The sequence below is a fragment of the Halorubrum sp. 2020YC2 genome, assembly GCF_018623055.1.
In the GTDB taxonomy this organism is placed as follows: domain Archaea; phylum Halobacteriota; class Halobacteria; order Halobacteriales; family Haloferacaceae; genus Halorubrum.
In genome coordinates this window covers 1,800,767-2,692,303 of the sequence record NZ_CP076019.1, presented here as the reverse complement: position 1 = coordinate 2,692,303, position 891,537 = coordinate 1,800,767, and the positions used below count along the sequence as shown (strand labels likewise).

Annotated in this window: 857 protein-coding genes, 11 tRNA genes, 1 other RNA gene and 53 pseudogenes; 409 read left to right on the top strand and 513 right to left on the bottom strand. The window is 69.5% G+C overall.

The window, feature by feature from the left end; all coding sequences use genetic code 11:
• Nucleotides 1–44 precede the first annotated feature (44 nt).
• The 3 genes from KI388_RS13455 to KI388_RS13445 form a co-directional block, all read right to left on the bottom strand.
• The gene (locus KI388_RS13455) at nt 45–284 is read right to left on the bottom strand and encodes a hypothetical protein (protein ID WP_215087104.1); all 240 of its coding nucleotides are present in this window, start codon (nt 282–284) and stop codon (nt 45–47) included.
• Between the two features lie 76 nt (nt 285–360).
• Nucleotides 361–1,047: a DUF5828 family protein gene (locus KI388_RS13450; protein ID WP_215087103.1), complete on the bottom strand. Its 687-nt coding sequence runs from the start codon at nt 1,045–1,047 to the stop codon at nt 361–363.
• 94 nt (nt 1,048–1,141) lie between these two features.
• On the bottom strand, nt 1,142–1,402 hold the full coding sequence (locus KI388_RS13445) for a hypothetical protein (RefSeq protein WP_215087102.1): 261 nt from the start codon (nt 1,400–1,402) through the stop codon (nt 1,142–1,144).
• An 82-nt stretch (nt 1,403–1,484) separates the two neighbouring features.
• Between KI388_RS13445 and KI388_RS13440 the strand changes: the two genes are divergently transcribed.
• The gene (locus KI388_RS13440; protein WP_215087101.1) at nt 1,485–1,874 is read left to right on the top strand and encodes a cupin domain-containing protein; all 390 of its coding nucleotides are present in this window, start codon (nt 1,485–1,487) and stop codon (nt 1,872–1,874) included.
• A 53-nt stretch (nt 1,875–1,927) separates the two neighbouring features.
• Here the strand turns inward: KI388_RS13440 and KI388_RS13435 are convergent, their stop codons facing one another.
• On the bottom strand, nt 1,928–2,131 hold the full coding sequence (locus tag KI388_RS13435; RefSeq protein ID WP_215087100.1) for a hypothetical protein: 204 nt from the start codon (nt 2,129–2,131) through the stop codon (nt 1,928–1,930).
• A gap of 196 nt (nt 2,132–2,327) precedes the next feature.
• Between KI388_RS13435 and upp the strand changes: the two genes are divergently transcribed.
• From upp to KI388_RS13415, 4 genes and pseudogenes are all read left to right on the top strand, one after another.
• A complete protein-coding gene (gene upp / locus KI388_RS13430; RefSeq protein ID WP_215087099.1) occupies nt 2,328–3,005 on the top strand; it encodes a uracil phosphoribosyltransferase in 678 nt (225 codons plus the stop codon).
• Nucleotides 3,006–3,081: 76 nt separating this feature from the next.
• Nucleotides 3,082–3,297 (top strand): hypothetical protein, encoded by a 216-nt coding sequence (locus KI388_RS13425; RefSeq protein WP_215087098.1) that lies wholly within the window; start codon nt 3,082–3,084, stop codon nt 3,295–3,297.
• Nucleotides 3,298–3,414: 117 nt separating this feature from the next.
• A complete protein-coding gene (gene thrC / locus KI388_RS13420; RefSeq protein WP_215087097.1) occupies nt 3,415–4,698 on the top strand; it encodes a threonine synthase in 1,284 nt (427 codons plus the stop codon).
• 112 nt (nt 4,699–4,810) lie between these two features.
• Nucleotides 4,811–5,023 (top strand): annotated as a pseudogene (locus KI388_RS13415) (antitoxin VapB family protein); the annotation flags it as partial.
• 110 nt (nt 5,024–5,133) lie between these two features.
• Here the strand turns inward: KI388_RS13415 and serA are convergent.
• Nucleotides 5,134–6,738 (bottom strand): phosphoglycerate dehydrogenase, encoded by a 1,605-nt coding sequence (gene serA, locus KI388_RS13410; RefSeq protein WP_215087095.1) that lies wholly within the window; start codon nt 6,736–6,738, stop codon nt 5,134–5,136.
• 170 nt (nt 6,739–6,908) lie between these two features.
• On the opposite strand from serA, the gene KI388_RS13405 reads away from it, so the two are divergent.
• Together KI388_RS13405 and KI388_RS13400 are read left to right on the top strand one after the other, a co-directional pair.
• On the top strand, nt 6,909–8,210 hold the full coding sequence (locus KI388_RS13405; RefSeq protein WP_215087094.1) for a hemolysin family protein: 1,302 nt from the start codon (nt 6,909–6,911) through the stop codon (nt 8,208–8,210).
• 112 nt (nt 8,211–8,322) lie between these two features.
• Complete coding sequence (locus KI388_RS13400) at nt 8,323–9,153, top strand: hypothetical protein (RefSeq protein ID WP_215088795.1); 831 nt, start codon at nt 8,323–8,325, stop codon at nt 9,151–9,153.
• Nucleotides 9,154–9,202: 49 nt separating this feature from the next.
• On the opposite strand, the gene KI388_RS13395 is transcribed toward KI388_RS13400, so the two are convergent.
• From KI388_RS13395 to KI388_RS13385, 3 genes are all read right to left on the bottom strand, one after another.
• Entirely contained in the window at nt 9,203–10,654 is a 1,452-nt protein-coding gene (locus KI388_RS13395; RefSeq protein WP_215087093.1) for a HEAT repeat domain-containing protein, read from the bottom strand.
• Between the two features lie 88 nt (nt 10,655–10,742).
• Nucleotides 10,743–11,324, bottom strand: a complete 582-nt coding sequence (thpR, locus tag KI388_RS13390) for an RNA 2',3'-cyclic phosphodiesterase (RefSeq protein WP_215087092.1) — start codon at nt 11,322–11,324, stop codon at nt 10,743–10,745.
• 331 nt (nt 11,325–11,655) lie between these two features.
• The gene (locus KI388_RS13385) at nt 11,656–13,431 is read right to left on the bottom strand and encodes an excinuclease ABC subunit C (protein WP_215087091.1); all 1,776 of its coding nucleotides are present in this window, start codon (nt 13,429–13,431) and stop codon (nt 11,656–11,658) included.
• Between the two features lie 143 nt (nt 13,432–13,574).
• Here KI388_RS13385 and KI388_RS13380 point away from each other — a divergent pair, with 143 nt between their 5' ends.
• From KI388_RS13380 to KI388_RS13370, 3 genes are all read left to right on the top strand, one after another.
• On the top strand, nt 13,575–15,197 hold the full coding sequence (locus KI388_RS13380; protein ID WP_215087090.1) for a methyl-accepting chemotaxis protein: 1,623 nt from the start codon (nt 13,575–13,577) through the stop codon (nt 15,195–15,197).
• A gap of 128 nt (nt 15,198–15,325) precedes the next feature.
• On the top strand, nt 15,326–16,720 hold the full coding sequence (locus KI388_RS13375) for a cytochrome P450 (protein ID WP_215087089.1): 1,395 nt from the start codon (nt 15,326–15,328) through the stop codon (nt 16,718–16,720).
• A 3-nt stretch (nt 16,721–16,723) separates the two neighbouring features.
• The gene (locus tag KI388_RS13370; protein WP_215087088.1) at nt 16,724–16,933 is read left to right on the top strand and encodes a hypothetical protein; all 210 of its coding nucleotides are present in this window, start codon (nt 16,724–16,726) and stop codon (nt 16,931–16,933) included.
• A 435-nt stretch (nt 16,934–17,368) separates the two neighbouring features.
• Here KI388_RS13370 and KI388_RS13365 read toward each other — a convergent pair whose 3' ends face one another.
• The 3 genes from KI388_RS13365 to mdh form a co-directional block, all read right to left on the bottom strand.
• Nucleotides 17,369–17,926 (bottom strand): 2'-5' RNA ligase family protein, encoded by a 558-nt coding sequence (locus KI388_RS13365; protein ID WP_215087087.1) that lies wholly within the window; start codon nt 17,924–17,926, stop codon nt 17,369–17,371.
• 12 nt (nt 17,927–17,938) lie between these two features.
• Entirely contained in the window at nt 17,939–18,127 is a 189-nt protein-coding gene (locus tag KI388_RS13360; protein WP_215087086.1) for a hypothetical protein, read from the bottom strand.
• A gap of 67 nt (nt 18,128–18,194) precedes the next feature.
• The gene (mdh, locus tag KI388_RS13355) at nt 18,195–19,109 is read right to left on the bottom strand and encodes a malate dehydrogenase (protein WP_215087085.1); all 915 of its coding nucleotides are present in this window, start codon (nt 19,107–19,109) and stop codon (nt 18,195–18,197) included.
• 132 nt (nt 19,110–19,241) lie between these two features.
• On the opposite strand from mdh, the gene KI388_RS13350 reads away from it, so the two are divergent.
• The 3 genes from KI388_RS13350 to KI388_RS13340 all read left to right on the top strand — a co-directional run bounded on the left by KI388_RS13350 (nt 19,242) and on the right by KI388_RS13340 (nt 23,141).
• Entirely contained in the window at nt 19,242–19,835 is a 594-nt protein-coding gene (locus KI388_RS13350) for a hypothetical protein (RefSeq protein WP_215087084.1), read from the top strand.
• Nucleotides 19,832–21,241 (top strand): MFS transporter, encoded by a 1,410-nt coding sequence (locus KI388_RS13345; RefSeq protein ID WP_215087083.1) that lies wholly within the window; start codon nt 19,832–19,834, stop codon nt 21,239–21,241. Before KI388_RS13350 ends, KI388_RS13345 begins: the two co-directional genes overlap by 4 nt.
• Nucleotides 21,242–21,302: 61 nt before the next feature.
• Nucleotides 21,303–23,141, top strand: a complete 1,839-nt coding sequence (locus KI388_RS13340) for a histidine kinase N-terminal 7TM domain-containing protein (protein ID WP_215087082.1) — start codon at nt 21,303–21,305, stop codon at nt 23,139–23,141.
• A gap of 53 nt (nt 23,142–23,194) precedes the next feature.
• On the opposite strand, the gene KI388_RS13335 is transcribed toward KI388_RS13340, so the two are convergent.
• The 3 genes from KI388_RS13335 to KI388_RS13325 form a co-directional block, all read right to left on the bottom strand.
• Nucleotides 23,195–23,938, bottom strand: coding sequence for a DNA polymerase sliding clamp (locus tag KI388_RS13335; RefSeq protein WP_215087081.1), 744 nt, complete (start codon nt 23,936–23,938; stop codon nt 23,195–23,197).
• Nucleotides 23,939–23,999: 61 nt separating this feature from the next.
• On the bottom strand, nt 24,000–24,332 hold the full coding sequence (locus KI388_RS13330) for a hypothetical protein (RefSeq protein WP_215087080.1): 333 nt from the start codon (nt 24,330–24,332) through the stop codon (nt 24,000–24,002).
• A 130-nt stretch (nt 24,333–24,462) separates the two neighbouring features.
• The gene (locus KI388_RS13325; protein WP_215087079.1) at nt 24,463–25,881 is read right to left on the bottom strand and encodes a phosphoglucomutase/phosphomannomutase family protein; all 1,419 of its coding nucleotides are present in this window, start codon (nt 25,879–25,881) and stop codon (nt 24,463–24,465) included.
• 612 nt (nt 25,882–26,493) lie between these two features.
• Between KI388_RS13325 and KI388_RS13320 the strand changes: the two genes are divergently transcribed.
• The 4 genes from KI388_RS13320 (at nt 26,494) to rio1 (ending at nt 29,266) form a co-directional block, all read left to right on the top strand.
• Nucleotides 26,494–27,048, top strand: a complete 555-nt coding sequence (locus KI388_RS13320; protein ID WP_215087078.1) for an NAD(P)H-dependent oxidoreductase — start codon at nt 26,494–26,496, stop codon at nt 27,046–27,048.
• Between the two features lie 76 nt (nt 27,049–27,124).
• A complete protein-coding gene (locus KI388_RS13315) occupies nt 27,125–27,496 on the top strand; it encodes a rhodanese-like domain-containing protein (protein WP_215087077.1) in 372 nt (123 codons plus the stop codon).
• A gap of 146 nt (nt 27,497–27,642) precedes the next feature.
• A complete protein-coding gene (gene hjc, locus KI388_RS13310) occupies nt 27,643–28,191 on the top strand; it encodes a Holliday junction resolvase Hjc (RefSeq protein WP_215087076.1) in 549 nt (182 codons plus the stop codon).
• Nucleotides 28,192–28,282: 91 nt separating this feature from the next.
• Complete coding sequence (rio1, locus tag KI388_RS13305; RefSeq protein WP_215087075.1) at nt 28,283–29,266, top strand: serine/threonine-protein kinase Rio1; 984 nt, start codon at nt 28,283–28,285, stop codon at nt 29,264–29,266.
• 30 nt (nt 29,267–29,296) lie between these two features.
• On the opposite strand, the gene KI388_RS13300 is transcribed toward rio1, so the two are convergent.
• The gene (locus KI388_RS13300) at nt 29,297–29,815 is read right to left on the bottom strand and encodes a GNAT family N-acetyltransferase (protein WP_215087074.1); all 519 of its coding nucleotides are present in this window, start codon (nt 29,813–29,815) and stop codon (nt 29,297–29,299) included.
• Nucleotides 29,816–29,974: 159 nt separating this feature from the next.
• On the opposite strand from KI388_RS13300, the gene KI388_RS13295 reads away from it, so the two are divergent.
• From KI388_RS13295 to KI388_RS13280, 4 genes are all read left to right on the top strand, one after another.
• Nucleotides 29,975–30,517 (top strand): KH domain-containing protein, encoded by a 543-nt coding sequence (locus KI388_RS13295; RefSeq protein WP_008444741.1) that lies wholly within the window; start codon nt 29,975–29,977, stop codon nt 30,515–30,517.
• A 645-nt stretch (nt 30,518–31,162) separates the two neighbouring features.
• Nucleotides 31,163–32,815 (top strand): thermosome subunit alpha, encoded by a 1,653-nt coding sequence (gene thsA, locus KI388_RS13290; RefSeq protein WP_215088794.1) that lies wholly within the window; start codon nt 31,163–31,165, stop codon nt 32,813–32,815.
• A 291-nt stretch (nt 32,816–33,106) separates the two neighbouring features.
• Entirely contained in the window at nt 33,107–33,763 is a 657-nt protein-coding gene (locus KI388_RS13285; protein WP_215087073.1) for a lactate utilization protein, read from the top strand.
• A gap of 160 nt (nt 33,764–33,923) precedes the next feature.
• Entirely contained in the window at nt 33,924–34,745 is an 822-nt protein-coding gene (locus KI388_RS13280; protein ID WP_215087072.1) for an alpha/beta hydrolase, read from the top strand.
• 192 nt (nt 34,746–34,937) lie between these two features.
• On the opposite strand, the gene KI388_RS13275 is transcribed toward KI388_RS13280, so the two are convergent.
• On the bottom strand, nt 34,938–35,426 hold the full coding sequence (locus KI388_RS13275) for a hypothetical protein (protein WP_215087071.1): 489 nt from the start codon (nt 35,424–35,426) through the stop codon (nt 34,938–34,940).
• Nucleotides 35,427–35,456: 30 nt separating this feature from the next.
• Nucleotides 35,457–35,530 (bottom strand) — tRNA-Lys (locus KI388_RS13270).
• A gap of 105 nt (nt 35,531–35,635) precedes the next feature.
• Here KI388_RS13270 and KI388_RS13265 point away from each other — a divergent pair.
• Nucleotides 35,636–36,988 carry a M20/M25/M40 family metallo-hydrolase gene (locus KI388_RS13265; RefSeq protein ID WP_215087070.1) on the top strand — a complete coding sequence of 451 codons (1,353 nt, stop codon included), beginning with the start codon at nt 35,636–35,638 and terminating at the stop codon, nt 36,986–36,988.
• A gap of 19 nt (nt 36,989–37,007) precedes the next feature.
• Here KI388_RS13265 and KI388_RS13260 read toward each other — a convergent pair whose 3' ends face one another.
• Both KI388_RS13260 and KI388_RS13255 read right to left on the bottom strand, forming a co-directional pair.
• Entirely contained in the window at nt 37,008–37,670 is a 663-nt protein-coding gene (locus KI388_RS13260; RefSeq protein ID WP_215087069.1) for a hypothetical protein, read from the bottom strand.
• A gap of 89 nt (nt 37,671–37,759) precedes the next feature.
• Nucleotides 37,760–38,449, bottom strand: coding sequence for an SdpI family protein (locus tag KI388_RS13255; protein WP_215087068.1), 690 nt, complete (start codon nt 38,447–38,449; stop codon nt 37,760–37,762).
• A gap of 277 nt (nt 38,450–38,726) precedes the next feature.
• Between KI388_RS13255 and KI388_RS13250 the strand changes: the two genes are divergently transcribed.
• The 3 genes from KI388_RS13250 to KI388_RS13240 all read left to right on the top strand — a co-directional run bounded on the left by KI388_RS13250 (nt 38,727) and on the right by KI388_RS13240 (nt 40,347).
• Nucleotides 38,727–39,701: a tetratricopeptide repeat protein gene (locus KI388_RS13250; protein WP_215087067.1), complete on the top strand. Its 975-nt coding sequence runs from the start codon at nt 38,727–38,729 to the stop codon at nt 39,699–39,701.
• On the top strand, nt 39,702–40,001 hold the full coding sequence (locus KI388_RS13245; RefSeq protein ID WP_215087066.1) for a DUF424 domain-containing protein: 300 nt from the start codon (nt 39,702–39,704) through the stop codon (nt 39,999–40,001).
• A 61-nt stretch (nt 40,002–40,062) separates the two neighbouring features.
• Nucleotides 40,063–40,347, top strand: a complete 285-nt coding sequence (locus KI388_RS13240) for a hypothetical protein (RefSeq protein WP_215087065.1) — start codon at nt 40,063–40,065, stop codon at nt 40,345–40,347.
• A gap of 70 nt (nt 40,348–40,417) precedes the next feature.
• Here the strand turns inward: KI388_RS13240 and KI388_RS13235 are convergent, their stop codons facing one another.
• Nucleotides 40,418–41,527 (bottom strand): alanine--glyoxylate aminotransferase family protein, encoded by a 1,110-nt coding sequence (locus KI388_RS13235; protein WP_215087064.1) that lies wholly within the window; start codon nt 41,525–41,527, stop codon nt 40,418–40,420.
• 325 nt (nt 41,528–41,852) lie between these two features.
• On the opposite strand from KI388_RS13235, the gene KI388_RS13230 reads away from it, so the two are divergent.
• Nucleotides 41,853–44,255, top strand: a complete 2,403-nt coding sequence (locus KI388_RS13230) for an amino acid permease (protein WP_215087063.1) — start codon at nt 41,853–41,855, stop codon at nt 44,253–44,255.
• Nucleotides 44,256–44,320: 65 nt separating this feature from the next.
• Here the strand turns inward: KI388_RS13230 and KI388_RS13225 are convergent, their stop codons facing one another.
• The 5 genes from KI388_RS13225 to KI388_RS13205 form a co-directional block, all read right to left on the bottom strand.
• Complete coding sequence (locus KI388_RS13225) at nt 44,321–44,578, bottom strand: hypothetical protein (protein WP_215087062.1); 258 nt, start codon at nt 44,576–44,578, stop codon at nt 44,321–44,323.
• A 677-nt stretch (nt 44,579–45,255) separates the two neighbouring features.
• Nucleotides 45,256–46,431, bottom strand: coding sequence for an ABC transporter ATP-binding protein (locus tag KI388_RS13220; RefSeq protein ID WP_215087061.1), 1,176 nt, complete (start codon nt 46,429–46,431; stop codon nt 45,256–45,258).
• The gene (locus KI388_RS13215; protein ID WP_251133266.1) at nt 46,421–48,196 is read right to left on the bottom strand and encodes an iron ABC transporter permease; all 1,776 of its coding nucleotides are present in this window, start codon (nt 48,194–48,196) and stop codon (nt 46,421–46,423) included. The genes KI388_RS13220 and KI388_RS13215 overlap by 11 nt, the downstream gene beginning before the upstream one ends.
• A gap of 102 nt (nt 48,197–48,298) precedes the next feature.
• A complete protein-coding gene (locus tag KI388_RS13210; protein ID WP_215087059.1) occupies nt 48,299–49,546 on the bottom strand; it encodes a thiamine ABC transporter substrate-binding protein in 1,248 nt (415 codons plus the stop codon).
• Between the two features lie 207 nt (nt 49,547–49,753).
• Nucleotides 49,754–51,469 (bottom strand): pentapeptide repeat-containing protein, encoded by a 1,716-nt coding sequence (locus KI388_RS13205; protein WP_215087058.1) that lies wholly within the window; start codon nt 51,467–51,469, stop codon nt 49,754–49,756.
• 147 nt (nt 51,470–51,616) lie between these two features.
• On the opposite strand from KI388_RS13205, the gene KI388_RS13200 reads away from it, so the two are divergent.
• The 5 genes from KI388_RS13200 (at nt 51,617) to KI388_RS13180 (ending at nt 57,606) form a co-directional block, all read left to right on the top strand.
• Nucleotides 51,617–52,435 (top strand): hypothetical protein, encoded by an 819-nt coding sequence (locus tag KI388_RS13200; protein WP_215087057.1) that lies wholly within the window; start codon nt 51,617–51,619, stop codon nt 52,433–52,435.
• A 445-nt stretch (nt 52,436–52,880) separates the two neighbouring features.
• The gene (gene hisA, locus KI388_RS13195; RefSeq protein WP_215087056.1) at nt 52,881–53,621 is read left to right on the top strand and encodes a 1-(5-phosphoribosyl)-5-[(5-phosphoribosylamino)methylideneamino]imidazole-4-carboxamide isomerase; all 741 of its coding nucleotides are present in this window, start codon (nt 52,881–52,883) and stop codon (nt 53,619–53,621) included.
• Nucleotides 53,622–54,165: 544 nt separating this feature from the next.
• The gene (hisB, locus tag KI388_RS13190) at nt 54,166–54,762 is read left to right on the top strand and encodes an imidazoleglycerol-phosphate dehydratase HisB (RefSeq protein WP_215087055.1); all 597 of its coding nucleotides are present in this window, start codon (nt 54,166–54,168) and stop codon (nt 54,760–54,762) included.
• Nucleotides 54,763–54,835: 73 nt separating this feature from the next.
• A complete protein-coding gene (locus tag KI388_RS13185; RefSeq protein WP_215087054.1) occupies nt 54,836–55,723 on the top strand; it encodes a YkgJ family cysteine cluster protein in 888 nt (295 codons plus the stop codon).
• A 95-nt stretch (nt 55,724–55,818) separates the two neighbouring features.
• Nucleotides 55,819–57,606, top strand: a complete 1,788-nt coding sequence (locus KI388_RS13180) for an FAD-dependent oxidoreductase (protein ID WP_215087053.1) — start codon at nt 55,819–55,821, stop codon at nt 57,604–57,606.
• A 42-nt stretch (nt 57,607–57,648) separates the two neighbouring features.
• Here the strand turns inward: KI388_RS13180 and KI388_RS13175 are convergent, their stop codons facing one another.
• The 7 genes from KI388_RS13175 to larE all read right to left on the bottom strand — a co-directional run bounded on the left by KI388_RS13175 (nt 57,649) and on the right by larE (nt 62,732).
• Nucleotides 57,649–57,936: a hypothetical protein gene (locus KI388_RS13175; RefSeq protein WP_215087052.1), complete on the bottom strand. Its 288-nt coding sequence runs from the start codon at nt 57,934–57,936 to the stop codon at nt 57,649–57,651.
• Nucleotides 57,933–58,538 (bottom strand): N-acetyltransferase, encoded by a 606-nt coding sequence (locus KI388_RS13170; protein ID WP_215087051.1) that lies wholly within the window; start codon nt 58,536–58,538, stop codon nt 57,933–57,935. The genes KI388_RS13175 and KI388_RS13170 overlap by 4 nt, the downstream gene beginning before the upstream one ends.
• A gap of 94 nt (nt 58,539–58,632) precedes the next feature.
• Nucleotides 58,633–59,757 (bottom strand): Brp/Blh family beta-carotene 15,15'-dioxygenase, encoded by a 1,125-nt coding sequence (locus tag KI388_RS13165; protein ID WP_215087050.1) that lies wholly within the window; start codon nt 59,755–59,757, stop codon nt 58,633–58,635.
• Nucleotides 59,750–60,580 carry a lycopene cyclase domain-containing protein gene (locus KI388_RS13160; RefSeq protein ID WP_215087049.1) on the bottom strand — a complete coding sequence of 277 codons (831 nt, stop codon included), beginning with the start codon at nt 60,578–60,580 and terminating at the stop codon, nt 59,750–59,752. The genes KI388_RS13165 and KI388_RS13160 overlap by 8 nt, the downstream gene beginning before the upstream one ends.
• Nucleotides 60,581–60,736: 156 nt before the next feature.
• Nucleotides 60,737–61,387, bottom strand: coding sequence for a phosphoserine phosphatase SerB (serB, locus tag KI388_RS13155; RefSeq protein WP_215087048.1), 651 nt, complete (start codon nt 61,385–61,387; stop codon nt 60,737–60,739).
• Nucleotides 61,388–61,433: 46 nt separating this feature from the next.
• Nucleotides 61,434–61,637, bottom strand: a complete 204-nt coding sequence (locus tag KI388_RS13150; protein WP_215087047.1) for a hypothetical protein — start codon at nt 61,635–61,637, stop codon at nt 61,434–61,436.
• Between the two features lie 111 nt (nt 61,638–61,748).
• Nucleotides 61,749–62,732 carry an ATP-dependent sacrificial sulfur transferase LarE gene (gene larE, locus KI388_RS13145; RefSeq protein WP_215087046.1) on the bottom strand — a complete coding sequence of 328 codons (984 nt, stop codon included), beginning with the start codon at nt 62,730–62,732 and terminating at the stop codon, nt 61,749–61,751.
• Between the two features lie 166 nt (nt 62,733–62,898).
• Between larE and KI388_RS13140 the strand changes: the two genes are divergently transcribed.
• Both KI388_RS13140 and KI388_RS13135 read left to right on the top strand, forming a co-directional pair.
• A complete protein-coding gene (locus KI388_RS13140) occupies nt 62,899–64,932 on the top strand; it encodes a helix-hairpin-helix domain-containing protein (RefSeq protein WP_215087045.1) in 2,034 nt (677 codons plus the stop codon).
• Nucleotides 64,933–65,010: 78 nt separating this feature from the next.
• Complete coding sequence (locus KI388_RS13135; RefSeq protein ID WP_215087044.1) at nt 65,011–65,259, top strand: hypothetical protein; 249 nt, start codon at nt 65,011–65,013, stop codon at nt 65,257–65,259.
• Nucleotides 65,260–65,305: 46 nt separating this feature from the next.
• Here KI388_RS13135 and KI388_RS13130 read toward each other — a convergent pair whose 3' ends face one another.
• Nucleotides 65,306–65,536, bottom strand: coding sequence for a hypothetical protein (locus KI388_RS13130; protein ID WP_215087043.1), 231 nt, complete (start codon nt 65,534–65,536; stop codon nt 65,306–65,308).
• A gap of 171 nt (nt 65,537–65,707) precedes the next feature.
• Between KI388_RS13130 and KI388_RS13125 the strand changes: the two genes are divergently transcribed.
• Nucleotides 65,708–67,036, top strand: a complete 1,329-nt coding sequence (locus KI388_RS13125) for a methyl-accepting chemotaxis protein (RefSeq protein WP_215087042.1) — start codon at nt 65,708–65,710, stop codon at nt 67,034–67,036.
• 284 nt (nt 67,037–67,320) lie between these two features.
• Here KI388_RS13125 and uvrA read toward each other — a convergent pair whose 3' ends face one another.
• Together uvrA and KI388_RS13115 are read right to left on the bottom strand one after the other, a co-directional pair.
• Nucleotides 67,321–70,272 (bottom strand): excinuclease ABC subunit UvrA, encoded by a 2,952-nt coding sequence (gene uvrA / locus KI388_RS13120; protein WP_215087041.1) that lies wholly within the window; start codon nt 70,270–70,272, stop codon nt 67,321–67,323.
• An 87-nt stretch (nt 70,273–70,359) separates the two neighbouring features.
• Nucleotides 70,360–72,591: a twin-arginine translocase subunit TatC gene (locus KI388_RS13115; RefSeq protein ID WP_215087040.1), complete on the bottom strand. Its 2,232-nt coding sequence runs from the start codon at nt 72,589–72,591 to the stop codon at nt 70,360–70,362.
• A 139-nt stretch (nt 72,592–72,730) separates the two neighbouring features.
• On the opposite strand from KI388_RS13115, the gene KI388_RS13110 reads away from it, so the two are divergent.
• Nucleotides 72,731–73,948 (top strand): twin-arginine translocase subunit TatC, encoded by a 1,218-nt coding sequence (locus KI388_RS13110; RefSeq protein ID WP_215087039.1) that lies wholly within the window; start codon nt 72,731–72,733, stop codon nt 73,946–73,948.
• Nucleotides 73,949–74,467: 519 nt separating this feature from the next.
• Here the strand turns inward: KI388_RS13110 and argF are convergent.
• From argF to KI388_RS13045, 13 genes are all read right to left on the bottom strand, one after another.
• Nucleotides 74,468–75,367, bottom strand: a complete 900-nt coding sequence (argF, locus tag KI388_RS13105) for an ornithine carbamoyltransferase (protein WP_215087038.1) — start codon at nt 75,365–75,367, stop codon at nt 74,468–74,470.
• 55 nt (nt 75,368–75,422) lie between these two features.
• Nucleotides 75,423–76,592 carry a [LysW]-lysine hydrolase gene (locus KI388_RS13100; protein WP_215087037.1) on the bottom strand — a complete coding sequence of 390 codons (1,170 nt, stop codon included), beginning with the start codon at nt 76,590–76,592 and terminating at the stop codon, nt 75,423–75,425.
• Nucleotides 76,592–77,719, bottom strand: a complete 1,128-nt coding sequence (locus KI388_RS13095; protein WP_215087036.1) for an aspartate aminotransferase family protein — start codon at nt 77,717–77,719, stop codon at nt 76,592–76,594. The genes KI388_RS13100 and KI388_RS13095 overlap by 1 nt, the downstream gene beginning before the upstream one ends.
• Entirely contained in the window at nt 77,716–78,648 is a 933-nt protein-coding gene (locus KI388_RS13090; RefSeq protein WP_215087035.1) for an acetylglutamate/acetylaminoadipate kinase, read from the bottom strand. The genes KI388_RS13095 and KI388_RS13090 overlap by 4 nt, the downstream gene beginning before the upstream one ends.
• Nucleotides 78,645–79,694: an N-acetyl-gamma-glutamyl-phosphate reductase gene (gene argC / locus KI388_RS13085; RefSeq protein WP_215087034.1), complete on the bottom strand. Its 1,050-nt coding sequence runs from the start codon at nt 79,692–79,694 to the stop codon at nt 78,645–78,647. The genes KI388_RS13090 and argC overlap by 4 nt, the downstream gene beginning before the upstream one ends.
• The gene (gene lysX / locus KI388_RS13080; RefSeq protein WP_215087033.1) at nt 79,691–80,584 is read right to left on the bottom strand and encodes a lysine biosynthesis protein LysX; all 894 of its coding nucleotides are present in this window, start codon (nt 80,582–80,584) and stop codon (nt 79,691–79,693) included. Before lysX ends, argC begins: the two co-directional genes overlap by 4 nt.
• A gap of 40 nt (nt 80,585–80,624) precedes the next feature.
• Nucleotides 80,625–80,813, bottom strand: coding sequence for a lysine biosynthesis protein LysW (gene lysW / locus KI388_RS13075; protein WP_006114043.1), 189 nt, complete (start codon nt 80,811–80,813; stop codon nt 80,625–80,627).
• 275 nt (nt 80,814–81,088) lie between these two features.
• Nucleotides 81,089–82,612: an argininosuccinate lyase gene (argH, locus tag KI388_RS13070; RefSeq protein ID WP_215087032.1), complete on the bottom strand. Its 1,524-nt coding sequence runs from the start codon at nt 82,610–82,612 to the stop codon at nt 81,089–81,091.
• Nucleotides 82,613–83,857, bottom strand: a complete 1,245-nt coding sequence (locus tag KI388_RS13065; protein WP_215087031.1) for an argininosuccinate synthase — start codon at nt 83,855–83,857, stop codon at nt 82,613–82,615.
• Between the two features lie 681 nt (nt 83,858–84,538).
• Nucleotides 84,539–85,876 (bottom strand): glutamate-1-semialdehyde 2,1-aminomutase, encoded by a 1,338-nt coding sequence (locus KI388_RS13060; RefSeq protein ID WP_215087030.1) that lies wholly within the window; start codon nt 85,874–85,876, stop codon nt 84,539–84,541.
• Nucleotides 85,877–85,974: 98 nt separating this feature from the next.
• Nucleotides 85,975–87,693 carry an ammonium transporter gene (locus KI388_RS13055; protein ID WP_215087029.1) on the bottom strand — a complete coding sequence of 573 codons (1,719 nt, stop codon included), beginning with the start codon at nt 87,691–87,693 and terminating at the stop codon, nt 85,975–85,977.
• A 495-nt stretch (nt 87,694–88,188) separates the two neighbouring features.
• The gene (gene radA, locus KI388_RS13050; RefSeq protein ID WP_096394319.1) at nt 88,189–89,220 is read right to left on the bottom strand and encodes a DNA repair and recombination protein RadA; all 1,032 of its coding nucleotides are present in this window, start codon (nt 89,218–89,220) and stop codon (nt 88,189–88,191) included.
• Nucleotides 89,221–89,398: 178 nt separating this feature from the next.
• Nucleotides 89,399–89,899, bottom strand: coding sequence for an amino acid-binding protein (locus KI388_RS13045; RefSeq protein WP_215087028.1), 501 nt, complete (start codon nt 89,897–89,899; stop codon nt 89,399–89,401).
• A 146-nt stretch (nt 89,900–90,045) separates the two neighbouring features.
• Between KI388_RS13045 and KI388_RS13040 the strand changes: the two genes are divergently transcribed.
• The gene (locus tag KI388_RS13040) at nt 90,046–92,274 is read left to right on the top strand and encodes an ATP-dependent DNA helicase (protein WP_215087027.1); all 2,229 of its coding nucleotides are present in this window, start codon (nt 90,046–90,048) and stop codon (nt 92,272–92,274) included.
• A 69-nt stretch (nt 92,275–92,343) separates the two neighbouring features.
• Here the strand turns inward: KI388_RS13040 and KI388_RS13035 are convergent, their stop codons facing one another.
• Both KI388_RS13035 and KI388_RS13030 read right to left on the bottom strand, forming a co-directional pair.
• On the bottom strand, nt 92,344–92,703 hold the full coding sequence (locus KI388_RS13035; protein WP_215087026.1) for a hypothetical protein: 360 nt from the start codon (nt 92,701–92,703) through the stop codon (nt 92,344–92,346).
• 136 nt (nt 92,704–92,839) lie between these two features.
• Nucleotides 92,840–93,400, bottom strand: a complete 561-nt coding sequence (locus KI388_RS13030) for a TATA-box-binding protein (protein ID WP_215087025.1) — start codon at nt 93,398–93,400, stop codon at nt 92,840–92,842.
• An 84-nt stretch (nt 93,401–93,484) separates the two neighbouring features.
• Here KI388_RS13030 and KI388_RS13025 point away from each other — a divergent pair, with 84 nt between their 5' ends.
• The 3 genes from KI388_RS13025 (at nt 93,485) to rpiA (ending at nt 96,665) form a co-directional block, all read left to right on the top strand.
• A complete protein-coding gene (locus KI388_RS13025) occupies nt 93,485–94,597 on the top strand; it encodes a methyltransferase domain-containing protein (RefSeq protein WP_215087024.1) in 1,113 nt (370 codons plus the stop codon).
• 105 nt (nt 94,598–94,702) lie between these two features.
• On the top strand, nt 94,703–95,827 hold the full coding sequence (locus tag KI388_RS13020; protein WP_215087023.1) for an ORC1-type DNA replication protein: 1,125 nt from the start codon (nt 94,703–94,705) through the stop codon (nt 95,825–95,827).
• A gap of 103 nt (nt 95,828–95,930) precedes the next feature.
• A complete protein-coding gene (gene rpiA, locus KI388_RS13015; protein WP_215087022.1) occupies nt 95,931–96,665 on the top strand; it encodes a ribose-5-phosphate isomerase RpiA in 735 nt (244 codons plus the stop codon).
• A gap of 107 nt (nt 96,666–96,772) precedes the next feature.
• Here the strand turns inward: rpiA and KI388_RS13010 are convergent, their stop codons facing one another.
• Nucleotides 96,773–96,940: a DUF1931 family protein gene (locus tag KI388_RS13010; protein ID WP_004047560.1), complete on the bottom strand. Its 168-nt coding sequence runs from the start codon at nt 96,938–96,940 to the stop codon at nt 96,773–96,775.
• 312 nt (nt 96,941–97,252) lie between these two features.
• Here KI388_RS13010 and larB point away from each other — a divergent pair, with 312 nt between their 5' ends.
• The 3 genes from larB (at nt 97,253) to KI388_RS12995 (ending at nt 98,736) form a co-directional block, all read left to right on the top strand.
• On the top strand, nt 97,253–98,014 hold the full coding sequence (larB, locus tag KI388_RS13005; RefSeq protein ID WP_215087021.1) for a nickel pincer cofactor biosynthesis protein LarB: 762 nt from the start codon (nt 97,253–97,255) through the stop codon (nt 98,012–98,014).
• A 191-nt stretch (nt 98,015–98,205) separates the two neighbouring features.
• Nucleotides 98,206–98,358: a hypothetical protein gene (locus tag KI388_RS13000; RefSeq protein ID WP_008440770.1), complete on the top strand. Its 153-nt coding sequence runs from the start codon at nt 98,206–98,208 to the stop codon at nt 98,356–98,358.
• A 108-nt stretch (nt 98,359–98,466) separates the two neighbouring features.
• On the top strand, nt 98,467–98,736 hold the full coding sequence (locus KI388_RS12995) for a GIY-YIG nuclease family protein (RefSeq protein ID WP_215087020.1): 270 nt from the start codon (nt 98,467–98,469) through the stop codon (nt 98,734–98,736).
• Nucleotides 98,737–98,750: 14 nt separating this feature from the next.
• Here the strand turns inward: KI388_RS12995 and hisG are convergent, their stop codons facing one another.
• Nucleotides 98,751–99,641, bottom strand: a complete 891-nt coding sequence (hisG, locus tag KI388_RS12990) for an ATP phosphoribosyltransferase (protein ID WP_215087019.1) — start codon at nt 99,639–99,641, stop codon at nt 98,751–98,753.
• A 108-nt stretch (nt 99,642–99,749) separates the two neighbouring features.
• On the opposite strand from hisG, the gene KI388_RS12985 reads away from it, so the two are divergent.
• Nucleotides 99,750–100,928, top strand: a complete 1,179-nt coding sequence (locus KI388_RS12985) for an aminopeptidase (RefSeq protein ID WP_215087018.1) — start codon at nt 99,750–99,752, stop codon at nt 100,926–100,928.
• A gap of 198 nt (nt 100,929–101,126) precedes the next feature.
• On the opposite strand, the gene KI388_RS12980 is transcribed toward KI388_RS12985, so the two are convergent.
• From KI388_RS12980 to KI388_RS12970, 3 genes are all read right to left on the bottom strand, one after another.
• Nucleotides 101,127–101,423: a hypothetical protein gene (locus KI388_RS12980; protein WP_215087017.1), complete on the bottom strand. Its 297-nt coding sequence runs from the start codon at nt 101,421–101,423 to the stop codon at nt 101,127–101,129.
• Between the two features lie 140 nt (nt 101,424–101,563).
• On the bottom strand, nt 101,564–102,004 hold the full coding sequence (locus tag KI388_RS12975; RefSeq protein ID WP_215087016.1) for a hypothetical protein: 441 nt from the start codon (nt 102,002–102,004) through the stop codon (nt 101,564–101,566).
• A gap of 209 nt (nt 102,005–102,213) precedes the next feature.
• Entirely contained in the window at nt 102,214–103,518 is a 1,305-nt protein-coding gene (locus tag KI388_RS12970; protein WP_215087015.1) for an O-acetylhomoserine aminocarboxypropyltransferase/cysteine synthase family protein, read from the bottom strand.
• A gap of 199 nt (nt 103,519–103,717) precedes the next feature.
• Between KI388_RS12970 and KI388_RS12965 the strand changes: the two genes are divergently transcribed.
• A complete protein-coding gene (locus KI388_RS12965; protein ID WP_215087014.1) occupies nt 103,718–104,944 on the top strand; it encodes an SPFH domain-containing protein in 1,227 nt (408 codons plus the stop codon).
• A 175-nt stretch (nt 104,945–105,119) separates the two neighbouring features.
• Here KI388_RS12965 and KI388_RS12960 read toward each other — a convergent pair whose 3' ends face one another.
• The 5 genes from KI388_RS12960 to uvrB form a co-directional block, all read right to left on the bottom strand.
• Nucleotides 105,120–106,808, bottom strand: a complete 1,689-nt coding sequence (locus tag KI388_RS12960; RefSeq protein ID WP_215087013.1) for a ribonucleoside-diphosphate reductase subunit alpha — start codon at nt 106,806–106,808, stop codon at nt 105,120–105,122.
• A 1-nt stretch (nt 106,809) separates the two neighbouring features.
• Entirely contained in the window at nt 106,810–107,832 is a 1,023-nt protein-coding gene (locus KI388_RS12955; protein WP_215087012.1) for a ribonucleotide-diphosphate reductase subunit beta, read from the bottom strand.
• A 460-nt stretch (nt 107,833–108,292) separates the two neighbouring features.
• A complete protein-coding gene (locus KI388_RS12950) occupies nt 108,293–108,886 on the bottom strand; it encodes a hypothetical protein (protein ID WP_215087011.1) in 594 nt (197 codons plus the stop codon).
• A 93-nt stretch (nt 108,887–108,979) separates the two neighbouring features.
• The gene (locus KI388_RS12945) at nt 108,980–109,507 is read right to left on the bottom strand and encodes a hypothetical protein (RefSeq protein ID WP_215087010.1); all 528 of its coding nucleotides are present in this window, start codon (nt 109,505–109,507) and stop codon (nt 108,980–108,982) included.
• A 70-nt stretch (nt 109,508–109,577) separates the two neighbouring features.
• Nucleotides 109,578–111,632 carry an excinuclease ABC subunit UvrB gene (gene uvrB, locus KI388_RS12940; RefSeq protein ID WP_215087009.1) on the bottom strand — a complete coding sequence of 685 codons (2,055 nt, stop codon included), beginning with the start codon at nt 111,630–111,632 and terminating at the stop codon, nt 109,578–109,580.
• A gap of 130 nt (nt 111,633–111,762) precedes the next feature.
• On the opposite strand from uvrB, the gene KI388_RS12935 reads away from it, so the two are divergent.
• The 3 genes from KI388_RS12935 (at nt 111,763) to KI388_RS12925 (ending at nt 112,964) form a co-directional block, all read left to right on the top strand.
• Nucleotides 111,763–112,167 (top strand): hypothetical protein, encoded by a 405-nt coding sequence (locus tag KI388_RS12935; protein ID WP_215087008.1) that lies wholly within the window; start codon nt 111,763–111,765, stop codon nt 112,165–112,167.
• A gap of 66 nt (nt 112,168–112,233) precedes the next feature.
• Nucleotides 112,234–112,530 carry an AbrB/MazE/SpoVT family DNA-binding domain-containing protein gene (locus tag KI388_RS12930; protein WP_215087007.1) on the top strand — a complete coding sequence of 99 codons (297 nt, stop codon included), beginning with the start codon at nt 112,234–112,236 and terminating at the stop codon, nt 112,528–112,530.
• Nucleotides 112,527–112,964 (top strand): PIN domain-containing protein, encoded by a 438-nt coding sequence (locus tag KI388_RS12925; RefSeq protein ID WP_215087006.1) that lies wholly within the window; start codon nt 112,527–112,529, stop codon nt 112,962–112,964. The genes KI388_RS12930 and KI388_RS12925 overlap by 4 nt, the downstream gene beginning before the upstream one ends.
• A gap of 82 nt (nt 112,965–113,046) precedes the next feature.
• On the opposite strand, the gene pepF is transcribed toward KI388_RS12925, so the two are convergent.
• The 4 genes and pseudogenes from pepF to KI388_RS12905 all read right to left on the bottom strand — a co-directional run bounded on the left by pepF (nt 113,047) and on the right by KI388_RS12905 (nt 118,140).
• Complete coding sequence (gene pepF, locus KI388_RS12920) at nt 113,047–114,846, bottom strand: oligoendopeptidase F (protein WP_215087005.1); 1,800 nt, start codon at nt 114,844–114,846, stop codon at nt 113,047–113,049.
• A gap of 137 nt (nt 114,847–114,983) precedes the next feature.
• Nucleotides 114,984–115,463 (bottom strand): ribosomal protein S18-alanine N-acetyltransferase, encoded by a 480-nt coding sequence (gene rimI, locus KI388_RS12915; RefSeq protein ID WP_215087004.1) that lies wholly within the window; start codon nt 115,461–115,463, stop codon nt 114,984–114,986.
• 38 nt (nt 115,464–115,501) lie between these two features.
• Nucleotides 115,502–117,231 (bottom strand): annotated as a pseudogene (locus KI388_RS12910) (PAS domain-containing protein).
• A gap of 102 nt (nt 117,232–117,333) precedes the next feature.
• A complete protein-coding gene (locus KI388_RS12905; RefSeq protein WP_215087003.1) occupies nt 117,334–118,140 on the bottom strand; it encodes a helix-turn-helix domain-containing protein in 807 nt (268 codons plus the stop codon).
• 283 nt (nt 118,141–118,423) lie between these two features.
• On the opposite strand from KI388_RS12905, the gene KI388_RS12900 reads away from it, so the two are divergent.
• The 6 genes from KI388_RS12900 to KI388_RS12870 all read left to right on the top strand — a co-directional run bounded on the left by KI388_RS12900 (nt 118,424) and on the right by KI388_RS12870 (nt 126,913).
• Nucleotides 118,424–120,226 (top strand): CARDB domain-containing protein, encoded by a 1,803-nt coding sequence (locus tag KI388_RS12900; protein ID WP_215087002.1) that lies wholly within the window; start codon nt 118,424–118,426, stop codon nt 120,224–120,226.
• Nucleotides 120,227–122,836, top strand: a complete 2,610-nt coding sequence (locus KI388_RS12895) for an MMPL family transporter (RefSeq protein WP_215087001.1) — start codon at nt 120,227–120,229, stop codon at nt 122,834–122,836.
• Nucleotides 122,837–122,863: 27 nt separating this feature from the next.
• Nucleotides 122,864–122,936 (top strand) — tRNA-Arg (locus KI388_RS12890).
• A 1,087-nt stretch (nt 122,937–124,023) separates the two neighbouring features.
• Complete coding sequence (locus KI388_RS12880) at nt 124,024–125,190, top strand: hypothetical protein (RefSeq protein WP_251133159.1); 1,167 nt, start codon at nt 124,024–124,026, stop codon at nt 125,188–125,190.
• Nucleotides 125,191–125,244: 54 nt separating this feature from the next.
• Nucleotides 125,245–126,276, top strand: coding sequence for a hypothetical protein (locus tag KI388_RS12875; RefSeq protein ID WP_215086999.1), 1,032 nt, complete (start codon nt 125,245–125,247; stop codon nt 126,274–126,276).
• 1 nt (nt 126,277) lies between these two features.
• Nucleotides 126,278–126,913 (top strand): hypothetical protein, encoded by a 636-nt coding sequence (locus tag KI388_RS12870; protein ID WP_215086998.1) that lies wholly within the window; start codon nt 126,278–126,280, stop codon nt 126,911–126,913.
• A gap of 34 nt (nt 126,914–126,947) precedes the next feature.
• Here the strand turns inward: KI388_RS12870 and KI388_RS15435 are convergent, their stop codons facing one another.
• Complete coding sequence (locus KI388_RS15435; RefSeq protein ID WP_251133158.1) at nt 126,948–127,124, bottom strand: hypothetical protein; 177 nt, start codon at nt 127,122–127,124, stop codon at nt 126,948–126,950.
• Nucleotides 127,125–127,205: 81 nt separating this feature from the next.
• On the opposite strand from KI388_RS15435, the gene KI388_RS12865 reads away from it, so the two are divergent.
• Both KI388_RS12865 and KI388_RS12860 read left to right on the top strand, forming a co-directional pair.
• Complete coding sequence (locus KI388_RS12865) at nt 127,206–128,657, top strand: ATP-binding protein (RefSeq protein WP_251133157.1); 1,452 nt, start codon at nt 127,206–127,208, stop codon at nt 128,655–128,657.
• On the top strand, nt 128,650–131,697 hold the full coding sequence (locus KI388_RS12860; RefSeq protein ID WP_215086997.1) for a hypothetical protein: 3,048 nt from the start codon (nt 128,650–128,652) through the stop codon (nt 131,695–131,697). The genes KI388_RS12865 and KI388_RS12860 overlap by 8 nt, the downstream gene beginning before the upstream one ends.
• A gap of 50 nt (nt 131,698–131,747) precedes the next feature.
• Here KI388_RS12860 and KI388_RS12855 read toward each other — a convergent pair whose 3' ends face one another.
• The 11 genes from KI388_RS12855 to KI388_RS12805 form a co-directional block, all read right to left on the bottom strand.
• A complete protein-coding gene (locus KI388_RS12855; RefSeq protein WP_251133156.1) occupies nt 131,748–134,030 on the bottom strand; it encodes a hypothetical protein in 2,283 nt (760 codons plus the stop codon).
• Nucleotides 134,023–135,048: a hypothetical protein gene (locus KI388_RS12850; protein ID WP_215086996.1), complete on the bottom strand. Its 1,026-nt coding sequence runs from the start codon at nt 135,046–135,048 to the stop codon at nt 134,023–134,025. The genes KI388_RS12855 and KI388_RS12850 overlap by 8 nt, the downstream gene beginning before the upstream one ends.
• Nucleotide 135,049: 1 nt before the next feature.
• Nucleotides 135,050–137,914, bottom strand: a complete 2,865-nt coding sequence (locus KI388_RS12845; protein WP_215086995.1) for a hypothetical protein — start codon at nt 137,912–137,914, stop codon at nt 135,050–135,052.
• A gap of 69 nt (nt 137,915–137,983) precedes the next feature.
• The gene (locus tag KI388_RS12840; RefSeq protein ID WP_251133155.1) at nt 137,984–139,213 is read right to left on the bottom strand and encodes a hypothetical protein; all 1,230 of its coding nucleotides are present in this window, start codon (nt 139,211–139,213) and stop codon (nt 137,984–137,986) included.
• A 3-nt stretch (nt 139,214–139,216) separates the two neighbouring features.
• Entirely contained in the window at nt 139,217–141,313 is a 2,097-nt protein-coding gene (locus tag KI388_RS12835) for a hypothetical protein (protein WP_215086994.1), read from the bottom strand.
• Nucleotides 141,310–142,344 carry a hypothetical protein gene (locus KI388_RS12830; RefSeq protein WP_215086993.1) on the bottom strand — a complete coding sequence of 345 codons (1,035 nt, stop codon included), beginning with the start codon at nt 142,342–142,344 and terminating at the stop codon, nt 141,310–141,312. The genes KI388_RS12835 and KI388_RS12830 overlap by 4 nt, the downstream gene beginning before the upstream one ends.
• Nucleotides 142,341–142,616: a hypothetical protein gene (locus KI388_RS12825; RefSeq protein WP_215086992.1), complete on the bottom strand. Its 276-nt coding sequence runs from the start codon at nt 142,614–142,616 to the stop codon at nt 142,341–142,343. Before KI388_RS12825 ends, KI388_RS12830 begins: the two co-directional genes overlap by 4 nt.
• Nucleotides 142,613–143,893: a cell division protein FtsZ gene (locus KI388_RS12820; RefSeq protein ID WP_215086991.1), complete on the bottom strand. Its 1,281-nt coding sequence runs from the start codon at nt 143,891–143,893 to the stop codon at nt 142,613–142,615. Before KI388_RS12820 ends, KI388_RS12825 begins: the two co-directional genes overlap by 4 nt.
• Before the next feature lie 126 nt (nt 143,894–144,019).
• Nucleotides 144,020–145,984 (bottom strand): PH domain-containing protein, encoded by a 1,965-nt coding sequence (locus tag KI388_RS12815; protein ID WP_215086990.1) that lies wholly within the window; start codon nt 145,982–145,984, stop codon nt 144,020–144,022.
• A 300-nt stretch (nt 145,985–146,284) separates the two neighbouring features.
• The gene (locus KI388_RS12810) at nt 146,285–147,913 is read right to left on the bottom strand and encodes a cell division protein FtsZ (RefSeq protein WP_215086989.1); all 1,629 of its coding nucleotides are present in this window, start codon (nt 147,911–147,913) and stop codon (nt 146,285–146,287) included.
• Between the two features lie 112 nt (nt 147,914–148,025).
• Nucleotides 148,026–149,714: a hypothetical protein gene (locus KI388_RS12805; protein WP_215086988.1), complete on the bottom strand. Its 1,689-nt coding sequence runs from the start codon at nt 149,712–149,714 to the stop codon at nt 148,026–148,028.
• Between the two features lie 560 nt (nt 149,715–150,274).
• Between KI388_RS12805 and KI388_RS12800 the strand changes: the two genes are divergently transcribed.
• Nucleotides 150,275–151,765 (top strand): AIPR family protein, encoded by a 1,491-nt coding sequence (locus KI388_RS12800; RefSeq protein WP_215086987.1) that lies wholly within the window; start codon nt 150,275–150,277, stop codon nt 151,763–151,765.
• A gap of 358 nt (nt 151,766–152,123) precedes the next feature.
• Nucleotides 152,124–153,182 (top strand): restriction endonuclease, encoded by a 1,059-nt coding sequence (locus KI388_RS12790; RefSeq protein ID WP_215086985.1) that lies wholly within the window; start codon nt 152,124–152,126, stop codon nt 153,180–153,182.
• Here the strand turns inward: KI388_RS12790 and KI388_RS12785 are convergent.
• Nucleotides 153,172–154,098: a Dam family site-specific DNA-(adenine-N6)-methyltransferase gene (locus KI388_RS12785; protein ID WP_215086984.1), complete on the bottom strand. Its 927-nt coding sequence runs from the start codon at nt 154,096–154,098 to the stop codon at nt 153,172–153,174. The two genes, KI388_RS12790 and KI388_RS12785, sit on opposite strands and share 11 nt — an antisense overlap.
• An 89-nt stretch (nt 154,099–154,187) precedes the next feature.
• Between KI388_RS12785 and KI388_RS12780 the strand changes: the two genes are divergently transcribed.
• The gene (locus KI388_RS12780) at nt 154,188–154,472 is read left to right on the top strand and encodes a hypothetical protein (RefSeq protein WP_215086983.1); all 285 of its coding nucleotides are present in this window, start codon (nt 154,188–154,190) and stop codon (nt 154,470–154,472) included.
• A 117-nt stretch (nt 154,473–154,589) separates the two neighbouring features.
• Here the strand turns inward: KI388_RS12780 and KI388_RS12775 are convergent, their stop codons facing one another.
• A complete protein-coding gene (locus KI388_RS12775; protein WP_215086982.1) occupies nt 154,590–154,985 on the bottom strand; it encodes a hypothetical protein in 396 nt (131 codons plus the stop codon).
• Between KI388_RS12775 and KI388_RS15665 the strand changes: the two genes are divergently transcribed.
• On the top strand, nt 154,957–155,190 hold the full coding sequence (locus KI388_RS15665) for a hypothetical protein (RefSeq protein ID WP_345777409.1): 234 nt from the start codon (nt 154,957–154,959) through the stop codon (nt 155,188–155,190). The two genes, KI388_RS12775 and KI388_RS15665, sit on opposite strands and share 29 nt — an antisense overlap.
• A 33-nt stretch (nt 155,191–155,223) precedes the next feature.
• Here the strand turns inward: KI388_RS15665 and KI388_RS12770 are convergent, their stop codons facing one another.
• On the bottom strand, nt 155,224–155,649 hold the full coding sequence (locus KI388_RS12770) for a type IV pilin N-terminal domain-containing protein (protein WP_215086981.1): 426 nt from the start codon (nt 155,647–155,649) through the stop codon (nt 155,224–155,226).
• Nucleotides 155,650–155,852: 203 nt separating this feature from the next.
• On the opposite strand from KI388_RS12770, the gene KI388_RS12765 reads away from it, so the two are divergent.
• Nucleotides 155,853–156,629, top strand: coding sequence for a hypothetical protein (locus tag KI388_RS12765; RefSeq protein ID WP_215086980.1), 777 nt, complete (start codon nt 155,853–155,855; stop codon nt 156,627–156,629).
• Between the two features lie 2 nt (nt 156,630–156,631).
• Here KI388_RS12765 and KI388_RS12760 read toward each other — a convergent pair.
• Nucleotides 156,632–156,909 (bottom strand): annotated as a pseudogene (locus tag KI388_RS12760) (ArsR family transcriptional regulator).
• 572 nt (nt 156,910–157,481) lie between these two features.
• Here KI388_RS12760 and KI388_RS12755 point away from each other — a divergent pair.
• Complete coding sequence (locus KI388_RS12755; protein ID WP_215086979.1) at nt 157,482–157,754, top strand: hypothetical protein; 273 nt, start codon at nt 157,482–157,484, stop codon at nt 157,752–157,754.
• Nucleotides 157,755–157,759: 5 nt separating this feature from the next.
• On the opposite strand, the gene KI388_RS12750 is transcribed toward KI388_RS12755, so the two are convergent.
• The gene (locus tag KI388_RS12750; protein WP_215086978.1) at nt 157,760–158,545 is read right to left on the bottom strand and encodes a TSUP family transporter; all 786 of its coding nucleotides are present in this window, start codon (nt 158,543–158,545) and stop codon (nt 157,760–157,762) included.
• Between the two features lie 247 nt (nt 158,546–158,792).
• Here KI388_RS12750 and KI388_RS12745 point away from each other — a divergent pair, with 247 nt between their 5' ends.
• From KI388_RS12745 to KI388_RS12725, 6 genes and pseudogenes are all read left to right on the top strand, one after another.
• Nucleotides 158,793–160,235: a carotenoid oxygenase family protein gene (locus tag KI388_RS12745; protein ID WP_215086977.1), complete on the top strand. Its 1,443-nt coding sequence runs from the start codon at nt 158,793–158,795 to the stop codon at nt 160,233–160,235.
• 26 nt (nt 160,236–160,261) lie between these two features.
• A pseudogene (locus KI388_RS15660) lies at nt 160,262–160,351 on the top strand (sulfite exporter TauE/SafE family protein); the annotation flags it as partial.
• A gap of 43 nt (nt 160,352–160,394) precedes the next feature.
• Nucleotides 160,395–160,706 (top strand): hypothetical protein, encoded by a 312-nt coding sequence (locus KI388_RS12740; protein ID WP_215086976.1) that lies wholly within the window; start codon nt 160,395–160,397, stop codon nt 160,704–160,706.
• Nucleotides 160,707–160,797: 91 nt separating this feature from the next.
• Nucleotides 160,798–162,507, top strand: coding sequence for a hypothetical protein (locus KI388_RS12735; RefSeq protein WP_215086975.1), 1,710 nt, complete (start codon nt 160,798–160,800; stop codon nt 162,505–162,507).
• Nucleotides 162,508–162,668: 161 nt separating this feature from the next.
• On the top strand, nt 162,669–163,025 hold the full coding sequence (locus KI388_RS12730; protein ID WP_215086974.1) for a DsrE family protein: 357 nt from the start codon (nt 162,669–162,671) through the stop codon (nt 163,023–163,025).
• A 231-nt stretch (nt 163,026–163,256) separates the two neighbouring features.
• Complete coding sequence (locus KI388_RS12725) at nt 163,257–163,685, top strand: desampylase (protein WP_215086973.1); 429 nt, start codon at nt 163,257–163,259, stop codon at nt 163,683–163,685.
• Nucleotides 163,686–164,323: 638 nt separating this feature from the next.
• On the opposite strand, the gene moeB is transcribed toward KI388_RS12725, so the two are convergent.
• A complete protein-coding gene (gene moeB, locus KI388_RS12720; RefSeq protein WP_215086972.1) occupies nt 164,324–165,181 on the bottom strand; it encodes a molybdopterin-synthase adenylyltransferase MoeB in 858 nt (285 codons plus the stop codon).
• 272 nt (nt 165,182–165,453) lie between these two features.
• On the opposite strand from moeB, the gene KI388_RS12715 reads away from it, so the two are divergent.
• On the top strand, nt 165,454–165,717 hold the full coding sequence (locus tag KI388_RS12715) for a MoaD/ThiS family protein (protein WP_215086971.1): 264 nt from the start codon (nt 165,454–165,456) through the stop codon (nt 165,715–165,717).
• Between the two features lie 36 nt (nt 165,718–165,753).
• Here the strand turns inward: KI388_RS12715 and KI388_RS15430 are convergent, their stop codons facing one another.
• Nucleotides 165,754–166,059: a hypothetical protein gene (locus KI388_RS15430; RefSeq protein ID WP_251133154.1), complete on the bottom strand. Its 306-nt coding sequence runs from the start codon at nt 166,057–166,059 to the stop codon at nt 165,754–165,756.
• Between the two features lie 125 nt (nt 166,060–166,184).
• Nucleotides 166,185–166,772 carry a pyridoxal-phosphate dependent enzyme gene (locus KI388_RS15425; protein ID WP_251133153.1) on the bottom strand — a complete coding sequence of 196 codons (588 nt, stop codon included), beginning with the start codon at nt 166,770–166,772 and terminating at the stop codon, nt 166,185–166,187.
• Nucleotides 166,773–166,922: 150 nt separating this feature from the next.
• On the opposite strand from KI388_RS15425, the gene KI388_RS12705 reads away from it, so the two are divergent.
• Entirely contained in the window at nt 166,923–167,174 is a 252-nt protein-coding gene (locus KI388_RS12705) for a sulfurtransferase TusA family protein (RefSeq protein WP_215086970.1), read from the top strand.
• Nucleotides 167,175–167,176: 2 nt separating this feature from the next.
• Nucleotides 167,177–167,512 (top strand): rhodanese-like domain-containing protein, encoded by a 336-nt coding sequence (locus tag KI388_RS12700; protein WP_215086969.1) that lies wholly within the window; start codon nt 167,177–167,179, stop codon nt 167,510–167,512.
• Between the two features lie 1,500 nt (nt 167,513–169,012).
• Here KI388_RS12700 and KI388_RS15420 read toward each other — a convergent pair.
• The 4 pseudogenes from KI388_RS15420 to KI388_RS12685 form a co-directional block, all read right to left on the bottom strand.
• Nucleotides 169,013–169,146 (bottom strand): annotated as a pseudogene (locus KI388_RS15420) (agmatinase); the annotation flags it as partial.
• A 5-nt stretch (nt 169,147–169,151) separates the two neighbouring features.
• A pseudogene (locus KI388_RS12695) lies at nt 169,152–169,522 on the bottom strand (translation initiation factor IF-5A).
• A gap of 111 nt (nt 169,523–169,633) precedes the next feature.
• Nucleotides 169,634–169,922 (bottom strand): annotated as a pseudogene (locus KI388_RS12690) (hypothetical protein).
• A pseudogene (locus KI388_RS12685) lies at nt 169,922–171,075 on the bottom strand (aminotransferase class I/II-fold pyridoxal phosphate-dependent enzyme). Before KI388_RS12685 ends, KI388_RS12690 begins: the two co-directional pseudogenes overlap by 1 nt.
• 574 nt (nt 171,076–171,649) lie before the next feature.
• On the opposite strand from KI388_RS12685, the pseudogene KI388_RS15415 reads away from it, so the two are divergent.
• From KI388_RS15415 to KI388_RS12670, 3 pseudogenes are all read left to right on the top strand, one after another.
• Nucleotides 171,650–172,054, top strand: a pseudogene (locus tag KI388_RS15415) (AI-2E family transporter); the annotation flags it as partial.
• Nucleotides 172,055–172,086: 32 nt separating this feature from the next.
• Nucleotides 172,087–173,327, top strand: a pseudogene (locus tag KI388_RS12675) (carotenoid oxygenase family protein); the annotation flags it as partial.
• A 583-nt stretch (nt 173,328–173,910) separates the two neighbouring features.
• Nucleotides 173,911–174,914, top strand: a pseudogene (locus KI388_RS12670) (Gfo/Idh/MocA family oxidoreductase).
• Between the two features lie 22 nt (nt 174,915–174,936).
• Here KI388_RS12670 and KI388_RS12665 read toward each other — a convergent pair.
• Nucleotides 174,937–175,545, bottom strand: a complete 609-nt coding sequence (locus tag KI388_RS12665) for a hypothetical protein (RefSeq protein WP_215086968.1) — start codon at nt 175,543–175,545, stop codon at nt 174,937–174,939.
• 134 nt (nt 175,546–175,679) lie between these two features.
• Here KI388_RS12665 and KI388_RS12660 point away from each other — a divergent pair, with 134 nt between their 5' ends.
• A complete protein-coding gene (locus KI388_RS12660; RefSeq protein ID WP_215086967.1) occupies nt 175,680–175,898 on the top strand; it encodes a DUF2892 domain-containing protein in 219 nt (72 codons plus the stop codon).
• A 12-nt stretch (nt 175,899–175,910) separates the two neighbouring features.
• Here the strand turns inward: KI388_RS12660 and KI388_RS12655 are convergent, their stop codons facing one another.
• From KI388_RS12655 to KI388_RS12645, 3 genes are all read right to left on the bottom strand, one after another.
• Nucleotides 175,911–176,066, bottom strand: a complete 156-nt coding sequence (locus KI388_RS12655) for a hypothetical protein (protein ID WP_215086966.1) — start codon at nt 176,064–176,066, stop codon at nt 175,911–175,913.
• 123 nt (nt 176,067–176,189) lie between these two features.
• Nucleotides 176,190–177,956, bottom strand: coding sequence for a phenylalanine--tRNA ligase subunit beta (gene pheT, locus KI388_RS12650; protein WP_215086965.1), 1,767 nt, complete (start codon nt 177,954–177,956; stop codon nt 176,190–176,192).
• Nucleotides 177,956–179,485, bottom strand: coding sequence for a phenylalanine--tRNA ligase subunit alpha (locus KI388_RS12645; protein WP_215086964.1), 1,530 nt, complete (start codon nt 179,483–179,485; stop codon nt 177,956–177,958). Before KI388_RS12645 ends, pheT begins: the two co-directional genes overlap by 1 nt.
• 121 nt (nt 179,486–179,606) lie before the next feature.
• On the opposite strand from KI388_RS12645, the gene KI388_RS12640 reads away from it, so the two are divergent.
• On the top strand, nt 179,607–179,912 hold the full coding sequence (locus KI388_RS12640; RefSeq protein WP_215086963.1) for a HalOD1 output domain-containing protein: 306 nt from the start codon (nt 179,607–179,609) through the stop codon (nt 179,910–179,912).
• 30 nt (nt 179,913–179,942) lie between these two features.
• Here KI388_RS12640 and KI388_RS12635 read toward each other — a convergent pair whose 3' ends face one another.
• From KI388_RS12635 to KI388_RS12600, 8 genes are all read right to left on the bottom strand, one after another.
• A complete protein-coding gene (locus tag KI388_RS12635) occupies nt 179,943–180,641 on the bottom strand; it encodes a peptidase (protein WP_215086962.1) in 699 nt (232 codons plus the stop codon).
• Between the two features lie 87 nt (nt 180,642–180,728).
• Entirely contained in the window at nt 180,729–181,379 is a 651-nt protein-coding gene (locus KI388_RS12630) for a chromosome partitioning protein ParA (protein WP_215086961.1), read from the bottom strand.
• Nucleotides 181,376–182,245, bottom strand: coding sequence for a hypothetical protein (locus tag KI388_RS12625; protein ID WP_215086960.1), 870 nt, complete (start codon nt 182,243–182,245; stop codon nt 181,376–181,378). The genes KI388_RS12630 and KI388_RS12625 overlap by 4 nt, the downstream gene beginning before the upstream one ends.
• 24 nt (nt 182,246–182,269) lie before the next feature.
• Nucleotides 182,270–183,079: a hypothetical protein gene (locus KI388_RS12620; protein ID WP_215086959.1), complete on the bottom strand. Its 810-nt coding sequence runs from the start codon at nt 183,077–183,079 to the stop codon at nt 182,270–182,272.
• 11 nt (nt 183,080–183,090) lie between these two features.
• A complete protein-coding gene (locus KI388_RS12615) occupies nt 183,091–183,429 on the bottom strand; it encodes a hypothetical protein (RefSeq protein ID WP_215086958.1) in 339 nt (112 codons plus the stop codon).
• A 106-nt stretch (nt 183,430–183,535) separates the two neighbouring features.
• Nucleotides 183,536–183,817, bottom strand: a complete 282-nt coding sequence (locus KI388_RS12610) for a hypothetical protein (RefSeq protein ID WP_215086957.1) — start codon at nt 183,815–183,817, stop codon at nt 183,536–183,538.
• Entirely contained in the window at nt 183,818–187,489 is a 3,672-nt protein-coding gene (locus tag KI388_RS12605; RefSeq protein WP_215086956.1) for an LAGLIDADG family homing endonuclease, read from the bottom strand.
• A 113-nt stretch (nt 187,490–187,602) separates the two neighbouring features.
• The gene (locus KI388_RS12600) at nt 187,603–187,965 is read right to left on the bottom strand and encodes a hypothetical protein (RefSeq protein ID WP_215086955.1); all 363 of its coding nucleotides are present in this window, start codon (nt 187,963–187,965) and stop codon (nt 187,603–187,605) included.
• Nucleotides 187,966–188,170: 205 nt separating this feature from the next.
• Here KI388_RS12600 and KI388_RS12595 point away from each other — a divergent pair, with 205 nt between their 5' ends.
• On the top strand, nt 188,171–190,513 hold the full coding sequence (locus tag KI388_RS12595; protein ID WP_215086954.1) for a DEAD/DEAH box helicase: 2,343 nt from the start codon (nt 188,171–188,173) through the stop codon (nt 190,511–190,513).
• A 412-nt stretch (nt 190,514–190,925) separates the two neighbouring features.
• Nucleotides 190,926–191,693, top strand: coding sequence for a topoisomerase DNA-binding C4 zinc finger domain-containing protein (locus KI388_RS12590; protein WP_215086953.1), 768 nt, complete (start codon nt 190,926–190,928; stop codon nt 191,691–191,693).
• Between the two features lie 8 nt (nt 191,694–191,701).
• On the opposite strand, the gene KI388_RS12585 is transcribed toward KI388_RS12590, so the two are convergent.
• The 3 genes from KI388_RS12585 to KI388_RS12575 all read right to left on the bottom strand — a co-directional run bounded on the left by KI388_RS12585 (nt 191,702) and on the right by KI388_RS12575 (nt 196,145).
• Nucleotides 191,702–192,688 (bottom strand): tyrosine--tRNA ligase, encoded by a 987-nt coding sequence (locus KI388_RS12585; RefSeq protein WP_215086952.1) that lies wholly within the window; start codon nt 192,686–192,688, stop codon nt 191,702–191,704.
• 126 nt (nt 192,689–192,814) lie between these two features.
• Nucleotides 192,815–194,866 carry a DUF460 domain-containing protein gene (locus KI388_RS12580; protein WP_215086951.1) on the bottom strand — a complete coding sequence of 684 codons (2,052 nt, stop codon included), beginning with the start codon at nt 194,864–194,866 and terminating at the stop codon, nt 192,815–192,817.
• A gap of 94 nt (nt 194,867–194,960) precedes the next feature.
• Nucleotides 194,961–196,145 carry a CBS domain-containing protein gene (locus tag KI388_RS12575; RefSeq protein ID WP_215086950.1) on the bottom strand — a complete coding sequence of 395 codons (1,185 nt, stop codon included), beginning with the start codon at nt 196,143–196,145 and terminating at the stop codon, nt 194,961–194,963.
• Between the two features lie 84 nt (nt 196,146–196,229).
• On the opposite strand from KI388_RS12575, the gene KI388_RS12570 reads away from it, so the two are divergent.
• Nucleotides 196,230–196,610 (top strand): cupin domain-containing protein, encoded by a 381-nt coding sequence (locus KI388_RS12570; RefSeq protein ID WP_215086949.1) that lies wholly within the window; start codon nt 196,230–196,232, stop codon nt 196,608–196,610.
• Nucleotides 196,611–196,658: 48 nt separating this feature from the next.
• Here KI388_RS12570 and KI388_RS12565 read toward each other — a convergent pair whose 3' ends face one another.
• Both KI388_RS12565 and KI388_RS12560 read right to left on the bottom strand, forming a co-directional pair.
• The gene (locus KI388_RS12565) at nt 196,659–197,462 is read right to left on the bottom strand and encodes a succinylglutamate desuccinylase/aspartoacylase family protein (RefSeq protein ID WP_215086948.1); all 804 of its coding nucleotides are present in this window, start codon (nt 197,460–197,462) and stop codon (nt 196,659–196,661) included.
• 53 nt (nt 197,463–197,515) lie between these two features.
• Nucleotides 197,516–198,079: a DUF309 domain-containing protein gene (locus KI388_RS12560; protein ID WP_215086947.1), complete on the bottom strand. Its 564-nt coding sequence runs from the start codon at nt 198,077–198,079 to the stop codon at nt 197,516–197,518.
• An 86-nt stretch (nt 198,080–198,165) separates the two neighbouring features.
• On the opposite strand from KI388_RS12560, the gene KI388_RS12555 reads away from it, so the two are divergent.
• Together KI388_RS12555 and KI388_RS12550 are read left to right on the top strand one after the other, a co-directional pair.
• Complete coding sequence (locus tag KI388_RS12555; RefSeq protein WP_215086946.1) at nt 198,166–199,047, top strand: EamA family transporter; 882 nt, start codon at nt 198,166–198,168, stop codon at nt 199,045–199,047.
• Nucleotides 199,048–199,102: 55 nt separating this feature from the next.
• Nucleotides 199,103–199,186 (top strand) — tRNA-Leu (locus KI388_RS12550).
• Between the two features lie 651 nt (nt 199,187–199,837).
• On the opposite strand, the gene KI388_RS12545 is transcribed toward KI388_RS12550, so the two are convergent.
• Together KI388_RS12545 and KI388_RS12540 are read right to left on the bottom strand one after the other, a co-directional pair.
• Nucleotides 199,838–200,275, bottom strand: coding sequence for a hypothetical protein (locus KI388_RS12545; RefSeq protein ID WP_215086945.1), 438 nt, complete (start codon nt 200,273–200,275; stop codon nt 199,838–199,840).
• A 99-nt stretch (nt 200,276–200,374) separates the two neighbouring features.
• Nucleotides 200,375–201,352 (bottom strand): aldo/keto reductase, encoded by a 978-nt coding sequence (locus KI388_RS12540; RefSeq protein ID WP_215086944.1) that lies wholly within the window; start codon nt 201,350–201,352, stop codon nt 200,375–200,377.
• A gap of 362 nt (nt 201,353–201,714) precedes the next feature.
• Here KI388_RS12540 and KI388_RS12535 point away from each other — a divergent pair, with 362 nt between their 5' ends.
• The 3 genes from KI388_RS12535 to KI388_RS12525 all read left to right on the top strand — a co-directional run bounded on the left by KI388_RS12535 (nt 201,715) and on the right by KI388_RS12525 (nt 208,123).
• Nucleotides 201,715–202,671 (top strand): helix-turn-helix domain-containing protein, encoded by a 957-nt coding sequence (locus tag KI388_RS12535; RefSeq protein WP_215086943.1) that lies wholly within the window; start codon nt 201,715–201,717, stop codon nt 202,669–202,671.
• Between the two features lie 655 nt (nt 202,672–203,326).
• Complete coding sequence (locus KI388_RS12530; protein ID WP_215086942.1) at nt 203,327–206,599, top strand: right-handed parallel beta-helix repeat-containing protein; 3,273 nt, start codon at nt 203,327–203,329, stop codon at nt 206,597–206,599.
• Nucleotides 206,600–206,608: 9 nt separating this feature from the next.
• Entirely contained in the window at nt 206,609–208,123 is a 1,515-nt protein-coding gene (locus KI388_RS12525; RefSeq protein ID WP_215086941.1) for a PGF-CTERM sorting domain-containing protein, read from the top strand.
• Nucleotides 208,124–208,194: 71 nt separating this feature from the next.
• Here the strand turns inward: KI388_RS12525 and KI388_RS12520 are convergent, their stop codons facing one another.
• Nucleotides 208,195–208,392, bottom strand: coding sequence for a hypothetical protein (locus KI388_RS12520; RefSeq protein WP_215086940.1), 198 nt, complete (start codon nt 208,390–208,392; stop codon nt 208,195–208,197).
• 140 nt (nt 208,393–208,532) lie between these two features.
• On the opposite strand from KI388_RS12520, the gene KI388_RS12515 reads away from it, so the two are divergent.
• Complete coding sequence (locus tag KI388_RS12515) at nt 208,533–210,251, top strand: cryptochrome/photolyase family protein (RefSeq protein ID WP_215086939.1); 1,719 nt, start codon at nt 208,533–208,535, stop codon at nt 210,249–210,251.
• A gap of 17 nt (nt 210,252–210,268) precedes the next feature.
• Here the strand turns inward: KI388_RS12515 and KI388_RS12510 are convergent, their stop codons facing one another.
• Nucleotides 210,269–210,514 (bottom strand): hypothetical protein, encoded by a 246-nt coding sequence (locus tag KI388_RS12510; protein WP_215086938.1) that lies wholly within the window; start codon nt 210,512–210,514, stop codon nt 210,269–210,271.
• Nucleotides 210,515–210,604: 90 nt separating this feature from the next.
• Complete coding sequence (locus tag KI388_RS12505) at nt 210,605–210,784, bottom strand: hypothetical protein (protein WP_215086937.1); 180 nt, start codon at nt 210,782–210,784, stop codon at nt 210,605–210,607.
• 118 nt (nt 210,785–210,902) lie between these two features.
• Between KI388_RS12505 and eif1A the strand changes: the two genes are divergently transcribed.
• Complete coding sequence (gene eif1A / locus KI388_RS12500; RefSeq protein WP_092919915.1) at nt 210,903–211,193, top strand: translation initiation factor eIF-1A; 291 nt, start codon at nt 210,903–210,905, stop codon at nt 211,191–211,193.
• A gap of 461 nt (nt 211,194–211,654) precedes the next feature.
• Nucleotides 211,655–212,563 (top strand): RimK family alpha-L-glutamate ligase, encoded by a 909-nt coding sequence (locus KI388_RS12495; protein WP_215086936.1) that lies wholly within the window; start codon nt 211,655–211,657, stop codon nt 212,561–212,563.
• Between the two features lie 24 nt (nt 212,564–212,587).
• On the opposite strand, the gene KI388_RS12490 is transcribed toward KI388_RS12495, so the two are convergent.
• Nucleotides 212,588–212,968 (bottom strand): Hsp20/alpha crystallin family protein, encoded by a 381-nt coding sequence (locus KI388_RS12490; protein WP_215086935.1) that lies wholly within the window; start codon nt 212,966–212,968, stop codon nt 212,588–212,590.
• Between the two features lie 206 nt (nt 212,969–213,174).
• Here KI388_RS12490 and gap point away from each other — a divergent pair, with 206 nt between their 5' ends.
• Complete coding sequence (gene gap, locus KI388_RS12485) at nt 213,175–214,227, top strand: type I glyceraldehyde-3-phosphate dehydrogenase (protein ID WP_215086934.1); 1,053 nt, start codon at nt 213,175–213,177, stop codon at nt 214,225–214,227.
• 117 nt (nt 214,228–214,344) lie between these two features.
• Nucleotides 214,345–215,577: a phosphoglycerate kinase gene (locus KI388_RS12480; RefSeq protein WP_215086933.1), complete on the top strand. Its 1,233-nt coding sequence runs from the start codon at nt 214,345–214,347 to the stop codon at nt 215,575–215,577.
• Between the two features lie 24 nt (nt 215,578–215,601).
• On the opposite strand, the gene lrp is transcribed toward KI388_RS12480, so the two are convergent.
• On the bottom strand, nt 215,602–216,060 hold the full coding sequence (gene lrp / locus KI388_RS12475) for an HTH-type transcriptional regulator Lrp (protein WP_215086932.1): 459 nt from the start codon (nt 216,058–216,060) through the stop codon (nt 215,602–215,604).
• Nucleotides 216,061–216,186: 126 nt separating this feature from the next.
• On the opposite strand from lrp, the gene glnA reads away from it, so the two are divergent.
• Nucleotides 216,187–217,557 (top strand): type I glutamate--ammonia ligase, encoded by a 1,371-nt coding sequence (gene glnA, locus KI388_RS12470; RefSeq protein WP_215086931.1) that lies wholly within the window; start codon nt 216,187–216,189, stop codon nt 217,555–217,557.
• 297 nt (nt 217,558–217,854) lie between these two features.
• Here glnA and KI388_RS12465 read toward each other — a convergent pair whose 3' ends face one another.
• From KI388_RS12465 to KI388_RS12455, 3 genes are read right to left on the bottom strand one after another with little or no spacing between them, the layout of a single operon-like run.
• Nucleotides 217,855–218,841 carry a phosphatase PAP2 family protein gene (locus KI388_RS12465; RefSeq protein ID WP_215086930.1) on the bottom strand — a complete coding sequence of 329 codons (987 nt, stop codon included), beginning with the start codon at nt 218,839–218,841 and terminating at the stop codon, nt 217,855–217,857.
• Between the two features lie 15 nt (nt 218,842–218,856).
• Nucleotides 218,857–220,167 (bottom strand): YihY/virulence factor BrkB family protein, encoded by a 1,311-nt coding sequence (locus KI388_RS12460; RefSeq protein ID WP_215086929.1) that lies wholly within the window; start codon nt 220,165–220,167, stop codon nt 218,857–218,859.
• Nucleotides 220,168–220,225: 58 nt separating this feature from the next.
• Nucleotides 220,226–221,356 carry a tRNA (guanine(26)-N(2))-dimethyltransferase gene (locus KI388_RS12455; protein ID WP_215086928.1) on the bottom strand — a complete coding sequence of 377 codons (1,131 nt, stop codon included), beginning with the start codon at nt 221,354–221,356 and terminating at the stop codon, nt 220,226–220,228.
• Nucleotides 221,357–221,542: 186 nt separating this feature from the next.
• Here KI388_RS12455 and KI388_RS12450 point away from each other — a divergent pair, with 186 nt between their 5' ends.
• A complete protein-coding gene (locus tag KI388_RS12450) occupies nt 221,543–222,358 on the top strand; it encodes a hypothetical protein (protein WP_215086927.1) in 816 nt (271 codons plus the stop codon).
• Nucleotides 222,359–222,487: 129 nt separating this feature from the next.
• Nucleotides 222,488–223,870 carry an APC family permease gene (locus KI388_RS12445; RefSeq protein WP_215086926.1) on the top strand — a complete coding sequence of 461 codons (1,383 nt, stop codon included), beginning with the start codon at nt 222,488–222,490 and terminating at the stop codon, nt 223,868–223,870.
• A 39-nt stretch (nt 223,871–223,909) separates the two neighbouring features.
• Here KI388_RS12445 and KI388_RS12440 read toward each other — a convergent pair whose 3' ends face one another.
• From KI388_RS12440 to KI388_RS12290, 31 genes are all read right to left on the bottom strand, one after another.
• Nucleotides 223,910–224,617, bottom strand: a complete 708-nt coding sequence (locus tag KI388_RS12440; RefSeq protein WP_215086925.1) for a universal stress protein — start codon at nt 224,615–224,617, stop codon at nt 223,910–223,912.
• Between the two features lie 62 nt (nt 224,618–224,679).
• Nucleotides 224,680–225,444, bottom strand: a complete 765-nt coding sequence (locus KI388_RS12435) for an Lrp/AsnC family transcriptional regulator (protein WP_215086924.1) — start codon at nt 225,442–225,444, stop codon at nt 224,680–224,682.
• A 216-nt stretch (nt 225,445–225,660) separates the two neighbouring features.
• Nucleotides 225,661–226,737 carry a polysaccharide deacetylase family protein gene (locus KI388_RS12430; RefSeq protein ID WP_215086923.1) on the bottom strand — a complete coding sequence of 359 codons (1,077 nt, stop codon included), beginning with the start codon at nt 226,735–226,737 and terminating at the stop codon, nt 225,661–225,663.
• 683 nt (nt 226,738–227,420) lie between these two features.
• Entirely contained in the window at nt 227,421–227,822 is a 402-nt protein-coding gene (locus KI388_RS12425) for a PIN domain-containing protein (RefSeq protein ID WP_215086922.1), read from the bottom strand.
• Nucleotides 227,819–227,971: a hypothetical protein gene (locus KI388_RS12420; RefSeq protein ID WP_006114452.1), complete on the bottom strand. Its 153-nt coding sequence runs from the start codon at nt 227,969–227,971 to the stop codon at nt 227,819–227,821. The genes KI388_RS12425 and KI388_RS12420 overlap by 4 nt, the downstream gene beginning before the upstream one ends.
• 163 nt (nt 227,972–228,134) lie before the next feature.
• The gene (secY, locus tag KI388_RS12415) at nt 228,135–229,631 is read right to left on the bottom strand and encodes a preprotein translocase subunit SecY (protein WP_215086921.1); all 1,497 of its coding nucleotides are present in this window, start codon (nt 229,629–229,631) and stop codon (nt 228,135–228,137) included.
• A 1-nt stretch (nt 229,632) separates the two neighbouring features.
• A complete protein-coding gene (locus KI388_RS12410) occupies nt 229,633–230,130 on the bottom strand; it encodes an uL15m family ribosomal protein (protein WP_215086920.1) in 498 nt (165 codons plus the stop codon).
• Nucleotides 230,127–230,591, bottom strand: a complete 465-nt coding sequence (locus KI388_RS12405; RefSeq protein ID WP_215086919.1) for a 50S ribosomal protein L30 — start codon at nt 230,589–230,591, stop codon at nt 230,127–230,129. The genes KI388_RS12410 and KI388_RS12405 overlap by 4 nt, the downstream gene beginning before the upstream one ends.
• Nucleotides 230,591–231,238, bottom strand: a complete 648-nt coding sequence (locus KI388_RS12400) for a 30S ribosomal protein S5 (protein ID WP_215086918.1) — start codon at nt 231,236–231,238, stop codon at nt 230,591–230,593. Before KI388_RS12400 ends, KI388_RS12405 begins: the two co-directional genes overlap by 1 nt.
• Nucleotides 231,231–231,788 (bottom strand): 50S ribosomal protein L18, encoded by a 558-nt coding sequence (locus KI388_RS12395; protein WP_121563056.1) that lies wholly within the window; start codon nt 231,786–231,788, stop codon nt 231,231–231,233. Before KI388_RS12395 ends, KI388_RS12400 begins: the two co-directional genes overlap by 8 nt.
• On the bottom strand, nt 231,788–232,249 hold the full coding sequence (locus KI388_RS12390) for a 50S ribosomal protein L19e (RefSeq protein WP_215086917.1): 462 nt from the start codon (nt 232,247–232,249) through the stop codon (nt 231,788–231,790). Before KI388_RS12390 ends, KI388_RS12395 begins: the two co-directional genes overlap by 1 nt.
• Nucleotides 232,242–232,952, bottom strand: coding sequence for a 50S ribosomal protein L32e (locus KI388_RS12385; protein ID WP_215086916.1), 711 nt, complete (start codon nt 232,950–232,952; stop codon nt 232,242–232,244). Before KI388_RS12385 ends, KI388_RS12390 begins: the two co-directional genes overlap by 8 nt.
• Before the next feature lie 3 nt (nt 232,953–232,955).
• Nucleotides 232,956–233,489, bottom strand: a complete 534-nt coding sequence (locus tag KI388_RS12380) for a 50S ribosomal protein L6 (RefSeq protein WP_215086915.1) — start codon at nt 233,487–233,489, stop codon at nt 232,956–232,958.
• A 2-nt stretch (nt 233,490–233,491) separates the two neighbouring features.
• Nucleotides 233,492–233,884, bottom strand: a complete 393-nt coding sequence (locus tag KI388_RS12375; RefSeq protein WP_215086914.1) for a 30S ribosomal protein S8 — start codon at nt 233,882–233,884, stop codon at nt 233,492–233,494.
• 2 nt (nt 233,885–233,886) lie between these two features.
• Complete coding sequence (locus KI388_RS12370) at nt 233,887–234,060, bottom strand: 30S ribosomal protein S14 (protein ID WP_004597423.1); 174 nt, start codon at nt 234,058–234,060, stop codon at nt 233,887–233,889.
• Complete coding sequence (locus tag KI388_RS12365) at nt 234,057–234,581, bottom strand: 50S ribosomal protein L5 (RefSeq protein WP_092920474.1); 525 nt, start codon at nt 234,579–234,581, stop codon at nt 234,057–234,059. Before KI388_RS12365 ends, KI388_RS12370 begins: the two co-directional genes overlap by 4 nt.
• Nucleotides 234,574–235,293 (bottom strand): 30S ribosomal protein S4e, encoded by a 720-nt coding sequence (locus KI388_RS12360; protein WP_215086913.1) that lies wholly within the window; start codon nt 235,291–235,293, stop codon nt 234,574–234,576. The genes KI388_RS12365 and KI388_RS12360 overlap by 8 nt, the downstream gene beginning before the upstream one ends.
• The gene (gene rplX, locus KI388_RS12355) at nt 235,290–235,646 is read right to left on the bottom strand and encodes a 50S ribosomal protein L24 (RefSeq protein ID WP_215086912.1); all 357 of its coding nucleotides are present in this window, start codon (nt 235,644–235,646) and stop codon (nt 235,290–235,292) included. Before rplX ends, KI388_RS12360 begins: the two co-directional genes overlap by 4 nt.
• Before the next feature lie 2 nt (nt 235,647–235,648).
• Nucleotides 235,649–236,047, bottom strand: coding sequence for a 50S ribosomal protein L14 (locus KI388_RS12350; protein ID WP_004597429.1), 399 nt, complete (start codon nt 236,045–236,047; stop codon nt 235,649–235,651).
• Nucleotides 236,047–236,391 carry a 30S ribosomal protein S17 gene (locus KI388_RS12345; protein WP_215086911.1) on the bottom strand — a complete coding sequence of 115 codons (345 nt, stop codon included), beginning with the start codon at nt 236,389–236,391 and terminating at the stop codon, nt 236,047–236,049. Before KI388_RS12345 ends, KI388_RS12350 begins: the two co-directional genes overlap by 1 nt.
• Entirely contained in the window at nt 236,382–236,840 is a 459-nt protein-coding gene (locus tag KI388_RS12340) for a ribonuclease P protein component 1 (protein ID WP_215086910.1), read from the bottom strand. Before KI388_RS12340 ends, KI388_RS12345 begins: the two co-directional genes overlap by 10 nt.
• 1 nt (nt 236,841) lies before the next feature.
• Nucleotides 236,842–237,057 carry a 50S ribosomal protein L29 gene (gene rpmC, locus KI388_RS12335; RefSeq protein WP_149797584.1) on the bottom strand — a complete coding sequence of 72 codons (216 nt, stop codon included), beginning with the start codon at nt 237,055–237,057 and terminating at the stop codon, nt 236,842–236,844.
• Nucleotides 237,058–237,999, bottom strand: coding sequence for a 30S ribosomal protein S3 (locus KI388_RS12330; RefSeq protein WP_215086909.1), 942 nt, complete (start codon nt 237,997–237,999; stop codon nt 237,058–237,060).
• Entirely contained in the window at nt 237,999–238,463 is a 465-nt protein-coding gene (locus tag KI388_RS12325; RefSeq protein ID WP_006630129.1) for a 50S ribosomal protein L22, read from the bottom strand. The genes KI388_RS12330 and KI388_RS12325 overlap by 1 nt, the downstream gene beginning before the upstream one ends.
• A 3-nt stretch (nt 238,464–238,466) precedes the next feature.
• Nucleotides 238,467–238,892, bottom strand: a complete 426-nt coding sequence (locus tag KI388_RS12320; RefSeq protein WP_215086908.1) for a 30S ribosomal protein S19 — start codon at nt 238,890–238,892, stop codon at nt 238,467–238,469.
• Nucleotides 238,889–239,611: a 50S ribosomal protein L2 gene (locus KI388_RS12315; protein WP_215086907.1), complete on the bottom strand. Its 723-nt coding sequence runs from the start codon at nt 239,609–239,611 to the stop codon at nt 238,889–238,891. The genes KI388_RS12320 and KI388_RS12315 overlap by 4 nt, the downstream gene beginning before the upstream one ends.
• Nucleotide 239,612: 1 nt before the next feature.
• Nucleotides 239,613–239,867, bottom strand: a complete 255-nt coding sequence (locus KI388_RS12310) for a 50S ribosomal protein L23 (protein WP_215086906.1) — start codon at nt 239,865–239,867, stop codon at nt 239,613–239,615.
• Nucleotides 239,864–240,610, bottom strand: a complete 747-nt coding sequence (gene rpl4p, locus KI388_RS12305) for a 50S ribosomal protein L4 (protein WP_215086905.1) — start codon at nt 240,608–240,610, stop codon at nt 239,864–239,866. The genes KI388_RS12310 and rpl4p overlap by 4 nt, the downstream gene beginning before the upstream one ends.
• Before the next feature lie 3 nt (nt 240,611–240,613).
• A complete protein-coding gene (locus KI388_RS12300; RefSeq protein ID WP_008441092.1) occupies nt 240,614–241,630 on the bottom strand; it encodes a 50S ribosomal protein L3 in 1,017 nt (338 codons plus the stop codon).
• Nucleotides 241,631–241,634: 4 nt separating this feature from the next.
• A complete protein-coding gene (locus KI388_RS12295) occupies nt 241,635–242,501 on the bottom strand; it encodes a putative RNA uridine N3 methyltransferase (RefSeq protein ID WP_215086904.1) in 867 nt (288 codons plus the stop codon).
• Nucleotides 242,502–242,669: 168 nt separating this feature from the next.
• The gene (locus tag KI388_RS12290; RefSeq protein ID WP_215086903.1) at nt 242,670–243,950 is read right to left on the bottom strand and encodes a PQQ-dependent sugar dehydrogenase; all 1,281 of its coding nucleotides are present in this window, start codon (nt 243,948–243,950) and stop codon (nt 242,670–242,672) included.
• Nucleotides 243,951–244,047: 97 nt separating this feature from the next.
• Here KI388_RS12290 and KI388_RS12285 point away from each other — a divergent pair.
• Both KI388_RS12285 and KI388_RS12280 read left to right on the top strand, forming a co-directional pair.
• Nucleotides 244,048–244,118, top strand: a tRNA-Gly gene (locus tag KI388_RS12285).
• Nucleotides 244,119–244,872: 754 nt separating this feature from the next.
• On the top strand, nt 244,873–245,715 hold the full coding sequence (locus tag KI388_RS12280) for an aldo/keto reductase (RefSeq protein ID WP_215086902.1): 843 nt from the start codon (nt 244,873–244,875) through the stop codon (nt 245,713–245,715).
• 24 nt (nt 245,716–245,739) lie between these two features.
• On the opposite strand, the gene gfo6 is transcribed toward KI388_RS12280, so the two are convergent.
• The gene (gene gfo6, locus KI388_RS12275) at nt 245,740–246,834 is read right to left on the bottom strand and encodes a D-xylose 1-dehydrogenase Gfo6 (protein WP_215086901.1); all 1,095 of its coding nucleotides are present in this window, start codon (nt 246,832–246,834) and stop codon (nt 245,740–245,742) included.
• Between the two features lie 51 nt (nt 246,835–246,885).
• Entirely contained in the window at nt 246,886–247,413 is a 528-nt protein-coding gene (locus tag KI388_RS12270) for a redoxin domain-containing protein (RefSeq protein WP_215086900.1), read from the bottom strand.
• A 168-nt stretch (nt 247,414–247,581) separates the two neighbouring features.
• On the opposite strand from KI388_RS12270, the gene KI388_RS12265 reads away from it, so the two are divergent.
• Complete coding sequence (locus tag KI388_RS12265; protein WP_215086899.1) at nt 247,582–248,130, top strand: VTT domain-containing protein; 549 nt, start codon at nt 247,582–247,584, stop codon at nt 248,128–248,130.
• Between the two features lie 8 nt (nt 248,131–248,138).
• Here KI388_RS12265 and KI388_RS12260 read toward each other — a convergent pair whose 3' ends face one another.
• The 3 genes from KI388_RS12260 to KI388_RS12250 all read right to left on the bottom strand — a co-directional run bounded on the left by KI388_RS12260 (nt 248,139) and on the right by KI388_RS12250 (nt 251,834).
• Nucleotides 248,139–249,965: an acyl-CoA carboxylase subunit beta gene (locus KI388_RS12260; RefSeq protein WP_215086898.1), complete on the bottom strand. Its 1,827-nt coding sequence runs from the start codon at nt 249,963–249,965 to the stop codon at nt 248,139–248,141.
• A gap of 121 nt (nt 249,966–250,086) precedes the next feature.
• Nucleotides 250,087–251,031, bottom strand: coding sequence for a class 1 fructose-bisphosphatase (locus KI388_RS12255; RefSeq protein WP_215086897.1), 945 nt, complete (start codon nt 251,029–251,031; stop codon nt 250,087–250,089).
• The gene (locus tag KI388_RS12250) at nt 251,031–251,834 is read right to left on the bottom strand and encodes an aldolase (protein ID WP_215086896.1); all 804 of its coding nucleotides are present in this window, start codon (nt 251,832–251,834) and stop codon (nt 251,031–251,033) included. The genes KI388_RS12255 and KI388_RS12250 overlap by 1 nt, the downstream gene beginning before the upstream one ends.
• A gap of 212 nt (nt 251,835–252,046) precedes the next feature.
• Between KI388_RS12250 and KI388_RS12245 the strand changes: the two genes are divergently transcribed.
• Nucleotides 252,047–252,904 carry a 3-hydroxyacyl-CoA dehydrogenase NAD-binding domain-containing protein gene (locus KI388_RS12245; RefSeq protein WP_215086895.1) on the top strand — a complete coding sequence of 286 codons (858 nt, stop codon included), beginning with the start codon at nt 252,047–252,049 and terminating at the stop codon, nt 252,902–252,904.
• Nucleotides 252,905–252,949: 45 nt separating this feature from the next.
• Here KI388_RS12245 and KI388_RS12240 read toward each other — a convergent pair whose 3' ends face one another.
• Together KI388_RS12240 and KI388_RS12235 are read right to left on the bottom strand one after the other, a co-directional pair.
• On the bottom strand, nt 252,950–253,630 hold the full coding sequence (locus KI388_RS12240; protein ID WP_215086894.1) for a phosphate ABC transporter permease: 681 nt from the start codon (nt 253,628–253,630) through the stop codon (nt 252,950–252,952).
• A gap of 110 nt (nt 253,631–253,740) precedes the next feature.
• Nucleotides 253,741–254,019: a zinc ribbon domain-containing protein gene (locus KI388_RS12235; protein ID WP_215086893.1), complete on the bottom strand. Its 279-nt coding sequence runs from the start codon at nt 254,017–254,019 to the stop codon at nt 253,741–253,743.
• A gap of 139 nt (nt 254,020–254,158) precedes the next feature.
• On the opposite strand from KI388_RS12235, the gene KI388_RS12230 reads away from it, so the two are divergent.
• Together KI388_RS12230 and KI388_RS12225 are read left to right on the top strand one after the other, a co-directional pair.
• Nucleotides 254,159–254,446: a hypothetical protein gene (locus KI388_RS12230; RefSeq protein ID WP_215086892.1), complete on the top strand. Its 288-nt coding sequence runs from the start codon at nt 254,159–254,161 to the stop codon at nt 254,444–254,446.
• On the top strand, nt 254,446–255,012 hold the full coding sequence (locus KI388_RS12225) for an adenylate kinase (RefSeq protein ID WP_215086891.1): 567 nt from the start codon (nt 254,446–254,448) through the stop codon (nt 255,010–255,012). The genes KI388_RS12230 and KI388_RS12225 overlap by 1 nt, the downstream gene beginning before the upstream one ends.
• Before the next feature lie 132 nt (nt 255,013–255,144).
• On the opposite strand, the gene KI388_RS12220 is transcribed toward KI388_RS12225, so the two are convergent.
• Nucleotides 255,145–256,461 carry an MFS transporter gene (locus KI388_RS12220; RefSeq protein ID WP_215086890.1) on the bottom strand — a complete coding sequence of 439 codons (1,317 nt, stop codon included), beginning with the start codon at nt 256,459–256,461 and terminating at the stop codon, nt 255,145–255,147.
• A 146-nt stretch (nt 256,462–256,607) separates the two neighbouring features.
• Nucleotides 256,608–258,392, bottom strand: coding sequence for a PAS domain S-box protein (locus KI388_RS12215; protein ID WP_215086889.1), 1,785 nt, complete (start codon nt 258,390–258,392; stop codon nt 256,608–256,610).
• Between the two features lie 182 nt (nt 258,393–258,574).
• Between KI388_RS12215 and KI388_RS12210 the strand changes: the two genes are divergently transcribed.
• The 4 genes from KI388_RS12210 to KI388_RS12195 all read left to right on the top strand — a co-directional run bounded on the left by KI388_RS12210 (nt 258,575) and on the right by KI388_RS12195 (nt 262,169).
• Nucleotides 258,575–260,020 (top strand): DNA polymerase IV, encoded by a 1,446-nt coding sequence (locus KI388_RS12210; RefSeq protein ID WP_215086888.1) that lies wholly within the window; start codon nt 258,575–258,577, stop codon nt 260,018–260,020.
• Nucleotides 260,021–260,069: 49 nt separating this feature from the next.
• Nucleotides 260,070–260,525, top strand: coding sequence for a hypothetical protein (locus tag KI388_RS12205; RefSeq protein ID WP_215086887.1), 456 nt, complete (start codon nt 260,070–260,072; stop codon nt 260,523–260,525).
• Between the two features lie 81 nt (nt 260,526–260,606).
• A complete protein-coding gene (locus tag KI388_RS12200; protein WP_215086886.1) occupies nt 260,607–261,203 on the top strand; it encodes an NUDIX hydrolase in 597 nt (198 codons plus the stop codon).
• Between the two features lie 84 nt (nt 261,204–261,287).
• Nucleotides 261,288–262,169: a type II CAAX endopeptidase family protein gene (locus KI388_RS12195; protein ID WP_215086885.1), complete on the top strand. Its 882-nt coding sequence runs from the start codon at nt 261,288–261,290 to the stop codon at nt 262,167–262,169.
• A 44-nt stretch (nt 262,170–262,213) separates the two neighbouring features.
• Here the strand turns inward: KI388_RS12195 and panB are convergent, their stop codons facing one another.
• Nucleotides 262,214–263,020, bottom strand: a complete 807-nt coding sequence (gene panB / locus KI388_RS12190; protein ID WP_215086884.1) for a 3-methyl-2-oxobutanoate hydroxymethyltransferase — start codon at nt 263,018–263,020, stop codon at nt 262,214–262,216.
• Nucleotides 263,021–263,170: 150 nt separating this feature from the next.
• Here panB and KI388_RS12185 point away from each other — a divergent pair, with 150 nt between their 5' ends.
• On the top strand, nt 263,171–263,554 hold the full coding sequence (locus KI388_RS12185) for a DUF5822 domain-containing protein (RefSeq protein ID WP_215086883.1): 384 nt from the start codon (nt 263,171–263,173) through the stop codon (nt 263,552–263,554).
• Nucleotides 263,555–263,587: 33 nt separating this feature from the next.
• Here KI388_RS12185 and KI388_RS12180 read toward each other — a convergent pair whose 3' ends face one another.
• The 4 genes from KI388_RS12180 to KI388_RS12165 form a co-directional block, all read right to left on the bottom strand.
• Complete coding sequence (locus KI388_RS12180) at nt 263,588–264,208, bottom strand: HAD-IA family hydrolase (RefSeq protein WP_251133152.1); 621 nt, start codon at nt 264,206–264,208, stop codon at nt 263,588–263,590.
• Nucleotides 264,205–265,386: an acyl-CoA dehydrogenase family protein gene (locus KI388_RS12175; protein WP_215086882.1), complete on the bottom strand. Its 1,182-nt coding sequence runs from the start codon at nt 265,384–265,386 to the stop codon at nt 264,205–264,207. The genes KI388_RS12180 and KI388_RS12175 overlap by 4 nt, the downstream gene beginning before the upstream one ends.
• Nucleotides 265,387–265,472: 86 nt before the next feature.
• Nucleotides 265,473–266,477: an AIR synthase family protein gene (locus tag KI388_RS12170; RefSeq protein ID WP_215086881.1), complete on the bottom strand. Its 1,005-nt coding sequence runs from the start codon at nt 266,475–266,477 to the stop codon at nt 265,473–265,475.
• Nucleotides 266,474–267,751, bottom strand: a complete 1,278-nt coding sequence (locus tag KI388_RS12165; protein ID WP_215086880.1) for an alanine--tRNA ligase-related protein — start codon at nt 267,749–267,751, stop codon at nt 266,474–266,476. Before KI388_RS12165 ends, KI388_RS12170 begins: the two co-directional genes overlap by 4 nt.
• Before the next feature lie 562 nt (nt 267,752–268,313).
• On the opposite strand from KI388_RS12165, the gene KI388_RS12160 reads away from it, so the two are divergent.
• Nucleotides 268,314–268,727 carry an EamA family transporter gene (locus KI388_RS12160; protein ID WP_215086879.1) on the top strand — a complete coding sequence of 138 codons (414 nt, stop codon included), beginning with the start codon at nt 268,314–268,316 and terminating at the stop codon, nt 268,725–268,727.
• A 56-nt stretch (nt 268,728–268,783) separates the two neighbouring features.
• On the opposite strand, the gene KI388_RS12155 is transcribed toward KI388_RS12160, so the two are convergent.
• From KI388_RS12155 to KI388_RS12085, 16 genes are all read right to left on the bottom strand, one after another.
• Nucleotides 268,784–268,984, bottom strand: a complete 201-nt coding sequence (locus tag KI388_RS12155; protein WP_215086878.1) for a dodecin — start codon at nt 268,982–268,984, stop codon at nt 268,784–268,786.
• Between the two features lie 153 nt (nt 268,985–269,137).
• On the bottom strand, nt 269,138–269,572 hold the full coding sequence (locus KI388_RS12150) for a pyridoxamine 5'-phosphate oxidase family protein (protein WP_215086877.1): 435 nt from the start codon (nt 269,570–269,572) through the stop codon (nt 269,138–269,140).
• Nucleotides 269,573–270,064: 492 nt separating this feature from the next.
• The gene (locus KI388_RS12145; protein WP_215086876.1) at nt 270,065–270,403 is read right to left on the bottom strand and encodes a hypothetical protein; all 339 of its coding nucleotides are present in this window, start codon (nt 270,401–270,403) and stop codon (nt 270,065–270,067) included.
• 103 nt (nt 270,404–270,506) lie between these two features.
• Entirely contained in the window at nt 270,507–270,752 is a 246-nt protein-coding gene (locus tag KI388_RS12140) for a DUF5816 domain-containing protein (RefSeq protein WP_215086875.1), read from the bottom strand.
• 79 nt (nt 270,753–270,831) lie between these two features.
• Nucleotides 270,832–271,206 carry an iron-sulfur cluster assembly accessory protein gene (locus KI388_RS12135; protein ID WP_215086874.1) on the bottom strand — a complete coding sequence of 125 codons (375 nt, stop codon included), beginning with the start codon at nt 271,204–271,206 and terminating at the stop codon, nt 270,832–270,834.
• A 144-nt stretch (nt 271,207–271,350) separates the two neighbouring features.
• Nucleotides 271,351–272,073, bottom strand: coding sequence for an HAD-IA family hydrolase (locus KI388_RS12130; RefSeq protein ID WP_215086873.1), 723 nt, complete (start codon nt 272,071–272,073; stop codon nt 271,351–271,353).
• A 53-nt stretch (nt 272,074–272,126) separates the two neighbouring features.
• Entirely contained in the window at nt 272,127–272,921 is a 795-nt protein-coding gene (gene phnE / locus KI388_RS12125) for a phosphonate ABC transporter, permease protein PhnE (protein WP_215086872.1), read from the bottom strand.
• A complete protein-coding gene (gene phnE / locus KI388_RS12120; RefSeq protein WP_215086871.1) occupies nt 272,921–273,757 on the bottom strand; it encodes a phosphonate ABC transporter, permease protein PhnE in 837 nt (278 codons plus the stop codon). The genes phnE (KI388_RS12125) and phnE (KI388_RS12120) overlap by 1 nt, the downstream gene beginning before the upstream one ends.
• A gap of 3 nt (nt 273,758–273,760) precedes the next feature.
• Nucleotides 273,761–274,609 carry a phosphonate ABC transporter ATP-binding protein gene (phnC, locus tag KI388_RS12115; RefSeq protein WP_215086870.1) on the bottom strand — a complete coding sequence of 283 codons (849 nt, stop codon included), beginning with the start codon at nt 274,607–274,609 and terminating at the stop codon, nt 273,761–273,763.
• Nucleotides 274,610–274,611: 2 nt separating this feature from the next.
• Nucleotides 274,612–275,817 carry a phosphate/phosphite/phosphonate ABC transporter substrate-binding protein gene (gene phnD, locus KI388_RS12110; protein ID WP_215086869.1) on the bottom strand — a complete coding sequence of 402 codons (1,206 nt, stop codon included), beginning with the start codon at nt 275,815–275,817 and terminating at the stop codon, nt 274,612–274,614.
• 200 nt (nt 275,818–276,017) lie between these two features.
• Nucleotides 276,018–277,295, bottom strand: coding sequence for a histidinol dehydrogenase (gene hisD, locus KI388_RS12105; RefSeq protein ID WP_215086868.1), 1,278 nt, complete (start codon nt 277,293–277,295; stop codon nt 276,018–276,020).
• Nucleotides 277,296–277,423: 128 nt separating this feature from the next.
• Nucleotides 277,424–277,633: a hypothetical protein gene (locus KI388_RS12100; protein WP_215086867.1), complete on the bottom strand. Its 210-nt coding sequence runs from the start codon at nt 277,631–277,633 to the stop codon at nt 277,424–277,426.
• A gap of 6 nt (nt 277,634–277,639) precedes the next feature.
• Complete coding sequence (locus KI388_RS12095; protein ID WP_215086866.1) at nt 277,640–278,605, bottom strand: phytoene/squalene synthase family protein; 966 nt, start codon at nt 278,603–278,605, stop codon at nt 277,640–277,642.
• A gap of 160 nt (nt 278,606–278,765) precedes the next feature.
• A complete protein-coding gene (locus KI388_RS15515; RefSeq protein ID WP_256441495.1) occupies nt 278,766–278,897 on the bottom strand; it encodes an HVO_2523 family zinc finger protein in 132 nt (43 codons plus the stop codon).
• A gap of 167 nt (nt 278,898–279,064) precedes the next feature.
• Nucleotides 279,065–279,625, bottom strand: coding sequence for a hypothetical protein (locus KI388_RS12090; RefSeq protein WP_215086865.1), 561 nt, complete (start codon nt 279,623–279,625; stop codon nt 279,065–279,067).
• Between the two features lie 72 nt (nt 279,626–279,697).
• A complete protein-coding gene (locus KI388_RS12085) occupies nt 279,698–280,276 on the bottom strand; it encodes an isochorismatase family cysteine hydrolase (protein ID WP_215086864.1) in 579 nt (192 codons plus the stop codon).
• 158 nt (nt 280,277–280,434) lie between these two features.
• Here KI388_RS12085 and KI388_RS12080 point away from each other — a divergent pair, with 158 nt between their 5' ends.
• Together KI388_RS12080 and KI388_RS12075 are read left to right on the top strand one after the other, a co-directional pair.
• Nucleotides 280,435–282,225, top strand: a complete 1,791-nt coding sequence (locus KI388_RS12080; protein WP_215086863.1) for an Hvo_1808 family surface protein — start codon at nt 280,435–280,437, stop codon at nt 282,223–282,225.
• 124 nt (nt 282,226–282,349) lie between these two features.
• Nucleotides 282,350–283,507 carry a nicotinate phosphoribosyltransferase gene (locus KI388_RS12075; protein ID WP_215086862.1) on the top strand — a complete coding sequence of 386 codons (1,158 nt, stop codon included), beginning with the start codon at nt 282,350–282,352 and terminating at the stop codon, nt 283,505–283,507.
• A 76-nt stretch (nt 283,508–283,583) separates the two neighbouring features.
• Here KI388_RS12075 and KI388_RS12070 read toward each other — a convergent pair whose 3' ends face one another.
• Nucleotides 283,584–284,186 (bottom strand): TIGR00296 family protein, encoded by a 603-nt coding sequence (locus KI388_RS12070; protein ID WP_215086861.1) that lies wholly within the window; start codon nt 284,184–284,186, stop codon nt 283,584–283,586.
• 129 nt (nt 284,187–284,315) lie between these two features.
• Between KI388_RS12070 and rnpB the strand changes: the two genes are divergently transcribed.
• An RNA gene (gene rnpB, locus KI388_RS12065) (RNase P RNA component) lies at nt 284,316–284,628 on the top strand.
• A 664-nt stretch (nt 284,629–285,292) separates the two neighbouring features.
• Here the strand turns inward: rnpB and htpX are convergent.
• Nucleotides 285,293–286,162 (bottom strand): zinc metalloprotease HtpX, encoded by an 870-nt coding sequence (gene htpX / locus KI388_RS12060; RefSeq protein ID WP_215086860.1) that lies wholly within the window; start codon nt 286,160–286,162, stop codon nt 285,293–285,295.
• A gap of 132 nt (nt 286,163–286,294) precedes the next feature.
• Here htpX and KI388_RS12055 point away from each other — a divergent pair, with 132 nt between their 5' ends.
• Nucleotides 286,295–287,233 (top strand): NAD(P)-dependent oxidoreductase, encoded by a 939-nt coding sequence (locus tag KI388_RS12055; RefSeq protein WP_215086859.1) that lies wholly within the window; start codon nt 286,295–286,297, stop codon nt 287,231–287,233.
• A 29-nt stretch (nt 287,234–287,262) separates the two neighbouring features.
• Here the strand turns inward: KI388_RS12055 and flaJ are convergent, their stop codons facing one another.
• From flaJ to KI388_RS12005, 10 genes are all read right to left on the bottom strand, one after another.
• Nucleotides 287,263–288,999: an archaellar assembly protein FlaJ gene (flaJ, locus tag KI388_RS12050; RefSeq protein ID WP_215086858.1), complete on the bottom strand. Its 1,737-nt coding sequence runs from the start codon at nt 288,997–288,999 to the stop codon at nt 287,263–287,265.
• A gap of 52 nt (nt 289,000–289,051) precedes the next feature.
• The gene (locus KI388_RS12045; RefSeq protein ID WP_215086857.1) at nt 289,052–290,725 is read right to left on the bottom strand and encodes a type II/IV secretion system ATPase subunit; all 1,674 of its coding nucleotides are present in this window, start codon (nt 290,723–290,725) and stop codon (nt 289,052–289,054) included.
• A gap of 68 nt (nt 290,726–290,793) precedes the next feature.
• On the bottom strand, nt 290,794–291,543 hold the full coding sequence (locus KI388_RS12040; protein WP_215086856.1) for an ATPase domain-containing protein: 750 nt from the start codon (nt 291,541–291,543) through the stop codon (nt 290,794–290,796).
• A 1-nt stretch (nt 291,544) separates the two neighbouring features.
• Entirely contained in the window at nt 291,545–292,039 is a 495-nt protein-coding gene (locus tag KI388_RS12035) for a flagellar protein G (protein WP_215086855.1), read from the bottom strand.
• Nucleotides 292,040–292,513 (bottom strand): flagellin, encoded by a 474-nt coding sequence (locus KI388_RS12030; protein WP_215086854.1) that lies wholly within the window; start codon nt 292,511–292,513, stop codon nt 292,040–292,042.
• Entirely contained in the window at nt 292,503–294,524 is a 2,022-nt protein-coding gene (locus KI388_RS12025) for a FlaD/FlaE family flagellar protein (protein WP_215086853.1), read from the bottom strand. Before KI388_RS12025 ends, KI388_RS12030 begins: the two co-directional genes overlap by 11 nt.
• Nucleotides 294,525–294,674: 150 nt before the next feature.
• On the bottom strand, nt 294,675–295,262 hold the full coding sequence (locus tag KI388_RS12020; protein WP_215086852.1) for a chemotaxis protein CheD: 588 nt from the start codon (nt 295,260–295,262) through the stop codon (nt 294,675–294,677).
• Nucleotides 295,259–296,449 carry a chemotaxis protein CheC gene (locus tag KI388_RS12015; RefSeq protein ID WP_215086851.1) on the bottom strand — a complete coding sequence of 397 codons (1,191 nt, stop codon included), beginning with the start codon at nt 296,447–296,449 and terminating at the stop codon, nt 295,259–295,261. The genes KI388_RS12020 and KI388_RS12015 overlap by 4 nt, the downstream gene beginning before the upstream one ends.
• Nucleotides 296,449–296,805 carry a chemotaxis protein CheY gene (gene cheY, locus KI388_RS12010; RefSeq protein ID WP_006628944.1) on the bottom strand — a complete coding sequence of 119 codons (357 nt, stop codon included), beginning with the start codon at nt 296,803–296,805 and terminating at the stop codon, nt 296,449–296,451. Before cheY ends, KI388_RS12015 begins: the two co-directional genes overlap by 1 nt.
• A gap of 92 nt (nt 296,806–296,897) precedes the next feature.
• Nucleotides 296,898–299,312, bottom strand: coding sequence for a BGTF surface domain-containing protein (locus KI388_RS12005; RefSeq protein ID WP_215086850.1), 2,415 nt, complete (start codon nt 299,310–299,312; stop codon nt 296,898–296,900).
• A gap of 216 nt (nt 299,313–299,528) precedes the next feature.
• Here KI388_RS12005 and KI388_RS12000 point away from each other — a divergent pair, with 216 nt between their 5' ends.
• Nucleotides 299,529–299,969 (top strand): zinc ribbon domain-containing protein, encoded by a 441-nt coding sequence (locus tag KI388_RS12000; protein WP_215086849.1) that lies wholly within the window; start codon nt 299,529–299,531, stop codon nt 299,967–299,969.
• Nucleotides 299,970–299,980: 11 nt separating this feature from the next.
• Here the strand turns inward: KI388_RS12000 and KI388_RS11995 are convergent, their stop codons facing one another.
• The 5 genes and pseudogenes from KI388_RS11995 to KI388_RS11975 form a co-directional block, all read right to left on the bottom strand.
• Nucleotides 299,981–300,751 carry a hypothetical protein gene (locus KI388_RS11995; RefSeq protein WP_215086848.1) on the bottom strand — a complete coding sequence of 257 codons (771 nt, stop codon included), beginning with the start codon at nt 300,749–300,751 and terminating at the stop codon, nt 299,981–299,983.
• Between the two features lie 578 nt (nt 300,752–301,329).
• Nucleotides 301,330–301,818, bottom strand: a pseudogene (locus KI388_RS15655) (archaellin/type IV pilin N-terminal domain-containing protein); the annotation flags it as partial.
• Nucleotides 301,819–301,820: 2 nt separating this feature from the next.
• Nucleotides 301,821–302,432 carry an archaellin/type IV pilin N-terminal domain-containing protein gene (locus tag KI388_RS11985; protein WP_215086847.1) on the bottom strand — a complete coding sequence of 204 codons (612 nt, stop codon included), beginning with the start codon at nt 302,430–302,432 and terminating at the stop codon, nt 301,821–301,823.
• 357 nt (nt 302,433–302,789) lie between these two features.
• The gene (locus tag KI388_RS11980) at nt 302,790–303,386 is read right to left on the bottom strand and encodes an SHOCT domain-containing protein (RefSeq protein WP_215086846.1); all 597 of its coding nucleotides are present in this window, start codon (nt 303,384–303,386) and stop codon (nt 302,790–302,792) included.
• 220 nt (nt 303,387–303,606) lie between these two features.
• Nucleotides 303,607–303,945 carry a hypothetical protein gene (locus KI388_RS11975; protein WP_215086845.1) on the bottom strand — a complete coding sequence of 113 codons (339 nt, stop codon included), beginning with the start codon at nt 303,943–303,945 and terminating at the stop codon, nt 303,607–303,609.
• A 199-nt stretch (nt 303,946–304,144) separates the two neighbouring features.
• Between KI388_RS11975 and KI388_RS11970 the strand changes: the two genes are divergently transcribed.
• Nucleotides 304,145–304,483: a helix-turn-helix domain-containing protein gene (locus tag KI388_RS11970; protein WP_017343751.1), complete on the top strand. Its 339-nt coding sequence runs from the start codon at nt 304,145–304,147 to the stop codon at nt 304,481–304,483.
• Between the two features lie 27 nt (nt 304,484–304,510).
• Here the strand turns inward: KI388_RS11970 and KI388_RS11965 are convergent, their stop codons facing one another.
• Nucleotides 304,511–305,242: an ATPase domain-containing protein gene (locus KI388_RS11965; protein ID WP_215086844.1), complete on the bottom strand. Its 732-nt coding sequence runs from the start codon at nt 305,240–305,242 to the stop codon at nt 304,511–304,513.
• A 144-nt stretch (nt 305,243–305,386) separates the two neighbouring features.
• Between KI388_RS11965 and KI388_RS11960 the strand changes: the two genes are divergently transcribed.
• Nucleotides 305,387–305,950, top strand: coding sequence for a HalX domain-containing protein (locus KI388_RS11960; RefSeq protein ID WP_215086843.1), 564 nt, complete (start codon nt 305,387–305,389; stop codon nt 305,948–305,950).
• Between the two features lie 148 nt (nt 305,951–306,098).
• On the top strand, nt 306,099–307,616 hold the full coding sequence (locus KI388_RS11955; RefSeq protein ID WP_215086842.1) for a molybdopterin-dependent oxidoreductase: 1,518 nt from the start codon (nt 306,099–306,101) through the stop codon (nt 307,614–307,616).
• Nucleotides 307,617–307,641: 25 nt separating this feature from the next.
• On the opposite strand, the gene KI388_RS11950 is transcribed toward KI388_RS11955, so the two are convergent.
• Nucleotides 307,642–309,060: a DHH family phosphoesterase gene (locus KI388_RS11950; protein ID WP_215086841.1), complete on the bottom strand. Its 1,419-nt coding sequence runs from the start codon at nt 309,058–309,060 to the stop codon at nt 307,642–307,644.
• Nucleotides 309,061–309,230: 170 nt separating this feature from the next.
• Between KI388_RS11950 and KI388_RS11945 the strand changes: the two genes are divergently transcribed.
• The 3 genes from KI388_RS11945 (at nt 309,231) to KI388_RS11935 (ending at nt 314,096) form a co-directional block, all read left to right on the top strand.
• A complete protein-coding gene (locus KI388_RS11945) occupies nt 309,231–310,559 on the top strand; it encodes an aminotransferase class I/II-fold pyridoxal phosphate-dependent enzyme (RefSeq protein WP_215086840.1) in 1,329 nt (442 codons plus the stop codon).
• A gap of 4 nt (nt 310,560–310,563) precedes the next feature.
• Nucleotides 310,564–311,862: a homoserine O-acetyltransferase gene (gene metX, locus KI388_RS11940; protein WP_215086839.1), complete on the top strand. Its 1,299-nt coding sequence runs from the start codon at nt 310,564–310,566 to the stop codon at nt 311,860–311,862.
• A gap of 581 nt (nt 311,863–312,443) precedes the next feature.
• The gene (locus tag KI388_RS11935; protein ID WP_215086838.1) at nt 312,444–314,096 is read left to right on the top strand and encodes a long-chain fatty acid--CoA ligase; all 1,653 of its coding nucleotides are present in this window, start codon (nt 312,444–312,446) and stop codon (nt 314,094–314,096) included.
• Between the two features lie 49 nt (nt 314,097–314,145).
• On the opposite strand, the gene KI388_RS11930 is transcribed toward KI388_RS11935, so the two are convergent.
• Nucleotides 314,146–314,613 (bottom strand): DUF5807 family protein, encoded by a 468-nt coding sequence (locus KI388_RS11930; protein ID WP_215086837.1) that lies wholly within the window; start codon nt 314,611–314,613, stop codon nt 314,146–314,148.
• 331 nt (nt 314,614–314,944) lie between these two features.
• On the opposite strand from KI388_RS11930, the gene KI388_RS11925 reads away from it, so the two are divergent.
• The 3 genes from KI388_RS11925 (at nt 314,945) to KI388_RS11915 (ending at nt 318,096) form a co-directional block, all read left to right on the top strand.
• The gene (locus KI388_RS11925) at nt 314,945–317,425 is read left to right on the top strand and encodes a DEAD/DEAH box helicase (RefSeq protein WP_215086836.1); all 2,481 of its coding nucleotides are present in this window, start codon (nt 314,945–314,947) and stop codon (nt 317,423–317,425) included.
• A 69-nt stretch (nt 317,426–317,494) separates the two neighbouring features.
• A complete protein-coding gene (locus KI388_RS11920) occupies nt 317,495–317,707 on the top strand; it encodes an antitoxin VapB family protein (RefSeq protein ID WP_215086835.1) in 213 nt (70 codons plus the stop codon).
• Nucleotides 317,704–318,096, top strand: a complete 393-nt coding sequence (locus KI388_RS11915; protein ID WP_215086834.1) for a PIN domain-containing protein — start codon at nt 317,704–317,706, stop codon at nt 318,094–318,096. Before KI388_RS11920 ends, KI388_RS11915 begins: the two co-directional genes overlap by 4 nt.
• Before the next feature lie 6 nt (nt 318,097–318,102).
• Here KI388_RS11915 and KI388_RS11910 read toward each other — a convergent pair whose 3' ends face one another.
• Together KI388_RS11910 and KI388_RS11905 are read right to left on the bottom strand one after the other, a co-directional pair.
• On the bottom strand, nt 318,103–319,221 hold the full coding sequence (locus tag KI388_RS11910) for a molybdopterin-dependent oxidoreductase (protein WP_215086833.1): 1,119 nt from the start codon (nt 319,219–319,221) through the stop codon (nt 318,103–318,105).
• Nucleotides 319,222–319,281: 60 nt separating this feature from the next.
• Nucleotides 319,282–320,109: an MBL fold metallo-hydrolase gene (locus KI388_RS11905; RefSeq protein ID WP_215086832.1), complete on the bottom strand. Its 828-nt coding sequence runs from the start codon at nt 320,107–320,109 to the stop codon at nt 319,282–319,284.
• A 126-nt stretch (nt 320,110–320,235) separates the two neighbouring features.
• On the opposite strand from KI388_RS11905, the gene KI388_RS11900 reads away from it, so the two are divergent.
• Nucleotides 320,236–321,273: a succinylglutamate desuccinylase/aspartoacylase family protein gene (locus KI388_RS11900; protein WP_215086831.1), complete on the top strand. Its 1,038-nt coding sequence runs from the start codon at nt 320,236–320,238 to the stop codon at nt 321,271–321,273.
• A gap of 29 nt (nt 321,274–321,302) precedes the next feature.
• Here KI388_RS11900 and KI388_RS11895 read toward each other — a convergent pair whose 3' ends face one another.
• The 3 genes from KI388_RS11895 to KI388_RS11885 all read right to left on the bottom strand — a co-directional run bounded on the left by KI388_RS11895 (nt 321,303) and on the right by KI388_RS11885 (nt 322,911).
• A complete protein-coding gene (locus KI388_RS11895) occupies nt 321,303–321,788 on the bottom strand; it encodes a Tfx family DNA-binding protein (protein ID WP_215086830.1) in 486 nt (161 codons plus the stop codon).
• A 113-nt stretch (nt 321,789–321,901) separates the two neighbouring features.
• Complete coding sequence (locus KI388_RS11890) at nt 321,902–322,372, bottom strand: TRAM domain-containing protein (RefSeq protein WP_215086829.1); 471 nt, start codon at nt 322,370–322,372, stop codon at nt 321,902–321,904.
• Nucleotides 322,373–322,563: 191 nt separating this feature from the next.
• Nucleotides 322,564–322,911 (bottom strand): hypothetical protein, encoded by a 348-nt coding sequence (locus KI388_RS11885; RefSeq protein WP_215086828.1) that lies wholly within the window; start codon nt 322,909–322,911, stop codon nt 322,564–322,566.
• 231 nt (nt 322,912–323,142) lie between these two features.
• Between KI388_RS11885 and KI388_RS11880 the strand changes: the two genes are divergently transcribed.
• Together KI388_RS11880 and KI388_RS11875 are read left to right on the top strand one after the other, a co-directional pair.
• Nucleotides 323,143–324,399 carry an RNA-guided endonuclease TnpB family protein gene (locus tag KI388_RS11880; RefSeq protein WP_215086827.1) on the top strand — a complete coding sequence of 419 codons (1,257 nt, stop codon included), beginning with the start codon at nt 323,143–323,145 and terminating at the stop codon, nt 324,397–324,399.
• 25 nt (nt 324,400–324,424) lie between these two features.
• Nucleotides 324,425–324,646: pseudogene (locus KI388_RS11875) on the top strand (3-keto-5-aminohexanoate cleavage protein); the annotation flags it as partial.
• A 505-nt stretch (nt 324,647–325,151) separates the two neighbouring features.
• On the opposite strand, the gene KI388_RS11870 reads toward KI388_RS11875, so the two are convergent.
• Nucleotides 325,152–327,038, bottom strand: coding sequence for a biotin carboxylase N-terminal domain-containing protein (locus KI388_RS11870; RefSeq protein WP_215086826.1), 1,887 nt, complete (start codon nt 327,036–327,038; stop codon nt 325,152–325,154).
• 108 nt (nt 327,039–327,146) lie between these two features.
• Here KI388_RS11870 and KI388_RS11865 point away from each other — a divergent pair, with 108 nt between their 5' ends.
• On the top strand, nt 327,147–327,392 hold the full coding sequence (locus KI388_RS11865; RefSeq protein WP_215086825.1) for a hypothetical protein: 246 nt from the start codon (nt 327,147–327,149) through the stop codon (nt 327,390–327,392).
• Between the two features lie 232 nt (nt 327,393–327,624).
• On the opposite strand, the gene KI388_RS11860 is transcribed toward KI388_RS11865, so the two are convergent.
• Both KI388_RS11860 and KI388_RS11855 read right to left on the bottom strand, forming a co-directional pair.
• Nucleotides 327,625–327,930, bottom strand: coding sequence for a hypothetical protein (locus KI388_RS11860; RefSeq protein ID WP_215086824.1), 306 nt, complete (start codon nt 327,928–327,930; stop codon nt 327,625–327,627).
• The gene (locus KI388_RS11855) at nt 327,930–329,474 is read right to left on the bottom strand and encodes an acyl-CoA carboxylase subunit beta (protein ID WP_215086823.1); all 1,545 of its coding nucleotides are present in this window, start codon (nt 329,472–329,474) and stop codon (nt 327,930–327,932) included. Before KI388_RS11855 ends, KI388_RS11860 begins: the two co-directional genes overlap by 1 nt.
• A gap of 293 nt (nt 329,475–329,767) precedes the next feature.
• Between KI388_RS11855 and KI388_RS11850 the strand changes: the two genes are divergently transcribed.
• The 5 genes from KI388_RS11850 (at nt 329,768) to KI388_RS11830 (ending at nt 332,458) form a co-directional block, all read left to right on the top strand.
• Nucleotides 329,768–330,406 (top strand): 50S ribosomal protein L1, encoded by a 639-nt coding sequence (locus tag KI388_RS11850; RefSeq protein WP_215088788.1) that lies wholly within the window; start codon nt 329,768–329,770, stop codon nt 330,404–330,406.
• Nucleotides 330,403–331,452 (top strand): 50S ribosomal protein L10, encoded by a 1,050-nt coding sequence (locus KI388_RS11845; protein ID WP_215086822.1) that lies wholly within the window; start codon nt 330,403–330,405, stop codon nt 331,450–331,452. The genes KI388_RS11850 and KI388_RS11845 overlap by 4 nt, the downstream gene beginning before the upstream one ends.
• A 16-nt stretch (nt 331,453–331,468) precedes the next feature.
• Nucleotides 331,469–331,813: a 50S ribosomal protein P1 gene (gene rpl12p / locus KI388_RS11840; protein WP_215086821.1), complete on the top strand. Its 345-nt coding sequence runs from the start codon at nt 331,469–331,471 to the stop codon at nt 331,811–331,813.
• 127 nt (nt 331,814–331,940) lie between these two features.
• A complete protein-coding gene (locus KI388_RS11835; RefSeq protein ID WP_215086820.1) occupies nt 331,941–332,132 on the top strand; it encodes a hypothetical protein in 192 nt (63 codons plus the stop codon).
• Nucleotides 332,133–332,242: 110 nt separating this feature from the next.
• A complete protein-coding gene (locus KI388_RS11830; protein WP_215086819.1) occupies nt 332,243–332,458 on the top strand; it encodes a hypothetical protein in 216 nt (71 codons plus the stop codon).
• A gap of 56 nt (nt 332,459–332,514) precedes the next feature.
• On the opposite strand, the gene KI388_RS11825 is transcribed toward KI388_RS11830, so the two are convergent.
• The 5 genes from KI388_RS11825 to KI388_RS11805 form a co-directional block, all read right to left on the bottom strand.
• Nucleotides 332,515–333,690 carry a DNA primase gene (locus tag KI388_RS11825; RefSeq protein WP_215086818.1) on the bottom strand — a complete coding sequence of 392 codons (1,176 nt, stop codon included), beginning with the start codon at nt 333,688–333,690 and terminating at the stop codon, nt 332,515–332,517.
• A gap of 107 nt (nt 333,691–333,797) precedes the next feature.
• Nucleotides 333,798–334,448: an HVO_2922 family protein gene (locus KI388_RS11820; protein WP_215086817.1), complete on the bottom strand. Its 651-nt coding sequence runs from the start codon at nt 334,446–334,448 to the stop codon at nt 333,798–333,800.
• A gap of 116 nt (nt 334,449–334,564) precedes the next feature.
• Nucleotides 334,565–335,206: a protein sorting system archaetidylserine decarboxylase gene (locus tag KI388_RS11815; protein ID WP_215086816.1), complete on the bottom strand. Its 642-nt coding sequence runs from the start codon at nt 335,204–335,206 to the stop codon at nt 334,565–334,567.
• A complete protein-coding gene (locus KI388_RS11810) occupies nt 335,203–336,252 on the bottom strand; it encodes an AAA family ATPase (protein ID WP_215086815.1) in 1,050 nt (349 codons plus the stop codon). The genes KI388_RS11815 and KI388_RS11810 overlap by 4 nt, the downstream gene beginning before the upstream one ends.
• Nucleotides 336,253–336,347: 95 nt before the next feature.
• Entirely contained in the window at nt 336,348–337,004 is a 657-nt protein-coding gene (locus KI388_RS11805) for a DUF4013 domain-containing protein (RefSeq protein WP_215086814.1), read from the bottom strand.
• Nucleotides 337,005–337,172: 168 nt separating this feature from the next.
• On the opposite strand from KI388_RS11805, the gene KI388_RS11800 reads away from it, so the two are divergent.
• The 4 genes from KI388_RS11800 (at nt 337,173) to ugpC (ending at nt 341,661) form a co-directional block, all read left to right on the top strand.
• Nucleotides 337,173–338,459 (top strand): ABC transporter substrate-binding protein, encoded by a 1,287-nt coding sequence (locus KI388_RS11800; protein WP_215086813.1) that lies wholly within the window; start codon nt 337,173–337,175, stop codon nt 338,457–338,459.
• A gap of 53 nt (nt 338,460–338,512) precedes the next feature.
• Nucleotides 338,513–339,499 (top strand): sugar ABC transporter permease, encoded by a 987-nt coding sequence (locus tag KI388_RS11795; protein ID WP_215086812.1) that lies wholly within the window; start codon nt 338,513–338,515, stop codon nt 339,497–339,499.
• Complete coding sequence (locus tag KI388_RS11790) at nt 339,496–340,440, top strand: carbohydrate ABC transporter permease (protein WP_215086811.1); 945 nt, start codon at nt 339,496–339,498, stop codon at nt 340,438–340,440. The genes KI388_RS11795 and KI388_RS11790 overlap by 4 nt, the downstream gene beginning before the upstream one ends.
• A 102-nt stretch (nt 340,441–340,542) precedes the next feature.
• On the top strand, nt 340,543–341,661 hold the full coding sequence (ugpC, locus tag KI388_RS11785) for a sn-glycerol-3-phosphate ABC transporter ATP-binding protein UgpC (protein ID WP_215086810.1): 1,119 nt from the start codon (nt 340,543–340,545) through the stop codon (nt 341,659–341,661).
• 49 nt (nt 341,662–341,710) lie between these two features.
• Here the strand turns inward: ugpC and KI388_RS11780 are convergent, their stop codons facing one another.
• The gene (locus KI388_RS11780) at nt 341,711–342,127 is read right to left on the bottom strand and encodes an SHOCT domain-containing protein (protein WP_215086809.1); all 417 of its coding nucleotides are present in this window, start codon (nt 342,125–342,127) and stop codon (nt 341,711–341,713) included.
• Between the two features lie 67 nt (nt 342,128–342,194).
• Nucleotides 342,195–342,674, bottom strand: a complete 480-nt coding sequence (locus KI388_RS11775; RefSeq protein ID WP_215086808.1) for a DUF192 domain-containing protein — start codon at nt 342,672–342,674, stop codon at nt 342,195–342,197.
• Nucleotides 342,675–342,734: 60 nt separating this feature from the next.
• Between KI388_RS11775 and KI388_RS11770 the strand changes: the two genes are divergently transcribed.
• Nucleotides 342,735–342,808, top strand: a tRNA-Val gene (locus KI388_RS11770).
• A gap of 258 nt (nt 342,809–343,066) precedes the next feature.
• On the opposite strand, the gene KI388_RS11765 is transcribed toward KI388_RS11770, so the two are convergent.
• From KI388_RS11765 to KI388_RS15405, 6 genes are all read right to left on the bottom strand, one after another.
• On the bottom strand, nt 343,067–343,882 hold the full coding sequence (locus tag KI388_RS11765; RefSeq protein WP_215086807.1) for an ABC transporter permease subunit: 816 nt from the start codon (nt 343,880–343,882) through the stop codon (nt 343,067–343,069).
• The gene (locus KI388_RS11760; RefSeq protein ID WP_215086806.1) at nt 343,879–344,934 is read right to left on the bottom strand and encodes an ABC transporter ATP-binding protein; all 1,056 of its coding nucleotides are present in this window, start codon (nt 344,932–344,934) and stop codon (nt 343,879–343,881) included. The genes KI388_RS11765 and KI388_RS11760 overlap by 4 nt, the downstream gene beginning before the upstream one ends.
• 46 nt (nt 344,935–344,980) lie before the next feature.
• On the bottom strand, nt 344,981–347,158 hold the full coding sequence (ligA, locus tag KI388_RS11755; RefSeq protein WP_215086805.1) for an NAD-dependent DNA ligase LigA: 2,178 nt from the start codon (nt 347,156–347,158) through the stop codon (nt 344,981–344,983).
• Between the two features lie 181 nt (nt 347,159–347,339).
• Nucleotides 347,340–347,516: a hypothetical protein gene (locus KI388_RS11750; RefSeq protein WP_215086804.1), complete on the bottom strand. Its 177-nt coding sequence runs from the start codon at nt 347,514–347,516 to the stop codon at nt 347,340–347,342.
• 162 nt (nt 347,517–347,678) lie between these two features.
• Nucleotides 347,679–348,860 carry an amidohydrolase family protein gene (locus KI388_RS11745; protein ID WP_215086803.1) on the bottom strand — a complete coding sequence of 394 codons (1,182 nt, stop codon included), beginning with the start codon at nt 348,858–348,860 and terminating at the stop codon, nt 347,679–347,681.
• A 107-nt stretch (nt 348,861–348,967) separates the two neighbouring features.
• Nucleotides 348,968–349,114: a hypothetical protein gene (locus KI388_RS15405; protein ID WP_251133149.1), complete on the bottom strand. Its 147-nt coding sequence runs from the start codon at nt 349,112–349,114 to the stop codon at nt 348,968–348,970.
• A gap of 97 nt (nt 349,115–349,211) precedes the next feature.
• Here KI388_RS15405 and KI388_RS11735 point away from each other — a divergent pair.
• A pseudogene (locus tag KI388_RS11735) lies at nt 349,212–349,346 on the top strand (YegP family protein); the annotation flags it as partial.
• Between the two features lie 53 nt (nt 349,347–349,399).
• Here the strand turns inward: KI388_RS11735 and KI388_RS11730 are convergent.
• The 5 genes from KI388_RS11730 to KI388_RS11710 all read right to left on the bottom strand — a co-directional run bounded on the left by KI388_RS11730 (nt 349,400) and on the right by KI388_RS11710 (nt 356,558).
• A complete protein-coding gene (locus KI388_RS11730) occupies nt 349,400–349,675 on the bottom strand; it encodes a glutaredoxin family protein (protein WP_215086801.1) in 276 nt (91 codons plus the stop codon).
• Nucleotides 349,672–350,061, bottom strand: a complete 390-nt coding sequence (locus KI388_RS11725; protein ID WP_215086800.1) for a CTP synthetase — start codon at nt 350,059–350,061, stop codon at nt 349,672–349,674. Before KI388_RS11725 ends, KI388_RS11730 begins: the two co-directional genes overlap by 4 nt.
• The gene (gene guaA, locus KI388_RS11720) at nt 350,061–350,978 is read right to left on the bottom strand and encodes a glutamine-hydrolyzing GMP synthase (protein ID WP_215086799.1); all 918 of its coding nucleotides are present in this window, start codon (nt 350,976–350,978) and stop codon (nt 350,061–350,063) included. The genes KI388_RS11725 and guaA overlap by 1 nt, the downstream gene beginning before the upstream one ends.
• A complete protein-coding gene (locus tag KI388_RS11715) occupies nt 350,979–352,634 on the bottom strand; it encodes a CTP synthase (RefSeq protein WP_215086798.1) in 1,656 nt (551 codons plus the stop codon).
• A 753-nt stretch (nt 352,635–353,387) separates the two neighbouring features.
• On the bottom strand, nt 353,388–356,558 hold the full coding sequence (locus KI388_RS11710) for an adenosylcobalamin-dependent ribonucleoside-diphosphate reductase (protein WP_215086797.1): 3,171 nt from the start codon (nt 356,556–356,558) through the stop codon (nt 353,388–353,390).
• Between the two features lie 423 nt (nt 356,559–356,981).
• Here KI388_RS11710 and KI388_RS11705 point away from each other — a divergent pair, with 423 nt between their 5' ends.
• A complete protein-coding gene (locus KI388_RS11705; protein WP_215088787.1) occupies nt 356,982–357,224 on the top strand; it encodes a hypothetical protein in 243 nt (80 codons plus the stop codon).
• 48 nt (nt 357,225–357,272) lie between these two features.
• On the opposite strand, the gene KI388_RS11700 is transcribed toward KI388_RS11705, so the two are convergent.
• Complete coding sequence (locus KI388_RS11700; protein WP_215086796.1) at nt 357,273–359,540, bottom strand: CDC48 family AAA ATPase; 2,268 nt, start codon at nt 359,538–359,540, stop codon at nt 357,273–357,275.
• Entirely contained in the window at nt 359,537–359,788 is a 252-nt protein-coding gene (locus KI388_RS11695; protein ID WP_215086795.1) for an Hsp20/alpha crystallin family protein, read from the bottom strand. The genes KI388_RS11700 and KI388_RS11695 overlap by 4 nt, the downstream gene beginning before the upstream one ends.
• Before the next feature lie 271 nt (nt 359,789–360,059).
• On the opposite strand from KI388_RS11695, the gene KI388_RS11690 reads away from it, so the two are divergent.
• From KI388_RS11690 to KI388_RS11675, 4 genes are all read left to right on the top strand, one after another.
• Nucleotides 360,060–360,830: an alpha/beta hydrolase gene (locus tag KI388_RS11690; RefSeq protein WP_215086794.1), complete on the top strand. Its 771-nt coding sequence runs from the start codon at nt 360,060–360,062 to the stop codon at nt 360,828–360,830.
• A 110-nt stretch (nt 360,831–360,940) separates the two neighbouring features.
• Nucleotides 360,941–361,645 (top strand): DUF2391 domain-containing protein, encoded by a 705-nt coding sequence (locus KI388_RS11685; RefSeq protein WP_215086793.1) that lies wholly within the window; start codon nt 360,941–360,943, stop codon nt 361,643–361,645.
• 107 nt (nt 361,646–361,752) lie between these two features.
• Nucleotides 361,753–362,127, top strand: coding sequence for an Hsp20/alpha crystallin family protein (locus tag KI388_RS11680; protein WP_215086792.1), 375 nt, complete (start codon nt 361,753–361,755; stop codon nt 362,125–362,127).
• 3 nt (nt 362,128–362,130) lie between these two features.
• Nucleotides 362,131–363,804 carry an AarF/ABC1/UbiB kinase family protein gene (locus tag KI388_RS11675; RefSeq protein WP_215086791.1) on the top strand — a complete coding sequence of 558 codons (1,674 nt, stop codon included), beginning with the start codon at nt 362,131–362,133 and terminating at the stop codon, nt 363,802–363,804.
• A gap of 73 nt (nt 363,805–363,877) precedes the next feature.
• Here the strand turns inward: KI388_RS11675 and KI388_RS11670 are convergent, their stop codons facing one another.
• From KI388_RS11670 to KI388_RS11660, 3 genes are all read right to left on the bottom strand, one after another.
• On the bottom strand, nt 363,878–365,026 hold the full coding sequence (locus KI388_RS11670; RefSeq protein WP_215086790.1) for a site-2 protease family protein: 1,149 nt from the start codon (nt 365,024–365,026) through the stop codon (nt 363,878–363,880).
• A 203-nt stretch (nt 365,027–365,229) separates the two neighbouring features.
• Nucleotides 365,230–365,490 carry a hypothetical protein gene (locus KI388_RS11665; protein WP_215086789.1) on the bottom strand — a complete coding sequence of 87 codons (261 nt, stop codon included), beginning with the start codon at nt 365,488–365,490 and terminating at the stop codon, nt 365,230–365,232.
• Between the two features lie 348 nt (nt 365,491–365,838).
• A complete protein-coding gene (locus KI388_RS11660) occupies nt 365,839–366,720 on the bottom strand; it encodes a molybdopterin synthase (RefSeq protein ID WP_215086788.1) in 882 nt (293 codons plus the stop codon).
• 137 nt (nt 366,721–366,857) lie between these two features.
• Here KI388_RS11660 and pyrH point away from each other — a divergent pair, with 137 nt between their 5' ends.
• From pyrH to KI388_RS11640, 4 genes are all read left to right on the top strand, one after another.
• Nucleotides 366,858–367,577 carry a UMP kinase gene (gene pyrH, locus KI388_RS11655; RefSeq protein WP_215086787.1) on the top strand — a complete coding sequence of 240 codons (720 nt, stop codon included), beginning with the start codon at nt 366,858–366,860 and terminating at the stop codon, nt 367,575–367,577.
• Entirely contained in the window at nt 367,574–369,331 is a 1,758-nt protein-coding gene (gene lysS, locus KI388_RS11650) for a lysine--tRNA ligase (protein WP_215086786.1), read from the top strand. Before pyrH ends, lysS begins: the two co-directional genes overlap by 4 nt.
• Nucleotides 369,332–369,562, top strand: coding sequence for a scaffold protein involved in DNA repair (locus KI388_RS11645; RefSeq protein WP_215086785.1), 231 nt, complete (start codon nt 369,332–369,334; stop codon nt 369,560–369,562). It begins immediately after the preceding gene.
• Nucleotides 369,563–369,673: 111 nt separating this feature from the next.
• Nucleotides 369,674–370,585, top strand: coding sequence for a HAMP domain-containing sensor histidine kinase (locus KI388_RS11640; protein WP_215086784.1), 912 nt, complete (start codon nt 369,674–369,676; stop codon nt 370,583–370,585).
• Here KI388_RS11640 and KI388_RS15510 read toward each other — a convergent pair.
• From KI388_RS15510 to KI388_RS11625, 4 genes are all read right to left on the bottom strand, one after another.
• Complete coding sequence (locus tag KI388_RS15510; RefSeq protein WP_004597316.1) at nt 370,569–370,703, bottom strand: hypothetical protein; 135 nt, start codon at nt 370,701–370,703, stop codon at nt 370,569–370,571. The two genes, KI388_RS11640 and KI388_RS15510, sit on opposite strands and share 17 nt — an antisense overlap.
• A 105-nt stretch (nt 370,704–370,808) precedes the next feature.
• Nucleotides 370,809–371,111, bottom strand: coding sequence for a DUF5808 domain-containing protein (locus KI388_RS11635; RefSeq protein WP_215086783.1), 303 nt, complete (start codon nt 371,109–371,111; stop codon nt 370,809–370,811).
• A gap of 100 nt (nt 371,112–371,211) precedes the next feature.
• Entirely contained in the window at nt 371,212–372,939 is a 1,728-nt protein-coding gene (locus KI388_RS11630) for a bifunctional N(6)-L-threonylcarbamoyladenine synthase/serine/threonine protein kinase (RefSeq protein ID WP_215086782.1), read from the bottom strand.
• Between the two features lie 10 nt (nt 372,940–372,949).
• A complete protein-coding gene (locus KI388_RS11625; RefSeq protein ID WP_215086781.1) occupies nt 372,950–373,255 on the bottom strand; it encodes a 30S ribosomal protein S24e in 306 nt (101 codons plus the stop codon).
• A 141-nt stretch (nt 373,256–373,396) separates the two neighbouring features.
• Between KI388_RS11625 and KI388_RS11620 the strand changes: the two genes are divergently transcribed.
• Complete coding sequence (locus KI388_RS11620; RefSeq protein WP_215086780.1) at nt 373,397–373,978, top strand: hypothetical protein; 582 nt, start codon at nt 373,397–373,399, stop codon at nt 373,976–373,978.
• A gap of 82 nt (nt 373,979–374,060) precedes the next feature.
• Here the strand turns inward: KI388_RS11620 and KI388_RS11615 are convergent, their stop codons facing one another.
• Genes KI388_RS11615 through KI388_RS11595 form a run of 5 tightly spaced genes read right to left on the bottom strand, consistent with a single transcriptional unit; the run spans nt 374,061 to nt 377,247 of the window.
• Complete coding sequence (locus KI388_RS11615) at nt 374,061–374,684, bottom strand: DUF359 domain-containing protein (RefSeq protein ID WP_215086779.1); 624 nt, start codon at nt 374,682–374,684, stop codon at nt 374,061–374,063.
• A gap of 28 nt (nt 374,685–374,712) precedes the next feature.
• On the bottom strand, nt 374,713–374,910 hold the full coding sequence (gene spt4, locus KI388_RS11610) for a transcription elongation factor subunit Spt4 (RefSeq protein ID WP_215086778.1): 198 nt from the start codon (nt 374,908–374,910) through the stop codon (nt 374,713–374,715).
• Nucleotides 374,910–375,485 carry a DNA-directed RNA polymerase gene (locus KI388_RS11605; protein WP_215086777.1) on the bottom strand — a complete coding sequence of 192 codons (576 nt, stop codon included), beginning with the start codon at nt 375,483–375,485 and terminating at the stop codon, nt 374,910–374,912. Before KI388_RS11605 ends, spt4 begins: the two co-directional genes overlap by 1 nt.
• 21 nt (nt 375,486–375,506) lie before the next feature.
• Entirely contained in the window at nt 375,507–376,001 is a 495-nt protein-coding gene (locus KI388_RS11600) for a twitching motility protein PilT (RefSeq protein WP_215086776.1), read from the bottom strand.
• Between the two features lies 1 nt (nt 376,002).
• Nucleotides 376,003–377,247 carry a translation initiation factor IF-2 subunit gamma gene (locus KI388_RS11595; RefSeq protein ID WP_215086775.1) on the bottom strand — a complete coding sequence of 415 codons (1,245 nt, stop codon included), beginning with the start codon at nt 377,245–377,247 and terminating at the stop codon, nt 376,003–376,005.
• A 510-nt stretch (nt 377,248–377,757) separates the two neighbouring features.
• Between KI388_RS11595 and KI388_RS11590 the strand changes: the two genes are divergently transcribed.
• Nucleotides 377,758–378,246, top strand: coding sequence for a DUF5810 domain-containing protein (locus KI388_RS11590; RefSeq protein ID WP_215086774.1), 489 nt, complete (start codon nt 377,758–377,760; stop codon nt 378,244–378,246).
• Nucleotides 378,247–378,282: 36 nt separating this feature from the next.
• Nucleotides 378,283–378,711 (top strand): DUF5809 family protein, encoded by a 429-nt coding sequence (locus tag KI388_RS11585; RefSeq protein ID WP_215086773.1) that lies wholly within the window; start codon nt 378,283–378,285, stop codon nt 378,709–378,711.
• A gap of 46 nt (nt 378,712–378,757) precedes the next feature.
• Here the strand turns inward: KI388_RS11585 and tnpA (KI388_RS11580) are convergent.
• Nucleotides 378,758–379,156, bottom strand: a pseudogene (gene tnpA, locus KI388_RS11580) (IS200/IS605 family transposase).
• A gap of 53 nt (nt 379,157–379,209) precedes the next feature.
• On the opposite strand from tnpA (KI388_RS11580), the gene KI388_RS11575 reads away from it, so the two are divergent.
• Both KI388_RS11575 and KI388_RS11570 read left to right on the top strand, forming a co-directional pair.
• The gene (locus KI388_RS11575) at nt 379,210–379,365 is read left to right on the top strand and encodes a DUF2080 family transposase-associated protein (protein WP_215086772.1); all 156 of its coding nucleotides are present in this window, start codon (nt 379,210–379,212) and stop codon (nt 379,363–379,365) included.
• Nucleotides 379,362–380,636 carry an RNA-guided endonuclease TnpB family protein gene (locus KI388_RS11570; RefSeq protein WP_215086771.1) on the top strand — a complete coding sequence of 425 codons (1,275 nt, stop codon included), beginning with the start codon at nt 379,362–379,364 and terminating at the stop codon, nt 380,634–380,636. Before KI388_RS11575 ends, KI388_RS11570 begins: the two co-directional genes overlap by 4 nt.
• 161 nt (nt 380,637–380,797) lie before the next feature.
• On the opposite strand, the gene KI388_RS11565 is transcribed toward KI388_RS11570, so the two are convergent.
• The 8 genes from KI388_RS11565 to cofD all read right to left on the bottom strand — a co-directional run bounded on the left by KI388_RS11565 (nt 380,798) and on the right by cofD (nt 386,587).
• Entirely contained in the window at nt 380,798–381,064 is a 267-nt protein-coding gene (locus KI388_RS11565; protein ID WP_215086770.1) for an elongation factor 1-beta, read from the bottom strand.
• A gap of 1 nt (nt 381,065) precedes the next feature.
• Nucleotides 381,066–381,245 (bottom strand): HVO_2753 family zinc finger protein, encoded by a 180-nt coding sequence (locus tag KI388_RS11560; RefSeq protein ID WP_128909087.1) that lies wholly within the window; start codon nt 381,243–381,245, stop codon nt 381,066–381,068.
• A 134-nt stretch (nt 381,246–381,379) separates the two neighbouring features.
• A complete protein-coding gene (locus KI388_RS11555) occupies nt 381,380–382,615 on the bottom strand; it encodes a tripartite tricarboxylate transporter permease (protein WP_215086769.1) in 1,236 nt (411 codons plus the stop codon).
• A gap of 85 nt (nt 382,616–382,700) precedes the next feature.
• On the bottom strand, nt 382,701–382,895 hold the full coding sequence (locus KI388_RS11550; RefSeq protein WP_215086768.1) for a 30S ribosomal protein S17e: 195 nt from the start codon (nt 382,893–382,895) through the stop codon (nt 382,701–382,703).
• 119 nt (nt 382,896–383,014) lie between these two features.
• On the bottom strand, nt 383,015–383,665 hold the full coding sequence (locus KI388_RS11545) for a DUF447 domain-containing protein (protein WP_215086767.1): 651 nt from the start codon (nt 383,663–383,665) through the stop codon (nt 383,015–383,017).
• On the bottom strand, nt 383,662–384,696 hold the full coding sequence (locus tag KI388_RS11540) for a triphosphoribosyl-dephospho-CoA synthase (RefSeq protein ID WP_215086766.1): 1,035 nt from the start codon (nt 384,694–384,696) through the stop codon (nt 383,662–383,664). Before KI388_RS11540 ends, KI388_RS11545 begins: the two co-directional genes overlap by 4 nt.
• Nucleotides 384,693–385,553: a tRNA-dihydrouridine synthase gene (locus KI388_RS11535; protein ID WP_215086765.1), complete on the bottom strand. Its 861-nt coding sequence runs from the start codon at nt 385,551–385,553 to the stop codon at nt 384,693–384,695. Before KI388_RS11535 ends, KI388_RS11540 begins: the two co-directional genes overlap by 4 nt.
• Nucleotides 385,550–386,587 (bottom strand): 2-phospho-L-lactate transferase, encoded by a 1,038-nt coding sequence (gene cofD / locus KI388_RS11530; protein ID WP_215086764.1) that lies wholly within the window; start codon nt 386,585–386,587, stop codon nt 385,550–385,552. The genes KI388_RS11535 and cofD overlap by 4 nt, the downstream gene beginning before the upstream one ends.
• Before the next feature lie 576 nt (nt 386,588–387,163).
• Here cofD and KI388_RS11525 point away from each other — a divergent pair.
• On the top strand, nt 387,164–387,736 hold the full coding sequence (locus KI388_RS11525; protein WP_215086763.1) for a cupin domain-containing protein: 573 nt from the start codon (nt 387,164–387,166) through the stop codon (nt 387,734–387,736).
• A gap of 43 nt (nt 387,737–387,779) precedes the next feature.
• Here the strand turns inward: KI388_RS11525 and KI388_RS11520 are convergent, their stop codons facing one another.
• On the bottom strand, nt 387,780–388,673 hold the full coding sequence (locus KI388_RS11520) for an isoaspartyl peptidase/L-asparaginase (protein ID WP_215086762.1): 894 nt from the start codon (nt 388,671–388,673) through the stop codon (nt 387,780–387,782).
• Nucleotides 388,674–388,795: 122 nt separating this feature from the next.
• Between KI388_RS11520 and KI388_RS11515 the strand changes: the two genes are divergently transcribed.
• From KI388_RS11515 to icd, 3 genes are all read left to right on the top strand, one after another.
• Complete coding sequence (locus tag KI388_RS11515; protein WP_215086761.1) at nt 388,796–390,349, top strand: HTTM domain-containing protein; 1,554 nt, start codon at nt 388,796–388,798, stop codon at nt 390,347–390,349.
• Between the two features lie 39 nt (nt 390,350–390,388).
• Nucleotides 390,389–391,438, top strand: coding sequence for a glycosyltransferase (locus KI388_RS11510; RefSeq protein WP_215086760.1), 1,050 nt, complete (start codon nt 390,389–390,391; stop codon nt 391,436–391,438).
• A 123-nt stretch (nt 391,439–391,561) separates the two neighbouring features.
• Nucleotides 391,562–392,824 carry an isocitrate dehydrogenase (NADP(+)) gene (gene icd / locus KI388_RS11505; protein ID WP_215086759.1) on the top strand — a complete coding sequence of 421 codons (1,263 nt, stop codon included), beginning with the start codon at nt 391,562–391,564 and terminating at the stop codon, nt 392,822–392,824.
• A 480-nt stretch (nt 392,825–393,304) separates the two neighbouring features.
• Here the strand turns inward: icd and KI388_RS11500 are convergent, their stop codons facing one another.
• On the bottom strand, nt 393,305–393,718 hold the full coding sequence (locus KI388_RS11500; protein WP_215086758.1) for an Lrp/AsnC family transcriptional regulator: 414 nt from the start codon (nt 393,716–393,718) through the stop codon (nt 393,305–393,307).
• A 97-nt stretch (nt 393,719–393,815) separates the two neighbouring features.
• Here KI388_RS11500 and carA point away from each other — a divergent pair, with 97 nt between their 5' ends.
• Nucleotides 393,816–394,883 carry a glutamine-hydrolyzing carbamoyl-phosphate synthase small subunit gene (carA, locus tag KI388_RS11495; protein ID WP_215086757.1) on the top strand — a complete coding sequence of 356 codons (1,068 nt, stop codon included), beginning with the start codon at nt 393,816–393,818 and terminating at the stop codon, nt 394,881–394,883.
• Nucleotides 394,884–395,051: 168 nt separating this feature from the next.
• Nucleotides 395,052–395,921, top strand: coding sequence for a 5'/3'-nucleotidase SurE (surE, locus tag KI388_RS11490; protein ID WP_215086756.1), 870 nt, complete (start codon nt 395,052–395,054; stop codon nt 395,919–395,921).
• A 74-nt stretch (nt 395,922–395,995) separates the two neighbouring features.
• Here the strand turns inward: surE and KI388_RS11485 are convergent, their stop codons facing one another.
• Complete coding sequence (locus KI388_RS11485; protein WP_215086755.1) at nt 395,996–396,235, bottom strand: hypothetical protein; 240 nt, start codon at nt 396,233–396,235, stop codon at nt 395,996–395,998.
• 407 nt (nt 396,236–396,642) lie between these two features.
• Between KI388_RS11485 and KI388_RS11480 the strand changes: the two genes are divergently transcribed.
• The 3 genes from KI388_RS11480 (at nt 396,643) to KI388_RS11470 (ending at nt 400,406) form a co-directional block, all read left to right on the top strand.
• Nucleotides 396,643–398,415, top strand: coding sequence for a glutamate--tRNA ligase (locus tag KI388_RS11480; RefSeq protein WP_215086754.1), 1,773 nt, complete (start codon nt 396,643–396,645; stop codon nt 398,413–398,415).
• A gap of 106 nt (nt 398,416–398,521) precedes the next feature.
• On the top strand, nt 398,522–398,851 hold the full coding sequence (locus tag KI388_RS11475) for a ferredoxin family protein (RefSeq protein WP_215086753.1): 330 nt from the start codon (nt 398,522–398,524) through the stop codon (nt 398,849–398,851).
• Between the two features lie 880 nt (nt 398,852–399,731).
• A complete protein-coding gene (locus KI388_RS11470) occupies nt 399,732–400,406 on the top strand; it encodes a DUF6293 family protein (RefSeq protein WP_215086752.1) in 675 nt (224 codons plus the stop codon).
• A gap of 181 nt (nt 400,407–400,587) precedes the next feature.
• Here KI388_RS11470 and tmcA read toward each other — a convergent pair whose 3' ends face one another.
• Nucleotides 400,588–402,873 (bottom strand): tRNA(Met) cytidine acetyltransferase TmcA, encoded by a 2,286-nt coding sequence (gene tmcA / locus KI388_RS11465; RefSeq protein ID WP_215086751.1) that lies wholly within the window; start codon nt 402,871–402,873, stop codon nt 400,588–400,590.
• A gap of 130 nt (nt 402,874–403,003) precedes the next feature.
• On the opposite strand from tmcA, the gene KI388_RS11460 reads away from it, so the two are divergent.
• Entirely contained in the window at nt 403,004–403,450 is a 447-nt protein-coding gene (locus KI388_RS11460) for a UPF0179 family protein (RefSeq protein ID WP_215086750.1), read from the top strand.
• A 30-nt stretch (nt 403,451–403,480) separates the two neighbouring features.
• Here KI388_RS11460 and KI388_RS11455 read toward each other — a convergent pair whose 3' ends face one another.
• The gene (locus tag KI388_RS11455) at nt 403,481–404,206 is read right to left on the bottom strand and encodes a nucleoside phosphorylase (protein WP_215086749.1); all 726 of its coding nucleotides are present in this window, start codon (nt 404,204–404,206) and stop codon (nt 403,481–403,483) included.
• A 187-nt stretch (nt 404,207–404,393) separates the two neighbouring features.
• On the opposite strand from KI388_RS11455, the gene KI388_RS11450 reads away from it, so the two are divergent.
• The 4 genes from KI388_RS11450 to KI388_RS11435 all read left to right on the top strand — a co-directional run bounded on the left by KI388_RS11450 (nt 404,394) and on the right by KI388_RS11435 (nt 408,370).
• Complete coding sequence (locus tag KI388_RS11450; RefSeq protein ID WP_215086748.1) at nt 404,394–404,579, top strand: hypothetical protein; 186 nt, start codon at nt 404,394–404,396, stop codon at nt 404,577–404,579.
• Nucleotides 404,546–406,360: a hypothetical protein gene (locus KI388_RS11445; RefSeq protein WP_215086747.1), complete on the top strand. Its 1,815-nt coding sequence runs from the start codon at nt 404,546–404,548 to the stop codon at nt 406,358–406,360. The genes KI388_RS11450 and KI388_RS11445 overlap by 34 nt, the downstream gene beginning before the upstream one ends.
• 78 nt (nt 406,361–406,438) lie before the next feature.
• A complete protein-coding gene (gene hmgB / locus KI388_RS11440; RefSeq protein WP_215086746.1) occupies nt 406,439–407,782 on the top strand; it encodes a hydroxymethylglutaryl-CoA synthase in 1,344 nt (447 codons plus the stop codon).
• Between the two features lie 132 nt (nt 407,783–407,914).
• The gene (locus KI388_RS11435; RefSeq protein WP_215086745.1) at nt 407,915–408,370 is read left to right on the top strand and encodes a 30S ribosomal protein S19e; all 456 of its coding nucleotides are present in this window, start codon (nt 407,915–407,917) and stop codon (nt 408,368–408,370) included.
• 305 nt (nt 408,371–408,675) lie between these two features.
• Here KI388_RS11435 and ppc read toward each other — a convergent pair whose 3' ends face one another.
• A complete protein-coding gene (gene ppc / locus KI388_RS11430) occupies nt 408,676–411,378 on the bottom strand; it encodes a phosphoenolpyruvate carboxylase (protein WP_215086744.1) in 2,703 nt (900 codons plus the stop codon).
• A 213-nt stretch (nt 411,379–411,591) separates the two neighbouring features.
• Here ppc and KI388_RS11425 point away from each other — a divergent pair, with 213 nt between their 5' ends.
• Both KI388_RS11425 and KI388_RS11420 read left to right on the top strand, forming a co-directional pair.
• Complete coding sequence (locus KI388_RS11425; protein ID WP_215086743.1) at nt 411,592–412,431, top strand: ubiquinol-cytochrome c reductase iron-sulfur subunit; 840 nt, start codon at nt 411,592–411,594, stop codon at nt 412,429–412,431.
• A gap of 81 nt (nt 412,432–412,512) precedes the next feature.
• Complete coding sequence (locus tag KI388_RS11420) at nt 412,513–412,848, top strand: hypothetical protein (protein ID WP_215086742.1); 336 nt, start codon at nt 412,513–412,515, stop codon at nt 412,846–412,848.
• 36 nt (nt 412,849–412,884) lie between these two features.
• Here the strand turns inward: KI388_RS11420 and KI388_RS11415 are convergent, their stop codons facing one another.
• From KI388_RS11415 to KI388_RS11400, 4 genes and pseudogenes are all read right to left on the bottom strand, one after another.
• On the bottom strand, nt 412,885–413,331 hold the full coding sequence (locus KI388_RS11415; RefSeq protein ID WP_215086741.1) for a hypothetical protein: 447 nt from the start codon (nt 413,329–413,331) through the stop codon (nt 412,885–412,887).
• Complete coding sequence (locus KI388_RS11410) at nt 413,328–414,347, bottom strand: PGF-CTERM sorting domain-containing protein (RefSeq protein ID WP_215086740.1); 1,020 nt, start codon at nt 414,345–414,347, stop codon at nt 413,328–413,330. Before KI388_RS11410 ends, KI388_RS11415 begins: the two co-directional genes overlap by 4 nt.
• 70 nt (nt 414,348–414,417) lie before the next feature.
• Entirely contained in the window at nt 414,418–414,948 is a 531-nt protein-coding gene (locus tag KI388_RS11405; protein ID WP_215086739.1) for a DUF5817 domain-containing protein, read from the bottom strand.
• Nucleotides 414,949–415,357: 409 nt separating this feature from the next.
• A pseudogene (locus KI388_RS11400) lies at nt 415,358–416,234 on the bottom strand (inositol monophosphatase).
• A gap of 153 nt (nt 416,235–416,387) precedes the next feature.
• Between KI388_RS11400 and KI388_RS15605 the strand changes: the two are divergent.
• A complete protein-coding gene (locus KI388_RS15605) occupies nt 416,388–416,606 on the top strand; it encodes a hypothetical protein (protein WP_321169316.1) in 219 nt (72 codons plus the stop codon).
• Between the two features lie 222 nt (nt 416,607–416,828).
• Here KI388_RS15605 and KI388_RS15600 read toward each other — a convergent pair.
• The 7 genes and pseudogenes from KI388_RS15600 to KI388_RS11375 all read right to left on the bottom strand — a co-directional run.
• Nucleotides 416,829–417,014, bottom strand: a pseudogene (locus KI388_RS15600) (hypothetical protein); the annotation flags it as partial.
• A 31-nt stretch (nt 417,015–417,045) separates the two neighbouring features.
• A pseudogene (locus tag KI388_RS15595) lies at nt 417,046–417,120 on the bottom strand (hypothetical protein); the annotation flags it as partial.
• Nucleotides 417,121–417,155: 35 nt separating this feature from the next.
• Complete coding sequence (locus KI388_RS11395) at nt 417,156–417,866, bottom strand: hypothetical protein (protein WP_251133147.1); 711 nt, start codon at nt 417,864–417,866, stop codon at nt 417,156–417,158.
• Between the two features lie 471 nt (nt 417,867–418,337).
• Nucleotides 418,338–419,312, bottom strand: a complete 975-nt coding sequence (locus tag KI388_RS11390) for a right-handed parallel beta-helix repeat-containing protein (protein WP_215086738.1) — start codon at nt 419,310–419,312, stop codon at nt 418,338–418,340.
• Nucleotides 419,309–420,124: a hypothetical protein gene (locus KI388_RS11385; RefSeq protein ID WP_215086737.1), complete on the bottom strand. Its 816-nt coding sequence runs from the start codon at nt 420,122–420,124 to the stop codon at nt 419,309–419,311. Before KI388_RS11385 ends, KI388_RS11390 begins: the two co-directional genes overlap by 4 nt.
• 87 nt (nt 420,125–420,211) lie before the next feature.
• A complete protein-coding gene (locus KI388_RS11380; RefSeq protein WP_215086736.1) occupies nt 420,212–420,796 on the bottom strand; it encodes a hypothetical protein in 585 nt (194 codons plus the stop codon).
• A 15-nt stretch (nt 420,797–420,811) separates the two neighbouring features.
• Nucleotides 420,812–421,357 (bottom strand): hypothetical protein, encoded by a 546-nt coding sequence (locus tag KI388_RS11375; protein WP_215086735.1) that lies wholly within the window; start codon nt 421,355–421,357, stop codon nt 420,812–420,814.
• A 407-nt stretch (nt 421,358–421,764) separates the two neighbouring features.
• Here KI388_RS11375 and KI388_RS15390 point away from each other — a divergent pair.
• A pseudogene (locus KI388_RS15390) lies at nt 421,765–422,340 on the top strand (transcriptional regulator).
• A 34-nt stretch (nt 422,341–422,374) separates the two neighbouring features.
• Here the strand turns inward: KI388_RS15390 and KI388_RS11370 are convergent.
• The 3 pseudogenes from KI388_RS11370 to priS all read right to left on the bottom strand — a co-directional run bounded on the left by KI388_RS11370 (nt 422,375) and on the right by priS (nt 426,009).
• Nucleotides 422,375–423,618, bottom strand: a pseudogene (locus tag KI388_RS11370) (MBL fold metallo-hydrolase).
• A gap of 102 nt (nt 423,619–423,720) precedes the next feature.
• A pseudogene (locus KI388_RS11365) lies at nt 423,721–424,838 on the bottom strand (hypothetical protein).
• 10 nt (nt 424,839–424,848) lie between these two features.
• A pseudogene (gene priS / locus KI388_RS11360) lies at nt 424,849–426,009 on the bottom strand (DNA primase small subunit PriS).
• A 647-nt stretch (nt 426,010–426,656) separates the two neighbouring features.
• Between priS and KI388_RS11355 the strand changes: the two are divergent.
• The 7 genes from KI388_RS11355 (at nt 426,657) to KI388_RS11325 (ending at nt 431,912) form a co-directional block, all read left to right on the top strand.
• Complete coding sequence (locus KI388_RS11355; protein ID WP_215086734.1) at nt 426,657–426,881, top strand: hypothetical protein; 225 nt, start codon at nt 426,657–426,659, stop codon at nt 426,879–426,881.
• Between the two features lie 61 nt (nt 426,882–426,942).
• Nucleotides 426,943–427,089 (top strand): hypothetical protein, encoded by a 147-nt coding sequence (locus KI388_RS11350; protein ID WP_006630283.1) that lies wholly within the window; start codon nt 426,943–426,945, stop codon nt 427,087–427,089.
• A gap of 416 nt (nt 427,090–427,505) precedes the next feature.
• Nucleotides 427,506–427,781 carry a helix-turn-helix transcriptional regulator gene (locus tag KI388_RS11345; RefSeq protein WP_092919993.1) on the top strand — a complete coding sequence of 92 codons (276 nt, stop codon included), beginning with the start codon at nt 427,506–427,508 and terminating at the stop codon, nt 427,779–427,781.
• Nucleotides 427,782–427,947: 166 nt separating this feature from the next.
• On the top strand, nt 427,948–429,255 hold the full coding sequence (gene gatD, locus KI388_RS11340; RefSeq protein ID WP_215086733.1) for a Glu-tRNA(Gln) amidotransferase subunit GatD: 1,308 nt from the start codon (nt 427,948–427,950) through the stop codon (nt 429,253–429,255).
• Complete coding sequence (locus tag KI388_RS11335; protein ID WP_215086732.1) at nt 429,252–430,346, top strand: GNAT family N-acetyltransferase; 1,095 nt, start codon at nt 429,252–429,254, stop codon at nt 430,344–430,346. The genes gatD and KI388_RS11335 overlap by 4 nt, the downstream gene beginning before the upstream one ends.
• Nucleotides 430,343–430,555, top strand: a complete 213-nt coding sequence (locus KI388_RS11330; protein ID WP_215086731.1) for a hypothetical protein — start codon at nt 430,343–430,345, stop codon at nt 430,553–430,555. The genes KI388_RS11335 and KI388_RS11330 overlap by 4 nt, the downstream gene beginning before the upstream one ends.
• Nucleotides 430,556–430,634: 79 nt before the next feature.
• On the top strand, nt 430,635–431,912 hold the full coding sequence (locus KI388_RS11325; protein ID WP_215086730.1) for a DUF6498-containing protein: 1,278 nt from the start codon (nt 430,635–430,637) through the stop codon (nt 431,910–431,912).
• On the opposite strand, the gene KI388_RS11320 is transcribed toward KI388_RS11325, so the two are convergent.
• On the bottom strand, nt 431,909–432,451 hold the full coding sequence (locus tag KI388_RS11320) for an HPP family protein (protein WP_215086729.1): 543 nt from the start codon (nt 432,449–432,451) through the stop codon (nt 431,909–431,911). The genes KI388_RS11325 and KI388_RS11320 overlap by 4 nt on opposite strands.
• A gap of 140 nt (nt 432,452–432,591) precedes the next feature.
• Here KI388_RS11320 and KI388_RS11315 point away from each other — a divergent pair, with 140 nt between their 5' ends.
• Complete coding sequence (locus KI388_RS11315) at nt 432,592–433,602, top strand: A24 family peptidase (RefSeq protein ID WP_215086728.1); 1,011 nt, start codon at nt 432,592–432,594, stop codon at nt 433,600–433,602.
• A gap of 438 nt (nt 433,603–434,040) precedes the next feature.
• Here KI388_RS11315 and dnaG read toward each other — a convergent pair whose 3' ends face one another.
• Entirely contained in the window at nt 434,041–435,579 is a 1,539-nt protein-coding gene (gene dnaG / locus KI388_RS11310; protein WP_215086727.1) for a DNA primase DnaG, read from the bottom strand.
• Between the two features lie 175 nt (nt 435,580–435,754).
• Between dnaG and KI388_RS11305 the strand changes: the two genes are divergently transcribed.
• The 4 genes from KI388_RS11305 (at nt 435,755) to KI388_RS11290 (ending at nt 439,592) form a co-directional block, all read left to right on the top strand.
• Complete coding sequence (locus tag KI388_RS11305) at nt 435,755–436,030, top strand: DUF3311 domain-containing protein (RefSeq protein ID WP_215086726.1); 276 nt, start codon at nt 435,755–435,757, stop codon at nt 436,028–436,030.
• Nucleotides 436,027–437,511: a sodium:solute symporter family protein gene (locus KI388_RS11300; RefSeq protein WP_215086725.1), complete on the top strand. Its 1,485-nt coding sequence runs from the start codon at nt 436,027–436,029 to the stop codon at nt 437,509–437,511. The genes KI388_RS11305 and KI388_RS11300 overlap by 4 nt, the downstream gene beginning before the upstream one ends.
• Nucleotides 437,512–438,133: 622 nt before the next feature.
• Nucleotides 438,134–439,009, top strand: a complete 876-nt coding sequence (locus tag KI388_RS11295; RefSeq protein WP_215086724.1) for a YqcI/YcgG family protein — start codon at nt 438,134–438,136, stop codon at nt 439,007–439,009.
• Entirely contained in the window at nt 439,002–439,592 is a 591-nt protein-coding gene (locus tag KI388_RS11290) for a cysteine hydrolase family protein (RefSeq protein WP_215086723.1), read from the top strand. Before KI388_RS11295 ends, KI388_RS11290 begins: the two co-directional genes overlap by 8 nt.
• Before the next feature lie 36 nt (nt 439,593–439,628).
• Here KI388_RS11290 and KI388_RS11285 read toward each other — a convergent pair whose 3' ends face one another.
• Nucleotides 439,629–441,182 (bottom strand): MATE family efflux transporter, encoded by a 1,554-nt coding sequence (locus KI388_RS11285; RefSeq protein ID WP_251133146.1) that lies wholly within the window; start codon nt 441,180–441,182, stop codon nt 439,629–439,631.
• Nucleotides 441,183–441,387: 205 nt separating this feature from the next.
• Between KI388_RS11285 and KI388_RS11280 the strand changes: the two genes are divergently transcribed.
• Both KI388_RS11280 and KI388_RS11275 read left to right on the top strand, forming a co-directional pair.
• Nucleotides 441,388–442,821: a HEAT repeat domain-containing protein gene (locus KI388_RS11280; RefSeq protein WP_215086722.1), complete on the top strand. Its 1,434-nt coding sequence runs from the start codon at nt 441,388–441,390 to the stop codon at nt 442,819–442,821.
• Nucleotides 442,822–442,884: 63 nt separating this feature from the next.
• Nucleotides 442,885–444,600: a phospholipase D-like domain-containing protein gene (locus KI388_RS11275; RefSeq protein WP_215086721.1), complete on the top strand. Its 1,716-nt coding sequence runs from the start codon at nt 442,885–442,887 to the stop codon at nt 444,598–444,600.
• A gap of 27 nt (nt 444,601–444,627) precedes the next feature.
• Here the strand turns inward: KI388_RS11275 and KI388_RS11270 are convergent, their stop codons facing one another.
• A complete protein-coding gene (locus KI388_RS11270) occupies nt 444,628–446,598 on the bottom strand; it encodes an OB-fold nucleic acid binding domain-containing protein (RefSeq protein ID WP_215086720.1) in 1,971 nt (656 codons plus the stop codon).
• A 140-nt stretch (nt 446,599–446,738) separates the two neighbouring features.
• On the opposite strand from KI388_RS11270, the gene KI388_RS11265 reads away from it, so the two are divergent.
• From KI388_RS11265 to KI388_RS11240, 6 genes are all read left to right on the top strand, one after another.
• Nucleotides 446,739–447,254, top strand: a complete 516-nt coding sequence (locus KI388_RS11265) for a Mov34/MPN/PAD-1 family protein (protein ID WP_215086719.1) — start codon at nt 446,739–446,741, stop codon at nt 447,252–447,254.
• On the top strand, nt 447,251–447,703 hold the full coding sequence (locus tag KI388_RS11260) for an adenylyltransferase/cytidyltransferase family protein (protein WP_215086718.1): 453 nt from the start codon (nt 447,251–447,253) through the stop codon (nt 447,701–447,703). The genes KI388_RS11265 and KI388_RS11260 overlap by 4 nt, the downstream gene beginning before the upstream one ends.
• Before the next feature lie 112 nt (nt 447,704–447,815).
• A complete protein-coding gene (locus tag KI388_RS11255) occupies nt 447,816–449,219 on the top strand; it encodes a heme o synthase (protein WP_215086717.1) in 1,404 nt (467 codons plus the stop codon).
• Between the two features lie 87 nt (nt 449,220–449,306).
• Entirely contained in the window at nt 449,307–450,389 is a 1,083-nt protein-coding gene (locus KI388_RS11250) for a HAMP domain-containing sensor histidine kinase (RefSeq protein WP_215086716.1), read from the top strand.
• 89 nt (nt 450,390–450,478) lie between these two features.
• On the top strand, nt 450,479–450,721 hold the full coding sequence (locus KI388_RS11245; protein ID WP_215086715.1) for an Rdx family protein: 243 nt from the start codon (nt 450,479–450,481) through the stop codon (nt 450,719–450,721).
• Nucleotides 450,722–450,839: 118 nt separating this feature from the next.
• Entirely contained in the window at nt 450,840–451,400 is a 561-nt protein-coding gene (locus tag KI388_RS11240) for a hypothetical protein (RefSeq protein WP_215086714.1), read from the top strand.
• A 19-nt stretch (nt 451,401–451,419) separates the two neighbouring features.
• Here the strand turns inward: KI388_RS11240 and KI388_RS11235 are convergent, their stop codons facing one another.
• On the bottom strand, nt 451,420–453,900 hold the full coding sequence (locus tag KI388_RS11235; RefSeq protein WP_215086713.1) for a cation-translocating P-type ATPase: 2,481 nt from the start codon (nt 453,898–453,900) through the stop codon (nt 451,420–451,422).
• A gap of 73 nt (nt 453,901–453,973) precedes the next feature.
• Nucleotides 453,974–454,174 (bottom strand): hypothetical protein, encoded by a 201-nt coding sequence (locus KI388_RS11230; RefSeq protein WP_215086712.1) that lies wholly within the window; start codon nt 454,172–454,174, stop codon nt 453,974–453,976.
• A 97-nt stretch (nt 454,175–454,271) separates the two neighbouring features.
• On the opposite strand from KI388_RS11230, the gene KI388_RS11225 reads away from it, so the two are divergent.
• The 7 genes from KI388_RS11225 (at nt 454,272) to KI388_RS11195 (ending at nt 459,188) form a co-directional block, all read left to right on the top strand.
• Nucleotides 454,272–454,448 carry a hypothetical protein gene (locus KI388_RS11225; RefSeq protein ID WP_215086711.1) on the top strand — a complete coding sequence of 59 codons (177 nt, stop codon included), beginning with the start codon at nt 454,272–454,274 and terminating at the stop codon, nt 454,446–454,448.
• 6 nt (nt 454,449–454,454) lie between these two features.
• Entirely contained in the window at nt 454,455–454,964 is a 510-nt protein-coding gene (locus KI388_RS11220) for a cytochrome c oxidase subunit II (protein WP_215086710.1), read from the top strand.
• On the top strand, nt 454,961–456,751 hold the full coding sequence (locus KI388_RS11215) for a b(o/a)3-type cytochrome-c oxidase subunit 1 (RefSeq protein ID WP_215086709.1): 1,791 nt from the start codon (nt 454,961–454,963) through the stop codon (nt 456,749–456,751). Before KI388_RS11220 ends, KI388_RS11215 begins: the two co-directional genes overlap by 4 nt.
• The gene (locus KI388_RS11210; RefSeq protein WP_215086708.1) at nt 456,748–456,963 is read left to right on the top strand and encodes a CbaC protein; all 216 of its coding nucleotides are present in this window, start codon (nt 456,748–456,750) and stop codon (nt 456,961–456,963) included. The genes KI388_RS11215 and KI388_RS11210 overlap by 4 nt, the downstream gene beginning before the upstream one ends.
• A 108-nt stretch (nt 456,964–457,071) precedes the next feature.
• Nucleotides 457,072–457,467 carry a thioredoxin family protein gene (locus KI388_RS11205; RefSeq protein ID WP_215086707.1) on the top strand — a complete coding sequence of 132 codons (396 nt, stop codon included), beginning with the start codon at nt 457,072–457,074 and terminating at the stop codon, nt 457,465–457,467.
• Between the two features lie 452 nt (nt 457,468–457,919).
• A complete protein-coding gene (gene sufU, locus KI388_RS11200) occupies nt 457,920–458,342 on the top strand; it encodes a Fe-S cluster assembly sulfur transfer protein SufU (RefSeq protein WP_215086706.1) in 423 nt (140 codons plus the stop codon).
• Between the two features lie 114 nt (nt 458,343–458,456).
• Nucleotides 458,457–459,188 (top strand): Sjogren's syndrome/scleroderma autoantigen 1 family protein, encoded by a 732-nt coding sequence (locus KI388_RS11195; protein WP_215086705.1) that lies wholly within the window; start codon nt 458,457–458,459, stop codon nt 459,186–459,188.
• Nucleotides 459,189–459,654: 466 nt separating this feature from the next.
• On the opposite strand, the gene glmM is transcribed toward KI388_RS11195, so the two are convergent.
• The gene (glmM, locus tag KI388_RS11190) at nt 459,655–461,019 is read right to left on the bottom strand and encodes a phosphoglucosamine mutase (protein WP_215086704.1); all 1,365 of its coding nucleotides are present in this window, start codon (nt 461,017–461,019) and stop codon (nt 459,655–459,657) included.
• A gap of 157 nt (nt 461,020–461,176) precedes the next feature.
• On the opposite strand from glmM, the gene KI388_RS11185 reads away from it, so the two are divergent.
• A complete protein-coding gene (locus tag KI388_RS11185) occupies nt 461,177–461,767 on the top strand; it encodes a hypothetical protein (protein ID WP_215086703.1) in 591 nt (196 codons plus the stop codon).
• Between the two features lie 28 nt (nt 461,768–461,795).
• Here the strand turns inward: KI388_RS11185 and KI388_RS11180 are convergent, their stop codons facing one another.
• The 4 genes from KI388_RS11180 to KI388_RS11165 form a co-directional block, all read right to left on the bottom strand.
• Nucleotides 461,796–462,404, bottom strand: coding sequence for a hypothetical protein (locus tag KI388_RS11180; RefSeq protein WP_215086702.1), 609 nt, complete (start codon nt 462,402–462,404; stop codon nt 461,796–461,798).
• A gap of 43 nt (nt 462,405–462,447) precedes the next feature.
• A complete protein-coding gene (locus KI388_RS11175) occupies nt 462,448–462,840 on the bottom strand; it encodes a hypothetical protein (protein ID WP_215086701.1) in 393 nt (130 codons plus the stop codon).
• Nucleotides 462,840–463,535, bottom strand: coding sequence for an ATPase domain-containing protein (locus KI388_RS11170; protein WP_215086700.1), 696 nt, complete (start codon nt 463,533–463,535; stop codon nt 462,840–462,842). Before KI388_RS11170 ends, KI388_RS11175 begins: the two co-directional genes overlap by 1 nt.
• Nucleotides 463,536–463,680: 145 nt before the next feature.
• Complete coding sequence (locus KI388_RS11165; RefSeq protein WP_215086699.1) at nt 463,681–464,154, bottom strand: chemotaxis protein CheW; 474 nt, start codon at nt 464,152–464,154, stop codon at nt 463,681–463,683.
• Nucleotides 464,155–464,256: 102 nt separating this feature from the next.
• Between KI388_RS11165 and cheB the strand changes: the two genes are divergently transcribed.
• The 9 genes from cheB (at nt 464,257) to KI388_RS11120 (ending at nt 474,515) form a co-directional block, all read left to right on the top strand.
• Nucleotides 464,257–465,351 carry a chemotaxis-specific protein-glutamate methyltransferase CheB gene (gene cheB, locus KI388_RS11160; protein ID WP_215086698.1) on the top strand — a complete coding sequence of 365 codons (1,095 nt, stop codon included), beginning with the start codon at nt 464,257–464,259 and terminating at the stop codon, nt 465,349–465,351.
• Nucleotides 465,351–467,771 (top strand): chemotaxis protein CheA, encoded by a 2,421-nt coding sequence (locus tag KI388_RS11155; protein WP_215086697.1) that lies wholly within the window; start codon nt 465,351–465,353, stop codon nt 467,769–467,771. The genes cheB and KI388_RS11155 overlap by 1 nt, the downstream gene beginning before the upstream one ends.
• Nucleotides 467,768–468,583, top strand: a complete 816-nt coding sequence (locus KI388_RS11150; RefSeq protein WP_215086696.1) for a protein-glutamate O-methyltransferase CheR — start codon at nt 467,768–467,770, stop codon at nt 468,581–468,583. The genes KI388_RS11155 and KI388_RS11150 overlap by 4 nt, the downstream gene beginning before the upstream one ends.
• On the top strand, nt 468,583–469,800 hold the full coding sequence (locus KI388_RS11145) for a HEAT repeat domain-containing protein (protein WP_215086695.1): 1,218 nt from the start codon (nt 468,583–468,585) through the stop codon (nt 469,798–469,800). The genes KI388_RS11150 and KI388_RS11145 overlap by 1 nt, the downstream gene beginning before the upstream one ends.
• Entirely contained in the window at nt 469,801–470,673 is an 873-nt protein-coding gene (locus KI388_RS11140) for a CheF family chemotaxis protein (protein ID WP_215086694.1), read from the top strand.
• Nucleotides 470,674–470,762: 89 nt separating this feature from the next.
• Nucleotides 470,763–471,476, top strand: coding sequence for an HAD-IA family hydrolase (locus KI388_RS11135; protein WP_215086693.1), 714 nt, complete (start codon nt 470,763–470,765; stop codon nt 471,474–471,476).
• On the top strand, nt 471,473–472,183 hold the full coding sequence (locus tag KI388_RS11130) for a class II aldolase/adducin family protein (RefSeq protein ID WP_215086692.1): 711 nt from the start codon (nt 471,473–471,475) through the stop codon (nt 472,181–472,183). Before KI388_RS11135 ends, KI388_RS11130 begins: the two co-directional genes overlap by 4 nt.
• A gap of 65 nt (nt 472,184–472,248) precedes the next feature.
• On the top strand, nt 472,249–473,220 hold the full coding sequence (locus KI388_RS11125; RefSeq protein ID WP_215086691.1) for a ribose 1,5-bisphosphate isomerase: 972 nt from the start codon (nt 472,249–472,251) through the stop codon (nt 473,218–473,220).
• Nucleotides 473,217–474,515 carry a PfkB family carbohydrate kinase gene (locus KI388_RS11120; RefSeq protein WP_215086690.1) on the top strand — a complete coding sequence of 433 codons (1,299 nt, stop codon included), beginning with the start codon at nt 473,217–473,219 and terminating at the stop codon, nt 474,513–474,515. The genes KI388_RS11125 and KI388_RS11120 overlap by 4 nt, the downstream gene beginning before the upstream one ends.
• 39 nt (nt 474,516–474,554) lie before the next feature.
• Here the strand turns inward: KI388_RS11120 and KI388_RS11115 are convergent.
• Both KI388_RS11115 and KI388_RS11110 read right to left on the bottom strand, forming a co-directional pair.
• Nucleotides 474,555–475,166: pseudogene (locus KI388_RS11115) on the bottom strand (hypothetical protein); the annotation flags it as partial.
• Between the two features lie 103 nt (nt 475,167–475,269).
• Nucleotides 475,270–476,358 carry an asparaginase domain-containing protein gene (locus tag KI388_RS11110; protein WP_215086688.1) on the bottom strand — a complete coding sequence of 363 codons (1,089 nt, stop codon included), beginning with the start codon at nt 476,356–476,358 and terminating at the stop codon, nt 475,270–475,272.
• 293 nt (nt 476,359–476,651) lie between these two features.
• Here KI388_RS11110 and KI388_RS11105 point away from each other — a divergent pair, with 293 nt between their 5' ends.
• From KI388_RS11105 to KI388_RS11095, 3 genes and pseudogenes are all read left to right on the top strand, one after another.
• A complete protein-coding gene (locus KI388_RS11105; protein WP_215086687.1) occupies nt 476,652–476,873 on the top strand; it encodes a hypothetical protein in 222 nt (73 codons plus the stop codon).
• A 171-nt stretch (nt 476,874–477,044) separates the two neighbouring features.
• Nucleotides 477,045–478,697, top strand: a pseudogene (locus KI388_RS11100) (DUF255 domain-containing protein).
• Nucleotides 478,698–478,832: 135 nt separating this feature from the next.
• Nucleotides 478,833–479,639, top strand: a complete 807-nt coding sequence (locus KI388_RS11095; RefSeq protein ID WP_215086686.1) for a TrmB family transcriptional regulator — start codon at nt 478,833–478,835, stop codon at nt 479,637–479,639.
• Between the two features lie 408 nt (nt 479,640–480,047).
• Here KI388_RS11095 and KI388_RS15385 read toward each other — a convergent pair whose 3' ends face one another.
• Together KI388_RS15385 and KI388_RS15380 are read right to left on the bottom strand one after the other, a co-directional pair.
• On the bottom strand, nt 480,048–480,488 hold the full coding sequence (locus tag KI388_RS15385) for a GTP cyclohydrolase, FolE2/MptA family (RefSeq protein WP_251133145.1): 441 nt from the start codon (nt 480,486–480,488) through the stop codon (nt 480,048–480,050).
• Nucleotides 480,485–480,972, bottom strand: a pseudogene (locus tag KI388_RS15380) (GTP cyclohydrolase, FolE2/MptA family). Before KI388_RS15380 ends, KI388_RS15385 begins: the two are co-directional and overlap by 4 nt.
• A 193-nt stretch (nt 480,973–481,165) precedes the next feature.
• On the opposite strand from KI388_RS15380, the pseudogene KI388_RS11085 reads away from it, so the two are divergent.
• The 11 genes and pseudogenes from KI388_RS11085 to KI388_RS11035 all read left to right on the top strand — a co-directional run bounded on the left by KI388_RS11085 (nt 481,166) and on the right by KI388_RS11035 (nt 489,017).
• Nucleotides 481,166–481,457, top strand: a pseudogene (locus tag KI388_RS11085) (50S ribosomal protein L21e).
• A gap of 1 nt (nt 481,458) precedes the next feature.
• Nucleotides 481,459–481,815 (top strand): RNA polymerase Rpb4 family protein, encoded by a 357-nt coding sequence (locus tag KI388_RS11080; RefSeq protein WP_215086685.1) that lies wholly within the window; start codon nt 481,459–481,461, stop codon nt 481,813–481,815.
• Between the two features lie 183 nt (nt 481,816–481,998).
• Nucleotides 481,999–482,632 (top strand): annotated as a pseudogene (locus KI388_RS11075) (DUF655 domain-containing protein).
• 90 nt (nt 482,633–482,722) lie between these two features.
• Nucleotides 482,723–483,106, top strand: a pseudogene (locus KI388_RS11070) (16S ribosomal RNA methyltransferase A); the annotation flags it as partial.
• A gap of 98 nt (nt 483,107–483,204) precedes the next feature.
• Nucleotides 483,205–483,840, top strand: a complete 636-nt coding sequence (locus KI388_RS11065; RefSeq protein WP_215086684.1) for a 16S ribosomal RNA methyltransferase A — start codon at nt 483,205–483,207, stop codon at nt 483,838–483,840.
• A 1-nt stretch (nt 483,841) separates the two neighbouring features.
• Entirely contained in the window at nt 483,842–485,062 is a 1,221-nt protein-coding gene (locus tag KI388_RS11060) for a mechanosensitive ion channel family protein (protein ID WP_215086683.1), read from the top strand.
• Nucleotides 485,059–485,658, top strand: coding sequence for a HemK2/MTQ2 family protein methyltransferase (locus KI388_RS11055; RefSeq protein ID WP_215086682.1), 600 nt, complete (start codon nt 485,059–485,061; stop codon nt 485,656–485,658). Before KI388_RS11060 ends, KI388_RS11055 begins: the two co-directional genes overlap by 4 nt.
• Nucleotides 485,659–485,733: 75 nt before the next feature.
• On the top strand, nt 485,734–486,750 hold the full coding sequence (locus tag KI388_RS11050; protein ID WP_215086681.1) for a 5-methyltetrahydropteroyltriglutamate--homocysteine methyltransferase: 1,017 nt from the start codon (nt 485,734–485,736) through the stop codon (nt 486,748–486,750).
• Nucleotides 486,750–487,823: a methionine synthase gene (locus KI388_RS11045; protein WP_215086680.1), complete on the top strand. Its 1,074-nt coding sequence runs from the start codon at nt 486,750–486,752 to the stop codon at nt 487,821–487,823. Before KI388_RS11050 ends, KI388_RS11045 begins: the two co-directional genes overlap by 1 nt.
• Before the next feature lie 105 nt (nt 487,824–487,928).
• Nucleotides 487,929–488,135 carry a hypothetical protein gene (locus tag KI388_RS11040; protein ID WP_251133144.1) on the top strand — a complete coding sequence of 69 codons (207 nt, stop codon included), beginning with the start codon at nt 487,929–487,931 and terminating at the stop codon, nt 488,133–488,135.
• A gap of 132 nt (nt 488,136–488,267) precedes the next feature.
• Nucleotides 488,268–489,017 (top strand): sugar phosphate isomerase/epimerase, encoded by a 750-nt coding sequence (locus KI388_RS11035; RefSeq protein WP_215086678.1) that lies wholly within the window; start codon nt 488,268–488,270, stop codon nt 489,015–489,017.
• Nucleotides 489,018–489,026: 9 nt separating this feature from the next.
• On the opposite strand, the gene KI388_RS11030 is transcribed toward KI388_RS11035, so the two are convergent.
• The 3 genes from KI388_RS11030 to KI388_RS11020 form a co-directional block, all read right to left on the bottom strand.
• A complete protein-coding gene (locus KI388_RS11030; RefSeq protein ID WP_215086677.1) occupies nt 489,027–489,914 on the bottom strand; it encodes a hypothetical protein in 888 nt (295 codons plus the stop codon).
• 76 nt (nt 489,915–489,990) lie between these two features.
• On the bottom strand, nt 489,991–491,247 hold the full coding sequence (locus KI388_RS11025; RefSeq protein WP_215086676.1) for a GNAT family N-acetyltransferase: 1,257 nt from the start codon (nt 491,245–491,247) through the stop codon (nt 489,991–489,993).
• Nucleotides 491,248–491,337: 90 nt separating this feature from the next.
• Nucleotides 491,338–492,438, bottom strand: coding sequence for an NADH:flavin oxidoreductase/NADH oxidase (locus KI388_RS11020; protein WP_215086675.1), 1,101 nt, complete (start codon nt 492,436–492,438; stop codon nt 491,338–491,340).
• 113 nt (nt 492,439–492,551) lie between these two features.
• Here KI388_RS11020 and KI388_RS11015 point away from each other — a divergent pair, with 113 nt between their 5' ends.
• A complete protein-coding gene (locus KI388_RS11015) occupies nt 492,552–492,713 on the top strand; it encodes a hypothetical protein (RefSeq protein WP_215086674.1) in 162 nt (53 codons plus the stop codon).
• A gap of 54 nt (nt 492,714–492,767) precedes the next feature.
• On the opposite strand, the gene KI388_RS11010 is transcribed toward KI388_RS11015, so the two are convergent.
• The 5 genes from KI388_RS11010 to KI388_RS10990 all read right to left on the bottom strand — a co-directional run bounded on the left by KI388_RS11010 (nt 492,768) and on the right by KI388_RS10990 (nt 498,029).
• Nucleotides 492,768–493,343 (bottom strand): response regulator, encoded by a 576-nt coding sequence (locus tag KI388_RS11010; protein WP_215086673.1) that lies wholly within the window; start codon nt 493,341–493,343, stop codon nt 492,768–492,770.
• A gap of 206 nt (nt 493,344–493,549) precedes the next feature.
• Nucleotides 493,550–494,827 (bottom strand): SufS family cysteine desulfurase, encoded by a 1,278-nt coding sequence (locus KI388_RS11005; RefSeq protein ID WP_215086672.1) that lies wholly within the window; start codon nt 494,825–494,827, stop codon nt 493,550–493,552.
• A 135-nt stretch (nt 494,828–494,962) separates the two neighbouring features.
• Nucleotides 494,963–495,301, bottom strand: a complete 339-nt coding sequence (locus KI388_RS11000) for a cupin domain-containing protein (protein WP_215086671.1) — start codon at nt 495,299–495,301, stop codon at nt 494,963–494,965.
• A 93-nt stretch (nt 495,302–495,394) separates the two neighbouring features.
• Complete coding sequence (locus KI388_RS10995) at nt 495,395–497,086, bottom strand: YcaO-like family protein (RefSeq protein ID WP_215086670.1); 1,692 nt, start codon at nt 497,084–497,086, stop codon at nt 495,395–495,397.
• Between the two features lie 115 nt (nt 497,087–497,201).
• Nucleotides 497,202–498,029, bottom strand: a complete 828-nt coding sequence (locus KI388_RS10990) for a DUF5821 family protein (RefSeq protein ID WP_215086669.1) — start codon at nt 498,027–498,029, stop codon at nt 497,202–497,204.
• 243 nt (nt 498,030–498,272) lie between these two features.
• Here KI388_RS10990 and glyA point away from each other — a divergent pair, with 243 nt between their 5' ends.
• From glyA to KI388_RS10955, 7 genes are all read left to right on the top strand, one after another.
• The gene (glyA, locus tag KI388_RS10985) at nt 498,273–499,520 is read left to right on the top strand and encodes a serine hydroxymethyltransferase (protein ID WP_215086668.1); all 1,248 of its coding nucleotides are present in this window, start codon (nt 498,273–498,275) and stop codon (nt 499,518–499,520) included.
• Nucleotides 499,521–499,607: 87 nt separating this feature from the next.
• Nucleotides 499,608–500,018 carry a DUF3054 domain-containing protein gene (locus KI388_RS10980; RefSeq protein ID WP_215086667.1) on the top strand — a complete coding sequence of 137 codons (411 nt, stop codon included), beginning with the start codon at nt 499,608–499,610 and terminating at the stop codon, nt 500,016–500,018.
• A gap of 177 nt (nt 500,019–500,195) precedes the next feature.
• A complete protein-coding gene (locus KI388_RS10975) occupies nt 500,196–500,441 on the top strand; it encodes a hypothetical protein (RefSeq protein WP_215086666.1) in 246 nt (81 codons plus the stop codon).
• Nucleotides 500,442–500,499: 58 nt separating this feature from the next.
• Nucleotides 500,500–501,501, top strand: a complete 1,002-nt coding sequence (locus KI388_RS10970) for an ornithine cyclodeaminase family protein (RefSeq protein ID WP_215086665.1) — start codon at nt 500,500–500,502, stop codon at nt 501,499–501,501.
• 36 nt (nt 501,502–501,537) lie between these two features.
• On the top strand, nt 501,538–502,065 hold the full coding sequence (locus KI388_RS10965) for a metallophosphoesterase (protein WP_215086664.1): 528 nt from the start codon (nt 501,538–501,540) through the stop codon (nt 502,063–502,065).
• A 523-nt stretch (nt 502,066–502,588) separates the two neighbouring features.
• A complete protein-coding gene (locus KI388_RS10960; protein WP_215086663.1) occupies nt 502,589–504,316 on the top strand; it encodes an aldehyde ferredoxin oxidoreductase C-terminal domain-containing protein in 1,728 nt (575 codons plus the stop codon).
• Nucleotides 504,317–504,415: 99 nt separating this feature from the next.
• Nucleotides 504,416–505,282 carry a hypothetical protein gene (locus KI388_RS10955; RefSeq protein WP_215086662.1) on the top strand — a complete coding sequence of 289 codons (867 nt, stop codon included), beginning with the start codon at nt 504,416–504,418 and terminating at the stop codon, nt 505,280–505,282.
• A gap of 43 nt (nt 505,283–505,325) precedes the next feature.
• Here the strand turns inward: KI388_RS10955 and KI388_RS10950 are convergent, their stop codons facing one another.
• Nucleotides 505,326–506,966 carry a GAF domain-containing protein gene (locus KI388_RS10950; RefSeq protein WP_251133143.1) on the bottom strand — a complete coding sequence of 547 codons (1,641 nt, stop codon included), beginning with the start codon at nt 506,964–506,966 and terminating at the stop codon, nt 505,326–505,328.
• Nucleotides 506,967–506,968: 2 nt separating this feature from the next.
• A complete protein-coding gene (locus tag KI388_RS10945) occupies nt 506,969–507,739 on the bottom strand; it encodes a DUF5806 family protein (protein ID WP_215086660.1) in 771 nt (256 codons plus the stop codon).
• Between the two features lie 90 nt (nt 507,740–507,829).
• Here KI388_RS10945 and KI388_RS10940 point away from each other — a divergent pair, with 90 nt between their 5' ends.
• The 4 genes from KI388_RS10940 (at nt 507,830) to KI388_RS10925 (ending at nt 510,481) form a co-directional block, all read left to right on the top strand.
• Complete coding sequence (locus KI388_RS10940) at nt 507,830–508,198, top strand: universal stress protein (RefSeq protein ID WP_215086659.1); 369 nt, start codon at nt 507,830–507,832, stop codon at nt 508,196–508,198.
• Nucleotides 508,195–508,782 (top strand): GNAT family N-acetyltransferase, encoded by a 588-nt coding sequence (locus tag KI388_RS10935; protein WP_215086658.1) that lies wholly within the window; start codon nt 508,195–508,197, stop codon nt 508,780–508,782. Before KI388_RS10940 ends, KI388_RS10935 begins: the two co-directional genes overlap by 4 nt.
• A gap of 50 nt (nt 508,783–508,832) precedes the next feature.
• Entirely contained in the window at nt 508,833–509,456 is a 624-nt protein-coding gene (locus KI388_RS10930) for an adenylate kinase (protein WP_215086657.1), read from the top strand.
• Nucleotides 509,457–509,578: 122 nt separating this feature from the next.
• Nucleotides 509,579–510,481, top strand: coding sequence for a DUF106 domain-containing protein (locus KI388_RS10925; RefSeq protein ID WP_215086656.1), 903 nt, complete (start codon nt 509,579–509,581; stop codon nt 510,479–510,481).
• Between the two features lie 36 nt (nt 510,482–510,517).
• Here KI388_RS10925 and KI388_RS10920 read toward each other — a convergent pair whose 3' ends face one another.
• The 4 genes from KI388_RS10920 to KI388_RS10905 form a co-directional block, all read right to left on the bottom strand.
• Nucleotides 510,518–511,516: a PfkB family carbohydrate kinase gene (locus KI388_RS10920; protein ID WP_215086655.1), complete on the bottom strand. Its 999-nt coding sequence runs from the start codon at nt 511,514–511,516 to the stop codon at nt 510,518–510,520.
• Nucleotides 511,517–511,520: 4 nt separating this feature from the next.
• A complete protein-coding gene (locus KI388_RS10915) occupies nt 511,521–512,777 on the bottom strand; it encodes a phosphohydrolase (RefSeq protein ID WP_215086654.1) in 1,257 nt (418 codons plus the stop codon).
• A gap of 75 nt (nt 512,778–512,852) precedes the next feature.
• A complete protein-coding gene (locus tag KI388_RS10910; protein WP_215086653.1) occupies nt 512,853–513,317 on the bottom strand; it encodes a universal stress protein in 465 nt (154 codons plus the stop codon).
• Between the two features lie 579 nt (nt 513,318–513,896).
• Nucleotides 513,897–515,513 (bottom strand): heme-binding protein, encoded by a 1,617-nt coding sequence (locus tag KI388_RS10905; RefSeq protein WP_215086652.1) that lies wholly within the window; start codon nt 515,511–515,513, stop codon nt 513,897–513,899.
• 192 nt (nt 515,514–515,705) lie between these two features.
• Here KI388_RS10905 and KI388_RS10900 point away from each other — a divergent pair, with 192 nt between their 5' ends.
• The 3 genes from KI388_RS10900 to KI388_RS10890 all read left to right on the top strand — a co-directional run bounded on the left by KI388_RS10900 (nt 515,706) and on the right by KI388_RS10890 (nt 518,233).
• Complete coding sequence (locus KI388_RS10900; RefSeq protein ID WP_215086651.1) at nt 515,706–516,713, top strand: ABC transporter ATP-binding protein; 1,008 nt, start codon at nt 515,706–515,708, stop codon at nt 516,711–516,713.
• Nucleotides 516,710–517,552, top strand: coding sequence for an ABC transporter permease subunit (locus tag KI388_RS10895; protein ID WP_215086650.1), 843 nt, complete (start codon nt 516,710–516,712; stop codon nt 517,550–517,552). The genes KI388_RS10900 and KI388_RS10895 overlap by 4 nt, the downstream gene beginning before the upstream one ends.
• 105 nt (nt 517,553–517,657) lie before the next feature.
• Nucleotides 517,658–518,233, top strand: coding sequence for a PadR family transcriptional regulator (locus tag KI388_RS10890; RefSeq protein WP_215086649.1), 576 nt, complete (start codon nt 517,658–517,660; stop codon nt 518,231–518,233).
• A 49-nt stretch (nt 518,234–518,282) separates the two neighbouring features.
• On the opposite strand, the gene KI388_RS10885 is transcribed toward KI388_RS10890, so the two are convergent.
• A complete protein-coding gene (locus KI388_RS10885; protein WP_215086648.1) occupies nt 518,283–519,086 on the bottom strand; it encodes an SDR family NAD(P)-dependent oxidoreductase in 804 nt (267 codons plus the stop codon).
• Between the two features lie 123 nt (nt 519,087–519,209).
• On the opposite strand from KI388_RS10885, the gene KI388_RS10880 reads away from it, so the two are divergent.
• The 4 genes from KI388_RS10880 (at nt 519,210) to KI388_RS10865 (ending at nt 522,379) form a co-directional block, all read left to right on the top strand.
• A complete protein-coding gene (locus tag KI388_RS10880) occupies nt 519,210–519,431 on the top strand; it encodes a hypothetical protein (RefSeq protein WP_215086647.1) in 222 nt (73 codons plus the stop codon).
• A 319-nt stretch (nt 519,432–519,750) separates the two neighbouring features.
• On the top strand, nt 519,751–520,779 hold the full coding sequence (locus tag KI388_RS10875; protein WP_215086646.1) for an ABC transporter substrate-binding protein: 1,029 nt from the start codon (nt 519,751–519,753) through the stop codon (nt 520,777–520,779).
• Nucleotides 520,779–521,582, top strand: coding sequence for an ABC transporter permease (locus KI388_RS10870; RefSeq protein ID WP_215086645.1), 804 nt, complete (start codon nt 520,779–520,781; stop codon nt 521,580–521,582). The genes KI388_RS10875 and KI388_RS10870 overlap by 1 nt, the downstream gene beginning before the upstream one ends.
• Nucleotides 521,570–522,379: an ABC transporter ATP-binding protein gene (locus KI388_RS10865; RefSeq protein ID WP_215086644.1), complete on the top strand. Its 810-nt coding sequence runs from the start codon at nt 521,570–521,572 to the stop codon at nt 522,377–522,379. The genes KI388_RS10870 and KI388_RS10865 overlap by 13 nt, the downstream gene beginning before the upstream one ends.
• Nucleotides 522,380–522,422: 43 nt before the next feature.
• Here KI388_RS10865 and KI388_RS10860 read toward each other — a convergent pair whose 3' ends face one another.
• The 4 genes from KI388_RS10860 to KI388_RS10845 form a co-directional block, all read right to left on the bottom strand.
• Complete coding sequence (locus tag KI388_RS10860) at nt 522,423–522,599, bottom strand: hypothetical protein (RefSeq protein WP_215086643.1); 177 nt, start codon at nt 522,597–522,599, stop codon at nt 522,423–522,425.
• 115 nt (nt 522,600–522,714) lie between these two features.
• Nucleotides 522,715–522,939 (bottom strand): hypothetical protein, encoded by a 225-nt coding sequence (locus KI388_RS10855; protein ID WP_215086642.1) that lies wholly within the window; start codon nt 522,937–522,939, stop codon nt 522,715–522,717.
• A 74-nt stretch (nt 522,940–523,013) separates the two neighbouring features.
• Nucleotides 523,014–523,652, bottom strand: coding sequence for a deoxyribose-phosphate aldolase (gene deoC, locus KI388_RS10850; RefSeq protein ID WP_215086641.1), 639 nt, complete (start codon nt 523,650–523,652; stop codon nt 523,014–523,016).
• A 204-nt stretch (nt 523,653–523,856) separates the two neighbouring features.
• A complete protein-coding gene (locus KI388_RS10845) occupies nt 523,857–524,219 on the bottom strand; it encodes an Hsp20/alpha crystallin family protein (RefSeq protein WP_215088786.1) in 363 nt (120 codons plus the stop codon).
• A gap of 247 nt (nt 524,220–524,466) precedes the next feature.
• Between KI388_RS10845 and KI388_RS10840 the strand changes: the two genes are divergently transcribed.
• Nucleotides 524,467–525,807: an aminotransferase class III-fold pyridoxal phosphate-dependent enzyme gene (locus KI388_RS10840; protein WP_215086640.1), complete on the top strand. Its 1,341-nt coding sequence runs from the start codon at nt 524,467–524,469 to the stop codon at nt 525,805–525,807.
• Between the two features lie 18 nt (nt 525,808–525,825).
• Here KI388_RS10840 and KI388_RS10835 read toward each other — a convergent pair whose 3' ends face one another.
• Nucleotides 525,826–526,479, bottom strand: a complete 654-nt coding sequence (locus KI388_RS10835) for a non-canonical purine NTP pyrophosphatase (protein ID WP_215086639.1) — start codon at nt 526,477–526,479, stop codon at nt 525,826–525,828.
• A 172-nt stretch (nt 526,480–526,651) separates the two neighbouring features.
• On the opposite strand from KI388_RS10835, the gene KI388_RS10830 reads away from it, so the two are divergent.
• Nucleotides 526,652–527,065 (top strand): SHOCT domain-containing protein, encoded by a 414-nt coding sequence (locus KI388_RS10830; RefSeq protein WP_215086638.1) that lies wholly within the window; start codon nt 526,652–526,654, stop codon nt 527,063–527,065.
• Nucleotides 527,066–527,080: 15 nt separating this feature from the next.
• Here KI388_RS10830 and KI388_RS10825 read toward each other — a convergent pair whose 3' ends face one another.
• A complete protein-coding gene (locus KI388_RS10825) occupies nt 527,081–528,184 on the bottom strand; it encodes a zinc-dependent metalloprotease (protein WP_215086637.1) in 1,104 nt (367 codons plus the stop codon).
• 142 nt (nt 528,185–528,326) lie between these two features.
• Between KI388_RS10825 and KI388_RS10820 the strand changes: the two genes are divergently transcribed.
• The 5 genes and pseudogenes from KI388_RS10820 (at nt 528,327) to KI388_RS10800 (ending at nt 532,749) form a co-directional block, all read left to right on the top strand.
• A complete protein-coding gene (locus KI388_RS10820) occupies nt 528,327–529,403 on the top strand; it encodes a M20/M25/M40 family metallo-hydrolase (RefSeq protein WP_215086636.1) in 1,077 nt (358 codons plus the stop codon).
• 96 nt (nt 529,404–529,499) lie between these two features.
• A tRNA-Glu gene (locus tag KI388_RS10815) sits at nt 529,500–529,574 on the top strand.
• A gap of 369 nt (nt 529,575–529,943) precedes the next feature.
• Nucleotides 529,944–531,368, top strand: coding sequence for an APC family permease (locus KI388_RS10810; RefSeq protein WP_215086635.1), 1,425 nt, complete (start codon nt 529,944–529,946; stop codon nt 531,366–531,368).
• Nucleotides 531,368–532,174, top strand: a complete 807-nt coding sequence (locus tag KI388_RS10805; RefSeq protein ID WP_215086634.1) for a universal stress protein — start codon at nt 531,368–531,370, stop codon at nt 532,172–532,174. Before KI388_RS10810 ends, KI388_RS10805 begins: the two co-directional genes overlap by 1 nt.
• A 111-nt stretch (nt 532,175–532,285) precedes the next feature.
• Nucleotides 532,286–532,749, top strand: a pseudogene (locus KI388_RS10800) (DUF302 domain-containing protein).
• A gap of 29 nt (nt 532,750–532,778) precedes the next feature.
• Here KI388_RS10800 and KI388_RS10795 read toward each other — a convergent pair.
• The 3 genes from KI388_RS10795 to tnpA (KI388_RS10785) all read right to left on the bottom strand — a co-directional run bounded on the left by KI388_RS10795 (nt 532,779) and on the right by tnpA (KI388_RS10785) (nt 534,718).
• The gene (locus tag KI388_RS10795) at nt 532,779–533,009 is read right to left on the bottom strand and encodes a hypothetical protein (protein WP_215086633.1); all 231 of its coding nucleotides are present in this window, start codon (nt 533,007–533,009) and stop codon (nt 532,779–532,781) included.
• A 138-nt stretch (nt 533,010–533,147) separates the two neighbouring features.
• Complete coding sequence (locus KI388_RS10790) at nt 533,148–534,305, bottom strand: RNA-guided endonuclease TnpB family protein (RefSeq protein ID WP_215086632.1); 1,158 nt, start codon at nt 534,303–534,305, stop codon at nt 533,148–533,150.
• Nucleotides 534,302–534,718, bottom strand: coding sequence for an IS200/IS605 family transposase (gene tnpA, locus KI388_RS10785; RefSeq protein WP_215086631.1), 417 nt, complete (start codon nt 534,716–534,718; stop codon nt 534,302–534,304). The genes KI388_RS10790 and tnpA (KI388_RS10785) overlap by 4 nt, the downstream gene beginning before the upstream one ends.
• Nucleotides 534,719–534,969: 251 nt before the next feature.
• On the opposite strand from tnpA (KI388_RS10785), the gene KI388_RS10780 reads away from it, so the two are divergent.
• Complete coding sequence (locus KI388_RS10780; protein WP_215086630.1) at nt 534,970–536,871, top strand: ATP-dependent DNA helicase; 1,902 nt, start codon at nt 534,970–534,972, stop codon at nt 536,869–536,871.
• A gap of 276 nt (nt 536,872–537,147) precedes the next feature.
• Nucleotides 537,148–537,339 (top strand): UPF0175 family protein, encoded by a 192-nt coding sequence (locus tag KI388_RS10775; RefSeq protein WP_215086629.1) that lies wholly within the window; start codon nt 537,148–537,150, stop codon nt 537,337–537,339.
• Between the two features lie 96 nt (nt 537,340–537,435).
• On the opposite strand, the gene KI388_RS10770 is transcribed toward KI388_RS10775, so the two are convergent.
• Entirely contained in the window at nt 537,436–538,581 is a 1,146-nt protein-coding gene (locus tag KI388_RS10770) for a 60S ribosomal export protein NMD3 (protein WP_215086628.1), read from the bottom strand.
• Nucleotides 538,582–538,721: 140 nt separating this feature from the next.
• Between KI388_RS10770 and KI388_RS10765 the strand changes: the two genes are divergently transcribed.
• The 7 genes from KI388_RS10765 to KI388_RS10735 all read left to right on the top strand — a co-directional run bounded on the left by KI388_RS10765 (nt 538,722) and on the right by KI388_RS10735 (nt 546,518).
• Nucleotides 538,722–539,075, top strand: coding sequence for a DNA-binding protein (locus KI388_RS10765; RefSeq protein ID WP_215086627.1), 354 nt, complete (start codon nt 538,722–538,724; stop codon nt 539,073–539,075).
• Complete coding sequence (locus tag KI388_RS10760) at nt 539,076–539,669, top strand: asparagine synthase-related protein (protein ID WP_215086626.1); 594 nt, start codon at nt 539,076–539,078, stop codon at nt 539,667–539,669.
• Nucleotides 539,670–539,765: 96 nt separating this feature from the next.
• Nucleotides 539,766–540,005, top strand: coding sequence for a hypothetical protein (locus KI388_RS10755; RefSeq protein WP_215086625.1), 240 nt, complete (start codon nt 539,766–539,768; stop codon nt 540,003–540,005).
• Between the two features lie 222 nt (nt 540,006–540,227).
• Nucleotides 540,228–541,487 carry an ABC transporter substrate-binding protein gene (locus KI388_RS10750; protein WP_215086624.1) on the top strand — a complete coding sequence of 420 codons (1,260 nt, stop codon included), beginning with the start codon at nt 540,228–540,230 and terminating at the stop codon, nt 541,485–541,487.
• Entirely contained in the window at nt 541,484–543,964 is a 2,481-nt protein-coding gene (locus KI388_RS10745) for a methyl-accepting chemotaxis protein (RefSeq protein ID WP_215086623.1), read from the top strand. The genes KI388_RS10750 and KI388_RS10745 overlap by 4 nt, the downstream gene beginning before the upstream one ends.
• Nucleotides 543,965–544,040: 76 nt before the next feature.
• Nucleotides 544,041–545,363 (top strand): histidine--tRNA ligase, encoded by a 1,323-nt coding sequence (gene hisS / locus KI388_RS10740; protein ID WP_215086622.1) that lies wholly within the window; start codon nt 544,041–544,043, stop codon nt 545,361–545,363.
• A 78-nt stretch (nt 545,364–545,441) separates the two neighbouring features.
• On the top strand, nt 545,442–546,518 hold the full coding sequence (locus KI388_RS10735; RefSeq protein ID WP_215086621.1) for a hemolysin family protein: 1,077 nt from the start codon (nt 545,442–545,444) through the stop codon (nt 546,516–546,518).
• Nucleotides 546,519–547,183: 665 nt separating this feature from the next.
• Here KI388_RS10735 and KI388_RS10730 read toward each other — a convergent pair.
• From KI388_RS10730 to KI388_RS10700, 7 genes are all read right to left on the bottom strand, one after another.
• Complete coding sequence (locus tag KI388_RS10730) at nt 547,184–547,621, bottom strand: DoxX family protein (protein WP_251133142.1); 438 nt, start codon at nt 547,619–547,621, stop codon at nt 547,184–547,186.
• Between the two features lie 97 nt (nt 547,622–547,718).
• Nucleotides 547,719–548,498, bottom strand: a complete 780-nt coding sequence (locus KI388_RS10725; protein WP_215086620.1) for an ABC transporter permease — start codon at nt 548,496–548,498, stop codon at nt 547,719–547,721.
• Nucleotides 548,464–549,798, bottom strand: coding sequence for an ABC transporter substrate-binding protein (locus KI388_RS10720; RefSeq protein ID WP_215086619.1), 1,335 nt, complete (start codon nt 549,796–549,798; stop codon nt 548,464–548,466). The genes KI388_RS10725 and KI388_RS10720 overlap by 35 nt, the downstream gene beginning before the upstream one ends.
• The gene (locus tag KI388_RS10715; protein WP_215086618.1) at nt 549,795–550,652 is read right to left on the bottom strand and encodes an ABC transporter ATP-binding protein; all 858 of its coding nucleotides are present in this window, start codon (nt 550,650–550,652) and stop codon (nt 549,795–549,797) included. The genes KI388_RS10720 and KI388_RS10715 overlap by 4 nt, the downstream gene beginning before the upstream one ends.
• A 3-nt stretch (nt 550,653–550,655) precedes the next feature.
• Complete coding sequence (locus tag KI388_RS10710) at nt 550,656–551,609, bottom strand: ABC transporter substrate-binding protein (RefSeq protein WP_215086617.1); 954 nt, start codon at nt 551,607–551,609, stop codon at nt 550,656–550,658.
• Between the two features lie 243 nt (nt 551,610–551,852).
• Entirely contained in the window at nt 551,853–552,707 is an 855-nt protein-coding gene (locus KI388_RS10705) for a hypothetical protein (RefSeq protein WP_215086616.1), read from the bottom strand.
• 15 nt (nt 552,708–552,722) lie between these two features.
• On the bottom strand, nt 552,723–553,316 hold the full coding sequence (locus tag KI388_RS10700; RefSeq protein WP_215088784.1) for a DJ-1/PfpI family protein: 594 nt from the start codon (nt 553,314–553,316) through the stop codon (nt 552,723–552,725).
• Between the two features lie 258 nt (nt 553,317–553,574).
• Between KI388_RS10700 and KI388_RS10695 the strand changes: the two genes are divergently transcribed.
• Nucleotides 553,575–554,531: an AAA family ATPase gene (locus KI388_RS10695; RefSeq protein ID WP_215086615.1), complete on the top strand. Its 957-nt coding sequence runs from the start codon at nt 553,575–553,577 to the stop codon at nt 554,529–554,531.
• A 45-nt stretch (nt 554,532–554,576) separates the two neighbouring features.
• Here the strand turns inward: KI388_RS10695 and KI388_RS10690 are convergent, their stop codons facing one another.
• The 5 genes from KI388_RS10690 to KI388_RS10670 form a co-directional block, all read right to left on the bottom strand.
• Nucleotides 554,577–556,139, bottom strand: a complete 1,563-nt coding sequence (locus tag KI388_RS10690; RefSeq protein ID WP_215086614.1) for a hypothetical protein — start codon at nt 556,137–556,139, stop codon at nt 554,577–554,579.
• Complete coding sequence (locus KI388_RS10685) at nt 556,136–557,422, bottom strand: DUF58 domain-containing protein (RefSeq protein ID WP_215086613.1); 1,287 nt, start codon at nt 557,420–557,422, stop codon at nt 556,136–556,138. The genes KI388_RS10690 and KI388_RS10685 overlap by 4 nt, the downstream gene beginning before the upstream one ends.
• Nucleotides 557,419–558,105: a hypothetical protein gene (locus tag KI388_RS10680; protein ID WP_215086612.1), complete on the bottom strand. Its 687-nt coding sequence runs from the start codon at nt 558,103–558,105 to the stop codon at nt 557,419–557,421. The genes KI388_RS10685 and KI388_RS10680 overlap by 4 nt, the downstream gene beginning before the upstream one ends.
• Before the next feature lie 106 nt (nt 558,106–558,211).
• Entirely contained in the window at nt 558,212–561,478 is a 3,267-nt protein-coding gene (locus KI388_RS10675; RefSeq protein WP_215086611.1) for a transglutaminase domain-containing protein, read from the bottom strand.
• 123 nt (nt 561,479–561,601) lie between these two features.
• On the bottom strand, nt 561,602–561,781 hold the full coding sequence (locus KI388_RS10670; protein ID WP_215086610.1) for a hypothetical protein: 180 nt from the start codon (nt 561,779–561,781) through the stop codon (nt 561,602–561,604).
• Nucleotides 561,782–562,093: 312 nt separating this feature from the next.
• On the opposite strand from KI388_RS10670, the gene KI388_RS10665 reads away from it, so the two are divergent.
• On the top strand, nt 562,094–562,654 hold the full coding sequence (locus KI388_RS10665; protein WP_345777408.1) for a helix-turn-helix domain-containing protein: 561 nt from the start codon (nt 562,094–562,096) through the stop codon (nt 562,652–562,654).
• 50 nt (nt 562,655–562,704) lie between these two features.
• Here KI388_RS10665 and KI388_RS10660 read toward each other — a convergent pair whose 3' ends face one another.
• Both KI388_RS10660 and KI388_RS10655 read right to left on the bottom strand, forming a co-directional pair.
• Nucleotides 562,705–563,607, bottom strand: coding sequence for an acyltransferase (locus tag KI388_RS10660; RefSeq protein WP_215086608.1), 903 nt, complete (start codon nt 563,605–563,607; stop codon nt 562,705–562,707).
• A gap of 53 nt (nt 563,608–563,660) precedes the next feature.
• Nucleotides 563,661–563,870 carry a hypothetical protein gene (locus KI388_RS10655; RefSeq protein ID WP_215086607.1) on the bottom strand — a complete coding sequence of 70 codons (210 nt, stop codon included), beginning with the start codon at nt 563,868–563,870 and terminating at the stop codon, nt 563,661–563,663.
• A gap of 135 nt (nt 563,871–564,005) precedes the next feature.
• Between KI388_RS10655 and KI388_RS10650 the strand changes: the two genes are divergently transcribed.
• The 4 genes from KI388_RS10650 to KI388_RS10635 all read left to right on the top strand — a co-directional run bounded on the left by KI388_RS10650 (nt 564,006) and on the right by KI388_RS10635 (nt 567,408).
• Nucleotides 564,006–565,076 carry an aldo/keto reductase gene (locus tag KI388_RS10650; protein ID WP_215086606.1) on the top strand — a complete coding sequence of 357 codons (1,071 nt, stop codon included), beginning with the start codon at nt 564,006–564,008 and terminating at the stop codon, nt 565,074–565,076.
• 361 nt (nt 565,077–565,437) lie between these two features.
• The gene (locus KI388_RS10645) at nt 565,438–566,178 is read left to right on the top strand and encodes a helix-turn-helix domain-containing protein (RefSeq protein WP_215086605.1); all 741 of its coding nucleotides are present in this window, start codon (nt 565,438–565,440) and stop codon (nt 566,176–566,178) included.
• A 48-nt stretch (nt 566,179–566,226) separates the two neighbouring features.
• Entirely contained in the window at nt 566,227–566,415 is a 189-nt protein-coding gene (locus KI388_RS10640; protein ID WP_215086604.1) for a hypothetical protein, read from the top strand.
• Nucleotides 566,416–566,592: 177 nt separating this feature from the next.
• Entirely contained in the window at nt 566,593–567,408 is an 816-nt protein-coding gene (locus KI388_RS10635; RefSeq protein WP_215086603.1) for a hypothetical protein, read from the top strand.
• Between the two features lie 50 nt (nt 567,409–567,458).
• Here KI388_RS10635 and KI388_RS10630 read toward each other — a convergent pair.
• The 6 genes and pseudogenes from KI388_RS10630 to KI388_RS10605 form a co-directional block, all read right to left on the bottom strand.
• A pseudogene (locus KI388_RS10630) lies at nt 567,459–568,769 on the bottom strand (transposase).
• 2 nt (nt 568,770–568,771) lie between these two features.
• Nucleotides 568,772–569,164, bottom strand: coding sequence for an IS200/IS605-like element ISHal1 family transposase (gene tnpA / locus KI388_RS10625; RefSeq protein ID WP_004043788.1), 393 nt, complete (start codon nt 569,162–569,164; stop codon nt 568,772–568,774).
• 214 nt (nt 569,165–569,378) lie between these two features.
• Entirely contained in the window at nt 569,379–570,596 is a 1,218-nt protein-coding gene (locus KI388_RS10620) for a PQQ-binding-like beta-propeller repeat protein (RefSeq protein WP_215086602.1), read from the bottom strand.
• 39 nt (nt 570,597–570,635) lie between these two features.
• A complete protein-coding gene (locus KI388_RS10615) occupies nt 570,636–572,039 on the bottom strand; it encodes a M28 family peptidase (RefSeq protein ID WP_215086601.1) in 1,404 nt (467 codons plus the stop codon).
• A gap of 55 nt (nt 572,040–572,094) precedes the next feature.
• A complete protein-coding gene (locus KI388_RS10610; RefSeq protein WP_215086600.1) occupies nt 572,095–572,802 on the bottom strand; it encodes a DUF2270 domain-containing protein in 708 nt (235 codons plus the stop codon).
• Nucleotides 572,803–572,862: 60 nt separating this feature from the next.
• Entirely contained in the window at nt 572,863–573,198 is a 336-nt protein-coding gene (locus KI388_RS10605; RefSeq protein ID WP_137716603.1) for a hypothetical protein, read from the bottom strand.
• 121 nt (nt 573,199–573,319) lie between these two features.
• Here KI388_RS10605 and KI388_RS10600 point away from each other — a divergent pair, with 121 nt between their 5' ends.
• Together KI388_RS10600 and KI388_RS10595 are read left to right on the top strand one after the other, a co-directional pair.
• Nucleotides 573,320–575,197 carry an ATP-binding protein gene (locus KI388_RS10600; RefSeq protein WP_215086599.1) on the top strand — a complete coding sequence of 626 codons (1,878 nt, stop codon included), beginning with the start codon at nt 573,320–573,322 and terminating at the stop codon, nt 575,195–575,197.
• A gap of 104 nt (nt 575,198–575,301) precedes the next feature.
• The gene (locus KI388_RS10595; RefSeq protein WP_215086598.1) at nt 575,302–575,754 is read left to right on the top strand and encodes a universal stress protein; all 453 of its coding nucleotides are present in this window, start codon (nt 575,302–575,304) and stop codon (nt 575,752–575,754) included.
• A 26-nt stretch (nt 575,755–575,780) separates the two neighbouring features.
• On the opposite strand, the pseudogene KI388_RS10590 reads toward KI388_RS10595, so the two are convergent.
• Nucleotides 575,781–576,067, bottom strand: a pseudogene (locus KI388_RS10590) (transcriptional regulator).
• A 188-nt stretch (nt 576,068–576,255) separates the two neighbouring features.
• On the opposite strand from KI388_RS10590, the gene KI388_RS10585 reads away from it, so the two are divergent.
• The gene (locus KI388_RS10585) at nt 576,256–576,972 is read left to right on the top strand and encodes a DUF4013 domain-containing protein (RefSeq protein ID WP_215086597.1); all 717 of its coding nucleotides are present in this window, start codon (nt 576,256–576,258) and stop codon (nt 576,970–576,972) included.
• 151 nt (nt 576,973–577,123) lie between these two features.
• On the opposite strand, the gene KI388_RS10580 is transcribed toward KI388_RS10585, so the two are convergent.
• The 4 genes from KI388_RS10580 to KI388_RS10565 form a co-directional block, all read right to left on the bottom strand.
• The gene (locus KI388_RS10580) at nt 577,124–577,600 is read right to left on the bottom strand and encodes a 50S ribosomal protein L11 (protein ID WP_215086596.1); all 477 of its coding nucleotides are present in this window, start codon (nt 577,598–577,600) and stop codon (nt 577,124–577,126) included.
• A 516-nt stretch (nt 577,601–578,116) separates the two neighbouring features.
• Nucleotides 578,117–579,493, bottom strand: a complete 1,377-nt coding sequence (locus tag KI388_RS10575) for an MFS transporter (protein ID WP_215086595.1) — start codon at nt 579,491–579,493, stop codon at nt 578,117–578,119.
• Complete coding sequence (locus KI388_RS10570) at nt 579,490–580,245, bottom strand: TetR/AcrR family transcriptional regulator (protein WP_215086594.1); 756 nt, start codon at nt 580,243–580,245, stop codon at nt 579,490–579,492. Before KI388_RS10570 ends, KI388_RS10575 begins: the two co-directional genes overlap by 4 nt.
• Before the next feature lie 172 nt (nt 580,246–580,417).
• Nucleotides 580,418–580,612: a cold-shock protein gene (locus tag KI388_RS10565; protein WP_004046659.1), complete on the bottom strand. Its 195-nt coding sequence runs from the start codon at nt 580,610–580,612 to the stop codon at nt 580,418–580,420.
• A gap of 186 nt (nt 580,613–580,798) precedes the next feature.
• Between KI388_RS10565 and sdhC the strand changes: the two genes are divergently transcribed.
• From sdhC to KI388_RS10535, 6 genes are all read left to right on the top strand, one after another.
• Nucleotides 580,799–581,224, top strand: coding sequence for a succinate dehydrogenase, cytochrome b556 subunit (gene sdhC, locus KI388_RS10560; protein ID WP_215086593.1), 426 nt, complete (start codon nt 580,799–580,801; stop codon nt 581,222–581,224).
• 1 nt (nt 581,225) lies between these two features.
• Nucleotides 581,226–581,597, top strand: a complete 372-nt coding sequence (locus KI388_RS10555) for a succinate dehydrogenase hydrophobic membrane anchor subunit (RefSeq protein ID WP_215086592.1) — start codon at nt 581,226–581,228, stop codon at nt 581,595–581,597.
• 7 nt (nt 581,598–581,604) lie between these two features.
• Nucleotides 581,605–582,495, top strand: a complete 891-nt coding sequence (locus KI388_RS10550) for a succinate dehydrogenase/fumarate reductase iron-sulfur subunit (RefSeq protein WP_215086591.1) — start codon at nt 581,605–581,607, stop codon at nt 582,493–582,495.
• Between the two features lie 53 nt (nt 582,496–582,548).
• Nucleotides 582,549–584,378 (top strand): FAD-binding protein, encoded by a 1,830-nt coding sequence (locus KI388_RS10545; protein ID WP_215086590.1) that lies wholly within the window; start codon nt 582,549–582,551, stop codon nt 584,376–584,378.
• A 264-nt stretch (nt 584,379–584,642) separates the two neighbouring features.
• On the top strand, nt 584,643–584,870 hold the full coding sequence (locus tag KI388_RS10540; RefSeq protein WP_215086589.1) for a TrmB family transcriptional regulator: 228 nt from the start codon (nt 584,643–584,645) through the stop codon (nt 584,868–584,870).
• A 96-nt stretch (nt 584,871–584,966) separates the two neighbouring features.
• Nucleotides 584,967–585,602 (top strand): uracil-DNA glycosylase family protein, encoded by a 636-nt coding sequence (locus KI388_RS10535; protein ID WP_215086588.1) that lies wholly within the window; start codon nt 584,967–584,969, stop codon nt 585,600–585,602.
• 43 nt (nt 585,603–585,645) lie between these two features.
• Here KI388_RS10535 and KI388_RS10530 read toward each other — a convergent pair whose 3' ends face one another.
• Complete coding sequence (locus KI388_RS10530) at nt 585,646–586,809, bottom strand: NAD-binding protein (protein ID WP_215086587.1); 1,164 nt, start codon at nt 586,807–586,809, stop codon at nt 585,646–585,648.
• 119 nt (nt 586,810–586,928) lie between these two features.
• Between KI388_RS10530 and KI388_RS10525 the strand changes: the two genes are divergently transcribed.
• The 4 genes from KI388_RS10525 to KI388_RS10510 all read left to right on the top strand — a co-directional run bounded on the left by KI388_RS10525 (nt 586,929) and on the right by KI388_RS10510 (nt 591,101).
• Nucleotides 586,929–588,197: a TrkA C-terminal domain-containing protein gene (locus tag KI388_RS10525; protein ID WP_215086586.1), complete on the top strand. Its 1,269-nt coding sequence runs from the start codon at nt 586,929–586,931 to the stop codon at nt 588,195–588,197.
• Nucleotides 588,198–588,295: 98 nt separating this feature from the next.
• The gene (locus KI388_RS10520) at nt 588,296–589,630 is read left to right on the top strand and encodes a TrkA C-terminal domain-containing protein (protein WP_215088783.1); all 1,335 of its coding nucleotides are present in this window, start codon (nt 588,296–588,298) and stop codon (nt 589,628–589,630) included.
• 22 nt (nt 589,631–589,652) lie between these two features.
• The gene (locus tag KI388_RS10515) at nt 589,653–589,937 is read left to right on the top strand and encodes a ubiquitin-like small modifier protein 1 (RefSeq protein ID WP_215086585.1); all 285 of its coding nucleotides are present in this window, start codon (nt 589,653–589,655) and stop codon (nt 589,935–589,937) included.
• A gap of 39 nt (nt 589,938–589,976) precedes the next feature.
• Nucleotides 589,977–591,101, top strand: a complete 1,125-nt coding sequence (locus KI388_RS10510; RefSeq protein WP_215086584.1) for a deoxyhypusine synthase — start codon at nt 589,977–589,979, stop codon at nt 591,099–591,101.
• Nucleotides 591,102–591,680: 579 nt separating this feature from the next.
• Here KI388_RS10510 and KI388_RS10505 read toward each other — a convergent pair.
• The gene (locus tag KI388_RS10505) at nt 591,681–592,601 is read right to left on the bottom strand and encodes a metal-dependent hydrolase (RefSeq protein WP_215086583.1); all 921 of its coding nucleotides are present in this window, start codon (nt 592,599–592,601) and stop codon (nt 591,681–591,683) included.
• A 155-nt stretch (nt 592,602–592,756) separates the two neighbouring features.
• The gene (locus tag KI388_RS10500) at nt 592,757–593,506 is read right to left on the bottom strand and encodes a hypothetical protein (RefSeq protein WP_215086582.1); all 750 of its coding nucleotides are present in this window, start codon (nt 593,504–593,506) and stop codon (nt 592,757–592,759) included.
• Between the two features lie 534 nt (nt 593,507–594,040).
• Between KI388_RS10500 and KI388_RS10495 the strand changes: the two genes are divergently transcribed.
• From KI388_RS10495 to KI388_RS10485, 3 genes are all read left to right on the top strand, one after another.
• Nucleotides 594,041–594,544 carry a DUF1269 domain-containing protein gene (locus KI388_RS10495; protein ID WP_251133141.1) on the top strand — a complete coding sequence of 168 codons (504 nt, stop codon included), beginning with the start codon at nt 594,041–594,043 and terminating at the stop codon, nt 594,542–594,544.
• A 99-nt stretch (nt 594,545–594,643) separates the two neighbouring features.
• Complete coding sequence (locus KI388_RS10490) at nt 594,644–595,984, top strand: TIGR00341 family protein (RefSeq protein WP_215086581.1); 1,341 nt, start codon at nt 594,644–594,646, stop codon at nt 595,982–595,984.
• Nucleotides 595,985–596,082: 98 nt separating this feature from the next.
• Complete coding sequence (locus KI388_RS10485) at nt 596,083–597,639, top strand: MFS transporter (protein WP_251133140.1); 1,557 nt, start codon at nt 596,083–596,085, stop codon at nt 597,637–597,639.
• Between the two features lie 131 nt (nt 597,640–597,770).
• On the opposite strand, the gene KI388_RS10480 is transcribed toward KI388_RS10485, so the two are convergent.
• Genes KI388_RS10480 through KI388_RS10470 form a run of 3 tightly spaced genes read right to left on the bottom strand, consistent with a single transcriptional unit; the run spans nt 597,771 to nt 599,675 of the window.
• Nucleotides 597,771–598,439 carry a hypothetical protein gene (locus KI388_RS10480; RefSeq protein ID WP_215086579.1) on the bottom strand — a complete coding sequence of 223 codons (669 nt, stop codon included), beginning with the start codon at nt 598,437–598,439 and terminating at the stop codon, nt 597,771–597,773.
• Nucleotides 598,436–599,041 carry a hypothetical protein gene (locus tag KI388_RS10475; RefSeq protein ID WP_215086578.1) on the bottom strand — a complete coding sequence of 202 codons (606 nt, stop codon included), beginning with the start codon at nt 599,039–599,041 and terminating at the stop codon, nt 598,436–598,438. The genes KI388_RS10480 and KI388_RS10475 overlap by 4 nt, the downstream gene beginning before the upstream one ends.
• Before the next feature lie 52 nt (nt 599,042–599,093).
• Nucleotides 599,094–599,675 (bottom strand): HdeD family acid-resistance protein, encoded by a 582-nt coding sequence (locus KI388_RS10470; RefSeq protein ID WP_251133139.1) that lies wholly within the window; start codon nt 599,673–599,675, stop codon nt 599,094–599,096.
• A 337-nt stretch (nt 599,676–600,012) separates the two neighbouring features.
• Here KI388_RS10470 and KI388_RS10465 point away from each other — a divergent pair, with 337 nt between their 5' ends.
• Nucleotides 600,013–600,894: a mechanosensitive ion channel family protein gene (locus tag KI388_RS10465; protein ID WP_215088780.1), complete on the top strand. Its 882-nt coding sequence runs from the start codon at nt 600,013–600,015 to the stop codon at nt 600,892–600,894.
• Nucleotides 600,895–601,089: 195 nt separating this feature from the next.
• Here the strand turns inward: KI388_RS10465 and KI388_RS10460 are convergent, their stop codons facing one another.
• From KI388_RS10460 to KI388_RS10440, 5 genes are all read right to left on the bottom strand, one after another.
• On the bottom strand, nt 601,090–602,124 hold the full coding sequence (locus KI388_RS10460) for an LLM class flavin-dependent oxidoreductase (RefSeq protein ID WP_215086577.1): 1,035 nt from the start codon (nt 602,122–602,124) through the stop codon (nt 601,090–601,092).
• A gap of 465 nt (nt 602,125–602,589) precedes the next feature.
• Nucleotides 602,590–602,766: a 50S ribosomal protein L37e gene (locus KI388_RS10455; protein ID WP_006112801.1), complete on the bottom strand. Its 177-nt coding sequence runs from the start codon at nt 602,764–602,766 to the stop codon at nt 602,590–602,592.
• The gene (locus tag KI388_RS10450; protein ID WP_215086576.1) at nt 602,763–603,005 is read right to left on the bottom strand and encodes an LSM domain-containing protein; all 243 of its coding nucleotides are present in this window, start codon (nt 603,003–603,005) and stop codon (nt 602,763–602,765) included. The genes KI388_RS10455 and KI388_RS10450 overlap by 4 nt, the downstream gene beginning before the upstream one ends.
• Before the next feature lie 74 nt (nt 603,006–603,079).
• A complete protein-coding gene (locus KI388_RS10445) occupies nt 603,080–604,393 on the bottom strand; it encodes a twin-arginine translocation signal domain-containing protein (RefSeq protein WP_215086575.1) in 1,314 nt (437 codons plus the stop codon).
• The gene (locus tag KI388_RS10440; RefSeq protein WP_215086574.1) at nt 604,390–605,043 is read right to left on the bottom strand and encodes a hypothetical protein; all 654 of its coding nucleotides are present in this window, start codon (nt 605,041–605,043) and stop codon (nt 604,390–604,392) included. The genes KI388_RS10445 and KI388_RS10440 overlap by 4 nt, the downstream gene beginning before the upstream one ends.
• Nucleotides 605,044–605,316: 273 nt before the next feature.
• Between KI388_RS10440 and KI388_RS10435 the strand changes: the two genes are divergently transcribed.
• The 3 genes from KI388_RS10435 (at nt 605,317) to KI388_RS10425 (ending at nt 608,743) form a co-directional block, all read left to right on the top strand.
• Entirely contained in the window at nt 605,317–606,669 is a 1,353-nt protein-coding gene (locus KI388_RS10435; protein ID WP_215086573.1) for a ribonuclease J, read from the top strand.
• On the top strand, nt 606,666–607,712 hold the full coding sequence (locus KI388_RS10430) for a polyprenyl synthetase family protein (RefSeq protein ID WP_215086572.1): 1,047 nt from the start codon (nt 606,666–606,668) through the stop codon (nt 607,710–607,712). The genes KI388_RS10435 and KI388_RS10430 overlap by 4 nt, the downstream gene beginning before the upstream one ends.
• A 116-nt stretch (nt 607,713–607,828) precedes the next feature.
• A complete protein-coding gene (locus tag KI388_RS10425; protein WP_215086571.1) occupies nt 607,829–608,743 on the top strand; it encodes a DMT family transporter in 915 nt (304 codons plus the stop codon).
• A 30-nt stretch (nt 608,744–608,773) separates the two neighbouring features.
• Here the strand turns inward: KI388_RS10425 and KI388_RS10420 are convergent, their stop codons facing one another.
• The 4 genes and pseudogenes from KI388_RS10420 to KI388_RS10405 form a co-directional block, all read right to left on the bottom strand.
• On the bottom strand, nt 608,774–609,853 hold the full coding sequence (locus KI388_RS10420; protein ID WP_215086570.1) for a hypothetical protein: 1,080 nt from the start codon (nt 609,851–609,853) through the stop codon (nt 608,774–608,776).
• A pseudogene (locus KI388_RS10415) lies at nt 609,850–611,021 on the bottom strand (S49 family peptidase). The gene KI388_RS10420 and the pseudogene KI388_RS10415 overlap by 4 nt, the downstream one beginning before the upstream one ends.
• Nucleotides 611,022–611,184: 163 nt before the next feature.
• On the bottom strand, nt 611,185–612,327 hold the full coding sequence (locus KI388_RS10410; protein ID WP_215086569.1) for a hypothetical protein: 1,143 nt from the start codon (nt 612,325–612,327) through the stop codon (nt 611,185–611,187).
• A 73-nt stretch (nt 612,328–612,400) separates the two neighbouring features.
• The gene (locus tag KI388_RS10405; RefSeq protein ID WP_215086568.1) at nt 612,401–612,868 is read right to left on the bottom strand and encodes a peroxiredoxin; all 468 of its coding nucleotides are present in this window, start codon (nt 612,866–612,868) and stop codon (nt 612,401–612,403) included.
• Nucleotides 612,869–612,942: 74 nt separating this feature from the next.
• Here KI388_RS10405 and KI388_RS10400 point away from each other — a divergent pair, with 74 nt between their 5' ends.
• Nucleotides 612,943–614,994 carry a histidine kinase N-terminal 7TM domain-containing protein gene (locus KI388_RS10400; RefSeq protein ID WP_215086567.1) on the top strand — a complete coding sequence of 684 codons (2,052 nt, stop codon included), beginning with the start codon at nt 612,943–612,945 and terminating at the stop codon, nt 614,992–614,994.
• Nucleotides 614,995–615,021: 27 nt separating this feature from the next.
• Here the strand turns inward: KI388_RS10400 and KI388_RS10395 are convergent, their stop codons facing one another.
• Nucleotides 615,022–615,333 carry a CGCGG family rSAM-modified RiPP protein gene (locus KI388_RS10395; protein WP_215086566.1) on the bottom strand — a complete coding sequence of 104 codons (312 nt, stop codon included), beginning with the start codon at nt 615,331–615,333 and terminating at the stop codon, nt 615,022–615,024.
• A gap of 130 nt (nt 615,334–615,463) precedes the next feature.
• On the opposite strand from KI388_RS10395, the gene KI388_RS10390 reads away from it, so the two are divergent.
• The 3 genes from KI388_RS10390 to KI388_RS10380 all read left to right on the top strand — a co-directional run bounded on the left by KI388_RS10390 (nt 615,464) and on the right by KI388_RS10380 (nt 617,242).
• Nucleotides 615,464–615,700 (top strand): DUF2249 domain-containing protein, encoded by a 237-nt coding sequence (locus KI388_RS10390; protein ID WP_215086565.1) that lies wholly within the window; start codon nt 615,464–615,466, stop codon nt 615,698–615,700.
• A gap of 82 nt (nt 615,701–615,782) precedes the next feature.
• The gene (gene map / locus KI388_RS10385; RefSeq protein WP_215086564.1) at nt 615,783–616,691 is read left to right on the top strand and encodes a type II methionyl aminopeptidase; all 909 of its coding nucleotides are present in this window, start codon (nt 615,783–615,785) and stop codon (nt 616,689–616,691) included.
• The gene (locus KI388_RS10380) at nt 616,691–617,242 is read left to right on the top strand and encodes an HIT domain-containing protein (protein ID WP_215086563.1); all 552 of its coding nucleotides are present in this window, start codon (nt 616,691–616,693) and stop codon (nt 617,240–617,242) included. The genes map and KI388_RS10380 overlap by 1 nt, the downstream gene beginning before the upstream one ends.
• A 635-nt stretch (nt 617,243–617,877) precedes the next feature.
• Here the strand turns inward: KI388_RS10380 and KI388_RS10375 are convergent.
• The 3 genes and pseudogenes from KI388_RS10375 to KI388_RS10365 all read right to left on the bottom strand — a co-directional run bounded on the left by KI388_RS10375 (nt 617,878) and on the right by KI388_RS10365 (nt 620,242).
• On the bottom strand, nt 617,878–618,630 hold the full coding sequence (locus KI388_RS10375; protein ID WP_215086562.1) for a phosphate ABC transporter ATP-binding protein: 753 nt from the start codon (nt 618,628–618,630) through the stop codon (nt 617,878–617,880).
• Between the two features lie 43 nt (nt 618,631–618,673).
• A pseudogene (locus KI388_RS10370) lies at nt 618,674–619,274 on the bottom strand (ABC transporter permease).
• Between the two features lie 2 nt (nt 619,275–619,276).
• Nucleotides 619,277–620,242, bottom strand: a complete 966-nt coding sequence (locus KI388_RS10365; RefSeq protein WP_215086561.1) for a substrate-binding domain-containing protein — start codon at nt 620,240–620,242, stop codon at nt 619,277–619,279.
• A 104-nt stretch (nt 620,243–620,346) separates the two neighbouring features.
• On the opposite strand from KI388_RS10365, the gene KI388_RS10360 reads away from it, so the two are divergent.
• Together KI388_RS10360 and KI388_RS10355 are read left to right on the top strand one after the other, a co-directional pair.
• Nucleotides 620,347–621,201: a TOBE domain-containing protein gene (locus tag KI388_RS10360; protein WP_215086560.1), complete on the top strand. Its 855-nt coding sequence runs from the start codon at nt 620,347–620,349 to the stop codon at nt 621,199–621,201.
• 93 nt (nt 621,202–621,294) lie between these two features.
• Nucleotides 621,295–622,965: a tryptophan--tRNA ligase gene (locus KI388_RS10355; RefSeq protein ID WP_215086559.1), complete on the top strand. Its 1,671-nt coding sequence runs from the start codon at nt 621,295–621,297 to the stop codon at nt 622,963–622,965.
• 213 nt (nt 622,966–623,178) lie between these two features.
• Here the strand turns inward: KI388_RS10355 and KI388_RS10350 are convergent, their stop codons facing one another.
• A complete protein-coding gene (locus tag KI388_RS10350) occupies nt 623,179–623,559 on the bottom strand; it encodes a DUF5518 domain-containing protein (protein ID WP_215086558.1) in 381 nt (126 codons plus the stop codon).
• A 355-nt stretch (nt 623,560–623,914) separates the two neighbouring features.
• Here KI388_RS10350 and KI388_RS10345 point away from each other — a divergent pair, with 355 nt between their 5' ends.
• Nucleotides 623,915–625,954, top strand: coding sequence for a DUF87 domain-containing protein (locus KI388_RS10345; protein ID WP_215086557.1), 2,040 nt, complete (start codon nt 623,915–623,917; stop codon nt 625,952–625,954).
• 52 nt (nt 625,955–626,006) lie between these two features.
• On the opposite strand, the gene KI388_RS10340 is transcribed toward KI388_RS10345, so the two are convergent.
• From KI388_RS10340 to psmA, 4 genes are all read right to left on the bottom strand, one after another.
• The gene (locus KI388_RS10340; RefSeq protein WP_215086556.1) at nt 626,007–626,936 is read right to left on the bottom strand and encodes an acetamidase/formamidase family protein; all 930 of its coding nucleotides are present in this window, start codon (nt 626,934–626,936) and stop codon (nt 626,007–626,009) included.
• A 92-nt stretch (nt 626,937–627,028) separates the two neighbouring features.
• Nucleotides 627,029–627,286, bottom strand: coding sequence for a hypothetical protein (locus KI388_RS10335; RefSeq protein ID WP_215086555.1), 258 nt, complete (start codon nt 627,284–627,286; stop codon nt 627,029–627,031).
• Nucleotides 627,287–627,605: 319 nt separating this feature from the next.
• Nucleotides 627,606–628,004, bottom strand: a complete 399-nt coding sequence (locus KI388_RS10330; RefSeq protein WP_215086554.1) for a helix-turn-helix domain-containing protein — start codon at nt 628,002–628,004, stop codon at nt 627,606–627,608.
• Nucleotides 628,005–628,172: 168 nt separating this feature from the next.
• The gene (psmA, locus tag KI388_RS10325; protein WP_215086553.1) at nt 628,173–628,952 is read right to left on the bottom strand and encodes an archaeal proteasome endopeptidase complex subunit alpha; all 780 of its coding nucleotides are present in this window, start codon (nt 628,950–628,952) and stop codon (nt 628,173–628,175) included.
• Between the two features lie 224 nt (nt 628,953–629,176).
• Here psmA and KI388_RS10320 point away from each other — a divergent pair, with 224 nt between their 5' ends.
• The 3 genes from KI388_RS10320 to KI388_RS10310 are packed head-to-tail and all read left to right on the top strand — an operon-like array spanning nt 629,177 to nt 632,573.
• Entirely contained in the window at nt 629,177–630,589 is a 1,413-nt protein-coding gene (locus KI388_RS10320) for a hypothetical protein (protein ID WP_215086552.1), read from the top strand.
• Nucleotides 630,586–631,401 (top strand): ABC transporter ATP-binding protein, encoded by an 816-nt coding sequence (locus KI388_RS10315; protein WP_251133138.1) that lies wholly within the window; start codon nt 630,586–630,588, stop codon nt 631,399–631,401. Before KI388_RS10320 ends, KI388_RS10315 begins: the two co-directional genes overlap by 4 nt.
• Nucleotides 631,398–632,573 carry an ABC transporter permease gene (locus KI388_RS10310; RefSeq protein ID WP_215086551.1) on the top strand — a complete coding sequence of 392 codons (1,176 nt, stop codon included), beginning with the start codon at nt 631,398–631,400 and terminating at the stop codon, nt 632,571–632,573. The genes KI388_RS10315 and KI388_RS10310 overlap by 4 nt, the downstream gene beginning before the upstream one ends.
• Before the next feature lie 237 nt (nt 632,574–632,810).
• On the opposite strand, the gene pdxS is transcribed toward KI388_RS10310, so the two are convergent.
• Nucleotides 632,811–633,719, bottom strand: coding sequence for a pyridoxal 5'-phosphate synthase lyase subunit PdxS (gene pdxS, locus KI388_RS10305; protein ID WP_215086550.1), 909 nt, complete (start codon nt 633,717–633,719; stop codon nt 632,811–632,813).
• Between the two features lie 269 nt (nt 633,720–633,988).
• Between pdxS and KI388_RS10300 the strand changes: the two genes are divergently transcribed.
• Entirely contained in the window at nt 633,989–634,723 is a 735-nt protein-coding gene (locus KI388_RS10300) for a molybdenum cofactor guanylyltransferase (protein WP_215086549.1), read from the top strand.
• Nucleotides 634,724–634,741: 18 nt separating this feature from the next.
• Here KI388_RS10300 and KI388_RS10295 read toward each other — a convergent pair whose 3' ends face one another.
• Nucleotides 634,742–635,311, bottom strand: a complete 570-nt coding sequence (locus KI388_RS10295; protein ID WP_215086548.1) for a DnaJ domain-containing protein — start codon at nt 635,309–635,311, stop codon at nt 634,742–634,744.
• 113 nt (nt 635,312–635,424) lie between these two features.
• Here KI388_RS10295 and mutS point away from each other — a divergent pair, with 113 nt between their 5' ends.
• From mutS to KI388_RS10280, 3 genes and pseudogenes are all read left to right on the top strand, one after another.
• A complete protein-coding gene (gene mutS, locus KI388_RS10290) occupies nt 635,425–638,349 on the top strand; it encodes a DNA mismatch repair protein MutS (protein ID WP_215086547.1) in 2,925 nt (974 codons plus the stop codon).
• A pseudogene (locus tag KI388_RS10285) lies at nt 638,339–640,125 on the top strand (ATP-binding protein). The gene mutS and the pseudogene KI388_RS10285 overlap by 11 nt, the downstream one beginning before the upstream one ends.
• Before the next feature lie 119 nt (nt 640,126–640,244).
• On the top strand, nt 640,245–640,745 hold the full coding sequence (locus tag KI388_RS10280) for a hypothetical protein (RefSeq protein ID WP_215086546.1): 501 nt from the start codon (nt 640,245–640,247) through the stop codon (nt 640,743–640,745).
• 25 nt (nt 640,746–640,770) lie between these two features.
• Here the strand turns inward: KI388_RS10280 and KI388_RS10275 are convergent, their stop codons facing one another.
• Nucleotides 640,771–642,006 (bottom strand): mechanosensitive ion channel family protein, encoded by a 1,236-nt coding sequence (locus tag KI388_RS10275; RefSeq protein ID WP_215086545.1) that lies wholly within the window; start codon nt 642,004–642,006, stop codon nt 640,771–640,773.
• Nucleotides 642,007–642,112: 106 nt separating this feature from the next.
• Nucleotides 642,113–643,468: a hypothetical protein gene (locus tag KI388_RS10270; RefSeq protein ID WP_215086544.1), complete on the bottom strand. Its 1,356-nt coding sequence runs from the start codon at nt 643,466–643,468 to the stop codon at nt 642,113–642,115.
• A gap of 205 nt (nt 643,469–643,673) precedes the next feature.
• On the opposite strand from KI388_RS10270, the gene KI388_RS10265 reads away from it, so the two are divergent.
• Nucleotides 643,674–643,827: transfer RNA gene (locus tag KI388_RS10265), tRNA-Met, on the top strand.
• A gap of 85 nt (nt 643,828–643,912) precedes the next feature.
• On the opposite strand, the gene KI388_RS10260 is transcribed toward KI388_RS10265, so the two are convergent.
• A complete protein-coding gene (locus KI388_RS10260; protein ID WP_215086543.1) occupies nt 643,913–644,407 on the bottom strand; it encodes a metal-dependent hydrolase in 495 nt (164 codons plus the stop codon).
• Nucleotides 644,408–644,495: 88 nt separating this feature from the next.
• Here KI388_RS10260 and KI388_RS10255 point away from each other — a divergent pair, with 88 nt between their 5' ends.
• The 3 genes from KI388_RS10255 to KI388_RS10245 all read left to right on the top strand — a co-directional run bounded on the left by KI388_RS10255 (nt 644,496) and on the right by KI388_RS10245 (nt 648,153).
• Nucleotides 644,496–644,996: a CBS domain-containing protein gene (locus KI388_RS10255; RefSeq protein WP_215086542.1), complete on the top strand. Its 501-nt coding sequence runs from the start codon at nt 644,496–644,498 to the stop codon at nt 644,994–644,996.
• A 711-nt stretch (nt 644,997–645,707) separates the two neighbouring features.
• Nucleotides 645,708–647,033: a 5'-deoxyadenosine deaminase gene (locus KI388_RS10250; protein WP_215086541.1), complete on the top strand. Its 1,326-nt coding sequence runs from the start codon at nt 645,708–645,710 to the stop codon at nt 647,031–647,033.
• Between the two features lie 130 nt (nt 647,034–647,163).
• Nucleotides 647,164–648,153 carry a DUF4382 domain-containing protein gene (locus KI388_RS10245; protein ID WP_215086540.1) on the top strand — a complete coding sequence of 330 codons (990 nt, stop codon included), beginning with the start codon at nt 647,164–647,166 and terminating at the stop codon, nt 648,151–648,153.
• Here the strand turns inward: KI388_RS10245 and KI388_RS10240 are convergent, their stop codons facing one another.
• The 4 genes from KI388_RS10240 to hemC form a co-directional block, all read right to left on the bottom strand.
• Entirely contained in the window at nt 648,154–648,555 is a 402-nt protein-coding gene (locus KI388_RS10240; protein ID WP_215086539.1) for a hypothetical protein, read from the bottom strand.
• A gap of 238 nt (nt 648,556–648,793) precedes the next feature.
• Nucleotides 648,794–649,567: a uroporphyrinogen-III synthase gene (locus tag KI388_RS10235; protein ID WP_215086538.1), complete on the bottom strand. Its 774-nt coding sequence runs from the start codon at nt 649,565–649,567 to the stop codon at nt 648,794–648,796.
• Nucleotides 649,564–650,478, bottom strand: coding sequence for a uroporphyrinogen-III C-methyltransferase (gene cobA, locus KI388_RS10230; protein WP_215086537.1), 915 nt, complete (start codon nt 650,476–650,478; stop codon nt 649,564–649,566). Before cobA ends, KI388_RS10235 begins: the two co-directional genes overlap by 4 nt.
• Nucleotides 650,471–651,676: a hydroxymethylbilane synthase gene (gene hemC / locus KI388_RS10225; protein ID WP_215086536.1), complete on the bottom strand. Its 1,206-nt coding sequence runs from the start codon at nt 651,674–651,676 to the stop codon at nt 650,471–650,473. The genes cobA and hemC overlap by 8 nt, the downstream gene beginning before the upstream one ends.
• A 159-nt stretch (nt 651,677–651,835) precedes the next feature.
• Between hemC and KI388_RS10220 the strand changes: the two genes are divergently transcribed.
• The 6 genes and pseudogenes from KI388_RS10220 (at nt 651,836) to KI388_RS10195 (ending at nt 657,615) form a co-directional block, all read left to right on the top strand.
• Entirely contained in the window at nt 651,836–652,885 is a 1,050-nt protein-coding gene (locus tag KI388_RS10220) for a beta-ribofuranosylaminobenzene 5'-phosphate synthase family protein (protein WP_215086535.1), read from the top strand.
• Nucleotides 652,886–652,972: 87 nt separating this feature from the next.
• Nucleotides 652,973–653,809: an HTR-like protein gene (locus tag KI388_RS10215; protein WP_215086534.1), complete on the top strand. Its 837-nt coding sequence runs from the start codon at nt 652,973–652,975 to the stop codon at nt 653,807–653,809.
• 94 nt (nt 653,810–653,903) lie between these two features.
• Nucleotides 653,904–654,865, top strand: a pseudogene (locus KI388_RS10210) (hypothetical protein).
• Nucleotides 654,862–655,509 carry a hypothetical protein gene (locus KI388_RS10205; RefSeq protein ID WP_215086533.1) on the top strand — a complete coding sequence of 216 codons (648 nt, stop codon included), beginning with the start codon at nt 654,862–654,864 and terminating at the stop codon, nt 655,507–655,509. The pseudogene KI388_RS10210 and the gene KI388_RS10205 overlap by 4 nt, the downstream one beginning before the upstream one ends.
• A gap of 133 nt (nt 655,510–655,642) precedes the next feature.
• On the top strand, nt 655,643–656,689 hold the full coding sequence (locus tag KI388_RS10200) for a putative sulfate/molybdate transporter (protein WP_251133137.1): 1,047 nt from the start codon (nt 655,643–655,645) through the stop codon (nt 656,687–656,689).
• A 596-nt stretch (nt 656,690–657,285) separates the two neighbouring features.
• Nucleotides 657,286–657,615 (top strand): transcription factor S, encoded by a 330-nt coding sequence (locus KI388_RS10195; RefSeq protein ID WP_215086531.1) that lies wholly within the window; start codon nt 657,286–657,288, stop codon nt 657,613–657,615.
• A gap of 4 nt (nt 657,616–657,619) precedes the next feature.
• Here the strand turns inward: KI388_RS10195 and KI388_RS10190 are convergent, their stop codons facing one another.
• The 4 genes from KI388_RS10190 to KI388_RS10175 all read right to left on the bottom strand — a co-directional run bounded on the left by KI388_RS10190 (nt 657,620) and on the right by KI388_RS10175 (nt 660,416).
• Nucleotides 657,620–658,279, bottom strand: coding sequence for a CocE/NonD family hydrolase (locus KI388_RS10190; RefSeq protein WP_215086530.1), 660 nt, complete (start codon nt 658,277–658,279; stop codon nt 657,620–657,622).
• 24 nt (nt 658,280–658,303) lie between these two features.
• Nucleotides 658,304–658,702: a DUF5778 family protein gene (locus tag KI388_RS10185; protein ID WP_215086529.1), complete on the bottom strand. Its 399-nt coding sequence runs from the start codon at nt 658,700–658,702 to the stop codon at nt 658,304–658,306.
• A 73-nt stretch (nt 658,703–658,775) separates the two neighbouring features.
• Nucleotides 658,776–659,735 carry an A/G-specific adenine glycosylase gene (locus KI388_RS10180; RefSeq protein WP_215086528.1) on the bottom strand — a complete coding sequence of 320 codons (960 nt, stop codon included), beginning with the start codon at nt 659,733–659,735 and terminating at the stop codon, nt 658,776–658,778.
• A 24-nt stretch (nt 659,736–659,759) separates the two neighbouring features.
• Complete coding sequence (locus KI388_RS10175) at nt 659,760–660,416, bottom strand: hypothetical protein (protein WP_215086527.1); 657 nt, start codon at nt 660,414–660,416, stop codon at nt 659,760–659,762.
• 120 nt (nt 660,417–660,536) lie between these two features.
• On the opposite strand from KI388_RS10175, the gene KI388_RS10170 reads away from it, so the two are divergent.
• Nucleotides 660,537–661,400: a carbon-nitrogen hydrolase family protein gene (locus KI388_RS10170; protein ID WP_215086526.1), complete on the top strand. Its 864-nt coding sequence runs from the start codon at nt 660,537–660,539 to the stop codon at nt 661,398–661,400.
• A 73-nt stretch (nt 661,401–661,473) separates the two neighbouring features.
• Nucleotides 661,474–662,022, top strand: a complete 549-nt coding sequence (dpsA, locus tag KI388_RS10165; RefSeq protein WP_215086525.1) for a DNA starvation/stationary phase protection protein DpsA — start codon at nt 661,474–661,476, stop codon at nt 662,020–662,022.
• Between the two features lie 136 nt (nt 662,023–662,158).
• Here dpsA and KI388_RS10160 read toward each other — a convergent pair whose 3' ends face one another.
• The 4 genes from KI388_RS10160 to KI388_RS10145 form a co-directional block, all read right to left on the bottom strand.
• Complete coding sequence (locus KI388_RS10160; protein WP_215086524.1) at nt 662,159–662,704, bottom strand: DUF1684 domain-containing protein; 546 nt, start codon at nt 662,702–662,704, stop codon at nt 662,159–662,161.
• Nucleotides 662,705–662,793: 89 nt separating this feature from the next.
• Nucleotides 662,794–663,495, bottom strand: coding sequence for a helix-turn-helix domain-containing protein (locus KI388_RS10155; protein WP_215086523.1), 702 nt, complete (start codon nt 663,493–663,495; stop codon nt 662,794–662,796).
• A gap of 108 nt (nt 663,496–663,603) precedes the next feature.
• A complete protein-coding gene (locus KI388_RS10150) occupies nt 663,604–663,882 on the bottom strand; it encodes a hypothetical protein (RefSeq protein WP_215086522.1) in 279 nt (92 codons plus the stop codon).
• Entirely contained in the window at nt 663,879–664,277 is a 399-nt protein-coding gene (locus KI388_RS10145) for a helix-turn-helix domain-containing protein (protein ID WP_215086521.1), read from the bottom strand. Before KI388_RS10145 ends, KI388_RS10150 begins: the two co-directional genes overlap by 4 nt.
• A 169-nt stretch (nt 664,278–664,446) precedes the next feature.
• Here KI388_RS10145 and KI388_RS10140 point away from each other — a divergent pair, with 169 nt between their 5' ends.
• The 3 genes from KI388_RS10140 to rnhB all read left to right on the top strand — a co-directional run bounded on the left by KI388_RS10140 (nt 664,447) and on the right by rnhB (nt 667,330).
• A complete protein-coding gene (locus KI388_RS10140) occupies nt 664,447–666,081 on the top strand; it encodes an NAD-binding protein (RefSeq protein WP_215086520.1) in 1,635 nt (544 codons plus the stop codon).
• Nucleotides 666,082–666,167: 86 nt separating this feature from the next.
• Nucleotides 666,168–666,539 carry a 30S ribosomal protein S8e gene (locus tag KI388_RS10135; RefSeq protein ID WP_215086519.1) on the top strand — a complete coding sequence of 124 codons (372 nt, stop codon included), beginning with the start codon at nt 666,168–666,170 and terminating at the stop codon, nt 666,537–666,539.
• 80 nt (nt 666,540–666,619) lie between these two features.
• Nucleotides 666,620–667,330, top strand: coding sequence for a ribonuclease HII (gene rnhB / locus KI388_RS10130; RefSeq protein ID WP_215086518.1), 711 nt, complete (start codon nt 666,620–666,622; stop codon nt 667,328–667,330).
• A gap of 32 nt (nt 667,331–667,362) precedes the next feature.
• Here the strand turns inward: rnhB and KI388_RS10125 are convergent, their stop codons facing one another.
• The 6 genes from KI388_RS10125 to KI388_RS10100 all read right to left on the bottom strand — a co-directional run bounded on the left by KI388_RS10125 (nt 667,363) and on the right by KI388_RS10100 (nt 672,579).
• The gene (locus KI388_RS10125; RefSeq protein ID WP_215086517.1) at nt 667,363–668,064 is read right to left on the bottom strand and encodes a TMEM165/GDT1 family protein; all 702 of its coding nucleotides are present in this window, start codon (nt 668,062–668,064) and stop codon (nt 667,363–667,365) included.
• A complete protein-coding gene (locus KI388_RS10120; protein ID WP_215086516.1) occupies nt 668,061–668,765 on the bottom strand; it encodes a metal-dependent transcriptional regulator in 705 nt (234 codons plus the stop codon). The genes KI388_RS10125 and KI388_RS10120 overlap by 4 nt, the downstream gene beginning before the upstream one ends.
• A 173-nt stretch (nt 668,766–668,938) precedes the next feature.
• Nucleotides 668,939–670,543, bottom strand: coding sequence for a preprotein translocase subunit SecD (locus KI388_RS10115; RefSeq protein ID WP_215086515.1), 1,605 nt, complete (start codon nt 670,541–670,543; stop codon nt 668,939–668,941).
• Nucleotides 670,543–671,424, bottom strand: a complete 882-nt coding sequence (gene secF, locus KI388_RS10110) for a protein translocase subunit SecF (protein ID WP_215086514.1) — start codon at nt 671,422–671,424, stop codon at nt 670,543–670,545. Before secF ends, KI388_RS10115 begins: the two co-directional genes overlap by 1 nt.
• A gap of 81 nt (nt 671,425–671,505) precedes the next feature.
• Nucleotides 671,506–671,976: a DUF5812 family protein gene (locus KI388_RS10105; protein ID WP_215086513.1), complete on the bottom strand. Its 471-nt coding sequence runs from the start codon at nt 671,974–671,976 to the stop codon at nt 671,506–671,508.
• A 60-nt stretch (nt 671,977–672,036) separates the two neighbouring features.
• Nucleotides 672,037–672,579, bottom strand: a complete 543-nt coding sequence (locus tag KI388_RS10100; protein WP_215086512.1) for a hypothetical protein — start codon at nt 672,577–672,579, stop codon at nt 672,037–672,039.
• Nucleotides 672,580–672,658: 79 nt separating this feature from the next.
• Here KI388_RS10100 and KI388_RS10095 point away from each other — a divergent pair, with 79 nt between their 5' ends.
• Nucleotides 672,659–673,327, top strand: a complete 669-nt coding sequence (locus KI388_RS10095) for an undecaprenyl diphosphate synthase family protein (RefSeq protein ID WP_215086511.1) — start codon at nt 672,659–672,661, stop codon at nt 673,325–673,327.
• 9 nt (nt 673,328–673,336) lie between these two features.
• Here KI388_RS10095 and KI388_RS10090 read toward each other — a convergent pair whose 3' ends face one another.
• The 3 genes from KI388_RS10090 to KI388_RS10080 all read right to left on the bottom strand — a co-directional run bounded on the left by KI388_RS10090 (nt 673,337) and on the right by KI388_RS10080 (nt 676,064).
• Complete coding sequence (locus KI388_RS10090; RefSeq protein ID WP_215086510.1) at nt 673,337–674,515, bottom strand: inorganic phosphate transporter; 1,179 nt, start codon at nt 674,513–674,515, stop codon at nt 673,337–673,339.
• 694 nt (nt 674,516–675,209) lie between these two features.
• Nucleotides 675,210–675,280 (bottom strand) — tRNA-Gly (locus KI388_RS10085).
• Nucleotides 675,281–675,356: 76 nt separating this feature from the next.
• Entirely contained in the window at nt 675,357–676,064 is a 708-nt protein-coding gene (locus KI388_RS10080; protein WP_215086509.1) for an enoyl-CoA hydratase/isomerase family protein, read from the bottom strand.
• Between the two features lie 59 nt (nt 676,065–676,123).
• Between KI388_RS10080 and KI388_RS10075 the strand changes: the two genes are divergently transcribed.
• From KI388_RS10075 to KI388_RS10055, 5 genes are all read left to right on the top strand, one after another.
• Nucleotides 676,124–676,786 carry a hypothetical protein gene (locus tag KI388_RS10075; RefSeq protein WP_215086508.1) on the top strand — a complete coding sequence of 221 codons (663 nt, stop codon included), beginning with the start codon at nt 676,124–676,126 and terminating at the stop codon, nt 676,784–676,786.
• 96 nt (nt 676,787–676,882) lie between these two features.
• Nucleotides 676,883–676,954 (top strand) — tRNA-Thr (locus KI388_RS10070).
• 228 nt (nt 676,955–677,182) lie between these two features.
• Nucleotides 677,183–677,773 carry an Rrf2 family transcriptional regulator gene (locus tag KI388_RS10065; protein ID WP_215086507.1) on the top strand — a complete coding sequence of 197 codons (591 nt, stop codon included), beginning with the start codon at nt 677,183–677,185 and terminating at the stop codon, nt 677,771–677,773.
• A gap of 3 nt (nt 677,774–677,776) precedes the next feature.
• Nucleotides 677,777–678,253 (top strand): hypothetical protein, encoded by a 477-nt coding sequence (locus tag KI388_RS10060; protein WP_215086506.1) that lies wholly within the window; start codon nt 677,777–677,779, stop codon nt 678,251–678,253.
• A gap of 75 nt (nt 678,254–678,328) precedes the next feature.
• Nucleotides 678,329–679,330 carry a hypothetical protein gene (locus KI388_RS10055; RefSeq protein WP_215086505.1) on the top strand — a complete coding sequence of 334 codons (1,002 nt, stop codon included), beginning with the start codon at nt 678,329–678,331 and terminating at the stop codon, nt 679,328–679,330.
• A gap of 97 nt (nt 679,331–679,427) precedes the next feature.
• On the opposite strand, the gene KI388_RS10050 is transcribed toward KI388_RS10055, so the two are convergent.
• Both KI388_RS10050 and KI388_RS10045 read right to left on the bottom strand, forming a co-directional pair.
• Nucleotides 679,428–679,868, bottom strand: coding sequence for a hypothetical protein (locus KI388_RS10050; RefSeq protein WP_215086504.1), 441 nt, complete (start codon nt 679,866–679,868; stop codon nt 679,428–679,430).
• A 2-nt stretch (nt 679,869–679,870) separates the two neighbouring features.
• Nucleotides 679,871–680,392 (bottom strand): ArsR family transcriptional regulator, encoded by a 522-nt coding sequence (locus tag KI388_RS10045; protein WP_215086503.1) that lies wholly within the window; start codon nt 680,390–680,392, stop codon nt 679,871–679,873.
• A 179-nt stretch (nt 680,393–680,571) separates the two neighbouring features.
• On the opposite strand from KI388_RS10045, the gene lipA reads away from it, so the two are divergent.
• The 5 genes from lipA to KI388_RS10020 all read left to right on the top strand — a co-directional run bounded on the left by lipA (nt 680,572) and on the right by KI388_RS10020 (nt 685,896).
• On the top strand, nt 680,572–681,510 hold the full coding sequence (lipA, locus tag KI388_RS10040) for a lipoyl synthase (RefSeq protein ID WP_215086502.1): 939 nt from the start codon (nt 680,572–680,574) through the stop codon (nt 681,508–681,510).
• Between the two features lie 154 nt (nt 681,511–681,664).
• Complete coding sequence (locus tag KI388_RS10035) at nt 681,665–682,786, top strand: branched-chain amino acid ABC transporter permease (RefSeq protein ID WP_215086501.1); 1,122 nt, start codon at nt 681,665–681,667, stop codon at nt 682,784–682,786.
• Nucleotides 682,783–684,120, top strand: a complete 1,338-nt coding sequence (locus KI388_RS10030) for a branched-chain amino acid ABC transporter permease (protein ID WP_215086500.1) — start codon at nt 682,783–682,785, stop codon at nt 684,118–684,120. The genes KI388_RS10035 and KI388_RS10030 overlap by 4 nt, the downstream gene beginning before the upstream one ends.
• Nucleotides 684,113–685,054, top strand: a complete 942-nt coding sequence (locus tag KI388_RS10025) for an ABC transporter ATP-binding protein (protein WP_215086499.1) — start codon at nt 684,113–684,115, stop codon at nt 685,052–685,054. The genes KI388_RS10030 and KI388_RS10025 overlap by 8 nt, the downstream gene beginning before the upstream one ends.
• Nucleotides 685,051–685,896, top strand: a complete 846-nt coding sequence (locus KI388_RS10020; RefSeq protein WP_251133136.1) for an ATP-binding cassette domain-containing protein — start codon at nt 685,051–685,053, stop codon at nt 685,894–685,896. The genes KI388_RS10025 and KI388_RS10020 overlap by 4 nt, the downstream gene beginning before the upstream one ends.
• A 724-nt stretch (nt 685,897–686,620) precedes the next feature.
• Here the strand turns inward: KI388_RS10020 and KI388_RS10015 are convergent.
• From KI388_RS10015 to KI388_RS10005, 3 genes are all read right to left on the bottom strand, one after another.
• Nucleotides 686,621–688,003 carry an ABC transporter substrate-binding protein gene (locus KI388_RS10015; RefSeq protein WP_215086498.1) on the bottom strand — a complete coding sequence of 461 codons (1,383 nt, stop codon included), beginning with the start codon at nt 688,001–688,003 and terminating at the stop codon, nt 686,621–686,623.
• A 213-nt stretch (nt 688,004–688,216) separates the two neighbouring features.
• On the bottom strand, nt 688,217–689,875 hold the full coding sequence (locus tag KI388_RS10010) for a gamma-glutamyltransferase family protein (RefSeq protein WP_215086497.1): 1,659 nt from the start codon (nt 689,873–689,875) through the stop codon (nt 688,217–688,219).
• Nucleotides 689,876–689,980: 105 nt separating this feature from the next.
• A complete protein-coding gene (locus KI388_RS10005; RefSeq protein WP_215086496.1) occupies nt 689,981–690,184 on the bottom strand; it encodes a hypothetical protein in 204 nt (67 codons plus the stop codon).
• Between the two features lie 134 nt (nt 690,185–690,318).
• On the opposite strand from KI388_RS10005, the gene KI388_RS10000 reads away from it, so the two are divergent.
• Nucleotides 690,319–691,047 (top strand): hypothetical protein, encoded by a 729-nt coding sequence (locus KI388_RS10000; RefSeq protein WP_215086495.1) that lies wholly within the window; start codon nt 690,319–690,321, stop codon nt 691,045–691,047.
• A 133-nt stretch (nt 691,048–691,180) separates the two neighbouring features.
• Here the strand turns inward: KI388_RS10000 and heR are convergent, their stop codons facing one another.
• Together heR and KI388_RS09990 are read right to left on the bottom strand one after the other, a co-directional pair.
• Nucleotides 691,181–691,990 (bottom strand): heliorhodopsin HeR, encoded by an 810-nt coding sequence (heR, locus tag KI388_RS09995; protein ID WP_215086494.1) that lies wholly within the window; start codon nt 691,988–691,990, stop codon nt 691,181–691,183.
• Nucleotides 691,991–692,647: 657 nt separating this feature from the next.
• The gene (locus KI388_RS09990) at nt 692,648–693,304 is read right to left on the bottom strand and encodes an HVO_0476 family zinc finger protein (protein ID WP_215086493.1); all 657 of its coding nucleotides are present in this window, start codon (nt 693,302–693,304) and stop codon (nt 692,648–692,650) included.
• A gap of 165 nt (nt 693,305–693,469) precedes the next feature.
• Here KI388_RS09990 and prs point away from each other — a divergent pair, with 165 nt between their 5' ends.
• Nucleotides 693,470–694,330 (top strand): ribose-phosphate diphosphokinase, encoded by an 861-nt coding sequence (gene prs, locus KI388_RS09985; RefSeq protein WP_215086492.1) that lies wholly within the window; start codon nt 693,470–693,472, stop codon nt 694,328–694,330.
• 3 nt (nt 694,331–694,333) lie between these two features.
• Here the strand turns inward: prs and KI388_RS09980 are convergent, their stop codons facing one another.
• Nucleotides 694,334–694,897, bottom strand: a complete 564-nt coding sequence (locus KI388_RS09980) for a maltose acetyltransferase domain-containing protein (protein ID WP_215086491.1) — start codon at nt 694,895–694,897, stop codon at nt 694,334–694,336.
• An 84-nt stretch (nt 694,898–694,981) separates the two neighbouring features.
• Between KI388_RS09980 and KI388_RS15375 the strand changes: the two are divergent.
• Nucleotides 694,982–695,286 (top strand): annotated as a pseudogene (locus KI388_RS15375) (zinc ribbon domain-containing protein); the annotation flags it as partial.
• Between the two features lie 390 nt (nt 695,287–695,676).
• Here the strand turns inward: KI388_RS15375 and KI388_RS09975 are convergent.
• Nucleotides 695,677–696,027 (bottom strand): winged helix-turn-helix domain-containing protein, encoded by a 351-nt coding sequence (locus tag KI388_RS09975; RefSeq protein ID WP_215086490.1) that lies wholly within the window; start codon nt 696,025–696,027, stop codon nt 695,677–695,679.
• A gap of 150 nt (nt 696,028–696,177) precedes the next feature.
• On the opposite strand from KI388_RS09975, the gene KI388_RS09970 reads away from it, so the two are divergent.
• Nucleotides 696,178–697,854: an AMP-binding protein gene (locus KI388_RS09970; protein WP_215086489.1), complete on the top strand. Its 1,677-nt coding sequence runs from the start codon at nt 696,178–696,180 to the stop codon at nt 697,852–697,854.
• 134 nt (nt 697,855–697,988) lie between these two features.
• Here KI388_RS09970 and KI388_RS09965 read toward each other — a convergent pair whose 3' ends face one another.
• The 5 genes and pseudogenes from KI388_RS09965 to KI388_RS09945 form a co-directional block, all read right to left on the bottom strand.
• Nucleotides 697,989–698,483, bottom strand: a complete 495-nt coding sequence (locus KI388_RS09965; RefSeq protein WP_215086488.1) for a DUF3592 domain-containing protein — start codon at nt 698,481–698,483, stop codon at nt 697,989–697,991.
• 216 nt (nt 698,484–698,699) lie between these two features.
• Nucleotides 698,700–699,338: pseudogene (locus KI388_RS09960) on the bottom strand (IS6 family transposase).
• A 99-nt stretch (nt 699,339–699,437) separates the two neighbouring features.
• Nucleotides 699,438–699,710 carry a hypothetical protein gene (locus KI388_RS09955; RefSeq protein WP_215086487.1) on the bottom strand — a complete coding sequence of 91 codons (273 nt, stop codon included), beginning with the start codon at nt 699,708–699,710 and terminating at the stop codon, nt 699,438–699,440.
• The gene (locus KI388_RS09950) at nt 699,707–700,030 is read right to left on the bottom strand and encodes a hypothetical protein (RefSeq protein ID WP_251133135.1); all 324 of its coding nucleotides are present in this window, start codon (nt 700,028–700,030) and stop codon (nt 699,707–699,709) included. The genes KI388_RS09955 and KI388_RS09950 overlap by 4 nt, the downstream gene beginning before the upstream one ends.
• 32 nt (nt 700,031–700,062) lie before the next feature.
• Nucleotides 700,063–700,419, bottom strand: a complete 357-nt coding sequence (locus KI388_RS09945) for a winged helix-turn-helix domain-containing protein (RefSeq protein ID WP_215086486.1) — start codon at nt 700,417–700,419, stop codon at nt 700,063–700,065.
• A gap of 338 nt (nt 700,420–700,757) precedes the next feature.
• Here KI388_RS09945 and KI388_RS09940 point away from each other — a divergent pair, with 338 nt between their 5' ends.
• Nucleotides 700,758–701,330 (top strand): response regulator, encoded by a 573-nt coding sequence (locus KI388_RS09940; protein ID WP_215086485.1) that lies wholly within the window; start codon nt 700,758–700,760, stop codon nt 701,328–701,330.
• Nucleotides 701,331–701,423: 93 nt separating this feature from the next.
• Here KI388_RS09940 and KI388_RS09935 read toward each other — a convergent pair whose 3' ends face one another.
• A complete protein-coding gene (locus KI388_RS09935) occupies nt 701,424–702,464 on the bottom strand; it encodes a HAMP domain-containing sensor histidine kinase (RefSeq protein ID WP_215086484.1) in 1,041 nt (346 codons plus the stop codon).
• A gap of 907 nt (nt 702,465–703,371) precedes the next feature.
• Between KI388_RS09935 and KI388_RS09930 the strand changes: the two genes are divergently transcribed.
• Nucleotides 703,372–704,859 carry a PAS domain-containing sensor histidine kinase gene (locus tag KI388_RS09930; RefSeq protein WP_215086483.1) on the top strand — a complete coding sequence of 496 codons (1,488 nt, stop codon included), beginning with the start codon at nt 703,372–703,374 and terminating at the stop codon, nt 704,857–704,859.
• A gap of 206 nt (nt 704,860–705,065) precedes the next feature.
• Here the strand turns inward: KI388_RS09930 and KI388_RS09925 are convergent, their stop codons facing one another.
• From KI388_RS09925 to KI388_RS09900, 6 genes are all read right to left on the bottom strand, one after another.
• The gene (locus KI388_RS09925; RefSeq protein WP_215086482.1) at nt 705,066–705,959 is read right to left on the bottom strand and encodes a type II CAAX endopeptidase family protein; all 894 of its coding nucleotides are present in this window, start codon (nt 705,957–705,959) and stop codon (nt 705,066–705,068) included.
• Between the two features lie 58 nt (nt 705,960–706,017).
• Nucleotides 706,018–706,362, bottom strand: coding sequence for a winged helix-turn-helix domain-containing protein (locus KI388_RS09920; RefSeq protein WP_215086481.1), 345 nt, complete (start codon nt 706,360–706,362; stop codon nt 706,018–706,020).
• A 145-nt stretch (nt 706,363–706,507) separates the two neighbouring features.
• Complete coding sequence (locus tag KI388_RS09915) at nt 706,508–708,049, bottom strand: bacterio-opsin activator domain-containing protein (protein ID WP_215086480.1); 1,542 nt, start codon at nt 708,047–708,049, stop codon at nt 706,508–706,510.
• Between the two features lie 183 nt (nt 708,050–708,232).
• Complete coding sequence (locus KI388_RS09910) at nt 708,233–708,799, bottom strand: PH domain-containing protein (RefSeq protein ID WP_215086479.1); 567 nt, start codon at nt 708,797–708,799, stop codon at nt 708,233–708,235.
• Complete coding sequence (locus KI388_RS09905; RefSeq protein WP_215086478.1) at nt 708,792–709,424, bottom strand: PH domain-containing protein; 633 nt, start codon at nt 709,422–709,424, stop codon at nt 708,792–708,794. The genes KI388_RS09910 and KI388_RS09905 overlap by 8 nt, the downstream gene beginning before the upstream one ends.
• 122 nt (nt 709,425–709,546) lie before the next feature.
• Complete coding sequence (locus KI388_RS09900) at nt 709,547–710,029, bottom strand: hypothetical protein (protein WP_215086477.1); 483 nt, start codon at nt 710,027–710,029, stop codon at nt 709,547–709,549.
• A gap of 253 nt (nt 710,030–710,282) precedes the next feature.
• Here KI388_RS09900 and KI388_RS09895 point away from each other — a divergent pair.
• Nucleotides 710,283–711,168, top strand: a pseudogene (locus KI388_RS09895) (IS1595 family transposase).
• A 47-nt stretch (nt 711,169–711,215) separates the two neighbouring features.
• Complete coding sequence (locus tag KI388_RS09890) at nt 711,216–711,782, top strand: hypothetical protein (protein ID WP_215086476.1); 567 nt, start codon at nt 711,216–711,218, stop codon at nt 711,780–711,782.
• 181 nt (nt 711,783–711,963) lie between these two features.
• On the opposite strand, the gene KI388_RS09885 is transcribed toward KI388_RS09890, so the two are convergent.
• Nucleotides 711,964–713,310 carry a hypothetical protein gene (locus KI388_RS09885; RefSeq protein WP_215086475.1) on the bottom strand — a complete coding sequence of 449 codons (1,347 nt, stop codon included), beginning with the start codon at nt 713,308–713,310 and terminating at the stop codon, nt 711,964–711,966.
• A 568-nt stretch (nt 713,311–713,878) separates the two neighbouring features.
• Nucleotides 713,879–714,853 (bottom strand): CPBP family intramembrane glutamic endopeptidase, encoded by a 975-nt coding sequence (locus tag KI388_RS09880; protein ID WP_215086474.1) that lies wholly within the window; start codon nt 714,851–714,853, stop codon nt 713,879–713,881.
• A gap of 943 nt (nt 714,854–715,796) precedes the next feature.
• On the opposite strand from KI388_RS09880, the gene KI388_RS09875 reads away from it, so the two are divergent.
• The 3 genes from KI388_RS09875 to KI388_RS09865 all read left to right on the top strand — a co-directional run bounded on the left by KI388_RS09875 (nt 715,797) and on the right by KI388_RS09865 (nt 718,475).
• Nucleotides 715,797–716,240 (top strand): DUF3592 domain-containing protein, encoded by a 444-nt coding sequence (locus KI388_RS09875; RefSeq protein ID WP_215086473.1) that lies wholly within the window; start codon nt 715,797–715,799, stop codon nt 716,238–716,240.
• A gap of 175 nt (nt 716,241–716,415) precedes the next feature.
• Nucleotides 716,416–717,159: a hypothetical protein gene (locus KI388_RS09870; RefSeq protein ID WP_251133134.1), complete on the top strand. Its 744-nt coding sequence runs from the start codon at nt 716,416–716,418 to the stop codon at nt 717,157–717,159.
• A gap of 1,085 nt (nt 717,160–718,244) precedes the next feature.
• Nucleotides 718,245–718,475, top strand: coding sequence for a hypothetical protein (locus KI388_RS09865; RefSeq protein WP_215086472.1), 231 nt, complete (start codon nt 718,245–718,247; stop codon nt 718,473–718,475).
• Nucleotide 718,476: 1 nt separating this feature from the next.
• Here KI388_RS09865 and KI388_RS09860 read toward each other — a convergent pair whose 3' ends face one another.
• Complete coding sequence (locus tag KI388_RS09860) at nt 718,477–719,235, bottom strand: CPBP family intramembrane glutamic endopeptidase (protein ID WP_215086471.1); 759 nt, start codon at nt 719,233–719,235, stop codon at nt 718,477–718,479.
• Between the two features lie 108 nt (nt 719,236–719,343).
• Between KI388_RS09860 and KI388_RS09855 the strand changes: the two genes are divergently transcribed.
• Both KI388_RS09855 and KI388_RS09850 read left to right on the top strand, forming a co-directional pair.
• Nucleotides 719,344–720,231, top strand: coding sequence for an ArsR family transcriptional regulator (locus KI388_RS09855; protein WP_215086470.1), 888 nt, complete (start codon nt 719,344–719,346; stop codon nt 720,229–720,231).
• A 917-nt stretch (nt 720,232–721,148) separates the two neighbouring features.
• Complete coding sequence (locus KI388_RS09850) at nt 721,149–721,361, top strand: hypothetical protein (RefSeq protein ID WP_215086469.1); 213 nt, start codon at nt 721,149–721,151, stop codon at nt 721,359–721,361.
• 14 nt (nt 721,362–721,375) lie between these two features.
• On the opposite strand, the gene KI388_RS09845 is transcribed toward KI388_RS09850, so the two are convergent.
• Nucleotides 721,376–722,347 (bottom strand): DUF3592 domain-containing protein, encoded by a 972-nt coding sequence (locus KI388_RS09845; RefSeq protein WP_215086468.1) that lies wholly within the window; start codon nt 722,345–722,347, stop codon nt 721,376–721,378.
• 120 nt (nt 722,348–722,467) lie between these two features.
• Here KI388_RS09845 and KI388_RS09840 point away from each other — a divergent pair, with 120 nt between their 5' ends.
• The 3 genes from KI388_RS09840 (at nt 722,468) to KI388_RS09830 (ending at nt 726,875) form a co-directional block, all read left to right on the top strand.
• Nucleotides 722,468–723,427 (top strand): ABC transporter ATP-binding protein, encoded by a 960-nt coding sequence (locus tag KI388_RS09840; protein WP_215086467.1) that lies wholly within the window; start codon nt 722,468–722,470, stop codon nt 723,425–723,427.
• The gene (locus tag KI388_RS09835; protein WP_215086466.1) at nt 723,424–725,022 is read left to right on the top strand and encodes an ABC transporter permease subunit; all 1,599 of its coding nucleotides are present in this window, start codon (nt 723,424–723,426) and stop codon (nt 725,020–725,022) included. The genes KI388_RS09840 and KI388_RS09835 overlap by 4 nt, the downstream gene beginning before the upstream one ends.
• 194 nt (nt 725,023–725,216) lie before the next feature.
• The gene (locus KI388_RS09830; RefSeq protein ID WP_215086465.1) at nt 725,217–726,875 is read left to right on the top strand and encodes an ATP-binding protein; all 1,659 of its coding nucleotides are present in this window, start codon (nt 725,217–725,219) and stop codon (nt 726,873–726,875) included.
• A gap of 187 nt (nt 726,876–727,062) precedes the next feature.
• Here the strand turns inward: KI388_RS09830 and KI388_RS09825 are convergent, their stop codons facing one another.
• The 5 genes from KI388_RS09825 to KI388_RS09805 all read right to left on the bottom strand — a co-directional run bounded on the left by KI388_RS09825 (nt 727,063) and on the right by KI388_RS09805 (nt 731,522).
• Nucleotides 727,063–728,187, bottom strand: coding sequence for an ATP-NAD kinase family protein (locus KI388_RS09825; RefSeq protein WP_215086464.1), 1,125 nt, complete (start codon nt 728,185–728,187; stop codon nt 727,063–727,065).
• A 525-nt stretch (nt 728,188–728,712) separates the two neighbouring features.
• Nucleotides 728,713–729,435 (bottom strand): competence/damage-inducible protein A, encoded by a 723-nt coding sequence (locus KI388_RS09820; RefSeq protein WP_215086463.1) that lies wholly within the window; start codon nt 729,433–729,435, stop codon nt 728,713–728,715.
• A gap of 75 nt (nt 729,436–729,510) precedes the next feature.
• Nucleotides 729,511–730,290, bottom strand: coding sequence for a DUF5803 family protein (locus KI388_RS09815; protein WP_215086462.1), 780 nt, complete (start codon nt 730,288–730,290; stop codon nt 729,511–729,513).
• A gap of 12 nt (nt 730,291–730,302) precedes the next feature.
• On the bottom strand, nt 730,303–730,998 hold the full coding sequence (locus KI388_RS09810; RefSeq protein ID WP_215086461.1) for a DUF2110 family protein: 696 nt from the start codon (nt 730,996–730,998) through the stop codon (nt 730,303–730,305).
• Entirely contained in the window at nt 730,998–731,522 is a 525-nt protein-coding gene (locus tag KI388_RS09805) for a transcription factor (protein ID WP_215086460.1), read from the bottom strand. The genes KI388_RS09810 and KI388_RS09805 overlap by 1 nt, the downstream gene beginning before the upstream one ends.
• 192 nt (nt 731,523–731,714) lie before the next feature.
• Here KI388_RS09805 and KI388_RS09800 point away from each other — a divergent pair, with 192 nt between their 5' ends.
• Nucleotides 731,715–732,680: a hypothetical protein gene (locus KI388_RS09800; protein WP_215086459.1), complete on the top strand. Its 966-nt coding sequence runs from the start codon at nt 731,715–731,717 to the stop codon at nt 732,678–732,680.
• A 31-nt stretch (nt 732,681–732,711) separates the two neighbouring features.
• Here KI388_RS09800 and KI388_RS09795 read toward each other — a convergent pair whose 3' ends face one another.
• Nucleotides 732,712–734,298, bottom strand: coding sequence for a PAS domain-containing protein (locus KI388_RS09795; RefSeq protein WP_215086458.1), 1,587 nt, complete (start codon nt 734,296–734,298; stop codon nt 732,712–732,714).
• Between the two features lie 73 nt (nt 734,299–734,371).
• On the opposite strand from KI388_RS09795, the pseudogene KI388_RS09790 reads away from it, so the two are divergent.
• Nucleotides 734,372–735,864, top strand: a pseudogene (locus tag KI388_RS09790) (ATPase domain-containing protein).
• A 16-nt stretch (nt 735,865–735,880) separates the two neighbouring features.
• Here the strand turns inward: KI388_RS09790 and KI388_RS09785 are convergent.
• Nucleotides 735,881–736,498: a tRNA (cytidine(56)-2'-O)-methyltransferase gene (locus KI388_RS09785; protein ID WP_215086457.1), complete on the bottom strand. Its 618-nt coding sequence runs from the start codon at nt 736,496–736,498 to the stop codon at nt 735,881–735,883.
• A gap of 168 nt (nt 736,499–736,666) precedes the next feature.
• Here KI388_RS09785 and KI388_RS09780 point away from each other — a divergent pair, with 168 nt between their 5' ends.
• Nucleotides 736,667–737,740 (top strand): phosphoribosylaminoimidazolesuccinocarboxamide synthase, encoded by a 1,074-nt coding sequence (locus KI388_RS09780; protein WP_215086456.1) that lies wholly within the window; start codon nt 736,667–736,669, stop codon nt 737,738–737,740.
• 94 nt (nt 737,741–737,834) lie between these two features.
• Nucleotides 737,835–738,539: a DUF47 family protein gene (locus KI388_RS09775; protein WP_215086455.1), complete on the top strand. Its 705-nt coding sequence runs from the start codon at nt 737,835–737,837 to the stop codon at nt 738,537–738,539.
• Nucleotides 738,540–738,552: 13 nt separating this feature from the next.
• Here KI388_RS09775 and KI388_RS09770 read toward each other — a convergent pair whose 3' ends face one another.
• Nucleotides 738,553–741,333, bottom strand: a complete 2,781-nt coding sequence (locus tag KI388_RS09770; protein WP_215086454.1) for an AAA domain-containing protein — start codon at nt 741,331–741,333, stop codon at nt 738,553–738,555.
• A 161-nt stretch (nt 741,334–741,494) separates the two neighbouring features.
• On the opposite strand from KI388_RS09770, the gene KI388_RS09765 reads away from it, so the two are divergent.
• Together KI388_RS09765 and KI388_RS09760 are read left to right on the top strand one after the other, a co-directional pair.
• Complete coding sequence (locus KI388_RS09765) at nt 741,495–742,046, top strand: hypothetical protein (protein ID WP_215086453.1); 552 nt, start codon at nt 741,495–741,497, stop codon at nt 742,044–742,046.
• An 89-nt stretch (nt 742,047–742,135) separates the two neighbouring features.
• Nucleotides 742,136–742,303 (top strand): hypothetical protein, encoded by a 168-nt coding sequence (locus KI388_RS09760; RefSeq protein ID WP_172863962.1) that lies wholly within the window; start codon nt 742,136–742,138, stop codon nt 742,301–742,303.
• Between the two features lie 88 nt (nt 742,304–742,391).
• Here the strand turns inward: KI388_RS09760 and KI388_RS09755 are convergent, their stop codons facing one another.
• The 6 genes from KI388_RS09755 to KI388_RS09730 form a co-directional block, all read right to left on the bottom strand.
• Nucleotides 742,392–742,790, bottom strand: a complete 399-nt coding sequence (locus tag KI388_RS09755) for a hypothetical protein (protein WP_215086452.1) — start codon at nt 742,788–742,790, stop codon at nt 742,392–742,394.
• Nucleotides 742,791–742,870: 80 nt separating this feature from the next.
• Nucleotides 742,871–744,064 (bottom strand): hypothetical protein, encoded by a 1,194-nt coding sequence (locus tag KI388_RS09750; RefSeq protein ID WP_215086451.1) that lies wholly within the window; start codon nt 744,062–744,064, stop codon nt 742,871–742,873.
• 3 nt (nt 744,065–744,067) lie between these two features.
• Nucleotides 744,068–744,451 (bottom strand): phosphoribosyl-AMP cyclohydrolase, encoded by a 384-nt coding sequence (gene hisI / locus KI388_RS09745; protein WP_215086450.1) that lies wholly within the window; start codon nt 744,449–744,451, stop codon nt 744,068–744,070.
• A gap of 84 nt (nt 744,452–744,535) precedes the next feature.
• Nucleotides 744,536–745,027 (bottom strand): GNAT family N-acetyltransferase, encoded by a 492-nt coding sequence (locus tag KI388_RS09740; protein WP_215086449.1) that lies wholly within the window; start codon nt 745,025–745,027, stop codon nt 744,536–744,538.
• 1 nt (nt 745,028) lies between these two features.
• The gene (locus tag KI388_RS09735) at nt 745,029–746,363 is read right to left on the bottom strand and encodes a DUF92 domain-containing protein (RefSeq protein ID WP_215086448.1); all 1,335 of its coding nucleotides are present in this window, start codon (nt 746,361–746,363) and stop codon (nt 745,029–745,031) included.
• A 264-nt stretch (nt 746,364–746,627) separates the two neighbouring features.
• Complete coding sequence (locus KI388_RS09730; RefSeq protein WP_215086447.1) at nt 746,628–747,407, bottom strand: HAD-IIA family hydrolase; 780 nt, start codon at nt 747,405–747,407, stop codon at nt 746,628–746,630.
• Between the two features lie 215 nt (nt 747,408–747,622).
• Between KI388_RS09730 and KI388_RS09725 the strand changes: the two genes are divergently transcribed.
• The 5 genes and pseudogenes from KI388_RS09725 to KI388_RS09705 form a co-directional block, all read left to right on the top strand.
• Nucleotides 747,623–748,396 carry a GTP cyclohydrolase III gene (locus KI388_RS09725; protein WP_215086446.1) on the top strand — a complete coding sequence of 258 codons (774 nt, stop codon included), beginning with the start codon at nt 747,623–747,625 and terminating at the stop codon, nt 748,394–748,396.
• Between the two features lie 106 nt (nt 748,397–748,502).
• Nucleotides 748,503–748,742, top strand: a complete 240-nt coding sequence (locus tag KI388_RS09720; protein ID WP_215086445.1) for a hypothetical protein — start codon at nt 748,503–748,505, stop codon at nt 748,740–748,742.
• A gap of 188 nt (nt 748,743–748,930) precedes the next feature.
• On the top strand, nt 748,931–749,842 hold the full coding sequence (locus tag KI388_RS09715) for a 1,4-dihydroxy-2-naphthoyl-CoA synthase (protein ID WP_215086444.1): 912 nt from the start codon (nt 748,931–748,933) through the stop codon (nt 749,840–749,842).
• Between the two features lie 88 nt (nt 749,843–749,930).
• Nucleotides 749,931–750,374: a CBS domain-containing protein gene (locus KI388_RS09710; RefSeq protein WP_215086443.1), complete on the top strand. Its 444-nt coding sequence runs from the start codon at nt 749,931–749,933 to the stop codon at nt 750,372–750,374.
• Nucleotides 750,367–750,741 (top strand): annotated as a pseudogene (locus KI388_RS09705) (MoaD/ThiS family protein); the annotation flags it as partial. The gene KI388_RS09710 and the pseudogene KI388_RS09705, both read left to right, overlap by 8 nt.
• 91 nt (nt 750,742–750,832) lie before the next feature.
• On the opposite strand, the pseudogene KI388_RS15590 reads toward KI388_RS09705, so the two are convergent.
• Together KI388_RS15590 and KI388_RS15585 are read right to left on the bottom strand one after the other, a co-directional pair.
• Nucleotides 750,833–751,507: pseudogene (locus tag KI388_RS15590) on the bottom strand (HAMP domain-containing sensor histidine kinase); the annotation flags it as partial.
• Nucleotides 751,508–751,579: 72 nt separating this feature from the next.
• A pseudogene (locus KI388_RS15585) lies at nt 751,580–751,942 on the bottom strand (hypothetical protein); the annotation flags it as partial.
• Between the two features lie 172 nt (nt 751,943–752,114).
• On the opposite strand from KI388_RS15585, the gene KI388_RS09695 reads away from it, so the two are divergent.
• Nucleotides 752,115–752,333, top strand: coding sequence for a hypothetical protein (locus tag KI388_RS09695; protein ID WP_215086440.1), 219 nt, complete (start codon nt 752,115–752,117; stop codon nt 752,331–752,333).
• A 116-nt stretch (nt 752,334–752,449) separates the two neighbouring features.
• Here KI388_RS09695 and KI388_RS09690 read toward each other — a convergent pair whose 3' ends face one another.
• The 5 genes from KI388_RS09690 to KI388_RS09670 form a co-directional block, all read right to left on the bottom strand.
• The gene (locus KI388_RS09690) at nt 752,450–752,812 is read right to left on the bottom strand and encodes a hypothetical protein (RefSeq protein ID WP_215086439.1); all 363 of its coding nucleotides are present in this window, start codon (nt 752,810–752,812) and stop codon (nt 752,450–752,452) included.
• 401 nt (nt 752,813–753,213) lie between these two features.
• Nucleotides 753,214–753,298, bottom strand: a tRNA-Leu gene (locus KI388_RS09685).
• Between the two features lie 50 nt (nt 753,299–753,348).
• Nucleotides 753,349–753,759 carry a ferredoxin gene (locus tag KI388_RS09680; RefSeq protein ID WP_251133133.1) on the bottom strand — a complete coding sequence of 137 codons (411 nt, stop codon included), beginning with the start codon at nt 753,757–753,759 and terminating at the stop codon, nt 753,349–753,351.
• A 59-nt stretch (nt 753,760–753,818) separates the two neighbouring features.
• Nucleotides 753,819–754,058, bottom strand: coding sequence for a hypothetical protein (locus tag KI388_RS09675; RefSeq protein WP_215086438.1), 240 nt, complete (start codon nt 754,056–754,058; stop codon nt 753,819–753,821).
• Nucleotides 754,059–754,095: 37 nt separating this feature from the next.
• Entirely contained in the window at nt 754,096–754,554 is a 459-nt protein-coding gene (locus KI388_RS09670) for a DUF5796 family protein (RefSeq protein ID WP_215086437.1), read from the bottom strand.
• 191 nt (nt 754,555–754,745) lie between these two features.
• Between KI388_RS09670 and KI388_RS09665 the strand changes: the two genes are divergently transcribed.
• From KI388_RS09665 to KI388_RS09645, 5 genes are all read left to right on the top strand, one after another.
• Nucleotides 754,746–756,125 carry a hypothetical protein gene (locus KI388_RS09665; protein ID WP_215086436.1) on the top strand — a complete coding sequence of 460 codons (1,380 nt, stop codon included), beginning with the start codon at nt 754,746–754,748 and terminating at the stop codon, nt 756,123–756,125.
• Entirely contained in the window at nt 756,122–756,583 is a 462-nt protein-coding gene (locus KI388_RS09660) for a hypothetical protein (RefSeq protein ID WP_215088775.1), read from the top strand. Before KI388_RS09665 ends, KI388_RS09660 begins: the two co-directional genes overlap by 4 nt.
• Nucleotides 756,580–757,215, top strand: a complete 636-nt coding sequence (locus KI388_RS09655) for a hypothetical protein (RefSeq protein WP_215086435.1) — start codon at nt 756,580–756,582, stop codon at nt 757,213–757,215. Before KI388_RS09660 ends, KI388_RS09655 begins: the two co-directional genes overlap by 4 nt.
• A gap of 85 nt (nt 757,216–757,300) precedes the next feature.
• A complete protein-coding gene (locus tag KI388_RS09650) occupies nt 757,301–758,194 on the top strand; it encodes a shikimate kinase (protein WP_215086434.1) in 894 nt (297 codons plus the stop codon).
• 41 nt (nt 758,195–758,235) lie between these two features.
• The gene (locus tag KI388_RS09645) at nt 758,236–758,529 is read left to right on the top strand and encodes a chorismate mutase (protein WP_215086433.1); all 294 of its coding nucleotides are present in this window, start codon (nt 758,236–758,238) and stop codon (nt 758,527–758,529) included.
• 1 nt (nt 758,530) lies between these two features.
• On the opposite strand, the gene KI388_RS09640 is transcribed toward KI388_RS09645, so the two are convergent.
• Together KI388_RS09640 and KI388_RS09635 are read right to left on the bottom strand one after the other, a co-directional pair.
• Entirely contained in the window at nt 758,531–758,884 is a 354-nt protein-coding gene (locus tag KI388_RS09640) for a type II toxin-antitoxin system PemK/MazF family toxin (RefSeq protein WP_215086432.1), read from the bottom strand.
• Nucleotides 758,877–759,113, bottom strand: a complete 237-nt coding sequence (locus KI388_RS09635; protein ID WP_215086431.1) for a hypothetical protein — start codon at nt 759,111–759,113, stop codon at nt 758,877–758,879. Before KI388_RS09635 ends, KI388_RS09640 begins: the two co-directional genes overlap by 8 nt.
• Before the next feature lie 305 nt (nt 759,114–759,418).
• On the opposite strand from KI388_RS09635, the gene KI388_RS09630 reads away from it, so the two are divergent.
• The gene (locus KI388_RS09630; RefSeq protein WP_215086430.1) at nt 759,419–759,739 is read left to right on the top strand and encodes a hypothetical protein; all 321 of its coding nucleotides are present in this window, start codon (nt 759,419–759,421) and stop codon (nt 759,737–759,739) included.
• Nucleotides 759,740–760,279: a hypothetical protein gene (locus KI388_RS09625; protein ID WP_215086429.1), complete on the top strand. Its 540-nt coding sequence runs from the start codon at nt 759,740–759,742 to the stop codon at nt 760,277–760,279.
• 228 nt (nt 760,280–760,507) lie between these two features.
• Here the strand turns inward: KI388_RS09625 and KI388_RS09620 are convergent, their stop codons facing one another.
• Both KI388_RS09620 and KI388_RS09615 read right to left on the bottom strand, forming a co-directional pair.
• Nucleotides 760,508–761,092 (bottom strand): isoprenylcysteine carboxylmethyltransferase family protein, encoded by a 585-nt coding sequence (locus KI388_RS09620; RefSeq protein WP_215086428.1) that lies wholly within the window; start codon nt 761,090–761,092, stop codon nt 760,508–760,510.
• Between the two features lie 85 nt (nt 761,093–761,177).
• Entirely contained in the window at nt 761,178–761,570 is a 393-nt protein-coding gene (locus tag KI388_RS09615) for a CopG family ribbon-helix-helix protein (RefSeq protein ID WP_215086427.1), read from the bottom strand.
• Between the two features lie 104 nt (nt 761,571–761,674).
• Here KI388_RS09615 and KI388_RS09610 point away from each other — a divergent pair, with 104 nt between their 5' ends.
• Together KI388_RS09610 and KI388_RS09605 are read left to right on the top strand one after the other, a co-directional pair.
• The gene (locus tag KI388_RS09610) at nt 761,675–762,571 is read left to right on the top strand and encodes a hypothetical protein (protein WP_215086426.1); all 897 of its coding nucleotides are present in this window, start codon (nt 761,675–761,677) and stop codon (nt 762,569–762,571) included.
• Between the two features lie 85 nt (nt 762,572–762,656).
• Complete coding sequence (locus KI388_RS09605; protein WP_215086425.1) at nt 762,657–763,562, top strand: MOSC N-terminal beta barrel domain-containing protein; 906 nt, start codon at nt 762,657–762,659, stop codon at nt 763,560–763,562.
• A 64-nt stretch (nt 763,563–763,626) separates the two neighbouring features.
• Here the strand turns inward: KI388_RS09605 and KI388_RS09600 are convergent, their stop codons facing one another.
• Entirely contained in the window at nt 763,627–764,544 is a 918-nt protein-coding gene (locus KI388_RS09600; protein ID WP_215086424.1) for a hypothetical protein, read from the bottom strand.
• A gap of 73 nt (nt 764,545–764,617) precedes the next feature.
• Nucleotides 764,618–765,490, bottom strand: a complete 873-nt coding sequence (locus KI388_RS09595; RefSeq protein WP_215086423.1) for a CheF family chemotaxis protein — start codon at nt 765,488–765,490, stop codon at nt 764,618–764,620.
• Nucleotides 765,491–765,728: 238 nt separating this feature from the next.
• Here KI388_RS09595 and fer point away from each other — a divergent pair, with 238 nt between their 5' ends.
• The 3 genes from fer (at nt 765,729) to KI388_RS09580 (ending at nt 767,938) form a co-directional block, all read left to right on the top strand.
• A complete protein-coding gene (fer, locus tag KI388_RS09590) occupies nt 765,729–766,118 on the top strand; it encodes a ferredoxin Fer (protein WP_215086422.1) in 390 nt (129 codons plus the stop codon).
• 198 nt (nt 766,119–766,316) lie between these two features.
• Nucleotides 766,317–766,706: an Htur_1727 family rSAM-partnered candidate RiPP gene (locus KI388_RS09585; protein WP_215086421.1), complete on the top strand. Its 390-nt coding sequence runs from the start codon at nt 766,317–766,319 to the stop codon at nt 766,704–766,706.
• A complete protein-coding gene (locus KI388_RS09580) occupies nt 766,703–767,938 on the top strand; it encodes a TIGR04347 family pseudo-SAM/SPASM protein (RefSeq protein ID WP_215086420.1) in 1,236 nt (411 codons plus the stop codon). Before KI388_RS09585 ends, KI388_RS09580 begins: the two co-directional genes overlap by 4 nt.
• A gap of 19 nt (nt 767,939–767,957) precedes the next feature.
• Here the strand turns inward: KI388_RS09580 and KI388_RS09575 are convergent, their stop codons facing one another.
• The 3 genes from KI388_RS09575 to KI388_RS09565 form a co-directional block, all read right to left on the bottom strand.
• Complete coding sequence (locus tag KI388_RS09575) at nt 767,958–768,167, bottom strand: hypothetical protein (protein ID WP_215086419.1); 210 nt, start codon at nt 768,165–768,167, stop codon at nt 767,958–767,960.
• A 71-nt stretch (nt 768,168–768,238) separates the two neighbouring features.
• The gene (locus KI388_RS09570) at nt 768,239–768,847 is read right to left on the bottom strand and encodes a helix-turn-helix domain-containing protein (protein WP_215086418.1); all 609 of its coding nucleotides are present in this window, start codon (nt 768,845–768,847) and stop codon (nt 768,239–768,241) included.
• A 118-nt stretch (nt 768,848–768,965) separates the two neighbouring features.
• Nucleotides 768,966–770,015: a hypothetical protein gene (locus KI388_RS09565; RefSeq protein WP_215086417.1), complete on the bottom strand. Its 1,050-nt coding sequence runs from the start codon at nt 770,013–770,015 to the stop codon at nt 768,966–768,968.
• Nucleotides 770,016–770,216: 201 nt separating this feature from the next.
• Between KI388_RS09565 and KI388_RS09560 the strand changes: the two genes are divergently transcribed.
• Nucleotides 770,217–771,050: a geranylgeranylglycerol-phosphate geranylgeranyltransferase gene (locus tag KI388_RS09560; RefSeq protein ID WP_215086416.1), complete on the top strand. Its 834-nt coding sequence runs from the start codon at nt 770,217–770,219 to the stop codon at nt 771,048–771,050.
• A 149-nt stretch (nt 771,051–771,199) separates the two neighbouring features.
• Here KI388_RS09560 and yciH read toward each other — a convergent pair whose 3' ends face one another.
• The 5 genes from yciH to KI388_RS09535 all read right to left on the bottom strand — a co-directional run bounded on the left by yciH (nt 771,200) and on the right by KI388_RS09535 (nt 777,659).
• Nucleotides 771,200–771,493, bottom strand: coding sequence for a stress response translation initiation inhibitor YciH (gene yciH / locus KI388_RS09555; protein WP_004046732.1), 294 nt, complete (start codon nt 771,491–771,493; stop codon nt 771,200–771,202).
• Nucleotides 771,494–771,547: 54 nt separating this feature from the next.
• On the bottom strand, nt 771,548–773,845 hold the full coding sequence (locus KI388_RS09550) for a transglutaminaseTgpA domain-containing protein (protein ID WP_215086415.1): 2,298 nt from the start codon (nt 773,843–773,845) through the stop codon (nt 771,548–771,550).
• Complete coding sequence (locus tag KI388_RS09545; protein ID WP_215086414.1) at nt 773,842–774,990, bottom strand: DUF58 domain-containing protein; 1,149 nt, start codon at nt 774,988–774,990, stop codon at nt 773,842–773,844. Before KI388_RS09545 ends, KI388_RS09550 begins: the two co-directional genes overlap by 4 nt.
• A 31-nt stretch (nt 774,991–775,021) precedes the next feature.
• A complete protein-coding gene (locus tag KI388_RS09540) occupies nt 775,022–776,053 on the bottom strand; it encodes a MoxR family ATPase (RefSeq protein ID WP_215086413.1) in 1,032 nt (343 codons plus the stop codon).
• Nucleotides 776,054–776,282: 229 nt separating this feature from the next.
• Nucleotides 776,283–777,659 carry a dihydroorotase gene (locus KI388_RS09535; RefSeq protein ID WP_215086412.1) on the bottom strand — a complete coding sequence of 459 codons (1,377 nt, stop codon included), beginning with the start codon at nt 777,657–777,659 and terminating at the stop codon, nt 776,283–776,285.
• 232 nt (nt 777,660–777,891) lie between these two features.
• Here KI388_RS09535 and KI388_RS09530 point away from each other — a divergent pair, with 232 nt between their 5' ends.
• From KI388_RS09530 to serS, 3 genes are all read left to right on the top strand, one after another.
• Nucleotides 777,892–778,101: a DUF1328 family protein gene (locus tag KI388_RS09530; RefSeq protein WP_215086411.1), complete on the top strand. Its 210-nt coding sequence runs from the start codon at nt 777,892–777,894 to the stop codon at nt 778,099–778,101.
• Nucleotides 778,102–778,280: 179 nt separating this feature from the next.
• Nucleotides 778,281–778,520, top strand: a complete 240-nt coding sequence (locus tag KI388_RS09525) for a hypothetical protein (protein WP_215086410.1) — start codon at nt 778,281–778,283, stop codon at nt 778,518–778,520.
• 102 nt (nt 778,521–778,622) lie between these two features.
• Nucleotides 778,623–779,993: a serine--tRNA ligase gene (gene serS, locus KI388_RS09520; protein WP_215086409.1), complete on the top strand. Its 1,371-nt coding sequence runs from the start codon at nt 778,623–778,625 to the stop codon at nt 779,991–779,993.
• A gap of 72 nt (nt 779,994–780,065) precedes the next feature.
• Here the strand turns inward: serS and KI388_RS09515 are convergent, their stop codons facing one another.
• The 3 genes from KI388_RS09515 to KI388_RS09505 form a co-directional block, all read right to left on the bottom strand.
• Nucleotides 780,066–780,212: a hypothetical protein gene (locus tag KI388_RS09515; protein WP_215088809.1), complete on the bottom strand. Its 147-nt coding sequence runs from the start codon at nt 780,210–780,212 to the stop codon at nt 780,066–780,068.
• A gap of 103 nt (nt 780,213–780,315) precedes the next feature.
• Entirely contained in the window at nt 780,316–780,918 is a 603-nt protein-coding gene (locus KI388_RS09510; protein ID WP_215086408.1) for a hypothetical protein, read from the bottom strand.
• 56 nt (nt 780,919–780,974) lie between these two features.
• On the bottom strand, nt 780,975–782,159 hold the full coding sequence (locus KI388_RS09505) for a tRNA-intron lyase (protein WP_215086407.1): 1,185 nt from the start codon (nt 782,157–782,159) through the stop codon (nt 780,975–780,977).
• A 661-nt stretch (nt 782,160–782,820) separates the two neighbouring features.
• Here KI388_RS09505 and KI388_RS09500 point away from each other — a divergent pair.
• Nucleotides 782,821–785,061 (top strand): AAA family ATPase, encoded by a 2,241-nt coding sequence (locus KI388_RS09500; RefSeq protein ID WP_215086406.1) that lies wholly within the window; start codon nt 782,821–782,823, stop codon nt 785,059–785,061.
• A 31-nt stretch (nt 785,062–785,092) separates the two neighbouring features.
• On the opposite strand, the gene KI388_RS09495 is transcribed toward KI388_RS09500, so the two are convergent.
• The 4 genes from KI388_RS09495 to lwrS all read right to left on the bottom strand — a co-directional run bounded on the left by KI388_RS09495 (nt 785,093) and on the right by lwrS (nt 787,268).
• Nucleotides 785,093–785,620: a CopG family ribbon-helix-helix protein gene (locus KI388_RS09495; protein ID WP_251133132.1), complete on the bottom strand. Its 528-nt coding sequence runs from the start codon at nt 785,618–785,620 to the stop codon at nt 785,093–785,095.
• A 25-nt stretch (nt 785,621–785,645) separates the two neighbouring features.
• Nucleotides 785,646–786,065 carry a PadR family transcriptional regulator gene (locus tag KI388_RS09490; protein WP_215086405.1) on the bottom strand — a complete coding sequence of 140 codons (420 nt, stop codon included), beginning with the start codon at nt 786,063–786,065 and terminating at the stop codon, nt 785,646–785,648.
• 34 nt (nt 786,066–786,099) lie between these two features.
• Entirely contained in the window at nt 786,100–786,789 is a 690-nt protein-coding gene (locus tag KI388_RS09485) for an HAD family hydrolase (RefSeq protein WP_215086404.1), read from the bottom strand.
• 95 nt (nt 786,790–786,884) lie between these two features.
• Nucleotides 786,885–787,268 carry an LWR-salt protein gene (lwrS, locus tag KI388_RS09480; RefSeq protein WP_215086403.1) on the bottom strand — a complete coding sequence of 128 codons (384 nt, stop codon included), beginning with the start codon at nt 787,266–787,268 and terminating at the stop codon, nt 786,885–786,887.
• 61 nt (nt 787,269–787,329) lie between these two features.
• Between lwrS and uppS the strand changes: the two genes are divergently transcribed.
• Complete coding sequence (gene uppS / locus KI388_RS09475; RefSeq protein ID WP_215086402.1) at nt 787,330–788,325, top strand: polyprenyl diphosphate synthase; 996 nt, start codon at nt 787,330–787,332, stop codon at nt 788,323–788,325.
• On the opposite strand, the gene KI388_RS09470 is transcribed toward uppS, so the two are convergent.
• The 3 genes from KI388_RS09470 to KI388_RS09460 all read right to left on the bottom strand — a co-directional run bounded on the left by KI388_RS09470 (nt 788,322) and on the right by KI388_RS09460 (nt 790,207).
• Nucleotides 788,322–789,422: a DUF2891 domain-containing protein gene (locus KI388_RS09470; RefSeq protein ID WP_215086401.1), complete on the bottom strand. Its 1,101-nt coding sequence runs from the start codon at nt 789,420–789,422 to the stop codon at nt 788,322–788,324. The genes uppS and KI388_RS09470 overlap by 4 nt on opposite strands.
• A gap of 81 nt (nt 789,423–789,503) precedes the next feature.
• On the bottom strand, nt 789,504–789,962 hold the full coding sequence (locus tag KI388_RS09465; RefSeq protein ID WP_215086400.1) for an NOB1 family endonuclease: 459 nt from the start codon (nt 789,960–789,962) through the stop codon (nt 789,504–789,506).
• Nucleotides 789,962–790,207, bottom strand: a complete 246-nt coding sequence (locus KI388_RS09460; protein WP_128909330.1) for a PRC-barrel domain-containing protein — start codon at nt 790,205–790,207, stop codon at nt 789,962–789,964. Before KI388_RS09460 ends, KI388_RS09465 begins: the two co-directional genes overlap by 1 nt.
• Before the next feature lie 160 nt (nt 790,208–790,367).
• Between KI388_RS09460 and infB the strand changes: the two genes are divergently transcribed.
• A complete protein-coding gene (infB, locus tag KI388_RS09455) occupies nt 790,368–792,161 on the top strand; it encodes a translation initiation factor IF-2 (protein ID WP_215086399.1) in 1,794 nt (597 codons plus the stop codon).
• A gap of 64 nt (nt 792,162–792,225) precedes the next feature.
• Here the strand turns inward: infB and KI388_RS09450 are convergent, their stop codons facing one another.
• The 3 genes from KI388_RS09450 to KI388_RS09440 form a co-directional block, all read right to left on the bottom strand.
• Complete coding sequence (locus KI388_RS09450) at nt 792,226–792,804, bottom strand: hypothetical protein (RefSeq protein WP_215086398.1); 579 nt, start codon at nt 792,802–792,804, stop codon at nt 792,226–792,228.
• Between the two features lie 476 nt (nt 792,805–793,280).
• Entirely contained in the window at nt 793,281–794,348 is a 1,068-nt protein-coding gene (locus tag KI388_RS09445; RefSeq protein ID WP_215086397.1) for an mRNA surveillance protein pelota, read from the bottom strand.
• Between the two features lie 25 nt (nt 794,349–794,373).
• Nucleotides 794,374–795,504, bottom strand: coding sequence for a DUF4013 domain-containing protein (locus tag KI388_RS09440; protein WP_215086396.1), 1,131 nt, complete (start codon nt 795,502–795,504; stop codon nt 794,374–794,376).
• Nucleotides 795,505–795,751: 247 nt separating this feature from the next.
• On the opposite strand from KI388_RS09440, the gene KI388_RS09435 reads away from it, so the two are divergent.
• From KI388_RS09435 to KI388_RS09425, 3 genes are all read left to right on the top strand, one after another.
• Complete coding sequence (locus KI388_RS09435; RefSeq protein WP_215086395.1) at nt 795,752–796,156, top strand: hypothetical protein; 405 nt, start codon at nt 795,752–795,754, stop codon at nt 796,154–796,156.
• Nucleotides 796,153–797,088 carry an alpha/beta fold hydrolase gene (locus tag KI388_RS09430; protein WP_215086394.1) on the top strand — a complete coding sequence of 312 codons (936 nt, stop codon included), beginning with the start codon at nt 796,153–796,155 and terminating at the stop codon, nt 797,086–797,088. The genes KI388_RS09435 and KI388_RS09430 overlap by 4 nt, the downstream gene beginning before the upstream one ends.
• 62 nt (nt 797,089–797,150) lie before the next feature.
• Nucleotides 797,151–797,462, top strand: a complete 312-nt coding sequence (locus KI388_RS09425; protein ID WP_215086393.1) for an MTH1187 family thiamine-binding protein — start codon at nt 797,151–797,153, stop codon at nt 797,460–797,462.
• Between the two features lie 42 nt (nt 797,463–797,504).
• Here the strand turns inward: KI388_RS09425 and KI388_RS09420 are convergent, their stop codons facing one another.
• The 5 genes from KI388_RS09420 to KI388_RS09400 form a co-directional block, all read right to left on the bottom strand.
• The gene (locus KI388_RS09420) at nt 797,505–798,194 is read right to left on the bottom strand and encodes a hypothetical protein (RefSeq protein WP_215086392.1); all 690 of its coding nucleotides are present in this window, start codon (nt 798,192–798,194) and stop codon (nt 797,505–797,507) included.
• A 69-nt stretch (nt 798,195–798,263) separates the two neighbouring features.
• Complete coding sequence (locus KI388_RS09415; protein WP_215086391.1) at nt 798,264–799,772, bottom strand: RtcB family protein; 1,509 nt, start codon at nt 799,770–799,772, stop codon at nt 798,264–798,266.
• A gap of 98 nt (nt 799,773–799,870) precedes the next feature.
• Nucleotides 799,871–800,413, bottom strand: a complete 543-nt coding sequence (locus KI388_RS09410; protein WP_215086390.1) for a complement resistance protein TraT — start codon at nt 800,411–800,413, stop codon at nt 799,871–799,873.
• Nucleotides 800,414–800,481: 68 nt separating this feature from the next.
• Entirely contained in the window at nt 800,482–800,928 is a 447-nt protein-coding gene (locus KI388_RS09405; protein ID WP_215086389.1) for an archease, read from the bottom strand.
• Nucleotides 800,925–801,737, bottom strand: a complete 813-nt coding sequence (locus KI388_RS09400) for a DUF502 domain-containing protein (protein WP_215086388.1) — start codon at nt 801,735–801,737, stop codon at nt 800,925–800,927. Before KI388_RS09400 ends, KI388_RS09405 begins: the two co-directional genes overlap by 4 nt.
• Nucleotides 801,738–801,922: 185 nt before the next feature.
• Here KI388_RS09400 and KI388_RS09395 point away from each other — a divergent pair, with 185 nt between their 5' ends.
• Together KI388_RS09395 and hmgA are read left to right on the top strand one after the other, a co-directional pair.
• Nucleotides 801,923–802,396 (top strand): N-acetyltransferase, encoded by a 474-nt coding sequence (locus tag KI388_RS09395; RefSeq protein ID WP_215086387.1) that lies wholly within the window; start codon nt 801,923–801,925, stop codon nt 802,394–802,396.
• 81 nt (nt 802,397–802,477) lie between these two features.
• On the top strand, nt 802,478–803,701 hold the full coding sequence (gene hmgA, locus KI388_RS09390; protein ID WP_215086386.1) for a hydroxymethylglutaryl-CoA reductase (NADPH): 1,224 nt from the start codon (nt 802,478–802,480) through the stop codon (nt 803,699–803,701).
• A gap of 18 nt (nt 803,702–803,719) precedes the next feature.
• On the opposite strand, the gene KI388_RS09385 is transcribed toward hmgA, so the two are convergent.
• On the bottom strand, nt 803,720–804,037 hold the full coding sequence (locus KI388_RS09385) for a DUF2250 domain-containing protein (protein ID WP_215086385.1): 318 nt from the start codon (nt 804,035–804,037) through the stop codon (nt 803,720–803,722).
• Nucleotides 804,038–804,188: 151 nt separating this feature from the next.
• Complete coding sequence (gene cofH, locus KI388_RS09380; RefSeq protein WP_215086384.1) at nt 804,189–805,640, bottom strand: 7,8-didemethyl-8-hydroxy-5-deazariboflavin synthase subunit CofH; 1,452 nt, start codon at nt 805,638–805,640, stop codon at nt 804,189–804,191.
• 313 nt (nt 805,641–805,953) lie between these two features.
• On the opposite strand from cofH, the gene KI388_RS09375 reads away from it, so the two are divergent.
• The gene (locus tag KI388_RS09375) at nt 805,954–806,661 is read left to right on the top strand and encodes a hypothetical protein (RefSeq protein WP_215086383.1); all 708 of its coding nucleotides are present in this window, start codon (nt 805,954–805,956) and stop codon (nt 806,659–806,661) included.
• 20 nt (nt 806,662–806,681) lie between these two features.
• Here KI388_RS09375 and KI388_RS09370 read toward each other — a convergent pair whose 3' ends face one another.
• The 10 genes and pseudogenes from KI388_RS09370 to KI388_RS09320 form a co-directional block, all read right to left on the bottom strand.
• Nucleotides 806,682–807,644 carry a DUF6293 family protein gene (locus KI388_RS09370; RefSeq protein WP_215088773.1) on the bottom strand — a complete coding sequence of 321 codons (963 nt, stop codon included), beginning with the start codon at nt 807,642–807,644 and terminating at the stop codon, nt 806,682–806,684.
• 210 nt (nt 807,645–807,854) lie between these two features.
• A pseudogene (locus tag KI388_RS15650) lies at nt 807,855–808,249 on the bottom strand (aldolase/citrate lyase family protein); the annotation flags it as partial.
• Nucleotides 808,250–808,349: 100 nt separating this feature from the next.
• Nucleotides 808,350–809,489 carry a PGF-pre-PGF domain-containing protein gene (locus KI388_RS09355; RefSeq protein ID WP_215086382.1) on the bottom strand — a complete coding sequence of 380 codons (1,140 nt, stop codon included), beginning with the start codon at nt 809,487–809,489 and terminating at the stop codon, nt 808,350–808,352.
• A 288-nt stretch (nt 809,490–809,777) separates the two neighbouring features.
• Entirely contained in the window at nt 809,778–809,930 is a 153-nt protein-coding gene (locus KI388_RS09350) for a hypothetical protein (protein WP_215086381.1), read from the bottom strand.
• A 247-nt stretch (nt 809,931–810,177) separates the two neighbouring features.
• Nucleotides 810,178–810,480 (bottom strand): hypothetical protein, encoded by a 303-nt coding sequence (locus KI388_RS09345; protein ID WP_215086380.1) that lies wholly within the window; start codon nt 810,478–810,480, stop codon nt 810,178–810,180.
• Between the two features lie 65 nt (nt 810,481–810,545).
• The gene (locus KI388_RS09340; RefSeq protein WP_215086379.1) at nt 810,546–810,935 is read right to left on the bottom strand and encodes a hypothetical protein; all 390 of its coding nucleotides are present in this window, start codon (nt 810,933–810,935) and stop codon (nt 810,546–810,548) included.
• A gap of 103 nt (nt 810,936–811,038) precedes the next feature.
• Nucleotides 811,039–812,046 (bottom strand): hypothetical protein, encoded by a 1,008-nt coding sequence (locus tag KI388_RS09335; RefSeq protein WP_215086378.1) that lies wholly within the window; start codon nt 812,044–812,046, stop codon nt 811,039–811,041.
• Between the two features lie 53 nt (nt 812,047–812,099).
• A complete protein-coding gene (locus KI388_RS09330) occupies nt 812,100–812,930 on the bottom strand; it encodes a surface glycoprotein (RefSeq protein WP_215086377.1) in 831 nt (276 codons plus the stop codon).
• 235 nt (nt 812,931–813,165) lie between these two features.
• A pseudogene (locus KI388_RS15580) lies at nt 813,166–813,613 on the bottom strand (hypothetical protein); the annotation flags it as partial.
• 5 nt (nt 813,614–813,618) lie between these two features.
• Nucleotides 813,619–814,407 (bottom strand): annotated as a pseudogene (locus KI388_RS09320) (M48 family metalloprotease); the annotation flags it as partial.
• 131 nt (nt 814,408–814,538) lie between these two features.
• Here KI388_RS09320 and KI388_RS09315 point away from each other — a divergent pair.
• Nucleotides 814,539–815,617, top strand: a pseudogene (locus KI388_RS09315) (aminopeptidase).
• Between the two features lie 9 nt (nt 815,618–815,626).
• Here the strand turns inward: KI388_RS09315 and KI388_RS09310 are convergent.
• Nucleotides 815,627–816,024: pseudogene (locus tag KI388_RS09310) on the bottom strand (hypothetical protein).
• 98 nt (nt 816,025–816,122) lie between these two features.
• Here KI388_RS09310 and KI388_RS09305 point away from each other — a divergent pair.
• Nucleotides 816,123–816,407 carry an amphi-Trp domain-containing protein gene (locus KI388_RS09305; RefSeq protein WP_215086376.1) on the top strand — a complete coding sequence of 95 codons (285 nt, stop codon included), beginning with the start codon at nt 816,123–816,125 and terminating at the stop codon, nt 816,405–816,407.
• 38 nt (nt 816,408–816,445) lie between these two features.
• Here the strand turns inward: KI388_RS09305 and KI388_RS09300 are convergent.
• Nucleotides 816,446–816,980 (bottom strand): annotated as a pseudogene (locus KI388_RS09300) (HalX domain-containing protein).
• Nucleotides 816,981–817,276: 296 nt separating this feature from the next.
• On the opposite strand from KI388_RS09300, the pseudogene KI388_RS09295 reads away from it, so the two are divergent.
• The 3 genes and pseudogenes from KI388_RS09295 to KI388_RS09285 all read left to right on the top strand — a co-directional run bounded on the left by KI388_RS09295 (nt 817,277) and on the right by KI388_RS09285 (nt 820,013).
• Nucleotides 817,277–818,485 (top strand): annotated as a pseudogene (locus KI388_RS09295) (proteasome-activating nucleotidase).
• Between the two features lie 512 nt (nt 818,486–818,997).
• On the top strand, nt 818,998–819,543 hold the full coding sequence (locus KI388_RS09290; RefSeq protein ID WP_215086375.1) for a pyruvoyl-dependent arginine decarboxylase: 546 nt from the start codon (nt 818,998–819,000) through the stop codon (nt 819,541–819,543).
• A gap of 93 nt (nt 819,544–819,636) precedes the next feature.
• Nucleotides 819,637–820,013, top strand: a pseudogene (locus KI388_RS09285) (DUF5811 family protein).
• Nucleotides 820,014–820,069: 56 nt separating this feature from the next.
• On the opposite strand, the gene KI388_RS09280 reads toward KI388_RS09285, so the two are convergent.
• The 4 genes from KI388_RS09280 to KI388_RS09265 form a co-directional block, all read right to left on the bottom strand.
• Nucleotides 820,070–821,017, bottom strand: a complete 948-nt coding sequence (locus tag KI388_RS09280) for a succinylglutamate desuccinylase/aspartoacylase family protein (RefSeq protein WP_215086374.1) — start codon at nt 821,015–821,017, stop codon at nt 820,070–820,072.
• A gap of 112 nt (nt 821,018–821,129) precedes the next feature.
• On the bottom strand, nt 821,130–822,704 hold the full coding sequence (locus KI388_RS09275; protein WP_215086373.1) for a lipopolysaccharide biosynthesis protein: 1,575 nt from the start codon (nt 822,702–822,704) through the stop codon (nt 821,130–821,132).
• A gap of 96 nt (nt 822,705–822,800) precedes the next feature.
• A complete protein-coding gene (locus KI388_RS09270; protein WP_215086372.1) occupies nt 822,801–823,787 on the bottom strand; it encodes an aldo/keto reductase in 987 nt (328 codons plus the stop codon).
• 481 nt (nt 823,788–824,268) lie between these two features.
• Nucleotides 824,269–825,351 (bottom strand): aminotransferase class V-fold PLP-dependent enzyme, encoded by a 1,083-nt coding sequence (locus KI388_RS09265; RefSeq protein WP_215086371.1) that lies wholly within the window; start codon nt 825,349–825,351, stop codon nt 824,269–824,271.
• 114 nt (nt 825,352–825,465) lie between these two features.
• Between KI388_RS09265 and KI388_RS09260 the strand changes: the two genes are divergently transcribed.
• The 3 genes from KI388_RS09260 (at nt 825,466) to KI388_RS09250 (ending at nt 827,750) form a co-directional block, all read left to right on the top strand.
• Nucleotides 825,466–826,062 (top strand): metal-dependent hydrolase, encoded by a 597-nt coding sequence (locus KI388_RS09260; protein WP_215088772.1) that lies wholly within the window; start codon nt 825,466–825,468, stop codon nt 826,060–826,062.
• Nucleotides 826,063–826,158: 96 nt separating this feature from the next.
• Nucleotides 826,159–827,187, top strand: a complete 1,029-nt coding sequence (gene thyA, locus KI388_RS09255; RefSeq protein WP_215086370.1) for a thymidylate synthase — start codon at nt 826,159–826,161, stop codon at nt 827,185–827,187.
• Nucleotides 827,187–827,750 carry a dihydrofolate reductase gene (locus KI388_RS09250; RefSeq protein WP_215086369.1) on the top strand — a complete coding sequence of 188 codons (564 nt, stop codon included), beginning with the start codon at nt 827,187–827,189 and terminating at the stop codon, nt 827,748–827,750. The genes thyA and KI388_RS09250 overlap by 1 nt, the downstream gene beginning before the upstream one ends.
• A 36-nt stretch (nt 827,751–827,786) precedes the next feature.
• Here KI388_RS09250 and KI388_RS09245 read toward each other — a convergent pair whose 3' ends face one another.
• Complete coding sequence (locus KI388_RS09245; protein WP_215086368.1) at nt 827,787–828,203, bottom strand: thiol-disulfide oxidoreductase DCC family protein; 417 nt, start codon at nt 828,201–828,203, stop codon at nt 827,787–827,789.
• A 151-nt stretch (nt 828,204–828,354) separates the two neighbouring features.
• Between KI388_RS09245 and KI388_RS09240 the strand changes: the two genes are divergently transcribed.
• The gene (locus KI388_RS09240) at nt 828,355–830,067 is read left to right on the top strand and encodes an HTTM domain-containing protein (protein WP_215086367.1); all 1,713 of its coding nucleotides are present in this window, start codon (nt 828,355–828,357) and stop codon (nt 830,065–830,067) included.
• Nucleotides 830,068–830,097: 30 nt separating this feature from the next.
• Here KI388_RS09240 and KI388_RS09235 read toward each other — a convergent pair whose 3' ends face one another.
• Both KI388_RS09235 and KI388_RS09230 read right to left on the bottom strand, forming a co-directional pair.
• Nucleotides 830,098–830,979 carry a homoserine kinase gene (locus KI388_RS09235; protein WP_215086366.1) on the bottom strand — a complete coding sequence of 294 codons (882 nt, stop codon included), beginning with the start codon at nt 830,977–830,979 and terminating at the stop codon, nt 830,098–830,100.
• 151 nt (nt 830,980–831,130) lie between these two features.
• Nucleotides 831,131–831,379 carry a hypothetical protein gene (locus tag KI388_RS09230; RefSeq protein ID WP_215086365.1) on the bottom strand — a complete coding sequence of 83 codons (249 nt, stop codon included), beginning with the start codon at nt 831,377–831,379 and terminating at the stop codon, nt 831,131–831,133.
• 125 nt (nt 831,380–831,504) lie between these two features.
• Here KI388_RS09230 and KI388_RS09225 point away from each other — a divergent pair, with 125 nt between their 5' ends.
• From KI388_RS09225 to KI388_RS09215, 3 genes are all read left to right on the top strand, one after another.
• Entirely contained in the window at nt 831,505–832,779 is a 1,275-nt protein-coding gene (locus KI388_RS09225; protein ID WP_215088771.1) for a TIGR00341 family protein, read from the top strand.
• A gap of 150 nt (nt 832,780–832,929) precedes the next feature.
• The gene (locus KI388_RS09220) at nt 832,930–835,098 is read left to right on the top strand and encodes a formate/nitrite transporter family protein (protein ID WP_215086364.1); all 2,169 of its coding nucleotides are present in this window, start codon (nt 832,930–832,932) and stop codon (nt 835,096–835,098) included.
• A gap of 59 nt (nt 835,099–835,157) precedes the next feature.
• The gene (locus KI388_RS09215; protein ID WP_215086363.1) at nt 835,158–835,907 is read left to right on the top strand and encodes an SIMPL domain-containing protein; all 750 of its coding nucleotides are present in this window, start codon (nt 835,158–835,160) and stop codon (nt 835,905–835,907) included.
• A 651-nt stretch (nt 835,908–836,558) separates the two neighbouring features.
• On the opposite strand, the pseudogene KI388_RS09210 reads toward KI388_RS09215, so the two are convergent.
• Nucleotides 836,559–837,541: pseudogene (locus KI388_RS09210) on the bottom strand (GTPase).
• A gap of 201 nt (nt 837,542–837,742) precedes the next feature.
• Between KI388_RS09210 and KI388_RS09205 the strand changes: the two are divergent.
• Genes KI388_RS09205 through KI388_RS09195 form a run of 3 tightly spaced genes read left to right on the top strand, consistent with a single transcriptional unit; the run spans nt 837,743 to nt 840,214 of the window.
• Nucleotides 837,743–839,209, top strand: coding sequence for a Na+/H+ antiporter NhaC family protein (locus tag KI388_RS09205; RefSeq protein ID WP_215086362.1), 1,467 nt, complete (start codon nt 837,743–837,745; stop codon nt 839,207–839,209).
• 59 nt (nt 839,210–839,268) lie between these two features.
• Nucleotides 839,269–839,787 carry a DUF2240 family protein gene (locus KI388_RS09200; RefSeq protein WP_215086361.1) on the top strand — a complete coding sequence of 173 codons (519 nt, stop codon included), beginning with the start codon at nt 839,269–839,271 and terminating at the stop codon, nt 839,785–839,787.
• A gap of 1 nt (nt 839,788) precedes the next feature.
• Nucleotides 839,789–840,214: a hypothetical protein gene (locus KI388_RS09195; protein WP_215086360.1), complete on the top strand. Its 426-nt coding sequence runs from the start codon at nt 839,789–839,791 to the stop codon at nt 840,212–840,214.
• 77 nt (nt 840,215–840,291) lie between these two features.
• Here the strand turns inward: KI388_RS09195 and KI388_RS09190 are convergent, their stop codons facing one another.
• On the bottom strand, nt 840,292–842,199 hold the full coding sequence (locus KI388_RS09190; RefSeq protein WP_215086359.1) for a methyl-accepting chemotaxis protein: 1,908 nt from the start codon (nt 842,197–842,199) through the stop codon (nt 840,292–840,294).
• Between the two features lie 266 nt (nt 842,200–842,465).
• On the opposite strand from KI388_RS09190, the gene KI388_RS09185 reads away from it, so the two are divergent.
• Nucleotides 842,466–843,758 carry a DNA double-strand break repair nuclease NurA gene (locus KI388_RS09185; protein ID WP_215086358.1) on the top strand — a complete coding sequence of 431 codons (1,293 nt, stop codon included), beginning with the start codon at nt 842,466–842,468 and terminating at the stop codon, nt 843,756–843,758.
• A 167-nt stretch (nt 843,759–843,925) separates the two neighbouring features.
• On the opposite strand, the gene KI388_RS09180 is transcribed toward KI388_RS09185, so the two are convergent.
• Nucleotides 843,926–844,108 carry a hypothetical protein gene (locus KI388_RS09180; RefSeq protein WP_215086357.1) on the bottom strand — a complete coding sequence of 61 codons (183 nt, stop codon included), beginning with the start codon at nt 844,106–844,108 and terminating at the stop codon, nt 843,926–843,928.
• A 252-nt stretch (nt 844,109–844,360) separates the two neighbouring features.
• Here KI388_RS09180 and KI388_RS15645 point away from each other — a divergent pair.
• Together KI388_RS15645 and KI388_RS09175 are read left to right on the top strand one after the other, a co-directional pair.
• Nucleotides 844,361–844,653 (top strand): annotated as a pseudogene (locus tag KI388_RS15645) (DUF6516 family protein).
• A gap of 66 nt (nt 844,654–844,719) precedes the next feature.
• Nucleotides 844,720–845,115: a hypothetical protein gene (locus tag KI388_RS09175; RefSeq protein WP_215086356.1), complete on the top strand. Its 396-nt coding sequence runs from the start codon at nt 844,720–844,722 to the stop codon at nt 845,113–845,115.
• A 216-nt stretch (nt 845,116–845,331) separates the two neighbouring features.
• Here KI388_RS09175 and KI388_RS09170 read toward each other — a convergent pair whose 3' ends face one another.
• From KI388_RS09170 to KI388_RS09125, 10 genes are all read right to left on the bottom strand, one after another.
• Entirely contained in the window at nt 845,332–846,066 is a 735-nt protein-coding gene (locus tag KI388_RS09170) for a CPBP family intramembrane glutamic endopeptidase (protein ID WP_215086355.1), read from the bottom strand.
• 78 nt (nt 846,067–846,144) lie between these two features.
• Nucleotides 846,145–847,431 (bottom strand): glucose-6-phosphate isomerase, encoded by a 1,287-nt coding sequence (locus tag KI388_RS09165; RefSeq protein ID WP_215086354.1) that lies wholly within the window; start codon nt 847,429–847,431, stop codon nt 846,145–846,147.
• Between the two features lie 102 nt (nt 847,432–847,533).
• Nucleotides 847,534–848,634 carry a DoxX family protein gene (locus tag KI388_RS09160; protein WP_215086353.1) on the bottom strand — a complete coding sequence of 367 codons (1,101 nt, stop codon included), beginning with the start codon at nt 848,632–848,634 and terminating at the stop codon, nt 847,534–847,536.
• Between the two features lie 96 nt (nt 848,635–848,730).
• Nucleotides 848,731–849,288, bottom strand: a complete 558-nt coding sequence (locus KI388_RS09155) for a class I SAM-dependent methyltransferase (protein WP_215086352.1) — start codon at nt 849,286–849,288, stop codon at nt 848,731–848,733.
• A gap of 90 nt (nt 849,289–849,378) precedes the next feature.
• On the bottom strand, nt 849,379–850,521 hold the full coding sequence (locus KI388_RS09150) for an aminotransferase class V-fold PLP-dependent enzyme (protein ID WP_215086351.1): 1,143 nt from the start codon (nt 850,519–850,521) through the stop codon (nt 849,379–849,381).
• Between the two features lie 58 nt (nt 850,522–850,579).
• The gene (gene trxA, locus KI388_RS09145; RefSeq protein ID WP_215086350.1) at nt 850,580–850,921 is read right to left on the bottom strand and encodes a thioredoxin; all 342 of its coding nucleotides are present in this window, start codon (nt 850,919–850,921) and stop codon (nt 850,580–850,582) included.
• Nucleotides 850,922–851,164: 243 nt separating this feature from the next.
• A complete protein-coding gene (locus tag KI388_RS09140; RefSeq protein ID WP_006112429.1) occupies nt 851,165–851,449 on the bottom strand; it encodes a translation initiation factor eIF-1A in 285 nt (94 codons plus the stop codon).
• Between the two features lie 148 nt (nt 851,450–851,597).
• A complete protein-coding gene (locus KI388_RS09135; RefSeq protein ID WP_215086349.1) occupies nt 851,598–852,269 on the bottom strand; it encodes an AAA family ATPase in 672 nt (223 codons plus the stop codon).
• Nucleotides 852,270–852,355: 86 nt separating this feature from the next.
• Nucleotides 852,356–853,138, bottom strand: a complete 783-nt coding sequence (locus tag KI388_RS09130) for a serine protease (protein ID WP_215086348.1) — start codon at nt 853,136–853,138, stop codon at nt 852,356–852,358.
• Nucleotides 853,139–853,495: 357 nt separating this feature from the next.
• Nucleotides 853,496–853,570, bottom strand: a tRNA-Val gene (locus tag KI388_RS09125).
• A gap of 215 nt (nt 853,571–853,785) precedes the next feature.
• On the opposite strand from KI388_RS09125, the gene KI388_RS09120 reads away from it, so the two are divergent.
• Nucleotides 853,786–854,928 (top strand): M24 family metallopeptidase, encoded by a 1,143-nt coding sequence (locus KI388_RS09120; protein ID WP_215086347.1) that lies wholly within the window; start codon nt 853,786–853,788, stop codon nt 854,926–854,928.
• A 47-nt stretch (nt 854,929–854,975) separates the two neighbouring features.
• On the opposite strand, the gene KI388_RS09115 is transcribed toward KI388_RS09120, so the two are convergent.
• The gene (locus KI388_RS09115) at nt 854,976–856,364 is read right to left on the bottom strand and encodes an NAD(P)/FAD-dependent oxidoreductase (RefSeq protein WP_215086346.1); all 1,389 of its coding nucleotides are present in this window, start codon (nt 856,362–856,364) and stop codon (nt 854,976–854,978) included.
• A 190-nt stretch (nt 856,365–856,554) separates the two neighbouring features.
• Here KI388_RS09115 and KI388_RS09110 point away from each other — a divergent pair, with 190 nt between their 5' ends.
• A complete protein-coding gene (locus KI388_RS09110; protein WP_215086345.1) occupies nt 856,555–857,910 on the top strand; it encodes a sodium-dependent transporter in 1,356 nt (451 codons plus the stop codon).
• Nucleotides 857,911–857,958: 48 nt separating this feature from the next.
• On the opposite strand, the gene KI388_RS09105 is transcribed toward KI388_RS09110, so the two are convergent.
• From KI388_RS09105 to KI388_RS09090, 4 genes are all read right to left on the bottom strand, one after another.
• Nucleotides 857,959–858,615, bottom strand: a complete 657-nt coding sequence (locus KI388_RS09105; RefSeq protein WP_215086343.1) for an AIM24 family protein — start codon at nt 858,613–858,615, stop codon at nt 857,959–857,961.
• A 132-nt stretch (nt 858,616–858,747) separates the two neighbouring features.
• Complete coding sequence (locus tag KI388_RS09100; RefSeq protein ID WP_215086341.1) at nt 858,748–859,413, bottom strand: cytochrome c biogenesis protein CcdA; 666 nt, start codon at nt 859,411–859,413, stop codon at nt 858,748–858,750.
• A 36-nt stretch (nt 859,414–859,449) separates the two neighbouring features.
• Nucleotides 859,450–860,067 (bottom strand): TlpA disulfide reductase family protein, encoded by a 618-nt coding sequence (locus KI388_RS09095; RefSeq protein WP_215086339.1) that lies wholly within the window; start codon nt 860,065–860,067, stop codon nt 859,450–859,452.
• Nucleotides 860,064–860,822: an SCO family protein gene (locus tag KI388_RS09090; RefSeq protein WP_215086338.1), complete on the bottom strand. Its 759-nt coding sequence runs from the start codon at nt 860,820–860,822 to the stop codon at nt 860,064–860,066. Before KI388_RS09090 ends, KI388_RS09095 begins: the two co-directional genes overlap by 4 nt.
• Nucleotides 860,823–861,031: 209 nt before the next feature.
• Between KI388_RS09090 and KI388_RS09085 the strand changes: the two genes are divergently transcribed.
• On the top strand, nt 861,032–861,238 hold the full coding sequence (locus KI388_RS09085) for a cold shock domain-containing protein (RefSeq protein ID WP_004595330.1): 207 nt from the start codon (nt 861,032–861,034) through the stop codon (nt 861,236–861,238).
• Nucleotides 861,239–861,455: 217 nt separating this feature from the next.
• Nucleotides 861,456–862,163, top strand: a complete 708-nt coding sequence (gene radB, locus KI388_RS09080; RefSeq protein ID WP_215086336.1) for a DNA repair and recombination protein RadB — start codon at nt 861,456–861,458, stop codon at nt 862,161–862,163.
• A gap of 201 nt (nt 862,164–862,364) precedes the next feature.
• On the opposite strand, the gene KI388_RS09075 is transcribed toward radB, so the two are convergent.
• Nucleotides 862,365–863,504, bottom strand: a complete 1,140-nt coding sequence (locus KI388_RS09075) for a CBS domain-containing protein (RefSeq protein ID WP_215086334.1) — start codon at nt 863,502–863,504, stop codon at nt 862,365–862,367.
• 126 nt (nt 863,505–863,630) lie between these two features.
• On the opposite strand from KI388_RS09075, the gene KI388_RS09070 reads away from it, so the two are divergent.
• The 3 genes from KI388_RS09070 to KI388_RS09060 all read left to right on the top strand — a co-directional run bounded on the left by KI388_RS09070 (nt 863,631) and on the right by KI388_RS09060 (nt 865,386).
• Nucleotides 863,631–863,771, top strand: a complete 141-nt coding sequence (locus tag KI388_RS09070) for a hypothetical protein (protein ID WP_215086333.1) — start codon at nt 863,631–863,633, stop codon at nt 863,769–863,771.
• 80 nt (nt 863,772–863,851) lie between these two features.
• Nucleotides 863,852–864,529: an HAD family hydrolase gene (locus KI388_RS09065; RefSeq protein WP_215086332.1), complete on the top strand. Its 678-nt coding sequence runs from the start codon at nt 863,852–863,854 to the stop codon at nt 864,527–864,529.
• Between the two features lie 59 nt (nt 864,530–864,588).
• Nucleotides 864,589–865,386, top strand: coding sequence for a hypothetical protein (locus tag KI388_RS09060; protein WP_251133131.1), 798 nt, complete (start codon nt 864,589–864,591; stop codon nt 865,384–865,386).
• A gap of 13 nt (nt 865,387–865,399) precedes the next feature.
• On the opposite strand, the gene KI388_RS09055 is transcribed toward KI388_RS09060, so the two are convergent.
• Nucleotides 865,400–865,945 (bottom strand): hypothetical protein, encoded by a 546-nt coding sequence (locus tag KI388_RS09055; RefSeq protein WP_215086331.1) that lies wholly within the window; start codon nt 865,943–865,945, stop codon nt 865,400–865,402.
• Between the two features lie 216 nt (nt 865,946–866,161).
• On the opposite strand from KI388_RS09055, the gene KI388_RS09050 reads away from it, so the two are divergent.
• The gene (locus KI388_RS09050) at nt 866,162–866,971 is read left to right on the top strand and encodes an aldo/keto reductase (protein ID WP_215086330.1); all 810 of its coding nucleotides are present in this window, start codon (nt 866,162–866,164) and stop codon (nt 866,969–866,971) included.
• Nucleotides 866,972–867,076: 105 nt separating this feature from the next.
• Nucleotides 867,077–867,970: a bifunctional methylenetetrahydrofolate dehydrogenase/methenyltetrahydrofolate cyclohydrolase gene (locus KI388_RS09045; RefSeq protein WP_215086329.1), complete on the top strand. Its 894-nt coding sequence runs from the start codon at nt 867,077–867,079 to the stop codon at nt 867,968–867,970.
• Between the two features lie 27 nt (nt 867,971–867,997).
• Here the strand turns inward: KI388_RS09045 and KI388_RS09040 are convergent, their stop codons facing one another.
• Nucleotides 867,998–868,555 carry a diadenylate cyclase gene (locus KI388_RS09040; protein ID WP_215086328.1) on the bottom strand — a complete coding sequence of 186 codons (558 nt, stop codon included), beginning with the start codon at nt 868,553–868,555 and terminating at the stop codon, nt 867,998–868,000.
• A gap of 100 nt (nt 868,556–868,655) precedes the next feature.
• Nucleotides 868,656–870,077, bottom strand: coding sequence for a bifunctional metallophosphatase/5'-nucleotidase (locus tag KI388_RS09035; protein ID WP_215086327.1), 1,422 nt, complete (start codon nt 870,075–870,077; stop codon nt 868,656–868,658).
• A gap of 280 nt (nt 870,078–870,357) precedes the next feature.
• On the opposite strand from KI388_RS09035, the gene rpl7ae reads away from it, so the two are divergent.
• Genes rpl7ae through ndk form a run of 4 tightly spaced genes read left to right on the top strand, consistent with a single transcriptional unit; the run spans nt 870,358 to nt 871,625 of the window.
• Complete coding sequence (gene rpl7ae / locus KI388_RS09030) at nt 870,358–870,720, top strand: 50S ribosomal protein L7Ae (protein WP_004595322.1); 363 nt, start codon at nt 870,358–870,360, stop codon at nt 870,718–870,720.
• 6 nt (nt 870,721–870,726) lie between these two features.
• Nucleotides 870,727–870,951 carry a 30S ribosomal protein S28e gene (locus KI388_RS09025; protein WP_004595321.1) on the top strand — a complete coding sequence of 75 codons (225 nt, stop codon included), beginning with the start codon at nt 870,727–870,729 and terminating at the stop codon, nt 870,949–870,951.
• Nucleotides 870,952–870,954: 3 nt separating this feature from the next.
• The gene (locus KI388_RS09020; protein ID WP_149798246.1) at nt 870,955–871,149 is read left to right on the top strand and encodes a 50S ribosomal protein L24e; all 195 of its coding nucleotides are present in this window, start codon (nt 870,955–870,957) and stop codon (nt 871,147–871,149) included.
• A complete protein-coding gene (gene ndk, locus KI388_RS09015) occupies nt 871,146–871,625 on the top strand; it encodes a nucleoside-diphosphate kinase (RefSeq protein ID WP_215086326.1) in 480 nt (159 codons plus the stop codon). Before KI388_RS09020 ends, ndk begins: the two co-directional genes overlap by 4 nt.
• A 157-nt stretch (nt 871,626–871,782) precedes the next feature.
• Here ndk and KI388_RS09010 read toward each other — a convergent pair whose 3' ends face one another.
• The 3 genes from KI388_RS09010 to KI388_RS15505 form a co-directional block, all read right to left on the bottom strand.
• A complete protein-coding gene (locus KI388_RS09010; RefSeq protein WP_215086325.1) occupies nt 871,783–873,018 on the bottom strand; it encodes a PQQ-binding-like beta-propeller repeat protein in 1,236 nt (411 codons plus the stop codon).
• A 96-nt stretch (nt 873,019–873,114) separates the two neighbouring features.
• Nucleotides 873,115–873,840 (bottom strand): carbonic anhydrase, encoded by a 726-nt coding sequence (locus KI388_RS09005; protein WP_215086324.1) that lies wholly within the window; start codon nt 873,838–873,840, stop codon nt 873,115–873,117.
• A 96-nt stretch (nt 873,841–873,936) separates the two neighbouring features.
• Entirely contained in the window at nt 873,937–874,071 is a 135-nt protein-coding gene (locus KI388_RS15505) for a hypothetical protein (RefSeq protein ID WP_256441492.1), read from the bottom strand.
• A 178-nt stretch (nt 874,072–874,249) separates the two neighbouring features.
• Between KI388_RS15505 and phoU the strand changes: the two genes are divergently transcribed.
• Nucleotides 874,250–874,924, top strand: a complete 675-nt coding sequence (gene phoU, locus KI388_RS09000) for a phosphate signaling complex protein PhoU (RefSeq protein WP_215086323.1) — start codon at nt 874,250–874,252, stop codon at nt 874,922–874,924.
• A 114-nt stretch (nt 874,925–875,038) separates the two neighbouring features.
• Complete coding sequence (locus KI388_RS08995) at nt 875,039–875,383, top strand: hypothetical protein (protein WP_215086322.1); 345 nt, start codon at nt 875,039–875,041, stop codon at nt 875,381–875,383.
• A 220-nt stretch (nt 875,384–875,603) separates the two neighbouring features.
• Here the strand turns inward: KI388_RS08995 and KI388_RS08990 are convergent, their stop codons facing one another.
• Together KI388_RS08990 and KI388_RS08985 are read right to left on the bottom strand one after the other, a co-directional pair.
• The gene (locus KI388_RS08990) at nt 875,604–878,060 is read right to left on the bottom strand and encodes a DUF2309 domain-containing protein (RefSeq protein WP_215086321.1); all 2,457 of its coding nucleotides are present in this window, start codon (nt 878,058–878,060) and stop codon (nt 875,604–875,606) included.
• Nucleotides 878,050–879,531: a proton-conducting transporter membrane subunit gene (locus KI388_RS08985; protein ID WP_215086320.1), complete on the bottom strand. Its 1,482-nt coding sequence runs from the start codon at nt 879,529–879,531 to the stop codon at nt 878,050–878,052. Before KI388_RS08985 ends, KI388_RS08990 begins: the two co-directional genes overlap by 11 nt.
• 265 nt (nt 879,532–879,796) lie before the next feature.
• On the opposite strand from KI388_RS08985, the gene KI388_RS08980 reads away from it, so the two are divergent.
• On the top strand, nt 879,797–880,813 hold the full coding sequence (locus tag KI388_RS08980) for an amidohydrolase family protein (RefSeq protein ID WP_215086319.1): 1,017 nt from the start codon (nt 879,797–879,799) through the stop codon (nt 880,811–880,813).
• Between the two features lie 30 nt (nt 880,814–880,843).
• Here KI388_RS08980 and KI388_RS08975 read toward each other — a convergent pair whose 3' ends face one another.
• Entirely contained in the window at nt 880,844–881,323 is a 480-nt protein-coding gene (locus KI388_RS08975) for an Lrp/AsnC family transcriptional regulator (RefSeq protein WP_215086318.1), read from the bottom strand.
• Nucleotides 881,324–881,449: 126 nt separating this feature from the next.
• Between KI388_RS08975 and KI388_RS08970 the strand changes: the two genes are divergently transcribed.
• From KI388_RS08970 to KI388_RS08950, 5 genes are all read left to right on the top strand, one after another.
• A complete protein-coding gene (locus KI388_RS08970) occupies nt 881,450–881,848 on the top strand; it encodes a thioesterase family protein (protein ID WP_215086317.1) in 399 nt (132 codons plus the stop codon).
• A gap of 102 nt (nt 881,849–881,950) precedes the next feature.
• Nucleotides 881,951–882,190, top strand: a complete 240-nt coding sequence (locus KI388_RS08965; protein ID WP_215086316.1) for a glutathione S-transferase N-terminal domain-containing protein — start codon at nt 881,951–881,953, stop codon at nt 882,188–882,190.
• Entirely contained in the window at nt 882,187–882,720 is a 534-nt protein-coding gene (locus tag KI388_RS08960) for a cob(I)yrinic acid a,c-diamide adenosyltransferase (RefSeq protein WP_215086315.1), read from the top strand. The genes KI388_RS08965 and KI388_RS08960 overlap by 4 nt, the downstream gene beginning before the upstream one ends.
• A gap of 47 nt (nt 882,721–882,767) precedes the next feature.
• Entirely contained in the window at nt 882,768–883,091 is a 324-nt protein-coding gene (locus tag KI388_RS08955; RefSeq protein ID WP_215086314.1) for a cupin domain-containing protein, read from the top strand.
• Complete coding sequence (locus KI388_RS08950) at nt 883,091–883,519, top strand: rhodanese-like domain-containing protein (protein WP_215086313.1); 429 nt, start codon at nt 883,091–883,093, stop codon at nt 883,517–883,519. The genes KI388_RS08955 and KI388_RS08950 overlap by 1 nt, the downstream gene beginning before the upstream one ends.
• A 21-nt stretch (nt 883,520–883,540) precedes the next feature.
• On the opposite strand, the gene KI388_RS08945 is transcribed toward KI388_RS08950, so the two are convergent.
• The 4 genes and pseudogenes from KI388_RS08945 to KI388_RS08930 form a co-directional block, all read right to left on the bottom strand.
• Entirely contained in the window at nt 883,541–884,467 is a 927-nt protein-coding gene (locus tag KI388_RS08945; RefSeq protein WP_215086312.1) for a Vms1/Ankzf1 family peptidyl-tRNA hydrolase, read from the bottom strand.
• A 524-nt stretch (nt 884,468–884,991) separates the two neighbouring features.
• Nucleotides 884,992–885,336: a DUF5802 family protein gene (locus KI388_RS08940; protein WP_215086311.1), complete on the bottom strand. Its 345-nt coding sequence runs from the start codon at nt 885,334–885,336 to the stop codon at nt 884,992–884,994.
• A gap of 133 nt (nt 885,337–885,469) precedes the next feature.
• Nucleotides 885,470–886,389: pseudogene (locus tag KI388_RS08935) on the bottom strand (NADP-dependent phosphogluconate dehydrogenase).
• A gap of 80 nt (nt 886,390–886,469) precedes the next feature.
• Nucleotides 886,470–887,690 carry a threonine synthase gene (locus KI388_RS08930; protein ID WP_215086310.1) on the bottom strand — a complete coding sequence of 407 codons (1,221 nt, stop codon included), beginning with the start codon at nt 887,688–887,690 and terminating at the stop codon, nt 886,470–886,472.
• A gap of 218 nt (nt 887,691–887,908) precedes the next feature.
• Here KI388_RS08930 and KI388_RS08925 point away from each other — a divergent pair, with 218 nt between their 5' ends.
• On the top strand, nt 887,909–888,739 hold the full coding sequence (locus tag KI388_RS08925) for a helix-turn-helix domain-containing protein (RefSeq protein WP_215086309.1): 831 nt from the start codon (nt 887,909–887,911) through the stop codon (nt 888,737–888,739).
• A 22-nt stretch (nt 888,740–888,761) separates the two neighbouring features.
• Here the strand turns inward: KI388_RS08925 and gcvPB are convergent, their stop codons facing one another.
• Both gcvPB and gcvPA read right to left on the bottom strand, forming a co-directional pair.
• The gene (gcvPB, locus tag KI388_RS08920; RefSeq protein WP_215086308.1) at nt 888,762–890,192 is read right to left on the bottom strand and encodes an aminomethyl-transferring glycine dehydrogenase subunit GcvPB; all 1,431 of its coding nucleotides are present in this window, start codon (nt 890,190–890,192) and stop codon (nt 888,762–888,764) included.
• Entirely contained in the window at nt 890,193–891,521 is a 1,329-nt protein-coding gene (gene gcvPA / locus KI388_RS08915) for an aminomethyl-transferring glycine dehydrogenase subunit GcvPA (protein WP_215086307.1), read from the bottom strand.
• Nucleotides 891,522–891,537: the final 16 nt, after the last annotated feature.

Here is an 891,537-nt window from a genome sequence, read left to right as displayed (position 1 = left end):
CGCCCGCGGCGAGGTTAAATGTCGGTTTCCGTCCGCCGGGCGCGTCACTCCTCGGCGGCGTACCCCATCTGGTCGATACAGCCGCGCATCCCCGACTCGTCTCCGTGCCGATGGAGGTTCGTCGGCGTGTCGCAGTGGTACGTCTCCCCGTCGTAGCGCAGGGCGACCTCGTGGTTGGCGCCCGCGACCTCGACGTCGACGAGGATCCGCCGCCCGTCGTTGAGCGCGTCGATGAGTTCGTCGACGGACAGCTCGCCCGCCTCGACTCGGAGTACCTCGCTCATGGGTTCGGTTCGGTGGCCGACGAGTTAAAAGCGACCGGTACGGCGCGCCCGCGGCCCCCGGGCCCGCCGTCCCGCGTTACGTCGTCGTCGAGTCCGGGCCGCCCTCCTCGGCCGGCGGCTCGACGCCCTCGGCGGCCGCGACGTCCTCGGTCCGCTTCTCGGCCTCGACGTGCCAGCGGTCGATTTCGGACTCGTACTCCCCGAGCACGTCCGACACCTCCCCCTTCAGCTCGTCGTCGTTGACGTTCACCTCGAAGACGAACGTCTCGCCGTCCTCGGCGCGGGCGACCTCCTGAATGTTGGCGCTGACGAGCTCGTTGTCGAAGTAGTACGGCGCCATCTGGGTCATCACGTTCCGGTAGACGGCGTCTTCCACCTTCCGGAGCGCCTTCCGGCTGGCCGAGTCGGCCGCGCGGGCGACGTGTTCTATCGACTCGCCCCAGCTCTCGCGGGCGCTCTCGGTGTCGTTCTCCTCGACCTTCTCGTAGGACTCCGTGAGCTTCTCGCCGGCTGTCTGGAGGTCGTCGCCCGGCGACTGCCCGGCGCGCTCGCCTTTCCCCTCGTCGACGGAGGCCTGCGCCGCGGTCTTCTCCGAGACGTCCTCGTCGATGCGCTCGTGGGTCTTGGGACGCCACTCGTCGAACTCGTAGTAGGCGTCGCCGTCGATGCCGACCTCCCGGAGCGCGAGGGCGATCCGCTCGCCGTGTTCGACGACGTCGCCCCAGTCGCCGCGCACTTTGAAGCCGGAGATGCTCTCTTCCATCGGTTGCCCCCGTTACGGAGCGGACGCGTATAAGTTTCCCCGCACCGACGCGACCCGCACCGCGCGGCTCGGCCGCCGAGACCGCGGTCGACGGCTACTCCCCGTACGCGATTCGGCGCGCGACCGCGTCGAGACGCTCCTTGAGGTCGCCGAGGTATCCCGCGGGTGAGACCCGCCGGACCGCCGACTCGTCGACCTCGATCCGCTCGCCCGCGAACGGGTCGCGCTCGGCCCGCTTCGCCGGCGACTGGTCTCTCGCCACCGCGCCGACGACGGTCGACATCGAGCAGCGCCCGCACGCCTCCGCCTCGACCGCGCCGTCGCCCCCGTCCGACCGGTCCGGTTCGTCTGTCATGATTTCTTATGCCCCGGTACGGGGTTCTCCTGCTTAAAACCGCTCCCGACGCCCTTTTGCTCGCTCCGTGGAATTCGTTGGCATGGGATATCGCGTCGTCGACGTCGACTCGGTCGACCCGGAGCCGGACCGACCGTCCGAGTGTCGGAAGCTGTCCGGTCCCGGCGGCCTCGACGCCGTGGCGATCAACCGGTTCAGCGCCGCGCCTGGCGAGCAGCTACCGCTCGCGTACCACTACCACGAGACCCAACAGGAGGCGTTCTACGTGCTCGACGGGACGCTCGCGGTCGAGACCCCCGAGCGCACCTACGAGGTCCCGGCGGACGACCTGTTCGTCGTGGACCCGGAGAGCCCGCAGCGAGCGTACAACCCGGCCGACGGCGACGGCCACGTGACCGTGTTGGCGATCGGCGCGCCACCGGCCGACGGCGACGCGGTCGCGTACGAGCCGTCTGAAAGCGACCCGAAATAAAAAGCTCGGACGCGAACCCACGACCGGTGGCGCTCCGACCGCGGACGGGACAACTACGCCGCGTTGCTCTCGGGCAGCCCCTCTTGATCTTCGGCCGTCTCGTCGCCCTCACCCAGCTCCGGTTGCCCGCTGTCGTCGGGACTGGGACTGTGGATCTCGCTGTCGAGTGATCCCCAGACTAAGTACAGCATCGCGGCGACCATCAGCACCGTCACCGCGATGCTGACCAGCGACACGGCGGAGGCGGACAGTACCATGTCGCGAGTTCGACGACCACAGCGTATCAACGTATCGGCTCGGATCGGCCCCGACCGGTCTCGCCGCGCGTCCCGTCTCCCCGTCTCGACCCCCGACCGGCGTCGTGCCCCTCGCCGGCGCTCTCCGCTTCGCGCACCGACGGGAGAGCGGCCGATTCGCCACGTTTTAAGACCGTTCCGGGCGGGATTCCGGACAATGACGATCGAAGACCGCGACGACGCGTACCTCATCACCCACGCGCTGGCGACGGACACCCTCTCGCGGCTGCGCGACGTCGAGACCGAGCAGGTCGCGTTCCGCAAGGGGCTGGTGAAGCTCGGCCGGATCTGCGGCTACGAGATCATCGACGGCGCGATGGAGACCGAGTACGTCCCCGTCGAGACCCCTCTCGCGGAGACCACCGGCGAGCGCGTGAAGGGGCTCGACGACGTGGTGATCATCAACGTCCTCCGGGCCGCGACGCCGTTCGTCGAGGGGCTCCTGAAGGCGTTCCCCCGCGCGAAACAGGGAGTCATCTCCGCCGGCCGCGACGAGGCGGCCGGGATGACCGACGACGGCGAGTTCCCGATCACCATCGACTACGTGAAGCTCCCGGAGATCCGGCCCGAGGACACCGTGATCGTCGCGGACCCGATGCTCGCCACCGGCTCGACGATGTGCGCCGTCCTCGACCACGTCCTCGACGAGGCCGACGACCTCGAGGACCTGTTCGTCCTCTCGGCGGTCTCCGCGCCCGAGGGGCTCGTGCGCGTGAGCGAGTCGGTCCCCGACGCCGACCTGCTGACGGTCGCCATCGACGACCGCCTCGACGGGGACGGGTTCATCGTTCCCGGGCTGGGAGACGCCGGCGACCGGGCGTTCCGGACGGTGTGAGCGTGTCCGCGGCCCGCGCCGCCGCCTTCGGGTCCGCCGACGTACTTTTAAGAGCCGCGGCCGCGACCGAGACCACATGAGCGACGCGCCGACGACCGAGCCCTGCGACGCCTGCGGCGACCCGACGACGGACGCGCTCTCGCGCACCGTCCGGCTGAGCGTCGACCGGGCGAACATCGACACGCAGCGGCTCTGTCCCGACTGCTTTGCCGACTGGATCCAGCGCTATCAGGACCGGCTCGGCTCCGGCGGCGACGAGGGCTCCGAGGGCTCCGAGATCATCGTCGACTGAGGCCGCGGAGGGCGGCCGTCGCGGATTCGGTCGGCAACGCCCGAACACCTTCGCTTCGGCCGGCAACGTCCGTTCCGACCGCCCGTCTTAAGCCGTACCGGGACGGACCGCAACGTAATGGATCTCGCCATCGACGCCCCGACCCCGGCGGCGCCCGACTGCGCCGCCGACGGGACGTGGCTCGCGTGCATCGCGTGCGACGAGACGTTCGCCCCCTTCGAGGAGGTCCGGTACACCTGCGACGACTGCGGCGGCCTGCTCGAAGTGCGCTACGACGACCCGCCGACGTTCGACGAGTTCGGGTCGGGCGCGCCCTCCGAGGGCCCCGACCGCGGCGTCTGGCGCTACCGCGAGGCGCTCCCGTTCGACCTCGGGGTCACGCTCCCCGAGGGCGACACCCCGCTCCACCGCGTCCCCCGGATCGAGGAGGCGGTCGGCGTCGACGCCCTCCGGGTCAAACACGAGGGGATGAACCCCACCGGCTCGTTCAAGGACCGCGGGATGACCGTCGGCGTCCGGGTCGCGAAGGAGCTCGGGGTCGGCGCGCTCGCGTGCGCCTCGACGGGCAACACCTCGGCCGCGCTCGCGGCCTACGGCGGGCGCGGCGACATGCGGACGCTCGTGCTCCTCCCCGCGGGGAAGGTCGCGGCGGGGAAGGTCGCGCAGGCGAGCCTCCACGGCGCGCGCATCCTGGAGGTCGACGGCAACTTCGACGCCTGCCTCGACATCGTGCAGGCGCTGGCCGCCCGCGGCGAGGCGTACCTGCTCAACTCCCTAAACCCGTTCCGCCTGGAGGGCCAGAAGACGATCGGCTTCGAGATCCTAGAGGAGTTCTACGCCGACTACGGGAGCTTCCCCGACCGGATCGTCCTCCCCGTCGGCAACGCCGGCAACACCTCGGCGCTGTACAAGGGGTTCCGCGAACTCGTGCAGGCGGGCGCGCTCGACGTCGACGAGGTCCCCAAACTGACCGGCGTCCAGGCGGAGGGCGCCGCCCCGATGGTCGAGGCGATAGAGGAGGGGAACGAGGAGATCCGGCGCTGGGAGGAGGTAGAGACCCGCGCGACCGCGATCCGGATCGGCAACCCCGTCAACGCGCCGAAGGCGATCCCCGGCGTCCGGAACACCGGCGGCACCGCGGTCGCCGTGAGCGACCCGGAGATCACCGCCGCGCAGCGCCACCTCGCGGCCGAGGGCGTCGGCGTCGAACCCGCGTCCGCGGCGAGCCTCGCGGGCCTGAAGAAGCTCCGCCGCGAGGGCGTCGTCGACGACGACGAGCGGGTGGTCTGCCTGACGACCGGCCACCTCCTCAAGGACCCCGACGCCGCCTACGAGGCCGGCGGCGACCCCGAACCCGTCCCGAACGACGTCGACGCGGTCCTCGACCACCTGCGCGACTGAGCGGCCGACGCGAGGGGCCGGCGCGGCCGTCCGGGCTCGCAGTTCTCCGCTCGCGCTTCGCTTCGCCCCCGTCGCCGTCTTTTAAGCACACAAACACGTACGCAACCACGAGATGCCAACCAAGACGATCGGCGTTCGCGAGGAGGCGTACGAGCGGCTCCGCGCTCGGAAGCGCGACGACGAGAGCTTCTCCGACCTCATCGACCGGCCGATCGACGAGAGCGAGGGCGATTGGCGAGAGGGGTTCGGGTCGCTGTCGGCCGAGGAGGCCGACTCGCTGCGCGAGGCCGTCGCGGCGTCCTGCGATCGGTTCGATGAGTCGGCGTGACTCGGTACCCGCTCGACACGACGTCGCTGATCGATTACCTGACGGTCGTCACCCGAAGCGTCGACGACTTCGAGCCGTTTGTCCCGGTCGCCGCGTACTGACGCGGACTACTCGTCGGCGCGGCCGTCGGCGCCGTCCAGCGTGATCTCGGTGATCTCGACGATCCGGTCGTCCGCGAGGAGGTCATCGATAGCGGCGTCGGGGACGGCCGAGTCGAGGTTGTAGACGGTGAGCGCCTCCCCGCCCTGCGTCTCGCGGCCGTTGAACATCCCGGCGATGTTCACGCCGTGGTCGCCCAGGACGGTGCCGATGAGGCCGATGACGCCCGGCTCGTCGGTGTTGCGCGCGACCAGCATGTGGCCGTACGGGACCGCGTCGACGCGGAACCCGTCGATCCGGACGATGCGGGCGTCCTCGCCGGCGAACAGGGTCCCCTCGACCGCGATCTCGTCGTCGCCGTTGCGGACGGTGACGCGCACGAGGCTCTGGAAGTCGTCGGTCTGGCGGGTCTTCGACTCCGTCACCTCGATGCCGCGCTCCTCCGCGAGCCGCGGCGCGTTCACCGAGTTCACCTGCCACTCCAGCGGCTCGAAGACGCCCTTCAGGGCGCTCGCGGTGACGAGGTCGACCTCCTCGGCGGCGATGTCGCCCTCGTAGGTCGTCTCCACCTCCGTGATCCGGCCGTCGAGCAGCTGGGCGGCGACCTTGCCGGCGGTCTCGGCCACGTCGATGTACGGCTCGATCCGCGGGAAGGCGCTCTCGTCGACGGAGGGCGCGTTGAGCGCCGTCAGGACCGGCTCGCCGTCGAACGCGGCCAGCACCGCCTCGGCGGTGTCGACCGCGACGTTCTCCTGTGCGGCCTCCGTGGAAGCGCCGAGGTGTGGCGTCAAGACGATCTCTTCGACGTCGAGCAGGGGGGAGTCGTCGGGGAGCGGCTCCTCCGCGAAGGAGTCGAGCGCGGCGCCCGCGAGGACGCCGTCGTCGACCGCCGCCGCGAGCGCGTCCTCGTCGACGATGCCGCCGCGGGCGCAGTTGATCAGGTAGCCGCCCTCCAGCTGGGCCAGCTCGGCCTCCCCGATCATCCCCTCCGTCTCGGGGAGGAGCGGGGTGTGGATCGTCGCGAAGTCGCCGGCCGCGAGCGCGTCGTGGAGGTCCTCGACGAGTTCGGCGCCCATCCGGTCCGCGCGCTCCTCGGAGATGTACGGGTCGTAGACGACCAGATCCATCCCGAGCGAGTCGAGGCGCTTGGCGACCTCCTGACCGACGCGGCCGAGGCCGACGATGGTGAGCGTCTTGTTGTTCACCTCGGTGCCGAGGAACTCGCCTTTCGCCCACTCGCCGCCGACGAGGCGGCCGTGCGCCTGCGGGATCGAGCGCGCGACGGCGAACGTCATCGCGACCGTGTGCTCGGCGGCGGCGCGGACGTTCCCCTCGGGCGCGTTCGCGACGATGACCCCGTGGTCGGTGGCGGCCTCGATGTCGATGTTGTCGACGCCGATGCCGGCGCGGCCGACGATGACCAGATCGCTCGCGGCCTCGAAGACGGCCTCGCTCACGTCCGTTCCGGACCGCACGATCAGCGCGTTGGCGTCGGCGACGGCGTCGAGCAGCGCGTCGCCGTCGGCTTCGTAGTCGGTGACGACCTCGTGGCCGGCGTCTCGGAGTCGGTCCAACCCCGCGTCCGCGATGGGGTCGGTCACGAGTACCTTCATGCCGAAACGCACCCGCGCAGCGGGGTTAACGCTTTCCTCATCGCGCCGTTTTGCCGCCCGACCGGATCCGCGCTCGTGGGCATCGACCCCTTCGTTTCCGGTGGAGAGTGCGCGTTCGTGTACACTTTACGCGCCGGTACTCCCTTTTATATCCGGGCGCATGGTCGGGCATGGATCTCACGATCGCGCTCGTCGGCGTCGGCGCCATCCTCGCGCTGACCGCGGTGAGCGCCTTCTTCTCCAGTTCGGAGCTCGCGGTGTTCTCCGTGCCGACTCACCGGATCGACTCGCTCGTCGCGACCGACGTCCCGGGCGCCCGCGCGCTGTCGGCGCTGCGCGACGACTCGCACCGCTTCCTCGTCACGGCGTTGGTGAGCAACAACGTCGCCAACATCGCGGCCGCGTCGGTCGCGACCGCGGTGTTCGTCCGGTTCGGCTTCTCCGGCGGCGAGGCGGCCACGGGGTCGACGCTCGTCACCTCGCTTTTCGTCATCGTCTTCGGTGAGATCGCGCCGAAGTCGTACGCGGTCGCCAACGCCGAGCGGCACGCCCTCCGCGTCTCTCGGACGGTGGTCGCGATCCAGCGCGCCCTCCGGCCCGTCCTGTACGTGTTCGAGGCGCTCTCGGGCGTCGTCAACCGGTTCACGGGCGGCGAGTCCGACATCGAGTCGTACCTCTCCCGCGAGGAGATCGCGACGCTCGTGCGCTCGGGCGAGGCCGCGGGCGCGCTCGACGCCGAGGAGGGCGCGATGATCCGCGGCGTCCTCGAGTTAGAGACCACGACCGTCGCCGCGGTGATGGTCCCCCGGACCGACGTGGTCGCGCTCCCCGACACGGCGACCCCGGCGGACGCGCTCTCGACGGCGGCGAGCGAGGGGGTCACCCGGATGCCCGTCTACGGCGAGAACCGCGACGACGTGGTCGGCGTACTCGACGTCCGGGACGCGATCCGGGCCGACGAGGCGGGCGACGACCTCGCGAGCGCGCTCAGCGAGCCGACGTTCGTCCCCGAGACGAAGCCGCTCGACGAGCTGTTCGCGGAGATGCGCGCGAGCGAGGCCCGGATGGTGATCGTCGTCGACGAACACGGCGCGGTCGTCGGGATCGCGACGCTGGAGGACCTCTTCGAGGAGGTGGTCGGGGAGCTGGTCGGCCGGTGGGAGACGGACGCCGTCGACGTCGTCGCGCCCGACGCGGCCGTCGTCCGCGGTTGGACCACCGTCTCGCACCTCAACGAGACGCTCGGTCTCTCGCTGCCCGCGGAGGCGGGCGCCGAGACCGTGGCGGGCCTGATAACCCGCCAGCTCGGCCGGCTCCCGTCCGGGGGCGACCGCGCCGCCGCGGGCGACGTCACCTTCACGGTCACGGGGGCGACCGCGACCCGGGTCACCCGAGTCCGGGTCGAACACGCCGACGAGAACGGGTTCGCCGCGGTCGGCGGGAGCGGCGACGAGCCGGCGGACCCCGCGTGACGGTCGCCGCCCGGACCGTCGCCGTCGAGGCGGTCGTCGCCCCCGCGGCGCCCACACACATAACACAACATACATGTGCCTCCGACGGGTCTCGAAAGACACGTTCTCGATCATGGTGAGCCGCTGGGCGTGTGACCGGTGCGGGTTCGTCGCGTGGACGCGGGACCGGTCGGAGATGGCCGAGGTGACCGGGTCGCACCTGCTCGCGCACCACTCGGACGCGCTCTCGAAGTCGGACTTCCGCGTGAGCTGGGACTGCCCGTACTGCGCCACCGCCAAGACCGCCTACGACACCGACGGCGCGGTCGACGAGTTCAAAGCGCACCTCCACGACCACGTGACCGACCGGATAGCCGACGGGGTCCACGTGGCCGACCGGCTGGGCTGGGACGGGGTCGTCCGGGTCGACGCGCCGGCGACCGACGAGGAGGTCGACGCGCTCCGGACTCACTTCCACGGCGCCGCGGGGCTCGTCGTCGCCGTGACGCCCACGCCGGAGCGGCTGGTCCGCGCGCTCGACGAGCGCCTCGCGTCGTGGCCCCGACGGACGGTGATCGTCTCCACCGGCGAGTACGAGTTCGAGGCGACGGCGGACGTCGACTTCGAGGGGCTCGACGTCGAGATCGTCGAACTCGACCCGCGCCTCTCCCCCGACGAGGTCGGGGAGACCGTCTCGCGCATCCTCGACGCCAACCACCAGCCCGGCGAGCGCGTCTCGCTGGAGGTGAGCGTCTTCGGCCAGATCGTCGCCGCCTTCGACGTCGAGCAGGCGGTCGCGTTCGTCCGCATGCTCGCCGCGCGCCTCGCGGACGCCCGCGGCGCGTTACAGCTGTACGTCGACGCCGACGCCGACCGCAACGTCGCCACCGTCCTGAACCTCCTCGACGAGACGATCGACCTGACGGTCGCGGTCGACGACGGGCGGTTCGTCCGGCGGCCGTAGGGCTCGCCGGTCTCGCCTCCCTCTCTTCGCTCCTCGTAGCTCCCCCCCTTCACTCCTCGTAGCTCTCCGTGTAGTCCGCGGGCCAGCGGACGTAGACGTACTCGACGTGGCGCTCCGCGGCCGCCTCGACGACGGCCCGCTTGAACCGCCGCAACACCGCCCTGGCGCGCTCGCGAGCGCTCTCGGAGGCGGCCCCGTCGCCCGCGAGCGACCGGAGCCGCCGCTCGACGTCGACGCCGAGCGGGGACTCGGTCACGGCGTCCGAGGGATCCCTTTCGGTCACGGCGTCCGAGGGGCCTTCCTCGGTCGCGTCCGCCGAGACGATCCGCGGCAGGTAGGCGGCTGCGAGGTCCGCTACCAGCCGGTCGCGGTGGTCGAGCGCGTCGATCAGCCACTCGACCGCCGCCGACCGGTCGGCCGCGCCTGGGTCGGCCGCTTCGAGGCACTCGCAGTACAGCCACGCCGCGTACCGCCTCGTGTCGGCGTCGACGCGTCCCCGCGACTCGCCCCCGTCACCCGCCGTCCGGTCGCCGGTGGTCCGATCGGCGGCCGTCCGCTCCGCGGCGACCGCGCGGAACGCCGCGAGCGCCCCGTCGGCCTCGAAGGGGCGCTCGGTCAGGACCCGGTCGCGCACGTCGCCCGCGGGGACCGCGTCCGCCTCCGCGACGACCGTCGCGACGGACTCGGCGGCCGTCCGACGCACCCCCGCCGCGGGGTCCCCGAGCGAGCCGAGCAGCACGCCGGTGGCGTCCCGCCGGCCGAGTTCGCCCAGTCGGTCGACCGCGGTGAGCCGGAGCCGCTCGTTCCCGCGCCGCGCCGCGAGCGCGAGCAGTTCGACCGCGTCGTCGGTGTCCATCTCGACGAGCGCGTCGGCCGCGGCGCCGCGCACGAGGCCGTTCGGCACGTTCACCAGCGGGCGGACCGCCTCGACCGACTCGCCGCCGGCCCGCGCGTACCCCCTGACGGCCCGGGCGCGGACCCGCGCGTCGTCGTCGTCGAACGCCTCGCGGAGCCGGGGGGCGGCGTCCGCGCCGCCGACGGCCGCCAGCCCGGTCGCCCCGACCATCCGATACGCGGCCCGGTCGCGTCCCAGCCACCCGGCGAACGTCTCGTCGCCCTCCCGCTCTGCGATCCGCCGGGCCAGCCGATCGACGTGGTCGTCGCCGTGGAAGTACAGCGACTCTATCGCCGCCGCGCGGACGGCCTCGTCTGGGTCGTCGAGCGCGGTCGCGAACAGCGCCTCGACGATCCGGTCCGCGTCGGCGCTCATCGAACTGGAGGGGCTGCCGAGCGCCTCCGCCGCCTTGCGTCGCGTCGACGCGTCGAACCGCCGGTCGAGCCGCGCCACCGCCGGGGGGCGACCCCCGTCCGTGCGTCCGCGGTCGGGAGCGGCGTCGCGGTCGGGCGGGTCGCCCCCGTCGGAAGCGCCGTCGCCGTCGCGCCCGGCGCCGCCGCTCTCCGTCGACCCCGCGCCTCCCGCCGTTCGCGGCCCGTCGTCCATCTGTGATCCCCTCACCGATCCGGTACGTTAAACGTACGGCCGCGGCTATCAGCGGTGAGAATCGACTCGGGGCGCGCGTCGGCTCGCCTCACCCGAGGCCGAACTCTCGGACGACGGCGTACTCCGGTCCCGACTCGGTCAGCGTCGATTTCAGCAGTCGGATCTCGTCGACCGAGAACGACCCGACCGTCGGGTCCCCGGCGTCGAGCGCGTCCCGGACCGCCCCGGCCCCGGTCGCGTTCTCGACCCGGGCCAGCGTCACGTGCGGCGTGAACTCGTGGTCGGCCGGGGCGACGCCGAGCGCGGTCGTCTCCGCTTCGAGGGCCTCGTGGAGCGCGGTCAGTTCGTGGCCGCCGCGGTCGACGCCGGTCCAGACGACGGAGATGTACTCGCGGTTCGGGAAGACGCCGAGGCCGGCGACCGCGCATTTAAACGGGGCGACGCCGGCGCGGTCGACCGCGCGCTCGCCGGCCGCGATCACGTCGTCGACGGTGGGAGTTTCAGGGTCGCTCTCGGCTGTTTCGGGAATGTCACCGAGGAACTTCAGCGTCACGTGCGCCTGCTCGGGGTCGACCGGGTTGACGCCGGACGCGTCCGCGAAGGGGGCCTGCGCGTCCGCGACGGCCGGCGCGAGCGAGTCCGGGAGGTCGACGGCGAAGAACGCTCGCATTACGGGTGAGGCGTTACAGGAGACGATTTATAAATATCCAACCGTGGATCGGCGACGACCACCTCCAAAGCCCCAGCCGCCGAGGCGGGCGCACGCTCGCTGCGCTCCTCGGTCGCTCGTTTCACTCGCTCCCTGCGGTGCTTGCGTCGTCGTGCTTCGCCCGCCTCGGCGGCTGCCCCTTTGAGTCCCGCCCCGACCGCACCGCAACCGCACCTCACACCACCCCAGCCTCGTCGCTGGCGCCGTCGGCGCCAGCGACTCCCTCGCGCGTGCGACTCGCGGCCTCCGCTCCGCTCCGGCCGCCCGCCGGCACGCGCCACCGCGGATCTATTTATAAGCGTTCGCGGAGCGTCTCGGCGGTCGCGCCCCCGACGCCGTCGACGTCGGTGAGGTCCTCGCGGGAGGCGTCCCGGACGCTCTCGACCGAGCCGAACCGCCGGAGGAGCCGGCGGCGGGTCTGGGGACCGACGCCGGGCACGTCGTCGAGGACCGTCTTCACCTCGTCGCGGACGGTCTGGTGGTAGGAGACCGCGAAGCGGTGCGCCTCGTCGCGCACGCGCTGGAGCAGGTGGAGTTCGGGCGCGTCGTCGTCCCACCGCCGGGTGCCGGTCGGGGTGACGACCAGCTCCTCCGCCTTGGCGAGGGCGACGACGGGCACGTCCCAGCCCGTCTCCGCGAGCGCGTCGCGAGCGGCGCCCAGCTGGCCCTCGCCGCCGTCGATCAGGAGGAGGTCGGGATCCGGGCGGTCGTCCTCGCCGGCGAGCGCGCGCTCGGCGCGCCACCGGATCAGCTCCCGCATGTTCGCGTAGTCGTCGTTGCGCTCGGTGAGCTTCTTCCGCCGGTAGTCGGCGGTCTCCGCGCTCCCGTCGACGAAGCACACGTCGGAGCCGACGACGGCGGTCCCCTGCGCGTGGCTCACGTCGAACCCCTCGATCCGGTCGGGGCGGGCGATTCCGAGCCGCTCGCCCAGCGCGCCCACGGGGTCGTCGCGACCCCCGCGCTTCCGGGCGTTCTTGAGGGCGAGTTCGACCAGCTTCGCATCGCGGCCGGCGCCCGGGACCCGGACCGCCACCCCCTCGCCCTCCAGCCAGTCGACCACGTCCGGATCGGCGGGTTGCTCGGCGAGGAGGACCGCGTCCGGGAACTCCCGCTCGGCGTAGTACTGCGCGAGGAACGCCGCGAGGACGGCCGCGGGGGTGTTGGCGTCGGGGCTTCCGGACCCCTCGCCGCCGGTCGACCCCTCCTCCACCGCCGCCGCGTCGAGTCGGTGCCGAGTCCGGTCGACCAACTGGCCGCGCTCGCTGTGGAGCCGGGCCACGCGGGCGGCGTCGCCCTCCACCGCGGCCGCCAGCACGTCGACGGTGCGGTCGTCGCTCCGGTCGCTGACGGCCTCGCCGCCCTCGCCGTGGAACGCCTCGACGGCTTCGAGGCGGTCGCGGAGGTTCGCGGCGCGCTCGAACTCGTTCGCCTCCGCCGCGGCCTCCATCCGGCGCCGCAGGGGGTCCGCGAGGGCGCCGGTCTCGCCCTCGAAGAAGCGCCGCGCGGCCGCCACGTCCTCGGCGTAGCTCTCCGTGGATATCTCGCCGGTGCACGGCGCCGAGCAGATGCCCATCTCGTAGTCGAGGCAGGGCCGGTCGCGCCCCTCGTACTTGTGGTCCGAGCAGCCCCGCAGCAGGTACTCGTCGCGGACCGCCTTCACCACCGTCTCGACGCGCCCCACGTCGGTGAACGGGCCGTACGCGACCGCGCCCGCCTCGGGGTCGCGGGTCACCTCGATTCTGGGGACCTCGTGGTCCGAGAAGGCCACGAGCGGGTACGACTTGTCGTCCTTCAGTCGGACGTTGTACCGCGGCCGCAGCCGCTTGATGAGGTTCGCCTCCAAGAGGAGCGCCTGCGTCTCCGTGTCGGTGACCGCGAACTCGATCCGGTCGGCGCGCTCGACCATCCCGCGGATGCGGCCCGAGCGGGGGTCCGCGTACGACCGCACCCGGTCGCGGAGGTCGAGCGCCTTGCCGACGTACAGCGTCGTCTCGCCCGCTCGGAACTGGTAGACCCCCGGCTCCGTCGGAAGGTCTCCGGCCCGCTCGCGCACCGCGTCGGCGTCCATCGGTCCTCGGTCGTCGTAACCGCCCGACGCCATTGAACGCTGCGGGGCGAGGCGCGCCCGTGTCCTCGCTGTGACTCGGATTATCAAACGTGAGTACCGGGACGTGCGGTTTATGATGCCGGTTGGCAGACAGTAACGCAGACATGACGGGACTTCAGGGGCTCTTCCGGCGCGTGTTCGGTCGAGACCGGGACTCGCAGTCGGTCCCGGACGGGGGCGTCGTCGTCGACGACGCCGGGAGCGACGTTGGTCCGGGAGCGGGCAGCGAGGAAACGGACGCCGAAACCGAGGGCGAGGAGTACGAGATCACCGAAGAAACGGGCGTCGACCGCGCCGAGACGCTGGCCCGGGCGGGCTTCCAGCAGGTGTTCGACGCCACGAGCGTCCCGATGTTCATCCTCGACGCCGACGGCAACGTCGCGGAGTGGAACGAGTCCATCGTCTCGCTCACCGGGAGCGAGCGCGAGGACGCGATCGGCCACGGGCACGTCTCCGAGCTGTTCTACCCCGACGGGCGCCGGGCCGACACCCTCGCTGACAAGGTGCTCAACGCGCCCGAGGACGCCGACGAGGTGTACGGCGTGGAGCGCTGCGACTCTGCCCGGACGCGCTACCGCGACACCAGCACAATGTTGGACCGCCACGGCGACGAGAAGCACATCGAGTTCACCGCGACGCCGATGTACGACGACAGCGGCGAGCTCGTCGGCGTCACCGAGGTCGTCGTCGACCGCACGGAGAACGTCAACGAGCGCGACGCGACGAAGGAGCTGGTCTCCGAGATCCGCACCACGGCCGAGGAGATCGGGGAGGGGAACTTGGAGGCCCGCGCCGTCTGCCGCGAGGAGTGCGAGGTCCTCGACGAGGAGCTGTTGAGCGTCATCGGCGTCGTCAACGAGATGGCCGAGAACCTCGAGGACCTCTCAGAGAGCGTCCACGAGAAGGCGCGCGACCTCGACGGCACCGTCGACGAGGCGAGCGCCGCGGCCGCCGACATCGCGGAGAACGTCGACGAGCAGAACGAGCTCCTCGAAGAGAGCGTCTCCGAGATGCAGTCGTTCTCCGCTGGGATGGAGGAGGTGGCCGCGACGGCCGACGAGGTCGACTCCGCCGCGGTCGCGGCCGCCGACGCCGCCGACGAGGGGTTAGACGCCAGCGAGGACGCCCGCGCGGCGACCGAGGACGTCGTCGAGATCGGCGACGAGCTGGTCGAGAGCGTCGGCGCGCTCTCCGAGCGGATGGACGACATCGAGGAGGTCATCGAGGTCATCTCCGACGTGGCCGAGCAGACCAACCTGCTCGCGTTGAACGCCAACATCGAGGCCGCCCGCGCCGGCGAGGGCGGCGACGGCTTCGCGGTCGTCGCGGAGGAGGTGAAAAAGCTCGCGGACGAGACCCGCGGCTACACCGAGGAGATCACGGAGAGCCTCGACAAGCTACAGGCGCAGTCCGCGGAGACCACGACCGCCGTCGAGCGCTCCCACGACCGCATCGAGGACGCGGGCACCGAGATCGAGACGGTGCTCGACTCCCTCGAAGAGATCGCCGACGCGGTCGACGAGGCGGCCGCCGGCGTCGCGGAGGTCGCGCGCACCACCGACGACCAGGCCGCGACCGTCGAGGAGCTCACCTCGTCGCTGGAGGCGGTCCGCGAGCGCTCCGACCGCACCGAGGACGCGACCGAGCGCATCGTCGACGCCACCGACGACCAGGAGGCGGCCGTCGACGAGCTGATCGCCCGCGTCGAACAGCTGGACGCGCGGTAACGTCTCGCGTCCCGACGCCCCCGTTCCTCCGACTGTTCCCGTCTCGACGCCCGCCCGTCGCCCGCCTCGTTCGGTCGATTTTCTTCCTCCCGCCGAACGTTTAACACCGCTCAACCCCCAGAAATCGTATGTCCGTTACGCCGCCCGGACCGATGGGCGACCCCCTGTTCGGCAACGGTCGCCAGTTCGCGGACGACCCGTTCGGCTTCCTGCGCGCCTGCGCCGACAGCTACGGCGACGTGGTGCGGCTCGACCTCGGGCCCCGCGAGACGTACCTGCTCACGAACCCCACCGACGTCGAGCGCGTCCTCGTTGCCGACGCCGAGCGCTACCGGAAGCCGCAGTTCGGCGACGACGCGATGGACGCGCTGCTCGGAGACGGCCTCCTCATGAGCGACGGCGAGACGTGGCAGCGCCAGCGGAAGCTGGCGAACCCCGCGTTCCACAACCGCCGGATCGGCGCGCTCGACGGCGTGATGGCCGACCACGCCGAGTCCCACGTCGCGGACTGGCAGGACGGCGACGTCGTCGACCTCCAGTTGGAGCTGGCGCGGCTCACGGTGAAGATAATCGTCACGGCGATGTTCGGCGCCGACGTCACCGACGAGGAGGTGAAGACGGTTCAGGAGAACCTCGAACCGCTCGGCGCCCGGTTCGAGCCGGACCCGCGCCGCTACCTGATCCCGGACTGGGTGCCGACCCGCGAGAACCGCGAGTTCGACGCCGCGATCGACACGCTCGAATCGGTGATCGACGACATCGTCGCCCGCCGTCGCGGCACGGAGCGCGACCCGAGCGTCGACCCCGCCGGCCCGGACGGGACCGGGGTCCGCGGACCGCCTGGCGACCCTGACGCCGACCTCCCGATGGACCTGCTCTCCGTCCTGCTCCGCGCCCGCGACCGCGGCGAGCAGACCGACGAGAACCTCCGCGACGAGCTGGTGACGATGCTCCTCGCCGGCCACGACACCACCGCGCTCGCGCTCACCTACGCGTTCTACCTCCTCTCGAACCACCCGGAGGCCCGCGAGCGGGTCGAGCGCGAGGCGATAGAAGCGACGACCGACGGCCTCCCGACCGCGGCCGACGCCCGTGGGATGGAGTACACCGAGCGCGTCCTCAACGAGTCGATGCGGCTGTACCCGCCCGTCTACACCCTCTTCCGCGAGCCGAAGCTCGACGTGAAACTGGGGGGGTACCGGATCCCAGAGGGGTCGGCGCTGATGGTCTCGCAGTGGGTCGTCCACCGGTCCGAGCGGTGGTACGACGACCCCGAGGCGTTCGACCCCGACCGCTGGACGCCCGAGCGACGCAGCCAGCGCCCCCGGTTCGCGTTCTTCCCGTTCGGCGGCGGCCCGCGCCACTGTATCGGGAAGGCGCTCTCGCTGCTCGAAGCGAAGGTCATCCTCGCGACCGTCTGCTCGCGGTTCGAACTCGACTACGAGGGACCGGATCTGTCCCTGCGCGGGTCGCTGACGATGCACCCGAACCACCCGGTGCCGATGCGGATCCGCGAGCGCTGAGGGATGGCGGGCGCCGACGAGGCGAGTCCCGAGAACGCGAGCGACGACGCCTACTGCGCCCGCTGCGGCGACCCCCTCTCGCGGGGCCTCGTCGCGGGCCAACAGCGCGCCTGCTGTCTCAACGCGACCCCAATCGCCGGCGTCTGCCCGACGCACGGGCCGGTGGGGCCGCATCACGCGGTCGAGGAGCGGAACGCGGTCGACGACGCGTAGCCGATCCCGACGGTAGTTCATTTATAAATTAGTACCTCCGCGGCCGGCGCGTGCCTGCGAGCGGCCGACAGGCCGCGAGCCAGCACGCGCGAGGGAGTCGGTCGCCGAGCGAAGCGACGGCGACCGACGAGGCTGGGGAGGCGTGAGGTGCGGTCGCGGTGCTGTCGGGTGGGGCTCAAAGGGGCAGCCGCGAGGACGAAGCACACCGACGTAAGCACTGGAAGGAGCGAGCGAAGCGAGCGACTGAAGCGCGCAGCGAGGTGCGCGAGTCCTCGCGGCTGGGGCTTTGGAGGTGGTCGCCGTCGATCCGGCAGTAACGATTTAAAAACGAGTGGCTGGGGCTTTGGCGGTGGTCGCCGTCGATCTACGATGGCTTATTTATAAGCGAGTGGTCGGGGCTTTAGAGGTAGTCACCGACATCCCGCAATCGATCACTTATAAATCAACGCTCGCGGCCACTTCCCGGTACTCCGGGTCCCACACGTCGAGCGCGTGGACGCGCCACCGGATCGGATCGAACTCGGCGTCGACGAGGCCGGCCACCGCTCCCGGCTCCGGATTCCCGCCCCGCGCCAGCGTGATATGCGGCACGTACTCGTCGCCCTCGATCCCCTCCACCGCGCCGAACGACGCACAGAGCCGCCGGTGAAGCCGGATCAGCTCGTCGCTCTCGACTGTGAGATACACCACCGGCCGCGACCCCGACCGCGGCGCGTCGAAGACGTCGATTCCGGTGACGGCGACCTCGAAGGGGTCGGTCCCGGCGAGGGGGCGCCGGAGGCGCTCGCGCAGGCGGTCGACTGCCTCCCCTCGGGGCGGCGCCTCCCGGTCCTGCTTCGACCCGTCTTTCCCGCTTCGGACGTCTCCGACGCCGAACCGCTTACAGACGAGGGTGTGGCGCTCGCGAACCCGGTCGAACCCCGTTAGTTTCGGATGGAGATCGCCCGCGAGCCGGTCGAGCGCGGGCGGGAGCGGGACGTTGAGGCTGAACACGTCGCGGCCGCCTCAGATCCGATCGGTGAGGTGTAAGGCGATCACGACGACGAGCGCGACCCCGATCAGCGTCGGGAGGGCCTCGAACAGCCACGAGGCGACTTCGAGGACGGCCCCGACGACCTCCAAGAGAAGCCAGGCGACGACGAGCAGTAACACGACTTTCAGGAGGTCGTCGGTGTCTATCTCGGCGCGGTTCATGCCCCGAAGAGCGCGCGGCAGCGATAAAAAGACGGTGGTGACCGCGACCGAGTCCCGCGGAACGTCCCTACGCGATCTTCCCGTACTGCTCCGAGAGCTTCTCTGCGGCCTCGTCGAGAAGCTCCGACTCGTACTCGTCGAGGTCCCACTCGACGACCTCCTCGACGCCGTCCGAGCCGAGCTTCGCGGGCACGCCGAGCGCGGTGTCGTCGTAGCCGTACTCGCCGTCGAGCACGACCGAGCAGGGGAGCACCTCACCGGTGTCGTTGAGGATGGCCTCGACCGTGTGCGCGACGCCGGTGGCGGGGCCCCACTGCGTGGCGCCCTTCCGGCTGATCACGTCCATCGCGGACTCCTGGAGGTCTTCGAGGATCTGCTCTTTCTCGTCGGCGTCGAAGCTCGGGTCGCGGCCGTTCACGCGCACCTTCGAGAAGACGGGCGCCTGCGCGTCGCCGTGTTCCCCGAGGATCGTCGCCTCGACGTTCTTCACGGGCGCGTCGAAGCGCTCGGAGAGGACGTAGCGGAAGCGCGCGGAGTCGAGCCGGCCGCCGAAGCCGACCACCTTGTGCCGGTCGCGGTCGCCCGCCTCGTAGAGGTGGCGGTTGAGCAGGTCGACCGGGTTCGAGGTGGTGACGGTGACGAAGTCGTCGTTGTGCTCGGCCAGCGACGAGCCGATGTCCTCCATGATCGGCGCGTTGTCGCCCGCCAGATCGATACGGGTCTGCCCCTCCTTGCGCGGGATGCCGGCGGTGATCACGACCACGTCCGAGCCGGCGGTGTCCGCGTACTCGCCCTGCCGGACGGTCGTGTTCGAGTCGTAGGCGACGCCGTGGTTCGCGTCGGCGGCCTGTCCGATCGTCGTCTCGCGCTGGTCCGGGATGTCCACGAAGACGAGTTCGTCGACCACGTCGCGCAACGCGAGGTTGTAGCCCGCCGCGGCTCCGACGGTCCCCGCCGCACCGATAACGCTGACCTTTGTCATACCGTGTGAAGCCGGGACCGGGCGGCGAGTAAACGTTTCGGAACCGCAGGGACGTTCGTGTTCGACTCGGGCCGCCCCTCCCGACGACCCGTCGCGAAAACCCTAACTCCGGCGGCCGCACACTCCCACCCAGTGCCGACGTTCCGCTACCCGTGTCCCGGCTGTCGGACGACGAACAGCCTCCACGACGCCGACTGCGAGTTCGAGGGCGTGAGCTGGCCGACCGTCGAGAAGGCGTACACGGACCTGCTGTCGGTGCTGTCCGCGGAGCCGGACGGCCTCTCGGAGGCGGCGCTGCGGGACGCGATCCCGGCGGACTGGGGCGGCCTCCACAAGGCGGCGCTCGGCGCGCTTCAACGCGACCAGCGCGTCGTCGAGGACGGGAACCGGCTCCGCCTGCTCACCGCCGCCGAGTTCAAGGAGCTGGTCTCCGAGCCCACCCGCGAGCCGATGCGGACCGTCTACGAGCACGGCTCCGTCCCCGGCTGCCACGACAACGCCGTCTTCGCGATGGTGGCGTGGTACGAGATGGTCGGCCTCTCGTGGCCCGAGACCCGCGAGAACGTGGTCGAGTGGCTCCGCGACTCGGGCGCGTGGGACCGCGGCGGCTTCGAGGAGTCGACCCCCGAGGAGCTCGTCGACGCCAAGCGCCACGTGTACGACGAGGGGTACGGCTGGAAGGAGAAGGGACAGGCCGCCAAGCGCGTCATCGAACGGCATCTGTGACACACCCGGAGGCCGGCGCGGCGTCGACGCCCGGCGACGGCGAGAGCGCGGACGCCGCCCGGACCGACCCCGCCGGCGGCTCCGACCGACCCCCGGCGGTCGCCAACCCGCGGCGCGCGCTCGCGGTCGTGATCGGCGTCGTCTTCATCGATCTGGTCGGCTTCGGGGTCGTGATCCCCATCCTCCCCTTCTACGTCCGCTCGTTCGGCGTCAGCGACGCCTTCATCGGGCTGCTTGCGGCCTCGTACTCGCTCGCGCAGTTCCTCGCGGCGCCCACGCTCGGGCGGCTCTCCGACCGGATCGGGCGCCGCCCCGTCCTGCTCGCGTCGCTCGCGACCGCCGGCGTCGCGTGGGTGACGTTCGGCTACGCCGGGGCGGCGGGGGCGCGCTTCGGTCCCGTCGCGGCGCTCGTCACGCTGTTCGCCTCCCGGACGCTCGCGGGCGCGATGGGCGGCAACATCGCCGCCGCGCAGGCGTACGTCGCGGACATCACGCCCCGGGACCGGCGGGCGGGCGCCCTCGGTCTCGTCGGCGCGTCGTTCGCGCTCGGCTTCGTCTTCGGCCCGGCGATCGGCGGCCTGCTCGCGGCCGACCCAGTTGTCGCCCGCGCCGACGCCCTCCTGCCGGCGTTCGTCCCGGCCACCGCCTACTCCCTGCCGAGCTTCGCGGCGGCGACCATGAGCTTCCTCGCGGTCCTCGTCGGGTTCGCCTTCCTCGAAGAGCCGACGCGGACGCGACCCGCGGGCGGCGCGGAAGGGGACGACGGCGCGCGCACCACGGCGATCGGTCAGTTCCGCGACGCCTTGGCCTCCGTCTCGCTCCGGCCGCTGACGGTCGCGTACTTCGTCGTCGCCGTCGCGTTCGCGGGCGTTCAGGTGATGTTCATCCCGTACGTCGCGGACGCGTTCGGCTACGACGCGACCGCCGCGGCCTTTCTGCTCACCTACGTCGGCGTCCTCGGCGCGATCAATCAGGGCGTCCTCGTCGGCCGGCTCTCGCGGGTCGTCTCCTCGCGGACGCTCGTCGCCGCCGGGTCGGTCGTCCTCGCGCTCGCGCTCGCGGCGATCCCCGCGACCGGCCTCGTCGACCGGGTCGCGGGCGACGCCGCCCTCGGCGGCCCGGGGTGGCTCACGCTCCCGCTGGTCGCGCTGCTCGCGGCGCTCGCCGCGCTCTCGCTCGGCAACGCCCTCGTCAACGTCTCGCTGGCGACGCTCGTCTCGGCGTCGGCCGACGACGCGGCGCAGGGCGCGGCCTTCGGCGTGACGCAGGGCGCGTCGAGCCTCGGGCGGACCGTCGGCCCGCCGCTGATGGCGGTCCTCTACACCGTCGCGGTCGCGTCGCCGTTCCTGATCGGCGCGCTGCTGCTCGTCCCCGTGGCCGTCGCCTTCGGTCGGTCGGCGGACTGACCGCGGCCCGGACCGCCGCGGCGCGATAGTTTTACCCCGCGGGCACCCTCCTGACCGATACATGTTCGACCTCGTCCCCGCGTGGCCCGCCGTCGGCTCACTCGCGGGCGGGGCGGGGGCGATCGCGCTCGCGTGGGCGATCCGCGAACACCGCGGGCGCCCCGGCGTCGACTGGTTCCTCGGCGTGTTCGCCGCGCAGGCGACGTGGTGTCTATCGTACGGGGTCGGCCTCCTCGTCGCGGACCCGACGATCCGCGCCGCGCTGGAGGCGACGATGTGGCTCGGCGTGATCTGGACCGGGATCGCCTTCCTCGGCTTCGCCTTGGAGTACACCGGTCGGAGCGACGTGGTCCGGAGCCGCCTGTTCGCGGCGGTCGTCGGGTTCGGTCTCCTCTCCTCTGCGCTCGTCGCCACGAACTCGCTCCACGGCGCCTTCTGGACCGACTTCGGCCGCGACCCCGTCTTCGGCGTCGAGACCGTCTCCTACGCGTTCGGCCCGTGGGCGTACCTGACGGTCGTCGCGGAGACCGTCCTCGTCGCCAGCGCGGTCTTCCTCCTCGTCGACACGCTGCTCAGCTACGGCCCCCTCTACCGCCGGGAGAGCGCCGCGGTCGCGCTGAGCTCGCTGCCGCCGGGGTTCGCCCTCGTCGCGTGGACGCTGGGGCTCGGCCCGGTCCCGCAGCTCCAGCTCGCGCCGCTGATGTTCGTCCCGCACATGGTCCTCGACGCGTACGCGTTCGACCGCGCGGAGATGTTCGAGCGGAACCCGACGACGAGCCGGGCCGCCGAGCGCACGGCGATCGACGACCTGCGAGACCCCGTCGTCGCGCTCGCGCTCGACCGCCGCGTCGTCCGGCTCAACCCCGCCGCCGAGGCGGTGCTGGGCGTCGACGCCGAGACCGCCCGCGACCGCCCGCTCTCCGAGTTCCTCGACCTGCCGGTCGCCGTCGGGGACGAGGGGGCGGACGAACCGGACGGCGGGGAGTCCGCCCGCGACGAGGGCGCGGGCGGCGGATCCGGCGAGACGGTCGAGACCGACGCCGTCGCCGGCGCCGGCCGCCGCACCTACGCGGTGTCGGTCTCGCGGCTGACCGACCCCAACGAGACCCACGTCGGCTACACGGTCGTCCTCTCGGACGTCACCGAGCGCGAGCGCCGCCGCCAGCAGCTGGAGGTGCTCAACCGCATCCTGCGTCACAACCTCCGCAACGACGCCGGCGTCGTCCGCGGCTACGGCGAGATCCTCCGCGACCGCCTCGAAGAGCCGGAGCTGGTGCAGATGGCCGACGCCGTCGAGCGACGGGCGGGCGCGCTGGCCGCGCTCGGGGAGAAGGCCGGGACGGTCGAGCGGCTGCTCGCGGAGAGCGACCCGGAGCCGACGGACGTCCGCGACCTCCTGAACTCCGTCGTCGCGGACGCCCGCGAGCGCGACGACGCGCCCGCCGTCGAACTCGACGTCGAGGATGCCGTGGCGTCCGACGACGGCGCCGACGCCGGAAACGCCGATTGGGTCACGCACGTACGGCCCGACGCGCTCCGCGCGGTCGTCGAGAACACCGTGGAGAACGCCGTCGACCACCACGACGGCGAGGGGACCGAGCGCGATGACGGCGGAGCGTGGGTGCGCGCGTCGCTCCGCAGGGAGGGCGGAACGACGGCCGAACGCGAGGGCGACGACCGCTTCGTTCTCACCGTCGAGGACGACGGCCCGGGCATCCCCGATCACGAGGTCGAGGCGGTCGAATCCGGGCGGGAGACCGCCCTCGAACACGGCTCCGGGCTGGGGCTGTGGGTCGTCGCCTGGGGCGCCGCCGCGGTCGGCGCGGACGTAGGGTACGAGAATCGGGCGCCGCGAGGGACGCGAGTGACGGTGTCGGTTCCGGTGGTCGGGGCGGAGTGACAAGAGAGAAATTTAGGCTTCTTATACCTTCGAAGCTCCCGAATCCGGGCGTTTCAGTCGCTCTGAATCCTCGGTGCTAACATATACGTTGCCTGTCCGAGCCCCTCCGCGAACCCGTAGTGGAGCTTGACGGGGAACTCCTCGCCGAGCTCGACGGTGACCTCGGCGTCCGAGGGGATCGCCTTGTTCATGTCCTTGAGGTAGTCGAGGCTGAACAGCGAGTCGGCGGCGCCGGCGCTGAGCGCGATGAGGTCCTCGCGGTCGAGCTTGAGGTTGACGTCGTCGGTGTCGCCCTCGGCCTCGATGAAGAACGCCTCGTCGGCCTCGTCGACGCGCAGGCGGATGTGGTCGGAGACCATGTCGGCGGCCTTGATCCCGCGGTCGAGCTGGGCGCCCTCGACGACGATCTCGGAGGCGAGATCGAGGTCCGGGATGTCCGGCTCCTGGCGGATCGAGTCGGGGTCGATGAGCGCGAGGGTGTACGAGAGGCCGTCGATCTCGATGTGGAGCTTGCGGGTCTCCTCGTCGAGTTCGAGGTGGATCAGGTCGCCCGAGTTGGCCATCCCGGCGATGTCCTCCAAGCGGGCGAGGTTGACGCCGATGACGCCGCCGTCGGCGTCGTACGACTCGAACGCGGCCGCCTCCAGCGTGAGGTCGACCATGCCGACGTTGGCGGGGTCGACGGCGCGGATGGAGAGCTCCTCCTCGTTCAGGCGGATCTTACACTCGTCGACCAACACGCTCACCGAATCGAGCGCGTCCTGAAACGTCGACGCGCCCACGATGGCCTTGAACATATACGCTCAACTTGGGCGGTATCACCTAAAAAGGCACCCGATCGGACCGGCACGGAAACGCTCAAAGCGACCGGATGAGGCGGGCGACGACGACCGCGAGCGTGACGACGGTTCGCCACAGCCGGAGCCGTTCGAGCCGGTGTTCGCGCCCGTCGGATTCGTCCGCCTCGTCGTCCTCGGGAGCCGTCTCGCAGTCGCACTCGCAATCGGAACTCCCCTCCCCGTCGCCGGGGTCGGGAGGCGGATCGGTGGCCCGCTCCGGCTCCGCTCGCGGCCCTCGATCAGGCGGTCCCGATTCGCGGCCCGGATCGCCGGCGTCGCGGTCGACCCGATCGTCGGTCGGATTTGATTCGGCGTCGGTTCGCTCGGGCGTCGGTAGTGACTCGTCGATCATCGGTCGAACCGGCCGGTGTCCGGCCGTACGCGAACTCACGTGGTTAATTTATAAATAAATGAGCCGAACGCAAAGTGGAACTGAAACTCGTGCGGCGGGGAGGAACCGAGCGGCCGGGGTCGGCTCGCCCTCAAATCAGCGGTTCGACGATATCGCGCCCCTCCGCGAGCAGGTCGTCGACGGCGGCCTCGGAGTCGGACTCCGCGTACACCCGCAGCTTCGGCTCGGTGCCCGAGGGGCGGACGAGCAGCCACGAGCCGTTCTCCAAGAGGAGCTTGAACCCGTCGAGCGTGACGACCTTCGCGACGGGAGAGCCGCACACCGACTCCGGGATGTGGTCCTCCAGCTCGTCGAGGACGCCCGCCTTCCGGTCGTCGGGGCAGTCGAGCGACACCTTTCCGGCCGCGATGTGCCCGTGCTCGTCGAGCAGGCGGTCGACGCGCGCGTCGAACGGCTCGGCGGCGTGGGTCGCGGCCGCGAGCAGCGCCATCAACACGCCGTCCTTCTCGCGGACGTGGCCGCGGAGGGTGAACCCGCCCGACTCCTCGCCGCCGAACAGGGCGTCGCGTTCCCCCATCGCTTCGGCGACCCACTTGAAGCCGACCGGCGTCTCGTACACGTCCTCGCCGTGCGCCTCCGCGATGCGGTCGACGAGGAACGTCGTCGAGACGGTGCGGACCGCCGGCCCCGAGTCGGCCTCCAGCAGGCGGTCGTAGCAGGCGGCGTAGAAGAGGTTCGCGTCGAGGACGCCGCGGTCGGGCGTGACGACCGCGATCCGGTCGGCGTCGCCGTCGTTGGCGATTCCGAGGTCGACGTCGCTTTCGGGGTCCGTCACGCGCTCGGCCAGCGCGTCGAGGTGCTCGGCCGACGGCTCCGGGGAGTCGCCGCCGAAGGTCACGTCGCGCTCGCAGCGCAGGCGGACGACCTCCGCGCCGGCCGATTCGAGGAGCGCGTCCGTGACGCCGCGCCCGCTCCCGTGCATCGCGTCGTACGCGACCGTGAACCCGGAGAGGTCGGCCGCGTCGCTCCCTCCGTCGCTCCCGGCGCCGGCGACTCGGCCCACCAGCTCTCGGGCCGCGTCGGCGTGGTCGCTCACGAGGTCGACGCGCGAGACCTCGCCGCGCTCGGCCTCTGGCAGGAGGTCCGGCTCCGCGAGCCGGTCGACGACGTCCTCGGTCACGTCCGGGAGCGCGGGCGCGCCGTCGTGCGGGATGAACTTCACGCCGTTGTACTCGGGCGGGTTGTGCGAGGCCGTGACCATGCACGCGCCGGCGAGCCCGCGATTGACGATGGCGTGCGCGATGACGGGCGTCGGCGCGTCGCGCTCGGGGAGGAGCACGTCGAACCCGTTGCCGGCGAGCACCTCGGCGAGGCTCTCCGCGAACCCCTCCGAGGTCTCGCGGGCGTCGTACCCCACGGCGACCGGTTCGTCGCGGCCCGCCGCGTCGAGGTGGTCGGCCACGGCCTGCCCCACGATCCGCACGCGCTCGTCGGTGAAGGTGTCGAGCGTCGCGCGCCACCCGTCCGTGCCGAAAGCGATCTGGTCCATGTCGAGCACGTCGGCGGCGGGGACAATAATGCCCGGTGTCGCTCGTGCCGCTTGCGTACGCAAGCTGATGGCGGTTATTTATAAGTGAACCGCGGTGGCGCGTGCCTGCGAGGCCGCCCTGCGGCCGAGCAGCACGCGCGAGGTCGCCGGCGCTACGCGCCGGCTGCCAGAGAATCTTCGATTCTCGCTGGAGTCGGGCGGCCGGAGCAAAGCGGAGGCCGGCCGACGAGGCTGGGGAGGTGTGAGGCTGCGGTTGCGGTGCTGTGAGGTGGACTCAAAGGGGCAGCCCCGAGGCGAACGCAGGCGACGCAAGCACCGCAACGAGGGAGCGGTAGCGACCGAGTGAGGAGCACAGCGAGCGTGCGTTCGCCTCGCGGCTGGGGCTTTGGAGGTGTTCGCTGTCGATCTGTGGTCGGCTGTTTATAACCGAGCGACTGGGGCTTTGGAGGAATTCAGCATCGATTCGCAATCAACCATTTATAAACGATAGATTAGAATTTAAAAAGCGCGAAACGTTCCCCAGAGCCGTCAACAAACCGCCGCCGACCGGAACTTCGAACTCGGACCATTTCGATCGCCTCCGTTTTTATTACTTGGTCTCGAATCCGGATTATGACCCGAATCGTCGCCGTCTCCGGCAGCCGGAGCGCGGACAGCACCACGCGGGCCGCGCTCCGCGTCGCGCTCCGCGCCGCGGCCGACGCCGGCGCCGAGACCGACCTGATCGACTTAGCCGCCGTCGACCTCCCGCTGTACCACCCGAACGAAGACGCGCAGGGCGACAGCGAGGACCTAAAACGCCGCGTTCGCGAGGCCGACGGCGTCCTCGCGGGCACGCCCGTCTACCGCGGCTCCTACTCGTCGACGTTTAAGAACTTCCACGACTTCTGCGGCTCGGACGAGTACGCGAACACCGCGGTCGGCCTGCTCGCCACCGCGGGCGGCGGCTCCTACGGCGGAACCTTAGAACACCTCCGGTCGACGTTCCGGAACGTCCACGCGTGGACGGTCCCGCACGAGGTCGGGATTCAGGGCGCCTCCTCGAAGGTCGAGGCGGGCGGGGCCGCCCCCGACGGAAACCCCCGGATCACCGACGACGACCTCCGTCGCCGTACCGAGCGGCTGGGCCGGGTCGTCGTCGAACACGCCGAGCGCATGCGGGAGTGAGGGCGGCGGCGCCCGCCGAGCACCGATCGCGGCGGCAGCCGGCAGGGATTTCCCCCGCGAGGCCGACCATCCGTCGATGAGTCGCATCCGCCCGGACGAACTGGACGAGCGCCTCGGCACCGACGACGAGCCGTTCCTGCTGGATATCCGCCCCGCGTCTGACTACGAGGGCGGCGCGATCGAGGGGAGCCGGAACGTCCCCGTGTACGACGAACTCCGGGGCGGCGACGACGCCGCGCTCCGTCGCCGGCTCGACGAGGTCCCCGACGGCCGCGAGGTCGTCACCGTCTGTAAGATGGGGGTCGTCGCCAAGCGCGCGACCCGGGTGCTCGACGACGCGGGTTACGAGGCGTCGACGCTCGCCGGCGGGATGAGCGGCTGGAACGGGTACGAGCGCGGGTCGCTCGGCTACCGGATCCGGTCGCTGTGGTGGCGGCTGCGTGGGTGACGCGAGGCGCGACGGCGCCGCGGGCGTGGAGCCGCTCCGCGCGAACGGGACGGCACCGCGGGCGTGGAGCCGCTCCGTGGCCGGTGGACCGCCGACCCGCCGGGCTTTTGCCCGGCTCGCGTCTACGACGCCCATGACCGAACCGGGTGACGACGACCGTGTCCGCTAACCGGAAGGGGGACCGCCGGGAGCGCGAGCTGGTGAACGCCTTAGACGACGCGGGGTTCGCCGTGATGCGCGCGCCGGCCAGCGGCTCCGCCACGGAGCGGGAGCTTCCGGACGTGCTCGCGGGCGACGGCGAGACGTTCTACGCCATCGAGGCGAAATCGAGCGCGGGCGACCCCATCTACCTCACCGGCGAGGAGGTGGAGGCGCTACTCTTCTTCGCGCGGAACTTCGGCGCGAAGGCGCGGATCGCGGTGCGGTTCGACCGCGAGGACTGGTACTTCTTCCACCCCGGCGACCTCTACACCACCGACGCCGGTTCCTACCGCGTGAAGAAGGAGACGGCGCTCGCGGACGGCACCGACTTCCCCGAGTTCGTCGGGGAGACGGAGAAGGTGACGCTCGCGGAGGCCGGCGGCGACGGCGACGAGGCGGACGCGACCGACCCGGAGACCGAGGAGCGCCGGGCGATACTGGAGGCCGTCCGCGACGGCCACATGCCGGTCGAGGACGCGCTCGACGTGCTGTAGCGGGGCCCGCACGCGGTCCCGCTCCGCCCGCGCGACCGGCTCCGGCACCGACCCCCTCGCTTATCCCTCGCGGCGCCGAACCCTGCCACGAATGAGCGAGGACTTCGGCCTGCTCGAACCCGCGGACCAGCCCGGCGACGAGTGGGAGCAGCTCGACGTCTCCGACACCGAGTCCGACCGGATCGCCCGGCGGCAGGACCGCGAGTTCGACGAGTTCCGCAAGCGGATCAAAGACACCGAGCAGTTCAAGCTGCAGGAGTCGGTGTTCGACGACGCCACGCTCGCGGCCGTCTACAAGCTCGTGCAGGACGGGTACGTCGACGCGTTCGGCGGGCCGGTGTCCACCGGGAAGGAGGCGAGCGTCTTCGAGGCGCTCGGCGGGCAGGCGGGCGAGCGACCGGAGCCGGGGTCCGAGGCCGCCGGCGGCGGCCCCGAAGGCGTCACGCCTGAGCGCGAGGTCGCGGTGAAGGTGTACCGGATCAACTCCTCGAACTTCCGGCAGATGCGCGACTACTTAGAGGGGGACCCGCGCTTCGACGGCATCGCGAGCGACAAGAAGGCGGTCGTGCTGGCGTGGACGCGCAAGGAGTTCGCGAACCTCGAACGCGCGCGCAAGGCCGGCGTCCGGGTGCCCGAACCGATCGCGGTCCAGCGCAACGTCCTCGTGATGGAACTCGTCGGCCACGCCGAGGAGCGCGCTCGGCGCCTGAGCGAGGTCGACGTGGAGAACCCGGAGACGGCCTACGAGGTCGTCCGCGAGTACATGCGTCGACTGTACGGCGCCGGGCTGATCCACGGCGACCTCTCGGAGTACAACATGATCATCCACGAGGGCGAGCTGGTGATCATCGACCTCGGACAGGCGGTGACGGTCCACCACCCCAACGCCGGGGAGTTCCTCGACCGCGACTGCGAGAACGTGGCCGCCTTTTTCACCCGGCAGGGGATCGACGTCGACCCCGACGACCTCCGCGCGTACGTGACGGAACCGGAAGCGGACCCGAGCGGGGAGCCGGACGGCCGAGAGTCGGGCGCAGGAGCGGGCGAGGGGTCGGAAGCGGACAAGAGGGAGTGACTCGGCTGCCGCTCCGGTCGCCCGTTCGGATCAGAGATCGCGGGCGTAGACCACGGTCGGATACGTCTCGCCGGCGATCTCGGTCTCGTCCGTCTCCACCCGTTTGAACCCTCGCGCCTCGTAGAAGCGGGCGCCGACGTCGTTGTCGGCGAACGCTTCGAGTCGGACCGCCTCCACGCCGTCCGGGAGCGCGTCGAGGCCGCGGTCGAGCAGGGCCGTTCCGACTCCCTCGCCCCACCAGTCGGGGTGGACGTATATCGCCTTCACCCCGGCCTCGTCGGGCCCGACGAACGGCTTCGTGTTCCCCTCGCCCCAGCGCGTCTCGACGAACCCCCTGACTGTTCCGCCGACGACGGCGACGAAGACGGCGCTGTCGTCGGTTTTGAAGCCGTCTGCCCACTCTTCCACCTCCTCCGGCGTCGGGTCGACCGTCATCGCGTCGAGCAACGACTCCGGGAGGATGTCGTCGTAGGCCGCGCGCCACGAGCGACCGTGCGCGCGGATCAGTTCCCGGATCTCCGCGTCGGTCTCGGGAGGGCGGATCTCCATAGTCGGGGATCGGCCCGGAGGCCGAAAGCGCCACCGGCGGTGTGCCACTCCGTGCCGACTTCGGTGACAGCGAGCGAAATCCCCGGCGAGAACCGTCATACTGGCACACACCGCCCGCGGCGGAACACTCTTAAAGGGCTTCGCCGGGTACTCCGTGGTATGCAACACGTGACGGTTCCGCAGGACCGGATCGGCGTCGTCATCGGCGCCGGCGGCGAGACGATGCGGGAGATCGAAGAGCGGGCGAACGTGCGGCTCGACATCGACTCGGAGTCGGGGAGCGTCGCCATCGAGGAGCGCGACGACCCGGTCGCCGCGATGGTCGCGCCGGACATCATCAAGGCGATCGGGCGCGGGTTCAAGCCGGAGACCGCGCTGTCGATCCTCGACCACGACCTCCGGACGCTCGATTTAATCGACCTCTCCGAGCACACCCGCAACGACAACGACCTCCAGCGCAAGAAGGGCCGGATCATCGGTGAGAACGGCCGGACGCGCGAGTTACTGGAGGAACTGTCGGGCGCCAACGTCGTCGTCTACGGCTCGACCGTGGGCGCGGTGGGACAGCCCGAGGAGCTTGAAGTGGTCCGGCGGGCCGTCGGGATGCTGCTCGACGGGGCGCCCCACGGCGCGGTGTACTCGTACTTGGAGCGCATGTCGAACGAACTCGACGACGACGTGAGCTTCAACGCACCGCAATAAGCGAGCGGATTTTCTGGTGTTGCGGTCGGCGTCGCTGTTTGTTTCTAACTCGCTGTTACTAGCGGTGTGGCGACTCATTACACAGCCCCAGTCGCTGGGCGATACGTGGGTGGCTACTGATCGACGGTGAACACCGCCAAAGCCCCAGCCGGGAGGCGGGCGCACGCTCGCTGCGGTCCTCACTCGGTCGCTCACTTCGTTCGCTCCCTCGCTGTGGTCCTTACTTCGCCTGCGCCCGCCTCCCGGCTGCCCCTTTGAGTCCTCCCGACCGCACCGCATAGCAACCGCAGCCTCACGCCTCCCCAGCCTCGTCGCTGGCACCCTCTGCTTCGCTCCGGGAGCCAGCGACTCCAGCGAGGGACCGAAGGTCCCTCTGGCAGCCGGCGGCTTCGCCGCCGGCGACCTCGCGCGTGCGACTCGCGCCCTGTGGGCGCTCGTCGGCACGCGCCACCCCGGTTTGCTACCCCGATTCGCGCCCAGCAGTTGATCTGGAGTTCTATAAAAAGCGCCGTGTGAACCCACCGCATACCGAGTAATACTCCCCACCGTGTTGCGGTTTCGCACGCACCGAGCGAAGGGTTTATATAGAATCACAAACAATCAATGGTTGTAATGTCACAGCGCCAGCGGATGGGCAATCAGCCCATGATCGTACTTTCCGAGGAGTCGCAGCGAACATCCGGAAAGGACGCTCAGAACATGAATATCACGGCCGGCAAGGCTGTCGCGGAGTCCGTCCGCACCACGCTCGGCCCGAAAGGGATGGACAAGATGCTCGTCGACAACGGCGGGTCCGTCGTCGTCACGAACGACGGCGTCACCATCCTGAAGGAGATGGACATCGACCACCCGGCGGCCAACATGATCGTCGAGGTAAGCGAGACGCAGGAGGAGGAGGTCGGCGACGGCACCACCTCCGCGGTCGTGGTCGCCGGTGAGCTCCTCGATCAGGCCGAGGAGCTCCTCGATCAGGACATCCACGCGACGACCCTCGCGCAGGGGTACCGTCAGGCCTCCGAGAAGGCGAAGGAGATCCTCGAAGAGGAGGCGATCGACGTCTCCGCCGACGACTACGACACGCTCGTCGAGATCGCCGAGACGGCGATGACGGGCAAGGGCGCGGAGAACTCCAAGGACCTCCTCGCGGAGCTCGTCGTCGACGCCGTCCTCGCGGTTCAGGACGACGACGGCATCGACACCGAGAACGTCTCCGTCGAGAAGGTCGTCGGCAGCTCCATCGACGAGTCCGAGCTCGTCGAGGGCGTCATCGTCGACAAGGAGCGCGTCGACGAGAACATGCCCTTCGCGGTCGAGGACGCCGACGTCGCGCTGTTCGACGGCGCCATCGAAGTGAAGGAGACGGAGATCGACGCCGAGGTCAACGTCACGGACCCCGACCAGCTCCAGCAGTTCCTCGACCAGGAAGAAGAGCAGCTCCGCGAGATGGTCGACCACCTCGTCGACATCGGCGCCGACGTTGTCTTCGTCGGTGACGGCATCGACGACATGGCCCAGCACTACCTCGCGCAGGAGGGCATCCTCGCCGTCCGCCGCGCGAAGTCCGACGACCTCGGGCGCCTCGCCCGCGCGACGGGCGGCCGCGTCGTCTCTAACCTCGACGACATCGAGACGGACGACCTCGGCTTCGCCGGCTCCGTCGCCCAGAAGGACATCGGCGGCGACGAGCGCATCTTCGTCGAGGACGTCGAGGAGGCGAAGTCCGTCACGCTCATCCTCCGCGGCGGCACCGAACACGTCGTTGACGAGGTCGAGCGCGCAATCGACGACTCGCTCGGCGTCGTCCGCACGACGCTGCTCGACGGGAAGGTGCTGCCCGGCGGCGGCGCCCCCGAGGCCGAGCTGGCGCTGCAGCTCCGCGACTTCGCCGACTCCGTCGGCGGCCGCGAGCAGCTCGCCGTCGAGGCGTTCGCGGATGCGCTGGAAGTCATCCCGCGCACCCTCGCCGAGAACGCGGGTCTCGATCCCATCGACTCGCTGGTCGACCTCCGCTCCCGCCACGACGGCGGCGAGTTCGGCGCCGGTCTCGACGCCTACACGGGCGACGTGATCGACATGGAGGCCGAGGGCGTCGTGGAGCCGCTCCGCGTCAAGACCCAGGCCATCGAGTCCGCCACCGAGGCGGCCGTCATGATCCTCCGCATCGACGACGTCATCGCGGCCGGCGACCTCAAGGGCGGCGGCACCGACGACGGCGGCGACGAGGGCGGCCCCGGCGGCGCGCCCGGCGGCATGGGCGGCGGCATGGGCGGCATGGGCGGCATGGGCGGCGCGATGTGAAGTTCGGTTAACGCCTTCACACCCTCACGCCGACTACAGCCGCTTCACCGAACCGTCCGCAGACCGAGCGTCGCGCGCCCCTTCGGGCCTCGACGACACGCGATTTTTATCGACGACTCGACGACCGCTGAGCCACCGGCTCGTCGCCCCGCCGCGAGCATCGGTATCGACTCTCATATTCGGCTCGTGCGACACGAGGGTAACACCGGCGTCACCACCGGACGGCGGTGTCCGCGAGCGGTTAAGTGACTCCCGCCCCTCCAATCTTCCGACGAGGTTCTCACGTTCACTATGCCACAGCAGAAAACGGACTACGCCGACGACGCCGAGATCGACGCGGAACTGGACGAACTCCCCGACGACGAGACCGTCGAGGAGACGGTCGCGAACCTGGAAGAGCGCGGCTTCGACGTGGTCGTCGTTGACGACGCCGACGAGGCCCTCGAAACCGTCAAATCCCAGATCCCCGACGGGGTCTCGGTGATGAACGGGCACTCGACGACGCTCGAAGAGATCGGGTTCGACGAGTTCCTGAGCGAGGGCGACCACGAGTGGGAGAGCCTGCCGGACCAGATCTGGGGCATCGACGACGACGCCGAGCGGCAGACCGCGCGCCGCGAGTCGCAGACCGCCGACTACTTCCTCGGCGGAATTAACGCGGTCGCGCAGACGGGCGAGCTGGTCGCCGCCGACCTCTCCGGCAGCCGGATCGGCGCGTACCCGTTCGCCGCGGGCAGCGTCGTCATCGTCACCGGGATCAACAAGATCGTCCCGACGCTCTCGGACGCGTTCGAACGGCTGGAGTCGGTCGCGTACCCGCTGGAGAACGAGCGCGCGCAGGAGGCGTACGGCGTCGAGTCCTCCATCGCGAAGCAGCTGATCTACCGGCGCGAGACCGAGGCGGGCCGGACGACGGTCGTCCTCGTGCGCGAGCAGCTCGGCTACTGAGCGCCCGCGCGTCACGGTAGACGCGTCCGAGTCACGCGCTGACGCGTCACACGCTTTTTCCCCCTTCGACGCCCGCCAGCGGCGCCGCTGTCGACGCCGAGACCGCGAGACCGCAACCCGTTTTCCCCTCCTCCGAGAACCGCCGCGTAGGTCCCCAACGATGACGCCTCCGTCCGCGGATCTCTCGACCGACGCGCGCATCCTCTCCGACGGACGCACCCTCGCGTACGCGACCGCCGGCGACCCCGACGGCCGGCCGGTGGTCGTCCACCACGGCACCCCGGGGTCGCGGCTGTTCGGGGCGCTGCTGTCGGCGCCCGCGACCGCGGCCGGCGTCCGAGTTCTCGTCCCGGATCGGCCGGGGTACGGTCGCTCGTCGCCGCCCCCGGCGGAGTGGTCGTGGGGGGACTGGGGCGACGACGTCGGTGAACTCCTCGACTGGGAGTCGGTCGACCGAGCCGGCGTCCTCGGGTTCTCCGGCGGCGGCCCGTTCGCGCTCGCCGCCGCGGACAACGACCGAGTGGCCCGAACCGGGCTGGTGAGCAGCGTCGTCCCCCCGGCCGAGAACGCCCTCGCGACGCTCGCGGCGGTCCCGTTCGCGCTGCGCGCGGCGTTCCGGATCTCGAAGGCGCTCGCGTCGGTCGCCGGTCCCGACGCCGTCGTCTCGCAGTACACCGACCGCTCCCTCTCCGAGTCGGTTGCCGACGCGGTGGCTGCCGACTTCCACGAGGCCCTCGCCCGCGGCGCGGGGGCGGTCGAACGCGAGAACCGGGCGTTCGCGAGCGCGTCGTTCGACCCGGGCCCGGCCGGCGTCCCGCTCCGTGCCTGGCACGGCACGGGCGACGAGAACACGCCGCTCGCCCCCGTCCGGTCGCTCGTCGGGGAGCGAGGCGGAACGCTGGAGACCGTCGAGGCGGATCACCTCGGCACGCTCCTCGACCGGCGGCGGGCGGCGCTGGAGTGGGCCGGCGGCACGGAGTGACTCCGGCTGTTCGAACCCCCTTCACACAGTACTGCCGCTCGCGGAGTTGCTCGCGGCGGTGACAGCGGGCCGGGAGGGATCCACGCGAGCGAAGCGAGCGTGGGTCAGTCGCGCCCGTGACCGAACGGAGTGAGCGGAACGGGCGCGACGGGATTCGAACCACAGTCGCTCCCGTTCGCTCGCTACGCTCGCTCACCTCCCGCTCCCTGATTCGAACCCTCCCTCAGCACAGCACCGCCGCTCGCGATTTTGCTCGCGGCGGTACAGCGGGCCGGGAGGGATTCGAACCACGGTCACTCCGCTTCGCTCCGTTCCCTGCTTCGAATCCCTCTCGGCCGGTTCCCTCACCGCCTCGCTGTCGCTCGGCGGTTCGGTGTACGGGCCGGGAGGGATTCGAACCACGGTCACTCCGCTTCGCTCCGTTCCCTGCTTCGAATCCCTCTCGGCCGGTTCCCTCACCGCCTCGCTGTCGCTCGGCGGTTCGGTGTACGGGCCGGGAGGGATTCGAACCACGGTCACTCCGCTTCGCTCCGTTCCCTGCTTCGAATCCCTCTCGGCCGGTTCCCTCACCGCCTCGCTGTCGCTCGGCGGTTCGGTGTACGGGCCGGGAGGGATTCGAACCACGGTCACTCCGCTTCGCTCCGTTCCCTGCTTCGAATCCCTCTCGGCCGGTTCCCTCACCGCCTCGCTGTCGCTCGGCGGTTCGGTGTACGGGCCGGGAGGGATTCGAACCCCCGACCGTCCGGTTAAAAGCCGGACGCTCTCCCTAACTGAGCTACCGGCCCAGACGAATCGCTGTAGGGTCAGCCGACGGATAAACGTTTAGAACCGCGGTGGGAGTCGGCCTCGCCACCCGAAACGGTTTCCGACCCCCCGCCGTCGCCGCGAGCATGGAGTTCGACATGCGCGCGTTCGCCGCCGACCTCTGCCGGCACCGCTCGACCGCCGGCGAGGAGGCGGCCGCGACCGCGTTCGTCGCGGAGCGACTCTCGGCCCTCGGCTTCGAGACGTACGCCTGGGACGCCGACCCCGCCGTCCTCGCGGACCACCCCTCCTTCCCGGACGACCTCGAGGCGGCGGCCGTGGAGGGCCGGCGCAGCGTCGCGGGCGTCCTCGAACTCGGCGGCGCGGGCGACGGGGCGCCCCCGGACGAAGCCGGGAACGGCGACGATCCGACCCCGACGCTGGTCCTGAACGGCCACCTCGACGTCGTCCCCGCAGAGCCGACCGAGTGGTCGAGCGACCCGTTCGAACCGGTCTGGCGCGACGCGTCTGAGCGAAGCGCGAACGCGGCCGGCGGCGGCGACGGGACCGGCGAGACGCTCACCGCCCGCGGCGCGGCCGACATGAAGTCGGGACTCGCCGCCTGCGTCGGCGCCGCCCTCGACGTGCGAGCGGGGGTCGCTGACGGGTCCGTCGACCTCCCGTCGGCCGGCCTTCGGCTCGCGGTCGAGGCCGTCGCCGGCGAGGAGGACGGGGGGTACGGCGCGGCGACCGCCGCGCTCGCGAGCCCGTACCCCTTCGAGCGCGACGCGGCGATCGTCGCGGAGCCGACCGAACTGCGTCCGGTCGTCGCCTGCGAGGGGTCGCTCATGGCCCGGCTGGAGATCGACGGCCGGAGCGCGCACGCGGCCACGCGCTGGCGCGGCGAGGACGTGCTCCCGCGCTTCGAGGCCGTGCGGGAGGCGTTCGCGGACTTGGAGTCGGAGCGCGGCGAGTCGGTCTCGCACCCGCTGTACGGGGAGTTCCCCGTCCCGTGGCCGGTCGTCTGCGGCCGGGTCGAGGCGGGGTCGTGGGCGTCGACGGTCCCGGCGACGCTCGCCGCGGAGTTCCGGATCGGCGTCGCGCCCGGCGAGACCGTCGACGAGGTGGAGGCGGCGTTCCACGAGCGGCTGGAGCGCGTCGCGGCCGAGGACGCATGGCTGCGCGAGCGCCCGCCGCGGTTCGAGCGGTTCTCCGTCCAGTTCGAGCCGGCCGAGGTCGCCGTCGACGAGCCGGTCGTCGAAGCGGTCCGCGCCGGACTCGCCGCGACCGGCCTCCCGGACGCCGAGCCGCGGGGCGCGACGTACGGCGCCGACTCGCGGCACTTCGTCGCGGCCGGTATCCCGGCGGTGCTGTTCGGCCCCGGCACCATCGACGAGGCGCACTACCCGGACGAGACGATCGCGTGGAAGCAGGTCGTTCGGGCGAGAGCGACCATCGCCGCCGCTGCGGAGCGGTTCGCGAACGACCACGCGGCGTGACCGCTCGGGGCCGCTCCCCCTAGCGGTCGTCCGCGAGGTACTCGTCGACCGCGTCCGCGACGATCGCTCCCGGCTCGACGTTCTCCATCGAGGCGCGACGCCGCAGTTCGACGTAGGTGTCCGCCGGGAGCCGGAGCTGGAGTCGGCCGAGTTCGACGCCCACGTCGCGGACCGCGGTCTCGACGTCGTCCCCGTCGTTGACCGCGGAGGCGACCGCGCGCACCTCCCGGACGGTGAGGTCGCCGTCGATCGCCGCCCACGCGAGCAGGTAGCGGCCCCGCCCGCCGAGCCGGGCGACGTGCTTCGCGGCGCTCGGCGCGATCCGCCCGTTGGCGACCTGTCGCCGGATCGCCTGCGGGAGGTCGTGGACCCGCGCCCACTTGCGGATGAACGCGACGGAGACGTCCGCGCCCGCCCGTTCGGCCGCCTCCTTGTACGAGCCGACGCCGCGGACGAGCGCCGCGCAGGCGGCGGCGCCGCGGAGCATCAGGACGTTGTCCTCGTCGCCCACGTCCCCGGCCGCGAACCGGGCCACCGTCTCCGCGGCCTCCGCGACGCTGTCGGGGTCGTTCGGGTCGAACCCCACCGCGTCCGCGGCCCGGTCGCCCGTCACCGCCGGGTCAGACCGCACTACCGGCTCGCCGACGGGGGACTGCCGGTCCGCGCGTGACTCCTCGGTCATACACATCCCTTCGGGGCCGCGGGTATAAACGCCGGGCACCGGGGCGGAATTCGCCCGAGCGGGAGACGGACGCCGGCGGCCGTCGAACCCTACTCCGGAGTCCCGGCCGCGCCGTCGTCGCCGTCGCTCGGCGCTCGCGCGTACAGGACGTACGAGTACGCGACGGTGACGACGGCCGTCGCGAGAATCGGTCCGACGAGGAAGTACGCGGCGTACTCCCGCGCAAGGAGCCCGACGACCCCGACCGCGGCCGAGAGCTTGAACAGCTTGGCGCCGAGCGCGTGGGTCCGGTCCCACACGTCGTCGTCGCTGAGCGTCCACGGCGTCCGGATCCCGAGGAACCAGTTCGGCTCGACGTGGGGTAAAAGCGTTCCGACGTAGTAGAACAGCGCGGCGCCGCCGGCGACCGCGAGCGTCGTCACGTCGACCGCGTACCCGAGGTTGACGGCGAGCACCGCGAGGTGGAGCGCGACGAGGAACGCCGTGAACACCACGACGAACCGGTCGTAGTGGACCCGGAACGCGGCGATGTTCTCCCCGAGGGGGTCGATCCGCGGGAGCAGCGCGAACAGGCCGATCAGTCCGGCCGAAAGCCCCGGGACGAGCCACATCCCGGCCGTCCGGGAGAGCGTGCCGGTCGGCTCGCCCGCGCCGTTCCACCGCGTCACCATCTGTTCGGGGAGGTTCGGTGCGACCGCGAGGCTCGCGGCGGCGCCGACGACGACGAGGAGGGTCGCGACGCCGAATCGGAGTCGCGTGGAGAGCCGGGGACCGGTCATCACGCGAACCACTACGTGCCGAAGTAATAAAACTACGTTCGCGATCGGTCGCCTCGCGGGCTGTGGACCCGGATACGCTCCGAAGCGCCCTGGTGCGTCTCTGCGGGACGCGCCTGCGCACGGGAGCCTCCGCCTTCTGACGGGTCTCCCTTCTGACGGGTCGGCCCTCCGACGGCGTCTCGGGTAACCGCCCGCTCTCGACCGTCTCCCGTGGGAACGGCCCCCGCGGGACCCGCGCGACGCAACCCTTACGCGTCGCGGCCGCCAATCACGGCGTATGACCGACGAACGCGACGACGACGGCCACGAGTTCTCCTCGGGGCAGGGCGTCGACGCCGACTACGACGCGTTCACGCTGGACCCGCCCGAGTTGGGCGAGGACCCGAGCCGCGTCGACCCGGTCGACTCCCGCGTGTTGACCGAGGAGCTGGACCGCCGGAACATCGGCAGCGAGGACGTCGACGTCGAGCAGCTGGTCGACGTCGGCCTCTCGTACATGGGTATCAACCGCTTCGAGGAGGCGACCGAGACGTTCGAGCGCGCCGCCCGCTTCGCGGACGAGGACTCGCTGGAGGCGCAGGAGGCGTGGGTGAACAAGGGGGCCGCCCACGCCCAGCTTGAGGAGTTCGACCAGGCGATCGGCGCGTATCAGGAGGCGCTGCGCATCGACGAGGAGTCCGAGCACGCCGCGACCGCCGAGACAAACCTCGCGTACGCGCTCTGGGAGTCCGGCCGCAGCGAGCAGGCGCTCGAACACGCAGAGCGCGCCGTCGAGACCGACCCGCGCTTCGCGGAAGCGTGGTACAACCGCGGGTTCCTGCTGGTCGAGCGCGGCCTCGCCGAGGACGCGGTCAAGTGCTTCGACAACGCGATCCGGCTGGGCTACCGCGACGCGGGCGTCCTCGAAGAGAAGGCGCGGGCCCTCGAAGAGGCCGGCGAGCACGAGCAGGCAGAGGAGGTGGCCGATCAGGCCGAGGAGCTCCGCCGCGAGACGGAAGAACAGCTGATCGAGGAACAGACCGGTCAGGCGCCCGGTCCCGGCGGGCAGCCCGGCGCCGGCGGTCGGGGCGGACAGGGTCGCGGCGGGCAGCCCGGCGCCGACGGTCGCGGCGGGCGGGGTCCCGGCGGGCAGGGCGGCGGACCCGGGGAACCCGGCGGCCGCGGCGGACAGAGCGGCGACCGGAGCGGGCAGGACGGCGAGCCGGAGGGTCCGGAGCGAGAGCTTGAAGGCGAGGGTCCCGAGGGCTTCTGAATGCTCCTCCGCGAGCGCGAGACCGCCGAGGGACGGCTCGTCTCCGTCTGCGACCCCGACTGCCTCGGCGAGACGTACGAGGACGGCCCGGTGACGCTCACCGTGAGCGAGGAGTTCTACGGCGGCGACGACGCGGTCGAGGCGACCGAAGAGGAGGTGATCGCCGGCCTCCAGCGCGCGCAGGTCGCGAACATCGTCGGCACCGAGTCGGTCGGCGTCGCCGTCGAGGCTGGCCTCGTCGACGAGGAGACCGTCCTGGAGTTCGAGGAGACGCGGCACGCGCAGCTGCTCTGGCTGTAGCGGGTCCCGGATTTCGCCGGGATCCGAACCGGCTAAGGGCGCGCGCGACGAGGCGAACCCGATGAGACGACTCACGCGGAGCGAACTGGCGTCGCGGGTCGGACCGCGACCGCCCGCGGACGCCTTCTGGCGGCGCGCGATCGACCGGGGGGAGGCCGCGCTCGGCGTCGGCGCGGACGCCGTCGGTGACTCCGGCGAGACGAACGGGCAGCCGGCCGAACCGCTCGACACGGGCGACATCGTCGACGTGGGGGACCACGCCTTCGTCGTCGTGGACGCAGAGTGGACCGAGGCCGGGGGCCGGGTCTACCGGATCGAACTGGTCGCCGACCGCGACGGGGACTGAGTTATCGCGACGAGGCGGTCGAGGAGGGGTTGCGACGGGGCGAGCCGCCCGCCGAGAGCGGTCGACCCGCCTAGAGGTCCGCCACGTCCTCGATGGCGTCGGTGAGTTCTTTCACGCTCTCGACCGTGTGTTCGCCCATGTGGCCGATCCGGAACGTCTCCTCGCCGATGTCGCCGTAGCCGTTCGAGAAGGCCATGTCGTACTCCTCGCTCACTTCCTCGATGGTCGCGGCCACGTCGACGTCTCGGGTGTTCTCGATACAGGCGACCGTCTGCGACTCGTACCCCTCTTCGGGGAACATCGCGAAGTGCTCGTCGGCCCAGTCGTGGACGTACGTCATCATCTCGCGGTGGCGCTCGTCGCGGGCGCGGTGGCCCTCGTCGAGCATGTGTTTCATCTGCTTGCGGTACGCCAACATGATCGGGATCGCGGGCGTCGAGTGGGTCTGTCCCTTCCGGTCGTAGTAGTCGATGGCGCGGCGGAAGCCGCCGTACCACGAGGAGTCGCCCTTCTCGACCTCGCGGTCGTAGGCGTCGTCGCTCACGACGCAGACGGCGAGTCCGGGCGGCATCGCGAACGCCTTCTGGGTGGACGCGAAGATGGCGTCGATGCCGTGTTCGTCGATGTCGACGTAGTCGCCGCCGAGCGACGAGACGGCGTCGACGGCGAAGTAGGTGTCCGGGTACTCCTTCAGGACGTCGCCTATCTCCTCTATCGGGTTCCGGACGCCGGTCGAGGACTCGTTCAGCACGCCCGCGACCATGTCGTACTCCGCGTCGGCGGCCTCGACCGCCTCGCGGACGTCCTCGGGCTTGACCGCCTCTCCCCACTCGTACTCCAGTCGGTCGACGTCCTTGCCGAGCCGCTCCGCGACGTTGGCGTAGCGCTCGCTGAACGCGCCGCAGGTCGGGACGAGGACGCGCTCGTCGACGAGGTTCAGCGTCGTCGCCTCCCAGAACTCCGTGCCGGAGCCGGTCAAGATCACGACCTCGTTGTCGGTGCCGAGGAACTCCTTCGTGTCCTCGACGATGGTGGTGTACAGATCCGTCATCCGGTCCATCCGGTGGCCGAACATCGGCTCCGCCATCGCCTCGATGACGTCGTCGCGGACCTCCGTCGGGCCGGGGATGTACAGCGTCTTCTCGTCGTAGTCGTCGCGGTATTCGCGTTTCTTCGTCACGGGATCCACCTGTTAGATCGTACCGGGACGCGCGAGGGTATGGTCCTTGTGTTCCGTTCAAAAGGCGCGAAGCGGGCCGGGCCGAAGCGGGCCGGACCGGGTCCGCTCGCGTCGCGCTCCGTACGGGTCCGCTCCCGCACCGGGTCCGCTCCCGTCGCGCCGCGCACCTGTCGGACCGACAGTCCCCGGATCGCGTACCGCGGATCGCACGCTCGCCTTCCGGAAACGGCGTCGCCGCCCGGATCAACCGGGTTTATACCAACGGGGGAGCGAAAGCGCGTATGACACACGCCCGGAGAGTAACAACCGAACGGGGTGAACCGCCGTGAGCGGCGACGAGGAACTCGCGAAGGACCTCGGCCCGCTCGCGGCGCTCACGATCGGGATCGGGACGATGATCGGCGCGGGTATCTTCGTGCTCCCGGGTACCGCGGTCGCCCGCGCCGGGCCGCTCGCGGCGGCCACGTTCGTCCTCGGCGGCGTGATCGCCTTATTCACCGCGCTGTCGGCCTCGGAGCTGGGGACGGCGATGCCGAAGTCCGGCGGGGCGTACTTCTACGTCAACCGCGCGCTCGGTCCGATGTTCGGCTCCGTCGCGGGGTGGGCGAACTGGCTCGGACTCGCCTTCGCCTCCGCCTTCTACATGTACGGCTTCGGGGAGTACGTCAACGCGCTCGTCGGTCTCGGGCCGGTCGGACTCGGATTCGTGACGCTGGAGGCGGCGCAGGTGATCGGTCTCGCGGGCGCGCTCCTCTTTATCGCGGTCAACTACTTCGGCGCGAAGGAGACCGGGGGCCTCCAGATCGTCATCGTGATGTCGCTGCTCGGTATCCTCGCCGTCTTCACCGTCGTCGGCCTGCTGAACGCCGAGATGTCGTCGCTGCGTCCCCTCGCGCCGCCGGGAACGGTGGGTGAGGTGTTGCCGGTCACGGGGATCATCTTCGTCTCGTATCTGGGATTCGTCCAGATCACCTCGGTCGCGGAGGAGATCAAAAATCCCGGGCGGAACCTCCCGCTCGCGGTCCTCGGCTCGGTCGTCATCGTCACCGTCGTGTACGCGCTGTTCCTGCTGGTGCTGCTCGCGGCGGTCCCGAACGAACTCGTCGCGAACAACGAGACCGCGGTCGTCGACGCCGCTCGCCTCCTGTTCGGCAACTACGAGGTGTTCGGTTACTCGCTGGGCGCCGTCGGCGCCGGCATGCTGCTGATCGGCGGGCTGCTCGCGACCGCCTCCTCCGCGAACGCGTCGATCCTCTCCTCTTCGCGGATCAACTTCGCGATGGGCCGCGAGAAGATCGTCACCCCGAAGCTCAACGAGATCCACGAGCGGTTCGGCACCCCGTACAAGTCGATTGCGCTCACCGGCGCGCTCATCCTCGTGTTCCTCGTCGCCGGCGGCGTGGAGTCGCTGTCGACGATGGGCTCCGTCCTCCACCTCATCGTCTACGGGCTGCTCAACCTCGCGCTGATCGTGATGCGCGAGTCGGAGGTCGAGGGGTACGACCCGGACTTCGAGGTCCCCTTCTACCCGCTCGTCCCGATAATCGGGACGGTGTCGTCGTTCGCGCTGATAATCTACATCGAGCCGACGATCATCCTGATCTCGTTCGGCCTCGTCGCCTTCGCCGTCCTCTGGTACCTGCTGTACGCCCGCGGGAAGGTGGAGACGCGCGGCGTGTTGGGGACGTGGATCCTCGACCGCTCCGACGACCTACCGGAGCAGGCCGTCTCGGCGGCCACCTCCGTCCAGCCGAGCGGCGGCGACTACCGGGTGATGGTGCCGCTCGCGAACCCCAAAACCGAGGAGCACCTGATCACGCTCGCGTCCGCCATCGCCAAACAGCGGAACGGGACCGTCGTCGCGGTCAACATCGCGAACGTCCCCGACCAGACCTCGCTGGAGGCGGCCCGCGACCGCGGCGCCCACGAGGCGGCTCACGGCCTCCTCGATCAGGCCCGCGAGGACGCCGAGACGTTCGGCGTCGACGTGGAGACCCACGTCGTGCTCTCGCACCGCGTGTTCGAGGAGGTGTTCGACGCCGCGCGCACCTACGGCGCCGACATGACCGTGATGGGCTGGGGCGAGGACTCCCACGGGGCGCCCGGGCGCGCCGAGTCCGCCGTCGACGAACTGGCGTACTCGCTCCCCTCGGACTTCCTCGTGTTCCGCGACCGCGGCTTCGACGCCTCGCGCATCCTCGTGCCGACCGCCGGCGGTCCGGCCTCGGACCTGTCCGGCGCCGTCGCGAAGATGCTCCAGACCGAGTTCGACGGCGAGGTGACGCTGCTCCATGTCGCGGAGGACGGCGAGGAGGAGTCCGGCCGCGCGTTCCTCTCCGAGTGGGCCGACTCGCACGACCTCGCGGACGCGACGCTGCGGATCGAGACGGGCGACGTCGAGACCAGCATCGAGCGCGCCGCCCGCGACGCGACGATGCTCATCATCGGCGCGACCCAGAAGGGGCTGCTCTCGCGGCTGGTCCGTGGCTCGCTCGTGTTGGACGTGCTGGGCGAGGTGGAGTGTTCCGTCCTGCTGGCCGAGCCGCGCAGCGACCGCGGGCTCCTCGCCCGGCTGTTCGGGAGCGGCGCGCGGTCGAACGACGCCACCGACGCGAGCGCGACGCCTGCCGAGACCGGCGTCGAGCCGGAGCCGTCGACGCCCGAGATAGAGGAGGGTTCGGAGTCGGACGAAGGGTCGGACGTGGGCGAGGAGTCGAAGTCGGACTAACGCGACGGTTTCTTTTTAAACCGCTGGGGAAACTGCGGTGTGGAGGCCGGGCGGCCCGCGCCGCCTCAGCCCCAATGCCAGAAGTGGTTGCCGTCCTCCTCGACCGGGTCGGTGCGCTCCCGGAGGTCGGCGACGTCCTCCGCGGTCGGCTCGTGGTCGTCGGGCAGTTTCTCCATACACTCGAAACAGAGGAAGAACTCCGAGCCGTCGGTGAGTTCGAGCGTGAGTCCCTGCGTCGACTCGAACGCGAAGTTCCACAGGTCGCCGATCCCGCCGGCGATCCTGACGGACCGCTCGCAGACGTCGCACGCCTCGGAGGCCATATGTGCGTCTTACTGGGTCCGCGGGCTAAGGCGTGTCGCCTCGATACGTTTACGTCGTTGATGGGTTCGGTGGTGCGGTTCGATCGCTCGTCGTCGCGGACAGATCGGTGAACGCCTCTTAAAATCCAGTCGTCTATGTATAAATAGCTGCGACCAAGTCGGCAGACGACACCTCCAAAGCCCCGGCCGCTTACTTATAAATAGTTGCTACCAACTCGACGGACGACACCTCCAAAGCCCCAGCCGCTTACTTATAAGTAGTTGCTACCAACTCGACGGACGACACCTCCAAAGCCCCAACCGCTTACTTATAAATAGTTGCTACCAACTCGACGGACGACACCTCCAAAGCCCCAGCCGCTTACTTATAAATAGTTGCTACCAACTCGACGGACGACACCTCCAAAGCCCCAGCCGTGAGGCGGGCGCACGCTCGCTGCGCTCCTCGTCACTCGCTGCGCTCGTTCCTGCGGTGCTTACTTCGCCTGCGCCCGCCTCACGGCTGCCCCTTTGAGTCCCGCCCCGCACAGCACGGCACCTCACACCTCCCCAGCCTCGCGGCTCCCTCCGCTTCGCTCCGGTCGCCGCGTCCCTCGCGCGTGCTCCTCGCGGCCGCCTTCGGCGGCCACTCGCAGGCACGCGCCACCGCGCCGCTATTTATAAACAATCGCTGTCGCTCACCGCGATTCGATTTCAATCACGTGCGCGTCCGACGGGTCGAACCCGACCGCGACCGCGCCGTCGAGCGGGTCGACCGCCCGGACGAGCAGTTCGCGGTCGCCCCAGTCGAGCGTCACGCGCGTCGTCTCCCCGAGGAACTCCGCGCTGGCGACGGTCGCGCGGAGCGCGTTCTCGCCGGCCGGAGCGGCGGTTTCGGGGCCGGGTTCTCCGTCCGCGCTCGCGACGCGGAGGTGTTCCGGGCGGACGCAGAAGGCGACCCGGTCGCCGGCCTCGAGGGCTTGCGTCGCGGCCGCGTCCGATTCGCTCCCGTCCCTCTCGTCGACCGCCACGCGGAGCGTCTCGTCGCCGCCGTCGACGTCGACCGCGAGTTCGCCCCCGGCCGCTGCGGGCGCGTCGACGACGCGCCCCGCGAACACGTTGTTGTCGCCCACGAACTCCGCGACGAACCGCGTGGCTGGCTCGCGGTAGACGGTCCGCGGGGGAGCCACCTGCTCGGGCGTCCCGCCGTTCATCACCGCGACGCGGTCGGAGACGGCCAGCGCCTCCTCCTGGTCGTGGGTGACGTAGACGGTGGTGATTCCCAGTTCGGACTGGATCCGCTTCACCTGCGCGCGGAGCCGCTCGCGGAGCCGCGCGTCGAGCGCGCTCATCGGCTCGTCTAAGAGGAGCACGTCCGGCCCGGGCGCGAGCGCCCGCGCCATCGCGATCCGCTGCTGTTGCCCGCCCGAGAGGCTCCCCGGGTCGCGGTCGGCCGCGTCGGGGAGGTCGACCAGTTCGAGCAGGTCCGCGACGCGCTCGTCGCGCGTCGTCCCCTCGGGCGGGTCCGCGAAGTTCAGCCCGTACGCGACGTTCTCTCCGACGGTCATGTGCGGGAACAGCGCGTAGCTCTGGAACACGACGCCAACGTCGCGGGCCTCGGGCGGAACGCCGGCCATCGACTCGCCGCCGAACTTGACCGCCCCGCCCGTCGGCTCCTCGAACCCCGCGATCAGCCGGAGCGTGGTCGTCTTCCCGCAGCCGGAGGGGCCGACGAGCGTGAAGAACTCCCCCTCGCGCACTCGGAGGCTCACGTCGTCGACGGCGGTTGTCTCGCCGTACCGTTTCGTCACGCCGTCGAGTTCGACGGCGACGGCTGGGTCGTTCGCAGAACCTGTCGACGGTTCAGAGCCCACGGTGCTCACCCCCGAGCCGCTCGATGACGACGAAGCTGAGGCCGGTAACGACGAGGAGGACGACGCCCATGGCGGTCGCCGGTCCGAGCCGCCGCCCGATGAACCGTTCGATCGCGACGGGCATCGTGTACGCGTCGGCGCCGGTCGCCAACACGACGGTCGAGGTGAACTCCCCGATAGAGATGGCGAACGCGAACGCCGCGCCGGCGACGACCGCGGGCCAGACGAGGGGGAGCTCCACGTCCCGGATCACCCGCGCCCGCGAGGCGCCCAGCGCCCGCGCGGACTCGACGAGCGACCGGTCCAGCCCGGAGAGCCCGGGCGAGACGGTGCGCACGACGAACGGGTAGCCCGAGACGGCGTGCGCGACGACGATCGCGACCGCGCCGCTCGCGGCGATCCGCCACCCCGCGACCTCGACGCCGAAGACGAGCCCCCGGAGGAGCCCGAGCCCGACGATAATCCCGGACACCGCCAGCGGCGCCATCGCGGCCGCGTCGACCAGCGTCCGCCCGCGGTACCGCCGCGTGGTCAACACCGCGACGACGACGCCCATCGGCAGCGCGAGCAGGGTCGCGGCCGTCGCGAACGCCAGCGAGTTGCGGATGGCGGGCCACGGCCGCACCTGAAACGCCGCGCCCGTCTGCTGGCGCTCGACGAGGAACCGGTAGTGGTCGAGCGTGAGCGCGCCGTCGCCGCCCGTCACCGACGCGAGGATCATCGACGCGATGGGCGCGAGGAAGACGAGTCCGGCGACGGCGACGTAGGCGGCCAGCCCCGCCCGCGGCAGCAGTTCGCGGAGCGACGGGGTCGACGGCACCAGCGAGCGCCGCGGCAGCGGCCGCGCCCCCCGCGTGCTCGTCGAGTTGCGGGCCTCGTACCGGAGGTACGCGAGCAGCACCCCGAGCGATATCGCGAGTTCGACGATCGCTAACGCGGCGGCCTCGGCGTAGCTCAGGTCGCGCACCAGCCGGTAGACGAACACCTCGACGGTCGCTAACTGGAACCCGCCGAGCGCTAAGACGATTGGGAAGGTGCCGAACGTGAACACGAAGGTGAGCGCCGCGCCCGTCAGCATGGCGGGGTACACCTGCGGCGCGACCACGTCGACGAACGCCCGCATCGGCCCGGCGCCGAGGCTCCGCGCGGTCTCGACCGCGCTCGCGTCCACCGACTCCCACGCCGCGGTCGTCACGCGCGCCACGAGCGGCGCGTTGTAGAACGCGTGGGCGATCACCACCGCTTCGAGGGTGAACATGAGGTCGACCGGCGGCAGCCCGAGCGCGCCGAGCGCGGCGTTCAGCGTGCCGTTCTGCCCGAACGTGGCGACGAACCCGACCGCGACCATGATCGACGGGAGGACGAACGGGACGATGGTGAGCGAGCGCAGCGTCCGCCGGCCGGGGAACTCGAAGCGCGCGAGCAGGTAGGCGGCCGGAAGCCCGAGGGCGACGCTCGCGAGCGTCGAGAGGACCGCCTGATACGCGGTGAAGCCGACGATCCCCAGCCGCCGGTCCGGCGAGGCGAGCGACCGCGCGACCGCGACCGGCGACTCGCCGGACAGCAGCCGCGCCAGCTCCCCGAAGTAGAACGGGTCGGTGAGGATGTCCGCGAACACGCTGAGGGTGACGGCGCCGTCGACGACGACCGCCTCGATCAGGACGGTCGCGGTCGGGTAGTAGAAGGCGACGACGAGCGCGGCGCTGGTGAGGACCGCGAGCGCGGTCAGCGCGTGCGACTCGACGCCCGCGCGGAGGCGGGTCAGCCGGCCCGCCCGGTCATCGTCGTCGGTCGCGCGCTCACCGTCGCCGGTCGCCCGGCTGCCGTCGACGTCCGTCACGCGCTCGGTCCCTCGTCGGGCACGCGCTTAGTTCCCGGCGAACTGCCGCTCCCAGGCCTCGACCCACGCGTCGACGGAGCCCTGGAGCTGGTCGTAGGTGAACGTCACCGGGTCGGTCGGCTCCTGTGCCAGCTCGGCGTAGTCGCTCGGCAGCTCGGCGCCGTCGGTCGCCGGGAACGCCACGTTGCGCTGGGCGATCTCGCCCTGAACGTCCGGCTCTAACATGAACGACATGAACTGCCGGGCGAGGTCGGGCTCGTCGGCCTCGGCGAAGACGGCCATCCCCTCCGGGTTCGCGTACGCCTGATCGTTCAGGAAGCGGATCTGATGTTTCTCGAGGTCTTGGTCCTCCATGTCCGCGAACACCTGGTCGGTGGAGTAGGAGACGACCATCGGCGCCTCCCCCTCGCTCCAGGCCGCGTACGCGTCGTCCCACGTCCCCAGCACGCGCACGTCGTTCTCCTCGAGGTCCGCCCAGTAGTCGAGGTAGTCGTAGTCGGGGTCGCCGTCTTCGCCCTCGACAGCCTCCCCGTCGCCGTCGCTCGCCACGCCGCCGTCCCCGAAGCGGCTGACCGTGTGGAGGAGGAACGCGCGCCCGGTCGAGGAGCCGCCGGGGTTCTGCGTGATGAGCGCGCCCGCGTGTTCGTCGTCGAGCAGCCCGTCGAACGTCTCGGGCGCCTCCGCCGTCGTGCTGTCGTACACGAGGCTGATGTACCCGGTGTCGAACGGGACCGCGCGGTCGAACGGGTCGAACCGGAGCCCCTCCTTGACCGCGTCGCGCCCGTCGACGTCGCCCGCCTCGGTAAAGAGGTCGCCGTCGAGCCGCTCGTCGACGCGCACGAGGTCCTCGGTGGTGAGTCCGACGTAGAGGTCGGCGTCGATCCCCGCGCCCGAGGCGGCTCGCTCGACGTAGTAGTTCACCTCGTTGTCGGGCGTCGCCCACTCCAACTCGGCGTCGTACCGGCTCTCGAACTCCCCTTTGAGCCACTCGCCGGGACTCACCGAGGGCGCGTCGATGAAGTTCGTGTAGGTCGCGACCGTCAGCGTCGGGGTCTCGCCGTCGCCGCCGTCACCGTCATCGGTGTCGTTTCCGTCCGAGGTGTCGTTTCCGTCCCCGTCGCTCCCGGAGCCGTCGCCGCCGTCGCCCCCGTCGGTCCGCTCGGCGCTACAGCCGGCGAGCGCGACGGCTCCCGCCGTCCCGGCCGCCGTCAGGAACCGTCGTCGGGTGCGTGGCCGGGCCGATCGCCGCCGCGTCTCGCTCTCGTCGGTAGTCATCACTCGGTTGTTGTACTCGGTGGTTACATAAGGGATCCGTCCGCGTCCGCCGTTTCGTCTCCGAGTGACACTCCGAGAGAGTTGGTTATCGCCTCACGTATGTCCGGCCGAACGCATCGCTCCCGCGCGAGTCCGGACCGTTCGAGATGGATTCCGGCGATCGCCGACAGGCTGCTGAGACAGTCAGAAGGCCGTCCGTACGGCGTCTCACCTGTGGATCCGACGCGTGAAGGTGAACACGAACAGCGCGATGAAGAACGCCCCGACGAAGCCCTCGACGGCGCTCAAAACCTCGACCGGCCGACTCGTGTCGGCCGGCGGCGTGCCGAGAATAAACGTAATGAAACTCTGGAAGCTGAACACGAGGTAGTCCGTGGGAGCGTACTCGACGGTCGAGAGCAGCCGAGCGTACAGCAGCGCAAAGAGGGAAATGATCGTGACCGAGGCGTAGACCACCCGTTCGGGGCGCTCACCGTAGCCCGTCGACAGCATGAGCGTGAGGTTACGCCCCCACTTCGTCGCGTCGGTCACTCGGTCTCGCCACCGGCGCGTTCCGTCTCGGGCGAGTTCGGCGTAACGATGCCGGCGGTGCGTCAGTTCCCGGTAGAAGAACGCGCTCGCGGCCGCGTTGTTCCCGGTCTCGTCGGCGCCGTTTTTGGCGTTCAGGAAGGTCTGGCGCAGCGTCTCCGTGCTCGGCGTCCCACGGCTCTCCTCCGGAAGCGCCTCGGGCTCTATCACCTCGTACAGCCGCCAGCCCGCTGCGGCCGGATCGAGGTCGTCGTTCTCGAAAACGAAGCCCTCGAAGCGAGTGCGCGCGAACCGAACCCGACCGCAGACCGGATCGTCGCCGGAGTTGGTGAACGACACGTCGCCCAGCGTGGCGTCGGTACAATCGTACAGCACGACTCCAGACGCGGGCTGCCCGAGGGTCCCGCTGCCGACGGTCGCTTCCCTGAGGTTCACGCACTGCGTCTCGGCGATGCCCTCGTCGGTGTGGGTAACCTCGCGCCGGTCGGTGGAATCGTCCGACGGGATCAGCTCCAACGTGGCGACTTCCGCGGTCGACAGGTCGAGCGGGCCGTCAACGAGGATGTCGGAGAAGTCGGTGATGCGGGCGAACGACGCCCGGTGGAAGTCGTGGTCCCCGCCGAAGATCGCGCCGTCGAAGTCGGCGTCGTCGTCGAACTCGGCGAGCGTAAACGCGGTTTCGCCCTCGAACGTCGCGCGGGAGAACCTGGCGTAGTCGGTGAAGTCCACGGCCTCGAAGTACGCTTCTCTCCGAAACCGCGCCTGTCGGAAGTTCGCGTGCGCTTCGAACTGCGTGTACCAGAGGCGGGCGTCGCCGCGGAAGTCGGCGTGTTTGAGCGTTGCGGGCCCAGCGAACACTGCCCCGCGCAGCTGTAGGTCGCCTTCGAACGTCGTGTTCCTGAAACCCACACTTCGCTCGAAGCGCGCGTCACGCACCGCGAGCGGCCCGCTAAACGTCGCGTGTGAGCACCGGATCGGCTGCCGAAACACCGCGTCGGTCCAGTCGGACTCGCCGACCTCCGCGTGAGCGAGGTTGATCGCGTGGTTCACCTCGCCGCCGACGGTCGCGCCCCGAAGCGCGAGCTCTTCGAACGTCGCGTCGACGAACTGGCACAGCCGTCGGCTTCTGTTCTGGTCGTCAGCGGCGGCCGCCTGTGCGAGACACTCTCGAAACGCGTCCGTCTCGTCGAGGTCGGGCGGCCGCTCCTCGGGTGAGCAGTGAAACAGACAGACGTCCCGCTCGGGGAGCGCGTCGTGCGGACACGACCAGACTCGGTCCGTGACGCCGGGGACGTCCTCGGTGAGCATCCACCGTCGGCCCTCCGACCGATCGTCGCCCGGTAAGTCGTAGGAAGGGACCGCGAACGTGTGAGTACACCGCGACGGATCCTCCATCGAGAGGAGGTGACGTGGCAGCGAAATGAGTGTTGGGATCGAGGTCCTGTTCGGAGGCCACCGGCGGATCGCTCCGTCCGATCTCTCCTTTGTGTCTGAATACTGTCCCGCCGACACCCATTTACACCGCCGAGACCACCCGGATCCATGGACGAGAACTCCGGAACGCGGTCGACGGGGACCACGCGGCGGCGGCTGCTCGCCGGCGGCGCGGCGATCGGAACCGTCGGCCTCGCGGGCTGTCTCGGCGGGCGCGACGGTCCGGTGCCGGAACCCGAGGTGACGAGCGACCGGATCGACGACTGGCGACAGACCGACGAGTCCGAGAGCACGGTGTTCGAACAGGCGTACGGTCCCGTCACCGTCCGGGCGCTCGAACGCACGCGCATCTTCGAGTACGCGCCCGTCGCGGACGCGCTGGCCGAGACGGTCGACGCGTCGGGGTCGCCGGTCGTCTTCTTCGCGACCCGGATCGACCTCCGGCCCGCGATCGACCAGCTCCCGGCCGGCGTCGGCCGGGACCGAGTGATGAGCGAGGTGGAGACGGCGGCGACCGACGCGTTCCGCGCGCAGCTCCGGAACGCCGGCATCGAGAACGTTGAGGTCGCGGAGGAGATGACCACTACGGTGCGGACCGGTCACACCGCGACCGCGTGGCGACTGACCGGCGAGTACGCGTTCGACGGCGGGATCCCGCTCCCCACCGGGTCGACCGCGACGCTCGACCGGCCCGTCGACATCGAGGCCCGCCTCGGCGTCTGGCACGACGGGACCGACGTCATCGTCGCCGGCGGGGCGTACCCGACCGACCCGCTCATTCAGGTCTTCGACGCGGCGCTGCCCGATTCGGTCGACGCCGAGAGCGTCGTGACGCAGCTCGCGGACGCCGAGACCGCCGAGGCGCTCGCCGCCGACCCCGCGGCTTTCGACGAGGACGTCTCGCAGCTGCTCATCTCGGTGGAATGAGGGGTTGAGAATCCGGAACCTCCGGCTTCGCTGAAACGCCATTAGTTATAAATGGAATGCGGTGGCGCGTGCCGGTGAGCGCCGCACCGCGGCGCGAACCGCACGCGCGAGGGAGTCGGTCGCCCGGAGCAACGCGGAGGGCGACCGACGAGGCTGGGGAGGCGTGAGGCTGCGGTGCGGTGCTGGGGGGTGGGACTCAAAGGGGCAGTCGCGAGGGCGGCGCAGACGACGTAAGCACCGCAGGAACGAGCGTAGCGAGTGACGAGGAGCGCAACGAGTGTGCGCCGTCCTCGCGACTGGGGCTTTAGCGGTGTTCACCGTCGATCTGCGATTAGTCATTTATAAGCGAGCGGCTGGGGGTCTGGAGACACTCAGTTCACCGCTGAGGCTTCCAATCTCATATCGAACCGACCGGTTTAATCGCCGGCCGCGACTCTCCTCCCGTATGAGCCACTTCCCGGAGTTCGAGGTGATCCCGGCCGTCGACGTGCAGGACGGCGAGGTCGTCCAACTGGTCGGCGGCGAGCGCGGCACGGGCAAGCGCTACGGCGACCCCGTCGCGGCCGCCGAGCGGTGGATCGAGGCGGGCGCCGGCACGCTCCACCTCGTCGACCTCGACGGCGCGTTCGAGGGCGAGCGCGTCAACGCGGCGGCGATCGAGTCGGTCGTCGAGAGCGTCTCGGACGGGGTCGGCCTCCAACTGGGCGGCGGCATCCGCACCGCCGAGGGCGCGCGCGACCTCCTCGATCTGGGCCTCGACCGCGTCATCCTCGGGACCGCGGCGGTCGAAACCCCGGAGATCGTCGCGGAGATCGACGAGACACACCCGGGGAGCGTCGTCGTCAGCCTCGACGCGAAGGACGGGGAGGTGGTCGTCTCGGGCTGGACGGAGGGGACCGGGCTAGAGCCCGCCGAGGCCGCGGCGCGCTACGAGGAACTGGGCGCCGGCGGGATCCTGTTCACGAACGTCGACGTGGAGGGACAGCTGGCGGGGGTCGACCGCGAGGCGGTCGCGAGCGTCGTTGAGGCCGTGGATGTTCCCGTGATCGCGTCCGGCGGCGTGGCGACCGTCGAGGACGTGGTCGCGCTGAAGGAAGCCGGCGCGGCCGCGGTCGTCGTCGGTACTGCGCTGTACGAGGGGGAGTTCACGCTGCGAGAAGCGCAGGACGCGGCAGACGAGATTTAAGAGTCAGAGCGCGGGGTCGTCGATCGCTTAAAAATAACAAACTGCGGATCACCGGAGAACACCGCCAAAGCCCCAGCCGGTCGCTTATAAATTGGTGATCGCGAATCGGCGGTGAACACCTCCAAAGCCCCAGCCGTGAGGTGGGCGCACGCTCGCTCCGCTCCTCACTTGGTCGCTCACTCCGTTCGCTCCCTCGTTGCGGTGCTTACGTCGCCTGCGCCCACCTCACGGCTGCCCCTTTGAGTCCCACCCCGCACAGCACCGCAACCGCAGCCTCACACCTCCCCAGCCTCGTCGGCCTCCCTCCGCTTCGCTCCGGTCGGCCGACTCCAGCGAGAATCGAAGATTCTCTGGCAGCCGGCGCGTAGCGCCGGCGACCTCGCGCGTGCTGCCTCGCGGCCGCCGATGGCGGCCGCTCGCAGGCACGCGCCACCGCGTTCCATTTATAAGTAAACACGCTGTTTCGATGCGACGCTCACTCCTGCCGGACCCGAAACCCCGCCCCACCCGCAACCGACTTACGAATCCCCCGCGACGGACCGGTATGAGCGAGCACGACCGGACCGCGGCCGTCACCCGCGAGACGAGCGAGACGACGATCGAACTCACCCTCGCGGTCGACGGCGACGGCGAGGCGGAGGTCGACACGGGGATCGGCTTCTACGACCACATGCTCGAATCCTTCGCCAAGCACGGGCTCTTCGACCTGACGGTCCGCTGTGACGGCGACCTCGCTATCGACGATCACCACACCGTCGAGGACGTGGCGATCTGCCTCGGGGAGGCGCTCGACGAGGCGCTCGGGGAGAAGCGCGGCATCCGGCGGTACGCCGACCGGCGGATCCCCCTCGACGAGGCGGTCGCGAGCGTCGTCGTCGACGTGGCGGGGCGCCCCTACTACGAGTTCTCCGGCGAGTTCTCGCAGGAGTCGGTCGGGGAGTTCACCGCCGTCATGGCCGACCACTTCGCGCTGTCTCTGGCCCACAACGCCGGCCTGACGCTCCACGCGGCGGTCGAAAGGGGCGACAACGCCCACCACGAGGTCGAGGCGCTGTTCAAGGCCCTGGCGCGCGCGCTCGACGACGCCACCCGGCTCGACGGGCGCCGCAGCGACACGCCCAGCACGAAGGGCGAACTGTAAGTCGGAGAAGCCTCCGCCTCTCCTCCCTCCACCGCCGATCGCTTATCCCCTCGCAAACCGTTAACACGGTCGTATGGAACTCGACTGCGAGGGCTGTGCCGGCTGCTGTGTCGACTGGCGGCCGCTCGACCCCGCCGCCGCCGGCTCCGACCGCACCGGGCCGCGCCCCCCGCTCGACGACGTCTACGACCTCGCGCCGCTCACCCGCGACGAGGTCGCCCGGTTCGTCGACGACGGGCTGGGCGACGCCGTGGTTCCCCGACTCTTCGAGCCGGCCGAGCGCGACGACAGCGTTCGGATCGACGGGGTCGACCTCGCCGCGGCCGACGGTTGCCCCGTCTTCGTCGTCGGCCTCCGGAAACCCCCCAAGCCGGTCGCGCCGATCGGGACCGACGACCCGCGCTGGCTCGACGCCTGCGTCTTCCTCGACCCGACGACGCTGCAGTGCCGGATCCACGACACCGACCGCTACCCCGACACCTGTTCGAGCTACCCCGGCCACAACCTCGAACTCGGCGCCGAGACCGAGTGCGAGCGCGTCGAGGCCGCCGGCGGCGGCGACCGCCTCCTCGACGGCGGGCCGCCGGCCGACCTCCCGGCGCCGGCGTTCGGTCCGCAGGCGCTCGGCGCGACGGTGTTCGCCTACCCGGACCCCGACGACCTCGACGGCGTCGTCGCCCGCCTCCGCGACGGCGAGGCCACCCCCGACGACCGCGCGCGCTTCGCCGGCGCCGCGGTCGGCTCTCGTCCGGGGTCCCTGTCGGTCGCCCGCGAGCGCATGGCCGAGGCCCGGGACCGCGCCCGCGAGGCCGACTCGTGGGTCGGGGCGGCGATCCGCGAGTGGACCGACCGCGCCGGCGCGGACGGCGCTCGAGTCGCGCTCGACGGCGACGCCCGCGACCGGCTCGCCCGCGAGGTGGAGGACGACGCGGGCGCGCCGGGCACGCCGGGGTGGGACTGAGCGCCCGCGCCGCGACCACGCCGGACCCCCGCGTTTTCGCCTCTTGCGCACACGCGCGCGTGAGGCTTACCCGTGCGCGGCCCTTCTGGATCCGTATGGTCGAACAGCGGACGGACGACGGTCAGCCCGCAGCGTATCGCCGCGAGGACGTCTCGGTCCTCGTCGTCGGCGCCGGCGCCGCGGGAGCGCGCACCGCGATCGAACTGGCGGAGCGCGGGGTCGACGACGTGCTCGTGCTCGGCAAGCGGGGTCACGGGGACGCCCACACCACCTGGGCCCGCGGCGGCATCAACGGGGCCCTCGGCACGCACGACCCGGCGGACTCGCCGGCGATCCACGCGGCGGACACCCTCAACGAGGGGCACCTGATCAACGACCCGGCGAAGGTCGAGACCGTGACCGAGCAGATGCCGGAGCGTCTCCGCGAACTCGACGAGTGGGGAATGGAGTACTCCCGGACCGACGACGGCGAGATAGACCAGCGCTTCTTCGGCGCGCAGTCGTTCCGCCGGACCGCCTTCGCGGGCGACCACACGGGCGAGTCGCTTTTGAACGCCCTCGTGGACCGCGCACAGGAGCTGTCGGTCCCCTACCGCGAGAACGTGATGATCACGAAGCTGGTCTCCGACGGCGACGCGACGTACGGCGCCGTCGGCTTCGACATGGACGACGGCGAGTTCGTCCTGTTCAACGCCGGCACCGTCGTCCTCGCGGCCGGCGGCCACGCGGCCATCTACAACCGGCACACCTCCCGCGACGACGAGAACAACGGCGACGGGGCGGCGCTGGCGTACGACGCCGGCGCGTCGCTGATGGACATGGAGTTCATGCAGTTCCACCCGACTGGGATGGCCGTCGACGAGAGCGACCCCGAGTGGGCGCCGTGGAGCGGTCGCCTCGTGACCGAGGCGGTCCGCGGCGAGGGCGGCCGGCTGTTCAACAGCGAGGGCGAGCGCTTCATGGAGCGCTACTCCCCCGACCAGATGGAGCTCGACGCCCGCGACGTGGTCGCCCGAGCGATCGCACAGGAGGTCGCCGAGGGGCGCGGCACGGAGAACGGCGGCGTCTACCTCGACATCTCCCACCGCGACGCCGACTTCATCGAGGAGCGGCTCCCCCGGATGTACGAGCGGTTCGACGACCTCGGCGTGGACATGGCCGAAGAGCCCGTCGAGGTGGCGCCGACCTCCCACTACGGGATGGGCGGCGTCGCCGTCGACGACGGCGGGGAGACCGACGTGGACGGGCTCTTCGCGATCGGTGAGACGATGGCCGGCGTCCACGGCGCGAACCGACTCGGCGGCAACTCGCTGGCAGAGACCGTCGCGTACGGCGTCGTCGCCGGCGAGCGGATCGCCGACCGCGTCGACGGCCCGGGCGAGGTGCCCGACTCGCTCCGCGAGGACCTCGTCGAGCCGCACCTCGACGACCTGCGCGCGATGGCGGACAACGACGGCGCCCACGACGTGGACCACGTGCTCGCCGACCTCCGCGAACTGATGTGGGACCACGCGGGCATCCTCCGCGACGAGTCGTCGCTCCGGGAGGGCCTCGACCGGCTCGCCGCCGTCCGCGACCGCGCCGCCGACATGCGCGTCGGCCCGGTCACGAGCGAGTCGTTCGAACTCGCGGTCGACGTCGGCTTCACCCTCGTCGCCGCCGAGGCGGTGCTCCGCGGCGCGCTCGAACGCGAGGAGTCGCGCGGCGCCCACTACCGCACCGACCACCCCGACACGGACCCCGACTGGCGGCGGAACGTCTACTTCGACGCGGCCGACGTGGGCGGCATGACGCTCCGGACCGAGCCGGTCGACGACCCGAGCGAGGCCGTTCAGGCGGCGCTCGACGAGGGCCACGAGCTGGACTACCACCAGCTGGAGTGAGCCCCCGGGCCGCCCCGGATCACCTGCCGCGTTCCGGCCGCCTCACCCGCCCCGCTTCCGGTACCACACGCGCTCGCCGACCGGCGACTCGCCGTCGTCGATCGCGAGCCGACCGACGAACAGGTCCCTGACGGCGAAGGTGATCCGGAGTTCGACGGACTCGGACTCGTCGGCCTCTTCTGCGGCTTCCGGGCCTCCCTCCGCCGACGCGACCGGCCGAACCGTCACGACGCAATGGCCGTCGCGCTCGCTGATCGACTCGACGATGCCGACGGACCAGCGGTCGACGTGATGCGACGGCTCTCGGGCGTGGACGCGGTCGTGATTCACGGCTGGATCGCCTCCGCGTCGCGCTCGTCGCGCCCGACCCGCCGCACCGCGAGCGCCCCCTCACAGACGCACTCCCCTTCGCACTTCGGACACTCGTCGACCGAGCGCTCGATCGGATCGCGGTGGACCGTCTCGTAGCCGCGGCCGTCGAACAGCTTCTCCGGCGAGTCGTCGCCGCCGTGGTACCACGAGTCCGCGACGAACAGGTCGACGCCGCGGTCCGCGCCGACCGCGTGGAGGCGTTCGAGCAGCCGGCTCCCGATCCCCCGGCCGGTCGCGTCCCCCCTGACGTACCCCATCTCGAGGTGGCCGTACAGCGTCGCCGGCGGGAGCAGGTCGGGGTCGTCGAAGAAGTACATCTCGTCGGCAACGGCGGCCGGGGCCTCGAACTCGCGGAGCGCCATCACGCCGAGAATTTCGTCGTCGCGGTCGCCGTCGTCGCCGTCGCTCTCGGCTTCCACCGCGACCAACACGCGGTACGTCGGGTCGTCCAGTCCGAGGTCGACGCCGTAGGAGCTCCCCTCGGAGAAGTGCGAGGTGATGAGCGCCTCCAGCGGCTCGGCGTCCCCCGGCCGCGGGTCGCGGATCGCGATATCGTCCATCTACCGGAGCGACGCCGCCGCGGAGTAAGAGCGGTGCGGTGTCGGAACCGGACCGCTCCCCCGGTCCGGTCAGCTCCCGGCGCCCGCGGTCCGGTCAGGGCCCGGCGCCCGGCCGCCAGATACCCTGTCGGCGGTCGAGCCACGCCACGACGGCAACGTGCGGGAGCGTCATCGCGGCGATGGCGACGAGCGACACGGCCAGCAGGTCGCCGGGCGCCGCCACGCCCGCGGGCACGCTCGCGCCGACCGCGGCCACCACGAGGAACCCGCCGAGCGTGAGCGGCGCGGCGTCGCGGCCGAAGCGCGCGAGCGCGCCGACGGCGTCGCCCGCGGACGCCGCGCCCGCGGCCTCCGGGTCGACGAGGACGAGCCGGCCGACGTGGCGGAGCGCGTGCCACAGCGCGAAGTACACCCCGATCGCGAACACCGGCGCCGCGAGCAGGAACCACGCCCACAACACCGCGACCTCGCCGGCGTCGCGGCGCCAGCCGCCCGGGTCTCTCCCGTTCCGTACCCGCCGGTAGCCCAGCGCGACCGACGCCAGCGTCGCGGCCGCCATCCCGACGCCGACGCCGACCCGGACGGCGGGCGCGAACAGGGGGTCGACCGCGGTCGCGGCCGCGCCCGGGTCGACGAGGAACAGCCCGACGATCCACTCGGCCACCAGCCGGTACTCCTCGGGGTGGGCGATGAGCGGGACACCCATCGGTAACCCGCCGCGAACGACGAGCGCCAGCCACCGCTCCGCCGCCGACGGCAGGTGGTCGACGCCGGCGACCGCGAGCGTCGCCACGTCGCCTTGCCCCCAGTGGAGCCACGTGAGCGCGATGAACCCGGCGAACGCGGCGACGGGCGCGGCGAAGAACGCGGCGACCACCGCCCCGCCGAGGACCGCGTAGACGACCGAGACGACCGCGATCGACCGCCCGAGCGACACGTCGGGCGCGCCCCGGAGGGGAACGAGGTGGTCGACCGCGCCGTGCGCCATCCCGACGACCAGGGTGCCGAGCGCGAACGTCGCGACGCCGACTTCGACCGGAAACAGGGGGGTGACGGCGCCGATCGGGAGCAGCGCGGCCAACGCCAGCGCCGGGCGGCGCGCGAACCAGCGGTCGACGCGCTCGCTCGCGGCGTCGCCCGCCTCCGCCCGCCCGTCGGCGGCCGCCGCCGCGGAACCGCGCTCGCGGGCCTCCGTCGCCCCCGCCGACGCCTCAGTCATCGACCACGTCGGGGTCCGGGTCGGCCGGCGGCTCCGGGCCGGGGACGTCGCGCTCGGCCTCCTCCGGCGCGGCCGCCTCCGCGACCGCGCCCCGGCGGTCGTTCCAGTCGAGCACCCACTCGAAGAGGACGAGTCCGTTGACGGTCATCACTCCGGCGGCTGCGAAGAACAGCATCTCCTCTATCGGCAGGCCGAACACGGCGACTCCCGTCGTGTACTCGGTCGAGAGCTGCCACGTCCCCATCCCGATCGCGATCCGGTCCGCGACCCAGAAGTACGCGGCGGGGAGCAGCGTCGCCGCGAGCCAGGTCCGCGGCGTCCGGACGAGGTACCCCCCGCCGACCGCCCACTGGAGCGCGACGACCGGGCCGACCCACGCGATCAGCCCGCCGAGGTAGAGGAACGAGGGACCGAGGGTCACGAGCCAGAGCCCGCCGCCGACCATCGCGACGCCCGCGACGACCCCGGCGACCCGCGGCCTCCGGTCGAAGTCGCCGTCGCGGAACGTCGGGTCGAACCCGATCCGGTGGAGCGCGAACGCGGTGACGACGGTCTGGATGGTGAAGAAGAGGTACTCGCCGAGCGGGATCGACAGCGCCCGGACGAGCACCGCGCCGTCGGCGTACCACCACGCCCCCTGCCGGATCATGTAGCTGATCCACGGCGTCGTGTAGAGGTACGCGATGGCGACGAGGATCGCGATCCCGGCCGTCGCGCGCCGCTGCCGGACGGCGTCGTACCGCGGCGCGAGGTACCACAGCAGTCCCAACACGGGGAGACTGAAGACGAGATGGAACTGGAGATACGTCAGCGTCGGCAGCATCGGATCACCCCGGCGAGAACGCTCATGCCCTCACTTTCGGTCCGTCGTTGATTAACCCTTGAGCCAAACATGGTCAGGTATCGGTCTCGGCTCCGCGGCCCGCGAGCGCTCGCGGTCGGCAGGCGTTCCGCGGTCGGCTGTCGCCCCCTTTCGGTCTCACTCCCCGTCCGCGAGCACGCCGTGCGACTCCAGCACCTTCCCGAGCCGGTACATGGAGGCGACGACGCTGTCGCAGACGGGCCGCACCGCGTCCTTCGGTACGAAGCCGACCGCCAGCCCCGCGACCTCCAGCATCGGCAGGTCGTTCGCGCCGTCCCCGACCGCCACCGTCTCGGCCATCGGCACGCCGGTCTCGGCCGCCAGCTCCGCGAGCGCGTCGTCTTTCGTCCCCTCGATGAGCGGTCCCTCGGCCTCGCCGGTGAGCGCGCCGTCCGCATCGGTCGGCAGTCGGTTCGCGACGATGGTGTCCACCGAGACGCCCTCGCGGGCGAGCGCCGCCTCCACGCCGCGCTCGAACCCGCCGGTGAGCACCGCGACGCGGTGCCCCTCGCCGCGGAGGCGCTCGATGAGCCGCGCGGCGCCGGGCCGGATCCGGACCGCGTCGAACGCGTCCTCGACGTCCGCCGCCGAGAGCCCCGCCAGCAGTTCCGCGCGCCGGTAGAGGCTCTCGGCGTAGCTGATCTCGTCGTTCATCGCCCGCTCGGTGATATCGGCCACCTCGTCGGTCACGCCCGCCCGCTCGGCCAGCAGCACCGTCATCTCGGAATCGGAGAGCGTCCCGTCGAAGTCGAACGCGATGAGACTCATGGCTGCCGTTCGTCGCGGCGGGACCTTGAAGCGCGCGGTCGACGGGTCACTCGCCGTCCGCGTCGGCCAGGAACTCCACGTCGCCGGCGATGACCGCGCTCGCGATGACCCCGACCCCGACGAGGGTCGCGACCCCGAGGGTCGTCGCCGTCACGGAGAGCGCGGATCCGCCGACCGAGACGCCGACGAACGCCCCGACGGTCCCGCCGACGCCGCCGGCGATCACCGCGAGGGTCTGTGCCTCTCGCATAGGTGTCGCTTCAGTAACACGGGTTATAAGCGTTCGCGCCGGGTTCTCTGCGGTGATAACGCCGGGAGCGTCCGCGGTCTCGCTCAGCTCCCGTCTCGTCGCGGTCCCCTCTCAGCGCGGGTACCGGCGGCCGAGGTCGACGCCGTCGTCGTCGGAACGCTCGCCGCCGTCCGAACTCTCGTCGCCGGCAGCGCTCTCATCGTCCACGCTCTCGCCGTCCGAACTTCCGTCGCCGCCGTCTCCCGCCTCGCCGCCCGGACTCACGCTCCCCGTGCGGTAGCCCGCCATGTCGAGGGTGACGTACTCGAAGCCGAGGTCGGTGAGGTGCTCGTGGACGGCGTCCGCGAAGGCGGGGTCGAGCGCGCGCTCCAGTTCGTCGGGCGCTATCTCGACGCGCGCGAGGCCGTCGTGGTCGCGGACGCGGAACCCCTCGAAGCCCCACTCGCGGAGCACCCGCTCGGCCTTCTCGACGCGACTCAGCCGCTCCTCCGTCACCTCCAGTCCGGTCGGGATCCGCGAGGAGAGACACGCCATCGAGGGTTTGTCGGCCACGGAGAGGTCGTACGACTCCGCGATCGCCCGGACCTCGTCCTTCGAAATCCCGGCGTCGAGCAGCGGCGAGAACACGGCTAACTCCTCGACCGCGCGCAGCCCGGGGCGATGCCCCTCGCCGGGGTCGTCCGCGTTCGTCCCGTCGCAGACGGTGTCGATCCCCAGCTCTTTGGCGGTCTCGTACATCCGGCCGAGCCGCATCGTCCGGCAGTGGTAACACCGGTCGCCGTCGTTGGCGACGAAGTTCGGGTCGTCCAGCTCGGAGAACGTCACCGTCTCGTGGCGGATCCCGATCTCTTCGGCCACCCGTTTCGCGTCGTCGAGTTCGGCGGCCGGGAGCGTCTCGCTGCGGGCGGTACACGCGACGGCGTCGCCGCCGAGCGCGTCCCGCGCCAGCGCGGCCACCACCGCGGAGTCGACGCCGCCCGAGAACGCGACGAGGACTCCGTCGCGCTCCGCGAGCGCGTCGCGGGCGCTCGCCGCCTTCGCCGCCGTCTCGGGTGCGAGCGACCCGTCGCCGGCCGCCCGCGCGTCCTGGCTCATGGCCGGCGTTCGCGGCGGGCGCGAAAAAGGGCGTCGCACGCGGAACCGATCCCGCCGGTCGCACCCCTCCGCCGGTCGCACCCCTCCGCCGGTCGCGTCCCTCGCACCGCCGCCCCGCGGGAGCGACCCGCACGCTTTAGACCGTTGCCGCGATACCGGCGAGTGGATGGAGCTGGAGGCGATCCCCGGCGTCGGCGCCAAGACGGCGGCGGCCCTGCGCGAACTGGACGACCCAGTCGCGACCGTCGAGTCCGGCGACGTGGCCGCTATCGCCCGCGCGCCGGGCGTCAACGAGGCCCGCGCGGCCCGCATCGCCCGCGGAGCGATCCGCCGCCGGCACGACGACGACGGGCGCGTGCTGGCCACCGACCGCGCCCGCGAGCTGTACCGGGAGGCGATCGACCTGCTGCGCGAGCGCACCGTCACCGACTACGCGGCGAAGCGGCTGGAGACGTTCTACCCGAGCGCGTCCGCCTCGCGGGTCGCGGAGGCGCAGGCGTTCGCGGCCGACGCGACGGCCCGCGACCCCGACCCGGCGGTCCGCGAGGCGCTCGCGGACTGCGCGCCCCTCTCCGACCCGCCGACCGTCCGCGTCCGCGACCGCTGCCTCGCGACCGCCGACGCCGAGACGCTCGCGCGCGCCGAGGCCGAGGTGCCGGAGCTCTCCGTCGAGACGGTCGAGGACGCCCGCGACGTCTCCGAGCTGGGGCGCTCGTACGCGTCGGTGATCGTCTTAGACGAGTCGTTCGCCGGGCTCGACGTGGAGGGCGACGTGGTCGTCCGGCCGGACGCGCTCGAAACCCCGGCCGAGACGGTCCCCGAGCGGCTGCTCGCCTTCTTCGCGGAGAACCGCGAGCGGCTGGAGGCGGCCGCGGCGGTCCACGAGGCGGCCGCGGCGGTCGGCGAGCCCGTCTCGGGCGGCGACGCCGACCCACCGGTCGAGATCGACCGGCTGCGCGACGCGCTCTCGCGGCTCGACGACGACGGGACCATCGCCGGCGACGCGGAGTTAGACCGGCTGACGGCCGCCGTCGACGACCTCGACGCCGCGGTGTCGACCGCGGCGTCCGTCGCGGACGACCGCCTCCGCGAGGCGATCCGCGAGCGCGACGTCACCATCGAGGGGACCGACTTCCTCTCCCTCGTCGAGCAGGGCGCCCGCGTCGACTCCCTCTTGGACCGCGAGCTGGCCGACGAGTACGACGCGGCGGTCGACGCCGCCCGCGAGCACCTCGCGGACGCCCTCCGCCTGAAGCCGGAGGAGGCGGAGCTGGCCGAGCGCGTCTTCGGCGGCGACCCCTCCTTCCCGGTCGACCACGACGAGAGCGCCGTCTCCCGGCTCCGCACCGAACTCTCCGCCGCCCGCGACCGCCGCGCGGCGAAGCTGAAGGCCGACCTCGCGAGCGACCTCGGGGACCTCCGCGAGCCGGTCGAGCGGCTGGTCCGGAACGCCTTGGAACTCGACGTGGAGCTCGCGATTTCGCGGTTCGCGCGCGACTTCGACTGCGCGATGCCCGAGGTCGTCGACCCGGGCGACGCCGAAGCCGACGGCGACGCGGCCGCGGGCTTCCGCATCGAGGGCGGTCGCTCCCCGCTGCTCGACGTCGACTTCGCGGACGTCGAGCCGGTCGATTACGCCGTCTTGGGCGCGACGCTGCTCTCCGGGGTCAACTCAGGCGGGAAAACCTCCACGCTCGATCTGGTCGCCCTCGTCGTCGTCCTCGCGCAGATGGGACTGCCCGTGCCCGCCGAGTCGGCCACGGTCGAGCGGTTCGAGGAGATCCACTACTACGCGAAGTCGCAGGGCACCCTCGACGCGGGCGCGTTCGAGGCGACGCTCCGGGACTTCGGGGACCTCGTCGACGGCGCGGACGGCCGGCTCGTCTTAGTCGACGAGCTGGAGTCGATCACCGAGCCGGGCGCCTCCGCGAAGATCATCGCGGGCATCTTGGAGGCGCTCGACGATCAGGACGCCACCGCGGTGTTCGTCTCCCACCTCGCCCGCGAGATCAGCGACGCCGCGGACTTCGAGGTGGCCGTCGACGGCATCGAGGCCGCGGGGCTCGTCGACGGCGAACTCCGGGTGAACCGCTCGCCGAAGAAGGGGCACCTCGCGCGGTCGACGCCGGAGCTCATCGTTGAGAAGCTCGCGGACGACCGCGGCGGCGAGTTCTACGGCGACCTGTTGGAGAAGTTCTGAGAGGTTCGGCGGCAGTCCCTGACGCGCGCGCGCCGTCACCGCCGGTACGTTCATATTCCCGCCGTCGAACCCGAAACTATGCCAGCCGTGTCCCCGTTCGGCGTCCTCCTCTTCGCGGCGCAGGTCGGCGTCGGCGTTCAGGTGTCCCGCTTGCTCCCCGACCGCGACCGCGCTCGTCGCGCGGCCGTCGGTCTCGCGGTCGCGATACTCTGCCTCGTCATCCTGTTCCGCTTCGGCGCCATCGCGGCGCTCACCGTCGACCTGATCGCGCTCCTCGTCGTTGCGAGCGCGACGGGATCGTCCGGTCGTCGCCCGACGGCGGGGTAGATCAACGGACTGCGGGCGCGCGCATCCGGCCCGCTGCGGCCCAGAGTCAGACGAGCGACCACGCGTCGCCGTCGGTCGCAGCCAGCACCGGCGCTCGGACCGCCCGCCGTCGCGGTGACGAACGCGCTCTCCGGTCCGCCAACTCGACCTCGTTGCCCGTCAGCGCGGCTGCGAGCAAACCTGACGCGGACCGGACTCGGCCGGCCGAGAGATCCTCGGGGGTCACGGTGGCGTCCGCGAACCCCTCTCTGACGACGGCGCCACGCGCCGTCGACACGCCGTTCGCGACCCGCGAGAGCGGCCGGACTTCCGCCGCCTTCCCGCGTTCCCGTTGACATCCGGCTTCGCCACCGTGCGTTGTGCCGTAGCTACCGCCTATCGACCGATGAGTTATCAATTACAATACTAAGGGCGAAACCCCCAATGAAGTCCATCAGAACCGATCGGCATGGGACAGACTACACAGAACACTCGAAACGAGCATCTCAAAGAGACAGCTACCGAATCCGATGGGCGCTTTTGGCGACATACGTTCGAGCAGTTCATCTCGGAACTGCCCGAAGCGGCGTTCGTCGTCGACTCTAACGGCGACATCACTCAATGGAACGCGGCTACAGCGGAGCTCCTCGGACTGTCAGCGAGCGAAGCGGTCGGGATGAACGCCTACGACGTGTTCGGAACCGAAGGGAAGGACGAAACCCTCGCCGAGAAGGTCGTCCGTACCGGCACCCCGATCCGCGAAGAGGAGTTCCGATCCGCGGAACGACCGGACGGCACGAAGGCACACGCCCGCGCGATCGGGACGCCGATCCAAACGCCCACCGGGGAAGTCGTTGGCGCAGTCGAGTTGCTCTTCGACGTCACCACCGTCGTCGAGCAGCGAGAGTCCTTGGCAGACCTCCAAGAAGAACTCTCGGACAACGTCGAGATGTCGATGAAACAGTTGGGCGAGTCGACGACCGAAGTCACGAACCGCTCGAACGAGATTACTCAACTCGTCTCCGAGCAGGCAGCGGCACTCGAAAGCACACAAGACGATATCTCCGGGTTTAGTGCCACCGTCGAGGAGATCGCTTCCAGCGCCGAAGAGGTTAGCAATCAAAGCGCCGAATCGAGGAATCTCGCGGAAGCGTCCGTCGATACTGCGAGCGAGGTCATTGATCAGGTAGACGGCACAGCCGACAAGTCCGCGACCGTCGCGGACGAGGTCGCGGATCTGAAAGACAAGATCGAACAGGTCGAGGAGTTCGTCGAGGTGATCAACGACATCGCGGAACAGACGAACATGCTCGCGTTGAACGCGAACATCGAAGCGGCACGTAGTGACAGCGACGGATTCGCGGTCGTCGCTGACGAGGTAAAGAGCCTCGCGACCCGGTCTCAGGAACAAGCGGCTCAAATCGAGGACATCGTCACCGAGATCAAAGAGAAGGCGAACCAAACGACCGCCGAAATGAACACGGCCAACGACGAGATCCAGTCCGCGAGGGACGACGTTCAGGCCGTTCTCAAGAATCAAAAGCAGATCCTGAGGGCGGTTGAACAGACCGAAAGCGGGATTAGTGAGATCGCGGACGCGACCGATGACCAAGCGAGTGTAGCCGAAGAGATCTCGAGTGCCGTCGACGACGTTTCTCAACGGGCGCAGGTCGTTAACGACGAAATCGCAGAGATCGCAGACGAAAACGAGAGCCAATCAGAGATGGTCACTCGTCTCACACGGCAGGTCGAGCAGATCGACAGGGAGCTCGCTGAAGTCATGGACAGCCCAGTCTGACAACGTTCCGCGTGGGAAACACGAGTTCGAACCACTCTCTACGCAATAAGTAGGCCGTCCCGGCTATCCGCTCAGCTGATTGCGCTGCTGAATCCGCAACCGGTGAGACGTTCTCCCCCGCTGTGGTCACTACTGAACAACCGTCTACAGGCCGGAAGAACCGTTCAGCGACCGCAATAGCCGCCACGGAGTCGGCCACAGAGACGATCTCGGTAACTGCGAGCGTAATCGCCGGGGCCGTTCGGATAGTGAGAAACGGCACCCGCTCGACCGGGAGCAGCGGGTCAGTCGTCGTCGGCCACCGCGGGCTTCCGGCGGTCGTCGCGGGGGCCTTCGAGGTCGATCTTCGGCAGCATGTCTCGGAGGTAGCGCCCGGTGTGCGAGGCGTCCTCGCGGGCGATCGCTTCGGGGGTGCCGCTCGCGACGAGTTCGCCGCCGCCGTCGCCGCCCTCGGGCCCGAGGTCGATCACGTGGTCGGCGTTTTTCACCAGATCAAGCTCGTGTTCGATGACGACCACGGTGTTGCCGGCGTCGACGAGCCGGTGGAGCACGTCGATCAGCTTGCGCTCGTCCTCCTTGTGGAGGCCGGTCGTCGGCTCGTCGAGGAGGTAGAGCGTGTCGCCGGTCGCGCGCTTTCCGAGTTCCTCCGCGAGCTTCACGCGCTGGGCCTCGCCGCCCGAGAGGGTGGTGGAGGGCTGACCGAGCTCCATGTAGCCGAGGCCGACGTCCTTCAGGAGCTTCAGCCGGCGTTCGAGGCCGCGGTGGCTCTCGAAGAAGTCGTGGGCCTCCGCGACGCTCATGCCGAGCACGTCGGCGATGGTCTTCCCCTTGTACTCCACGTCGAGCGTCTCGTCGTTGTAGCGCGAGCCGCCGCACTCCTCGCAGGGGACGTACACGTCGGAGAGGAAGTTCATCTCGATTTTCACGGTGCCCTGCCCGCCGCACTCCTCGCAGCGCCCGCCCTTCACGTTGAACGAGAAGCGGCCCTTCTCGTAGCCGCGGCGCTTGGAGAGCTTCGTCTCCGCGAACAGCTCCCGGACGTGGTCGAACACGTCCGTGTAGGTGGCGGGGTTCGAGCGCGGCGTCCGCCCGATCGGCGACTGGTCGATGAGCCGGACCGTCTCGACGTCGTCGAGGCCCTCGATAGCGTCGTGCTCGCCGGGGTCGACCGAGGTGTTGTCGTTCATCTCGCGGGCGAGCCCCTTGTAGAGGATGTCGTTGACGAGCGTCGACTTCCCCGAGCCGGAGACGCCGGTGACGGTCGTCAGCGTCCCGAGCGGGATCGGCACGTCGAGGTCCTTCAGGTTGTGCTGGCGGGCCCCCCGAACCACGAGTTCGCCCTCGGCCTCGCGGCGCTCCTCGGGCACCGGAATCTCCTTCCGGCCCGCGAGGTAGTCGGCGGTGATCGAGTCGTCCGTCTCAACCACGTCGTCGAAGTCGCCCTGCGCGACGATCTGGCCGCCGCGCTTGCCGGGGCCGGGACCCATGTCGATGATCTCGTCGGCGCGGCGCATCGTCTCCTCGTCGTGCTCGACGACGAGGAGGGTGTTCCCGAGGTCCCGAAGCCCTTCGAGGGTGTCGAGCAGCCGGTCGTTGTCGCGCTGGTGGAGCCCGATGGAGGGCTCGTCTAAGACGTACAGCACGCCCACCAGCCCGGAGCCGACCTGCGTAGCGAGCCGGATTCGCTGGCTCTCGCCGCCCGACAGCGTCGACGCCTCGCGGTCGAGCGTGAGGTACTCCAGCCCGACCTCCTCCATGAAGCCGAGCCGCGCGCGGATCTCCTTCAATATCTCCTCGGCGATCGTCGTCTCGCGCTCGTTCAGCTCCGCCTCCATCCCCTCGAAGTGCTCGCGGGCCTCCGCGATCGACAGCTCGTTCACCTCGGTGATCGAGGTGCCGGCGACGAGGACGTGCCGCGACTGCTCTTTCAGGCGCGTCCCCTCGCACTCGGGGCAGGTCGTCACGGCCATGTACTCCTCGATGTGGTCGCGGGCGCGCTCGGAGTCGGTCTCGACGTGGCGGCGCTCCAGGTTGGGGATCACCCCCTCGAACCGCTCGGTCTTCTCGCGGGTGCCGTTCTTCGTGGTCCACTCGAAGTGGACCATCTCGTCGGTGCCGTAGAGGAACTGCCGCCGGATCGACTCGTCTAACTCCTCGAAGGGCGCGTCGAGGTCGACGCCGAAGTGCTCCGCGACGTTGTCGAGCTGGCGGGAGTAGTAGGTGCGGTCGTAGCTCCACGGCTCGAACACGTGTTTGATCGGCTTCGAGGGGTCCTCGACCACGAGGTCCTCGTCGACCTCCTTCGTCGAGCCGATCCCCTCGCACTCGGGGCAGGCGCCGTACGGGCTGTTGAAGGAGAACGAGCGCGTCTCGATCGCGGAGAACTGCACGTCGGAGTTGGGGTTGCCCAGCTCCTCGGAGAACTCCACGACGAGCCGGTCGTCGCCCTCGGCGTCCGCCGCGAGCGACCCCGTCGAGCGCGCGTTCGACGCGAACGGCACGTCCTCGGGCGGGTCGGGGACGATAAGCTTGAGGGCGCCGTCGGCCTCTTCGAGGGCGGTCTCGACGGAGTCCGTGATCCGCGAGCGGGCGTCGGGCGCCACCCGCACGCGGTCGACGATCACGTCGATCGTGTGGTCGTAGTTCTCGTCGAGGTCCGGGTCGTCCAAGGTCAGGTCGACCGGTTCGCCGTCGACCTCGACGCGGCTGTACCCGTCGCTCACTAGCTCCTCGAATAAGTCCTCGAAGGCGCCCTTCTGGTCGCGGACGACCGGCGCAGCGACCTTCGCCCGGGTGCCCTCGGGGAGGTCGAGGATCTGGTTCACCATGTCTTGGGCGGACTGCTCGCCCACCTCCTCGCCGGTGACGGGGTCGTACTGCGTGCCGATCCGGGCGTACAGCAGGCGGAGGTAGTCGTGGAGTTCGGTGACGGTCCCGACCGTCGACCGGGGGTTGTTCGCGGCGTTCTTCTGGTCGATCGATATCGCCGGCGACAGCCCCTCCACGGACTCCACCTGCGGTTTGTCCATCTGTCCGAGGAAGTTGCGGGCGTACGCCGACAGCGACTCGATGTAGCGGCGCTGCCCCTCCGCGTAGACGGTGTCGAACGCGAGCGACGACTTCCCTGACCCGGAGAGCCCGGTGACGACGGTGAACTCCTCGCGCGGAATCCGGACGTCGAGGTCCTTGAGGTTGTGCTCCTCGGCGCCGCGGACCTCGATGTAGTCCTTGCTCATTTCTACTCCGCCATTGCGGGCGCGCGCGGGAATACCCGTCGGTCGCGGGGGGTGATACCGCGGGGAACGCCCCGCGCGGCGGACGGCTCAGCGCCCGACGAACTCCGCGGGCGGCGAGAGGTTCCGCCGGCCCCCGAAGGTGACGAGGAACAGCGCCGCGATGCCCAGCCCGTACGCCGCCATCAGCGGGACCGTCGCGAGGAACATCGTGATCACGTCGGCGGGGGTGAACACCGCCGCGATCAGCATGGTCGCGATGGTCGCCTCGCGCCAGCGCTCGCGGAACACGCGGTAGGGGACGCCCGCCTTGTTCGCCAAGACCATCCCGATCGGGATGTCCGCGAGGAAGCCGATCCCGAGCGTCGTGTAGATGACGAGCCACAGGAAGTCGCTCACCTGGTAGGTGATGATCATGTCCGCGAGGCGCGCGTCGGTGACGAGCCAGCCGATGAGTCCCGGCGCGATGTACGCGTAGCCGAGCGCGAAGCCGCCGACCATCCCGGCGCCGAGCGCGCCGGCCCACAGGTACACCTGCCGGATCCGCCCGGCGACGAAGCCGCGCTCGCGGAGCGCGGGCCACGCGTAGTAGAGCACCATGGGCAACGCGGCGAAGACCCCGAGAATCACCGAGAACTTCACCATGAACACCAGCGCCTCGACCGGGTGGAGCGTGATGATTTCGATCCCGCCCTCGACCTCCGCGGGCACGCGCCGTTCGAGGTCGGCGCGGACGGTGCCGAGTCCGCCGAGGTACAGCCAGGTGAACGCGGCCGTCATCACGACGGCGAAGACGGCGACGATCCGGAACGACCCCGACCGCAGCGAGTCGAGGATGAACTTGAGGTCCGTGTAGTAGCCGCCGATGTCGTCTTCCGCCTCCTCCCCGTCGCCGTCGGTGAACTCCGCGAGGAACGTCGAGCCGGCGCGCGACCCCCGGTTCCGGACGGAGCCCATCAGCCCCCCGTCGTCGGCGTCGTCCCCGCCGCCGCCGGCGCTCGCGGCGCCGTTACCCTCCGAGGCGTCGCCGTCGCCCTCCTCCCCGTCGCCGTCGTTCACCTCGTCGAAGCGGTCGAGTATCGCCTGCGCCTTCTCCGGGTCGTCGTCGTCCATCGCGGCCTGCGCGAGCGCGAGCGACTCCTCTTCTTCCATCTCTTCGAAGGCGTCCGCCGGGGCCGCCCGCACGCCCGCCGCGTTGAGTCCGCCCACGTCGACGGCCGTCGGGTCGCCGTACTGGTAGCCCGCGCTCGTGGTGTCGAGGTCGGTGTACACCGCCCACAGCGTCGCGACGACCGCGAACGCGAGCGCCCACGCGACGCCGTACATCGCGAGGGCTGTCTCGGGGTCGACGCCGAGCCCCTCGCCCGGGGCGAGGAACCGCCGGCTGCTCCCCGCGAGCCGGAGGACACCGTTGACCGCGGTTCGGCCGCCGTACTCGTAGAAGCCGTACACGAGCGCGCCGCCGAGGACGGTGACGCCCCCGACGACGTTCCAGTGGTTCCGGACGGCGCCGAGTACGTCGATCTGGTCGGAGCTCCGCTTGGCCGTGACGACGACCTTCGCGAGGTAGAGGCTGAAGCCGTACAGCGCGGTCAGCGGGAACGCCCACAGCAGCTGCGTGAACGGGTCGGGCGGCGAGAAGAACGCGCCGAAGACGAAGATGGCGACGACCGCGTAGCGCCACTTGTCGCGGAACGTCTCGTACTGGACGATCTCGGCGTACGACAGCCCGGTGACGAGGAGGGGCATCTGTCCCGCGAGACCGAAGGAAAGGGAGAGGAAGACGATGAACTCCGTCCACATCACGATCCCGTAGGTGGGCTGGATGTTTGCTTCGAGCCCGAACTCCGCGAGGAAGCCGAACATCAGCGGGAAGAAGGCGAAGACGCCGTAGGAGACGCCGGCGGCGAACAGCCCGGCGCCGAGCAGCACCAGCCCGGCGAGCTTCCACCGCGCGACCGGCGATTGCGGCCACATCCCTCGGGCGCGGAGTTCGTCGCGAGTGACGTAGATCAGCGGCGGAATCGCGATGATCGCGCCCAGGATGAGCCCGATCTTCGCTTGGAGGAGGATCACCTCGAACGGGGTCGTCGCGATGATGTCCGCCTCCGCGGCGACCGCGGGACTCATCTCCGATTCCGTGACGTCGCGGAGCCAGTCCCAGATGTACACGCGGAGCGCCCAGAACGTCAGGATAAAGCCGGCTAAGAAGACGAGGAACACCTTCTGAAGGTCCTTCTGAATCGACCGGAGGAACGCCTTCGCCGTGTCGCGGCCCTCCGCGATCGACCGCTGAGTGTCCTCGTCGAGGGCGCTCGCCATACGGGAGGCGAAGGCCGTCGCCGTTATCAACCTTTTCGACCGCGGGCGGGTCTCCGACCGTCCGGACCCCACCGTCGGACGGTCAGCCGCGCCGCTATCCGAAAAGGTTGATAACCGCCCGGTCGCGTGTAGCAACTGAATGGACGATTCGGACCGGTCGCGCGACGACGACTCGGCCGCCGCCGACGGGTCGACCGATGAGGGCGAACCCGGAAGCGACGGCGCCGTCGACGAGGCGTCCGAGGGCGACGGATCCACCGACTCGGAGGCGTCCGAGGGAGTCGAGTCCGAGGTGACCGCCGAGGTCGAACCCGAGGTGGGGGCGGCCGAAGGCGACGCGGACGGGTCCGTCGAGGGCGACGCGGACGAGTCCGCCGACGGGCGGCCGGACACGCTCTCGGACCCGGACGAGGTGGTCGAGGCCGAGGACGCCGGTCGCTCGGACGCCCTCGATGCCGGTCGCTCGGACGCCCTCGACGACGGGAGCGAGCGCGACGAGGGGTCGGTCGACGACGCCGCGACCGCGGACACCGCGGCCGCCGGCGACGGCGGCACCCCGGAGACGGCCGCGGGCGCCCCGCCGGCCGCGAACGCTCCGCAGGCCGTCGACGACGAGGAGTCGTTCGGCGGCATCGAGGGGCCGGAGACGGACGAGGAGATGCCGCTGGCGGCCCACATCGAGGAGATGATGCGCCGGCTCGCGGTCGTGTTCCTCGTCGGCGGGCTCGCGACGCTCGTCGTGGTGACCGAGTCGACGGAGCTGATCAACTACTTCTGGAGCTACCACATCCCCGCGCCGCTGGAGAACCGGCCGCGGCTGTACGGTCCGCTCGAACTCCCGCTCACCCGGCTGAAGGTCGCCGGCCTCGCGGGCGTCGTGGTCGGACTCCCGGCGTTCGTCTACCAGACGTATCGGTTCATGAAGCCCGGGCTCTACGAGAACGAGCGGCGCTACTACCTCGCGGCGGTTCCCACGAGTCTGGTCCTCGGCGGGGTCGGAATCGCGTTCGCGCACTTCCTCGTGTTGCCCGCGATCTTCTCGTATTTCACCACCTACACCTCCGACGCGGCGACGATCGCCTTCGGACTCGCGGAGACGTTCAACCTGATCGTCATCATGCTGGCGTTCATGGCGATCGTCTTCCAGATCCCGCTTTTCATCATGCTCGCGATCATGATGAACCTCGTCACGCGGCGGTGGCTGGAGTCGAAGCGGCTGATCTTCTGGGGGTCGTTCCTCGGGGTCGCCTTCCTCTTCAGCCCCGACCCGACCGGGATGGCGCCGATCATCGTGACGCTGACGATGATCGCTCTCTTCGAGGGAACGCTCGCGGTGCTGCGCTGGACCGGGAACTAGATCCGGTCGCTGTCGGTTGTTTATAAGTAGTCGACCGCGGAGTGGAGGTGAACGCTTCTGAAGCCCCAGTCGATTGTTTATAAGTCGTTGCTGATGACTCCACGACGAACACCGCCAAAGCTCTAGCCGCTTGCTTATAAATGGCTGCTGGCAGATCGGCGGTGAACACCTCCAAAGCCCCAGCCGGGAGGGTAGCGTACACTCGCTGCGCTCCTCACTTGGTCGCTCACTCCGTTCGCTCCCTTGTTGCGGTGTCGCCGGCGGCTTCGCCGCCGGCTTTCCGTGGCGCGTAGCGCCACGCTACTTACGTCGTCTACGCTACCCTCCCGGCTGCCCCTTTGAGTCCCGCCCCGCACGGCAACCGCACCTCACACCTCCCCAGCCTCGTCGCTGGCGCCGTCGGCGCCAGCGACTCCCTCGCGCGTGCTCCTCGCGGCCGCCGAGGGCGGCCGCTCGCAGGCACGCGCCACCGCACACCTGTTTATAACAGTCTCATACCCGACTGGATCCGATCTGCCCTCACTCTCCACCGAGCAGTTCGACGAGCAGTGCGTTCTGGGCGTGCATCCGGTTTTCCGCCTGATCCCAGACGAGGGCGCGGTCGGACTCTAACACGTCGTCGGTGACCTCCTCGCCGCGGTGCGCGGGCAGACAGTGCATCACCTTCGCGTCGGTGCCGGCGAGCAGGTCCTGATTCACCTGAAACCCGTCGAAGGCGGCCAGCTTCTCGCCGCGTACGTCCTCCTGCCCCATCGAGATCCACACGTCGGTGTAGACGATGTCGGCGCCCTCGATCGCGGCCTCGGGGTCCGTCGTCGGCTCCACGTCCGCGCCGAACTCGGTGGCGCGGTCGAAGACGGCAGGGTTCATCCCGTAGTCGGCGGGCGTGGCGACCTCGACGTCGATTCCCGCCATCGCCGCGCCGACGACGAACGACTGGCCGACGTTGTTGCCGTCGCCCACCCACGCGACGGTCGCGTCCTCCCCGACCGTCTCGCGGATCGTGAGGAGGTCCGCGAGCGTCTGACAGGGGTGCGCCTCGTCGGTGAGTCCGTTGATCACGGGGCAGTCGGCGTACTCCGCGAGGATTTCGACGTCCGCGTGGTCGAACAGCCGCGCCATCACCCCGTCGACGTACCGGCCGAGCACGCGCGCCGTGTCCTTCAGCGGCTCGCCGTGACCCAGTTGGATGTCGTCGGGGCCGAGGAACATCGCGTGGCCGCCCAAACGAGTCATCCCCGTCTCGAAGGAGACGCGGGTGCGCGTCGAGGGCTTCTCGAAGATCATCCCGAGCGTGGCGTCCGCCAGTCGGGGGTCCGTCTCGCCCGCCTTCATCGCGGCGGCGCGGTCGAGCAGGGCGTCCAGTTCGGCTGGCGTCACGTCGTCGATGTCGAGGAAGTCGTCGGTGGCGAGTGGCATCGTTGGGTTGGGAGTGTGGTGTCGTTCGAAAACGGTGTGAGCGGGTCGCGGCGGGTCAGAGTCGCTCGCGACAGACCTCGGTCAGCACGTCCACGGCGCGGTCGAGGTCCGGGAGCGGGAGCCGCTCGTCGGGCGCGTGGTCCAAGTCGGAGTTCCCGGGGCCGTAGGTGACCATCGGGCAGTCCCACGCGGCCGCGAAGAGGTTCATGTCGCTCGTGCCGGTCTTCCGGAGCAGGCGCACGTCGCCGCCGGCGCCCCGGATCGCGACGCGGAACGCCCGCGCGAGGTCGGTCCGGGGGCTCTCCATCACGGGCGGCATCGGCTCGCCCCACTGCACAGAGCCGGTGGACAGCTCCGCCTCCGCCAGCTCGTGGATCTCGTCCACCGGGCGCGAGGGCGGGATCCGGAGCTGGACGTCCATCGTCGTCTCGACGGCGAGGCCGTCGTCGCTCAGGCCGCCGTCGACGGAGATGGGCTTGGTCGTTACCTGGTCGAACACGGCCGTCTCCGAGTCCTCCGGCGTGAACGCCTCCTCGACGCCGTGCCACCAGTCGATCGCGTGCTGGATCGCGTTCGGCTCCGGCCGCGAGGAGTGGCCCGACTCGCTGGTGTTCACGTACGTCCCCTCCAGCAGGCCGCGGTAGCCGAGCGTGATCCCCTGCCAGCCCGACGGCTCGCCGTTTATCACCGCCTCGGGCGCGTCGCGGTCGTCGATGAGGGCGCGCGCCCCGCCGGAGTCGACCTCCTCGCGGACGACCCCCGCGAAGGAGACGCCGGTCTTCACCGCCGCGACCGCCATCGCGACCAGCGGTCCCGTCGCGTCGACCGCGCCGCGGCCCCACAGCACGGGGTCGCCGGGTTCCCCGACGCGGACGTCGGAGGGTTCCGGGAGTTCGCCCTCCGGCGGCGCCGGCCGCACCTCGACCGGGATGTCGCCGGGGACGGTGTCGAAGTGGGAGGTGAGCAGCACGGCGTCGTTCGCCGGCGCGCGGACGTTCCCGACCTCGTCGATCCACGCCTCCCGGCCGTTCGCCTCGAAGAAGTCGGCAAGGCGCTCGGCGGCCCGCTCCTCCTCGCGCGACGGCGAGGGGATAGAGACCATGTCGTACAGCAGCTTCCGGGCCGCCGTGTCGCAGGCCGGGGGGTAGCCGCCGCCCGCGACGACGTCGGTGCCGCCGGACGACTCGTCGTCCGCCGCGCGCTCGCGCTCCTTGCCGGCCGCCATCAGCCGACCACCTCGGCTATCGCGTCGACGACGGCGTCGGCGTGCTCGCGCTCGACCGTCAGCGGCGGCAGCAGGCGCAGCACGGTCCGCCCCGCCGGCAGCGCGAGGATCTGGTGGTCGATGGCGAGGTCGCGGAGCAGGCGGTTCGACCCGCGGCGCACCTCGACCCCGACCATCAGCCCGTCGCCGCGCACGTCGCGGACGTCGTCGCCCAGCCGGTCGCGGAGTTCGCCGCGGAGATAGCTCCCCATCTCGTCGGCGTGGGCGGCCAGCCCCTCGCGCTCGATCACGTCGAGGGTGGCGCCCGCCGCCGCCGACACCACCGGCCCGCCGGAGAACGTCGAGCCGTGGTCGCCCGAGTCCGCGGCGATCCAGTCGCGGCACAGCGTCGCACCGATCGGGAGCCCGCTGCCGAGCCCCTTCGCGGTCGTCAGGATGTCCGGGACCACGTCGTGGCGGTCGGCGGCCCACATCGACCCGGTGCGGCCGAGCCCGGTCTGGATCTCGTCGAGGATCATCGCGGCGCCGGACGTCGCGGTCGCGACGCGGACCGCCTGAAGGTACTCGGTCGAGACGGGGTTGATCCCCCCCTCGCCCTGGAGCGGCTCTAAGATGACCGCGGCGGTGTCCTCGTCGACGGCCTCGCGCATCGCGTCCGCGTCGCCGTACTCGACGAACTCCACGCCGCCCGCGAGCGGGCCGAACCCCTCCTTGTACTTGTCCTTCCACGTCGTCGCGAGCGTCCCCATCGTCCGGCCGTGGAACCCCTGCGTGGTCGCGAGTATCTTCTCGCGGCCCGTCGCGTGCCGGGCGAACTTCAGCGCGGCCTCGTTCGCCTCGGTGCCGGAGTTACAGAGCCAGACGTTGTCGACGTCGACGGGCGCGACCTCGGCCAACCGCTCGTATAACGCCGTCCGCGCCGCGTGCGGGTACGACGCCTGGACGTACATGAGCTCCTCCAGCTGGCCCGTCGCGGCGTCGACGACCTCGGGGTGACAGTGGCCGACCGGCGTACAGGCGTAGCTGGCGCCGAAGTCGAGGTATTCGGTGCCGTTCGCGTCGGTGACGTGGACGCCGTCGCCGGAGGCGATCTCGATCGGCTTCTCGGAGAAGACGAAGCCGCTCACGCGGTCTCACCCCCTTCGGCCGCGACGGTATCGCCGCCGTCGGCGTCCCCTTCGTCCGCGTCGCCGCCGAGCGCCGACCGCTCGATCACGGTCCCCTCGCCGCCGAGCGCGGCGACGACCGGGTCGCGGACGTTGGCGTCCGCGATCACGACGCGGCCGGCGCCGCCGTCGAGCGCCTCCGTCGCGGCCATCACCTTCTTGCCCATGAACCCCTCAGCGGCGTCCTCGACGGCCGCCAGTTCGTCGGGCGTCGCGGCCGCGTCGATGCGCGTTTCGGGGTCGTTCGGGTCGGCGTACACGCCAGACACGTCGGTCAACAGGACGAGGTCGGCGCCGAGCGCGCCCGCGACCGCCGCGGCCGCGCGGTCGGCGTCCGCGTTGACCGGGGTGACCTCGCCGTCGCCCTCGTCGCCCGCCATCGGCGGCGAGACGACCGGCGTGTAGCCGTCCGCGAGGAGCCCGGAGAGGAGGTCGGCGTTCACCGACTCGATCCGCCCCGAGTGGTCGCCGCGGCGGATCTTCTTCTTCCCGTCCTCGACGACGCGGACCGCGGACTTGCGCGGGCCCGAGAGGAGCCCGCCGTCGACGCCGCTCAGCCCGACCGCGTCGACGCCGGCCGAGCGGAACCGCGCCGTCAGCTCGGTGTTGAGCTTCCCCGCCATCGCCATCGCGAACGCCTCCATCGTCTCCGCGTCGGTGAAGCGTCCGGTGACGCCGGAGGCGGACTCGACGTACTCCGGCTCGATGCCGAGCCGTTCGAGCGTCTCGTCGACGACCGTCGAGCCGCCGTGGACGACGGCGACCGCGCGGCCGTTGGCGGCGAGGTGGGCGACGTCCCCGACCGCGCCGGCCGGGTCGACCGCCTTCGCCCCGCCGACCTTGACGACGACCGGGGGTTCGGTCGTCGATTCGGAATCGCTTCCCGTCATGGCGACCCCACCGGGTGAAGCCCGTCGAACCCCAAGCCGGCGGTCTCGGGCAGCCCCAAGGCGACGTTCGCCGCGTGGACCGCCTGTCCCGCGGAGCCCTTGGTCATGTTGTCGATGGCCGAGAAGACGACGACGCGCCGGTTCCCGGGGTCGAGTTCGAAGCCGACCTCGCCGTGGTTCGTCCCCGCGACCGACTTCGGCTCGGGGTAGCGGTAGACGCCGCCCCCGCCGGAGACGATCCGCATGAACGGCTCGTCGGCGTACGCGTCGCGGTACGCGCCCCACAGGTCCCCCTTCGAGACCGGCTCGTCGGGGAAGACGTGGCAGGTCGCGCTCGCGCCGCGGACCATGTCGACCGCGTGGACGGTGAAGGAGACGGAGAGGCCGAGGTACGCCTCTATCTCCGCCTCGTGGCGGTGGCCGGTGGGCGCGTACGGGCGCACGACGCCCGAGCGCTCCGGGTGCGAGGAGGCCGCGCCGCCGCCGGCGCCGCCCTCCGAGGAGCCGACCTTCACGTCGACGACGACCTCGCCCGCGTCGGGGCCGAGCGCGCCCGCGTCGACCAGCGGCTTGAGGCCGAGGATCGTCGCGGTCGCGTTGCAGCCGCCGCCCGCGATCAGGTCGGCGCCGGGGAGGTTCTCGCGGTTGATCTCGGGGAGCGCGTACTCCGCGCGCTCCAAGTACTCCGGCGACTCGTGGCCGTCGTACCACTCGTCGTAGGCGTCGGCCTCGGGGAGCCGGAAGTCGGCCGAGAGGTCGACGACCGTGTCGGCGGCCTCGAAGAACTCGTCGATGCGCTCCATCGAGACGCCGTGGGGCGTCGCCGCGAACAGCACGTCGACGGATTCGATGTCGTCGGGGTCCGAGAAGCGCAGGTCCAACCCGCGCAGGTTCGGGTGCGAGCGCCCGACGGTCATGTTGTCGGCTGACCGCGAGGTGGCCTGGACGACCTCGAACTCCGGGTGGCCGGCGAGGATCCGCAGCAGTTCGCCGCCGGTGAACCCGGTGCCGCCGACGACGCTCGCGGTGTAGGCGTCCGCGGTCACGCGTCCACCTCCGAAACCGCTCCGTCGGCCGGCGCCGCGGCCTTCGACTCCAGCCAGTCGACGACCCGCGCCGGGACGTCGACCTCGGTGGCCGCGTCGAGCGCCTTGAACTCGACGGTGTGGTTCACCTCGTGGACGGTGTACTCGCCGGAGTCCTCACCGCCTACCTCCATCAGGTCGACGCCGAGCATGCCGCCGCCGACCGCCTCGGAGGCGCGCTCGACCAGTCCGGTCGCGCGCTCGTCGAGGTCGAAGGGCTCGGTCTCGCCGCCCTTCGCGGCGTTCGTGAGCCAGTGGTCCGACGAGCGCGTCATCGCGGCGATCGGTTCGCCGTCGACCGCCAGCACGCGGATGTCGCGGCCGGGCTTGTCGACGAACTCCTGGACGTAGAACACCTTGTGCTCGTAGTGGCCGAGCGTCTCCTTGTGCTCTAAGATCGCCTCGGCGGCGTTGCGCGAGTCGATCTTCGCCATCAGTCGGCCCCACGAGCCGGTGACCGGCTTGAGGACGCAGGGGTAGCCGAACCCCTCGACGGCCTCAAGGGCGGCCTCCTTCGTGAACGCGACCTCCGTCGCCGGGGTCGGGATATCGGCTTCCGCGAGCGCGAGCGAGTTCTTCGCCTTGTCGGCGCAGACGTCGCCCGTCTCCGGCGAGTTCACCACGGGGACGGCGTAGCTGTGGATAAAGCGCGTCGCGTACAGCGACCGGCTCGTCGACAGGCAGCGGTCGACGACCAGATCGAGGTCGTCGACGGCCGCCGTCGTGGACTCCAGGCCGAACCGCTCCCTACGGACGTCGATCTTCTCGACCTCGTGGTCCCGCTCGCGGAGCTCGCCCAGCAGGAGCTTCTCGTCCTTCCGGATCCGGGAGTAGAGGATCCCTATACGCATGTCGACCACTCGTGTATCGCGGCCGCGGCGGTCGTCGCCATTACTCGCCCCAGTCCTCCTCCAGTTCCGGCGCCTCGTCTAAGACGACCGGGTCGAGCGAGATGACCTCTAGTTCGGTTCCCGTCACCGGGCTGTCGATTATCTCGCCGACCTCGACGTCGGCCGGAATCTCGATCTCCTCGCCCGTGATCGGGTCCTCCGCGGTCAGCGTGTCGGTGTCGCTCGTCATCGTGTCTCGTCATCGTCGACGAGAACGCATAAAGGTTCCGAACTTATAGGATAGCTTACACTAACTAAAGCACCGGCTATCGGAGAGAAAGCGGCCGAAAACGGCCGAACGAGAGCGAGTATCAGAATTCCGTAACGCGTTCGGCCCCTCGCGGTGACCGGGTCGCGGCCGGCGGTCGCGCGTCGACCGCCGACCGCGGCGGTCGTCGCAGTCGGTCCGGTTGCGGCGGGCGGCTCCGCGTCCGACCCCGGCGCGCCTCGGAGCGGTCCCGGGGGTCAGCCATACGTCGCCACCTCCGCGTCGAGCGCCTCGGCCGCGGCCGCCAGCGCCTCGCGGCGCTCGTCGAGCGCCGCCGCGTCCGCGTCGACCCCCGCGGTCGCGGCCGTCAGCTCCTCCGCGACCGCTTCCGGGGCGGGGCCGCCGGCGGAGTCGCGGCTCGCGACGCTCGCGGCCGGGTCGAGGGCGCGCTCGACCTCTTCGCGGGACACGCTCTCGAAGAGGGACTCCCCCAGCACGGCGCGTGCGGCCTCGTCAACTTTTGCGGCGGCCGCCGCGGGGTCGTCGCCGTCTCCGACCTCGGGCGCCGCGCCCGCGACGATCTCGTGAGCGGTCCGGAAGGGCATCCCCCCCATCGCGAGCAGGTCCGCGACGCCGGTGGCCGTGGAGAACCCCTCGCCCGCGGCGGCCGAGAGCGCCTCTTCGTCCCACTCGGCGGTCGCGACCGCGCCCGCGGCGACCTCGGTCGCCTCCCGCACGTCGCCCGCGATCTCGAAGACGCTCGCGTGGGCGCGCTGGAGGTCGCGGTTGTAGGCGCGCGGCAGCCCCTTCAGCAGGCTCAGCGTGCCCGTCGCCTCCCCGATAGCGTCGCCCGCGACGCCCCGGGTCAGCTCCAGCGTGTCGGGGTTCTTCTTCTGGGGCATGATCGAGGAGGTCGACGAGTAGGCGTCCGCCAGCTCGACGACCCCCTCCTTCGAGAACACGATCAGGTCCTCCGCGAGCCCCGACAGCGTCGTCGCGAGCGTCGCGAGCGCCGACGCCGACTCCGCGAGGAAGTCGCGCGCGGACGCGGCGTCCATCGAGTTGCGGACCGTCCCGTCGAACCCGAGCAGCTCCGCGGTCCGGTCGCGGTCGACGTCGAACGGCGTCCCCGCGAACGCGGCGGCGCCGAGCGGCGACCGGTTGACGCGGTCGTACGCGTCGAGTAGCCGCTCCGTGTCGCGCACGAGTCCGCCCTCGTACGACAGCAGGTAGTGCGCGACCGTCGTCGGCTGGGCCGGCTGGAGGTGGGTGTACCCCGGCATCACCGTCTCCGCGTGCTCGCCCGCGACGTCGACGAGCGCCTCGCGGGCCGCGAGGGTCGCCTCGACCGTCGCCAGCAGGTCCTCGCGCAGCCGGTACCGGATGCAGGTCGCCACCTCGTCGTTGCGCGAGCGGGCGGTGTGCATCCGCCCGCCGTCGGGACCGACCCGGTCGATGACGGCGGTCTCTATCGCCTCGTGGACGTCCTCGCCGTCCGGGAGCGCGCCGTGGCCCGCCGCCTCCACGTCGTCGAGCGCGGCGAGTACCTTGCCCGCGACCGCGTCGTCGACGACCCCCTGCTCCGCGAGCATCACCGTGTGCGCGCGGTCGACCGCGAGGTCCGCCTCGAAGATGGCCGCGTCGGCCGCGAGGCTCGACAGGAACTCGCGGGCGGGACCGCCGCTGAAGCGGTCGCGGCGGACGGCGGTGTCGCCCTCGCCGGTCGCGGCGCTCGCTCCCGCGTCGGCGTCCGTCGCGGCGTCGGGGTCGTCGTCGCTCATTTAGCTGTGGTCGGTGTCGTCCGCTCCGTCAGCCTCGCCCGAGCCGTCCGTCGCGAGTTCGGGCTTCGAGACGCTCGCTTTCACGTCGTTGGCGAGGCGCTCCTGAAGGCCGTGGTACTTCGCGACGCCCGTCGCGTCCGACTGCGCGATGCCCGCCACGTCCTCGGTGTTGAACGATGCCATCTCCTCGGAGTAGACGGCGTACTCGGAGTCGCGCGCGACGACGCGGCAGTCGCCGCCGGATACCTTCACGGTCGCCGTCCCGGTCACCACGTCCTGCGTCTCGTCGACGAAGGCGTTCAGCGCGTCGACGACGGGCGCGAACACGAGCCCCTCGTAGGCCTTCTCCGACCACTCCTGCTCGATTCCCTTCTTGAACGAGCGCTCGTTCTTCGTCAAGACGAGGTCTTCGAGGGCCTGGTGAGCGGTGAGAAGCACGGTCGCGGCCGGGTGCTCGTAGTTCTCGCGCACCTTCAGCCCGAGCATGCGGTCCTCCATCACGTCGGTGCGGCCGACGCCGTAGCCGCCGGCGTACTCGTTGAGGTGCTGGATGAGCGGGACCGGGTCCATCGCTTCCCCGTCGACCGCGACGGGGACGCCCTCCTCGAAGGTCACCTCGATGGTGGTCTCCCCTTCCGGCTCGGCGGTCCACTCGTAGATGTCCGCCGGCGGCTCGTAGTCCGGGTTCTCCAGCTTGCCGCCCTCGACCGCGCGCGACCAGATGTTCTCGTCGATGGACCAGACGCCGCCGTCGCCGGCCTCGACGGGCAGGTCCTTCTCGGCGGCGTAGTCGATCTCCCACTCGCGGGTGAGACCCAGCTCGCGCACGGGGGCGATCACTTCGAGGTCGGAGCCGCGCCAGACCGCCTCGAACCGCAGCTGATCGTTTCCCTTCCCCGTACAGCCGTGCGCGATGGCGTCACAGCCCTGCTCCTCCGCGACCCCGAGGATCGCCTCGGCGATGACCGGGCGCGCGAGGGCGGTGCCGAGCGGGTAGCCCTGATAGCTGGCGTTGGACTTCACCGCGTCGAAACAGAGGTCCGCGAACTCCGCCTTCGCGTCGACGACGTGGATGTCGAGCCCGAGCGCCTCCGCCGTCTCCTCGGCCTCGTCGAACTCCTCGGTCGGCTGGCCGACGTCGACGTTGACGCCGATGACCTCGTCGTAGCCGTACTCCTCTTTCAGTAGCGGTACGCAGACCGTGGTGTCGAGTCCCCCGCTGAACGCGAGTGCAACGCTCGTCATTACCAGAGTACACCCGGTCTACGCAGTTAAATTCAGCGGTTTCAATTTTGTAAGAAAATCCGAAAGCGGTCGCTCGAGGAACGCGGAGTCGAGACTCTTCGGAACGGAACGGCGCGAACGCGACGAGAGGTGAAGATTACTGGCCCGAGGGGCCTCGTCGTCGCGCCGCGCCGGAGGCCGGTCGCGGCGGTCGGACGTCTCGTCGCGGTCGCAGGGCTCGTCGGCCTCGGAGAAGGGCGGCGTCGAGACGAGCCGCTACGGTCATCACCTGTACGTACCCGATCTCCAGTATAAAAGCGTTCCGTAATACGTGACTGATCGCGGAGCGGCGGCAAACGCCTCCAAAGCCCCAGCCGCTCGCTTATAAATAACTGCCAGCAGATTGGCGGCAAACGCCTCCCGGCTGCCCCCTTGAGTCCCGCCTCGCACCGCACCGCACCTCACGCCTCCCCAACCTCGCCGCTCACCCCTTCCGGGCGTTCGCGGCGTCCCTCGCGCGTGCTGTCGCCGGCGCTTCGCGCCGGCTTCCAGAGGGACCTTCGGTCCCTCGCGGCTCGGCCGCAAAGCGGCCTCGCAGGCACGCGCCACCGCATCGCTCCCTATAAGCGATCGCCGCTGCGGCTCGTTTATTTAAATAGCGAATCGACGACAGCAGTCTCGAACACCGGCTCTTTTCGTCGCTCAGAGCGCTTCTCGGTACGCCTCCAGCGTCTTCTCGACGTCAGCCTCGGTGTGCGCGTAGGAGGTGAACTGGCACTCGAACTGGTTCGCGGTGAGGAACACCCCCTGCTCTTTCATCTCCTGCCAGAACACGCGCTCCCAGCGGTCGGTCGCGGCGTCGGCCACGTCCGCGCCGGTCTTCGGACAGGAGTCGTACCGGGCGCAGTCGGGGTCCTGTCGACACCCGCCCGAACAGCAGGCGTCGACGTCGTCGGGCGCGTCGCGGGTGAAGATCGTCTTGAACATCGAGTCGGTGCCGACGACGGTGTACTCCGGCGCGCGCTCGGCGCAGATCTCCGCGATCCCCTCCCGGAGCTTCCGCCCGAGCCGGTTGACGTGTTCGTACACGTCGTTCTCGGCGGCGTACTCTAACCCGGCCTTCCCGGCGGCCATCGTCACGGGGTGCCCGGAGAACGTTCCCGACTGGAACACCTCGCCCGCGGGCGTGAACCCCTCGATGATCTCCGCTTTCCCGCCGATGGCGCCCACCGGGAAGCCGCCGCCGATGATCTTGCCGAAGGTGGTGACGTCCGGGGTGACGCCGAACTTCGACTGCGCGCAGCCGAGGCCGCCCACCCGGAACCCGGTGATCACCTCGTCGAAGACCAGCAGCGAGCCGTGGTCGTCACAGAGGTCCCGCAGCGTCTCGTGGTAGCCGTCGACCGGCATCACGATTCCCTTGTTGGCCAAGATCGGCTCGACGAGGACGGCCGCGATCTCGTCCCCGTGCTCCGCGAACACCTCCTTAGCTGCCCCCGGGTCGTTGAACGGGATCGGGAGGGTGTGTTGCGCGAACTCCTCGGGAATCCCCGCCGTGGAGGGGCGCGCGTCCCCCGGCGACCCCTCGACCAGCGTCGACTCCTGCGCGCCGTGGTACCCGCCCTGCATCACGACGATCTTGTCGCGGTCGGTGTGGCCGCGCGCCAGCCGGACCGCCGAGACGGTCGCCTCCGTGCCGGAGTTGACGAACCGGATCGACTCCACGCTCGGGACGTGTCGCGCCACGAACTCGGCGTGTTCGACCTCGATCTCCGTCGGCGCGCCGTACATCGGTCCCTCCGCGACGTGCGACTGGACCGCCGCCTCGACCGGGTCCGGCAGGTCGTGGCCGTAGAGGAGGGGTCCGTACCCCATTACCCAGTCGACGTACCGGTTGCCGTCGGCGTCGATCACGTGGCCGCCGTCGCCGCGCTCCACGAAGAAGGGATGCGGCATCGTCGCCCGAACCGAGGAGTTGACTCCGCCCGGCATGACCGACAGCGCGCGGTCGTACAGGCCGCGCGAGCGCTCGTGGTTCATGTCGAACGTTTGGGTCGGCGGGCTGAAAGTAGTTGCCGAACCGCTCGGGCGCGGTTCGGTCCGCGAAGGAAAGGGCCGTCAGTTCGCGCGCGGCGCGCCTACACCGCCTCCGGACCGGTCGTGCCGGTGCGGACCTGTAGTGCGTCCTCGACCGGCATGATGAACACCTTGCCGTCGCCCGGCTCTCCGGTCTCGGCGGCGTCGGCGATCGCCTCCGCCACCTCGTCGGCCGGGATGTCGGCGACGACGACCTCGACTTTCACCTTCTGGTGGAGGTCGACGGTGAACTCCTCGCCGCGCCACTGGCCCTTCTTCGCGGGCTGGCTGCCGCGGCCGGAGACGTTCGTCACGGTGAGCGAGGGCGCGTTGACCTCCGCGAGCGCCTGCTTGATGTCCCCGAGCTTGTCGGGGCGGACGACCGCGGTGACCATCTTGATCTGCGAGCCGGCCTCCTCCCCGCCGTCGGCGCGCGGGGACTCCTCCGTGGTGTCTACGACGGAGGGACCGCCGTCGGTGGCGACGCGGTCGCCGCCGAACTCGGGGTAGGTCTCGACGCCGTGCTCGGAGATGTCGAGCCCTTCCTGCTCGTGTTCCGCCGTGACGCGCGCCTCGCCGCTCACCTTGAGGACGTACCAGACGGCGGCGGTCGCGGTGAGCGTCCAGCCACCGATGATGACGACGCCGGTCAGCTGGGCGATGAAGTGCGCACCGATGCCCGCGCTGAGCTGCCCCGGCGCGGCGACGAAGGGGAAGAGGAGCGTCCCCAGGACGCCCGCGCTGCCGTGGACCGGGAACACCGCGCAGACGTCGTCAATCTTGAGCGTGTCCGAGACGAACTCGAAGACGAGCGGGAGCTGTCCGCCGGCGAGGAGGCCGACGACCAGCGCGCCCCACCACGCCGTGGTGTCCGGGATGGCAGTGATGCCGACGAGCCCCGCGAGGAGCCCGTTGGCGACGTAGAGCGTGTCGACTTTCCCGGTGCGGAGCCACACGACCAGCGCGGCGCCGATCCCGCCGGCCGCCATCGCGATGGTCGTCCCCATCGCGACGAGGTTGATGGTCATCGTGTTGAACACCCCGCCGCTGACGACAGAGGCCGTGCCGACGTTGAACCCGTACCAGCCGAACGCGAGGACGAGCGTCCCGAGGACGGCGAACGTTAGCGAGTGGCCGGGAATGACGTTCGTCGACCCGTCCTCGGCGTAGCGGTCCATCCGCGGACCGAGGACGGCCGCGGCCGTGAGGCCCGCGATCCCCCCCATCCCGTGGACGATCATGCCGCCGGCGAAGTCGTGGAACGCGACGCCGGTCAGCTGCGCGACGAGCCCGTCGCCCGACGCCGACCAGGTGAACGCGATGACCATCGGGTAGATGACCGCGGCGAGGAGGAACGTGTACGTGACGTACGCGCGGAGCTTCGCGCGACCGGCGACCGCCCCGGAGACGATCGTCGCGGCGGTCATCGCGAACACCGCGCCGTAGAGCCAGTTGACGTACGGACCGACCGCGCCCGACTCGACGGCGAGCTCGCCGCCGGTGAACAGCGAGCCGGCGGCGGAGGCGATTCCCGGCGACCCGTTCACGAGGCTCGTGAACGCCGTGCCAATGAGGAAGAACACCGTCACCCCGACGCTCCACGTCAGGAGGTTCTTCGTCAGCTGGTTGGCGACGTTCTTCGACCGCACCTGCCCGGCTTCGAGCATCGCGAAGCCGGCGTGCATGAAGAAGATGAGGAACGTCACGACGAGGATCCACGTCCCGTTCATTGCGGACGCGAACGTGCTCGGATCGATCGTGGCGAGGACGCCACCCGTCACGATTCCGCCACCTCTACTGAACGCTCGTTTGGTTCGCACCGCGTTTCAACCGTGTTCATGCGTTGAATCACGTTTTGTCTTCCGGGAACGACCATACATAAACGTTAGAGTTGAGTTTCACAAAAAACAGACTTGATAATACTGCGGTCGTCCGATATAAGCACGTGGCTATGGAATATAAGGACGTTTCCTCGGGTGTTTCGCGGCAATCGTTGCGCTCGAAGCCAACGATCGTTGTGTAAAATGACTAACTACTTCGGCGCGATTCCCTGTCGACGGCCGTTCCGAGACCGTGCGCGACCGCTTCTGGCGAGTATTGCCACCCAGCCGTCCCGCGATTGAACGCGGCACGGCCTGTCGGTCTCGAATTCGGGAGGCTCGGGCTTCGTCGACAGAAATTAACGTTTGTCAACCGGCATCGCGGTCGCCCAGTCGGATCGGTCGGCCGACGGTGGGTCGACGCGATATTGTCGACCGATACCGCAGAGAATCCGCTTATTCGGGCTTTAGACCCTCGTTCTGGACGCGCATCACGGCCTCGCCGTCCGCGAGGTTCGGCGCGTCGACGAGCCGGACGATCCGCTTGTCGCCCTTCGACTTCCGGAGGTAGATCCGGAACGTGGAGGCGTGGCCGAGGATGTTGCCGCCGATCGCCTGCGTCGGGTCACCGAAGTAGGAGTCCGGGTTCGACGCCACCTGATTCGTGACGAGGATGGCGGTGTTGTACAGGTCCCCGAGCCGCATCAGGTCGTGGAGGTGTTTGTTGAGCTTCTGCTGTCGCTCCGCGAGCTCGCCCCGACCGACGTACTCCGCGCGGAAGTGCGCGGTGAGCGAGTCGACGCAGACGATCCGGATCGGCCACTCCGTCTCCTCGTGTTCGCCCGCCAGCTCCTTCGCCTTCTCCGCGAGCAGGATCTGGTGGTTGGAGTTGAACGCCTTCGCGACGTGAATCTGGTCTAAGAAGGCGTCGACGAGGTCCTCCAAGGCCTCCTCGTCGCTCGGCGTGCCCTCGATCTCGCGGCGCTCCATCTCGTCCGCGAGGATCTCGTCGTCCAGCCCGCGGACCATGTCGTCGATCCGCTCCGGCCGGAACGTGTCCTCGGAGTCGACGAAGATACAGCCGCCCTCCAGCCCCCCGTTCTCCTTCGAGAGCTGGACGTTGACGGCCATCTGGTGGGTGACCTGCGACTTGCCGGAGCCGAACTCGCCGTACACTTCCGTGATCGACTGAGTCTCGATGCCGCCGCCGAGCAGGTCGTCGACCTCGTCGATCTGCCAGGAGAGCTTGCCGATCTCCTGACGGCGTTCGAGCACGGTCGCGCCCGTCTCGAAGCCGCCGACGTCGGCGGCCTCGCGGGCGGCGTTGATGATGTCGCTGGCGGACGACTCGCCGATGTCGGCGGTGTTCGACATCTCGCCGGGGCTCGCGACCGCGATCGATTGGTAGCTCTCGAATCCGTTGTCGACGAGCTTGTCCGCGGTCGCCGGGCCGACGCCGGGGAGATCTTCGAGTTCGTCTTCAGGCATGTACCCGACCCTTGTTCGCCATCGGGTATAAAGACTGGTTTACACCCTAGTGAAAGTGAAATCCGAGCGGCGCCGTCCCTCGGTCGTGGTTCGCCATCTCTCGAAAGCGCTCGCCGGGACACCTCGTTCTCTAGAGCGGTGAAACTGGTCGCGCTCCCGGGAACCGGCCGTCGAGCCGTCAGAAGCCGACGCGGCGGACGTAGTCGAGGTCGCGGATCTCCACGAGGAGATCGCCCGACAGCTCGGCGTCGGTGATCACGTACAGCTTCGGGTCGTCGGTGAACTCGGGGTCCTCGCTCAACACCTGCCGGATCGAGACGCCGCGGTCGGCCAAGATTTCGGTCACCTCGGCGACGATCCCGGCCTCGTCGGCGGCCGCGACCTCGATGGTGAGCACCGTGAGGTCCAACACCGGCGCGAGGTCCATCAGGCTCGGGACCGACGAGATGTTGGTGAAGATGCGCTTCAGCTCGGGGTCGTCGAGGATCGCGTCGGTCGTCGAGTCGACCACCCGCCGGTCGACGTCGAGCTCGCGCGCGATGCCGGTGTACGGGATCTCGATCCCGCCGGAGACGACCCGCCCCTCCTCGTTGACGGAGAACCCGCGTTCCAAGAACAGTCGGATGACGGCCTGCTGGCTGGGTGACCCCTCGAACTTCTCGAGGATCTCGTCGAACATTCGTCTCCCGATGCTCGCTGCGCGCTGTTAAATTGGCGGGTGCGCCGCGGGCGGACGCGTCGCGGCCGTTCGCGACCGTTGCGGGCCCGAACCACTTCCGCCCCGCCACCCGACTCCTTTTAGCCGACGCCGCCGAACCCCGCCCCGTGTCAGAGTCGCCGCACCTGCGGTTCTTCCCGTACGAGGAGCCGTACCCGAATCAGCGCGAGGCGATGGACAGGGTCGCCAACGCGCTGGACCGCGGGCAGGACGTGCTGTTCGAGGGCGCGCCCGGGACGGGGAAGACCCTCTCCGCGCTCGTGCCCGCCTTGGAACACGCCCGCGAGCACGACCGGACGGTCGTCATCACGACCAACGTCCACCAGCAGATGCGGCAGTTCGTCGAGGACGCCCGCGCGATCACCCGCGAGGAGCCGATCCGCGCGGTCGTATTTAAAGGAAAGTCGTCGATGTGCCACATCGACGTCGACTACCAGGAGTGTCAGACCCTCCGGGACACCACCCGCGAGATGGTGGAGACGGAGAGCGAGGTGCGCGAGCTGGAGTCGCGCCAGCGCGAACTGCTGGCGGAGAGCCGCGAGGGCGACGCGGGCGCCGCCGAGGCCCGCGAGGCGATCATGGAGGAGCTAGACGAGCTGGAGGAGGAGATCGACGAGTACGAGGCCGCCAACGTCTGCGAGCACTACCGCAACAACCTCACCCGCGACACCGAGGAGTTCTTCGGCTGGCTCTTCGAGGACGTCCGGACCCCCGACGACGTGTACGAGTACGCCGACGAGCGCGAGCTGTGCGGCTACGAGCTGTTGAAGGAGGGGATGGAGGGCGTCGATCTGGTGGTCTGTAACTACCACCACCTGCTCGACCCGAACATCCGCGAGCAGTTCTTCCGGTGGATCGACCGCGACCCGAGCGAGATAATCACCGTCTTCGACGAGGCGCACAACATCGAGGACGCCGCGCGCGACCACGCCACCCGGACGCTGACCGAGAACACGCTCGACGCCGCGCTCGACGAGCTGGCCGACAGCGACGACTCCCGCGCGGCGCCCGCCGAGAACGTCATCCGGGCGTTCCGCGACGCCTTGGTCGAGACGTACGAGGACGCGCTCGGGTTCGGCGGGGTCGACGAGAACTGGGAGGACCTCTCGGTCGCCAACGACGACCGCCGCGACGACCTCACGCTTGCGTTCCTCCGCAACTACGAGGGGAACGGCATCGACGCCGAGACCGAGCTCGCCGTACAGCTCGGGCAGGCGATAGACGAGGAGTACGAGCGCCGCTACCGCGACGGGGAGGCGACGACCCGGTCGGAGTCGCAGACGCTCGCGGCCGCCCGGTTCGTCGCGACGTGGATGGACGAGGGCGCGGAGTTCGGCCAGTACCCGGTGGTCTCCGTCCGACGCGACGCCGGCACCGACGAGGTGTACGGTCGCGCGGAGCTGTACACCTGTATTCCGCGGAGCGTCACGAGCGAACTGTTCGACGAGGTGGCCGCCTCCGTCCTGATGAGCGCGACGCTGCGCCCGTTCGACGTGACCGAGGACGTGCTGGGGCTCGAAGACGTCGCGTCGATGGCCTACGGGATGGGCTACCCCGAGGAGAACCGCCGGACCTTCGCGGCCGACGTCCCGCCGCTCTTCGCCTCCGACCGCAACGACCCGGAGACCCAGGAGGCGGTGTCGTCGCTGCTGCGCGACGCGATCCGGTTCACGCCCGGCAACACGCTCGCCTTCTTCCCGTCGTACGCGGAGGCGGAGCGCTACCACGAGCGGCTCACCGGCGCGAGCGGGGGAAGCGGGCCGAGCGGTGGTGGCGACGCGAGACGCGAGCCGGGCGGGGGCGACGACGCCGACCTCGGTCCGATCTACCTCGACGGCCCGGGCGAAGACGAGGAGCGGCTCCGCAGCGAGTTTGTCGAGAGCGACGGCGCCGCCCTGTTCACCTCCTTGTGGGGGACGCTCGGAGAGGGGGTGAGCTTCGACGGCGACGACGCCCGCACGGTCGTCGTCGTGGGCGTCCCGTACCCGCACCTCTCGGACCGCACCGAGGCGGTTCAGGACGCGTACGACCGGGCGTTCGCTGACCGCGACGGGTCCCGCGACCCGGGGTGGATGTACGCCGTCGAGATCCCGACGATCCGCAAGACGCGGCAGGCGCTCGGGCGGGTGATACGCGGCCCCGACGACTTCGGCGTCCGGATCCTCGCGGACCGCCGCTACACGACCGCCGACATGGGGAAGTACTCGGTCCGTTCCGCGTTCCCGCCGGAGGAGCGCGAGGAACTGCTCGACGTCGACCCCGAGAAGCTGAAGTTCGCGACCCTGAACTTCTATCAGGACCACGACGCGTACGACGGGCCGCCGCCGTCGCCGTGAGGCAGTCGCGCGCGACGACGGCCGCCGTCGCCGTGACGCGGCCGCCCGGGTGGACGGGCCCCGACGGCCCTACCCCGGCATCGACGCGAGCAGGATCGAGACCACGAGCAGGAGCCCGCTGAGCAGCGTCGTGACCACGACGTGGATCAGCGTCATCACGGCCACGGCCCGCCGCGGCTGCTCGTAGCTCCACCAGAACATCGTCCCGTCGACGAGGAGCGCGGCGAGGAGGATGAGCGCCGCGGGGAGTTCGAACGCGTTCCCGACGACGCTTATCACCGCCGGGAGCGGACCGACGTAGAGGGCGCGGCGCGGGTCGACGTCCCCGAGGACGTTCCGGGCCGCGATGTGCGCGGTCACGGAGAGGAACAGCGCCAACAGGACGGTCGTCCCGAGCACGGAGACCGGCGTCACCGTCTGTAAGAGCATACTCGCCCTACGGGGCGGGGGATAAAAGTGGCCGCGGAACGCGGCCGCGACGGCGCCGTTCCGGGTTCGCGTCGCCGCCGCTTCGACCGCGCGTCACCGTTTCGGTTCTCGTCGCCGCCGTTCCGGCTCCGCGCCGTCAGTTCAGCAGACCCAGCCCGTTCAGCTCCTCGACTATCACGTCGACGGCGGCCGCGGCGTCCTCGGGGCTCGTCCCGCCGGTGACGACCACCTTGCCGCTGCCGAACAGCAGCGCGACGACCTCCGGTTCGTCGAGGCGGTAGACGAGCCCCGGGAACTGCTCCGGCTCGTACTCGATGTGCTCTAAGCCCAGCCCGATCGCGATCGCGTTCAGGTTCAGGCTCTCGCCTAAGTCAGCGGAGGTGACGATGTTCTGGACCGTGACCTCCGGGTCCTCGATCGGGATCTGGAGCGCGCGGAGCTCCTCGAACACGATGTCGAGGCTCCCGTGGACCGCCTCGATCGAGCTCGCGCCGGTGCAGACGATCTTCCCGGACCGAAAGATCAGCGCGGCCGACTTCGGGTCGGTGGTGCGGTAGACGAGTCCGGGGAACTGCTCGGGGTCGTAGTCGGCGCCCTCGAGGTCCATCGCGACGCTCTGGAGATCGAGCTCCTGTCCGATCCCCGTGGAGGCAACGACGTTCTCTACGGTGATCGTCTCCTTCGGATCGGCCGTCATTACCTCTTTTCTCGCCCGAACGGCGTAAAAAGGTGGCTGGTCGGAACCGCCACGCTATTGCCGCCCCCGCGCGGATCCGTCGGCGTGTACTGGCTCGAACTCGCCGGCGAGACCGACGCCTTCGCCGCGCGCGAGGCCGCGACCGCGGCCACCGGCGTCGAACTCCTCGCGCCGGGCATCGCGCGCACCGGCGGTATCGACGCCGCCCACGTCCGCAGGCTCGCGTACACCCGCGCCGCGCACGAGGCGGTCGCGTGGACCGACGCCGACGTCGACGCCGCGGTCGCCGCGCTCCGGGCCGCGCCGCTCGACCGCGCCGGGAGCGTCGCGGTCCGCGCCCGGGACGTCCGGGGCACGTCCGGCGTCTCGACGGAGCGGGCCGAGCGCGAACTCGGCGGCGTCCTCGTCGACCGCGGGTTCGACGTCGACCTCGACGACCCCGACCACGTCCTCCGTGCGCTCTTCTCGGCCGGGGAGCGCGCCGACCACGATGCCGTGGCCGGCGCCGACGGCGGCGACGCGGATCGCTGCGCGCTCGGGTGGGTCGCGGTCGAGGGCGCCCGCGACTTCGCCCCCAAGCCCACGGACCGCCCCTTCTTCCAGCCGGGGAGCATGGCCCCGGCGGACGCCCGCGCCTACGCCAACCTCGCGGGCGCCGCCCCCGGGCGGACCCTGCTCGACCCGATGTGCGGCACCGGCGGCCTTCCCCTCGAAGCGGGCCTCGTCGGCGCCGACGCCGTCGCCTGCGACGCGCAGGCGAAGATGGTCCGCGGCGCGCGGGAGAACCTCCGGGAGTACCTCGGTATCCCCGGAACCGACGACTCGCCCGACTGGCACGTCGCGCGCGGCGACGCGACCGCCCTCCCCTTTCCGGACAACGCGGTCGACGGGGTCGCGTTCGACGCCCCCTATGGCCGGCAGTCGAAGATCGCCCGCCACGAGCTGGCGGACCTCGTCGCGGGCGCGCTCTCCGAGGCAGCCCGGGTCGCGCCGCGCGCGGTGATCGTCGCGGACCGCGACTGGCGCGGCCCCGCCCGCGACGCCGGCTGGACCGTCGACGCCGCGTTCGAGCGCCGCGTCCACCGGTCGCTGACGCGACACGTGCTGGTGTTGCGCCGGGGGGACGCGAGGGGAATCCGAGGGGACGCGACCAGGATCGAGGCCGCCGCGACCGGTCTCTCGGCGGACCGAGAGTGAACGACCGATCGCCGGAATCGCTCCGGTCGGGCGCTCGCGCGACAAGTTTCAGTTTCGCCTCGCCGCCGGGCAACGGTTAAGTGCGCGGCCTCTCGTGGTACTCGCATGACCGGGGACGGCGGGGACATGCTCTCGTGGGACGAGTCGGTGTTCCGCGACGAGTCGGTGTTCGAGATCGACCACGTCCCCGAGACGTTCCGCCACCGCGAGAGCCAGCTTGAGAACCTCAAGTACGCGCTCCGCCCCGCGGTCCGCGGCTCCCGCCCGCTCAACACGATGGTCCGCGGCCCGCCCGGGACCGGCAAGACCACCGCCGTCCAGAAGCTGTTCGGGGAGCTGGGCGCCCGGACCGAGGTGCGGACGGTCCGGGTCAACTGTCAGGTCGACTCGACGCGCTACGCGGTGTTCTCCCGGCTGTTCGAGGGGATCTTCGAGTACGAACCCCCCTCCTCGGGCATCTCCTTCAAGAAGCTGTTCGGCCAGATCACCGACCGGCTCGTCGAGGAGGACGAAGTCTTGGTCGTCGCCTTAGACGACGTGAACTACCTCTTCTACGACAACGAGGCGTCCGACACCCTGTACTCGCTGCTCCGCGCCCACGAGGCGCACTCCGGTGCGAAGATCGGCGTCATCGTCGTCTCCTCCGACCTCGGACTCGACGTGATCGACGACCTCGACACCCGGGTCCAGTCCGTCTTCCGCCCGGAGGAGGTGTACTTCCCCGTCTACGACGCCACCGAGATATACGACATCCTCGCCGAGCGCGCCAAGCGCGGCTTCCACGAGGGCGTCATCGGTGACGCCGAACTGGAGCGCGTCGCGGACCTCACCGCCGAGAGCGGCGACCTCCGGGTCGGGATCGACCTCCTGCGCCGGGCGGGGCTGAACGCCGAGATGCGCGCCTCGAAGACCGTCTCCGAGGAGGACGTCGAGGACGCGTACGACAAGTCGAAACACGTCCACCTCTCGCGGTCGCTCCGCGGCCTCTCGGAGTCCGAGCGCGACCTCGTCCGCGTCCTCGCCGAACACGACGGCGAGCGCGCCGGCGCGGTGTACGACGCGTTCAACGACGAGACCGACCTCGGCTACACCCGCTACTCCGAGATCATCAACAAGCTCGACCAGCTCGGCGTGATCGACGCCGAGTACGCCGACGTCGACGGCCGCGGCCGCTCGCGCGAGCTCTCCTTAGCGTACGACGCCGAGGCGGTGTTGGACCGACTGGAGTGACGGCGACGCCGGCCGTGCGCGCCCTCACGCCCCCGCGCCGCTCCGCCTCGACTCCCCCGCCCTCCCCGACGCCTTTTCAACGCCCCCGGACGCAGTCGCTCGCATGAAGACGAGCGGCGGGAGCGACGCGATGAAGCGACGCGCCGGCGAGTCGGCGGCCGAGGCCGTCTCCGACGGCGACGTGGTCGGACTGGGGACCGGGTCGACGGCGGCGCACGCGATCCGGCGGCTCGGGGACCGGGCCGACGCCGGTCTCGATATTCGGGGGGTTTCCACCTCCTTCGCGAGCCGCGAACTCGCCGCCGACCGCGGGATCCCCCTGCTCGACCTCGACGAGGCGGTCGGCCCGGACGGCCCGGGGATCGACCTCGCCATCGACGGGGCGGATCAGGTGGCGACGGGCGTCGAGGGAGGCGACGCCCGCGAGGCCGGCGGCGCGCTGATAAAGGGCGGCGGCGCGGCCCACGCCCGCGAGAAGCTCGTCGACGCCGCGGCGGACCGGTTCCTCGTCGTCGCGGACCCCTCGAAGGAGTCGCCCCGGCTCGACCGGCCGATCCCGGTCGAGGCGCTCCCCGCGGGGCGGACCGCCGTCGCCGCGGCGGTCCGGGAGGCGGGCGGCGAGCCGACGCTGCGGCGCGCAGAGCGGAAGGACGGACCGGTCGTGACCGACAACGGGAACCTCGTCCTCGACTGCGCGTTCGGGGAGATAGCCGACCCCGCCGCCCTGTCGACGGCGCTGTCCGCGGTTCCGGGCGCCGTCGAACACGGGCTCTTCGTCGGGCTCGCTGACGAGGTCCACGTCGGGACGGAGTCGGGCGTTCGGGTGGACGAGGTCTGACCGGGCCGTCGCGGCGATCGGTCGACACGGCGTGGCGGGTCGATCGACGGCGCCGCCGCTCGGCGGTCGGCGTCCGAATAAAATGCGGTACGGAAACGAGTTCCGTCTTAGAGGTCGCGCGGCTGGACCGTCTTCCGGTCGTTGGCCTCGGCGCGGCGCGCGGCGTCTTCGAGCAGCTCGTCCACTTCGTCGTCCAGCGCGTCGTAGAAGTCCGAAGCGACGTTCTTGTCGTCCAGGGCTTCCTTGACGGCCGCTTTGACAATGAGGTCTGCCATGCGATCGGGCCTACCCGGTGGTGGTTAATAAGAGTTCCTGAATTCGCCCGCGAGGGGCGCCGTGAAGCCGGTTCGCGGGGGGCGGCGAACGCAAGTGGTTATAAATCTTGTGAGATTTTCGTCCCCGAGGCGACGCGACCCCGGTCCGAATCCGGTCGTCCCCCGGCTCGATCGGGCCGCGTGCGACGCGCGTGTCGCTCGCGGTCGCCGTTCCGCCGCCGCCGCCGCTTCCCGCGACGAGCGCGTGACGCGCGCCCGGGCGCCGGACGGCGGATCGACAGGTTCGACCGGGTCCGGCCCTCACGGCCGTTCATGCGAGAGACGTTAGCGGCGCTCGAAGCGGGCGAGATAGGCGTCGAGGAGGCGGAGTCGCGGCTCGCGGGCTACGCGACCACGGACGCGGGGCGGTTCGACGCCGCCCGCGAGCGGCGGCGCGGGATCCCGGAGGCGATCCTCGCGGAGGGGAAGACGCCCGCGGAGGTCGCCGCGCTGGCGACGACCGCGCTCGAAACCACCGGGCGGGCGCTGGTGACGCGCGCGGACGAGGCGACGGCGGCGGCGGTCGCGTCGGCGGCAGGCGACGGGGACGCGACGGTCGACCGCGACGACCGCACGGGGACCGTCGTCGCGCGCGCCGCCGACTTCGAGCCGCCGTCGCTCGACGCCGCGGTCGCGGTCGTGGCCGCCGGCACCGCGGACGCGCCCGTCGCCGGCGAGGCGGCGGTCGTCGCCCGCGAAATCGGGGCGGCGGTCGACCGGGTCGACGACGTCGGCGTCGCCAACCTCGACCGAATCTTAGACCAGGTCGACCGGGTCCGCGAGGCCGACGCCGTGATCGTCGCGGCGGGCCGCGAGGGCGCGCTCCCGACCGTCGTCGCCGGGCTCGTCGACGCGCCCGTGATCGCGCTCCCCGTCTCGACCGGGTACGGCGTCGGCGGCGAGGGCGTCGCGGCGCTTGAGGGCGCGCTCCAGTCGTGTTCGGTGCTCACGACGGTCAACGTCGACGCCGGGTTCGTCGCCGGCGCGCAGGCCGGGCTGATAGCCCGCGCGGTCGACGCGGCGCGGCCGGAGTGACCGGTCCGGACGGGCCCGACTGACCGCCCCGACCGCCGCGACCGGCGGCCCGGACCGACCCCGTCGAGCCCGCCGCGACCGGCGGGAGTCGGGATCCGTTTAACCGCGCGAATACCGGCAGTCCCCCGGGTCGAAAAAGGGTATTTGTTCGTCGAGTCCGTATGGTAGTTACCGACGCACGTCGGTATCTCATGCCACGCTGTGACCACTGCGGGTCGCACGTCTCGGACCGCTTCGCGCGCGTCTTCGCGGACGAGCGCGGCGACCTGAACGCGTGCCCGAAGTGCTCCGCGAACGCGGGCATCGCAGAGGTGTCCCGCGAGCGGACTCGAACCGGGGACTGACCGGCGAAACGCCGATCGGAGACCGAGCGCACGGAGAGCGGCCGCTCCGTCCCGCCCCCGACTCAGGCGCATCCGCACGCACTTCACCCTCGCGCTCGGACGACTCCCGTGGCCGACCACCACGTGTACGTGATCGAGTGCGCCGACGGCACCCTCTACACCGGGTACACGACCGACGTGGAGCGACGCGTCGCGGAACACGACGCCGGGGAGGGCGCGAAGTACACCCGCGGCCGGACCCCGGTCACCCTGCGTCACGTCGAGTCGTTCGACTCGAAGTCGGCGGCGATGTCGAGGGAGTACGCGATAAAGTCGCTGTCGCGCGCCGAGAAGGAGCGGTTGGTCGAAGACGACCCCGAGGACGGCGACGAAAGCTGAGCGCCTCGCTTTTCTCACTCCACGAGCCGTTCGATCTCGGTGACGAGGATGCCGGTCGCGCCGACCGACCGCAGTTCCGAGATGGTCTCGAACACGTCGCGCTCGTCGACGACGGCGTGGACCGCCACCATCCCGTTGCCGTCCGCGTCGGCCTCCACGTCCATCACGGTCGGGCCGCCCAGCCCGGGGATCACGTCTTTCACCTCGTCGAGCCGGTCCTTCGGCGCGTTCATCATCAGGTAGCGCCGGCCGTCCGCCGCGAGGACGGACTCGAAGGCGGTCACGACCTGCTCGACCTTCGCGTCGTCGACCACGTCCGGACGGGCGAACAGCCGCACCGAGGAGTCGAGCACGTCGTCGATCACCGCCAGCCGGTTCACCTTCAGCGTCGTCCCGGTCGAGGTGATGTCGACGATGGCGTCGGCCATGTCGACGTGGGGGGTCAGCTCCGTCGCGCCCGTCACGGTGACCACGTCGGCGTCGACGTCCACGCGGTCGAGGTACTCGCGGGTGACGTTCGGGAACTCGGTGGCGACCGTCTCCCCGGTCAGGTCCTCGACGGCCGAGACGTCGCCGTCCTCGGGCGCGGCGAGAACGAGCTTACAGGAGCCGTACCCCAAATCGAGCAGGTCGACGAGGTCGCCGTCGGCCGCCTCCCCCGCGGCGTCGACGACGCCGCCCGACTCGGCCGCCTGATCGAGGCCGGTGACCCCGAGGTCGGCCGCGCCGTCGCGGACGTACTCGGGGATGTCGGCCGCCCGCGCGAAAAGCACCGTCACGTCCTCGTCGACGGTGTCGGCGTACAGCTGTCGGTCGGCGGTCTCCTCGACGTGGAGCCCCGCGCGCTCTAACAGCGAGAGCGTCGGCTCGTGCAGGCGGCCCTTGTTGGGGACGGCGATGCGCATACGCGGAGCGTCGCGGGGACGGGGGGAAACGTTTTCGTCCGCCGAGCGGGGGTTGGCGCTCCCGGTCCCGGCACCGATTTACCGCTCCCCCACGACGCACCGAGTACGATGGACGAACGCGTACGCGAGCACGCCGCGGTGCTCGTCGACTGGAGCGCGCGGGTCGAGGCCGGGGACGACGTGGTCGTCAGCGTCGCGGAGGACGCCCACGAACTGGGCGTCGCGGTCGCCGAGGCGCTCGGCGAGCGCGGGGCGAACGTCACGACGCTGTACGGGTCCGACGAGGTCTCCCGGGCCTACCTGAAGGGCGTCGAGGCGAGGGTCGAGGGCGAGGGCGACGGCGGCGATGAGAACGACGACGCCGATGCCGCGGTCGAGACCGACGACTTCGATTCCGACCCCGCCGTCGACCGCGCGATGTTCGAAGCCGCCGACGCCTACCTCCGGATCGGCGGCGGGCGCAACACCACCGCGACCGCCGACGTCGACCGGCCGACGCGGCAGGCGTACGCGAAGGCCCGGCAGGGCGTCCGCGAGGCGCGGATGGACACCGACTGGGTGTCGACGGTCCACCCGACGCGGAGCCTCGCCCAGCAGGCCGGGATGGCCTACGAGGAGTATCAAGAGTTCATCTACGACGCCGTCCTCCGCGACTGGGAGTCGCTGGCCGACGAGATGGCGAAGATGAAAGACGTCCTGGACGCGGGCGAGACGGTCCGGATCGTCACCGAGCGCGACGGCGCCCCCGACACCGACGTTCAGATGTCGATCGCGGGTCGGACCGCGGTCAACTCCGCGGCCTCCGTCGCGTACGACTCGCACAACCTCCCGAGCGGCGAGGTGTTCACCGCCCCCTACGACACCGACGGCGAGGTCTTCTTCGACGTGCCGATGACCATCGACGCGACCCGCGTCCGGAACGTTCACCTCTCGTTCGAGGAGGGGGAAGTCGTCGACTTCTCCGCCGAGGCCGGCGAGGGGGCGCTCGCGGACATCCTCGACACCGACGCGGGCGCGCGGCGGCTGGGCGAACTCGGTATCGGGATGAACCGCGGCATCGACCGCTTCACCGACTCGATCCTCTTCGACGAGAAGATGGGCGACACCGTCCACCTCGCGGTCGGCCGCGCCTACGACGCCTGCCTGCCCGACGGCGAGTCCGGTAACGACAGCGCGGTCCACGTCGACATGATATCGGACGTGAGCGCGGACTCCCGGATGGAAGTCGACGGCGAGGTCGTCCAGCGGAACGGGACGTTCCGGTGGGAAGAGGGGTTCGAGGAGTAAATCGGGAGGACGATAGCTTGGTGAGAGAAAGCGGGACTGTCGGCTCTGTTGGAATCCTTAAGATCTGGTAGAATCGGCGTGCGAGATACAGAGGGTGCGTGTAGCAGCTTCACCTCTCGGCTTTTCGGTCACTCCCAATGAGTCCTCCGTGCGAATGGACTCCTTACAAGAGCGGTGAACTCAACCCGACCGGCTCAATCACACTAAGAGGAACTCGGGCCTGACGAAGCCGATCACGAGAATACTCGCCAGTACAGCGATCGCTGTGAGTCGCAGGGCACCAGAAGCCAGTCGTCGAGATCTCGGCAAGGACTCGGCAATGCCGGAGAGGGCCATCCCGGCACCAATAAATATTGTAGTATAGTAAGACGTCGCACCTTTTAAAAGGACGTAGTACGCTTGCTGCCCGGCTATCAGAAGTGCGCCACAGAGAAAAACCAGTCCAAGCCCTCTGGAGGGCTCGCCGAACACGGTCTCATCGATAATGGAGGGCATCGAGCGTGTCGTCTCCGGCGACGTTGAAATACTGCGGGGTTTGCGTACCCGCCGCTGAGGCAAGTATCGCGTGATCGTGAAACGGTGCTGATGGCGCTGACCGACTCGCGCTCTGGATTCAGCACGGCTCCGAGAACAAGTTAGTCCGTCGCTCTACCGGTCTTCGGTCGAAACATCCGAGATAACAGCCCCTGTTTTGTTTCCAGCGGGTCGAATTCAAGATAGGCGTACAGTTGCTTCCAAAGACCGATGGGGCGAATAGTCCGATTCGCCACGTCGTGCTCTAACACTCCCGCCTCCACGAATTTCGGGATATGTATTTGATGTAGGGATACGTATATCGCCTTTCGTTTGGCCGCATTAACATCCCTGCCGTGCTCTCTATGGGCAACTTCCGCCACCATATCGGCGACGGTCGCCTCACCACCCGACTGTGTGAGGATACGGAGCATCTCTCGCCTGCGCCGTGCCGAGAGCAACGTGAATACGGTCTCTTCTGACAATTCCGTCCTATCAACATCTCGCTTCTTTTCGTAAGTCGGCACAGAATCCCCTAACAGGGAACTAATCTCAGGTGTCATTACCGTTGTTCTACTATAGTACCACTTTAGATACCATCTGATAGCAAAACGAGGTCCACGGTCATCACACGTCCCAATCAGAGAGTGACTCGATTTCTGAACCGATTACCAGCTTCTAACAAGTACAGCCTCTGTATCTCGCACAGAGGTTCTACCAGTCCCCGAGGATTTCAAGGGAGCCGACACCGTCGGAAACGGGCGGATCGCGGTTAGGCGGTCGCCGCCTCGATGGCGTCCTCAAGGTCGGCGACGATGTCCGCGGGGTCCTCGATGCCGACCGACAGGCGCACCATGTCGTCGGTGACGCCCGCGGCCTCCTTCTCCGCGTCCGTCAGCTGCTGGTGGGTCGTCGACGCCGGGTGGATCACGAGCGTCTTCGCGTCGCCGACGTTGGCGACGAGCGAGGCGAGGTCCGCCTCCTCGACGGTCGCCCGCGCCGCCTCGTAGCCCGCCTCCAGCCCGAAGGTGAGCATCCCGCCGTAGCCGCCGTCTAAGTACTCGCTGGCCTCTTCGTGGGTCTCGTGGCTCTCCAGCCCGGGGTAGTTCACCCACGCGACCTCGTCGTGCTCGTCGAGGTACTCGGCCACGATCCCGGCGTTCTCGCAGTGGCGGTCCATCCGCAGCGGGAGCGACTCCGTCTGCTGGAGCGTGTTCCACGCGTCGAACGGTGACTGCTGGTCGCCCAAGTCGCGCAGGCCGCGGGTGACCGCCGCGAAGGTGAACGCCGCGTCCCCGAACCGCTCCGCGAAGTTGATCCCGTGGTACGCGGGGTTGTCCCGGGCGATCTCGGGGTACTTCTCGGCGTGCTCGGCCCACGGGAACGACCCGCCGTCGACGACGACGCCGCCGACCGTGGTGCCGTTGCCGGTGAGCCACTTCGTCGTCGACTCCCAGATCAGGTCGGCGCCGTGTTCGAGCGGGCGGCAGAGGGCCGGCGTCGCGAACGTGTTGTCGACGAACAGCGGGGCGCCGTGCTCGTGGGCGATGTCGGCGATCCGCTGGATGTCGGGCGTGACTAAGGCGGGGTTACCGATGGTCTCGAGGTGGACGTAGGCGGTGTCCTCGTCGATGGCCTCGGCGTACCCCTCGTAGTCGAGCGGGTCGACGAACCGCGTCGAGACGCCGCGGCGCTCGACGGAGTGGGTGAGGTAGGTGTAGGTGCCGCCGTACAGCGCCGACGAGGTGACGATGTTGTCGCCCGCGGAGGCGAGCAGGAACGTCGTCACGTCGAGCGCGGCCATGCCCGAGGCGGTCGCGACCGCGCCGACGCCGCCCTCCAGCGAGGCGATCCGCTCTTCGAGGGCGGCGTTGGTCGGGTTCATCAGCCGGGAGTAGACGTTCCCGGGCTCCTCCAAGGCGAAGAGGTCCGCCGCGTGGTCGGCGTCGTCGAACTGGTACGCGGTCGTCTGGTAGATGGGCGTCGCGCGGGCGCCGGTCGTCGGGTCGGGGTCGGAGCCGGCGTGGACGCTTCGCGTGCTGAACTTTCGGCCGTCGTCGCCGTCGTCGGATGGCATAGGTCCGTATTCCCCCGCTGTGTAGTTAAAAACGACCGGCCTGTACCGGCGTTTCCGGTACCGCCGACATCGCCGAACCGGTTCGGGCGCGAGCCTCGGGGGCCGCCGTCGCGCCGCCGACAGGCGGATCCGCGGGCGCGACCCGGCCGAAAGCCGAACTCGTGCCAACCGTTAACAGCGTCGGGCCGTAACTTCCCTTATGGGAACACAAGGTCCGCGCGGCGAGCCCGCCGAGCTAGAGGATCTGCTGGGAGAGATCCCGGACGGGGTCTGGCAGTACCTCGCGCTCGGCGTCGCCCTCCTCGTCGGCGTCGCCCTCCTCGGGCAGAGCCTCGTCTTCGGCGTCGCGGCGCTCGCGGTGCTTCTGGCGGCCGTCACGATCGTCAGCGCCGTCGAGATCGTCGACGCCTACGACAAGGAGGCGCTCACCGTTTTCGGAGAGTACCGGGAGCTGCTCGAACCGGGCGTCCACCTCATCCCGCCGTTCGTCTCGCGGACGCACGCGTTCGACATGCGGACCCAGACGATCGACGTGCCGAGCCAGTCGGCCATCACCCGGGACAACTCCCCCGTGACCGCCGACGCGGTCGTCTACATCAAGGTGATGGACGCGAAGAAGGCGTATCTGGAGGTCGACGACTACAAGAACGCCGTCTCGAACCTCGCGCAGACCACCCTCCGCGCCGTCATCGGCGACATGGAACTCGACGACACGCTCTCGCAGCGGGAGCTGATCAACGACCGGATCAACGAGGAGCTAGACGAGCCGACCGACGAGTGGGGGATCCGCGTCGAGGCCGTCGAGGTCCGCGAGGTGAGCCCCTCGCAGGAGGTCCAGCGCGCGATGGAGCAACAGACCGGCGCCGAGCGCCGCCGCCGCGCGATGATCCTCGAAGCGCAGGGGGAACGCCGCTCCGCGGTCGAGCAGGCCGAGGGTGACAAGCAGTCCAACATCATCCGCGCGCAGGGGGAGAAACAGAGCCAGATCCTCGAAGCGCAGGGGGACGCCATCTCGACCGTCCTCCGCGCGCGCTCCGCCGAGTCGATGGGCGAGCGCGCCATCATCGAGCGTGGCATGGAGACCCTCGAAGAGATCGGGAAAGGCGAGTCCACCACCTTCGTCCTCCCGCAGGAGCTCACGAGTCTGGTGGGTCGCTACGGCAAGGCCCTCTCCGGCTCCGACGTCCAAGACATGGAGGGATTAGAGAGCAAGGAGTTCGACGAGGAGACGGAGAAGCTGCTCGGGTTAGAGGACATCGAGAGCGCTCTCGAACAGCTTGACACCGTGGCCGACAGCGATCTCCGGACCGACGAGACCCGGGACTCGGACACGGCCCGCGACGTCGACCTCGCCCGGCAGGAGGCGACCCGCGAGGCCGACCGCGACATCGAACTGGAGACGGAGAGCGAGCGGCCGGGGACGTAATCCCGACTCACGGCCGCCACACGTCGTCGACGGGGAAAACCGCCGCGACCGCGTCGCCGCTCGGGTCGCCGACGTTCTCGGATCCGAAGCCGTCGACCACGAGGCGGACCGGGACGTCGACCCGGAGTCGAAGGCGAGCGACCGGGACGACGGGCGAGCCGACTACGAGCGGCGGTCAGCTCTCACAGGCCTTACACTCGAGGATATCTCGACTGAACTTCTGTGCGGCGTTCACGCTGTGCTGATAGTAGAGGCTCTTGACCCCTTTCTTCCACGCTTCGATGTAGAGCTGATTGATCTCTTTGACGCTCACTTCGCTCGGATCGATCGAGACGTTCACGCTCTGCGCCTGGTCGATGTGCTTCTGTCTCTGTGCCGCCTGGTTGATGATCGCCATCTGCGGTATCTCTGCGAAGGTCTTGAACACCTCTTTCTCTTCGTCCGTCAGACACTCGAGATGTTGGACGCTCCCGTCTTTGTTCGCGATGCTGTCCCAGACTTCGCGGGTGTCTTTGCCCCGCTCCGCCAGTAGCGCCTGAAGGAATCTGTTCTTCTGCGTCGACTTCAGCTTCGCACCGTCTCGCACGAAGTAGTTCGATTTCAGCGGCTCGATGCTCGGACTGACCTGACCCAGAATGACGCTGCTCGATTTCGTCGGCGCCACGCTCATCGTCGTCGTGTTTCGTCTGCCGTACCCCTCGAGAACCTCCGGCTCCCCGAACTTATCGGCAAGCGCTTCGCTCGCCTCGTAACTCCGCTCTCTGATGGTTCGGAATATCTCTTCGTTCCTCTCCATCGCCTCCATGCTGTCGAAGGGGATCATGTTGCTCTGGAGGTAGCTGTGCCACCCGAGGACGCCGATCCCTATCGCCCTGTGCCGTTTCGCGAACCGCACGGCCCGCTCCATGAACCGGACTCCCTCCGTGCGCTGGATGAACTCCTCCATCACCGCGTCCAGGAACCGAGTCAGCGTCTCCACCGCATCGGTGTCCTTCCACTCGTCGTAGTGGAGAGCGTTCATGCTCGAGAGACAGCAGACGAAGCTCTCGTCCGCGGTGGCCGGCAGCGCTATCTCCGTACACAGGTTGGACGCGTTTATCTGGTACTCCTTGTCCTTGTACACCTGCGGCTTCCCCTCGTTCATGTTCCCCCGGAAAATGATATACGGAACGCCGATGTTGATCCGGGTCTCGATGATATCCGCCCATGTCTCTCGCTTCTCCTCGTCGCCGTCGATCATCGCCTGAAACCAGTCGTCACCGACGATGACGCCGTAGTAGATGTCCTGTACCGGGTCTCCCTCGGTTTTGATGTTGAGCCATTCTTCCAAGTCGTCGTGTTCGACGTCGATGTAGCCGGCGAACTGCCCCCGCCGGGTTTCGCCCTGACTGATGACGTTGATGATCGTGTCGAACAGCTCTGTGAAGCTGTAACTCCCGTTGCTCTTGCCGTTGTCCGTTATCGGACTGCCCCGCGGCCGCAGCTCACCGAAGTACCCGCTCGTGCCTCCGCCCTGCTTGGTCATCTCACCCACCTCCGCTTGGGTGTAGAGAATACTCTCGATGGTATCCTCCATGTAGCTGCCGAAGCAACTGATAGGGAGGCCTCTGTCCAGTCCGAAGTTGGACCATATCGGGCTGGCGAGGCTGTAGAAGCCGCGGCTCATGTACTCGTAGAACTTGTCCGCGAACCCCTCCTCACCCAGGATCTCTTCGGCGCGCTCCGCTATCTGTCTGACCCTCTCTTCCGCTTCGACGCCCTCAAGCAGGTACCCCTCTCTGAGAAACTCTCTGCTGTCCTCGTTCAGCCAGTAGAACGGTTCTGTATGTTGTTCCGCAACGCTGTCGAGTTCTGTTTGTGCCATTTTAGAACATGTCCTCCGCGGTAACGCTCTGCGTGTGTTTGTTGTACGTGGTCGACCGCTTGCTGAAGAAGTCGTTATCCTTCGTCATCATGATGTCCTCGTCGAACCAGCGCGTCTCCTCGAGCAGGTCGTCGTCCGTCTCGAACACCGGTTCCACCCCGACGTTTTCGAGGCTCTGATTGAACCGGTCTCGCAGAAACGCGTCGACGTGCGCTCTGGGGAGAAACTCCAGCTCGCCGTCGGCGAATATCCAGTCTAGGATCTCCGTCTCTGCCTCGTAGGCCTGCCGACAGGCTTCTTGGACGTCTTCCTCAAAGTCGTCGTCGAAGAGGTCCGGGTTCTCCTCTCTGATCGTCTCCACCAGCTCGACCCCGAACAGCCCGTGAATCTGCTCCTCTTTGCTGGTCGCTTCGACGGCGTTCGCTATCCCCGTGAACTTCTTCTCGTGTTTGTCGAAGCTCGTCATTATGAGGAACTGGCTGAACAGCGAGACGTGTTCGACGAACGTGCTGAAAAGCAGGATGCTCATCACGTACTCCCGGTCGTCGTCGCTCTCGCTCTTCTCCAAGTACTCGTCGAGATACTCGATCCGCTCTCTGATCGCCGGCTCCTCAGTCACCTGCTCGAAGTCGTCCGTGATGCCTAAGACGTCGAGAAGGTGACTGTAGGCGTCCATGTGCCGCACCTCGCTTTCCGCGAAGGTCATACCCACGTTCCCGACCTCGGCTTTGGGCATCTCCTCGTAGATGTCCGACCAGAACGTCTTCACCTGGACCTCGATCTGCGCGATAGCCAGCATCGTCCGCTTGATAACGGTCTGCTCGGCAGGTGTCGTGTTGACCTTGAAGTCTTGGACGTCTCCGTCGAAATTAAACTCCGTATGCACCCAGTAGCTGTTCCGGATCGCCTCGACGTAGTCGAGGAAATCGCTGTACTCGTAGGGCTTCAGCTGTTTTCGCTCCGAGAAGATGTCCTTCTCTGTGTCCGCGCCTGTGCTCGCGTTTCCGTTTTCGCTTTCACTCATCGTTGGTCATCTCGAACGTGACCGCTCGCGTTGGATTGCCTCTCCTCCTGTCTAGCGTCGGTCCGGTGAGTCCGACCGCGTCGTGTCCTTGAGAGACGGTCTCACAGCGTCGCGTGCGTTTGGCCGCGTGAACCGTATCGGACCACACAGACTCCACCGACATAAGTATTACCAATAGAATTGTAGTACAGCAAGCTCACTTTCATAACTGGAGGGCGGACTCGTTCCACCGTTCCACGAACGAACGGTACCGAGACGGGGACTGAGTAGTGATCTCCGGTTACGGGCGGTCGCGACGGTGACCAACTGGCGGCGTCAAGCCTCCACGCCGGTCCAACTGCGAGGGCTCCGCCGAGCGGTCCGACGAGAAGCGCGACCCGGAGCCGGGCGACCGGTCGGCGGGGCGACCGCGCGTTCGAATCGGTCGACGGCGCGGGAGGCGAGCGAGAGAGCCCCCGGCTCAGGGCCGCCAGCGCTCGGGGTCGACCGCCCAGAGGACGACGACGGCGGCCACGCCGCCGAGACCGCCGGCGACTAGTGAGAGGGGGTTGGACGCTCCGGCCGCGAGCGCCGCGAGGAGCAGAACCGATCCCGCGAGTAGCGCCGGAGTGTCCTCGGTGACCGTCGCCTGAACCACCGGCGCGACGGCGCTACCGACGACCGCGCCGGCGACGTGGAGAGCAGGAAATTCGGAGAGGAGCGCCGTCTGTGCCGCCGGGTTGGTCACCGTTTCGGGAACGGATGCGGGCGCAAGAAAGAGACCAGCGCCGAACGCGAGCGCGGCCACGACGCTGAGTGCGGGCGCGACCAGCGCGGCGCGGGCGGAGGCGTCGGTGCCGCCCGCGGCGGCCGTACCGCCGACGAGCAGGACCGAACCGGCGGCGAGGAGCGCCGGAGTGGCGAGCAACGAGACGGGCGAGGGGGTGACGAACGCGATTCCGTCGGGCGCAGACGAGGAGGGGACGAGTCCGGTGGAGACCGTTCCGGCGAACCCGAGCGCGGCGACGCCGACGACGAGGAGGGCCGATCCGACAAGGCGACTGCTGAGTGACATGGACGGTGGGATGCGGTCCGGCCACAAAACGACCGCGGGACGGAATCGGAGTCGGACGGCTCGACCGTCCCGCCGGTCGCACTGTACCGCCGGTCACACCGTGATGCCGGCGCGTCCGTCTCCGATAACCACCATCACGCGCTCCGGCGGGCCGCGCTCGTCGGTGAGCCGCAACAGGAGCGTCTTGACGACCGGCTCGTCGGTCTCGACATCGCCGCGGACGCCGCCCTGGTCGACCGCGATCCGGAGCGAGTGGTCGCCCGTGCGGCTGATCCCGCCGAGCCGGAGTTGGACCTCCGGAACGGTGAGCCGCTGTGCGATCACGAGGATCGCGTCGCCGTCGTCGACGAAGTCGGTGCGCTCGACGAACGCCCGCGACTCGGTCGCGTCGGGCTTGAGGGCGCCGCGGGCCGCCGCGGCGGACCGGAACGAGGCCGCGTGCGTCAGCAGTTCCTCGGGGCGCGCGAGGACGCTGCGGCTGTCGACCATCGGGTTGCCGTCGACGTACCGGCTCCGCACGCCGAGGTCGCGCGGCGTCGAGGCGGCGACGTCGTGGAGGCGGTCGACGCACCCGGCGGTGGCGACGGCGAGCGCGCCGGCGACGGCCGCGCGACGGTACATGTGCCCGACTGTAACCCAGCGAGGTAAAAACCCCGTCGCCACGGTGACGCGGCGTGAGAATCGGACGCGGCTACTCGTCTATCGCCGGCGCAGGGACGCCCTCGTCGCCCGCGTCGATCTCGAAGGCGCGCCGAAGCTCCGCGATCCGGTCGCGGATGTCGGCCGCCAGCTCGAACTCCAGGTTGCTCGCGGCCTCGTCCATCCGGTCTTCGAGCGCCTCGATCTGCGCTTTCGCCTCGTCCTCGCTCTCGACGTCGCCCACGCTCACGCTCGAGGTGTCCGTCTTCGAGCCGGGGAGGTTCGTCTCGCTCACCGGCTTGTCGATGGTGGTCGCCTCGTAACCGTGCTCCTCGTTGTACTCCAACTGGATCTCGCGGCGGCGCTGGGTCTCCTCGATGGCCGCCTCCATCGAGTCGGTCACCTCGTCGGCGTAGAGCACGACCTCGCCGTTGACGTTGCGGGCGGCCCGCCCCATCGTCTGGACGAGGGTGGTGGTGGAGCGGAGGAACCCCTCCTGGTCGGCGTCGAGGATGGCGACGAGGCTCACCTCCGGGATGTCGAGCCCCTCGCGGAGCAGGTTGATCCCGACGAGCACGTCGATGTTGCCGAGCCGGAGGTCGCGGATGATCTCGTGGCGTTCGAGGGTGTCCGTCTCGTCGTGCATGTACGCCACGTCGACGCCCGCCTCCTCGAAGTACTCGGTGAGGTCCTCGGCCATGCGCTTCGTGAGCGTGGTGACGAGGACGCGCTCGTCGCGCTCGATCCGCTCGTCGACGCGTTCGAGGAGGTCGTCGACCTGCCCGGTCGCGCCCGTCACCTCCACCTTCGGGTCGACGAGGTGCGTCGGGCGGACGATCTGCTCGACGATGCGGTCGGAGGTCTCGCGCTCGTAGTCGCCGGGCGTCGCGGAGACGTAGAGTGTGCGGTCCGTCTTCTCCTCGAACTCCTCGAAGGTGAGGGGGCGGTTGTCGTAGGCGGTCGGCAGCCGGAACCCGTTCTCGACCAGCGAGTCCTTCCGCGACTTGTCCCCCTCGTACTGGCCTTTGATCTGGGGGATCGTCTGGTGGGACTCGTCGACGACGGTGAGGAAGTCGTCCGGGAAGTAGTCGAGCAGGGTGTAGGGGGCGTCGCCCGACTCGCGGTCGTCCATGTGGACGGAGTAGTTCTCTATCCCCGAGCAGTAGCCCGCCTCGCGGAGCATCTCGACGTCGAAGGTGGTGCGCTCCTCGATTCGCTGGGCGGCGACGAGGTCGCCCTGCCGCTCGAAGTAGCTCACCCGCTTCTCCATCAGGTCCTCTATCTCCGCGATCGCCTGTTCCAGTTGGTCGTCGGGGATCGAGTAGTGCTCCGCCGGGTGTAACATTACCGCCGGCTCCTCGCTCACGACCTCGCCGTGCATCGGGTCGACCTTGAGCATCCGGTCGATCTCCTCGCCCCACAGTTCGACGCGCACCGCGTAGCGCCCGTACATCGGGTAGATCTCGACGGTGTCGCCCCGGACGCGGAAGGTGCCCTGCGTGAAGTCCACGTCGTTGCGCTCGTAGTTCAGGTCGACGAGGCGGGTGAGAAGCTCCTCGCGGCCGACCGCCTCGCCCACCTCTAAGCGGAGCGCCATATCGCGGTAGTTCCCCGGGTCGCCCAGCCCGTAGATGGCCGAGACCGAGGCGACGACGATCACGTCGTCGCGGGTGAGGAGCGAGCGCGTCGCGGAGTGGCGCAGGCGGTCGATCTCCTCGTTTATCGACATCTCCTTGTCGATGAACGTGTCCGTCTGCTCGACGTACGCCTCCGGCTGGTAGTAGTCGTAGTAGGAGACGAAGTACTCGACGGCGTTGTCGGGGAACAGCTCGCGGAACTCCTCGTATAACTGGGCCGCGAGCGTCTTGTTGTGGGCGAGAACGAGGGTGGGCTGGTCTAACTCCTCCGCGACCCACGAGACGGTGTTGGTCTTCCCGGACCCCGTCACGCCGAGCAGCGTCTGCTTGTCCGCGCCCGACTCGAACCCCTCGACCAGCCCCTCGATCGCCTCGGGCTGGTCGCCCGCCGGCTCGAACGGGGCGTCGACGCGGAGGGGGCGGTCGACGGTCGGGCGGTCCTCGGAGAGGGGGGAGTCGGCGTCGCTCACGATACGCGTCGTTGGGCGGCGAGACACTTGAGCGGCGCGGCTAGGCACGCGACAGCGACGAAAATCGGTCCCGCGCGGGCGTTCCCTCACGGGGAGAAGACCGATTACCGATCGGGCTGAGAACCCGATCGTGTCCCTCCTCACGCCCGCCGTCGCGTTCGGCGCCGCCCTCATCCTGTTCGTCTGGCTCGCGTCCGGCGTCTGGGTGAACTTCGACGCGCACGCTCGCGGGAGCGACTATCCGGCCGTTTGGGGCGTCTTCGCGCCGCTCACGGGGGTCGTCATCTCCTACTACCTCCTCTGGTGGCGTCGCGGACGCCCTCGCGAGTACTCGCCGTCTCGGTTGGAGAGAGCCACCGCCGTCGTCGTCCTCGCCGGTCTCGGTGGATTGGTCGCCGGGGGCCTCGTATCGCCGCCCGATCCGGTCTCGCAGTTGACCACGTGGCCAGTCGCGTTCGCCTGCTGTCTCCCCGTCGCGTACTGGCTGGTCGAGCGGAGATTCGACGCGTCCGGAAGCGAGGACGCCGACCGCTGAGCGGGAGCGCACGCTACTCGATCGGCGGTGGATTTAGTAATACGAGAATTTCAAGTACAACTAATAATGGTGAGTAGTACAAACGAACCGACCGTAGTACGCGTCTCGCAGAAGGGACAGGCCACGATCCCGAAGGGGCTCCGCGAGAAGTTCGGGATCGAGGCGCCCGGCGAGGTGTTCATTTACGAGGACGAGGGGCGGATCGTCGTCGAACCGGTCCCCTCGCCGGACGAACTCCACGGGATCCACGCCGACGAGCACGAGCGCGGCGAGGCGCTGGAGCGCGTACGGGAACTGAGAGACGACGAGAAGCGTCGGGAAACGGAGCGGGCGGACCGGCTCCGCCCGTCCGAGGACGAATGAGCGGGAGGTACGTCTTCGACACCGAGGCGATCGTCGCGTACCTCTACGGGGAACCCGGCCACGAGGCGGTCGCCGGGCTCCTCGACGAGGTGTTCGCCGGCGAGTCGGCGGGGGCGCTCGCCGAGACGAACGCCGGCGAGGTCTTCTATCTCGTCGCCCGGTTCGTGGGTGTCGACGACGCCCCGACCGACGCCTCGCTTCGGGAGGCGGACCGGGACCTCCGCGCGCTCGAACGGCGAGGGCTGGCGATCGAATCGGCCGACTGGCGGCTGGCGGCCGAGGTGAAGGCTCACGGGGACATCTCGCTTGCCGACGCCCACGCCGTCGCGCTCGCGAGCGAGCGGGACGCGACGCTTGTCGCCGGCGCGGACGACGACTTCGACGAACTACCCGTCGCAGTCGACGTTCGTCGGTTCCGGGATCAAGGCGTGTAGGTCGGCGGCTACGCTCGCCCCCGCCGGTCGGTGCGTCGTTCGCCTCCCGGCCGACGGTCGCGGGGAGGCCGACCGCGGCGCCTCACTCCAAGTCGAGCAGCGTCGCGATCTCGTCGAGGTACTCGTCGTAGACGCCGACCGCGGACTCGATCGGGTCGGGCGAGGCCATGTCGATGCCGGCGAGTTCGACGACGTCGAGGGGGTACTTCGAGCCGCCAGCCTTCAGCATCTCGCGGTAGTCGGCGGCCGCGGACTCGCCCTCTTCTAAGACGCGCTCGACGATGGCGGCCGCGGCGGAGATGCCCGTCGCGTACTGGTAGACGTAGAAGTCGTAGTAGAAGTGCGGGATGCGCTGCCACTCGCGCTCGATGCCGCCCGTCAGCTCTGCGGGCGCGTAGTAGTCGCCCTTCAGGTCGGCGTAGGCCTCGTCGAACGCGTCGGGCGTGAGCGCGTCGCCGGCCTCCACGCGCTCGTGGATCTCCTGCTCGAAGGCGGCGAACATCGTCTGTCGGAAGAGGGTCGAGCGGAAGCGTTCGAGGTACTCGTCGAGGACGTGGGTGCGGAGCTCGTCGTCCTCGACGGTATCGAGCAGGTGGTGGGTGAGCAGCGTCTCGTTGACCGTGGAGGCGATCTCAGCGACGAAGATCTCGTAGCTCGCGTCGTGCCACGGCTGGGCGTCGCCCGCGAGTTCGGAGTGCATCGAGTGGCCGAGCTCGTGGGCCAGCGTGTACATCGAGGCGATGTCGTCCTGGTAGTTCATCATGATGTACGGCTGGGTGTCGTAGGTGCCCGAGGAGAACGCGCCCGAGCGCTTCCCGCGGTTCTCGTACACGTCGACCCACCGCGAGTCTAACCCCTCGGCCAGCCGCTCCTGATACGCGTCGCCCAGCGGCGCGACCGCCTCGATCACCCACTCGCGGGCCTGCTCGTACTCCACGTCGGGACCCTGGTCGCCCGTCAGCGACATGTAGAGATCGTGGCTCTGTAGCTGGTCGACGCCGAGGGCCTCGGCCTTCAGGTCGGCGTGGCGGTGGAGCACGTCGAGGTTGTCGTCGACGGTGTCGACGAGGGTGTCGTACACCTCGACGGGGACGTTCGAGCCGTCGAGCGCGGCGGCGCGCGCGGAGTCGTAGTCGCGGATCTCGGCGCTCGTGACGTGTTCGCGGACGGCCTTCTCAAGCGACGTGCCGACCGTGTTGCGGACGTCCGCCCACTCGTCGTAGAACGTCTCATGGACGCGCTCGCGGAACTCGCGGTCCGGGTTCGTCTGGAGCTTCGTGAAGTTCGCCTGCGTGATCTCAACCTCCTCGCCGTCGGGGTCCTCGACGACGCCGTAGGTCATGTCGGCGTTCGTCAGCATCGAGTAGATCTCGCTCGGCGCGTCGGTGACCTCGGAGAGGTCCGCGAGCACCTCCTCGACCTCGCTCGACCGCGTGTGCGGCTTCTTCCGCAACACGTCGTCGAGGTAGTGCTCGTAGGTCGCGAGCTCCGGCTCGTCGTCGACGAACGCCTCGACGTCCGACTCCGTGAGCGTCTGTAGCTCAGGTTCGAGGTACGAGATCGCGCTCGACGCCTCGGAGCCGAGCGAGGACGCCCGCGCGGACATCGCCTGATACTCCTGGTTCCGCGTGTCCTCGGCGCTGCGGAGCCGGGCGTACGTGGTCACCTGCTGTAGCTCGCGGAAGATCTCCTCGCGCAGTTCGAGCAGTTCGAGCAGGGTCGCGGCGTCGTCGGTGACGCGCCCCTCGTAGTCGCGAAGCTCGTCGATCCGGTCTTCGACCGTCTCGCGGGCCGCCTCCCACGCCTCGTCGTCGGCGTAGATGCCGTCGAGGTCCCACTTGTACTCGGCGTCGATCTCGGATCGCTCGGGAACCGAACTCATACCGATCGAGTCGGTCTCCCGCACACTAAGCCTTGGCAAACCCCGCGCGGCGAGCCGATAGGCGTGGGGACCACCGACAAACGACGCGTGTCAACGTGGCTCATTTCACTCGTCACCGCCCGCGGTCCGACGCCTCTCTACTCGGCTTCTCCCCCGGCCCACGCTGCGAGGTCGACGACGAGAACGAGCGCGTCCTCGCCGTCGCGGTAGTAGCCGCCGACCCGCCGGATCGGGTCGAACCCCTCGTCGGCGTACAGCGACCGGGCGGGGTCGTTGCCCTCGCGCACCTCCAGCCGGGCGACGGCCACTCCCGTCGCGCGGAGCCGGGCCAGCGCCGACCGGAGGAGCGTCCGGCCGATCCCCCGACCGCGGGCGTCCGGGTGGACGGCGAGGTCCTTGATATGGCCGATGTCGCGGCCGTGGTTCGGCGTTCGGTCCGCGACGACGAACCCCGCGACCGCGCCATCCCGCTCCGCCACGAGGAACGCCGGCTCGTCCAGCAGTCGCTCGAAGGCGTCGTGCGGCCACGGGTCCGAGAAGCAGGCGCGCTCGATCCGGACCACCGCGAGGAGGTCGGCGCGCTCGGCCCGTCGGACCGTCACGTCTGCGGCGCTCACGGGTCGCGTTGCGGGCCGCGAGGAATAAACGCGCCGGGTTACCCGTCGATCCACGGCTCGTCCGCGTCCGCCGCCGCCGGGCCGGGGGCGCACACCTCGAAGCAGGCGCCCTCGGGGGCCGGAGCCGCCGTCCGTCCGGGAGGCCGACGGGGCCCTCGGACTCGCGGCGGAGCTCGACGCTCCAGCCGTGCGACTCCACCACCTCGCGGACGATGTCTAACCCGTACCCCGTCCCGTCCGCGCGGGTGGTGAACCCCGAGTCGAAGACGGACTCGCGGTCGTCCGGGTCGACCCCGGTCCCGTCGTCCGCGACGAGGAACCCCCCGTCGGTCGCGGTGACGAGGACGGTGAGCGCGTCGTCGGTCGGGTCCGCCTCGGCCTCGCCCGCCTCGACCCCGCCTCCACCGGCGGCGGTGCTCTCGGTCCCGTCGCCCCCGGTGTCGTCGCTCCCGGCCTCGTCGCTCGCGGCCTCCTCCGGCTTCGCGTGTTCGGTCGCGTTGCGGAACAGGTTCTCCAAGGCCTGTCGGACCCGGCCGCGGTCGCCGCACACCCGGGCGTCGCACGCGACGACCAGCTCCGCGTCGTCGTCGCCCTCGGCGGCGGTCTCCCAGGCGTCGCGCGCGACGCTCGCGAGCGCGAACTCGGTCGGCTCGTCCATCCCGGTCCCCTGCCGCGCGAGGATGAGCAGCTCCGAGACGAGCTGGTCGATCCGGTCGACGGCGCGCTCGCCGCGTTCGAGCGGCTCCGCCTCGCCGCGCAGCCGCGCCATCTCCATGGATCCGCGGATCACGGACAACGGGTTCCGCAGGTCGTGCGAGACGATGCTCGCGAAGCGGTCGAGCCGCTCGTTCCGGTCGGTGAGCCGGCGCTCGCGCGCCTTCCGCTCGCTGACGTCGCGGGAGTTGATGAGCAGTTCGCCCACGGGGCTGTCGGCGGGCAGCGACCGGGTCCGCGACTCCAGCCAGACCCAGTCGCCGTCAGCGGTGCGGTAGCGGTACTCCAGCGTCGGCGCCGCGTCCGGCTCGCTGAGCGCCCGGTAGAACCGCTCGGTCATCCGCTCGCGGTCGTCCGGGTGGACGTACCCCAGCGGGGAGCGGCCGACCGTCGACCCCTGCTCGTAGCCGAGCACCTCCTCGACGGAGGGGCTCTCGTAGACGACGAGGCCGTCGCCGTCGACGACGGTGACGAGGTCGCTGCCGTACTCCAGGAAGGCGCGGTAGCGCTCCGGGAAGGTCCGGTCGGCGTCGACCCGCCGGACGGTGACGATCCGGCCGCCGAACTGCGGGGCCAACTCGTCGTCGACGACGGACTCGACCCACGCGTAGCCGCCGCTCGCGCGTCGGATCCGGTGGGTGACCGTCCGGGTCGCCGCCACCGCCGACAGCGCGTCGGCTACCGGGTCGCGGTCGCTCGGGTGGACGCGGCCGAGGAGGTCGCTCCCGACGAGCGCGTCGCGCTCGACGCCGACGACGTCGGGCACCGACGGTCCGGCGAACAGCACCTCGCCGTCCACGGCGACGGCGAGGAGGAAGCGGTCGGCCTCGCGGGGGCGGGACGCGCCCTCGGCGGGCGTCGCGTCGACGCGCCCGGACGCCCCGTCGCCGGAGTCGCTCGACCGCGGCCCGGTCTCGGCGCGGGCCGGCGGGCGGGTCGACCCCTCTCGAACCTCTGTCGGCGCGTCGGCCGCGTCCCGGTCGGCGGCGTCGGGGGCGTCGCCCTCGGCGGCGCCGCGGCCGGACGTCGACGTGTCGGATGGACGGAGGGTCACGGTCAGTTCGACCGACCGTACGGACGGGGAGTGATAAAGCTGCGCGCCGGAGATATCAAAACGGATAATCGGGGTGCCGCGCAACGCCAGCGTCGCGGGACCTCACACCTCGTCGACGACGGTTGCGTCGGCCCACGCGGCCTCGAAGCCGTCGCTCACGCGGGTCGCGAAGCCGCGGTCACGCAGGTCGAGTATGCCGAACAGCCGGTCGGGCGCGAGGGGGTCAGCGACCTCCAGACACACCTCCTCGCCGTCGATGAGGTAGAAGTTCCCGTACGCGTCCTCCGTGATCCGCAGTTCGAATGGCCCCTGCGCGATCGTCAGCGTCGCCCGGTCCTCGTCGACCGCCGCGCGCGCGTCGTCGAACACGCCCGGCGAGAGCAGCACGGAGACGTCGACGCCGCTCCGGATGACGCCGAGGAGCCGGTCGAGCAGCTCCGGGCCCTCGCGGTCGACGTCGAACTGCGCGGAGACGTCGGTCGCGACGACGACGATCGACTCCTCGGCGGCGTCGATCCGTTCGAACAGCAGTTCGAGCGAGTCGTCGGCGCCGACCGCGGCGGTCCAGAACCGGTCGTCGGTCGTCTCGGCGTCGGCCAGGCGGTCTATCAGCTCCGACTTGCCCGACTCGTACGTCTCGATCCGCTGGCGTAGCTCCCGCCGCTTCGCCTCAACCAGCCGGTCGACGGCGACGGCCGGCTCGACGGGCGCGTACCGCTTCGGCTCGCGGTCGGTCTGGACGCGGACCAGCCCGCGGGACTCGAGGCCGCCGAGCGCGTCGTAGATGCGCCCCTTCGGCACGCCGCTCTCCTCCGCGACGGCCGCGGCGGTCCCGGTACCCAAGGCGAGCAGCGCGCGGTACGCCCGGTCCTCGTAGCTCGACAGGCCGAGGTCGCGAAGCGACTCCATGCCGCGCCCTACGCGCGTCCCCCACAAAGCCTCGGCGTTCGGCGCCGCCGAGATATATAAAAGGTTCGTGAACAACCGCCGTCGGTTTCGCGACTCGTTCGTCGCTCGCGCTCCTCCGATCCGAACTTAGGCCGTCCTACGCCGTCAGTATCCCATAAAATCGGAGCTCCGTCCGATTGCCCCCGCCGATCGCTCCGCCCGGTCTCATACGAAAACATATACGTTGTTGTCGCGGGTTCCCGAAGGGTATTACGTCGCAGCCCCGTACTCGGACGCAGTCAACATGAGTCGAATCCGGACGGCCGCCGTCCTTCTCCTCGTCGCGTCGCTCCTCGCGACCGGAACGGTGGTCGCGCAGCAGGCCAACGACACCGTGCGCGGCGACCCCGACATCGAGGCGTTCGCGCCGGAGACGGCGTTCGTCCCCGGCGAGGAGTCGACGCTCCAGGTGAGCCTGAACAACCGCGGCGACATCGACGCGCAGGGCGCCGACAACCTCGAGAGCGAGGTGGTGACCGCCCACGAGACGACGGCGCGGATCCTCACCGGCGACGCGGCGAACCGCGAGGTCCCCTTCGACGTGCGGACCGGCGAGCAGACGGTCGGGGACGTCACGCGCGGCGTCACCGGACCGATCGAGTTCACCGTCGTCCCCGACGAGGACGCGGAGCCGGGCGTCTACCGCGTCCCGATCCGACTGGAGTACCGGAACGTCGAGCGCGCCGAGGTCGACGACGGTTCCACCGTCCGCGACGATGAGGTCGTGACGGAGACCGTGTACGTCTCCGTGGAGATCACCGACCGCGCGCAGTTCGCGGTCGTCGACGTCGACGGCGCCGTCCAGGCGGGCGACAACGGGCTCGTCGACGTGACGCTGCGGAACGTGCGAAACGAGACCGCCCGCGAGGCCTCCGTCGCCGCGAACCCGATCGACCCCGACCTCTCGTTCGCCACCGACGCGGGCACGACCGAGACGTACGTCGGGTCGTGGGAACCGGGCGAGGACCGCACGTTCACCTACCGGCTCGCCGCCGCAGGCGAGGCGACCGCGCGGGCGTCGACGCTGGAGTTCGACGTCGACTACCGCGACGCCGAGCGCGCGAACGCGGCCGCGAGAACTGTCCGGACGGGCGTGACGCCGCTCTCGCGGCAGGCGTTCACCGCCGAGGGGTTGAACAGCACGCTGCGCGTCGGTGAGGACGGCTCCTTCACCGTCGAGGTCCGCAACCGCGGCCCCCGCGAGGTCGAGAACGCGGTCGTCGTGTTCAGCAACGAGGCGCCCGCCCCGGACGGGGTCGGGCAGGAGACGGTCCAGTCGGACCCGAACATCGTCCCCCGCTCGACGCGGGACACGGTGGGCGACCTCGCGGTCGGCGAGACGGCCACCGCCACGTTCGACGCCGGCCTCCGAACCGACGCGAACCCCGGCGAGCGGACGGTCAACGTGGCGGTCCGCTACCGCGGGCTCGGCACCGACGAGGGCGTGAGCGCGAACCCGGAGGACGACGGCACCGTCTCGCTGGTGTCGACGGGGTCGGCCGGCGACGTCATCGTCTCCGACACGCTCGATGTCGTCGTCGACGTCGCGCCCGAGGCCGACGTGTTCTCGGTGTCGCCGGCGGAGCCGAACGCGACCGAGCCGTCGACGGTCACGCCGGGGTCGACGGTCCGGTACGACGCGGTCGTCCGCAACACCGGCCCCGAGCCGATCACGGACGTCCAAGCGAAGCTGTTCGTCGACTCGCCGCTCTCCTCGTCCGACGACGAGGCGTTCGTCACCTCGCTCGACCCGGGCGAGGCGAGGACCGTCACCTTCGAGGTCGCGGTCGACGGCGGCGCGACGCCGAAGACGTACGCGGCCGCGGTCGACTTCCGCTACGACGACGCCGACGGCGACGAACAGCTCTCCGACACCTACCGGCTCCCGGTCGAGGTGGTCACCGAAGACGACAGCGGAGCGCTCTCCTCGCCGCTCGGGATCGTCGCCCTGCTCGGCGTCGTCGCGGTCGGCGGCGCCTTGGTCTGGCAGCGCGGTCGGGTGAGTCGGGCGATGTCCGAGTTCCGCCGTCGACTCCGCTCCCGATAGATGGACCCCGTCACCCGGCTGTTCGGCGCGATCACCGACCGGGTCATCGAGCAGCCGCGCCGGGTCGTGATCGCCTGTCTGGTCGTCACCGCCCTGTTCGCGCCCGGCATGGCGCTGTTAGAGGCCAGCGCCGGCAGCGACCAGTTCACCGACGGGATCGAGGAGTCGGACGCGCTCGACCGCGTGAACGAGAAGTTCGAGCCGGCGTTCGGGGGTGACGACCCGACCACGCAGCTGATCCAGCGCGACGTCAACGTGCTCGACCGACGCGGCCTCCTCGACATGCTGGCGACCGCCGAGCGGCTCTCCGACCGCGACGGGCTGCGGGTGACGGACGTCTCCGCGCCCGCGATGGACGTCGCGGCCGAACTCGACGCGGACGCCGACACCCCCGAGGCGGCCCGCGACGCGATCGAGCGCGCGAGCGACGGCGAAATCGACGACGCGGTCGCGGCCGCGGCCGAGGACCCCGGGTTCGCGACGCTGCTCTCCGACGACTTCAACCGCGAGTCGGGGACGGCCTCCGCGGCGCTCGGCGTCGTCTCCCACTCGTTCCCGGCGTCGGCGGACACGCAGGCGATCCAGAGCGAGGCGCAGACGATAGCCGAGGAGGCCCCCGGCGACGTCACCGCGTTCGGCGGCGGCATCGTCGACGACGAGTTCGAGCGCGTCATCTTCGACTCGCTGTCGATCGTCGTGCCCGCGGCGCTCGCGGTCATCCTCGGGCTGCTGGCGTACGCCTACCGCGACCCGTTCGACTTCGTGCTCGGGGGCGTCGCGCTCCTGATGACGGTGGTGTGGACGTTCGGCTTCACCGGCTACGCCGGGATCGCCTTCTCGGAGGTGCTGATCGCGGTGCCCGTCCTCCTCTTAGCCATCGGGATCGACTTCGGGATCCACACGGTGAACCGCTACCGCGAGGACCGCGCCGCGGGCGCGCCGCCGGAGACCGCGATGCGCGGCGCGCTCGGCCAGCTCGTGGTGGCGTACTCGATCATCGCCGGGACGACGATCATCGGCTTCCTCGCGAACCTCACCAGCTCGCTAGCCCCGCTCCGGGAGTTCGGGCTGGTCGCCGGGCTCGGGATCTGTTTCACCCTCGTCATCTTCGTCGGCTTCCTCCCGGCCGCGAAGCTGGTCGTCGACCGCTGGCGCGCCGAGCGCTCGCTGCCCGAGTTCGGCTCGCGCCCGCTCGGCTCCGAGGACTCCGCCCTCGGGCGGCTCCTCCCCAAGCTGTCCGCCATCTCGCGGCCCGCGCCCGCCGTCTTCCTCGTCGTCGTCCTCCTGCTCACGGCCGGCGCCGCGGGCTACGGCGCGGGCGTCGACACCACCTTCGAGGACGACGACTTCCTCCCGCCGAGCGAGCAGCCGGCGTACGTCGACTACCTCCCCGGTCCGCTCCAGCCCGGCGAGTACACCGCGACGGAGACGATCAACTTCCTCTCCGACAACTTCGCCACGAGCGAGGACGACACCGTCACGATCTACGTGGAGCGGCGCATGACCAGCGACGCGGCCCTGCGCAGCCTCGCGCGCGCCGAGCGCGACCCGCCCGACACGTTCGTCACCGTCGACGGCCGGGCCAGCGTCGACAGCGTTCAGGGCGCGATCGACGCCTACGCGGCGGAGGACCCCGAGTTCGAGCGGCTGGTCGAGGCGTCCGCGCTCGACGACGGGCGCCCGAACCGGAACCTCGACCGGATCTACGCCGAACTGCGCGACTCGCCGTACGACGACTTCACGGGCGAGTACCTCGCTGACGACGACCGCTCGACGCGAATCGTATACGCCGTCGAGTCCGACGCCAGCGACGCCGAGATCACCGCGGACGCCCGGCGCGTGGCCGACCGCTACCGCGGCGACGCGACCGCGACCGGCCAGATTGTCGTGTTTCAGGCGGTCGCGGACACGATCTTCGAGTCGGCGCTCGTCTCGCTGGCGGCCGCGCTCGGCCTCTCGGCGGTGTTCCTCGTCGTCCTGTTCTGGCTCCTCCTCGGCAGTCCGACGCTCGGGCTCGTCACGCTCGTCCCGGTGACGGTCTCCGTCGCGACGCTCACCGCCACGATGCGGCTCGGGGGGATCCCGTTCAACGCGATCACCGCGACGATCCTCTCGATATCCATCGGACTCGGCGTCGACTACACCGTCCACGTCGCGCACCGCTTCCACGACGAGTACGCCCGCGGCGGCGACGTCGACGCCGCGGTGGTCACCACGCTCCGCGGGACCGGCGGCGCGCTCACCGGCACGTGGGCGACGACCGCGCTCGGCACGGGCGTGCTCGTCTTAGCCATCACGCCGATCCTCGGCCAGTTCGGGCTGCTCACCGCCGCCAGCATCACGCTCGCCTACCTCGCGTCGCTGATCGTCTTACCCCCGGCGCTCGTCGTCTGGGTCGCCGTCGTCGAGCGCCGCCCCGGACTGCTGTTCGTCGGCCGCCTGCTCGACGCCGCCGGTGCGATCGACGTCGACGGCGGGAGCGGTGCGCCCGAGGGGCCGCGGACCGACGGGGGGACAAACGAGCCGGTCGACCCCGACGAGGACGCCGACGCCTTCGAGTGGCAGACCGACCCGCAGCCGCCCGCAAACGACCCGAGTCAGAAGCGTTAAAAGCTCGCCGCGGATACCCGGTCGTGAGGGCGCGTAGCTCAGCGGACAGAGCACTTGGTTCCGGACCAAGATGCCGCGGGTTCAAATCCCGTCGCGCCCGTTCCTTCGCTTCGCTCAGTCACGGGCGCGACTGGCTCCACGCTCGTTCCCTTCGGTCGCTCGCGTGGATCCCGTCGCGCCGTATCGCTCTCTCCGACAGATAGCAACAGGTGGGCTCGTAAAATCGTCACAGCGCCGGCTACTCGTCTTCGAGAGCGTCGTAGACATCTCGGTTCGCATTGCGGTCGTCCGCCGCGACCCGCCGAACCAGTTCCCGCCGGACGTTCTCTCGTCCCTCAAGCGCCTCCTTAACGAGTCTCGTCTTTCCCAGCCGTCACCGCCCGTATACGACCGCGAGATCCGCGTTCTCCGAGTCGAACAGGCCGTGAAGCCGATCTAACTCCTCCGAGCGGTTCACGAAGTCTGTCATGGCGCCGAGTTAGCGGGTGCGAGATAAAATATTCTGAATAATCATATTCTGGAACTATCATCGACTGAGAATTCAACCAAAGCAAAATTAGAATGATCCGAGACCAATCAGATATAGTGGTCATCAAGTTAGAAATTCTACTTTTCATCTCAAATCACGAAAGCTTTTTATAAATAGTTTGCGTTATTTGAGACAATATGATGTCAAAGAGCCACTTCTAGGTGATATCTCATCTGATAAATGGGGGTGATCCGGAACTGAGTGTCAGTACGCTCGCTGATCAGCTCGAGTGGAGCACTAGTCACGCCTCACGCATCATCACCGAATTAGAAGCCTACGGCTGCGTCCAAACCAACCAAAACGGTCGAGAAAAGCTGGTACTCTTACGCATATCGAACCGATGGAGCAACTCGAGGGATTCCTCACGGAATATCGCCATATGGACTTACCGGCCCTCTTCGCTGGCTCTGTTGAGTCCCTATTTTCGGACAGATCATCGCCTGAATCAGCTGTTCGCTGAAGACTGTGTATTAACCGCGGAGAATCATACTTCTCAATCCGTTTAAATGGGCGAATCCTAATACGGAACTTGTCATTCCAGAGTTAGGCCTTTGTTCAAGTGATCTGATACTGAGATGTGATTCCGGATGCTTCCGCGAACCGCGCGAAGTCAACGGAACACCCGCGGACTGAGCGCTGAAAACTGCGGTGGCGCGAAATGCGGGTCGGCCGCCAATTATCCTGTTCGCAAGCTTTAGTATGGGAGCCTGTCACGTATGCGGTAATGACGATTTTGCCGGTGGATATGGACGTCCTCGAGGACGTCTGTCGAGATATTGCCCAAGACAACTACGGGTTCGTGTACGTCGCGGACCAGAAGTCGGATATTAAGTCCGGCTACGAGAACGCGGACGTTGGAACGCTTAACGCGGGATCGCTCGCCGCAAGCGATATGCGAAAGGCGCTCTCAGAGATGTCAGCCGACGAGTTCGTCGACCTCGACCAGCTTCGAGACGGAGTGTACTATGTCGATCCCTTCGGCGTGAAGGGGAATATGAACATTACGCGAGAGTTGACGAACCTGTTCGGCCAGCGACTGGTGGTCACTGGGGAGACACTCCGCTCGCGGTTCTCGCTGGCGATCGACGATCTTGAATTCTTTGTCGACGAGCTTACCGAGCGCGACTACCTCCGCCGCATCACAGCGGGCAAGCGAGACTACTACACGATCGGCCCGAAGCTCAAGGAGCACGCCGACGACGTGGGGCTCGACGCGCGGCTCGAACGCGAGGCGTCGAACGGGAAGATCGCCCACAGCGACCTCGAGAGCGTCATCGACGTGAACGCCACCTCTGACGTGATCCGGTACCTCGACCGGGAGGGTTACATCGTCGATCTCAACGGCGAGTACCTCGTTGAGGAGGCGATAGACGAGTACGCGGAGTTCCTCGCGGACGAGATCGAGGAGACCGTTGAAACGGAGTTCGAGGAGTCGAACCACGCGCTGCGCGTCGGGGAGTTTGAACAGGTCGTGGAGAACGCGATCGACTCCCGGTTCGACGTGCTGTCGGCGGCGCGGAGCGTCCGGACGGATATCCTCAGGGAGACGCGGTCGACGCTCGTCGACCGCTTGGGGCTCGCCGAGGGACCGGAGATCGTCACGGTCGAAGAGCCCTTCGACCGGCTCGTCGATGAGCGGGCGCGCCGGATCCTCGGCGAGGTGAAAGGGGAGTACGACGTGTTCGCCTCTCCGTCGGAGTTCACCGAGCGTGCCGAGGAACAGTTCGAGGAGCTCCAAGTCGCTCACGACAACCGCGTCAACGAGCACGTCCGCGAGGCCGTGATCGACCGGTACGAAACCATCGTCGCCGACGAGGAGTTCTGAAAGCCGATGGAATAATGTGGATTGGCTGATTGATATAAACTCAACGACTATCGAATGACTCGCAAATATTCCTTCGAAACGAAAACGATCAACGGCCAGCAGTTCGTTATCGCGGAGGGGCGCGGCCAGTCCTCCGAACCGATCCGCGTCCGAGCCGACTGGATCGAGAGCGACGACATGGAGGGGAAGTGGGAGGACCTGATCAAACAGATCGTCCAGCCAGAGACGATAAACCAGATCGATATCGCCAACGGCAACGGTGGGATCAGTCGGCGAAAGGCGGTCGAGGCGCTTGCCGGTGCGACCGTCGACGGCGAAACGGTCGTGTCTAGCGAACAGCAGGCGGACGTGTTGGTCGAGTATCTCGCGAAAGAGGACGTGCTTGGGATCGAGGGGGACCAGTTGGTGTTGTTCCGCGACCCCGATGAGGAGGATCTCGGCGGGGCGGCGCTGATGAACTGGGCCGCACTAATGGGGGCGGTGATAGAGAGCATCGACGAGCACCTCGAACGGGTTGAAGACGCCAAAAAACGGTTCAAGGAGACGATCGACGAGCTGGAGACCGAGCGGACCGATTCCAACGAGCGGCTCTCGAAAACGGCACAGCGCCTCCAGAATCTCGGCCCCGGGCAGGGGATTCCCGACCCGGAAACCCTCAGTAACGAGGAGCGCCAGCAGTTTAACCAACTCAAGAGCCACTACCTCTACCTGCGCAACATCGAGAAGGCGAAGGAAGAGAACCTCTTCGAGAACGTCAACGTCGGTCTCGACCAGATGGGAATGGCGATCGACCGGCTGGAGGCCGCTCGTGAGGCGTACGACATGTTCCACCGCAATACCCGCAAGGCGGCGGTACAGAACAACGTGTTCCCAGAGGAGGCGCTCAACTTCGTCGACAACGCGGGGAGCCTCATCAACGACCTCGCCGGCGTCGAGGCCGAAAACGAAGAGGATGTCGACAGCGACGACCTCGAGGCGATGATCGAAGAAGATCTTGGCGAGACGGTCCAAGACCAAGCGAGCGCACTCTCCGAGGTCGCCGAAACCGCCGAGCGGGCGGCTGGGGAAGAGAACATCCAGATTTAACATGTACGCCACCTCGTTCGTACTGACGCTCGACCGGGTTGAGGAGGTCCTCGACAGGGCGCTGGCGATCGAGACGTTTCGGAACCCGGGACCCGCACTCCGAATCGCCGGCAATGCGGTCGACGCCGTTGAGGACATCGGTGAACTCTCATCCGTGGCGTTGCCGCGCGTCAGCGCCGAGAGCATGGAGCGGACCGCGGGCGACGAAGCCGTGCGGACGATACTGGCCGATCGGCTGGAGTCGGGACTCGGCTCGGAGATCGACGATGACGTGCTGGAGCACGCGCGTGAGGCGGACCGAATCACGGAGGTCGACGGCCGAGTGATAGTCCCGGTCGGCGTGGAGATGCCAGCGCTCCGAAACTGGTGGCTGCTCGCAGACCTGTTGTGTTCACGACTGGAACGCGTTCGAGACGGGTTCCGACGCGTTCACCGCCGAGCCCGTGTCGACGGGCCCGACTTGGTTGAGACGATGTTCTGGACGGTGGCAGAACGGCTGGCCGCCCTCGAAGACGCCCTCTCGTCGGCGCTCGTCGTCGGGCGGTATACCCGACGGATGTCTAACCAGGGGGCCGCGACACTGCTCGGCGGCGTCGAGACGCTCGCGACCGCGGTCGCGGGTGGTGACAGTGCTTAATCTCAAGCCGGTTGTCCTCTCGGGCCAGCCTACCTCACACGTCAAGATCGGGGCCTCGAAAGTCGGAGAGTCGACCGAGCTCGTGCGGGTAAAACACGCAAACCGAAGCGCCCACTTCTACGTAAAACCCGTCGACGACCGGCTGGTCGACGACATCGGTACCGATCTCCGGATCCACGAAAACGTTGAGAAGCTGTTCGGTGGGTTCCACCGCGGTCGGGACTGTCTCGTTGACACGGATGTCAACCCGGCCGAGATTCCCGACTGTAAGTCGGTGTCGATTCACACCGCGATGGACGAGTCACAGATCGCGGCGTTCCTCCGTGAGAGCAACTACCTACTCCACCCCATCGAGGAGGTCGTCTCTCGCGACGAGGGACCGAGTCGGTTTGAGCCGGTTGAGATCGAACCCTCCGGCTACAACACCGTTCGCGTGACAGACGAGACCGAGATCGAGTTCGTCGACACCGGCGAGTACCGAGAGCAGAAGGCGATGTCCGACTCCCGACCGAGGGGACCGGGAACGGGGGGACAGGGTCGCGGCGGGCAGAAGGGGGACGACGAGGCGGTTCAGGTGTCGCTCGAACCGAAGAAGCCGACGGTCAGCTTCGAGGAGGACGTGGCCGGGCTGCCAGAGGTGAAGCGCACGGCGGAGAACCTGCTCGCGCTGTTCGACCCCGACGTGCGCGACGAGGTGGTCGACCGCTACGGCGACGAGTTCGCCTCGCGCGGCAACAGCATGCTGCTGTACGGGCCCCCCGGCTGCGGGAAGACGCTCGTCTCGGAGGCTATCGCCTACGAGGCGAAGTACAACTCGAACATCGAGGAGAGCTACGGCGAGGTGAAGTTCCTCGAGATCAAGGGCAGCGACGTGCTCTCGAAGTACTCCGGGGAGTCGGAGAAGCGCGTGGAGGCGATCTTCGAGAAGGCACACGGGATCGCGCAGGACGGGTTCGCCGTCCTCTTCTTCGACGAGGTCGACACGCTGATCCCCGACCGCGGCGACGACTCGCTCCAGCGCCACGAGCGCTCGCTGACCAACGCGTTCCTCCAAGAGATGAACGAGATCGAGGACAACCTGCTGGTGATCGGCGCGACGAACATGCCGTTCACCATCGACCCGGCCGCCACCCGCCGGTTCCCTATCCAGCAGTTCATCCCGCAGCCGGAGACGGAGGTGATGGCACAGGTGTGGCGGAAACACCTCGCGTCGATGCACGGGACCGACGGGATCGACTACGACCGGCTCGGCGAGCTATCGACCGGGTACACCCCGGCGGAGATCGCCGACCGCGTGCTGGGAAGCGAGCTCCAGCGCGAGTTCGTCGAGAGCGTCCACCTCCCAGATCGGGAGCCGATCGAGCCGACGACCGACTACTTCGCAGACCGGCTTGGAGAGACCGAACCCAAGACGGTCCGGCAGTACGTCGCCAGCGTCCGGACCCAGATCGACGACCTCGAAGGGTACCCGGAGCTGCGGCGGTACGTCGAAGAGCAGGCCGAGCGGCTGGAGATGCGGCTGGGCAACGAACCCTCGTCGCTCGAACAGCTCTTCGGCGGGGACGGAGACGGAAGCGCCGAAGAGGGAGACGACGGAAGCGGCGGGAGCGGGGACGGCAGTAGTGGCGATGGCGGCACGGGAAGCGGCGACGGCGGACCGACGCCCGGAGGTGAGCGCGCCGGGGATGAACCCACGCCCGAAGGCCCCGCCGAGGCGGAGATCGGAGGTGACGGCCGTGAGTGACGGCTACCGACAGGTCGGCTCCTTCGAAAGCGATCCCCCGTCCGCGGTCGGGGTCGGACGCGACGTGATCGCGTTCGGACTTGACGACCGGGTCACGCTGGTCTCCGGTCGGGAGCGGACCGCGATCGACCACGACGATCCGATCCTCGATCTGGCGGTGGCGGACCGCCTGCTCGTCCTCTCGCCGGAGACGCTCACGGCGTACTCGCTCGACGGAGACCAAGTGTGGAGCCACGACGCGGGAGACGCGTACGCTGTGGCCGGTGCCGAGTCCCGGGAGTGTTGCGGGATCCTCGACGCCGATACCCTCCGGGTCGTCGAGGTCGCGGGCGGCCGCGAGCGGTTCGCGGTCGACCGGACCCGGCCGGGGACGCCTGACGACGCCTTCCTCGCGACGCCGACCGGCTTCGTGATCGCGACGTGGTCTTTCCTCACCGCGGTGGACGGCGATGGCGAGGTCGCTTTCGACCGGGATCTCTCGGCGGTCGTTCGGAGCGTCGGCGTCTGCGACGGGACCGTGGTCGCGGCGCTCCAGAGCGACCGCCTCGTCGGTCTCGACCGCGGAAGCGGTGAGGACCGCTGGCGCACGGAGCTGGACGCCCGACAGGTCGCACCGGTCGGGAAGGGCTCGGTGCTGGTCAGCGCGGCCGACGGCGTACTCGACGTGACGGCCGACGGGGTGACCAAGACGGTCCCCGACCTCTCGACCGGCGACGTGTACGCTTCGGGCGACGGGGCGGTCGTCTGCTCGGTACGCGACGGAACGATCGCGACGTACGTCCTCGACCGCGATCGGATCGACGTGGCGGTCCTCACCGACTCCGTCGGGGTCGGCGGCACGGTCGACGTGGAGGTGTCGAATCCGACCGAGCAGGAGCAGACGGTCGATCTCTCGCTCGATGTGGACGGCTGCTCGCTCTCGCCCGCCGAGCGAACTGTGACGATCGACGGCGAGGACTCTACGGTTGCCGACTTCCCCGTCGCGTCGGTGCGACGGGAGGGGCGGGCAGACGCGATCGTTGCGGCCGATGGCGACGAGGTCGGGCGCGGGACCGTCGAGGTCGAAGACGCGGCGAGCGGCGGGCTGGCAGTCGAGACGGTCCTACACGCGGCGCGGATCGACGATGGCGTCGCCGAGATCGGTGTGACGGTCGAGAACGTCGGGGGCGTCCCACTCGACGCGGTCCGGCTGCTGGAGGCCGGCACCGAGGCGACCGACATCGCGCCGGGCGACGCGTGGGAGGGTACGGTCACCCGGCCGTACGAGCCTGAAACCCGGGTCTCTGTCGGGCTTGAGGTGACACGCGGCGACCGCCGCCGGGAGTACGCCCCCACGTGTACGCTCCCGTCTCGGCCGACAATCGACGCGGCGGTCGAGCGCGACGCACTGCGGGCGACCGTGGCCGTCGCTGACGGCGTTCCGGTCGAAGACCGGCTCGTGGTAGAGATGCCGGGCGCCGGTCGTGTGCGGTCCCCGGTGACGATCGACGGCGACGAACTGCTGCTCCTCGTCCCGCAGTACGAGTCGGGGGTCGCCCGGATCGCGCTCGACGCACTCGACGCCGAGAAGCGCGTCCGAGTCCCCGGGAACGGGACGTTCACAACGTCCTCGTCGGCCGGCGGTCGCGACCGCGACCGGTCGCGGTCGTCCCGCGAAACCGGAGGGACGAGGCGGTCGCCGAACTCGTCCGAGTCGGGCGAGTCGACGACCCCCCACCGGTCGACCGCTTCGACGGGTGATCCGTCGGAGACCGGTTCATCCCCTGCTCGTGACTCGGAGCGGAGCGGGTCGGACGAGGTGGCGGAGAGTCGGAATCGCTCGGCAGACGCGGCGGACAGCCGAAATCGATCCAACGAGCGGACGAGTGACCGGAACCGACAGTCGTCATCAACGACGAATCGGGCCGAGAGGGAGTCGAGCCGTGATTCGGAGGAAACCGCCGAGGACAGAACGGAGTCCTCGGTCGGAGGCCCGACCGAAGGTCGGTCGGAGAGCGGGACCGGGGGTGAACCGTCCCTGTCGGCGACGCGACGCGCTCCGGAGCGCGCCCCCGGGGTCGGCCACGCGGTCCGCGATCGGATCGTTGTCGAGAACGATGGCGAGCCGGTCGAGTCAGTCGAGATCGCCTTCGACGACGGTGATAACCTCTCTCTCGGCCGCCTTGACCGCGGTGCGGCCGCGTCCGTCGACCGGTTCGTCGCCGCGGGCGAGGCGGGTGAACTCACCCTCCCATCGGCTGCGGTTGAGGTGAGCGGGAAGGTCGTCAGCGAGGTCGACGCCCGGCAGCTCTCGGTGAGCGACGACGCGATCGGGGTGCTGGCAACAGTCGATCCGGACGACGGGGCACTCACGGCCGTGGTCGAGAACGGCACCGACCGGCAGTGTCGCGTGACCGGCGTCGACCCCGGACCGGACGGCGGTCGAGCGTCGCTCTCGACCGCGGTCGACGCCGGCGCGAGCGGAACCGTCTCGGCGACGGTCGGCGAACGTCCCGCGCCCGGCGACGCCGTCCCCGTTTCCTTCTGGATCGAGTCGGACGGCGAGGAGCGTCGGATCGACGTGTTGGCGGCGGCCGACGGCGACGCGGCGGGTGCTAGTGACGGCGGCGAGCCGGCGCTGACACCCGGTATCAGCTCGGACACCCAGGTCGCGGGCGAGTACAGCTCTGTCGTGCTCGTGTTCGAGAACGACGGCGACGAACCGCTGACGGACGTCTCGGTAGTCGCCGACGGGGACCCGATCGACTCGATGTTCTACTCGCCCGCCCGCCGTGAGCGCGTCGAGCCGGGCGATCGGATCGAGCACTACGTCGACCTCGAGTCCGGGTACACGGAGCCCGGCTTCGAGGCCACCGTCTCGTACGCGGTCGACGGGACCGAGCAGGAGTACGTCGCCCGCGCCGCCGGGCCCGCCGTGGACGACGAGTCCGCGTGGACCGCCGACCTCCTCGCCGCGTGGTCGATCGACCGGATCGACGCCGCAACGCCGTCGCTCGAGTTCCCCTCGCGGGTCTCGACGCCGCCGCGGAGCGAGAACTGACGGCGTCGCGAAGGCAGTCTGGTAAAAAGTCCTCGGATATTTCTCCTGAACTACACGAGGAAGTCGCCGCTTACCGATTCCTGCGTGTCGCGGACGTACCAGAACATCCGCCTCGCGGTTCGGACGGTCAGTCCGACCGCGACCAGCGCGTAGGCCCCGATCGCGCCGAAGAGCGAGTATCGTGCGATCCCGAGCGCGGCGGTCCGCGACTCGTACTCTGCCGTGACCTCCTCGGCGCGAGTGGTCTCGCCGGCGCTCTCAAACGCGCTGATCGCCTCTTGGTAGGCGTCGTCGATCGACGCCGTGCCCGCCACGAACGCGTCGTAATCCGCGGGGTTCAACAGGAGCGGCTGGCCGAGAACGACGACGAACTGGTCGCTTTCCATCTCGCTCCACGCACTCTCGGCCTCCTGTACCGCCTGTTCGCCGGTCGAGACGGAGTCGGAGTAGCTGTTGAACGCCTCTTCCGCGTCGTTTTCGAGCTGGTTTGCGCGCTGCTCGTCGCCCTGTAGGAGCGCGATCCGCGCGAGCTGGCGCTGCGTGGTCGCCTCCTCGATCAGCGACATCTCGCCCGATTCGAGCCGGTCCTCGTAGTGGGCCCGTTGTTCCTGAATGAGTCGGTCGAGGTCGCCCTCCGCGTCGGACCGGGCAGTATTCGCGAGCCCGCGCAGCTCGTCGTTTTCGAGCCGTTCGGCCTGAAGACCCATCGTGTTGTACGCAGCGGCCGCGCGGATGATCGCGGACTGGGCCTCGGTGTGCTCGCCGTTCTCTAGGTGACTGTCGCCATCCTCGATCGCCTCGGAGTACAGTGTTGCCGCCTCGCCGAAAGTCAAGACGGTAGATATCTCCTGATTGGCGCTCTCTCCGCTCCGGAGGCGCTCGTCCATCGTGTTGACGAGCTCGAGGGTACTGTCGGCGACGGCCGTGTCGTACTCGGAAAGCTCGTTCTGGATCGGTTCGAGATCGAGCGGGACCGGTGAGGCCGTGACCGTGATCGTCGCGTCACCGCTGTCACCGTCGACGTCGTACTCCCACTCGTAGCTCTCGCCGAGCTCCGCGCTCGTGTCGAACTCCAGCGAGAACGAGGCGTCTTCGCTGCCGCCCGCACTCACCGAACTCGGTGCGCTCTCCAGCGTGAGCCACTCCTCCGGTCCGTTAGTGAGCGTCGTTTCGATGTCGTTGACATCGTTGTAGCCGAGTTCCTCGCTGATCGTTACGGTCCGGCTGTTGGCCTCGCCGATCGCCACGTCGCCGATGTCGGTGTCGTCGGCAATGAGGCGCGTCTCGTGGACGATTTCGAAGCTCTCGTCGAGACTCGCATCGTCACCGTCGAATCCCGGCGTGTCCACGGTCGCGGAGATGTCGTACGACCCCTCCGGAAGGTCTCGGTCGGCAGTGACTCGGAGGGCGGCCTCCTCGGTCGACTGCCCGTCGATTTCGTTCGGCGTACTCGAGGCCGTCACGGAGACGCCCGGGTCGGATGAGGACGCCGAGACGCTACCGACCTCGATTGGGGTGTCCCCGTCGTTGGGGATCTCTAGATCGATCGTTCGGGTCAGCGTGTCGCCCTCGTCCCGCGGCTCGTCGAACGTGAACTCGTCGTCGTCGAGCGACGGCTCGCCGAAGTAGCCGGGGTAGATGACACGGGCCTCGACGTCGACCTCGCGGGTCGCGTCGGGGTACCGCGAGTCCGACAGCTCGACGGTCCACTCGAGGTCCTCGTGTTGCGGCGCGTTCGAGTCCGGAGTCACCGTCCAGTCGACGGTCCCGCTGCTTCCGCTGACGGAGAAGCCGCCGGAGAAGTCGAGCGTCGCGTCCTGATCGCCGCGCACTTCGGTTATTTCGACTCCGTCGAGCGACCCGTCGCCGCTAACCTCCTCGACGGTGACCTCGCCGGAGCCACCCTCGCCGACGAGCACGTTGCCGAGATCGAGCGGCTCGTCCTCGAAGCCGGCGAGCGGCGGGGTGTTAACCGTCAAGTAGAACTCGAACGGCTCGCCGTTGACGTTCCCGGAGACGGTCCCGCTCTCGGCGTCGAAGCCGGCGGTGATTTCGAGCGGGACATCGGTGGTCGTCCCCGATTCGAGGTCCGTGTCCGCGCCCGAGACCGACACACCGGACGGCTCGCCCGTGATCGTCACGTCGGCGCTCGTCTCGTTCTGGCCGCTGTTAGTCACCTGAATGTCGTGGGTGTCCGTCTGGCCGTCCGTCTGGACGTCCATCGTGTAGTCGCTCGCCTGTACATCCGAGACGTTGGCCGCGCCGACGGCAGGCGCGGCGAGTAGGCCGAGCGCGACTGCCACAACGAGGGCGGCAGAGAGCCGCTTAGACATCGTTTTCACCTCCGGAGACGATCGACCCGATCTGGGCCATCTCGTAGGTCCGTCGCCAGAGGAAGATCCGGCTGAGTACTGCCGTGCCGATCAGCCCGACGACGAGCCCGTATCCGACGAGGATCGAGACGGACGCAGCCGCGAGAGAGAACTGTGTGTCACCCACGTCGCTTGCGAGCGCCCTCAGGTCGGCCGTACGGTCGTCGAGGCCGTTCTCACTCGCGTCCGCCTGCGCTGCCTGTACATCCGAGAGCGCCTCCTGAGATTCCTGATAGCGCTCGAAGGTTCGAACGGGGTTGGCGCTGCCGCCGACCGCGCCGGCGACGGTGTCGCAGTTGAGGCACTGATCCAGGAGGGCCCCGGCGGTCGCCTCCGCCTCGTCCATCCGCTCCACCGCGGCATCGTACTCGGCCGAGAGCTGTTCGGCCTGTAGGTTGAACTCCGCGGCCTCGTTCGGCCGGTTCGCACGCTCGTAAGCGGTCGCGGTCATAGAGAGCAGCTCGATCCGGTCCGGCGTCCGCTCGGCGGACGACGCCTGATCACGGAGGCCGTCGCCGAGGCTCGCGTAGAAGCGAGTCACCGCGAGATTCGCGAGCGTCGCTTGAGTCTCCTCGTACGACTCCAGCTCGTCGATCTCGGCCTCGGCCTCCTCAGCCGCGGCGAGACTCGCCTCGTACTCGCCGGCGCCGGCGCGCTCGTACGCGCGTTCGAACGCCACCATCGTGTCGAGCACCGCGGCGAACTCGGCACGGTCCGCGTCGTCGAGCGTTCCCACCTCCTGTGCCCGAGAGACGGCGAACGTGCGCATCGTCTCGAACTCCTCGTACTCCTGATATGCTTCGGTCCCCTCCATCGCACGGAACGTCTCGAAGTACTCGTTCGCGGTCTCGGGGTCCTCCTGTGCGGCAGCCGTCCCGACGCCCCCCGCCGCGATCGTCGCGAGGACGAGTAAGGCGGCGAGCGCGCAGGCGGCCGCCGTCCGAGTCGTCCGTGTGCGTGTTGTGCGTGTTTCTGTCATTTCAGAACACCGTTCGTGTGAGCCGCTCGCGGAGGGCGTCGTGCTCGAACAGCTCCTCGACCGCGTCGAGCAGCAGCAGGGACGTGTAACCGATCGCGACCGCCTCGGGACCGCGGTCGGCCTCGCGCGTCAGCTCCCACGCGCGCTGTTGCATCTCTCTTGCCGGCGCGATCTCCGAGAGCTCGCCGCGCCGGTCCTCGATGAGGCCGTCGACCGCCTCGTAGCGCTGTTTCACCTCGCGGCGCTGTGCGCTCGAGTCGGACTCGAGCCGGTCGAGCAGCTCCCCGAGTTCGAAGGAACCACTCCACCGAACGTCCGCGTCGGGCATGTCCGCGCAGGCCGCGAACAGGTCGACGTTACGCTTCGTCGTCATCGCCTCGGAGATGGCGTCCGTCGCTCGCTCGGCCGCCCCGAGGATCCCGTCGACGGCCTCGCTGGGATCGACTTCGCGGCCGACGAACTCGTGGCCGGCGTCGGGCACCGACTCGGCGGCGTCAAGCATCGACTCGACGACTGAGGCGTAGTACCGCGGAATTTTCCCGTCGCGGCCGCCGCCCTCCAAGACCGACCGAACGTCGCTCCGGACGCGGTCGATCCGGTCCCGGCGGTCGGCGTCGAGCCGCCACGTGAACCGGGCGTCGACGGTCGCCCGCGCGGTCCCGGACTCGTTCACGGTGACCGTCGTTTCGGCTCCCTCGTACGCCACGTTCCCGTTTGTGAGGGTGACTTCGACGCGGTACTGGCCGATCGGCAACGTCCGTTCGTCGAGCGTTCCGTCGGCGTCGGTGGTGACCGTCTCGACGTCGAAGCGGTCGGAGAGGAACTCGTCGTCGGGGACGATCCGGAACGGAACCGCCCCAGCGGCCGTGCCGTCGACGGTGGCCGACCCCCGAAGCCGTCCGGTCCGACGCTCGAGTTCGACGGTGTGGCTCGCGTTCTGTTGGAAGCGGACGCGCTCCGTCGCGTCCGCGTAGCGGTCGTGGGACACCTCGATCTCCGCGTCGGTCGCGTCCTCCGGCGGGTCGAGCGTGACCGCGCCGTTCCGGTCCGTCGTCCCCGATATTCCGCCCTCGCCGCTGATCGCCGCGTCCGTGACGGGTTCCCCGTCGACCGCGTCAACCACGGTGAGCGTCGCTTCGACCGGGATTGTCAGCGTCACCGACGGCTCGTTCGCGTCGACCGTCTCGACGTCCGAGTGCGCGGAGCCGTGCCGCGCGTACATCTCCCAGGTTCCGGCGCCGGGCAGCTGGACCGTCTCGCGACCGCCCCGCACCGTCACGGGGTCGTACCGCTCCTGCTCCCCGGGCTCGCGATAGTGGACGGTGACGTCGCCGCGGAAGGGGTCGGAGCCGTCGGTGACGGTCACCTTGGCGGCGAACGGTCTGGACGCGGCAGCGACCCCGCTCTCGGCCAGCAGCTGGTGTCCGGCAGCGGTGCCGACCGTCCCGAGAATGACTCCGGCGTAGCTGACGAGATTGACGAGATCGGTTCCGAACAGGTCCGGGGCCAACACCACGAGCACCCCCACCGCCGCGATCCCCGCCAGCCCGAAGCTGATTACGCCGATGAGCAACGTGTTCACGGGGTCCGGATCGCTCTGGCTTCGGTGACCGATCACGGCTCCGGGTAACACGCCGACACCGAACGGGACGAGGAACGCGAGAAGCACGGGGAGTATGCTGTCGAGCCCGCCTCCTGTGCCGGTCCCCGCGCTATCGCCACCCGTCTCGAGCGTCACGGCCATATCGCCGGCAGCGGTCGACAGCAGCAGCGTCTCCGCGCCGTTCAGGTCGGCGTCGCCGAGGGCCAAGCGCCCCTCGTCGTCGGCGGTACCGGTGATACCGGCGTACGTCGAGCCGTCGCCGCTGCCGACGAGGGCGCCGTCGACCGCGAGCCCTGCGAGCGACCGGTCGAAGCGGAGGCTCCCGTCGTCGACGGTCGCGTCGACCCGAGACGCCCCGGCGTACGTAAGCGGGTTACTCTTGGTGTAGTTGGCGAGTTCGGTCCCGTCGGCGGTCGATACGCGGATCTCGGTCTCGCCCCTCAACTGTGCCGGAAGTTCGAGGTATCCCCGGTCGGTCTCGGCGTCTGTGTCAGTGTAATTGGCGTTTTCACCGACTACACTCGCATCGACCGCGTAGGTCTCACCGGGCTCGAACAGCGGGTGCCAGAGCGCGAGTCCGTCTTCCCAAGAGCGCAGCTCCGGGTCAATCGGCGCCCTATCGCTTACCGGGCCGGCGCTCGACAGCACCCGGAGATCGAGCGTTTCTCGCGAGTCTCCGGCCTCATTGGCGAGTTCGTCGCGGTCAACGACGAGCTGGGTGCCGTTCCCTCGGATCGTCCCCTCCACGTCTGCAGTCTCGTTCCCGTTGAGGTCGAGACCGACATCGAAATCGGTCCCCGCCGAGACGCCGACCGTCCCGGCCGGATCCAGCGGGACGTAGAGCCGGTCGGTCGCGTTGTCGCCCTCGCCGTCACCGATCCACGCCGGCTCTGCGAGCGCAACCGCGTGGAGAGGTACTGCCGTCTCGTTCGCCAGCTGTACGGCCGTGGCGTTCTCTCCCGCCGGATCGACGGTGACGGTCACGTTCGCGGTCCGTAGGTCGGTCCCGTTGACCGTCCCCTCGTCGGGCACCGCCACGTCGATCCGGACCTTTCCGTCCTCTACATTCGTCGCGTCAGCCGTGTAGGTGATTCCGGTGTCGGCCGGGTCAGTCACCGCGACGGTGACCGTCTCCGGGTCGTCGACGCTGGAGACGTTGACGACGAGGTCGCTCCCATCGCGTTCGAGGGTGTCGTCGGCCGAGGCGACGCCGGGGGCGAACCCGATCGCGACGAGGCCGACGAGGACCAGCGAGATAGCCACGACGGCGGCTCGGCGTCGGGACTCGGACGCCGCGCCGGCCGATGGTTCGTGTGGGCTCATCTTACTGGATCACTCCGCGTTCTGTTCGACGTACGTCTCGAGGTTGTCGACGATCCGGTCGAGCTGGGCCTTCGTCAGCTCGCCGCCGGTCCCGCCGCCGGTCCCGGCGAGGCTGTCCCCGAGCATCTCGAACTCGTCCCACGAGTGGTCGAGGAGCGGGTTCAGGTCGAACCCGCCCAGAAGCAGGAGCACGTCGACGTCGTTACCCCGCCCGCGTTTCGGGGTGAGGCTCGCCTGCCCGGCGACGTTGATGTCGTGTTTGGTCGTCCAGTCGCGGAACGCGCCGTACACCTCGGGCTCGCTGATCTCGCCGTCGTCGATCATGCTCTCCGGGGCGCGGACGATGGCGTATGCGGCGGTCGTCGTACCCACGTCCATCGGCACGTACGTGTTCTCCGCGGCCTGATCGAGCATGTACTCAAGCTCATACACCTGTCCGTTCATCTCGGTCGCGACGGCCGGCGTGAAATGGTACGCGTCCATCTGCGAGGGGATGGTCACGTAGTCTTTCACGTCGATGACGCTCCGGGTCTCTCGCCCGGCGCCGATCATCAGGTCGATGGCCGTGATGATTGCGTCGTTGATCGAGTCGTAGTGGCGACCGTTCCCGTTCTCCTCGTCATCGAGTTGGGAGTTCGAGGCGAGCAACACCATATCCGCGTTCTGCGTGTCGTCCGCGGTTCGCAGCAGTCGTGAGAGCCCGCACACCGCGTTGAAGTGCCGCTGCGGCTGCTCGTAGTAGTAGGGCCATACACCGAACGCGGTATGGATCACGCTGGCCATCCACTCCTCCGTTGCGCCGGCGTCTTCGAGGTCGGCGAGTCCGGTCTTGAACTGCTCTATCGTGTACGGGATCGATCCGTTTCCGGTGCCTCCGCCGAGCGTCGCGACGTGCATGAACGCGTCTGAGGTTCCGAAGTCCTTGATCCGAGAGACAATGCGGTCGAGGTCCTCCCGCGCGCACGCCTCACCGTTCGGGAAAAAGTTCCCCGCGCCCTGCTGAGAGCCGAACTCCAGCGCGTGCGACTCCATTGTCTCCTCCTCGCCTCGCTCGTCCTGTAAGGTCCCACGCATCCGGTCGATCGTGTTCCGGAGATCGGCCCGGTTCGTGTTCATTACAAGTACCCGGTCGTCGATGCCGGGGTTCTCCGCCCGATCGAAGAACTGCGACGCGATGCGGCCGCCGCCCTCCCCCGACGCGATAACGCTCCATCTCGTAAATGTGTCCGCTTGTGCCATTGGTTAGTGTTCGTTGGTCTCGAGTCCCGTTTCGGTCATCGTCACGCTGTGCTCGCCGTCAATCCCACCGACCACGTCCCGGATTACGGAGTCCGGAACCGGCGCTGAGAGGAAGTTCTGCCGCAGCTCGGCAAAGCTCACCCGGTCGCCCGGGTCGACGTTGTACCGCAGAACGTTGGCCACCTCGCGTTCGATCTGATCGTGGTCGTACACGACGACGTCGCCGTCGCTCCGGCAGATTCCGTACCCCGCTTCGTCGCTCCAGACAGCGAGCAGGCAGGCCGCGTGGGTGTCCTGTACGGGGAGGTCCATCTCCGTCGACACGTACCCCTCCTCGGCGAACGACGACTCGAGACGGGGCCGCATGTCCGGCAGGACATCTGTCATGTCCACCTCAACGTCCGCACAAAGCTGTTCGCGGAGCTCCCGTTCGAGAAACTCCACGGACACCGACGCGTCGCCGTCGACGGTCAGGTCGCGCTCGATCGCGGCGAACGCATCGTCGCCGGGGTCGGCTGTGAGTTCATGGGTGCCCGCTGGCACGTTCTCGAACGCCGCCGTGCCGGCGACACGCGTCTCCACGGTGACGGTCTCCGAGTAGCCGCCGCCGTCGAGTGCGACCGTCGCCGTGCGCGGTTGTTCGCTTCCGTGTTCGTACGCCACTTCCACGGTGAGGTCGTGCGTCTCCACGTCGCCGCGCCGGAGCACAGGGACGCTCGGGTCGAACTCCAGCCCCTCGTTCCGCCGGTAGTAGAGCCCGAGGAACTGGTCCGCGTGTCGCATCGGGAGATCGTCGCCGACGACCTCACCACGCTCCGCCAGCGCCGTCTCGATCGTCTCGGAAACGTCGTCGTACGCCTCGACAACCGCGGCCTTGGTGCTCGCCGTCTCGACCGCGTCGCGCAGGTCGGTCGCCGCAGCCTCCCACCGCTCGGCGAACAGCTCGAGGTCGTCGATCTCTTCGAGCTCGGCCGCGAAGCGCTCGTCGACCGCGTCGGGCTCCGTGTAGTACCCCGGCGGCAGGTCGGCCGCCCGCAGCGTCTCGGCGTGGTCGACGAGGCGCCGCTCCATCGTCCGGATCATGTCGAGGCAAACCTGCCGGAGGTCGGAGCGATGGCGGCTCGCCTCGGAGAGGTCAAGCGCCGAGTCGAGATCAGACACCGCCGCGTCGATGCGGTCGACTTCGTCGATCGAGCTCGCCTCGACGTGCGCGTCGACGTCGGCCCGGTCGACCGCATCGACGAGGTCGCGGATCGCGTCCAGCTCCTCGTTGAACGAGCCGGAGAACTCATCGCGGAGCCGGTCACGCGCTTCGAGCACGGACTCGACGGCCGACTCGAACTCCCCGCGGTCCAACGCCGCCTCTGCGTCGTCGAGGTCGGCCTCGATGGCGCCGCCGTCGTCCGCGCGCTGCCCGCCGCGCCGCATCTCGCGGACGGTCTCGATCGCCGCCCCGATCGTCTCGCGCGTCGCCTCGCGCGAGCCGTCGAGTACGTCGCGACACTCGGCGACGGAGGCGCTCGAATCGGGCGCCGGGAACGACTCGCTCGGCTCTGCGAGATCGACCTCCGACAGCCGGTCAAGCACGCGCTCGCGTCGAGAGAGATCGCCGGCGACGAACTCACGGAACGACGACTCGACCTCGCCTCTGAGCCGTTCGGTCTCGTTCGAGAGCCGTTCGAACTCCTGGAGGTCGGCCGACTTCACCCCCTTCCCGAGGTCGAACGCGCCAGTCTCACGGTCGACGGTGATGCCCTGCGTCTCGAAGTCGCCGACCGCGGACTCGATCTGCGCGCCGATTCCCGGATCCCAGTCCGGGTAGGCAGTTTGTAGCTCCTGTCTCTGTCGGAGGAGCGTCTGGAACTCTTCGGCGGTCGACCGGGCGCGGGTGCGGACGAACTGCTGTTCGCTCGTCCCGCTGCGAGTGATCACACCGCGGACGTACAGCCCGATACCGAGCACGACGAACAGCGGAACGCCGACGAGGACGAACCACGTCGCCGCCTGCGACCCAGACCAGACGAATATCCCGGCGCCGATCGCCGCCGCCAACACGACTAATGCGCCGATCCCGAGCGCGGTCCGCCGATTCGCGTTCATACTATCACCCGGAGCAGGTCGTCGATCCCGACCATGGCGAGGATCGCCGCCCCGCCGACCGCGGCGACGACCCCGAGCAGGATCGGGATCAGTGCCGTCTTCCGGTCGTAGCTCACGTCGCGGCTCAGCTTCATCTTCTCTTTGACGCGGCGTGCGGCGACCAGCGGGACTGCCGCGCCGGCGACGAGGCCGAGCACCGCGCCGACGCCCAGCGACCCGAGCACCGAGAGCCGCACCGTCGAGCGGAGCCCCTGCGTCGTCGTCTCGACGGCGCCGGTGTACGCGTTCGCCGCCGCCGTCACGTTCGATTTCGTCTGTCCGTACTCGTCGTCGACCGCCTCGGCGGTCGAGACGGTGCCCGCCGCGTTCCCCTCCTCACCGGCCGACCCGAGTTGATCGAGCAGCTCTGCCCGTGTCCTATTCATTGTCCTGTACTCCTCCTCCAGCGAGTATACCGTTTTGTTCGCGTCACTGGGCTCGCTCTCCCCCGCGTTGATGGCGCTCGTCGTCTCGTTCAGCGCCGCCGTCGCGTTCTCCGTCTCACGCACCGCGCTGCGGTACCCCCGGTACGTGTCGGTGAGATTCCCGTCACCGGTAGCGAGGTCGGGGACGGCCGCCTCGTCTCCGCCCCCGGCGACGGTAACGACGAGCCGCGTTTCGAACGACGGCTGATCCCCGTCGGCGAGGTGGTCCGCGAAGTCGACGGTGCCGGTCTCGCCGGTGATCGTGACGTGGTAGGTGTGGCCGTCGCGTTCCCCGACCTCGAACCCGGAGGCGTTGGACAGCCAGTCGCGGTCGGCCGGCTCGCCGAACGAGCAGTAGCCGACGGTCAGGGTCGATCCGGGGTAGAGCGTCACGTCGTCGGTGTAGGTGGTGTCGCCAACGCCGCCAATGATGGCGCTTTCGTTCTCACCGACCCCCTCGCAGTAGTTCTCCGGGCCGGCACCGGCCGCGCCGCCGGTCGCGACGACGGCGAGCAGGGCGACGCAGCACAGCGACGCGAGCAGGTAGCGTCCCGCTCGCCCGGTCATTCGAGGCGCCCCCCGATCTGTTTGTTCTGGTACCAGTACGTGGCGCCGCTCGCGATCACGGCGCCGACGCCGAGCCCTATCAGCGCGCCGCCGGCCGCGAGGAACGGGACCTGACTGGTGAGCGTGGCGGCGATCTCTACCGTCTCTAACGCATCCACCGCGGGATTGACCGGATTTCCGCCGTCGCCGACGACGACGCCGACGAACCCGATCAGCGCGGCCGCCGCGACGAGCGCGCTGCCCGCGATCCGCGATTTCGTCGCCCGCGTCATGCGAACAGCTCCTCCGTCTCCTGTTCGTAGGCGTCGGCCGCGGCTTCGATCTCGTCGAGCCGGTCGAGGTCCTCGCGTCGGTACGTTAACAGCGTCACGACCGACGCGAGGTTGCGGCCGCTGAGCGCGACGCCGAGGTTCACCTCGTTGAGCCGACAGCTCCGCTCCAAGTACTCCTTGATCGTCCCGGTCTCGATACTGTGCGAGCCCGGCCCGATGTTTGCGCTCGGCGCCCGGACCAGCGCAATCGCCTTCTGGGCGTCGTTCGGGTCGGCCTTGGCGAGCGACTGCTTCGACGCCGAGAGCCGCGCCAACGCCGCGCTGTCGATGTCGCGGCGGCCGACGAATGGCAGCAGGTACCCCGACAGCGACCGGGTCATCGTGACGGAGCGACCGATAGCGCCGTAGCCCGCACGGGACTCCTCGCCGGCGACGCCGAACGACAGCGACGTGACGATGTCGCGAACGTCGATGTCGGGCGTGTCGACGCCGTCGACCTCGCTGGCGTCGACGTTGCTCAGCATCGGTCCGACGACGATGTCGTGGAACGCGGCAGCGACGTACTCGTTGTACTCGCCGAACTCGCCTCCCGCCGAGTCGAGGTACGAGATCCGCTGGTTGTCGACGAGGACGATGCCGTCGACCTCGTCTTCCAGCCGGTCGAGCCCGTACCGGGCGTTCCACGCCTGTCGACCCGCGCTGACCTCGCCGTCAGTCTCGTCGTCCTCGACCCCGCCGCGGGTGTTCGGGAGAACGGCCACGGCGACGACTTTCGTCCGGTCGTCGGTGAACTCCTTGATACCGCGGGCGATGTGCGGGCTGATCCCGCACCCGGTGCCGCCGCCAAGCCCGACGAACAGGAACGCGAACTGGATGGCGTCGGTGTCGGTCGCTGGTACCTCTTCCTCGTCCGCGGCGGGAGACGTCCGCCCCCCGAACTTCGATTCGAGGATCGTCTGGAGTTCGTCGGCGTGGTCTCCCATCACCTCATCGGCGTCGACCGGGTTCCGGCCGAACCCGCCCGTCACCATCTCCTCGAAGCCGGGCTCGATCCCCTGTACCAGCCCGTGCTGCTGTGCGACCCCGTACTGGTCCTCCGCGGGAACGTTCGAGAGGTTCTGTAAGTCCCGCATCGTCGAGTTGAACACCAACGGTCGACCCAACGTCGAGATGTCCGTGGACTCGAACAGGCTGAGCATCGAATCGTCGGTGTACTCGAAGATCGCGTCGACGATAGCGCCCCCCGCTTGCCCCGCGCCGATAAATAGATACGTCATTTAGTTGGTGATTCGTTCGTACGCCCGCTCGGGAAAGTAGTTATCGGACCGTACATGTCTCTACAGCAGATATTACTGAGACATCAGATTATAAAGATGGTGGACGTACCAGTACGCGGACAGGCGTCAGCCGCGCAGCCGACGGAGCATCACGCTGTACTCGTTGCGCTCGTACAGTTCTTCGACGTGGTCGAGGAGATCGCTCGCGGCGGCGAGCTGCCCGGCCGCCTGATGGGGCTGTTCATCGCCCATGCGCCGCGCCCGGTCACAGAGCGCGTCGGCGAGGTCGAGGAAGTGCTTCGGGATGGTGTGGTTGTGGTCGGCGCGGACCGAGACGTACTCGTCGTTGATCGACGCGATCCGATCCTCGATGTCGCGTGCCCGTCGGGCGACGTCGACGCTCTCCGAGGAGCCGTCGGACCGCGAGAGCCGCGGGACGAGCGTCCGATCGTAGAAGGTACACTCCTGGTAGATGGCGTACAGCTGTACCTCGTCGACGTCCGGCTCGTTCGCCATCGCCTCCAGCTCGCGGACCCGGTCCGCGAGGTGACGGTAGACGCTGCCGTCGGTGCGGCCAAGTTCCTCCTCTAGGGAATCGATCCGCCGTCGGATGTCACGTTTCTCGATGTCCATGATCCCGGACCGGAGCTCGCCAAGTTCTTCGAGCCCCTCCACGGCGGCGCCGAGGGAGGCGGTTATCTCCTCGGTGTCGTTCGTCTCGAACGCGTTGAGGAGGTCCCGCGCCTCGGCGGTCTGCGGTCGCTGCGAGCGCTCGATATCCGCGGCCACGGACTCCCACGCGGTTCCGGGGGACTCGATGACCGCGTCACCGCGCTCGACGGCCTTGACGAGTTCTTCGGCGCGCGCGTCGGGGTCGCTAGCCGTGAAGCTCACGGCGCCGCTACGGGCGGCCGCGTCGCAGATCGACTCGACCGACTCTCGGTAGTGGTCCCGTTCGGTCGCTGCCTGGTCGCGGTCGGCCTCGAGCTGGAGCGCGCGATCCACGACGGGGAGTGTCGCGGTCGCGGCGGGATGATTAGAGCGCAACAGCCGTCCGCGGGCGGATTCGAGCTGATTCGCGGTCGGCGACTCCCCGAGGCGGGCAAGCCCGTCGGGGACGCTTCTCTCCGTCTCCGTCTCTCCCTCTTCCGCCTCTTCGATGGCACCGACAGCGTCTCTCAGAGCCGACTTGACCGAGTGCCTGTCGGTGTCGGGATCTGCGAGCACCCGACAGAGCTCCCGGGCCGCGTCGTCGTCGGGACGCTCTTGACTTGCGATCGCGTCCGCGGCCTCGACGACCGGGTGGTCGCGGAACTCCGGTTCCGGGTCGCTCGACGCGTCGTCAACCGCGGATCCCGACTCGTCGTCGTCCGACGCCGACACCGCGGACGGAGAGAACGGTTCTTCCGTCCCGCACTCCGGACAGAAGCCCACGGAGTCGTCGATCAGCGAGCCGCAGCTCAGGCAGCGTTCGCGGGAGGTCCCCTCGTCGGTCTCGGCTTCCGAATCGCTCGCGGGCGGGTCACCTCCGCTCGCGGCCGAGCCGCTCGTTGACTGCGACTGTGGGGGCTGCGACTGCTGACCGCCCGGCGGCTGCTGTTGATGGCCGGCGCGGCCGGGCTGTGACGCCTGTCGCTGCTGCTCGCGGAGCGTCCGCGCAAGGTCTTGATAGTTCCCGACACCCTTGATCGCCAGCGTCTCACGGGCGGCGTCCGTAACGGAAACGGTGCCCTTCCCGAAGATCCCCTCGATGAACCCGGAGTTGGTCGAGATGCCGTTGAGGGTGTCCAGCCTGGCCTCCTGAGTCGACGAGCCCAACAGGCCGATTTTTACTTTCACCCGCTGATTCGTGACGATGTACCGACTCGCCCGGCGCGAAAGGAAGGTACTCAAAACTTGAAGCAGTCCAAGGAAAATGAAGAACGCGCCGACGTCACCTCCGATCATTAGCCCGATAACCGCGAAAAAGAAGGCAAAGAACAGCCGTCCTTTCCAGTTGATCCAAGACGGATGGACGTTCTTGAGCACCGACTCCCCGTCGAGCGGATTGATCCCGGCCGTACTCGCCTCGTGACCCGTCTCCTCGGACATGGGCTACCTCCTCACCCGCGAGGCGCGAGCGGCCGGTTCAGCGGCCGAGATCGATTTTTCGATATCGGACCACTCGTGCGTACTGGTAGCGTCTCCGAGGTCCGCCGCTCGATCTCCGCGACGACAGACGCCCTCCCCTGACGGCATGACCGTCGTTTGTACCACAATATCCCTCTTCATCGTTGTCACTTGTCTGGTAAGTAACCCTAATACTTTTCATAAATATTCAGATATCTGCGGCGAGGGAAAAGAAGAGACGAAAGCGACACCGGAGAGACTACCCGCGGGCCGACTTTCCGGTCACGCCATATTTTCCCGGCCGAGACAGGAGAACAGCGCCTCGACCTCGTCCCACACCTCGCGGACGTTCTCGGCCTGCTCGCTGTTCCCCTCCTGTTTGAGTGTCAGCGCGTGGTCGTACATCGTCTCGATCGACGGCATCTCCGGGTTCCACAGCGTCCCCCACAGGTACACGTCGTCGAGGTACGGCGTCACGAGCTGTTTGATGTGGATGTCCACCGACTCGATCCCGGTCGAGCGACCGGCGTCGAGGAACTCCTCGTCGCCGATAATGCCCGCGAGAGTGCCGTCACCTATCAGCTCGGAGACCTCCTGCATCTTCCCTTCGGGACCGTACACGAGGAAGGTACCGCCCCACGCCGTCGTCGGATCGAACTCGGCAAGCTTGTTCTGGAACAGCGCGTTCCGAACGAGCAGCTCCAGCTTCGACTTGTCGAACGTGTTCGCTCGCGATCGGCCGAGTACCGGCGCGAGCACTACCGCGGGTGAGAAGTCCCGGTCTGGGTCGCGCTGGTACTTGTCTTGAACCGGGCGGAAGCTGTCGGCCGGGTCGAACACGTCTCCCTTGATCGACATCGTCGCGTCGCGGTCAAGGAACTGCGGCACCGACGACATCGTGAACGCCTCCAAGAAGGCCACGAGCGGCTTGTTCACCTCGACGTACTGTGGTGGGTTGTACTCGCCGAGCCGGTCGACCCGCGGGCGGATATCGGCGCCCACGTCTTCCAGCCGCTTGTTATCGAACGGGATGATCGCGTCGACGGTCCGGGAGGTGCGGGCGAGACCGACGACGCCGTTCACCTTCGCGCGGCCACCAAACTCCGAGTACTGGGTCCCCTCCGAGGGGATCACGACGCTGCTGAACAGCGGCTTCGAGACGATTCCATCGTCGAGCACTTTCTCGCGGAGCTTCTCGGCGAGGACCGGGGTCGCGCCACAGCCGGTGCCTTTGGTCACGCTGTGGACGAACATCACCGCCTGTGAGTCACGGAGCCGCTCGCCCTTGAGGTCCCACCGCTCCCGAAAGGGGTCGGCGTCGGCGGCGAAGTCGGCCTCAATCAGGTCGCGTCCGAGGTCCCACCGGTAGCCGGCGCCGGCGTAGTCGTGTTCGCCGAAGCCGATGATACAGTTGGGGAGGAGGTCGTTACGGCTGTACCCCTTCTCCTCTTGGGCGTAGTAGGTCTGTTCGAGCTCGCTGACGTTAGTGTTCAACAGCCCGTACCCCGCTAACCCGCCCTGCCAGATCCGAGCGCGACGCTCGTTGTTCTCCTCAAGCGTCGCGCGTCGCAGCAGAATCGCGTCGAGGATGTTGTTGCCCGCGCCTCCAACGCCGACGAGGTACCACTTTTTCCCGTAGGCATCGTCCATCAGATCGTCGCTCGGCGTCTCGGTTCCCGAGGGCGCTGGCGTCGCCGCCCGCCCGAACTCGCCGGTGTCCGTCGAATCGGTCGCGTTGTCCTGATCGTCTGCGGCGGGACCGTCCCCGGACAGCGCCGCCTCCTTGCGGTCCGGATACACCTGCTCGACCGATGCGGGCTCGTCCGCGTGGGCTCGGGCCAAGTGCTCGACGAGCGACTCGCCCGCCCACTTGTCCGAGCGCTGCATACAGATCTTACAGATGTCGGTCATGTTAGGATAACGTATGAGCGGTCACGGAGATACATAAAACATTACGGACGCGGTTGGTTCCCCCGATTTTGTTACCGGCAGTTGACAGAACTTCGACAGCGTTCCAGACTGCTCACCCTCCGTGTCGCTCAGTAAACCGCTTCCGGAGCGAATTAAGCCCGGCGGACGCGGTGGTCCCCTCCGTGAACTCGATTTCGAAGAAGCCCGGGGGTGCGTTCTCTTGGAGCGTCACGGACGCCACGAGGTCCGTCTGTCGCCGGCAGAACGTCGCCAGCGGTTCGAGCACTTCGCGGCGCGCTACCGCGTCGGGAAGCAGCTCTGTCTGACACTCGACGGCGCCGTTCCCGCCCCGATCGTCGAGTTCTCGGAGCACGAAGAGAATCTCGTCCGCGACCGCGTCCGGCGTGAGCTGTTCACGTCCACCGCTTCTCTCCCGCTTCGATCCCCCTGTCGAATCACCGGACGAAGGGGAACCGGAAGCCCCGGGCTCGGAACCGGATCCGCTGCCGCCGGGACGCGACCCGCCCCCGCCGCCGGAGCGTACGGAGCCGCGCCCTTCGGACTGCGACGACTCGCCGCCGCTGACGACGATCTCGTCGCCGTCGAGCTCGACGCCGACGGTGTACTGTCGTTCGAGGATCGGCACGAGATCGGCGACGAACGCGTCGTCCACTCTCTCCGGAAGCTTGACCCGGCCGCTTCCGTGGTCGATCGTTCCGGTGACACCGCCGAGAAAATCGACCGCCATCAGCAGGTCGTCGCCCGCTCGTTCGGCGTCGCGGATCGTCCGTTCGGCATCGTCGAACGCGCAGGCGTGGAGCGACCGGTCCGCGGTGTCGATCTGTCGCTCGATGTCGCGGACACCCGAGAGGGCTTCGTGCCGCCCGTCGACGACGAACTCTCGAACCCGGTCGGCGAGGGCGCCGTCGAATCGGTCGGTCATCTCTTGGATGTCCTCGAGCGTCCGCTCCGCCTCTCGTCGCGTTTCGAGGTACGATCCCTCGCGGCGCCGGATGTGCGACTCGATCTCTTGACAGTGCTCGTGGACCGCCGCGATGGTTCGAGCGGCCTCGTGGAGGTCCCGGCCGGAGAGCGCGTCGCGGACGACTCCCTCCAGATCCGCCACGTGGACCGTCTCGCCCTCGGGAGGAACCGTCAGTTCGCGGAATCGGCTCGGCAGGTTCACTACGTCGTAGGTCCCGCCCAGCGGCGAGGTCACGGTCGGGTCGAACAGCCCCTCGTCGAGCGCGTCCTCGACAGCCTCCCGGAGGTCACGCTCTATGGCGTCGACTGCGCTCGGCGCCGCGTTCCGACCAAGCGGGAGCCGGTCACGGACTCGCGAGACCGCGTCCGGCGCAACCGGTTCGAGCCGGTCGAGCGTCCGATCGCCGATCCGGTCGTCGAACGCCGTGCTCGCGCCGCCCGTGTTCGCGCCGCTACCGTCCGACCGGTTCGACTCGCTGACATCCGGCTCGGTCGCACCGCTTGTTCCTCCGTCTCGGTCGACGGTCGCGCCGCCACCGCCCGAGGCGCCGCCGCTCGTCGGAGACGCCGAGCGGCCGCCGGACGTGTCAGCGGCCCGGCGGCGGTACACGACCAGCGCACCGACCGCGACTACGAGAAGCACCGCGGCGCTGACGGCGGCGAGCAGGGTGTATCCGCCCGTAACGCCGACGACGCTCTCGACGGATTCAACGCTCGGGACGCCCTCGGGAGGGACCGCGGTCGTCCCCGGTTCGGAAGCCAGCTCAGTCCGCTCGGCAATCCCCGACTGAACTCCCTCGAAGCGGTCCACGTCCATACGAGGTACGTGTAACTGACTGGGCTAAAGACCTGTCGTCCACGCGAGAGGACCGACGACGGACTATCTGGTTTTCTAACATTCCGGCGACCCACCGCCGCATATCGATTGATTCCAGACCACGAAATAACCGGACTGGAACTGGTCGGGACGGGCGTGGTCGACCCCGGAAGCGACGCCGTCGTACTCCCGCGACAGGACCGAAGATTCGGTTCGTGCGGAGTGCGTGGGGGAAGGGCCAAACGCTCCGGTAGCGCGGCTCCTCGTGAGTGGCAACACTATTCAGATCCTCTTTTTGCGGCCGTTTTCGCCTCGATCGACCCTCTCGACCGGGAGGTTCGCGACGATATCGACCGCAACACAAGCGCGGATCCGGACTGGACGGGCTGCTCGTCGACGCCGAATCGACACCGGGGGGTCGGTTGGCGGTTAGGGGTGTGGCTAAGGCCACACAAGCTAAGGTACCTCACATCTCTGCCAGTCAAAAGCAAGTCTTCGAGTCCATTTTCATCGATAATTTTCCCACTAATTTATTGGGCAGTAATCACTATCACGATTTCATGCCCAACCTCGGCCCTGAGGACGCCAATATAAAAACGGTAGAATCTGAAGACGGAGTGTCGTATGAGGTTCTCGAAGTTCCATCAAATGTGACTCTACCTGTGGTCAATTATTCTGGAGAAAGTGACTTAGAAGAAATTGACGCGTTCCCAGTTCACCACCTCTATGTTCGATGTGAGGCTCTCAAGAGAACTCGACTTCCTTTGGACGCGAACCCACGACGGCCCCGCAATTCTAAGCAAGTCGGAGAAATGCAGGATACGCTCCAGCATAACCCGGAAGACTTCGTTAAAAAGAATAATGGCCTCACTATCCTCTGTGACAACATTGTTTCCGAGGAGCTAGATGACGATAGTATAGCAGAAGAAACTGCGATAACCTTCGAATTTGACGAAGGAGAGGGGGTGTGTAATGGCGGACACACGTATTTCGCTATATTGACATCGCAATTTGAGGTGAGTGAAAACGCTGCTGTCCATATTGAGGTAATAGAGATCCCGGATTCGCTCCAGGGTGCTGAACGAAAAAGTGAGCTAGCGGGAATTTCCCGAGCTCGGAATAACAATAATAAGCTTGAACAAAGGTCTGAAGCAGACTTTCGTGGATACTACGATCCGTTCAAATCAGCTATGGAAGATTCGTCAATGGTGTCTTGGCGAGAGGGAGATACCGACGCAAACTTCGACGCAATTGGGGCAGAGCATTTCATTAGGCTGATGAAGACAATGGATCCTGATGAATTCTATCACCCACTCTATTGCCAGCGCTGTGACTCACATAAGACAGCAGCGACACGGGTCCAAAGCATCCACAATTCTTGGTATGATAGCGTTGAAAATGCCCGCAGAAATGGGACTGATGACCCACTTACCCATTTATTACCGCTTATTGATGACTTCCTCCATCTTCGCGACGCACTTTCCTACTCACTTGAAAATGACGAGTTGATTGACCGGAGCGGTGACTCCAGTGATATCGTCCGACAAACAGCCCTGTGGAAAAACTGGGTTGATGGAAACTCACGAACATTACGAATGGGAGACTATGCTGGCGAAGAAGGTCTCAACCTGCCAAAACCGTTCGAAGTCATGCTTCTGGGACTATTCCGGACAGATATCAAAATGGTACCCTCTGCGGATGGAAGTAGACAGCTTATTGGATGGTTCGTCAAACCACAGACTCTCTGGGACGATCAAAAGGTGGACTTGCTATTACGACTGAATGACTATTTCAAAGAAGCAGATACAGATCCTAACCAATTCAAGCGTCGTGTCCCGCCATTTGAGCGGAACCTATTCACACTCGGAACAGGCCAGGACCCACCAGATCCGGAAATCCTCTACCGGGTATCCGATCAAACAAAGTTTGTGAAGTCCGAGGATGAAGACTTCACTCACTGGCTTGATGAAGAAAGTGGGCGAGGAATGGTTGAGAACGAAGAGGAAGAGGCACCTCGAAGTGCGCCTGTATACAATATTCAGCTGTCGTGAACGGATGTATTATCTGCGGTACCACACCCACTGACGGTGCCCATGTCAAGCCGAAGGAGACGTTTGACTCGGAAGAGATACGTAGAGGGCGAGACCGGGTCCAGAATATCATCTCTTTGTGTCAAAACCACCATAGACTATTTGATCGTGGAAAAATTGGTATATGCCCCAATAAAAGCCGTTTTATAATACAGAAACCGGATTCTTCGGAGATAGAGTGTCAAGAAATTCAGCATCAGCTCAATATCCGTGATGAGTATATCAGTTATCGGAACTCTAGTTGCGAGTATAAAGTGAAGTTCCGATTAGGAATACTCCCTCAAGATTATGGGAGTATGTGTGATAGTTGTTAATTGATATGGACCACTCACAAACCGAGGATATGGAAGATGAATTGCTTGATAGAATGTATAATATGGATAACGAGCCATTCAAACACCTGTGTAAACTCATATTGGAAGACGTAGAGTCCCTATCACAGATTGAAGTAACCCAGGACCGTTCGTTTGGTCCCCAGATACGGGGGCAAGTTGGTGATCAACTGCTTGCGGCAGAGTTTGGTGTACACCTTTTTCGACATCGATCAGCCGTTCCAGAGGTGGCTATTAACGAGATCAGTTCAAAGTTTGAAGATACAGGTTGTCAATTTGGGACGCTTATCACCTTATCTGAATTTAGTGAGGATGCGGTCACACGTGCTGAAGAGTTAGATGGGATCGCTGTCCGGTTAATCAACGGATCTGATCTCACATCAATAATGATCGACGAAGAAGTAGGTGTAATCAAGGGCTCAGATGGGCCTCGTCTGGATAAATCCTTTTGGGCACAGTTTGATAAATTTAATAATAAGCTAATTCCATCTCGCAAGGTCCCGCAGGCCGATTCTCTTCAGCTACTTACTCCTACGTTGCGTGCGATTTACAACGAATACAGGGAATTTAACGAAATGGCTGAATATCTTCGAAAAAATTCTTCGAAACACATCACAGAACGTCAAGCTCACTACTACGTTACAGCAGCTGAACTAGTTGGACTTGTCAAACCTATCTTAGACCCGCATGGTCAATCCACGGTTCACGGGTGGGAACTGACGGAGGACGGACGACAGTACTTGAAAAAATCTGACGGCGATGATGAGTTCGTTGATACGAAATATCTTGAACACGCTATTGATAGTCTTGATATAGTAAAGAGGATCAAAGATAACTTCGAAGAAGGGTCTGGGTTGAAGCATGAGGACTTGGTTGAGATTATAGAAACCGAAACAACGGTCACAGGAACTACCGCAGAACGGAGGGCGACTTGCTTGGGTAAGTGGTTTTGGACGATCCAAGGCGATATCAAAAGACCCGATAGATCGAAGAGAAGATATGAATATTATCCTGATGGAGCGATGGATTCGTTCTTTAGTTCTTAATCTCCTTCACCTTCTTTGATTCCTCTTTTTTGACACGTGGTTCGTCTACCGTTGTGATTACTACTTCTTGTACTTCACCACGGTCGGTCCCGTCTGAGTTAATTGACCTTCGTGCTCCGATCGGCCTAATATCATATCTTTCGTCGGTATAGATGTCCATCACCGATGGAGCATTTGATATAACAACATCAACCCCTTGTTCAACTAGTTTATCGGCAGTATCTCGGAGTTGCCATTGATCCTCTTTGTCAAATGGCTCGAAATGGTATTGGTCAAAAGACGAAGAGTCAGAGTCTGTATCATAAGGCGGATCAAAATATACTAGATCGCCCGGGCTAACCTGATCAGAGTCTGTTACGTATTGATAATCTCCACAATTAATAGTAACTCCTTGAAATAGATTGTGTGCCTCCTCAATCCGCGAAGATCTGTCCCAATCTGGGTTACTGTGGTTCCAAGGCACGTTGAACTCTCCTGATTGATTCTCGCGGTACAACCCATTGAAACAAGTTATATTCAGGTATATGAGTAGGGCAGCTTCCTTGACTTCATCGAAAGACTCACCCCTAGGTCGCTTATTGAAAATCTCCCTCTGTTGGTAGTAATAGTTCCGGGCGTCATCAAATTCACCGGAAACAGGCTCTGAGTCCGGTGGTTTGAGGTCCTCTTGTAGAATTTCAATGAGCCTTTCCTTTTTGTCTGAATCTTGAATTATACGGTAAAGATTAATCAACCGCTTGTTGACATCATTTATGCTCCCTGCCTCATATTTATATCCCTCTTCAAAAAAAACCGCACCGCCCCCAAAGAACGGCTCATGATAGCTTCCGATCTCCTCGCTAGGCGGAAACGCCTCTGTGATAGCATCTATGATTTGGCGTTTCCCACCCGCCCACTTGAGTATCGGCTTTGCCATTACCAATATGGGATGATCCTGCGATCTTAATCCTTTGGTCTTTTGTCGACCGTTATACTAATTATGTTGCCGACAGCAAAGAGTGGAATATGAAAGAATTGTCGTTTGAAGACCCCGCTGATGCAGCTCGAAAGCGCTCTCCAAATGAAGCAAAACGATACCTCCATCATGATCAGAAGGTTGAGGAACTTTATCGAGATGGCCCTCTGAAGAGTATTGAAAAGGAAATAGAAGGAATGGCTCGTTTGATCGTTGCCGCAGATGGCGAGATCGATGATGAGGCAATGGAGATACTACTTCAATCTTTCCGGGATGAACGGTCGCAGCTCCGGTATATTGAAGATCAGATCCAGCGCAACCACTCCAGTGAGTAGTTCCAAGCGTATTGCGTGTCCGTTTCCTCAAAACTCAACAGATAGTCTAGATCTATTTTACTACCACATCAGCCGGTTATCCTTCTCTAGCCCTCTTGCCTGTAATGGTAAAAACAATTACCGCATGCGAATTTCCGAAATTTGTGCCTCCCGTGAATGGCTCCGATAGTGCGTCTCGCCGGGATTCGTCCAGTTCGTGATCTCTAAGTCCCGAGCGCGGATCGTGCGCGATGATACGACGGTTATCTCTCTCCCTTCCGCTCGGTACCACACAAGCGCATACCCACCGTCAGCGTCCGCGAGCGTCTCGTGCTGGTCCTCCCAGAACTTGAACGTCGGTCGGACGCCATTGACCATCGAGTCCTTCACGTCCCACGGGCGGCCGTCCTCGTCGGTCGTATCGAAGTTGAGCCCGTCTACAACCGGATAGTCGAGCGTGAGCGGGTAGCGGTCCGTCGCCCACAGCTCGACGAGCTGCCCGTACCTGACCGACGAACGCGAGCGCCAGCTCAAAAGGGCGAGCGAGATCGTGGCGAGCAGTCCCGACGACGACCCACCGATGAGCGTAGTGACCGACGCCGCGCTCGCACACTTGATTCAGTCGGAAGAGAACATCCGCAATGCCCGTCAGGAATTAGATCTGGGAACAATTCAACGATTCAATACGGGGGTGCTTCGGCTGCGATATCGGACGCAAATAGACTCTAATCGGAGGTGAGTCTAAGAAGAAGAAATAGCAGCTTATAGGTTCTTAGCTGCCAAAGTCGACAGTCTCTTCGAAGATAGCGCTCCCACTCGGATCGTGGATAATCCTGACTGTCTCTTCATCGCTATAAACCCCGCTGTCGGAGTAATTTCCTACTATTTCTTGCCCGCTTTGCCAGTCTTGATTCGGGAACGCATCTTCGTAGCGCTCTCCGCCAATAGATAAGGTGAGGTCACCGGCAGCGATCGTTTGACCGCCAGTCTTGGCAAAGGTAACATTTCCTTCAGAATCACTCACATTTACAACATCGAAACTCGCCTGCGGCGCGGTGTCACCTAACTGATCGCCCAGTCCGAGAACGAACGTCCCGATGACGGCCGCCAGGATGACGGTGATCGCGACCATGAGGATGACGCCGATGACGGGACTGACTGCCCTGTCGTCCGCGTTGGATTGATTGCTTGGTTTCATGTTTGAACCCAGCGACCACCGTCGAACGGGCCAGCGGGATACTCGGGTGCCGCGTCAGCACCGGATGGAATCCGCGTATCCGTTCGGATCGGCTGCTGGTTGCTAGTAGATGCGACAATCCTACTTAAGTACTTAATGGCACGAGTATCAGCGGTGAAACTTGGACGGATAGCTTCAAATTCGCTGACGCGAGTGCTGTACTTATGCAACCCACGGCGAAAGCCCTCTCCCGGACTTACAGCGATCGCGTGTATCCGGATCCGTGGGAGAAGGTCCTCGATTACCGCCGAGTTCGGGAGCACGTCGCGGAACACCCGAACGCTGGACGGGTCCGCGTGGGGCGGGCGCTCGACCTCCCCGCCGAGCGCGTCCGCGGCTGGCTCGAAGACGCCGTCCCCGACCCGGTCCGGGGGATCAACATCGCGATCGACCGCGGCTGGCTCGACCCGGCTCCCGACGGCGAGACGGCTGCCGCGCTCGTCGAGCTGCTCGCGCACGTCCTCGCCGGCGGCAGCATTCCGGCCGGGAACTACGTCCCCGCGGTGACGCCGGGCGAGCGGGTCTCCGCCGGGGAGATCCGCGGTGCCCTCGAGCGCGTCGGCGTCGAGACGCGCACCCGCAACGCCGACACGCCGGGGCGTGCGACCGAGATCGTCCCCACCTGTGACGGAACGGTCCTCGGCCGGTGTCTCGTGGCGATGGGCGCGCCGACCGGCGTGAAAACGTCGCTCGACCACCTGCCTGCGGTCGTGTGGGACGTCCCCCGGCCGGTCCGGCGGTCGTTCGCCCGGACCTACGTTCGACACCGCGGGCTAAACTACGCCGACAAATCGACGACCCGCGTTCAGGTCGAGCGACCGGCCTCCTTCATCTCCGAGCTTCGCGACCTACTTGAGGACGTGATCGACGAACCCGTTACCACAGCGGACGCCGGACTCACCATCTCGGCGGACGCCGCCCGCGAACTCCAGATCGAGTAGCGTCACGGTTCGGCGCACTGCTCTTCGAGATCGTCCGCGTCGAGGTCGCCGGCGAGGTAGGCTCGACCCCGTTCGGTGACTCGGTAGTAGCCTCGCTTCTCGGAGGTCCTCTCGACGAGTCCGTGTTCGTCGAGGATCGGAAGGCGTCGCTTCACCGTCGGGTGAGAGACGCCGTCGACGTTGTGAGAAATCACCGCTAGGGGAGATCCAAGTCGGATTCGTCGAGCAGCTCCAAGATCGCAGGGTCCGACTTGGTCATCCACGATACCAGCGGGCGCATGCCTTCACGACTCGGTTCCCGTCTGATAACATCTCCTAAGAGCCTGCGTTCTAATTCCACCTGGTTTCTCTATAATACTGTATAGTATCAAAATACAACTGCCCGCTACGCGACATCCGGATCAACGGAAGCGCTCTCGCGGACCTGTCGTTCTCCGATGGGTCCGGCTCGAAGGAAAGCGGACCCCGCTGCTGGAGACGGCGGGTCCGCGTGGGCTTCCGTATCAGAGGGACGAAAGCCACGCTCCGCCACTACGCGCCGGGGTTTGAAGTCCCCGATCGACCGAGGAACCGCAACACAATCGCCCGAGGCGACTACTTTCAGTTTCACCGCCCGCGTCTGGATCGTCTCGCTTTAACACCCGTCCCTTCGGTCGGAGTCGATGCCTCCGAAAGAAGTTGTGCGGATGGAAGAGCGGCAGGATAGGCGGCGGTTCGCGTCGCCCCGCGGCCGCCGCTCGTGGGAACCGACAACCCACCGCTTCTGGTGTCGGAAGCGCGCCGCGAGCGACGACTACGACGGGTGTTTCAGACCCTCCGCGATCGGCCGACCGGCGCCGAGGAGGGGTCCGCGTGAGCGACGAGAGCGGACACGCGAGCCGGATCGCAGAGCGGCTCGCGGTGGACGACGGGGACGCCGAGAACGACGAGACGGGTGATCCGGAGGAATCCGACGAGCGGCGAGTTGGGCTCATCGCGCGCGAGACCGTCGCGCCCGGCGACGGCGTCGGGAGCCCGGCGGCGGCGGGCGGCGCGAACGCCCGAGCGTCACGTCGACGGCGTTCCCGGGGGCTTCGAACGCGGGCGCGTGGCCGAGGCGATTCGCGATTCGACGCGGAGCGGTGACGGCCTCAGAGGAGGCCCGCGCCGCCGAGCACGAGCCTGACGCCGATTACCGTCAGCAGGCCGAGGACGACCCCGCGACGCAGGCGTTCGCTCACCCGGCCGCGGAGCCGCCTTCCGACCGCGACCCCGGCGACCGCGGGCAGCGCCGCCGCCGCGGACGCGAGGGCGAACGCCGCGTCCGGGTAGAGTCCGAGCGCGCCGCCCGCGGCCACGCGCAGGCCGTTGATCCCGACGAACACGAGCGCGACGACGCCGACGAACAGCCCGTGCGAGAGGTCGAAGCTCCTGACGAACGCGACGAGCTGGACCCCGACGTTCGTCGCGCCGAAGAGGACGCCCGAGACGCCGCCGACCCCCGCCATGACGAACGGTGACGCGGCGAGTTCCCGGTCGGTCGCGTCGGCGAGTACCGGCAGCGGGACCGCGCGCTGCGCGGTCGCCACGAACCCGAGTGAGACGAGACCGAGAAGCACGCGCACCGGCGCCTCGGGGAGCCGGTCGAGCAGCGCCATCCCCGCGACCGTGCCGACGAGCGCGGCGACGAGCAGCGGCGCGAATCGCGCGCCGCAGGTGCGCAGCTCCTCTCTGGTGAGGTCACCGACGAGCGCGAGGTTGACGGCGAACATCGGGAGGATCATGAACGCGACGGCGGTCGCGGGGTCGAGCGCCGTCGCGAGGGCCATCGTCCCGACGACGGCGAAGCCGAACCCGGCGACCCCGTTGACGGCGCCCGCGACCGCGACGACGACGGCGATCGCCGCCGCCAGTTCGACCGAGAGCGCGAGGGTCATACCGCGGAGACGGGCCGCTCGCTGATAAATCGCCGTTGGCCGTGCGGCCCGCGGGCACGCACGGCGGTCCCCGTCGAGCGCCCCGCGCGGTGCCGCGGCAACGAGCGCGAGCCGCCGGACGGGAGGTCGTACCCGTGACCGGGTCCGCCGGAGCCCGGCCTCGGAACTCCTCGCGGCGAGACCGGGGGCTCCGGACGCACCCCCGCTCGATCGGTGCTAATAGGCCCGCTCGCTCCCATTCGAACACGTGACCCATCCCACCGACTACCGGGCCGGCTTCCGCACCCAGCCCGAGGAGGTCGCGGCCGAACGACTACCGATCGACGGGGAGTTTCCGGACTGGCTGACCGGCGACCTCGTCGGAAACGGACCGGGACGGTTCGAGGCCGGCGAGACGGACCTCCGCCACTGGTTCGACCCGTTCGCGATGCTCCGTCGCTTCCGACTCCGAGACGGGGCGGTGACCTACGCGAACCGCTTCGTCGAGAGCCGCGATCACGCCTTCGCGCGGGAGACCGGGGGCGTCCGGACGCCGTTCCCCGGGACGCCGCCCGACCGCCCCGTCTGGACGCGGGTCCGACAGCTCCTCCGGGGGACGTTCCCCGACAACCCGGTGATCGGCGTCCAGCGGTTTGGCGACGAGTTCGCGGCGGTGACCGAGTCGCCCACGGCGCTGACGTTCGACCCCGACACCCTCGAAACGACGGGACGGATCGACCTCACGGAGGGGATCGACAGCGACCTCACGCTCGCGCACGTCCACTACGACCGCGCGGCGGACGCCTTCCTCAACCTCGGCGTCTCGTACGGCCGCGAGACGGTGTACACGCTGTTCAGGCGCCCGGGAGACGGCGGCACGCCGACGCCGCTGACGCGGCTCCGGTTCGACGAGGCGCCGTACATCCACTCGTTCGCGGTGACCGACCGGTACGTCGTCGTCACGGTGAACGCGTTCGGACTGGACACGGCCCGCCTGCTCCGGGGGACGCTGACGGGGGAGACGTTCCTCGACGCGTTCCGCTCGCTCGAAGCGCCCCTCCGGTTCGTCGTCCTCGAGCGGTCGAGCGGCGAGCACGTGACGACCGCGACGGCGCCGCCGGCGTTCGTCTACCACCACGCCAACGCGTACGAGCGCGGCGACGATATCGTGGTCGACCTCGTCGCGTTCGACGACGAACGCGCCGTCACCGGGCTCGCGCTGTCGAACCTCCGGCGCGACGACCCGGACCTCCCCCGGGGAGACCTCTGTCGTTACGTCGTGCCGCTGTCTGGCGGTGAGGCCGCCCGCGACGAACTGCACCGCGGCCCCGTCGAGTTCCCGGTGATCAACTACCGGGCGGTGAACGGCGAGCGGCACCGGTACGTCTACCTCACCGAGACCGACGGCGAGTCCAGCCTCCCGACGGACATCACGAAGGTCGACGCGGAGACCGGGACCGTCCGCCGGTGGCGCGACTCGGGCACGCATCCCGGGGAACCGATGTTCGTGCCGAGGCCCGACGGCGACCGAGAGGACGACGGGGTACTGCTCTCGGTGGTGTTAGCCCCCGAGGCGGACCGGTCTCGGCTCGTCTGCCTCGACGCGGCGACGCTTCGGGAACTGGGTCGCGCCCGGCTCCCGCACAGGCTCCCGTACGGGTTCCACGGACAGTTCTACGGTCCCTCCGCGCCCGGCCGGAGCATGGCGTAGGTCCCGTGCGGGGGCAAGCGCCGGACGCCCCCGGCGCCGCCGTCCACGCGCTGGTCGCGACGCCGGTCTGGTACGCGGTCGTCCGGTCTATCCCGGGCGCCCTCGTCGGCGGGACGGCCGTCCTCGCGACCACGCCCGGCGTCTGGGGGCCGCGTCTCCTTGCTCGTCGGCGGTCCCTCCCTCGTCGTCGACCTCTCGCTCGTCGGGCGCCATGCCCTCCTCCGCGAGTTCCGCGAGCGCGGCCGCCGACTCCCCGAGGCCGGACAGGTCCATCCCCTCGCGAACGCGGTCCGCCTCCGTGAACTGAACGTCACCGTACGCGGCGACCTGAACCCGGCTCCCCTACGGGTCGCGGAAGTCCGGCCCGCTCGCGGCGAGTGCCTCTATCTCGCGCGCTCGGAGGTCGTCGACCGCGCCCTCTCCGGGCAGTTCTCCCGCGGCGACGGCCACGACCACGGGCGCCAGCACTGAGCGGGACCGCCGCCCCCTCGTCCGAGCGCCGCAGCGCCGCGCGCGAAGCCGAGCGTTTACGTCGGTTCGCCCCAACCACGAACCGACACAGATGGTATCTCGTGACACGCGGTCGGTCGGGGAGCTCGAACGGTGCGTCGAAGCGATCGACGCGACGGCACCGGCCGAGCGGGACGCGGACGACCGCGCACGGCTGACCGACGCCCTTGTCGCGCTCGCCGACGCCTACGGCGAGCGCGGCGAGTTCGACGCCGAGGCCGAGATGATCGCGCGACTGGACCGACTGCGCGGCCGAGGCGGAGCCGGCGACGTCGACGTCCACCTCGCGAACGCCCTCGCGAACGCGACGAGCGTGCGGGACCGCGACGACCTCTACGCGACCGCGATCGATCCCGACCGGATCGAGGCGTACAGGGGCCGGATCGAGGACCTGTACGACCGGCGCGCCGAGCCGGCGATCGCGGCCCCGCTGGCCCGGGCGACCGCCGAGACGATCCACGCGAACGGGAAGGGCGACCGTCGCGACCGTATCGAGCCGCTGCTGGACCGGCTCGAAGCGGTGTACGACGCGCACTCCGAGCCGGACGTCGCCGCCTCGCTGTTGCGGGCGTACGCTCACGCGGAACTGTACCTCGGCGCGGACGGGGACGTCGGGGGGTCGGACGGCGTCCCCTTCGGCCGCGACGACGCGACCGACGGGGCCGACGCGCCCGCCGGAACCGACGCCCGAGGCGACCGCGTCGCCCGCGCCGAGGAGCTGTTCCGGGCGCATCCGGACGGGGAGGTGGCCGCCGGGCTCGCGGGCGCCCTCGCCGGGCGGACGAACGCCGACGCCAAGCGGACGGACGTGGAGGCGATCGAGGACCGGATCGGTCGGATCGAAGCGCTCGCCGACCGGTACCCGGCACAGGAGGAGGCGATCGTCCGGTGGCTCCCGGTCGCGACGGCGAACGCCGCGCGCGCCGGCTTCGAGGCGGCCGACGTCGGCCGGGTCGAACACTGGGCCGGCGAGACGGCCGACCTCCACGAGCGGCTCTCGACGCCGTCGAGCGCGACGTGGGCGGCGGTCGCGACGTTCTTCTCGGCGCGGGCGTCGTTCTTCGACGGCGACGCGGAGGCGGGGGAGGCGAAGCTCGAACGCCTCGAAGCCCTCGAAGAGCGGTACGACAACCCGGTCTTCGCTCACTGGCTCGGGCGGGCGATGTTCGACGCCGCCCGCTGCTACGTCGAGACGGAGCGGTCCGAGCGCGCGCGCTCGATGGTCGAGGACCTGTCCGCGTTCGCGGTCGGCCATCAGGACCGCGACGAGATCGAGGCGGGACTGGACGCGCTCCGGTCGCACGCGCCGCACCTGTTTGACGAGGCGGACGGAGCGACCCCCGCGTCCGAGGAGCCGCTCGACGCGCCCGCCCGATCAGCCGACGCGGCTCCCGAGCCGACCGCCGTGACCGACGAGGCCGACGGGGCGTCGGCGGAGACCCGCGCTGACCCCGCTGTAACCGAAGAGCCGGAGCCGTCGGACGCCCGGAGCGTGGCCGTGAGCGCGGAGGCGGACCTCACCGCGTCGGCCTCCCGAAACGAGGGCGCGCCGGCCGACGAGGCCGACGACGACCTCCCCGGCTGCGGGAACTGCGGCGAGGACGGCTGCGGGAACTGCGGGTCCGGCGATGATCTACAGCCCCCGGCGTCCGGTCCGGAGCTCGCCGCCGCCGGCGCGGTCGTCGCCCTCGTCGGCCTCTCCGTCGCGTACACGCTCTATCGAGCACAGCGCGCCGTCCGGAACGCGGTTGGCGGGTCGTGAGAACCGGCGAGTGGTGAGGGGTGGCGAGTCGCGAGCGGTGGCGGCGCTCTGGCGCCTCCGACGCGCTCCGAGGTCGCGACACGTCATCACGTGTCGAGATGGCGCGCCGGACACACAGCCGCGGGCGGGTTTTGTACGAGTGATCGTTACGAACAGTCACGATGGCGAAGGCAGCAATCGTGATTCTCGCCGGCAACGAGTCGCACGCCGACTACGGTCGCCTCGCAAACGCGCTGGAGGCCGCCAAGGAGTTCGCGGAGAACGACGACGACGAGCTGGAGCTCATCTTCGACGGCGCCGGGACGCAGTGGATCCCGGAGCTGGAAGACGAGGAGAGCGACTACCACGAGCTCTACCAGGCCGTCCGAGACGACGCCGCGGTCTGTGACTACTGTTCCGGCGCGTTCGGCGTCGAGGACGCCGTCGCGGACTCGGGACTCGCCACGCTCGACGAGTACGACGGCCACCCCAGCGTCCGCTCGCTCGTCGACGACGACTACGAGATCATCACGTTCTAGACGGTCCGGCCCGCTCGCCGGACGGACCGCCGGCTCGCCCGGCTCCCGACGTCCGAGCCGGGAGACGCCGACTCGGCGGCGGCGTCGCTCCCGCTGACCGCACCCCCCGATTCCTTTCGCGCACTCCGCGCTCCCGGCGACCGCCGGTTCTCCAGATCCCCGTCAGGCTAGACCCCCGTCACCCCTTGCCGCTCGGAACGGACTTATCCGGGCGTCGGGCCATCCTCGGGTATGATCGAACTCACGCGGGCGGCGTACGACGAGGTCGTGTACCGGGCGTACGAGGGCGGCGAGACGGAGATCTGCGGCGTGCTCGCCGGCGAGCACGGCACCGACGGCGACCCGAGCGTCGTCACGGAGACGTACGCGGCGGAGAACGTCGCGGAGACGCCGGAGATCCGCTACCTGATCGACCCCGAAGAGCAGCTCGAGCTGATCGAGAGCGTCGAAGACGCGGGCCTCGACGTCGTCGGCTTCTACCACTCGCACCCGACCGGCCCGACGAACCCGAGCGAGACGGACGCGGCCCGGGCGACGTGGCCGGACCGCTCGTACGTGATCTGCGCGCTCGACGGCTACCCGTTCGTCGGCTCGTGGCGCTGGCGCGACGACGCGGACGAGTTCGAGCAGGAGACGGTGTCGGTGCGGAGCGAACGATAGGGCGGGTTCGAGTGACGGATCGACTCGTAAATCGCTGACACCGGGTCGGCGCCGAACACAATCAAAGCCCCAGCCGTGAGGGCGGCGCACGCTCGCTGTGCTCCTCGGTCGTTCGGTCCGCTCACTCCTTGCGGTGCTTGCGTCGACTGCGCCGCCCTCACGGCAGCGTGGCGCTACGCGCCACGGGCAGCGAGGGACTCCGTCCCTCTGGCAACCGGGCTTCGCCCGGTGACAGCCGGCGGCGAAGCCGCCGGCGACTGCCCCTTTGAGTCCCACCCCACACAGCACCGCAACCGCCGGAAGACGTTCCTGCTCGCTTCGCTGCGCGGGCTGCGGCTTCCGTTCTCCCGCTCGCTCCCTCCGGTCGTTCGCGGGACCGCACCTCACGCCTCCCCAGTCTCGTCGGTCGCCCTCGCTCCGCTTCGGGCGACCGACTCCCTCGCGCGTGCTGTCGCCGGCGCTTCGCGCCGGCTTCCAGAGGGACCTTCGGTCCCTCGCGGCTCGGCCGCGGGGCGGCCTCGCAGGCACGCGCCTCCGCGTCGTTTGTTTATATGCTACTGCCCCAACCCGATCGTTATTTAAATAGGTACTACGGTCAGCGCTCACGACGACAAGGGGAGCCGCTCCGAGGTTCGGCCTCAGTCGGTCGCTTCGATCTCCGGTTCCGCGTCGCCGCCGGCGTCGATGGCGCAGGAGGCAGTGTACTCGACGTCGTGGACCGACTCGATGGCGGGGTCGTCGCCGCAGACGGGGCAGTCGTCCTGTTTGGGGATCTCGACTTTGTCGAACTCCATGTCGAGCGCGTCGAAGAACAGCATCGAACCGTCGAGCGACTCGCCTTTGCCCATGAGGTGTTTGACCGTCTCGGTCGCCTGAAGGCAGCCGACGGTTCCGGGGAGGACGCCCAGCACGCCGGCGGTCGCGCAGTTCGGGACCATGCCGGCCGGCGGCGCCTCCGGGAACAGACAGCGGTAACACGGCGAGTCGTCGTCGCCCGCGAACGTCGTCACCTGCCCCTCGAACCGGAAGATAGAGCCGTGCGAGAAGGGGATCCCGGCGAGTGTGCAGGCGTCGTTGACGAGGTAGCGCGTCTCGAAGTTGTCCGTGCCGTCGACGACGAAGTCGTAGCCGTCGATGAGCTCCTCGATGTTGTCCGGGGTGACGCGGAGCTCGTGGCGCTCGACGTCCACGTCGGGGTTGAGGTCCGCGACGAACTCCGCGGCCGAGTCGACCTTCTTCCGGCCCACGTCGTCGTCGCCGTGGATGACCTGCCGCTGGAGGTTCGACAGCTCGACCTCGTCGTCGTCAGCGACGCCGAGCGTGCCGACGCCCGCCGCGGCGAGGTACTGGATGATCGGCGCGCCGAGCCCGCCGGCGCCGAGGACCAGCACCTCGGCGTCCAGCAGGTCCTTCTGCCCCTCCGGCCCGACGTCGTCGAGGATGATGTGTCTGGAGTAGCGGTCGAGCTGCGTCGGATCGAGGTCGAGATCGCTCATTCGGCCGCACGTAGCGTCCCCGGACGGTTAAGCCGGCCGTCCACCGGTGGGTGCTGCCGCCACCTCAGAGGTGCGTCGGGGACGCACAGGCGGCCCACGGGCCCTCGCCGTCGCGGCGGACTCCCCGCGCCCGTCGCCGTCACCGCCGTCGAGCGCTCGGACGGCCGTCGGAGTCGCGGCGGCCCGCGCGGACCCGGCCGTGGGCCGTGTCAGACCGGGGTCGACGTTGCCGTCGACACGCCCCTTTTGAGGGTGAGCGTCGAACCGGCGGTATGGCGACGATCAAGCTTCCGGCCGCGCTGGTCGGCGGGTCGGCGACCTCGACGGTCGAGGTCGCCGGCGAGACGGTGGCGGAACTGCTCGACAACCACGCCGCGGAACACGGCGACGAGCTTCGCGACAGCGTGATCGAGGACGGCGAGATCAAGGAGTTCATCAACGTCTACGTGGACGGCACCCCGGTCGACGGACTCGACGCGGAGGTCCCGGACGACGCGCAGGTGCGGGTCATCCCCGCGGCCAGCGGCGGTCGGTAGCTCGGCGGACGCTTTTAGCCGGCTCTCTTTCGGTGCTTAGAGGTACTCCTCCCATAGCGGGATGTCCGCGTACTTGTCGCCGCGGTCGCACAGCATGAACACGACGGCGTCGTCGTCCCCGAGGTCGCCCGCCTCGTCGAGGGCGGCGACGGCGGCCGCGCCCGCGCCCGCCGAGGTCCCCACGACGAACTGTCCGTCGACGCGCAGGTGGCCGCGGACCGTCTCCGCGTCGTGCTGGCCGGCATCGGCGATCGGGATTGGGTCATTGGCGTACCGCTCACGCAGGGCGCGGGCGCGGTCGTAGGCGTCGTCGGTCGAGACGTACAGCTTCCGGTCGAGCACCGACTCGTCGTACGTCTCCGGGTGGTAGTGGTCGCCCGTGCGGAGGTGTTTCAGGCCGTCGATGGCGTGGAGCGGCGCTTCCGGCTCGAAGCCGACGACCTCGACGGCCCCGTCGCTCAGGTCGGTCAGCCCCCGCCGGTCCCGGTGACCGTCCCGCCCGTCCCGGCGCCGGCGAGGAAGTGGGTCACCTCGCCGTCGGTGGCCTCGTGGATCTCGCGTGCCGTCGTCCGCTCGTGGGTCCCGGGGTTGTCCGGGTTCTCGTACTGGTTCGGGCGGTAGTAGGCGTCGGGGTCCGCGGCGACGATCTCCTCGCAGCGCTCGATGACGGCGTCGTAGCCGAGGTCGGCGTCGACGAAGTGGATCTCGGCGCCGGCGTCGCGGACGGCCTCGACCTTCCCGCCCGCGGCGTTGTCGGGCATGACGATTTCGACGTCGTAACCGCGTGCGCTCGCCAGCCGCGCGACCTCGCTGCCCGTGTTGCCCGAGGTGGGTTCGATCACGGTCACGCCGGGTTCGAGGTCGCCCCGTTCCTCCGCGCCGTCGAGCATCCCCTTCGCGATCCGCGACTTGATCGAGCCGCCGCCGTGGGGCGCCTCGTAGAGGTTGAACCACTCCGCCTTCGCGTACACCGCGGCGTCGCTCTCTAAGTCGAGGTCGAGTTCGAGCAGCGGCGTCTCGAAGATGGTCGACTCGTCGACGGCGTGTCCGGCCATACCTCCCGTTCGCCGCTCCCGGATAAGAGTCCGACGAAAACGGCGGTTTCGAGCCTCGTCGCGGTCGTGCGCGGCGAACCCCCGTCCGAGATACGGGAGAAGCCTGCCGGTCACGAAAGGGGTTCACCGAGGAGGGACGTATCCGGGTCCATGAGTGAACTCTCGTGGGACGACGTCGTCGAGGCGCCCGACGAACTCGACGACGGGACCGCCGAGGTCTGTCCGTACCCGCAGGTCGAGGCGAAGAAGGCCATCGCGGGGCTCGCGCCCGGCGACGTGCTGGTCCGGAAGACGGACCACATCCCCAGCAGCGAGAACGTCCCGAAGGCGGTCGGCGACGACGCGACCGCGAAGGTGTGGGAGTCGGGCGACGGCTACCGCACCTCCCTGCGGAAGGAGTAACCATGGTCGAGGAACTCACCCCCGAGGAAGTCAACGAGCGCGTCCAGAACGGTGACGTCCGGGTCGTCGACACCCGGCCGCCCGAACAGTACGAGCAGGGCCACATCCCCGGCTCGATCAACGTCCCGCTGGGCGACCTCCCCTCGCGCGTCCCCGACATCGACTGGGACGACACCGACGTCGTCTGCGCCTGTCCCGTCGGGGAGTCCTCGAAGCAGGCCGCGATGCTGATCAGCAGCTACGAGGGCGTCGAGGACGACGTGGTCGTCGCGAGCATGGCCGGCGGCTACCAGGAGTGGACGTTCGAATTAGAGACCGGCGCGCCGACCGACGCCTGAGCGGGCGGTTTGGTTTCCTCCTTTTTGAGTGGCTTCTCGTCCACACGCCGTCGACGCTGATTCAGTAGTGGACACGGCGGTGGCGCGTGCCTGCGAGCGCCCGAAGGGCGCGAGACAGCACGCGCGAGGGAGTCGCGAGCGCTGTAAAGCGCGAGCGACGAGGCTGGGGGGCCTGAGGTGCTGTGCGGGGCGGGAGTTAAATGGGCAGCCGCGAGGCGGGCGCAGGCGTTCACGAGAGCGAAGCTCTCGTGAGCCAATCAGAACGCAGAGCGTTCTGATGACGACGTAAGTAGCGTGGCGCTACGCGCCACGGAAAGTCGTCGGCGAAGCCGCCGGCGACACCGCAACGAGGGAGCGAGCAGCGCGAGCGACTGAGGAGCACAGCGAGCGTGCGCCCGCCTTCCGGCCGGGGCTTTGGATGTGTTGTCCCCGACAGCAGTCACGTATAACCGAGCGACTGGGGCTTCGGAGGCAGTTACCTCCGATAACTCCCCAATCTGTCATGAACGAGCAGCTGAGAATTCAGACCCGTCTCCCGTCCAAACAATTATCAGTTATCGAACGGTCTAGATAGCGTGGATTCAGAGCGATCCGATTCAGGTAGTGAAAGCCGGATACTCCGCCGACGCCGACTACTGAGCGCTGCCGGCGTCGGACTGACAGCGTCACTTGCGGGCTGTGGGAGTGGCGGTAGCGGCGCCGATCCGGACGATGATCAAGGAAGTGACAACTCCACGGACGCGACCTCCGAGTCGGGTTCCGGCGGTGAGGAGACCACGGGGGACGACGATAACGAGGAACCGACCGGACCGGCGTCCTACGAGATCGCCTCGGTCGATCATCCTGACGAAGTCAGGATCGGTGAAGAGCACACCAGTCAGGATCGGTGAAGAGCACACCAGTACGGTCAGGGTGGAGAACGGGTGGAGAGGACGGTGCCTTCACGGGGACGTTAGAGGCTCGCTTCGAGGGTTCCGAACAGTGGACGGAAATCGAGGAGGTACGAGTCGAGGTACCGGGCGGTGAGACGGCGACGTGGGAATCGACGGCCGTCCCGCTCAGCCGATCGGGGACCGTTCAGTTCCGAATCGGTGAGACGGAGTGGAACTACAGCGTCGTTCTCGTCGCGCCCGAGACGCAGTCGTTTGCCGGGCGCGGGGACGCTACTCGCGAAGCGGTCCCCCTCGAAGCGGGCTGACGATCGCGCGGGCGACCCACTCCGGTCAGGGTGACTTCAGCGCTAGCGTCCTCGGCGGACAGACGAACGCCGTCGTCGTCTTCGCTAGTGGATCGTTCGACGGAGCAGGGACCACGACGCTCGAAGCGGGGAGTGGATACCTGCTTAACGTCTCCGCCGACGGCTGGGAGGTCGAACTCGAACAGCCCCGCTCCGCGGAGGGCGAGCCGCTACCGGCGTCGTACAGCGGTCAATACAAAGACGTCGTCGGCCCGATCCGGTTCGACGGGGCGACCGAAGTGCGCGGCGAACACAGCGGTGACGTAGCTCTCTGAAAAGCGCCGGACCGGTCCGGTCCGAAACCGGGTGCCCGGCTGGAAAGTGGTCGTGGCGTCGAGCGGAGCGCCGACGACACGTAGGAAGCAGCTTCGCGGTCGGTCGTCGCTCCGGGGAACATACCGACTACCCGATGATCTTCCGTTGGCCCTCGTAGTCGAGGTACTCGATGTTGTCGTCCGAGGCGAAGTCCTCGCCCTCGGGGATCCGCATCGTGAAGGTGTCGTAGGTGTCCAGATCCATCACCTGGACCTCGTCGCCGCTGACGTTGACGACCTGTCCCTGCTTCCGCTGGATGATCGGGACCCACACCTTCGCGTCGACCGGTTGCGAGAGCGAGCGCTTCTTGTCGTCGAAGACGCCTTGCCCTCGACGCGAGCCTTGGCGCTGCCGTGTTTGCCGGGTTTGGCGGTGCTGTAGTGATTGATCTTACAGGGCGCGTCGTCCATCACGTAGCTGCCCTCCTGTTCGCGAACCTGCTTCTGCTCTCGCGGCATAAGCGGTATTTCCCGCGGCGCGTGTATAAACGGTTTGGAACGCCGTCGGACGGGCGCTCACGGGTCGGCGGTCGCGGCGGCCGTGAACTCGTCGGACGGCGTCTGCGGCGGTTAGGGGTCCAGTTCGTCGACGTACTCCTCCCGCTCTTCGTCCTCGTCGACGTTCCCGTCCGGCGGGACGAGCTGGCCCGTGTACAGGTAGCTGACGACGAACATGACGATGAAGCCGACGCCGACCGCGGCCGTCGTCCGTCCGCACGACGAACGGGAAGTCGATGGCGTAGAAGAAGCGGTCCGCGACGGCGATAGAGAGCGCCGCGGCCACCAGGATCTTCTGCTCGTCGGTCGGGTTGCGGACGAACTCGACCACGTCCTCTTTGAGGTCGCCGAAGAACCCCATCAGGCGTCACCTCCGGTCGTCGCGGCCGAGTCGGACGCCGCGGCGTGCTCCTCGATCACGCGGCTCACCCGGTCGAGACCGTCTTCCAGTTCCTCGGTCGGGAGACCGAATCCGATCCGGAAGCGGCCCGGGAAGCCGAACAGACCGCCGGGCGCGAGGACGACGCTCGCCTCCTCGACGACCGTCCGGCAGAACTCCTCCGCGTCCGCGAAGCCGTCGGGGACCGTCACGAACGCGTTGACGCCGACGGGGTCGAGCCAGTCGAGGTCGTGTGCGTCGACCCAGTCCGCGACGCGGTCGCGGTGGGCGGCCGCCAGTTCGCGGTTCTCCGACAGGATCCGGTCCTCGCGCCGGCCGAGCGCCTGCTTCGCGACGTGCTGGCCGAACAGGCTCGGGGAGATGGTGGTGTAGTCCTTCCAGCGCCACGCGCGCTCGACGACCGGCTCCGGCCCAGCGATCCAGCCGAACCGGAGGCCGGCCAGCCCGTACGCCTTCGTGAGGCTCGTCGTCGAGATGCCGTGCGCCCCGTAGCTCGCGACCGGCGGCTGCGGCTCCGCGGCCAGCAGGCGGTACACCTCGTCGCAGAGCAGGTAGGCGTCGCGGTCGACGGCGACGTCGTACACCGCCCGCATCGCCGCCTCGTCGTGGTACTGCCCGGTGGGGTTGTTCGGGTTGTTGACGACGATGACGGCGGTGTCGTCGCGGGCGGCGTCCGCGACGGCGTCGGGGTCCAGTTCCCACTCGGGCGGCTCCAGTTCGACGCGGGTCACGTCCCCGAACGCGTCCGGCACGGCGTGGAGCGCCTGGTAGGTGGGGGTGACGACGACCGCGTGGGTGCCGGAGCCGACGCCGGCCGTCTCACCGTTTCCGCCGACGGGCCCCTCGTCGCCAAGTAGCGAGAGGAACGTCAGGAAGTTCGCCTCCTGCGTGCCGCAGGTGAAGAGCACCTCGTCGGCGGACCGGTCGTAGCGGTCACCGACGGACGCCCGGAACTCGGGGTCGCCGTCGGTCGGATGACGTAGCCGAGCTTCCCCGGGTCGAGGTCGAACCGGCCCGCGTCGAGCGACCGGATCCCGCTTTCGGCCAGCATGATGTCGGCCTCGTGCTCGTGCTCCGCGAACCAGCGTTCGAGGCCGAACGGGTCGATGCGCATACCCGCGTTCGGGCGGCCGCGAGGTTAGGTGCTGTGGTTGCCGGTGGTTGTCGAGGGCGAGTGTGTTCCGTGTTTAGGACTCCGACGATTCGACGAGGGACGCTTCCGAAGTCCCAGCCGCTTATTTATAATCGGTTGTCGGCGGTTCGGCGGTGAACGCTTCCAAAGCCCCAGTCGCTCGGTTATACGTGGTCGACTGTGGATCCTCGGCGGACACCTCCAAAGCCCCAGTCGCGAGGTCGCCGTACGCTCGCTGTGGTCCTCGGTCGCTCGCTCCCTGCGGTCCTTGCGTCGCCTACGGCGACCTCGCGACCGCCCCTTTGAGTTCCACCCCGCCCCGCACAGCACCTCATCCATCCCCAGCCTCGCGGTTCGCTCGGGGCTCTCTCCGGTCGCCCCTCACTCACCGCGTCCCTCGCGCGTGCGACTTCGCGCCCTTCGGGCGCTCGTCGGCACGCGCCACCGCATTGTTCTTTATAAGTATCGTCGCCACCTGCCGCAGATATTTAAACAACAGATAGCGGTCGCCGCCACCACCGCAACGACTTTTGCCGGGGATTACGACGCCGACGGCATGGTTCTCAACCGGCAACGGCTGCTCGGCGTGCTGCTCGTCGCTCTGGCGACGCTCGCGGCGGCCGTGCTGGCGGAGGTGCTGCTGCGGACGGTCGTGTTCGCGGTCACCGTCGCGTACGTGCTCTACCCCCTCCGGCAGCGGCTCGTCGGCCGCGGCCTCTCGCGCCGGATCGCCTGCGGCGTCGCCACCGCCGTCGCGTTCGTCGGCGCCACCCTCGTCGTGGCGCCGCTCCTCTACGCGCTGTACCGACGGCGGTCGGAGCTGATCGCGATCCTCGAGCAGATCCCGGACCTCGTCCCGATCAGCGTCGGCGGGTTCGAGACGGTCGTCGAGATCGCGCCGTTCGCCGCGGCCGCCGAGACGTGGGTCAGGGGAGTCGCGCTCGCCGTCGCGGGCGCGGCGACCCCGGCGGCCGCGCGGGCCGGACCGACGGCGACGCGGTCCACTACCGGAACCGCTTCCTCCGCACCGACGCCTACGAGGCGGCCCGTGCCGGCGAGTTCGAGGGCGGGTTCGCCACGGCGAGACCACGCTCCGCTCGCGGCTGGCGGGGTTCCTGACGGCGCCGTACGACAACGCGAACATCGTCGCCGAGCGGGTCGGCGACAGCTACCTCGCGCTCACCGAGTCGCCCCGCGGCGTCGAGTTCGACCCGAGCGCGCTGGCGACGACCGGGCCGGTCGACCGCGAGGGCGACGCCCCGAGCGGCCAGCTCTCCTGTGCCCACTTCAAGCGGGACCCGGCGACCGGGGCGCTGCTCACGGTCGACACCGAGTTCGGCCGCACCAGCCGGTACCACGTCACCGCGTGGACGCCGGGCGGCGACCGGAGACACGTCGCGACCGTCCCGACCGAGAAGCCGGCGTACATGCACAGCTTCGCGCTCACGCCGCGGTACGTCGTGTTGACCGAGTTCCCGCTCCGGCTCGACCCGCGCCGGTTCCTCAAGCCCGGGCGCCAGCCGGCGTTCATCGAGCAGTTCGAGTGGGAGCCGGACCGCGGCACCCGGATCGTCGTCGTCGACCGCACCACCGGCGCGGTCGTCGCCGAGCCGACGACCGACCCCGTCTTCGGGTTCCACCACGTGAACGCCTTCGAGCGGGCCGGCGGGACGGAGGTCGTCTTCGACTTAGAGACCGTCCCGGACGCGACGACGATCGACTCCTTGTACCTGGAGAACGTCCGCGCCGGCGAGATGGGCGCGCTCGTCGGGCGGGTCGAGCGGTTCACCGTCGACCTCGGGTCGTCAGAGGGCGCCCGTCGATACGGTCCCGGAGACGCGACGGTGACCCGCGAGCCGCTGTTCGACGGCGGGTCGGCGCTGCCCACGTCGTCGCCGGCGCGCTGGTGTCGGTCCCACCGCTACGTGTACGCGATGGGGATGGACGCGCCCGTCACGGAGTGGGCTCGCCGCGTCGTGAAGATCGACGCGGAGACGGGGACGGCCCGGACGTTCGACGGCGGCGGCGACTACTTCGGCGAGCCGCTGTTCGTCCCCGCGCCCGACGGCGAGCGCGAGGACGACGGCGTCGTGCTCACCGTCGCGCTCGACGTCGACGCCGACCGGTCCCGGCTGCTGGTCCTCGACGGCGAGACGTTCGCCGAGCGGGCGCGCGCGACGCTGCCGCACGCGGCGCCGTTCGACTTCCACGGCCGGTACTTCCCGGAGCTGCGCGCGGCCCCGCGGAGTGACCGCGGTCGCCGTCGCCCGGTTCGCGCCCCCGGCCGTCGCGGACGCGGTGCGGCACGTCACTCGGTAGTGATCCCGGCGACGACCACGTACAGGCCGAAGGTCGCGATCACCGTCCCGGCCAGCTGCGTGCCGGCGGTCGGCAGGAACCCCACGTCGGGGTACAGGAGCGGCGCGCGAGCATGAACCAGCCGCCGAACACGGTCGTCAGAACGGCCGGCGGGAGGCTTGGCGTCTCCGCCGCCCGCAGCAGCTGGAGGTTTCGGACCGCGAACACCAGCCCGAGGACGCCGCTCGAACTGACGCTCCGGTGAAGGCGGTCGAGGCGCCGAGCAGCGGGGGGAGGACGGTGGCCACGGCGCACGCGGCGACGCAGGCGGCGGTCGACGCGGTCAGGAACCGCGACGCGTGTCGGTCGGTCACACGGGTACCTCGGCGCCCACCCGATTAATTCCACCGGCGCGGGGGTTCCCCGCCGAGCGCGCCGCCCGGCTGCGACGGGTCGGGACGCGGCGGGGCGCCGGCCGCCACACCAAACGACTTTTCCCGGGAGCGCGTCGGCGCGCCCATGGAATCACGGTCGGCGGCAACTGAGCGGCTCGAATTCGGCGTCCTCGGCACCGCGTCTATCGCCCGCACCGCGCTGATCCCGGCGATCGCCGCGAGCGACCACGCCGTCGGCGCGGTGGCGTCGCGGGACGCGGCCCGCGCCGAGCGGTTCGCGACCGAGCACTCGATCCCCCGCAGCTACGGCTCCTACGAGACCCTGCTCGACGACGACGCGCTCGACGCGGTGTACGTCCCGCTCCCCAACGGACGCCACGCCGAGTGGACGAAACGCGCCGCGGACGCCGGATTACACGTCCTCTGCGAGAAGCCGTTGGCCGCGGACGCCGACGAGGCGCGCGACGTGGTCGCCTACTGCGACGAGCGGGGCGTCACGCTGGTGGAGGCGTTCATGTACCGCTACCACCCGCGCACCGAGCGCGCGCTCGCGCTCGCGGCGACCGAGCTGGACGACGTGCGCTCGGTGACGGCGACGTTCCGCTTCCCGCTGTACGACCGCCCCGACGACGTGCGGCTCGACCCCGACCTCGCCGGCGGATCGCTGATGGACGTCGGCTGCTACCCCGTCTCGCTGGCCCGGGCCGTCCTCGGCATGCCCGACCGGGCGTACGCCCACGCCGGCGACACGCGCGACGCCGGGGTCGATACCGAACTCGCGGGCGTGCTGGCGTACGACGACGGGCGGTCCGCGCGGGTCGCCGCCGGGTTCGACACCCAGCTCGTCCAGCGGTACCGGATCGACGCGACGAACGGGTGGGTCGAGGTCGAGCGGGCGTTCGACGCCCGAGCGACGAGCCGGTGGAACTGACGTACGAGGTCGACGGCCGGCACGGCGTCGAGACGTTCCCCCCGGTCGACCAGTACCGGCTTCAGGTCCAGCGGTTCGCCGCCCGCGTCGCCGACGGAACCGCTCCCCTGACCGACGGGACCGAGGCCGTCGAGAACATGCGAACAATCGACGCCCTCGCCCAAAGCGCCGCCCACGGCGGTCCCGTCGACCTCTGATCGGGGCGATCGGTGCCGCGTCTCAGTCGCGCCCCAGCACCGCGGCGAGCGCCTCCGTCGCCGCCTCGTGGAGGCTCGACCCGTGGCCGACGAGCACGCGGTCCGGCTCCACCCCCGCGAGCCGTCCCGGCGGATCCGCCACGGCCGGGTGGACGCCGAGCGCGTCGTCGCCGTCGCGGAACGCCGGCAGCGTCCCCAGCGTCTCCGGCACGACGAGGGTCCCCGTCACCTCGCTCCACAGCGCGGCCTCCTCCCACTCGTCGTCCCGGCGTAGCTCGCGCACCTCGTACCCCGTCTCCGCGAGCGCCGCCTCGGCGTCCGTCGCCTCCGCGTCCAGCTTCTCGCGGGTCAGCGACATCCGCTCGGGGACCGACACCGCGACGTCGTGTCTGCGCGCCAGCGCCGCCGTGTCGCGCGTGTGACGGTCCTGAAGAACGACGACGCCGGCCACGTCGCCCGCCTCGCGGAGCCGGTCGTCTATCCCGTCGGCGTCGACGGGGTCTACGACCCACACTCCGGTCTCCGTCGCCAGCGCGTGGCTCGCCCGGCGGGCGTCCTCGTCCGGGTCCGCGATCCAGCTGAAGCCGCCGTCCCACTCCGTCACCTCGGCCGCCGCGTCCGTGTCCGTCATGCGATCCCGTGCGCTGGCCACCAGCATACATCTGTGCCTGACCGCGGTCGACACCGCGTCGACCGGCGGAGCCGCGGGGCGACCGCCGGCGCGTCACCTCAGCGTTTTACGCCTCGCGGCCGTACCTCCGGACCGTGAAACGAAACGTCGGACGGCTTGACGCGGTCGCGCGGATCGCCGGCGGCGTCGCGGTCGCCGCCCTCGCGGTCCTCGCCGCGACCGGGACGGTCAGCGTGCCCGTGGTCTCCGCGTTCGGACTCGCCGTCGCCGCCGCGGTGCTGATAGTCGAGGGGGCGACCCGGCGGTGTCTCCTGTACCGCGTCCTCGGGATCGACCGCTGCCCGGTCGACTGACGCGCCGATCGCCTACCGCGCCGGCGAGCGGTTCCCGTCGCCGGACTCCGGCGACGGGGACCGAACCGCGTCCCACGCGCTAATACAGGCGTCACACAGGTAGTACGCGAAGCCGTCGATGTCTCGGTGGGTGAGCGAGGCGTCGATACCACATCTCTCGCAGTTCATGCCCGGCCACAGCGCCAAGACGAATATATGTCTTCTGCTCCCGACCATAACCGTGATAATCCGTTACGGAACCGACGAAACGGAAGTTCCGCCGCCCGCCCACGATCGACCCCGACGCGCGGGCTACCGCAGCGCGTCGAGGTCGAACTCGAAGGCGGCGACCGGCACCTCGAGGTCGTGTTCGACGAGCACCGCGGGGTGGAGTTCGCCAACCACGCCGACGCGCTCGCCGTCGACGACGACGTCGGCGGCGCGCCCCTCGATGAACGTCGGGTGGTCGGTCCGCGGCGTCTTCAGGTCGGCGTCGAAGTCGTCACAGAGCGCCTGAAGCCGCCCCTTCGCGGCCTCGTAGGAGGCGTCGCGGCGGGCGACCGCGCCCGCGACGTGCCGGGACTCGGCAACGTTCGTGTCCGCGTCGTCGTCGCGTTCGGCCACGAATCCCACCTCCGCGACGTCCTGCGGGTAGGCGTTGTGCGTGTTCCGCTCCAACAGCATGACGAGCGAGGGGAGCGCCCACGTGCGAAGCTGGGTGTACTCCTCGCTGTACGGCTCCGTGATCTCGACGGGGTCGCCGCCGCCGAAGACGCCGTCCTCGTCGGCCGCGACCGCGGCGCCGCCGGTGCCCGGTTCGACCCGCATCCGGTCGTAGTTCTCGGTCCCGCTCGTCATGTGGAAGTTCAGCAGGTCTTCGAAGCCGAGCCCGACGAGGCTCGTCCGGACCGCGTCCTCCAGCCGCGAGCGCTCGTGGCGCCCGCCGACGGTGCCCACGTCGGGGTAGCGCGGCTCCAACTCGTCGAAGCCGTACGCGCGCCCCACGTCGTCGACGAGGTCGAGCGGGTGGAGCACGTCGACGCGGTACGGCGGAATCTCCACCTCGTAGGTCACGTCTTCGTCGAGCGTGTAGGAGGCGTCGAGACCGGCGCGCTCGAAGCAGTCGACGACTTCCTCCGGCTCGAAGTCGACGCCGAGCAGCGTCTCGATCCGGTCGTGTGAAACCGACTTCTCGTCGACGTCGAGGTTCGGGCGGACGAGTTCGGAACCGTACTCGCTCGGGTGCGTCGCGCCGTCGGCGTAGTTCACCTCGACCGCCTCGATCGTCGCGCCGCGGGCCGACAGGGCGTAACAGATAATCGTACACATCCTGTCGATCGTCCACTGGTCGGTGCCGGTCAGCTCGACGAGCAGCTCGCGGGAGCCGGTCGTCACCTCGGTGCGCTTCCCGTTGATCACCGGCGGGAACGAGAACAGCCCGAGCTCGTCGTAGATGGCGGGATAGCGGTCCAGGCCCTCGACGAGGTCGGCGTAGGTCGTCCCCGTGTCGTGTTCCGCCAAGACCTCGTTGGGAGTCAGTTCGTCGTTCGAATCGAGCGGGACGAACGTCTCGCCGTCGGGGTCGACGCCGCGGTAGGTGACCGACGGCTCCGCGCCCTCCTGAAGCGGCGCCCCCTTCACCATCGCGAGGTCGTGGATCCCGATGGCGCCCTTGGCTCGACCGCGCCCCATCGTCGCGTGGAGCTTCTCTTGGAGCTGGATCAACGACTCCAGTGCCGCCTCGTCGAGGTCGAGGCCGCGGACCACCGCGCCGGTGACGTACGGGCGCTCGTCGGGGACCGACTCGTCGACCTCGATGCTCCACTCGGGGTCGTTCGTGTTCGGCACGTAGACGCCGCGGGCGTCGCCGTAGTGGTAGCGCAGCGAGCGCGCGACACCCTCGACGCTCAGGCGGTCGAGCCGGTCGGGCGCGAACTCGAACTGGTACATGCCGCCGTCGGTCTCGCCTTCGAACTCCAGGCCGAGCCCGAACAGGTCGTCTTTCAGCTCCTCGTCGCTCTTCTCCTCGTGGCCGGTGAGCTCGCGGAGCTCCTCCGGGTCGACGTCGACGACGGGCATCAGTAGCTCACCTCCGCGTTCCGCAGGAAGTCGATGTCGGCCAAGGTCCCGTGGAGGTCGCGGATGTCCTCCGCGCCGGTCGTCAGCATCGCGAGGCGTTCGAGGGCGAGCCCCCACGCCATCACGTCGCAGTCGACGCCGAGCGGGCCGGTGACCTCCTCGCGGAAGACGCCGGAGTTGCCGATCTCGATCTCCTCGCCCGTCTCCGGGTGTTCCCCGAACAGCTCGAAGGAGGGCTCGGTGTAGGGGTTGTAGTGCGGTTTGAACCGGATGTCCGTGATGCCGAACTGGCGGTAGAACTCCTCGAAGGTGCCCATCAGGTCGCGCACCGAGAGGTCCTCGGCCATCACCCACCCCTCGATCTGGAAGAACTCGAGGAGGTGCGTCGGGTCGAGCGTGTCGTTGCGGTACACCTTCTCGACGGAGAAGTAGCGCTGCGGGGGCTCCAGTTCGGCGCCCGCGGCCCCGGAGAGGTAGCGCATCGACAGCGACGTGGTGTGGCCGCGGAGCGCGACCTCGCGGGCGAACTCCTCGGACCACGGCGAGTGGTAGCCGTCGCCGTCCTCGCCCCAGCCGTCGCGGTGCGCGGACTCGACGCGGTCGATCAGCTCCGCCGGAATCGCCTCCATCGGGTCCACGTCGAGCGCGAACCGGTCCCAGTGGGTCCGCGCCGGGTGGTCCTGCGGCATGAACAGGCAGTCGTTGATCCAGAAGTCGGCGTCGGCGTGGGGGCCCTCCATCTCCTGAAACCCCATGCCGACCAGCACGTCCTTCACGCGGTCGGCGGTCCGCCGGAGGACGTGCTTGCGGCCGCCGCGGGCCGTCTCCGCCTCGGCCTCGACGTTGTACTCAGCGAACTCGACGTCTCGCCACTCGCCGCTGGCGAGCAGTTCGGGCGTGAGCGCCCCGACCGTCTCGGTCGCCTCCACGCCGGTCATCAGCGCGTCGACGCCGTCGTCGGTGAGCCGGACCGTCCGGGTGACCGACTCGCCGACCGCGAGCAGCCCGCGGGAGTCCAGCTGTCCGATCACCGCCTCGTCGACGTCGAGGTCGCCGGCGTCGAGACCCTCCTCGCCGGCGTCCGCGAGCGCCGCGAGCGCCGTCGCCTCTGGGTCAGCGTCGAGGTCGGCGTCCGGGTCGACGGAAAGCTCGCCGCCCTCGACGCTGCCGAAGCCCTTGCGCGCGAAGTTCGCCAGGGCGATGTCCACCTCGGGGCCGTCGAGGTCGGCCTCGCCGATGACCGCGCCCATCGAGACCGGCTCGGCGTCGGCGCCGGCGTCGACGCCGGCGCGGTAGAGCCGGGTCTCCGGCAGTCCGTCGTCGACGTACCGCCGCCCCTCGTCGGTGACCTCGAACGTCTCGTCGGTCACCGACCCGACCTCGACGAGGTCCTCGTCGGCCAGATCGAAGGCCGCGCCGGCGACCGTCTCGGGCTTCAGACCGGTCTCAGCGGCTATCTCCGCCACCGTTCGCTCGTCCGTCGCGCTCGCGGCTTCGAGGACCGCGAGCTGTCGTTCCGGAAGTTGCATTCGAGTTGTCTCTACACGCGTGCGGCTGATTGGTAACGGTTCCGGGACCGGGACGCCCCGGCGGAATCGTTTCTGATAAATTGAACGACCGGTTTATCACTCGGTCCGGTAACCGTGGTGTATGAGCGGTATCACGGCTGACACGAGTGACACCGGATCGGCGCCAGAGACGGTCCGCGTCCCGCACGGCGGCGACGGTCCGTCCCCGAGCCTCGCCGTCGTCGAGGCGGTCGCCGACCTCGCCGGCGTCGACCCCAGCGACCTGCACGAAACGGGAGTGGTGCTGTACGACCACGTCGACCCCGACGCGCTGAACGCGCTCGTCGCCGGCCGACGCGACGCCGACGTTGACGTCTCGCTCACTCTCCCGGGGTACGACGTCCGCGTCGGTCCCGACTCCGCCGTCGCTCGGCGCTCGCGGAACTGAGCCGTCGGTTCGGCTCCTCCTCCCCGCTCGCTACTCCTCGTCGGCCGCCCGCTCGCGGAGCCGCGCGATCCGGTCGCCCAGCGGCGGCTGGACCTCGAACCACGTCGACCAGTCCCCGGTCGCCGGCTCGACGCCGCGGCGCGCCGCGACGCGCTCGAACGCGTCCGCGACCCGGTCGGCGCCGACCGCGTCCGCGGCGCGGGCGTCCGCCGCGTACTGGACCCGGCGGCCGGCCCAGAAGGCGACGAGCCCCACGGCGATGACGGCGGCGAACCCCGACCCGAACGGGACGAGCGTCGTGACGACCGCCGCCAGCAGCGCCAGCACGCCGCCGACCGCGACAGCTCGGAACTCGGCGTAGTACGTCGCCACGCGGCCGGCCTCCGCCGCGAACAGCCCGACTGCGACGTCCTCGTCGAGGTCCGTCAGCACGTCCTCGGAGAGGAACAGCACCCGGCGGCGGGGCGGCCCCCGGACCGCCACCTCCGCGGGACCAGCGGCCGCCGCTCCGTCCCCGTCGCCCGCGTCGTCGCTCCCTTCTCCGGCGGATTCGATCGCGATCCGGTCCGCGTCGAGTCCGCCCGGGTCCGCCAGCGCCGCGATCTGCGCGCGCTCCGCGTCCGTCGGGTCCCGGAGGTCGCGGAAGCGGTCGGCCGCGTACAGCGGTCCGACGGCGACCGCGAGCGCGGCGACGACGGCGACGCCGACGACGAGCGCGACCCTGAACATGGCTCTCGCTGACGGCACGACCGGGGTAAAAAGGCCCGATGTCGCGGCGCGCCCGGGGAGGCGAGAACCGGGTCTCGCCCCTTTGACCTACTCCGGAACCCGCCGGGCGAGCGACCGCACCGCCGCCGCGGCCTCGCTGTCGGGGGCGGCGTCGACGACCGGCCGCTCCGCCGCGACAGACCGGCCGACACGGGGGTCGGCCGGGACGACCTCGACGGGCGCGCCGAGCGCGTCACCGATCGGGTCGACCGGCGGCGGCTCGGTCACGCGGTTGACCGCGCAGCCGACCAAGCCGGCGTCGAGTTCGCGGGCGAGCTCGCGGGTCCGGATCGCGTCGGCCAGCGCGAACGCCCGCGGCGAGACGACGAGCAGGCAGGCGTCCGCGACCGCGAGCGGCACGCCGGCGTCGGCGCGGCGCCCCGCTGGACAGTCGAGGACGACGGTCCCGAACTCGCGCTCGACCGCGGCGACCGCCCCCTCCAACCGCGTCAGGTCGGCCGCGCGCGCGCCGGCCAGCGTCCGCCCGCACGGGACGATGTCGACCGGGCCGGGCCGGACCGTCTCGGTCGGGTCCGCCGCGCCCGCGAGCACGTCGTGGAGGTCCGGGCCGCGCCCGTCCGGGAGGTCCGCCATTCCGAGGTCCGCGTCGACGACGACGCCGTCGAGTTCGGCGGCGACGTTGTACGCGAGCGTCGTCTTCCCGACGCCGCCCTTCCCGCCCGCGACCGCGAGGATCACGCCAGCGCCTCCAGCGCCTCCGCGGGCACATCGCTCTCCTCGGCGCGCTCCGCCAGCGCCGCGGCACGGTCGCGGACCGCCTTCAGGCGCTCGGCGTCGGCCGCGACCCGCTCGTCGAGTCCGTCGACCGCGTCGAGGCCGCCGGCCTCCTCGACGGCGGCGGTCGCCGTCGCGAGGTCGGCGTCGGTCAACCGCTCCGCCCGTTCGATCCGCGCCTCGACGGCCGCGAGCCACGCGTCGACCTCGGCGGGGGTCGCCGCGCTCGGTGCCGGACCGGCGGCCGCCGACCGACCCGCGTCGCTCCCGCTCGTCGATCCGACTCCCTCCGCGTCGCTCCCGACCCCCGGTTCGCTCTCTCTCGCGTCGTCATCCTCGTCGTCGTCGCCGTCGCTCTCGCTTTCGCCCTGAGCGGTCGCGTCTCCCTCCGGATCGGCCGCTGCCCCGTCACCGGGGCGCCGCTCTCCGCCGCGGTCGACCGCCTCCGCCCCCGCGACCGCCCGCCGCGGTGGACGGTGTGACCCGAGGTCCCGCACCGCCGCCCGCGCGAGTGTTTCGCCGGATTTGTCTGCCGAGTCGGCGCCCACGTTGGCCGTCACGGGCTCGACGTCGACGAGTTCGACCGGCGGCTCGGCTGGTTCCGCGAGCGCGGCGAACCCGAACGCCTCGCGCTCGCCGGGGCCGATCACCGCCGTCGCGCCCGCCGCGTCCCACCCCAGCTCGGGGACGCCGCCCCGCCGCGGCGGGAGGACGGGGCCGTCCAGCCGGCTCTCGATCCGGACCCGTCGCGGGACCGCTCCGTCGTTGCGCACCCGGAAGCCGACGAGCGACGCGTCCCCCTCGCGCTCGACGGACCAGTCGAGTTCCATACGCCGGGTCCCGCGGAATCGTATTTAAGAGTCGGGACGGGACGGGCCCCCGACCCGGACGCCTACGCTCCGGAGCAGCGACCCCGCGCTCCGCTCCGCCGCCTCGACGGCTCGCGCCGCGTCGCCGAGCAGTTCGACGGGGCCGTCGAGCGCCGCGACCCTGACCGCCGCGAGCGACGCCGCGACGGGGTCCCCGTCGTACGCCCCCGGCTCCGCTCCGGCCGCGCTCGGATCCCCGCCCGGCACGACCGCGAGCGCGCGCCGGAACTCCGGGTACACCGACGCCGCGAGTTCGCGCCGCGCGTCGCGGCGCCGGTTCCGAAGCCGGTCGCGGAGCCGCAGCCGTCGCCGCCGCTCGTCGCGGTTCCGGGCCGCCTCCGCTCGCGCGCGTTCGAGCGCCTGTTCGGCGGCGATCGCCTCCGTCTGCGCGGCCGACAGCTCGGCGGCGGCCGCCTCCAAGTCGTCGAGCGTCTCGTCCGCCTCGGCGTCGACCGCCCGACGCGCCCGGGCGTCGCCGCGCAGCGCCGCGACCCGCTCTTTCAGCCGCTCTATCTCGCCGGTCGTCTCGGCTACCCGCCGCCGCGGCTCGCTCAGGTCGACGGGTTCGACCTCGATCGCCGCCAGCTCCGACTCGATCTCGTCGATCTCCGCCGCGACCGACGCGGTCCGTCCCCGCGAGCGCGCGGCCGCCGCGAGCTGCCGCCGCAGTCCCGCGTCGGTCGGGAGCCGTCCGAGCACCGCGCTCGGCTCCGGCGGTCCCTCGACGCCGACGGACCCCCTCTCCTCGTCGGCTCCGCCGCCCCCGGCCTCGCGGTCGGCCCCCGACGGCGTCATCCTCGGCCCGGTCACAGCTCTCGGCCGCGCATGGCGTCCGGGTCCGGATGCCTCGTCCCCGCGGCGAAGGCGGCGTACGGCGTCGACTTCGCGGACCGGTCCGCGTAGGCCGCGGCGGCCTCTCGAACCGGCTCGTCGACGGCGACGAACTCGTTGAACGGCTCGGTGCGCTCTATCTGGACGTCACCGCCGTGCGACTCCCGCAGCCGCAGCGCGAGGAACGCGGCGTACACCGTCTCGTCGAACAGCGCGGCCCGCCCGAACCGACGGGAGACGACCGACTCGTGGCGGCGACACAGGTTCCGGAGCGCGGTTCGGGCGGCCGCCGAGTACGTCACGACCAGCAGCACGCCCGCGGGTGGTCGATATTGGAATTTATCCGTTCCGGACCGGAACGTTTCAGTCGGCTTCAGCGACGGCGGATCGACTCCGCGCTCGCGGCCCGGAGATCCGAACTCAGAACCGCTCGACGTCGAACGTCGGCCGGTCGTCCGCGTCGACGCCGCTCGCCGCGATCACGCGCTCGCGCGCGGCCGGCTCGGAGGGCGCGACGACCACGGTCCCGTCGACGGGGTCGTCGCCGTCCGCGCGGTACACGTCGCCGTCGCCGTCGAACTCCGTGGCGTACGTCCGTAACACGGCCGCGACGCGCAGCTCGGTGGCCGCGAGGTCGGCCTCGCCGTTCTCGAACTCGCGGAGCGCGTCCTCGACGTTCCGTATCGCGGAGATGCGGTCCATCTACGTCGTCCGCAGGTGGCCCTGCTTGGGCTCGTACACCTCTCCCTTCGTCCGGAGCTTCTCGATCTCCTGCTCGGCCTTCCCCGGGTCCATCCCAATCTCGCCCGCGCGGTCGAGCACCTCGTCGACGGGCGCCCCCTCCTGGTACTCCTCCTCGATGTCCGCGATGAGGCCCTTGATGTTCTTGATGCGGTCGCGCTGGCTCTTCGAGGTGCCCGTCTCGACCACGTCGGCGTCGAACTGCCCCGTCTCCGGGTCGACGCCGATGTCCTTGAGACACGACTCGACGATGTCGGTCGCGCGGTCGGCGTCCTCGCGCTCGACGGTGTCCGAGAGGCGGACCCGCGCGCTGGCCTCTGAGAGCCGCACCATCGCCTCCAGCTTCCGGGCGGTGACCGGCACCGGCGCGTCCTCGTCCGCGCCCTTCGAGCGCAGGTCGACGTAGAACTCCTCTATCACCTCCTTCGCCTCGTCGGTCATCGTCGGGTAACACGACCGCTTCGCGTGGGCGACGTACTTTCGGAGCAGCTCCGCGTCGATCTCCGGCGCGACCTCCTCGGTCACCTCGGCCACCTGCTCCGACGTGAACTCGGAGCTGGCCAGCTCCTCGCGCTGAGTGTTCAGCTCGCCGGCGTAGTTCGTCTTGATGATGTGTTGCGCCAGCCGGGAGTCGTGTTCCGGGTCCGGGCTGTCCGTCACCGTGAAGATGAGGTCGAACCGCGAGATGAGCGCGGGTTCGAGGTCGATCTGCTCGCCGATCGGCTCGTACTGGTCGAACCGACCGTACTTCGGGTTCGCTGCGCCGAGCAGCGAGCAGCGGGCCTTGAGGGTGGCGTTGATCCCCGCCTTCGAGACGGAGATCTTCTGTTGTTCCAGGCCTTCATGCATTGCCGACCTATCAGACGAATCCATTTTATCCAGCTCGTCAACTGCCGCAATTCCCTTGTCCGCGAGGACGAGCGCGCCGGCTTCGAGCGACCACTGTTGGCCGTCGCCGAAGTCGTCGCGGACGGCCGCGGCGGTATTGTGTGTCACGAGTCCGTTTCCGAGAAAGTTGTGCGTGTCTGGAACCGTCAGATCGAACACTTCTTTTTCTCCTGTGTTCTCGGCGTCGACGACCTCGTCCCAGACAAGATTCGCCTTGGCTACCTCCTCTACGACGGAGCCGACAGCGCCGAGATCGAGGTCATCGATCATCGAAAGTGTCCGCTCGCGACTCGGATCGTCTCCTCGGTTTAGGTTCTGCCAGTACCTACCTGCGCCCCCGTCGGTACGAGCGAGGGTGCTACCCACGGGCAGAAGTTCACCACGCCGAGGTGCGTCGTGAACGATCTCATCTAGTGCGGCGGACTTTTCCGTCGACCGGAATCCGACCTGGTCGGCGAATAAGTCGAGTTCTTTCCCGTATATCGCTAGATGCGTCTGTATCGATGTCGACTCGATCTCGTGACCGTCGGCACGTTCGTAAGTCCCACGTCGATCGCGCTCGCGCATCCGAGACCGTACACCGTACGTTTCCAACATCAGCTGGACCTGCTCGGCAAGCTCGCCACACACGGTCGAAAACTGAACACTGGATCCCCCGTTATCGCGTCCACACACGGATCCGTCAGCGTCGAACAGGCCTCGTAGGAAGGCGTCGGCGTGTTCGGCGGTTGTGAGATTCGGATCGAGGGCGATATCGTCCTTTGGCGATTCGACGCCGACGTTGCTGAAGAAACGAGCAACCGTTGCACTGTGAAGTCGAACACAGGGGACACGATCATCCTGATACTCGATATCGACGGACTTGCCGAACTTCGTCTCGAAGATGTTTGCGGCACGTTCCAGCAGCTCCTCGTCGGAGTTCGAGATGCGGACACGACCGCGGTTCCCTCCGCGGCGAGAAACCATTACGTCACCGTCCCCGAAGACGAGCCCAATCAGGTATAGTAGATCTGCGTCGAACTCATCGGGAATGGTAACTTCCTCACCATGGTGGATCATCACATGATCGATATCGATTTCACCGATACCGGTACCGGTCGCCGTGAGAACTGTGTTCAATTTATCCAGCGGAATATGTCGGTTCGAAAGCGTATCGTACACGAAGTCCTCAGAGAGACCGAGTTCGGCTGCGGCGTCGCGGAGCGTTCCGAACTCTTCGATGAGTTCGGTGCGTAGGACCTCGATAGACTCGTCCGTGGGCTTGATTTTCTCCTCCGTGAGTTCGATGTATTCGCGGACTGGCGGAGATGAGCGGTCGATATCGACGTATTTCGGTACTCCGACGTGGTCACCGGTCTCAACGTCCGAGATCGGTCGCCACTCGATTCCGTTCTCGCCGCAGACGAGAACGGGCGTGTTGACGGAGGCTTCCAAGTTCTTCCCGTGTGCCGTCTCGATCCGGCGACATGGTTTCTCCGGCATTCGCCAAGCGTGAGAACTCTCGGTGAGTTCGATACGTCCAGATGCCCGGTCGAAGGTGTAGAGATCGTGTTCTGCGTCGGCACTCGTCTCTGATTCGACCGGTTCTGGATGGTACTCCGTCGCGATCTCACGAATCGGAAGGAATCCGTCTGACGTGTGTATCTTCGTGTCTCCGGTAACGCATAACCCCGCCGCGGACGACCCCTTCCCGGAGGTGTACACCGAGCGGGGCGCGATGTTTTCTACGTATGAAATCATCTGAGATTTACCCGTTCCCGGGTCGCCAATAAGGAGCATGTGGAGGTCCCCTCGAATTCGCGAGCCGTCCGGGAGATGCTTCGTGACGCCGGAGAACAGCTGGAGGATCATCGCGAGCTTCTCCTCCTCGTAGCCGTAGATTGCGGGGGCGATGGAGCCGACCATCGCCTCGTAGATGTCGTCGCGCTCGGAGAGCTCGATGATGTCGCGTTTGTCTGCCTCGGTGATGTCCATGTCCTCGAACTCCTCGTCCTCGATGGCGATGGAGACGCCGTCCATGTACAGGTCGAAGATGGCGGACTTCTCGTTGCCCTGCTCGACCTGCTCGATGTGGAGGACCCCGACGCAGGTGACGTGGTCGCCGGGGCTCACCTCGCCGGTGATGTCGTCGACGATGTCGACGTCGAGCGACTGGGGCGTCTCGCCGCCGCGCAGCCCCTCGGGCGACTCCTGAATCCGGAGCTTCTGGGAGTCGACGAACTCGGACTGGTCGAAGTTCACCCGGAATGGACCCTGTCGCTCGCAGCCCTGACACTCGTGGGGCTCTTGAAAGCCGCCGTCGGACTGCGGGATGTACGTCATCGTGCCGCAGCGCTGGCACTCGAAGGCGGCCTCGGTCACCTTCGGGCGCACGTCGGTGGCCTTCCGGACGATCCCCTGAACCGAGACGAGCTTGCTGATGTGGTCGTCGTGGACGCGAATTCCCCGGATATCGACGCTCTCGGGGAGGTCCTCGATGCGGACGTGCGCGCGGCCGAGGCTGACGTCGGCGGGGAGGTCGTAGAGCCGCAGGGCCTCCTCGGCGTACTCGCGCATCTGCTCGGGCTTGTTGAGGAAGTCCTCAGCGAGGTCGCGGTCGAACTGAAAGAGGTCGTCGTAGGAGACGTACAGCGAGCGCTGCTCGTTGGGATACCGCTGTGCGAGGGTGCCGATCTCCTCGCGGTAGTAGTTGCGATAGAACTGAATGAACCGCTCCGTGAGGTCCTGGGTGCCGGCCTGAGCCATTGCGACGCCTCTTCGTCGCCGTCACGTATGAACCTCCGGGTCGGGGTGGACCTGGTCTGGCGTTCGGGCGCGACGGCGGACGCGACGCCGGTTCGACGGCCGCCTCGCCTCGTCTACGCGCGCCCGACGAACGTCGCGTCCGCGGAGGTGCGACCCTCGTTGAACGAGAGCACCTTCGCGCGGATCACGTCGCCGGGTTCGAGTCCGCCGGGGATGTCCTCGGTGAAGACGACGAACCCCTCGACCTTCCCGACGGCGACCTCCGAGCCTGAGTGGTGGTCGGTCAGCTCCGTCACGCCGAACTCGTACGTCTCGCCGATCTCGACGGGCGCGTCGCGCTCCTGGGCCGCCTCGTGGGCGCGCTTCGACTCTCGCGCCTCCGCCGACGGACCGCGGAGGCGGCGGACGAGCACGAACAGCGCGAGCAGCGCGACCGCGACCGCGACACCGATCACGACCGGCGACGAGGGGATCATACCCGTGCGGTCGACCGCGGTCGTCTAAACGATGTGGGTCTCCGACGGCGACAGCCCGGCCGTCGGACCGGCCGCGACCGCAGTTCGCTCACGGGCCGATCGCCCCGCGCCCGCATGAGAAACGCCTTTGCCCTCGAAGCCCCCCTCTCGATCCGATGCGACACAGCCGCGGTTCCCGACGACTCGCGCACGGGTGTGGTGTGCCGTGAAGGTCGCGGACGCGGTGCCGGAGTTCGCCGACGCCTTCGGGTTCGACGAGTTCAACCGGATGCAACGGGAGGCGCTGCCGGGCGTCTTAGAGACCGACCACAACGTGGTCGCGTCGGCGCCGACGGCCTCCGGCAAGACGGCGCTGGCCGAACTCGCCATCTGTAAGACGCTCGCGGCGGGCGGCACCGCGCTGTTTATCGCCCCGCTGCGCGCGCTCACGAACGAGAAGGAGAGCGAGTGGGAGCGCTTCGAGGAGCTCGGCTACTCCGTGTACGTCGTCTCCGGCGAACGCGACCTGAACCCGCGCCGCGCGGAGCGCGCGGACGTGCTGGTGACGACCCCCGAGAAGGCCGACAGCGCGACGCGGAAACACGATTCCGCGCGCTATTCGTTTATCACCGACGTGGACTGCGTCGTCATCGACGAGGTCCACCTGCTCGACTCCGAGAAGCGCGGCGCGGTGCTGGAGGTGACAGTCTCGCGGCTCAGACGACTTCAGGACCCCCGCGTCGTCGCGCTCTCGGCCACGATGCCGAACGTCGACGACGTGGCGGAGTGGCTGGACGCGCCCGCGGAGACGACCTACGCCTTCGGGGACGAGTACCGCCCGGTCGAGTTAGAGACCGGCGTGAAGACGTACTCGCACGGGTCGAACGCGTTCGCGGACAAGTACCGGCGGCTCTACCGCGCGCTCGACTTGGCCGAGCCGCACGTCCGCGAGGACGGGCAGGCCTTGGTGTTCGTCTCCTCGCGGCAGGACACGGTCCAGGCGGCCAAGAAGGCGCGCGACGAGATAACCGAGCGCGACATCCCGATCGACTCCCGGGACGACTACGGCTTCCACAACGAGGCGAAGGAGCTGACCAACGACACGCTCCGCCAGTCGGTCACCGACGGCGTCGGCTTCCACCACGCCGGGCTGGGGAAGGACGACCGCGACCGCGTCGAGGAGTGGTTCAAGCAGGGGAAGATCAAGTTCCTCTTCTCGACCTCCACGCTCGCGTGGGGGGTGAACCTCCCGGCGCGCTGCGTCGTCATCCGCGACACGAAGTACCACGACCCGCTGGAGGGGGAGACGGACATCTCGCCGCTGGACGTGCTCCAGATGCTCGGGCGCGCCGGTCGACCCGAGTACGACGACGTGGGGTACGGCTGGGTGGTCTGCGACCGCGCGGACGCCGACAGGTACCGCAAACTGCTGCGCGAGGGCAAAGAGATCGAGTCGCGGCTCGCCGCCGACCTCGAGTCGCACCTCAACGCCGAGATAGCGATGGGGACGATCCGCGGGCTAGAGGACGTGATGGCGTGGTTGGAGACCACCTTCTACTACGTCCGGGCGCAGTCCCAGCCGGAGCAGTACGACTTCTCGACGCTCCGCGACCGCGTGCGCGACACGCTCGAATCGCTCGTCGACGACGGGTTCGTCGCGGCCGACGACGACCTCGCCATCGAGCCGACCGCCCTCGGCCGGCTCGCCTCGAAGTACTACCTCCGTCTGGACACCGCGCGCCGCTTCCGACGCCTCGCGGACCGCGAGACGCTGACGGTCGATTCGGTGTTAGAGACCGTCGCCTCCGCCGGCGAGTTCGACTCGGTCTCGGCGCGGTCGGCCGAGTCGGACGCGATCGACCGGATCCTCGACGGGCGCGACACCGACCTCGAAGACGGCCACCGCAAGGTGTTCGCCATCCTGCTCGCGGGGATGGCCGACTCGATACCCGGCGACCTGCGCTCGGACGCGTGGGTGATCCGCCAGAACGCGCTGCGCCTGCTCGCCGCGCTCGCGGAGTTCCTCGACCGCTTCGCCGGCCCGCGCGCCGCCAACCTCGCCCGCCGCGTCGAGGCGCGCGTCGAGCACGGCGTCTCCCGCGAGGCGGTCGCGCTCACGGCGATCGAGGGGGTCGGCTCCGGCCGCGCCGAGCGCCTCGCGGACGCCGGCCTCACCTCGCCCGCCGACGTGGTCGACGCCGGCGCGACGGAACTCGAACACGCCGGCATGAGCGACTCCGTCGCGGAGCGGATCGTCGACGCCGCCCGCGACTGCCCCCGGATCGACGTCGACTGGGGTGACTTCCCCGAGACCATCGCGGTCGGGGAAAACGAGATGTGCGAGGTCGCCGTAGCCGCCGTCTCCGGGAGCGCCCGCGCGGGGATCCGGGTCACCGTCAACGACGTGGAGATGACCGCGACGACGACGTACCTCGACGGGGAGACGACGGTCCCGGTCGGCGTGTTCGGTCCGCCCGACGCCGACGAACTGGAGTTCACCGTCGAGGTCGTCTTCCCGGACCTCCCGCTGCTGCCCGTTACGGCGACGCGGACGGTTCGGGTGGAGTAAGGATACTTACGGGGCCGTGGCGCGTGCCGACGAGCGCCCGAAGGGCGCGAGTCGCACGCGCGAGGGACGCGGCGACCGTAGGGAGCCGCGAGGCTGGGGAGGCGTGAGGTGCGGTTGCCGTGCGGGGTGGGACTCAAAGGGGCAGCCGCGAGGACGGCGCAGGTGATGTAAGCACTAGAGGGAGTGAGCGGAGCGAACGACCGAAGCGCGCAGCGAGCGTGCGCCGTCCTCGCGGCTGGGGCTTTGGAGGTGCTCGCCGTCGATTTCCGACCGTTCGTTTATAAGAGAGCGTTCAGGACGCTAGAGCGATTCGCCACCTCGTCGCATCGTCAGCAGTCACCGCGACCCGCCCCGTATCCTACATAAACCCCCGTAACGACCGCTTTTCACCCATACCGCGGCCACCCGTCCCATGCCGCAACGACTCCGCGTGCTCGCCGGCGACTGCGTAGTGACCGACCGCGGCGACCGCACCCGCACCCACCGCGGGCGCGTCGTCGTCCTGATCAAACCCGACGACACGACGCTCGTTCACGACGCCGACGGCTACCAGCCCGTCGCGTGGCTCACCCGGCCCGAGAGCGTGGTCGTCGAGGGCGACGGCGACGGGTTCACCGTCACCGCCCGCGACGGCTCCCGGCGGCTCCGGGTCGTGGCGGAGGAGGCGACCGCCTGCCGGGCGCTCCCCGTCACCGAGGCGGGCGTCCCGGTCGGCACCTGCCCGGACGACGGCGGACCGCTCGTGCGCTCGCGCGGCGACGCGGTCTGTCTCGACTGCGAGACGCGCTGGGGGCTGCCGGCCGGCGCAAGCGTGACGGACGCGACCTGCGACGACTGCGGGCTGCCGAAGATCCGCGTCGAGCGCGGCGAGCCGTTTCACCTCTGTCTCGACCCCGCGTGCGACCCGATGGAAGAGGCTGTCAGCGACCGGTTCGACCGGGCGTGGGACTGCCCCGACTGCGGGGGCGACCTCCGCGTCCGCTCGGCGCCCGGCCGGGTCTACCTCGGCTGCGAGAACCACCCCGACTGCGAGACGACCTTCTCGTTCCCGGCGGGCGTCGCCGTCGACGAGTGCGACTGCGGCCTCCCCGTCTTCGAGACGGCGGCCGGGCTGGGCTGTCTGGACGGGACCTGCCCGGTCGACGGGCACGCGGCGAATACAAAGGCGAACTCCGAGTAACGGCCGGCCTACTCGGCGAGCTGCTGGCGCCCCGGCGCGATGAGGCGGTCGAGGTACTCCGCGAGCGCGCCCTTCGCGTCCGCGGGGTGGAGCTCGCCGGACTCCAAGTCGGCCTCCAAGTCGTCGTAGGCGTCGTACTCTAAGTTCCCGCCGTACTCCTCGGGCCGCTCGACGGTCACCGCGTCGAACCGCGGGAACACGTGGTACTCGAACACCTGAAGGACGGGGTTGTCGCGCTCGGCGCCGTCGTCGGTCGGCTCGGGGTCGGCCGTCGGCGGGCAGTAGGCGTCGTTCACCTTCGACTCGATGTCCTCGCGGGAGTCCTCCATCGAGATGGTGACCCCCTCGCTGGAGGACATCTTCCCGCGGCCGGTGCCCAGATCCGCGATCAGCGGCGTGTGGAGGCTCGTCGGCGGCCCGCGGTCGATGCTCGGCAGCACGTCGCGCGCGAGCATGTGGACCTTCCGCTGCTCCATCCCGCCGACCGCGAGGTCGACGCCGAGGTACGGGATGTCGAGCGCCTGCATCAGCGGGTAGACGGCCTGCGACACCTTCACCGAGTCGCCCGAGCTGATCTCGGCCATCGCGCGCTCGGCCCGCGCGAGCGTGGTCTCCAGCTCTAGGGCGTGCAGATCGAGGGTGTAGTCGTCGTCCAGCTGGAAGTCCGAGCCGAGCACGAACTGGGTGTTCGACTCGTCGAGCCCGTAGGCGATGAACTGATCGCGCATGCGCTCCGCGGTGTGGCGGATCTCCTCGAACGACCCCTTGTCGTTGAGGTAGGCGTGTACGTCGGCCAAGAGGACGGTCACCTCGAAGCCGGCCTCCTGGAGGTCGATGAGCTTGTTCGCGGTGAGCATGTGACCGATGTGGAGCACGCCCGAGGGCTCGTAGCCGACGTACGCCCGCTTGCCTTCGGGGTCGTCGGCCAGCGCCTCGATCTCCGCCTCGGTGACCACCTCGGCCGCGTTCCGGGTGATCAGCTCGTGAGCGTCCATACCTCTGAGTGTGCGTTACCGGACATATGACTTCTGGATGCGTGCCGACGGATCACGTGGTGCGCCCCCGGCTCGCCCCTCGACCGCTCTCTCCCGGTCTGCGGTCTCGGCCGCTCTGCCCCGCGATCACTTCTCCGTCTCGGGCAGCGTCCGCCCCGCCCGGTGTTCGGAGATGATCCGGTCGATCCGCTCGGCCTTCTCGTCGCGCCGGCGTTCCTCGGCGCGCTCCTCCCAGTCGTCGACGGCGGCGGCGAGGTCCTCCTCGCTCGCGACCGCCAGTTCGTCCACCTCCCGGACCGGCACCGCGTCGGCGGGAACCACCGGCACCGAGCGCTCGAACAGCACCTCGTCGGCCACGTCCGAGAGGTTCCCCTCGCCGCGGACCACCGCCCGCGGATCCGTCTCCGCGAGCCGCTCGGCGGTCCGTCGCCCGGCCCCCGAAGCGTCCCGCAGGTACACCACGTCGCCGGCGACGAGCCCGTACGCCTCGTCGGCGGCGTCGAGCGCGTCGAGCGTGAACTGCTCGACGACCTTCACGCTCACCAGCCCCTGCCCCTCCGCGACGTCACCGAAGTTCGAGTGGTCGAGCCGCCACAGCTCCTTCAGCGTCTCCACCTTCCGTTCGAGGTCCTCGACGCGCTCGCGGGCCTCGTCGCGCTCGCGCTCCAGCCGGTCCGTCTCGCGCTCCAGCCGCGAGACCGCCCGTCGCGTGCGCGCCTCGATCCGCTCCTCGCGTTTCGCCTCCTCCAGCTCCCCTTCGAGCTCCGCGATCCGGTCGTCGCGCTCGTCGAGGTCGGCTTCGAGCGACTCGGCGTGCGACTCAAGTCGGTCGACGCGCTCGCGGAGCCGGTGGATCGTCTCCTCCTCCTCCGTGCGCTCCGGCTCCGTGGGATCGCTCTCGGCCTCGTCGCCCTCGCCGTCTCCCCCGCCGTCGTCGTCCTCGCTCAGGTCCTCGATGACGGCCTCGACCGACGAGTCGCCCGCGACGACGCCGGCGATCACCGCTCCGCGATCGAGCCGGGGGGGCGTCTTCGCCGCGATCCGCTCGAACTGGTCCTCGTGGTCGTCGAAGGCGTACAGCGCGGCCGCCAGCGCGTCGCGTTCGTGGTCGTTGTCGTAGCCCGCCTCGCGGGTGCGGTGGAGCTTCTCGTCGACCGGGAGGTCCGTCGTGGGCTGCCATCCCGCGGCGTCGAACGAGCGCCGGAACTTCTCGACCGTCTCCGGCATCGGCTCCACGTCGGCGGCGACGATGATCGGGCGGCCCTGCTCGACGATCCACTCGGTCACCTCGGCGGTGTCGCCGGTCCGCGAGGAGTAGAGCGCGTGGACGGTGCCGTCGAGTCCGATCACGGCGGCCGCGGTGGTGGTGCCGGGGTCGATCCCGACGATGACGCGGTCGCGCCGCTTCACCAGCGGCTCGTACTCGATGCCGTCGCGCCGCTCGCGCTCGACCTCGACGCGCACGTCGCCCGCCCGCGAGTTCGAGACGGGGATGTCCTCCGGGCGCGCCGCGACCGTGAACGTCGCGTTCGCGTAGCCGCCGTATTTCTCGGTCACGTCGCGCTCGAAGGGTAGGTTCGCCTCCTTCAGCTTCGACTGGACCTGTCGCGTCCGCTTCCGGACGTTGCCGTGGATCCGCCGGGTGTACCGGTCCTGACTCCACCCGCCCTTACCGGTCGAGCGGCCGCGGGACACCTTCACCGTCGTCTCGTCGGTGAACGCGGTCACCTCGTGGCCGACGTTGGCCGCGGCGAGCCGGGCCGACGCCTCCGCCTCCTTCATCGGCTTCTTCCCGTACGGAATGCCGTGTCTGGAGGCGACCCGCGAGAGCGGCTCCGGGCGCTCCGCGCCGGTCACTTGGACGAGTCTGGTGCCGTCCGGGAGCGACCGGAGGAACCCCACCAGCTCCCCTTTGTCGGCCGCCAGCTCGTAGGCGTTGTCGGTGGCGACGTAGAGGGGCTCCCGGTCGTCGATCAGCCGGCAGAGCTTCCGGAAGGAGACCACGTCGCGGGTGACCCGAGCCATCGGGCCGTCGGCGTCCGGCGCGTCCGGGTCGTCCTCGTCGACCGGGTCCAGGATGACGAGCGCGTAGGAGGGGCTGTCGCCGCGGACGTCGCCGCTGTGGACGTCGACGCCGAACACCGGCCGGTCGCGGGCGCGGATGGTCCGGGTTGTCACGTACCGAGGTAGGTCGTTGCCGCGTATATACCCCACGCCGGGGATGCGGCCTCCCGCGGTCGAGAGGGCCCCGCGCCGTCGGGCCCACGCGGAACTAGAGGATCCCGGGCTCGTCGCCCGGCTCCTGCCGCCGGCCGCTGACGACGCCCGGGGTGCCGCCGGTCTGGATGATGTTGAACGCGGTCATCAGGTCGGACCGCGAGATGAGCCCGACGAGTTCGCCCTCGGCGTCGACCACCGGAAGGCGCCCGACCCCGTGTTCCTGCATCGTCTGGAGCGCGGTCAGGGCGTCGGCGCTCGGGTCGGCGGCGACGAGGTCCGTCGCCATCACGTCCTCGACGCGGTAGGCGTCGCGCTCCACCTCTTTGACCGACCGGGCGTCCTCCAGCGTCACCATCCCGACGAGTTCATCGCCGTCGAGGACGGGGTACCCCGTGTGGCGCTCCTCGAACATCCGGCTCATCAGGTCGGCCACGGAGGCGTCCTCGGTCACGGTGTGGAGGTCCTCGCGGCGCGTCATGATGTCCGTGACGGTGACGCCCTCGAAGGCGGCCTTCAGGGTCGTCTGCTGGGCCTCGCCCGAGGCGGCGATGTAGATGAAGAAGGCCAGCACGATGAGCAGCAGTTGGAAGGTGAACAGGCCGATGACCCCCATCAGGAACGCGAACACCTTCCCCACGGCGGCGGCCCGCTGGGTCGCCTGCGCGTGCGGCTGGTTCCGCGCGAGCAGCGCCCGGAGGACCCGGCCGCCGTCCATCGGGAACGCGGGGAGCATGTTGAACACGGCGAGGACGACGTTCAGCAGCGCGAGGTAGCCGAACACGAAGAGGACGGCGTTCGAGCCGCCCGCCCCGACGAGGACGACCCCGTAGCAGGCGACGCCGACCGCGACGCTGACGAGCGGGCCGGCGATCGCGATCCAGAACTCGTGTTTCCAGTCCTCGGGGAACTCGGTGAAGCTGGCGAGCCCGCCGAGCAGCCACAGCGTGATCGACTCTATCTCGTAGCCGTACCGCATCGCGACCAGCGAGTGGCCGAACTCGTGGAGCAGGACGCCGACGAACAGCCCGACCGCGGCCGCCAGCCCGAGGATCCACGGGGTGTTGCCGGCCGCGACCGCGGCGGTGTCGATCCCGAGCCCGGCGACCTCGTTCATCACTCCGGCGATGGTGCCGACCTCGCCGCCGATGAGGTACGCGAACAGCGGTAAGACGAGCAGAAACGTCCAGTTGAGCCTGATCGGAATCCCGAACGCGCTCCCGATCTTGATTCCACGCATGCCACCGGGTTCGATCGGTGGTCGGTTAAGTCACGGGGTCAGGACGGTGATCGGTTAAGTACCCGGCCCGCGTCAGGGGCGCCCATGAGCGACGCAGACCGCCCCGAGCCGGTCGTGAAACGCGGCGACGAGGTCTCCAACGAGCCGGTTGAGGCCGCCGACGGGCTCTCGAAGGGCGTCCTCCTCGACGAGTCCGACGGCGCCCCGAACTTCGCGATGCGTCGGTTCGAACTCGCGCCGGGCGCCGAGGTCCCGCGCCACACCAACGCGGTCGAACACGAGCAGTACGTCCTCGCCGGCGAGTACGTCGTCGGGATCGGTGAGGAGGAACACGCCGTCTCGCCCGGCGACGCCCTCCTGATCCCCTCGGGCGTCGAACACTGGTACCGCAACGAGGGCGACGAGCCCGGCGCGTTCATCTGCGCGGTACCGAACGGGGACGACAGTATCGAACTCGTCGAGTAAGGCGAGGGTCCGCCCGCGCGCCACTGCGGTCAGGGAGCAGGGGGCCGACTACTCCAGCGTGCCGACGCGGTCGGCCACGTAGCCGAACTGGTCGCGGTAGCCGTTCGGAGAGAGCAACACGGGATAGAACGACTCGTCGGCCAGCAGCGCCTCGCCGTCGGCGGCCGCGAACCGCTCGCCCGACTCCACGCGCTCGAAGTTGCGCGCGAACACCTCGTACGCCTCCGCGTCGGGCTTCGGGATCCGCTCGCGGAGCCGGAACACCGAGACGTCCTCGCGGCCGCCGGCGTCCAGCACGTCGTCGGCGCCGGGCGCGGAGATGGCCCCGGTCGCGGCGAGGAACGCGCGGGCGAGCCAGTAGGCGTTGTCGGCCGCGCCCTCCGAGCCCTGAAGCCCGGCCTCCACCTCGAGGGTGTGCGGGTGTTCGATGAGCCGGCCCTCGGTGAACGCGTCCGTCTGGATCACGGCGTCGACCGGGAGGTGCGGCGCGACCGCGCGGGTCACCTCGTCCATCGAGTCGATGACGGCGAACGGCTCGGCGTACGACTGCGTCGAGTGGATCGCGAGGGTCGTACACCCCTCTAACGCGTCGGTCAGGTCGGCCGCGAGCCGCACCTCGTGGGCCTCCGCGTCGGGGTTGCCCGGGAACGCGCGGTTGAGGTCGGCGTCGAGGTAGCGCTCGCCGGCGTCGAGCGCCGCCTCGTTGGCGACGACCAGCCGCACCGGCCGCTCGGGGTCGAGGTCGGCGTCGAGCAGGCGCTCGACGGCGCGGGCGCCGCAGGGCTCGTCGCCGTGGATCGCGCCGACGACGGCGACCTCCGGCTCTCCGTCGCCCAGGTCGTGAATCTCCATACGACACGCAGGCGCGCGGCGGATAAGTGGGGTTCGGATCTGGTGCGCTTCCCTTAGTGCCCCTCGTCGACCCGCTCCGCGTACTCGTAGTCGGCGGGATACGCCGGCGGACGGGCGTCGTCGAGGAAAATCCGCCAGTCGTCGACCGCGCTCGGGTCGTCGAGCGCGGCCCGGAGCGTCTCCCGAACGTCGTCGACGTCGACCCCGTAGAAGTCGCCCGGGACGCCGTCGAGGTACTGGAGGGCCGTCTCGAACAGCGACCGCATCCCGGCGTCGTTCTCGAAGTCGACGCGCTTGTACGCCCCGGCCGCGACCTGGACCATCCCGTGGAGGAAGGCGCTCTCGACGGTGCCGCTCCCGTAGTTGTACCACTCGCTCTCGAAACAGTCGTGGCTCTCGTGGTAGGCGCCGTCGTTGAACAGCCGCACGCCGTGTTCGGTCGCGCGCCGGAGCGTCGCGTGCTCCCAGTAGCCGCCGACCACGCGCGCGTCCGGCGGGCCGCCAGAGGCCCCGTCCTCGTCGCCCGCTGCGGACGAGTCGGGTCGGTCGCCCGCGTGCCACCCGGTCGGGTTCCCGAGGGGCGGGGCGACGCCGGGGTCGCGGGTGTGGTCGTCCATGTGCCCGCCGTTCTCGCGGGAGCGACCTAACCGTTTCGCGGACGGATCGAACCCTTCTTTCCCCCGGTCGCGCTCGGGGCGAACGAATGGACGCCGGACTGCTCTTCGCACTCGCCGCCGCCGTCGTCTGGGGCGCGTACCTCTTCGTCCTGAAGCGCGCCTTCTCCGGCTACCCGCCCGCGGCGCTGACGGTGGCGATCAACGCCGCGGCGGTCGGCTGGTTTCTCGCGGCGACCGGACTCACGGTCGGCTTCGACGACGCGGCGGCCGGCCTGTCCGGCCTCGTCGCCCCGCGGCAGTTCGCCGTGGTCGCCCTTACCGCCCTCGCGACGGCCGCCGCGTTCGTCCTCTTCCTGCGCGCCATCGAGGACGGCGCGGTGTCGTACGTCGCGCCGATCAACAAGGTCGTCCCGATGTTCGTCCTCCCGCTGGAGGTCGGGCTGCTCGGGCAGGTGTTGGCGCCGATTCAGGTCGCCGGCGTCGTCGTCACCACGCTCGCGGTGTACGTCGCGAACTACGAGCCGGGCGGGTTCTTCGCGCCGCTCGCGCGGGCGGCCCGCTCGCGGCCCGCGCAGCTGGCGCTCGCGAGCGCGGCCTGCTACGCGGTCGCGGACGTGGGCAAGCGGGTCGCGCTTCAGGAGCTCGCGATCCCCGGGACGCTGTGGGTGCCGCTGCTGCTCGTCGGCGTCGCGGTCGTGCTGCTCCCCGCCGCGGCCCGGACCCCGATCGACGCGTCCCGGCGGGACGTGCCGAAGTTCCTCGCGGCCGGGGCGCTCGTCGCGCTGGGCGAGCACCTGACGACGGTCGCGTTCGCGGCGCTGCCCGCGAGCGTCGCCTCTCCCGTGATCAACACGCAGGCGATCGTCGCGGTCGTGCTCGGGGGCGTGCTGCTCGGCGAGCGTCACTTCCGGCTCCGGCTCGCCGCCGCCGTCCTCGCGGTCGTCGGCGTCGCGATGATCGCGGGGTGAGGCGGCATGGAAACCGGTGGTTTAAATCTCCGCGAGGGCCTCGTTCGAACTGCGTGCGAGGGTAGCCAAGCCCGGAAACGGCGGCGGATTCAAGCTCCGCTCCTGTAGAGGTCCGTGGGTTCAAATCCCTCCCCTCGCATGAGCGCGTCCACAACGCGTACATGCGGAAGACGCTCTCGGAGCGCTCTTCCCTCGCAAAACTTCACTCGAACGCCGCGAGCGACGGCCATTTATAAATATACGATGCGGTGGCGCGTGCCTGCGAGCGGCCGCCATCGGCGGCCGCGAGGAGCACGCGCGAGGGAGTCGCTGGCGGCAGCGCCGCCAGCGACGAGGCTGGGGAGGCGTGAGGCTGCGGTTGCGGTGTGGGGCGGGATTCAAACGGGCAGCCGTGAGGACGAAGCCCGGCGCAGTAAGCACCGCAGGGAGCGAGTGGAACGAGCGACTGAGGAGCGTGGTTCGAGACGCTGGAGGCGTCTCGTCATCGCCGGAAATCTTCAATTTCCGGCTAGCAGTCAGAACGCTTCGCGTTCTGACGACATCACGAAAGGCGCGGAGCGCCTTTCGAACGACAGCAAGCCGCGCGAGTCGTCGCGGCTGGGGCTTTGGAGGTCTTCACCGCGTCGTCGATCACGTACAAACAGCCGCCAGCAACGCCACTCGACCACTTATAGATATCTACACTACCGGCTCGATATACGTACTCCCGCAACCAGTCGGCGGACGAGCGCAGCGCTGTCACGGATCAAAAACGGGGAAGAAACCGTAACCGCAGAGAGCCCGTATCGGGTCAGTCGTCTTCGAGCGCCTGCGCGATGCGCTGGAGCTGGCGGGTCGCGTCGCGGACCTCGTCGCGGAGCTGGCGCACCTCGCGGACGAGCTCCTCGTTGCCGCCGTCGTCGCCGCGACCGCCCTGCTCGCCCTGCGCGCCGGGACCGCCGCCCATGCCGGGCGGGCCGCCCGCGCCGCCGGGGCCGCCACCGCCGCCCATCATGCCGGACATCATCTGCGCGAAGGGGTTGCCGCCGCCGCCCATCCCCGGCGGGCCGCCGCCGCCCATCATCTCCTCGGGGTCGGGCCGGTCGCCCTCCTCGCGCTCCTCCTCGCGTCGCTCGCGGATCTCCTCGACGCGCTCGCGGAAGGACTTCTCCTCGCCGTCGCCGTCGGCGGCGTCGCCCTGTTCGCCGGCCTCGCCGTTCTCGGGGTCTGTGGCGTCGTCGTCTGCCATGGGCTACGGTTCGGCGGCGCCGCCGAAAAGGGTTGTCGTGACGCCCGCGACGGTGTGTTTATAAGTCGGAGGCGAGCGCGCCGCGGTCGCCTCGGCACCTCACTCGTGGCCGGAGACGCGGACCGGCTCGTATGGTGCTTCGAGCCACTCGACGTCGGAGTCCGAGAGGTCGATGTCGAGCGCCTCGACCGCGTCCTCGAGGTGTTCGACGCTCGTCGTCCCGACGATCGGCGCGTCGACCCGGTCTTTGTGGAACAGCCACGAGAGCGCGATCTGGGCCATCTTCACGCCCTTTTCGGCCGCGAGCTCCTCGACCCGCTCGTTGATCTCGCGCCCGCCGCCCTCGCGGTACGGGTGCGCGTAGAGGTGCTCTTCGGTCTCGCCGCGGAGCGTCGCGTCCACCTCCTCGTGCGGGCGCGCTAGGTACCCGCGCGCGAGGGGGCTCCACGGCATCACGCCGACGTTCTCCTTCTCGCAGAGCGGGAGGGTCTCACGCTCCTCCTCTCGGTACGCGAGGTTGTAGTGGTTCTGCATCGTCGCGAACCGCTCGTACCCCTCCCGGTCGCTGGTGTGAAGCGCCGCCGCGAACTGGTGGGCCCACATCGAGGAGGCGCCGACGTACCGCACGTCGCCGCGCCGCACGGCGTCGTCGAGCGCGGCCAGCGTCTCCTCGATCGGCGTCTCGTCGTCCCACCGGTGGATCTGATAGAGGTCGATCGTGTCGGTGCCGAGCCGGTCGAGGGAGTTTTCAAGCTCCTGTTCGATCGCCTTCCGCGAGAGCCCGCCGGAGTTCGGGTTCGACTCGTCCATCTGGAAGTACCCCTTCGTGGCCACGACGAACTCGTCGCGGTCGTACCCGTCGAGCGCCTCCCCGAGCACGCGCTCGCTCGCGCCGTCCGAGTACATGTTGGCGGTGTCGAAGAAGTTCACGCCGAGTTCGATCGCGCGCTCGACCAGCTCTTTCCCCTCCGCCTCGTCGAGGACCCACTCGCGCCAGTCGGGGTCCCCGAAGCTCATGCAGCCGAGACAGATCTTCGAGACGGTCGTACCGGTGTTCCCGAGGGTCGTGTACTCCATACGCCGGCCACGACGAGGCGGTGTAAAAATCCCGTTGTCGGTTCCCGGCCGCGGACCGACCCGCGGCGGTCCGTTCCGAGACGACGGGTCAAGCCCTCCTCGATGCCGAGGCGAGCGGGGGACGAGCACCGGTCGCTGTCGGTCGAGAACCCCCGGTGCTCGGTTCAACTACCGCCTGAAGCCGAACGAGGAGCGTATAACCATACCCTCGGGGCGAGACGGTTGGTTGTCTAACAGGTGTGCCGAAGCAACCGAGCGCGGGCGGACGGCGACGACGCTCGAAGCGGCGGGCTGAGTGAGCGTCCGCCGACGGACCGGGCAACGAACGAGGCGACGTCGAGAGACGGGGGGCCAACGGGCGAATGAGCGACGACGGGGACTCTAGTGGGATCGACGCGGCGGCTGGCGGCCGGACGGACGGAGACGAGTCGTTCGGTCGGAGCGACCCGACCGGGGCCGACGTGAGCCGGCCTCCCGCGGCCGAGAGCGGCGGGGGCGCACCGGCGACGGAGGGCGACGGGAGCGGCTCCGTGACGGACGACGCGATAGACGAGATCGCGTTCCTCACCCGGTCGCCGGTGCGGGTCCGGGTGCTCCGCTGCCTCCAGCGGCGGGGGCCGGTCGAGAAGCGGGAGCTGCGCGAGTTGGTCGACGGGGTTCGCACGACCGTGACGCGGAACCTGAACGCCCTGATCGAACACGGGTGGATCGAAGACGCTCCGGACGGGTACGACATCACGGACTGCGGTCGGATGATCGCGGACGACCTGATCGCGCTCACCGAGAGCACCTCGCTGGCGGTCGAGTTGCGGCCGGCGCTCCGCTGGCTCGACACCGAGCGGCTCGGGCTCGACCTGCGGCACTTCGAGCGCGCGGACATCACGGCCGCCGACTCGACGAACCCGTACGCGCCGGTGGAGGAACAGGTCGCGCTCGTCCGGCGCGCGACGACGGTCCGCGCGGCGCTACCGACCGTGAACCGACAGATCCTGGAAGCGTGCCGACGGACGGGTCGAACCGACGGCGGCGAGGTCGAAATCGTCTTGGAGGCGACGGCGGTCGACCGGCTGCGGTCGACCGGTCGGTACGCGGAGCTGTTCGCGGACGTCTGCCGTCGCTGTACGGTGTTAGAGTACGACGGCGCGCTGCCGTACTACGTCGGTGACGCCGGGGACGCGGTCCAGCTCGGGACCACGGACGGGGACAACCTTATCCGGGTGCTGTTGCGGTTCGACATCGACGACGACGTGCGGGCGTGGGTGGACGACCGGTTCGAGCGGTTCGAGCAGCGCGCGCACACGGTCGAAAATTCGGGCTGAACGGACTCTGGCGGCGGATTCGGTCTTTTTCAGCGGTCCGCGAGCGGTGCGCGCACTCGTGTGCGTCGCACACGATGGCGGAGACGTGACAGAATGCGGCCCGTGCGCCCGGGGGCGCGAGCGCTAGGATTCCGAGTCCGAGCGGCGCAACCGGTCGGGCGACGGCCCGGACGCCGAGAGGGCGGCGGGCCGCAGTCCGGCCCGACGAACCGCCGCGGTGAGTCGCTCGGTCGGACCGACGGTCGAGGCGAACCCCCGAGCGGTCGCGGTCGACTCACCGACGCCCGCGCCGAAACGGAGGTGTCGAACCGCCGCCGCGTCTCGTCCGCCGGGTCGGACGCGGCGACGCAGCGTCGGAAATCGGCGTACTGGGTCGACGCCGAACGAGTGCGAACAGCGAACCAATTCGGTCTGCGAATTTGTGCGAGGTTCGCACAGATTCGCGGTGAGTCTAACTGCGTCGACCGCGCGAAGCGCACTACGAACGAGCGTGCGATGAGCTACTCGTGTTCGCAATTCGAGAAGATGCGATTCGCGTCGGTCGTGCGGTCACCGTTCGCGTTCGTCAGGTCCGATATCGACAGCGGAGACAGATGTACGGTAAACGCACTAATATGTTCTATTATTCTACACTACGACGGCGTCACAGCCAACTATGTATTCGACAGACACGGACGGTGGAAGCGTTCGGCAGTCCGCCGGGGCCGTACTGATGGCCCTGGCGATGGTCGTATCGATGGTCGCCGTGGCCGGGGTCGCAGCCGGCCCCGCAGCGGCGGATCACGCAGGCGACTTCCCCTCCGACGAGGACGATCTCTCGAGCGACGAGATCCTCGTCGACGACGACTTCGAGGAGGGGGAGGTAAATGAATCGGACCAGATATTCAACGAGCTCGGACCGGCCTTAGAGGAGGCCGAGTCCGCCTTCACCGTGTACGTCAGAGAGGGTGACTACACGGAGAACGTCGTCGTTGACACCAACGTCGACCTGATCGGTCAGAGCGAAGGCGAGGACCAGACCGACGGAGTGCGGCTCGAGGCCGAGAACCCCGACGAGCCCGCGCTCGACGTCCAGACCGACGGCCTCACCGTCACCCACATGACGATCGTGGGCGGCGGCGAGGCCGGCGTACTCCTCTCCGGTAGCTCCGGGACGGAGAACGTCAAGAACCTCGACTTCCAGCACAACATCGTCGTCGCCGGCGACGGCGGGACCGGCTTCGACGCGGTGCCGATGTCGATGGGCGAGCCCGACGACGGGAACACGCTGACCGACAACACGTTCACCGTCGCGCCCGGCGCGAGCGCGGAGGCGCTCGCGTTCATCGCCGGCGGCCCGGTCTCCGAGGGCGAGCAGCCCGAGGGGTACACCGTCGCGGACAACACGTTCACGACGGAGACGCCGTCCGGCTCCGCCGACGGCGAGACCGGCATCTCGCTCCACCTTGAGAGCGACGACGCGACGGTCGAGAACAACGACTTCCCGTCCGCGGGGACGGGCGCCTACGACGTCGCGGTCGCCGGCGACGACAACGAGGTCCTGAACAACGACCTCACGTCGTCCGGCTTCACCGACGGGCTCTACCTCGTCGGCGACGGCGTCTCGGTGACGAACAACGATATCGACGGGGCCGACGAGAGCGGCATCGCCGTTCTCGGCAGCTCCGCCGACGTGACGATCGACAACAACGACGTCACCAACAGCGGCGGGTGGGGCGTCAACGCCGGCGCGGTCGCCGACCTTGACGTCACGAACAACCTGATCGAGGACAACCTCGGCGGCGTCATCACCGACGGCGGCTCCGACGTCACCGTGAGCGGCAACGACATCCTCGACAGCAACAGCGAGGGCGTCTCCGTCACGGGCGCCGAGACCGCGACCGTTGAGTCTAACACGATCGACGCGACTGACGACGTCGGCGCCGGCGTCTCGGTCGCCGAGTCGAGCGACGTGCTCGTCGCCGCGAACGACGTGATCGCGAACGACGGCGGCGGCATCAGCCTGTCCGCGATCGGCGCGGGCGCGACCGTCGAGGACAACCTCGTCGACGGCAGCAGCGGCGGGATCGGCGCGACCGACGTCGCCGGCGGCCTCGCGGTCTCCGGCAACGACGTGACCGACAACGACGACGGGGTCGACGTGAGCAACGTCACCGGCGCGCTCGACGTGACCGACAACCTCGTCGACGCGAACGAGGACGACGGGATCGTCGTCGAGGCCGTCGCGGACGGCGCGACGACGGTGACCGGCAACGACGTGACGAACAACGAGGACCCGGCTCAGGAGACGTTCGAGTACGGCATCTCCGTCACCGACGTCGGGGCGCTCGACGTGTCCGACAACCTCGTCGAGAGCAACGAGGTGTACGGCGTGGTCGTCACCGGGGCGGGCGACGTCACCGCCGGGTCGAACACGATCTCGGACCACCTCGAGGACGGCCTGTCCGTCACGAACGCCGGTGACGTCACCGCGGAGAGCAACGACGTCACCGACGCCGGCACGGGCCTCACCGTGACGGACGTCGCGGACGTCGACGCCGCGTCCAACACGATCTCGGACCACGACGGGGACGGCTTCTCCGTCTCGGACGCCGGTAACGTGACCGCGGAGAGCAACGACATCAGCGGCGTCGGCGCCGCCCTCACCGCGACGGGCGTCGCCGACGCCGACGTCGCGGACAACGACGTCAGCGACGCCGACTCCGGTATCGGCGTCACCGAGGCGGCCGACGTGAGCGTCGCCTCGAACGACGTCAGCGAGATCGACGAGCAGGCCGTCGCGGTCGACACCGCCCTGACGGCGATGGTCGAGTCGAACGGCGTCGAGAACGCCAGCGACGGGATCGATATCGGTGCCGTCGACGTCGACGCGAGCGTGACGGACAACGACGTCAGCGACGTCGGCACCGGCATCGCCGTCAACGCGAGCGGCACCGACGAGCCGGTCGACGTCGAGCGCAACGTGCTCGACGCGTACGACACCGGCATCCACTTCGAGGCGTTCGACGCCGAACAGCCGCCGTACGCGACGTACAACGACCTCCTCGACGAGGAGGCCGTCGACGTCGCCAACGACGGGCCGACCACCGTCGAGGCGCTGTTCAACTACTACGACACCGACGCGAACGTCTCGCACACGGACGTCGACGAGAGCGCCGCCTTCGAGGGCGACGTGCTCTACGACCCGTTCCTGACGGTCTCGCAGTCGGACGTCAGCGTTCAGGAACCGGAGAACACGCAGAAGTTCGGCCACGAACTGACGCTCGAGGCCACGCCGGACACGACCGACCCGCAGGTCGTCGCCTTCCCGGCGGCGGTCGAGGGCACGGTCGGTGAGGTCTTCTCCGACCTGCCCGCGGGCGCCTCGGTGTTCGCGTACGACGCCTCCGAGGACGAGTTCGTCCCCGGCGGCGACATGGCCAACGAGTCGATCGGCGCGCTCGACGCGTTCGTCGTGACCGACCTCGACGAGGACGCGACGGTCGCGTTCGAGTACCCGTCCGACGGGACCGCGGCCCCCGGCGAGAAGCAGCTCGAAGAGGGCTGGAACCTCGTCGGCGCGCCGAAGAAGACCACGGTGAGCACCGGGTTCTCCAGCGTCCTCAACGGCGAGGAGACGCAGGTGAACCACCTCTACGGCAACGCGGCCGACCAGCCGGACTTCGTGGACGACGCGACGGCCACGCGGAACGGCGAGCCGCTGTGGTTCGAGAGCACCGAGGACGCCTCCGGACAGGCGCCCTCGTTCAGCGTCCTGGGTGACGAGCCCGGCGACCAGATCGTGAGCCCGTACACCGGGTACTGGGTGAGCGTCGACGCCGGCACCGAGGACCCGACGGTCACCGGTACGCTGCCCGACAGCGGCGCCACCGCGTACGAGGAGATCCAGACGCTCGAGACGGACGAGACCGAGGACGAAATCGAGTAACGAACGCACATGAGAAACACCACCAGAACGCTGCTCGTCGTCGCCGTGGTCCTGCTCGCGCCGCTGGCCGCCGCCGGTCCGGCGGCCGCGCAGCCGGATCCGCCGACCGAGTTCTACGGGTCCGCCGCGGTCGACGGTGAGCCAGCGCCAGAAGGCACGACGGTTCAGGCCGTCCTCGACGGTGAAGTCGTGGACGAGACCACGGTCGACGGTGACGGTCAGTATGGTGGGTCGGACCCGCTCGCTGAGCGGCTCACCGTCCAGTGCGCCGACGGCGACGGAAGCGGCACCGTCGAGTTCCAGCTCGCCGGCGGCGAGACCGCCGACCAGACCGCGACGTGTACGCCGGGCGAGGCCGTCGAAGTCGACCTGACGTTCTCGTCGCTCGGAGACGATCCCGACGGCGGCGACGGCAGCGACGGCGGCGACGGCAGCGACGGTAGCGACGGCGGCGACGGCGGCGACGGTAGCGACGGTAGCGATAGCAGCGACGGTAGCGACGGCGGCGACGGTAGCGACGGTAGCGATAGCAGCGACGGTAGCGACGGCGGTTCCTCCGGCGCGCCGAGCGGCGGGGGCGGCGGAGGCGGCGGCGGCGGACAGGCCGGTGGCTCCGCGTCCGACGGTCCGAGCCTCGACGTCATCTCGGTCGACGACGGCGCAACGCTCCGGATCGAGGACGTGCCGGGCAACGACGCGGTCGACCTCGATATCGACGGCGCCGCCTCCGGCACCGGCGTCTCGCTCCGGTCGATGACCGTCGATCACCGGCTCGAACCGGAGGATTACCGGATCGAGGTGACGAACGTCGCGGAGCGGCCGACCGAAGGCGCGTCCGCGCTGGACGGCGCCGAGCCGGTCGGCTACCTCGACGTGGAGCCGGTCGGCACCGACCGGATCCGGTCCGCGACGCTGAGATTCACGGTCGATCCGTCGTCGCTCCCGGAGAACGCGTCCGCGGATGAGGTGGGGCTGTACCACTACGCGGACGGGTGGGAGCGGCTCGACACCGAAGCGGTCTCGACCGAGGGCGAGAGCTACGAGTTCGTCGCCCAGATCGACGCGTTCTCGCCGTTCGCGGTCGGCGTCGCAACCGCGGACGTCGGGGTGACGGAGGCGGCCGTCGCCGCCGAGGAAGTCACCGCGGGCGAGGTCGTCGAGGTGACCGCGACCGTGACGAACGACGGCGACGCGGACGGCGAGGCGACCGTCTCGCTGCTCGTCGACGACGAGGAGCGGACCGACCAGCGGGTGACGGTGCCCGGCGGCGAGTCGGTCGAGGTGCTGTTCTCGACGCCGGTCGACGAGGCGGGCGAGTACTCGTTCGCCGTCGACGGCGTCGACGCCGGCACCGTCTCGGTCGTCGAGGGCGACGCGGCCGCCGACACCGAAGGCGACGGTACCGAGGGCGGCGACGCCGAGAGCGACGGCGGCACGGCGCTCGAAGAGCAGGCGCCCGGGTTCGGCCCGGTCGTCGCGCTGCTCGCGCTGCTCGGTGCCGCGCTGCTCGCGCGCCGTCGCTGACGCGCGCGAGCGGTCCGAACAGCCGCTTTTTCTTTTTTCACCCGACTAAATGCGACCCGCGAGAGCGCGCGCTAGAGGTCCCGGAACGACGCGGTGTACACGAGGAACGCGTCGGTGAGGAGGATGAACGCGAGGAACGTCACGAGCGCGAGCACGTTCGCGACCGGGGAGAGCGGCGCGAGGAAGGACTCTCCGGTCGAGTCGAGCACGAGGACGGCGAGGAGGGCGGCGATCAGCCCGAGCAGCCAGTTCGTGAGAATGTCGTCCATGGGTCGCTCGACACGACGGGCCGAGAAAAAGCCGCGGATGACGCGGATCCGGGGGCAGCGCGGAGGCGCGGACGACCCGGGACCGCCGCGGCCGCGTCGACGCCGCCGGAGCTATGAGAGTCGGGACCGTTGATCGTTTCGTGAGCGACCGGACCACCTGCTGGCTGCTCGGCGACCAGCTCAACCCCGACCTCGACGTGCTCGACGCGGCCGACGACGTACTGCTGATCGAGGCCCACGGGTTCGCCGACCGGAAGCCGTACCACGCCCACAAGCTGACGCTCGTGTTCTCGGCGATGCGGCACTTCCGCGACGACCTCCGCGAGCGCGGCCACGACGTGACGTACGTGCGGGCCGATTCGTTCGGCGAGGGGCTCGACGAGTTCTTCGCCGGCCGTCGTCCCGAGGCGGACGGCGGCGACGACGACAGCGGCCCGCACCTCCGGCTCATGCGGCCCGCGAGCCACGGCGCCGGCGAGCGGCTCCGCGAGCTGGTCGCCGAGCGCGGCGGCACGCTCGAACTCGTCGACAACGAGCTGTTCTGGACGACGCCGGCGGACTGGCGTGAGTGGGCCGGCGACGGGGAGGCCGCGATCGGCGAGGACGGGGCGGCGGAGCGGACCTTCCGACAGGAGAACTGGTACCGGCACGTCCGCCGTGAGGCCGACGTGCTGATGGACGACGGCGACCCGGTCGGCGGGGAGTGGAACTACGACGACCTGAACCAGGAGACGCCGCCGGACGACTGGACGCCGCCGGGGCGGCCGACGTTCGAACCGGACGAGCTGACCCGCGAGACGCACGCGTGGGTCCGCGAGCGGTTCGACACGTGGGGGAACGACTCGCTCGACGAGTTCGGGTGGGCAGTCACTCGGGAGGAGGCCCGCGAGGCGCTCGACCGGTTCGTCCGAGACGGGTTGCCCGCGTTCGGGCGGTACGAGGACGCGATGGTCGGGGGCGAGCCGTTCCTCTCGCACTCGCTGCTCTCGCCGGCGATCAACCTCGGGCTGCTCGACCCGCGCGAACCCGTGCGGGCGGTCGAGCGCGCCTACGCGGAGCGCGGCGTCGAGCCCGGCGCGTACGACCCGGACGACCACGGCGACGGGGGCGGGACGACGACGTCGCTCGACGAGTTCGGCGGGGACGCGGCGGACAGCGAGGACGGAGCGACCGGGGGCAGCGCGGCCGAGAGCGGCGAGCCGGCCCCGGTGCCGCTCAACGCCGTCGAGGGGTTCGTCAGGCAGGTGATCGGCTGGCGGGAGTTCATGCGCCACGTGTATCGCGAGGCGATGCCGGAGCTCGCGGACGCGAATCAGTTGGACCAACAGCGGGAGCTCCCCCCGGCCTACTGGGACGGCGAGACGGACATGCGGTGTCTCTCGGAGGCGGTCGGCCACGTCCGGGAGTTCGGCTACGCCCACCACATCGAGCGGCTGATGGTGCTGTCGAACTTCGCGCTCGTGTACGGCGCCGACCCGGCGGAGTTGAACGAGTGGTTCCACCTCGGCTTCGTCGACGCCTACCACTGGGTGACGACGCCGAACGTCGTCGCGATGGGGTCGTTCGGCACCGACGTGCTCTCCTCGAAGCCGTACGCCTCCTCCGGGAACTACGTCAACCGCATGAGCGACCACTGCGCCGACTGCCAGTACGCCGTCTCGCGGACCACCGGCGAGGGCGCCTGCCCGTTCAACGCGCTCTACTGGGACTTCTTAAAGGAGAACGAGGAGACGCTGCGGGGGACCGGCCGGATGGGCCTGATGTACTCGCACGTCGACAACAAGGACGACGCGGAGTGGGAGTCGATCCGCGAGCGCGCGGCCCGGGTCCGAGAGCTCGCGGCCGACGGGGAGCTATAGGGCTGAAGCCGCGGCTGCTATTCGCCGCTCGCGAGCCGGCGCAGGCGCGGGAGCGCCTGTTCGTAGCCGAGTCCGACGAGCCCCGCGTACAGCGCGACGAGCCCCATGCCGACGGCCCAGGCGCCGAGCACGAGGTCGCCGCCCGAGACCGCGGAGAGCCCGAACTGCTCTAAGACGACGCCGACCGCGGCGGCCGCGCCGGCGCCGACGGTGACGGCGAGGAGCTCGACGAGTTCGACCGCGACGGCGGGTACTTCGACCATACCCGAGGGGAACGGGCGGCGATTATGAGTCTTTCGAGAGCGCGGTGGCCGGCGCGGTCGACTCACAGAGCGGTGGCCGCCGCGCTCGGCTCACTTCAGCCCGAACGAGCGCATGGCGGTGTCGACGAGCCCCTTCGCGATCAGCGCGAGGCCGCCGAGGAGGAGCAGTACGGCGCCCGCGATGACGGGGTCACGGACGGCGATGATACCGGCCGCGACGAAGACGACGAGAACCCCGGCGATGCCTTCGAGACCGAGCGTGTCACGCATGTCGTCTGGTCGCCGGCGAGCGGGGTTAAAACGGGAGGATATCGCCGGCGGCGGAGAGCGCCACGCGCCGGCGGAGAGCGGCCCTTTTATTTCCGCGAGCGCGTATCACCGCGTACGCATGAGCAACGGAGACGGCGGCGGTCGGAACGACCTCCGGATGCCCGACGACGACGAGGTGTTCGCGGAGGTCCTCGAGATGCTCGGCGCGAACCGCGTCAAAGTCCGCTGTGCGGACGGGAAACAGCGAACCGCGCGCATCCCCGGCCGGATGCAGAAACGGGTGTGGATCCGCGAAGACGACATCGTCCTCGTCGAGCCGTGGGACTGGCAGGACGAGAAGGCCGACATCTCGTGGCGCTACGAGAAGAGCGAGGCGGAACAGCTCCGCGAGGAAGGCCACCTGCAGTAGGTCGTTTCGCGTGGATCGACGGCGAACATCGTCGAATTTTCGGCCGCTCGATTATAAACATCCGACTGTAGATCGACAGCGAACGCCTCCAAAGCCTCAGTCGCGAGGCTGTGCGTGGATGATCGCGGATTGACGGCGAACACCTCCAAAGCCCCAGCCGCGAGGCGGGCGCACGCTCGCTGCGGTCCTCAGTCGCTCACTCCGTTCGCTCCCTGCGGTCCTTGCGTCACCTGCGCCCGCCTCGCGGCTGCCCCTTTGAGCCCCGCCCCGCTCCGCACAGCACCTCACACCTCCCCAGCCTCGTCAGTCGCCCTCGCTTCGCTTCGGGCGACTGACTCCCTCGCACCGTCGGTTCGCGGCCCTCTGGGCCGCTCACCGGGGCGCGCCACCGCCTGTCGTGAGGTGTCGCTGCCATCGCGCCGCTCGCACGGTTTTAAGTTCGATCGACTCCCAACACGGCTATGCTCCGGCTCGCGATGACCACCGACGCGGAGACGTTCGAGCGCGTGCGCGGGCCGCTCGCGGACCGCGGCATCGAGGCCGGTCACGTCCGAGCGAAAGAGCGGGCGCTTCGGGTTTCGAGCGGCGAGGCCGACACGGAGGGCGGCGTCGACGCGGCCGATCCGGGCGAGTTCGACGGGTTCGATGTCGGGCTCGTGTACCCGACGCGGCTCATGGAGGGGGCGGTCGTCGACGAGCGCCTCGGCGTCCCGTGGGTGAACGGCCGCGACGCGGTCGTCGCCTCGCGCAACAAGGCGGGCGTGCTGGCGAGGCTGTCGGCCGCGGGGCTGCCGACGCCGAAGACGACGCTCGTGTCGAACCCGGTGGACGAGTCGGTCGTCGTCGACGCCGCCGAGGGGTTCTCCTATCCCGTGGTCGTGAAACCGAACTCCGCGACCCGGGGAGTGGGCGTCGCGACCGCGACGGACCTCGACTCCCTGCTGGGCGTGGTCGACTACCTGAACCTGATCCACGACTACCGCGCCACCGGCGACAAGTCGTTCCTGATTCAGGAGTACCTCCCCGACGCGCGCGACTACCGCGCGATGGTCGTCGACGGCGAGTGCGCCGGCGCGGTGGAGCGCGTCCTCGACGACGACGCGCTCGCGGCGGGCCGGTGGAAACACAACGTCCACCGCGGCGCGACGGCGCGCGGCGTCGACCTCGACCCGGCCGCCCGCGGCCTCGCGGAGCGCGCGGCCGCGGCGCTCGGGATCGACTACCTCGGCGTGGACCTGCTCGCGACCGACGACCGACTGGTCGTCAACGAGACGAACGCGCGGCCGACCGTCGACGCCGCGACGAAGTACGCGGACGACTTCTACGACCGGTTCGCGGCGCTGATCCGGCGGACGGCGAACGGGGAGTAGAGGGGAGCCGGGAACGGCCAGCGCTCAGACGAGGTCGATCGACGCGCTGTCGTCGACGCGGTCAAAGGTTACTTCGAGGACGCCGTTGTTGAACGTCGCGTCCGCGGAGTGCTCGTCGACGGGCGCGGGGAGGTCGACGGTCTCGTCGTACTCGCGACGGTCGGAGACCGCGGAGATGGTGAGCGCGTCGCCGTCGCAGCGCAGCGAGAGGTCCTCCTTCGAGACGGCGGGGAGGTCGGCCACGAGACGGACCGACTCCTCGGTGGTGTACGCGTCGACGTGGGTCTCGGAGCCGAACCCGGCGTCGTCGGCCGACGGGGGGCTGCCGTTGGCCATCTCGTTCATCATCCGCTCGATCTCCTCGAAGAAGTCTCCGAACGGATCGTCGCGGTCGTCTCTGTCCATACCTCCCGTGAAGTCGGTGACCCCGATAAGCCTTCTGTCGGTCGCCGTATCGGCCGCTACCCGCCCGCGTCGAGCGGCGCGACGACGGGGGCGCCGCCCGGTAACGCGCCGGAGCCGGAACGACGTTCGTAACAAATTCGAACGATTATGACGATCTCGCGGCGACTGAGCCGGATTTAAGTAGTTGCGTCTCGCTTTTTTCGAACATGAGTAAATCGAACCTGACTGCGGGCGACGACGTGAGCGACGACGAGGTCGTTCGAGTGGGACTCAACGGCTTCGGGCGCATCGGGCGGAACGTGTTCCGCGCGGTCTTAGAGAGTCCCCGGATCGAGCTCGTCGGGATCAACGACGTGATGGACTTCGACGACATGGGGTATCTCGCGAAGTACGACACCGTCATGGGTCGGCTCGACGGCGTCGAGCGCGACGGCGACGAGCTGACGATCGGCGGCACCGCCGTCCCGCTGTTCAACGTTCAGGACCCCGCCGACCTCCCGTGGGACGAGCTCGACGTCGACGTCGCCTTGGAGTGTACGGGCATCTTCCGCACCCGCGACGACGCGAGCGCGCACCTCGACGGCGGCGCCGACACCGTGATCATCTCCGCCCCGCCGAAGGGCGAGAAGCCGGTCAAACAGCTCGTCTACGGCGTCAACCACGACGAGTACGAGGGCGACGACGTGGTCTCGAACGCCTCCTGCACGACGAACTCCATCACCCCGGTCGCGAAGGTGCTCGACGCGGAGTTCGGCATCGACGCCGGCACGCTCACCACGGTTCACGCGTACACCGGCTCCCAGAGCCTCATCGACGGCCCGATGAGCAAGCGCCGTCGCGGCCGTGCGGCCGCCGAGAACATCGTCCCCACGTCGACGGGCGCCGCGGGCGCCGCACAGGAGGTCCTCCCGCAGCTCGAGGGCAAGATCGACGGGATGGCGATGCGCGTCCCGGTCCCGACCGGCTCGATCACCGAGTTCGTCGTCAGCCTCGACGAGGACGTCACCGAGGAGGAGGTCAACGCCGCCTTCCGCGACGCCGCCGACTCCGGCCCGCTCGCGGGTGTCCTCGGCTACACCGACGACGAGGTCGTCTCCTCGGACATCGTCGGGCTCCCCTTCTCCAGCTACGTCGACCTCGGGTCGACGAACGTCATCGCCGGCGGGAAGCTCCTGAAGATCCTCACCTGGTACGACAACGAGTACGGCTTCTCGAACCGGATGCTCGACATGGCCGCGTACGTCCACGACGAGGCGTAACCGACCGACAGAGCGTTTGCGCCCGCTTCGAGCGAGGAGAGACGACTGCCTCGCTCCCGGCGGCAACGTTCCCCCGGAGAGCGATTCGTTAAATATCTCATCGACGACCACTCACCCATGCCCACCTTCGACACCATCAACGACCTCCCGGCCGACTCACGCGTCCTCGTCCGACTGGACCTCAACTCTCCCATCGAGGACGGAACACCGCAGGACAACCGCCGCTTCGAGCGCCACGCGGAGACGGTCCGCGAACTGGCCGAGGCGGGCCACCGCGTCGTCCTGCTGGCCCACCAGGGCCGCCCCGGCCGCGACGACTTCACGTCGCTCGCGGGCCACGCGGAAATCCTCTCGGACCACGTCGACCGCGACGTGAGCTTCGTGGCCGACACGTACGGCGACGAGGCGCTGGCGGCCATCGACGCGCTCGGCGCGGGCGAGGTCCTCCTCTTGGAAAACGCCCGGATGTGCGAGGACGAACTGCCCGAGGCGTCGCCCGAGGAGAAGGCGGAGACGGAGTTCGTTCGGACCCTGGCGCCGAAGTTCGACGCGTACGTCAACGACGCCTACTCGGCGGCGCATCGGTCGCACGCCTCGCTGGTCGGCTTCCCGCTCGTCCTCCCCGCGTACGCGGGGCGCGTGATGGAGACGGAGTACGAGGCCAACACCGCCATCGCGACCCGCGAGTTCGACGGGCCGGTGACGATGGTCGTCGGCGGGACGAAGGCGACCGACGTGATCGGCGTGATGGACGCCTTAGACGAGAAGGTCGACCGCTTCCTGCTCGGCGGCGTCGCGGGCGAACTGTTCTTGCGTGCGGCGGGCCACCCGGTCGGCCGCGACGTGGGCGACATGGACCTGTTCGACGACCAGTGGCAGCGGAACCGCGAGCTGATCGAGTCGGTCCTCGACGAGCGCGGCGACGCGATCCGCCTCGCGAGCGACCTCGCGTACGAGGGCCCGGACGGCGACCGCGCGGAGGTCGCCGTCGACGACATCGACGAGAAGACGGAGGGGTACCTCGACGTGGGTACCGCGACGGTCGACGACTACGAGCCGGCGATCCGCGAGTCCGACGCGGTGTTCGTGAAGGGCGCGCTCGGCGTCTTCGAGGACGAGCGGTTCGCGGACGGCACCGTCGGCGCCCTCGAAGCCATCGCGGAGACGGACTGCTTCTCGGTCGTCGGCGGCGGCGACACCTCCCGAGCCATCGAGATGTACGGCATGAGCGAGGGCGACTTCTCGCACGTCTCCATCGCGGGCGGCGCGTACATCCGCGCGCTGACGGGCGAACCGCTCCCGGCGGTGGAGGTCTTAGAGGCGGCGGCGGAGCGGCGAGCGGAGAACTGAGGGAGGCGGCGGCGCCCGACCGGACTACTCCTGAACGTCGAGGTCGAACTGCTCGTTTTCGGTGACCGCGTTCAACACGACGCTCGTGTTCGACTCGCGGATGTCCGCGTCCGTGAGGATCGACTTGATCTGGTCGTTCATCCCGTCGGTGTCGGTGAACTTCCCGATGGCGATCACGTCGTAGTCGCCGGTGACCTCGTAGACGCTCACCATCCGTTTCTCCTGGCGGAGCTTCTCCGTGACGTCCGGCAGGGCGCTCCCCTCGACCTTGAGCTGGAGCACGGCCGTCACGTCGTAGCCGAGCTTGTCGTAGTCGACGACGGGCGTGTACCCGTCGATCACGCCCTCTTCCTCGAGGTCGCGGAGGTGGTTCGAGACGGTCGTCACCGAGACGTCGAGTTCGTCACCGAGGCTTCGGAGGCTCGCCCGGCCGTTGCTGAGCAGCGAGTTGATGAGCTTCGCGTCGAGGTTTTCGTACGTCATCACAGTCGATCACGCTTCCGGGGGTTTAGAATTTTACGAACGTCCAGCAGTTTTGCGAGTCTGGCGGTTCATGCGCCAAGCGATAAGGCCTTTATACTGGCAGATAACGAATCAAACGTCCAGAACATGACGGACGAACACGCGAAACCGGACGGCGGCCTCACGGCCGAAGAACAGGCGGTGCTCGACGAGATCGAAGAGGAGAACGTCGACTTCCTGCGGCTCCAGTTCACCGACATCCTCGGCGTCGTGAAGAACGTCTCCGTTCCCGCCCATCAGGCGGAGAAGGCGTTCACCGAGGGCATCTACTTCGACGGCTCCTCCATCGAGGGGTTCGTGCGCATTCAGGAGTCGGACATGCGGCTCGTTCCCGACCCCGACACGTTCGCGGTGCTCCCGTGGCGCAGCAACGGCGACGACGGCAGCGGGGCCGCGCGGCTCATCTGTGACATCGTCGACACCGACGGCGAGCCGTTCGCCGGCGGTCCGCGGCAGGTACTGAAGTCGGTCCTCGCCGAGGCCGAGGAGATGGGCTACTCCGTCTCCATCGGTCCGGAGCCCGAGTTCTTCCTGTTCAAGACCGACGACGAGGGCAACGCGACCACCGTCCCCCACGACAACGGCGGCTACTTCGACCTCGCGCCCAAGGACCTCGCGAGCGACGTCCGGAAGGAGATCATCTTCACCCTCGAAGAGATGGGCTTCGAGATCGAGGCCTCCCACCACGAGGTCGCGGAGGGGCAACACGAGATCAACTTCAAGTACGACGACGCGCTCACCACCGCGGACAACATCGCGACGTTCCGCGCCGTCGTCCGCGCGGTCGCGAGCCAACACGACCTCCACGCGACGTTCATGCCCAAACCGATCGCCGACATCAACGGCTCGGGCATGCACAGCCACATCTCGCTGTTCGACGAGGACGGCAACGCGTTCGCGGACGACGACGACGAGTTCAACCTGAGCGAGACCGCCTACCAGTTCATGGGCGGCATCCTGAACCACGCCCCCGCGTTCACGGCCGTGACGAACCCGACCGTGAACTCCTACAAGCGGCTGGTGCCCGGCTACGAGGCGCCCATCTACGTCGCCTGGTCCGACACGAACCGCTCCGCGCTCGTCCGCGTGCCGGACGCCGCGGGCGTCTCCGCGCGCTTCGAGGTCCGCAGCCCCGACCCCTCGTGTAACCCCTACCTCGGGATGGCGTCGCTCATCGCCGCCGGTCTCGACGGGATCAAGGCCGAGGCCGACCCCGGCGACCCGGTCCGCGAGGACATCTACGAGTTCGACGACGCGAAACGCGAGGAGTACGGCATCGAGACGCTGCCGCCGAACCTCGGCGCCGCCGTCGAGGAACTGGAAGAAGACGAGGTGCTTCAGGAGGCGCTCGGCCCCCACACCTCCGAGAAGTTCGCCGAGGCGAAGTCCCAGGAGTTCAGCGAGTACCTCACCCAGGTGTCGCAGTGGGAGGAGGACCGCTACCTGGAGACGTTCTGAGGCAACGGCTCGACCGCTCGGGCGCTTCCGGCGCTCTCGTCTTGCCTAGTTTTATTTTTCCGCGTATGTTCGAACGTCAGCGCTTCGCCCCCGACGAGCGCGTGAGCCCACCGACCGATCGATCGCGGGAGAGAGTGTGAGACGCGGTCGGAACCGGTGTTGAAGCGTATCCGAATGATCTCGCTGTCGGCTATTTATACGTGAGAAACAGCGCTGCGGTATACGCGTCCAAATCCCCCAGCCGCTCGCTTATAAATAGTTGATAGCGGATCGGCGGCGAACGCCTCGCAAAGCCGTTCAGCTCCGGGTGTTCGACAGCGCCTCGACCCGCTCTGGGAGCGCCGGCAGCGCGACGACGGCGACCACGGCGGCGGTCGTCGCGACCAGCGTCACGGGGAGCGTCCCCGCGAGCGCGTACGCGCCCACCCAGAGCCCGCCGGTGACGGCGAGCGCGGGGACCGCGACCCGGACCGGGACCGCCGGCTCGTCGCCCTCGACGAGCCGCCAGCCGATCGCGCCGCCGGCGCCGGTGGCGATCCCGATGCCGGCTTCGACGACCTCACCGGTGTGCCCGCCCGCGACGGCGACGGCCAGCGCGCCGGCCGAGACGACCGCCGCGAGCAGGAACGCCGGGGCGGGGTTCAGTTCGGCGGTCGGCCCGGCCGCCGTCTCCGCGTCCGTCGAGCGCCGGACGCGCGGGTCGCGGGCGAGCCGCAGGGCGACGCCGACCGTCCCCGCGCCGACGACCAGCCCCGCGAGCACGTCGACGAGGTAGTGAACCTCGATGACGACCCGCGAGGCCGCGACCGCGAGGGCGACCGCGCCGGCCGCGAGGTAGCGGGCGCGGTCGGTCCAGAGCCGGTCGTACAGCAGGGCCACGGCGAGGTACGCGGCCGCGCCGCCGGTGGCGTGGCCGCTCGGGAAGCCGAACCCGTCCGAGAGCACCTGCGCCTCGTACCAGCCGGACAGGAGCGCCGGGAGCCACGTCGGAACGTCGGCCGGGGGCATCGCGCCGGGCGGGCGGGGGACCGCGAACCACGCCTTGCCGAGCGCCGTCGCGGCGTACGCGCAGGTGACGGCCGCGATGGCCGTCGCGCCGGCGCGGCGCGGCGACCCCGCGACGCCGTCGCTCGCGAACCAGTAGCCGACCGCGAGCAGCGCGAAGAGGAACCACGGGTCCGCGAGGTGGGTGACGGCCGCGAAGGCGACGACGACGAACTCCGGGAGCGCGTCGACGAGGGCGGCCTCACCGATCCCGCGTTCGGCGGCGACGAGTCCGGTCACGGTCGGCCGGCTCGGTCAGTCATCGCCGCGGTTGCGGGCGTAGTCGAGCGCCTTTCCCGGCGTTTCGAGCAGGTTCAGGCCGATGCCGCCGACGACAAAGATGGTGTACAGCCCGAGCGTCGACAACCCGAGGACGACGATGGCGCCGATCGCGTAGATCCCCTGAAGCGACGTCAGGGCCGCGAGCGTCAGCACCGTCCCGTACAGCAGGACGAGGTACGGTCCCCAGCCGCGGGCGTGGCCGCGGCGCATCCGAGACCGGACGTACCGCTTCAGCTCCGACTCGACCTCGGGCTTGTCGACCGTGCGGCGTTCCACGTCGTCTTCGAACTCGTCGAGCTGCGACCGCAGCTCCCGGACCTCCGCTTCGAGGGCGGCCACGTCCGGCGCGCCGCGCGGCCGCTCGTCGTCGCCCTCGGAGGCGTCCGACTCGCCGTTCATACCGGTGGGTCGGCCGCGGTCCTGTTGTAACTGCCGGTCCGCGGCGTGGTCGGTCGGCGCCGCCGCGCCGCCGAGGCCGGCGCCGCTCGGGGGGACGACCCCGTCGCGGCCGGCCAGCACCACGTTGACGACGCCCCCGGTCACGACGACGACCGCCGCGAGGTAGAGCCACGTGACGAGCAGGAGGATGCCGCCGATGACGCCGTACACCTGAAACTGGCCGGCGCTCGCCGCGTACACCTGAAAGCCGGCCTGTAGTATCGTCCATCCGAGGGCGGCGACGGCCGCGCCGGGTAGCGCTTCGCGGAACGCGATGTCCGGCTCGGGGAGCAGGTAGTACATCGGGAGGAAGACGACCGCGAGGAACCCCGGTAAGGCGAGGATGCTCGCGGCCTCGACCACCGGGATCGCGTCGGCGGCCGCGACGAACGCCCCGACGACGACCATCACGCCGATCCCGATGCCCACGGCGAGGATCACCGAGCCGGCGTCGGTGAGCTGTTTCAGGAGGTCCGGCGGCTCCTTGACCCCGTACAGCTCGGCAAACGCCGTGTCGAGGCCGCGGAACACCTTCAGCGTCGACCAGAGCAGCACCGCGACGCCGAGCAGGCTCGCGCCGGTCCGACCGCCGGCGGAGGCGATCGCCGCGGTCACCGCCTCCTCGCCGGCCGGCGTGAGGAGGTCGCCCGCCCCCGCCACCAGCTCGCCGGCGATCGCCTCCCCGAAGACGGCGGTGGCGACGACGACGAGCAACAGCAGCGCTGGGACGAGCGAGACGAACGCGTAGTAGGCGATGGCGGCGGCGAGGAACGTCACCTGCCGGTCGACCGCGACGTCGACGACGCGCCGAGCCGTGCCGAACGCGGTACGCGAGTGTCGGGACACGTCCCGACCTTCGACCGACCGCGACAAAAGCGAGAGGGTGCCGACCGCGGGAGGGGTCTCAGTCCCCGTCGCCGCCGAGGACCGCCTCGCGCATCTCGGGGATCGACGCCGTGCTCTTGACCGCGGTGCCGCGGTAGTGCGCGCGGCTCGCCTCGTGGCCGGCCCCGCGCAGGCGCTCGACGAACTCGTCCATCCCGATCGCCGGCTCGCCCCACTGTTTGTACAGCCGGTGCTGGTCGTAGTGCGTCGGCGTGTCGATCTCGCGCGCGACGGTGCCGAGCAGCTTGCGCGCGCGCTTCGCCTCGCCCATGTCGTCGGTCACCTCGCGGCGGGCGGCGCGGACGAACTCGGGGTCCGCGACCGGCCCGAGCCAGATCGGCCCGGCCGTGAGGACGCGGTCGCTCCCGCACTCCGGGCAGGCGTCGACCGGGTCGGCGATTCGGCCGGAGGTCGCCTCGCGCCAGAGGCAGTCCTCACAGTTGTCGACGTGGCCGAGGTTTTCGAGGCAGTCGTCGGCCGCGCGGGCGCCCGACTCCAGTTCCAGGTAGGTCCGCGCGTAGTGACGGGAGACGTGCGAGAGGATCGGCGTCGCCGCCTTGTCGTAGCGCGCGGCGGTCCGCGTCAGGGCGGAAACCAGCGTCCGGAGCCCCATCTCGGGGTGGTAGTCGGTGTTGCGCGGGACCGCGCCGTACTTGCGGATCCCGCTGTTGAGATGGGCGCCACACAGCGGCGCGGTGTCCGTGGCGGTGACGCAGATCAGGTTGCGGCCGTTCGCGAACGCCGCGTCCGCGAAGGGGATCGGGGTGCCGTACGGGTCGAGGTCGACGACGTCGAACGGGCCCTCGTCGTACAGCAGGGCGTTGACGTCGCGGTGGACGGACTCGCCGTCGAGACCGTTGGCGTCGAGGTTCGCGGCGGCGAGGTCGACCGCGTCCGCGTCGACGTCGGCGCAGGTAACCTGATACCCCTCGGCGGCGGCGCGGACGCCCCGTATCCCCGAGGCCGCCATCGCGTCGAGGTACGAGGCGACCCGCGGCTCGCGGTCGCGGTAGGCGCGCAGCGTCGCGACCGTCACGTCGCGGTTCAGCTCCTGGGTCGGATTGAAGAAGACGCCGCCGCCGGTGCCCTCGCTGGCGCCGTCGCGGGCCTCCGGGACGGAGACGGTGAGTCCGCCCTCTTCGATGTCCATGCGGTCGGTTCGGCCATCCGGGCTAAAAGGGCCGCGCTCCGGCCCGGGGCGACTCAGGCGGCAGCGCGCGGGGACCAGAGGCGACGAGGGAGGCTTTTACGCCGCCGGCGCAGAACACGAACGTATGAACGGAGACGCCACGCGAGGAGGGCGGGACGCGGTCGCCGGCGAGACGGAGGGACGGAGATGGTAAGCCCGGCGCGGGTGGACGCGATCACCGACATCGCGTACGGCGCGCTGATCGCCCTGTCGATCGTGCTGATCGCGACCACCCAGCAGAACGACGTGGCGATCGCGTTCGGTATCGGGGTGTTCGCCTCGTACGTGGTCCACGTCGTCTGGAAGATGGCGCGCTTCGACCCGGACTGGATGACCCGCGAGGTCGCGGACCAGGTCGGCAAACAGGTCGAGGAGAGCGTCGGGGAGACCGTCGACAAGGAACTCGAAAAGACCGTCGGGGAGACCGTCAACAAGGAGGTCGAGAAGACGGTGGGCGAAACGGTGAGCAAGGAGGTCGAGAAGACCGTCGAGGAGACCGTGGGCGACAAGGTCGAGGAGACGGTGAGCAAGGAGGTCGAAAAGAGCGTCGGGGAGACCGTCAACAAGGAGGTCAGCGGGGTCGCAGACGACGTCAGCGACACCGTCAGCGAGGAGGTCACGGGGAAAGTCGAGGAGACCGTGGGCGAGACCGTCGAGAAGACGGTCGAGGAAAAGGTGGGCGAGACCGTCGAGGAGAAGCTTGAGGAAACCGTCGAGGAAACCGTCGGGGAAACCGTCGAGGAGAAGGTCGAAGAGACAGTCGAGGAAACCGTCGAGGAAACCGTCGGGGAAAAAGTCGAGGAGACCGTCGAGGAAACCGTCGAGAAGACCGTCGACGAGAAGGTGAGCGAAACCGTCGAGGGAGCGGCCGAGGCGGACGAAGCCGCCGACGAAACGGGCGAATCGGACGAAAGCGACGGCGAGGCGGACGACGAGCCCGCGGATCGACGCGACGGCTCGTAGCCGGCGCCGACGCAGTACGCGATCCGTCTTCCGAATCGCCTTTTGTTGCGGTATCAGTAATTTCGGAGCCGGTTATTTCGGAATTGTCGATAGTAATAAACCGGAAGAGCCGGTAATACGCGTAGGCGCATGGGCCAACACGACCTCGATCGGAGTCTCGGGTTGTACCCGACGATGATGATCAGTATGGGTGCGATGATCGGGAGCGGAATCTTTGTCCTGCCGGCGTTAGGATACAAAAAAGCCGGACCCGCCGTGGTCCTCGCGTACGTGCTGGCCGCGCTCGTCGTGTTGCCAGCCGCGCTGTCGAAAGCCGAGATGGCGACGGCGATGCCCGAGTCCGGAGGGACCTACCTCTACATCGACCGGGCGCTCGGCCCGCTGTTCGGAACGATCGCCGGGATCGGTGCGTGGTTCTCGCTGGTGTTCAAGAGCTCGTTCGCGCTCGTCGGTCTCGGCGCGTACCTGCTGCTCTTCGCACCGCTCTCACAGGGCGCGGTCGTGTACGTCGCGTTGACGCTCGCGGTCCTCGTCGTCGCTCTGAACGTCTCGGGCACGAAGATGAGCGGGGGGATACAGGCGGTCATCGTCACCTTGGTCGTCGCCGGCCTCCTCGCGTACGTCGTCAACGCCGGCTTCGTCCTCGACACCGTCCGATACACTCCCTTCACGACCCACGGAAGCGGCGGGGTCGTCACGGCCGCCGCCTTCGTCTTCGTCTCGTACGCGGGCGTCACGAAGGTCGCGAGCGTCGCGGAGGAGGTGAAACACCCCGGGAAGAATCTCCCGCGCGCGATGCTCGGATCGATGGGGATCATGACCGTCCTGTACGTCGCGGTCGTCGGCGCGGTCGTCGGACTCAGCGACCCTGAGGTGCTGACGACGGGGGGACCGGGCGGGACGGCGTCGCTCACGCCGATGGCGGACGGCGCGGGGGCACTCCTCGGCGGCGCGGGAGTACTGTTCATTTCCGTGGTCGCCGTCGTCGCGCTCACGAGCATGGCGAACGCCGGTGTGCTCTCCTCCTCGCGGTTCCCGCTGGCGATGAGCCGCGACGACCTGCTCCCGCCGGCGCTCCAGACCATCGACTCGCGGTTCAAGACGCCGCGGAACTCCGTGCTTCTCACCGGGGTCGTGCTGCTGCTGCTCATCGCGTTCGTCCCCGTGATCGAGCTGGCGAAGCTCGCGAGCGCGTTCCAGATCCTCGTCTTCTCGTTCGAGAACATGGCGCTGGTCGCCTTCCGCGTGGCAGACGCGCCGTCGTACGACCCGGAGTTCGAAGCGCCCGGCTACCCGTTCGTCCAGGTGTTCGGTTTCCTCGCCGGACTCGGCCTCCTGACGCAGATGGGGACGCTACCGATCCTCGGAGCGGTCGGGATCATCGCCGGCAGCGCGCTCGTCTACCTCGCGTACGGCCGGTCGCGGACGGACCGAACCGGAGCGATCGGGATGATCGTCCACGCCCGTCGCGGGGAGGACGACGACGGGCTCGCCTCGACGGAAGCGGAGTGAAGAGACGGGGAGAGCGACCGGTCCCGGTCCGAGCCGGGCTCAGTAGTCTCGGTTGACGAGGATCACCGGATCGCCCGTCTCGTCCGCGATCCGGTCGGCCAGCGAGCCGAACACGCGGTCTCCGAGGCGAGACTCCGGCTCGTACATCACGACCGCGTCGTAGTCGGCCGCGACCCCGAGGATCTCCTCGTCGTGTTCGTCACCCTCGACGATCAGCGTGTCGACGGCGTCCGAGTCGAACCCGTCCGCGACGAGGCGCTCGCGAGTCTCCGAGACGACCGCCTCGCCGCGGTCACGTGACTCGTCGCCCTCGACGACGTGGAACAGCGTTATCTGCTGGGTCGAGTCTTCGGCCAGAATCCGGATGAACGTCGGGAGGCGGTCGAACTCCGCGACGTCCGGAAGGGGCACGAGTATCCGAGCGATCCCCGCCGTCGGGGCAGGGTCGAGCTCGGCCGCGCAGTCTTCTTCCGCCGCGATCTGCCGGATCGCGGCCGCGCGGTCCTTCCCGAACACCAGTCGCGTTCGAACGGAGGCACCGGCGTCGGAAAAGGCGTCAGCGACCTCGTCGAGGGTCGCCCGTGCCGCCTCGCCGAACTGCTCGCGCGCGGAGCTCGCCGGCGTCTGCTCCGGGAGGTCGTAGTGACCGAGGACCACGACCGAAAGCGACGCGAGGTCCTCGATCAACACCGGCGACAGCGGTTCCGGGTCCGGGAGTTCGAGCGGAACGAGGATCGTGTCGGCCATGGGTCACCGTAGGCGGTCCGGAATAATAAACGGGGGGAGACGCCGCCGTCGGACAGGTCGGTTCACGAGGTCGGCGACGGGATCTCCTCGTCGGTGAGGAACGCTTCCAGCACGTCGTCTTCGGACGACTCCTTGGGGAGGACGGTCACCACGTCGTCCGGTCGGACCGTCGCGTCGTCGACCGGATGGATGATCGACCCGTCGCGCTCTATCGACGTCACGACGGCGTCGGACGACAGGACCCCGTCGGCGCGGGCCTCGGACGGCGACCGGCCGACGATCGGCGCGTCCTCTGTGACGCACACCTCGATCACGGCGGTCCCGTCCGCGAGCGTGACCGTGTCGGTGACGACGGAGCGCTTCGAGCCGTCGGAGAGGAACCGCGAGTAGGGAGTGTAAAGCTCCGTCTGGAGTAGCTCCTCGTCTTCGATACGGATGTCGAGCCCCGACAGCGTCCGCGCGATCTCCCGCAGGTCGCTCGTCTCCTCGCCGACCGCGACCACCTGAAGATCCCGGCGACCCGCCATGAGCACGCGGACGTTGATCACGCCGGGGATGGACCGCGCGGCCAGCGCCAGCCGCTCCCGCTCGTCGGCGGGCACCGTACACATGAACACCGAGGTGAGCCGACCGTCCGCCTGTTCGAAGTCGACGATCGCCGTGTAGCCGCGGATCACGCCCGCCTCTTCGAGGCGCTCGATCCGGTTCCGGACCGTTCCCGCGGAGACGTTCATGTCCTCCGCGATCATCGGCGCCGAGGTGTTCCGAGCGTCCGACATCAGCGCGTGGACGATCTGTCGGTCGATCTCGTCGAGGTGGCGGCTCACGGTCGACCGCCTCCCGGTTCGGTCGAGAACAGACTACGCCGTCGAAAGGTCGTCATGTCGGACCGTAGCCGCCAAACCGTAATATGGCTTACTCACGAAGAGAGCGGAGACTCCTCTCCCGTCCTCGCGGAGGCGATCCGCCCGTTTACGTTGCCGGATCACCGACAAAACTGTCCCTCGCGGAGTTCGGCGTGAGCCGCAGCGCGTCCCTCGCGCTCACGCTGGCGAAACCCCGGCGTCGGCCGCCATCGATTCGAGTTCATCGAGCCGAACGACGTCAACGTCACCCAGCGTATCGCGACGACGGACCTCGTCGACTATCGCGTCGAAGTTCGATATTTCGGAGTCCGTGGACAGATTGTGATGGGTGACACACAGGACGCCGCCGTACCGAACCGCCCGATCGAGCAGCCTCGAGAAGTCCGACGGCGAGGGATCACCGTCGGCCGGGATCAGATGGAGGTTCGATGGGAGCGGTCCGGGCTGCCAGTCCCACGCCCGCCCGGTAACGTAGACGTCGGAAGCGATCGATAACACGCGTTCGTCGACTGCGTTGTACGGGTACGCGAGGTGACGCGCTCCGTCGGCGAATCCCCGATCGACGAGCCACTGTTTCGCGCCGCGCATCCGGCGTTCGATCGCCTCGGGGTCCGAAAGGGTAGTCAGATCCGTGTGTTCCGTCGTGTGCGAGCCGATCAGCCAGTTTCCGCGCTGGAGTTCGCCGAGTTGGCTCTCGTCGAGCTTTCCTTCGCTCCCGATCGTGTCCGTGTTCACGTAGGTGATCGCCGGGTAGTCGTACCGCGAGAGGGACCGAAACCCCTCCGAGAGATCGGACTCGTTGCCGTCATCGAACTGGAACACAACCGTCGCCGTCTCCGGAACCGGGACGCGGCGAGGGTAGTCGAGATAGATAGTTTCCGTCCCGGAGTCGTCCCTCGGTCCCGCCCGAAACGAGAGTCGTTCGATCCGTTCCAGATCGACGGTCGCGTTGTCGACGCGAGGGTTCACAGTTCCGAAGTCGACCTGAACCAGCTCGGTTCGGCTCCGGATGACCGTCCGGGTCCGGAATCGGTTCCCGTCGACGTCCTGCAGGTCCAAGTAGAGAAACTCGCTCGCCGCCGGCCCGTCCGCCGCGACGTGGCAGGCCGGACGAGCGCGGCTAAAATCGACCGGCTCCGCCAGAGGGACGTGGAGCCAAGTGCCGCCCGCGCTGGTTTCGAGCGCACCGCACTGCGTCCCGGTGACGTGCCGCTCCGTGTCGGCGGAGAGACGCCCGCCGACAGATTTGATCACTGACAGCTCCTCGAACAGTTCCGGGCCGAGTTCAGCCGCGGGTGGCTCGGGGGTGCCGACGGTTTCGTTTGACGAGTTCCGGTCGCTTGTGTTCTCATCCACGCTTCCACCAGAGCTAACGCAGCCGCTGATACCGGTGATAGCGGCACCACCGACGGCGGCGATCAGGTCCCGTCGACGTGGCGCATCCGAGACGTGTTTGTCGTACATCAGTTCCTTCGAAGAAAGAATAACAGTTGTATTGTTATTCCCTGTCTACGGATCGCGGGACGGAGTAGGTGCCCGTGAACCGATCAGCGGAGTCACACCGATCGAGCCAGCGCCGGCTGTCGGAAGACGGTGAGCGCGGGGCTACATCGCGTTCCGTTAGCGCGCCAGACAGAGCCAATATGGGGATCAGCGAAATAGAAGAGAGGCGAGACGTTCGGGAAGCGGTTACTCGTTTCCGAACATCTGGCGCATGAGTAGTTGGCTGTATTTAATTTATGAACACAATATGAGATAGGCCGAAAAGATCGTAATCCGGAGCGTGTCGGGATGGTTCAGATCTTCGGGCGCGGGTCCATTGGCAGTATCGTTTGTCATTGATCTGGAGCACCTCGTTCGGGAAGCGCTCGATATGGTCTTCGAGATCGGTGAACTCGATTCCGGTCACGTCCTTCGCGTGCCGGTGGTGTCCCGATTCACTCGTCCTCGTCGAGCAATTGTTGAGGAAGTTCCGCACCGTGCTTGACCAATTCGGAATCGAACGAGACGAGGGTTGTGTCGGCAGCGTCGGCTGCCGAAAGGATCATCGCGTCCATGGGGTACAACAGACTTTCCGATTGGAGGCGGTTCGACGCCATCATATCGGAGGCGTCTGGAAAAGTCACGGTCATACGAGAGGTAACTCGGTTCTCGATGGCATCGATTCGGTCCCGTTCGAACCGTTTCTTTTTGCTCAGAACACTCCGTAGTTCCATGAGGCTGAGAACCGAAACGAGTGGGTCGTCAATTTGATCAAGCAGTTCGATTGCTTCATCAGACCGATCGGTATCCCGAGTAACTGCTGCGACGAGAACGTTAGTGTCTAGGAGTACTCTCATAACCGTTCGCGGACGTCACGAACGGCCTCGACGGAGTCAACCTCGACGTCGAGTCCCAGCTCTGAGAGTGCCTGTCCGAGCGGGACCGTCTCGTCATCATCGGGGTCCGAGGAAACGAACTCCTCGAAGTCGTCCGAAGTGAGACTCATACCGAACTTTGCCCACCGACTCGCAAAAGACTACTGGTGGTCCCGTTATCCGTGGTAATGGGGTACTACTCGAATTTACGCCGATCACCCCCAGATGAAAGACAACTGAGGAGAGAGCAGCCACTCAGGGTCAAAAAAAGAATATAAAAAGTGTCGATGTTCGCTACTCGTTTCCGAACATCTGGCGCATCATCGGATGCATCTCCATCAGCTGCTCTTCGGCTATCTCCTCGTACAGCTTGTACGTGATAGAGACCGCAAGCAGCAGTCCGGTTCCGGAGACCTGGCCGATGGTGCCGAGCAGGTTCGCCATCACGGCGAGCAGCCCAACGAGGGCGCCGCCGATGACGGTCACCTGTGGGATGTACCGCTCCATGACCTTCTCGACGACCTGCGGGTTCCGGCGGAACCCGGGGATCTGCATCCCGGAGTTCTGGATCTGCTTCGCGGTCGCCTCCGGTCCCATGCCGGTGGTCTCGACCCAGAAGATCGCGAAGATGGCGCCGCCGACGATCATGAACGTTAGGTCGACGCCGAGCCGGATCGCGATCATCCACGGTTCGACGGACGCCGGGATCTCGCCCAGGAACCACATCCACTGGTCGCGGCTCTGAATGGGGTTCAGGTAGTAGAACAGCCCGCTGATGGGCTGGCCTTGGTTACTGTAAGTACCGAGGAAGGCAGGCATCCCCGCCCACTGCGAGGAGAGGATCTGGCCGAGGAACTGGATGTTCGCCTGTAGCGCGCGAACGAGGATCATCGGCAGGACGGACGCGTAGATGAGCTTCACGGGGAAGCGTCCGCGAGCGCCCTTCACGCGGGCGTGCGACAGCGGGATCTCGACGCGGACCGACTCCGCGTACACGACGATCCCGAAGATGAACACCGTGGTGAAAAGCGCCAGAATGTTCCCCGGATCGAACAGCAGGTTCTGGAGTCCCTCCGCGGTGAACGGCGACAGCGAGGCCGGCACGTCACCGACGATGACGCCGTACCAACTCGCGAAGAAGCCGGGTCTGCCGAGCGCGGAGAAGCTGAAGAAGCCGCCGACGATCTGCTGGCTCACCGACGCGATGATGAACAGCCCGACGCCGGAACCGACGCCCCACTTGCTCACGATCTCGTCCATGAACAAGATGAGGACGCCACCGACGAAGATCTGCGCGAAGATCAGCACCTGTACGCCGAAGGTTCCCATCGGGATCCCCGCCTTGGTGAGCGCCTCCGCGACCGCGGGATCGGCCGGAAGGAAGCCACCGGTGAACACCATCGGCGCCGCCGTCAGCGCCGAGACGATGATCACCAGCAGCTTCTGGAGCCCTTGGTAGAGGACCTGATCGCGCGGATCGTTCTCCGTGTCGAGCCCGAGGAGGTTCGCACCGCCCAGCAGCTGGAGGACGATGGACGCCGTGACGATCGGTCCGATACCGACCTGTAACAGCGACCCTGACGACCCGGCAAGCACCGACCGGAACTGCCCGAAGAAGTCGGAGCTCTGACCCACATCCAACCCGAACGGGTTGATGTTGGTCAGGAAGAAGTAGACGATCAGGATCCCTGCCGTCCACATAAGCTTCCGCTTGAACGGGACGTGTCCCGCGGGTCGCTCCACGACGGGCATCCGCGAGAGCACCGGTTCGGCGGCCTCCTTCCAGCTCATATTACGCCTCGTCGTTCTCGTCGTCGGAAGTGTTTTCCGGTTCGTCAGCGGGCTCTTCGGCGCGCTCGGAGAGCGTCGCCTCGCCGCCGGCCTCCTCGATGAGTTCGACCGCACCGGCGGTGAACGCGTCCGCCGTGACGTGGAGCTCGCGGCGGACCTGTCCGCCGCCGAGCACCTTCACGACGTCCGCCTCGTGGCCGTCCTCGACGACGTCGCGCGCGTCGAACACGTACGCGTCGCCGTCCTCCTCGGCGAGGTCGTCCGCGGCGTACAGCGCCGCGTCCTCGTCGAGCTTCTGGACTTTCACTTCGAGAACCTCGGTCTGAGCGTCCTCGGGGCGCTTGAACCCGTGCTTGCCGAGCGGACCGTAGTTGTGGTACTCGTGTTTCGCGCGGCCGGCCGCGCCGCGGCCGCCGCGGTGCCCGGCGCCGCGCCGGTTCTTGTGCGTGCCACCGCCGTGGGTACGGGACCCGCGCTGTCGACGTTTCTTGCTCGTCATCGCATCGCCTCCAGGAGACTGTCGATCTCCTCGGTGTCGTGTTTCCCGAGTTCGCCGCCCTCGATCACGGGGTGTTTAATTCCCTCGTGACCGCCGCGGGGCGCGTGGAGCCGGAGCGTCGGGGAGAGGCCCTGATCGCGCAGGGTCGTCTCCTCGTCGACGAGCGCCTCGGCCAGCGCCTCCAGGTCGGCGTAGTCGGTGTTGTCGTCGATCCACTCGTCGTCGACGTCGGCGGAGCCTTCCAGCGGCTCGCCGCGCCGCGCGATCGTTCGCGCGACGGCCTCGACGCTCGGTTCCCCGAACGCGACGACGTCATTGACCTTGGTGATCATGCCGCGGTACGAGTCCGTCTCGGGGACGAACGTCGCGTGGTTGACGCGCCCGACGTTCAGCATGTCGAGCGTGTCCTCGACGCCGTAGTCGAGGTTGACGTCGCCGCGGAGCTGGACGATCGCCTGCATCACTCGCTCACCTCGTCGTAGTGGACTTCGCGCGCGTGCTGCGGCGTACGCGACTGCGCCGCGTTCTCTAAGGCGTTGAACGTCGCCTTCGCGAGGTTCACCGTCGTACGGGTGTTTCCGTCGGAGTTCGTCCAGGCGTCCTCGACGCCGGCGAGCTCCAAGATGTTGCGGACCGTCTCCGCGGCCGCGAGGCCCAGCCCCTGCGGGGCGGGCTTGATCTCGACGGTGACGGAGCCGGCCTTCCCCGTCGCCGTGCGGGTCAGGGAGTTAGTGCCGCCGGGCTGGTCCTCCCAAGAACCGGAGCCGCGGTCGACCGAGATGATGTTCAGCTTCGCGACGTCGATCGCCTTCTGGATCGCGCCGCCGACCTGGTCGTCCCGGGCCTGGGCGTAGCCGAGGTAGCCGTCGCGGTTGCCCACGGCGACCACGCAGCGGAACTTCACGCGGCGGCCCGAGTCGGTCATGCGCTGGACCATGTTGATGTCCAGCACCTCGTCTTCCAGCCCCGGGAGGAGCTGGTCGACGATCTCCGCCTCCTTCAGCGGGAGGCCGGAGTCGAGCGCCTGTTCCATCGACGTGATGTCGCCGTCCTGTACCTTGCGGCCGAGTCGCGTCCGCGGTTCCCAGCCGTCGTTGTGTCTACTCATGGTCCTCCTGAATTGTCGCGAGCACGTCGTCGAAGTGCTCGGGTAGCTCGCTGGCGTCGAACTCGCCGCTGTACAGCGGCTCGTCGAGCTGCTCGGCGTAGTCGGCGATGTGCTCGCCGCGCGTGCGCGACCAGTCGGCCAGCACGTCGTCGTTGTGCGGGATCTCGAGACCCGCGTCGATCGCTCCTTCCTGTACCGCGAACGTCTTGTTGCCGGGCGTCGCCGTGTTGAGCCCGATGTCGAGGACGGCCTCGTCGAGGCCGGCGTCGACGGCGCGGGCGCCCGCGAGGAAGCCGGTGAGGTACGCGCTGGGGAGGTTGCCCGTGGGGGCGTCCCAGCCGTACTCGCCGAGCTCCTCGCTGGAGGCGGCCGCGTGGGTCTCGTCGCCGTCGGGTCCGGGGGTCACCAGCTGCGCCCTGACGTGAGCGTTGCTCACCCGGGCGACCAGGCGAGGCTTGCCCGATTTCAGCAGGCGCAACCTCTGATGGTAATCCGTCCGGACCTCGCGGCGGCGCCGCATCGGCACCTTGTATCGTGGTCCTGTCGCCATTAGTCCGTCACCTCGTAACCGTACTGCGTCCGAATGTACGCCTCGAGACGGGCGACGTCCTCGAAGTCTCCGCCGCTCGCCTTGTTGTAAAGCGTGCGGTACTCGGAGGCGTCGAGTACGTCTTCCTCGTCGCGAAGCTCCTTCAGGCGGGCCCGCTGTGCGCGGATGCGCGCCTTCCAGTCGTCTTTCGTGTCCTGCCGCGCGCCGGAGCGACCCTTCCGGGTACCGGCGCCCGACTGATGCCCGTACGAGCGCTTGTCGGCGCGCTCGCGGGCGCGACCGCGCGAGTTCGTCTTCTCGTCTTTCGCGCGGATCGTTCCCTGTTCGATGAGTTCGCGGACGTCCTCTCGCGTGATGGCGTCCTCGATCTCCTCCTGTGCGTCGGGGTCGAGCCAGACGCGGCGCTTGCCGACGTCTAGCTCGTCCGCCGCGAGCCGCTTTTGTGCTTTCAGGTCACTCATCGTCGACCTCCACTTCGACGTAGGTCGGGTTCAGCACGCGGATCTCGCGCTCCTCCGCCTCGTCTTCGATCAGTTCGCGCTTGCGACCGCCGACCTTCGAGGCGATACGCACCGCCTGCGTGTCGCCGTCGACGCCCTCGAGGTCGTCCGTGTTGTGAACGCGGACCTCCTCGAAGCCGCTCGGGTGCAGGTCGCGCGACGCCGTGGGCGAACGGAAGCCGGCCTCGACGACCGGTCCCTTCGAGTTCATGCGGCGGCGCTGTTTGGAGAGCCCGCCGCGCGGCTTGCGCCACGACGTCGGGATCCGCTTTTTCTTGTGGTAGTCCTGCCGGTTGAACTGCGGTTTCCCCTCGCGGTGCTTCTGTGCGAGCGCGCGAGCGGTTTCGTCGTCCAGTTCCGGCGTCTTGTCGGCGTGACCGCGGGGGCGAAGCTCCGTCTCGACGGTCTCGTCGGCGTCGGCCTCGTCGGCCGCCTCCTCCTCGTCCGTCTCGTCTTCGATCTCCGCGTCCGCCTCCTCGTCGACCTCCAGCCCGCCGACGTCGGCCTTGATACGCGCTGCGAGCGCGTTGCCGACGCCGTCGACCTCGGAGAGCTCCGACTGGGAGGCGGCCTTCACGTCCTCGACCGTCTCGTAGCCGGCCTCGCGAAGGGCGTCCGCCTTCGAGGGACCGACACCGCTGATGTCTTCCAGTTCGTCTGCCATCGGTTAGGCACCTCCGGTGGGTTTCTCGACGATGTACACGCCGTCTTGGAAGACGCGCGTGTCCTTGTCGGTCACCTTCGTCAGCTGCTCGATGTCGGCGGCGGTCTGCCCGACGGCCTCCTTGTCGGAGCCCGAGAGCGTGACCGTCTCGCCGTCGACCTGTACGTCCGTGTCTCCGCGGATCGGGGTGCGCCGCGCGGCGCTCTCTCCGAGGAAGTTCTCGATGACGACCTCGTCGCCCTCCACGGTCACCTGCATCGGGAAGTGGGCGTAGTACACTTCCATCGCGTACTCCCAGCCCTCGGTGACGCCGTGGATCATGTTGGCGACGTGGCTCTCGAAGGTGCCGACCGTGGCGTTGGTCTTCGCGTCCTCGTTCTCAGCGGTGATGACCACCGCGCCGTCGTCGACGGAAACGTCGATGTCGGGGTACCAGAGGCGTCGCGTGACGCTCCCGTTAGGCCCCTCGACGGTGAGTTCGAGGTGATCGGTCTCGGCGGAGACGTCGTCCGGAATCTCGATTTCGACTCTGTTCATTGTTAGTAGACGTATGCGATCACTTGGCCGCCGATGCCCTCCTCGCGGGCCTCGTAGTGGCTCATGACGCCGTGGCTCGTCGTGACGATGAGGGTCCCGTAGTCACGGGCGGGGAGGTATCGCTTCTCCCACTTCTCGAACTCGTCCGCACCCGCCGAGTAGCGGGGCTTGACGGCGCCACACTCGTTGATCGCGCCTTTCAGTTCGACCTCGAACTTCCCGGCCTTCCCGTCGTCGACGTACTCGAAGCCGCCGACGTACCCGCGGTCGTAGAGGACCTCGAGGACGGAGCCGATGATGTTCGAAGCGGGCTCTACCGTGTACGACAGGTGGCCAACGCTCTCGGCGTTGTCCATGCCGGCGAGCGCGTTGGTGAATGGATCGTTTCCCGTCATGATCAGCTGTACTTCTCGAATCCCATGTCTCGGGCGACCTCGCGGAAGCACTGCCGGCAGAGGTTGATGTCGTACTTGCCGACGAGTCCCTGCTCGCGGTCGCACCGCCGGCACGTGTGCCGGGAGTCGGTGCGCTTCGCGGCGTGCTCGCCCGTGTCGTTGTTCGCTTCGCTCATTCGGTTACCTCGACATCGAAGTTCGTTTCGAGGAACGCGGCCGCGTCCTCGGCTGTCATCCGGTGGCGAGCGGGGATGGTCCCCGTCGCCTTGTCGCGCTTCGAGACGCGGTAGCCGGGACGGACGATCGTCGTCGTCACGTCGAGGCCGTAGATCCCGGTGTTGGGATCGTACTCCTGGCTCGGGAAGTCGGTGTGGTCCTCGACCCCGAAGCTGAGGTTACCCGTGTCGTCGAACTGGCTCCGGCCGATCTCGACCAGCTCCAGCGCGGTCTCGAGGAACGCGTGCGCGTCCTCGCCCCGCAGCGTCACCTTCACGCCGATCGGGTCGCCCTTGCGGATCCCGAACTCGGCGATGGTGCGCTTCGAGGTGGTCCGGACCGACTGCTGGCCCGTGATCTCCTCGATGATCTCCTCGGCGTCGGCGAGGGGTTCACCGCCCTGCCCGACGCCCATGTGGACGACGACCTTCTCGAGGTACGGCTCGCGCATCTCGTGGTCGGCGCTTTCGGCTTCACTCATCCGAATCACCCGCCTCGTCGTCGTCCGTGAAGTTCTCGTCGATCACGACGACGTACTCCTCGACCGTCTCGTAGCCGCCGTCCTCGCTTGCGACGGTCACGGTGTTGTCTCCGGAGCCGAGCGTCACGTCGATGTCGTCGATCTCGCCGATCTGGCCGGCGTGCTGGCCGGCGACGGCGGTGACTAAGGCGCCCTCCTCGTACTCGAAGTGGGCGACGATCTCCTTCGTCTCGTTGTCGACGACGATCGAGTCGTTCGTGTCGTAGTCCGCGTCGTCGTCGACGCGGACGTTCGTCCCGTCGTGGAGCGTCAGCTGGACGACCCCGCCGGGGACGACGGTCTTGTTCGTGATCTTCCCGAGCCGGCTGCCCGCGGCCTCCTCGTCGACGGGGGTCAGCGCGAGCCGACCGCCCTCGTCGGGGAAGACGCGGAAGAACTCCCCGCGCTCGGGGAACGCCAGGATGTCGAACATCCCGATCGGACGCTGCTCGTCCGAGATTGCGTCCCCGTTGACGAGGATCGAGTCGTTGTTCAGCGCGTAGCGCGCCTCCTTCGTCGAGTCGACGTAGCCGAGCACGTCCCGCAGCAGGACGACGAGCGGAACGCCCGCCTCGCCGTGCGGGCCCGCGCCCGCCTTCACCGTGAACGTGTCCGTCTTGCGCTCGACCGGCCAGGAGTTCGGTACTGACAGTCGCTTCTGGTGTCGCGTCATTCGTTATCCTCCTGGAGCCGCGCCTCGCGGCGCTCGTCTTCCAGGTCCAGTTCGGTCACCCGGACGTTGCTCGCCGGGATGGGGCGGGGAACCTCCTCCCCGTCCGCCTTCTCGACGGTGACGCCCTCGACCGTGATCCGCTCGGCGGACAGGTCGACGGAGACGACCTCCGCCTCCGTGCCGGCCGCGTCGCCGCGAAGCACCTCGACGGTGTCGCCGGCGTTGACGCGGACGTTCCGCTGTCCGTACTCCTCGCGGAGATCCTCGGTGAGGGTGGCCCGGACCTGATTCTGCCGCTCGTGGAGCGGCGCGGTCTCCGACCGTTTTCGCTGTTTGCGTGGCTGTTTCGTCATAGTTAGACGATCATCGTCGCGGTCGAGGCGATGCTCCCGAACCGTTCGGCGACCTCGCGGGCGACGGGGCCTTTGATCTCCGTGCCCCGCGGCTCCTCGAGGTCGTCGATGATGACGGCCGCGTTGTCCTCGAACTTCACGCGCGTGCCGTCCGGACGGCGGATCGGCTTGCGCTGGCGGACGACGACCGCCTCCAGCACCTGCCGCCGCATCTCCGGGGTCCCTTTCGTGACCGAGACGGTCACCTTGTCGCCGATACCTGCCTTCGGGTGGCGGTTCTTCGTGCCGGAGTAGCCCGACACGGAGATCACCTTCAGCTCACGGGCGCCGGTGTTGTCGGCGCACGTGATCAGCGAGCCCTTCGAGAGCCCCTGCGTGACGTCGGCCTTGAGCGCCTCCATCACAGATCACCCGACAGGTTCTCGACGACGACGTGGGACTTCGTCTTCGAGAGCGGTCGCGTCTCCGCGATTTTCACTTCGTCACCGACTTCGAGCGAGTCGAGCACGCCCGGCACGTGGGCCGGGATGCGCGAGCGACGCTTCATGTACCGGTCGTATTTCGGTACGAACACGTCGTACTCTCGCTCGACGATGACGGTCTTTGCCATATCCGTCGACACGACCGTCCCCTCGCGGGTCTGGCCGCGGACGGAGAGCTGCCCGTAGAACGGGCACTTCTCGTAGTCGTAATCCTCCGGGTTGTCTGGCTCCGGAGGCGTGGGTACGTCGATTCCTATCGCCATTGTGTGGCACCTCGTTCGGTGCGTTCGGCGGGCCGATGTCGCAACCGATCGCCATCCACCGTCGCGTAGACCGCGTCTTTGCACTCGCCTCGTCGGCTCGCCGGACCCGCGCAGTCACCGTCGACGGCGCTTGTGGACCCGGACGGGCCAGACTGACGGGGGCGAACCCCCGTAGTATCCGACCCGAGTTGGGACGCGGACCCCGGCGACTGCCCGTCGCCGGCGGCTTCATCTGTGCGAGCGGTCGGCGTCTCGACGACGCCGAACTCGAACGTCGCGCCCGACTTGGGCACGCGCTTGTCCCCCGACCCCGTCCGGACCACGAGGGTGCCGAACGTCTCGTCGAGCACGCGACCGGCGATGCCCACGCGGGCGTCGCTGTCGGCGTCGACCACCCGAACCGGGAGGCCGAGGAGTTCGTGTCGAACGAGTGTGTCGGGGGAGATCATCTCACTGTTCCTCGTCGAAGTCGCCTTCTTCCGCCTGAATCGTCTTGATCCGCGCGATGGTCTTCTTCAGCTCGTTGACGCGCCCCGGGCTCTCCGGCATGCCGCCGGCCGCCCGCTGCGCCTTCGAGTTGAGCAGCTCGGTCTCGAGCTCCTCGAGTTCGACCTCCCGCTCCGCCGCGGTCATGTCGCGGATCTCGTCGGTGTAGAGGATCGCCATTTACTCGTCCTCCTCGTCTTCCTCGTCGGCCGCCTCCATCTCCGCGACGAGGTCGGCCGCCTCGGATTCGATCTCTTCGTCGAGCTCGTCGAGCTCGTCCGCCTCGACGTCCTCGTCGACCGGCTCCTCCGCGGCGACGTCGGTCGCCTCGGCGGCCGTGTCCTGCGTCTCCTCGACGACCTCTTCGACGACCTCCTCGTCGATGACCTCCGCGGGGTCCTCGTCGGGGAGGTCGACGTCCTCGTCGTCGCCCACGTCGGGGACCTCCTCCGGCTCCTCCTCGAGGAGGGCCTCGACGCCCTCGTCGTCGCCGGCGGCCGCCGCCTGCTCGACCTCCGGCACCTCGGCGTCCTCGCGGACCTCGAAGTCGTCCGGGAGCGTCGCGCCCGGCGGGATGATCTTCACGTTGACGCCGATCGTCCCGAGCTTCATGACGGCGACGCCCTGGCCGTGGTCGACGACCTCCTCCGCCGGCTCGCCGTTGTGCTTGATGTAGCCGCGGTTGAACTTCTCGACGCGCGAACGCGCGCCGGTGACCTTCCCGGACAGGACGATCTCGGCGCCCAGCGCGCCCGCGTCCATGATCCGGTCGATCGTCGTGTGACCGGCCTTCCGGAAGTACCAGCCGCGTTCTAAGGCGTTCGCGAGACGGTCCGCAACGATCTGGGCGTTCAGGTCCGGCTCGTCGACCTCCTGAACGTCGATCTGCGGGTCGTCCATGTCGAAGCGGTCCTCGAGCTCGGTGGTGATCTTGCGGATGTTCTTCCCGCCCTTCCCGATCACCATGCCGGGCTTTTCGGCCTTTAAGACGATCTGTGTGCCCATCGGCGTCTGGGCCACGTCCATCCCGCCGTAGCCGGCGCGGCCGAGCTCGTCCGCAAAGAACTCGTTGATCTGGGAACGGCGAAGGCCGTCCTCGATGAATTGGTGTTCGTCAGCCATTAGTTGTCAGCCTCCGGCTCCTCGATGATCAGTTCGACGTCCGCGAGGGTGGTGTTCCACTCCGTCGCGCCCGCGGCGCGGGGGTTCCGGCCGGGCCGTTCCCCGACCTTGTGGGGCGCGACGTGTTTGATGACCATCTCCTCGCCGTCGAACCCCTGTTCGTCGGCGTTGTTCTTGACGTTCTCCAAGAGCTTGAGGAAGTCCTTGGCGGCCTTCTCGGGGTACCGTCCCGCGTCCCAGCCGTCGATGTCGGAGCGGTGGCCCGCGCCGGCGTTGTGCTGGCGCATCGGCACCGAGGTCTCCTCGTCGATCACTTCGTGGAGGAACTCCTCCGCGTCGGCGACCGTCTCGCCTTTGATCTCTCGGGAGATCTCCTTGCTGTCCTTCACGCTGATGGGCCGGTCGCGGAGCATCCCCTTGGCGGTGGTCTCCGGGTCGGCCTCGACGCTGTAGTTGATTCCCATGGGTTACTTGAGGGGCACGAACTTCGAGGACCGGGTCGCGCCGATGCCGGCCTGACCGTGTTCGACGGTGCTTCGCGTGAGGTGGAACTCACCGAGGTAGTGCCCGATCATCTCGGGCTCGACCTGGACGCGCTCGAAGCTGTGTCCGTTGTACACGGAGAAGGTGACGCCGACGAACTCCGGCAGGATCGGCATGTCGCGCAGGTGCGTCCGGATCGGGTCGTCCGCCGTCGTCTCCTTGTCGCGGCTCCGCACCGTCTCCAGCAGCTTCTGCTGTTCGGTGCTGAGTCCGCGAACGATGCTTCGCCGCTGGCGTGCGGGGAGCAGTTCCGCGACCTCGTCTACGTCCATCTCCTGCAGCTCGTCGAGCGAGTGACCGCGGTAGGCGAACTCCTTGCCCTCGCGGCCGGTACGGTAATCTGAACTCATTTGTTGCTACCTCGTCCGGTGCGCTTGGATGCGATGTCACCGACCTTCCGTCCCGGCGGGGCGTTCCGCGAGACGGACTTCGGCTGGCCGGGGTGTTGGCGACCACCGCCACCGAAGGGGTGGTCGACGGCGTTCATCGCGACGCCGCGCACGCGCGGGTATTTGGTCCCCCGCGCTTTCATCTTGTGGTGCTTGTTGCCGGCCTTGACGAAGGGCTTCTCCGTCCGGCCGCCGCCCGCGACCACGCCGATCGTGGCGCGGCACTGCGGGTCGAGTCGCTTCACTTCGCCGCTGGGAAGCTGGACGACCGCGACGTCGCGGTCGTGGGTGAGGAGCGTCGCGGACACGCCGGAGGCGCGCGCGAACTTCCCGCCGTCCCCGCGGTTGCTCTCGACGTTACAGACCGGGACGCCCTCGGGGATCTCCGCCAGCGGGAGCGTGTTGCCCGGCTTGATCTCCGCGGAGACGCCGACCTGAATCGTCTCGCCCACGCGCACGCCTTCCGGCGCGAGCACGAGCCGACGGTCGTCGTCCTCGAACTCGACCTCCGCGAGGGGGGCCGAGCGGGCCGGGTCGTGTTCGATCCCGACGATCTCGCCGGTGATCGTGTCCACGTCTTCGAGCTTCTTGTGCGACAGTTCCGCCTTGTAACGGTGCGAGGGGGCCCGAAACGTCGGGCCGCCGCGTCCGCGCCGTTGTCCTTGAATTCGTCGTCCCATCTCAGAACACCCCGATGCGCGAGGCGATTTCGGTCGCGTCGTCGTCTTCCGACAGGGTGACGATCGCCTTCTTCTCGCCCTGCGGCGTCACCTGTGTGTTGACGCCGACGACGCCCACGTCGTAGCGCTCCGCGACCTCGGAGCTGATCTCCGGCTTGGTCGCGTCCACGTCGACGAGGAACAGCAGCTTGTTGTTGAAGTCCATCTCGTTCATCGCCTGCTCGGTGACGATCGGATGCTCGATGATCGAGTTCATCGGTCGGCCACCTCCGAGACGGCGCTTTCGGTCCACAGCGTGAGTCGGCCCGGGTGCGCGCCCGGCGCGAGGTCCTCCGCGTTGACCTCGGCGGCAGTCGCGACGTCGACGCCCGCTAGGTTGCGGGCGGCGCGGGACGGCTCCTCGCTGGTGACGACGAGCACGGACTTCGGCTGACGGTACTTGCGGCCGCGGGCCTTCCCCTGTCCGGCGCGGACGGAGCGGCCCTCCTCGGCGCGTTCGATGTCGGCGTCGGCGCCGACGGCTTCGAGCACGCCCAGAGCCTCCTGGGTCTTGTTGAGGTCCTCGAACTCGTCGCTCACGACGAGCGGGAGGTCGAGGTCGTCGTCGAACGCGTGGCCGCGCTCGGCGACCAGCTCGGCGTCGGTCGTGGCCGCGATGGCCGACCGGATGGCGAACTGTCGCTCCTTGTCGTTCAGTTTCTTCGTCTGGTCCTTCTCGGCCTTCGGCGGGTGCGCGGCGCGGCCCGACACGGCGTGCGGGACGCGACGGGCGACATTCTCGGAACGCGGCACGTGCGCGAGCCCGCGGCCGGAGCCGAACGATTCGGCGGGCGTCCGCAGCCCGGCGAACTCGTCTGCCCCGTAGGCCTGCTTTCGGTTGGCCTGAGCGGCGCCGACCGCGCGACCGATGAGGTCCGGTCGGAACGCGGTGTCGAAGACGGCCGGCAGCTCGACGCTGCCCGCCTCGTCGCCGTCCAGGTCGTGTACTGTTGCGTTCATTGGTTATCCCTGGTTGGATTCGGTGGAAACGTACCGGACCTCGGGGTCGAGGCGCGGCTGGTCGTTCGGCCGGATGGCCGGGCGGAGTCGAAGCAGGCGCTGGTCCGGTCCCGGCAGCGAGCCCTTGATCAGCGCGTACTCGCCGTCGACCTCGCCGTAGTTGACGAAGCCGCCGTCGACGGAGGCGTCGTCGCCCTCGCCGAAGTCGATGAGGCGCTTGTTGAGCTCGGTGCGCTGGTGGTAGCCGGTCTGCCCCTGCTGGGGCACGGTGGAGCGGACGCGGGAGGGGTTCCACGGACCGAGGTTGCCGATCCGGCGCCGCCATCCCTGACGGGCGTGTTTGCCCTTCCGCTTCTGGACGCCCCAGCGCTTGACGGGACCCTGCGTCCCCTTCCCCTTCGTGATGCCGGAGACGTCGGTGTACTGGCCCGCGCGGAAGACGTCGCCGAACTCGTGGGCGCCGCCCTCAGCGACGAGGTCTAGCGCGAAGTCGGCGCGCTCCTCTAAGGAGCCGCCGCCGACGCGCGTCTCCATGACGTCGGGCTTCTTTTTGGGGACGTTCGAGAGGTCCGAGGGGGCCGTGTGCGTGATGACGCGCACGTCGTCGACGACGTCGTCGTCGAGCAGCGCGCGAAGCTCGTCGGCGTCCTCCTCGAATGTTTCCTCGGCCGGCAGGTCGAGCGCGCGGTCGAGCTCCTCGTGGAACTCGGTCGCCCAGACCTCTTCGACCGGTTTCTGTCCGTACGGCGTGTTCTCGTAGGCGCGCACGGCGACGGCGTACATCTGCGGCGTCTCGACGACGGTGACGGGGACGGCCTCTTCCATCCCTTCACGCGGCGAGTTCGCCTCGTCGTTGACCATCATGACGTGGGTCATCCCGGCCTTGTAGCCGGCGAATCCCTGCAGCGCAGGGGCCCCGTCGTCTTCTGGCCACGAACGGATGCGCGGCACCTCGCTGTCAGCGCGGGTCCGCGGGCCGTAGCCCAGCGAGCCTTTTCGTGGTCGGCTTGGTTGTGGCATGTGTTTACTCCGTGAGTGTGAGCGAGCCGAGAGTCGTGAACAGAGCCTCCTCCGTCCGGACCACCTCGCTCGCCTGTGCCGGGATCGTGTTCAGCCAGAGGTCGAACCCCGGATCGGGTTCGACCGAGCGGCCGTCGGCGACGGCCGCCCGAATGCGGTCGGGCGAAAGCCCGAGCATCTCCGGAAGCCCCCGCTCGGGCGCCCCGAAGGCGACGGTGTAACCGCCGGCCTCGCGGGCGTCCGAGACGAGGTCGCCGAGCCGCGAGACGGAGAGCGGTTCTCCGTGTCGCGACGTCGCGACGGCCAGTCCGTCGCCGGCGAGCGCTTCCGACAGGTCCGCGGCCACGACCTGGAAGCCCTCCTCGGGCTTCCCGGCGATGCGGGCGCGGACCGGTTCTCTCGAAGAGACCCTGATGGTGACGCGCTCCCCCTGCTCGACCTCCATTCCGGAGGGAACGAGCAGGGAGATCGGGTGTTCCCGCAGCGGGGAATTGACCCGGACGCGGCCTTCAGGTCCGACCTCGGTCACGAGTCCCTGTGTTTTCGACTCTTCCCCGCTAGGGGTCGAGCCGGTCCGCCACGGCACGCGGAGCGGGGGGAGCACACCGACGTACCGGAGTTCGTCGCGCTGCCCCCAGAGGTCCTTCCGGAGCTCCGGCGGCGTCGCGGCGTACCCCAGCACGGTGCGGACGTACTCCCCGCCCCGTCGCCCGTCGCCCTCCCGGTCTGGGAAGACGACGAGCCGATCCGCCCGGAACACCGCCGCCGCACGGGCGACGTAGCCGAGTTTGCGAGTCGCCTCGCGGTCGTCCTCGGCCTCCCGGACGAGCGAAGACGGAACACAGATCGTGAGCCCGTCTTCGGTACGCATCGTGGCGAGACTGTACACCTCGATTTCGGACGCCACCGTAAAAGGATAGCGGTCCGGATTCCCGGCTGTGCCGCGTTCACACGGGGACTGGCGGGCGTTTCGGCCCCCGGAGATCGAGAGAGTCGATCACACGGGTAGACGGCGCGATCAGATCGGGTCGCGATCGGTTCAGGCCGGGACGATCCGCACGACCGGCGCGTCGCCCGCGTCGACGGCGACGTAGAGGTGTCCCGTGGACGGTTCGACCGCGAGCGCCCGGACGCGCCACCCCCGACCGTCGAGCAGCGGGTCGCGCTCGGTCGCGGTCGCGTCCGCGGCGCCCGCGCCGTCGACGGTGAACCGACCGAGGTACTGCGCCGCGAGTGTGCCCGCGAGGAGGTCCCCCCGCCACTCCGGGAACGCGTCGCCGTCGTAGAAGACCGCGCCGCTCGGCGGGAAGCCGCCGGAGCCGCACGGCCAGTAGTGGACCGGCGCGACGGCGTCGTCCCGCTCGTCGTGGCCGGGCGCGACGGGGTCGTCGGTGCCGTAGCGGCACGCCTCGCTGGCGACCGGCCACCCGTAGTTACCCCCGCGCTCGACGACGTTGACCTCGTCGCCGTCCTCCTCTCCGTGCTCGCATTGCCAGATCGCCCCCGTCTCCGGGCGCACCGCCATCGCCTGCGGGTTGCGGTGGCCGTAGCTGTAGATCGCGTCGGCCGCGTCAGGGTCGTCGACGAAGGGGTTGTCCGGGTGGGCGTCGCCGTCGGGCGTCAGCCGCAGCGTCGCGCCCAGTTCGTTCGAGCGGTCCTGCGAGACGTGGTCGGGGCCGAAGTCGGTATCACGCCGGTCTCCGACCGTGACGAACAGCGACCCCTCGGGACCGAACGCCGCCCGCGACCCGAAGTGGTTCGCGGAGTCGCGGAACGGCTCCGCGACGCGGACCGGCTCGAATTCATCGAGCGCGGGCGCGCCGTCGCCGTCGAGCGAGAGCCGCCCGGTCCCGACGTGCGTCGCCGCCTCGCCAGCCCCGTTCGCCGCCGCGTAGGTGAGGTAAACCCGCGGGTCGTCCGGGTAGTCGGGGTGGACTGCCACGTCGAGCAGCCCGCCCTGCCCCTCCGCGAACACCTCGGGCGCGCCCGCGACCTCCTCGACGGTCCCGTCGCCGGGCTCGACGAGCGAGAGCCGCCCCGGGCGTTCGGTGGCGAGCAGGCGGCCGTCGTCGGGCAGGAACGCGAGCCCCCACGGATTCGCGAACCCCTCGGCGACGGTCTCGACGTCGTACGCGACGTCGGCGCCGTCATCCGGCGGGGCGTCGTCGCCGGATCCGCTGGATCCGTCGTCGCCGCCTGTGTCGTCATCATCGCTACCGCCGAGGCAGCCCGAGAACGCGGAAAGGGAGGTGATCCCGACGAGGCCGCCCGTCGCGCGGAGGGCGGTGCGCCTGTCGATGCGGTCGGGGAGATCGGTCATCGTTCACAGGTGTGGACGCGGCACCGATGACCCTTCCGCCGACCGTCGTTCGGAACCCTTATATCTCTGACCCGGGCTACGATCGGATGCGAAGCACGCACCGGTAGTGTAGTGGTATCACGCAACCTTGCCATGGTTGCAACCCGAGTTCAAATCTCGGCCGGTGCATTTTGCGAACGAAGTGAGCAAAATCACCGAGAGAGATTTGAACGCTATCAGTCGCGCGCAGCGAACGGCGAGCGAAGCGAGCCGTGAGCGAGCACGTCTGATTCTGAGTTCAAATCTCGGCCGGTGCACTCCTTTCAGTCGTTCCCCGGCCTGACTCCCGTTCGCTGCGTCGCCGGCGCTACGCGCCGGCTGCCAGAGGGACCGAAGGTCCCTCGCTTCTCACGGGAGTCTCGGCCGGTGCATTTTGCGAACGAAGTGAGCAAAATCTCCGAGAAATTTGTACGTGATCAGTAGTTTATAAACTGGCGGCAGATCGGCGGGCAACACCTCCAAAGCCCCAGCCGCGAGGACTCGCGCGGCTTGTTGCGCTCCTCGTCACTCGCTTCGCTCGTTCCTGCGGTGCTTACTGCGCCGTGCTTCGTCCTCGCGACTGCCCCTTTGAGTCCCGCCCCGCACAGCACCGCCCCGCACCTCACGCCTCCCCAGCCTCGTCAGTCGCCTCCGCTTCGCTCCGGCGACTGACTCCCTCGCGCGTGCTGTCGCCGGCGCGAAGCGCCGGCTTCCAGAGGGACCTTCGGTCCCTCGCGGCTCGACCGCAGAGCGGCCTCGCAGGCACGCGCCGCCGCAGTTCATTTATAAGCGGTCGGAAAACTGCGCCTGCTGTTTAAATACCGTACTCGGCCGCGGCGAACCGCGACGGTGGCGGGTTCCCCGACCGGTACTTTCAATCGGTGATCCGGCGAACCACGCCGGTGTGACCGTACCAACGAAGACGCTCCCGAGCGGCGCGGAGCTACCGGGGCTCGGACTGGGGACGTACGACCTCGACGACGGGGAGACGGTCGACAGCGTGCGGGCGGCGCTCGACGCCGGCTACGCGCACGTCGACACCGCGGAGGGGTACCACAACGAGGCGGCGGTCGGAGAGGCCGTCGCGACGAGCGACGTCGACCGCGACGACGTCTTCCTCACCTCGAAGGTGCTCGCGAAGAACCTCAACTACGAGTCGGTGATCGAATCGTGCGAGGCGTCGCTCGACCGGCTCGGTACCGACTACCTCGATTTATACCTGATCCACTGGCCGAACCCCGCCATCTCGCTGCGCGAGACGCTGCGGGCGATGGCGGAGCTCCGCGACCGGGGACTCGTCCGCGACGTCGGCGTCTCGAACTTCAGCGCCTACCAGCTGAGCTGTGCGCATCACGTCTCCGACGTGCCGATCGCGGTGAACCAGATCGAGTTCCACCCGTGGTTCCAGCGCCCGGACCTCGTCGACTACTGTCGCGGGACCGACACCGTCGTCGAGGCCGCGGCGCCGCTCGCGCGGACCGACGTGTTCGACGACGAGGTCGTGGCCGAACTGGCCGAGAAGTACGACAGACACCCCGCACAGGTCGTGATCCGGTGGGCGGTCGACCGCGGCGTCGTCCCCCTGCCGCGCTCGTCGACCCCGGAGCACGTCCGGGCCAACGCCGACCTCGACTGGGAACTCGACGACGACGACCGGCGGCGGCTCGACGGGCGCGACCGCGACGCGCCGGTGTACGACACTCCCGCACGCGACTGGACGAGCGACGTGTACGGGATCGAACAGTAGCGGTCTCGCGCCACCGAGGGCACCTCAGTCGTCGTCGAGCGCGACGGGGCGCCCGCTCTCGGCCGACTCGTAGATTCCGGCGAGCGCGCGCATGTCGGTGAGGGCGTGTTCGCCGTCCGGGTGGAACGGCTCGCCCGCCAGCAGCTGGTGGCCGAAGTAGGCGAACTCCGCTTCGGTCTGGTGGACCTGCTCGAACTCGACGTCGACCCGGGTGCCGTCGCGGACGACCGCGAACCCGCGGTCCTCGCGCTCGTAGAAGGCGGGGTCGAGAATCAGCCGGGCGTCGGTCCCGGTGACCTCCAGCCGGCTCGCGTGCTGTGCGTTCTGGCTCACCGTACACAGCGCGTCGACGTCGCCCGGGAACTCCAGCCGGAACGTGGCGTGCTCGTCGACGGCGGCGAACGCCTCGTGCTCCGACCGGGTCCGCCCGGAGACCCGGACGGGGTCCTCCCCGAGCGCGAACCGCGTCGTGTTGAGCGGGTAGACCCCCAGATCCATGACGGCGCAGCCGCCCGACAGCGCCGGGTCGAGCCGCCACTGGTCCGTGTCGCTTCCAAGCTCCCCGAGCATCGTCTGGGTCATCGTCGCGTGGACGCCGACCACGTCGCCGGCGACGCCCGCGTCGACGAGGTCGCGGAGCCGCCGGACGGCGGGGTCGGTCTGCATCCGGTAGCCGACCATCAGGGGGACGCCCGCCTCGTCGCACGCGGCCGCGAGCCGGCGGGCGCGGTCGACGGTCGATTCGAGGGGCTTCTCACAGAGGACGGCCTTCCCCTGCGCCGCGGCGGCCTCGACGTACTCCAGGTGGGTCGCGTTGGGCGTCGCGACGTAGACGGCGTCGTACTCGTCAGCGACGGCGCCGGAGCGGAACTCGTCGGGCGTGACGCCGGTGAGGCCGCGCTCGGCGGCGACCGCCTCGACCGCGTCGGCGTCGACGTCGGTGACGACGGTCGCCTCGGTGTACGCGGACCGGTCGATCCCGGGCAGCGCCCACTCGCGGGCGAACCAGCCGAGGCCGACGACCGCGACGCGGACCGGGTCGGTGACCGCGTCCGGGTCGAGCGTCTCCCAGTCCCGGCGCGCGAACTTGTCGAGGTACTCCGCGAGGGCGGCTTCCATGTCGGACCCTCTGCGGGGGCGGTCAAATAACCCCGGCGACGGGGACGGGCGTCACCAGTCGCCGTCGTACTCCACCCGCGGGCGGTCGGCGTCGACGCCGACCGCTCGGAGCGCCTCGGTCGCGCGCTGGACGGGGGCGGGGTCGGCGCGGTCGAGCGCGTCGTCCGTCGCCGCCGCGAACCGGACGGTCCAGTCGCCGTCGATCACGACCGTCGCGCGGCGCGGCGCGTCCGAGTGGCCCTCCCACGAGTCGACGAGCAGGTCGTACGAGTCCGCGACGCCCCCGCGGAAGTCGGAGACGACCGGGAAGGGGAGGTCGAACCGGTCGGCGTACGCGAACCCGGCGTACAGCGAGTCGCCGGTGAGCGCGACGACGGCGAGGTCGTCGCGGTCGCCCCACCCCGCGTCGCGGACCGCGGCGAACGCGGCGGTACAGGTCGGCACGAACGCCGCGGGCGCGGTGCAGAGGACGACGGCGTCGTGCGACTCGACGAGCCGGAACAGCGCCAGTTCGCTCGCCGTCCCGCCGGTGACCGCCGGGGCGATGAAGTCGGGAGCGGTGGCGCCGACGTCTATCATGGGGTCAGGTGCGGGCGTTGACGGTAAATATCCACTCCCGGGGTTTCCACCCCCGGAGCTGCGGGGTCGCGAATCCCGGAGGGACACGAAACGGGGGTAACAGGTTCCCTGTCGCGTGTCAGCAGCCGCCTCGGTGGGAGTTTTACCCGTGGGCCGCGGAAGTGAGCCGTGATCGGACCCCACGCGGAGACCGCGCTCGCCTTCGTCGACAGCTACGGCGCCGTCGCGGTCTTCGTCGTGTTCGCGCTGGAGGGCGCCCTCGTCGGGAAGGTGCTTCCGGCGCGAACGCTGTTCGTCGCCGCGGTCGTCGCGGTCGGCGTCGAGGCGGTCGCGGTCCTCCCGGTGTTCGCCGCGGCGGTCGTCGGCGCGACCGTCGGCCAGTCCGCCGTCTTCGCGGCGGTTCGCCGGTTCGACGCGGACCCCACGTCGCTCGCGGTGGTCCCGATAGGGGAGGGACGGCTCGACGGCGCGGGTCGCTGGTTCGACCGATGGGGCCTACCCGCGGTCGCGGCCTCGAACGCGGTCCCCGGTACGCGCGGGTGGCTCGCGGTCCCGACCGCGAACGCCTCGTCCGTCTCCGCGCCGCGGTTCGCCGCCGCGTCGCTGGTCGGCTCCGCCGCGTACGTCGGCGCGCTGCTCGCGATCGGCGTCGCGGTGGCGCTCGGGTTCGGCGGCGCGCTCGGATTCCTCGGCGCCGAGGCGGTCGCGGCGCTGTAGTCCCGTGGTTAGAGGACCGTCCCGTGCTTTTTGTCCGGCAGATCCTTCTGAACGTCCTCGTAGAAGTCGAACCGGGCGGCCAGTTCGGCGCGGAGGTCGGAGGGGGGAACTATCTCGTCGATGACGACCTCGCTGGCCATCCGGTGGACGTCGATCCCCTCGCGGTACTCCTCGCGCAGCCGCGCCTCCTCGGCCGCGCGCTCCTCTGGGTCGTCGATCTCGGCCAGCTTCCGCGCGTAGACGGCGTTGATCGCCGCTTCCGGTCCCATGATCCCTATCTCGCCGGAGGGTAACCCGATCACGCTCTCGGGGTCGTAAGCGGGCCCGCCCATCGCGTAGATGCCCGCGCCGTACGCCTTCCGGACGACGACGGTCTGTTTCGGGACCGTCGCGGAGGAGGTGGCGTAGATCATCTTCTTCCCCTTCTCTAGGATCGCGTCCTTCTCGACCCCCGACCCGGCCATGAAGCCGGGCGTGTCACAGAGGTACAACAGGGGGATATCGTAGGCGTCACAGGTCCAGATGAACTCCGCGGCCTTCTCCGCCGCGTCCGGGAAGATGGCGCCCGACCGCTCCGTCGGCTGGTTGGCGACGACGCCGACCGGCCGGCCGTCGATACGGCAGAACGCCGTGACGATCTCCGGGCCGTACCCCTCCTTCAGCTCGAACACGGAGTCGGCGTCCGCGATCCGGTCGAGCAGGTCGTAAACGTCGTACGGGCGGTTCGGGGACTCCGGGATCAGCTCGTCGATCCCGTCGGGCGAGTACTTCGGCGGCACCGTCTCGCGTCTCGGCGGCTTCTCGCCGGCCTGGTCCGGGAGGAAGCCGATCAGGTCCGCGACGAGTTCGCGGGCGTGCTCCTCGTCGCGCGCGACGAGGTCGGCGGAGCCGGACTCCTCGGCGTGGACCCGCGGCCCGCCGAGGTCGTCCATCGCTATCTCCTCGCCGGTGACCATCTCCACCATCCGCGGGGAGGCGATCGCCATCGCGGACATCCCCTCGACCATCACGGTGAAGTCCGCGAAGACGGGCGTGTAGGCGGCGCCGGCGATGCACGGCCCGTACAGCACGCAGATCTGCGGCACCGCGCCGGACAGCATCGAGTGGTTGTAGTAGTACTTCCCGATCCCCTCACGGTTGGCGAAGAAGCCGGTCTGCTGGTCGATCCGGCCGCCGGAGGAGTCCATCAGGTAGAGGACGGGGTTCCCCGTCTTCAGCGCCCGCTGTTGCATCCGGAGGAACTTCTCGACGCCCTTCGACGCCATCGACCCCGCCTTCACGGTGAAGTCGTTGGCCATGAAGTGGACGTCGCGCCCTTCGAACTCGGCGGCGCCCGTGAGCAGGCCGTCGCCCGGGAGGCGGTCGCCGCCTGCCTCGTCGCTCTCTCCGTCCTCGTCCGCGTCGCCGCCGCGTCCGGGCGCGTTCGGGTGCCAGTCGTCGAACGCGGCGAACTTCCCGTCCTCGAACTTCACGCCCGCGGGGTCGCCGTCGGCCGCGCTCGCGTCGCCGGCGCCGCGGGTCCCGCCTTCGCCGCCGAACCAGAGGTCGAGGCGGTCGCGGACGAACAGCTTCCCCTGCTCCGAGAGCCGGTCGCGGTACTTCTCCGGGCCGCCCTGAAGGATGTCGTCGATCTCCGCCCGGAGGTCGCGCTCGCGTTCCGTGGGGCCGAGGTCGTCGTCGAGCGAGTAGCTCGGCTCGGGCGGCTCGGCGCTCGCGACCGGGGCCTCCTCGCCCTCGACGTGGACGTCGACGTCGACGCCGAGGTGTTCCGCCAGCGACTTCGCGATCGCCTCGGCCTCCTCGGGGGTCGCCGCCGCGCCGACGTGGACTCTCATGGACGCAAGATTTGCGGTCGATCCTAAACAGTTTTCCATGCGGGATCGGCGGGGCGGGGGACGCGGCGCGAGGGGTCCCCGGTCCGGACCGCGGCGCGGCTCCCGCCGTCCCGGTCCGCCCTCAGTCCGCGTCGACGGCCGCTTCCAGCCGCTCGATCAGCGCCTCGTTGCCGACGTACAGCGGCGTGCGCTGGTGGACCGCCTCGGCGTCGACGTCGAGGATCGACCCGGACCCGTCCGAGGAGGCGCCGCCCGCGCGCTCGACGACGTACGCGATCGGGTTCGCCTCGAACTGGAGGCGGAGCTTCCCGGCCGGCGCGCTCCGGAGCGCGGGGTACGCGAACACCCCGCCGTAGGTGAGCACCTGGTTCACGTCACCGACCATCGCGCCGCCGTAGCGGAGCTTCAGGTCGTCTTCGACCGCCCGGGCGTACGCGCGGAACTCCGTCGGCCAGTCGGGGACGCGTCCGCCGAACCCGTAGACGGTCGGCGTGTCCGGGAGCGTCAGGTCTGCCTCCACGACGGACCTGTCGACGCCGCCGTCGCCGTCCCGCGTGACGACCTCTTCCCGGACGCCGCCGTCGTCCGCGACGACCATGGTCGTTATCGGGCCGTAGAGGACGTACCCGGCGGCGACGAGGTCGCGGCCGCTCGCGGGCAGCGGGGCGTCGTACACCCCGACGACGGTCCCCATCGCGTTGTTCGACCGGAGGTTCGAGGAGCCGTCGAGGGGGTCGATCGCGACCGCGTAGGCGTCGCCCGGACCGCTTCCGACCGCGCCGCCCGCGTCGACGGCCGCCTCGCGCTCCTCGCTGACGAACGAGCCGACGCCGTCGACCGCGGTGATCGCCTCCCCGAGCAGTTCGTCGGCGTAGAGGTCGCCGGCCATGACGCGCTCGCCGGAGGCGTTCTCCGTCCCGCTCTCGACGCGGCGGCCGGGGAGCGCGGCGCGGATCTCGGGGGCCGTCGCCGCGACCGCGTCGAAGACGGCCGCGACGGTCGGGTTGCCCTCGGCGCCGCCGTCGGGGAGCGCGCGGGCGTCCGGCGCGGAGTCGGGTCCGGGCATCAGTCCGCGCTCTCGGCGGCCGCGAGCGCCGCGTCGGGGTCCGCCTCCTCGAAGACGACCGCCTCCAGCGCGTCGAGGATGCGCTCGGGGTGGTCCCGCTGGAAGACGTTGCGACCGACCGCGAGCCCGCGGGCGCCGGCGTCGATGGCGTCGGAGACGTTCCGGAGGAAGGCGACGTCGTCGCGCATCGTCCCGCCGGACATCACCACCTCGGTGGGGCCGGCCATGCGGACGGCCTCGCCCATCGCCTCGGCGGAGCCGGGGTACTTCACCTTCACGAGGTCGGCCCCGAGTTCGAGCCCGAGCCGGGCCGCGTAGGAGATGGTGTCCGGACTGGTGTCGTTTTTGACTCCCTGTCCGCGCGGGTACGACCACATGACGACGCCCATGCCGTGTTCGCGGGCCGTCTCCTGTGCCTCGCGGAACTCCTCGGCCATCTCGACCTCGTGGTTCGACCCGCCGTAGAGGGTGAATCCGATCGCGTCGGCACCCAGCCCGGCGGCGTACTCGGCCGAGCAGTTGACGGGGCTGTCCGGCTCGCCCATCCAGAGGTTCGAGGTGCCGTTCAGCTTCAACAGCAGGTTCACGTCGTCCTCGTAGTCGGGGTAGTGCGCCTCGGCTACCCCCTTCTGGACCGCCAGCGCGGTGACCGCGTCGTGGGTGGCGAGCTCGAACACCCGCTCGGGGTCGGCGGTGGCCGGGTTCGGCTCGAAGTCGACCGGCCCGTGTTCGAGCCCGTGGTCGTACGCGAGGATGAGCGACTTACCGTCGCGCGAGATGTCGTCGGCGGCGTGAGGAAGCATCGGTTCGTAGTTCAGTTACATACGTAAAAAGGGCTGTGGTAGATCTACTGGGCGTAAAGAAACTAAAACAGCGTTTGAGGAGCTTCTGAGTCAAATATAGCGGGTTTGATTACGAAAACTAATTACTACTCAGATTGTTAATTTGTTCTGGCAGAACGCGCTCGGCACCGACTTCCGCAATACTTACCACCCGCGGCGCGGCAGCGGTCCGCATGCGAGAACTCTCCGCGGTCGACGTCGTCGGCGTCGTCGGCGCCGGGACGATGGGCAACGGCATCGCGCAGGTCGCGGCGACGGCGGGCTACGACGTGGTGATGCGCGACGTCGAGCCCGAGTACGTCGAGCGCGGCCTCGACAGCGTCGAGGACAGCCTCGACCGGCTGGCCGGCAAGGACGCGCTCGACGAGGAGCCGGCGGCGATCCGCGACCGGATCGCGGGCACGACCGACCTCGACGACCTCGCGGCCGCCGACGTCGTCGTCGAGGCCGTGATAGAGGACCTCGACGTGAAACGCGACGTGTTCGACGACCTGGACCGCGTCACCGACGACGACGCCGTCCTCGCGACGAACACCTCCACGCTGTCTATCACGAGCGTCGCCAGCGCGACGGACCGCGCGAGCGACGTGGTCGGCCTCCACTTCATGAACCCCGTCCCGATCATGGACGGCGTCGAGGTCGTGGTGGGCGAGCGCACCGACCCCGCCGTCGTCGACTTCGCGCACGCCTTCGCCGCGGACCTCGGCAAGGAGACGTGGGAGGCCGACGACAAGCCCGGCTTCGTCACCAACCGCATCCTGATGCCGTGGATAAACGAGGGGATCCGCGCGTACGACGAGGGCGTCGCGGAGAAGGCCGACGTCGACCGCGGGATGAAACTCGGCACGAACGTTCCGATGGGACCGCTCGAACTCGCCGACCACATCGGGCTCGACGTGGCGCTCGACGCCAGCGAGACGCTCCACGAGGAGCTGGGCGACCGCTACAAGCCGGCGTACCTCCTCAAGCGCAAGGTGGAGGCGGGCGACCTCGGGAAGAAGACCGGCCGCGGCTTCTACGAGTACGAGTGAGCCGCCGGGCCGCGCGGTCGGCGGCCGAGGCGGAACGCGGCGCGGTTAGGCCGCGTCCGCGTCGCCGTCGCGGTCGTCGTCGGCCGTCCACCGACGCGCGCCCGGCAGCAGCCCGACCAGCCGCGTCACGTAGCCGAACTTGAACAGGCCGAGCTGCGAGAGCGTCCCGAGGGCGAACACGGCGAGGAACGCGGGCGCGGACAGGTCGAAGAGGAGCGGCTCGACCGTCGTCTCCGCGGCGGCGGTCTCGAAGCTCGCCGGCGTGAGCGACCGGGAGGCGAACGCCGCGCCGATGAGCGCGGACGCGACCACGAGCGTCGTCCGCGTGAGGACGAACCCGAACAGCGCGCCGACCGCGACGCCCGCGAGCGTCGCGCCGACGAGCAGCGCCGTCCCCTCGATTCCCGCCGCGTCCGCCGCGTACAGCGGGCCAACGGCGAACCGACCGGCAAATCCGCCGACGACGCCGCCGATTCCCAGCACGGCGAACGAGAGGCCGGCGTACGCGATGAACCCGCCGAGGAGGCCGCCGAGCGCGACCGCCCCGGCGGTGAGGACGGCCCCGTCGACCGCGACCAGACCGACGACGTTCGGCGCGAAGAGGTAGCCGGCGCCGGCGCCGACGAGCAGCCCGGTCAGCGTCACCGCGTAGACGGAGACCGCCGCGCCGACGAACGCGAGCAGCAGCCCCGCGAGGACCAAGCCGCCGTTGAGTGGGGTGAGCATGTCCGTATCGTGGCGGTCGCTGATACTTAAATTGTCGCGACCGAGACGACGGGAAAGCGCGGGTCGGGAGGTCGGGGGCGGTCGGTCGCGATCGCCGGGAGGGGGCGGCCTCACCGCGAGCGGCTCGCCGCCTGCCGGTCGATGTACCGCGTGTAGCCGCCGACGGCGAGGCCGAAGCCGACGACGAGCAGGAGGAACCCGAGGAGGCGGCTGGTCCCGACGGTCATCACCGCCAGGACGACGCCGAAGAGCAGCGCGAACACGCCGGCGACGACGACGCCGACGTCCAGCAGCGGCGAGGGTTGGATGGTCCGGCAGTGCGGACAGATCCGCGCGTCGGCGGGGATCGGCTCGCGGCACTCGACGCAGCGGAGGCGGTCGCTCGGCACACGGGGCGGTTCGGCCGCGGCCGGGATAAAAGCGCGCGTCGGCTCCGGACGATCCCGCTTCGGTGACGCTCGAGGGACGCGCGACCGTCGCCGCGATCCGACCGGACGACTCATTTGTGTTGAATAATAACACACACGTATGCGGCTACCAGAAACGCGGGACCTGTTCGCGCGGGAGCTCAAGTTCCCCGCGACGCGCGATGCGGTGCTCGAAGCGGTCGGTGACACGGAACTCGAAGCGCCGGGAGGGGAAAACGAGACGATTGGGGAGATCCTCGAACGGGCGGACGCCGAGGAGTTCCGGTCGCCGGACGGGCTTTACGGCACGCTGATGACCTTCGTCAGCGACGGGTTCATCGGCCGGAAGTACTACGACGACCGGAGCGGGTCGTCGGACCCCGAAGACATGGGCGAGGTGCAGTTCTGATGTCCGTGACGCTGATCTCCGGCGTCACCGGGGTCGGGCTCACGAGCATCTGTCAGCGGGTGCGTCGGCAGCTCGACGAGGAGTACCTGCTGCTCAACTTCGGGGACGTGATGCTCGAACAGGCGATGGCGCGCGAAATCGCCGTGGACCGGGAGGGGCTGTCGTCGCTGTCCCAGAGGGAGACGCTACGGTTACAGCGGCGGGCTGCCGAGTACGTCGCCGACCGGTCCGAGACGAACGACATCATCCTCTCGACGCACCTGGCTGTCAAGACGGACGCCGGCTACATCCACGGGCTCCCGGAGGGCGTGCTCCGCGACGTCGCGCCGTCCACGTTCGTCCTCGTCGAGGCCGACCCGTCCACGGTCATTGAGCGGCGGAGCGAGAGCGGCCGCAGCTCGACGTCGGCCACGGAACGAGAGATCGAGTTCGAGCAGGACCTCAACCGGACGGCGGCACTCGAGTACGCCCGCGAGCGGAACGCCCCGGTCCAGTTCGTCGAGAACGAGGGGAGCGTGACGGAGGCCGTCGAGCAGGTGGTCGAGACCGTGGCGGCGACGGAGTAGTGGGAGCGGCGGTGCGGGGACACCTACGGAGCGAGCGGGGCTCGGACCGCGCTGCGGCCCTCTTGCGCGCGGACGGCCGGGTCTCCCCGGCGGAGGGGTCGGCGCCGGCGGCCCGGCGGCGACCGCCTGGCGTCAGTCCGCGCCCGCCGCAGCCGCCGGCTCGTCGTCGACGTTCAGCGTCTCCTCGACCTGCGTGAACACCGCGACGAGGGCGACCGCGGCGGCCGCGGCCCCGACCGCGAAGGGGACGACGAAGCCGAAGCCGTAGAGCCAGCCGGACGCCAGCGGCCCCAAGGCGACGCCGAAGCCGAATCCCATCGTGAGCACGGAGAGGGTGGTCCCCGACTCGCCCTCCCGCGCGAGGTCGCCGGCGAGCGCGAGCGACGGCGCGAACACGCACGCGACCGCGACCCCCTGCCCCAGCCGGACGAGCATCATCAGCGCCGGCTCCGTCACCACCCCCTGAAGGAAGGTCGTCGGCACGAGGAGGACGAAGCCGGCGAGGAGGAAGGGCCGGCGACCGATCCGGTCGCTGGCGCGGCCCACCGGGACCTGAAATATCACGTTGGCGATCGTCACGGCCGCGAACTGCGCGCCGAACCAGATCGGGGCCTGGTCGAGCCGGACGTTCACCTGAGTCTGAAGCGTCGCGAACAGCGCGATGCACGCGCCCATGGCGACGGTGGCGAGTCCCAGCGTGAACACCGGGTCAAGCAGGCGGTCCTCGCCGCGGACCCGGATCGAGACGTCGTCGCCCGCCTCGGCCTCGACGTCGGCGTCGCGGACGAGCAGGAAGACGAGGGCGAAGCTGAGGTACGCCCCCGCGCAGGCCGCGACGAAGGCGGCGTCGAACCCGTCGAGGACCGGGAGTCCGACGGGCGACAGGTCGTACGGCCCCGCCTCGACGACCGCGCCCGCGACGATCGGTCCGAAGCCGAACCCGATGAGTCGGAACGTGTTGTACACCCCGAAGTTGCCCCCGCGGTCAGCGTCGCTCGCGGCGTACTCGTTCACTAAGGCGACCGTCGCGGGGATGATGAGCGCCGCGCCGAGCCCCTGTATCGCGCGCAGCGCGACCAGCGCCGGGTAGCTCGTCGCGATCGTGTACAGCCCGCTCGCGGTCCCGAGGAGGAGGATTCCGGCGAGCACGAAGGGGCGCCGCGCGCCGACGCGGTCGGAGAGCCTGCCCGTGAACGGCTGCGAGAGACTGTTGAGGAAGCCGAAAAGCGAGAGCACGACCCCGATGAGCAGCGGCTCGGTCAGCGTGACCGCGGCCGCGCCGACGCCGACCTCGGTCCCGAGCAGCCCCTCGATGTCGACGAGGTCGCTGGTGATGTACAGCGGGAGGACGACGATGAGAAAGGAGTTCCCGGCGGCGCCGACCATCCGCGCGAGCGCCAACACGATCACGCGCCGGTCGGTGTCGGTGACGCCGGAAAGCAGTCCCATTTACTCCGGATTCGGAACGGAGCATAAAGGCGCTTGTGAACGGGGGGAGTCGATCCGCTTTCGGCGGGAGCCGACGCCGAGCGGGGGAGCCGTCACCGTCGGCCACTACGGGGGCAAGAGAGGGGTCGGAGAGGAGGGCGGCGGTCTCAGGGCGCCGCCGGCGTCCGCTTGTCGACGCCGCGAACCTCGAACCGCGCGCCGCCGCCCTCGCCCGTCGTCGCCTCGACGGTCCAGCCGTGCGCGGTGGCGATCTCCTGGACGATCGCGAGTCCGAACCCGGTGTTGCCCGCGGCCCCGCTCTCGCCGGGCTGGAAGAGCGAGTCCGCGACCGCGGGGTCGATCCCCGGCCCGTCGTCCTCGACGAAGAACCCGTCCGGAAGGTCGCCGACGCGGATCGAGACGGCCTCGCCCGCGTGGTCGACCGCGTTGCGAATCAGGTTCTCGAAGAGGTTCCGGAGGCGGTCCGGGTCCGCGAGCACCTCCCGGTCGGTCTCGACCGAGAGGGTCGCGTCCGCGGTGTCGACGGTCGACCAGCTGTCGTCGACCACCGCCGCGAGCGCGACGTGTTCCGGGTCCCCGACGGTCTCCCCCTCCCGGGCGAGCGCGAGGGTGCGCTCGACTATCGACTCCATCCGTTCGAGCGCGACGAGGGCGGCGTCTAAGTTCTCCGCGTCGCCGGACGCCTCGCGCGCCAGCTGGACGCGCCCCTGCGCGACGTTCAGCGGGTTCCGGAGGTCGTGCGAGACGATGCTGGCGAAGGAGTCGAGCCGGTCGTTCTGCCGTTCGAGGGCGGCCTCCCGGTCTTTGAACTCCGTGATGTCCTCTTGGAAGCCGACCCAGTGCGTGACGGTCCCGTCGGCGTCGCTTATCGGGGCGATGCTCACCCGGCTCCAGAACTCCGTCCCGTCCTTCCGGTAGTTCAGCAGTTCGACGCTCGTCGGCTCGTCGGCGTCGACCGCCTCGCGGAGCTCCCGGACCGACTCCTCCTCGGTGTCCGGCCCCTGAAGGAACCGGCAGTTGACGCCGATCGACTCCTCGCGGTCGTAGCCCGTCATCTCGACGAACCGGTCGTTGACGTACACCATCGGGTTGTCCGGCTGCGTGGGGTCCGTGATGGTGATCCCGACGGGGGCCTCCTCGAGCGCCCGAGTCTTCGTTCCCAGCTCTTGACGCCGCTCCACCTCGTCGGAAATGTCGCGCAGGATGCCGACGCTCCCGTCGAAGCACTCGCCCTCATACGGCAGGGCCGCCATGTGGTCCCGGCAGGGGATCGGGTCGCCCGCTTTCGGGTCGATGTCGACGCGGAACCGCTGGACCTCCGGTCCGGAGCTCGAGAGGATCGTCCCGAGGCGGTCCTCCGACTCGTGGACCGCCTCCTCGCATTTTATTATCTCGGGTTTGCTTCCGATGATCTCCTCGCGGTCGTAGCCGGTCAACTCGGCGAACGGCTCGTTGACGAACCGGAAGACGCCGGTCTCGTCGACGACGTAGACGGGGTAGCCGAGCGCCTCGATGACCGTCGAGTAGCGGTCGGCGATCTCCTTGGTCCGGTACTCCTCGACGGCCTGGTCGACGCGGTTCGCGAGGCGGCGGAGCTGTTCGGGCCCGCCCTTCTGGAAGTAGCCGGTGACGCCGGCGTTGAGCGCCTGGCTCGCGATCTCCTCGGACCCCTTCCCGGTGTACAGCACGAAGGGGAGCCGGTGGTCGCGCTCGCGCAGGGCGTCGAAGAACTCCAGTCCGTCCATCGGCGGCATGTCGTAGTCGCTGACGACGCAGTCGAACGACTCCTCGTCGAGCCGGTCCAGCGCCGTCTCCGGATCGGTGACGCTCGTCACCGCCACCGAGTCGATCTCTTGCTCGAAGTACGCCTCCGTGAGATCGAGGACTGACGGGTCGTCGTCGACGTGTAACACGTCGATCGATGCGGGCATACGGAGATTAACGGGCGCGCGGAATAAACGACTACCGCCCCGGCTATCGGATCTGGATCTGAGCGGGGGACGACCGTCCCGAGCCGCGCCGAGAGCGGCCGAGATCGGGGCGAAGGCGGTTCGCGTTCGGTTCCGGCGCGCGTGGCGGATTCTTAAGTCCGCGGAGCGCGGAGCCGAACGCGATGAGCGGCGGGACGCCCGGTGCCGGGGAGACGCTCCCCGGCGCCGGCGGCGGGGACGACGACGCGCCCGACCGCGTCGTCTGTCACGTCGATATGGACTGCTTTTACGCCTCCTGCGAGCGGCTGCGCCGCCCCGAACTCGCGGGCGAGCCCGTCGTGGTCGGGATGGGGTACGAGCCGGGCGAGTCGATCGGCGCGGTCGCGACGGCGAGCTACGAGGCCCGCGCGTTCGGCGTCGAGAGCGCGATGCCCATCTCGAAGGCGTTAGAGCTGCTCCCCCGCCGCGCCGACGCCGACCCCGACGACCCGGACGCGCCGGACCCGGGGGAGACCGGGCGGTACGTCCCGGTCGACCTCGACTTCTACGAGGACGTGGCCGGCGAGGTGAAGGCGGTGCTGCGCGACTGCGCCGACACCCGCCGCGAGGTGAGCATCGACGAGGCGTACCTCGACGTCACCGACCGGACCGCGTGGACGGCCGCGGGCGACGGCGACGACCCCTCGCCCAGCACCGCCGCCGGGCCCGCGTCGGCGCGGACGCTCGCGGAGGGGTACGCCCGCCACGTCAAACAGCGCATCGAGCGCGAGGCCGGGGTGCCGGCGAGCGTCGGCGTCGCGCCGAACATGTCGGCCGCGAAGGTCGCCAGCGACGCCGACAAGCCCGACGGGCTGGTCGTCGTGCCGCCGGGGACGGTCGCGGAGTTCCTCGCGCCGCTGCCGACCGCCGACGTCCACGGCGTCGGCCCGGTGACCGAGGACACGCTGGCGGAGCTGGGGATCGAGACGGCCGGCGACCTGGCCGCCGCCGACCGCGACCGCCTCGCCGCGGAGCTTGGCGAGCGCGGCCCGGAGCTGTCCAGACGCGCCGCGGGCGACGACGACCGCGAGGTGACGCCGACCGGCCTCCCGAAGAGCCTCTCGCGCGAGTCGGCGCTGCCGACGACCGCCGACGAGGCGACGAAGCGGGAGACGGTGTCGGCGCTCGCCGCCGACGTGGCCCGCCGCGCCCGCGAGCGGGGCTGCCTCTACCGCACGATCGGGATCAAGGCGGTCGAGCCGCCGTTCGACGTCAACACTCGCGCCCGGAGCCTCCCCGGTCCCGTCGACGACCCGGACCTCGTCGAGGAGGTGGCGCTCGACCTGCTGGGGGAGTTCGACGAGGCCCGGGTCCGGAAGCTCGGCGTGCGCGTCTCCAAGCTCGACTTCGCGGAGACCGACCAGGCGACGCTCGGCGGCTTCGAACCGGGCGAGGGGAACGGGAGCGAGCGCGAGGGCGCGGCCGATCGGCCCCCCGGGCCGGAGGGGCGGAGGACTGCCACCGACGGCGACGGCGGGAAGCTCACCGACTGGGTCGACGGGGAGCCGACCGCGGAGGGCGACGCGCCGGGGGGCGACGCCGAGCGCCGGACCGGCGACGGACAGGCGTCGCTTGGCGACTGGTCGTGAGTCGCGCTCGACGCGTGGATTTATCACGGAGTCGAGACGATTCGGGCGCGTGTCCCTCGCTCGCCGCCTCCTCCTCGGCTCGACCCCGAACGGCTCGCCGCGTCGGTACCGACTCCTTGTGCCGCCGCTGCTCTTTTTGACCTCCTTCGCCGCCTACGCGCTGGGCGTCTTCGCTCACGCCGGCGGGGTGGTGTTCCTCGCGTTCGACGCCGCGGTCCTCGGCGTCCTCGTGACCGCGGGCGTCGCCTACCGAGGCGCCGGGGTCGCGCTCGCGTGGCTCTCCGTATACGGCGCGCTGCTCGGGAGCAACGCCGACCACTACCTGCTCGGGCTCTCGGGGCGACCCCTCGGCGAGCGCGTCGCCGCGCTCCTCGGACTCGACGGGCTCGTGTTCGTCGGCGTCGAGGCCCTCGCGCTGGGGACGCTCGCGTGGGTCGCCGGCGCGCTCGCGCGCCTCGCGGTCGACGAGGTTCGCGACCGCCAGCGAGACGCGTCCGCGGAGTAGCGTCCCCGCCGGCGGCCCTCCGGGCGAGCGACGCCCCCGCCGAGTGCGGGGGTTTAGGTGCGCGAGCGACCACCGCGATCCATGGACGACCCAGCCGCCGACCTCGCGTGGGAGACGCTCGACAGCGACATCGACTACGGCTGCCCCGGCTTCGACGTGCGCCGGGACGAGGTTCGGTTCCCGGGCGGCGAGACCGACGGGTTCCACTACGTCGACGAGCCGCCGGCGGTCGTAGTGCTCCCGCTGACGCCCGACGGCGACGTCGTGGTCATCGACGAGTGGCGACAGGCCGTCGGTCGGGTGAACCGCGGGATCCCGGCCGGAACGATGGAGCCGGACGACGGCGCGGCGGGCGACGGGGCGGACGCCGAGGACCCGACGACGGAGGCGATAGAGCGCGCCGCGGCGCGCGAACTCGCGGAGGAGACGGGCTACGAGGCCGACTCGTTCGAGCGGCTGACGACCGTGGAGCCGACGAACGGGATGGCGAACGCGGTCCACCACCACGTGCTGGCGACCGGCTGCGAGCCGACCGCGGACCGCGACTTAGACCACAACGAGTCGATCGCGGTCGAGACGGTGCCGTACGACGACCTGCTCGCCGCGGTCGTCGACGACGAACTGCGCGACGGGAGGGCCGTCACCGCGGTGCTGTGGTACGAACTGCTCCACCGGTGATCCCGGTCCGCGCGGTCCCGCCGTAGCCGCCCGCCGGCTTCCGACACGGACAACCATTTTGCTGGGCGGGCCCTACGCGAAGCAATGACAGATCCCTCCAGCGGCGACCTGACCCCGGACGGCGGGGTCCGCGACGAGTTCGACGAGGTCGACCCGGACCCCGTCTCCGACGACGCGGGCGGGTCGGAACGGGCCGGCGGGTCCCCGGGACGGGCCGTCGCGGCCGCGCTGCTCCTCGGCGTGCTCGGACCGGTGATCGCGCTGGCGAGCGGGGTCGCGGTCTTCGCGATCGACGCGGTCGTCGAGGGGGGCCTCTCCCTGACCGCGAACGTCGTCCTCACGCTGATCTTCGGCCAGTACGTCGCCTTCGGCGGGCTGGCGGTCGGCTACCTCGCGTGGCGCGGCTTCGACCGCGAGGGGATCGTCTCGTATCTCGGCGTCCGGGTGCCGAGCCTCAAGGAGGTCGGGATCGTGCTCGGCAGCTGGGTCGTAATCTTAATCCTGATCCTCGTGGTCTCGAGTATCGTCCAGCTGCTCGGCACGGAGACCGCGTCGAACCAGAGCGCGGAACTGGCGATGGGGAACCCGGCGATCATCCCGCTTTTCATCGCCGCGTCGTTCCTCGTCATCGGTCCCTGCGAGGAAATCCTCTACCGCGGTGTCGTCCAGGGGCGGCTCCGCGAGTCGCTGCCGGCGGCCCCCTCGATCCTGCTCTCGGCCGCCATCTTCGCGACCATCCACGTGATGGCCCTGACCGGCGGGCTCTCCGCCCGGCTGACGACCGTCTCCATCCTCTTCGTCCCGAGCCTCGTGTTCGGCGCGGTGTACGAGTACACCGAGAACCTCGTCGTCCCCGCGCTGCTCCACGGCCTCCACAACGCCGTGCTGTTCACCGCCCTCTACGTCACGGTGACGCAGGTGGACCCGAGCGAACTGCCGGCCGTCCTCGGGTTCCTCCCGGTCTGAGCCGCGGCCGAGTCGGCCGTCGCGCACGCCGCGGTCGGCGCGGATCAGTACAGGTCCTCTAGCTCCTCCTCGACGTGCGAGTGCTCCTCGGCGGGGAACTCGCCGCTCGTCACCGCCTCCCCGTACGCCTCGACCGCGTCGACCATCTCCCCGCGGACGTCGCCGAACTGCTCCGCGAACGGCGGCGACCACTCCCCGAGACCGACCGCGTCGTTGATCACCAGCACCTGCCCGTCGCAGTCGGGGCCCGCGCCGATGCCGATCGTCGGGATTTCGAGGGCCTCGGTCACCGCGCCCGCGAGGTTCGCCGGGACGTGCTCCAACACGAGCGCGAACGCCCCGGCGTCGGCGTGCTCGCCCGCCAGCTCGATTATCTCCTCGGCGGCGTCCTGCTCGGTCCCCTGTCTGGTGTAACCGCCGAGCCGGTTCACGTGCTGGGGGGTCAAGCCGAGGTGCGCCATCACCGGAATCCCGACCTCCGTCATGCGGCGCGTGGTCGAGACGGTGTGCGGGCCGCTCTCGATTTTCACCGCGTCCGCGTTCGCCTCCTTCAGCAGGCGGCCCGCGTTCCGCACGGACTCGGCCTCCTCGACGCCGAACGAGAGGAACGGCATGTCCGCGACGACTAAGGCGTCCTCGGTCGCGCGCGCGACCGCCGCGGTCCGGCTCGCGACCTCGTCGAACGTCACGGGGAGCGTGGAGTCGTAGCCGAGGGCGGCGTTGCCCATGCTGTCCCCGACGAGGACGACGTCGATGCCGGCCTCGTCGACGACCGCCGCTGTCGGGGCGTCGTAGGCGGTCAGCATCGTGATCGGCTCGTCGTCGTCTCGGAGTCCCCGGGTCGTGGTCATGCCTCGGAGTCACCCGCGCGACGCCGTAAAATCGTCGGGAACCGGAAAGCGAGCGCGGCGGCGCGGTCACCGCTGCGTCCGGCGCCGGCGCGACCGACCGCCGCGGCGGCGACCGCCACCGATTTGCCGCTCCGACGCGGAACTCGTCCCGTGCAACCAGTCGAGCGGGCCGAGTACGAGGGGGTCGACTACGCGTGGGTGATGCAGACGACGTTCGTCGTCACCATCCTCGTCGGCGCCCCCGCCGCGGCCCTGCTGTCGACGCTCGTGACGCTGGACTCGTGGGGCGCGCGCGCCGCGTTCGCGGTCCGGGTCGGCGCCCCCATCTGGTTCATCACCGCGGTCGCCGTCGCGCTGTACGCGAAGCGGGCCGAGGCCGGCGACGGCGGCGCGGGCAGTGACGGCGGCGGAGAGCCTGACGAGAGCGACGACGGCGCGGGCGGTGACGACGGCGTCGACGCTGACGATGGAGCTGACGCAGACGACGGCGTCGACGCTGACGACACGGACGACGAAGCGGAAAAAGGCGATTAAAGGCGGTCGACAGCGCTCCCTTCTCGGCGCGTGTTACTCGTTGAGTAGGTCCGAGACCCACGCGAACTCGACGCCGGCGCGCTCGGCGGTGACCGCGTCGCTCCGCGAGTCGCCCACGAACAGCGCGTCTTCCGGGACGGCCCCGAGCCGGTCGACCGCGGCGAGCAGCGACTCGGGGTCCGGCTTGTGGGTCTCGACGGTGTCGCGGCCGACGATGGCGTCGGAGACGAGCGCCTCGCCGAGCCTGTGCGTCTCGACCGCGATCCGGCACGCCTCCTCGCAGTTGAGCGAGCAGACGCCGGCGGGCGGGTGGGAGCGAGCGGGGTCGGCGGCCGTGCCCGACTCGCCCCCCGCGTCGCCGCCGCTCCCGGCCGCGAGCCCGTCCCCGAGCGGGAGCCGCGTGGACTCGCGGGCGCCGGTCCGCTCGTGGTCCGCGATGGCCGCCTCGACCTCCGGCCGGATCCCGTACTCGTCGGCCGCGCCGAGCAGGTCCCACAGCTCCTCGGTCGGCGGGATGAGCGCGCGCTCGGCGTACACGTCGAGGACCGCGTCCGCGACGGCGTCCCAGTCGACCGCGAGCCGGACGAGCGTGCCGTCGAGGTCGTAGACGACCGCGTCGTAGTCGACGGGGCGAGGGGGGCCGCCGTCGCTCACTCGCCGAACACCCCCCGGGCGATGATCGTCTTCTGGACCTCGGTCGTCCCCTCGTATATCTCCGTGATCTTCGCGTCGCGGTAGAACCGCTCGACGTCGAACTCGGTCGTGTAGCCGTAGCCGCCGTGGATCTGGACCGCCTCGTTCGTCACGGACATGGCGGCCTCGCTGGCGCGGTACTTCGCCCTCGAGGCGGCGACGCGGTAGTCCTCGCCCGCCTCCGCCTGCCGGCACGCCTCGCGGACGAGCAGCCGCGCGGCCGACACGTCGGTCGACATCTCCGCGATCTTGTGCCGGATCGTCTGGATGTCAGCGATCGGCCGGTCGAACTGCTCGCGCTCCTCGGCGTACGACTCCGCCTCGTCGAGCGCGGCCTGCGCGACCCCGACCGCCTGCGCCGCGATGCCGATCCGGCCCTCGGTGAGCGTCCGGAAGGCCGCGGAGAGCCCCTTCCCCTCCTCTGTGAGCCGGTTCTCCGCCGGGACCCGACAGCCGTCGAAGGTGATCCCGGTCGTGTCCGAGGCGCGCAGCCCGAGCTTCTCCTCCTTCTTGCCGACCTCGAACCCGTCCGTGTCGGCCGGGACGAGGAACTGGGTGATCGCGTCGTCGGCGTCGTCAGAGTCGGCGTCGTCCCCGCGCGCGGCCTTCGCGAAGACGATAGCCACCCCGCCCCGCTGCCCGTTCGTGATCCACTGCTTTTCGCCGTTCAGGACGTACTCGTCCGCTTCGGGGTCGTACGTCGCGGTCGTCGACATCTGGGCGGGGTTCGACCCCGCCTGCGGCTCGGAGAGGCAGAACATCCCGACCGGCCGGCCGGTCTCCGCCATCTCCGGGAGCCACGCCTCGCGCTGGGCCTCACTGCCGAACTCCGCGAGACAGGAGGTCGCGAGGCAGTGGACCGACAGCGCGGTCGCGACCGCGAGCGACCCGTGGGCCAGCGCCTCGTTGACGACCGCGTAGGTCGTCTCGTCGGCGCCGAACCCGCCGTACTCCTCGGGGACGGTCAGCCCGGTCAGGCCCAGCTCCGCCAGCCCGTCCCACACCCCCTCCGGGAACGTCTCCGTCTCGTCCGCCGCCGCGGCCGTCGGTCGGACCTCCTCGGCCGCGAACTCGCGGACGAGGTCGCGGACCGCCACCTGCTCGTCGGTGAGCGCCGAGCCGACGCGTGCTCCGGTCATGTCACCGCCTTCGGTCCCTCACCGAAAAAGGTGAGCGATCGCCGGGGTCGCCTCGGCCGACCGATCCCGACCGGCGCCGACGCGCCCTACGCCCCCGCGTCGCGCGCCTCCCAGAGGGGGTACAGCTCGTCTCGGGGCGGCTCAGTCAGGGGCTCTCCGTCGATTCGAACGGTGCCCGCCGCCTCGCCCCCCTCGGCGGCCTCGACGACGCCGATCTCCGCCCCCTCGATCCCGGCCGCGTCGAGCGCGCCGAGCGCGTCGTCGACCCGGTCCGGCGGGACAGCCGCCAGCAGCGCGCCCGAGCCGAACGCCGCGAGGGGGTCGACGCCGAGCGCGTCACAGCAGGCGCGGGTCTCGGGCCGGACCGGGACCGCGTCGCGCTCGACGGCGAGGGCGGCCCCGCTCGCGGACGCGGTCTCGACGAGCGCGGTCGCCACGCCGCCCTCGGTCGGGTCGTGGAGCGCGGTCGCGGCGTCGCGGACCGCGGCCGCGTCGGGCACGACGCTCACCTCGTCGAGGAACCCGGCGGCGGCGTCGAGCGTCGCGGCCGGGACGCCCGCCTCCCGGCACTCCTCGCGGAAGTCGGTCGCGAGGATCGCGGTCGCCTCGATCGCCGCCCCCTTGGTGAGCAGGAGCCGGTCGCCCGGCTCGGCGCCGCCGCTCGACGCGAAGCGGTCCGTCGTTCCCATGGCGGTCATCGCACAGAGCGGGCGGTCGAGGGCGTCGAGCACCTCGGTGTGCCCGCCGACGACCGCGCAGCCGAGGTCGCGCGCGGTCGCGTCGACCTGCTCGACGACGGTCCGGAGGCGGTCGGGGTCGTCGTCGGGCAAAAAGAGCGTGTGCGTGAGCCACCGCGGGTCGGCGCCGCTCGCGGCGACGTCGTTGCAGGCGACGTGGACCGCTAACGTTCCGACCGACTCCGCGGCCAGCGACAGGGGGTCGGCCGCGACGACGAGCGTCTCCCCCGCGCCGGCGAGATCGATCGCGGCCGCGTCCTCGCCGTAGGCCGGTCCCTGCGTCACGGCGTCGTCGGCCGCGCCGGTCGCCGCGAGCGCCGCCGCGAGCGCGTCGGGACCCAGTTTTCCGGTCATCGCTCGCGGAGCCACGCCGCGACGTCCTCGGGGTCGGCGTCGAGGCCGCCGCCCTGCGCGAACGTCGGGCCGCCGCCGCCCCCGCCGCCGAACTCGTCGGTGACCGCGCCCACGACCTCCCCCGCGCCGATTTCGGTGTCGCCTACGTCGCCGCTGGCCGCGTCGCCGACCGCGACCACGACGAACGGGGCGTCGCCGGTCCCGACCGCGGCGAGGGCGTCGAGGTCGCCGTCGGCCTCGATCGCCGCCGTCGCCGGCTCTCGGAGGTCGTTCGGGTCGGCGTCGTCGACGGCGCCGATCGCCCAGCGCGCGCCGCCGACCTCGGCGGTCGGGAACTCGCGCAGGCGGGCGGCGAGCAGTTCCCCGCGGGCGTCCCGCAGGTCCGCCTCCAGCCGGTCGGCCTCCTCGCGGAGCCGAGAGACGGCGTCCGGGAGGTCACCGACGCGCGCGTCGAGCGTCGTCGCGGCGTCGAGCGCGGCCGCGTGGACCGCGCCGAACTCGTCTATCGCCGTCGGGCCGACCGCGAACTCGACGCGGGTCTCGCCCTCGCCGGGGTTCGACCGGTCCAGCACCGCGATCGGGCCGATCTCCGCGGTGTTCTCGACGTGAGTCCCGCCGCAGGCGGCGACGTCCCACGGGTCGGCGTCCGGGTCCGCCGCCGGGTCGCCTCCGGCGTCCGCGCCGCCGCCGACCGTCACGACGCGGACCGCGCCGCCGCGCATCGCGCCCTCCTCGGTCTTGGTGTTGAACGCGATGCCGTCGATATCGCGGGCCTCGTCGGCCGAGTGGGTCGCCCACGAGACGGGCAGCGAGTCCCAGACGGCGCGGTTGGCGAGTCGCTCTAGCTCGATCAGGTCCTCGTCGTCCAGCGGCTCGGCGGTCGTCAGGTCGACGCGGACCTTCGTTTCGGAGATGTCGAAGCCGGCATAGCCGAGGTCGTCCGCGATCCGGCGCGCGGCCCCGTACAGCACGTGCGAGGCGGTGTGCGCCCGGGCGCAGTAGGTGCGGAAGGCGTCGTCGATGAGCCCCGTGACCTCGTCGCCGGACGCGAGGTCGACCGCCGCATCGGGGTCGAGGACGTGGACGACCGCCCCGTCTCGTTCGACCACGTCGTCGACGAGGTGGCCGTCGAGGGTGCCCCTGTCGGCCGGTTGGCCGCCGGACTCGGGGTAGAAGTACGTCTCGTCGAGGACGACCTCGCGGCCGTCGACGCGGTCGACCGTCGCTTCGAACTCCCGGACCGTCGGCTCGGCCGGCGCGCGTGAAGCGGTCATTGCCGGGTCGTAGGCGCGGTCGGGTAAATAGATGGCCGCCGAGGAACTGCTTATAAATGAACGAGGCGATGCGGTCGGCGCGCCCCGGTGAGCGGCCCGGAGGGCCGCGAACCGCCGGTGCGAGGGAGTCAGTCGCCGGAGCGAAGCGGAGGCGACTGACGAGGCTGGGGAGGCGTGAGGCGCGGTGCTGTGCGGGGCGGGACTCGAAGGGGCAGCCGTGAGGCGGGCGCAGGCGATGCGAGCACCGCAGCGAGCAACGCGAGCGAGGAGCGCGGCGAGCGTGCGCCCGCCTCACGGCTGGGGCTTCGGCAGTATGCGTCGACGATCCGTCTGCGACGATTGATAAACGAGCGGCTGGGGCTCCGGTGGCGTCCCTCGTGGAGTCGTTTCTCATTTATAAATAATCGCCGGCAAACCGCTCTCACTCGTATCGATCACACTCCGACTGTTTCGCTCGCTGAGAGTTACGACCGGATCATTTTTTTATGATATCCAAGCGTGTGCGGGAACGAATGCCACACCGAAGAGGGGAACCGACACGCGACTGGGAGGGCGAGACTCCGTGAACCACGTCTTCTGGGCGCTGCTCGCGATGGGGTGTTACTCGTTCGCGTTCCTGTTCATGAAGGTCGCGCTCCGAGATCTCCCGACGTTCACCGTGATGCCGATCGCGGTCGGCACGCTGGCCCTGATCGCGACGACCGTCGCGGTCCTGTTCGGGAAGTGGTCGGTGCCGTCGCTGGCGAGCCGCCCCGTCGGGTTCGCGCTCGCGGCGGGGGTCTGTCTCGCCGGCGCCGTCGTCGGTTACTTCCGCGCGCTCGCGACCGGCCCGGTCAGCGTCGTCGTCCCCATCTTCGGGATGTTCCTCGTCGGCGGGGCGCTGCTCGGCATCGTCGTGCTAGGCGAGGGCGTCACGGCGAGGAAGGGGCTCGGCGTCGCGCTCGGAGCGGTCGCGGTCGTCCTCATCGCGACGTGACCGACTCCGGGTGGCGGGGATCGGCGCCAACTAAAAGATCGAGACGCGGACCGCGCTCAGCCTTCGAGTTCGAACGCGACCTCGACTTCCGCCTGATACTCGCGCTCGGCGTCCCCCTGAAGTTCGACCCCGAACTCCTCGACCTCCGCCCAGTACACGTTGTCGAGGGTGTCTTCCGCCCGGTCGAGGGCGTCGTCGGTCGCGGCGTCGAAGCTCTCCTCGCTCGTCCCGATCAGCGTTATCTTCTTGAACACCATGTCGCGTGCTGGTAGGGAACACGGGGGGATAAAAATACGCGTCCGCGGGGGGCGCGGGCGGGAACGGGACCTCGCGGAGCGGGGTCGCGGGGACCGCGACCCCGATCGCCCCGAACGCGCCGCATCTCCGGGGCCCGTTCCCCGGCTCACGGGCTACGCGTCCGCGGTTGTGCGACCGATGACCGTCTCCATCCGCAGCTCGTAGAGGGCGAACGCGACGTTCTCGACCGCCTCGTCGAAGAGACGGAACGGCTGAAACCACTCGTTGAGCGTCGCCTCGTCGACGGTCCGCTCCCACCGCCGGACCGGCCCGCGGACGTGGACGCTCCACGACTCGTCCGCCGACGCCTCGTAGCACACGAACGTGGCGGTGTCGGTCGTCTCGAGGAACCGCCCCTTCTCGCCGTCGCCGTCGTGTCCGCTCACGCGGAGCAGGAGGCGGTCGCCGTCGTAGTGGTAGCTCAGCGGGACGGCGTACGCGTCGTCGGCGTTCGCTAACCCCAAGACGCCGTGTTCGCCGCCCCGGAGGCGGCTATCGACCTCGGATTCGGACATGCCGCTGGTGTAGACGTACTCGACGTGCTCCATGGGGACCGTACGCGGCGGGGCCGCAAGTGACCTCCTCCTCGCCGTAAACGGCGAGGCTTCCCACGGCACTACACCGCTGGGTTGGGATATTTGCTGGTTCACGGCCTGTCGGCATGACAGGCCGATGGCGGGGCCACACCGCCGTTACTCCTATCCCGGCAGGGGACTCGGAGTTATCTTGACCGAGACACCACAGCGGTTCGAGAGTGTGTCTCGAACGTTCTGGGCCTCGGAGTCCCGATATTGTGCATTTGAGTGGGCGGTGTGACCGCCTCGGTGTACGTCATGCTACGATACACTATTAGTTAAATATCCGTATTGTTGCTGAACGTAGGTTGTGGAGGCGTTGTCGGATTCACGCCCGCCGTGAACGGCGGGATTCTCTCCTCGAAGAAAGATAGCCACTCGACGTGAGGGCCGGCGGAGAACGCTCCCGGCCGCCAGCCCGCCGGTAGTCGAGGCGGGCGCAGAGAACCGTCACCGCGGGGGAGGTCAGGGACTGCCGCGCGCGCCTTCCATCACCGCGAAGTCCTCGCCGTCGCGGTCGATGCCGATGACCGCCCAGTCGTAGGGCGGTTTCGCGTCGACGAGCCGCTCTTGGAGGTCGGCCGCGCGGTCGCGCCACGTGACGAAACACCGGAGCCGCGGCGCGTCGCCGCCGTCCGCGAGATACGAGTCGAGGTCGTCGTCGTCCAGACACAGCACCGTCACGAACACGCGCCGCCACTTGCGTTCCGCGACGAACTCTCGTCCGCCGTCGGAGACGGTGTATCCCAGTTCGCGGAAGACGTCTCTGGCCTCGGTCGTCGGGGGGATGCTCGCGGTGGCCATCTACCTCGGAGTTCGGCACCATCCGTGATAAACTTTCTCACGATTCCGGCCGCGGAGAATCGGACGCACCGCCCGGAACGGGCGGGAGAACCGCGAACGCGGCTTACTCGTGGGCCGCGTCCCACTCGTCCGGCTTCCGGAGGTTGCCGCACCCGGTACACTGGATCCGGCCCATCGTGTCCATCGCGGTGTCGAACGAGTCGCAGTTGCCACAGCGGAACCCCCAGCGGGACTCGCCCGCCTCGTCCTCGAACACGAGGTAGAAGGGGCCGTCCGCGCCGCGCTCGGTGCGCGACCGGTCGGTGTACACCTGCTCCCCGCTCGGCGTCGTCGACGCTTCCAGACTCATGGGACCCCGTACCCTCCGGAGCGACTTAAGCGGCGGACTCGCGCGACGGCGAGAAAACAGGAACTCGAACGGTGACTCGCTACGTTCGGAACGACTCGCCGCAGCCGCACTCGGAGACGACGTTCGGGTTCTCGACCTCGAAGCCGGCCGCCTGCAGCCCGTGCTCGTAGTCGAGCGTGCTGCCGCCGATGTAGTTCTTGCTCGCGGGGTCGACGAACACGCGGAGCCCGTGGTGTTCCACGACGAGGTCGTCGTCCTCCGGTTCGGTGTCGAAGCGCATCCCGTACGACAGTCCCGCGCAGCCGCCCTGCTGGACGAACAGCCGCAGTCCGGCGATGTCGGTGTCGAGCCCCTCGCCGTCGAGGAGCGAGAGCGCCTCCTCCGCGGCGTCCGGGGTCACCTCGATCGCCGGGTCGCTCCCCTCGGTCCCGGTGTCGGCCGGTTCGGTACTCATGCGAACGCGTTCGACACGGACACTCAAAACCCTGCCGGCGGAGGGCGGACCGGTGTTGCCGTCGACGGTTACGTTCGTCGTCCCCTTCGGCCGATCGGTCCCGCCGACGGTTCCGCCGCCGCGGCCGGGACGCGTCTCGTCGCCCTAGTCGGGCGTCGTTCCGAGAGGGCCGATGACATCGGTCAGGTCGTGGAGGCTCTCGATCTCGTGGGTCGGGTCCACGTCGAGGTCGCGGGCCGCGTTGTGCTCGCGCCTGAGAAACGCGCTGTCGAGTCCGGCGCGCTCGGCGGCGAGCACGTCCGTCGCGCGGTCCCCGACGTAGACGCCGCCCGTCGCGTCCAGCGCGTCGAGCGCCTCGTTCAGGTAGTGCGGGTCCGGCTTCCGGCGCCGGAACCCCTCGGGACCGAGGTCACGGCCGCGGACGAACGCGAACGCGTCGAGCCGGAAGTGGTCGACGACGAACTCGACGGTCGGGTGGTAGTTGTTGCTCACGAGCCCGACGGGGACGCGCTCCGCGAGCTCGCCGACCGCGTCGACGTCGGGGCAGAGCCGTCTCGTCCCGGCCGCGAGCCGGGCCACGGAGCGCTTCGCGCTGCGCTCCTCGCGGGCCCGGAACAGGTCCGCGGGGTCGACGCCGAGCTCCTCGCAGGCGCCTCGGAAGTCGTCGTCGTACGCGTGCGTCTCCAGCGGGCGCCGGAGGTCTCCGGTCACCCGCAGGTCCCGTTCCTCGAGCACGTCGTCGAGCGCGCGGCTGTGAACGGCGTCGTCGGTCCCCCAGCCGTCGAGGACCACGCCGTCCATGTCGAAGAGCACGACTCCGTCAGTCGGTCGGTCGGTCCGGTCGTCTGCGTCGTGAATCGTTGTCATGTGTGGCTCCGTTCCGTCGTCGGGTCGCGGGTCGCTCCGCCGCTCGGCCGCCATCAGCGCACCTTCCGTCGGGCGTACGCCGACACGCCTTCGCTGACGAGCACGACGCCGAGGATGGCGACGAGGAGCGCCGACACCGTCCGCCACGCGAACGAGTCGATCGCCTCGAACAGCTGGACGCCGATCCCGCCGGCCCCGACGAAGCCGAGGATCGTCGCCGCCCGCACGTTGATGTCCCAGCGGTACACGCTGAGCCCGACCAGCGCCGGCTTGATCTGCGGGACGATCCCGTAGATCAGCAGCTGAGCGGGGCTCGCGCCGGTCGCGCGCACTCCTTCCACCTGTCCGAAGTCGATCTCCTCGATCTCCTCGCCGAGGAGCTTCGCGAGGAACCCGATCGACCGGACGGCGGTCGCGACGGTCCCCGCGAGCGCGCCCGGCCCGAACATCACGACGAACAGCAGCGCCCAGACGATCGTGTGGACCGACCGCGAGACGGTGACGATAAGCTTCCCGAGCGCGTACGTAGCCCGGTTCGGCGTCGTGTTCTCGGCGGTGATGTACGCGACCGGGGCCGCCATCGCCACCGCCGCAATCGTCCCGACGACGGCTATCTGTATCGTCTCGGCGAGCGGGCCGACCGCGTTCGGCAGGTACCCCCAGTCCGGCGGGACCATCCGTCCGAAGAGGTCGCCGACCTGCGCCGGCGCGGAGGTCACGTACTGGAGGCTCATGTCGAGCCACTCCCACGAAGCGACAACGACGGCGACGGCGACGAGCGCACCACCGATCCGGAAGAGCCGCTCTCTCGCGTCGAACCGGCTCCACTCGCGCGTGGCGCCCGCCATCACTGGACCCTCCGTCTGACGACGGCGCTCACGAACTCGGCGACGAGGACCACGGCGATGATCGCAACGAGGATCGCCGCCACGTAGTCGTACTCGTACCGTTGGTAGGCTCGCTGGAGGAGGACGCCGATCCCGCCGGCGCCGACGATCCCGACGATCGTCGACGACCGGATGTTGATGTCCCACCGGTACACGGCGAGCCCGGCGAACCGCGGAACGACCTGCGGGATGACCCCGTAGACGAGGCTCTGGAACCGAGAGGCGCCGGTCGCCCGGACTGCCTCGACACCTCCCATGTCGATGTCCTCTAAGTCCTCGGCGAACAGCTTCGAGAAGAAGCCTATCGTTTTGAAGCTGATCGCGACGATCCCCGCGAGCGGGCCGAACCCGAGCGCGATGACGGCGATGATCGCGACGATCAGCCCGTCGATGGCGCGCGTGGCGCTGATGATACCGCGACTGAGGTAGTAGGTCGGCTTCGGCGAGATGTTCTCGGCCGCCCCGAACGCCACCGGGAGGCTGATCGCGATCCCGGCGACGGTCGCGACCATCGCCATCGCGATCGTCTCGATCATGCGGTCAAACAGCCTGAGCGTGTATTCGCTGCCGGTCTCGGGTGGCAGCATCGAGTCGATCAGCTCGTAGCCGTACCCGATTCCGGAGAGGAAGCGGCCGGGCGTGATCCGCAGGCTCGCGACCGACCACGCGATCAGCGCGAGGACGGCCCCGTACACCGCCCACTTCGTGTACCGGTTCCGGAACGCGGTCGGGCGCCGCCACGTCCGCCGGTCGGCCGCGCCCGTCGACCCCGCCGGCGAGGACGACTCGGTCGCCACAGGTCAGTCCTCCGCGGGCAGGCGGTCGGAACCGGCGTCCTGCCCGTTCCGCGCGCTCGACTCGTCGTCCGGACCCGACAGCCAGTCCGGGTCCGTCGCGGCCGACTCCGGCGGCTCCTCCCCCCGGTAGATGACGCCCTTCGACTCGTCGGAGAGGTCGCTCGCCGGCCCGTCAAAGACGAGCTCGCCGGCGTGGAGCCCGAGGATTCGGTCCGCGTACGCCTCCGCGAGGTCGACCTCGTGGATGTTGATCAGTACGGGCACGTCGCGGTCCTCGGCGATGTCGGTGAGCAGCTCCATCACGTCGCGGGAGGTCTCGGGGTCGAGGCTCGAGGTCGGCTCGTCGGCCAGCAGGATCTTCGGCTCCTGGACGACCGCCCTCGCGATGCCGACGCGCTGGCGCTGCCCGCCGGAGAGCTCGTCGACCCGCTTGTCCTCCATGCCGTCGAGCCCGACGAGCTCCAGCAGCTCGTAGGCCCGCTCGACGTCCTCCGGCGGGAAGTTCCGTCGGAGCGCGGCCCAGTTCGAGACGTAGCCGAGCCGACCGGAGAGCACGTTCTCCATCACGGTGAGCCGCTCGACGAGGTTGTACTCCTGGAACACCATGCCGATGTTCCGGCGCGCGTCCCGCAGCCCGTCGTCGTCCAGCGCGGTCAGCTCCGTGTCGTCGAGGCGGACGCTCCCCGTCGTCGGCTCGACCAAGCGGTTGATACATCGGACGAACGTGCTCTTTCCGGCCCCGCTCGGGCCGATCATCGCCACGACCTCGCGGCCGTCGATCCGCACGGAGATGTCGCTGAGCGCTTCGTCGCCGGTCTGGTACGTCTTTCCGAGGTTCTCCGTTTCGAGCATCGTTACAGGTTCCCGCTCTCGTACTCGACGCCGTTGTACCGCTGGATGATCAGGATGTCGTTGAAGACGTTCTTGTAGTCGATTTCGACGTACTCGGCCTCACCGGTGTTTTCGGCGTACTCGGTGTCCGTCCAGTCGGTCCCGATGGTCGCCTCCTTGATCCCTTCGACGATGTCCGGGTGGAGGTCGTATCGGTGGACCATCGGACCCGGCGGGAACGGGTTGCTCGCCCAGACCACCTTGAAATCGTCGTAGTCGATGTCCTCTGTCGACCCGATGAGGTCATCGACGCAGGTGCTACAGATCGGTCCGGCATCGTAGTCGCCGGCCGCGATGCCGCGGGCGGTCTGGTCGTGGCCGCCCGAGAACTCCCTCTCGTAGTCCTCTCCGGCCGTCACGTCGAAGGACTGGTCGAAAAGCGCCGACGGCGCCTGGTTACCGGAGTTCGACGCCGGCTCAGAGTGCGTGACTGTGATATCGTCACGCGCGAAGTCGTTGACGGACTGGATGTCGTCCTCGTCGTCGCGGGTGATCGCCAGCAGCCGGTAGCCGAACTGTCCGGAGGGACTTATCGGGACCGCGAACGGAACGACGCCGCCGAGGTTGACCCCGAAGGCGGACGTTCCGGTCGAGATGTCGCCCAGATGTCCGCGCCCCGCCCGGAACGACTCGACCGTCGCCGCGTTGGAGTCGACGGGCTGCCACTCGACCGTCCGGCCCGTCGTCTCCTCAAGCCGGTCCAGCAGCGGCTGGATGGTATCCTGGTACTGCGTCTGGCCGGACTCGCCGGGCTTGTCCACGAAAATGAGTGGGTCGGGGTCGACCCACTCGCTCTCGTCGTCGGGCAGCTCCCGTGGCGGGCTGCCGTGAGCTATCTCCTCGACGTCCTGATTCCGCATGTTCTCCAGGTCCGTCTGGCTCCCCTGGAAGTAGTCGTTCTCCGAGACCGCCGTCATCAGGTAGTTGTTCTCCTCCCAGTTGGGCTCGGCGGGATCGAACTCCGAGGCGTTCGTGAGCATCGGGTCGCTCGATCCGCCGTCGCCGCCGTCGCCGCCGTCCTCGCTACCCGAATCGAGGCCCGCCCCGGCCTCGCCGTCGCCGCTCCCGCCGGAACAGCCCGCCAGACCGGCTATCCCGACCGCCCCGCCGGCCAGGATGAACTTACGCCGCGAACTCGACTCCCACCGTTGGCCGCTTTCTTTCACCATTACGAATTGAAAACGCCTTTTCGAGGGAAAGAAGCCTGCTATGAGCCGAATATAGACGATTGTATCGACACGTTCCGAACCCGAGCGGACCGGTGTGGTTCTGACCGCTACGGACGACGGTGAGCCGTATGATCCGTTATATATTCACCGACGAGTCCGGGCGGAACCGCGGCGTCGCCGGTGGGTCGGGGGATCCGATCCTACTCGAACCGCTTTCGGACGCTCTCGGCGTGGGCCTCTAACCCCTCGGCCTCCGCGAGCGACGTGACCGTCTCCGAGAGGTTCGCAAGCGCGTCGCGGTCGAGCCGCTGGACCGTCGACGACCGGAGGAAGGTGTCCACGGAGAGCCCGCCGTACCGCTTCGCGCCGCCGTTCGTCGGCAGCACGTGGTTCGTCCCGGCCGCGTAGTCACCGGCCGCGACTGGGGAGTACGGGCCGAGGAAGACGGAGCCGGCGTTCGTGATCCGGTCTAAGAGCGCCTCGTCGTCGTCGGCCACGATCGAGAGGTGCTCGGCCGCGTACTCCTCCGCGAACAGCACGGCCTCCGGCATCGAGCGCGCGTGGAGGACGCCGGACGCCTCGTTGTCGAGCGCGGCCCGGATCGTCTCCTCGCGCTCGCGCTCGGCCGCCTGCGCCTCGACCGCCTCGGCCACGGCGTCCGCGAGGTCGGCGTCGTCGGTGACCGCGACGACGGAGGCGTTCGGGTCGTGTTCGGCCTGCGCGACCAGATCCGCTGCGACCAACTCGGGGTCCGCGGTCCCGTCCGCGAGGACGAGCACCTCGCTCGGGCCGGCGAGGAAGTCGATCTCCACGTCGCCCTGTACGATCGACTTGGCGGCGGTGACCCACTTGTTGCCCGGGCCGACGACCTTCTGGATCCGCGTCACCGTCTCCGTCCCGTACGCGAGCGCGGCGATGGCCTGCGCGCCGCCGACCTGATACACCGCGTCGGCGCCAGCCTCGTGGATCGCCGCGAGGGTGACCGGGTTCAGCTCCTCGGCCGGCGGGGTCGCGACCGCGACGTGGTCGACGCCGGCGACGACCGCGGGGACGATCCCCATCAGCGCGCTGGAGGGGTACGCGGCCGCGCCGCCGGGCACGTACACCCCGACGCGGTCGATGGGGCGGAAGCGGCGGCCCAGCTCGCGGCCGCCGAAGTCGTCGCGCCAGTCCTCGGGGCGCTGCCGCTCGTGGAACTCGCGCACGTTCGCGGCCGCCTCCCGCACCGCGTCGAGGACCGGGTCGTCCGCGTCGGCCAGTTCGTCGTGTGCCCGCGCCGCGTCGTCCGTCACGTCGACGTTGCCGACGGCGACCCCATCGAACTCCTCCGCGAACTCGCGGACCGCGACGTCGCCCTCCTCGCGGACCCGCTCGACGATGCCCCGCACGTCCTCGCGGACCCCCTCGACGCCGGCATCGCGCTCGAAGAGGGCGCGCCGCTCGGCCGGCGAGAGGTCAGCGACGGTTCGTACGTCCATACGAGTACACGGGGGCGGCGGGGCAAGGGCGTTCCGACTCGGCCGGCGCGCGTCGGTCGGTGGACTCGGCCGAACCGCGCCGCTCGGTCGACGACGGCGATGACCGGGCGGCCCCGGCCGCGCCCGACTCACTCCAGCGGGCGGATCCCGGTGGCGTCGAGAACCGCGAGGACGAAGAGGGCGACCAGCAGCGCCGCCGCCATGAAGAAGACGGGGGCCGACACCGCGACGGCGACCCCGTATGGCGCCACCAGTCGCGTCGTGCCGCGGATCAGGAAGGAGACGAACACGAGTCCGAACGCGCCGACGGCGAGGGCGACGAACCGGGAGCGGTCCATCCGGGCTCAGTCCGTCTGCGGGACGCCGGCGCTGTGCGGGTCGTGCCCGTGGCGCTCGCGACCGGGGTCGAAGTCGGTACACATGTCGTAGAACACCGCTTCCGGGTCCCGGTTCCACTGCCACTTCCAGCGGGTGCGGACGAGCAGCGATATTTTCCGGGTGAAGGACAGTTCCGGGGTGGTCGAGACGGTGTCGTAGCCCCGGTTGCGGATGAGGCGGTGGTGGTCGACGTACAGCACCGCGGCGAGCAGCACCGCGAGCTGGCAGTCCTCGGGGAGGTACTTGATGCCCGCGACGCCTTCCTCGTAGAGACGCTCGGTGCGGGTCATCTCCTCGCGGACCGCGGCCGCGACGTCCTCGTCGAACTCCAAGTCGAGGATCTGCTCCTCGCTCACCCCGTGGCGGCGGAGCGTCTCCAGCGGGAGGTAGATCCGGTCGCGCTCGACGACGTCCTCGCGGACGTCCCGGAGGAAGTTCGTCATCTGGAACGCCTCGCCCAGCTTCGTGGCGTGCGGGAGGGCCCTTGCCTCCGCCTCGGGGTCGAGGTCCATGATCGCCGTCATCATCCGCCCGACGGCGGCCGCGGAGCCGTCCATGTACGTCTCGAGGTCCGCGTACGTCTCGTACCGGTCGGTGTCGATGTCGCTCGCCATCGCGTCCACGAACGAGTGGACGTCCTCGTCGGGGATGCCGTTTCGCTCGACCACCTCCGCGAACGCCTCCAACACGGGGTCGTCGGTCGGCTCCTCGCCCAGCGCGGCCGCCCGGAGTCGGTCGAGTTCGGCCCGCTGCTCGGCCGGCGGTGCGGTGTCCGCGGCGTCGACGACCTCGTCTGCGGTCCGGAAGAACCCGTACAACACGTACGTCGGATGGCGGATCCGCTTCGGCAGCAGCCGGGTGGCGACGTGGAACGTCTTCCCGGTGCGGCGCTGGATCCGCTTGCTCCGGGCAACCTGGTTTTGCTCTACCATGCTGACCTCGGAGGGTCGGCAAGGAGGGTCACGTACGGGTCGCCCATCATAGCTGAAAAATCGGTCTCCAAGAACATAACAGTTCGCACGACACAGTTCGGTCCGCGGCCGCGTCGGGCAATTCCGGCGACCGGCCCGGGCCGCGAGCGGTCCCGTCGGGTCAGTAGAACGTGTCGCTACAGTCGTAAACGACGCCGTGAGCCGGGCAGACGTACTTACAGTGCCGGTGGTACATCGGCGTCTCACAGACCGGACAGGGCCGACCGCCGTCCTCCGCGGTTCCGTCGCTCACGGCCGGGGTACGGACTCGAGGATCAAAACGCTGTCTCCCGCTCGCGCCGCGGACCCTAACTAGTCAGTCGTCCGTGTGGGGGCGACGCTTCAGTCGTCCGTGTGGGGGCGACGCTTCAGTCGTCTGTGCGGGGGCGACGCTTCAGTCGTCCGTGTGGGGGCGACGCTTCAGTCGTCGTCGGCCAGTCGGTCGTACACGGACCGGGCGACCGACTCCTCACCGAAGGGGAGCGTCAACACGCCCTCCCAGTCGGAACCGGTGAGCGAGTCGACCGTCTCCCGGTCGAGTTCGACGCGCCGGACCTCAGTCCCGTCGAGCGACATCGACACGACGAACGCGGTCGGGTCGTCGGTCGCGCCGGCCTCGTCGAGGCGCTCGCGGAAGGACTCGACGCCCGCGTCGGTGAGCACGACCTGAACGAGGTACTCGCCGTCCTGCGAGAAGACGCCCTTGACGCGGTCGAGGTCGCTCGCGTCGAACAGGCGCGACTCGGTTCCGTCGTCGCCGGTCACGCGGGCGACGAACGGCGCGTCGGGGTCGACGGCGGCCGACGACGGGCGGGAGTCGTCCTCGTCGGCGGCGGCGTCCCCCGCCGGTCCGGGACCGTCGCCGCCGACGCCTTCGAGCGCCTCGCCGTCCGTCACCTGCGCCGCGCCCGCGAAGCCGACGGCGCCGACCGCGCAGGCCGCGCCGAGACCGCCGAGCACGCCCCGCCGAGAGATGTCCATACCCCGCGGTTCCGGCGAGCGGTAAAAAGGGTTACACGCCGGTTGTCGCGCGTGATAATCGATTGTCGGGGGCTACTCGGAGCCGAACGCGACCCCGTCGCGGGTCGCCGTCTCGCCGAACAGCCAGTCCGCGTGGTCGACGGCGTACTCGCGGTGCTCCTCGGTGATGTAGCCGAGCGCGTCCTCGACGACGACCGGGCGGTAGTCGCGGAGCCCCGCGCTCCCCGCGGTGTGGAGGACGCAGACGTTCGCGAGCGTCCCGCAGATCAGGAGGTCAGAGATTCCGTGCGCGTCGAGGTACCCCTCCAAGTCGGTGTTGTAGAAGGCGTCGTAGGTGTGCTTCTCGACGACGTGGTCGCCGTCGCGCACGTCGAGGTCGTCGACGAGTTCGGCGTCCCACGACCCCTCGACGACGTGCTCGCCCCACCGGTCGAACTCATCGTAGTAGTGGGTGTCCTCGAACTGGTCGGGCGGGTGGACGTCGCGAGTGTAGACGACGGACGCGCCGGCGTCGCGGGCGCGGTCGACGAGCGCCGTCACCGGGTCGACCGCCGCCTCGCTCGGCCCGGCGTAGAGGCTCCCCTCCGGGTGACAGAAGCCGTTTTGCATGTCGACGACGACCACCGCTGTCTCGGCCGGATCGAACGGCATGCCGAGGCGTTGGAGCGCGCTCCTCAAAAAGCGTCGTCCGATCCTCGGCCACGCCGACCGGGTCGGGTCCGCGAGGGGCGGGCCGTACCGAAAAATCCGCCGGCCGCGGCGCCGAAGGAACCGACAGACTACTTACCGGGGCGGCCGATGCGATCCGTATGCGACGGGCTCTCACCCTCTCGACCGCGGCCGCCGCCGTCGCCGCGGTCGCCGTCCTGTGTGTCGCGTTCACCGCCGGCGCCGCCGCCGCGCCGGCCGCCGCGCCGGCCGCCGGCGTCGGTCCCGCCGCGTCGGACGCCGCCGCTCCCGCCGAGGCGGTCGGCGGCGGCCCGGCGCCGCCGGGGGGCGTTCCCTCCGCGTCCGCCGCCGAGTGCGGTCCCGGGGACGGTACCGACCTGGTGGGCTGCTGGAACGGGACCCACTACGAGGAGTCGGTCGACTTCGAGTCGACGGACGGGCTCAACGAGACGCAGTTGGCGGCGCTGACCGACCTGACGATGGCGCGCGTCGAGCATGTCCGGCAGCGCCCGTTCAAGGAGGACGTGCCGGTCGAGACCGTCTCGCGGAGCGAGTACGCCAACGACACCGCGAGCGGGGACAACGGCTCCGAGGCGTTCCGGCGCTGGAACGACCAGGTGTGGGAGGCGCTGTTCGTCGTCGGGGAGGGGACGGACGCCAACGGCGAGATCGACTCGGTGTTCGGCGGCGCGGTCTCCGGCTTCTACTCGCCGGCCGAAGACCGGATCGTCATCGTCGTGCCGGACGGCGAGTCCCCGGACATCGATCCCTCGACGCTCGCGCACGAGCTGCTCCACGCGATGCAAGACCAGTACCACGACCTCACCGACCCGCGCTACCTCGGCGTCACGCAGGACGGCGACCTCGCGGTCGACGGGATCGTCGAGGGGGAGGCGGTCCACGTCGAGGAGCGGTACGCCGCCCGCTGCGCGGACAACTGGACCTGCGCCGAGGCGTCCGAGGGCGGCGGGGGTGGGGGCGGCGGCTCCGCCGGGATCAACCTCGGCATCCTCCAGACCGTCCTCCAGCCGTACGGCGACGGCGCGCTGTACGTCCGCGAGCTCGTCGACGAGGGCGGGTGGGCGGCCGTCAACGAGACGATGAACGACCCGCCCGCGTCGACGGCGGAGGTCATCCACCGGAACCCCGACTACGAGGAGGGCACCGTCAGCTTCGAGGACGCCGCGACCGGCGGGTGGGAGACCTACGCGGACCAGGGGGTCGAGGGCGCGGAGACCGCGGGCGAGGCGTCGATGTTCGTGATGTTCTGGTACCAGAGCTTCGAGTACCGGTACCCCGTCTTGGAGCCGGGAGCGAGCGTCCGGGAGAACGTCCAGATCCACCTCGACGCGGAGCCCGAACTCCAGACGCGACGCGCCTACAACTACGAGCACCCCGTGACGGACGGGTGGGCGGGCGACGAGCTGTACCCCTACCGGAACGGCGACCGCGACGGGTACGTCTGGGCGACCGAGTGGCAGACCGAGGCGGACGCCGCGGCGTTCCGCGACGCCTACGTCCGGATGCTGACGGCCCACGGCGACCGCGAGTACGATGACGGGAGCGTGTACGCGATCGACGACGGCGACGACGCCGACTTCCCCGGCGCGTACGGCGTCGAGCGCGACGGGACGAGCGTGACGGTGACCCACGCGCCCTCGCCGGAGGGCGTCCTCGAACTCCGCCCGGACGCTGACCTCGCGCTGCCGGACGCGGACGGGACCGACGGGAGCGGCGGCGACGGGAGCGACACGGACGGAGACGACGGCGACGGAAACGGCACGAACGGGGACGACGCCAGCGGTGAGAACGGGAGCGACGACGAGGGCAACGACAGTAACACCGATGCCAGCACGCCCGGATTCGGCGTCGCGGCGGCGCTCGTCGCCCTCGTCGTCGCGCTCGCGCTCTTCGCGCGACGCTCGGCGTAGTCCGGCGCTCCCCGGTTCGGAGCGGCGGCGGAGAGAGCGGACAGGAGGAGCGGCGCGACGCGGGATCAGCGCGGGAGCGGCGCGACACGGGTGGCTTTTCGTCCCCGCGGCCGAACGGTCGACCATGAGCGAGTTCGACATCGTCGACGCGGCCGCGGTCCGAGAGGGGCGCGCGACCGACGCGTACTTCGAGCGGACCGAGGCCGCGCTGGAGGCGGCGGGCCGGAACCCCCGCGTGGTGGCGGAGGTGACCGCGGACCAGTTCCCGGACAGGGAGTTCGAGCTGTTCGCCGGCCTCGGCAACGCCGTCGAACTGCTCGCCGGCCGCGACGTCGACGTGGACGCGGTCCCGGAGGGGCGGCTGTTCGACGGCGGGCCCGTGATGCGGATCGAGGGCCCGTACCTCGCGTTCGCACGGCTGGAGACCTCCCTCCTCGGCTTCCTCTCGCACGCGTCCGGGATGGCGACGGCGGCGCTCGACTGCCGGGTCGCCGCGCCGGACGCGTCGGTGCTCTCCTTCGGCGCGCGCCACGTCCACCCCGCGATGACGGCGGCGGTCGAGCGCTCGGCGCTCGTGGGCGGCTTCGACGGCTTCTCGCACGTCGCCGCCGGCGAGGTGATCGGTCGCGAGGCGTCCGGGACGATGCCGCACGCGCTCGCCATCTGCTTCGGCCGCGGCGAACAGGAGGCCGCTTGGCGCGCCTACGACGAGGGCGTCCCGGCGGACGCGCCGCGGATCGCGCTGTGTGACACCTACTCCGACGAGGTCGACGAGGTGCTCCGCGCGGTCGAGACGCTGGGCGACGACCTCGACGGCGTCCGCCTCGACACGACCGGCTCCCGGCGCGGCGACTTCCGGCACATCGTCCGCGAGGTGCAGTGGGAGCTCGACGCGCGCGGTCGCGGGGACGTGGACGTGTACGTCTCCGGCGGGCTCGGGCCCGCCGACCTCCGCGAACTCCGCGACGTCGTCGACGGGTTCGGCGTGGGCGGCCACGTCTCCAACGCGGACCCCGTCGACTTCGCGCTCGACCTCGTCGCCGTCGACGGCGACCCGGCGGCCAAGCGGGGGAAGCTCTCGGGCGCGAAGGAGGTGTACCGCACCGCGGACGGCGCCCACGCGGTCGGGCTGGCGGCCCGCTCGGGACCCGATGGCGCGGAGCCGCTCATGGAACCCGTGGTCCGGGACGGCGAGGTCGTCGACGGCGACGCCTTCGACCTGTCGGCGGCGACGGAGCGGGCGCTCGCGGACGCGGAGGCGGTAGGGTACGGGGCGGAGTAGCGGTCCGGAACGGCGGTCGGCTACGGGACCGGCGCGCGGAACGGAGAAGCGGTGCGGGTCGACTGCGGCGCGGTCGCTACAGCTCCTCGACGGCGCCGCCGTCGGCGCGCTCTCGGAACACCTGGCCCTCGATGAGCGTCACCATCGTGTCCTCCTCCTGCCAGGCGGTGGGCGAGAGCTTCGCCTTCCGGCAGGCGCGCGAGAGGAACTCGGCGCCGGACCAGCCGTTCTCGACGGGGACGGTCGGGTAGAGCCAGCCGTGGGCGTTGCCGCTGTCGACGGCGACGCCGTGGGTGCCGACGTCGAGGTCGGCGAGGGGGTCGTTCGTGAGGAGGGTGTTCGAGACGACGAAGACGGAGACGGTGATGTTGTCCAGCTCCTTCGGCTCCACCTCGGAGCCGCAGGAGTCGTCCGAGGCCGCCTTGATGGCGGCCTCGACGATGGCGTGGCCGAGCTGGTCCGAAGTTTCCCACGCGCCGGCGCAGCCGCGGAGGCGGCCGCGTCCGCGGGTCGACTGGAGGCGAACGAAGGCGCCGGTGCGGGCGTAGAACGCCTCGCGCATGCTTCCGGGTTGTTCGCGTTGTCCGTGTTGGACGAACGACTCGACCGCCTCCCGCGCGAGTTCGACCGCTCGTGCACCGTCGTCGTACGACAGCTGAACGGTCTGAGCCTCGGACATGAGAGTCTATTACGTTGCTGACGACTTGAACGCTTCCCTTGTGGCACCGTTCTCGCGGGGTTCGCGGCGTCTGCCGAACGAGCCGCCCGACCGAACCGCTTAATTCGCCGGCCGGCAAAGCTTCGACCGGACAGAGGGAGCCCGACTCCCGTGCCTCTGGCATGAGGAAAGTCCCCCCACCGGCCGGACAGGCGACCGGGCACACGCCCGGAGTCGGAGACGGCTGGCTCTGGAACAGCAACGACACCCCCCGCCCCGACCCGTGATTCGTGCGAACCGACCCACAAGGGAAGGGAGTTAACCCGATGAGGATCGACGGGCGGGAACGGATGGAACGGCGAATCCTCGCCGGTGCAAGTCCGCGCCACAAGGTAGTCCGGCCGCGGCGCGGACGCTCAGCCGAATGTCGGGACGAACCGAAGGGGGCTTACTCCCCTCAGTCCGCTCGCAACGACCAGCGGCGCGACTCTCCCGCGATTACTTATAAAGGAACGAGCCGGTGGCGCGTGCCTGAGAGGCCGCCCCGCGGCCGAGCCGCGAGGGACCGAAGGTCCCTCTGGAAGCCGGCGCGAAGCGCCGGCGACAGCACGCGCGAGGGAGTCGACGGTCCGGAGCGAAGCGGAGGACCGTCGACGAGGTTGGGGAGGCGTGAGGTGCGGTCGGTGTGCGTTCCCGAGAGCGTGGCGAGCGGGAGCACGGAAGTCGCAGCCCGCGCAGCGAAGCGAGCAGGAACGTCTTCCGGAGGGGCGGGACTCGAAGGGGCAGTCGCGAGGGCGGCGCAGGCGACGTAAGCACCGCAGGAGCGAGCAACGCGAGCGACGAGGAGCGCAACAAGCGTGCGCCGGCCTCGCGACTGGGGCTTCGGCGGTGTGCGTCACCGGTCCGGCCTCAACAGTTTATAAACAAGCAGCTGGGGCTTTGGAAGTGTGCGTCGTCAAGCCACGGTCAACGATTTATAAGTAGGCGGCTGGGGCTTCGGCGGTGTGCGTCACCGATCTGCTCTTGATGATTTATAAATGAGCGACTGAGGATTCGACGGTGTTCGTCGTCAAGCCGCACTCAACGACTTATAAACAACCGAGTGAAAACTCCGAGCCAGATCCGTATCAGGCCGTTTCCATCTCCTTTTCCAGATCGCGGAGCTTCTCGATCCGACGCTCCGTCGACGGGTGCGTCGAAGCGACCTTCCCGACGAAGCCGGCCTTGATCGGGATGATGAAGAACGCGTTCATCTCCGCCTCCTCGCGGAGGTCCTCCTTGGGGACCTTGTCCATCCGGCCGTCGATGGTCATCAGCGCCGAGGCGAGCGCGCCGGGCTTGCCCGTGATAAGCGCCGCGCCGCGGTCCGCGGAGTACTCGCGGTAGCGCGAGAGCGCGCGGATCAGGAGGAACGAGACCACCCACACCACGAGCGACACCAGAATCGCGACGATGACGGGCGCTCCCTGCCGGTTATCGCCGCCCAGCAGCCACCCCCACCGCACGATGAAGAAGGCGATAGTCGAGAGGAACGAGGCGATGGTCATCACCATCACGTCGCGGTTCTTGACGTGGGCGAGCTCGTGGGCGAGCACGCCGTCGAGCTCGTCCTCGTCGAGGCTCTCCAGAAGTCCCGTTGTCACCGCGACGGTGGCGTTCTTCTTGTTCCGGCCGGTGGCGAACGCGTTCGGCACCTGCGTGTTCGCGACCGCGACGGTCGGCTTCGGCAGGTCGGCCTGCTGGCTCAGCCGCTCGACGCGGCGGTGGAGGTCCGGGTACTCGTCGGGGTCGACCTCGCGGGCGCCCATGCTCCGCAGCGCCAGCTTGTCGCTGAAGAAGTACTGGGCGACCGAGAACCCGCCGAGCATGACCAGCGGGAACAGAAAGTCGCCGAAGTACACCGTCAGGGCTCCGACGAACACGACGTAGAGGGCGAACAGGAGGAACATCGTGAACGCCATCCGTCCACGCAACCCCCAGTCTGTCTTCCAATCCATACCCGTAAGTTACCGCTCGGCGCGTTAAAGCCTGCCGGAGCCGGGGGCGGCCCGACCCGCCCCGACCCGTCCGCGGCGGTGCGGTTTCCGCCGCAACGGTGCGCTTTTGCCCCCCGACGCCGACGCCGACGCATGGAGACAGTCCTCGTCACCGGCGGCCGCGGCGCCTCCGGGCGCTGGGTCGTCGACCGCCTCGCCGGCGACTACGAGGTCGTCGTCGTCGATTACGACCACCCCGGGCTCGGCGTCGACCCCGCCCCGAACGTCTCGTTCCGCGCGGCCGACCTCGCGGAGCGCGATCAGGCGCTCGACGTCGTCGCCGCCGTCGACCCCGACGCGGTCGTCCACTGGGCCGCGATCCCAGTCGCCGGCACCCACCCCGAGGGCCGGGTGTTCGAGACGAACGCGCTCGCCGCCAAGAACGTCCTCGACGCCGCCGGCCGAGCCGACGCCCCGATCGTTCAGGCCTCCAGCGACGGCGCCTACGGCTTCTTCTTCGCCGACCCGACGCCGTTCCCGGAGGAGCTACCGATCACGGAGGCCCACCCGCTCCAGCCGGAAGACCCGTACGGGCTCTCGAAGGTGACCGCGGAGGCGGCGGCGGGCGCGGTCGCGCGCCGCCACGACGTGCCGGCCGTCTCGCTCCGCCCGTCGTGGATCCAGTACCCCGGTGCGTACGCCTGCCGCGCCGACGAGTACGTGAGCGGCCTCGACGCGGGCGCCGGCAACTTCTGGTCGTACGTCGACGTCCGCGACGTGGCCGACCTCGTCGCGGCCGCGCTCGCGGACCTCCTCGGTGAGGACCCTATCGTGGCCCCCGGCACCCACGAGGCGGTCAACTGCGTCGCGGCCGACAACGCGCTCGGTCGCCCGCTGCTCGACCTGCTCCGAGAGTCGTACGGCGAGGTTCCCGACGGTTGCGCGGTCGACGGGAGCGCGCTCGACGAGGGCGACGACCGCGGCGCCTACGCGATCGGGCGGGCGGCACGGCTGTTCGGGTGGGCGCCGTCGCGCTCGTGGCGCGACGCGGCCGACGAGGCGGTCCCCGAGCCGACGCTGTTCGATGAGTAGGCCGGACGAGCGCGGAACGACACCGCGCGTCAGATCGACAGGATGGCGTTGACGAGCGTCCGGGTCGCGATGGCGGTAACCGATCCGAGCCACGTCAGGAGGACGAAGTGGATGTAGCCGTTCGCGGGGTTCCCGCCGTCGATCCGGCGGATCATCTGCGAAGAGAGCGCCGCGTTGAACAGCACGACGGTGAGGAGGAGGTACTCGATGAGCGGGATGTCGTAGGCGCTGGGGTAGACGATCTGGGCCATGTCCATCTCTTCGAGCCCGAAGTCGGCGGTCAGGTCGGCCAGGATGGCGACGACCTCTAAGCCGATGAAGAAGGCGAACGTCGCCGCCGCCGTGATCCCGTACAGCAGTCCGATGAACGTCATCGCCGCCTGTCTGCGCTGCTCGCGGAGCTGGTTGACGGCGTTCATGTTCTTCGAGATCAGCTCGCCGAGCATCTTCGGGTCGCCGCCCATCTGTCTGCCGACGAGGTACATCTCGGAGAACTTCTGAATGAGGTACGAGCGCGTGTCTCGCGTGAACGCCCGCCACGCGCCCTCGGTGCTGATCCGCATGTTGAGCCGACGGTAGAGCCGCTCGATCGACTCGGAGAGCTCCCCGAAGTTCTTGTCGCGCAGCGTCGTCAGCACGTCGGTCGTCGTCGACTGCTTCGCGCTCTCGGTCGCGCCCAGCGCGCGCACGAACGAGGGGAACTCGCCGTCCCGGGCGGTGATCGCCTGCTCCTCGTTCCGGAGGACCACTCCGGTAATGAAGAGCGGCGAGATGGGGACCGCAAGGTACAGCGGCAGCCGGACGTCGTCGACGAAGAAGAGGAGGCCGGGCAGCCCGGGACCGTACCCGAACATCCCGGCGGCCGTGATCCCGATGAGCAGGAACGAGCAGGCGCCGCCGCCGATCAGCGAGCCCCACAGCTTCAGGTCGCCGGGCGCCCGCTCGTCCGGGTGGTACCAGATGGGGTCGTACGGCGACGTCGCGCGGATCATCGCGTAGAACCCGAGCTGGACGAAGACGAAGAGGACGATGACGGCCGCGACCGTCGCCGTCGGGTCGTTGCCGGTGAGGATCGGGAGGACGACGGCGAACACCAAGGCGAACGTCATCGAGAGGATCATCGACATGTACAGGTCCTTCATCACCTCCAGGTTCGAGAGCGCGGACTCGTAGCGGGTCTCGTACTGCGCGAGCATCACGTCCTGCTCGGAGACGAGGAACTCCTCTAAGGACTGCCCCGCGCCCATCGTGTAACCGAGGCGGTCGAAGAAGTCGGCCATCGCGTCGGAGGGGACCTCCTGAGCCCGGCGACGACAGGCGTCGTCGAGGCTCTGGTTCCACGTGTCGACGAGGTGGACGACGCGACCGATCTCCTCGGCGGCGACGCCGTACTCCTCCTCTTTCGCCAGCGTCCGGAACACCTCCATTCGGTCGATGTTCGTCGTCGACAGCACCGTCATGTGGGTCATCACGAGGTGTAGCTGGTTGTCGATCTTCGTCTCCAGACTGGAGAGGTAGATCTTCGGGTAGATGACGGCCGAGAACAGGACGAGCCCGCCGAACATCGGGATCGGGACCAGGGCGGGGAAGGGGAGCGGGAGCGCGACCAGGCCGACGACGCTCGCGAGGAAGATCAGCACGGCCGGAATCAACACCAGCCCGACGTACTTCCGCTTGGAGATGTCGAGCTGGTCGTACGACTCCATGACCTCGGAGGTCAGCTCGGCGGCGGTCGCGAGCCCGTTGCCCACCTCCTTGACCGCCATCGTCAGCGCCCCTCCGCCGCGGTGACTCCTCGGTGACTCGCCTCCATCGTCGCTACCTCGTGTTCCGGTGCATGTCGAAGGGGAGCCCCTCGACGCCGTCGCGCTGGAAGGAGTTGATCGCGTCGTTCACCTCGTGGTAGCCTAAGATACCCTCCTGGATCATCCGCTCGATCAGCTCCGCGCGGAACTCGAGGTCGTCGTAGATGTCGCGGGTGTCGGCGTACCCCAGCAGGGTCGCGATCTGCTCTTCGAGCACGTAGGAGTTGTTCATCCCCTGGAAGACGATGTCGTCTTCGACGGGGTCCCAGCTGAACACCTCGCGGGTGACGACCCCCTCCATCTCCTTGGAGTACCCCTCGATCTCCTGGACGCTCGTCACCCGACGGAGCACGTCATCGCCCTGTTTCACCCGGTTCTGGAACAGCGCCACGTCGGCGTTGTCCATGAACGTCTCGGGGACGTTGATCGGCTCGGAGGTGAACCGCTGGATCATCGAGACGATGTCGGACGCGTGGAACGTCAGCATGACCGGGTGACCCGTCTGGGCCGCCTGGAACGCCATGCGCCCCTCGGCGCCCCGCACCTCGCCCACGATGATGTAGTCGGGGCGCGACCGCAGCGCGGCAGCGACCAGGTCGAACATGTCCACGTCGGTGGACCCCTCGTCGCCCCCCTCGCGGGTCAGCAGCTGCTGCCAGGTGTTGTGCGGCGGGATGACCTCGGCGGTGTCCTCCGCGGTGTAGATCTTCGAGTCGTCGGGGATATACGAGAGGATCGCGTTCAGCGTCGTCGTCTTACCGGACGCCGTCTCCCCGACCACGAACACCGTCTGCTCGTTCTCCAGACAGAGCCAGAGGTACGCCGAAAGCTGCGGCGAGAGCGTTCCCCAGTGCGTGATCTGGTTGATCGATAGCGGCACCTCGTCGCCCTGCCGGATCGTGAGCGAGGACCCTTTCAGAGAGACGTCGTCGGAGTAGATGATGTTGATACGGGAGCCGTCGGGGAGCGTGGAGTCGACGATCGGGTCGGAGTCAGAGAGGGGGTCGCCCATCCGCTCGCCCATGTTGCGCAGCCAGTTGTCGAACTCCTGTGGCGTGCCGAAGTCGACGGTCGTCTCTAACATTCCGTAGGTGCCGTGGTCGACGTGACACTCCTTGGGACCGATGACGTGAATGTCCTCGTTGGCCGGGTCACGCATGATCGGTTCGAGGGGGCCGAGTCCGACGATGTCGCGGTTGAGCCGGTAGCGGATATTCTCGTAGGTCTCCTCCGTGACGGAGAGCTTCCCCATGCTGAGAATCTTCGAGAGGTTACCGCGGAGGCCGCCGTTCTGCTCGTCGATGTGGGTCACCTCCTCTAACAACTCCTCGATGAGATCGTCGTACTCCGCCTCGTTGTCCGGGGCGGTGTGCTGCCCGCTGGCCGTGAGGAGTCGGTTTTTCACCTCGTTGAGGATCTCCGCCTGCGGGCCGGACAGCTCCGGCTCGATGGCGTAGTACTTCGTGTCCTGCCCGAGGTCGCCGTAGATGTGGCTGTAGATGGGGCCGCCGACGGGATAGATGACGTTCGGCCGGTCGGACTCGTACTCGTCTTTCGGCTCCTCGATGAACTGCGGGAACTCCCCGGTGATCTGTTTGAACTCGCGGAGGTGCTCCCGGAGGTGCGGCCGCCGCATGGCCGCCTTCCGGAGCTCGTCGGACGGTTTGGCTGTGCCGTGTTCGGTCATCTCTCACCCCGCGTCGCGATGGTCGCGGTCCGGCCGCGCGGACCGACTGTGCGTCTGCTGGTCATGTGTTAGGCGACGCTACGGCTCTCTATCACGATGCCGGTTCCGGAGCGGACCGAGAACCCGATCGTGTCACCGACCTGTTCGCCCATGCCCGCGAACCGCTTCACGTTGATCTGGCGGCGGATGTCGTTGCCGACCTCGATCATCTCCAGTTCGAGGAACACGTCGGCGATGGAGCGGAACGGGCCGATGGCCTCGTCGTCGACGGCCGAGGGGTCGACGGTGAGCACCACCACCTTCCCCTGCGAGATGATCTCGCGGAAGAAGGAGATGATCTCTAGGGCGGCCTGCCGCTCCTCGTTCTTCCGGACGAGCGCCTCGAAGGTGGGGTCGTTCCGGAAGATGGCGTCGAACGTGTCGAGGAAGACGACGTCGGAGTTCCACATCGCCTCCGCGTCCATCAGCCGCTTGAGCAGCTCCTTGCGCTCGCCGTCGCCGTCGGAGAACGCCCCGCCGGAGTCGAAGTCGGCGTGGAGGAAGAGCAGCTCCTCTTGGAGGAGCGGCTTCACCATGTCGTACTCCAGCGAGTGCATCTGGTCGATGAACCCGCGGACGGTCAGCTCGGTCGACATCATCGTCACCGACGCGCCCTCCTGAACGAGCCCGTAGGCGAACCGCTGCGAGATGGCGCTCTTGCCGGCCCCGTAGTCGCCCTCCATGAGGACGATGCTCCCGCGCGGGATGCCGCCGCCCAGCTCCTTGTTGAGCCGGTCGCGCTCGCCGAGGCCCAAGGAGAGCAGGTTGTCGTGCGGCATCTCAGTTCCCCCCCTCCACGCGGAACTGGAACAGCTCCTCGTCGCCGTTCACCGAGAGGAACACCCGGTGGTCGCCGTCGGCGAGTCCGTCGTTCACGCCGTCGATGTCGTTGACGCTGATCGTGAGCCGGAGCACGTCGCCGCGACCCCACGCGTTCCCGCCGTCGGCGGAGACAAGCGTCCCGGAGATCGCGTTCGGCCGGACGTAGGAGCCGTCGAAGACGACGTTGAGGTCCGATCCGTCGGGCGCGAGCCGATAGGTGCCGGTGTTCTTTATCAGCAGCGTCACGTTCCCCTCAGTCGCGTTGTACACCCCCGCGCCGGCGTCCGAGATGACCGTCACGTCGGTCCGGAGCTGTTCGGTGGCGTCGAGCCCGGCGTCGTCGACGGCCGCGCTCACGCGATCGACCCCGGTGGTGACCGTGCCGACGACGCCCGCGGCGATCACCAGGCTCGCGATGAACAGGATGAGGTGGGAGACGGGAACGCTGGCCATCTACGCCCCCACCTCCGTCACGGTAGCGGCGTCGCGGACGCCGGACTCGACGACGAGGACGACCCGGGTGCCGTCCCCGATCTCCGTCGCCGTGTCGGTCTGTTCGACGGTCACCGAGAGCGTCTCGTCACCGAGCCAGAGCGCGGTGTCGCCGTCGCCGTCGACGGTCGTGGACGCGTTCGCTCCCCCCACGTCGACGTACTCGTTGCCGACGACGAGCGTCGCGTCGCCGGCGACCAGCCCGACCGACCCCTCGTTGGTGGCGTTGAGGGTGAGGGTGTCGGTGCTCGTGTCGAACGTCGCGTTCGTCACCGAGAAGTCGGTGTTCTGCCGTTCGAGCGCGCGCTCGTTGACGCCGTGCGTGGCGTCGGAGACGCGGTCGAGCCCGTTGGCCGCCACGGGGTAGAAGGTCGTGAACGCGAAGAACAGCCCCGCGACGATGATTGCCGTGGACGCGGAGACGCTAACGCCCATCTCCCCACCCTCCGTCGGCCGGATCGGCGCGGTCGGAACGGGGATTCGGGTCGTTCATCGGTCGCGTGGAACCGTTCCGATCGCGACGGTCGTCGCGGTGCCCGTCGCGGCGGTCCGCCGCGTCGGCGCCGTGATCGGTACCGTTCGTGCGTCGCTCGCGCTCGTCGGGCGCGTCCCCCCGGCCGGGCTCGTCGTGGCCGTTCCGCTTCGGTTCGGTGCGGCCGTTGCGACCGTTGCGACCGGAATCGGCGCGACCGCCGCGACGGCCGCCGCGGCGACCGCCGACGGGCGAGCCGCCGCCGACGAGCGAGCCGCCGGCGAGGTCGTCCCAGCGGTCCAGAAGCACCGTGTGGCTGCTGGTGCCGTTGAGCTGGGTCACGTAGCGGAGGCTGCGGGTGTGGTGTTCGCGGACGAGCCGGTCGGTTCCCGGCCGGTCGACGAGGTTGCGATCGATCGTGCCGAACCCGGAGAGGAAGTCCCGGAGCCGCGCGGCGGCGTCGGGCCCGATCCACTCGATGCGTTCGTAGTAGTTGATCGCGCGCACCGCGTCGGTGACGTCGCTCTCGGAGACGAGGAACTCCAGCCACTCCATCACGAGGAGGTCGCCCACGTAGTCGCCCGGCAGCTCCGTGAGGTACGGCTTGCCGCGGCCGTTCCCGGCGGAGAGGTCGTCCTCACCGACGTACTCGAAGCCGCCGGAGGCCTCCGCGGGGTCGCCGCCGGGGCGGCGGTCGGGCGCCGGCTCCGGCTCGGCGCCCCCCGACGGTTCGGGGTCCGGCGCCGGCTCCGGCTCGGCGCCCCCCGACGGTTCGGGGTCCGGCGCGCCGCCGGCGGGCTCCGGGTCCGCCGGTTCGTCGAAGTTGTCGAAGCCGTCGTCCTCGGCGCCGCCACCGAGGTCGTCACCACCGAAGTCGTCGCCCCCGAAGTCGCCACCGCCGAGGTCGTCGGCGGGCTCGTCGTCGAACGAGTCCGTTTCGTCGCCGGGGTCGGCAAAGGAGTCGTCCCCGTCCTCGAACGGGTCGTCGTCCGCGCCGTCGTCGCCCTCCTCGGCCCAGTCGGCCTCCCCGGAGTCGTACTCTTCTTTCAGTTCGCTGAAGCTCTTTCCATCGTCGTTCATGTCGTCTCCGTCGTCCACCGTTTCGGTCTCGGACGCGGCGTCGTCCGTGCTGTCGTCGTCCAGTTCCTCGGCGTCGTCGAGGTCGTCGAATCCGCCGTCGTCGAGGTCGTCGAATCCGCCGTCGTCGAGGTCGTCGAATCCGCCGTCGTCGAGGTCGTCGAAGCCGTCGCCCTCGGCGTCGTCGTCGAACTCGTCGAACTCGTCGGCCTCCTCTTCCCCCTCGTCGAGGAGGTCGTCGTCGAAGAACCCGTCCGCGTCCGCGTTCGCGACGTCCTCGTCGAGGTCCTCCTCTTCGGTGCCCTCGTCGTCGTCGAAGATGCCGAACGACCCCTCGCCGCCGCCGGCGACGCTGTCGAAGCCGCCGCCGTCGTCGACGAACGGGTTGATGCCGCGGGTGACCATCTCGTAGATGTCGAGGAGGTTGCGGACGTCCTCCTCGATGTCGTCGACCGCGGCGGAGATCTCCTCGTTCTCCGAGCGGACCGTCGAGACGGTCGAGGAGAGGGAGGCGACCTCGTTTTCCAGCTCGTCGAGCCGGTTCTCGAGCTCGTCGGTGGCGGCACCGCCACCCCCGCCGCCACCGCCGCCGTCGTCGAACTCGTCGTCCCACTCGTCCATCCCGTCGAAGTCGTCGAAGCCGTCGTCGCCGCCTCCACCACCGTCGCCGCCCATGCCGCCGCCCATCCCTCCGCCGCCCATGTCACCGCCGCCCATGTCACCGCCGCCCATGTCACCGCCGAAGGGATCGTCGTCGCCGCCCATACCACCGGAACCGTCGTCGTCGGATCCGTCGTCGTCGAGGAACCTGTCGAGGACGCTCGCACCGACGAGCCCCAGCGTGGCGACTGCCCAAGCGGCGGTTGGAGCTCCCCACACCGGTAGTTCGAGGCCCATTACCGTGTACGACCCGCAGAAGCTACTTCAATTCACCCCTCAAAATATCAACCGTGAGAAAGCACGCCACGAAGCGAAATAACCCGATAGAAGGCTCAGATCGGGGTAATTAGCTGATTTCGAGAATTCGAACGGGGGACCGATCCGCGGTCAGATCGCCCGTTCGAACCCGTCCGCGGCACGGATAACGAGCCGACCGTTCGGTCCGAACCGGACCGTCCGCCCGACCGCGTCACCGACGTCGCTGGCAACGATCGGAACGCCGGCCGCGTCGAGCACCTCGCCGACCCGCTCGACGTTCCGCGGGCCGACCGCGTCGGTGAGGTCGAGCATCTCGGCGCCGCCCGCGACCCGCGCCTTCAGCCGTCGGGGGTCGGCCCCGGCGTCGTCGAGCGCCGCGATCAGCGAGTCGACACCGGTGTCGACGTACTTCGCGGGCCGCGAGGCGGCGGTGGTCCGCCCGTCCGCCGCGGGCAGCATGGCGTGGAGGAGCCCGCGAACTCCCGCCCGCTCGTCGACGAGCGCGACCGCGACGCAGGAGCCGAGCCCGCTGGTCGTCAGGGTCGCGTCGTCGCTCGTGACCGCGAGTTCACCCACTCCGACTTTGATCCGTCCGTTCCCGTCCGCGGCCGGGCCGCCGGTGACCGTCTCCGACTCCGCGTCCGAGACGGCGTCCCTACCGCTCCCCGTTCGGTCCGCCGGGTCGTCCGGCCGATCGTCGGAGAGCGAGCGGGTCACGACTCGGAAAGGCGGTCGAGTGCCCGAGCTAGTTCGCGCTCGTCGGGGAGCGCGTACACGTCGCAGCGCGCTTGGATCCCCTCCGTCCGGATCGCGGTGTCGATCACGAACCCGTAGTCCTGCCGCTCGCTCAGCTTCGCGACGAGCGGGCTGATCGTCGACGCACCGATGTCGTGGACGAACTCCGGCGGCGAGTGGGTGATCGTCGTGCCGAGCACGTTCGCCCACCCGTCGATGAACCCGCTCGTCATCACGTTACCCAGCTCGCAGAGCGCGTTCTCGGCCATGTCGCCCAGCGGCTCGTCGGGGTCCATCGGGAGCATCGCGTCCGCGACGGCCGCCGCCGAGGACTCCTCGAACAGGATCGCGAGGTAGCCGCTCGGCTGCCCCTGAAGCTCGAACACCGTACCCGCGTGCGGTTGGGTACCGACCTCCGCGGGCACGTCCGCGAGCGGGACGAACCGGAGCCGACTCACGTCGACGCTCGTCTCTAACCCGGTCATCATCGCGATGTTGTCGGCGGCGTTGGCCGACCCCTTCTTCGCCAGCGACGAGAACGTCGACAGCGACTCGTAGGGCACCGCCGTGCTAGTCGTGCCGCCGTCGGCCTCGCCGCCGGCCGCCGCCGCGGGCGCCGTCTTCCCGACGATGAGGTCGCGGAACGGGCCCGAGTCGGGCAGCATGTAGATGGAGAAGTCGAGGTCCGTCGTCGTCGCGTCCAGGCGGCTCTCGAAGAGGAACACGCCGTCGCCCGCGAGCGCCCCGTCCGGCAGTACCGCCGCGCCGTCCGCCTCGAAGTACCGCGGCGGCGACATGTCGATCCCCTTCCCGAGGTAGTTCGCCCACCCGTCGAGGAAGCCGCCGAGCGCGATGTTGCCGACCTCCGTCACCGCGCTCCGCTCCATCGACGCCCCGCCGGGGAGCAGCGAGAGCAGGGCGTCGGCGTTGACGGCGTCGAACGCGAGGACCGCCTCGCCGTCCAGACCCCCGCGGAGCCCGACGCTGACGCCGATCGACTCCCGGCCCGCGAACGCCTCCGCGAGGTCCTCGCCGCTGGCGACGCTCGCGCCCGTCACCTCCACCGCGAGGTCGGTCCCGGTGAGATCCGAGAGCGCGCCGGCGGCCTGTTTCGCCCCCTGCTCCGCGAGGCGGTTACAGGCGCCGAGCGCGCGGACGTCGACCCGCATTATACCGCCGAGCCGATCGCGTCGAGTACGTTCGGCTTCTGGAACGGCTTCGTGATGTACCCCTCCGCGCCCGCCTTGATCGCCGCCTTCATTTTCTCCTCCTGCCCGACGCTGGTACACATGATCACCGTCGCGTCCGGGTTGTCTTCGAGGATCTCCGTCGTCGCCTCGATCCCGTCGCGGATCGGCATCACGATGTCCATCATCACGAGGTCCGGCCCGTGCTCCTCGTACATGTTGACCGCCTCCACGCCGTTCTCCGCCTCGCCGACGATCTCGAACTCGCCTTCGAGGATCTCCCGGAGGAGGTTCCGCATGAACTCCGAGTCGTCGGCGATGAGTACCCGCGTAGCCATTGTTGTCTGGATTGGGGCACAGCGATCACTTAATCGCTCCCCCGCGGTTCTCAGCGATGAGAACAGAGCGGGACGCCGGAGGAAACCGAGCCTTACACCCAGTGTCCGAGGATGTGGATCGCGCCGACGACAACCGTACCGACGAGCGTCTCTCGGGTGCCGATCCCGAACGGGAGGAAGGTCGTCGGCTCGTCGGTGGGTGGGGTCTGCGAGGGCGGGTTGTTCTCGGAGCCGTTTCCGGACCCGGCGTCGTCAACCGATTCCGTCCCGTCGGTCGCGTTCGTTTCGGCCGGTTCGGTTCCGTTGTTCGGGCCGTCGCTCGTCGCGGAACTCGTGGAGTTCTCCGCGGAATCGGAGCCGTTGTCGGTCGTCGACTCTTCCCCTCCGGGGTTCGAATCGGAGACTGAACCGTTCCCGTCGGGCTCGCTCGCTTCCGACGTGCCGTTCCCGTCCGAGTCGATGCGCGTCACCGCCGGATCGTCCTCGACTATCACGGTCCCGTTGATCCGGTCCCCGTCGATCGCGAGCGTGTACGGATACGTCCCCGGTTCGAGGTCGGCGTCGACGCCGTCGAAGGTCTCGTTGCGCGGCGCGTCCGGCCCCACCGTCACATAGCGCTCCTCGACGATCTCGCCGTCGGCGACGTCGAGTGACAGCTTTCGGCGATCCTCCACCGCGCCGACGTTTCGGATCGTCGTCGACAGGGAAGACAACGACTCCTCGCGGGTCACCGTGAAGTTCGTCGTCGTGTTCGTCAGGCGCAGGTGGTGCGGGTCCGCGGCGTCGGCGGTGATGATGACCGTCCGGCTGTCGCGCAGCCCGGAGTCGTCGCGGAGCTCGAACAGGACACGGTCCCCGGGCGGTGCGCCGGAGAGACCGAGGTCGGCGCTGAAGTTGCCGTCGTCGTCGATTGAGACCGTCGATTCGGACAGCTGCGGTCTATCGCCCCCGTCGTACGTGAACTCGGCGTTCAGTTCGGTCGCCGGCAGCAGGGTCGTGGTCCCGGTGATCTCGCCGCCGTCGGCGAATAGTTCGCCGTCATCGGTGTGGTGATCGTACTCGATATACCGCTCTTGGATCGAGAACGTCGTCTCGACCGAGACGCCGGCCTCGTCTGTAGCGAAGTACGGGAACTGCTCCGGTGTCGAGTCGTCCTCGACCGAGGCGGCGTCGAACGGCCCATCGGGGTCGTCCGCGAACCGGTACCGCTCGCCCCGTTCGCCGGCCAGTTCAAACGTGACGCGGTACTCCTCGCCGGGGTCGAGCCGCTCGCCGATCGCGTTGTCGTCGCTCGTGTCGATCACGAGGTAGAACCGGCCGGCGCTCGGGTCGGCCGACGCGGCCTCGATCTCCTCGGGCGACTCGAACAGCACCGTGGCGTCTTCGAGCACCGACGGGTCGATCCGGGTCGGCTCGCGGTTTCGACCGGGGTTAGTGTGTTCGATCCGGAGGTCGATTCCCTCTTCCTCTGCGAGGAGGTCCCGCAGAACCTCGCCGCTCGCGTTCCCGCCCGCGGTAACGGGTCCGCCGCCGTCGTTCGCGACGTGCGACAGCGCTCCCCAGATCCCGGCCGCCTCGAAGCCGATCACGAGGCGGTCGCCCTTCGTGACGGCCGACCGTTCGAGGCCGTCGCTCCGGAGCGCGCCGAGGGACTCGATCGACTCGTCCGACTCAGCTGGCATTGTGGTGAACAGGTCGACCTCCTCACCGAGGTACCGCTCCGACTCGACCACGAGGACGTTCGACCGCGCCGCAGAGGCTGCCGGGGAAACGACGCCGTCGCCGGTGACCGTGAAGGTGGCGTTCTCGACGGCTGCGAGCCGGTACCGCTCCGTGGCGAGCGGTCGGGACAGCCCCCCGGCACCGGTCGCGGTAGAGAGGTCCGAGAGGCCGCCGAAGTTGTCGCCGTTCTCGTCGTTGAAACTAAGACCCGGGCAGGAGCTGACCGAACAGCTGGTCGCCTCCCCATCGCCCGACGCGGAGACGTACTCCGCTCCCGTGCCGGCGACGCGGGTGTTGAGCGTCACGTCCATCCGGCTCTCACCACCGGGGTCCAGTCTGATCACGTCGGTGAATCCCACCGACGCGCCGGAGTCGCTCAGGCGGTTCCCACCGACGAGGAGGTACGTTTCTTCCTCGACGAGGACGGTGAACTCGACGGGGGCGCCGGCGGTCGTCTCGTATATCTCCCGGCTGAAGGAGGCGTTCGCCTGCGCCGGCGCACCCCCGAGGGCGTCCGCGTCGATCGCCGCCGAAGTCGCGCCGCGATCGATTCCCGGCGCGTCGCTCGCGGGGGCGCCGTCCGCCGGGACGGCCCCGACCGAGGGAGCGCCGGCAACGAGCAGCGACGCGACGAGCGCGGCACAGAGGAGCCACGCGACACGGCGCGCGAGTCGGCGAGCTCGTCGGCGTCGGTCGGACCGGCCGGGAGCGGTCGCCGTCTCGGTCGACTGCGCGGCGGAGGGCGAGTGGGCGTTCGTCGGGGATCGCGAGAGTGTCCGTGACATCGTATGGTCAGCGCGTGGGCCGCCGGTCGGCGGCCCGCGTCGTTCGTCCTCGGCTCCGCGGGTCGACGACTAAAGCATACTCCCCGGATTATCAACGAGGAGAACCGCAGCGCGCGCCGAACCCCCTTGGAGACAGAAATCGGGGGACGTAGGCGGTGTCGCCGCCGACTCGTCTCCCGAAGAATTAAGCCCGACGCGAGCGCGCTTCCGAACAGGATGCCATCGTGTCCCCGCTGTGAGGCGTCGATAGACGACGAGGCCCGATACTGCGCGCAGTGCGGCGCCCCGCAGACGGAGGACGCGGCCCAGGAGTTAGACGAGTACGTCCAGCGACAGGCGGAACAGGTCGCGGGCAGTGGAGGCGGCGGCAGCGACGGGGGCGGGCCCGACGGGTTCGCGGACATGGCCGACCTCAGCGACCGCGAGCAGCTCTGGCGGCGCGGCTGTTACGTCGTCGGGTACGGAACGGTCGTCGTCGCGCTCACCCTCGTCCCGGCGGTCGGCGCCTTCCCGCTGATCCTCGCCGGGATCGCGATCCTCCCGCCGATCCGGCGGCTCACCGCCGAGCCGCTCGGGAACTCGCTGAAACGTGAAGTGATGGTGGGGCTGTACGCGGTATTCGCGCTGATCGGCGTCGCGCTGCTGTTCCTGTTATAATTCTCCTCGGGTCAGTCGATCCGGAAGCCGCCCGCGTCCTCGGCGGCGCGCACCAAGTCGCCAATGCTATCGCTCGCGGAGAGCCCCTGACTCGCCGCGAACCGTTTTATCATCACCGGCGGAATATCCACCGTCGTCTCGGAGGCCGCGAGCAGCAGGCCGATCGCCTCCGGCGTCGGCGAACTTGGGCCGGCGTTCGACGCGAACCAGGATATCAGCGTGTCGAACGTCGCCGTCACGTCGTTCGACACCATCCGCTGGCGGGTGGTGTCGCCGTTCGCGTGGAGCGTCGCGTCGATGCCGTAGTCGAAGCCGTCGCCGTCGAAGGAGGTCGCCAGCCACCGGCTCACCGCCTGCCGGTCGACCGCGTCCGCGCCGGTCGGCGGCTGGCGTCCTCCCGAATTCGACCCTGCGCGTCCCTGGCCGCCGTCCTGCCCGGCTCCGCGGGCCTGTCCTCGTCCGCCGGCGCCGCCTTGCTGGTCGCCCTGCCGCTGGCCGCGTTCGCCGACGCCGGGACCGGCTGCGCTCGCTCGGGGGTCGTCGCCCGCGGGTCGGCGCTCGTCCGCGTTCGCTGGCTCCGCGGCGGTGAACCCGGAGGCGTCGTCCGGCGGCCGCTCCCGTCCGCCGCCTCGCGATCGACCGACGTTGGGCCGGCCGTTCGTCCCGACGACGTACCGGCCCTCCTCGATCTCGACGACGTTCTCGTCGTCGGTGAAGTCGAGTTCGTCGGGGTCGGCCGGCGGCGCGTCGGGGTCGGCGGCCGGTGCGTCGCGGTCGCTCATGGTAACGCCGTGAACGCGCGAGAAGATAGGTGTTCCGGGCGGATCGGTTCCGCCGAAGCGGTTAGCGGGTGATTCGAGGCTCGTTAGAGCCGGACCGCTTCGCCGTCCTTGTTGAACAGGTCAGGTGCGCGGAGTTCGACGCTCGTCGTCGCACCGGCGGGCGAGACGATGTCGAGCGTGGCACTCTGTCCTTCCCCGAAGGGCCCCGTGTCTGCGAACGCCCCAGCGTCAGGGTTGATCAGGATCGTGTAGTCGTTCTCTTCATCAAGCACCGGTGTCGACTCGAAACTACCATCAGAGCCAACAGCGAACTCGTTGGCACTGAGTCCGTCAATACTGGCTACCTCGTTGACTATCTCAAAACTCGATCCACTACCAGAAGCCGCAACTGTCTCGGTGTCCTGAATGAGAGTGTTACCCGAGCCATCCTCGAGAGTGATCGTGACCTCCTCGCCTTCGGTCAACTGGTCATTGCTGGCTTGTAAGGTGGCGTCACCAGCTGTACCATCGAGGCCGAACACCGTCCCACCGAGGTTTTCGACGCTATCAGTAACTTCCGCAGACTCACCTTCGGTTTCAAATCGAAGGGTTGCGGAGTCACCACTACTGATGTCGTCAATTTCAGTTTCATCAACCGTATCAACCGTGACAGAAGGAGTAATACCGTCCTCAATGGATTCACTAGTACTCAGTTGCGTGTTTCCACTTCCAGTACTGGAAACGAACACGAGATTCTCTTGCCCACCAGGACCAACAGCTTGGATCGTCGTTTCGCTCAGATCGATTTGATCGGCACCGGGTGCGCCCGAGACACTCAGACGAATCTCGCTCAGTTCGCCGTTTGCCTCACTACCAACGATACCGACCTCGCTCGTCACGTCGATCCGTTCGGAGACGAGGTCAGTACTCTCTTCGCCCGTTGCCTCCGCTTGCGTCTGGAGGAACCCGGCCGTGTTGATCAGGACGCCGGCGGCGATCGCCGCCACCAGCACCATCGCGATGAACACGATGAGCGTCCCGATCCCCACCTGACCGCGCTCCTCGGGGTTAGTGATAAATTCGAACATTGTTACAGCCTCACTGAGTCGCTAACGACGGTGCTTGGCACGCGGATCTCGGTGGTTGTCGTCGCACCGCTCGCGGTGGTGAACGTTATCGTCATCGAGTCGCCTTCCTCGAGAACGTAGGCGCTGTCACCGGCGTTGTTATCGACATCTGAACTAGTGTCGTCAAGCCCGAGCGTTACCTGCGCTCGATCACTAGTATCGGTGAAGACGACATTGTTGTCTCCTTTGAACATGTCAATACCAGTTCCATCAGAGTCTGTACTGAGCGTGAACGTTTCCTGTCCACTTTCCCCGATGAGTTCGACCGAGGTTTCACTCAAGTCGATATTGGACGCACCCGGCGACTGAGCGAGCACGAAGTCCAGTTCAACGATCTGACCGTTATCACCTACACTATCGTCGAACGTCCCGGACTGGCTCACGACTTGGAGCCGGTCGCTGACCTGCTGTGTACTCTCTTCGCCCGTTGCTTCCGCTTGCGTCTGGAGGAACCCGGCCGTGTTGATCAGGACGCCGGCGGCGATCGCCGCCACCAGCACCATCGCGATGAACACGATGAGCGTCCCGATCCCCACTTGACCGCGTTGTTCCTCGTCCGTGATTGCTTCGAACATTGGTTGTGTTGCGTTGGCCCCCGGCCTGCCCGGCGGGCGTTATCGATAGCGTTGGGGATTTCCTACTTAAGATCACGTTCCCGGTTATCCGAGTTGATAAACATCTCACGTCGTGCGGTTTTCGGATTTGTTTTAGACATATAATTACAGAATGTATCAACTATTCCGGCGTGGCGATATCAGTTCTGGATCTAGCGCGTAACGAGGCGTGCGTTCCTGACGCGGCCGAGCGTCGGGAGCCCGACGACCGAGGTGGCGGTCAGACAGTCGAGACCAACCGAAGGACCAGCGGTTAGTGGTACCGACGCCTCGGAGGGTGACTTCGAAACGAGGACAGTCGGGGCGAGGGAAACGGTCTCAGCGCTCGCGTTCGGGTTCGCGCGCCAGCGAGTCGGTAGATTCTGGCCGAGACCGCGATTCGGCGCGGTCCCCCTGACGGTCGGCCGCAAGGAGTCGATCGAGGCGGCGCTCGAACTCCGCGTCGGAGAGTTCTCCCTCAACGTAGCGGTGTTTGAGTCGCTGGAGCGGTGTCTGGGGCACCTCGCGATCGGCGCGTTCGTTCGACGCGTCGCGCTCCGCGGCGATCCGGTCAGCGAGGTACCCGCCGAGCGCGCCGCTGCCGACGACGTACGCCGCGCCGAACAGCGTGAGCGCGAGGACCCCGACGGTCGCCGCGGGCGACACCGCGGCGGCGACCCAGACCGCGAAGAAGGTCACCGGCAGCGAGAGCAGCGCGACCAGCGCGCCCGTCGCAGCGCCGATCCGCGGGCCGCGGGGCGCCTCCGACTCGTCGGTCCAACTCGCCACGCCGGCGCCGACCGCGGGCGCGAGCAGGCCGACGACCGGCAGGACGCTCACGAGTACCGTGACCCCGGCGCCGACGCCAGCGCGCGCGGCGAGGTCGGAGAGGCGAGCGACCGTCGAACGACCTTCGCGAGCGTCGGCGGTCGTCATCGTCGGCGCTCCGAGCGTCGCGGCGGGTCGGTTGGTCGGCGCCGCCACGGGGTAGCCGGTGCGTCCGAACTCACGCCCTCGTCTCGACAGCCGTCTGTCATCGAGATCAATATGGGTCGAGAGATCAAAAGTGCGTCGGGGGGACGTACGCTCCTAGGTATCGGGATCGGCAGAGTCGACTCGATGGCGGCTCGGGACGGTCGACCGGCCGTGATCGGCGCTACCGCTCGCGCAGGCGCGACAGCTCCGACTCGGGGATCACGAACTCCTGTGTGCCCGGTTCGTAGACGGCGAGGCTCCCGGCGACGAGCGCCATCGACGCCGCGAGCAGCCCGGTGTTGATCAAGAGCAGCGCCTCGGCGTTCCCGAATCCCGTCCGAAAGGCGGCCGCGGGCGTTCCGACCGCCGCGACGACGACGAGTCCGAAGCCGACCGCGAGGTACGCCATCGCCGTGCGACCGGACGACCGATACGCCGCGACGGCGAACGCGACGAGCGTCGCGCTCGCGCCGGCCAGCACGGTGGTCGTCATCAGGTACAACCCCTCGATGAGCTCCATACACACCCTGCTCGAACGCCGGTGATAAACCCACGGGAGCGCGTATCAGCGCCGATAATACGGTTCGTCGGAAGGCGTCCCCGAAGCGCGTCGGTGAAACGGCGTGATCCCTCCCCGCACGCCGAATCGGGACGCGTTCGCTGATTCGGCTAATCACCGGTACCATTATAAGTCATAAAAATCAATCTCGATAACGTGAATGGTGGGGGACGATCTGATCACCGTACTCGGTAACAAATACAACACAGACATCCTGACGGCGACGGGCGAGGCGAAGTCGGCGCAGGACCTCAGCGACCAGTTGGACGTCCCGATCGCGACGTGTTACCGACGGATCAACGAGCTGGAGGAGGCGGACCTCCTCGAGCTACACGACCGCCCGCTCTCGGACGAGCACCGGCGCGTGAAGGTGTACCGCCGGAAGGTGGACGGGGTCGAGGTCGACTTCCGCGACGGGCTCACCGTCGAGGTCGAGGAGCGGTCGGCGGTGAAGAACCGCCTCGACGACGTCTGGCGCGACCTCTCGTCGCGGGAGTGACGAGGCGGGCGGCCGGCGACCCAACCGTCAGAACGACGGCTGGTCGTCGGACCGGCCCATCATCGAGAACCCGCCCGCGCGCTCGTGGACCGTGATTCCCCCCTGCCCGATCTCCATCGGGAAGATGTCGGTATCGATGTCCTGTTTCCGCATCTTCGCCACCCAGACGTAGCGGTTGACGCCGGAGTCGGTCGGCGTCTGGATGAAGTAGATGTTCCCGTCCGTGAGGAAGTTCTCCAAGCCGACCTCGGTGTCGGGGAAGACGGCGCCCTGCTCGTTGATGAGCAGCGAGGTGAGCCCGTTCGCCTTGAGGATGTCCGAGAACTTCAGCAGGTACGTGCGCTTCTCCTGTTCGGCGTCGAAGAACAGCTGGAACATCGACAGCGAGTCGAGGACGAGGCGGTCGAACTCGCCGTCCTCGACGGTGTCGAGCAGGCGGTCGACCGCGGTCGAGAAGTCGGTCTCTCGGAGCATCTCGCGTTTGTCTAAGATGACGATGTCGCCGTCGTCGACCATCTCGTCGAACCCCTCGAAGCCGACGGACTCGGCCGCGCCGCGGATGTCGGCCTCGTCCTCCTCGAAGGAGACGTACACGCCGCGCTCGTCGTGTTCGGAGACGCCGTGATGGAGGTACTGGATGCCGAAGATGCTCTTGCCGGTGCCCGGGTTCCCGGAGACGAGGACCGTCGACCGCTCGGTGATACCGCCGGTGAGAATGGAGTCGAGCCCCTCGACCCCGGTGGAGACGAGTTCTGACATTCGTCCCTCCATTGGCGGCCGGAGTATATAAAAGACGGTTCGGTACATCGGACGAACGGACGGCGACAGTTTTATCTCTCGACATGCCGCTCGTTCGTGTATGTCCGGTGAAGCGTGTCACGTCGCTCCCGGCGGTGGTCGACGGTGAGCGACCCGTCGATACTCGTCGTGGAGGACGAGCCCGACATCGCGGCGCTGTACGCCGGCTTCTTAGAGGAGCGGTACGACGTCGACGTCGCCGAGACCGCCGCCGAGGCGATCGACCGGGTCGACGCCGCCGTCGACGTGGTGCTCCTCGACCGCCGGCTCCCGGACGGGAGCGGCGACGACGTCTTGGAACACATTCGGGAGCAGGGGTACGACTGTCGGGTGGCGATGGTCACCGCGGTCGAGCCCGACTTCGACATCATCGACATGGGGTTCGACCTGTACCTCACCAAGCCGGTGAGCCGCTCGAATCTGCTCGGGGCCATCGACACGCTCCTGACGCGCAACGAGTACGACGACCTCATCCAGGAAGCCGCCGCGCTCGCCAGCAAGCGCGCGGTGCTCAGCTCGCAGAAGCCGGCCGCGCAGCGCGAGGGGAACGAGGCGTACGCCGAACTCGTCGAGCGGCTGGAGGACTTAGACGCCGACATCGACGAGCTCGGCGAGTCGCTGTCGACCGACGACTACCGAGCGATGTTCCGCGACCTAGGCGAGGCCTGACGCGACGCCGACCGCCTCGCCGCGATTTCTCTCGTCTTCCGCCTCGATAGCGCACGCCCGCGGTCACCGCGAGATATTCTTCGTCGATGACGGTCGACACGCTTTGTTCGAGGAGGTGGTTCAAGTAGCTGTGAACCGAACTTGTATCGTGATCAACGTTACCGAGCGTCGAGATGTGCTCCTCGCCGCGGCTGCCGGCGTGGCGGCGGTCGCTAGCTCGTACCTCTTCGCGGGGTGGACGCCGTCGTTCGTCGTCAGACCGGTCGACCAGGCCGTTGTCAACCTGACGCCGGGACCGGTGGTGACGCTCGCGATCGAGACCCTCGGTGAGGCGGGACACCTGATCCACATCGCGCTGGCGTTCGCGGCGGTGGTGGGGCTGTTCGGAGCAGTCGCGTTCGCCGGACTTCTGCTCGCCACGCGCACGGACCGGCGAGCGGCTGGCATCGCCGTCGCCGGCGGCGGTTCGTGGCTGCTCGCCGCCGGGCTGACTGGACCCTCGGCTGGAGCGGTGGCCGCGGCGCTCTCCGCGGCAGCCGTCGTCGGGGCGGGCTGGTTGCCTCCGTCCGCGGCACCGTCCGGAGGCGACACCGGCACTGTGAGGGACGCGCCGGCCGTCGTCGACGCGGTGCGCCGCCGGACCCTTGCGGTCGTCGCCGGGGCGCTCGGGTTCGTCGCCGCGACCGCGGTGGGCCGTCAGGCGCTCGCGTCGGGGGACGACCCCCTCGCCGACGCCCCGCGGTCGGAGGGCGCGGGCGCGCGGCTCCAGGAACTCGACTCGGCCTCGCTGGCGTTCGAGAGCGACGGTCACCAGAGGATGGTGACGCCGATCGGCGAGTTCTACAACGTCGACATCGCGGAGTTCGACCCGGAGGTCACCGCCGACGAGTGGTCGGTGACGTTCACCGGCGAGACCGGGAGCGAGCGGACAGTCGACCTCGACGAGCTGATCGACCGCCCCGTCGAGAACCGCGCTGTGACGCTGCGGTGCGTGGGCGAGGACCTGAACGGCCGCCGCATCGGGAACGCCGTCTGGACGGGGACGCCGATCCGGCCGCTGCTCGAATCCGTGGACCCGCAGGGCGACTGTAACTGCGCCATGCTGCGCGGCGAGGACGGGTACTACGTCCAGTTCCCGGTCGACGTCCTCGCGGAGGGGTTCCTCGCGTGGGGAATGAACGGGCGGGAGCTTCCGACCAGCCACGGCCACCCGGTCCGGGTGCTGATCCCGGGCCATTGGGGCGAGACGAACCTGAAGTGGCTCACGGAGATCGAACTCCTGAACGTCGAGGACGACGGCTACTGGGAGGAGCGCGGCTGGGAGGGCACCGGCGAGGTGACCACCGTCGCCAAGCTCTGGGACGAGGGGATCACGGAGCTCGACGACGGCCGGATCGAACTGGCCGGCCACGCATACGCCGGGAGTCCCGGCGTCGAGCACGTCGAGGTCTCGACCGACGGGGGCAACTCCTGGACCGACGCCGACCTCTCCGATCCCCTGCCCGACGCGGACGTCTGGCGGCAGTGGCGCCACGTCTTCGAGCCCGGCGGGGAACACGAGGTCGTTGTCCGCGCGGTCGACGGCGAGGGGACGCGCCAGACGCGGGAGGCGTCCGGCCCCGTGCCGAGCGGCGCGTCGGGGTGGGTTCGACGGACGGTCGGCTGACGGGCGAGCGTGGTTCCGCGACCGCTCAGGAGAGCTGCTCGCCGACGATCCGGTCCGCCTCGGCGAGGAACGCGTCCCGCTCGTCGGTCGGGATAGTCGCGCCCGCGGCCACGTCGTGGCCGCCGCCGTCGCCGCCGACCGACTGACTCGCCTCGCGCATCACCGCCGAGAGGTCGAGGCCTTGCCGGACGAGCGCGTGCGAGCCGCGCGAGGAGACCTTCAGCGCCTCGGCGCTCTCCTCCGCGAAGGCGATCACCGGCTTCGAACGGTCGACCGCGGGGGAGCCGACCGCCATGCCGGCGACGATGCCGACGATGGTCTCGCGGATGCGCGACCCCGCGTCGAACCACTGGAGGTGGTCCTCGTGGGTGACGCCCTCGTTTTTGACCCACTGAAGCCCCTCGGAGAGGTTCTGTCGGTGGGTGCGGAGGAGCCGGCGCGCCTCCGCGAGCGCGTCGCCGCGGTCACCGAGACACACCGCGAGGCCCACGTCGCCGCGCTCGTAACGGGCGGTCGCGTTGAGGAGGGTGGAGAACTCGCTGACGTCGCGGAGTTCGGTGCCGGGCTCCTCGTCGACCAGCGTGTAGGAGGTGCCGACGAGCGCCTCGATCCGGTCTGACGGGACGCCCGAGGCGACCGCGCGGCGCATCAGCGCCGACGCGAGGGTCCGCCGCTCCTCGCCGTCGAGGTCGACCCAGCGCCGCCACTCCCCGTCGCGTTTCACGTCGACGTCGAGGTCGGTGAGGAAGGAGATGGCCCCCGCCTCGTCGTTCGAGACGCCCGGAATCTTCACGTCGGAGGCGTACTCCAAGAGCTTGGGGAGCGGGCGGGTCTGTCTGCCGTACAGGTCGAGGTCGGTCCGCGCCTCGAGGACGCCGGCGTCGACGCCGTCCGCGACGATCGACTCGTTGGCGCCGACGAGCCCGCCGTCGGAGTCCTGCATGTCACCGACCGCGCCGACGACCGCGAGCGCGGCGAGGTCGCGGTTGTCGCCGTCCGGCCCCTCCAGCGCGCGGGCGAGGAGGTAGCTCGCGCCGGCGCCCGACAGCTCGCTCGCGCCGTCGATCCCTTCGAGCAGGGGATTGAGGTGGTACCGCGTGTCGCGGTCGGCGGGCCGGTGGTGGTCAGCGATGACGGGGACGAAGTCGCCGCGGTCCTCGTGGTCCGCGATGAGGTCGAGCTGGCCGGAGCCGAAGTCGGTGAAGAGCACCACGTCGAACTCGCGGGCGGCGATGCCGGCGATCGAGTCGGCGTCAAGCTGTTTCTCGAAGACGACCTCGTGGTCGATTCCGGCCCGGGCGAGCGCGGTGGACGCTATCGCGGCGCTCGTGATCCCGTCGGCGTCGATGTGCGAGGCGAGCAGCACCCGACCGGCCTCGCGCAGGCGGTCGGCGCAGTCGGTCGCGCGGGCTTCGAGGTCGGGGACGGGGGCGGCGACTGCCATTACCACCGGTTGGCGCCCGATCGGTCATAAACGCACGCTTCGGCGGGACGCGGGAGAGGCGCGTGCCGTCCGCGGCGCGAGCGGTCCGGGCGACGCGGACGGCGAGCCGAAGGGGCATCAATTGCCGTAACTGACGGTTATAGAAGTGCGTAGACGTATGAGCTACAAACATGACACGTGGGTTCAACACCCGGAGTCTCCACGCCGGCGCCGAGCCCGATTCGGCCACCGGCGCCCGCGCGACGCCGATCCACCAGACGACCTCGTACGTCTTCGACGACGCGGACACGGCGGCGGAGCTGTACACGCTCCGGGCGGAGGGCCACATCTACTCCCGGCTCTCGAACCCGACGGTGAACGTCTTAGAGGAGCGGCTCGCGGACCTCTCCGGCGGGTCGGACGCGGTCGCGACGGGGTCGGGGATGGCCGCGTTCGACGCGATCACGACCGTCCTCGCGAGCGCGGGCGACAACGTCGTCGCCAGCTCCGAGATGTACGGCGGGACGGCCGCGTACCTCACGAGCATCGCGGACCGGCGCGGGATCGAGGTCCGGCTCGTCGACACGCTCGACTACGAGGCCTACGAGGAGGCGATCGACGGCGACACCGCGTTCGTCCACGTCGAGACGATCGCGAACCCCTCGCTCGTCACGCCCGACTTCGAGCGCCTCGCGGCGGTCGCCCACGAGAACGCGGTGCCGCTCGTCGTCGACAACACGTTCGCGACGCCGTACTGCTGTCGGCCGATCGAACACGGTGCCGACATCACCTGGGAGTCGACGACGAAGTGGATCACGGGCAACGGCACGACGGTCGGCGGGGTCGTCGTCGACGGCGGACGATTCCCGTGGGGCCACCCGGACGCCGACTACGAGGAACTCGACGGCGAGTCGCCCGCCTACCCGATCGACTTTGTCGAGCAGTTCGGTGACGCCGCGTTCGCCAACGTCGCCCGCCAGCGCGGCGTGCGCCCCACCGGCGGCCAGCAGTCGCCCTTCGACGCGTGGCAGACGATACAGGGGCTGAACACGCTCCCGCTGCGGATGGAGCGCCACTGCGAGAACGCGCGGGAGGTGGCCGAGTTCCTCCGGGACGACGACCGCGTCGACTGGGTGAGCTACCCCGGCTTCGAGGACCACCGGAGCCACGAGAACGCCGCGGAGTACCTCGACGGCTTCGGCGGGATGGTTACCTTCGGCGCCGACGGCGGGTACGCGGCCGCCAAGACGTTCTGCGAGTCGGTCGACCTGACGAGTTTCCTCGCGAACATCGGCGACGCGAAGACGCTCGTCATCCACCCGGCCTCGACGACGCACGCGCAGATGGACGAGGCACAACAGCGGCTCGCGGGCGTCCATCCGGAGATGCTCCGCCTCTCGGTGGGCATCGAGGACCCCGAAGACGTGATAGCCGACCTCGACGCGGGGCTGGCCGCGGGCGAGCGCGCCGCGACGGAGCGGGCCGGAGACGAGGGGGTCGCGAGCGGGGACGGGGCGTGAACCGATGAGCGCCGTCCCGACAGACCACGGCGTCGCCTCGCTCGGGGAGTTCACCTTCGAGTGCGGGCAGTCCGTCCCCGACTTCGAGGTGGCTTACGAGACCCACGGCGAGTTCGACGGCGACAACGTCGTGTTAATCTGTCACGCGCTCACCGGGAGCCAGAACGTCGCGCGGTCGCCGGAGCCGGAGCGCGACGCGGAGACGACGGGAGCCGGACAGGCCGGGCAGGCCCGCGCGTGGTGGGACGACGTCGTCGGCCCGGGGAAGGCCATCGACACGACCGAGCACTACGTCGTCTGCGCGAACGTCCCCGGCTCCTGTTACGGGACGACCGGTCCCGCCAGCGAGCGGCCCGCGGACCTCGACCTCCGCGAGGAGCCGGACCACGACCGGTGGGGGACCGCGTTCCCGCCGGTCCAGGTCGAGGACTGGGCGCGCGCGCAGCGCCGCCTGCTCGACCACCTCGGCGTGGGGCGGCTCCGCGCCGTCGTCGGCGGGAGCGTCGGCGGGATGAACGCCTTGGAGTGGGCGAAGCGCTACCCGGACGACGTCGACCGCGTGGTCGCCATCGCGACCGCCGGGCGCCTCGACGCGCAGTGTCTCGCGCTCGACGCGGTCGCCCGCCGCGCGATCCGCGCCGACGCGGACTGGAACGAAGGGAACTACTACGGCGACGACCGCCCGGACCCGACGGAGGGGCTCGCGATCGCCCGCCAGATCGGGCACGTCATGTACCTCTCGAAGGCGTCGATGGAGCGCAAGTTCGGGCGGCGGTCGGCCGGCCGCGACTCGCTCACGCGCGAGGACGGCGACCTCGGCTTACCGCCGGAGCCGACGGCCGGCTTCTTCCCGTACCGCGAGGTGGAGTCGTACCTCGACTACCAGGCGGAGGGCTTTGGCGACCGCTTCGACGCGAACAGCTACCTCTACCTGACGCGCGCGATGGACGAGTACGACCTCGCCGCGGGACACGGCGCCGACGCCGACGCGCTCGCCGCCTTCGAGGGCGAGGCCCTCCTCGTGAGCTTCACCGCCGACTGGCACTTCACCGTCGAGCAGTCCGCGTCGCTCGCGGACGCCTTCCGCGAGGTCGACGTGCCGGTCGCGCACCACGTCGTCGACTCCGACCACGGCCACGACGCGTTCCTCGTCGAGCCGGAACACGTCGGTCCGCCGGTCCGAGACTTCCTCACGGACGGCGTCGACGGCCGCGCCGTCTCCGACGAGGGCGACGACGACGGCGACGACCCCCGACCGAATTCCGACCACGCACCGGTCCACGCGAGCCTGTTTCGGGGATAACTGTTTCTTTTAAATAGTTTCTGTGCGGTGGCGCGTGCCCGTGAGCGACCGCCTCCGGCGGCCGCGAACGGCACCGCGCGAGGTCGCCGGCGCTACGCGCCGGCTGCCAGAGGGACCTTCGGTCCCTCGCTGGAGTCGGCCGGTCGGAGCGAAGCGGAGACCGGCCGACGAGGCTGGGGAGGCGTGAGGTGCTGTGCGGTGCGGGGCGGGACTCGAAGGGGCAGCCGGGAGGCGGGCGCAGGCGACGCGAGCACCGCAGGGAGCGAACGAAGTGAGCGACCGAGGAGCGCGGCGAGCGTGCGCCCGCCTCCCGGCTGGGGCTTCGGCGGTGTTCGTGTCGAGCGTCTATTTATAAGAGCTACCATCGTACGGCCGAGCGGCTGGGGCTTCGGCGGCGTTCGCGTCGAGCGTCTATTTATAAGCGAGCAGCCGGGATTTCGGAGGCGCTTACCGGCGATCCGCACTCAGCCAGTTATAACTGAGCGGTCGAGGCGGAACGGGCGTTCTCGGGATCCCCGTATCACATAATCACGATCAATCATGATAACGTTCATAGTTCCCGACCTCGTCGTGTGAGAGGTATGCCAGGCGGACACGCTCAGACCCTGCGACCGTTCATGTGGCGCGCGGAGCGACTGTACCCGGACACCGAGATCGTCTCGCGCACCCACGAGGGGCGCACGCGGCACACCTACGCCGAGTACGCCGACCGGACGGCCCGGCTCGCGAACGCCTTGGACGACCACGGGATCGAGCGCGGCGACCGCGTCGCGACGTTCTGCTGGAACAACACCCGTCACTTCGAGACGTACTTCGGCGTCCCGAACACGGGCGCGCAGCTCCACACGATCAACCCGCTGCTGCCCGACGAGCACATCCGGTACATCGTCGACGACGCCGACGACGAGATCATCTTCGTCGACCCGTCGCTGGCCGAGAAGATCGCGGGCGCCGCGGAGGGCGCCGAGGAGTTCGACGGCGTCGACTTCGTCGCCATGGGCTCCGAGGGGATCGACGCGCTCGACGCCCCCGCTTACGAGGAGTTCATCGCGGACCATTCGACGGAGTACGACTGGCCCGACCTCGACGGCGACCAGCCCGCCGGCCTCTGTTACACCTCCGGCACGACGGGGAAGCCGAAGGGCGTCGAGTACACCCAGTCGATGCTGTGGAGCCACACGATGGCCTCCCAGACGCCGCAGGGGATCCCGATGGAGGACTCCGACGTGGTGATGCCCGTCGTCCCCATGTTCCACGTCAACGCGTGGGGGATGCCGTTCACCGCGGCCGCCGCGGGCGCGAAACACGTCTACCCCGGTCCCTCGCCGGACCCGGCGGACCTCGCGGCGCTGATCGAGGAGGAGGGCGTGACCGTCTCCGCGGGCGTCCCGACGGTGTGGCTCGGCGTGCGCGAGTACATCGAGGAGGGCAACGACGTCGACCTCTCGACGCTCGACACCGTGATCATCGGCGGCGCGGCCGCGCCGAAGGCGCTGGTCGAGTGGTACGACGAGCGCGACGTGGAGGTGCTCCACGCGTGGGGGATGACGGAGCTGTCGCCCATCGGCACCGTCTCGCACCTGAAAGACGACCTGCGCGACGCTGACTACGACACGCAGGTGAACAAGCGCTCGAAGCAGGGGCTCGTCGCCCCCGGCCTGGAGTTCGAGGTCATCGACGAGGACGGCGAGGAGGTGCCGTGGAACGGCGAGGACTTCGGAGAGCTCCGGATCCGCGGCCCGTGGGTCACGAAGGAGTACTTCAAGCGCCCCGAGGCCAACGAGGAGGAGTTCGTCGACGGCTGGCTGAAGACCGGCGACGTGGTCACCGTCGACGAGGACGGCTACATGCAGCTCGTCGACCGCACGAAAGACGTGATCAAGTCCGGCGGCGAGTGGATCTCCAGCGTCGAGTTGGAGAACGCGATCATGGCCTACGACGGCGTCAGCGAGGCGGCCGTCGTCGGCGTCCCCCACGAGCGCTGGCAGGAGCGCCCCGTCGCGTTCGTCGTCGTGGCCGACGGCGTCGACCGCGAGGAGATCGTCGAGCGGATCGAGACCGGCCTCCGCGACGAGTACCCCAAGTGGTGGGTGCCGGACGCGGTGGAGTTCATCGACGAGGTGCCCAAGACCGCCACCGGGAAGTTCTCGAAGAAGGACCTCCGCGAGCAGTACGGCGACCAGTCGCTCGTCGATGGGGCGGTGCCGGAAGACGACGCGCCCGAAGAGGAGTAGCGCCGAACAGAGCGCCGCCGTCGTTTCGCCGTCGCGGTCGCCGCCGATCTTATTCGCCGTCGCGGTCGCCGATGACCCACTTGTGCGAGTAGCTCTCGCCGCAGGTACAGTGGGCGTACGCGTGGACCACGTCGCCCTCGGCGTAGAGCCCGCCGACCTCCTCGTTTTGCGCCTCCGCGAACGCGAAGACGAACCGGATCCCGTGGTCGCCGTCGGGGCCCTCGCCCGCGTCCCCCCCGTCGCCGTCGCTCGCGAACGGGCACACCCCGTCGTCGAGGGTGCGCGCGATCTCGCCGTCGGCGCCCATCGCCGTCTTAGCGAACTCCATCGCGCCCATGCCCGTGCCCGCCTGGAACGCGGAGCGGCCGGTCTCGCCGTCGAGGATCAGCCGGACGCCGCCGTCGGTCTCGGTGCCCACGCTCCGGAGCCGGGAGTCGTCGTCGAGGTACGCGTCGCTCACGTAGAAGACCACGTCGTCGAGCCGCTCGCCCGCGAGGAACTCGTCGAGTTTGCTCATGCCGGCCAGAGGCGCGTGAGCGGTAAAAGGCGTGCGAGTCGGGCCGGACGGGGGCGCTGCGTGTCGCCGCAGCGCGCGCTCCGACGCCGGGGCGACGCCGGAGCCGGCCGACCGATGTTAAATCGTGCAGAATCAGGGTAAATGTTAATACGCGTCACGGAGATCCGTCGCTTGATGAGCACGCAAAGCAGATCCGGCGACCGGCTGGCGGAGTGGGCGCAGCTGGTCGACGAGGACGTCCCCGAAGAGCTCCGAGAGGAGCGCTCAACAGACGGATAACTTTCACCCCGCTTCGCGAAGGCTTTAGGCCGACGGCGGCGAAGCACCGCCGATGGCGACCGAGGCCGCCGGGATCGACAGACCCCTGCTCGTCGACGACTTCCTCCAGCGACGCCGCTACCAGCTCCAGCTGGCCGACGCCGCGGCCGACGAACACACCCTCGTCTGTCTGCCGACCGGCCTCGGCAAGACGACGGTCAGCCTGCTCGTCACCGCCGAGCGCCTCCACGAGGCGGGCGGGAAGGCCCTGTTTTTGGCCCCCACCAAGCCCCTCGTCCAGCAGCACGCTGACTTCTACCGCGAGGCGCTCTCGGTTCCGGACGACGAGATAGTCGTGTTCACCGGCGACGTGAAGCCCGACGACCGCGCCGCGCTGTTCGAGGACGCCCGGATCGTGATCGCGACCCCGCAGGTCGTCGAGAACGACCTCGTCGGCAACCGGATCTCGCTGCGCGACGTGACCCACCTCACCTTCGACGAGTGTCACCGCGCTACCGGCGACTACGCGTACGTCTACATCGCGGAGCGCTACCACGCCGACGCGGCCGACCCGCTCGTCACCGGCATGTCCGCCTCGCCCGGCGGCGACACCGAGGAGATCGAGACGGTCTGTGAGAACCTCGGACTCGTGAACGTCGAGGTGATGACCGAGGAGGACGCCGACGTCGACGAGTACACCCACGACACCGACGTGCAGTGGGAGCAGGTGACGCTCCCCGACGAGGTCTTAGACATCCGCGACGCGCTCAACGAGGTGATCACCGACCGGTTAGAGAAGCTGAAACGGCTGGGGGTGACGAACACGACGAACCCGGACCTGTCACAGAAGGACCTCAACAAGATGCGGGGGCAGCTGAAGCAGATGATGGACAACGACCAGTCGGACGGGTACAAGGGAATGAGCACCCACGCCGAGGTGATGAAGCTCCGGCGCGCGACCGAACTGGTCGAGACCCAGTCGGTCGAGTCCGTCCGGCGCTACTTCGAGCGCCAGCGCGAGGCCGCCCGCTCGTCGGGCGCGTCGAAGGCGAGCCAGCGCATGGTCGCGGACCCCAAGGTTCGCGAGGCGATGCGGAAGGCGGAGTCGTTCGACGGGCTCCACCCGAAGTTCTCGAAGGCCCGGATCCTCTTGGCCGAAACCCTCGGTATCAACGAGGGCGAGCGCGCCATCCTCTTCACGGAGTCGCGCGACACCGCCGAGGCGCTCGTGGAGTTCCTCTCCGCCAGCTTCGACGTACGGAAATTCGTCGGACAGGGCGACAAGGAGGGCTCCGACGGGATGACGCAGAAGCAGCAGCAGGAGGCGCTCGACGAGTTCAAGTCGGGCGAGTTCGAGGTGCTCGTCTCCACGTCGGTCGCCGAGGAGGGGCTCGACGTCCCCGAGGTCGACCTCGTCTGCTTCTACGAACCGGTCCCGACCGCGATCCGCTCGATCCAGCGCAAGGGCCGGACCGGCCGGCAGGCGGAGGGGAAGGTCGTCGTCCTGATGGCCGAGGACACCCGCGACGAGGCGTTCTTCTGGATCTCGCGGCGCCGCGAGAAGAAGATGGCCAGCCAACTGGCCGAGCTGAAGGAGGCCACCGACGACATCGAGGAGACCGTCGGCGACGACGGACAGGCCGGCCTCGACGCGTTCGGCGGGGGGTCCGAAGACGGGAGTGACGCGGACGCCGAGGTCGACGCCGGCGCGGAGGCGCTCGACGAGGACAGCGACGAAGAGGACGACGGGGCTAGCGAGGACGGGGACGCCGGACTCACCGACTTCGCGGCGGAGGCCCGATCCGGCGGGGACGAGGCGAAAAGCGAGGGGACGGAGGCCGACGAAACCGACGAGGACGCGGCGGCCGGCGACGACGCCGTCGTCGCGACCGCGGGCGTCGACGAGGGCGTCGAGGTCGTCGTCGACCAGCGCGAGCTCGACTCCTCCATCGCGAAGGACCTCTCGACGCGCGACGGCCTCGTCACCCGGCTGGAGACGCTCGCGGTCGGCGACTACGTGCTCTCCGACCGCGTGGCCGTCGAGCGCAAGTCCGCGGCCGACTTCGTCGACTCGATGCTCGACGCCGACCGCTCGATGTTCGAGCAGGTGGGCGAGCTCTCGCGCGCCTACGCCCGCCCCGTGATGGTCGTCGAGGGGACGAATCTCTACGGCCAGCGCGACATCGACCCGAACGCGATCCGCGGCGCGCTCGCGTCGCTCGCGGTCGACTTCGACGTGAGCGTGCTCCGGACCGAGGGCGAGGAGGACACCACCGAACTGCTCGCGACGGTCGCGAAACGGGAGCAGGAGACGCGCGACCGCGAGGTGAGCGTCCACGGCGAGAAGACGACGAAGACCCGCGCGGAACAGCAGGAGTACGTCGTCTCCGCCATCGCGGACATCGGCCCGGTCACGGCACGCACCCTGCTGGAACACTTCGGCACCGTCGAGGCCGTGATGACCGCGCCCGAGGACGACCTCCTGGAGGTCGACGGCGTCGGCCCGGTGACCGCGGAGCGCATCCGCGAGGTCGTCGGGAGCGAGTACGAATAGCCTTGATCGACGGTACGAACGGCAACGGCGGCGAAAGGATATTGTATACGAGGTAGTATACGAGCAGATATGAGCAAGAGCATCCGCGTCGACGAGGAGACACACGCCGCACTCGCGTCGCTGAAAGGCGACGACGAGACCTTCGACGACCTGCTGACGCGGTTGCTTCGCGAGCGCCGCGAGGATATGCGGTCCGGGGCCGGTCTGTGGGAGGGAACCGACGCGCCGGAGCGCGCCCGAGAGAAACGCCGGGAGATGAAACGCGGGGTCGACTCGCGGTGACACTGTACGACAGTAGCGTCCTCATCGATTACCTCGCCGGACGATCCCCCGCCGTCGAATATGTCGAGTCTCACGCCGACGAGCGTGCGGTCGCTCCGCCGCTCGTGCTGTTCGAAGTGTATCAAGGAGAGGTGTTCAAGACGGGATCGACGGACCTCGGCGCGGTCGACGAGGCGCTGGACTGGATAGATGTGATCGACACCTCGGCGGCGGTCGCTCGCGAAGCGGCGGTGCTTCAGGATGCGCTCCGTGATCAGGGAGATCCCCTCGCGGCCCGTGACGCTTTCATCGCGGGGGCCGCCGTCGCACAGGACGAACGGCTCGCCGTGTCGGACACCGACTTCAGCGTCGATGGGATTCGTGACGCTCTCGAGGTCGATTTCGTCTGAGGGGGTTCAGTCGAACCCGCTCACCAGCGTCACCACCCACTGCCCGAGGTCGTACTCCGACCTGACTTCCACCCGCGTCACCCATTTCACCCACTGGAACCCGCGTCGGTCGGGCGCCACCAGCCGGGCCGGCGCACCGTGCCCGTGGCTCAGTCGCTCGCCGCCGACGTGCGTGGCGAGCAGGGCGTCCTCGGCCTCCGCCAGCGGGAGGCTCCAGCGGTAGCCGGTGACGGAGGTGAACCGGACGTAGGCGGGCTCGCGGTCGGTCGCCTCCTCGTCGCCGGCGGCCGCCTCCGGCCCGCCGGCCGCGTCCAGCAGGTCGCCGACTCGGACCCCGCTCCACTCTTGAACCGTGTACCAGCCGCTCGTACAGTCGAGCAGCGCCTCCGTCTCGTGGCCGGCCGCGAGGTCCGCCGCGGTCAGTTCGACGGGGTCGCTCACCAGCCCCTCGACCGCCAACCGGTAGCCGTCGCGGTCGATCGGATCGGGGTCGTCCGCGACCCACGAGGTTATCGGGAAGGCGCCGTTGCCCGCGCCCTCGCGGGGCTGCGAGCCGGTGAACCGGCGGTCGGCGCCGGCGGTGTCGAGCGCGTCGTTGACCCCCTGCTGGAGCCGGTAGGTCGCGCCGCCGGCCGCCAGCAGCGCGAAGTAGCGGACGGCGGTCCGCCGGCGCTCGAAGTCGACGCGGCGCGGGAGCCGGAAGCGGGTCGCCGCGTGCGCGGCGACGAGCGGGACGAGGGCGAGGCCGAAGCCGACGTGGACGGACAGCAGGGTCCAGTACGAGAGCCGCACGTCGAGACCGAACACCCACGCGACGCCGGTCGCGAGCGCGCCGACGGCGGCGACCAGCGTCAGGACGGAGAGCGCGGTCGACCGTCGCCACAGGGTCGGGTCGGTGAGCCGGCGGCGGACCCGGGAGAGCTTCCACGCGAGCAGCACGACGACCCCGACGCCGAGCGCGCGGTGGAGCCAGAACAGCGGCCACCCCTCGGGGACGCCGACGGTAAAGGAGACCAGCCCGGTGGCCGCCTCGGCGGCGACGAACGCGAACAGCGACCAGTCCACCGCGCGCGGCGGCGGCTCCAGCCGGTCGAGCGCGGTCCGGAGTCGGTCCGTCGCGGCCATTCACGCGTGGTACGTGCTACCGAGACAAAAGGCTACAGTTCGCGAGGGGAGTCCGCCCCGCTACAGCTCGTAGACCTCACCGTCGACCGCCAGCGGCTCTTCGAACGCCTCGTCGGCGGGGTAGAAGTGCGCGAGGTGGACGAGCCGCGTCCGGTCGGCGTCGAGGTCGTCCGCGAGCGCGAGCGCCCCTTCCCGGGTCATGTGCTTCGTGCCGAACGTCCGCGGGACGCCGTCGGGGCCCTCGTGGCGTCCCCCGATCGGGTGGTGCTCGCAGAGCGACGCGGGGACGATTGCGTCGGCGAGCAGGAGGTCCGAGTCCGCGAGCGCCTCGCGAGAGGCCTCGGGGACGTCGTAGCTGGTGTCGCCGGTGAGCGAGAGCTTCGCCCCGGTCTCGGGCTGTTCGATCACGACGCCGTAACAGCGGAGCGGCGGGTGGTCGACCGGGACGAACCGGACCTCGAACCCGCAGGTCTCGAACGGCTCGAAGGGGTCGCGGGCGTGGACGCCGATCCGGTCTTCGAGGTAGTCGTACTTGTCGCGGATCGTCTCCGCGACGCTCTCGTCGGTCGCCGGGTCGGTCTCCGAGGGAGCGTGGACGGGGAGCCCGTCGACGAGGCGGTAGACGTTCCCCAGCCCGTCGAGGTGGTCGAAGTGGATGTGCGTCACCAGCCCGGCGTCCGGGAGGGGAACGTCGGCGGCGAGGAACTGCTGTCTGAAGTCGGGGCTGAAGTCGACGAGGAGCGACTCGCCGGTGCGCTCGTTGGCGACGTGGACGGAGAAGCGCGACCGCGACACCCCGCGCTCGCGGGCCCGTTCGCAGGTGTCGCAGTCGCAGCCGACGGTCGGCGTCCCCGTCGTGTCGCCCGTCCCGAGGAGGGTGACCCGCATGGATCGCGGTGCGCGGGCCACGGCCTTAGCGTCCGCGGTCGCGGCGGACAAGGTACCGGGCGGCGACGCGGGGTCGCCGCGACCGCACCCCGGAGGTATAACCCCGAGCCGTCCCGAGCCGGACGCATGCACACCAGTCGTACCCTCACCCTCGCGCGGCTCCCCTCGGGCGTGCCGGTCCGGACGACCGTCCACGCGTACGGCGAGGGCGAACTCGTCGACGGCGACGACGGTCCCGAACTCGACGCGCCGGGAGACGCGCCCGTGGTGTACGCGCAGGCGGCCCAGCACGGGCGCGAGGTGAACGGCGCCGCGGTCCTCCGACGGCTCCACGACCGGCTCGTCGGCAACGGATCGGACGCCGCGAGCGGACCGTCGGCCGCCGACCTCGCCGGGACGCTCGTGACGGTCCCCGTGGCCGACCCGCTCACCTTCGACCGCGTCTCGTACACGACGCCGGAGTCGCTCGACTCGCGGCAGCCGAACATGAACCGCTGTTGGCCCGGCGACGACGAGGGGTCGCTCCACGAGCGGATGGCGGCCCGGCTCTGGGGGTTCGCGGGCGCGGCGGACGCGATCGTCGACCTCCACACCGGGTCGCCGTCGATGGCGACGCATACGGTGTACATGCGCGGCGACGACGCCTGCCGCGGGCTCGCGGAGGCGTTCGGCACCGACCTCCTGCTCGCGGAGGCCGCCGGCGATGACGCGGACACCGAGTGGGACGAGCGGGGATTCGCGGGGAAGCTCCGGGTCGCCGCCACGCGCGAGGGGATCCCGACGGTCACGCCCGAACTCGCCCACAGCAAGGAGGTCGTCCCCGAGGCGGTCGAGACGGGCGTCCGGGGAATGGTCGGCGTGCTTCGCCACGAGGGGCTGCTCGACGGCCACCCCGAGCCGTGGGACGGGACGGTGGCGCGCAACCACCTCGGGCGGGTGATAGCCGAGGACTCGGGGCTGTTCGTTCCCGAACCCGACCTCGCCGTCGGCGACCGGGTGGCGGACGGGGCGCGGGTCGGGGAGGTGTTCGACCCGACGACGTTCGAGACCCTCCAAGTCGCGCACGCCGACCGCGACGGGATCGCGTACTCGGTCGCGCGCGAGGCGACCGTCACCGGAGGCGCGACGCTCGTCGGCGTCGCTGAGCGGATCGACGGGGAGTAAGCGCGGAGAGAAGCGACCGGAAGTCGGGGTTACGGCCGTCGGACCCGGATCTGGCCGTCCGCCGCGACCGTGACGAACAGTCGGTGGCGGACCTCGCGGCCGCGGACCGCGTCGCCCGCGCGGTCGCCTATCGCCCGCATCAGTTCGGGCGCCGTCTGGTTCACCTTCACGCCGGCCTCGTCGCAGGCGTCGTACACGCGCTTCGGCGCGTCGTAGAGGTCGGTCCCGGCCTCGATCTCGACGCGGACCGGCGCCGACAGGGCCTCCGCGAACGCGACCGTCTCGCGGGCGCGCTCGACGTTGTCGCGGGCGCTCGCCTCGACGCTTGAGACGTTCGCCCGGGAGGTGCCGAGCCGGTCCGCGATGTCCGACTGCCGGAGCCCGCGCTCGCGAAGCGCCAGCACCTCGGCCTGCCGACGAGTGAGCACGCTCTCGTCGGCGTCGAAGCCGCCTCGCTCTAAGATTGAGTCGGCGTCGACGCCCGCCGGGTCCGGCCGCTCGTCGTCTGCCACCATGTGGGCACCGACGGGCCGGTCGGTCAAAAAACGGCGGTTTCGCGCGCGGTCGAGCCGCGCGGAAATCGACGGCGTCCGGACTGTCCGTGGGGCGGGGCCGCCCCGGGAGGCCGTCACTTGCCCCAGAAGTTCTCGCGGCTGCCGAGCCGTTCGCGGTCCGGGCGGTCGCGGCGGCTCCGCTCGTCGGCCGCGTCCTCGCCCTCGTCGGCGTCTCCGACGTCGCCGTCGGTCTCCTCCTCGTCCGGGTCGTCGGGGAGGCGCTCGATCACTTCCTGCGCCGTCGCGTGGCTGGATTTCACCCGGTGGATCTTGACCTCGGCGCGGGCCGGGGGTAAGACGCCGTCGACGAGGACGATGAAGCCGTCGTCGGTGCGCCCGACGCCGGCGCCGCTCTCGTGGATGTCGTCGACCTCGACGACGACCGCCTCGCCGGGCTGGACCGGCTGCTGTTTCAGCTCGTATATCGGCATGTCGTAGTGGTTACACCACTCCGCGCCGCCTTTGTTGCCGTAGTGTTGACACCCCATGCCCTGGATCCGTTCGTCGAAGCTGGGGCAGTCGTCGGCGAGTGGACAGTCCGCCATACCGTAGGGGAGACCGGCCGCCGTTGTAAACGTTTTCGACTCTCAGACCGAGCGTCGCGAAAACGACCGCTTCACGCGGCCGAGCGGCGGCAGCTTCGATGGGAAGACGCGGCGTCGAGAACGGTCGGCGGTCGCGGCGCCGAGAGGGCCGGCGAGCGCGGCGCCGAGAGCGGCCGGGCACCGCGCCAGCGTCACAGGAACTCGCGGACCTCGGAGTACCACATGTCGTGGCGGTCGACGGCGCCGATCGCGTCGGCCACGTCGGCCGCGATGGCGTGCCAGCAGCGCTCCTCGGGGTCGTCGGGGTCGAGGTTGTACGTCGCGTCCGCGCAGGTGCACTCGCCGTCCTCGATCACGTACTCGTCCTCGTGGCCGACGACGACGGTGAAATCGCGGTACTCCTTCACCCGTCCCTCGCCGACGGCCTCGATCGCGCGCTGCCCGCGGTCGCCGTGGTCCCCGACGATGGCCGCGGCGATCGGGCCGGTCAGCTCTCCGGCCTCCGCGATCGCCTCGCGCCAGTCGTCGACCGGCTCCATGCCGTTCCCTTCTCGGGCGGTCGGTTAAACAGCGTCGGTCGGATCGGGGTGGACCGGCGCGGGCCGCGTCCAACGGAGTCGGAACTCCGGACGCGTGGTTTCAACTGAAGCGGTAGCGCGGAGTCTCCTTCCTCAAGGAGCGACCGAAGGGAGCGAGTTGGGAGGGGAGGAGCGCGTTCGTATCTGTCACAAACACCAGTTTATAAATAGCCACTCACACACATTGAAACTGTGGCAGACGACTACGTGCGTCGGACGGCAATCACTCGCCTCTCGGTAGACGATGAGCAACGCGAGTTGCTTGAGGAAACCATCTCCGAGTGGAAGCGTGGGTGCCAACTCGCCACGGACATGGCGTGGGGGAAGTGTAACGCCAAGAGCGACGTACAACCCCTCGCCTACGACGACGTGCGCGAAGAAACCGACCTCGGGAGTCAGCACGCGATCCTCGCCACCCACCAAGCCGCCCAAGCCATCACCGGCTGTCTCGAACGCCGCTCGAACGGCAAACAGGCCAGCAAACCCACGTTCACCGCACCCACGGTAACGTACGACACTCGAACGATGACGCTGTTCGATGACGATACAGTGTCACTCTCCACGACGGAGAGTCGCGTTCGATGTGACCTTGCGCTCCCTGAAGCCGAGGATGGCTACCAACGGCAGTACCTCGACGCCGACCACTGGAGCGTCACGGAAAGCACACTCACCGCTCGTGACAGCGACTACTTTTTACACATCGGCTTCCGTCGACCCAATACCGATACTGAGCGAGACACCGCCGAGGACGGAACGGTTCTCGGGGTCGACCTCGGTATTGAAAACCTCGCCGTCACCAGCACAGCACGATTCATTAATGGGCGCGAACTCTCACACAACCTCCGCGAGTTCGAGAAAGTCCGTGCAGGACTCCAACAGACAGGTACGCGAAGCGCCCATAGAACGCTCGAACAATCAAGTGGACGCGAACGACGATACGTTCGTGACGTGGTTCACCAAGCGTCGAACGCGATCGTGGATGAAGCACTTCGATACGAGTGCGACGTTATCGCGTTCGAGGACTTGACTGACATCCGCGACCGAACGGGTGCGTCGTGGGGGCACAAGTGGGCGTTCCGAACGCTGTACGAGCAAGTGGCGTACAAAGCCGAAACAGTCGGCATCTCTGTGAAGCAAGTGGGTTCGGCGTACACGTCGCAACGGTGCGCCGAGTGTGGATTCACGGCAGACGAGAATCGCCGAACTCGCACGAAGTTCCGGTGCGTGAAGTGTGGGTCGGAAGCGAACGCGGATTACAATGCGGCGAAGAACATCGGGATGCGGTACGTCCGTCGAGGCCAACAGTCGTCTCGGCGGACGGGCGACAGTCAACTCGCCCTAAAGTCTGGAACGGTGACGCCGAGTGGCGGATTCACCGCCCACCCGGACGGGTTCGAGGCTGAGTTCACGGACAAGCCCCTCCCTCAACGAGCGAACCCGTCAGGGTGAGCGAAGTAGGGAGGGGTAGTTGACCGTGATCGGGTTCGGCCCACATCAGCTCCCCATGACGACCCAGTCGCTGCTGCTCGGGGGGCACGTCCGGGTCGGCTTGGAGGACAACCGGTACTACGAGCGGGGGGAACTGGCGACGAACGAGCAGCTCGTGAAGCGGGCGGCGCGGATCGCGGAGGAACTCGGGCGGCCCGTAGCGACCCCAGATCAGACGCGGGAACTGCTGGGCCTGCGCGGGCGGTAACGGGAGCGCGCATCGAGAACCTCGGCAACGGTACGGTATTTAAACGGAGCGAGCGACAGCGCCGATTATTTATAAATAAACGAGCGGTGGCGCGTGCCTGCGAGCGGCCGGAGGGCGCGAGTCGCACGCGCGAGGGAGTCGGCCGACCGGAGCGAAGCGGAGGGAGGCCGACGAGGCTGGGGAGGCGTGAGGCGCGGTTGCGGTGCTGTGCGGGGTGGGACTCAAAGGGGCAGCCGCGAGGCGGGCACAGGCGTTCACGAGAGCGGAGCTCTCGTGAGCCAATCAGAACGCGGAGCGTTCTGATGACGACGCAAGCACCGCAGGGAGCGAACGAAGTGAGCGACCGAGGAGCGCAGCGAGCGTGCGCCCGCCTCGCGGCTGGGGCTTTGGAGGTTCTCACCGTCGGTCCGGGAGCGTCGATTTATAAACAGGTAGCTAAGACTTCGGAACCGCTCACGGTGGTATCGTTCACTTATGAACGACCGCGCGCGAAAAACGCGTAATCTTACTCCAGTACGATCAGCACGTCGCCCATGTCGACGCTGTCGCCCTCGTCGACGTGGACGCTCGCGACGGTGCCGCCGCGCTCCGCGACCACGTCGTTTTCCATCTTCATCGCCTCGAGGACGCAGACCACGTCGCCGGCGGCGACCTCGTCGCCCTCGTCGACGTCGACCGAGAGAATCGTCCCCTGCATCTCCGCCTCAACGGCCTCGCCGCCCTCGGCCACGTCGACCGCGTCGTCGCCGTCATCGTCGGACGTCGCCTGCGGCGGGCGCTGCTGCCCGCCACCGCTCCCGCCGCCCTCCGGGACCGGGATGGCGGGCGCCCCGCGCTCTTCTAACTCGACGTCGAAGCGCTTGCCGTTCACCTCGACGGTGAACTCGCGTTCGGTCACCTCCTCGTCGTCGTCGCCGCTCGACGAGGATTCGGTCCCCCACTTCTCCTGCGCCTCGGCGACCAGCTCCCGGTCCAGCTCCTCGTCGAGGTACTTCGTCGTGTGCGTCCCGTCGACGAAGCGCTCGTCGTCGAGCATGAGTCGGTGGAAGGGGACGATGGTGACGACGCCCTTCAGGTCGTACTCCGCGAGCGCGCGCTTCGACCGCGCGAGACACTCCTCGCGGTCGCCGGCCCGGACGATCAGCTTCGCGATCATCGAGTCGTAGTCGGTGACCAACTCGTCGCCCTGCCGGAGCGCGTCGTCGACGCGAACGCCGATCCCGCCCGGCGGGTCGTACGTCTCCAGGGACCCCTCGTTTGCGGGCTGGAAGTCGTTCGCGGCGTCCTCGGCGTTGATCCGGAACTCGATGGCGTGGCCCTCCAGTTCCACGTCCCCCTGCGAGACGGAGAGGCCCTCGCCGCTCGCGACCCGGAGCTGCTCTTTGACGATGTCGATCCCCGTCAGCTCCTCGGTGACGGTGTGTTCGACCTGAATTCGGGTGTTGACTTCGAGGAAGTAGAAGGGGGTGTCGGGACCGAGCGGCTCCGACGGGTCGCGGTCGGGGTCCTCCTCGACGAGGAACTCGACCGTGCCGGCGTTGGTGTAGTCGGCGGCGGCGACGCCGCGGCGGGCGGCCTCGCCGATCTGCTCGCGCAGATCGTCGGAGAGCGCGGGGGAGGGCCCCTCCTCGATCACCTTCTGGTGGCGGCGCTGGAGCGAGCAGTCGCGCTCGCCGAGGTGGACGACGTCGCTCTCGGTCACCGGGGCGTCGGCGTCCGCGTCGTCGGACGCCGCCGGGTCGTCCGCGACGATCTGGACCTCGACGTGGCGGGGGGTCCGGAGGTAGCGTTCGAGGTACACCGAGTCGTTCGAGAAGTACGCCTCGCCCTCGCGTTTGGCGGATTCGAGCGCCTCCTCCGCCTCGTCAGCGCTCTCGACGACCTTCATCCCGCGGCCGCCGCCGCCGCCCTCCGCCTTGATCGCGACGGGGTAGCCGTGCTCGTCGCCAAAGTCCGTGACGGCCTCGACCTCGGTGACCGGCTCGGTCGTCCCGGGGACGATCGGCACGTCGGCGTCGTCCATCACGCGGCGCGCGTGGGTCTTCTCGCCGAGGCGCTCCATCGCGTCGCTTTCCGGACCGACCCACGTGATCCCGTCGGCGGCCTCGACGCGGGCCGCGAAGTCGGCGTTCTCCGCGAGGAAGCCGTAGCCGGGGTGGATCGCGTCGGCGCCGGCCGAGCGCGCCGCCTCGACGACCGCCTCGCCGTCGAGGTACGAGTCGGCCGCGCGGGCGGGCCCGACGTTGTACGCCTCGTCCGCGTACCGGACGTGGCCGCCGTGCTTGTCGGCGTCGCTGTAGACGGCGACGGTGTTGACGCCGAGCTCCTCACAGGCGCGCATCACCCGGACCGCGATCTCGCCGCGGTTCGCCACGAGAACCTTATCGAACATTCCTGTCGGTTCTTCCACGAACTGCTACCAAACTCTGTCGGTCCGTGTCGAAAAGGACGCTCGGTCCGTGCCGGGAGGTTAAGGGGACCGCGGGCACCACGATGAGGTATGCTCGACGCGGGAAACCCGTACGTGCTGCCGTCGGTGCTGGCCGGCGCCGCCGTCTACCTCGGGCTGACGGTCGTCACCGACGCATCGCTGCCGATCCGGATCGGGGCGCTCCTCGCTTTCGTGGTCGTCGTCCCGGCGGTGCTCAACCGCCTGTTCGGCGGCCGAAGCGGACCGGCGAGCCCCGGCGACGAGTCGACCGCCGCGGCGGGGGATGAGGGCGCGGCCGACGAGGAGGCGCGCTGAGCGACCGACCGAGAGAGACGTTACCACAGGTATATATGTCAGCGGGCGTATCATCGAACGCGCCCTGAGGCAGGGCCGGGTCGACGGCGCGACGGTCCGACGCCGCGCCGTCGGGGGGAATGTACGCGGCCGGACGCCTCCACGTCCGGCGACTCCGTTCGACGTGTCGACTACGCGGCCAGCCACGGGTGGGTCAGCCGAGCCGAGAGAGTCAGCGCTGCGGGACGACGGCTCAGAACCGGTCGCTTCGACCGGCCGCGGCCCACGGGTCCGCCGGCGCGTCGGCGGGCACGCGGACCCGACGGCGGTGAAGCCGGTCGATCCGGGCGGCGAGCCCCCAGCGGTCCTCGTCGCGGCCGTCGTCCGCGCCGCTCGCGGCGGCCGCGGCGGCGAGTTCGCCGTCCCGGAGGTGGGCCGCGACCGCCGCGGCGATGGCGGCCGCCTCGTCGTCGCCGGCGTCGTCGGGGATCGAGAGGCCGGCGACTGGGGGAGCTTCGTCGGCGGGTTCTCCGTGGGCCGATTCGTCGTCGGCCGCCATCAGATCGGGATGTTGCCGTGCTTCTTCGCGGGCTGGTCCGAACGCTTCCCCTTCAGCATCTTCAGGTCCTCGATGAGCCGCGCGCGCGTCTCGGTCGGCTCGATAACGTCGTCGACGAAGCCGCGGTCGGCCGCGGTGTAGGGGTTCGCGAACTCCTCGCGGTACTCGTCGATGAGCTCCTGTCGGCGCGCGTCGGGGTCGTCCGCGTCCGCCAGCTCCTCGCGGTAGAGGACGTTGACGGCGCCCTTCGGTCCCATCACCGCGATCTCGGCGGTCGGCCACGCGTAGTTCACGTCGCCGCCGATGTGCTTCGACGACATCACGCAGTAGGCCCCGCCGTACGCCTTCCGGGTGATGACGGTGAGCAGGGGGACGGTCGCCTCCGAGAAGGCGTACAACAGCTTCGCGCCGTGGCGGATGATCCCGTTGTGCTCCTGGTCGGTGCCGGGCATGAACCCGGGCACGTCCTCGAAGGTGACGATGGGGATGTTAAAGGCGTCACAGAAGCGAACGAAGCGCGCGCCCTTCTGGCTCGCCTCGATGTCGAGCGTGCCGGCGTTCACGCGGGGGTTGTTCGCGACGACGCCGACCGAGTGCCCGTCGAGCCGGGCGAAGCCGACGACGACGTTCTTCGCGAAGTTCTCGTGAACCTCGAAGAAGGAGCCCTCGTCCGTGACGCTGCCGATCACGTCCTTCATGTCGTACGGCTTCCGGGGGGCGTCGGGGACGATCTCCGCGAGTTCGCCGTCCGCGCGCTCCGGGTCGTCCCACGGCTCGACGCGGGGCGGGTCCTCCACGTTGTTCGCCGGGAGGTACGAGAGCAGCCGCGCGATGTTGTCGAGGGCCTCCTCCTCGCTCTCCTCCGCGAAGTGCGCGACGCCGGAGGTCGACGAGTGGGTGACCGCGCCGCCCAGCTCCTCGAAGCTCACCTCCTCGCCGGTGACCGTCTCGATGACGTCCGGTCCGGTGATGAACATATGCGAGGTGTCTTTCACCATGAACGTGAAGTCCGTGATGGCGGGCGAGTACACCGCGCCGCCGGCGCACGGCCCCATGATGGCCGATATCTGGGGGATCACGCCCGAGGCCTCCGTGTTGCGGCGGAATATCTCCGCGAAGCCGCCGAGCGAGGCGACCCCCTCCTGAATGCGGGCGCCCGCGGAGTCGTTGAGGCCGACGACGGGCGCGCCCACGTCCATCGCCTTGTCCATCACCTTACACACCTTCTCCGCGAACACCTCGCCCAGCGACCCGCCGAAGACGGTGAAGTCGTGCGCGAACACGAACGTCTTCCGGCCGTTCACCTCGCCGTAGCCGGTCACCACGCCGTCGCCCGGGATCTGTTTCTCCTCCATCCCGAAGGTGTGGTTGCGGTGGGTGCGGAACCGGTCGAACTCGTGGAAGGTGCCGTCGTCGAGGAAGTAGTCGATCCGCTCGCGAGCGGTCATCTTCCCCTTGTCGTGTTGCGACTGGATCCGGTCTTCGCCGCCGCCCTTCGCCGCGCGCTCGCGGCGCTCCCGGAGGTCTTCGATGCGGTCGTCCATCGTCACGGCGGACCACCCTGCGTCATTACCTCGTGGGTCGGCAAGCGCCGTCAAAAGGGTTCCCCTATCCGACGTTTCCGCGTTCGACGCCCGTCGAATCCGGCCGGGGTCGAACTGCGTCGAACGATGGCATCAACTCGACCGCGCGACCGCCGCGGAGCGGCCCTGGCTCCGGTTCACACGCCGACCGGCGGTTCGACGCTTTTAAACCTCCGATGAACCACTTTCCGATGAGACAGGCTTCGCCTGTTTCACTGACCCGTAGGAGCGACCTGCGTACTACGGAGGTGAAAATGGCAGACACAATACAAGAGGCCGTAACCCTCGCACTCGACGATGCGCCCGAGCGGAACTTCCGCGAGACCGTGGACATCGCGATCAATCTGCGAGACCTCGACCTCAACGATCCGTCGAACCGTATCGACGAGTCCGTCGTGCTGCCGGCTGGAACGGGGCAGGAGACACAGATCGTCGTCTTCGCGGAGGGCGAAACCGCCGTCCGCGCAGAGGAGGTCGCTGACGAAGTGCTCGACAGCGACGACCTCGAAGACTTAGGAGACGACGACGACCGCGCAAAGGACCTGGCCGACGATACCGACTTCTTCGTCGCGGAGGCCAACCTGATGCAGGACATCGGTCGGTACCTCGGTACCGTCCTCGGTCCGCGCGGGAAGATGCCTACCCCACTGCAGCCGGACGACGACATCGTCGACACAGTCAACCGGATGAAGAACACGGTGCAGCTCCGGTCGCGCGACCGGCGCACGTTCCACACCCGCGTCGGCGCCGAGGACATGGGCGCCGACGCGATTTCGGACAACATCGACGTCATCATCCGGCGACTCGAAGCAGACCTCGAGAAGGGCCCGCTCAACATCGACGGGATCTACGTGAAGACCACGATGGGTCCCGCGAAGGAGGTGCCCGTATGAGCTCGGCCCGCAAGACCGAGACGATCCCCGAGTGGAAACGCGAGGAGGTCGCTGAGCTCGTCGAGTTCATCGACTCCTACCAGTCCGTCGGGATCGTCGGCGTGGCCGGCATCCCCAGCCGGCAGCTCCAGGCCATGCGCCGGGAGCTTCACGGCTCGGCGGCCGTCCGCATGAGCCGCAACACGCTCACGAACCGGGCGCTCGAGGAGGTCGACGACGGCGTCGAGGCGCTGACCGAGTACGTCAGCGGTCAGGTGGCGCTCGTCGGCACCAACGACAACCCGTTCGGCCTCTTCAAGCAGCTCGAAGCCTCGAAGACCCCCGCCCCGATCAACGCGGGCGAGGTGGCCCCCAACGACATCGTGATCCCCGAGGGCGACACCGGCGTCGACCCGGGACCGTTCGTCGGTGAGCTCCAGACCGTGGGCGCGGCCGCCCGCATTCAGGACGGCTCGATCAAGGTGACCGAGGACTCGACCGTGCTGGAGGAGGGCGAGGTCGTCGACGACGACCTCGCGAACGTCCTCGTCGAGCTCGGCATCGAGCCGAAAGAGGTCGGACTCGACCTGCGCGCCGTCTACTCCGAGGGCGTCCTCTTCGAGCCGGACGAGCTCGAAATCGACGTCGACGAGTACCGCGCGGACGTCCAGTCCGCCGCGGCCGCCGCGCGCAACCTCTCCGTCAACGCCGCGTACCCGACGGCCGCCACCGCCGGCACCCTTCTCGCGAAGGCGTCCGGCGAGGCGAAGTCCGTCGGCCTGTTCGCGGAGATCGAGAGCCCGGACGTCGTGCCCGACCTGATCGGGAAGGCCGACGCCCAGTTGCGCGCGCTCGCGTCGCAGATCGACGACGAGGAGGCGCTCCCCGAGGAGCTTCAGGGCGTCGAGGCCGCGCCGGCGACTGAGCCGGCGGCCGACGACGACGCCGAGGAGGAACAGGCGGACGAAGACACGGAAGACGCCGAGGAGACCGACGACGCTGACGACGCCGACGACGACGACGACGGCGGCGACGGCGGCGACGGACTCGGCGCGATGTTCGGATAACACGAGGTACACACCAATGGAATACGTTTACGCTGCGCTCATCCTGAACGAGACTGGCGAAGAGATCAACGAAGACAACGTCACCGGCGTACTCGAAGCCGCCGGCGTCGATGTCGAGGAGTCCCGCGTCAAGGCGCTCGTCGCCGCGCTGGAGGACGTCGACATCGAGGAGGCCATCGAGACGGCCGCCGCGGCCCCCGCCGCGGGCGCCGCCTCGGGCGGCTCCGCGGACGCGGACGCGTCCGCCGACGAGGCGGACGACGACGACGAGGCCGACGAGGCCGACGCCGCCGACGAGGCGGACGACGACGACGAGGACGAGGGCGACGGCGGCGAGGGCCTCGGCGAGCTCTTCGGCTGACGCCGGACGACCGCCGACCTTCCGACCGCGTCGAGCGACTCCCGACCACCGATTTTTATCCGACCCGCTATCCGGAGTGATAACGCCGTCCGCGAGTTTATATATCGATCTCGAAAACGGGGAATCGATGAAGATCGTCGACGGCGACAAGGCGGAGTGCGACCGGTGCGAGTCGGTGTTCCCGCTCGCGGACGTCTCCCTGTTGGAGAAGGAAACCAACCGCGACTACGAACGGGTGCTGTGCGACGACTGTCTCGAAATCGTCGGCGTCCCGCGCGGGTACACCCTGCGGCGAGACATCACGCACCTAGCGAAGTGAGCGGGCGGGCGTCGCCCTGCGGACCGCCCCGCGGGGCAGCGCTCGGACCGGGTGGCGACGCCGGGGCGTCCATCGAAGTCCTTTTTTAGCGGCGACTGGAAGCCGCGAACATGGAAATCGACGCGGAGTTCCGTCGGCAGATCACGGTCTCGCTGGCGGCGGCCGCGGTGTTCATCGTCGGGCTGGTCGGCATCGGGGTCACGTTCGGCGGATCGACCGTCCTCCCGGAGGCGGGAGCGATGGCGCTCATCGCGCTGCTGTCCGGGTTCGTCCTCCTGATGGCCGGCGTCGGAACGTACCTGATGCGCGCGGGCGACGAGTCGTAGACCCGCGGAACCGTCGTTCGCTCTTCTGTACCGTTTTCCGAGCCGGCGCGCCGAGGTCACGCCTCGCTCGGCTCGTCCGTCTCCCGACCGCTCCGCCAGTCGGTCACCTCGTCGGCGGCGGCTACCCGCTTCTCGTAGTACGAGAGCGGGTCGGCCGCGACCCGCATGTGGTCGTCCTCGTTGTGACAGATCCCGTAGTTCGCGAGCGTCTCGCAGGTCGGCGGCGGGTACTGGGTGCCCCGCTCGTCGGTTAGGTACTCGGTCTGGTAGCGGATCCCCTCGGCGTCGAGGCTCGTGTCCGCGCAGAACGCGACGACCTCGTCGGGGGTCATCCCGATGCCGACGAGGAACGCCATCAGCGCGAACGACTCGGCCGCGGAGAGCGCGGCGTCGCGCTCGGCCTTCTCGATCAGGTTCGTCATACACGGTGGGAACAGCGCGGGCGCGACGACGTCCGGCGGCTCCGCGTACGTGCGCTCGGAGAGCAGCCGCCGGAGGTCAGCGACGCGCGACTCCAGCGCCTCCGCGATCCCCTCGTCGGCCGCCAGCTCGAAGGGTAACCCCTCCGCGACCCGCTCCTCCACGGCGGCCTCCAGCGCCGCGAGCAGCTCGTCGCGGGAGACGCGGACCGCGCCGTCTGCGAGCGCGCGGTTGACGAGCCGCCACGAGTCGCCCCACTCGGGCGAGGTAAGCCGGAGGTAGGGACCGACGTCGATCCGGTAGCGGTCCGGATCTCGGCCGGCGCCGCTCCCGGTTGCCGCGGTCGCGCCGCCCGCCGCGCCGCCGCGGACCCCGGCCGGGGAGGTCGGGTCGGGGCGCACGGCGGCCGCGAGGTCGAACTCCGCGAGGAGGTCGTCGAGCGCGACCGTCGCGGACGACACCGACCGCAGCTCGTCGTCGGCGTCGAGGTCGCGGCGGACCCGCTCCATGGCGGTCGCCGCCTCCGCGGCGGCGTACTTCTCGATGGCGGGGTCGGAGTCGAGCAGCGAGATGAGGATCCGTGCGATGGGGTACGAGAGCAGTTCGGCCTGCGCGTCGTACGCCGACTCGCCGGGGAACGCGCCGCTCTCGGAGGCGACCGTCCCTTCGAGGAGGGCGCGCTCGACGCGCTCGCGTGCGCGCTCAACGGCCGGGGCGTCGGCCGCGACGAGCTCCGGCAGCGACACCGCGGCCCCCGCGACCGCCTCGCGGGCGCTCGCGAAGAACGGGTACTTGGCGTCGAGCGCGTCCATGTCGGCCCGAGGTAGTGAGGGCCGGCGAATAAGCGGTGCGGTCCGCGGTTGGGGCGGCCGCCGCGAGAGGGGGGCGGCCGCCGCGAGAGGGGGACGGCTGCCGACGGCTACTCGTCCGTCTCCTCGACGGCCGCGCCGGGCGCGTTGGACTTGACGCTTCGGAGCCCCTGTTTCGCCTTCTGCTTCGAGGCGTACCCCTGTCCGCCGTCGGCGATGACGTTGCCGTTGTCGTGGCGGAGCCGCCAGCGGTACTGCTCCGCGCTGTCGCGGAACAGCTCGAAGGTCGCGTCGCTGCCGCCCTCGCCGGGCGCCTCCTCGTCTCGGGAGACGTCGATCACGTGTGCGCCCGGCGCGTTCCGCTGGACGCTCTCGATCCCCGACTTCGCGTCGCGCTTGTCGGCGTACCCCTCGCCGCCGTCCGCGATGATGTTCCCGTTGTCGTGGCGGAGCCGCCAGCGGTAGTCGTCGGCGCTGTCGGCGTACAGCTCGAACGCCGCCTTGCTCGCGGCCGCCGCCGCGTCGACGGCGGCCTCCTCGTCGGGCCACTCCATCTCGATCTCGAAGTGGACCGTACCGTCGCCGCGTTCGAGTTCGACCTCGACGTCGCCGGTCGCGGCGGCGTCGACCGTCACCGTTCCGGCCTCGTCGACCGGGACCGGCTCGCCCCGTCCCAGCGCGCGGGCGATCCGGCGGAGGTACGTGGCCAGTCCCTGTCGGGTCCGGGGCCGCTTCGCCTCGTGGATGGTTTCTTCCGGCATACACGGGACTGGTCACCGCCGTGAAACAAAAGCGTATGCCCGAACTCTGGCGTCGCCAGCGCGGGTCGGCGTCCGGGACGCGACGTCGCTCCGGGACCCCGCGCCGCTCCGAGGCCCTACGTCGCGTCCGGCCGCTCCGCGACGATCGTCTCGCCCGCGCGCACGCTGTCACCCTCCGTGACGAGCAGGTCCTCGCGACCCACGTCCGCAGGCAGCACCACGTCCGCGCGCGAGCCGAACGAGACGTGGCCGACGCGGTCGCCGCGCTCGACCCGGTCGCCGCGCTCGACAGACGGGTGGATCCGCCGGGCGAACCAGCCCGCGATGACGAGCAGTTCGTAGTCACCGAAGTCGATCGCGACCTGCTCGTTGCGGTCCGACTCCTTGTCGAACGCCGGGCGGTTCGCGCCGGGGCGGTGGCGGACCTCGCGGACCTCGCCCGCGAGCGGCGCGCGGTTGACGTGGACGTCGGTGACGTTCATGAACACGCCGACCCGGAGCCGGGAGCCCTCCTCGCGCACCACCGAGACCGTTCCGTCGGCCGGGGAGAGCACCGTTTCCTCGTCCGCCGGCGGGTCGCGCTCGGGGTCGCGGTGGAACCAGAGGACGCCGACGGCGAGCGCGACGAGCGCGGCCCCGAGGGGCGGGACGAGGGGCAGCGCGACGGCGCCCGCGAGCGCCGGGACGAGCGCGAGGTCCCACGCGGCGTCGACGACCGGAAACGGGAGGAGCCGGGAGAGCGGCGGCGCACGACTCACGGCGCCACCTCCGCGTCCCGCAGCGCGGGCGAGAGTTCGGTTCGCCCGGCCGCCCACGCCGCGAGCAGGTGGACGAGGTGGGTCGTGTCGTCTAACCCGTCCGAGAGGTCGAGGTCGGCCTCGCCCGCGAGCGCGTGGAGCCGCGCGAGGTCGTCGCCGCCGTACTCGGAGCCGGCGCGCGCGACCCGGAGGGTCTCGCGGAGCAGTTCCTGCCCGTCGTACCCCTCGTCGAGGAGGTCGTCGAGCGTCGAGCGCGCGCCCTTCAGGTCGCCGTCGCGGGCGCTGGCGAGCGCCTCGCGGAGCGCGTCGTCGTCGCCCACGTCGCCCAGCGTCTCGTAGGCGGTCGACATGGTGACCTCGTCGCCCTCGACCGCGGTCGCCTGCGCCGAGAGCACCGCCTCGCGGAGGTCGCCGCCGGCCGCGCTGGCGACGAACTCCAGCCCGTCGCCGTCGTACTCGACGCCCTCGCGGTCGCAGATCGTTTCGAGGACGTCGATCGTCTCGTCGGTGGTCGGGGAGCGCACGCGGACCGGGAAGCAGCGCGACCGGATCGGGGCGATGAGCTTCGAGGGCTGGCGGGTCGCGATCACGAACTGGGTGGTCCGGTGGTGCTTCTCCATCACGCGGCGCAGCGCCTGCTGGAAGTCCTCGCGGATCGCCTCCGCGTTGTCCAACAGGACCGTCTTGTACTCGCCGGACATCGGCGCGTACGACGCGGACTCCTTCAGCACGCGGTTTATCATGTCGCGTTTCGCCATACTGCTCCGCCCTTCGAGGAACCCCTCGAACCGCGGGTCCGTCCGGATCTCCTTTTTCGTCCGGCCGAAGAAGTCGGCCACGTTGATCTCGATCAGGTCGGCGTCCGGGTCGGCGTGCGACGCGTCCGCGAGCGCCCGCGCCGCCGCCGTCTTCCCGACCCCGGGCGGCCCCTGGACGACGAGGTTCATCGGCTCGTCGACGGCCCGGCGCAGGCGGTCGCGGGCCTCGTCCTGCCGGATCTCGTCGAGGTCGGGCGCGTGCGTGTCCGTCCACAGCGGTCCCTGCATTACCGTTGCGTCGGGGCCGCGCGGTCAAGAATCGGTCGGTCACGACGCCGGGTGAGCGGTCACGACGCCGCGTGAGCGGTCACGACGCCGAGCGCCTATCGCCGCCGCGCGCGCTCGCCGGCGCGGCCCCACAGGTACGCGGTCACGAGGAGCCCGTAGGCGAGGACGAGGGTGCCGGCGAGGGGGCCGATCCGAGAGAGGGAAAACAGCGCGCCGCCGACGCCGACGGTGACGACGAGCGCGGTGAACCCGAGCGTCCAGCCGAAGAAGTAGGCCGGGTGGCCGGCGACCGGCCGGAGGGCGTCCGAGGAGAACGCCCGTCGGAGCGACCCCGTTCGGCCGTACGCCGTCAGCGAGATCGGGGCGAGGTAGGCGCCGAGGAGCCCGACGAAGAGGACGACCGTCGAGCCGGCGAGGATGCGACCGACCGGCGCGTTCGCGCCGGGTTCCAGCGTGACGACGCCGTAGAGGGTCACGAGGAGCGCGGCGAACGGGACGCCGAGGAAAGCCAGACAGACGACCAGCCCGCCGAGCGACCGGCGGAGGAGCGTCCGGGCGTCGGAGAGGAAGGGCGGAATGGCGTCGCCGCGTTCGCTGGCGGCCAGCACGCGGACGAGGTAGCCGACGACCGGCACCGCCGGGAGGACCGGCAGGGCGACCGACAGCGCGAGGAGCAGCCAGACCGCGAGGAGGGGCCGCTCCGCGGCGTCGCCGGCGATCGGGTACGTGGCGGCGGCGATCGAGGGGCGCATGCGTATGCCCACCTGCCGGACCGTAGTATGCCCGTCGGTCCGGCCTCGCCTCCGAACGGAATATTCGAGAGTACAACCCGGTGGTGGGGTTTCAGCGGGTTTCAGAAATTGTTCTAGAGTAATGAGTAAGTATATATGGCAAACGTCCATTGTACAGCGTGAATTACCATGACAAATCAGAACAAGCGATTATCGCGGCGGCACTTCGTCGGAGCGGCGGGGGCGGCGACCCTCGCGGGGCTCGCCGGCTGTTCCGGCGGCGGTGACGGTGGCGACGGCGGCGGAAACACGCTGGAGGTCCTCCACGCGTGGACCGGCGGCGACGGCGCTCGCGCGGCGGAGGCGCTCGTCGAGGCCTTCGACGAGGAGTATCCCGACGTCGAACAGGAGTTCAACCCGATCGGCGGCGGCGGGAACCAGAACCTCGACGCGGTCGTGGCGAACCGGCTCAACAACGATAACCCGCCGAGCTCGTTCGCCAACTGGCCCGGCCCGAACCTCCAGCGCTACGACGGCGTGCTGGGCGAGGTCGACGGCGTCTGGGAGGACGAGGGCTTCGAGGACGTGATGGTCCAGGAGGCGGTCGACCTCCACCAGCGCAACGGCGGGTACCGCGGGGTTCCCCTCGGGTCGCACCGGCTGAACTGCCTGTTCTACAACACCTCGGTCGTCGAGGACGCGGGCGTCGACCCCGACTCGCTGACGAGCGTGTCGGCCCTGATCGACGCGCTGGAGACGGTTCAAAGCGAGACCGACGCGATTCCGATGACCCACGGCGCGAGCGGCACCTGGACGACGACCCAGCTGTTCGCCTCGACGATGCTCGGTCAGGAGGGGTACGACGCATACATGAACTTCCTCGACGGGAGCCCGGACGAGGAGGCCGTCAGAGCGACCTTCGAGTCGCTCGCGGAGATTCTCGAGAACTACATCAACGAGGACGCGTCCTCGATCGGACTCACCGAGTCCAACCAGAACATCATCGAAGGGAACGCGGCGTTCATCCACCAGGGCAACTGGGCCGCCGGCGCCTACCGGAACGCCGAGGACTTCAGCTACGACGAGGACTGGGGCTTCAAGACGTACCCCGGCTCGGAGGGCATGTACATGCTCCACTTCGACTCGTTCCTCTACCCCTCGGACAACCCGAGCCCGGACGCGACGGAGCAGTTCATGGCGTTCGTCGGGAGCGAGGCGGCGCAGGTCGCCTTCAACCAGTACAAGGGTTCGATCCCGACGCGGACGGACGTCGACATGAGCGAGTTCGGCCCGTACCTGCAGGAGACGCAGGAGGACTTCGCGGAGGCCGACCAGCGACCCCCGAACCTCCAGCACGGGCTGGGCGTCCCCGCTGAGACCATGACGACGCTGAACGACGTGGTTTCCAGCGAGTTCTCCGGACCGTACGACGTCGACGCCGCGACGGAAGGCTTCGTCGACGCGGTCTCTAACTGATCCCGGTCCACGATGCGACCGGATTTCGGCGGTTTCGGCACACGACGAACCATATGACACGGAACACAGACACCGGCGACGACAGTGGCGACGCAGTGACGGACGGCGGCGTCGCCGAGGACCGGCAGCGGTCCGGCTTCAGCCCGATCGCTGCGCTGAACGACCGCTTCGGCAGCGACTTCGTGGAGTCCTCGCAGTTCTGGCTGCCGCCGTTCCTGCTGGTCGGACTGTTCGTCTACGGGGCGATCATCTGGAACTTCCTGATATCGCTGACGGACTTCACCGGCTTCTCGGGTCCCGACTACAGCGACCTGGACCTCGAGATGTACAGCCGCGCGCTGTCGGAGAGCGGGTTCATCGACGCCGCGGTCAACACCTTCATCCTGCTCGTCGGGTTCACCCTCGTGACGCTCGTACTCGGGCTCGGGCTGGCGATTCTGGTCGATCGGAACATCCGGTTCGAAAACACCTTCCGAACGATCTACCTGCTGCCGATGAGCCTCTCGTTCGTCGTCACGGCCCAGTTCTGGGCGTGGATGTTCAACTTCAACAACGGGGTCATCAACATCGTGATCACGTCGCTCGGACTCGGCCGGGTCGACTGGATCGGGAACCCCGACATCGTCCTCTGGGCGGTGATGTTCGCGCTGATGTGGCAGTTCGCCGGGTACGCGATGGTCGTGTACCTCGCGGGCCTGCGGGCCATCCCGGGCGAACACTACGAGGCGGCGAAGGTCGACGGGGCCTCGACGGTCCGGATGTACTGGCGCGTGATCATCCCCCAGCTGAAAGGGTCGACGATCAGCGCCTCGGTCGTCCTGATGGTGTTCGCGCTGAAGGCGTTCGACTTCCTGTACTCGCTGGTCGGCGGCTACCGGCCGCCGAACGGGGCTGACATCCTCGCGACGAAGATGGTCCGTGAGGCGTACGCGAACCTGAACTGGGCGTACTCGTCGGCGATCGCCATCACCCTGTTCCTGATGACGCTCGGCATCGTCGGTCCGTACCTCTACTACCAGTACAACCGAGGGAACCTATGAGCAACGACGCACGAACCGACGGCGGAACGGTATCGGAAACGGACCCGGGGGCGTCCGCGGGGGCGCTCGCGGGAGTCGACGGGTACCGGGTCCTCCTGTACCTCGGGCTGTTCGGGATGCTGGCGTTCTTCCTGGTCCCGATCGAGTCCGGACTCGTCACCTCGTTTAAGACTTCGAGCGGCGTCAGCGGGTCGCTCCCCTTCGCGCCGCCGACCGGGAGCACGTTCACCCTCGGGAAGTGGCAGACCGCGTTCGACGCGCTCGGACGCGGGCTCGTGAACAGCGCGCTGTACGCGATCCCCGCGACGGTCATCTCGGCGCTGCTCGGCAGCTTCGCCGCCTACGGGATCACGCAGTCGAACTGGAAGCCGAAGTACAAGGCGCCGATCCTCGCGCTGTTCGTCGCCGGGATATTCATTCCGTACCAGGCCGTGCTCGTGCCGCTCTCGCAGTTCTGGTCGATGGTTCCCCTCGAGGAGTCGCTGGGGTTCCTGTGGTCGCTCGGGATCAACGACGACTACGTGGGGATAGTCGAGCTGATCGTCACCCACGTGGCCTACGGACTGCCGATCTGTACCGTCCTGTTCAGGTCATACTACAAGAATATGAGCGGGGAGATGATCGAGGCGGCGCGGCTGGACGGCGCGTCCATTCGCCGCATCTACCGTCGGATTGTCCTCCCGCTCTCGGGACCGATGTTCGCGGTGGTCCTGATCTACCAGTTCACACAGATCTGGAACGACCTCCTGTTCACGCTCGTGTTGGTCCAGACGGAGTCCAGCGCGGCCGCGCCGATCGTGTTGATTCTGGCCGGGCTGGGAACGTCGCTCGAAGGCCAAGACTTCGCGCTCCGGATGGCGGGCGCGTTCATCGCCGCCCTGCCGACGCTCGCGGTGTACATCGCGTTCGGCGAGGAGTTCGCGGAGGGGGTGGCGACGTGACCGCCGCCTCTCGCCAGCAGCAATCTATGACTCGACAGCAACCACGCAGCCGACCGGACGCATCGCTCTCGAACCGTCGCGCCGTCTCACGGAGGCGATAGGATGGGGACGCTCGAACTCGACGGCGTGACCAAGGTGTTCCCCGACGGCGACGGCGAGATCGTCGCCGTCGACGACGTCGACATCGAGATGCGCGACGGCGAGTTCCTCGTCGTCGTCGGTCCCTCGGGCTGTGGCAAGTCGACGACGCTCCGGATGGTCGCAGGGCTGGAGACGATCTCCAGCGGCGACATCCGACTCACCGGGAAGACCATCAACGACGTGAAACCGCAGGACCGGGACATCGCGATGGTGTTCCAGTCGTACGCGCTGTACCCCCACATGACGGTGCGGGGGAACATGGCGTTCGGCTTAGAGGAGTCGACGGACCTCTCCGACGACGAGATCGAGGAGCGCGTCTCCGACGCCGCGGAGACGATGGGCATCGCAGAGCTCTTAGACCGGAAGCCGTCCGACCTCTCCGGCGGGCAGCGACAGCGGGTCGCGCTCGGGCGAGCGATTGTCCGCGACCCGGAGGTGTTCCTGATGGACGAGCCGCTCAGCAACCTCGACGCCAAGCTGCGCTCGGAGATGCGGACGGAGCTCCAGCGGCTCCAAGACGAGCTGGACGTGACGACGATGTACGTCACGCACGACCAGACCGAGGCGATGACGATGGGCGACCGGATCGCCATCCTCGACGCCGGGGAGCTCCAGCAGGTCGCGACCCCGCTCGAGTGTTACCACGAGCCGGCGAACCAGTTCGTCGCCGGGTTCATCGGGGACCCGTCGATGAACTTCTTCGACGTTCGGCGGGAGGGCGACACCCTCGTCAACCCCGTGTTCGACTACCCGCTCTCGGAGTCGACGCTCGACGACGTCGGAGACGTGACCGACCTCACGCTCGGGGTCCGCCCCGAGGACATCTCGCTGGCCGGCGACACGGGCGGCGACCACACCTTCTCGACGGTCGTCGAGGTCGTCGAGCCGATGGGCGACGAGAACACCGTCTACCTCCGGTTCGCGGACGCGCCGGAGGGCGAGACGTTCATCGCTACCGTCGGCGGCCTTCAGCGGGTCTCCGCCGGCGACGAGATCACGATCGAGATCCCCGAGGGGACGGTCCACCTCTTCGACGGAGCCACCGGCGAGGCGGTACACAACCGCGAGATCGACGACTAATCGTCGACGCGGCTCGGTCCGGTATCGGAAGACGACCGCGGGTGGGGCGTCACTCCCGTATCCGCTCTACTTCGCGGCGAATCCCGTCTCGAACCCGGTCAGCGACGTCGTCGTCGCCCGGGTCGGAGACGGTCTCGACGTCTTCGGTCTCCAGCAGGCGGTCGAGTTTGCGCTCAAACTCCCGCTCGTCGATCTCGCCGTTGGCGTACCGCTCGCGGAGCGCGTCGAGCGCGGGGTCGCCGGTGGCGCGTTTGGGTTCGTCGACGTTCTCCTCCGGAACCGGCTTCGTCAGGGTGTGGAGCACCGGGAGGGCGATGAAGAGACCGAAGAACCACGCGAGCGGGAGGGTCCACCAGAGGTTGGTGAGGAGGGGGGCGGCGACGCCGGCGCCGAGGACGCAGAGCGCGAACACCCGCCGCCAGCGGTGGCGGAGGTTCCACGCGATCCGGCGAGCGAGTCCGGCCATAGTCGACGTGACGCCGGCGACGCGGAAAGCGGTTTCGTCGGTCGGCTACGCGGGCCGGCCGCCGGCCTCACGACCGGTCGATCGCCAGCCGGTCGCCGGGGTCGACGCCGTGGCGGTCGCTCCACCCGCGCGGCACTTCGAGGACGTACCGCCCGGTCCCCTCGTAGCGGGTGAGCGGCCGCGAATCGGGCGTCGCCTCGTGGATCCGCGTGACCGTCCCGTTCTCGTCGGCGAAGACGATGTCAAGGGCGAACGCCATGTCGCGCATCACGTAGGCGCGCTCGGCGGACTCGCCGTGGACGAACAGCATCCCCTCGCCCGCGCCGAGTTCCTCGGTGGCGGAGAGCCCGACGTACTGTTTCACGAAGCCGTCCGCGACCCGGGCGTCGACGGTCGCGAGCGACTCGCCGGTGTCGCCGTCGACGGCCTCGACGGTCGCGGTGTCGTAGCCGGTGATCAGGAGGGCCGGGTTCGTCGCGGCGACGGCGATGCCGGCGAGCGCGACCAGCGCGAGCGCGGCCACGACCCGGATGAGGCGGCGGTTCACGGTCGGGGTTCGCGGCGCGGAAGGAAATCGTTTTCCGCTCTCGGGGGGTTGTTTCGGTGAGGGCTCGTGGTCTAGCTGGTTATGACGCGGCCTTTACAAGGCTGAGATCGGCGGTTCGAACCCGCCCGAGCCCATTTCTGGGACGAACGAAGTGAGTCACAGAAATGGATGCGAGGGCGGTCGAACCCTGAAAAACGCAGCGTCGAGCGGAGCGAGACGACCGTCTTTCTCCGGTTCGAACCCGCCCGAGCCCACTTCCTGCGGCGAGCAACTCGCGAGCCGCAGGTACGGAAGGGCGCGGTTCGAACCCTATCAGTCGCGCGGAGCGAGCGAACGGGAGCGACCGAGGTTCGAACCCGCCCGAGCCAGTCTCCCGAACGAGGTGACTGGCCTCAGAGGTCGTCGGCGTCGAACTTCAAGAGCCCGGCGAGCGGCGGCGCGAGCGTCCAGAAGACTAGCATTGCGGCCGCCGAGAGCTGCCGGCTCGCGGTCTCGCCGCTGAACAGCTGTTGGCCGAGGAAGGCGTTCGACAGCGCCTCCACCGCGGTCGTGGGGTTCGAGACCTGGAGGAACACCCGAAGCTGTGCCGCCGACAGCGGGAGCGCGTCGACGAGGGGGCCGGCGGCGCCGACGAGGCGACCGGTGAGCGTGCCCCAGAGGATGACGAAGAGGACGTAGATCGCGACGCCGCCGATGAGCGCCCGGCGCTGGGTGGACGACGCGGCCGAACAGCCGATCGCGATCGCGACGAACACGACGCCGAGCGCGGCCGCGAACACGGTGTAGCCGAGGAACGCGCCGGCGTTGAACACGACGGGAGCGACCATCAACACCAGCGCGGGGAGCAGGAAGCCGGCGAACACCGCGAGCGCGAGCGCCGCGCCGCGGCCGATCACCTTGCCAAAGACCACGTCGGCCCGCGAGTGCGGCAGCGACAGGAGGAGCTTCAGCGAGCCGGACTCGCGCTCGCCGCTGACCGCGTTGTAGCCGACGACGACGCCGACGAGCGGCACGAGCGTCGTCACGAGGACGGGACCGATGAAGGCGCTCAACAGCACTTCGGTGGCGAACTGCTCGTTCCCGCCCGTGGGCCGCACGGCGTAGGCGAACGCCGCGACGAGCAGCGAGAACAGCGCCACGAGGGCGATCATGCCGCGCGACTGGACCGTCTCCCGGAAGTCCTTCCGGGCGATGGCGGCGAGGCTCATCGGTCCCCCTCCTCGGCCGCCGGTTCGTCGCCTGCCGGCGGGTCGGCGTCGGTCGAATCGAGGTCTGTCGCGTTCGCGTCGGTCGAGCCGGAGTCCGTCGTGTCCGGGTCCGTCGAGTCGATGTCGGCGGCGCCGTCCCGCTCCGCCGCGTCGCCCTCCGTGTACGTCAAGAAGAGGTCCTCCAGCGACGCCTCGCGCGTGTGGAAGTCGTCGACCGTCACGCCGGCGTCCTCCAAGGCGGCGATCACGTCGGTCTTCGCGTCGCTGGCGCAGTTCACCACCAGTTCGTCGCCGTCGCGGGTGACGCCGGAGACGCCGGGGAGCGCGCGGACCGCCGCGACCGCGTCGTCGTCGGCGCCCGCGGCCGCGACCTCCAGCGTCTCCTCGCCGCCCACGGCCTCGCGGAGCCCCTCGACGGAGTCTTCGGCTACCAGTTCGCCGTCGCGGAGGATGCCGACGCGGTCGCAGACGGCGTCGACCTGTTCGAGGATGTGCGAGGAGAAGAAGACGGTGGCGCCGCGGTCGGCCTCCGCGCGGACGATCTCGCGCATCTCCTTGGCGCCGGCCGGGTCGAGACCCGAGGAGGGCTCGTCGAGGATCAGCAGATCGGGGTCGCCCACGAGCGCCATCGCGAGGGCGAGCCGCTGGCGCATGCCTTTCGAGTACTCCCCGGCGGAGCGGTCGGCGTCGCCGGCGAGGCCGACGCGGTCGAGCAGGGCGTCGGGGTCGGCGTCGGCGTCCTTCGACTCGACGGCGAACTCGACGTGTTTCCGCCCGGAGAGCCGGTCGTACACGGAGAAGCCGTCGGGGAGCACGCCCGTCCGGCGGCGGATCTCGACGCCGTCGGTGTCGACGTCGGCGCCGAGTACGCGGACCGTCCCCGCGCTCGGGCGGACGAGGTCGAGCAGCATGTCGATCGTCGTCGACTTGCCCGCGCCGTTCGGCCCGAGGAAGCCGTACACCTCGCCGTCTTCGACGGTGAGGTCGAGGTCGCGAACGGCCGTGACCTCCGCGAACTCCTTGGTCACGCCACGTAGTTCGATCGCGGTCATGGCTTCCGGTTCCGGCGTGAGTTGATAAAGGGTTGTGGCTCGGCGATCAGTCGGCGGTCGGCGGCCAGTCGACGCCGCGTTCAGCGAGCAGGGCGGCGAACTCGTCCTCGTCGACGACCGGCACGTCCTCGGCGGCCGCGTCGTCGCGTTTCGACCGGCCCGGGCTCTCGCCCGCGACGAGGTAGTCGGTGTTCCCGGAGATGCTCGACGTGGCGCTCGCGCCGCGCGCCTCGACGTACGCCTGCGCCTCGCTCCGCGGGACGGACAGCGAGCCGGTGAACACGAAGGTGAGCCCGTCGAGCGCGTCGATCGGGCCGTCGCCCGCGTCGGTCTCGAACGGCTCGGGGTCGACGCCGCGCTCGCGGAGCCCCTCTATCGCGGCGCGGTTCTCCTCGCGGTCGAGGAACGTCCGGACCGACTCGGCCACCTCCGGACCCACGTCGTCCACCTCGCGGAGGGCGTCCTCGTCCGCGTCGAGGAGGGCGTCGAGCGTCCCGAACCGCGCGGCCAGCGCCCGGGCCGTCGTCGCGCCCACGTCCGGGATCCCCAGCCCGGCGAGGAAGTCGTCGAGCGGCGGGTTCCGGGTGGCGTCGAGTTCGCGGATTAGGTTCTCGGCGCTCGTTTCTCCCCACCCCTCTAACTCGGCCAGTTCCTCGACGGTCAGGTCGTACAGGTCCGGCAGCGACTCGACAAGGCCGGCCTCGCGGAGCTGTTCGACCCGCTCCGGGCCCAGCCCCTCGACGTCGAGCGCGTCGCGGCGCGCCCAGTGTTCGACCGCCCGATCGAGCTGCGCCGGGCAGCCCAGCCCGCCGGTACAGAACGCGAGCGGGCCGTCGCGCTCGATCGCGGCCCCGCAGACGGGGCACGCGTCGGGGAACGCGTAGGTCCCCTCGGAGCGCTTCTCGACGACCTCCGGGACATAGGGGATCACGTCGCCCGCGCGGTAGATCCGGACGCGGTCCCCGACGTTCACGCAGAGCGCCTCGATCTCGGCCGGGTTGTGGAGCGTCGCGCGCGAGACGGTGACGCCGCCGACCTCGACGGGGTCGAGCTCCGCGACGGGCGTGAGCCGCCCGGTGCGGCCCACCTGAACCGTGACGCCCTCGACGGTCGTCGTCGCGGTCCGCGGCGGGAACTTGTGCGCGAACGCCCAGCGCGGCGCGCGAGACGTGCTCCCGAGCGCCTCGCGGTGCGCGAGGGCGTCGACCTTGATCACGACCCCGTCGACCGCGTAGTTCAGGTCGTCCCGGGCGGCCAGTATCTCGTCGCGGTAGTCGATCGCGGCCTCGACGTCGTCGACGACTTCCACGCGGTCGTTCCGGCGGAGGCCGAGCGACTCGAAGGCGCCGAGCGCGTCGCGGTGGCGCGCGGGGCGCTCCGGGCCGTCCGCGCCCGCCTCCCACGCGAGCACGTCGAAGAAGAAGACGTCGAGGGGGCGCTCCGCGACGACCGCCGGGTCGAGTTGGCGGAGCGTCCCGGCCGCGGCGTTGCGCGGGTTCGCGAACGGCTCCTCGCCGCGCTCGATCAGGTCGTCGTTGTACGCCTCGAAGGCGTCGCGAGGCATGTAGGCCTCGCCCCGGACCGCGAGCCGGTCGGGGTGGTCGTCGCCGCGCAGGCGGCCGGGCACCGACCGGATCGTGCGGACCTGCTCGGTGACGTCGTCGCCCTCGCGGCCGTCGCCGCGGGTGGCCGCGCGGGCGTACTCGCCGTCCTCGTAGATCACCTCGATCGAGAGGCCGTCGAACTTCGGCTCGCAGACGTACGCGAGGTCCTCGGGGTCGAACCCGGAGAGGTCACCCGACTCGGCCGCGTCCGCCAGCCCCTCGCGGACGCGCTCGTCGAACTCGCGGACCGCCGCGGCGTCGGTGTCGTTGTCGATGGAGCGCATCGGTGCGACGTGCTCGACCGTCTCCAGCGCGTCGAGCGGTGCGCCGCCGATCTGTCCGGTCGGAGAGTTCTCGGTCGGGAGGTCGAACGCGGCTTCGAGTTCCTCCAGCCGGGCGAACAGCGCGTCGTACGCCTCGTCGGAGACCAGTGGGTCGGCCTCGACGTAGTACCGGTGGTCGTGCTCGCGGACCGCCGCGCGGAGCAGTTCGGCCTGCTCGGCGGCCTCGTCCGCGGAGAGGTCGTCGACCGGGTCGAAGTCGGTCGGGGGGTCCTCGACGTAGGGGTTCTCGTCCGGGTCCGCGTGCCGGGCCGACGACCCGGATTGCGCGCTCGTCATCGCCCGATCCTTGCGTCGGCTCGGGTTAAAAGCGACCGTTCGGGGGCGGGCCGTGTTCGGCCGGTGGTCGAGGTTCCGGCCTCGTCGAAACCCGGTTCGTCGGAGCCCTCACCGAGCCACCACGGGCTTGACAGTCCGGTTCGAAACGGCCTCGCGGGTTTCCACCGAGTACTCCGTGCTCTCAGCCGTTCCCCTTACTCTCGAGATAGTTGTTGATGACCATCGGAAGCACTGCAGCGATCAGAACGAGGACGCCCGTCGACACGAGCGGCGGTGCGTCGGAGTCGGCAACGAACACGGCCAGGAGCACTCCCAGAATGACACACGCGAACACGATCTCATTCTGTCGAGAGGCCATACTCCAACGTGTTGTCTCGGTTATATTATGGTTTCTGAAACGATATGATCACCGGAGAATCGGAACCGAGTCGATCGCCGCTTCACCCACCGGAGGTGCGTTCGGAACGCCAACCTGCTCGAACGACGGGAGCGCGTGTCTCGTCAGCCCGAGTCCCGCCGGCTACTCCGCCCGCTCGCCCGCCGCGAACACCGCCGCCGGCTCCTGCCACGCCGTCACGTCCTCGGTCGGGTCGGCGTCGAGGACGACGAGGTCCGCCTGATACCCCTCCTCGACGCGCCCCACGTCGTCGAGCCCGAGCAGGTCCGCGGCGTTGACGGTTGCCGCCTTCAGCGCCCGCTCCGGCGAGAGCCCGTAGTCGACCATGTACGCCAATTCCTGCGGGATCTCCTCGAAGAAGTTGAACGGCGTGCCTGCGTCGGTCCCCATCGCGATGGGAACGTCGGCCTCCAAGGCGTGGTCCCACGCGTCGTCGAAGCGATCCGCGGCGTCCTCGGCCTTCGCGACGGCGTCCTCGGGGATGCCGGCCTCGACGCCGTTGTCGACGATGCCGCGGAGCGCGCTCGCGGTCGGCACCCAGTAGGTGCCGCGCTCGGCCATCATCTCGGCGGCCTCGCGGTCCATGAACGTCCCGTGTTCGATACTGGAGATGCCGGCCGCGACGGCGTTTTTGATCCCCACCTCGCCGTGTGCGTGGGCCGCGGTCGGCGTGTCGGTCGGCGCGGCCGCGTCGGTGAACGCCTCCAGCTCCTCGAGCGTCAGTTCGGGGGCGCCGGTCACCGCGCCCTCGGTGAGGACGCCGCCGGTGGCCATACACTTGAGCACGTCCGCGCCCGCCTTCAGCTGCTCGCGGGCCGCCTTCCGGACCTCCGCGGGCCCGTCGGCCTCGCGGCCGAACCAGTTGCCGTGGCCGCCGGTCATGATCACGTTGCGGCCGCACGCGAGGACGCGCGGACCGGGAATGTCGCCGGCCGCGACCGCCTCGCCCGCGTCGAGCGCGAGCGTCCCGCGGCTGCCGAGGTCGCGGACCGTCGTGACGCCGGCCGAGACGGCGGCGTCGAGGTTGCTCGCGGCCCGGTAGCTCGCGGTGTAATCGCTGTCCGAGACCGCGGTCGAGACGTCCGGGCGCCCGTCCATCATGGCGTGGACGTGCGCGTCGATCAGCCCGGGGGCGACGACCCGTCCCCCGACGTCGACCTCGGTGGGCGCGGCGTCGCGCTCCGCGACCGCGTCGTCGACCGTCCCCGGCTCACCGACCGCGACGACCTCGCCGTCCGCGACCGCCACGTCGGCGTCGCGAGTCCCCGCGGCGTCCGCCACGCGACCGCCTCGCAGTACGTACATACGGACACGAGGGAGCGTCGGCGTGGTAAACGCTCGGGTCGCGGTAGCCGGCGGTGGAACGGAACCGAGGCCCCCGAAGCGGGGGTTTAGAAGGTGTCTGTACCTTGTTACCGCTCGTGATCTATCTGTCCAGTTTCGTGGCCGATGGCCCACGAAAGGCCGCCGACGGCGAAGACTGCGACGGTCTCCCACGTCGAGTCGGTGAGGGACTGCGCGACTAGAAGCGCCGCGCCTATCGAGACGCCGACGTACACGCCCTCCGGAACCGAGAACGGCAGGCGATTCCGTGACTGGAGAACCGCAGCCACGAACGCTAGCGTGAGGATCGCTAACCCTGCCGGCGGGAGGCCCCGCTGGCGGCTCTGCCACCGCAACGGGAACGTCATCGCGGACGGCGGCGAGGGGTACGCCTCCCGGTCGAACGCCGTCGAGGCCGTGACGCGCGTGAAGGCGAACGCGCCCGGCGCGAAGGCGGTCGAGAAGTAGGCGTCGCGGGGCGGTTCGCCCGAGCCGTCGCGGTCGGTCGCGTCTTTTCCGACTCAGGTCGCCGCCAAGAGCTTCAGCCGCAGGTCGCGCTCGTCGACCTCGTACTTGAACGCCGGGTGGCCGTCGACGAGCACGTACGGGACGCGCTCGCCGTACTCCGCGGCCAGTTCGGGGTCGGTGTCGACGTCGACCTCGTCGATGTCGACCGTCACGGCGTCGAGGTCGGCCGCGACCGACTCGATCGTCTCGCGGGCGACGACGCACAGCGAGCAGTCCTCGCGGGTGTAGAGGGTGACCGGGACGGTCGCGGGCTCGTCGTCCGCGCTCACGGCTCGCCGTCGCCGGCCAGCAGCTCCTCGGCGACCGTCGCGGCGTCCAGCAGTTCGGGGTCGACCGCGAGGTCGGCGACCGTCGCGACGAACTCCGGCAGCGACCGGCTCGCGTAGGTGACGACCCGGACGTCCGGGTTCAGCTCCTTCGCCACCGGGATCCCGGTCGCCTCTTCGACGTCGGTGAGGACGAAGTAGGCGGCCTCGGCGGTCCCCGCTTCCTCGAGCTTCGTCGCCGTGACGAGCCCGTCGACCCGGCGGACCTCGACACCGAGCGCGGCGAGTTCCTCTCCGAGCCCGTTCTCGTCGGGACCGGCGACGATAGCGACGGCACCGTCGCCGTCGTCGCTGCGACCGCCGTCGGGGCGGGCTGTCGGTCCCGCCATCACTCGTACTCGATCGTCGCGGGCGGCTTGTGGGTCACGTCGTAGACGACCCGCGCCACGTTCTCGTTCTCGCCGGTGATCCGGCTCTGGATCCGCTGGAGCGTGCCCCAGTCGATCTCCTGTGCGCGCGCGGTCATCCCGTCGCGGCTCTCGACCGAGCGCACCGCGACGACCCAGCCGTGGACGCGGTTGTCGCCCTTGACGCCGGTGGCCTTGCCGAGGACCGCGGCGAACGCCTGCCACGGGTCGTACTCCTCCAGTTCCTCCTCGACGACGTGGGTCGCCTCGCGGGCGACCGCGGCCTTCTCGGGGGTGACCTCCCCGACGATCCGGACGGCGAGCCCGGGACCGGGGAACGGCATGCGCTCGGAGATGACCTCTTCGAGCCCGAGCGCGCGAGCGACCTCGCGCACCTCGTCCTTGTAGAGGTCGCGCACCGGCTCGACTATCCCCTCGAAGTCGACGACCTCGGGGAGCCCGCCGACGTTGTGGTGCGACTTGATGTTCCCCTCCGACTCGATGCGGTCGGGGTAGATCGTCCCCTGCACGAGGTAGTCGGCGCCCACGTCGCGGGCGACCGTCTCGAACTCGTCGATGAACCCCTCACCGATGACGTGGCGCTTCTCCTCGGGGTCGGTGACGCCGGCGAGGCGGTCGAAGAACCGCTCTTGGGCCTCGATCACCCGCAGCGACTCCATGAACTCGAAGGTGTCGCGGATCTCCTCGGTCTCCCCCTTCCGCATCAGCCCCGTGTCGACGTAGACGGGGGTGAGCTGGTCGCCAACCGCCTCGTACGCGAGCGTCGCCGCGACCGAGGAGTCGACGCCGCCCGAGAGGGCGATCACGGCGTTCGCGTCGCCTATCGCCTCCCGGATCTCCGCTTTCGCCTCCGCGATGAACTCGTCCGTCTCGACCATCTATAGCCTCACGTCCGCGTTCCGCTCGGTTGTGTCCGTCGATCCCAGCGCCGCCTCGACGAGGGAGACGAAGGGGGGACTCGCGCGGTCCGGCCGCGACCGGAACTCGGGGTGCGCCTGCGTCCCGAAGAAGAACGGGTGGTCCGGGCGTTCGAGGATCTCCATCCGGTTGTCCGCGCGCCCGGAGAAGACGAGCCCGTCCGACTCTAAGGCGTCGATGTACTCGGGGTTCACTTCGTAGCGATGGCGGTGGCGCTCGGTGCAGGAGTCGGCGCCGTACACCTCGGCCGCGAGCGTCTCCGGTTCGATGTCGGTCTCGTGGGCGCCGAGCCGCATCGTCCCGCCCATGTCCTCCGTCTCGTACTGGTCGGGGAGCAGGTCGATGACGGGGTGGGGCGTGTCGGGGTCGATCTCCGCGGAGTGGGCGCCCTCCAGCCCGAGGACGTTGCGCGCGTGCTCGACGACCGCCATCTGGAAGCCCAAGCAGAGCCCGAGGAAGGGGACGCCGTTCTTGCGGGCGTACCGGACCGCCTCGATCTTGCCGTCGGTGCCGCGGGAGCCGAAGCCGCCGGGGACGACGACCGCGTCGGCCGCCGCGAGGCGCTGTTCGTGCTCCGCGCGCGTCTCGTCGGCGTCGACCCACAGCACGTTCACCTCGGTGCCGGTCTGGATCCCGGCGTGTTTCAGCGCCTCGTGGATGGACATGTACGCGTCTTCGAGGGCGTACTTCCCGACCAGGGCCACGTCGAGGTCGCGGTCGCGGTCGCGCGTGACCAGATCGCGCCACTCCGTCGAGCGCTCCGCCTTCGGGAGCGCCTCGTCGACGAGGCCGAGCCGCTCCATCACGTGCTCGTCTAACCCCTCGTCTTCGACCATCAGCGGGACGTGGTAGATGTCCTCGACGTCCGGATTCGAGAAGACGGCGTCCGTGGGCACGTCACAGAATAAGGCGATCTTCTCTTTCGTCGACGGGTCCAGCCGGTCCTCGGAGCGCCCGACGAGGATGTCGGGCTGCAGCCCGATCGACCGGAGCTCCTTCACCGAGTGCTGGGTGGGCTTCGTCTTCTGCTCGCCGTTCTTCGAGTAGGGGACGAGGGTGACGTGCGTGAAGAGGATGTCCTCGTCGTCCTCCTCGTGGGCGAACTGCCGGAGCGCTTCGAGGAAGGGCATCGACTCGATGTCCCCGACCGTGCCGCCGATCTCGACGAGACAGACGTCGGAGCCCTCGGCGGCCTCGCGGATGCGGCGCTTGATGTCGTCGGTGACGTGGGGGATGATCTGGACGGTCTTGCCGAGGTAGTCGCCGGCGCGCTCGCGCTCGATGACGTGCTCGTACGTCTTCCCCGTGGTGACGTTGTGGTCGAACGTCATGTCGGTGCCGAGGAAGCGCTCGTAGTTGCCTAAATCGAGGTCGACCTCGCCGCCGTCCTTCAAGACGTACACCTCGCCGTGCTCGTACGGGTTCATCGTCCCGGCGTCGACGTTGAGGTAGGGGTCCACCTTGACGGCGGTGACGTCGAAGCCCGCGTTGGCGAGAAGGCGCCCGGTGCTGGCGGCCGTGATGCCCTTGCCCAGCCCGGACATCACACCGCCCGTGACGAACACGAACTTCCGACCCAGCGAGGGGTCGTACCCCGTGTCGGGATCTGCTGGCATATCGACCGTCCGGCAGGCCGGGTCAAAACCGTTTCGGACCCTCCGTTTCGGGTGGACGTTCGTGTTGATTTGGGATGTGTCGATACGCTGTTGAGAGGACGGGTGTGGCGGCGTAAGCGATGCCCGCGTCGTGCCGAGCGGTTATCTACAAGTCGGTGGGCTGAGAGCCCGCGAACACCCCCAAGGCCTCTGTCGCTCGGTTATAAACGAGTGCCGGCGGATCGGCGGCAACACCGGCAAAGCCCCAGCCGCGAGGACTCGCGCGGCTTGCTGTCGTTCGAAAGGCGCTCCGCGCCTTTCGTGATGTCGTCAGAACGCGAAGCGTTCTGACTGCTAGCCGGAAATCGAAGATTTCCGGCGATGACGAGACGCCTCCAGCGTCTCGAACCACGCTCCTCAGTCGCTCGTTCCACTCGCTCCCTGCGGTGCTTACTGCGCCGGGCTTCGTCCTCGCGGCTGCCCCTTTGAGTCCCACCCGACCACAGCCGCACAGCACCTCACGCCTCCCCAGCCTCGTCGCTCGCTTCGCTCGCGACTCCCTCGCACCGGCGGTTCGCGCCCTTCGGGCCGCTCACCGGGGCGCGCCACCGCATCGATTTATAAATGATCGTCGCAACCGCTCATTCCGATTTAAATATCGCATCACTATCACCGAACTACAACATTCACTCCCGCTATCTCTCACGTCCGCGTCCGTACCGATCTGAAAAATCGCGTCGTCGACCGCTCGTTATCGCCGCCGAGCCGACCCGTCTAACACTCCGACCAGCCGCACGACTCGCACGTCTTACAGCCCTCGGAGTAGTAGAGGTTCATGCTCCCGCAGTCGGGACACTCGGGCGACTCGCCCGCCGCGATGAGCTCTTGGGTCGAGTCGTCCGCGCCCGCGGCGTCGTCTCTCGCCGTCGGCTCGGGGCCGTCCGCGCTCGGGGCGTCGGGCGCCGTGCCGGCGTCGACTGTGCCGGCGTCGACCGCGCCGCCGTCGGTCTGGCTCGGGCGGCTCGCGCTCGACGCGCTCTCCTCGACGTCGTCGAGGCTCTGCTGTTGGGGAATCCCCTTGTCGACGTCGTCGTCGAGGTAGCGACGCAGCGCGGTGCCGATCGCGTCCGGGATCGACTGGATCTGCTCGCCTTTGTCCCAGGCGACCTTCGGACTCCGGGTGCCCTGTAGCTCGTCGACGATCTCCTCGGGGTCGACGCCCGAGCGGAGCGCCGTCGAGATGACCTTCGCGAGCGCCTCCGTGAAGGAGTTGGTGTAGCCGCCGGAGTGGCCGATGTTCGCGAACAGCTCGAACGGTAGGCCGTTCTCGTCCTCGTTGATGGTGACGTACAGCTTGCCGTAGCCCGTCTCGACTCGCTGGGTGACCCCGTTCAGGGAGTCGGGACGCGGGCTGCGCTCGCTGTAGTCGATCCGGGGCTGCTCGCTGGCCTCGAGCAGGTCCGAGATCTCCGCGTCGATCGCGGCCTGCACGTCCTCGTTGTCGAGGAACGCCTCGATGCCGCCGAACACCTCGCCGATCTGCTCGACGATCGCCTCGGCCGCCTCGCTCTCGTCGGCGAACTCCGTGTTCTTCGCGCGGGTGGTGAGCACCTGCTTCGAGCGGGTCCCGTCGCGGTAGACGGTGACGCCCTTCCCGCCGTGGTCGTAGATGTAGCGGTACACCTCCTCCATCTCCTCGGCGGTGGCGTCGTTCGGGAAGTTACACGTCTTCGAGATGGCGGAGTCGACCCCCTCCTGGCAGGCGCACTGGACCGCCGCGTGCTGCTTGCCCGAGAGGTCGCCGGTGACGACGAACAGCTCGCCGATCGTGTCCGGGACCGTCTCTAACCCGTCCACGCCGTCGAACTCGTTCGCCGCCATCTGCGCTTGGGCCTCCTCCTTGACGGCGTCGACGTCGACGTCGTTCTCCTCTAGGGTACGGAGGAAGTAGTCGTCGAACTCGACGAGCATCTCGTCGCCCTGAACGTCGTCGGAGACGTTCTTGTAGTAGGCGACGTTGTAGATGGGCTCGCAGCCGCCCGTCGTGTTGCCGATCATCGACGTCGTGCCCGTGGGGGCGATCGTCGTCGTGTTGTGGTTCCGGATCGGGAAGCCGTCCTCCCAGTCGTCGGCGTCGAGACCGGTGTAGTGTTCGAACCACTCGCGGTACTCGGTGGGGTTCGCGTACTTCGAGTCCTCCCAGTCGTTGAACGTCCCGCGCTCCGTCGCGAGCTCGTGGGAGGTCTGCTTCGACGCGTGGTTGATGTGGGTCATCAGCTGGCGGGCGACTTCGTTGCCCGGCTCGGTGCCGTACTGGATCCCGAGCTGGACGTACAGCTGCGCCAGCCCCATGACGCCAAGCCCGATCTTCCGCATGTCGCGGACCTTCTCTTCTATCTTCTCGACCGGGAAGTCCGACATCGTGACCACGTTCTCGAGGAAGCGGGTGCCGTAGTCGATCCGCTCGTCGAACTCCTCGAAGTCGATCGCCTCCTCGAGGAAGGCGTCGATCGCCGCGGCCTGCGAGTCGTACTCGTCGGCGTGCTCGTCCGACCAGACCCGCCAGTCCGGCGCGTCCTGAGCCGCGAGCGTCGAGAGGTTGATGTGTCCGAGGTTACAGGCCTCGTACTCCTCTAACGGCTGCTCGCCGCAGGGGTTCGTCGCGAGGATCCGGTGGTCCGGGTTCTCCTCGACGTCGAAGGAGTGCTCCTTGTTGACGCGTTCGAGGTAGATGACGCCCGGCTCGCCGTTCTCGTGGGCGCCCTCGATCATGTCGTCCCAGAGCTCCTGTGCCGGGATCGACAGCTCCTCGCCGACCTCGACGTGCTCCCCGAGGCCGAACATCTCGTAGATCTCCTTCGTCTCCGGCGTCGCGATGTGGGGCTCCTCCGTGCGCGGGTTCGTGAAGGTGAACTCCTCGTCGTTGTACAGCGCCTCCATGAAGTCGTCGGTGACGCCGACGCTGATGTTGAAGTTCGAGAGGTGGCCCTCGACGGCGTTCCGGAGGTGTTCCGGGACCTTCCCGTCCTCGTCGATCAGCTCGCGGGCCTCCCCCAGCGCCTCCTTGAAGGAGTTGTGCGTGAAGTCGTCGGGGTCGTTCAGGCGCAGCGAGTGAGCCAGCGAGACGTCTTTGTTCTTCGAGTGGATAAACTGGATGACGTCCGGGTGCGAGACGCGCATGACGCCCATCTGGGCGCCGCGACGCGCGCCGCCCTGCGCGATCGTCTCACACATCTGGTCGAACGTCCGCATGAACGTGATCGGCCCGGAGGCGATGCCCCCGGTCGAGCCGACAGAGTCGCCGTACGGCCGGAGCTTCCAGAACGCGTACCCCATGCCGCCGCCGGACTGGAACACCTCGGCCGCCTCCTTGGCGGTCTGGTGGATGTCGGTGATGTCGTCGTCGGGGGAGTCGACGAAGCAGGCGGAGAGCTGCTGGAGCTCGTCGCCCGCGTTCATCAGCGTCGGGGAGTTCGGCATGAAGGATAGCGACTCCATCCCGTCCCGGAACGTCCCGGCGGTCGCCTCGACGTGGTCGCGGACCCCGTCGGGCAGTTCGGGGACGACGGTGTCGTACGCGAACTTGTTGACGTTGTGGGCGGTGAGCGTCGTCTCGACGTCGTCGTCGACACCGGTCCCCGCTCCGAAGACCTCCGCGGCGAGCTCGTCGCGGCGCGGGTGGTCGGGCTTGATCTGGTCCGGCGTGACCGTGATCTCCACGTCCCGCTTTTCGGCCTCGAAGACCGCCTCCGCGAGCGCGACGTTGCGCGCGACGCGGTCGAACAGCTCCTCGGGGTCCTCGATCGGCTCCCCGTCCGCGTTCTTCCGGAGGTAACGCGCGGGCAGGATGTTGTGGTAGGCGTTGGCGGTGAGACGCTCCTCCATCGTCTCGCCGGTGGTGCGTTTGATCGGCAGTTCGAGGTTGTCGGCGGTGACGCCGCTCATTCGGCGGCCACCCCGCTCGGTCGGCGTGTGATATGGATCATCTGTAGTGTTGGTGTACTGGTGAGGCGGGCCCTTGTACGTTCGGATGTCCGAATCCGACCGGGCCTACATGTCCGATTCGGTATGTAACGTCTGTGCGGCGAGTCTGACGCTAAATACGGTACGTCGCCAAGAGACGGACTCCGGATACATAAGCATAGGTAGACCGGAGTGAAACTGGTACTCGTTCGGAGGAAACGCGGTACGGCGACGACTTCCCACCGGAACAGAAGGGGGGTTCGGTCGCGGCCGTCCCTCCCGGAGAACGGTGGTCTCGTCGCCGCGCGGCCGCCGTGCGGGTGACCGCGCGTCCGGATTCGACGCGGTTCTCACCGCAGACCTATCAGAATCCGACAATCGATCTCGGTCTCGTCCCACAAGCTTATACCCGGCCTCGCCGTGGCCCCGGACATGACCGCATCGTCACTCGCGCTCGCGGGGCTCGTCGCGCCGGCGCAGGCCGCGCTGCTCGGCAGTCAGGTCGGCCAGCTCCTCGTCGCCCTGGTCGTCGTCGCGCTCGTCATCGTCGTCGGCAAGTTCGTGTTGAAGCTCGCGTGGCGGCTCGTCACGATCGGTATCGTCGTGGTCGCCGCGCTCTACCTGCTGTCGACGCTCGGACTCGTATAAAAATCGCCGCGGGCGAGCACCGCTCGCCCGCCGGAACGGACGGCCGACCTACTGGAACGCGGCGCCCGGTTCGGCCTCGGTGCGGTCCACCTCGGACCGCCTGAACTGCTTTTCTATCTCCTCGTAGCGCTCGCGCGTCTCCGGGGTGACGCTGGGGTTGACCTCGCTCAGCGCGTCCTCGAAGTGCTCCATCGTCACGCGGACGTTGCCGACGGACTCGCCCACCTCCTCGCGCGTGACGCTGCCGATGAACTCTCGGGAGGCGTTCATCGACGCCTCGCGGGCGACCGCTTCGATGTCGGCGCCGACGTACCCGTCGGTCTTGCGCGCCAGCGCGTCGAGGTCGACGTCGTCCGCCAGCGGCTTGTCCCGCGTGTGGACCTCGAAGATCCGGCGGCGCGCCGTCTCGTCGGGGACGGGCACGTGGACGTGCCGGTCTAAGCGTCCGGGGCGCAGCAGCGCCGAGTCGATGAGGTCCGGGCGGTTCGTCGTCGCGATGACAACCACGTCCTCCAGCGATTCGAGGCCGTCAAGCTCCGTCAGGAGCTGGGAGACGACGCGTTCACCGACGCCGGAGTCGCCGGAGTTCTTCCCGCGCTCGGTGGCGATCGAGTCGATCTCGTCGAAGAACACGATCGTCGGCGCGTTCTCCCGGGCCTTGCTGAACACCTCGCGGACGCCCTTCTCGGACTCGCCCACGTACTTGTTCAGCAGCTCCGGCCCCTTGATCGAGATGAAGTTCGACTCGCTCTCGTTGGCGACGGCCTTCGCGAGCAGGGTCTTCCCCGTGCCCGGCGGGCCGTACATCAGGACGCCCTTCGCGGCCTGCATGTCCAGCTCCTCGAACACCTCGGGGTACTCCAGGGGCCACTGGATCGTCTCGCGGAGCCGCTCTTTGGTGTCCTCGAGGCCGCCCACGTCCTCCCAGGTGGTGTCGGGGACCTCCACGAACACCTCCCGTAACGCGGAGGGCTCGATTCCCTTTATCGCCTCCTTGAAGTCCGCCTCGGTCACCTGAATGCTGTTCAGCACGTCGGCGTCGATCTCGTCGCTTTCGAGGTCGATCTCCGGGCGGATCCGGCGCAGCGCGTGCATCGCGGACTCCTTCGCGAGCGACTCTAAGTCGGCCCCGACGAAGCCGTGGGTGTTCTCGGCGTACTCGTCTAAGTCGATCCCGTCGGTCAGCGGCATGTTCCGCGTGTGGACCTGAAGGATCTCCTTGCGGCCGTCGCGGTCGGGGACGCCGACCTCGATCTCGCGGTCGAAGCGGCCGCCCCGTCGGAGCGCCTGGTCGATGGCGTCGACGCGGTTCGTCGCCCCGATGACGACGACCTCGCCGCGCTCTTCGAGCCCGTCCATCAGCGAGAGCAGTTGGGCCACGACGCGGCGCTCTACGTCGCCGCCGGCCTCCTCGCGCTTGGGCGCGATGGAGTCGAGCTCGTCCATGAAGATGATCGAGGGCGACTCCTCGGACGCCTCCTCGAACACCTCGCGGAGCTGCTCTTCGCTCTCGCCGTAGTACTTCGACATGATCTCCGGGCCGGAGATCGTGTGGAAGTTGGCGTCGATCTCGTTGGCGACCGCCTTCGCGATCAGCGTCTTCCCGGTGCCCGGCGGCCCGTGGAGCAGGACGCCCTTCGGGGGGTCGATACCGAGGCGCTTGAACAGCTCCGGGTGCCGCATCGGCAGCTCGATCATCTCGCGGACCTGCTCTAGCTCGTCGTCGAGCCCGCCGATGTCCTCGTAGGTGACGTCGGGGCCCTCGCCGGTCCCGCCCGCGGCGTCGTCGCGGTCGGCGATCTCCTCGGCGGAGATCTCGGAGATGCTGATCTCCGTCTCGTCGGTGATGACGACCGTGCCGCCGGGGCTCGTCTCCGCGATCTTCATCGGCACCGCCTGCGACTGGCCGCCCATCAGCCCGAAGCCGAGGGAGGTCCGGATCGTCTGTCCCTCGGTCACCGGCTGTCCGGAGAGCTTGTCGCGGATGAACGGGGCGATCTGGCCCCGCACCCGCAGCTGGCTCGGGAAGGCGATCGTCACCGCGTCCGCCCGCGAGACGTCGACGTCCTCGACGGTCACGCGGTCGTCGATCCCCACGTCGGCCTCCTGTCGGAGGCGGCCGTCGATGCGGATCACGCCGGTGCCGTCGTCCTCGGGGTAGCCGGGCCAGACGCGGGCGACCGCGGCCCCGTCGGCGCCCTCGACGCGGACGATGTCCCCGCCGGAGAGGCCCAGCTCGTCGGCCGCGACGCGGTCGATCGCCGCGAGGCGGCGGCCGGCGTCCTTCTGTTTCAGCGGCTTGACGGTGAGCTTCATCGCTCGCCCTCCACGGTGAGCACGCCGTTGTTCACGACCGCGTCGGCGGCCGTTCCGGGCAGTTCGAACTCCGATTCGACCGGCCCGTCCGGTCCCTCCACGACGACGATCGCGGTCCCGCCGACGGTGTCGACGGTGACGGTCTCGTCGTCGACGCCGAGGTCGGCAGCGACGATCCAGCCGTCGTCGTACTCGTACCGACGGAGCAGCGCGCCGTCGCCGGTCGATCGGGTCTGTATGTGATTCATCCTAACTACGAGTTAGTCGCGTAGATATTTAAACTTGACGCCAAAAATCGCAGGACGTGAGTGTCGCTCTGTGCTATCGGTAGTGTAGCGGTTCGGGGTCGATCTCGCCCGCCCGCCCGCCGTCCGGCGGTCGGTGCCGCGCCCCTTCTTTCGCCCTAGCCGCCCCCCGTCTCCCGCCCTGGCCGCGCCCCTTCTTTCGCTCGGCTCGCAGGCCGCGACCGCCGTCCGACCACTCGGGCGTTTATGCCGCTCGACGTCGAACCGCCTCGACATGGAGCGGGTCACCCACGACGGGCGCGAGACGGCGTACCGCCGCTTCGACCGCGGCGGCGACGGGCCGACGGTCTGTTTCGTCCACGGCAGCGGCGGCACGAAAGACGTCTGGAAGTCGCAGGCGCGGCTCGCGGATCGGTTCCCGGGCGTCGCCGTCGATCTCTCGGGGCACGGCGACAGCGGCGACGTGACGACGCCGGCGGGCCGCGAGACGCTCGACGCGTACGCGGACGACGTCGTCGCGGTCGTGGAGGCGACGGACGCGACCGTGGTCTGCGGCAACTCGCTGGGCGGCGCGGTCGCGCTGTGGATCGCCTCGGAGCGCGACCTCGCGCTCGACGGCCTCGCCCTCGCGGGCACGGGTGCGAAGCTCGCCGTGGCCGACTCCCTGCGCGAGGCGCTCGCGGACGACTTCGACCGGGCGGTCTCGCTGCTCCACGAGCCGGACCGGCTGTTCCACGACGCGCCCGCGGAGTACGTCGAGCTCTCGGAGGCGTCCATGCGCGCGTGCGGGCGAGCGGTCACCGAGCGCGACTTCCTGACGTGCCACCGGTTCGACGTCCGCGACCGCCTCGACGCGGTCGACGTGCCGGCGCTCGCGCTCGTCGGCGCGCACGACGGACTCACCCCGCCGGCGTACCACGAGTACCTGGCCGCGGAGATTCCGGCGGGAGAGTGGACCGAACTCCCCGACGCCGCCCACCTCGCGATGCTCGAACGGCCGGCCGCGTTCAACGAGGCGCTCTCCGAGTTCCTCGACCGGTTGTAGGACCCCGACGGCGACCCCGAGGCCCGGCGGTCACCGTCCACACCACGGCGACCCGGCGGTCGGCGCCCGCGGAGGCACCCTTTTAGTTCGCTCGCGCGTCCCGGGGGAACATGGTCGACAGCGACGAGCCCGACGCGGCCACGGGCCGGGCGGGCGGATCGGACGGAGCGGGCGGGGCGGCCGACCCCGCGCACGGTCCCGAGAACCCGGACATCAACGACCTGCTCGCGACGCTCGACGCCCTCAGCGATACCGTCGACGAGGGCCACGAGCGCGAGAAGGTGAGACAGACGATATCGCTCGTCGAGCGGATGCCCGGGACCGGGGCGCTCGCCCAGCGGATCACCAAGTACACCTCCCGGGACCTGGCCGAGTCGTTCGTCGGGGCGGTGCTGTTCGCGCTCCCGCTGCTCGTCGAGGGCGGGGTCTTCGAGATCGCGGCCTGGTTCGCCGCGACCACCGTCGCCGGCGTCCCGGTCCTCCTGGTCGGTCACGTCGGCTTCGTCCTCCTCGCGACCGCCGGCCTGCTCTACTTCGCGGACTTCCGACAGATCACGATCAGACACCCGATCCTCGGCGTCATCCCCCGCCGGTACGCGGGCGTCCTCCTCGTCTCCCTGACCACGTCGTCGCTCATGCTGCTGTTCTGGGGCCGGCTCCACGAGGGCGACCCCACCGCGCTCGAACGGCTCGGCCGGATCGCGGTCGTCTGGGCCGCGGCCGCCTTCGGCGCCGGGCTCGGGGACATCCTCCCCGGCGAGTCGCAGGGCGAGGACCTCGGGAAGTTCGACCTCGACATCGGGGACGACGACTGAATCGGGGGATCCGGAGGCGGCGACCCCCGCCGATCGGTCGACTCGGGGGGCGGGGTCCGATCCGCCTTTTCCACAGCTTTTTCGCCGCGGCGACCCTACCGACGCTTATGTCAGCGCTACGCGACGCGCTCCGGGACCTCCCGGACGCGGTGTTTGCGGACCTACTCGAGTCCGACGAGGGGTACGTCCTCGTCGTCGACCTCCCGGGCGCGACCGCCGAGACCACCGAGGTGCTCGTCGAGGACGGGCGCATCGAGATCGAGGGCCGCCGCGAGAAGGCGGTCCCGGAGGGGTTCGAGTACGTCCGCGAGGACCGACCGCTGTTCCTCGACGCGGAGCTCCCGCTCCCCAACGACGCCGACGGCGGCGGGGCCGACGCCGAGATCGACCGCGGCGTCCTCGAGATCTCCCTCCCGAAGCGGGACCGCGACGTCTCCCGGGCCATCCCCGTCGACGACGCGGACGACGAGGGCGGCGCCTGACGGGTGGTCACGCTGGTCAACCTTCGCGCGTACTGGCGGTTCGTCGTCGTTCTGCGGCAGTTCTCGCCGCTCATCATCGCCTACTGGCGCGACAGCCGGCGCTACTTCCTGTTCGGCGGGAGCCGCGAGGTCGACGCCGAGACCCAGCGCGAGCGCGCCGCGGTGCTGCTCGACATCCTGCTCACGCTCGGGCCGACGTTCATCAAGCTCGGGCAGATCCTCTCCACGCGGCCCGACATCCTCCCGCCCGCGTACATCGAGGTGTTGGAGGGGCTCCAAGACGACGTTCCCCCCGCGCCGTGGGAGGAGTCGAAGGTCGTCCTCGAAGACGAGTTCGGCCCGGTGGACGAGACGTTCGACGACTTCGACCGCGAGCCGATAAGCGGCGCGAGTCTCGGACAGGTGTACACCGCGCAGTACGAGGGCGAGTCCGTCGCGGTGAAGGTGCGCCGCCCCGGCATCGAGTCGCTCGTCGAGGCGGACCTCCGGACGATCCGATGGTCGATCCCGCTCGTCAAGCGCTTCACCGGCGCCGGCCGCGCGTTCTCTCTAGAGAACCTCGCGGACGAGTTCGCGAAGACGATCCGCGAGGAGATGGACTACGCCCGCGAGCGGGCGATGCTCGAAGAGATCCGCGGCAACTTCGCCGGCAACGACGAGATCCGGATCCCCGAGACGTACGAGTCGGTCTCCGGACCGCGCGTGCTCACGATGGAGTACGTCCCGGGCGCGAAGATCAGCGACCTCGACGCGCTCGATGAGGCGGGCCACGACCGGACCCAGATCGCGGAGACGCTCCAGGAGGTGTACCTCCAGATGATCATCGAGGACGGCGTGTTCCACGCCGACCCCCACCCGGGGAACCTCGCGGTCGCGGACGACGGCTCGGTGATCTTCTACGACTTCGGGATGGCGGGCCGGGTCGACCCGTTCGTCCAGGAGAAGATAGTCGAGTTCTACGTCGCGGTCGCGCGCCAGGACATCGACGCCATCCTCGACACGCTGGTCTCGATGGGGACGCTCTCGCCGGAGGCCGACCGCGAAGTGATGGGCAACGTGATGGAACTGGCCATCGCGGACGCCAGCGGCGAGGACATCGAGCAGTATCAGGTGAACCAGATCATCGAACAGGTGGAGTCGACCATCTACGAGTTCCCGCTGCGGCTCCCGCCGAACCTCGCTTTGGTCCTCCGGGTCGCCACCGTCGTCGAGGGGGTCTGCGTCACGCTCGACCCCGAGTTCGACTTCATCTCGACCGCGACCGACTACCTCCGCGAGGAGGGGTACTACGAGCAGACCGCCCGCGACCTCGCGGAGGACGCCGGCCGGCAGGTGCAACAGACCACCGAGGCGCTGTTCACGGTCCCGCCGAAGGCCGACGAGTTCCTCGACCGCGCCAACCGCGACGACCTGACCGTCAACGTCGTGTTGGAAGACGACACGAAGGTCTTAGAGAAGCTGGCGATGCGGATCGCCTACTCGGTGCTGCTCGCGGTCGGCGTCCTCTCCGCGACGATCCTCTACTCGTTCGCGGAGAACTTGCGGCTCGCGCTTGTCGTCCTCGCCTTGGCCGCGCCGCTCGCGATCGCCTTATACCGGTCGTTCCGGAAGAAGCGCGGCCTCCGCGCCACGCCGCAGTTCACCAGACAGGGCATGAAAAACCGCCGCGACGACTGACGCTCCCCCGCCAGACTCCCGGTCGCCCGGGAGGCCCCGCACCCCTCCGAGCGCGGTCGCGGCCGCGCCGCCGTCACGCCCCGATGACTTGGATCGGAACCAAGAGGAAACAGAGCGCGCCGACGGCGAACGTGACGAAGCCGACCGCGAGCCGCAGGACTCCGAGCCCTCGATCGTCGGTCGGGTCCGCCGGACCGTTGAACGCGATCACCGCCGCGAACACGCCCCAGAACGCCCACAGCCCGACGGACTCGTTCAGCCCGAGCCCCCGCCAGAAGTGGAGGTACGCGGCGATTCCGAACAGCACGCCCGGGACGAGCGCCGCCACGGTCTCCTGCCGCGGCCCGAGCATCGCGCGGACCATGTGGCCGCCGTCGAGCTGGCCCACCGGGAGGAGGTTCAGGAGGGTGAAGAACATCCCCACCCAGCCGCCGATCACGACCGGGTGGGCGGTGAGCCGCGGGTCGCCGTAGCTCGTCGGCTGGCCGAGGACGCCCGCGATGAGGTCCAGCAGCGGCGGGTTGTTGAACCGGATCATCGGTCCCGAGGCGTTCGCCAGCTCCGCCGGCACCCGGATCGGGTCCAAGGAGAGGCCGACGACGGTCACCACGACCGTCGCGAACAACCCCGCGATCGGTCCGGCCGCGCCGATGTCGAAGAGGACCTTCCGGGAGGGCATCCGGCCGCGGATGCGGATCACCGCGCCGAGCGTCCCGAACGGGAAAATGAAAGGGATGACGTACGGCAGCGAGACGGGGACGCCGTGGTAGCGCCCGGCGGCGTAGTGGCCGAGCTCGTGGGTCATTAACACGCCGAGGACGGCGGCGGTGAACGGCCACGCCTGAAGCAGCGTCAGCGGGTTCGACTGAATCTCCGCGAGCGGGACGTAGTACCAGCCGTACGCGCCGACGAACAGCGTCGACAGCACGGTGGCCGCGAACATGGCGAGGTTCACCCACGGGATCCCGTCGCGGCCGCGGTCGAAGGGGGTCGCCACGACGACGTGGCCGCCCTCGACGGTCTCGATGTCGACCTCGTAGCCCGCCTCCCGGAAGTGCGGTGTCAGCTTCCGTAACAGCGTCCGCTCCGGGACGTACGACTCGCCGCGGTACCGCACGCGGCCGTCCTCGCGGCGGACCTCGTCGATCCGGAAGAACGTCCGGAGCGGCTCCGGACGCGGCGCGCCGTCGCCGGCCGTCGCCGCGTCCTCGTGTTCTGGCATCGGCACGTCGTAGCCGGCCGGCGAGTATAAACCCGGCGTCGTCGGATCTGGGCGCCGTCAAACAGGGGGTAGCGACGCCGCTCACCGACTAGTCGAACGGGAACTGCGGTCCGAAAAGCGCGGGGCGGGGACCGGACCGCTTGTCGGGTGCGGCGTCGCGAGCCGCGGTGACGCTACGGATTTCTCGACGGAGCGGGGACCGCTCAGGCGGGCTCGACGCGCCAGGTCGTCGCGCCCGTGTACGACCACTTCTCGACCGTCAGCTCCGTCGCGGAGTCGCGGAGCTTCACCATCAGGGCGCCGATCTCCTTCGGGGAGAGGTCGACGTCCTCGGAGATGAACTTCCCTTTGAAGTACATCTCCCCGTCCTGGGCGCGGTCGAGCAGGTAGTCTTTCAGCCGCTCTTCCTTGCTGCGGTCGTCGTTCGCGCTCGCGTTCGTGGAGGGGTTCACAGTCGCGCTCATAGTACACCCCACGCTTGCCCCTGGAGGGTGTTATAAAGGCAACACCGTTGGGTGACGTTCAGGGGGTTTCAGGGCGTTTCACCCGACGCGGCCGGGGTAAAACGTGTCTGACGGACTCTTTAGAACAGTTCTAAAATGGCTTAGAAATTTTATAATCTGTTTTGAAGTCGTTATATGGGTATGGAAGATCAGCGTCTGACGCCCGGCGTCCCGCTCGTGCGAGCGCCAAGAACAGGCAACAAAATCCGCATTCCGCACCATCCGAGCGCCCGCGCGTCCCCCGCGCGGCCGCTTCCGCGGAGCGCCCGCGGTCCCGATCAGGGTGTAGACGCCCTTCCGGTGCGCCGTTCAGTCACGCCGGTGGACCCAGAACGTCTCCGACTCCGTCGCCTCCTTCTTGAAGATCGGCACCTCGTCTTTCAGCCGGTCGATCCCGTCTTCGACCGCGCGGAACGCCTCCCGACGGTGGCCGGCGAGGACCACGACGAAGACGATGTCTTCCCCCGCCTCGATCACGCCGGTCCGGTGGTGCATCCGGACGTCGAAGACGCCGTCGCGGTCCGCTAGCTCCTCTTCGATGGCGGCCGTCCGGTCCGCCGCGACCCCCTCGTACTTCTCGAACGCGAGGTGCGTCGTCCGGTCGTCGTCCGGGCCGTCGCGGGCGCGCACGCGCCCGGTGAACGAGGCTATCGCGCCCGACCGCTCCGCGTCCGCCGACGCCTCGACGCGGTGCACCAGCGTCTCGCGGGTGATCCACGGCTCCGCCTCGTCGAGGTCGCTCACGAGACGGTCGAGGTCGACCGCGTCGGGGGCGTCCGCGGTCGCGAGGACCGTCCCGGGCACGCCCTCCGGGTCGGGGTCCGGGCCGAGGAGGACCGCGGGCACGCGGAGCCTCGACTCGCCGATCGCCAGCAGGTAGTCGTGGTCCGGCGCGAGCCCGTCCAACAGGTCGTCGAACCCTCCGACGCTCCCCCGGCCGCTCCAGTTCCCGCCCGCGTCGAGCGCGACTTCGGTGTCGGCGTCGGGGCGCCGCGCCGGCTCGGTGACTCCGTCGTCGACGATCCCACCGTCGACGGCCGGGTCGCTCGGTTCCGGTCCGTCCGGATCGCCCCCGCGTCTCCCGTCCGAGTCGCCGTCGCGCTCCACGACGGCGACCCGGCCGTCGAGCCGCGCCGCGAGCCGCCGGGCCAGCGCCGGGGAGCCGTCACCGACGATCGATATCGGTCGCATACCCGAGAGCGGGACGCGACCGGCTTAGTCGTTTCCCGGTCGCCCGACGGTCTCGGTCGTCCGGCCGTCTCGGCGCCCGGTTCCGTCGCATCCGGGCTTGACAATCCTTAAGACCGCGACAGGGGTACTCGTCGGCAATGAGAGTCGTCGTTTCTGTCGGCGGAAGCGTGCTCGCGCCGGACCTCGACCCCGAGCGCGTGGCCGCGTACGCCGAGGCGATCGAACGGCTGGCGGCCGACGGCTGCGAGGTGGGGGTCGTCGTCGGCGGGGGCGGCGTCGCCCGCGAGTACATCGAGACGGCCCGGGAGATCGGGGCCAACGAGGTCGAACTCGACCGGCTCGGCATCGGAACCACCCGGCTCAACGCGCGGCTGCTGATCGCCGCGCTCGGGGACCGGGCGAACCTCGCGCCCGCGACCGACGACGAGGAGGCGAGCGCGGCGCTCCGGCGCGGCGAGGTCGCGGTGATGGGCGGCGTCACGCCCGGGCAGACGACCGACGCGGTCGCGGCCGCGTTCGCGGAGTCGGTGGGCGCCGACCTGCTCGTGTACGCCACGAGCGCCGACGGCGTGTACGACGCCGACCCCAACGCCGACCCTGACGCGACCCAGTTCGCGGAGCTGTCGCCGTCCGAACTCGTCGAGGTCGTCCTCCCGATGAGCCGCGACGCGGGCGCGTCCGCGCCCGTCGACCTGCTCGCGGCGAAGCTGATCGACCGGGCCGGGATCCGGTCGATCGTGTTAGACGGGACCGACCCGACCGCCGTCGTCGACGCCGTGCTGCGCGGCGACCACACGGGGACCGACGTGGTCCCGGTCGACGGCGACGAACCGGTCTACTGGAGGGAGGAGCGATGAGCGCGGACGACGCGCCCGACGACTCCGTCGAGCCGGCGACCGACGACGCCCCCGACGACTCCCCGCACATCCTCTCCGGGGGGTCCGCGCTCGACGAGGGGGGCGACGCCGACGGCGAGGGTGCCGCCGAGGAGTCCACAGAGGCGTTCCACGCCTTCTGGGCCGACGTCGTCGCGGACGAGGTCGAGGCGCGCGACCCCGACGAGCCGATCGTGATCAAGGGGGGCGTGTCTCCCTCGGGCGTCGCGCACCTCGGCAACTTCAACGAGATCATGCGCGGCTACTTCGTCGCGGAAGTGCTCCGCGACCGCGGCCGCGAGGTCCGGCAGGTGTTCACCTCCGACGACAGGGACCCGCTGCGGAAGGTCCCGCGCAAGCTGGCGAACGCGGACGGCGAGATCGTCGGCCTTGGCGAGGTGGACGCGGGCGCGCTCGGCCGCAACCTCGGGAAGCCGTACACGTCGATCCCGGACCCGTTCGGGGAGGCCGAGTCGTACGCGGCCCACTTCGCGGGCCTGCTGAAGGCCGACGCCGACCGCCTGAACGTCCCCGTCGAGATGCTCTCGAACACCGAGCTGTACGCCGACGGGACCTTCGACGACGCGGTCCGGACGGTCCTCGGGGACGTCGGGCGGGTCCGCGAGGTGCTCTCGCCGTACCAGGACAAGGTCGACGACGAGTACGTCCCCTTCAACCCGGTCTGTGCGGAGTGCGGGAAGGTCACGGAGACGGTGACGGCCATCGACCTCGACGCGGAGACCGTCGACTACGTCTGTACCGACATGGACGCCGGCGGCAACACCATCGAGGGGTGCGGCCACGAGGGCACCGCGACGTTCCGCGAGGGGAAGCTCCCGTGGCGGCTGGAGTGGCCCGCCCAGTGGGGCGTCCTCGGCGTCGACTTCGAGCCGTTCGGGAAGGACCACGCGGAGGGGTCGTGGCCCTCCGGAGTCGACGTCTCCCGGAACGTGTTCGACGCGGAACCGCCCGTCCCGATGGTGTACGAGTGGTTCACGCTCGACGGCGAGGCGTTCTCCTCCTCCGAGGGCAACGTCGTCACGGTTCAGGAGCTGCTGGAGCTGATCGAGCCCGAGGTGTTGCGCTACTTCTTCGCGCTCCACCCGAAGAAGGCCCGCGACCTGAGCGTCGAGCGGCTCGACCAGCTGGTCGACCGGTTCGACCGGTTCGAGCGCGCCTACTTCGGCGAGGTGGACGACCCCGACCTCACCGCCTTCGCGGAGCGCGCGTACCCGTTCGTCGTCGGCCGGCCCGACGACCCGCCGACGGAGAAGCCGATCCGGCTCCCGTACACGTTCGCGGCGGTCCTCGGGATGGTGGACGACCCCGAGTTCCGCGAGCGCCTCGCCCGCGACGAGGGGCACATCCCCGACGACGCCGACGCCGACGCGGTCGACGCCGCGCTCGCCCGCGTGGAGCAGGCCCGGAACTGGGCCGAGCGGACGGAAAACGAGTACGACTACCGGCTCCAGGCCGACCTCCCCGCGGTCGAGTTCGACGACGACGTCGCCGCCGCGCTCGACGACCTCGCCGACTTCGTCGCGGCCGGGCACGACGGCGAGGAGATCCAGGAGGCCATGTACGAGACGGCCCGGGACCACGACGTCGAGGTGAGCGACTTCTTCGCGGCGGGCTACCGCCTGTTCTTTGACGACACGCAGGGACCGCGGCTCGGGGAGTTCCTCGGGGAACTGGAGCGCGACTACGTCGTCGACAGGCTCCGACGGGAGGCGTAGATGTCCGAGGACCGCTCGCTCGACGACTTCGTTCCCGGCGACGGGGACGGCGGCTCCGAGGCGGAAGCCGCCGACGGCTCCGACGTGCGAGACGCTGCCGACGCGGACGCCGCGACCGCCACCTCCACGTGGCGCGCCGACGGCGCGGCCTGCGACCGGTGCGGCGAGCGCGTCCGACGGCGCTGGCGCGACGGCGACGCCTTCGTCTGTGCGGACTGCGCCTCGTGGTAACCCCGTTTCACCCCTCGCGATCGGTCCGACGTCCGGCGGTCAAAGCTTAAGCCCTCGGCGGCTGAGGTGTTCCGTGCGAAGAAAATTCGTTGGACGCAAAATTAAATATAAATGAAATATATTCCGGAAATCATCTACGGGCGGTCGGCGGCCGCCCTCACGGCCGCATACCTCTGCGTCGGAACGGCGGTCGCCGTCGCGGTCGACCTCGCGGTCGCGTTGGCGAGCGGCTCCGCCGTCGGGTGGACGCCGCTCCGCCTCGTCGGGGACTGGGTGCTCGTCGTCGGGTCCGGCGCGATTCTCTACGGCGCGGTCACCCACCACCGGCGCCGGGCCGAAACCGCCCGGCGGGACCTCGAAACCTCCAATCAGCAGCTACAGGTTCTGAGCCGCGTGTTCCGTCACAACGTCCGCAACGACCTCAACGTGATTCAGGGGTACACCGACCTCCTGGCCGAGCGGATCGAGGACGACCGGAGCCGGCGACGCTTGGAAACGATCCGCGAGACGACCGACGATATCGTCGCGATAAGCGAGAAACTCCGCGTGATCGAAGACACCTCGGCCGAGCGCCCGGACGGGCGCGTCGACCTCGTCGACGCGGTCCACGAGGCGGTCGGCGCGGTCGACGCCGACGCCACCGCGGTCACGGTCGAGACACCCTCGGAGGCGTGGATCCGCGCGGACGACTCCGTCGAGTTCCCGATCTGCGAGGTGTTCGAGAACGCGGTCACCCACAACGACGGCGCGACGCGGCGCGTGGAGGCGACGATTCACGAGAACGGAGCGACCACCTGCTTGGAGGTGACCGACAACGGACCGGGCATTCCGGCGGACGAGCGCGCGGTGTTGCAGGCCGAAGAGGAGACGCCGCTCTCGCACGCGAGCAGCATCGGGCTGTGGCTCGTCAAGTGGATGTGCGAGACGCAGGGGGGGACCGTCCGGTTCGACGCGGACGACGACGGAACCACGGTCCGGCTTCGGTTCGAGTCCGCGACGCCGCCCGCTACTCCAGCTCGGTGATCGTCACGGCGTAGACGGCGCCGCAGTTCCCGCATTCGACGTGGACCCCCCGGCTGGTCTCGCCGCGGGTGAACTCGGAGATCTCCTCCGAACACGAGCACTCGAACTGGACTTTCATTGGCCTACGTCTGTCCTTCTCGTAGTTAAAAGAAACCGATGCGGAATCAACGGCGACAATCGGCCGCCGCGCCGTCGCGACGGACGGCCTCCGGTCGCGTCCGGGTCAGTCGTCGTCGACGATCACTTCGACGGGCCCGTCGCCGTCTTCCGCCGCGTCTTCCTCGGAACCGTCGGACGACACGGTCCCGACGGACTGCTTCTGCTGGTAGTACAGCCCGCCGGCGACGGCGAGGACGACCCACGACCGCCAGTTGGCGAGGTTCAGGGTGTAGCCGATACCGAACGGTTTCTCGACGAGCATCCCCTTGTCGGGCTGCCAGTACGACGAGAGCAGCCGACCGAGGCTCGGGCGCTCGAAGTTGTACGGGATGCCGAGAATCTCTCCCGACGACTGTTTGTCTGCCATACGCGCACCTCTGTCGGCCGGCACCATAAATCGTGGCGCAACCGCTCTCCGGTCGCGGCGCGGAGCGCCGCCGTCGCCGCGGTCCCGCGACGGACCGCCGTCAGCGGTACCGACCGCGGTCGGCCACGTCCCGGAGCCGGTCGAGCACTTCGGCGTCACCGACCGACTCGTACCCCGACTCGAACGCTGAGATTAGCGGGTCGGGATCGGTCGCGGTCGCGCGGACCGACCCCTCGAACACGTGGAGGTCCATCGCGTGGTCCTCGACGTGGCCGGTGTGATAGCCCAGTCCGAAGTCGATGAGGTACGTCTCCGGGACCCCGCTTTCCCCTCCGCTCGGTCCCCCCGTTCCGCCGTCGTCGGCCGACACCCGCACGTTCCGGGTCGTCGGGTCGCCGTGGACGATCCCTGCGGCGTGAAGCCGCGCGAGGTGGCGACCGACCGCCTCCGTCCGCCGCTCGTCGAGGGCGGCCGCGAGGTCGCGCGCGCCGACGTGCCCGAGCGTCAGCGTCGCCGCCGCGAGGTCGACGTCGTACACGAGCGGCGTCGGCACGCCGGCGCGCCGCGCCTCGCTCGTCAGCCGGGCCTCCGCGACGGTCCGGTCTCGCCTGAGCGTCCGATCGAGTTCCGGGTGGCGGTACGACTTCGCCACGCGCCGCTTGGTCACCCGGCGGTCGCCGTCCGCCCCGTCGACCGTCACCGTCGCCTCCGCGCCGCGACGGTCCGCCTCCGGGTCGCGCTCCGCGGTCCCCGGCCCGCCTCCCGCGCCTCCGCGGGCGACCGACTCCCCGTCGCGCCACGTCACCGGCACTTGGTCCGGCCGGAAGTTCGGGTCGACCGCCGACTCCGCGACCGGGACGGTGTCTCCCGCGGCCGCCATCTTCGCCCCCAACACGGCGATCATCCCCGCGTTGTCGCGGAGGAAGCGCGGCTCCGGCGCGTGGAAGTCCGCGCCGCGGGCCTCGCACATCGCGGCCAGCATCTCCCGCAGGCGGTCGTTCTGTCCGACCCCGCCGCCCAACACGAGTTCGTCGGCGCCGGTTAGCGATAGCGCGCGCTCCGACACCTCGGCCAGCATCGCGAACACGTGCTCTTGGAGCGAAAAGCAGATCTCCTCGACCGGAACGCCGTCGTCCGCGGCGTCGTTGGCGGCCGAGCTGATCCCGGAAAACGAGAAGTCCATCCCCTTGACGACGTAGGGGAGATCGAGGAGGTCGGCGTCGGGGACCCTGCCGTCAACTTCACCGTCGCCGTCGCCCGCGGTCGCCGCGAACTCCGCGGCCGCCGCCTCCACCTTCGGGCCGCCGGGGTGGCTCCAACCGACGTGGCGAGTGAACTTGTCGATCGCGTTGCCCACGCCCGCGTCCATCGTCTCGCCAAGGACGCGGTACCGGCCGTCGTGGTAGCCGAGCAGGTGCGCGTTCGCCCCCGAGGCGTTCAGGCACACCGGATTATCGAAGCCGGAGCGGTGGCGAGCGATCTCCAGGTGCGCTACCATGTGATTGACGCCGACGAGCGGGACGCCGAGCGTCCCGGCGAGCGACCGCGCCGCGGTCCCGACGATCCGGAGGCAGGGACCGAGTCCGGGACCGCGAGAGAAGGCGACGGCGTCGACCGCGTCCGGACCGTGTTCCGACTCGGCCGCGGTCAACACCCGGTCGACGACCTCGGGGATCGCCTCCGACATGTGCTCGGCGGCCTCGCGCGGGTGAATGCCGCCGCTCTCCGGCTCGTAGGCGTCGGATTCGATGAGAACTGCGTCGGTCTCGGCGTCGTACAGCGCGGCGCTCGCGCACCACGCGGTACCCTCGATGCCGAGAACCCGCATCCGGCGGGTGTTAGGCTTCCTCGGCGTCCGGCTCTTCGTCGCCGATCTTGTTGCGTTCGAGCATGTGGTCCTGCTCGACGTCTAACGCGTCGGCGGCCGAGTCGTACACCTTCGCGTAGCCGATCGTCTTGCGCATGCCGAACTTCGTGTCCAGCTCGTGGACGACGACCTCCTCGGAGTCCTTGTCGAGCTTGGCCGCGAGCGAGTCGCGGACCGACAGTCGAGAAGGCGTGGCCTCCTCGTGGGTCGTCTCGAATCGGATGTCCGTGCGGTGCAACATCGGGTTCTCCTCCTCGGAGATGATATCGACGTCCATGGTTCAGTTAGGCGTATATCCCCTCGAAAGCTGTAAAAGGATTTCGAAGCGGGGGTGTCGCCGCCGAACCGCTCGTCGACCGAGACCCCGTTCGGCGTCAGGGTTTCACCTCTCCGTCCCCTGTGTCTCGTTACCACGCCGATGTCCGACGACGACCGATTCGACCCGACCGACCGCTCGCGGTACGACCTCGTCCGGGCGGCCAACGTCATCGTCCCGCTGTCGCCGCTCCGGAAGGCCCGGATCTGCGGCGCCGTCGCCTTCCTCGGCGCGCTCGCCGGGCCGCTCGTCGCGACCCTGCCCGGGGCCGTCCGCGAGGCGGCCTTCTCGCGACCGCCGGCCGCGACGCCGCTCGGGGTCGCGGCGATCGTACTGGTCGGCACGGTCGCGGCCGGCGGGGCCGGTCTCGGCCTCGTCGCGCTCCAGCGACGCCTCGCGCGCGGTCCCGAACCGAGCGGCGACGACGTCTGGACGTTCCTCGCGGTCGAGGACGCGCTCACCGGAATCGGGTTCGTCACCGGCGGTCTCGGCGCCCTCGTCGGTCTCTCGCTGTTGGCGAGCGGTCACTGGGGCGTGGAGGCGCTCACCGGCCTCCGACGCAACGGGATTGAGCCGTACCTCTCGCTCCAGGCGGCCCCGATAACCCCGCAGCTGGTGTCCGCGGTCGGGCTGGTCGCCGGGGTCGCGGTCCTCTCAGCGACCCTCCTCGTCGATCGCGACTGAGCGCCCGCTCGGCGCGTCGCGTCCCTCGCCGCGGTCGCCCCCCTCCGCCGCGCGATGCGGCGCGTCGGCCGCTCCGGGGTTCCTAGACCGTTGCGTCCGGATCGGTCCCGTCCGGGTCGACGCCGAGGATCTCGTAGGCGGCCGCGGTGTCGCCCGCCAACCCCTCGAACAGCTCTCGGGCCTCCCGTCGGGTCTCGGGCGTGACCGCGACGCGGACCATCCCCTCGCCGGGCTGGCCGTAGACCACGGTCGACCCGAGCGGGGCCGCGAGCATCGCCGGCAGCGCCGCCAGGTCCTCCTCGCCGGTCACCTCGATCGTCACCGGCTCGGCGGCCGCGAGCGCCTCCGCGAGCGCGTCAAGCAGGGACCGCGACAGCGCCGCCGCCGGGTTCTCGACCGCGATCCGCCGCTCCGCCGCGGCGTCGAGCGCGGTCGCTATCTCCTCGCGGACCGCCTCGCGTTCCGTCTTCCCGTCGACCAGCGCGGCGTCCGGCACGCGACCGGCCTCCCGGAGGTGGTAGGTGACCACGTCCCCGACGGCGATCAGTTGCGGAGGGTCTTCGTCCGGCGAACCGTGGCGCTCGCGAGTCTCGTCGACGGCCTCCAGAAGCGCGGCGACGTCGGTCGTCACCGGTCCCAGCGGCTGCTTGAACGCGTCGCGCAGCGATTCGGGCAGCGTGAGAAGCGGGTCGGATGCGTCGGTCATCTTCTTCCTCCGGCGTCGACGCGGACGGTTACCGGACCTTGAGCGCGTACGCGCCCGCCTCGGAGACGTTCATCTCCTCGGCTATCTGGCTGTCCGCGGGCTTGGTGACGATGACGTAGCCCGCCCAGTCCTCGGTCAGCGACGACGACCCGCAGAGCGCGCAGGTCTGGGCGTCCGGGTCGTTGACGTGGTGGCACTCCCGGCACGCCAGGCGGTCCTCGGCCATCAGTCGGCCTCCTCACCGGTCTGTTCGCGGTGTTTCCGCTGGCCTTCGAGCCAGTCGTGTTTGCCCAGCCCGGGCTGTTTCGCGGTGAGTCCGATCTTCGAGTCGCGCGGGTTGCGCTCGTCGATGCTCTTGGTGACGACGCGGACGCGCACGGCGTCGTCGACGCCGAGCGTCTTGTCCGAGTCCGACGAGGCGAGCTGCTGGTTCGCGCCGTCGAACGTGAGGTACTCGTCGGTGATCTGCGAGACGTGGAGTAGCCCGTCCACCGGCCCGATCCCGACGAAGGCCCCGAACTCCACCGTCTCGACGACGGTGCCGTCGGCCACCTCCTGCATGTCGGGGTCGTAGGTGAGCGCGTCGAACTCCGCCTCGTAGTAGACGCCGGGGCGGTTGTGCAACACCGCGCCTTCACCGATGTCGTGAACCTCGATGACGCTCACGACGCTGCCGACCTCTTCGTCCATCCGTCCTTCCAGCTTGTCTTGGAGCAGAGCTTTCACCCGCTCGTCGGTGACGTCCGCCAGGTGCTTCGGCGGGACCTCGACCGTGTCCTTGAGTCGAACTCGTTTGTACATGTTGTTGGTTGTCCGCGGCCGCTAGGGTTCCGTTATCGCCAGTGTGTTCCGACCCCTTAAACCGATTACTGGTGTGTCCGCCGCCAGCACCCGGTTCCGGAGGGGTCCGTCGACCGTGACGACGGCGTCGACCCGGCCGGCCGCGGCCAGGGCGACGAGCGCGTCGTCGGCGTACGATTCGTCCGTCTCTACTGCGTCCGCCCGCTCTGCGAGGTCCGCCCCGACGCTCGCGGCGGTCGCCTCCGCGCCGTTTCCGGCTTGGAGACCGTCCAGCTCCGCGATAACCGCCGTCGGCACCACGGTCTCGTAGCCGCCGAGGAGCCGATCTAGCTCCTCGAACAGCCGCAGGTCAGCTTCGACGGGCGCCATCAGGGCGCTCGCGTCGAGCGCGACGACCGGGACGCCGCCCGGACCGCCGCCGGCGAGGTCTCCGGTTCGGGCGTCGCCCGCGGGGGTCGGACCCGCGTCGTCCGCGGAGGCCGACTCCGGACCGTCCGCGCGGGCGTCGTCGGCCACGCTACGCCAGCGTCCCGACGCCGATGAGCCGCCAGCGCGCGCCGACGCGCCGGTTGATCGCGATCTGTGCGCCCTCCTCGGCGCAGACGGGCCGCTTGAGGCTCACCTCGCACTCGCCGTCGCGCGCGCTCGTCACGGCGCCGACCGTCGTCGCCGTGCCGACCGTGAGCATCAGCGGCTCGCCGGTGCTGATCTCCTCGATGTCGCTCTCGCCGCTCTCGTCGTCCTCCTTCCCGACGACGCGGTCGAGGAGGTCGACCTTCATCTCGAACTCCTCGCGGGTCGGCGGGAGCGTTCCCGGCTCGCCCGCGACCTGCCCGGCGAGGGCGTCGCCCTTCGTCAGGCTGGGGTCGAGTCCGGTGCCGACGCCGAGCAGGCCGCCCGGGCGGGCGGTCTCGACGTCGCGGCTGCCGGCCTGAAGCGACCGGACGCTCGTTTCGAGCGGCCGCCACTCGGTCTGACCCTCCTCGTCGACCTCGCGGCCCGGGCGGATCTCCAGCCCGTCGCCCACCGACAGCTCGCCGCGGACCAGCGAGCCGCCGACGACGCCGCCCTTGAGGTCCTCGGCGGTCGCGCCCGGGCGGTTGATGTCGAACGAGCGCGCCGCGTACATCCGGGCGCTCTCGTCCGGGTCGCGCTCGGGGGTCGGGATCTCGGACTCGACCGCGTCGATGAGCAGATCGAGGTTGACCTCCTGTTGGGCAGAGACGGGGACGATCGGCGCGTCCTCCGCGACGGTGCCCTCGACGAACTCCTGAATCTGCTCGTAGTTGTCGACGGCGCGGTCGCGGCCGACGAGGTCGACCTTGTTCTGCGCGATGACGATGTTCTCGATCCCGATGAGATCGAGCGCCATCAGGTGCTCTTCCGTCTGGGCCTGCGGGACGTCCTCGGTCGCGCTCACGACGAGGACCGCCCCGTCCATGATCGAGGCGCCCGAGAGCATCGTCGCCATCAGCGTCTCGTGGCCCGGCGCGTCGACGAACGACACGGTCCGGACCGGCTCGCTCGCGGAGCCGTCCTCGCACTCCTCGTCGACGGTGTAACACTCCGGCTCGTCGACGCCGGGGCAGCGGCGGAACGTCGCGTCCGCGTACCCCAGCCGGATCGAGATGCCGCGTTTCATCTCCTCGCTGTGCTGGTCGGTCCACGAGCCGGACAACGCCTGTACCAGCGTCGTCTTCCCGTGGTCGACGTGACCGACGAGACCGATGTTCACCTCCGGTTGTGTGTTGGCTTCAGTCACTGTTGGACCTCCTAACGGAGCAGTCTTATGCGAAATTCGCCCCGTGCGAGTGATAAAGTTGCTGTTATAGCCGCGAGAGACTCCCGCGGGCGAGCCGACGAGGAACCGTTCGGACTCATCAATGCGATGCGGTGGCGCGTGCCTCCGAGTGGCCGCCGAAGGCGGCCGCGAGTAGTGAGAGACCGAAAGTCTCTCTGACAGCCGGCGGCGAAGCCGCCGGCGAGAGCACGCGCGAGGGAGTCGCTGGCGCCAGCGACGAGGCTGGGGAGGTGTGGGGTGAGGGACGGTGCCGGGAGGGACTCAAAGGGGCAGTCGGCTCCGGGAAGACGGCCGACGCAAGCACCGCAGCGAACGGAGTGAGCGAGGAGCGCAGCGAGGCCTTCGACCGGAGCCGTCTGGGGCTTTGGAGGCGTTCTCAGCATCGGCGATGGCAACCGCTCATATATGAACAGCATCACCGTCGATATCGTCCGACGCCGATTTACGCCCCACGCGCCAACGCGAATCACAATGGGATACGCGTGCCCCGTCTGTGACACCCCGCAGCGCGACGGCGAACACCTCGCGCACCACCTCGCGTTCACGGCGATGCTCCACGGCGGCGACCACGAGTCGTGGCTCGACGACCACGCGTCCGACTGGAGCGAGCGAGAGCCGGCGGAACTCGCCGCCGAGGTGACCCCCCACGCCGAGGACGCCGAGTACGAGGAGGTGTTCGAGGACACCGTCGCCCGCGGGCGCCCGGACGTCGGGATGGGGTCGGGTGGGGCGGACCCCTCGGCTCACGGCGGCCACGACCACTGTCACGCCCACGGCGGCGACCCCTCCCCCGGAGCCGGCGTCCCGGACCCCGACGCGGTCGACGACCCGGCCGTCGCGGAGGCGATCCGCGAGGCGCGAGAGCTGACCCGAGAGGCGGCCGCGGACGACGCCGACGCCGAGGACGCCGAGGCTGAGGACTCCGATTCCGCGGGCGACGCCCCCGACCGCGACGCGTAGCGGAACGCCCTTGCCCGCCGCCGGTCAACGCCGGGTATGGAGACCAGAGGCACGTTCGCACCCGAGACGCGAGCCGAGGCGCTCGAACGCTACGAGGAGGTCGGGCCGGTCGCGCAGGTCGTCGTCCGCGAGGCGACCAAGGCGATGTCGTTCGACGCCGACGAGTACGACGAGCGCGTCACGCCCGAGGTGATCCGGACCGCGCGCGACGCGACGTTCGCGGAGCTGCTCGCGGTCCACGTCGGTCAGTCGGCCGAGTTCGACGAGTGGCTCGCGGACAGCGGGTTCGACGACGAGGACGTGGTGCGGATCGGCTCCGACAACGTCGACAACGTGGTGTGGCACCCGATCCCCTTCGCGGACACCGTCGTCGCGGCGACGTATCAGGACGAGCCGGACGCGGCCGCCAGCACCCTCCGCCGCAACGCCTTCGGACGCGTCTATCGCGAGGAGTTCTACAGATAAGCAAGGCGAGTGCCTCGGGGCTTGACCCCGAGAGTGAAGCCGACACTCAGACGTGTTCTGTCCGATCAATATACCGTTCAATTGTCTTGCTGGATACCTCTCCCGCCGTTCCGATGTAGTACGACTGTTCCCAGAAGCCACCGCCCCACAGATATTCTTCCAAGAACGGTTCGTGCTATTCCCACATCTCTCGTGCCGTGATGCTCTTGACTGTTCGCACGATCTCGCTCGGTGCGTGCTTCGGATGGGCAGAGAGGAACAGGTGTACGTGGTCGGGCGAGATGTGGAGCGACTATATCTCGTAGCCGTACTCATCACACACGTCACGGAAACTCGCTACCAGCGAATCTTCATTTGGTTCGAGTATCGCGTGTCGATACTTCGGACACCACACGAAATGGTATTTGACGTTGTACACCGTGTGGTTCGACCGCTTCTCACCCATATTGAGAACACGTCTCCGGCACAGTTAACTATATCCAAAGGATATACTCGAGTATGGCGAACCGCTTTGAAATCGACGGCGAGGAAGTTCTCGACGGCGAGGTCAAGCCGTTCGGGAATAGCGCCCACGTCACCGTCCCCAAACGCTGGCGTGGGGCTGATGTGAAAGTCGTCCGAATCTCGGAAGCCACTGGACAAGACAAAGAATGACCAACTCACAGGCTCTCATCAAGACTCTGGACTTCCAACTCGACATCCAGAATGACAACGAGAGTCTGCTGTACGACGCCACACTCGAAGCCCGCTCGGTGTACAACGAAACCATCAGGCTCGCCAAAGAAGGCGTGGACTGGGACGCGATCCCCGACAGCGTGGCTGACGACGCCAACCTCGTGAAAAACACGACACAGCGCGTCGTTTCGAAGGCACTCGGGGCGATGGAGAACTACTACGAGTACGACGACTTCGGCCACCCGAGTCATACCAAAGACGGTGCGTATCCGCTTCGTGCGAACTACGAGGAAGGGTACAATCTGTCTCTCACCGACGATGGTGATGTGGCGTTTCGGATCAGCGCGAAGCCGTACAAACACGTCAAGGGAGTCCTCAAAGGAAGTGACGCCCACCTCGACATCCTCAAGACCGCACTCGAAAGTGACGAGTGGAAAATTGGGACAGCAGAAGCCTTGTTCCACAACGACACCGCTGAGTTGCACATCAACGTCACCAACACCGAGCAAACTGTTCGAGACAAACAGGACTCCCGGACGATCATCGGCGTAGACGTAAACGAGGATAACGTGGCCCTCACCGCACTCACCGAGGATGGCGTCGAAGACACGCTCGTCATCGACTTCCCCGAAATCAAGTTCGAGCGCCATCGCTACTTCACGATGCGAAAGCGTGTCCAGAACGCGGGGAAAGATAGCATCCACGATACACTCAAAGGGCGCGAGGGACGGTTTATCTGTGACCGACTCCACAAGGTGTCTCGACACATCGTGGACTGGAGTCATCAGTTCGACAAGCCGTGTATCGTCTTTGAAGACCTCAAAGAGGTGCGCGACAGTATCGACTACGGCACGCGGATGAACCGACGCTTGCACCACCTCCCGTTCCGCGCCCTCCAGTTCTATACGTCGTACAAGGCGGCGTTCGAGGGTATTCCGACCGCGTGGATTAACCCTGAGTACACGAGTCAGCGGTGTCCGATGTGCGGTCATACGGAGCGTGCGAACCGCAACAAGAAGCGGTTCAAGTGTCGGTCGTGCGGTCATCAAGACCACAGCGACCGTGGTGTAAGCGTCAACATCGCTGTGAAAGGAATCAAGAAACTCGATTGGAATGTGCCTGTTCTCAACAGCCTTCCTACGGTGCGAAAGGTGCGACGGCAGGCATCGGGGGCCGTGGACGCCCCGACCGTGACCCACGACACCGTTCGAGGTTATCAGACCGATGGTGTCGCGGGAGTGTCCGACTGATCCACGGGAAGCCTCGGAGCTTGACCCCGAGGCGGTTCACGAGTCGGGTCGGTAAGTCAATCAACTGGACCGAACGGCGGAGCGACCGCTCTTCGAGACGAACGAGACCGCAGAATCGGACCGCGAGCGCCGCGAACGCGGCGCGCTACTGGTTCGGCGCCTTACAGGCGACCGACGTTCTCGACCGCGACGGACTCGACGTCCTCGACCTGCGAGAACGCCTCCTCGACCGCTTCCGTGCCGCCCGCGCCGTCGGGGACGATAACGGTCGGGAGGAGCGCGACCAGCCCGAACGCGACGTCGTCGCGCTGGAAGCCGCGGATCTTCGCGCCCTCGGGGAGGACCTCTTCGAGGCGGTCTTGGAGGTCGTCGAGGTCGACTTCGGGGCTGTTCGGCATGACCTTGATCTTGGCGGCGACGTCGCCCATGTTAGGGCCCCCGGAACCCGCAGTCGTGGCACTCGTAGAGGTTGCTCTGCTTCCGGCACTTCGAGCACCGGTAGATGGTGGCGCCGCAGTCCGGACAGGAGAACTGCGCGGCGTTCATGCCGGACACCTGGATCCCACAGGAGACGCACTGCGGGGTTCCTTGAGAGTCGCTCTGGCTCATACACGTACTCACCGGGCGCGACTTTTAACCGTTGTTCTTTCCGGCGGAACGCGTCGTGTGCCCCGGTATCGTGCCACTCGACGGGGGAGCGCCCTCGGACTCGTCCGCCGCGGCGCCACGTCGCCGCCGCCCGCTCACCCGGCGATCAACGGCCCGATCAGCACGCCCATGAGGTGGACGCGCCGCGCGCCGACCCGCGGCGGGACGAGTCCGAGGGCGCCGGCGACGAGGAGGACGCCGACGCCGAACAGCCCGGCGAACGCGTACGAGAGGAGCGCGAGCAGCCCCAACACGCCGAGCGACAGTCGAGTGTAGTCGGCGTTGCCGACGATCCGGAGGTACGGGTCACCGACCAGCACGACCAGCGCGAACCCGAAGCAGGCGGCGGTCGCGGCCGCGACGAGGAGCATCGGGAGCGCGAACGGCACGCCGGCCCGGTCTATCGCGACGGTCACGCCGGTCCGCGGCGTCCCGAGCGCGACCAGCGCGAACAGCGCGAAGATCGTGTTCGCCGTGCTCGCGCCGCTCGTCGCCACGACGAACCCGCGGTCGGCCGACGCGCGCGGCACCGCGGGCATCGCGGCCACGGCGGCGATGGCGGCTGACACCCCCGGGACGTACCCGACCACCGCGCCGGCGAGCGAGCCGGCGCCCGCGCTCGTCCCGAGGTCGCGCGCCCGCATCGCGATCCGGGGATCCGCCTGCGGCGGGACGCCGTCGCCGCCGAGCGCGTCGACGAGGACGGGGACGCCGAACAGTCCGGCGAAAAGCGGCGCGAGGACGCCGCCGGTCGACAGCGGCGCGGCGGGGTCGGCGTCGAGCGTCGCGAACCCGAGCGCGGCGCTCGCGAGGAACGCGACCAGCCCGCCGACCGCGGCCCGCCGCGACGACTCGGTGAGTACGAGCAGCGCGACGACGCCCCCGAGCAGCAGCGGCAGGTGCGCTCGCAGCGTCGGGTACCACCGCACCATCAGCCACGTGACCGGGACCGCCAGCGGCACCGCGAGCGCGACGGCCAGCCCGGAGCCGACCGCGGAGAGGCGGAGCGCCTCCCGGCCGCGCCCCGCGATCACCAACCGGTGTCCCGGGAGCGCGGCGACCGCTGTCGCGGCGTCGGGCACGCCGAGCGCGAGCGCGGGGACGATGTCCAGAAACGAGTGGACGACGCCCGCCCCGAGCATCGCGACGCCGACGAACAGCGGGTCCGCCGGCACCGAGGGGGCGAACCCGGCTAAAAGCAGCGCGAAGTTGTTGGCGTGGAGCCCCGGCACCAGCCCGCTCGCGGTCCCGAGCGCGACGCCGCCGAGCAGGAACGCGAGCGCGCCGGCCGCGAACGTCGGGTCGACCACCGGCCGCACGAGCGCGTCCATCGAGGCGGGATGGCCGCGGCTCCGGACTTAACGTGTCGGGCGGTCGCGGCGGTCGGCAGAACCGGCGAGAATTCGAACCGAGCGGTTACGCGTGCTGTGCCGCCTGCGCCTTCTTCTGCGTGACGTAGCCAGCGATGCGGTTGCGGACGCCCTTCGACTCGACGGTGGTCAGGGCCGTGACGCTCTCCTTGTTCGTCTCGAAGTCCGTGTTGAACGAGTCGGGGTACCGCTCCAGCAGGACGTTCCCGAGCTGTTTGATGTACTTGGGTTTGATGGCCATACCGAGCGGTACCGGCGGCCCGAACTAAAAGGGTTCGTTCCGCCGCGAGCGGCCGCGAGCCGCGCTCCCGGCGGCTCGGACCCGTACCGTCGGGGTGCCGAAGCGCTGGGGCCGCCCCGTCAGGAGCGGTCGCGCTCCCGCCAGCCGGTCGCCTCGTCGATCCGCGCGAACGCCTCGCGCTCGGCCGGGCCGCCGCAGCGCTCGACAACGTCCGCGAAGTACTCCAGTCGCTCCAGCAGCTCCCCGGTGTCGAACGCCGGCACGTCCAGCCGCGAGGCGGCCACCGTCGCGTCGACGACGGCGCCGAACCCGCGGTTCACCGTCGGCACGCGCTCCGTGACGACCGCCGACTCGACCGGCGACAGCTCCCACGTCCGGATCGTGGTGTCGCCCTCGGTCTCGGCCGCGACCTCCTCGGCGTCGACCTCGACCCACGCGTCGGCGCTCGGCAGGACCGGCTCGTCGACCTCTCGGACCGTGAGCGCCGCGTCCACGAACGTCCGCGGGTCGACGGTGAACTGGACGACGCCGCCCCCGCGCTCGGTGAAGTTCCGCCACGTGCGGGTCCGCCCGTAGGTGCGCGCCGTGACCGGCCCCTCAGGCATCCCGTCCGCGTCGGTCTCGGGGGCGTGAAGTCCCAGCGCCGCGACGTTCCACCGGTCGTTCGGGCCGAGCGTCGTCACGACCGACTCGGTGACGCCCCGGAGCGGCGCCGGCCAGCCGTCGGGCGCGACGCCGGCGGGGTCCCCGTCCGCCGCTCCGCCGCTCACGGCGCCACCTCCGCTCCGCGCCGGAGCGCGATGAAAAGCGCCGCGCAGGTGAGGTCGGCGGTCGTGCCCGGGTTGGTCCCCTCCGCGACGAACGCCGCCGCCAGCGACTCCGCGGCGTCGAGGTCGGCGCCGTGGACCGCCGCCGCCTCGACCGCGGCGACGTCTCCGACCGGGCCGTCCGGGTGCCCTTCGTCCGGCTCCAGAACCCTCTCGCCCGACTCCAGAAGCGCTCTCGCCCGCGCACTCGCCGCGCGGGCCGTCTCCGCCCCTCGCGTCGACGCGACGAGGGTGTCCGACTCCGCGGCGAGCAGCCCGAGGAACGCCCGCGCCGCCCGGTCCGCGAGCGGCCCCTCGTCGGTCAGGATCCACTCGGCGGCGCGGAACGTGCGCGGGAACCCCTCGGTCCACTCCGCGGCGTTCCGGTCGGGGACGCGGTCCGGCTCGACCGAACCGGCCGACTCCGCCGACTCGATCGGCTCCGCGGACAGCGCCAGCACGTCGCGTAGCGTCGCCCCCCGCTCGCGGAGTGCGGGTTCGGCGTCGCTCCCGCGGCGCACGTCGAGGTCGTCCGCGCCCGGGGGCGGGTCGTCGACCGCGACGTCGACGGCCTCGAACGCCCGGTAGAAGGCGACGGCGTCGTCGACGGTCGTCCCGCGACAGACGGCGTCGACGCCGTCGGGCGAGAGCCCTCGGTCGGGGTCCGCGGCCGCCCGGATCAGCGGGACTAAGAGCAGCAGACAGCCGAACTGCGTGTTCGTCCCGGCGCGCGCGGCCATCCCCTCTACGGCGCGCTCGAAGGCCGCACCGACGCCGGGGGGGTCGTCCGCCGCCGTCTCTCCCGCCGCCAGTTCGAGTCCGGCGCGAGCGCCGACCGCGCCGCCGAGGAACGCCTCGAACCGGAGGTCGTCGAGGTCACGGCGGCGGTCGACGTTCCCGGGCTTCGGCGTGCCGGCGACCTCCAGCAGGAGCGCGAGCGTCGCGTCGTCGACGGGATCGGTCGGTCCCCGGTCCCTGCGCCCGCCGCGGGTCACGGTCTCGCCTCCGACTCGGGGTCCGACCTCCCCTCCTCTCTCGGGAGCGCGCCGCTCCGCCACGCCTCTACCGCGTCCGCGACGCGCGCGAGGACGGGCGGGTCCTCCGTCGGTCGGCCGACGCTCACCGCGTCGGCGCCGTGCGCGGCGTACTCGTTCACCGTCTCGCGGCCCCTGACGCCGTTGTTAGCGACGAGCGTCAGGCCCGCGAGGCCGCTCGCGTCACCGGACTCAGGCGCCGCGTCGACCGCCGCCGCCAGGTCCGCGACCGCCGCCTCCGAATCCATCGCGTCGACGTGGAGCCAGTCCGCGCCGGCCGCCGTGACGGTCTCCGCGACCGCGACGAGGTCGACGCCGGGCACCTCGGCGCGGACCTTCACGCTCGTCGTCGCGCCCGTCTCGGCCGCGGCGGCGACGTACCGCGAGAGGCGGTCCGGCTCGCGCAGCAGCGACTCGCCGCAGCCGACCGCGCGAAGCTCCGGCTGTCGGCAGTGGGCGTTGACCTCGCAGACCGCGCCGCGCTCGGCGCATATCTCGGCGGCCGTTCGGACCGGACCGGGCGTCGCGCTCCGGACGTTGACTCCGGGTCGGACCGGCGCGTCCGCGAGCGCGTCGAGCTGGGCGGCGACGAACGCGAGCGGGTCGGCCGGGAGGAACTCTTCGCGCCCGCGGGCGACGAGGTCCCGGGCGGCCGCCCTGCTGGCCGGATCGAGCGCGACGCCGCCGAGGAGGGCGGCGTCGACGTGGGCGGCCGCGTCGAGCGCCCACTCGGCGTCCGCGGCGCCGCTGAGGCTCGCGGCGACGAGGAACGGCTCGCCGCCCGCGGGCGCCCCGGCCCGGTCGCCGCCTCGGGTCACTCCGCGCCCTCCCGCGGCGGCCGCGCGTCCGCCCCGTCGCCGTCGATCGCTTCCAGCGCGCGCTCGCAGGCCCGAGCGACGCGCTCGGCGTCGTCGGCGCCGTCGATCCGCGTGTCGGTGCGCTCGACGCGCCGGTCGAGTTCGGTCGGGTCCTCCTCGTCGAGGACGAACGCGTCCGCGAACGGGTACGCCTCCGCGACGCCCGCGGTGGAGGGCTCGCGGCCGACCCCCTCCATCAGCGCCGCGGCCGGCCCGGAGAACACCTCGTCGCCCACGAACGGCGAGACGGCGACCACGGGCGCCTCCCGGAGCGCGCGCTCGAACCCGGGGAGCGCGAGCATCGGCCCGAGGCTCGTCACGGGGTTCGAGGGACCGATCACGACGGGACCGTCGAGCGCCGCCAGCACGGCGTCGGTCGGCTGGGCGTCGTCGGCGCCCCGGAACTCCACGTCGGCGACCGGCGGCTCGCCGCGGCGCGCCACCCAGTACTCTTGGAAGTGAAGCGTCTCGCCGCCCTCGGTGTGGACGAGCGTCGCGACCGGGTCGTCGGACATCGGGAGGAGGTCGACGTCGAGTCCGAACGCGTCCGCGAGGGTTCGAATCGCCTCGGTGAGCGACTTCCCCTCGTCGAGCAGGCTCGTGCGCGTGAGGTGGACCGCGCGGTCGCGGTCGCCGATCTCCATGAACTCGCCAACCGCCGAGAAGCGCCGCCAGCGGGCGATATCGCGGCCCGCGGTCTGCGCGTCGTCGTCGAGGTACCGCGGGGCGGTCCCGAGTCCGACTTCCTCGGCCAGCCGCCGCAGCTCCTCGTGGGTCGCGGTCGTGTCGCCGTCGATCCCCCACCACGTCTGGCGGTCGAGGACGCCCCCGCCCGCGAACAGCACGGTGTCGACGTCCGGGCAGACGAGGTGGCCGCCGAGCTCGACGTCGTCGCCCGTGTTGGCGACGACCGCGGTCTCGGCCGGATCCCACACCCGGGCCGCGCCGTCGAGGAGCTTCGGCGTGCCCGTCCCCCCGGCGAGGAAGGTTACCATACCGGCGCAAGGCGGCGGGCGGGCTTGTATCCTCGGCTCCGCGCGCGACGAGACAAGCGAGGGAAATGACGAGCGACCGACTGAGCTCGTTTATAAGTAAACGACGAGGCTCGGCCGGTTTCACGGCCGGCGCGTGCCTGCGAGGCCGCCCCGCGGCCGAGCAGCACGCGCGAGGGAGTCGGCCGGCCGGAGCGAAGCGGAGGCCGGCCGACGAGGCTGGGGAGGCGTGAGGTGCGGTTGCGGTGCGGTCGGGTGGGACTCAAAGGGGCAGCCGCGAGGGCGAAGCACGGCGTAGCAAGCACCGCAGCGAAGGAGCGAGCAACGCGAGCGACTGAGCGAGGCGCGCAGCAAGCCGCGCGAGTCCTCGCGGCTGGGGCTTTGGGGACTTCTACCGACGCCGATCCGTCGCCAGTCATTTATTAGTGAGCGGCTAGAATCTTGGGGGTAGTTCCCACAAGACTGCTTCACTATCTATAAATCGATGTCATAGAACTCGAGCTCTATTTTCATAGAGTACTGGAAGTGGTCCCTCTGAAAAGTTGTGCGTATTTCCCTCTCTATGTCTCTACTGATAGCATGGAAAAAGTCGCTATCAGCAACGTAGAGGCTCACGTTGTTGGCGAAGATAGCGTTCGACGTGGGTTATCAGAGCCCTTAGAGACGACCAATATCGCACTCAACCACTACCGGATTGCCTCAGGTGAGGGATTTCCCGGAGGGCTTCACGCCCACATGGATCAAGAGGAGGTGTTCGTCGTTCTAAAAGGAGAGGCAACCTTCGAGACACTAGACGGTGAGGTTACCGTCGGCGAACGGGAAGCGATTCGGTACTCTCCCGGCGAATTTCAATCGGGCAAGAACAACTCGGATCGCGAACTCATCGCAGTTGCGATGGGCGCCCCTCGTGACACCGAAGATATCCGAATCCCCGCAGCGTGTCCCGACTGCGAGAATGACACCCTGCGCTTCCAGATGCGCGACGATGAACTCACGTTCGTCTGCCCGGACTGCGACGCTGAGCACGTTCCACGAAACTGTCCCGCGTGTGGCGATCCCGACCTGCGTGTCACTCTGGATGAGACGATCCACACGGTCGTTGTCTGCCAGGGGTGCGGTGCCGAATTCGAGAACCCCCCGCTCCAGAGCTAACTCGACTGATCGCCGGTATCCTCCGAAACCCCACCCAGCGCGGTTATTTATAAGCAATACTCGTCTGCATCCCGTCCGTATTAAAAGCGCTTCCCACCTCCTCGTCCCCGAGGACGATCACGCCGGCACCCGATTCGGTGATCTCCTCAAACTCCTCGATCGCCCGGTCCGCCGCTTCCTGCGCCCCGTGCCCGTCGTCGAGGAAGTCGACGGCGCGCCGCGAGAGCGTCACGCGCGCGATGTCCTCGCCGGCGCCAGTCGCGCTCGCGCCGCCGGCCTCGGTGCAGAAGAACCCGGACCCGACCTGCGGCACGTCACCGACGCGCCCCGCGAGCGCGAACGACCGGCCGCCGGTGGAGGTCACCGCGGCGAACGTCTCGCCGTCCGTCGCCACCGAGCCGACCGTGTCATGGTCGGGTGCGTCGCGCTCCGACCCCTCGCCCGCCTGATCCGCTCCCGATCCGAACCGCGAGGCGAGCCAGTCGAGGTGTTCGCGCGGGCCGCCGCGAGGCGGATTCTCCTCTTCGTACCGCTCCCGTTTCTCGTCGGTGAGCAGGTCGACGCCGGTCTCGACGCCGAACTCCGCGGCGAGGTCGACCGCGTGCTCGCCCGAGACGAAGATGTGCGGCGTCTCGGAGTGGACCACGCGGGCGACGCTCGCCGCGTGCTCGACCCCGGGCATCGAGCAGGCCGCGCCGACCTCGCGGTCCGAGGTCATCACGCCCGCGTCGGTGCGGACGACGCCGTCGGACTGTATCGCCCCGCCGACGCCCGCGTTGAACCGGGGGTCGGACTCGAGGACGCCGACCGCGGACTCCACCGCGTCGAGCGGCGTCGCCGCGTCCGCGCCGCGCGCGGCCGCCTCGTCGAGGACCGCCTGTCTGGGCTCCGGGTCGTCGGGGGCGCCGCCGGCGCCGCCGTGGACGATGACTCGCATACCGGAGGCTCCCGCGGCGGCCACATAAGCGCCCGGAAGCCGGCGGCGACCGCTGGGGCCGACCGGCCGCCCGCCCCGACGCCGCAAGAGCTATCCTCGCCGCTTGGCGACTCGGAGTCACCGTGACGACCGCCGATTCCCCCGGCGCCGACTCCGAGGCCCGTCCGCTTCGCCGCCTCCGAGCCGCGCTCCGCCGCCGCCTCGGAATCGATCCGCGCGCCCTCGCCGCGTTCCGGATCGCGCTCGGCGCCGTCCTCCTCGTCGACCTCGCGCTCCGCGCGCGGAACCTGACGGCCTTCTACACCGACGCCGGCGCCCTCCCGCGCGCGGAGCTCGCTGACGCCTCCCCCCTCGGCGCTCGCCTCTCGCTTCACGCCGTCTCGGGCGACCCCCGAGTCGTCGCGCTGCTGTTCCTCGTCGCCGCGCTCGCCGCCGCCGCGCTCGCGGTCGGCTACCGGACGCGTGTCGCGACGGCGGTCTCGTTCCTCCTGCTCGCGTCGCTTCAGGCGCGGAACCCCCTCGTGCTCAACGCCGGCGACACCCTCCTCCTCCAGCTGCTCGGCGCCGGACTGCTGTGCCCGCTCGGCGCCCGCTGGTCGGTCGACGCGGTCCGGCATCGCAGTTCGGCGTCGCCGGCGTCGCCGCTCGACCGCGAACCGGACCGCGTCGCCGGCCCCGCCTCCGCGCTCCTCCTGGCCCTCGTGGCCGTGGTGTACGTCTCCAACGCGGTCGAGAAGCTCCGCGGGACGGCGTGGCCCGCCGGCGAGGCGGTCGAGCGCGTCTTCCGGCTCACCTACCTCCACGGGCCGCTCGGCGGACTCGTCCCCGAGTGGTCGCCCCTGCTCTCGGCGGCCACCCACGGCTGGCTCGCGCTGCTCGTCGCCTCGCCGCTGCTGATCGCCGCCGCCGGGCGGGTCCGGGCCGCGCTCGCGGGGACGCTCCTCGCGGCGCACCTCTCGATGACGCTCACGCTCCAGATCGGCGTCTTCTCGCTGACGTCCGCGGTCTCGCTGCTCCCCTTCTTCCCCCCGTTCGTCTGGAACCGCGTCGAGCGCGCGGTCGCCCCCGCGGCCGACCGGGTCCGGGGCCTCGCGGCGCGCCCGTTCGCGCCCCCGAGCCCCTCCGACGCCGGCAACGAAGTGCCGGACGCGCTCCGGGCCCTCCGCGGCGGGGCCGCGGCCGCGGTTCCGGTCGTCGCCGCGGTCCTCCTCGTCGCGCTCGTCGCGTGGAACGGGATGGCGCTCGGACTCGTCGACGCGCCGGAGCCGGTGGCGTCCGTGGCCGACCCGACCCAGCGGGGCTGGGACATGTTCGCGCCGGATCCGCCCTCGACCGACGCGCTCGCGCTGGCGACCGCGACGACCGCCGACGGCGACCGGATCGACGCCTTCCACGGCGACCGCGTCGCGCGCGATCGGCCCCCGTCCGACGCCCGCGCGTACCCCACCGCGCGCTGGCGGAAGTTCCTCACGTCGCTCGCGGACGACCCCGACCCGGACCGCGTCGACCCGCTTCTCGCGCACCTCTGCGACCGCGCGGCGGGGTTCCCGGACGGGGACGGGGCGAACGGAGCCGCCGCGGTCGACTCGGTCGCCCTCTCCGCGGTCGACGTCGACGTCTATCGCGGTGAGACGCGGGTCGAGGAACTCGGCACGCGGTCGTGTCGAGGCCCCTGACCGCCGGCGTTTATGCCCCGACGGCCGGATCCCTTCGACGTGACCGACTCGGAACCGACCTCGGCGGCGACGCGCTCGGCGCCCGTCTCGGTCCTGCTGCCGACCGTCCGCTGGACCGACGCCTGCGACGAGGTGGCCGACCAGCTCCGCGGTCCCGAGGCGTTCGGTGGTGCGGATAATGCCGGTGCCGGCGAGGGAGCGGGCGACGACGCCGGAAGCGGGGACGACGGCGATGGCGCCGACCCCGCCGCCGACGAACTGCTCGTGATCTGCGACTCCCCGGACGACCCCGTCGCTGAGCGGCGGGGCGACCTGCCGGAGCGCGTCCGGCTCCGCGTCGCCGGCGAGCCGGAGGGATGTTCCGGGAAGGCGAACGCGATAGCGGCCGGGATGGAGGCGGCGGCGAACGACCGGGTCGCGTGGACCGACGACGACTTTCACCACCCGCCGGACTGGCTGGCGGCGCTCGACGCCGACTACGAGCCCCGCGGGCCGACGACCGAGGTCCCGGTGTTCGTCGGGCTCGACCCGCTGGCTCGCTTCTTCGAGCCGGCGTACGCCATCGGCGGGACGCTCGCGGTCTCCGTCGGGGGGATCGCGTGGGGCGGCGCGGTGATCTTCGAGCGCGACGACCTCCGCGACGGAGAGGCGGCGTTCCGTCGGGACCTCCGGCGGACCGTCAGCGACGACGGGACGCTCACCGAGCACCTCGACGTGACCGCGGCCGACCGGACCCGGGACGTTCGGGCGGGGGGTTCGTTCCGGGGGTCGCTGGAGCGGTTCGTCCGGTTCCTGACGATCACCCGGTACCACGCCCCGCTGGCGACCGCGTTCAACGTCCTCCTCGGCGTCTCGATGGCCGCCCTCTGTCTGCTCGCGCCGGTCGCGGGCGTGGCGCTCGTCACGGCGCTCGCGGGCGCGGTCTACGCTCGGTTCGGAATCGACCGCGCGACGTTCCTGCTCGCGGCGCCCGGCGCCCTGCTCGCGCCGCCGCTCATGGCGTACGCGCTCGCCCGCCGAACCTTCGTCTGGGGCGGCCGCCGCTACCGCTGGCGGTCGCTGTTCGACGTCTCGGTCGAGCCGGTCTGAGTTCGCTGCGGTGCGGGCCGTCCCCGAGATCGGTCGGGCCGAAAACCGGCAAACGCTGCGAGCGCGACGCTTACGCCGAAAACGGCAGGCACTTTAGGGCGCCACAGAAATCCTCGAACGTTCATGAGCTATGATAAAGTCGACGTCCCCGACGACGGCGAGGCCATCACGCTCGCCGACGAGGAGACCGGCGAGCTGAACGTCCCGTCTAACCCGATCATCCCGATCATCCACGGCGACGGGATCGGCACCGACGTCGGGCCGGCCGCACAGCAGGTACTCGACGCCGCCGCCGAGGCGACGGGCCGCTCCATCGCGTGGATGCGCGTCTACGCCGGCTCCAGCGCCCGCGAGATGTACGACGAGAACCTCCCCGAGGACACCGTCTCGGCTATCCGCGACCACCGCGTCGCGATCAAGGGCCCGCTCACGACCCCGGTCGGCGCCGGCTTCCGCTCGCTCAACGTCGCGCTCCGCAAGACGCTCGACCTCTACGCGAACGTCCGCCCGACCTACTACATCGACGGCGTCCCGTCGCCGGTCAAGAACCCCGAGGAGATGGACATGGTCACCTTCCGGGAGAACACCGAGGACGTGTACGCCGGCATCGAGTGGGAGGCCGGCACCGACGGGTCCGAGCAGGTACGCGACTTCCTCGAACAGGACATGGACGTCCCGGACGTCATCCACGACGGTCCGGTCGGCATCGGCGTCAAGCCCATCTCCGAGTTCGGCTCGAAGCGCCTCATCCGCGAGGCGGTCGACTACGCGCTCGCGAACGACCGCGACTCGGTCACGCTCGTCCACAAGGGGAACATCATGAAGTTCACCGAGGGCGCGTTCCGCGACTGGGGCTACGAGGTCGCAGAGGAGGAGTACGGCGACGACGTGATCACCGAGGACCAGCTCTGGGAGGAGCACGACGGCGAGCAGCCCGAGGGCACCCTCGTCGTCAAGGACCGCATCGCGGACAACATGCTCCAGCAGCTGTTGACCCGCACGGACGAGTACGAGGTCATCGCGACGATGAACCTCAACGGCGACTACATGTCCGACGCCGCGGGCGCCCAGATCGGCGGCCTCGGCATCGCGCCGGGAATTAACCGCGGCCACGGCCGCTGTCTGGCCGAGCCGGTTCACGGCTCCGCGCCCAAGTACGCCGGCGAGGACAAGGTGAACCCCACCGCAATGATCCTCTCGGGCCGCGAGATGCTCGACTACCTCGGCTGGGACGACGCCGCGGACCTCGTGCGCGAGGCCGTCGAGGAGACCATCTCCTCGGGGCAGGTCACCTACGACCTCCACCGGCAGATCGAGGGCGGCGAGAAGCTCGCGACGAGCGAGTTCGCGGACGCGGTCGTCGAGCAGATCGACGAACTGGCGTAATACTCGTCGATCGCTGTCGACGATCTCTACTATTCTTTCTCCGATTGCGAGCGCGAGAGCCGTCTCTAGTTATAAACGCTCGTTGACTGCGGACCGACGGCCAACACCGCCAAAGAGCCGCTCGGCGATACGTAAACGATGACTCCGCGGTGAACACCGCCAAAGCCCCAGCCGCTCGGCGATACGTCTCTGACCGACGGTCGACGGCGAACACCGCCAAAGCCCCAGCCGCGAGACGGGCGCACGCTCGCTGTGCTCCTCGTCGCTCGTTTCACTCGCTCCTGCGGTGCTTACGTCGCCTGCGCCCGCCTCGCGGCTGCCCCTTTGAGTCCCGCCCCGCACCTCACGCCTCCCCAGCCTCGTCGGCCTCCCTCCGCTTCGCTCCGGTCGGCCGACTCCCTCGCGCGTGCGACTCGCAGCCTGATGGCTGCTCGTCGGCACGCGCCACCGCAGATCTACTTATAACTAGTCGTCGCTCGCCTACCCCAGCCGCTCGTCGAGGATGAGCCGCGTCTTCGTCGACTTGACCTCGTCCATCTCGCGGGCCTTGGTGATCAGTTCGTTGACCGCGCGCGTGTCGACCGCGTCGACGACGAGGACGACGTCCTCCTCGCCGGACACCTGCCAGACGAAGTCGACCTCCTCCCACTCCACCATCCGCTGCCCGACTTCGTCGGTGTTGACGTTCATCTCGACCGATATCTCGATCATCGCCTTCACGTTGCCGGTGCGGGTCGTGACCGTGAACCGCTCGATCACGCCCTCGTCCGTCATCCGGTCGACGCGGTTGCGCACGGTCCCCTCGGAGGTCCCCACCCGGTCCGCGATCTCCGTGTACGGGGTCCGCGCGTCCCGTCGCAGGATCGAGAGGATCCGTCGGTCGAGGTCGTCCATACCGACTTTTCTCTCCCCCGCCGCCTTACCCGTTACGAATATCGTAACGAACCTTCGAACGACGCATTTATATCCCTTTGCGCGTACGTATCTCGTAATGTCGGACGCCTACATCGCGCTGGCCGACGGTCGCGTGCTCGAAGCGCGCGCCCGTGCGCCGGGGCGGACCCGCGGCGAACTGGTGTTCACGACCGCGTACACCGGCTACGAGGAGTCGCTCACCGACCCCTCCTACGCCGAACAGATCCTCACCTTCTCGTACCCCCTGATCGGGAACTACGGCGTCCGAAGCGAGCGGTTCGAGTCCGACTCGGTCCAGCCGCGCGCGGCGATCGCCCGCGAACTGACCGACGACGTCGCGGAGTGGCTCGCCGGCGAGGGCGTGCCCGCCGTCGACCACGTCGACACCCGCGAGATCGTCACCACCGTCCGCGAGGAGGGCGCGATGGCCTGCGGGATCGCGGCCGGCCCGGACGCGACCCCCGAGGACGCGGTCGAAGAGATGGAGGCGTGCGAGCCGATGAGCGACCACGTCGACATCGGCGCGCAGGTCTCGGTCACCGAGCCGACCGTCCACGAGAGCGCCGACGGCGTCGGCGTCGACGTCGCGATGCTCGACTGCGGCGCGAAGGGCTCTATCATCTCCTCGCTCACCGACCGCGGCGCGGACGTCCACGTCCTCCCGTACGACGCGACCCCCGAGGACGTGGCCGCCGTCGACCCCGACGTGCTCTTCGTCTCGAACGGCCCGGGCGACCCGGAGAACTTCGTCGCCGCACAGGAGGTCGTCGACGAGTTCGCGGGCGACCTGCCGCTGGCCGGCATCTGCCTCGGCCAGCAGGTGATCACGAGCGCGCTCGGCGGCTCGACAGAGAAGATGGCGTTCGGCCACCGCGGCGTCAACCAGCCCGTCAAGGACCTCCGCACCGACAGGGTCGTGATGACCACCCAGAACCACGGCTACACGGTCGACGACACCGGCCCGCTGGAGGTGACGCAGGTGAACGTCAACGACGACACCGTCGAGGGCCTCGACAGCGAGGTGCTCGACGTGATCACCCGTCAGTACCACCCCGAGGCGAACCCCGGTCCGCACGACTCGCTCGGCTTCTTCGACGAGGTCCTCGATCTGGCGACCTCGTCGCGTCGCGTCGCGGCCGACTGAGACGACGGTCCACCGAGTCCCCGCTTTTCCGCTCTCGGCGCCCCTCCGACTGACCGCTCGGAGTACCACCCGGCCGACGCTCGATACCCCCGTCGGCCCTCTGCCTCTCGCGTTCCGCGCTCGTCCCGTACCGGCGACGTTTTCTACCGTCCCCTCGCAGGGTGAGGCATGCCAACCGAGATCCTGCTCACCAACGACGACGGGATCGACGCCGTCGGGATCCGGGCGCTCGCGGACGCGCTCTCCCGTAACCACGACGTGACGGTCGTCGCGCCCGCGACGAACCAGTCCGGCGTCGGCGGCGCGCGCTCGTGGTGGGAGACGACGGTGGACTACACCGAGACCGACCGCGGCTACGCGGTCGAGGGGACCCCCGCGGACTGCGTCGCGGTGGCGGACGTGGCGCTCGGACTCGACCCCGACGTGGTCGTCTCCGGCTGTAACCACGGGCCGAACATCGGCGCGCACATCCTCGGGCAGTCCGGGACGGTCGGGGCCGCGATGGAGGCCGCCTTCCTCGGCACGCCCGCGATCGCGGTGTCGCTGTACGACCGCGGGAACCTCCCCGTGCCGCCGACGCTCGACAACGGCGACTTCGCGGTCGCCGGCGAGGTCGTCGGCGACCTGCTCGACCGGATCGACGACGGGAACCTCCCGTTCGGCGCCGACGTGCTGAACGTCAACGTGCCGGCCGCCGACGACGAGGCGGCGGAGAATCCCACATACCGGTTGACCGAGCCGGCCCGCGGCTTCGACGTGATCGAGTTCCGGCCGGGCGAGGAGGGCCCGGACGAGGAGGGCGTCGCGGAGGGGTGGGAGTTCGGGGAGCGCCGCGGCGAGATGGGGATGGAGCTCCGCGACCGCTTCTGGCGGGAGTTCCTCCGCGGCGACGTCCCGGACGACCCCGGCTCGGACCGCCGCGCAGCGGTCGAGGGCGAGGCGAGCATCTCGCCGCTGTCGAGTTCGCGCGCGGTCGCGGGCGAGGCGGCCGGCAGCCTCGTCGAACCGGCCCGCGGCGCCGAGACCGGCGCGGACTGAGGCGGGCGGCGTCGACCCTCGGCGGCGCAGCGTCGGCGGTCGCAGCGTCGGCGGTCTCAGCGCCGGCGGCAGTCTCAGCGCCGGCGCCGCGGACGCCGCTGCCCGGCGGTGAACTCCGCGGCGAGCCGCCCGAGGTACCACACGACCGCGAGTCCGAGACAGAGCCCGACGCCCAGCGCCGCGAGGAGCTGAACCGGCGTCGGGTCGAACTGGAGGGCGATGAGCGGCGGCGAGACCGCGACGACCGCGAGCAACACGAGCTTTATTTTCCGGTTGCCGGCCTCCTGTTCCGCCTCGGAGAGCGGTCCTACCACTGCGATCCCCCCGACCACGTTCCGACGACCGCCGACGCGACGCTCATGCCCCCATCACGGTCCCGGCGACCATCAAGGCGACGAACCGAACCGGTTCGCTCCGCGTCGACGGTCCGGCCCGACGACGGCCCGGCGCGACGACCGATCGCCCTGCTGGGTCCCGCTCGCTCAAAAGGGTCTCGACCGTTCACGCCGGTAGCGACTCGTTACGGGCGTGAACGGTCTGGGTCGTTTAAGCCCGTTCGACGGTTCGTGTCGAGTGCCCCTACCCGCCGTCCCGGACCTCGCCGCGGGTCGTCGGCTCGGCGGCCGCCGCCCGTGCCGCCCCCGTCGTCCGCGTCGTTCCGGGACCCGCCCCTCCCCGCCGTTTCGCGGCGCTTTTGACCCGACCCCGACAAGCGACATCCATGGACGACGAACTCCGCGAGCGCGTCGCGGCGGCCGGCGAGGCCGCGGCGCTTTTCAACGCGCTCAAACACGGCAACGACCCGGACGTGGGCGCGATCATGGGCCCGCTCATGGGCGAGAACCCCGAGTTCCGCCCGCACGGCGACGAGATTCCGGGCGTCCTCGCGCCGATAGTGAACGAGGTGGGCGAGATGGACGAGGCGGCGCGCCGGGAGCGGCTGGGCGAGCTCGACCCCGACAAGCTCGCGGAGCTTGCGGCCGACGACGAGGACGACGACCGCGTCCTCCCCGACCTCCCGAACGCCGAGGAGGGAGAGGTCGTGATGCGCGCCGCGCCGAACCCGAACGGCCCGTGGCACGTCGGCCACGCGCGGATGCCCGCCGTCATCGGGACGTACAAGGAGCGCTACGGCGGCGAGTTCATCTGCCGGTTCGACGACACCGACCCCGAGACGAAGCGGCCCGACCTCGACGCGTACGACGCAATCTTAGAGGACATCGAGTACCTCGGCTTCGAGCCGGACCGCGTGCTGAAGGCGTCAGACCGGCTGGAGACCTACTACGACCACGCCCGCGAGCTGATCGACCTCGGCGGCGCGTACACCTGCTCGTGCTCCGGCGACGACTTCTCGGAGCTGAAGAACGCCGGCGAGGCGTGTCCACACCGCGAGAAGGACGCCGAGACGGTCCACGAGGAGTTCGAGGCGATGGTCGACGGCGAGTACGACTCCGGTGAGATGGTTTTGCGGGTAAAAACCGACATCGAGCACAAGAACCCCGCCCTGCGCGACTGGGTCGCGTTCCGGATGATCGACACGCCGCACCCGCGCGAGGAGGCGGCGGAGTACCGCTGTTGGCCCATGCTCGACTTCCAGTCCGGCGTCGACGACCACCTCACGGGCGTCACGCACATCATCCGCGGCATCGACCTGCAGGACTCCGCGAAGCGCCAGCGGTTCGTCTACGACTACTTCGACTGGGAGTACCCAGAGGTGCTCCACTGGGGCCACGTTCAGGTGGACGAGTACGACGTGACGCTCTCCACGTCGACGATCAAGGGCCTCATCGAGGACGGCGAGCTGACCGGGTGGGACGACCCGCGCGCGCCGACCATCCAGTCGATGCGCCGCCGCGGGATTCAGGGCCAAGCCCTCGTCGACTCGATGACCGAACTCGGGATGTCCACCTCCGACGTGGATCTGGCGATGTCCTCCGTCTACGCGAACAACCGCGACCTGGTCGACGACGACGCGAACCGCTACTTCTTCGTCCGCGACCGCGAGGACGCGCCCGCGGTGGAGCTACCGATCGTCGACGGCGACGCGCCCGCGCCCGAGACGGGCCACCCGCCGCTCCACCCGGAGCACCCGGACCGCGGCGACCGCGAGGTGCCCGCCGGTCGGATCGTCGTCGAGTCCCCCGACCTCCCGCCCGAGGGCGAGCGCGTCTGGCTCAAGGGGTACGGCCCCGTCCGCCACGAGGGCGACGAGCTGGTTTTCCTCGACGCCGACATCGAGGTCGTCCGCGAGGGCGACGTGGACGTGATCCACTGGGCGCCCGCCGACGAGGGGCTCGAAACCCTCCTGCGGACGGTCGAGGGCGACGTGCGCGGGATCGCGGAGCCGGCGCTCGCGGACGTGGACCCCGACGCGGTCGTCCAGTTCGTGCGCATCGGCTTCGCCCGGATCGACGCGTTCGACCCGGAGGCGACCGACGAGGCGGACGGCCCGAACGGCTCCGAGGACCTGCTGGCGTACTACGCGCATCCCTAGGTCGGTCGTCGACTGGTCGACCGCGTTCAGCCCGGTCGCTTCCGCCGGCCGACCGAATTCGTTCGTCGGGGAGTTTAAACCCGCGACCGGCGAAGCGAGGGCAACGATGGCAATCGACCCGAACTTCGAAACGAACCGCGAGCGGGCCGACGACGAGGACGGCGTCGCCGTCTGGGGCCCCGTCGAACCGCCCGAGAAGCAGGGGATCCGCGGCACCCACGTCGCGGTCGACTTCGACATCTGCCTCGCGGACGGCGCCTGTCTGGAGGACTGCCCGGTCGACGTGTTCGAGTGGGTCGACACCCCCGGACACCCGGAGTCCGAGCGGAAGGCGAACCCGGTCGACGAAGACCAGTGTATCGACTGTATGCTCTGCGTGGACGTCTGCCCCGTGGACGCCATCGACGTCGACCCCGGGCGCGAGAACCGGATCTGAGTAGTCGCCGTCGGCGCGGTGACGATTTCTCTCGTTCGAGTTGCTCTTTTATACGTGGTGGACAGCGGACCGATAACGAAGGCCGTCAAAGCCCATTTGAGTCCACCCGGCCGCGGCCGCACGACATCTCACACCTCCCCGGCCTCGTCAGCCACCTCCGCGTTGCTCGACAATGACGGAGGTGAACGCGAATCCCACCGCGTCTGCCGGTGATTTGTCTTGATATGGCCGGTTGACGATGAAATAGTGCCAGACACGCGCTAGCTGAGAGAAACCACTGCCGGCAGTTGCGAGCCGACTGAGAGGGGAAGTCCTGAATCCAAATCACAACCGGAACCGACAGGTCTCGTGATTATTACAATAAGAAAAGCTGGGAGTATCGCCTTTCGCAAAACCCATCTGATATTCCGCCGGTATACCGGCGGTATTAGACTAATCGGTCGAATTGGAGTGGGTTCCCCATCCCAAGAATCCCCATCGGGATCATCCACGGACTGTGGCGGCTATTCACCCCAAAATGAGGGGAGAATCAAACCGAGAACCGATACGATCTCTCGATGGAGGGCCGAGCACGGGGACCGTGCCGCCTATTGGAGGCGGTCCGGCGGTGCCCAGTATTACCGAAGTGGCTCATGGTTTTGTATACTATGCTGACAACGTGACAATGTTCTCATCGTCACCAGTAGTACGTCAATAAGACAACTATCTTCAATAAATAGCGCTTAGACGTCGGTATGACCAACGATAGCACCGGAGAATCTCCCGGACCCGCTGACTCGATGGCGTCATCTAGTGTTGAGATGGACATGGATGTGCGCGACCGTGTCCACATCATCCCGTTGGGCTACGAACGCGATCGCGTCGTTGTTCCCCCGTCCGGATGGGAGCGGACACAGTAGTGCTTGTAAAACACAGCAGAGACGATCCCGAGAACTATCCCGAATACTACGATGATATCTTCGAGGCCTTCGACGAATCCGCCGTCCAAGTGGCGGAGGTAAATGCCGATATATTCGACCTCTACGATGCGCTCGGCACGATCGCCGGGCTGATTCAAAAGTACGATCACGACGATGTATACGTTAATCTGGCCACAGGTGGGAAAGTCACTGCCATCGCCGGGATGATCGCCTGTATGGTCACGGAGGCGGCTACCCCGTACTACGTGAGCGCGGATACCTACGGTGACCACCGACAGGAGCCGGTCGCTCGGAACGTCACTAATATCTCAAACCTACCGACTTATCCTATCGATGCGCCCACCCCTGAGCAAGTACAGATGCTCGCGTACATTGCTGAGGAGGGGCCGGTATCAAAGAAGCGGCTCATCGGATACGCAGAAAGCCAAGACCTACCGTTCATCGCTGGTTACCAAGGTGGTGATATTAAAGGAAAGTATCGGAAACTCGATTCGGTGATTCTCAACCCACTCGTGGAGGACGGCTCCGTCAGCCTTGACCAGCAAGGAAGGCGAAAGGTCGCTCACATCACCTCGAACGGCGAGAATACGCTTCGTGGTTTTAAATATATGATAGAAAACAGTGAGATGTTATGAGCAATCTCGCGTAGTTCGTTCGGCGTCTGACCTGACTCTCTATCGCTTCCCGGACAGGTTCCTCTGAAGCGGTAATTCGTCGACGGGTTCCCGCGAGCGCGCTGAATACAGCGCGCACTCCAAAACATATCACCACTCAAGAGGTTCACCAGAGCCATTTATCCATACGCCGCCGACTTGCTCAATCGCCCATAAACCGCTCCCGTTCCTCGCGCGCGAACTCAGTCCCGTACCGTTCCACGACGGGGACGTACGCGTCACCGAGCGCGCGCATACACGCGCTCGTCGAGACGAAATCGAGATCCGCTGCGACCTCCTCCCACGGCCGGCCCTGAAGCACCTTCCGGACGAGCAGTCGTTCGCGTCGCTCGTCGAGTTCGGGTCCCTCGATCAGGGCCGCGAGCGCGAGGTCCCGGAACGCGCCGGGCGCGGTGTCGTACATCCCCGGCCCCACCGACGCGCCGACGACCGACCGCCACTCGGTGTCGGTGAGGTCGATCGGGGTCGGCGCGGAACACGCCCGCAGCGCGCCGCGGACCACGTCCGGGTCGACGTCGCGGTGCGCGTCCGAGAGCCCGTCGCGCTCGCGGTCGCGGAAGGCGACCGCGTGGCGGTCGAGCAGGTCGCGGCCGGCGTCGGTCTCGGGGCGGAGCATGATCGCGGAGTGCTCGCCCGAGGCGTCGTTCCGGCTCGTCGAGAGGTGGACGGTCCGGTAGCCCGCCCGCCGCCAGAAGCGGAGCAGCCGCGGCGCCGCGCCGTAGCCGACCGAGAAGTAGTCGAGGCCCTCGCCGTCCTCCTCGCGGTCGCCGCCGAACTCCGCGTGGACCTCGTCGAGCAGCCGCGAGCCGAACCCCGCGTCCCGGAGCGCGTGGTGGGTCGCGATCCGGACCGTCCGCAGCCCTCGCGGCGCGGCGGCCGCCTCGTCGCGCAGTTGGCTCGTGAGCACGTCCGGCACCATGTTGCCGCGGACGCGCTCGCCCTCGTACATCCCGCGCCGCGTCTCGCTATCGAGTCCGCCCTCGCGCGCGAGGAGCGCGACCGCGACGACCCGGCCGTCCGCGACGAGCGCCCGCGCGACGAGGTTCGGCGCGTCGAGCAGCCGCGCGAGGTCGTTCGGCTCGGTCCGGTAGTGCGCGGCGACGAGCAGCCCGAACGCCTCCCCGAGCAGCGTCTCGTCCGCGAGCAGGTCGTCCGGGTCGAGCGCGCGATAGGTCGCGTCGTCGACCGACGCGTCCGCGACCGCCGCGTCGACCGCGGGCCGGGCGTCCAAGAGGAGCGCGCGCGACGCCCACGCCTCGACGGGGTCGTTCCGCGCGTACCGGATCGGCTCGTCGAGGCGCACGTCGCGGACCGCGAACCGGGAGTCGAGCAGCCGCTCGCGGAACCGGACCGCGAACCCGCGGCCCGCCCCCTCGTAGCCGTGGACCGTCGTGCAGAACGCGACCGCGGGCGCGTCGAGGAACCCCTCCAGCAGCCGCACCGGGAGCGCCGCCGCCTCGTCGACGACGACCGCGTCCGCCTCGTCGGCGGCCTCCGCGGCGGCCGCGGGCGACAGGAACCGGACCCGACCACCCCCCGGGGTTCGGAGGTCGCTGTCGCTCTCGGTGTTCTCGGCGCCGGTCTCCCCCCCGATCAGCTCCCGCGCCCGGGCGAACACCTCCGCGGCGTTCCGGAACGCGGGCGCGGTGACGAGGACGTCCGCGCCTCCGAGCGCGAGCGCGCCCGCCGCCAGCCCGGCCGCGCTCGACTTCCCGCGCCCCCGGTCGGACTCGACCACGACGGCCGAGTCGGACCCGGTGAGCGCCTCGAACGCCCGCAGCGCCCGCGCCTGATCGGCCGTGCGACAGGCGCCGTACGCGGCCGCGGGGAACGTCGCCCCCGGCGGCGCGCTCTGCGGATCCGCGGCGCCGGCCGCGCCGCCGTCACCGTCCGCACCTTCCGTCCCCGTCAGTCCGTCGCGCTCCAGGCTCTCGTCGCCGGCCTCGTCTCCGAGCGCGACGACCGCGACTCCGGGATGCGTCCGGAGGGTCGCGACGAGGCGCCCGCGGAACCGCCCCGTCACGTCGTCGATATCGTAGGGCGGTACCGCGAGCGAGTCGTCGAAGCGGTCGCGGATCGTCGGCCACTCGTCGAGCGCGGGCGTCAGGAGGACCAGCAGGCCGCCGCCGTCGACGGCGCCGACCGCGCGGCCGAGCGCGTTCGGGACGAACCGCTCGTGGCAGTCGAGGACGACCGCCTCGCGGGTGCGGCCGAGCAGCTCGTCGGCGCTCCGCGGGCGGTGCTCCTCGAACCGGAACCCCTCCCGCGTCGAGACCATCGTGACCTCCCTATCGTCGACCCCAAGCGACTCGACCGCGTCGTAGGCGGCGTCGATCGCCCGGTCGCGGTCGCCGGCGAGCACGAGGACGCGCCGCTCGTTCATCCGCTCGGCCTCGGCGCGCAGGTCGCACGCAACTCCCGCGATCATCTTCGCTCGTCGTTGCCGAGGCGGGGGGATGTGTCTTGCCCTCCGCGTCGGTGGGACGCCCCGAGCCGGTCGAACCGTCGACGCCCGCGAAGGCGGGAGGCTTACGGACGCTCGGCGCGTCGCTCCGGGCATGACCACGGTCACGCTTATCGGGACGCGGCTCGCGGACGTGGGCCGCGAGTTCGTCTACGAGGGGGAATCGGCCGACTGCGAGGGGTGTCCCTACCGCGGCCAGTGCCTCAACCTCTCCGAGGGCACCCGCTACCGGGTGACCGGCATCCGCGAGAACGCGCAGACGCTCGACTGCGCCGTCCACGACGCGGGCGTCCGCGCGGTCGAGGTCGAGCCGGCGTCGGTCCCCGCGAACGTCCCCTCGAAGCGCGCGTACGCCGGCAGCAAGGCGTCGCTCGCTGGCCCCTGCCCGCACACCGAGTGTCCGAGCCACGGCTACTGCGTCCCCGACGGCGCCGACTTCGACGAGGAGCGCGTCATCGATCAGGTGCTCGGCGAGCCGCCGCACGAGACCTGCGCGCTCGACCGCGAGCTGACGCTCGTGGAGTTCCGCGCGGAGGAGTAGAGAGTCGGAGCGGAGAGAAGCGGTCGGCCGCTACAGCGACGCGACCGCGTTCAGCGTGATCCGGATCGCGCGCTCGACGTTGTCCTTCGCCTTCTCCGGCAGTTCGTCGTCGGAGTCCGCGCCCTTCTGTGACCCCGCGACGAGGTTGCCGTCGACGGTACAGATGGCGCCCGCCGCGAGCCCCTTGCGGCGCGCGAGCGAGAAGACGGTCGCGGCCTCCATCTCGATCGCGAGCAGGTTGGCGTCGTTCCAGTCGTCGACGTACTCGTCGCTCTCGTTGTAGAACGCGTCGTCCGAGACGATCGGCCCGACGTGGATCTCCTCGCCGTTGTCCTCGGCCGCCTCGACCAGCCCCGTGAGCACGTCGTAGTCCGGGACGGCCGGGTACACTTCATCCTCGTAGCGCTTGCTCGTCCCCTCCTCCTTGGCCGCGCCCGTCGCGACGACCATATCGCCCACCTCCATGTCGGGCTGGAGCGCCCCGCAGGTGCCACACCGGACGAACGTCTCGACGCCGACCCGCGAGAGCTCCTCGACGGCGATGGCGGCCGACGGGCAGCCGATCCCGGTCGAGCAGATCGTGAGGTCGGTCCCCTCGTAGCTCGCGTTGACGACCTTGTACTCGCGGTTCTGCGCGACGACCTCGCTGTCGTCACAGCGGTCCGCGATCCGGTCGACGCGGCCGGGGTCGCCCGGGATGACCGCGATGTCGTGTACGTCGCCCTCCTCGACCAGCAGGTGCGGCTGTTTCGCCATACGCGCGGCAACAGCCGCCGCGCGCAAAAACGGACCGGTCGGCAGGCGGGTGTCGCGCCCCGAACGGCATTTGATATCGCGTTATACAATTTATCGCCGGTTCGAATCGGCGTTCGCCGCCCCTCGACGAGACCGACGGCTTCGGCCGGATCGGCCGTTTTATCGACCGAAGGCGCCAGGTCAGCGTATGACCGGTCCTGACGGTACCCCCTCGACGCTCGGCGCCCTCGCGGTCGCATTCCTCCTCGTCACGCTGGTCGCCGGGACGCTCATCGGCTTTAATTGGACACAGGCGGTGCTGCTCGGCGGATTCGCCGGCGTCGCGGCCGTCGCGTCGGCGTGGCTGACGTACCGACGCGCAGGCGGCGACTGAGTCAGTTCCCCCGGCTCTCGACAGCACTCGCCCGAGTATCGCGATTGAGAGGTCGGACGGAGGATTTTATACCCGCTCGGCGTCGAACTCCCACAATGCGATTCAGTCGCGACCGTCGGGGCCAGTCGGTCGTGGTCGGGACGGTGATCCTGTTCGGCTTCCTGATCTTAGCGCTCGCCAGCTACCAAGCGTTCGCAGTACCGGCACAGAACAGCGAGGCGGAATTCGATCATAATCAAGACCTCCAGTCGGACATGCAGGAGCTGCGCGCATCGCTCCTTGACGTCGGTGACGCGGAAGACGATCCGTACCAGCGTCCGGTCAGCGTCGACATAGGATTCAGATACGAGCCTCGCCTGTTCGCGGTGAGTCCCCCGCCGCCGACCGGGAATCTTCGGACGGAAGACCGCGGTCCGATCGACCTCACGAACGCACGGGTTAGCCCGGACGACGCGAGTCGGTTCGAGAACACCAGCCTGCTGTTCGACCCTCACGAAACGCGACTGCTCACGTTCGTTTCTGGATACAACGAGTATCGAAGTTCGCCACGAACGACGTTCGAACACACGCTTCTGTACAATCGGTTCGAGAGAGCGAACCAGACGGTCACCGGGCAGCGAACCGTCGATGGAGCCGAGCGTCGGTTGTCGCTGACCACCTTCTCCGGTGACGTCGACAGGCGGGGATTCACTACGACGCTGGACCCGACATCGCTCGATGGCCCGACACCGACGGTTCCGATCGAACCGGAGTCCGATGTAGAGTCGTTCCAGCTCCGGATTCCAACCCACTCGCCGGCCGTCTGGACCGAAATAATCGGCACCGAAACCGGCGTCGGAGAACCGAACGCAGCGGTCAACGAGAGCCTTTCTAGTGACAGGGCGGTGGTCGTTGACCTAGAAGGAGAGTGGCGCCTTCAGATGTCCCGAGTCGGTTACGACGGTGGGACCGTCGATCGAACCCCGTTTTCGAACGTTTCCCGCGTTGATGAGCGATCCCAGGCTGGCAACGAGTCTTCTGCTTTCCTGACTGAGTGGGAAACTGACTCGATCACGATCCCGGAAGGCGGCTCGACGTCGCTGAACGTGACGGTCACCGACCGGGCCACGGGAGATCCGATATCGAACGCGACGATCAACTATTCGAACGCGCGAACGGCCGGATCGGGCCGCGTTCGGTTCCGTCCAACCACGGATCGGACCCGAGACGGAGCGGCCGAGGTGAGCCTCGACGCGACCGATGCCGTCGAAAACGATTCTTACCTCGGGTACGCGACTGCCGGCGACGACGCCGACGTACTGTCGGTCAACATCGGTCCGCCCGAATCGACGCAGGCCCTCGAGCCGGTAGCCGTCGACACGTCGAACAGTGTGTTGAACTTCCAGATGCGGAACGACGGGGAAGAGACGGTGACAATCGAAGAGTTCGCCGTAGACACGACCAGAATACAGTCAGGCAACTTCATCGAGAGCAGCTCTAGCGATGACGAACTCGAGATCACCGGGAGTACCACCGACGGGCTGGCACGAACACAAGGACAACAGGTGTTCAACGCCGACGGGACGCGGTACTCGCTCGAAGCCACTGGCCCGGGCGGTCAGGGACAGAACGCGGAGATCGCGGCCGGCGACACGGTCACCGTGGACATCAGGAACTTCGAGCAGCGCCTCGACGACGGCACCACGCTCGAGTTCACGAACGACCCCGGGGACGCCGACGTGATCGTCACCTTCGTGTTGAGCGACGGGACCGAGGAGAACCTCTACCTCAGACGGCCCTGACCGCCGAGGCTTCTGATATCGACAATCGACGTAAAAACCATCGACAAAGACATATGCCAGTCCCGTGAACGACCGTGTATGACCGCAGTCGGGATCGACGCTGTCGAGATCTGGACCGGAAAGCTCAAGCTCGACCTGCCGGGCACGTTCGCGCCGGAGAAGGGCGACGACCCCGAGAAGTACACGAAGGGGCTCGGGCTCACCAACTCCTCGTTCCCCGACGTGTACGAGGACATCGTCACGATGGGCGCGAACGCCGCGAAGGGGCTGATGGACCGGAAGGGACTCGTTCCCGAGGACGTCGGCCGGATCGACGTCGCCACGGAGTCGGCGTTCGACCACTCGAAGCCGGTGTCGACGTACATCGCGGGCTGTCTCGAACAGGTGTACGACGGCGACTTCACCCACGCCAACAAGGGCGAGCGCAAGTTCGCCTGCCTCGCCGGCACGCAGGCGATCGACGACGCGTACAACTGGATCCGCGCCGGGCGGAACCGCGACCGCCCCGCCATCGTCATCACCACGGACACGGCGCTGTACGCCCGGGGCGACCCCGGCGAGGCGACGCAGGGCGCCGGCGCCGTCGCGATGCTGATCGACGAGGACCCCGCCGTCGTCGAACTGTCGACCGAACAGGGGTACGGGTCGAAAGACGAGACGGACTTCCTCAAGCCGAACCAGCAGTTCCCCAGCGTCGACGGGAAGCGCTCGGTCCAGGTGTATCTCTCCCGGATGCGCGAGGCCTTGGAGGACTACGAGTCCGTCACGGACGACATCGAACTGGAGGACTTCACCTACGCCCCCTTCCACACCCCGTTCCCCGGGATGGTCCGGAAGGCGGCGCTGTTGGCGTATCGGCACGTCATCCGCGACACCGACCACGAGGACGCGCTGGCCGACGAGATCGGCCGCCAGCCGCGGGAGGGCGAGTACGACGACCGCGAGGCCTACGAGGAGGCGATCCGCGGGTACATGGACGAGCTGAAGACGACCGAGCAGTACCGGACGTGGTACGACACCGCCGTTGAGCCGACGCTCGAACTGTCGCGCGAGGTCGGAAACTGGTACACAAGCTCCGTCCACATCGCCCGCGTGAGCGCCCTGCGTGACGCCCTGACCCGCGACCGCGAGTTCGTCGGGGACACCCTGCTCGTCGCTTCCTACGGCTCCGGCGCGCAGGCCGAGATCCACGCCGAGACGATCCGCGAGGGGTGGCGCGCGGAGATAGCGGGCCTCGACATCGACGACCAGCTCGACGCCCGCTACGACCTCACGTGGGACGAGTACGAGGACGTCCACGACGTCCACGAGTACGACATGGACGTCGAACGCGAAATCGAGGAGTTCACCCAGCCCGACGGTGAGTTCGTCTTCACCGGCTGGGGCCGGATGAACGAGCGGAAGTACGAGTACGTCGAGTAAGCCGCGCCCGCCGCCGCTCGCTTTCTCCGATCCGCGAGTCGCCCGCAGCGGCCCGCAACCCCGTGAAAACGGCTCACACGGGCCGTACGCGATACGATGGTTTTAAACGACGCTGGCGTGAATCGACACCCAATGGTAACCATCTACGACGTGCCGGCCGACGACCTTATCGAGGCCGTCGCGGCGCGACTCGAAGACCGGATCGACGAGCCCGACTGGGTCGAGTTCACCAAGAGCGGCGCCGGCAAGGAGCTACCCCCGGAGCAGGACGACTTCTGGTACGTCCGCTCCGCGAGCCTCCTGCGGAAGGTCGCGCAGAACGAGCCGGTCGGCATCGAGCGGCTCGCCACCGAGTACGGCTCGAAGAAGCGCGGCTCGAACCGCTACTCCGTCCGCCCCGGCGAGCACGAGGGCGGCTCCCGCAAGCTCATCCGCACGGCGCTTCAGGCGCTCGAAGAGGACGGACTCGTCACCACCGCAAGCGGCGAGGGCCGCCGCGTCTCCGACGAGGGCGAGGCGTTCCTCTCGGAGGTCGCGACCGAGGTCTTCGAGGACCTCGACCGCCCGGAACTCGAACGCTACGCGTAACTCGGCTCTTCTGTCCGCTTTCGTCGACGTCCGTTAGCTGCGCTCACGCTCAGCACCGCCGAGACGCCTGACGCGCGGCGTTTCGTCGCTCGTACCCGTCGCTCAGTAGTCTCCGCCAAACCTTCGCTTTATATCGTATTTTGCTATATCAAATCCGATCGGCGTCGGGGTGTCCTTGACTCCCGTGCGATCGCCGTGCCGTCGGCTCGCGCGGTCGGACGGGCGAAGAGAAATCGGGTCCGCGGAGTCGGTCGCGCCGGCGGGGTGGCCGCCGCCGGCGACTCGCTGGCGAGGGCGTCGTCGCGTTAGCCGGTGTTTTTCATCCCGGCGGCGATGCCGTTGACGGTGAGCCGCAGGGTGCGCTCCTCCTCGTCGGTGCGGTGGGTCCGGCCGAGCAGGTTCGCCTGAAGCAGGTTCAGTGGGTCGACGTAGGGGTTCCGGCGACCGAGGCTCTCTTCGAGCCACTCGCGGCGGAGCAGCTGGTCGCGGCCGCTGATCTCCAAGACGAGTTCGCGCCCGCGCTCGTACTCACCGACCAGTTCGGGGAAGAAGCGCTCGCGGAGGTCGTCGTCGGCCAGGTCGGCGTACTCGGCGGCTATCTCCGGCTCGGTACGCGCGAGCGCCAGCGAGGCGTTGTCGAGCGTGGTCCGGAAGAACGGCCACTCTTCGAACATCTCGCGGAGCGTCTCTAACCCCTCCTCCTCGCCGACCTCGTCAAGGTAGGCGTCGATGCCGGAGGCGATCGCGTACCAGCCGGGGAGGATCAGCCGGGTCTGGGTCCACGAGAACACCCACGGGATCGCCCGCAGGTCCTCGACGCTGCGTTCGCCGGAGCGAGAGGCGGGTCGCGAGCCGAGGTTGAGGTTCTCGACGACGCTGATCGGCGTCGCCTGCTCGAAGTAGGAGACGAACCCGTCGGTGTTCAGCAGGTCGCGGTACGTCTCCCGGGCGGCGGGCGCCATGACCTCCATCGCCTCGACCCACCGGTCGGGCACGTCCTCGACCGGCTCCTCGTTCGCCTCCTTCCGGGCGCGGATCTGGGCGTCGAGCATCTGCTCCAACTCGCGCTCCGCGATCCGCGGGTTGGCGTACTTCTCCGCTATCGCCTCGCCCTGCTCGGTGAACTTCACCTGCCCGGTGACGGTCTCGTTCGGCAGCGCGAGCAGCGCCTCGTTCATCGGGCCGCCGCCCCGCGAGATGGAGCCGCCGCGGCCGTGGAACAGCCGGAGGGTGACCTCCTCCTCGCGGCAGAAGCGGGCGATCCGGCGCTGGTTCTCGTAGAGGTCCCAGTTGGCCGCGAGGAACCCGTTCTCCTTGTTTGAGTCGGAGTAGCCGAGCATGACCTCTTGGACCTCGCCGCGGGCCTCCAGCGCGGTCGCGTACGCCTCGTTCTCGAAGAGCGTGCCGAGGATGCGTTCGGCGCCGTTGAGCGCCGACTCGGTCTCCAAGAGCGGAACCACGTCGACCGCGCAGTGGTCGGGGAGGGAGACGACGCCGACCTGATCCGACAGGAAGAGCACCTCCAGGACGTGGCTCGGCTCCTCGGTCATCGAGATACAGTAGGTGTCTATCGCCTGCTGGCCGTACTCCTCTTGCCACTCCGCGAACGACTCGAACCGCCGGAGGACGCGCTCGGTCGTCTCCGAGACGTCGCCGGGCTCGTCGAGGTCGATCACCGGGTCGTCTTGGAGGATGGCCTCCGTGAGGAAGTCGACGCGCTCGGACTCGTCCATCCCGGCGTAGTCGACGCCCTCGACCGCGACCGCCTCGGCGACGGCCTCGGTGTGGTTCTCGCGGTGGTCGCGCAGGTCGAGCGACGCCAGCGTGAGCCCGAACGTGTCCACCTGTCGGCGGAACGGCTCGACGAACGACTCGAGGACCGACTCGTGACCGTCCTCGCGGAGCGACTCCGCGATGACGTCGAGGTCGTCGAGGAAGGCGTCGCCGTCGGGGTACTCCCCCGGGCGCACGTCGTTGACGCGGTCGAGCCGCTCGCGCATCAGCCGGAGCTTCTGACGGTACGGCTCGTCGGGGTAGCGCTCGCGGGCCTCCTCGACGACGGTCGGGAACCGCTCGGCGTCGGCCGCGAGCGACCGCGCTAACGCGTCGCCGGCGGCGTACCGGTCGCCGTCCTGGCTTAGCACGGCCGAGAGCCGCTTGCACCGGTCGCGGTACTTCTCGACGGCGACCTCGCGCTGGCGTTCAAGCGTCTCGTCGGTCACCTCGGGGGTGACGAACGGGTTGCCGTCGCGGTCCGAGCCGGCCCACGAGCGGAACTCGAAGAGCTTCGGGCAGTCGACGTCGTCGTACTCCTTCGAGATGGTCTCCTCGAACTCCTCGTAGGCGTCTCCGACCACGTCGAACAGCGTGTTCTCGAGGTACCACTGGACGTTGCGCGCCTCGTCTTCCGGCTCGGGCGCACGCTCGCGGACCTGCCGGGTGCCCCACAGGCTGGTCACCTCGGCGGTGACGTCGCGCCAGACGGCGCGCCGCTCCCGCTCGGTGAGGTTGTGCTCGTCGAGCTCTTCGAGGTGGTTCGCGATGGAGCGGAGCTTGGACTTCACGGTCGACCGCCGGGCCTCCGTGGGGTGGGCGGTGAACGTCGGCTCGATGAGCACGTCCGTGAGCAGCTCCTCTAGCTCCTCGGCGTCGACGCCCGCCTCCGCGAACTCGGCTATCGTCGCGTCGAAGGAGTCGTGGAGTGCGCTCCCGTCGTCGGCGTTCCGGACCGCGCGGACGCGCTCGCGCTCCTCCGCGAGGTTGATCAGTTCGAAGTAGGTCGTGAACGCGCGGGCGACGACCTCCTCGCGGGTCGTCGAGAGGTCGTCGACCGCGTCGTGGAGGGCGTCGCGGTCCGAGGCGTCCCCCCGCCGGTAGGCGATCGCCGCGTTTCGAAGCGTCTCGACCGTCTCGTACGCCTCAGTCGAGGCCTGCGCGGCGAGCACGTCCCCCACCAGCGCCCCGAGCTCCCGGACGTCCGTCCGCACGTCCCGATTGTGCAGCTCCATACCACGGATACTGCGTTCGGGGTCGGTTAAATACCGCGGTCCGAACGAAGGCTTGCCTCGGCTCCGAGTAAACTCTATCACGATCGTTGCTGTGCGACTCCCCACGGGGCGGCGGGGCCGCTCGAACCCCTCGCTCCGGGCCGATTTGGGCCGCGACCCGCCCGCGGTGGAGGGTTCGTCAGCCTTTTTACCGGTCCAGCCTCAGAACCGCGTATGAGTGCGTCTGATAAGTATCCGTCTGAGTCCGGGCGGCGACGCTTCGTGAAGGGCGTCGTCGGCGGCGCGGCCCTCGCGGGGGTCGGCGCGATGGGGTCGGCCACCGTGAACACCCTGACGACCGCCGGCGGCGTCGGCGGCGGGTCGACGATCGCGAAGACCATCGCACACACGGGCGGTCCGGCGCCCCGCGGACTCCCGCAGATCCCGGTCCGGGTCACCGACGAGGGGTACATCGAGGGTATCTGGCCCGAGACGACGACCGTCACCCAGGAGGGACGGGAGATCGAGGTCGCGCAGGAGGACCTCGGCGGGGTGACCTACTCCGGCGCGTGGTACCAGTACTGCGGCGTCGAGTCGCAGGAGAACGTCCAGCCGAACTTCGAGTCGGACAACCTGTTCCGCGCCGCGAGCGGCCCGCCGTACGACTGGCAGGCGGACACGTACTCGGGCGGCGACCGGATCCACGTCGACGACTTCGACGACTACACCGAGTGGGGTAACGGGATCGGCAGCGACGGCGTCGGCAAGCCGGCGGCGGTCACGTGGCGGTCCGAGGACGCCGACACCAACCTGAACGCGGTCGTCATCCGCTCCCCGGAGATCGAGGAGGCGGCCCAGAACGACGAGTGGCTCCAGGCGTCGACCGACCAGGGGTTCATGGCGTACCTCAACGTCTGTACCCACTTCTGCTGTATTCCCGGTTACAAGGTGTTAGACGAGTCCGCCCGCTACGACGCGGCCGACGGGACGTACTGCGTCTGCCACCAGTCGGTGTACGACCCGTTCACCATCGAGGAAGCGCTGTTCATCGCCCGCCCCCGGCCCGACGAGTAGTCCGCACCGTCGCGTCCCCGTTTTCACCTCCCCGCCCCGAACCGCCGCCGCGCTTTTCCCGCCGCTCGCCCGAGTGACAGTATGAGCGACGACACCCCCGCAGACGCCGACGCGTCCGCGAGCGACGACTTCGAGGCGGAACTCGCCCGCGCCCGCGACCTCCTCGACGGCGACGACGTCGACGCGGTCCACGTCGGCGTCGTCCGCGACGGCGAGGTCGACACCACGTTCGCCCAGCGCACCGACGAGGACCCCGACGGCGCCGGCCTCCGCGCGCTCGCGCTGCTCGCCGCGCACGTCAGGTTGGTCGCGGGCGAGGCGGGCGTCGAGCCCTCCACCGTCGCCGGCGACGCCGCGACGCTCGCGGGACAGGTCGAACAGATCCCGGCCGACACCGACCAGATCCCGGACGAGTAGCGAGGCGACCGCCGTTCGGTCTCCTCGCCCCCGTGGCTACTCGGAACCGCCCGACTCCGTCGCGCGGATCCGGCGGAGCTGGTGGGTCACGCCGGCGAGCGCGACGAGCAGGACCGCGAGGTTGAAGACGGCGAGCGCGACCGACTGGTAGGCCGGGTCGAACCACGTGCGGATCGCGCTCCCGGACTGGGTGTAAAAGCCCCAGCCGGCGACGACCGCGAGCAGCGACAGCGCGGCCAATCCCACGCGGTCGAGCAGCCCGCGGAGGTCGTCGGTCGAGGGGCGGTCGAACCCCGAGGAGTCGGCTGGTTCCCAGTCATCACTCGTCTCGGTGCGATCGGAATCGGTCGTCGTGCGGTCGGTGTCGTCGGTCATGGGCTGTGGTGGGTCGCGGGTCGGATCGCGGTCGGTCGCAGGTTCGGCGGGCATGCGGTCGTCGGCCGGGTCGCTGTCGGGACCGTCCGCGGGCGGTTCGTCGGTCATCGTCGCCTCCGCGCGGTCAGCGCCGCGACGACGAGCGCGACGAGCGCGACGAGGGGACCGAAGCCGGGCGTCGCGTCGTCGCTGGCGTCTCGGTCCGGCGCGCTGGCGCCGTCTCCGGCGTCGCCCCCCGCGGCGCCGTCCTCGCCGCGCTGGAAGTCCTCGACGGAGAACGCCACGTCGCGGACCGTCTCGTTCGCGCTGATCGTCTCCCGGGGGTTCAGGTTCGCGACGCCCTGCGTCTCGTCGACGAGCACGTCGTCGTCGAACAGGGCGGCGTCGACGTAGTAGTTGTAGCCGTCGGGGACCTCGACGGTGGCGGTCACGGTGTCGGTGCGGCCGGGGCGGACGGTGCCGACCGTCTCCGTCGCGTCCGCCGCGATCACGTTCGACTCCGCCTGCCGGAGGTACAGGCGGAGGTCGACGTCCTCGCTCGGCTCGTCGCCGCGGTTCGTCACCGACACGGAGGCCGACAGCGTCGCGGTCTCGTTGTCGGCCTCGACGACGCTCACCGCGACGGTCGGCCAGACGTCGCCGTCGGTGAACCCGACCCGCGTGTCCGCGTAGTCGGGCGTCAGCGCCGCGACGCCGGCGACCCGGGTCGTCTGTCGCTCGCGGTGCTGGCCGTCGACGAAGACGACCGTCTCGATGCGGTAGCCGCCCTCGCGGTCGACCGTCACGGTGCCGTTGACGGTGCGCTCGCCGTCGAAGTCGACGTCGCCGGCGTCGACGGTCGTCTCGTCGACGAGGAGGCCGGACTCGGCGCCGATCGCGCGGTGGCGGACGGTGACGTTCTCGACCGTCGAACCGCGGTGGCGGAGGTCGGTGCCGAGCCGGAGTTCGGCGGTCTCGCCGCGCACCTCGCCGGGCGCGACGGTCGCGCCGGCGATGTCGATATCCCCGGGCGGCTCGTTCGTCTCTCGGGGGTCGGTGAGGGCGTCGGGCGCGGCGACGGCGCCGACCGCGCTCGCGACGAGGAGCGCGGCCGCCGCCGCCAGGAGGGCCGTGCGGGTGTCCATGTGCGGCTCCCACTCAGCCCCGATATAAGTGCTTTGTCCGGAACTCGTACCGAGGCGTCCGAAACCGGCCTCAGAGGACGCGATACCGCCCGTTCGACTCGGTCACCTCGCCGCGGCGCGCGAGGCGAGTCAGGATCTCGCGGGCCGCGTCGGCGGGGACGCCGCCGGCCGCGGCGCGCTCCGCGACCGCCGACTCGGTGGGGTCGTCGACGGTCTCGACCGCGTCGCGGACGACCTCGGTGCGGCTCCGCGAGCCGCCCCCGCCGCCCTCGGCGCGCGAACCGGCCTCGTCGACCGCGTCGGCGTCGAGCCCCGACGCCTCGAGGTACTCCCGGTCGTCGATGCCGGCGTCCTCGACGGCGGCCTCCAGCTCGGAGACGTGGTCGACCTCCGCGAACGCCGCGCTGTCGCCGCGCTTCTTCGCGAGCAGCGCGGACCGCGCCTCCCTGGCCGCCTCGCGGTCCTCGGACTCGAAGAAGCGCTTGAGCTTGGCCGTCTTATGGGTCTTGCCGCACCGCGAGCACTTCGCCGTCTCGCTCGTCTCCGGGTCCGTGACCAGCCACATGTTGGCGCACTCGTTGCAGCCGACGACCGCGTACATACGCCCCGATTCGCCGGCCCCGAATTTGAACCCTCGGCTCCGGGATGCGACGCACACTCCAACACCCCACGCCATGCCGTGGCGCGTGCCTCCGAGTGGCCGCCGAAGGCGGCCGCGAGGAGTACGCGCGAGGGAGTCGGCCGGCCGGAGCGAAGCGGAGGCCGACCGACGAGGCTGGGGAGGCGTGAGGCGCGGGGCGGTGCTGGGCGGGGCGGGACTCAAAGGGGCAGCCGCGAGGGCGAAGCACGACGACGCAAGGACCGCAGGAGCGAGCGAAGCGAGCGACGAGGACCGCAGCGAGTCGCGCGAGCCGTCGCGGCTGGGGCTTTGGAGGTGTTCGCCGCCGAGTGTTCACCAGTTCCGTCTCACCGATCAACGACTCGGAACCGACCAGAAACGACCACGTACCCTACCTATCAGTCCGATTCGATCTCTTCGCGGCCGCGAGCACCTCGTCGTGGAGGGTGCCGTTCGAGGCGACGAGCCCCTTCGAGTCGTGCCGCCACCGCTCCCCTTCCAAGTCAGTCACGCGCCCGCCGGCCTGCCGGATGACGAGCACGCCGGCAACCGTGTCCCAGGGGTTCGCCGCGACGTTCGTGATCGTCCCCTCAAGTCCCCCGGCCGCGACGGTCGGGAGTACCACCTGCGCGGCGCCGAGCCGGCGCATGTCCCCGAAGCGGGAGACGATCGCCTCGCAGGCGCGGGCGTACTCGTCGCGCGCGTCGTACTCCCACCAGATCGTCGGGTCGACGACGGCGTCGCGGGGCTCGGCGGCGTCGCTCACCGATATCGGCTCGCCGTTGCGGTACGCACCCGTGGCGTCGGCGGTGTAGGTGTCACCGAGCGCGGGCGCGACGATCGCGGCCGCCACCGGTTCGCCGTCGACGACGGCCGCGACCGCGGTGGCCCACACGCGGACGTCGCGGACGTAGTTGTTCGTCCCATCGATGGGGTCGATCACCCACGCGGCGCCCGAATGGGCACGGTCTTGCGCTCGTCTTCCTCCTCGCCCACTATCGCGTCGCCGGGTACGACTCCCGGATCGCCTCGATGACGGTGCGCTGGGCGGCGCGGTCGGCCTCGGTCACCACGTCGTCCTCGCCTTTCGTCTCCACCGCGATGTCGCTGCGGAAGCTCTCGTTCGCGACTTCGGCGCCCGCCTCCGCGGCGCGAACCGCCACGGCCGCGCGCTCGGCAACGTCGTCCGCGCGGTCCGCGACGGGGGGAACGGCGGCGTCGTCGGCGCGGTCGCCCGGGGGGGCGCCGCGCTCGGCTTCGTCGGTCATACCCCCAGTCCGCGCCCCCGACGCGTATAAACGTCGGTTCGGCGCGGGCGACGAGACGGAATTAACTCAGTTTCGAATCCGAGTAGTTTAAGTGGGTTCGAGTCGGTGGATCGGGTATGACCCGAAGAAGCGGTCCGTCAGCTCGAGTACACCATCGACGCCTCGCTCGACGAGATCGGTCAGCGCGCCGCCGCCGGCTACCGGCCCACCTTCGAGCGCGTGGCCGAGCGCGCGGACGGGTCCGCGGTGTACGACCTCGCGGGCGAACTCTGCGAAGACGTCGTCGACGGCTCCTGCCCCTCGCCGGCGGAGGCGAACGCGGTCGCGGATCGCGTACTCGATGACTGGGCGTACACCGACGGCGGGGAGTAACTGGAAAGTACCTTTCCGGTAGTTACACGTCCGTTTCGGTAACCAGATCCGACACTTCGTTCTTCGAGAGCGCACGATCGTAAATACGAGCGTCGTCGATACGACCCTCGAAAGAGCCGATCCAGCTGTGCCGGCGCGCCTAAAACCACTTGCGAGGAAACGACTCACGAGCGTGTCACCGGTGCCGACTGACGTTTCGTCTACCTCACTCCCGTCTAAGTAGAGACGAACCGCGTCACCGCTCTCGAACGTCATCGCGACGTGATGCCACTCTCCGTCCGTAACTGAAATCGCTCCGGAAAACTTCGACTCCGTCTTCAGCGGTTGTATCGACGACCGTCCGCGGCTCTGTTGCGCTCTGATCCAGCCCGATATTGTATTGTCGGTTCCCGCCCCCAGCCTTTTCACGGGAGATGATCCGCTCGTACCCTTCTTGACCGCTGGCGGGTTTCACCCACGCGGCGAGACTTAGCGACTCCGTGAGATCGAGGCTCGGATCGTCAGGGATTCCCACGTAATCGTCGCTCCCGTCGAACGCTCCCGCGTTTCCTACTTTCCCGTCAACGGAACTGACCCCTCGACATTCCCGTCGTTCGTTCCGACCGCGTCGACGGCGGTTCCGCTCTCGACGTCGTCGAGCGGCCAGTAGCTCACGAGTCCGTCGGCCGGTCCCTCGACGACCGTCCCGCCGCCGCCGACCACGTCGCCCTGTGCGGGGTTGTTCACGTCGGCTCGAACGGTCATCGTCAGCTCCTGATCGTCGTCGACGCCGAGGTCGTGCGTGTCGACGTGGACGCCGATGTCGGCCGACGAGCCGGTCGGCAGGTAGAGCACGTCGTCTTCGCTGTCGCGAAGTTTGTTGTCGGGGTCGCCGTTCGGGTAGAGCCAGACGTCGGTGTCCTCGTCGCCCACGGTGAGATCGCCCGTCGAACCGCCGAACGTCGCCCAGACGTACACCCCTTGGGTGCCCTGGTTGGCTATCTGGAACACCTTATCGAAGTCGTAGACCGAGTCCGTGCCGAGGCCCGCGCCGTCGTTGCCGCTCTCGGAAAGTCCAGCGCGAGGACGTCGCGTCGGTGGCGGCGAACTGGCTCCGTTGGGGGAGGACAACGGTTCCATCGCGAGGTAGGCGCTGGCGTCGTCCGCGACCGAGACGGAGACGTCGCGGGTCGCTTCGACGCTGGTGAACGCGCCGGACCCGACCGCGGCGCCGGTGCTTACGATACCGCCGATTGCGAGGATGAACTTGCGTCGTTCCATTGGTGGTTGCGTCCAGCGTGACCGGGGTCGATCCCGAATCACGCATGGCTCTCTTACCACGACGATCCGACTCTACCCACCTTGTTATGAGTCGGTCGAACCGGTTCAGGAGCATCCTGATGGCTCTGAAGGGTGTGGTTGTGATTCCGTGAACGACAAATTCCGGTACCTGTCTGAGTAGACCTGTGTGAAGATAACGATTCAGAAAAGCCGCCGATGGTTCGCGACAGACATGAGTCGGTGTGGTGTCGACGCGAAGTACATCGATGCCTTCGCCGGGCGAACGCCGTCAAGCGTTGCAGAAGCATTACTTGGACTATAGCCCGGAGCAACTCAGGGAGATTTACGACGAGACGGGTATCAGTACTTGAATAGTCCTGTGGCTGTCGCTTTCCGGGTATTGAAAGAATGGAGGAAAAATCGCAGTCAGTTAGCGAGCGGTCACATCGAAGGAGTAGGTAGGTAGCCTGCTTACTTACCGGCGTCCGGGTCAATCTCGACAGCAGCGAACGGATCAAAGACGGTATCTCCTCCACTGCCACTGATTTTTTCATCTTGGATGGTCTGTCGATCTTCAGTGCCAAAGAAATTCTCAGTAGCGTCAAGCTGACCAGACGCGCTATTTGCAATGGCCAGCAGGTCATTGTTGATGAAGTGGTTGTTGCTCAGACTCTCAACCGTGCTGCCGTCGTCGTTACGCTGGAATCCGACGTAGCTGGTCTCAACGAGGTTTGCCTCAACAGTCGCATTAGTAACTCCCTCCCCATCACGATTCAGAGCGATTCCTCTTTCATTTCCATTGCCGATTATCGTATTGTGCTTAACGACTGGTTCCGTAGCACCGTTACTGAGAGAAACCCCAAATCTCTTATGATTAATCTCATTGTTTTCAATCACAATACCGTCCGTGCTAGCAGAGTCGAAGCCTTCCGGGCCATACTCTGAGACCAGAATACCATCGGTGTCTGAGGTGACCTTGTTGTCCGTGATTTCGATGCCCTTTGCATTCTCAACACCGGTGACAACGATGCCTTCCTGAGCTGCATTGGACACGTCAAATCCTTTGAACACAACATTCGCCGCGTTGATGTCAACGGCTCGGCCGCCACCGGTCGCATCTGGCCTCTCATCAATCACTGTTTTCGTTGGGCCCTCTTGGGAGATGACTTCAACGTTCTTATGAACGATACTTATTAGGGCACTATTACTGCCATCATTATTCGAATTCTCGTTGCTAGCGTCGTAGTCGGACTTCACGAGCACCGTGGTGTCTGCGCCTTTTTGATCCAGTGCAGCGCCGATGCTGTTGAATTCGTCAGTTTCGGCAGCGTCACCGGTGACGATCGCGTCAGCGTCGGTCTCGGTGATGCCAGGCTCGTAGTCACTGAAGTCTACACCCACGTCAATCCCAGACAGGAACTCGATGTTCTCGTCGTCCACGGTCACACCGTCTGCATCATCACCAGCACGGGAATCGAACCGCCGTTGATACCTGACGCGTCAATCGTCGGTGAGGCGTCCCCGGCGGCTTTGAGCGTCAGACCCTCAACATCAATTGTCACACTTTCTTCGTACGTACCGGACTCGACCAAGACCGTCGTCCCGTCAACGGCATCAATTGCGGACTGGATCGAACTGTACTCGCCGTCATCCGGATTTTTGCTGACGACGGCAGCGTCTTCCCCGACTCCATCGGAGGGGTTCGAATCGGTGGGAACATCGACATCAGCAGTAAGTGTTGCTGTGAGCGTCTGATCCCCGTCCTCCGATTCGAGGACGTTCGTGTCGATGTGGACGCCCATCTTGACGGTTTCACCGACCGGGACCGTCACGACGCTGTTATCTCCGTCGTTCAGCTTTCGACTGGACTCGCCGTCCGGATAGAACCAGATATCGTCGTCGCTCAGGTCGCCGCCACTGAAATTCGCCCAGACGTAGATCGTCTGTGTCCCCTGATTGGTAATCCTGAAAACGTCGTCGAAGTCGTAGACCGAACTCAGGCCGACACCGCTCCCGCTGTTCCCCGAGTCGTCGAAGTTCAGTGCGATCTGATCGCCATTACTGGAATCCTGTGTCGCGAACTCGCTGTTCGCGGACGACGACGGTGACGGTTCGATTCCGAGATAGGCGTTTTCCTCGTTTGCGACCGTCACCGAGACGTCGCGGTCGGCCTCCACGCTCGTGAACGCTCCAGTTCCGATCACGCCAGCTGTGCCTGCCGCACCGCCAATCGAGATGAGCAGCGTACGTCGTTTCATGTTCGGGAAGTGGCCCTGCAAAGGGCGATGCCCACCGGCGGAATCGAACCACCGTACGCCAACGTGGGTGAAATAAAATTGGTTCAGCTAGCCTTCCGCCTCTATAGTAACGTCCGCTTCCCAGCTTTTAACATCGACATTGCCGATATCGATATTGACTCCGATGAGCTGTGAACTCCCTAGGCTAACGCTCACAGAGTTGGAACTAGCCGCATCAGACGCGGTGAGTGGACTGTCGGAACTGCTCCCCGGATAAAACTCCACATCTAGCGTACCATTTGGAGAGTTCCCGGTACCAGGGCCGTCCTCGAAGTCACCTGCGCTCAGTTGTTCAATATAAATATCTAGATCTTGGGTTCCCTGATTTTCAACTACAAACACACCGTCGAACGAGTAGTCCGAGGAATTGCCGACACCTTGACCGGTGACGCCGTTCACGGCATTGAAATCCAGCGACAGTTGGTTTTTCCCACCACTACTCGTGTCCTGGAACGCGAAATTCGAGTTGGCGCTACTCGCAGGAGAAATTGCGAGGTACGCTTGGTCCTCATCGGCAACACTAACGTTAACCGATCTATCTGCCTCTACACTCGTGAACGCGCCCGTTCCAAGCGCTGCGCCGCCACCCGCAGCGGCCGCACCCAGGCCAGCCAACAGCTGTCTACGGTTCATTTTCAGTCACCTGTTTTAGGTGTCGTTTGCGCTGATCGTGAGCGTTCCACTGAGATCTGACGTTCCGGAATTAATGGCGAAGTCGACGTCGATGGAGTCTCCCGGCGAGAGCGTCGCGTCTCCAGCCTCGTCATCCGAGAGAGACGCATTAATCCCATCATTGCTCGGAGCGGAAACAGAAGTCGACCGGCCTTGAGTCGAGACATCGCCATCTCCGGACAGGGAAACGGTAACTTCCTGCGTTCCCTGATTGACAATCTGGAAAACCGATTCCGCAATCGTGTCAGCGTTCGGGTTCACACCGGAGCCGCCGGCGGTCCCATTAGTGGTATCGTCAGGAATACTATTGAAGTCGACCGAGTACTCGTCACCGGACGCATCAAAGTACGGATCGTTTGCGTCCCCGGAATTCTGAAGCCCGAGGTATGCGTTGGCGTCTTCGGCGACCTTAACGTCGACCTGCCGATTAGCCGTCACACTCGTGAACGCGCCCGTACCCATCGCGGCCGCGCTTCCGGAAGCCAATGCACCCAGGCCAACTACGAACTTACGTCGTTCCATGGTTGTGTGTCCGCGACCGGGCTCGCGGGGACCGTCCCGCGTCGGCCGCTTCACTTCCCCCATGTAGCCTATCCCCTATCGTTATGACACGCTCGAAGCGCCACAGGAACTCCCGGAAGAAATCACGACCCGGCCTCGAACCGCCACAGGCACCGCTTGATCCGACCTCGACCCGCGCTCGAACCCGGTTCATTTCTGATTTCGGAAACGACGCCGAAACCGCGGTTTCAGCCCGTAATTCGCCACATCAAGCACCGCTTGACCCGGCCGAAGGGGGTGATATACCCGCCGAATATCCCCTCCACTCCGCTAAAACGTCGGCTCGATTTATGTAGTCTGGGACACGGGTTAGTGTTAACCGCCGAACAGGAGACCCGCCAGCGGTCTCGGTCGGCGCGCGCCACACGATGCTCTCGACGACCCCGATGGGAACGACGGGCGACGTATCGCTGCCGGAAGGAGAGATATTCGAACTGCTCGCGAACCGCCGCCGCCGCTTCGCGATCCACGCCCTGAAGCGCGCCGACGGCCGATGGACGTGGCCGACCTCTCGACGCGCGTCACCGCCTGGGAGCTGGGCGTCGACCCCGAGACGATCGGCTACGACGACCGGCGCAACGTCCACACGGTCCTCACGCGCACCCACCTGCCGAAGCTCGACGAGCGCGGCGTGGTCGAGTACGACGACGAGGCGAAGGTGGTCGAACCCACGCCGGTCCTCGACGACCTCGACGTGTACATCGAGGTGCTCCGCGGGCGGGAGATCCCGTGGAGCCTCTACTACCTCGGGCTCGCCGCGCTGTTGGCGCCGTCACGCTCGCGGTCGCGGTCAAGGCCCCCTGTTCGCCGCGCTCGACGGCACCGCCGTCGCCGCCTTCGCGGTCACCGCCTTCGCGGTCTCCGCCGCGCTCCACTACTACTACGGCGAGCGCACTCGCCTCGGCAACTTGGAGAAACCGCCCGAACTCCGGAAGCGGGAGTGAACGGAGCGGCCGGCCGCGCGGCGGTCGACGCGGCTCACAACCCGATCCGCTCCCCGATTTCGGGCGCGCTCGCCGCGAACCCGTCCGCTCGGAGGTCCTCCGCGAACGCCTCGCAGCGGTCGCCGTGGTTCACCAGCACCCGCGCGTCCCGGTAGGCGTCCAAAAAGGACTCCAGCCCCTCGCGGTCGGCGTGCGCGGAGAAGTCGTACGACTCCACCCGCGCGCTCACGGGCTGAACCCGTCCGTTCAGCTCCAACTGCCCGCTCCTGTAGCTCGCGTCCCGGCGTCCCCTCCACTTGGTACCGTCAGCGTCACGAGGTTCGTCGGGTTCGTCCGGATTTCCGGGAGGTACGTGTGGACGGGGCCGCCCGCGAGCATCCCCGAGGTGGTGACGATCAGGGCGTTCTCGGCCGCGATCCGCTCGCGCTGTCCGTCGCGCCCCGTGACGGCGCGAGCCCTTCCGACCGCCGCGTCGAACGCGTCCGAGTCGCGCAGGAACGACGGGTACCCTCGGAGCATCTCGGTCACCTCGACGCCCATCCCGTCGACGTACGGCGTGAGGCCGTCCGCGGCCGCGACGAGGAGCAGCTCCTGCGTCCGGCCGATGGCGAACGCGGGCGCGACGACGGTGCCGCCCTCCCATATCGTCCGCTCGACGCGCTCGGCCCACGCCGACTCCACCGCCGCGCGCTCCTCGTGGGTCACGTCGGCGTAGGTGGACTCGCAGACGACGACGTCGGCGTCGGGGCGCGCCGTCGTCCCCGCGACCAGCCGCTGGTCGTCGGTGTGGAAGTCCCCGGAGTACAGCAGCCGCGTGTCCCCGTCGTCGACGAGGACGTGCGCGGAGCCGGGGATGTGTCCCGCCGAGAACAGCGTCACCTCGTAGCCGCCGCCGTCGATTCCGCCCGCGACCGGAAGGGGTCGCCGTAGCCGTGCCGGCGTTCACCTCGCCCAGCCGCGCGACGTGTTCGGCGCCGAACGGACACAGCGGGCTGTTGCCGTGGAGCTTCAGCGTGTCCTCGGCCAGCGTCCGCGCGAGTTCGCCGGTCGGCGGCGTCCAGTGGACGGCGGTCGGCGGTCGCCCTTCAGCAGCGCGGGCACCGCCCCGACGTGGTCGAGGTGTCCGTGCGAGGCGACGACCGCCTCCGGCTCGGGGTCCCGGACCGGGTACCGCGGCGGGTCGGCCGTCATGAGCCCGTAGTCCAGAAGGAGGGCGTCGTCGACGAGGAGGGCGCTCCGGCCGACCTCGCGGGCGCCGCCGAGGAACTCCAACTCCATCGAGCGCCCGTAGCCGCCCGCGGCGTTAGTGTCCGTCGGTCACGCTTTCCAGACTCCCGACCCCTCGCGGCCGCGTCCCCGCGGGAAAAGAGACCCCCGGCGTCAGTCGATGCGCTCGGCGGCGTCGCGCTGAACCAGCGGGTCGGCGTTCTCGACCGGGAGCGAGACGACGTCCTCGCTGGCGAGTTCGTACTCCCGCTCGTCGACGCCGAAGATGGCCCCGACGTCGCGAGTGATCCGGACGGTCGCCCGCTCGGCCGCCGCCGCCGCGCCGGAGTCGGCGTCCGGCACGTCGTCCGACCCGTCGTCCGTGCTCGTTTCGGGCGCCGGCCCGCCCCCCGTTCCCGTCTCGGGCACCGCTCCGCCGTCCGCCGTCGCCCCGGGGTCCGGCTCCGCGTCCGCGTCGCCGCCGAGGTCGGCGTCGGCCGCGCCGGCGTCACCGGTTCCGTCGGCCTCGCTCCCTTCGTCCCCGACGCCGACGGCTCCCGGGGGCGCCGGGTCGGGCGGCACCGGCGTCGTCTCGGCGTCGGCCTCGTCACCGGGCCCGGCCGACGGGACCGCTCCGCCCTCGGGCGACCCCGCCGACGCGTCGGGGTTCGACTCGCCGTCGTCGCCGCCCATCGCACCGGCGAGCGCGCCCCGTCGGCGGGCGGCGACTCGGTCGGCTCCGCGCCGGTCGGCTCCGCGCCGGTCGCCTTCGCCTCGTCGGCCGATCGGGTCGCCTGTGTCTCGGGCGCTCGGTCCGTCGGGGGGTCCGGCGCCGGGGCGGCGTCCGAGGCCGGCGTGTCGTCTGGGGCCCCGTCGCCCGTCGCGGAGCCGTTCGCTACCGGGGACTCGCCCGCGAGCACGTCGAGGACCTCCGACTTGTTCGCGGTGATGCGCTCGACGAGGTCGTCGAACAGCCGGCGCTCCTCGGTCGTCATCCCCTCCTCGTCGACGGACATGTCGGCCGCGGCGAAGGAGGCGAGCTTGACGACCTTGCCGACCCGGCGCTCGTACAGCGCCTCCGCGACCTCCTCGGCGGTCTCCACCTCGTCGGAGAGCCGGCGGATGTCGTCGTCCTCGAACGGGTTCTCGACCTGCTCGGCGCGGCGGTCGCGCGCGGCGCGTAAGTCCGCGACGTACGCGCCCACGTCGTCGTAAAACGAGTCCCGCAGGTGCTGGAGGCTGTCCTTCCGGCGCTCCTTCGCCTGCGCGGATCGAAGTTCGTCGAGGTTCATTTGTTGTCGGTCATCGTTCGGGGGCTTTCCGCGCCTCGCCGCGGGCCATCAGGAACGCTCCCGCGTACTCGGGCACGGTGTTTCTACCGGATTCAACTCTGACGCGCTCGCCGTTTAATTCTACCGTCCGATCCGCGTCGGTCTCGATCCGGATCTCGCGCCCGACGAACCGGTCCGGGACCGCGTCCCGGAGCGGGTCGAACTCGTCTATCTCGTCGCGGTCGAGCGGCGTGACGACCAGGGCGGAGCCGCCGTGGAGCGTCCCCGGCAGCCGGATGAGCCGGCGGGTGTCGGTCGTCACCGGCTCGTCGATCGGCGCGGCGTCCTCCGCGGCGACGCGCGAGGCGAGCGCGGAGACGAGCCGCCTGACTCCCGGGCCGCCGGCCTCGACGTTGCCCTCGGCACCGCGGTCGGGTTCCGGTCGAACGCGCCGAGGATCGTCTCCGCGCGCCCCTCGCCGATGCCGTCGAGTTCCGTCAGTCGCTCGCGGGCGGCCTCGTCGTCCATCTCGCGCAGGTCGTCGGCGTACTCGACCAGGGCGTCGTGGACGCGCGCGCCCCACCCGCCCTCCGTACGGAGGACGCGCTTCGTCGTCCCGCGGTCCGAGACGGTCCGGATCAGCCCGTCGGTGTTGAGGTCGATCGCGCGCACGTAGTCGACGACCTCGCGGCGCGCGTCGCTGTCTAACTCCCGGACGCTCTCGTCGCGGACGTGACGTGGTAGCCCCGCCCGCCGGAGAAGACGACGGTCACGTCCTCGAACGCGAAGTCGTCGTCGATGAAGTCCAGCAGGCGCAGGAGCGCGTCCTTACACGTCGCGAGCATCTCCGGGTACGAGGTGGTCTCCGGGTCGACGCCGGGGAGGTGGTCGGCGTCTAAATCGAAGACGAGGTCGGCGTTCCGCCACCCCTTCTGTCCCATCGTCGCCGCGCCCGGGTCGTCGTAGCGCGCGGCCGAGAAGTAGGCGTGTCGGGGCGCGTTGTCCGCGAAGAACGTGTCGACGTCACCGAGGTCGTACAGCGACTGGTGGCGGACCATCGTCGTCCCCGACCCGGGGGTCCACGGGATGTGGCCCCACTCGCGGAGGTTCGCGTCGGGCGGGAGCGACAGCGAGACCGACCGGTAGTAGTCGCTGAAGCGACCCGGAGGTACTCGCGGGTCCGGTCGTCCATGTCTCCTCTCGTACCCGCGGTCGACGTATCAACGTTACCGTTCGCCGGCGACCGCGACAGCAATTGTTTATAAATGAACGAGGCGGTGGCGTCGCCGGCGGCTCTGCCGCCGGCTGTAAGAGGCGCGTCGCGCCTCCCTGCGTGCCTGCGAGCGGCCGCCGAAGGCGACCGCGAGTCGCGAGGGACCTTCGGTCCCTCTGGCAGCCGGCGCGTAGCGCCGGCGACAGCACGCGCGAGGGACGCGGCGAACGCGAGCGGCGAAGCCGCGAGCCGTGAGCCGCGAGGCTGGGGAGGTGTGAGGTGCGGTGCTGTGCGGGGCGGGGTGGGAGTCAAAGGGGCAGCCGCGAGGGCGAAGCACGACGACGCAAGCACCGCAAAGAAGGAGCGGTAGCGACTGACTGAGGAGCGCAGCGAGTCGCGCGAGCCCTCGCGGCTGGGGCTTTGGAGGTGTTCTCCGCTGATCCGCAGTCAGTTATTTATAAGTGAGCGGCTGGGGCTTTGGAAGTGGTCAACGTCGATCCGCTGTCTCTTATTTATAAGCGGACAGATAGGAATTTGATACTGTTCGCTACTGGAATCACCTATCGACGCCGACCGTCGACAGTATTTTGATCGGCAGAATCGTCGACGGCACACGGCTGGTCCCCATGCTCGACGACATCGTCGACGTGCTCATCGGTGAAGTAGTCAAACTGGTCCCCGACGTGGTGTGGGGCGCCGTATTCCTGGTAACCGGCGCCCTGACGACGACGGTCGGCGTGACGATGCTACTCGGGACGACGACGCTCACCGGGTCGACGCGTCTCGGCGGCGTACTGACCGCCGTCGGCGCGCTGCTGATAACAGGCGCTTTCGTCGCGTGGTACCGATGAATTTCGACCGCCCGGATCCCCTCGGCCACAACACTATCCGCCCGGCGGCCCTTCGCCCGGTATGCGCTCCGAAGAGGAGATCAGAGAGCAGTACGAGTTCCTCCGCGAACAGCTCGACGACGAGGAGATGAATCACCGCGGCGTCGAGGAGCTTTTCACCCACTACAAGCGCGCGCTCGGGTGGGTGTTAGAAGAAGAACATATGTGAGCGACGTACGACACGTTTATTACGTTCTACCCGCTATGTTCAGATGACGCTTCGTCTGGAGGGCCGAAGCGTCAGCGGGGACCAATCGGCAGGCCCGACGCGGCTTTTTTCCGCGTCGGGCGTGCCTTCTTCCGATACTCGACCGCGTAGCTCTGGCGCCGATTCTCTCGTGTCAGAGCGGGCAGACGCTCGTACCACTCCGTCGAGCGACGAGACCCCGTCTCCGGATCCGGGCACGTATCAGACACGTAAACGAGTTGCGGCCGAGAACGCTCGGTTCGGTGTCGTGTGACAATTATCGTACTGATAGAACTGAGCCGGCTGTTATGTGGGGCCTAAGGCGCGACGACTGGTCGCGTGAGGGGTAAAATAACGGTATATTTATTTATTTTCGACAGGTATGTAGGAGCAGTTGTATGTACGACCTCACAGGTTTTCAGCGTGACCTGCTCTACGTGATCGCGGGGCTCGACGAGCCGCACGGGCTGGCTATCAAAGAGGAGCTCGAAGGGTACTACGAGAAGGAGATCCACCACGGCCGTCTCTATCCGAACCTCGACACGCTCGTCGAGAAGGGGCTCGTCGAGAAGGGCCAGCGCGACCGCCGCACCAACTACTACACGCTGACTCGCCGCGGTCGCCGCGAGATCGAGGCCCGGACCGACTGGGAAGCGGAGTACATCGAGCACTGACCCCGCGTCCCGCCCGATCGCCAGCCGCGGCGGGCCAAAGCGCGTCGCCGCCGGTCGCCGTCGGTTCCGTTCTCTCTTCTCCGATCTCGTCTCGCTTCGCCTTGTCGCGGCGCCCTCGCGGCGCCGAACGGTTGGATTCAAGTCCGCCCCGGCGGAACTCGGTCGTATGCAACCGGGAGATCGCGTCCGCGTCGATCGCGGGGGCGTCACCAACGAGGGCGTACTGCTCCCCTCCACGACGCGCGACCACCTCGTCGTCAAGCTCGACGGCGGGTACAACGTCGGCGTCGACCGCGAGGAGGCCGACGTCGAGGTGCTCGAGTCCGGCGTCCGCGAGGTCGACCCCGCGGCGGAGACCGACGACGCGGACGACGCCACCTCCGAGATAACCTTCGACGAGGACCTGCCGACGGTCTCGCTCATCTCGACCGGCGGCACCATCGCCTCCACCGTCGACTACCGGACCGGCGCGGTCACCGCCCAGTTCGACGCCGAGGACGTCCTCCGGGCCGTCCCCGAACTCGCCGGCCGCGCGAACTACCGCGGGCGGGTCGTCGCGAACATCCTCTCGGAGAACATGGAGCCGTCCATCTGGCGCGACCTCGCCGCGGCCGTCCGCGAGGAGATCGAGGCCGGCGCCGACGGCGTCGTCGTGATGCACGGCACCGACACGATGCAGTACTCCGCCTCCGCGCTCTCCTTCATGCTCGACGCGCCGGTCCCGGTCGCGTTCACCGGGAGCCAGCGCTCCGCGGACCGCCCCTCCTCCGACAACGTGATGAACGCGGTCTGCGCCGTCGAGGCCGCGAAGGCCGACCACGCCGAGACGCTCGTCTGTATGCACGCGGGCCAGTCCGACGACGCCTGCGCGCTACACCGCGGCACGCGCGTCCGCAAGAACCACACCTCCCGTCGGGACGCCTTCGAGACGGTCGGCGCCGCCCCGCTCGGCGTGATCGACTACGCGGCCGCGGCCGAGGCGGGCGCCGAGGGCGACGCGGCCGACGCGGCGATCGAGTGGAACCGCGAGCCGCTCCCGCGGGGCGATACCGAAGGTGACGGTGACGCCGTCTCCGTCGCGCCCGACCTCGACGGCGACGTCGAACTCGTCAAGTTCACGCCCGGGATGGACCCGGCCGCGTGGGAGTACTTAGACGACAAGGACGGCGTCGTGATCGAGGGGACCGGGCTCGGCCACGTTCACACCGACCTCATCCCGCGGATCGAGGAGCTCGTCGAGGCCGGGACCGTCGTCGCGATGACGAGCCAGTGTCTCGACGGGCGGGTCTGCGACCGCGTGTACGACACCGGCCGCGACCTGCTGGACGCGGGCGTCGTCGAGGCGGGCGACACCCTCCCCGGCACCGCGAAGGTGAAGCTGATGTGGGCGCTCGCGAACCGCTCCGACCCCGCGGAGGCGATGGGCCGAGACCTCGCCGGCGAACTGACCGAGGAGTCGCAGCCCTGGCGATGACGGGATCGGAGGGGAAGCCGGCGCCCGACTCCGACTCGGCGCCCGCCCCAGTCGTCCGCGAGGCCCGTCCCGCCGACGCCGACGCGGTCGCGGCGTTCACGCGGGACACGTGGGGCGAGCGCCACGACGACTACATCCCGCGGGTGTTCCCCGACTGGGCCGCGTCCGACGACCCGAAGCGCGGCACCTTCGTCGCGACGCTCCCGCCGGAAGCGGTCGAACCCACCGGTCTCGACGACCGCGAACCGGGAGACACCCTCGTCGCGGGCGACGGCGACGGCGTCGCGGACGCGGGCGACCCCGAGGCGGTCGTCGGCTGTATCCAGGCCGTCTCGCTGTCGGAGTGGGAGGCGTGGGGACAGGGAATCCGCGTCGACCCCGCCGCCCGCGGGCACGGCGTCGGCACCGCGCTCTCGACGGCCGCGCTCGACTGGAGCCGCGAGCGCGGCGCGACCGTCTGCCGCAACATGGTGTTCTCGTGGAACGTCATGGGGCTCGGTCAGTCGCGCGCGGTCGGCTTCGAACCGGAGACCGAGTTCCGGTTCGCGGAGCCGGAGCCGGACTCGGAGGCGCTCGGCGACGGGGAAGTCGACTCCGACGCGGTCGACTCCGGCCCGACTGATTTCGACGCGCTCGACGACGCCGACCCGAACGCGGCGTGGGCGTTCTGGAGCGACAGCGACGCCCGCGACCACCTGCGCGGCCTCGCGCTCGACCCTGACGAGTCGTGGGCCTGCTCCGCGCTCACCCGCGAGCGACTCGCGACCGCGGCCGCCGAGGACCGGCTGATCGCGGTCGCCGGCCCCGAGGCCCTCACCGGCTTCGCGGTCCGGACCCGCGTAACGGAGCGCGAGGTCGACGACGAGACGACCCGCATCGCGACGTACGGCGCCGCGGCGTGGCGCGACGTCGACGCGGCGGGAGCGCTGTACGACGCGGTCGCGGCCGACGCCGCCGCGGTCGACGCCGACGAGGCGCGCGTGCTGATCCCCGAGACGGTCGAGCACGTGAGCGATACCGGGGCGAACCGCGTCCCGGTCGCGGGCGAACCGGACTTCGTAATGTGCGCGGACCTCACCGGTGACCGATGACGCTCTTCGGCGTCGCCCTCCCGTGGTCGCTCCCGCTCACGCTCGTGGTCTACGGCGTCGTCGTCGCCGCCGCGGTGTGGATCTATCGCGACGCGAAGGCGCGCGGGAGCCGCTACGCGGTCCTCTGGGCTCTCTCGACGCTCCTCTTCACCATCGTTCCGGTGCTCCTTTACCTGTACCTCCACCGCGAGGCCGGGCCGGCGCGGTAGGGGATCGGCTCCCGTCGCCCGGTCTCACGACGGACCGCTCCAGACCGCTTATGTGCGACGACCCGATAACGACCGACGGATGCCCTCCCCCCGCTTGCCCTACTGGCTGCGTGCGCTCACCCGCGGCCGTCGTCCCCGAGCGCTCTCGATAGCGATCGCGAACCTGCTCCCGCTCGTCGGCGTCGTCGCGCTCGGTTGGAACGCGGGGGCGCTGGTGTTCCTCTACTGGTTCGAGCTCGGAATCACCGCGTTCTGGGCCGTCGTCCGGGCGCTGTTCGCCGGACGCCTCTCCGAGGTCGATCGTGGCGGGCTGATCGTTGGTCCGCTGGCGGCGAGACGCGTCGCGATTCCCGTCCCGGGAACCGATCTCGGGATCCGAGTCTCGACGCTGCTGGTGCTTCCGATCATCGCTCCGGTACTCGCGGGCATGTGGTTCATCGCCGGCATTCCCACCGTCGGCGTCGCCGTCGACGGCGGGCTCGCTCCCGACGCGCTCGATTCGGTGACGCTCGCGGTGCTCGTCATCTTCGCGACCGAGGGCGGGACGACCCTCGTCGACTACATTCACAAGGGTGAGTACCGCGAACACAGCGCCCAGACCGCGATGCGAGGCGTCTTCTTCAGGGCGGGAACGATAGCGCTCGGCGGAATCTTCGCCGTCACGCTGATCGGCGCGGCGACGGTGGGGCCCGACGCCGAGCTGTCCGCGGTCGACCCCGGTATTGCCGGCCTCCCACTGCTCTTGGGAATCGTCGGTGTCAAGGCCGCCTTCGATCTCGCCGGGCTGTACCGAGACCGACTGACCGCGTTCGACGAGTCGTCGTCGCTCGACTTGGGGCTCTCGTACGACCCGCCCTCGACGGAGCCGATCGACGGCTCGGTCGCGGATCCGGTCCGGAGTGTCCGCCAGCCGCGCCGGGCTCGCCTCGCGGGAGCGTTGACGACGCCGCTCGGCCACCCCGGACTGTGGTATCTCAGCGCTCTCCCGGCGCTCGTCGCCGCGATCTTCGCGATCGGTGGCGAGTGGTCGACCGTCGCCGCCCTCCTCGCGGCCGCCCTCATGGTCCCGCTGGCGCTCGCCGCGCTCGACCACGAACTCCGGTACGGGCTCGTCGAGTACCGCGCCGGCGACGACGCGCTCGTCGCCTACGACCGGCTGTTCGACACCGCGCTGTGGCGCGTCGAGCCGTGGGACGAGACCGACCTCCGGGTGGAGCGGGGCCGGCTCGACCGCCGGCTCGGCACCGAGACCGTCGTGATCGAACTCCGCGACGACGAGTACCGGATTCCGGGACTCGCGGACGCCGAGCCGATCCTCGACGTCTTCGACAGGCGAGCCGACCGGCCGGACGGTTAGCTCGAACTCCCTCTGTCCCCTTCCTCGTCTCGCCCGTACAGCGGGTGCGCGTCACCGACGAGGCGCTTGAACGCGATGATTACGACCGCGTGGAAGGCGACGAGGACGGTCACGCTCGCGACGATGATCGCCACCTCGGCGGGCGTCGAGAGCAGGCCGAGCGAGACGATGAGCGTCGTCGCGCACGCCGGCGGGTGGACCGTCCCGGTCGCGATCATCGCCCAGCTGGTCGCGACGAGCGAGGCGACTGCGCTCGCGGTCAGCCGGACCCCCTCGGGGGAGAACGCTGGCGGCGTCGCCGTGAGCGCGGCGCCGTCCGCGACGACCGTCCACGCCGCCAGCCCGGCGACGCCGCCGATCAGGTGGCTCCCGACCACGCGGACGGCGCGCTCCCGCTCGCTCCGCCGGTCGAACGCGAGGACGAACGCGGACGGGCCGAGGCTCGGGAAGACGAACGGCTGGCCGGTCGCCCACGCGACGGTCCCGAGGACGGTAAAGAGCAGGCCGGCGTAGAGGCTCGTCCCGAGGCGGCGGCGCATTGCGACCCGGTCGGCGGGCGACTCACAAAGCCCCGGCGAATCGCGGAGCGGGACACCGCGGACCGGGCGAGGGGGTCGGCGGTATCGCTCGCGATAGCCGAACCCGAACGCCTAATTGGTCCCGTCTCGCCCGTGGAGACATGTTCGCGACGCTGCCGGACCTCCTCCGACTGCTCGTCGTCCCCGTCTTCGCGTGGGCGGCGATCCGGGACGTCCGGACTCGGCGCCTCCCGAACCGGATCTGGCCGCCGCTGTACCTGTCCGGCGCGCTACTCTTACTCTGGGAGGCCGTCTCGCTGTGGCCGTTCGCGGGGTTCGACGGGCGGATATTCCTCGTGCGGGCCGCGATCAGCCTGCTGTTCGTCGCGCCGCTCGGCTACGCCTTCTGGTACCTCGGCGCGTTCGGCGGCGCCGACGCCAAGGCGATGATCGCGCTCGCGGTGATCTTCCCGACGTTCCCGGCCTACGAGGTCGCCGGTCTCGCCGTCCCGCTCGTCGACACCGACATCGGCGTGTTCTCGCTGACGATCCTCACGAACACCGTCCTGCTCGGGCTCGCGTACCCGCTCGGTCTCGCCGTCCGCAACCTCCTTCGGGGCGAGGTCTCCTCCAGCATGTTCCTCGCGCGGCCGGTCGCGACCGACTCGCTGCCCGACCGCCATGGCCGGCTGTTCGAGGACCCGGAAGGCCCGACGCGGGCCGGACTCGACCTCGACGCGCTCCGGATGTACCTCCGCTGGCGGGGCCTCACGCTCGCGGACCTGCGGGCCGGCTCGGCGGGCCTCCGCGACCCCGCCTCCGTCGACGAGACGTTCGACCCGACGGACGGGGGAACCCGCGTCGGCCCGCGGACCGACGGGGGTAGCGCGGTCGACGCGGAAATCGACGGCGACGCCGGGGGAGGCGATGACTCCCGCCGCGAGTTCGACGACCCCTGGGCGGCCGAGCGCTTCCTCGACGACATCGACCGCGGGGCCTACGGCACGGACGCCGCGACGCTCCGCGACGGTCTCGACGTCGTCGCCCGCGAGGACCGCGTGCTGGTCTCGCCGGGGATGCCGTTCGTCGTCCCGATGGCGGTCGGCCTCCTCGTCTCGCTGACGTACGGCGACGCGCTGTTCGCCGTGCTCGGCGCGGTCGGGCTGGTGTGAGCCGGCGACGACGCTACTTATAAATGAGCGAGGTGGTGCGGTGGCGCGTGCCTGCGAGGCCGCTCCGCGGCCGAGCAGCACGCGCGAGGGACGCCGCGAGCGACCGAAGGGAGCGAGCGGCGAGGCTGGGGGGGAGTGAGGTGCGGTTGCTGTGCGGGGCGGGACTCAAAGGGGCAGTCGCGAGGCCGGCGCAGGCGTTCACGAGAGCAAAGCTCTCGTGAGCCAGTCAGAACGCTTCGCGTTCTGACGACATCACGAGAGGCGCTGCGCGCCTTTCGAACGACAGCAAGCGTGCGCCGGCCTCGCGACTGGGGCTTTGGAGGCGTTCACCGCAGGGTTAGCAAGCACGTGCAGCCGGGTGACTGGTAATTTGGCGGTGTTCGCCGCCGATCCGCGGTCACCTGTTTATAAATAATCGACGGCGACCGCGTCGTCTCGTCAGTTCTCGGCCCAGACGTCATCAGCGGCGAGGACGCGCGTCCCGACCGGCCGCTTCACGAACTCCCCGAGGTCCCGGCCGATCAGGTCTCCGACGCCGCGCTGGGCCGCCACGTCGAGCAGCCGCTGGTCGACGGTGCCGTCGACGACGACGGCTTCCGGGACGGTCTCGGCGCTCTCGACCGCGTCGAACGCGTCCGCGGCGTCGACCTCGTCGAGGACGCCGAACTCGTCGCCGAGGAGCCGCGCGCGTTCCGTCTCCCCGTCGACGACCTCGCTGACGTGCGCCGCGATCGACCCCGGCTCGTCGCTCTCGTCGGTCTCCGAACCGTCGGCCGACTCGCCGTCCGCCTCGTCGGTCGCCTCCGCGTCGGGACCGTCGCCCGCGGTCGACTCGGGTTCGGCGCCGGTCGCCGGACCGTCGCCGGTCGTCGAACCGTCGTCGGGGTCGACGCTCGCCTCCGCCTCGCCGTCGTCGCCCCCCGATGCGTCGTCCCCACCTCGCGACTCGGGCGACCCCTTCTCCGGGTCGACGGCAGGCGACTCCGCCTCGACAGATTCCGCCTCGGGCGACTCCGCCTCGACAGATTCCGCCTCGGGCGACTCGGTCGAGGGACCGACCGAGTCCCCGTCCGAAGGCGCGTCCGGCACCGCGCCGCCGTCCCCGACGCGCGCGACCGACTCCGGGTCGTCGGCGGCCTCCTCGTCGCTCGCGGCCGCCCGGAGGTCGGCGGCGTCAGCGAGGCTCGCGTACGGGACCTTCCCGCGGAGCGCCTCGAAGACGGCGTCGCGGTCGAGGTCCTCCACGGACTCGCCGGGGGGCGCGAACGCGACGTAGTCGACCTCGCCCACCTGCGCCAGCTCGCGGAGGATCAGCTCGCCGCCGCGGTCGCCGTCGAGGAAGGCGGTGACGGTCCGGTCGGCGGTCAGGTCGGCCACCGCCTCGGGGACGTTCGTCCCCTCGACGGCGACCGCGTTCTTGATTCCGCAGTCGAGCAGGGTGAGCACGTCCGCGCGCCCCTCGACGACGATGACGGCGTCGGAGTCACCGACCCGCGGGCCGGCGGGGAGTCCCCGGTAGTCGACGATGCCCTCGACGCGGGCGGCGTCGCGGACCTCGTCTAACACGTCGCTGCTCGCGAGGCTCGTCTCCTCGAAGCCGCCGGCGATCAGCTCCTTGGCGCGCTCGACGACCTCGCGCCGCTTGGCCGCCCGCACGTCCTCGATGCTCGTCACCTCCACGGAGGCGTGGCAGGGGCCGATGCGGTCGATGGTCTCCAACGCGGCCGCCAGGATGGCGGTCTCGACTTTGTCTAAGCTCGACGCGACGGTGACCTCGCCGAACGACTGACCGTTCTCGGACTCCACCGCGACGTCGATCCGGCCGACGCGCGAGGACTCCTGGAGGTCGCGGAGGTCCAGTTCGTCGCCGAGTAACCCCTCCGTCTGGCCGAACACCGCCCCGACGACGTCGCTCCGCTCGACGACGCCGTCGGCCGCGATGGTGGCGTGGATCAGGTATTTTTCTGTGTCTTTCATGATGGGTGAATGGTGATATCGGGCGGGAGAGCCGCCCGTGTTACGTTTCGTCCCTCGCGGAAAATAGCTATCGCCACGCGTGTCCGGCGTCGATTATTGAAGAATATTTCTCTCCAACACGTCTTTTCGAACCTATCCGATAGTCCTTAGTACGAATAGAGATGACTGTATTCACATGACGCGCTTACGGAGCGATCTCGTGTGGATACCGACGTTCGCGATACTCGTGGCGTTCGCGGTGCCGTGGCCGCTGTGGGGGGTCGACCGCGTCGTCGCCGGGCTTCCGGTGTGGATCTGGTGGCACGTCGGGTGGCTCGGGCTGTGTACCGTCCTGTTCGCGCTGTTCGTCCGGAGCGGCGCGTGGGACCGCGGGATGGGGCAGCGGCCGGGCGCCGACCCCGTCGACGGGACCGGAAGCGGAGCCGTCGACCGCGGGGGTGACCGCCCGTGACGCTCGGCGTCTCGCTCGGCGTCGTCGTCGGCTACCTCGTCGTCGCGCTCGCGCTCGGCCTCGTCGCCTACCGCGTCTCGGAGACGACGGCCGAGGACTACTACCTCGCGAGCCGGTCTATCGGAACGCTCGTCCTGCTTTTCACGACGTTCGCCACCCTGCTCTCGGCGTTCACCTTCTTCGGCGGGCCGAACCTCGCGTACGCCGCGGGCCCCGAGTGGCTGGTCGTGATGGGGACGCTGGACGGCGTGCTGTTCGCCGTGCTGTGGTACGTGATCGGCTACAAGCAGTGGCTCATCGGCGCCCGCAACGGCTACGTGACGCTCGGGGAGATGCTGGGCGACCGGTTCGGCTCGACCGGGCTGCGCGCGCTGGTCGCGGGCGTGAGCCTCCTGTGGCTGTTCCCGTACGTGATGCTGCAGCAGATGGGCGCGGGCGAGGCGCTCGTCGGCCTCACCGACGGCGTCGTCCCCTACTGGGGCGGCGCGGCGCTGATCACGGCGTTCATGATCCTCTACATCGGCGTCGCCGGCCTCCGCGGCGTGGCGTGGACCGACACGCTTCAGGGACTGTTAATGCTCTCTATCGTCTGGGTCGCCGCCGCGTGGGTCCTCTCGGCGGTCGGCGGCGTCGGCGCCGCGACCGAGGGAATGTTGGCCGCCCGCCCCGAGTTCGGGAGCTTCGGCGGCGGGACGTACACCCCCGGGTTCATCGTCTCGACGGCGATCACCATCGCGTTCGGGGTGACGATGTTCCCGCAGATCAACCAGCGGTTCTTCGTCGCGAAGTCGGGAACGGTGCTGAAGCGGTCGTTCGCGCTGTGGCCCGTGCTGGTACTCCTGCTCTTCCTCCCCGCGTTCATGCTCGGCGCGTGGGCGGCCGGGATGCCGATCGAGGTGCCCGACGGCGCGAACGTGCTGCCGGTCGTGTTGAACGAGTACGCGCCGGCGTGGTTCGCCGCGCTCGTCATCGCCGGCGCGATGGCCGCGATGATGTCCTCGTCCGACTCGATGCTTTTGTCCGGGTCGTCGTACTTCACCCGCGACCTGTACCGGCCGCTCGTCGACGCGAACGCCTCCGAGCGGCGCGAGGCGTGGATCGCGCGGGTCGGCGTCGCGGCGTTCGCGACGCTCGCGTTCGTCGCGAGCCTCTTCCGCCCGGGGACGCTGATCGAGGTGGGTGACACCGCGTTCTCCGGGTTCGCGCTGCTCGCGTTCCCCGTGATCTGCGCGCTCTACTGGCCCCGGACGACGCGGACGGGGATGGTCGCCGGCGTCGCGGTGCCGCAGGCGACGTACCTGCTCGTGGTGCTGTCGTCGGTGCTGCCGGTCGTTCCGACGCTGCCGCGGACGGTCCTCGGCGGCTGGGACGTGGCGCTCGGGCTGATGGTCCTGTCCGGCGCGCTGACGGTCGGCGTCTCGCTCTTCACCGCGCCGACCGAGGAGAGCGACGCCTCCCGATTCGCGGTGGTAAGTGACTGATCAGGGCTACGACGGTTCGTTGTCGTCCGGTGTTCCGGATCTCGTCGGTGACGGATCGATTGCGACCGCCGTCATAGCCCCAGTCGCTCGGATATAAGCGGTTGATCACGGATCGACGACGAAGGCCTCCAAAGCCCCAGTCGCTCGTTTATAAATGAGTGACTGGAGATCGGCGGCAAACACCTCCAAAGCCCCAGTCACGAGGGCGGCGCACGCTCGCTGTCGCCCGAAAATCGGAGATTTTTGGGATGACGAGAGAGCTTCGCTCTCTCGAACCACGCGCCTCAGTCGCTCGTTTCACTCGCTCCTTGCGGTGCTTACGTCGTCATCAGAACGCTTCGCGTTCTGATTGGCTCACGAGAGCTTTGCTCTCGTGAACGCCTGCGCCGCCCTCGTGACTGCCCCTTTGAGTCCCACCCGCACGGCACCGCACAGCACCTCACGCCTCCCCAGCCTCGTCGCTCGCTTCGCTCGCGACTCCCTCGCGCGTGCGACATCGCGCCCTCCGGGCGCTCGTCGGCACGCGCCACCGCACCGGTCGGGAACAAATAGCGCCGCCGAACAGTTCCCGTCGCGTCGAACCCGGCGAAAGCCAAAAGCCGGCCTGTCTCCGATAGAGCGTATGAACGAGCCCGGGACCGAGGGCGTGCTGTTGGATCAGGAGACGCTCCGCGGTCGGCTCGACGACGCGCCGCCGTGGCTTCAAGAGCACTACCGGACGTTCCGCGAGTCGATGCTGGGCGAGCGCGACGGGTCGCCGTTCCCCTGTTACTTCGGCATCGAGGTTGAGCGCGAGGGGGACCTGCTGTACGCCGCCTGCGAGTCGACCACGGACCCGGCCGCGCTGTTGCGGCTGCGCGACGTCCTCCTCGAATACCTCGACACGTACGACGACCACGCGGACCGCGCGCCGCTTGCGGTGTTCTTCAGGCCGCCCGACGACGAGCGCGGCGAGGCGCACTACCACGAGCGGCTCTGGAACGTGCTGGAGTTCCTCCACGTCCATGACCCCGAACCGTGGCCCGAAGACATCCCGACCGACCCGGACACCCCGCGATGGGAGTTCTGCTTCGGCGGCGAGCCGCTGTTCCCGACCTCGCGGGCGCCCTTCTACGACGACCGGAAGAGCCGGTACTCGCCGGTCGGCTTAGAGATCACCTTCCAGCCGCGGGCCGTCTTCGAGGGACTCACGGCCGACACCGAGGCGGGCGAGCGTGCCCGAGAGACGATCCGCGACCGGATGGGCGACTACGACGGCGTCTGTCCCCACGCCGACCTCGGGGACTGGGGCGCCGAGGGCGACCGCGAGTGGACGCAGTACCTGTTCCGCGAGGACGCCGACGCCGCCCCGGACGAGTGTCCGCTCGACCCGACGCGCGACCACCCGAAGGCGCCCGAGTCCCTGCTCGAACGCGGCGCGTGGCGGCGGTTCGCGGGCGAGGCGGACGGCGGGTCTGACCCCGACGCGGCGCCCGCCTCGGGGCTGGGCGATGACTGACGGCGCCGAGGCCGCCGGCGAGCGCGGCGACGCCGTGCCCGCCGACGCCGTCCTCCTCCTCGTCGACTTCCAGACCGGCTTCGACGAGCCGGGGTGGGGCGAGCGCAACAACCCGGGCGCTGAGGCGGCCGCGGCCGCGCTCCTCGACCGCTGGCGCGCGGCCGACCGGCCCGTCGCGCACGTGCGACACGCCTCGACGGAGCCGGACTCACCGCTGCGCCCCGACGCCCCCGGCTTCGCGTGGAAGCCGGAGACGGCGCCCGTCGACGGGGAGCCGACCTTCGAGAAGTCGGTCAACGGCGCGTTCCTCGACTCCGGGGTCGACGCGTGGCTCCGCGAGTCGCGGTACGAGTCGCTCGTCGTCTGCGGACTCACCACCGACCACTGCGTCTCGACGACGGCGCGCGAGGCCGAGAACCGCGGCTACGACGTCCGGGTGGTCGCGGACGCGACCGCGACGCACGCCCGCGAGGCGCCCGACGGCGAGCGGATCGACCCGGAGACCTCCCACCGCGTCGCGCTTGCGCACCTCAACGGGGAGTTCGCGACCGTCGTCGAGAGCGCGGACCTCCTCGCGGAGTGACGGAAGCCGACCCGTCTCGCGGCGCCGGCCCCCCGCTCAGTCGTCGTCGGCCGCCTCCGCGACCGCCTCGCCCTCGCTTCTGTCCCCGCCTTCGCTTCCGCCCCCGCCCTTGCTTCCGCTCCCGCCCTCGCCTCTGCTCTCGCTTCCGCCCTTCTCTCCGCCGCTCGCGCGCTCGGCGGCGTTCGCGAACATCCCGCGCCGGGTCGTGTACAGGAAGTAGCCGCCGAGTCCGACGAAGCCGACGACGTTCGAGGCCGCGACCGCCCAGAAGACGGCCTCGACCCCCCAACCCAGACCGGGCGTCACGGCGACGCCGAACGCGCCGAACGTCGTCGCGGCCGGGACGGCCGCGAGCGCGATGGGGAACCGGATCGCCCAGTACTTGATCAGGTCCGCGGCGAAGGAGGTCCGGGTCCGCGAGGCGCCGTTGAACCCGGCTAAGAGGGTGTAGGTGCCGCCGAGCGCCCAGTAGGAGGCGCCGAGGATCCGGAGGTAGGTGACCGCGAGGTCGCGCCCCGCCGCGGTGAGGTCGGGCGCGAGCAGGTCGGCTATCCCGCCCGCGAAGCGGAACTGGACCGCGCCGAGCGCGAGGAACCCGGCGACGACCATCCCGGTGCCGACCGTGGTCGTCCGGCGGGCGCGCTCGGGGGCGTCCGCGCCGAGGTTCTGTCCGATCATCGACTGGGCGGCCTGCTGTATCCCGAGCGCCGGGACGATCGCGAGCGTCGCGACCCGCGCGCCGACCGTGTACGCCGCGACGCCCGCCGCTCCCCCGGCGATCGCGACGAGACCGACGACGAGGACCCGGACGAGTTCGCTCACGCCGCGCTGGCCGCCGAGCGGGAGGCCGACAGCCACGACCTCGCGGACGGTCGCCGGGTCGATCGCGAACCCCTCGCGGGTGAGTCGGAAGGTGTCGCGGCCGATCCCGGCGGCGTACCCGAGGATCCACAGGAGGCCGGCGACGCCCGCGAGCGCGGTGCCGAGCGCGGCGCCCGCGACGCCGAGTTCCGGCGCGGGACCGACCCCGAAGATGAGCACCGGCGCGGCGACGAGGTTGACGAGGACGCCCACGAGGCTCACGTGGAACACCGCGCGGGTGTCGCCGTACGCCGTGAAGCAGTTCTCGACGGTGTCGCCCGCCGCGCCCACGGGAAGCACGGCGATCACGATCGCGAGGTACGTCGCCGTCGTGCCGGCGAGCGCCGGGTCGGCCCCCAGCAGCGACACCACCTCCTCGGCGTAGACGACGACCGGGAGCGCGACCGCTGCCGTGACCGCGAGCGCGACGAGCGCGCCGTTGACTGCGACGCGACGCGCGCCCGCGTCGTCGTCGTCTCCGGCGCGCTGCGCGACGAGGATCTGGGTGCCGACCGCCCCGATCACCACCGTCGCGCCGAGCAGCGACTGGATCGGGAGGCTGAGACCGACGGCGGCGACCGCGTCCTCGCCCACCCGCCCGAGCCAGAACGTGTCTATCAGCGCGTTGGCGACGTATACGACGTTCTGCGCGACGAGGGGCGCGGCGAGGACGAGCAGCACCCGTCCCACCGGTCCGCCGGTGATTCCTTCGCGGTCGACGTCTAACATCGAATCGTTCCGATATTCTTCGTTGATAATAAAAGTGTGCTGGTGGTGAACACGACACTCGACCGCTCCCGGCGGCGGCCGCCGCCGTCGAGCGGACGCAACCCGACGCACCGCGCCGAGCGCGGCCGCTTTCGTTCCCTCGGCGGGATCGACGGCGCCCGCGAAGGGAAACCTCTTAATGGACTACGCGCGGACTTCGTGGTATATGAGCAACGGCGACGACGACCCGGCCGACGCCTCCGAGGAGGCCGACGCCGCGGACGACGGCGGGGACGCCGGCGAGTCGACCGAGACGGCCGCCCCGACGCTCCCCGAAGACCCGACGGAGGAGTCCCTCAACGAGTACCTCGACGAGATAGCCGACCGCCTCGACGCCGCCGAGACGGAGGCCGACCTCGACGACGTCGAGGCGCTCTTGGACGACGCCGAGACCGGCATCGGGGCGGCGGACCTCCCCGAGCCGGACGAGGACGACGAGGACGCCGAGGACCCCCGCGGCGACCTCGAGGACCGCGTCGCGGAGCTCCGCGACGGCGTCGAGGAGGCGCGCGGTCCCTACGGCGAGGACGTCGTCGACGCGATCGAGACCGCCGCCGGGACGGTCGAGGACACCGAGTGGACCGCGGACGGGCGCGAGGACGTCGCCGCCGCCGTCGCGTCGTTCGTCGACGCGGCCGCGGACGCGATCGACGACGCGCTCGCCGCCGCCGACGAGGACCCCGAGACGCTCTTGGAAGAGCCAGAGGGCGAGGCGGACGCCGACTCCGGGGATCCGACGCCCCTCGACCAGCTCGTCGCGGCGCTCGACGCCGTCGCCGGGGCGGTCGCTGACGCCGGCCTCGACGCGGACGACGACGCCGACGACATCGCCGCGCTGCTCGCGGCCACCGACGAGCTGGAGGGCGGACTCGACGACGCCGAGGAGTGGGACGACTTAGAGACCCACGAGCAGCTCCGCGCGCAGGGATACTACGACGTGCTGGGCCACTACAAGGACTTCCCGGTCGAGTGGGCCGCGCTGAAGGAACACGAGGCGCGGGGCAACGTCGACATGATCCTCCTCGCGCTCGACTCGCTGCAGTCCGACTTCATGGAGCGCCACTGCTTGGAGGCGTTCGAGCGGATGGGCAAGCGCGGCAAGACCGAGGCGTCCGTCGAGGAGGTCCTCGGCCGCGCCGAGAAGCGCGACCGGCCCGCGATCCGGATCCTCGGGAAGATGGCGGCCGAGGAGGCCACCGACACGCTCGTCGAGTACGTCCCGGAGGACTCGAACCCGCAGCTCCAGAAGGCCGTCTTCAAGGCGCTCGGAGAGATCGGCGCGTCCGAGGCCGTCCAGCCGCTCGCGAACCAGCTCGACCCCGACGGCGACACCGACGAGCTCGTCCGCCCCCACGCCGCCCGCGCGCTCGGGCTGATCGGTGACGCCCGCGCCGTCAAGCCGCTCGCCGACGCGCTCGAAGCGCACCCGTCCGACGACGTCCGCGCGGCCGCCGGCTGGGCACTCCGCCAGATCGGGACCCGCGAGGCGCTCGAAGCGGTCGCCGAGTACGCCGACGAGCACTCCTTCGTCGTCTCGACCGAGGGGGAGAAGGCGCGCGACGCGCTCGACGACGAGCCCGAGCCGGCGCCGACGGCCTGACTCGGGTTCCGCCGAACTCCTCCGCCGCGAACGCTTTTATCAGATACCGGAGCCACGCGCTCCGTGCCGACCCGTCCTCCGAACGACCGGTCTCGCGTCGCGACGCTCCTCCTGCTCGTCGTCGCCGCGAGCGCGGTCCTCTGTCCGCCGGCGGCGGCAGCGCCTTCAGACGAGGTCGAGCCGGCGCCGGCCAACGCCTCCGCCGTCGCCGGCGAGCCCCGGATCGTCGAGCTGTACCCGAACCCCCCCACCGAGGAGAACCGCGGCGAGTACCTCGTCGTCTCCCTGCCGGAGCGCGGGAACTGGTCGCTCTCCGACGGCTACTACGACGCCCGGATCCCGGCGAACGCGAGCGGCACGGTTGCGTTATCGACGGCGCCGAACCGGACCGCGTCGATCCTCGCCGCCAGCCCCGAGACCGCGGTCGGCCCCGGAACCGACGCCGGCCCGACCGACTCGACCGCCGTTCGCCGCCTGAGCGACTACTTCCCGCTCTCCGCCTCGGGTGACCGGATCGAACTCCGCCGGAACGGGACGGCGGTCGACGTCGTCGCCTACGACCGCGCCCGCGAGGGGTACCGCTGGCGCGCCGCGTGGGGCGAGTGGCGGCCGCGCGGGTACGAGCCGCGGTCGCCGCGTCGGACCGCGGACGCCGCCGTGACGCCGTTCGTCCTCCCCGACAGTCCGGGCGTCCCGGTCGAGCAGCTCCGGAGCGCGGAGGACCGCCTGTTCCTCGCCGGCTACACGCTGACCTCGGAGCGGGTCGCGGACGCGCTCGTCGCCGCCGCCGACCGCGGGGCGCGCGTCCGGGTGCTGCTGGAGGGGTCGCCGGTCGGCGGGTTCCCCGCGCGGAGCGCGCGGCTGCTCGACCGGCTGACGGCCGCCGGCGTCGAGGTCCGGATCCTCGACGGCGAGGTCGAGCGGTTCCGGTTCCACCACCCGAAGTACGCGGTCGCGGACGACCGCGCCGTCGTCCTCACGGAGAACTGGAAGCCCTCCGGCACGGGCGGACGGAGCAACCGCGGCTGGGGCGTGGTCGTCGAGAACGGGACCGCGGAGGGGGCCGGGGTCGACCGGAACCAGACCCCGGCGGACGACCTGGCCGCGCTGTTCGCCGCCGATTTCCGGGCGCACGACGCGCGACCGTGGCGCGAGTTCCGCGCCGAGACCGAGTTCCACGGCGGGGGGCGCGCGAACGGCTCGTACCCGACCCGGTTCGAGGCGCCGGCGGCCCCGGCGACGGCGGACGTCGCCGTCCTGACCGCGCCCGGCAACGCCGCCGACCGGATCGTCGCGCGGATCGACGCCGCCGACGAGCGGGTGCTCGCGGTCGTGCCGCGCGTCGGCGGTCCCGACGACCGGATCGTGCGGGCGCTCCGGCGCGCGGCCGAGCGCGGCGTCGACGTCCACCTGCTGCTCTCCGACGCGTGGTACGACCGGGAGGCGAACCGGAATCTCTCGGAGCGGCTCGCGGACGAGCCGATCGCCGTCGACCTCGCCGCGCCGCGCGGTCGATACGGGAAGGTCCACGCGAAGGGGTTAGTCGTCGACAACGCGGCGGTCGTCGGCAGCCTCAACTGGAACCCGAGCGCGGAGACGAACAACCGGGAGGTGCTGCTCGCGGTGGAGAACGAGTCGGTGGCGGACTTCTACGCCCGCGCGTACGCGGCCGACTGGCGCGGCGGCGGGATCCAGCTTCCGGTCTCCTTCGCCGCCGGGTTCGGCGTCGCGCTCGCGGGGGCCGGCGCCGTCGCTCGGCGGGCGGTCGCGTTCGGGTAAGAAGTGGGAACGCGGGCCCGGCCGGGGTCAGTCGTCGAGCGCGATGGTCGACGAGAGCGCCTCGTCGATCTCGGCGTCCGCCATCTTCGCGACGAGCGCCTCGATCACCTCGCTCCGCCGGCCCTTCACGAACTTGATCGAGCCGACGACGAGGTGGCCGCCGCCCGAGACGCCGGCCTCGGGCAGCTCCTCGTTCAGCTCGGTCACCATGTTCGGGATGTCGAGCCGGACGCCGTCCGAGCGGAGCACGGAGAAGTCGGGTCCGTAGCCGATGGTGATCACCGGGTCGCCGGTCGCTTTCACCTTCGCATCGTGGAGCTCGCCGGTCGTCTTCCCTGGCGCGGGGTAGGTGAACCGGTGCGCGTACTCGTCTAAGTCGATCCGGTAGAGGTGCGCGCCCGATGCGAGCCGCTCGTGTTCGACGTGGTCGTCGACGGCGTCGAGCTGGCGCTCCACGTCGCGCTCGGCGCGGTCGGAGAGGAACTCGACCAGCTCCTCGTGGCGCCCTTCGTCGTCACAGCCCACGTTGAGGGCGTCGTTGACGAGCGTCTTCCCCTCGGAGTAGCGGAGCCAGTGGGCGGCGTAGTCGAGCGCCTCCCCGATGTCGAGGAGGTCGGACTCGTCGTAGCCCGCGCCCTCCGCGAGCGCGACGTAGTCGTCCATCGCCTCCGCCTTCGAGCGGTCGGAGAGGCCGGCGACCGCCGGCACGTGTTCGAGCTCTTCGGTGAGCGACGGGTCGACGAGCCGGGCGAGCTCGACGCACATCATCCCGGTGGTGACCCGGTAGTCCTCGCCGTGGAGGTACGGGTTGACGTGGGCGTCGAGCAGCGGCTCGACCGCCTCGGGGTCGGGGTGGTGGTGGTCGACCGCCGCGATGGGGATGTCGTAGTGCGCGAGGTTCTCGTAGGCCGGCACGTCCTCCTCGGTCGACCCGTTGTCCAACATGAGGAGGAAGGGGAGCTTCTGGCCGTGGCGGGCGCGGCCCTCCAAGGCGAAGTTGAGGTCGCGGGTGACGTCTTCCATCTCGTAGTACGGCGCCTTGCTCGGGAGCCGCTTGAACAGGTGCCGCGCCGCGTCGGGGTCGCCGTGGACCTCCTCGACGAGGTTCTCCAAGGCGAGCTGAACCGGAATTGCGGCGCACATCCCGTCACCGTCGGCGTGGTGGCGGACGCGGATCGGGCGGCCGGTGAGGACGGTCCGGCGGAGCAGCCGGGCGAGTTCGCGGAGGTCCTCGTGGATCGGCTCGAACGCCTCCCACTCGACGAGCGGGTCGACGTCGGCGGGCTCGGCGCGCTCGTCGAGGGCCGCCTCGTAGCGCTCGCGGGCCTCCGCGGCGCGCTCGTCGGGGAGCCGCTTCAGCGAGTCCACTTCGAGCTGGAGCGCGTCCTCGCGGCTCTCGATCGTCCCCGAGACGTGGACCATGTCGCCCACCTCGACCTCCGGGTACGCCCGGACGCCGGCGGACTCGAACGCGGCACAGGAGAGGACGCCGGAGGCGTCCGCGACGGCGAATATCGTGGGGCCGCCCGTCTGTTTCGCCTGGACGACCTCGCCCTCGACGGTCACCTCGTCGCCCGGGGCGAGCCCCCGGACCCGCGAGACGGTCGGCTCGTGGGCGACGGTCTCGGTCCGGTAGTCGTCGGGGTCGACGTCGTCGAACGCGACGTCGCCGTTCTCCTTCACCTCGGTGAGCCGGACGACCAACCGGTCGCCCACCGCGTAGTCGCCGTCGAGGTTCGACTCGTGGACGAGACCGGAGAGGGCGTCGGAGAGGTCGACGAACACGCCGTAGTCGACGACGCCGTTGACCTCGGCGTGGTACAAGGCGTCGACCTCGGCGTCTTCGAGGGTACAGTCCGGTGCCAGATCGTAGACGGTCGGGCGGTCGTCGGCCGCGCGCTCCGACCGATCCTCGACCGTCCCCTCCGCCGCGTCGGCGTCGGGTTCGGGGCTCGAATCGCCCCGCGTGCCGGAATCCCCGGCGGTGTTTTCGCTCATGGACACTCCTCGGGAACGGCCGGTGTTAAGCCTGTTCTCTCGGGGCTCGCGGGGCCGAAGCTCGCCCGCACGGGGCCGATACGCCCCGCCGCGTCCCGCGGTCCGGAACCCCTATGAGGCGACGGCGACTTATCTCGGACATGCGACTGTTCCGCTCGGACGAGCTCCTCGGGATCGCCCGAGAGACCCTGGATTTCGTCCTCGAGGCGAGCGAGGAGACCCACCCCAACGAGTACATGGGGTTCCTCCGCGCGGACGACGCCCGGAAGCTGGACCTCGACCGAGACGGCCAGGTGATAACCGACGTGCTGGTCATCCCGGGAACGGAGTCGAGTCCGACGAGCGCCAGCGTCCGATCGCACATGAAGCCGAACGACATGCGCGCGGTCGGCTCGGTCCACTCCCATCCCAACGGCGCGCTGCGGCCGAGCGACGCCGACCTCGCGACGTTCGGGCAGGGAAAAGTCCACATCATCGCCGGCGCGCCCTACGGGTGGGGCGACTGGAAGGCGTTCGACAACGAGGGGCGACAGACCACCCTCGACGTGCTCGACGTGGAGGTGCCCGACGAGCACTTCTTCGATTTCACTCAGGAGGACATCGACCGCGAACTGGACGACAGCGACTCGGGCGGCTTCCTCTCGTGGCTACGATGACCCGGGTCGTCGCGCAGGGAACGTTCGACCTGCTCCACCCCGGCCACGTCCACTACCTCGAAGACGCGGCGACGCACGGCGACGAACTCCACGCCATCGTCGCCCGCCGCCCGAACGTCACGCACAAGCCCGCCCCGGTGCTTTGCGCCCGCCAGCGGCGCGACATGGTCGCGGCGCTCGACGCGGTCGACGAGGCCCACCTCGGGGACCCGGAAGACGTGTTCGTCCCCATCGAGCGGCTCGACCCCGACGTGATCGTGCTCGGGTTCGACCAGCACCACGACGAGGCGGACATCGCGGCCGCCCTCGACGCCCGCGGCGTCGACTGCCGGGTCGAGCGCGCGTCGGGCCGGGAGCCGAACTACGAGGACGAACTGCTCTCCAGCGGCGACATCGTCGACCGCATCCTGCGCGAGCGCGGCGGCGAGTCGGACGCGACCCGCTCGTAACCCGCCGCGCGACCCGGACGCGCCGCCGCCCGAACCCGGGACGCTCCGTTGAGCGAACTCGGGGGGAGCGGAAGCGCGGCATCTAAATGGACTGGCTCCCAAACCGAGGTGAGTGAACATCCCCGACAAGTTCCCCGCGGTGTTGGCCGCGGCCGCGATGGGCGTGTACCTGCTCGTCGTCGTCGGCGCGACCACCTCCCTCACGGAGGCGGCGACCGCCTGCGGCGGCTGGCCCGCCTGCGGTGGCGGCGTCGCCCTCCCGACGGAGACGGCGGGGTGGATCGCCCTCGGCCACCGCGTCCTCGCGGTCGTGGTCGGTCTTCTGGTCGCGCTCTCCGCCGCGCTCGCGTGGCGGGACGGCGTCGACCGTCGGGTCCGCGCCGCGCTCGCGGTCGCGCTCGTCGTCTACCCCGCCCAGGCCGGCGTCGGCGCGCTCGTCGCCCTCGGAGACCTCCCGGCCGCGCTCGGCTCGGCGCACCTCCTCCTCGGCGTCGGCATCTTCGGCGCCGTCCTCGCGGCGCTCGCCTGGTGGCTGGAGGCCGAGACCGGAACGCCGGACGACGCCCCCGACGACTTCGAGCCCGGCACCGACGACCTCCCGCCGATAGAGGAGGCGCCGGAGCCGGACATCCCGTCCGCGACGCTCCCGCGGCTGAAGGCGACCGCGGCGGCGTACTTCCGGCTGATGAAGCCGCGCCTGATGTGGCTGCTCTGCCTCGTCGCCGCCGCGGCGATGGCGCTCCGGGGCGGTCCTGGGTTCACCCCGTACGCGGTCGGCGCGACGCTCGCCGGCGGCGCGCTCTCCATCGGTGCCTCCGGCACGTTCAACCACGTGTTCGAGCGCGACGTGGACAAGCGGATGCAACGCACCAGCGACCGCCCGCTCGCGACCGACCTCGTGCCGGTCTCGCACGCGCTCGCGTTCGGCACCGCCCTCGCGCTCGCCTCGCTCGCGCTGTTCTGGACGGTGAACCCGCTGACGGCCGCGCTCGGGCTGGTCGCGATCTTGTTTTACAGCGTCGTGTACACGCTCGTCCTCAAGCCGAACACGGTCCAGAACACCGTCCTCGGCGGCGCGGCCGGCGCGCTCCCGGCGCTCATCGGCTGGGCCGCGGTCACGGGCGAGGTCGGCGGCGGCGGCCTGCTGCTCGCCCTCGTCATCTTCCTGTGGACGCCCGCGCACTTCTACAACCTCGCGTTAGCGTACAAGGACGACTACGAGCGCGGCGGCTTCCCGATGATGCCCGTCGTCCGCGGCGAGACCGCGACGCGCCGCCACATCCTCTGGTACCTCGGGGCGACGCTGGTCGCCGCGGTCGCGCTCGCCGCGGCCGCCGAGCCGCTCGGCGCGCTGTACGCCGTCGTCGGCGTCGGCGTCGGGGCCGTCTTCCTCTGGGCGGTCGTCCGGCTCCACTACGAGCAGACGGAGGGGGCGGCGTTCCGCGCGTTCCACGCGTCGAACGCCTACCTCGGGCTCCTGCTGTTCGCCGTCGTCTTCGACTCGCTCGTGGTCTGAGCCGGTCGCTCGAAGCGGCCGGCCCTCTCGAAACTGATAGCCGGAACGGTACCGGTTATCCGATCCCGAGCCGAGCGCCCGCAATCGATGGCTGCTCCGCCGAAAACGGTCGTCAAACCGCTGTGGCCGATCTGGGGCCTCGGCCTCGCGTTCGTCCTCTCGCTCGCCGGAGAACTCGCGTTGCTCTCGGTCGGATCCGTCCCCGAGCCGAGCGGCTACTGGGTGGGGTACGTCTCCTCGGCCGCGGTCCTGCTCGGGGTGGGCTACCTCGTCCGACGGCTCCCGCGGTCCGATATCTCGGTCGCGCGGTACCGGCGTCTCAACCGGTGGTGGCTCGCGGGTGCGGCGGTGTTTCTCCTCGTCAACGTCGGGTTCATGCCGACGCTCCCGACCGAGTCCGCGTTTCAGGTGTTCGGCTGGATCCGCTGGGCGATCGGCTTCGGCGGCGGTATCGGGCTGCTCATCGGGCTGTTCGAGGCGAGGGCTATCGAACGCGAGGTCAGGGCCGAACGCGATCGGATCCGGCGGACCGAGCTCCGCCGCGAGCGGGACCGACTCGAGGAGTTCGCGAGCGTCGTGAGTCACGACCTCCGGAACCCCCTCACCGTCGCTCGCGGGCACCTCGACCTCGCGAGGCGAGAACACCCCGACGACGACCACTTGGACGCCGTCGAACCCGCGCTCGACCGGATGGAGGACATAATCGGGGAGACGCTCGCGCTCGCCCGCGAGGGGAAACGCGTCGACGAGGTCGACGACGTCGCGGTCGACGAGTGCGCGCGTCGGTGTTGGTCGCGCGTGGACACGGCCGACGCGACGCTTCGCGTGGCGGAACCGCCGGCGGTGCGAGCCGACGCCGACCGGCTGTCGCACGTCTTCGAGAACCTCTTTCGGAACGCGGTCGAACACGGCGGTCCGGGGGTGACCGTTCGGGTGGGCGCGCTCGACGGGGAAGTCGGGTTCTTCTTCGAGGACGATGGCCCCGGGATCCCGGACGACCGGGCCGAACGGGTGCGCGAGACCGGCTTTACCACGACGCAGGACGGGACCGGGTTCGGGCTGGCGATCGTCGACCAGATCGTCGACGCGCACGGCTGGACGCTCCGGATCGGCGCGGGCGACGACGGCGGCGCGCGCTTCGAGATCGCCGGCGTCGACCGACCGTCGTGAGCCGGGAGGGCCGGGCCGACGCGAACCGACGCGGCCGCGACCGTCGCGCGGTGCGATCTTAAGTACGTCCGACTCGAACGCCGTCCCGTATGACCCGCGTCGAAGTCGAGTACTGCGTCCCATGTGGCATGTTGAACCGCGCGCAAGACGTCTCCGAGGCGATCCTCAAACAGTTCGGCGAACAGATCGACGAGGTCGCCTTGGTGACCGGCGACGCGGGCGTGTTCGTCGTCCGCGCGGACGGCGAGGTCGTCTTCGACAAGACCGAAGACGAGTACGACGTCGACGCCATCGTCAGGGCGGTCAAGCCGCACGTCGGCGCGGCCGCGTAGTCTCCGGTCGACGGCGCTCCGCGCCCGTCTCGCAACCGGTCGTTCGTCCGCGCGAGCGGCGCCGACCCGTCCCGCCGCAGGAGAAAATAGTTACTGTCGGCCGACGAACCAATCCCCGATGTCGGACTCATCGGAACGGAACCGGAGCGGTACCGGCGCCGCCCCCTCGGTCGACGGGGACCGTTCGAGCGCCGCCGCTGGCGAGCGGACGGGACTCGACCGAATCTGGTACCGCTCGCGGCTCGGGGTCGCCGTCATCGTCCTCGACGTCCTCCTCACCGTCGCGCTCGTCGCCGCGGCGTCGGTGGCGGTCGGCGCGCCGTTCGTCGCCGTCGACGGTCTCGCCTCCGGCATCGTACCGCCCTCCGTCCCGCTGTTCAGCCTGCTCGGCGCGCTGGGGTTCGTGTTCACGGCGCTCATCGAGCGGTTCGACGCCTCCGTGGGCACGCTCGTTCGGTACAACTTCCGGCTGCCGGCCGCGCTGCCGCTCGGGGTCGGGATCTACCTGCTGTCGGACGTCGTCCTCGGTCAGGGGGTCGACGACGTACCGCTCGTCGTCGGGGTCGTCTTCCTCTCGGGGCTGTACGTCAACCTCGCGTACAAGCGCCTCGGAGCGCTGGGGCGGCGGCTCCTCCCGAGCGGTCGCGGCGAGGGGGACGCGGAGCGCGGCGGGAACTGACGCCTCGGCGCGCCCGGCGTCAGTCGGGGTCGAACACCGCCCGCGCCGAGTTCGTCACCACGAGGAGGCTGCTCGACGCCATCGCGAGCGCGGCCAGCAGGGGGTTGAGGACGCCCGTGAGCGCCAACGGGATCGCGACCGCGTTGTAGCAGAACGCCCAGCCGAGGTTCTGTTTCAGCCGCCGGTTCGTCCCGCGCGTGACCGCGAACAGCTCCGGGACCGCTGAGAGCCGGTCGTCAAGCAGGACCGCGTCTGCGGCGTCGGCCGCGAGGTCGGTGCCGGAGGCGACCGAGACGCCGAGGTCGGCCGCGGCGAGTGCGGGGGCGTCGTTGCTCCCGTCCCCGACCATCGCGACTGAGCCGTCCGCGCCGAGCCGGCGGACCGTCTCGGCCTTCGCCTCCGGCGGCACCTCGGCGAACACCTCGTCGATCGCGGGGTGGTCCGCGAACCGCGCCGCGGCCTCGGGCGCGTCGCCCGTGAGTACGACCACGCGCCGGCCGTCCGCGTCGAGGTCGGTCACGACCGCCTCCCACCCGTCGCGCACCTCGTCCCCGACCGCGAGGACCCCGCGCACGCGGCCGTCCCAGCCGACGTAGACGGGGACGTTCCCGCGGTCGCGCGCGGTCCGCCCCGCCTCGCGGAGCCGGTCCGAGACCGGCCAGCCCCGCTCGTCGAAGAGGTCGGGGTGGCCGACGACGACCTCGTCGCCGTCGACGCGCCCGGCCACCCCGCGGTCGAAGACGTCGACGGCCGTCGCGGACGGCCCGTCGAGGCGGTCGATCCCCTCGCCCGCGTCGGCTTCGGCGGCCTCTGCGGCGGTCGAGTCGCCGGCGGTCGCGGCGCCTCCGTCGGTGGCCGCGTCGTCCGCTGCGCGGCCCCCGTCGGCCGCCCGCCCCTCGGCGGCGTCCCGGTCGCCGCCGGCCACCTCCGAGACGATCGCCTCGGCAACGGGGTGGACCGAGGCGCCCTCAACGGCGGCCGCCCGTTCGCGGACGCGGTCGACCGGGGTCCCGTCCGCGGCGGTCGCGTCGAGCAGCCGCATCTCGCCGTCGGTGAGCGTCCCGGTCTTGTCGAGGACGACGGTGTCGACCTCGGCGGCCGCCTCGAAGACGGCGTCGGAGACGACGACGATGCCGCGCTCGGCGGCGTCGCGGATGCCCGCGGCGACCGCGAGCGGCGTCGCCAGCCCGAGCGCGCAGGGACACGAGACGATGAGCACCGTCAGCCCCACGAGCGCGGCGTCGACCGGCGCCGACCCGAGCGCCAGCGTGGCGGTGGCGCCGACGGCCGCGACCGCGACGACGAGGGGGACGAACACGGTCGCCAGCCGGTCGACGAGGCGCTGGATCCCGGACCGGGAGCTCTGGATCTCCCAGAGCAACCGCACGAGGGTGTCGAGGGTGTTCGCCGCGTCCTCGCCCACCTCGACGACGACCGGCGAGTCGGTGACGACGGTGCCCCCGCGGACCGGGTCGCCCTCGCGTTTCGTCGCCGGCAGCGACTCGCCGGTCACTAGGGCCTCGTCGACCGCGGCGGTCCCCTCTGCGACGGTCCCGTCGAACGGCACGCGCTCGCCGGGGCGGACGAGGAGGCGGTCGCCGGGGTCGACCGCGTCGGCGGCGACGGTCTCGCCCGCCTCGGTCCGCACGGTGCGGTCCTCGGTCGTCGTCAGGTCCGCGAGCATGCCGGTCGCCCGCCGCTTGATGATCGACTCGTAGTGGTTGCCGGCGGTGACGACTAAGATTACGGCGATTGTCACGTCGAAGTAGAGGTCGGTCCGGCCGACGAGCAGCGCGAGCGTGCTGTACGCGTACGAGCTCGTCGCCGCGAGCGACACGAGCAGGTCCATGTTCGGCTGCCGCGCCCGCAGGCTCACGTACGCGCCCCGCAGGATCGGGTAGCCGGTGTAAAACAGCACGATGGAGGCGAACAGCCAGATCTGCGCGAAGAGGTAGGTGCCGGAGACGCCGCCCAGATCGACGATCGGCTCGTACCCGAAGTAGGTCGGGTATAAGAAGAGGACGTACCACAGCATCGCCATCATCCCGAAGAAGCCGCCGCCGATGAGGAACCGGACGACCGCGTCGTCGTCCTCCGCGTCCGGGTCGGCGCGGTCGCTCGCGGTGTACCCCGCGACCGAGAGCCGGTCGGGGAGTTCCTCGGCGCTCACGGCGTCGGGGTCGTAGTCGACCCGGATCGTGTCGGTGGCGTAGCTCGCCTCGGCCGCCGCGACCCCGTCCTGCTCGCCCGCCGTCATCTCGAGGAACGACTCGCAGGTCGCGCAGTGCATCCCGTCGACGTGGAGGAACGTCGTCTCGCCGTCGAACCCGTCGTCCGGCGTCGCGTCCGGCCGCCGCTCGTCGAGGTCCTCGAGGTCCTCGACGTCGTCGAGCGAGCGCGCGACCGTCAGGCAGCCGCGGCAGCAGAACTCGCCGTCGACGTCGGGGGCCGTGTGCGGGTCGTCCCCGGTCGGGAGGTCACAGAGTGTACAGCCTGTCATGCGTGGTCCGTTCGGGCTCTATTCTGGCGGTCCGCGGACCGGGGGCGGTGGTCCCGCGGCCTGTTCGGGTCGACTACGCGTGTTCCGTCTCGTCCGCGTCGCCGGCGAATCCCGGGAAGCTCCCGCCGGTCGCGATCCGGAGGCTCGCCCAGATGAGCAGCACGTTCACAAGCGTGACCGCGACGACGAACTCCGCGCGGTCGGCGATGAACACCGCCGCGGGAACGAGCCCGCCGAGGACCAAGAGCACGGCCTGTTGTAACGAGAATCGCATGGACTCAGTACGCTTCTGGTAGTCATAGATAACGGCAAAGTTCTCATGAGTTGGGAACGAGTCGATCGTATATATTACGAGGGTCATAAACCGGGATATGGCTCGAAGCGAGACCGTACACGCCGGCGCGGACGACGTGGGCGGCGACGGCGAGGAGTTCGACCCGATCGGCACGCTCACGCTCATCGGGATCTACTTCGCGATTCTAGTGCTCGCATGGGTGTACATCTACTACATCGAGTTCCTCGGACGAGACCTCGTCGTAGTGGGGTGATCTGACGTGCACATTCACGCGTACGAGAAGCTCTGGCTCGCGCTGTCGGTCGTGTTGATCCTCGCTCTCATCGGCACCGTGACGTACGGCGCCGTCGGCCCGGGCGTGGCGATGGTCGCCGACTCGCAGTCGACGATCGATTCCGGGGCGCTCGATGAGGACGAGCGGTTCTCAGAGCCGCGGGTCGAGCAGGTGGGCGAAAACGAGTACGAGGCGTACGTCGTCGCCCGGCAGTTCGGGTTCCAACCGGATCCGATCGTCGTGCCCGCGAACAGCACGGTGACGTTCTACGTCACCTCCGCGGACGTGATCCACGGGTTCGAGGTCGCGGGCACGAACGCGAACACGATGGTGGTTCCCGGTGAGGTCTCGGAGATCACGGTCGAGACCGACGGTCCGGCCGAGTACGGGATCGTCTGTAACGAGTACTGCGGTGCCGGCCACCACGCGATGGAGGGGAAGCTCAACGTCGTGAGCCAGTCGGAGTTCGAGAGCAGCGGGGGTGACGGCGAATGAGCGAGGCCATCGAGGCCGAACGGACGTTCGTCGACAAGTTCCCGGACGAGGCCCGGATCGTCCGTGCGGCCTTCTTGAGCGCCTTCTTCGCGCTGTTCCTCGGCGCGATTTTCGGGATCATCCAGACGCTCCACCGGACCGACGTCGCGCGGATCATTCCCTCGACGGACTACTACACCGTTCTCACCGCGCACGGCGTCTTCATGGTGATCAGCTTCACGATCTTCTTCCTCGTGGGGCTGTTCACCTGGGCGCTGACGCGCAGTCTGGACCGGCCGCTCATAAACATCAAGATCACGTGGACGTGGTACGGGCTGATGGCGGCCGGCATGACGCTCACGGGGATATCGATCCTCGCCGGGTTCGTCGACTCGATCGACATGAGCGCGGACGTACTCTTCACTTTCTACGCGCCGCTTCAGGCGCACCCGCTGTTTTACACTGGGCTCGTGGTGTTCATCGTCGGCACGTGGATCGCCGGCGCCGACTGGTTCCGCACGTTCCTCGCGTGGCGGAGCGACCATCCCGACGAGCGGATCCCCCTCCAGACGTTCATGGTGTTGACGACCATGACGATGTGGTACATCGCCACGTCCGCCGTGGCTGCCTCCGTTCTCCTGTTCCTGCTCCCGTGGTCGCTCGGCCTGATAGACCAGGTGAACCCGACGCTCACCCGGACGCTGTTCTGGTTCTTCGGTCACCCGGTCGTCTACTTCTGGCTGATGCCGGCGTACATGCTCTGGTACACGGTGCTACCGAAGATCGCCGGCGGGCGGCTGTTCAGCGACCCGCTGGCTCGGGTCGTGTTCGTGCTGTTCCTCCTCCTCTCGACCCCGGTCGGGATCCACCACCAGTACCTCGACCCCGGGATCGCGGAGGGGTTCAAGTTCATCTCGATGACGAACACGATGTTCCTCCTGCTGCCGAGCCTGCTCACGGCGTTCACGGTCGTCGCGAGCGTCGAGTACGGCGCCCGTAAGAACGGCGGCACCGGGCTGCTCGGCTGGCTCACGAACCTCCCGTGGCGGAAGCCGGAGTTCACCGGGATGATGCTCGCCGGCCTGATGTTCGCCGCGGGCGGCTTCTCGGGGATGGTCAACGCGGGGATGAACATCAACTACCTCATCCACAACACGCTGTGGGTGCCCGGTCACTTCCACCTCACCGTCGGGACCGCGGTCGCGCTGACGATGATGGCCGGAACCTACTGGATCTGGCCGCAGATCAGCAACAAGCCGATCTACAGCAGCCAAATCGGGCTGTTCCAGGTCGTGCTCTGGTTCATCGGCATGGCGCTGATGTCGAACGCGATGCACGCGCAGGGGCTGCTCGGCGTTCCGCGCCGGACTGCCGAACCGGAGTACTCGGGATTCGACTACCCGACGATGTTCGGCGGGTTCGAGGAGCTCAACATCCAGATCGCCATCGGGGGCACCCTGCTTTTCGTCTCGACGATCCTCTTCCTCGGGAACCTCGCGCTGACGATGGGGAACACCCGCGTGTCTGGGCTCGCGGAACCGCTTCCGAACCCGGTCTCCGGCGCGGAGGACGCCCCGCTGGTACTCGATAACCTCCGCCTGTGGGTGAGCATCGCGGTCGTGCTGGTCGTCCTCGCGTACGCGCTCCCGATCGCGGCGATCATCAACCGCGGCGGGCTGCTCGGCCCCGGCGTCGGCACGTATCCGGTGTGGGTCGCGCCCCTGGTGGACGCGCTCGCGGACGCGGCGGCGACGCCGCTCGGCGCGGTCGTCGACGCGTCGGCCTCGCTGGCCGAGGTGGTCCGATGAGCGTCGACGTGAGCCGCGGCGGCCTGCTCGTGACGCTCGCGATATTCGGCGTGATCGTCTACGAGTTCCGGACGGTGCTCGACTTCGTCGGGGTCGAACTGCCGATCATCCCGTACATGGCCGCCGTCTTCGTCCTCGCCGGCGCCGCGGTCTGGTACGTTACGCTGAAGGGCGGGTGGCGGACCGAACCGGACGGCGACAAGCCGGCGTAGCGGCGCAATTTCCGCCGCACCGACTCCTTCTCGCCGGGTTCGCTCTTCGCGACCGCGGTCGACTCCGACGACAGAAGCAGTTATCCCTGCTCGCACCCAATAATGCGTATGGAATCCAATACTGTGTCGAACACCGCCGAGGACGCCGGCGCGTCCGGCGACGGGCTCTCGGGCGCCGACCGGCCGGTCTCGCTGGCGGACGCGGACGCGCTCGACGCCCTCGTCGACGACGCGGGCGTCGCGCTCGTGGAGTTCTACACCGACGGCTGCGGGATCTGCGCGAGCATGGAGCCGGTGTTGGGCAACGTCGCCCGCGGCGTCGAGACGGACCTCGCGGTCGGGCTGGTCAACCCCCGCGACGACCCGCCCCTGGTCGAGCGGTTCGACGTGCGGAGCGTCCCGCTGTTCGTCCTCTTCGTCGACGGCGAGCCGGTCGCACGGCGCGCCGAGGGGTTCATCCCGGGAGAGGACCTCGCGGCGTGGGTCGACGAGCACGCGGTTTAATCGGGAGCGATCTCTCGATCCGCACTTGCCGTAAGAACCCGGAGCCTCGACGCGAGCACCACCGAAGGCCCAGTCGCTCGCTTATAAATAGGTGGTAGTCGATCTGCGGAGAACACCGCCAAAGCCCCAGCCGTGAGGCGGGCGCACGCTCGCTGTGCGCCTCACTCGGTCGCTCACTTCGTTCGCTCCCTCGTTGCGGTGCTTGCTTCGCCTGCGCCCGCCTCACGGCTGCCCCTTTGAGTCCCGCCCAGCACCGCAACCGCACCTCACACCTCCCCAGCCTCGTCAGTCGCCGTCGCTTCGCTCCGGCGACTGACTCCCTCGCGCGTGCTCCTCGCGCCCGCCTTCGGCGGCCGCTCGTCGGCACGCGACGCCGCACGTGCCGTTCTCGTTTATAAATGGTCGCGCTCGACGGAACCCTTTTGAGCCGGACCGGCGTACTCGCAGGTAGTATGGGACTGGGCTCGGACATGTACCGACAGCAGATCCTCGACCACTACAAGAACCCGCGCAACTACGGGGAACTTGAGGATCCGGACTTCACGCACGTCGGCGAGAACCCCTCCTGTGGCGACACGATCCGGATGGACGTCGAACTCGACGACGCCGAGGAGACCGTCGAGGCGGTGCGGTTCACCGGCGACGGCTGCGCCATCTCGATGGCCTCCGCGAGCATGCTCTCGGAGCGGCTCCACGGGATGAGCGTCGACGAACTCGACGCGCTCGACACCGACGACGTCACCGAGATGCTCGGCGTCGACATCTCCCCGATGCGCGTGAAGTGCGCGGTGCTCGGCCGGCAGGTCGCGCAGGACGGCTCGAAGATCCACCGCGGCGAACTCGACCCGGACGACCGCACGGTGACCGAGGAGTAGCCGCTCGCGGTCCGAGAGCCGCCGACCGCCGTCGCCGCGCTCGGAGCCTCCCGCCGCACGGTCGTCCGTCCCGAGCCCGCCGAACTTTTGCCCGCGAACCACGTTCGTCCGCCTATGAGCGACGAGTTCGACAAGGAAGCGGAACGCGAGAAGCTCCGCGAAAAGTTCGCGGAGGACGAACAGAAGCGCGAACACACCCAGCGAATGTCCGAACTCCTCCTGAAGGGCGCGACGATGACGAACCGCCACTGCGAGGAGTGCGGCGACCCCATCTTCCGCCACGACGGCCGCGAGTTCTGCCCCACCTGCGGGAACGAGGCCGGAAGCGCAGGGGCGCAGGACGCCGGCGAGGCCCCGACCGCTGGCGGAGCTGAGGGTTCGGGCGACGCGGGGGCGGCCGCGGAAGGCGGCGTTGACGCCGGCGCCGCCGAGAACGGCTCGGCCGACCCCGGCGCGGCGACGCCGGCCGACGCGGCCGGGGCGTCTCGGCCCGACCCGAACGTGGAGCCGGTCGACTCCGTCGCGAACGAACCCGCCGAGTCGCGGTCGTCTCCGCGGTCGGCCGCGCCGTCCCGGCAGTCCGAGTCCCCGCAGTCGCCGCCGCAGCGCGCCGGGTCCCAGCAGTCCGGGTCCCGGCCCTCCGGGTCTCAGCGCTCTGAGTCCCAGCGGCCCGCGCCCTCGGGTTCGGTCGACGACGCCGAGGGTATCGGCGCCGCTCGCGCGTCGCTGACGCGGACGCTGACGCGGTTCGCCCGCGCCGCCGAGGAGGCGGACGACCCGCGCCGCGCCCGCGACCACCTCGAAGCGGCCCGTGAGGCGGCCGAGGCGCTCGCCGCGCTGGACTGATACTACTTATAAATACGACTCTGGGTGGTGACTGCTGTCGGAGGTCCGGTTGTTTATTTATAAATTGCTGCCACCGGATCGCCGGTGAACACCGCCAAAGCCCCAGCCGCTCGTTTATAAGCAGTTAACAGTAGGTCGGCGGCGAACTCCTCCAAAGCCCCAGCCGGGAGAAGCCCGGACGCTCGCTGCGCTCCTCGCTCAGCCGCTCCGCTCCTTCGCTACGGTGCTTGCATCGCCTCCGGGCTTCTCCCGGCTGCCCCTTTGAGTCCCACCCCGCACAGCACCTCACACCTCCCCAGCCTCGTCGGTGGTCCTCCGCTTCGCTCCGGACCACCGACTCCCTCGCGCGTGCGACTCACGCCCTTCGGGCGTTCGTCGGCACGCAGGGAGGCGCGACGCGCCTCTTACAGCCGGCGGCAAGGCCGCCGGCGACGCCACCGCAGTTTCATTTATAAATAGATCGCCGCTATCGGCCGCTCTCGACGGCGACGCGCATGTCTTTCGCCAGCCGCTCGGCGCGGTCGGCGTCGGCGGACTCGGCGTAGATCCGGATCTTCGGCTCGGTGCCGGAGGGGCGGACGAGCACCCACGCGTCGCCGTAGTCGAGCCGGTAGCCGTCGGTCGTGTTCGGCTCCGCGTCGGCCGTCTCGACGTAGGCGCGGGCGGCCGAGAGCATCTCGTCGCGCTCGTCGTCGTCCGCGTACTCCACGTTCACCCGGACGAAGTGGTAGTCGCTGTACGGCGCGACGATATTGCTAACGGGCGCGCCGTCCGCGTCCGCGAGCAGTTCGAGGAAGCGCGCGCCGATATACGCCCCGTCTCGTGACAGGCGGTAGGGCGGGAAGAACACGCCCCCGTTGCCCTCCCCGGCGATGGGGACGTTGACGCCCTCCTCGTGGAGGTCGCGCGTGCGGGTGATGATGTTCGTGGCGCCGATGGGCGTCAGTTCGAGGTCGGCGTCGTTGTCGGCGCAAACGTCGACGAGCCGCTGGGAGACGTTGACCGCGCTGACGACCGCGTCGCCCGGTTCGAGGCAGGCGTCCGCCAGCGCCGCGAAGGAGGTGTCGCCGTCGACGAACGCGCCGGTCTCGTCGACGAAGACGGCCCGGTCCGCGTCGCCGTCGTGCGCGATTCCCACGTCGGCCTCGGAGGTCGCGACCAGCCGCGAGAGCGCTTCCAAGTTCTCCGCGACCGGCTCGGAATCTCGACCGGGGAAGTGGCCGTCCGGCGTCGCGTTCACCGTCAGCACCTCGCAGCCGAGTTCGCGGTAGATCCGGGGCGAGGCCACGGAGGCCGCGCCGTGGCCGGGGTCGACCGCGACCGTGAGATCGGCGTCCGCGACCGCCTCGCGGTCGACCGCGCCGATCAGCTGGTCGACGTAGTCGTCGACGGCCCCCTCGACCGGCGTCGTCGCGCCGGCCGTCCGCCAGTCGGCGTGGTCGTACTCGTCGTCGAGCACGCGCCGCTCGATCCGCTCTAACACGTCGACCGAGAGCTCGACGCCGTCGTCACCGACGAGCTTGATCCCGTTGAACTCGGGCGGGTTGTGCGAGGCGGTGACGAGGACGGCGGGGACGCCGGCGGACTCGCAGTAGTTGCCGACCGCGGGCGTGGGGACGACCCCGAGACGGTCGACGTCGCAGCCGACGGCGGCGAGCCCGCTCGCGGCCGCGTTCGCGAACAGCTCTCCGGTCGTCCGCGTGTCGCGCGCCACGGCGACGCGGTCGGCGTCCCAGACCGTCCCGGCCGCCTTCGCGATGTCGAGGACGAGCGCGGGCGTGAGGTACCGCAACGCGACCCCGCGGATGCCGCTCGATCCGAACAGCTCCATGCGGGGCCATCCGCCGGCCGAGGGGAAAGCGGTTCCGAAGCGCCACGGACGACGGCGCGGCGCCGGGCGGCGTTCCGGGACTCTCGACGCCGCCGACGCGTCCGTCTCGCCGCGCCGACGCGTGCGGTTCATGGCCGTGGCGCACGTCGGTCGCGGTATGGACCACACGCGACGCGACGCGCTCGTCGGGAGCGCGCTCGCCCTCTCGGCCGCGACGGCCGGCTGTCTCGACTTCGCCGCGGGCGACGGGCCGCAGGGACCCGAGGGAACGCCGGCGACGCTGACCTGCGAGGACGACGGGTTCGTCCGCCTCGGCCAGCCCTTCGAGGGCTCGGTCACCGAGACTCTCGTCGAGACGGACGAGACGACCGTGGAGCTCTCTACGGAGGGAACGACCGAGACGTACGGCCAGTCTCTCCGGCTCGTGCTCCGGAACACCGGCGACGCCCCGGCGGCCACGCTGGGCGAGTCCGCCTACTCGCTCCAGCGCGAGACGGGCGAGGGGTGGCTCGACGTCCGCGGATCGACGATCGGCGAGGCGGTCGAACTCCCGCAGAACGAGGCCTCGCTCGACACGAGTTTGGCGTACTCCTGGGACCTCACGCTGACGGAGTCCGGCGTCGCCGACGCGGTCGACGACCTCGAGTTGGCGGTCTGTCCGCCGCTGGGAGCGGGCACCTACCGGTTCGTCTACTGGGGGCTCGTCGACGCGCCGCCGATCGGCGTGGAGTTCGAACTGGTCGGGTGAGGCGGGCTCCGCCCGGGTCGCCGCCGACTCAGAACGGTTGCCAGTCTGAGGGCTGCCCGACGCGGCCGCGGACGCGGAACTCCCGCGCGTCGTCGTCGACGCGGGTCTCGACGACGGTCTCGAACGGCTCGTGGAGGGTGTGGACGACCTGTTCGTCGTGGGCGGTCGAGCCGAGGACGCCGACGAAGGGCCAGCCCTCGCCGGAGGTCTGGGAGGTCATCACACGGGTGAACTGGTAGATCCGCTCGGGGTCCCAGTACATCAGCAGCTGCGACAGCGAGTAGACGCCGACCGCGCGCTCGCGGCCGGCGGAGGACTCGACGACGTCGGTGAACTTGATCCCGATGTCGGTGAGGTTGCCGGCGCTGGCGACGTACTTCGTCGTCGGCGTGTCCTCCCGCTTGTCGCCCTGCTCGTGGGTGACGCAGTCGATGACGACCACGTCGTCGCCGCTCTCGCCCGTCAGTTCCTCGTAGTCGCCGCGGACCTTCTCCGCGGTCCGCCCCGTCGAGATCACGACCGGTCCGTCGGACCACGCCGCGAGCAGCCGGTTGAAGAGGTCGTACTTCCCGCTCATCGGGGGACCGCTGATGAGGACGCTGTCGGCACCGCGGACAGCGTCGGGAAGCACAGTCATTTGGTGAACGTGAGAGAGTGTTCGGTAAAACCCTTCCGAGGGATCACTTTCGGAGCATGGAGGGGAGGTCGAGCGAGGACGGCGGCCCCTCCCGCGGCCCGTCGGTGAGTGTCAGTTCGCGTATCGCACCGGGGAGCGCGGCGGGCACCGGTGACTCCCGCGGCGTCCCGACGCCGTCGACGAGGGAGCTCCACACCTCCTCGTCGTCCGGGTCGTCCCGCTCCGCCTTCGCTTCCAGCGCCTTCGTCCGCCCCTCGTCGTACGCCAACTCCACGATGCTCCGGTCGTAGCTTCCCGGGAACGCCTCCAGCACCCGGTTCAGCTCCCCGGGACGGGGGCTGTCAACCCCCGCCGCCACGCCCAGCGCGAAGGCGCGCTCCACCGCCTCCTCCCGCGAGAGGTCGTCCCACTCCGTGTCGAACGTGCGGTCGTACATCAGTGGGTCACCGTCGCCGCCGTGCCGACGCGCAGTCCGCCGTCGGTGAACTCCACGTCCTGAATGTCGGTGTCGACGTCCGTCCCCCGCATCTTCAGCACCTGAACTCCCCGGCGCATCCCCTCGTCTTCGAGGTAGTTGTGTATGAAGACGACGCCGTGCGCGAGGTAGTGCTCCTCCGAGTAGGCGCTCGGGTCGGTCATCTCCGAGATCAAAAGCGTCGTCGCGTCGGTCCGCTTCAGCGAGGAGAGCAGCTGGATCATCGTGTCCTCGTCGTCGTCCAAGAGGAACCGCAACAGCATCGTCGAGTCGAAGACGACCCGGTCGATGTCCCGGGAGTTGATGAACCCGGTGAGGCGGTTGGTGACGCCCGAGCGGTCGCGGCGGTCGCCGGGCAGCCCGAAGAAGCGCCGGCCGTCCGACGAGAAGGAGTCGAGGAACGTGACGCGGTCGGAGTCGAGCGCGCGGTCGAACCCGAAGTCGTAGCCGCTCATGTCCTCGCGGATCCCCGCCTTGGTCTCGTGCATGCTGATGTATAGCACGTCCTCGCCGTTCCGGGCGCCCTGGGCCGCGAACTGCGAACAGAAGGTCGTTTTCCCGCTCCCGGGCGGACCGCTCACTACGTACAGGCGGTCCTCGGGGAACCCGCCGTCGACGAGTTCGTCGAACCCCGGGACGCCGCTTGAGACGCGCATACGTAGGAGACACGTCGGGCGGCTGATAAGCGTTGGCACCCGGTTCTCACGGGTGAGAACTGATCGGCGGACGGCGGGCGCCCGTCGGCTTCGGGTCGCGCCGGGACTCGTCCGCTCCGAGCCGCGGCGGGGCCCGTCGACCGGGTTACGCCTCCGCGGCCTCGACGTCGTCGAGGTCCGCCGCGGACTCGTCGTCGACGTCGGGCGAGACCCACACGACGAACCGGTCGTCGGACTTGACGATGCCGCGGACGCCCTCGTCCTCGACGGTGGTGCTCTGGTCGACGTCCTCGGCCGCGACGTCGCGGACCTGGAACACCTCGTCGACCATCCAGCCGACCGTGCCGCCCTCGTCTATCTCGTCGTCGTCGAAGACGACGATCCGCTCGCGCGGGCCGTCCTCGTCGATGTCGAACAGCGTCTTCGGGTCGACGATCGTCGTCGTCCGGCCGCGCAAGTCCATCACGCCCTCGACGTGGTCCGGCGAGTTGGGGATCCGCGTCAGCTCGCCGGCGTCGACGATCTCGTCGATGACGCCGATGTCCAGACAGTACGTGCCGTCGCCTAACCCGAACTCCAGTACCTTCGTCGGTTCGGCGTCCGCCTCTGTGGCTGCCATGCCCGTGGGTGTGGTGAACCGACAAATAATCGTGTCCCCTGAATTATCAGGGGTGATTACTGGGTCCGTGGATTTATGCTGATTCTGGGTCCGGTGTGGAACATGAGCAGGACGACGGATCGGCGCGGCGGTCGGGACGGGTCGCCGCGGGTGGTGATCGTCGACGACTCCCCGTTCATGCGGGGCTTGATAAGCGACCTCCTGAGCGACGCCGGGGTCGCGGTCGTCGGCGAGGCGGGGGACGGAGAAGAGGCGCTCTCGGTGGTCGCCGAGACGCGTCCCGACGTCGTGACGATGGACGTCGAGATGCCCGGCATGGGGGGGCTCGAAGCCGTCGAGCGGCTGATGGAGGAGACGCCGACGCCGGTGTTGATGCTGTCGGCGCACACAGACGAGGGGGCGGAGGTCACGTTCGAGGCGCTCGACCGCGGCGCGGTCGACTTCTTCGCGAAGCCCGGCGGCGAGGTGTCGACCGGCGTCTCCCGGGAGTCCGACCGGCTGGTCGAGGCGGTGCGCTCGGTCGCGGAGGCCGACCTCGAGGCCGCGACGCGCGAGCGCGACGACCCGAGTTCCGCGGCGTCGAGCCCGAGCGGATCGGGACCCGACGCGGACGCGGCCGACGTCGACGGCCCGATGACCGTGGTGATCGCGGCCTCGACCGGCGGCCCGAACGCGGTCGAGCGCGTGCTGTCGGCGCTGCCGATGGCGGACTGCCGCGTGGTGATCGTCCAGCACATGCCGGAGGCGTTCACCTCGCGGTTCGCGGACCGGCTCGACGCCGCCTCCGCGTATGACGTGCGCGAGGCCGGCGACGGCGCGCGGATCGGCGCCGGCGAGGCCTTGGTCGCCCGCGGCGGCAGCCACACGCTGATCGACAGCTACCGGGCCGGGCGACTGCGGGTCAAGCTCGACGAGGACGACGGCTCTCATACGGTCACCCCCGCGGCCGACGTGACGATGCGCTCCGCGGCGGAGGTGATCGACGACCCGCTCGTCGGCGTCGTGTTGACCGGGATGGGGTCGGACGCGGCGGAGGGGATCCGCGCGATGGCCGACGCCGGGGCGCGGACGCTGGCGCAGAGCGAGGACACCTGCGTCATCTACGGGATGCCCAAGCGCGCGGTCGAGACGGGCGGGATCGACGCGGTGTACGACCTCGACGACGTCGCCGGCGCGATAGTGGGGGGTGAGGCCTGATGGACTCCCACCGCGCCGCGTTCGTCGCGGAGGCCGAAGACGGGATCACCGATCTCAACAACGCGCTGCTCGCCCTCGAGGCCGACCCCGAGGACGCCGAGGCGATGGACGACGTGTTCCGCGTCGCCCACACCCTGAAGGGGAACGCCGCGGCGATGGGGTACGAGGACGTCTCCGACTTCGGGCACGCGCTCGAAGACCTGCTGGACGCGGTCCGGCAGGGCGACCGCGAGGTGACCCCCGAGCTGATGGACCTCCTCTTCGAGGGGGTCGACACTGTCGAGGCGATGGTCGACGAGATAGCCGAGACCGGCGAGGTGTCGACTGACCCCTCCGACCTCGAGTCCCGCCTGCGCGAGATGGAGGAGCACGGGACCGTCGGCGGTGGAGACGGCGATGACGGCGACGGCGACGCGGACGGCGACGCGGACGCGGCCGACGAACCCGCCGCGGAGGCCGACGGCGAGGGCGACGCGGACGGCGACGGCGGGGACGACGCGCCCGACGTCTCGGTGCCGGAGTCGCCCGCGGACGCGGCCGACCTGCCCGACCCGGTCGCGTACGCCGACGTGACGATCGGTGACGCCCAGATGCCGGGCGTCGACGCGGCGCTCGTGCTTCAGGCGATCGACGAGCAGTTCGACGGGCACGCGACCGAGCCCGCTCCCGAGGCGTTAGAGGACGGCGAGTACGACGAGCGCTTCGACGCGTTCGTCGGCGGCGCCGACCCCGGAGTCGTCGAGGAGGGGCTCCGGGCGCTCACGCAGGTCGAGGCGGTCACCGCCGTCGCGGTCGACGGTTCGGGCGACGCCGACGCGAGTTCCGAACCGAGCAGCGCCGACGCGGAACGGAGCGACGCCGACGCGGAACAGAGCGACGCCGACGCCGCCTCGGCCGAAGCCGCCGCCGAGGACGCGGCGGAGGCGGTCGAGGAGTCCGCGGAGACGGCGACAGGCGACGAGACCGAGGACGAGGCGGACGGCGACGATTCGGCCGAGACCGAGTCGTCGCCCTCCGGAGGCGCCGACCCCAAGTCCGGCGCCGACCCCAACGGCGCCGACCCCAAGTCCGGCGCCGACCCCAACGGCGCCGACCCCAAGTCCGGCGCCGACCCCAACGGCGCCGACTCCAAGTCCGGCGACGAGATCAAGTCGATCCGCGTCGACGTCGATCAGGTCGACGAGCTGTACGGGCTGGTCGAGCAGCTGGTGACGAGCCGGATCAAGCTCCGCCGCGAGATAGAGGGGACGGACGCGGAGTCCGACGCCTTAGACGAACTGGACAAGCTCGCCTCCAGCCTCCAAGACACCGCGATGGACATGCGGCTCATCCCGTTCTCGCAGGTGTCCGACTCGTTCCCGCGGCTCGTCCGCGACATCTCGCGGGACCTCGACAAGCGGATCGACTTCGAGATAGAGGGCGATGACGTGGAACTCGACCGGACGATCCTCACGGAGATGCGCGACCCGCTCGTGCACGTCCTGCGGAACGCGGTCGATCACGGGATCGAGCCGCCCGAGGAGCGCGAGGCGGCCGGGAAGGACCCGACCGGGCACGTCGAACTCACCGCCGAGCGCGAGCGCGACCACGTGATCATCGAGGTCTCGGACGACGGCGGTGGACTCGACCCCGACCAGCTCCGCGACAAGGCGGTCGACGAGGGCGTCAAGAGCCGCGAGGCGGTCGAGGCGATGGAGGACGACGAGGTGTACGACCTCGTGTTCCACCCCGGTTTCTCCACCGCGGAGGAGGTCACGGACGTCTCCGGCCGCGGCGTCGGGATGGACGTGGTCCGGACGACCGCGCGCGACCTCGACGGCTCCGTCTCGATCGAGAGCGAGCCGGGCGAGGGGAGCACCGTCCGCTTCCGGCTCCCCGTCACCGTCGCCATCGTGAAGGTGATGTTCGTCGACGTCGGCGGCACGGAGTACGGCATTCCGATCAAATCGATCGCGGAGGTCGCCCGCGCCGACGACGTTGAGGAGGTCCACGGCGACGAGGTCGTCAGACACGAGGACGACCTCTACCCCGTCGTCCGGCTGAACGAGCGGCTCGGAGAGATCGATCCGGCCGCGGCCGACGCGTCCGCGGCCGAAGCCGCCGCCGAGGAGACCGCCGCCGCCGACGGCGGCGTCGCGGTCGACGACGAGGCTCCCGCCGCCGGGCCCGAGGGCGTCGGGTCCGCCGACGCCGGGCCGGGGACCGACGGCGGCGCCGCGGGCGGGACGGACCAGGGGATGCTCGTCCGGATCCGCGAGGAGACCCGACAGGTCGCGCTCCATTGCGACGCGGTGCTCGACCAGGAGGAGGTGGTGGTGAAACCGCTCGACGGCCCGCTCTCGGGGACGCCCGGCCTCAGCGGCACGGCCGTCCTCGGTGACGGGGACGTCGTGGCCGTGCTCGACGTGGTGAGCCTATGAGCGGGTCGGCGGACGACGAGACGCCGTTCGAGGGCGTGCTCCGGCAGATCGACGACACGGTCCCGTTCGAGCCGGGGTACTACAACGAGTCGTACCTCGACCGCCGGATCACGGCCCGGATGCGCCGGCGCGACACCGAGTCGCACGCCGAGTACGAGCGCATCCTCCGCGAGGACGCGGAGGAGCGGCAGGCGCTGATGGACGCGCTCACGATCAACGTGACGGAGTTCTTCCGCAATCCGGAGATGTGGGACGTGCTCCGCGACGTGTTACGGGAGCGCACCGCGGACCAGCGGCGCGTCAGGGTGTGGTCGGCGCCGTCGGCGGACGGCCGCGAGCCGTACTCGGTCGCGATGTTAGCCTGCGACGACCCCGAGATAGACGAGTCGCGCGTCGAGGTGCTCGGCTCCGACATCAGCGAGGAGGCGCTCGACAACGCCCGCGAGGGCGTCTACCACACGACGCGGACCACCGACATCGCGGAGGAACTGGAGCCGCTCTCCGACCCCGAACGCTACGTCGAGCGCGAGGAGGACACGTTCAGCGTGCGCCCGGTCGTCAAGCGGCTCGTCGACTTCGAGACCCACGACCTGATCCGGGACGGCGCCCGCGACCCGTTCGACGTGGTGTTGTGCCGGAACCTGCTGATCTACATCGACGTCGACCACAAGGCGGCCCTGTTCGACACGCTGGAGGCGTCGCTCGCGGAGGACGGCGTCCTCGTGTTGGGGATGACCGAGAGCGTCCCCCCGAACCGGAGCGACCGCTACGAACCGATCGACAAGCGACGGCGGGTGTTCGGGAGGCGCTGATGTCGCTGTACCAGCACGCCCGGGACGGGAACGCGGAGCGCCTCCGGGACGCGCTCGGCAGCGACAGCGCGGCCGTCCGGCGCCGCGCCGCGGAGTTCCTCGGTGAGATAGGCGAGGAGAGCGACCAGCCGACGGTCGACGGGCTGCTCCGCGCCGCGACGACCGACGACGACCCCGAGGTCCGCGGCGCGGCGGTCGACGCGCTCGACGAGATCGGTGAGGCGGCGCTCCAACAGCTCCTCGAGGAGCTTACCGGCGGCGGCAGCGACTCCGAGGCCGAGTGGGTCACGGCGCGAAAGTTCGCGCGCGCGCTGGAGGCCGACCGGCCGGAGCTCCGGATGGCCGCGGCGAACGCGCTCGGACGGCTCGACGACGCGAGCGGCCTCCAGCCGCTTGTCGGCGCGCTGGACGACGAGGACGCCCGGGTCCGGCTCCGGGCGGCGCAGGCCTGCGGGACCTTCGCGGACGCGCGGGCCGTGCCGGGGCTGCGCGAGCGGCTCGGTGACGACGACGACTCGCGCGTGCGCCGCGCGGCGGCGAACGCGCTGGGAGCGATCGGGACCGACGAGGCGCTGTCGCCGCTGCTGGACCTGCTCGACGACGGCGACGAGTCGATCCGTCGGATCGCGGCCGGCGCGCTCGGGAAGGCGAGCAACCCGGAGCCGGTCGAGCCGCTCGCGCGGGCGCTCGGAGACGAGAGCGCCGTCGTCCGCAACGCGGCGGTGTACTCGGTGATAGAACTGCTGTCGAACGTGCCGACCCAGCAGAGCCACGCGGTCCGCGACCAGGTCGTCTCGGAGCTGAAGGCGGCGGACGACGCGACCGTCGTCGAGCCGCTCGTCGAGATCCTCACCGACGGTCAGCAGTCCCGTCAGCGGCGGAACGCGGCGTGGATCCTCGGCCGGGTGGCCGACCCGGACACGTCGACGGCGGTGGAGGCGCTCGCGGACGCGCTCGCGGACGAGGACCCCCAGACCGCGCAGTTCGCGGCCACGAGCCTCAAGAGCCTCGGCGGGCCGGTCGTCGAGGACCGCCTGCTCGACAAGCTGGGTCCCGAGCATCCCGAGGACGCCCGCGCGAAGGCGGTGTTCGTCCTCGGGCAGATCGGCGGGCAGGAGACGCTCAACCGGCTCGAAGAGTACGCCGACGACGACAGTCAGGCCGTCAGAAAGCGCGTGTTCTCGGCCGTCTCGAAGCTCCGCGCGGGGGGGACCTAAATGGCGCAGCAGGGAGACGAGTACAAGGTCACCGACACGCAGGCGAAGTTCGCGGTCGCCGTCCGCGAGGGCCGGAAGGTGAGCGACGTCTCGTGGACGCCCGGACGGGTCCTCCTCTCGAACCGGCGACTGATCCTCGCCGGCAACGACGGGAAGCGGACCGTCCCGCTGTCGCGGCTGGAGCGGCTCGGCGGCCGCCACGACGCGAACCAGACGGTCGCGCGCGTCTCCAACTACGTGAGCTTCGACCTGGGCGAGCAGGTGCTGCTCGTCGCCGCCAAGGACCACGAGTCGTTCGAGCGCGACGTCTACCGCGCGCTGCTCGACCAGAAGACCGTGATGGCGAAACACCCCGCGATCGAGGGGGGCGTCGTCCAGGACACGGAGTGGGAGCAGGCCCGCGTGAAGATAGACGAGAACGGGCTCAACGCCGCCTTGGAGCGCGGCGCGTTCGTGAAGTTCGACCTCGACGACATCAGCGGCCTCGACGCCGCGAAGCGCACGGTCAACGGCGACAAAAAGCCCGTCATCGAGGTGTCACACACCGACGACGAGGGGACGAGCATCGAGACGCACGTCGCGGGCGACCCGAGCCGGATGCGATTCGTCGAGTCGTGGCTGCGCAAGGGCGAGGAGCGGTCGTCGACGAACGTCGACCTCTCCAGCCGCGACCGCGAGGTGCTGATGGCGCTGTACTCCGGCGTCTCGCCGTTCGAGATCCCCTCCTTCCTCGGGATGGACGTCGACGACGTCGAGGAGACGTTCGAGCGGCTCGTCGACCTCGAAGTGGTCGAGGAGGTTCGCATCCGACGGGAGGTCGCGCTCAACTCCCGCGGGCGCAACATCGCCAGCGAGGCGATGAACGAGCAGTAGCGGCGCTCCCCTCCCCCGGGCGACGACTCAACGCCGCCGTCGTCGCCGCGTCGAATCACGCTTAAGTCGGTGCCGCGCCGAGTCCGTCCATGAGCTACGAGGCGGTGCTTTTCGACCTCGACAACACGCTGTACCCGTACGCCCCCTGTAACGAGGCGGGGAAGCGGGCCGCGCTCGACGCCCTCCGCGAGCGCGGGCACGAACTCGACCGCGCGGCGTTCGACGACCTGTACGAGACCGGTCGGCGGGAGACGAAGCGCGAGACGCGGACCACCGCCGCCTCCCACGACCGGCACGTCTACTTCAAGCGCGGGCTGTACCGGCACGCGGGCGAGTCCGACGCCGCGGGCGCGCTGGCGGCCGGCGACGCCTACTGGGACGGGTTCCTCGACGCCATGTCGCTCTGTGACGGCGTCGAGCGCGTCTTCGACGCCCTCTCGGCCGCGGGGACCGACGTCGCGGTCGTGACCAACCTCACGACGCGGATCCAGCTTCGCAAGCTCGTGGCGCTCGGGGTCGACGACCGGATCGACCTCCTCGTCACCTCCGAGGAGGTCGGCCGCGAGAAGCCGAGCGCGCTCCCGTTCACGACCGCGCTCGCCGAGCTGGACCGCCGGCCGAGCGAGGCGCTGGCGGTCGGCGACAACCCCGAGACGGACGTCGCCGGCGCGAACGCGGTCGGTCTCGACACCGCCCTCTTCGTCGCCGACGGCGACGCGCCCGCCGACGCGGACCTCTCGGCGCGCCAGCGCCCCGACCGTCGGCTCGACGCGCTCGCCGACCTGACGGAGGTGGCGGCGTGACCCGCGACGACGACGGGAGCGACGCTGATCCGGGCGACGCCGACCCCGACGCGGACCCGGACCTCCTCCGGGAGGCGCGCGAGGCGGTCGTCGAGTACGCGCCCGCGCTCGCGGACCTGACGCCCGGCCGGACCGGGAACCTGAGCGTCCGCGACGGCGACGCCGTGGCGGTCACACCCACCGGCGTCCCCTACGACTCCTTCGACGCGGCGGACGTGCCCGTGGTCTCCCTGGAGGGCGAGCGGCTGGCCGGGCGGATGGCGCCGTCGAGCGAGGTGCCGATGCACACGGGGATCTACAAACACGACCGGCCGGGCGCGATCGTTCACACCCACTCGCCGTGGGCGACGACGATGGCGACCCTTCATCGGAAGCTCCCGCCGATCCACTACATGATCGCCGCCGTGGGCCGTGAGGTCCCGCTGGCCGACTACGCGCCGTACGGCACCGAGGAGCTGGCCGCGAACGTCGTCGCCGCGATGGCCGAGGCGGACTCCGACGCCGCAATCTTAGCGAACCACGGGCTCGTGGTGACCGGCCCCGACGTCGAGACGGCGGTCGAGAACACCCGCCACGTCGAGGACATCTGCCGGCTCTACCTGCGCGCGTCCGCCGTGGGCGAGCCGCACGTCCTCACCGACGAGCAGATGGCGACCGTCGAGGAGCGCTTCGAGAGCTACGGGCAGCAGCCGGACGACGGCGAGTAGTCGCCCGCTCGACCGCCCAGCGGAGAGCCGGTTTTATAAATAGCGGGGCGGGTTACGGGATCGGTATGACAGACACGGAGCCGGCGCCGGCGGTCAGCGAGACCGCCGAGTCGATCGCCACGATGGAGATCCGCGGCGCGGCGACCATCGCCTCCGCGGCCGCCGAGGCGCTCGCCGATCAGGCGGAGGCGGCAGCCGATGCGGACGCGACCGCGAGCGACCCCGCGGCGTTCCGCGCGTCGATGCGGGCGGCCGCGCGAGACCTCCGCGAGACGCGCCCGACCGCGGTGTCGCTTCCGAACGCCCTCCGGTACGTCCTCCAGCGGATGGAAGGCGACTCGGTCGACCGGCTCCGCCGGAGCGTCGTCGACGCGAGCGAGGCGTTCGTCGAACAGCTCGACCGGGCGCAGGAGGACCTCGGGCAGGTCGGCGCGAACCGCCTCGCGGACGGCGACACGGTGATGACCCACTGCCACTCCACGGACGCCCTGGCGTGTATCGAGGCGGCAGTCGAGCAGGGGAAGTCGATCTCGGCGGTCGTCAAGGAGACGCGGCCGCGACAGCAGGGCCACATCACGGCCGAGGCGCTCCGCGAGATGGGCGTCCCGGTCACGCTCATCGTCGACTCCGCGGCGCGGCGCTACCTCGACGAGGTCGACCACGTCGTCGTCGGGGCCGACTCCATCGCGGCGGACGGCGGCGTGATCAACAAGATCGGCACCTCGGGACTCGCGGTCAACGCCCGCGAGCGCGGCGTCCCGATCATGACCGCGGCCCAGACGATCAAGCTCCACCCGGAGACCCTGACGGGCCACACCGTCGAGATCGAGATGCGCGACGAGGCCGAGGTGATCGCCCCCGACGCCCGCGAGGAGATCGGCGAGATAGAAGTCGAGAACCCCGCGTTCGACGTGACGCCGCCGCGGTACATGGACGCGATCGTCACCGAGCACGGCCAGTTCCCCCCCGAGAGCATCGTGGCGCTGATGCGGGAGCTGTTCGGTGAGGGCGCCGCCGAGCCGTGGGCCGAACAATGAGCGGGCGCGACGACGGCGCGGTCGACGGATCTCCGACCGACGACGGCGAGGGGCGCGACCTCGACCCCGACGCCGAGGACGGCGACGGCGTTGACAACTGGGACGAGACGGTCGCGGAGTGGGACCGCGAGGTGGACGAGTGGGAGGGCGACGCGCCGGACGACATCGACGGCGGCGACGGGACCGGAGCCGCCGACGGAGGCGGCGAGGGCGATCCGAACGGCGTCGACGGAGGCGGCGAGGGCGGTCCGGACGGCGTCGACGGAGGCGGCGAGGGCGGTCCGGACGGCGTCGACCCCGCGGTCGACCGCGACCCCGACCTGAACCCGGACGACGCCGACCGCGTGCCGAAGGTCGTCTCGGCCGGCCACATCAACTGGGACGTGACAATCCACGTCGACCGCCTGCCCGAGCCGGACGGGGAGACGCGGATCGAGCGGCTCGAACAGTCCGGCGGCGGCAGCGCCGCGAACGTCGCCGTCGGACTCGTCGACCTCGGCGGCCAGTCGGTCGTCTACGGCAGCGTCGGCGGCGACGAGTCGGGCGCGTTAGCCCTCCGCGAACTCGCCAGCGCCGGCGTCGACCCCGGGCAGGTGCTCGTCGACGCCGACGAGCCGACCTCGGTGAAGTACGTCATCGTCGACGGCGGCGGCGAACTGCTCATGCTCGCGAACGACGGCGCCAACGAGTCCTTCTCCGCGGCCGGGCTCGACCGCGACACGCTCGCGGCCGCCGACCACCTCCACCTCACCGGACAACAGCCCGAGACCGCGGCGGCCCTCGCGACCGCGGCCGCGGAGGCGGGCGCGACGCGGAGCTTCGACCCCGGTCGCCGGGTCGCTGACCGCGAGTTCGACGCCGCGCTCCACGCGAGCGACGTGCTCTTCCTCAACGACCGCGAGGCCGACGCGCTCGCGGCCGAGACCGACGTCGACCCGTGGGAGCCGGACGACCGCGTCGTCGCGATCAAGCTCGGCGACGAGGGCGCGACGGTCCGCACCCCGCACGGCAGCGTCTCGCACCCCGGGTTCGACGCCGACCCCGTCGACACGACCGGCGCGGGCGACGCCTTCGCGGCCGGGTTCCTCGCCGCCGCGCTGCGGGAGCCGGAGATAACCGGCGACGGGTTCTCGCACGACCCGCGCGACTATCAGGTGCCGATCCTCGTCGGCAACGCCTGCGGCGCCGTCGCGACCGAGTCGGTGACCGCGCGCACCGACCTCTCGTGGGACCGCGTCCGCGAGCGGATGGGCGACTCGCCCGAGACGGACCTCCTCATCGAAGTTCGGGCGTGACGCGCCGTCGAGCCACTACGAGTCGGAGGCCCAGTCGGAATCGCGCACCGTCCCCGCCTCGCCCCAGCCGTCGGTGACTGAGAGCCGCGCCGCGCCGGGGAGCGGATCGCTCGTGACGCGGAGCAGCGCGGCCGAGTAGGTGACCGCCTCGCCGCAGGCGACGTCCTCGCTTTCCGCCCCCTGAACCGTCGCGTCCGTGACGAGGGTCCCGTCCTCGACGCCGACCCCGTCGAACGATACCTCGTCGTGACAGGTGGTCGGGCCGACCGACTCGACGTAGCAGACGACCGACTCGGAGAAGTCCGTCTCCTCGACGAAGGCTCGGGCCTCCTCCGGCGCCTCGGCGCTCGGCCACGCGCCGTCGCCGTCCCCCTCGGTGATCAGCACGCAGAAGCCGCGCCGCTCGGTCCGGTCCCACGCCGGTCCCGAGAGGGCTGACCCGACCTGTCGGACGGCCGTCGTCACCTCGCCCGCGGCGCCGTCGCCGTCGGCGCCGTCTCCCCCGTCGGTGTCGTTCCCGTCGCCCCCGTCGGCGCCGTCGCTTCCGTCTCCGCCCGAACCGGAGTCGCCGGTCCCGGTACACCCCGCGAGCGCGGCGGCGCTGCCGGCGGCGATGGCGTAGAGGGCCGTCCGTCGCGTGAACTCGGTCATACCTCCCGGTACGCGGTCGATACATAAGGGCTTCGTGTAAACGCAAACACGTGTCTGACCCATCCCGGCGGGCGGTCTCGCCGCGCTCGGGGTCGCGATCCGTCTACGCCGGCGGCGCGAACAGCGCCCCGATCCCCTCGTCGTCGAGGTCGGCCGCGAGGCCGAGCGCGAGCGCGACGCGCGCCTTCGCGGCCGGGAGGTCGGCGGCGAACGTCGCCCCGTGATCCGCGAGCGTGACGGCGCCGCCCGCCGTCCCGTACACCGGTTCCGTTGGTCCCGCGGGCGGGCGCCCGGCGACGACGACCGGCACGGACTCGACCGCCTCGCCGACCGCGTCCCCGAGGGCCCCGGTGACGTTCCCGAGACCGGTCCCCTCGACGACGACGCCGCCGACGCCCGCGTCGAGCGCGCGTTCGAGCGCGCCGGCGCCGACGCCGGTCCCCGAGTGGACCACCGGGACCTCGGGCACGCGCTCGGCGCCGTCGATAGCGTCCGCGAGGGGGTCGACCGGGACGCCGCGCTCGGGCGCCCGGAGGAGCCGCGAGTCGGCGCGGGTGAACGTCGCGACCGGGCCCGCCCCCGGCGAGGTCGTCGTCGACAGCGCGTTGCTGTGGCCCTTCACGACGTCGCGGGCGGCGTGGACCTCGTCGTCGAACGCGACGTGGACGCCCGGCGCGAACCGGTCGTCAGCGGCCGCCCGAACCGCGAGCGCGAGGTTCGCCGGGGCGTCGCTTGAGGCCTCGTCGAGCCGGCGCTGCGCGCCCGTCACGACCACCGGCGCGTCGAGGTCGGTGAGGACGTCGAGCGCGAACGCGGTGTCCGCGAGCGTGTCCGTCCCGTGGGTGACGACGACGCCGTCGGCCGCCTCACCCGCGCCCGCGTCCGCGCTCGCCCCGACCGCGTCGCGCGCGGCCGTCGCGGTCGCGAGCACGTCCCGCCACCGGACGTCGAACCCGGGCCGTGAACACACCTCCCTCGTCGTCACCCGCGCGTGGTCGGAGACTGCCGGTACCGCTTCTACGAGGTCGTCGCCGGTCTTCTCCGGGGCCGCGCCGTCGTCGCTCGGCTCCGACGCGATGGTGCCGCCGCAGGCGACGACCGCCACAAGCGGTCGGCCGCCGTCGGCGTGCGCGGCGGAACGGTCCCGGTCCGGCCGGTCGTCGCGTCGGTCGCCGCGGTCGGTCTCGGTCATACTCTCACCTTACTCCCGACGGACAAAGCGGTTGGTGCCGCGGCAGCCGGCCGACGTCGCCCCGTCAGTTCGCGGCGGTCGTCCGCCCTCCGGATCGTCGGCTCGAAACCGCCGGATCGATCCGGAACCGCCCGATCGGCAGATCCCCAGAAACAAAGGGTTAGCGCGCGTTGTAAACTTTTAAAACGTTTCTGCGGCGGTTTTAAAACGACTCGACAGGTCGAGAAACGCCGTGAAATTCACCGAACCCTCGTCGGGGTATATGTGGTCCCCCGTCGTACGGAGAGGTGTCCATGTCAACCCCCGCTCCCACGCAGATCGCCTCCGGCGAACGGCTCGCCGGGCTGATGACCGGCACCGTCAAGGCGGCCGCCTTCTGGGCGGCCATCGCCATCCCGACCTCCTACCCCGTCCTGCTGTACTCGGGGCTAGACGGCGGCACCGGGCGGCTGTTCGTCGCCCTGCTGTTCGCGAACGCGCTGGCGCTGGCGCTCGGCCACGACCACAAGCGCTGACCGTCGACGCCAGCCCTCACCGAGGCCCGACCGAACCGCCCGTCCGAACGCCGACGCGACGCGTGGACACCGTCGCTTCGCCCTCCCGCCCTCCGTCTTTCCCGCTTTCCTCTCCCCTCCGTAGCGTTCCACTCTCGAAGCGCTTACCCCCGCTCCGGTCCGACTGCGGGTATGAGCGACGAGACTCGCGTCGAGTGGCGCGACTGGGGTCCCGAGGCGTTCGCCGAGGCTGACGAGCGCGACCGCCCGGTGCTGCTCTCGCTGTCCGCCACCTGGTGCGAGGGCTGTCACGAGATGGACGCGATCACCTACGCCGAGCCGCGGATCGCCGCCAACGTCAACGAGGGGTTCGTCCCCGTCCGCGTCGACGTCGACCGCCACCCGCGGGTACGCGAGCGGTACAACATGGGCGGGTTCCCGACGACCGCTTTCCTCACCCCGAGGGGAAGCTCTTGACCGGCGCGGGCTACCTCGACGTCGACGGGATGCGACAGGTGCTCGAATCGGTCCGACAGATGTGGGCCGACAAGGGCCGCGAGGGCGGGCGCGTCCCGCGCGCGCTCGACGCCGACCTGCCGCCCCGCGGCGAACTGCGAGATTGAGAGCCACCTGGCGGGCCAACTGGAGGCCAAGTACGACGGCGAGCACGCCGGCTGGGGCACCGACGCGAAGTTCCCGCTGCCACACACGGTCGAGTTCGCGCTGAAGCGCGACCGGAGCCGCGCGCTCCGGACGCTCGACGCGGTCCGCGACCACCTCGCGGACGACGTCGCGGGCGGGTTCTTCCGCTACGCCGGCACGCGCGACTGGGGGGACGTCGCCTACGAGAAGCCGCTCGACACGAACGCCGCGGTGACCCGCGCGTTCGCGAACGCCTTCCTCTACACCGGCGACGAGGCCTACCTCGACCCCGCGCTCGACGCCGTCGCCTTCCTCACCGACGACCTCTGGACCGGCTACGGCGTCGGCGGGAGTCTCGGGCCCGGGCTCGGCCGGGCGTACTACGCCGCGCCCGCCGAGGACCGCGCGGACCTCGACGAGCCGCGACGCGACCTGACCGTCTTCGCCGGCGGCAACGCGCTCGCCGCGGACGCGCTGCTCGCGGTCGCCGCCTACACCGACGACGAGCGCGCCCGCGAGTACGCGGGCCGGATCCTCGACGGGCTGGAACGCGACCTGATCGACGCCGAGAGCGGGGAAGTGACCCACTACCGCGGCAGCGACGACGCCGGCGAGTCCGACCTGCTGGAGGACGCCGCCCGCGTCGTCGGGGCGCACGTCCGCGCCGCCGGCGTGCGCGGCGAGGGCGCCGACGTCGCCCGCGCGGTCGCGGACCGGGCGATAGACCGGCTGCGGGTCGACGGCTCGTTCGTCGACGGCCCGCGGACGGGGGCGGGGCTGCTCGACCGGTCGTTCCGCCCGCTCGACGCCAACGTCGAGATGGCGACGTCGCTGCTGGACCTGGCGGCGCTCACCGGCGAGGACCGCTACCGCGAGGCGGCCCGGGAGACGGCCGAGGCGTTCGCGGGCGCGACCGAGCGGCTGAGCGTCCAGGTCGCGGGCTACGGGAGCCTCGCCGGCCGCCTCCGCCGCGGCACGACCGTCGTCGCGGTCGGGACCGAACCCGGGAGCGACCTCCACCGCGCCGCGTGGCGCATCGCCGACCACGAGAAGGTGATCGCGCCCAACGCCCACGAGGCGGACGCGCCCGCGCCGCGGACGGTCCCCGAGGGGACCGCGGTCGTCCTCGGGGACGACGGCGCATCCGAGCCGGCGGAAACGCCCGACGAGTTGATGAAGCGAGTCAGCGACGTGCTGGCCTGACCATCCGCGACGGACCGGACCGGTGCGTCGTCGGAGTCCGTTGAATCGTTCTCCGGACCGCGGGTCGACCCCGCCCCGTCGGTCCGGATCGTAAACCGGCGACGCGTTTATACGGGTGCCGCGGCATTCGCGGGTATGGCATCTCTCCGCGACCTGGGGCTCTCCGAGTACGAGGCCCGGGCGTACCGCGCGCTCCTCCGGACCGGGCCGACCACCGCGAAGGACCTCTCGCGCGCCAGCGAGGTCCCGATGGGTCGGATCTACGACGTGCTCAACAGCTTGGAGCAGCACAGTCTGGTCCGCAGTCAGGCCGCCAGCCGGCCGAAGAAGTACGTCGCGGTCGAGCCGGACGCCGCCCTCGACCGCCTGCTCGACGAGAAGAAGGCGGAGCTGCAGACGCAAGCCGAGCAGTACGAGTCCGTGGTCGACGAGCTCTCGACCGAACTCGACGCCGGCGAGCCGGTCGACGGGCAGTTCTGGACCGCGGCGGTCGGCGCCGAGGAGGCCACCGACCTCCTCTTAGAGCGGATCGCCGCCGCGGAGCGCCGGGTCGTCGTGGTCGCGGGCGCGCCCGCCACGGGGTTCGACCTCGGGACGATAGGCGAGCGCGTGACCGCCGAACTGGAGTCCGCGCTCGAACGCGGTGTGGAGATCCGGGTGCTGCTCTCGCCCGCGACGGTCGACGCGCTCCCGCGGAGCGTCGGCCGGCGGTACACCGCGGAGCTGGCCGAGGTGGACGGGTTCGAGGTCCGGACGTCGCCGGGCGTCGACGGGACGTTCAACGTGTTCGACGAAATCGAGGTGTGTATCGAGGTGCCGCACCCCCTGTCGGCCGACGAGCCGTTCGCGATGATCGACGTGAAGGACATCGAGTTCGCGACGAGCGTCAAAGACCAGTTCGAGCCGCGTTGGGCGGAGGCGGAGCCGTTAACGTTCGGATAAGCGACTGGCGTGTCTGTTTATAAACGGGAGTGCGGTAGCGCGTGCCGACGAGCGCCCGCAGGGCGCGAGTCGCACGCGCGAGGGACGCCGCGAGCGAAGCGAGCGGCGAGGTTGGGGAGGTGTGAGGTGCTGTGCGGAGCGGGGCGGGACTCAAAGGGGCAGTCGCGAGGGCGAAGGCGGCCGCAGCAAGCACCGCAGCGAACGGAGCGAGCGAGGAGCGCAGCAAGGCCCCCGAGTCCTCGCGGCTGGGGCTTTGGAGGCGTTCGCGGTCGATCCGGCGTTGAGTATTTATAATCGAGCAACCGGGAATTTGGCGGTTTTCACTACACCACTCCTGTCTACTTGTAAACAGCCGCCAGCAACGCTTGGACTCGCTTAGAAGCGCTCAACGGTCGCGACAGTACGCACCTATCGGTCGAGTTCGTTCCGCAGGTCGCCCAGCGTGACCTCGCGCTCCGCGTGGGCGTTGTGCTGGTGGATCGACTCGTCGTTCGACTGCTTCATGTGGACCACGGCGTCGTCGGAGAGGTGCGGGAACTCGTCGACGGCCCCCTCGGCCAGCGCCCGGACGCAGTCCTCGACGAACTTCGCGTCGGCGTGGGCCTCGTAGGTCATGTGGTCCTCGTCGGGGCGCTTCGCCATGTTGTAGATGCGCGCGCTCATCGAGTCGCGGGCGACGTCGATCACGTCTCGGAGGTCCACGTCGGGGTGGCCGTCGGTCGTGATCGTCAGCGTCGCGTGACCGCGCTGGGAGTGCCCCGGCTGCGGGACGGCGTCTAAGAACTCCTCGGTCGTCTCCTCGTCGACGCCGAGCTGGGCGAGCTTATCGCGGGCCCGCGACTCGCTCATCCCTGCGAGCAGGGGCAGACGGTCATCCCCGTCACTTCGGCGCCGATCTCCTCGCGGGTGCCGTCCGCCGTCGCCTCGGCGCTCGCGATGATCGTCGCCGTGCTCTGCGTCTCGATGTCGGACGCCGGCGTGTCCTCGCGGGTGACCAGCTCCGCCGTCATCGACACCTCGGCGGTGGTGGTGTGTCGTGCTTCTCTAAGAGTCGCTCGGCGGCGTCGCCGCAGACGTCCTCGACGCGGTACGCCTCCTCGCGGGTGATGTCCTCTAAGATCTCGTCGACGGTCGCGAGGTTCCGCGACATGTCGATCCCCTTGCGACCGCTCGGGAGGTCGACGAACACCTCGAACTCCGCCATGAGGACGATGGGTCGCTTGTCGCCGCGGGCCAGCTTGACGAGCTTCTCTACGCCGGTGACGCCGACCTGTGAGAGCCCGACGGTGACGTCGGGGGACGAGGCCTGTACGTCCGGCAACTGATGACTCATTACGAACATGATAGGGACACCCGGGATTAGCCCTTTCGGAAGGGAGGTGCGTCGGGTAGTCGCGCGCGTGCGTCCCGGCCGCGCACGACCGAGGCAGCGAGCGCTACCGCCGACCCGCGCGTGTGAGACCTCCACGTCCCGCGGGTCGTAACGCACGATTTATAACGGCGGCAGCGGAAGGTGTCCCAAGACCATGCCGAGTTCCAATGGGCCAGAAAGCGACTCGCGACAAGCTCTCGAACAAACCCCGCAACCGCGGCACCTCCCCGCCGCAGCGAGCGATCCAGGAGTTCGACGAGGGGTCGCAGGTCCACCTCAAGATCGACCCGAGCGTCCCCAAGGGCCGCTTCCACCCGCGCTTCGACGGCCGGACCGGCACCGTCGTCGGCAAGCAGGGCTCCGCGTTCAAAGTCGAGATTCCGGACGGCGGCAAGACGAAGACGCTCATCGTCACCGCCGCCCACATGCGCGCCCAGCAGAACTGAGATGACAATCTTCAAAGAGAAGCTCGACGAGGAGTACGTCACCACCTCCGAGGCGAAGGAGATCCTCGTGGAGATCGAAGACGAGCGCGCGGAAGACGAGGACCGCGACCTCCGCTACGAGCTGGCCCGCGCCATCGAGCACGTCAATCGGTTCGCGGACCTAGACGCCGACGAGTCCCGCGATCTCGTCGAGGAGCTGACCGAGCTCGACCAGATCGACGTGCCGACCGCGGTGAAGATCACCGACCTGCTCCCCGAGGACCGCACCGAGCTCCGCTCGGTGTTCGCCCAGGAGCGCTACTCGCTCGACGGCGAGGAGCTAGACGAGATCCTCGACGTCGTCGCGAAGTACGCCTGAACGCGTCCCGCTCGGCTCGACGGGGCGACCCGCCGACGCGCTTTCTCTCGGACCCGGCCGCGCGAGCCGGACGACCCGCACTCCGTTTCGCGAGCGACCGCGCGCGGTCGCGGAGCGCGCGCCGGACCCGGACGCATCCGCCTCGCCAGCGGTTTTTTCACCGCCCGGAGCGATAAACGATACATGGACCACGCCGACGGCGACGGGACGCCGGCCGACGATCGGAGCGGGGGCGACGCCGCCGCGGACGCCGGAGAGCCGCGGGCGAGACGACGCCTCCGGCGGCGACGGCCCGACCGCCGTCCTGCTCGACGTGTTGCCGAACGGGCGCCCGGACGACGACCCGTAAGTCGCCGGTGGCGTACGGGCTGGGGGCCGACTCGTTCGCCTGTACGAGCTATCGCTCGGAGACGACGCGGACGTCTCCGTGGGTGACCGGATCGCGCCGGACGGCCCGGACGTCGGCCGCTACCGAGAGGTGTCGTTCGACGACCTCACCCGGAACGCGGCCGCGGAGGTCGAGTACGCCGTCGAGGCGATAGTCGACGCCGACGAGGAGCGGTTCGTGGACTTCTACAACGAGGCGGGACCGATCACGCTCCGGCTCCACCAGCTGAACCTGCTGCCCGGGATCGGCAAGAAGCTGCGGAACGACCTCTTAGACGAGCGGAAGCGGGGCCCGTTCGAGAGCTTCGACGACGTCGAGGAGCGCATCTCCGGGCTTCACCGCCCGCGGGAGGTGATCCTCGAACGGATCGTCGAGGAGATCCGCGAGGACGACCTGAAGTACCGGACGTTCGTCGGTCGCGAGGAGTGAGTCGGACGGGACGGGCGCTCCGCCGCCGGGCCGACGCCGGCCGACGCCGGCCGCAGCGCCCCCGAAACGAGACTTTTACCCGAACACCGCGTGTACCCCGGCCATGACCGACTCACCGGCGGGCGAGGCGTCCGCTACGGGGGCCGCGACCCCGACGCGCTCGCGAGGCGCGCCGGCTCGCGCGCGGACCCCGACCGCGACCAGCACTTCCTCGTCGACGACCGGGTCCTCGACCGGATCCCCGGCTACCTCCCCGACGACGCCGACCGCGGCCACCTCTTGGAGATCGGCGGCGGCGCGGGCGCGCTCACGGACCGCCTGCTGGCGACGGCGACCGCGGCCGCCGGAAGTGGCGACGGCGCAGCGGCCGACACGGACGCGGAACCGGGGCGCGTGACCGCGATCGAACGGGACGGCGCGTTCGCTGACTTCCTCCGCGAGGAGTTCGCGGCCGCGGTCGCGGACGGGCTGCTCGCGCGGGCGCGCTCACGGACCGCCTGCTGGCGACGGCGACCGCGGCCGCCGGAAGTGGCGACGGCGCAGCGGCCGACACGGACGCGGAACCGGGGCGCGTGACCGCGATCGAACGGGACGGCGCGTTCGCTGACTTCCTCCGCGAGGAGTTCGCGGCCGCGGTCGCGGACGGGCTGCTCGACGTGGTCGAGGGCGACGCGCTCGACGTCGATCTCCCCGAGTTCACCGCCTGCGTCGCCAACCTCCCGTACGGCGTCTCCGGAGATCGCCTTCCGGCTGCTGCCGGAGGAGCGGCCGCTCGTGTTGATGTTCCAGCCGAGTTCGCGGAGCGCATGGTGGCGTCCGCGGGCGAGTCCGAGTACGGCCGGCTCTCGGTGTCGGCGCAGCACTACGCCGACGTGGAGATCGCGGAGCGCGTCCCGAAGGAGGCGTTCGACCCGCAGCCCGCGGTCGAGAGCGCGGTCGTGCGGTGTACCCCTCGCGACCCGGACTACGTCGTCGGGGACGAGGCGTTCTTCCTCCGGTTCGTCAAGGCGCTTTTTACCCAGCGGCGGAAGACGGTGCGGAACGCGGTGCGGAACACGGCGCATATCTCCGGGCTGGACGACCCCGAGGCGGTCGTCGACGCGGCCGACGAGGAGCTGCTCGGCAGCCGCCCTGGCACGCTGGAGCCGGCGGCGTTCGCCGCGCTGGCGGAGCTGGCCCGCGACCGCGGCTCCCCGACGGAGGCGTGAGATGACCGGGTGGATCGGCCTCGTGACGGAGCTTCAGCGCGCGCTCGCGGGCAACTTCGAGCGGTTCGCCGCCTCCGTCGGGATCGTCGCCGGCGTGCTGGCGGTCCGGTACCTCACCGGGCGGCTGAAACGCGGCGACGAGGACCTCAGTTCGACGCGCCGCCTCCTGCTGTCGACGGCGGTCGGGGTCGCCACAGCGGCGGGCGCGCTCACGCTCATCGCGGTGTGGGACCGGAGCGGCGCCCTCTTCGAGGCCGCGCGGTCGACGCTGACCGCCGATCAGGTGTCGAACGTCGTCCTCGCCGTGATCCTCCTCGCGATCGCGTACGCGCTCACGGACTTCCTCGGCGGGGTCATCCGAGAGATCGGGGCCGAGAGCGCGTCGGTCTCTCAACACCAGCAGGAGGTGATCCTCCGGATCACGCAGCTGACAGTCTACACGACCGCGCTGGTCGCCGTCGTCGGGCTGTTCACCGACAACGTCGGCAGCCTCCTCGTCGGCGCGGGGTTCCTCGGGATCGTGGTCGGGATGGCGGCCCGCCAGACCTTGGGCGCGATCCTCGCCGGCTTCGTGTTGATGTTCTCCCGGCCGTTCGAGGTCGGGGACTGGGTCGAGGTCGGGGACCACGAGGGGACGGTGACGGAGATATCGATCATGAGCACGCGGCTCCGGTCGTTCGACGGCGAGGTGATCACGATGCCGAACGACACCGTTCGCTCCGGGTCGATCGTCGACCGATCGCGGCGGAACCGGCTGCGGATCGAAGTCGAGGTCGGCGTCGACTACGACAGCGACGTCGAGCGCGCGGCCGCCGTCGTCGAGGAGGCGGTCGCGGGCGTCGAGGACGTCGCGGAGATGCCCGAGCCGAACGCCGTGACGAAGCGCTTCGACGACTCGGCGGTCGTCCTCGGGCTCCGCTACTGGATCCGCAACCCCAGCATGCGGAAGCGCTGGCGGACGCAGACCGCCGCGATGAACGCGATGAAGGACGCGCTCGAAGACGAGGGGATCGTCATCCCGTTCCCGCAGCAGACGCTCTCCGCCCGCGCCGAGGGCGCGTCCGGACCGCAGTTGGACGCGTCCGTCGAGGGGCGCGCGGCGCGACGCGACGGATCCGAGAGCCGGACGGCCGGCGACGCGGGGGACGGATCCGAAGGGTCGACCGACGCCGACGCGGTGGACGAGGACTCGACCGACGGCGACGCGGAGGGGGACGGATGACCGGAGACGACGGGCTCGAGCGCGGCGACCTCGCCGCGCGACGCGGCCTCGACGACGTCACCGTCTACCAGCCCGCGGAGGACTCCGGGCTGCTCGCGGAGGCGGCGGTCGCGGAGGCGCACGGACGCGTGCTGGAGGTCGGCACGGGGTCGGGGTGGGTCGCCCAGCGGGTGGCGGCCGAGCGCGACCTCGACGTGGTCGGCAGCGACCTCAACCCGCACGCGGCGCGGCAGGCCCGCGAGCGCGGCGTCGAGGCCGTGGTGGCCGACCTGCTCTCGCCGTTCCGCGCGGACGCGTTCGACGCGGTGTGTTTCAACCCCCCGTACCTCCCGACGGACCCCGACAACGAGTGGGACGACTGGATGGAGCACGCGCTCTCGGGCGGCGAGTCGGGCCGCGAACTCATCGAACCGTTCCTCGCGGACGTGGGTCGCGTCCTCGCGCCCGACGGCGTCGTCCTCCTCTTGGTCTCCTCGCTCACCGGGTACGACGAGGTGCTCGCGCTGGTCGACGAGGCCGGCTTCGGGGCCGAACCGGTCGTCGAGGAGTCGTTCCCGTTCGAGACGCTCACCGTGGTGGCGCTGCGGCGCGCGTGACTCTCCGCGGTGAATTACCATTAAGCATAACGCGCATTAGCAAATATTATACGACGGCATATCCAACGGTCGGTAATGACCGAACGTGTCGCGGCGACGCCGGGGCTGTATCCGCTTCCGGACGGGGCGAAAGAGACGCTCTCCGACCTGAAGGGTCACCAGAAGGGCGACCTCCTCAGCGGCGACGAGAGCGAGGCGATCGTGGCGGAGTACGACGAGGTTCGCGCCGAGTACGTCGACGATCAGCTGGACGCCGGTCTCGACCTGATCTCCGAGGGGCAGGGCCGGTGGGACGACATGATCGCGCACCCGCTGACCGTCAGCGACGCCGTCGAGACCGGCGGTATCGTCCGGTACTACGACAACAACAACTTCTACCGCGACCCGCGCGTCGTCGACGACCTCGGCTTCTCCGGCGACGTGGCGGGCGAACTGGAGAAGGCCGACGACCTACTGGCCGAGGCGGACGGCGCCGCGGACGCGTCGCTGGCGGCGACGCTCCCCGGGCCGTACTCGCTGGCCGACCTCGCGACGGACGAGCGCTACGGCGACGAGGCCGATTTCCAGGCCGCGATCGCGGGGTTCCTCGCGGACGAGGTAGACGCGTTCCCGGCCCACGAGACGCTGTTCCTCCTCGAACCGTCGCTCGTCACGAACCCGCCCGCCGAGGGCGAGGAGGAGCGCGCGACGGACGCTATCGCGACGGTGGCCGACGCGACCGACGCCGACGTGGTCGTCCAGACGTCCTACGGCGCGCTGGGCGAGAAGCTGTACGCCCACCTCGTCGACGAGGCGGGCGCGGACGCGATCGGACTCGACCTCGTCGCCGGCGACCGCGACGACACCGTCTACAACGTCCAGGAGTTCGGGTCGACCGACTCGCTGTCGCTCGGGCTCGTCGACGGGCAGAACACGCTCGTCGAGGGGCCGGAGACGGTCGCGGAGCGCGTCGAGTGGTTCGAGTCGCAGATCCCGCTTGAGGGGTTCGACCGGACCTACCTCACGCCGAACACGGAGCTGTTCTACCTGCCGACGAACAAGTACCGCGAGAAGCTGAACACGCTGGCCGCCGCCGCGGAGGTGCTCGACTGATGGTCCGAAACCCCGAAGCCAACCGCGACCAGTTTCGCCCGGACGACCACCCGAACGACGCGTTCCTGCTCACGACCGTCGTCGGCTCGTACCCGAAGCCGAAGTGGCTCAACCGGGCCGACGATCTGGTCGACGACCCCGACTCGAAGTTCGACGAGTCGGACCTCGAAGAGGCCCACGACGACGCCTGTCGGCTCATCACCCACGAGCACGAGCGCGCCGGCCTCGACACCGTCGTCGACGGCGAGATGCGCCGCAACGAGATGGTGGAGTTCTTCGCGGACCGAATCGACGGCTACGAGTTCAACGGCCCCGTGAAGGTGTGGGGCCACAACTACTTCGACAAGCCCTCGGTGGTCGAAGAGGTCGAGTACGACGAGCCGTGGCTCGTCGACGAGTTCGAGTTCACCGCCGGCGTGGCCGAGCGCCCGGTGAAGGTCCCGATCACGGGCCCGTACACCCTCGGCTTCTGGGCGTTCAACGAGGCGTACCCCTCCACCGAGGAGCTCGTCTACGACCTCGCGGACCTCGTCAACGAGGAGGTCGAGAAGCTCGTCGAGGCCGGCGCGCGCTACATCCAGATCGACGAGCCGGCGCTGGCGACGACCCCGGAGGACCACGCCATCGTCGGGGAGGCGCTCGAACGCATCGCCGCGGGCATCCCCGAGGAGGTCCGGATCGGGCTCCACGTCTGTTACGGCGACTACTCGCGGGTGTACCCCGAGGTCAACGACTACCCGATCGACGAGTTCGACATCGAGCTCTCGAACGGCGACTACGAGCAGATCCCCGTGCTCGAAGAGCCGGAACTCGAACCGGACCTCGCGCTCGGCGTCGTCGACGCCCACACCGCCGAGGTCGAGTCCGTCGAAGAGATCAAGGAGAACATCCGGCAGGGCCTCCGCGTCGTCCCGCCGGAGAAGCTCACGGTCTCGCCCGACTGCGGGCTGAAGCTTCTCCCGCGCGAGGTCGCGTACGGGAAGACCGAGAACATGGTGACCGCGGTCCGAGAGATCGAAGCCGAGATCGACGCCGGCGAGATCGACCTCGATAACCCGCTGGCTGACGACTGAGGCGGCGCCGTCGAACCACTCTTCTTGGGCTCGTCGCTCTCGGTTCAGCGGAACATCCGGATTGCGTCCGAACGTTTACTACGGCGGGCACACGCGGTGTCCATCGTGAGCCACGTTCGGTTGCTAGCGAACCCCCTCGTTCGATGGGCGATCGCCGTCCTCTATCTCGGTACGTCGCTGTTCTTACTGATCGTTGCCGGTGACCTGCCGAAGCCGGATCAGATCGCCGTGACGATCGCCTGTGTGATCGGGTTCTTCGTGGTCCCGATAGCGCTGAAGGGGTACGCGAGTTCGGCGCCTGAAGAGTACTGACGGACCCGACGCGGAATCGCCGCACCGCGGGCGTCGCGGGCGACCCGCTCTGACCCCGTGGCCGGAGGGAAACCTCACCGGCGCTACCGAGCCGGCGACACCATTTATCCGATCGCCGCACCCACCGCCGACATGGACATCGGTCTCACCGTCGGCGACGACCTCGACCGGCTCGCGGCGTCGCCCGCGCGGTTCGACTTCTGTGAACTCGGGATCGGCGAGCCGACGCTCGTGCCGGGCGAGGTCGACCCGGAGCGGCTCGCGGACGCGCTCGCCGGCCGCGACCTGCTCGTCCACCTCCCGTACGGCCAGCGGCTGGCGACGTACGTCCCGGAGGTGAACGACGCCATCGTCGCCTACCAGCGGCGGCTCCTCGAAGCGGCCGGCGACCTCGGCGCCGAGAAGGCGGTCCTCCACGCCACCTCGGCCGACCGCGACGACGTGGAGTTCCGGGAGACCGCGGCCGACCAGCTCCGACGGGTCGCGGCGGCCGGCCGCGAGGCGGGCGTCGAGGTCGTCGTCGAAAACGTCGGCCACCAGCACGCGGGGCTTCAGCTCTCCGTCCTCGGTGACCTCGCCCGCGAGACGGACACCCCGGTCTGCTTCGATATCGGTCACGCGTACATGGAGGGCGGCAACAAGGCGATACGGCGGTTCCTCCGGAGCCACGGCGACCGGGTCTCGCACCTCCATTGTCACGACGTCCGCCGCCGCGGCGACACGCACCTTCCGGTGGGCGCCGGCGAGGTCGACTACGACCTCGTCGCGTCCGAGCTCGACGGGTTCGACGGGACGGTCGCCCTCGAGGTGTTCACCGACGACGAGACGCTCCTCGTCGACTCCGCCGAGCGCGTCGCCGGCCGGCTCGGCGCGTCGTTTTGAGACCGCGGCTCAGTTCGTTCGGTCGTCCGGGCCGTCGGCGTCCGAGCCGTCCTCCGCGTTCGCCGTTCCGCCGGCGTCACCCGACCCGTCGGCCTCCGCGTCGACGCTCTTCTCGCCCGCGTCCGAGCCGGCGTTTCCGTCGACCTCGGCGCCGTCGTCCGCGTCCCCCTCGACGCCGTCGATCTGGCGCTTTATCGACTCCAGTTCGGACTCGACGTCGACCTCCGGGGGATCCGCGTCTCCGGACGCTCCGTCCGCGGAATCGGCGTCCCCGTCGCCGGGTCCGGTCACGTCTATCTGAACGGGGTCGCCGCCTCGGTCCGCCCCCTCCTCGTTCCGGTCGCGGCTCCCCTCGTCGCGGTCGCGGCTCCCCTCGCTCCGGTCTCGGGTCCCGTCTCCCTCCGGCCGCCGGTCGCGGGCCGCGTCCGCCTCTCGGCGCCCCTCGTCGATGCGGGACTCGATCTCCGCGGTGAGGTCGCGCGCGTCGGCGATGATCGAGCGCGAGGCGGCCTCCTCGGGGAGGTCGGCCTCCGAGAGCGCCGTCCGGAGCTCCGAGAGCGACCGCGAGAGGCCGGCGGTCGCGCCGTCGCGGACGTCCGCGAGCCGGTCGCCCGCGCCTTCTGTGCCCTCCGCCACGCTCCGGCTCGGGTCCGCGAGCCGGAGGGTGCCCCGAAGCAGTTCGAGCGACTTGATCGTCGTCTCCAGCAGGGCGATCACCGTCGGGATGGTGTACTGCTCGGTGAACCGGACCAGCTCCGAGAGCCGGGGCGGCCGCGGGGGCCCGCGGCGGTCGCGCTCGGTCTCGCGCAGGTCGGCGCGGAGCTCGCCCAGCACGTCCTCGAGCTCGTCGAGCCGCTCTTCGAGGTCGTCGCCGTCGCGGCGGTCGCGGGAACTCATGACGCCCGCTACGGCGCGCGCGAATAAAAAGCCCGGCAGCGGTCGCGCCCGGACCAGACCGCCGCCTCGGCGCCGGTCAGAATCCCTCGCGAAGGAACGTCCGCCGCGGCGGGAAGAGGGCGGCGAGGTCGGTCGCGAGGCCCTCGCCGGCCTCGTCGTCGACGTCCAGCGCGGCGTGCGCCCGGAGGTCGTCGACGTCGCGGTACCCCGCGTACAGCTGCGAGAGCGCGCCGACCCCCGCGGTCACGTCGGCGTCGTCGCGGGCGGACGCTCCGGGGTCGCTCCCGGCGTCGACCCGCTCGGCGTCGACCGCGCCGTCCGCGACGGCCACCCGGATCGGTCGGTCGTGCCAGTCGACGAGGGGGTCGTCGACCGCGAGGGTGAACCGGGCTTCGAGGGCGGGGTCGGGGTCTACCGCCGCCAGCGCCGCGGCCGCGTCGACGAGGCGGAACATCGGGCCGGCGCGGACCTCCTCGGTCACCGCCCGCGGGTCGTCGACCCGGTCGAGGAGGCTCACGTCGACCGGGAGCCGGAGCCTGACGCGCTCGACCTGCGAGTCGTGGTCCCGACAGAACCGGAACACCTCGTCCCACGCGGCCGGATCACGGACGGCGGCGTCGGAGACGACCATCGCCGTCCCGTCGCCCTCGTCGCGCCCGGTGAACGTGTACGACAGCAGCGCGCGCAGGTCGCCGTCGCGTTCGAGGCCGTAGACGAACGGGTCGGTCTGCCACCCGCGGAGGGTGCGCTCGCGCCACCACGCCGCCGTCCGCGCCATCGTGAAGTCGTACCGGTCCGCGGTCGCGGCGAGGAGGTCGGCGGCCGCGTCGTAGTCGTCGGCGTCGAGCCGCCGGAACTCGCCCGCGCCGTCGGTCCCGCCGCTCGCCTCGGCCGCGAACGCCAACTGTTCGGGCGGGGCTTTCACCGATCGGTACCGGCTCACCGTCTCCCAGCCGTATCGGCGGTAAAACGGGTGCTCGAAGGGCCACAGCACGGAGAAGCGCACGTCGTCGCCTCGATACTCGGTGAGCGACTCGCGGAGGAGCCGCTCGACGTGCCCCTGTCGTCGGTGTTCCGGCGGGGAGGCGACGGCGGAGAGGCCGGCCGCGTCGCGGTCCCGCCCGCGGATCCGGAGCGCGAAGTCGTGGTGGCCGCACACCGCGACGGCCTCCTCGCCGTCGAACAGCCCGCGGTACGCCGCGAGGTGCTCGCGGTCGTCGTCGTCGGCCTCGGGGTCGTACGGCCCCCGCTCGGGAGAGAAGGCGTACCGCATGAACGCGCTGAACTCGTCGTCTCGCTCCTCGGGGAAGGGTCGGTAGTCGAGGTCGCCCATACGCCGTCGGCACCCGGGAGCCGCATAAGCCTTCCCGGCGCCTGCGCGTGGTTCGCACGCCGCCGCCCGCGGCGGACCGCGCCATCCGCCTCAGTCGAAGCGCCCGCGGCGGTACTGGACCGGCCACTCGACGTCGGCGCCGAGCTCGTGGGCGGCCTCAAGCGGCCAGTAGGGGTGCCGGAGCAGCTCGCGGCCGAGCGCGACGAGGTCGGCCCGCCCGTTGCGGACCAAGGCGTCGGCGTGGGTCGGCTCCGTGATCCCGCCGACCGCGGCGACGGGCACGTCGGTCCCCTCGCGGATCGCCTCCGCGTACGGCACCTGATACCCCGCGCCGGCGCTCGGGATCTGCTGGTCCGGGTGGATCCCGCCGCCCGAGACGTCGATCAGGTCGGCGCCGGCCTCCGCCAGCAGGGGGGCCAGACGCACCGAATCGTCCACGTCCCACGAGTCGCGGTCGGGGAGCCAGTCGGTCGCGGAGATACGGACGAAGACGGGCTTCCCGTCGGGCCAGACGTCGCGGACGGCCGCGACGACCTCGCGGAGGAGCCGAGTCCGGGCCTCGAAGCTCCCGCCGTACCCGTCCTCGCGGTCGTTGGTCACCGGCGACAGGAACTGGTGGAGCAGGTAGCCGTGGGCCGCGTGGACCTCCGCGACCTCGAAGCCGACGTCGCGCGCGCGCTCCGCGGCGGCCGCGAACGCGTCGATCACCTCCTCGATCCCGTCTCCGCCAAGCCGGCGGGTGTCGGTTGACTCGCCCTCGTCGACGTCCGGGTGCGGGTACGGCTCGTCGGTCGCGGAGACGGTCTCCCACCCGTCCGGGTCGTCGGCGGGGACGGGGCCGCTCCCCTCGGTCGGCGGGCGGTGGGAGGCCTTCCGCCCGGCGTGGGCCAGTTGGATCCCCGGGGTCGCCCCCTGCGACCTGACGAACTCGACGATCGGTTCGATCGCCTCGGCGTGCTCGTCGGACCAGATCCCGAGGCAGTTCGGCGTGATGCGGCCGCGGCCCTCCACGGCCGTCGCCTCGGTCATCACGACTCCCGCGCCGCCGGCGGCGCGGGCGCCGAGGTGGACCCGGTGCCAGTCGTTCGCCAGCCCGTCCTCGGCGGAGTACTGGCACATCGGGGACAGCATCACGCGGTTCCGGAACTCGGTCTCGCGCAACGTGAGCGGCGTGAACAGGGTGTCTGTCACGGGCGGGCGAACGACCGCCCCGAGCTAAGGCCCTCCGATCCCCCGCGCGGATCGCCGCGGCCGATTTAGGCCGACCGAAATCTATATGCCCACCGGTCCCCGAGCGGATTGTAATGACAACGGGAGACCGGATCGAGCGGGACGCCGAACCGGCGGCCGACGAACGTCCGACCGTCGCCGCGACCCGCTGTTCCCAAGAGCGGACCGTCTTCACCGAACAGGGCAACACCGACGCGTGGATAGCGACCGACCTCACGGTCGACCTCGAACGGTAACGTCGCCGTCGAACCCGCCCTCCGCGCCTTCCCGGCTCGCCGTTCAGCGGCGACTCACTCCTCGGAGCGCAGCGTCTCTCCCGGCGTCCCCGAGGCGCGCGGCGTCGACGCCGCGCGCGCCGTCGGGTCCCGGTCGCGGCGCTCCGCGACGAGCGCGCGGATCCGGTCGAGTATCGCGTCGTAGCGCCCGCGGTCGGATCCCTTCTCGAAGTAGGCGTCCGCGCCGGCCCCGAACGCCGCCGCCTCGCTCTCCTCTCCCGGACACGTCGTGTAGAAGACGACCGGCAGCCCGCGCCCCGCCTCGCGCAGCCGCTCGGTGAGTTCGACGCCCGACCCGCCAGGGAGACGCTGCTCCGTCACGACGCAGTTGACGGCGACGCGCTCGCCGTCGACCTCGACGCCCGTCGCGACGGCGTCGAGCGCGTCCGCGAAGCGGTCCACGGAACGCACTCGGACGCGGTCCGCGAGCCGTCGCGCGAACGTGTCCAGCAGCTCCGCAGAGCGGGGGTCCGGCTCGACGTGGAGCACGGTGGTCGGCTCCTCGTCGACGGACTGATCGGTGAGCGGTTCGGATCGGTCGGTGGCCGCGTCTGCGCGCGCGTCGGACGGCGGTCGTGTGTGGTCGGTCATTGGTTGTGGCGGCGGGCGACAGCTCAGCGGGAAGCGGCTTACTACGAGAGTTGTGGTTTTTCTTCGATCGTTGTTCGGGCCGAAGCGGGGATAATAATTGCGCGATCACCGTTGTCACGGCTCGTTTTGCCGATTAATCGGTGGTACAACCGGGAAAACACGCGGACTCGTCCGGAGTCGACGCGGGGGCGCGAGACCGCCGTTCGCTACGCGAACAGGTCGCGCGCCTCGCGGACCGCGTCGACGAGCGCGTCGACCTCCTCGACGGTGTTATAGAAGTAGAAGGAGGCGCGCGCGGAGGCGGCGACGCCCATCTCGTCGTGGAGCGGCTGGGTGCAGTGGTCGCCGGCGCGGATCGCGACGCCGTAGTCGTTGAGGATGCTGGAGAGGTCGTGGGCGTGGACGCCGTCGACGTTGAACGCGACGAGGCCGCCGCGGTCGTCGCCCGGCGGGCCGTATATCTCGACGCCGCCGAGCGCCGCCAGTTCGTCGTAGGCGTACTCCGCCAGCAGGTCCTCGTGGGCCTCGACACGGTCCATCCCGACCTCCTCGAGGTACTCTATCGCGGCCGCGAGGCCGACCCCCTGCGCGATGGAGGGCGTCCCGGCCTCGAACTTCCACGGGAGGTCCTCCCACGTGGAGTCCTCGAAGGAGACGCGGCGGATCATGTCGCCGCCGTAGAGGTACGGCTGCATCCCCTCTAAGATCTCCTCGCGGCCGTAGAGGACGCCGATCCCGGTCGGCCCGCACATCTTGTGGCCGGAGAAGGCGAGAAAGTCGACGCCCAACTCCTCGACGTCGACCGGCCGCGTCGGCACCGACTGCGCGGCGTCCGCGAACATCAGCGCGTCGCGGTCGTGAGCCATGTCCGCCAGCTCACCGATCGGGTTCACGGTGCCGAGCGTGTTCGACACGTGGACGACCGACACCATCTCCGTGTCGTCGTCGATCAGGTCGGCGGCGTCGTCCATGTCGAGTCGCCCCTCGTCGGTCACGTCGATGAACCGCACGTCGGCGCCCGTGCGCTTACCGATCTGCTGCCAGGTGACGAGCGAGGCGTGGTGCTCCATCTCGGTGAGGACGACGTTGTCGTCCGGCCCCAACTCTTCGAGGCCCCACGCGTAGGCGACGAGGTTCATCGCCTCGGTGGTGTTCTTGGTGAACACGATCTCCTCGCGGCCCGCCGCGCCGACGAAGTCGGCCACCGCGTCGTGGGCCTCCTCGTAGGCGACGGAGGCCTCCTGGCTCAGCTGGTGGATCCCGCGGTGGACGTTGGCGTTGTAGCTCCGGTAGTAGTCGGAGATGGCGTCGACCACCGGGTCGGGCGTGTGCGAGGTCGCCGCGTTGTCGAGGTAGACGAGGGGCGTGTCGTCGCCCTCGCCCTCGCCCGCGGTCTCCGGGTCCCCGCCGACCCGTCGTTCGAGGATCGGGAAGTCGGCGCGGAGCGCCTCCACGTCGAACGGATACTGTTCTTGAACTCCCATTACCCGTTATCAGGCCCCGAGCACTAACACACCTTCGGTCCGGTACGTCTTGCGGGTACCGCAGACGCGGAGAATCGGCCGGTTCGTGACGGTTTGCGTCCCGAGATAGCCCCGCCTCGAACGGTCTCCGCCCGCCTACTTTCCCCAGTCCGGGTTCGCCCGCGGCGGCGAGAAGATGTCGTAGCCGACGGCGGGCTCGTCGCCGCGGTTCTCGGCGGCGTGGGGCTCGTCGCCGGGGATCACGTACGTGTCGCCCGCCTCGACGACGCGCTCGTCGCCGTCGACGACGAAGGTGACCGCTCCGGCCGTGATCAGCCCGATCTGCTCGTGCGGGTGGTCGTGTTCGGGCACCGCCTCGCCCGGTCCGATCTCGAACCGCTGGATGCTCGTCTCCTCGCCGACGGCCCCCTGCGTGAGGAACACGCCGTCGACCGCCTCGACCGCCTCGACGTCCGCGTCGGGTACGACGTCCATACGCCCTCCCGCGACCCGGAGGTACCTAAATCCGCGGGCACGGGCAGTCGGCGCCGGGGCGACCGACGCGGCGCGCGGTGCCCGCGCCCGCCCTCACGGGAAGGGGTGGTACGGGCGGTCGAGCGCCGGCTCGTACCCCATCGACCGCGGCACCTCGCTCGCGCGGTCGCCGAAGAACGGGTCGCCGGTGAAAAGCGGCTGCGCGCCCGGGACCAGCACCCGGACCGCCTCGAAGCCCAGCGCCGCGAGGTCGCGGGTCGTCACCCGCGCGACGTAGGGGTCGAGCCCGACGCCCTCGACGCGGTCGACCGCGGCCGTCAGCTCCTCCGTCCCCGACAGCGCCGGCTCCCCGAGCCCCTCGGCGGAGACGGTCGCGTCCGGGTCGAAGAACGCCGCCGTCTCGGCGGGCAGGTCGGCGTGGTGACCGATCGCCGCGCCCTGCTCGTCGGCCGCCTCCCGGCCCATCGACCGGAGTTCGGTCCAGTTTTGCAGCGCCTCCGCGAGCGCGCTCCGCGCCGCCGCGGCCGGGTCGAGGTCGGCGCCCGACCCCGCGGCGAACCGCGGCCAGTCGCCCTCGCGGCTGACGCCGACCGCGACGACGGGCACGTCCACGTCGGTCGTGACGAGCAGCGGCGTCACCGACAGCGACTCCGCGCGCGCCCGCTTCTCCAGCGCCGCGAACCCCGGGTGGTCGACGTCGAGCCCGAGCGGCTCCGTCGTGGAGTACCAACTGGTCATCGTCGCGTCGCGCTCTATCGTCTCGTAGAGCCCGGACAAGGCGGCGTCCGGCCCGGAGCTCCCGAGTCCCAGCCCGGTCGTGATCGGCGGGCGATACCGGTTCTCCGGCGGCGGGAAGCCGACGAACTCCGCCGGGAGGCTGGCCGGCTCGCCCGTCCCGAGGCGCTCGCCGCGGACCCACGGGAGCCGGTCGCCGCGGTCGTACGCCTCGGCGCCGTCGGGCCGCACGAACGCGTCCGGGGTGACGGGACTCGAGACGTTCGCGGCCGGCGCGCGCGTGAACTCGGCCTCGCGGTAGACGCCGGCCGCGTACCGCTCTAACCCCTCCCCGAGCGCCTTCATGAACGCGGCGTCCCAGTCGGCGGCCGCGCCGCCGCCGAAGTCGGCCGCGTCGGCGTCCGAGAAGGGCGTCGTGTCCGCGATCCGCGCGACGTAGTACGGCAGCGGGAACGACTCCTGCTCGCCGGCCTCGCTCAGGGCGCCGACCCGGCGGTCGACCGCGCGCTCCGCTCGGCCGATCGCCTCGTCGAGGTCCCGCTCGACGTCCTCGCGCGGGAGCGCGTCGCCCGGGTCCGTCCCGCAGTCGCACCCGGGGGCGGGCAGGAGCGTCCGCTCGGGGCCGGGCACCTCGACGACGGTGTCGGTCACCGGGTCGCCGGTGAACAGGCGGATCGCCCGGCGGCCGGCCACCGCGCCGGCGTAGCGCACGGCGGACCGGCGGCCGGTCGGCGCGTCGGCCGGCTCCGCCCCGCCGCTCCCGACGCGGGCGCGAAGGCAGTCGTAACAGGCGTCGTCGAAGACGGTCACCGCGGCGTCGAGGCCGTCGAGCGGGACGCCGCCGAGCCCGCCCACCTCGACCGCGATCCACCGGTCGAGCAGCTCGTTCGCGGCCGCGAACGCCGCCGAGCCGGCGGTGTCGACGACGACTGCGGCGTCGAACCCGTCGAGTAACTCCGCCTCGACGGGCATCGCGTTCACGTCGACGTCGCCGAGCGCGGCCGCGGCGGCCTCGACCGCGGGACCGTCCCCGACAAGTCCGATATCCATACTCGGTGGACGCGAGGCGACGGAAAAAAGCCGCGGGTCCGCGGCGCGCGCCGGCGCGCCGACGGGACCCGGAGAGCGGAGAAACGGCGCGCGAGCCGTCGGGCCGGCGTCCCAGTCAGGCCGGCGTCGCGGCCATCATCTCGGCGGCCTCGGCCGCCAGTTCGGCGGCGTCGACGCCTCGGAGGCGCTCGTCGCCGAGCTTCAGGCGGAGCCGCGGTCGGCCGACGTCGATCGGGACCTTCTCGGTGTCGACGATCCCGAGGTCTTCGAGCCGCGTCTTCGTCCGGGAGAACGTCGCCTTCGAGGCGATCCCGACGTCTTCGCCCCACTTCGAGATGTCGTAGAGGAGCACGTCGTTCTTCGCCGCGACGAGCAGCGAGACGGTCACCTCGTCTAACTCGATCCCGTCGTCGTCGTTCGCCTCGACCGCGTCGAGGACGGCGTCGAAGTCGGCCCGGGCCTCGGCGCCGATCTCGGACTCCAGCGTCTCGCGGACCCGGCTGATCGCCGGCGTGCGGAGCGTGTACGCCGACGCCTCGTCGAACGCGTCCCGGTGGGTCTCGTACACCTCGTCGACGAACTCGCCGTCGTCGGTCGAGAGCGCGGCGACGCCCTCCCCGACCGTGACCAGCGCGACGACCCGGGACGGGGAGACGAACAGGGCGTTGTCGACCTCGCCGCCGAGCACCCGGAGGTCCAAGGCGTCGTCGGCGACGAGGTCCGCCGCCCGGGACGCGACGACGAAGTCGTCTAACACGTCCTTGAGCGTGCGTTCGTCCGCGAGCATCGACAGCTTCGGGAGGTCGTCCCGCCCGACGGCGGTCTCGACCAGCGATACGATCGTCTCCGCCGAGGGGTCCACGATGAGCAGTTCGTCGTCGTCCCCGGCGAAGGCCGCTTCGAGCGCCGCCTCGACGTCGGCCTCTAGCAAATTCGACACCATTTATCTCTCCGTATAAAAGCCAGTTGCGTATTTAATATTAACGGGATTTGAAGGACGAACAACTCACGTAGAGGGTCTGAAACCCCGAAAAACGGGATATTCTGTTCATCGAAAAGGGACGCGAGCGGAGCGGCGGACCGATCCGCGGAGCGGCGACGCGCGCGGCGTCGCGTTTCCGGTCCCACGGAGGCGACTTCAGACGGCGACGGAAGGATTAATGCGCGGTCGAACCCGGGTTCAAACATGGACCACGAGTACGTCCGGGAGGTCGACCCGGCGGTCGCAGACGCGCTGGCGGGCGAGCGCGACAGACAGGAGCAGACGCTCGCGATGATCGCGAGCGAGAACCACGTGAGCGAGGCGGTGTTGGAGGCGCAGGGGAGCGTCCTCACCAACAAGTACGCCGAGGGCTACCCCGGGTCGCGCTACTACGCCGGCTGCGAGTACGCCGACGAGGTCGAGGAGCTGGCGATCGAACGCGCGAAGGAGCTGTGGGGCGCCGACCACGTCAACGTCCAGCCGCACTCCGGCACGCAGGCGAACCAGGCCGTCTACTACTCGGTGCTCGAACCGGGCGACAAGATCCTCTCCTTGGAGCTGAACCACGGCGGCCACCTCTCGCACGGCCACCCGGCGAACTTCACGGGACAGCTGTACGACGTCGAGCAGTACGAGGTCGACCCCGAGACGGGGTACATCGACTACGAGGGGTTACGCGACACGGCCGAGTCGTTCGATCCGGACATCATCGTCTCGGGCTACTCGGCGTACCCCCGTACCGTCGACTGGGAGGAGATCCAGGCGGCGGCCGACGCGGTCGACGCCTACCACCTCGCGGACATCGCCCACATTACCGGGCTGGTCGCCGCCGGCGTCCACCCCTCGCCGGTCGGCGTGGCGGACTTCGTCACCGGCTCGACCCACAAGACGATCCGCGCCGGCCGCGGCGGGATCGTGATGTGCGACGAGGAGTTCGCGGACGACGTCGACTCGGCCGTCTTCCCCGGCGGGCAGGGCGGCCCGCTGATGCACAACGTCGCCGGCAAGGCGGTCGGCTTCAAGGAGGCCTTAGAGCCCGAGTTCAAGGAGTACGCCCGACAGGTCGTCGACAACGCCGAGGTGCTCGCCGAGACGCTTCAGGAACACGGCCTCTCCCTGGTCTCCGGCGGCACCGACAACCACCTCGTGTTGGCCGACCTGCGCGACTCGCACCCGGACCTCTCGGGCGGCGACGCGGAGGACGCGCTCGCGGCCGCGAACATCGTCCTCAACGGGAACACCGTCCCCGGCGAGACGCGCTCGCCGTTCGACCCCTCGGGGATCCGCGCGGGCACCGCCGGGCTGACGACCCGCGGCTTCGACGCCGAGGCCATCGAGGAGGTCGGGGAGCTGATCTACCGCGTCGTGGACGACGTCGACAGCGACGACGTCATCTACGAGGTCGGCGAGCGCGTCGTCGAGCTCTGCGAGGCGCACCCGCTGTACGAGTGACGAGGTAGCGCGGGGCGGGGAGGACGCCTCCCCGCCCGCGCCGACGAATCCGTGCGGTAAAAGTGGGGGCGGCTCGCAGGGGTCGGTATGGACGCTCCGCCGTCTCTCGCCGCCCGCCTCGACCGCGGCGCCGCGCCGCTCGCCGTCGGGGACCTGATCGCGTTGATCCTCCTTTTGACCGTCGGCACGCTCAACCACACCACCGTCGAGTTCCTGACCGCGCACCCGCTGTACCTGCCGGGAGTGTACGCGCCCTTCCTGATCGCTTGGGTCGCGGTCGCCCCGCTCGTCGGCGCCTACTCCGCGGGCGCGGCCGAGACGGCGAAGTCGTCGGTCCCGCTGGTGATCCGGTCGTGGATCCCAGCGGCGGTCGTCGGGCTCGCGCTCCGCGCGTTCGTCTTCCGCGGCGGCGCCGACCTCGCCTTCGCGGCCGTCATGCTCGTCTTGGGATCGGTCGCGCTCGGCGGCTGGCGGGCCCTCTACTTCCGGCTCCGGTAGTCCGCTTCTCCGCTTCGACGCCCCCGCCTTCTCCGACCCGCCGCCACTTCGCACCGCGTCGACGGGACGGTCGACCGGCTCATAACTTATGAGTTACATTGCTGTGCTCATAGGGGAACCACCGTCGAACCACGAGAAAAATTTAATACGGATCTCTCCCTAGTATTCAATGGACGCATGACTGGATACTACGACTACGTCCTCGGGCTCATCCCGGCAGCGCTGATCGGCGTGACCGCGCTCCTCAGGCTGGCCGGGCTGTCGTTGACGCTGGCGATGCCCGCGGGCGCGGCGGCGGCCGCCGCCGTCATGGCCCACGCGGTGTTCGTCAGGGCACCAGTCAGCGACGACGGCTCCGCGGTCGCGGGGTCGTCGCGCCCCGGCCGAAGTGAGGGCGGGTCGGGCGGGCGGTCGTCCGCGTGACGCCGGCCGGATCGCCGCCTCCTGCACCGTTTAGTTCCCGGGCCCCGAGTGGCCGGATATGACGGAGACCCTGTTCCTTTCGAGTTCCGACGTCGACGACCTCGCGGCGCCGGCCGACTACGTCGCCGCCGTGCGCGACGCCTACCGACAGGTCGGCGAGGGCGCGCCCGCGGAGCCGCGGACGAAGCTGCTCAACCGCGACCCGCCGGGGATGTTCACCACCTACGCCGCCGTCCTCCCGGAGACGGGCGCGATGGGCGGGTACGCCTACTCCGCCGGCTTCGGCGCGGAGGACGCCTGGTTCATGACGCCCCTGTTCGACGCCGAGTCGGGCGCGCCGCTCGCGCTGCTCGACGGCGCGTCGATGAACCCGTTCAAGACGGGCGCCGCGGGCGCGGTCGCGGTGGACGCGCTCGCCCGCGACGACGCGACCGAACTCGCCGTGATCGGCAGCGGCGCGCAGGCGCGCGGGCAGGTCGCGGCGACCGCCACGGTCCGCGAGTTCGACGCGGTCCGCGTCTTCTCGCCCACTCCGGAAAGTCGAGAGTTGTTCGCCGCCGGCTTCGACGAGCGCCTCGCGGCCGACGTCGACGCGGTCGAGAGCGCGAGCGACGCGCTGGCGGACGCCGACGTCGTGATCACCGCGACGACCGCGAGCGACCCCGTCATCGACGACGCCGACGTGGAGCCGGGGACGCACGTCACGGCGATGGGGCAGTACGACCCCGAGAAGAACGAACTCCCGCCGGAACTCGTCGCGCGGGCGACGTACGTCCCCGACCTCCGGGCGCGCGCGACGCAGGACGCCGGCTCGTACCTCGCCGCGGTCGAGGCCGGCCTGATCGCGGAGGGCGAGGGCATCGCGGCCGACCTCGGCGCGGTCGTCGCGGGCGATCACTCCGGTCGGACGAGCGACGACGAGGTGACCGTCTTCGACTCGGGCGGAACCGCGGTCGAGACGGTCGCGGCCGCGCACATGCTGTACGAGCGCGCGAGCGAGAAGGGGCGGGGGCAGACCATCGACTTCGCGCCCGCGAGCGAGGCGCTGACCGGCGAGTAGGCGGGGGTTGAAGTGACGCGGCGGCGTCCGGTCGGTATGCGCATCGGCATCGTCTCCGACACGCACGACGACCTGGCCGCCGTCGAGGCGGCCGTCTCGCTGTTCGAGCGCGAGGGGGTCGACGCGGTCGTCCACTGCGGCGACTTCGTCGCGCCGTTCTCCGTGACGCCGTTCGACGCGGACTTCGCGTTCCATGCGGTCCGCGGGAACAACGACGGCGAGTGGGCGGTCGAGTCGACGGTCGAGGCGTTCGGCGAGTACCACGGCGAAGCCGCCGCGCTCTCGTTCGACGGTGCGAGCGAAGCCGACGGCGTCGACGTCGCGGTCACCCACGGAACGAGCGAACTCCTCGTCGGCGCGCTCGTCGACTGCGGCGACTACGACTACGTGCTCCACGGTCACACCCACGCCCACGGCGCCGAGGCGCGCGACGGGACCGTCCGCGTGAACCCGGGCGGGCTCCCGATCCCGGTCGAGGGCGCGGACGATATGTTCCGAGTCGCGACGCTGGAGACGGCGAAGTCTGGGGCGGACGCGGTGACGCACCACGTCCTCGACGAATAAGGAAAGCAGGTGACGCAGGTCGGTGGTTTATAAGTTAAACCGCGATACAGCGTCGGATGTTTATAACTGATCGTCGGTTCTGCGGTGAAGGCCGCCAAAGCCCCAGTCGCCCGTTTATAAATGATTTCTCGTCTGCCGACGGCGGACACCCCCAAAGCCCCAGCCACGAGGCGACCGTACGCTCGCTGCGCTCCTCCCTCAGTCACTCCGTTCCTTCGCTGCGGTGCTTGCGTCGCCTACGGTCGCCTCGTGGCTGCCCCTTTGAGTCCCGCCCCGCACAGCCCCGCACCTCACACCTCCCCAGCCTCGTCACTCGCTCCGCTCGCGATTCCCTCGCGCGTGCGACTCACGCCCTCCGGGCGCTCGTCGGCACGCAGGGAGGCGCGACGCGCCTCTTGCAGCCGGCGGCAGAGCCGCCGGCGACGCCACCGCCTCGTTCATTTATTAGCAATCGCCGCCGCGAACTGATATTTAAATTACGACCACCCCGAGTTTTATCGCCGCTCGTTCGCTCACTACGCGCATGAGACACGCACAGGGGCCGCTCCTCACGATCGACCTGACAGAGCGGACCGCGTCGACGACGCCGATCGACGACCGGCTCGCGTCGTTCGTCGGCGGTCGCGGGCTCAACACGTCGCTCGCGTACGACCGGATCCCGTTCGACGCCGACCCGCTCGGGCCGGAGAACCGGCTGTACCTCTCGACGGGGCCGATGCAGTACTCGACGACCTCCTACACCGGCCGGATGGCCGCGACGGGGCTCTCGCCGCTCACGAACGGCCTGCTGTCGTCGAACGCGGGCGGGTTCCTCTCGCGGAACTTCACCGGCGCGGGGTACGCCGCGGTCGAACTCGTCGGCGCGAGCGACGACCTGCTCGCGGTCCACGTCCGCGAGGTCGGGCCGGACGGCGAGCCGGACGTGACCTTCGAGGAGGTCCCCGATCTGGCGGAGGCCGAGGTGTCGGCCGTCTCCGACCGGTTCGCGGAGACGCGCGACCTCGGCCCGGAACACGTCGCCTGTATCGGTCCCGCGGGCGAGAACGCGGTGCGGTTCGCGTCGGTCATGACCTCGGACACGCGGGCGTTCGGGCGCGGCGGGCTGGGCGCGGTCCTCGGGTCGAAGGGCGTGAAGGCGCTCACGTTCGACGGGGAGGCGGACGCCGGAATCGAGATCGATCCCGACTGGCCCGACGAGGCGGGGGCGGTCCACCGCGAGGCGGCTACCTCCGACTCGATCATGAAACGGCAGGGGACGACGAGCGTGACGGAGCTGGCCAACGAGGTGGACGCGCTCCCGTCGTACTACTTCGCGGAGACCTCCTTCGAGGGCGTCGAGGGCATCTCCGGCGACCGCGTCGAGGAGAAGAAGTACGAGAAGGGGACCTGCTCGGCCTGCGCGTTCGCGTGTAAGCTCCCCACGCGCGACGAGGAGCGGGGGATCGAGACGGAGGGACCGGAGTTCGAGACGGTGATGGCGTTCGGCTCGAACGCGGGCGTCGACGACGTGGTCGACGTGATGGCCGCCAACGAGCTGTGCGACGAGCTGGGGATGGACACCATCTCCTGCGGGGACGTCGTCTCGATGTTCCTGCAGAGCGAAGACGAGTTCGGGAACGCGGGGCTGGTCCGGTCGCTCGTCGAGCAGATCGCCTACCGCGAGGGGGTGGGGGACAAGCTCGCGGAGGGCGTCCACCGCGCCAGCGAGGAGTTCGGCGCCGAGGACTGGACGGTGAAGGGACTGGCCTTCGCCGGCCACGACGGCCGCGCGCTCAACGGCCAGGGGCTCGCGTTCGCGACCTCGAACCGCGGCGCCGACCACATGTACGGGGAGTTCTACCCCTACGAGTACCCCCTCGTCGACCCCGACGACGCGCTCGACCCCGAGGGGCTGGAGGGGAAGCCGCCGAAGCTCGTCGCGAAGGAGAACCGCAACGCGGCCCTCGACTCGGCGGTCGTCTGTAAGTTCTCGCGGGGCACCGTCACGGACGACCGGCTCGCGGCGCTGCTCGACGCCGACTACGACGCCGTTCAGGCGCTGGGCGCCCGGGTCGTCGAACTGGAGCGCGCGTTCAACAACGCCCGCGGCTTCGACCGCGGGGACGACACCCTCCCGTACGCGGACGCGATCGAGGGGTTCGACGCGGCGCTCTCGGAGTACTACGCGCTCCGCGGTTGGAACGACGACGGCACCGTCCCGGGCCACGGCGACGGACTCGACGCGGCGAGCGCGGCGCCCGCCGACGACTGACGGGAGCGCCCTCCCGGCCCCGGTCCCCCGACCGACGAACGCGAAAGGGCGCGTTTGTCCCTCCGTCGGACTTTAGCCGTCTCAGGTCAATCGTCGAACATGAACAGGCGCTCGTACCTCGCCGGGGCGAGCGGCGCGGCGGGGTTCCTCGCCGGCTGTACCGACGCCCTCCGCTCCGGCGACGCCGCAGTCTCCCCGCGCGACCCGCCCGCCCGCCCCGACGACCTCACGCCCGAGTCGGTCACCGCCTACGTCGAGGAGTACGAGGCGGTCCGCGTCCGCAACGCCCGCGCCGAGCGGGGCGCCGGCGAGGTGACCGTTCGGACGGCCGCCACGTTCGACCACGCGGCCGGCGACGACCGCTACGCGACCGTCCGCCGCGCCGGCACGGTGTCCGAGAGCGACGACGGCACCCGGTCGGTGGGCGAACTCTCCGGCCCGCCCGTCCCGTACCTCGTCACCCCGGACCGGACGCTCCGGTTCGACCTCGAACGGCGGACCGTCGACGGCGACCCCGAGGCGGCGGCGACGGACGAGGGGACGGGAGCCGACGCCGTCTCGCCGCCGCTCGGCGTCCGCCTCCTCAACCCGACCGACCGCGACCGCGGGGTCTCGGTGACCGTGACGCGGCGGACCGGCGGCAGCGCGGACGGGGGTTCGACCGACGGCGACGCGGACGACGGCCCGACCGACGGGGGTAAGGGGAGCGACGGCGGCGACGCGGGGACCGAGTCGGTCGCGCGGTCGATCGAGTCCGTCCCCGCGGCGTCGGCGGTCGAACTCCGCTCGGTCGCCGGCGCCCGCGGCGGCTACCGCGTGGTCGCTCGAACGACCGACGACGGGCCGGCCGCCGAGGGTCGGATCGAGGTGGGGCTACCGAGCGCGGACCGCGCGGCCAACGTCGACCTCGTCGTCGACGGCGACGGCGTCTCGGCGTGGCTCCTCCCCGCGCTCGAACCCCTGTGAGTGTGCCGCCCGCCTACTCGCCGCCCGTCGACTCGCTGTTCGTCTACTCGCCGCCCGCGCCGTTCGGTTCGACGTCGACGCCGCGGAACTCGAACCGGGCGCCGCTGGGCTCGCTCTCGGTGACCTCGACCGTCCACCCGTGCGCCTCGGCGACCTCCGCGACGATCTTCAGCCCGAAGCCGGTACCCTCGGGGTCCGACGTCACGCCGGCCTCGAACACCGTCCCCCGGTCGGCGGAGTCGATCCCGGGACCGTCGTCAGCGACGTAGAACCCGTCGCCGTCGGGCAGCGCGCCGACCGAGACGGTCACCGCCGGTCCCGCGTGGGTGACCGCGTTGACGAAGAGGTTCTCCAGCGCCTGCCGCAGGCGGCTCCGGTCGGCGGCGACGACCGCGTCCGTCTCGACCGCGAGCGTCGCGGACTCGGTGTCGGCGGTCTCCCAGCACGCCGCGACGAGGTCGGCCAGCGGGACCGGCTCCGTCTCGTCGATGCCGGCGCCCTGACGGGCCAGCGCGAGCAGGTCCTCGATGAGCGCGTCCATCCGGTCCAGCGAGCGCTCGACGGCGTCCAGTTCCCCGACGTCGACCGACTCCTCCGCGAGCCGCTCGCTGGCGAGTTCGAGGTTGCCGGCGGCGACGTTGAGGGGGCTCCGAAGGTCGTGCGAGACGAGGCTGGCGAACTCCTCCAGCCGGTCGCGCTCGCGTGCCACTTCGGCCTCCCGGCGCCGGAGCTGTCGCTCACGCTCGATGCGGACCAGCACCAGCGTCACCGTCGCCGCCCAGACGCGCGCCACCGCGAGATCGGAGTCGTCGAAGGCGCCGGGGACGGTGGCGCCGACGTTCAACACCCCGTACCGCCCCAGCGGCACGACGAGTTCGCTGCGGATCGTGGCGTCGTCGCTGTAGCGGTCGGGGTCGGCGTCGACGTCCGCCACGTACGTCGGCTCGCCGCTCTCGAAGACCTCCCAGGTGATGCTCCGCCCGTCGGCCGCGAACGTCGGGTGGTCGCCGACGACCGCGTCGGCGGTGTCGGTCCAGACGACGGGTTCGAGGGCCTCCCGCCGCTCGTCGTACAGCCAGATCGCGGCGAGGGAGTGGCCCAGCACGTCGTCGACGTACGACACCGCCGCCTCGGCCGCCGCCTCCCTGTCGGTCGTCTTCAGCAGCTCCCGGGTCGCCTCGTGGAGCGATTCGAGCGTCTCCGTGCGGCGCTGGAGCGCCAGCCGCCGCGTCCGCTCGTTGGAGACGTCTACCGCCGTCACGACCGCGTGCGGGTCGCCGTCGAGGTCGAAGGGCCCGACGCTGACGCGGACCGGGACCGGGACGCCGTCGCCGCGGCGCACGACGAGTTCGAACCCGTCCGCGAGCGACCGCGCCTCGTCCCCGCGAACCGCGCCGATCAGCGCGCTCACGTCGTGCGGGGAACCGTCGTCGCCCCCGTCGCCGCCGGGGACGGCGGACTCACCGTCGCAGTCGGTTTCGAAGGCCGCGATCGAGCGGGACTCGTCCCACTCCGACTCGGTCGGGTCCTCGAACACGTCGCCGATCGACCGGCCGGAGAGGTCGCCCGGGTCGAGTCCGAACGCCGCCTTGACGCTCGGCGTCCCGGCGCGGACGACGCCGTCGCCGTCGACGACGAGCGTCGGGTCCGGCGTCGCGTCGAGCGCCTCCGGGAAGCGGTCCATCGTCACTCCTCTGCCGGCTCGTGGACGTGACCGCACTCGGGGCAGCGCACCTCCTCGCCGCGGAGGTCGGCCGAGGAGGCGCGCACGTCGCGCATCACCTCGCTGATCTTGTCTTCCGCCTCCAGTTCGTCCGCGACCGCGAGGTCGACGCCCTCGACTTCGAGGAGGAACTTCGCCACCTCCGTCACCTCGTACATCATCTCGTCTAAGTCCTCGGCGGTGAAGAAGCCGGACATCGCCCCGTAGAGGAACGTCGCGCCCGCCTTCGTCACCTTCTCCTCGAAGGAGTAGCGCGCCTGATTGACCGCCTGCGGCGTGTACGTGTCGGTCATGAACGGGACCAACTCGGGGAGGTTCTCGCCTATCTTCGTCATCTCGACGCCGGTCTCCGTGCGGAAGTCGGCGCAGAGCCGCGCGATCGCCCACTCGCGGGCGGTGATGTACGTCCGGTCGCGGAGGAACTCGTTGACGCGCTCGTAGCGCGCCCCGTCCATCTTCTTGAACCGCTCGTACTTACGGACGTCGCGCGGCACATCCTCGCCGGTTTCTTCCTCGGTCGCCTCGCCAGTCTCCTCGCCGGTCGCGTCCCGGTCGTCGTCGCCCGCGTCCGACCCCGCGGTCGGTGTCTCCTCGTCCGGTTCGTCGGCCGGACGGGAATCGGGACCCCCGTCGCCGCCCTCGGCGGACGACCGGTCCTCGGCGGGGGACCGGTCCGCGGCGGAGTCGCCGGTCTCGTCGGCCGAGTCGGCCGCCGAACCGGTGTGATCGCTCATACGTTCGAAACCCCGCGGGCGGGCAAAAGCCTTGTCGGTGGTCGGTCGCCCGGAGATCCACTTTTGTACCGTCGCGTGGACGGGTGGGGCATGAAGGTGCTCTGCGGGATCGGCGGCAGCGACGACTCGTTCCGCGCGCTCGACCGGACGGTCGACCGGGCGGCGGTCGCGGACGACGACCTGACGATCGCCGTGGTGGACAACGAGGACTCCTCGGTGTCGCCCGACGAGGTCGTTGAGCGCGCCCGAGAGGCGGTCGACGAGGCCGGGATCGACGCCGACGTCAGGCGCGTCGGGGGCGACCCCGGGAGCCGGCTCGTGGAGCTGGCCGAGACGGAGGGGTTCGAGGAGATCGTCCTCGGCGGCGGCCACACGAGTCCGATGGGCAAGATCACGATCGGGTCGATCGCGGAGTTCGTCCTGTTGAACGCCAAGACGTCGGTCACGCTGGTCAGATGAGCGACCGAGGGTACCCGGACGCGGTCGCGGACGAGTTCCCGCCGCCGCCGACCGCGTTCACCGACCGCGAGGACCGCGAGATCGAGATCCGGCCGTACGAGGGGAACGACGAGGCCCACGAGGCGCTCGTCGAGATGTACGACGACTTCGACCCGGCGGACCGCGCGCAGGGGATCCCGCCGGGCGGCGAGAAGCGCATCCGAGAGTGGTTGGACGCGATCCTCCCCGGCGACTGCTACAACGTGATCGCCTGGTGCGGCGACGAGGCGGCCGGCCACGCGACGCTCGTCCCCGACGGCGACGCCTACGAACTGGCGATCTTCGTCCACCAGGACTACCAGCGCGCCGGGATCGGCACGCACCTCATTCGGGGGCTGCTCGGCCACGGACAGGCGAACGGCGTCGGGAAGGTGTGGCTCACCGTCGAGCGGTGGAACCGCGCCGCGGTCTCGCTGTACAAGAAGATCGGCTTCGAGACCTCCGACGCCGAGAGCTTCGAACTGGAGATGGGACTGCGGCTCCGCGCGGAGGACGAGGCGGGGGAGGGCTCTGCCGCGGCCGACGCGGCCGACGGCGACGAGTAGGGTTGGCCGGAATCTTCAACCCTTTAGGGGCGGCGCGCGACCGCTCCACCATGAGCCATCGAATTCTGCTGTTGGGGGCGCCCGGCGCGGGGAAGGGGACACAGAGCGCGAAGCTGGCCGACGAGTACGGCGTCGAGCACGTCACGACCGGCGACGCGCTCCGCGCGAACAAGGAGATGGAGACGGAGTACGGCACGCCGAAGTCGTTCATGGACGCGGGCGAACTGGTGCCCGACCCCGTCGTCAACGAGATCGTCGAGGCCGCGCTCGACGACGCCGACGGGTTCGTGCTCGACGGCTACCCGCGCAACCTCGACCAGGCCGAGTACCTCTCGGAGATTACGGATCTCGACGCCGTGATCCTCCTGGACGTCGACGAGGAGGTGCTCGTCGACCGCCTCACCGGCCGCCGCGTCTGTGACGACTGCGGCGCGAACTTCCACGTCGACTTCCAGCCGCCCGAGGAGGCGGGCGTCTGCGACGAGTGCGGCGGCGAACTGATCCAGCGCGAGGACGACACCGAGGAGACCGCCCGCGAGCGCCTCGAAGTGTTCTACGAGAACACCGAGCCCGTGGTCGACCACTTCCGCGACGAGGGCGTCCTCGTCGAGGTCGACGGCGAGGCGGCCCCGGACGAGGTCTTCGACCGGATCGGCGGCGTCGTCGAGAACTGATTCGCGGCGCTGTCGGAACTGATTCGCGCCGCTATTGGGAATCATCCTTGCGACGCCGTTCGGCGGCGATCCGAGCGGCGATCCTGCAAGGTTCTTAACCGTCGACCGCTAATCGGCCGCTAATGAGCAAAGTCGAACGGCGAGTCCGCTCGCTGGTCCGCGAGGACGGCGAGATGCGGGACGCCATCCAAATCGTCCTCGACAACGCCAGCGGCGGCGAGGTCCGTTGGGTCGACGTCCGCGACGAGATCACGAGCGGGCAGTGGGGCCGGCTCATCGAGAAGGAGATCCTCGTCGACGGCGAGGAGGGGTTCGCGCTGGCCGACCGCGACGAGGTCGAGGCCGGTCTGGAGGACGACTCGGACGGTAGCGACGTAGAGACGCCCGAGACGACCAGCTGGTCGAAGTGGGACAAGCTGGCCGGGCTGGCGACCGTCGGCGCGTTCGTCGGCTACGCGGTCGGCCCGGTCCGCGACGCGATCGCCGGCGCCATCGACGTGGTCCTCGGGCCCCTCCTGAACGTCGTCCCCTTCTACGTCGTGATCATGGTCATCGCGCTCGGCACGGGGCTGTACTCGACGCTGCTGCGCGCCGGGCTGATGGACATGGAGAAGATGAGCGCGTACCAAGACCGGATGAAAGACATCCAAGAGCGCCGGAAGGAGGCCGAGGAGCGCGACGACGACGAGGCGCTCGACGAGATCCAAGAAGAGCAGATGGAGGCGATGGGCGACCAGCTCGGCATGTTCAAAGAGCAGTTCCGCCCGATGGTGTGGATCATGTTCCTCACCATCCCCGCGTTCCTCTGGATGTTCTGGGTGATCGGCTACCGCGGGTCGGACGCCGCGTACCCTGCCGTCGCGGCCCAGGAGCTCGTCGTCCCGCTCGCCGGCAGCGTCACCTGGGACACGGGGATCGTCGGCCCGATCCAGATGTGGATCCTCTGGTACTTCCTCTGCTCGATGGCGTTCACCCAGCTGGTCCAGAAGAGCCTCAACATCGAGATGTCGCCGTCCTCCTCGTAAGCGACGCCCCGGATTTTCCGTCCGCTTCTCCTCCCCTTACTCCCGCTCCGCGAGGAACGCCGCCACCTCGTCTCGCGACGGGATCGACCCCATCCCGCCGACCGACCGGACCGACAGCGCGGCGGTCGCGTTGCCGAACGCGAGCGCCTCCCCGAGGTCGTTTCCGTCGCCGCCTCCGGATGTTTCGCCTGACGTCCCGGCGAGCCGCGAGAGGGCCCCCGCGGCGAACGCGTCGCCCGCGCCGGTCGCGTCGACGGTCTCGACCGCGAAGCCGCCGTGTCGGACCGTCGCGGCGCCCCACGGGGCGGCGTCCGAACTGACCGCCAGCGCCCCGTCGCTCCCCAGCGTGACGACCGCGGTGTGCGGCCCGAGTTCGAGCAGGTCGCGCGCCAGCCCAGTTCCCTCGCTCGTCGAGAGGCCGGCCGCGGCCACGTCCTCGTCGCTGTACAGCACCACGTCGCTCGCGGCGACCGCCTCGCGGACCGCGGTCGACACCGCCTCGGCGTCGCCGTCTCGGACCATGTCCGAGCGGTAGTTCACGTCGAACGAGACCGGACAGCCCGCGGCGGTCGCCGCCGAGAGCAGTCCGCGGGTCGCCGCCCGCCCGTCCGGGTGCGTCAGCGCCACGCCGCCGAGGTGGACCCACGGTGGGGGGCCCCTCCCCGTCAGCACGTCCGTCGGGACCGCGTCGGGATCGAACCCGAACGTCGCGTCGCGCGAGCCGTAGAAGCCGAATCGGGGGCCGGCGGAGTCGGGCGGCGACACCACCGCGAGCGTCGTCTTTCCCTCGACGCGCTCGACGTGCGTCCGGGGGATCCCCTCGGCCGCGAGCGTCTCCGCGAGGAACGCGCCGAACGCGTCGTCACCGAGGCGCGTCCAGAACGCGGGCGGCGAGCCGAGCCGCGCCAGCCCGACCGCGACGTTCGCGGGCGCGCCGCCGGGTCGGTGGGCGTACCCGTCGACGTCGCGCAGCGTCTCGCCCCCGTCCGGCACGAAGTCGACGAGCGTCTCCCCGGCGACGAACACCTCCGGCATCGACCTACTCGGCCGCCGCGGCCCCGTCGGCGTCCGAGGCGTCGGCCGCGACCTCCTCGGCCACCGCCTCGAACGCGGCGAGGATGACGCGCTTGCACGCCTGTCCCTCCGTGCCCCAGTGGTGGGCGTAATCGAGCATGTCGTCGTAGATGTCGGGCTTACAGCCCGCGGCCTGCGGGTGGCCGCCGCCGTTCACTCGGCCGGCGACCTCGTGGGCGTGCCGGAAGTCGTCGGAGCCGCGGATGGAGGCCGACCCCGCGGGCTTGACGATCACGGCGGCGTCGGCGCCCGCCTCGCGGAGCCGCTCCGCGACCTCGTTCTGCGAGCAGCGCCCGTAGGTGACCGCGACGCGCCAGTCGCCCACCTCGTGGGTGACCGCGCGGTCGACGGCCAGGTCGATTCGCGCCTCCTTCTCGACCCGGCGGTCCTCGACGAACGACCGCACCGTCTCGGGGAGGTCGACGCCGTACGCGCCGACGACGGCCGCGTACTCCTCGGCGCCGGCCCAGTAGGAGTAGTCCGCGAGGTCGTCCGAGCGCGGGTCCTCCTTGATCCAGAGGTCGTGGTCGCGCGTGACCGCCGCGAGTTCGGTCCAGCGCTCGTCGAACGCGCCCTCCAGCGACCGGAGCGTCACGTCGGCGGTGCACTCCTCGTCGGAGTCCCCGACGACGAGGTTGACGCCCGCCTCGCGGACCGCGGTTGCGGTCCCGTCGTCCCACTGGTGGTGGTCGAACCAGCGGATCGCGTCGGCCGACTCCGCGAGCGCTTCCAGCGGCTCCGCGATCCACTCGTAGTCGTCGGGACAGAGGTCACAGACGAACAGATCGATGCCGTCGTCGGCGTACGCCTCGACGCGTTCGAGCGCGGTGTCGATCGAGTACGGGCCCGCGGGGAGCAGCCCGACCGGGGACTCGGCGTGGGCGTCCGCGAGGGGGTCGTCGCCCTCGTCGTCTGCGGTCTCCCCGTCGTCTTCCGCCGTTTCGTCCGATTCGTCGTCGTCCGCCAGCCGCGCCGCGATGGCGTCCTCGAAGGGAGCGACGTCGAGCGCGGCGCCGTACGCCTCGCGGATCATCGCGGCGCAGGCGAGGCCGTCGGCGTCGCCGTCGGCTATCACGACCGCCTCGCTGCCCTCGATCGCCTCCCGCGCCCGCCGCTCCGCGCGCTCGTCGTCCAGCGAGTCGGGGTAGAAGAAGCCTTTCCCCGGAAGTTTCGTGTACCGCGATCGGGGGGCGTCCCCCGTCTCGATGAGATCGTCGTCCATACCGTCGAGGCGGGCGGCAGCCGGAAAACTCCGCCGCTCTCGCGGCGGGCGGTGAGCGCGTCGCCGTCTCGGCGTTCAGACGGTCGTCCGGCGCGGGCTCTCGTCGGTCAGCTGTCGCACCGTCAACACCGGGATCGGGCAGGTCCGGACGACGCGCTCCGCGACGGAACCGATGAGGAAGCGGTTCTCCCCGTGGCGCCCCCGGGTTCCCATCGCGACGACGTCGGCGTCGACGTCGCGGGCGTACGCGTCGATTTCGGAGGCCGGGCGTCCCTCCCGGACCTCGATCGTCACGTCGAGGTCGCCGTCGCGGTCGTGCGCGGCGTCCGCGACGCGGTCGAGCGCGTCGCGCCCCTCGTCGTCGAGCGCGTCGCGGAGGTCCTCGCGGACCGTGTCCGGCGACGACTCCACCTCGCCCGCGTCGACGACGTACACCGCGTGGACCTCGGCGTCGAACCGCGCCGCCACGTCGACCGCGACCGAGACGGCCCGCTGAACGCTGTCGGAGCCGTCGGTCGCGACCACGATGGTGTCGAACATAGAGCCTCGTTCGCCGCAGCGACACCTAAAACCCGGCGGTCGGGGGAGGGGTCCGTGGTCGACGAAGGCCGGGCACGGCGGCGCAGCGGCGACACGATTGATAAATGCCGGACGAGGCGGTGGCGCGTGCCTGCGAGCGGCCGCCCTCGGCGGCCGCGGAGCAGCACGCGCGAGGGAGTCGCGAACGCCCGCAGGGCGTGAGCGACGAGGCTGGGGAGGCGTGAGGCTGCGGTCCCGCGAGCGACCGGAGGGAGCGAGCGGGAGCACGGAAGTCGCAGCCCGCACAGCGAACGGAGCGAGCAGGAACGTCTTCCGGCGGTTGCTGTGCCGGGCGGGGCGGGACTCAAAGGGGCAGTCGCGAGGGCGGCTGGGGCTTTGGAGGTTGTCGCCGCGGGTCTGCTGACAACAGTTTATAAGTGATTGACTGGATATTTGAGGGTGTTTGCCGTCGATTCGCTATCGATTATTTATAAGTTACCGACCGAGGGTTTCGACGGAACTCGCCTCGCTATCGATAACCGCGTATAAACTACCGAACGCGCCGACAGACACTTATAAAAGACGCCAGTCGTCCAGCCGTTACGCCAAGAACACGTGTCGCGGTCGATCGGCGAGCACGTCGCGGCCCCACTGGACGGTCTCGGAGAACTCGTCGGAGCGGAAGAAGGCCATCGCGTCCTCCTTCGCGTTCCACTGGCTGGCGATGAACATGTCGTTCTCGTCTTCGACGTTCACCATCAGGTCGGTCTCGACGTGGCCGTCCATCTCGGCCAGCAGGTCGCCCACGTCGTCGAAGGTGTCGACGAACTCCGTCTGGTAGTCGGGCTTGACGGTGTAGAACATCCCCATCGTGCCGAAGCCGGACTCCTCGCCGGCGCGGGCGACGATGTCGGGTAGCTCCGAGAGGAAGCCGCCCGCGGTCTCCGCCGCCGACGCGGTGTCCCAGATAGAGACGACCGCGGCGCGGTCGGTGTGGCGCCCCTCGTACACCGCGGTCTTGACGTGGGTGCCGTAGTGGTCGAAGTTGCCGCGCAGCCCCTCGACCTCGTCGAAGAGTTCGTCCACGTCGGCCTCGCTGTACAGCACCGTGGCGTACACGTCCTCGCCGTGGGGCTTTCCGGCGTAGATGTCGAGGTCGGCAAGCTCGCCGCGGATATCCTCGTCCGAGGCCTCTTCGCCCCCCTCACCGCCGTCGTGGCCGCCTTCGCCGTGCGGGTGGTCGCCCTCGCCGCCGGTCTCGTCCTCGCCGTGCGGGTGGTCGCCGTGGGCCGAGCCGCCGCCCGCGCCGGAGTGACCGTGACCCTCGCCGCGGCCGTGTCCGTCGTCGCCGTGGCCGCCCTCGCCGTGGCCGCCGCCCTCGCCGTGATGCCCGCCGCCCTCGCCGTGGCCAGCCGCGTCCTCGTCGGGGTCGCGCCCGGCCGGGACCGTCTCGCCGGCGAGGAAGGCGTCGAGGTCGCTCGGGGGGAACCGGCGGCCGACGTAGAAGTCCCCGAACTCGCCGTAGCGCGAGGAGGCGGGATCGAACCGCATCTCGTAGACGATGTCCTTGATGTCGGTCGGGTCGGCGCCGAACAGCGTGACCCCCCACTCGTGCTCGTCGAAGCCGACGGAGGAGGCGATCACCTGCTTGATCTTGCCGGCGTACTCCTTGCCGACCTCGCCGTGGCCGGCCATCAGGTCGGCGCGCTCCTCGAACTCGAGGTCGTACCAGTTGTGCTCCTCGCCGCGGCGCTTGCTCATCGGGTAGAAGCTGACGTACTCGTCGTCGGGAATCTCCGGCTTCAGCTTCCCCTCGATGTACCGCTTGAGCCCCTCGTCGATGGCGTCGGCGCCCTCCTCGAAGTAGTCGTCCGAGACGTACCCCGACACCTCGGTGACCGAGACGTAGGAGGTCTCGCGCTCGGTGAACTTCGCGAGCGCGGTGTCCTCGAAGCGGCGCTCGATGGCGGACAGATCGTCGAGCGACGGCCGGAAGTGGAGGAACATGAGGTCGGCTTTGTGCCCGAGCACGGAGAACAGCGCCGACTCGCCCGCGTCGGCGTCTGCGATCAGTTCGCGGTGTTTCAGGAATGCCTTGCCCTCCTCGATCGCTCGCCGCCGCTCGGACTCGGGCGCCTCGCGCCAGGCGTCCCAGTCGATCGAGCGGAAGTCGTGTAGCGAGAACCACCCTTCGGCGGTCTGTGGAGCCTCGACCATACGCGGGGTTGGGTCCCCGCGACTTAGGGGCTTGCGGGTCGTCCCGCGCACCGGAAACGGGACCACGGTCGCGGATGCCGCGCACCGGAAACGGGACCACGGTCGCGGATGCCGCGCACCGGAAACGGGACTACGGTCGCGGCGCAGCGCCGGCCGCATAGCGTTTTATACGCGCTTTACGTTGCGGGCGATATGCCCGCTGAGACGCGCCCCTCCGATGACCCGACCGCGTCGCCCGACGACAGGCCTGTCGCCGTTCGGACGAGCGGCCTGACGAAGCGATACGGCGACGACGTGACCGCCGTCGACGACCTCGACCTGACGGTGTACGCCGGCGAGATATTTGGCTTCCTCGGCCCGAACGGCGCGGGGAAGTCGACGACGATCGACGTGATAATGGACTACGTCCGGCCGTCGGCCGGGAGCGCGACCGTCCTCGGCCACGACGCGCAGGCCGAGACGCGCGCCGTCCACGAGCGGGTCGGCATCCTCCCGGACGGGTACGGGCTCTACGAGCGGCTCACCGGGCGGGAGAACCTAGCGTACGCGATCGCGTTGAAAGACGCGGACGACGACGTCGACGATCTCCTCGACCGCGTCGGCCTCGAAGCCGCGGCGGCAGACCGCGCCGTCGGCGGCTACTCCAAGGGAATGACCCAGCGGCTGGCGCTCGGGATCGCGCTCGTCGGCGACCCCGCCGTGCTGATCCTCGACGAGCCCTCCTCGGGGCTCGACCCGAACGGGGTCCGGCTCGTCCGCGATATCGCCCGCGAACGCGCCGACCGCGGGAAGACGGTGTTCTTCTCCAGCCACATCCTCAGCCAGGTCGAGGCCGTCTGCGACCGCGTCGCGATCCTCGACCGCGGGCGGCTCGTCGCCGTCGACACCATCGACGGGCTCCGCGACGCGATCGACGCGGGCTCGACGGTGACGCTCACGGTCGACGCCGTCCCGGAGCCGCTGACGCTCGGGGACGTTCCCGGCGTCGACGACGTCGCGGTCGACGACCGGACGATCCGGGTGCGCGTCGGCGAGGCCGCGGCAAAGGTCGATGTCATCGACCGGGTGCGCGAGGACGGAGCCGCGGTCCTCGACGTGGGGATCGCCGAGTCGTCGCTGGAGGACCTCTTCAGCGCCTACACGGGAAGAGCGACGCCGACCGGAGCCGACCCGGAGGCCGCCGTGGAGGCGGAGCGATGACCGCGGGCGGGGTCCGCCTGACTATCGCGCGCAAGGAGTTTGGCGATGCCCTCCGCTCCCGGGTGGTATGGGCGATCGTCGCGGTGGTCGCCGCGATGTCGTCGCTGTCGGCGGCGCTCCCGTTGCTCGTCCCCGAGGCGGACGTGGGGGCTGGCCCCGAGGCGGCCATCGGCGGCGCGTCGCAGTTCGCCGGCCTGCTCGTCCCGATCATGGCGCTGATCGCGGCGTACCTCTCGGTCGCGGGCGAGCGCGAGTCGGGGAGCCTGAAGGTGTTGCTCGGGCTCCCGCCGTCGCGCGGCGAGGTGCTCGCCGGGAAGTTCCTCGGCCGTGGCGCCGCGGTCGCCGGCGGGATCGCCGCGGGTTTCGCGATCTCTGGCGGCGTCACGGCCGTCCTCTACGGCGGACTCCCGGTCGTCGCGTTCCTCGCGACGACGGCGCTGACGGTGCTGCTCGCCGTCTCGTTCCTCGGCATCGCGGTCGGCATCTCGGCTGTCACGGCGACGCGGGCTCGGGCGATGACGCTCGCGATCACGGCGTACCTCGGCTTGACGCTCCTCTGGGACCTCGCCCCGAACGGCGTCCACCTGCTGGTCACCGGCCGGCTCCCCGGTGCCGGAGTGCTTGCCTGGTTCCTGCTCGTGCGGGGGCTCAGCCCGACGGGGGCCTACAACGCGCTCGTCCAGCGGACGCTGCTCGGAGACGCCGGCGTGGCGGCGGCGACCGGCGGCCCGGCGCCGGCGTTTCTCAGCCCCGTCGTGTTCCTCACGGTCATGGTCGCGTGGGCCGCGGTTCCGCTCGCGGTCGGGTACCTCGTTTTCCGGCGCGCCGACCTGAGCTGACGCGGCCAGTCACCGCCCCCGACCGGCAATCGCTCTCAGCGCGGTCGTTTGGCCGTGATCGCCGTGATCGAAACCCTTTCGACCCGACCCCGAAAAACTGAAACGATGCGGAAAAGCGGCCCGCCGAAAGGACTGATCTCGTATCTCGTGTTGGAGCTGCTCGACGAGCGCCCCCGGTACGGGTACGAGCTGCTCGGCGAGATCACGGAAATAAGCGGGGGTCACTGGGAGCCCTCCTACGGCTCCGTCTACCCGATCCTCTACAAGTTCGAGGAGGAGGGGGTCGCGGAGCGCGTCGAGCGCGACGACGAGCCGGACCGCAAGTACTTCGCGCTCACCGACGCGGGCCGCGAGGAACTGGTCGAGAAGCGCCGCGAGATCGGCGGCGAGGCGGAGGAGTTCGGTGACGTCGTCCTCGGTTTCTATCACCTGTACGCCGCCCTCGCCACCGACGACCGGTTCGAGGTCGACGACGGCGAGGGCGACTGGGAGTACTCCGAGCGCTACAGCGCGTGGACCGTCGAGCAGATCATCCGGCACCACGAGCGCGACTTCGGCGAGTTTGAGCGGATCGACGCCTCGCCCGAGGAGTTCTACGAGCGGACGGACGAGGCCGAGCCCCCCGGGACGGAGACCGCTGCCGACGCCGAGGAACCCGCCTCCGGCGCGGCCGACGACTGACGGCCGACGCGGTCCCCGACCCGGCGCCCCCGACGCGCGGCGCCGCGACTCACCGGTGGAGCAGCCGCCACAGGAGTCCGCCGGGGAGTCCCGCCCGGACGAGCCGGTCGTACAGCCGGTCGGGGAGGACCCGCGCGAGCCGCGGCAGCCACCGCGCCCGCCGGCTCACGCGGTAACGGGTCCGCGGCCGGTCGGCGGTCGCCGCGGTCACAACGCGCTCGACGACCGTTTCGAGGTCCGTGGCGGCCGGGGAGTACCCCTCGAACTCGCGGTAGGCGTCGGCGTACGGCCCCTCGCCGTCCGCGCCCGCGACCGCTGCGGCGGCCCGCTCGTTGAAGCCGGTCGGGACCGGCCCGGGCTCGACCAGCGCGACGTCGACCCCGCGGGGTCCGACCTCCCGGCGGAGCGCGTCGACGTAGCCGTCGAGTCCGGCCTTCGCGGCGCTGTACGCGCCGTGGTACGGCAGCGCGACCGAGCCGACCATCGACCCGACGACCACGATCCGGCCGCCGCGCTCGCGCAGCGCCGGGACCGCCGCGGCGACCGTCGCGTGGACCGCGGTCAGGTTCGCGTCCAGCTGTCGCCGGAACGCCTCGACGGAAGTGTCCTCGACCGCCGCGATCTCGTAGCCGCCGACGCAGGAGACGACCGCGTCGAGGGGGCGGTCCGCGAGCAGTTCCCGGACGGCCGCCTCGTCGCGGAGGTCGACGACCGCGGTCTCGACCGCGTCGGGCAGGTCGGCCAGCCCGTCCGCGTCGCGGTCGGCGCCGAGGACGTCGTGGCCGGCGGCCGCGAGCGAGCGCGCGACCCCGCCGCCGATCCCGCCCGCAGCCCCCGTCACGAGAACGTACATGGCCGAAGGTTCGCGACGGGGTCAATAGACGGTGGCGGTTCGGCGCGTCGGCCGGCCGGCGCGCTCCCGGCGACCGGCGACGCGCCCGAAGGCATATATCCGACACGGGCGATCGTCCGGACAATGTCCACCGACGAGCCGTCCGTCCCGATCGTGTGCGACGAGTGCGAGACGGAGACTCGCGTCCCCCTCGACGACCTCGCGGACGCGCTCGACAAACACAACGCCCAGAAACACGACGGCGAGGCCGTCGCGGAGGTCGACCCGGCGATCAAAGAGCGCCTCGCGGACCTCGTCGCCGAGGACCTCGGGCTGTTCGACGAGGAGGCGACCGAGCGGCCGTGACCGCGCGGCCGTGACCGGCTTCCGGGTGGCTGAGACGCCGGAGAGCCGGCCTGCTTGCGCGCCGGTGGGTACGCAGGCCGGCCGGTGAGCGGGCAGAGGACAGGCCGACGGGCGGGTAGAGGACAGGCCGGCGAGCGAGCGCCTCCGCACGGACGCCAGCAATAATTGCGCCATTCGGTGACGCTGTCTATCTCTTCATGCCGTTTCAGCACCGACTTCAGGCGTTCGGACGGCGTTTTCTCTGGTTACCGCCGTCATCGGTACCTGCGCTCGTTGCTGGTGGCGCGGGGGTGTTGCTCGCGGAGCCGCTTCTATTTGTATGTACGAATCATCGCGAACCGCGTCGCGGCGGTCATTCCTCGCGGCCGCGGGAGGAACCGCGACGGTCGGACTCGCCGGCTGTATCGGCGGCGGCGACGGCGGCGGACTCGACGAACTGACGGTCGCGCACATGCCGATCTACCCCGACCTCCAGTGGTACGTGATGGAGGGAGAGGGGTACTTCTCCGAGATAGACGCCGAGATCAGCGGGCAGGAGTTCGGCAACGGGCCGGCGATCGTTCAGGCGCTCAGCGGCGGCGACATCGACGTCGCGATGTTCGGTATCGTCCCCGCGATGATCGCGATCGACCGCGGCATCTCGGCGCGGGTGACCGCCGCGAACATCCGGGAGCCGATGGGGATCATGGCCGAGGAATCCTTCCACGAGACGTTCGAGCAGGAGGGCGCGGACGCGTTCGCAACGTGGGAGGCAGAGCAGGGAGAGCCGTTCACCTTCGGCACGTTCCCGCAGGGGAGCGTCCCGGACGTGCTGCTCCGCTACTGGCTCCGCGACGTCGGCGTCGACGTCGAGGCGAACGACAGCGTGGAGATAATCGAGATCAACGGCGCCGACGCGGTGTATCAGGCGATCGCCAACGGCGAGATAGACGGCACCTCGATCATGGAGCCGGTGCCGACCATCGCGCAGGCGGAGGACTCGTCCGTGACGATACTCCGGACCGCGGCCGAGGTCCTCCCCGGCCAGCCCGCCGCGGTCACCCTGATGAGCGACGCGGTGCGTGACTCGCCGCTCGCGGCGCAGTTCCTCGAACAGCACGTCCGCGCGACCGAGTTCATCGAGGAGAGCCCGGACGCGACGGCCGAACACGTCAACGAGGGGATCGGGATGCCCGTCGAGCGCGCGCGGAACGCGCTCGACTCGCCGCTGTCGAACTTCATCACCGACCCCAACGAGATCACGGACGCGACGCAGGTGTTCTCCGAGTTCGCGGCCGGGAACGATCAGATCGACGAGCAGCTGTCGAACGACGCGATATTCGACCTCGAGGTGTACGACTCGCTCTGATGGCGACCGAAACCGGATCGCCCGTCGGCAGCGAGGAGGGGTTCGCGAGCGTCGGACTCGGCGACGGCCGGCGGCTGCTCCGCGGGGCGGTCGGCGTCGCGGGGTTCCTCCTCGTCTGGCACGGCGTCTCGCTCACGCAGGACCCGTTCGTCCTCCCCTCGCCGGTCGCGGTCGCCGGGGCGTTCGCGAGCGAACTCGCCTCGGGCGACATGACGGCGGCGCTGCTCCAGAGCGTCGGCCACTGGATCCCCGGCACGATCGCCGGGACGGGCCTCGGCGTCGCCGCCGGCGTCGCGTTCGGCTGGAGCCGGCTGCTGGACGACCTGACGGCGCCGCTCGTCCGGACGCTGCGCCCGGTCCCGCCGCTCGCGCTCATCGGCTTCGCCATCGCGTGGTTCGGGATCAACGACTGGGGCGCGGCATTCATCATCGCGGTCGGCGCGTTCTGGATCAACTTCTACGCGGCGTACGGCGCCGTGGAGGGCGTGAGCGAGGACCTCCTCGACGTGGGGCGGACGCTCGGGGTCCGCGGCGACCTCGACGCGGTCCGGTCGATCGTCCTGCCGGCGTCGATGCCGGGCATCATGACCGGGATCCGGACCGGACTGGGGCGGTGCTGGATGCTCGTCGTCGCCTCGGAGATATTCGGCGTCCCCGGGGTCGGCCGCGAGATCATCCGCGCCAGCAACAACCTGCGCGTCGACCGGGCGATCGCGTACATCCTCGTGTTGAGCCTGATGTTCCTGCTCGTCGACGTGGCGTTCCGCGCGGTCGAACGGAGGGTTCTGGCGTGGCGGGCGTGAACGGCGACGATCCGGTCGGATCCGACGGCGCCTCCCTCTCCGCCGCGGCGGCGAGCGTCGCGCTCGACGGGGTCGGGAAGACGTATCCCGGCGACGGCGCCTCGGTGCGCGCGCTCGACGACGTGTCGTTCTCGGTCGCTGACGGGGAGTTCGTCTGCCTCGTCGGGCCGTCGGGCTGCGGGAAGACGACGCTGTTCCGGATCGTCGCCGGGCTGACAGGGGCGACGGACGGGCGCGTCCTCCTCGACGGGACGGAGGTCACGGGCCCGACGACGGACATGGGCGTGGTGTTTCAAGAGTACCACCTGTTCCCGTGGCTCACCGTCGCGGAGAACGTCGGGTTCGGACTCGAACGGAGCGACCGCTCGCCGGACGAGCGCGAGGCGCGGGTCGAGGAGATGCTCGACCTCGTCGGGCTGACGGAGTTCCGCGACGCCTACCCGAAATCGCTGTCGGGCGGGATGAAACAGCGCGTCGCCATCGCCCGGTCGCTCGCGGTCGACCCGGACCTCCTCCTGATGGACGAGCCGTTCGGCGCGGTCGACGCGCAGACGCGCGAGATGCTCCAGCGGGAGCTACTCGACGTGTGGGCGTCGACGGGGAAGACCGTCCTCTTCGTCACGCACGACGTGGCGGAGGCGGTGACGCTCGCGGACCGGGTCGTCGTGATGGCGGCCGACCCCGGCCGCGTCCGCGAGGTCGTCGACGTCGACGTCGAGCGCCCGCGCCGGCGCGGCGACGCCGCCTTCGCGGAGTACGTCGGTCGCGTCCGAGAGCTGATCGGAGCCGGGCCGTAGCGGATCCGGCGGCGCACTCCCGCGGCCGCTCCGGATCCTCCGGCTACGACTCTCCGTCGTCTCCGTTCTCCTCGACGCTCGCGGACAGCTCGTCGACGTGCGTGCGTAGGGTCGCCAGCGTCGCGTCCGCGTCGGCGTACCCCTCGTCGTAGTCGTCGAGCGCGGCCGCGGCTCTATCGAGGAAGCGTTCCACCGCCGCGTCGGTCGCCTCGTCGGGCATGCGAGACCGTCGGCCCGCGAGCGGTTTATGTCTCCCGGCGCCGGGCGCGGGGCGACGGGCACGAGGGGTCGAGTTCGCGAGCGGCGTCCCCGCCGCGGCGCGCGCGCGGGCCTCGTCAGCGCCGGCGAAGGGCGTACGTCGTGTAGCCCACCGCGGCGACGAGCGCGGCGGAGAGGAAGGTGCCGAAGACGGCCGGCGACGCGGTGACGTACTCGCCGAACGGGTCGGTCAGCGCGAACACGCCGACGATGAGCGCGACGGAGATAGCGATCCCGACCGCGCCGAACGCCTTGAACGCCGCGTCCAGATCGAAGCCTTCCGATCCCGGTTGGTGGCTCATACCCCTCCGTACGCGCTCCGAACATAAATCCGCCCAGCGGGATTCTCAGCCACGGAGAACGGCGGGCCGGCCCGTCACTCCGGGTAGCCCTCGATGATTTCGACCCCGGAGGAGGCGCCGATCCGGACCGCGCCCGCGTCGAGCATCTCCGTCGCCTCCTCGTAGGAGCCGACGCCGCCGGAGGCCTTCACCGGGAGGTACTCGCTCATCAGTTCGACGTCCGGGACGGTCGCGCCGCCGTCCGCGAACCCGGTCGAGGTCTTCACCATGTCGGCGTCGGCGGCGACGGCGGCCTCGCAGGCGCGGCGCTTCTCGCCGTCGTCGAGGAGGGCGGTCTCGATGATCACCTTCACGGGCACCGGCACGGCCGCGACGACGTCGGAGAGCTCGTCGGCCACCGCGCTGTCGTCGCCCGCCTTCAGCCGGCCGACGTTGATCACGACATCGACCTCGTCGGCGCCCGCCTCCCACGCCGCGACCGCCTCGTCGCGCTTGACCTCGGGCGCGTGCTGGCCGTGGGGGAACCCGACCACGGTGGCGATCGCCTCGGGGTCGCGCTCGTACTCGATCGCTTCGTCGACGTAACACGGGGGGATACAGGCGTTCATCCCGTGGGCGGCGGCCTCGTCGAGAACGGTCCGCACGTCGGCCGGAGTCGTCTCGGGACCGAGGACGGTGTGGTCGATGCTGGCGGCGAACTCCTCGCGGTTCATGCGTCTCCCGTGGCGACGGGAGCTAAAAGGCGTGCTGGGTCGGGGCGCTCCGCCCTGCGACGATCCGAGCGGTCGGAAAGCGGGAGGGGGAGCGGGAACGGGATCGGAAAACGAAGGGCGGAACGCGGAAGGGGGCGACCGACACCGCGCCGGTCGCTCGGAGTCGGGGGCCGGAGACCGAAGGGGTCGCGACCGAGGGCGCGGTCAGCCCTCGATTTCGATCTCCGTGCCGGAGACGGCGCCCTCGACGGTCACGGGGAGCCGAACCGTCAGGATGCCGTTCCGGTACTCGGCCTCGATGCCGTCCTCGTCGATCGCCTTCGGGAAGCGGAACCGCCGGTGGTACGTCCGACGGGTCCCGCGGCGCTCGTCCTCGTGTTCGCCGGCGACGTTGAGCACGCCGTCGTTCCACGAGGCGGTGATCTCCGCGGGGTCGAACCCGGGGAGTTCGACCGAGAGGACGAACTCGCCGTCCTCCTCGTACAGTTCGTAGTCGTTGCTACCGGATTCGAACAGTCGGCTCGGGAAGTCGAGTCCTTGCGTCCACGCGTTCGCCGGTTCGAGCATGGGCATTGTTGACCACCTCGAACTCAGTCGAGAGTATGGTTGCGATTCTATAAAAATCTCACGAGTTATGGCACTTTGTCACAGTTTGAACCTCCTTCCGTACCGAAACCGAACGCTCGTTTCGAGGCGTCGCGGCGGCGGGTCCGGTCTCCGGCGCGGGCGACGATCGATCGCGGAACGGTTGGAGAATTCTCCAAAGGTTTCGCGATCGCCCCGGATTTATTTCACCCGCGTGCCACCGCGACCCATGGATCGCGACACCGCAACGCCCGCCGTCACGGACCTCCCGGGCGAGCGCGCTCGCGAGTGGGTCGAGTACCACCACGAGTCGGCCGCGCCGAGCACCTACGTCTACGAGTTCGTCTGGGACCGCACCGCCCCCGCCGAGGGGCCGTTCTGTACCGACGTCGACGGCAACGTCCTCTTAGACTTCACCAGCCACGTCGCCGCCGCGCCGCTCGGGTACAACAACCCGCTCATCATGGACCGCCTCGCGGAGTTCGACCTCGTCGACCCGCTGAAGATCGCCGGGCAGGACTTCTACGCCGCGGGCGGCCTCGGGCCGGGCGACGGGGTCCCCGGCGCCTCGGGGCTGATGGACCGCCTGACCGACCTGACGAGCCACTACGACATGGACACCGTCTTCCTCTCGAACTCCGGCGCGGAGGCGGTCGAGAACGCCATCAAGATCGCCTACGACGCCTCGGACGGCGCGAAGTACGCGATCACCTTCGACGGGGCGTTCCACGGCCGGACGCTGGGCGCGCTCTCGCTCAACCGCTCGAAGTCCGTCTACCGCCGCGACTTCCCGGAGGTCAGCGGGGTGATGGACGTCCCGTTCTGCGAGGACCGGACCTGCTCGCCGGAGACCTGTTCGTGCGGCTTCTTCGCTGACGGGGTCTCTCGGCTCCGGAAGAAGCTCGACCCGAAGCGGGGGAACGTCCACCCCGACGACGTGGCGTACCTGATCATGGAGCCGATCCAGGGTGAGGGCGGCTACCGGTTCCCCTCGGAGGCGTTCACCGACGAGATAGCAGCGGTCACCGAGGAACACGACATCACGCTGATCGCGGACGAGATCCAGTCGGGGGTCGGCCGCACCGGCGAGATGTGGGGCTCGGACCACTACGCGTACGACCCGGACGTGATATCCAGCGCGAAGGGGCTCCGCGTGGGGGCAACCGTCTCGCGGAGCGACGTGTTCCCCGAGGAGGCCGGCCGCATCTCCTCGACGTGGGGCGCCGGCGACCTGATCGCCTCCGCGCAGGGCGCGCTCACGCTCGACGCCATCGAGGAGGCGGACCTCATGGACAACGCGGTCGAGCGCGGTCGGCAGTTCAAGGAGACGATGCGCGACGCCGGCCTCGACCCCGTGGACGATATCCGCGGGAAGGGGCTGCTGCTCGCGGTCGAGTTTGACGCGAAGGAGCGCCGGGACGCCGTCGTCGAGCACGCGTTCGAGCGCGGCCTCCTGACGCTCGCGTGCGGCCACGAGGTCCTCCGGATCCTCCCGCCGCTCGACGTCACCGAACGCGAGGTCGACCTCGGCTGCGACCTCCTCACGGCGGCGATCGAGGACGCCGCGTAGGCTCGCTGTCGTCGATCGCTACCTGTCCGCGTACCACTCCGCGAACTTCTCTAAGGCCCGCCCGCGGTGCGACACCGCGTTCTTCCGGTCGGTGTCCATCTCCGCGAACGTCTCGCCGTCGTGTTCGAAGATCGGGTCGTAGCCGAACCCGCCGTCGCCCCGCGGCGCGACGATCCGCCCCGGAACGAACCCCTCGAACAGCTTGACCGGGAGCGGGTCGGCGTCGGCGCTCCCGCCGTCGCTCCCGTCTCCCGCTTCCCCGTCCGGTCCCGCCGCCGCGGCCGCGTCGCGGTCGCCGCGGTCGACCGGGTCGGGAGTCGCGGCGAACCCCTCCCCGTCGCAGTAGCCGAGGACGCACCGGAAGGCGGCCCGGCGGTCGTCGAGTTCGGCCGCGATCTCGTGGACGTGCTCGACCCCGAGGGTGTCCTCGACGTACGAGGAGTACGGGCCGGGGAAACCGTCGAGCCCCTCGACGAACAGCCCCGCGTCGTCGACGAGGACCGGCGCGTCGGCGTGGCGGTACGCCTCGCGGGCCCCCCGCGCCGCGATCGGGCCGAGTTCGTCGGCCTGAATCTCCGTGTAGTCGAAGTCGAGCCGCTCCACCGAGCCGTCCGGGAGGTACCGCTCCGCCTCGCGCACCTTCCCCGGGTTCGTCGTCACGTACCTGAGCACGGATCGCCGTGGGCGCGCCCGCGAGGAATAGCCGTCGGTCGCGGGCGGGCGGCGCGTCGTCGGCGCGTCGTCGACCCCGGGCCGGTCGGACTCGACGCCGGGCGTACGCGACGACCGACCGACGTGCCAACTCAACAGCACGTTTTTGTCGGCGCGACGAAACCCGTCGGGTATGGCCCTCCCAACGTTCGAGAAGAAGCGCCTCATCGGACTCATCGCGGTCCTGTCGTTCGGCCTCACCTCGCTGTCCGCCGTCCTCCTCCCGGCCCCGCTGGTGACGCTTGGACCGGCCCTGTTCATCACCGGCTTCTTCATCCTCATCCCGCTGGTGTTGGTGCTGGGCGAGGACTTCCCGCTCGTCGCGCCCGCGGAGGAGAGGGAGACCGTCGGATCGACGGACGCGGCGTCGGCGGACCGCCCGATCGCGGCGCTGCGCGACCGCTACGCGACCGGCGAGATAGACGAGGCCGAGTTCGAGCGGCGGCTCGACCGCCTGCTGGCGACCGAGGACCTCGACGAGCGGTCCGACCGGGCCGAGGCCGACCGCGGCGGGGAGCGCCGCGAGCGCGACCTCGAACTGGAGTGAGTCGACCGCGGCGCCTCAGGGGTCGACGCGGACGAGCCACGCCTCGGGGTCGTCGATCTCCTCCGCGGTCGGCAGGTTCTCGGCGCGCTCCCAGACGGCGCCGGCGGCCTCGATGCCGCGCTCGTCCGCGACGTGCCGGAAGAAGGCGGCCCCGCGCTCGTACTGCCGGCGCTTGAGGCCGAGTCCGAGGAGCCGCTGCGCGAGCCGTCGGACCGGGCCGCCGCCGCCCCGGCGCTCGTCCAGCTTCCGCCGGAGGTCGGCGTACTCGCCGTCGAACGCGCGGTCCATCAGCACCTCGGCGTACCCCTCGACCGCCGTCATCGCGGCCTGAAGCTCCGCGAACGCGTCGGGGTCGAGCCCGCTGGCCGCGCCCCCGGCGCCCCCGACCATTCCCTCGACGCCGCGCTCGACGCGCGATTCGAGGTACTCCGGGAGCCACGGCGCCGCGCCGAACTCGGCGGCGTGGGTCACCTCGTGGAACGCGATCCACCGACGGAACCGCGGGTAGTCGACGTCGAGCGAGGCGGCGACCGCGACGATGTTCGGGTGGACGAAGTAGAGCCCGTGGTCGGCGTCCGGCTCGTCGGCAAGGAGGAGCGGGTCGTACTGGCCGAGGACGTTCCGCGCGAGGAAGCCCAGCGCGAACGCCATCGACCCCGTGTTGGCGACCCGCGAGAGGTCCTGCACGAGCGCGGTCCCGGGCGCCGACCCGACCGGCCCGACCGAGTCGTCCGGCAGCACGTCTATCGAGTCCGTCCCGGCGCGGCCGCCGGCGGCGCCGTTGCCCCCGGAGTCGCCGCCCACCTCCCCGGTCTCGCCGGCCGCGGCCGCCTCGATCGGGTCCATCACGCGCCGGAACGTGCCGACGCTCGCGTCGATCCAGTGGTGGCGGTTCTGCACCTCGATAGCGTCCGGCACGTCGAAGTCGATCCCGGCGACCGCCGCGAGCCGCGAGCGGGCGTCGCGGACGTCGGCGGCGTAGCCCGCGCGCTCCGCGTCGGTGAGCGCGACCGACCCGGGCTCGGTGGCGCTCTTCGCGGCCGCCGCGGCCCGGTCCCAGTCGACGACGCCCGGTCCCTCGGCCTCGACGACGGCCCGGGCGCTTCGGAGGATGTCCATACGGATAGGATGGGCGGACGCCTCAAAGCGCTTGTGTCGCCCGGGTCGTTCGCGCCGCCGCGGAGGCCCGCGGCCGCCCGCCCTGCGGGGGTCCGCGCACCCGCTTCGATGTCTTCTTGCCGGACGCGACACAGTCACCGACATGGAAGAGACGCGCAGAGCGTTCCTCGACGACCTCCTCGCGACCCCGAGTCCCTCGGGGTTCGAGACGGCCGCACAGCGGGTCTGGACCGACTACGTCCGCGAGTTCGCGGACAGCGTCGACACCGACGCGTACGGCAACGCCGTCGCGGTCCACGAGGGCGACCCCGACGCGCCGACGGTCGCCGTCACCGGCCACGCCGACGAGATCGGGTTCATCGTCCGCGACGTGCTCGACGACGGCTTCCTCCGGATCGCGCGGATCGGCGGCTCCGACCGCACCGTCTCGAAGGGCCAGCACGTCACGGTCCACGCCGAGGAGCCGGCCCAGGGGGTCATCGGGCAGACCGCGATCCACCTGCGGGACGGAGGCGACGAGGAGTACGAGGACGTCGCCGGCCAGTTCGTCGACATCGGCGCCGAGGACGCCGAGGAGGCGCGCGAGCACGTCGAAGTCGGGGACCCAGTCACCTTCTCGACCGGCGTCCGCGACCTCGCCGGCGACCGGATCGCCGCCCGCGGGGTCGACAACCGGGCCGGCGCGTGGGCGGCCGCGGAGGGGCTCCGGCGCGCCGCAGAGGGCGGCGTCGACGCCACCGTCTACGCGGTCTCGACCGTTCAGGAAGAGGTCGGGCTTCAGGGCGCGCGGATGGTGGGCGTCGACCTCGACGACGTCGACGCGTTCGTCGCGGTCGACGTCACGCACGCCACCGACAATCCGGACGTCGACCGCGAGCGCCGCGGCCCGGTCGAACTCGGCGCCGGCCCCGTGATCGGGCGCGGCAGCGCAAACCACCCGGTCCTCGTCGACCTCGCGCGCGACGCGGCCGAAGGCGCCGACGTCGACGTCCAGCTTCAGGCGGCCGGCACCCGGACGGGGACCGACGCGGACGCGTTCTACACGACGCGGGGCGGGACCCCCGCGCTCAACGTCTCGATCCCGAACCGGTACATGCACACGCCGGTCGAGGTGATCGACACCGGCGACCTCGACGCGGTCGCGGACCTCCTCGCCGCGATAGGTGCGGCGGCGGGCGAGACCGAGGCGGAGTCGGACCCGTTCGACGTCGACGTCTGAGCGCGGCTCGCCACGACAAACCGGGGCACGGCGGCGTCGAAACGGAACTGTTTTACAATCTCCTTTCGTACCGGATATTGCGCAGAGCGGACGCGTGCTCTGGTGGTGTAGTCCGGCCAATCATATCACCCTCTCACGGTGATGACCTGGGTTCAAATCCCAGCCGGAGCATTTCTTCGAACGAAGTGAGAGAAATCGATGCGAGCCGATTGAACCCTATCAGTCGCGCGCAGCGAAGCGAGCACGTCTGATTCCGGTTCAAATCCCAGCCGGAGCATTTCTTCGAACGAAGTGAGAGAAATCGATGCGAGCCGATTGAACCCTATCAGTCGCGCGCAGCGAAGCGAGCACGTCTGATTCCGGTTCAAATCCCAGCCGGAGCATTTCTCGAAGCGAGCGAAACCCACTGACGGAGTCAGGTCTCCGCTCGAGACCTCTGTGATGTCGCTTTCTAACGGTCGAACGGTGCCGCGTGACCCCCGTCGGGACGACTCGCTGGCTCCCCACACTTATGCGGGGGCCGTCCGTCGGCGGTGACACATGACCGACGAGCCGAGCGGCCGCAACCTCGACGGCGACGCGCCGGCCGCTGAGGCCGTCGTCGAGACCGGGGGGGCGACGATCACCGAGGACGCGGAGCTCGAACGCACCATCGGACTGACAGGCGGCCTCGCGATCGGGATCGGGACGATGATCGGGGCCGGGATCTTCGTGTTCCCCGGGCTCGCCGGGGGACAGATCGGGACGGCGGCGGCCGCCTCGTTCGCGGTCGGCGGGCTGATCGCGCTCCTCGTCGCGCTCCCAACCTCGGAGCTGGCGACGGCGATGCCGCGGAGCGGGGGCGGCTACTACTTCGTCTCGCGCGGGCTCGGGACGCTCGCCGGGACCGTCATCGGGCTGTCGCTGTGGCTCGGGCTGGTGTTCGCGACCGCCTTCTACCTCGTCGGGCTCGGCTACTACGCGCTCGACGCGCTCGCGCAGGTCGGCGTCACGGTCGGCGCCGGGTCGGGCGCGATCGTCTCCGTCATCGCCGTCCTCGCCGGCGTCGGGTTCACCGTCCTGAACGTCACGGGCACCGAGAACGCCGCGAAGCTCCAGAACGGCATCGTCGCGCTCCTCCTCTCGATGCTCGTCGTCTTCCTCGGGTTCGGCCTCCTCGAGGCGTTCGGGCTCGTCGCCGTCGACACGCCGTCCGGGCAGGCCGCGAACGTCTGGGGGGCCGGGCCGGTCCTCTCGGTCGCCGCCTTGGTGTTCACCTCCTACCTCGGGTTCGCGCAGGTCGCGACGGTGGCCGGGGAGCTGAAAGACCCCGGGCGCAACCTCCCGCTGGCGATGGTCGGATCGGTGCTGATCGTCACGGTCCTGTACGTGCTGACAATCTTCGTCGCGACGAACGTCTTCACGCGGGACGCCCTGCTGGCGGCCGGCGAGACCGCGATAGTCGAGGTCGGCCGCGCGCTGCTCGGGCCGACCGGGGCGCTCGTGATCATCGTCGGCGGCCTGCTCGCGACGATGTCGTCCGCGAACGCGTCGGTCCTCAGCACCTCGCGGGCGATCTACGGCGTGTCGAAGGACGCGCTCCTCCCGCGGTGGGCGAGCCGGGTCAACCTCCGGTACGGCACGCCGCACGTCGCGCTCGGCATGGCCGGCGGCCCGGTCGTCGTCCTCGCGGCGACCGGACAGGTGCAGCTGCTCGCGGAGGTCGCCTCCTTCCTCCACCTGATCATGTACGGGCTGATGTGCGTCGCGCTCGTCGCCATCCGCCGGGACCGCCCCGAGTGGTACGACCCAGACTTCGTCGTGCCCGGCGGGCCCGTGATCCCCGTCCTCGGCGCGATCGCCAGCTTCGGGCTGATCGCCTTCATGAACCGGCTGTCGATCCTCGTCGGGATCGCGGTCATCGCCGCCACGGCCGGGTGGTACTTCTATTACGCCCGCGACGTGGCACTCAAGGGGGTCCTGTGATGACACGCGTGCTCGTACCCATCGCGGTGCTCGACGGAGAGAGCGTCTCGCCCGGCCTGCTATCGCTGCTCGGCGCGGTCGACGTGACCGTGCTCGGCTACCACGTCCTGCCGGAGCAGACGCCGCCGGACCAAGCCCGCCTCCAGTTCGAGGAGCGCGCGACGGCCGCCTTGGAGGACGTCACCCGGGAGTTCGGAGCCGAAGGCGGTGCGGCCGATCACCGGCTCGTGTTCACGCACGACCGCGAGCAGACGGTCCGGCGGGTCGCGGGGGAGGTCGACGCGGACGCGTTCGTCGTCCCCGGGACGACCGGCGACGTCGACCGGCTCCTCGTCTCGCTCTCGGGCGACGTCGACGTCGACCGGGTCCTCTCGTTCGTCGAGGCGCTCGTCGGCGGCCGCGCTATCGGCGTCACGCTGTTCCTCGCGGCCGGGGAGCGGCCGCCCGCGAGCGACGACGCCGCGGGGGACGCCGGCGCGTCCGCGGGGAGCGGGACGACCGAAACCCCCGACGGCGAGACGGCCGAGGCGCGGCTGGCGGCCGCGGCCGACCGGCTCCGCGAGGCCGGGATCGACACCGAAACGACGCTGGCGGCGGCGGGCTCGGCCTTCGACGCGCTCGTCGACGCGGTCCCCGGCCACGACGCGGTCGTTATGGGCGAGCGCGCGCCCTCGCTCCGGTCGCTCGTGTACGGCGACGAGAGCGAGCGGGTCGCGGCCGCCTCGGTCGGCCCCGTCCTCGTCGTCCGCGACCGGCGGGAGACGGACGCGGGCGACGCGGACGCGACGCCTCCGGGTGACGAGTAGGTCGGTCGCCGGACGCGGCACCTTCCGCGGATGCCGCGGCCTCCTGTCAGAGGTAGCGGCAGGTGTTGGACCCGCGAAACAGCTTTTATCAATGGGACGGGAGCCGCCGGCATGAGCGACGCCGCACCCCCCGCGCCGACCGCCGACGAGGCGCTCCACACGACCGTCGACCTCCCCTTCGAGGACGCGGTGCCGTTCGTCCAGCTCGAACACGAGCTGGCCGACTTCGAGACGGTGCGTGTCACCCGGCTCGACGAGATGATCGAGGGGATGCTGGGTCACGACGACGTCGAGCGGACGGCGCTGATCGTCGTCTGTCACCCCGAGATCGCGTACGACGCCCTGCGCATCGACCCCACGCTCGCCGGGATGCTCCCGTGCACCACCCCGTGTACGAGCGCGCCGGCGACGACCGCGTCCACGTCCACCACGTCTCCGCGACGAAGGCGATCCGGGACCTCGGCTGCGCCTCGGCCGCCGGCGTCGACGAGGGCGCCGTCGAGGACCTCGTGGCGAAGACCGGCGAGCTGATGGCGGTCGTCTGGGAGAACATCGAGACGCACGGGCGGGAGTGAGTTCGGCCTCCGGCCGCCGTCCTGTCCCGCTACCGATTCAGCCGCCACCGGATCACTACGGCGGCGAGGAGGACGGTCCCGAACGTGACCGCCCCGGAGACGAGCGCGCCGCGGGCGCTTGTCGCCCCGGTCGCGAACGCGCTCGCGGAGGCGGACCCGCCGACCACCGCCGCCCCGCCCGCCAGCCCGCCGAACCCGATACAGCAGAGGCTCAACAGGCCCACGGCGGACAGCGATCCGAGGATTCCGTCGTCGCTCATCGCTCTCGTTCTCGTATCGGGGCAGGCCACGAATAGCTTGCGCGGTCGGACGCGGCCGGCGCGGCACCGGCGGCCCCGTCGCTCCCGGCCGATCCACCGCTGCCCCGTCCGCCAAGCGAGGGTGTGAACTACCCCTACCTACTTCGTTCGCCTGACAACTCGCTTCGTTGAGGCAGGGGCTTCCAAGTCGGCTCGCAAGCGTACCGTTACAGAGGCTTGGTCAGCACCGCTCGGTTCGAGCGCAGGTTCACATACTGCGCCGAGACTGGATAGTGGGCACGCGATGTCCTTACCCAGTCCTTTCTTTGCGATGTTCGTCGCACCGTTCTTGTCCGCATTGTCGTCCAACCCGCACTCATGGCACAGGAGCCGGCCCTGTTCCTTGCGGGTCGTCGCTTCCTGTTCGCCACACCGCCAGCACGTCTGACTCGTCATATACTCGTTCACGGACTTTACCGCAACACCCGCGAACGTCGCCTTATACTCGATATACTTTTTCAGCGTGTGGTGTGGCATCGAGTGGAGCCGACGATTCATCTCCGCACCGAGGTCTTGGTTCTGGATTCCTTCGAGGTTTCCGACCACGATGAGCGCGTTGCGCTCTTCGGCTTCCTCCACGATAGCGCGAGAAATCTTGTGGAGGCGGTCGTTCACGCGACGGTATTCCTTCCCCTTGACCGACTGGAGCGTGTCGTAGGCTCCCTTCTCTTGGAGACGAGTGCGAAGATTGTGATGGTGACGGCGGATACGGCGAATCTCTCGACCGTAGAACTCGGTGTTACGGGAAGGCAACGCCACCGACGTTGCCACCCATCGAACACCGAAGTCAACGCCGATAACACCGTCGTACTCCTCCCTAACTTCCACTTCTTGCCGAACCGTCAGGTGTGCGTAGTATTCTCCGTCCTCCTGAACGATTTTCGAGTCCTTCACGTCGGCCTCGTCGGGGATCTCGTCGTGCGGTTGAATCGGGACGTTCACGCCACCCCAGACCTGTGAGACGGGGAGTTTCAGCCACCAGTTCGTCAGGTCGGTGTCGTGCTGTTCCACGTCCACGCCAACGTCGAACACGTCGTTGCGGATGAACCACGGGTAGTCGTGGTCGTCGCGCAGGTTGTCGGTGTCCACGTAGGCGTCGGCGCATTGTTTCGTGGCCGAGTAGAGGTCGGCGTCTTCGTCACCACGAATGTATCGCTGGAACGCTTCGTACTCGTGATTGATGGCGTCGAGTTTCGACTGCGTAAGGTCGTCGGTGAGGATTTTCGCCACGACCGTCCTCTCGGCAGTCTGTTTCATTCGTCGTCACGCTCCCGCTGGTTCTCGACGTATTCTTTCAGTACGTCCAGCGATACTTGCCCTGTGGTGATGAGGCAGTACGGGTCTGTCCAAAACGAGTCGCCCCGCAGTTTGTCCTCGATGTGGTCGGCGTATTCGTTGCGGATGCGTCGAGCAGACGCGCCTTTGAAGACGTTGATGAATTTGGCAAGGTCGGTTGTGGGGATGGATTTGAACAGGAGGTGAACGTGATCGCGGTCGGCTTCGAGGTTTTTGATTTCGACGCCGTAGTTGTCAGCGAACCCGCTCACGACCTCGCGGAAGAAATCTCGGAGTTCTTTGTTGAACACCTCGCGTCGGTATTTCACGACGAGGACGAGGTGGTAGTGTAGGGAGTATGTCGAGTGCGCTCCCGTATCGAGGTCGTATTCCATCGGGCTCACTTCTACTATCAGTATATTGTCATATAATTCTTTGGTTAGGGTATTCGATTTTGTGGAGAGCCCAATCTCGTGTCGGCTGTATCCCCGCCCTACTGCGTCCTCAGAACGCGGAGCGTTCTGATGTGCGAACGAGAGCTTCGCTCTCGTTAACGCTACTCGATCGCTTGGCCCCCTGCGTTGCTCCTTGAGAACGGAGACTTAGCCTCGCAAAAGTTAACCCCGCCAGCGCGCGAGGGCGTCGTGTGGACCCGAGCCGGATCCCCGCCGAGTTCCCCGCGCCGAGCTACCGCGGCGCGCAGGAGCAGGCCCTCGACGACATCCGCGACGCGTTCGCGGCCGGGAACCGGGTCGTGTTAGTGCGCGCGCCGACGGGCAGCGGCAAGTCGCTGCTCGCCCGCGCGATCATGGGCGCGGCCGAGACCGCGGGCGAGGCGGCCCCCAGCGAGGCGACCGGCGCCTACTACACGACCCCGCAGGTGTCGCAGATCGACGACGTCGAGGCCGACGACTTACTCGACGACCTGGCGGTGATCCGCGGGAAGTCGAACTACGACTGCGTCCTCCCCGGCGAGCACGACACGCCCGTGAACCGCGCGCCCTGCGCGCGCCAGCAGGGGTTCGACTGCTCGATCCGCCACCGCTGCCCGTACTTCTCCGACCGCGCCATCGCCTCCGGCAACCGGTTCGCCGCCATGACGCTGGCGTACTTCATGCGCACCGCCGGCTCCGAGGTGTTCCGGAAGCGGGACGTCGTCGTCATCGACGAGGCGCACGGGCTGGCGGAGTGGGCCGAGATGTACGCCACTATCGAAATCTCGCCCGAGCGCGTCCCGGTGTGGGACGACGTCGGCGTCCCCGACGTCGCGGCCGACGCCGGTCCCAAGGAGGACGCGCTCGACCGGACCGCGCGGTTCGTCGAGACCCTCCGCGACGCCGCGAGCCGCGCGAAAGACGAGCTGGTGGGCCAGCCCGAACTCGACCGCGAGGAGGTCGCCCGCCGCGACCGGCTTCAGGAGCTGATAAGCGAACTCGGCTGGTTCTTAGAGGACTACCGCGACCCCCAGTCCCCGACCTCGTGGGTTGTCGACCAGCCGGGCGGCGAGGGGACGGCGGTCGAGATCAAACCGCTCGACCCCGCGCGGTACCTCAGGCACACGGTGTGGGACCGCGGCAACCGCTTCGCGCTGCTTTCCGCGACCATCCTCTCGAAGGAGGCGTTCTGCCGCGGCGTCGGCCTCGACCCCGCCGACGTCGCCCTCGTCGACGTCGAACACACGTTCCCGCTCGCGAACCGGCCCCTGTACGACGTGACGCAGGGGTCGATGACCTACGAGCACCGCGACGAGACGACCCCGGAGATCGCCCGGCTGATCGCCCGGCTGATGGCGGAACACCCCGACGAGAAGGGACTGATCCACGCGCACTCGTACGACATCGCGGAGCGGCTCACCGAACGGCTAGGCGAGTTCGGCGTCGCCGCGCGCGTCAGGCGCCACGACCGGGAGAACCGCGACGGCGAGTTGGAGGCGTGGAAGGCGAGTTCGGACCCGGAGGTGTTCGTCTCGGTGAAGATGGAGGAGGCGCTTGACCTCAAAGGCGACCTCTGTCGCTGGCAGGTGGTGTGTAAGGCGCCGTACCGGAACACGAACGACTCGCGGGTCGCCCGCCGCCTCGAAGACGGGCAGTGGGCGTGGTACCACCGCACCGCGCTCCGGACCGTCATTCAGGCATGCGGGCGGGTCGTCCGCGCCCCGGACGACCACGGCGCGACGTACCTCGCGGACGACTCCCTGCTCGACCTCTTCGAGCGCGCCGAGGCCGACACGCCCGACTGGTTCCGCGATCAGGTCGACGCGATGACGACCCCGTCGCTGCCGGCGTTCGACCCGGAAGCGGCGCTGGCCGGCATCGACGCGTCGCCGTCGGGCGGCGCGGGCGCGGGACGGCGGAGCAGGCGGTCGAGGGGTTCCGCCGACGCCGGCACCGGTCGTTCGTCCCGCGACGACGCCGGCCGCGGAGGCGACGGCGGCGACGCGACCGCCGACAGCAGGACGGCCGGCGACGAGTCGGTCCGGACCCGATCCGAGCGGGACGCCGAGCGCCGGCAGGACCACCCGCTGTCGGATGTGTGGGGCGACGGCTGACGGGGGTTACCGCGAGCCGGCCGTCACAGCAGCGAGACGCCGTACGCGACCATGGAGCTCACCATGAGAAACGCGAAGAACAGCGCCATGACCTGTTGTCTGTCCATACCGGCGTGTCGGCCGCAGAACGGTATAACTCCTGCGGGCGAGGGGCGGCGAGCCGGCGTCGTATTATGACTCCCGTGCCGATCATCTGTCAATATATATCGTATAAGGTGTATCAGGTCCCTCAATGAAGTAGTAACCTTCATAAACCCTCACGCGACTACTGGATGTATGGCCACGAACGGGCTGTCGAGTGCGCTGACGCTGTACGGTGCGCGAACCCTGACGCTGTCGCAGGCGGCCGCACAGGCGGGGCTCAGCGAGTCCGAGTTCATCGAGCAGCTCGAACGCCGCGGCATCGAGGTAACCGACTCCGAGCGCGCCGCAGCCCTCGGCAGCGAACGGCCCGCCCGCGCAGACTAACCGCGACGCGTTGCCGTCCGCGACGCGCCGCGCCGTTTTTTCGATCCGCTCCCACGAACGATCAGTTTCCTCTCCGAGCCGAACCTCGGGAAGCCGTCAGTCCCGACTCGGCGCCGACTCCGCGGGCCGTTCCGCGCCTTCCTCCGGCACGAGGTGAACGTCGCCGCCGTGTTCGAACGCGAGGACCGAGTCGGCGTCGCCGTCGACGAACGCGGGGTTCGGCACGGTCTTCGCCTCGTAGGTGACGGGGTCGAGCACCTGGATCGCGTTCTCGTCCTCGACGGTCACCACGGTCGTCTCCGCCGCGTCGCCGCGGGCGCCGAGCCGGGTCGCGTCGGGGGCCTCCCCGTCCGCGAACGGGGAGGCGTACGCCGCGCCGGTCGCGAGCCGCACGCCCCGAAGGCGGTCGGAGACGCCGGTGACGAGGACCGGGCCGTCGCCGTCCTCGGGGTCGATGATCTCGCCTTCGGCGTACTTCGGGAGGCGGACCGCGAACGTGACGCGGTACACCTCGTTGCCGTCGCCGTCCTCGGTGACGAGCGTCGGGTACGACTCGAAGCTCCCGCCGAGCGACTCGGTGATCCGGGTCGCGACGTTCTGCGCGAGCCGGTTCGAGGAGAGCTTGACGTCCGGACCGTCGTCGGTCTCTTTCACCTCGGTGATGAACGCCTCGCGGTCGCCGTCGGCCTCCTGATCGGCCACGTACGACTCCGCGATGTCGAGCGCCTCCGCGCGCTCGGCGGGGGTGAGGTCGCGCTCGTCGGCGCGGACCTGAACGATCCCGGCGTAGTAGCCGCCCGCGATGCGCCCGCAGCGGTCGCAGGTCCCGCGCGAGATTTTGACCGGGACCGTCACCTCCGCCGAGCGCAGGGTGTCGCGGACGACGCCGGAGAAGCGGCAGTGCATCCGGACCGTGTTCTCGTCGACCTGCTCGGGCTCGACGCCCCACTCGACGTCTTCGGCGTCGACGTGGACGCCGAGCGCCTCGGCCACCTCGTCGACCGCGATGTCGGTGTAGTCGCGCGCGCCCACGTCGCGCCACGACTCGCCGCGCCTGACGGCGCCGCAGCCGGAACAGACCAGCACCTCGATCCGGTCGGGCGCGTCGACGAGGTCGAAGTCCTCGAAGTAGCAGTCGTCGCAGAGCAGCGCGTCTCGCCCGCGCGGCTCGCCCGGAAGGGGGTCGCGCCGCTCGGGGACCGGGTCGCCGCAGCGCGGACAGAACTCCCGCGACTCGCTCATTGACGCCGGCTACGCCGAGGACCCGTTTAAACGGCGCGGACCGTCCCGGTCCCCGCGGGGTGCGCGCGGCCGCATCCGGCCGCTCCGCGCAGGTCGCGACCTCCGAAATGGTTTTTCGCACGGACCGAGAACGGGCGTGTATGAGCGGCAACCCCGACGACGAACGGCTCGAGGAACTGCGCGAACAGAAGATGGAGGAGCTCCGCGAGCGACAGGGCGGCGAGGGCGACGCCGCCGAGGCCCAACAGGAGGCCCAACAGCGCGCCGAGGCCCAACAGGAGGCGGTGTTGAAACAGCACCTGACGGACGGCGCCCGCCAGCGGCTCAACGCGGTCGAGATGTCGAAACCGCAGTTCGGCGAGAAGGTGAAACAGCAGGTCGCCGCGCTTGCGCAGAGCGGACGGATTCAGGGGCAGATCGACGAAGACCAGATGCGAGACCTGCTCAAAGAGCTCCAGCCCGAACAGAAGAGCTTCGACATCCGCCGCCGGTAGATGGAGCTGGCGCTGCTGTACAGCGGGGGGAAAGACTCCTCGCTCGCCGCCCACCTGCTCGACCGGTTCTACGACGTCCGCTGTGTCACCGGGAGCTTCGGGCTCACCGACGACTGGGAGCACGCCGAGCGGGCGGCCGCCGAACTCGGGTTCCCCTTCGAGCGCGTCGACCTCGACCCCGAGGTGGCCGAGACCGCCGCCGAGTCCATGGTCGCGGACGGCTACCCCCGGAACGGGATCCAGCGCGTCCACGAGCACGCCCTAGAGACCATCGCCGCGCTCGACGTCGACGCCATCGCGGACGGGACGCGCCGCGACGACCGCGTCCCGACGGTGTCGCGGGCGCAGGCGCAGAGCCTCGAAGACCGCAACGGCGTCGACTACATCTCCCCGCTCTCCGGGTTCGGCCGCCACGCCGTCGACCAGCTCGTCGACGCCACCTTCGACGTCCAACAGGGGCCGAGCGAGGAGGTCCCGAAGGCGGACTACGAGGACGAGCTCCGGACGCTCATCGCAGACGAGTACGGCGCCGAGACCGTCGACGACGTGTTCCCCGACCACGACCAGACGTACGTCCACGGCCGGAGCGACTGACGCCCGACGCGGCGGTCGACGGCCCGGGCCCCGGTTAAAGACCCTCGCTACTGTGCGACTCCCGTTTCCCGCCTCCGGCCACACGGATCGAGTGTGATGGCCGAAGACCGACGCGACGCCCCGCAAGAACGTCTCGACGCCCTCGACGAACAGTTCGCACGCCACGCCGTCCGCCCGATAGCGACGCGGACGCGAGTCCCGCGGTCGTCCGACGCCGCCGACGACGAGGGGCCGAGCGAATCGACGCGCGATCGGGAGGAGACGGCCGGCGGCGAGCCGGACCAGGAGGAGACGGCCGGCGACGAGCCGATATATCCGCGGACGCGGGTTCCCTGACCGCGGCCGGCGAACCGCCGACCGCGCTTCGTTTCGTCTCGCTCGCTTCGCCCCGTTTCTCAGATCGTGTGTTTTTCGATTCGCACCCGGTTCCCGTCAATTCGCACGTCGAACGGCGTGTCAACCGCTCTCTCGGGGATTGGAAATACACCACACACTCTAGTTATCGAGAGTGATAAATTAGTCTGAGGGGTTAAAACCCGATGCTGGTTCCGGACGCGTGTGTGTCCTAACAGACCGATACGGGAACGCAGTCGCCGCGAGCTGCTGGCCGCGACGGCCGGAGCCGCCGCCTTCGGGCTCGGGGGCTGTCTCGGATCGAACGCCGAACGCACCGAGGATCGCCGCACGCCCCTGTCGGAGCGGACCCTCCGATACGGCGGTGTGATGGCGCTTTCCGGCGGGTTGGAGTCCGTGGGGACCCCGATCGCCGACGCGGTCGAGCTCCCGGGCAAACAGCTCGACTCCTCGGAGGTCGAGGCCGACGTCGAGTGGCAGATCGAGGACTCGGAGACGACGGCTCGCGGCGGGATCGACGCGATGCGGACGCTCGTCGACGCCGGGTTCCCGGCCGTCGCCGGGCCGCTCGGCTCCGACGTGACCCTCCAGGCGGTCCAGCAGGCCTCCATCCCGTCGGAAGTCGTCAACTGCTCGCCCGCGAGCACGACGCCGACGCTCTCGATCCTCAACGACCGCGGATTCAGCTTCCGGACCGCGCCCGACGACTCGCTGCAGGCAGTCGTCGCCGCGGGGCTCGCGGCCGACGAACACGACGCGTCGTCGGCGGCGACGCTCCACATCGCGGGCGACTACGGCCGGCAGCTCTCCGGCGCCTTCGCCACGTCGTTCGACGGCGAGATACAGCGACAGGTCTCCTTCTCCGACGAGTATGAGGAGCCACTCGCAACCGCGCTCTCGGGCGAGCCGGACCTGCTCTTCGTGATCGGCTACCCGGAGGACGGCGTCGAGATATTCGATCACTACTACGACGGCCACGCCGGCGACGAGACCGTGTTCACCACCGACGGCATGATGGACCCGTCGCTCCCGGAGCAGGTCGGGGAGCCGATGTCGAACGTCTACGGGACCGCCCCGTCCTCGAACGGTCCCGGCTACGACGCCTTCGCGGAGCGCTACGAGTCCGAGTACGGGAGCGATCCGGGGATCTTCACCGCGAACGGGTACGACGCCGCGGCGGTGCTCCTCCTCGCGAACGCCGCCGCGGGCGAGAACGACGGGGGCGCGATCCGAGAGCAGATGCGAGACGTCGCCTCCGGCGGCGGCACCGAGGTCACGCCGGACACGCTCGCGGAGGGCGTGCGCCGCGCCGCCGCGGGCGACCCGGTCGAGTACCGGGGTGCGTCCAGCGAGGTCGTCTTCGACGAGAACGGCGACGTCTCCGGAATCGACTACGAGTACTTCCGGTACGACGCCGACGGGATCAGCGTGGTCGAGACGGTCTCCCCGGAGGTGGGCGAATGAGTGACCCCGGCCCCCGCGGGAGCGACGACGCCCCGGGCGACCCCGACGACTCGGTCCTCTCTCGGGCCGCGAGGCGGCTCACGCCGGGCGTGATCCGGCGCAACTACCGGGCGAAGTTCGTCATCTCCATCCTCCTCGTCGTGGTCGTCCTCGCGGCCGTCGGCGGCGTGAACTACGCGAGCGCCGAGGCCACGGTCGAGCGGGACGCCGAACAGCAGCTCACCTCCGCGGTGGACATGTACGCCGACTCGATCAACGAGTGGGCGGTCTCGATGGAGACCCACGCCCGGTCCGTCTCGTCGACGCAGGCGCTCGCGGGGGCGGACGCCGGGACCGCCGAGGGTGAACTGATCCAGAAGCAGGCGCAGCTCCCGGTCGACGTGCGGGCGATCCACCTCGTCGACACGGCCGAGGGGAGCGTCGTCACGAGCACGTCGCCCGCGCTCCGCGGCGAGTCGGTCGACGGCGTCGACGCCCCGTGGACCGACGTCGAGCCGGGCGTCGACCTCACCTCGTCGAACGACGTGTGGAGTTCGCCGACCGCCTACGAGTCGAGCGCGATGGGCGATCAGGTGATGGCGTTCGCAAGCCCCGTCGAGGGCGACGAGTCGCGCGTTGTCGTGCTGGTCGGCACGCTGGAGTACCGGGTCGACAACCTCCGGCAGCTCCACGCCGACCAGGAGACGACCATCGTCGGCGCGAACGGCGAGACGATCCTCTCCGGCGGCGACGGGACGCTGGACGCCGACGGCGACGTCGTCTCCGAACTCGGCGCGTCCCGCGACGGGACCGCCTTCCAGCGCGGCGACGACGAGGTGGCGGCGTACGCCTCGACCGGCGACAAGGAGTGGGTCGCGGTCACCACCGTCCCGACCGCGCAGGCGTTCGCCGCGGGCGACGCGGTCGGTACCAGCGTCCTGACCGTGATCGGCGCCGGCCTCCTCTCGCTCGTCGTCGTCGGACTCGCCTTGAGCCGGCAGACGGTCGGCCCGCTGCGTGACCTCCGCGACCGCGCGGAGCGCATGGAGGCCGGCGACCTCTCGGTCGACCTGGAGACGAACCGGATCGACGAGATCGGTCGGCTGTACGGGTCGTTCGGCGCGATGCGCGACTCCCTCAGCACCAAGATCGACGAGGCGGAGACCGCACAGGAGGCCGCGGAGTCCGAGCGCGAGCGGATGGCGCGGCGGAACGAGCGGCTGCAGTCGACCGCCGACGACTACGGCGAGACGATGCGGGAGGCGGCCGACGGCGACCTCACGGCGCGGATGCGGACCGACGCCGACGACGAGGCGATGGCGGCGATCGCCGAGGAGTTCAACGGGATGATAGCCGAGATAGAGCGGACGTACGCCCGCCTCTCGGCGTTCGCCGACGAGGTCGCCTCGGCGTCCGAGCAGGCGACCGCCTCCGCCGAGGAGGTGGCCGAGACGGCGTCGGAGGTAGCCGGCTCGGTCGACGAGATATCGCAGGGGGCCGCCGACCAGAGCGAGTCGCTGACCGAGGTGAGCGGCGAAATGAGCGACCTCTCCGCGACGATCGAGGAGGTCGCCTCCTCGTCCGATCAGGTCGCCGACGCGGCCGCGCGGACGGCGGCGGCGGGCAACCGCGGGCAGGAGGCCGCCGAGGAGGCGATCGACGGGATGGAGGCGACCGAGGAGACGGTCGAGGACGCGGTCGCGGCGATCCACGCGCTCGACGAGGAGGTGAGCGAGGTGGACCAGCTGATAGACCGGATCTCGGAGATCGCTGAGCAAACGAACATCCTCGCGTTGAACGCCAACATCGAGGCCGCCCGCTCCGCCGGCGAGGCGGGCAAGGGGTTCGAGGTGGTCGCGGAAGAGATCAAGGCGCTGTCCGACGAGGTGAAAGACGCCGCCGAGACCGCGGAGTCGCGGATCGACGCGATCCGCGGCCAGATGGACCGGTCGACGGCGGAGGTCGAGTCGACGAGCGAGCAGATCGACGACGCCGCGGAGCGCGTCGACGCCGCCGTCGACGACCTCGAACACATCGCCGACCTCGCGGACGAGACCAACGACGGGGTCCAGGAGATATCCGACGTGACCGAGGAGCAGGCCGCCTCCACCGAGGAGGTCGTCTCCATGGCGGACGAGGTGGCGACGATCAGCGAGGAGACCGCCTCCGAGGCCGACACCGTCGCCGCGGCCGCCGAGGAGCAGACCACCTCGCTGGCGGAGGTCTCGGAGTCCGTCTCGTCGCTCTCCGAGCGCGCTGCCCAACTCTCGGAGACGCTCGACCAGTTCGAGACGGACGCTGATGTGGCGCTGGCGGACGGCGAGGAAGATTCCTTCGGGGACACGGGATCCGCCGCCGACCCCGCCGACGCGGGGGCCGGTGAAGCCGCCGACCCCGCAGTTCCGGGAGCGGCCGGCCCGACCGACCCGGGAGCCGCCGACCCAGCCGATTCGGAAGCCGCTGACCGCTCCCCGACGGGCGAGGCGAACTCGGACTGAACCACCGAGGCGGGGTCGAACCGGCGGCCGCCCCCGAAAGGATGGTTTCAAGCGGGCGACCGCCGAACCGACGCCCATGTACGACGGCCTCAAGGGATTCCGCGACTTCTACCCCGGCGAGCAGTCCGCCCGCCGCGAGGTGACCGACGCGATCGAGGACGCCGCGAGCCGGCACGGCTTCCGCGAGATCGCCACGCCCGCCTTGGAGCGGACGGAGATGTACGTCGACAAGTCCGGCGAGGAGATAGTCGAGGAGCTGTACGCCTTCGACGACAAGGGCGGCCGCGGCGTCTCGATGACCCCGGAGCTGACCCCCACGGTCGCCCGGATGGTCGTCGCGCGCGGGCAGGAGCTCTCGAAGCCGATCAAGTGGGTGTCCACCCGCCCGTTCTGGCGCTACGAGCAGGTCCAGCAGGGCCGGTTCCGCGAGTTCTACCAGACGAACATCGACGTGTTCGGCTCCTCGGCGCCCGAGGCCGACGCCGAGGTGCTCGCGGTCGCGGCCGACGCGCTCACGAGCCTCGGTCTCACCGGCGACGACTTCGAGTTCCGCGTCTCGCACCGCGACATCCTCGGCGGCCTCGTCCGCGCGCTCGCGGACGACCCCGACTCGGTCGACGCCGAGGCCGCGATCCGCGCGGTCGACAAGCGCGCGAAGGTGGACGACGGCGAGTACGTCGGCCTCCTCTCCGACGCCGGCCTCGCCCGCGACACCGCCCGCGAGTTCGACGACCTCATCTCGGGCGTCGAGACGGTGGACGACCTCGACGCGGTCGCGGAGGCGGGCGACGAGTCGGTCGAAGCCGCGGTCGAGAACCTCCGGAACGTGCTGGCCGCGGCCGATGACTTCGGCGCGGGCGAGTTCTGCGAGGTGTCTTTGACGACCGCCCGCGGGCTGGACTATTACACCGGCGTCGTCTTCGAGTGCTTCGACTCCACCGGTGAGGTGTCCCGCTCCGTCTTCGGCGGCGGGCGCTACGACGACCTCATCGAGAGCTTCGGCGGCCAGCCCACCCCCGCGGTCGGGGTCGCGCCCGGCCACGCGACGCTGAAGCTCCTCTGTCAGCGCGCCGGCGTCTGGCCCGACGAGGCGCTCTCGACCGACTACTACGTCCTCTCGGTGGGGGACACCCGGAGCGAGGCGGCCGCGCTCGCCCGCGACCTCCGCGCGCTCGACGACGACGTGGTCGTCGAGCAGGACGTCTCGGACCGCTCGTTCGGCGCCCAGCTGGGCTACGCCGACTCGATCAACGCCGAGACGGTCGTCGTCGTCGGTGAGCGCGACTTAGAGAACGGCGAGTACACGGTGAAGGACATGGCGAGCGGCGACGAGACGACGGTCCCGGTCGAGGAGTTCCCGCCCGACGAGGGGCTGCCGACGTACGAGGACTACGAGTAGCGCTTTAGCCCCGGTTTCACCGGGCACCGCGGACCGCTCCATCAACGCTTTTGCGTCGCGCGCCGGGACGGGGGAACGATGATCCCGCTCTCGACGGCGATGCCCCCGACAGAGGTCGCCCTTCGCGTGGCGGCCGGCGTCCTCCTCATCCTGATCAACGCGTACTTCGTGGCGGTCGAATTCGGCCTGACGCGCCTGCGTCAGTACCCCGAATCGGAGATGGACACGCCCGGACTGCGGCGGGCGTGGGAGATGACCGACGACTTGGAGTTCTACCTGACCACCTGTCAGGTGTGGATCTCCGGCACGTCCATCGCGCTCGGTATCGTCGCGGAGCCGGGGCTCGCGGCGCTTTTCGCGCCGATATTCGAGAACACGAGCCTCGCGTCCGCCGGCGCGGGCTCGCTTCTGGGCTTTTTCATCATCAACATGGTCCACCTGACGCACGGCGAGCAGACGCCGACGTACCTCGGCGTCGAGCGCTCGAAGCAGGTCGCCAACTACGGCGCGCGCCCCCTCTACTGGTTCGCGTGGCTCATCTCGCCGCTGATCAAGTTCGGTGACTGGGTCGCGAAGGCCACGCTCGGGCTGTTCGGCGTCGAGATGACCGGGTCATGGACCGAGGCCGAAGAGGAGGTGTTGGAGACGCGCGCGCAGCTCCGCACCCGGCTCGGCTCGATGATGGAAGAGGTCGAACTCCCCGAGGAGCGCCGCGAGGAGGTCCTCAGCGCGCTCGACGTCGACCGGGTCGCCGTCTCGGACGTGATGACGCCCACCGACGAGATCATCTCGCTGTCGACGACGGCGTCGGTCGAGGCGAACCTCGACCGGATCCGCGACACTCCGCACAGCCGCTTCCCGCTCGTGGGCGACGGCCCGAGCGACTTCGAGGGAATCGTGTACGCCCCATCGATCGTGAGCCGCTACGACGGGCTCCGAGACGGCGACCTGACGTTCGCAGACGTCGCCGCGCCGCCGATGACGGTCTCGGCGGACGCCAGCGTCAGCGACGCATACGACCGGTTCCAGGCCGAGTCACAGGAGCTCGCCTTAGTCACCGAGGGCGGCGAGGTCGTCGGGCTGCTCACCGCGACCGACGCGATGGAGGCGGTGATGGGACAGCTTGAGGACCCGCTTGACGCCGGTGGTTTATAAAGAACGACGCGGTGGCGCGTGCCGGTGAGTGGCCGACAGGCCACGAACCGCACGCGCGAGGTTGTCGGGCTTCGCCCGACTGCCAGAGGCGCGTCGCGCCTCGCTGTCACCGGACGAGTCCGGTTTCAAGCGAGAGCTTCGCTCTCGCCCTGTCGCCGGCGCTACGCGCCGGCTGCCAGAGAATCTTCGATTCTCGCTGGACGCGGCGACCGGAGCAAAGCGGAGGGAGCCGCGAGGCTGGGGAGGTGTGAGGTGCCGTGCGGTCGATGTGCGGGGTGGGACTCAAAGGGGCTGTCACCGGGCGAAGCCCGGTTGCCAGAGGGACGAAGTCCCCCGCTGTCCGTGCCGCGTAGCGCCACGCTGTCGCGAGGACGAAGCACGGCGTAGCAAGCACCGCCGCGAGGGAGCGAGCAGCGCGAGCGACTGAGCAAGGCGCGTGGTTCGAGAGAGCGAAGCTCTCTCGTCACCGCCAGAAATCAGAGATTTCTGGCTAGCAGTCGGAATACAAAGGATTCTGACGACATCCCGAAAGTCGGAGATTTTCGGGCGACAGCAAGCCGGGCGAGTCCTCGCGACTGGGGCTTTGGAAGTGTTCACGGCCGATCCGCCGGTAACGATTTATAAACAAACGCCCGTCGCTTCGGAACCGTTCCCCGCCTCTTCGCTCAGTTCTTATACGCCTCGCGCAGGAACACCAGCGCGCCGCCCAGCATCGCGAGGTTGCCGAAGAAGGCGAGTCGCTCGCCGCCCTTGTCGTCCTCGTCGGCGTTCCAGAAGTCGTGCATCGTCGCGGTCACGACGGTCAGGAACCCGACCGCCGCGCCGGTCGCGATCCGGGGGAGCCGCCAGAGCGCGATCCCGAGGCCGGCGACCACCATCATGCCGGAGGCGAACGGCGCGGCCACGTCCGGCATCGGAACGCCCGCCGACTCGGCGTACTCGATCGTGTCGTCCATGTCGCGGAAGTCCTCCGAGGCCTGCGCGGCGAGGCCGACGCCGAGCAGGACGCGCCCGATCCGCGAGGGCGCGCCGCGGCCGGTCCCCGTCTCGTCGTCCGCCGGCCTCTCGACCGCCTCGGCGTCGTCGGTGTCGTCGTCGGTCATGGGTGTATCTACGGCAGCATGACACATAAATCGACGTGCGGACGCGGCGCGCGGCGCTGCGGGACGGGTGCCCGGCGCGCCGCGAGACGGGCGCCGGCTACCCCCAGTTCCACCGGGCGTGGAGCCGGCGGACGGAGAGGTCGAGCCAGAAGCCGATGAATCCGATCACCAGCATGATCGCGGGGATCTCCGCGTAGGCGAACCGGTCGCGGGCGTCTAGGATGAGGTAGCCCAGCCCGGTGTTGACCCCGAGCATCTCCGCGGGGACGAGGATGATCCATAAGATTCCGATCGACAGGCGGATCCCCGTGAGCATGTCCGGGATCACCGCGGGGACGACGACGCGGCGGAGCAGCGCGCGCGTGTCGCCGCCGAGCGACTCGCCCACCGTGATCCAGTCGTCGTCGATGGTGGCGATCCCGTGGGCGGTGTTCAACACGATCGGCCAGAGACCGGCCATGAACATCACGAACACCGCCGACCGGGTCCCCACGCCGAAGAGGATGATGGCGATCGGGAACCACGCGAGCGGCGAGATCATCCGCATGAACTGGAAGAGGACGGTCGTCGCGCGCTCGGCCGCCCTGAAGTAGCCGACGACGACCCCGATCGGGAGCCCGACCGCCAAGCAGAGCCCGAGCGCGATCGCGAACCGGTAGACGCTGACGAACACGTGGTCGTAGAACGCGGGCGAGGCGACGAGCTCCGCGAGGACCGCGAACGTCGCGGCCGGCGCGAAGTTGGTGATGATGCCGCTGCCGAGCGCCGTCACCGCCCACCAGACGGCGAGGCCGCCGAGGAGCCCGACCGCCGGCAGCAGGCGGCCGGCGTCCCCGACCAGCTCAGAACCGTATCGTCTCCTGTCTCTCGTAGCCATCGTCCTCGGGTACGTCGAAGGCCGGCGGGCCGCCGGCGTCTTCCAGCGCTGTGCGAACGGGGTCGTACGCGACGAGGTCGTCCGCGACCTCGGCGGGCGCTAACTCGTCGAGGAAGGCGTCCTCCCCCTCGACGCGCGTCTCGCGCATGCGGCGGACCAGCTCCTCCGTGTACGAGGGGTACGGGTACGGGTAGAAGCCGATCCGCTCGACGTCCCAGTCGGCGTTCCGGATCGCGCCCGAGTCGAGGTACGGCTGGTGGTCGTCGTAGTGGGTGAGCGCGCGGTCGATCGGCTCCGGCCCCTGCGGGAGTAGGCCGCTCTCGGCTGAGGAGAGCAGCCGCGCCGCTTCCGAGCGGTTCCCGCGGAGGTACTGGTGGGCGTCGACGAGCCCGCTCATCACGTCGGTCGCCCACTCCGGCTGCGACTCCACCAGCTCCTCGCGCATCACGACGACGCAGCAGGCGTGTTCGCGCCAGACGTCGCCGGTGAACCGCAGGACCTTCCCGCCGGCGTCGAGCTCGCCGATCGCGTTGAACGGTTCCGCGACGATGTACCCCTCGATGGAGCCGTTCTCCAGCGCCGCGGGCATGTCCGGCGGCGGCGTCACGACGAGGTTCACCTCGTCGTCCGCCACCTCGTCGGCCGAGGAGTCGGTCCGGGGCGTGAGCCCGTGCTCGCGGAGCCCCATCTGGAGGATGACGTTGTGGATCGAGTACCAGAACGGGACGGCGACGGTGCCGCCGCCGAGGTCCTCCCACCCCTCGACGTCCTGCTGGACCGTCAGCGCGGAGCCGTCCGTGTGGTCCCACGCGACGACCTTCACGTTCGCGTCGAGCTCGTCGCCGTAGCGCATCCACACCGTCATCGGCATCAGGAAGTGCGCCACGTTGACCTCGCCGGAGAGGAACGCCTCCGCGAGGTCCGACCAGCCGCGGAACAGGGTCGGCTCCGCGGCGTCGACCCCGTGGTCGGCGAAGTGGTCGTTGGCGTAGCCGGTCAGGAGCGGCGCGGCGTCCGTGATCGGGAGGTAGCCGATCTCCGCGGTCGGGGGACCGTCGCCGCCGCTTCCGCCGCCGAGACAGCCGGCCGTCGAGCCGACGCCGGCGGCCGCGAGCGACGCCAGCCCGGACTCCTTCATGAACTCGCGCCGGGAGAGCCCGCTCGCGCGCGCCTCCTCGGAGGGGTCTCGCCAGCCGGGGCCGCCGACGAGCTCTCGGGCGCTCGCCGCGACGTCGGGGTCGACCTCGTCGTCGCGCGCGCCGTGGTCGTGCCCCCGGCCGCCGTCGCGGTCGCGCGTCATTCGAGTCCCACCGCCTCTAAGTGCTCGAAGGTCGCCGCCCGCTCTTCGAGGAACGCCTCGTCGTCGCGCGAGCGCGTCTCGCTGTCGATCGGCTCGACGTGTTCGATGCCGCTCGGGATCGGCCCCATGACCGCCACGCGGTCGCCGAGGTACACCGCCTCGTCGATGTCGTGCGTGACGAACACGGCGGTGACGCCGAGCTCATCGACGATCCGCAGCAGCTCGTCCTGTAGCTCCATCTTCGTCAGCTGGTCGAGCGCCGAGAACGGCTCGTCTAAGAGCAGCACCTCGGGCTCGTTCGCGAGCGTCCGGGCGAGCGACGCGCGCTGCGCCATCCCGCCCGAGAGGTCGGCCGTGTCGGCGTCCTCGAAGCCGTCGAGCCCGACCAGATCGAGGAGCTCGTCGATCAGGTCGTCGTCCGGCTCCTCGCCGCGGAGCCGCGGGCCGATCTCGACGTTCTCGCGGACCGAGAGCCACGGGTACAGCAGCGGGTCCTGAAAGACGACTCCCCACCGATAATCGGGGCCCGTCACCGTCTCGCCGTCTATCTCGACGCGGCCGCCGGTCGGCGCTTCGAGTCCCGCGAGCAGGTGGAGCAGGGTCGTCTTGCCGCAGCCCGACGGGCCGAGCAGACAGCAGACCTCGCCGGGGTCGACCGAGAGGTCGAGCCCGTCGAAGACGAGAGTCTCGTCGTACCGCTTCGTGAGGTCGTTGGCGACGACCGGCGCCGCGTCGCCCGCGCGTCGGTCGGCGGCGCCGGCGTCGGCGCCGACCGCGGACGCGGCGTCGGAACTGCCGTCGGACTCGGCGTCGTCGCCGTCGTCGGTCGTCGCCGGGCGGGACTCGATGGCCATCGGTCAGTCCGCCGTCGCTTCCGGCTCGTCCTCCTCGGACTCGGCCTCGCCGTCCGGGAGCACGCCGTCGTCATCGAGCTCCTCGGCGGTGCCGATGTCGGCGTCGTCCGGGACGAAGCCCTTGTCGCGCATCCAATCCGTGGTCGCGCCGATCCGGTCCTCGTCGGGGGCGCGCACGGGCAGGAACTCGCGGAGCTCGAACTCCTCGCGGAGCCGGTCGAAGTCCACGTCGTCGAAGGCCGCCTTGTCGGCCGCCTCGTCTTCGAGCAGCTCCACGTACCGGTCGGTGTAGCCTTCGAGATCGTCGTTGATGTCTGCGACCGCGCGGTTCAGCGCCGCGAGGAACCCCTCCAGCTTCTCCGGCTCGGGCTGCTCGCGCGTGGTGATGGCGGCGCGGCACGGGCCGTCGAACACCTCCTTCAGCTCCTCGTCGTAGCGGCCGAGGGTGACGAACGGCTCCAGCACCGCGATGGAGTCGACCTCGCCGGCCTTGACCGCCTCGAAGCGCTCCTCGGCCTCGCCGACGTGCTCTAAGACGATCTCGTCCTCGTCGAACCCCTCGTTCTCCAGCATCTCCCGCATCGAGTAGAACGAGGTGGCGTACTTGTTGATCCCGACGGAGCGGCCGCGCAGGTCGTCGATGGTCTCGGCGTCGTCGTCGGCGTCGACGAAGACGACGCGGTCCCACTCGCTGTAGGAGCCGACGATGTCGCGGTCGGTCTCGGAGACCTCCTGGACCGCGTTCCACTCGCAGACGCCGTGAGTGCCGCCGTCCTCGTCCATGTCGTCCCACCAGTCGGCGTCGAAGGCGTTCTCGCCCTCGAACTCCTGCGTGCCCGGGGCGAAGTACGAGAGGTCGGCGTCGACGCCCTCGTCTTCGAAGTACCCCTTTTCTTCCGCGACGTCCTGTACGAGTCTCCACGTAAAGTATTCGTGAGAGATATTCAGGTCTGACATCAAATTCACCATGGTTTTATTGTAATGTATAAACTGTGGAACCGACAATGATAGGTGGTGAAACAATATCCGAGCAAGTATTGCGGCTGCCGAACACGTTCGGTTCTTAAACCCACCGACGGAGCAGAGAGAACCGACGTAACAGAGCTTCTGTACCGGGAAAAAAGCGAGCAGACGGGACCGCAACCCACGAGAAACCGGCAATCCTGTCTCGTTTCTCATTGACGCGAGCGCGGCGTCGACTCAGTCTCGGCCGATCGGCTCCGGCAGGGCCGCTGTCGCCGCCTCGTCGAAGGCCATCGGGCGGCGCCACCACGGGCCCTTCCCGGAGTCGCTCGACAGGCCGGTGACGAGCCGGTTCGCCTCGCTCCCGTCGTCGGGCGCGCTCAAGGGGACCACCCGGTCGAAGAGACCGGACGCCGCCGGGTCGCCGACCGCGACGACCCGGGCGTCGAACGGGTCCCGCTTCAGGTGCGCGTTCGTCGGCGCGGCCGCGGCGGCGGTCACGCGGTCGACAACGCCCCCGCCGTCCCCCTCCTCGTCCCCGCCCGAGAGCACGCGCTCGATCCGCAGCCCCGCGAAGAGGTACGCGCCCCAGTCGGGCGCGAGGTCGTCGTCGACGGCGACCCCTCGCTCCCGGAGCCACGCGCCGTCGCGCTCGTCGGCGGCCGCGTCGCCGGGGCGCTCGCCGCCCGGTCCCGCCCAGTCGTGCGGGCGCAACGACAGCGTCGCGTAAAACAGGAGCCGGTCGCCCGGTTCGAGGTCGGCAATCCGCCCGGCCTTCACGCCGTGGGGGTCGCCGTACGTCGCGCGCTCGCGGCCGTGGACGCCGGGGAACTCGGGGTCGGCGTGGACGGCGGCGTCGCGCAGACCCGCCGGCACCGCGAAGGGGAAGTCGAGGTCGCCGTAGGTCGGGAGCGGCTCGTCGACCGGGAACTGCCCGCGCGGCAGCGTCGGCGCCGGCTCAGGGATGGGGACGTACGCGAAGGAACCGTCGGGGTAGACGGGACCGCGGAACCCCGGTTGGTTCGTGTTGGCGGCGACGTTGACGGCGAGGGCGCGCGGGTCCGACTCGACGTCGGCGCGGGAGTCAGCCATCGAGGGGCGAGTGGGTCACTCCGCGGTCGCCGCGGCCGCCCCGTGGTCGATCTCTGTGCCGAGGAGGTCGAGGAACGCCGCGATCCACTCGGGGTGATCGGGCCACGCCTGCCCGGTGACGAGGTTCCCGTCGGTCGTCACGCCGTCGACCCACGAGCAGCCGGCGGCCTCCACCTCGGGTCTGACCGCGGGGTACGCGGTGATCTCGTAGCCGTCGAGGACGCCGGCGGCGGCGAGGATCTGCGGCCCGTGGCAGATCGACGCGACCGGCTTGTCCGTCTCGAAGAAGTGTCGCACCGCGTCGAGCACCGCCTCGTAGCCGCGGAGGTACTCCGGCGCGCGCCCGCCGGGGACGACCAGGGCGTCGTAGTTGCTCGGGTCGACCTCGTCGAACCCGCGCGTGAGCTCGAAGTCGTGGCCGCGGGTCTCCAGGTACGTCTGGTCGCCCCGGAAGTCGTGGACCGCGGTCTTGACGGTCTCGCCCGCTTCCTTTTCGGGGCAGACGGCGTGGACCTCGTGGCCGACCGCCTGAAGCGCCTGAAACGGGACCATTATCTCGTAGTCCTCCCCGAAGTCGCCGACGATCATCAGTATCTCCTGTCCTGTCATGCGTGTCACACCGCGCGGACGTAGGCGCCGCTAGCAGATAACAATACTGCCACGTGCTAACACACGCCACCTCGGACGGGCCGTTCCCCGATCCGCGCTTCGATGGGGTTCGTCCGCGCAGTCCCGCGACCGCCGCGTCCGGGAGCCGGTCCGCGGCCGCGGCACGTGAGATCCGCTTCCCGGGTGATGTCGGCCCCACACCGGTGTCCGCGTTGACGTGTTGGATGGATTGAAATACGTCGCCCGCGAGGGACGCGTATGGATGTCGACGACGCAGCGGCGGTGTGCGGGGACGTCATCGACACGATATCGGACGTCGTCGTTGTCGACCGGCCGGTCCTTGAGACCGTCCTCACGGGCGTGTTGTCCCGCGGGCACGTGCTCCTGGAGGACGTCCCCGGCACCGGAAAGACCCTCACGGCGCAGAGCTTCGCGACGGCGCTCGGACTCTCCTTCAACCGGATCCAGTTCACGCCCGACCTGCTCCCGTCGGACATCACCGGCTCGCACATCTACCGCGAGGAGACCGGCGAGTTCGAGTTCGCGGAGGGCCCGATCTTCGCGAACGTGGTGTTGGCCGACGAGATCAACCGCGCGCCGCCGAAGACGCAGGCGGCCCTGCTGGAGGCGATGTCGGAGGGGCAGGTCTCGGCGGACGGCACTACCTACCAGCTCCCGGACCCGTTCTTCGTCATCGCGACCCAGAACCCGGTCGAACAGGAGGGGACGTTCGCCCTCCCCGAGGCACAGCGCGACCGGTTCATCATGAAGACGACGCTCGGCTACCCCGACAGCGAGGGGATGCGAACGATCCTCGACCGGCGCGCGGACCGCACGGCGCGGACCCCGGAGCCGAAGCGGGTCATCGACGGCGAGACGGTCCCGCGCCTTCAGGACGTTCCGGAGCGCGTGACCGTCGACGGGTCGCTCCGCGAGTACATGATCACGCTCGGCGAGGCGACCCGCGCGGACGGCCGGGTTGAGGTCGGGGTGTCGCCGCGCGGCATCCAGCGCCTCTTCGAGGCGACCCGGGCGCGGGCGCTCGTGAGCGGCCGGGAGTACGTCGCGCCCGACGACGTCAAGGCCGTCGTCGCGGACGCGTTCGTCCACCGGCTCGTGCTGACCTCGAAGGCGACGGTACAAGACACCTCGCCGGCGACCGTGGTGGACGACATCGTCGACCGGGTCGAGGTCCCCGCGGTGGCCGTCGACTGACCGGGCCGGAAGGTGTCCGGTTCGGGCGGAGCGACCGCACTCGCCTCACCGGGAGGCGAGGAACAGCAACACCGTCCCGACCGAGGCGGCCACGACGGCGACCGTCGTCGGCGGGGCCGGGAGCGACGGGAGCCGGCCGATGACCGCCAGCGTTCCCACGCCGAGCGCCACCGCCAGCGCCGCGTACACCGCGCTCCCGGCGCCGTGGACGATCTCGGCCCGCCGCGACACGCCGGCGCGGCCGATCTCCCGGCCGAGGGTCGCGCCGAACTCGCCGAGGTCCCACACGAACAGGCTCGCCGCGACGCCGCCGAGGACGACGACGACCGCGCCGTCGGCGATGCCGGCGGCGACGGCGGCGACGAAGACGCCGGTGCCGGCGATCTGGGTTCCGGAGCGAGAGCCGAGGAGCCGGGTCGCGTGGAGCGCGCTCAACCCGAGGGTAACCGCGATCGCCGTCACCAGTCCCAGGAGTACGACCCCGGCGAGGAGCGTGAACGATCCGAACGTCCCGAGCACCTGATCGAGGAGCTCCCGGCCCGCGTCGGAGCCGGCCCGGTCGACCGCCGTCGTCGCCGCCGACTCGTGCGTCCCCGCGACGGCGAGCGTGAGAAGCCCCCCGACGCCGAGCGGGACGACCGGCAGCGACGAGAGCCGGGTCCGTGTCGAGGCGACAGTCCGAACGAACCGGAGACCGACGATCGTCGCGGTCCCGGCGGCGACGCCGACGCCGAGGGCGCGGCGGGGGAGCGGTGCGACCGCGACCCCGGGGACCGCCTCGCGGACCCCGGGCGGGACCCGCGCCAGCAGACCGGGGAACCCCACCGCGACCGCCACCGCGACCCCCCCGAGCACCGCGACCGCGACGCCGGCGCCACACAGCTGCCGCAGTCGGCCCTGTACCGCGCGGGCCGCCGGGCGGGCCGACTCGCTCGCGAGGGGGACGAGCGGCACCCGACGCACCGCGACGGCGAGGACGCTCGCGGCCACGAACAGCAACGCCATCAGCTCGACGAAGGGCACGAACGCCGCCTCGAGACCGGGCGGCGGCCGTCCCGGAACGAACAGCCGCGCGCGGAGAGCGTCGACGGCGTCGACGACCGGGGGAACGGGGAGCCGAACCTGCTCGACCGCGACCGCTCCCGCGGGGACCAGCCCGATCCCGAGCAGCCGGATCGCGGTCAGGCCGGCGTCGGAGAGCGGGGACAGGTCGCGCATCGCCGCGAACGCGCCGAAGCCGGTCGCGACGCCCGCGAACGCGAACGCGAACGGCGCGACCGCGAGCACATCGACGGGGGGAACGGGGGGCCACGGGAGCTGCGTGAGGGCGGCGCCGGCGACCGCCGCGAGCAGGGCGAGGCCGCTCCCCGTCGCGAGGAGACCGCCGACGGCGACGGTGAGGCGTCGCGTGGCCGTTCCCACGGCGATGACGGTCACGCCGAGGGCCGCGCCGGCGACCACCCCGAGCAGGGCCGGGAGGAGCGTCCCGACGCTCGCCGCGAGCGCGAGCGTGGCGGCGCCGGCCGCGACCACCGCGGTCGTCGTCGAGAACAGCGCCGGCCGCCAGCTCGGGACCGACGGCTCGGACCGGGACGCGGCGTCGCTCACCGCGCCACCTCCATCGCGGCCGCGAGCGACCGCCGAGTGTCCCAGTCGAACACCGTCGCCCCGGCGCCGCGGAGCCGAGCGAGCCTGAGCTGGCGCTCGGCGTGTGCGACCGTCCTCCCGGGCCGCCGACGGTCGGTGACGTCCGGCGACACGACGCCCACGCGGTGCCCGACGGTGGACAGCGACGTCGCCAGCTCCACCGTCTCGGCGTCGAGCGCCGGCGTCACGACGACGACGTCGGCGCGCGCGGAGAGCCGCTCCCGGAGGTCCGTCGAGATCCGGTCCGTTCGCGCGGCGGCCGTGTCGGTGGCCGCGACGAGCGCGTCGAACACCGCGTCCAGTCGGGTGCGGGTCGCGTCGTCGGACCCGGGCGGGACCCACGGCTGGTCCCGGCCAGCTGACGACACCGGGACGGCCACGTCCGACGCGTCGATCCCGAGCGCGCACACGCCGACGTCGTCGCCGTCGGCGAGCAGCCGCGCGACGACGCGGTCGGCGGCGTAGACGGCCAGCTCCGCCGCGGTCGGGTACCCCGACTCCCGGGCGACCCGCCCGGCGCTCGTGGCGTCGACGAGCACGACCGTCTCGGTCGCGCTCGTCTCGGCGAACTGGATCGTCGTCAGGTCCCCGGTCTTCGCGTAGTCGCGCCAGTTGATCCGGCGGACGTCGTCGCCGAGCTGGTACTCGCGCGCGGCGTAGAACTGGAGCCCCTCGCCGCCGCGGTCGACCGGCCGCGTCCCGAACCGCCGGAGCGAGCCGCGCAGCTGCGGCACCTCCCCGGCGTCGCGGCGACAGGTGAGCGTCGTCGCCCCCGCCGCGTCCGGGCTGTCGGTGTAGATGCCGGTCGCCGACAGCGAGCGCGCCCGGACGACCGGCGAGTCGAACGCGTAGGTGCCCTGCCGCGGGACGACCGTGTACTCGATGGAGGCCGTCTCCCCGGGTCGGACGGAGAGGCACCCCCGGGGCGAGCCGTCGTCGACGGGGAGTCCGTCCGGCAGGCGGTCGACCACGCGGAGGTCGGTGAGCGTCGACGCGCCCTCGTTGTGAACGCTGAGGGTGATCTCCGTCCGCTCGCCGGGCGCCGCCGGGTCCGGTGCGATCCGGCGCTCGACGGTGAGGCTCGGCTCCGGCGGCCCGGTGGTCCACTCGACGAGGAGGTAGAACAGCGGTACCGACGCCGCCACGAACAACACCGGTTCGCCGAACACCGTCCCGACGGTGACGAGCGCGATCGCGCCGATCGTGGCGCCGTCGAACCGGCTCGTGACCCGCCGGTCGCTCACGCGCGATCGCCTCCGTCGGCGTCGGGTTCCGGACGCGCAGTCGCCCGGGTCGCGATCGCGTCGGCCGCGCGCTCGATCCGTCTAGTCCGCGTCGCCGCCGGTCGCAGCCACGCGAGCAGCCGCCGCCAGAACGGGAGCGTCGCCTCGCGGTCGGCGACGTACGCGGCCGCGACGGCGTCGTCCGTCCACGACCCCTCGTCGACGCGGTCGCGCGCCGCCTCGCGCGAGCAGCCGTCCACGGTGACGAGCGTCTCGACCGCCAGCGACCGGAGCCGACCCCGGACGCCGTCGTCTCGCCCCGCGGCCGCCGTCGCGGCCGACTTCGCGGTCTCGATCCGCCGCTCGAAGTCGCTCCCGACAACCGGCGTCGACGTCGCCGTCTCCGGCGGGTCCGCCCGGAGCGCCTCGAAGTCGGGGAACCGACCCGTGCCGGAGCCGCCGATCCCTGACTCCCCGGCGATCCGCGAGGGGGTCGTCAACGCGGTCCAGAGGACGGCCCCGACGCCGAGCGCGGCGAACGTCCCCGTGCGGGCGACCGGCTCGGAGAGGGCCTGGCTCCGGGCGATGGCGTCGATCGGCAGCGTCGGCTCGACCGCCTCCGGCGCGAACAGGAGCGCGGCTGACCCGCCGATCAGCGCGATCCCGACGAGCGCGACGAGCGCGCGGATCAGTCGGCGGATCATCGGTCGAGACCACCTCGATTGCGGGCCGCGGCCGCCCGTATTCCCACGGTCCGCGCGGGCGACTCCGCCGCCGACGCGGACCGCGCCGGCGGTCGCGTGTGTAACGTCACTCCGCCTCCTCCTCCTCGTCGGCGTCGGTCGCGCCGCGGATCGCTTCGAGCGCCTGCCGCGCCGCGGGAGCGCGGTCGCTCGGCGAGCGGGAGCCGTACTCGACGTCCCTGAACGCGTCGGTCAGCGTTTCGACCGCCTCCTGCGGCAGCCCGTCCCGTCGGACCGCCCACCGTGCGATCTCGCCCGGCGTCGCGGTGCGCCACGACCGGATCGAGACGTGCGTCCGGAACTCGCCCCACGCGTCTCGGATCGTGAGCAACGCCTCGTCCGCCTCGGACTCGCTCGCCGGGTCGGCACGGGACGAGCCGTCGCCGGTCCCCGCGACGGCGTCCCTGCCGGCCCCTCCCGCCCGCCTGAGCGCGGCGAGTATCGCGAGCGGATGGAGGTACCGCGGCGCCGCGCGGAGCGCCGCGACCAGCCGACCGAGCAGCCGTCGACCGCCCGCGACGGCGGCCGCAGCGAGCCGCTTCACGCCGCCGATCCCCTGCGTCAGGAGCACCACGGCCGTCGAGAGCCCTCGGCGGAGCGCCACGATCGCTGCCTCGACCCCCGCCGCGAACCGGACCAGCCCGGCGACGCCGAGGCGAACGAGGCGCACGGCGACGCGCGCGGCCGACCGCGGGAGGGACCGCGGGGACACCCCTCGCCGACGCGCGCCGACGATGACGCCCCCGAGCGCGAAGGCGACCAGCCCGACGGCCCCGGCGAGGTTGCGATACAGCTTCCCGACGCTCCGCGTTGCGGACGCGCTCGTCCCGCCGACGGACGCCGTCGCGGAGAGGCTCGCGGAATCGGCGAACGGCAGCCGCACGGCGGCGGTCCCGTTGGCGTCGGTCGCGCCGGCAGATTCGTTGGCGACCGCGACCGACGCGCCCGGCACCGGCTCCCCGTCGAACGTCACCGTCACGTCGCTCTCCGTCAGCGGGAGCGGGACCACGGTCGACGGGGTCACCGACAGCGAGAGCCGGCCGACGGAGAGCGTTCGACCGCCGGTCGCGTCGCCGCGGCTCACGTTGATCACGGCCGACTCCGTCGCCGGGAGCGTCACCGTCGCCTGCCCGTTCGGCCCGGTCCGTCCCGCCGCCGTCCCGTTCACGCGGACCGTCCCGTTCGGCACCGGCTCGCCCGCGACGGTCGCGATGACATCCACCGGCTCGCCGGCGACCGGCTCGCCGACCACCTCGACGGAGACGTCCACCGGCACGTCGACGGTCACGTTGCCACCCGCCTGGGCGGCGACACCGCCCGCCGCACCGACGGCGGCGATGCCGTCCCCGCCCGTGAACCGCCGGAAGGAGTCCCCGCTCGCGGTCGCATCCGGTCCGCCGTTCGCGCCGGGAAGCAGCGTCCCGGGACCCAGCGAGGACGCCTGCGTCTCCGCGCCGTCCGTCCGGGCGACAACCTCCAGCGACTCGGCGTACGGCACCTCGCCGGTGACGTTGCCCGCGGCGTTCGTCTCGCCGACCGGATCGCCGTTGAACGACACCGTCGCGCCGGACACCGGCTCGTCAGCCCGGGTCACGGTCACCGTGAGGTCCCGCCCCGGAACGGGGTCGGCCGACAGCTCGATCTCCAGCGGGGCCGTCTCCTCGGCCTCGGAGCCGTTCTCAGAGCTACTGCCTTCGGAACCGCTGTCGTCGGAGCTACTGCCTTCGGAACCGCTGTCTTCGGAGCTACTGCCTTCGGAACCGCTGTCTTCGGAGCTACTGCCTTCGGAACCGCTGTCGTCGGAGCTGCTCTCCTCGGAACCGCTGTCTTGACTGTCTCCCTCGGAGCTGTCTTCTTCGGAACTGCCGTCTTGAGCGTCTTCCTCGGAGCCGCCGTCTTCGGACTCCTGCCCGGAGTCGCCCCCTTCGCTGCCCTCCCCGGAACCGTCGCTCGGCTCGCCGTCGTCGGACCCGTCCCGTCCGGACTCCTCGCCCGAACCGGGTTCGCCCGGTCCCGAGCTCTGCCCGCCGGGCCCGCTCGCCTGCCCGCCGCTGGTCGGGCCGCCCCCGTCGACCGGGGCGGCGTCGCGGTCCGCGTCGACGCGACCGCCGGCGGGCGTCGGGTCGAAGGTCACCCACCCGACGTCGGTGACGTACACCTCGACCCAGGCGTGCGCGTCCTGCCCGCGAACGACGTACTCGTCGTCGCCGACCGCCTCGCCGGGACCGTAGCCGGTCACGTAGCGGGCGGGCACGTCCTGCGTCCGCAACATCGCGACCATCGAGGTCGCGAAGTACTCGCAGTAGCCGGCGTCCATCTCGAACACGAACTCGGTCGCGACGTCGTTCCCGCGCTCGTGCCCCGCGTCGAGCGAGTACTCCTTGTTCTCCATCAGCCACAGCTGTACGGCCGCGGCGGTCTCGTACGGCGTCCCGGCGTCGGCCGTGATCTCCGCCGTCCGGTCGCCGAGCCGCTCCGGGGTGTCGTCGGGAAGCCTCGTGTACCGGTCCTGAATCGCGGACGGAACGGACCCCTCGCCGCTGGCCTCGGCCGCCGCGGCGTGCGACGGCGCCCCGTACGTCGCCGTCACGTACGTGTCGCCCGCCTCCACCGGTTCGGACACGACGAGGCCGCGCTCCTCGGTGACGGAGACCTCGCGGTTCGGCGCCGCGGCGTACGCCGGCCGCCACGCGGTGGCCAGCGAATCGAACGACCGCTGCGGCGTCACGCGGATCTCGTACGCCGGCGTCGACGTGCCGTCGACGGTCGGAAGCGTCCCCGAGAGCCGCTCCGTCGGGGTCGTCCGGCGGTCCCACCCGTCACCGGTGTAGTTCGCGTACGCGCCGAGCCGCCAGCGCGACGGCTCCGGACTCTCGACGCGCAGCTCGACCCGATCGGACAGCGAAAGCGGTCCGCCGACGGAGCTCTCCTCCGGATAACCGCCGCTCGAAACCCCGCCGTAGTTCCTCGTCCCGGACTCGACCGGAACTCCGCCCTCGGTCGTCTCCACGTCCTCGACGAACTCGCCGCCGGCGCCCTCGGATCCACCGGCGGCACCTGATTCCCCGGCGGCGCCCCCGGATCCGCTACCGGCGCCGGAGCCGCGCCCGGTACCCGACTCGGCGCCGACGTCGCGGCCGTTGGCCGTCGACGAGTTGGGGGCCGCCCCGCCGTCGACGAGCAGCCCCTCGCCGACCGACTCTCCCTCGCCGCTCTCGACGCCGAGGTCGGGAACCGGCGTCGAGACGCCGATAGCCGGCGCGAGAGCGCCGCCCAACACGATCCCCACGAGGCACACGATAGCGACCACGAGACGGAGGACCGTTCCACTCACAGTACCACTTGTTACCAGCGGGACATATTAACCTGTCTCACCGGGCAATTTCGCTCCCCGGACGCCGACGGTCCCCGCTGACCGGCGGGCGTTCCGAACACCCGACGCGCCCGGCGCCGCCCGTCAGTCGGCCAGCTCGACCATCATGACTTCCACGTCCGAACCCGCCTCACCGTTGCGGAACTCCCACGCTCCGCGGGGGTCGACGTCGCTTTCGAGCGCGGCGAGAATCACTCGACCGAGGGCGGCCTCGAACTCTTTCGGGGTCGATATCTCGTCGTCGGAAGTGGGGTCGGTTGTCATGATGGAGACGCGCTCGACCGCGACGCGACGCCGCGGCGGCGTCGAGCCCAGCGCCGTACAACAGCGGGAACCGCGGCCGTCCGCCCCTATATCATTCGGTACGGCGTTACACGGCATAATATCATCAAAAGGCATGGTACACCATGTTTTGATCGCGGCGGCGAGAGGGTCGCTCCCGAGTATTTAACGGGTTTGCGGCGAAACGGGTCGCGTCTAATGAGCGTTATCGCCGAGGTGACTATCCCGTCCGCGGCGTTCGAGCTGGGGGAGATACTCGACGTCGAAGCGCCCACCCAGGTCACGCTGGAAACGATGGTGCCGCTGGGCGGACGGGCGACGCCGTTCGTTCGGATCCGGAACGACGCGCGGGAGAGCTTCGAGCGATCCGTCCGCGAACACCCGTGGGTCAACGACATCAGACGCCTCGAAACGCACGGGGACGAGGCGCTGTACACGCTGGACTGGGAGCCGTCCGAGGCCTCGCTGCTGCGGACGATCCTCGACCTCGACGCGGCGCTCCTGAGCGCGACCGGCGGCGCCGAGACGTGGGGGCTCGAGCTCAGATTCCCCACCCACGAGGCGCTCTCGGCGTTCAAAGACCACTACCTCGAGGCCGATATCGACGTGTCGATCGAACGGATCTACAACCCCACGAGACCCGACGCCAGTCCCTGGTACGGGCTGACGCCGCCGCAGCGCGAGACGCTCACCGCCGCCGTGGAGTCCGGGTACTACTCGCTGCCGCGCCAGATATCCACGCAGGAGCTCGCGGACTCGTTCGACATCTCCGATCAGGCCGCGACCGAGCGCCTCCGCCGCGGGATACTTACGCTGGTACAGAACACGCTGCTGGTCGAGGAGCGAGACGAGTAGGCTCCGCGGCGCTCGCTTCCCGGCGACGCCCGCTCTTCCGCGACGGGCGCTCACTCCGGCGGCCGGCGGTCTCGGCCGAACTCGTCGAACCGTTCGAGGTCGTCGGGAAGCTCGTACTCGATCTCGCGTTCGTCCTGGTTGTCGGGGAGGCGGCCGTCTTCCAACTCCTCGGCGACCTCCTCCCAGCCGGGCTTCACGCGGACGCTGCGCGCGGGCGAGCCGACGACGACGTGGTGGTCGGGCACGTCCCCTTGGACCACGGAGCGCGCGCCGACCACGCTGTTCTCACCCACTCGACAGCCTGCCCGGACCATCGCGTCGTAGGTGACGCGGGCGTCGTCCTCGACGATCGTGTGGAAGTTCCGGACCTCGGTCTGGTCGACGATGTCGTGATCGTGGCTGTAGAGGTGGACCCCGTCGGAGATGGAGGCGCGGTCGCCGATCGTCAGCTTCCCGCGGTCGTCGAGGTGGACGTCGTCGTGGATCACGACGTTGTCGCCCACCTCGATGTTGTGGCCGTAGGTGACGGAGATTCCCTTGAAAAAGCGGCAGTCCTCCCCGCACTCGGCGAAGAGGTGATTCCCGAGCATCTGGCGGAAGCGGAGCGCGAACTCGACGTTGTCGGCCATCGGCGTGGCGTCGAACTGCCGCCAGAGCCACTGGAGGTGTTTCGAGCGCTGGAAGCGGTCCTCGTCCTTCTCGGCGTAGTACTCCGACTCCAGCGTCGCGTTACACGGGTCGTACCCCTGAAGGCGGACGCGCTCGGCGCGCGACACGGACTCGCCGTCCTGCCACGCCTCCCACGCCTCGCGGTCGCCGTGGAGGTCGATCAGCACGTCGCGGACGACCTCGCAGGTGTCCTCGTCCGAGGAGAGCCGCTCGTCCACCTCGTCGATGAACCCTCGGACCCCGGCCTCGGCGCCGTCGGGCAGGGACACGTGTCGCTTTGTCATCGGCCCCCCTTCGTCGGGGTCCCTCAAAGGGATTCGGTTGTGTGACCGCGGCGTCAGGGAGCGTCGCCCGCGTCGATTCGGTCGTCGCGGTCCGGGAACACGCCGAGCGCGGTCCCGACGAGCGCGAGCACGATCAGAAACAGCAGCGTGAACGCGAGACCGATGGCACCGTGTCGGATGGCCACCTCGGCGAGCGCGGCGGCGGCGATCACCGCGAGCAGGAAGCCGATCGCGTCGAGCGCGTCGTGGAGGGACTCGTCCATGCGAGGAGGGGCTTTCCGACGATCCTTATAAATCGGGACTTCACACCCGACGGGCGCGGCGCCTCGGCTGACCGACCGCTACCGCGCCGCGGGATCAACCGCACCGGATAAGTGCGCCAGCCCCCAACGACGGGTATGCAACACCGCGAACTCGGGAACTCTGGCGTCGAGGTCTCTGAGATCGGCTTCGGCGCGTGGGTCGTCGGCACCGACTGGTGGGGCGACCGCTCGGACGAACAGGCGGTCGAGATGGTCGAGGAGGCGCTCGACGCGGGCGTCACCTACGTCGACACCGGCGACGTGTACGGCCACGGCGACAGCGAGGAGATCATCGGGCGGGCGATCGACGGCCGCCGCGACGAGGTGACGCTGTCGACGAAGATCGGCTACGACTTCTACGACAACCCGCAGGCCGGCCACGGCGAGTTACCCAAGGAGCTGAACGAGGAGTACCTCACCGAGGCGTTCGAGGCCTCGCTCGACCGGCTCGACACCGACTACGTCGACGTGCTCCAGTTGCACAACGCCAACGTCGACGAGGTGACGCCGGAAGTGCGCGACCTCCTCCGCGAGTGGAAGGAGTCGGGGCGCGTCCGCGCGCTCGGCTGGGCGCTCGGCCCCTCGATCGGCTGGCTCGCGGAGGGCGACGCCGCGGTCGAGTACGAGGAGTTCGACGCGGTCCAGACCGTCTTCAACCTCTTCGAGCAGGAGCCCGGCCGCCACTTCGTTGAAACGATCCGCGAGAGCGACTCGGACACCTCCGTCATCGCCCGCGTCCCGCACTCCTCCGGCCTCCTCAACGAGCAGGTGACGCCCGACACCGTCCTTGAGGACGGTGACCACCGCTCGCACCGCCCGAAGGAGTGGTACGAGACCGGCTGGGAGAAGGTCGACGCGATCCGCTTCCTCGAAGAGCCCGACCACGCCGAGGGGACGCGCACGATGGCGCAGGCCGCGATCCGGTGGCTGCTCGCGCACGACGAGGTCGCCTCCGTCACGCCCACCTTCCGCGACGGCGACGACATCGCGGAGTGGAGCGCGGCGGGCGTGCCGTCCCTCTCTGACGCCGAGTACGACCGCCTCGAAGAGCTGTACGCCCGCAACTTCGACATCGACCGCGACGACGGGATGGACGTCCTCCGCACCTCCGTCGACGGCGAGGACATCGAGGCGGCCGGCCTCGACAAGCGCGCGGCCTCGTACTGAGCGGCGGACCGCTCTCCGGCGTCGACGCCCCGACGCCACCCGCCTCTTTCCGCTCGAAACCGCTTGACTGCGGCCTTTTTTTGTCGAAAACAACCACTTTCACCACGGTCCGTCGGGCGCCGCTCCTCCGCGATCGGACGCCGACCGCTTCGGGACCGGAGAACGACCGCTCCGGGCGGGGAACGGTCGCGGCGCTGGCGGACGTGGAAACGGTGGCTCGGTGGAAACCCGTCGTCACAGGGGGCTCAGTGGGGGTAACCGACTCGTCATCGCCACCACACCGACGGTAACACGGTCGCGGTGATAAATGGCTCGCGACCGGTCCGGAACCCGTTTGAACCCCGGTGCCCTCGACTCTCCCATGCGGGAAGTGACGTTCCGGGTCTACCACGCGGGGGAGCCGGAGTGCGAGGTGAGCGCGCGCCACCCGGAGGTGCGGTACCGCTCCGTCTCGTCGATGACCGGGAGCGGTCCCGAGCGCAAGCGGATCGCAGAGCTAACCGGCCCGTCGGCCGAGATCGAGGCGTTCGTCGAGGAGTTCTGCGAGTTCGACCTCGTCGTCTCCGCCGAGCCGCTCGCGCCGATCGAGGGTCGTCACGCGTACGTCGCCCTGACGATCGACGTCTCGGCGGCCGACTGGGAGGGGATAGGCGACCGCTTCTCGCGGATGGGGATCCACTACCGAACGGGGACGACCATCTCCGGCGGCGTCGAGCGCTGGACGGCCTACTTGGAGGACGCCGACGACCTCTCGGCGGTGATGCGCGAGCTGGAACGCGGCGGCAACGAGGTCGAACTCGCGCGGAACGTGGAGCTCGCGTCGATCGAGCGATCGCCGCAGCTCCCCGCGTCCGGCCTCCTCGACGGCCTCACCGACCGACAGCGGGAGGTTCTCGCGACCGCCATCGCCGCGGGCTACTACGACCACGGCGGCGGGGTGGGCGTCGAGGAGGTGGCGGCCGAACTCGGACTCGGCTCGACGACGGTGTGGGAGCACCTCTCGCGCGCCGAGTCGTCGGTGATGAACGCGCTGTTCGAGCGGTTCGCCGCGGGCGAGCCGGTCGACGCCGTCCGCGGGACTGACCGAACAGATTCGTCGTGAACCCGGGTCAGACCAACGCTTTTGATGCTTCGGGACGGAGCGCCGCGTATGGACGACAGAACCGTCACCGTGCCGGACGAGCAGTACGAGCGGCTCGCCGCCCTCGCCGCCGCCCGCGGCGTGAGCCCCGAGACGCAGCTAGCCCGCCTCATCGACGACGCGTACGCCGGTCTCGACGGCGATAACGCCCCCGAGACCCTCCCGCTCGGCGTCTGCGACGACTCCGACGGGGAGTGAGTCGTGCGGGGGGCCGGTGCGCGGTCCGTGAGCTACCGCGTCGGGCCGAGGTGAGGACGCTCCGTTTCGCTGAGACGCTCGAACGGTGAGGGGAACTCGCTGCCGGAACGCAGCGTAGTGGGCGAGCACACGGGAGCCCCGGAGTCCTTTTGTTTCGGGTGTCTGAATGGGTCGCTAATGACTGGCCCCCCGCTGACGCGTCCCCTCGACCGCAGAGCCGTACTCGGGCTGTCGGTCGCGGGAGCAGCCGCACTCGCCGGCTGCGGAGGCGTGAACGACGCCGAGGAACCGAGCGATCCGGGCTCGGACACCGACGAACGACCGGACGAATCGGAGCCGACGGACGAGGCGGCACGGGAACGGGACCTGGACGGGGAGTCCGAGCGCTCGGACGCGGACACGCTGTTGGACATCCGCGACACGCTCGACGCCGACGATCCGCTGTTCGATCCCCGGAGCGAGACGTTCGGTAGCGGCGACTCGACCGACAGGGCCGCCGTCTCGCTCCGGTCGGCGTTCACCGCCGTCGCCTTCGAACACGGGGGCGAGGAGGACTTCATCGTCGAGGCCGGCGGATCGGTCGGGGGGCTCGTGGTCAAGAGCCCCGACGCGACCGGGGGCGCTGGTTTCGCGGCCGACCGCGGTGACTACGAGTTCGGCGTCGCGACCGACGGCGACTGGTCGATGACGGTCGGGCAGTCGTTCGCGCCGCCGGAGGCGATCCGGACCCCGAGCGTCAGCGCCAGCGGGGACGGACACGCGGTCGTCGGCCCGGTCGAGCTCACGGAGCAGACGACGTTCGTCGGCGAACACGAGTCCGACGGCGGCAACTTCGTCGTCGAGGTCTACGGCGAGGACGCCGGCGACGGGTCTCCGGACGAAGTCGTGTTCAACCGGATCGGCGAGTTCTCCGGCGAGGCGCGCGCGGATCCGGCCGGCGTCGCGTGGATCGAGGTCGAAGCCGACGGCGTCTGGCGGCTGGAGATCGAGTGACATCCTCCTCGCCGTAAACGGCGAGGCTTCCCACACGGTGGGAATACCAGTCAGTCGTCGTCACCAGAACCGTCCGTTCTGGTTGGCTCACGAGACTCCGTCTCGTGAACGCTGGCAGAGGGTTCCGACTCTTCGTAGGCCGTGAGCGTCATCTGCGCTGGTACGCTCTTCTCACGGTGAGTCGCGGCGGTGTCACAACCGCTCCCATCCCGTGGCGAGTCATCGCGTTCCGCCTTGTCAAGCGGGACGCTCTCTCCCCACGGGTCAACCCGTCGTGCGATATTCGCGGAAGCGTTGATATCGGCCTGAAACGTCGAAACGTGGCAGTCGTCGTGCGGACACCGAAACTCGGCCTGCGATTCCCGCCGACCGATACGGTGGCACGAGTGGCACGTCTGCGAGGTGTACGCCGGGTTCACGCACTCAACTGGGATGCCTGCCTCCCTCGCCTTGTCCTCGATGCGTCCTTGGAGTCGGGCGAACGCCCACGAGTGAAGCCGACGGTTCATGTACTTCCCGTAGTCGAGACGCTCACGGAGGTACGTCAAGTCCTCCATCACCAACACCGGATTCTCGTACTGCTTTGCGTACTCGACGGCTTGCCGAGACGCCTTCTCCACGAGGTCGGTGAGCGCGTTCTGGTAGTGCGAAAAGCGGTCTTCAATCCGCCACTCGGATGCGTCACGCTCTTGGAGTCGTTTCAGGGTCGTGTGCATCTCTTTGCGGAGATGCTTCGCTCTACTTCCGCTACACACGAACGGGTCAGTCGGAGAACCGTCCTTGAGGGCACAGCCCGTGATGAGGGCGGTTTCTCCGATATCTAAGCCGATGTGTGTGGCGTCACCGTCAGTCCTTGGTTCTTCAACCGGGTACTCGACGGTGACGTGTAGTACCCAGTTCTTCCGATGCTGTTGAAGCCGGATCTCGCCTGCCTTCGCGTCCTCCGATACGAGGTCGTGCCAGAGGTCTTCCTGTTCGGGGTTGATGCGGAGCGGTATCCAAAAGTTCGTTCCCCGACCGGGCCGCGGAACCCACCATGTGAACTCGTACTCGCGTTCATCAGAGTAGTCGAACTTGGCGGCTTGGTTGGTGAGCCGTATCGGGTGTTCGTCGTCCAACTCCTTCGCGTTGTACGTCTTGCGGAGTTTCGGGACGTAGTTACAGAGTGCTGCTTTGGCCTGATACGGCAGGTCGTAGGGCGTCACGATGTCGCTTACTGCCGACATGGTACTCGCTCCGGCGTCGAACGCCTCTTACAGACCGTCACGGTAGGTTTCGAGCAGGTCGTTGAGTTTCGACTGCTTGTGCGCGGTGGGTGGCGCGAACGTCGCCTGTAACGTCTTCGTGACAGTCGTGGACATCGCTACTGCTCCTCTACGTACTTCATGAGTACGTCGATGCTCACTTGACCGGTGGTGGCGAGAAAGTACCCCGGTTGCCAGAACGCTTTGTCGAGTGCTTGGCGAACTTCGGGATTCTCGTCACGGATTTTGCGGGACGTGACGCCCTTGAGTGAGTTGATGAACTTCGTGAGGTCGGTCGTTGGCTTCGCCGTGAACAGAATGTGAACGTGGTCGGAACCGCCGTTGACGTTCTGGATGTTCACGCCGAAGTCCTCGGAGATGTCGCTGGCAATCTCACCGATACGTTCTGCGATTTCATCGGTGAGTAGGTCTGCGCGGTACTTCGTGACGGTCACAAAGTGATATTGGAGTGCGTAGACCGTGTGCGACCCGGTTTCAAGATTGTACTTTATTTGGCCGTACTAATTTCTGTATACCCAATTCCAATAAAGGTTTACAGTCGTGGGGTATTCGGCTTACAACCGACGGTGAAACGTGTAGGAGTTGTCGGCTTCACGCCCGCCCTAAAAGGGCGAGATTCTCGCCTTGAAAAAAGATAGCGGAGCCGCGCGCTCGCCGCCGCGGTAGCGCCGGAGTCCGTCGATCGCTGACCGCTCTCCGCACCGGTCAGACCTCTGCGATCGCGTACACGTCGCCGGGCTCGGTTGCGACGTACACGACGCCGTCGACGACGGCCGGCCCGTCGACGACGCCGACACGGCTGTAATCGCCGAAGAAGACGCTCCGCGTCTCCACGCGCCAGTCCTCGGTCCCGTCGTCCGCTTCGAGGGCGAGGACCGTTCCGTCGCTTTGGGAGCCCACGTAGACGGCGTCGCCGGCGACCGTCGGCGAGCCGAGTTGACCGACGTCGTCGTACCGTCGCTCCCACTCGATCGTTCCGTCCGCGGTCGAGAGACGCGTCACGCTCCCGTCACCGCCGGTCGCGAACACCGCGTCCGGGGTGACCGCGACGGTCTCGTCCGACTCGTGGCCCAGCCTCCGACGCCATTTCGGTTCCCCGTCCCCGGCGCGGAGCGCGGTCGCCTCGCTGTCCTCTGACCCGAAGTACACCGTCCCGTCGACGACGACCGGGGAGCCGGAGGCCCTGACCCACGTCGGCCGTCGCCACGCCTCGTCGCCCGTTTCGCCGTCGACGGCGTACGCCGTTCCCGCCTCGTCGACGAGGTAGACCGCGTCGCCGGCGACCGCGGGCGGCGACCGGATCGACTCGACCTCGTCCGGGTCGGGGTCCCACCGCCACACCTCGTCGCCCGTCTCCACGTCGACCGCGTAGACGAGCGGACGCCCGAGCTTTCCCAGGACGTACGCGGTCCCGTCGACGACGGTCACTCCCCCCAGCCCGCTGGCCTGCGAGTCGGGCTCGAACGTCCAGTCCAGTTCGCCGGTCGCGGCGTCCCGCCCCTCGAGGTCGAAGGTGGGAACGAAGAGCGTCCCGTCGGCGACCGCCGGCGTGCTCATGTGGCCGTGCCACTCCCCGCCGATTCGCTCGCCCGTTTCCCCGTCGAGGACCAGTCCGCCGGCGTACGCGCGACCGCCGTCGACGACGACGCCCGACTCCGCCTCGGTGCGGGCGCTGTACCGCCAGGCGACCGCGGCGTCGTCCGTCGGCCCCGAGACGTCCGGATCGTGGCCGGTGTTGCGGGGGTCACGCCTGTACCCCGCCCACGACGCCGCGGAGTCGAGGGCGACGTCCGACTCGTGAAGGGTTCGTCCGGTCTCGCTCTCTCCGTCCTCGGCTCCGCCGGAGAGTACGCATCCCGCGAGACACGCCGTCGCGGTGACGAGACCGCCGCGGAGGGCGCGTCGCCTCGAACAGGGGGACATACGCGATCGCTTCGATCGCTCCGGTATAGGCTTTGTCCGTCACTCCTCGTACGGCCACCGCCCGCCCGTCTTCAGCTCCTCGACGTACCCCTCGTCGATGGCGTCGCGGATCGACTCCCGCGACCGGTGTTCGGCCTCGATTTCCCCCGTCGCGAACCGGTAGACGGCCGCGGCTACGAGCGTCGCCACCTCGCGGAGGTCCCGCGAGTCGAGCTTGTCGAGCGTGTCGGCGTGGGTGTGCCCCCAGCCGCGCCCCGACTGGTCGCTCGTCGTGGAGGCCATCACGGCCGGGATCCCCTCTTGCACGAACGCCCACTGGTCGCCGTGCGGCGAGATGGTCTCGCCGGCCGTCAGGGGCGCGTCGAACGCGTCCGCGACCGCCTCGAACGTCGAGCGCATCCCCTCGAACCCGTTCGTCCCGACGCGGAGGTTCCGGGAGCTACAGGCGCCGTCGAGGTTGACGACGCAGGCGATCTCCTCCTCCGGCGTCGTCTCCGCCGCGTGGTACGCGCCCCACAGCCCGATCTCCTCCGAGCCGAAGGTGACGAGCCGGACCCGCGTGTCGAGGTCGCCCTCGACGGTCGCGAGCAGGCGGCCGACCTCCGCGACGAGCGCCGACCCGGCGCCGTTGTCGTTGGCGCCGTCGCTCACGTCGTGGGCGTCGACGTGCGCGGTGAGGAACACCGCCTCTTCGGTGTACGGCCCGACCTCCGCGACCGCGTTCACCGAGGTCGTCGGCTCGTTTCGGCAGTCGACGTCGAGCGAGACGGTCGGGCGGTCCTCCGCTGCGCCGTCGCTTCCCGAACCGTTGCCGCTCTCCTCGTCGGCGTCGGCCGCCGCGGCAAGCCGCGAGAGCCGGTCGCCCACCTCCTTCGACACGCCGACGGCGGGGATCGGTCCGGGCCGGTTGTGGTAGCCGATCTCGCCGGTCGGCGGGAGCGCCCCCTCGATGTGGTTCCGGAAGACGAAACCGACCGCGCCGCGCTCGGCCGCCGCGACGTACTTCTCCATCCGGTGGATCCACCGGTCGCGGCCCTCCGGCGTGCGCGAGGAGGCCATCGCGACCGCGCCCTCAAGCTCCCCTTCCGCGGCCGCGAACTCCCCGTCGGTGCCGTCGCCCACGTCGACGAGCGGGGCCGTCACCTCGCCGCTCGGGGTGCCCGGCAGCGCGATCACCTCGTGGGAGTTCTCGTGGTGCCGCTCCACCGGTCCAGACACCGACAGCGACGACTCGCCGCGCCACCAGCCGGGGATCTCGAACTCGTCGAGGCCGGCGTTCCGCAGGTCGGCCGCCTCGAACGCCTCGACGACGCGCTCGGCGCCGCGGCGCTCGCCGGTCGATCCCGCCATGCGGTTCCCGACGTCCGTCAGGTCGGTGAGGAGGTTCCACCCGAAGTCGCTCGTCCGCGCGTCGCCCACGACGCGGTCCGGTAGCTCGGTCATACGGTCCGGTTGGACCGAGAGCGAAAAGGGGTTGCGGGAAGTGGACCCGGCCGGTTCACTTCCACTCGTCGACGTTCTCGGCCGCCTGCATCTCGCCTTTCGCCTGCCTCGGGGGGCTCCGGAGCGTCAGCGCCAGCACGCCGAGATAGAAACAGGAGACGACCGCGAGCACGAGCGCACCCGGTATCGCGCCCACCGCGGCGGTCGCGACGACGCCGTCCCCGACAGGCGTGAACACGGTGAGCCTGGCGACCCACGCGGCGATGAGGACGGAGAAGAGCGGCGCGTACACCCGGTGGAGGCGCCGCGAGACGGCCTCGACGCTCGGCATCTTGATCGTCGGCTCGCGGAGGTCCTCGCTCAGGAGCCGCCGCCAGTTCGACTCCTCGACGCCCTCCGGGTCAAGCGCGTTCGCGAACACGTTCTCCTCGAGGAGCCGCACGCGCGACCGCCAGACGTCGAAGGTGCGGTACCGGCGGGTCTCGATGCCGAGGAAGACGCTGAGCATGACGAGGCCGATGAGCAACACGTAGTGCGGCCGCGACTCGCTGGAGAAGGTCCACGTGAGCAGCGACGCGGTCACCACGACCGCCCAGTTGGTCGTCCGGTCGATTCGGGTCCGCCACGAGCTGGTCCGGCCGAGCTCGCCGCGGTAGGTGTGGCCCATCAGCGAGAGGAAGTCGGACCGGTCGCCCGCGGCCCCCGCGGCGACCTCGCGCTCCTCCCGCGACTCGGGGTCGAAGTCCTCCGGTGGATCGGACATACGGGCCGTACCGGGGCGGAACGGGTAAAAGGGTGGCCGCGGGGGTTCCTTCCGACGGTCTCAGGCCGGGTCCGCCGCGGTCACCTCGACCTCGACGTCGGCGGGGTCGACGCCGATCCGAGCGAACTGCGTCCGGACGTGCTCGCGGGCGGCCTCGACCGCCTGATCGCGGGTGTCGAACCCGCGCGGCATCGGCTCCTCGAAGGCGACGCGGATCTCCTCGCCGTCGACGACGAGCGGCGAGCCGCCGCTCTCGACCTCGTAGAAGGAGTCGCACACCCACACGTACGGCGCGTCCTCGTCCGGCGCGCCCTTGTACGCCGGCGGCTCCTCGCCGCGCTCGAACACCGTGCCGGTGAGGTCCGTCCCGCCGCCGCTGCCGCGAACGAGTATCATGCCGCAGATACGGGTCGGAGCGGGATAAGGGCGCCGCGACGGCTCGGCGCCGGTCGGAGCCGAGCCGGCCGCCCGCGGCGCGAGGGCAAACGCTTTCGGCCCGGCGGCCGGTGGATACGGCATGACGCTGGAGGATTTCACCGAGTTCAGCGGTGACGGCGACGGCGACGGCGGCTCGGGCGCGGCCGACGGCGCCGGGGGCGAGTCCGCGGCCGACGGCGGGAGCGCGGAGGAGCCCCCGAGCGCGGCTTCGGCGGCGACCGACGCCGCCGACGCGGGCGGCGACGGCGAGGAGGCTTCGTTCGCCGCCTACGACGCGGCGCCGGCGGGCAGCGATGCGGGGCTCGGCGTCGTGTCGGTGTCGCAGGGGCTCCGCGTGGCGGAAGACGAGGAGGAGACGTCGCTGAAGGCGTTCGTCACGACGGACAACCGCGAGACGGTGCGGCTCGGGAAGTACCTCCTGATCCCCTACCCGGACGGAGAGCGCCTCTTCTGTCGGATCACCGGGCTGGAGTACGCACAGGAGTTCCAGTCGGACGACGCGACCGAGATCCACGCCCGCCGGCAGATGCGCCGCGACGAGTTCGCGGAGCGCGACTACAAGTTCGTCGCCGATCTGGAGCCGATATCCGTCGTCTACGGCGAGGGCGACGGGATGAAACGCCGGATGACGGACCGGGTGCCGAAGCCCGGGGCGGTCGTCGAGGAGGCGGCCGACGACGCCGAGATCAAGACCGGGCTGAAGATCCCCGACGACGGGGTCTTCCTCGGGCACCTCTCGGTCGGCGGCGAGAAGGTGCGGACCGCGGCGGAGCCGCCGACCGTGGACTACCGGGTGAAAGACGACTACGGCGACGGCGACCCGCTCGCGTTCCGCCACACGCTCGTCGCGGGCGGTACCGGGTCGGGGAAGACCCACGCCTCGAAGAACGTCCTCCGGCAGTACCTCGACTCGGACCGGACCTACCCGATGGGCGACGGCCGCGAGTCGCGGATGGCGGTCGTCCAGTTCGACCCGCAGGACGAGTACGCGCAGATGCACGACGACAACCCCGACCTCGACGACGCGTTCGCGCGCCGGCTGGAGCGCGAGGGGATCGCCCACGGCGGCCACGACGACACGGTCGCCCTCGTGCCCCGCGTCGCGAACGCGACGTACCCCGGCGAGGGGCACCGCGCCGAGCGCGTCGAGTTCACGATCCCCTTCTCGCTGGCGGACGACATGCCGTGGCTCGTCGCTGGATCCGGGCTCAACGACAACCAGTACCCCGCCCTGCTGACGCTACTCAACCGCTTCTTCGACGACTACGGCGACTCGGGCACCTACAGCCAGTTCCTCTCGTACCTCGACGACCCGGCGCTCAAAGAGGGGCTCCACGAGAGCGGGCGGATCCACGAGGCGACGTTCGACGCCGTCAAGCGTCGGGTCCGCGGGGTCCCGAGCGGCGTCTTCGACCAGGACGCGAAACCGATCACGGAGCTCGACCACACCCTCGTCCGTCCCGGCGGACTCTCGGTCGTCCCCACGTACCACCTGCCGACCTCCCGGCAGAAGGAGATCGTCGTCCTCGCGGTCGCGGGCCTGCTGGTCGACGACAAGCTCTCGAACGACCCGGCGAGCGACCGGATCAAGGAGACGCCGCTGCTGGTCGGCATGGACGAGGCGCACAACTTCCTCGCGGACGCCGACAACGTCCAAGCGCAGAAGGTGGTCCAGAAGTTCACGGAGGCCGCCAAGCAGGGCCGCAAGGAGCGCCTCGGACTCTTCTTAATCACTCAGGACCCGCAGGACGTGGCCGAGTCGGTGTTCAAACAGGTGAACACGAAGGTCGTGTTGAACCTCGGTGACGAGGACGCGATCTCCAGCGTCAACATCCCGACGAACCTCGCCGGGAAGGTGCCGTACATGGAGAAGGGCCAGATGGTGGTGTACTCGCCGGACAACTCCGAGCCGGTGGAGCTGATCGGGCTCTCGGAGTGCGTGACGAGACACGACTGACGGCGCTCCCCCGGATCGGTCGCGACTCCCGGTCGCTGATCCGGATTGCCGCCGGCTCGGACCCGCCGCCGCCCTTTTTATATCGAGCGCGTGAATCGCCGCGTATGAGCAAGCGCATTCTCGTCGCGGTCGACGGGTCGGAGGAGGCGACCGAGGCGCTGCGGTTCGCGGCCGACGAGTGGCCCGACGCCGAACTCACGGCGCTCCACGTGATCAACCCCGCCGACTCTGCGACGGGCGCCAACGGAGGGTTTCCGGGCGCCTCCGACCAGTGGTACGCCAGCGCCAAGCAGCGCGGCGAGCGGCTCCTCTCCGAGGCGGCCGAGGCGGTCGATCGAGGGGTCGAAACGAGACTGGAGGTGGGCCGCCCGACGAAGACGATCCTCGGCGTGGCGGGCGGCGAGACGCCGGTCGGTGAGGACGACGCTCCCGGCGAGCCGTTCGACCACGTCGTGTTGGCGAGTCGGGGGCGGACGGGGCTCTCGCGGGTCCTCCTCGGCAGCGTCGCGGAGGGCGTCGTACGCCGCGTCGAGGTGCCCGTCACTGTCGTCCGGTGAGCGGGGACTGGGGCGACGGCGCTCCGCTACTCCTCGGTGCGCTCGGCCGCGACCACCTCGCCGACCATCGACCACCCTCCTCGTCCGGTCCCGAGCGACCGAGCAGGATCCGCTCGTAGTCGTCCGAACTGATCAGCCGGAAGTCGGCGTCGGGGTCGGCGTCGGTCCGGACGCCCTCGCCGCGGAACTCCCGCTGGAAGAACTCCGTCGACGAGAACTCGAAGACGCCGGTCTCGCCGGAGTCGAGTTCGAGCCGCACCGGTCGGGGCTGAACGTTGTGGATCCGTTTCGCGACGGGATTGAGGTCGGGCATGTCACCGTATCGCCTCGGTTCGGTTATAAGTGACCGGCTCCGCTCGTCGGTGCGTCCGGGATCGAGAGGTAGCGCTCCCGTCCGGGGCCGAGAGGCGGCACTCGCGTCCGGGGCCGAGAGCGGCCCTCTCGGCCGTTTTTACCGTACTAATTTAATATCTCACGGCGCGTTAAGACGTGGGACAAACCATGATAGAAGCCTCTCTCAACTACCTTCGCGAGAGCGACGACGCCCTCGTTACGACGCTGATCGGCGGCGTCCTGCTCCTCGCGAGTCCGCTGTTGATTCCGGCGTTCGCCGTGCTCGGGTACGTCGTCCGCGTCCTGCGACGGACCGCCGACGGCGACGACGAGCCGCCCGTCTTCGACGCGTGGGGCGACCTCCTCACCGATGGCCTGAAGGCGTTCGTCGTCACGTTCGTCTACTCGCTCCTCCCGCTCGCGATCCTCTCGGTAGCCGTCGTGATCGGCATCGGTGCGGCGCTCGTCGGCTCGGGCGACGGCGGCCTCCTCGGCGGACTGGCGGGCGGCGTCGTGGCGCTCGCGCTGACGCTCGTCGCGCTCGCGGCGTCGCTCGCCGGCCTCTACGTGACGCCCGCGGCGGTCGCGTCGGTCGCCGGCTCCGGACGGGTCGGAGACGGCTTCGCCGTGGGAACGCTCTGGGGCGTCGTCTCGAAGCGCGCGTACGCGACGGGGTGGCTCGCCGCGGCCGCGATCGCTCTCGCCGGCGCGCTCGTGATCGGAGTGCTCTCCGTCGTCCCGATTCTCGGGACGATCGCGGGCTTCTTCGTCCAGTTCTACGCGCTCGTGGCCGCGGCCGCCATCATCGGCCGGACGTGGACGGACGTCCGCCCCGTCGCGACCGACACGGGCGAGTCTGACCCGGTCGAGCGCCCCGCGGTGTGACCGGGCGAACCGGCGCGTGACGGGCCCGTACGTCGTCGAATACGTCTCTTATTTTAAATACAAAACTGACCGTATCCGTCGTAACGACCGCAGCGGAACGTCCGCGTCACGAAATCCGCACCGAAAAAATCGTGCTCGCCGGACCGCGGCGTTACTCGTCGAGGACGTCGTCGTACTCGCCGGCGTCGACGCGGTCGTCGAACGTCCGGGCGTCCTCGCCCTCGATGGTGACGCCGAGGGAGGCGCAGGTGCCGCCGACCTCCTTGGCGGCCGCCTTCGTGTCGTACGCGAGCAGGTCGCTCGACTTCTGCTCCGCGACGGTCTTCACCTGCTCGATGGACATGTCAGCGACGAACTCAGTCTGGGGCTCGCCGGAGCCGGTCTCGAAGCCGGCCTCGTCTTTGATGAGCTCCGCGGTGGGCGGCACGCCGACCTCGATACTGAAGGAGCCGTCGTCGTCGTAGTCGACGGTGACGGGCACTTCCATGCCGTCGAATGCGGCGGTCTCGTCGTTGATCTGCGCGACGACGTCCTGAACGTCCACCGGCGTCGGTCCGAGCTCGGGACCGAGCGGCGGGCCGGGGGTGGCCTGCCCGCCGGGGACGAGCGCTTCGATAGTTCCAGCCATGTCCGTACGAACCCGACGCCGACTTTTAACGGTTGTTCTTTCGGGTAGGGGGAGTCAGCGGTTCGCACACCTTACAGATCGACTGTATAGCGACGAACGACTCGCCCGACGAGACGCGGCGGTTTCGTGCGTCTTTGTGAGCTATCGCGCGTTTGTCGGTTGAACCTTACTGAGCCTCCCGCCGCTCGGTTATAAATGACCGTCGGCAGATCGACGGCGAACACCGCCAAAGCCCCAGTCGCGAGGACTCGATGCGCTCGCTGTGGTCCTCGGTCGCTCACTTCGTTCGCTCCCTGCGGTCCTTACGTCGCGCGTCTTCGTCCTCGCGACTGCCCCTTTGAGTCCCGCCCCGTACCGCTCCGCACAGCACCTCACGCCTCCCCAGCCTCGCGGTTCGCGCTCTCTGAGCGCTCACCGCGTCCCTCGCGCGTGCTCCTCACGCCCTGCGGGCGTTCGGAGGCACGCGCCACAGCCTATCTACCTATAAATCGTGTCCACGGGTCGAAGGCCGCCTGACTACGAATCCGCGGCGGTCGACCGCTCGCTCGGCCCCGTCTCGCCCGTCGCGTGTCCGGGGAGGAAGGTCCCGGTCTCCCGGCGGACGCCGACGAGGAGCACGGCGCCCGCGGCGAGCGGGAGGACGGCGCAGGCGGCGTAGATGGGAGCGAACCCGACCGCCTCGATCAGCGGGAGCGACACCATCGGCCCGAGACCGCCGCCCACGTCGCCTAAGACGTTGTTCGTCCCGGAGGCGCGGCCCATCCGCTCGTCGGGGGTGAGGTCCGCGAGCAGCGCCATCATCGGGCCGCTCGTCCCGCCCTGTCCGGCGCCGATGAAGACGCAGGCGAGGCCCAAAGAGAGGACCGACCCGGCCCGAGCGAGCAGCAGGAAGCCGACGAACGAGACGACGAGGAACGTGAGCAAGATCGGCGTCCGGGAGTCGCGGGCGTCGGAGACCCGTCCCCCGACGAGCATGAAGAACGCCGCCGAGAGGACCGTGCCGGCCATGAACAGCCCGGAGGTCCCCTGTGGGGCGAGGCCGAACAGCGAGATGTCGTTCGCGCCGAGGAATAAGACGAGCGTGGAGAACAGCGCGCCGACGTACGCGAACATCAGCCCGAAGTTGACCAAGCCGACCGTCAGGGCCGGGACCGCGGTGTCGACCTCCCACGGCCTGATCGAGTCCCCGGAGCGGTCGCCCGTGACGTGCGTCTCCGGGACGTAGCGGTGGGCGACGACGCTGGCCGTGAGCGCGAACGCGGCCGCGACGACGAACGCGGCGACGTTGCCCGCCACCGCGGAGACGACCCCACCGAGCACGAGGCCGGCCGGGAACCCCATCGTGATCCCGCCGCGGACGATCCCCATGTTCGTCCCGCGCGACCCGCCGTCCGAGAGGTCGGCGGCGATGGTGTAGGCGGTCGCGAACACCGCTGCGGAGCCGAGCCCCCAGAGGACCCGCGCGAGCAGGAACCACGTCTCGGGCGCGACGGCGACCCCGATGGGGGCGAACCATTCCTCCGCGCCGACGACCAGCGGGCCGGCCGCGAGCGTCGGCAGCGACGCCGCGAGCGGGCGGAGCGACTCGGCGGGCGGCATCGCGAGCGCGACGACGTAGCCGAGCGTGGCGACCCCTTCGACGAACAGGCCGACGACGAACGGCGTACGCGTCCCGTACCGGTCGACGAGCGCGCCGGCGGGCGCGTTCGCGACGAGTCGCACCCACCGGTTCGCGGAGAGGATCACGCCGACCATGAACGCCGAGATGCCGAGGACTGCGCCGAGGTTCGGGAGGATGGGAAAGACGACGCCGCCGCCGAAGCCGACGAAGAAAGTGCTCGCGATCACCGCGAGCAGCACCGGCGGCGGCCGCTCGAACCCGAGGCGGCTCATTCGGAGTCGTCCGCGGGCGCGTCGGCCGCCGAGCCGTCGGCACTCCCGTGGGTCTCCGAGCCGTCGCTCGCCTCGGCGGCCTCGTCGTCGTCAGGCCCCCGCCGGAGCGCCTCGATCGCCGCGTCGAGCGGCGGCAGTTCGACCCCGTCGACGAGCAGCGGTTCGACGATCCGCCGGAGCGTCGCCTCCGCCACGGTGCGCGTGTAGCCGTCGGCCTCGTCGTCGCGCACGGAGCCGGCGAGGGTGATCTGTCGGGTCCGCGCGCCGTCGAGGGTCGCCACGATCATCGCCGCCGTCTCCTTGACGTCGACGTCGCGGAAGACGCCGGCGTCGATGCCGTCCGCGAGGATGTCCGCGACGGTGCCCCGGAGCAGGCGGTCGCTGCGCGCCAGCTGCTCGCGGATCCGCTCGTTGAACGGTCCCTGCGTCCGCAGCTCCAGCAGGGCGATGTGGAACGCCTCGCGGTCGGTCTCGTCGGGGGCGAAGACGAACCAGCCGATGAACTGGACCAGCCGTTCGACGGGCGGGTCGTCCGCGCGGGCCGCGATCCGCTCCTCGGAGTCGGAGACGATGTACTCCAAGAAGGCGACGAGCAGGTCCTCCTTCGTGTCGTAGTGGTAGTGGAGCAGCGACTTGCTCTTCGAACACTCGTCCGCGATGTCCTGCATCGTCAGGTCGGCGTAGCCGTGAGCGCGGAGGGCGCTGTACACCCCGTCCATGATCTCTTCCGCCGCGCTCGGCGAGTCGCTCATTGACTGACTGGTCAGTCAACGAACGGTAAATCCCTATCGGTCGGGACCGCCGCCGGCGAAACCGCTCGCCGCCCGCGCGGTCCCGTCGGCCGGGGACGGAACGCCGTCCGGCGCGGCCGCTCGGGGAGTGAAAGCGTTCGAAAAGCCGATTCGCCTCGGTGTCGTCGTCGACTTACAGACGGGTGACGTTCGTGGCGCGCGGACCCTTGTCCGCCTCCTCGATGTCGAACTCGACTTCCTGACCCTCTTCGAGGTCCGGGCCGCCGACGTCCTCCATGTGGAAGAACACGTCCTCGTCCGCGTCGTCAGTCTCGATGAATCCGTAGCCGCCAGTGTCGTTGAAGAAATCGACTTCGCCTTTCGCCATTGCGACCGGACAAGCGGGACTGGCACATAAAAGGCTTCCGCGACGACCCGGGGCGTGGAACGGCCTCGCACGGATCTGATCGGAGGTGCTCGCCCCGCCCGCGAGACGCGGCCGAGTTTCGGGACGCGGGAGCGAGCAACTCCGTGTTAGAAACTACTATACGAACGGGGTTCAGAACCGTTAGGTATGAGTCAGTCGTACAATCGAGGCCTCATCGAGGACTTCGGCCGCTGGCGGGAGTTCGAGGCGGGGATGTGGGCGTGGATCTTCCACAAGTTCACGGGATGGGTGCTCATCGGGTACCTGTTCACGCACATCGCCGTGTTGAGCACGGGGATACCGGCGGCCGGCGCGAGCGAAGCGGCGATCGCCGCGGGGAACGACGTGTACACGCAGACCATCGTCTCTCTGGAGGGACTGCTGCTCGTGCGCATCCTCGAGGTCGGCCTGCTGGCCGTCGCCGTCTTCCACATGCTCAACGGGACCCGGCTCCTCCTCGTCGACCTCGGCGTCGGGCTGGACGCACAGGACAAGAGCTTCTACGCGTCGCTGATCCTGACCGGAGCGATCACCGTCGCGTCCGTGCCGACGTTCATCGCGGGGGCGTTCTGAGATGGCAGAGCGCTACTCCTCGTTCCAGTCGGGCGGCCGCATGTGGTTCCTCCAGCGGGTCACGGCGGTCTTCCTCTTGGTCGTGTTGGCGTTCCACTTCTTCCTGCTTCACTTCGTCCACCACGCCGACGAGGTGACGTTCGCGATGAGCGCCGGCCGCATGGAGTCGCTGAGCTACTACTCGCTGATGATCCTCTTCCTCGTGACCGCGACGTTCCACGGGGTCAACGGCGTCTACAACGCCCTGTTGAACCAGGGGCTCACCGGCACGAAACGCACCGTTATCAAGTGGACGCTCGTCGCCGCGAGCGTCGTGCTGATCGCGCAGGGAATCCGCACCGCGAACGCGTGGGCGGGCATCGGACTCTACTGAACCGACAATGAGCACGCAAATTCCGAAGCAGACCGAGGAATCGACCGAGACCGACGCCGAGACGGAGCCGGCCTCGAAGGGCGACGAGCGCCGCGCCGAGAAGCGCCGCCGCGCGGCGGAACGTCGCGAGCAGCGGCAGGAGGAGGAGGCCGAGAAGGCGGCCGCCGACGACAGCACGGTCGAGCTGAAGGTGTTCCGCTACGACCCGCAGGTCGAGGGGAAACAGGAGCCGCGGTTCGACACGTTCCACGTCCCGTTCACGAAGGGGATGACTGTCCTCGACGCGCTAATGTACGCGCGCGACACGTACGACTCCTCGCTCACGTTCCGCCACTCCTGCCGGCAGGCGGTGTGCGGCTCCGACGCGATGTTCGTCAACGGCGGTCAGAAGCTGGCGTGTAAGACCCAGATTTCGGACCTCGAACAGCCGGTCCGCGTCGAGCCGCTCCCCCACGCCGAGGTGACGAAGGACCTCGTCGTCGACATGGAGCACTTCTACGAGCAGATGGAGGCCGTCGAGCCGTACTTCCAGACGAACGAGTACCCGGACGGGGAGCTCGAAGAGCAGCGACAGGACCGGGAGAACCGCGAGAAGATCAAGATGTCCACGCGCTGTATCTGGTGTGGCGCGTGTATGTCCTCGTGTAACATCGCCGCGGGCGACAACGAGTACCTCGGCCCGGCCGCGATCAACAAGGCGTACCGGTTCGCGATGGACGAGCGCGAGGGCGAGGAGATCAAACAGAAGCGGCTGGAGATCATCGAGCAGGAGCACGGCGTCTGGCGGTGCCAGACGCAGTTCTCCTGTACGGAGGTGTGCCCGAAGGACATCCCCCTCACCGAGCACATCCAGGAGCTGAAGCGGGAAGCGGTCAAAAACAACCTGAAATTCTGGTAATCCCGACAGACAGTATCAAGGGACTCCGGAACCTACGAAATTACATACCAACAATGTACGAACACGACGTCGTCGTCGTCGGGGCCGGCGGGGCTGGACTCCGGGCGGCGATCGCGGCACAGGAAGCGGGCGCGGACGTGGCGATGGTGTCGAAGCTCCATCCCGTCCGGTCGCACACGGGCGCGGCAGAGGGCGGGATCAACGCGGCGCTGCGCGACGCCGACTCCTGGCAGGACCACGCGTACGACACGATGAAGGGGTCCGACTACCTCGGCGACGCGCCGGCGGTCGAGGCGCTCTGTCAGGAGAGCCCCGAGGAGGTCATTCGCCTCGAACACTGGGGGATGCCGTTCTCCCGCGAGGACGACGGCCGCGTCTCCCAGCGGCCGTTCGGCGGCCTATCCTTCCCGCGAACGACGTATGCGGGCGCCGAGACCGGCCACCAGATGCTCCACACGATGTACGAGCAGGTGGTCAAACGGGGAATCACGGTGTACGACGAGTGGCACGTGATGGACCTGGCCGTCACCGACGAGGAGGACCCCGCCGAGCGGACGTGTCACGGCGTGGTCGCGTACGACATCCAGAGCGGAGAGATCAGCGGCTTCCGCGCCGAGAACGGCGTCATCCTCGCGACGGGCGGGATGGGACAGGTGTTCGACCACACCACGAACGCGGTGGCGAACACCGGCGACGGGGTCGCGATGGCGTACCGCGCCGGCGTCCCGATGGAGGACATGGAGTTCATCCAGTTCCACCCGACGACGCTGCCGTCGACCGGGGTCCTCATCTCCGAGGGCGTCCGCGGCGAGGGGGGTATCCTCTACAACGAGGACGGCGAGCGGTTCATGTTCGAGCACGGCTACGCGAACAACGACGGCGAGCTCGCCTCCCGCGACGTCGTCTCCCGCGCCGAGCTGACGGAAGTCAACGAGGGCCGCGGCATCGAGGACGAGTACGTCCACCTCGACATGCGCCACCTCGGGGAGGAGCGCATCCTCGACCGCTTGGAGAACATTCTCCACCTCGCGGAGGACTTCGAGGGCGCCGACGGGCTCACGGAGCCGATGCCGGTCAAGCCCGGCCAGCACTACGCGATGGGCGGCATCGAGACGAACGAGCACGGCGAGACCGCCATCGACGGGCTGTACGCGGCCGGCGAGTGCGCCTGCGCGTCCGTCCACGGCGCGAACCGCCTCGGCGGCAACGCGCTGCCCGAACTCATCGTCTTCGGCAAGCGCGCCGGTCGCCACGCGGCCGGCGAGGAGATGGGCGAGGCCGAGATCGAGACCGGCCGGTCCGGCGACTGGCAGCCCGCCGACTACGAGTTCGGGATCGAGGTCGGTGAGGCTGGCGGCTCGGACCCGGCCGCGGCCGACGGCGGCGCCGTGGCGACCGACGCCGAGAGCGTCGTTGGGGGCGCGGTCGACCGGGCGCAGGAGCGCGTCGACGAACTGCTCTCCCGGGACGGCCGCAACCACGCGGAGATCCGCTCGGCGGTCCAAGAGACGATGACGGCCAACGTCAACGTGTTCCGCGAGGAGGGGCGGTTAGAGGAGACGCTGGCGGACCTCCGCGAGGCCCGCGAGGCGTACAAGGACGTCGCGGTGTCGGACCCGTCGCGGACGTTCAACACCGACCTCATCCACACCATCGAGACGCGAAACATCCTCGACCTCGCGGAGGCGCTGACGATGGGTGCGCTCGCCCGCGAGGAGTTCCGGGGCGCTCACTGGCGGAAGGAGCATCAGGAGCGGAAAGACGAGAACTGGCTGAAACACACGCTCATCTCGTGGAACGACGGCGAGCCGGAGCTGTGGTATAAGCCGGTCGTCCTCGAGGGCGAGAACAAGACGTACGAGCCGAAGAGCCGCTCGTACTGACCCGGTCGGCGCCGCTCGCTCGCCCGCGGCGGAGCGAGGCGGACCGCCGCGCCCCGCCCGAACGATCCGGATCGTTCACGATTCCGTATCCGTCGACGGTCGAAAACCGTCGTCGATATTCGTCTAGTTCGCCCTCGTCGATCGACGTTCTGTTCGAGAATCGGGCGAAATCGGTCGACTGGGACGCTTTCGACGCACTTCCGACTGTTTCGACGAACGTTGAATAGGGGGTTTATTATCGTCGAACCCAATCTGTCGAACAAGATGATCGAGACGGAAACCGCGTCCGCGGCGGCCCCGGCGCTGCCCCGGGAGCTTCAGTCCCCCCGTGCCAAGCTCGTGTACCTGTACCTGACCACGAACGGCGACGCCACGGTCTCGGAGATGGGCGAGTCGCTGGACATGAAGAAGCTCTCCCTGTACAGCATCCTGAAGACCCTCCGCAACGAGGGGCTCGTCGACTGCGACGGCGACTGTTACGTTCCGAACTGAGCGCCCCCGGTGACGCCTCGTTCCTCCGACGCCGCTGCCCCGCTGCTCCCGTCTCCGCGCCGGAGCGTTTAGGGGCGCGGGGCGCCCACGTCAACCGTGGACGCGAATCAGACGGAGTTCGAGAACCCGTTCGCGATGGACGCCGACTGCGAGAACTGCGACGGGCTGTGCGGCGCCCGCGACCGCGTCGTTCACGGCTACGGCGACGTGGGCGCCGAGTTCCTCGTGGTCGGGACGGCGCCGACCGAGGCGGCCGAGCGCAACGGCGTCCCTTTCACCGGCTCGGGCGGCGGCGAGCGCGTCCAGTCGATATTCGGTGACCTCGGCTTCGTCCGCTCGGAGCCGGACGCGGCGGAACCGGACGTCCAGAACCTGTTTTTCACCAATCTCACGCGGTGTCGACACCCCGACCGCGGCCCGACGGACCGGGAGGTCGAGACCTGCGAGCCGTTCCTCAACGCCGAGATACGGATGATCAACCCCCAGATCATCGTCCCGGTCGGGGAGCGCCCGCTCCGCGAGCTGGCGGTCGAGTACACGACGCGCCGGCCCGACTCCTTCGACGTCGACGCGGAACACGCGACGACGATCCGCGGGCGGGGGTTCGAGCTGGTGCCGATGAGAGAGCCGGCGGAGATGACCGACGCCGAGGCCGACGCCTTCCGCGACCACATGCGCGAGAACGTGTTGAGCCGGGACTACCGACAGACGAAGGGGCGGCAAAGCCGCTGAGTCGGGGAGCCTGCGGACCGCCGTTCACCGCGCGCCGCGCCGTTCAGTCGTCGAGGTCGACGTCGTCTAAGATTCCCTCCGTCGCGTCCCTGCTGTCCGCGCCGAACGCGCAGTCGACGAGGATGTGCCCGCCGAGCGTCGACGGCGAGATGACCTGATCCGCACCGGCGCGCCGGAGCTTGTCGACGTTCTCCCGCTGGGTCACCGCCGCGACGATCCGCACGTCCGGGTTGAGCTGGCGGGCGGTGAGGATGGCGAGCGCGTCGCGGGCGTCGTCCTCGGTCGCGGCGACGACCGCGCGGGCGCCGGAGAGGTTGACCCGTTTGAGCGGGTCGACGTCGCTGGGATCCGCGGTGAACACCGGAATGTCGCGGTCGGCGAGCCGCCTCGCGGCGGTCTCGTCGGGCGTCACCACGGCGTACTCGACGCTGTCGCGGGCGTCGAGCTCTTCGAGTATCGGTTCCGTCAGGTCCCCGTAGCCGAGGACGAGGACGTGGTCGTCGAGGAGGTCTATCTGTCTGTCTGTCATCTTTCCGAGCGCCTTGGAGAGCTGCGCCTCGATGGCGGGCGTGAGGAGGACCCCGAGCGCCACCGCGAAGGCGGCGACGTTCATGACGAGCGAGGAGAGCGCGAACAGCTGGGCGATGTCGGTCGCCGGGCTGATGTCCCCGTACCCGACCGTCGACGCGGTGACGACGGTGAAGTAGAACGCGTCGACGATCGTCTCGGCCCCGTTGAACTGATCGCGGAGCGCGTACGTGCCGACCGTGCCGTAGGAGACCGCCGTCACCAGCGCGGCGCCGGCCGCGAGCTGTGTCGGTGACGGGGAGTACGACCTGTCGAACCGCCCCCGGTTGATCACGAGCGTCGGCACCGAGAGGGCGGACAGCGCCACCAGCGGGAACGACAGCACCGACGCCTGCATCAGCCCCTGAAACGCGGTCAGCGGGAGCAGGACCGCCGTGGAGTACCAGCCGACCCGGTAGCCGTTCCGCAGCGCGAAGCCGCTGCCGAGCATCGAGAAGCCGGTGATCGTCCCGGTGAACCCGACGGTCTGCTTGACCACGTCGGGGACGTGGGGAGCGAGCGGGCCGGAGACTCCCAGCCCGCCGATCTGCGCGAGGCCGGCGAGGATCGACAGCACCGCGACCGCGAACGTCAGGAGGATCGACGCTCGGACGGTCACCCAGTCCCGGGTCAGCTCCATACCTCCGCCTGACCGAGACCGTACTTAAACCCCGCGAGGCCGGGCGACGCCTACGGCTCCGGCGATTCACCCGACGCCGCGCCGACACAGGTTTAACCGCGCCGCCGGTTGGGGGGCGTATGTCGCTGCCCGTCGAGATCGTCTTCGGCGTCTACCTCGGCGTCATCACCGGGATCGTCCCCGCGCTGGTGGCCGGGACCCTCGGTTTCGTGTTCAAGTACGTGACCGACGTGACGATCCCCGGGCTGGGGGTGGTCGTGCTGTCGCTCGCCATCGCCGGCGTCAACGGCGGGCTCCTCGCGCTCAACGACGAGACGATCCGGTCCTCGGAGCGCGCGCCGGCGATCCTCACGGCGATCGTCGTGGTGTTGATGCTCTCGATGTACGCCCACGCGCAGGGGGACCGGCTCGGCGCCAGCGTCCCCAAGCGGATATCGCTCAGACAGCTCCGCGACCGGACGCTCTCGACCGACGTGATCGAGCTCGTCGGCGGCCGCGGGCGCGTCTCCGTCGAGGTGACCGGCGAGGTGAACGACATGGAGGGGTACCCGCCGCTGCCCGCCGAGACGCGCACGGCGATCCGCGACGGCGACTGGACGTTCCCGGCCGACCTCCCGCTCGCGGAGCTGGAGGACCGGTTCGCGGAGCGGCTCCGGACCGAGCTCGACCTGGCCGACGTGGCGGTCCGGATCGACGAGCAGGCGCGCGCGACCGTCTCCGCCGCGCCGCCGACGGGCGCGCTCTCGAAGCGCGTGCCGGCCGGGAAACGCGCGGTGTCGGTCTCGGCGCTGGTCCCGACCGGGATCGCTCGCGGGGACGTGGTCCGCGTGATCACGCCCGAACTCAGGACCGAGGGCGCCGTGCTCGCGGCCCGGTCGAGCGGAAAGCCGGAGTCCGGCGCCGGCGCGGCGCCGAAGCCGGAGGCCGCCGCGGGTGACGACCCGAACCCGGACGACGACCTGCGGACCGACGGCGGGGCGGACCCCGTCGCCTCACCGCCGGCCGCGACCGCGCCCACGACCACCGGCGGCGAGGGCCGGGTGACGCTCGCCGTCGGCCGCTCGGAGGCGGCCGTGCTGCTCGGCGCCGATCGGGGTCGCGTGCTGGTGCTGTCGCGGGGCACCCGTCGCGAGTACGAGCTCACGGCCCTGTTGCGCCGGGCCGGGAAGCGGTTCCGGAAGGTATCGGTCGCCGCCGGCGGGCCGCTGGACGGCCACACCATCGGCGAGGCCGGGATCCGCGAGGCGTACGACGTGGCCGTCCTCGCGGCCCGCCACGAGTCGTGGACGATCGCGCCGGACGGCTCGCAGTCACTGTCTGCGGGCGACGACCTGTTCGTCGTCGGGAGCCGCGACGCGCTCGACCGGTTCGCAGAGGTGGCCGCGTGAGCCTTCCGCTCGCCGCCCTCGCCGGTGCGGACGCGGTCGCGGCGGTCGTCGACGCCGGCGCCGTCGCGGGCGGTCTCGGCGTCGCCGCCGCGGTCGACGTGGGCTTCGCCCGGCCGCGGCAGGCGGCGGTCACCCTCGTCACGTTCGCGGTCGTCGCCGCGCTCGTCGCGGGGAGCGCGGCGCTGGCCTACCGCTGGTACTTCCGGACGGAGATCCCCGAGGGAGTGACCGGGCTGATCGGCGTCTCCGTCGTCGCCTTATACCTCAACACGACCTCGCTGGGATCGGTCGCGATCGGCGACAACCCCGCCCTCTTGGCGCCCGAGAGCGCGTTCTTCAACCTCGTCTCGCTCGGCGTCGCGGCGGGAACCGCGCCCGTCGGCCGGTACGCGGGCGACCGGCTCGCCGTCGACGTGTTCGCGCTCTCCGGCGCCAAGCAGCTCGAAGGCGAGCTGAGCGGGATCGTGCGCGCGGTCGGGCGATTCATGGCGGTGACGCTCCCCCCGGCCGACGACATCGCGGACATGGACACGTACGACCCCGTCTCTTCGGAGAAGAAGGCCGAAATCGCGGAGAAGACCCTGCTGTTCCCGCGGAAGCTTTCAGAGACGGACCTCCGGGAGCGGCTCGTCGCCCGGATCAAAGACGAGTACGGCGTCGGCTACGTCGACGTCGACCTCGACGAGGACGGCATGGTGGAGTACTTCGCCGTCGGCTCTCGCGCCGCGGGGCTCGGCCCGACGCTCGCGCCGGGGTCGGCGGCGGTCGCGGTCGCGGCGGACCCGCCGAACAACGCCACCGTCGGCGACACGGTCCAGCTGTGGCGCGACGACCCCGGGCCGAAACGCGTCGCGACCGGCGAGCTTCGCGGCGTCGCCGGCGACGCCGTCACCGTCGCGCTCGACGAGTCGGACGCCGAACGGCTGACGGAGGAGGGCGGGTACCGGCTCGTGACGCTCCCCGCGGAGCCGCAGGCGGACCGCGAGTTCGCCTCCCTGCTGCGCAACGCCGACGAGACGATGGCCTCCGCGGCCGTCGCCGCCGGGAGCGACCTCGACGGGAGCACAGTCGACGGGGTCGGCGCCGTCGTCGCCGCGGTCCGCCCGGCGGAGGGGTCGGTCCAGCCGATCCCGCCGCGCTCGTACGCGTTCGGCGCCGGCGACCTGGTGTACCTCGTCGGCCGTCCGGACGCTATCCGCCGGTTCGAGGCGGCCGCAACGGCGCCGGACGAGGACGGTGCGGCCGGCGGGTCCGAGTCCGCGGACGAGGGAGGCGAAGCACCCGACCCGCACATCGACACCGCCGGCGATGACGACGGTTCCGACGCGGACGCCGACACCGCCGCCGACGACGATCCGGACCGCACCGATCCGCCCGCCGACGACGATCCGGACCGCACCGATCCGCCCGCCGACGGGACGCAACGCTCTTGAGTCGCCCGCGCGGGGATCCGCTATGGAGTGGAAGCTGTTCGCCGACCTCGCGGAGATCGCCGGCGACCGCGCGGTGACCGTCGACGCGGATCCGGGCGACACGGTCGGAGACGCGCTCGACGCGCTGTTGGACGCGCACCCGGCCCTCCGGGACCGCGTCATCGAGGACGGGACCGTCGCGGACCACATCAACGTCCTCCGGAACGGGCGCAGCGTCCGCCACGACGAGGGGCTCGACGCGACGCTCGAAGCGGGCGACGAACTGGCGCTTTTCCCGCCCGTGAGCGGCGGCTCGGCCGGTCGGTAGATCGGTCGTTTCAAACGCGCGCCGACCCCATCGAGAGCCATGACCGACAGCGACGAGCGGACGCGAGACGACGCCGCGGGCGGCGACAACGCCGAGGACGGCAACGACGCCGGTGATGGCCACGACGCCGGGGACGACCACGGCGACCACGACCCCCACCGCGAGGAGTTCGGTGAGGACCCGGTCGGCCACACCCGCGCGACCGCCGGAATGACCGTGAGCGAACTCGTCGACGGCTACGGCGACGCGGGGATCGGCGCCGCCTCGGTCAACGAGGCGGGCGACGTGCTCGCGGAGATGTTCGAGAACGACGACTGCACCGTGTTCCTCTCGCTCGCGGGCGCGATGGTCCCCGCGGGGATGCGCCGGATCGTCTCCGATCTCATCCGCGACGGCTACGTCGACGCCCTCGTGACGACCGGCGCGAACCTCACCCACGACGCCATCGAGGCGATCGGCGGGAAACACCACCACGGGCGCACTCACGACCCGGAGAAGAGCCTCCGCGAGCACGACGAGGGGCTTCGCGACGAGGGGGTCGACCGCATCTACAACGTCTACCTCCCGCAAGAACACTTCGCGGAGTTCGAGGGCCACCTCCGCGAGGAGGTGTTCCCGGCGCTGGAGGCCGACCCGGACGCGGAGGGGACCGACGCCGTCTCCATCGCGGACCTCACGCGCGAACTCGGCCGCGCGAACGCCGAGGTGAACGAGCGCGACGACGTCACGGAGGGGCCGGGCGTCGCGGCCGCCGCCTACGAGTGCGACGTCCCGATATACTGCCCGGCGGTCCAAGACTCGGTACTGGGGCTTCAGGCGTGGATGTACGCCCAGACCGCGGACTTCACGCTCGACGCCTTAGCCGACATGACCGAACTCACCGACCTCGCCTTCGACGCCGACGACGCGGGCTGCCTGCTCGTCGGCGGCGGCGTCCCGAAGAACTTCACGCTCCAGACGATGCTCGTCACGCCGCGCGCCTACGACTACGCCGTCCAGATCACGATGGACCCGGAGGCGACCGGCGGGCTCTCCGGCGCGACCCTCGAAGAGGCGCGCTCGTGGGGGAAACTGGAGAAGGACGCGCGCAACGCCTCCGTCTACGGCGACGCGACCGTGATGCTCCCGATGCTCGTCGCCGCCGCCCGCGAGCGCGTGGAGTAGCGCCGCGAGTGCGATTCCGACCGCGTTATCATTTATAAATAATCTGCGGTGGCGCGTGCCTGCGAGCGGCCGGGGGCCGCGAGTCACAAGGGACCTCCGGTCCCTCTGGCAGCCGGCGCGAAGCGCCGGCGACAGCACGCGCGAGGGAGTCGGCCGACCGAAGGGAGGTCGACGAGGCTGGGGAGGCGTGAGGCTGTGGTTGCGGTGCTGTGAGTGGACTCAAATCCCGAGCCGCGAGGGCGAGTACGATCGCTGTCGTTCGAGACGGCTTCGGCGCCCCGTGATGTCGCCAGGGTGCTCCGCATTCTGGCCGCTAACCGGGGCAGAGCGTTCCGGTGATGTCGTCAGAACGCTTCGCGTTCTGACTGCTAGCCGGAAATCCCCAATCTCCGGCGATGAAGAGAGAGTTCCGCTCTCTCGAACCGCGCTCCTCGGTCGGCCGCCATCGCTCTCTCCCTGCGGTACTTCCGTCGTCTACGTCAACCTCGCAGTTGGGGCTTTGGAGGTGCCGTCCGTCGGCTTTGTAGCAGATATTTATAATCGAGCGGCTGGTGCTTCGAGCCGTTCCCCGTCGACCCGTTAAAAAAGTAGATACGCGACGCCGTACCCGACCGCCCCGACGGTCACCGCCGCCGTACCGGTGACGATGGTTCCCAGCGTATCGACCGGCTTCGCGAACGGGTAAGACGGGATCCCAGTCCCGATCACGCTCAGCGCGAGGACGCTGAACACGAACACCGACGCGTCGTGAATCGTCGGCGGCGGAATAACGAAGACAGCCCCGGCGTACCCCGTCCCGAGCCCCGCCCGCAGGCGAATTAGTTGGCGGATCGAAACGCCGTGCGAGCGAGCGTACGTCCGTATCCCCAGCCAAACGGTTCCGATTTCGATGAGGAACGCCGCGAGCAAGTGGAGCGTCGGATCAGGGTGTAAGGTAATTCGGTGACTCACCAGCGTCGCGTCGAACGGATACAGAAACAGCGGCGGCGTGCCGGTCACCAAGTCTCCGAACGGATGGGATAGCAACCCGATAGACGCCGCAGCCAGTACCCACCGTGCGGGGACGCCGCGTCGTCGAGCACCCGTCGCGACCGCCGCGCCGGCGACGGCGTACACCGCGGTGACTCCCGCGACGACGCCTCCACCGGCCACACCGGCAACGGCGATCAACCCCGCGATAACGCCCGCACCGGCGACGTGTCCGATTCGTCGGCCCGTAGCTAGGAACGCGACGCCGACGGCGAGAACACCGCCGAAGAGGAGCGAGTGGGTCGGGCCTCGATGAACGACGTTCGCCGTGTTCCAGAACGCGTCCGGGTCGACCGTCTGAACGGACTGAAGGGCTAACCCGACCGGAGCGTACACGATGTCCACGTCAGGCACGAGCGCGAACAGCGCGGCGAGCGCGCCGAACCGGAGCGCCCTGTCTCGGCAGACGCCGAGCCGTCTCGCGGCCAGCGCTCCGACGGCGAACGCCGCGAGACTGTGCCCGACGAACATACCTGTAGTTTCCGTTTAAAAGTAATAAGCATCTCGCGTCGCGGGAGCCGCCGAACGGCACGATCGGTCCGTTCACGGCCTCGAGCGTCGCGTGCGGGGCAAACGAGATGGATATGGTTCGCCGTCACCGTCGATGCCGGTCCCGCAGTTGCGACTCACTCCTCGCCGCCGTCGGGTTGGCCGATCGGAGCCGGATCGGTGTCCGGCGAACGCCCCGGGAGCCAGTCATCGATGTTGGTGGCGACGTAGTCGCGGCCACCGAGACCGAACGCGATACCGATCGCGAGAGCGATGCCCGCGGCCAGCCCGTAAGCCGCCGCCTGCGCAAACGTGTTGAGGATCTGGACGTCAACACCCATCGTGCCCAGTCCGATAACGAGCGCGATGAAGTACAGGAACACGCGCATCCCATCGGCGAATACACCGGTGTAGTCGGTCTCCGTGACCGTCTTCGTGTTCGCGACGATCTCGGCGAGGAAGTCGGCGAGAACGAACCCGATGACGACGATGAGCGTCCCCGCGACGAACGCCGGCAGATACGAGACCGCGGTCGCCATCCACTCGGACAGGAGTTCGACCGCGAGGGCATCGGCCGCCGCGAGTATCGCTAGCGCGTACACGAAGTAGGCCGCTGAGCGTCCGATACTCCGGGATATCGCCTTTTCAGTCCCACCTAGCACACCGCCGAGCGGCGTTTTCATAACGAGCCGATCGATCTGAGTCCGGTCGGCGACGCGTCGAACGGCGCCGCCCGCGAGACGACCGACGACCCAGCCGATGAGCAGGATGACTACTGCGCCGGCGAGCTGCGGTAGGAAGCTGATCACTGCCGCGACGGCCTCTTGGAGGTAGTCGGGAACGCCCGGTGCACTGACCTGTATGACGACGCTGTCCGTGAATCCCATGGTTCAGAAGAGAGCGCATATCAATATTGTTATTTACAACGATACTTACCACACGCTTCGGCAGCGGTCGGTTAAGATGGCGTGAGATGCGGGCGCACGTGGCGACGACGTGGACGCGGCGAGCGGTACGGGGCAAGCGGTCTCCGAAGCGCGTCGACCACGGCGAGCGCGGACATGTCGACGGCGGACCCAGCAGCGCGCGGCGCGGACGCCCTACAGTCAGTCGCCGTTCTGACATAAGCCGAACGGGAGACGAGTCTGCGGCCCCGGCGCTGTGCCGGCCGGCAGTATCGGCACGACAGCGAACCGAACGAGCCGGGATTCGAGACCGAACGCGACCCCGCGGGACGCGCGGCGAATCCGCGCGCCATCGCCGTTAATTTCACAGTAATTAACTAATACCGCTCGCAGCGTTCATTTCACAGTAGTTAATTAATACCACTCGCAGCGTTCATTTCACAGTAATTAACTAATACCACTCGCAGCGTTCATTTCACAGTAATTAACTAATACCGCTCGCGGGCCATTACGAGTATGAGTTCACTTGTTGTGCTCAGATTCAGCGACATAGGCGGTGCAGAGGCGATGCGCGACAGAATGTACGAGCTGCAAAAACGGGAACTGGTCAAACTCGAGGACGCCGCGGTGGTCGTCCGTAACGAGAACGGACGCGCGAAAGTCAAACAGGCCCACAGTCTCGTCGGCGCGGGAGCGCTCGGCGGCGCCTTCTGGGGCATGTTGATCGGGCTGTTGTTTTTCGCTCCGTGGCTCGGCCTGTTGGCCGGCACCACCATGGGCGCAGTGACCGGAAAACTGGGCGATATCGGCATTGACGACGACTTCATCAAGGAGACTCGGGACGCGATCGAGCCCGGGAACTCCGCGCTGTTCCTGCTGGCCCGCGAAGGCAAAACGGAGCGTATCAAACAGGAGCTGTCGGACTTCGAGTACGCGTTCGAGATCATCGAGACCAACCTCAGCCCCGACGACGAGGACAACCTGCGCGCGACGTTCGCCGCCGAGAAAGTCACCGGGTAGGCGCGTGACTGCCGCCGCCGGGGGACGCCGAGTGGCACGAGCGGGGACCGCACGCACGGACTGCCTCGAACGCTCAGACGACCAGACACCCAGTACTGCATGCGACTCGTCCAAGTCCTGATCCCTCAGGGAACCCGTTCGGCCGTCCTCGACACGCTCGACGATCACGGTGTCGACTACGCCGTCTTCGACGAGGTCGGCCGCGGCGGTTTCGAGGCGATGGTCCAGTTTCCCCTCCCGCCGAGCGGAGTGGAACCGGTATTGGACGACCTGATCGAGGCCGGCGTCCGGGAAGACGCGTACACCATCGTCCTCTCGACCGAGACCGTCGTCTCACAGCGGCTGTCCGCGCTCGTCGAACGGTTCCCCGGTCTCCGGATCTCGCGCGAGGAGCTGTACGCACGGGCACAGGACCTCGCGCCGGCGAACTCGACCTTCTTTGCGTTCCTCCTCTTGAGCACCGTCATCGCGACGACGGGACTGCTACTCGACTCCACGGCGACGATCATCGGCGCGATGGTCGTCGCGCCGCTGATGGGGCCCGCCGTCTCCGCCTCCGTCGGAACGGTTCTCGACGATCCGGTGATGACCAGACGCGGCATCAGACTGCAGGTCGTCGGGCTCGTCGCTGCCATCGTGTCGGCGGCGGTCATGGGCTGGCTCCTCCAACAGACCGTTCTCATCCCGCCGGGGATCGATATCCGGACCATCCCCCAGATCGCCGAGCGGACGAGTCCGAACTTCCTGTCGCTCTTCCTCGCGCTCGGGTCAGGGATCGCCGGAGCGCTCAGCATTATGCGTGGCTCCGGGTCGACCCTCGTTGGCGTGGCCATCGCCGTCGCGCTCGTTCCCCCGGCCGCGACGTCCGGCCTCGGTATCGCGTTCGGCTTGCCGGGTGTCGCTATCGCGGGCGCCGTGCTCATCGTCGTGAACCTGCTCGCGATCAACGTCTCCGCCCTGATCCTGTTCTGGGCGGCAGGGTTCAAGCCGCTCGACGCGGGCGCGTTCGAGGGCGTTCGTGCCTCGATCGCCTCGCGTGTCGTCGTGTTCGCGGTCGCCATCGCGGTGCTCTCGATCGTCCTCGGTGCGGTCACCTGGACGACGTTTCAGACGCAGAGCTTCGAGCAGCAGACCCGGAGCGAACTCCGGCAGCAGTTCGACGAGGCGGACATTGAGGGGGTCGAACTCGTCTCGGTGACCGTCGACTACGAACCGGTCGATCTGCTCCTCGGAAACGAACCGCGGGTGAACGTTCTCGTCGGCGTTCCACGGAATCTCGCGGTGCCGCCCGACCTCGCTCAGCGCTGGGACGACCAGCTGACCGCGGAGTTCGACCGCGATGTCATCGTTCGCGTCGGATTTATCGAGGCACAAGTCTCCGACGGGAAAACGTGGGAACGACAGCCCGTGCGACTAACTGCTCCGACACCGTCCCCATGAGTTCTGAAGTGAGCGACCCACGGGACGAAGACGACTCGCCAATACGGCATCAGAGCGCACTGGCGTACTGGGGCCCGGCTATCGCTGTGAGCTTGGCGATGTTCATCGCTGTCATCGATTCGACGTTGATGAACGTCGCCGTCCCCGCGATCGTCTCGGATCTCGACACCACCGTCCCTGTCGTTCAGGGCGCGATCGCGATCTATTCGCTCGTGATGGCGGCGCTGATGCTCCCCGCCAGTAAGCTCTCGTCGATCTACGGCGTCCGGCGACTGATGCAGGTCACGCTCGTCGTATACGCCGCCGGGACGCTGCTGGCGGCCGTCAGTTGGAGTCCCGCAGTGCTGTACGTCGGCTGGTCCGTCATCGAGGGCGCCGCGTCGGCCGTGCTCATGCCGCTTACGTTCACCGTACTCGTGGTCACCTACGAGGGGAAAGACCGGGCGAAGGCGCTCGGGCTGCTCGCGGGCGTGAACGCGACGGGCGCTGCGATCGGACCGATACTCGGCGGCGCACTCACGACCTTCGCCAGCTGGCGATGGGGCTTCGCCCTCGAGGCGGTCGTCGTCGCCGTCGCGCTCGTGTTCGTTCGCTACGTGAGCGCGGCTCCGCTGGGACAGGAGCGCGGCTCCCTCGATCTGGGCGGGACCGCTCTGTCGGTGGTCGGCGCGACGTCGCTCGTCGTCGGCTTCCTCTTGGCCGGCAAGTTCGGGTGGCTGGTCGCGACGCGGCCGTTCGTCGTCTTCGGTGTCCAGTTCACCCCCTTCGGCACGTCGCCGGCGGTCTGGTTGATTGGGGCGGGGCTACTCGCGTTCGCCGTGTTCGCCCAATACGAACTCCGGCTGGAACGAGTCGGCGGCTCACCGCTCGTCCCGATACGGATACTGCGGAACCGCGCGTTCACCGCGGGCTCGCTCACGTTCGGCGCCCGGTCGCTCGTCATGGCCGGGTTCATCTTCGTCGTCCCGGTGTACCTCCAGTCGGGGCTCGGGTACACCGCGTTCGGGGCCGGGGTCGCGATGCTCCCGTTCTCGGTTGGGACGCTGCTCGTGTCGACGTTCACGACCGGCTGGCGCGACTACGTCTCGCCGAAGACGCTCATTCAGGTTGGCGTCGCGCTCATGGGTCTCGGGCTCCTCCTGCTGTTCGAGCGGACGGCCCCGGATCAGACCGCGATGAGCATGGCGGTGCCGATGGCGGTCGTCGGCGTCGGCGTCGGATTGCTCATGCCGCAGCTTGTCAACACGACGTTATCGGCCGTTCCCCAGACGGATTCCTCGGAGGCGTCCGGCGTGATGAACGCCGTCGGGATGCTCGGCTATGCGTTGGGGACGGCCGTCGTGGGGGCCTTCCTCCTCGGGCAGTTCTACCGGGGGGTGATAGACGGCGTGCTCCGTGCGGGCGACGTCACCGTGTCGGCGGCACAGCGCGACGACCTCGCCCGCGCACTACAACAGGCCGCCGAAACGGCGACCGCGTCGACCCAACAAGCGTTCGTGGCCGGGCTGCCCCCCGCCCAGCGGGACCTGCTCGACGGCATCTTCGAGGCCGCAATGATCGGTGCACACCGGGGGACGCTGCTGCTCCTCGTCCTCCTCGCGCTGCTCACGCTCGCGGCGTCGGCGTTCATCCCGCGCGACTCAGGTCGGCCCTGACCGGTTCGGCCATCTTGCTCGTTAAAAACGGCAGGACGGTCGACGCGCGATCGCGTTGGGGGCGGCTGGCTGACCAGACGAAAATACAGAGAGGCCGAAACCATATTTGGGGCCCTGCCCGACCACGAGCGTCAGCGGTTCGCCGACCTCGACTCGAGCCGGTCTCCCAACTGATCGGAGATGCCGGTCAGGTACGTCGTCCCGAAGACGGCGACAAGGATGCCACCGATGCTGTTGTACATGAGGTCCAGCACGGTGTCGTCGAGCCCGTACTGCGTGAGCACCTGAGGGATGCCGAACAGGTCCGCGCCCACGGCGATGTAGAACTCGAGGAGCTCCCAGAGCACTCCGAAGGCCAACACGAAGATCAGCAGGTACGCGAACATGAACTTCGGGCCCAGCTGGATGTACTCGGTGTGTTCTTGCAGGGCTCGCGTCGCCGCGTAGCCCGACGCGACGACGATCGACGACGACAGCGCGTGAGTCAGGTGGTCCCACCACCACGTCGCACCGTACAGCGTCTCGAAGTCGAGTCCGGGGAGCGGCACCGTTCCGAGCGCGTGCAGGAACACCGCCATCGTGATCCAGATGACGAGCCACACGTCCATAACGATCTGGTATCGACGCTGCAAGAGCGCCGGCAATTGCGTGACGAAGAGCCCGATTGCGGCGTCGAACGCGATCACGACGTTGCCGGTGTACAATCCGAACCCGAGGATAGCGACCAGCGAAACCTGGAGGATCCTGACGATCCCCACTTGCGTGCCGTGAGAGACGCGTATGCGGGTCCGAATGCTCATCGCGCGCTCACCCCCTCTACGCCGGCGTGGTCGAGGTTGGCTTTGAGCTGCCGCTGGAAGTACAGCCGAAAGACGCCGCCGGCGACGAACGCCGCCAGTGCCGCGGCGTTGAAGATCATCATCAGCTCGTCGTTGGTCTCGATGAAGGCCGTGTCGAAGTAGTAGGCCGAACCCGCCGCCAGAATTGCCCAGAGGCCCGCAGTCGCCAGCGTGGCGAACACGACGAAGAACACGGCGAAGTTCGGCGTCATCCGCACCGACCCCGTCGATTGGAACGCGACGACCACGAGCATCCCCAACGCGGCGATACTGAGGCCGGCGACGACATCGACGAAGAAACTGACCCCGAGCGCTCCTATCGAGAGGGGAATCGCACTGATCAGTAGGAGCGGCCACGGAACCGTTCGTGTCCACGTTCTCTCGACGAGCGCCGGGGTGACGGCGACGAACGCCGCCACGACAGCGAGCGCCATCCGAGTGAACAGGAGCTCCAGAAACGCGCTTATCGCGACAATAACGAGCGCGCCGACGATCACCCACGCGATGGCCGCGTTGATTCGTGTGTCCCTGAGGAACCACTCTTCGGGTAGCTGTTGACTCATGGTCGGAAGTGCTCCTCGAGAGGATCGGTGTGGACCGCGCTGAGCGACGACGTCATCCTTGACTCCGTTGGGCGGTGTGCTGTGGGATCGAGTTACGGCTCCCCCGTCCGAGGATGATCACCGAGACGCCGGTCACAAACAGATTGATCCCGAACAGAACGCCGATGGCCCAGACCGCGTCGCTCGGGAACCCGAGCCAGAGGAGACCGCCGAGCAGGAACGAAACGCTCCCGCTTGCGAGCACCCACACGGCTCCCGGCTGTCCGCGACTTCGGATCCCCCACGCCACCTCGACGATGCCGTCGACGACGAAGAACCCGACGGCTAGGAGGGTTAATGTCAAAAGCCCGAAAACAGGGTTCGTGATGAACACGATTCCGGCGACGCCGTAGAGGCCGCCTAGTATCACTTGACCGAGCTTATCTCTGAACGCTCCCGCGGAGAAGGCGTGCAGAACGTGCACGATCGCGCCGGCGACCAGGAGTCCGCCGACTAAGACGGACAGCGAAAGCCCCGTGACAAACGGAAATATCATCGCGAGGACCCCGAGCACTGCGAGGATCGTTCCGGCCACCGCAGCGGTGCGGCTCCCGGTGCGGCTCGATTCGGCTCCGGCAGAGTTAGTTGAGCTCACGTGACATTATACGACAGTTCACATAAAAAATACTAGATATCGTTCATTTCAGTTCACACCTCGCTAGAAGTAATATTACTTCGGTAAGTGCTCTGAATTGAACAGGTTGGCTGAACCCGAGGTAACCTATGTGGCGTCACCACGAGGGACGCCAGTTTTCGACTGAATAACATGGAAATAACGTACAGTAACACACGCTTTCTGACTACGATGCTACAGAATCATCGCGCACTGGTCACGAGTCGGTTTGATCTGCGCCGATCCCCGCGTAAGCCCACAAAAGCGGCCGGTCAACGGGCAAATAACAGAGTGCGATCGATGCGATCGGAACGTAGCGATGGCACTGATACAACAAGCGGTCTCAATCGGCCTACAGCGGTATATTCCGGGACTCACGAACGCGATAGTGACGACGCTGCTGTTCGTCGTCGTGTTTCTCGTTGTGTACCGACTCGGACGGTCCGTCGTCACTCGAGCGGTCGAGAGCAGCCTCAAACGTCGGGACTTCGACGAGACGCTCGTCGGGTTCGCTGTGAGTATGACTGTCGGGGTGATGACCGTCTTCGCGGCCGCGCTGGCGGCGGCGATTGCCGGATTCGGGAGCGTTCTCGCCGCGTTCGCGACCTTGGGCGGTGCACTCACGCTCGCGATCGGCTTCGCCGCACAGGACCTCATCGCGAACTTCGTCGCCGGCGTATTCGTCATCAAGGACAAGACGTTCACGGTCGGCGATTGGATCGAGTGGAACGGGAACGACGGCGTGGTCCGCGAGATCCACCTGCGGGTGACGAAACTCGACACGCTCGACAATCAACTGATGACGGTGCCGAACAGCGACCTCGCTAACGCGGCGGTTATCAACAACGTCGCGAACGACCGACGCCGGGTGTCGATCGAGTTCGGCGTCGAATACGACGAAGATATCACCAGAGCACGGAACGCCATTGTTGAGGAGGGCGCCCGCATTGACGGAGTCCTTGACGTCCCGAAACCGACGGCACCCCTCGCCGAACTGGGCGACTCGGCGGTCGTCCTCTCGGGACGCGTCTGGATCGACCCGGCGGAAAACAGCTACTCTGCGGTGCGTTCGCAGTTCGCCGAAGCGGTCAAGCGCCGCTTCGACGCCGAGGGCATCGACATCCCGTACCCCAACGCGGAACTCTCAGGCAGTCTCGACGTCACGAACGTCGCTCCCGTGGAGGGGAGTATCGGCGATTGATCGAGCGAGCCCCCGGTCGGGAGCCCGGGCGCTCGACTCGCGGGAGGCCGTCAGCGTCCGTAGGCCTGTGCCGACTGGAAGCAGGGTGGTAAATTCATAAGCGAACGGCTGGGTCTCGTGGACCGTCCGCCGTCGACACGATTCATCTGCTTATAAAGCGCGCTCAGAGGACCGAGGGACCCCCGAATCAGCACATTACGCCCGCGGCTCCAGATCCATCGCCTCGGCCAGCAGCGCGTGCGACTCCAAGGCGTCGTCGTGGTCCGGCACGGTGTGCTGGATCATCATCTCGTCGACGCCGGCGCGGTCGGCCAACTGCTCCAACAGCCCGGAAATCGTCTCCGGGCTCCCGGAGATCGCCCGCGGCCACTCGTCGTCGTCCAGCGTCGCGGGCGTCGGGTCGGGCGCCCCGCCGAGCTCGTCGACCGCCTCCTCAACCGTGGGCGTCTCGTCGCCCAGTTCGCCGCGCTGCATCCGCCGAAACGTCGCCTCCGCGGGCGCGCGTCGTCGGGCCGCGGCCTCGTCCGTCTCGGCCGCGACCGCGTTGACCGCGACCATCCCCCGCGGCTCGTCGAGCCCCCCGAGTCCGCCCTTGGGGTCGAACGCCTCGTGGTACGCCGCGAACGCGCGCTCGGCGAATCCCGGCCGGATGAAGCCGGCGAAGCAGTAGCGGAGCCCCAGCTCGCCCGCGACCTCGCCGCTCGACGGACTCGATCCGAGGACCCACGGGACGGCCGGTCCCGAGTCGGACCCGGGAACCGACAGGTCGCCGTACGGGTGGTCCGGCGGGTAGTCGTCGCGGAGGTGGTTCACGACCGCGGTGATCCGCTCGCGGTGGTCCTCGTTCGGGTTCTCGACGCGCCGGTCGGTGCCGAGCGCGCGGTCGGACGCGGGCGAGCCGTTGGCGCGGCCCATCCCGAGGTCGACGCGGTCGGGCGCCAGCCCGTCGAGGACGCCGAACGACTCGGCCACCTTGAACGGGGCGTAGTGGTTCATGAGCACGGCCCCGGAGCCGATCCTGATCGAGTCGGTCGCGCCGGCGAGGCGCCCGAGCAGCACCTCGGGCGTGGTGCCCGCGAGGCGGTCGCCCATCCCGTGGTGTTCGGCGACCCAGAACCGCTCGTACCCCAGTCGCTCGGCGTGGCGCGCGGCGTCGACCGTGTTCTCGAACGCGTCCGCCGCGGTGCCGCCCCGGGGGACCGGCGAGAGGTCGACGACAGAGAGGTCCATATCCCGACTCAGCTACCGTCGCGGGAAACGGTTTGGGTCCCGGCGGCGTCGTGGCGGACCGTAAGCGCGGCTCCGATGCGGTGGCGCGTGCCTGCGAGCGGCCCTTGGCCGCGAGCAGCACGCGCGAGGGACGCGGCGACCGGAGCGAAGCGGAGGGAGCCGCGAGGCTGGGGAGGCGTGAGGTGTGGTTGCGGTGCTGTGCGGGGCGGGACTCAAAGGGGCAGGCGGGAGGCGGGCGCAGGCGACGTAAGCACTGGAAGGAGTGAACGAAGTGAGCGACTGAAGCGCGCAACGAGCGTGCGCCCGCCTCGCGGCTGGGGCTTTGGAGGTGTTCGCCACTAATCTGCTATCGGCTATTTATAAGTAATCGACTGGCTCTCGGAGGCGTTCGCCGTCTCTCGCCACTCTACTTATAAACGCACAGCTACGCGAGTAAAAGCGGGAAGGAACCGGAGAGACCGCAGTTCAGTTGTCGCCGGTCTTCGACTGCCACGCGTAGTCGCGCCGGGAGGCGGACTCACCGAAGCCGCACGAGGAGCAGCGCTCCTTCTTGACGTGGTAGGACTTCTCACCGCAGCGTCGACACTTCACGTGGACCGTCTTGTTCTTTTTTCCCTGAGAGGGCGTACCTGCGCCGGTCATGCTTTGATTGTGACGACGTTATCGCCGCGTATAATCGTTGTGTCTTCGATCGCGACGGCGAACTCGCCGTCGAGGTCGTCGTCGACGCGGTCGTCCACGTCGGTCTCCGGTTCGATGACGACGTTCATGTGCTGGTCGTAGCCGCCCAGAATTCCGTAGTACGTCGTGCCGTCCTTCAGGTGTACCGTCACCGGCTCCTCGAGCGACGCTTCGAGCACGTCGAGGGGTCGTCCACTCATTGTCCCTACCGCCGCCCGTCGCGGTAATAAAAATACCGGGACGCCGGCCCCAATATCGCTCGATTTGACACGAATCAGGACTCCAACCGCTCGCGCACGAACTCGGCCGCCGCCGGGACCGCGCTCGCGTACAGGGCGGCGTACGTCAGACTCGCCTGCGTCCGCCGCGCGGAGCCGTACCCCTCCTTGACCCGGTCGGCGGCGTACCCGAACACCCGTAGCCCGGGACGGACGAGCCGCGCCGTCAGGGGATCGCCGGCGTCGACGGCCCCGCTCGCCGCCGCGCGCGCCCGCTCCGCGGCCGACCGCACAGACGCCTCCGTAGGGGTCTCCCGATGTTCCCCGTCGCGGATCCCCCTCACGGCCGCCCGATACGCCTCGATATCGGCCAGCGCGGTGCCGGACTCGACGACGACGGTGGCGTGCTCGCCCGCGTCGGACGCCCGCCTGACGTCGTCGACCGCCGACTCGACCCGGGTCTCGCTCGTGGCCGCCAGTTCCTGTGCGACCGTTCCGCTCAGGTCCTCGTCGTCGAGCGGCTCGTCGCCGCCGAGCCGCTCGCGGGCGGTCGCGCGCGTCCGGCTCACCGACCCCCGTAGTTCGTCGGCGGCCGCGACCAGCGACGCCCACCGCGGCGCCGCCTCGTCGCGCTCGTCGAGGGACGCCGCTCGGAGCCCATCGGCGTCGGCCGCGGCCGCCTCGGCGCGCTCGACGCGGGCGACCGCCTCGCCCGCCCGGAAGGGCTCGGCCACCGGGTCCGCCGGGTACGGCACGCGCGGCTCGACGTAGCTCGCACACTCCGCGAGCAGCGACTCGACCGGCTCGTACGCCAGCACCGCCGCCGTCGACGATTCGGCTCGGTACTCCAGATCCCCAGCGAGCGCCCCGCGGTCGTCGCGGACCGCGCGGCGCCGAGCGGCGAGCTTCGACCCGTCGTCGGTCCCGGTCGCCGCGCGGTACGCGCCGCGGACCTCCGCGGCGTCCTCCCGCCGCCGGCGCCACGCGGCGAGGGCGTCGACCGGCCATTCGTCCGGCAGGTCCGCGTTCGCGTGCTCTCGCGCGTGTTCGCGGTCGGTCCCGATCTTCGCCGCGACCGCCGCGTTGGGGACGTCCGGGTCGCTCGGCACGGCGTCGAGCAGCTCGCGAGCGCGCGCCTCGTGGGCGTCCGCGAGCGACGCGGGAACGGTCACGGGCAACGGCGGCGCCGGCCACTCGACCGACCCGACGGCGTCCGACGGGAGCGACGCGGGCGCCTCTCGACGCTCCTCGTCGCCGGTGAACGGGAGCCCGGAGCAGCCGGCGACCGCCGCCGCGCCGGCCGTCGCGACCCCGGTGAGGAACCCGCGGCGCGAAGACGACCCGCGATCCGGACCCGATCCGCGGGTCACGCGTCATCACCGCCGCTTCCGGACGCCGCCGACGCGTTGAACACGGTCGGCGGTTCCACTCGGCCACAGGAGCTGCCCATGCTCCTTCCGCTCCCGGTCGAGCTGTCAGCGGCGACGGGGATCCGGATCGCGAACCCGACGGTGTGGGTCTCGTCGGCGCCGCACTCGACGTCCGCCGGGCGGTACGCCTCACAGAAGTCGGCGTGGGGGTGGAGGTCGCCGTCCGCGAGTTCGTCCGGCTCGACGGCCACCGACTGGAACCGAATCTCTCGGCAGGCGTCCACGGGCATCGCGAGCAGGTACACCGACGCCGCGTCGAAGTCGGTCGCGGCGCAGAACGACCGGAGCGTCTCGCCCCCGTCCGTCCCAGCGAAGGCGAGTTCGTCGAGTTCGTCGTCCGCGACCAGCACGCGCCGCGTCGCTCGCCGCTGTCGCGCCCGCTCGTCGGCCGACAGCGACGGGAGTTCGTCGCCCGCGGTGACCAGCGCGCCGCCGCGCTCGTCGCGCGCCTTTTCGAGTTCGTACCCCTCGACGGGTCGGTTTCTGCTCGGGTAGCTGTTCGACGCGGTCTCGCTGCCGGAACAGCCGGCCAGGGCGGCGATCCCTGACGCGGCCGCGAGGAGGACTCGTCGGCGGGGAGCCTCTGCCATCGCCGGCGATTCGCCGGAGAGCGTGAAACGCTTTGTGGGGATTCCGAGGGTGTTCCGTCGCCGCGTTCGGACGCGAACCGCGCCCGCGCGACCGAACCCGGGTGTTTTTAATGCCGGCGAGAGTACGCCGATGTACCACACTCCCGCGGGACACGGTGAGTCGCGACGACTCGGCCGTAGCGGGGCCTCAACGACGCGCGGTACGACGGTGCGCCGACGGCTCCTTGCGGGGTTTCAGTGACCGACGCCGATCACGGCGTCAGACACCACACCATGGAAATAGAAATTGCGACACTCGGCGGTTACGAAGAGGTCGGTCGACAGATGACGGCGGTCCGAGCGGGCGAGGACATCGTCATCTTCGACATGGGCCTGAACCTCAGTAAGGTCCTCATCCACGACAACGTGGAGACCGAGAGCATGCACAGCCTCGACCTGATCGACATGGGCGCCATCCCGGACGACCGGGTCATGAGCGAACTTGAGGGCGACGTCAAAGCGATCGTCCCCACCCACGGGCACCTCGACCACATCGCGGGGATCCCGAAGCTCGCCCACCGCTACGACGCGCCGATCGTCTCCGCGCCGTACACGATCGAACTGGTGCGCCAGCAGATCGAAGACGAGGGCAAGTTCCAGGTCGACAACGACCTCGTGAAGATGAAGCCGGGCGCCACGATGGCGATCGGCGACTCCGAGCAGGTCGAGATGGAGTTCGTCAACGTCACGCACTCCATCATCGACGCGATCAACCCCGTCCTCCACACGCCCGAGGGGGCGATCGTCTACGGGCTCGACAAGCGGCTGGACCACGACCCCGTCATCGGCGACCCGATAGACATGGAGCGGTTCCGCGAGATCGGCCGTCAGGACGAGGGCGTCCTCGCGTACGTCGAGGACTGCACGAACGCCGGCCGAAAGGGTCGGACGCCCTCGGAGTCGTACGCGCGAAAACACGTCGAGGACACGTTCAAATCGATGGAGGACTACACCGGCGGCATCGTCGCCACCACGTTCTCCTCGCACATCGCCCGCGTGAAGACGCTCGTCGAGTACGCCCGCGAAATCGGCCGCCAGCCGGTCCTCTTGGGCCGCTCGATGGAGAAGTACTCGGGCACCGCGGAACGCCTCGACTTCGTCGACTTCCAGGGCGACGTCGGCATGTACGGCCACCGGAAGTCCGTCGACCGCGCGTTCAAGCGGATCATGAAGGAGGGGAAGGGGAACTTCCTCCCCATCGTGACGGGCCACCAGGGCGAGCCGCGCGCAATGTTAACCCGCATGGGCCGCGGCGAGACGCCGTACGAGTTCGACGACGGCGACAAGGTCGTCTTCAGCGCCAGCATCATTCCGGAGCCGACCAACGAGGGGCAGCGCTACCAGTCCGAACAGCTGCTCCGGATGCAGGGCGCGCGCCTCTACGACGACATCCACGTCTCCGGCCACCTCCGCGAGGAGGGCCACTACGAGATGCTCGACGCGCTCCAGCCGCAACACCTCATTCCCGGCCACCAGACGCTGAAGGGGCGCTCGCCGTACGTCGACCTCGCGAAGTCGCAGGGGTACAAGCTCGGACGTGACGTTCACGTCACGCAGAACGGGTCCACCATCCAGCTCGTCGAATGACGAGCGAGACGAAGGAGGCGCGGGTGCTCGAAGCCATCCGCGAGCGGCGTGACCTCGTCAACGCCGCTATCGACGAGGAGCTGCCGGTACAGGAGCCGGAACGGCTGTACGAGGCGACTCGCTACATCCTCGAAGCCGGCGGGAAGCGGCTCCGGCCGACGGTGACGACGCTGGCCGCGGAGGCGGTCACCGGCACCGAGCCGATGGACGCCGACTTCCGCGCGTTCCCGTCGCTGGACGGCGACGACGTCGACGTGATGCGGGCCGCGGTCGCCATCGAGGTGATCCAGTCGTTCACGCTGATACACGACGACATCATGGACGAGGACGACCTGCGTCGGGGCGTCCCCGCGGTCCACGAGGCGTACGACGTCTCGACGGCGATCCTCGCTGGCGACACGCTCTACTCGAAGGCGTTCGAGTTCATGACCGAAACGGGCGCGGACCCGCAGAACGGGTTAGAGGCGATGCGGATGCTCGCCTCTACCTGCACCGAGATCTGCGAGGGACAGGCGCTCGACGTCGCCTTCGAGAGCCGCGACGACATCCTCCCCGACGAGTACCTGGAGATGGTCGAGCTGAAGACCGCGGTGCTGTACGGCGCGTCGGCGGCGACGCCCGCGCTCCTGCTCGGCGCGGACGAGGAGGTCGTCGACGCCCTCTACCGCTACGGGATCGACTCCGGGCGCGCGTTCCAGATCCAAGACGACGTGCTCGACCTGACCGTCCCCTCGGAGGAGCTCGGCAAGCAGCGCGGCTCCGACCTAGTCGAGGGGAAGGAGACGCTGATCACCCTCCACGCCCGCCAGCAGGGGGTCGACGTCGACGGCCTCGTCGACGCCGACACGCCCGCCGAGGCGACCGAGGCCGCGATCGACGACGCGGTCGCGGCGCTCGAAGAGGTCGGCTCGATCGAGTACGCCCGCGAGACCGCGGAGGACCTCACCGCGCGCTCGAAGGAACACCTCGAAATCCTCCCCGAGAGCGGCTCCCGGAGCCTGCTCGAAGACCTCGCGGACTACCTCATCGTCCGCGGCTACTAGAGTCACCCGGCCGCGGCCCGCCCCCGGCTCGCTGCCCTGCCCCGATCTCCGGGTCGACACCGCCGGTCCGGGCCGCGACGGACACCGCTTTACCCTCGGCCCGCGTTCGGTCGACCGTGTCACGGTACCGAAACGCCGCGCTGTTCTGCCTGCTCGCGCTGTTTTGGGGCGGCTCCTTCGTCGCCATCGAGGTGGGTCTCGACTACTACCCGCCGGTGTTGTACGCCGCCTACCGCTTCTACGTGGCCGCGCTGGCGCTGCTGTCGTACGTGCTGCTCACGCAGGACGACCCGTTCCCGCGGACCCGCGGGGACCTCGCCGCGATCGGGTTCAGCGGCGGCCTCTCGGTGGCCGCGAACAACGCCCTGCTGTTCGTCGGCCAGCAGTACACGACGAGCGGTATCGCCTCGATCACCTACAGCCTCGTCCCCATCGCGACCGTCGCGGTCGCCGCCGTCTGGATCGGCGGGGCGGGCCTCGACGCGCGCGGCGCCGTCGGGGTCGTCCTCGCGTTCCTCGGCGTGGGGCTGGTCGCGCAGCCGGACCCAGCGAACCTCGGCGGGGGCGTCGCGGTCGGGGTCGGGCTGATCGCGATCGGCGTGGTCGCCGTCGCGGTCGGCAGCGTCGGGCTCCGGACCGTGGAGACGAGCCTCTCCAGCGTCGCGCTCACGGGCTGGGCGATGGGGTTCGGCGCGCTCGCGATCCACGCGCTCAGCCTCGGACTCGGGGAGGCCCAGCGGCTCCCGGCCGCGGCGCCGCGCGCGCTCGCCGCGCTGGCGTTCCTCGGACTGCTCTCGTCGGCGGTGGCGTACACCATCTACTTCACGCTGCTCGACCGGCTCGGTCCCTTCGAGATCAACCTCGTCTCGTACGTCGTGCCGATCGTCGCCACCGTCGCGGGCGCCCTGCTGCTGGCCGAGCCGGTGACCCCGCTCACCGTCGCGGGCTTCGCGGTCATCGTCTTCGGGTTCGGCCTCCTGAAGCGCCGGGAGATCGTCGACGCGGCGGCCGGGATCCGGTTCCCGGGATAAGATAGTCGGCGTCGAACCGGGCGCGACCGGTTACGCGGTCGCGTCCCCGGCCGAGTCAGTCTCGTTTCCGGACGGGTCGGTCGGCTCGGTGGGCGTCGGGCTCCCTCCCGGCGGAACCGTCGTCCCCGGCGGGGCCGCGCCGCCCGGACCGGCCTCCGGTCCGAACGACACGTCGGGGGTCGGTCCCGTCACGAGGAAGTCCGCGACGTTCCCGATCAGGACGCCGTTGTCGGCGCGGCCGGCGTTCTCCGGTTCGAGGAAACTGGAGTCCCCGATCACCGCGAGCGAGTCGCTCCGGACCGCGACGCCGTAGGAGCCGGCCTCGCGGGTCGTCGACAGCCGCGACGTCTCCGCGGTCGCGAGCGCCGCCGAGCCGTCGGCCGCCCCGACGGGCGCGGCGCCGCGGAGAACGACCTCATCGACCCCCTCGGTCAGCGTCCCCGGTCCGTTCGGCTCGACGAGCACGCTGAGGTAGTTCGCGTCGTTGTTCTCCATGTCGTACACGTACCCCGCCTCCCCGTAGACGCCGAACGGGGAACCGAAGTCGGTGAGCGCGCCGGCGCCGCCCGGGTCGCTCGTCACGAGCGTCCGGCCGCCGGCGTCGACGAACGACTCGACCGCGTCCGCGTCGGGCCCCGACAACGCGCCGGGGTTCGTGGTGACGAACGCGTCTGCGTCCGAGAGCATCGTCGGCAGCGGCTCACCGCCCACAGATCCGCCGTAGAACCGGACCTCGTGGCCGTTCTCGACGAGCGCCGCGGTGAGCGGCGCGACGCCGCGCCGGACGCCGCCGAGCGTGCCCACGTCCGCTTCCGCGGGCGCGTCACCGTCCTCGATCGGGAGTATCGACGTGCCGCCGCCGATCCCTCCCGCCGCGCCGCCGAGGTGGACGACGACGGTGTTCGACGGCTCGCTGCTCTCCATCTCGACCTCGCCGCCCTCGCTCACCGTCTCCGGTTCGACCGAGTCCAACTGCCAGTGGTCGTCCGCGACGGCGTCGGTCTCGGGCGGCGCGCCGTCGAGGACGACGCCCCCGACGGCGGCGACGCCGACGACCGCGAGGAACACCAGGGCGAACGCGCCGACCGCCGTCCGCAGGTCGACGCTCATTCGCCGTCACCTCCGGTCGCCGCGACCGCGCCGTCGATCCGCTCGGCCGCGTCGTCCGTTCCGTTCGTCCCGTCGCTCGTCGCGCCCCCGCCGGTCGTCGTCTCCGCGTCCGCCGCGTCGCCGTCCGCGGGCAGTCGCCCGGTGTAGCTCGTCATGACGAGGTCGTCGCCGACGGTCTCGTCCCACGCCGCCGGCGCGACCGCGAGGATCAGTCCGTCCCCGAACTCCTCCCCGGTGTCGCCGGCGACGACGACCGTCCCGTCGTCGCGCTCCAACAGCGGAATGCCGGTCGGCACGGGGCTCTCGGTGCGGCGGGCGTCGACCGCGTAGTCGTCGATCCCCGCCTCGGCGGCGGCGTCGGCGGCCGCGCCGTCGACGAAGCCGAACTCGTCCGCGAAGCCGTTCTCGACCGCCTCGGTGCCGAGGTACGCGTCGGCGTGGGCGATCTCCTGACGGTCGAGTTCGATCTCGTCGCCGCGCTGTTCGATCACGTTCTCGACGAAGAGGTTCGCGAGCGTCTGCCGCCGCTCGCGCTGGGTGTCCGGGTCGCTCCCCGCTTGTCCGGCCCGGTCGTCCCCGCGCTCGGGCCGTTAGGGGCCGGCGCGGTGCCGGCGACCCCGACGCTGCCGACCGCCTGCGCGGAGGGCGCGACGTAGATCCGGTCGGCGGGCGCGATCGCGAGGTACGCCCCCGACGCGCCCAGCGTGTCGACCGCGGCGTACACGGGCATCACCGACGCCGTGCGGTCGACCGCGGCGTACATCCGTTCGCTCTGCGCGGGCAGGCCGCCCCCGCTGTTCACCTCGAGGACGACCGCCTCGATCGAGTCGTTGGCGCGGGCGTCCCGCAGGTTGTCCTCGACGTGTTGGGCCGTCCCCGAGTCGATCGTGCCGTCGATCTCGACCACGGCGACCGTCCCGTCGGGACCGGTCACGGCGCCGTACACGCCGGGCGCCACGAGCAGCCCCGCGGCCACCGCGAGGACGGCCGCGACCCCGACCGCGTGTCGGGTCTCGATCCGGTCGAGAAGCGTCGATTCAGCGTCGTTCGCGGTCGACCGACCGGCGTTCGGTGTCGAGGGTGCGGCGGTCGACCGGTCGCCCGTCGCGACCTCCGCGTCGTCCGTCGGTTCGTCCGGTGTCTTCGAGGGCGAGTCCTCGGAACTCATCGAGCCGCCCTCGTTCGATTCCGCAGTCGTCGCGTGTGTTGTCGCGTCGTCATCGTGAATTCGCTCGCGCGTCGGTCAGTGGTCGATGCGTCTGCGCTTCCGTCGCGACGGGCGCCGCCGGCCGCGCCGTCGCCCGTGTCGGGGCGACGGTCGTCGCCGTCGCTCACGCGTCGGACACCTCGATCGGGTCCCCGACGGTCGCTCCGAAGAGCGAGGCGTGGGAGGCGAAGAGGTCGCTCTCGGCCGCGGCGTCGACGATCACGGTCCGCCCGTGTCGGGTGACGGTCGCGTCCGCGAGCGACGTCTCTCCCTCGCGGGCGGCTTCCGCGATCGCCTCGGCCGTCTCCCTGTCGAGGCGTCGGGGGTCCGCGACCGCGCCGTAGCGCAGCGCGACGCTCGGCGCGTCGCCGTCGCCGCTCCCTGCGCCGTCGCTCCCCGCGTCTCCGCCTGTCCCCTCGTCGGTCACGCGGAGGGACGCTCCGACCGCGCCCGACGCGTCGAGCGCGGTGCGGAGCGCCTCCGGCGCGTCGTCGAGCAGGCCCCGGAGATGGTCGCGGGCGTCCGGTCCGAGGTCGACGCACGCGGTCGCGTCGCCGCCGAGCAGCGAGGGGAGGGGGCCGTAGCTCGCGGTCGCTCCCCCGCGTCGCCGGGTTCCGCCGTCGGCCCCGCCGCCGATCCCCGCGTCGCGGTGCGTCGCGGCGACGGCCGGCGTCGGGCCGTACGCGGCCACGAGTTCGCCGGGCGCCACCGCGACCGCCGAGCCGAGGCTCCGCGCGCGGAACCGGGCGAACTCGGAGTCGTCTCCCGACTCGCGGACCACGTCAGGGTCCGCGTCCAGCTCCGCGGCGAGCGCGGCGGCGTCGAGGTCACCGACCGCGACCGCGCACCCCTCCGGTCCGTCGGGGGTGAGCGCGGCGCCGCCGGTCGCCCGTTCGACGGCCTCGAGCGACGCGCTCTCGTACCGGTCGAGGAGCCGCCGGACGCGCTCTCCGACTCCGCCCGGGAGGCCGGTGGCCGTCAGGACCGCCGGATCGATCCGCCCGGTCACGACGGTGTCGACGGCAGCGGACGCGACCTCCGCGGGGTCGTAGTTCCCCGCGGCGACCGCGGAGCGCGGTCCACCGGACCCCGCGCGGTCTCCGGCGGTCTCGCCGCCGGTCGAGCCGGCTCCGGCTCCGGCCGACTCGACCGCGAGGGCCGCGTCGGGCGGCGGCTCGGCGCTCAGGGCATCGATCGGTCCGGCGACTCCCAGCCCGGTCGCCGCGAGCGCGGCTAGGCGCTTCGCGAACGCTCGTTTGGAGGGCATCATTTCGAGTGTCTCGTGACAAGTAATAAGAGTATCGAGAGCCGGTCGGCGGAGGGCCGCCGCTCCGCCTCGGTCAGTCGTCGAGCGCGCGGACGTCGTCGAGTATCTCCACGGCGTGATCCTCGGGCGAGACCCCCTCGTAGGCCAAGACGACCGTCCCCTCGCCGTCGAGGACGTAGGTGTTCCGGAACACGCCGTCGAAGGTGTTCCCGAACATCGACTTCTCGCCGTAGGAGTCGTACGCGCTCGAAACCTCGCCGTCGGGGTCCGAGAGCAGGGTGAAGGGGAGGTCGTACTCCGCGGCGAACGGTTCGAGGTCCTCGACGGGGTCGTCGCTGATCCCGACGACGGCGACGTCCGCCTCCTCGAACGCGTCCCACTCGTCGCGGAAGGCACACGCCTCGGCGGTACAGCCGGGCGTGTCGGCGCGCGGGTAGAAGTACACGACCGTGTGAGCGGCCGCGGCCGGGTCGACGGTGACCGTCTCGCCGCGGTGGTCGGTGAGCGTGATATCGGGTGCGGAGTCGCCCGGTTCGAGCATACCGATCGGCGTCCCTCGAACGGGTTAGAGGATTCGGTCCCTTTTTACCGACTACTCGCATCCTACCGGTATCGATGGCGTGGCAACCGACGCCGTACACGGCCCCGTTGCTCGTCGCGGCCGTGGCGTCGTTCGCGTTCACCGTGTACGCGGTCGTCAACCGCTCCCGCGGCGGACACGTCCTGCTTCGAAGCTTCGTCGGCGTCGCGGGCGCCGCCGGCGTCTGGTCGCTGGCGTACGCGGCGCAGCTGTCCGCCGGCTCGCTGGAGGCCACGCTGTACCTCGACCGCTTCGTCTGGCTCGGGACCGCGGGGCTGGCGGTCGCGTGGCCGGCGTTCGTCCTGGCGTACGTCGACAGGGTCGCGTGGCTCCGTCGGCGCCGCTTCGCGCTCTTCTGGCTCGTCCCGGTCGCCGTCGCCGCCGCCGTCTGGACGGTCGGGGTCGACCCGCTCTTCTACGCCGACCCCTCGCTCGTCGACGTCGGCGGCTACCGCGTCCTCGACTACGCGCCGACGCCGGCGCTGCTCGGGTTCGTCGGCTACACGTACGCGGTCAACCTGTTCACCTTCGCCGTCCTCGGCTACGCCGCGGCGGCCCGCGACGGCGTGTTCCGCCGGCAGGCGGCGGCCCTCTTCGTCGCCGGCGTCGCGCCGCTGGCGCTCGGCGCGGCCGGCATCGCGGGCGCGATCGGTCCCGAGGCCGGACACGTCGACTTCACGCCGATCGCGTTCACCGGGACCTCGGCGCTCCTGGCGTGGGTCGTGTTCCGATACCGGCTGCTCGACGTCTCCCCCATCGCCCGGGACGCGGTGTTCGCCAACCTCTCCGACGGCGTCGTCGTCTGCGACGCCGACGGCCGGGTGGTCGACCGCAACGACCCCGCCCGGTCGCTGTTCCCCGGCGTCGAACTCGGCGTTCGGGTCGAGGAGGCGTTCGACGACGTTCCGGCGGTCGTCGACGCGACCACCGACGAGAGCGGGGACGACGAGTTCCGCGTGACGGTCGACGAGGGCGGCGCGCCGCGGTTCCTGACCGTCGACGTCCACGGCATCTCCGGACCGGGGACGGCCCGCACCGGGACAGTGCTCCTGTTCCGCGACGTCACCGAGCGGGAGACGCTCCAGCGGCGCTACCGCGCGCTCATCGAGAAGTCCCCGAACGTGATCGCGGTCTGCGGCGACGACGGTCTCCTCCGGTACGTGAGCCCGTCGATAGAGCGGCTGCTCGGCCACCAGACGAACGAGGTGGAGGGGCGGCCGGTCATCGATCTGGTCCACCCCGAGGACCGGCGCGAGGCACAGCAGGCGTTCGAACGCGCCTTCGACAGCCCGGAGCCGGAGTCGCTCACGCACCGGATCGCCTGTGACGACGGCAGTTGGCGTCGGTTCGAGACGGTGATCGAGCGCCTGTTCGAGGACGCGCGCGAGGTCGTCATCACCGCCACGGACGTCACGGAGGCCCGGCGGTACGAACAGCGGCTTCAGGTGTTAAACCGCGTGCTCCGACACGACCTGAAAAACGACACGAACGTCATCGGCGGCTACGCGGACCTGCTTCGCGACCACGTCGACGAGGAGGGCGACCCGTACCTCGACATCATCGACCGGAAGGTCAAGACGCTGACTCACCTCAGCGACCAGGCCCGCGAGATCGACGTCGCGCTCCACAGCGACGCGGGCCGGACCGAGATCGACCTGACCGAACTCGTCGACCGCCTCTGTGAGTCGCTGGAGTCGTCGTTCCCCCGGGCGACGGTGACGGTGACCGCCCCGGAGTCGGCGGTCGTCTCCGCGGACGAGCTACTGGAGTCCGCGGTCCGGAACGTGTTGGAGAACGCCGTCGTCCACAACGACGGCGACGACCCGCACGTCGAGGCCACCGTCGTCACCGACGGCGACCGGTTCCGGATCGACGTGGCCGACGACGGGCCGGGGATCCCGCCGGTCGAGCGGACGGTGTTCTCGGAGGCCCGGGAGACGGCGCTCGAACACGCGAGCGGACTCGGTCTCTGGCTCGTCCACTGGATCGTCACGGAGTCCGGCGGCGACCTCGAGATCGACACCCGCGAGCCGACCGGGACGGTGGTGCGGATGTGGCTCCCTAGGGCGGCCGAGGAGAACGAGTAGGTCCGCCGTCTCACCGGGCGGCTCCGGTCACACGTGGACGCGCACGACGTGGCCGCCGCAGCCGCACTGCTCGACGTACTGCCAGTCGAGGTCGCCGCCGAGTTCGGCTTCGAGCGCCTCGAAGAGGTACTCCTCCGGATGCCCGTGGTCGCCGTGGGTGACGAGGTTGACGTGGTTGCCGGCGGCCGTGTGCTCGACCGCTTCGATCGCCTGCCGCACGAGGAGGTCGCGGTCCTCGGCGTGTTCGGGACCTTCGAGGTTCGCGGACCACGAGTTCTCGTGGACGTGGTCGGTCACCGGGTCCGCGCCGTGGTCGTGGTCCGAGAGTGTACTCGACATAGATACCAGTACGCGCCTCGGCCCCGTACATCTTCGAGCGAACATGTTCGAGCGGAACCCCGGCGCTCGAACGACCCACCCGAACGGCTTCGGGAGGAACTATACCACCGCGGGACGCGACGGGAGACGTATGAGCGCCGAGCCGTTCGACGACGCGGACGAGCGACTGGACGCGCGCGAGAGAGACGGCGAACCGTTCGGGGACATCATGGCCGCGCTCGACGGTCTCGACGACGGGGAGTCGCTCTGCCTGGTGAACAGCTTCGAGCCGGTGCCGCTGTACGACGTGCTGGCGGAGCGGGGGTACGCCCACGAGACGGCGAATCCGGCCGAAGACGAGTGGTACGTCGAGATCACGCCCGCCTGATCGGGGCGCGGTCGACCGCCTCCCGCGGCGCGGTCGACCGCCCTCCGCAACCTCTTTGCGCGCGGTCGTCGAATCCGGACCCATGAGTCACGGACCTCTGGACGAGGACGCGGTCGAGAGCTACCGCGAGGCCGGCGCGGTGCTGACGGAAGCGATGAACGAGGCCCGCGAGATGGTCGAACCGGGCCGGACCCACCTCGAAGTCGCGGAGTGGACGGAGGACTTCGTCCGGGAGCAGGGGGCCGGCCTCGCGTTCCCGGTGAACATCAGCGTCGACCCGGAGGCGTCGCACGCCACTCCGGGCCGCGACGACGACACCGAGTTCGGCGAGGAGATGGTGTGTCTCGACGTCGGGGTCCACGTCGACGGCTACATCGCGGACGCCGCGGTGACGGTCGACCACAGCGGGACCCCCGAACTCGTCGAGGCCGCGGAGATGGCCCTCGAAGCCGCGCTCGACGAGGCCGGCCCGGGCGTCGAGGTCGGCGTCGTGGGGCAGGCGATCGAGGACGTGATCCGCGGCTACGGCTACACGCCCGTCCTCAACCTCTCCGGGCACGGCGTCCAGCGCTACGACGCCCACACCGGGCCGACGGTGCCGAACCGCGGGGTCGACCGCTCGGTCGAACTCGAACCGGGGCAGGCGGTCGCGATCGAGCCGTTCGCCACCGACGGCCGCGGGAAGGTCGGCGAGGGGACCGAGGAGGAAATCTTCGAACAGCAGGGCTCCGCGAGCGTGCGCGACCGGCGCGCGCGGCAGGCGCTCGAAGAGATCGAGGCGTTCGACGACCTCCCGTTCGCGGCGCGCTGGCTGGAGACGGACCGCGCCGAGATGGCGCTCCGCCGGCTGAAGCAGGCGAACGCGATCAAGGGGTACCCCGTCCTGAAGGAGGACGACGACGCCCTCGTGAGTCAGGCGGAACACACCCTGCTGGTCACCGAGGACGGGATCGAGGTGACGACCGCCGGCATCCACGGGTTCGACGACTGATGGACCGGATATTCGCGCCGTGGCGGATCGAGTGGGTCGAACGCGATTCGGACCCGATCGACGGCTGCCCGTTCTGCGTGCTGCCGGAGCGCGAGGACGCCCGGGAGGCGCGGATCGTCGCCCGCAGCGAGCGCAACTACGTCCTCCTGAACAACGCGCCGTACAACCCCGGCCACGCGATGGTGATCCCGGACGCACACGTCGAGGACCCGACCGACCTCGACGACGCGACCCTCCTTGACCACGCGAAGCTGAAGGCGGCGACGCTCGACGCGCTGCGACGCGACATGAACCCCGACGGCGTCAACACCGGCCAGAACCTCGGCGGCGACGCCGCCGGCGGCTCGATCGACCACCTCCACACGCACGTCGTCCCGCGGTGGAGCGGCGACACGAACTTCATGCCCGTCACCGGCGACACGAAGGTGATCGTAGAGGCGATCGAGCGCACCTACGGGCACCTCCACGCGGGGTTCGCGGCCGACGAGAACGTCGTCGATCTGGGCGACGCCGACGCCGGCGACGCGGTGGAACTCGACTTCGACGTCTGAAGCGGCGCTGACTATTACTTATAAATAAACGGCGAGGTGGCGCGTGCCTGCGAGGCCGCCCTGCGGCCGAGCCGCGAGGGACCTTCGGTCCCTCTGGAAGCCGGCGCTTCGCGCCGGCGACAGCACGCGCGAGGGAGTCAGTCGCCGGAGCGAAGCGGAGGCGACTGACGAGGCTGGGGAGGCGTGAGGCGCTGTGCGGTCGCGGTCGGGTGGGACTCAAAGGGGCAGTCGCGAGGACGGCGCAGGCGACGTAAGCACCACAGGAACGAACGAAGTGAGTGACGAGGAGCGCAACGAGCGTGCGCCGTCCTCGCGACTGGGGCTTTGGGGGTGTTCTCCGCCGATCCATAGTCGAGTGTTTATAACCGAGCGACTGGGGCTTTGGGGGTGTTCTCCGCCGATCCATAGTCGAGTGTTTATAACCGAGCGACTGGGGCTTTGGGGGTGTTCTCCGCCGATCCATAGTCGAGTGTTTATAACCGAGCGACTGGGGCTTCGGAGGTATTCTCCGCCGATCCATAGTCGAGTGTTTATAAGTGAGCTGCTGGGACATTGGAGACATTCACCGCAAATCCGCCGATCATTTAACTCAGATCGACGGATTCGACCGGTTTCTCGCCTCCCCTCGACGCGAGTTAGTACACCAGTTCGCCCGAGATGAACTTCCGGGTGCGCTCGTCCGCCGGACTCTCGAATATCTCTTCCGTCGGCCCCACCTCCGTGATCCCGTCGTCTAACAGCACCGCGACGCGGTCCGCGACCCGCTCGGCCTGATGCATGTCGTGGGTCGCGAGCGCGACCCCGATCCCCCGCGATTTCGCCTCGCCGACCGCCTCCTCGATGACGGCGGTGTTGCGCGGGTCGAGGTCCGAGGTCGGCTCGTCGAGGAGCAGGGCGTCGGGGTCGTACGCCAGCGCCCGAGCGAACGACACGCGCTGGGCCTCGCCGCCCGACAGCGACTCGGCCGGCTGGTCCGCCTCGTCGGCCAACCCCACGACCGCTAAGGACTCGTCGACTGCGTCGGGGGTACTCCCCGACCGGAGCATCGCGGCGAGCCGGTCGCTCCACGAGCGTCGGACCCGAAGCCCGTACGCGACGTTGCGCGCGACCGTGCCGTCGAAGAGGCTCGCCTCCTGGAACACCATGCCGACGCGGCGGCGCAGCGCGAGGCGCTCGGCCTCGTCGACCGCCCACGCGTCGGTTCCGCCCAACGCCACGGTCCCCTCGTCCGGCTCCGCGGAGAGCGTGAGCGTCCGGAGCAGTGTCGTCTTGCCGACGCCGGAGGGGCCGATGACCGCGACGACCTCGCCGGCGTCGACCTCGATCGAGAGGTCGCGGAACACGGTCTCGTCGCCGTACGACCGCGACACGCCCGTCGCGCGGAGCATCAGTCCGTCACCTCCGGCACGTCGTCTCGCCACCCGCGGCGCGTCATCCCGCCACCCCGCGGTCACCGAAGCGGACGACGATCGCGTTGACGGTCAACACGAGCGCGACGAGCACGGCGCCTAACACTAGTGCGGTCTCGTACTGGCCCTGCCGCGCCTCCAGTTGGATCGCCGTCGTCAGCGTGCGCGTCTTCGAGACGCCGTCGGCGCTCGTGATGTTCCCGCCGACGATGAGCACGGAGCCGACCTCGCTCACCGCGCGGCCGAACCCGGCCAGCACCGCGGTCGCGATCCCGTAGCGGGCCTCCTTGATGACGACTAAGGCCACGTCGACGCGCGTCCCCCGAGGACGCGAGCGGCGTCGCGGACCCCGTCGTCGACGCCGCTCACGGCCGCGAGGCTGATCGCCGTGATCGGCGGCGTCGCGAGCACGAACTGCGACAGACCACCGACTTCACGAACCCCTTTCCGGGGAACTCCGCGAGGCCGATCGCGGCGGCGGCCGGCACGCTGACGAGCGTGCTCAGCGCCACCGCGGTGAGGCTCACGTACAGCGAGACGGCGACGACGCTCCCGACATACCCGTCCCTGAACGAGACGTCGATCAGCGCCGGAACCACCTGGACGGTCGCTTCGAACGTCACGATTACACGTCCGAGTCGTCGCTCTCGCTACTCCAACCCTCCGGGACGTACTGCCCGAAGTCCGGATCCTCGGAGACCGCCCGCGGGAAGAACAGCTGCTCGCCGTTCACCCGGTACTCCGAGATGGCGTCCTGAACGGTCGGACTGGTGATCCAGCCGATGTACGCCATCGCGAGGTCGTAGTTGACGCCCTCGTGGACGCCCGGATTCACCGCCATGATCCCGTAGGGGTTCGCGAGGATCTCCGGTCCGCCCTTGATCGGTCCCTGAACGAGGACCGCGAGGCCGACCGCCGAGCGCTGCGAGATGAACGTCCCGCGGTCCGAGAGCGTGTACGCGCCCTGCTGGCTCGCGATGTTCAGCGCCTCGCCCATCCCGGTCCCGGTCTCTTGGTACCAGTCGCCGCCCGGCTCCGTGCCGGTCGCCTCCCAGAGGTTCAGCTCCTTCGTGTGGGTTCCGGAGTTGTCGCCCCGAGAGACGAACGTCGCCTGCGCGTCCGCCACGGCCGTCAGCGCCTCTGTCGCGGAGCCCGTCCCCTGAATCCCCGCGGGGTCGCTCTCGGGACCGACGATCACGAAGTCGTTGAACATCAGGTCGCGGCGGTTGACCCCGTACCCGTCGCGCAGGAACTCGTCTTCGAGGCCGCGTGCGTGGACCATCACGACGTCCGAGTCGCCGTCGCGGGCCGTCCGGAGGGCCGCGCCGGTCCCCCTCGGAATCGCGTCGACCGTGACGCCGTACAGCTCCTCGAACTCCGTGTGGATCGCGTCTAAGAGCCCCGTGTCGTAGGTGCTCGTCGTCGTCGTGAGCGTCAGCGCCTCGCCGGCGACGCCGACCTCGCTCTCGCCGTCGGTCCCGTTTTCACCCTCCCCTCCGCCCTCACGCCCCCCTACCGCGGAACAGCCGGCAGCGCTCGCGACCCCGCCGACGCCGAGCGCAGCCAGCAGCTCGCGTCGTTGTATCGTCATAGATACAACGGTGGGTCGGTGCCACATATAAGTTGCGTGCCGCGGCGAGCGGCGGGACGCGACCGGTCGAAAACGCCAACACGGTCCCGATCCATCCATCGGCCATGGGAGAGCCGACCGAAGCCGGCCCGGACGCGGCCGCGGGCCGCGGGCGCGCCGCGCTCATCGAGGACGGCGTCGAGTTCGACGGCCGCGACGCGGCCCTGCTGCGCGCCGTCGACGCGGCGGGGTCGGTCGCGGGCGCGGCCGCCGAACTCGGTCGCTCGCGCGCCCGCGCCCTCTCGCGGATCGAGGCGCTGGAGGACGCCTACGGGACGCTCGTCGAGCGCCGGCGCGGCGGCGAGGGGGGCGGCGGGAGCCGACTCGCCGCGTCGGGGCGGGACCTCCTCGACCGCTACGACCGGCTTCAGGCCGTCCTCGCGGCGACCGCGGCGGTGCCGGAGACGGTCCTCGACGGCACCGTCACCGCCGTCGACGGCGAACTCGCGGCCGTCGACACCGCGGTCGGGGGACTCTCCGGACTCCACGGCGGGACCGTCGACGGCGAGGGCGGCGACGCCGAGAACGGGAGCGGTGACGGCAATGACGGGGGCGACGAGCCCGGCCGAGGCGCTCGGGTCGCCGCCGGCGACGCGGTCCAGGTCCGGATCGGGGCCGACGCCGTCACCATCAACGACGCGGCCGACGCGGTCGACCCGGACGCGACGAGCGCCCGGAACCGCCTCGACGGGCGCGTCTCGACCGTCGACGCCGGCGAGACGGTGTCGACGCTCCGGATCGCGGTCGAAGCGACCGACGGGGGCGAGACGGGAGGCGGAGAGTCAGCGGGCGGCTCCGATATCGAAGTCGCCGCGCTGATCACGGCCGAGAGCATCGGGCGGCTCGGCCTCGCTCCCGGCGACCCGGTCTCGATCCGGTGGAAGGCGACCGCGACGCGGCTGGTCCCGCACGCGGAGTGAACCGACCCCGCGGGGTCGGTTCGAACCGGCGCGCCGTGGCAACCGCTCCCGCGCAAGCGAACGGTTTTTGCGTCGACCGACGGGAGAGGTGGTATGGACGAGGACACCCCCGAGGGGGCGACGACGGGCGGCGACGGACGCGAGTCCGCCGGCGCCCGCGGGCCGTCGACGCCCCCGCGGACCGACGGCGGGACCGAGCGCGCGGACGAGCCGACCGAGGACGTCGCGCTCGACCCGTGGGGGTCGGCGTCGGTCGGGGACTACGCGGACCTCTTCGAGGAGTTCGGCATCGAGGCGTTCGACGAGGTCGACGGCGACGTGCCGGACCCGCACTACCTGATGCGCCGCGGCGTCATCTTCGGGCACCGCGAGTACGACGCGGTCGCGGAGGCGATGGCGAACGACGAGCCGTTCGCGGCGCTGTCGGGATTCATGCCCACGGGCGACCCCCACATCGGTCACAAGCTCGTGTTCGACGAGATCATCTGGCACCAACGACAGGGCGGCGACGCGTTCGGGCTCATCGCCGACCTCGAAGCCCACTCCGCCCGGGGGATGTCGTGGGACGAGATCGACGAGCACGCGCGCAACTACCTCCTCTCGCTGCTCGCGCTCGGTTTCGACGCCGAGGCGGGCGAGCTGTACCGCCAGTCCGACAACCGCGCGGTGCAAGACCTCGGGTTCGAGCTGGGGTCGAAGGCGAACTTCTCGGAGTTCGAGGCCATCTACGGCTTCGACGGCGAGACGAACATCTCGCACATGCAAAGCGTCGTTACCCAGACCGCGGACATCCTCTACCCGCAGCTCGTCGACGAGCCGAAGCCCACCGTCATTCCGGTCGGTCCCGATCAGGACCCCCACGTCCGGCTCACCCGCGACCTCGCGACCCGCGTGCGCTACTTCAAGGTGACCGAGGCGTTCGCCTCCTTCGAGCTGGACGACGACGAGCGGCAGCTCGTACGAGCCGCCTACGACGCGCTCGCGGGCGGCGAGGACGGCGACGACGCGGATTCGGACGTGCGCTGCGAGGACGCCGCCGAGTGGCTCGCCGACTACGAGCCGCCCGAGAGCGACCAGGAGAGCGTCGACCTCGCGGCCGCGAAGTCGACCGCGCTCGACAAGCTCGAAGCCGGCGGGAAGGAGCCGCTCCGCCCCCGCGTGCGCTTCTTCGACCGCAACGCGACCGACGAGGCGTTCGAGGCGCTGATCGAGGCGGTCGACGGCGAGAAGCGCGTGTTCGAGGGCCACGTCGACGCGTTCGACCTCACCCGCGACGAGGCCGAGTCGGTCGCCCGCGAGGTGGAAATCGACCACGACGGGTTCGGCTTCCGGCAGCCCTCCTCGATCTACCACCGGTTCATGACCGGGCTGACGGGCGGAAAGATGTCCTCGTCGATTCCCGCGAGCCACATCTCGCTGCTGGACGACCCCGAGGAGGGCTACGACAAGGTGAAGGCGGCGACCACCGGCGGCCGCGACACGGCCGAGGAGCAGCGCGAACTCGGCGGCGAGGCCGACGAGTGCCCCGTCTACGAGCTGTACGCCTACCTGCTCGCGGGCGACGACGACGAACTCACCAAGACCGTCTACTCGGAGTGTGTCAACGGCGAGCGCCTCTGTGGCGGCTGTAAGGAGCAGGCCGCCGAACTGATGCGCGAGTTCCTCGAAGACCACCAGGAGAAGCGCGAGGAGGCCGAGGAACTGCTCGACGACCTCGACATCGACCTCAACTCCGACCGGCGCGGCACCGGCGGCGAGCACTAAGGCGTCCCGACGCGCTGTCGCGAGCCGATTCTCACACACTCTGTTTATAAATAGATGCGGTGGCGCGTGCCTGCGAGCGGCCGCCCTCGCGACTGGGGCTTTGGAGGTGTTCGCCGCCGATCCACAGTTAGCTATTTATGAACGAACGACTGGGGCTTCGGCGGTGTTCGTCACCGATCCGGATTCGGCTGTTTATAATTACCAGCGACCGTTCTACAGCTCTTCTTTCAGGTACACGCCGAGCAGGCCGCCGAGCGCGCTCAACACGACGGAATAGGCGACACTACCCAGTACGGTGATCGCCGTGAGTACGAATAGTCCTCCGGCTATGAGACTGGCTTCGAGCGGGAATCCGAAGAACCCGAGGAACGGGAGGACGACCAACACGAGCAACAGCAGGCCGGCGATCGGGATCGACGCGATGAACCCGGAGAGCGCGCCGACCCGGAGGCCGTCGCCGCTCTCCGGCGTGCCGTCGCTGTTCAGGTAGCCGGCGACGGCGCCGCCGGGGAGCGGGGAGATGCCGGTGAAGGTGAGCAGGACCGACGCGACCGCGCCCATGACCGCGTTGCGGAGGGTGTCTTCGGGGGCCATGCGTGGCCGGACTCCCGGCGGCGGCATACGTCTTGCGGACCTTGGAACGCGGTTCGCCCACGCTCCGCTCGCGGTTCGCCTACGCTCCGCTCGCGGTTCGCCTACGCTCCGCTCGCGGTTCGCCTACGCTCCGCTCGCGGTTCGCCTACGCTCCGCTCGCGGTTCGCCTACGCTCCGCTCGCGGTTCGCCTACGCTCCGCTCGCGGTTCGCCTACGCTCCGCTCGCGGTTCGCCTACGCTCCGCTCGCGGTTCGCCCACGCTCCGCTCGTGGCCGACGGTGCCGACGCCGTAGCCGACGGCGACCGACGCGGAACGAGGCGATGGTTTATGAGGCGGGCGCTACCTCTCACGGGTATGAGCGAGGAGGAGACGATCCACGTCGCGGACGTCAGCGAGGGGATCGGCGGCGACGCGACGGCGGACCCCGGCTCGCCGGTCGAACTCCCGGTCGTCGACGTGCTCACCGGCCGGTCGTTCATCACGGGCAAGAGCGGGTCCGGAAAGAGCAACACAGCGTCCGTCGTCATCGAGAACCTGCTTGACAGCGGATTTCCGGTTCTTATCGTGGATACAGACGGCGAATATTACGGTTTAAAGGAGGAGTACGAGATCCTCCACGCCGGCGCCGACGACGAGTGCGACATCGTCGTCTCCCCCGAGCACGCCGAGAAGCTCGCGACGCTCGCCTTAGATCAGAACGTCCCGATCATCTTAGACGTCTCCGGCTACCTCGAAGAGGAGACCGCCAACGAGCTCCTCCTCGAAGTCGTCAAGCAGCTGTTCGCGAAGGAGAAGCGAATGAAGAAGCCCTTCCTGCTCGTCATCGAGGAGTGCCACGAGTACATCCCCGAGGGCGGCGGGATGGACGAGACGGGCAAGATGCTGATCAAGGTGGGCAAGCGCGGCCGGAAGCACGGCCTCGGCATCGTCGGAATCAGCCAGCGCCCCGCCGACGTCAAGAAGGACTTCATCACCCAGTGCGACTGGCTCTGCTGGCACCGGCTCACCTGGGACAACGACACGAAGGTCGTCGGGCGCATCCTCGGCTCGAAGTACGCGAGCGCGGTCGAGGACCTCGGCGACGGCGAGGCCTTTTTAATGACCGACTGGGACGAGTCGATCCGCCGGATCCAGTTCCACCGTAAGGAGACGTTCGACGCGGGCGCGACGCCCGGACTCGACGACTTCGAGCGCCCGGAACTGAAGTCGGTCTCCAGCGACCTCGTCGGGGAGCTCGAGTCCATCTCCGACGAGAAGGAGCGCCGCGAGTCGGAGATAGCCGACCTCAGACAGGAGCTCGACAAGAAGGACCGGCGGATCGCCGACCTCGAACGCGAACTGGAGGAGGCCCGCGACCTGAGCGACATGGCCGACCAGTTCGCGCAGGCGCTCCTCGGAAAGGCGGAGGCGCCGTACCGGAGCGGCGGCGACCGACCTCCCGCCGAGACCGATCGACCCCGAGGCGACGACGAGGGCGGCGGCCAGTCCGTGCTCAAGTCGTACGACGAGGCGGTCGCCGCGACCGAGCCGACCGAGCCGACCCGGGAGACCGCGAGCGAAGGAGCGGACGCCGAGACCGCGACCGAACCGGACGCTTCGGCCGCCGACGGCGGCGCCGAGGTCGACGCGGACCCCACCGCGGGCGCCGGTTCCTCGACTACCGCGGACGCCGGCGACGGGTCCGACACCCCCGCGGGCGCCGCGGCCGAACCCGGGACCACTCCTCCGGACGACGTCGACCCAGTCACCCGCGACGACGTCGCGGAGAGCGCGCTCCGGTTCGACGACGCGATCGAACTCGGCACCCGCGAGGCGGTGATCGAGGAGCTCCGCTCGCGGATCGAGGCGCTCCCGGAGCTCTCCCGCGGCATGCTCCGCCACTACCGCCGCGAGGGCGCGAGCGACCCCGTCGCGGCCCACATCGACGCCGGCGGCGACGGCGACTCCGGGCACGCCTACAGCCGCCACCGGCCGATCCGGCGGGCGGGACTCATCCGGCACGCCGGCCGCGGCCACTACGCGTACGCGGTGCCGGACCTCGTCCGCGAGGCGTACGCCGACCGGCTCGACGAGGCGCAGGTCGACGAAATCGTCCGCGCCGTCGAGCGCGTCTTCGTCCCGCCCGCCGAGCTGAGCTACCCGCCGAACGCCGACCCGTCGGCCGTCTCCGGCTCAGACCGGGCGGCCGCCACCGAACCCGAATCCGAGACCGCCGACGGGGCGACGGCCGCCAAGGGGAGCGATCCGGTCACGGAGGCCGACGGGACCGCCGTCGACCTCGAACCCACCGGGGCCGAGTCGGACGCAGACGCGGAGACCGACGAGGCGGGAGCGGCCGCCGACTCCGGCCTGAGCGACGCCGCGCGCCGCTTCGCGGAGCGGTCGGACCGCTGAACTCCGGTACCGGACGAGACCTCGCCGCGACCTCACCTCGGTGCCGACGATGTTAGAACGGCAGCGAGAGGTACTCGCTCGGCACCGCGTTCCGCGCCGTCACCTGCGGGTCGACAACCTGACTGACCTCCAGTCCGCCGACGAGACTGGAGAAGAGGTACGCCTCGGTGCGCGAGAGGTCGTGATGGTGCGCCAGCAGGTCGAGCATGTCGCCGTTCGCCAGCGCGACCGCCTCCTCCAGCGTCTCCGCGCTCGCCAGCGTCTTCACCGCGTCGCCGGTGTCGACGACGGGACGGTCCGGCGAGACGGGCGGGTCCCCGACCACGGAGAGCGTCGCGTCGATCTCGACCGCGATCTCCGCGCCGGTCCCGCACATCTCGCCGTCGGCCATCGCGGCCTTCGCGTCGCCCATCGCCAGCATCGCGCCCTCCTGAAAGACCGGGAAGTAGACGGTCGTCCCGCCGGTCACGTCGGTCGTGTCGAGGTTGCCGCCGTGGTCGTCGGGCGTGAGCGTCGATATCGTCTCGCCGTCGGTGGCGACCCCGATAGTCCCGATCACGGGTTCGATCGGCACGTCGATCCCCTCGAAGTCGATCGTCCCCGGTTCGGTGCCGACCCCGTCGCCGCCGTCGACTTCGGTGATCCGCGTCGCCGGGTGGTCGATCTCGGGGTCGTCCTGACGGAGTCCGAAACCCGGCGCGGTGAGCACGCGACCGCGGTCCTCTGTGACGCGGACCGCCTCGATTTCGACGGCGAGGACGTCCCCCGGGCTCGCGCCGGCCACCGCGATCGGTCCGGTCGCGGCGTTGACCTCCTCGGGGATCGCGTCGAGCAGGTCTCCCGCCTCCTGAATCGCGCCGTTCAGGCTGTCGACCGTCTCGACCGTCAGCGACTCGCCGTCGGCGGCCTCGTACACTGGGTCCATCGACGGCCCGAACTCGTAGACGTGGCCGTCGCGGTGTGAGACGACTGCTCGTGACATCGAATACCGCTCCGCACGGCGGGGACAAAAACCCCCGCCGCGGGGGGATCGAGTTCCCGCCGCACCGCCCGAACCCGTCGGCGGCCGCGCGATCAGTCGTCCGCGTCGGGTCCGCGCCCGGTGTCGTGGTCGAGGAGCGGCGTGTCGGGGTTCTCGCATCCCGGTCGGCCGCACACGCCGGCGTCGTCGCCGGCGCGCTCGACGCCTCTGGCCAGGGACCCGATCTCCCACTCGACCGCGTGACCGGTCTCGCGCTCGTGGTCGCTCAGCGCCGTCCGCGCTCGCCGGAGGGAGTCGAACGCCGCTTCGTACGAACAGTCGTCACAGCGGACGCGGACGCTCGTCGCCATACCGTCCGTAGGGTCTCGGAGGGCCTAACGCCACCGATCCCCGTCCCGCGCGCCGGTCGGTTCGGCGCGGGGGGCGGTACCGGCACCGCCGCGACGCCCCGGTTCGACGGCGTGCGAGCGGCGGACCGCGACGGCGACCGCCTCTCTTTCGCCCGTCGCGACTCCACCGAGGGCGGTGGCTCGTCACCGAGTCCTCTCGTCCCCGTGACTACGGCGGTGCTATTGGGTGTGTCACACAACGCGACGGCCAGGCCTCCGGCGCGAGACGACCGCGCGCCGGCACGGTCGACGGCCGGGAGTTCGCGTCTTCCGCGCTGCGTCAGCCCTCGGCGGCGGCGCGCTCCGGGCGGTCGTACTTCTCCTCGAACTCGCCGATGAGCTGGCCCATCTTCGCGTACCAGTCGTTGAGCATCCGCTGCATGTCGTCGGCGATCTGCGAGGGGTCCGTCGGCCTGTACACGTGGTAGTACCCCCCCTGTTCGTAGTTTATCTGCTCCTTCTGGATGAAGCCGGCCTTGAGGAGCCGCTGGACCGCGCGGTAGGCGGTCGAGCGCTCGCGGTCGACGCGCTCGGCCACCTCGTCGATGGTGAGCGCCTCGTCGGCGGAGACAAGCGTCTGGTAACAGTCCTTGTCCAACTGCTTCAGACCGTGGAAGCACTCGAGTAACCCCTCACACTCCATGTCCCGCTGGAGCTGTTCGGACATCGAATCGGGCATTTTGTGACGTAACTGAGGGGTGCCGTCGCTAAAAGCGTTGTGCGTGTGTTGTACAATTCCACACACTCGGCAGCATCGACGACGCGTCGCCGCCGACGAAGCCGACGAAGCCGACGGTCCCGGGAGGCGGTCGTCGAGATCGACCGTTTCGGGAGGTAGAGTCGACCGTTACTCGTCGTCCGCGTCGGTCTCGTCGTCCGCGTCGGCCTCGTCACCCTCCGTCTCCTCGTCGAGGCCCGCCGCCTCGAACGCGTCTTCGACCTCCTCGACCGGGACCGTCCGGAAGCCGTCTGCCTCCGTCACGGTCGCGACCGCGAGGTCCGAGGCCTCGAACTCGTCGTCGTGGGCGGCCAGCGCCGCGACGGCGAGTTCGATGCCGTCCTCCAGCGAGAGGTCTTCGCTCCACTCGTCTTCGAGGTGGCCCTGGATGTCCTGGCGGCCGCCGCCGATGACGGTCGCCTTCCACTCGTTAGGCGTCCCCGAGGGGTCGGCCGCGAACAGGCGCGGCTCGCCGTCGTCGATGCCGCCGATGAGGAGCGCGGCGCCGTACGGTCGGGTGCCGCCCCGCTGCGTGTTCTCTTGGATGTGGTCGGTGACGAACTTCGTCAGCGTCTCGACGCCGACCGGCTCGCCGTAGCGGAGGCGGTTCCCCTGCGACTGGCGGCGCGCCAAGTCGATCAGCTGACGCGCGTCCGCGACGTGGCCGGCGCTCGCGGTGCCGAGGTGGTCGTCCAGCTTGTGGAGCTTCTCGATGCTCTCGGCCTCCATCAGCGACGAGGAGGGGCGGGACATCGCGACGAAGACGACGCCGTCGGTCGTCCGGACGCCCACGCTCGGCGCGCCGCGCGAGACCGCCTCGCGGGCGTACTCCACCTGGTAGATCCGGCCGTCCGGCGAGAACAGCGACGTGCCGCGGTCGTACGCCTGCTGGTCGTTGTTACCCATCATCGTCGATCACCCGCTCGCGCGGTGTCGCGTTCGCTCATTACCGTCCCTTACGCCGCGCCGTTGAAAAAGCATCCGTAACCGGTACGTCTCGGGGTCGCCCGCGCCCCCGGGTTCCGCGGCCGACCGCCGACCCCGACACGTCGCACCCGCCGCCAGCCGGCGGCACGGCCCCCGCTTCCGTTGCCGACGGATATATCCACCGGGGTCACTTAAATGAGACTACATTGGCGCACACACAAATCTCAGCCGCGCTACTGGCCGCGCTGGCGCTCCTCGCGGCGGTCGGCGGGGCGTTCGCGGTCGGCGGCGCTGCGGCGGTACCGGACGCGCGGATCACCGTCGGCGCGGTCGACGTCTCTCCGAGCGGTCCGACCGTCGGCGAGCGGACGGCGCTGAACGTCACCGTCTCGAACTCCGGCGGCAGCGACGCGGCGGCGAACGTCACCGAGGTCCGCGTCCGCGACGCCGACGGCGACGTGCTCGACAACGTCTCCGGCGTCGGCGCGCTCTCGGCCGGCGACTCGCTGGACGCGACGCTGTGGACCGCCTTCGAGGAGCCGGGCGAGAAGCGGCTCACCGTCGAGGCGGTCGCGAACCAGTCAACGACCGGCGAGTTCGTGACCGTCAGCCGCGAGACCGTGGTCGAGGTGCGGCCGACTCAGGTCGCGCTTGACCTCCGGACCCGCGCGCTCGACCCCGAGGACCTCCAGACCGACGACGGGAGCGAGAACCCGACCGCCGACCTCGGCGTCGGCGGCATCCAGGGCATCTTCGGCGGCGGCGGCGGACTCGACGCGGGCGGCGGCGGTCAGGGCGAAGAGTCGCCGCCGGTGGCGGACTCGCCCGTGGAGGTGACCGTGGTCAACACCGGCACGACGACCGCCGACCGCGTCAGCCTCCGCGCCGTCGGAACCGCGGCCGACGGCGGCGGCGACAGCGCCGCGGAGACGGTCGACGTCGGCCCGTTCGTCGTCGAGGACGTGGCGCCCGGCGAGGAGCGGCGAGTGATAGTCGACCTCGGGCCGCTCGACCGGCGCTCCGACGTGACGGTCAGCGCCGCGTTCCGCGCCGACACGGACCAGCGGAACGACCGCGGGGCCGACCGCACCGCGGAGTCGACGGTGACGTACCCGGTCCGCGAGGGGGCGGCGACCGTGACCGACGCGACGGTCCGCGAGGGCGGGGACGGCGCCGTCGTCGTCGACGCCAACCTCGGCAACGTCGGCAGCGGCGAGCTGACCGGCGCCGTCGTCTCGGTCGGGGACGCGCCCGGCGTCGAGCCGACCCCCGCGGGGGGCGAGTACTTCGTCGGGACGCTCGGCGCCAGCGACTTCGTCGGCTTCGATCTCGAGACGACGGTCAACGCCTCGGTGGCCGACGAGATTCCGATCCGGGTCGCCTACACAGAGCGCGGCGTCCGGTACACGGAGACGGTGACGGTGGCGGCGCCCGAACCCGACGACGAGAGCGACGCGGGCGGGACGCTCGGTCGGGTCGGCGTCGGGGGCGTGGGCGCCGCGGGCGCGGTCGCGAGCGGGCTCGCGCTCGTCGGTCTCGCCGGGGCGGTCGGCGTCGCGGTGCGGACCGGACGGACCGGGAGGTCGACCGACCGGCGACGCGACGGACCGGCGCCGTGAGCGGCGACGCGAGTGACGACCACGGCGCCGCCGCGCGTGACGACGACTACGGCGATCCGCCCGACGACTACGGCGTCGCGCTCCGGGGCGTCGTGAAGCGCTATCCGAGCGGGGGCGGCGACCCGGTCGTCGCGCTCGACGACGTGGACTTCGCGGTCCGGCCCGGCGAGTTCGTCGCGGTGGTCGGTCCAAGCGGCTCCGGGAAGTCGACGCTGCTGAACGTGCTCGGGCTGCTCGACGACCCGACCGGCGGGCGACGCCTGCTCGACCGGACGGACGTGACGGACCTCTCGACCGCCGAGCGGACGCGAGCGCGCAAGGAGTCGATCGGCTTCGTCTTTCAGGACTTCCACCTGCTGCCGACGCTGACCGCCGTCGAGAACGTCGCGATGCCGACCGCGTTCGACCCGGGCGACGCGAGCGACCGGGCCGCGGACCTCCTCGCGCGGTTCGGGCTGGGCGACCGGCTCGACCACGAGCCGAGCGAACTCTCGGGCGGGCAGAAGCAGCGCGTCGCCATCGCCCGCGCGCTCATCAACGAGCCGTCCGTGCTGCTCGCGGACGAGCCGACTGGGAACCTCGACACGGAGACCGGAGAGTCGATCCTCGCGGAGTTCGAGCGCGTCAAGGCCGAGGGGGTCGCGGTGGTCGCGGTCACGCACGACCCGCTCGTCGAGGAGTACGCCGACCGCGTCGTCGACCTCACCGACGGGGTGTTGACCGGCGGGCTGCCGGACGACCGCGAGTCGGAGGGCGCCGCCGACCGGTCCCGCGCCCCGAACGACCGCCAGACGGTCGGAGGCGACCGATGAGCGGCGGCGACGGTCGAACGGCGAGCGGGCTGGCCGGCTGGCTCCGCGGGTGGGGGCCCGCGGTGTCGATGGCGTCGCGGAACCTCCGGCGAAACCGGGTTCGGACGGTGCTCGCGGTGCTCGGCGTCTGTATCGGCGTGCTCGCGGTGGCGGCGCTCGGCATCTTCGGGAACGTGCTGGCGCTGGGAGCCGACGACGCCATCGGGGACATCGGCACTCAGGTCGTCGTCTCTCCCAACGCCGACGCGGGCGTGGAGTCGCTGTCGGACGCGGACGTGGCGTCGATCCGGCGGGCGGTCGGTGAGCCGGCGGTCGTCCCGCTGTACTCCGACAGCGCCACCGTCGCGCGGCAGGGCGACCAGACGTTCGCGACGGTGTACGGGATCGAGGAGCCGGCGCTGGCGTACGAGGCCGCCGAGGGCCGGCTGCCCGAACGCCACCGGCAGGGGGCGATCCTCGGCGCCGGCATCGCAGCGGACCTGGGCGCCGGCGCGGGCGACACCGTCGAGATCGCCGGCTCGCAGGTGCGGGTGATCGCGGTGTTAGTCGAGAGCGAGACGTTCAGCCCGGTGGCGCCCGACGACGCCGTCTACCTCCCCGAGTCGGCGTTCTCGGCCGACGGCTACGCGCAGGCGCTCGTGGTCTCCGACTCCGGCGCCGAGGCGCGCGCGGCCGCGGACGCCATCCGCGAGTCGGTGAACGCGCGCCAAGACCGGGTGGAGCTGTTCGAACTGGCCGCCCTCGTCGACGAGATCAACGAGTTCTTCGACCTGCTCTCGACGTTCCTGCTCGGCCTCGGCGCCATCTCGCTGGTCGTCGCCGGCGTCTCGATCCTCAACGTCATGCTGATGAGCACCGTCGAGCGCAGACAGGAGATCGGGGTGATGCGCGCGGTGGGCGTCGCGCGCCGCGACGTGTTGCGCGTCCTGCTCGCGGAGGCCGGGCTGATCGGCGCCGCCGGCGCCGCGGCGGGGACCCTGCTCACCGTCCTGCTCGTCGCCGGCCTCGTCATCGCGACGCCCGCGGTCGACGCCGCGCTCGTGCTCGACCGGACGAACGCCTACTACCTCCTGCTCGCGCTCGGATTCGGCGTCGGCGTGGGGATCGTCAGCGGCGCGTACCCCGCGTGGAAGGCGGCCAACGAACGGCCGGTCGAGGCGCTGCGGAGTTGATCCTGTGTGATCGCCAACCGGCCGCACTGCTCTGTGCCATTTAAAAACCGAACGGTGCGCCGGCGAGCGCCCGCAGGGCGCGAGCCGACCGCGAGGGAGTCGGCCGGCCTCCGCGTTGCTCCGGCCGCCCGACTCCCTCGCGCGTGCTGACTCGCGGCCGCCGATGGCGGCCGCTCGCAGGCACGCGCCACCGCAGTTCAACCGAGAAAAATCGCCGCGTAGCCCGAAAACGCCCGCTTAAACGCCGCGGCTCTGGAGCTTCTCTTCCTCTTCCATGTCCTCGTTGGACTGGCCCTTCATCCCCTTGCCGGTGCCGCTCGCGATCCGGGCGAGCTCCTCGGGGTCGTCCCAGTTGTTGACGGCCTCGACGATGGCGGTGCCCATCGCCGCGGGGTCCTCCGCGCCGAAGATGCCGGAGCCGACGAAGATGCCGTCACAGCCGTGGTACATCATCAGCGCGGCGTCGGCGGGCGTCGCGATGCCGCCGGCCGCGAAGTTGACGACCGGGAGCCGGCCGGCCTCGGCCGTCTCGTGGGCGAGGTCGCGCGGGGCGCCGTGCTCGCGGGCCCACTTCTCGCGCTCCTCGTGGTTGAGTCCGGTGAGCGTCCGGATCTGGTTTTTGATGGTGCGCTGGTGTTTGACGGCCTGGTTCACGTCGCCCGTGCCGGCCTCGCCCTTCGTCCGGATCATCGCCGCGCCCTCGCGGATGCGGCGGAGCGCCTCGGGGAGGTTCCGGGCGCCGCAGACGAACGGCGAGGTGAAGTCGCGCTTGTCGGTGTGGTACTCGTCGTCGGCGGGCGTCAGCACCTCCGACTCGTCGATCATGTCGACGCCGAGCGCCTCTAAGATCTCCGACTCCTTCCGGTGACCGATCCGCGATTTCCCCATCACCGGGATCGACACCTCGTCGATGACCTCGGGGACGCGCTCGGGGTCGGGCATCCGCGCGACCCCGCCGCGCTTCCGGATGTCGGCCGGAACGTGTTCGAGGACCATCACGGCGACCGCGCCGGCGTCCTCCGCGATGCGAGCCTGTTCGCGGTTAACGACGTCCATGATGACGCCGCCCTTCTGCATCTGCGCGAAGCCGCGCTTGACCAGCTCGGTCCCCCGCTTCAGCTCCTCCAGATCGGTGGCCTCTGCCATATCGAATTCATGGGTCGCCGGCCACTTAACGGGTCGCTTTCGGGCGGATGGGCGGCCGAAAGCGCCGTTCGATCCCCGAACCGATTCGGGTGACCTCCCGGACACGATCTCCGCGTCCCGCCACCGCGACCGCGACGACTGACCCTCCTCCCGACCCGCCACCGCGACCGCGACGACTGACCCTCCTCCCGACCCGCCACCGCAACCGCGAACTCCCCCGCCGCCTCGCCACCGCAACCGCGAAGTCCCCGGCCGTCCAAGCGGCGAGCGTGACCACCGGAGCCATTCTCGCCGGCGGGCGCTCGACGCGCTTCGGAGACGCGGACAAGGCCGTCGCGCCGCTCGCCGGCGCGCCGATGATCCGCCGGGTCGCGGACCGGCTCGCGGGGAGCGACGACCCGGTCCCGCCCGGCGCCGAGCGCGCCGGCAGCGGCGACCCGGTCGTCGACGAACTCGTCGTCAACTGTCGTCCCGACCAGCGCGAGGCGATCGAGCGGGCCCTGTCGGGGGTCCCGCTGCCCGTCCGCTGGGCGCTCGACGAGGACCCGGACTTGGGTCCGCTGGCGGGGATCCGGAACGCCTGCCGGGCCGCGACCGACCCCTACGCCGTCGTCGTCGCCTGCGACATGCCGTTCGTCGACCCCGCCTTCCTCGCGTCGCTGCGCGAGCGGGTTGAGGAGGGGACGACCGAAGCGGGAGCGGCCGACGCCGACGGCGGAGTCGAGGCGGTCGTCCCGCGGCTCGACGACCGCTGGTACCAGACGACGCAGGCGGTGTACGCAACGGGGCCGGCCGCGGCCGCCTGCGACCGCGCGCTCGACCGCGGCGACCGGAAGGTGCTCGCGGTGGTGGACCGACTGGACGCGGTCGTCGTCGACGACGACGCGATCCGGTCGCTGACGACCGAGAAGACGTTCACCAACGTCAACACGCGGGCCGAACACGACGAGGCGGAGCGGGCGGTCGCCGCCGCGGTCGACGCCGAGCGGGCCGGCGGCCGGTAGCTCACCTCGACCGCGGCGTCACTCCTTCAGCACCTCGTACGCCTCGTTGAGCCGCTTAAACTCCTCCTCGTCGCCGTCCTCGCCGTCCGGGTGGAGCCGCTTCGCGCGCTCGCGGTACCGCCGCCGGACCGCCTCGCCGTCGGCCGTGCGGTCGAGTCCGAGCGTCTCGTACGCCTCGCCCTCGCTCATCGCGTCGGCCGCCGGCGCGCGGTCTCTGGGGTCTCGACCGCCGGCACCGCCCGGCCCGTTCGGACCCCCCGTCCCGCGAGCGCCGGCCCGCCGTCCTCCGCCCGCGCCGCGGCCGCCGTCGGCGGCGCCGGCGGCCCGGTACGCGCGCTCTCGGTTGGTCTCGGCGCGGGCGCGCTGTCTGGCGCGCTCGCGCTCCGTCGGCCCCGCCTGCTCGGCGGACCGCCGCGCTTGGTCGTGGAGGCGCCCGGTGGCGTGGTACCAGAGGAAGTACGAGACGGCGGCGAACGGCGCCGCCAGCGCCAACGCGATCGGGTGGAGGACGATCCCGCCGATCACGAGCAGCGCCGTCATGCCGACGAACGTCCCGGCGAGTCCCACGACGACCGTTCGATTCCTCACGGCCGTGTTCGGGGTCGCAGGACCGTAAGGCTCTCGCCGCCGGCGCGCGGCGTCGACCTCTCGGGCGCGCCGCCTCCGCACCGTTTATCACCGCGGCCGCCTCGGTACGGGGTATGGAACCGGCGGACCGAGAGACGGCCACGGGGCTGCCGCCCGGGATCGCGGCCGCCCGCGAGGAACTCACGCCGATGCTCTCGCAGTACGCCGACCTCTGTGCCGCCCACGAGGACGCCTTGGTGTTGTTTCAGGTGGGAGACTTCTACGAGGCGTTCTGCGAGGCGGCCGAGACCGTCGCGCGCGTCTGCGAGGTGACGCTGACGGAGCGCTCCGACTCGACCGGCGACTACCCGATGGCGGGGATCCCCATCGACAACGCCGCGCCGTACCTCGAATCGCTGCTCGACGCGGGCTACCGCGTCGCGCTCGGCGATCAGGTCGAGGACGCCGAGCAGGCCTCCGGACTCGTCGACCGCGCCGTCACCGAGGTGATCACGCCCGGCACCGTCGTCGAGGACGACCTCCTCGAATCGGGGACGACGAACTACGTGGCGGCGGTGGCGGCCGAGGGCGACGGCGGCGAGAGCGACACGCCCGGCGCCAGCGACCGTCGCGTCGGCCTCGCCGCCGTCGACGTCTCGACGGGAGAGTGCCTCGTCACCGCCGGCGACCGGGACGCGGTCGCGGGCGAACTCGACCGGATCGCCCCGGCCGAACTCATCGCCGGCCCCGACGCCCCCGCGTTCGAACCGAGCGACGCGGAGCGCGGCTGGACGACCCACGACTACGACGCCGACGCCTTCGACCGCCGGACCGCGACCGAGCGGCTGAAGCCGTACCTCCCGGCGCCCGAGCGGCGGTTCGACGCCGACGCGGAGCTTCGGGCGGCGGGCGCGGTGATCGCGTACGCCGAGTACACGCAGGGCGACGACGGCCCGCTCTCGTACGTCACCAGAATCCGGCGATACGACCCCCGCGACCGGCTTCGGCTCGACGCCGCGGCCCAGCGCAGCTTGGAGCTGTTCGAGAACCGCGGGCTGGGCGCGAGCGACACGCTGTTCGACGCGCTCGACGAGACGAACTGCGCGCTCGGCCGCCGCTGTCTGGAGCGCTGGCTCCGCCGCCCGCTCGTCGACGCCGACGCGATCCGGAGCCGCCACGACGCGGTCGGGGAACTGGCGGACCGGAGCCTCGCCCGCGAGGGCGTCGCGGACGCCCTCTCGACCGCATACGACCTCGAACGACTGGTGAGCCGGGTGTCGCGGGGGCGGGCCGACGCCCGCGACCTGCGCTCGCTTCACCGGACGCTCGCGGTCGTCCCCGAGCTGAAGGCGACGCTCGCGGGGGCAGGGGGAGAAGCGGGTGCGAGCAGCGAGCCGGGTGGCGCCGATGAGGGCCCCGCGCTCCCCCGGACCGACCACCTCCGCGACCTCCGCGACCGCCTCGACGAACTGACAGAGGTGCGCGAGCTGATCGACGGCGCGGTCGCGGTCGACCCGCCACAGGAGATCACGGAGGGCGGCGTGATCCGCGAGGGGTTCGACGGCGACCTCGACGACCTGCGCGCCACCGAGCGCGAGGGGCGCGAGTGGGTCGCGGCCCTCGAGGCGAGCGAGCGCGAGCGCACCGGGATCGACTCGCTGTCGGTCGGTCACAACCAGGTCCACGGCTACTACATCGAAGTGACCGACGCCAACGTCGAGAAGGTCCCCGACGACTACCGGCGGCGGCAGACGCTGAAGAACAGCGAGCGCTACGTCACCCCGGAGCTGAAGGAGCGCGAGGAGGAGATAGTCGGCGCCGCCGAGCGCGCGGACGCCTTGGAGTACGACCTGTTCGTCGACGTCCGCGAGCGCGTCGCGGCCGAGACCGAGCGGATTCAAGGCCTCGCGGACGCGCTCGCGGAACTCGACGCCCTGACCTCGCTCGCGGCGGTCGCGGTCGCGCGCGACTACGTCCGCCCGGAGCTCCGGGAGGGCCCCGACGCCGACGTCGGCGGCGCGGTCGACCCCGCCGGAGGCGTCGAGATCGAGGGCGGCAGACACCCGGTCGTCGAGCGGGCCGAGGAGTCGTTCGTGCCGAACGACGCGGACCTCCCGCGCGGCTCGGTCGCGGTGATCACGGGACCGAACATGAGCGGGAAGTCGACGTACATGCGCTCGGTCGCCCTCGCGGTCGTGCTCGCGCAGACGGGGTCGTTCGTCCCCGCGCAGGCCGCGACGCTCCCCGTCTTCGACCGGCTGTTCACCCGCGTCGGCGCCTCCGACGACATCGCGGGCGGGCAGTCGACGTTCATGCGCGAGATGAGCGAGCTGACGGAGATCCTCCACGACGCGGGCGCCGACTCCCTCGTCCTCTTAGACGAGGTGGGCCGGGGAACGGCCACCACCGACGGCCGCGCCATCGCCCGCGCGGCCGCCGAGTTCCTCCACGACGAACTCGGCGCGACCGCCCTCTTCGCGACCCACTACCACGGGCTGACGGATCTGGCCGACGAGCGCGAGCGCGTCTTCAACCTCCACTTCACCGCGACCCGCGAGGACGGCGACGTGACGTTCCTCCACCGGGTCGTCCCCGGCGCCTCCTCGTCGTCGTACGGCGTCGAGGTCGCGGAGCTCGCCGGCGTCCCCGGCCCGGTGGTCGACCGCGCCCGCGACCTCGTCGCCGCCGAGGAGGCGGACAGGCGCGGGAACGCGGGCGGTGCCGGAAGCGAGGGCGGAACCGACGACGGGGCGACGGGCGGGGCCGACCCGGACGACGCCGACCGGGACGGCGACGCGTCGCTGCGGGAGTTCCTCGCGGAGGAGGCGTCGGGCGAGCGAGACGAGGGCGGTCCGGAGGCGGGCGACCCCTCCATCGAGACCCCGACCGGAAGCGACCCCGAGCCGCCAGCGAACGAGACCGGTGAGGCGGGTGCCGCCGCCGGCGCTCCGTCCGACCTCACCGCGGACCTCCGCGACCTCGACCTCGCGCGGATGACGCCCATCGAGGCGCTGAACGCCCTCCACGACCTCCAGTCGCGGGTCGACGATGACGGGTGACGGAGACGCCCGGCGCGTCCGCCGGCTCGACCGGGCGACGGTCGACCGGATCGCGGCCGGCGAGGTGGTGACGCGGCCCGCGAGAGTGGTCGGAGAGCTGGTCGACAACGCGCTCGACGCGGGCGCCTCGCGGATCGAAATCTCCGTCGACGGCGACGGCACCGACCGGATCCGCGTCGCGGACGACGGGCGTGGAATGGGCCGTGCGGACGCCGAGCGCGCCGTCGAGCGCCACGCGACGAGCAAGCTGGCGCCCGACGGCGACCCGGTCGGGGTCGAGTCGCTCGGCTTCCGGGGCGAGGCGCTCGCCGCCGTTGCCGAGGCCGCCCGGCTGGAACTCGTGACCAGCCCCGGCGACGGGGTGGGCACGCGCGTCGTCGTCGGGAGCGCGGGAGGCACGGAGAGCGCGGGAGGCACGGAGAGCGCAGGAGGCACGGGGAGCGCGACGCGGTCGGGGAACCCGGGCGGCGAGCGGGACGTCGCGGTCGAGCCCGCGGGCCGCGCCCGGGGAACGACCGTCGTCGTCGAGGACCTGTTCGCGACCCGGCCGGCCCGCCGGGAGTCGCTCGCGGGCGGGACGCGGAGTTCGCGCGGATCTCCTCGCTCGTCGCGGACTACGCGCTGGCGAACCCCTCGGTCGCGTTCGCGCTCGACCACGACGGGTCGACGACGCTGTCGACGCCCGGCACCGACCGCACGGACGCGCTGCTCGGCGTGTACGACCGCGACACCGCGAGCCGGTCGACGACCGTCGAGGCGAGCGTCGCGGTCGAGCCGGACGGCGAGCGCGACGCGGTCGACGTCGGGGTCTCGGGCGCGCTGGCGTACCCGTCGGTCACCCGGGCCACCCGCGACCACGTCCGCGTCTCCGTGAACGGGCGGCCGGTCCGGAACGACCGGCTCGCGGCCGGGGTCCGCGAGGGGTACGGTCGGCTCCTGCCCGACGGGCGCGAACCGGTCGCGGCGGTCGACGTCTCGCTCCCGCCCGCCCGCGTCGACCCGAACGTCCACCCCGCCAAGCGGGAGGTGGGGCTCCGCGACGCCGACGCGGTCGCGGACGCGGTCGCCTCGGTCGTCGCGGACGCGCTCACGGGCGCGGACCTCCGGCGCTCCGCCGACGTCGCCACCGACCTCGGCTCCGCGCTCGACCCGGTCGGGGAGGGGGACGGCTCGCGCGCCGGGGCGTTCGCGGACGCGGAGCCGCTCGGCGTCTTCCGCGACCTCTACGTCCTCGTCGAGTCCGGCGACGACCTGCTCGTGATCGACGGGCACGCCGCCCACGAGCGCGTGAACTACGAGCGGCTCGCCCGCGCGTTCGACGGCGACCCGGTGCCGACCGCGGCGCTCGACCCGCCGGCGACCGTCTCGCTGTCGACCGACGAGGCCGCGGCCGCGAAGGCGCACGCCGACGACCTCGTCGCGCTCGGCTTCGAGACCGAGGCGTTCGGCGGCGGCGCGCGCCGCCTGCGGACCGTCCCCGCGCCGTTCGGCCGGACCGCGGACGCGGACGCCTTCCGCGACGCGCTCGCCGCGCTGTCGGGACCGGACGGCGGCCGCGGCGCGTCGCGTGACGCGCGCGACGCCCTGCTCGCGGACCTGGCGTGTCACCCCTCGCTGAAGCGGGGCGACTTCAAGGACCTCGCGGACGGCGACCTCCGGGACCTGCTCGACCGCCTCGGAGAGTGCGACCGCCCGTACGCCTGTCCGCACGGCCGCCCGACCGTCCTTTCGGTCGACGAGGCGACGTTCGCGGCCGGGTTCGGGCGGGACCGGTGAATCGGGCCGCCGAGACCGACGAGCCGGGGGCGGCGCGCTCGACGGCGAAACGGGTGGGATCCCGACCGGTACCTATTAACACGATGAGACCGGGGTACTGACATGGAGAGCGGACCGAAGTGACGCGGGGCTCGCTGCCGCAGGAGCGGTCGGGCGGCCGTTTCTCGGCGCCTGACGGCTTCCGCGACCTCGTCGAGCGACTGCTCGCGTGGCTTCGGGACCGGCGCGGGTCGGGCTTAGAGCGCGTCTCGACCGCGACGACGATGCGGAACGTCGTCGACGCGGACGCGCTCGCGGCCGAGACGCCGCCGAAGTGGAGCGTCCTCCACGACGTGGTCACCTACGGCGCGGACTCGCTCACGGACGTGCTCGTCTTCCGACACGGACCCACCAGACAGGACCTAGTGGTGATGCCGGAGCGCAACACCAAGCCGGAGGGAGAGGTCAGCTTCTACCACGCCGACCGCACGAAGGGGGCGCGTCACCTGCTGTCGATCGGCGCCGACTCGCTCACGGCGGCGCTCAGCTACATCTTGGAGCGCATCGAGCGGTTCGAGCGGCTGTTCACCGGCCGCGGGACGGAGCTTCCGAGCGGGTACACCGGTCCGTCCGACCGATAGCGGCCCGGATCGGGGGCGGCTCTTCTCAGGCGGGGCGGTCGTTCGGGCGCCCGTCGCCGTCCTCGTCGGTCCGTTCGACGCGCTCGACCGTCTCCTCCGCTTCCGCGGTCTCGGGCGGGTACGAGACGGTCCGCTGCGGGTAGGGGATGGAGATGCCGGCGTCAGCGAAGCGCTCTTGGATCCGCTCGACCGCGAGCGCCTTCGAGCGCCACCGCGCCTGCGGCGTCGGCGGGTCGATCCAGAACCGGAGGTCGAGCAGGATCGCGGAGTCCCCGAACCCGGAGGGGATCGCGTACGGCTGCGGGTTGTTCGCGATCGCGTCGATCCCCTCCAAAACCTCCTCAGCGATTCCCGCCGCCTCATCGGGGTCGTCGTCGTACCCGATCCCGACCTCCATGTGGATCCGGAGGCGCCCCTCGCGGCTCCGGTTCGTGATCGCCTGGTTGGCGACGAGGTCGTTCGGCACCACGACGTACTCCCCGTCGAAGTTGCGCATGTGGGTGTTTATGATCGTGATGTCGGTGACGAACCCCTCCTCGCTGCCGATCTCGACCCAGTCACCGATCTCGAACGGGCGAGCGAACATCAGCACGAAGCCGGCGATGAGCGACCCCAGCGTCTGCCGGGCCGCCATCCCGAGGACGATCCCGAGGAAGCCGGCGCCGACGAGGAGGCCGCCGAGGTTCACGCCCCAGATGCCGAGGACCGTTATCCCCGCGAGGATGAGTAGCCCCACCTGCGCGAGCCGGGTGAGGATCTGCTCTTGGTGGGCGGTGATACGGTCGCTGTCGGCCGAGAGGTCCGCGACGTACGTCTCTAACGCGTCGCTGGCGACGTAGGCGCCGCCGAGAAGCACCGCCGAGAGCAGCACCTGTCCGCCGACCCTGACGGCGTTCTCGGCTACGGGCAACACCGAGCGGACGAAGTCGAACTGCCCCCACACCGTCAGGACGGCGACGCCCGCGAGCGCGAACAGCGCGAGCTGCGAGAGCCCAACCGCCATTCGCAGGAGGAACGACGCCGGGACTCCCTCGCGGAGCGTCTCAACGGCGCCGCCGGCCGACCCGTCCGTGCGGCCGTCGAGGAGTCGCTCGACCCGGTCCGAGGCGGTCCGCTCGCCGGCGCGGACGGCCTTCGGAAGCAGCAGCCACCCGACGCCGAGCGTCACGAGGACGATACCGGCGGTGGCCGCCAGCCGCCCCTCCGTGGTCGCGACGTCGCTCAACACCGCACCGATTCTGGCTCCCAGTCGGCCAATCACGGTCGGGGGTTCGTCCCCGGCCGAATAACGCGTTCGACGCGAGTCTCAACCGAGAGAATCGGCCCGCCTCCGTCGACGGGCAGCGGCGTCCCGGGGGGTGCCCCGGTCACCGCCCTCGTCGGAGCTCCTCGATCAGCTGCTCGATGAGCGTCGACTGCCGGTCGAGGCGCTCGGACTGCGCCTCGACGGTGCGCCGCAGCGCGGCGACCTCGCTCGCGAGGTCCGCGTCCTCGACCCCGGCGCTCTCGAACGGCGACCCGTCGAACGCGTCGCCGTCCGGGACCGCATCCTCGTCCGTAACGGCCTCCGCGGCGACGTCGGCGTCGGAGACGGGATCCGCGCCGCCCGACCCGGCGACCGTCGAGTCCGCCGCGACCGCGTCGCCGCCGGCGGGCGACGGGGACCCGTCCGCCGCCTCTCGTCCGAGTTCCTCGGAGACGGACGCGGTCGTCGTCGCGTCCGAGCCGAGCGAATCCGCCTCGGCGGCGTCCGCGCTCGCGTCGCCCCCGGTCGCGTCGCCGGTGACCGCGTCGCCTGTGGCCGCGTCGTCGACGGTCGCGTCCTGTGCGCTCGCGTCGTCGACGGCGGTGTCCGCCGCGAGCGGGTCCGCGCCCAGCGGGTCTCCCGCGTCGCTCGACGCCTCGGGTTCGACCGGGTTCGACCCGGCGGCCGGGTCGGCGGGACCGCCCGCCTCGTCCGGTCGGGTCTCGGGGCCGTCGGCGTCGGCCTCCGCGTCCGCGACCGGGGACGCCGAGAGCGGGTCCGGCCCCTCGCCGAAGTCGGTTGTGCCGCTCGACTCGCCGCTCGTCGTCGACTCGTCGGCCTCGGCGGCGGCGACGCGGAACTCTTCGAGGCTGTCGACGCCGTGGAACGAGCACACCGCGTCCGCGAGCGTCTCCCGGACCGCGCGCGCGGACTCGTTCGGCGCCTTGAACCGCTCCGAGCGGCCGTCGTGGACGAGGACGACCGCGGTGGCGACGGTCCCCTCCTCGAAGTCGAGCCCGGTGAGGTCCTCGTAGTGGAACTCCTCGAACTCGGCGTCCCAGACGGCCGAGCCGACGTGTTTGACCAGCCGTTCGCTGGTGACGATCAGGGTGAGTTCCGAGAACCGGAAGGTGCGCACGACCGTCTCGCCGGGACCGGTGACGCCGCCGGCCGAGAGGACGCCGGCGAGGACCGGGTGGAGGACGTCGTCCACGCGCTTCGAGGGGACCGAGAGCGTCTCGTCGCCGTCGAGACCGTATCCGAGGGTGATCTTCGACTTGCGGCGGCCCGTCGAGACCTCGATGCGCTCGACGTCGTGGTCGTACTCGTCGACGGACTCGTCGGACAGGAGTCCGTCGCCGCGGTAGACGAGGGTCCGGGTGGGCGTGACCGCGAGTCGATCGTCGCCGCCCAGCGGCACCTCGGCGACGACGTCCTCGTCGCCGACGGTCCCCGCGAGCAGTTCGGGAAGGCTCATACGCCCGGGATACGCCGCGCCCGGCATAAATCCGCTGGGTCGGCCGCGAGCGCGGGCCGAACGCCCTCGTCGCGGCGCGCACGCGGCGGTCGCCCCCCGGCTCGCGTCGGCCCCGGAAGCGGCCGCCCGCAGCGATCTGCGATCGGTTCACAACCCTCCGACGGATGGGAAGGTTAAAGAGTCTCATCGCGGTACGAACTGGTGAGGCCGGGTGGCTTAGCTGGACATAGCGCCGCACTCATAGGGTTCAGAGATTCGGTGCGGTGACGCCTTGGAAGCGTCCGCGTCCTTCCCGTGGCTCCGCCGAGCCTCGGACCTGGGACATGCGGAGATCGTGGGTTCGGAGCCCACCCCGGCCATACTGCTCTCACGCACCGAGCGCCGGCGCCGTCGAATCGCTCGACGGCGTCGAACTGTTCGGCCTCCTACACCGTATTCGGCCCCTTACACCGGAACCGCCGCGCCCGCGACGAGCGCGACCGCGAGGACGACGCCGCCCACTCCCAACAGCGCGTAGTTCGCGAGCGGGTTCGCCGCCGTAACCAGATCGAGCGTGTACTCGGTGTCCCGAACGGGCGCGTACGGCCGGATCCCCATCGGCGTGAGCGCGTCCGCGAGGAGGTGCGAGACGATCGCCACGGCGCCGAACAGGAACCCGACGCCGCCGGCGAGGAGCGCGACGGCGACCCCGCGCTGGACCCCGACCGCCAGCCCGACGGCTCCGAAGGCGACCCCGACGAGCAGCGCGAACCAGACCGTGTGGGTGATCCCCCGGTGTTTGACGAAGGGGATCCGCAGGTCGAGGTCGGGGACCGTCGCCGTCGAGGCGACGCCGAGGGCGCCGACCGCGCCCGCCTCGAACGAGGCGAACGCGGCGACGAGGAACCCGAACGGGGCGTAGACGGCGAGCGCGGCCCCGAGGTGACCCTTGCGGTACATGTGAGCGACTGCGTTCTCGGCGCGTAAGTCCGTTACGTCGGCCCCCTCCGGGCGAAACGCCTACGGCCTCCCCCCGCGACCGTCCGGTATGACGCTGACCGCGCGCGACCTGATGGAACCGGACGTGAAGACGGTCTCGCCCGACGACGACGTCGCCGAGGTGTTCAAGCGGTTCGCCCGCTACGAGTTCAGCGGCTTCCCCGTCGTCGACGACGACGAGCGGGTGGTCGGCGTGATCACCGAGTCCGACCTCGTCGACCTGTTCGAACCCGAGGACGAGACGCTGTGGATCCCCGTCGGACTCCCGCCGTTCGTGGACACGCTCTCGTATCAGATCAAGCGCCCGTGGGCGGACATCGACCTGGGCGTCGACATGATCCGCAACGCCGACCGCCCCGTCTCCGAGGTGATGAGCGCGGACGTGGCGACGGTGACGCCCGACAGCGACGTCGACGACGTGCTAGACCTGCTCGTGGGCGACGACCCCGATATTAATCGTGTGCCCGTGGTTGACGACGACGGGCGACTGGTCGGTATCATCGCGCGCCAGGACGTGATCCGCGCGTTCCGCGACCGCCGACTGGAATAAGTTGACCGCGGTTCTCTCGACGAGTATTTAAAATCAGTCGACCGCTGCTCGACGGTGAACACCGCCAAAGCCCCAGTCGCTTGCTTATAAATAGACGATAGCTGATCGACGACGAACATCTTCAAAGCCCCAGTCGCGAGGCGGGCGCACGCTCGCTGTCGTTCGAAAGGCGCTTCGCGCCTTTCGTGATGACGAGACGCCGAAGGCGTCTCGAACCACGCTCCTCACTCGGTCGCTCTCTTCGTTCGCTCCCTCGTTGCGGTGCTTACGTCGTCATCAGAACGCTTCGCGTTCTGATTGGCTCACGAGAGCTCCGCTCTCGTGAACGCCTGCGCCCGCCTCGCGACTGCCCCTTTGAGTCCCGCCCCGCACGGCACCGCAGCCTCACGCCTCCCCAACCTCGTCAGCCGGCCTCCGCTTCGCTCCGGCCGGCTGACTCCAGCGAGAATCGAAGATTCTCTGGCAGCCGGCGCTACGCGCCGGCGACCTCGCGCGTGCGACTCGCGGCCTCCGGCCGCTCGTCGGCACGCGCCACCGCATCGCCGTTTATAAGTGGATCTCGCAGTCTCACCCACATTTAAATATCGCGTCGCTGTCAGCGGGCTGATCCGCTGTTTCAACACCCGTCGCCAGACAACACCGATCGAATGGGGTCGGGAGAGCCGTCGAACGGACAGCCTCTTACGAGTCGACCGTCAGGAACGGACGGACATGCTGATAGCCGGAACCATCGTCGCCGACTCCGAGACCGTCATCCCCGACGGCGCCGTCGTCGTCGAGGGACAAACGATCGCCGCGGTCGGTGACGAGGCCACCCTCCGCGACCGCTATCCCGACCACGAGCGCCGCGCGTTCGGCCTCGTCGCGCCCGGCCTCGTCGGTGGCCACGTTCACTCCGTCCAGTCGCTCGGACGGGGGATCGCGGACGACGACGCCCTCCTCGACTGGCTGTTCGACGCCGTGCTTCCGATGGAGGCCGCGATGGACGCCGAGGCCACCCGGGCCGCGGCCGAGCTGGGGTACCTGGAGTGTCTCGAATCGGGCACGACCACCGTCGTCGACCACCTCTCGGTGAACCACGCCGAGGAGGCGTTCGAGGCCGCGATCGAGACGGGGATCCGCGCGCGGCTCGGGAAGGTCCTGATGGACCGCGACTCGCCCGACGGCCTCTTGGAGGAGACCGACGCCGCGCTCGCGGAGAGCGAGACCCTTATCGAGAAATACCACGGTGCGGCCGACGGTCGCGTCCGCTACGCGGTCACGCCGCGGTTCGCCGTCACCTGTACCGAGGCCTGCCTGCGCGGTTGCCGCGAGTTGGCCGACCGCCACGACGGCGTGACGATCCACACCCACGCCAGCGAGAACGAGGACGAGGTCGAGACGGTCGAGGCGGACACGGGGAAGCGGAACGTCCTCTGGCTCGACGAGGTCGGCCTAACCGGCCCGGACGTAACGCTCGCGCACTGCGTCCACACCGACGAGCGGGAGCGCGAGGTGCTCGCGGAGACCGACACGGTCGTCACCCACTGCCCCTCCTCGAATATGAAACTCGCCTCGGGGATCGCCCCGGTTCAGGACTACCTCGACCGCGGGATCACGGTCGCGCTCGGCAACGACGGTCCGCCGTGTAACAACACGCTCGACGCCTTCACGGAGATGCGGCAGGCGAGCCTCCTCGGGAAGGTCGACGCCCGCGACCCGACCCGGCTCCCCGCGGGTACCGTCTTGGAGATGGCGACCGAGGGCGGCGCCCGGGCTGCCGGCTTCGACCGCCTCGGCGCGCTGCGCGAGGGGCACCGCGCCGACGTGATCGGGATCACCACCGACATCACCCGCGCCACGCCGCTCCACGACCCGCTCTCGCACCTGGTGTACGCGGCCCACGGCGACGACGTGACCTTCGCGATGGTCGACGGCGAGGTCCGCTACGCGAACGGCGAGCACGTCGGGACCGACGCGGCCGCGGTCCGCGAGCGCGCGACGCGGCACGCGGAGCGCGTCGTCGAGGAGGCGGGGATCGAGACGGCGAGACCGTAACGCGTTCGGGGCCCTCGACCGCATCGCGCGCAAAAACCGGTCTATCACCGCTAAAACGGGCTTTATCGGCGCAAATTCGGACACAGTATCTCCGAGGTATACCCGTTCGGGCCCCGTTCGATAGGTCACCATGACGGACCGATCGCGGACGACGGGCGACGACCGCACTCGGGCCGCGGGCACCGACGAGCTCAGTCGACGGGGGTTCGTCGCCCTCGGCGCCGGCGCGAGCGCGACGCTGCTCGCGGGCTGCGCCGGAGACGGAGGGGTCCCGTCGACGGACGGCTCGGACGGTTCCGGCGACGCCGACGGCTCGCAGACGCTCACCGGCGGCTTCCGGCTCCTCATCAGCGACGCCCCGGCCGACATCGGTGACTTCGACCGGCTGGACGTCACCTTCGACCGAGCGCGCGTCTTCGAGGCGGGGGACGGCGACGAGGAGGACGAAGAACCCGAAACGGACGACGAAGACGAGGAGGGATCGGACGAGGGTGCCGAGCAGAACGCCACCGAGACCGCCGAGGACGACGGGAACGCCACCGAGACCGACGACGCGAACGAGACGGCGGACGGCGAGGACGACGGTGGCGAGGAATCCGAAGCGGACGGCGAGGACGACGAGGGTGACCGCGGGTTCACCGTCGTCGAACTCGACGACGCGGCGGTCGATCTCACGCGGGTGATCGAAGACGACGCGATCGCCGTCTTCGACGGCGAGATTCCGGCGGGAAGCTACGAGAAGATCGAACTCGAGGTCTCCGCCGTGGAAGGGGTCGTCGACGGCGAAGCGGTCGACGTGAAGCTCCCGAGCGAGAAGCTCCAGATCACGAACGGGTTCGAGGTCACGCCCGACGAGCCGGTCAGCTTCGTCTTCGACATCAACGTCGTCAAGCGCGGCAAGAACAACGGCTACATCCTCAAGCCCGTCATCTCGGGCAGCGGGGTCGCGGGGCGCGACGTCGACGTGAACGAGATCGACGACGAGGGCGAGGAGGATGAGGACGAAGACGAGGAATCAGAAGCCGGCGACTCGGAAGCGGACGAGGACGCTGAGACGGACGACGCCACCGACGGAAACGAGACGGACGACGACGAGAACGGGACCGCGAGCGGGAGCTAGCTACGAGGAGGTCTCGACGGACGAGGCGGCCGCGGGCGGGCACTTCGCCCACCGCAGCGCGGCGTCGTCGTCGTTGAACGCCTCGGTGTCGACCCCCTCGACGTCGATGGTCCGCTTGAGGTACCGTCGCTTCGAACGCTGCCCGACGACAGCGAAGCGGTCGACGCCGCGGGCGACCGCGATTTGCGCGGACTCGCGGAGCGCCCGGCGCCCGGCGTCGGAACACGGGCGGCTCGTCCGAACGACGATCACGACGGCGTCGACCGCGTCCCGCGTGGCCGCGCTCCGCCATCGGTCGAGCAGCGTCTCGCCGTCTGCGGGGCTCAGTCCAGTCCCGTGAGGGAACTCGACGACGAGGACGTCGTCCTCGACCCGCAGCAGCCAGCGCTCGCTCGGTTCCATGCCCTCTGATATCACACTCCTGATTATAAAACTACGTTCCAGAATATCGATATCGATATCTGAAAGCGATCGAGGTGATCGAACAAGTATGGAGTAACGGCCGATAGACGGTCGAAATCGGCTTTTGACGGGGTGAATCGCTCTCGTTTTCGATCGAGAGATTCGGAGCCGGCTCTCTGATCGCGGACGTGTCGACCCTGAGGTACGTCGACTTCGGCGGGACGAACCGCGGCTCGCGTCAGCTTCGGCCGGCGTCGACCCCGTCGGTGGCCTCGTCGTCGAGCGCGTCGACGACCGCGGTCGCGAGCGCCTCGAACGACGCCTCGTCGGGGACGACGTCGGTCTCGATGCCGTTGTCGGCGGCCGTCTCGGCGGTCGGCGGGCCGATGGCGCCGACGACCGCGTCCGCCAGTCCGTCGCGGGCGGCGTCCTCGACGCCGCGGTCCGCGGCCGCCGCGAGGACGTTCTCGACGGTCAGCGACGAGGTGAACGCGACGGCGTCGAGGTCGCCGCCCGCCGCCAGCTCCGCCGAGTCGCCCGCGTCGTCGGGCCGCGTGAGCCGGTACAGGACGGTCTCCGTCACCTCGGCGCCGGCCTCGCGCAGTCCGTCGAGGAGGACGTCGCTCCCGTGGTCCGAGCGGGCGACGACGACGCGCTCGCCCGCGACGAGCGGTTCGAGCGCCGCGACGAGGCCCGCGGAGGTGTACTCCTCGGGGACGACGTCGACGGTCCAGCCCGCCTCGCGGGCGGCCGCGGCGGTGGCTGGGCCGATTGCGGCGAGGTCGGCGTCGCCCGGCTCCCAGCCCGCCTCGGCGGCGAGTTCGACGCCGGTCTTGCTGGTGAGCACGACGAGGGGGGCGTCGACCGGGACGGCCCCGGTCGGCTCGACTTCGAGCATCGGGTCGGGGACCGGCTCCGCGCCGAGCGACCGGAGCAGTTCGACCGCCGACTCGATACGCTCGTCGTCGGGGCGGAAGACGGCCACGCGCGGCCGGTCCGGCTCGCCGCTCACGCCCCGTCACCCCCGTCCGCCGGAGCGTCGTCTTCCGCTCCCGCCGGTTCGCCGCCCTCGTCCGTCGACCGCACCGGCGCCGAGCCGGCGTTTTCGAGGAAGGTCACGACGCGGTCGCGGGTCGCGGCCACGTCGCCGATCACGGTGATCGCCGGGGGTTCGATCCCCGCCTCGTCGCGGGCGTCCACGATGGTGTCGAGCGTGCCGGTCGCGACGCGCATGTTCGGCCACGTCGCGCGCTCGACGAGCGCGACCGGGGTGTCGCCGTCGAGGCCCGCGTCGCGGAGCTCGGCGGTGTACGCCGGCAGCTTCCCGACCCCCATCAGCACGACGACGGTCCCGCCGGTGGCCGCGAGGGCGTCCCACTCGACCGCGGACTCCTCCTTCGTCGGGTCCTCGTGGCCCGTGACGAAGGAGACGGAGGAGGCGTGGTCGCGGTGGGTCACCGGGATGCCGGCGACCGCGGGACCGGCGATTGCGGAGGTGACGCCGGGGACGACCTCGAAGGGGATGCCCTCGTCCGCGAGGTGCTCGGCCTCCTCGCCGCCGCGGCCGAAGACGAACGGGTCGCCGCCCTTCAGCCGGACGACGCGGTTCCCCTCGCGGGCCAGTTCGACCATGCGCCGGTTGGTGTACTCCTGCGGCGTCCACTCGCCGCCGGCGCGTTTCCCCACGTCCTCCCGTTTCCCCTCGGGGATCTCGCCGAGGATCTCCGGGCCCGGGAGCTTGTCGTGAAGCACCACGTCGGCCGACTCGATCAGCCGCTTCGCCTTGACCGTGAGCAGATCCGGATTCCCCGGCCCGGAGCCGACGAGGAAGACCGTCCCGACCCGGTCGTCGCGGCCGCGAGCCGGCGGCTCGTCGGCGTTCGGTCCGGGTCCCGCTCCGGCGCCGGAACCGCCTTCACTCATCGGTCTCCGCCTCCCCGGCCTCGTCGCGCGCCTCGGCTATCAGGTCGGCCGCGCCGCGGTCCGCGAGGTCCGCGGCGAACTCCGCGGCGGCCGTCGCGTGCGACCGGATCGGGAGATCGCGGGTGTCGACGACCTCCTCCGTCCCGTCCGTCGAGAGGATCCTCGCCCGGACGTGGACGTGTTCGCCCTTGACGAGCGCAGAGACGCCGATCGGCGCGACGCAGCCACCGTTGAGCTCGCCTAGAATCGTCCGCTCGACCGTGACCGCCACCCGGGTCCGCGGGTGGTCGACCGCCTCGCGGACCGCCTCGACCACGTCCGGGTCGCTCGCGGTGACCGCGATGGCGCCCTGCCCGGCGGCCGGGACGAACTCCTCGCGCGGGAGCCGCGTCGTCTCCACCTCGTAGAACAGGTTCGAGCGGCGCAGCCCGGCCTCCGCGAGGACGACCGCGTCGTACTCGGTCTCGACTTTCCGCTCCATCGCGGTCCGTTCGAGGTCCGAGAGCGAGTCGAACCACTCCTCGACGCTCCGCTCGAACTCCTCGTCGACCTCGTCGCCCGCGTCGCTCTCCTCTCCCTCCTCCGACTCGTCGTCGAGCGCGTCCCAGTTCGGTTCGTCCTCGCCGCCACCGTCCTCGCTGTCGTCTTCCGACCCCTCGGCCGTCGCCGCCCGGGCCTCGCCGGAGGCGATCAGGCGCCGCTCGTGTTCCGCCTGAAGCCCGGGCGCGAGCAGCTTCTCCAGGCGCGTGTCGACGTTGCCGCGGATCGGCTCGACGGTGAGGTCGGGGCGGGCCGCCCGGATCTGCGCGCCCCGGCGGAGCGATCCGGTGCCGACGACGGCGCCGGCGGGAAGGTCCTCGATGCCCAGCCCGTCGGGCTGGACGACTACGTCGCCGGAGGGAGCGCGCTCGGGCACGCCAGCGACGACGAGGTCGTCCATCTCCTCGGTCGGGAGGTCCTTCAGCGAGTGGACCGCGAGGTCGGCGTCGCCGGCGAGCACCTCCTCGTCCAAGGCGCGCACGAACGCGCCCGTCTTGCCGAGGCGGTGGATCAGTTCGTCGGGGATCTGGTCGCCGCGCGTCTCCACCTGCCGGAGTTCGACGTCGCGGCGCCGGCTCGACAGCGCCTCGCGGACGGTCTCGGCCTGCCGGAGAGCCAGGTCCGACCCGCGGGTCGCGAGCCTGAGCGTTTCGGTCATACGCGGACCGAGGTCCCCCGCGTTCAAAAGCGCACCAGTTCGGCCGCCTCGGCGCCGTCGACGGCGGCACGGGGGTTTCGGGCCGCTCCGGCCGTTCCGAGGCAACTCCCGCCACCGTCACGGGCCCTTTATCAGTCCGCCCCGAAACCGGAGACGACTATGGCACGCGTTTGCGCCGGGGCGCGGCTCCACTTCGGCTTCTGTAACCTCAGCCTCTCCCACGAGCGGCTGTACGGCGCCCTCGGCGTGGGGCTCGCGGCGCCCCGCGTCGTCGTCGACGCGGAGCCGGCCCCGGCGGTGCGCGTGACGGTCGAGGACGGGGAGGGAGACCGCTCGGAGTCGGTCGATTCCGCCCCGAGCGTGCGCGACGACGTCCGCGGGTACGCGAGCGCCGCGGTCGACCTGCTCGGCGTCGACGGCGCCCGCGTGGCGGTCCGCGCGTCGCTCCCGCGACACGCCGGGCTCGGCAGCGGGACCCAGCTGGCGGCGGCGACGCTCGCGGCGGTCGCGACCGCCCACGGCGAGCCGGCGCGGGTGCGCGAGCGCGCCCCGGCGCTCGGTCGCGGCGGGCGCTCCGGCGTCGGCGTCGCGACGTTCGAGTCCGGCGGCTTCGTCCTCGACGCCGGCCACCCGACCGCGCGGTTCACCACCGACCGCCCCGCCGACGGCGAGTGGACCGTCCCGCCGGTGGCCGCGCGGCACGCCGTCCCCGGCGGCTGGCGGTTCCTCCTCGTCGAACCGGACGCAGACCCCGGGCGGAGCGGGGCGGCGGAGGACGACGCGATGCGCGCCGCGGTCGAGCGCGCGGAGCCGGGGCTCGCGGACCGGATCGGCGGGACCGTCACCCGGCGCGTCCTCCCCGCGGTCGCGACGGGGAACGCGGAGGCGTTCGGGGCGGCCGTCGCGGAGATCGGCCGACTCAACGGCACGTGGTACGCCGACGAGCAGGGCGGGGTGTACAGGCCCCCTGTGGGTGAGCTGGTCGCGTCGCTGTCGGCGGACGCGGCGGTGTTCGGCGCGGGGCAGTCCTCGTGGGGACCGACCGTCTACGGCGTCACCGACGCGGATCACGCCGACGCGGCGCGCGAGGCCGGCGAGCGCGCGCTCGACGCGGCCGGCGTCGGCGGCTCGGTCTCGGTAGTCCGGGCGGCCAACGAGGGCGCGCGGGTCACCGAAGGCGCGGCGGGCGGCGAGGACGAGGGGAAGTGAGCGCGGGCCGGGAGAGGGACGCGGGCCGGGAGAGGGACGCGGGCCGGGAGAGGTAACACTAAACCCCGCGGCGACGGGGCGTAAGCCATGTCCAGTCTTCCGTTCGGGGTCGCGCGCCTCGACTCGATTCTCGGGGGCGGCGCGCCGTCGGGGAGCGTCGTGCTGCTCGCGGGCGAGGCGGGGGCGGGCGCCCGCGAGTTCTGCTACACCAGCGCCGCGATGAACGCCTTGGCGCGCGCCGACGAGGAGCTGTTCGACCTGTACTACGGCGACATCGACGCCGACGCCGACCTGCCCGAGTCCGTCCACTACATCTCCTTCACCGCCGACACCGACGCGATCACCCGGGAGATGAGCTACACGATGGCCGACGAGATAGTCGACGCGGCGGTCCCGGAGATATCGTTCCGAGACCTCTCCCCGGAGTACTTCCAGCTGTCGCCGGTGCCGCGCGACTGGTACGAGACGGAGACGGCCTCGATAACGGAGCTCGGGGACCGCGGCGAGTACGAGGACGTGCTCACCGCCTTCGGAGACTACCTCTCGGAGCACGGCGAGGGGAGCCTCGTCTGTATCGACTCCGTCACCGACCTCGTTTCGATGGTCTCCGACGACACCGACTGGAGCGACGTGGCGATGGTGATGAAGGGGTTAAAGAAGGCCGCCTACGAGTGGGACGCCCTCGTCCTCGTGTTGGTGAACACCGAGGCGCTCCGGGACCGCGAGTTCGGTACGCTGACGGACGCGGCCGGCGGGACGCTCCAGTTCTCGTGGGAGAGCGGCGGCTCCCAGCGCGCCCGGACCATGTTCGTTCGGGAGTTCCGCGGCGTGCTCTCCCGGCTGGAGGCCGAGAACATCGTCCGGTTCGAGACCGAGATCCACGAGGGCGGGTTCGACATCAGCGACGTGCGCAAAATCCGGTAACGGGACCCTAACGCCGAGTATCGATCCGGAGAACGCCGCGACAGATTACTTAAGCCTCGCCGCTCAACGGCAGGTAGATGACGGAGGATCCGCGATGAGTGACCTCGATCCGGCGGCGGCCGCCCTCGACGCCGCGGCCGAGGACGCCGGCGTGAGCCGCGAGGAGCTCCTCAAGCGCGCGCTCGTCGCGCTCGCGGAGTCCAAGGGGATCGACGTCCCCGACGCCGAGGAGGTCGCGGCGATCGAGGCGCGCCTCGACGACCTCGACGACGACCTCGACGAGAAGATCGCGGACCTCCGAGAGCGGTTTATCGACCTCTACCGCGAGATGGAGTCGCTCGACGACCCCGAGGGGGCGACGGGGCGGCCGCGGCGGACGCGGCGCGCCTCGACGACCTCGCGGGCGAACTGGAGGAAACCGCCGCCCGGCTGGACCGGCTCGACGCGGCGGTCGCGGACGCGCCCTCCTCGGACCGGGTCGACGACCTCGGAGAACGGCTCGACGCCCTCGACGCGCGGCTCGACGAGTTGAAGGCGGTCCGCGAGCGGCTCGACGCCGTCGACGACCGCGTTGACGGCGTTGATAACCGGCTTGCGGACGTCGACGGCCGGCTCGACGACGTGGAGACCGACCTCGCCGGCACCTCCGCGGACGACCTGACCGAGATCGACGACAAGCTCTCGCGGGTCGCGAACGCGGTCGTCAAGCTCAAGCGCCGGCTCGACGCGGCCGAACGCGACCGCGCCGACCGCGAGCGCGTGGACGCGCTGACGCGGACGGCGAACCGGCACGGGGTCCGGGCCGCCGACTGCGACCACTGCGGCGGCGACGTCGAGTTGGGGCTGCTGTCGACCCCGGAGTGTCCCCACTGCGGGCGCCGGTTCGAGGACTTAGAGCCGAACACCGGCTTCCTCGGCACGTCGCGGCTGCTCGTCGCGGACCGGCCCGCGATCGACGGGGACGTCGCGGGCACCGACCGCGACGAGACGAGGCGGACGACAGACCGGACCGGCGCCGCCGCGAGCGATGGCGGCCCCGACGGGGACGGCCGATGAGCGACGACCGCTCGGACGGTGACGACGCGCCCGAGGGCGACCCCTTCGGAGACGAACTCCTCGACGACGGCAGCGGCGACGAGACCGACGACCCGTTCGCGGAGCCCGACACGGGCGAGGTCGACGACCCCTTCGCGGCGCTGGGCGACGGCGTCGACGAGGGGGCTCCTGACGCTGACTCGGCCGCAGACGCGGCGTCCCCCGCCGACCCGGAGCCGGCGGCACCCGCCGACGACCCGTTCGCGGAGCTCGACGCCGACGCGGGCGGCGAGGCGACCGACGAGGACCCGTTCGAGTCGATGGAGGTCGGGGACGTGGGCGAGGAGGACGTGTGGGAGGCGCTCGACGGGGAGGCGTCGATCGGCACCGACGCGACCGAGTTCGACGCCGGAACCGCCGACGCCGAGACCGACGACCCGACGGCGTGGCCCGGCGGGCCGAGCGCGGGTCCGGGAACCGCCGGCGACGAGCGCGTGGTCGACAAGCGGAGCTACTGCCAGCAGTGCCCGCACTTCTCGGCGCCGCCGGAGACGGCGTGCACCCACGAGGGCACCGATATCGTCGAGTCGGTCGACTTCTCGCGGTTCCGCGTCCGGAACTGCCCGATGGTCGACGCGGCGGATCCGGTGTTCGACGACGAGTAACCGAAACTAATTTCTCCGAGCCGTCGGCGTGACCCCGAGAGATTTCTGAACACGTTCAAGCGCTCGCAGCCTGTAGGGCGCCCGTCACGTGACTACATTCGGTCTCAGGGGAGATCGGTCCGTCGAGTTCGGGGTGAGATCCGTCACCGGCGCGATAGGGGATTCGATTACTGTCATCCCGCTGGTCGTCGCGCTGGCGCTGCTGACGGACGTGTCGCTGCCGCACGCGCTCGTCGCGTTCGGCGCGTTCCAGGTCGTTTGGGGGGTGCGGTACGGGCTGCCGGTGTCGGTTGAGCCGATGAAGGCGCTGGCCGCGCTCGCCATTGCGGGCGCGCTCACCTACGCCGAACTCGCGCTCGCGGGGGTGATCCTCGGCGTCGTCCTCCTCGCGATCGGACTCACGGGGACGCTCGCGTCCGTCGAGCGGTGGATCGGGGAGCCGGTGATCCGCGGCGTCCAGTTCGCGGTGGGGCTCGTCCTGCTGGAGACCGGGATCGGACTCGCGGTCGAGGACCCGGCGGTGGCGCTGGTCGGGGTCGGCATCGCCGGCGCGTTCGCGCTCGCGGGCCGCGGGAAGGCGAGCGCGCTGGCCGTCGCCGCCGTCGGCGTCGCGACCGCGCTCGTCGTCGCCGGGGTGCCGACCCCGCGACTCCCCGGTGTGCCCCCCACGCCGGCGTTCGGCGCGGCGCTCACGCGCGCGACCTTCGACGGGGTGGTCGCGCAGTTGGCCATGACTATCGGCAACGCCGCTCTGGCGACCTCGCTCCTCTTCGCGGACCTGCTCGACGCCGAGGTGACGCCCGACGAGCTGTCGACGAGCATGGGGATCACGAACCTGATCGCGGTGCCGTTCGGCGGAATTCCGATGTGTCACGGCTGTGACGGCGTGGCCGGCAAGCACGCGTTCGGTGCGCGCACCGGCGGTGCGAACGTCGTCCTCGGTGCCGGCTACCTCATCGCCGCCCTGTTCGCCACGCCCGCGCTGATCGCGGCGTTCCCGCTGGCGATGCTCGGCGCCCTCCTCGCGATCGTCGCCGTCTCGCTCGCGCGCAACGTCACCGACTCGGGGAACCGCGCGCTCTCGGTCGGGATCGGACTCCTCGCGCTCGCGACGAATCTCGGCGTCGCGTTCCTCGTCGGTATCGCTGTCCACCTCGCGTGGGAGCGGATCGGCGGATAGCGGGCTAGTGTGAGGAGATCATTTATAAATGGAGCGCGGCGGCGCGTGCCTGCGAGGCCGCCCCGCGGCCGAGCAGCACGCGCGAGGGAGTCAGCCGGCCGGAGCGAAGCGGAGGCCGGCTGACGAGGTTGGGGAGGTGTGAGGCTGCGGTGCTGTGCGGGGCGGGACTCAAAGGGGCAGCCGCGAGGGCGAAGGCGCGCGACGTAAGCACCGAGGGAGCGAACGGAGTGAGCGACCGAGGCGCGCAGCGAGCGCACCGAGCCCTCGCGGCTGGGGCTTTGGAGGCGTTCTCCGCCGATCTACTGACACCAATTTATAAGCGAGCGGCTGGGGCTTTGGAGGCGTTCTCCGCCGATCTACTGACACCAATTTATAAGCGAGCGGCTGGGGCTTTGGAGGCGTTTCCCGCCGATCCACAGTCGATTATTTATAAACGAGCGGCTGGAACTCTGAAATCCGTCACCGCGGCGACGGGTCACGAGACACCGTCACCTCCCCCAACGGCATCGTCTATTGATAAATATCCGACACCGTACACCGCGTATTCGGCCGTACCCACCGGAGCTAAACCGCTCGACCCCCTAACACCCACGTATATGCAGTTCTGTGACGACTGCGGCTCGATGATGGTCTCTCGCGACGGGGAGATGGTGTGTCAGAACGACGACTGCGCCGGCACTGCCGAGCGCGACGAGGCGCTGGCCGCCGAGTTCGAGTCGACGACCGAACAGACCGGCGAGGAGGTGATCGAGACGGAGGAGGGAGCGAACTTCGAGGGGAAGCCCACCGCCAACGACGTCGTCTGCGACGAGTGCGGCCACGGCGAGGCGTGGTACACGATCAAACAGACCGGCGCCGCGGACGAGCCGCCGACGCGCTTTTTTAAATGTAAGGAGTGCGGCCACCGCTGGCGCGGGTACAACTGAGCCGTCACTCACCGCGCAGCCGCGGCGTGAGAAACGCTGCCGCGCTCTCTCCCACCGCCCCGCTCCGCCCGACGAAGAAGTGGTCGGACTCGAACGCGACCGCCTCGACCCCCAGTTCCTCCGCGCGCTCGACGACGGGTCGCCAGTCGGCCGTCGAGTCGCGCGTCGCGTACAGGACCCGGACCGGAGTGCCGCGCCCGACCACATCGTCGAGCGCGGCGACCGCGTCGACGTCGTCGTTCAGCCGGGCCGTCGGGGCGAGCGCGCAGACGCCCGCGAGTTCGGGCCGGGACGCGGCCGCGACGAGCGCGACCGTGCCGCCGAACGAGAAGCCGAACAGCCCGACGCGGTCGTAGCGGTCGAGCGCCCAGCCGACCGCCCGGTCCGCGTCGGTGGTCTCGCCGTACCCCTCGTCCCAGTCGCCGTAGTCGAACCGGAGGCAGTCGACGCCGCGGTCGGTCAGGGCGTCGCTCACGGCCACCAGCCGCTCGTCGCCGCGGTGCCCGCGCTGCTGGGGATGCGGCGGGCAGGCGACGACGACCGCGTCCGCGCGGGGCGAGCCCTTGGATATCTCCCCGGAGCCGCCTTCGGAGCCGTCGCTCGCGGCGGTGTCGAGGCTGGCGCGCACGTCGCGGCCGCCGGCGATTAGGACGGTGTCGCTCACGGAAGTGCGAAGCCCGTCTCCCGATCAGGGGACCTGCGTCACGCGGTCGACGTTGTCGAGCGCCTCCAGGTCGGCCGCGAGCGACTCCTGGTCGACGGTCGCCTCGTAGTAGAACACGATGTCGAAGGCGCCGTCGCGGAGCAGCTGCTGGCACTCCCAGACGAACTCCTCGCCGTCGAGCGTCAGCCCCTGGAACTGGTTCGACGAGAAGTCCGTGTCGTCGTTGCCCGCCTCGATGTACGTCTCGCCTTTCCCCGCGTGGTCCGCGATGACCTCGTTGGCGTCGACCGTCAGCTCGTGCATCTCCAAGTCCTGCTGCCCGTCGAGGTCCGTGTGGACGATACAGCCCAGCAGCTCGATGTCGCCGGGCTCAAGCAGGGCCTTCGTGCGGGTGTACAGGTCCGGATCGACGGTCTCGCTCATACGTTTCCCTTCCGGCTCCCGTAATAAACGGGTGACGGTTCTCGGGGCGGCGTCGACCCCGACGTCAGCGGTCTCAGCGACGGAGCGACACGACGACCTCACCGTCGCTCCGCGCCTCGGCCTCGACCAGCCCGTCCTCCGCGAGGTCGTCGACCAGCCCGCGGAGCCACTCCCGGCCGTGTTCGCCGTCCGGCGCGTAGTCGACGCGGATCCGGTGGCCGAGCGCGTCGAGTTCCATCTCGTCGTGCTCACCGAGCAGCCGAACGATCCGCCCGCGGAACTGCCGGCGGCTCCCCTCGAAGCTCGGCTGCTCGGGCACGTCTGGGGCCGTAAAATCGCCCGTCTGGTAGGCGTGACACCACTCGCGCCACGGGCAGCCCGCCTCGTCGCAGCGGGGCTTCTTCCCGCAGGCGACGCCGCCGAGTTCCATAATCGCGTTGTTCCACACCCGCGACTCGCCCGCCGGCATGAGCCGGGAGGCGACCCGCTCGAACGCGTCGTCGTCGTCCGGGACGTCGAACGCGCGGTACAGCACCCGCTTCACGTTGGTGTCGACGACGGCGTCGCCGTTGTTGAACGCGAACGACGCGACCGCGTCGGCGGTGTACGGCCCGACACCCATCAGGTCGCTCAGGCCGTCCGGGTCCTCCGGAAACGCCCCGCCGTACTCGTCTTCGACCTGCCCGGCCGCCTCGTGGAGGTACTTCGCGCGGTTGTTGTACCCGAGCGAGTGGTCCGACCAGAAGGCGACCACGTCGGCGCGGTCGGCCGCGGCGAGGTCGGCGGTCGTCGGCCACTCGTCGAGGAAGTCATCCCACGCGGGCACGACCCGGTCGAGCTGGGTCTGTTGGCTCATCACCTCGCTGACGAGGACCTCGTAGGGGTCCTCCGTGCGGCGCCACGGGTAGTCCCGGTGGTCCGCCTCGTACCAGTCGACGAGCGCGTCGCGGACCGCGTCGAGGTCGGCCGGGAGTTCCGGCGACTCCTCGGCGTCATCGCCCGCGCCCGCGGCGGCACCGTCCGAGTCGGTCATACCTCCGGTCCGGCCGGCGGCGGTTTATCCGTGCTGGTCCCCGTCGGCGTCGACCGCCGCCATCGTCCGCGGGTCGCGGTCGGGGCCGGGGTACTCCCCGCCGACCGCGTCCGGGTACAGCTTCGCCGGGTCGAACACCGTCGCGAACGCGCGCGGCTCCCTGACGCTCACCGGCAGGCGGTCGCGCAGCCCGGCCGCGGCCCCCGGCCCGGTCAGCGACGGGTCGAGGCTCACGATCTGCATCGCGCCGCCGCGGTACGCGGACGCCAGCGCGGGGTGGTCGCCCGGCGGCTGCGCGACCGGCTCGCGCCACGCCTCGGCCGCCGCGCGCCAGTCCGCCGCCAACTCGGGGTCCGACAGCGACGCGATCGTCGCCTCGGCGTCGTCGAGGAGCGGCCCGCTGGCGACGAGCGTCGTCCACCCGTGCGACCGCAGCGCGTCGAGCGCCTCGCGGGCGGCGCCCCCGACGAGGAGGTCCGCCGCGAGCGCGTCCGCGTCGACGACGACGCGGGCCGGGCTGGGATCGAGGGGATCGGTGACCGCCCCCTCGCCGTCTCCGGAGGAGTCGTCGTCCGCCGCCGCCGATCCCGACCGCACGTCGTCGAGCGCGCGCCGGGCGTCCGCCTCGTCGATGTCGCCGCCGAGCGCGGCCGCGCGCTCGAACAGGTCGGCGAATGTCATACCGGTCGGTCGGCGCCCCGTCCGTATCGTCCTTGCGGCCGCGGCTGGGGGGCGGGATCGAGCCCGCGGCCTCACCCCCGAAGCCCGGACGTTTTGCTCGCCCGCGCCGAACGCGACGGCGTGAGCGACCGACCCGCCGACGCGACCCGCCGAGACCCCGCCGATCCGACCGTCGCCGTCCCGCAGGTCGCCGTCGACGACCTCCGCGCCGACGCGAACCTCGACCGGCTCCGGGACCGGGCCGCCGACCTAGGTCCCGCCGTCGACCTCGCCGTCTTCCCCGAGTACGCGCTCACGGGGTTCGCGGCCGACGAGCGGCTCCGGGAGGTCGCGCTCTCGCGGGGCGCCGCGCGGGAGCGGCTCGAATCCGTCGCTGAGGCGGCGGACGCGGCCGTGATCGCGGGCTACGTCGGGCGCGACGCCGAGAGCGCGTACAACGCGACCGCGTACGTCCCGGCGCCGGGGCGGTCCGCCGGCGAGGACTCGGGCGCAGGGGCGAGCGACGGGGTCGGGGAGTTCTCGGTCTACCGCAAACGACACCTGTGGGGCGAGGAGGCGGCGTGGCTTGACCCGGGCGACGACCGCGTCGTCGTTCAGACGCCCGCGGGGTCGACCGGGCTGTTGACTTGCTACGACCTCAACTTCGTCGCGGAGAGCGCGTGGTTCGCGGAGCGCGCGGTCGACGCCCTCGTCGTCGTCGGCGCGTGGCCCGCCGACCACGCCGCGAACTGGCGGCTGCTGTGTCGCGCCCGCGCGCTCGACGGCGTCAGGTGGGTCGTCGGCGCCGGACGCACCGGGACCGCGGGCGGCGCACGACCCACGGAGGCGGCGACGTACGCCGGCAGCTCCCTCGTCGCCCGCCCCGACGGAGCGGTCGCCGCGGAACTCGGCCGGGAACCGGCGACGCTGACCGCGACGCTCGATCGCGAGACGCTGTCCGCACAGCGCGACCTCGTGGGCGCCGTGGGCGAAGACCAAAAATAATCTTTTCAATTTCGAAAAAGTAGTTTTCTCAGTAGGAACTATTAAGTAGGTCGCGCGCGTATGTGTAACTGAAATGAGCACCCAGAAGCAGGCCCGTCAGCAGTACGGCGACGTTCACGAGAGCGAAGCGCTCCGCGTCCCCGAGGAGAAGGCCGAACAGCTCGTCGACGCGCTCAACAGCGACCTCGCGGCGACGTACGTCCTCTACCACCAGATCAAGAAACACCACTGGCTCGTCGAGGGCGCCGAGTTCCTCGGCATCCACGAGTACCTCGGCGAGGTCGCGGGCGACCTCGAAGGAGGCGCCGACGTGCTCGCGGAGCGCGCGCAGGCGCTCGGCGGCGTGCCGCTCTCGGGCGGCGCGAACTACGAGGAGCACGCCCCGGTGACCCCCGAGGACGCCGACGCCTACGACATCCGGACGTCGCTGGAGCACGACCTCAAGATGTTCGGTGACATCACCGAGCAGCTCCGCGAGCACATCCAGCTCGCCAACAACCTCGGCGACTACAACACCGAAGAGCAGCTCCGCGATATCCTCGAAGACGTCGAGGAGCACGGCCACCACCTCGAGCACTACCTCGAAGACGACACGCTCGTCACGAGCGAGACGCTCGAGTAAGCCGGCCGGCGGACTGCTTCCCGGGACGTTCCGGAGTCAGAATTTTTGTTTTTTCGACCGTTCAGCCCCGCAGCCGCCGCTACCGACGGTCCCGTACTCCGACCCAGCCGCCGCTACCGACGGTCCCGACCTCCGATCAGTCGAGATCAGGCGTCCGCTCGCCGGCCGGAATCGCGATCTCCAGCCAGTTCTCCTCGGGCGGTAGCGGGCAGGAGAACGTCTCGCTGTACGCGCAGAAGGGGCTGTACGCGAGGTTGAAATCGACCGTGACCTCGTCGCCGTCGGAGAGGTCCCGCTCCGGCGCCAGCTCCATGTATCGGCCGTTGTGATACGTCTGCTGGCCCGTCGTCTTGTCGCGGAAGGGGACGAAGACCGCGCCGTCGTCGCCCGCCTGTCTGTACCCCGCGAGCGTGTGCTCCTCGCCGCCTATCTCGAACGCGAAGGTGACGATCCGGAGGTACCGCACCGGGTTGCTCGCGGTCGTCTCCATCTCGACGGGGTCGGGGTCGTCGTGGACGGCCACGGTCGCCTCGACGCGGTAGTCGGGGTTCGGCGGGAAGTAGTCCAGCCCGTCGAACTCGTCGCGCTGCTCCGGCGGAATTGGCGACTGCTGGTGCTCGGCGAAGAACTCGTCTTTCTCCCGGCGGTTCGCGCGGAGGCGCTCGGCGTAATCCTCGCTCATGGGCGGTCCGACGGGCGCCCGGGGTTTCAGGTCCGCGGTTCGGTCGGCGGCGCGGTTCCGGCGCGGGGGTCAGCGCGCCGCCGCCGACCTCACAGCGCCTGGAGGTCCGCGAGGCACTCGTCGAGGTCGCGGTTCGACGTCGCCAGCGACACGCCGTCGACGCGGGCGAGGTCGGCGGCGTGGTCCCACAGGTCGCCGTCCTCGATGCCGTGGAGCACGACCGCGTTCGGCGTCGGGCTCACGACCCGCAGCGCGACGAGCGGCGACTCGCCGCGGGTCACCCGCGTGAACACGAGCGCGCGGTTCGTCGACTGGCCGTACAGCCGGTAGAACTCCTCGCTGGAGAGCCGGGTGATCGCCTGGATCGAGTCGATGACGGTGTGGCCGTTGACATGGTCGTGGTCGCCGCGGACGACCTCCGTCGCGCCCATCGCCTCGTAGAGCTCCTCTAGGGGGACCGCGGTCGAGTACTCGCGGAGGTCGTGGACGATATCGCTCTCGAACCCGGCCGAGAGCACCCGCGCGTGCTGGCGGAGCCGGCCGCCGCCGCGGCGCTCGTCGATGTCGAGGAGCCCCTCGACGGTGCGGCGGACGACGCCGATCCCCGGGCTCTCGCGGCGGCCGCTCTCGTAGTCGGAGATGACCGATGAGGAGACGCCGAGCTGGTCGGCCAGCTCCGTCTGCGAGACGTCGAAGTCGGTGCGCCACTTCCGGAGGGTCGCGCCCGGGTCGTCGCTCAGCGTTATCTCGCCGGCGATCCGGCGGGAGAGCTCCTCGCGTGCGTCGTTCATGGCGTGAATCGACGGCCGAGCGCCGCAAAAGGGTACCGTTCGTCGCGCGTCGAGACCCGACCGGACCGACCGACGCCCGCGAGGGGCGTCGACCGCGGCCCGCGAGGGTCACTCCAGGTACAGCGAGTAGACGATGACGCCGAAGCCGACCGCCGTGAGGAGGCCGTCGACGGCGATGCCGACCGCGAGGTCGGCGCCGATGATCTGGTGAGAGACGCCGCCCAAGAGCGCCCCGACGGTGACGATGCCGAAGCCGACCCCCAACTCCCGGAGCGACCGGTCGCCGGTCCGGTCGTACGCGCGGAGCGCGTAGTAGGTAATGCTGCCACCGAGTACCAGGATGGCGGTCTTTGCGACGATGATAGACAGGTCGATGTACGGGTTCATGTTTCCTCTCGTAGCTCCGACCACAGGTCGGCCAGTCGCTCGTCTCGGGTCCGCTCCGGACGGGAGAACTCCACGCCGAACTCCCGCCGGTCCGCGCCGTCCTCGCCCCCGTCGTCGACGGAGACGGTGACGGCGTCGAACGACACCGAGTACCGCGTCGTGTGCTGCCCGTCCCGCCGGATGTCGGTCGACTCCGACAGCAGGGAGGCGTCGGTGAGCTTCTCCAGCTTCCGGTAGGTCGTCGACAGGGGTATGTCGCACTCCTCGGAGAGCTCGCTCGCGGTCTTCGGCTCGGTGAGCGCCGCGACGATCCGACGGGCCGCGTCGTCGGCCAGCGCGTCGAGCACCTCGTCGACCGACGGCGGCTCCGGGTCTCGCGACGGGTCCCGCACCATACGCGACGGTTCGGCCCCCGAAACTTAAAGCATCGAATTTCGCCTGACTCGGGGTCGGTCCGACCGGCCGCCAGGCGGGCGACGGGACGGCGGGGAACGGACCGAGGACGCGGCAGTCGAACCGCGCGAGTCCGCCCGTTTTTGTACCGCCACGGCGTATCGCGGCTCGATGGACACGTGGAAGCGGCGGGTCGTGTTGTACGCCGCCTTTCTCGGAGGGATGATAGCGTTCACCGCTGTCACGTATCAGTGGGGGATGCGCGTGTACGAGAACGACCCGCGCACCCTGATCGAGTCGCTCCGGTTCGCGGTCGAGATGTTCTCCACCACCGGGTTCGGCGGCGATGCGCCGTGGGAGAGTCAGGAGATGAACGCGTACATCGCCGTGATGGACCTCGTCGGGATGGCGCTGCTCTTCGGCGCGCTCCCCGTCGTCGCGACCCCGCTCCTCGAGTCCGCGTTCTCGACGACCGTCCCCCGCTCGCTGGAGGGCGACGCGGAGGGACACGTCGTGGTCGCCTCCGACACCACGCGCTCCGACGCGCTGTTAAACGAGTTCGACTCGGAGGCGGTCCCGTACGTGGTCGTCGAACCAGACCCGGACCGGGCGCTGGCGCTGTACGAGGCGGGTCACACGGTCGTTCAGGCCGACCCGCAGACGACCGCCGGGCTCGAGAGCGCCCGCCTCGGCGCGGCCCGGGCGCTCGTCACCGACGTTTCAGACCGGGTGGACGCGAGCATCGTGCTCGCCGCGAAGGAGCTCTCGACGGACGTCCGCGCGATAAGCGTCGTCGAGGACCCGTCCCGCGAGCGCTACCACCGCCTCGCCGGCGCGGACGAGGTACTCTCTCCCCGGTCGCTGCTCGGGGAGAGCCTCGCCTCGAAGGTGACGACCGCGGTCCGCACCGACCTCGACGAGGCGGTCGCCATCGGGGACTCGCTACGGATCGCGGAGGTGTCGATCCACCACGGCAGCGGCCTCGCCGGGTCGACGCTCGCCGGGAGCGGGATCGGCGAGCGCACCGGCGTGGACGTGATCGGAGCGTGGTTCAACGGGGCGTTCGAGGCGGCCCCGCCGCCGGACGCGACGCTGTCTGCGGGGACGGTCCTCCTCGTCTCGGGGACCGAGGGGCAGGTGGAGCGGCTCGTCGACCTGACCAACTCGGCGGCACGGCGGTTCGGCGCGGGCGAGACGGTCGTCATCGGCCACGGACAGGTCGGAAAGACCATCGTGAACGCGCTCAGGGAAGCCGGGCTCCCGGTGACGGTCGTCGACCGCGACGGTGGCGAGGCGATCGACGTGGTCGGCGACGCGACGGACCCGGAGACGCTGCGGGAGGCCGGCGTCGCGGACGCGCGGACCGTCGTCCTCGCGCTCCCCGACGACACCACCGCCGAGTTCGCGACGCTCGTCGCGCGGGACCTGGCGCCGAACGTCGAACTGCTCGCGCGGGTCGCGGACCCCGAGAGCGTGCCGAAGATGCACCGGGCCGGTGCCGACTACGTCCTCTCCCTCTCGACGGTGACGGGCCGGATGTCCGCGTCGGCCGTGCTGACGGACCGAGACGTGCTCTCGCTCGACACGCACGTCGAAGTCGTCAGGAGCGAGACGCCGGCCCTGATCGGCCGGACGATCGGGGAGGCGGCCGTGCGCGAGACCACCGGCTGTACCGTCATCGCGATCGAGCGCGACGACGAGCTCGTCACCGACGTGGGGCCGGGGACGCGGATCGAGCGCGGCGACGAACTCGTCGTCGCCGGCACCGATGAGGGGGTCCGCGCGTTCGAGCGCGCGTTCGCCTGAACCGGCTCGCGGCGCTGGTCCCGCTCCCGCCGCCGTTCCCGGGACGAGTCGAACGGTTCAAGTATTCGCTGGCTGTTCGTAACCGTATGAAAGACCAGGGACGCTCCACACGCAAGCGGACCGGCGGCCGACTCAAGCACGCCTCGAACAAGAAGCGCCACCAGCTCGGCCGCGAGCCCGCCGAGACGACGGTGGGCGAGACCCGGCTCCAGTACATCGACGCCCGCGGCACGGACCAGAAGGTCCGCGCGCTCTCGACGAACGTCGCGCAGGTCGCCGCCGACGGCGACGTGAGCGAGGCGGAGATCGAGAACGTCGTCGACAACCCCGCGAACGTCAACTACGTCCGCCGGAACATCGTCACCAAGGGCGCCATCATCGAGACGTCCGCCGGCCGCGCCCGCGTCACCTCCCGTCCCGGCCAGACCGGGCAGGTCAACGCGGTCCTGCTCGACTGACGCCGACGCGACGCCGTCGCCCGACGGCTCCGTCGGAGCCTTTCTGAAGGTATTTCCCCTCGCTTCCCCACTACCGACGCGTGTACCTCGGCGTCGACGAAGCCGGCAAGGGGCCCGCGCTCGGACCGATGGTCGCGGCGGCGGTGGCCGCTGATCCGGCGAGCCTCCCGGCCGACGTTGACGACTCGAAGCGGGTCGCGCCGGCGCGGCGCGTGGAGATGGCCGCGGCCCTCAGGAGTGACCCCTCGGTCGCCGTCGGGATCGCCCGCGTCGAGCCCGCCGAGATCGACCGACCGGACACCGACATGAACACGCTCACCGTCCGCGGGCAGGCGCGGGCGGTCCGGGCGGCGCTCGCGGACCTCCCTCCTGAGGCCGACGACCCCGTCCGAGTCGTCGCGGACGCGGGCGACACCAGCGAGGAGCGGTTCGCGCGGCGCCTCCGCGAGTTCGTCGAGAGCGACGGCGAGGACGGGACTCCGGAGGTGGACGAACCGCTCCCGTCGGTCGACGTGACGGCCGCCCACGGCGCGGACGCCGATGACCCCGCCGTCGGTGCCGCGAGCGTCGTCGCGAAGGCGGTCCGCGACGCCGCGATGGCCGAGATCGACGCCGCCTATCCCGACTACGACGACCTCGGGAGCGGCTACCCGAGCGACCCCGCGACGCGCTCGTTTCTCGCCGCGTACGTCGACGACACCGGCGAGCTTCCCGACTGCGCGCGCGAGTCCTGGAGCACCTGCGAGGACGCGCTCGCGGCCGCCGAGCAGTCGGCGTTAGACGAGTTCTGAGACGGGAGCGAAGCGAGCTCGCCGGGGACGGCTCAGAACAGCCCGCCGACGAGACCGCTGACCGCGCCGACGAACGTCTCCCACACCGAGAAGCCGGTCGCGATCGACAGCACGGTGTCCGCGCCGAAGAAGGCGAAGAGCAGCGCGGAGCCGAGGTGCGCGAGCCGCATGTCGACCCGGCCGGCGAACTTGTGGAAGAAGTAGGCGTTCGCGAGGCTCACGGGAATGATCGCGAACATCTCTCCGACCCAGATGGCGGACGTCGCGCCGTACTGGACCGCCAGCCCGATGGTGACGAGCTGGGTCTTGTCCCCGAACTCGCCGGTCGCGGTGAGCGCGAAGATGGGCAGGAACCCGCCGAGCGACCCCGAGTACCGGTCGAGTCGCCCCGGGAGCGAGAGGTCGTCGAACGCGGCCAGCCCGCCGTCCGTGCGCTCCGCCTCGGCGCTCGTCCCGCGGGCCGGCGCGGACCGGTACAGGAGGACCGCGAAGACGAAGAACAGCACCGCGGTCACGGCGTTGAGCACGAGCGGGGGCAGCGCGGACTGGAGCGCCTGCCCGAACGCGATCTCGACGGCGGTCCAGCCGGCGAACGCGGAGCCGGCGGCGGCGACGACGACCTTCGGGTCGTACTTCGTCGCCAGTCCGGCGATCATCAACTGGACCTTCTCGCCCGGTAACACCGCGAGCTGGGCGGCGAACGCGACGACGACGATCTCGGCGTAGCCGGTCATGCGTCACCCGCCTCCTGCCCGTCGCTCGCGGCGCTCGACTCCGCCGCGCGGCGGACGTACACGCGGTCCGCGACCGCCTCCGGCAGCCCGTGTTCGTCGCCGTCGCTCGTCCGGACCGTGACCAGCCCGAAGGAGGTGACGTCGACCACCTCGACGGTCGTCCCCGGGGTGATCCCGGCGTCGACGAGGAACTCCAGCACGTCCGGGTCGCGGTCGCTGACGCGGGCGACCGCGCCGCGCTCGCCGGGCTTCATCGCGGCGACGAGCGTCGTTCCCGCGTCCTCCGGCGTCGACAGGTCCGCCGGGGGGATCGGGTCGCCGTGCGGGTCGGCGGCGGGGTAGTCGAGGACCCGTTCGACCCGCCGGGTGAACTCCTCGCTGACGTGGTGTTCGAGCGCGTCGGCCTCGTCGTGGACCTCGGTCGCCTCGTAGTCCAACTGCTCCGCGAGGAACGCCTCGATAAGCCGGTGTCGGCGCACGACCTCCAGCGCGGCCACCTCGCCGGCCGGCGTGAGTTCGACGCCCGTGTACTTCTCGCGGGAGAGCAGCCCCCGGTCGGAGAGCGTCTCCACCATGCTCGTCACCGTCGCGGGGGTCTTGTCGAGCGCCTCCGCGATCTGCGAGGTGGAGACCGGGGGTCCCGCGCGGGACTCGATCCGATAGATCGCCTTGAGATAATCTTCGACGGCGTCGGTCGGCATGCCCGCTTTTGACCGGTCTAAATTAATAGTTTGTCGGATAGATCGCCTGCTCTTGATGAACCCAACCCAAGGCTCTACCGAGACGAAGATAATCAAAAAGACAGCGGCAGAAGCGAGAGAACTGACCGATCGTGGGGTACACCGGGGGAGTCGACCGACGACCCGGACCCGGCTTACTTGACCGTCAGCAGGCGGCGCAGGATGTCGCCGTACGCGGGCCGGGTGATCAACACGCCGATCAGCACGCCGAGGACGGTGAAGATGGCGAACCCGGAGAGGTCCCCGAGCGACAGCACCATCAGCGGCGACATCGCGATAATCGTCGTGGCCGCGGCCGCGCCGATGACCCAGAACGCCTGCCGGAACCGCGAGTCGAACACCGTCCGGGAGTTCACGTCGCCCTCGCTCATCACCTGGTCCGCGATGATGACGAGGTCGTCGACGCCGGTCCCGACCACCGCGATGAAGCCCGCGATCACCGCGAGTTCGAGCGGGTAGCCGAGCAGCGCCGCGAAGCCGAGCAGGGCGTACACCTCGGCCAGCGCCGTGACGATCATCGGCAGGGCGACCCGCGGCTCGCGGTAGCGGAGGAACACCATGCCGGCGACGGCGAACACCGAGAGCACGCCGATGACGAGCGAGTACGTCCGGAAGTTCTCCCCCTGCGAGGCCGAGATGGACGAGGAGGTCCCCTCGCCGCTGATGTCGAGGTCGGCCGGGAGCGCGCCGGCGCGGAGGTTCAGCGAGATCTGCTGCGCCTCTGCGAACTCCCCGGTCGTGAGCCGGAACCGCCCGGTCTCCGCCCACGAGCCGTCACCCATGTCGCCCGCGAGGCCGGAGTCCATCCCGAAGGAGTTGATGACCTCGCCGTCGACGACGAGCAGGAGACACGGGTTCCGATCCCCGTTCACCTCCTCTATCTCGCCGGTCTCGGAGTTGTACCCGCACTGGTCCGCCTGCGTCTCGTACGCGTCGGGGAAGCCGCGCTGAACCACGGCGTCTTGGAACCCGTGTGCCGGCGACTGGCCGTCGTCGTCGCTGTTGCGAACGGTGACGGGCACGTACGCCCCCGGGCCTCGGTCGCTTTGCGCCGCGGTCCCGATCTCGTCGAAGTCGCCCTGAATCAGCGCGCCCTCCTGAACGGCCGTCCCGTTCCCGTCGGCGTACGCGATGTCGATCCGGACCGTCCCGCGCTCTTCGAGGAGGTCGATAACGTTCTGTCGCCCCTCGCCGGGCACCTCCACGAGGATAAAGTACTCGCCGGTGAGCGACTGGACCTGCTGGACGCTCCCGCCCGAGAGGCCCGCCTCGTTGATCTTGCCTTGGATGACGTTCATCGTCTCGTCGCGCGTCTCCTGCGTGACGCCCGACCGGACGTCGCCGTACTCGTAGCCGGCGGCGTCCATCGCCGCCCGGAACTGCGACTCCGTCACCGAGGGCTCCGTCACCTCCACCGCGCTCTCCTCGGGAACGGCGCCGACGTCTCGCGTCGAGGCGTTGTCGAGTTCGGCCGCGACCGCCTCCGCGACGGTCCCCGGCGCGTCGCCGTCGAACGCGACGTCGGTCGCGGTGTACCCCGAGAGCGGCGCGCGGACGCGCGTCCCGCCGGCTAGGTCGAGGCCGTACTGGAGGTTCGTGATCCCTTCCCGGGCCTCGCTCGCGTTCTCGCCGGGCGCCGGGTCCGGACCGAATCCGGGCGCGAACAGCGCCACGGACGCCCCGATCACGACGACGACGAGCAGCAGGATCCGCCAGTTCTCCTTGATCGGTTCGAGCATTACCGCGCCACCCCCTCGAACTTGTACCAGCGAAGCAGCGAGACGTTCATCAGGTACGTGTTCATCAGGTCGGCGCACAGCCCGACCGAGAGGATGATCCCGATGTCACGGAGGAGTCCGACCCCGAACACGGAGGCGACGACCGCCATCACGACCATCGCCGCGATGGAGGTGAGCGTCATCGTCACCCCGGTCCGCATCGCGCGGCTGACCGACTCGTAGAACTCGCCGGTGCGGCGCAGCACGGAGTCGTTCAACAGGATGTCCGAGTCGACGCTGTACCCGATGATCATCAGCAGCGCCGCGATAGTCCCCAGCGTCATCTGGATGCCGAGGAGGTTCATCGCCGCGACCGGGATCACCAGGTCGGAGAACGCGGACGCGACGACCGCGATCGAGGGGACGAACGTGCGGAACAGCGCGAACACGAGCACGCTCATCCCGAGGAACGCGAGCGCCACGCCGAAGAGGGCGGTCCGCGCGGTGTCGCTCGCGAAGCTGGGCGACACCTGGTCGACCGCGGTCGTGGTCAACCCCGCCGCGTCCGCCTGCTCCTGGAGGTCGTTCGCGAGCCCTTCGGGGTCGTCCTCGGCGGCCTGGAACGTGACGACGACGACGCTGTCGCCGGGGATCGTCCGGACCGAGTCCGGCTCCCGGTCGAAGGCCGTCTGGATCTGCTGTTCGACGTCGCCCCCGTCGTCCGCGATTCGTAGCTCGACGCCGCCGGTGAATTCCAGCCCGAGGTTCGCCGGCGCACCCGTGGCGACGAACCACCCGCCGATGATCGCCAGCGCGAGGACCAGAAACGCGAGCGGCACCGCCGCAAGCTGCCGGTTCGAGTAGTCGGTGTAGTTGACTTTCGGCACCTCGATCGCTACCATAAACACCGCTTCCCCCGCGTGCGCGAATAAGCCTTCTTATCTGGCGACCCGGCGGCGGGACGGGCGCCCCGTCCGCCCGCGCTACGGGAGGTATCGAACCGCGACGACCCCCGGCTCCGACCGGACCTCGACGCGGTTCACGCCGAACCGGGCCGCTCGCGAGAGCGTCCCCTCGCGGTCGTCGATCACGTCGGCCACCGCCGCGTCCGTCTCCGACTCCGGCGGCGTCAGCACGTGGATTTCGCCCACGCCCGCGCGCTCTTCCCGTGCGAGCTCTCCGGTCGGCGTCTCCGCGGCGAGTTCGCGCTCGTGGACGGTCGGCGGCTCCGGGCTCTCCTCGATCGACAGCGGGCGACGCTCCTCGACCTCGATCACCTGGTAGGTGACCTCCATCGGCGGGTCGGGGGCGACGGTCGCCTCGACGGCGTCGTCGACGTCGAGTCCGGGGTTCGAGCTCAGCGTGTGGACCTGTCCGTCGTGGACGTCTTTCAGGACGGCCGAGTCGCTCTCGACGTGCGTGACGAGGAACGTACTCTCCTTCTCGTCGGTCATTGCGCTCGGGTAGTCGCTCGGGCGACTTCCGGCTTTCGAGCCGCGGACGGTGATTCGCGCCTACGTCGCCCCGCCGCCGGCCGCCGCCTCGTCGTCGCCTCCCCCCCGAAGCCGGAAGTGCGTCGCGAAGACCGCGAGCGCGGCCGCGACGGGCGGGACGAACCCCGCCGGCTGGGGGAGCGCGTACAGCGCGTTGATAATCACTGAGCCGCTCGGGTCGCGGAGCCCTTCGGGCGCCGAGATGACCAGCCCGAGGTACAGCGAGACGAGGAACAGGAAGCCGGCGACGCCCATCCACCGGTCGTACGTGGCCGCGACTCGATCGCCGCGGCGGTGGCGGCGGGCGACGAACAGGATCGGTGCGAGCAGCGGTCCGACCGCGCCGAGCCCGGCGACCACGAACAGCGACCGCGAGAAGAGGAACGTCCCCCCCTGCGCCGAGACGGTCTCGCCCATCCAGACGACCAGTCCGAGCGTGACGACGAGCGCGACGAACCCGGCCGTCAGCGCGCCGAGCGCGGCGTACGCGCGCATCGTCCTCGACTCGGTCGCGCGGAACGCGTAGGGGATCGCGCCGAACACCCCGCGGTAGCTGTCTGCCATCGACACCAGTAGGTGCGGTGGCGAATTAAATCCCTCGTCGGCGGGAAGTCCTTTATACGCTCGACCGGATCCCTCCCACGTGGGTCTCTACGACGCGTACCTCGCGACGCGCCACCGCCTCCACGACGCCGAGCCGCCGGCGCACGTCGCCTTGGTCCTCACGGAGCGCGACCTTCTCGCCGACGGCGCGTTCGACACGCTGTCGTCGTCGGTCGGCTGGGCGTTCGAGTACGGCGCGGAGCGCGTCACCGTCTCCGTCTCCGTCCTCGACCGGGCGGTCGCCCCGACGCTGGTCCGAGAGCTGCGCCGCCTCGACGCCCCCGCGGAGACCGTGGTTCGCGGGCCGGACGCCGACGGGTCACCGGGAGGGACCGCCGACGGCCAAGACGGCCCAGACGCCGACCGGTCGCCGGACAGCGACGCGGACGCGCCGGTCCGGATCTTGGTCGGTCTCGGTGGGAAAGCGGAGTTCGCCGGCGCGGTCCGCGAACTGGCGACCGACGTCGCGGACGGCGAGTTACCTCCCGACGCCATCGACGAGGACGACGTCGCGGACCGGCTGTTGTTCCCTGAAGAGCCCGACTTGGTCATCAAGACCGGCGCCGAGCGGCTCTCCGATTTCGCCATCTGGCAGTCGGTGTACGCGGAGCTGTACTTCACCGACGTGAACTGGCGGGACTTCCGCAGGCGAGAGTACCTCCGCGCGGTGTTAGACTACCAGAACCGGCAGCGCCGGTTCGGCCGGTGACCGGCCCCCTCAGAGCTGACCCTGCCAGACGAAGGTGAAAAGCAGGGTGAACGTCACCAGCGCGCCCACCGTCGAGAGGATCGGCACGATGTTCTGCATCAGCACGACGCGCGCGCTCGTGCCCGGGTTGAACAGGTCCGAGGCCGAGGGGATGTCGCTCGCGCCGCCCTCACCGATCTCCGGCATCTCGTCGGCCGTCAGCGCGCCGACGGAAACCTTCGGCTCCTTCTCGCCTTTGATCCCCTGTCGCACGGTCACCGTGCGCGTCGCGCGCCCCCAGCCCAGCCCGACGATCGACATCGTCGCGATGATCACGAACGAGGCGGGGATGCCGACCGCCGAGAGGCTGATGACGATCCCGGAGGAGACGACGGCGACGACGATGGCGGCCGTCAGCGGGAGGTCGGTGATGTCGTTGCCGAGCGTGTCGAGCGTCCGGCGGGCGATGGTGAACGCGCCCACCGCGACCGCGGCGCTCCCGAGGAGGATCATCGGCTCCATCTCCACGCCGTCGAGCGCAACGAGCGGCGCGATGGCGTTCGCGATGTTCGAAGTGCCCGAGGAGAACGCCATCAGACAGCCGATGGCGATGACGATGATCCCGCCCGTCAGCTCGCGCCGCGTCGTGTTCGGCCCGAGGACCGGTCGCGGAATGGTCTTCGACCGGTCGAACTCGAACAGCGCGCCATCGGTGCTCTCTATCGCCACCCAGCGGTCGATCGCGGAGTAGAAGTAGCGCCCGACGACGCCCGACACCCAGAACCCGATGATCGGCGCGACGAGCCACCAGATCGCGATCTCGCCCATCACCGCCCAGTCGAGGGTGTTCGTCGCGATCCCCAGCCCGGCGATGGAGCCGACCGCCGTCATCGACGTCGACGCCGGGACCCCGGCGAAGTTGCCGATGAACAGCGCGCCGCCGATGAAAAAGAGGACGATGATGCTCGTCTCCAGCGTGAACACGCTCGCGCCCGTGACGAGGTCCTCGCCCAGCGTCGTGACCACGCGCTGGCCCAGCGTCCCCGCGCCGACGAAGAAGAACACCGACATCAGCGCCGCCGCGCCCGCCTTCGATAACACGTCTGCGCCGACCGCCGGCCCGAACGCCGGTCCCGTCGTCGCCCCGCCGATGTTGTATCCGACGAACGCCGCCACCGCGACCCCGACCAAAAGAAGAATTTCGACCATATACGCCAACAGAGTACGCACGCGCTGTTAAACGGACGGGGTCCGTCCCCGTCGGGTCCGCTCGTCGGACGCTCGCGCTGCGGGCACTTCGAGTGACGGAAGAGAATCCGATACGGTATTTAAATGACGATGGGATCCGGTGTATACTATTTATAAACGAGCGAGGCGGCGGCGCGTGCCTGTGAGGCCGCCTTGCGGCCGAGCCGCGAGGGACCGAAGGTCCCTCTGGAAGCCGGCGCTTCGCGCCGGCGACAGCACGCGCGAGGGAGTCGGCGGTCCGGAGCGAAGCGGAGGACCGCCGACGAGGCTGGGGAGGCGTGAGGTGCTGTGCGGAGTTGGGCGGGACTCAAAGGGGCAGCCGTGAGGACGAAGCACGGCGACGCAAGCACCGCAACGAGAGAGCGAACGGAGTGAGCGACCGGGTGAGGAGCGCAGCGAGCCGCGCGAGTCCTCGCGAGTCCTCGCGGCTGGGGCTTTGGCGGTGTTCACCGTTGAGCGGTGGTTTGTTATTTATAACGAACAGCTGGAGCTTTGGCTGTGTTCGCAGCGGAGACGACTGAAAGGAGTGCACCGGCCGAGATTTGAACTCAGAATCAGACGTGCTCGCTCACGGCTCGCTTCGCTCGCCGTTCGCTGCGCGCGACTGATAGCGTTCAAATCTCTCTCGGTGACTTTGCTCACTTCGTTCGCAAAATGCACCGGCCGAGATTTGAACTCGGGTTGCAACCATGGCAAGGTTGCGTGATACCACTACACTACCGGTGCGTGCTTCGCATCTGGCAGTTGGTCGGAGACTCACTTAAGTCTGTCACATCGGGACGGTCTCCATCGACGCGGCGCCTCACTCTCCCCTCCGTCGAGCGATCTCCGCCGCGTGGGCGTCGTGAAGGTCGGCAAACGCCGCGGCCTCCGCGTCCTCTTGTGTCCCCTCGTCCCGTCGGTCCCGAATCCGGCGTTTGATCGCCGCGAGCGCGTCCGGCTCGCCCGCCGCAATCTCGTCGGCCACCGAGCGGGGGTCGTCGACGACGCGCGACACGAGTCCGGTCCGGAGCGCGGCCGCCGCGTCGAGGACCTGCCCCGACAGCGCGAAGTCGAGCGCGTCGCCCTCGCCCATAATCCGCGGGAGCCTGACGGTCCCGCCCCACGCGCCAAACAGGCCGAGCGAGACGCCCGGCTCCCCGAACGTCGCCCGCGGGGTCGCGACCCTGACGTCCGCCGCCAGCGCCAGTTCGACGCCGCCGCCGCGGGCCGACCCGTCGATTCCGCAGACGACGACCGACGGCGACGCCGCTATCGCGGCGGCGACGCGCTGGCCGCGCCGCGCGAACGCCTCCGGGTCGTCGAGCGCGGCGACCGCGTCGAGGTCGGCGCCGGCACAGAAGGCGTCGCCCGCGCCGCGAAGGAACGTCACCGGCCGGCGTTCGTCGGCTTTCGGCTCCGCGAACGCCTCTCGGAGGGCGGTCAGGTCCGCGGGGCGGAGCGCGTTGCGCGCCTCGGGGCGGTCCAGCGTGACGACGCGCACGTCGCCGTCGGTTCGGGTCCGGATCACGGTACGGGATTCCGTTCGTTTCCAAAGGTCTTTGCCCTTCGCTCGTCTACCGGATGGCAATGGACGATGCCGCGCGAGCGCGTGACGCCGCGCGAGAGGCGCTCGCGGACGTGGAACCCGAACAGCTCCGCGAGGCCCTCGACGCCCGGATCGGCGACGCGGCGGTGACCCCCGGCGTGCTGGCGCTGGTCACGGCTCGCGCGCTGGAGTCGGAGGTCGACCTCGCGGACGTGGCCGACCGCGCGGCGGGCGTGCAGCTCATCTACGAGGGGCTGCGGCTCACCCGCACGGTCGCCCGCGAGGAGCCGTGGGTGACCGCGCCGACCGCCGCCGACATCGACGCGGACATGGACGTCCTCGCCGCCGACGTGCTCGTCTCCCGCGGCTTCTCGCTGCTTGCCTGTACCGACGCCGCCCGCCCCGCGGTCGACGTGGTGCGCGCGTTCGGCCGCGACCAGACCCTACGCGACCGCGAGGGCACGGACCCCGAGACGGCGGCCGGGCTCGACCGCAACCTGGAGGTGGACGCCCTCGAACTCGCGGTCGTCGCCGGCACCACCGCCGTCGGCGGCGACCCGCCCGAGGAGCTGCTCGAATACGCCCGCGACCTCGCCGCCGACTGCGACGGCGAGTTCCCGCCCGCGGGCCGGGCGCTACCGGAGGCGACCGCCGACCGCATCGCGGACATCTCCGACCGGGCCGTCAGCGCGACGGACAGTTAGTCGGCGGAGAGACGTTTCGGGACCTCGGCGATTCCCCGACGCCGCGCCCGCGAATCGAAACCCATAAAGTCGAATCCGGTCAACGACAGTTTGCGTGCCTGGGTAGCTTAGCGGTAAAGCGCGTCCTTGGTAAGGACGAGACCCCGAGTTCAAATCTCGGCCTAGGCTTTCTTTGCTCACTATCTCCGATAGTTACACCTCCGTTACGTAGTGAGACACCGGTCGAAGGGGACGAACGAGCTCCCGGTAGTGTCTCGATGGAATACCACGCGCGTCTTCACTCGAGCATGGACGGGTCACGGCGCCGACATCTCGTCTCTGTGAGGGACTCGACCGAATCTATCGTGATTTAGTACGCTCCAAAATACTATATTCCCTCACAGCCTTCGTGGCCGTATGAACGACGGAAGCCCACCGGAGGAGTTCGCGGACATCAACGAGGCGGTCGGCGCCGAGTGGGAGGCCGAAACGACGCCGTACGAACGCGTCCGGCGCGTCATCGAGCACGCGTACGACCTCGTCTCGGCCGACACGGTCGCGGAGGAGGCGCGAACCGCGCCGAAAACCGCCCGCAAACACCTAAACGCGCTCGCGACGGAGGGGTTCGTCGAGACGGCGAACGGCGACCACGGCGGGACGCTGTACCGGCGCTCGCCGGAGTCGCTGGTCGTCGAGCAGGCCGCGGAGATCCTCGAACGCGTCTCCACCGACGACCTCGTCGCTCGGATCCGAGAGATGCGGACGCGGCTCGCAGAGCTCCAGTCGGAGTACGGCGTCGAGTCTCCTGAGGAACTGACCGTCGACCGAACGAACCACGCGCTCGCGGCGTCCGAGTCCGCGTCGGATGGCCCCGATCCGGAGACGGTCCGCGAGTGGAAGACGCTCCGGCGGAACCTCGCGTTCGCGAACGCGGCCCTCTCGATCGGCAACGCGGAGCGGTTCGTCGACGACGACCGCAGCCCCGGCGACGGCGGCGTCCCCGTATAACGCATGCCGGAGCCACGGGACGAGGCCCACGCCCTCAGGGGGGCGACCGACCGCCCGGCGCTGCTCGCGATCCGCGACATTATCGAGGAGATGGAGCCGCTCGCGACGGCCAGCCTCGACGACTACCTCAATCCGTCCGTGCTCGAAGTCGAACTCGCGGACGGCCTCCGCGACGCCGAGGAGGCCCGCATCGACGTGACGTGGACGACGCGAGACGATTACAAGTACCACTACACGGACCCCACGGGCGTGGACCTCCGGTGGGGAAACCATCTCCACGGCGGCGACTACGTCCGCGCCTCCGAGCAGGAACACTATCACCCGCCGCCGGACGCGAGTTCGGATCCCGACGCGGTCGAGGCGTCCTGTATCACGCGGTCCCCCGAGGAACTGGTCACCCGCGCCGTTCTCAAGCTGTGGCGCGTCGCCTACCACGCGGACTCGCACGCGCCGCTCAACGCCGCGAGCAACTCGCCCTGAATCGGCGCCGGTGACCGATCGAATCTCCGCGGGGTAGGCGCTTTTTTATTCCCCACTCTCCGACCGACAGGCTACATGGGCAAACACGAGCGCGGCTGGGTCGAGGCCACCGAGAAGCTGACGGCGCAACTCGCGAACGGCGCGGAACCCGACCCCGACCTCGAAGAGCAGGGCCGACCCGACCTCGCGGCGGCCTTGGCCGAGCGGATCGCGGCCGACTTCCCGGAGCGGACAGAGGTGTGCCACGCCGGCAACTCCTACGACTCGCTGGGCGACCTCGTCGTCGACGTCGACGGCGCGGAGACGTTCCTCGAAGCGAAGTTCGTCGCCAGCGGGGGCACGCGGGCGAACCTCGGGCAGGACACCCTGACGCAGTTCGGACTCTTCGAGGACGCGACCGCGTGGAGCGAGTTCCGGGAGGAGATCGGGTTCCCCGAGGACCGCGAGGCGCTGCTCCGGCAGTTCGACGACTACCCGGACGACGTCCGCGACTGGTCGTACAAGTCGGCGGTGTACGACCGCGCGAAACACCTCAAGAACGTCGTCGACGTGTCGCGGGGACAGAACACCGGGTCGCGGGCGGACGAGGTTCTCGCGGACCCGGACGCGACGGAGACGCAGCGGGAGGCGGCCCGAATCATCAACGAAATCCTCGAACTCGACCGCGAGGAGAAGCTGGCGTACTTCGATCACCTCCGCGCCGCGGAGCAGAACCCCCGCAACGTCGAGACGTTCGCGCACCTGATCGTCTGCGGCTACCACACCGCCGACGCGCTGCGGGAGCACTTCGACGAGGACCTCGACGAGATCAAGCGGCTGCTGGCGGCGGACGCCTACCGCCTGTACGAGGTGAACAGGAACAGCGCGACGGTGACCGATGAGAACCCCGCTGAGCTGCTCGCCGGCTTCGAGTGGGAGGACACGCGCGTCGAGGTCCCGGAGGACGGCACCTCCGTGAGCGTGGTGACCGGGCCGCCGGGGAACCGGCGGCGCGTATTGAACATCGCGTACAACTGGAAGAACAAGTTTCAGGGGATCCAGACGCCGTCGATGAACGTCTTCGTCCCGGAGGCGTAGGTCGCCCGGGCTGGGCCGGGCGTAGCGGAGGACGGATCCGGTTGCGAGCGGTATCACCCGGGTTGAGTCGGTCCCGCGCGAACCCCCTACCAGACGTTCACTCCGACTCGAGTCGTTCGGAGAGGGAAGTCATGATCTCCCAGACGAGCCGCGTTGGGCTTTTAGAAGGGAACGTGAACGGCTCGTACGAATATTCCGCCTTCTCGCCCGTCCGCTCCTGAAAGTGCCCCCACTCGTCGACGTGTGGGTTCGGCTCGTGGTGCCACCCGAAATCGACCCGCTCGTCGCTGTAGTGAAACGAAAACACCGGGCGGTCGTCGGGCGTCTCTCCGGTAAACCACCGCACCGTGAGCGTGCCCCCGTCACGCTCGATCTCCCACCGTCCGGCCGCTATCTCTGCGACAACTTGCGTAAACTCTCCTGCCGGGAACCCTCGAACCTCCGTGACCACCGGATGCCGCTCGAGTTCTTGCTGGATACCGCGAAGGACTCGATGGGAAGCCGCTGCCGGATCGTATGATCCTCCACTACCGCTCATAGTCAGGCCGACGCTCGGTAGTCTCGGTCGTACTCCGCGTAGTTCTCGATAGCGTCCTCGACGATAGACAGGCGATACGAGACGAGTTCCCAATCACTCGCCGTCGTTTTGACTGCTCTCGTTTGCGCGGCAGTCCCCGTCTCCGCGGCACAGGCACGGAGTTCGGAGGGTGAGTCGACCCCGTACTCGTCGCTCCACCCTTGGATCTCCGACTGTAGATCCGACTTCAATTCGATCAGGTCGTCGCGATCGTTCTGTTCCAGCAATTCCCGAAGCGTCTGTAGCCGGGTGTGGAGTGGGTCGGCGGAGTAGTGGGTCGTCCCCTCTCGCTCGCTCGTTATCAGGACGTTCAGATCCACGAGCCGCTCCAAGTGTTTCCGTGCGGTGTTCTCAGCCACGTACGCTTCGTTCGCGATGTACGACGCCGTCTGCGGTTCTGAAAGGGTGCTGGCGACTGACTGAACCCTGTCGAATGCGCTCGCGTTTTCTTTCCACGCTTCAACCGCGGGGCTGACTTCGCTCATACTCTACCTACCGGATGGTGAGCAATAAATCTATTTCCACCTCAAATAATTGAATCACCTACTGGCCGGAGGATCCGCTGACGGCGCAGATCGAGGTGAGCCGATACGACGCTCGAAAACCCGGCAGCGGGAGACGATCCGACCCGCACCCTTTTGCGCTCGGACGCCAAGGGTCGACCATGCAACGCGGCCGCCGGAAGCCGGACTGGCTGAAGTCGCGCCCGCCGTCCGGGAGTCGCTTCACCGAGATCAAGTCCACCCTCCGCGAGCACGACCTCCACACGGTCTGCGAGGAGGCGAACTGCCCGAACATGGGCGAGTGCTGGTCGGGGAACGACGGCCCCGGCACGGCGACGTTCATGCTGATGGGCGACCGCTGCTCGCGCGGCTGTAACTTCTGTGACGTCGAGACCGGCGGGATGGAGGCGCTCGACCCCGACGAGCCGGCGAACGTCGCGGACGCGGTCGCGGAGATCGGTCTCGACTACGTCGTCTTGACCTCCGTCGACCGCGACGACCTCGCGGACGGCGGGTCGGCGCACTTCGCGGAGACGATCCGCGAGATCAAGCGCCGCGACCCGGAGGTGCTCGTGGAGACGCTCATCCCGGACTTTCAGGGCGACCCCGAGGCGATCGACCGGATCGTCGACGCGGAGCCGGACGTGATCGCGCACAACGTCGAGACGGTCGAGCGGCTGCAGTGGCCGGTCCGGGACCGGCGGGCGGACTACGAGCAGTCGCTCGCGGTCCTCGACCGGGTCGACCGCGAGTCCGACATCTACACGAAGACGAGCCTCATGCTCGGCGTCGGGGAGTACGACCACGAGGTGTACCGAACGCTCGGGGACCTCCGCGAGGTCGGCGTCGACGTGGTCACCTTCGGCCAGTACCTCCAGCCCTCGCGCTCGCATCTGGACGTGTTCGAGTACGTCCACCCGGACGTCTTCGAGACGTGGCGGCGGGTCGCGGAGGCGGAGTTCGACTTCCTCTACTGCGCGTCCGGCGCTATGGTCCGGTCGTCGTACAAGGCGGGCGAGCTGTTCGTCGAGGCGCTCGTCCGCGAGGGGCGGTCGCCCGAGGACGCGCGGCGGCACGCGCGAGCCGCCGGCGGCGACTGAGTGCGGCACGCGCGGGCCGTCGGCGGCGACTGGGAGCGGCTCTCCCGACTCGCTTCCTCCGACAGCTGTCAGGCGTTTTTGAGGTTCGACTTTTTGTCCGAACAGCGAGTTATTTACCCCTCGGTAACTCACCCTGCCTTAGTGAGACGTACACATGGGAACAACTGACTCGTCGATCGTCGACTCCGCGCGGGCTCGGCCGGGGCTCCTCCTCGTCGCCGTCCTCGGCGGTCTGCTTCTGCTCGACCTCGCGGCGAAACTCGGAGGGGTCGGTCTCGGCCCGATCGGGGGGTCGCTCTCGGTCGACCAGCTCGGATCGAACCTCTGGAGCGGAATCGTAATCGGACTGGTGATCGGCCTGGCGGGCATCGGGCTCTCGATGACGTACAGCATCCTCTCGTTCGCGAACTTCTCGCACGGCGACCTCGTCAGCGTCGGGGCGTTCTCCGGCTGGGGCGTCGCGTTCCTGATCGCCGGCTTCGGTGACGTGCCGGCCCGCGCGTTGCTGACCCTCCGCGACGCCGGGAGCGCCTCGCCGGGCGACATCGGCGCGCACATCCTCACGACGCCCGCCGCCATCCTCGTCGGACTGGTCGCGGCGTTCGTCGTCACCGCGGCGCTCGCGGTGGCGCTCGACCGAGCCTTCTACAAGCCGATGCGGGACCGCGACGGGATCGCGCTGCTTATCGCCTCCATCGGGGCCGCGCTGATCGTCCGCTACCTGCTCCAGTTCGTCTACGGCTCCGACCGCCGGGGGATCACCGCCAGCGTCGACGCGTCGAACCTGGCGTTCGGTCCCCTCGGCGTCTCGGTGAACGCGCACGAGCTCACCATCCTCGTCGCGGCGCTCGGACTCATGCTCGCGATGCACGGCATGCTCCAGCACACGAAGCTCGGGACCGCGATGCGCGCGATGGCCGACAACAAGGACCTCGCGCTCATCACGGGAATCCCGGCCGAGCGCGTCGTCACCGCCACGTGGATCATCGGCGGCGGGCTCGCGGGCGCGTCCGGCTACCTCTACGTCCTGCTCCGCGGGACGATCCAGTTCGACTTCGGCTGGCTCCTCCTGCTCCTCATCTTCGCGGCCGTAATCTTAGGCGGGATCGGCTCCGTCTACGGCGCCATCGTCGGCGGACTCGTCATCGGCGTCGTGTTCACGACCTCGACGATCTGGATCCCCTCCGACTTCAACCAGGCGGCGGCGTTCGCCGTGATGATCCTGATGCTGCTGTTGCGTCCCGAGGGGCTGTTCGGGGGGGTGAGTACGACATGAGCGACGACGACGCCCCCGACGACGCCGACGCGTCCGCGTCCGACGCGCCCGAGAGCGCGACGGCGGCGGTGATCGAGGCCGCCCGAGAGAGCGACCTCGGACTCGTAGTCGGGACGCTGCTCGCGATCTACGCGGCCGCGACGCTTTTGACCTTCACCGACGGTCTCAACAGCGTCGTCGGGCTCATGGAGACGCTGACGTTCCTCGGTCTCGTCTACGCGCTCACCGCGCTCGCCTTGAACCTCCAGTGGGGGTACACCGGCCTCTTCAACATCGGCGTCGCCGGCTTCATGGCCGTCGGCGTGTACACGATGGGGATGGTCGTCCGGTCGCCCGACCCCGCCTTCGGGCCGCCCGGACTCGGGCTGCCGCTCCCGGTCGGCATCGTCGCCGGGATGGGGATGGCGGCGCTGCTCGGCGGGATCGCCGCCCTGCCGGCGCTGCGCCTCAAGGCCGACTACCTCGCCATCGTGACGCTCGGGCTCTCGGAGATCGTCCGGCTGTCGCTCCAGTCGAGCACGTTCGACAACTTCCTGCGCGACACGATCGGCGCCGGGACGGGCGGCGGCCGCGGGATGGGGATGCCGGACAACCCCGTCCGCAGCCTGTTCCTCGTCGACGGGCAGGCGGGGAACCCGACCGCGCTCGGGGACCTCGTCTTCGGCGTCTTCGGAACCGACGGGCTCGGCATCTCCCATCCGATCCTCATCGGCTGGGGGTACATCGTCGTCCTCGCCGGCTTCCTGGTCGGCTTCTACCTCCTCTTGGAACGCCTCGGCCGGTCGCCGTTCGGCCGGACGATGAAGGCGATCCGCGAGGACGAACTCGTCGCCAACTCGCTCGGCAAGGACGTGAACCTCGTGAAGATCAAGGTGTTCGTCATCGGCTGCGCGCTGATGGGACTCGCCGGCATCCTCTGGTTCGGCAGTCAGGGCAACGTCTCGCCGACGCCGCAGTTCCGCCCCCTCCTGACCTTCTACGTGTTCATCGCGGTGATCATCGGCGGCTCCGGCTCGAACACCGGCTCCGTTCTCGGCGGCATCGTCTTCGCCGCGGTGCTGTTCGAGGGACCGCGGCGCGTCGGCGGGGCCGTCCGCGGGTTCATCGACGCCGAGACGCCGCCGTCGTTCGCTGACGCGCTCGTCTCGCTGGACCCGGTGACGTTCCTCGCGTACGCGAGCGACAACGTCGCACCGCTCCAGTTCGTCTTCCTCGGGCTCGTCTTGGTGTTCATCATCCACCGGCGCCCGGAGGGGATCTTAGGCGACCGGATCGAGACGGCCGCCGCCGTCGACCTCTCCGAGCGGCCCGCCGGAGGTGAGAGCGATGAGTAGCGACGCTCCCGATCCGAGCGACGCGGGCGACGCGGGCGACGCCGCCGATCCGAGCGACGCGGGCGACGCCGGCGCGGCGGACGCCGTCGCCGCGGCGGACGGGTCCACACAGCAGGCGGAGGCGAACGACGGCGACGTGGAGGAGGCAGCCAAGCGCACCCCCACGACGGTGCCGCTCCGCGTGGAGGGGCTGGTGAAGCGGTTCGGCGGCGTCACCGCCGTCGACGGCGCCTCCTTCGAGGTCGAGTCCGGGTCGCTGACCGGACTCATCGGGCCGAACGGCGCCGGAAAGTCGACCACGTTCAACTGTATCACCGGCGTCCACCAGCCGACCGCCGGGAAGGTGTACTTCGAGGGCGAGGACATCACGGGACTCAGGCCGCACCAGATCGCGCGTCAGGGACTGGTCCGGACGTTCCAGATCGCCCGGGAGCTCTCCGAGATGACCGTCCTAGAGAACCTCATGCTCGCGCCGCAGGGACAGCTCGGCGAGTCCGCGATCCGGGCGGTGACGCCCGGGCTTCGCGGCGCGGTGATCGAGGAGGAGACCGCGCTCCGCGAGCGGGCGTGGGAGACGCTGGAGTTCTTCGAGATCGACCACCTCGCGCACGAGCACGCGGGGAACCTCTCCGGCGGCCAGCGGAAGCTGCTGGAGATGGCCCGCGCGCTGATGACCGACCCCGAGATGGTGCTGCTCGACGAGCCGCTCGCCGGGGTCAACCCGACCCTCGAAGAGAAGCTCTTAGACCGGATCCACGACCTGCGCGCGGACGGCTACACCTTCCTGCTCGTCGAACACGACATGGACGTCATCATGAACAACTGCGAACGCGTCATCGTCATGCATCAGGGCAGCGTGCTCGCCGAGGGGACCGGCGACGAGATACGGAACGACGAGCGGGTCATCGAGGCGTACCTGGGTGAGGACCTATGACCGCCGACGCCTCCGAGGACGATGTCGCGGCGGACGCGACCTCCGCGACGACCGAGCGCGCGGCCGACGCGGTCGACGTCGACCCGGACACGGTCGAGACCGGCGCGGACGCCGGCACGACCCACGCGCTCGACGGCGACGCGATACTGCGGATCCGCGACCTCGACGCCGGCTACGGCGACCTCCAGATCCTCTCGGACGTGGTCTTAGACGTCGCGGACGGCGAGTACGTGACCATCGTCGGTCCCAACGGGGCCGGGAAGTCGACCGTGATGAAGACCGTCTTCGGACTCACGACCCACATGGGCGGCACCGTCGAGTTCGAGGGAGAGCCGATCCAGGGGCTCGCGCCGGAGCAGATCATCCGCGAGGGGATCGGGTTCGTCCCGCAGAACGACAACGTGTTCCCCGGACTCAGCGTCCGCGAGAACCTCGAAATGGGCGCGTACATCCTCGACGAGGTGCCCGAAGACCAGATCGAGACGATCTACGACCGCTTCCCCATCCTCCGGGAGCGAAAGGATCAGAAGGCGGGGACGCTCTCGGGCGGCCAGCGCCAGATGGTCGCGATGGGGCGGGCGCTCATGCTCGACCCCGACCTGCTGCTGCTCGACGAGCCGTCAGCCGGGCTCGCGCCCGACCTCGTCTCCGATATGTTCGACCGGATCGACCGGATCAACGACAGCGGGACGGCGGTGCTGATGGTCGAGCAGAACGCGAAGGAGGCGCTCCGGCGGTGCGACCGCGGCTACGTGCTGGTGAACGGCGAGAACCGCTACACCGACCGCGGCGAGGTGCTGCTCAACGACGAGGACGTGCGGCGCGACTTCTTAGGCGGATAATCGGTTTCCGACGAGGAAGCGATCGGCTGTAGCTCGCTTCCCGGTGCCGGCGGCAGCCAGTTATCCGATCCTGACGGTAGACCGGCGGCGAAGACTTCCAAAGCCCCAGCCGCTCGCTTATAAACAACTGACTGTGGATCGGCGGCGAAGACCTCCAAAGCCCCAGCCGCTCGCTTATAAACAACTGACTGTGGATCGGCGGCGAAGACCTCCAAAGCCCCAGCCGCTCGCTTATAAACAACTGACTGTGGATCGGCGGCAAAGACTTCCAAAGCCCCAGCCGCTCGCTTATAAACAACTGACTGTGGATCGGCGGCAAAGACCTCCAAAGCCCCAGTCGCGAGGACGCAGTACGCTCGTTGCGCTCCTCGCTCGCGTTGCTCGCTGCGGTGCTTACATCGTCATCAGAACGCGTAGCGTTCTGATTGGCTCACGAGAGCTATGCTCTCGTGAACGCCTACTGCGTCCTCGCAACTGCCCCTTTGAGTCCCGCCCGCCCGCAGCCGCACGGCACCCCACGCCTCCCCAGCCTCGTCGCTGGCGGCTGCCGCCGCCAGCGACTCCCTCGCGCGTGCGGTTCGCGCCGCGGCGCGGCGCTCACCGGCACGCGCCACCGCACCGGCTCATAGACGGATAGCAGTCCCATCCCGACCGTACCGGCTCACGCTACCGAGCGCCGCGGCTCAGATGGTGTGAAAAATCCGAAAAGGCTCGGCCGAACGCTCTACTGGTTCAGCACGCTCGACCACTGGCTGGTGTACGTCGCCTGATTCGGCTCGAAGGAGACGCGCTCGTCGATCGTCCCGTCGCGCTCCTCGAACGCGTTGACGTACGACTCCTCTAACGACTGGCCGTACGCGTCGTTGAGGTACAGCGTCCCGGAGCTCTCGGCGCCGACGGTGTCCCCGACGGCGAGGTCGGCCATCGCGGGCCCCTGAAGCAGGTCGGAGGGCGCGGTCCGGAAGATGTAGCCGTTGTCGTCTAAGTCCGTCACGGCCGGGTCGGTCGACGACGGCGAGATGCCGACGACGCCGTTCGGGATGAACACCTGGTCGGCCACCTGGAGGTTGACGTTCGACGACGCCGGGCCGACGACCGCGCCGAAGCCCGCGTTGACGAGGGCGTTCGCGCCCGAGATACCGGCCTGCGGGTCGGTCTGGGTGTCCTCGACGCGGGTCTCGACGTCGACGTTGATGCCGGCGTCGTTGACCTGCGTGGCCGCGAGCAGCGCGCCGTCGCGGATCGGGACGCCGAGCGGCCCGAGGTCGCCCGTCTCCGGCATCAACACGCCGATCCGGGCGGTGAAGGAGTCGACGCCCACGGGGGCTTCGGCGGTCGCGTTCAGGTCCTCCTCGGTGAGGTCGTTCCCGAACTCGACGGTGTCGAGAGTGACCAGCTCGCCGTCCTGGAAGTCCGTGATGTCGTACGCGGCGGTGGCCACGTCGCCGTTGACGTCGAAGTTAACGCTGGAGGACGCGCCCACGTAGTGGACCGGGTCGCCGCCGGCGACCGTCTCGACGGCCTCGGGGAGGTCGGCCGGACCGAACTCCTCGCCGCCGGGATTGGCGACGGTCCGGACGCGGTCGCGGATCGCCTCGCCGTCGTTCTCGCCCGCGGCGGTGGCCGCGAGGATCTCGACCGCCATCGCGTCGTACGCCTGCGCGGTGAACACGCCGGGCGCCTCGCCGTACTCCTCCTCGTACGACGACGTGAAGAACTCCGCGCCGGGACCGCCCGCGGACGGCGCGGTGCCGATGACGTTGTTCATAGCGTTGTCGACCTCGCTCGGGAGGTCGCCGTCGATCAGCCCGTCGGGGACGATGATGTCTAAGTCCGGCGCGCTGTCCGCGAACTCCGAGTAGAAGTCGCGGAACAGCTGGATGCCCGACTGCGGGAAGCCGACGACCATCACGGCGTCGGGGACGTCGCCGCCGTCGCCCCCGTCGGAGCCGTCTCCGCCGTCCATCCCGTCGGAGCCGTCGGAGCCGTCGCCCCCGTCGTCGCCGTCGCCCCCGTCTCCGCTCTCCGTCGAACAGCCGGCGACGGCCGCAATTCCGACCGCACCGGCGCCTCTGAGTACGTCTCGTCGCTGGATTCTTCGCGTCATCCTGTGAGCGTATACCATACGAGTCATTATAAGTGTATCCACGGACACAAATACGACACCGGTCGATTTCGGACCGATCAGGCCCTCCCTGTCGTAGACAGGTGCGCTCTACCGACCGTTCGCTGATCGACGGCCGAGCGCGAAAGAGCGGCTTGTATTGTTTTGTTGATAAATACGCCGGTGCCGCGGATGCCGCGGCCACTGCGGCCGCCCTCAGTACCCCTGTGCGTTGCCGTCCTTCCGCGGTTCGGTCGCGGCCGAGAGAACACCCTTCCGGTTCCGGGCGATCTGCGCGCCGCCGAACATGACCGGCGAGAGCGTCCGCACGTCGTGGTCCTTCCGGACGAGCTTGGCCGCGGCGTCGCCGTCGAAGTGCGGTTCGAGCGCCAGTTCGCCGCTCTCGCGGTAGCGCCACCGCGGCTCGTCGAGCGCGCGCTGGAGCGGCATATCGTAGTCGACGAGGTTCGAGATAACCTGGACGTGGCCCTGCGGCTGCATGTACCCGCCCATCACGCCGAACGCCGCCCAGTCGTCCTCGTCGAACCGGACCACGCCCGGAATGAGCGTGTGGAAGGGCCGCTTGCCGGGTTCGAGCGAGTTCGGGTGCTCGGGGTCGAGCGAGAACGACGCGCCGCGGTTCTGGAGCGCGATGCCGGTGTCGCCCGCGACGAGTCCGGAGCCGAAGCCGGCGAACCGGGAGTTGATGTAGGAGACGACGTTGCCCGCCTCGTCGGCCACCGTGAGGAGGACGGTGTCGGCGTCCTCGGCGTTCGCGTTCGGCACGCCGAAGGAGACGTCGTGCGAGGCGGTCGCGCCGACGCCGGCGGCGCGCTCTTCCGCCCACTCGCTCGACGCCAGCGGCGGGACCTCCTCGTACTCGGGGTCGGTGATGTAGCGGTGGCCGTCGTGGAAGGCGCGTTTCATCGCTTCAGCGAAGTAGTGGACGCGCTCCGGCGAGTCGTACTCGTGCTCGCCCGCGCCGAGCTCCGCGGCGACGTTGAGCGCCTCCAGCGCGATGAGCCCCTGGTTGTTCGGCGGCAGTTCGTACACCTCGGCGCCGTTGTACGTGGTCGACACCGGGTCGGGCCACTCGACCTCGAACTCCGCGAGGTCGTCGACGGTCATGAACCCGCCCTGCGACTGTACCTCGTCGGCGATCGCCTCGGCGATCTCGCCCTCGTAGACGACGTCCGCGCCCTCCTCCGCGATCGTCCGCATCGACTCGCCCAGCCGCGGCATCGTCACCGTCTGTCCGACGCTCGGCGGCTCGTCGTCGAACAGGTACGCCTCGCGGGCGTGGTCGTCGGTGAACAGCGCGTCGGCGCTCGCCCAGTAGGAGGCGATCACCTCCGACACCGGGTACCCCTCCGTCGCGTAGCGGATGGCCGGCGCGAGCGCGTCCCCGAGGCTCAGCCGGCCCAGCTCCTCGACGGTCGCCTCCCAGCCGCGGGCCGTCCCGGGGACCGTGACCGCGTGCGGGCCGTAGAAGGGCATCCCGGCCTCGCCCGCGTCGTCGACCGCGTAGCCGCCGTCGTCGGGGTAGTACGAGTCCGCGTCGTCGTCCTCCGCCAGCGCGGCCCGGACGTTTTCGATCGTCGCGTCCGCGGGGGCGCCGCCGCAGGAGCGCATCGCGCCGACCTCGCCGTCCGCGGTCCGGTACAGCGCGAACACGTCGCCGCCCAGCCCGGTCGAGGTGGGCTCGACGACGTTGAGCGCGGCGGCGGTCGCGACCGCGGCGTCGAACGCGTTGCCGCCCTCGCGTAACACTTCGATGCCCGCCTCGCTGGCGAGCGGCTGGCTGGTCGCCACCACGCCGCGCTGGCCGTACACGGTCGACCGGCGAGACGTGAATCGGTCCAGGTCTGGCTCCATATGTCTCCGTCCGGCGCGGGGGTGAATAAAGCCCCGACCGGAACTGTCCGGTGTCGGTCGCGTGCGGTCAGCGACGCGACCGAACGCGAGAGCCGACCTCCGGCGTCACTCCTCGAACTCGGCGTAGTGGCGGACCAGCCCGCACTCGGGACACATCACCGTCGTCAGTTCCTTGCGCTCGTTCATCCCGAGCTTTCCGAGGAGCCCTGACCGCTCCTCGCCGGTCCTGACGTGTGCGTTCCAAGCGTCGCCCATGCTGAACTCGACCTCTTCCATCGTGACGCCGCAGTCGGGACAGCGGTGATCCATGAGCGTCAGATCGCGCGGCGACGTGAAAACGGTTGGTTCGACCGACACACGGGACCGTCGACCCGTTTTCCCACTCGATCCGCCGTACTGAGTGATGAACTTCTTTGTCCGCGAGAGGGAGCCGTTTGGTAAGAATGGTCCGTCAGGCCGACCTCGACCGTCTGTACACCATACTCGATGACCTCGCCCAGCGAGTTGGCGGTACACGGAAGCTCAAGAACTGTACCGGCTACATGGACTGGCCCGAGCGCGGTGTCTATTTCTTCCTCGAACCGGGCGAAACGCGGGACTCGACGGACCAGTTCCGCGTCACCCGGGTCGGGACACACGCCGTTTCTGCGGGAAGCAGCACGTCGCTTTGGGACCGACTGAAACAGCATTACGGGACCGGTGACGGGAGCGCCAGCCATCCACACGGAGGGGCGCACCGCGGTTCGGTGTACCGCAAGCGCGTCGGTGAGGCGATGATCGAGAAGCACGACCTCTCCGACGACTATCCCGACTGGGACGACCGCTGGTCGGGGATCGACCGCGAGCGGTCGGAGGTCCGTTCTGAAGAGTACATCGTCGAACGGCGGGTGAGCGCCTACGTCCGCGAACAGCCGTTCCTCTGGGTGAACCTCGACGACGAACCCGGCGCGGACAGCGATCGGGCGCGCCTCGAACGGAACGCCATCGCCCTCCTCAGCAACTTCGAGAAGCGGTCGATCGACTCCCGGAGAGACGACTGGATCGGCCGGCACAGTCGGAGCGACAAAATCCGGGAATCGGGTCTCTGGAACGTGAATCACGTCGACGAGGGGTACGAGAGCGAATTTCTCGATCTCCTCGCGAACGCCGTCGCCGAGACGACCCCGCCGTAGCACGGCTTTCGGTCGTTCGCGTCCACTTCCGACCGCATTTTCGGGAGATCCGGGTCCTCGTCCGACGGGCAGCCTCGACGCTCCCGACCCACATACCTCCACGCGCGCTCCTCAGAAGTCCCCCCGAAATCGGTCAGATCGGGGAGTTGAGGGTCCCGAAGTACACCTGCCAGGCCAACGCGGACTTCGCGACGAGGCTCAACAGGATGTACGCCTTCTCGCCGAAGAGGTAGTCTTTCCACCGCGACACCTCCCGGTACTGGAGCGCCATGTTCAGCGTGAAGAGGTTGAAGAAGACGAAGATCGAGACGTAGATGTAGATGACGAAGGTGGGGAACTCCCCGTTGCTGGCCGTCACCGTGCCGAGGAACGTGATCGCGATGACGACCCAGGGCACGACACCGGCGACGACGCCGACCCAGAACGGCGTCCAGTCCGTCTCGTCGGTCGACTCGTTGCGCCGCTCCATCAGGAGTCCACAGAGGTTCATCACGGCGACCAGTCCGAACAGCGCCGTGAGCGTTCCGAGGTCCCAGACCCCGGCCAGCATGCCGATGACGACGATCATCAGCGAGGCGCTCACGGCGTACTCGTACCAGCGGTAAGGGTTCATCCCCCTGTCGAGGTACGCGACGTACCGGTCGTACAGCACGGTCGCGATCGCCGCGTGGGCGAACGCGGAGACGAAGAGGAACCCCGCCACGAGCAGGGGGAGGTTCGCGTCGACGAAGGAGACCGTTTCCGGAAAGATAGTCTCTGTTCCGGGGTCGAAGCCGTATCTCGTCCGCGTGATCGGCCACAGGACCCGGTCGGCGAGGGCGACCATCGCTGCCCCCTGTAGGAAGTGTAAGACGGCCATGACGGCGTTCCACAGCCGAAGTTGCGTATCCCTCGCTGACGTCCGCCCGCCGGTCTCGGCGGCCGCGCTGTTCGATGTAGACATCGTGTCCCGTAACAGACTACACGGGGATAGCTCTGTGGGCGGCAGGGTCGAACCGTTCGTCCCTGCTGGTCTCGAGGGACGGACCGCGGGGCATTACGGACGTGCCACCGGTCGAAAAGCGTCGACCGACTGCTCGGGGAACGCGCGGAAGCGGCCTCGGTACTCATAGGGCTCGTCGTCGCCGGGTGCCGAGTCCGGCTCGGAGCGGTGGTTCGTCATCGGCCGCTCGTCGGTAGTCGCGCCGTCGAATAAAAGGATCCGGCCGCGCCGTTACTGCGACGAGCCGGCGTACGCGTTCCAGCGGTCGGTGCCGTTCGCGATCCGTTGGGTGTCCGACGGGTCGAACGTCGCCGCCGCCTGCGCGACGGCCTCGGCGGCGGTCGGCAGGTCGTCGGCGCCTTCGGTCGCGTCGTCCGCGTTCGGATTCGTCGATGGACCCGATTGGTCGGTCGCCGGTTCGGTCTCGGTCGCCTCGCGCGTGCTCGGACCGCCGGGACCGGTCGCCGTCCCCGCCGTCGAGCGTGCGTCAGTCGTGTACTACGGGTGGCACGTCACTACACACGAGCGTATCCTTCATAATTGTTTATGTTGGTACGAGGTTCGCCGCGGGCCGGGATCGCGCTCCTCGGTGTTACCGGGACGCGACGACGCTCGGCCCTACCAGGCGGACCACGCGGTGAGCGTCTCGTCGCGGGCGTACACCCGCTTGAGGTCCTTCGCGTAGGCGAGGTCGCCGGGGTGGTCGAGCTTCTCGTGACGGTACTCGGGCGCGTCCTCGCGGATCTGGAGCCCCTCGACGGTGAACTCCTCCCCGCCGAACTCCACCGTCTCGTCGACGGTGAACTCGTAGTCGCCGGGGACGTTCACCCGCAGCGAGCGCGTCTGGTCCGCCTCGCCGTCCTTCGGGTGGAGCGTGACGGGGACCGCGACGTTGTCGACCGCGCGCGTCCACAGCGTCTCCACGTCGGTGACGTCCGCCTCCTCGACGCGCTCTTCGGGACCGAGCTCGATCCCCGTGATCCGCACCTGCATCAGCGCGTCGTCGGTGTCGACGACGAACTCCTCGCCGGTGGCGACGTCGCCCTCGGCCGGCACGTCCATCGTCGTCGTGAACGACTCGCCGTCCTGTGAGACGACGATCGTGACGGCGACGGTCTCCTCCTCGGGGATCTCGGTCTTGTGGGTGTGGTCGCACTCGGTGCAGCGCACGGTAGCCTGTCCGCCCGGACTGAGGACCTCGTGGACGGTCGGCTCGGAGGGCGAACACGACGGACAGGGGAGTCCGACGCGCGCGCCGGCTTCGGTGTCGCTCATTGGGCGCTCGTACCCGCCGCGCCCGTAAATATCCGCCCCTGTGCGGCCGGTGTGGGTCGCGCTCGCGTGGCGCGCGACGGCGCTGGGGGTTCCGGAGACCGAGACCGCCGAGCGGGGCCGCGCGGTAAGGAAACTGGTTTACCGGTGTCCGCGGAACGGTCGCCCATGATCGTACCCGGGTCCAGCTCGCAGCAGCTCGCGGCCGCGCTCGCCGAGGAGACGGGCCGGGCGCTCGCGACGCCCACCTACGACCGGTTCCCGGACGGGGAGGGGCTCGCCGCCGTGCCGGACTTCGACGCCGACGAGGCCGTGATCGTCGCCGCGACCGACTCCGACGAGGCGTGGGTCGAACTGCTCCAGCTACAGGACGCCGTCCGCGAGGCCGGCGCGACGGATGTGACCACGGTGGTCCCGTACATGGGCTACGCGCGGCAGGACGCGTCGTTCGGTGAGGGCGAACCGGTCTCCGCCCGCGCGATGGCGAGGGCCATCTCGACCGGGACGGACCGGGTCGTCCTCGTCAACCCCCACGAACGCGCCGTCGCTGACTTCTTCGACGCGCCCGTCGAGGCGGTCGACGCCGCGGCCGCCCTCGCGGACCCCCTTCCCGCCGACCTCGATGACCCGCTCTTCCTCGCCCCCGACGAGGGCGCGGTCGACGTGGCCGCGACCGTCCGCGACGCCTACGGCGCCGGCGAGACGGACTACTTCGAGAAGCACCGCGACCGCGAGACGGGCGCCGTCGCGGTGTCGCCCTCCGACGCCCCGGTGGCGGACCGGGACGTGGTCGTCGTCGACGACATCATCGCGACCGGGTCGACGATGAGCGAGTCGGTGGCCGTCCTCACCGACCGCGGCGCCGCGCGGGTGCTGACCGCCTGCGTCCACCCGGTGCTCGCGGCCAACGCCGTGACGAAGCTCCGCGCCGCCGGCGTCGACCGGATCGTCGGCAGCGACACCGTCGAGCGGGGCTGTAGCGTCGTCAGCGCCGCGCCGGCCGTGGCCGACGCCGTAGACTCCCCGTAACGATCACTCGTCGTCGATTTCCCGGATGACCTCGGCCGGGTTCCCGCCGACCACCGTCCGCGCCGGCACGTCGTCGACGGCGACGGCGCCGGCAGCGACGACCGCGCCGTCACCGACCTCGACGCCGGGCGTGAGCACCGCCCGCCCGCCGATCCAGACGTCGTCGCCGACGGTGACCGGGTCCCCGAACTCGCGACCGGTCGCGCGCTCGGCAGGGTCGATCGGGTGCGTCGGGGTATAGACGTGGACGCCCGGCCCGAGCAGGCAGCGCTCGCCAAACGCGATCGGCGCGGCGTCCAAGAAGACGCAGCCGTAGTTCGCGAAGAAGCCGTCGCCCACGCCGACGTTGTACCCGTAGTCGCAGCGGACGGGCGGCTCGACGACCGCGTCGCCGCCGACCTCCCCGAACAGCTCTCGGAGGAGCCGCTCCCGGCGGTCGGTCTCCGCGGCAGTAGTGGCGTTGTACCGGCGGCAGCGGTCGCCGGCGCGTCGGCGGTCCGCGACGAGCTCCGGGTCCGTCGGGTCGTACGCCTCGCCGGCGAGCATCCGCTCTTTCTCGCGTCCCATGCGATTCCCGCCGCGGCGACGCATAAATGCCTGTCTGTCGGCGACGTCAACGGTCGGCATTCGTACGTTAACTCGCGTATCGCCCTCGAATACGACGGCGAAATGCGCGGTGGTGTGGTATTGAAAAAGGACTGGTGGAACACCTCGAAGACATGTTTCCGCGTGGAGACGACACGAAATCGAACCGCGTCGAACGTGGGCCGCAGGTCTGCTCGTCGTGCGAGTCGGTAGCCAACGCGGACTGTAACGGGGCGGAGGATACGCGACGGAAGATAACTCCGAGTCCTCACAGCGAGGACAGGAGTAGCGGCCGTGTGGCGCAGCCATCAACATACCTGTTCGTCCGCGAGAGCGGATGCTTTACACCGCGAGAACAGGCCATGTCGTAAACCAGCAACCATCCCACCTGCGGCACGGGAAGCCTCGCCGTCGTCGGGCGTAGCCCGACTGCCTGAGGGAGCGAAGCTCCCGCTCCGTTTACGTTGAGGAGGGTGTCACTCTCGGCGGGCTAAAACGACCGCATATAGTATCAGGCCCATTCCGACAACCTCCGTCGCCAAACCCAGTGGTGCGACAAACGAACCGCCGAAAAAAATGCTACTGACCGCGGTTGTCGCCGTACTCACCAGGGTCAACATCGCAATACCAACACCGAGGAAAAGCATTGGTTGGCTGGTGTTGCGTCGGTAACCATACAACGCGAAGATTACGATTACGAGGCCCAATAGGAGTTGTAGCACCGTAAGAACCTCTGCGATTTGAAGTGTTGGTGGGCTCATTCAGAGGCCCTCCCAGAGGTCGGTGAACACGTCTGCAAACTCCTGTGTCCGTGTGGTCGTTCGTAGATTCAGGTTGAACTCTCCCTCATCAAGGCTGACAACCAACTCGTCAAGTTGCGCCTCGTACCGCTTTCTCTGGTTGCCATGAGGGTCTGGAACGTGAACAGCCCTCACAAGGCCACACTCTTCGAGTTTGTTTAATCGACGATACACAGTCGACTCGGACATCTCACATTGATCGCTGAGTTCGGGGGCGGTCATGGGTTCGTGGCTTGTAGCCGCTAACAATGAGCGTGCGTACTCATCGTCAAGGAGCGCGAACACCTCGTCTGGAGGGCAATCCTCAGCCACGGGTTCTGCTATCCGCGAGAGAGTAATAAACCGCTATGCGGGTTCGCTGACTCAGCGACTGTGTAACTGTCCGTTGGTTGCCAACACACCAAACCGTATCTATCATGATTTACCGTTGATATTATGTCGGGGCCGACGTGTACATGAGATATGGGGCCAAGCCACAACCTCACAGACTACGACCAGCGTCGCGCCAGCTTCGAGTGGGCAGACATCTACGACGAAGCCGACTGGGACGCACCGACCGAACTGAACATCGCCCACGAGACGGTCGATCGCCACGCGACGGAGCGTGATTCCGTTGCGCTGTATCAGGTCGGGACTGACGGCGAGCTCACCACGCTAACGTTCTGGGAGCTTGCCGAGCGATCCAACCAGTTCGCGAACGTCTTAGACGCCCTCGGCGTCGCCGCGGACGACCGAGTCGTCTCGTATCTGCCGCGGATTCCGGAACACTACGTGGCGATGATCGGCACGCTCAAACATGGGGCCGTCTGGGGGAGCGTCAACGAGCGATTCGGTCCCGAAGGGATCGCGTATCGACTCCGCGACTGTGACGCAACCGCGGTGGTCACGACGACAGACAACCGTGACACGATTGCCGCCGCGCTCGCTGATGCGCCAAGCGTCGACCACATCATTACCGTCGACAGGGGTGACGGCGCCCCGCCCACAGATACCCTGTTCAACCCCGCGCTCGATAACGCATCGACAACCTACGAGACGGCTCCAACGACCGGTGAAGACAACGCGCTCCTCTACTACACCTCCGGAACGACCGGCCCGGCAAAAGGCGTGCTCCACCGTCACCGCTGGATCGCCGGCGTTGCGGCCACACAGCGTGACGCGGTCGACCTTCAGGCAGGCGATCTCTACTGGAGTACGGGGGATCTCGGGTGGTTGACTGGCGCGATAAACACGCTTGGAGCGTGGTTTTGGGGGACTGCGCTGTTCACTTATGAAGGCGAGTTCGACCCCGAAACGTGGGCGGGGCTACTCGACACGTACCCGATTACAGTATTGTTCTCAGTACCGACGGCCTACCGGATGCTACGAGAACACGAATCCGTCCTCGACGGCGTCGAACTCGACCTCCGGCATGCCCTGTCGATCGGAGAGCCACTCAGCGCCGGCGTCGTTGAGTGGGGTGAAGCGACGCTTGGCGTAACAGTACTCGATACTTATGGACAGACAGAGACGGGGAACATGATCGTCAACAACTACCCGACGATGGAGGTACGCCCCGGCTCGATGGGAAAACCACTCCCCGGTATCGAGGCCGAAGTCGTCGACCCGGACACCGGTGAAGTACTCGACTCCGGTGAGACCGGTGAGATCGCCCAACGGGGTGACTACCCCTGTTTCTTCGCGGAGTACTGGGACAAACCCGAGAAGACAGCTTCGTGCTTTGTGGATGGCCCCGACGGCGAGTGGTACCTCTCTGGGGATCTCGCCCATAAAGACGACGACGGCTACTTCTGGTTCGAGGGCCGGGCCGATGATATTATCCTCTCTGCGGGATATCGCATTGGTCCCTTTGAGGTCGAAAGCTCACTTGGTGAACACGACGCGGTGGCCGAGGCGGCAGTCGTCCCGAAGCCGCATCCAGAGCGAGGTAACATCGTGAAAGCGTATATCGTCCCGAGTGAGGATGCGGTCCCCTCCGATGAACTCGAAGACGAGATCAAATCTCACGTTAAAACGGAACTCTCGGCCCACGAGTATCCCCGTGAACTGGAGTTCCGCGAGGAACTGCCCAAGACGGTGACCGGAAAAATCCGCCGCACGGAACTCCAAGACGACGCTGAAGCTGACGCTGAAGCGTAGCGGAGTCTACAGGCGGAGCGGGCGGAGTGCCTCGGGGCTAGACCCCGAGGCGGTCCACAAAGTGTGTCGTGGAAGCAGGAAGCCCCACCCTCAACGAGCGAACGGCGTCAGCCGTGAGTGAGTAGGGGCGGAAGTCACAGCTTCCTTATCGTAGAGACTGTTGCGAAAAGTGTGAACAGCCCACCAAGTACAATCGCTATGACGGGCGCGTTCGACGTCTCATTTTTTAGAAACGCATCTCCCGGCTCGTCTGGAGAAACGTATGCGATCGTCTGTGCCCCTTGTTCGTACTCTTCAATGGCCGATTCAGCTCCCGACTGCGTTTCGTAGTTCTGTTCGATGTCTGCTGGATATATCTTCGTCCCGGTATATTCGGTCCCATTGTACGTGTACTCAAACGCAACGACCGGTTCGAAATTCGCACCCGGGCTTGATGACGTTCCGCTGTCCGCCTCGATGTCGAGTTCTGTGATAGTCGCGTCGACTTCGACTGACTCTCGAACTGCCTCCGTCTGTTGAACGTAATCGTATCCCCCGTAGCTGATGATCGCAATTCCAACGAGGATGTACAGGACTGCGCCTTTGAGCGTATCAGGGCCATTAATATTCACACCTGAACTATCGCCCATGTATCAATCACCTCGAAGCCGCTTGTGATCGAGTGGTTGTCGGGTGTTTATCGGGGGTTCTGTTGACTGCCGACCGACCCGTTTACGCCACGGAGAACTGTGTCCCAAGCGAAGCAGCGGGAGCCGCCGTATGCGTCGTTCGAGTATCCGACGGTACTGTTGGAGGGCTGAACACATCGCTCGATACTTGTACAGTTGGCAACTAAAACCCTCGCGTTAAGTTTGACGTGGATTGTGGTAGACGGCGAAGGCTTTGAGCCAGTTTTGAGCTGTCTCTAACGCGACATTGCTGAAACTATTCGCAAACGATGGTGTTCGTCGTTCTATCTCCTAAAAGACACGTTCGATGGCGTTCCGATTTCCATGTCGAATGACTTGAGATCGATAGCCGTCTTCAGCGAGTACTGATCCGAGATAGTCTGCGTCATCGACGAGAAATTCCACGCTATCGAGCTGATAGCGCCGGTGAAGCTCGGTGAGAAACCATCGCGTCGTCTGTTTATTTGCGGTCGGATAGAGACTCACGTGAAGGATCTCGTTCGTCTGCGGATCAACCGCGCCGTACAGCCAGAACTTCTGGCCGTGGAGGCGGATCATCTTTTCGTCAACCGCGATTTGATCCTCGGAGACGGTCGAGATCGGCTGTAGTTCGGCCTTATGAACCCAGTTATGGATCGCGACGTGACTCCGCTTGATCCCAAACAGCTCAAGATGCTTACTTACCTCTCGCAATGACATACCGGCCAAGTGACAGCGGATCCCTACTTCAATCGCCCATCGCGGCGTTCGATCTCGCTCCACAAACGACAAGTCGATCCACGCGATACGTTCGCTGAGGCGCTCGGTTTCGGCCATAGACACTCTGAAGTCGAGCGCCTCATCCTCTAACTTAACGCGACGTGGCAACGTTCCCAAAAATATAAATACGAAAAACGGTGCTCCGAGTCCCAGACGTCACGCCGTCACCGACCGCGCCAACGCTCCGAGCCCCGCCAGGTGGGCTACCGTGACGCCGAGGACGGTTACCGCGTCCGAGAGCGAAAGCAGCGGTGTCAGGGCGAAACTTATCGCGTACGGTACCACAGCGATACACACGACGCCAACTGCCAGCAACAGCATCGTCCGGCTCTCGTTGCGACGGTGGCCGTCATATGCGAGATATCCGACGTACGCCCCGAGGCAGGCGGTCGCAATCCCGCCCGCGGTCGCGATCACGGACAATGTCATCGGTATACCACCCCGAGGATGATGAGCAGCCCACAGAACTTGCTCGCCGTCACCAGAATTCTGCGCTCAGTCCCTGTCACCGATTCGATGTTGCCGAATGCTAATCGCAGGAACATCGGGAGCGGAGCCAACAACAGCAGCCCGACCGTGAGATACAACAGCGGGCGCCGGCGCGTCCGCAGGTAGCCGCGCGCGAAGCGGTACGTGACAAACACCGCCAGTACGACGGAAAGGAAGAACGCGGCAATCGTGACGGCCGCTAACGCGGCGTTGTCACCGACGACTTCCACTTGTAAGGGAAGCGCCGACTGTTTGGCCACGGCGAGTCGTGCCGCGGTGAGACGAAACAGTATCATCCGGAGAGTTCTTCGTACAGTCTGGTCAGTCGGTCGGCGGCCGTTTCGTCGACGTACTCGACGTTGACTTCGAACCCGGATGCGGTCAGGTCGATCGAGACGTGATCGAGGCGTGCCGCGTACACCTCGTGGGGGCCCTCGTTCGGATCGATTTCTTGGACACTCTCGACGAGCTTCTGCTGTTGGAGCCGTTCGAGCCGTCGATAAACCGTCGCCTCTGACGCGTCGCAAGCCTCACAGAGCGCACTCGCCGAGCGCGTTTCTTCATACGTCTCGATGAGGATCCGTCTGGCGTACTCGTCGTCAAGCAACGAGTACACTTCGGGGGCATCGGCCACCGGCTCGGGGACCATCCGCCGGTGGGTCATTTGGACGCAACTTAACAGTCCCGACGCGTCTTTTCGCTTTCTCTCTCTGCTCCGTCGAAACCTTCTACGACGTAGATTTATCCGGGGACTCGGCAGGACCGTAGGCGGTTGGATCGGTACTGATTCCGATAATAGTTCGACGACTGCGGCTACTGCCTGAAGCTCCTCGGACCGAGTGGAAATCCCTCAAAAACGTCGAAATAACGCGGCGTCGTCGTGACCTCAGGTAGACCGTCGTTCTGCGTTTATACAAGCGAGAGACCGTCTCGGAAGCCGCGGTTATTAAACGCTGTAGTGAGTATCGACACCACGTGACGGCCGATATGTACGTCGACCGGCCGCGGGTGCTGCTCGTTGACGATGAGAAAGAGGTCGCCGACGCGTACGCCCTCCGGCTGGACGCAGTGGCTGACGTTACGGTTACTTACAGCGGTCCCGAGGCATTGTCCGCGGTCGACGAGTCCGACCCGCCGGACGTAATCCTCCTCGATCGGCACATGCCGGATCGATCCGGTGACGACATCCTCCGTGAGTTACGAGAGTACGACATTCACACCCGGGTTATCATGGTGACCGCCATCGACCCGGGGTTGGAACTTCTTGAGCTTCCGTTCGACGACTACCTCTGTAAACCAGTTGACCGCGACGATATCAGGGCCGCCGTTGACCAGCAGTGTCAGGTCCTCGCATACGAACTTCTCGGTCGATACTTCGGAGTCGAATCGAAGCGAGCGGTTATCGCCGCCGAGTTGCCACAGGACCGGCTTGAGAACCACGACCAGTTCTCGTCGCTCGACGAGCAGGCCAGCAGTTTGCGGGACCGCATCTGTCGCCTTCTCCCCGACGCGGACGACCTGTTAGACCGATTCACTGGTATTGATCGCGAGGGCTACTGACACCTGCCCAGAAGCGTGGCCGGGGCTGGCTGTCGACGCGCCGTGTCTCGCGACTGTAGCGATCACGGTGGCCTCTCTCGCTTCGGCAGACACCTAACAGAAGCTGATTTCAAACCGCGCACCGCCGTCGTCCGCAGCTGTGAGCGTCAGATCCCAGTCGTGCGCTTCGACGATTCGGTCGACGATCGCTAGGCCAAGGCCGGTCCCCCCGCTCTGCGTGGAATATCCGGGGGTGAAGACGATGTCACGCTTCGCGGACGGGATACCGGGCCCGTCGTCTGCGATATAAAATCCACCCTCGACTGGGTGAACTGCCACGGTCGTGCTCCCCCTTGTCTGCCCGTCTCGACCGTCTGAACGGCCTTCAGTCGGTGACTCTGTCGCTTGCCCGGTCCCTGTTTCGTCGGTCGCGACGCCGTGTTCGACGCTATTTCGGAACAGGTTTTCAAACAGCCGCTGGAGGCGATCGGGATCCGCGGTGACAGTCGGCAGCGACTCCGAAACTGTCAGTTCGACCTGTTCGGTATCGATCGACTCCCACGCGTCTCTCGCAGCGGTCTCGATCGCGACCTCCTCTGTGGGCTGAACGACGGCCTCGTCGCGCGTTAGTGTTAGGACGTCACGGATGATCCGTTCCATCCGATCGTGTGCGTCTGCGACCGACTCGAAGTGCCCGGGGTCACCGGTCTCCTCTGCTGCCCGGAGATGGGCCTTCGCGACGTCGAGCGGGTTCCGGAGGTCGTGGCTGATAACGCTGCTCACCTGGTCAACGCCCGGGGGGCTCCCTTCGTCGGGACACTCGCGAAGGTCGGCAAACACGATGTACCCGGTGTCGCCGTCCGACGGGATGACACGAGCGAAAAACGGGCCTCGGTTGCCGTATCCGTCCAGACGAACGCCGATCCGGTCGCCTCGGACGAGGTGCGAGACTGGTCCCAGGTCGCCGGTCGTATCGCAGCTGTTGAACCGGTCAAATATCGTCGACACGCGTCTCCCCACCGGCCCCTGTTCGAACTGCTGCTCGAAGGCGTCGTTCGCGGCGGTCACGCGGGCGTCGTCACCGTCGACGGTGTATGCGAGCGCGGGGTCCGGAAACTCCCGTAACGGAATCGCTGTGTGACGATCATCACTCATCGGTTGCTCACCTCTCTAACCGACACCGTTTCCGAGCCCGTTCCACCGTGCGAGTACGGCCGATAACCGATCGGACCACCGCCCGACACAAGCCATATCGCCACGTTTGCCCGGAGCCATGTTTAACATTATTTTTCCCTTCTACGCCAGAAACACTCCTGTCCGTCCCATTTCCCTGTGTGTAATGACTTCCTGGTCGTTGAACTCCGGCTACGCGCTCCGAGCAGCGCGTTTCAATATCTGTGGCGTGACAAGAAAGTCGGCGGCGGCAACACCCAACATCGCTAATCTGAGCGTCTGATCTTCGATGACGAGGACCGCGATAGCTACGATGATAGTGGCCGTCATAGCGGGCATCCCCCACCGGACGACCGGACTTCGGAATATGTTCGCTGATTGTGACATACCAAATCATTAGTATGGACTAATATATTGATACTGGCGTGTTTCCGGGACAGATACTCTCCGACGGGCATACCGGTTTATCAACTAACCTCCTGTCATGCGACATCAGGAAGCGGGAATCACACTTTGGATGATCGCCTCACTCGTTTTGGGTGCGGTGATCCTCTCTCCGACCAGTGGCGCTGCTCTCTCTTTTTTTACCACGATCATACTGTGGGTGCTCATCGAGTCAAAATCTGGTACTGACAGAGGATTGTAAGGCAACCGGTGTTCGTAGTTATCTTCCTGTCCATCAACTTACCACTCGAAAATACCACCACTAACAGGTTGATCGAAGCGTAATAGTACACTATCCGTGGTCAGCCTCGCTTCCGAACTGGCGGGTCGCTTGCTGGTCCCCGTACTCGCCGGACTCACGTGCATCGCCGCCGGAGTCGCAGCACTGCGACGGCGAGGGTCGACAGCGAGTGCATACGCCGACTTGGCGGTTCCGTTTGGTGGTATGGCGCTGCTATTCGGTGCTTCTGGATTCGTCTACGCTGGCGTGCTCGTATTAGAATCGATCGGCGTCCAGTTGGTCGACTCCGCAGCAGACCGCACTATGGGTCTGCTACTTCCTACTATCGTCCTCCCGTGGACGGTGTTCGCGCTTCGATACGTGGGCCGCGGAACGCTGGTAACACGTCGCCGCATCGTCGTCGCCGCCGGACTCGTTCTCTGTGTTGTCGGGCTCGAGTCCATCGCGCTGTATAACCCGTTCAACTTCGCTACGGAGCAGCGACAACTCCTGAGCGTCACCTCGTCTGTCCTCGTCTTGGCGGTCTTAGCGCTCGCCTTTGCCGCGATGTGGTTAGTGCTGTCAACGTCACGCCGTCACGATCGGTTCACCTGGCGAGACGGACTGGTCGCCGTCGCGCCAGTCGCTATCCCGCTGTTGGTGTTCCAAACGACCCGCCCCTCTACTCCGTGGCTCAATGATATCTTGACTAGAACGGGGTTGGGATTGGTGGCCGTCGTGATCTGGTTCAGCGTGTTCCGGCATTCCATTCTCTCAGATCGCCCCGGAACCGGCACGCTCGGAGAACGGGCGGCGGTGAACAGAATGGACGAAGCGGTGTTCGTGGTTGATCGCGACGGGCGGGTTGCTCGCGTCAACCCGGCGGCTGAAGATCACTTCGGCGCTATCGACGCGGGCGTCCAGATGAGCGAGGTGACTGACGTTGGCGTAGCAGCACTCACAGAACGCGAGACGGTTCGGTGTCAAACCGCGAACGGACAGCGCCAATTTGACCCCCGCGTCACCGAGCTTCGAAACGACCGTGACGAACTCCTCGGTCTCACTATCACGTTGTTCGACGTGACCGACAGGGAAATCCGACGGCAACGCCTTCAAGTTCTCAACCGGGTCCTTCGACACAATCTCCGCAACCGACTTGACGTCATCAAAGCCCACGCCGAGGAGACGCAGAACGCTCCGATTGTCCAGAACGCCGACCAACTTCACCAACTCAGTACCGAGGCTCGCCGGCTCGAGACGCTCATGCAGCGCTCCGGCCCAGACCAGACGGAAGCGCAGCTTCAGGAGGTCGTCAACGATGCCGTCGCTGACGTGACCGACTCCAGTGCCGAGGCTGAAACGAGCGTCAACCTCCCTACCGTGAGCCTCGACGCCGATCCACATCTGTGCCGGTACGCGATCGAACAACTCGTCGAGAACGCGATCGAACACGGCGACGGAACGCCGCCACGCGTCGAAATCACCGGATCGCGAGACGAGACCGGCGTCGAAGTGGTTATCGCAGACGGCGGTCCCGGTATCCCGCGAACCGAACTCGACGTCATCGAATCCGGTACCGAGGAGGACCTCGCTCACGCGAGCAGCTTCGGACTGTGGGGCGCGAACTGGGCGATCCAGACCGTCGGCGGGACGTTGGACTTCGAGCCGAGTCACCTCGGTGGCACGGCTGCAGTCATCGAGTTTCCAAGCTGAGCGTGAACTCGTCTGGCCCGTACCGCGACGTATCTCTCCGAGTTCGTTGGGACTAGCGCTACCCCAATCCGTCCTCTCCGGCGATGACGAGTCCGGCCGTGAGAACTGAGCTTGCCACCGCGATGAGTGCCGTGCGAAGCGAACGGAGGCGTGATCGAAGTGCGGCCTGCTCGTCCGTCATACAACTTGTCACTTCGAGTTCGACATCACTGTTCCCCGACTGACCGGAGTGACACGTCTGGAACTTCCCCCCGCGTTACTCGAACCCACAACACAATCGCCGCGACGAGTACGGCGGCCGGAAGAAGTAACATGACGATGAGGTCGGCACTGAGATCGAACGGTCGGGTGAGCCGAAACGCTGCCGGATACCCGCTCTCCGGTTGCCCGAACACGACCGTCGTCCAGAGGTTCGTCGAGAAGTGGATACCGACTGGAAGCGCGAGGCTGTCGGTGAGCACGTACGCGAGACCGAAATACAGCCCTCCGACCACCGCCTGTATGGCGGCGACCGACGTGGAGAGTCCCGTCGCGCCAGCGTTCAGATGAAGGACTCCGAACACGAGGGCCGATACGGCGACCGCGCTCCCCGTCGCAGTCGACCTCGAAATCCGGCGAGCCGTCAGCCCGACGACGAGCTCACGGATCAGGACGCCTCGAAAGAGAAAGTCCTCCCACAGCCCGACAATGACGAACCCAGCGGCCGTCGCTCCGATCGCGAGTCCGACGGTCACGGGGTCGTTGAAAACCCCCATCGACCACGAACTAACGATCCGCCCGCTCCCCGTCGCGAGGATCGCGGTCGTCGAAAGAGCCTGAAACAGAACGCCGATTACGGCACCGCCGGCGAAGTCACCGAGCCAACGCCGGCCCAGAGAGAGCCCGTACGTCGCGGGACCGGTTCCGAACGCGTAAGATAAGACGAGTACCGCCGCTGCGACCCCACAGAGCATCGGAAGTTGATTCGGAAGGTTAGTTAACACGTCCGGCGATGGGAGTTGAGCGAACACCAGTCCCACGGCGGCCAGTGTCGCGACAAATGTCACCGCTGTTATCACTACTCGTGTGACCGCGCCGCCGATCGACGTCTCTCCTCCCATACGACCGACCGAACTCAAGCGTGTGCTCATGTGATCAGAGTAAGCGTTTCTGTCGTTGCTAGCAACTCAGACTGATCGTCGCCTCGATGTCCCCGCCGTCGAGCGACACGGAGAGGTGTTGCGCGGAGGCGCTAAACTGCTCTCGGTGGTGGCCGTCGGGCGCAACGTAACACTCGCTCGTGACCAGTCCGGCGTCTTGAAGCTCGTTGAGACGCCGGTACGCCGTCGGTCGAGAAACGTCGGCCGCCTGTGCGACCGCACGCCCGCCGCGAGGCTGCTCAGAGACCGCCTCGAACACTCGCCGGGTGTACTCATCGCCGAAGAGGTCGAGCAGCTCTTCCGTCGATAGCTCGTCGGTCGGTTCCTCAGTCTGGTCGTCGCGCGACTTGTGTCGAACTGCCATGTGGCTACGATGATGGAGAACGCCCTTGGTGGAGTATGCTCAGTATTCAGAGTCTCCTCAGCGAGGGTATCTAACTATACAGACTCCCCCCGCGTGAGCGCAAACGGCTCAGATCGATCGGATGTGGCACGGCGCATCGTGGACCCTATCCACTACTGTTGTCGTGTTCGTCGTAGAACGCGTTCAACAGCTTTCGCTGACTCGCCCGAAGATGGTGGAGAAGCGTCGATCCGGTGATCCCGAGCGACGTTGCGACCTCCTCGGCAGTGCTTCCACGCGGGGACGTGAAGTAGTCCGCGAGATAGGCCGTCCGCAAGACGGTCGCCTGTCTGTCAGTGAGCCGCTCGTACAAATCGTTTCGTAATTCTCGCGTGGTCGTCGGCGATCGAGTCGTATCCTGCCGCGCGAGAACGGGCGCCGGGCCGTCCTCACCGAGCACATTCGCTAGCCGACGCACGTTCGCGTCCGGCGATAGCTCGACGGTGAGTCGGCTGTCGTCGCCGTCGAATACCGCCGTCCGTACCGTCGCACCACGGTCGACCGCCGCAACGAGCGGGGCTGTCTCGCCTAGTGTCACCTGGATGCGGCCGTGGTCCGCGTCCGATTGACGAATCATTCGACCATCCCGGGCGCTCGGAAGCGCTTCGAAGGTCTTGCGGACGTCGTCCGGATCGGCTCCCGACACCGACAAGAAACACGTGAGCCCGGTGTCGCTCGGCGTTACGGTCCCGTCCAGCGCGAGTTCCGCGTCGCAGGTGTCGCTCACGCGTACCAGCGGTGAGTTCTCTGTGAGCCCGAACGTCACCTCCGTGACGGTGTCCGCGAACAACAGTTTCCGGTTCTGTGTCGCGTTGATAGCGTATCCGGCCAGTTCGCCGAGCGTCTCGAAACTGGACTGTACGTGGTCGCTGAACGCGGCTTCGGTTCCTGCGTACACACCGACGACGCCGTAGACGCTGGAGCCGTACACCAGCGGGAGCGCGAACACCGATTGGACGCCGTCCGCAAACCCGGCGGCACGAACCGCTCTCGGGACCGACGTGTTCTCGCTTAGCGACTGAACCAGCGTCGGGCGCTGCCGTTCGACCGCTCGCCGTTCCGGGGTAGCCCGTCCACTCTCCACCGCCTCGCGGACCGCCGGGAACAGTTCTCCCCGCTCACCCGCAACGCCGCTGATAACGAGCTCGTCACCGTCGACGGCGTACTCACCGGTCCACGCGAACCGATACTGGTCGGACGTCCCCAGTTGCTCCCGGATCGTCTCTATAATTGCGTCTTGAGACGTGGCTCCGACGAGCCCCTCAAGCACGTCGGCGATCAGCGTATCGACCATCTCGGCCCGCTCAGACTCCGCACGAAGCCGTTCGATCGTCTGCTCGTTGGTCCGTTTCTCAGTGACATCGGTGACGTAGAGGGTCGTCGCATCTTCACCGGGAACGACAGACACCGACAGCCAGCGGTCGAGCTCCGGATAGTACTCTTCGAACGCCACATCGGACACCGACCCCTCCAACGCCTGCGGGAGTGAACGCTCGACCGACCGGGGAAACACGTCTGTAATCGGGTCACCCGCTGGCGCATCGGCCGTCAGGACGTCGGCCGCGGAGTCGTTCCACGCGCGTACCGTGCCGTCTTGGACGGTGATCACACCGATCGGCGCTTCCGCGAGGCGATGTTCCATCTTCATTCAGCTGGGGACTTCGCCGTTCGATCTGACATTTCCGTCAACCAGTATATACGTGTCGTCCGATCCCCCTCTGTCTACCGTGCCCGATGCGGCTTAGTACGGAGAAATCCGTTTAGCCTCTGAAACGCCCGCTTAGATGCGATTGAGGTATCTGACGCTCAGAACGTATTCGCTCGGGAGCCGTCACCGGCGGTCGTCCCGATCCGGACTGGACTCCGCGCGTGCTACGCTCGTGCGAATCTCACGAGTCGTTCGCAGCACCGACCGCCACTGCGTCGTTGATCCCGGTATCGTCCTGTCTTCTCCGACAATCTGTCCTCTGAGCGTGGCCTGGACCGTTTCAGGGTCGTCGACTCTCCGAAGGTCGAGGTCGTGACCTCCGGCGACTTCGACGGTGACCGTCCCATATCCGAACGTGGACCCGGTCAGCGACTGCGTGAACGCCGTGTTCTGGATCTTCGCAACGCCGACCCGTCTGACACTCCGTCCGAAGACGCCTTCTCTCGCCCACAGCGCTCGCGTCGTCAACACGAAACGCGTCCGCCTCACTCTGAGCACGCTCCACGCAGCGACCACCCCACCGGGAACGACACCTGCCAGTAGCCGGCCATCGGTGGTGAGCGCACCGGCAACGGCCAGCACACAGACGAGCGCGCCAACGGCGATGCCCGGGAAAGCGGCTGAGATCCGAGGCGTTCCTCGCCACACGACGCGCTCGCCGTCGCGTTGAAACCACCACTCCTCACTCATCGGCGTCTACCGCCCCAGTCTTCGAGGGGGTCTCGTCAGGCACGGCGTCGGTCTCGCGGTGCGCGTCGTCGCCTTCGGCTACCGCCTGCCGAATCGCCCGCAGTTCGACGAGGATCTCGTCGAGAACATCCTCCTTCTCGGAGTCGCCCTCCCCTTTCTGTCGGGTATCGACCTCCCTCGCGATCAGTTCTTGGACCGACGCCGGATCCGGGATACTTCGAAACTGGAGCTCAATTCCTGCCCCACCAGCCGTACTGATATCAACAGAGCCGTAGCCAAACGACGAGCCGAGCGCGGACTGTGAGTACGAGATGTTCTGAATCTTGTCGAAGCCAATCTGCTGGACGTCCCGGGAGAGGACGCCCCGTTTGCTATAGAGGCCGCGGTTCGTCACGACGTAGTTCGTGTTCGTGTACTGGAGGTAGGATGCGACGAGAATTGGTATCCCAACGAGAACGATGGAAAGCGGAATCCCGACGAGAAATGCGGGCACGATGCTATACCTGTGCGGAGTACTCGCCCACTGAATCGATTCACCGTCCTCAAGCGTGAGCCAGTCGAGGTCCATCTCGGCTGGGTCCGTGGAATCCTCTGGTGAAGCGTCTTGGAGGGCCGTGTCAGCCATAGCAGGCATTACCTGACCGACATAAAAAACTGTAGGGGTCCTGCTCTTAGCGGTAGGACGAACCCGACAGCACTCTCCAGGCCGAGCAGGCCGAGTGTCTGGGGGCTTGACCCCGAGGCGGCTCACTCGGTTTGGTTTGCTTGACCGAAGTCCGAGAACGATTCTCCGACCCGGACAGCGATCGGTTCGCTCTCCTCACCGGAACCAATGGAGATCGCGATCATTTCCTCCTCAGTATCGCTGATCTGTACCTGCTGACTGACCTGTGACACACCACCAACCTGGGTGTCTGTCAGTTCCATCTCAACCTGATAGCTCCCTGTACCGGTCCAGACATCCGCGTACGCAACGATATTGCTGTCGCCGTCGGACTCTGTCGAGGGCACATCGAAATCAGTATCGAGGACGGTCTCACCATCGGGATCTGTTACCCCGATGGTTCCGCTGACCTCCTGACTGAGTTGGTTGAGGATGTTTACCTGCTCGAACACTTGATCTCCGATCGCGTTTAGTACCGTTGAACAGCCGGCCAGCGACGCAAGAACGGCACTACCGCCGATTGCGAGGGCCCGACGTCTCGTAACGGGGTCGAATTTCGAACTCATGACTGAAGGGCATGTCAATTCACGTGGTGACCGTTTCTAAACCCACGTCTACTGTCTCTGAGTGTGAAACCCTGAGAGAGATTTCAACAGGGGACTGTCCGTCTCGTCTACCGTTGACCATTTCTGATTATGAAACGCTGGAGAAGAGATTTACTTAGCATGTCGCTCTTCAGTAGGAGATTGTTGATACTGCCGAGATGCCGCTGTCGAGTCGAAGAGGACAAGGACACCGCGTCAGCGGTGTCCGATACGAATGATTCCGCTAGATGTGTTTGGGTCGGAATTGGTCGCAGCGGACCTGCTCCAACAGGTTCGCTGGCGTGACGGCGTTTCCTGTCCTTGCTGCCGTTCTGACCGAACGGTCAGAAACGGCAGCTACGGGCACTTTCAGCGGTATCTCTGTAAGGATTGCGGCCGCACGTTCAACGATAAGACCGGCACAATCTTCGCTCACTCGAAGATCGCACTCCGCAAGTGGCTGTTTTTCGATCTACGCGTTTTTGCGGTTTAACACCAGCCTCAGGCAGTTACAGTGCGAAATCGAAGTCACCTACAAAACGATTCACAGGCGTGTCGAGCGCTTCGCCGAAGCGCTCGACGCGCCGTCACTTGATCTCCGTGGCCCGGTCGAAATTGACGAGTTCTACGTCTCTGCCGGTTTGAAACGCCGCGAGCGCGACCGCTGGTCGCGCTCCCGCGGCCTCGCTCGACGCGGGCGCGGAACGTATGAACAGGACAAACCGCCCGTGTTCGTCCTCGTGGATCGTAGCACCGATCAGCGGTACGTTGTACCGGCGAAATCCACAGATGAATCGACGATTCGGCTCCTGCTGGCTGACCGCCAGCAGGAGCCTCTCACCGTCTATACCGACGGATTTAGCGCGTACGATCCGCTTGGAGAAGACGACCAATTCGACCGCGAATACGTCGTTCACGGAGATGGTGAGTACGCCGATGACGCAGTCCACGTCAACACATGCGAGAGCCACGCGTCGCTGGCGCGACGGTGGCTCTCGCCGCATCGAGGCATCTCAAAAGACCGCCTCACACAGTATTTCCGAGCGTTCCAACTCAGACGAGAACTCTATCGCAAACCCGGACGAGAAGCGCTCAAACACGCCGTCAAAGCAACTCTCTGAAATCAACAATGTGCTACACAAGAGCGTAGCATGTTATATCACGGTGTATGACGACCGACAGTTCCGATACGGAGTCGAATATGGGCGGCCCTCGTGACGAAGCCAGCTTCAAAGAGGGCTCACTCCCGGAGCGGAGTTATCAGTGGCTCTCGTCAAACGGACTCTATGTCGAGGCAGGGATAGCAATTACCGCATTGGCCGCTGGAGTGGTCGCTCTCCCTTTCGTCACGTTTGGAGCGTTTACCGCAATCGGTGGTGAGACATCGATACTCTCTGCCGGGTTAATTATCGTAGCCGCGTTCGTCGGTTTGTTACTTCTCCTGACGGTCGTATTGCTGATCCACGGCTATGTAGAAATGCGCCATCGGGGACTACTCTTTGCCAACGGTACAGAGACACCATCACTCGTATATCGAGGCACACGACTTGTGGAGACCCTCATCGCTGGAACGTTTCTTCTTAGCTTACTCACGGTTCTTGTGACTGTTATCCTAACCGAGACGGTTCCGTCTCTGATTCTCTTTGTCACGGTGTCTACCGGGCTGTTGTTACCGGCTCTCCTGATTCTTCACGCGTTCGGCGTCGTTTCCGTGTCCGTTTTCAATCTAATGTGATAGCTTATTCGCAGTTCTTCGGGCGGGCGAAAGCCAGTTTCGTCCTGTTCAGATCGAAATGCCTCAACATGATGGTCCACGACGTCCGCAGACACGATCCCACTACATGGCTACGGCATTTCAGGAGTAGCGGTCGGTTGTACTCTCCGAGCGCCGACCACGGTGAAGTCGGTACGGCTCGTCACGAACGGGACCTGAGCAGTTCACCGGCACGCTCGGGGTCCAGAACGAATGCGATTGACGCCCTCGGTTCCTGAGCGGACTCGCTGTCCCTGGAGCTTGGAATCCGATCGAAAAACACCGTACCAGCGTTCAGCCAGAGTGGGCTTCCGAACAACCCACGCTCGACCGAGACGTTCCGGACACCGTCGTATGACGCCGACCACTGTGGTCGTCCGAGGTATCGGTCGTACGCCACCACTTTGGACTCGTAAAATTCGTATTCGACGCCCCCGAGCGCCAACAGCAGATGTACCGCGCTTATCATCGAGAGGCCTCCAACGAGACCGAAGAAAATCGCAGCCAAGCTCGCGGACACGACGATAGAACCGTTCAACAGGGCAAAAACGGCGACAACAATCAACCCCGCTATACCCACCCGTATCGTGAGCTGTCTCCAGTGGCCGAAGCGGTTATCGACGACGCCACCAGTCGTCATCGCGTTCACCACTCCTGCGGCGAGGATAGACGCGCGAACCGGCGCCATCGTCTCGCGCGGTTCTCCGTCCGGGATCGACGGCTGAGACGGAGCGGATACGTTCTCTTCCGGTTCGGAGTCCGACCACCCTTGGGATATCGCTTCATCGTTGAGGTCGGACGTCGAGTCCGACCGCCAGCCGTCGGGTCGAGCGCGCGCCGCGTACCAACCGTACGCGAGCCGAGACACGATTAGCACGGACGCGGAAACCATCATTCCAGCGCGTGTTATCTCCAAGCCCTCGCTGGAAAGGGTCGTAAGCGTCCACCGCGAGACAAGCCATAACACCCCACCGTAAACAGCGAATATCAGTACCCGCTTCCGGGGGACGACCGCGGAGGCGGAGGTGGTCTCGTGGCCTTCTGAGGCCACGTATGCCCGCAGCGCCAGCCACGATTTCGTCGCTGCCGCGACGAGACCCCCACCGAGTAAAAGCGGTGTAGCCGGCGAGCGCCACAGCTCTCCGGGTACATTGACAGCGGCGACGTACGCCGTTGTGCTCGCTGAAAAAACAAGTATGAATACGGCTCCCCAGACCGCCGGAATGTTTCGGAGGTGAATTCCCGGGAGGCGATCGGTAACGGTGATCGATCCGCGCTTGTGGGCTAGAAGCCGGAACGGACGTTGAAAAAGAGTCGACCGACGATCCGTTTCGGGCTGCGAGAGCAACTGTTGTACCGTTGTCCGGAGGGTCAAAAAGAGAAGATCAATCCAGTACAAGACGGCGACGGCTAGCAGTGAGAGGTGTCCGTACAGGAGGACGAGCACTGCGGCGACGGCCTCGACGCAAACCGACCCGAAGAGTATCCTGCGGTCCCCGATCAGGCGCATGGGTGCCGTGATCCGAAATACTCGATGTCGCGTACAGGCCCGCTTTGGTGGGTGACGTGTGAGTCAAGCGCAACGCGCGATGCCGGTCCAAACAAGAAGCGAGTGGCGGTATCGTTACCCGAACGCACACCGACAGACACGTCTGCGGTGGAAGGGATCTGTACACCAGCAACGGGGGCCCGAAACGGTGTCGCGGTACTATACAGCCAGCCGAGGGTGACTGACGCTACCGGTGACGTGTACGCGTCTCGCACGGACAGCGACAAGTCGACGGCATGGAATAACTGTCGGGGCCGTGTTTCGCGGCCCGAAACACGGGCTCGTCCGACTGATACGTAGCGACCGGAAGCCCACCCCCTCAGGGCTGAGAGGGCGGTAGAGCCGCATCAACGTCGTCGGTAACGTCCGAGACGAGACTCGTGTCGACGGTCGCTCGAAGCGCTTCGAAACCTCGCGAGCCTCATCGCGGTCTGTTTGGTCAGTTGCCCCAGTTGCGATCCACATCTTACTTGCTTCTCGTCAGAGACGCCGCGACGATCGCGAAGAGTGCATCCGCCAATAAGCCGCCCTACAGCATCGCGCACGGCGATGCTGTCCGTGGAATCGTCGGGGCGTGTGCGAACCGGGCGGACGCGTCTGGGGCGACGAGCAGGCCGCCTTGGCCGAACTGGGGCAAGCGATCGGGGACGAATTCGAGTTCATGGAAGCCCAAGATAACCGGTGTCAATAGCGTCTCAGTCGATCGTCGGGCCCCTTTGGGGCCCCTCGTCGGCCCGACCCACGCGAGCGGGAGCAGTACCTCGTAGTTCACTACCCACATCGACGCATGGCTGACGGCCGTCACGGCGAGGTTGCCGGTCCGTTCGTACGCAACCCCCCAGACGACGCCGCCAATTCCGGTATTGAGGAACGCAAGGACTGCACTGTCAACGCCTCCAAACAGCGCCGGTAACGCGTGTATGAGCCCGAACGCCACGGTACCGACAAACACCGTTCCGACGGCCCCGACGTGCGGTCGAACGTGTCCTTGGATAATCCCACGGTACAGCAGTTCTTCCATCGGAGCCGCGAATAGGAACAGCCAGCCGATCACCAGCGCCCAGGCGACCGGTTGCTCCGCTAGGACGACCCCGACGTCAAGCAGACCAGCCGACCCTGTGTGTGGCTCCGAACTCACGCCGAGGAGCGACTCCGCGACGAGCGTAACCGGTCCAGTCGCCGCGATCAGGATCGGTGAAACGAGTATCCAACCGACATCCTCTGGCGTCGGTCGCCGAATCCGGACATACTGTCGCAGGTCGTCCGTAAGCGCGAGAAACACCATCCCGACGGCGGCGAATCCGGCTTGGATTCCCCCGCCGAGCGCCTCTCCGAGCGGTGTCCCGGCGACCCCGATAGCGCCCTTCAGCGTCCCGAACCCAACCACCCCGATCAGCCCGGCGACCAAGCCGCCGACTCCGAGTCCGATCGCCACGATAACCGCCCGAGCGGTCGCGTGGTCCGGGCGTTCGCCTGGCGTCCCCGGATCACAGAACATGTTCATCGATCGACCTCCAACCGTCCGGTCCTGTCACGCTGTTCCGCTCGTCTAATCCGACTACTGCCCCCCTCGCCCGGTTCGTCGGCGTCGGGTGTGCCGCCTGTGGCTGACGACTGTCGCCCAGCCCTCCGCTTGGCCGTTGAGTCGTTTCTCCTCCGAGCCACATTCAGTCGTGCGCTCCTTCGCGTGACGGCCGGTGTCGAATGGCGACATTAAGCGTCCCGTGGGGTTCCGAAGGTAGTAAGCTACGGCCACCGTTACGCGCCGTGAAACACCTCTGTACACCCGTCTAGCGTCGTTTCGAACCGCGGTACACCCGTCCCCCTAGGTCACCGCAGTCGACCCGTTGGATCGGAGTTCAGTTACCGTCGGGGCCGACGGACTCGGAGAGTAACCGGCGCCGGCGGTTCTCCATACGAGGCCGCGACTCCACGAATTGAGAGCAGTACGTCTGTTCGTGAGGGGCTGTACGAGGAAGACTCAGTATGAGGCGGACAGGACGGCTGGATGGGGTGGAGGGCCGTCCTTCCAGCGGGGGCGATTCGTGGAGCGTCGCGGGGGAGTGGATGAGCATCCCATCCGTGGGGAGGGAGGGAGCGATGGGAGAGGCTCAACAGCCGGATATTTGCTTGAGACCGCCTCCGGTCGGCGGCTGATTACGTGTTATCCCGGGGATAGTATCAAGCCCGTAGCAGCGTTTCATCGGGAGAAACACGGAGCGGGCGATCCGGCTCGGATTCTTACAACAATCTGGTAAGACGGTCAGAACGCGTTTGTTTCTACTACTCAACGTATTCAAAGCCTGGTATTTCAATAGAGCGGCTCTGTTGAAATCCTATTCTTCAGATATATTTTCGCCTGAAACAGCCGGTCAATGAGAGCCGTATGTGTTGCGCAGTGAGAAATACGTCGAAATTAACATTCAGCAGTCTAAACAATCGCCGATATGTCGAAGCTGTCTCTGATAAGTATAATACTGGGGATTGTGCTGCTCGGAGTTGCTGGATACATGGCGTACTCTCAGCAACAAAGCCTCTCGTCCGGGGTGCAGACTGAAGCCACGGTAGAGAGCAAAGAAGTCACCATGGATTCCTCAAAAAGGGGGGACAGGTACACCCCTCACGTCACTTACAGCTACACGTACAACGGAACCCGATACACTTCCGACAACATCAGCCCGGGAATAGGAACAAAAGCGTCCGACACAAGGACTGCCGCGGAAGACAGAATTGACCAGTACAATGTCGGAGAGACAACCACGGCCTATGTCGTACAAGGCTCGCCCTCGAAATCGTATCTTAAGAAAACGAGTAGCCCTCTACCACTTATATTCGGCATCTTAGGCCTATTCCTGATCGGAAGACCAGTCTACAAATCCGTCGCTTCTTAACTTCGAACCGCTCCGTTAGGGTGATGTCCTTCCGCTTGGTTGCTGAACCACTACTTTCTATTCTGGTTCGATGTCTCGCACGTGATAAGTTCCAACACACCTCCGTGAAACGCCGAGTTTCAGATAGTGAAACGCGTCGACACAATGTATCAAATCGACACGAGATGGATCTAGCGTGACACTCAACATTGGTTCATCGCTTGCTGGAGGAATCAGCCGTGTCGCGAATCGCAACGGCTTGCTGTTGATGGTCGCATATCTGCTGATCGGGGCTGCGTGGCAGATTCCATTCTATAGTGCTGTCGTCACGTGGCTTGAGCAGTCAGGTACGCCGACAGAGAACGTAGCGCTCCCGGCAATCGACGCCCCGCTTGCCGTTTCCGTGAGCGCAGCCATCCTCATGTTGCTCGGGCTTCAATGGCTCACGGTTGTCACGATCCGAACGTTTGTCGGCGGTCATACGCGGGCAATTCCGTCAGAGTACTACACGCGAAACATTGTGCCGGTCCTGCTAAACTCACTCGTTGGTGGGCTCATATACGGGGTGCTCATGTTCGTCGGATCACTACTCTTTGTTATTCCCGGGATCATCGCGTACGTCGCGTTCATCTTCATGATCGTGTATGTCGCGGTAGAAGACAAGAACTTCATCGCCGGGTTTCGAGATAGCTGGCAACTAACGCGCGGCCATTGGCTGCGACTGTTCGGATTATTATTAGTAGTTGTCGCTGGGATTGGGCTCATCTCAGGTGTGTTAACAGCTATGACCTCGTTAGTGGTCGGTGCCATTGCCGGGGAAGGAATAGGAGTCCTGCTGTCAGGTGTTGCCGGACTCCCGTTTTCGCTACTTATCCTCGCGATCCTGGCAGAAGCATTCACCCAACTGCGAGAGAGTCAACAACCGATGGTGACTCCGTAGGTTGTACTGACGCAATTGTAGTGGAACGGTTACTTGTTAAGGTTCACCAGAGCTACACTCTTCAATTGAAACTCACTTCAAAATCGTCCGTCTGAGGATCTAAGCTTCCTATCCACGCTCGAATAAATCCTATTGGGACCAAATACAGTAGCAATACAGGCAATGAGCTGCGGTCGCTATCGATTGTGAAAGCGATACCGCCCAAAACCAACGTTAGGGGGGCGGGTACGGACACCAACAGCAGGAACGATTCGGTGAGCGGAGCGCACACAAACGCCATCCGACCTGTCGGTGACTTCTCTCTGTAGGATTGGTCCACAATGAAATACCGCCAGACACGGCTCAGTTGAAACAGAACGATGCCAGCAATCGCAAGGCCGACCGACATGGGCCGGTCCGAACCGAGAATGTATCCGGAGCCGACGGAGCGCATAATGACGCAAATTACGGAGAATCAAGGAGAAAGCCCCGTGCTTTAGCGCGGGGATGAATCCGACACGCTTCCACATCAACCGCGACCACCGCTTCGGTCGGCTGTTTTACATAATCGATTGTCGTACTGACAGCTAGCCGAGGCGGTCTGCCCGCCCAGTTAATCGGACAATATCGGGAGTCCCCGATTCCACGCAGAAAATACCCTTTCTGCTGTGGATCCCGAGGCGCAGTCAACAGAAGTATCTCTGAATCCCACCGAGATAGGAGCAACGCTTGGTTGGCACAGCCAGTAGCCGCCTTCCAAGGCCGCTACAAACCGTAACCATTCCAACCCAGCGGGACGGTGCCGTGGGAACCCTCGCGCTTCAGCGCGGGGAGGATGTCAATAATCATCTTACTCACCGTATTCGGAGCTGTGGTTACCATTCGATTACCGACACTGTCGGTCGCTAGTGTAAGACGGAGAATCTGCGACTTCGGGGGCCTTCATCTCGTCGAATTATACGGCGAACGTGTAACTCTTTGAGGATTTCAACAGAGCCAATAGAGCGTATATGCCAACGTATGAAGGGCGAACAGCGCGAATCGTTGGATTTCTGTGGTGCTCTGCTTTTGTGGCGATTTATTCGATAATGTCGATTACGCTAATTGTGAGAATCGAGATATTCTCCCGTAGTTTTCAAAACGCCGTCGTCCGGGTCACACCGTGGCTCCGAACGAACCCAACCAGAGTAGTGAACTCGACGATGGTAATAGCCGTGCTGTTCGCAGTACTGGGTCTCGCCTACGCGTTGTCTGGACTCGGGAGGGCTCCTGCCGTTTCAGACTACTCAATCACGATCAACGTGCCCCTCGAGGGCTATTTCACCGATAGTGACTGAATCAGGTCCATAACGGGATAGTGAATATCACCGCGTTGAACGTTCCGTGGACGAGCGCGGGCCCGAGGAGGGTATCGGTCCGGTGATACACCCAGCCAAAGATACCGCCCATCAGCGAGTAGTAGGCCGCCATATGAGCGACACCGATCGCCGGTGGTGATAGGAGCAGGACAGGGTACACGTGAAACAGCGCAAAGACGAGTCCGGCGACCCCGATCGCGCTCCGTGGACGGAGCGCAGATCGGAGCCGACCTTGGACAACCCCACGAAAGAAGAACTCCTCGACGGGGCCGATCACAGTTAGCGACAGAATCACAGCGAGGAGAAGCCCGATCCCAGTCGGCGTATTCAGATTGGTATACTCCATGTAGCCAGGCGAGAGTTCGATAGCCGGGATAAGAACGTCAGTAACTGCGAGTGAGATAAATGCCGTCACGAAACTCGCAACCAGTCCGAGAAAAACGAGAGGAGCGGTCGTCCGATCGGGTACCTGAACCCCCAGCCGAAACGCGCTACGAGATCGGAGATAGCTCAGTCCAACGAGTAAAAACGAGAGTTCAGTCCCGACGGTCCCCGCGATGAAGGTCGCTGTTCCACCTGCGTCTGAACCGATTACCGTCACCACGACGAGCGAAGCCGCCAAATTGAGGACTATCGTTACTGAGACGATGAGTGCGAGAAACACTCCCGTGCGAGCGATACCGGTTTCGTCGTCGAGTCGGTCCTGAAACGTCGTCAGGGTGGAGGGTAATTCAACCACACCCTCAGACAGTTCGTAGTGAGTTGTAAGTGTTATCTGGATAACCGTTAAGTTGAATCAGCGACAGGTCAGATCATATCACATACCGCAACACGAGTGAACGCACCGATGTCTAACACCGACTCAGTTCGCGAAGCGAGACACGCGGCCTTGACCGACGAAACGCGGATTCGGATTCTGCTCACACTCGCTGACCAGTACGAGGAGGCGTGGTCCTCAGCGTGGCCGACGTTTTCCGAGTTACGTGACCAAGTCGGCGTCGAGGATACCAGTCGGTTCAGCTATCACCTGTCTGAGCTTCAAGAGACATTTATCAGGAAGGTCGATGGGCAGTATCAGCCTCGGGTGGCCGCTCTTGAAATCGCAAGCGCAATCCGCGCCGGTAGTTACGACAAAGAAGCCGATGACGAAGAAGTAGCGACCGACCGACAGGAGACCGAGTATGACTGTCCATACTGCGAACGAAACCTGATCGCAGCCTACCGGGACCATCGGCTATCCATCGGCTGTCCGGACCACGGTGCCGCGGTCGCCTATCCGGCGCCACCACAGGCAGCGGAAACGCGAACGTTACAGGAGATTATCGACGCTTCACTGCGGAAGCACGCGTGTGACGTCCGGTTACTACGCGATGGAATCTGTCCTCACTGCTGGGGCGAAGCAGGCTTGTCGTTTCCTCGCGATTCTGTTCCCGAGGCGTATCTCTACGACGACGTGCCGTACGGAACGGCGTCATGTGAGGCCTGTTGGGTGTCATACCCGATTCCGATCGCACACACGGTCCTCGGCCACCACGCCGTCGAGACGTTGTACGCCGAGCAGGGGCTCGGCTCGCGCGACGCTCAGATCGGACCGCACGACTTAGCGAAAGTCAGCGACGTCTGCCTTGCCGAAGGCGAGACGCCGGCAGCACGAGTCACGGTCAGGTTCGACGATGAAGCGCTTGCTGTCGACCTCAACGAGGGCTGTGCCGTTCTCGATTCGCGACGGTTGTGACGTATCGCCGCGACCGGGACCGCCGAAACGACTTCTCCACACGAAGAGCCGTTATGGGGGCAGGGTCAAACACCTCCAGGACGGGGAACGTCGGTTAACGACTAGAGACCGAAGCGTGCGTGTCATGTGACGACGGTATCGCCCTGAACCGAGAGCGCTTCATCGCGGTACCGATTCGCCGTTAGCCGTTGTGGGACGCGTCGTCGTCCGAACAGCCGATTCGAGGTGTACGTAACATCGACGGTAGTGTATTCGCCGTGTTGCTAACCGTCGACGTGTACGTCGCCCACGGTTGGTCGTTAACGGTGACGTCTGACTCACTCACAGACTCGTCGGCCGCTGCCGAACTCGTCTCGGTTTGGACAGTCACGTCGGCCGATCGGAGTCCGAACAGGCACGAAACGGAGTACATCGCCGCGTCATCTTCCGTGGAGACCTCATCAGCTACACCCTACTGAACTGCGAGGACCGGCGGTACCGACCCAGCAAAAACGTCAATGACAGTGTCGAGGCCGTCACTAGTTCGAAGTCGGAACGTCCCATCTGACCGAAGAACGGGAAACCGGACACCAACAAGGACGATGACTGCGACGAGAGCACCCGGGAGCAATGACGCTACGAGATACGTGCTGAGGAATATCGACACCGCGAGGACGACCACAAGCGCGCTGAGTGAACGTTCGCGCCTGAGATAGCGTTGTGCCACATCGACCGCTTTCTGTGAGTACTCGAGACTCGTGGCGGGCATCGTGGAAACCATTCATCACAGGAAATACTGATCCTTGTGTCCTGACACAACTCCTCAACATCTGGAGAGGTTGAAATAGCGAATACGGAATTAAGAAGAAGCAGGCGGACGGAACAATCAGCGCTGCTGGTAACTGTCGAACCGCCCAACGACACGGTGAGTAATCGACATGATAGACGACATCTTTGAGTTCATTTTTCAGATGCTGCTGGAGTTAGTCCCCAACGCAGTATGGAAGGTTCTACTGGCTGTAATCGGAACCGTGATGGCGGCGGTTGGGACGACGGTAATTACAGACTCAACGCGAACAGGCGCCGCGTTATTGCTCGTCGGTGCGGTCCTGTCCGTCGGTTCTCTCGTCTCGCTGTATCGATCACGCTGATTTTTCGTTCGTCCTTACGAGGCCGTCACGAGGACGAACGCGAGGAGACCGACGAGGAACTCGATCAGAGTAAACACAAAGCCGGTTAGTTTCACTCGGCGCCCATAGGTGTCGAGTTCGTCGCGGGAGTACAGGATTGTGACGAGACGCGACGGATGCCGGAACGGGCTCGGTGGCCGTGGGTCGGGAATGCGCTCACGGAGTCGTCCGTACTCGGTAACCGACCAGATGCCATAGAGCGTGAGCCCGAGTAAGAACCCGAGTGCCGACAGAAGGGCCGCGAGTAACGCGAATCCGACCGGGGTAGTCAGACTGACCCGTATCGACGACTCCTCAGAGCTCAAGAGAAGCGCCACCATAGTTACGAGAGAAACGAGGAAAACGGCCGGTGTGAACAACATGAGACGTTTGCTAAATCGAGACAACGTGTTCCGTTGGACGCCGGACGCCGTCTCATTTCGAGTCGGCTCTCGCTCGCTCGCCTGACGGATCCCCGTATTTTGGCCGGGACTACGCGCGCCGATCGCATGGAGCGTTGTCAAGAGTGCCAGAAGGCCCCCGAAACCGATGAATTTGAACGGAGCAAACGTCGTTTGTCGTTCGAGAAATGCTCTACTGGGGTTGTCGGGGTCAACGTAGGCCGTCGCCGTCACGTTCGGCTCGTACGGCTCGATAACGCGCTGAGCGTCGCCCCGGACGGTGTACATCGGCCTCGTTGAGCCCGGGAACACCTGTTTGCTCGTATATTCTCCCCCCTGATATTCGTAGGTATGTTCGACTGAGGCGCGATAGTAGAAGCGACGCCCTTCAGACCTGGTAATCTCCGCGTCGACGACAGTCGTCTCCACAGCGACAGCATCATCGACGGCGTTCGATTGCCGGACGTAGTCATACCCCCCATACCCGGCGATACCGAGTCCGAGGACGAGCGCGATAAGGATCACCGGCGTAACCGTGACTGCCACTCCACGGACGGTACGCTGCATGTTGCTCGGACATTTTTGAGAGAACAAGTAAGCGTAAACGGAGTGTTTCAACAGTAGCAACGCTAGTGAGAACTTTTATTTCAGTAACAGATACCAACAGAGGATCACGGAGAGAGACAAATGGCCCCGCTAGAAAGCCCTCCAACAGCAGCCGCTCAGGACAACGTTTCAAACGAAACCACAGCAAGCGGTCCACGACTCTATCTTGACGGTGTCGGGAAGCAGTACGACAACCTCTGGGGCGTTCGTGACGTGTCGGTAGAACTCGGACCGGGTGTGGTGGGTCTTCTCGGTCCGAACGGCGCTGGGAAGTCGACGCTGATGCGACTCATCACGACGTATCTCGCCCCGACAGAAGGCACGATTACGTTCGACGGGACTGATGTCGTGGCCTCTCCGAACACGCTCCGAGAGAACGTCGGCTACCTCCCACAGAACTTCGGTGTGTATCCGGAGCTCACCGCCGAGGAGTTCCTCTCGTACCTCGCGGCGATCCGGGGGCTCAAACGGGAGGAAGCCCGTGACCGTATCGACGACCTACTCGATCTTACCAACCTTCGTGAGGATCGCAAGAGACGACTGGGTGGGTTCTCAGGCGGAATGCGTCAGCGCGTCGGGATCGCTCAAGCGCTGTTGACGGATCCCGACCTTCTCGTGGTTGACGAGCCGACGGTTGGCTTGGATCCCGCAGAACGCGTCCGGTTTCGGAACGTCCTCTCATCACTCGGGGACGACCGCGTTGTCATCCTCTCGACGCATATCGTCTCTGACGTTGAAGCAACAGCGACCGAAGTAGCAGTCCTCGCGGACGGACGGCTACGTGCTCACACAACACCAGAGCGATTGCTCGATGAGGTTACTGACCGCGTTTGGGAGGTCGTTGTCTCACAGAACGAACTCCAATCTGTCAAGGCAAACTACCTCACAAGCACGACGACGAGGCGAAGCGACGGCGTCCACGCACGCATCGTGACAGAAGACCCGCCCCGGAACGCAACTGCTGTCTCACCGACTCTCGAAGAAGCCTATCTCGATCTGCTGGGTGGGTCGGCTGAGGCTGTCCCGGGTGATGACCGGTGACCGTCGGTCGGAAAGCCGTTCAGGTGGCACTTGCTGATCTTCGACGACGCCTACGCTCGCCGAAGTATCTCGTAATCCCGGTTCTCATCGCATGGTTTGCCCAATCGCTCACGTCAGACACGACGCAGTTGGTCGTCGCCGGAGAGTACACCGGCGTTCAAAATGCGGCGTGGTTCGGTGGAATGGTTGCCACGATGGGGACCTTTCTGCTGTTTGTGTTCGGGTTTACATTGGTGCGTGGAGCCGTAACCCGAGAAGATGAGACGGGGGTCGGAGAGCTTGTCGCCACATCTCCAATCAGTAACGGAACATATCTCGTTGGCCGATGGCTCGGTTACCTCCTATTGCTCACGCTAGTAACTGCGCTTCTCGCCTTGGCAACCGTCGCTGCCTACGCGCTTCACGGAACTGGGACATTCGATTTCTGGGCGCTTGCTTCGCCGTTCGTGTTCCTGACGCTGCCAGCGATGACGCTCGTCGCCGCGGTTGCGGTGCTGACGGAGACGTTCCGGTCGCTCCGAGGGACGCTCGGCTCTGTGCTCTATTTTTTCGGCGCCCTCGGCGCATTCGGCATCGCGTCGCTAGGGTCCAGCGTTACGTACGGTCCCACCGGACTGGCGGTCGTCCGGAACAGTATGGTTGAAGCAGCGGGCGCTGACCCCACCGTATTTGAGAATCGCTCGTTCGCGTTCACAGGCGATCCTGGTAGTGTGACGATGTTCACGTGGAACGGCATCGAGTGGGGAGCAGCTGAGTTGCTTAGTCGTGGTCCGACGCTAGCAGCAGCCGGTATTGGATTAGTCGGTGCCGCAGTTGCGTTCGATAGATTCGAGCCCTCGCCTGGGATCCTCGAACGGATAACGGAGACACTCTTTGACAAGGATAGATCTCAAACTGACGAGGACGGAACCACGAATCGACGTGCCCCGGCCGACGAGGTGACGACACACCCATCTGAGATCAATCTCCAGCCGGTTTCACCGAGTCCGAGTCGGGTTCCGGGCCGTCGAATGCTAACCGCCGAAATGCGTATCGCGCTTCGAGGGCAGCGGTGGTGGTGGTATCTCGGGGTCGGGAGCTGTATCGTTGCCGGACTACTCACACCGATACGCGCCGCCCGAAGCTTTGTCCTCCCTGTAGCCTGGCTCTTCGGTCTCTCGGTGTGGGCAGGGCTCGGCGTCCGAGAGCAACGCTACCGGACTAGTGAATTAGTCTTCACTTCGGCGTATCCACTTCGACAACTTGCGGCCACGTACATCGGTGGCGTTTCCATCGCACTTCTCTCTGGGGCCGGGGTCCTCGTAGCGCTCGTTCTGGCAGGCGAGTTCACTACCGTTGGCGCAGTCTTTATCGGTGCCTGTTTTATACCGGCACTCGCAATTACAAGCGGTGTCTTGCTCGGTACGTCACGAGTGTTTGAGGTGCTTTTCCTCTCATTGTGGTATCTCGGGCCGATGAACGCAGTCTATTCCCTCGATTTCATCCCCGCGCATCCGGAAACGGTCGCACGGGGAACACCGATTTGGATAGCGATTGCGACCGTACTTCTGCTGATCGCCGCCGCTGTCGGACGAAGCCGAAAAACTCAGAAATGAATTTGAAGTGACAACTACCGATAGAGTCCGCCACACCTCTCATCACACTACTGTTTCCGGGCTGGTAACAGAGACAACGAAGTTATGGCTGAATCACTCGAACGACAAACGTAATCAACCGCAATGATCGCTGTAACCGGCCGACGGTTCAACGCAGTTCTACCTAGAAATCCGAAAGCAATGGCTCTCCACCGATGCTATTCTCATTAGGAACGTCGGTAGCCGTTGATGTCGTTGTCGTAAGCCTCCTCTCGTGGGTAACATGGCAAACGACGAAGGACCGATCCCCGCCAAACGCGGTTCCCTTTGCGCTCCTGACTAGTAGTCTGTTAGTATGGGCGCTTCTTTCCCTGATCTCTGAGTTTCCGAATGCGTGGGGTGTCGGATCGAATTTCGCTGCTATCGCACAGATCGTTCCGATCGTCTTTCTCCCTGCGATCTGGTTGGTCTATGTGCTGGGGTACATCGGCCGAGAGACGGGATTCACCCGCCTCCGAGGCGCTTTGTTCGTTCTCCTCGCGCTCCCGCTGGGCGGTGCAGTAGCCACGTTCGAAGGTGACCCAACGGGAGAAGAGATACGTCGGTCATTGGCGTCACTCGTCGGCACAGAGATATCCCTGATGTTCCTGATTTACGTCTACGCGGCATTTCTCTTCCTCAGGTACGGGTGGAACCACGGACGCGTTTCGAGGACACAGGTCGGGATCCAGCTCGGAGCAGTCTCAGCACCATACATTGTTGGTGGCTGGCTCGACGGGAGTTCCATCATCGACGGCGTCACGGGCGGTTTGTTGGTCTCGGGAGTCCTGCTCACCGCCGCGGTCCAACGCTACCCGGTGTTGACAGGGTTCCCAAAGGCGGATTATGTCGCCCGGTCACGCGTCGTTGAATCGCTTCAGGAAGCGGTCGTCGTCGTGGACTGGGAAGCAAATATCCTCGACGCCAATGTAACAGCTGAAGGCTTGTTTGGCTGGACGACACGAGACGTAGTCGGGACGCCACTCAACGCGGCCGTTGACGGTATCGGCGGAGTCGACCTATCGGCGGGCACCACAGAGGTCGTCTCGCTACAAACGACCAAGGGACGGCGTCAGTTTCAGTTCACGGTCTCCGACGTCGAACGCGACACGAGTGACGACGGTGGGGAGCCGGTAGCGAGGACAATTGTGTTTCGAGACGTGACCGACCAACGAACCCGTGAGCAGCGACTCTCAGTACTTAATCGAGTGTTGCGACACAACGCTCGGAACAAACTCGACGTGATCTTAGCCCACGCGGACCACGTAGCAGACGATACACATCGTACAGCGATTCGAAGTAGTGCCACAGACCTCGCCTCAGTCAGTCGGAAAGCGCGGGAAGCCGAAGCAGTCATGACCGATAGCGTCGGCGCTCCGTCGACGGTCGATGTTGCTGCTGTCGCCCACGAGGTCGCTGCGACAGCGCGAGATGACTACCCGGAAAGTAGTGTCACAGTCACCGCGCCGGAGCGGCTCCACCTTACTACCTATCGGACTGTTGTACGTCGGCTCATGACTGAACTCGTCGAGAACGCCATCGTTCACTCAGACGATCCCGCACGGGTCGACATCGAGGTTCAAACGACTGCTGATGACGTCCCGCAGCTCCGAATCGCGGACAACGGTCCGGGGATCCCCGACCGAGAGCGTGACCTACTGACCGAATCGAGCGAAACGCAACTCGAACACGGACTTGGTGTCGGACTTTGGTTCGTCAATTGGGCGGTAAGCCAACTCGGGGCGGAGCTTGAGTTCCAGTCTACTGGCACCACAGGCACTACCGTAGTGGTTCGTTTTCATGGGAGCAGCGAGTCGAGGCCGACAGACCCGTGAAATATATAAGTAATATTATCTATTATGTGCTTCGACTGGAGAGAGCTCAGGGTGTTTCCGCATCGCACGGGCGCCGTTGTAGATATATACGAATATTTTTCATGAATTAACCCCTTTCCGCTCTCCGGCTGCGTTCCAACGTCGGCTTCGCATCTACGCCTTCGATCCGCGCGAACGACCGGCCGCGTCAGACGATCTTCATCATTCGCGTCTCGAACTTCCCGACGCGGACGCGGACCCACCCGGCGAGTTCGGCGTCGAGTTCGGGGTCGTCGGTGTCGACGCGGAGCGCGCGCACGTCGTCGAGTTTGGCGCGCGAGGCGACGATCCGGAGGTCACACCGCCGGATCACCGCGGGCGAAATCTGCGGGTTCCCGCGCCCGAAGACGAACCCCTGCCCGCCGATGGGAGAGACGACGATCACGTTCTCCTCGCCCAGCGCGTCGAGGATCTGCGCCTCCGTCGCGTCCCGGACGACCACCTCCCCGTCGCGCCAGACGTCGACGCCGATGGGCGACGGTTCGAAGCTGAGTTCGTCCTTGATCGCGCCCACGGTCGACCCCGGACCGAGGACGAAGGTGACGCCGTCGCCGCCGCGCTCGCGCACGTCCGCCGCGACGCCCTCCGCCAGCGACTCGACGGTCCCGCTCGCGGTCTGTTTCGACGACTGGAGGTCGTCCGCGACCGGGACGTGCGCGACGCCCCGGAGCGTCGGGTTCACCTCTCCCTCGCGGTAGGCGTCCTCGTCGATGTCCATCACCTCGCGGCGCTCGGTCCGCGAGAACGACGCGGCGACCTCGGCCGCGTCCTCCGGCGACACCGCGAACACCGACGAGTACACTTTCACGCCGGCGGGCACGCCGAGCATCGGCACGTCCGTGCCCTCCAAGGCCTCCGCGACGTCCGCGGCGGTCCCGTCGCCGCCGACGAACAAGACGAGGTCGACGGGGTCGCCGCCGGTCTCGCTCGACGCGTCGGCGTCGTCGGTCCCCGCGAACGCCCGCACGACCGCCGCGGTGTGCGCCGCGGTCGTCTCGGTCGGCTCCGGGGGATCGCCGTCGAACGGGTCGACGACGCGGACCGGGTCGAAGCCCCCCTCGCGGACGACGGACTCGCCCATCGGGTCGGCCGCGACGGAGACGGTCGTCTCGGGGGCGACCGCGGCCAGCCGGTCGAGCGTCCGCTTCGCCCGGTCCGGGGCCCGCGGCTCCGCGCCGCGCCCGACCGCCTCGGCCACCTTCCCGTCGGTCCCCTTCAGTCCGACGCGGCCCCCCATCCCGGCGACCGGGTTCACCGCGATCCCCACGTGCATGCCCGACGTTCACCGCGCCGGCCCCTTAAGCGAGACGCGTCCGACCGAGGCGCGCCGGTCCCCCATCCCGGCGACCCCGGAGCCCCGCCACCGACCCGGTCGAGACATAAAGCCCCCCAACAAGGAGACACGGGAACCAATCGGCGTCCGCTCCTCACGACAAGCGCCGGTGGAGCGAGCCCGCCATCGGCCACGCGATCCGCTCGTCTCACCGGGACTGGATCCCTTCCGCGGTAGCTGCCACACGCCCACGCCGTCCGGTCCCGTTTTCGCGCGGCGCGACGCGGTCGCGGGGACCGTCGCCGCCCCCGTGGCGGCGGGACGAACCGCGCTCGCCCCGTTCGAGAATCAACGCTTAAGACGCCCCCAAGACAACTCCGGGACATGATCCTCGAAGCCGTCGCGACGGAGCCGCTGCCGATCACCGAGACCGCGGTCGCGGTCCTGCTCGCGAGCCTCGCCCTCGTCGTCGTGTGGGTCGCGTACCTGTACCGCTGACCGAGCCGCCGCTCGACGCTGGGGCGCTCAGACGCCCTCGTTCTCGACCGAGTCCGCCTCTCCTTCCTCGACCGCGTCGGTTCGGTCGCGGATCCACGCCGCCGCGCGCTCGGCCTCCGCCTCGCCCTCGGCGGTGATCTTCACGGTCACGACCTCGCCCGGATACGACCCGACCCGCACGTCGAACCGCTCCCGCAGCGACGCGATCCGGTCGAGCAGTTCGCTCTCCGGCTCGTCGACGTCGACGGTGAGCACGTGGGTCCGCGTCCCCGCGAACTCGTCTTCGACCGACTCGAACATCGCTTTCATCTCCCCCGGAACCCCGGGGAGGACGTAGACGGACTCGACGACAGCGCCGGGCGCGACCCCCGCCTCGTTCGGGAGCGGCCGGCAGTCGGCGGGGAGGTGCGTCGTCTCCGCCGCGAGGTCGCCGCCGCTGTACCCCCGCTCGGCCAGCCACGCCGCCGCCTCCTCGTTCTCCACGAGGTCGCGTCCGAACGCGGCCGCGACGGACGCCATCGTCACGTCGTCGTGCGTCGGACCGAGCCCGCCGGTGACGAGCACGGCGTCGTACTCCGCGCGGTACTCGTTGACGACTCGCGCGATCTCCGCGACCTCGTCCGGGACGACGGTCACCCGGCGGACCCTGACCCCGCGGGCGTCGAGGCGGTCGCAGAGCCAGGTGGCGTTCGTGTTCTCTGTGTCCCCGACGAGGAGCTCGTCCCCGACGGTGACGACGGCGGCGTTCATACGGAATAAAAGCGGCGCGCGGTAGAAAAGGACCGCGGCGCGGGCGACGGGGGTGAGTCCCGGCGGTCGCGCCCGCTAGAGCCAGCCGTCGTCGTCCTCGTCGTCGTTGACGCCTAATCCGAGGTCGCGGCGGCGCTGGCGGAGCGCCTCCAGCTGTCGCCGGAAGTAGAGGGTCCCGGCGACCGCGGCGACCGCCCCGATGACGAGGATGACGCCGAACACCACCAGGTCGCCCTCGCGGTACGACTGGACCACTACCGACCCGCTCGTCACCTCGTCCCAGACGATCCGGTCGCGGTCACCGACCGTCTCGACCGAGTGGTCGCGCGGCGAGACGTGGCCGACGATCGGGACGTCCGTGCTGAACTCCGGCGGGAGCGTCACGGCGTACGACCCCTCGACGTACGCGCGCATCGAGAAGCGGCGCGGGGACCCGTCGCCGGAGAACGCGAGCTTACCGCCGGCCATGTCGTCCGCGAAGCGGATCCACGTCTCGTCGGTCGTCCGCTCGACCTCGCCGCCGCGGGCGCGGAACTCGCTGCCGGTGATTACCTCGCCGTCGGGGTACCGGTACCGGAGCGCCTCGAACTCCATCGGCTGGTCGCCCGCGTACGGCGTCTGTCGGTACAGCCGCATCTCCTCCCGGTCACCGACGGCGTACACGACGGTGTAGGTCGCGTCCGTGGAGAGGTCGAACGCGGCGTCGCGGTCCGTGTCGAAGTCGTACCCACGGGGCGGCTCGGCGTCGAGCGTCTCGTTCCCCACCTCGCCGCCGCCGGTCGCGTAGCCGAGACAGCCGGCGCTGACCGCGAGGAGGGCGACCGCCGCCACCGCGAGCGCGAAGCGTCTGTTCACGGTTGAGTTGGTTCAGACGACACAGCGCATCTCCGCGGGGAGGTACGAGCCGATGGCCGCGAGCAGCCCCGGCGGGTCGGTCCCCTCCGCGCAGACGATACTCTGTTCGAGGAGCCCCAGCCGCTCGACGGTGACGATGTCTTGGGCGTGGCCCGCGCGGTTCACGGTCGCGCGCGTCTCGCCGCGGGTCGCGGAGTTGACGTTCACCCGCCCGTCGCCGCGCTGCCAGTCGTAGAGGCGGTCGCGCTCGGCGTCCGCGAGCCGGTTCGGCTCTGCGTCCGACTCACCGGCGTCGCCGCCGTAGACGAACCGCATGGGAAGGTGCTGGACGAGGCCGAACCGCTCGACGACCTGCTCCGGCGAGCCGACGCCGAGGCCGAGCTCGTCGGCCGGGACGAACACGTCGACCCCGGCGTCGAGGGTGAACCCCACGTCGTCCCACGACTCGAGGGTGCCGACGTGCTCCTCGCCGGCCTCCAGCCCGCCGTCGTGGGCGACGACCTCGCCCCACGTCTCCGCGAGGACGTTGCGCGCGACCGGGGCGTCCTCGCCGGTCACGTCCACCTGAACGAACTCGTCGTCGCGGACGCCCACGTTCCAGTCGACGTCGAGCTCGCCGACGTCGTTGGCGACGAGCGAGTCCATGCCGTCGAGCGCGCGGTCGCGGGCGTCGCCCTCGACGTAGCACTTGGTTGCGAGGACGACCATCAGCCGGTCACGTCCACGTTGAGTTCGTCTCGGAGCGCCTCGATGTGCTGGTCCATCGCGTCGCGGAGGCGGTCGTTGTCCATCGCGTCCAGCGGCGAGCCGCACTCGGGGCACTCGAAGCCGAAGTCCATCGCCTCCCCGAACTCGAAGCGGATCGAACACACCTCACAGAGGTAGAACTCGTGGGTGCGCTCGTACTCCTCGCGCTCTTCGAGGGCGTCGAGCAGCCGGTACATCTCCTCTTCGAGGTTCTCCGGGATGTTGTCGTAGTGGAACGTCCACAGGTACGTGAGCCAGCCGGAGTCCTCGTCTCGGACGCGGCGGTACGTCGCCAGGTCGTTCTCGTACAGGATGAACAGCGCGCGCCGCACGTCGTTGAGCTCCAGCCCCAACTCCTCGGCCAGCTCCTCGTCGGTGACCTCGCCGTCGGGCGGCGCGGCCGCGACCGGCATCCCCGTCGGCCCCACCAGCTCGTGGAGGTACTTCTGGATGACGGGGTCGTTCAGTAGATCCTCAAAAGCCATTACGGGAAACTGGTGGTGGAATCGGGTTAAAACCTCCGAAAGGCGCGGTTGTCCCCGCCGCGCCGCCCGCCGGGACCGCCACCGGAACCGCGCCGTCCAGCCCGTCCCCGACCCACCGCCGGACCCCCCTCGAATCCCCGCCCACCCGCGGGTCCGGCAGAGCTTTACGCGCCGTGGCTCACACTCGGGGATATGACGGACTCGGTCGACGGACGGGGGCGACGCGCGCTCGGCGCCGGCGCGCTCCTCGCCGTCCCGGCGGTGCTGGCCGCGGTCCCGCTGGTCCCGATCGCCGCGCTGCTCGGTCCCGCCGGACTGGGCGCGCTCCCGGTCGGCGCGCCCGGCGGACTGCTCGCGGCCGCCGTCACCGGTCCCGTCGGCTCCGCGCTGCTCGGCCCGGTCCTCGTCGACCGACGGATCGCCCGGCTCCCAAGCGCCGACCTTGACGAGCGCCGCGCCGACTTCGTCGACGACCGCGTCGAGGCGCTCGCCGCCGAGGTCGGCGTCGACCCGCCGCCGGTGACCGCCGTGCGCGCCGACGCCGCGAACGTCGCCGTCGCGGACGGCTACCGCGGCGCCCGGCTGGTGGTCTCGACGCGCCTGCTCGCCCTCCCGAAGGCCGACCGCGACGCCGCCCTGCGACACGCGCTCGTCAGGCTGCGGACGCGGCAGGCGCTGCTCACGACCGCGGCGCTCCCGGCGCTCGCGGCCGTCGAGACCGCGGCGCTGCTCGCGACGCTGCTCGTGGGACGGCGCGGGGACCGCACCGCCGCGGACCGGCGCGTCAACCGGATTCACGGGTACGAGCCGGACCGCGAGCGCGTCCCCTCGTGGGCGTACGCGGTCGCCGGAGTCCTCTGCTGGCTGCTGCTCCTCCCGGCGTGGGTCCCCGCGACGGTCGGGGACCGGCTCGCCGTCGCCGGCGGGCGCCGCGCCGCGGACGCGCTCGTCGCCCGGGCGGGGACCGAAGAGCGGGACGGGCTGGGCAACGCGGTCGCGTTCGCGAGCGACGCCGCGGGCGCCGGCGACTGGCCGCCGCTCCTCGACCGGCTCTCCTTCGTCTCCATGGCCGACGCCGAGACGGGTCGCGTCCGCGGGACGAGCCGGCAGGAGGCGCGGACGCGGCTCGCCCGGCTCCGCTCGAAGCGCGCGCTGTAGCGGCGGCGCGCGTCCGAGGGCCCGGCTCGCCTCACGGGTGCGTCGGGACCTCGAGCCGGACGGTCGTCCCGTCCTCGTCGGTGTCGATGTCGAACTTGCCGCCCGCCTTCCCGACGACCCAGTACATCAGCCAGATGCCGAGGCGGTCGGCGTGCGTCAGCGAGGTCTCGCCCGCCTCCAACACCTTCGTCTCGTGGTCCGGGATCCCCGGACCGTCGTCCTCCACCTCGACCGCGACCCGCTCCCGCGGGCGGCGTTCGACGCGCACGTCGACCGACGGGGCCGCCGCGTCGTTGTGTTTCACCGCGTTCTCGACCGCCTCCTCGACCGCGACGGGCAGGCCGACGACCGTCACCTCGATCGGGTCGTCGTCGGGCAGCGACAGCGTCACCTCCGCCTCCGGGTAGCGGTCTCGGACGCGGGTCCGCAGCTCGATCAGCTCCTCCCGGAGGTCGACGGCCGCGTCCGCGGCCGACGCCGAGAGCGTCTCGTCGACCGTCCGAACGGTCGCCGCGATTCCGGTCAGGTCCGCCGCCGTCTGCGCGATCACGTCGAGCGACCGCCGACGCGTCTCCTCGTCCGGGTCGTCCCGGAGGAGGTCCGCGTACCCCGAGATGAGGTTCATCTTGTTCCGGAGGTTGTGGTTGAGCACCCGCGTCATCACCTCTAGGCGCCGCTCCCGGATCTTCCGTTCGGTGATGTCCGCCTGGAACCCCACGTAGTGCGTGACCGACCCCTCCCCGTCGCGGATCGGGGCGATCGAGAGCCGGTTCCAGAACTTCTGGTCGTTCGCCCGGTAGTTGAGCACGTCGACGCTCACGGGGCGCTCCTCGTCGAGCGCCGCTCGAATCTCCGCCCGCGTCTCGTCGCTCGTGGCCGGTCCCTGAAGGAACCGGCAGTCCGTTCCGAGAACCTCCTCGCCGTAGCCGGTCAGCGCCTCGAACTCCTCGTTGAGGTACACGAGCGGGTTGTCGTCGCCCGCCGCCGCCCGCGCGAGGGTGATCCCGACGGGCGCCTCGTCCATCGCCCGCTCTTTGAGCCGCAAGTCCGCGACGGTCCGCCGGAGCCGAAGCGAGGTCTTTCGTCGCTCGACCAGGTTCGAGACCCGCGCGAGCAGCGCCCGCCGGCCGACCGGAAGCTCGATGACGTCGTCGACGCGCTCCCACGCGCCGTCGGTCGCTCCCGCCCGCGCTCCGTCGCTTACCAGCAGCACGAACGGGAGGAACGCGGGGTCGGCCCGCTCGCGACGCGAGCGCACCGCGTCGGCGGCGCCCTCGAACGCGTCCGCGTCGAGGACGCAGCAGTCGAACTCGGCGTCGAGCGTCGCGGGGTCGGTCTCGGTTCGGATCCGGTACCGCTCGCCCAGCGCCTCGGCAAGCAGTTCGCGGTCGCGGTCGGCGTCCATCAGGAGGAGGACCGTCGTGTCGTCGCTCGGGGCCTCCGCGCCGCTCCGCTCGGGCTCGAGGGCCCAACCGCGGCCTCCCGAGGCGCCGTCGGCCGGGGCACCCCCGTCGCCTCCCGCGGCGGCGCCCCCTCGTCCCGAGGCGTCGCCCGCCTCGCGCTCCGCGGACTCGTCGCCGTCGGCGGTGCCGTGTACCCAGTCCGGCTCTGAGTCCATCGTCCCTACGTAGACGGTCGGTACGCACTAAGAACTACCCATTTATATGACGAGCCCTCCCGATTGGTGAGGTATGGCACCACCGCTATCCGAACGAGCGTCGACCGGTATCGCCGGGCTCGACGAGGTGTTGTCCGGGGGGTTCGTCCCCACCCGGAGCTACATGGTCCGCGGCCAGGCGGGGAGCGGGAAGACCATCCTGAGCCTCCACTTCCTCCAACAGGGGATCGACGAGGGGGAGACGGCGCTCTTCATCAACCTCGAGGAGGACCTCCGCGACCTGAAGGCGAACGCGGCCGCGCTCGGCTTCGACACCGACGCGATCGAGTTCCTCGATCTGAGCCCGAGCGCCGACGCGTTCGTCGAGGACGAGTCGTACGAAGTGTTCTCGCCGTCCGAGGTCGAACGCGAGCCGCTGACCGAGCGGATCGTCGAGGGCGTCACCGCGGTCGAGCCGGACCGGGTCGTCGTCGACCCGCTGACACAGCTCCGCTTCCTCCTGTCCGACGACTACCAGTTCCGGAAGCAGGTGGTCGGGTTCATGCGCTTCCTGAAAGACCGGGGGGCGACGGTGCTTTTCACCGTCCAGAACACCGAGTCGCTGCCGACCGACGACCTCGAGTTCATCACCGACGGGACGGTCCGGTTGGACGCGGCGTCGTACGGCAAGACGGTCAGCGTGCCGAAGTTCCGCGGCTCGGCCACGCAGGGCGGCGACCACGCCTACCGGGTCACCGACTCGGGGATCGAGGTGTACCCCGCGCTCCGGCCCGGGACCCGCAGCGGCGACGACGCCGAGTTCGAGCAGGTATCCTCCGGGATCCCCGAGGTCGACCAACTGCTCCACGGGGGGATCGAGCGCGGGACGGTCACCATCGTGAGCGGGCCGACCGGCGTGGGGAAGACGACCCTCAGTACGCAGTTCATGAAGGAGGCCGCGGGGCGGGGGAACGCTCCGTCATCTACCTCTTCGAGGAGAACCGGAAGACGTTCCTCTCGCGGTCGCGGGCGGTCAACATCCCGGTCGACGAGATGCTGGAGAAGGGGACGCTTCAGGTGAACGAGGTGGAGGCGTTAGAGCGGTCGCCACAGGAGTTCGCGCGGATGGTCCGCGACGAGGTCGAAGGCGAGGGCGCCGACATCGTCATGGTCGACGGCATCTCCGGGTATCGGCTGACCCTGCGCGGCGAGGACGAGACGATGCTCCAGCAGATGCACGCGCTCGGTCGCTACCTCAAGAACGCGGGCGTGACGGCGATCTTCGTCGACGAGACGCGGAACGTCACCGGGGAGTTTCAGGCGACGATGGAGAACGTCAGCTACCTCGCGGACAACATCGTCTTCCTCCGCCACCTCGAGATCGACGGCGAACTCCGCAAGGCGATCGGCGTCTTGAAAAAGCGGACGAGCGACTTCGAGCGGACCATCCGCGAGTTCGAGATTACGGAACACGGGATCACCGTCGGGGAGCCGATGTCGGGGCTCCGCGGCATCCTGAGCGGCACGCCGGAGGTCGTCGAGGAGGACCGGCGGCGCGGACCGGATCGCGGCGACCGCGACGAGTAGGCGAGGGGCGGACGACTCAGTCGCGGTCGTCGGCCTCGTCGCCCCCGTCGCCGTCGGAGTCACCCTCGGCGTCGACCACCGTCTTGCCGGTCGCCTCCGGCACCACGCGTCGGTCAGCGTCCGCCCACTCGCGGTCCAGTTCCGCCCCCTCGAACAGGCGGTCGAGGAACACCGCCAGCCCGGCGACCTCGGAGTGCGGCTGGTTCGTCACGCCCACGTTGAAGTCGGCGCGCTCGTACAGCGCCCACGGCACCTTCTCGCCGCCGACGACGACGAGGAGGTCCCGCGGCGGCGACGCCTCCCCGACCACCGCCGGCTCGTCGAGTCCGACCGCCTCGCGGACCTCCGCCTCGACGTCCTGAACGCGCTCGCCGTACATCGTGAGGTGGACGACGACCCCGTCGAACCCCTTGACGATCGCCTTCTGGTCTTCGCGGAGTTCGACGGCGAAGGGGCCGCCGAACCGGCCGGTGATGTCACGGACCGTCTCCGCCGACTGCCCGGCGTTGTCGGGGAATATCACCCGGTCGGCGCCGAGCGCCCGCGCCGTGAGCCCGACGTGCGTCGTCATGCGGTCGTCGCGCCCCGGCCGGTGGCCGTACCGGAGGACGACGACCTCGCGCGCATCGTTCATGTCACCGGGTGCGAGGGCGAGTCGGGTGTCGCTTTCGATGCGAGCGCGCGGTCGACGGCCGCCGCCCGCCGCAGTTCGATCCGCACTCGTGGATCGAACGGTGGTGTCGGATCGCGATGTGACCACGTAACTGGAAGTTTCATGTGGGAGGCGGTCGCGATATGCGCCATGACGAGCGTCAAGGAGTTCCGCGTCGACGAGCCGGCGACCGCCGACGGACTCGGTCGGGGGCGGTTCGTCTTCACGGACGCCTACTCGGTGTTCGACTGGGGGCAGATGCCCGACGCGGTTCCGAACAAGGGCGCGAGCCTCTGTACGATGGGCGCGTTCAACTTCGAACTGCTTGAAAGCGAGGGGGTCCCGACCCACTACCGCGGCGTCGTCGACCCCGCTCGGGACGCCGACGCGGGCGACGGGCGCGCGCCAGAGGTCGTCCCGCTCGACGAGGCGACCGCCCCGCCGACGGAGATGGCCATCGACCTGACGCAGGTGCCGGACCTGCCGTACGAGGGGCCCCACGCCGGCTACGACTACGACGCCTTCCACGCCGCGGGCGACGAGAACTACCTCGTCCCGCTGGAGGTGGTCTTCCGCAACCGCGTCCCGGTCGGGTCCAGCCTGCGCAAGCGCGCCGACCCCGCGGACTTCGGACTCGACGACCTCGGCGGCGCCGACGGCGAGTGGCCCGACGAGCCGGTCGACCTCCCCGAGCCGGTCGTGGAGTTCTCGACGAAGTACGAGGGGCAGGACCGCTACCTCGCCCGCGCGGAGGCCGACGAGATAGCGGGCGCCGCCGACGTCGACGCCCTCGAATCCCTCGCCCGCGACGTGAACCGCGTCGTCACCGACCGCGCCGCAGACGCCGGGTTCGTCCACGAGGACGGGAAGATCGAGTGCCTCTCCGTCGACGGTGAACTGCGCGTCGCGGACGTGGTCGGCACCTTCGACGAGAACCGCTTCTCGTACGGCGGCCGCGGCATCTCGAAGGAGGTCGTCCGACAGTGGTACAAGGCGAACGACCCCGACTGGGTCGCGGCCGTGAGCGAGGCGAAGGCGGCGGTCGCGGACCGCGACACCGACGACTGGCGGGAGCTCTGCGGGCGCGACCCCGACCCGCTCCCGCCGACGGTCGTCGACACCGTCTCGGACCTGTACGCGGCCGGGACGAACGCGTACACCGGCCGCGAGTGGTTCGACGCCCCTGACATCGAGACGGCGCTCGACGCGGTCGACGCGCTGTAGGGCGGGTCCGTGAACCCGGGTCGAGCGCCGCGAACCCTCACGGTCGACGAAACGCGAAGGAACCTCTTTACCCCCGACGCGCGTGGAGACGCGTATGTCCACCGACGCCGACTTCGGGGAGCGACTCGAGTCGCAGACCGTCGCGTACCTCGACCGGATCGACGACTGCGTCGCCCTCCTCCCGCGGGCGCTCGACGAGTACGCGAACGACGGGCCGTACGCCGAGACGGTCGACGAGATAGCCGCGATCGAAAGCGAGTGCGACGACCTCGTCCGCGGGCTCACGGCGCTCATCACCGACGCCGGACCGGACGACATCGGCCTGTTGAACACGCGGATCAACTTCAACGAGTCCGCCCTGCTCGACTTCTACAACGAGCTCGACGTGGTCGCGAACCACACCGAGCGGATCGTCCAAGAGGTCGCGATGATGCGTCCCGACGCGGGCGTCGAGCCCTTCGGCGATATGCGCGAGATGGCCGGCCGGATCGCGGAGATGGTCGTGCTCCTCGGTGACGTCGCGGAGGGGTTCGTCCGCGGGCTCGCGCGGACCGACGCCACGGAGTCACTTGGCGAGGGGATCGAGTCGATACGCGACCTCGAAAGCGAGTGCGACGACCTCCGCAACGACGCCATCGAGACCGCGTTCGCGGACGACGCGGTCGACCAGCCGCTCGTCTACCGCGAGCTCGCGATCCTGTTGGACGAGCTCGCGAACACGATCGAGGACCTCACCGACCGGATCGTCGTGATCGCGAGCAAGGAGCCGGGGATCGTCACGGACGCCGACGGGTCGTAGGCCGCCCGCGCTCTCACCGCCGCGCCCAGTCGAGCATCCGCGCGTAGAAGGGGTCGGAGCCGAGCGCGTCGGCGTCGCCAACGATCGTCAGCTGCTTTTTCGCCCGAGTGAGCGCGACGTTCACGCGGCGGTGGTCCTCGAAGATGGGGCCGTCGAGGTCGCCGGTCGCGACGAGCGAGACGAGGATCACCTCCTTCGAGGAGCCCTGGAAGCGGTCGACGGTGTCGACCGTCACGTCGGTCCGGCGACCGATCTCCGCGACCTGCGCGCGGAAGGGCGCGATCACGCCGATATCATCGGGGTCGACGCCGGCGGCCACGTAGGCGTCGACGACCGCGACGACGCGCTCGGCCTCGCGGACGTTCCGGTTCCCGTCGCGCTCGCCGTCGGGGTCGACGAAGCCGACGCCGCCGGTCAGCTCGGGTGCGAGCGCGTCCGGGTCGACGCCGAGGTCCGCGAGCGTCTGCCCGGCCACCTCGGGGGTCGCGGGGCGGAGCGCGCCGTCGTAGAACTCCGCGGAGGCGAACGCCTGGATGCGCTGGCTCATCCGGTACTGGCGGTCGAGCATGACGCTCGCGTCGGGATACTCCTCGATGAGGCGCTGGAAGAGGGAGGTCTGAAGCTCGTTCTCCGCGCGGACGACGGGGGGGAGCTGCTCGTGGTCGCCCACGAGCACGAACCGGTCCGCGAGGTTGATCGCGGCGTGGGTGCCCGGCTCCGTGAGCTGGGACGCCTCGTCGACGAGGGCGACGTCGAACTCGCACTCGCGCATGACGCGGGAGCCGCAGGTCGCGGTCGTCGCCGCGACGACCGGCGCGTCCCGCAGTTCGCCCGCCTTCGCGTTCGGCTCGCCGCGCTGGACCAGCCGCACGTCACGCATGTCGTCGCGGACGCCGGTCTCGGTGCCGACGCGCAGGATTCCGCCGGTTTCACCGGCTACATCTGGTCGCGAGGACGCGACCCAGTCCTCGAACCCTTGATCCCGGAGCGCCTCCAGCGCGTTGTCGACCGCGCGGTTCGTGAACGCCGACAGCAGCACTCGGTTCCCCTCCGCCACTAAGGCGCGGATCGTCCGCGCGATGGTGTACGTCTTCCCGGTGCCGGGCGGGCCGTGGATCAGCGCCAGGTCCTCGGCGTCGACCGCGAGTTCGACCGCCTCGTTCTGGGCGTCGTTGTTGTCGATGTAGGCGTCGGGGGCGCCGGTTTCGGCGGCATCCGAGTCCTCCGCTCCGGGGCTGCCGGTCGGGCGGTCGGCCGGCTCCCGGAACTCCGGCGCCCGACGGCCGAACAGCACGTCCTTGCGGTCGGGGTCGCCCTTCAGGACCGCGTCGTGGAGCGCGGTGAGCGAGCGGTCGACGGATATCTCCGAGGGGTACACGTCGAGCCGACGCAGTTCGACCGGCTCGTCCGTCTCGACGACGACCTCGTCGCCCCCGAGTTCGGTGATTCGACCGAGTTCCGCGTGGCCCGAGACGGGGTCGCCGTCGCTCGCGAGCGCCACGTCGCCCTCGCGGAGCTTCGAGACGGCGTCGCCCGGCTTCCGGGCGCGAAGCTCCCACCGGGCGTCGTCGATTTCGGTCTGTGCGACGGGTTCGAGGCCGATCAGCGCGCGGTCGTCGGCCGCCCGCTCCTCGGGGGTCTGCTCCCACAGCTTCCGGTACTCGGCGTGGGTCTCGCGGCGCTCCTCCTCGATGGCGGTGTAGAAGCGGTCGAAGTAGTCGCGCTCCGCGTCGGGCACCGGCGTCCCGACCTGTCCCGCCTTCGACTCCTGGTCGAGCCGGCCGGAGACGACCATACACGTGTCCTGCTCGAAGCAGTAGCTACACGTCGCGTCCGCCTCGTACCCCGTCGGCACCGTGGGGCGCTCGCCGGGGTCGTTGAGCGCGCGCCACTCCATCGCCGCGAGGGCGTTGCGCTCGCGCACGACGAACTCCAAGAAGCCGCGCCCGACGGTGAACTCCTTGGCGGGCGCGAGGTCCCCCGACTCCTCGTTGCGGTCTAAGGCGGTGTTCTTCGTGTACAGCAGCGTCCCGATGTCGGGGTCGACGCCGCGCTCGTCGAGCATGAGCGCGTAGCAGGCGGCCTGGACCTTGTCGTGGAAGCGCGGCTCCCGCTTGGTGTTTTTCCCCGTCTTCAGCTCGACCGGCGTCCCTCGTCGAAGCGCGTCGGCGCGGCCTTTTAACCCGAACGTGGGCGAGATGAGGGTGAACTCCGAGCGCCACGTGTCCTCGTCGGAGAGCGTTCCCTGCGCGAGCCACCCCTCGACGGCGGCGGCGTTGCGGCGCACCTCGTCTTCGACCTCTTCGGTCTCGTAGCCGAGCAGGCCGAGTTCGAGGCCGGCCTCCGCGACGCGGTCCTCCACGGAGGCCTCAAGCTCCATCCCCCGCAGCAGGTCCCCGAACACCTCGTGGACGACCGTCCCCTTGACGACCGGGTAGTTGAGCGGGATCCCCGAGAGCTTATTTAAATAGTACATCCGCGGACACTGGACCCACGACCGGATCCCCGTCACGTCGACGAGGAAGTCGGGTTGGAGGACGACCCACGACTCGTCGGTCGTCGCGTACCCCGTCTCCCCGCGGTACTCGTCTTCCTCCGGGTCGGTGACGAGAAGCTCCATCCCCGGCTCGGCGTGTTCGGCCGTCTCCGTCCACTTGCCCCACAGCGTCACGTCGACCGGGTCGCCCGCGCCGCGGTCGGGCCGGACCCGCACCTCGCGGAGGTCGCGCTCGCCGTACGACGTCGACACCGTCCGCGCCTCCCCGACGGAGACGATCGGCCCCCGAACGTTCACGCCCCCGCTCGGCGGCGGCGGCGAAAAACGCTGTCGGTGGTCGCGGTCGGCCGCCGCCTTCCGCTGGCCGGTGCGTCGCCGCGGCCCGCCCGCCCCCCGCTCCGCCTGCCCCGCCGCCACCGACACGCTCTTGAGCTCGCGCGCCCCTACCGTCGACCGACATGCGCGTACGAGACTGGGACGACATCCTCGCGGACGTCGCGAGCGACTCGACCGACCCCGACGGCTGGCGCGCGGTCGCCGGCTCCCGCCGCGGCGGCCTAGGGGAGGACCTCTACTTCGGCCACCCGAGCGTCGGTCTCTACCACCTGAAGACGTACGCGAAGAACCCCCGCGACCTCCGCGGCGTCGGTGCGCAGGTCGCCCGGAAGGTCGACGACGAACTCGACCCGCTCCTCCCGGACGCCGAGAGCGGCGGGCGGTTCGCGGTCCGGTCGGCGCCCGAAGACGAGGACCACGCCGAGGAGATGGCCACGCGGCTCACGGAGACGCTGAAGGTCCACGCCGAGGCGCCGACCGACCCCGACCACCTCTTCGAGGACGTGATGGAGGCGGTCGAGTCGCCCGCGTTCGGCCCGATGGAGTACGAGTTCGACGGCCGGCCCGAGGAGTTGGACGAACTGTCCGACACCTTCGAGGAGGCCGAGGAGCTGCTCACCTCGGAGCTGGACGACCTGATCGAGGACGACGACGTCGACCGCGGCTTCCATTGAGGCGCGGCGGCCTCGTCGCGGCCGCCCGTTCGTCGGGACGAGAGCGAGCCCGCCGCATCGGTTTTGTTACTCCGTCGCCAACGGGGCCTATGGGACTCAAAGAAGACACGGCGAACGGCGTGATATCGCTCGGCATCGGCGTCGCGGTCACCTGGCTCACCGCCGGCGACGGCGACCACGACACGGCGGACCTCCTCGTCGCGGTCGCGATCAGCTCCTTCCTCTCGGGCTTTTTCACGAGCTACTTCGCGAAGTGACTCGGGACCGGTGACGGGTCCGGCCGCCGGCCCGCGCCGATCGACGACGGAGCCGGTGCGGCCGCCGGCCCGCGTCGACCGCGTAGCGTCAGATCGCCGTCACCCACGCCCGATACTCCGCGTCGAGTTCGTACACCTCGCGGAAGGCGCGCTCCATGAACCCCGCGACGCGGTTCGCGTCCGAGCGCGCGGTGACGACGGCATTCGTCCCCTCGGCCTCCTCCGGGCTGACGAGCTCGTCGATCCGGAACTCGGGGAACTCTTCGAGTAGGTCTTTCAGGCGATCCAGCTCCTCGTCGGTACAGTCCAGAATTAGCTCCGTGCCCGCGAGCTGGATCCACGGCGGCACCTCGCCGCCCTCGGTGTCGTCGCTGTCGGGGTCGACGTCGACGGTCAGCACGTCGCCGGAGCGCGCGCGGTGGGCGGCCGCGGCGTCCGCGAACAGCTTCAGCCGCTCGTCTTCCGTCGCCGCGTCGAATCGGGTCATACCCACGCTCGACCGCGACGGGGCTTAAAAATCCGCACTCCGGGGCGGTCGCCGCGCCGGTCGTCGGCGGACCGCGGCGCTCAGTCCCGCTCCGTCTCCGCGAGCACGTCGTCGACGGTCGAGCGCGTCCGCTCGGCCTCGGTCAGCCGCTCCTCGGCCTCGCCGCGCTCGATCAGGGCGAGGTCGGCGTCGTCGAGCGCGTCGCGAACCGCTGCCGCGCGGCGGAGCCGCTCGTGGTCGTCGCCCCGCGCGAGTTCGCGAACCGAGCGCAGGGTCGCGACGACGTCGTCGTCCGCGATCCGACCGACCAGGGGGACCAGCTCGTCTATCTCGTAGGCGAGCTCGTCGCCCGGCTTCGGCGGCCAGTCGAGCGTCAGCGGCTCGCCGTCGAGGCGTTCGAGGTACGTCCGGTGGACCGCGACCGCGGTGCGGAGCGCCCCCGGGTCGTCGACGTAGTGCTCCAGCTTGGAGTTGGTGTAGTCGGCGTACTCCAGCAGGGTCGCTGGCGGCTCCTCGCCGGCGGCGTGCGTCTCGACGTACTCCGCGAGGTCCGTCGGCGGCACGTCGACGTCGACGAACGGCGTCCCGTCCGCGCGGTCGAGGAAGTCGAACACCTCGCGGGCGGACGCCGACTTGAAGAACTCCCGGAACGCCTCTCGGAGCCCCTCGTTGTACGCCTCGATCGGGCCGCGGAGGCGGTCGAGGTCGGCGTCGAGGTCGGCGTCGGCCATCTCGGCCACTTCGCGGAGCTCGTCGAGCCGCGAGTCGAGCCGCTTTCGAGCCTCGCGCGCCGCCTTCCGGCTCGCCCGGTAGTCGTCGACCGCGTCGTCGTACGCCTCCAAGAGGTCGACGAACTCTCCGGCCGGCTCTAACGCCTCGCGGGCCGCCGCGAAGTCCGACTCCGAGAGCCGGCGCTTGTCCACCGCCTCGTCGGCCGCCCCGAAGGCGTCGCCGGCGGGGGTGTCGTCGTCGACGTCGACCGCGTCACCGAACTCGCCGCGGAAGCGGACGTACGACTCGAAGTCGCCGGAGCCGACAGCGTCCTCCTCGTACCGGTCGAGGATCCGGTGCGCGCGGCGGTAGGCGTCTGCGGCCGCCTCGACGCGGTCGCGGCCGTAGCCGTCGATCCGGGACTCGATTCGGCGGAGCTCGTCGTAGCGCTCGCGGAGCCGCGCGGCCGCCTCGCCCGCCGCGGCGACGGGGTCGTCCGCGTCGCCCTCGGCGCCGCCGCGGGCGGTCCGGTCGCTGCCGGTCCCGCCGTCCCCGTCGGCCATCGGTCAGTACACCTCGTCGGGGTCGAAGACGCGCTCGCCCACGTTCTCGCCGCCTATCGTCCGGTGGAAACACGACCGGTGCCCGGTGTGGCAGGCGCCGCCCTCCTGCTCGACGAGGTACAGCAGGGTGTCGGCGTCGCAGTCGACCCGTACCTCCCGGACCGACTGGGTGTGTCCCGAGGAGCCGCCCTTGTGCCACAGCTCCTCGCGGGACCGGGAGTAGTAGTGGGCCTCGCCGGTCTCGCGGGTGCGCGACAGCGCCTCGGGCGAGACGTACGCGAGCATCAGCACCTCGCCGGAGTCGGCGTCCTGTGCGACCGCCGGCACCAGCCCGTCCTCCCCGAAGTCGACCTCGATCGACCCGGTCTCCGCGTCGGCGTCACTCATGGCTGTCCGGAGGCGTGGCGCTGGAATAGTCCTTGTGTCTGCGGCGGTCGAGGGGTCGCGGGGCGGCGGTCCGCCGCCCGACCGCTACGCGTCCGGGACGAGGCGCAGGGCGAGCGCGTCGCCGTCGGCGTACGCGCCCGGGCGCCGCTCGACCACCTCGAAGCCGAGCGACTCGTACAGCGCGAGCGCGGCGTCGTTGTCGGGATGGGCCTGAAGCGTGACCGGCCCGTCGGCGTCGGCTATCACCGTGCGGAGCAGGCCGCGGGCGCGCCCCTCGCGTCGGAAGCCGGGCGCGACGACGAGTTCCGCTAGGTGGACCCCCCGGCGGTTCGGCCCGTCGACCGGGAGCAGGTAGCCGACGACGCGACCGTTCGCGACGCTCACCCGGGCGGCGCCCACCGCCAGCCCGTACTCCAGCAGGTCCGGACTCGGCTGGCGGAGGTGCGACTGAAGCTCGCGGATCCGGCCGGCGTCGGCGGGCCGTCCCGGGCGGACACGCGGGTCGGAGACATCGCGCTCCCCGGACTCGTCGCCGCGTCCGTCCCCTCCGGAGTCGGCGGCCTCGTCGCCCGTCATCTCAGGCCACCGCCCAGAGCGCGACGGCGACGGCCGCGCCGGAGACCGTCGCGAGGAAGTTCACGGTCTGGTTGCCGACGCGGTCGCCCTCGATCAGGGCGCCGAGCAGGCTGTCGACGGTCATCCCGGCGACGCCCGCCGCGACGACGGCCCCGCCCGCGGCGACGCCGCCGGCGACGACCGGGTCGAAGACGGGCGCCCCGCCGGCGGCCAGCGCGCCGACGAGCAGCGCGCCGGAGAGCCCCGCCAGCTCGCCCTGCCAGGTGATCGCGCCGTCGGTCCCCGGTTCGACGGGGCGGAGCGTCGTCACCAGCCGCGGCCCGTCGTAGAGGCCGCCGATCTCCGATGAGAGCGTGTCGGCCATCGCGGTCGCCGTCGCGCCCGCGAACGCGAAGCCGAGCGGGGCGGCCGGGACGGCGAGGTGGGGCGCGGCCGCGTAGCCGACCACCGCCGCGAGCGCGACCGCGGAGTTCGCCAGCACGTTGCCGGTGCCGCGCGCGCCCTCGTTCTCCTGTGCGACCCCCCGCTCCGCCTTCTCGTCGAACCGGTACTTCGAGGCGAGCCCCCCGAGCGCGTAGAAGGACATCAGCGTGAGGAACCAGCCGACGCCGCCGAGGACGACCGCGAGCAGCGCCGAGAGGACGCCGGTGAGCATCCCCGCGACCGAGGCGGTACCGATGGCGAAGGAGACGTAGCCGAGCGCGCCCGTCACCGCGAGGCCGACGAGGATGAGGGGCGCGTCGACGGTCGGCTCCAGGGCGAGGAACCCCCAGACCGCGAACGCGACGAGGATCGTCGTGATGTGCGCGTCCCGGGAGAACACCAGCGAGCGGACGAGCGCGGCCGTCAGCGCGGCCGCGGCCGCGAGGAACGTGAGCGCGGGAAGCGTCGCGCCGTCGACCGGGGCGCCGGTCTGGAGCCGCACCGCGACCTGCCCGGCGAGCGCGGCCGCGGTCCCGGCGGCGACGTAGCCCGCGACGAGCGGGAACTCGTCGGTCGTCCGCTCGGAGACGAGCGTCCGCCCGAGGCGGCCGGCGCCGACGGCGAGCGTCGCGGCCGCGAACGCCTCGTACGGCAGCGGCGCGCGCGGCAGCGACGTGAACAGGGCGAGGCCGGCGCCGGCGAGCGCGAAGGCGACGAACCCGTAGAGGCGCTCCTCCTCGCGGTCGCCGGGCAGCGCGAGCGTCTCGAACCACTCGCCGTCGCGGACGCCGAAGAAGGCCGCTCCGGCGACGGCGAAGAAGGGGACCGCGGCGGCGGTCTCGAGCGCCGGCGCGAGGATCGCCAGGGCGGCCACCGCGGCGAAAACACCCGCTCGTCGGAGCCTCCGTATCACACCCTCGGCTACCCCCGACGACCACTTAACGGTCCCGACAGCCGTCGGGCGGTCGGTCGCAGGCCCCGGTCGACGCGGCGACGCCGTCAGTATCGGTACTCGTTGAACTGGACCGCGTGTCCCTCCAGCACGCGGACGGACTCCTCCGGATCCTCCTCGTCGTCCCCGGTCCGACCTTCGTGTGAGTCAACCACTCCCATGTGAGGGTGGTACGCTCGCTCCCACATAACTGTTGTCCACGTAGCGGAGGTATTACCGCGGTCCTCAGCCGACGACGCGGTCGATCTCTCCGAGGTGGTCGAGCACGTAGTCGGGGGTGACCTCGGCGGTCGCGAGGTCGTCGCCGCCGGTGACGCCCGAGCGGACGAGGACCGTCGTCATCCCGGCGCGCTCGCCCAGCGCGATGTCCGTGTCGAGCCGATCTCCGACGACGAGACACTCCTCGGGCGGGTAGGGGAGCCGCTCGCGGACCATCTCGATCGCGGTGTCCGACGGCTTACCGAGGACCGCGTCCGGGTCGCGCTCGGCCACGCCGGCGATTGCGTTGATCACGGCGCCCGACCCGGGCACGTCGCGCTCGGGGGCCGGGATCACCACGTCGGGGTCGGTGCCGATGAACGGGATGTCGCGCTCCAAGGCCCACAGCGCGGTACAGAGGTCCCCGTAGTCGAACTCGCGGTCGATGGAGGCGACCAGGGCGTCGGCGGCGTCGACGTCGTCGGTCGTCGAGAGCCCCGCCGCCGCGAACTGGTCGAACAGCCCCGCTTCCGCGATACAGAGCAGGTCGTCGTCGGCGTGGTGCTTCCTGAGGTATCGCGTCGTCACGCTGCCCGCGGTGAAGACGCGCTCGGCGTCGACGTCGTACCCCGCCGCGCCGAGGCGGTCGACGTACGCCGGCGGCGCCTTCGTCGGGTTGTTCGAGACGAACAGGGTCTCGATCCCCGCCCCGCGGAGCCGCCGGTACCCCGCCGGAGCGCCCGGGATCGGGTCGTCGCCGCGCACGACCGTGCCGTCGACGTCGAGGACGGCGCCGCTGAATTCCATATCCGAGGTGAGACCGCCACGGCCGTAGGGGTTGCGCCCGGGCTCCCGCCGGAGGACCTTGCCCCGCGCCGGACGACTCCGACCCGGCGCACGACGGGAGCGACGCGGGCCGAAAGCGGGGATCGAGGGTCGGACGCGGATCACGAACTCGATACCGGTCCCACCTTCGGGATAACGGAAGGGTAAAGCGGCAGCGTTCCGTATCGGTGTCTACTGTGACGACGACCCAGGTGACCCTCGTCCAGATCGACAACTACGGGCCGTGGACGACGACGCCGGAGCCGCGCCGCGAGATGGACCTCCAGACGCTCCAGTCGCGGCTCTACGCCGACGTCGCCCAGTTCCTCGGCCACCGCGACGCCTACGTCTTCTTCACCAGGTTCGACAACATGATCGCGGTGACGAACGGCGTCGACGGCGCGGCCCACGCGACCCTTCAGGAGTCGATCGGCAACCGGTACCCGGTCAGCGTGAGCCTCGGGACCGCCGTCGCCGAGCGGCCCGTCGACGCCCTCGAAGCGGCCAACCGACGGCTCCAGACCGCGGGTAGCGCCCAAGACGAGAGCCGGACCGAGGTGCTCGCCGGCGAGTACCTCTCGGAGACCGAGCGGTCGGACCTTCAGGTCGCGCACTTCGACGTGGTCAACGCCACCGGCAAGTACACCGACCAACTCAACGAGTTCGACACGTTCATCAACATCGAACTGGCGTACGGCTCGCTGATGCGCCACCTCCGCGAGGCGCACGGCGCCCTCTCCTTCTTCGTCGGCGGCGACAACGTGGTGGCGGTCTGCCCCGACCTCCCCGAGGCGGCGTTCTCGTCGGCGGTCGCACACGTGCAAGACGACGTCGACATCGAGCTCCAGGTGGGGGTCGGCCGGGGGGCGTCCGCCCACGAGGCCGGGTTCGCCGCCAAACACGCCCTCGAAGACTGCCGGCACGACGGGACGAGCGTCGAACTGTTCGGGACGCCCGCCGCCGGCGACTGACGGCGCGGCCCCGCAGTCTATCGGGTTTTTCGCTCCCCCGCGTGGAATCAAACCTGATAATTTCGGTGCGAGATTTTTATACACCGCCCGGGAACTCGCGGATAGCATGTCAGAGGAAATAGTGTTCGTCTGTACGGCGGACGGCTGCGACGAGGGCCCGTGGGAGGGCTCGCACGACGCGATGGCGCACTGCTCCGAGCACCCGGACCACGGCTACACCGGGACGCCGCGGTCGGAGATCGACCCGGCCCGCGAGGTCATCCCCGCGACCGCGACGCGGGAGCGCGACAACCGGAACCTCCAGCACAAGGGCCACCCGAAAGGTGCGTACGCGCAGAACGACTGACCGGTCCCGACGGGCGAGCGGCGGTCCCGGCGTCCGCCCCCGACGCTGGCCCCGGCTCCCCGTCTTCGTCGCGGAGCGCGACAGAGACGCGTCTCCCTGAGCCGGCGGGTCGCTCTCCCTCCTCTCCGGGCCGGGGCTCCGGCCGTCGATCCGGCGCCGTTTATGAGCGGTCGGGCCCACGCTCCCGCATGGTCTCGGAGATCTTCGACCCAGACGCGTGGGAGGCGGTCACCGACGAGTTCGACGACATCACCTACCACCGCGCCGTCGACGTCCCGGCGGTCCGGATCGCCTTCGACCGACCGGCGGTCCGCAACGCCTTTCGCCCCGGGACGGTCGACGAGCTGTACGCCGCGCTCGACCACGCGCGCAAGCAGGCCGACGTCGGCACCGTCCTCCTCACCGGGAACGGTCCCTCGGAGAAGGACGGCGGCTGGGCGTTCTGCTCGGGCGGCGACCAGTCGGTCCGGGGCGGCTCCGGCTACGAGTACCGCGACGACGACGAGGCGGGCGACGACGACGACGACCTCGTCCGCTCGGCGCGGGCGGGCCGGCTCCACATCCTCGAAGTCCAGCGGCTGATCCGCTTTATGCCCAAGCCCGTGGTCGCGGTCGTCCCCGGCTGGGCGGTCGGCGGCGGCCACTCGCTGCACGTCGTCTGCGACATGACCCTCGCTAGTGAGGAACACGGGAAGTTCCTCCAGACCGACCCCGACGTGGGCTCGTTCGACGGCGGGTTCGGGTCGGCCTACCTCGCGAAGCAGATCGGCCAGAAGAAGGCCCGCGAGGTGTTCTTCCGCGGGAAGACCTACTCCGCGGAGGAGGCCGCGGACATGGGGATGGTCAACGAGGTCGTCGCGCACGACGAGCTAGAGGAGGTGGCGCTGGAGTGGGCCGACGAGATGACCCGGAAGTCACCGACCGCGATGCGGATGCTGAAGTACGCGTTCAACATGGCCGACGACGGGATGGTCGGTCAGCAGGTGTTCGCGGGCGAGGCGACACGCCTCGCGTACATGACCGAGGAGGCGCAGGAGGGCCGCGACGCGTTCCTAGAGGGCCGGGAGCCGGCGTTCCGCGAGTACCCGTGGCACTACTGAACGGCGGCCGCGTCGCGCGACGGGACCGCCGCTCGGCGCCGCGCCTCCGGCAGGCACCTACAAGTGTCCCGGCGCGGTAGCCGAGGGCATGCTCGTCGAGGCGGTGATGACGACGGACCTCGTGACCTGCGACGTCGACGCCACGGTCCGCGAGGCGACGGCGCGGATGCTCCGGAACCGGGTCGGCAGCGTCGTCGTCACCGACGGCGGGACGCCGGCCGGCATCCTCACGGAGAGCGACGTCCTCCACGCCGGCTACGCGACCGACGACCCCCTCTCTTCGATTCCCGTCCGCGAGGCGGCGAGCGCGCCGCTCGTCACCGTCACGCCGGGCGCGACGCTCCGGGCCGCGACGGAGCGCATGCGGTCGGAGGGCGTCAAGAAGCTCGTGGTCGTCGACGGCGTGACGCCGAAGGGGATCGTCACCACGCAGGACGTCGTCGACAACTACGCCGGCATCCGCCGGGAGGTCCACGACCTCGCCACGGACGCGACCGGCTGGTCGGAGCGGTCGGACGACCTCCGCGACTGAGGCGGAGACGACCGTCACCGTCCGGCGTACCGGGCACGTCCGCACGGAGCTCGGCGTGTTCGAGTTCGAGTACACCTTCGAGGGCGACACGCTCCGCGCCTTCCTCGACGAGCTGTTCGAGGACTACCCGGAGCTCCAGGACATGCTGATCGCGGAGTCGGAGTCCGACGCCACCCACAGCGGCTGGGCGCCGGCGCCGGAGGAGCCACCCGGGACGTGGTCGAAGGACCCGGTGAGCGAGCAGACCATCGCGTACGCTCGGATCCTCGTGAACGGCCGCTTCAACGAGAACGAGAACGGCTTCGACACGGAACTGGAGGCGGGCGACCGCGTCGCCTTGGTCTACCTCTTCATGTTCCGCTGTTAGTAAACGTCGCGCTCGCGGATGCGGCGGCCGGGTGCGACCGTTCGGACGCCGAGTGCGGCCGTTCGGAGGGCGCGCGGTCGGCACGGCGGTGCTATTCGTTCGCGAACTCGACGCCGGTGACCTCGAACCGGGCGCCGCCGTTCGCGCCCTCTGCGATTCGTATCTCCCAGCCGTGGGACTCGACGATCTGCTTAACGATACTCAGTCCGAAGCCGGTCCCCTGCTCCGAGGTGGTGTGTCCCGTCTTAAATACGTCACCACGGTCACCCGGCGGGATTCCGGGCCCGTCGTCTTCGAGGTAAAAGCCGCCGTCGAGGTCGCCTACCGTCACGGTCACGTCGGAACCGACGTGTTCGACGCCGTTTCTGATCAGGTTCTCGAACAGTCGGCTGAGCCGCCCCTCGTCGGCGCGGACCGTCGCCTCGCTCTCGAGACACAACGTCGCGTCGCCCGTCTGAACGTTCCCCCAGCAGCCCTCCGCCAGGTCCCCGAGTCGAACGCCGCTCCACTCAGTCGGGGACCGGTCCTGCTGTGCTAACGTCAGGAGGTCGGAGATCAGCGCTTCCATGCGCTCGTGGGCGCTCTCCACGTCCGCGAGGTGTTCGCTGTCGCACTCCTCGCGGGCCAGTTCCAGCCGTCCGCTGGCGACGTTCAGCGGGTTTCGCAGGTCGTGTGAGACGACGTCCGAGAACTGCTCTAACCGTTCGTTCTGCCGTTCGAGGTTCCGTTCTCGGTCCCGTAGCTCGCGGGTCCGCGCTTCGAGTTCCTCCGTTCGGATCCGCACCCTCGACTCTTGGATGCCGATCAGTAACCCACCGAGAGAGCCGATCATCAGCGCGATCGACTGCGTCCCCACCGACCACTCGACGGTAACGCCGGGGTGGAGGTCCCGCAACAGTATGAAGCCGAACATCACGCCGGTCCCACCGGCGATCCACGCGATAACCCGCGGATAGTACCCCGGTTCGATGTCGGAGCGAGGCATCCAATACCCGGCGTACGCGAGGATCGTCCCCGGAATTCCGACGAGGATGAGATGGAACAGCGCGATCACGACCGACCCGTCCCCGAACAGTTCCGAGAGGGCCTGCGCAACTCCTATCAGGAAAATCACTATACCAGTAACAAGCACTAAACCGGGGATAAACGACGAGTAGCGGCCGAATCTGCGGCTAGACTCGGCGCTCTCCGTGTCACCCATTCAGGGAATCTTTTCCCCCCTTCTACTTAATTCATGAGACATTCGAAGCCGGTTGCGTTCTGCGCTTCGGAAGGTAATCCTCACCCACAGATCCGGCCTGAGATTCACACCTCGCTTTCCGCTCGCTGTGTCGTTCGGTGCGTTTTTCAGAACACGCCACGCGTCGGAAGCCATGTACGCGGCTCTCTACCGACTCGGAATCGGTGCGTACCTCCTGTGGCTCCTGCTGGTCGTGTTGCTCATCGTCGGGCGGTACACCCCGGCGCCGTCGTTCCGGCTCGTCCACCTCGGCGTCGTCGTCGGCGCCGCGGTGTTGACCCTGATCGGCGCCGGACGGCTGCTCAGACGGGGGTACGAGTGGACCGCGCGGCGGTTCGGCGACCGACCCTGACACTCGGACGGCGAGCTACTCGGTGCCCTGCTGTCGTCCTCAACGGGTGACACACCCGGGCTCTTGCGGTCGGTACAGAGCGACAACGGGTCGATCCGTCCGAGCGGTCCGGGCAGTCAGTCAGCGCCGTCCGACTCCTCGGTAGCCGTCCGTCTGACGGGGAATATCTCCGTGTCGGGGGCGTCGAACGGACTGTCCGGGCCGGTGACCCACGCGGAGAGGTAAACGACGCAGGCGGCGACGACGGCCAGCGGCAGTTGGACCGTGAACACGCCGTAGACGACCGTCACAGCGATCGTCGCGCGAACGAGCGTGCGCCGTTCGGCGTCGCCGTAGTACACCAGCGCCGCGACGACGAGCGCCGAGAGCGCGAACCCCGCTCCGATCAGGACCGGACCGGCCAAGACTACCGAATACGCGAGTCCGGAGACGCCGATCAGCACCAACGCCGCCATGACATAACCCTTCGGGGAGGGCATGTCGAACCCGTCTCGGCCGACTTTTATTAAAGTGCTGTCACTACTTGCGAAGTTGTTTCCGCCTCTACGTCTCAAACAGTAGAGAGTAAAATGATCACGACGGCGTCCTCGTAGCACCGATGCGACGGACGCCTGCGGCGAGCAATCCGCGAGCCGCAGGAGTGCGGGGGAAGGGATTCGAACCTCACTCACTCCGCTCGCTACGCTCGCTTCGTTCGCTGCCTCGAATCCCTATCGGCTGATTGCTGCTGCTCGCGAGTTGCTCGCAGCAGCAATGCGGGGGAAGGGATTCGAACCTCGGTCGCTCCCGTTCGCTCGCTCCGCTCGCTCACCTCCCGCTCCCTGGTTCGAATCCCTTCTAATCCGAGACGCGGCGCTCACGGTTTGTGAGCGTCACGATATGCGGGGGAAGGGATTCGAACCCTCGAACCTCTACAGGAGCGGATCTTAAGTCCGCCGCTTTTGGCCAGGCTCAGCCACCCCCGCGCGGATTCCGCTACCGGCGGCGGGGTGAAACCCCTTTCGGAAGTCCGGGCCTACCAGTCGACGGAAAGCGTTCCGTCGCCGTGCGGGTCCGGCGCGATCTCCTCGTCCGTCCGGCGGTCGACGACGTGGATCACGCCGGCGTCCTTCTTCGCGGGGCACGCCTCGGCCGCGCGGACGTTCTCGTCTAAGTCCTCCTCGCCGATGTAGTACGCCTCCGGCTTCGCCATCCCGCTCACCACGTCCATCACCCAGTTGTCCGCGACCTCGGCGCACTTCCCAGCCCCGAAGCACTTGTTCGCCTCGAAGACGATCTTGTACGGCTTCTCCTCGACCGGCGGCCCCTCGCCGCCGATGTCGCTGGCGCGGAGCACCTCGTCGCCGCCGTCTGTCGCGGCCACGTCGTCGGTCGCGGCGTCGTCGTCGGTCGCGGCGTCGTCGCCGGTCTCGGCCTCGTCGCTCATGTCGCCCCCTCGGCGGCCGCGGGACTTTCGTCTGTCGGTCGTTCCCGCGCGCTCGATACTCACTCCTTGACGTGCTCCGCGAGCAGCCGCTCGGCGTGGTCGAGCGAGTCGGCCGACTCCCAGCGGACCTTCGCGGCGTCGCCGTACGCGAGCGCCTCCTTCAGTTCGTCGCGGAGGACGCCCGTGCCGAACCCGACCGTCTCGCCGTCGGCGTCACCGAGTTCGTACAGCGCGTAGCGGTCCGGGGCGCTCCCGACCGTCGCGCGGTCGAGGTCGCGCCACGGCTTCGCGAGGCTCACCGCGCCGCCCCTCCGGCCGTCCGCGCGCCCGCCGGCGTCACCGGTGCGCGTCCAGCCCGTCCTCCGGGCCCTCGACGATCTCGTAGCTCCCCTCGGTCCAGCCGTCCTCGACGAAGACGAACACGCGGCCGCCGGCGACCTCCGGGTCCGCGACGACCTCGTTTCGCTTGCCGTCGCGGCCGACGATCACGCCGGGGAACACCTCGTCGCGCTCGCCGTCCTCGACGATGACGCGGCCGACGCCGGAGTCTTCGAGGATCTCGTCGTCGGTCTTGTAGTCGTTCACGTACGTCATCACGCCCTCCGTCTCCGTGGGGTCGGTGACGAGGACGTGGGTCTCCTTGCCGGGACCGGCGGTTACCGACCCCTCGGCCGACTCGGGGACGCCCCGGTAGAGGGTCGTGCGGCCGTCGAGGTACTCGACGACGACGCCCTCCTCGCGAAGGTCGACGCCGATCGACGTCGGCGGCACGTCGCTGCGTGATGGCGCGGACATACGCCACGCTCCGGGTGCCGGCCTCAAAAGGGACGCGCTCGGGCCTCGCGCCGGATTGCAACGGACCGTTCCCGAACGCGGCGGCGGATTGCGCCGCCGGCGACCCGCGCGAAACGCCGCACGGCGGGGGCGCCCTCAGCCGCGAGAATCGGCGTGCCACATTTAAGTTCCTGCCGCGGGGAGTGCGTCACATGGAACGGACGCGACGGACGCTTCTGGGCGTCGGCGCCGCCCTCGTCGGGACCGCCGGGTGTCTCGGCGTCGAGGGCGTCGAGTACCCCGACGCCCCCGAGGACGCCGACGCGCCGGGCGACGGCGGCGACCCCGGCGACCCGCCCGACGACGGCCCTCCCGACGACCCGGCGGACGCCGACGCCGACCCGCCGGCGACGAACCCCGCGCTGGCGGCGGCGACCCGCGAGGTCGTCGACGACGCGGTGTGGTTCGCGACCGAGTACCCGGACGCCGTGGCGACCTACCGCGACGAGATAGCCGACGCGGTCTCGACCGTCCGGTCGGTCCGCGAGAGCGTCGACGAGGAGGCGACGATCGCGGCCGAGCAGGTGGACGAAGTCGCGGCCGCCGTCGAGAACGCCGCCTCCCGAGCGTCTGAGGCCCTCGAACCGCACTTCTCACCCGGGCCGCGGATCCGCGCTCGGACCGAGTACCACGTCGACGTCCTGCGGGAGTTCGCGCCCCGCGACGACGTCGACCGCGCGCTCGAAGAGCTCGACCGGATGCGCACCGACCTCGCGAGCGTTGGGACGGCCACCTACGTCGAGGAGGAGTTCTCCCGGAGTCCGGTCCACAACCGGCTGCTCCGCCGGCTGCTGGCGCCGCTGCCGACCGACGACCGCGAGCGTGGGCGCGTCACCTCCGGCACGCTCGTCGAACTCGCCGTCGCGAGTCGCGGCTTCTCGACGTTCGCGCACCGGCCGTACGACGACGAACTCGACCGCGACCGGGTCCCGCGGATCTACGGCGACGCGTTCGCCCCCGAGCGACGACGGGAACTGCGCGCCCGGCTCGGCCCGATCCCGCAGTCGGAAGACCGCGTCGAGGAGCTGTTCGTCGCGTTCGCGGACCGCCCGCCGGTCGGGAACCGACGCCGGGAGGCGTTCGAGGGCTGGGCCCGCGAACTCGACGGCGTCCCGGTCTACGTCCAGCGGTACCCGGACGCGGCGACCGCCGAGACGCGACTGTCTGCGGCCCTCGACGAGGGCGCGACCGAGGGGCGCGCCGCCATCGACCCCGAAGAGACGCTCGCCGGCTCCGACTTCGGCGGGACCGGTTCGGAGACCGACAACGGGACCGCCGACGGCGGGAACGACTCCGAGACGGGCGGCGAGTCGACACCCGAAACCGACGACGGACCGACCGCCTGGCACCGATTCTACCACCGCGAGGCGGAGGGCGATCGCTACGGCTTCGACGAGCACGCCGGCGTCCAGTACGGCTACGTCGTCCGCGCCGGGGAGTTCCTGCTCGCGACCGGCTTCTCCGGCGACGCGTGGGAGGAGCGGACCGGCTGGCACGGCCGACTACGGAACGGGTGGGTGACCGGCGCGTGAACGCGAACGGGATCGGTCTCGTGGCGGCCGCCTTCGCGCTCGTCGGCGCCGGCGTCGGCATCGTCGGCGCGGCCGCGACTGGCTGGGCGGAGGCGGCGCTGGCGACCGCCGCGACCGGCGAGACCGCGCGGTTCGGACCCGTGTTCGTCGCGCAGTCGTACCTCGTCGTGACCGCGACCGTCCTCGTCGCCGCGGTCCCGCTTGCGGGGGTCTTCGGCGTGCTCGTCGGCTCGCGCGCCCGCGGCGTCGTCTCCGCGGCGACGACCTGCGGACTCGGGACGGGCCTCGGCGCGCTGGCGTACGCGCTGATCGCGGTCACGGTCATCGTCGTCTCGCAGGGCGACGCCGCGGCGCAGGCGCACGGGATCGCCGACGCGCTCGTCCCGACGCTCGCCACGGCGTTCGTCTCCGGGGCCGTCGGCGCGTCGACCGGGATCCTCGGCGGGGTGATGCGATGACCGACCCCGGAGACGGCGCGGACCGCGGCGACGCCGACCGACCCGTCCGACGCGCGTCGCGCCGGGGCGTCCTCGCCGTCGGCGCCGCCGGGCTGCTCTCCGGCTGTCTCGTGACCTCCGAGGAGGGTGACGGCGCCGCGACCCGACAGACGGACGACGGAGCGAGCGGGAACGGCTCTGACGCGGAGGGCGAGGGGTCCGGAGACGACGGCGGGGGGTCCGGCGGCGACACCGCAGGATCCGGCGACGGCGACACCGAGGCTCCGCCCGAGGCGGTCGGTCCCGACGGATCGGGTCTCGTGGTCACCGACGCGACGGTGCTGGACGTGACGGAGAGCGGGGGACGGACGACCGTCGACGCTCGCCTGACCGTCGAGAACGCCGGGCGGTTCGAGTACGGCGTCGTCGAGTTCCGCGTCGACGCGTACGCGACGCCGGCCGGGACCGACGGACGCGAGCCGGTCGGGTTCGGGTACGTCACGGAGCGCTTCCCGCCGAACCGGTCGTTCGACGGGTCGGGATCTCGGGAGTTCCGGGCGGAGATCCGGTTCCCGAGCCGACGGAGCGGCGTCCGGGCCGAGCGGGACCGGTACGCCGTCGACGCGGCGGTCAGGCGCGCGGAGCCGCTCTGAGGCGGTGCGGGGTCTCGACCGCGGGCCCCGCCGAGAGACTCGCCGTGATCGCTACCTCTTTGTCCGCGCTCGCGAGCGTGAACCCATGGAGGGACGGGCGGCGGCGCTCGGGGCCGGCACCGTGTTGAACGCGCTCGCGACCGGAACGGGGGCGGCGTTCGGCATCGACGTCGAGACGCGCGCGACCGTCGAACTCGACCCCGCGGCCGACCGCGTCGACGGGTCGATAGCCGAGGACGCCGCCGCCGACACCGCCCTGATCGAGCGCTGCGTCGCGCTCGCGACGGACCGCTGGGGCGACGGCGAGGGGGGCAGCGTCCGGACCGAAAGCGACGTGCCGCTGGCGGCCGGCCTCAAAAGCTCCAGCGCGGCCGCCAACGCGACCGTCCTCGCGACCTGCGACGCGCTCGGGCTCGGCGTGGGCGACGACCCGGACGACCCCGCGGTTGACGTCACCCGCCTCGAAGCGTGCCGGCTCGGCGTCCGGGCCGCGCGCGAGGTCGGCGTCACGGTCACCGGCGCGTTCGACGACGCGACCGCGTCGATGCTCGGCGGCGTCACCGTCACCGACAACGACGCCGACGAACTGCGTTCCCGCGAGACCGTCGACTGGGACGTGCTCGTCTGGACGCCGCCGGAGCGCGCCTACAGCGCGGACGCGGACGTGGCGCGCTGCGAGGCGGTGGCGCCGATGGCCGACCTCGTGGCGGACCTCGCGCTCGACGGCCGGTACGGCGAGGCGATGACCGTCAACGGTCTGGCCTTCTCGGCCGCGCTCGGCTTCGACGCCGACCCCGCCGTCGAGGCGATGCCGCACGCCGCCGCGGTGTCGCTGTCCGGCACCGGGCCGAGTGTCGTCGCCGTCGCGGACCCCGCGGACCCCGAGACCGACCTCGACGCGGTCGCCGTCGCGTGGGGCGACCGCCCCGGAACGCTGCGACGAACGACGACCAGAAACGACGGCGCCGCCGTCGAGTGAGTGCCCGCGAACGCCCCACCGATCGACCCCACCACCAACCAATGAGCGACACACCCAACACCGAGGACCGAAGCCTCGACGAACTGCGACGCGAGATAGAGGACATCGACCGCGAACTCGTCGAGCTGATCGCCCGCCGGACCTACGTGGCCGACACCGTCGCGGCCGTGAAAGCAGAGCGCGACCTCCCGACCACCGACGAGGGCCAAGAGGAGCGCGTGATGGAGCGCGCCGGCGAGAACGCCGAGCGCTTCGACGTGGACGCGAACCTCGTGAAGGCGATCTTCCGGCTGCTGATCGAGTTGAACAAGGTGGAGCAAAGAGAGAGCCGGTAGCTCAATCGAGGCCGAGGCTCAGCTGTAACGCCTCGTCGACTTCAGCCATCGTGGGTCCGTCGAGTGAACCGACGACCGAGTGGATCCGTTTCGGAACCGAGACGGTTCGAATCTGGTCGAGCCGGATTGACGAGTCCTTTTTGAGTGGTGACCCGTCCGCCTCGACGAACACCTCGAACGGATACTCGCGGTAGGTCCCCGTGACGGGCGCGACGATGGTCGTACTAGAGTTTCGGTTTCCGATATCGTTTTGAACGACCACGGCCGGCGGTGTCTTCTTCATCTCGTGTCCTTCGGCGGGGTCGAGTCGAACGACAACCACGTCGCCCCGTCGCACGTCCGTGCCGTCACTCATCGAGGCTTTCCCACGCTTCGTCGGACGTTCCGCTCCACTCCTCGGTGAGTGTCTCCGCGCTCTCGGAGGCCTCCCGATAGGCGGCTGCCAGCTCGTCGTCGTCCGGCCGGTCGGACTCCACCTCAACGACGGCGACGGTTACGCGCTTGTTCGCGTATTCGGTGCCGAGATAGACTCGACCCCGGTCGTCCGTCTCGCTCGTTTTGAGGTCTGTCGCGTCGACTTTCATCGACGAACGGTACGGACCCACCGCAGATATGCGTTACCCACTATTTCCCACGGATTTACCGTGGAAGTCACGGAATATATTATGGATTTCGGCTACTCGAACAGGGTCGAACAGCGGGAGTCTCGGTGGCTACAAACAGACGTATTTGGCCGTCTATCGCCAGTTTGGCTGTCGAATCACTTTCCGATAGCTGCTCTTTCGATTCAGGCTCGACGAAAAACGCCGTGTCCGGTTTCGGCGGGTCCCAAAGTCGTGATAGTGACAAGAGGACAAACGTTTTGCCGCCGCACTCACAATGTACACATATGAGTTCCGAGTCCGAAAAGAAGCGCGTCCAGTTCCGTGCTCCGAGAGGACTAGTAAACCGGGCCGACGCGCTCGCTGCGGTGTTCGAGACGGATCGGACGGACATCCTCATCTCCGCGCTTCGGGACTACCTGCGGGACGCCGCGCACTCCGACGAGGTGACACAGGAGATCGCAGAGGCCTTCTACGACGACGAGATCACCTTCGAGGAACTGAAAGACCTCGTCGGGCACGAGGAGGCCGCCAACTTCCAACTGCTGAAAGAGCAGCTGACCGACGAATTCGCGGACGAGGTCGCGGAGGAGCTGGCCGACTCGTAGATGGTTCTGATAGTCGCCGACACGTCTGCTCTCGTAAGCCTCGGGACGGTGGCGGGCACCTCATCGAGTCCACTCGACCTCCTCTTCGATTCGCACACCGTGGTCGTCCCAGAGCAGGTCGTCGACGAACTCACCGAGACGGCGTCCTACGACGACGCATCCGGTGAGGCGGCACAGGCGGTTCTCGACCGTCGCTCTGCGTTGGAGACTCGTTCCGTCGAACTGGACGAGACGTTCCCGCTGGACGACGGCGAGAACGCGGCGGTCTCGCTGGCGAACGATATCGACGCCGCGCAACTGCTCTGTGACGAGTTCAACCGACTTGCGCTCGTCCACGCCTCGCTGGCCGAGACCCGCCTCGTCACGACTCCCGTCCTCCTCGCCGCACTGGTTCGCAACGACGCGATCTCGCCTGACGCTGCCGACGAGTTTTTGGCCGAGATGAGTGACGCTCGCAGTTGGTCGTCGAACTCCTACGTCGAGCGGGCGCGGGCCACGCTTCGACAGCAGCGGGATTCCGAGCAACCCGATCCGGAGTGATCGAATCGTTAGACACGCGCTAGCCGATCGGAACGACTCTCTGTAGAGTAAGGGCACCTCGGTGAATACGTCAGCGATACACGTCCTTTCCGTTCTGAATTCTGTCGCAATGGAGGTGTCGTTGGACACCATCTCAGAGAATCCATCATGGATTTCGGCCACCTAAACAAGGTCGAGCAAAGGGAGCGCCGGTGAGTCCGTCGTCGTCGCGTCGGACCGCTTCCGCAGTCAGTCGTCGCCTAGCGCGCGCGTCAGGGTCCTGACGCCGACGAACCGGGGGACGCGCTCGCAGTAATCATCGTAGGCGTCGCCGTATGTGTCGCGGAGCCAGGCTTCCTCGGCGAGCACTTGGAGGACGGTGAGGACGCCGAACGCGACGGCGAGCGCGCCGACGAGCGGGGAGTTCGCGAGGACGGCGTACGTCGCGAACAGGAGGACGTAGCCGACGTTCTGGGGGTTGCGGGTGTACCGGTAGAGACCGTCGGTCCGGAGCTCGTCCTCGCGCCCCTCGGTCGCGTCCTTGCCGAGGTCGACGGCGGACTTGCTGAGGACGGCGAACGCGATCAGAACCCCCACGGCGCCGACGGCGAGACGCCACGGAACCGCGAGCGGGCCGGCGTTCCAGTCGAGGACGCCGGTCGCGAACACCGCGGGCAGCAGCGGGCGGCTGAACCCGAGGTAGACGCGGCGCTTCCGGTCGTCGTCGCCCGCGGGCCAGAGCCGACGCTCGGGCGCGAGCAGGGAGACGGCCATCAGCGCCGAGAGCCCGAGGAGGCAGCCCGCCGCGACGGCGAACGCGACGAGTTCGAGCATCGGGTCCAGTTAGCAAAACGACACTTGTCAATCCGTCGGTCGGGCCAGTTTCGCGTCGAGGCGCGTTCGTCCGATAACTCCGGGGTCAGTCGCCGTCGCGGATCAGCATCACCTTCACCCGGCGCACGGCGTCGAAGTCGCGGAGCCGGTAGGTCAGTTCACGGACGCGCTCGGCGTCCCCGCGGCAGAACAGCGACTCGAGACACCACTCGCCCTGGTGGGTGTGGCTCGTGTTGAGGATCACGTCCTGATACTCGTGTTGGGCGCCGTGAAGCTCTCGGATGACCTCGTGGTGGCGGTAGTCGAAGCCGACGAGCGCGACGACCTCGCCGGAGGTGTCTTCGAGCCGCGAGTGCGACTCGACGAACTCCAGCATCGCCTCCCGCACCGCCCGCGACCGGTTTTCGATCCCCTCGTCTCGCCACGTCCGGTCGAACTCCTCGACCAGTTCGTCGGGGATGTTGAAACTCGTTCTCATTACCGCCTCGTCGGACCCGGGGACACAAGAGGGTCCGTATTACGATCCCCCTGATTCGGTACTAACAACCGCTAAACGGCCCCGCTCCCGACTCCCGCGCAACGATGCTCTCAAGCGAACTGTTCGGGCCGCTCGCGGGCGCGGTCCTCCTCGGCGCGGTCCACGGCGTCGAACCGGGCCACGGCTGGCCGGTCGCCGCCTCCTACGCGCTCGATCAGACCAACAAGTGGCTGTACGGGTTCGCCGCGAGCTTCATCATCGGGCTCGGCCACCTCGTCAGCAGCATCGCGATGGTCGCCGCGTTCTTCTACGCGAAGAGCTACTTCGATCTCACGCAGGTGAACGAACCGATCACGGTGCTCGGCGGCGTCCAGGTCGGCGGGCCGGTCAGCCTCGTCGCCGGCGTGCTGCTGATCGGACTCGGGGTCCGCGAGTACCGGCACGGGCACTCCCACGGGTCTCCGGGCGAGGACCACGAGCACGGTCACGACGAACACGAGCACGGTCACGACGAACACGAGCACGGTCACGAGGCGCATGATCACGACCACGACGCCGATCACGGCCACGATTCTACCGAGGACCGCGACGACCACGACCACACCCACGCTGAGCCGCACGACCACGACGACGGCGGACGATTCGCCCGACTGAAAGGCGCGCTCCCGTTGGTCGGCGGGCACTCTCACTCGCACGGCGGCTTCGACGAGAGCGCCGACCGGGGGCTCCTCGGCATCGCGTGGTTCGCGTTCGTCCTCGGGTTCGCCCACGAGGAGGAGTTCGAGATCATCGCGCTCTGTGCCGGCTCGAACTACTGCCTCGAACTGATGAGCGCCTACGCGCTGACGGTGATCGCGGGCATCGTCGGACTCACCATGCTGCTGATCGCGGGGTACCACCGCTCGCGGGAACGGGTCGAACGCTACACGCCGTACCTCCCCGCGTTCTCCGCGGCGGTTCTCATCGTCATGGGTCTCGGGTTCATCGCCGGGCTGTTCTGACCCGGCTGCGCCCTCGGGCACCGGCGGGGCGCGCGGCCGCCCCGCTCGGCCGATCGCTTTTGGTCCGTCCCGTCGAACCCCGGGTATGCCACGCGTCGACGAACTCGTCGCCTACCCGCTGAAGTCCTGTGACGGCGTCGCCGTCGACCGCGCCGCGATCGGTCCCGAGGGCGCGCTCCGCGGCGACCGCTCGTACGCGCTCGTCGAGGCCGGCGTCGACCCCGAGGCGGCCTCGGTGGGCGGTGGCGGCGGCTACGTGAACGGGAAGAGCGAGCCGGCGATCCACGGGCTCCGCGCCGAGTACGACCTCGCCGGGGCGACGGACGCGACGCCGACGGCCGTGACGCTCACGCGGCCGGAGACGGAGCGCGCCCCTGCCGAGGAGCGCACCTTCGCGCTCCCCGACGAGGGCGACGCCCTGGCCGACTGGGCCGGCGAGTATCTCGGGTACGACGTGGACCTCGTCCGGGACCCGGCGGGCGGCTTCCCCGACGACCGCGCCGCGCACGGCCCGACCGTCGTCTCGCGGGCGACGCTGGAGGCCGTCGCGTCGTGGTTCGATAGCGTCGCGGACGCGACGGAGATGCGCCGCCGGCTCCGCCCGAACGTCGTCTTGGGCGACTGCCCGGCCTTCTTCGAAGACCGGTTGTTCGCGGACCACGGGGAGGGCGTCCGCGTCGCGGTCGGGGAGACGGAGCTGATCGGCGTCAACCCGTGTCAGCGCTGCGTCGTCCCCTCTCGCGACCCGGACACGGGGGCCGAGATCGAGGGATTCCGCGAGACGTTCGTCCGGAAGCGCCGCGAGACGTTACCGGAGTGGACCGACGGCGACCGCTTCGACCACGACTTCAGGCTGATGGTCAACACCGTCGTCGAGGAGCGCGCGTGGGGGGACGCCCTCGCCGCGGGCGACGCGGTCTCGGCCGAGGATGTCGTCGCCGTCGACGAGAACGGGACGCCCGTCGCGGACGGCGATTCCGCGGCCGAGTGATCGGGCGACGGCGTCGGAGAAGGGAGCAGAGGGCGGGCGGAGGACGGTGCCGCGCGGGGCCGCCTCAGCGACCGCCGTCGGTCATCGCGACCGGCTCGTCCGCGTCGGCGTCGGCTGTCTCTTCCGCGTCGGACTCCCCGCTCGTCGCGGGGTCGAACGCCGTGTCGGTGACGCCGAACTGGGTCCAGAGGGTGGCGACGACGACCGCGTACGCGACAAGGTCGTAGTGGACCGCGCCCTCGAGTCCGGTGAACGCGGTGAGCGTGCTGTAGCCGTAGAGGGCGACGACGCTCCCGACGAACGCGACCTCGTTGGTGAACTCGCCGTCCCGTACCGCCGCGACCGCGCGGCGGATCGTGGGGCCGCAGGCGACGAGGAACGCGAGCCCGGAGAGCGCGCCGAGGTTGATGAAGAAGTGCGTCGTCATCTGCGAGTCGAGGATCGACTGGAGGTACTGGACGGTGACGGGGTCGTAGAACAGCCACTCGACCCGGGTCGGGTACAACACCGCGACGTACGGCGTCGCGACCATCAGCCCGAACAGGACCGCGACCGCGACGCGGGCCGACGCGAACTGCGAGGCGCGCCGCGCCTCGAACGCGTCGTCGCCGGGCGCGACGACCAGCCCGCACGATTCGAGCACGTCCCGGACCGCCCCGCGCGACAGCGACGGTTCGTGGTGGACGCCGACCGTCCCGTTGCGCCGCGTCGCGGAGGCGTCGCTGACGCCGTCGACGTCGCGGAGGACCGCCTCAAGCAGTCCCTCGCGGCGGTCGCTGTCGATCCCCTCGACCGAGAACGTGTCGTGGTCGTGGTCCTCCGGAACCCGGGCGACCCGCGGCCCCGAGCCGCCGGCGTCGCCGGGAGCCGTCTCATCCCTCGGCGGGTTCACCGCCCCCGGTCCCCCGGGCGCGTCGATTCCCCGTTCGCGGACCACGGCGTCGAGCGGTGTCTCGCCGCCGCGGTGGTCACGGTCTGACATGAGAGATACCTACGGTTACAGGAGCTTCAAACTTCCCCCCGCGTCGCGGTTCCGAATCCGGCGCGTCCCGCCGTCAGGCGTTGACCGACTCGAGGTAGGAGCTCACGATCATCTGGCCCTTGCGCGTGAGGGTCGTCCCGCTCTCGCCGTCGGCCACGAGGCCGGCCTCGCGCAGCGTGTCGAGGATCATCGACGTCTGGGCGACGTCGCCGGTGACGATGTCCGCGATGTTCGCCTCGCCGCCCGCCGAGTAGATGGAGACGAGGATCTCCAGCTGCTCTTCGGTCGGGTCGAACGAGTCGAGGTCCTCCATCGCCTCGTCGTACTCGATCTTGATGTACCGGCCGAGGATGTTGAGCGCCCGCTCGTTCGGCACGGTCGTGATCGACGTGACCGTCCGGTCGTCGCCGTCGACGTGGCGGAAGACGAGCGCCGGCCGCTTCGTGCCGCCGAGGGTGCGGTCGGTGCGCTCGTAGTCGATCACCGCGGAGAGGTTGACGGTGAACGGCTCCGGGCAGTTCCCGAACCGGATCTCGCCGGGCGACACCGACACCGAGGCGCGGTGGTCGCCCGCGTCCGTGACGCGGCCGCCGACCTTCGCCGGGTGCCGCACCGTGACGGTCACGTTCCGCAACAGCGTCTTGAACAGCAGCCGGACGAACTTGTCCATGTCCTCGGGTTCGCCCTCGACTAACGCCGAGCGACGCGACCCGTCGCGCTCGTACGCGACGGTGATGCTGTCGTTGAAAAACGAGCGCAGGTCACCGGGAACGCTCCCGACGACGACGTCGAACACGCGCGAGAGGGGGACCGTCTCCTTCCCGTCGTCAGTCGCGAGGACCAGTCGTCGCTGGCTCAACAGCACGCGACCCGTCACCGGTTCGTCGGTCGTCAGGCTCCCCGCGTGAACGCGGCCCACGAAGTCGGCGACGACGGACTCCTCCATCGGTACCGAGTAAGCGCCGTACGCTATTTATTGTTACTCACGCCGTATCAGTCGTGATAACAGACTGTCACGGGAGCGGTCGGGGCCGATAGAGGCGCGGCGGGACGCGGCGGCCCGTCCGAAACCCGCCGGAATCGCCGCGGTCGGTCGAACGTGTTCGGTCTCGCGGCGTCACCCGCGGGGGTCGACAGACGGGGAACAGCAAAGCCTAATGACGTGGGCTCCAAACCAAGAAATGATGCCCACAGTAGAATACCTCAACTACGAAGTGCTCGACGACCACGGTTGGTCGATGGACGACGACGACCTCTTCCAGGAGGCCGCCGACGCCGACCTCGACGACGAGGACTACGGTACCCTCGAAGTCAACCAGGGCGAGTACATCCTCGAATCCGCCGAGGCGCAGGGCTACGACTGGCCCTTCTCGTGCCGCGCCGGCGCGTGCGCGAACTGCGCGTCCATCGTCAAGAAAGGCGACATCGACATGGACATGCAGCAGATCCTCTCCGACGAGGAGGTCGAGGAGAAGAACGTCCGGCTCACCTGTATCGGCAGCCCGGCCACCGACGAGGTCAAGATCGTCTACAACGCGAAACACCTCGATTACCTGCAGAACCGCGTCATCTGATCGGTCCTCGCTCGCTGCGGTAGTGGACCGCTCTCACGCGGGACCGCGGCGGTCGCGGCCCTCGCACTTCTCTCGGCTTCGCCCCGATCAGCCGCCGCTCCGCCCTCGTCTCTCCGTCTCGCCCGAACAGGTTCGGGCGAATTTCGCGGCCGTGAGAACGCGCGAAACCCCGTTCGGGGGACCGTCCGTACGGGGGGTATGGTCGAGAAGACGGACCGAAGCGAGGACGCGAACGGGCCTCGGTCGGCCGACGGCCGCCGGTTCGAGGTGTTCGTCCGCGAGGAGGAGTCGGACCCGCTCCGCCACGTCGGCACGGTCGCCGCGCCGACGCCGGGCGTCGCCCACGAGGAGGCGAGCAAGCTCTTCGCGTGGTACGCCCGCGACGTGTGGGTGTGTCCGGCCGCGGAGGTGTCCCGGTACTCCGCGGAGTCGCTCGCGGACGACGGGGGCGGGGCGTCAGGGGACCCGGAGGCGTCCGCCGACGCCGACGAGCCGCGCGTCTACGAGGAGACCGAGGGGACGCCGACCGCCTCCGGCGGCGGGGCGCCGGCGGCCGACGCGGCCGAGGACGCGGAGGGGTCGCGATGATCTCCGTCAGCAAGCTGCTGTGCGGACTCGACGCCGAGAGCGACGGCCTCCGCTACGACGCGGCCGACGGCTCGAAGAAGCCGCAGATCACGGAGGAGAAACAGCGGCGTCCGGTCGTCGTCTGGAACACCACGAAGCGCTGTAACCTCTACTGCGAGCACTGCTACGCGGGCGCCGACACCGAGGGCGCCCCGAACGAGCTGTCGACCGCGGAGGGGAAGGCGCTCATCGACGACCTCGCGGCGTTCGGCGTCCCGGTCATCCTGTTCTCCGGCGGCGAGCCCCTCGTCCGCGAGGACCTCCCCGAACTGATCGAATACGCCGACGACAGCGGGATCCGTCCGGTGCTCTCGACGAACGGCACCCTCCTCACCCGCGAGCGCGCCCGCGAACTGAAGGAGGCGGGGCTCAAGTACGCCGGCGTCTCGGTCGACGGCCTCCCCGAGCGCAACGACCGGATCCGCGGCGAGGAGGGCGCGTTCGACGCCGCGGTCCGCGGCATCGAGGCCTGCCTCGACGTCGGTCTCAAGACCGGACTGCGGTACACGATCACCGAGCATAACGTCGACGACCTCGCGGGCGTCGTCGACCTGCTCACCGACGTGGGCGTCGACCGATTCTGCTTTTACCACCTCGATTACGGCGGTCGCGGCGCCGACATCTCGGACGTCGACCTCTCGCCCGAGGCGACGCGGCAGGCGGTGACCGACCTCTGTGACCTCACCCGCGAGTACCACGAACAGGGCGAGGAGATAGAGACGCTGCTCGTCGGCAACTACGCCGACGCGGGCCACCTCGTCGAGTACGCCGACCGCGAGATGGGGACCGACCGCGCTCGGCTCATCTACCGGTACCTTCAGCGCAACGGCGGCGACCCGACCGGCGAGCGGGTCGCGGACGTCGACCCCGTCGGCAACGTCCACCTCACGCAGTTCTGGCAGGGGTACTCGCCGGGCAACGTCCGCGACCGCTCGTTCGGCGCCATCTGGTCCGACGAGTCGAACCCGCTCCTCTCCGGGCTCCGCGAGCGAGAGGAGCGCCTCTCCGGCCGTTGCGCCGACTGCGCGTACCAGTCGATCTGCCGGGGCGGCTCCCGGCTCCGCGCCCTCTCGGCGCACGGCGACCCGTTCGCTCCCGACCCGAAGTGCTACCTCACGGAGGCTGAGCGCGACGGCGAGGAGGCGCTCGCGCGCGTCGACGGGGCGGACCGGTCCGCGCCCGCCGACGACTGAGCCGCGTTCGGACGGCGGATCACTCCCGATCCCCGTCCTTCCCCTCGGACTCCCGGTCCGGCGTCCCGGGATCCCCGCCCGGCGTCCCGGACTCCCCGCCAGTCCCGTACTTCGCGGAGAAGCGCTCCGCGGGCACCTCCCCGCGGGCGACGCCGATCGCGTCGCGCACGAGTTCGACGGTGACGTCGTCTCGCACCGGTTCGGGGACCGGCCGGTCTTCGTCGCTCATGCGCGAGGCAAGCGCCCGGCGCCCCCTCTGCCTCCCGCTTTACCTGTGTATCGCTTCAAGGGGACTCACGGTCACCGCTCGGCGTCGTCGAAGATGTCCGTCACCAGCTTCGCCTGTGCGGTGCGGAGCCGCTGGGAGAGCGCGGACTTGCTGATGTCTAGCTCGTCGGCCAGGTCGCTCAGGCGCACGTCGCGGTCGTCGTCGAAGTAGCCGCGGACGACCGCGAGCTCGAGGCCGCGGCGCTGTTTCGGGGTCAGCGCGGAGAGGTCGAACGTGACCTGCTCGGTCGCGTTCGGTCCCTTGACGACCGCGAGCCGGACGAGCCGCACCCGGTCGACGACCCCGCGAAGCTCCTCGACCAGACCGCGGACGGCGGCCCGGTCGTCGACGTACGCCGTCACGAGTATCGTCCCGTCCTCGACGCGTCGGAAGTGGGGCGCGCAGCCGAGTCGGCCGAACGCGTGACAGAGGCAGTCCTCGTCGACCTCGCCGGTCCCGCGGCGCACCTCCCCGTCGGGGGTCGTCACGTCGACGACGCACTCCTCGCCGGCCGCGTTGACCGCCACGTCGGCGGCCTCGTCGGCCTCGGTGACGATCGGACAGCCGCCGTCGGCGGCCGGGTCGACGTCGAGGTCGACCCGCAGGCGGCGGCTCCCGTCGGCGCCGGCGGCGTCGGACATACCGATCGCTACGGAGGGTGCCCGTTTTATCCTTCGGCGCATTCCCGGGATCCGGCGCACCGGTCCGGGGGGTTCAGAAAAAGCGAGTGGGAGCGGGGGAACGCGGCCGCTCGTCGCGTCAGTCCTCGGACTCGGGGGCGGCCTCCTCGGCCGCCGGCTCGTCGGCTCCGCCGGAGTCGCCGCCGCTCTCGCCCTCCTCGGAGCGCGCGGCGACCAGCGCGCCGCTGGCGACGCTGTACATCGGCTCGTCGGCGGAGCGCACGCCGCTGATCGAGAACGGGATGTTCGCGTCCGCGAGGTGGTCCGCGAACAGGTCCTCGAAGCCGTTCGGGCTGGAGGTGCCGCCGGTGACGACGACGGGCACGTCGAGGCCCTCCTCGACGTCCTCCTCGTCCACCTCGCGGGTGATGTTCTCGATGACGTAGTCGAGCAGGTTCTCGTAGTAGATGGCGAGCGCGCCCTCGACGCCGCCCACGTCGGTGCGGAAGTCGAGTTCGAAGTCGTCCTCCTTGATGCTCGTCACCTTGTCGACCGGCGTCCCGGTCGCCTGCGAGGTCTGCTCGTCGATCCAGTCGCCCCCGCGGGCGATGGAGAACTTCATCACGGGCACCGCGTAGTAGGCGAGACAGACGTTCGTCATCCCCGCGCCGAAGGAGATGCCGAGACCGGTGAAGTTGTTGTCGGCCAGTTCGGAGTAGATGACCGCCATCCCCTCGTTGATCGGCTCGGGGTCGTACCCCATGTCACCGAGCATCGATTCGAGCGTCTTCTCGTGGTACAGCGTCGTCAGCCCGGAGTCGATCGGGTCCGCGGGGCTGGAGTAGAACAGCCGCTCGTTCGGCTTCGACGGCTCCCCGACCACCTGCTCGGTGATGAGCTTGATCATCGGGATGGCCGACGCCTCCTCGCTGGAGAGGATGCCGTGTTGCATCGGTCGCCGGGTCTCCTTGTTGAAGATGTTCGCGAAGTTCAGGGCGTCGTCGCCCACGACGTACACCTTGTCGTCTTTCCGGATGTGGAGGACCTCGCTGCGGGAGAGCATCTGTTCGGCCATGTCGCTGTACTCGATCTCGACGAACGAGTTCCGCTGCTGTACGAACACCGTCTCCGCGCCTTCCTGTCGTCCGGAGAGGATGTTCATCGTGCCGACGTCCAGGCCTTTAGCCATACGCGAGTATTTCATTTCGCACGTGATAAACGTTCGTGGCAGACGCGCCGAGCGACGCCCGAGGCGGCGGGAACACGTTCGGGACGCGGCGCGAACCGACCGGGCGCGGACGGACGGACCCTCTCCGGCCGACCGGGCGCGGTCCGTCCTCCGCCCGATCCCGCACCGTTTATTCCTCGGGGGCGGGAGTACGCGGACGACGTGCGAGACACGCTCCGCGGTATCGTCGAACTCGCGCGCCTCGGCAACTGCGTCGCCGCCGGGGCCCTCACGGCGACCGGCGCGTTCGTCGCGGGCGCGGGCGACGCCCTCCTCCCGACCGCGCTCGCGGCCGTCACCACCGCCTTCGCGGTCGCCGCGGGCAACGCGATCAACGACTACTTCGACCGCGACGTCGACGCTGTCAACCGCCCCGACCGCCCCATCCCGCGCGGCGCCGTCTCGCCGCGGGGCGCGCTCGCGACCGCCGCGGTCTGGTTCGCGGTCGCGGTGGCGGCCGCGGTCAGCCTCCCCCTGCTCGCGGTCGCCATCGCCGCGGTGAACCTCGTCGCCTTGGTCACCTACACGAGCCTCTTCAAGGGAACGCCCGGACTCGGGAACGCCTTAGTCGCCTACCTCGTCGGCTCGACGTTCCTGTTCGGCGGGGCCGCGGTCGGGAACCCCCGCGCCGTCCTCGTCCTCGCCGCCCTCGCCGGCCTCTCGACGTTCACCCGCGAGGTGATCAAAGACGTCGAGGACGTGGCCGGCGACCGCGAGGCCGGCCTCACCACGCTCCCCATCGAGGTCGGTCGGCGCCGCGCGCTGTGGATCGGCGCGGCCGCCCTCGTCATTGCCGTCGCCGTCAGCCCGCTGCCGTACCTCTCCGGGACGCTCGGCGCGGCGTACCTCGCGGTCGTGGCGGTCGCTGACGCGGTCATGCTGTACGCGACCCACGAGAGCTTCGCCGACCCCGCCGCCGCGCAGCGCCGGTTCAAGTACGGCACGTTCCTCGCGGCCGCGGCGTTCGTCGTCGGGCGAATCGTCGTGGTCGCGTGAGGCGAGCGCGCGAGGTGTGGCCCGACGGTCGACCGAGGGAGCCAGGGACAGACGGCCGGCCGAGGGAGGCGCGGCCGTCGCTTTCGGACGCGAGATAAAAAACGGTCGCGGTTCGAATCGACGCTCGACGACGGACGGTCAGGTGACGGTCACGCGACGTTGAAGCCCTTGTCGCGGAGGAAGTCCTCCACGCGACCCGAGTGGTTCCCCTGAAGTTCGATGGCGCCGTCCTCGACGGTGCCGCCGCAGGCGAATTTCGACTTGAGATCCGACGAGAGGGAGCTCATGTCGACGTCTTTCGGGTCGAATCCTTCGATGACCGTTACCTCCTTACCGTACCTGCGCTCGTCGATGCGGATGCTGATCTGCTGGGACTCCTTCGCGACGTCCTCGCAGACGCAGAGTTCCTGGGGCAGTCCGCACGTCGAGCAGACTTCCGACATTACAGCCCGAATCTACAGGACGCCCGTATTAAATAGTGTCGGGAGACCCCCCGATCAGCGGACGAACCGGCCGACGAGCGGCGCTCGTTCGAGCGCGAGCCGCCGGACCGCCCGCCGGGCCTCGTCGGCCTCGTCGCGGGTTATCGTCCCGGCGTACGCGGCGCGCTCGTAGGCGGCCGCGACGGTCTCGACCCGCTCGTCCGCGCCGAGCGTCCGGAGCGCGTCGACGTAGCGCCGCGGCGTCTCGCCCGGTCGCCGCTCGCGGTACCGCCCGGCGAGCAGCCGTTCGAGGTCCGCGAACGCCCGCTCGGCGTCCGCGGCCGGGTCGCGCCGCCGACGCGGGAGCACCGGTCCGATCCGCCGGCTCGCGCGGTCGGTCAGTCCGGACCGCCGGGCGCCCGCGACCCCGAGCGCGACGACGAGCAGCCAGTACACCGCGGTCTCGGCGCTCGGAGTCGGGAGGAGCCCACCGCCGCCGTCGCCGTCGCCGGGATCGCCCGACTCGGCGCTCGGTCCGACGCCCTCCGCCTCCGCGCCTTCGAGGCGCGAGATATCGACCGACGAGTCGTCCGTCGACCCGTTCGTCTCGTTCGAACTCCCGGTCTCCGGATCGGTCGAGTCGTTCCCGCCCGCGTCGGGGGCGTCGTCGCCGTCGGTGGGGTCGGGGCTGCCGGTTCTGGGGCCGGCTTCGAGCGTCTGGTTCGGCGTGGACGACTCGGTGTCGACGTCCTCCGTCCCGTCGGCGCGCGCCTCCGCGAGCCGGGCGTCCCGGGCCTCGTCGCGGGGGTCGGACGGGGTCGGGTCGAACGCCACCCACCCCTGGTCCGGCACGTAGACAGACACCCACGCGTGGGCGTTCTGTCCCCGGACGACGTACTCGTCGTCGCCCACCTGCTGTCCCGGGGTGTACCCGGTCTCGAAGCGGGTCGGGATCCCCTGCGACCGGAGCATCGCCGCCATCGTCGTCGCGAAGTACACGCAGTAGCCGGCGTCCATCTCGAAGAGGAACGCGTCCGCGATGTCGCCCTCGGGCCGCTCGACGGTCAGCGAGTACTCGTACTCCGAGCGCAGGTACGCCTCGACCGCGGCCGCCCGCTCGTACGGCGAGTCGGCGTCCGCCGCCGCCGTTATCTCCTCGGTCCGCTCGCCGATCCGGTCGGGCGTGCTCTCCGGGAGCTGCGTGTACCGGTCCTCGATGGCCGTCGGGTAGTCGGTGCTCGCGTTCCGGAGTTCGGCCGGGTCCGCGTCGAGCACGCGGCTCTCCACGGTCGCCTCCTCGCCCGGTTCGAGCGGCTCCGCGAGCCGGAGGCTGCCGCGCTCGTCCAGCTCGACCCCCCCGTCGTCCGGCGCGGACGCGGTCGTCGGCTTCCACGGCGCCGGCAGCGCGGTCGACTCCGTCTCCGCGGTGACCGAGACCGAGACGGACTCGCTCGACCCGGGGGGGCCGGAAAGCGAGCCGCCGAGCGCCGACCGCTCCCCGGTCCTGACCCAGCCGTCACCGGTGTAGGTGTCGTAGGCGCCCGTGTGCCAGTTCCGCTCGACCGGGCTCTCGATCGTGTACCGCACCTCCGGGGAGAGCCGCGTGGAGCCGATCACCTCCAGCTCGTCGTCGCCGCTCAGGCTCGACTCCAGCGTCGCCGTCCCGCGGTCCAGCCCCAGCGGCGCCGCCGCGCCCGCCGGGATCACGGTGACGGTCGCGCTCGCGACAACCATCGCCGCGACCACCACCGCGAACGTGCCGGCGTGCCCGCGGCGGCGCCCCGGCGTCGACAGCGTCGAGAGGCCGACGGCGAGCGCCAGCCCGACGACGCCCGCGACCGCCGCGCCGGTGTTCGCGTCGCCGGTGAGCACGAGGAAGCCGAGGGTCCCGCCGGCGACGCTCGCGGCCGCGACGTGTCGCCCGCGCCCGGCGAAGTAGCCGACGAGGAACGTCGGCACCGGCGCCACTGCGAGCACCCACACGTCCGCGAGCGCCAGCCGCAGCACGGAGAGCCCGGTCGACAGCGCGAGGACGTCTAAGGCGACGCTCCGGACCGTGAACAGCGCGCGCTGGCTCTCGGGGACCGCGAGCAGATAGCCTGACAGCCCGGCGACGAGGACCGCGCCGGCGAGCCACAGCGCGGTCCGCTCGCGGACGACCCGCGCCAGCGCGACCCCGCCGACCCCCGCGACCGCGAGGACGGCGGCGGTCCGGCCCGTCCCGCCGACGACGTTCGTCACCCGGAGGAACACGGCGAGGTACGCCGCGGCCGCGACCGCGACGCCGACGACCGCCGGGTCGGTCGCCCGCCGGCCGCTTCCGCCCGGTTCGCTCGGGGGGCGACCCGTCCCGACCGACGAGTCGGGGCTCACGACGGCGTCACCTCCCGGCGGTCCGTCGCCTCGTCGGGCGGGTCCGAGTCGGAGCCGCCGCGCGCGGCGCCGTCCTCTGTCGCCTCGCGGCGCAGGGTAGCGAACTCGACCGAGCGGTCGCCGGTCCGGAACCGAGCGTCGCTCGCGCCGGCGACGATCGTCACGTCGGCGTCGTCGCCGGCCACCGCCCCCGGACCGGTCCGCGCGGCGAGTTCGAGCACCTCGCGCCGGCCGCGACCCCCGGGCGACGCCGAGACGCCGCCGGCGGGCAGCCGCACGTCGACCGGAACGCCGTCGTCGAGCAGCGCCAGCGCGAGGCTGACGGTCGCCCGCGCGAGCTCGTCGGCCGCCGCGGCGTCCGGGGAACGGTCGCCGGCCTCGCCGTCGCCGGTTCCGAACCCCGCGACCTCGTCGCCGCCGCTGACGTCCGTCCCGCCGGCGATCGACGCCCGGTTCCTCGCGGTCTCGGCCGCGAACTCCTTGACGACGATCTCGTCGCGCTTGGCGGTCGTCGCCCAGTGGACGTCGCGGACCGCGTCGCCGCGGGTGTACTCGCGCAGCCGGTCGAACTCCTCGCGCTCCCGGCTCACGTCGACCGCGTCGACCGCGTGTAGCGCCCGGCGGAACCGGGCCGGGATCGGGTCGCGGGGCGGGTACACCGTCACCGCGGCGGTCTCGTCGACGACCATCTCGCGCTCGAAGAGGCCGAACACGTCGGTGACGGTGAGGTCGATCGGCCCGAGGGTCCGCTCGCCGCGCCGGCGATACGTCACCGGGTACGAGACCGGCTCCGTCCCGACCGACGCTCGGATCGGCGCCGTCGGCCCGTCGAGTCCCTCGTCGACGCGGGGACGGACGTCAGCGAGGAACGAGCGCGAGCCGGCGCCGCCGCCGTCCCCCGTCGCGCCGGACCCGAACTCCAAGCGCACGTCTCGCGTCTCTCCGACGAAGCCGTCGGGAGGCGTCACGTGGCGGACCGCGGGGACGTCGACGCGCGACACCTGAACGTAGCCGGCGGCGAGCGCGATGGCCACCGGGAGCACGACCGCGTCGAGCGCGCGCCCCCCGGCGACGACCGCGCTGACGGCCGCGACGAGCCCGACGAGGGCGGCGACGCGTCCCCGGCGGGTGAGTGCGGTCGTCATCGGCGCGCGGGACGCGTCGGCGTCTCGGTCATCACTCCACCCGGATCCGGTCGAGCGCGTCCTCGACGACGTCGGCGCCGTCGGTCCCGCCCGACTCGGTTCGGATCCGATGCGAGAGCACGGTCGGCGCCTCGGCCTGAACGTCGTCCGGGACCACGTACCCGCGGCCGTCGAGCGCGGCGCGGGCCTGTGACGCCCGTATCAGCGCGAGGCTCCCGCGCGGGCTCGCCCCGAGCTTGGCGTTCCGACGGGTGTACACCGCGAGCCGGGCCACGTACTCCCGGACCGCCTCGGAGGCCTCGATCTCTCCGACGATCGCCCGGGCGCGCCGCACGTCGGCTATCGTCGCCACCGGCTCGACCGAGTCGACCGGGTGGTCGCCGGCGAGCCGCCCGAGGATCGCGGCCTCCTCCTCTGTGTCCGGGTAGCCGAGCCGGATCTTCTTCGTGAAGCGGTCGACCTCCGCCACCGGTAGCTCGTACGTCTGCCCCGGCTCCACGTCGTTCTGGGTCGCGATCACGCAGAACGGGTCCGGCAGGTCGCGGGTCGTCCCGTCGGTGGTCACCTGACTTTCCTCCATCGCCTCCAACAGCGCCGACTGCGTCTTCGGCGGGGCGCGGTTGATCTCGTCGCCCAGCACGACGTTCGCGAACACCGGACCGGGCTGGAAGTCGAACTCGTCTGTCCGGCGGTTGAACACGTTGACGCCGGTGACGTCGGAGGGAAGGAGGTCCGGCGTGAACTGGACGCGCTTGAACGAGCCGTCGATCGAGCGCGCGACCGACTTCGCGAGCGTCGTCTTCCCGACGCCGGGCACGTCCTCGACGAGGAGGTGGCCGCGCGCCAGCACGGTGACGAGGACGTGCTCGACCGCGTCGCGCTTGCCCACGATCACGTCCTCGACCTCGGCCACGATCCGGTCCGCGAGCGCGGCGACGTCCGCCGGGGTCTCGGGTTCGACCGCCGCGGCGGTCCCGGCCGTCTCTCCCGTCGGGTCTCCCTCGCCGTCGACCGATTCCGCGGGACCCGATCCGATCGGTCCCGGCTCCCCGGGGTCCGTCATGACCGGCCGGTCTCGTCCGGGTCGGTTCCCCGTCCGGACGCGACCGTGCGAATGCTCCCCGTGATCATCGATATGGCACGGCTAAGGCGAGCAACGTCATATGCGTTCCGCCGGCGGTGGTCCGTTCGTCGCGGCCGATCCCGACGTCTCGGCGCCGACCGCGGAACGCGCGATCCCCGCTCGGGGCGGAACGCGCGATCCCTATTCCGGCTGGGACTCGCCCGCGCGACTACGACTCCCTGACGTTGCGGCCGACGGCGTCCCCGAACGACGCCGCGCCGGTCGCGGGGTCGCGCTCGTAGACGACCTCGCCGCGGACGAGCGTGACCTCCGGGAAGACGCCGCGGAGGCCCTCGAAGGGGGTCCACGCGCAGGTGCTGTGGAGCGCCGCGGCCTCGATCTCGCGGGGGTCGGCCGTGTCGACGAGGACGAGGTCGGCGTCGTACCCCTCCGCGACCCGCCCCTTCCGGTCGAGCCCGAAGATTTCGGCGGGGTTCGCGGCGACGACGTCGCGGACGCGTTCGAGCGACAGTTCGCCCTTCCGGACCGATTCGAGCAGCAGCGGGTACAGCGTCTCGACGCCGGGGACCCCGCTGGGGGCGTCGACGAGGCCCCGCCGCTTCTCCGCGACCGCGTGCGGCGCGTGGTCGGTCGCGACCACGTCGACGTCGCCCGCCGCGAGCCGCGCGAACAGCGCCTCGCGGCGCTCCTCCGACCGCAGCGGCGGGTTCATCCGCCCGAACGTCCCCAGCGACCGCGCCCGCTCGCGCGAGAGGTACAGGTGGTGGGGCGTCACCTCGCAGGTGACCCGCGGGGCGGCGCCGTCGGTTCCGCTCCCGTCGCCGGCGGCCCCTTCCGACCCGTCCTCGCGCGCCTCGACCACGGCGTCGACCGCCTCCGGCGTCGAGGTGTGCGCGACGTGAACCTGCGCGTCGCGGTCCGCCGCCGTCGCGAGCGCGCGCTCGACCGCGGCGACCTCCGCGTCGGCCGTCCGGTAGGCCGACCACGCGTCCGCGGTCGCGGCGGTGCCGATCCCGCCGAGGTCGCCGTCGAGCGCGGACTCGTCGAACAGCGTCGCGTCCTCGGCGTGGACGGTGACCGGGACGCCGCGGGCCGCGGCCTCGTCGAGGGCGTCCGCGAACAGGTCGGCGTCGATCCCCATGTCGCCGGTGGAGTCAGCGAGGAACACCTCCCCGAGCGCGAACAGCGGGCGGTCGAAGAGGCTCTCGGGGTCCCAGTCGGGAGTCACGCCGCCGTTGATCCCGTAGTCGACGAGCGAGTCGACCGCGAGTTCGGCCTTCTCGTCGAACGCCGCGCCGTCGACGGTCGGCGGCGAGGTGTTCGGCTGGTCGACGACGGTCGTGACGCCGCCCGCGGCCGCGCTCTCTGACCCCGAGGCCCACGTCTCCTTGTGGCTGCCGCCCGGCTCGCGGAAGTGGACGTGGACGTCGACCGCGCCGGGCAGGAGGTGTCTGCCGCGGGCCTCGACGACGCGCTCGCCGGCGTCGGCGCCCAGCCCCTCCGCGACCGCGTCGATCCGCCCGTCGCCGCCGATGCGCACGTCTCGAACCCGGTCGTCGGCCAGCGTCGCGCCCGTGATGAGCATGTTGTCGGCCGGTCGCGGCGCGAGGGATAAACGCTGGCGGTTCCGGCCGTCGGGCGCGTCGCGGTTGCGATTCTCGAGTCCGGCGCGTCGCGGTCGCGCTCGCCGTCGGAATGGCGCTGCCGGGCGGGTATTGAGAGAAACCGTCGGTTACTGCGCTCCCCCGGCCCGGGAACTCCCGCGAGCGCCCGATACGTGTCTCCTAACTAAAGTGGAGAGGGTCGTGCGGTCGAGCATGAGCCTTACTCAGGCGATTCACGGCGGAGTGATGGCTACGCCCCTCCAGTTCGGCGGGGGTCTGATCGAACTGGCGGTCCTCTTCCTCGTCCTCGCCGTCATCGCGGCGGTCGCCGGCGCCAGCGGGGTCGCCGGGCTGAGCATGAACATCGCGAAGTGGCTCGTCATCATCTTCGTCGTGCTCGCGGTCGTCACGTTCGTCCTCTAAGCGGGGTCGATCGGTCGACGACCGGAGGCTCCGTCTCGGCTTTCGGGGTCCCTGCCTCAGTTTTTGGGGTCCCTGCCTCAGTTTTCGGGGCCCCTGTCTCGGCTTTCGATTCGACGCGGCGACGCGACAGACGGAACAGACCGTAACGTTTTGTTGATTTGCGCGACAACTACTCGGGCATGCTCCCCGCACCCTTCCGGCTGTTCTTCGTCGCCGTCCCCCTCCTCGTCGGCGCGGGCGCGCTGGCGATGGCGGCGTTCCCCCGGCGGCTGACGGCGTGGCAGGCGCGCTCGCCAGACGGCTCGACACAGCGGATCGAACCGAGCGACACGCGGATCCTTATGATGCGCGTGATGGGTGTCGTCGTCGCCGCGCTCGCGCTGCTCATGGTGTTCGCGAACTTCGCCTTTATCCCCTGAGGCGGCGCGCGCGACGCGTCGTGGCCCGTCGCCCGAGCTACCGCGTCAACCGTTGCCGACGCTCCGATACGGTTTTGGGTCGCCCCGCGGAACTCCCGACAAATGCTGTCTCGACAGTTCGTCCGGGAGAACCCCGAGGTCGTCCGCGAGGCGCTCGAAAACAAGGGCGTCGACGTCGACCTCGACCGGATACTCGACGTCGACGAGGAGTGGCGGGAGCTGAAACAGCGCGGCGACGACCTGCGCCACGAGCGCAACGAGGTCTCCTCGAAGATCGGCGAGTTGAAGCAGGCCGGCGAAGAGGAGGCGGCACAGGAAGCGATAGAGCGCTCGGGGGAGCTCAAATCGGAGCTTCAAGAGATCGAGGAGCGCGCCGAGGAGCTGGAGGCCGAACTGGAGGAGTCGCTGCTCGAACTCCCGCAGATCCCCCAAGACTCCGTGCCGGTCGGGGAAGACGAGTCCGAGAACGTCGAGGTGCGCCGCGAGGGGTTCGACGGCCTCCGGGACCTCCCCGGAGACGTGGAGCCGCACTACGACTTGGGCGAGGACCTCGAGATACTCGACTTCGAGCGCGGCGCGAAGGTCGCCGGCGGGGGCTTCTACGTCGCGAAGGGCGACGGCGCGCGGCTGGAGCACGCGCTGATACAGTTCATGCTCGACGTGCACCGCGAGCAGGGGTACGAGGACGTGTTCCCGCCGATACCGGTCAACTCGGCGTCGATGCGCGGCACCGGGCAGCTCCCGAAGTTCACCGAGGACGCCTACCGCGTCGAGGGGACGAACGAGGACGACTACGACGACGACGACCTCTGGCTGCTCCCGACCGCGGAGGTGCCCGTCACGAACCTCCACCGCGACGAGATCCTGCTGGGCGAGGACCTCCCCCTGAAGTATCAGGCGTACACGCCGAACTTCCGGCAGGAGGCGGGCGAGCACGGCACCGAGACGCGCGGCATCGTCCGCGTCCACCAGTTCAACAAGGTGGAGATGGTGAACTTCGTCCGGCCCGAGGAGAGCGACGAGCGCTTCGAGGGGCTGGTCGACGAGGCCGAGGAGGTGCTCCGGCGGCTCGAACTTCCCTACCGCATCTTAGAGATGTGCACCGGCGATCTGGGGTTCACGCAGGCGAAGAAGTACGACGTCGAGGTGTGGGCGCCCGCCGACGACATGGACGAGGGCCCCGAACGGGGCGGCCGCTGGCTTGAGGTCTCCTCCGTCTCGAACTTCGAGGACTTTCAGGCGCGCCGCGCCGGGATTCGGTACCGCGAGGAGCACCACGAGTCCGCGGAGTACCTCCACACCCTGAACGGCTCGGGGCTGGCGGTGCCGCGGATCGTCGTCGCCATCTTGGAGTACTACCAGAACGACGACGGCACCGTCACCGTCCCCGAGGCGCTGCGCCCGTACATGGGCGGGACGGAGGTCATCGAGGGCCACGACGCGGTCGGGGAGTCGAAGCTGGGCGGGGAGTAACATCCACCCACGGCTGAAGCCGTGGGTTCCCTCCTTGCTTATCGGTAGGAGCGAGCGCGTACAATCGATTGCTTATAAATCTGCCAACTCGTCAGCGAGCGACTCGCCGTCGTCGAGTAGCTCTTTCGAGGTGCGAACGGCCTCCGCGTCCTGTCGACCGACAGATTCGGCGAGCGCGTCGAAGCGGATGGTTTCGCTGAGGTACAGGCTAACGACCATCTCGCGTGCGTGTTCTCCTGTTCCCATCTCGGTTATCTCTCACTACAACGCGTTTTTGTCTCCTGTGGGGTAGACCGATCCCGCTAGACCGCCGCACGCGTCGCTACTGGTTCTCTAAGGCGTCGAGGATACACGCGGCCGCGACCACCGCTTCCTTCGGCACGTCGCTCGCGTCGTCGACGGTGACCGTGTAGGCGTCGCGCATCGAGAACTGCCCCTCGATGTCCCCGACGTGGCCGCCGGCGGCGTCGAATATCTCGTACTTGTTCGGGATCAGGTTCGCGGCACCGACGAGGTGGCGCAGCCCCGACAGCAGCTTGTTCTTCGACTGAATCGTCGCCAGCGCCTCGCCGGTGTCGGGGTCGCGGACCGTCCAGTTCTCGACGAGCAGCGAGTAGTCCTCGTCCAAGACGACGACCTCCTCGCCCGTGCCGGCGTCGACGATGGCGTAGTTGCCCGCGATGTCCATGATTCCGCCCGCCTTCACGGAGAAGGCGTCCTCGCCGTCGCCGGTGACGAACGGGAACTCCTCTTTCAACTTGAACAGCTTCTGTTTCCCGCGGAGGATCACGTCGCCGGCGCCGTCGCGGACTGCGTACTTGTTCCGGACCAGCGACTGTTTGACCTCGTACCGGTCGTCGCTGAGGTCGACGGTCGAGATGTCGTACGCGCTCGACTCGGCGTCTGAGGTGGAGGGAAACGGCATGGACGCGACGACGGCGAGCGGTCAAAAAAGGCTTCTGTTCGTCTTCGATAGGGGACTCAGGGCGTCAGCCGGTCGACTGAGAGCCACTCGACGTCGGCGTCGAGGAACGCGTCGGCGTCGGCGCCGGGGTGCCCGTCCCCGACCGCGGTCAGCGCGAAGGCCATCTCCTTGCGGACGCCGCCCGCGAGGCGCACGTCGAGCGAGAGTTCGCGCGGGGAGAACTCGTGGTCCGGTCCCACCACGCGCACGAGGTGCTCGGAGTGCGGCAGGTCGTCGACCGTCTCCACGTCGAGGTACGTCCGGAAGTCGGCGCCGAACTTGAAGCCGGTCTTCGGCACCGCGTCGGCGGCGCGGAGGCGCCGGTAGACGGCGAGTCGGCGGTCGAAGCGCTCGCCCTCCACGTCGCGGCCGCGGGCGACGATCCGGGCGGCCGCGCCGGCCGGCGCGTCGCCCGCGTCTCGGTCGTCGTCCGCGTTCCCGCCGCCCACCGACGCCGACAGCGAGAGCCGGCCGTCCGCGGCCAGCGACGCGGCCTCGACGAGCGAGAGCTGGAGCGCGCCCTCGACGTCGGCGGCCCGGCCCGTGAGCGGGCGGCCGTAGAAGCCGCGCTCGTAGAGCCCCTCGGGGGCGTCCCAGACGACGACGCGGTCCGCGAGGAGCACGCCCGCGAGCGACCCCGGCGGCTCGTAGCCGGTCGCGCCGTCGATCCTGCCGCCCTCGGCCGCGAAGTAGGTGATGTCGGACTCCTCGTCGACGACCGCGAGGGTGCGTCCCGCGAGCCCCGCCGCCGCCACCGACTCGCGCTCGCCGACGACCTGGATCGGGTACTTCACGTTGCCCGTATCCGGCGTCTCGCCGCGCTCGTAGGCGACGAAGTCGACCGCGTCGCTCGGCGCGTCGCTCCCGCCCGGCCACGGCTCGCGGGCGGGCGAGAGGTAGAAGCCGCGGTCGCGGAGGTCGGAGTAGACGAGGAAGCGGACCGCGAAGCGGTCGGCCGCGGCCGCGCTCGCGACGAAGAAGCGCTCGAAGCCGACGGGGTCGGCGTCGATCTCGTCGGCGTCGCCGCCGAGTTCGATCCCCGAGAGGTCGCCGCGGAACAGCAGGTGGGCGGCCTCGACCCGCGAGAGTGCGATCTCGTTGCCGTCGAGCGGTCGCCCGTACCCCCGGGCGTCGTAGAAGCGCTGGCGGGCGTCCCCGCCGACGCGGACCGCGTCGCCCCGCAGGTGGCCGGTCGGTTGCATACCCGTGGGGCCGGGCGGCCGAGGGAAGGGGGTTGCGGTCGGTACTGGCGATACAGTGGTGTCTCTGATCGGGAAGGAAGTCGTTTATAAGTGGAGGCCGGTGTTGCCGTCGACTATTTATAAACAATCGGTGACGCTGCGACGAACACCTCCAAAGCCCCAGCCGGGAGGGCCGCGCACGCTCGCTGTCGTTCGAGACGCCGAAGGCGTCTCGTGATGTCGTCAGAACGCGAAGCGTTCTGACTGCTAGCCGGAAATCAAAGATTTCCGGCGATGACGAAACGGCGAAGCTCTCTCGAACCACGCTCCTCGGTCGCTCACTCCGTTCGCTCCCTGCGGTGCTTACGTCGTCTGCGCGGCCCTCCCGGCTGCCCCTTTGAGTCCCGCCTCCCACCGCACAGCACCGCAGCCTCACGCCTCCCCAGCCTCGCGGCTCCCTTCGCTTCGCTCCGGTCGCCGCGTCCAGCGAGAATCGAAGATTCTCTGGCAGCCGGCGGCTTTGCCGCCGGCGACCTCGCGCGTGCGACTCGCGCCACCGCAACCGCTTTTAAAACCGGTCGCCGCCTTCTCTCACGGCCATTTTGGACCGACCTCCACGGTCGAGAACCGGCTCACGACGGCGCCGGACAAGCGTAAAGAGCCGCCGGCGAGAACAACGGGTATGAACGACACCGCAGGGCTCCGGCTCACGGTGCGTGCCGCCGAGAAGCGGGACGCGGGCCGGGGCATCGCCAGGCTCCCCGAGTCGGCCCGCAAGCGGCTCGCCCTCCTCAGCGGCGACACGGTCGAGGTGCGCGGCGAGCGCACCGCCGTCGCGAAGGTGTGGCCGGGCGGTCCCGACGCCGCCGACGGCTCCGTCCTCATCGACGCCGACACCCGCGCGAACGCCGGCGTGAAGGTGGGCGACACCGTGACGGTCGCCCCGGTCGACGTCTCCGACGCCGATCGCGTGACGCTTTCCGCGCCCGGCCGCCTCGCGGAGGTGGACGTGAGCCGCGAGGTGGTCGAGCGCGCGCTCTCCCGCGAACTGCGCGACCGCCCCGTCACGGAGGGCGAGGCCGTCCACGTCGAGCGGCTGGGCGGCCTCCGGTTCGTCGTCGCTCGGACGGCGCCCGCGGGGACCGTCCGAATCGCCGCTTCGACCGACGTCTCGGTCGAGTACGAGGACGACGCGGGGACCGCGAACGACCGCGTCGACGCGCCGCCCCGGCGCTCGGACGATGACGTCGGGAAGTCGACCGGGTCCGACGGCGCGCCGCCGGCGACCGACGCGGAGCCGAAGGCCGCCGACGCTCCGCCCGCCGAGCGCACCGCGGGCGCGACCTACGAGGACATCGGCGGGTTAGACGAGGAGCTAGAGCTGGTCCGGGAGACGATCGAACTCCCGCTCTCCGAGCCGGAGGTGTTCACCCGGCTCGGCATCGACCCGCCGAAGGGCGTCCTCCTCCACGGGCCGCCGGGGACCGGGAAGACGCTCATCGCCCGCGCCGTCGCCAACGAGGTCGACGCGACGTTCATCACCGTCGACGGCCCGGAGATCATGTCGAAGTACAAAGGGGAGTCCGAGGAGCGCCTGCGCGAGGTGTTCGAGCGCGCGAGCGAGGACGCCCCGGCGATCGTCTTCTTCGACGAGATCGACTCGATCGCGGGCAAGCGCGACGACGGCGGCGACGTGGAGAACCGCGTCGTCGGCCAGCTGCTCTCGCTGATGGACGGGCTCGACGCCCGCGGCGACGTGATCGTCATCGGCGCGACCAACCGCGTCGACACCATCGACCCGGCGCTCCGCCGCGGCGGCCGCTTCGACCGCGAGATCGAGATCGGCGTCCCCGGCGAGGCGGGCCGGCGGCAGATCCTCGACGTCCACACGCGCCGGATGCCGCTCGCGGACGACGTGGACTTAGACCGCATCGCGAACCGCACCCACGGGTTCGTCGGCGCCGACATCGAAGGGCTGGCACAGGAGGCGGCGATGACCGCGCTCCGGCGCGCCCGCGAGTCCGACTCCCGGGCGCTGAACGACGTGACCGTCGGCAAGGCGGACTTCGAGGCCGCCCACGCGAACGTCGAGCCGAGCGCGATGCGCGAGTACGTGGCCGAGCAGCCGACCACCGACTTCACCGACGTCGGCGGCCTCGACGAGGCGAAGGAGGAACTCGAACGCGCGGTGACGTGGCCGCTGTCGTACGGGCCGCTGTTCGACGCCGCCGGCGCCGACCCCCCGACCGGGGTCCTCCTCCACGGGCCGCCGGGGACCGGGAAGACGCTGCTCGCGCGCGGCATCGCGGGCGAGAGCGGCGTGAACTTCATTCAGGTCGCCGGTCCCGAACTCCTCGACCGGTACGTCGGTGAGTCCGAGAAAGCGGTCCGGGAGCTGTTCGACCGCGCTCGGCAGGCGGCGCCCGCGATCATCTTCTTCGACGAGATCGACGCGGTCGCGACCGACCGCGACGCCGCCGGCGGCGACGGCTCCGGCGTGGGCGAGCGGGTGGTCTCGCAGCTGCTCACGGAGCTAGACCGCGCCAGCGACAACCCGAACCTCGTCGTCCTCGCGGCGACCAACCGGCGGAACGCGCTCGACCCGGCGCTGCTCCGTCCCGGCCGCTTGGAGACCCACGTCGAGGTGCCCGAGCCGGACCGCGAGGCGCGCCGCAAGATTCTGGAGGTCCACATGCGAGAGAAGCCGCTGGTCGACGAGGTCGACTTGGAGCGCCTCGCCGACGAGACGGAGGGGTACTCCGGCGCGGAGATCGCCGCGCTGTCCCGGGCGGCCGCGATGCGCGCCATCGAGCGCGTCGCGGACGAGCACGGCGAGGCGGCCAACGACCACGCCGACGAGGTCGGGATCACCGGCGAGGACTTCGACGCGGCGCTCGAATCCGTCCGCCCCGAGACCGCCTGAATTCGGGTCCGAGCGCCCGACGCGGGCTCGGTCAGCTCCCCTCCGCGCCCTCGTCCGTCGCGGCCGCCTCCGGGCCGTCCCCGGAGCCGCTCTCCTCGGATCGCTCTGCGCCGTGACCGGCGTGCGCGTGCGCCTCCCCCAGCGCGCCGGCGCCGAACTCGTCGACGGGCGTGACGCTGTAATCGACCGTGAGGGTGTCCTTCGTCGCGCGGACCTTCCCGACGAACGTCGATATCTCGGCCAGTTCGCCCTCCAGCACGAACAGCTCCATGCAGTACTGCGACCCGACGTGGCTGTGGAAGTTGGAGGCGACGATCCCCTCCTGTTCGTGTCGCAGCCGCATCATCCGCTCCTCGACGCTCGTCGTCTCGTAGTTGAACAGGACCGTCACGACGGCCATCAGCGCCCGGTCCTCCAGCTTGGCGTCCTCGAACTCCCCGAGGAGGTTCCGGGAGGCCTCGCGGACGACCTCGCTGCGGCCGGTGTACCCGTGTTCGTCCGCGAAGTGGTCGATCCGATCGAGTAACTCCTCCGGCATGGACACGCTGACGACTGTCATGTATTAATCCACGCCGGCAAAGTTGTTAATCCTTGAGGTCCGGACTGTCGCGCTTCGGTCCGCGTTCCGGCCTGCTGCCTCTCTCGTCCCAGTCGATTCCCTCGGTCTCGCCGCCTCTCCCGCTTCCGTCGCCTCCCTCGGTCTCGCCGCATTCCGCTCCCCCGCCACCGCCCTCGATCCTATCTCCGAGCCACGCGTAGTGGTCGAGCAGCGCGGTCTCGCCGGCCTCGGTGAGCGCGTACACGTCCGCGATGCCCTCGGTGTGCCGGTCGAGGTAGCCGGCCTCGACGAGCGCGGTGAGGGTGCCGTAGAAGGACCCGGGGTCGATCCGCTCGTCGTAGTGCGATTCGAGCCGGCTCTTGGCCGACTGCGCGCGCAGTTCGCCGTGGTCGTACAGCAGCGCGCAGAGGTCGCGGCGCCGGCCGCTGTGGAACCACTTCGTCATGGATAGCGAGTCGCTCCGAGGAGGGATAAATCGCTCACGACGCGTCTCCCGCGCCGCCGACGCCGGCGCGCGCGTCGCCGTCGACCAGTTCGTCGAGGCGGTCGACTCGCCGGTCGCCGAGGATACACCGGCCGCGGTCGTCGTGGCCGACGCGCTCGACGTGGACCGCGTCGAGTCCGGCGTTCCAGGCGGCCGCCACGTCGCTCTCGCCGTCGCCGGCGTAGTAGCCGCGGTGCCGGCCCGGGTCGACCCCGAGCGACTCCATCGCGGTCTCGATCGGGTCGGGGTCCGGTTTCCACCCCGTCTCGTCGGTGCAGCAGACGACCGCGTCGAAGCGGCCGTCGAGGTCGACGCGGTCGAGGACCGGCTCCGCGAGGAACTCCTGACAGTGGGTGACGAGTCCGGTCGGTCCGCCGACCTCGCTCACGCGGTCGAGCAGGCGCGCGGCGTCGTCGTGGAGGAACGTCGCCTCCGCGCGGGCGACCGGGTCCTCCACAGCGTGGAACGCCGGCCAGAACGCGTCGGGGTCGACGCCGATGTCGCGGAGGGTCTCCCCGCGCGGGCCGCCCAGCCCGTTCCAGAGGACGTACGCCTCCCGGTCAGAGAACTCGCGGCCCAGTCGGGCGCCGACGCGGTCGAACACCCCCCGAGTGTACTCCCACTCGGCGTCGACGAGGGTCCCGTCGAGGTCGAACAGGTGGAAGTCGTAGTCGGCTATCCGCATTCGGTGACGCTTCGTCGGCACCGGATAAGTGGGTTGTGAAGCGGTCCCCGGCGCGACGTACGGCGGCGGAACGACCGAGACTCTCTCCTACCGGGTCACTCTCGAACGTGGACCGACGAGCCGAGGTACTTGCGGAGGACCTCGTCCACCGAGTCGGCGTTGAAGCGGTCCAGATCCGCGGCGATCGACTCCGTCAGCGCGTCGAGGTGCGCCTCGTCGGTGCGCAGTTCCCGGAAGTCGGCGGCGACGACCTCGACGCTCCCGGCGTCCGCGAGACCCAGCCGCGCCTCTGCCAGTCGGCGGAACGCCGGCTCGTCGCCGATCTCGCCGCGCCACAGGCGGTCGCGGAAGAACAGCCACCCGTCGGTCCCCGGCTCGGCCGCGGGAAGTTCCATCGTCGTCTCGAAGCGGTCGGGGTCGACGGCGGCGTCCGGCGGGTCAAGTCGAAATGCGACGCGGAAGACGTAGGCGGCCTCCATGGATCGCTCGTCCCCGGACCGACCCATAAAGGTATACCGCTCGGGGTCGTGGCCTCAGAGCATGTGGCAGCGACTCCGCGGCCTCGTCGGGCGCGCGTACCGACGACACCTCCGCCGCGAGATCGACGACGTCCCCGACCACGTCGCCGTCATCCAGGACGGGAACCGCCGGTACGCCCGCGAGCGCGGCGACGACGCCCCCGACGGCCACCGCGCGGGCGCGGACACCACCGAGCGCGTCCTCGACTGGTGCGCCGACCTCGGCGTCTCGGAGCTCACCCTCTACGCCTTCTCCACAGAGAACTTCGAGCGCCCCGACGAGGAGCTCGAACCCCTCTTCGACCTGTTGGAAGGAAAGCTCCGGGAGTTCGCGGACGCCGACCGCGTCCACGAGCAGGGCGTGCGCGTCCGCGCCATCGGTGACGTGCCTCGCCTCCCGCCGCGCGTCCGCGACGCGGTCGAGTACGCGGAGCGGCGCACCGCCGAAAACGACCGCTTCACGCTCAACGTCGCGCTGGCGTACGGCGGCCGGACCGAACTGCTCGACGCCGCGCGCGCCATCGCCCGCGACGTCGATGCCGGAGAGATGGCGCCCGAGGACGTCGACGTCGAGACCGTCGAGTCGCGGCTGTACGACCGGCCGATCCGCGACGTGGACCTGATCGTCCGCACCGGCGGCGACGAGCGCACCTCGAACTTCCTCCCGTGGCACGCCAACGGCAACGAGGCCGCCGTCTACTTCTGTGCGCCGTACTGGCCGGAGTTCTCCGAGGCGGACTTCCTGCGCGCGATCCGCACCTACGAGTCGCGCGAGGAGTCGTGGCAGCGCGCCCGGGCGGAGCGGGCCGCCGCGCTGGTGCGCGCGCTGGCCGAGGTGGAGTTCGCGGAGGCCCGCTCCGCCGCCGTTCGGCTCCGGGACCGGGTCCCGCGGCTCGACGGTACCCATCTCTCCGACGACGCCCTCGGCGGCGCCGAGGGCGATTCCGTCGGCCCGGTCGACGGCGACTCCGCCGGTCCGGTCGACGGCGACGCCACGGACTCGCCGGGAGCCGACTAGGCGGCGTCCGGCGCGATTCCTCCCTCGTTCCGCGTCAGCAGGTACAGCGCGAACGACGAGAGCCAGTGTGAGCCGGCGTAGTCGTCGGTGAGCACGTCCGCCGCCCCCGCCTCGGCGTGGCGGCGGGCCGCGGTCTCCAGCGGCTCCCGAAGCCGGGTCGCCGCCGGTCCCTCACGACCCGCCAGCGCGTCAGCCAGTCCGGCGAGACACCACGCGCGGGAGACGTTGAGCCCGATCAGGTGCATCGCGGCGCCGTCGCCCTCCTCGGGCTCGACGTCGACGGGCGCGAGCAGCGCGTCGTGGGGCGGCGCGGTGAGGTCCGGGAGGAAGCCGTCGAGCCACGCCGCGAACGGGCTAGGGTCGAGGACGCGGCGCATGAGGTCGGCCTCAACGAGCGCGGGCGAGACGAAGTCCCAGCCGACCGGCTCCGCCCCGACGACCGCGGCGGTGTCGTCGGCGTAGAGGCGGCGCGCCGTCGCCTCGGCCGCCGATTCGAGGTCGTCGTCTCCGACGACCCGCGCGTAGTCGAGGACGCCGGCGAGCGCGAACGCGGTGTTGCCGTGGCTGCCCACGCGCTGCGGGCGGTCGACGCCGAGGAACGACTCGCGGGTCCCGCGCCGGACCCGGTGTTCGAGCGGGCGGAGCGTCTCGCGCCACGCGTCGGCGCGCGGGTCGTCCCACAGTTCGAGTTCGGCGGCGAACCGGAGCAGCCACGACCGGCCGTACGGCTCCTCGAAGCCGGGGTTCTCGTCGAGGTACGCGACCTCGCGAGCGACGTTCTCGGGGGTGAGCCGCTCGTCGATGCCGGTTACGATCGCGGCCTCGTCCGGGTGGTCCGGAACGAGCCGCAGGGCGCGCACGAGCGCCCAGTGGCTGTGAACCGCCGAGTGCCAATCGAAGCAGCCGTAGAAGACGGGGTGGGTCTCGGCGGGACGCGGCGGCGCCTCGGGTCCCTCCGCAACCCCCTGATAGTGCGGGTACTCGGTCTCGACCCCGTCGAGCGGGTGGGCGGCCAGCGCCGTCGCGACCGCGTCGTCCATCGCGTCCGCCCGTCCGGCGCGGAGCGCGTCGGGCGAAATGTCCTCGAAGGCGTCCATACCGGAGGGTCCGCGGGGCGCCTGTTCAATCGGTCGGTCCCGTGCGGGACGGTGGCACGGAGAAGCGTTCTCTCGGGTCCGCTACGCCGGGTTCTTCCGCGTCAGGTCGCTGCCGCAGATCGGACACCGCTCCTTGTCCTCGTCGAAGGTGCGGTTACAGCCGACGCACTGGAAGCGCCACTCCCGCTCCTCGGAGATGCCGTCGCGGGCGATGGCCTCGACCGGGAGGTCGAGCCGCTCCGCGACGTTCTGCATCGCGTAGTCGTCGGTGACGAGGGTCGCGTGAAGCTCTAAGGCCGTCGCGATCAGCCGGATGTCGGTGTCGGACAGCTCCGCGGCGTCGCCCGACCCCTTCGCGGCCCGGCGGACCCGGTCGACCGCCTCCGGCGCCGGCACGTGGACGGTCATTCCAGAGCCCTCCATCGCGTCGAAGCGGAGGGCCACCTCGCCGGTCAGCTCCTCGTGGACCGCCGGGATGGAGACCACGTCGTCGTCGGTCGTGTACTCGTGGATAAACGCGGACGAGTCGAGGACCTGCATCAGCGGGCGACGACGATGTAGTCTTTCACCGCCTGCACGTTCGCGACCGGCACTCGGAGCCGCCCCATCTCGTCGACCTCGAAGTCGACGCGCTCGGGTCTGAGCTGCTCGTGCGGGCTGACCAGCAGGTGGTTCAGCTCGCCCGACTCGAGGTTCATCGTGATGTTGTACAGGTCCCCGAGCTCCGTGCCGTCGGAGCTCATCACCGCCTTCCCGGAGAGGTTCTCCGCGAGGATGTCGACCATACCCCCACGGTTCCGGGCGACGGTATTAAACGCCACGGGCCGTCGGACGGGCGACGGACGCGGACGTCGGGCTCGCCGCCGCGGTTCGTCGCGGCATTTTGAAAGGCTTAACTGACGGCCGGGCGGAAGAGAGGGTATAACCTTCTCGGGGCGATCACATATGACCGACCACACACACGCGGACACCCTGCGAACCCCAATCGTCGCCGTGCTGGGCCACGTCGACCACGGCAAGACGAGCCTGCTCGACACGATCCGCGGCTCCGCCGTCAGCGAGGGCGAGGCCGGCGCGATCACCCAACACATCGGGGCGACGGACATCCCGCTCGACACCATCTCCGGGATGGCCGGGGAGCTGATCGACCCGTCGGACTTCGATCTGCCGGGGCTGTTGTTCATCGACACGCCGGGGCACCACTCCTTCTCGACGCTGCGCGCCCGCGGCGGCGCGCTGGCCGACATCGCGGTGCTCGTCGTCGACGTGAACGACGGCTTCCAGCCGCAGACGGAGGAGGCGATAGACATCCTCCGGCGGACGGGGACCCCCTTCGTCGTCGCGGCCAACAAGGCCGACACGACGCCCGGCTGGAACCCGCAGGACGGCGAGCCGATCCAGAAGAGCATGGAGGCGCAGTCCGAGCGCGCGAAGTCGATGCTCGACGAGAACCTCTACGAGATCATCGGCCAGCTGTCCGACGCCGGCTTCTCGGCCGACCTCTACTGGCGCGTCCAGGACTTCCAGAAGAACATCGGCGTCGTCCCGCTGTCGGCGCTCACCGGCGAGGGCGTCCCGGACCTCCTCACGGTTCTGATGGGCCTCTCCCAGCGGTTCATGAAAGAGGAGATGGCGATCGACGTCACGGGCCCGGGCGAGGGGACGGTCCTCGAGGTGAAAGACGAGCGCGGGTTCGGCGCCACCGTCGACACCGTCGTCTACGACGGCGTGATCCGCAACGGCGACACCGTCGTCGTGGGCGGCCAGAACGAGCCGATCGTCACCGAGATCCGCGCGCTGCTCCGCCCCCGCCCGCTCGCGGAGATCCGCACGGAAAAGGAGTTCGAGAAGGTCGGAGAGATCGGCGCCGCGGCGGGCGTGAAGATCGCCGCGCCCGACCTCGATCAGGCGATGGCGGGCGCGCCGGTCCGGGTCGTCCGCGACCGCACCGTCGACGAGGTCGTTGAGGAAGTGAAGGCGGAACTCGCGGAGATCGAGGTCGAGACGGCCGAGAACGGCGTCGTCGTCAAGGCGGACACGCTCGGCTCGCTGGAGGCGATGGCGAACGCCCTCCGCGAGGCCGAAGTCCCTATCCTCCGCGCCGAGGTCGGGGACATCGCGCCGCGCGACATCGCCGTCGCGGAGACCGCGAATCAGGACGAACACAAGGCCATCCTCGGCTTCAACGTCGACCTCCTCCAGAACGCGGAGTCGGACTTAGAGAACGCCGACGTGAAGCTGTTCAAGAACGAGGTCATCTACCAGTTGGTCGAGGACTACGAGCGCTACGTCGAGGAGAAACAGCGCGCACAACAGGAGACGGTGCTGGACAAGGTCGTGCGCCCGGCCCGCTTCCGTATCCTTCCCGACCACACGTTCCGACAGAACGACCCCGCGGTCGTCGGCGTCGAGATAATCTCCGGCACGCTTCAGAACAACCGCAACGTCGGCTACTTCGAGGGCAACGAGTTCGAGCGCGTCGGCGGCCTCTCCGGGATTCAAAAGCAGGGCGACGACGTCGACGAGGCGCGCGCCGGCGAGCGCGTCAGCATCGCCATCGACGGGCCGACCGTCGGCCGCGACATCGAGGAGGGCGACACGCTCTGGACCGATGTGCCCGAGAAGCACGCGAAGATCTTAGAACAGGAGTTAAAAGAGGAGATCACCGCCGACGAGCGCGAGGCGCTTCAGGGGTACCTGGAGACGCGTCGGAAGCGCGACCCGTTCTGGGGGAAGTAGCCGGTTCTCCCGTCGCACCTGTTCCGGACCATCTTCTACTCGGCCCGACGGACGCCTCCGAGGGTCACCCGTACACCAGAATAATCACGGCGACAAACGCCAATTCTCCGCCGACGAGGAGCGCCGCGAGCAGCCACGTCCGGTAGTTCCAGAGCCACTCGCGGGCGCTCGCGAACCGGTTCTCGCCGGCCGACTCCGACTCGGCGCGGTACGCGGCGTCGACCCGCCAGCCCGTCTCCGAGTCGTACGTCGCGGGGACGCGCGCGCCGACGAATTCGTCGACGTCGAGCGGCGAGACGCCCGCGGCCTCCAAGAACGCTAAGAACGCCTCGGACTCTTGGAGCGAGCCGTCGCGGGGGGCGTCGAACCGCTCGGTGTGGGTCGCGTCGCCGTGCGGGGGGCGCATCTCGACGGCGACGCGGTCGCCGACGGAGCGCACCTCCGTGACGATCAGCGCGTTCTCCTCGTCGTTGAGGTACGCCTCGCGGAGCCGGCGTTTCACCTCCTCGTCGACGCCGGCGTCGAGGTCGTCGGGGAGGGGGTCGGCGTCGTCGTCCGATATCGGATCGCCGCCGATGTCGTCGGCGCTTTCGCGGTCGGCGGTCGTCGAGACGCCCTCGTCACCGCCGGATCGGTCCGCCATCGATCCGGAGTTGGCGACGCGCTCTCATAAGGTCACGGCCGCTGTAGGTGACCGTTTTCGTCGCGGACGACCCGTGGACCGAGCCCGCCGAAGCCCCAGCCGCACGGCTGTACGAAAGTGGCACTTATAAATCGACGATCGACACGAACCCCGCCGAAGCCCCAGCCGCGAGGCGATACGCGATCACCGACCTGAACACGACCGCCGAAGCCCCAGCCGTGAGGCCTCCTGACGCTCGCTGCGCTCCTCGCTCGTTCACTCCGCTCACTCGCTGTGGTACTTGCGTCACCTCAGGAGGCCTCACGGCTGCCCCTTCGAGTCCCGCCCCGCACAGCCCGCGCCTCACACCTCCCCAGCCTCGTCGCTGGCGGTCTTCGCTTCGCTCGACCGCCACCGACTCCCTCGCGCGTGCTCCTCGCGGCCGCCGATGGCGGCCGCTCGCAGGCACGCGCCACCGCATTTCGACCGTCAGCCGCTCACTGGAGCCGGTAGCGGAGGATGGCGGCGATGCCGCCGAGGTTGGCGAGCTGCTCGCCGGGGGCGAACTCCGAGGAGAAGACGACCACGTCGCCGCCCTGCTGCTCGACCGACTCGATCACCTCGTTGACGTCGATGTTCCAGTCGCCGTCGCCCTGCCGCTCGGTGCGGAGGCGCTCGTCCACGACGAGCAGCGTCTCGACCGCGCCGAACTCGGCGGCCTCGGCGGTGTCGTCCGGCCCGTACGTCGCTTTCGCCTCCGTGGCGATGTTCTCCGTCAGCTCGTCGATGAGGCTCGCCTCCTTCGAGATGCGGGTCTCCTTTTGCACCTCGTCGACCGCGCCGCGCTTGAGCACCTCGTGGACGCCGCGGTCGCCCACCGCGGAGGTGTCGACCGTGCTGATCTGGTCGGCCAGGTCGCGGTACTCCTCCTCGATGTAGTCGAGCGCGTCGTTCTTCGTGAACCCCGGGCCGGCGAGGATGACGGCGTCGGCGTCGAGGTGCGCGAGCGCCTCGCCCAGCTCCGCGAACAGCGACTCGCGGGGCTGGGCGTACTCGTCTTTCCCGGTCGACTTCGTGAACGAGGCGTACTCTTCGGTGCCGTACTGCTGGACCGTGTGGACGTAGGCGGCGCCCTCCTCGACGGTGGCGATGGCCACGTCGGGGTTCTCCGCGGCCTCGGTGGCCTCTTCGAGTCGCTCGGTCTGGTCCGGCTTGAAGTGCTTCTCGACGGTTATCTCGTCGTGCTCCTCGACGTTGAGCGTGTGGTGGGCGTTGAGCTGGTCCTCCCGCGAGCAGCCGACGATGACACCGCCGACGCGGAGGCGGTTGGCGAACCGCGCGAACTCCACGTCGTCGACCTCCAGCGTGACGAAGATGTGCTCGCGCTGCCCGCCGGTGTCCCGCATCTGGTCGTCGTTCCGCTGGATCCGTCTGGTGGTGTCGCCCTCGACGAGGTCCCCGGGTTCGAGGACGTGCGCGAGGTGCCAGAGGTCGTCCACGTTCTCGGGGACCAGCGTGAGCCGCTCCCGGCCCTCCTCGCCGTACCCCCGCTCGGAGATGCGCATGTCCGGCCGTTCGCTCGCGCCCGTATCAACTCTTGTCTTCCGCCTCGGAGAGCGCGGGCCCCCACTCGAAGCCGCCCTCCGGGTCACCGTCCGCGTCGCCGCCGTCGGCCGCGTCGGCCGGACTAGTCCCGTCGCCGCCGCCGGTCGCGTCAACGGCGTCGGTCGCGTCTCTCTGGTCGCCCACCGGAACGTCGCGGCCGACTTGGACCGTGGCCGGCGGCTCGCTCCGCATCGGCTGGCCGCCGTCGCCCGACACGACGGGGGTCGGCGCGTCGCCGCGCGGGCGGTCCCGGTCGCGGACCGCGTCGACGCCGCGCGCCGTTCCGACATCGGGACTCGCCCCGTTCCGGGTCGCGTTGCCCGACGGGCGCGGACCCGCGTCCGCGCTCGGGTCTCCCCGCAGGGCGCCCGCCGCGCCTCGCCCGTAGAGACCGTGTGCGACGACCCGGACGGCGAACGCGACCGCGACGCCGACGACGAGCGGCGCCGTGGGCGCCGCGACGGCGTAGCCGACCGCGAGCGCGCCGACGCCGAGGGTCCACCCGGTTGCGTACGGACCGGTCGCGGCGACACCGACCACCGTCCGTGGGTTCAGCCCGTCCCTAAGCCGCCCGGACTCCGCGAACGTCGCGAGCGCCGCGGGCCGGAGGTACGCGAACGCGAGGAGGTACGCGCCGACGAGCGCGAGGACGACGCCGACGCCCGTGGCGGCGACGGCGGCCGGGCCGTTCGGACCGAGCGCGGACTCGACGGCGGCCGCGACAGCCGCTGGATCGGCCGGCCCGGCGACGAGCGCGGCGGCGGCGACGCCGCCGACCGCGAGGCCGCCCGCGAGCGGCGCGAGGAGGGCGGCGGACAGCAGCGCGGACTTGAGACCGTCCCTGAGCAACTCCCCCCACGCGACGAGCGACGGCGCGCCCGTCGCCTCTCCGGTCTGGATCGCGTTGCGCGTCACGCGGACGAAGTAGCCGCGCGCGACGAGCCACGGCGCGAGCGCGACGGGGGCCGCCACGACGAAGGCCGGGCTGACGAACAGGACGCTACCGAGCCACAGCGGCGTCAGGACCCACGCGAGCAGGGCCACCAACCCGCCGACGAGCACGACGCCGGCGGCGTCGTCGGTTCGCTTCAGTGCCGTCGCGGCCGCGGTAAGCATGTGACTCGACACAGGGACGGGAGCCGCATAAAGGTCCCCGGCCCGAGCGTTTATGTTGCTTCGCGGGATAGAGTCGGTCGGCCGCGCGGGATAATCGTGTGCCTCTGACAACCTTCCCGCGACCGCCCGTCGGGCGGTCGCATCCCCGTCCGCGGCTTTCGTTCGACGACTCGTCCTTCGCTTCCCGCCAGCGGCGTCGCCGTCGCGTGCCGGTACCGATTTATCCCGCCCCGCCGACGGATCAGGTATGACCGGCGACGAGCGGACGGCCGACGTGGAGCCGGCGCTCCGCAGCTACGGCGTCAGCGTCGAATCGATCGACCCCGGCGAGCCGCTGGAGCTGACGTACATGACGGCGTTCCCCGGCCGCGAGATCCACCGCGGCGAGATCGGGCGCGCGCTCAACGCGCTCATCGACCGCGCGGAGGCCGACGAGTGGGACCCGGTCCGCGTCGAGGGGACGGTCGTCCGATCGCCCGGGGACGTCCTCGGGACGTGGCACGCCGAGGCCGACTGGTTCGAGGCGCTCATTGGCTACGAGATATCCGAGACGGAGTTCTCGAGTCGGGTGCTGGAGACCGTCAGCCACGAGCCCGGGGCCGGAGACGGACGCGACGCCGGATCCGAGACCGACGCGGAGGCCGACCCGTGACCCGCCGCGACCCGGTCAACCGGGCGCAGCGACGGCTCTCGCGGCCGGCCCGCGAGCGGTTCGCCACCCGCGCGGTCGCGTTCGACGTCGACGGCGCGACCTGCCGCGGGACGCTGTACCTGCCCGGCGGCGACGCGGACGACCCGCCCGTCGTCGTGATGGCGCCGGGACTCGGCGCGGAGCGCACCTTCGGCTACCCCGCCGTCGCGGAGCGGTTCGCGGACGCGGGCTACGCCGCTCTCCTGTTCGATCACCCGGAGTTCGGGGAGTCCGACGGCGACTCGCAGGCGGTCGACCTCGAACGCCAGCGCGCGGCGTACGCGGCCGCGATCGACCGCGCGAAGCGCGTCGACGCCGTCGGCGGCGACCTCGTCTTGTGGGGCGCGTCGCTGTCGGCCGCGCACGTCCTCACGCTGGCCGCGGAGCGTCGCGACGTCGACGCGGTCGTGGGGCTGGTCCCGATGCTCGACGGGCGCGCGATCGCCGCGCGACGCGGTGGGCGGTACCTCCTGCGCTCCGGGGCGGTCGGCCTCCGCGACCTGCTCGGTCATCGGATCGGTCGCGGCCGGTCCGTCCCGATCGTCGGCGGCACGGAGGAGTGCGCCGCGATCACGGAGCCGGGGACGAAGCGGAAGTACGTCGACCTCGTCGACCGCGAGTCGGCGTGGCGCAACGAGACGCCCGCGCGCTCGCTGCTCGGGCTCGTCCGCTATCGGCCGGTGACGCGGCTCGACGAGGTCGACGCCCCGACCCTGCTCCTCGCCGGCACCGACGACGCGATCGTCGACGCCGACTCGGTCGCGACCGCCGGCGAGCGGCTCTCGCGGGGCACGGTCGTCACCATGCCCGCGGACCACTTCTCGGTGCTGGGCGAGGAGTTCGAGGGCGCGGTCGGCCACCAGCTCTCCTTCCTCCGGGACGCGCTCGAATAGGGGATCGCTCGGAACCCTGCTCCTCGCGACTGCTTAAGTGAGTTCGCAGCACAGTCCCGGACATGACAGCGATCGCGATGTTGAGCGTCGCGCCGGTGATCGAAGAGAGCATGGCCGAGGAGGTGGCGGAGGCCGTCGCCGCCCTCGACGAGTTCGACGTGAGCTACGAGACGAACCCGATGGGGACCGTGATCGAGGCGGACGACGCGGAGACGCTGTTCGCGGCCGCGGCGGCCGCCCACGAGGCGGTCGACGGCGACCGCGTCTCGACGGTACTAAAAATCGACGACAAGCGGACGAGCGACGGGACGGCCGGAGAGAAGGTCGAGGCGGTCGAGGACCACCTCGGTCGGGAGGCGAGGCGGGAGCGCTGACGGGCGGCGGGCGCGCTGGCGGCGTCGCCGCGGCGCCTCGCGTCACGCGCTGTCGACTCCCACGCTACCGCCGGCGGTCGCGTCCCCGTCGGGGTTCTCGACCGCGACGTCGACGGTCGTCGTCCGCACGACGGTCGCCTCGTCGCCGCCGCCGGCGACGTCCGCGCGGAGCACGAGGTCGAGCGTCGTCGCCGCCGTCTCGCCGCCGCCGAGGCCCGGCGCGCTCAGCGACTCGCTCGTCACGGCGTCACCGCGCTCCGTCGCGTCGACGCGCCGGAACGCCGCCGCGACCCCGCCGTCGACGGCGTCGAACGTCGGAGGCTCGTCGGACCCGCTCTCTCCGGGAGTCCCAACCGACGCGACGTCTCCGGGCGTCGCGTCCGGGTCCGCGGCCGTCAGGGTCTCTCGGTACACCTCGTCGACGCCCGCGTCGCTCCCGACGGCGAGGGTGAGCGTCACGCGCTCGACGCCGTCGGAGAAGTCGGTCCACGACGCCTCGACGGCGGGAGAGAGGTACACCGACTCTATCCGGCCGTCGTTCGCGGTGACCGTCGGCGCGTCGCCAGCCTCGAACGCCGCCGGATCGCCGTCGATCGCGGCCGCCGGTCGGCTCGACGCGGCGAGGGCGCCGAGACCGGTGAGGCTCCCGATGGTGACGGCGACCCCGCCGGCGAGCAGCGATCGTCTGGTCGGTCCTCCGTGCGCGTCGCCGTCCCGCGAGTGGCTCGACATCTCGACGAGGAGTGGTCCCGGTATGGGTGATAAGCGATCGGGAGCGGAGAGAGGCCGGGCGACGAGACGCTATCCCTTGATGTTACAGACGGGGAACGTCCGCGCGACCTTGTCGCCGATGCCGAGTTCGTCGCTGACGCGGATCACCTCGTCGATGTCCTTGTAGACGCCGGGCGCCTCCTCCGCGATGGTGGCGCCGGACTGTGCCTTCACGTAGATCCGCTGGCCGTCCTCGAGGTCGTCTTGCACGTCGCCGCCCCAGAACTCCTGTTTCGCCTGCGTCCGGCTCATCAGCCGGCCGGCGCCGTGGGCGGTGGAGCCGAACGAGACCGACATCGACTCGTCGCCGCCCCGGAGGACGTACGACCCCGCGCCCATGCTGCCGGGGATGATCACGGGCTGGCCGACGCCGCGGTAGGTCTCGGGCACGTCCTCGTGGCCCGCCGGGAACGCCCGCGTCGCGCCCTTACGGTGGACGTACAGTTCGCGCTCCGCGCGGTCGACCGCCTCGTCGCCCACCGCGGGGCGCCCCTCGGCGTCGACGTCGACCTCGTGGGTCTCCCTCTTCGCGATGTTGTGTGCCACGTCGTACAGGAGCTCCATCCCGAGGTCCTCGATCGGGTCGGCGTCGAACACCTCACCGAACGTCTCGCGGGCCTGATGGGTGATCAGCTGGCGGTTCACCCACGCGAAGTTGATGCACGCGCCCATCGCGCCGTAGTACTCGTCGGCCAGCTCTGAGCCGGCGGGCGCGGCCGCCAGCTCCTTGTCCGGCAGGTCGTCGAGCAGGTCGCCGTGCTCCTGTTCGATCCGGCGGAGGTAGTCGTTGCACGTCTGGTGGCCCAGCCCGCGGCTCCCGCAGTGGATCAGGACGACGATCCCGTCCTCTTCTAACCCGTACGCCTCCGCGACGCCCTCGCGGAACACGTCCGTGACGCGCTGGACCTCGAGGAAGTGGTTGCCCGAGCCGAGCGACCCCATCTGGTTGCGTCCGCGGTCCATCGCCTTCTGGGAGACGTACTCCGGACGGGCGTCGGGGCGGCGCCCCTCGTCCTCGCAGCGCGCGAGGTCGCTCTCGATCCCGTACCCCTCTTCGACCGCCCACTCGACGCCGCGTTCGAGGGCGCCCTCGATCGCGTCGGCGTCGCCGTCGATCACCCCGCCGCCGCCCAGTCCGGAGGGGATCGCCTCGAACAGCGCGTCGACCAGTTCCTCCTCCCGGCCGCGCACGTCGTCGTAGGTGAGATTAGTTTTCACCATACGAACGCCGCAATTTATGTCGTAACCGACCGCTCCGGGAGAGATACAGCCGTTTCGCGCGTCGATCGCGCCGACGCCGCCGACCGGGAAGCCGTACCCCTGGTGGCCGTCGGGCATACAGAGCGCGGGTTCTACCATCCCGGGCAGGTGGGTGGCGTTTTTCAGCTGCTGGAGCGAGTCGTCGTCGCCTATCTCCTCCAGTAGGCTCTCGCTGGCGAGGACCCGCGCGGGGACGTTCATGTCGCCCTCGCGGGGGATCTCCCAGACGTGCTCGCGCACCTTCTCCAGTCGGATCCCGTCGAACTCGCGCGTGGTCATACCCGGGGTTCGGCGCGGGGGGAGAAGGGCGTTGCGTCAGCGGGCGGAGGCGCCGTCGGGTCCCGCCGGGACGACCGCCGTCGCCCGACCGCGACCGGTCACCGGTCCACCGGGTCGACCGGAAGCCAGCCGATGTCGCCCTCCGCGAGCGTGAACGCGGCGAACACCCGCCCGAGCACGAGCCCGTACAGCAGGTGTGCGACCGCGATCACCGCGCCGAACTCGAAGCTGGCGGTCAGCCCTGGCACCGGCAGCGTCGGCACCGGCAGCGACGTCGCGCCCTCGATCGCGATCGCGGCCGGCAACAGCAGGCCGCCGGTGAGCATCCCCAGCGCGGCGGAGTGGACGACGCCGAGCGAGAGGCAGCCGCCGACGTCACCGCGCAGGTCCGCGAAGAACGGGCGGTCGAAGACGGCGACGAACAGCCCGCCGAAGAGGGTGCTGTTGAACAGGTGGACGGCCCACCCGGCGAGGACCGTCTCGGTCCCGACCAGCGCGCCGATCGTCGGCATCAGTCCGAGACCGAGGTGTAACACGGCGCCCATCGCGGCGCCGGCGACCAGCCCGCCGACCGCCCCCGCGCGCCACCGCCGGGCCGCGCTCGCCGGTTCGCTCCCGTCGTTCCGATCGGAGTGCGACATACGTTACCAACGCACTCGATAAATATAACGGTTTATCACATACCGTCGGCGGGGCGCGCGTCGCGACCTCACACGTCGAACACGACGTACGCGTACCACCCGTCGCCGCGGCGTTCGAGCGACATCTCGGAGTAGGTGACCGCCTTGACCTCCCGCGCGGCCACCGCGTCGAGGGGGACGCCGCGCGCGCCGGCCGTGAGCCGCCACTCGTCCGGATCGGCGGTCGCCCCGCCGCCCTTCCCATCGCCCGGTTCGACGACCGAACAGCGGTGGTCGGCCGGGAGGACGAGCCGCACGTCGCGCTCGTAGATCAGCCGGTCGAGGTAGTCGAACAGCAGCGCCTCGCGGCCCTCGGCGGCGACCTCGAGTTCGAACCGGTCGCCCCGCGTTTCCGGCACCGACTCCGCGCTGGCGGCGGTCAGTCCGTCCGCGACCGCCGCGAACAGCGCCGAGAGCGTGTCGGCGGTCGCCTCGACGGCGACGTCGGCGGTGTGGTCGCGAAGTTCGTAACTCATCGGTCGCCGCTCCCCCCGCTGCTCCCGTCACGGGACGCCCCGTCGGTTTCCGGTCGCTCGTCGGTCTGGAACCGCGCGTCGACCGTTCGCTCCGGCGCGCCGTCGCGAAGATCCGCCGGGTCGACGTCGTCGAGGTCGGCGGCGACCTCCTCTAAGGCGACGCCGCTCGTCACCAGCGCGCGGACCCCCTCGTCGACGGAGAGTTCGACGTCGACGATCCGGCGCTCCGGGACGAAGACGACGTGGCCGCCCATCACCGGGTTCGGCGCCATCGGCATGAACAGCGTCCGCATGCCGTCCCCGTCGCTGTCCGCGTGGTCCGCGACTACCTCCGGGGTCTCGCTCGTGACGAACGCGAGGGTGTAGGTGCCCTCGGTCGGGAACTCCACGAGGACCACCTCGCGGAAGTTCCCGCCGTCCGACTCCAGCATGGCGTCGCTCATCTGCCGGAACCCCTGGTAGACGGAGCCGACGCCCGGCACCCGCTCGACCGCCTCGTCGACGTAATCGACCGCGCGTTCGCCGTACCGCGAGGACTCGACGACGGCGCCGAGGAGGAGGATGACGGCCACGAACACGACCGGGGTCGCGACCTCGATTGCGAGTTCTCGAGGGACCGCCCCGACCACCGGCAGTCCGAGGCCCGGCGACACGGCGACGACCGCCGACGAGAACGCCTCGAGGTAGTTGTACACCGCGTTGAACGCGACGGCGAGGACGACCAGCGTGATGACGGCGGGGACGACCACGGCGACGCCCGAGAGGAACGCCCGTCGGAGCAGTTCGGCTCCCGACGACTCGTCGGTCATTATCGGCGTTCACGCCCGAGCGCGACAAAACGTTTCCGTCGCGGTCTCGGCGGTTCCGTCTCCCTCTCGCTGTTACCGTCTCCGTTCCGGAGCCGACCGACATCGACTCGTCGAGCGGCGGAGCCGCCCGCAACCGTCCCCGCTGGCGGTGGAGTTATATTCCGCTGGCGTGTTAGATCATCGCAGTGAGCGTCAACGTCGAAAAGCGGACCGACCCGCCCGGCGAGTCCGACTACGCGACCGCCGCGTGGGAGCTCAAAGAGCGCATCCGGTCCGTAGAGGGCGTCCTCCGACAGCGACGCGGCTTCTTCGTGGACGCGTACCGCCGGTCGACCGCCCACCTGCTCGTCGAGAACGACCGGCTCGTCGCGTTCGCCTCGGTCCGCCGCGACGGCTACATCCTCTTTCTCGCCGTCCACCCCGACCACCGCGGCCGCGGCTACGCCGAGCGGCTCATCGCCGACGTCGCGGAGGAGCACCGGTCGGTCACCTGCCACGCCCGCACGACCAACCGGCAGGCGCTCGGCTTCTACGAGCACCTCGGCTTCGAGGTGATCCGCCGCATCGACGACTACTACGAGGACGGCGGCGACGCCTACTACCTCAAGCTAGGCGGGGAGTCGATCCGCGAGCGCCTCTCCGGGTTCGTCGGCCGGTAGGCCCGCCTTCGCCCGCCGCGCGCGGTTCGCGACGGCCGGGGAACCGACAGTAATTACCGCCCGCCGCGAGGAGGAGACGGCATGTCGCAACCGACTCCCGCGGACCTCGCGACCCGGGTCCGCGACGGCGACCTCCGCTTCCACGAGCTGGAAGACCACGCCGACGCCGACGTCGCGACCGCCGCGCGCCGGCTGCTCGTCGCGGAGGCGACCGACGCCGACCTCGGCCCGCTGGGCGAGTACGCCTTCGACGCCGAGGCGGTCCACGGCTCGAACATCGAGAACACCCTCGGGGGCGTTCAGGTCCCGGTCGGCGTCGCCGGCCCCGTAACGATCGACGGCGGCGCGGCCTCGGGCGAGCGCTACCTCCCGCTGGCGACCACCGAGGGCGCGCTGGTCGCGTCGATCAACCGCGGCTGCTCGGCCATCGACGGCGGCGGCGGCGCGACCGCCCGCGTGACCAAGAGCGGGATGACCCGCGCGCCCGTGTTCCGGGTCGCCGGGGTCGCGGAGGCCGAGGCGCTCGTCGACTGGGTGCGCGACAACGTGCCCGCGTTACGCGAGGCGGCGGAGTCGACGACGAGCCACGGCGAACTGCTCGACGTGACCCCCTACGTCGTGGGCAACAACGTCTTCTGCCGGTTCCGCTACGACACGAAGGACGCGATGGGAATGAACATGGCCACCATCGCGACCCGAGAGGCCTGTGACGTGGTCGAGGCGGAGACGGACGCGTCGCTCGTCGCGCTGTCGGGCAACCTCTGTTCGGACAAGAAGCCGGCCGCGATCAACGCGGTCGAGGGGCGCGGGCGCTCGGTCGTCGCGGACGCGACGATCCCGCGCGAGGTCGTTGAGGAGCGCCTCCGCACGACCCCGGAAGCGGTCGCGGAGATCAACACGCGGAAGAACCTCGTCGGCTCCGCGAAGGCGGGCGCGCTCGGCTTCAACGCGCACGTCGCCAACGCCGTCGCGGCGATGTTCCTCGCGACCGGGCAGGACGAGGCGCAGGTGGTCGAGGGCGCGAACGCGATCACGACCGCCGAGACGACCGCCGACGGCGACCTCTACGTCTCCGTCTCGCTGGCGAGCCTCGAAGTGGGGACGGTCGGCGGCGGGACGAAACTCCCGACGCAGCGCGCGAGCCTCGAGATCCTCGGCGTGGCGGGCGGCGGCGACCCGGCCGGGAGCAACGCCGACGCGCTCGCGGAATCGATCGCGGTCTGCGCCCTCGCGGGCGAGCTGAACCTGCTCGCGGCACTCGGCTCGCGACACCTCTCGTCGGCGCACGAGGAGCTCGGCCGGTAAGCGCCGCGAACGCTCTTCTCAATCGGACCAGCGCGGGCAGTCGTCGCGGAGCGCCTCCCGCCCCGCGTCGGTGATCCGGTACATCGCCTCGCCGGAGACGCGCTCGACGAGGCCGGCGCCCGCCAGCGCGGTCAGCCGGGACTCCACGTGGTCGTCGTAGAGCCCGGTGTTCCCGGCGACGAACGCCTGGTAGTCGGCGCCGACGTCGGCCAGGTACGAGAGCAGCCGCTCGTCGGAGCGCGTGAGCGACGGGCGGTCCGGATCGAGCGCGTCGCCGTCCCCCGCGTCGGACCCACCCGTCGGACGGTCGGTCGGCTGCGCGTCGGGTGCGGTCATCTTACACGTGGTGACGCGTACCATGATAAAGGGGACACCGGCGGTTCCCACTCGCTGGGAGTCGCCGTCGCTCGGCGGAACGTGTTCGGTGGCTAACCGTTCCTCCCGGAGGTCGTATCGGTCGGCGTCGGCGGGCGGCGTCCCGGTGAGATCAGTCGTCAGCGTCGGCGGGCGGCGTCCCGGCCGCGTCGCCGGCGGCTCTCCCGCCGTCGGACGAGCGGTCCGGCAGCAATGGGGTCCCGTCGGCGCGCGGGCCGAGCCGCGGGCCGTGCGGGCCGTCGTCGGGATCGATCCGGCGCCGGGTGCGGTAGTCGGTCGAGCGCTCGACTGGGGTGCGGCCGATCGCCGTTATCATCTCGACGTAGTCGTCGAACGAGCGGTACTCGCCGTACTCGCCGCCCGCGCGGCTGGTGATCTCCTCCGAGAGGATGGTGCCCATGAAGTCGTCGGCGCCGCAGTTGAGCAGCTTCAGGCCGTGGGCGTCGCCCGACTTCACCCACGAGGCCTGAACGTGGTCGACGTTGTCCAAGAAGAGCCGCGCGACCGCGACCACGAGTTCGTCCTCGGCGTGCGAGGGCCCCGAGTCGACGACGCCGCGACGGTAGAGGGGCGTGTTCTGGTGGATGAAAGAGAGGGGGACGAACTCCGTGATGGCGCCCGTGCGGTCTTGGAGGTCGCGGATCACCTTCAGGTGCTCCGCGCGGTGTTCGACCGTCTCGACGTGACCGTACATCATCGTCGAGGTGACGTCTAAGCCGGCGGCGGCCGCGCCCTCCATCGCCGCGACCCAGTCGTCGGTGCGGATCTTCCCCGGGCAGATCACGTCGCGGACCTCGTCGACGAGGATCTCGGCCGCGGTGCCCGGCGCGGAGTCGAGTCCGGCGTCGGCCAGTTCGCGGTAGACGGCCTCGTACTCCCAGTCGGTGCCGCGCGAGGCGTGGTACGCCTCCTCCGGGGTCATCGAGTGGAGGTGGACGCCGCCGACCGACATCGCCTCCATCTGCTCGACGTAGGTGCCCGGATCGGTCGCGTACGCCTCGGGCGGCTTGTAGTTCACCTCGCTCGCGGGGTCGTCGTGTCCCGCGAGGATCTCGTGGTGCTCCCCGTTCAGCGCGAACGCCGGGTGGAGCCCCGAGACGGAACAGACCTCGTAGACGCCCATGTCGAGGGCGTCCTCGACGACTTCGCGAGACTCCGCCGGCGTCTTGGTGAACCCGGCGTGTTCGACGTCGCTGTCGGCTTCGAAGGCGTGCGCGGAGTCCTTGAAGTTACAGAACAGGCAGCCGGTGTTACACGCCGTGGTGACGTTGTTGTTGAGGTTGGCGACGAACGTGACCTCGTCGCCCACCGCCTCGCGCCGCCGCCGGTCGGCCGCCTCCAGCACCGCCTCCTTGCGGACGGGGTCGATCCCGGACGACTCCGTGCCGGTGGCGAGCAGTTCGGTCGCGTCGTCGACCGAGAGCCGCGTCCCGTCGCGGGCCTTCGCGAGCGCGTTCTCGAACGACCCGTCGGTCGCGGGCGTCGCGAAGTCGAACTCGTTCGCGTCGCTCTCCGATCCCCCGCCGTCTGCCCCGCTCGCGCCGGAACTGCCCCCCGAACTCATCCCCTAACGCTCCCGGTTCCATCCTGATAAACGGGCGGGTCGAGACAGCTACGATTGATAAGCGGATACTGGAAACCGCGGTGGCGCGTGCCTGCGAGCGGCCGCCCTCGGCGGCCGCGAGACAGCACGCGCGAGGGAGTCGGCCGGCCGGAGCGAAGCGAAGGCCGGCCGACGAGGCTGGGGAGGTGTGAGGCGCGGTTACCGTGCGCGGGACTCAAAGGGGCTTTGGGGTGTTGCCTACAGAGAGAAGCAAATAACTGCCCAGTCTCATTGGACCCCGATTTCAATAGCATAGCTCTCAACGAAAACTATCATGAGACAGAATACTTTGGAGCAAATACGACAGTACCAGCAGGAGGTTGGTGAGCACTATCGAGCAGCGACGTACGAGATCTGGGCGTACTACCATGAGCCAGAAGTTTCTAAATACGGGAGTCCACCCCACGATCAACAATTCAAGCAGGCTGCGGCGTACATTGATATGGCCATTACGAAGGTGGGTGCGCCGGGAGACGAGTGGAAAAACCGCGACGTGTCTACAAACCGGCTTTCGCGACGAGATTGGTCTAGACACATGGCTGCGGACTTGTTCTATGGGGTCGCATTAGAACTGATAGTATCAGCAGTTCACCTCAAACTGAACTCACGAAACTACCTCACTTATATGTCAAACAAAGGTGGGAACACACCACATATTAACGATTCAGAGAATATCTTAAAGAAAGACTTGCGCCGGGATGTTCCTAACGGCCATGTAGATGAAATCGAAGCAACTCTCAAATTAGCCAGAAAAAAGCGGAACAACTTGGCACACCTTGGGCACCACTATCAGGGAAGTCCCAATTACTCAATGCTCTTCGTTACGGTTGCTGGGTACCTCATAGACCGATACGCGGACACAACCGAGATACCCGAACTCGAAACGCTGGCAGACTACCTCGATCAACTTGAACAAGAGAAATCAGATAGTGAAGTCTATCCCGAACTGTCAGTCGATTTCCGCCCAGTCACGTCAGACTAATCGCTATATCCCGGTATCGTTCACGCCAGATCCCGGTAGTCTCGGTCCTCGTCGGCGTGCGAACGCACCCACAGCTTTCCGATTCGCGAGAGGCTCGTCCGGTAGGACTTCCCGTGCTCCTCGCGCTCGATGTACCCCTTACCGCCGGGACCCAGCCGGTCCACATTATAAATCACCTTCGAGCGGAACGAGTCGGTGTACTCCTCGTTGAGTTCGGCCGCGAGCGTCTCGGCCAGCTCGGAGACGGACTCGAACTCGCCGTGTTCGCCCAGCGTGAACAGCACCAGCTCCTCGAACGGCTTGACGTTCTGGAAGGAGGCGACCGGCAGTTCGATCACGTGGCGGTCGCCGATTTTTTTCGCGCCGATGGTGGTGCCGCGCTCGTCGAACTCCGCGAGGAGGTCCGTGGTGCTCGCCAGCCGGTCCGCGACGCGCTCGGGGTCGACACCCGCCTCGGCGATGGCCTCGTCGCCGCTGCCATCGTCGAGGTCGCGGAGGAGGTCGCGCGTGGCGCGCAGCTCCTCCGCGAGTTCGGTCTCCAGGTACTTCTCGGGGGCCGTGTAGTAGGTGTGAATCCGGTCGCGGTCCGCCTGCCGCTCGACCATGATCGAGTGGGCCGCGGTCGCGAACGCGAACGAGACGGGGCGGGGCATCGAACAGAGGTTCACCCACACCTCGCGCTCGTCGGCGTCGTCGACTCCCTCATTCCGATCGAGTTCTGCGTTGATCAGGTCGAACGCGCGCTCGAAGGCGGCGTCGTAGTCGTACACGTCGGTCAACTGCTCGCGGACCGTCTCGGCGCCGAGGAGGTTCTGGAAGTCCTGTTCGAGCTTGCGCGCGATGTTGCGCGAGTACTCGACGTTGGCCTCGCTGCCGACCGTCCCCTCCAACAGGATCACCCGGTCGACGTCGAACTGGTCCCGGATGAGCGGGGCGATCATCCGGTCGTAGTCGAACCCGACCGGAACGATGTGGGTCTGCATACGTCCGACGACGTGGCGGCGTTTATAAAAACCACGCTCTCTCGGATTCTCAGAGCGGCGGCCGCCGCGCGGGCGCGGCCCCCCGCTGTCGTCACTCGGTCCGGGAGGCGCCGTCCCCGTCCGGAAGGAGAGGTCGAGCGCGGGCGCGGAGTGCGTGAGGCTCCCCATCGAGATCACGTCCACGCCGGTCGCGGCGTAGTCCGGGGCGGTCTCGACCGTGATCCCGCCCGAGGCCTCCAGCCCGTTGTTCTCTTCGACCTGCGCGAGCAGGTCTCGACGGTGTGGACGTCGCTGGCGGACTTCACCTTCGGGACGATGATGTCGTCGATGAACTCGCCCGCCTCGCCGACGACGGTGATCACGTCGTCGTACCACCACTTCGTGTCGATGCCGTTCATCCGGAAGCTGAGGACCATGTCGCTCCAGTCCTCCTCGCGGGCGGCCTCGATGAGCGGCTCGCGGGCGTCCGGCTTGGCGTTCGGCGCCACGGAGTCCTCCAAGTCGAGGAACACCTCGTCGGCGTCGCTGTCGGCCGCTGAGTGCATCATCTTCTCGTCGCTCGCGGGCGTCGCGAGCTGCGTGCGACGCAGGGTCACGTCTGTCATATAGCGTATCTATCACGCTTTTCTATGAAAAAAGATACCTCACGCGGGGGTATTTTCGCCAACTCGAAACCGAGTACGCGAAACGGGCCGCGGCGCCGGGTCAGCGGTCGTAACGGCGGACGACGAGGACCGCGACCAGCGCGGCCGCGACCGCGACGGCCAGGGCGCCGAGCGCGCGCGCGGACAGCAGTCCCGGCTCCTCGACCGGGGCGTCGTCCGCGGCGACCGCCACCGTCGCCGTCGCGGTGTCACGCTCGCCCGCGTCGTTCGTCACCGTGAGCGTCACCTCGTACTCGCCGGGGGAAGCGAACGACACGTCGGTCGTGCTGCCGGTCGCGGCGTCGCCGTCGACCGACCAGTCGTAGGCGACGACCTCGCCGTACTCGTCGCTGGACCGGAGCCCCGACAGCGTCACCGTCTCGCCGGGGTCGAGCGTCTCGACGGGCACCGTGATCGCCGCGTCGGGCTCGCTCACCGCCGAGACGGCGAACGACGAGAACCCGGGCGTTTCGGCCTCCAACACGACCGCGTCACCGCTCTCGTCGACGAGCGTCGTCTCCAGGCCCCGCCACTCGCCGTCGACGAACCGCGAGAGCCGGAGGTCCTCGGGGTCGGCGCCGGTCGCCCCGACCCGGTCCGCGGAGACGCGCGTCCGGATCGTCGCCGGCGCGTCCGTCGCGGACTCCGGGACCGAAATCTCGACGACCGAGACCGACGCGCCGGGCGGCGGTCCCGCGGCCGCGGGCGCGGACTCGTACTCTGCGACGCCGACCGCGCCCTCGACCGCCCCGTCGAAGGTGATGCCCTCGACCGACGTCTGCCCGGTGAACGTCACCGAGCTCGTCCCGGTCGCCTCGTCGACCGCGGCCGTCGCGGTCTCCGCACCGGTCGTCGACGCGCCCGCGGGCAGGTCGAGGACGTCCTCTGCCGCCGGCGGGTCGGTCGGGTCGTCGCCGGATCCCTCGCCGCCGGGGGCGTCGTCACCGGCGTCGCCCCCGGGTGCGCCGCCGGCGCCGCCGGGAGCGCCGCCCGGTGCGGTGCCGTCGCCGCCGTCGGCCCCGTCGCCGGAGTCGGTGGTGCCGTCGCCGGGGTCGGTCGTCGGGTCGTCGTCGGGCGTCTCGTCGCCGTCGCCCCCGTCCGGCGGGGTCGGCGCCTCGTCCAGCGAGAGGTCGACTCGCTCGTTCGCGCCCGACTCCCATCCCGCCGTGCCGGCCTGCGAGCCGGCGACGCGGAACGACACCTCGTCGGCCGGCCCCTCGACGGTGAGCTTCTCGTCGAACGCGCCCGGCCCGCCGAACCGCCCCCCGGCGTCGGTCTCGATCGCGTCGCGGACCTCGCCGTCGACGACCGCCTCGACGGTGACGCCGTCAATCGGCTCGCCGTCGGCCGTGACTTCGCCGTAGCTGCGGGCGTCTGCGGCGGACCGTCTTGTGCTGCCGCGCCGCTGACCGCCGCCCCGCTCGCGACGAGGCCGGCGACGAGCACGGTCAGCGCCGCGATCCCGAGCAGGTGTCGGACGTTCATGGCGTCAGTTCCCCGCGACCGCGCCTTCCTCGTTCGACTGCGTCGGCCCGACCGGTACCGTCGCGCCGAGTTCGCCGTCGTCGGTCACGAACACCCAGTAGCCCTGGAACGGGCTGACGTCGTCCGGGTTCGTCGCGAACGGCGCGGTGGCGGTCACGCCGTAGGGCTGTGACCCCGCGCCCGCGTTGATGTGCGAGACGGTCGCGATGTCCGTCGTCGTGACGTCGAACGCCTCGTTCGACGTGCCGGAGTCGGGCGCGCCGACGAAGTTCCAGCCCGTTCCGAGGTCCGCGCTCGTCGGGTACTGGGCGTCCGAACTCGCGTATTCGAAACGACCCGGAGGTCGGCCTCGTCCTCGTCGACCTCGACGACGAACGCGTCAAGCGCGCCGACGTTCCGGTCGGCTATCTCCCCGCCGCTCTCCCAGCCGTCCCGTCGTACGCGTAGACGGTGCCGTTGAACGCACCGAACACCTCGGTGACGGTGTCGTTCACCGGCGCCGGGAACGCGACCGAGTGCGGCGTGCCGTCGGCGGGCACGACGAGGTCGTGCCCGAACTGCGTCGTCTCGTCGAGCGAGTCGGCGTCTACCTCGTCGGGTTCGACCGTCAGGAAGGGGTCGTAGGTGACATCGCCCTGAACGGTGGGCGTCGTGTTGCCGAAGTAGTTGAGCGTGGCGTTGACGGTCTCGGAGGCACCACTAGCCACCGCGATAGGAGTTTCGAACGTATTTCCGGAGATTGAGAGGGAACTGACATCCACCCTGTCACTACTCACGACGAAGCGGTCGCCGGAGCGCCTTCAGCGGAAAGGTCCTCGAACGTGTTCCGTTCGACTGTGACGCTCTCCGGGGTCGCCTCCGGGTTCGAACCTGTGCCACTCACGGCTGCTCCGAGAACGTATCCGTCTGAGTGGAGGTTACTCAGCGAGTTGCCGCGGACTACCGCATCGCTAATCTCACCCTGTACGTGAACTCCATAGAGGTTCCCGTAATCATCCCCGAAGCCACCTTCCGGTGCCTGCGAGCTTCCGTCGTAACTGACATTGTGTACGGCGTTATTCCGGACCGAGATGTCGGTCAATTCAGCGTCTGCCGAGTAGATATGGATCCCCTGAACGGAACTGACACCGATTTCGGTAATGTTGACACCGAAGTCGGCCACCCGCGTGTTCTCAACGGTAGCATCGCCCTCAGAGATGTATACTGCGGCAGCGGTTTGTCTTCGAATGTCTCGGTACCGGGAGATGCCTGAATCCCGGAGACGGTCACGTTTGGCGCATCGATGTCGACTTGTCCGAGATAATCGACTCGGCAGTCCGCGTGTCACTACTGCCGTCTCGATCTGCGTTCGGTCCCTCGATCGTCACTCCCGCGGTATCGACGGTGGCCGAACTGTCGTACGTCCCAGGTAAGAGCGAAATCGTCTGGTTTTCCGAGACCGAGTTCAAGCCGTCCTGAACGCTGTTGAAGACGACATTTCGAGTGTCGTCGCTGATTTGTGCCTCTTCGAGCAGAACTCCTCGGTCAAGCGTATTGCTGTCAGCGAAGGCTGTGAGATTGACAGTCGCTGTCTTGTCCTCTAAGAGATATTCGGTACTGCTCAGCGTGTTGTCCTCGAAGGTGACTGCGATTTCATCTCCACTTTCGATACCAAGACCGACACCGGCCGTGTCAGTAGTGGGGTTCGACTGAACAGTTGCGATGTTATTTTCGATGACATCAACTTCGCTAGGAGTTTCACCGTGGTTTTCGGTCCCTCGCACGACGATTCCGAACGCCCAAGCAGTATCTTCCTGACCAATGTCGCGCACGACGTTGTCGTTGATATCCGCACCCTCAACATTACCTTGGACGGAAATACCGGCAGCACCACCGTCGGTGGAGCGGCCAGATACTTTTTCAACGAGGTTGTCGGCGACCGTGACGTTACTTACTTCGTCTGATGCGTCATTCCCAAAGACGTTGATTCCGTCTATGCCTTCCCACTGCGGAAGCTCATCTTCACTGAAGTCACGGACAACGTTGTTCCGAACAATGACGCTATCCGTACTATCGCTTACTCGCAGAGCCTCGGCACCGCTACTCGCGTTCGGCGGGGAAACGTCAAACCCGTCGAACACGACGTTATCGGCCGACACGACGACCTGACCCTCCACCGTCGCTTCGGACTCACGGTCGCCGTCGTGACCGGGAGTTCCGGCGTTCGGTCCTTCTAAAGAGAGCCCACCGGTGTCGACCGTCACGTTCTCCGCGTACGTGCCGGAGTCGACCATGACGGTCGCATCGGACTGCGAGCTGTCTACAGCGCTCTGGACTGAGGAGTGGATTACGTCGTCCAGATTTGCGGGATTACTGGGAACGCGGCCTTGTTGAAGCTGTTTTTTTCGAAGACAGCACCTCCATCTACCTGCTCGGAGTTATCGAGGTACTGAACCCCGTTGTTCTGGAATTCGTTGTCTGAAACGTCGAAATCGCCAGTTAGGCCGTCATCAGTCGTGAATGCGAACAAACCGGTATTGAATACCTCTATGGAGTTGCCCGACACCGTCGCGCCAGCAAGCTGGCCTCCTTCGTTCGGGTCAATAAGGCCGACACCAGTAGTGGCGATCTTGTCGTTATCCGCTCCCACAAAGGAGATGTTGTTATCAGTAACTTCGACGCCGGATCCACCAGAAGCCTGGAACCCTCCGACCTTGATCGCTTGCGCGCTGCGCTCGCTACCGTCGTAGACGTCGTTCGTATCAAGTTCGATGGTGAACCCGGAAATCGTCACATTATCAGCTTGTACGTCGAAGGTGGGATAACCCGGATTCACGCCCGGTGCTTCTTCGTCCGGCTGTTCGTACCGGACGGTTACATCGCCGTCAGCGACGATGCTCACACCCTCAAGCGACGCTCCGGATGCGTTCGTATCGACAACAATTCTGTTGTCGGGGGACGTGATTACTTGGTCGTCCTGTACGGAGATCGTGTCTCCGGGTGCGGCTGCGTCAAGGGCAGCCGGAATCGACGCGTATTGGCCGTCTCCGGGGTCGTCGGAGACTACAATCGTGTGATCTTCTGCGGCCGCACTCCCCGCGAACCCGGCGCCGACCGCGACCATCGACGCGAGCATGATCGCGGCCAGCGCGGCCGCGCGTACTCGGGGCCGCGTCATACCTGTCCCTCCGTCAACTGTACGAATCGATAGCGTGCGCGTGTCGCTGTCATAGTGACGAACTCCGTGCTGGAGATACCGACACGAGTACCTCTACGGTCCTTGTATTTCGCCGGCTGAACGAGTTCGGGGCGGTGTTGAACGGGGGTTCAGGCCACGCCTGAAACCGGCGCAGACCGGTTATATGCGGTGATTTCGATTCAGCCGTCCGCCTCGGCCTGCCCGGCCGACTCCCCGGCGCGGGCCGCGCGAACCAGTAGCCGTAGCCGAACGGCACGACACCGGTGACGACGCCGAACAGCACCGCGAGCGGCCCGAACACCAGCCCGACGACCCCGAGCGCGCCCGCGATCGTCGCCGCGGCGAGCAGTCCGACGCCGACCGTCACGCCGGCGAGCGCGAGCCACCGCCGCCGGGCGACGAGCACGCCGGCGACGACGCCGGTCGCGACGACCGCCGCGCTCGCGGGGCCGGTGACGAACCGGGAGGGCGACCCGGTCTCGAATACGGCGGTGCCGACGAGCGCGACCGGGAGCGCGAGCGCGGCGACCGCGGCGGCCCGGCGCGGTGAGGAGGCGCTCGCGGGTCGGCTCCCGGTAGCGGTACGCGAGGAGGCCGAGCGCGACCGCCGTGTACCCGCGCCCGACCGGCGTGAGGGCGAATCCGAGGGCGGCGGTCGCGACCGGCACGACGGCTCAGTCGCGCGCTCGATCCGGCGGAGCGCCCGCGCGAGCGCTATCGGGTCGCCGGTCACCTCGGCCGCGCGGTCGTCGGCCGCGAACTCCCGCTTCCGCGACCGCGACCGGGAGACGAGCGTCGCGAGGACGAACCCGCCGAACAGCGCGCCCGCGAGCGCCCGGCGAAGGCGCGCGAACGGGCCAGAGCGGTCGCCCGGTCGCCCGCGGACCCAGGCCGAGGCGGCGGCGAGTCCGGAGAGCGCGAGCGCGCGCGACGACCGTGGCGATTCCCACCAGCGAGCGCCCGACCCCGTCGGCCATCGCGATCGCGAACCCGTCGTTCCCCTCCAAGTGCGCCAACTCGTGCGCGAGGATCGCCTCCGTCTCGCGCGGGGAGAGCAGCCGGAACAGGGACCGATCTATCACCAGCGCGCCGCCGTCTCCCCGCCGCCGACCGCGAACGCGTTCGGCGCGCGCGCGTCGGTGACGTAGAGGTCCGGGCGCGCGACGTTCATCCGGGCCGCGAGCGAGTCGATCCGGCGGTGGAGGTCCGGCGCCCGCTCCCGGGGGACGCGGTCGCTGCGCAGGTTCGCGAGGATCTGCGCGGTGCCGAGCCGGTAGCTGAGGTACGCCGACCCGAGCGCGCCCGCGGCCAGCAGCGCGAGGAGGACCGGGAGGTCGGGGCGGGCGGCCCAGGCCGCGCGCAGCAGGTCCGCGACGAACAGCGCCGCAGTCAGGGAGGCGGCGAGCAGGGCGACGCCGACGACCGCCGCGGCCGCGCGGAACGCGAGCCGAGACATGTTCGAAAGTACGCGACGGCGGGGCAAACGCGTTGCGGCCGGGGCGGTCGCGGCGGTCGCCGTCGCTGTCTTCCCCCACCCGCCACGCCGGAAGGAAAAGCGGTAATTCCCCGGCCGCGAAACTCGAGAACATGGACGCACGCGTCCGCGAACACGCCGAGATAATCGCCGACCACGCCACCGGCATCGAGTCGGGCGACGACGTGGTCATCCAGATGCCCAAGGAGGCCGAGGACCTCGCGGTCGCGCTCCACGAGGTCTGCGGCGACCGCGGCGCCAACCCGGTCTACCTCAACTACTCGAAGCGCGCCCAGCGCGCGTTCAAGCGCTCCGCCGAGGAGTTCACGGAGCCGAGCCACCGGCGCGCGCTCTACGAGGAGGCCGACGTCTTCGTCATCGCGCGCGGCGGCGCGAACGCCACCGAGGACGCCGACGTCGACCCCGACACCAACGCCGCGTACAACCGCGCGATGGAGGAGGTCAAGCGCACCCGGCTCTCGAAGACCTGGTGTCTCACGCAGTACCCGACCGCGAGCCACGCCCAGTTGGCCGGGATGAGCACCGAGGCGTACGAGAACTTCGTCTGGGACGCCGTCTCGCTGAACTGGGACGAACAGCGCGAGTTCCAGTCGAACATGGTCGAGATTCTGGACGACGCCGACGAGGTCCGAATTACGTCGGGCGAGGAGACCGACCTCACGCTCGACGTGTCGGGCAACTCGACGCTCAACGACTACGGCGAGGCGAACCTCCCCGGCGGCGAGGTGTTCACCGCGCCGACGCGCGACGGCGTCGACGGCGAGGTCCACTTCGATCTCCCGCTGTACCGCTACGGCCGCGAGATCGACGGCGTCCGGCTGCGGTTCGAGGACGGCGAGGTCGTCTCCCACTCCGCCGAGCGCAACGAGGACCTGCTCTCCGGCATCCTCGACACCGACGAGGGCTCGCGGCACCTCGGGAGCTCGGCATCGGGATGAACCGCCAGATCGACCGGTTCACCTACAACATGCTGTTCGACGAAAAGATGGGCGACACCGTCCACATGGCGGTCGGCTCCGCGTACCCGGAGACGGTCGGCGGAGAGAACGACGTCAACGAATCGGCCGAGCACGTCGACATGATCGTCGACATGAGCGAGGACTCCGTCATCGAGGTCGACGGCGAGGTCGTCCAGCGGAACGGGACGTTCGTCTTCGAGGACGGGTTCTGAGGGCGGTCGTTACCCCGACTCGGCGGATTCACCGCGTTCGCTGTTCCGGCGGACGAACGCGCCGTACGCGACGACGAGGACGGCCAGTAGCCCGACCGTGCCGACCGCGGAGGCCTCCGGGTAGTCCGCCAGCGGCGCGATCCGCCCGTCGGGGACGGCGAAGACGTCGACGACGCCGGTGCCGATCGACAGCGCGAGCACGGCGACCCACATCGTCCCCACCGCGTAGCCGAGCGGAACCAGTCGATCGGTACGCGCCGCGTGCGCGACGACCGCGCCGCCGCCGAGGACCGGGACCGCGACGAGCGGACTCGTCGGATCGGGCAGGAGGACCTCCCCCCGAGCGCGATCGCCGTCCAGTAGACGGCGACGGCGACGACCGTGCGGAGCGAGTCGGGGACGGACATTGCGCGTGAGTTCGGGCGGGCCACAAAACGGTCCGGGGAACGGGGTCGACACCCCGCCGCGGCGGTGTTTTATCCCCTCGGGGCGCGTACGGGGACGTATGCCAGAAGAAGTCCTGTTCAAGTCGGAGAGCCGTCGGAGCCGCGCGGAGATCGCCGCCTACCTGCGGACGGTCGCGGACTCGCTCGACGCGGGCAACGCGATCACGCTCACGCGCGGCGACGAGTCGACGACGCTGGAGCCGCCCGCGCGACCGACCTTCGAGGTGAAAGCGGAGCGGGAAGGCCCGGCCGATGGACCGGGCGAACTGAGCGTCGAGTTCGAGTTGGAGTGGGACGAAGACGGCGGCGACGGCGGCGCTGACGGCGAGTTAGAGATCGAGTAGTCGGCGCGCTCGGCGCCCGTCGGCGGTCGCGTCCCGCGCTACGGCACTTCGCCGGGGACCTCGACGAACGCGTCGCGCGCGGAGAGGCGGTCCAGCGTGTCGTCGACTTCGAGCCGGACGGACTCTATCCGATCGATCAGCTCCTCGTACTCGTCGGAGTTCGTCGTGCCGGCCGCCTCCAGCGCCGCCTTCTTCGAGGCGAGCGCGAAGAACTCCTGGCTCTGCTCGTCGAACGCGGCGCGGTGGAGGAGCACCTCGACGAGCGTGAGCAGGTCCTCCTTGGTGACCGGCTTCGTCTTGTAGTCGTCGAACGGCATCTCGACGATGTCGACGTCCGGCTCGACCGCGGTCAGCATCGCCACGCGGGCGTCGTACCCCTCGCCGCGGATCGCGTCTAACACCTCGTGGCCCGACATGTCGGGCATCCGTCGGTCGAGGAGGACGACGTCGACGGCCTCGTCCATCGCGTCGATCGCCTCCTCGCCGCCGGTCGCGATCCGGAACCCGGTACAGCTCTGCGAGGTCCGGCTCGTCGTCGACCGCGAGGACGGTCGCGTCCGGGGTTCCGCTCATGGGCGTGGCCTCCGGGTCCGCGTCTCGCGGTCTGCGAGCGCCGGACCGGCGCGTCCGCCCGCCGTTCGTGCGTCCATACGACTCGGTTCGTCCACGCATCGTTAAAACGTTGACACCCCGTTATCAGTACTGATACCGAAGGTGTCGAACGTGACCGTTCGATCGCGATCCCGGGCGCTCGCGGAGGGATCGTCGACTCCCGCCGTGCGATCGTCCGCGTTCTCGGTTCACCGACCCAACGGTCTCTCCGTGACCCAAAGGCACATTTACGCCCGTGTCCTATCCGTGAACAACGAATGTCTCACAGCCCCTCACTGCCCGACCGCCCGCGGTTGGAGCTCGACCCGAGATGAGCGACGCGGAGCGGCTGGAGGCGATCCGTCAGCACTTCCGGCGGATCGTTCAGGTGAACGGAACTGGAAGATCGGCTCGCGGACGCCGAGGGCGCCGCGGCGAGCTGAAAGACGACGTCGAACAGCTGAAACGCGAGAACGAGGTGTTGAAGACCTCCTCGCTGTACATCGCCTCCGTCGAGGAGATCACCGACGACGGCGTCGTGATCAAACAGCACGGCAACAACCAGGAGGTGCTCACGCAGGCCGCCTCGCGGCTCGACGAGGACCTCCGCCCCGGCGACCGCGTCGCGATCAACGACTCCTTCGCGGTCCAGCAGGTGCTCGACGACGAGACCGACTCCCGGCGCAGGCGATGGAGGTCACCGAGTCCCCGGACGTCGAGTACGCCGACATCGGCGGGATCGACGACCAGATCCGGGAGGTCCGCGAGGCCGTCGAGGACCCCCGAAACCCGAGCAGTTCGAGAAGGTCGGCGTCGAGCCGCCGAGCGGCGTCCACGGCCCGCCGGGCACCGGGAAGACGATGCTCGCGAAGGCCGTCGCCAACGAGTCCGACGCCACCTTCATCAAGATGGCCGGCTCCGAGCTGGTCCGGAAGTTCATCGGTGAGGGCGCGCGGCTCGTCCGCGACCTCTTCGAACTCGCCGCCGAGCGCGAGCCGGCCGTCATCTTCATCGACGAGATCGACGCCGTCGCGGCCAAGCGCACGGACTCGAAGACGTCGGGCGACGCCGAGGTGCAGCGGACGATGATGCAGCTGCTCTCCGAGATGGACGGCTTCGACGACCGCGGCGAGATCCGGATCATGGCCGCGACCAACCGCTTCGACATGCTCGACGAGGCCATCCTGCGCCCCGGCCGCTTCGACCGCCTCATCGAGGTGCCCGAGCCGGGCCCCGAGGGCCGCGAGCGCATCCTCGAGATCCACACGCAGGACATGAACGTCGCGGACGGGGTCGACCTCGGCGTCGTCGCCCGCGACCTCGACGGGTACAGCGGCGCGGACATCGCGTCGCTCGCGACCGAGGCCGGGATGTTCGCCATCCGCGACGGTCGCACCGAGGTCTCGCAGGCGGACTTCGAGCAGGCCCGCGACAAGCTTCAGGACGCGGACAAAGAGGACGAGCAGGTCATCAACTACCAGTACTGAGGCGACTACAGGGGCGACTACGTGATCGACGTCTCGGTTTTCGGAGGGAGTGTACAATCGGTTATCTCGGCTGGAATTTCAGCCGATCAGTTATAAATAACTGACAGAGGATCGGCAGTGACCACCGCCAAAGCCCCAGTTGCTCGTTTATAAATGATTAACGGTGGATCGATAGCGACCACCTCCAAAGCCCCAGCCGCGAGGGCCACGCACACTCGCTGCGCTCCTCGCTCGCGTTGCTCGCTGCGGTGCTTACGTCGTCTGCGCGACCCTCGCGGCTGCCCCTTTGAGTCCCGCCCGCACAGCACCGCGACCGCACCTCACGCCTCCCCAGCCTCGTCAGTCGCCGTCGCTTCGCTCCGGCGACTGACTCCCTCGCGCGTGCTCCTCGCGGCCGCCGGGGGCGGCCGCTCGCAGGCACGCGCCACTGCCTTTTTATATGCGGTTTATATTGCTGGCGGCGGCAGTCGGGTTCGTAACTCCTTACCGCGCTCGCCCTCGCTTCTTCGTCAATGAACACCATCCACGTCGCCGGCGGCGTCGGGGTCGCCGACACGGCGATGGCCTCCTACGACGCCGCGCTCGCGGACGCGAACCTCCACAACTACAACCTCGTGGCGGTCTCCTCCGTCGTCCCCGCCGAGGCGACCGTCGAGGCGGTCCCGGAGGCGCCGGAGTTGGGTCCCGCGGGGAATCGGCTCACCGTCGTCGAGGCGCGTCGGACGATAGGGCCGGGCGACGAGGTGGACTTCCGCGAGGGCGGGCGGTCGGGCGCCGAGGGCGCCGAGTCGAAGCGCGCGCCCCGCCGCCACCCCGACGCGGTCGCGGGGCTGGGCTGGGCGACCGGTCCCGGACCGGGGCTCTTCTACGAGGTGACCGGCGAGGACGCCGACGACGTCCGCGGGCGGATCGAGGCGGGCCTCGACGCCGGCGCCGACCTCCGCGACTGGGAGCTTCCGGACCGCGAGACCCGCGTCGAGACGGTCGCCGCCGAGCCGGACCGGTACGCGACGGCGGTCGTCATCGCCGCGTACGGCGAGTCCGAGCCGATCCTCTAGGACCCCCGAGACGGGCGACGCGGCGCGCCGGCCCCGCGGTCGCCGCCGCCGACGCCTTTTTGACTCGGCTCCGCGTACGAGACGTGTCTTCGAATGAACGGCAACAACCCGTACGCCGGGGCACCGGGTGTGACGGACGCGGGCTCGCCCGCGGCCGTCGACCTCTCTCCGGACCAGGAACGACAGCTTCGGCGCGCGGTCGCCGGAATCGTATCGCGCACGGAGTCGTATCTCCCGAACAGCTACGCCGTCGGCTCCGAGCTGTCCGTCGGCGCCGAGGGCCCGCAGGCGACCGTCGCGGTCAACCCTCCGGCCGGCCACCCCGTCTCGGCTGGCTTCACCCCGACCCGGAGGACTTGGACGCCGGGATAGCGGAGTCCGACACCGACGAGGTCGCCCGCGGCCTGGCCGCCAGCGCGGCGGTCCAGGTGATGGACGCCGTCGGTGACATCACGCCGACCGCGAAGTGACGGTCTCGGCCGAAACGTAGTCGGTCCGCGCGCGCAAGTCGGTTCGCGCCGTTCTCTCAGTCGTTCCCGCCCGCTCCCGAGTCGCGACGCTCGTCTCGGTCGCCGTTCCCGTCCCCCTCGCCGCGCGGGTACACCCGCAGGTCGCCCTCGCCCGGCGGTTTCACCACGCCGGTGACGCGACCGTATATGCCGAAGATGTCGTCGTACCCGTCCTCGCTCGCGAGGATCGGGACTACACCCGGCTCCTCGACTCGGTGGGTGTACACGTCGTCCTCCGCGAACACCGCGCCCTCGGGGATCGCCTCGAAGTTCGCGAAGTGGACGTGCGGCTCGCCGCCGCCCTTCGGCACCTCCTCGCTGCCCTTCGCCACGACCGTCTCCGAGAACGTCGGCGGCTCGTCCGGGAGCGCGCCGTGGACACGGAGGAAGGCGAGACACGCCTCGTAGCCGAACTCGACGGCCTCCTCGCTGCCCTGACGACCCACCTCTACGGAGACTGTGTGGGGGATCGTGGAGTCGAGCGTCGTCGACCGCAGCCCGCTCGCGTCGACGACGTGGTCGACCGGGAGCCCGGTGACCGTGCGGCGGACCGACTCCGTGAGGTCGCTGAAAATGGCGAACGGCGGCGGCGCGCTGTGGGAGGTGTGGAGCGCGAGCACGGCGTCGAACCCCTCCAACTCGGCCGTGAGCCGCGGCGCGAGTGCCCGCTCGTACTCGTCGCTGTCGGCGTCGCCCGGGAACGCCCGGTTGAGGTCGGCGTCCGTGTAGCGCGTCCCGGCCTCGATGGCCGGCTCGTTGGCGAGGATCAGCCGGACGAGTCCTCCGGACCCCGCATTGCCGGAACCGTCGCCGTCGGCGGTCCCGTCGTCGCCGGCCGCGTCGAGGGGGTCGAGTTCGTCCGCGAGGCGCCTCACTATCCGCACGCCGGCGGGCTCGTCGCCGTGGATCCCGCCGACGATCGCGACGCGGGCCGACCCCGCCGAGTCGCGGTCGATCGTTTGCATACTGTCAGTACGTCGCGGTCCGGCAATAAATCGTCGCGGTCCGCGGTCGACCGTGGTTCGCCTCCCGCGCCCGCAGGTCGGTTCGCCGCCCGCGCCCGCGGGACGCCGCCGCTCACCGCCCGAACCGCTCCGCGAGCGCGACCCGGTACCGCCGCGCCAGCCGGCGCGCGACGAAGCGGTCGCGGGGGTCGACGCCGAGGACCGAGAGCGACGCCGCGTAGGCGGCGAGTCCGACCGCCACGCCCGCGGGAACTGCCGCGAGCCCCGTCAGGAGCGTCCGAACGGCGTACATCGCGCCGACAGCGACGACCCCGGCCGCGAGCGGCGGGAGGAACGTGCGGTCGAACGGCCACAGCCCCTCGAATCGGCGCAGGAGGAGGACTTGGATCCCGTTCTGGACCGCGATCGCGAGCGACGTGCCGAGCGCGGCGCCGACGAGTCCGTACCGCGCGACGAACGTGTAGGTCAGCCCGACGTTAAGGGCCGCGAGCAGCCAGTCGAGCGCCATCCGCGCGTACTGGTGGTCGGTCATCATCAGGAGCCACCCGGTCGCGCCGACGGCGCTCCCCACGAAGACGCCGCCGAGGTAGACGACGAGGGGGACGTACCCCGCGACGTACGGGGCGCCGAACAGCCCGAGTATCTCCCGCCCGAACACCGCCAAGGCGGCGAGGATCGGGGTGACCGTCGTGACGATCTGCCGCGTGACGGAGCCGTACACCTCGTTGAGCGTCGCCGTCCGGTCGCTCGCGTACAGGTCGGAGGCGACCGGCGGGAGCAGTTGGTTGAAAGAGAGGAGGGGGATCCACGCCACCGAGATCACCACGAGGACGACGTTGTACACGCCCGCCGCGGTCGCCGTCAGCAGCGCGCCGACGAGCAGCACGTCCACGCGGTTCTGGAACACCTTCCCGAGGCTGCTCATCGCGACCGGGGCCGCGTGGTCGTAGAACCGTCGGGCCTCCGCGCGGGCGCCCCGGAGCGACGGGCGGACGCCCGTGACGGACGCCGAGAGGGGGACTGCGGCCGCCGCGAGCGCCGCGGTCGCGGCGACGATCGCGCCGGCGACGCCGACGACGGAGTAGCCGAGCGCGAGCGCGCCGAGCGCGCCGACGAGCCTGACGCCCGGGCGCAACAGCTTGTTGAAGAGGACCTCGCCGCGGGCCGACCCGACCGCGCGGAAGAGCGCGGACGCCACCATCACCACGCCGAGCGCGCCGACGAGCCCGCCGAACGCGCGCATCGTCCCCGCGAACGCCGGCTCGGTGACGGTGCGGGCGTTTATCGCCGGCGCCGCGAGCCAGACCCCGGCCGCGATGGCGACGCCGAACCCGACCGTCGTCGCGTACGCGAGGCCGGCCACCGCGCCCTGCCGATTCGAGTCCCCCGCGTACTCCGGGAGGTAACGCTGGATGGCGGGGACGCTACCGAACGTCACGAGCCGTGAGAGAAGCTGTGCGATCCGCCACGCCAGCGCGTAGACACCGTAGGCGGTCGGGCCGAGCCCGCGCGTCAGCGCGAACTCGGTGGCCGCGATCAGCGCCCGCTGGCCGGCGACCCCGCCGGAGGTGAGCACGGCGCCGTGCGCTATCGTCTCCAGCGCCTCGCGCTCGTCGTCGGGGATCGCGTCGCCGTCGGGGGTCGCGGCGTCGGAGTCGCTCGCCGTTCCGTCGGGTTCGTCCTCCACGGTCGTCTCTGCCCGTTCGGTCGCGATCCCGCGGAAAAAGGGACGCGTTTCGTCGTCGACACCGAGCCTACTGGGCCGTCCGCCCGCGCCCGCCGCTCACCAGCGCTGGTGGACGTGCTCGCGGACGCGTTCGTCGTAGGCGTCGTTCGCGGCCGCGCGCTCGGCGTCGGAGAGGGGGGCGGCCTCGCTCGCGGCCGCGTTCGCGCGGACGTGTTCGGGCGTCGTCGACCCCGGGATCACCGTCGAGACGGCGTCGTGGTCGAGGATCCAACGCAGCGCGAACTCGGGTAGCGGGCGGTCGTCGGGGAGGCGCTCCGCCAGCGCGTCGACCGCGTCGAGCCCGGCCTCGAAGGGGACGCCCGCGAACGTCTCGCCCACGTCGAACGCGTCGCCCTCGCGGTTGTAGTTGCGGTGGTCGTCCTCGGGGAACTCCGCGTCGCGCGAGAGCGCGCCCGTCAGCAGGCCGGACGCGAGCGGGACCCGACAGATCACGCCCACGTCGCGCGCGGCGGCCTCCTCCAAGAACAGCTCAGCGGGCCGCTGCCGGAACGGGTTGAAGATGATCTGGACCGACTCGACGCCGGGGTACGCCATCGCCTTCAGCCCCTCCTCGACGCGCTCGACGCTGACGCCGTAGCCCGCGATCCGGCCCTCCTCGACGAGCGTCGCCAGCGCGTCGAACGTCTCCGGCCGGTAGTAGACGTCCGTCGGCGGGCAGTGAAGCTGCACCAGATCCAGCGTCTCGACCCCGAGGTTCTCCCGCGAGCGGTCGACGAACCGCCGGAGGTTCGCCGCCGTGTAGCCGTCGGGCTCGTGCGGGTCGAGCCGTCGCCCGGCCTTCGTCGCGACGGTCACCTCGTCGGCCGCGATGTCGTCGGCCAGAACCTCCCCGAGGATCCGCTCCGAGCGTCCGTCGCCGTACACGTCGGCGGTGTCGAAGAAGTCGATCCCGGCGTCGCGGGCGGTCTCGACGGCCTCGACCGCCTCGTCTTCCGTGACCTCGCCCCAGTCGCTCCCGATCTGCCACGACCCGTACCCGACCTCGCTGACCTCGCCCACGCCGCCGAGTTCGCGATGGTTCATGTCGGCCGGACGTTGTTCGGACGGACGCAAGGGCGTTCCGGAGGCGGCGCGGTCGGGGAGCCCGTCCGACCGACTGCTACTTATAAAAAGAGATGCGGTGGCGCGTGCCTGCGAGCGGCCGCCATCGGCGGCCGTGAGCCAGCACGCGCGAGGGAGTCGGTGGTCCGGAGCGAAGCGGAGGGCCACCGACGAGGCTGGGGAGGCGTGAGGCTGCGGTGCTGTGCGGTCGGGGCGGGACTCAAAGGGGGAGTCGCGAGGGCGGCGCAGGCGTTCACGAGAGCGGAGCTCTCGTGAGCCAATCAGAACGCGAAGCGTTCTGACGACATCACGAAAGGCGCTGCGCGCCTTTCGAACGACAGCGAGCGTGCGCCGCCCTCGCGACTGGGGCTTTGGAGGTGTCCGTCGTCGATCAACTATCCGTCATTTATAAGTGAGCGGCTGGGGCTTTGGTGATGTTCGCCGGTGATTCGCGGTCCGCTATTTATAAAACGTCTGCGAGCGCGTCCATCGTCTCCTCGACGCGCTCGACGCGTGCGTTGTGGCCCATGTGACCCACCCGAAGCACGTCCACGGCGTCCTCGCCCAGCCCGGTCGCGAGGATCACGTCGTGCTCCTCACGCAGTCGCTCCTGTAGCGCCGCGGCCCGCCCGGGGACCTCGAAGGCGGTCACCGTCGGGGAACTGCGCTCGGGGTCCGGAACCGGCTCTAATCCCAGCTCCGCGCCGCGCTCGCGACAGCGCGCCGCGGCCGCCGCGTGTCGCTCCCGGACCGCGTCGAGCCCCTCGTCGAGCAGGAGGCCGAGCGCCGCGTCGAGCGCGACGACCTCGGTCGTCAGGTGCGTGTACGGGAACCCGTCGTTCACGTCGCGGAACGGGAGGAAGTTCGCGTACAGCGAGTGCGGGTCGCGCGCCTCCATCGCGGCCCACGCGCGGTCGCTCACCGCGGCGGTCGCGAGCCCCGGCGGCGCGCTGAAACACTTCTGTGAGGCGCCGAGACACACGTCGATCCGGTCGGTCGGCACCGGGACGCCGCCGAGCGAGGAGACGGCGTCGACGACCGTGAGTATCTCCGCGTCGGCCGCCTCGATCCGGTCGACCGCGCTCTCGACGTCGTTGAGCGTCCCCGTGGGCGTCTCGCAGTGGACCATCGTCGCGACGTCGAAGTCGCTCCCGTCGGCCGCTAACGCCTCGTCGAGCGCGTCGAGCGGCAGCGGTTCGTCGCGCTCCGCGGCGACCGGCGTCGCCTCGCCGCCGTACGACTCGACGAAGTCGGCGAACCCCTCGCCGTAGCGCCCGTTCGACAGACACAGGACCTCGGTGCCGGGTTCGACCAGCGAGGCGACCGCGGCCTCCAGCCCTAAGATTCCCTCGCCGCCGAGGGCGACGACGTCGCGAGCGTCCTCCGACGACCCGTCGGTTTCGACGCCGTACACCGCCGCGAGCCGGTCCGTGAGCCGCTCGTATATCTCCCGGAACCGCGGGTCCACGTCGGGGTTGATCAGCTCGCGGGACATCGCGTCGCGCACCGGCTCGGGGACCGCGGTCGGTCCCGGCGTCATGAGCATACGCCCCGGTTCGGCCGGTCGCACATAAACGGTCCGCGGATGGCATATCGACCTCGCGCCGACCGCCGCCCCGACACGCTCATATATTTCTGTCGCCTGCGTTCCGGTAGGATGATGCTTCCGACCCACGTGCTGGCGGGGATGCTGCTCGCGGCCCCGCTGGTACAGGCGGCGCCGGAACTCGCGCCGGTCGGGTTCGCCGCCGGCTTCCTCGGCGGGCTGTTTCCGGACCTCGACATGTACACCGGCCACCGGAAGACGCTCCACTACCCCGTCTACTACTCCCTCCTCTCGCTCCCGGCGCTCCTCGCGGCGGTGGTCGCCCCCTCGGCGCTCACCGTCGCGGTCGCGCTCTTTCTCCTCGGTGCGGCGCTCCACAGCGTCGCTGACATGTTCGGCGGCGGCTTGGAGCTCCGGCCGTGGGAGGGGAACTCCGACCGGGCGGTGTACGACCACCACCGGGAGGAGTGGGTCGCCCCGCGGCGCGGCGTCCGGTACGACGGCGCAGTCGAGGACCTCGCGCTCTCCGTCGGGCTGTCGGTCCCGCTCCTCGTCTTGGTCGATCCCCCGCTCCGCGCGGTCGTGGTCGGCACGATCGCGGTCGCGGTCGTGTACACCGCCCTCCGCCGGCGGCTCGCGGAGATCGCGGCGGCCGTGGTCCCGCTGCTCCCCGAGGCGTTCGATCCCTACCTCCCCGAGCGGTACCGGTAACCGGTGGGCCGGATCAATGTTATTAGGTGCCCCGCCTCGTTTCATCCGGTAACAGTCCGCGCCGGCGACCTCCCGTCCCGGCGCGTCGAACCCACCATGCAACAGTACCTCGACCTCGTCGACGACGCGCTCTCGACGGGCACGTACAAGCCGAACCGAACCGGCGTCGACACCATCGCGACGTTCAGCGGGCAGTACACCGTCGACCTCGCGGAGGGGTTCCCCCTCCTGACCACGAAGAAGATGGACGGCTACCGCTGGAACTCGCTCATTCACGAGGTGCTGTGGTACCTTTCCGGCGAGGAGCACATCCGGAATCTCCGCGAGGAGACGAAGATCTGGGACGCGTGGGCCGACGAGGAGGGAAAGCTCGACACCGCGTACGGTCGGTTCTGGCGGCGCTACCCGGTGCCGGAGTCGCCCGCCGAACTCCCCGGCGAGACGTGGCCCGACGACGCCGACCGCTGGGTCACCGTCGAGGAGGACGCCGACGGGACACGGCGCCGCACGTTTGACCAGATCCGGTACGTCCTCGACACGCTCGAAGAGAACCCCCACTCCCGCCGGATGGTCGTGAACGCGTGGCACCCGGCGAACGCCGCCGTCTCGACGCTGCCGCCCTGCCACTACACCTTCGTGGTGAACGTTCAGGACGGCCGGCTCAACCTCCACCTCACGCAGCGCTCGGGCGACATCGCGCTCGGCGTCCCGTTCAACATCGCGGCGTACGCGCTGCTCGCGAACGCCTTGGCCCAGCGGGCCGGGTTCGAGGTGGGCGAGTTCGGCCACACCGTCGTCGACGCGCACGTCTACTGCGGCCGCGGCGACCGCGGGAAGTGGTACGCCAACAACCTCCGGTACGTGCAAGAGCGGCTCGCGAACGTCGAGAGCAAAGCGGAGTACCTCGACGTGAAAAGCTGGGTCGAGCGCACCGCCCCCGACGAGCCGAACGGGCAGGAGGGGTACGACCACGTCCCCGGCCTGCTCGAACAGCTCTCGCGGACCCCGCGCGAGCGCCCGCGGATCGAGATCGCGGACAAGCCGCTCGACGAACTGACGTACGACGACGTCGAGGTCGTCGACTACGACTCCGCGGACGGCATCTCGTTCGCGGTCGCGGAGTGATGGGCGGTCCCGACTCCGGCGGCGGGGACTCCGACGACAGGCCCGGCGACCCCGACGTCGTCCTCGTCGCCGCGGTCGCGGAGAACGGCGTGATCGGTGCCGACGACGGGATGCCCTGGCACTACTCCGCGGATCTCGCGCACTTCAAGCGGCTGACGACCGGTCACCCGGTGGTCGTCGGCCGGAAGACGTACGAGGGTATCGCCGACCGGATCGGCGGTCCCCTCCCCGACCGGACGAGCGTCGTGTTGACCACCCGAGCGATCGACGACGGCGACCTCCCCGACGGTGCGGTCGTCGCGCACGACGCCGACTCGGCGCTCGTCCGCGCGACCGCGGACGCCGCCGACCGCGGCGTCGACGCCGTCTACGTCATCGGCGGGGCGACCGTCTACGAGGCGTACCTCGGCCGCGCGGACCGGCTGGTGATCACGGAGATCCCAGAGCGGCCCGACGGCGACACGCGCTTCCCCGACCGGGACCCCGAGGCGTGGGTCGAGCGCGAGCGCGAGACCGACGGCGACCTCGCGTTCGTCACCTACGAGCGGCGCGGCGAGCGCTGAGTCGCCGGGAAGCGGGTCCCGCCCGCCCCCGACGGCTCACTCCAAAAAGCGCGACTCGACGTCGCCGGACGGCACCATACACCGGTCTTTCTTCCCGAACCACCGGTACCGGTGGTCGGCGACGAAGTCGTAGGCGCGGTCGCGGACCGACGCGGGGACGTGCCGGAACGGAGAGAGCAGCCGATAGGCGCCGCCGAGTCCGGTCGCGATCCGGATGACCGCCGCGGACTTCACGTAGCTCTCTCCGTCCTCAATGAGGACGATCGACTCCAGTTCATCGGTCGGGAGGTCGTGTTCGGCCAGGAGCGACTGCCCCACGTCGGACTGGAGCGAGGCGAACCGGTACTTGCCCTCCGGGTCGCGGGGGAAGACGAACTGTACGAACCCGCTACAGAGGTTGCAGACGCCGTCGAAGAGAACTATCGCGGCGTCCTCCGGGATGTCCTCGTCCATCACCTGTCTCGCGTACGCGGTCGCCGCAGTTCAGGATTCCGGTGGACCGAGTCGGGCCTCGCACCGGGGCCCGAGCGGGAGACGCCCGCTCCGGCGCACGGAAAACTTATACCGGCTCCTCCGCGTCTCCCACAAGTCGGACCACTAGCGCATGGCTGGAACTCCCTCCGCGTCGAGTGTTCGGTCGCGCCTCTCGGCCGCCGTTCGCCGCCTCTCGGCTGCGGTCGCCGCGAGGGCCGCCGTCGACCCGCGCGCGCTCGCCGCCTTCCGGGTCGGACTCGGCGCGCTGCTGATAGCCGACCTGCTCCTCCGCTCGCGCTCGCTGACCGCCTTCTACACCGACGACGGCGTGCTTCCCCTCCGCGCGTTCTCCGCGGACTACTCGACGAGCCACTCGCTGTACGCGCTCTCCGGCGAGCCGTGGGCCGCGGCCCTGCTGTTCGCGCTCGCGGCGGCGGTCGCCCTCGCGCTGCTCGTCGGGTACCGGACGCGGCTCGCGGCGCTCGTCTCGTGGCTGCTGCTGCTCTCCTTGCACGCCCGGAACCCGATGGTGTTGAACTCGGGCGACGCGCTGCTCCGCATGCTGCTCTTCTGGAGCGTCTTCCTCCCGCTCGGCGCGCGCTGGTCGGTCGACGCCGTCAGGCGGGCGGACCGGGCGAGCGGCACCGAACCCGACGGGGCCGCCGACGCCACCGGTGCCGACCGCGAGACGGGCGACGACGGCCGTCCCGAGACCGGCGACGACGCCGGATCCGCGACACTCGGGCCGAGCGGGAGCGCCGTGGCGACCGTCGCCACGATGGCGGTGCTGGTACAGGTGCTGTTGATGTACCTGACCAACGCCGTCCACAAGTACGACAGCGACCTCTGGATGGGCGGTGAGGCGGTCGCGTACGTCATGCAGGCCGACCAGTTCACCTACCTCCTCGGCAACCACCTCGCCGGGTTCACCGGCCTCCTCCGCGCGTTCACGGTCCTGTGGGTCGCGCTGCTGTTCGCGTCGCCGCTGCTGCTCCTGCTCACCGGGACCGCGCGCGCCGCGCTCGCCTCGCTCTTCGTCGGGATGCACCTCGGGATGGCGGTCACGATAGGCGTCGGCCTCTTCCCGCTCGTCGCCGTCGTCGGCCTCCTCCTCTTCTTCCAGACGCCGGTCTGGGACGCCGTCGAGCGCGCCGTCGACCGCCCGGGCGGGTCGACCCCGCTCGCGCGCCCGCGAGAGCGCCTCCGGCCGCCCTTCGGGACGGGTCGCTCGCCCGACGCGCCCGGCGGGTCGCCCGCTCCCTCGGCCGCGTCGGAGCGCCTCGCCCGGCTCCGAGGCGCGGGGCTCGCGGGTCTCTCGCGCGGGCGCGTCCTCTTCTCGACGGTCCTGCCGTACGCCTTCCTCGTGTTGATCCTCCTGTCGAGCGCCGGGTCGGTCGGCTACGCCGAGGTCCCCGAGCCCGCCGACGACGCCTTGGACGCCGTCGACATGCAGCAGTCGTGGCAGATGTTCGCGCCCGACCCGATCCACACGACTCGGTGGTTCGTCGCGGCCGGGACGCTCGAAGACGGGACCGAGCGGGACGTGCTACGGGACTCGGCGGTCGACTTCGACCGGCCGGCGCGCGCGGAGACCACCTACCGGACCTCGCGCTGGCGGAAGTACCTCAACAACGTCTACGGCGCCGACAACGAGGCCCACCGTTCGTACCTCGCGAACTACCTCTGCGGGGACTGGAACCGCACCCACGAGACGGGCGTCGAGAGCGTGACCGTCCACCGGGCGTACGAGCGGATCCACCCCTCCAACGGGACCGTCGAGGCCGCGAACGAGTTCGAGGTGATCGAGTACGACTGCTCGGGCGAGTTCGTTCAAAACGAGTGACCGCCGGCGGGTCGCGGGTCCGCCGAGCGCCTACCCTTCGAGGACGGTCGACCCCCGGCCGATCCGGGTCTGGTACGCGCGCGCCTCGATGCCGGCGCCGGCGAAGGCGTCGAGCATCTCGGCGGCGACCTCGCGGCGGTCGCGCTCCCGGCAGGCGGCGATCACCGCCGGGCCGGCGCCGCTGACGGTGACGCCGGTCGCGCCCGCGTCGAAGGCGCGCTCGCGGACGTCGTCGTAGCCGGTGATCAGGCGGGCGCGCTCGGGCGTGACCACGGGGTCGTCCATGCCGAGACCGACGAGGTCCGGGTCCGAGCGGCACATCCCGATCGCGAGCGTCGCCGCGTTGCCGACCGTCTCGACCAACTCCTCCATCGAGGCGGTCTCGGGGACGACCCGCCGGGCGTCGCGGGTCGAGACCGCTACGTCGGGCAGGCAGACGACGAGGGGGATCGCGGCGTCGACCGAAGAGGTCCCCTCGGCGGTCGTCACGGTGAAGCCGCCGAGGATCGAGGGGGCGACGTTATCGGAGTGCGCGACGCCGGAGACGACCGCCTCGCCCTCCGCGGCGATCGGGACCAGCTCCTCGCGGGAGAGGCCGCGGTCGTACAGCCGGTTGAGCGCGACGGCGGCGCCCGCGGCGCTCGCGGCCGAGGAGCCCAGCCCCGAGGCCGGCCGGACGCCCTTGTCGATGTGGATGCGCGCGGGCGCGTCGAGCGCCTCGACGACGGCGCCGACGGTGTTCTTCTCCGGGTCCTCCGGGATGTACTGCGCGCCGACGCCCGTGACCTCTATCGTCGTCTCGGGCGCCTTCTCGACGGTGACGACGTCCGCCGGCCGCGAGAGGGCCGCCCCGAACACGTCGAAGCCGCTCCCGAGGTTCGCGCTCGTCGCGGGGGCCCGTACCGTTACCATGGCGGGGAGTGTCTCCCGGGGGGCAAAAAGGAGCGGGATCGAACAGATGACGAGAGGGCGACGGAAGCGGTCGCGGTCGGCGGAGGGAGAGAGGAGAGAACGTGTCGAGGGCGGTTCGGTCGGGCGCTTCGTCCGGCGTCGTTCGGGCGCGTCAGCGCGCCATCGTCCACAGCAGCGTGCCGACTAAGACGAGCGGGATGCCGAGGAGGATGAACGTCGGCGGCATCGTCGTGTACGGCGCCATCAGGAAGATGACTCCGAAGACGGCCAGAATCGACGCGATGATCTTCTGGGACTTCAGCGGCGCGGCACCCAGAAGCGACACGAGGAGCCCGAACAGGATGATGTGCCCGAGGTGGTAGTTGAGCAGGAACGTGTCGATGACCAGCGGCGAGAGCATTCTTGGCCGAAGGTCCGAGCGATTCGCGCATTAAAGTTCCGTTTCTCGCGGCCCGGGCCGGCGACCGCGTGCCGACCTTATAAGGGCCGCCGGTGCGACCGGCGACCGTGCGACTCGTTCAGGTCATGATTCCGGCGGGCAAGCGGGCCGCGGTCGTCCGCGCGCTCGACGACGAGGGGGTCGACTACGTCGTCAGCGACGAGACGAGCGGCCGGGAGTACACCGCGGTCGCGACGTTCCCGCTCCCGACGGCCGCCGTCGAGCCGGTCCTCGACCGCCTGCGGGAGGCGGGCATCGACGAGAGCACCTACACGGTCATCGTCGCGGCCGAGACGGTCATCTCGCGGCGGTTCGAGGCGCTCGAAGAGCGGTACGAGGAGGACGCCGAGCGCGGCGGCGACCACATCTCCCGCGAGGAGCTACAGGCGAAGGCGGAGGGACTCGCCTCGGGGTTGGGGACGTACGTGCTGATGACCGTCATCTCGGCGGTGATCGCGACGGCCGGGCTGCTGCTCGACTCGCCCGCGACCGTGGTCGGGTCGATGGTGATCGCGCCGCTCATCGGGCCGGCGATGTCGGCCGCGATCGGCACCGTCGTCGACGACGAGGCGCTGTTCAGGCGGGGAGTGCGGATGCAGATACTGGGGGTCGCGGTCGCGGTCCTCGCGGCCACGCTGTTCGCGTTCGCGTTGCGCTCGCTCGCCTTGGTCCCGCCCGGACTCGACCCGCTCGAACTCGCGGAGGTGTCAGAGCGGCTCGCGCCGAACGTCCTCGTCCTCGTCGTCGCGGTCGGCGCCGGCGTCGCGGGCATCGTCTCGCTGATGACCGGCGTCTCCGCGACGCTCGTGGGCGTGATGATCGCGGTGGCGCTCATCCCGCCCGCGGCCGCGGTCGGCATCGGGATCGCCTTCGCGATCCCGCGGCTCGTGATCGGCGCGGGCGTCATCGTCGCGGTGAACGTCCTCTCTATCAACCTCTCGGCGCTGGTCATGCTGTGGTACGAGGGGTACCGCCCCCAGCGGTGGTTCCGCGAGGACGACGCGCGGGCCGCGTTCCTCAAGCGCGTCGCCGTGCTGGCGGTCGCCATCGCGCTGCTCTCGGTGTTCCTCGGCGGCGTCACCTACGAGTCGTACGTCGCCTCGACCACCGAGGCCGACATCCGGGCCGCCGCGACCCAGGAGCTGACGGCGCTGGACTCGGAGTTCGAACTCCTCGAACTGACGGTCGAACGGACCGGGACCGTCCCGCCGCTCGAAACCGGTCGAGTGGTGATCACGGTCGGCGCGCCGCCCGGCGGCACCGTCGACGGAATCGCGCCCGTGCTCGACGACCGCATCGAGACCGTGGTCGGCCGCGAGGTCACCGTCGAGGTCCGAACGGTGACCGTCGAGCGCGCGTGAGCGGCCCGTCTCTCGCCGTCGAGCGCGGGCGGGCGCGCCCCTCGAACCGTCCCTCGCGGAAACCGTCCGGTGCGACCGCAGTCGGGTCGTTTTCCGCCCGCGTGACCCGAAGAGCAAGGGCTTTTTACCGGGCCGCCGTGGCCTCCGCCAGTGACGGACTCAGAGCAACCCGACGACGATTCCATGCGCGAGGTCGTCGAGCGGTCTCGGAGCGGCGCGCCCGCGGTCGGTGAGGCCGTCCGGGACCGGTTCTCCTCCGACGAGGTGTTCCAGCGGATCATCGCGGCCGCGGACGAGGAGGTGACCTCGGGGAGCCGCGAGCTGTTCTTCAGCGGACTCGCCGCCGGGCTGGCGATCACGATCACGTTCATGCTGTACGCGTCGCTGACGGCGGCGACCGACTCCAACCCGATACTGAGCGTGCTTTTGTACCCGCTCGGGTTCATCTACATCATCATCGGCGGGTACCAGCTGTACACCGAGAACACCCTGCCGCCGGTGGCGCTCACCCTCGAACGGCTCGCGAGCCTCCCGACCCTGTTGCGCCACTGGACCATCGTGCTCGCGGGCAACTTCACCGGCGGTGCCATCGGCGCGGCCGTCCTCTCGTACGGCGGCGTCTTCACGGGCGACACGGTCGAGGCGGCGCGGTACATCTCCGAGGGCGGCTTCGGCGTCGAGTTCGTCCCGCTGTTCTTCAAGGCCGCGATGGCGGGGCTCATCGTCGCCGGCGTCGTCTGGGTCGGCTTCGCCTCCACCGACTCGTTCACCCGGCTCGCGGTCGTCTACCTCGCGTTTCTCGCGATCCCGCTCGGCAACCTGTTCCACGTCGTCGTCTCGTTCACCGAGGTCCTCTATCTGTTCTTCCAGCACAACATCCCGCTGTACGGCGCGGAGATAAGCCTCTACTCCGGGATCGTCGGCTTCGTGATCCCGGTGTTGCTCGGGAACACCATCGGCGGAGTCGTCTTAGTCACGCTGGTCAACTACTTCCAGACCAGCGAGGAGCGGCTCGAAGAGGCGCGCTTCGAGGGCGTGAGCCGCCGCCTGACGGTCCCCGAGTGGGTGTTCGGCCGCGCGGCCGGGCGCTCGTACGTCCCCATCCTCGACGCCACCGAGGCGACGCTGTTCGCGGGCGAGGGGTACCGCGTCATGGTGCCGATCACGAACCCGCGGACCGACGGGCCGATAGTCGAGCTGGCGGCGCGGCTCGCGAGCAGCCACGAGGACGGCGTCGTCCACATCGTCCACGTCGTCCAGGCGCCCGAGCGCATGTCGCTGTCCTCCGGCGACGCGGGGCGTCGCATCGCGGACGTCTCCGCCGAGGGGATGGCGAACCTGCGGTCGACCGCGACGGAGTACGACGTCGAGGTGTCGACCTCGACCGTCATCTCGCACCGCTCGTTCGAGGAGGTGTTCAACATGGCCCGCCGGACCCGCCCGGACGCGGTGCTGATGGGCTGGGGCGACGACCAGCTGTGGAGCGCCGCCCGCGCGGAGCGCCCGATCGACGAGCTGACCAACCAGCTCCCCTGCGACTTCCTCATCCTCAACGAGCACGAGCTGGACACCTCGCGGATCCTCATCCCGACCTCCGGCGGGCCGGACTCGGACCTCAGCGCGGAGGTCGCGAAGGTCCTCTCGGAGACCGCCGGCGCCGAGGTGACGCTGCTCCACGTGGTCGACGGCCCCGAGAACAGGCAGCGCGGAGAGGTGTTCCTCGCGGGGTGGGCCGAGGAACACGGTCTCGGGGACGCGGAGCTCGTCGTCGACGACGGCGGCGACGTGGAGACCGGCATCTGCGAGGCGGCCGCCGACAAGACGCTCGTCATCATCGGCGCCACGGAGAAGGGGCTGCTCTCCCGGCTCGTCTCGAACTCACTCCACCTCGACGTCATCCACGACGTCGACGCCTCGGTGCTGCTCACGGAGCGGCCCAGCAGCCGGTCGCTGCGCGAGCGGCTGTTCGGCTCCGGCCGCCGCGCCACCGACATGTCGGGCGGCGTCGAGCGCGACCCCGAAGAGTCGGAGGGCACGAACGTGCGCTCCGTCGAGGGCGGTCAGCTCGCCGTCGACGACGGCAACGGCGACGGCGACGGCGACGGACCCGACACCGACGGCGGCTCCGCCGACGACGCGGACGCGGCCGTCGACGACGCGCTCGACGAGCGGGAGGAGGCGGCCGACAGCGGGCACTCCCCCGAGGACGAACAGCCGCACCTCGACGACACGTACGTCGTGGACCACGACGACGCGGACGAGGAGGCCGCCGAGGAGGCAGCCGACGACGACGCGGCCGCCGAGCGCGACGACCGATAGCGAAAACGGCTCTTTGCGCTATCGGCGTTTTATATGCCTCCCCGATCGATCGGGCGGATATGAACAGGCGACTGACGGCACTCATCGGTATCGCGGCGCTCGTCGCGCTGGCCGGCTGCTCCGGGTTCGCGGGCACCGCGACCCCGGCCGACGGCGACGAGGCGCAACTGGAACGGAGCATCGAGGTGACGGCCGCGGGCGAGGCGACGTCGGCGCCCGACCGCGCCACGCTCCGGGTCGCGGTGACGGCGACCGGCCCCGACGCCGAGGCCGTCCGCGACGAACTCGACGCCGGCGACGAGGAGCTCCGGGGGGCCCTGACGGAGTGGGGGCTCGGTGACGACGCGATCCGGACCGAGCAGTACGACGTCCGCGAGAGCTACGAGACCCGCGACGACCCGAACCGGACGCGCTACGAGGGCGTCCACCGGTACGCGGTCGAACTCGACGACGTCGACGCCGTCGGGGAGGTTATCGACGTCGCGGTCGACGCCGGGGCGGACGAGGTCCAGCGGATCGAGTTCGGACTGACCGAGGAGACCGAACGCGAGGTCCGCGAGGAGGCGATCGGGAAGGCCATGTCGAACGCCGACGCCGACGCGGCCGCGCTGGCCAACGCGAGCGGGCTGGAGGTCTCGGGCGTCTACGAGGTGTCGACGAGCGAGTCGGGGTCGCAGCCGTACGTGGCCGAGAGCTACGACGCGGCGGCCGGCGGCGACGCGGCCGGCGGCGCCTCGACCAGCGTCGAGACCGGCGACGTGAGCGTGCGCGTCTCGGTGAACGTCGTCTACGAAGCGGTTCCGGCCTGACGGCCGAACGGGGACGTATCGATCTCGGGGCGCCGTTGAAACCCGTTTTCAGACGGGTTTCGCCTGAAACAGCCGGCTGATGAGCGTTGCTTCTTGCTCGAGTGCGGGAGTACGTCGCTCAGTGTGATGGCGCAGTTGTTTATAAGGAAAATAGCGGTGTTGCTGTCGGCTGTTTATAAGTAACCGACACTACTGCGGTGAGGACCTCCAAAGCCTCAACTCCTCTCTTATAAATGATTGATTGTGGATCGACGGCGAAAACCATCAAAGCCCCAGCCGCGAGGCGGCCGTACGCTCGCTGTCGCCCGAAAATCGGAGATTTTCGGGATGACGAGAGAGCTTCGCTCTCTCGAACCACGCTCCTCGCTCAGTCACTCCGTTCCTTCGCTGCGGTGCTTGCGTCGCCTACGCCCGCCTCGCTGCTGCCCCTTTGGGTCCCACCCACCGCACCGCAACCGCACCTCACGCCTCCCCAGCCTCGTCGCTGGCGGCTGGCGCCGCCAGCGACTCCCTCGCACCGTCGGTTCGCGGCCTGACGGCCGCTCACCGGGGCGCGCCACAGCAGAGTTCTTTATAAGCGACCGCCGCCGCCGCTCACGGTTATTTAAATACGACCTCGCGGCCGGCGATCTGCGATACCTACTCCCGTGACTACTCCCCGTCTCGGGTGGGGAGGTCGGGCTCGTAGCCGACCGCGTCGACCGCCATGTCGAGGACGTCCTCGACGTTCTCGTCTTCCGTGACGCTCATCGTCGCGTCGACGGACTCGGCTTTCACCGCCTCGAAGCGGTCGTGTTTGTTCGCCACCGTGAGCAGCGGCACGTCCGCGCCGAACAGCTCGCGGATCTCCTCGCGGAGCTCTAACTGGACGTCGAGCGGGTAGCCGCAGTCGCCGGAGGGGTCGATGACGAAGACGACGGCGTCAGCGAGGTGTTCGAGGGCGCTCACCGCCTGCCGCTCGATGTCGTTGCGCTCGTCTTCCGGGCGGTCGAGCAGACCGGGGGTGTCGACGATCTGGTACCGGACGTGGTTCCGCTCGAAGTGCCCGATCTGGACGCCCTTGGTCGTGAACGGGTACTCCGCGATCTGGTTCGACGCGCGGGTGACGCGGTTGACGAACGAGGACTTCCCGACGTTCGGGTAGCCGGCGACGACGATGGCCGGCTCATCGGGCCGGATGTCGGGAGGACCTTCAGCTGGTCCCGCGAGTCCCCGATGTAGCGCAGGTCGTCTTCGATCTGGTCCATCACGTCGGCCATGCGCGCGAACGCCTGCTTCCGGTGTTTCCGCGCGGTGTCGACGTCGGAGTTGCGGATCTTCGTCGTGTACTCGTCGCGGAGGTCCTCGATCTGGCGGCTGGCCCACATCACCTGCGAGAGCGCCTGTCGGAGGCGGTCGACGTCGACGATGGCGTCGGCCAGCTCGTAGTAGAACGGGTCGACGTCGAAGCCGAAGTCGGGCCACGAGGTGACGACGTTCTCCAAGTTGTCCGAGAGCACGTTGCCGGCGGTCCGCAGCATCGACTCCTGCGCCTCGTGGCCGCGCTTCGCGCGCCCGGCCCGCGCCGCCCGCGAGAACGCCTTGTCGACGAGTTCCTCCGCGCGCGGAGTCGTCGGGAGGCCCTCAAATATCATGTTACCCCGGCTTCGCCGCCGACGCGTATAAGACCGTCCGTTCGCGGACCGCCGCGACACGGCGGCACACGGTCGGACGCGGCGGGTGCCGGGGAGCGCCTCCCGCCGCCACGCCGCCGGGCGCCGAGGGAGATGCACTATCGTTATCTTTTCCACGCATATTTCGAGGCGTTCTTATGCTTCAAAGGAATACGCGGGGACATGGCACGCTCGTTCACGCCCACGGCGTACGACGACCTCGACCCGGACCGTCGCCCGAGCCTGGCGGCGGCGCTGGTCCCGGTCCTCGCCGTCGTGGCGTTCCTCGGTATCGGCTCGGCCGTCCTCGGTCTCGACCCGCACCCGCCGCTGCTCTGGAGTATCGCCTTCGTCGGCGCGTTCGGCCTGTGGCTCGGCTACGACTGGGACGACCTGTTCGACGGCATCGCGAACGGACTCGTGATGGGGTTACAGGCGATCCTCATCATCTTCACAATCTACGGGCTGATCGCCACGTGGGTCAGCGCCGGCACCATTCCGAGCCTGATGTACTACGGGCTGGAGTTCCTCTCGCCGACGATATTCCTCCCCGCGGCCGCGGTCCTCGCCGCGGTCGTCGCGTTCGCGATCGGCTCCTCGTGGACCACGGTCGGGACGCTCGGCGTCGCCTTCGTCGGCATCGGCGCCGGACTCGGCGTCCCCGCCCCGATGACGGTCGGCGCCGTCCTCTCCGGCGCGTACGCCGGCGACAAGCAGTCGCCGCTCTCCGACACCACGAACCTCGCGGCCGGCGTCACCAACACCGACCTGTACGCGCACATCCGCCGGATGCGGACCGGCACCGCGATCGCCTTCGGGCTGGCGGTCCTCGGCTTCGCCGCGCTCGGCCTGCGTACGAGCGGCGACATCCCGGCCGGCGAGATCGCGGCGATTCAGGGCGGACTCACCGAGACGTACGCGATCACCCTCGTCGCCTTCGTCCCGCTCGTCGTCACCTTCGGGCTGGCGCTGCGCGGCTACGCGGCGCTCCCGACGCTCGTCGCCGGCGTGTTCGCCGGCGCGTTCACGACGATCCTCCTCCAGGGGACCGGCTTCGTCGCCGCGTGGGAGATCTTCATGTACGGGACCGCGCCGGAGTCGGCCTCCACGACGGTGAACGAACTCCTCGCGACCGGGGGACTCACCGGCTCCGCGTGGACGATCACGGTCGTCGTCGCCGCGCTGTCGCTCGGCGGCATCTTGGAGCGCACCGGCGTCCTCGCGGTGATCGCTCACGCGTTCACCTCGTCCGTGCGGAGTCCGGGCGCGCTCGTCGCCGGGACCGGCGTCTCCGCGATCGTCATCAACGCGCTCACCTCCCAGCAGTACATGAGCATCGTCCTCCCGGGCGTCACGCTCCGGAACACCTACGACGAGTTCGGGCTGGACACCGATCAGCTCTCCCGGGCGGTGGAGGCCGCCGGGACTCCGACCGGCGCGCTGTTCCCGTGGCACGCGGGCGCCGTCTACATGGCTGGCGTTACCGGCGTGCCGACCCTGGAGTACGCGCCGTACTACCTGTTCGCATTCCTCTCGCCGCTCGTGCTCTTCGCCATGGCCGCGACCGGGTACACGATCGACGCCGACCCGACGCCGACCGACGCCGACCCGGCGGAGGCTTCCGCCCCGACCCCCGGCGGCGACGACTGAGCGCCGAGGGGGACCTGGCGTTCGACACGTTTACGCGCCCGCCGCGCCGTCCGTTGTACATGAGTCTGGAGGTCGCCGTCGCCGCCCCGTTCAAGGCCCGGGCCCGGGACCGGCTCGGACAGGGGGAGTTCGTCGTCGCGCTATCCCTTGAGCGGGAGTGGTTCTCTCCCGACCAGGCGAAGCGGCTCGTCGACGTCGCGGTGGGTCGCGGGCTGTTGGCGTCCGACGACGGCGACCTCGTCCCGCAGTTCGACCCGGCCGAGGTGACCGTCCCCGAGGGGTTTACCCCGGACGAGTCGGTCCTCCGCGAGCAGTCCACCTTCGAGAGCGCGCTCGACGCCATCGTCGCCGCGGGCGTCGCAAAGCAGCGCGCGGTCGCCGCGATAAACGAGCGCCAGCGCGCGCTGGCGATCACCATCGAGGCCGCGGCGGTCCTCTACGCCCGCGAGCAGGGCGCCGCGGTCGACCGCCTCGCCGCCGACGTGCGCGAGGAACTCGCGACCGAGGCGGAAGAGGCGACCGAGACGGGGGAAGCGACCGGCGCGGACGAGCCGACCGACGACCCGGGGGCGGCCTGAGATGGTCGCGGACCGCCTCGACGACGGCGTCCGGATCGCCCAGCTGCTCGCTTCCGAGGTGACGGGCAACGAGAGCGCCCTCCGCGGGCTGACCGTCGTCGACGCCGACACCGACGTCGAGGCGACCACCGACGGCGCGCTGGCGTACCGGATCGCGCGCGAGACGCCGGAGGGCGGAGACGCGGCCGCCGCCGACGCGGCCCCCGGCGCGGCGCTGGCCGAGGTGTACGTCCAGCCGGACCGCGCGCGGATCGAGGCGATCGGCGCCCCCGAGGCGGCCGCGACCGCGGCGGCCGAGGCGGACCTCCGCGTCCGCCCGAAGGCCGTGCGCCCGCCCCGGACGCTGGTGTTCGTCGAGGACGGGGCGCAAGTGAAGCGCGCGCTGACGGTGCTGGAAGCGCTCCGAGGCGAACCGGGCGCCGACTGACCGCACCGGACCGCTCCGAGCGCCGCCGCTCGGCGTCGGATCGCGGAAGAGGAAAGACGCCTCGGCCGTACCGAGTCCTATTCGGGCTGCCCGCCGTCACCGACCGCGACGTTCTGCCCGGGGCCCGCGGCGGGGTCGACGTCGTCGCCGGTGACGTCGAAGTCGCGGACGAGCGACCCGAGCCGCTCCGCGCGCTCGGCCAGCGACCCGGCCTCGGTCGTCGCCTCGTCCATCGCGGTCAGCTGCTCGTCCGCGGCCTCCGCGACCGCGTCGGCCTCCTCGGCAGTCGACTGACTGATCTCCGCGACCTCTTCGGCCATCGAGACGGTCTCCTCCGTGCTGGCCGCCTGGTCGTCGGTCGCGCGGCTGATCTCGCGGATCCCCTCACCGGACTCCGCGGCGTTCTCCGACACTCGCGCGAACGCGTCCGCGGCGTCGTCGACCGCGTCGGCGCCCGCGGCGATGTTCTCTTCGGCGCTCCGGACCGCCTTCACCGTCCCCTCGGTCTGCGACTGCGTGGCGCCGATCAGCTCCTCGATCTCCGTGGCGGCGTCTTGGGTCTCCTCCGCGAGCTGTTTCACCTCGTCGGCAACGACCGCGAACCCGTCGCTCCCGCCCCCGCTCCCGCCGGCGCGGGCGGCCTCGATGTTCGCGTTCAGGGCGAGCAGATTCGTCTGCTCCGCGATGTCCCCGATGAGGTCGACGATCTCCCCGATGTCCTCCATCCGGTCGTCGAGCTGCTGGACGGTCTCGGCCGCGTCGTCAAGCGACTCGCGGGACTCCTCGACGCGGTCGATCGCGGTCTCGGCGGTCTCCTCTCCGTCGTCCGCGATGTCGGCCGTCTGCTCCGCGACCTCGACGACGGTCTGCGTCGAGGAGGCGACCTCCTCGATCGTCGCGGAGAGGTCGTTCATTTCATCGGACACCTGCCGGAGCATCTCGCGCTGCTCGTCCGCGCCCTCCGCGATCTCCTCGACCGAATGGCTGACGACCTCGCTCTGGTCGGCCGCGGTCTCGACGCCGCGGACCGTGTTCTCGCTCGCGGTCGACACGTCCCGGGCGAACGAGCGGACCTCGCCCATCGCCTCGTCGATGTCGTCCATCATGCCGTTGAACGCCGCGCCGATCTGCGCCATCGCGTCGCTCTCGCTCTCCGCGTCGAGCCGGACGGTCAGGTCGCCGTCGGCCGCCCGGTCCATCGCGGCGCTGTAGTCGTCCGCCTTCTTCTCTAGGTGGCTGTTCAGCCGCTCGACCTCCTCGCGGCGCTGTTCGACCTTCGCCTTCGCCGCCTCGACGTCCTGTATCTCCGACTGCTTCCGCTCGGCCAGTTCGACCTGCTCGCGCGCCGCCTCGCGCGACTTCTCGATCGAATACCAGTTGACCATCAGCGCGCCGACGAGCGCGAGGACGAAGAACGCGTGAATGCCGCCCCAGATAACCGGGTTCTCGATCGCCGCGGCGTGGTTGTAGACGAGACTCGAGTCGATGATGCTGAACGCCCCGTGACCGACCGCCACGTACCCGACGCCGACGGCGAACGGGAGCCAGTCCTCGTACAGCGCGAGCACCCCGACGAACACGAAGAAGCTGAAGTGCGCCTCGATGTACCCGCCCGACAGCTTCACCAGCGCCATCGAGACGGTCATGAGGCTGAACGCCGTGAGCACCGTCCGCTGGCGACGGCCGAGCCCCGACCAGTTCGCCAGCGCGGCGGTGCCGAGAATGACGGCGACGAACCCGCCGAGCATCCACGGCGGCGTCGCGGGGATCTGCGCCCCGGTGATCGACTCGGTCCCGCTGTACAGCCCCATCGCGATCAGCACCGGCACCTGAATCACGGTAGCGATCAGGATGTTCCGGTGCCGCGGCTTCCACATCTCCTCCGGCATAGAGGTGCCGTCCGGAATGTACCGGATCACCTCCCGGACGCTCTCCGCCAGCCCTCCCGATCCACCTGCGTCTACCCCGGTCGCAGTCTCTACCATGGCCGTCGATTGTCGTATGCGATAAAAGTACATCGCCTCCGAGTATTATCGCTGATACCGTCGTTTAGGCGCTTAGACCCGTGAGAATAACCCGTCCCCCGCTATTCGCTCGCCGGCTCGCAATCAGCCGGTTTTGCTGCTTCTTCGATGGAAGTCGAATCCGTTCGTCAAACAGCCCGGTTCGGTCCCCCAACTGCGACCGCTCGACGAGCGGCGGCGACCGCGCGGCCGACGACTTTTATATTCGTCCGGCCCGCCGTACGGTCGTGACGCTCGATCCGATCCACGTCGAGAACATCGCGCAACTCGCGTACGGCATCGGCGGCGACGTGGACGCGACCGACCACGACGACCTCGCGGAGCGCGTGTGGCACGAGTGGCTCCCCGAGCTTCGTCGCGAGGGCCGGGTCGTGGTCGAGGCGCTCGGGGACCACGAGCGCCGGCGGGCCGCCATCGACGACATCGCGCTCGCCGAGCGCCCGTTCGAGACGGTCCACGGCCTCGATTCGGGAACGATCAACCCGACGACGTTTAAAAACGGGCTCGTCGTCGACGTCGCGCACGCGGCGATGGCGAGTTCGCCCACGGATCTGGACCTCCACCGCGACCGGACCATCGTCGCCACCGTCCACGCGGGCGACTCGACCGCGGGCTTCGACAGCGAGTGGACCCGCCGCGACGAGGGGCACACCCGCCAGCGCGTGCTCCACGTCCCGCGGGTGAACCGCTACGCCGAGCGGGTCGTCCACGCGCTCGCCTTGTACCTCGCGGAGGGGACCCACGCGCTCGACCACGCGGACCGCGTCGACGACCTGCTCGTCCTCGACGGGCCCGTCTACCCAAAGGAGCTGTTCAACTGGGCCGACCGCGACCCCGAGCTCGGCGCGCTCGCCCGCGAGGCGAAGCCCCGCGCGGTGATCGAGAAGTACGTCCGCCTCGTCGAACGGTTCGTCGAGCGCGACGTGCCGCTGGCCGGCTTCGTCAAAAATCCCGCCAGCGGCACCGCCGTCCGGGCGCTTGCGCGCGCCGGCGTCGAGTCGCCGTGGCCCGACGACACCGCGCTGTTCACCCGGCTGCTGGAGCGGCGCGAGCCGGACGGGGGCGGTACCGGCGGAGTCACCGACGGCGACCCCGACGCCGACCGCGGCGCCCGCCTCGACGACGACCTCACGTTCACCACGTGGTTCCGCAGCCGCGGCGGCGCGGACGCGCCGATGGCCGCCGACGGCGACGCGCTCGGCGTCGAGCGCGAACTTGACCCGGAGCTGTACGAACCGACGTTCATGATCGTCTACGACCCCCGGACCGACGTGACCTACAAGCTGGAGGCGCCGTACGCGTTCACCCGCGACGCCGCGACCCGCGAGCGGCTCACCCGACAGGTCGTCGCGGAGGTGGCGGCGACGCGCGGCCCGCCGGAGCCGGTCTCGAAGGCGGACGAGCTTGCGCGCATCTCGGCCACCGAGAAGGCGGCGCTCCGCCGGAAGTTCGAGGAGCGGCTCGGCAGCGACCAGCAGGCGACGTACGACGACCTGCGGTGGGGCAAGGAGACGTACTGACCCGCTGATCGCTCATAAGCGGCTGATACCAAATTGGCGGCGAACCTCTCGAAAGCACCGGCCGCTCGGATATGAATATTCGTCTCTGTTGAAATACTCAGAGAGAGAACGTTCTACCTCGGTTCCGATCAACTCAGAGGACTCACGAGTCGTTCTGTACAGGTGGCCTATCTATCGACGAGTTGTAGCGTGACGAATATAACGAGGGTAAGCGGGAGAATATACGCGAGGAGAATAGCTATGACCCCGACAGCCAGATTAACTGCGCCACCGCCACCAGAGCCTGTCTGTATGTAGATGAGGACAGCGAACCAGAGGGTTGCTAACTGAATAATCCGAGTATCAGCCATAGAACAATTATTAATCGTTTCTATAAATTTTTTGATAAGTAAGCGAATTCTACCGCCTGATTCAGGACATAGACGGAGAAAATAACATTGTTCAGGTGCTGACTACATCCTCTGTATCTCGCACGCAGTTCGTATCATTTTCTAAGGATTTCAACAGCGCCTTTTCCTCAGGAGTTCGGAAAGGTACTGCCCGTTCTTTGTTAGTATTTTCCCTAACACTTATCGGAGCAGGGTGCGTCGACACACGTGTGGATGAGCGATGATGTCACCGTACTCGAAGACGAGATCGAGGCCTATGCCGACGGCACTGTTGCGCGGGTTCGCGTGCTCTCGGTCCCAACCTCGGATCGGTTCGAGGACGGGATCAAGTACGCCTACCACTACGGCGAAGCCGGCGCGAGCCGATCATCCGGTTCGACAACCACCACGGCGTCCACGAACTCCACCTCGGGGGCGAGACCTCCGAGATCGACTACCCCGGCCTTGCGGAGATCTTCCGCGCGTGGCGGGCGGCGCTCCCAGAGGAGAAGCGCGACGACTGGTAGCGCGTTCGAGCACGGTGACCGACGTACTGGCCGCGACCAACTCCAACCGACGACCCCACACTACCCATGACTCAGACACTCCACGTTCGGATCAAGTCCGCCGACCGTAGCGACCTCGAAGAGCGCCTCGAAGCGATCGATGCCGGCGAGGACGTCGAACCCAGCGAGCCGACGCTCTCGATCGAGAACCTCGAGACGTTCGGCCGCGTCTTCCGCTCGACCAACCTCGAACTCTTAGAAGCAATCGTCGAACACGAGCCAGGGAGCATCCGCGAACTCGCGCGCCTCGTCGACCGGAACCCGCCAGAAGTTCTCGAAAACGTGAACGAGTTGGCCGACTACGGCCTCCTCGAACTCGAAGAGGATGGCCGGGCCAAGCGGCCGGTCGTGTGGTACGACGAGATCGACGCTGACATCCCGCTCACGACCGGGTCGGGACAGGGGCGCAAGGCGAACGCCTGACCCAGCGAGGAAACACGGACGGGCGACGATGTCGACCCCGAGGATCCGCGTCCTAATGGTCACGAGCGCCGTTCTCACGGCTGGCCCTTTGAGTCCCGCCCTGCTCCGCACCACTCCCTTGCGCGTGCGACATCGCGCCCTATCGGGCGCTCGTCGGCACGCGCCACCGCAGAGGCTTCGTTGGAGTAATAGCGTTTCAGAACAGCAGCGTCCCCCTCAGATCGCCTGCGCCAGCAGCACGACGTAGGTGACCGCGTTGTAGATGCCGTGGACCAGCCCCGGCACCAGCACGTTGTCCGTCCACTCGTAGAGCGCGCCGAGGACCGAGCCGAGGACGACGACGACGCCGACGTACGCCCACCGCTCGACCGGGGTCCCGGAGACCGCCGGGAGGTGGATCAGGCCGAACGCGAGGCTCGCGACCAGCACCGCGGGGACGGCGTCGAACGCGCGCCGGATTCCGCCCTGAACCACGCCGCGGAACAGCAGTTCCTCTACGGGTCCGACCACCGCGAGCGACACCGCGATCATCGCGAGGTAGTAGACCACGGGGTCGCCGGCGGGGACGACCGCCTGGTTCTGTCCGGTCGAGAGCCCGACCTGATCGAGCGCGAACAGGGCGCCGTACTGGAACCCGAAGAGGACGATACCGCCGCCGACGATGATCGCCGCCTCGCGGGCGGTCGGCCGCGAGAGGCGGACGAGCCCCCACTCGTCCGTGATCGCGAGGTACCCCGCGACCGCGACGACGAACCCGACGAACTGGAGCACCGTCTGGGTCAGCTGGTAGCCGGTCGATCCCTCCGCCACCAGCCCGAGGGAGGCGGCCAGGTCCGCTCCCGGCGCGGAGATCGCGCCCGCGACGAGGAACGCGAACACGATCGCGAACAGCGCGCTCGCGACGCGGAACAGTCGCCGGCCGATCACGCCCGCGAGGGGGTCGTCGCTCATCGTCGGCTGTACGGCGCACGGGGGTTTAGACGCACCGGAAGGGGAGAGACGCCGCTCCCGGGACTCGGCTCCGCGGCGTCAGTCGATCCGCAGCTCGCGCTTCTCCGCGACCGCCTCGGCCTCCGCGAAGTCGCCGCCGCCGAGCAGCCCGCGAGCCGCCTTCTTCCCCCACTCGACGGCGGGCTGCGTGAACGTCGAGACGCTCGCCAGCTCGCCGTACAGCACGCAGGCCGCCTCCATCCCGAACAGGAGCTCCCCGAGCGCCCGTTCGTCGACGCGGTCGATCTCGACGCGCACGTTGGGGACGCCGGCGGCCGCGAGGCTCGCCTCCGTCGCCTCGAACTCGGCGTCGAGCAGCCCGCCGAGCGACGAGCCGCCGAGGTACGCCAGCCCGTCGAGGTCCGTCTCCGGAATCGTCACTCCGGCGCGCTCGGTCGGGCGCACGAGCGTCACCAGCTTGTCCGGCGGCCCGGCGCGGTACAACTGGAGCTGAGAGTGCTGGTCGGTCGCGCCGAGCGCGCGCGCCGGCGTCTGTCCCAGCCCGTCCTTTCCGAGGCTCTCGGCCCACAGCTGGGCGAACCACTCCGCGAACGTCTCTAACGACTCCGCGTACGGCATCACGGCGTTGGTGAGCGCGCCGCGCTCCGCGAGCGCGTACGCCGCCGCCCCGTAGGCGTAGGCGGGCGACTCGTACAGCGACCCGGAGAGCGCGTCCATCCCGTCGCGGCCGCCCGCGAGGACGGCCTCGACGTCGTGGCCCTGAACTGCGGCGACCGCGAGGCCGACCGTCGACAGCACCGAGAACCGCCCCGGAACGCCGTCGGGGACCGGGAGCGAGGGCAGGTCGTGGCGGTCCGCGAGGTCGCGGAGATTCCCTTCTTCGCCCGTCGTGACGAGGGTGCGTTCGGTCCAGTCGACGCCCGCGTCGGTCATCGCCTCGCGGACGACGAGGAAGTTCGCGAGCGTCTCCGCGGTCGTCCCCGACTTCGAGACGACGTTGACGACCGTCTCCTCGAGCGGGAGGCCGTCGAGCAGCCGCCGCGTGTCGTCGGGGTCGACGTTGTCGAGGACGTACGCGTCCACGTCGCTGTCGAGGGCCTCCGACAGCGTCGCCGCGCCGAGCGCGCTCCCGCCGATACCGACCGTCAGCACCGCCTCGGGGCGGTCGAAGCCGTCGACCGCGGCGCGGATCTCGTCCGGGTCCGCGGTCTCCGGGAGGTTCAGGGCGGCGTACCCGAACTCGTCGTCCGCCATCCCGGCCGCGATCCGCTCGTGTGCGGCCGCGACACGGTCGTCGAGCCTGTCCAGCGTCGCCGTCGTCAGCCCCGGGGTCGTCCCGAGGGCGTTGCCGAGGTCCACTCGCATACATCACTCACCGCGGGAGAGCGACTTAAAAACCGCCGACGGGGGACGCCCCCCGCGTCGGCGGGGCGGCGGGCGGCCCGAACGCGCCGCGAGCGACCGGGCTCAGTCGGCCGCCGCGACCGGCTCCTCGTCGTCGAGCGCGGGGCGACCGATCAGCCGGTCGAGTGAGAGCGGGCCGGACCCGAGCGTGAAGACGGCCGACGCGAGGCCGAACAGCGCCACGTGAGCGAGGACGGGGTCGTCGGGGAGGCCGAACAGCGTCGTCGTGAACAGGACGAACGAGAGCGCGGCCGCGCCGCGGGTGAAAAAACCCGCGATGAGCGCGAGGCCGACGGCGACCTCGGTCACGCCGGCGCCGACGACCCACAGTCCCGGATCGACGGGGACGACCGACGTGAGGTCGTACTTCTCGACGACGAGCAGCGCGCTGCCGGGGTCAGCGAGCTTCTGGATCAGTCCGAGGTAGACGAACGAGACGCCCATCCCGACCCGGAGCACCGTCGGGACGTAGCGCCGCAGCGGGGCGGTCGCCTCGTCGAGGAACGACTTCAGGTGGTGGACGGGGTCGATCCGGCCGTAGTACGACCCCGGCGTGCTCGCGACCTCGAGGAGCATGTCGTCGGCGCTCGGCCGGCCCCCGCCGAGGACCGCCAGCGCGACGAACACCGGGACGTACTCCACCGCGAGGACGACGAGGGGGTCGACGGCGGCGAGCACCCACGCGTACGTCACCAGTCCGACGACGGAGACGATACGCGTCGCCAGCCCGAAGAGGACGAAGAAGCCGAGCCCGATGAAGAGCACTCGGAGGAGCGGGCTCGCGGCGGTGTCGAACGAGAGCGTCGGCGCGAACAGGTACCCCTGGAAGCCCGCGCCGACGAGGGGGAGCCCGACGGCGAGCCGCAGCATCCACGGGACGAGGTCGCCGTAGCCGGCGAGCTTCTCGCGTAGGACCACGACGTCGACGATGGTGGGACGTATCCAGAGGTAGACGGCCAGCCCGGCGACTCCGAGCAGCCCTGACCCGGCGAAAATCGCCGCGTTGAACGGGTCCGAAAGCACCTCCGCGACGAACCCGACCGCGTCGAGCGGGTCGCTCGGGTCCTCGGTGACGTAGTCGACGTGGGCCGCGACCGGCCGCGCGGCGAGCGTCGCGAACAGGGCGAACGCGGCGACGGCGGCCGACCGGAGACGAACGGACATACCTCACGTACGGGCCGGACACACCTAACGGTATTTCTTCACGAACGTTCGGATGCGACTCTGAGGCGTCCGTTTCGGGAATTCGAACTCGGTCGCCTACGGCGCCCGGGCGACGACGCCGAACGTCTCCGTCCGGGTGGCGGCCGAGACGACCTCGAAGCCCGCGGCCTCCAGCGCCGCGACCGCCTCGGCGGCGGCGAACCGCTCGTCGACGGGCGGCCCCTGCTCGCCGGCGCCGTCGCCGGCCCAGTCGAACGTCGCGACGACGCCCCCGGACCCCACGACGCGCGCGACCTCCGCTATCGCGGCGTCGCTCGCGAACTCGTGGTAGGTCATCGTGGAGACGGCGCCGTCGAGCTCGCCGTCCGCGAACGGGAGGTCCGCGACGTCGCTCGCGACGAGTTCGACGTTCGCCGGCGTCCCCTTCTCGCGGTACCGGTCGTGCATCTCGGGCTGGATGTCGACGCCGTAGACGGTCCCGACGCGGGCCGCCACGTCGTCGGTGTAGAACCCGGTGCCGCTGCCGAGGTCGGCCACGACCTCGGCGCCGGACTCGGCCAGCGGACCGACCAGCTCCTCCGCGGACACCCAGCGGTAGCGGTCGGGGCGCTCCAGTCGGTCCGCCTGATCGGCGTCGAACGTGTGGAATCCCATGCGCGGTCTTGTGCGTCGAGCGCTAAAACGCGTCCGGTCGAGCCGCGCGCGGCCGCGTCCGACTCGGGAGCGAGCGACCCCGCCCGCGGTTCACCACTCCCGCGCTAGCGCGTCGAGGAGCCTGTCGACCTCCGCCTCCGTCGAAACGGCGTGAATCGACGCGCGGATCCCGTTCGGATCCGGCAGCGACCGGACGACGATGTCGTCGTCGGCCAGTCGCTCGACGGTCGCTTCCGGGTCGTCGACGTCGACCGTGACGAGCCCGGACTCGTACGCCTCCGGACTGAGCAGCCGATCGTCGGGGACGCCCGCTTTCAGCCGGTCGGTGAGCGACTCGATCCGCGACTCGATGACGTCGAGGCCGACCGCGTCGATCGCGTCGAGCGCCTCGACGAGGCCGACGTGGGCCGCGGCCGTCGTCGTCCCGACCTCGAAGCGCCCGGCCGCCGGCTTGAACTCGATCTCGTCGCCGGTCGGGTCCTCGACGCTCCGGTAGCCGACCGCGCGCGGCGCGAGGTCGGCCGCGGCGTCGCGGTCGACGTAGAGGAAGCCGGCGCCCCACGGGCCGAGCGTCCACTTGTGTCCGGCGGCCGCGACCGCGTCGGCGCCCCACTCGGCCACGTCCATCTCGACCTGCCCGGGCGACTGGACCGCGTCGACGAGGGTGAACGCGCCGGCGTCGTTCGCGACCTCGACGAGGTCCGCGACCGGGAGGCGCGTGCCGTGGGTCCACGTGATCGCGCTGAAGCAGACGAGCCGGGCGTCCGCGACCGCCTCCGCGTACTCGTCGCGGTCGACGCGGCCGTCCTCGGTCTCTAGGACGCGCACCTCCACGCCCTCGCGTTCGAGCCGCTTCCACGGGAGGACGCCGGCCGGGTGTTCGAGGTCGGTCCGGACGACGACGTCGCCCGGCTCCCAGTCGATCGCGCCGGCGACGCGGGCGATCCCGTCGCTCGTGCTCTCGGTCAGCGCGATCTCTTCGGGGTCGGCGCCGACGAACGCCGCGATCCGCTCGCGTACCTCCTCGTAGGTCCCGAAGGCGTGCTCGTAGGGGTCGGTCGTCGCGGAGCCGTACTCGTGGTCCTCGACGAAGGACGCGGCCGCTTCGACGACGTACTCCGGACTGGGGCCGTGCGCGCCGAAGTTGAAGTACGCCGCGTCGCCAAGCGCCGGGACGTCCGCGCGGAGCTCTCTCGGGGTCATACCGTCGTCGTCGGTTTCGATCGTTCTCATGGTGTCGGTTCTGGCGGTCCGGCGGTCGTCTGTCGAAGGCGGTGCGGCTCGGGTCGGGTCAGGCTGACGGTCCGGCGACCGCCTCGGTCAGCGCCTCCTCGGTCTGTGCGCCGACCATCTGCTCGACGAGTTCGCCGTCAGCGAACACGAGCAGCGTCGGGATCCCCTGAACGCCGTACTCACCGGCCAGCGACTGGTGCTCGTCCACGTCGACCTTCAGCACCGCCGCCTCGGTGTCCGCCGCGACCGCCTCGACGGCCGGCTCCATCATCTGACACGGGCCGCACCAGTCGGCGTAGAAGTCGACGAGCACGACGTCGTGGTCGTCGACGTGCGCGTCGAACGCGTCCGTGTCGGCCAGCTGGATCGGCTCCGCGGGAGCGGCTTCTGTTGAACTCATACTCATAGATACGCCCCTCGCCGTGATAACGGTTTTGGATAAAATTTACAATACTACGCGTGATAGCGTCCCGAATCGGTCCGGTCCCGCCGCGAGGCGGCCCGCAGCGGTCGCTGTCGGCGTCGAGAATCACGCAGCCGTCGGGCGTACGGCGCCGGAACGGACCGCGTCGGAGAGGGGGGAGAGACGGCGGGAGATCGGTGGGCGAGGACCGCGTCGACCGCGGCGCCCCGCGCTGCTCGATTACTGAATGTGGCCTTCGCGGCGGAGCTGGTCGGCGTCCTCGTCCGAGTACCGCCACTCGACGTTCGCCTTCTCGTCCTGCCAGTCCCACGGCTCCGCGAGGACCACGTCGCCCTCGCTGATCCACGTGCGGTACTTCATTCGCCCGGGGATCCGGCCGAGTCGCTCCTCGCCGTCGGCGCAGCGCAGCTGAACGTGGTTGCCGCCGAGGTGTTCCGTCACCACGGCGAACACTTCGTCGTCGTTGGGCATTCGGAGGTTCTTCCGCCCGGATTCTTCGCTCATACCTCCCGTTGTGCGCTCGCCCGTATAAGTGATTGGAGACGCGTGTGTGCGTTCGGCGCGCCATCCGTTCGCACGACGGCGCCGACCCGCGGTACGCCCGGCGGCCGCCTCCTCCCCGGCGGTATCTCCCTCCTCGCTCCCGACCGTCTCACTCGGCGTCGGTGACCGCGGCGGACCGCTCCCCGCGATCGACGAGCGCGTCGTCAGCGAACGCGGCGTCGACCTGCGCGAACGTCTCCGGCTCCGTGCCGGAGTTGTCGACAACGACGTGGTCGGTCGCGACCTCGTCGAACAGTTGCTTGAAGTGGAGGTGGATGTCGAAGTCCGCGTCGCTGATCCCGTCTCGGCGCTCGATCCGTCGCTCGACGACGTCCTCGTCGCAGGCGACCTCGACGAGGTCGAACTCGGCGCCGGCCTCGGCGGCCGTCTCGCGGGCATCCGTCCGGAACCGGTCGTCCGCGAACGTCGCGTCGAGGACGACCGCGTCCCCGGCGTCGACATCGTTGCGGGCGCGGGAGAGGAGTTCGACGTAGACGGCCTCCGTCTCGGCGTCGGTGTACTCCGGGTCGTCGAACAGTTCCTTTCGAATCACGTCGGTCCGGCGGATCCGGCCGTCGACGTGGTCGGCGATCCGCTCGGCGACGGTCGTCTTGCCGACGCCGGGGAGTCCGCAGACGACCACCAAGCGCCCGGTCGACGCCTCGTCGTCGCCGGTCACGGCGGCCGAGTCCGACGCCGTCGGCGCGAGAGAATCGGCCGTGTCGCGGTTCGAAATCGTCGATTCGCCCCGGTCCGGCGCCCGACCGCCTCGGTCACTCATCTATCCGTATCCTCCGGGGTGAGACAAAAGAAACTTCCTATTGGCCATCCCGCGACTGGCGCCGCCAGCGCTCCTCTCCCGCCGGTCTAGAACTCCTCGACGTACCGCTCGATGACCGAGGTGTCATCGTGGGTCGTCCACTCGTAGTCGGTGAACTCCTCGTGAACCGTCGGTTCGACCGGCTCGGGCGGCGTGGAACCGCCCCGCTCGCGCGGCACGCCGCCGGTCGTGATCCCGACGACCTCCCCGTCGAGCGTGAGCAGGGGACCGCCGCTGTTCCCGCTCAGCGAGGGGACGGAGGTGAGCAGCGTCTCCCCGTGCCCGCGCTCGACGTACCGCCCGATCGACACCGCCCAGTTGCCGATCCCGAACGGATGGCCGACCTGAACGAGCGGCTGCCCCGTCTCGACCGACGTCGAGTCCCCGAGCGAGAGTCGGTTGCTCGGGGAAAACTCCGTTTCGAGGACGGCCACGTCGTGGTACGGGTTGTCCAGGTACTCCGACGCCCCGACGAGTTCCGGCTCGAACTTCTCGCCGCCGATCGACCACGCCTCGAACTCCTCGCTGCGGTCGACGACGTGGCTGTTCGTGAGGAGACCGCCACCGTCGAGGAACCACGCGGTCCCGCCCTCTCCGCTCTCGCCCCTGATCACCGCGACCGCCGCCCGGACCTCTTCCCCCAGCGCGCCGGCGCGGTCGAGTTCCGCCTCCGAGAGTTCCGCGGGCTCCGGCGGCTCCGGTTCCGACTCGTTTCCGGAGACCGCCCGCCGGGTGACGTCTTCCGGAAGCGCTCCGCTACACCCGGCGACGCCGGTGACCAGTCCGGTCGCCCCGACCTTGATGACGGCTCTCCGGGTCCTGTCCTCCATGATCGGAGTCCATTACCCGTCGGGATATACGTTGGTATCCGCTACCGTCCCGAGTCCGAAAATCGATTCCGCGGACTCCTCGCGTCGCTCGTCGCTGCGAGGAATCAGAAACGGGTTGGGGCGGATTTGAACCGCGAGGACTTCGCTCCGCTCGTCCTCTGGGTTCGAATCCGCGACACCACTTTGTCGACACGGACCGCTCGCTATCTCTCACGGTTGTGGTGTCAAGAAAAATGGGTTGGGGCGGATTTGAACCGCGAGGACTTCGCTCCGCTCGTCCTCTGGGTTCGAATCCGCGACACCACTTTGTCGACACGGACCGCTCGCTGTCGCTCACGGTTGTGGTGTCAACAAAAATGGGTTGGGGCGGATTTGAACCGCCGGCCTCCTCCATGTCAAGGAGGTGTCATAACCGGACTAGACTACCAACCCGAAGGGGCTTACTGACGCATCTCGTCGTTTCCGTGGAACGTAATTGAACCTTTCGTTTCGGGTTTCGGGTCGGCGGGGTCGGACGAGCCGATCGGAAGACGGCGCCGTGACGACCTCGGATCCCGTCGGGGCACCGGCCAAGCGCCCGCCGCCGCCGGCGTCCGCGCGTCGGCGTTTTTCGACCGGTTTTACCCGTTCGACGAGAGTCCCCCCGTATGGTCGACATTGCCGCCCGCACCGACAGGCTCGACGCGTACCTCGACGAGCGCGGCCTCGAGGCGGTCTGGTTCGCGCGCCCCAACGGCTTCGCGTGGCTCACCGGCGGCGATAACGTCGTCGACGGCGACGCGACGACGGGCGTCGCCGCCGCCGGCTACGACGGCGGCGGCCTCCGCGTGATCACCGACGACATCGAGGCGGACCGGCTCGCGGCCGAGGAGCTTCCGGACGCGTTCGCGGTCGAGTCGTTCCCGTGGTACGCAGACTCCCTCGCCGGGGCGGTCGCGGATCGGTCGCCCGCCCCTGCGGCCGCCGACTTCGACGTGCCCGGGTTCGAGACCGTCGACGGGAGCCGGCTCCGGCAGCCGCTCACCGACGACGACGTCGAGCGGTACCGGGAGCTGGGCCGCGAGGCCGCCGCCGCGGTCGAGACCGTCTGCCGCAACCTCGAACCCGAGGACCCCGAGTACGAGGTCGCGGCCGGCATCGACATCTCGCTGGCCTCCCGCGACGTGGACACGCCGGTCGTGCTCGTCGGGGGCGCGGAGCGGGCGGGGACGTACCGCCACTTTACGCCGACCGACGCGAGCCTCGGCGACTACGCGCTCGTGTCGGTCACCGCCGAGCGCGCGGGGCTGTACGCCTCGCTGACCCGGACCGTCGCCTTCGACGCGCCCGACTGGTTCGAGGAGCGCCACCGCGCCGCGGCGCGCGTCGAGGCGACCGCGCTCCGGGCCACCGAGGCCGCCGCGGCCGGAGCCCTCGCGGGAGGGAGCGGCGGCGACGACCGCGACGCCCCCGATACCGCCGGCGACGTCTTCGAGGCCGTTCAGGCGGCGTACGACGCGGTCGGCTTCCCCGACGAGTGGGAGCAGCACCACCAGGGCGGCGCCGCCGGATTCGCCGGCCGGGAGTGGATCGCGACCCCGGACGGCGACGAGCCGGTTCGGCGGCCGATGGGCTACGCGTGGAACCCGACGGTGCGGGGAACCAAAAGCGAGGACACGCACCTCGTCGCGTCGGACCTGACCGAGCGCCTCACGAAGACGGGGCGATGGCCGACCCACGAGGCCGAGCCGGTCGACGTCGCGGGGATCGACGCGGAGCCGGTGGAGCTGTCGGCGCCGGTGATCCGGTAACGGGGCGAGTTCGCCACTCCCGAGCCGAAGCCGGCCAGAACACCGCGTCAGTACCGGTACTCGCTCTCGTCGATGCCGACGTAGTCCCGCTTCACCCGCCGCTTGTTCCACTTGTAGCCGAGCAGTAGCTTCAGCGACTCCCAGCCGGAGCGGTACGGCTGCGAGAGGAGGTCGTCGCCGGTCTCGGCGGCGAGCATCGCGTCGGCCGCCCCGATGACGCGGTCCCAGTCGGCCGGCTCGTACTCCGCGACCATGTCCGCCATCGTCACGTTGCGGACGACCTCGTCGCCTATCGCCTCCTTCCAGCGCCGGTTGTACGCCGCCAGGTCGCCCTCGGCGGCGAGTTCGCCGGCGATGGCGCCGGTTCGGACCGCGACGTGGTCGCCGCCCTCGTGGAACGACGACGTGGTGCCCATCGCGCCGCCCGCGACCGCGATGCCGGCCTCCACGGGCGAGTCGATCGGCCGGGTCGACGAGATCGGATACGTCTCAGTTCCGTTCCGCTTCCCGGCGTCCTCGACGAGCGGAAAGTCCTCCTCGACGTCGTACTCGTCGCCGTACTGCCACTTTAGGAGCCGCCGGATGTACTCGCCACCCTGCGGGATCGACTCGTCGTCCTCGCGGAGCAGCGCGTACTCGCCGGCGTCGACCTCGTCGATGTCGAGACCGATCGGCATCGTCAGCCCCACCCGACAGACGCGGTCCGCGTTCGGGAATATCCACGGGTAGGCGGTCTCGCCGGGCATCACGCCCCACCAGAAGACGAGGGCGTCGTTCACCTCCTCGAACACGTCCTCGGGGACCCGCCGGTACTCCTGGTAGGCGATGTGGTTCGCGGTGCGGGAGGCCAGCCGATCGGACGCGGCCGCGTCGGCGGGCAGGTACTCGTCCAAGACGCGGTTCGTCACCGTCCGCTGCGGCCCGTCCGCGAGCACGACGAAGTCGGCGCCGACGGCGCCGCCGTCAGCGAGTTCGAGCGTGTGACGCGGGTCGTCGTCGCCGGCCGCGACCGAGAGGTCGGTGTCGACCCCGCGGACCGAGGCCCCGACGCGGAACTCGGCGCCGGCGTCCTCGGCGCGCTCGCGGAGCCAGTCGTCAAAGCGCGCGCGCTGGAAGGTGTACCCGAACTTGTCGTACGAGGAGTCGATCCCGGTCGCGGTGAGCGTGGCCGACTCCTCCGGGCCGCGGAACTCGGCGCGGTTCAGTTCGCGTTGAACGACCCCGTCGTCGAACTCGTCGGGGTGGATCCCCATGATGTCCACCCAGTAGTCCAAGATCCCGGCCGCGTCGGTCGAGTCGGGACCGGGGCCGTCGCGGTCGGCCCGGGGGACGCCCTTTTCGAGGACCACGGCATCCGCTCCGCCGGTCGCGGCCGCGTGCGCCGCGGACGACCCGGCCGGCCCGCCGCCCACGATCGCGACGTCTACGCGTTCCATATCCCGTGAGGTCGCCGTCCGGGTATTAAATTCACGGTCCCGACGCGGGCCGAACCGGGCGTCGCTTCGGCTCGGGGCGCCGAATCCCGCCTCTGCCGCCCCGGTGCCTAATTGATCACGTTCGATGATTACTGGTGAGAGCGGCGGAGAGACACGTTTTTACCGGGTTAGGGATCTCTCTCCGACACCAATGGCACGCGAGACGTGGGCGACGCGGGCGGGGTTCATCCTCGCCGCGGTCGGTAGCGCGGTCGGATTGGGGAACATCTGGCGGTTCCCCTTCATCACCGGCCAGTACGGCGGATCGTCTTTTCTGATCACATACCTAGCGTTCGTCGCGCTGATCGGGTTCCCGGCGATCCTCGTGGAGTTCGTCATCGGGCGCCGGACCGACCGGAACCCCGTCGGCGCGTTGCGGGAGTTGGGGAGCGGCGTCTGGTCGTACGCCGGGTGGCTGTTCGTCGTCACCGGCTTCGTCATCCTCTCGTACTACAGCGTCGTCGCGGGCTGGTTCCTCCGGTACACGCTCATCGGGATCACGGAGGGATACACGCTGACCGACCCGTCGGAGGCGAACGCGCTCTACCAATCGGTCTCGGCCGGTCTCGACGCGGTCGCGTTCCACGCCCTCTTCATGCTGCTCGTCGTCGGCATCATCGCCGCCGGCGTCAGGCGCGGTATCGAACTCAGCGTGAAGGTGATGGTACCCGCCATTCTGGTGCTGCTCGTCGGACTGGCCGCGTACGGCTTCACGCTTGACGGCGCGACCGCGGCGTACGGCTACTACCTCTCGCCCGACTTCGGAACGATCGCGGCCAACTGGACCGAGATACTGCCCGCCGCGGCCGGTCAGGCGTTCTTCACCCTCTCGCTCGGAATGGGCGTGATGATCACGTACGCCTCATACCTCGGCGAGGACCGAAACCTCGCGGCCGACGCCGGGGTCATCGCGACGATCGACACGCTCGTCGCGGTCCTCGTCGGCTTCGTCGTCTTCCCCGTCCTCTTCTCGGTCGGCATCGAGCCGGGGACGGGCGGTCCCGGCGCGATCTTCGTGAGCCTCACGGCCGCGTTCGCAGGAATCCCCGGCGGTCGAGTCCTCGGAATCGTCTTCTTCGGCATGGTCGGGATCGCCGCGCTCTCCTCCGCGATCAGCATCCTCGAAGTGCTCGTCTCCTACCTGATCGACGAGGTCGGCGTCGCTCGCGTGCCGGCCGCGGCCGCGGTGGGCGCCGCGGTGTTCCTGCTCGGCGTGCCGGTCGCGATCGACACGATCTTCCTCGGCCTGTACGACGGGCTCGCGTACGGCATCCTGCTCGTCCTCGGTTCGCTGCTGCTCGCGCTGTTCGTCGGCTGGGTCGTGCCGGATCTGGGCCGCGAAGAGCTTCGGAAGGGGATCGCGGACGTCGGCGGCCTCGACGTCGCGTGGATCTGGGTCGTTCGGCTCCCGGTCGCAGTCGTCATCCTCGTCTCGTTGTTCCTCGGCGTCACCGACTACGTCGACTTCCTCACCGGCGGCTTCGCCGACTGGCTGGCGGCGCGGTAAGCCGACGGCGCGGTGGCCGCGGTCTCGGGGTCGACCTCTCGCCCCGCCTCAAACGTGTTCCTCGCGCGGCTGGACCACGACGAATCCGCCGTCCCCCTCGAATCGCATCTGGTAGCGCTCGCCCGACTCCTGGCCGATCATGTCAGAGAGGCTCCGGTTGACCTCCACGTCGGGGGAGGTGCCGCCCCACGCGACGGTCGCGCTCGGGTCGGTCGCCACCGGCGGCTCCAAGACGATCGGGTCGCCGTGAGTGGTGAGCGCGACGTAGCCCGGGCCTTCGAGGTAGACGTTGCTGAAGCCGCCGGCGAGCGCGCCGGCGAGGCTGTCGATGGCGCTGATCTCGTAGGAGAGCGACTCCTCGAACGCGAGCACGTCCTCGCCGTTGACCGTGATCGACTCGCCGGCGCCGAGTTCGATCACCTGTACCTTCTTGCCGTCGTCCGCGAAGTAGACGTGCCCGTCACCCTCGACGGCCATGATCGGCGTCCCCTCGCCGGTGGCCGCCTCCTTGAGGAAGCCGGTTATGCCGCCCTCCGCGGAGGCCTTCCCGGTGAACGAGACGTCGCCCGTGTACGCGACCATCGAGCCCGCCTTCGCCATGACGGTGCCGGCGACCTCGACGTCTAAGGTGTAGCTGTTCTCGCGCTGGAACGGTTCCGCGCTGTCGGTCGGTGCGTTCTCGGCGGTGAACTGATCGAGGTTCATGATGCGGGGACCGAACCGTCGGGTTCGGCTGTTCGGAGATTGCGCCTTGCGGATGAAGAATCTACGGGAGAGACAAAGAGCGCTTTTGGCCACCGTCGCACGCCGCGACCGGTGTCGTCGCCGACTCCGGCCTCAGTACACGACCAGCGAGAGGTACAGCTGGCCGATCCCCGCGGCGATCATCACCGCGCCCGCGACCCGCTTCAGCAGTCCGGCGTGGGCCATCACCCGGTTGGCGTTGCTCACAAGTCCGACGCCCGTCGCGACGGTCGTCGCCGCCATCAGGACCGCGACGGTGCCGGCGTAGACGGCGAGGATGAGGGCCGCCGTCTCCGACGGGAGCGCGATCGCGCGGGCGACGACGCCCAGAAACACCGGCGCCACGCAGCCGGCCCCGGCGAGCGCGTACCCCGCGCCGAAGACGCCGAACCCGAGCACGCTCGACCGACGCTCCGGCAGCGGCACCGATATCGACGGCGCGCGCCCGGCGACCACGAGCAGCCCGAAGACGACGAGCAGCCCGCCGACGAGCGTCTCGAACACCGTGATGTTCGACAGCGTCGAGTAGCCGACCCGGAGGGTGGCGCCGGCGAGCAGCGCGAACGTCGCCAGCACGCCGACCGCGGCCGCGACGCCGCGGGCTCCCGCTCCCAGGACGGACGCGGAGTCGGCGTCGACGGAGTTCACGTAGAAGCCGACGTACCCCGGGAGGAGGGGGTACGCACAGGGCGAGAAGAACGTCGCGATCCCCGCTGTCACGGCGAACGGGACGTTCGTCGCGAGCGAAACGTCGGTCATCGGCCCCCTCGTCGGTTCATCGATCGGATCGCCCCGTCATCCGTCGAGCGCCCGCTCGATGCCCGCGACGAACTCCTCGGTGGTGTGGGTCCCGGTGGTTGACCACCGGACGCGCCCCGAGGCGTCGACGGCGCGCGCGCTCGGGTAGCTCCCGACGTTGAGCCGCGCGGCGAGTTCGGCGGAGACGTCGGCGGCGACGAGCCAGTCGCCGTCGTTCTCGCGCCACCACTCGACCACCGTCTCCTCGCTGACCGCGCCCCCGACCGGCTCCGTCGTCACGGACACGAACAGCACCTCGTCGCCGATCCGGTCGTGGGCCGCGGCGAGGTCGGGCATCTGCTCGGCGCAGGGGGGACACCACGTCCCGAAGAAGTCGACGAACGTCGGCCGGTCGGGCGCCGGGAGCGTCACCTCGCCGTCGCGGCTCCCGGGTGCGTCGACGGTGTCGAGCGTCACCGGCTCGACCGGTTCCGGGCCGTCGTCGTCGGTCTCCCCGTCGCCACCGTCACCGCTGCCGCCGCTTCCGCCGTCGCCGCCGACCTCGTCGGGGCCGTCACCGCCGAGCGAGTCGGGGACCCCGCCGGTCGCGACGGCGCCCGCTCCGCCGAGCACCCCGACGCTCGCGAGTCCGGCCACCAGGTCCCGCCGCCTCACGCCGTGACCACCCGCCGGAAGTCGTCGACGATCCGTTCCACGTCGGTGGCCGGGCCGCGCGGGTACGACCGCTCCACGATCCCCCGCTTGTTGACGAGCAGGATGAGCCCGTAGTGCGGGAACGCGTACTCCAAGTTCTCGTACTCCGAGCCGTCCGTCTTCTCGATTTTGAGTCCGAAGTTTTCGTCCATCAGCTCCACGCCCGCCTCGTAGCTCTCGGGGCGGAGGAAGTGCCAGTTACCGGCGTCGAGGTCGACGCCGCGCTGATCGGCGTACTCGCGGAGGACGTCGGCCGTGTCTCGCTCGGGGTCGAACGTGAGTGGCAGGAACGCGGCCTCGTCGCCGAACCCCTCCTCGGCGGCGACCTCTTGGACGCGGCGGAGGCGGAGAATAAGCGCCGGACAGACGCCGTCGGGACAGCTCGTGTAGAAGGACGTCCACAGGAACGCGCGCTCGCCCTCGAACTCCGCCGTCGATATCTCCTCTCCCGAGATCGGGTCGGGGACGCTGAACTCGGGCATCTCGTCGCCTCGGATCGGGTGGACCGGATCGCCGCGGGTCTGTTCGGGCGGGCCGAGGATGGTCTCGTTCGCGCCCGCGCCGCCGGAGTCGGGGGAGTCGTCGGCGCCGCCGGAATCGGGAGAGTCGTCGGCACCGCCGGAATCGCCGAGGACGCCGGCGCAGCCGGCGGTGGCGGTCGCGCCGGCAGCGGCGCCGGTGGCAGCGAGCGAGCGGAGGAAGTGGCGGCGGTCCATGTCGTTGTCCGACCTACGTGGTCGCGCGTAAATGAACCCCGCGGCTGATGGCACGCGGTGAACACGACCGGGAGCGCCGGGAGAGCGGCTCCAGCGGTCGTGAACCGTCTCGACACGCGGAATCAGTTCGATGGACGAACGTCCGAAACCCCCGTGGTACCGTGGCCCTCGCAAGGGTTATGCCCGAACGGGTTGTACGTGTATTCGCAATGGCAAACGGTAAGGTTGATTTCTTCAACGACACTGGCGGCTACGGTTTCATCTCGACTGACGACGGCGACCTCGACGACGACGAAGACGTGTTCTTCCACATGGAAGACGTCGGCGGCCCGGACCTCGAGGAGGGTCAGGAAGTGGAATTCGACATCGAATCGTCCCCCAAGGGACCGCGCGCGACGAACCTCGTCCGCAACTAACCCCCGAATCGCGGACGACGCGTCCGCACGCACTACCGGATTTCGGCCGTCGCTCGACGCGATCGACGCCTATCTCCGTTTCTCTCACACTTATTACAGCTCGACGAGCGACGCCGTTCTCCGAGGGTCGACCGCCGCTCGCCGCCGAGGGGCGCGTACCGGCTCGTTCCCGCCGCGATCGACCATTTAAATACGAGCGCGGGCGAAACGCTCCCTAGTGACCGATCCGATCCCGACCGGCTGCCGTCCGGTCGACGAGCTGTTGGGCGGCGGCTTCGAGCGCGGCGTCGTCACGCAGGTGTACGGCCCGCCGGCGGCGGGGAAGACGAACCTCGCGCTCGCCGCGGCGGTCGAGGTCGCGGCCGGCGGCGACCGCGCCCTCTACATCGACACCGAGGGGCTCTCGATCGACCGGTTCGAGCAGATGGCCGAGGGGCGGCTCGACCGGAGCGACGGCGACGAGGCCCTCGAGGCGCTCGCCTCGCGGCTCGTCATCTCGGAGGCGTACGACTTCGACGACCAGCGCGAGGCGGTCCGCGACGCCGAGGAGCTGGCGGAGGAGGTGGAGCTGATCGTGTTGGACTCCGCGACGGGCTTCTACCGGCTGGAGCGGGCGGGCGACACCGAGGGCGGCGAGTCGCTGCGGAAGGTCGCCAAGCAGGTGACGCACCTCCTCTCTTTGGCTCGGCGGCACGACATCGCCGTGGTGATCACGAATCAGGTGTTCACGGACCCCGACGGCGACCGCGACCGCGCGCTCGGCGGCAACACCCTCAGCCACTGGACCGGCGCAATCGTCCGCGTCGACCGGTTCCGCGGCGGGAACCGCCGGGCCACCCTCGAAAAGCACCGCTCGAAGCCCGCGGGCGACACCGCGACGTTCCGGATCGTGGCCGACGGGCTCGCGGAAGGCGCAGACGGGTAGTGACGCGGCGGTCGGCCGCGGAAGCGCGTCGAAAACGGTCGGCCGCGGAAGCGCATCGAAAACGGTCGGTCGACGGAACGGTTGAAGCGACGAAAATACAGCCGGAGTCGGTCAGGGTCGGCGGACGAGTGCGGCCCGAGTCGGCGGCCGAACGCCGATCCCGGACTCGATGTTCACCCGCGCGTCGGGTCGCCTATCGGCTCACAGCTGGCCGAGCTTCCGGAGGAGCTGGCCGCGGTACTCCTCGTCGGCGTTGACGCCCTTGATTTCGAGGACGTTACGCTCCAGCTTATCGAGCGCGACGTGGAACGCGTGCTCGGCGCCGTACCCCTCGCCGGAGCCGCCGACCTGCCCCTCGTTGGTGCGGAGGCGGATCTGACACTGGATCAGGGGCGTGCCGCGGAGCTTCTCCTTGTGGGCGTGGAGGCGGACGTGCGCGTGGATGACGTGCATGTCCGCGTACTTGTCCGCGACCTGCTCGATGGACTCGACGATGTGTTCGCGGGAGGTCGTGTCCAGCAGGTCGACGTTGGTGATCTGGACGTCCATCGAGTCCTGCTCGGTGAACGTGAGCGCGCGCAACACGTCGGTCTTCGTCACGATTCCGGCGACGGTGTCGGCGCCCTTCGGCGTGACGACCAGCCCGGACACCTCGTTGTCGAACATGCGCTCGACGACCGCCTGCGCGGTCTCCTCGCTCGTCGCCGTGACGACCGGATTCGACATGATGTCGTAGACGGGGATGTCGAGCATCCGGTCGATGTCGCCGGCGCGGTCGCCGCTGCCCTGTCGCTCGTGGTCGCGGACGACGAACTCCACGATGTCGTTCGTGGTGACGACGCCCACGAGGTCGCCGTCCTCGTCTAACACCGGGAGCCGGGAGACGCCGTTCTCGCGGAGCCGGTTGATCGCGCGGCCGACGCTCTCGGTCTCACCGATGCCGATCACGTCCTCGGTTGCGATCTGGCCGACGGTGATCGCGTCGAGGCTGTCGAGGACGGCATGGAGGATCTGGTCGACGGTGACGATGCCGTAGAGCTTCTCGCCCTCGTAGACGGGCGCGATCTTCACGTCGCCCTCGACGAGGAGCCGGGCGGTCTCGCGGACGTCCTCGTGGCGGTCGACCGAGGGCGCCGGCTTCATCACCGCCGACACCTTCGTGTCGTCCTCCATGCGCGAACGCATGAGCTGTTTCTCTCCGACGACCCCGGCGTACTCGCCGTCCTCGACGACGACGATCCCCTTCGGGTTCTCTCGCTCGAAGATAGAACGGACCTTGGCGAGCCGCTCATCGACGTCGACCTCGACGTATTCCGACACTGCGATATCAGAGATGTTCATGATCCAATCTGAGTCTTCGACGGGACGGGTATTGAAAGTGCGGGGGTCGTCGCGTCCGCCCGGACTCGTCATCCGGCGGTCGGAATCCGCCTGAAGGTATTTCCGCGTCGCGGACGGAGGTCATCCGTGAAGATTTCGACCGCGCTGATCGCCCTCGGCGTCGCGCTGATCGTGGTCCCGCTCCCCGTTCCGATCCCCTTCATCGGCGTGATCGTCGGGACGCTCGCGCTGCTCGCCGGGCTGTTCCTCCGGTTGTTCGGGCTGTGAGCCTTCGGCTGTTCGGCGTCTGAGACGCCGGCCCCTCGGCGTGTGAAACCTTTTTGCCCGCTACCGACGCAGGGAGAGGCGTGTACGACGCCATCGTCCTCGACAACGACGGGGTGTTGGTCGGGCGGACGCCGTTCGACACGCTCCGCGAGGCCGCCTGGGACGCGTTCGTGAGTCTCGGCGTCGAGGACCCGGACCTAGCTCACGTCGACGACGTGGCCGTCGGCGTCGACCCCGCGACCCTGACCGACATCTGCGAGCGCTACGGCGTGGACCCCACCGAGTTCTGGCGCGTCAGGGACGAGACCGCGGCCGCCGCGCAGATCGACGCGGCCCGGAAGGGGCGGAAGACGCCGTACGACGACGTCGACGCCCTCCGCGCGCTCGACGCCTCGCTCGGCGTGGTCTCGTCGAACCAGCAGGCAACCGTCGACGCCCTCCTCGACCACTTCGGGCTGGCGGGCCACTTCGAGGTCGCGTACGGCCGCGAGCCGTCGGTCGCCAGCCTCTCGCGGAAGAAGCCCTCCCCGTACTACATCGAGCGCGCGCTCGAAGACCTCGGGGCCGAGACGGCGCTGTTCGTGGGCGACAACGAGTCGGATGTCCGCGCGGCGGACAACGCGGGCATCGACTCCGCGTTCGTCCGCCGACCCCACCGCCGGTCGACGGAGCTCGCCTGCCACCCGACCTACGAGATCGACGACCTCCACGACCTCGTGAGCATCTGCGGGCGGGCGCCGGCCGACGACTCGGTCTGAGGCGGCACCCGGCGGCGTCCGACCGAAATCCTGATTTGCGGTCTCGACGAGTTGGGGCCGTGTCCGATCCCTCCAGTTCAGCGGGGGCGTCAGCCCCCGACGCTCCTCCGCGCGTCGATTCCTCCCGCGTCGATCGGGGCGCGCTCGACGCCGCGGTCGCTCGCTACCGCCGCGCCGAGCGCGTCGTCAGTTGGACGCTCGCGCTGCTCGTCGCCGGCGCGTTCCTCGCGGCGGTCGCCGCGCTGTCGCTCTGGCCCGGGGTGGCGGTCGCGACCGTCCTCGTCGTCGCGCTCCGGCTCCCGGCGTTCCGCCGGCGCGGCTCGACCCGGCTCCGGACCGACGCGCCGCCCGAGACCGTCGTCCGCGAGTTCGCGTCGTCGACGCCGCCGGTCCTCGCGTTCCAGTGGGGCGTCGCCGACGAGGTCCGCGGTCCCGACGGCGAAGCGACCGCTCTCGGAGACGACGACAGTGACGAGCGCCCGTCCGGGACGACCGCGACGTACGCCTTATCGTACCTCTTCGGACTCAGGACGGCCGAGCTATCCCTCGACGTCGACGCGACCGACGGCGACCGACCCTCGAAGGGGGCGCCCGACCGGGACGACGAGTCGGACCGGCCGGCCGCCGCGTCGGTCGAAATAGAGGCGACGACGGACGGCCGTCCGTGGGCTTCGTACGCGGTCGGGGTCAGCGAGGCGGCGGACGGCGGGAGCATCGTCGACGTCGAACTCCGGCCGACGCGACGGTTCGACCTCCGCCGGATCCCGCAGGGCCGGGCCGCGGAACGGCACTACGCCGACGCGCTCGCGGCGCAGGGGTACGAGGTCGTCCAGCGGACGACCTCGCTGACGCGGTGACTCACCTCTCGGCTCACGCGACGAGTTCGGTCTCCGGCGCGTCGACGGCGGTCCGGGAGACGCCCTCGGCGTCCTCGGCGCCCCGGAGGTCGACGCCTCGGAGCCGGAACGCGAGCGCCGCGTCGTTTCGGCCCGCCGGCGACCGCGGGCTGAGCGTCGTCTCGGCCGCGCGGTCGCCGGCGTCGCCCTCGCGAACGACGACCACCTCCCCGTCCCTGAAGGCGACGTGGCGGACCTCTCGGAGCGGAACCTCGGTCCGGGCGTTCCGGAGCGCCGAGAGGCCGACCCCGGCGAACGCCGTCGCGAGGCCGAACGCCGCGACGCCGACGCCGGCGCCGGGGTCGCCGGCCCACTCCAGCAGCACCCCGACGGCGCCGAACGCGGCGCCGAGCGCGGACACTCCCACGTCGCGTCCGACGGCGGGGAGCCGTCCGCTCGCGAGGCTCCGAGCGGCCTCGCAGCACGTGCGACCGACTCGCCGCCGAACCCGCACCTCGTCGGGCGCGACCTCGACGCGTCCGGCGGCCGTCGCGAACGACCACGTCCCGGTCCGGCTCATTCCGCGTCGGCTCCGAGCGGAGACGCGAGGGACGAGAGGGGCGCGCGGTCGACGGCGAGCCGACGGGGACGGGGAGGGATAGCGGACATGAACGGCCGTACGAGGACCGTTCACGTAAATGCTGCCGTGGGTCGGGGTACCCGCAGACCCGGGTGCGGGCGCGCCGTTTCCGCTCCGCGACGGGAGGTTTTTCTTCCGCGGCGCGGACCGGGACGCATGGAACTCCCGCCCGTCGGTCTCGGCACGATGGGGATCGACGACCCCGACGCGGTCGCGACCGCGCTCGACCTCGGCTACCGCCACCTCGACACCGCGCGGATCTACGACAACGAGGCGGTCGTCGGCGAGGGCCTCGCCGCGGGGTTGGCCGGAGACGGCGGCGTCGACGACGCCGCGGACGGCACGGGGAACCTCGACCGCGACGACGTGACCGTCGCGACCAAGCTGTGGATCGACGACCTCGCGGCCGACGCGGTCGAGCCGGCCGCCCGCGAGAGCGCGGACCGACTCGGGGTCGACGCCATCGACCTCCTGTACGTCCATCGGCCGCGCGGCGACTACGACCCGGCGGCGACGCTGCCGGCGTTAGACCGGGTGGTCGAGGAGGGACTCGTCCGGAACGTCGGCGTCTCGAACTTCGAGAGGCCCGATCTCGACCGCGCGGTCGACGTCCTCGGCCGGCCGCCCGCCGCCCATCAGACGGAGCTCCACCCGCTGTTTCACGAGCCGGAGCTGTTGGACCACGCCCGCGACCACGGCTATCCGGTCGTCGCCTACTCGCCGCTCGCCGGCGGGCGGGTGCGCGAGGTCGACGCCGTCGTCGGGGTCGCGGACGCGCGCGAGACGACGCCCGAGGCGGTCGCGATCGCGTGGGCGACCGCGAAGGAGCCGGTGGTCGCGATCCCGAAGGCGTCGAGCGAGGAACACCTCCGCGCGAACCTCGCGGCGGCCGACCTCGAACTGACCGAGGCCGAGGTCGCCGCGATCGACGCCGTTCCGCGCGAGGCGGAGTTGTTCCCGGAGTAAGCTCGTTCGAGTCTGATCCACTTTCTCGGATCGAATTGGAAAGAGAGATTCGGTAATACGCACGATCCCGGGTCATTTTTACCTCGGGACCGCCGAGGCTCTGGCATGACGGAGACCATCGACGGGGAGTCGGTCGCGGCCGACGTGCGCGACGCGGTCGCGGACGAGGTGACGAGGCTGTCGGACGCCGGCGTCGAGCCGGGGCTGGCCACGGTGCTGATGAGCGACGACCCCGCGAGCGAGACGTACGTCTCGATGAAGCAGCGCGACTGCGAGGAGGTCGGCATCGAGAGCTTCCACGTCGAGATCGACGCCGACGCGCCCGCGAGCGAGCTGTACGAGACGATCGACGACCTCAACGACCGCGACGACGTTCACGGAATACTGGTCCAGCTTCCCCTCCCGGACCACGTCGACAAGCGGACGGTTCTCCGCCGGATCGACCCGGAGAAGGACGTGGACGGCTTCCACCCGGAGAACGTCGGCCGCCTCGTCGCGGGCGACGCCCGGTTCAAGCCGTGTACCCCCCACGGCGTCCAGAAGCTGCTCGACGCCTACGACGTGGAGACCGAGGGCGCGGACGCGGTCGTCGTCGGCCGCTCCGACATCGTCGGGAAGCCGATGGCGAACCTGCTGATCCAGAAGAGTCCGGTCGGGAACGCGACGACCACGGTCTGTCATTCCCGGACCGAGGACTTGGAGGGGAAACTGGCCGGCGCGGACATCGTCGTCGCGGCCGCGGGCGTCCCGGGGTTCCTCGACGGCTCGATGCTGAAGGAGGGCGCGACCGTGATCGACGTGGGGATCAACCGCGTCGACGCGGACACCGAGAAGGGGTACGAACTCGTGGGCGACGTGGAGTACGAGTCTGCGAGCGAAGTGGCGGGGGCGATCACTCCGGTCCCCGGTGGGGTGGGGCCGATGACGCGCGCGATGCTGCTCTATAACACGGTGAAGGCGGCCGGCCTCCAGCGCGACGTCGACGTGCGTCTGGAGTAGCGCGGCGTCGACCGCCGGGGGCGTCCCCTACTCGTCGGGACGCCAGCGGCCGCCGATGTCGTCGCGGGGATAGTCCTGATACGTGCCGTTGAGGAACGTGGTGACGCGGCCGTCCTCCTCGCTGAGCGTGACCGCCCAGAGGACGTCGTCGCGCAGCGACGTCTCCAGCGCGCTCATGTGTTTCGTGCCCATCCAGTCGGGGAACTCCAGGGCGGCGACGCCCGGCACCTCCTCTTCGAAGGGGCTCCGAACGCGGACCATCTGTCGCTGAATGGTACCGTCGCCGGTCACGACGACGGCCCCGTCGCGACTGAACGCCACGTCTCGGGCGACCTTGGTGAACACGTCGGGCGACTCGGTGACGACCTGACAGCGGTCGACCGGCCACTCGTTGTCGCCGAGCGGATCGGTGTACTCGTCGAAGTTGACCTCCGCCACGATCAACACGTAGAGGCTGGGACCGCTCACGTACTGCTCGCCCCACTGGTCGAACCCGAGACTGAGCGCCTCGGCCGTGTACCTGATCTGGTCCATCAGGTCCTGGCTCGTCGCGTACTTCTTCAGCACTCGGTCGAGCGATTCCATGTCGTATGTGACACAACGTCACGGTTCCTGTTAAAGACACGTCACGACGTCGCCGGCTGGCGAGCCGCCTGCGGCGGGAGCGCGGTCTACTCCGTGAGGCTCAGTCGTCGTCGGCCGCGGCGGCGCGGTTCCGGATCTCGATCCGACCTTCGATCTCGGGGTCGATCCCGCGTTCGCGGGCGTACTGGGCCAGCACCTCGTACTGGATGCCCGCCTCGTCGATGCGGTGGCGCTGCGCGAGCGTCGGGAACTCGTGTTCGGAGTGGAGCAGATACTCGGAGACGGCGACCGTGTAGCGCGCGTCCGGGTCGATCGGCTCGCCGCCGACGGTCGCCTCTAAGATCAGCTCGGCGTCGTCGTCCCAGACGACCCGGGCGTTCGAGACGTGGCCGTGCCACCAGTCCTCCTCTCCGAAGTCCACGTCGGGCGCGGCCATCTCGCGGAGCACGTCGTGGAGCTCCGCGCCGCTGACGGAGGCGAGCGCCACCGGCTCCTCGAACGGGATCAGCGAGATCAGGTCCGCCTTCGTCACGTCGCCTTCCCACGGGTCGCCCTGCCGGAGCCCGCCCGCGTTCGACAGGCCCACGTCGGCGTCGTGGGCCCAGCGGAACGCGTCCGCGACGAAGTTCCCGACCCGGCACTCCCCGCCGTGGACCACGTCGCCGGCGCGCTCGATCGGTCCGTCCACGACGTCGACGGTCTCGTCGAGGTCGGCGGCGGCCATCCGCTCCGCGAGCGCGTCAGCGAGGCCGGGCGCTGGCTCGGCCCCGTCCGGCTCGTGGAGCGTCGCGGTCGGGGGGTCGGCGCCGAGGTCGACCTCGGCCACCGCCTCGCCGTTGACGCCCGGCCGGACGAGGAGGGTGCCGTCGACGACCTCGTTCCGGCGGCTGTGGACGTGGCCCCCGAGGACCGCGTCGACGTCGAGTTCGCGGGCGAGGTCGTCGTCGCCCGCGCCGAGGTGCGAGAGGACGACGACGTGATCGAGTCGCTCGCCGGCCTCCCCGCCGTCGGTGCCCTCCGCGACCGCGGCGCGCGTCGCCGCCAGTGCGTCGCCCGCGGCCGCGACTGGGTCGTCGAAGGAGAGGTCCGCGGCCATCGGGTTCAGCGAGTCGGTCGCGGGGTCGGTGACGCCGACGAACCCGACGCGCTCGCCGTCGACCTCGCGAACCGCCCACGGGACGACGCCCTCGTCGCGGCCGAACGGCTCGCCCGACTCGTCGCGCACGTTCGCGGAGACGAACGTCGCGGGCGCGTCGGCGACGAGGCCGCGGAGCGCGTCGGGGCCGTAGTCGAACTCGTGGTTGCCGAACGTGTCGAGGAGGGTGTCGGTCGCCGCGTAGAAGTCGAGGACCTGCCTCCCGGTCGCGACCAGCGAGAGGACGCCCGGCGCGGTCGTGTCGCCGGTGGCGACGACCGCGGCGTCGGGGCCCGAGAGCGCTCGGATCCGACCGGCGAGGCGGGCCGCCCGCTCGGGGGCGTCGAAGACGTTCTCGATGTCGGAGTAGTGAACGAGACGGACCATTCGATGTCGGACGGGAGGGGCGAGCGATGCTTAAAAAGCGCGGAGTCGGCCCGGCGCCGGCGAGCGCCGTCGCCGTCGTCTCCGCGGCCTCGACTGCGACCCCGCCCGCTATTCCGCCCCGTGATCCCCGCTCGCACACGCGCAGGACATTGAAAGCGCTTTTATGGATGTCCGGACTACGACGGGGCACAGCCTCTGTGGGGTTGATGATGTGCCGTTCCGTTAGGGACCGACCACGGGACGGGCACGCGAGCCCGCACGGAGGATAGGTGAACAACATATGCCCGTTTACGTAGACTACGACACCCCAGCGGACCTCGCGGAGCGATCCCTCGAAGCGCTCGAGGTCGCCCGAGACACCGGTACAGTAAAGAAAGGAACCAACGAGACCACCAAGGCCGTCGAGCGCGGCAACGCGGATCTCGTTATCGTCGCTGAGGACGTCTCCCCCGAGGAGATCGTGATGCACCTCCCCGAACTCGCCGAGGAGAAGGGGATTCCGGTCGCCTTTGTCGACACGCAGGACGAGGTCGGCCAGGCCGCCGGTCTCGAAGTCGGCTCGGCCGCCGCCGCCGTCGTCGACGCCGGCGACGCCGCCGACGACGTCGAGGACATCGGCGAGAAGGTCGCGGAGCTCCGATAACCTCCCATGAGCGCAGAAGAGGGCACCGGCGACTCGACGACCGCGGAGGTCATCGAGGTCGTCGGCAAGACCGGGATGCACGGCGAGGCCATGCAGGTCAAGTGCCGCATCCAGGAGGGATCGAACCAGGGCCGGATCATCACCCGGAACGTCCTGGGTCCCGTCCGTCTGGGCGACGTGCTCCAGCTGCGGGAGACCCAGCGCGACGCCGACTCCATCGGAGGCCGATAACCAATGGTCGAGACACGCACCTGCGATTACAGCGGCGAGGAGATCGAGCCCGGCACGGGCACGATGTACGTGAAGAAAGACGGACAGATCCTCCACTTCGTCGACTCGAAGGCGGAGAAGAACTACTTCCTCGGCCGCGAGGCGCGCGACGTCGAGTGGACCGAGGAGGGCCACCGCGCGGGAGGCGACGACCAGTGAGCCACCACGACGAGCGCACCTTCGTGATGGTGAAGCCCGACGGCGTCCAGCGCGGTCTCATCGGCGAGATCGTCTCTCGCTTCGAGGACCGCGGGCTCAAGCTCGTCGCCGGCAAGTTCGTCCAGCTGGACGAGGCGCTCGCGAAGGAGCACTACGGCGAGCACGAGGACAAGCCGTTCTTCGACGGTCTCGTCGACTTCATCACCTCCGGCCCCGTCTTCGCGATGGTGTGGGAGGGCGCGGACGCGACCCGACAGGTCCGCGCGATGGTCGGCCAGACCGACCCGACCGAGTCCGCCCCGGGCACGATCCGCGGCGACTTCGGTCTCGACCTCGGCCACAACGTGATCCACGCGTCGGACCACGAGGACGAGGGCGCCAACGAACGCGAGATCGACCTGTTCTTCGACGACGACGAACTCGTCGACTACGACCTCGACACCGCCGCGTGGGTGTACGAGGAAGAAGACCACTGACGCGGCCGCCTTCGGACTTTCACTTTTCGCCGCCGTCCGTCGAGTCCTCGCTCAGCCGACACACCGCGTTTCCGGTGAATCACAGCAGAGAACACCACGCAGTCGTCCGTTTTCCGGATCTGAACCAGTAATAACCGCCCGGATCGCCGCCGCCGGCTCAGGTGTCGACGGCGATCGCGGTCCCGTCGTCCGCCACCACGATCACCTCGTCACCGCCGTCGCCCGTGACGTCGGCAAACAGGGGGCCGCCGTAGGCGACGACCTCGCCGGCGTCGCCGCGCGCGATCACGTCGCTACCCTGCGTCATCGCGAGGACTTCGCCGCCGCGGTTGACCGTGACCGGGGCGAGTTCGCCGTCGCCGTCGACGTCGCCCATGCGCGGCTCGTTGATCCGAGTCGACGCGCCGTACTGCTGTTTCCAGACCACCTCGCCGTCGAGGAGGTCGACCGCCCACACGCTGCCGGAGCCGCCGACGTACACCCGGCCGGGGTCCGCGTCCCCGACGGCGATCGGGCGGTCCTGTAACTTGACCTCGTACCGGTCCGACCCGTCGCTCGCCTCGACGGTCTCGATGTCTCCGTTCGCGCCGCCGAGCGCCAGCACGGGCCCGTCGCGGCTGTCCGCCGCGTTCCAGCTCAGCGGGTTCACGCTCGGCTCGGTCGTCCACCGCGTCGCGCCGCTCGCGTCGAGCATGTGGACCGTCGCGGGGTCGCCCGCGGTCGTCAGCACCGCGAGTCCGCCGCGCTCGTCCGCCTCGGCGTCCGGCTCGACGACGAGGGGTCGACGGTCCACCTCGCCCGGCAGCGAGGCCTCCGCGACGGGGTCCCCGTCGCCGTCGACGACGCGGACCGTTCCGTCGCCCGCGACCGCGGCGACCTCTTGGCTCCCGTCGCCGGTGAGGTCGCCGGTCGCGGGCCGGACTCCGCCGTCCCCGCCGAGGTCGACCGCGAACCGCTCCGTCCCGTCGGTCGCGTCGACGACGACGAGTTCCCCCGGCGCCGTCGTGAGCGCCACGACCGGGTCGCCGGCGAGAGTCCCCACGGTGAGTCCGCTGACGCCGACCGGGGCGTCGTCGCTCCCGTTCCCGCCGCCGCGCTCCGCGTCCGGCCCGGAGACCGGGACGGTCCAAGCGGTCTCGTCGGTCCCGACGACGGTGGCGTTGACGACTCGCGACCCGTTTTCGACCGCGGGTCGGAGGAGGAGGGGGTCCCCGTCGACCGTCGCGACCACGGCGCCGGTGCCGTCGTCGCCGGCGGCCGGTTCGGACTCCCAGACGACCGTCGTCTCCGTGGTGGCGTCGTCGACGCCGACGAACGCGAAGAGCGCCACGCCGACGCCGGTCGCGCCGCCGGCGAACAGGATCAGCGCCGCGAACAGGACGCGTCGGTCCATTTGAACTCGCTTCGGGCGTCGCGGTGAAACGGTTGTCGGATGCGGCGCTCCCGGTCCGCGGCGCGCCGAACGGCGCGTCGAGAGCGGTCTGCCCCGCTACAGGAGCGTCGCCACGCGGTCCGCGCGCGCGTCCCCGACGAGTTCGCGCAGCGCCGCGGGGTCGCGCTCGCCGTCGGCGTTGACGAGGTAGACGGCCCCGTCGCGGTCGCCGTAGACGCCGTGGAGGTCGTAGACGAAGCCGTACACCATCGCGTCGGCCGCCTCCTCGCTCTCGCGGGCGAACGCGACCTGCTCGTGGACGTTGTACTCGACGAGCCTGTCGCGGACCGAGGCGCCGCCGCCCGGGTCGCCGATGTCTCTCTCCCCCGCCCCGCCGTCGTCGCCGCGGACGGCCGGGTCGTCCAGCCCGGCCTCGACGATCGGCAGCAGCGACTTAACGTCGGCGCGGACGCCCGGCTCGGCCGGGAACTCTCCGGTGCGAGCCGCGGCGAGCGCGGCGCCGACCGCGCCGCACCCGGTGTGTCCGACCACGGCGAGCACCTCGGTGTGGGTGTGACCCAGCGGGTACGCCACGCTCCCGTCGAGGACGCGCTCGCCGTCGACGAGCGCGCTCACGCTGTTGCCGATGGCGCCGGAGGTGAAGAGGTACCCCGGCTCGTCGACCGCGAACATCCCCTCTTGGGAGACGCGCGAGTCGGAACAGCAGACGGAGACCACGCCGGGGCGCTGGTCGTCGCGGTGGCGGTCGAAGGCGCCGGGGGCGAGCGCAGCGACGTGGTCGTCGTTGCGGTCGAGGAGGTCAGCGAGTATCCGGCGGTCCATGCCGGCCTCTCCCGGCGGGGGGACTAAAAGCGTCGGGGCCGGGCACCGCCGCTCCGGCGCCGTTCCGGCGTCGCTCCGCCGCCGGAACGAGGCCGGTCAGACGACGAGACCGACGACCGAGACCAGGACTCCGACGACGAACACCGCGAGGAGCGCGACCGTCGCGATCACGACCGCGGGCGCGAGCGCCTCCTCGTTCTCGTCGAGGACGATGTCTTCCATGAGCTGCATGTCCGGGCCGTCGTCGCGGCGGGGTTTGAACGCTTCGCTCGACCGCGGGACCGGCGGGGCGACGACGGGCGCAGCGGACCGACCCGGTGATCTCCGACTCGCAGATGGACGGACGGGCAGCCGGACCGCCCCCGCCGACGTGTTTTTGTGCGTCCGGCGTGGCGGATACGCCAACACGATGCCACGCGAACAGTACCAGACGAAACTGGAGGGGCTCCGCGACGACGTCCTCTACATGAGCGAGGTGGTCGCGGAGCGGCTCCGCAAGGGCCTCGACGCCCTCGAACGGCAGGACGGCGAACTGGGCGAGGAAGTGATCACCGGCGACGCCGAGATCAACGACCTCTACCTCGAGTTAGAGGGGCAGTGTACGGACCTCATCGCGCTCCAGCAGCCGGTCGCCGGCGACCTGCGGTTCATCGCGGCGTCGTTCAAGATCATCACCGACCTCGAACGGATCGCGGACTTAGCGACGAACCTCGGGGAGTACGCCAAACAGGCCGACAGAGAGGTGTTCCCCGACGTCGACGTCCAGCGCATCGGTGACGACACGCTGGCGATGCTCGAGGAGGCGATGGCGGCGTACGCGGAGTCGGACCCCGATCGCTGTCACGCCGTCGCGGAGGCCGACGACGACGTCGACGCCGCCTGCGAGGCCGCGAGCGACCTCGTCGTCCGCGACCTGATCGAGCGCGACGAACTCCGCGACGACGAGGACGTGGAGGCGACGATGCGAAACGTCTCGCGGCTCCTCCTGACGATCCGCGACCTCGAACGGGTCGGGGACCACGCGGTCAACATCGCCGCCCGCTCGCTGTACATGATCGAGAACGACGACGAACTGCTGTACTGAGCGGGACCCGGCGCCGGTCCGGGGTCGTAGCCCGGTCGACCCTGCGCCGGGAACGTGTCACTCCGGGGAACGCTGTCCCCCTGCTATATCCGTCCGACCCGAGACGGCGGACACATGGTTCTCGGAGCTATCGTCTCGTTCGTCGTGGCGCTGCTGGTCGGTGGACTGGGGATTTATATCAGCGGTCGCGTCGTCGCGGGCGTCGACGACTACTCGCACGCGGTGGTCACGGCGCTCTTCGGCGCTCTCGCGTGGGCGATCGGGTCGCTGATCCCCCTGATCGGGTCGCTGGTCGCGCTGATCGCGTGGGTGTGGGTTATCAACTGGCGGTACCCCGGCGGCTGGAAGGACGCCGCGATCATGGGGCTGGTCGCGTGGGCGGCCGCGCTGGTCGTCATCGCGGTCCTGAACGGCGTGCTCGGCCTCAGTATCAGCGCGTTCGGCGTCCCCGGCGTCTGACTCGCCATCGGTCGGTCCGGCCCAGATCCCCTTCTCAGGTCGTGATCTCGAACCGGGCGCCGCCGGTCGCGTCGCCGGCGGCGCGGATCTCCCAGCCGTGCGCGTCGACGATCCGCTCGACGATCGACAGCCCGAACGCGCTGCCGTCCTCCCGGGCCGTGTGCCCCTTTTGATACCCCGCGGCAACGGAATCCGCTGGCGCCGGCTGCCGAGCGCGGACTCAGTCGTCCGCGACGGCGGCGGCCGGCGCCTCGGTCCGCTCGGACCCGGACGGCGACGTCCACTCTAAGTCCGACTCGTAGTGGAACGCGCGGTGCTCTTGCGTCGGGTCGACGACCGTCAGCGAGAGCCAGTCGTTGTCCAGCAGTTCGGCCACCCCCTCGTTGTCGGCTAAGACCTCGGTGACGCGGTCGACCGGCGCGTGGAGGACCGTCGAGAGGCGGAGCGGCTGGTGGTACGGCTCGTCGGCCGCGGCCATGACCGACTGGAGGGGGAGGCCGGTCATCAGGTCGCCGCCGTTGCCCTGATGGACGCCGACGTTCCCGACGGGGTTGTGGGTCACCTTCGACCCGCTCCCGTACGCCGCGTTGTCGACCGTCGAGAAGTAGTACTGCGCGTTGATCCACTGGGTGACGACCATCGGCCCGGCGAGGATAGCTTCGAGCGCGTCGCCCTCGGGGTCGGTCTCCCAGTCGTACGAGTGGAGGAAGGCCCGCCCGTCGAGGTCGAGGTCGCTCGTCAGTTCGCGGGGCCCGACGACGAACCCGGCGTTTCCGGCCAGCCCCCACTCCGGGCGCGTCTCGGCCCAGTCGCCGGCGCGGCGCTCGGTCTCGCGAACGGCCGCGTCTCCGGAGTCCGACCCGGTCCGCTCGGCCGCCGCGCCTTCGCGCGCGGCGTCGAGGTCCGCGCGCAACCGGGCGAGGTCCTCGGCGTGCGAGTCGGGCACGTCGCCGTCGTACAGCGCTATCTCGTCGGTCGTCGTGTTGTGCTCGGCCGCGAGGAAGACGGTGTCGTCCGGCACGTCGTGGCCGCGCTCGCGCAGGCCCGCCTTCACCTCGGGGTCGTTACAGATCGCCGCGAGCACGCGGGCGTTCGGTCCGCCCGGGTTGCCGGCGCAGGCGCCGCAGTCGAGGCTGGAGCCGTAGGGGTTGTTGGCCGTCTCGGCCGCGTGGCCGGCGAAGACGACGAGCCGCCCGAACGCCTCCCAGCCCATCAACTCGAAGGCGGTCGCGGCGTACTCGACCCTCTCGTCGCGGGTCAGTCCTACCGGGAGGCCCACCCCGGAGTCGTCGTGGTCGTGGACGCCCGGCTCGCAGAACTCGTGGTCGTCGGGCGTCGAGTCGTCGGCGGCGCCGAGCACGTCGTACACCCGCCCGGGGAGGAGGGTGCGGGCCGCGAGCGCGACTCCGTACCCGCTCCCGGCGCCCTCGACGAAGCTGAACGCGGTGGCGGGGTTGGACTTCAGCGCCTCGACCACGTCGCCGGCGGCCTCGCGAAGGCTAGCCAAGCGGTCGCGGCTGGCCCGCGCGTCCCCGTCGGTCGGCACCTCGGAGATCCGGTGTTGGGCGTCGACGATGGGGGGACACGCGTCGACCGACGCGTCGGCGTCGTACCCGCGGTACTCCATCGGGACGCCGAAGAAGCCGGCGTACCCGTGGGTCTCGTAGTCGCCCGTCGCCTCGATGTGCCGCCGGACAACCTCCGAGCGCGTGTCGATACAGAAGACCAGTTGCGCGTCCGGCCGCCCCGACGCGCCGCCGTCGACGCGGGCGTCGGCCGCCTCGCCGCGGGCCTCGCTCTCGGCCGCGACCCGGTCGACGAGTTCGCCGCGGTAGCTCGCCTCCCACGCGCTCAGGAACGCGTCGGCCGGCTCGTCGGCGGTCTCGGCCTCGCTGTCACCCGATTCGGGCGGTGGCGCGACGTCGACGTCGAAGGCGTCGAGCAGGGCGAGCCGGACCGCGAGGTACCCTTCGAGCGTGATCGGGTGCGCGGACTGCCACGCGCCGTCGTCCGCGGCGCGGCGCTTGATCAGGCCGGTCCACCCCGGGAGCGCGGCGAGTTGCGCCTCGAAGACCGACCCCCATCTCCCCTCGGGGTACGGCCCCAGCACGGACTCGACGGCGTCGATAGGCGACGCCGGCAGATCGGCCGCGAGGCCCTTTTCGGGTATCTCGTCGTCGTACGGCGCCACCGAGCGGAAGGCGTCGTAGAACCCGTCCTCCCGGTTCGGCATCGACCACTCTGCCTGCCCCTCGTCGAGGAACGCCGACAGCCACTTCGAGAGCACGCGGTCGACCCGCTCGACGCCCGGGTGCTCCGCCTCGTCGCCACCGGACGGCCCTCGGGTCTCGGTGCCGGTCGGATTCCCGCTCTCGGCGCCGCTCTCCGTCCGGTCCAGCAGGGTCTCGGGGTCGGCCTCGTACCCCCGTTCGGTCAGCTCCGCGTCGAGGAGTTCGGGGTCGATCCGGCCGTCGTCGAGGGCCGCCCGGAACGTCTCCGGGCTCGGGTAGCCGCGACCGCCGAGGCGGTCGGCCGCCAGGGACACGGCCTCGGAGAAGGGCCGGTCCTCGAAGCCGGAAAGCGGGTTTGCGGTCACGAACGAGTGGATCGGCCAGACCGGGCCGACGGCGGTCGCGGCGTCGTCGATGCGCTCTCTGATGGCGCGTTCAGTACTCATTGTATTCCTCCGTGGCGGTCAACACCGTCTCGGGCGCGGGTTGCCCCGCGTTCAGCAGCGCGACGTAGAGGCGCTCGCTCCGCTCGTGGACGCCCGTCTCGGTCGCGACGTACGCCGCGAGGAAGGCGACGGCGACGAGCGCGTGGAGCGCGGTCAGTTCGGTGGGCGCGGAGACCATCGGCACCCCGGCGAGGACGCTCGACACGGCCTCGTAGACGAGCGCGTACCCCGCAATCGCCGGGAGGAAGACCAGCGGGATCGCGCCGTAGCGGGCCGCCGGCGACAGCGCGGTCTGGCGGAGGGCGCTCCGGGCCGCGTGGAGCGTGGTGAGCGCGACGAGCGCCGCGAGCAGCAGCCCGCTGTCGACGCTCGTCCCCTTCCCGGTGAGGACCGCGAACGTCGCGCCGCCCGCCAGGCCGGTCGCCAGCACGACGACCGCGCCGACGGCGCTCGTCCCGGAGCGGTCCTCCTCGCCCGGGGCCCCGAGTTCGACCTCCTCGCCGGCGCTGAGGAAGTGGTACGCCTTGTAGAAGCCGTGGACGATCAGGTGCGTGATCGCGGCGCCGAAGAAGCCCAGCCCGGCCTGCATGATCATGAAGCCCATCTGGCCGACCGTCGAGCAGCCCAGTTCGCCCTTGACGTCCGGCTGGACCGTCTTGAGTAGTTTCCCCAGCAGGGCGCTCGTCGCTCCCGCGACCACGACGGCGAGCATGAGCGTCGCGTCGGCGGTCACGACCGGGGCGAAGCGCGTCAACAGGACGCCGCCCGCGTTGACGAACCCGGCGTGCATCAGCGCCGAGGCGGGCGTCGGGGCGGTCATCGAGGAGAGCAGCCAGCCGTGGAACGGGACCAGCGCCGACTGGATCATCGCCGCGAGGACGAGCGCGGCCGCGGCGACGAACCACGCGGGACCGCCGAGACCGTCGGCGCTCGCGGCGACCCCGGAGACCGTCGTGGCGCCCGTCGCCCACCAGAGCGTCGCGAGCGCGACGCCGAGGAGCGCGCTGCTGGCGAGGAAGGAGCGGCGGGCGACGCTCGCGGCGGCCCGCGCCTGCGGCCAGCCGTCGACGGCCCCGATGAGCCGGGCCATCGCCAGCCCCATCGCCAGCCAGCAGAGCCAGAACAGCGCGACGTGGTCGGCCGCGACGAGCGCAATCACGGCGAGCGTGAACGCGAAGACCGTGCCGAAGAACGCCGTCTCGTGGGCGCTCCCGGCCATGTAGCGGCGCGAGTAGCTGTGAACGACCCCGCTGAAGAAGGTGACAACGACCCACAGCAGGACGGTCAGCCCGTCAACGGCGACCGCGCCGGGGAGCTCCCACGCCCCCTCCAGTCGGACTCGGGCGACGAGCGCGGCGACGCTCGCGGCGAACAGCGACCACGCGAGCCACGTCAATACCGCGGGGACGGGCGACGACTCGCCCGCCTCCCGGAGCGCTCCGACCGTCGGTTTCGAGGTGCGTCCTGACATCGTTCGACTCGTCACGCGACCGCGTCCGGCGTTCGGAACGCATCCGAATCCGAATACGGTCGCATCTACCCAAATTTGAGAACACAACGTCTATTAAAGCTGTCTGTGTTCACAAATCGTTCGATCAAACCAGATCATAGAACATTATGTTTATCCGAGAGGCCGCTGAGCGGCGAGGGCGTCGGCCACCCGACGGCCCGCGTTCACGGACCGTTCGCCGTCGTCACTCAGAAAACCATATCGTTCGCGAGCGCGCAGGGGCGGTATGGAGGAACTCTCTGGGACCGTCCTCGTCGGGGAGTCGTTCGAGCGCGTTCGCGGGCGCGTCGTCGTCGAGGACGGGCGGATCGAAGCCGTCGAGGAGACGGACACCGACTCGACGGACGTCGTGATCCCGGCGTTCGTCAACGCACACACCCACGTCGGTGACTCCGTCGCGAAGGAGGCGGCGGTCGGCCTCTCGCTCGACGAGGCGGTGGCGCCGCCCGATAGCCGCAAACACCGGCGGCTGGCGGCCGCCGACCGCGACGAGCTCGTGTCGGCGGTGCGCCGGACGCTCCGGTTCATGCGCCGGACCGGGACGGTTTCGTGTCTGGACTTCCGCGAGTCGGGACCCGCCGGCGCGCGGGCGCTCCGCGACGCGGCCGCCGAGACGGGCGTCGACCCGTTCATCTTCGGGAGCGGCGACCCGTCCGTCCTCGACGTCGCCGACGGCTACGGGGCCTCCGGCGCGAACGACGACGACTTCGCGGCGGAGCGCGCCGCCTGCGAGGAGCGCGGCCGGCCCTTCGCGATCCACGCGGGTGAGCCGGACGCGACCGACGTCCACCCGGCGCTCGACCTCGAACCCGACCTCCTCGTCCACATGGTCCACGCGGAGCGAGAGCACTTGGCGCGGGTCGCGGACCAGTCGGTTCCGGTCGCGGTCTGTCCCCGCGCGAACGAGGTCCTCGACGTCGGAAAGGCGCCCATTCGGGAGCTGCTCGACCACACGACTGTCGCGCTCGGGACGGACAACGTCATGCTGAACCCGCCGTCGATGTTCCGCGAGATGGCGACCGCGGCGAAGCGGTTCGACGTGACCGACCGGGAGGTGCTGCGGATGGCGACCGCCGCGGGCGCCGAGATCGCCGGCCTCGACTGCGGGGTCATCGAACCGGGCCGGCGGGCGGCGCTCGTCGTCCTCGACGGCGACTCCGACAACCTGTCCGGCTCGGTCGACCCCGTGAGCGCGGTCGTCCGGCGAGCGACCGGGCTGGACGTCGAGCGCGTCCTCGTCTGATCGGCTCCCCGCCCGATCACCACACCCGGGTCACTCCTCGCCGCTTCGCCCCGAGTCGAACCTGCCGAAGGGGGTCGTCTCGTGGGTCCGCACGAGCACCTCGTCGGCCACCGTGACGCCCATGTCGAGGAGCGCCTGCGCCACGGGCGTGATGTCGTCGTCCGACTCCCCGACGACGGTCACGAGGAGGTTCTGCTCGCCGGTGACGAGCTCCTGGACCGAGACGACCCCGTCGATCTCCAAGATGTCGGGGATCAGCTCGCCGCGCTCCGGTATCGACGCGGTACAGTAGAGCAGCATCCGGAGCGGGTACCCCGACCGCTGATAGTCGACGCTGGCGCTGTACCCCTTGATCACGCCGTCGGACTCGAGGCGCTGAATGCGCTTGCGGACGGTGCTGTCCGAGGTGCCGGTCCGCTCAGCGATGTCACCGGACGACGTGTTGCGAGCGTCCGCCTGTAGCGCGTACAGGATCTCCCTGTCGACGTCGTCGATCGCTCCGTTGCCCATGGTTCGTGGTAGACGCGTGGCGGTTTTATACGTTGGCGGCTCGCCGGTCCGATCCGGCGTCCGCGTGCTCGGTCGCGGCCGCCGCGATCCCGACGCCTACATACGGTCCCCGCCAGTGGGTCGGATATGGCGACCTACACCGCGGACATCGACGTGCGGTTCCGCGACATCGACGCGATGGGCCACGTCAACAACGCCGTCTACGCGACGTACATCGAGCAGGCGCGGACGCGGTTCTTCCGCGACGTCCTCGGCATCGACATCTCCGGGGCGTCGACCGTGCTGGCGTCCATCTCCATCGACTTCCGGCGGCCGGTTGAGCTCGCCGACGGCGAGGTCACCGTCACCGTCGACGTGGCCGACCTCGGGCGGTCGAGCGCGACGATGACCCACGAGGTCCGGGTGAGCGGCGCCGTCGCCGCGGAGGCCGAGGCGACGCTCGTCTCGCTCGACCCCGACACCGGCGAACCGGCGCCGATCCCGGAGGACCACCGGGCGGGGATGGCGGAGTACCACGACTCCTGAGGCGGGGAGTCGGTCCGACCCGGCCGCCGCGAGGGGACGGACTCGACCGGCCGCGCCGACCCGGACGCACACCTTCTTGACGCCGCGGACGGATCGTTCGGTATGAGCGTTCGACTGTACGCCCTCGACGGGTGTCCGTGGTGTGAGAAGGCGGCCGACGCCCTGGCGGAGGCGGGCGTCGAGTACGAGACGGAGTGGGTGGAGGCGCTCCACTCCGAGCGCAACGAGGTCAAGCGAGTCAGCGGCCAGCGCGGCGTCCCCGTCCTCGTCGACGAGGAGCGCGGCGTGACGATGGCGGAGAGCGCGAACATCGTCGAGTACGTCGAGAGGACCCTCGAATGAGCATCTACACCGGCCGCGGCGACGAGGGCGAGACCGACCTCCGGGACATGAGCCGGGTGTCGAAGTCGAGCCACCGCATCGAGGCGTACGGCTCCGTCGACGAGGCGAACGCGCTGCTCGGGACGATCCGCCCGACCGGCCACGGCGACGTCGACGACCTGCTGGAGACGGTCCAGAACCACCTCCACATCGTTCAGGCCGACCTCGCGAACCCCGACCCCGACCCGGACGACCCGCAGGTCGAGCGCCGCCACACCGAGGAGCTAGAGGAGCGCATCGACGCGTTCGACGAGGAGCTTGAGCCGCTCACGTCGTTCATCCTCCCCGGCGGCGGCGAGGCGGGGGCGGCGCTCCACCACGCGCGCGCCGTCGCGCGCCGGGCCGAGCGCCGCGTCGTCGACCTCGCGCGCTCGGAGCCGATAAACGAGGCCGTCGTCACCTACCTCAACCGGCTCTCCGACCTCCTGTTCACCCTCGGGCGCGTCGTCAACGCGCGCGACGGCGAGCCGGAGGAGTCGCCCTCGTACTGAGTCGCCACGAGCGCGCGACTTTTCCCCGTCCCGCGCGAGAGACGGGTATGACGCTCGACAGCTACGAGGCGGCGGTCTCCGGTCTCGACCCGGCCCCCGGCGAGGTCGAGACGGCGGAGCTGGTCGTCACCGACGACGCGCTCGTAAAGGCGTTCGTCCTCGGCCCGGACGCGGCGGTCGACGCCCACGAACACGCCGACGCGACGAACGTGTTCCACGTGGTAGAGGGAGAGCCGACCGTGGTCCGCGACGACGAGGAGGAGGCGCTCGCGGCGCCCGCGGTGGTGCCGAACGAGCGGGGCGCGGTCCACGGCGCCCGCAACGACACCGACGAGCGGGCCGTGCTCACGGCCACCCTCGCCCCGCTCTGATGGACGGCGAAATCGACCCCGAGGAGCTGTCGGCGCTGCTGGACGAGCGCGACGACGGCTCCGTCGACGAATCCGCTGACGGCCCCGCCGACGAGTCCGAATCACTCCGAATCGTCGACATCCGCGACCGGCGCGCGTTCGACCGGGGTCACCTCCCCGAAAGCGAGTGCATCCCGTTCCCGGAGCTGACGAACCGGGTCGCGGCCCTCGAAGGCGCCGACCGGATCGTCACCGTCTGCCCGCACGGCGTCGCCAGCCGGCAGGCGGCGCAGCTGATCGGCAGCTACGAGGGGACGCAGGCGGCGCGCGTCGAGAGCCTCCGCGGCGGCGTCGAGGCGTGGGAAGAAGCGGTCGGGGAGCTACGGTCGACGGACGAGCCGGACGGCGACGCCGGGGACGCGGACGAGGGCCCCGAGCCGCCGTTCTGACCCGAAGGGTCCCGAGCCGGCTCAGATGGCGCGGACGCGGACCCGCCAGAAGTCGCGGAACGCGTCGTCGAGCGCCGCCTCCGGCTTCCCGGTTGCGTCGGAGACGTCGGTGATGTCGGCGCGGTCGCGCACCCGACCGAGGACGCTGCGCTCGCCCACGGCGATCACGCGGTCGACTCCCCCACCCTCCGCGACGCCCTCTCCCTCCGCGACCGCGGCGAGCGCCTCGTTCGCCTTCTCTAGGTGGTCGTCGATCTGCCCCTCGCGGCGGCGCTCGAAGCGCCCCTGCGAGAAGCCGCCCTTCGAGTGCGCCTCCTTCACGTCGCTCGTGAACCCCTCGAAGGCGACCCGCTCGTCGCCCTCGTAGGTGCCGACGGCGAAGACGTCCGAGCGGACGACGGCGAACGCGAACCGGCCGGTCGGGCGGAACCACCCGTCATCGAGTCGGAAGCGGTCGCTCCACCGGTCGAACGGCTCCGGCTCGACCGGCGGCGTCAGCGCCGCGCTCACCGCGCCGGTGTCGTCAGCGAGGACGACGGCGGGCGCGGCCCGCCGGACCAGCGCCGTGCGGTCACCGAACCAGTCCGAGACGGTCGCCGGGACGGAGTCCGCGTCCGGGACGTACGCCGTGAGCAGCCCCTCGGGGTCGTCGCTCTCGACGGCCCTGAAGCGGTCGAGCGCGTCCGCCAGCCGCGAGCCGCCGTAGTCGCTCACGCGCCGGAAATCGATCGACTCGTCGGTTCCCTCGGCGCGCTCCAATCGCTCTTCGAGCGACTCGATCCGGTGTTCCAGCTCGTTGACGCGCTCCTCGGCGCGCTGGCGGTCCGCGACGGCGTCGGAGCGGCGCTCCTCCTCGGCCTCGGCGCGGCGTTCGAGGTGGCGCTTCTCCTCTTCGAGCTCCTCGATCCGCTCTTTCAGCTCGGCGCGCCCGAGCAGCCTGTCGATCATACCGAATCCGCGACCCCCTGCGACCTAAAAGGTGCGTCTGCGGCGGCGACGACGCTGATGTGATTTATAAATGAACTCCGTGCGGTGGCGCGTGCCGATGAGCGCCGCAACGCGGCGCGAATCGCACGCGCGAGGGAGTCGCTGGCGGCGCTAGCCGCCAGCGACGAGGCTGGGGAGGCGTGAGGTGCGGTTGCGGTGCTGTGCGGGGTGGGACTCAAAGGGGCAGTCGCGAGGCGGGCGCAGGTGACGCAAGCACCGGAGGGAGCGAACGGAGTGAGCGACCGAGGAGCACAGCGAGCGTGCGCCCGCCTCGCGACTGGGGCTTTGGAGGAGTTTTCCGCCGATCTGCTAGTGTCTATTTATAAACGAGCGACTGGGGCTTTGGAGGAGTTTTCCGCCGATCTGCTAGTGTCTATTTATAAACGAGCGACTGGGGCTTTGGAGGAGTTTTCCGCCGGGATCCCTCGACCCACTCCTGAGTAGCGGACGACATCAACCCGAAAAACGGTGTCTCCCTCGTTTTATTATGCGTTCACGAACGGCTCCCACCCCTCCCAACGCAACAACTTCTCCGCCCGATCCGCATCCGCCAGCAGCACGTTCCGTCGGTCCGGGAGCGTCTCGTCGGCGAGCGCCTGCGGAATCGCGAGCGTGCCGCTCGGGACGTCGTCGTCGCCGCCGACCGGGATGTGGCCGCCGTCGACCTTCATGACCAGCGGGGCGTCGAGTCGCTCGACGCCCTCGCCGTCCGCGTACAGCTGCTCGTTGACGTGCTCGTGGTCCGCCCGCCGGATGACGGCGCGCTCGCCGCCGTGGGGTTCCACGTACAGTTCCCCCAGGTAGTAGCCGCTCGAGAATCGCTCGAACATTCTATGCGTGGTATCATCTACCACGGTAGTACATAAGCCTTTCTCGGGCGTGGTCGATCCCGATAATCAGCCGAAGGAACGGTTCTCGTCGTCCGCTCTGCCCGCTCCGCCGCTCTGCCCGCTCTGCCCGCCCCTACTCCCCGTCGGAGCGCCGCGCGACCTCGTGACGGCCGAATCCGTAGCGGAGCCGGTTCGCGAGCCGCCGCGAGAAGCGCCCCTCGTTGCGCGAGTCGAACCGCTCCGCGAGCGCCTGATAAATAATGGGGACGGGGACCTCCTGTTCGAGCGCCTCCTGAACCGTCCACGTGCCCGTCGACCCGCCCGCGACGTGGTCCGCCACGTCGCCAAGATCCGACCCCTCCTCTCGGAACGCCTCCTCGCACAGCGCTAAGAGCCACGAGCGGATCACGGCGCCGTTGTTCCACGTGCGCGCGACCGACTCCATGTCGAGGTCGTAGCGGCCGTCCGTGAGCAGTTCGAACCCCTCGCCGTACGCCTGCATCAGCGCGTACTCCACGCCGTTGTGGACCATCTTCACGTAGTGGCCCGCGCCCGACTCGCCCATGCGGTCGTGGCCGTCCGGCCCGGTCGCCACCGCGTCGAAGACGGGGACCATCGCCTCGTAGGCCCACTCCGGGCCGCCGACCATCAGCGAGAAGCCCGCCTCGGCGCTCGCCGGCCCGCCGGAGGTGCCGCAGTCGAGGTAGGCGGCGTCGGTGTCCGCGGCGCGGCGGGTCGACTCCCGAAGTGGGAGTTTCCGCCGTCGACGACCACGTCGTCGCCGCCGAGGTGCGGTTCGAGGTCCGCGAGCGTGGCGTCGACCGCGTCGCCCGCGGGCACCATCAGCCAGATGCGCTTACCGTCGCCGTCGCCCGACCCGTCCAGCCGGTCACAGAGGTCCGCCACGCTGTCGGCCGGCTCCGCGCCTCGCTCCGCCGCCTCGGCGGTCGCCTCCGCCGAGAGGTCGAACGCCACCACGTCGTGGCCCGCCTCCAGCGACCGGTTCGCGACGATCTGCCCCATCCGCCCGAGTCCGATGACGCCGAGTTCCATGCGCGAGGGGTGGCGACCGCCCGCCGTAGTGGTTCCGGTTCGACGGCTCGGTGGCGGCGAGTGGGGTTCATCCTCTGCGACTACTCGGCCGCCTCGGCCTCCCGCTCCCCGAGGTGCGCGCGCAGCGCGTCCACGTCCTTGTTGCCCGCGCCGGTGTTCAACAGGACGACCGTGTCGTCCGGCCCGAACTCGCCGGACTCCGCGAGCGCGAACGCGCCGGAGACCGCGGCCGCACAGGTGGCGCCGACCTCCAGCCCCTCCTCGCGCGCCACGTCGATGGCGGCGTCGAGGATCTCGCGGTCCGTCGTCGCCACCGCGCCGCCGTCGGACTGGCGGACCGCCTCCAGGATGAGGCCGCTCGCGCCGGGGTCCGGGATCGCGATCCCGTTGCACGCCGTGTCGACCTCGTCGTCCGCGATCGGCTCGTGGCGCTCCGCACCCGACTTGTAGGCGTCGACCACGGGCGCGCAGCCCGCGGCCTGCGCGACGTACATCGGGACGAGTTCGTCGGTCCACCCCAGCTTCTTCGCCTCCCGGGCGGCCTTGTGCATCCCGACGAGGCCGACGCCGCCGCCCGTCGGGTAGACGACGCCGTCGGGCGCCTCCCAGTCGAGTTGGGCCAGCAGCTCCAGCGCCATCGTCTTCTTGCCCTCGTGGCGGTACGGCGTGACGAACGTCTTCGTCGAGTACCACTCGGGATTGTCGTCTATCGCCTCGGCGTACGCCTTCCCGGCGTCGCCTATCTGCGAGTTCCCGTCGACGGGGTCGGTGACCGTCAGGTCCGCGCCGTGGACCTCGGTCATCGCCTTCTGGGTGAACCCCGCCCGCGAGGGGAGGAACACGTGCGCGTCCAGATCCGCCCGGGCCGCGTACGCCGCGGCCGCCTGCCCCGCGTTGCCGGCGCTGTTCAGCGCGACCTCGCTCGCGCCGTGCTCGCGCGCCGCCGTCATCGCGGCCGCCTGCCCGCGGTCCTTGAACGTCCCCGTCGGGTTCGCCCCCTCGTCTTTCAGGAGGACGCGGCCGACGCCCATCGCGTCCGCCAGCGCCGGGCACTCGACGAGCGGCGTCGCGCCCTCCCCGAGCGACACCGCGGTCTCGGCCGGGAACGGGAGCAGCTCCGCGTACCGCCACATCGACCCGTCCGGACGCGAGTCGAGCGTCTCCGGCGTTAACTCGACGCGGTCGTAGTCGGGGTCGAGAATCCCGTCGCAGTCGGGACAGCGGTGCGTCGCCGCCTCCGCGTCGAACGTCTCCCCGCAGTCGACGCAGGTCAGGCCGATGAACGCGTCTGTCGTCTCCATGAGACCGCGCTCGCCCGCCGTGGACTTCGGTCCTGCGGTCGCGGCGGTCGTCGGCCTCGACCCGCGGCGATCGCCGGTCCCGGTCCCCGCCGGGGTACTTAGGTTCGAAACGTATGAAGGGGCACCCCGAGGGGGACCGGGACCGTACGTCCACGAGAGATGTGTGTACCAGCGACCGTCGGGGCGGCCGGTCCGCCGGGGGGACCGAGGTGGAAGCGATGAGTCGGACCGCACTACGGCTCGACCTCCCGGCCGGGTCGTGGCTCGGGGACGTCTCGCGGACCGTCCCCGCCGCGACGCTCCGAGTCGACGAAACGATCGCGGTCGACGGCGACGGCCCGGTCCCCGTCGACGGCCCGGACGCGGCCGGAGACGGCGCGACGGTGGTCGCGACCGTCCTCGTCGCGGGCACGGATCGGGACCGGGTCGGGGACGCGCTCCGGGAGCACGACCGGGTGATCCGCGCGACGGCCGTCGAGCGCCGCGGCGAGGTCCGCACGCTCCGCGTGGTCGCCCGGACCCCCGCGTACCTCCCGGCGGCGCGGGCGGTCGGCCTGCCGATCGAGTCGACGGTCGAGGTCGTCGACGGCCGCGCGACCGTGACCGTGGTCGGAGACCGGGACCGTATCGAGGCGTTCGGGCGCCGGCTCGCCGGCGACGGGGTGACGGTCGGCGTCGCCGCGACCGGCGGCGACGACCCGGACCGGACGCTCACGGAGGCGCAGCGGGAACTCGTCTTCGAGGCGGTCCGCTCCGGGTACTACGACACGCCGCGCCGATGTACGCTCACGGAGCTGGCCGAGGCGAACGGCATCGCGAAGTCGACGTGTAGCGAGACGCTCCACCGCGCCGAGGGACGGGTGATGCGGCGGTTCGTCGACGGCGCGGGATCGTTCGAGTCGTCCTCCGAGGAGACCGCGACCGTCGAGGGGTCCGGCCCGGACACCGCCGCTCCCGACGAGACCGACGACGGCGACGGCGTCGACGAACTCGACGCGAACGACCGCAACGGGCAGGAGCCGGTCCGGTCGGCCGCGACCGAACCCTGACGCGACCGAGCGACCTCCCGGGCTACTCCCCGTCGAGCGCCTGCCACGAGAGCCGCGGGTCGCGCGCGGCGGCGACCTGATCGATCCGAGAGGCGGCGGTCCGGTTCGGCGCGGAGTCGAGCGCCTCGTCGGTGTCGGCGTACGCGAGGTTGAACGCCTCAGCGAGGTCGTCGAGCGAGGACTGCCCCTCGATCTCCGTCGGCTCCGTCAGCATCGCCTCCGGCACCATCTCCGGCCACTTCGTCGTCGGCGGGTGGACGCCGAAGTCGAGCATCCGCTTGGCGACGTCGGCCGCGTCGCGGTCGCCCGCGGTCGCCGCGAACTCGTGGTGGAAGGGACCGTGCGGCACGTCCAAGTCGAGCCGCTCCGCGAGGTAGTTCGCGTTGAGGACGGCCTTCGCGGCCGCGTCCGCGAGCCCCTCGTCGCCGAGGCGGGCGATGTACGCGTACGCCTTGATCAACACGAGCCAGTTGCCGGCGAAGCCGTGGACCTTCCCGATCGTGTGGGCCGGATCGAAGCGCTCGTATCCGGCGCCCTCCTCGGCCTCGCGCACCCGAGGCGTCGGCAGGAACGGCGCCAGCTCGTCGACGACGCCGACCGGGCCGGCGCCGGGACCGCCGCCGCCGTGAGGCGTCGCGAACGTCTTGTGGACGTTGTAGTGCATCACGTCGAACCCCATGTCGCCGGGGCGGCCGCGACCGAGCAGCGCGTTGAGGTTCGCGCCGTCGTAGTACAGCAGTCCGCCCGCGTCGTGGACGATGTCGGCTATCTCGGTGATGTCGCGCTCGAAGAGGCCGACCGTGTTCGGGTTCGTGAGCATGAGCGCGGCGGTGTCGTCGCCCACGGCCGCCTCCAGGGCCTCTAAGTCGACGCGGCCGTCCTCGCCGGAGGGGAGCTCGACCACGTCGTAGCCGGCGGTCGCGGCCGTCGCGAAGTTGGTCCCGTGCGCCGACGCCGGGATCACGACCTCCGAGCGGTCGTTGCCGTGGTGTTCGTGGTACGCCTTCGCGACGAGGATCCCCGTCAGCTCCCCGGCGGCGCCCGCTGGCGGCTGGAGCGTGACGGCGTCCATCCCGCCGACGTCCGCGAGGACCTCTTGAAGCCGGTACTGCAGCTCTAAGATCCCCTGCGCCGAGCGCGTGGACCGGTCCGGGTGGACCGCGGCGCTCGGGTCGGCCGCGACGTCCTCGGTGAACTTGGGGTTGTACTTCATCGTACAACTCCCCAGCGGGTACGGGCCCGCGTCGATCGCCCAGTTCATCTGCGAGAGCCGGGTGTAGTGGCGCGCCGTCTCCGGCTCCGAGGGGTTCGGCAGCGTCAGCTCCTCGCGCGTCAGGTCGTCCGGCAGCGGGGAGTCCTCTCGCACGTCGACCGTCTCCTGGCCCTTCTCCGAGAGCAGCGGCTCGCGGACGCCCTCTCCGTCCCGCTCGTAGTTCGCCTGATCGTGGATCATCTACAGCACCCCCTCCAAGGCCTCGACGAGACCGTCGGTCCGCCCGGCGTTCAGGTCGGTGACGCACACCTGAAGCAGGTGCTCGTCGATCGCGTGGACCGCGAACCCCTCGGCCTCCAAGTCCTCGGCGACCGGCGCCGCCGGCTGGTCGACCCGCACCGCGAACTCGCGGAAGTGGTGACGGTCGTGGACGGGCGCGGCCGCGCCGGAGAGGTCGTCGATCCGCGCCGCCAGCGCCTCCGCCTCGCGGACGCAGTCGTTCGCGAGGTCGACGAGGCCGTCCGGGCCGAGCGTCGCCGCGTGGATCGCCGCGCGGAGCGCGACCCACGCCTGGTTCGTACAGATGTTCGAGGTGGCCCGCTCCTTGCGGATGTGCTGCTCGCGGGTCTGGAGCGTGAGCGTGTACGCGCGGTCGCCGTCCGCGTCCTCGCTCGCGCCGACGAGCCGGCCGGGGACCTGCCGGAGGAAGTCGTCGCGGCAGGCGAAGATCCCCAGCCCCATCCCGTAGCTGGTCGGCAGGCCGAGCGCGCCGGCCTCCCCGACCACGACGTCGGCGCCGACCGCTTCCGGCGATTCGAGCACCGACAGCGCGACCACGTCCGAGCCGAGCGCGAACAGCGCGTCGGTCTCGGCCGCCGTCTCACCGATCGCCGCGAGCCGCTCCTCGAGGCAGCCGCGGACGGTCGGGCTCTCGGCGTACACCATCACCACGTCGTCGCCGGCGCGCTCCGCGAGCGCGTCGACGTCCGCGGTGCCGTCGGCCATCGGGTACGTCTCGACGGCGAGGTCGGCGCCGGCGCAGTAGTTCTCCAGCACCGCCCGCTTCCCCTCGCGGAGCTGTTCCGGGACGAGGACGACGTCGCCGGACGTCGAGCGGACGCGGTCCGCAAGCGTCGCGGCCTCCCCGAGCGCGGTCGCGGCGTCGTACATCGAGCAGTTCGCGACGTCTAATCCGGTCAGCTCGACCAGCATCGACTGGTACTCGAAGAGGGCCTGGAGGAACCCCTGCGACACCTCCGGCTGGTACTGGGTGTAGCTCGTGAGGAACTCCGCGCGGTCCGCGAGGTGGTCGACGACGCTCGGCACGTAGTGGCCGTAGTGCCCCCGGCCGAGGAACTCCGTGAGGTCGTCGTTGCGGTCCAAGATCCGGGCGCACTCGTCGCGGATCTCGCGTTCGGTGCGCGGTTCGATACCGAAGTCGCCGTCGAAGGCGACCGACTCGGGGATGTCGAACAGCGCCTCCTCGTCGTCGACGCCGATCGCGGCCAGCATCGCCGCGGTCTCCTCGTCGGTGTGGGGCGCGTACGGGGTGCCGTTCGCCCGGCTCATCTGGTCTCTCCCTCGG

Excerpts from the sequence above, each read along its gene's own strand:
- KI388_RS09630 (WP_215086430.1), top strand. The coding sequence starts at position 759,419 with ATGAGTTCCGAGTCCGAAAAGAAGCGCGTCCAGTTCCGTGCTCCGAGA.
- KI388_RS13035 (WP_215087026.1), bottom strand. The coding sequence starts at position 92,703 with ATGCTCTTACAGACGGTGACGCCGGTCTCCGTGCTCGGGACGACCGTC.
- htpX (WP_215086860.1), bottom strand. The coding sequence starts at position 286,162 with ATGGATTGGAAGACAGACTGGGGGTTGCGTGGACGGATGGCGTTCACG.
- KI388_RS10345 (WP_215086557.1), top strand. The coding sequence starts at position 623,915 with ATGAGCGAGGAGGAGACGATCCACGTCGCGGACGTCAGCGAGGGGATC.
- KI388_RS10745 (WP_215086623.1), top strand. The coding sequence starts at position 541,484 with ATGAGTGACCCCGGCCCCCGCGGGAGCGACGACGCCCCGGGCGACCCC.
- KI388_RS12005 (WP_215086850.1), bottom strand. The coding sequence starts at position 299,312 with ATGTCACGGACACTCTCGCGATCCCCGACGAACGCCCACTCGCCCTCC.
- KI388_RS11640 (WP_215086784.1), top strand. The coding sequence starts at position 369,674 with ATGAAATATATTCCGGAAATCATCTACGGGCGGTCGGCGGCCGCCCTC.
- KI388_RS11280 (WP_215086722.1), top strand. The coding sequence starts at position 441,388 with ATGAGCAACGGCGACGACGACCCGGCCGACGCCTCCGAGGAGGCCGAC.
- KI388_RS12570 (WP_215086949.1), top strand. The coding sequence starts at position 196,230 with ATGAGCGACGCAGACCGCCCCGAGCCGGTCGTGAAACGCGGCGACGAG.
- lysX (WP_215087033.1), bottom strand. The coding sequence starts at position 80,584 with ATGCGTATAGGGATCCTCTACTCCCGGATCCGGAAGGACGAGAAGCTC.
- KI388_RS09580 (WP_215086420.1), top strand. The coding sequence starts at position 766,703 with ATGATCTCCGTCAGCAAGCTGCTGTGCGGACTCGACGCCGAGAGCGAC.
- heR (WP_215086494.1), bottom strand. The coding sequence starts at position 691,990 with ATGTCTACATCGAACAGCGCGGCCGCCGAGACCGGCGGGCGGACGTCA.
- KI388_RS11380 (WP_215086736.1), bottom strand. The coding sequence starts at position 420,796 with ATGAACCGTAGACAGCTGTTGGCTGGCCTGGGTGCGGCCGCTGCGGGT.
- KI388_RS09695 (WP_215086440.1), top strand. The coding sequence starts at position 752,115 with ATGTACGCGGCTCTCTACCGACTCGGAATCGGTGCGTACCTCCTGTGG.
- KI388_RS12965 (WP_215087014.1), top strand. The coding sequence starts at position 103,718 with ATGGGAACACAAGGTCCGCGCGGCGAGCCCGCCGAGCTAGAGGATCTG.
- KI388_RS11680 (WP_215086792.1), top strand. The coding sequence starts at position 361,753 with ATGTCAGCGCTACGCGACGCGCTCCGGGACCTCCCGGACGCGGTGTTT.
- KI388_RS09150 (WP_215086351.1), bottom strand. The coding sequence starts at position 850,521 with ATGAGAACGATCGAAACCGACGACGACGGTATGACCCCGAGAGAGCTC.
- KI388_RS12140 (WP_215086875.1), bottom strand. The coding sequence starts at position 270,752 with ATGAGTCTGGAAGCGTCGACGACGCCGAGCGGGGAGCAGGTGTACACC.
- KI388_RS09055 (WP_215086331.1), bottom strand. The coding sequence starts at position 865,945 with ATGAGCCGGACCGGGACGTGGTCGTTCGCGACGGCCGCCGGACGCGTC.
- KI388_RS12655 (WP_215086966.1), bottom strand. The coding sequence starts at position 176,066 with ATGAACTGCGAGAGATGTGGTATCGACGCCTCGCTCACCCACCGAGAC.
- KI388_RS11700 (WP_215086796.1), bottom strand. The coding sequence starts at position 359,540 with ATGAAGCTCACCGTCAAGCCGCTGAAACAGAAGGACGCCGGCCGCCGC.
- KI388_RS12835 (WP_215086994.1), bottom strand. The coding sequence starts at position 141,313 with ATGAACGCGAATCGGCGGACCGCGCTCGGGATCGGCGCATTAGTCGTG.
- KI388_RS12070 (WP_215086861.1), bottom strand. The coding sequence starts at position 284,186 with ATGTCCGAGGCTCAGACCGTTCAGCTGTCGTACGACGACGGTGCACGA.
- KI388_RS09795 (WP_215086458.1), bottom strand. The coding sequence starts at position 734,298 with ATGGACTCAGAGCCGGACTGGGTACACGGCACCGCCGACGGCGACGAG.
- KI388_RS13020 (WP_215087023.1), top strand. The coding sequence starts at position 94,703 with ATGACCGGGGACGGCGGGGACATGCTCTCGTGGGACGAGTCGGTGTTC.
- KI388_RS12815 (WP_215086990.1), bottom strand. The coding sequence starts at position 145,984 with ATGTCCGAGGAGACGGGTCACGAGGCGAGTACGGCCGGGATCAATCCG.
- KI388_RS12925 (WP_215087006.1), top strand. The coding sequence starts at position 112,527 with ATGAGCGGGAGGTACGTCTTCGACACCGAGGCGATCGTCGCGTACCTC.
- KI388_RS10215 (WP_215086534.1), top strand. The coding sequence starts at position 652,973 with ATGTCCAGTCTTCCGTTCGGGGTCGCGCGCCTCGACTCGATTCTCGGG.
- KI388_RS10140 (WP_215086520.1), top strand. The coding sequence starts at position 664,447 with ATGGACACGTGGAAGCGGCGGGTCGTGTTGTACGCCGCCTTTCTCGGA.
- KI388_RS09420 (WP_215086392.1), bottom strand. The coding sequence starts at position 798,194 with ATGTCGAGCCACTCGCGGGACGGCGACGCGCACGGAGGACCGACCAGA.
- KI388_RS11615 (WP_215086779.1), bottom strand. The coding sequence starts at position 374,684 with ATGACCGACGCATCCGACCCGCTTCTCACGCTGCCCGAATCGCTGCGC.
- KI388_RS12840 (WP_251133155.1), bottom strand. The coding sequence starts at position 139,213 with ATGGCACAAGCGGACACATTTACGAGATGGAGCGTTATCGCGTCGGGG.
- glnA (WP_215086931.1), top strand. The coding sequence starts at position 216,187 with ATGACGGACGAACACGCGAAACCGGACGGCGGCCTCACGGCCGAAGAA.
- KI388_RS12420 (WP_006114452.1), bottom strand. The coding sequence starts at position 227,971 with ATGAGTCTCACTTCGGACGACTTCGAGGAGTTCGTTTCCTCGGACCCC.
- KI388_RS11230 (WP_215086712.1), bottom strand. The coding sequence starts at position 454,174 with ATGCGATTCTCGTTACAACAGGCCGTGCTCTTGGTCCTCGGCGGGCTC.
- KI388_RS09165 (WP_215086354.1), bottom strand. The coding sequence starts at position 847,431 with ATGCGAGTGGACCTCGGCAACGCCCTCGGGACGACCCCGGGGCTGACG.
- KI388_RS12045 (WP_215086857.1), bottom strand. The coding sequence starts at position 290,725 with ATGACCGAACACGGCACAGCCAAACCGTCCGACGAGCTCCGGAAGGCG.
- KI388_RS10930 (WP_215086657.1), top strand. The coding sequence starts at position 508,833 with ATGAGCCATCGAATTCTGCTGTTGGGGGCGCCCGGCGCGGGGAAGGGG.
- KI388_RS11060 (WP_215086683.1), top strand. The coding sequence starts at position 483,842 with ATGACCGGGTGGATCGGCCTCGTGACGGAGCTTCAGCGCGCGCTCGCG.
- KI388_RS09905 (WP_215086478.1), bottom strand. The coding sequence starts at position 709,424 with ATGGCTGACACGGCCCTCCAAGACGCTTCACCAGAGGATTCCACGGAC.
- KI388_RS10965 (WP_215086664.1), top strand. The coding sequence starts at position 501,538 with ATGCGCATCGGCATCGTCTCCGACACGCACGACGACCTGGCCGCCGTC.
- KI388_RS12855 (WP_251133156.1), bottom strand. The coding sequence starts at position 134,030 with ATGTCTAAGCGGCTCTCTGCCGCCCTCGTTGTGGCAGTCGCGCTCGGC.
- KI388_RS12365 (WP_092920474.1), bottom strand. The coding sequence starts at position 234,581 with ATGAGTGAAGCCGAAAGCGCCGACCACGAGATGCGCGAGCCGTACCTC.
- thsA (WP_215088794.1), top strand. The coding sequence starts at position 31,163 with ATGATCGTACTTTCCGAGGAGTCGCAGCGAACATCCGGAAAGGACGCT.
- KI388_RS12385 (WP_215086916.1), bottom strand. The coding sequence starts at position 232,952 with ATGGCAGACGAACTGGAAGACATCAGCGGTGTCGGTCCCTCGAAGGCG.
- KI388_RS09375 (WP_215086383.1), top strand. The coding sequence starts at position 805,954 with ATGAGACAGAATACTTTGGAGCAAATACGACAGTACCAGCAGGAGGTT.
- KI388_RS11860 (WP_215086824.1), bottom strand. The coding sequence starts at position 327,930 with ATGGCGGCCGACGACGAATCGGCCCACGGAGAACCCGCCGACGAAGCT.
- KI388_RS11625 (WP_215086781.1), bottom strand. The coding sequence starts at position 373,255 with ATGGACGTCGATATCATCTCCGAGGAGGAGAACCCGATGTTGCACCGC.
- KI388_RS09090 (WP_215086338.1), bottom strand. The coding sequence starts at position 860,822 with ATGGACCGCCGCCACTTCCTCCGCTCGCTCGCTGCCACCGGCGCCGCT.
- KI388_RS12055 (WP_215086859.1), top strand. The coding sequence starts at position 286,295 with ATGGAGACAGTCCTCGTCACCGGCGGCCGCGGCGCCTCCGGGCGCTGG.
- KI388_RS09920 (WP_215086481.1), bottom strand. The coding sequence starts at position 706,362 with ATGGCAGTTCGACACAAGTCGCGCGACGACCAGACTGAGGAACCGACC.
- KI388_RS12880 (WP_251133159.1), top strand. The coding sequence starts at position 124,024 with ATGCGGGTCGGCCGCCAATTATCCTGTTCGCAAGCTTTAGTATGGGAG.
- KI388_RS10905 (WP_215086652.1), bottom strand. The coding sequence starts at position 515,513 with ATGGTCGAGGCTCCACAGACCGCCGAAGGGTGGTTCTCGCTACACGAC.
- KI388_RS10405 (WP_215086568.1), bottom strand. The coding sequence starts at position 612,868 with ATGCTCGAACCGGGCGACTCCGCACCCGATATCACGCTCACCGACCAC.
- KI388_RS09025 (WP_004595321.1), top strand. The coding sequence starts at position 870,727 with ATGAGCGCAGAAGAGGGCACCGGCGACTCGACGACCGCGGAGGTCATC.
- KI388_RS10760 (WP_215086626.1), top strand. The coding sequence starts at position 539,076 with ATGGAGCTGGCGCTGCTGTACAGCGGGGGGAAAGACTCCTCGCTCGCC.
- KI388_RS11935 (WP_215086838.1), top strand. The coding sequence starts at position 312,444 with ATGCCAGGCGGACACGCTCAGACCCTGCGACCGTTCATGTGGCGCGCG.
- KI388_RS10650 (WP_215086606.1), top strand. The coding sequence starts at position 564,006 with ATGCAACACCGCGAACTCGGGAACTCTGGCGTCGAGGTCTCTGAGATC.
- KI388_RS10310 (WP_215086551.1), top strand. The coding sequence starts at position 631,398 with ATGAGCGGCGGCGACGGTCGAACGGCGAGCGGGCTGGCCGGCTGGCTC.
- yciH (WP_004046732.1), bottom strand. The coding sequence starts at position 771,493 with ATGTCGGAAGTCTGCTCGACGTGCGGACTGCCCCAGGAACTCTGCGTC.
- KI388_RS08965 (WP_215086316.1), top strand. The coding sequence starts at position 881,951 with ATGAGCGTTCGACTGTACGCCCTCGACGGGTGTCCGTGGTGTGAGAAG.
- KI388_RS10505 (WP_215086583.1), bottom strand. The coding sequence starts at position 592,601 with ATGTTCGTCGGGCACAGTCTCGCGGCGTTCGCCGTCGGAGCGCTGGCC.
- KI388_RS10175 (WP_215086527.1), bottom strand. The coding sequence starts at position 660,416 with ATGACATTCGCCGACCTGTTCGAGCGCGCGGCCGCGCTCGGCGGCGAC.
- KI388_RS13300 (WP_215087074.1), bottom strand. The coding sequence starts at position 29,815 with ATGGAGATCCGCCCTCCCGAGACCGACGCGGAGATCCGGGAACTGATC.
- KI388_RS11870 (WP_215086826.1), bottom strand. The coding sequence starts at position 327,038 with ATGTTCGATAAGGTTCTCGTGGCGAACCGCGGCGAGATCGCGGTCCGG.
- spt4 (WP_215086778.1), bottom strand. The coding sequence starts at position 374,910 with ATGGCCGAGGACCGCCTGGCGTGCCGGGAGTGCCACCACGTCAACGAC.
- KI388_RS10710 (WP_215086617.1), bottom strand. The coding sequence starts at position 551,609 with ATGTCAGACCTGAATATCTCTCACGAATACTTTACGTGGAGACTCGTA.
- KI388_RS09680 (WP_251133133.1), bottom strand. The coding sequence starts at position 753,759 with ATGAGCGACGAGGCCGAGACCGGCGACGACGCCGCGACCGACGACGAC.
- KI388_RS10435 (WP_215086573.1), top strand. The coding sequence starts at position 605,317 with ATGGAAATAGAAATTGCGACACTCGGCGGTTACGAAGAGGTCGGTCGA.
- lysW (WP_006114043.1), bottom strand. The coding sequence starts at position 80,813 with ATGACGAGCGACACCGACACGCTGACCGCGGAGGACCCGATCACGGGC.
- KI388_RS11970 (WP_017343751.1), top strand. The coding sequence starts at position 304,145 with ATGGTGGGGGACGATCTGATCACCGTACTCGGTAACAAATACAACACA.
- KI388_RS12825 (WP_215086992.1), bottom strand. The coding sequence starts at position 142,616 with ATGACGCGGGCGACGAAATCGCGGATCGCGGGCAGCGCGCTCGTCGCG.
- KI388_RS09810 (WP_215086461.1), bottom strand. The coding sequence starts at position 730,998 with ATGGTCGTCCTCGCAACCAAGTGCTACGTCGAGGGCGACGCCCGCGAC.
- KI388_RS09645 (WP_215086433.1), top strand. The coding sequence starts at position 758,236 with ATGAGCGACACACCCAACACCGAGGACCGAAGCCTCGACGAACTGCGA.
- KI388_RS12315 (WP_215086907.1), bottom strand. The coding sequence starts at position 239,611 with ATGGGACGACGAATTCAAGGACAACGGCGCGGACGCGGCGGCCCGACG.
- KI388_RS11645 (WP_215086785.1), top strand. The coding sequence starts at position 369,332 with ATGTCCGAGGACCGCTCGCTCGACGACTTCGTTCCCGGCGACGGGGAC.
- KI388_RS10525 (WP_215086586.1), top strand. The coding sequence starts at position 586,929 with ATGTCGCTGCCCGTCGAGATCGTCTTCGGCGTCTACCTCGGCGTCATC.
- phnC (WP_215086870.1), bottom strand. The coding sequence starts at position 274,609 with ATGCTCGAAACGGAGAACCTCGGAAAGACGTACCAGACCGGCGACGAA.
- KI388_RS09845 (WP_215086468.1), bottom strand. The coding sequence starts at position 722,347 with ATGCAGCGTACCGTCCGTGGAGTGGCAGTCACGGTTACGCCGGTGATC.
- KI388_RS12395 (WP_121563056.1), bottom strand. The coding sequence starts at position 231,788 with ATGGCGACAGGACCACGATACAAGGTGCCGATGCGGCGCCGCCGCGAG.
- KI388_RS12170 (WP_215086881.1), bottom strand. The coding sequence starts at position 266,477 with ATGACCGGAAAACTGGGTCCCGACGCGCTCGCGGCGGCGCTCGCGGCG.
- KI388_RS11585 (WP_215086773.1), top strand. The coding sequence starts at position 378,283 with ATGGAGACCAGAGGCACGTTCGCACCCGAGACGCGAGCCGAGGCGCTC.
- KI388_RS11905 (WP_215086832.1), bottom strand. The coding sequence starts at position 320,109 with ATGCGGGTCACCCTCCTCGGGACGGGCGACACGACGGGGACGCCGACC.
- KI388_RS11950 (WP_215086841.1), bottom strand. The coding sequence starts at position 309,060 with ATGGCAGTCGCCGCCCCCGTCCCCGACCTCGAAGCCCGCGCGACCGAC.
- KI388_RS10485 (WP_251133140.1), top strand. The coding sequence starts at position 596,083 with ATGTTCATCGCTGTCATCGATTCGACGTTGATGAACGTCGCCGTCCCC.
- KI388_RS09945 (WP_215086486.1), bottom strand. The coding sequence starts at position 700,419 with ATGGTCCCCGAGCCGGTGGCCGATGCCCCCGAAGTGTACTCGTTGCTT.
- KI388_RS09785 (WP_215086457.1), bottom strand. The coding sequence starts at position 736,498 with ATGAACGATGCGCGCGAGGTCGTCGTCCTCCGGTACGGCCACCGGCCG.
- KI388_RS09610 (WP_215086426.1), top strand. The coding sequence starts at position 761,675 with ATGCTCTCAAGCGAACTGTTCGGGCCGCTCGCGGGCGCGGTCCTCCTC.
- KI388_RS11855 (WP_215086823.1), bottom strand. The coding sequence starts at position 329,474 with ATGGACGACCGCATCGAAGACCTCCGGGAGCGCCGCGAGCGCGCGGCG.
- KI388_RS09875 (WP_215086473.1), top strand. The coding sequence starts at position 715,797 with ATGTCGAAGCTGTCTCTGATAAGTATAATACTGGGGATTGTGCTGCTC.
- KI388_RS09600 (WP_215086424.1), bottom strand. The coding sequence starts at position 764,544 with ATGTCAGACCGTGACCACCGCGGCGGCGAGACACCGCTCGACGCCGTG.
- KI388_RS12025 (WP_215086853.1), bottom strand. The coding sequence starts at position 294,524 with ATGGGCCTCGAACTACCGGTGTGGGGAGCTCCAACCGCCGCTTGGGCA.
- KI388_RS10585 (WP_215086597.1), top strand. The coding sequence starts at position 576,256 with ATGATAGAAGCCTCTCTCAACTACCTTCGCGAGAGCGACGACGCCCTC.
- KI388_RS13110 (WP_215087039.1), top strand. The coding sequence starts at position 72,731 with ATGGACGATTCGGACCGGTCGCGCGACGACGACTCGGCCGCCGCCGAC.
- KI388_RS12575 (WP_215086950.1), bottom strand. The coding sequence starts at position 196,145 with ATGCGTGGAATCAAGATCGGGAGCGCGTTCGGGATTCCGATCAGGCTC.
- KI388_RS09900 (WP_215086477.1), bottom strand. The coding sequence starts at position 710,029 with ATGAGTTCGAAATTCGACCCCGTTACGAGACGTCGGGCCCTCGCAATC.
- KI388_RS15425 (WP_251133153.1), bottom strand. The coding sequence starts at position 166,772 with ATGGCCGGACACGCCGTCGACGAGTCGACCATCTTCGAGACGCCGCTG.
- KI388_RS09450 (WP_215086398.1), bottom strand. The coding sequence starts at position 792,804 with ATGGCGGACCGATCCGGCGGTGACGAGGGCGTCTCGACGACCGCCGAC.
- sdhC (WP_215086593.1), top strand. The coding sequence starts at position 580,799 with ATGAGTCAGTCGTACAATCGAGGCCTCATCGAGGACTTCGGCCGCTGG.
- hisB (WP_215087055.1), top strand. The coding sequence starts at position 54,166 with ATGAGCGAGCACGACCGGACCGCGGCCGTCACCCGCGAGACGAGCGAG.
- tmcA (WP_215086751.1), bottom strand. The coding sequence starts at position 402,873 with ATGATCGCGGGAGTTGCGTGCGACCTGCGCGCCGAGGCCGAGCGGATG.
- pheT (WP_215086965.1), bottom strand. The coding sequence starts at position 177,956 with ATGCCCGTCGTCGACGTCGACCCGGAGGAGCTCCGCGAGCTCACCGGC.
- KI388_RS12700 (WP_215086969.1), top strand. The coding sequence starts at position 167,177 with ATGGTCGAGGAACTCACCCCCGAGGAAGTCAACGAGCGCGTCCAGAAC.
- KI388_RS09415 (WP_215086391.1), bottom strand. The coding sequence starts at position 799,772 with ATGACCACGCGCGAGTTCGACGGGATCCGACTGGAGAAGGTGCGCGAG.
- cheB (WP_215086698.1), top strand. The coding sequence starts at position 464,257 with ATGAGCAGGACGACGGATCGGCGCGGCGGTCGGGACGGGTCGCCGCGG.
- KI388_RS13205 (WP_215087058.1), bottom strand. The coding sequence starts at position 51,469 with ATGGAGGATCCGTCGCGGTGTACTCACACGTTCGCGGTCCCTTCCTAC.
- KI388_RS11245 (WP_215086715.1), top strand. The coding sequence starts at position 450,479 with ATGACCCGCGTCGAAGTCGAGTACTGCGTCCCATGTGGCATGTTGAAC.
- KI388_RS13160 (WP_215087049.1), bottom strand. The coding sequence starts at position 60,580 with ATGCTGCCGACGCTGACGTATCTCCAGTTCCATCTCGTCTTCAGTCTC.
- KI388_RS10640 (WP_215086604.1), top strand. The coding sequence starts at position 566,227 with ATGGACGACAGAACCGTCACCGTGCCGGACGAGCAGTACGAGCGGCTC.
- KI388_RS09460 (WP_128909330.1), bottom strand. The coding sequence starts at position 790,207 with ATGGTCGACATCCTCGCGGAGAACCTCTCCGGGAAGGCGGTGATGAGC.
- KI388_RS10185 (WP_215086529.1), bottom strand. The coding sequence starts at position 658,702 with ATGAGCGAGACCGTCGATCCGGACCTGTACACCCGCACGAAGGCCCTG.
- KI388_RS10465 (WP_215088780.1), top strand. The coding sequence starts at position 600,013 with ATGGCACTGATACAACAAGCGGTCTCAATCGGCCTACAGCGGTATATT.
- KI388_RS13125 (WP_215087042.1), top strand. The coding sequence starts at position 65,708 with ATGGGACAGACTACACAGAACACTCGAAACGAGCATCTCAAAGAGACA.
- KI388_RS11395 (WP_251133147.1), bottom strand. The coding sequence starts at position 417,866 with ATGGAACGACGCAAGTTCATCCTCGCAATCGGCGGTATCGTAAGCACC.
- rio1 (WP_215087075.1), top strand. The coding sequence starts at position 28,283 with ATGAGCGAGGACTTCGGCCTGCTCGAACCCGCGGACCAGCCCGGCGAC.
- KI388_RS13440 (WP_215087101.1), top strand. The coding sequence starts at position 1,485 with ATGGGATATCGCGTCGTCGACGTCGACTCGGTCGACCCGGAGCCGGAC.
- KI388_RS12370 (WP_004597423.1), bottom strand. The coding sequence starts at position 234,060 with ATGAGCGAAGCGAACAACGACACGGGCGAGCACGCCGCGAAGCGCACC.
- KI388_RS11260 (WP_215086718.1), top strand. The coding sequence starts at position 447,251 with ATGACCCGGGTCGTCGCGCAGGGAACGTTCGACCTGCTCCACCCCGGC.
- KI388_RS10030 (WP_215086500.1), top strand. The coding sequence starts at position 682,783 with ATGAGCGACGACGACGCCCCCGACGACGCCGACGCGTCCGCGTCCGAC.
- KI388_RS12725 (WP_215086973.1), top strand. The coding sequence starts at position 163,257 with ATGATCGAACTCACGCGGGCGGCGTACGACGAGGTCGTGTACCGGGCG.
- KI388_RS09880 (WP_215086474.1), bottom strand. The coding sequence starts at position 714,853 with ATGAACATGTTCTGTGATCCGGGGACGCCAGGCGAACGCCCGGACCAC.
- KI388_RS10620 (WP_215086602.1), bottom strand. The coding sequence starts at position 570,596 with ATGTCCCCCTGTTCGAGGCGACGCGCCCTCCGCGGCGGTCTCGTCACC.
- pdxS (WP_215086550.1), bottom strand. The coding sequence starts at position 633,719 with ATGGCAGAGGCCACCGATCTGGAGGAGCTGAAGCGGGGGACCGAGCTG.
- KI388_RS09530 (WP_215086411.1), top strand. The coding sequence starts at position 777,892 with ATGAGCCTTACTCAGGCGATTCACGGCGGAGTGATGGCTACGCCCCTC.
- KI388_RS13210 (WP_215087059.1), bottom strand. The coding sequence starts at position 49,546 with ATGACTACCGACGAGAGCGAGACGCGGCGGCGATCGGCCCGGCCACGC.
- deoC (WP_215086641.1), bottom strand. The coding sequence starts at position 523,652 with ATGAACCGCGAGGAGTTCGCCGCCAGCATCGACCACACCGTCCTCGGT.
- lrp (WP_215086932.1), bottom strand. The coding sequence starts at position 216,060 with ATGACGTACGAAAACCTCGACGCGAAGCTCATCAACTCGCTGCTCAGC.
- KI388_RS09850 (WP_215086469.1), top strand. The coding sequence starts at position 721,149 with ATGATAGACGACATCTTTGAGTTCATTTTTCAGATGCTGCTGGAGTTA.
- KI388_RS10105 (WP_215086513.1), bottom strand. The coding sequence starts at position 671,976 with ATGACCGACGAGAAGGAGAGTACGTTCCTCGTCACGCACGTCGAGAGC.
- KI388_RS11835 (WP_215086820.1), top strand. The coding sequence starts at position 331,941 with ATGAAGATCGTCGACGGCGACAAGGCGGAGTGCGACCGGTGCGAGTCG.
- uppS (WP_215086402.1), top strand. The coding sequence starts at position 787,330 with ATGTGGCAGCGACTCCGCGGCCTCGTCGGGCGCGCGTACCGACGACAC.
- KI388_RS10615 (WP_215086601.1), bottom strand. The coding sequence starts at position 572,039 with ATGACCGAGCTACCGGACCGCGTCGTGGGCGACGCGCGGACGAGCGAC.
- KI388_RS12960 (WP_215087013.1), bottom strand. The coding sequence starts at position 106,808 with ATGGCACAAACAGAACTCGACAGCGTTGCGGAACAACATACAGAACCG.
- KI388_RS09585 (WP_215086421.1), top strand. The coding sequence starts at position 766,317 with ATGGTCGAGAAGACGGACCGAAGCGAGGACGCGAACGGGCCTCGGTCG.
- KI388_RS12610 (WP_215086957.1), bottom strand. The coding sequence starts at position 183,817 with ATGGACCGCATCTCCGCGATACGGAACGTCGAGGACGCGCTCCGCGAG.
- KI388_RS09800 (WP_215086459.1), top strand. The coding sequence starts at position 731,715 with ATGACGGACTCGGTCGACGGACGGGGGCGACGCGCGCTCGGCGCCGGC.
- KI388_RS10580 (WP_215086596.1), bottom strand. The coding sequence starts at position 577,600 with ATGGCTGGAACTATCGAAGCGCTCGTCCCCGGCGGGCAGGCCACCCCC.
- KI388_RS11005 (WP_215086672.1), bottom strand. The coding sequence starts at position 494,827 with ATGGGAGTTCAAGAACAGTATCCGTTCGACGTGGAGGCGCTCCGCGCC.
- KI388_RS09135 (WP_215086349.1), bottom strand. The coding sequence starts at position 852,269 with ATGAGTGACCGAGGCGGTCGGGCGCCGGACCGGGGCGAATCGACGATT.
- dpsA (WP_215086525.1), top strand. The coding sequence starts at position 661,474 with ATGAGCACCCAGAAGCAGGCCCGTCAGCAGTACGGCGACGTTCACGAG.
- KI388_RS12895 (WP_215087001.1), top strand. The coding sequence starts at position 120,227 with ATGGACCCCGTCACCCGGCTGTTCGGCGCGATCACCGACCGGGTCATC.
- KI388_RS10995 (WP_215086670.1), bottom strand. The coding sequence starts at position 497,086 with ATGGATATCGGACTTGTCGGGGACGGTCCCGCGGTCGAGGCCGCCGCG.
- KI388_RS13320 (WP_215087078.1), top strand. The coding sequence starts at position 26,494 with ATGACCCGAATCGTCGCCGTCTCCGGCAGCCGGAGCGCGGACAGCACC.
- KI388_RS11170 (WP_215086700.1), bottom strand. The coding sequence starts at position 463,535 with ATGCGCGTCTCAAGCGGCGTCCCGGGGTTCGACGAACTCGTCGACGGC.
- KI388_RS12530 (WP_215086942.1), top strand. The coding sequence starts at position 203,327 with ATGTATTCGACAGACACGGACGGTGGAAGCGTTCGGCAGTCCGCCGGG.
- KI388_RS10120 (WP_215086516.1), bottom strand. The coding sequence starts at position 668,765 with ATGCCGACCGACGCCGTCGAAGATTATCTCAAGGCGATCTATCGGATC.
- KI388_RS12770 (WP_215086981.1), bottom strand. The coding sequence starts at position 155,649 with ATGAAACCAAGCAATCAATCCAACGCGGACGACAGGGCAGTCAGTCCC.
- hisS (WP_215086622.1), top strand. The coding sequence starts at position 544,041 with ATGTACGACGGCCTCAAGGGATTCCGCGACTTCTACCCCGGCGAGCAG.
- KI388_RS13280 (WP_215087072.1), top strand. The coding sequence starts at position 33,924 with ATGACGCCTCCGTCCGCGGATCTCTCGACCGACGCGCGCATCCTCTCC.
- KI388_RS13445 (WP_215087102.1), bottom strand. The coding sequence starts at position 1,402 with ATGACAGACGAACCGGACCGGTCGGACGGGGGCGACGGCGCGGTCGAG.
- KI388_RS09655 (WP_215086435.1), top strand. The coding sequence starts at position 756,580 with ATGACCGACCCCGGAGACGGCGCGGACCGCGGCGACGCCGACCGACCC.
- KI388_RS10335 (WP_215086555.1), bottom strand. The coding sequence starts at position 627,286 with ATGGCGACGAGCGTCCGCGTCCGCTGTGACGACTGTTCGTACGAAGCG.
- KI388_RS09830 (WP_215086465.1), top strand. The coding sequence starts at position 725,217 with ATGCTATTCTCATTAGGAACGTCGGTAGCCGTTGATGTCGTTGTCGTA.
- KI388_RS10380 (WP_215086563.1), top strand. The coding sequence starts at position 616,691 with ATGGACCGGATATTCGCGCCGTGGCGGATCGAGTGGGTCGAACGCGAT.
- KI388_RS11605 (WP_215086777.1), bottom strand. The coding sequence starts at position 375,485 with ATGTACAAACGAGTTCGACTCAAGGACACGGTCGAGGTCCCGCCGAAG.
- KI388_RS10205 (WP_215086533.1), top strand. The coding sequence starts at position 654,862 with ATGAGCGACGACCGCTCGGACGGTGACGACGCGCCCGAGGGCGACCCC.
- KI388_RS10395 (WP_215086566.1), bottom strand. The coding sequence starts at position 615,333 with ATGTCGAGTACACTCTCGGACCACGACCACGGCGCGGACCCGGTGACC.
- KI388_RS12405 (WP_215086919.1), bottom strand. The coding sequence starts at position 230,591 with ATGCAGGCGATCGTCCAGCTCCGCGGCGACGTCAACCTCGACTACGGC.
- KI388_RS10045 (WP_215086503.1), bottom strand. The coding sequence starts at position 680,392 with ATGAGCGAAGTCAGCCCCGCGGTTGAAGCGTGGAAAGAAAACGCGAGC.
- KI388_RS08980 (WP_215086319.1), top strand. The coding sequence starts at position 879,797 with ATGGAGGAACTCTCTGGGACCGTCCTCGTCGGGGAGTCGTTCGAGCGC.
- KI388_RS11035 (WP_215086678.1), top strand. The coding sequence starts at position 488,268 with ATGGACATCGGTCTCACCGTCGGCGACGACCTCGACCGGCTCGCGGCG.
- KI388_RS11450 (WP_215086748.1), top strand. The coding sequence starts at position 404,394 with ATGACCGGTCCTGACGGTACCCCCTCGACGCTCGGCGCCCTCGCGGTC.
- KI388_RS09990 (WP_215086493.1), bottom strand. The coding sequence starts at position 693,304 with ATGAGCGACACCGAAGCCGGCGCGCGCGTCGGACTCCCCTGTCCGTCG.
- KI388_RS09465 (WP_215086400.1), bottom strand. The coding sequence starts at position 789,962 with ATGCAGGTCCTCGACTCGTCCGCGTTTATCCACGAGTACACGACCGAC.
- KI388_RS11965 (WP_215086844.1), bottom strand. The coding sequence starts at position 305,242 with ATGTCAGAACTCGTCTCCACCGGGGTCGAGGGGCTCGACTCCATTCTC.
- KI388_RS11290 (WP_215086723.1), top strand. The coding sequence starts at position 439,002 with ATGACTGACGGCGCCGAGGCCGCCGGCGAGCGCGGCGACGCCGTGCCC.
- KI388_RS08970 (WP_215086317.1), top strand. The coding sequence starts at position 881,450 with ATGGCGACCTACACCGCGGACATCGACGTGCGGTTCCGCGACATCGAC.
- KI388_RS09435 (WP_215086395.1), top strand. The coding sequence starts at position 795,752 with ATGACCGGCGACGAGCGGACGGCCGACGTGGAGCCGGCGCTCCGCAGC.
- KI388_RS09425 (WP_215086393.1), top strand. The coding sequence starts at position 797,151 with ATGACAGCGATCGCGATGTTGAGCGTCGCGCCGGTGATCGAAGAGAGC.
- KI388_RS09525 (WP_215086410.1), top strand. The coding sequence starts at position 778,281 with ATGCTCCCCGCACCCTTCCGGCTGTTCTTCGTCGCCGTCCCCCTCCTC.
- KI388_RS10530 (WP_215086587.1), bottom strand. The coding sequence starts at position 586,809 with ATGGAGCTGACCCGGGACTGGGTGACCGTCCGAGCGTCGATCCTCCTG.
- glyA (WP_215086668.1), top strand. The coding sequence starts at position 498,273 with ATGGACCACGAGTACGTCCGGGAGGTCGACCCGGCGGTCGCAGACGCG.
- KI388_RS09635 (WP_215086431.1), bottom strand. The coding sequence starts at position 759,113 with ATGAAAGTCGACGCGACAGACCTCAAAACGAGCGAGACGGACGACCGG.
- KI388_RS09940 (WP_215086485.1), top strand. The coding sequence starts at position 700,758 with ATGTACGTCGACCGGCCGCGGGTGCTGCTCGTTGACGATGAGAAAGAG.
- KI388_RS12080 (WP_215086863.1), top strand. The coding sequence starts at position 280,435 with ATGCGACGGGCTCTCACCCTCTCGACCGCGGCCGCCGCCGTCGCCGCG.
- KI388_RS12765 (WP_215086980.1), top strand. The coding sequence starts at position 155,853 with ATGCAACCCACGGCGAAAGCCCTCTCCCGGACTTACAGCGATCGCGTG.
- KI388_RS10880 (WP_215086647.1), top strand. The coding sequence starts at position 519,210 with ATGTCCACCGACGAGCCGTCCGTCCCGATCGTGTGCGACGAGTGCGAG.
- KI388_RS13265 (WP_215087070.1), top strand. The coding sequence starts at position 35,636 with ATGGAGTTCGACATGCGCGCGTTCGCCGCCGACCTCTGCCGGCACCGC.
- KI388_RS10830 (WP_215086638.1), top strand. The coding sequence starts at position 526,652 with ATGGCCCTCCCAACGTTCGAGAAGAAGCGCCTCATCGGACTCATCGCG.
- KI388_RS12225 (WP_215086891.1), top strand. The coding sequence starts at position 254,446 with ATGTCCGTGACGCTGATCTCCGGCGTCACCGGGGTCGGGCTCACGAGC.
- KI388_RS12345 (WP_215086911.1), bottom strand. The coding sequence starts at position 236,391 with ATGGCGATAGGAATCGACGTACCCACGCCTCCGGAGCCAGACAACCCG.
- KI388_RS10570 (WP_215086594.1), bottom strand. The coding sequence starts at position 580,245 with ATGAGCGACTCGCCGAGCGCGGCGGAAGAGATCATGGACGGGGTGTAC.
- KI388_RS09280 (WP_215086374.1), bottom strand. The coding sequence starts at position 821,017 with ATGCAAACGATCGACCGCGACTCGGCGGGGTCGGCCCGCGTCGCGATC.
- KI388_RS10790 (WP_215086632.1), bottom strand. The coding sequence starts at position 534,305 with ATGAAACAGACTGCCGAGAGGACGGTCGTGGCGAAAATCCTCACCGAC.
- KI388_RS12340 (WP_215086910.1), bottom strand. The coding sequence starts at position 236,840 with ATGATCTCCCCCGACACACTCGTTCGACACGAACTCCTCGGCCTCCCG.
- KI388_RS12970 (WP_215087015.1), bottom strand. The coding sequence starts at position 103,518 with ATGCCATCCGACGACGGCGACGACGGCCGAAAGTTCAGCACGCGAAGC.
- rpmC (WP_149797584.1), bottom strand. The coding sequence starts at position 237,057 with ATGGCGATCCTCTACACCGACGAGATCCGCGACATGACCGCGGCGGAG.
- KI388_RS10605 (WP_137716603.1), bottom strand. The coding sequence starts at position 573,198 with ATGATACTCGTTCGCGGCAGCGGCGGCGGGACGGACCTCACCGGCACG.
- pepF (WP_215087005.1), bottom strand. The coding sequence starts at position 114,846 with ATGAGTTCGGTTCCCGAGCGATCCGAGATCGACGCCGAGTACAAGTGG.
- KI388_RS09010 (WP_215086325.1), bottom strand. The coding sequence starts at position 873,018 with ATGGACCGACGCGTCCTGTTCGCGGCGCTGATCCTGTTCGCCGGCGGC.
- KI388_RS10980 (WP_215086667.1), top strand. The coding sequence starts at position 499,608 with ATGGACGCTCCGCCGTCTCTCGCCGCCCGCCTCGACCGCGGCGCCGCG.
- KI388_RS09245 (WP_215086368.1), bottom strand. The coding sequence starts at position 828,203 with ATGGACGAGGACATCCCGGAGGACGCCGCGATAGTTCTCTTCGACGGC.
- KI388_RS10755 (WP_215086625.1), top strand. The coding sequence starts at position 539,766 with ATGGCCGAAGACCGACGCGACGCCCCGCAAGAACGTCTCGACGCCCTC.
- KI388_RS11795 (WP_215086812.1), top strand. The coding sequence starts at position 338,513 with ATGACACGGAACACAGACACCGGCGACGACAGTGGCGACGCAGTGACG.
- KI388_RS11830 (WP_215086819.1), top strand. The coding sequence starts at position 332,243 with ATGGAAATCGACGCGGAGTTCCGTCGGCAGATCACGGTCTCGCTGGCG.
- KI388_RS15510 (WP_004597316.1), bottom strand. The coding sequence starts at position 370,703 with ATGAAAGTCCAGTTCGAGTGCTCGTGTTCGGAGGAGATCTCCGAGTTC.
- KI388_RS12255 (WP_215086897.1), bottom strand. The coding sequence starts at position 251,031 with ATGCCCGGACCCGACTCCGCGCCGGACGCCCGCGCGCTCCCCGACGGC.
- KI388_RS09500 (WP_215086406.1), top strand. The coding sequence starts at position 782,821 with ATGAACGACACCGCAGGGCTCCGGCTCACGGTGCGTGCCGCCGAGAAG.
- KI388_RS10260 (WP_215086543.1), bottom strand. The coding sequence starts at position 644,407 with ATGTACCGCAAGGGTCACCTCGGGGCCGCGCTCGCCGTCTACGCCCCG.
- KI388_RS11315 (WP_215086728.1), top strand. The coding sequence starts at position 432,592 with ATGTTCGCGACGCTGCCGGACCTCCTCCGACTGCTCGTCGTCCCCGTC.
- KI388_RS11010 (WP_215086673.1), bottom strand. The coding sequence starts at position 493,343 with ATGACCGACCACACACGACCGCCGTCCGACGCGCGCGCAGACGCGGCC.
- KI388_RS13240 (WP_215087065.1), top strand. The coding sequence starts at position 40,063 with ATGAGACGACTCACGCGGAGCGAACTGGCGTCGCGGGTCGGACCGCGA.
- KI388_RS11565 (WP_215086770.1), bottom strand. The coding sequence starts at position 381,064 with ATGGGCGACGTCGCCGCCAAGATCAAGGTCATGCCGAACAGCCCCGAA.
- KI388_RS13030 (WP_215087025.1), bottom strand. The coding sequence starts at position 93,400 with ATGACGGCCGATCCGAAGGAGACGATCACCGTAGAGAACGTCGTTGCC.
- KI388_RS09195 (WP_215086360.1), top strand. The coding sequence starts at position 839,789 with ATGGTCGCGGACCGCCTCGACGACGGCGTCCGGATCGCCCAGCTGCTC.
- KI388_RS11025 (WP_215086676.1), bottom strand. The coding sequence starts at position 491,247 with ATGGGCGACCTCGACTACCGACCCTTCCCCGAGGAGCGAGACGACGAG.
- KI388_RS09570 (WP_215086418.1), bottom strand. The coding sequence starts at position 768,847 with ATGTCCGACGCCGCCGGCGCCGACGGGAGCCGCCGCCTGCGGGTCGAC.
- KI388_RS12220 (WP_215086890.1), bottom strand. The coding sequence starts at position 256,461 with ATGGGACTGCTTTCCGGCGTCACCGACACCGACCGGCGCGTGATCGTG.
- KI388_RS12075 (WP_215086862.1), top strand. The coding sequence starts at position 282,350 with ATGAGCGAGTTCGACATCGTCGACGCGGCCGCGGTCCGAGAGGGGCGC.
- KI388_RS15505 (WP_256441492.1), bottom strand. The coding sequence starts at position 874,071 with ATGCAGCTCATGGAAGACATCGTCCTCGACGAGAACGAGGAGGCGCTC.
- KI388_RS08985 (WP_215086320.1), bottom strand. The coding sequence starts at position 879,531 with ATGTCAGGACGCACCTCGAAACCGACGGTCGGAGCGCTCCGGGAGGCG.
- ugpC (WP_215086810.1), top strand. The coding sequence starts at position 340,543 with ATGGGGACGCTCGAACTCGACGGCGTGACCAAGGTGTTCCCCGACGGC.
- KI388_RS10160 (WP_215086524.1), bottom strand. The coding sequence starts at position 662,704 with ATGAGCGAGGATTACGCCGAGCGCCTCCGCGCGAACCGCCGGGAGAAA.
- KI388_RS10770 (WP_215086628.1), bottom strand. The coding sequence starts at position 538,581 with ATGAGCGAGTCGCGGGAGTTCTGTCCGCGCTGCGGCGACCCGGTCCCC.
- KI388_RS13285 (WP_215087073.1), top strand. The coding sequence starts at position 33,107 with ATGCCACAGCAGAAAACGGACTACGCCGACGACGCCGAGATCGACGCG.
- KI388_RS09910 (WP_215086479.1), bottom strand. The coding sequence starts at position 708,799 with ATGAGTGAGGAGTGGTGGTTTCAACGCGACGGCGAGCGCGTCGTGTGG.
- KI388_RS12830 (WP_215086993.1), bottom strand. The coding sequence starts at position 142,344 with ATGACCGGGCGAGCGGGACGCTACCTGCTCGCGTCGCTGTGCTGCGTC.
- KI388_RS09540 (WP_215086413.1), bottom strand. The coding sequence starts at position 776,053 with ATGACGGACCCCGGGGAGCCGGGACCGATCGGATCGGGTCCCGCGGAA.
- KI388_RS09180 (WP_215086357.1), bottom strand. The coding sequence starts at position 844,108 with ATGGCTGATACTCGGATTATTCAGTTAGCAACCCTCTGGTTCGCTGTC.
- KI388_RS11620 (WP_215086780.1), top strand. The coding sequence starts at position 373,397 with ATGTCCGACGACGACCGATTCGACCCGACCGACCGCTCGCGGTACGAC.
- KI388_RS12800 (WP_215086987.1), top strand. The coding sequence starts at position 150,275 with ATGCCCAACCTCGGCCCTGAGGACGCCAATATAAAAACGGTAGAATCT.
- KI388_RS10895 (WP_215086650.1), top strand. The coding sequence starts at position 516,710 with ATGACCGCGGGCGGGGTCCGCCTGACTATCGCGCGCAAGGAGTTTGGC.
- KI388_RS13360 (WP_215087086.1), bottom strand. The coding sequence starts at position 18,127 with ATGAACCGCGCCGAGATAGACACCGACGACCTCCTGAAAGTCGTGTTA.
- KI388_RS11185 (WP_215086703.1), top strand. The coding sequence starts at position 461,177 with ATGGACCACACGCGACGCGACGCGCTCGTCGGGAGCGCGCTCGCCCTC.
- KI388_RS12030 (WP_215086854.1), bottom strand. The coding sequence starts at position 292,513 with ATGGGCGTTAGCGTCTCCGCGTCCACGGCAATCATCGTCGCGGGGCTG.
- KI388_RS12250 (WP_215086896.1), bottom strand. The coding sequence starts at position 251,834 with ATGCTTCCTCACGCCGCCGACGACATCTCGCGCGACGGTAAGTCGCTC.
- KI388_RS12785 (WP_215086984.1), bottom strand. The coding sequence starts at position 154,098 with ATGGCAAAGCCGATACTCAAGTGGGCGGGTGGGAAACGCCAAATCATA.
- KI388_RS09305 (WP_215086376.1), top strand. The coding sequence starts at position 816,123 with ATGCCAGAAGAAGTCCTGTTCAAGTCGGAGAGCCGTCGGAGCCGCGCG.
- KI388_RS09170 (WP_215086355.1), bottom strand. The coding sequence starts at position 846,066 with ATGAGCGACGACCCCCTCGCGGGCGTGATCGGCCGGCGACTGTTCCGC.
- tnpA (WP_215086631.1), bottom strand. The coding sequence starts at position 534,718 with ATGGAATACGACCTCGATACGGGAGCGCACTCGACATACTCCCTACAC.
- dnaG (WP_215086727.1), bottom strand. The coding sequence starts at position 435,579 with ATGAAAGACACAGAAAAATACCTGATCCACGCCACCATCGCGGCCGAC.
- KI388_RS10825 (WP_215086637.1), bottom strand. The coding sequence starts at position 528,184 with ATGGACATCCTCCGAAGCGCCCGGGCCGTCGTCGAGGCCGAGGGACCG.
- KI388_RS12730 (WP_215086974.1), top strand. The coding sequence starts at position 162,669 with ATGGCGAAGGCAGCAATCGTGATTCTCGCCGGCAACGAGTCGCACGCC.
- thpR (WP_215087092.1), bottom strand. The coding sequence starts at position 11,324 with ATGCGAGCGTTCTTCGCCGTCGACCTCCCGGACTCGCTCGCGCCGGCC.
- KI388_RS09405 (WP_215086389.1), bottom strand. The coding sequence starts at position 800,928 with ATGAGTTACGAACTTCGCGACCACACCGCCGACGTCGCCGTCGAGGCG.
- KI388_RS13185 (WP_215087054.1), top strand. The coding sequence starts at position 54,836 with ATGGAACTCGACTGCGAGGGCTGTGCCGGCTGCTGTGTCGACTGGCGG.
- KI388_RS13400 (WP_215088795.1), top strand. The coding sequence starts at position 8,323 with ATGGTGAGCCGCTGGGCGTGTGACCGGTGCGGGTTCGTCGCGTGGACG.
- KI388_RS09200 (WP_215086361.1), top strand. The coding sequence starts at position 839,269 with ATGAGTCTGGAGGTCGCCGTCGCCGCCCCGTTCAAGGCCCGGGCCCGG.
- KI388_RS12325 (WP_006630129.1), bottom strand. The coding sequence starts at position 238,463 with ATGGGAATCAACTACAGCGTCGAGGCCGACCCGGAGACCACCGCCAAG.
- KI388_RS11975 (WP_215086845.1), bottom strand. The coding sequence starts at position 303,945 with ATGGAGCTCATCGAGGGGTTGTACCTGATGACGACCACCGTGCTGGCC.
- KI388_RS09050 (WP_215086330.1), top strand. The coding sequence starts at position 866,162 with ATGGAACTCCCGCCCGTCGGTCTCGGCACGATGGGGATCGACGACCCC.
- KI388_RS09930 (WP_215086483.1), top strand. The coding sequence starts at position 703,372 with ATGGCGCTGCTATTCGGTGCTTCTGGATTCGTCTACGCTGGCGTGCTC.
- KI388_RS12565 (WP_215086948.1), bottom strand. The coding sequence starts at position 197,462 with ATGGAGATTCACGACCTGGGCGACGGAGAGCCGGAGGTCGCCGTCGTC.
- KI388_RS11215 (WP_215086709.1), top strand. The coding sequence starts at position 454,961 with ATGAGCGAGGCCATCGAGGCCGAACGGACGTTCGTCGACAAGTTCCCG.
- KI388_RS10145 (WP_215086521.1), bottom strand. The coding sequence starts at position 664,277 with ATGGTGCGGGACCCGTCGCGAGACCCGGAGCCGCCGTCGGTCGACGAG.
- KI388_RS12955 (WP_215087012.1), bottom strand. The coding sequence starts at position 107,832 with ATGAGTGAAAGCGAAAACGGAAACGCGAGCACAGGCGCGGACACAGAG.
- KI388_RS08990 (WP_215086321.1), bottom strand. The coding sequence starts at position 878,060 with ATGAGTACTGAACGCGCCATCAGAGAGCGCATCGACGACGCCGCGACC.
- KI388_RS10005 (WP_215086496.1), bottom strand. The coding sequence starts at position 690,184 with ATGGATCACCGCTGTCCCGACTGCGGCGTCACGATGGAAGAGGTCGAG.
- KI388_RS09575 (WP_215086419.1), bottom strand. The coding sequence starts at position 768,167 with ATGAGCGACGAAGACCGGCCGGTCCCCGAACCGGTGCGAGACGACGTC.
- KI388_RS10915 (WP_215086654.1), bottom strand. The coding sequence starts at position 512,777 with ATGGACGACGATCTCATCGAGACGGGGGACGCCCCCCGATCGCGGTAC.
- KI388_RS11375 (WP_215086735.1), bottom strand. The coding sequence starts at position 421,357 with ATGGAACGACGTAAGTTCGTAGTTGGCCTGGGTGCATTGGCTTCCGGA.
- KI388_RS10155 (WP_215086523.1), bottom strand. The coding sequence starts at position 663,495 with ATGAACGACGCACGCGAGGAGCTCTCCCGCCGGATCGCCGGCGAGATA.
- KI388_RS12425 (WP_215086922.1), bottom strand. The coding sequence starts at position 227,822 with ATGAGAGTACTCCTAGACACTAACGTTCTCGTCGCAGCAGTTACTCGG.
- KI388_RS10705 (WP_215086616.1), bottom strand. The coding sequence starts at position 552,707 with ATGGCTGACTCCCGCGCCGACGTCGAGTCGGACCCGCGCGCCCTCGCC.
- larB (WP_215087021.1), top strand. The coding sequence starts at position 97,253 with ATGCGAGAGACGTTAGCGGCGCTCGAAGCGGGCGAGATAGGCGTCGAG.
- KI388_RS12540 (WP_215086944.1), bottom strand. The coding sequence starts at position 201,352 with ATGGAGTACACGACCCTCGGGAACACCGGTACGACCGTCTCGAAGATC.
- KI388_RS13150 (WP_215087047.1), bottom strand. The coding sequence starts at position 61,637 with ATGCGAGAGGCACAGACCCTCGCGGTGATCGCCGGCGGCGTCGGCGGG.
- KI388_RS10575 (WP_215086595.1), bottom strand. The coding sequence starts at position 579,493 with ATGAGCCGCCTCGGGTTCGAGCGGCCGCCGCCGGTGCTGCTCGCGGTG.
- KI388_RS09755 (WP_215086452.1), bottom strand. The coding sequence starts at position 742,790 with ATGACCCGATTCGACGCGGCGACGGAAGACGAGCGGCTGAAGCTGTTC.
- infB (WP_215086399.1), top strand. The coding sequence starts at position 790,368 with ATGACCGACCACACACACGCGGACACCCTGCGAACCCCAATCGTCGCC.
- lysS (WP_215086786.1), top strand. The coding sequence starts at position 367,574 with ATGAGCGCGGACGACGCGCCCGACGACTCCGTCGAGCCGGCGACCGAC.
- hemC (WP_215086536.1), bottom strand. The coding sequence starts at position 651,676 with ATGACCGAAACGCTCAGGCTCGCGACCCGCGGGTCGGACCTGGCTCTC.
- KI388_RS10475 (WP_215086578.1), bottom strand. The coding sequence starts at position 599,041 with ATGAGTCAACAGCTACCCGAAGAGTGGTTCCTCAGGGACACACGAATC.
- KI388_RS10695 (WP_215086615.1), top strand. The coding sequence starts at position 553,575 with ATGGATGTCGACGACGCAGCGGCGGTGTGCGGGGACGTCATCGACACG.
- KI388_RS12850 (WP_215086996.1), bottom strand. The coding sequence starts at position 135,048 with ATGACAGAAACACGCACAACACGCACACGGACGACTCGGACGGCGGCC.
- KI388_RS10075 (WP_215086508.1), top strand. The coding sequence starts at position 676,124 with ATGGACGATGCCGCGCGAGCGCGTGACGCCGCGCGAGAGGCGCTCGCG.
- KI388_RS11695 (WP_215086795.1), bottom strand. The coding sequence starts at position 359,788 with ATGAATCACATACAGACCCGATCGACCGGCGACGGCGCGCTGCTCCGT.
- KI388_RS09250 (WP_215086369.1), top strand. The coding sequence starts at position 827,187 with ATGGGCGGTCCCGACTCCGGCGGCGGGGACTCCGACGACAGGCCCGGC.
- KI388_RS13295 (WP_008444741.1), top strand. The coding sequence starts at position 29,975 with ATGCAACACGTGACGGTTCCGCAGGACCGGATCGGCGTCGTCATCGGC.
- KI388_RS08995 (WP_215086322.1), top strand. The coding sequence starts at position 875,039 with ATGGTTCTCGGAGCTATCGTCTCGTTCGTCGTGGCGCTGCTGGTCGGT.
- KI388_RS12635 (WP_215086962.1), bottom strand. The coding sequence starts at position 180,641 with ATGTTCAGGGTCGCGCTCGTCGTCGGCGTCGCCGTCGTCGCCGCGCTC.
- ppc (WP_215086744.1), bottom strand. The coding sequence starts at position 411,378 with ATGGAGCTGCACAATCGGGACGTGCGGACGGACGTCCGGGAGCTCGGG.
- KI388_RS11890 (WP_215086829.1), bottom strand. The coding sequence starts at position 322,372 with ATGGCGGACTGTCCACTCGCCGACGACTGCCCCAGCTTCGACGAACGG.
- phoU (WP_215086323.1), top strand. The coding sequence starts at position 874,250 with ATGCCACGCGAACAGTACCAGACGAAACTGGAGGGGCTCCGCGACGAC.
- KI388_RS12750 (WP_215086978.1), bottom strand. The coding sequence starts at position 158,545 with ATGACCCTCGCGCTCTCGGTCGAACTGGCGGCGGCGATCGCCGTCGTC.
- KI388_RS12495 (WP_215086936.1), top strand. The coding sequence starts at position 211,655 with ATGCTCCGGCTCGCGATGACCACCGACGCGGAGACGTTCGAGCGCGTG.
- KI388_RS11135 (WP_215086693.1), top strand. The coding sequence starts at position 470,763 with ATGAGCTACGAGGCGGTGCTTTTCGACCTCGACAACACGCTGTACCCG.
- KI388_RS12440 (WP_215086925.1), bottom strand. The coding sequence starts at position 224,617 with ATGGCCGACACGATCCTCGTTCCGCTCGAACTCCCGGACCCGGAACCG.
- KI388_RS10860 (WP_215086643.1), bottom strand. The coding sequence starts at position 522,599 with ATGCCCGACGAGGCGACCGACGCGGCGGTGGAACGCTTCCTCGATAGA.
- KI388_RS10060 (WP_215086506.1), top strand. The coding sequence starts at position 677,777 with ATGCCGGAGCCACGGGACGAGGCCCACGCCCTCAGGGGGGCGACCGAC.
- KI388_RS13315 (WP_215087077.1), top strand. The coding sequence starts at position 27,125 with ATGAGTCGCATCCGCCCGGACGAACTGGACGAGCGCCTCGGCACCGAC.
- KI388_RS13245 (WP_215087066.1), top strand. The coding sequence starts at position 39,702 with ATGCTCCTCCGCGAGCGCGAGACCGCCGAGGGACGGCTCGTCTCCGTC.
- KI388_RS10810 (WP_215086635.1), top strand. The coding sequence starts at position 529,944 with ATGACCGACGAGCCGAGCGGCCGCAACCTCGACGGCGACGCGCCGGCC.
- KI388_RS11745 (WP_215086803.1), bottom strand. The coding sequence starts at position 348,860 with ATGTACGTACTGCGAGGCGGTCGCGTGGCGGACGCCGCGGGGACTCGC.
- KI388_RS11865 (WP_215086825.1), top strand. The coding sequence starts at position 327,147 with ATGCTCGACGCGGGAAACCCGTACGTGCTGCCGTCGGTGCTGGCCGGC.
- rpl4p (WP_215086905.1), bottom strand. The coding sequence starts at position 240,610 with ATGAACGCAACAGTACACGACCTGGACGGCGACGAGGCGGGCAGCGTC.
- KI388_RS11850 (WP_215088788.1), top strand. The coding sequence starts at position 329,768 with ATGGCAGACACAATACAAGAGGCCGTAACCCTCGCACTCGACGATGCG.
- KI388_RS09270 (WP_215086372.1), bottom strand. The coding sequence starts at position 823,787 with ATGAACCATCGCGAACTCGGCGGCGTGGGCGAGGTCAGCGAGGTCGGG.
- KI388_RS15385 (WP_251133145.1), bottom strand. The coding sequence starts at position 480,488 with ATGAGCGAGTCGCGGGCCCGCGATAAGCTCGCCCAGCTCGGCGTCGAC.
- KI388_RS10715 (WP_215086618.1), bottom strand. The coding sequence starts at position 550,652 with ATGGCCATCGAGTCCCGCCCGGCGACGACCGACGACGGCGACGACGCC.
- KI388_RS09765 (WP_215086453.1), top strand. The coding sequence starts at position 741,495 with ATGCGCGTACGAGACTGGGACGACATCCTCGCGGACGTCGCGAGCGAC.
- KI388_RS09205 (WP_215086362.1), top strand. The coding sequence starts at position 837,743 with ATGGCACGCTCGTTCACGCCCACGGCGTACGACGACCTCGACCCGGAC.
- KI388_RS10945 (WP_215086660.1), bottom strand. The coding sequence starts at position 507,739 with ATGAGCGATCACACCGGTTCGGCGGCCGACTCGGCCGACGAGACCGGC.
- KI388_RS12790 (WP_215086985.1), top strand. The coding sequence starts at position 152,124 with ATGGACCACTCACAAACCGAGGATATGGAAGATGAATTGCTTGATAGA.
- KI388_RS11385 (WP_215086737.1), bottom strand. The coding sequence starts at position 420,124 with ATGAAACGACGTACGCTGCTCATCTCGATTGGCGGTGCGGCAGGCACA.
- KI388_RS09640 (WP_215086432.1), bottom strand. The coding sequence starts at position 758,884 with ATGAGTGACGGCACGGACGTGCGACGGGGCGACGTGGTTGTCGTTCGA.
- KI388_RS11780 (WP_215086809.1), bottom strand. The coding sequence starts at position 342,127 with ATGGCCGGACTCGCTCGCCGGATCGCGTGGAACCTCCGCCACCGCTGG.
- KI388_RS13000 (WP_008440770.1), top strand. The coding sequence starts at position 98,206 with ATGCCACGCTGTGACCACTGCGGGTCGCACGTCTCGGACCGCTTCGCG.
- KI388_RS11285 (WP_251133146.1), bottom strand. The coding sequence starts at position 441,182 with ATGTTAGACGTCGACCGCGAAGGAATCACCGGCGGACCGGTGGGACGG.
- KI388_RS11635 (WP_215086783.1), bottom strand. The coding sequence starts at position 371,111 with ATGGCAGACAAACAGTCGTCGGGAGAGATTCTCGGCATCCCGTACAAC.
- KI388_RS13450 (WP_215087103.1), bottom strand. The coding sequence starts at position 1,047 with ATGGAAGAGAGCATCTCCGGCTTCAAAGTGCGCGGCGACTGGGGCGAC.
- KI388_RS11630 (WP_215086782.1), bottom strand. The coding sequence starts at position 372,939 with ATGCGGGTTCTCGGCATCGAGGGTACCGCGTGGTGCGCGAGCGCCGCG.
- KI388_RS10635 (WP_215086603.1), top strand. The coding sequence starts at position 566,593 with ATGACTGGCCCCCCGCTGACGCGTCCCCTCGACCGCAGAGCCGTACTC.
- KI388_RS12145 (WP_215086876.1), bottom strand. The coding sequence starts at position 270,403 with ATGGCCACCGCGAGCATCCCCCCGACGACCGAGGCCAGAGACGTCTTC.
- KI388_RS10055 (WP_215086505.1), top strand. The coding sequence starts at position 678,329 with ATGGGCAAACACGAGCGCGGCTGGGTCGAGGCCACCGAGAAGCTGACG.
- hmgA (WP_215086386.1), top strand. The coding sequence starts at position 802,478 with ATGTCGCAACCGACTCCCGCGGACCTCGCGACCCGGGTCCGCGACGGC.
- serB (WP_215087048.1), bottom strand. The coding sequence starts at position 61,387 with ATGAGTCTCATCGCGTTCGACTTCGACGGGACGCTCTCCGATTCCGAG.
- KI388_RS12240 (WP_215086894.1), bottom strand. The coding sequence starts at position 253,630 with ATGCTCACCCCACTCAACGGCGGCTTGGTCCTCGCGGGGCTGCTGCTC.
- KI388_RS09005 (WP_215086324.1), bottom strand. The coding sequence starts at position 873,840 with ATGGACCGCCGGATACTCGCTGACCTCCTCGACCGCAACGACGACCAC.
- KI388_RS09510 (WP_215086408.1), bottom strand. The coding sequence starts at position 780,918 with ATGCCGTTTCCCTCCACCTCAGACGCCGAGTCGAGCGCGTACGACATC.
- KI388_RS11710 (WP_215086797.1), bottom strand. The coding sequence starts at position 356,558 with ATGAGCGGCGTCACCGCCGACAACCTCGAACTGCCGATCAAACGCACC.
- KI388_RS11985 (WP_215086847.1), bottom strand. The coding sequence starts at position 302,432 with ATGTTCGAAGCAATCACGGACGAGGAACAACGCGGTCAAGTGGGGATC.
- KI388_RS09615 (WP_215086427.1), bottom strand. The coding sequence starts at position 761,570 with ATGAGAACGAGTTTCAACATCCCCGACGAACTGGTCGAGGAGTTCGAC.
- KI388_RS10845 (WP_215088786.1), bottom strand. The coding sequence starts at position 524,219 with ATGCTCGAACCGGCGAACGCGTGGACGCAAGGACTCGACTTCCCGAGC.
- KI388_RS12735 (WP_215086975.1), top strand. The coding sequence starts at position 160,798 with ATGGTATCTCGTGACACGCGGTCGGTCGGGGAGCTCGAACGGTGCGTC.
- KI388_RS09105 (WP_215086343.1), bottom strand. The coding sequence starts at position 858,615 with ATGAACCTCGATCAGTTCACCGCCGAGAACGCACCGACCGACAGCGCG.
- KI388_RS13340 (WP_215087082.1), top strand. The coding sequence starts at position 21,303 with ATGTTCGACCTCGTCCCCGCGTGGCCCGCCGTCGGCTCACTCGCGGGC.
- KI388_RS08975 (WP_215086318.1), bottom strand. The coding sequence starts at position 881,323 with ATGGGCAACGGAGCGATCGACGACGTCGACAGGGAGATCCTGTACGCG.
- KI388_RS10555 (WP_215086592.1), top strand. The coding sequence starts at position 581,226 with ATGGCAGAGCGCTACTCCTCGTTCCAGTCGGGCGGCCGCATGTGGTTC.
- KI388_RS09670 (WP_215086437.1), bottom strand. The coding sequence starts at position 754,554 with ATGTCCGCGCCATCACGCAGCGACGTGCCGCCGACGTCGATCGGCGTC.
- KI388_RS09230 (WP_215086365.1), bottom strand. The coding sequence starts at position 831,379 with ATGCTCTCGCCGCTGGTCATCGACACGTTCCTGCTCAACTACCACCTC.
- KI388_RS12975 (WP_215087016.1), bottom strand. The coding sequence starts at position 102,004 with ATGACACCTGAGATTAGTTCCCTGTTAGGGGATTCTGTGCCGACTTAC.
- KI388_RS09965 (WP_215086488.1), bottom strand. The coding sequence starts at position 698,483 with ATGGGCGATAGTTCAGGTGTGAATATTAATGGCCCTGATACGCTCAAA.
- KI388_RS11145 (WP_215086695.1), top strand. The coding sequence starts at position 468,583 with ATGTCGCTGTACCAGCACGCCCGGGACGGGAACGCGGAGCGCCTCCGG.
- rpl12p (WP_215086821.1), top strand. The coding sequence starts at position 331,469 with ATGGAATACGTTTACGCTGCGCTCATCCTGAACGAGACTGGCGAAGAG.
- KI388_RS12665 (WP_215086968.1), bottom strand. The coding sequence starts at position 175,545 with ATGACGGACACGGACGCGGCGGCCGAGGTGACGGAGTGGGACGGCGGC.
- KI388_RS11995 (WP_215086848.1), bottom strand. The coding sequence starts at position 300,751 with ATGAGCGACCGCGACGCACCGGCCGCCGACCCCGACGCGCCGCCGGCC.
- KI388_RS13425 (WP_215087098.1), top strand. The coding sequence starts at position 3,082 with ATGAGCGACGCGCCGACGACCGAGCCCTGCGACGCCTGCGGCGACCCG.
- KI388_RS11295 (WP_215086724.1), top strand. The coding sequence starts at position 438,134 with ATGAACGAGCCCGGGACCGAGGGCGTGCTGTTGGATCAGGAGACGCTC.
- cofH (WP_215086384.1), bottom strand. The coding sequence starts at position 805,640 with ATGAGTTCGGGGGGCAGTTCCGGCGCGAGCGGGGCAGACGGCGGGGGA.
- mdh (WP_215087085.1), bottom strand. The coding sequence starts at position 19,109 with ATGACAAAGGTCAGCGTTATCGGTGCGGCGGGGACCGTCGGAGCCGCG.
- KI388_RS11080 (WP_215086685.1), top strand. The coding sequence starts at position 481,459 with ATGACAATCTTCAAAGAGAAGCTCGACGAGGAGTACGTCACCACCTCC.
- KI388_RS10870 (WP_215086645.1), top strand. The coding sequence starts at position 520,779 with ATGGCGACCGAAACCGGATCGCCCGTCGGCAGCGAGGAGGGGTTCGCG.
- KI388_RS09535 (WP_215086412.1), bottom strand. The coding sequence starts at position 777,659 with ATGCTCATCACGGGCGCGACGCTGGCCGACGACCGGGTTCGAGACGTG.
- KI388_RS09710 (WP_215086443.1), top strand. The coding sequence starts at position 749,931 with ATGCTCGTCGAGGCGGTGATGACGACGGACCTCGTGACCTGCGACGTC.
- KI388_RS12900 (WP_215087002.1), top strand. The coding sequence starts at position 118,424 with ATGAGTCGAATCCGGACGGCCGCCGTCCTTCTCCTCGTCGCGTCGCTC.
- KI388_RS10960 (WP_215086663.1), top strand. The coding sequence starts at position 502,589 with ATGAGACACGCACAGGGGCCGCTCCTCACGATCGACCTGACAGAGCGG.
- KI388_RS12930 (WP_215087007.1), top strand. The coding sequence starts at position 112,234 with ATGGTGAGTAGTACAAACGAACCGACCGTAGTACGCGTCTCGCAGAAG.
- KI388_RS09370 (WP_215088773.1), bottom strand. The coding sequence starts at position 807,644 with ATGCAGACCCACATCGTTCCGGTCGGGTTCGACTACGACCGGATGATC.
- KI388_RS11240 (WP_215086714.1), top strand. The coding sequence starts at position 450,840 with ATGTCGGACTCATCGGAACGGAACCGGAGCGGTACCGGCGCCGCCCCC.
- KI388_RS11930 (WP_215086837.1), bottom strand. The coding sequence starts at position 314,613 with ATGAGCAAACTCGACGAGTTCCTCGCGGGCGAGCGGCTCGACGACGTG.
- KI388_RS11305 (WP_215086726.1), top strand. The coding sequence starts at position 435,755 with ATGACGCGCTTACGGAGCGATCTCGTGTGGATACCGACGTTCGCGATA.
- KI388_RS12505 (WP_215086937.1), bottom strand. The coding sequence starts at position 210,784 with ATGCGTGACACGCTCGGTCTCGAAGGCATCGCCGGGGTTCTCGTCGTC.
- KI388_RS13225 (WP_215087062.1), bottom strand. The coding sequence starts at position 44,578 with ATGGCCTCCGAGGCGTGCGACGTCTGCGAGCGGTCCGTCAGGATCGCC.
- KI388_RS10925 (WP_215086656.1), top strand. The coding sequence starts at position 509,579 with ATGAGCAAAGTCGAACGGCGAGTCCGCTCGCTGGTCCGCGAGGACGGC.
- KI388_RS11790 (WP_215086811.1), top strand. The coding sequence starts at position 339,496 with ATGAGCAACGACGCACGAACCGACGGCGGAACGGTATCGGAAACGGAC.
- KI388_RS11425 (WP_215086743.1), top strand. The coding sequence starts at position 411,592 with ATGAGTGCGTCTGATAAGTATCCGTCTGAGTCCGGGCGGCGACGCTTC.
- KI388_RS13335 (WP_215087081.1), bottom strand. The coding sequence starts at position 23,938 with ATGTTCAAGGCCATCGTGGGCGCGTCGACGTTTCAGGACGCGCTCGAT.
- KI388_RS11560 (WP_128909087.1), bottom strand. The coding sequence starts at position 381,245 with ATGAGCCAGAGCGACTCTCAAGGAACCCCGCAGTGCGTCTCCTGTGGG.
- KI388_RS11435 (WP_215086745.1), top strand. The coding sequence starts at position 407,915 with ATGGTAACCATCTACGACGTGCCGGCCGACGACCTTATCGAGGCCGTC.
- KI388_RS09115 (WP_215086346.1), bottom strand. The coding sequence starts at position 856,364 with ATGGAACGCGTAGACGTCGCGATCGTGGGCGGCGGGCCGGCCGGGTCG.
- KI388_RS12175 (WP_215086882.1), bottom strand. The coding sequence starts at position 265,386 with ATGACCGGAGCACGCGTCGGCTCGGCGCTCACCGACGAGCAGGTGGCG.
- KI388_RS09110 (WP_215086345.1), top strand. The coding sequence starts at position 856,555 with ATGGCACGCGAGACGTGGGCGACGCGGGCGGGGTTCATCCTCGCCGCG.
- KI388_RS09260 (WP_215088772.1), top strand. The coding sequence starts at position 825,466 with ATGCTTCCGACCCACGTGCTGGCGGGGATGCTGCTCGCGGCCCCGCTG.
- icd (WP_215086759.1), top strand. The coding sequence starts at position 391,562 with ATGAGCTATGATAAAGTCGACGTCCCCGACGACGGCGAGGCCATCACG.
- KI388_RS09885 (WP_215086475.1), bottom strand. The coding sequence starts at position 713,310 with ATGCGCCTGATCGGGGACCGCAGGATACTCTTCGGGTCGGTTTGCGTC.
- KI388_RS11845 (WP_215086822.1), top strand. The coding sequence starts at position 330,403 with ATGAGCTCGGCCCGCAAGACCGAGACGATCCCCGAGTGGAAACGCGAG.
- KI388_RS09855 (WP_215086470.1), top strand. The coding sequence starts at position 719,344 with ATGTCTAACACCGACTCAGTTCGCGAAGCGAGACACGCGGCCTTGACC.
- KI388_RS10890 (WP_215086649.1), top strand. The coding sequence starts at position 517,658 with ATGCGGAAAAGCGGCCCGCCGAAAGGACTGATCTCGTATCTCGTGTTG.
- thyA (WP_215086370.1), top strand. The coding sequence starts at position 826,159 with ATGCAACAGTACCTCGACCTCGTCGACGACGCGCTCTCGACGGGCACG.
- KI388_RS12130 (WP_215086873.1), bottom strand. The coding sequence starts at position 272,073 with ATGACAACGATTCACGACGCAGACGACCGGACCGACCGACCGACTGAC.
- KI388_RS10420 (WP_215086570.1), bottom strand. The coding sequence starts at position 609,853 with ATGAGCGTCGACCTGCGGACGGCGGTCGGCGCGTTCGCCCTGGTGTTC.
- KI388_RS09130 (WP_215086348.1), bottom strand. The coding sequence starts at position 853,138 with ATGGAGGACAGGACCCGGAGAGCCGTCATCAAGGTCGGGGCGACCGGA.
- KI388_RS11265 (WP_215086719.1), top strand. The coding sequence starts at position 446,739 with ATGCGACTGTTCCGCTCGGACGAGCTCCTCGGGATCGCCCGAGAGACC.
- KI388_RS11895 (WP_215086830.1), bottom strand. The coding sequence starts at position 321,788 with ATGGTGGCAGACGACGAGCGGCCGGACCCGGCGGGCGTCGACGCCGAC.
- KI388_RS10775 (WP_215086629.1), top strand. The coding sequence starts at position 537,148 with ATGGCCACGAACGGGCTGTCGAGTGCGCTGACGCTGTACGGTGCGCGA.
- KI388_RS09820 (WP_215086463.1), bottom strand. The coding sequence starts at position 729,435 with ATGAACGCCGCCGTCGTCACCGTCGGGGACGAGCTCCTCGTCGGGGAC.
- KI388_RS11420 (WP_215086742.1), top strand. The coding sequence starts at position 412,513 with ATGAGCGACGACACCCCCGCAGACGCCGACGCGTCCGCGAGCGACGAC.
- KI388_RS10500 (WP_215086582.1), bottom strand. The coding sequence starts at position 593,506 with ATGGGATTCACGGACAGCGTCGTCATACAGGTCAGTGCACCGGGCGTT.
- KI388_RS12985 (WP_215087018.1), top strand. The coding sequence starts at position 99,750 with ATGGACGAACGCGTACGCGAGCACGCCGCGGTGCTCGTCGACTGGAGC.
- KI388_RS12715 (WP_215086971.1), top strand. The coding sequence starts at position 165,454 with ATGGCGACGATCAAGCTTCCGGCCGCGCTGGTCGGCGGGTCGGCGACC.
- KI388_RS11455 (WP_215086749.1), bottom strand. The coding sequence starts at position 404,206 with ATGGCGAAACAGCCGCACCTGCTGGTCGAGGAGGGCGACGTACACGAC.
- KI388_RS10600 (WP_215086599.1), top strand. The coding sequence starts at position 573,320 with ATGACGCTGGAGGATTTCACCGAGTTCAGCGGTGACGGCGACGGCGAC.
- KI388_RS11270 (WP_215086720.1), bottom strand. The coding sequence starts at position 446,598 with ATGAGCGAAAACACCGCCGGGGATTCCGGCACGCGGGGCGATTCGAGC.
- KI388_RS12510 (WP_215086938.1), bottom strand. The coding sequence starts at position 210,514 with ATGGTCGAAGTACCCGCCGTCGCGGTCGAACTCGTCGAGCTCCTCGCC.
- KI388_RS10920 (WP_215086655.1), bottom strand. The coding sequence starts at position 511,516 with ATGCCGGAGGTGTTCGTCGCCGGGGAGACGCTCGTCGACTTCGTGCCG.
- rpl7ae (WP_004595322.1), top strand. The coding sequence starts at position 870,358 with ATGCCCGTTTACGTAGACTACGACACCCCAGCGGACCTCGCGGAGCGA.
- KI388_RS10455 (WP_006112801.1), bottom strand. The coding sequence starts at position 602,766 with ATGACCGGCGCAGGTACGCCCTCTCAGGGAAAAAAGAACAAGACGGTC.
- psmA (WP_215086553.1), bottom strand. The coding sequence starts at position 628,952 with ATGATGGGTAACAACGACCAGCAGGCGTACGACCGCGGCACGTCGCTG.
- KI388_RS12295 (WP_215086904.1), bottom strand. The coding sequence starts at position 242,501 with ATGCGTACCGAAGACGGGCTCACGATCTGTGTTCCGTCTTCGCTCGTC.
- KI388_RS13405 (WP_215087094.1), top strand. The coding sequence starts at position 6,909 with ATGGATCTCACGATCGCGCTCGTCGGCGTCGGCGCCATCCTCGCGCTG.
- KI388_RS10125 (WP_215086517.1), bottom strand. The coding sequence starts at position 668,064 with ATGACCGGCTACGCCGAGATCGTCGTCGTCGCGTTCGCCGCCCAGCTC.
- KI388_RS09775 (WP_215086455.1), top strand. The coding sequence starts at position 737,835 with ATGTCCACCGACGCCGACTTCGGGGAGCGACTCGAGTCGCAGACCGTC.
- KI388_RS12780 (WP_215086983.1), top strand. The coding sequence starts at position 154,188 with ATGAAAGAATTGTCGTTTGAAGACCCCGCTGATGCAGCTCGAAAGCGC.
- KI388_RS10100 (WP_215086512.1), bottom strand. The coding sequence starts at position 672,579 with ATGGCAGACAGCTACCGCGGGGTGTTCGGCGCGATCCCCTACGCGTTC.
- KI388_RS09565 (WP_215086417.1), bottom strand. The coding sequence starts at position 770,015 with ATGGCTAAAGGCCTGGACGTCGGCACGATGAACATCCTCTCCGGACGA.
- KI388_RS11910 (WP_215086833.1), bottom strand. The coding sequence starts at position 319,221 with ATGGCCGCGACGGACCGACTCCGGACCGCGCTCGACCGGCTGGAGCCG.
- KI388_RS09040 (WP_215086328.1), bottom strand. The coding sequence starts at position 868,555 with ATGGAATCGCTCGACCGAGTGCTGAAGAAGTACGCGACGAGCCAGGAC.
- KI388_RS09730 (WP_215086447.1), bottom strand. The coding sequence starts at position 747,407 with ATGGAATTCAGCGGCGCCGTCCTCGACGTCGACGGCACGGTCGTGCGC.
- KI388_RS12555 (WP_215086946.1), top strand. The coding sequence starts at position 198,166 with ATGGACGCCGGACTGCTCTTCGCACTCGCCGCCGCCGTCGTCTGGGGC.
- KI388_RS10440 (WP_215086574.1), bottom strand. The coding sequence starts at position 605,043 with ATGGCAGAGGCTCCCCGCCGACGAGTCCTCCTCGCGGCCGCGTCAGGG.
- KI388_RS12245 (WP_215086895.1), top strand. The coding sequence starts at position 252,047 with ATGCGAGAACTCTCCGCGGTCGACGTCGTCGGCGTCGTCGGCGCCGGG.
- gatD (WP_215086733.1), top strand. The coding sequence starts at position 427,948 with ATGCAACCGGGAGATCGCGTCCGCGTCGATCGCGGGGGCGTCACCAAC.
- KI388_RS10400 (WP_215086567.1), top strand. The coding sequence starts at position 612,943 with ATGGCGTGGCAACCGACGCCGTACACGGCCCCGTTGCTCGTCGCGGCC.
- KI388_RS12390 (WP_215086917.1), bottom strand. The coding sequence starts at position 232,249 with ATGAGTGACCTGAAAGCACAAAAGCGGCTCGCGGCGGACGAGCTAGAC.
- KI388_RS12605 (WP_215086956.1), bottom strand. The coding sequence starts at position 187,489 with ATGGCTCAGGCCGGCACCCAGGACCTCACGGAGCGGTTCATTCAGTTC.
- KI388_RS11660 (WP_215086788.1), bottom strand. The coding sequence starts at position 366,720 with ATGCGACCGATATCGATCGTCGGTGACGGCTCCCCGGCGCTGGCCCGG.
- KI388_RS12905 (WP_215087003.1), bottom strand. The coding sequence starts at position 118,140 with ATGGAGTCGCTTCGCGACCTCGGCCTGTCGAGCTACGAGGACCGGGCG.
- KI388_RS11355 (WP_215086734.1), top strand. The coding sequence starts at position 426,657 with ATGCTCGACGACATCGTCGACGTGCTCATCGGTGAAGTAGTCAAACTG.
- KI388_RS11165 (WP_215086699.1), bottom strand. The coding sequence starts at position 464,154 with ATGGCAGCCACAGAGGCGGACGCCGAACCGACGAAGGTACTGGAGTTC.
- KI388_RS10855 (WP_215086642.1), bottom strand. The coding sequence starts at position 522,939 with ATGAGCCACCAACCGGGATCGGAAGGCTTCGATCTGGACGCGGCGTTC.
- KI388_RS09805 (WP_215086460.1), bottom strand. The coding sequence starts at position 731,522 with ATGGCTTTTGAGGATCTACTGAACGACCCCGTCATCCAGAAGTACCTC.
- KI388_RS11520 (WP_215086762.1), bottom strand. The coding sequence starts at position 388,673 with ATGCGAGTCATCGTCCACGGCGGCGCCGGCGGCGCCCCCGACGACCCG.
- KI388_RS10355 (WP_215086559.1), top strand. The coding sequence starts at position 621,295 with ATGGACGAGGACACCCCCGAGGGGGCGACGACGGGCGGCGACGGACGC.
- KI388_RS11825 (WP_215086818.1), bottom strand. The coding sequence starts at position 333,690 with ATGGACGCGCTCGACGCCAAGTACCCGTTCTTCGCGAGCGCCCGCGAG.
- KI388_RS13100 (WP_215087037.1), bottom strand. The coding sequence starts at position 76,592 with ATGGCGGCCGGCAAGGAGCGCGAGCGCGCGGCGGACGACGAGTCGTCC.
- KI388_RS10550 (WP_215086591.1), top strand. The coding sequence starts at position 581,605 with ATGAGCACGCAAATTCCGAAGCAGACCGAGGAATCGACCGAGACCGAC.
- mutS (WP_215086547.1), top strand. The coding sequence starts at position 635,425 with ATGGAACCGGCGGACCGAGAGACGGCCACGGGGCTGCCGCCCGGGATC.
- KI388_RS10940 (WP_215086659.1), top strand. The coding sequence starts at position 507,830 with ATGAAGGTGCTCTGCGGGATCGGCGGCAGCGACGACTCGTTCCGCGCG.
- KI388_RS11015 (WP_215086674.1), top strand. The coding sequence starts at position 492,552 with ATGACAACGGGAGACCGGATCGAGCGGGACGCCGAACCGGCGGCCGAC.
- KI388_RS10885 (WP_215086648.1), bottom strand. The coding sequence starts at position 519,086 with ATGTACGTTCTCGTGACGGGGGCTGCGGGCGGGATCGGCGGCGGGGTC.
- KI388_RS12625 (WP_215086960.1), bottom strand. The coding sequence starts at position 182,245 with ATGGAACTCGACTGGTCCGTCGAGCGCGAGGGGGACGCGTCGCTCGTC.
- ligA (WP_215086805.1), bottom strand. The coding sequence starts at position 347,158 with ATGACGAGCGCGCAATCCGGGTCGTCGGCCCGGCACGCGGACCCGGAC.
- KI388_RS11225 (WP_215086711.1), top strand. The coding sequence starts at position 454,272 with ATGGCTCGAAGCGAGACCGTACACGCCGGCGCGGACGACGTGGGCGGC.
- KI388_RS10725 (WP_215086620.1), bottom strand. The coding sequence starts at position 548,498 with ATGGCTACGAGAGACAGGAGACGATACGGTTCTGAGCTGGTCGGGGAC.
- hisI (WP_215086450.1), bottom strand. The coding sequence starts at position 744,451 with ATGAGTGACGCCGACGCGGAGACCGGGTCGATCGAGGTCGACTTCGGG.
- KI388_RS10115 (WP_215086515.1), bottom strand. The coding sequence starts at position 670,543 with ATGCTCGAACCGATCAAGGAGAACTGGCGGATCCTGCTGCTCGTCGTC.
- KI388_RS11725 (WP_215086800.1), bottom strand. The coding sequence starts at position 350,061 with ATGGCGGGACCGACAGCCCGCCCCGACGGCGGTCGCAGCGACGACGGC.
- KI388_RS11120 (WP_215086690.1), top strand. The coding sequence starts at position 473,217 with ATGAGCGGGCGCGACGACGGCGCGGTCGACGGATCTCCGACCGACGAC.
- KI388_RS12000 (WP_215086849.1), top strand. The coding sequence starts at position 299,529 with ATGCCATCGTGTCCCCGCTGTGAGGCGTCGATAGACGACGAGGCCCGA.
- KI388_RS11250 (WP_215086716.1), top strand. The coding sequence starts at position 449,307 with ATGGCTGCTCCGCCGAAAACGGTCGTCAAACCGCTGTGGCCGATCTGG.
- KI388_RS09490 (WP_215086405.1), bottom strand. The coding sequence starts at position 786,065 with ATGACGAAGTGGTTCCACAGCGGCCGGCGCCGCGACCTCTGCGCGCTG.
- KI388_RS10910 (WP_215086653.1), bottom strand. The coding sequence starts at position 513,317 with ATGTTCGACACCATCGTGGTCGCGACCGACGGCTCCGACAGCGTTCAG.
- KI388_RS12035 (WP_215086855.1), bottom strand. The coding sequence starts at position 292,039 with ATGGCCAGCGTTCCCGTCTCCCACCTCATCCTGTTCATCGCGAGCCTG.
- KI388_RS10875 (WP_215086646.1), top strand. The coding sequence starts at position 519,751 with ATGTACGAATCATCGCGAACCGCGTCGCGGCGGTCATTCCTCGCGGCC.
- KI388_RS12980 (WP_215087017.1), bottom strand. The coding sequence starts at position 101,423 with ATGCCCTCCATTATCGATGAGACCGTGTTCGGCGAGCCCTCCAGAGGG.
- KI388_RS10805 (WP_215086634.1), top strand. The coding sequence starts at position 531,368 with ATGACACGCGTGCTCGTACCCATCGCGGTGCTCGACGGAGAGAGCGTC.
- KI388_RS10270 (WP_215086544.1), bottom strand. The coding sequence starts at position 643,468 with ATGAGCCTTCCCGAACTGCTCGCGGGGACCGTCGGCGACGAGGACGTC.
- KI388_RS10150 (WP_215086522.1), bottom strand. The coding sequence starts at position 663,882 with ATGAACCCGTACATCGACCTGTCTATCATCGTCGCAAAGACCGCCATC.
- argF (WP_215087038.1), bottom strand. The coding sequence starts at position 75,367 with ATGCCACTCGCCACCGACGACTTCCTCGACATCGACGACGTGACGCCA.
- KI388_RS12360 (WP_215086913.1), bottom strand. The coding sequence starts at position 235,293 with ATGACGCGACACCAGAAGCGACTGTCAGTACCGAACTCCTGGCCGGTC.
- KI388_RS10840 (WP_215086640.1), top strand. The coding sequence starts at position 524,467 with ATGGATCGCGACACCGCAACGCCCGCCGTCACGGACCTCCCGGGCGAG.
- KI388_RS10595 (WP_215086598.1), top strand. The coding sequence starts at position 575,302 with ATGAGCAAGCGCATTCTCGTCGCGGTCGACGGGTCGGAGGAGGCGACC.
- KI388_RS09120 (WP_215086347.1), top strand. The coding sequence starts at position 853,786 with ATGGTCGACATTGCCGCCCGCACCGACAGGCTCGACGCGTACCTCGAC.
- KI388_RS12095 (WP_215086866.1), bottom strand. The coding sequence starts at position 278,605 with ATGGTAGAGCAAAACCAGGTTGCCCGGAGCAAGCGGATCCAGCGCCGC.
- KI388_RS13255 (WP_215087068.1), bottom strand. The coding sequence starts at position 38,449 with ATGACCGGTCCCCGGCTCTCCACGCGACTCCGATTCGGCGTCGCGACC.
- KI388_RS13090 (WP_215087035.1), bottom strand. The coding sequence starts at position 78,648 with ATGACGGGAAGCGATTCCGAATCGACGACCGAACCCCCGGTCGTCGTC.
- KI388_RS09175 (WP_215086356.1), top strand. The coding sequence starts at position 844,720 with ATGACTCAGACACTCCACGTTCGGATCAAGTCCGCCGACCGTAGCGAC.
- serS (WP_215086409.1), top strand. The coding sequence starts at position 778,623 with ATGCTGTCTCGACAGTTCGTCCGGGAGAACCCCGAGGTCGTCCGCGAG.
- KI388_RS12090 (WP_215086865.1), bottom strand. The coding sequence starts at position 279,625 with ATGGACATCTCTCGGCGGGGCGTGCTCGGCGGTCTCGGCGCGGCCTGC.
- fer (WP_215086422.1), top strand. The coding sequence starts at position 765,729 with ATGCCCACAGTAGAATACCTCAACTACGAAGTGCTCGACGACCACGGT.
- KI388_RS11335 (WP_215086732.1), top strand. The coding sequence starts at position 429,252 with ATGACGGGATCGGAGGGGAAGCCGGCGCCCGACTCCGACTCGGCGCCC.
- secY (WP_215086921.1), bottom strand. The coding sequence starts at position 229,631 with ATGAGCTGGAAGGAGGCCGCCGAACCGGTGCTCTCGCGGATGCCCGTC.
- phnD (WP_215086869.1), bottom strand. The coding sequence starts at position 275,817 with ATGGTGAAAGAAAGCGGCCAACGGTGGGAGTCGAGTTCGCGGCGTAAG.
- KI388_RS10955 (WP_215086662.1), top strand. The coding sequence starts at position 504,416 with ATGAACAGGCGCTCGTACCTCGCCGGGGCGAGCGGCGCGGCGGGGTTC.
- KI388_RS09750 (WP_215086451.1), bottom strand. The coding sequence starts at position 744,064 with ATGGCCGACGGGGACGGCGGGACCGGCAGCGACCGGACCGCCCGCGGC.
- KI388_RS12525 (WP_215086941.1), top strand. The coding sequence starts at position 206,609 with ATGAGAAACACCACCAGAACGCTGCTCGTCGTCGCCGTGGTCCTGCTC.
- KI388_RS11715 (WP_215086798.1), bottom strand. The coding sequence starts at position 352,634 with ATGCCAGCAGATCCCGACACGGGGTACGACCCCTCGCTGGGTCGGAAG.
- KI388_RS09385 (WP_215086385.1), bottom strand. The coding sequence starts at position 804,037 with ATGACCGCACCCGACGCGCAGCCGACCGACCGTCCGACGGGTGGGTCC.
- KI388_RS08960 (WP_215086315.1), top strand. The coding sequence starts at position 882,187 with ATGAGCATCTACACCGGCCGCGGCGACGAGGGCGAGACCGACCTCCGG.
- KI388_RS09545 (WP_215086414.1), bottom strand. The coding sequence starts at position 774,990 with ATGACGACCGCACTCACCCGCCGGGGACGCGTCGCCGCCCTCGTCGGG.
- KI388_RS10330 (WP_215086554.1), bottom strand. The coding sequence starts at position 628,004 with ATGCCCGATTCGATGTCCGAACAGCTCCAGCGGGACATGGAGTGTGAG.
- KI388_RS09035 (WP_215086327.1), bottom strand. The coding sequence starts at position 870,077 with ATGGTCCGTCTCGTTCACTACTCCGACATCGAGAACGTCTTCGACGCC.
- KI388_RS10765 (WP_215086627.1), top strand. The coding sequence starts at position 538,722 with ATGAGCGGCAACCCCGACGACGAACGGCTCGAGGAACTGCGCGAACAG.
- KI388_RS11405 (WP_215086739.1), bottom strand. The coding sequence starts at position 414,948 with ATGTACGCGGTCGTCGGCTGCAACGAGTGCGCCAACATGTGGCTGGTC.
- serA (WP_215087095.1), bottom strand. The coding sequence starts at position 6,738 with ATGAAGGTACTCGTGACCGACCCCATCGCGGACGCGGGGTTGGACCGA.
- KI388_RS10900 (WP_215086651.1), top strand. The coding sequence starts at position 515,706 with ATGCCCGCTGAGACGCGCCCCTCCGATGACCCGACCGCGTCGCCCGAC.
- KI388_RS10545 (WP_215086590.1), top strand. The coding sequence starts at position 582,549 with ATGTACGAACACGACGTCGTCGTCGTCGGGGCCGGCGGGGCTGGACTC.
- KI388_RS10670 (WP_215086610.1), bottom strand. The coding sequence starts at position 561,781 with ATGACAACCGACCCCACTTCCGACGACGAGATATCGACCCCGAAAGAG.
- KI388_RS09935 (WP_215086484.1), bottom strand. The coding sequence starts at position 702,464 with ATGAGTGATGATCGTCACACAGCGATTCCGTTACGGGAGTTTCCGGAC.
- KI388_RS11570 (WP_215086771.1), top strand. The coding sequence starts at position 379,362 with ATGACCAACTCACAGGCTCTCATCAAGACTCTGGACTTCCAACTCGAC.
- KI388_RS11500 (WP_215086758.1), bottom strand. The coding sequence starts at position 393,718 with ATGGACGACCTCGACCGACGGATCCTCTCGATCCTGCGACGGGACGCG.
- KI388_RS11235 (WP_215086713.1), bottom strand. The coding sequence starts at position 453,900 with ATGACAGGCTGTACACTCTGTGACCTCCCGACCGGGGACGACCCGCAC.
- KI388_RS11345 (WP_092919993.1), top strand. The coding sequence starts at position 427,506 with ATGTACGACCTCACAGGTTTTCAGCGTGACCTGCTCTACGTGATCGCG.
- KI388_RS10820 (WP_215086636.1), top strand. The coding sequence starts at position 528,327 with ATGGAAGAGACGCGCAGAGCGTTCCTCGACGACCTCCTCGCGACCCCG.
- KI388_RS10050 (WP_215086504.1), bottom strand. The coding sequence starts at position 679,868 with ATGAGCGGTAGTGGAGGATCATACGATCCGGCAGCGGCTTCCCATCGA.
- KI388_RS09445 (WP_215086397.1), bottom strand. The coding sequence starts at position 794,348 with ATGCGCATCTCCGAGCGGGGGTACGGCGAGGAGGGCCGGGAGCGGCTC.
- KI388_RS12085 (WP_215086864.1), bottom strand. The coding sequence starts at position 280,276 with ATGCCGTTCGATCCGGCCGAGACAGCGGTGGTCGTCGTCGACATGCAA.
- KI388_RS13250 (WP_215087067.1), top strand. The coding sequence starts at position 38,727 with ATGACCGACGAACGCGACGACGACGGCCACGAGTTCTCCTCGGGGCAG.
- KI388_RS12620 (WP_215086959.1), bottom strand. The coding sequence starts at position 183,079 with ATGACGCCGTCGGGGGCCGACCGCGAGGCCGGGGGCGGCGGAGCCGAC.
- KI388_RS12545 (WP_215086945.1), bottom strand. The coding sequence starts at position 200,275 with ATGGCAGACGACGACGCCACAGACCCCGAGAACGGCGAGGCCGGCGAA.
- KI388_RS10245 (WP_215086540.1), top strand. The coding sequence starts at position 647,164 with ATGACGGACCGATCGCGGACGACGGGCGACGACCGCACTCGGGCCGCG.
- KI388_RS13385 (WP_215087091.1), bottom strand. The coding sequence starts at position 13,431 with ATGGACGCCGACGCGGTGCGCGAGCGGGCCGGAGACCTTCCGACGGAG.
- KI388_RS13060 (WP_215087030.1), bottom strand. The coding sequence starts at position 85,876 with ATGAACCACGAGCGCTCGCGCGGCCTGTACGACCGCGCGCTGTCGGTC.
- KI388_RS10990 (WP_215086669.1), bottom strand. The coding sequence starts at position 498,029 with ATGGTGTCGAATTTGCTAGAGGCCGACGTCGAGGCGGCGCTCGAAGCG.
- KI388_RS12640 (WP_215086963.1), top strand. The coding sequence starts at position 179,607 with ATGAGCGGTATCACGGCTGACACGAGTGACACCGGATCGGCGCCAGAG.
- KI388_RS12215 (WP_215086889.1), bottom strand. The coding sequence starts at position 258,392 with ATGCCCGCATCGATCGACGTGTTACACGTCGACGACGACCCGTCAGTC.
- KI388_RS12645 (WP_215086964.1), bottom strand. The coding sequence starts at position 179,485 with ATGCAACTTCCGGAACGACAGCTCGCGGTCCTCGAAGCCGCGAGCGCG.
- KI388_RS12300 (WP_008441092.1), bottom strand. The coding sequence starts at position 241,630 with ATGCCACAACCAAGCCGACCACGAAAAGGCTCGCTGGGCTACGGCCCG.
- KI388_RS12290 (WP_215086903.1), bottom strand. The coding sequence starts at position 243,950 with ATGACCGATCTCCCCGACCGCATCGACAGGCGCACCGCCCTCCGCGCG.
- KI388_RS09410 (WP_215086390.1), bottom strand. The coding sequence starts at position 800,413 with ATGTCGCACTCCGATCGGAACGACGGGAGCGAACCGGCGAGCGCGGCC.
- KI388_RS10540 (WP_215086589.1), top strand. The coding sequence starts at position 584,643 with ATGATCGAGACGGAAACCGCGTCCGCGGCGGCCCCGGCGCTGCCCCGG.
- KI388_RS12270 (WP_215086900.1), bottom strand. The coding sequence starts at position 247,413 with ATGATAGACGTCGGCGCCACCGCTCCCGACTTCATCGCCCCGGCGGTC.
- KI388_RS13435 (WP_215087100.1), bottom strand. The coding sequence starts at position 2,131 with ATGGTACTGTCCGCCTCCGCCGTGTCGCTGGTCAGCATCGCGGTGACG.
- KI388_RS10480 (WP_215086579.1), bottom strand. The coding sequence starts at position 598,439 with ATGAGCATTCGGACCCGCATACGCGTCTCTCACGGCACGCAAGTGGGG.
- hmgB (WP_215086746.1), top strand. The coding sequence starts at position 406,439 with ATGACCGCAGTCGGGATCGACGCTGTCGAGATCTGGACCGGAAAGCTC.
- KI388_RS11055 (WP_215086682.1), top strand. The coding sequence starts at position 485,059 with ATGACCGGAGACGACGGGCTCGAGCGCGGCGACCTCGCCGCGCGACGC.
- KI388_RS11460 (WP_215086750.1), top strand. The coding sequence starts at position 403,004 with ATGACCACGGTCACGCTTATCGGGACGCGGCTCGCGGACGTGGGCCGC.
- thrC (WP_215087097.1), top strand. The coding sequence starts at position 3,415 with ATGGATCTCGCCATCGACGCCCCGACCCCGGCGGCGCCCGACTGCGCC.
- uvrA (WP_215087041.1), bottom strand. The coding sequence starts at position 70,272 with ATGAGCAAGGACTACATCGAGGTCCGCGGCGCCGAGGAGCACAACCTC.
- KI388_RS11140 (WP_215086694.1), top strand. The coding sequence starts at position 469,801 with ATGGCGCAGCAGGGAGACGAGTACAAGGTCACCGACACGCAGGCGAAG.
- KI388_RS09085 (WP_004595330.1), top strand. The coding sequence starts at position 861,032 with ATGGCAAACGGTAAGGTTGATTTCTTCAACGACACTGGCGGCTACGGT.
- KI388_RS10460 (WP_215086577.1), bottom strand. The coding sequence starts at position 602,124 with ATGGACCTCTCTGTCGTCGACCTCTCGCCGGTCCCCCGGGGCGGCACC.
- KI388_RS10700 (WP_215088784.1), bottom strand. The coding sequence starts at position 553,316 with ATGACAGGACAGGAGATACTGATGATCGTCGGCGACTTCGGGGAGGAC.
- KI388_RS10565 (WP_004046659.1), bottom strand. The coding sequence starts at position 580,612 with ATGGCGAAAGGCGAAGTCGATTTCTTCAACGACACTGGCGGCTACGGA.
- KI388_RS10360 (WP_215086560.1), top strand. The coding sequence starts at position 620,347 with ATGGGAGAGCCGACCGAAGCCGGCCCGGACGCGGCCGCGGGCCGCGGG.
- cofD (WP_215086764.1), bottom strand. The coding sequence starts at position 386,587 with ATGGTAACCTTCCTCGCCGGGGGGACGGGCACGCCGAAGCTCCTCGAC.
- KI388_RS13330 (WP_215087080.1), bottom strand. The coding sequence starts at position 24,332 with ATGATCGACGAGTCACTACCGACGCCCGAGCGAACCGACGCCGAATCA.
- larE (WP_215087046.1), bottom strand. The coding sequence starts at position 62,732 with ATGAGCCAGGACGCGCGGGCGGCCGGCGACGGGTCGCTCGCACCCGAG.
- radA (WP_096394319.1), bottom strand. The coding sequence starts at position 89,220 with ATGCCTGAAGACGAACTCGAAGATCTCCCCGGCGTCGGCCCGGCGACC.
- KI388_RS10665 (WP_345777408.1), top strand. The coding sequence starts at position 562,094 with ATGGTGCCGCTGGGCGGACGGGCGACGCCGTTCGTTCGGATCCGGAAC.
- KI388_RS11475 (WP_215086753.1), top strand. The coding sequence starts at position 398,522 with ATGGCAATCGACCCGAACTTCGAAACGAACCGCGAGCGGGCCGACGAC.
- KI388_RS10035 (WP_215086501.1), top strand. The coding sequence starts at position 681,665 with ATGGGAACAACTGACTCGTCGATCGTCGACTCCGCGCGGGCTCGGCCG.
- KI388_RS09650 (WP_215086434.1), top strand. The coding sequence starts at position 757,301 with ATGGAGGGACGGGCGGCGGCGCTCGGGGCCGGCACCGTGTTGAACGCG.
- KI388_RS10410 (WP_215086569.1), bottom strand. The coding sequence starts at position 612,327 with ATGCCCTCCAAACGAGCGTTCGCGAAGCGCCTAGCCGCGCTCGCGGCG.
- KI388_RS08940 (WP_215086311.1), bottom strand. The coding sequence starts at position 885,336 with ATGTTCGAGCGATTCTCGAGCGGCTACTACCTGGGGGAACTGTACGTG.
- KI388_RS11805 (WP_215086814.1), bottom strand. The coding sequence starts at position 337,004 with ATGCGCCCCTCGATCGCCGCCGCCACGTACCCGATCGCCGGCGACGCC.
- KI388_RS10025 (WP_215086499.1), top strand. The coding sequence starts at position 684,113 with ATGAGTAGCGACGCTCCCGATCCGAGCGACGCGGGCGACGCGGGCGAC.
- KI388_RS12600 (WP_215086955.1), bottom strand. The coding sequence starts at position 187,965 with ATGATCCCCTCGTCGCCGGTCGTGATCGGTGTCGCGGTCGCGGTCGCG.
- KI388_RS11330 (WP_215086731.1), top strand. The coding sequence starts at position 430,343 with ATGACGCTCTTCGGCGTCGCCCTCCCGTGGTCGCTCCCGCTCACGCTC.
- KI388_RS12400 (WP_215086918.1), bottom strand. The coding sequence starts at position 231,238 with ATGAGTAGACACAACGACGGCTGGGAACCGCGGACGCGACTCGGCCGC.
- KI388_RS13200 (WP_215087057.1), top strand. The coding sequence starts at position 51,617 with ATGGACGAGAACTCCGGAACGCGGTCGACGGGGACCACGCGGCGGCGG.
- phnE (WP_215086872.1), bottom strand. The coding sequence starts at position 272,921 with ATGGCGGGCGCCACGCGCGAGTGGAGCCGGTTCGACGCGAGAGAGCGG.
- KI388_RS11050 (WP_215086681.1), top strand. The coding sequence starts at position 485,734 with ATGACCGAACGTGTCGCGGCGACGCCGGGGCTGTATCCGCTTCCGGAC.
- KI388_RS12155 (WP_215086878.1), bottom strand. The coding sequence starts at position 268,984 with ATGGTGTTCAAGAAGATAACGCTGATCGGGACGAGCGAGGAGAGCTTC.
- KI388_RS11125 (WP_215086691.1), top strand. The coding sequence starts at position 472,249 with ATGACAGACACGGAGCCGGCGCCGGCGGTCAGCGAGACCGCCGAGTCG.
- KI388_RS09690 (WP_215086439.1), bottom strand. The coding sequence starts at position 752,812 with ATGCCCTCCCCGAAGGGTTATGTCATGGCGGCGTTGGTGCTGATCGGC.
- KI388_RS12875 (WP_215086999.1), top strand. The coding sequence starts at position 125,245 with ATGACTCGCAAATATTCCTTCGAAACGAAAACGATCAACGGCCAGCAG.
- KI388_RS09400 (WP_215086388.1), bottom strand. The coding sequence starts at position 801,737 with ATGACCGACGAGTCGTCGGGAGCCGAACTGCTCCGACGGGCGTTCCTC.
- KI388_RS08945 (WP_215086312.1), bottom strand. The coding sequence starts at position 884,467 with ATGATCGACAGGCTGCTCGGGCGCGCCGAGCTGAAAGAGCGGATCGAG.
- hisG (WP_215087019.1), bottom strand. The coding sequence starts at position 99,641 with ATGCGCATCGCCGTCCCCAACAAGGGCCGCCTGCACGAGCCGACGCTC.
- KI388_RS09740 (WP_215086449.1), bottom strand. The coding sequence starts at position 745,027 with ATGACGGGCGACGAGGCCGCCGACTCCGGAGGGGACGGACGCGGCGAC.
- map (WP_215086564.1), top strand. The coding sequence starts at position 615,783 with ATGAGTCACGGACCTCTGGACGAGGACGCGGTCGAGAGCTACCGCGAG.
- KI388_RS13455 (WP_215087104.1), bottom strand. The coding sequence starts at position 284 with ATGAGCGAGGTACTCCGAGTCGAGGCGGGCGAGCTGTCCGTCGACGAA.
- sufU (WP_215086706.1), top strand. The coding sequence starts at position 457,920 with ATGGGACTGGGCTCGGACATGTACCGACAGCAGATCCTCGACCACTAC.
- hisA (WP_215087056.1), top strand. The coding sequence starts at position 52,881 with ATGAGCCACTTCCCGGAGTTCGAGGTGATCCCGGCCGTCGACGTGCAG.
- KI388_RS09665 (WP_215086436.1), top strand. The coding sequence starts at position 754,746 with ATGGAACGGACGCGACGGACGCTTCTGGGCGTCGGCGCCGCCCTCGTC.
- KI388_RS09955 (WP_215086487.1), bottom strand. The coding sequence starts at position 699,710 with ATGACATTGTCCGTGATCGCGACCGCGGGCGGGATTGCGACCGCCTGC.
- KI388_RS13370 (WP_215087088.1), top strand. The coding sequence starts at position 16,724 with ATGGCGGGCGCCGACGAGGCGAGTCCCGAGAACGCGAGCGACGACGCC.
- KI388_RS12870 (WP_215086998.1), top strand. The coding sequence starts at position 126,278 with ATGTACGCCACCTCGTTCGTACTGACGCTCGACCGGGTTGAGGAGGTC.
- KI388_RS11670 (WP_215086790.1), bottom strand. The coding sequence starts at position 365,026 with ATGCCAGAACACGAGGACGCGGCGACGGCCGGCGACGGCGCGCCGCGT.
- KI388_RS11810 (WP_215086815.1), bottom strand. The coding sequence starts at position 336,252 with ATGCAGGGACCGCTGTGGACGGACACGCACGCGCCCGACCTCGACGAG.
- KI388_RS09240 (WP_215086367.1), top strand. The coding sequence starts at position 828,355 with ATGGCTGGAACTCCCTCCGCGTCGAGTGTTCGGTCGCGCCTCTCGGCC.
- KI388_RS09140 (WP_006112429.1), bottom strand. The coding sequence starts at position 851,449 with ATGAGCGAAGAATCCGGGCGGAAGAACCTCCGAATGCCCAACGACGAC.
- KI388_RS10090 (WP_215086510.1), bottom strand. The coding sequence starts at position 674,515 with ATGGTCGAAATTCTTCTTTTGGTCGGGGTCGCGGTGGCGGCGTTCGTC.
- KI388_RS09330 (WP_215086377.1), bottom strand. The coding sequence starts at position 812,930 with ATGACGCGGCCCCGAGTACGCGCGGCCGCGCTGGCCGCGATCATGCTC.
- KI388_RS11350 (WP_006630283.1), top strand. The coding sequence starts at position 426,943 with ATGCGCTCCGAAGAGGAGATCAGAGAGCAGTACGAGTTCCTCCGCGAA.
- KI388_RS10255 (WP_215086542.1), top strand. The coding sequence starts at position 644,496 with ATGACGCTGACCGCGCGCGACCTGATGGAACCGGACGTGAAGACGGTC.
- KI388_RS10610 (WP_215086600.1), bottom strand. The coding sequence starts at position 572,802 with ATGTCCGATCCACCGGAGGACTTCGACCCCGAGTCGCGGGAGGAGCGC.
- KI388_RS09605 (WP_215086425.1), top strand. The coding sequence starts at position 762,657 with ATGCCACGCGTCGACGAACTCGTCGCCTACCCGCTGAAGTCCTGTGAC.
- KI388_RS09495 (WP_251133132.1), bottom strand. The coding sequence starts at position 785,620 with ATGACAGTCGTCAGCGTGTCCATGCCGGAGGAGTTACTCGATCGGATC.
- lwrS (WP_215086403.1), bottom strand. The coding sequence starts at position 787,268 with ATGGAGGCCGCCTACGTCTTCCGCGTCGCATTTCGACTTGACCCGCCG.
- KI388_RS09715 (WP_215086444.1), top strand. The coding sequence starts at position 748,931 with ATGGTCTCGGAGATCTTCGACCCAGACGCGTGGGAGGCGGTCACCGAC.
- KI388_RS10020 (WP_251133136.1), top strand. The coding sequence starts at position 685,051 with ATGACCGCCGACGCCTCCGAGGACGATGTCGCGGCGGACGCGACCTCC.
- KI388_RS12330 (WP_215086909.1), bottom strand. The coding sequence starts at position 237,999 with ATGGCTGACGAACACCAATTCATCGAGGACGGCCTTCGCCGTTCCCAG.
- KI388_RS12350 (WP_004597429.1), bottom strand. The coding sequence starts at position 236,047 with ATGGAGGCGCTCAAGGCCGACGTCACGCAGGGGCTCTCGAAGGGCTCG.
- KI388_RS10350 (WP_215086558.1), bottom strand. The coding sequence starts at position 623,559 with ATGGCCCCCGAAGACACCCTCCGCAACGCGGTCATGGGCGCGGTCGCG.
- KI388_RS10365 (WP_215086561.1), bottom strand. The coding sequence starts at position 620,242 with ATGACGATACAACGACGCGAGCTGCTGGCTGCGCTCGGCGTCGGCGGG.
- KI388_RS10655 (WP_215086607.1), bottom strand. The coding sequence starts at position 563,870 with ATGGACGAGTCCCTCCACGACGCGCTCGACGCGATCGGCTTCCTGCTC.
- KI388_RS11820 (WP_215086817.1), bottom strand. The coding sequence starts at position 334,448 with ATGCCGGAAGAAACCATCCACGAGGCGAAGCGGCCCCGGACCCGACAG.
- KI388_RS10180 (WP_215086528.1), bottom strand. The coding sequence starts at position 659,735 with ATGACCGACTCGGACGGTGCCGCCGCGGGCGCGGGCGATGACGCCGAG.
- KI388_RS09160 (WP_215086353.1), bottom strand. The coding sequence starts at position 848,634 with ATGTCCGTTCGTCTCCGGTCGGCCGCCGTCGCCGCGTTCGCCCTGTTC.
- KI388_RS12535 (WP_215086943.1), top strand. The coding sequence starts at position 201,715 with ATGAGCGACGACGGGGACTCTAGTGGGATCGACGCGGCGGCTGGCGGC.
- KI388_RS09485 (WP_215086404.1), bottom strand. The coding sequence starts at position 786,789 with ATGCGGATAGCCGACTACGACTTCCACCTGTTCGACCTCGACGGGACC.
- KI388_RS12040 (WP_215086856.1), bottom strand. The coding sequence starts at position 291,543 with ATGCCGCACGACAACCTGCTCTCCTTGGGCCTCGGCGAGCGCGACCGG.
- gcvPA (WP_215086307.1), bottom strand. The coding sequence starts at position 891,521 with ATGAGCCGGGCGAACGGCACCCCGTACGCGCCCCACACCGACGAGGAG.
- secF (WP_215086514.1), bottom strand. The coding sequence starts at position 671,424 with ATGGTAGCGATCGAGGTGCCGAAAGTCAACTACACCGACTACTCGAAC.
- flaJ (WP_215086858.1), bottom strand. The coding sequence starts at position 288,999 with ATGGCGGTCAAGGAGGTGGGCAACGGGCTCGCGACCGCCGCCGAGCTG.
- KI388_RS10240 (WP_215086539.1), bottom strand. The coding sequence starts at position 648,555 with ATGGAACCGAGCGAGCGCTGGCTGCTGCGGGTCGAGGACGACGTCCTC.
- KI388_RS12480 (WP_215086933.1), top strand. The coding sequence starts at position 214,345 with ATGCCCACCTTCGACACCATCAACGACCTCCCGGCCGACTCACGCGTC.
- glmM (WP_215086704.1), bottom strand. The coding sequence starts at position 461,019 with ATGGAGCTGTTCGGATCGAGCGGCATCCGCGGGGTCGCGTTGCGGTAC.
- KI388_RS11590 (WP_215086774.1), top strand. The coding sequence starts at position 377,758 with ATGGGATACGCGTGCCCCGTCTGTGACACCCCGCAGCGCGACGGCGAA.
- rplX (WP_215086912.1), bottom strand. The coding sequence starts at position 235,646 with ATGACGAAACAGCCACGCAAACAGCGAAAACGGTCGGAGACCGCGCCG.
- KI388_RS08950 (WP_215086313.1), top strand. The coding sequence starts at position 883,091 with ATGGACGGCGAAATCGACCCCGAGGAGCTGTCGGCGCTGCTGGACGAG.
- KI388_RS12490 (WP_215086935.1), bottom strand. The coding sequence starts at position 212,968 with ATGGACAGAGACGACCGCGACGATCCGTTCGGAGACTTCTTCGAGGAG.
- KI388_RS12865 (WP_251133157.1), top strand. The coding sequence starts at position 127,206 with ATGGACGAGTCACAGATCGCGGCGTTCCTCCGTGAGAGCAACTACCTA.
- gfo6 (WP_215086901.1), bottom strand. The coding sequence starts at position 246,834 with ATGGAAGCCGCCCTCGCGGAGTACCTCGACAAGTTCGCGCGCCGGGAC.
- surE (WP_215086756.1), top strand. The coding sequence starts at position 395,052 with ATGCCAACCGAGATCCTGCTCACCAACGACGACGGGATCGACGCCGTC.
- KI388_RS11210 (WP_215086708.1), top strand. The coding sequence starts at position 456,748 with ATGAGCGTCGACGTGAGCCGCGGCGGCCTGCTCGTGACGCTCGCGATA.
- KI388_RS12195 (WP_215086885.1), top strand. The coding sequence starts at position 261,288 with ATGACAGATCCCTCCAGCGGCGACCTGACCCCGGACGGCGGGGTCCGC.
- KI388_RS08955 (WP_215086314.1), top strand. The coding sequence starts at position 882,768 with ATGACGCTCGACAGCTACGAGGCGGCGGTCTCCGGTCTCGACCCGGCC.
- KI388_RS09620 (WP_215086428.1), bottom strand. The coding sequence starts at position 761,092 with ATGCTCGAACTCGTCGCGTTCGCCGTCGCGGCGGGCTGCCTCCTCGGG.
- KI388_RS09100 (WP_215086341.1), bottom strand. The coding sequence starts at position 859,413 with ATGACCGACGTTTCGCTCGCGACGAACGTCCCGTTCGCCGTGACAGCG.
- KI388_RS09290 (WP_215086375.1), top strand. The coding sequence starts at position 818,998 with ATGAACACCATCCACGTCGCCGGCGGCGTCGGGGTCGCCGACACGGCG.
- KI388_RS09760 (WP_172863962.1), top strand. The coding sequence starts at position 742,136 with ATGGGACTCAAAGAAGACACGGCGAACGGCGTGATATCGCTCGGCATC.
- KI388_RS09075 (WP_215086334.1), bottom strand. The coding sequence starts at position 863,504 with ATGAACATCTCTGATATCGCAGTGTCGGAATACGTCGAGGTCGACGTC.
- KI388_RS09925 (WP_215086482.1), bottom strand. The coding sequence starts at position 705,959 with ATGGGAGGAGAGACGTCGATCGGCGGCGCGGTCACACGAGTAGTGATA.
- cheY (WP_006628944.1), bottom strand. The coding sequence starts at position 296,805 with ATGGCTACGCGGGTACTCATCGCCGACGACTCGGAGTTCATGCGGAAC.
- KI388_RS10000 (WP_215086495.1), top strand. The coding sequence starts at position 690,319 with ATGGTCCGTCAGGCCGACCTCGACCGTCTGTACACCATACTCGATGAC.
- KI388_RS10645 (WP_215086605.1), top strand. The coding sequence starts at position 565,438 with ATGCGGGAAGTGACGTTCCGGGTCTACCACGCGGGGGAGCCGGAGTGC.
- KI388_RS13140 (WP_215087045.1), top strand. The coding sequence starts at position 62,899 with ATGGAGCTGGAGGCGATCCCCGGCGTCGGCGCCAAGACGGCGGCGGCC.
- KI388_RS12210 (WP_215086888.1), top strand. The coding sequence starts at position 258,575 with ATGAGCGGCGGGACGCCCGGTGCCGGGGAGACGCTCCCCGGCGCCGGC.
- KI388_RS11470 (WP_215086752.1), top strand. The coding sequence starts at position 399,732 with ATGGGAGCGGACACAGTAGTGCTTGTAAAACACAGCAGAGACGATCCC.
- KI388_RS09625 (WP_215086429.1), top strand. The coding sequence starts at position 759,740 with ATGGTTCTGATAGTCGCCGACACGTCTGCTCTCGTAAGCCTCGGGACG.
- KI388_RS09020 (WP_149798246.1), top strand. The coding sequence starts at position 870,955 with ATGGTCGAGACACGCACCTGCGATTACAGCGGCGAGGAGATCGAGCCC.
- KI388_RS11105 (WP_215086687.1), top strand. The coding sequence starts at position 476,652 with ATGTCAACCCCCGCTCCCACGCAGATCGCCTCCGGCGAACGGCTCGCC.
- KI388_RS09515 (WP_215088809.1), bottom strand. The coding sequence starts at position 780,212 with ATGGTCGTTAGCCTGTACCTCAGCGAAACCATCCGCTTCGACGCGCTC.
- KI388_RS10975 (WP_215086666.1), top strand. The coding sequence starts at position 500,196 with ATGACTGGATACTACGACTACGTCCTCGGGCTCATCCCGGCAGCGCTG.
- trxA (WP_215086350.1), bottom strand. The coding sequence starts at position 850,921 with ATGAGTTCAACAGAAGCCGCTCCCGCGGAGCCGATCCAGCTGGCCGAC.
- KI388_RS10390 (WP_215086565.1), top strand. The coding sequence starts at position 615,464 with ATGAGCGCCGAGCCGTTCGACGACGCGGACGAGCGACTGGACGCGCGC.
- KI388_RS10680 (WP_215086612.1), bottom strand. The coding sequence starts at position 558,105 with ATGATCCGCCGACTGATCCGCGCGCTCGTCGCGCTCGTCGGGATCGCG.
- KI388_RS11925 (WP_215086836.1), top strand. The coding sequence starts at position 314,945 with ATGGCGACCGAGGCCGCCGGGATCGACAGACCCCTGCTCGTCGACGAC.
- KI388_RS12100 (WP_215086867.1), bottom strand. The coding sequence starts at position 277,633 with ATGGACCGCTCCCGGTTCGTCGCCCTCGCCGTCGGCGCGTTCGGACTC.
- KI388_RS11415 (WP_215086741.1), bottom strand. The coding sequence starts at position 413,331 with ATGACCGACGAACCGCCCGCGGACGGTCCCGACAGCGACCCGGCCGAC.
- panB (WP_215086884.1), bottom strand. The coding sequence starts at position 263,020 with ATGACCACGACCCGGGGACTCCGAGACGACGACGAGCCGATCACGATG.
- KI388_RS09265 (WP_215086371.1), bottom strand. The coding sequence starts at position 825,351 with ATGCTCATGACGCCGGGACCGACCGCGGTCCCCGAGCCGGTGCGCGAC.
- KI388_RS13165 (WP_215087050.1), bottom strand. The coding sequence starts at position 59,757 with ATGACTGAGGCGTCGGCGGGGGCGACGGAGGCCCGCGAGCGCGGTTCC.
- KI388_RS10515 (WP_215086585.1), top strand. The coding sequence starts at position 589,653 with ATGGAGTGGAAGCTGTTCGCCGACCTCGCGGAGATCGCCGGCGACCGC.
- KI388_RS09890 (WP_215086476.1), top strand. The coding sequence starts at position 711,216 with ATGACGACCGACAGTTCCGATACGGAGTCGAATATGGGCGGCCCTCGT.
- KI388_RS12455 (WP_215086928.1), bottom strand. The coding sequence starts at position 221,356 with ATGGACATCGAAGAGGGCGGACTCACCGTCTCCGTCCCGGAGGCCCGC.
- KI388_RS09915 (WP_215086480.1), bottom strand. The coding sequence starts at position 708,049 with ATGAAGATGGAACATCGCCTCGCGGAAGCGCCGATCGGTGTGATCACC.
- KI388_RS10430 (WP_215086572.1), top strand. The coding sequence starts at position 606,666 with ATGACGAGCGAGACGAAGGAGGCGCGGGTGCTCGAAGCCATCCGCGAG.
- KI388_RS09980 (WP_215086491.1), bottom strand. The coding sequence starts at position 694,897 with ATGGGACGCGAGAAAGAGCGGATGCTCGCCGGCGAGGCGTACGACCCG.
- KI388_RS10935 (WP_215086658.1), top strand. The coding sequence starts at position 508,195 with ATGAGCGACCGAGGGTACCCGGACGCGGTCGCGGACGAGTTCCCGCCG.
- KI388_RS11525 (WP_215086763.1), top strand. The coding sequence starts at position 387,164 with ATGGAAAAAGTCGCTATCAGCAACGTAGAGGCTCACGTTGTTGGCGAA.
- KI388_RS11555 (WP_215086769.1), bottom strand. The coding sequence starts at position 382,615 with ATGGACGCGCTCGTGCGGCCGGTGGTCGACCCGACGTTCGCGGCCGGC.
- KI388_RS11195 (WP_215086705.1), top strand. The coding sequence starts at position 458,457 with ATGAGCGACGAGTTCGACAAGGAAGCGGAACGCGAGAAGCTCCGCGAA.
- KI388_RS10220 (WP_215086535.1), top strand. The coding sequence starts at position 651,836 with ATGGCACGCGTTTGCGCCGGGGCGCGGCTCCACTTCGGCTTCTGTAAC.
- KI388_RS11800 (WP_215086813.1), top strand. The coding sequence starts at position 337,173 with ATGACAAATCAGAACAAGCGATTATCGCGGCGGCACTTCGTCGGAGCG.
- KI388_RS12945 (WP_215087010.1), bottom strand. The coding sequence starts at position 109,507 with ATGTACCGTCGCGCGGCCGTCGCCGGCGCGCTCGCCGTCGCCACCGCC.
- KI388_RS09440 (WP_215086396.1), bottom strand. The coding sequence starts at position 795,504 with ATGCTTACCGCGGCCGCGACGGCACTGAAGCGAACCGACGACGCCGCC.
- KI388_RS10495 (WP_251133141.1), top strand. The coding sequence starts at position 594,041 with ATGAGTTCACTTGTTGTGCTCAGATTCAGCGACATAGGCGGTGCAGAG.
- KI388_RS12135 (WP_215086874.1), bottom strand. The coding sequence starts at position 271,206 with ATGAGTACCGAACCGGCCGACACCGGGACCGAGGGGAGCGACCCGGCG.
- KI388_RS11030 (WP_215086677.1), bottom strand. The coding sequence starts at position 489,914 with ATGAGTTCCCGCGACCGCCGCGACGGCGACGACCTCGAAGAGCGGCTC.
- KI388_RS12375 (WP_215086914.1), bottom strand. The coding sequence starts at position 233,884 with ATGACGGGAAACGATCCATTCACCAACGCGCTCGCCGGCATGGACAAC.
- KI388_RS11095 (WP_215086686.1), top strand. The coding sequence starts at position 478,833 with ATGGCATCTCTCCGCGACCTGGGGCTCTCCGAGTACGAGGCCCGGGCG.
- KI388_RS13045 (WP_215087028.1), bottom strand. The coding sequence starts at position 89,899 with ATGTTCGACGAGATCCTCGAGAAGTTCGAGGGGTCACCCAGCCAGCAG.
- KI388_RS09335 (WP_215086378.1), bottom strand. The coding sequence starts at position 812,046 with ATGGTCGACTCCGGCACGTACGCGGAGAACGTGACGGTCGACACCGGT.
- KI388_RS12445 (WP_215086926.1), top strand. The coding sequence starts at position 222,488 with ATGGGCCAACACGACCTCGATCGGAGTCTCGGGTTGTACCCGACGATG.
- KI388_RS10720 (WP_215086619.1), bottom strand. The coding sequence starts at position 549,798 with ATGACGCGCGACCGCGACGGCGGCCGGGGGCACGACCACGGCGCGCGC.
- KI388_RS11765 (WP_215086807.1), bottom strand. The coding sequence starts at position 343,882 with ATGAGCCTCGCCGCCATCGCCCGGAAGGACTTCCGGGAGACGGTCCAG.
- KI388_RS13325 (WP_215087079.1), bottom strand. The coding sequence starts at position 25,881 with ATGGACCAGATCGCTTTCGGCACGGACGGGTGGCGCGCGACGCTCGAC.
- KI388_RS11685 (WP_215086793.1), top strand. The coding sequence starts at position 360,941 with ATGGTCGACAGCGACGAGCCCGACGCGGCCACGGGCCGGGCGGGCGGA.
- KI388_RS11175 (WP_215086701.1), bottom strand. The coding sequence starts at position 462,840 with ATGTACGACCGCACGTTCGACACGGAGTGGGACGACCTCTCGCGGGAG.
- KI388_RS10970 (WP_215086665.1), top strand. The coding sequence starts at position 500,500 with ATGACGGAGACCCTGTTCCTTTCGAGTTCCGACGTCGACGACCTCGCG.
- KI388_RS12380 (WP_215086915.1), bottom strand. The coding sequence starts at position 233,489 with ATGAACAGAGTCGAAATCGAGATTCCGGACGACGTCTCCGCCGAGACC.
- lipA (WP_215086502.1), top strand. The coding sequence starts at position 680,572 with ATGCAACGCGGCCGCCGGAAGCCGGACTGGCTGAAGTCGCGCCCGCCG.
- KI388_RS11320 (WP_215086729.1), bottom strand. The coding sequence starts at position 432,451 with ATGCGCCGCCGCCTCGGGACGAGCCTCTACGCCGGCCTGCTCTTTACC.
- KI388_RS11150 (WP_215086696.1), top strand. The coding sequence starts at position 467,768 with ATGAGCGGGTCGGCGGACGACGAGACGCCGTTCGAGGGCGTGCTCCGG.
- KI388_RS11690 (WP_215086794.1), top strand. The coding sequence starts at position 360,060 with ATGGAGCGGGTCACCCACGACGGGCGCGAGACGGCGTACCGCCGCTTC.
- moeB (WP_215086972.1), bottom strand. The coding sequence starts at position 165,181 with ATGAGCGATCTCGACCTCGATCCGACGCAGCTCGACCGCTACTCCAGA.
- KI388_RS11900 (WP_215086831.1), top strand. The coding sequence starts at position 320,236 with ATGCACACCAGTCGTACCCTCACCCTCGCGCGGCTCCCCTCGGGCGTG.
- KI388_RS09045 (WP_215086329.1), top strand. The coding sequence starts at position 867,077 with ATGACGGAGACCATCGACGGGGAGTCGGTCGCGGCCGACGTGCGCGAC.
- KI388_RS10015 (WP_215086498.1), bottom strand. The coding sequence starts at position 688,003 with ATGACGCGAAGAATCCAGCGACGAGACGTACTCAGAGGCGCCGGTGCG.
- KI388_RS11480 (WP_215086754.1), top strand. The coding sequence starts at position 396,643 with ATGGACGACGAACTCCGCGAGCGCGTCGCGGCGGCCGGCGAGGCCGCG.
- KI388_RS09970 (WP_215086489.1), top strand. The coding sequence starts at position 696,178 with ATGGGGCCAAGCCACAACCTCACAGACTACGACCAGCGTCGCGCCAGC.
- KI388_RS10375 (WP_215086562.1), bottom strand. The coding sequence starts at position 618,630 with ATGCTCCGCGCGACGGGCGTGTCGCGGTCGTACGGCGACGAGACCGTG.
- guaA (WP_215086799.1), bottom strand. The coding sequence starts at position 350,978 with ATGGTCGAGACGGACGAGTTCATCGCGGAGGCGAAAGCGGAGATCCGG.
- prs (WP_215086492.1), top strand. The coding sequence starts at position 693,470 with ATGATCGTACCCGGGTCCAGCTCGCAGCAGCTCGCGGCCGCGCTCGCC.
- upp (WP_215087099.1), top strand. The coding sequence starts at position 2,328 with ATGACGATCGAAGACCGCGACGACGCGTACCTCATCACCCACGCGCTG.
- KI388_RS11325 (WP_215086730.1), top strand. The coding sequence starts at position 430,635 with ATGCCCTCCCCCCGCTTGCCCTACTGGCTGCGTGCGCTCACCCGCGGC.
- KI388_RS08930 (WP_215086310.1), bottom strand. The coding sequence starts at position 887,690 with ATGGAGACGACAGACGCGTTCATCGGCCTGACCTGCGTCGACTGCGGG.
- KI388_RS09225 (WP_215088771.1), top strand. The coding sequence starts at position 831,505 with ATGATTCCGGCGGGCAAGCGGGCCGCGGTCGTCCGCGCGCTCGACGAC.
- KI388_RS12310 (WP_215086906.1), bottom strand. The coding sequence starts at position 239,867 with ATGAACTCGATCATCGAGCATCCGATCGTCACCGAGCAGGCGATGAAC.
- KI388_RS11920 (WP_215086835.1), top strand. The coding sequence starts at position 317,495 with ATGAGCAAGAGCATCCGCGTCGACGAGGAGACACACGCCGCACTCGCG.
- KI388_RS13395 (WP_215087093.1), bottom strand. The coding sequence starts at position 10,654 with ATGGACGACGGGCCGCGAACGGCGGGAGGCGCGGGGTCGACGGAGAGC.
- KI388_RS12165 (WP_215086880.1), bottom strand. The coding sequence starts at position 267,751 with ATGACCGCTTCACGCGCGCCGGCCGAGCCGACGGTCCGGGAGTTCGAA.
- KI388_RS13010 (WP_004047560.1), bottom strand. The coding sequence starts at position 96,940 with ATGGCAGACCTCATTGTCAAAGCGGCCGTCAAGGAAGCCCTGGACGAC.
- KI388_RS09470 (WP_215086401.1), bottom strand. The coding sequence starts at position 789,422 with ATGGACGCCTTCGAGGACATTTCGCCCGACGCGCTCCGCGCCGGACGG.
- rpiA (WP_215087022.1), top strand. The coding sequence starts at position 95,931 with ATGAAGACGAGCGGCGGGAGCGACGCGATGAAGCGACGCGCCGGCGAG.
- KI388_RS11180 (WP_215086702.1), bottom strand. The coding sequence starts at position 462,404 with ATGACTGTGCTTCCCGACGCTGTCCGCGGTGCCGACAGCGTCCTCATC.
- KI388_RS11205 (WP_215086707.1), top strand. The coding sequence starts at position 457,072 with ATGGAATCCAATACTGTGTCGAACACCGCCGAGGACGCCGGCGCGTCC.
- KI388_RS10735 (WP_215086621.1), top strand. The coding sequence starts at position 545,442 with ATGATCCCGCTCTCGACGGCGATGCCCCCGACAGAGGTCGCCCTTCGC.
- KI388_RS09190 (WP_215086359.1), bottom strand. The coding sequence starts at position 842,199 with ATGGTAGAGACTGCGACCGGGGTAGACGCAGGTGGATCGGGAGGGCTG.
- KI388_RS13375 (WP_215087089.1), top strand. The coding sequence starts at position 15,326 with ATGTCCGTTACGCCGCCCGGACCGATGGGCGACCCCCTGTTCGGCAAC.
- KI388_RS12585 (WP_215086952.1), bottom strand. The coding sequence starts at position 192,688 with ATGGACGCTCACGAGCTGATCACCCGGAACGCGGCCGAGGTGGTCACC.
- KI388_RS10135 (WP_215086519.1), top strand. The coding sequence starts at position 666,168 with ATGAAAGACCAGGGACGCTCCACACGCAAGCGGACCGGCGGCCGACTC.
- KI388_RS10490 (WP_215086581.1), top strand. The coding sequence starts at position 594,644 with ATGCGACTCGTCCAAGTCCTGATCCCTCAGGGAACCCGTTCGGCCGTC.
- KI388_RS10195 (WP_215086531.1), top strand. The coding sequence starts at position 657,286 with ATGCAGTTCTGTGACGACTGCGGCTCGATGATGGTCTCTCGCGACGGG.
- cobA (WP_215086537.1), bottom strand. The coding sequence starts at position 650,478 with ATGAGTGAAGGCGGTTCCGGCGCCGGAGCGGGACCCGGACCGAACGCC.
- KI388_RS10510 (WP_215086584.1), top strand. The coding sequence starts at position 589,977 with ATGACCGACAGCGACGAGCGGACGCGAGACGACGCCGCGGGCGGCGAC.
- KI388_RS11000 (WP_215086671.1), bottom strand. The coding sequence starts at position 495,301 with ATGGACGTCGTACCCGACGCGGACGTCGAGGCGGTCGAGGCGGTCGAC.
- KI388_RS13260 (WP_215087069.1), bottom strand. The coding sequence starts at position 37,670 with ATGACCGAGGAGTCACGCGCGGACCGGCAGTCCCCCGTCGGCGAGCCG.
- gap (WP_215086934.1), top strand. The coding sequence starts at position 213,175 with ATGAGTAAATCGAACCTGACTGCGGGCGACGACGTGAGCGACGACGAG.
- KI388_RS13380 (WP_215087090.1), top strand. The coding sequence starts at position 13,575 with ATGACGGGACTTCAGGGGCTCTTCCGGCGCGTGTTCGGTCGAGACCGG.
- KI388_RS09595 (WP_215086423.1), bottom strand. The coding sequence starts at position 765,490 with ATGGAGGAGTCCGTCGTCGCCGACTTCGTGGGCCGCGTTCACGCGGGG.
- KI388_RS12410 (WP_215086920.1), bottom strand. The coding sequence starts at position 230,130 with ATGACGAGCAAGAAACGTCGACAGCGCGGGTCCCGTACCCACGGCGGT.
- KI388_RS12520 (WP_215086940.1), bottom strand. The coding sequence starts at position 208,392 with ATGGACGACATTCTCACGAACTGGCTGCTCGGGCTGATCGCCGCCCTC.
- KI388_RS10065 (WP_215086507.1), top strand. The coding sequence starts at position 677,183 with ATGAACGACGGAAGCCCACCGGAGGAGTTCGCGGACATCAACGAGGCG.
- KI388_RS11550 (WP_215086768.1), bottom strand. The coding sequence starts at position 382,895 with ATGGCCATCAAACCCAAGTACATCAAACAGCTCGGGAACGTCCTGCTG.
- KI388_RS11945 (WP_215086840.1), top strand. The coding sequence starts at position 309,231 with ATGACACGTGGGTTCAACACCCGGAGTCTCCACGCCGGCGCCGAGCCC.
- KI388_RS10950 (WP_251133143.1), bottom strand. The coding sequence starts at position 506,966 with ATGGACCGCTTCCCGGAGGCGCTCGACGCGACGCCGGACCCGACGCTC.
- KI388_RS10250 (WP_215086541.1), top strand. The coding sequence starts at position 645,708 with ATGCTGATAGCCGGAACCATCGTCGCCGACTCCGAGACCGTCATCCCC.
- KI388_RS12015 (WP_215086851.1), bottom strand. The coding sequence starts at position 296,449 with ATGCGGGTCGACGTCCGCGCGCTCGGCGCCTGTAACCGCCTCGCGGAG.
- KI388_RS09720 (WP_215086445.1), top strand. The coding sequence starts at position 748,503 with ATGTCAGAGGAAATAGTGTTCGTCTGTACGGCGGACGGCTGCGACGAG.
- KI388_RS11885 (WP_215086828.1), bottom strand. The coding sequence starts at position 322,911 with ATGGAGCCGGTCGACGACTGGCGCGAGGCGATCGCGGAGGCCGGAGAG.
- KI388_RS13135 (WP_215087044.1), top strand. The coding sequence starts at position 65,011 with ATGCCAGCCGTGTCCCCGTTCGGCGTCCTCCTCTTCGCGGCGCAGGTC.
- KI388_RS09840 (WP_215086467.1), top strand. The coding sequence starts at position 722,468 with ATGGCCCCGCTAGAAAGCCCTCCAACAGCAGCCGCTCAGGACAACGTT.
- KI388_RS10795 (WP_215086633.1), bottom strand. The coding sequence starts at position 533,009 with ATGAGCGACGACGGAATCCTCGGATCGCTGTCCGCCGTGGGCCTGTTG.
- KI388_RS11980 (WP_215086846.1), bottom strand. The coding sequence starts at position 303,386 with ATGACGACCGCCGACGCTCGCGAAGGTCGTTCGACGGTCGCTCGCCTC.
- KI388_RS09215 (WP_215086363.1), top strand. The coding sequence starts at position 835,158 with ATGAACAGGCGACTGACGGCACTCATCGGTATCGCGGCGCTCGTCGCG.
- argH (WP_215087032.1), bottom strand. The coding sequence starts at position 82,612 with ATGAGCGACGACGACCCCGACGCCGCGACGGACGCCGACGCGGGAGCG.
- KI388_RS10660 (WP_215086608.1), bottom strand. The coding sequence starts at position 563,607 with ATGACAAAGCGACACGTGTCCCTGCCCGACGGCGCCGAGGCCGGGGTC.
- KI388_RS10730 (WP_251133142.1), bottom strand. The coding sequence starts at position 547,621 with ATGACCGACGACGACACCGACGACGCCGAGGCGGTCGAGAGGCCGGCG.
- KI388_RS12560 (WP_215086947.1), bottom strand. The coding sequence starts at position 198,079 with ATGGACGACCACACCCGCGACCCCGGCGTCGCCCCGCCCCTCGGGAAC.
- pyrH (WP_215086787.1), top strand. The coding sequence starts at position 366,858 with ATGAGAGTCGTCGTTTCTGTCGGCGGAAGCGTGCTCGCGCCGGACCTC.
- KI388_RS09780 (WP_215086456.1), top strand. The coding sequence starts at position 736,667 with ATGACGAGCGTCAAGGAGTTCCGCGTCGACGAGCCGGCGACCGCCGAC.
- KI388_RS13065 (WP_215087031.1), bottom strand. The coding sequence starts at position 83,857 with ATGACGAGCGTTGCACTCGCGTTCAGCGGGGGACTCGACACCACGGTC.
- KI388_RS12230 (WP_215086892.1), top strand. The coding sequence starts at position 254,159 with ATGCGGCTACCAGAAACGCGGGACCTGTTCGCGCGGGAGCTCAAGTTC.
- KI388_RS11760 (WP_215086806.1), bottom strand. The coding sequence starts at position 344,934 with ATGACCGCGATCGAACTACGTGGCGTGACCAAGGAGTTCGCGGAGGTC.
- KI388_RS12320 (WP_215086908.1), bottom strand. The coding sequence starts at position 238,892 with ATGAGTTCAGATTACCGTACCGGCCGCGAGGGCAAGGAGTTCGCCTAC.
- KI388_RS09505 (WP_215086407.1), bottom strand. The coding sequence starts at position 782,159 with ATGCAACCGACCGGCCACCTGCGGGGCGACGCGGTCCGCGTCGGCGGG.
- metX (WP_215086839.1), top strand. The coding sequence starts at position 310,564 with ATGAGCGCCGTCCCGACAGACCACGGCGTCGCCTCGCTCGGGGAGTTC.
- KI388_RS12705 (WP_215086970.1), top strand. The coding sequence starts at position 166,923 with ATGAGTGAACTCTCGTGGGACGACGTCGTCGAGGCGCCCGACGAACTC.
- KI388_RS12200 (WP_215086886.1), top strand. The coding sequence starts at position 260,607 with ATGGACGACCCAGCCGCCGACCTCGCGTGGGAGACGCTCGACAGCGAC.
- KI388_RS13180 (WP_215087053.1), top strand. The coding sequence starts at position 55,819 with ATGGTCGAACAGCGGACGGACGACGGTCAGCCCGCAGCGTATCGCCGC.
- KI388_RS12950 (WP_215087011.1), bottom strand. The coding sequence starts at position 108,886 with ATGTCACTCAGCAGTCGCCTTGTCGGATCGGCCCTCCTCGTCGTCGGC.
- KI388_RS10450 (WP_215086576.1), bottom strand. The coding sequence starts at position 603,005 with ATGAGTGGACGACCCCTCGACGTGCTCGAAGCGTCGCTCGAGGAGCCG.
- KI388_RS09235 (WP_215086366.1), bottom strand. The coding sequence starts at position 830,979 with ATGGTAACGGTACGGGCCCCCGCGACGAGCGCGAACCTCGGGAGCGGC.
- KI388_RS12805 (WP_215086988.1), bottom strand. The coding sequence starts at position 149,714 with ATGGACGTGGACCGCTTCGAGGGAGTTCAGTCGGGGATTGCCGAGCGG.
- KI388_RS11665 (WP_215086789.1), bottom strand. The coding sequence starts at position 365,490 with ATGAGCGCGACTGTGAACCCCTCCACGAACGCGAGCGCGAACGACGAC.
- KI388_RS12820 (WP_215086991.1), bottom strand. The coding sequence starts at position 143,893 with ATGACGTATCTATTTATCGGCGCGGGGCAAGCGGGGGGCGCTATCGTC.
- KI388_RS10010 (WP_215086497.1), bottom strand. The coding sequence starts at position 689,875 with ATGGAGCCAGACCTGGACCGATTCACGTCTCGCCGGTCGACCGTGTAC.
- eif1A (WP_092919915.1), top strand. The coding sequence starts at position 210,903 with ATGAGCAACGGAGACGGCGGCGGTCGGAACGACCTCCGGATGCCCGAC.
- KI388_RS13170 (WP_215087051.1), bottom strand. The coding sequence starts at position 58,538 with ATGGACGATATCGCGATCCGCGACCCGCGGCCGGGGGACGCCGAGCCG.
- KI388_RS11575 (WP_215086772.1), top strand. The coding sequence starts at position 379,210 with ATGGCGAACCGCTTTGAAATCGACGGCGAGGAAGTTCTCGACGGCGAG.
- KI388_RS11410 (WP_215086740.1), bottom strand. The coding sequence starts at position 414,347 with ATGGACACCCGCACGGCCCTCCTGGCGGCGGCGGCCGCGCTCCTCGTC.
- KI388_RS12260 (WP_215086898.1), bottom strand. The coding sequence starts at position 249,965 with ATGAGAGTCCACGTCGGCGCGGCGGCGACCCCCGAGGAGGCCGAGGCG.
- KI388_RS12150 (WP_215086877.1), bottom strand. The coding sequence starts at position 269,572 with ATGGAGCACGTCGAGTACGTCTACACCAGCGGCATGTCCGAATCCGAG.
- KI388_RS09825 (WP_215086464.1), bottom strand. The coding sequence starts at position 728,187 with ATGCACGTGGGGATCGCGGTGAACCCGGTCGCCGGGATGGGGGGCCGC.
- KI388_RS11155 (WP_215086697.1), top strand. The coding sequence starts at position 465,351 with ATGGACTCCCACCGCGCCGCGTTCGTCGCGGAGGCCGAAGACGGGATC.
- KI388_RS11110 (WP_215086688.1), bottom strand. The coding sequence starts at position 476,358 with ATGACCGAGACCGACCGCGGCGACCGACGCGACGACCGGCCGGACCGG.
- KI388_RS12450 (WP_215086927.1), top strand. The coding sequence starts at position 221,543 with ATGGTAAGCCCGGCGCGGGTGGACGCGATCACCGACATCGCGTACGGC.
- KI388_RS12810 (WP_215086989.1), bottom strand. The coding sequence starts at position 147,913 with ATGACCGACATCTGTAAGATCTGTATGCAGCGCTCGGACAAGTGGGCG.
- hisD (WP_215086868.1), bottom strand. The coding sequence starts at position 277,295 with ATGGACGTACGAACCGTCGCTGACCTCTCGCCGGCCGAGCGGCGCGCC.
- KI388_RS11045 (WP_215086680.1), top strand. The coding sequence starts at position 486,750 with ATGGTCCGAAACCCCGAAGCCAACCGCGACCAGTTTCGCCCGGACGAC.
- KI388_RS08925 (WP_215086309.1), top strand. The coding sequence starts at position 887,909 with ATGAGTCGGACCGCACTACGGCTCGACCTCCCGGCCGGGTCGTGGCTC.
- KI388_RS13115 (WP_215087040.1), bottom strand. The coding sequence starts at position 72,591 with ATGGCGAGCGCCCTCGACGAGGACACTCAGCGGTCGATCGCGGAGGGC.
- KI388_RS10340 (WP_215086556.1), bottom strand. The coding sequence starts at position 626,936 with ATGTCACGAGCAGTCGTCTCACACCGCGACGGCCACGTCTACGAGTTC.
- carA (WP_215086757.1), top strand. The coding sequence starts at position 393,816 with ATGTCGGACGCCTACATCGCGCTGGCCGACGGTCGCGTGCTCGAAGCG.
- KI388_RS09155 (WP_215086352.1), bottom strand. The coding sequence starts at position 849,288 with ATGGGATTCCACACGTTCGACGCCGATCAGGCGGACCGACTGGAGCGC.
- KI388_RS11750 (WP_215086804.1), bottom strand. The coding sequence starts at position 347,516 with ATGGCCTCTCGACAGAATGAGATCGTGTTCGCGTGTGTCATTCTGGGA.
- KI388_RS12590 (WP_215086953.1), top strand. The coding sequence starts at position 190,926 with ATGCCGCAACGACTCCGCGTGCTCGCCGGCGACTGCGTAGTGACCGAC.
- gcvPB (WP_215086308.1), bottom strand. The coding sequence starts at position 890,192 with ATGATCCACGATCAGGCGAACTACGAGCGGGACGGAGAGGGCGTCCGC.